This window comes from Halobacterium sp. CBA1132 (genome assembly GCF_001485535.1).
Classification (GTDB): domain Archaea; phylum Halobacteriota; class Halobacteria; order Halobacteriales; family Halobacteriaceae; genus Halobacterium.
In genome coordinates this window covers 109,417-982,357 of the sequence record NZ_BCMZ01000001.1, presented here as the reverse complement: position 1 = coordinate 982,357, position 872,941 = coordinate 109,417, and the positions used below count along the sequence as shown (strand labels likewise).

The 872,941-nt window shown below is 67.4% G+C and carries 930 protein-coding genes, 16 tRNA genes, 1 other RNA gene and 8 pseudogenes (2 of these 955 running past the window's edge); 477 read left to right on the top strand and 478 right to left on the bottom strand.

Annotated elements, in window-relative coordinates; genetic code table 11:
• A protein-coding gene (locus AVZ66_RS05175) for a DMT family transporter (protein WP_058982460.1) crosses the window boundary here: on the top strand, positions 1–225 show its end. The gene continues 708 nt to the left of window position 1, outside the view; only the last 225 of its 933 coding nucleotides appear in the window; the start codon falls outside the window, past its left edge; it ends in the stop codon at positions 223–225.
• 43 nt (positions 226–268) lie between these two features.
• On the opposite strand, the gene nasA is transcribed toward AVZ66_RS05175, so the two are convergent.
• The 4 genes from nasA to AVZ66_RS05155 all read right to left on the bottom strand — a co-directional run bounded on the left by nasA (position 269) and on the right by AVZ66_RS05155 (position 6,350).
• On the bottom strand, positions 269–2,335 hold the full coding sequence (gene nasA / locus AVZ66_RS05170; RefSeq protein ID WP_082678861.1) for an assimilatory nitrate reductase NasA: 2,067 nt from the start codon (positions 2,333–2,335) through the stop codon (positions 269–271).
• A 114-nt stretch (positions 2,336–2,449) separates the two neighbouring features.
• Positions 2,450–4,273, bottom strand: a complete 1,824-nt coding sequence (locus tag AVZ66_RS05165; RefSeq protein WP_058982455.1) for a nitrite/sulfite reductase — start codon at positions 4,271–4,273, stop codon at positions 2,450–2,452.
• A gap of 176 nt (positions 4,274–4,449) precedes the next feature.
• Positions 4,450–5,031, bottom strand: a complete 582-nt coding sequence (locus AVZ66_RS05160; protein WP_058982454.1) for a molybdenum cofactor guanylyltransferase — start codon at positions 5,029–5,031, stop codon at positions 4,450–4,452.
• Positions 5,031–6,350, bottom strand: a complete 1,320-nt coding sequence (locus AVZ66_RS05155) for an MFS transporter (RefSeq protein WP_058982452.1) — start codon at positions 6,348–6,350, stop codon at positions 5,031–5,033. The genes AVZ66_RS05160 and AVZ66_RS05155 overlap by 1 nt, the downstream gene beginning before the upstream one ends.
• Before the next feature lie 471 nt (positions 6,351–6,821).
• Here AVZ66_RS05155 and AVZ66_RS05150 point away from each other — a divergent pair, with 471 nt between their 5' ends.
• Complete coding sequence (locus AVZ66_RS05150) at positions 6,822–7,145, top strand: hypothetical protein (RefSeq protein WP_058982450.1); 324 nt, start codon at positions 6,822–6,824, stop codon at positions 7,143–7,145.
• Here AVZ66_RS05150 and AVZ66_RS05145 read toward each other — a convergent pair whose 3' ends face one another.
• Positions 7,146–8,363, bottom strand: coding sequence for an inorganic phosphate transporter (locus AVZ66_RS05145; protein WP_058982448.1), 1,218 nt, complete (start codon positions 8,361–8,363; stop codon positions 7,146–7,148).
• A 1,568-nt stretch (positions 8,364–9,931) separates the two neighbouring features.
• On the opposite strand from AVZ66_RS05145, the gene AVZ66_RS05140 reads away from it, so the two are divergent.
• The 4 genes from AVZ66_RS05140 (at position 9,932) to AVZ66_RS05125 (ending at position 14,037) form a co-directional block, all read left to right on the top strand.
• On the top strand, positions 9,932–10,501 hold the full coding sequence (locus AVZ66_RS05140; RefSeq protein WP_058982446.1) for a hypothetical protein: 570 nt from the start codon (positions 9,932–9,934) through the stop codon (positions 10,499–10,501).
• Between the two features lie 143 nt (positions 10,502–10,644).
• A complete protein-coding gene (locus AVZ66_RS05135; protein WP_058982444.1) occupies positions 10,645–12,741 on the top strand; it encodes a minichromosome maintenance protein MCM in 2,097 nt (698 codons plus the stop codon).
• A 200-nt stretch (positions 12,742–12,941) separates the two neighbouring features.
• Complete coding sequence (locus tag AVZ66_RS05130) at positions 12,942–13,265, top strand: hypothetical protein (RefSeq protein ID WP_058982441.1); 324 nt, start codon at positions 12,942–12,944, stop codon at positions 13,263–13,265.
• Positions 13,258–14,037: a recombinase family protein gene (locus AVZ66_RS05125; RefSeq protein ID WP_058982440.1), complete on the top strand. Its 780-nt coding sequence runs from the start codon at positions 13,258–13,260 to the stop codon at positions 14,035–14,037. The genes AVZ66_RS05130 and AVZ66_RS05125 overlap by 8 nt, the downstream gene beginning before the upstream one ends.
• 124 nt (positions 14,038–14,161) lie before the next feature.
• On the opposite strand, the gene AVZ66_RS05120 is transcribed toward AVZ66_RS05125, so the two are convergent.
• The 10 genes from AVZ66_RS05120 to AVZ66_RS05080 all read right to left on the bottom strand — a co-directional run bounded on the left by AVZ66_RS05120 (position 14,162) and on the right by AVZ66_RS05080 (position 16,831).
• On the bottom strand, positions 14,162–14,437 hold the full coding sequence (locus AVZ66_RS05120; RefSeq protein ID WP_058982439.1) for a hypothetical protein: 276 nt from the start codon (positions 14,435–14,437) through the stop codon (positions 14,162–14,164).
• A 2-nt stretch (positions 14,438–14,439) separates the two neighbouring features.
• The gene (locus AVZ66_RS16160) at positions 14,440–14,616 is read right to left on the bottom strand and encodes a hypothetical protein (RefSeq protein WP_157575614.1); all 177 of its coding nucleotides are present in this window, start codon (positions 14,614–14,616) and stop codon (positions 14,440–14,442) included.
• Positions 14,617–14,642: 26 nt separating this feature from the next.
• Positions 14,643–14,846, bottom strand: coding sequence for a hypothetical protein (locus AVZ66_RS05115; RefSeq protein ID WP_058982438.1), 204 nt, complete (start codon positions 14,844–14,846; stop codon positions 14,643–14,645).
• Positions 14,847–14,910: 64 nt separating this feature from the next.
• Complete coding sequence (locus AVZ66_RS05110) at positions 14,911–15,192, bottom strand: hypothetical protein (RefSeq protein WP_058982436.1); 282 nt, start codon at positions 15,190–15,192, stop codon at positions 14,911–14,913.
• A 2-nt stretch (positions 15,193–15,194) separates the two neighbouring features.
• Positions 15,195–15,419, bottom strand: coding sequence for a hypothetical protein (locus AVZ66_RS05105; protein WP_157575613.1), 225 nt, complete (start codon positions 15,417–15,419; stop codon positions 15,195–15,197).
• On the bottom strand, positions 15,409–15,717 hold the full coding sequence (locus tag AVZ66_RS05100; protein WP_058982431.1) for a hypothetical protein: 309 nt from the start codon (positions 15,715–15,717) through the stop codon (positions 15,409–15,411). The genes AVZ66_RS05105 and AVZ66_RS05100 overlap by 11 nt, the downstream gene beginning before the upstream one ends.
• Position 15,718: 1 nt before the next feature.
• On the bottom strand, positions 15,719–15,976 hold the full coding sequence (locus tag AVZ66_RS05095) for a hypothetical protein (protein WP_058982429.1): 258 nt from the start codon (positions 15,974–15,976) through the stop codon (positions 15,719–15,721).
• Positions 15,969–16,214 (bottom strand): hypothetical protein, encoded by a 246-nt coding sequence (locus tag AVZ66_RS05090; RefSeq protein ID WP_157575612.1) that lies wholly within the window; start codon positions 16,212–16,214, stop codon positions 15,969–15,971. The genes AVZ66_RS05095 and AVZ66_RS05090 overlap by 8 nt, the downstream gene beginning before the upstream one ends.
• The gene (locus tag AVZ66_RS05085; RefSeq protein WP_058982425.1) at positions 16,211–16,504 is read right to left on the bottom strand and encodes a hypothetical protein; all 294 of its coding nucleotides are present in this window, start codon (positions 16,502–16,504) and stop codon (positions 16,211–16,213) included. Before AVZ66_RS05085 ends, AVZ66_RS05090 begins: the two co-directional genes overlap by 4 nt.
• Positions 16,505–16,552: 48 nt before the next feature.
• Complete coding sequence (locus tag AVZ66_RS05080; protein WP_058982423.1) at positions 16,553–16,831, bottom strand: hypothetical protein; 279 nt, start codon at positions 16,829–16,831, stop codon at positions 16,553–16,555.
• A gap of 691 nt (positions 16,832–17,522) precedes the next feature.
• On the opposite strand from AVZ66_RS05080, the gene AVZ66_RS05075 reads away from it, so the two are divergent.
• Positions 17,523–17,762, top strand: a complete 240-nt coding sequence (locus AVZ66_RS05075) for a helix-turn-helix domain-containing protein (protein ID WP_231727076.1) — start codon at positions 17,523–17,525, stop codon at positions 17,760–17,762.
• Between the two features lie 98 nt (positions 17,763–17,860).
• Entirely contained in the window at positions 17,861–19,759 is a 1,899-nt protein-coding gene (locus AVZ66_RS05070; RefSeq protein ID WP_058982422.1) for a transposase, read from the top strand.
• Between the two features lie 182 nt (positions 19,760–19,941).
• Here the strand turns inward: AVZ66_RS05070 and AVZ66_RS05065 are convergent, their stop codons facing one another.
• The 5 genes from AVZ66_RS05065 to AVZ66_RS05045 all read right to left on the bottom strand — a co-directional run bounded on the left by AVZ66_RS05065 (position 19,942) and on the right by AVZ66_RS05045 (position 22,381).
• Positions 19,942–20,253, bottom strand: coding sequence for a hypothetical protein (locus tag AVZ66_RS05065; protein WP_058982419.1), 312 nt, complete (start codon positions 20,251–20,253; stop codon positions 19,942–19,944).
• A gap of 1 nt (position 20,254) precedes the next feature.
• Positions 20,255–20,533 (bottom strand): hypothetical protein, encoded by a 279-nt coding sequence (locus AVZ66_RS05060; protein WP_058982418.1) that lies wholly within the window; start codon positions 20,531–20,533, stop codon positions 20,255–20,257.
• Positions 20,534–20,743: 210 nt separating this feature from the next.
• Positions 20,744–21,649 carry a hypothetical protein gene (locus tag AVZ66_RS05055; protein ID WP_058982415.1) on the bottom strand — a complete coding sequence of 302 codons (906 nt, stop codon included), beginning with the start codon at positions 21,647–21,649 and terminating at the stop codon, positions 20,744–20,746.
• Positions 21,646–22,161, bottom strand: a complete 516-nt coding sequence (locus AVZ66_RS05050) for a hypothetical protein (protein WP_058982414.1) — start codon at positions 22,159–22,161, stop codon at positions 21,646–21,648. Before AVZ66_RS05050 ends, AVZ66_RS05055 begins: the two co-directional genes overlap by 4 nt.
• Positions 22,154–22,381 carry an AbrB/MazE/SpoVT family DNA-binding domain-containing protein gene (locus AVZ66_RS05045; protein WP_058982412.1) on the bottom strand — a complete coding sequence of 76 codons (228 nt, stop codon included), beginning with the start codon at positions 22,379–22,381 and terminating at the stop codon, positions 22,154–22,156. Before AVZ66_RS05045 ends, AVZ66_RS05050 begins: the two co-directional genes overlap by 8 nt.
• Before the next feature lie 136 nt (positions 22,382–22,517).
• Between AVZ66_RS05045 and AVZ66_RS05040 the strand changes: the two genes are divergently transcribed.
• The 15 genes from AVZ66_RS05040 to AVZ66_RS16145 all read left to right on the top strand — a co-directional run bounded on the left by AVZ66_RS05040 (position 22,518) and on the right by AVZ66_RS16145 (position 34,980).
• Entirely contained in the window at positions 22,518–22,856 is a 339-nt protein-coding gene (locus AVZ66_RS05040; protein ID WP_157575610.1) for a hypothetical protein, read from the top strand.
• A 21-nt stretch (positions 22,857–22,877) separates the two neighbouring features.
• Positions 22,878–23,324, top strand: coding sequence for a hypothetical protein (locus tag AVZ66_RS05035; protein WP_157575609.1), 447 nt, complete (start codon positions 22,878–22,880; stop codon positions 23,322–23,324).
• A gap of 52 nt (positions 23,325–23,376) precedes the next feature.
• The gene (locus tag AVZ66_RS05030) at positions 23,377–23,778 is read left to right on the top strand and encodes a hypothetical protein (RefSeq protein ID WP_058982406.1); all 402 of its coding nucleotides are present in this window, start codon (positions 23,377–23,379) and stop codon (positions 23,776–23,778) included.
• The gene (locus tag AVZ66_RS05025; RefSeq protein ID WP_058982404.1) at positions 23,778–24,398 is read left to right on the top strand and encodes a hypothetical protein; all 621 of its coding nucleotides are present in this window, start codon (positions 23,778–23,780) and stop codon (positions 24,396–24,398) included. Before AVZ66_RS05030 ends, AVZ66_RS05025 begins: the two co-directional genes overlap by 1 nt.
• Positions 24,395–25,048 (top strand): hypothetical protein, encoded by a 654-nt coding sequence (locus AVZ66_RS05020; protein WP_058982403.1) that lies wholly within the window; start codon positions 24,395–24,397, stop codon positions 25,046–25,048. The genes AVZ66_RS05025 and AVZ66_RS05020 overlap by 4 nt, the downstream gene beginning before the upstream one ends.
• A 280-nt stretch (positions 25,049–25,328) precedes the next feature.
• Complete coding sequence (locus AVZ66_RS16155) at positions 25,329–25,481, top strand: hypothetical protein (RefSeq protein ID WP_157575608.1); 153 nt, start codon at positions 25,329–25,331, stop codon at positions 25,479–25,481.
• Positions 25,478–26,191 carry a hypothetical protein gene (locus tag AVZ66_RS16150; RefSeq protein WP_157575607.1) on the top strand — a complete coding sequence of 238 codons (714 nt, stop codon included), beginning with the start codon at positions 25,478–25,480 and terminating at the stop codon, positions 26,189–26,191. Before AVZ66_RS16155 ends, AVZ66_RS16150 begins: the two co-directional genes overlap by 4 nt.
• A complete protein-coding gene (locus tag AVZ66_RS05010; protein WP_058982399.1) occupies positions 26,191–30,192 on the top strand; it encodes a hypothetical protein in 4,002 nt (1,333 codons plus the stop codon). Before AVZ66_RS16150 ends, AVZ66_RS05010 begins: the two co-directional genes overlap by 1 nt.
• Before the next feature lie 204 nt (positions 30,193–30,396).
• The gene (locus tag AVZ66_RS05000; protein WP_058982395.1) at positions 30,397–30,606 is read left to right on the top strand and encodes a hypothetical protein; all 210 of its coding nucleotides are present in this window, start codon (positions 30,397–30,399) and stop codon (positions 30,604–30,606) included.
• Positions 30,603–30,818 carry a hypothetical protein gene (locus tag AVZ66_RS04995; protein WP_058982393.1) on the top strand — a complete coding sequence of 72 codons (216 nt, stop codon included), beginning with the start codon at positions 30,603–30,605 and terminating at the stop codon, positions 30,816–30,818. The genes AVZ66_RS05000 and AVZ66_RS04995 overlap by 4 nt, the downstream gene beginning before the upstream one ends.
• A 2-nt stretch (positions 30,819–30,820) precedes the next feature.
• Positions 30,821–33,313: a hypothetical protein gene (locus AVZ66_RS04990; RefSeq protein ID WP_058982392.1), complete on the top strand. Its 2,493-nt coding sequence runs from the start codon at positions 30,821–30,823 to the stop codon at positions 33,311–33,313.
• Positions 33,314–33,688, top strand: a complete 375-nt coding sequence (locus tag AVZ66_RS04985) for a hypothetical protein (RefSeq protein ID WP_157575606.1) — start codon at positions 33,314–33,316, stop codon at positions 33,686–33,688. It abuts the gene before it with no gap.
• Between the two features lie 2 nt (positions 33,689–33,690).
• Positions 33,691–34,206 (top strand): hypothetical protein, encoded by a 516-nt coding sequence (locus AVZ66_RS04980; protein ID WP_058982390.1) that lies wholly within the window; start codon positions 33,691–33,693, stop codon positions 34,204–34,206.
• A 126-nt stretch (positions 34,207–34,332) separates the two neighbouring features.
• Entirely contained in the window at positions 34,333–34,788 is a 456-nt protein-coding gene (locus tag AVZ66_RS04975; RefSeq protein WP_157575605.1) for a hypothetical protein, read from the top strand.
• Positions 34,789–34,824: 36 nt separating this feature from the next.
• Positions 34,825–34,980, top strand: a complete 156-nt coding sequence (locus AVZ66_RS16145) for a hypothetical protein (RefSeq protein ID WP_157575604.1) — start codon at positions 34,825–34,827, stop codon at positions 34,978–34,980.
• A 95-nt stretch (positions 34,981–35,075) separates the two neighbouring features.
• Here AVZ66_RS16145 and AVZ66_RS15630 read toward each other — a convergent pair whose 3' ends face one another.
• Positions 35,076–36,389, bottom strand: a complete 1,314-nt coding sequence (locus tag AVZ66_RS15630) for a hypothetical protein (protein ID WP_082678773.1) — start codon at positions 36,387–36,389, stop codon at positions 35,076–35,078.
• Positions 36,390–36,559: 170 nt separating this feature from the next.
• Between AVZ66_RS15630 and AVZ66_RS04965 the strand changes: the two genes are divergently transcribed.
• Positions 36,560–36,802: a hypothetical protein gene (locus AVZ66_RS04965; protein WP_058982385.1), complete on the top strand. Its 243-nt coding sequence runs from the start codon at positions 36,560–36,562 to the stop codon at positions 36,800–36,802.
• Between the two features lie 2 nt (positions 36,803–36,804).
• Here AVZ66_RS04965 and AVZ66_RS04960 read toward each other — a convergent pair whose 3' ends face one another.
• On the bottom strand, positions 36,805–37,215 hold the full coding sequence (locus AVZ66_RS04960) for a hypothetical protein (protein WP_058982383.1): 411 nt from the start codon (positions 37,213–37,215) through the stop codon (positions 36,805–36,807).
• A 66-nt stretch (positions 37,216–37,281) separates the two neighbouring features.
• Positions 37,282–37,554 carry a winged helix-turn-helix transcriptional regulator gene (locus AVZ66_RS04955; protein ID WP_157575602.1) on the bottom strand — a complete coding sequence of 91 codons (273 nt, stop codon included), beginning with the start codon at positions 37,552–37,554 and terminating at the stop codon, positions 37,282–37,284.
• Between the two features lie 221 nt (positions 37,555–37,775).
• On the opposite strand from AVZ66_RS04955, the gene AVZ66_RS04950 reads away from it, so the two are divergent.
• The 11 genes from AVZ66_RS04950 to AVZ66_RS04905 are packed head-to-tail and all read left to right on the top strand — an operon-like array spanning position 37,776 to position 41,441.
• Positions 37,776–38,006, top strand: a complete 231-nt coding sequence (locus AVZ66_RS04950; protein WP_058982381.1) for a hypothetical protein — start codon at positions 37,776–37,778, stop codon at positions 38,004–38,006.
• Entirely contained in the window at positions 37,996–38,475 is a 480-nt protein-coding gene (locus AVZ66_RS17120) for a PadR family transcriptional regulator (RefSeq protein WP_082678772.1), read from the top strand. Before AVZ66_RS04950 ends, AVZ66_RS17120 begins: the two co-directional genes overlap by 11 nt.
• The gene (locus AVZ66_RS04940) at positions 38,475–38,987 is read left to right on the top strand and encodes a hypothetical protein (RefSeq protein WP_058982379.1); all 513 of its coding nucleotides are present in this window, start codon (positions 38,475–38,477) and stop codon (positions 38,985–38,987) included. The genes AVZ66_RS17120 and AVZ66_RS04940 overlap by 1 nt, the downstream gene beginning before the upstream one ends.
• Complete coding sequence (locus AVZ66_RS04935; RefSeq protein WP_058982377.1) at positions 38,987–39,556, top strand: hypothetical protein; 570 nt, start codon at positions 38,987–38,989, stop codon at positions 39,554–39,556. Before AVZ66_RS04940 ends, AVZ66_RS04935 begins: the two co-directional genes overlap by 1 nt.
• Positions 39,553–39,930, top strand: coding sequence for a hypothetical protein (locus AVZ66_RS04930; RefSeq protein ID WP_157575601.1), 378 nt, complete (start codon positions 39,553–39,555; stop codon positions 39,928–39,930). Before AVZ66_RS04935 ends, AVZ66_RS04930 begins: the two co-directional genes overlap by 4 nt.
• The gene (locus tag AVZ66_RS04925; protein ID WP_157575600.1) at positions 39,920–40,138 is read left to right on the top strand and encodes a hypothetical protein; all 219 of its coding nucleotides are present in this window, start codon (positions 39,920–39,922) and stop codon (positions 40,136–40,138) included. Before AVZ66_RS04930 ends, AVZ66_RS04925 begins: the two co-directional genes overlap by 11 nt.
• Positions 40,131–40,403 carry a hypothetical protein gene (locus tag AVZ66_RS04920; protein ID WP_058982371.1) on the top strand — a complete coding sequence of 91 codons (273 nt, stop codon included), beginning with the start codon at positions 40,131–40,133 and terminating at the stop codon, positions 40,401–40,403. The genes AVZ66_RS04925 and AVZ66_RS04920 overlap by 8 nt, the downstream gene beginning before the upstream one ends.
• On the top strand, positions 40,400–40,708 hold the full coding sequence (locus AVZ66_RS04915) for a hypothetical protein (RefSeq protein WP_058982369.1): 309 nt from the start codon (positions 40,400–40,402) through the stop codon (positions 40,706–40,708). Before AVZ66_RS04920 ends, AVZ66_RS04915 begins: the two co-directional genes overlap by 4 nt.
• Positions 40,705–40,956: a hypothetical protein gene (locus AVZ66_RS04910; RefSeq protein ID WP_058982367.1), complete on the top strand. Its 252-nt coding sequence runs from the start codon at positions 40,705–40,707 to the stop codon at positions 40,954–40,956. The genes AVZ66_RS04915 and AVZ66_RS04910 overlap by 4 nt, the downstream gene beginning before the upstream one ends.
• A complete protein-coding gene (locus AVZ66_RS16140) occupies positions 40,946–41,221 on the top strand; it encodes a hypothetical protein (protein WP_157575599.1) in 276 nt (91 codons plus the stop codon). The genes AVZ66_RS04910 and AVZ66_RS16140 overlap by 11 nt, the downstream gene beginning before the upstream one ends.
• Complete coding sequence (locus AVZ66_RS04905; protein WP_058982365.1) at positions 41,211–41,441, top strand: hypothetical protein; 231 nt, start codon at positions 41,211–41,213, stop codon at positions 41,439–41,441. The genes AVZ66_RS16140 and AVZ66_RS04905 overlap by 11 nt, the downstream gene beginning before the upstream one ends.
• Positions 41,442–41,660: 219 nt before the next feature.
• Here AVZ66_RS04905 and AVZ66_RS04895 read toward each other — a convergent pair whose 3' ends face one another.
• The gene (locus AVZ66_RS04895; protein ID WP_157575598.1) at positions 41,661–41,906 is read right to left on the bottom strand and encodes a hypothetical protein; all 246 of its coding nucleotides are present in this window, start codon (positions 41,904–41,906) and stop codon (positions 41,661–41,663) included.
• 188 nt (positions 41,907–42,094) lie between these two features.
• On the opposite strand from AVZ66_RS04895, the gene AVZ66_RS04890 reads away from it, so the two are divergent.
• The 6 genes from AVZ66_RS04890 to AVZ66_RS04865 all read left to right on the top strand — a co-directional run bounded on the left by AVZ66_RS04890 (position 42,095) and on the right by AVZ66_RS04865 (position 47,376).
• Positions 42,095–42,376, top strand: coding sequence for a hypothetical protein (locus AVZ66_RS04890; RefSeq protein WP_058982359.1), 282 nt, complete (start codon positions 42,095–42,097; stop codon positions 42,374–42,376).
• Positions 42,377–42,553: 177 nt separating this feature from the next.
• The gene (locus AVZ66_RS04885) at positions 42,554–42,931 is read left to right on the top strand and encodes a DUF5805 domain-containing protein (protein ID WP_058982356.1); all 378 of its coding nucleotides are present in this window, start codon (positions 42,554–42,556) and stop codon (positions 42,929–42,931) included.
• Positions 42,928–43,992: a tyrosine-type recombinase/integrase gene (locus tag AVZ66_RS04880; RefSeq protein WP_058982355.1), complete on the top strand. Its 1,065-nt coding sequence runs from the start codon at positions 42,928–42,930 to the stop codon at positions 43,990–43,992. The genes AVZ66_RS04885 and AVZ66_RS04880 overlap by 4 nt, the downstream gene beginning before the upstream one ends.
• Before the next feature lie 202 nt (positions 43,993–44,194).
• Complete coding sequence (locus AVZ66_RS04875; protein ID WP_058982353.1) at positions 44,195–45,178, top strand: ABC transporter ATP-binding protein; 984 nt, start codon at positions 44,195–44,197, stop codon at positions 45,176–45,178.
• Complete coding sequence (locus AVZ66_RS04870) at positions 45,175–46,062, top strand: ABC transporter permease (protein ID WP_058982351.1); 888 nt, start codon at positions 45,175–45,177, stop codon at positions 46,060–46,062. The genes AVZ66_RS04875 and AVZ66_RS04870 overlap by 4 nt, the downstream gene beginning before the upstream one ends.
• A gap of 33 nt (positions 46,063–46,095) precedes the next feature.
• Complete coding sequence (locus AVZ66_RS04865) at positions 46,096–47,376, top strand: hypothetical protein (RefSeq protein WP_058982349.1); 1,281 nt, start codon at positions 46,096–46,098, stop codon at positions 47,374–47,376.
• Here AVZ66_RS04865 and AVZ66_RS04860 read toward each other — a convergent pair whose 3' ends face one another.
• Together AVZ66_RS04860 and AVZ66_RS04855 are read right to left on the bottom strand one after the other, a co-directional pair.
• Entirely contained in the window at positions 47,377–47,682 is a 306-nt protein-coding gene (locus AVZ66_RS04860; RefSeq protein ID WP_058982347.1) for a putative quinol monooxygenase, read from the bottom strand.
• A 48-nt stretch (positions 47,683–47,730) separates the two neighbouring features.
• Entirely contained in the window at positions 47,731–48,678 is a 948-nt protein-coding gene (locus tag AVZ66_RS04855) for a PGF-CTERM sorting domain-containing protein (protein ID WP_058982345.1), read from the bottom strand.
• 79 nt (positions 48,679–48,757) lie between these two features.
• Here AVZ66_RS04855 and AVZ66_RS04850 point away from each other — a divergent pair, with 79 nt between their 5' ends.
• Positions 48,758–49,822, top strand: coding sequence for a hypothetical protein (locus tag AVZ66_RS04850; RefSeq protein ID WP_058982344.1), 1,065 nt, complete (start codon positions 48,758–48,760; stop codon positions 49,820–49,822).
• A 102-nt stretch (positions 49,823–49,924) separates the two neighbouring features.
• The gene (locus AVZ66_RS04845) at positions 49,925–50,116 is read left to right on the top strand and encodes a hypothetical protein (RefSeq protein ID WP_058982337.1); all 192 of its coding nucleotides are present in this window, start codon (positions 49,925–49,927) and stop codon (positions 50,114–50,116) included.
• 16 nt (positions 50,117–50,132) lie between these two features.
• Here AVZ66_RS04845 and AVZ66_RS04840 read toward each other — a convergent pair whose 3' ends face one another.
• The 8 genes from AVZ66_RS04840 to AVZ66_RS04805 all read right to left on the bottom strand — a co-directional run bounded on the left by AVZ66_RS04840 (position 50,133) and on the right by AVZ66_RS04805 (position 58,089).
• Positions 50,133–51,041 (bottom strand): hypothetical protein, encoded by a 909-nt coding sequence (locus AVZ66_RS04840; RefSeq protein ID WP_058982335.1) that lies wholly within the window; start codon positions 51,039–51,041, stop codon positions 50,133–50,135.
• A 66-nt stretch (positions 51,042–51,107) separates the two neighbouring features.
• Positions 51,108–52,457 (bottom strand): hypothetical protein, encoded by a 1,350-nt coding sequence (locus AVZ66_RS04835; RefSeq protein WP_058982333.1) that lies wholly within the window; start codon positions 52,455–52,457, stop codon positions 51,108–51,110.
• An 81-nt stretch (positions 52,458–52,538) separates the two neighbouring features.
• Positions 52,539–53,381 carry an MBL fold metallo-hydrolase gene (locus AVZ66_RS04830; protein ID WP_058982331.1) on the bottom strand — a complete coding sequence of 281 codons (843 nt, stop codon included), beginning with the start codon at positions 53,379–53,381 and terminating at the stop codon, positions 52,539–52,541.
• A gap of 269 nt (positions 53,382–53,650) precedes the next feature.
• Positions 53,651–54,049 (bottom strand): YlbF family regulator, encoded by a 399-nt coding sequence (locus AVZ66_RS04825; RefSeq protein WP_058982329.1) that lies wholly within the window; start codon positions 54,047–54,049, stop codon positions 53,651–53,653.
• A 56-nt stretch (positions 54,050–54,105) separates the two neighbouring features.
• A complete protein-coding gene (locus tag AVZ66_RS04820) occupies positions 54,106–54,921 on the bottom strand; it encodes an ABC transporter permease (RefSeq protein ID WP_197407727.1) in 816 nt (271 codons plus the stop codon).
• The gene (locus tag AVZ66_RS04815; protein ID WP_058982328.1) at positions 54,914–55,816 is read right to left on the bottom strand and encodes an ABC transporter permease; all 903 of its coding nucleotides are present in this window, start codon (positions 55,814–55,816) and stop codon (positions 54,914–54,916) included. Before AVZ66_RS04815 ends, AVZ66_RS04820 begins: the two co-directional genes overlap by 8 nt.
• On the bottom strand, positions 55,816–56,943 hold the full coding sequence (locus tag AVZ66_RS04810) for an ABC transporter ATP-binding protein (RefSeq protein ID WP_058982327.1): 1,128 nt from the start codon (positions 56,941–56,943) through the stop codon (positions 55,816–55,818). Before AVZ66_RS04810 ends, AVZ66_RS04815 begins: the two co-directional genes overlap by 1 nt.
• Before the next feature lie 15 nt (positions 56,944–56,958).
• The gene (locus AVZ66_RS04805; protein WP_197407726.1) at positions 56,959–58,089 is read right to left on the bottom strand and encodes a PotD/PotF family extracellular solute-binding protein; all 1,131 of its coding nucleotides are present in this window, start codon (positions 58,087–58,089) and stop codon (positions 56,959–56,961) included.
• A 155-nt stretch (positions 58,090–58,244) separates the two neighbouring features.
• Here AVZ66_RS04805 and dph2 point away from each other — a divergent pair, with 155 nt between their 5' ends.
• Positions 58,245–59,282 carry a diphthamide biosynthesis enzyme Dph2 gene (gene dph2, locus AVZ66_RS04800; RefSeq protein ID WP_058982326.1) on the top strand — a complete coding sequence of 346 codons (1,038 nt, stop codon included), beginning with the start codon at positions 58,245–58,247 and terminating at the stop codon, positions 59,280–59,282.
• A gap of 3 nt (positions 59,283–59,285) precedes the next feature.
• On the opposite strand, the gene AVZ66_RS04795 is transcribed toward dph2, so the two are convergent.
• Positions 59,286–61,508, bottom strand: coding sequence for a PAS domain S-box protein (locus AVZ66_RS04795; protein ID WP_058982324.1), 2,223 nt, complete (start codon positions 61,506–61,508; stop codon positions 59,286–59,288).
• Between the two features lie 114 nt (positions 61,509–61,622).
• On the opposite strand from AVZ66_RS04795, the gene AVZ66_RS04790 reads away from it, so the two are divergent.
• Positions 61,623–62,009, top strand: a complete 387-nt coding sequence (locus AVZ66_RS04790) for a hypothetical protein (RefSeq protein WP_058982322.1) — start codon at positions 61,623–61,625, stop codon at positions 62,007–62,009.
• Positions 62,010–62,060: 51 nt separating this feature from the next.
• Positions 62,061–62,681: an METTL5 family protein gene (locus tag AVZ66_RS04785; RefSeq protein ID WP_058982320.1), complete on the top strand. Its 621-nt coding sequence runs from the start codon at positions 62,061–62,063 to the stop codon at positions 62,679–62,681.
• Here the strand turns inward: AVZ66_RS04785 and AVZ66_RS04780 are convergent.
• On the bottom strand, positions 62,672–64,441 hold the full coding sequence (locus tag AVZ66_RS04780; protein ID WP_082678770.1) for a rhomboid family intramembrane serine protease: 1,770 nt from the start codon (positions 64,439–64,441) through the stop codon (positions 62,672–62,674). The genes AVZ66_RS04785 and AVZ66_RS04780 overlap by 10 nt on opposite strands.
• 92 nt (positions 64,442–64,533) lie before the next feature.
• On the opposite strand from AVZ66_RS04780, the gene AVZ66_RS04775 reads away from it, so the two are divergent.
• The gene (locus AVZ66_RS04775; protein WP_058982318.1) at positions 64,534–64,818 is read left to right on the top strand and encodes a DNA-directed RNA polymerase subunit L; all 285 of its coding nucleotides are present in this window, start codon (positions 64,534–64,536) and stop codon (positions 64,816–64,818) included.
• On the opposite strand, the gene AVZ66_RS04770 is transcribed toward AVZ66_RS04775, so the two are convergent.
• Complete coding sequence (locus tag AVZ66_RS04770) at positions 64,815–65,219, bottom strand: hypothetical protein (RefSeq protein WP_058982315.1); 405 nt, start codon at positions 65,217–65,219, stop codon at positions 64,815–64,817. The genes AVZ66_RS04775 and AVZ66_RS04770 overlap by 4 nt on opposite strands.
• Before the next feature lie 77 nt (positions 65,220–65,296).
• On the bottom strand, positions 65,297–66,106 hold the full coding sequence (hisF, locus tag AVZ66_RS04765) for an imidazole glycerol phosphate synthase subunit HisF (protein WP_058982313.1): 810 nt from the start codon (positions 66,104–66,106) through the stop codon (positions 65,297–65,299).
• A gap of 74 nt (positions 66,107–66,180) precedes the next feature.
• Between hisF and AVZ66_RS04760 the strand changes: the two genes are divergently transcribed.
• Entirely contained in the window at positions 66,181–66,618 is a 438-nt protein-coding gene (locus AVZ66_RS04760; RefSeq protein ID WP_058982312.1) for a universal stress protein, read from the top strand.
• 48 nt (positions 66,619–66,666) lie between these two features.
• Complete coding sequence (locus tag AVZ66_RS16565) at positions 66,667–66,819, top strand: hypothetical protein (protein WP_197407725.1); 153 nt, start codon at positions 66,667–66,669, stop codon at positions 66,817–66,819.
• Here the strand turns inward: AVZ66_RS16565 and purL are convergent.
• On the bottom strand, positions 66,816–68,966 hold the full coding sequence (purL, locus tag AVZ66_RS04755; protein WP_058982310.1) for a phosphoribosylformylglycinamidine synthase subunit PurL: 2,151 nt from the start codon (positions 68,964–68,966) through the stop codon (positions 66,816–66,818). The genes AVZ66_RS16565 and purL overlap by 4 nt on opposite strands.
• A gap of 131 nt (positions 68,967–69,097) precedes the next feature.
• Here purL and AVZ66_RS04750 point away from each other — a divergent pair, with 131 nt between their 5' ends.
• Entirely contained in the window at positions 69,098–69,781 is a 684-nt protein-coding gene (locus AVZ66_RS04750; RefSeq protein ID WP_058982309.1) for a PHP domain-containing protein, read from the top strand.
• A 3-nt stretch (positions 69,782–69,784) separates the two neighbouring features.
• A pseudogene (locus tag AVZ66_RS04745) lies at positions 69,785–70,848 on the top strand (asparagine synthase C-terminal domain-containing protein).
• On the opposite strand, the gene AVZ66_RS04740 reads toward AVZ66_RS04745, so the two are convergent.
• Both AVZ66_RS04740 and AVZ66_RS04735 read right to left on the bottom strand, forming a co-directional pair.
• Positions 70,849–71,319, bottom strand: a complete 471-nt coding sequence (locus tag AVZ66_RS04740) for an NUDIX hydrolase (protein ID WP_058982307.1) — start codon at positions 71,317–71,319, stop codon at positions 70,849–70,851.
• 46 nt (positions 71,320–71,365) lie between these two features.
• Positions 71,366–72,349 carry a transcription initiation factor IIB family protein gene (locus AVZ66_RS04735; protein ID WP_058982305.1) on the bottom strand — a complete coding sequence of 328 codons (984 nt, stop codon included), beginning with the start codon at positions 72,347–72,349 and terminating at the stop codon, positions 71,366–71,368.
• 150 nt (positions 72,350–72,499) lie between these two features.
• On the opposite strand from AVZ66_RS04735, the gene gatC reads away from it, so the two are divergent.
• From gatC to AVZ66_RS04720, 3 genes are all read left to right on the top strand, one after another.
• Positions 72,500–72,775, top strand: a complete 276-nt coding sequence (gene gatC, locus AVZ66_RS04730) for an Asp-tRNA(Asn)/Glu-tRNA(Gln) amidotransferase subunit GatC (protein ID WP_058982304.1) — start codon at positions 72,500–72,502, stop codon at positions 72,773–72,775.
• Complete coding sequence (gatA, locus tag AVZ66_RS04725) at positions 72,775–74,097, top strand: Asp-tRNA(Asn)/Glu-tRNA(Gln) amidotransferase subunit GatA (RefSeq protein WP_058982302.1); 1,323 nt, start codon at positions 72,775–72,777, stop codon at positions 74,095–74,097. Before gatC ends, gatA begins: the two co-directional genes overlap by 1 nt.
• A 96-nt stretch (positions 74,098–74,193) precedes the next feature.
• On the top strand, positions 74,194–74,481 hold the full coding sequence (locus AVZ66_RS04720) for a hypothetical protein (protein WP_058982299.1): 288 nt from the start codon (positions 74,194–74,196) through the stop codon (positions 74,479–74,481).
• On the opposite strand, the gene AVZ66_RS04715 is transcribed toward AVZ66_RS04720, so the two are convergent.
• Positions 74,478–74,927, bottom strand: coding sequence for a hypothetical protein (locus AVZ66_RS04715; protein ID WP_058982297.1), 450 nt, complete (start codon positions 74,925–74,927; stop codon positions 74,478–74,480). The genes AVZ66_RS04720 and AVZ66_RS04715 overlap by 4 nt on opposite strands.
• A gap of 155 nt (positions 74,928–75,082) precedes the next feature.
• Between AVZ66_RS04715 and AVZ66_RS04710 the strand changes: the two genes are divergently transcribed.
• Together AVZ66_RS04710 and AVZ66_RS04705 are read left to right on the top strand one after the other, a co-directional pair.
• Positions 75,083–76,018: a UbiA family prenyltransferase gene (locus tag AVZ66_RS04710; RefSeq protein WP_058984639.1), complete on the top strand. Its 936-nt coding sequence runs from the start codon at positions 75,083–75,085 to the stop codon at positions 76,016–76,018.
• A gap of 80 nt (positions 76,019–76,098) precedes the next feature.
• Positions 76,099–77,778 carry a histidine kinase N-terminal 7TM domain-containing protein gene (locus AVZ66_RS04705; protein ID WP_058982296.1) on the top strand — a complete coding sequence of 560 codons (1,680 nt, stop codon included), beginning with the start codon at positions 76,099–76,101 and terminating at the stop codon, positions 77,776–77,778.
• Here the strand turns inward: AVZ66_RS04705 and AVZ66_RS04700 are convergent, their stop codons facing one another.
• Complete coding sequence (locus AVZ66_RS04700; protein WP_058982294.1) at positions 77,779–78,234, bottom strand: acyl-CoA thioesterase; 456 nt, start codon at positions 78,232–78,234, stop codon at positions 77,779–77,781.
• Positions 78,235–78,352: 118 nt separating this feature from the next.
• Between AVZ66_RS04700 and AVZ66_RS04695 the strand changes: the two genes are divergently transcribed.
• From AVZ66_RS04695 to purM, 3 genes are read left to right on the top strand one after another with little or no spacing between them, the layout of a single operon-like run.
• Positions 78,353–79,861, top strand: a complete 1,509-nt coding sequence (locus tag AVZ66_RS04695; RefSeq protein WP_058982291.1) for a TraB/GumN family protein — start codon at positions 78,353–78,355, stop codon at positions 79,859–79,861.
• Positions 79,858–80,451, top strand: a complete 594-nt coding sequence (locus AVZ66_RS04690) for a Zn-dependent protease (RefSeq protein ID WP_058982289.1) — start codon at positions 79,858–79,860, stop codon at positions 80,449–80,451. Before AVZ66_RS04695 ends, AVZ66_RS04690 begins: the two co-directional genes overlap by 4 nt.
• Before the next feature lie 53 nt (positions 80,452–80,504).
• Positions 80,505–81,491, top strand: coding sequence for a phosphoribosylformylglycinamidine cyclo-ligase (purM, locus tag AVZ66_RS04685; protein ID WP_058982287.1), 987 nt, complete (start codon positions 80,505–80,507; stop codon positions 81,489–81,491).
• Here purM and AVZ66_RS04680 read toward each other — a convergent pair.
• Together AVZ66_RS04680 and AVZ66_RS04675 are read right to left on the bottom strand one after the other, a co-directional pair.
• The gene (locus AVZ66_RS04680; protein ID WP_058982285.1) at positions 81,488–82,027 is read right to left on the bottom strand and encodes a CBS domain-containing protein; all 540 of its coding nucleotides are present in this window, start codon (positions 82,025–82,027) and stop codon (positions 81,488–81,490) included. The genes purM and AVZ66_RS04680 overlap by 4 nt on opposite strands.
• A 41-nt stretch (positions 82,028–82,068) precedes the next feature.
• Positions 82,069–82,443, bottom strand: coding sequence for a DUF555 domain-containing protein (locus tag AVZ66_RS04675; RefSeq protein ID WP_058982283.1), 375 nt, complete (start codon positions 82,441–82,443; stop codon positions 82,069–82,071).
• A 252-nt stretch (positions 82,444–82,695) separates the two neighbouring features.
• Here AVZ66_RS04675 and AVZ66_RS16560 point away from each other — a divergent pair, with 252 nt between their 5' ends.
• Both AVZ66_RS16560 and psmB read left to right on the top strand, forming a co-directional pair.
• Positions 82,696–82,869: a hypothetical protein gene (locus AVZ66_RS16560; RefSeq protein WP_197407724.1), complete on the top strand. Its 174-nt coding sequence runs from the start codon at positions 82,696–82,698 to the stop codon at positions 82,867–82,869.
• A gap of 96 nt (positions 82,870–82,965) precedes the next feature.
• Complete coding sequence (gene psmB / locus AVZ66_RS04670; RefSeq protein WP_058982281.1) at positions 82,966–83,697, top strand: archaeal proteasome endopeptidase complex subunit beta; 732 nt, start codon at positions 82,966–82,968, stop codon at positions 83,695–83,697.
• 63 nt (positions 83,698–83,760) lie between these two features.
• On the opposite strand, the gene AVZ66_RS04665 is transcribed toward psmB, so the two are convergent.
• Positions 83,761–85,290: a hypothetical protein gene (locus AVZ66_RS04665; RefSeq protein WP_058982279.1), complete on the bottom strand. Its 1,530-nt coding sequence runs from the start codon at positions 85,288–85,290 to the stop codon at positions 83,761–83,763.
• A 95-nt stretch (positions 85,291–85,385) separates the two neighbouring features.
• On the opposite strand from AVZ66_RS04665, the gene ligA reads away from it, so the two are divergent.
• Both ligA and AVZ66_RS04655 read left to right on the top strand, forming a co-directional pair.
• Positions 85,386–87,053, top strand: coding sequence for an ATP-dependent DNA ligase LigA (gene ligA, locus AVZ66_RS04660; RefSeq protein WP_058982277.1), 1,668 nt, complete (start codon positions 85,386–85,388; stop codon positions 87,051–87,053).
• Positions 87,054–87,092: 39 nt separating this feature from the next.
• A complete protein-coding gene (locus tag AVZ66_RS04655) occupies positions 87,093–87,872 on the top strand; it encodes an HAD-IIA family hydrolase (protein ID WP_058982275.1) in 780 nt (259 codons plus the stop codon).
• On the opposite strand, the gene AVZ66_RS04650 is transcribed toward AVZ66_RS04655, so the two are convergent.
• From AVZ66_RS04650 to AVZ66_RS04640, 3 genes are read right to left on the bottom strand one after another with little or no spacing between them, the layout of a single operon-like run.
• Positions 87,869–89,053 carry a nitrate/nitrite transporter gene (locus AVZ66_RS04650; protein WP_058982274.1) on the bottom strand — a complete coding sequence of 395 codons (1,185 nt, stop codon included), beginning with the start codon at positions 89,051–89,053 and terminating at the stop codon, positions 87,869–87,871. The two genes, AVZ66_RS04655 and AVZ66_RS04650, sit on opposite strands and share 4 nt — an antisense overlap.
• Positions 89,054–89,111: 58 nt before the next feature.
• Positions 89,112–90,221: a DNA topoisomerase IV subunit A gene (locus tag AVZ66_RS04645; protein WP_058982273.1), complete on the bottom strand. Its 1,110-nt coding sequence runs from the start codon at positions 90,219–90,221 to the stop codon at positions 89,112–89,114.
• Positions 90,218–92,620, bottom strand: a complete 2,403-nt coding sequence (locus AVZ66_RS04640; protein WP_058982271.1) for a DNA topoisomerase VI subunit B — start codon at positions 92,618–92,620, stop codon at positions 90,218–90,220. The genes AVZ66_RS04645 and AVZ66_RS04640 overlap by 4 nt, the downstream gene beginning before the upstream one ends.
• Before the next feature lie 165 nt (positions 92,621–92,785).
• On the opposite strand from AVZ66_RS04640, the gene gyrB reads away from it, so the two are divergent.
• Both gyrB and gyrA read left to right on the top strand, forming a co-directional pair.
• Positions 92,786–94,705, top strand: coding sequence for a DNA topoisomerase (ATP-hydrolyzing) subunit B (gyrB, locus tag AVZ66_RS04635; RefSeq protein ID WP_058982269.1), 1,920 nt, complete (start codon positions 92,786–92,788; stop codon positions 94,703–94,705).
• 1 nt (position 94,706) lies between these two features.
• Complete coding sequence (gene gyrA, locus AVZ66_RS04630) at positions 94,707–97,199, top strand: DNA gyrase subunit A (protein WP_058982267.1); 2,493 nt, start codon at positions 94,707–94,709, stop codon at positions 97,197–97,199.
• A 216-nt stretch (positions 97,200–97,415) separates the two neighbouring features.
• Here gyrA and rocF read toward each other — a convergent pair whose 3' ends face one another.
• Positions 97,416–98,321: an arginase gene (gene rocF, locus AVZ66_RS04625; protein ID WP_058982265.1), complete on the bottom strand. Its 906-nt coding sequence runs from the start codon at positions 98,319–98,321 to the stop codon at positions 97,416–97,418.
• 67 nt (positions 98,322–98,388) lie between these two features.
• Positions 98,389–99,312 (bottom strand): NAD-dependent epimerase/dehydratase family protein, encoded by a 924-nt coding sequence (locus AVZ66_RS04620; protein WP_058982263.1) that lies wholly within the window; start codon positions 99,310–99,312, stop codon positions 98,389–98,391.
• Positions 99,313–99,413: 101 nt separating this feature from the next.
• Here AVZ66_RS04620 and AVZ66_RS04615 point away from each other — a divergent pair, with 101 nt between their 5' ends.
• Both AVZ66_RS04615 and AVZ66_RS04610 read left to right on the top strand, forming a co-directional pair.
• The gene (locus AVZ66_RS04615; protein ID WP_058982261.1) at positions 99,414–99,947 is read left to right on the top strand and encodes an Rrf2 family transcriptional regulator; all 534 of its coding nucleotides are present in this window, start codon (positions 99,414–99,416) and stop codon (positions 99,945–99,947) included.
• Positions 99,948–99,996: 49 nt separating this feature from the next.
• The gene (locus tag AVZ66_RS04610) at positions 99,997–101,166 is read left to right on the top strand and encodes an NAD(P)/FAD-dependent oxidoreductase (protein WP_058982259.1); all 1,170 of its coding nucleotides are present in this window, start codon (positions 99,997–99,999) and stop codon (positions 101,164–101,166) included.
• Here AVZ66_RS04610 and AVZ66_RS04605 read toward each other — a convergent pair.
• From AVZ66_RS04605 to AVZ66_RS04595, 3 genes are all read right to left on the bottom strand, one after another.
• Positions 101,163–101,516 (bottom strand): hypothetical protein, encoded by a 354-nt coding sequence (locus tag AVZ66_RS04605; protein ID WP_058982256.1) that lies wholly within the window; start codon positions 101,514–101,516, stop codon positions 101,163–101,165. The genes AVZ66_RS04610 and AVZ66_RS04605 overlap by 4 nt on opposite strands.
• Positions 101,517–101,567: 51 nt before the next feature.
• Positions 101,568–102,113 (bottom strand): hypothetical protein, encoded by a 546-nt coding sequence (locus AVZ66_RS04600; protein WP_058982253.1) that lies wholly within the window; start codon positions 102,111–102,113, stop codon positions 101,568–101,570.
• Between the two features lie 120 nt (positions 102,114–102,233).
• A complete protein-coding gene (locus AVZ66_RS04595) occupies positions 102,234–103,055 on the bottom strand; it encodes a nucleoside phosphorylase (protein ID WP_058982250.1) in 822 nt (273 codons plus the stop codon).
• Positions 103,056–103,140: 85 nt separating this feature from the next.
• On the opposite strand from AVZ66_RS04595, the gene AVZ66_RS04590 reads away from it, so the two are divergent.
• On the top strand, positions 103,141–104,049 hold the full coding sequence (locus tag AVZ66_RS04590) for a DMT family transporter (RefSeq protein WP_058982248.1): 909 nt from the start codon (positions 103,141–103,143) through the stop codon (positions 104,047–104,049).
• Here AVZ66_RS04590 and cdd read toward each other — a convergent pair.
• From cdd to AVZ66_RS04550, 8 genes are all read right to left on the bottom strand, one after another.
• On the bottom strand, positions 104,024–104,419 hold the full coding sequence (gene cdd, locus AVZ66_RS16135) for a cytidine deaminase (protein ID WP_058982247.1): 396 nt from the start codon (positions 104,417–104,419) through the stop codon (positions 104,024–104,026). The genes AVZ66_RS04590 and cdd overlap by 26 nt on opposite strands.
• 43 nt (positions 104,420–104,462) lie before the next feature.
• Positions 104,463–105,626, bottom strand: coding sequence for an ABC transporter permease (locus tag AVZ66_RS16130; protein ID WP_157575597.1), 1,164 nt, complete (start codon positions 105,624–105,626; stop codon positions 104,463–104,465).
• Positions 105,619–106,956, bottom strand: a complete 1,338-nt coding sequence (locus AVZ66_RS04575; protein ID WP_058982245.1) for an ABC transporter permease — start codon at positions 106,954–106,956, stop codon at positions 105,619–105,621. Before AVZ66_RS04575 ends, AVZ66_RS16130 begins: the two co-directional genes overlap by 8 nt.
• The gene (locus AVZ66_RS04570; RefSeq protein WP_058982243.1) at positions 106,953–108,524 is read right to left on the bottom strand and encodes an ABC transporter ATP-binding protein; all 1,572 of its coding nucleotides are present in this window, start codon (positions 108,522–108,524) and stop codon (positions 106,953–106,955) included. The genes AVZ66_RS04575 and AVZ66_RS04570 overlap by 4 nt, the downstream gene beginning before the upstream one ends.
• 30 nt (positions 108,525–108,554) lie before the next feature.
• Positions 108,555–109,694, bottom strand: a complete 1,140-nt coding sequence (locus tag AVZ66_RS04565) for a BMP family protein (protein ID WP_058982241.1) — start codon at positions 109,692–109,694, stop codon at positions 108,555–108,557.
• A gap of 77 nt (positions 109,695–109,771) precedes the next feature.
• Positions 109,772–111,130: a phosphopentomutase/phosphoglucosamine mutase gene (locus AVZ66_RS04560; RefSeq protein ID WP_058982239.1), complete on the bottom strand. Its 1,359-nt coding sequence runs from the start codon at positions 111,128–111,130 to the stop codon at positions 109,772–109,774.
• Positions 111,131–111,184: 54 nt separating this feature from the next.
• Positions 111,185–111,655, bottom strand: coding sequence for a DUF5793 family protein (locus AVZ66_RS04555; protein WP_058982237.1), 471 nt, complete (start codon positions 111,653–111,655; stop codon positions 111,185–111,187).
• Positions 111,656–111,714: 59 nt separating this feature from the next.
• On the bottom strand, positions 111,715–111,936 hold the full coding sequence (locus tag AVZ66_RS04550) for a hypothetical protein (protein ID WP_058982235.1): 222 nt from the start codon (positions 111,934–111,936) through the stop codon (positions 111,715–111,717).
• A gap of 90 nt (positions 111,937–112,026) precedes the next feature.
• Between AVZ66_RS04550 and AVZ66_RS04545 the strand changes: the two genes are divergently transcribed.
• On the top strand, positions 112,027–112,410 hold the full coding sequence (locus AVZ66_RS04545) for a cupin domain-containing protein (protein WP_058982233.1): 384 nt from the start codon (positions 112,027–112,029) through the stop codon (positions 112,408–112,410).
• Between the two features lie 90 nt (positions 112,411–112,500).
• Here AVZ66_RS04545 and AVZ66_RS04540 read toward each other — a convergent pair whose 3' ends face one another.
• Complete coding sequence (locus tag AVZ66_RS04540) at positions 112,501–112,740, bottom strand: hypothetical protein (RefSeq protein ID WP_058982231.1); 240 nt, start codon at positions 112,738–112,740, stop codon at positions 112,501–112,503.
• Between the two features lie 206 nt (positions 112,741–112,946).
• Here AVZ66_RS04540 and AVZ66_RS04535 point away from each other — a divergent pair, with 206 nt between their 5' ends.
• The 4 genes from AVZ66_RS04535 (at position 112,947) to AVZ66_RS04520 (ending at position 117,566) form a co-directional block, all read left to right on the top strand.
• A complete protein-coding gene (locus AVZ66_RS04535; protein WP_058982229.1) occupies positions 112,947–114,596 on the top strand; it encodes a type II/IV secretion system ATPase subunit in 1,650 nt (549 codons plus the stop codon).
• Position 114,597: 1 nt separating this feature from the next.
• Positions 114,598–116,706 (top strand): type II secretion system F family protein, encoded by a 2,109-nt coding sequence (locus AVZ66_RS04530; protein ID WP_082678768.1) that lies wholly within the window; start codon positions 114,598–114,600, stop codon positions 116,704–116,706.
• A 5-nt stretch (positions 116,707–116,711) separates the two neighbouring features.
• Entirely contained in the window at positions 116,712–117,347 is a 636-nt protein-coding gene (locus AVZ66_RS04525) for a class I SAM-dependent methyltransferase (protein ID WP_082678857.1), read from the top strand.
• A 129-nt stretch (positions 117,348–117,476) separates the two neighbouring features.
• Positions 117,477–117,566: transfer RNA gene (locus AVZ66_RS04520), tRNA-Gly, on the top strand.
• A 298-nt stretch (positions 117,567–117,864) separates the two neighbouring features.
• On the opposite strand, the gene AVZ66_RS04515 is transcribed toward AVZ66_RS04520, so the two are convergent.
• Both AVZ66_RS04515 and AVZ66_RS04510 read right to left on the bottom strand, forming a co-directional pair.
• Positions 117,865–118,278, bottom strand: coding sequence for a putative toxin-antitoxin system toxin component, PIN family (locus AVZ66_RS04515; protein WP_058982226.1), 414 nt, complete (start codon positions 118,276–118,278; stop codon positions 117,865–117,867).
• Positions 118,275–118,538 (bottom strand): AbrB/MazE/SpoVT family DNA-binding domain-containing protein, encoded by a 264-nt coding sequence (locus AVZ66_RS04510; protein ID WP_058982224.1) that lies wholly within the window; start codon positions 118,536–118,538, stop codon positions 118,275–118,277. Before AVZ66_RS04510 ends, AVZ66_RS04515 begins: the two co-directional genes overlap by 4 nt.
• A 229-nt stretch (positions 118,539–118,767) precedes the next feature.
• On the opposite strand from AVZ66_RS04510, the gene AVZ66_RS04505 reads away from it, so the two are divergent.
• Positions 118,768–119,181: a hypothetical protein gene (locus AVZ66_RS04505; protein ID WP_082678767.1), complete on the top strand. Its 414-nt coding sequence runs from the start codon at positions 118,768–118,770 to the stop codon at positions 119,179–119,181.
• Here the strand turns inward: AVZ66_RS04505 and AVZ66_RS17150 are convergent.
• The 3 genes and pseudogenes from AVZ66_RS17150 to AVZ66_RS04495 all read right to left on the bottom strand — a co-directional run bounded on the left by AVZ66_RS17150 (position 119,178) and on the right by AVZ66_RS04495 (position 122,280).
• Complete coding sequence (locus tag AVZ66_RS17150; protein WP_394326157.1) at positions 119,178–119,570, bottom strand: sensor histidine kinase; 393 nt, start codon at positions 119,568–119,570, stop codon at positions 119,178–119,180. The two genes, AVZ66_RS04505 and AVZ66_RS17150, sit on opposite strands and share 4 nt — an antisense overlap.
• Before the next feature lie 110 nt (positions 119,571–119,680).
• Positions 119,681–121,429 (bottom strand): annotated as a pseudogene (locus AVZ66_RS04500) (PAS domain S-box protein); the annotation flags it as partial.
• Between the two features lie 104 nt (positions 121,430–121,533).
• Positions 121,534–122,280 (bottom strand): proteasome assembly chaperone family protein, encoded by a 747-nt coding sequence (locus AVZ66_RS04495; RefSeq protein WP_058982222.1) that lies wholly within the window; start codon positions 122,278–122,280, stop codon positions 121,534–121,536.
• 90 nt (positions 122,281–122,370) lie between these two features.
• Between AVZ66_RS04495 and AVZ66_RS04490 the strand changes: the two genes are divergently transcribed.
• Positions 122,371–123,282, top strand: coding sequence for an RsmB/NOP family class I SAM-dependent RNA methyltransferase (locus AVZ66_RS04490; protein ID WP_058982221.1), 912 nt, complete (start codon positions 122,371–122,373; stop codon positions 123,280–123,282).
• Complete coding sequence (locus AVZ66_RS04485; RefSeq protein WP_058982219.1) at positions 123,279–123,845, top strand: hypothetical protein; 567 nt, start codon at positions 123,279–123,281, stop codon at positions 123,843–123,845. The genes AVZ66_RS04490 and AVZ66_RS04485 overlap by 4 nt, the downstream gene beginning before the upstream one ends.
• Position 123,846: 1 nt before the next feature.
• Here AVZ66_RS04485 and AVZ66_RS04480 read toward each other — a convergent pair whose 3' ends face one another.
• The 3 genes from AVZ66_RS04480 to AVZ66_RS04470 all read right to left on the bottom strand — a co-directional run bounded on the left by AVZ66_RS04480 (position 123,847) and on the right by AVZ66_RS04470 (position 126,411).
• Entirely contained in the window at positions 123,847–124,218 is a 372-nt protein-coding gene (locus tag AVZ66_RS04480) for a hypothetical protein (RefSeq protein ID WP_058982217.1), read from the bottom strand.
• The gene (locus AVZ66_RS04475; protein ID WP_058982215.1) at positions 124,215–124,841 is read right to left on the bottom strand and encodes a SatD family protein; all 627 of its coding nucleotides are present in this window, start codon (positions 124,839–124,841) and stop codon (positions 124,215–124,217) included. Before AVZ66_RS04475 ends, AVZ66_RS04480 begins: the two co-directional genes overlap by 4 nt.
• A gap of 61 nt (positions 124,842–124,902) precedes the next feature.
• Positions 124,903–126,411 (bottom strand): DUF790 family protein, encoded by a 1,509-nt coding sequence (locus AVZ66_RS04470; protein WP_058982214.1) that lies wholly within the window; start codon positions 126,409–126,411, stop codon positions 124,903–124,905.
• 70 nt (positions 126,412–126,481) lie between these two features.
• Between AVZ66_RS04470 and AVZ66_RS04465 the strand changes: the two genes are divergently transcribed.
• On the top strand, positions 126,482–126,829 hold the full coding sequence (locus AVZ66_RS04465) for a hypothetical protein (protein WP_058982212.1): 348 nt from the start codon (positions 126,482–126,484) through the stop codon (positions 126,827–126,829).
• Here AVZ66_RS04465 and AVZ66_RS04460 read toward each other — a convergent pair.
• Positions 126,826–128,184 carry a DEAD/DEAH box helicase family protein gene (locus AVZ66_RS04460; RefSeq protein ID WP_197407722.1) on the bottom strand — a complete coding sequence of 453 codons (1,359 nt, stop codon included), beginning with the start codon at positions 128,182–128,184 and terminating at the stop codon, positions 126,826–126,828. The genes AVZ66_RS04465 and AVZ66_RS04460 overlap by 4 nt on opposite strands.
• Before the next feature lie 99 nt (positions 128,185–128,283).
• Here AVZ66_RS04460 and AVZ66_RS04455 point away from each other — a divergent pair, with 99 nt between their 5' ends.
• The 5 genes from AVZ66_RS04455 to dnaJ all read left to right on the top strand — a co-directional run bounded on the left by AVZ66_RS04455 (position 128,284) and on the right by dnaJ (position 135,685).
• Positions 128,284–128,871 carry a nucleotide exchange factor GrpE gene (locus AVZ66_RS04455; RefSeq protein ID WP_058982209.1) on the top strand — a complete coding sequence of 196 codons (588 nt, stop codon included), beginning with the start codon at positions 128,284–128,286 and terminating at the stop codon, positions 128,869–128,871.
• A 38-nt stretch (positions 128,872–128,909) separates the two neighbouring features.
• Entirely contained in the window at positions 128,910–129,620 is a 711-nt protein-coding gene (locus tag AVZ66_RS04450; RefSeq protein WP_058982208.1) for an alpha/beta hydrolase, read from the top strand.
• A 138-nt stretch (positions 129,621–129,758) separates the two neighbouring features.
• Positions 129,759–131,645, top strand: a complete 1,887-nt coding sequence (gene dnaK / locus AVZ66_RS04445; RefSeq protein WP_058982206.1) for a molecular chaperone DnaK — start codon at positions 129,759–129,761, stop codon at positions 131,643–131,645.
• Between the two features lie 403 nt (positions 131,646–132,048).
• Complete coding sequence (locus AVZ66_RS04440) at positions 132,049–134,433, top strand: DUF2298 domain-containing protein (RefSeq protein WP_197407721.1); 2,385 nt, start codon at positions 132,049–132,051, stop codon at positions 134,431–134,433.
• A gap of 100 nt (positions 134,434–134,533) precedes the next feature.
• Complete coding sequence (gene dnaJ / locus AVZ66_RS04435) at positions 134,534–135,685, top strand: molecular chaperone DnaJ (RefSeq protein WP_058982203.1); 1,152 nt, start codon at positions 134,534–134,536, stop codon at positions 135,683–135,685.
• 326 nt (positions 135,686–136,011) lie between these two features.
• Here dnaJ and AVZ66_RS04430 read toward each other — a convergent pair whose 3' ends face one another.
• Positions 136,012–136,872 (bottom strand): 3-hydroxyacyl-CoA dehydrogenase family protein, encoded by an 861-nt coding sequence (locus AVZ66_RS04430; RefSeq protein ID WP_058982200.1) that lies wholly within the window; start codon positions 136,870–136,872, stop codon positions 136,012–136,014.
• An 84-nt stretch (positions 136,873–136,956) separates the two neighbouring features.
• Here AVZ66_RS04430 and AVZ66_RS04425 point away from each other — a divergent pair, with 84 nt between their 5' ends.
• The 7 genes from AVZ66_RS04425 to AVZ66_RS04395 all read left to right on the top strand — a co-directional run bounded on the left by AVZ66_RS04425 (position 136,957) and on the right by AVZ66_RS04395 (position 142,590).
• Complete coding sequence (locus AVZ66_RS04425) at positions 136,957–137,637, top strand: helix-hairpin-helix domain-containing protein (RefSeq protein ID WP_058982199.1); 681 nt, start codon at positions 136,957–136,959, stop codon at positions 137,635–137,637.
• 94 nt (positions 137,638–137,731) lie between these two features.
• Complete coding sequence (locus AVZ66_RS04420; RefSeq protein WP_058982196.1) at positions 137,732–138,523, top strand: class I fructose-bisphosphate aldolase; 792 nt, start codon at positions 137,732–137,734, stop codon at positions 138,521–138,523.
• Positions 138,523–139,368: a class 1 fructose-bisphosphatase gene (locus tag AVZ66_RS04415; RefSeq protein WP_058982193.1), complete on the top strand. Its 846-nt coding sequence runs from the start codon at positions 138,523–138,525 to the stop codon at positions 139,366–139,368. Before AVZ66_RS04420 ends, AVZ66_RS04415 begins: the two co-directional genes overlap by 1 nt.
• Before the next feature lie 29 nt (positions 139,369–139,397).
• Positions 139,398–140,087, top strand: coding sequence for an SOS response-associated peptidase (locus AVZ66_RS04410; protein WP_058982191.1), 690 nt, complete (start codon positions 139,398–139,400; stop codon positions 140,085–140,087).
• A 256-nt stretch (positions 140,088–140,343) separates the two neighbouring features.
• Entirely contained in the window at positions 140,344–141,108 is a 765-nt protein-coding gene (locus tag AVZ66_RS04405) for a winged helix-turn-helix domain-containing protein (RefSeq protein WP_058982189.1), read from the top strand.
• 86 nt (positions 141,109–141,194) lie between these two features.
• On the top strand, positions 141,195–142,172 hold the full coding sequence (locus AVZ66_RS04400; RefSeq protein WP_058982188.1) for an aldo/keto reductase: 978 nt from the start codon (positions 141,195–141,197) through the stop codon (positions 142,170–142,172).
• A 1-nt stretch (position 142,173) separates the two neighbouring features.
• Positions 142,174–142,590, top strand: coding sequence for a DUF123 domain-containing protein (locus AVZ66_RS04395; RefSeq protein WP_058982186.1), 417 nt, complete (start codon positions 142,174–142,176; stop codon positions 142,588–142,590).
• A 3-nt stretch (positions 142,591–142,593) separates the two neighbouring features.
• On the opposite strand, the gene AVZ66_RS04390 is transcribed toward AVZ66_RS04395, so the two are convergent.
• A complete protein-coding gene (locus AVZ66_RS04390; RefSeq protein WP_058982184.1) occupies positions 142,594–143,250 on the bottom strand; it encodes a hypothetical protein in 657 nt (218 codons plus the stop codon).
• 198 nt (positions 143,251–143,448) lie between these two features.
• A complete protein-coding gene (locus AVZ66_RS04385) occupies positions 143,449–145,092 on the bottom strand; it encodes a TrkA family potassium uptake protein (protein WP_058982183.1) in 1,644 nt (547 codons plus the stop codon).
• Positions 145,093–145,162: 70 nt separating this feature from the next.
• Between AVZ66_RS04385 and AVZ66_RS04380 the strand changes: the two genes are divergently transcribed.
• The 6 genes from AVZ66_RS04380 to AVZ66_RS04355 all read left to right on the top strand — a co-directional run bounded on the left by AVZ66_RS04380 (position 145,163) and on the right by AVZ66_RS04355 (position 149,730).
• Positions 145,163–145,579, top strand: a complete 417-nt coding sequence (locus tag AVZ66_RS04380) for a DUF4149 domain-containing protein (protein ID WP_058982181.1) — start codon at positions 145,163–145,165, stop codon at positions 145,577–145,579.
• A 69-nt stretch (positions 145,580–145,648) separates the two neighbouring features.
• On the top strand, positions 145,649–145,987 hold the full coding sequence (locus tag AVZ66_RS04375) for a multidrug efflux SMR transporter (RefSeq protein ID WP_058982179.1): 339 nt from the start codon (positions 145,649–145,651) through the stop codon (positions 145,985–145,987).
• A 93-nt stretch (positions 145,988–146,080) separates the two neighbouring features.
• Entirely contained in the window at positions 146,081–148,669 is a 2,589-nt protein-coding gene (locus tag AVZ66_RS04370; protein WP_058982177.1) for a heavy metal translocating P-type ATPase, read from the top strand.
• A 70-nt stretch (positions 148,670–148,739) separates the two neighbouring features.
• On the top strand, positions 148,740–148,943 hold the full coding sequence (locus tag AVZ66_RS04365) for a heavy-metal-associated domain-containing protein (RefSeq protein ID WP_058982175.1): 204 nt from the start codon (positions 148,740–148,742) through the stop codon (positions 148,941–148,943).
• Positions 148,944–148,996: 53 nt separating this feature from the next.
• Positions 148,997–149,299: an archaellum operon transcriptional activator EarA family protein gene (locus AVZ66_RS04360; protein ID WP_058982173.1), complete on the top strand. Its 303-nt coding sequence runs from the start codon at positions 148,997–148,999 to the stop codon at positions 149,297–149,299.
• 146 nt (positions 149,300–149,445) lie between these two features.
• Positions 149,446–149,730: a helix-turn-helix domain-containing protein gene (locus AVZ66_RS04355; RefSeq protein ID WP_058982171.1), complete on the top strand. Its 285-nt coding sequence runs from the start codon at positions 149,446–149,448 to the stop codon at positions 149,728–149,730.
• Positions 149,731–149,788: 58 nt separating this feature from the next.
• Here AVZ66_RS04355 and AVZ66_RS04350 read toward each other — a convergent pair whose 3' ends face one another.
• The 3 genes from AVZ66_RS04350 to AVZ66_RS04340 all read right to left on the bottom strand — a co-directional run bounded on the left by AVZ66_RS04350 (position 149,789) and on the right by AVZ66_RS04340 (position 152,089).
• Positions 149,789–150,160, bottom strand: coding sequence for a helix-turn-helix domain-containing protein (locus AVZ66_RS04350; RefSeq protein WP_058982169.1), 372 nt, complete (start codon positions 150,158–150,160; stop codon positions 149,789–149,791).
• Between the two features lie 89 nt (positions 150,161–150,249).
• Positions 150,250–150,519, bottom strand: coding sequence for a hypothetical protein (locus AVZ66_RS04345; RefSeq protein WP_058982167.1), 270 nt, complete (start codon positions 150,517–150,519; stop codon positions 150,250–150,252).
• A 55-nt stretch (positions 150,520–150,574) separates the two neighbouring features.
• Positions 150,575–152,089 (bottom strand): cryptochrome/photolyase family protein, encoded by a 1,515-nt coding sequence (locus AVZ66_RS04340; protein WP_058982165.1) that lies wholly within the window; start codon positions 152,087–152,089, stop codon positions 150,575–150,577.
• 102 nt (positions 152,090–152,191) lie between these two features.
• Between AVZ66_RS04340 and AVZ66_RS04335 the strand changes: the two genes are divergently transcribed.
• Genes AVZ66_RS04335 through AVZ66_RS04315 form a run of 5 tightly spaced genes read left to right on the top strand, consistent with a single transcriptional unit; the run spans position 152,192 to position 156,104 of the window.
• Entirely contained in the window at positions 152,192–152,809 is a 618-nt protein-coding gene (locus AVZ66_RS04335) for a uracil-DNA glycosylase family protein (RefSeq protein WP_058982164.1), read from the top strand.
• Positions 152,810–152,846: 37 nt separating this feature from the next.
• Positions 152,847–153,794 carry an MBL fold metallo-hydrolase gene (locus AVZ66_RS04330; RefSeq protein WP_082678766.1) on the top strand — a complete coding sequence of 316 codons (948 nt, stop codon included), beginning with the start codon at positions 152,847–152,849 and terminating at the stop codon, positions 153,792–153,794.
• Between the two features lie 50 nt (positions 153,795–153,844).
• The gene (locus AVZ66_RS04325) at positions 153,845–154,414 is read left to right on the top strand and encodes a thioredoxin family protein (RefSeq protein WP_058982160.1); all 570 of its coding nucleotides are present in this window, start codon (positions 153,845–153,847) and stop codon (positions 154,412–154,414) included.
• Between the two features lie 49 nt (positions 154,415–154,463).
• Positions 154,464–155,411 carry a mechanosensitive ion channel family protein gene (locus AVZ66_RS04320; RefSeq protein ID WP_058982158.1) on the top strand — a complete coding sequence of 316 codons (948 nt, stop codon included), beginning with the start codon at positions 154,464–154,466 and terminating at the stop codon, positions 155,409–155,411.
• A gap of 39 nt (positions 155,412–155,450) precedes the next feature.
• Entirely contained in the window at positions 155,451–156,104 is a 654-nt protein-coding gene (locus tag AVZ66_RS04315; protein WP_058982156.1) for an O-methyltransferase, read from the top strand.
• Between the two features lie 5 nt (positions 156,105–156,109).
• Here AVZ66_RS04315 and AVZ66_RS04310 read toward each other — a convergent pair whose 3' ends face one another.
• Positions 156,110–156,805, bottom strand: coding sequence for a hypothetical protein (locus AVZ66_RS04310; RefSeq protein ID WP_157575596.1), 696 nt, complete (start codon positions 156,803–156,805; stop codon positions 156,110–156,112).
• Between the two features lie 91 nt (positions 156,806–156,896).
• Here AVZ66_RS04310 and AVZ66_RS04305 point away from each other — a divergent pair, with 91 nt between their 5' ends.
• Positions 156,897–157,259: a tautomerase family protein gene (locus AVZ66_RS04305; protein WP_058982152.1), complete on the top strand. Its 363-nt coding sequence runs from the start codon at positions 156,897–156,899 to the stop codon at positions 157,257–157,259.
• On the opposite strand, the gene bcp is transcribed toward AVZ66_RS04305, so the two are convergent.
• Entirely contained in the window at positions 157,256–157,711 is a 456-nt protein-coding gene (gene bcp / locus AVZ66_RS04300; RefSeq protein ID WP_058982151.1) for a thioredoxin-dependent thiol peroxidase, read from the bottom strand. The genes AVZ66_RS04305 and bcp overlap by 4 nt on opposite strands.
• 47 nt (positions 157,712–157,758) lie before the next feature.
• Complete coding sequence (locus AVZ66_RS04295; protein WP_058982149.1) at positions 157,759–159,132, bottom strand: NAD(P)/FAD-dependent oxidoreductase; 1,374 nt, start codon at positions 159,130–159,132, stop codon at positions 157,759–157,761.
• Positions 159,133–159,269: 137 nt separating this feature from the next.
• Here AVZ66_RS04295 and AVZ66_RS04290 point away from each other — a divergent pair, with 137 nt between their 5' ends.
• Positions 159,270–159,470 carry a hypothetical protein gene (locus AVZ66_RS04290; protein WP_058982147.1) on the top strand — a complete coding sequence of 67 codons (201 nt, stop codon included), beginning with the start codon at positions 159,270–159,272 and terminating at the stop codon, positions 159,468–159,470.
• A 15-nt stretch (positions 159,471–159,485) separates the two neighbouring features.
• Here the strand turns inward: AVZ66_RS04290 and AVZ66_RS04285 are convergent, their stop codons facing one another.
• The 4 genes from AVZ66_RS04285 to AVZ66_RS04275 form a co-directional block, all read right to left on the bottom strand.
• Complete coding sequence (locus tag AVZ66_RS04285; protein WP_058982146.1) at positions 159,486–160,736, bottom strand: Glu/Leu/Phe/Val dehydrogenase; 1,251 nt, start codon at positions 160,734–160,736, stop codon at positions 159,486–159,488.
• Between the two features lie 131 nt (positions 160,737–160,867).
• Complete coding sequence (locus AVZ66_RS04280) at positions 160,868–161,998, bottom strand: hypothetical protein (protein WP_058982144.1); 1,131 nt, start codon at positions 161,996–161,998, stop codon at positions 160,868–160,870.
• 128 nt (positions 161,999–162,126) lie between these two features.
• The gene (locus AVZ66_RS17030; RefSeq protein WP_269432459.1) at positions 162,127–162,255 is read right to left on the bottom strand and encodes a hypothetical protein; all 129 of its coding nucleotides are present in this window, start codon (positions 162,253–162,255) and stop codon (positions 162,127–162,129) included.
• A 45-nt stretch (positions 162,256–162,300) separates the two neighbouring features.
• Positions 162,301–163,596, bottom strand: a complete 1,296-nt coding sequence (locus AVZ66_RS04275; RefSeq protein ID WP_058982142.1) for a 5'-deoxyadenosine deaminase — start codon at positions 163,594–163,596, stop codon at positions 162,301–162,303.
• 103 nt (positions 163,597–163,699) lie between these two features.
• Here AVZ66_RS04275 and AVZ66_RS04270 point away from each other — a divergent pair, with 103 nt between their 5' ends.
• On the top strand, positions 163,700–164,074 hold the full coding sequence (locus tag AVZ66_RS04270) for a hypothetical protein (RefSeq protein WP_058982141.1): 375 nt from the start codon (positions 163,700–163,702) through the stop codon (positions 164,072–164,074).
• Here AVZ66_RS04270 and AVZ66_RS04265 read toward each other — a convergent pair whose 3' ends face one another.
• Entirely contained in the window at positions 164,075–164,500 is a 426-nt protein-coding gene (locus AVZ66_RS04265) for a hypothetical protein (protein ID WP_058982139.1), read from the bottom strand.
• A 269-nt stretch (positions 164,501–164,769) separates the two neighbouring features.
• Here AVZ66_RS04265 and AVZ66_RS04260 point away from each other — a divergent pair, with 269 nt between their 5' ends.
• The 4 genes from AVZ66_RS04260 to thiC all read left to right on the top strand — a co-directional run bounded on the left by AVZ66_RS04260 (position 164,770) and on the right by thiC (position 169,906).
• On the top strand, positions 164,770–165,411 hold the full coding sequence (locus tag AVZ66_RS04260) for a helix-turn-helix domain-containing protein (RefSeq protein ID WP_157575595.1): 642 nt from the start codon (positions 164,770–164,772) through the stop codon (positions 165,409–165,411).
• A 49-nt stretch (positions 165,412–165,460) separates the two neighbouring features.
• Positions 165,461–166,207, top strand: a complete 747-nt coding sequence (locus tag AVZ66_RS04255; protein WP_058982137.1) for a ribonuclease H-like domain-containing protein — start codon at positions 165,461–165,463, stop codon at positions 166,205–166,207.
• A 122-nt stretch (positions 166,208–166,329) separates the two neighbouring features.
• Complete coding sequence (locus tag AVZ66_RS04250) at positions 166,330–168,357, top strand: DUF262 domain-containing protein (protein WP_058982135.1); 2,028 nt, start codon at positions 166,330–166,332, stop codon at positions 168,355–168,357.
• A 109-nt stretch (positions 168,358–168,466) separates the two neighbouring features.
• Positions 168,467–169,906, top strand: a complete 1,440-nt coding sequence (thiC, locus tag AVZ66_RS04245) for a phosphomethylpyrimidine synthase ThiC (RefSeq protein WP_058982133.1) — start codon at positions 168,467–168,469, stop codon at positions 169,904–169,906.
• A gap of 3 nt (positions 169,907–169,909) precedes the next feature.
• Here the strand turns inward: thiC and AVZ66_RS04240 are convergent, their stop codons facing one another.
• The 4 genes from AVZ66_RS04240 to AVZ66_RS04225 are packed head-to-tail and all read right to left on the bottom strand — an operon-like array spanning position 169,910 to position 172,676.
• Complete coding sequence (locus AVZ66_RS04240) at positions 169,910–170,404, bottom strand: hypothetical protein (protein WP_058982131.1); 495 nt, start codon at positions 170,402–170,404, stop codon at positions 169,910–169,912.
• Positions 170,405–170,430: 26 nt separating this feature from the next.
• On the bottom strand, positions 170,431–171,450 hold the full coding sequence (locus AVZ66_RS04235) for a carbohydrate kinase family protein (protein WP_058982129.1): 1,020 nt from the start codon (positions 171,448–171,450) through the stop codon (positions 170,431–170,433).
• Between the two features lie 40 nt (positions 171,451–171,490).
• Positions 171,491–172,162: a phosphoglycolate phosphatase gene (locus tag AVZ66_RS04230; protein ID WP_058982128.1), complete on the bottom strand. Its 672-nt coding sequence runs from the start codon at positions 172,160–172,162 to the stop codon at positions 171,491–171,493.
• A gap of 55 nt (positions 172,163–172,217) precedes the next feature.
• Complete coding sequence (locus tag AVZ66_RS04225; RefSeq protein WP_197407720.1) at positions 172,218–172,676, bottom strand: YbhB/YbcL family Raf kinase inhibitor-like protein; 459 nt, start codon at positions 172,674–172,676, stop codon at positions 172,218–172,220.
• Between the two features lie 164 nt (positions 172,677–172,840).
• On the opposite strand from AVZ66_RS04225, the gene AVZ66_RS04220 reads away from it, so the two are divergent.
• A tRNA-Thr gene (locus AVZ66_RS04220) sits at positions 172,841–172,913 on the top strand.
• Between the two features lie 6 nt (positions 172,914–172,919).
• Here AVZ66_RS04220 and AVZ66_RS04215 read toward each other — a convergent pair.
• Entirely contained in the window at positions 172,920–174,356 is a 1,437-nt protein-coding gene (locus AVZ66_RS04215) for an MATE family efflux transporter (protein ID WP_157575594.1), read from the bottom strand.
• 104 nt (positions 174,357–174,460) lie between these two features.
• Positions 174,461–175,567, bottom strand: coding sequence for a Xaa-Pro peptidase family protein (locus AVZ66_RS04210; protein ID WP_058982125.1), 1,107 nt, complete (start codon positions 175,565–175,567; stop codon positions 174,461–174,463).
• 121 nt (positions 175,568–175,688) lie between these two features.
• Between AVZ66_RS04210 and AVZ66_RS04205 the strand changes: the two genes are divergently transcribed.
• From AVZ66_RS04205 to AVZ66_RS04180, 6 genes are all read left to right on the top strand, one after another.
• A complete protein-coding gene (locus AVZ66_RS04205) occupies positions 175,689–175,895 on the top strand; it encodes a cold-shock protein (RefSeq protein WP_058982123.1) in 207 nt (68 codons plus the stop codon).
• 158 nt (positions 175,896–176,053) lie between these two features.
• On the top strand, positions 176,054–176,305 hold the full coding sequence (locus tag AVZ66_RS04200; RefSeq protein WP_058982121.1) for a hypothetical protein: 252 nt from the start codon (positions 176,054–176,056) through the stop codon (positions 176,303–176,305).
• Positions 176,306–176,345: 40 nt separating this feature from the next.
• A complete protein-coding gene (locus AVZ66_RS04195; protein ID WP_058982119.1) occupies positions 176,346–176,849 on the top strand; it encodes a metal-dependent hydrolase in 504 nt (167 codons plus the stop codon).
• Between the two features lie 56 nt (positions 176,850–176,905).
• The gene (locus tag AVZ66_RS04190; protein WP_058982118.1) at positions 176,906–177,847 is read left to right on the top strand and encodes a helix-turn-helix domain-containing protein; all 942 of its coding nucleotides are present in this window, start codon (positions 176,906–176,908) and stop codon (positions 177,845–177,847) included.
• Positions 177,848–177,918: 71 nt separating this feature from the next.
• Positions 177,919–178,527 carry a DUF6663 family protein gene (locus tag AVZ66_RS04185; RefSeq protein ID WP_058982116.1) on the top strand — a complete coding sequence of 203 codons (609 nt, stop codon included), beginning with the start codon at positions 177,919–177,921 and terminating at the stop codon, positions 178,525–178,527.
• 165 nt (positions 178,528–178,692) lie between these two features.
• Positions 178,693–179,955, top strand: a complete 1,263-nt coding sequence (locus AVZ66_RS04180; RefSeq protein ID WP_058982114.1) for a hypothetical protein — start codon at positions 178,693–178,695, stop codon at positions 179,953–179,955.
• 16 nt (positions 179,956–179,971) lie between these two features.
• Here AVZ66_RS04180 and AVZ66_RS04175 read toward each other — a convergent pair whose 3' ends face one another.
• Positions 179,972–180,880 (bottom strand): ketopantoate reductase family protein, encoded by a 909-nt coding sequence (locus AVZ66_RS04175; protein WP_058982112.1) that lies wholly within the window; start codon positions 180,878–180,880, stop codon positions 179,972–179,974.
• 113 nt (positions 180,881–180,993) lie between these two features.
• On the opposite strand from AVZ66_RS04175, the gene AVZ66_RS04170 reads away from it, so the two are divergent.
• The 5 genes from AVZ66_RS04170 (at position 180,994) to AVZ66_RS04150 (ending at position 186,992) form a co-directional block, all read left to right on the top strand.
• The gene (locus AVZ66_RS04170) at positions 180,994–181,926 is read left to right on the top strand and encodes a hypothetical protein (protein WP_058982110.1); all 933 of its coding nucleotides are present in this window, start codon (positions 180,994–180,996) and stop codon (positions 181,924–181,926) included.
• A gap of 81 nt (positions 181,927–182,007) precedes the next feature.
• On the top strand, positions 182,008–184,689 hold the full coding sequence (ppc, locus tag AVZ66_RS04165) for a phosphoenolpyruvate carboxylase (RefSeq protein WP_058982108.1): 2,682 nt from the start codon (positions 182,008–182,010) through the stop codon (positions 184,687–184,689).
• A 60-nt stretch (positions 184,690–184,749) separates the two neighbouring features.
• Positions 184,750–185,727 carry an ABC transporter ATP-binding protein gene (locus AVZ66_RS04160; RefSeq protein ID WP_058982107.1) on the top strand — a complete coding sequence of 326 codons (978 nt, stop codon included), beginning with the start codon at positions 184,750–184,752 and terminating at the stop codon, positions 185,725–185,727.
• Entirely contained in the window at positions 185,724–186,491 is a 768-nt protein-coding gene (locus tag AVZ66_RS04155) for an ABC transporter permease (RefSeq protein WP_058982102.1), read from the top strand. The genes AVZ66_RS04160 and AVZ66_RS04155 overlap by 4 nt, the downstream gene beginning before the upstream one ends.
• 30 nt (positions 186,492–186,521) lie before the next feature.
• Positions 186,522–186,992, top strand: coding sequence for a carotenoid biosynthesis protein (locus AVZ66_RS04150; RefSeq protein ID WP_058982100.1), 471 nt, complete (start codon positions 186,522–186,524; stop codon positions 186,990–186,992).
• Between the two features lie 6 nt (positions 186,993–186,998).
• Here the strand turns inward: AVZ66_RS04150 and rtcA are convergent, their stop codons facing one another.
• On the bottom strand, positions 186,999–188,018 hold the full coding sequence (gene rtcA / locus AVZ66_RS04145) for an RNA 3'-terminal phosphate cyclase (RefSeq protein ID WP_058982099.1): 1,020 nt from the start codon (positions 188,016–188,018) through the stop codon (positions 186,999–187,001).
• Between the two features lie 88 nt (positions 188,019–188,106).
• Between rtcA and AVZ66_RS04140 the strand changes: the two genes are divergently transcribed.
• Positions 188,107–188,664, top strand: a complete 558-nt coding sequence (locus AVZ66_RS04140; protein ID WP_058982097.1) for a DUF1684 domain-containing protein — start codon at positions 188,107–188,109, stop codon at positions 188,662–188,664.
• Between the two features lie 70 nt (positions 188,665–188,734).
• Here AVZ66_RS04140 and AVZ66_RS04135 read toward each other — a convergent pair whose 3' ends face one another.
• On the bottom strand, positions 188,735–189,715 hold the full coding sequence (locus AVZ66_RS04135; protein WP_058982094.1) for a transcription initiation factor IIB family protein: 981 nt from the start codon (positions 189,713–189,715) through the stop codon (positions 188,735–188,737).
• A 331-nt stretch (positions 189,716–190,046) separates the two neighbouring features.
• Between AVZ66_RS04135 and AVZ66_RS04130 the strand changes: the two genes are divergently transcribed.
• From AVZ66_RS04130 to AVZ66_RS04120, 3 genes are read left to right on the top strand one after another with little or no spacing between them, the layout of a single operon-like run.
• On the top strand, positions 190,047–190,631 hold the full coding sequence (locus AVZ66_RS04130) for a HalX domain-containing protein (RefSeq protein ID WP_058982092.1): 585 nt from the start codon (positions 190,047–190,049) through the stop codon (positions 190,629–190,631).
• A 4-nt stretch (positions 190,632–190,635) separates the two neighbouring features.
• Positions 190,636–192,702 carry a PAS domain S-box protein gene (locus AVZ66_RS04125; protein WP_058984632.1) on the top strand — a complete coding sequence of 689 codons (2,067 nt, stop codon included), beginning with the start codon at positions 190,636–190,638 and terminating at the stop codon, positions 192,700–192,702.
• A 45-nt stretch (positions 192,703–192,747) separates the two neighbouring features.
• Positions 192,748–193,272: a response regulator gene (locus AVZ66_RS04120; RefSeq protein ID WP_082678765.1), complete on the top strand. Its 525-nt coding sequence runs from the start codon at positions 192,748–192,750 to the stop codon at positions 193,270–193,272.
• Here AVZ66_RS04120 and AVZ66_RS04115 read toward each other — a convergent pair whose 3' ends face one another.
• Positions 193,273–193,704: a hypothetical protein gene (locus AVZ66_RS04115; protein WP_058982087.1), complete on the bottom strand. Its 432-nt coding sequence runs from the start codon at positions 193,702–193,704 to the stop codon at positions 193,273–193,275. It abuts the gene before it with no gap.
• A gap of 38 nt (positions 193,705–193,742) precedes the next feature.
• Positions 193,743–194,039, bottom strand: a complete 297-nt coding sequence (locus tag AVZ66_RS04110) for a hypothetical protein (RefSeq protein ID WP_058982086.1) — start codon at positions 194,037–194,039, stop codon at positions 193,743–193,745.
• Between the two features lie 275 nt (positions 194,040–194,314).
• On the opposite strand from AVZ66_RS04110, the gene AVZ66_RS04105 reads away from it, so the two are divergent.
• On the top strand, positions 194,315–194,554 hold the full coding sequence (locus AVZ66_RS04105; protein WP_058982084.1) for a hypothetical protein: 240 nt from the start codon (positions 194,315–194,317) through the stop codon (positions 194,552–194,554).
• Here AVZ66_RS04105 and AVZ66_RS04100 read toward each other — a convergent pair.
• Positions 194,551–195,177 carry a cyclase family protein gene (locus tag AVZ66_RS04100; RefSeq protein ID WP_058982082.1) on the bottom strand — a complete coding sequence of 209 codons (627 nt, stop codon included), beginning with the start codon at positions 195,175–195,177 and terminating at the stop codon, positions 194,551–194,553. The genes AVZ66_RS04105 and AVZ66_RS04100 overlap by 4 nt on opposite strands.
• Positions 195,178–195,268: 91 nt before the next feature.
• On the opposite strand from AVZ66_RS04100, the gene AVZ66_RS04095 reads away from it, so the two are divergent.
• The gene (locus AVZ66_RS04095) at positions 195,269–195,571 is read left to right on the top strand and encodes a hypothetical protein (protein WP_058982080.1); all 303 of its coding nucleotides are present in this window, start codon (positions 195,269–195,271) and stop codon (positions 195,569–195,571) included.
• A 1-nt stretch (position 195,572) separates the two neighbouring features.
• Here the strand turns inward: AVZ66_RS04095 and AVZ66_RS04090 are convergent, their stop codons facing one another.
• Entirely contained in the window at positions 195,573–196,793 is a 1,221-nt protein-coding gene (locus tag AVZ66_RS04090; RefSeq protein ID WP_058982079.1) for an amidohydrolase family protein, read from the bottom strand.
• Positions 196,794–196,835: 42 nt separating this feature from the next.
• Positions 196,836–197,543, bottom strand: a complete 708-nt coding sequence (locus AVZ66_RS04085; RefSeq protein ID WP_058982077.1) for a DICT sensory domain-containing protein — start codon at positions 197,541–197,543, stop codon at positions 196,836–196,838.
• 101 nt (positions 197,544–197,644) lie between these two features.
• Here AVZ66_RS04085 and AVZ66_RS04080 point away from each other — a divergent pair, with 101 nt between their 5' ends.
• The 6 genes from AVZ66_RS04080 to AVZ66_RS04055 all read left to right on the top strand — a co-directional run bounded on the left by AVZ66_RS04080 (position 197,645) and on the right by AVZ66_RS04055 (position 200,603).
• Entirely contained in the window at positions 197,645–198,091 is a 447-nt protein-coding gene (locus AVZ66_RS04080; RefSeq protein ID WP_058982075.1) for a universal stress protein, read from the top strand.
• 47 nt (positions 198,092–198,138) lie between these two features.
• A complete protein-coding gene (locus AVZ66_RS04075) occupies positions 198,139–198,393 on the top strand; it encodes a hypothetical protein (RefSeq protein ID WP_058982074.1) in 255 nt (84 codons plus the stop codon).
• 35 nt (positions 198,394–198,428) lie between these two features.
• Positions 198,429–199,145, top strand: a complete 717-nt coding sequence (locus AVZ66_RS04070; protein WP_058982072.1) for a GAF domain-containing protein — start codon at positions 198,429–198,431, stop codon at positions 199,143–199,145.
• An 81-nt stretch (positions 199,146–199,226) separates the two neighbouring features.
• Positions 199,227–199,544: a helix-turn-helix transcriptional regulator gene (locus AVZ66_RS04065; protein ID WP_058982069.1), complete on the top strand. Its 318-nt coding sequence runs from the start codon at positions 199,227–199,229 to the stop codon at positions 199,542–199,544.
• Positions 199,545–200,264 carry a selenium cofactor biosynthesis protein YqeC gene (gene yqeC / locus AVZ66_RS04060; RefSeq protein WP_058982067.1) on the top strand — a complete coding sequence of 240 codons (720 nt, stop codon included), beginning with the start codon at positions 199,545–199,547 and terminating at the stop codon, positions 200,262–200,264.
• Between the two features lie 78 nt (positions 200,265–200,342).
• Complete coding sequence (locus AVZ66_RS04055) at positions 200,343–200,603, top strand: hypothetical protein (protein WP_058982065.1); 261 nt, start codon at positions 200,343–200,345, stop codon at positions 200,601–200,603.
• Between the two features lie 64 nt (positions 200,604–200,667).
• On the opposite strand, the gene AVZ66_RS04050 is transcribed toward AVZ66_RS04055, so the two are convergent.
• A complete protein-coding gene (locus tag AVZ66_RS04050; protein ID WP_058982064.1) occupies positions 200,668–201,285 on the bottom strand; it encodes a molybdenum cofactor guanylyltransferase in 618 nt (205 codons plus the stop codon).
• Positions 201,286–201,363: 78 nt separating this feature from the next.
• Here AVZ66_RS04050 and AVZ66_RS04045 point away from each other — a divergent pair, with 78 nt between their 5' ends.
• The 6 genes from AVZ66_RS04045 to AVZ66_RS17025 all read left to right on the top strand — a co-directional run bounded on the left by AVZ66_RS04045 (position 201,364) and on the right by AVZ66_RS17025 (position 204,769).
• Positions 201,364–203,094, top strand: a complete 1,731-nt coding sequence (locus tag AVZ66_RS04045) for an aldehyde ferredoxin oxidoreductase family protein (RefSeq protein ID WP_058982063.1) — start codon at positions 201,364–201,366, stop codon at positions 203,092–203,094.
• Positions 203,091–203,789: a hypothetical protein gene (locus tag AVZ66_RS04040; RefSeq protein WP_058982062.1), complete on the top strand. Its 699-nt coding sequence runs from the start codon at positions 203,091–203,093 to the stop codon at positions 203,787–203,789. Before AVZ66_RS04045 ends, AVZ66_RS04040 begins: the two co-directional genes overlap by 4 nt.
• A 61-nt stretch (positions 203,790–203,850) precedes the next feature.
• Positions 203,851–204,114, top strand: a complete 264-nt coding sequence (locus tag AVZ66_RS04035; RefSeq protein ID WP_058982060.1) for a hypothetical protein — start codon at positions 203,851–203,853, stop codon at positions 204,112–204,114.
• Positions 204,111–204,251 carry a hypothetical protein gene (locus AVZ66_RS16125; protein ID WP_157575593.1) on the top strand — a complete coding sequence of 47 codons (141 nt, stop codon included), beginning with the start codon at positions 204,111–204,113 and terminating at the stop codon, positions 204,249–204,251. Before AVZ66_RS04035 ends, AVZ66_RS16125 begins: the two co-directional genes overlap by 4 nt.
• The gene (locus AVZ66_RS04030) at positions 204,251–204,592 is read left to right on the top strand and encodes a hypothetical protein (protein ID WP_058982058.1); all 342 of its coding nucleotides are present in this window, start codon (positions 204,251–204,253) and stop codon (positions 204,590–204,592) included. Before AVZ66_RS16125 ends, AVZ66_RS04030 begins: the two co-directional genes overlap by 1 nt.
• A gap of 42 nt (positions 204,593–204,634) precedes the next feature.
• Complete coding sequence (locus AVZ66_RS17025) at positions 204,635–204,769, top strand: hypothetical protein (protein ID WP_269432458.1); 135 nt, start codon at positions 204,635–204,637, stop codon at positions 204,767–204,769.
• Between the two features lie 3 nt (positions 204,770–204,772).
• On the opposite strand, the gene AVZ66_RS04025 is transcribed toward AVZ66_RS17025, so the two are convergent.
• Together AVZ66_RS04025 and AVZ66_RS04020 are read right to left on the bottom strand one after the other, a co-directional pair.
• Positions 204,773–205,396 (bottom strand): molecular chaperone, encoded by a 624-nt coding sequence (locus tag AVZ66_RS04025; protein ID WP_058982057.1) that lies wholly within the window; start codon positions 205,394–205,396, stop codon positions 204,773–204,775.
• A gap of 2 nt (positions 205,397–205,398) precedes the next feature.
• Positions 205,399–207,492, bottom strand: coding sequence for a hydrogenase iron-sulfur subunit (locus AVZ66_RS04020; protein ID WP_058982055.1), 2,094 nt, complete (start codon positions 207,490–207,492; stop codon positions 205,399–205,401).
• A gap of 171 nt (positions 207,493–207,663) precedes the next feature.
• Between AVZ66_RS04020 and AVZ66_RS04015 the strand changes: the two genes are divergently transcribed.
• From AVZ66_RS04015 to AVZ66_RS03995, 5 genes are all read left to right on the top strand, one after another.
• Complete coding sequence (locus AVZ66_RS04015) at positions 207,664–210,846, top strand: molybdopterin oxidoreductase family protein (RefSeq protein WP_058982053.1); 3,183 nt, start codon at positions 207,664–207,666, stop codon at positions 210,844–210,846.
• A 3-nt stretch (positions 210,847–210,849) separates the two neighbouring features.
• The gene (locus tag AVZ66_RS04010; protein ID WP_058982051.1) at positions 210,850–211,524 is read left to right on the top strand and encodes a 4Fe-4S dicluster domain-containing protein; all 675 of its coding nucleotides are present in this window, start codon (positions 210,850–210,852) and stop codon (positions 211,522–211,524) included.
• On the top strand, positions 211,524–211,916 hold the full coding sequence (locus AVZ66_RS04005; protein WP_058982049.1) for a hypothetical protein: 393 nt from the start codon (positions 211,524–211,526) through the stop codon (positions 211,914–211,916). The genes AVZ66_RS04010 and AVZ66_RS04005 overlap by 1 nt, the downstream gene beginning before the upstream one ends.
• A complete protein-coding gene (locus tag AVZ66_RS04000; RefSeq protein WP_058982047.1) occupies positions 211,913–212,923 on the top strand; it encodes a cytochrome b/b6 domain-containing protein in 1,011 nt (336 codons plus the stop codon). The genes AVZ66_RS04005 and AVZ66_RS04000 overlap by 4 nt, the downstream gene beginning before the upstream one ends.
• 69 nt (positions 212,924–212,992) lie before the next feature.
• Positions 212,993–213,175, top strand: a complete 183-nt coding sequence (locus tag AVZ66_RS03995) for a hypothetical protein (protein ID WP_058982045.1) — start codon at positions 212,993–212,995, stop codon at positions 213,173–213,175.
• A gap of 31 nt (positions 213,176–213,206) precedes the next feature.
• On the opposite strand, the gene AVZ66_RS03990 is transcribed toward AVZ66_RS03995, so the two are convergent.
• Positions 213,207–213,608, bottom strand: coding sequence for a hypothetical protein (locus AVZ66_RS03990; RefSeq protein ID WP_058982043.1), 402 nt, complete (start codon positions 213,606–213,608; stop codon positions 213,207–213,209).
• Between the two features lie 105 nt (positions 213,609–213,713).
• Between AVZ66_RS03990 and AVZ66_RS03985 the strand changes: the two genes are divergently transcribed.
• Positions 213,714–214,142, top strand: coding sequence for a hypothetical protein (locus tag AVZ66_RS03985; protein WP_058982041.1), 429 nt, complete (start codon positions 213,714–213,716; stop codon positions 214,140–214,142).
• On the opposite strand, the gene AVZ66_RS03980 is transcribed toward AVZ66_RS03985, so the two are convergent.
• Together AVZ66_RS03980 and AVZ66_RS03975 are read right to left on the bottom strand one after the other, a co-directional pair.
• A complete protein-coding gene (locus AVZ66_RS03980; RefSeq protein WP_058982040.1) occupies positions 214,139–214,777 on the bottom strand; it encodes a hypothetical protein in 639 nt (212 codons plus the stop codon). The genes AVZ66_RS03985 and AVZ66_RS03980 overlap by 4 nt on opposite strands.
• Before the next feature lie 51 nt (positions 214,778–214,828).
• Entirely contained in the window at positions 214,829–215,770 is a 942-nt protein-coding gene (locus tag AVZ66_RS03975; protein ID WP_058982037.1) for an NAD-dependent epimerase/dehydratase family protein, read from the bottom strand.
• A gap of 108 nt (positions 215,771–215,878) precedes the next feature.
• Between AVZ66_RS03975 and fer the strand changes: the two genes are divergently transcribed.
• From fer to AVZ66_RS03945, 6 genes are all read left to right on the top strand, one after another.
• Positions 215,879–216,565: a ferredoxin Fer gene (gene fer, locus AVZ66_RS03970; RefSeq protein WP_058982035.1), complete on the top strand. Its 687-nt coding sequence runs from the start codon at positions 215,879–215,881 to the stop codon at positions 216,563–216,565.
• Positions 216,566–216,618: 53 nt separating this feature from the next.
• Positions 216,619–217,167 carry a tRNA (cytidine(56)-2'-O)-methyltransferase gene (locus tag AVZ66_RS03965; RefSeq protein WP_058982034.1) on the top strand — a complete coding sequence of 183 codons (549 nt, stop codon included), beginning with the start codon at positions 216,619–216,621 and terminating at the stop codon, positions 217,165–217,167.
• Positions 217,168–217,309: 142 nt separating this feature from the next.
• Positions 217,310–217,828, top strand: a complete 519-nt coding sequence (locus tag AVZ66_RS03960; RefSeq protein ID WP_058982031.1) for a transcription factor — start codon at positions 217,310–217,312, stop codon at positions 217,826–217,828.
• Positions 217,828–218,493: a DUF2110 family protein gene (locus tag AVZ66_RS03955; protein WP_058982030.1), complete on the top strand. Its 666-nt coding sequence runs from the start codon at positions 217,828–217,830 to the stop codon at positions 218,491–218,493. Before AVZ66_RS03960 ends, AVZ66_RS03955 begins: the two co-directional genes overlap by 1 nt.
• On the top strand, positions 218,490–219,212 hold the full coding sequence (locus AVZ66_RS03950) for a DUF5803 family protein (RefSeq protein WP_157575592.1): 723 nt from the start codon (positions 218,490–218,492) through the stop codon (positions 219,210–219,212). Before AVZ66_RS03955 ends, AVZ66_RS03950 begins: the two co-directional genes overlap by 4 nt.
• 45 nt (positions 219,213–219,257) lie before the next feature.
• Positions 219,258–219,935, top strand: a complete 678-nt coding sequence (locus AVZ66_RS03945) for a molybdopterin-binding protein (protein WP_058982026.1) — start codon at positions 219,258–219,260, stop codon at positions 219,933–219,935.
• Between the two features lie 153 nt (positions 219,936–220,088).
• On the opposite strand, the gene AVZ66_RS03940 is transcribed toward AVZ66_RS03945, so the two are convergent.
• Positions 220,089–220,460: a hypothetical protein gene (locus tag AVZ66_RS03940; protein WP_058982024.1), complete on the bottom strand. Its 372-nt coding sequence runs from the start codon at positions 220,458–220,460 to the stop codon at positions 220,089–220,091.
• An 84-nt stretch (positions 220,461–220,544) separates the two neighbouring features.
• Between AVZ66_RS03940 and AVZ66_RS03935 the strand changes: the two genes are divergently transcribed.
• Entirely contained in the window at positions 220,545–221,612 is a 1,068-nt protein-coding gene (locus tag AVZ66_RS03935) for an ATP-NAD kinase family protein (protein WP_058982023.1), read from the top strand.
• Positions 221,613–221,639: 27 nt separating this feature from the next.
• Here AVZ66_RS03935 and AVZ66_RS03930 read toward each other — a convergent pair whose 3' ends face one another.
• Complete coding sequence (locus AVZ66_RS03930) at positions 221,640–221,810, bottom strand: DUF5786 family protein (RefSeq protein ID WP_058982021.1); 171 nt, start codon at positions 221,808–221,810, stop codon at positions 221,640–221,642.
• 133 nt (positions 221,811–221,943) lie between these two features.
• Here AVZ66_RS03930 and AVZ66_RS03925 point away from each other — a divergent pair, with 133 nt between their 5' ends.
• Positions 221,944–222,972, top strand: coding sequence for a phosphate uptake regulator PhoU (locus tag AVZ66_RS03925; RefSeq protein ID WP_058982018.1), 1,029 nt, complete (start codon positions 221,944–221,946; stop codon positions 222,970–222,972).
• Between the two features lie 15 nt (positions 222,973–222,987).
• Here AVZ66_RS03925 and AVZ66_RS03920 read toward each other — a convergent pair whose 3' ends face one another.
• Together AVZ66_RS03920 and AVZ66_RS03915 are read right to left on the bottom strand one after the other, a co-directional pair.
• Positions 222,988–223,389 carry a hypothetical protein gene (locus AVZ66_RS03920; protein WP_058982016.1) on the bottom strand — a complete coding sequence of 134 codons (402 nt, stop codon included), beginning with the start codon at positions 223,387–223,389 and terminating at the stop codon, positions 222,988–222,990.
• 130 nt (positions 223,390–223,519) lie between these two features.
• Positions 223,520–224,707 carry an LEA type 2 family protein gene (locus AVZ66_RS03915; protein WP_058982014.1) on the bottom strand — a complete coding sequence of 396 codons (1,188 nt, stop codon included), beginning with the start codon at positions 224,705–224,707 and terminating at the stop codon, positions 223,520–223,522.
• Between the two features lie 94 nt (positions 224,708–224,801).
• Between AVZ66_RS03915 and AVZ66_RS03910 the strand changes: the two genes are divergently transcribed.
• From AVZ66_RS03910 to AVZ66_RS03895, 4 genes are read left to right on the top strand one after another with little or no spacing between them, the layout of a single operon-like run.
• Positions 224,802–224,987, top strand: coding sequence for a hypothetical protein (locus AVZ66_RS03910; RefSeq protein WP_058982012.1), 186 nt, complete (start codon positions 224,802–224,804; stop codon positions 224,985–224,987).
• A gap of 39 nt (positions 224,988–225,026) precedes the next feature.
• Entirely contained in the window at positions 225,027–225,254 is a 228-nt protein-coding gene (locus AVZ66_RS03905; protein ID WP_058982011.1) for a hypothetical protein, read from the top strand.
• A 37-nt stretch (positions 225,255–225,291) separates the two neighbouring features.
• Positions 225,292–225,705: a CoxG family protein gene (locus tag AVZ66_RS03900; RefSeq protein WP_058982009.1), complete on the top strand. Its 414-nt coding sequence runs from the start codon at positions 225,292–225,294 to the stop codon at positions 225,703–225,705.
• Between the two features lies 1 nt (position 225,706).
• Positions 225,707–226,504 (top strand): carbon-nitrogen family hydrolase, encoded by a 798-nt coding sequence (locus AVZ66_RS03895; protein ID WP_058982007.1) that lies wholly within the window; start codon positions 225,707–225,709, stop codon positions 226,502–226,504.
• A 368-nt stretch (positions 226,505–226,872) separates the two neighbouring features.
• Here the strand turns inward: AVZ66_RS03895 and AVZ66_RS03890 are convergent, their stop codons facing one another.
• A complete protein-coding gene (locus AVZ66_RS03890) occupies positions 226,873–228,387 on the bottom strand; it encodes an aldehyde dehydrogenase family protein (RefSeq protein WP_058982004.1) in 1,515 nt (504 codons plus the stop codon).
• A 57-nt stretch (positions 228,388–228,444) separates the two neighbouring features.
• Entirely contained in the window at positions 228,445–229,296 is an 852-nt protein-coding gene (locus AVZ66_RS03885; protein WP_058982002.1) for an RIO1 family regulatory kinase/ATPase, read from the bottom strand.
• 414 nt (positions 229,297–229,710) lie between these two features.
• On the opposite strand from AVZ66_RS03885, the gene AVZ66_RS03880 reads away from it, so the two are divergent.
• The gene (locus tag AVZ66_RS03880; RefSeq protein WP_058982000.1) at positions 229,711–230,853 is read left to right on the top strand and encodes an acyl-CoA dehydrogenase family protein; all 1,143 of its coding nucleotides are present in this window, start codon (positions 229,711–229,713) and stop codon (positions 230,851–230,853) included.
• A 380-nt stretch (positions 230,854–231,233) separates the two neighbouring features.
• Here the strand turns inward: AVZ66_RS03880 and AVZ66_RS03875 are convergent, their stop codons facing one another.
• Positions 231,234–231,662 (bottom strand): adenylyltransferase/cytidyltransferase family protein, encoded by a 429-nt coding sequence (locus tag AVZ66_RS03875; protein ID WP_058981998.1) that lies wholly within the window; start codon positions 231,660–231,662, stop codon positions 231,234–231,236.
• On the bottom strand, positions 231,659–232,141 hold the full coding sequence (locus AVZ66_RS03870) for a Mov34/MPN/PAD-1 family protein (RefSeq protein WP_058981996.1): 483 nt from the start codon (positions 232,139–232,141) through the stop codon (positions 231,659–231,661). Before AVZ66_RS03870 ends, AVZ66_RS03875 begins: the two co-directional genes overlap by 4 nt.
• Before the next feature lie 118 nt (positions 232,142–232,259).
• Here AVZ66_RS03870 and AVZ66_RS03865 point away from each other — a divergent pair, with 118 nt between their 5' ends.
• Positions 232,260–234,152 (top strand): DHH family phosphoesterase, encoded by a 1,893-nt coding sequence (locus AVZ66_RS03865; protein WP_058981994.1) that lies wholly within the window; start codon positions 232,260–232,262, stop codon positions 234,150–234,152.
• On the opposite strand, the gene AVZ66_RS03860 is transcribed toward AVZ66_RS03865, so the two are convergent.
• Genes AVZ66_RS03860 through AVZ66_RS03850 form a run of 3 tightly spaced genes read right to left on the bottom strand, consistent with a single transcriptional unit; the run spans position 234,153 to position 237,791 of the window.
• Positions 234,153–235,736 (bottom strand): phospholipase D-like domain-containing protein, encoded by a 1,584-nt coding sequence (locus AVZ66_RS03860; RefSeq protein ID WP_058981992.1) that lies wholly within the window; start codon positions 235,734–235,736, stop codon positions 234,153–234,155.
• A gap of 52 nt (positions 235,737–235,788) precedes the next feature.
• Positions 235,789–237,078: a HEAT repeat domain-containing protein gene (locus tag AVZ66_RS03855; RefSeq protein WP_058981990.1), complete on the bottom strand. Its 1,290-nt coding sequence runs from the start codon at positions 237,076–237,078 to the stop codon at positions 235,789–235,791.
• Between the two features lie 23 nt (positions 237,079–237,101).
• Positions 237,102–237,791, bottom strand: coding sequence for a protein sorting system archaetidylserine synthase (locus AVZ66_RS03850; RefSeq protein ID WP_058981988.1), 690 nt, complete (start codon positions 237,789–237,791; stop codon positions 237,102–237,104).
• A 131-nt stretch (positions 237,792–237,922) separates the two neighbouring features.
• On the opposite strand from AVZ66_RS03850, the gene AVZ66_RS03845 reads away from it, so the two are divergent.
• Positions 237,923–238,372: a plastocyanin/azurin family copper-binding protein gene (locus tag AVZ66_RS03845; RefSeq protein ID WP_058981986.1), complete on the top strand. Its 450-nt coding sequence runs from the start codon at positions 237,923–237,925 to the stop codon at positions 238,370–238,372.
• A 64-nt stretch (positions 238,373–238,436) separates the two neighbouring features.
• Here the strand turns inward: AVZ66_RS03845 and AVZ66_RS03840 are convergent, their stop codons facing one another.
• Genes AVZ66_RS03840 through AVZ66_RS03825 form a run of 4 tightly spaced genes read right to left on the bottom strand, consistent with a single transcriptional unit; the run spans position 238,437 to position 240,819 of the window.
• Positions 238,437–239,063 (bottom strand): 30S ribosomal protein S3ae, encoded by a 627-nt coding sequence (locus AVZ66_RS03840; RefSeq protein WP_058981985.1) that lies wholly within the window; start codon positions 239,061–239,063, stop codon positions 238,437–238,439.
• Positions 239,060–239,299: a KEOPS complex subunit Pcc1 gene (locus AVZ66_RS03835; protein ID WP_058981984.1), complete on the bottom strand. Its 240-nt coding sequence runs from the start codon at positions 239,297–239,299 to the stop codon at positions 239,060–239,062. Before AVZ66_RS03835 ends, AVZ66_RS03840 begins: the two co-directional genes overlap by 4 nt.
• Positions 239,296–240,354: a hypothetical protein gene (locus AVZ66_RS03830; protein ID WP_058981983.1), complete on the bottom strand. Its 1,059-nt coding sequence runs from the start codon at positions 240,352–240,354 to the stop codon at positions 239,296–239,298. The genes AVZ66_RS03835 and AVZ66_RS03830 overlap by 4 nt, the downstream gene beginning before the upstream one ends.
• Entirely contained in the window at positions 240,355–240,819 is a 465-nt protein-coding gene (locus AVZ66_RS03825; protein WP_058981981.1) for a 30S ribosomal protein S15, read from the bottom strand. It lies immediately after the preceding gene.
• A 249-nt stretch (positions 240,820–241,068) separates the two neighbouring features.
• Here AVZ66_RS03825 and AVZ66_RS03820 point away from each other — a divergent pair.
• The 8 genes from AVZ66_RS03820 to AVZ66_RS16110 all read left to right on the top strand — a co-directional run bounded on the left by AVZ66_RS03820 (position 241,069) and on the right by AVZ66_RS16110 (position 246,567).
• Positions 241,069–241,140 (top strand) — tRNA-Ala (locus AVZ66_RS03820).
• 186 nt (positions 241,141–241,326) lie between these two features.
• Positions 241,327–241,530, top strand: coding sequence for a hypothetical protein (locus tag AVZ66_RS03815; RefSeq protein ID WP_157575590.1), 204 nt, complete (start codon positions 241,327–241,329; stop codon positions 241,528–241,530).
• 133 nt (positions 241,531–241,663) lie between these two features.
• Positions 241,664–241,852 (top strand): hypothetical protein, encoded by a 189-nt coding sequence (locus tag AVZ66_RS16120; RefSeq protein WP_157575589.1) that lies wholly within the window; start codon positions 241,664–241,666, stop codon positions 241,850–241,852.
• Positions 241,849–242,331 (top strand): hypothetical protein, encoded by a 483-nt coding sequence (locus AVZ66_RS03810; RefSeq protein WP_082678764.1) that lies wholly within the window; start codon positions 241,849–241,851, stop codon positions 242,329–242,331. Before AVZ66_RS16120 ends, AVZ66_RS03810 begins: the two co-directional genes overlap by 4 nt.
• Complete coding sequence (locus tag AVZ66_RS03805) at positions 242,328–244,001, top strand: MarR family transcriptional regulator (RefSeq protein ID WP_058981975.1); 1,674 nt, start codon at positions 242,328–242,330, stop codon at positions 243,999–244,001. The genes AVZ66_RS03810 and AVZ66_RS03805 overlap by 4 nt, the downstream gene beginning before the upstream one ends.
• Before the next feature lie 324 nt (positions 244,002–244,325).
• A complete protein-coding gene (locus tag AVZ66_RS16115) occupies positions 244,326–245,186 on the top strand; it encodes a hypothetical protein (RefSeq protein ID WP_157575588.1) in 861 nt (286 codons plus the stop codon).
• Between the two features lie 237 nt (positions 245,187–245,423).
• On the top strand, positions 245,424–245,669 hold the full coding sequence (locus tag AVZ66_RS03795) for a hypothetical protein (RefSeq protein ID WP_231727072.1): 246 nt from the start codon (positions 245,424–245,426) through the stop codon (positions 245,667–245,669).
• A gap of 61 nt (positions 245,670–245,730) precedes the next feature.
• Complete coding sequence (locus AVZ66_RS16110) at positions 245,731–246,567, top strand: hypothetical protein (RefSeq protein WP_157575587.1); 837 nt, start codon at positions 245,731–245,733, stop codon at positions 246,565–246,567.
• On the opposite strand, the gene AVZ66_RS03790 is transcribed toward AVZ66_RS16110, so the two are convergent.
• The 8 genes from AVZ66_RS03790 to AVZ66_RS03755 all read right to left on the bottom strand — a co-directional run bounded on the left by AVZ66_RS03790 (position 246,551) and on the right by AVZ66_RS03755 (position 252,719).
• Positions 246,551–246,880, bottom strand: coding sequence for a hypothetical protein (locus tag AVZ66_RS03790; protein ID WP_058984630.1), 330 nt, complete (start codon positions 246,878–246,880; stop codon positions 246,551–246,553). The two genes, AVZ66_RS16110 and AVZ66_RS03790, sit on opposite strands and share 17 nt — an antisense overlap.
• Positions 246,881–247,094: 214 nt before the next feature.
• Positions 247,095–248,270, bottom strand: coding sequence for a hypothetical protein (locus tag AVZ66_RS03785; protein ID WP_157575586.1), 1,176 nt, complete (start codon positions 248,268–248,270; stop codon positions 247,095–247,097).
• Positions 248,267–249,100 (bottom strand): hypothetical protein, encoded by an 834-nt coding sequence (locus AVZ66_RS03780; RefSeq protein ID WP_058981972.1) that lies wholly within the window; start codon positions 249,098–249,100, stop codon positions 248,267–248,269. Before AVZ66_RS03780 ends, AVZ66_RS03785 begins: the two co-directional genes overlap by 4 nt.
• Positions 249,097–249,675, bottom strand: coding sequence for a hypothetical protein (locus AVZ66_RS03775; protein ID WP_058981970.1), 579 nt, complete (start codon positions 249,673–249,675; stop codon positions 249,097–249,099). Before AVZ66_RS03775 ends, AVZ66_RS03780 begins: the two co-directional genes overlap by 4 nt.
• Positions 249,676–249,695: 20 nt before the next feature.
• On the bottom strand, positions 249,696–251,144 hold the full coding sequence (locus AVZ66_RS03770) for a hypothetical protein (protein WP_157575585.1): 1,449 nt from the start codon (positions 251,142–251,144) through the stop codon (positions 249,696–249,698).
• A gap of 61 nt (positions 251,145–251,205) precedes the next feature.
• The gene (locus AVZ66_RS03765) at positions 251,206–251,619 is read right to left on the bottom strand and encodes a hypothetical protein (RefSeq protein WP_157575584.1); all 414 of its coding nucleotides are present in this window, start codon (positions 251,617–251,619) and stop codon (positions 251,206–251,208) included.
• 79 nt (positions 251,620–251,698) lie between these two features.
• The gene (locus AVZ66_RS03760) at positions 251,699–252,139 is read right to left on the bottom strand and encodes a type IV pilin (RefSeq protein ID WP_058981965.1); all 441 of its coding nucleotides are present in this window, start codon (positions 252,137–252,139) and stop codon (positions 251,699–251,701) included.
• Between the two features lie 298 nt (positions 252,140–252,437).
• The gene (locus AVZ66_RS03755) at positions 252,438–252,719 is read right to left on the bottom strand and encodes a winged helix DNA-binding protein (protein WP_197407719.1); all 282 of its coding nucleotides are present in this window, start codon (positions 252,717–252,719) and stop codon (positions 252,438–252,440) included.
• Between the two features lie 655 nt (positions 252,720–253,374).
• On the opposite strand from AVZ66_RS03755, the gene AVZ66_RS03750 reads away from it, so the two are divergent.
• Positions 253,375–254,340, top strand: coding sequence for a site-specific integrase (locus AVZ66_RS03750; RefSeq protein ID WP_058984628.1), 966 nt, complete (start codon positions 253,375–253,377; stop codon positions 254,338–254,340).
• Positions 254,341–254,787: 447 nt separating this feature from the next.
• On the top strand, positions 254,788–255,090 hold the full coding sequence (locus tag AVZ66_RS03745) for a hypothetical protein (RefSeq protein WP_058981961.1): 303 nt from the start codon (positions 254,788–254,790) through the stop codon (positions 255,088–255,090).
• Here the strand turns inward: AVZ66_RS03745 and AVZ66_RS16105 are convergent.
• From AVZ66_RS16105 to AVZ66_RS03735, 3 genes are all read right to left on the bottom strand, one after another.
• Complete coding sequence (locus AVZ66_RS16105; RefSeq protein ID WP_157575583.1) at positions 255,087–255,488, bottom strand: hypothetical protein; 402 nt, start codon at positions 255,486–255,488, stop codon at positions 255,087–255,089. The two genes, AVZ66_RS03745 and AVZ66_RS16105, sit on opposite strands and share 4 nt — an antisense overlap.
• Before the next feature lie 194 nt (positions 255,489–255,682).
• Positions 255,683–255,880 (bottom strand): hypothetical protein, encoded by a 198-nt coding sequence (locus tag AVZ66_RS03740; RefSeq protein WP_058981959.1) that lies wholly within the window; start codon positions 255,878–255,880, stop codon positions 255,683–255,685.
• A 119-nt stretch (positions 255,881–255,999) separates the two neighbouring features.
• Positions 256,000–257,226 (bottom strand): MFS transporter, encoded by a 1,227-nt coding sequence (locus AVZ66_RS03735; RefSeq protein ID WP_197407718.1) that lies wholly within the window; start codon positions 257,224–257,226, stop codon positions 256,000–256,002.
• A 171-nt stretch (positions 257,227–257,397) separates the two neighbouring features.
• On the opposite strand from AVZ66_RS03735, the gene AVZ66_RS03730 reads away from it, so the two are divergent.
• The gene (locus AVZ66_RS03730) at positions 257,398–258,549 is read left to right on the top strand and encodes a cobalamin-independent methionine synthase II family protein (protein ID WP_058981957.1); all 1,152 of its coding nucleotides are present in this window, start codon (positions 257,398–257,400) and stop codon (positions 258,547–258,549) included.
• A gap of 154 nt (positions 258,550–258,703) precedes the next feature.
• Entirely contained in the window at positions 258,704–259,891 is a 1,188-nt protein-coding gene (locus AVZ66_RS03725) for an MFS transporter (RefSeq protein ID WP_058981954.1), read from the top strand.
• A 21-nt stretch (positions 259,892–259,912) separates the two neighbouring features.
• Here the strand turns inward: AVZ66_RS03725 and AVZ66_RS17020 are convergent, their stop codons facing one another.
• From AVZ66_RS17020 to AVZ66_RS03705, 5 genes are all read right to left on the bottom strand, one after another.
• Positions 259,913–260,047, bottom strand: coding sequence for a hypothetical protein (locus tag AVZ66_RS17020; RefSeq protein ID WP_269432456.1), 135 nt, complete (start codon positions 260,045–260,047; stop codon positions 259,913–259,915).
• Positions 260,048–260,138: 91 nt separating this feature from the next.
• Positions 260,139–261,320, bottom strand: a complete 1,182-nt coding sequence (locus AVZ66_RS03720) for a PQQ-binding-like beta-propeller repeat protein (protein ID WP_058981952.1) — start codon at positions 261,318–261,320, stop codon at positions 260,139–260,141.
• Positions 261,320–262,027: a hypothetical protein gene (locus AVZ66_RS03715; protein ID WP_058981950.1), complete on the bottom strand. Its 708-nt coding sequence runs from the start codon at positions 262,025–262,027 to the stop codon at positions 261,320–261,322. The genes AVZ66_RS03720 and AVZ66_RS03715 overlap by 1 nt, the downstream gene beginning before the upstream one ends.
• Positions 262,028–262,029: 2 nt before the next feature.
• Positions 262,030–262,497 (bottom strand): hypothetical protein, encoded by a 468-nt coding sequence (locus AVZ66_RS03710; RefSeq protein ID WP_197407717.1) that lies wholly within the window; start codon positions 262,495–262,497, stop codon positions 262,030–262,032.
• Between the two features lie 97 nt (positions 262,498–262,594).
• Positions 262,595–262,999: a CBS domain-containing protein gene (locus AVZ66_RS03705; RefSeq protein ID WP_058981948.1), complete on the bottom strand. Its 405-nt coding sequence runs from the start codon at positions 262,997–262,999 to the stop codon at positions 262,595–262,597.
• A gap of 165 nt (positions 263,000–263,164) precedes the next feature.
• Between AVZ66_RS03705 and AVZ66_RS03700 the strand changes: the two genes are divergently transcribed.
• Both AVZ66_RS03700 and AVZ66_RS03695 read left to right on the top strand, forming a co-directional pair.
• Complete coding sequence (locus AVZ66_RS03700; protein ID WP_058981946.1) at positions 263,165–263,503, top strand: hypothetical protein; 339 nt, start codon at positions 263,165–263,167, stop codon at positions 263,501–263,503.
• Positions 263,496–264,005, top strand: coding sequence for a winged helix-turn-helix transcriptional regulator (locus AVZ66_RS03695; protein WP_058981944.1), 510 nt, complete (start codon positions 263,496–263,498; stop codon positions 264,003–264,005). The genes AVZ66_RS03700 and AVZ66_RS03695 overlap by 8 nt, the downstream gene beginning before the upstream one ends.
• Here the strand turns inward: AVZ66_RS03695 and AVZ66_RS03690 are convergent.
• Positions 264,002–265,102: a hypothetical protein gene (locus AVZ66_RS03690; protein WP_058981942.1), complete on the bottom strand. Its 1,101-nt coding sequence runs from the start codon at positions 265,100–265,102 to the stop codon at positions 264,002–264,004. The genes AVZ66_RS03695 and AVZ66_RS03690 overlap by 4 nt on opposite strands.
• A gap of 101 nt (positions 265,103–265,203) precedes the next feature.
• Here AVZ66_RS03690 and AVZ66_RS03685 point away from each other — a divergent pair, with 101 nt between their 5' ends.
• Positions 265,204–266,472, top strand: coding sequence for a hypothetical protein (locus tag AVZ66_RS03685; protein WP_058981939.1), 1,269 nt, complete (start codon positions 265,204–265,206; stop codon positions 266,470–266,472).
• Positions 266,465–267,529: an iron transporter gene (locus AVZ66_RS03680; RefSeq protein ID WP_058981937.1), complete on the top strand. Its 1,065-nt coding sequence runs from the start codon at positions 266,465–266,467 to the stop codon at positions 267,527–267,529. The genes AVZ66_RS03685 and AVZ66_RS03680 overlap by 8 nt, the downstream gene beginning before the upstream one ends.
• Positions 267,530–267,552: 23 nt before the next feature.
• On the opposite strand, the gene AVZ66_RS03675 is transcribed toward AVZ66_RS03680, so the two are convergent.
• On the bottom strand, positions 267,553–267,909 hold the full coding sequence (locus tag AVZ66_RS03675; RefSeq protein ID WP_058981935.1) for a hypothetical protein: 357 nt from the start codon (positions 267,907–267,909) through the stop codon (positions 267,553–267,555).
• Entirely contained in the window at positions 267,906–268,277 is a 372-nt protein-coding gene (locus tag AVZ66_RS03670) for a helix-turn-helix domain-containing protein (RefSeq protein ID WP_058981934.1), read from the bottom strand. Before AVZ66_RS03670 ends, AVZ66_RS03675 begins: the two co-directional genes overlap by 4 nt.
• Positions 268,278–268,388: 111 nt before the next feature.
• Here AVZ66_RS03670 and hpt (AVZ66_RS03665) point away from each other — a divergent pair, with 111 nt between their 5' ends.
• From hpt (AVZ66_RS03665) to AVZ66_RS03635, 7 genes and pseudogenes are all read left to right on the top strand, one after another.
• Entirely contained in the window at positions 268,389–268,955 is a 567-nt protein-coding gene (gene hpt / locus AVZ66_RS03665) for a hypoxanthine/guanine phosphoribosyltransferase (RefSeq protein WP_058981932.1), read from the top strand.
• A gap of 75 nt (positions 268,956–269,030) precedes the next feature.
• On the top strand, positions 269,031–271,952 hold the full coding sequence (locus AVZ66_RS03660) for a type II/IV secretion system ATPase subunit (protein WP_058981930.1): 2,922 nt from the start codon (positions 269,031–269,033) through the stop codon (positions 271,950–271,952).
• Positions 271,949–273,969 (top strand): annotated as a pseudogene (locus AVZ66_RS03655) (type II secretion system F family protein). The gene AVZ66_RS03660 and the pseudogene AVZ66_RS03655 overlap by 4 nt, the downstream one beginning before the upstream one ends.
• Positions 273,966–274,406, top strand: a complete 441-nt coding sequence (locus AVZ66_RS03650; RefSeq protein WP_197407716.1) for a hypothetical protein — start codon at positions 273,966–273,968, stop codon at positions 274,404–274,406. The pseudogene AVZ66_RS03655 and the gene AVZ66_RS03650 overlap by 4 nt, the downstream one beginning before the upstream one ends.
• Position 274,407: 1 nt before the next feature.
• Positions 274,408–275,013 (top strand): hypothetical protein, encoded by a 606-nt coding sequence (locus AVZ66_RS03645; protein WP_058981925.1) that lies wholly within the window; start codon positions 274,408–274,410, stop codon positions 275,011–275,013.
• Positions 275,001–275,462: a hypothetical protein gene (locus AVZ66_RS03640; protein WP_157575581.1), complete on the top strand. Its 462-nt coding sequence runs from the start codon at positions 275,001–275,003 to the stop codon at positions 275,460–275,462. The genes AVZ66_RS03645 and AVZ66_RS03640 overlap by 13 nt, the downstream gene beginning before the upstream one ends.
• Complete coding sequence (locus AVZ66_RS03635) at positions 275,455–276,201, top strand: hypothetical protein (RefSeq protein ID WP_058981919.1); 747 nt, start codon at positions 275,455–275,457, stop codon at positions 276,199–276,201. Before AVZ66_RS03640 ends, AVZ66_RS03635 begins: the two co-directional genes overlap by 8 nt.
• On the opposite strand, the gene AVZ66_RS03630 is transcribed toward AVZ66_RS03635, so the two are convergent.
• From AVZ66_RS03630 to AVZ66_RS03615, 4 genes are all read right to left on the bottom strand, one after another.
• The gene (locus tag AVZ66_RS03630; RefSeq protein WP_058981917.1) at positions 276,202–277,530 is read right to left on the bottom strand and encodes an archaellin/type IV pilin N-terminal domain-containing protein; all 1,329 of its coding nucleotides are present in this window, start codon (positions 277,528–277,530) and stop codon (positions 276,202–276,204) included.
• Between the two features lie 91 nt (positions 277,531–277,621).
• Entirely contained in the window at positions 277,622–279,226 is a 1,605-nt protein-coding gene (locus tag AVZ66_RS03625; protein ID WP_058981916.1) for a long-chain-fatty-acid--CoA ligase, read from the bottom strand.
• Positions 279,227–279,372: 146 nt separating this feature from the next.
• A tRNA-Arg gene (locus AVZ66_RS03620) sits at positions 279,373–279,445 on the bottom strand.
• 40 nt (positions 279,446–279,485) lie between these two features.
• On the bottom strand, positions 279,486–279,776 hold the full coding sequence (locus AVZ66_RS03615) for a twin-arginine translocase TatA/TatE family subunit (RefSeq protein ID WP_058981914.1): 291 nt from the start codon (positions 279,774–279,776) through the stop codon (positions 279,486–279,488).
• A 193-nt stretch (positions 279,777–279,969) separates the two neighbouring features.
• On the opposite strand from AVZ66_RS03615, the gene AVZ66_RS03610 reads away from it, so the two are divergent.
• Entirely contained in the window at positions 279,970–280,782 is an 813-nt protein-coding gene (locus tag AVZ66_RS03610) for an HD domain-containing protein (protein ID WP_058981912.1), read from the top strand.
• A gap of 73 nt (positions 280,783–280,855) precedes the next feature.
• The gene (locus AVZ66_RS03605) at positions 280,856–282,517 is read left to right on the top strand and encodes a GAF domain-containing protein (protein WP_082678763.1); all 1,662 of its coding nucleotides are present in this window, start codon (positions 280,856–280,858) and stop codon (positions 282,515–282,517) included.
• Here AVZ66_RS03605 and AVZ66_RS03600 read toward each other — a convergent pair.
• The gene (locus AVZ66_RS03600) at positions 282,482–283,510 is read right to left on the bottom strand and encodes an LLM class flavin-dependent oxidoreductase (RefSeq protein ID WP_058981910.1); all 1,029 of its coding nucleotides are present in this window, start codon (positions 283,508–283,510) and stop codon (positions 282,482–282,484) included. The two genes, AVZ66_RS03605 and AVZ66_RS03600, sit on opposite strands and share 36 nt — an antisense overlap.
• A 96-nt stretch (positions 283,511–283,606) precedes the next feature.
• On the opposite strand from AVZ66_RS03600, the gene AVZ66_RS03595 reads away from it, so the two are divergent.
• The 3 genes from AVZ66_RS03595 (at position 283,607) to AVZ66_RS03585 (ending at position 286,904) form a co-directional block, all read left to right on the top strand.
• The gene (locus AVZ66_RS03595; RefSeq protein ID WP_058981908.1) at positions 283,607–284,728 is read left to right on the top strand and encodes a pyridoxal phosphate-dependent aminotransferase; all 1,122 of its coding nucleotides are present in this window, start codon (positions 283,607–283,609) and stop codon (positions 284,726–284,728) included.
• Positions 284,729–285,221: 493 nt separating this feature from the next.
• Positions 285,222–286,073 carry a UbiA family prenyltransferase gene (locus tag AVZ66_RS03590; protein WP_058981907.1) on the top strand — a complete coding sequence of 284 codons (852 nt, stop codon included), beginning with the start codon at positions 285,222–285,224 and terminating at the stop codon, positions 286,071–286,073.
• A gap of 21 nt (positions 286,074–286,094) precedes the next feature.
• A complete protein-coding gene (locus AVZ66_RS03585) occupies positions 286,095–286,904 on the top strand; it encodes a class I SAM-dependent methyltransferase (RefSeq protein ID WP_058981906.1) in 810 nt (269 codons plus the stop codon).
• A gap of 463 nt (positions 286,905–287,367) precedes the next feature.
• On the opposite strand, the gene AVZ66_RS03580 is transcribed toward AVZ66_RS03585, so the two are convergent.
• On the bottom strand, positions 287,368–288,549 hold the full coding sequence (locus AVZ66_RS03580; protein ID WP_058981905.1) for a redox-regulated ATPase YchF: 1,182 nt from the start codon (positions 288,547–288,549) through the stop codon (positions 287,368–287,370).
• A 90-nt stretch (positions 288,550–288,639) separates the two neighbouring features.
• Between AVZ66_RS03580 and AVZ66_RS03575 the strand changes: the two genes are divergently transcribed.
• Positions 288,640–289,707 (top strand): hemolysin family protein, encoded by a 1,068-nt coding sequence (locus AVZ66_RS03575; RefSeq protein ID WP_058981904.1) that lies wholly within the window; start codon positions 288,640–288,642, stop codon positions 289,705–289,707.
• Here AVZ66_RS03575 and AVZ66_RS03570 read toward each other — a convergent pair.
• Positions 289,704–290,015: a hypothetical protein gene (locus tag AVZ66_RS03570; RefSeq protein WP_058981903.1), complete on the bottom strand. Its 312-nt coding sequence runs from the start codon at positions 290,013–290,015 to the stop codon at positions 289,704–289,706. The genes AVZ66_RS03575 and AVZ66_RS03570 overlap by 4 nt on opposite strands.
• A 29-nt stretch (positions 290,016–290,044) precedes the next feature.
• The gene (locus AVZ66_RS03565; protein WP_058981901.1) at positions 290,045–290,890 is read right to left on the bottom strand and encodes a polymer-forming cytoskeletal protein; all 846 of its coding nucleotides are present in this window, start codon (positions 290,888–290,890) and stop codon (positions 290,045–290,047) included.
• Positions 290,891–290,986: 96 nt separating this feature from the next.
• Here AVZ66_RS03565 and AVZ66_RS03560 point away from each other — a divergent pair, with 96 nt between their 5' ends.
• Entirely contained in the window at positions 290,987–291,181 is a 195-nt protein-coding gene (locus tag AVZ66_RS03560; RefSeq protein WP_058981898.1) for a DUF5800 family protein, read from the top strand.
• Between the two features lie 38 nt (positions 291,182–291,219).
• Positions 291,220–291,357: a hypothetical protein gene (locus tag AVZ66_RS16555; RefSeq protein ID WP_197407715.1), complete on the top strand. Its 138-nt coding sequence runs from the start codon at positions 291,220–291,222 to the stop codon at positions 291,355–291,357.
• Between the two features lie 79 nt (positions 291,358–291,436).
• Here the strand turns inward: AVZ66_RS16555 and AVZ66_RS03555 are convergent, their stop codons facing one another.
• Positions 291,437–292,651 carry a proteasome-activating nucleotidase gene (locus tag AVZ66_RS03555; RefSeq protein ID WP_058981896.1) on the bottom strand — a complete coding sequence of 405 codons (1,215 nt, stop codon included), beginning with the start codon at positions 292,649–292,651 and terminating at the stop codon, positions 291,437–291,439.
• Between the two features lie 275 nt (positions 292,652–292,926).
• Between AVZ66_RS03555 and AVZ66_RS03550 the strand changes: the two genes are divergently transcribed.
• From AVZ66_RS03550 to AVZ66_RS03535, 4 genes are all read left to right on the top strand, one after another.
• The gene (locus AVZ66_RS03550; RefSeq protein WP_058981894.1) at positions 292,927–293,169 is read left to right on the top strand and encodes a helix-turn-helix domain-containing protein; all 243 of its coding nucleotides are present in this window, start codon (positions 292,927–292,929) and stop codon (positions 293,167–293,169) included.
• Positions 293,170–293,267: 98 nt separating this feature from the next.
• Entirely contained in the window at positions 293,268–294,434 is a 1,167-nt protein-coding gene (gene mre11, locus AVZ66_RS03545) for a DNA double-strand break repair protein Mre11 (RefSeq protein WP_058981893.1), read from the top strand.
• Positions 294,431–297,094, top strand: a complete 2,664-nt coding sequence (gene rad50 / locus AVZ66_RS03540; RefSeq protein ID WP_058981891.1) for a DNA double-strand break repair ATPase Rad50 — start codon at positions 294,431–294,433, stop codon at positions 297,092–297,094. Before mre11 ends, rad50 begins: the two co-directional genes overlap by 4 nt.
• A gap of 58 nt (positions 297,095–297,152) precedes the next feature.
• Positions 297,153–297,908: a hypothetical protein gene (locus tag AVZ66_RS03535; RefSeq protein WP_058981889.1), complete on the top strand. Its 756-nt coding sequence runs from the start codon at positions 297,153–297,155 to the stop codon at positions 297,906–297,908.
• Positions 297,909–297,914: 6 nt separating this feature from the next.
• Here the strand turns inward: AVZ66_RS03535 and AVZ66_RS03530 are convergent, their stop codons facing one another.
• Genes AVZ66_RS03530 through AVZ66_RS03520 form a run of 3 tightly spaced genes read right to left on the bottom strand, consistent with a single transcriptional unit; the run spans position 297,915 to position 298,994 of the window.
• Positions 297,915–298,337 carry a hypothetical protein gene (locus tag AVZ66_RS03530; RefSeq protein WP_058981887.1) on the bottom strand — a complete coding sequence of 141 codons (423 nt, stop codon included), beginning with the start codon at positions 298,335–298,337 and terminating at the stop codon, positions 297,915–297,917.
• Positions 298,338–298,379: 42 nt separating this feature from the next.
• Complete coding sequence (locus tag AVZ66_RS03525; RefSeq protein ID WP_058981886.1) at positions 298,380–298,760, bottom strand: hypothetical protein; 381 nt, start codon at positions 298,758–298,760, stop codon at positions 298,380–298,382.
• Positions 298,761–298,799: 39 nt separating this feature from the next.
• On the bottom strand, positions 298,800–298,994 hold the full coding sequence (locus AVZ66_RS03520) for a hypothetical protein (RefSeq protein WP_197407714.1): 195 nt from the start codon (positions 298,992–298,994) through the stop codon (positions 298,800–298,802).
• 104 nt (positions 298,995–299,098) lie between these two features.
• Here AVZ66_RS03520 and AVZ66_RS03515 point away from each other — a divergent pair, with 104 nt between their 5' ends.
• Entirely contained in the window at positions 299,099–301,837 is a 2,739-nt protein-coding gene (locus AVZ66_RS03515) for a DNA-directed DNA polymerase (RefSeq protein WP_058981884.1), read from the top strand.
• Positions 301,838–301,848: 11 nt separating this feature from the next.
• Here the strand turns inward: AVZ66_RS03515 and AVZ66_RS03510 are convergent, their stop codons facing one another.
• A complete protein-coding gene (locus AVZ66_RS03510; RefSeq protein WP_058981882.1) occupies positions 301,849–302,955 on the bottom strand; it encodes a glutamate-cysteine ligase family protein in 1,107 nt (368 codons plus the stop codon).
• Between the two features lie 145 nt (positions 302,956–303,100).
• Positions 303,101–303,844, bottom strand: coding sequence for an SDR family oxidoreductase (locus AVZ66_RS03505; RefSeq protein ID WP_058981879.1), 744 nt, complete (start codon positions 303,842–303,844; stop codon positions 303,101–303,103).
• An 85-nt stretch (positions 303,845–303,929) separates the two neighbouring features.
• On the opposite strand from AVZ66_RS03505, the gene AVZ66_RS03500 reads away from it, so the two are divergent.
• From AVZ66_RS03500 to AVZ66_RS03460, 9 genes are all read left to right on the top strand, one after another.
• The gene (locus AVZ66_RS03500) at positions 303,930–304,520 is read left to right on the top strand and encodes a DJ-1/PfpI family protein (RefSeq protein ID WP_058981877.1); all 591 of its coding nucleotides are present in this window, start codon (positions 303,930–303,932) and stop codon (positions 304,518–304,520) included.
• Positions 304,521–304,659: 139 nt separating this feature from the next.
• Entirely contained in the window at positions 304,660–305,568 is a 909-nt protein-coding gene (locus AVZ66_RS03495; RefSeq protein ID WP_058981875.1) for an ABC transporter ATP-binding protein, read from the top strand.
• Positions 305,569–305,577: 9 nt separating this feature from the next.
• Positions 305,578–307,008 carry a Fe-S cluster assembly protein SufB gene (sufB, locus tag AVZ66_RS03490; protein ID WP_058981873.1) on the top strand — a complete coding sequence of 477 codons (1,431 nt, stop codon included), beginning with the start codon at positions 305,578–305,580 and terminating at the stop codon, positions 307,006–307,008.
• 1 nt (position 307,009) lies between these two features.
• Positions 307,010–308,224 (top strand): Fe-S cluster assembly protein SufD, encoded by a 1,215-nt coding sequence (gene sufD, locus AVZ66_RS03485; RefSeq protein ID WP_058981871.1) that lies wholly within the window; start codon positions 307,010–307,012, stop codon positions 308,222–308,224.
• A 116-nt stretch (positions 308,225–308,340) separates the two neighbouring features.
• Positions 308,341–308,835, top strand: coding sequence for a rubrerythrin (locus AVZ66_RS03480; RefSeq protein ID WP_058984624.1), 495 nt, complete (start codon positions 308,341–308,343; stop codon positions 308,833–308,835).
• Positions 308,836–308,872: 37 nt separating this feature from the next.
• Complete coding sequence (locus tag AVZ66_RS03475; protein WP_058981870.1) at positions 308,873–309,307, top strand: metal-dependent transcriptional regulator; 435 nt, start codon at positions 308,873–308,875, stop codon at positions 309,305–309,307.
• 52 nt (positions 309,308–309,359) lie between these two features.
• A complete protein-coding gene (locus AVZ66_RS03470; RefSeq protein WP_058981867.1) occupies positions 309,360–310,082 on the top strand; it encodes an HNH endonuclease in 723 nt (240 codons plus the stop codon).
• 48 nt (positions 310,083–310,130) lie between these two features.
• Positions 310,131–310,203 (top strand) — tRNA-Gln (locus AVZ66_RS03465).
• A 175-nt stretch (positions 310,204–310,378) separates the two neighbouring features.
• Complete coding sequence (locus AVZ66_RS03460; RefSeq protein WP_058981865.1) at positions 310,379–312,244, top strand: response regulator; 1,866 nt, start codon at positions 310,379–310,381, stop codon at positions 312,242–312,244.
• A gap of 87 nt (positions 312,245–312,331) precedes the next feature.
• Here the strand turns inward: AVZ66_RS03460 and AVZ66_RS16550 are convergent, their stop codons facing one another.
• The gene (locus tag AVZ66_RS16550; protein WP_169793386.1) at positions 312,332–312,487 is read right to left on the bottom strand and encodes a hypothetical protein; all 156 of its coding nucleotides are present in this window, start codon (positions 312,485–312,487) and stop codon (positions 312,332–312,334) included.
• 122 nt (positions 312,488–312,609) lie between these two features.
• Here AVZ66_RS16550 and AVZ66_RS16100 point away from each other — a divergent pair, with 122 nt between their 5' ends.
• A complete protein-coding gene (locus AVZ66_RS16100; RefSeq protein WP_058981863.1) occupies positions 312,610–312,918 on the top strand; it encodes a hypothetical protein in 309 nt (102 codons plus the stop codon).
• A 99-nt stretch (positions 312,919–313,017) separates the two neighbouring features.
• On the top strand, positions 313,018–313,692 hold the full coding sequence (locus AVZ66_RS03450) for an HD domain-containing protein (RefSeq protein ID WP_058981861.1): 675 nt from the start codon (positions 313,018–313,020) through the stop codon (positions 313,690–313,692).
• Here AVZ66_RS03450 and AVZ66_RS03445 read toward each other — a convergent pair whose 3' ends face one another.
• Genes AVZ66_RS03445 through AVZ66_RS03435 form a run of 3 tightly spaced genes read right to left on the bottom strand, consistent with a single transcriptional unit; the run spans position 313,693 to position 315,756 of the window.
• Positions 313,693–314,325 carry a LysE family translocator gene (locus tag AVZ66_RS03445; RefSeq protein WP_058981860.1) on the bottom strand — a complete coding sequence of 211 codons (633 nt, stop codon included), beginning with the start codon at positions 314,323–314,325 and terminating at the stop codon, positions 313,693–313,695.
• A gap of 37 nt (positions 314,326–314,362) precedes the next feature.
• A complete protein-coding gene (locus tag AVZ66_RS03440) occupies positions 314,363–315,073 on the bottom strand; it encodes a TMEM165/GDT1 family protein (RefSeq protein WP_058981857.1) in 711 nt (236 codons plus the stop codon).
• Positions 315,070–315,756, bottom strand: a complete 687-nt coding sequence (locus tag AVZ66_RS03435; protein WP_058981855.1) for a metal-dependent transcriptional regulator — start codon at positions 315,754–315,756, stop codon at positions 315,070–315,072. Before AVZ66_RS03435 ends, AVZ66_RS03440 begins: the two co-directional genes overlap by 4 nt.
• A 214-nt stretch (positions 315,757–315,970) precedes the next feature.
• Between AVZ66_RS03435 and AVZ66_RS03430 the strand changes: the two genes are divergently transcribed.
• From AVZ66_RS03430 to AVZ66_RS03420, 3 genes are all read left to right on the top strand, one after another.
• Positions 315,971–316,975, top strand: coding sequence for a TAXI family TRAP transporter solute-binding subunit (locus AVZ66_RS03430; RefSeq protein ID WP_058981853.1), 1,005 nt, complete (start codon positions 315,971–315,973; stop codon positions 316,973–316,975).
• Between the two features lie 128 nt (positions 316,976–317,103).
• A complete protein-coding gene (locus AVZ66_RS03425) occupies positions 317,104–317,556 on the top strand; it encodes a DUF1850 domain-containing protein (RefSeq protein ID WP_231727069.1) in 453 nt (150 codons plus the stop codon).
• Positions 317,553–320,252 (top strand): TRAP transporter permease, encoded by a 2,700-nt coding sequence (locus tag AVZ66_RS03420; protein WP_058981851.1) that lies wholly within the window; start codon positions 317,553–317,555, stop codon positions 320,250–320,252. Before AVZ66_RS03425 ends, AVZ66_RS03420 begins: the two co-directional genes overlap by 4 nt.
• A gap of 38 nt (positions 320,253–320,290) precedes the next feature.
• On the opposite strand, the gene AVZ66_RS03415 is transcribed toward AVZ66_RS03420, so the two are convergent.
• Entirely contained in the window at positions 320,291–321,484 is a 1,194-nt protein-coding gene (locus AVZ66_RS03415; RefSeq protein WP_058981849.1) for a threonine synthase, read from the bottom strand.
• A gap of 99 nt (positions 321,485–321,583) precedes the next feature.
• Here AVZ66_RS03415 and AVZ66_RS03410 point away from each other — a divergent pair, with 99 nt between their 5' ends.
• Positions 321,584–322,876, top strand: a complete 1,293-nt coding sequence (locus AVZ66_RS03410; RefSeq protein WP_058981847.1) for an NAD(P)/FAD-dependent oxidoreductase — start codon at positions 321,584–321,586, stop codon at positions 322,874–322,876.
• Here AVZ66_RS03410 and AVZ66_RS03405 read toward each other — a convergent pair.
• The 6 genes from AVZ66_RS03405 to AVZ66_RS03385 form a co-directional block, all read right to left on the bottom strand.
• Positions 322,868–323,563, bottom strand: a complete 696-nt coding sequence (locus AVZ66_RS03405) for a metallophosphoesterase (RefSeq protein ID WP_058981846.1) — start codon at positions 323,561–323,563, stop codon at positions 322,868–322,870. The genes AVZ66_RS03410 and AVZ66_RS03405 overlap by 9 nt on opposite strands.
• A 76-nt stretch (positions 323,564–323,639) precedes the next feature.
• A complete protein-coding gene (locus tag AVZ66_RS03400) occupies positions 323,640–324,395 on the bottom strand; it encodes a proteasome assembly chaperone family protein (protein ID WP_058981844.1) in 756 nt (251 codons plus the stop codon).
• Between the two features lie 3 nt (positions 324,396–324,398).
• Positions 324,399–324,581 carry an RNA-protein complex protein Nop10 gene (locus AVZ66_RS15605; protein WP_059056254.1) on the bottom strand — a complete coding sequence of 61 codons (183 nt, stop codon included), beginning with the start codon at positions 324,579–324,581 and terminating at the stop codon, positions 324,399–324,401.
• Entirely contained in the window at positions 324,578–325,378 is an 801-nt protein-coding gene (locus tag AVZ66_RS03395) for a translation initiation factor IF-2 subunit alpha (RefSeq protein WP_058981843.1), read from the bottom strand. Before AVZ66_RS03395 ends, AVZ66_RS15605 begins: the two co-directional genes overlap by 4 nt.
• Positions 325,375–325,548 (bottom strand): 30S ribosomal protein S27e, encoded by a 174-nt coding sequence (locus tag AVZ66_RS03390; protein ID WP_058981841.1) that lies wholly within the window; start codon positions 325,546–325,548, stop codon positions 325,375–325,377. The genes AVZ66_RS03395 and AVZ66_RS03390 overlap by 4 nt, the downstream gene beginning before the upstream one ends.
• 2 nt (positions 325,549–325,550) lie before the next feature.
• A complete protein-coding gene (locus AVZ66_RS03385) occupies positions 325,551–325,832 on the bottom strand; it encodes a 50S ribosomal protein L44e (RefSeq protein WP_058981839.1) in 282 nt (93 codons plus the stop codon).
• Positions 325,833–325,953: 121 nt separating this feature from the next.
• Between AVZ66_RS03385 and AVZ66_RS03380 the strand changes: the two genes are divergently transcribed.
• Complete coding sequence (locus AVZ66_RS03380; protein ID WP_058981837.1) at positions 325,954–327,249, top strand: hypothetical protein; 1,296 nt, start codon at positions 325,954–325,956, stop codon at positions 327,247–327,249.
• Positions 327,250–327,296: 47 nt separating this feature from the next.
• Positions 327,297–327,563: an HAH_0734 family protein gene (locus tag AVZ66_RS03375; RefSeq protein WP_058981835.1), complete on the top strand. Its 267-nt coding sequence runs from the start codon at positions 327,297–327,299 to the stop codon at positions 327,561–327,563.
• Positions 327,564–327,567: 4 nt separating this feature from the next.
• Here the strand turns inward: AVZ66_RS03375 and AVZ66_RS03370 are convergent, their stop codons facing one another.
• A complete protein-coding gene (locus AVZ66_RS03370; protein ID WP_058981833.1) occupies positions 327,568–329,949 on the bottom strand; it encodes a DUF2298 domain-containing protein in 2,382 nt (793 codons plus the stop codon).
• A 116-nt stretch (positions 329,950–330,065) separates the two neighbouring features.
• On the opposite strand from AVZ66_RS03370, the gene AVZ66_RS03365 reads away from it, so the two are divergent.
• The gene (locus AVZ66_RS03365) at positions 330,066–331,601 is read left to right on the top strand and encodes a lipopolysaccharide biosynthesis protein (RefSeq protein ID WP_058981830.1); all 1,536 of its coding nucleotides are present in this window, start codon (positions 330,066–330,068) and stop codon (positions 331,599–331,601) included.
• 362 nt (positions 331,602–331,963) lie between these two features.
• Here AVZ66_RS03365 and AVZ66_RS03360 read toward each other — a convergent pair.
• The 14 genes from AVZ66_RS03360 to AVZ66_RS03295 form a co-directional block, all read right to left on the bottom strand.
• Positions 331,964–332,038, bottom strand: a tRNA-Met gene (locus AVZ66_RS03360).
• Positions 332,039–332,107: 69 nt separating this feature from the next.
• Positions 332,108–332,788 (bottom strand): type 1 glutamine amidotransferase domain-containing protein, encoded by a 681-nt coding sequence (locus tag AVZ66_RS03355; RefSeq protein WP_058981828.1) that lies wholly within the window; start codon positions 332,786–332,788, stop codon positions 332,108–332,110.
• 71 nt (positions 332,789–332,859) lie between these two features.
• Positions 332,860–333,426 carry a hypoxanthine/guanine phosphoribosyltransferase gene (gene hpt, locus AVZ66_RS03350; protein ID WP_058981826.1) on the bottom strand — a complete coding sequence of 189 codons (567 nt, stop codon included), beginning with the start codon at positions 333,424–333,426 and terminating at the stop codon, positions 332,860–332,862.
• 70 nt (positions 333,427–333,496) lie between these two features.
• Entirely contained in the window at positions 333,497–335,269 is a 1,773-nt protein-coding gene (locus AVZ66_RS03345) for a Na(+)/H(+) antiporter subunit D (protein WP_058981823.1), read from the bottom strand.
• The gene (locus AVZ66_RS03340; protein WP_058981821.1) at positions 335,269–336,894 is read right to left on the bottom strand and encodes a proton-conducting transporter membrane subunit; all 1,626 of its coding nucleotides are present in this window, start codon (positions 336,892–336,894) and stop codon (positions 335,269–335,271) included. The genes AVZ66_RS03345 and AVZ66_RS03340 overlap by 1 nt, the downstream gene beginning before the upstream one ends.
• Complete coding sequence (locus tag AVZ66_RS03335) at positions 336,891–338,381, bottom strand: monovalent cation/H+ antiporter subunit D family protein (protein ID WP_058981819.1); 1,491 nt, start codon at positions 338,379–338,381, stop codon at positions 336,891–336,893. The genes AVZ66_RS03340 and AVZ66_RS03335 overlap by 4 nt, the downstream gene beginning before the upstream one ends.
• Positions 338,374–338,730: a cation:proton antiporter subunit C gene (locus AVZ66_RS03330; RefSeq protein WP_058981817.1), complete on the bottom strand. Its 357-nt coding sequence runs from the start codon at positions 338,728–338,730 to the stop codon at positions 338,374–338,376. The genes AVZ66_RS03335 and AVZ66_RS03330 overlap by 8 nt, the downstream gene beginning before the upstream one ends.
• Complete coding sequence (locus AVZ66_RS03325) at positions 338,727–339,203, bottom strand: MnhB domain-containing protein (protein WP_082678761.1); 477 nt, start codon at positions 339,201–339,203, stop codon at positions 338,727–338,729. Before AVZ66_RS03325 ends, AVZ66_RS03330 begins: the two co-directional genes overlap by 4 nt.
• Positions 339,200–339,730, bottom strand: coding sequence for a DUF4040 domain-containing protein (locus AVZ66_RS03320; protein WP_058981816.1), 531 nt, complete (start codon positions 339,728–339,730; stop codon positions 339,200–339,202). The genes AVZ66_RS03325 and AVZ66_RS03320 overlap by 4 nt, the downstream gene beginning before the upstream one ends.
• Positions 339,727–340,044 carry a monovalent cation/H(+) antiporter subunit G gene (gene mnhG / locus AVZ66_RS03315; protein WP_058981814.1) on the bottom strand — a complete coding sequence of 106 codons (318 nt, stop codon included), beginning with the start codon at positions 340,042–340,044 and terminating at the stop codon, positions 339,727–339,729. The genes AVZ66_RS03320 and mnhG overlap by 4 nt, the downstream gene beginning before the upstream one ends.
• A complete protein-coding gene (locus AVZ66_RS03310) occupies positions 340,041–340,316 on the bottom strand; it encodes a cation:proton antiporter (RefSeq protein WP_058981813.1) in 276 nt (91 codons plus the stop codon). The genes mnhG and AVZ66_RS03310 overlap by 4 nt, the downstream gene beginning before the upstream one ends.
• Positions 340,313–341,359, bottom strand: a complete 1,047-nt coding sequence (locus tag AVZ66_RS03305; RefSeq protein WP_058981812.1) for a monovalent cation/H+ antiporter subunit E — start codon at positions 341,357–341,359, stop codon at positions 340,313–340,315. Before AVZ66_RS03305 ends, AVZ66_RS03310 begins: the two co-directional genes overlap by 4 nt.
• 143 nt (positions 341,360–341,502) lie before the next feature.
• Complete coding sequence (coaBC, locus tag AVZ66_RS03300; RefSeq protein ID WP_058981811.1) at positions 341,503–342,654, bottom strand: bifunctional phosphopantothenoylcysteine decarboxylase/phosphopantothenate--cysteine ligase CoaBC; 1,152 nt, start codon at positions 342,652–342,654, stop codon at positions 341,503–341,505.
• A gap of 38 nt (positions 342,655–342,692) precedes the next feature.
• Positions 342,693–343,412, bottom strand: a complete 720-nt coding sequence (locus tag AVZ66_RS03295; RefSeq protein WP_058981809.1) for an NAD(P)/FAD-dependent oxidoreductase — start codon at positions 343,410–343,412, stop codon at positions 342,693–342,695.
• Between the two features lie 86 nt (positions 343,413–343,498).
• Between AVZ66_RS03295 and AVZ66_RS03290 the strand changes: the two genes are divergently transcribed.
• Together AVZ66_RS03290 and AVZ66_RS03285 are read left to right on the top strand one after the other, a co-directional pair.
• Positions 343,499–343,990, top strand: a complete 492-nt coding sequence (locus AVZ66_RS03290; RefSeq protein WP_058981807.1) for a type II toxin-antitoxin system RatA family toxin — start codon at positions 343,499–343,501, stop codon at positions 343,988–343,990.
• A gap of 119 nt (positions 343,991–344,109) precedes the next feature.
• Positions 344,110–345,189 carry a Gfo/Idh/MocA family protein gene (locus AVZ66_RS03285; RefSeq protein ID WP_058984621.1) on the top strand — a complete coding sequence of 360 codons (1,080 nt, stop codon included), beginning with the start codon at positions 344,110–344,112 and terminating at the stop codon, positions 345,187–345,189.
• Between the two features lie 6 nt (positions 345,190–345,195).
• Here AVZ66_RS03285 and AVZ66_RS03280 read toward each other — a convergent pair whose 3' ends face one another.
• Together AVZ66_RS03280 and AVZ66_RS03275 are read right to left on the bottom strand one after the other, a co-directional pair.
• On the bottom strand, positions 345,196–345,744 hold the full coding sequence (locus AVZ66_RS03280) for a plastocyanin/azurin family copper-binding protein (RefSeq protein WP_058981805.1): 549 nt from the start codon (positions 345,742–345,744) through the stop codon (positions 345,196–345,198).
• A 63-nt stretch (positions 345,745–345,807) separates the two neighbouring features.
• Entirely contained in the window at positions 345,808–346,422 is a 615-nt protein-coding gene (locus AVZ66_RS03275) for a GNAT family N-acetyltransferase (RefSeq protein WP_058981804.1), read from the bottom strand.
• Between the two features lie 195 nt (positions 346,423–346,617).
• On the opposite strand from AVZ66_RS03275, the gene AVZ66_RS03270 reads away from it, so the two are divergent.
• The 4 genes from AVZ66_RS03270 to AVZ66_RS03255 all read left to right on the top strand — a co-directional run bounded on the left by AVZ66_RS03270 (position 346,618) and on the right by AVZ66_RS03255 (position 349,551).
• Positions 346,618–346,875, top strand: coding sequence for an MTH865 family protein (locus AVZ66_RS03270; RefSeq protein WP_058981801.1), 258 nt, complete (start codon positions 346,618–346,620; stop codon positions 346,873–346,875).
• A gap of 78 nt (positions 346,876–346,953) precedes the next feature.
• Positions 346,954–348,255 carry a M28 family peptidase gene (locus AVZ66_RS03265; protein WP_058984620.1) on the top strand — a complete coding sequence of 434 codons (1,302 nt, stop codon included), beginning with the start codon at positions 346,954–346,956 and terminating at the stop codon, positions 348,253–348,255.
• 81 nt (positions 348,256–348,336) lie between these two features.
• Positions 348,337–349,065: an NAD(+)/NADH kinase gene (locus AVZ66_RS03260; RefSeq protein WP_058981799.1), complete on the top strand. Its 729-nt coding sequence runs from the start codon at positions 348,337–348,339 to the stop codon at positions 349,063–349,065.
• Between the two features lie 45 nt (positions 349,066–349,110).
• Positions 349,111–349,551: a hypothetical protein gene (locus AVZ66_RS03255; RefSeq protein ID WP_058981796.1), complete on the top strand. Its 441-nt coding sequence runs from the start codon at positions 349,111–349,113 to the stop codon at positions 349,549–349,551.
• A gap of 234 nt (positions 349,552–349,785) precedes the next feature.
• On the opposite strand, the gene AVZ66_RS03250 is transcribed toward AVZ66_RS03255, so the two are convergent.
• The 9 genes from AVZ66_RS03250 to AVZ66_RS03210 form a co-directional block, all read right to left on the bottom strand.
• Positions 349,786–350,046, bottom strand: coding sequence for a hypothetical protein (locus tag AVZ66_RS03250; RefSeq protein ID WP_058981794.1), 261 nt, complete (start codon positions 350,044–350,046; stop codon positions 349,786–349,788).
• Positions 350,039–350,332: a hypothetical protein gene (locus AVZ66_RS03245; RefSeq protein WP_058981792.1), complete on the bottom strand. Its 294-nt coding sequence runs from the start codon at positions 350,330–350,332 to the stop codon at positions 350,039–350,041. The genes AVZ66_RS03250 and AVZ66_RS03245 overlap by 8 nt, the downstream gene beginning before the upstream one ends.
• A 149-nt stretch (positions 350,333–350,481) precedes the next feature.
• Positions 350,482–351,246 carry a cytochrome bc complex cytochrome b subunit gene (locus tag AVZ66_RS03240; RefSeq protein WP_058981790.1) on the bottom strand — a complete coding sequence of 255 codons (765 nt, stop codon included), beginning with the start codon at positions 351,244–351,246 and terminating at the stop codon, positions 350,482–350,484.
• A gap of 4 nt (positions 351,247–351,250) precedes the next feature.
• Positions 351,251–352,066, bottom strand: coding sequence for a cytochrome bc complex cytochrome b subunit (locus AVZ66_RS03235; protein ID WP_058981789.1), 816 nt, complete (start codon positions 352,064–352,066; stop codon positions 351,251–351,253).
• The gene (locus tag AVZ66_RS03230; protein WP_058981786.1) at positions 352,067–352,900 is read right to left on the bottom strand and encodes a ubiquinol-cytochrome c reductase iron-sulfur subunit; all 834 of its coding nucleotides are present in this window, start codon (positions 352,898–352,900) and stop codon (positions 352,067–352,069) included.
• A gap of 1 nt (position 352,901) precedes the next feature.
• Positions 352,902–353,288 carry a hypothetical protein gene (locus AVZ66_RS03225; RefSeq protein ID WP_058981785.1) on the bottom strand — a complete coding sequence of 129 codons (387 nt, stop codon included), beginning with the start codon at positions 353,286–353,288 and terminating at the stop codon, positions 352,902–352,904.
• Positions 353,289–353,963: a plastocyanin/azurin family copper-binding protein gene (locus AVZ66_RS03220; protein ID WP_058981783.1), complete on the bottom strand. Its 675-nt coding sequence runs from the start codon at positions 353,961–353,963 to the stop codon at positions 353,289–353,291.
• Positions 353,964–354,048: 85 nt separating this feature from the next.
• On the bottom strand, positions 354,049–354,903 hold the full coding sequence (locus AVZ66_RS03215) for a hypothetical protein (protein ID WP_058981781.1): 855 nt from the start codon (positions 354,901–354,903) through the stop codon (positions 354,049–354,051).
• 40 nt (positions 354,904–354,943) lie between these two features.
• Positions 354,944–355,381 carry a hypothetical protein gene (locus tag AVZ66_RS03210; RefSeq protein ID WP_058981779.1) on the bottom strand — a complete coding sequence of 146 codons (438 nt, stop codon included), beginning with the start codon at positions 355,379–355,381 and terminating at the stop codon, positions 354,944–354,946.
• Between the two features lie 111 nt (positions 355,382–355,492).
• Here AVZ66_RS03210 and AVZ66_RS03205 point away from each other — a divergent pair, with 111 nt between their 5' ends.
• Positions 355,493–355,978, top strand: coding sequence for a hypothetical protein (locus AVZ66_RS03205; protein WP_058981777.1), 486 nt, complete (start codon positions 355,493–355,495; stop codon positions 355,976–355,978).
• Here AVZ66_RS03205 and AVZ66_RS03200 read toward each other — a convergent pair.
• Together AVZ66_RS03200 and nth (AVZ66_RS03195) are read right to left on the bottom strand one after the other, a co-directional pair.
• Entirely contained in the window at positions 355,975–356,661 is a 687-nt protein-coding gene (locus tag AVZ66_RS03200) for a helix-turn-helix domain-containing protein (protein ID WP_058981775.1), read from the bottom strand. The genes AVZ66_RS03205 and AVZ66_RS03200 overlap by 4 nt on opposite strands.
• A gap of 99 nt (positions 356,662–356,760) precedes the next feature.
• A complete protein-coding gene (gene nth, locus AVZ66_RS03195) occupies positions 356,761–357,444 on the bottom strand; it encodes an endonuclease III (protein WP_058981766.1) in 684 nt (227 codons plus the stop codon).
• Positions 357,445–357,691: 247 nt separating this feature from the next.
• Between nth (AVZ66_RS03195) and mvaD the strand changes: the two genes are divergently transcribed.
• The 3 genes from mvaD to AVZ66_RS03180 are packed head-to-tail and all read left to right on the top strand — an operon-like array spanning position 357,692 to position 360,560.
• The gene (mvaD, locus tag AVZ66_RS03190; protein WP_058981765.1) at positions 357,692–358,672 is read left to right on the top strand and encodes a phosphomevalonate decarboxylase MvaD; all 981 of its coding nucleotides are present in this window, start codon (positions 357,692–357,694) and stop codon (positions 358,670–358,672) included.
• A 42-nt stretch (positions 358,673–358,714) separates the two neighbouring features.
• On the top strand, positions 358,715–359,857 hold the full coding sequence (locus AVZ66_RS03185; protein WP_058981763.1) for an NAD(P)/FAD-dependent oxidoreductase: 1,143 nt from the start codon (positions 358,715–358,717) through the stop codon (positions 359,855–359,857).
• A gap of 55 nt (positions 359,858–359,912) precedes the next feature.
• On the top strand, positions 359,913–360,560 hold the full coding sequence (locus AVZ66_RS03180) for a response regulator transcription factor (protein ID WP_058981761.1): 648 nt from the start codon (positions 359,913–359,915) through the stop codon (positions 360,558–360,560).
• Between the two features lie 3 nt (positions 360,561–360,563).
• On the opposite strand, the gene AVZ66_RS03175 is transcribed toward AVZ66_RS03180, so the two are convergent.
• From AVZ66_RS03175 to AVZ66_RS16855, 5 genes are all read right to left on the bottom strand, one after another.
• A complete protein-coding gene (locus AVZ66_RS03175; protein ID WP_058981759.1) occupies positions 360,564–362,381 on the bottom strand; it encodes a HAMP domain-containing sensor histidine kinase in 1,818 nt (605 codons plus the stop codon).
• Between the two features lie 53 nt (positions 362,382–362,434).
• Positions 362,435–363,475 (bottom strand): ATP-binding protein, encoded by a 1,041-nt coding sequence (locus tag AVZ66_RS03170; RefSeq protein ID WP_082678758.1) that lies wholly within the window; start codon positions 363,473–363,475, stop codon positions 362,435–362,437.
• 74 nt (positions 363,476–363,549) lie between these two features.
• Positions 363,550–364,236, bottom strand: coding sequence for an FmdE family protein (locus tag AVZ66_RS03165; protein ID WP_058981757.1), 687 nt, complete (start codon positions 364,234–364,236; stop codon positions 363,550–363,552).
• Entirely contained in the window at positions 364,229–364,510 is a 282-nt protein-coding gene (locus tag AVZ66_RS03160) for a sulfurtransferase TusA family protein (RefSeq protein ID WP_058981756.1), read from the bottom strand. Before AVZ66_RS03160 ends, AVZ66_RS03165 begins: the two co-directional genes overlap by 8 nt.
• Positions 364,510–365,460 (bottom strand): CopD family protein, encoded by a 951-nt coding sequence (locus AVZ66_RS16855; protein ID WP_058981755.1) that lies wholly within the window; start codon positions 365,458–365,460, stop codon positions 364,510–364,512. Before AVZ66_RS16855 ends, AVZ66_RS03160 begins: the two co-directional genes overlap by 1 nt.
• 142 nt (positions 365,461–365,602) lie before the next feature.
• On the opposite strand from AVZ66_RS16855, the gene AVZ66_RS03150 reads away from it, so the two are divergent.
• Positions 365,603–366,451, top strand: coding sequence for a hypothetical protein (locus tag AVZ66_RS03150; RefSeq protein WP_058981754.1), 849 nt, complete (start codon positions 365,603–365,605; stop codon positions 366,449–366,451).
• 16 nt (positions 366,452–366,467) lie between these two features.
• Here the strand turns inward: AVZ66_RS03150 and AVZ66_RS03145 are convergent, their stop codons facing one another.
• Positions 366,468–367,808, bottom strand: a complete 1,341-nt coding sequence (locus AVZ66_RS03145; RefSeq protein WP_058981753.1) for a phosphoribosylamine--glycine ligase — start codon at positions 367,806–367,808, stop codon at positions 366,468–366,470.
• Positions 367,809–367,987: 179 nt separating this feature from the next.
• On the opposite strand from AVZ66_RS03145, the gene AVZ66_RS03140 reads away from it, so the two are divergent.
• The 4 genes from AVZ66_RS03140 (at position 367,988) to AVZ66_RS03125 (ending at position 371,944) form a co-directional block, all read left to right on the top strand.
• Positions 367,988–369,280, top strand: a complete 1,293-nt coding sequence (locus AVZ66_RS03140) for an ABC transporter substrate-binding protein (RefSeq protein ID WP_058981752.1) — start codon at positions 367,988–367,990, stop codon at positions 369,278–369,280.
• Positions 369,281–369,397: 117 nt separating this feature from the next.
• Positions 369,398–370,027 carry a hypothetical protein gene (locus AVZ66_RS03135; protein ID WP_058981747.1) on the top strand — a complete coding sequence of 210 codons (630 nt, stop codon included), beginning with the start codon at positions 369,398–369,400 and terminating at the stop codon, positions 370,025–370,027.
• Positions 370,024–370,944, top strand: coding sequence for a S49 family peptidase (locus AVZ66_RS03130; RefSeq protein WP_058984618.1), 921 nt, complete (start codon positions 370,024–370,026; stop codon positions 370,942–370,944). The genes AVZ66_RS03135 and AVZ66_RS03130 overlap by 4 nt, the downstream gene beginning before the upstream one ends.
• Positions 370,931–371,944, top strand: a complete 1,014-nt coding sequence (locus tag AVZ66_RS03125) for a DUF4350 domain-containing protein (protein WP_058981745.1) — start codon at positions 370,931–370,933, stop codon at positions 371,942–371,944. The genes AVZ66_RS03130 and AVZ66_RS03125 overlap by 14 nt, the downstream gene beginning before the upstream one ends.
• Here AVZ66_RS03125 and AVZ66_RS03120 read toward each other — a convergent pair whose 3' ends face one another.
• The 10 genes from AVZ66_RS03120 to AVZ66_RS03075 form a co-directional block, all read right to left on the bottom strand.
• Complete coding sequence (locus AVZ66_RS03120) at positions 371,945–372,694, bottom strand: ABC transporter ATP-binding protein (RefSeq protein WP_058981743.1); 750 nt, start codon at positions 372,692–372,694, stop codon at positions 371,945–371,947.
• Complete coding sequence (locus tag AVZ66_RS03115; RefSeq protein ID WP_082678757.1) at positions 372,691–373,581, bottom strand: ABC transporter ATP-binding protein; 891 nt, start codon at positions 373,579–373,581, stop codon at positions 372,691–372,693. Before AVZ66_RS03115 ends, AVZ66_RS03120 begins: the two co-directional genes overlap by 4 nt.
• On the bottom strand, positions 373,574–374,893 hold the full coding sequence (locus tag AVZ66_RS03110) for a branched-chain amino acid ABC transporter permease (protein ID WP_058981741.1): 1,320 nt from the start codon (positions 374,891–374,893) through the stop codon (positions 373,574–373,576). The genes AVZ66_RS03115 and AVZ66_RS03110 overlap by 8 nt, the downstream gene beginning before the upstream one ends.
• On the bottom strand, positions 374,890–376,146 hold the full coding sequence (locus AVZ66_RS03105; RefSeq protein ID WP_058981739.1) for a branched-chain amino acid ABC transporter permease: 1,257 nt from the start codon (positions 376,144–376,146) through the stop codon (positions 374,890–374,892). The genes AVZ66_RS03110 and AVZ66_RS03105 overlap by 4 nt, the downstream gene beginning before the upstream one ends.
• A gap of 125 nt (positions 376,147–376,271) precedes the next feature.
• Positions 376,272–376,625 carry a P-II family nitrogen regulator gene (locus tag AVZ66_RS03100; RefSeq protein WP_082678756.1) on the bottom strand — a complete coding sequence of 118 codons (354 nt, stop codon included), beginning with the start codon at positions 376,623–376,625 and terminating at the stop codon, positions 376,272–376,274.
• Positions 376,618–378,003 carry an ammonium transporter gene (locus AVZ66_RS03095; RefSeq protein WP_058981737.1) on the bottom strand — a complete coding sequence of 462 codons (1,386 nt, stop codon included), beginning with the start codon at positions 378,001–378,003 and terminating at the stop codon, positions 376,618–376,620. Before AVZ66_RS03095 ends, AVZ66_RS03100 begins: the two co-directional genes overlap by 8 nt.
• Positions 378,004–378,380: 377 nt before the next feature.
• Positions 378,381–378,788, bottom strand: coding sequence for a DoxX family protein (locus tag AVZ66_RS03090; protein WP_058981735.1), 408 nt, complete (start codon positions 378,786–378,788; stop codon positions 378,381–378,383).
• Positions 378,789–378,972: 184 nt separating this feature from the next.
• Positions 378,973–379,617: an alpha/beta hydrolase gene (locus tag AVZ66_RS03085; RefSeq protein WP_058981734.1), complete on the bottom strand. Its 645-nt coding sequence runs from the start codon at positions 379,615–379,617 to the stop codon at positions 378,973–378,975.
• The gene (locus AVZ66_RS03080) at positions 379,610–380,563 is read right to left on the bottom strand and encodes a VOC family protein (RefSeq protein ID WP_058981728.1); all 954 of its coding nucleotides are present in this window, start codon (positions 380,561–380,563) and stop codon (positions 379,610–379,612) included. Before AVZ66_RS03080 ends, AVZ66_RS03085 begins: the two co-directional genes overlap by 8 nt.
• Positions 380,564–380,573: 10 nt before the next feature.
• Complete coding sequence (locus AVZ66_RS03075; RefSeq protein WP_058981726.1) at positions 380,574–381,185, bottom strand: VOC family protein; 612 nt, start codon at positions 381,183–381,185, stop codon at positions 380,574–380,576.
• 120 nt (positions 381,186–381,305) lie between these two features.
• On the opposite strand from AVZ66_RS03075, the gene AVZ66_RS03070 reads away from it, so the two are divergent.
• Together AVZ66_RS03070 and AVZ66_RS03065 are read left to right on the top strand one after the other, a co-directional pair.
• On the top strand, positions 381,306–382,061 hold the full coding sequence (locus AVZ66_RS03070) for a DUF2797 domain-containing protein (protein ID WP_058981724.1): 756 nt from the start codon (positions 381,306–381,308) through the stop codon (positions 382,059–382,061).
• A gap of 60 nt (positions 382,062–382,121) precedes the next feature.
• Positions 382,122–382,523 carry a hypothetical protein gene (locus tag AVZ66_RS03065; RefSeq protein ID WP_058981723.1) on the top strand — a complete coding sequence of 134 codons (402 nt, stop codon included), beginning with the start codon at positions 382,122–382,124 and terminating at the stop codon, positions 382,521–382,523.
• On the opposite strand, the gene AVZ66_RS03060 is transcribed toward AVZ66_RS03065, so the two are convergent.
• Together AVZ66_RS03060 and AVZ66_RS03055 are read right to left on the bottom strand one after the other, a co-directional pair.
• Positions 382,520–383,629 (bottom strand): glycosyltransferase, encoded by a 1,110-nt coding sequence (locus tag AVZ66_RS03060; protein ID WP_058981721.1) that lies wholly within the window; start codon positions 383,627–383,629, stop codon positions 382,520–382,522. The genes AVZ66_RS03065 and AVZ66_RS03060 overlap by 4 nt on opposite strands.
• A gap of 1 nt (position 383,630) precedes the next feature.
• Entirely contained in the window at positions 383,631–384,719 is a 1,089-nt protein-coding gene (locus tag AVZ66_RS03055) for a glycosyltransferase family 4 protein (protein ID WP_058981718.1), read from the bottom strand.
• A gap of 73 nt (positions 384,720–384,792) precedes the next feature.
• Here AVZ66_RS03055 and AVZ66_RS03050 point away from each other — a divergent pair, with 73 nt between their 5' ends.
• The 6 genes from AVZ66_RS03050 to AVZ66_RS17015 all read left to right on the top strand — a co-directional run bounded on the left by AVZ66_RS03050 (position 384,793) and on the right by AVZ66_RS17015 (position 387,531).
• Positions 384,793–385,068: a ribonuclease P protein component 4 gene (locus AVZ66_RS03050; RefSeq protein ID WP_058981717.1), complete on the top strand. Its 276-nt coding sequence runs from the start codon at positions 384,793–384,795 to the stop codon at positions 385,066–385,068.
• A gap of 62 nt (positions 385,069–385,130) precedes the next feature.
• Entirely contained in the window at positions 385,131–385,373 is a 243-nt protein-coding gene (locus AVZ66_RS03045) for a YhbY family RNA-binding protein (RefSeq protein ID WP_058981715.1), read from the top strand.
• Entirely contained in the window at positions 385,373–386,242 is an 870-nt protein-coding gene (locus AVZ66_RS03040; protein ID WP_058981713.1) for a mechanosensitive ion channel family protein, read from the top strand. Before AVZ66_RS03045 ends, AVZ66_RS03040 begins: the two co-directional genes overlap by 1 nt.
• Positions 386,243–386,401: 159 nt before the next feature.
• Complete coding sequence (locus tag AVZ66_RS03035) at positions 386,402–387,187, top strand: response regulator (RefSeq protein WP_058981711.1); 786 nt, start codon at positions 386,402–386,404, stop codon at positions 387,185–387,187.
• Positions 387,157–387,399 (top strand): hypothetical protein, encoded by a 243-nt coding sequence (locus AVZ66_RS03030; protein WP_157575580.1) that lies wholly within the window; start codon positions 387,157–387,159, stop codon positions 387,397–387,399. Before AVZ66_RS03035 ends, AVZ66_RS03030 begins: the two co-directional genes overlap by 31 nt.
• Before the next feature lie 3 nt (positions 387,400–387,402).
• A complete protein-coding gene (locus AVZ66_RS17015; RefSeq protein ID WP_269432455.1) occupies positions 387,403–387,531 on the top strand; it encodes a hypothetical protein in 129 nt (42 codons plus the stop codon).
• Between the two features lie 145 nt (positions 387,532–387,676).
• Here the strand turns inward: AVZ66_RS17015 and ffs are convergent.
• An RNA gene (gene ffs / locus AVZ66_RS15600) (signal recognition particle sRNA) lies at positions 387,677–387,989 on the bottom strand.
• 168 nt (positions 387,990–388,157) lie between these two features.
• On the opposite strand from ffs, the gene AVZ66_RS03025 reads away from it, so the two are divergent.
• From AVZ66_RS03025 to AVZ66_RS03015, 3 genes are all read left to right on the top strand, one after another.
• On the top strand, positions 388,158–388,433 hold the full coding sequence (locus tag AVZ66_RS03025) for a DUF5798 family protein (RefSeq protein WP_058981707.1): 276 nt from the start codon (positions 388,158–388,160) through the stop codon (positions 388,431–388,433).
• 27 nt (positions 388,434–388,460) lie between these two features.
• A complete protein-coding gene (locus tag AVZ66_RS03020; protein WP_058981704.1) occupies positions 388,461–389,441 on the top strand; it encodes a PLP-dependent cysteine synthase family protein in 981 nt (326 codons plus the stop codon).
• A gap of 81 nt (positions 389,442–389,522) precedes the next feature.
• Positions 389,523–390,185, top strand: a complete 663-nt coding sequence (locus AVZ66_RS03015) for an AIM24 family protein (RefSeq protein WP_058981702.1) — start codon at positions 389,523–389,525, stop codon at positions 390,183–390,185.
• Here the strand turns inward: AVZ66_RS03015 and AVZ66_RS03010 are convergent, their stop codons facing one another.
• From AVZ66_RS03010 to AVZ66_RS03000, 3 genes are all read right to left on the bottom strand, one after another.
• Complete coding sequence (locus AVZ66_RS03010; RefSeq protein WP_058981700.1) at positions 390,186–390,596, bottom strand: CoA-binding protein; 411 nt, start codon at positions 390,594–390,596, stop codon at positions 390,186–390,188.
• Between the two features lie 31 nt (positions 390,597–390,627).
• A complete protein-coding gene (locus AVZ66_RS03005) occupies positions 390,628–391,275 on the bottom strand; it encodes a recombinase RecA (protein WP_058981698.1) in 648 nt (215 codons plus the stop codon).
• A gap of 120 nt (positions 391,276–391,395) precedes the next feature.
• A complete protein-coding gene (locus tag AVZ66_RS03000) occupies positions 391,396–392,235 on the bottom strand; it encodes a geranylgeranylglycerol-phosphate geranylgeranyltransferase (RefSeq protein ID WP_058981695.1) in 840 nt (279 codons plus the stop codon).
• Positions 392,236–392,331: 96 nt separating this feature from the next.
• On the opposite strand from AVZ66_RS03000, the gene AVZ66_RS02995 reads away from it, so the two are divergent.
• Positions 392,332–392,406, top strand: a tRNA-Arg gene (locus AVZ66_RS02995).
• Positions 392,407–392,825: 419 nt separating this feature from the next.
• Here the strand turns inward: AVZ66_RS02995 and AVZ66_RS02990 are convergent.
• Positions 392,826–394,034, bottom strand: a complete 1,209-nt coding sequence (locus AVZ66_RS02990) for a DNA cytosine methyltransferase (protein ID WP_058981693.1) — start codon at positions 394,032–394,034, stop codon at positions 392,826–392,828.
• Between the two features lie 122 nt (positions 394,035–394,156).
• On the opposite strand from AVZ66_RS02990, the gene AVZ66_RS02985 reads away from it, so the two are divergent.
• The 3 genes from AVZ66_RS02985 (at position 394,157) to AVZ66_RS02975 (ending at position 396,361) form a co-directional block, all read left to right on the top strand.
• On the top strand, positions 394,157–394,459 hold the full coding sequence (locus tag AVZ66_RS02985; RefSeq protein WP_058981691.1) for a helix-turn-helix transcriptional regulator: 303 nt from the start codon (positions 394,157–394,159) through the stop codon (positions 394,457–394,459).
• On the top strand, positions 394,456–395,577 hold the full coding sequence (locus tag AVZ66_RS02980; RefSeq protein WP_058981688.1) for a hypothetical protein: 1,122 nt from the start codon (positions 394,456–394,458) through the stop codon (positions 395,575–395,577). Before AVZ66_RS02985 ends, AVZ66_RS02980 begins: the two co-directional genes overlap by 4 nt.
• A gap of 469 nt (positions 395,578–396,046) precedes the next feature.
• Entirely contained in the window at positions 396,047–396,361 is a 315-nt protein-coding gene (locus AVZ66_RS02975; protein WP_058981687.1) for a hypothetical protein, read from the top strand.
• A gap of 30 nt (positions 396,362–396,391) precedes the next feature.
• On the opposite strand, the gene AVZ66_RS02970 is transcribed toward AVZ66_RS02975, so the two are convergent.
• The 4 genes from AVZ66_RS02970 to AVZ66_RS02955 form a co-directional block, all read right to left on the bottom strand.
• The gene (locus AVZ66_RS02970) at positions 396,392–398,851 is read right to left on the bottom strand and encodes a right-handed parallel beta-helix repeat-containing protein (protein WP_058981684.1); all 2,460 of its coding nucleotides are present in this window, start codon (positions 398,849–398,851) and stop codon (positions 396,392–396,394) included.
• Entirely contained in the window at positions 398,848–399,987 is a 1,140-nt protein-coding gene (locus AVZ66_RS02965; RefSeq protein WP_157575579.1) for a calcium-binding protein, read from the bottom strand. The genes AVZ66_RS02970 and AVZ66_RS02965 overlap by 4 nt, the downstream gene beginning before the upstream one ends.
• Before the next feature lie 81 nt (positions 399,988–400,068).
• Positions 400,069–400,638 (bottom strand): peroxidase-related enzyme, encoded by a 570-nt coding sequence (locus tag AVZ66_RS02960; RefSeq protein WP_058981680.1) that lies wholly within the window; start codon positions 400,636–400,638, stop codon positions 400,069–400,071.
• A gap of 56 nt (positions 400,639–400,694) precedes the next feature.
• On the bottom strand, positions 400,695–401,720 hold the full coding sequence (locus AVZ66_RS02955; protein WP_058981678.1) for an NAD(P)/FAD-dependent oxidoreductase: 1,026 nt from the start codon (positions 401,718–401,720) through the stop codon (positions 400,695–400,697).
• 260 nt (positions 401,721–401,980) lie between these two features.
• Between AVZ66_RS02955 and AVZ66_RS02950 the strand changes: the two genes are divergently transcribed.
• Positions 401,981–403,750 (top strand): acyl-CoA carboxylase subunit beta, encoded by a 1,770-nt coding sequence (locus AVZ66_RS02950; RefSeq protein WP_058981677.1) that lies wholly within the window; start codon positions 401,981–401,983, stop codon positions 403,748–403,750.
• A gap of 21 nt (positions 403,751–403,771) precedes the next feature.
• Here AVZ66_RS02950 and AVZ66_RS02945 read toward each other — a convergent pair whose 3' ends face one another.
• The 3 genes from AVZ66_RS02945 to AVZ66_RS02935 are packed head-to-tail and all read right to left on the bottom strand — an operon-like array spanning position 403,772 to position 405,068.
• Complete coding sequence (locus tag AVZ66_RS02945) at positions 403,772–404,146, bottom strand: cyclic nucleotide-binding/CBS domain-containing protein (RefSeq protein ID WP_058981673.1); 375 nt, start codon at positions 404,144–404,146, stop codon at positions 403,772–403,774.
• A gap of 23 nt (positions 404,147–404,169) precedes the next feature.
• Positions 404,170–404,607, bottom strand: coding sequence for a DoxX family protein (locus tag AVZ66_RS02940; RefSeq protein WP_082678755.1), 438 nt, complete (start codon positions 404,605–404,607; stop codon positions 404,170–404,172).
• Complete coding sequence (locus AVZ66_RS02935; protein ID WP_058981670.1) at positions 404,607–405,068, bottom strand: MaoC family dehydratase; 462 nt, start codon at positions 405,066–405,068, stop codon at positions 404,607–404,609. Before AVZ66_RS02935 ends, AVZ66_RS02940 begins: the two co-directional genes overlap by 1 nt.
• A 116-nt stretch (positions 405,069–405,184) precedes the next feature.
• Here AVZ66_RS02935 and AVZ66_RS02930 point away from each other — a divergent pair, with 116 nt between their 5' ends.
• From AVZ66_RS02930 to AVZ66_RS02915, 4 genes are all read left to right on the top strand, one after another.
• Positions 405,185–406,495, top strand: a complete 1,311-nt coding sequence (locus AVZ66_RS02930) for a PGF-CTERM sorting domain-containing protein (protein WP_058981668.1) — start codon at positions 405,185–405,187, stop codon at positions 406,493–406,495.
• A 30-nt stretch (positions 406,496–406,525) separates the two neighbouring features.
• Positions 406,526–407,389 carry a CoA ester lyase gene (locus AVZ66_RS02925; RefSeq protein WP_058981666.1) on the top strand — a complete coding sequence of 288 codons (864 nt, stop codon included), beginning with the start codon at positions 406,526–406,528 and terminating at the stop codon, positions 407,387–407,389.
• Positions 407,390–407,458: 69 nt separating this feature from the next.
• Positions 407,459–408,712: a Glu/Leu/Phe/Val dehydrogenase gene (locus AVZ66_RS02920; protein WP_058981664.1), complete on the top strand. Its 1,254-nt coding sequence runs from the start codon at positions 407,459–407,461 to the stop codon at positions 408,710–408,712.
• Between the two features lie 149 nt (positions 408,713–408,861).
• Complete coding sequence (locus AVZ66_RS02915) at positions 408,862–409,110, top strand: hypothetical protein (RefSeq protein WP_058981662.1); 249 nt, start codon at positions 408,862–408,864, stop codon at positions 409,108–409,110.
• Between the two features lie 12 nt (positions 409,111–409,122).
• Here the strand turns inward: AVZ66_RS02915 and AVZ66_RS02910 are convergent, their stop codons facing one another.
• Positions 409,123–410,265, bottom strand: a complete 1,143-nt coding sequence (locus AVZ66_RS02910; protein ID WP_058981660.1) for a pyridoxal phosphate-dependent aminotransferase — start codon at positions 410,263–410,265, stop codon at positions 409,123–409,125.
• Position 410,266: 1 nt separating this feature from the next.
• Positions 410,267–410,668, bottom strand: coding sequence for a 6,7-dimethyl-8-ribityllumazine synthase (gene ribH / locus AVZ66_RS02905; RefSeq protein WP_058981658.1), 402 nt, complete (start codon positions 410,666–410,668; stop codon positions 410,267–410,269).
• A gap of 94 nt (positions 410,669–410,762) precedes the next feature.
• Here ribH and AVZ66_RS02900 point away from each other — a divergent pair, with 94 nt between their 5' ends.
• From AVZ66_RS02900 to AVZ66_RS02810, 19 genes and pseudogenes are all read left to right on the top strand, one after another.
• Positions 410,763–412,466 (top strand): flippase activity-associated protein Agl23, encoded by a 1,704-nt coding sequence (locus AVZ66_RS02900; protein WP_082678754.1) that lies wholly within the window; start codon positions 410,763–410,765, stop codon positions 412,464–412,466.
• An 18-nt stretch (positions 412,467–412,484) separates the two neighbouring features.
• Positions 412,485–413,732: pseudogene (locus tag AVZ66_RS02895) on the top strand (5-(carboxyamino)imidazole ribonucleotide synthase); the annotation flags it as partial.
• Positions 413,729–414,340, top strand: coding sequence for a 5-(carboxyamino)imidazole ribonucleotide mutase (gene purE, locus AVZ66_RS02890; protein ID WP_058981651.1), 612 nt, complete (start codon positions 413,729–413,731; stop codon positions 414,338–414,340). The pseudogene AVZ66_RS02895 and the gene purE, both read left to right, overlap by 4 nt.
• 134 nt (positions 414,341–414,474) lie before the next feature.
• The gene (locus AVZ66_RS02885) at positions 414,475–414,879 is read left to right on the top strand and encodes an NADH-quinone oxidoreductase subunit A (protein WP_058981649.1); all 405 of its coding nucleotides are present in this window, start codon (positions 414,475–414,477) and stop codon (positions 414,877–414,879) included.
• Positions 414,869–415,576: an NADH-quinone oxidoreductase subunit B gene (locus AVZ66_RS02880; RefSeq protein WP_058981647.1), complete on the top strand. Its 708-nt coding sequence runs from the start codon at positions 414,869–414,871 to the stop codon at positions 415,574–415,576. Before AVZ66_RS02885 ends, AVZ66_RS02880 begins: the two co-directional genes overlap by 11 nt.
• A gap of 79 nt (positions 415,577–415,655) precedes the next feature.
• Positions 415,656–417,332 (top strand): NADH-quinone oxidoreductase subunit D, encoded by a 1,677-nt coding sequence (locus AVZ66_RS02875; protein WP_058981644.1) that lies wholly within the window; start codon positions 415,656–415,658, stop codon positions 417,330–417,332.
• On the top strand, positions 417,333–418,385 hold the full coding sequence (locus AVZ66_RS02870) for an NADH-quinone oxidoreductase subunit H (protein WP_058981643.1): 1,053 nt from the start codon (positions 417,333–417,335) through the stop codon (positions 418,383–418,385).
• A complete protein-coding gene (locus AVZ66_RS02865; protein WP_058981641.1) occupies positions 418,382–418,843 on the top strand; it encodes an NADH-quinone oxidoreductase subunit I in 462 nt (153 codons plus the stop codon). The genes AVZ66_RS02870 and AVZ66_RS02865 overlap by 4 nt, the downstream gene beginning before the upstream one ends.
• A gap of 58 nt (positions 418,844–418,901) precedes the next feature.
• Positions 418,902–419,171 carry an NADH-quinone oxidoreductase subunit J gene (locus tag AVZ66_RS02860; protein WP_058981638.1) on the top strand — a complete coding sequence of 90 codons (270 nt, stop codon included), beginning with the start codon at positions 418,902–418,904 and terminating at the stop codon, positions 419,169–419,171.
• Positions 419,168–419,482: a hypothetical protein gene (locus tag AVZ66_RS02855; RefSeq protein WP_058981636.1), complete on the top strand. Its 315-nt coding sequence runs from the start codon at positions 419,168–419,170 to the stop codon at positions 419,480–419,482. The genes AVZ66_RS02860 and AVZ66_RS02855 overlap by 4 nt, the downstream gene beginning before the upstream one ends.
• Positions 419,482–419,787, top strand: coding sequence for an NADH-quinone oxidoreductase subunit NuoK (gene nuoK, locus AVZ66_RS02850; RefSeq protein ID WP_058981634.1), 306 nt, complete (start codon positions 419,482–419,484; stop codon positions 419,785–419,787). Before AVZ66_RS02855 ends, nuoK begins: the two co-directional genes overlap by 1 nt.
• Before the next feature lies 1 nt (position 419,788).
• Complete coding sequence (gene nuoL / locus AVZ66_RS02845) at positions 419,789–421,867, top strand: NADH-quinone oxidoreductase subunit L (protein ID WP_058981631.1); 2,079 nt, start codon at positions 419,789–419,791, stop codon at positions 421,865–421,867.
• Positions 421,868–423,418: a NuoM family protein gene (locus AVZ66_RS02840; RefSeq protein ID WP_058981630.1), complete on the top strand. Its 1,551-nt coding sequence runs from the start codon at positions 421,868–421,870 to the stop codon at positions 423,416–423,418.
• Positions 423,418–424,902 (top strand): NADH-quinone oxidoreductase subunit N, encoded by a 1,485-nt coding sequence (locus AVZ66_RS02835; RefSeq protein ID WP_058981627.1) that lies wholly within the window; start codon positions 423,418–423,420, stop codon positions 424,900–424,902. Before AVZ66_RS02840 ends, AVZ66_RS02835 begins: the two co-directional genes overlap by 1 nt.
• Positions 424,903–424,959: 57 nt before the next feature.
• Positions 424,960–426,369 carry a bifunctional oligoribonuclease/PAP phosphatase NrnA gene (locus tag AVZ66_RS02830; protein ID WP_058981626.1) on the top strand — a complete coding sequence of 470 codons (1,410 nt, stop codon included), beginning with the start codon at positions 424,960–424,962 and terminating at the stop codon, positions 426,367–426,369.
• Between the two features lie 32 nt (positions 426,370–426,401).
• On the top strand, positions 426,402–427,205 hold the full coding sequence (locus AVZ66_RS02825) for a CBS domain-containing protein (protein WP_058981624.1): 804 nt from the start codon (positions 426,402–426,404) through the stop codon (positions 427,203–427,205).
• Between the two features lie 88 nt (positions 427,206–427,293).
• Positions 427,294–428,319, top strand: coding sequence for an ABC transporter ATP-binding protein (locus AVZ66_RS02820; protein ID WP_082678752.1), 1,026 nt, complete (start codon positions 427,294–427,296; stop codon positions 428,317–428,319).
• Positions 428,319–429,149 carry an ABC transporter permease gene (locus tag AVZ66_RS02815; RefSeq protein ID WP_197407712.1) on the top strand — a complete coding sequence of 277 codons (831 nt, stop codon included), beginning with the start codon at positions 428,319–428,321 and terminating at the stop codon, positions 429,147–429,149. The genes AVZ66_RS02820 and AVZ66_RS02815 overlap by 1 nt, the downstream gene beginning before the upstream one ends.
• 190 nt (positions 429,150–429,339) lie before the next feature.
• The gene (locus tag AVZ66_RS02810; protein ID WP_058981623.1) at positions 429,340–431,031 is read left to right on the top strand and encodes a methylmalonyl-CoA mutase; all 1,692 of its coding nucleotides are present in this window, start codon (positions 429,340–429,342) and stop codon (positions 431,029–431,031) included.
• Here AVZ66_RS02810 and AVZ66_RS02805 read toward each other — a convergent pair.
• From AVZ66_RS02805 to AVZ66_RS02775, 7 genes are all read right to left on the bottom strand, one after another.
• Complete coding sequence (locus tag AVZ66_RS02805; RefSeq protein ID WP_058981621.1) at positions 431,028–431,807, bottom strand: GNAT family N-acetyltransferase; 780 nt, start codon at positions 431,805–431,807, stop codon at positions 431,028–431,030. The two genes, AVZ66_RS02810 and AVZ66_RS02805, sit on opposite strands and share 4 nt — an antisense overlap.
• Before the next feature lie 52 nt (positions 431,808–431,859).
• Entirely contained in the window at positions 431,860–432,150 is a 291-nt protein-coding gene (locus AVZ66_RS02800) for a hypothetical protein (protein ID WP_082678751.1), read from the bottom strand.
• Positions 432,151–432,311: 161 nt separating this feature from the next.
• On the bottom strand, positions 432,312–434,045 hold the full coding sequence (gene ctaD / locus AVZ66_RS02795) for a cytochrome c oxidase subunit I (protein ID WP_197407711.1): 1,734 nt from the start codon (positions 434,043–434,045) through the stop codon (positions 432,312–432,314).
• A gap of 121 nt (positions 434,046–434,166) precedes the next feature.
• Positions 434,167–434,409, bottom strand: a complete 243-nt coding sequence (locus AVZ66_RS02790) for a DUF6684 family protein (RefSeq protein WP_058981615.1) — start codon at positions 434,407–434,409, stop codon at positions 434,167–434,169.
• 57 nt (positions 434,410–434,466) lie between these two features.
• The gene (locus AVZ66_RS02785; protein WP_058981614.1) at positions 434,467–434,829 is read right to left on the bottom strand and encodes a hypothetical protein; all 363 of its coding nucleotides are present in this window, start codon (positions 434,827–434,829) and stop codon (positions 434,467–434,469) included.
• A 44-nt stretch (positions 434,830–434,873) separates the two neighbouring features.
• Entirely contained in the window at positions 434,874–435,128 is a 255-nt protein-coding gene (locus tag AVZ66_RS02780) for a hypothetical protein (protein ID WP_058981612.1), read from the bottom strand.
• Positions 435,125–436,498, bottom strand: a complete 1,374-nt coding sequence (locus AVZ66_RS02775; protein WP_058981610.1) for a hypothetical protein — start codon at positions 436,496–436,498, stop codon at positions 435,125–435,127. The genes AVZ66_RS02780 and AVZ66_RS02775 overlap by 4 nt, the downstream gene beginning before the upstream one ends.
• A 99-nt stretch (positions 436,499–436,597) precedes the next feature.
• On the opposite strand from AVZ66_RS02775, the gene AVZ66_RS02770 reads away from it, so the two are divergent.
• Positions 436,598–437,464: a heme-copper oxidase subunit III gene (locus AVZ66_RS02770; RefSeq protein WP_058981608.1), complete on the top strand. Its 867-nt coding sequence runs from the start codon at positions 436,598–436,600 to the stop codon at positions 437,462–437,464.
• Positions 437,465–437,506: 42 nt separating this feature from the next.
• Positions 437,507–438,337, top strand: coding sequence for a biotin--[acetyl-CoA-carboxylase] ligase (locus AVZ66_RS02765; protein WP_058981606.1), 831 nt, complete (start codon positions 437,507–437,509; stop codon positions 438,335–438,337).
• Positions 438,338–438,386: 49 nt separating this feature from the next.
• On the opposite strand, the gene coxB is transcribed toward AVZ66_RS02765, so the two are convergent.
• On the bottom strand, positions 438,387–439,154 hold the full coding sequence (gene coxB, locus AVZ66_RS02760) for a cytochrome c oxidase subunit II (protein WP_058981604.1): 768 nt from the start codon (positions 439,152–439,154) through the stop codon (positions 438,387–438,389).
• A gap of 159 nt (positions 439,155–439,313) precedes the next feature.
• On the opposite strand from coxB, the gene cyoE reads away from it, so the two are divergent.
• Genes cyoE through AVZ66_RS02740 form a run of 4 tightly spaced genes read left to right on the top strand, consistent with a single transcriptional unit; the run spans position 439,314 to position 442,987 of the window.
• Positions 439,314–440,639 carry a heme o synthase gene (gene cyoE / locus AVZ66_RS02755; protein ID WP_058984614.1) on the top strand — a complete coding sequence of 442 codons (1,326 nt, stop codon included), beginning with the start codon at positions 439,314–439,316 and terminating at the stop codon, positions 440,637–440,639.
• Entirely contained in the window at positions 440,640–441,296 is a 657-nt protein-coding gene (locus tag AVZ66_RS02750) for a hypothetical protein (protein ID WP_058981602.1), read from the top strand.
• A 45-nt stretch (positions 441,297–441,341) separates the two neighbouring features.
• Complete coding sequence (locus AVZ66_RS02745) at positions 441,342–442,247, top strand: ABC transporter ATP-binding protein (protein WP_058981600.1); 906 nt, start codon at positions 441,342–441,344, stop codon at positions 442,245–442,247.
• Positions 442,244–442,987: an ABC transporter permease gene (locus AVZ66_RS02740; RefSeq protein WP_058981598.1), complete on the top strand. Its 744-nt coding sequence runs from the start codon at positions 442,244–442,246 to the stop codon at positions 442,985–442,987. The genes AVZ66_RS02745 and AVZ66_RS02740 overlap by 4 nt, the downstream gene beginning before the upstream one ends.
• A gap of 3 nt (positions 442,988–442,990) precedes the next feature.
• Here the strand turns inward: AVZ66_RS02740 and AVZ66_RS02735 are convergent, their stop codons facing one another.
• Positions 442,991–443,371, bottom strand: a complete 381-nt coding sequence (locus AVZ66_RS02735) for a hypothetical protein (protein ID WP_058981596.1) — start codon at positions 443,369–443,371, stop codon at positions 442,991–442,993.
• Between the two features lie 149 nt (positions 443,372–443,520).
• On the opposite strand from AVZ66_RS02735, the gene AVZ66_RS02730 reads away from it, so the two are divergent.
• The 4 genes from AVZ66_RS02730 to AVZ66_RS02715 all read left to right on the top strand — a co-directional run bounded on the left by AVZ66_RS02730 (position 443,521) and on the right by AVZ66_RS02715 (position 447,100).
• Positions 443,521–444,474 (top strand): rhomboid family intramembrane serine protease, encoded by a 954-nt coding sequence (locus tag AVZ66_RS02730; protein WP_058981594.1) that lies wholly within the window; start codon positions 443,521–443,523, stop codon positions 444,472–444,474.
• A 1-nt stretch (position 444,475) separates the two neighbouring features.
• Positions 444,476–445,288, top strand: coding sequence for an endonuclease V (locus AVZ66_RS02725; protein WP_058981593.1), 813 nt, complete (start codon positions 444,476–444,478; stop codon positions 445,286–445,288).
• A 67-nt stretch (positions 445,289–445,355) separates the two neighbouring features.
• Positions 445,356–446,231 carry a hypothetical protein gene (locus AVZ66_RS02720; protein ID WP_157575577.1) on the top strand — a complete coding sequence of 292 codons (876 nt, stop codon included), beginning with the start codon at positions 445,356–445,358 and terminating at the stop codon, positions 446,229–446,231.
• A gap of 53 nt (positions 446,232–446,284) precedes the next feature.
• The gene (locus AVZ66_RS02715) at positions 446,285–447,100 is read left to right on the top strand and encodes an SDR family oxidoreductase (RefSeq protein WP_058981585.1); all 816 of its coding nucleotides are present in this window, start codon (positions 446,285–446,287) and stop codon (positions 447,098–447,100) included.
• Here AVZ66_RS02715 and AVZ66_RS02710 read toward each other — a convergent pair whose 3' ends face one another.
• On the bottom strand, positions 447,101–448,132 hold the full coding sequence (locus tag AVZ66_RS02710) for a TRC40/GET3/ArsA family transport-energizing ATPase (protein ID WP_058981584.1): 1,032 nt from the start codon (positions 448,130–448,132) through the stop codon (positions 447,101–447,103).
• Positions 448,133–448,244: 112 nt separating this feature from the next.
• On the opposite strand from AVZ66_RS02710, the gene AVZ66_RS02705 reads away from it, so the two are divergent.
• A complete protein-coding gene (locus AVZ66_RS02705) occupies positions 448,245–448,439 on the top strand; it encodes a hypothetical protein (RefSeq protein WP_058981582.1) in 195 nt (64 codons plus the stop codon).
• On the opposite strand, the gene AVZ66_RS02700 is transcribed toward AVZ66_RS02705, so the two are convergent.
• Entirely contained in the window at positions 448,440–449,546 is a 1,107-nt protein-coding gene (locus AVZ66_RS02700) for a pyridoxal phosphate-dependent aminotransferase (RefSeq protein WP_058981580.1), read from the bottom strand.
• 104 nt (positions 449,547–449,650) lie between these two features.
• Here AVZ66_RS02700 and AVZ66_RS02695 point away from each other — a divergent pair, with 104 nt between their 5' ends.
• Genes AVZ66_RS02695 through AVZ66_RS02685 form a run of 3 tightly spaced genes read left to right on the top strand, consistent with a single transcriptional unit; the run spans position 449,651 to position 451,095 of the window.
• Positions 449,651–450,001, top strand: a complete 351-nt coding sequence (locus tag AVZ66_RS02695) for a nuclear transport factor 2 family protein (protein ID WP_082678750.1) — start codon at positions 449,651–449,653, stop codon at positions 449,999–450,001.
• Positions 450,002–450,041: 40 nt separating this feature from the next.
• Positions 450,042–450,560, top strand: coding sequence for a CinA family protein (locus AVZ66_RS02690; RefSeq protein ID WP_058981579.1), 519 nt, complete (start codon positions 450,042–450,044; stop codon positions 450,558–450,560).
• Between the two features lie 49 nt (positions 450,561–450,609).
• The gene (locus AVZ66_RS02685; RefSeq protein ID WP_058984612.1) at positions 450,610–451,095 is read left to right on the top strand and encodes a metal-dependent hydrolase; all 486 of its coding nucleotides are present in this window, start codon (positions 450,610–450,612) and stop codon (positions 451,093–451,095) included.
• Here AVZ66_RS02685 and AVZ66_RS02680 read toward each other — a convergent pair.
• Entirely contained in the window at positions 451,092–451,847 is a 756-nt protein-coding gene (locus tag AVZ66_RS02680) for a PHP-associated domain-containing protein (protein WP_058981577.1), read from the bottom strand. The two genes, AVZ66_RS02685 and AVZ66_RS02680, sit on opposite strands and share 4 nt — an antisense overlap.
• A 118-nt stretch (positions 451,848–451,965) precedes the next feature.
• Between AVZ66_RS02680 and AVZ66_RS02675 the strand changes: the two genes are divergently transcribed.
• The 3 genes from AVZ66_RS02675 (at position 451,966) to AVZ66_RS02665 (ending at position 454,696) form a co-directional block, all read left to right on the top strand.
• Positions 451,966–453,123, top strand: a complete 1,158-nt coding sequence (locus AVZ66_RS02675; RefSeq protein WP_058984611.1) for an acyl-CoA dehydrogenase family protein — start codon at positions 451,966–451,968, stop codon at positions 453,121–453,123.
• 454 nt (positions 453,124–453,577) lie between these two features.
• Positions 453,578–453,919 (top strand): hypothetical protein, encoded by a 342-nt coding sequence (locus AVZ66_RS02670; RefSeq protein ID WP_058981574.1) that lies wholly within the window; start codon positions 453,578–453,580, stop codon positions 453,917–453,919.
• A 48-nt stretch (positions 453,920–453,967) separates the two neighbouring features.
• Positions 453,968–454,696, top strand: coding sequence for a fumarylacetoacetate hydrolase family protein (locus AVZ66_RS02665; protein WP_058981572.1), 729 nt, complete (start codon positions 453,968–453,970; stop codon positions 454,694–454,696).
• A gap of 69 nt (positions 454,697–454,765) precedes the next feature.
• Here the strand turns inward: AVZ66_RS02665 and AVZ66_RS02660 are convergent, their stop codons facing one another.
• Together AVZ66_RS02660 and AVZ66_RS02655 are read right to left on the bottom strand one after the other, a co-directional pair.
• The gene (locus AVZ66_RS02660; protein ID WP_058981570.1) at positions 454,766–455,203 is read right to left on the bottom strand and encodes a transcription elongation factor Spt5; all 438 of its coding nucleotides are present in this window, start codon (positions 455,201–455,203) and stop codon (positions 454,766–454,768) included.
• Between the two features lies 1 nt (position 455,204).
• Positions 455,205–455,378: a protein translocase SEC61 complex subunit gamma gene (locus AVZ66_RS02655; RefSeq protein WP_058981567.1), complete on the bottom strand. Its 174-nt coding sequence runs from the start codon at positions 455,376–455,378 to the stop codon at positions 455,205–455,207.
• Positions 455,379–455,477: 99 nt separating this feature from the next.
• Here AVZ66_RS02655 and AVZ66_RS02650 point away from each other — a divergent pair, with 99 nt between their 5' ends.
• Positions 455,478–455,762 carry an amphi-Trp domain-containing protein gene (locus AVZ66_RS02650; RefSeq protein ID WP_058981565.1) on the top strand — a complete coding sequence of 95 codons (285 nt, stop codon included), beginning with the start codon at positions 455,478–455,480 and terminating at the stop codon, positions 455,760–455,762.
• A 156-nt stretch (positions 455,763–455,918) separates the two neighbouring features.
• On the opposite strand, the gene AVZ66_RS02645 is transcribed toward AVZ66_RS02650, so the two are convergent.
• From AVZ66_RS02645 to AVZ66_RS02635, 3 genes are read right to left on the bottom strand one after another with little or no spacing between them, the layout of a single operon-like run.
• Complete coding sequence (locus AVZ66_RS02645; protein ID WP_058981563.1) at positions 455,919–456,233, bottom strand: transcription factor S; 315 nt, start codon at positions 456,231–456,233, stop codon at positions 455,919–455,921.
• Between the two features lie 38 nt (positions 456,234–456,271).
• The gene (locus AVZ66_RS02640) at positions 456,272–456,529 is read right to left on the bottom strand and encodes a hypothetical protein (RefSeq protein ID WP_058981561.1); all 258 of its coding nucleotides are present in this window, start codon (positions 456,527–456,529) and stop codon (positions 456,272–456,274) included.
• A 45-nt stretch (positions 456,530–456,574) separates the two neighbouring features.
• Entirely contained in the window at positions 456,575–457,345 is a 771-nt protein-coding gene (locus AVZ66_RS02635) for an enoyl-CoA hydratase/isomerase family protein (protein ID WP_058981559.1), read from the bottom strand.
• 79 nt (positions 457,346–457,424) lie between these two features.
• Between AVZ66_RS02635 and AVZ66_RS02630 the strand changes: the two genes are divergently transcribed.
• Complete coding sequence (locus AVZ66_RS02630) at positions 457,425–457,931, top strand: DUF5797 family protein (protein ID WP_058981557.1); 507 nt, start codon at positions 457,425–457,427, stop codon at positions 457,929–457,931.
• Between the two features lie 18 nt (positions 457,932–457,949).
• On the opposite strand, the gene AVZ66_RS02625 is transcribed toward AVZ66_RS02630, so the two are convergent.
• Positions 457,950–458,969 (bottom strand): DUF5787 family protein, encoded by a 1,020-nt coding sequence (locus AVZ66_RS02625; protein ID WP_058981555.1) that lies wholly within the window; start codon positions 458,967–458,969, stop codon positions 457,950–457,952.
• Positions 458,970–459,079: 110 nt separating this feature from the next.
• On the opposite strand from AVZ66_RS02625, the gene AVZ66_RS02620 reads away from it, so the two are divergent.
• A complete protein-coding gene (locus AVZ66_RS02620) occupies positions 459,080–460,096 on the top strand; it encodes an NAD(P)-dependent alcohol dehydrogenase (protein ID WP_058981552.1) in 1,017 nt (338 codons plus the stop codon).
• Between the two features lie 60 nt (positions 460,097–460,156).
• On the opposite strand, the gene AVZ66_RS02615 is transcribed toward AVZ66_RS02620, so the two are convergent.
• Positions 460,157–460,588, bottom strand: coding sequence for a bis(5'-nucleosyl)-tetraphosphatase (locus AVZ66_RS02615; protein WP_058981550.1), 432 nt, complete (start codon positions 460,586–460,588; stop codon positions 460,157–460,159).
• Positions 460,589–460,714: 126 nt separating this feature from the next.
• Between AVZ66_RS02615 and AVZ66_RS02610 the strand changes: the two genes are divergently transcribed.
• Positions 460,715–461,047 (top strand): uS10/mL48 family ribosomal protein, encoded by a 333-nt coding sequence (locus AVZ66_RS02610; protein WP_058981548.1) that lies wholly within the window; start codon positions 460,715–460,717, stop codon positions 461,045–461,047.
• 54 nt (positions 461,048–461,101) lie between these two features.
• Here AVZ66_RS02610 and AVZ66_RS02605 read toward each other — a convergent pair whose 3' ends face one another.
• Positions 461,102–461,365, bottom strand: coding sequence for a hypothetical protein (locus AVZ66_RS02605; protein WP_058981546.1), 264 nt, complete (start codon positions 461,363–461,365; stop codon positions 461,102–461,104).
• A complete protein-coding gene (locus AVZ66_RS02600; RefSeq protein WP_058981544.1) occupies positions 461,362–462,915 on the bottom strand; it encodes a Na+/H+ antiporter NhaC family protein in 1,554 nt (517 codons plus the stop codon). Before AVZ66_RS02600 ends, AVZ66_RS02605 begins: the two co-directional genes overlap by 4 nt.
• Before the next feature lie 177 nt (positions 462,916–463,092).
• Between AVZ66_RS02600 and AVZ66_RS02595 the strand changes: the two genes are divergently transcribed.
• Positions 463,093–464,373, top strand: coding sequence for an amidohydrolase (locus tag AVZ66_RS02595; protein ID WP_058981541.1), 1,281 nt, complete (start codon positions 463,093–463,095; stop codon positions 464,371–464,373).
• On the opposite strand, the gene AVZ66_RS02590 is transcribed toward AVZ66_RS02595, so the two are convergent.
• On the bottom strand, positions 464,374–465,744 hold the full coding sequence (locus AVZ66_RS02590; protein ID WP_058981539.1) for a geranylgeranyl reductase family protein: 1,371 nt from the start codon (positions 465,742–465,744) through the stop codon (positions 464,374–464,376). It lies immediately after the preceding gene.
• Positions 465,745–465,853: 109 nt separating this feature from the next.
• Here AVZ66_RS02590 and AVZ66_RS02585 point away from each other — a divergent pair, with 109 nt between their 5' ends.
• Positions 465,854–466,180 carry a 2Fe-2S iron-sulfur cluster-binding protein gene (locus tag AVZ66_RS02585; protein ID WP_058981537.1) on the top strand — a complete coding sequence of 109 codons (327 nt, stop codon included), beginning with the start codon at positions 465,854–465,856 and terminating at the stop codon, positions 466,178–466,180.
• 1 nt (position 466,181) lies between these two features.
• On the opposite strand, the gene AVZ66_RS02580 is transcribed toward AVZ66_RS02585, so the two are convergent.
• Positions 466,182–467,303, bottom strand: coding sequence for an MBL fold metallo-hydrolase (locus AVZ66_RS02580; protein ID WP_058981535.1), 1,122 nt, complete (start codon positions 467,301–467,303; stop codon positions 466,182–466,184).
• 60 nt (positions 467,304–467,363) lie between these two features.
• Here AVZ66_RS02580 and AVZ66_RS02575 point away from each other — a divergent pair, with 60 nt between their 5' ends.
• On the top strand, positions 467,364–467,987 hold the full coding sequence (locus AVZ66_RS02575) for a hypothetical protein (RefSeq protein ID WP_058981533.1): 624 nt from the start codon (positions 467,364–467,366) through the stop codon (positions 467,985–467,987).
• Positions 467,988–468,225: 238 nt separating this feature from the next.
• Here the strand turns inward: AVZ66_RS02575 and AVZ66_RS02570 are convergent, their stop codons facing one another.
• Positions 468,226–469,194 (bottom strand): sugar phosphate nucleotidyltransferase, encoded by a 969-nt coding sequence (locus tag AVZ66_RS02570; RefSeq protein WP_058981531.1) that lies wholly within the window; start codon positions 469,192–469,194, stop codon positions 468,226–468,228.
• 58 nt (positions 469,195–469,252) lie between these two features.
• On the opposite strand from AVZ66_RS02570, the gene AVZ66_RS02565 reads away from it, so the two are divergent.
• On the top strand, positions 469,253–469,543 hold the full coding sequence (locus AVZ66_RS02565; RefSeq protein ID WP_058981529.1) for a transcriptional regulator: 291 nt from the start codon (positions 469,253–469,255) through the stop codon (positions 469,541–469,543).
• Here the strand turns inward: AVZ66_RS02565 and AVZ66_RS02560 are convergent.
• The 6 genes from AVZ66_RS02560 to AVZ66_RS02535 all read right to left on the bottom strand — a co-directional run bounded on the left by AVZ66_RS02560 (position 469,540) and on the right by AVZ66_RS02535 (position 474,752).
• Complete coding sequence (locus tag AVZ66_RS02560; protein ID WP_058981527.1) at positions 469,540–469,959, bottom strand: Rieske 2Fe-2S domain-containing protein; 420 nt, start codon at positions 469,957–469,959, stop codon at positions 469,540–469,542. The two genes, AVZ66_RS02565 and AVZ66_RS02560, sit on opposite strands and share 4 nt — an antisense overlap.
• A gap of 361 nt (positions 469,960–470,320) precedes the next feature.
• Entirely contained in the window at positions 470,321–471,175 is an 855-nt protein-coding gene (locus tag AVZ66_RS02555) for an aminotransferase class IV (protein ID WP_058981525.1), read from the bottom strand.
• A complete protein-coding gene (locus tag AVZ66_RS02550) occupies positions 471,160–471,744 on the bottom strand; it encodes an aminodeoxychorismate/anthranilate synthase component II (protein WP_058981522.1) in 585 nt (194 codons plus the stop codon). The genes AVZ66_RS02555 and AVZ66_RS02550 overlap by 16 nt, the downstream gene beginning before the upstream one ends.
• Positions 471,741–473,219, bottom strand: a complete 1,479-nt coding sequence (gene pabB, locus AVZ66_RS02545; protein ID WP_058981521.1) for an aminodeoxychorismate synthase, component I — start codon at positions 473,217–473,219, stop codon at positions 471,741–471,743. The genes AVZ66_RS02550 and pabB overlap by 4 nt, the downstream gene beginning before the upstream one ends.
• Before the next feature lie 45 nt (positions 473,220–473,264).
• Complete coding sequence (locus tag AVZ66_RS02540; protein ID WP_058981520.1) at positions 473,265–473,903, bottom strand: helix-hairpin-helix domain-containing protein; 639 nt, start codon at positions 473,901–473,903, stop codon at positions 473,265–473,267.
• A 45-nt stretch (positions 473,904–473,948) separates the two neighbouring features.
• On the bottom strand, positions 473,949–474,752 hold the full coding sequence (locus AVZ66_RS02535) for a shikimate dehydrogenase (protein WP_058981519.1): 804 nt from the start codon (positions 474,750–474,752) through the stop codon (positions 473,949–473,951).
• A 78-nt stretch (positions 474,753–474,830) separates the two neighbouring features.
• Between AVZ66_RS02535 and AVZ66_RS02530 the strand changes: the two genes are divergently transcribed.
• The 4 genes from AVZ66_RS02530 to ftsZ (AVZ66_RS02515) are packed head-to-tail and all read left to right on the top strand — an operon-like array spanning position 474,831 to position 479,782.
• Positions 474,831–475,787: a calcium/sodium antiporter gene (locus AVZ66_RS02530; RefSeq protein ID WP_058981517.1), complete on the top strand. Its 957-nt coding sequence runs from the start codon at positions 474,831–474,833 to the stop codon at positions 475,785–475,787.
• Positions 475,788–475,841: 54 nt separating this feature from the next.
• Positions 475,842–477,173 (top strand): sodium:calcium antiporter, encoded by a 1,332-nt coding sequence (locus tag AVZ66_RS02525; protein ID WP_058981515.1) that lies wholly within the window; start codon positions 475,842–475,844, stop codon positions 477,171–477,173.
• A gap of 59 nt (positions 477,174–477,232) precedes the next feature.
• Entirely contained in the window at positions 477,233–478,588 is a 1,356-nt protein-coding gene (locus AVZ66_RS02520; protein WP_058981513.1) for a D-aminoacyl-tRNA deacylase, read from the top strand.
• Positions 478,589–478,615: 27 nt separating this feature from the next.
• The gene (gene ftsZ / locus AVZ66_RS02515; RefSeq protein WP_058981512.1) at positions 478,616–479,782 is read left to right on the top strand and encodes a cell division protein FtsZ; all 1,167 of its coding nucleotides are present in this window, start codon (positions 478,616–478,618) and stop codon (positions 479,780–479,782) included.
• A 185-nt stretch (positions 479,783–479,967) separates the two neighbouring features.
• Here the strand turns inward: ftsZ (AVZ66_RS02515) and AVZ66_RS02510 are convergent, their stop codons facing one another.
• The 3 genes from AVZ66_RS02510 to AVZ66_RS02500 all read right to left on the bottom strand — a co-directional run bounded on the left by AVZ66_RS02510 (position 479,968) and on the right by AVZ66_RS02500 (position 481,759).
• The gene (locus AVZ66_RS02510; RefSeq protein WP_058981511.1) at positions 479,968–480,687 is read right to left on the bottom strand and encodes a tRNA (adenine-N1)-methyltransferase; all 720 of its coding nucleotides are present in this window, start codon (positions 480,685–480,687) and stop codon (positions 479,968–479,970) included.
• Positions 480,684–481,070, bottom strand: a complete 387-nt coding sequence (locus AVZ66_RS02505; protein ID WP_058981510.1) for a nascent polypeptide-associated complex protein — start codon at positions 481,068–481,070, stop codon at positions 480,684–480,686. Before AVZ66_RS02505 ends, AVZ66_RS02510 begins: the two co-directional genes overlap by 4 nt.
• Before the next feature lie 218 nt (positions 481,071–481,288).
• Positions 481,289–481,759, bottom strand: a complete 471-nt coding sequence (locus AVZ66_RS02500; RefSeq protein WP_058981509.1) for a PUA domain-containing protein — start codon at positions 481,757–481,759, stop codon at positions 481,289–481,291.
• Between the two features lie 101 nt (positions 481,760–481,860).
• On the opposite strand from AVZ66_RS02500, the gene AVZ66_RS02495 reads away from it, so the two are divergent.
• Entirely contained in the window at positions 481,861–482,049 is a 189-nt protein-coding gene (locus AVZ66_RS02495; RefSeq protein WP_058981508.1) for a hypothetical protein, read from the top strand.
• On the opposite strand, the gene AVZ66_RS02490 is transcribed toward AVZ66_RS02495, so the two are convergent.
• Together AVZ66_RS02490 and AVZ66_RS02485 are read right to left on the bottom strand one after the other, a co-directional pair.
• Positions 482,046–482,543, bottom strand: a complete 498-nt coding sequence (locus AVZ66_RS02490; RefSeq protein ID WP_058981507.1) for an NYN domain-containing protein — start codon at positions 482,541–482,543, stop codon at positions 482,046–482,048. The genes AVZ66_RS02495 and AVZ66_RS02490 overlap by 4 nt on opposite strands.
• A gap of 49 nt (positions 482,544–482,592) precedes the next feature.
• The gene (locus AVZ66_RS02485) at positions 482,593–483,234 is read right to left on the bottom strand and encodes a metallophosphoesterase (protein ID WP_058981506.1); all 642 of its coding nucleotides are present in this window, start codon (positions 483,232–483,234) and stop codon (positions 482,593–482,595) included.
• A 288-nt stretch (positions 483,235–483,522) separates the two neighbouring features.
• On the opposite strand from AVZ66_RS02485, the gene dapA reads away from it, so the two are divergent.
• The 6 genes from dapA to AVZ66_RS02455 are packed head-to-tail and all read left to right on the top strand — an operon-like array spanning position 483,523 to position 489,182.
• A complete protein-coding gene (dapA, locus tag AVZ66_RS02480) occupies positions 483,523–484,428 on the top strand; it encodes a 4-hydroxy-tetrahydrodipicolinate synthase (RefSeq protein WP_058981505.1) in 906 nt (301 codons plus the stop codon).
• The gene (gene dapB, locus AVZ66_RS02475) at positions 484,425–485,168 is read left to right on the top strand and encodes a 4-hydroxy-tetrahydrodipicolinate reductase (protein ID WP_058981499.1); all 744 of its coding nucleotides are present in this window, start codon (positions 484,425–484,427) and stop codon (positions 485,166–485,168) included. The genes dapA and dapB overlap by 4 nt, the downstream gene beginning before the upstream one ends.
• Positions 485,165–486,043 (top strand): 2,3,4,5-tetrahydropyridine-2,6-dicarboxylate N-succinyltransferase, encoded by an 879-nt coding sequence (locus tag AVZ66_RS02470; protein ID WP_058981497.1) that lies wholly within the window; start codon positions 485,165–485,167, stop codon positions 486,041–486,043. Before dapB ends, AVZ66_RS02470 begins: the two co-directional genes overlap by 4 nt.
• The gene (lysA, locus tag AVZ66_RS02465) at positions 486,040–487,272 is read left to right on the top strand and encodes a diaminopimelate decarboxylase (protein WP_058981496.1); all 1,233 of its coding nucleotides are present in this window, start codon (positions 486,040–486,042) and stop codon (positions 487,270–487,272) included. The genes AVZ66_RS02470 and lysA overlap by 4 nt, the downstream gene beginning before the upstream one ends.
• 28 nt (positions 487,273–487,300) lie before the next feature.
• Positions 487,301–488,119, top strand: a complete 819-nt coding sequence (gene dapF, locus AVZ66_RS02460) for a diaminopimelate epimerase (protein WP_058981494.1) — start codon at positions 487,301–487,303, stop codon at positions 488,117–488,119.
• Positions 488,112–489,182: a M20/M25/M40 family metallo-hydrolase gene (locus AVZ66_RS02455; RefSeq protein WP_058981492.1), complete on the top strand. Its 1,071-nt coding sequence runs from the start codon at positions 488,112–488,114 to the stop codon at positions 489,180–489,182. Before dapF ends, AVZ66_RS02455 begins: the two co-directional genes overlap by 8 nt.
• On the opposite strand, the gene AVZ66_RS02450 is transcribed toward AVZ66_RS02455, so the two are convergent.
• Together AVZ66_RS02450 and purB are read right to left on the bottom strand one after the other, a co-directional pair.
• A complete protein-coding gene (locus tag AVZ66_RS02450; protein WP_058981490.1) occupies positions 489,179–489,382 on the bottom strand; it encodes a zinc ribbon domain-containing protein in 204 nt (67 codons plus the stop codon). The genes AVZ66_RS02455 and AVZ66_RS02450 overlap by 4 nt on opposite strands.
• A gap of 59 nt (positions 489,383–489,441) precedes the next feature.
• Positions 489,442–490,818: an adenylosuccinate lyase gene (purB, locus tag AVZ66_RS02445; RefSeq protein WP_058981488.1), complete on the bottom strand. Its 1,377-nt coding sequence runs from the start codon at positions 490,816–490,818 to the stop codon at positions 489,442–489,444.
• 168 nt (positions 490,819–490,986) lie between these two features.
• On the opposite strand from purB, the gene purH reads away from it, so the two are divergent.
• Together purH and folP are read left to right on the top strand one after the other, a co-directional pair.
• On the top strand, positions 490,987–492,597 hold the full coding sequence (gene purH, locus AVZ66_RS02440; RefSeq protein WP_058981485.1) for a bifunctional phosphoribosylaminoimidazolecarboxamide formyltransferase/IMP cyclohydrolase: 1,611 nt from the start codon (positions 490,987–490,989) through the stop codon (positions 492,595–492,597).
• Between the two features lie 213 nt (positions 492,598–492,810).
• Entirely contained in the window at positions 492,811–495,240 is a 2,430-nt protein-coding gene (gene folP / locus AVZ66_RS02435; RefSeq protein WP_058981483.1) for a dihydropteroate synthase, read from the top strand.
• A 6-nt stretch (positions 495,241–495,246) separates the two neighbouring features.
• Here folP and AVZ66_RS02430 read toward each other — a convergent pair whose 3' ends face one another.
• The 3 genes from AVZ66_RS02430 to AVZ66_RS02420 all read right to left on the bottom strand — a co-directional run bounded on the left by AVZ66_RS02430 (position 495,247) and on the right by AVZ66_RS02420 (position 497,001).
• Entirely contained in the window at positions 495,247–495,639 is a 393-nt protein-coding gene (locus AVZ66_RS02430; RefSeq protein WP_058981481.1) for a PIN domain-containing protein, read from the bottom strand.
• Positions 495,636–495,848, bottom strand: a complete 213-nt coding sequence (locus AVZ66_RS02425; protein ID WP_058981479.1) for an antitoxin VapB family protein — start codon at positions 495,846–495,848, stop codon at positions 495,636–495,638. The genes AVZ66_RS02430 and AVZ66_RS02425 overlap by 4 nt, the downstream gene beginning before the upstream one ends.
• 85 nt (positions 495,849–495,933) lie before the next feature.
• The gene (locus AVZ66_RS02420; protein ID WP_058981477.1) at positions 495,934–497,001 is read right to left on the bottom strand and encodes a glycosyltransferase family 4 protein; all 1,068 of its coding nucleotides are present in this window, start codon (positions 496,999–497,001) and stop codon (positions 495,934–495,936) included.
• A 99-nt stretch (positions 497,002–497,100) separates the two neighbouring features.
• Between AVZ66_RS02420 and AVZ66_RS02415 the strand changes: the two genes are divergently transcribed.
• From AVZ66_RS02415 to AVZ66_RS02400, 4 genes are read left to right on the top strand one after another with little or no spacing between them, the layout of a single operon-like run.
• Positions 497,101–498,894: a S9 family peptidase gene (locus tag AVZ66_RS02415; protein ID WP_058981474.1), complete on the top strand. Its 1,794-nt coding sequence runs from the start codon at positions 497,101–497,103 to the stop codon at positions 498,892–498,894.
• 30 nt (positions 498,895–498,924) lie between these two features.
• Positions 498,925–499,110, top strand: a complete 186-nt coding sequence (locus AVZ66_RS02410) for a hypothetical protein (RefSeq protein WP_058981472.1) — start codon at positions 498,925–498,927, stop codon at positions 499,108–499,110.
• Between the two features lie 40 nt (positions 499,111–499,150).
• Positions 499,151–500,206 carry a M48 family metallopeptidase gene (locus AVZ66_RS02405; protein ID WP_058981471.1) on the top strand — a complete coding sequence of 352 codons (1,056 nt, stop codon included), beginning with the start codon at positions 499,151–499,153 and terminating at the stop codon, positions 500,204–500,206.
• 36 nt (positions 500,207–500,242) lie between these two features.
• A complete protein-coding gene (locus AVZ66_RS02400) occupies positions 500,243–501,277 on the top strand; it encodes a lysylphosphatidylglycerol synthase domain-containing protein (protein ID WP_058981469.1) in 1,035 nt (344 codons plus the stop codon).
• Here the strand turns inward: AVZ66_RS02400 and AVZ66_RS02395 are convergent.
• The 4 genes from AVZ66_RS02395 to proS all read right to left on the bottom strand — a co-directional run bounded on the left by AVZ66_RS02395 (position 501,274) and on the right by proS (position 509,704).
• Complete coding sequence (locus tag AVZ66_RS02395) at positions 501,274–502,332, bottom strand: NAD(P)-dependent glycerol-1-phosphate dehydrogenase (protein ID WP_058981467.1); 1,059 nt, start codon at positions 502,330–502,332, stop codon at positions 501,274–501,276. The two genes, AVZ66_RS02400 and AVZ66_RS02395, sit on opposite strands and share 4 nt — an antisense overlap.
• A 64-nt stretch (positions 502,333–502,396) precedes the next feature.
• On the bottom strand, positions 502,397–503,434 hold the full coding sequence (locus AVZ66_RS02390; RefSeq protein ID WP_058981466.1) for an NAD-dependent epimerase/dehydratase family protein: 1,038 nt from the start codon (positions 503,432–503,434) through the stop codon (positions 502,397–502,399).
• A gap of 87 nt (positions 503,435–503,521) precedes the next feature.
• A complete protein-coding gene (gltB, locus tag AVZ66_RS02385) occupies positions 503,522–507,973 on the bottom strand; it encodes a glutamate synthase large subunit (RefSeq protein WP_058981463.1) in 4,452 nt (1,483 codons plus the stop codon).
• Positions 507,974–508,201: 228 nt separating this feature from the next.
• Positions 508,202–509,704: a proline--tRNA ligase gene (gene proS / locus AVZ66_RS02380; protein WP_058981461.1), complete on the bottom strand. Its 1,503-nt coding sequence runs from the start codon at positions 509,702–509,704 to the stop codon at positions 508,202–508,204.
• A gap of 207 nt (positions 509,705–509,911) precedes the next feature.
• Between proS and AVZ66_RS02375 the strand changes: the two genes are divergently transcribed.
• Both AVZ66_RS02375 and AVZ66_RS16540 read left to right on the top strand, forming a co-directional pair.
• The gene (locus AVZ66_RS02375; protein WP_058984610.1) at positions 509,912–510,634 is read left to right on the top strand and encodes a helix-turn-helix domain-containing protein; all 723 of its coding nucleotides are present in this window, start codon (positions 509,912–509,914) and stop codon (positions 510,632–510,634) included.
• 59 nt (positions 510,635–510,693) lie between these two features.
• The gene (locus tag AVZ66_RS16540) at positions 510,694–510,834 is read left to right on the top strand and encodes a hypothetical protein (protein ID WP_197407710.1); all 141 of its coding nucleotides are present in this window, start codon (positions 510,694–510,696) and stop codon (positions 510,832–510,834) included.
• A 50-nt stretch (positions 510,835–510,884) separates the two neighbouring features.
• Here AVZ66_RS16540 and AVZ66_RS02370 read toward each other — a convergent pair whose 3' ends face one another.
• A complete protein-coding gene (locus AVZ66_RS02370) occupies positions 510,885–511,367 on the bottom strand; it encodes a hypothetical protein (RefSeq protein ID WP_058981459.1) in 483 nt (160 codons plus the stop codon).
• A gap of 257 nt (positions 511,368–511,624) precedes the next feature.
• Between AVZ66_RS02370 and AVZ66_RS02365 the strand changes: the two genes are divergently transcribed.
• The 3 genes from AVZ66_RS02365 to AVZ66_RS02355 all read left to right on the top strand — a co-directional run bounded on the left by AVZ66_RS02365 (position 511,625) and on the right by AVZ66_RS02355 (position 514,480).
• Entirely contained in the window at positions 511,625–513,550 is a 1,926-nt protein-coding gene (locus tag AVZ66_RS02365) for a beta-CASP ribonuclease aCPSF1 (protein WP_058981457.1), read from the top strand.
• A 76-nt stretch (positions 513,551–513,626) separates the two neighbouring features.
• A complete protein-coding gene (locus AVZ66_RS02360; protein WP_058981455.1) occupies positions 513,627–514,076 on the top strand; it encodes a hypothetical protein in 450 nt (149 codons plus the stop codon).
• A 44-nt stretch (positions 514,077–514,120) separates the two neighbouring features.
• Positions 514,121–514,480 (top strand): hypothetical protein, encoded by a 360-nt coding sequence (locus AVZ66_RS02355; protein ID WP_058981453.1) that lies wholly within the window; start codon positions 514,121–514,123, stop codon positions 514,478–514,480.
• Here the strand turns inward: AVZ66_RS02355 and nth (AVZ66_RS02350) are convergent.
• Entirely contained in the window at positions 514,477–515,385 is a 909-nt protein-coding gene (gene nth, locus AVZ66_RS02350) for an endonuclease III (RefSeq protein ID WP_058981450.1), read from the bottom strand. The genes AVZ66_RS02355 and nth (AVZ66_RS02350) overlap by 4 nt on opposite strands.
• Positions 515,386–515,441: 56 nt before the next feature.
• The gene (locus AVZ66_RS02345) at positions 515,442–515,855 is read right to left on the bottom strand and encodes a DUF371 domain-containing protein (RefSeq protein WP_058981448.1); all 414 of its coding nucleotides are present in this window, start codon (positions 515,853–515,855) and stop codon (positions 515,442–515,444) included.
• Positions 515,856–516,158: 303 nt separating this feature from the next.
• On the opposite strand from AVZ66_RS02345, the gene AVZ66_RS02340 reads away from it, so the two are divergent.
• The 5 genes from AVZ66_RS02340 to AVZ66_RS02320 all read left to right on the top strand — a co-directional run bounded on the left by AVZ66_RS02340 (position 516,159) and on the right by AVZ66_RS02320 (position 521,321).
• On the top strand, positions 516,159–517,061 hold the full coding sequence (locus tag AVZ66_RS02340; RefSeq protein ID WP_058981447.1) for a coiled-coil protein: 903 nt from the start codon (positions 516,159–516,161) through the stop codon (positions 517,059–517,061).
• 105 nt (positions 517,062–517,166) lie between these two features.
• Positions 517,167–518,318, top strand: a complete 1,152-nt coding sequence (locus tag AVZ66_RS02335; protein WP_058981445.1) for a DUF373 family protein — start codon at positions 517,167–517,169, stop codon at positions 518,316–518,318.
• A gap of 36 nt (positions 518,319–518,354) precedes the next feature.
• A complete protein-coding gene (locus tag AVZ66_RS02330) occupies positions 518,355–519,077 on the top strand; it encodes a diphthine--ammonia ligase (RefSeq protein ID WP_058981442.1) in 723 nt (240 codons plus the stop codon).
• Positions 519,078–519,123: 46 nt separating this feature from the next.
• A complete protein-coding gene (locus tag AVZ66_RS02325) occupies positions 519,124–520,560 on the top strand; it encodes an APC family permease (RefSeq protein ID WP_058981440.1) in 1,437 nt (478 codons plus the stop codon).
• The gene (locus AVZ66_RS02320) at positions 520,560–521,321 is read left to right on the top strand and encodes a universal stress protein (protein ID WP_058981439.1); all 762 of its coding nucleotides are present in this window, start codon (positions 520,560–520,562) and stop codon (positions 521,319–521,321) included. Before AVZ66_RS02325 ends, AVZ66_RS02320 begins: the two co-directional genes overlap by 1 nt.
• Before the next feature lie 201 nt (positions 521,322–521,522).
• On the opposite strand, the gene AVZ66_RS02315 is transcribed toward AVZ66_RS02320, so the two are convergent.
• Complete coding sequence (locus AVZ66_RS02315; protein WP_058981437.1) at positions 521,523–522,761, bottom strand: mandelate racemase/muconate lactonizing enzyme family protein; 1,239 nt, start codon at positions 522,759–522,761, stop codon at positions 521,523–521,525.
• 10 nt (positions 522,762–522,771) lie between these two features.
• Positions 522,772–523,713 (bottom strand): dihydrodipicolinate synthase family protein, encoded by a 942-nt coding sequence (locus AVZ66_RS02310; protein ID WP_231727065.1) that lies wholly within the window; start codon positions 523,711–523,713, stop codon positions 522,772–522,774.
• 101 nt (positions 523,714–523,814) lie between these two features.
• Between AVZ66_RS02310 and AVZ66_RS02305 the strand changes: the two genes are divergently transcribed.
• Complete coding sequence (locus AVZ66_RS02305) at positions 523,815–524,084, top strand: MoaD/ThiS family protein (protein WP_058981433.1); 270 nt, start codon at positions 523,815–523,817, stop codon at positions 524,082–524,084.
• Here AVZ66_RS02305 and AVZ66_RS02300 read toward each other — a convergent pair whose 3' ends face one another.
• On the bottom strand, positions 524,085–525,293 hold the full coding sequence (locus tag AVZ66_RS02300) for an HAD hydrolase family protein (RefSeq protein WP_058981431.1): 1,209 nt from the start codon (positions 525,291–525,293) through the stop codon (positions 524,085–524,087).
• A gap of 120 nt (positions 525,294–525,413) precedes the next feature.
• On the opposite strand from AVZ66_RS02300, the gene AVZ66_RS02295 reads away from it, so the two are divergent.
• From AVZ66_RS02295 to AVZ66_RS02285, 3 genes and pseudogenes are all read left to right on the top strand, one after another.
• Positions 525,414–526,481, top strand: a complete 1,068-nt coding sequence (locus tag AVZ66_RS02295; RefSeq protein WP_058981429.1) for a glucose 1-dehydrogenase — start codon at positions 525,414–525,416, stop codon at positions 526,479–526,481.
• Positions 526,478–527,109, top strand: a pseudogene (gene gfcR, locus AVZ66_RS02290) (transcriptional regulator GfcR). The gene AVZ66_RS02295 and the pseudogene gfcR overlap by 4 nt, the downstream one beginning before the upstream one ends.
• A gap of 131 nt (positions 527,110–527,240) precedes the next feature.
• A complete protein-coding gene (locus AVZ66_RS02285; RefSeq protein ID WP_058981427.1) occupies positions 527,241–527,651 on the top strand; it encodes a glutaredoxin in 411 nt (136 codons plus the stop codon).
• Between the two features lie 53 nt (positions 527,652–527,704).
• Here AVZ66_RS02285 and AVZ66_RS02280 read toward each other — a convergent pair whose 3' ends face one another.
• The 6 genes from AVZ66_RS02280 to AVZ66_RS02255 are packed head-to-tail and all read right to left on the bottom strand — an operon-like array spanning position 527,705 to position 533,680.
• A complete protein-coding gene (locus AVZ66_RS02280) occupies positions 527,705–528,394 on the bottom strand; it encodes a TOBE domain-containing protein (protein ID WP_058981425.1) in 690 nt (229 codons plus the stop codon).
• Positions 528,395–528,439: 45 nt separating this feature from the next.
• The gene (phoU, locus tag AVZ66_RS02275) at positions 528,440–529,120 is read right to left on the bottom strand and encodes a phosphate signaling complex protein PhoU (RefSeq protein WP_058981423.1); all 681 of its coding nucleotides are present in this window, start codon (positions 529,118–529,120) and stop codon (positions 528,440–528,442) included.
• 5 nt (positions 529,121–529,125) lie between these two features.
• Positions 529,126–530,004, bottom strand: a complete 879-nt coding sequence (gene pstB / locus AVZ66_RS02270) for a phosphate ABC transporter ATP-binding protein PstB (RefSeq protein WP_058981421.1) — start codon at positions 530,002–530,004, stop codon at positions 529,126–529,128.
• Positions 530,005–530,006: 2 nt separating this feature from the next.
• Positions 530,007–531,653, bottom strand: a complete 1,647-nt coding sequence (gene pstA, locus AVZ66_RS02265) for a phosphate ABC transporter permease PstA (protein ID WP_058981419.1) — start codon at positions 531,651–531,653, stop codon at positions 530,007–530,009.
• 1 nt (position 531,654) lies between these two features.
• Entirely contained in the window at positions 531,655–532,614 is a 960-nt protein-coding gene (pstC, locus tag AVZ66_RS02260) for a phosphate ABC transporter permease subunit PstC (protein ID WP_058981409.1), read from the bottom strand.
• Positions 532,615–532,669: 55 nt separating this feature from the next.
• A complete protein-coding gene (locus AVZ66_RS02255) occupies positions 532,670–533,680 on the bottom strand; it encodes a PstS family phosphate ABC transporter substrate-binding protein (protein WP_058981407.1) in 1,011 nt (336 codons plus the stop codon).
• Between the two features lie 226 nt (positions 533,681–533,906).
• Between AVZ66_RS02255 and AVZ66_RS02250 the strand changes: the two genes are divergently transcribed.
• Positions 533,907–534,911 (top strand): phosphate uptake regulator PhoU, encoded by a 1,005-nt coding sequence (locus tag AVZ66_RS02250; RefSeq protein ID WP_058981406.1) that lies wholly within the window; start codon positions 533,907–533,909, stop codon positions 534,909–534,911.
• Positions 534,912–534,990: 79 nt separating this feature from the next.
• Positions 534,991–535,962 carry a phosphoadenosine phosphosulfate reductase family protein gene (locus AVZ66_RS02245; RefSeq protein ID WP_058981404.1) on the top strand — a complete coding sequence of 324 codons (972 nt, stop codon included), beginning with the start codon at positions 534,991–534,993 and terminating at the stop codon, positions 535,960–535,962.
• 249 nt (positions 535,963–536,211) lie between these two features.
• On the opposite strand, the gene AVZ66_RS02240 is transcribed toward AVZ66_RS02245, so the two are convergent.
• The 5 genes from AVZ66_RS02240 to AVZ66_RS02220 all read right to left on the bottom strand — a co-directional run bounded on the left by AVZ66_RS02240 (position 536,212) and on the right by AVZ66_RS02220 (position 542,498).
• A complete protein-coding gene (locus AVZ66_RS02240) occupies positions 536,212–537,039 on the bottom strand; it encodes an aldo/keto reductase (protein WP_058981401.1) in 828 nt (275 codons plus the stop codon).
• A 60-nt stretch (positions 537,040–537,099) separates the two neighbouring features.
• A complete protein-coding gene (locus tag AVZ66_RS02235; protein ID WP_058981398.1) occupies positions 537,100–538,338 on the bottom strand; it encodes a digeranylgeranylglycerophospholipid reductase in 1,239 nt (412 codons plus the stop codon).
• Positions 538,339–538,544: 206 nt separating this feature from the next.
• Positions 538,545–539,618 (bottom strand): succinylglutamate desuccinylase/aspartoacylase family protein, encoded by a 1,074-nt coding sequence (locus AVZ66_RS02230; protein WP_058981396.1) that lies wholly within the window; start codon positions 539,616–539,618, stop codon positions 538,545–538,547.
• Positions 539,619–539,882: 264 nt separating this feature from the next.
• A complete protein-coding gene (locus tag AVZ66_RS02225) occupies positions 539,883–540,752 on the bottom strand; it encodes a 2-oxoacid:ferredoxin oxidoreductase subunit beta (RefSeq protein ID WP_058981394.1) in 870 nt (289 codons plus the stop codon).
• A 3-nt stretch (positions 540,753–540,755) separates the two neighbouring features.
• Positions 540,756–542,498 carry a 2-oxoacid:acceptor oxidoreductase subunit alpha gene (locus tag AVZ66_RS02220; RefSeq protein ID WP_058981393.1) on the bottom strand — a complete coding sequence of 581 codons (1,743 nt, stop codon included), beginning with the start codon at positions 542,496–542,498 and terminating at the stop codon, positions 540,756–540,758.
• Between the two features lie 275 nt (positions 542,499–542,773).
• Between AVZ66_RS02220 and AVZ66_RS02215 the strand changes: the two genes are divergently transcribed.
• A complete protein-coding gene (locus AVZ66_RS02215; RefSeq protein ID WP_058981391.1) occupies positions 542,774–543,415 on the top strand; it encodes an FAD-dependent oxidoreductase in 642 nt (213 codons plus the stop codon).
• Positions 543,416–543,488: 73 nt separating this feature from the next.
• Positions 543,489–544,007 (top strand): NUDIX hydrolase, encoded by a 519-nt coding sequence (locus tag AVZ66_RS02210; RefSeq protein ID WP_058981389.1) that lies wholly within the window; start codon positions 543,489–543,491, stop codon positions 544,005–544,007.
• Here the strand turns inward: AVZ66_RS02210 and mce are convergent.
• The 7 genes from mce to AVZ66_RS02175 form a co-directional block, all read right to left on the bottom strand.
• Entirely contained in the window at positions 544,004–544,393 is a 390-nt protein-coding gene (gene mce, locus AVZ66_RS02205; RefSeq protein WP_058981387.1) for a methylmalonyl-CoA epimerase, read from the bottom strand. The genes AVZ66_RS02210 and mce overlap by 4 nt on opposite strands.
• A 55-nt stretch (positions 544,394–544,448) precedes the next feature.
• Positions 544,449–545,405 (bottom strand): oxidoreductase, encoded by a 957-nt coding sequence (locus AVZ66_RS02200; protein WP_058981385.1) that lies wholly within the window; start codon positions 545,403–545,405, stop codon positions 544,449–544,451.
• 59 nt (positions 545,406–545,464) lie between these two features.
• Positions 545,465–547,147 (bottom strand): methylmalonyl-CoA mutase, encoded by a 1,683-nt coding sequence (locus AVZ66_RS02195; protein ID WP_058981383.1) that lies wholly within the window; start codon positions 547,145–547,147, stop codon positions 545,465–545,467.
• Positions 547,148–547,186: 39 nt separating this feature from the next.
• Positions 547,187–548,245 (bottom strand): S66 peptidase family protein, encoded by a 1,059-nt coding sequence (locus AVZ66_RS02190; protein ID WP_058981381.1) that lies wholly within the window; start codon positions 548,243–548,245, stop codon positions 547,187–547,189.
• Positions 548,246–548,298: 53 nt separating this feature from the next.
• Positions 548,299–548,871 (bottom strand): GNAT family N-acetyltransferase, encoded by a 573-nt coding sequence (locus AVZ66_RS02185; protein ID WP_058981380.1) that lies wholly within the window; start codon positions 548,869–548,871, stop codon positions 548,299–548,301.
• A 48-nt stretch (positions 548,872–548,919) separates the two neighbouring features.
• Positions 548,920–549,615 (bottom strand): hypothetical protein, encoded by a 696-nt coding sequence (locus AVZ66_RS02180; protein WP_058981377.1) that lies wholly within the window; start codon positions 549,613–549,615, stop codon positions 548,920–548,922.
• Between the two features lie 76 nt (positions 549,616–549,691).
• Positions 549,692–550,873, bottom strand: a complete 1,182-nt coding sequence (locus AVZ66_RS02175) for an outer membrane lipoprotein carrier protein LolA (protein WP_058981375.1) — start codon at positions 550,871–550,873, stop codon at positions 549,692–549,694.
• A gap of 134 nt (positions 550,874–551,007) precedes the next feature.
• Here AVZ66_RS02175 and AVZ66_RS02170 point away from each other — a divergent pair, with 134 nt between their 5' ends.
• Positions 551,008–553,035: an AMP-binding protein gene (locus tag AVZ66_RS02170; protein WP_058981374.1), complete on the top strand. Its 2,028-nt coding sequence runs from the start codon at positions 551,008–551,010 to the stop codon at positions 553,033–553,035.
• Here the strand turns inward: AVZ66_RS02170 and AVZ66_RS02165 are convergent, their stop codons facing one another.
• The 6 genes from AVZ66_RS02165 to AVZ66_RS02145 all read right to left on the bottom strand — a co-directional run bounded on the left by AVZ66_RS02165 (position 553,036) and on the right by AVZ66_RS02145 (position 556,572).
• The gene (locus tag AVZ66_RS02165) at positions 553,036–553,416 is read right to left on the bottom strand and encodes a hypothetical protein (protein ID WP_231727063.1); all 381 of its coding nucleotides are present in this window, start codon (positions 553,414–553,416) and stop codon (positions 553,036–553,038) included.
• A gap of 33 nt (positions 553,417–553,449) precedes the next feature.
• Positions 553,450–554,016, bottom strand: a complete 567-nt coding sequence (locus AVZ66_RS02160) for a GNAT family N-acetyltransferase (protein ID WP_058981369.1) — start codon at positions 554,014–554,016, stop codon at positions 553,450–553,452.
• Entirely contained in the window at positions 554,016–554,582 is a 567-nt protein-coding gene (locus AVZ66_RS02155) for a GNAT family N-acetyltransferase (RefSeq protein ID WP_058981367.1), read from the bottom strand. The genes AVZ66_RS02160 and AVZ66_RS02155 overlap by 1 nt, the downstream gene beginning before the upstream one ends.
• Complete coding sequence (locus AVZ66_RS16095) at positions 554,582–554,734, bottom strand: hypothetical protein (RefSeq protein ID WP_157575576.1); 153 nt, start codon at positions 554,732–554,734, stop codon at positions 554,582–554,584. Before AVZ66_RS16095 ends, AVZ66_RS02155 begins: the two co-directional genes overlap by 1 nt.
• 67 nt (positions 554,735–554,801) lie before the next feature.
• Positions 554,802–555,485 (bottom strand): hypothetical protein, encoded by a 684-nt coding sequence (locus tag AVZ66_RS02150; RefSeq protein ID WP_058981364.1) that lies wholly within the window; start codon positions 555,483–555,485, stop codon positions 554,802–554,804.
• A 40-nt stretch (positions 555,486–555,525) separates the two neighbouring features.
• Positions 555,526–556,572, bottom strand: a complete 1,047-nt coding sequence (locus tag AVZ66_RS02145; RefSeq protein WP_058981363.1) for a phytoene/squalene synthase family protein — start codon at positions 556,570–556,572, stop codon at positions 555,526–555,528.
• Between the two features lie 153 nt (positions 556,573–556,725).
• Between AVZ66_RS02145 and AVZ66_RS02140 the strand changes: the two genes are divergently transcribed.
• Positions 556,726–557,868 carry an acyl-CoA dehydrogenase gene (locus AVZ66_RS02140; protein ID WP_058981361.1) on the top strand — a complete coding sequence of 381 codons (1,143 nt, stop codon included), beginning with the start codon at positions 556,726–556,728 and terminating at the stop codon, positions 557,866–557,868.
• Positions 557,869–557,877: 9 nt separating this feature from the next.
• On the opposite strand, the gene AVZ66_RS02135 is transcribed toward AVZ66_RS02140, so the two are convergent.
• From AVZ66_RS02135 to AVZ66_RS02125, 3 genes are all read right to left on the bottom strand, one after another.
• Complete coding sequence (locus AVZ66_RS02135; protein WP_058981359.1) at positions 557,878–558,183, bottom strand: AzlD family protein; 306 nt, start codon at positions 558,181–558,183, stop codon at positions 557,878–557,880.
• On the bottom strand, positions 558,176–558,907 hold the full coding sequence (locus AVZ66_RS02130; protein WP_058981356.1) for an AzlC family ABC transporter permease: 732 nt from the start codon (positions 558,905–558,907) through the stop codon (positions 558,176–558,178). Before AVZ66_RS02130 ends, AVZ66_RS02135 begins: the two co-directional genes overlap by 8 nt.
• Before the next feature lie 90 nt (positions 558,908–558,997).
• On the bottom strand, positions 558,998–559,579 hold the full coding sequence (locus AVZ66_RS02125; protein ID WP_058981355.1) for a hypothetical protein: 582 nt from the start codon (positions 559,577–559,579) through the stop codon (positions 558,998–559,000).
• Between the two features lie 104 nt (positions 559,580–559,683).
• Between AVZ66_RS02125 and AVZ66_RS02120 the strand changes: the two genes are divergently transcribed.
• The 3 genes from AVZ66_RS02120 to AVZ66_RS02110 all read left to right on the top strand — a co-directional run bounded on the left by AVZ66_RS02120 (position 559,684) and on the right by AVZ66_RS02110 (position 561,680).
• Positions 559,684–559,959 (top strand): hypothetical protein, encoded by a 276-nt coding sequence (locus tag AVZ66_RS02120; RefSeq protein WP_058981353.1) that lies wholly within the window; start codon positions 559,684–559,686, stop codon positions 559,957–559,959.
• A 46-nt stretch (positions 559,960–560,005) separates the two neighbouring features.
• Complete coding sequence (locus AVZ66_RS02115) at positions 560,006–561,175, top strand: thiolase domain-containing protein (RefSeq protein ID WP_058981352.1); 1,170 nt, start codon at positions 560,006–560,008, stop codon at positions 561,173–561,175.
• Between the two features lie 109 nt (positions 561,176–561,284).
• Positions 561,285–561,680, top strand: coding sequence for a Zn-ribbon domain-containing OB-fold protein (locus AVZ66_RS02110; protein WP_058981350.1), 396 nt, complete (start codon positions 561,285–561,287; stop codon positions 561,678–561,680).
• Here AVZ66_RS02110 and AVZ66_RS02105 read toward each other — a convergent pair.
• From AVZ66_RS02105 to AVZ66_RS02095, 3 genes are read right to left on the bottom strand one after another with little or no spacing between them, the layout of a single operon-like run.
• A complete protein-coding gene (locus AVZ66_RS02105) occupies positions 561,657–562,592 on the bottom strand; it encodes an alpha/beta fold hydrolase (RefSeq protein WP_058981348.1) in 936 nt (311 codons plus the stop codon). The genes AVZ66_RS02110 and AVZ66_RS02105 overlap by 24 nt on opposite strands.
• Before the next feature lie 43 nt (positions 562,593–562,635).
• Positions 562,636–563,607 (bottom strand): methylmalonyl Co-A mutase-associated GTPase MeaB, encoded by a 972-nt coding sequence (gene meaB / locus AVZ66_RS02100; protein WP_058981346.1) that lies wholly within the window; start codon positions 563,605–563,607, stop codon positions 562,636–562,638.
• A gap of 1 nt (position 563,608) precedes the next feature.
• Positions 563,609–564,025, bottom strand: a complete 417-nt coding sequence (locus AVZ66_RS02095; RefSeq protein WP_058981344.1) for a cobalamin B12-binding domain-containing protein — start codon at positions 564,023–564,025, stop codon at positions 563,609–563,611.
• A gap of 129 nt (positions 564,026–564,154) precedes the next feature.
• Between AVZ66_RS02095 and AVZ66_RS02090 the strand changes: the two genes are divergently transcribed.
• The 4 genes from AVZ66_RS02090 to AVZ66_RS02075 all read left to right on the top strand — a co-directional run bounded on the left by AVZ66_RS02090 (position 564,155) and on the right by AVZ66_RS02075 (position 567,983).
• Positions 564,155–564,757, top strand: coding sequence for a DUF420 domain-containing protein (locus AVZ66_RS02090; RefSeq protein WP_058981341.1), 603 nt, complete (start codon positions 564,155–564,157; stop codon positions 564,755–564,757).
• Positions 564,758–565,312: 555 nt separating this feature from the next.
• Positions 565,313–565,747 carry a DUF5788 family protein gene (locus tag AVZ66_RS02085; RefSeq protein WP_058981339.1) on the top strand — a complete coding sequence of 145 codons (435 nt, stop codon included), beginning with the start codon at positions 565,313–565,315 and terminating at the stop codon, positions 565,745–565,747.
• Positions 565,744–567,549, top strand: coding sequence for a helix-hairpin-helix domain-containing protein (locus AVZ66_RS02080; RefSeq protein WP_058981336.1), 1,806 nt, complete (start codon positions 565,744–565,746; stop codon positions 567,547–567,549). The genes AVZ66_RS02085 and AVZ66_RS02080 overlap by 4 nt, the downstream gene beginning before the upstream one ends.
• A complete protein-coding gene (locus AVZ66_RS02075) occupies positions 567,546–567,983 on the top strand; it encodes a Mut7-C RNAse domain-containing protein (protein ID WP_082678748.1) in 438 nt (145 codons plus the stop codon). Before AVZ66_RS02080 ends, AVZ66_RS02075 begins: the two co-directional genes overlap by 4 nt.
• On the opposite strand, the gene AVZ66_RS02070 is transcribed toward AVZ66_RS02075, so the two are convergent.
• Positions 567,984–568,895 carry a hypothetical protein gene (locus tag AVZ66_RS02070; RefSeq protein WP_058981334.1) on the bottom strand — a complete coding sequence of 304 codons (912 nt, stop codon included), beginning with the start codon at positions 568,893–568,895 and terminating at the stop codon, positions 567,984–567,986.
• A gap of 405 nt (positions 568,896–569,300) precedes the next feature.
• Between AVZ66_RS02070 and AVZ66_RS02065 the strand changes: the two genes are divergently transcribed.
• Both AVZ66_RS02065 and AVZ66_RS02060 read left to right on the top strand, forming a co-directional pair.
• Positions 569,301–569,585, top strand: coding sequence for a DUF5789 family protein (locus tag AVZ66_RS02065; protein WP_058981332.1), 285 nt, complete (start codon positions 569,301–569,303; stop codon positions 569,583–569,585).
• Between the two features lie 59 nt (positions 569,586–569,644).
• The gene (locus AVZ66_RS02060; RefSeq protein WP_082678747.1) at positions 569,645–571,399 is read left to right on the top strand and encodes a methyl-accepting chemotaxis protein; all 1,755 of its coding nucleotides are present in this window, start codon (positions 569,645–569,647) and stop codon (positions 571,397–571,399) included.
• A gap of 14 nt (positions 571,400–571,413) precedes the next feature.
• Here the strand turns inward: AVZ66_RS02060 and AVZ66_RS02055 are convergent, their stop codons facing one another.
• The 4 genes from AVZ66_RS02055 to AVZ66_RS02040 form a co-directional block, all read right to left on the bottom strand.
• Positions 571,414–572,235: a CPBP family intramembrane glutamic endopeptidase gene (locus tag AVZ66_RS02055; RefSeq protein ID WP_231727061.1), complete on the bottom strand. Its 822-nt coding sequence runs from the start codon at positions 572,233–572,235 to the stop codon at positions 571,414–571,416.
• A 68-nt stretch (positions 572,236–572,303) separates the two neighbouring features.
• A complete protein-coding gene (locus AVZ66_RS02050) occupies positions 572,304–572,492 on the bottom strand; it encodes a hypothetical protein (protein WP_231727060.1) in 189 nt (62 codons plus the stop codon).
• A gap of 87 nt (positions 572,493–572,579) precedes the next feature.
• On the bottom strand, positions 572,580–573,845 hold the full coding sequence (nreA, locus tag AVZ66_RS02045) for a DNA repair protein NreA (protein WP_058984607.1): 1,266 nt from the start codon (positions 573,843–573,845) through the stop codon (positions 572,580–572,582).
• A 359-nt stretch (positions 573,846–574,204) separates the two neighbouring features.
• The gene (locus AVZ66_RS02040; RefSeq protein ID WP_058981325.1) at positions 574,205–578,299 is read right to left on the bottom strand and encodes a DNA topoisomerase I; all 4,095 of its coding nucleotides are present in this window, start codon (positions 578,297–578,299) and stop codon (positions 574,205–574,207) included.
• A gap of 188 nt (positions 578,300–578,487) precedes the next feature.
• Here AVZ66_RS02040 and AVZ66_RS02035 point away from each other — a divergent pair, with 188 nt between their 5' ends.
• Complete coding sequence (locus tag AVZ66_RS02035) at positions 578,488–578,850, top strand: hypothetical protein (RefSeq protein WP_058981323.1); 363 nt, start codon at positions 578,488–578,490, stop codon at positions 578,848–578,850.
• A 47-nt stretch (positions 578,851–578,897) separates the two neighbouring features.
• Here the strand turns inward: AVZ66_RS02035 and gatB are convergent, their stop codons facing one another.
• The gene (gene gatB, locus AVZ66_RS02030) at positions 578,898–580,373 is read right to left on the bottom strand and encodes an Asp-tRNA(Asn)/Glu-tRNA(Gln) amidotransferase subunit GatB (protein WP_058981321.1); all 1,476 of its coding nucleotides are present in this window, start codon (positions 580,371–580,373) and stop codon (positions 578,898–578,900) included.
• 132 nt (positions 580,374–580,505) lie between these two features.
• Here gatB and AVZ66_RS02025 point away from each other — a divergent pair, with 132 nt between their 5' ends.
• From AVZ66_RS02025 to AVZ66_RS02015, 3 genes are read left to right on the top strand one after another with little or no spacing between them, the layout of a single operon-like run.
• Complete coding sequence (locus AVZ66_RS02025) at positions 580,506–580,793, top strand: hypothetical protein (protein WP_058981319.1); 288 nt, start codon at positions 580,506–580,508, stop codon at positions 580,791–580,793.
• Between the two features lie 18 nt (positions 580,794–580,811).
• Complete coding sequence (smc, locus tag AVZ66_RS02020; protein WP_058981317.1) at positions 580,812–584,384, top strand: chromosome segregation protein SMC; 3,573 nt, start codon at positions 580,812–580,814, stop codon at positions 584,382–584,384.
• Positions 584,377–585,348 carry a ScpA family protein gene (locus tag AVZ66_RS02015; RefSeq protein ID WP_058981315.1) on the top strand — a complete coding sequence of 324 codons (972 nt, stop codon included), beginning with the start codon at positions 584,377–584,379 and terminating at the stop codon, positions 585,346–585,348. Before smc ends, AVZ66_RS02015 begins: the two co-directional genes overlap by 8 nt.
• Here AVZ66_RS02015 and AVZ66_RS02010 read toward each other — a convergent pair.
• The 4 genes from AVZ66_RS02010 to AVZ66_RS01995 all read right to left on the bottom strand — a co-directional run bounded on the left by AVZ66_RS02010 (position 585,345) and on the right by AVZ66_RS01995 (position 588,197).
• Positions 585,345–585,536 carry a hypothetical protein gene (locus AVZ66_RS02010; protein ID WP_058981313.1) on the bottom strand — a complete coding sequence of 64 codons (192 nt, stop codon included), beginning with the start codon at positions 585,534–585,536 and terminating at the stop codon, positions 585,345–585,347. The genes AVZ66_RS02015 and AVZ66_RS02010 overlap by 4 nt on opposite strands.
• Positions 585,537–585,583: 47 nt before the next feature.
• Positions 585,584–586,288, bottom strand: a complete 705-nt coding sequence (locus AVZ66_RS02005; protein ID WP_058981312.1) for a hypothetical protein — start codon at positions 586,286–586,288, stop codon at positions 585,584–585,586.
• An 89-nt stretch (positions 586,289–586,377) separates the two neighbouring features.
• A complete protein-coding gene (gene mtnP / locus AVZ66_RS02000; protein ID WP_058981309.1) occupies positions 586,378–587,232 on the bottom strand; it encodes an S-methyl-5'-thioadenosine phosphorylase in 855 nt (284 codons plus the stop codon).
• A 263-nt stretch (positions 587,233–587,495) separates the two neighbouring features.
• Positions 587,496–588,197: a phosphoribosyltransferase gene (locus tag AVZ66_RS01995; protein WP_058981308.1), complete on the bottom strand. Its 702-nt coding sequence runs from the start codon at positions 588,195–588,197 to the stop codon at positions 587,496–587,498.
• A 127-nt stretch (positions 588,198–588,324) separates the two neighbouring features.
• On the opposite strand from AVZ66_RS01995, the gene AVZ66_RS01990 reads away from it, so the two are divergent.
• Positions 588,325–589,707 carry an alpha/beta fold hydrolase gene (locus AVZ66_RS01990; RefSeq protein WP_157575575.1) on the top strand — a complete coding sequence of 461 codons (1,383 nt, stop codon included), beginning with the start codon at positions 588,325–588,327 and terminating at the stop codon, positions 589,705–589,707.
• A 40-nt stretch (positions 589,708–589,747) separates the two neighbouring features.
• Positions 589,748–590,656, top strand: a complete 909-nt coding sequence (locus tag AVZ66_RS01985) for a PhzF family phenazine biosynthesis protein (protein ID WP_058981304.1) — start codon at positions 589,748–589,750, stop codon at positions 590,654–590,656.
• Here AVZ66_RS01985 and AVZ66_RS01980 read toward each other — a convergent pair.
• Positions 590,653–591,081: a hypothetical protein gene (locus AVZ66_RS01980; protein WP_058981302.1), complete on the bottom strand. Its 429-nt coding sequence runs from the start codon at positions 591,079–591,081 to the stop codon at positions 590,653–590,655. The genes AVZ66_RS01985 and AVZ66_RS01980 overlap by 4 nt on opposite strands.
• A gap of 164 nt (positions 591,082–591,245) precedes the next feature.
• Here AVZ66_RS01980 and ppsA point away from each other — a divergent pair, with 164 nt between their 5' ends.
• From ppsA to metG, 6 genes are all read left to right on the top strand, one after another.
• Complete coding sequence (ppsA, locus tag AVZ66_RS01975; protein WP_058981299.1) at positions 591,246–593,495, top strand: pyruvate, water dikinase; 2,250 nt, start codon at positions 591,246–591,248, stop codon at positions 593,493–593,495.
• A gap of 70 nt (positions 593,496–593,565) precedes the next feature.
• Entirely contained in the window at positions 593,566–594,804 is a 1,239-nt protein-coding gene (locus tag AVZ66_RS01970) for a M48 family metallopeptidase (RefSeq protein WP_058981298.1), read from the top strand.
• 45 nt (positions 594,805–594,849) lie between these two features.
• The gene (gene mfnA, locus AVZ66_RS01965; protein ID WP_058981296.1) at positions 594,850–595,920 is read left to right on the top strand and encodes a tyrosine decarboxylase MfnA; all 1,071 of its coding nucleotides are present in this window, start codon (positions 594,850–594,852) and stop codon (positions 595,918–595,920) included.
• Between the two features lie 26 nt (positions 595,921–595,946).
• Positions 595,947–596,519 carry a VTT domain-containing protein gene (locus AVZ66_RS01960; protein WP_058981294.1) on the top strand — a complete coding sequence of 191 codons (573 nt, stop codon included), beginning with the start codon at positions 595,947–595,949 and terminating at the stop codon, positions 596,517–596,519.
• A 43-nt stretch (positions 596,520–596,562) separates the two neighbouring features.
• Positions 596,563–597,246 (top strand): LiaF domain-containing protein, encoded by a 684-nt coding sequence (locus tag AVZ66_RS01955; RefSeq protein WP_058981292.1) that lies wholly within the window; start codon positions 596,563–596,565, stop codon positions 597,244–597,246.
• Positions 597,247–597,372: 126 nt separating this feature from the next.
• Positions 597,373–599,472, top strand: a complete 2,100-nt coding sequence (gene metG / locus AVZ66_RS01950; RefSeq protein ID WP_058981290.1) for a methionine--tRNA ligase — start codon at positions 597,373–597,375, stop codon at positions 599,470–599,472.
• A gap of 381 nt (positions 599,473–599,853) precedes the next feature.
• Here metG and AVZ66_RS01945 read toward each other — a convergent pair whose 3' ends face one another.
• A complete protein-coding gene (locus AVZ66_RS01945) occupies positions 599,854–600,141 on the bottom strand; it encodes a GYD domain-containing protein (RefSeq protein ID WP_058981288.1) in 288 nt (95 codons plus the stop codon).
• 107 nt (positions 600,142–600,248) lie between these two features.
• On the opposite strand from AVZ66_RS01945, the gene pyk reads away from it, so the two are divergent.
• The 5 genes from pyk (at position 600,249) to AVZ66_RS01925 (ending at position 604,933) form a co-directional block, all read left to right on the top strand.
• Positions 600,249–601,982, top strand: coding sequence for a pyruvate kinase (gene pyk, locus AVZ66_RS01940; protein WP_058981286.1), 1,734 nt, complete (start codon positions 600,249–600,251; stop codon positions 601,980–601,982).
• Positions 601,983–602,030: 48 nt separating this feature from the next.
• Positions 602,031–602,201 carry a hypothetical protein gene (locus AVZ66_RS16535; protein WP_197407709.1) on the top strand — a complete coding sequence of 57 codons (171 nt, stop codon included), beginning with the start codon at positions 602,031–602,033 and terminating at the stop codon, positions 602,199–602,201.
• Between the two features lie 312 nt (positions 602,202–602,513).
• Positions 602,514–603,026 (top strand): NfeD family protein, encoded by a 513-nt coding sequence (locus AVZ66_RS01935; RefSeq protein WP_058981284.1) that lies wholly within the window; start codon positions 602,514–602,516, stop codon positions 603,024–603,026.
• A gap of 73 nt (positions 603,027–603,099) precedes the next feature.
• Positions 603,100–604,257 (top strand): SPFH domain-containing protein, encoded by a 1,158-nt coding sequence (locus AVZ66_RS01930; RefSeq protein ID WP_058981282.1) that lies wholly within the window; start codon positions 603,100–603,102, stop codon positions 604,255–604,257.
• Positions 604,258–604,324: 67 nt separating this feature from the next.
• The gene (locus AVZ66_RS01925; protein WP_058981280.1) at positions 604,325–604,933 is read left to right on the top strand and encodes an ArsR family transcriptional regulator; all 609 of its coding nucleotides are present in this window, start codon (positions 604,325–604,327) and stop codon (positions 604,931–604,933) included.
• Between the two features lie 149 nt (positions 604,934–605,082).
• Here AVZ66_RS01925 and AVZ66_RS01920 read toward each other — a convergent pair whose 3' ends face one another.
• Positions 605,083–605,322 (bottom strand): hypothetical protein, encoded by a 240-nt coding sequence (locus AVZ66_RS01920; RefSeq protein WP_058981278.1) that lies wholly within the window; start codon positions 605,320–605,322, stop codon positions 605,083–605,085.
• Between the two features lie 202 nt (positions 605,323–605,524).
• On the opposite strand from AVZ66_RS01920, the gene AVZ66_RS01915 reads away from it, so the two are divergent.
• Positions 605,525–607,360 (top strand): flippase-like domain-containing protein, encoded by a 1,836-nt coding sequence (locus tag AVZ66_RS01915; RefSeq protein WP_058981276.1) that lies wholly within the window; start codon positions 605,525–605,527, stop codon positions 607,358–607,360.
• On the opposite strand, the gene AVZ66_RS01910 is transcribed toward AVZ66_RS01915, so the two are convergent.
• Both AVZ66_RS01910 and AVZ66_RS01905 read right to left on the bottom strand, forming a co-directional pair.
• Positions 607,361–607,861 (bottom strand): DUF84 family protein, encoded by a 501-nt coding sequence (locus tag AVZ66_RS01910; RefSeq protein ID WP_058981274.1) that lies wholly within the window; start codon positions 607,859–607,861, stop codon positions 607,361–607,363.
• A gap of 24 nt (positions 607,862–607,885) precedes the next feature.
• Entirely contained in the window at positions 607,886–608,602 is a 717-nt protein-coding gene (locus tag AVZ66_RS01905; protein ID WP_058981272.1) for a cobalamin-binding protein, read from the bottom strand.
• Positions 608,603–608,737: 135 nt separating this feature from the next.
• On the opposite strand from AVZ66_RS01905, the gene AVZ66_RS01900 reads away from it, so the two are divergent.
• From AVZ66_RS01900 to AVZ66_RS01890, 3 genes are all read left to right on the top strand, one after another.
• Complete coding sequence (locus AVZ66_RS01900; RefSeq protein WP_058981270.1) at positions 608,738–609,691, top strand: transcription initiation factor IIB family protein; 954 nt, start codon at positions 608,738–608,740, stop codon at positions 609,689–609,691.
• 336 nt (positions 609,692–610,027) lie between these two features.
• The gene (locus AVZ66_RS01895) at positions 610,028–610,702 is read left to right on the top strand and encodes a type I 3-dehydroquinate dehydratase (RefSeq protein WP_058981268.1); all 675 of its coding nucleotides are present in this window, start codon (positions 610,028–610,030) and stop codon (positions 610,700–610,702) included.
• 48 nt (positions 610,703–610,750) lie between these two features.
• Positions 610,751–611,206, top strand: a complete 456-nt coding sequence (locus AVZ66_RS01890; protein WP_058981266.1) for a zinc ribbon domain-containing protein — start codon at positions 610,751–610,753, stop codon at positions 611,204–611,206.
• 9 nt (positions 611,207–611,215) lie between these two features.
• Here AVZ66_RS01890 and AVZ66_RS01885 read toward each other — a convergent pair whose 3' ends face one another.
• Positions 611,216–612,382 (bottom strand): 3-dehydroquinate synthase II, encoded by a 1,167-nt coding sequence (locus tag AVZ66_RS01885; protein ID WP_058981264.1) that lies wholly within the window; start codon positions 612,380–612,382, stop codon positions 611,216–611,218.
• A 112-nt stretch (positions 612,383–612,494) separates the two neighbouring features.
• Here AVZ66_RS01885 and AVZ66_RS01880 point away from each other — a divergent pair, with 112 nt between their 5' ends.
• Positions 612,495–612,794 (top strand): hypothetical protein, encoded by a 300-nt coding sequence (locus AVZ66_RS01880; protein WP_058981262.1) that lies wholly within the window; start codon positions 612,495–612,497, stop codon positions 612,792–612,794.
• A 2-nt stretch (positions 612,795–612,796) separates the two neighbouring features.
• On the opposite strand, the gene AVZ66_RS01875 is transcribed toward AVZ66_RS01880, so the two are convergent.
• The 4 genes from AVZ66_RS01875 to trpC are packed head-to-tail and all read right to left on the bottom strand — an operon-like array spanning position 612,797 to position 616,595.
• The gene (locus tag AVZ66_RS01875) at positions 612,797–613,591 is read right to left on the bottom strand and encodes a 2-amino-3,7-dideoxy-D-threo-hept-6-ulosonate synthase (protein ID WP_058981260.1); all 795 of its coding nucleotides are present in this window, start codon (positions 613,589–613,591) and stop codon (positions 612,797–612,799) included.
• A gap of 24 nt (positions 613,592–613,615) precedes the next feature.
• Positions 613,616–614,497 (bottom strand): tryptophan synthase subunit alpha, encoded by an 882-nt coding sequence (gene trpA / locus AVZ66_RS01870; RefSeq protein WP_058981258.1) that lies wholly within the window; start codon positions 614,495–614,497, stop codon positions 613,616–613,618.
• Entirely contained in the window at positions 614,494–615,843 is a 1,350-nt protein-coding gene (trpB, locus tag AVZ66_RS01865; RefSeq protein WP_058981256.1) for a tryptophan synthase subunit beta, read from the bottom strand. Before trpB ends, trpA begins: the two co-directional genes overlap by 4 nt.
• On the bottom strand, positions 615,840–616,595 hold the full coding sequence (trpC, locus tag AVZ66_RS01860) for an indole-3-glycerol phosphate synthase (RefSeq protein WP_058981253.1): 756 nt from the start codon (positions 616,593–616,595) through the stop codon (positions 615,840–615,842). Before trpC ends, trpB begins: the two co-directional genes overlap by 4 nt.
• A gap of 124 nt (positions 616,596–616,719) precedes the next feature.
• On the opposite strand from trpC, the gene AVZ66_RS01855 reads away from it, so the two are divergent.
• On the top strand, positions 616,720–617,175 hold the full coding sequence (locus AVZ66_RS01855) for an MGMT family protein (RefSeq protein WP_058981252.1): 456 nt from the start codon (positions 616,720–616,722) through the stop codon (positions 617,173–617,175).
• Here the strand turns inward: AVZ66_RS01855 and AVZ66_RS01850 are convergent, their stop codons facing one another.
• Together AVZ66_RS01850 and lonB are read right to left on the bottom strand one after the other, a co-directional pair.
• Entirely contained in the window at positions 617,176–617,841 is a 666-nt protein-coding gene (locus AVZ66_RS01850; RefSeq protein ID WP_058981249.1) for a CPBP family intramembrane glutamic endopeptidase, read from the bottom strand.
• Positions 617,842–618,053: 212 nt separating this feature from the next.
• A complete protein-coding gene (gene lonB, locus AVZ66_RS01845; protein WP_058981247.1) occupies positions 618,054–620,132 on the bottom strand; it encodes an ATP-dependent protease LonB in 2,079 nt (692 codons plus the stop codon).
• 206 nt (positions 620,133–620,338) lie between these two features.
• Here lonB and AVZ66_RS01840 point away from each other — a divergent pair, with 206 nt between their 5' ends.
• Positions 620,339–620,854, top strand: coding sequence for a nicotinamide-nucleotide adenylyltransferase (locus AVZ66_RS01840; protein WP_058981245.1), 516 nt, complete (start codon positions 620,339–620,341; stop codon positions 620,852–620,854).
• Between the two features lie 41 nt (positions 620,855–620,895).
• Entirely contained in the window at positions 620,896–621,651 is a 756-nt protein-coding gene (locus AVZ66_RS01835) for an S-adenosyl-l-methionine hydroxide adenosyltransferase family protein (protein ID WP_058981243.1), read from the top strand.
• Positions 621,652–621,687: 36 nt separating this feature from the next.
• Here AVZ66_RS01835 and AVZ66_RS01830 read toward each other — a convergent pair whose 3' ends face one another.
• The gene (locus tag AVZ66_RS01830; RefSeq protein WP_058981241.1) at positions 621,688–623,040 is read right to left on the bottom strand and encodes an APC family permease; all 1,353 of its coding nucleotides are present in this window, start codon (positions 623,038–623,040) and stop codon (positions 621,688–621,690) included.
• Positions 623,041–623,182: 142 nt separating this feature from the next.
• On the opposite strand from AVZ66_RS01830, the gene AVZ66_RS01825 reads away from it, so the two are divergent.
• Positions 623,183–624,001 carry an amidohydrolase family protein gene (locus AVZ66_RS01825; RefSeq protein ID WP_058981239.1) on the top strand — a complete coding sequence of 273 codons (819 nt, stop codon included), beginning with the start codon at positions 623,183–623,185 and terminating at the stop codon, positions 623,999–624,001.
• A 207-nt stretch (positions 624,002–624,208) separates the two neighbouring features.
• Here the strand turns inward: AVZ66_RS01825 and AVZ66_RS01820 are convergent, their stop codons facing one another.
• Together AVZ66_RS01820 and AVZ66_RS01815 are read right to left on the bottom strand one after the other, a co-directional pair.
• Entirely contained in the window at positions 624,209–625,129 is a 921-nt protein-coding gene (locus AVZ66_RS01820; protein ID WP_058981237.1) for a glycosyltransferase, read from the bottom strand.
• 88 nt (positions 625,130–625,217) lie between these two features.
• Positions 625,218–625,922 carry a class I SAM-dependent methyltransferase gene (locus tag AVZ66_RS01815; RefSeq protein ID WP_058981235.1) on the bottom strand — a complete coding sequence of 235 codons (705 nt, stop codon included), beginning with the start codon at positions 625,920–625,922 and terminating at the stop codon, positions 625,218–625,220.
• Positions 625,923–626,174: 252 nt separating this feature from the next.
• Between AVZ66_RS01815 and AVZ66_RS01810 the strand changes: the two genes are divergently transcribed.
• The 4 genes from AVZ66_RS01810 to AVZ66_RS01795 all read left to right on the top strand — a co-directional run bounded on the left by AVZ66_RS01810 (position 626,175) and on the right by AVZ66_RS01795 (position 628,626).
• Positions 626,175–626,444 (top strand): helix-turn-helix domain-containing protein, encoded by a 270-nt coding sequence (locus AVZ66_RS01810; protein WP_058981233.1) that lies wholly within the window; start codon positions 626,175–626,177, stop codon positions 626,442–626,444.
• 37 nt (positions 626,445–626,481) lie between these two features.
• Positions 626,482–627,255 (top strand): MBL fold metallo-hydrolase, encoded by a 774-nt coding sequence (locus tag AVZ66_RS01805; protein WP_058981231.1) that lies wholly within the window; start codon positions 626,482–626,484, stop codon positions 627,253–627,255.
• A gap of 251 nt (positions 627,256–627,506) precedes the next feature.
• A complete protein-coding gene (locus AVZ66_RS01800) occupies positions 627,507–628,157 on the top strand; it encodes a YkgJ family cysteine cluster protein (RefSeq protein WP_058981229.1) in 651 nt (216 codons plus the stop codon).
• Positions 628,158–628,221: 64 nt separating this feature from the next.
• Positions 628,222–628,626, top strand: a complete 405-nt coding sequence (locus tag AVZ66_RS01795) for a TRAM domain-containing protein (protein ID WP_058981227.1) — start codon at positions 628,222–628,224, stop codon at positions 628,624–628,626.
• 18 nt (positions 628,627–628,644) lie between these two features.
• Here AVZ66_RS01795 and AVZ66_RS01790 read toward each other — a convergent pair whose 3' ends face one another.
• Genes AVZ66_RS01790 through AVZ66_RS01780 form a run of 3 tightly spaced genes read right to left on the bottom strand, consistent with a single transcriptional unit; the run spans position 628,645 to position 632,459 of the window.
• Complete coding sequence (locus tag AVZ66_RS01790) at positions 628,645–630,339, bottom strand: radical SAM protein (protein ID WP_058981224.1); 1,695 nt, start codon at positions 630,337–630,339, stop codon at positions 628,645–628,647.
• 35 nt (positions 630,340–630,374) lie between these two features.
• Positions 630,375–631,193: a DUF429 domain-containing protein gene (locus tag AVZ66_RS01785; RefSeq protein WP_058981222.1), complete on the bottom strand. Its 819-nt coding sequence runs from the start codon at positions 631,191–631,193 to the stop codon at positions 630,375–630,377.
• 18 nt (positions 631,194–631,211) lie between these two features.
• Positions 631,212–632,459 carry a glycosyltransferase family 87 protein gene (locus tag AVZ66_RS01780; protein WP_058981220.1) on the bottom strand — a complete coding sequence of 416 codons (1,248 nt, stop codon included), beginning with the start codon at positions 632,457–632,459 and terminating at the stop codon, positions 631,212–631,214.
• 102 nt (positions 632,460–632,561) lie between these two features.
• Here AVZ66_RS01780 and AVZ66_RS16530 point away from each other — a divergent pair, with 102 nt between their 5' ends.
• Both AVZ66_RS16530 and AVZ66_RS01775 read left to right on the top strand, forming a co-directional pair.
• Positions 632,562–632,720 (top strand): hypothetical protein, encoded by a 159-nt coding sequence (locus tag AVZ66_RS16530; protein WP_197407708.1) that lies wholly within the window; start codon positions 632,562–632,564, stop codon positions 632,718–632,720.
• Entirely contained in the window at positions 632,717–633,139 is a 423-nt protein-coding gene (locus tag AVZ66_RS01775; protein WP_058981218.1) for an Hsp20/alpha crystallin family protein, read from the top strand. The genes AVZ66_RS16530 and AVZ66_RS01775 overlap by 4 nt, the downstream gene beginning before the upstream one ends.
• Before the next feature lie 4 nt (positions 633,140–633,143).
• On the opposite strand, the gene AVZ66_RS01770 is transcribed toward AVZ66_RS01775, so the two are convergent.
• A complete protein-coding gene (locus AVZ66_RS01770; protein WP_058981216.1) occupies positions 633,144–634,280 on the bottom strand; it encodes an FAD-binding oxidoreductase in 1,137 nt (378 codons plus the stop codon).
• Positions 634,281–634,400: 120 nt separating this feature from the next.
• Here AVZ66_RS01770 and AVZ66_RS16090 point away from each other — a divergent pair, with 120 nt between their 5' ends.
• Positions 634,401–634,568: a hypothetical protein gene (locus AVZ66_RS16090; protein ID WP_157575574.1), complete on the top strand. Its 168-nt coding sequence runs from the start codon at positions 634,401–634,403 to the stop codon at positions 634,566–634,568.
• A 3-nt stretch (positions 634,569–634,571) separates the two neighbouring features.
• On the opposite strand, the gene AVZ66_RS01765 is transcribed toward AVZ66_RS16090, so the two are convergent.
• The 16 genes from AVZ66_RS01765 to AVZ66_RS01690 are packed head-to-tail and all read right to left on the bottom strand — an operon-like array spanning position 634,572 to position 650,761.
• Positions 634,572–636,200 carry an FAD-dependent oxidoreductase gene (locus tag AVZ66_RS01765; protein ID WP_058981213.1) on the bottom strand — a complete coding sequence of 543 codons (1,629 nt, stop codon included), beginning with the start codon at positions 636,198–636,200 and terminating at the stop codon, positions 634,572–634,574.
• A 48-nt stretch (positions 636,201–636,248) separates the two neighbouring features.
• Entirely contained in the window at positions 636,249–636,842 is a 594-nt protein-coding gene (locus AVZ66_RS01760) for a CoA pyrophosphatase (protein ID WP_058981212.1), read from the bottom strand.
• A gap of 46 nt (positions 636,843–636,888) precedes the next feature.
• The gene (locus AVZ66_RS01755) at positions 636,889–637,329 is read right to left on the bottom strand and encodes a hypothetical protein (RefSeq protein WP_058981210.1); all 441 of its coding nucleotides are present in this window, start codon (positions 637,327–637,329) and stop codon (positions 636,889–636,891) included.
• Entirely contained in the window at positions 637,326–638,462 is a 1,137-nt protein-coding gene (locus AVZ66_RS01750) for a hypothetical protein (RefSeq protein WP_058981207.1), read from the bottom strand. Before AVZ66_RS01750 ends, AVZ66_RS01755 begins: the two co-directional genes overlap by 4 nt.
• A 26-nt stretch (positions 638,463–638,488) precedes the next feature.
• On the bottom strand, positions 638,489–639,688 hold the full coding sequence (locus tag AVZ66_RS01745) for an MFS transporter (RefSeq protein WP_058981205.1): 1,200 nt from the start codon (positions 639,686–639,688) through the stop codon (positions 638,489–638,491).
• Positions 639,689–639,727: 39 nt separating this feature from the next.
• Positions 639,728–640,816 carry an aldo/keto reductase gene (locus AVZ66_RS01740; protein ID WP_058981203.1) on the bottom strand — a complete coding sequence of 363 codons (1,089 nt, stop codon included), beginning with the start codon at positions 640,814–640,816 and terminating at the stop codon, positions 639,728–639,730.
• A gap of 20 nt (positions 640,817–640,836) precedes the next feature.
• Positions 640,837–641,739 (bottom strand): SDR family oxidoreductase, encoded by a 903-nt coding sequence (locus AVZ66_RS01735; protein ID WP_058981201.1) that lies wholly within the window; start codon positions 641,737–641,739, stop codon positions 640,837–640,839.
• Positions 641,739–642,170 carry a DUF5791 family protein gene (locus tag AVZ66_RS01730; RefSeq protein WP_058981199.1) on the bottom strand — a complete coding sequence of 144 codons (432 nt, stop codon included), beginning with the start codon at positions 642,168–642,170 and terminating at the stop codon, positions 641,739–641,741. Before AVZ66_RS01730 ends, AVZ66_RS01735 begins: the two co-directional genes overlap by 1 nt.
• 51 nt (positions 642,171–642,221) lie before the next feature.
• The gene (locus AVZ66_RS01725) at positions 642,222–645,179 is read right to left on the bottom strand and encodes a hypothetical protein (RefSeq protein ID WP_157575573.1); all 2,958 of its coding nucleotides are present in this window, start codon (positions 645,177–645,179) and stop codon (positions 642,222–642,224) included.
• Complete coding sequence (locus AVZ66_RS01720) at positions 645,176–645,634, bottom strand: hypothetical protein (RefSeq protein WP_157575572.1); 459 nt, start codon at positions 645,632–645,634, stop codon at positions 645,176–645,178. Before AVZ66_RS01720 ends, AVZ66_RS01725 begins: the two co-directional genes overlap by 4 nt.
• On the bottom strand, positions 645,631–646,023 hold the full coding sequence (locus AVZ66_RS01715) for a hypothetical protein (protein ID WP_058981193.1): 393 nt from the start codon (positions 646,021–646,023) through the stop codon (positions 645,631–645,633). Before AVZ66_RS01715 ends, AVZ66_RS01720 begins: the two co-directional genes overlap by 4 nt.
• The gene (locus AVZ66_RS01710; RefSeq protein WP_058981191.1) at positions 646,001–646,471 is read right to left on the bottom strand and encodes a hypothetical protein; all 471 of its coding nucleotides are present in this window, start codon (positions 646,469–646,471) and stop codon (positions 646,001–646,003) included. Before AVZ66_RS01710 ends, AVZ66_RS01715 begins: the two co-directional genes overlap by 23 nt.
• Before the next feature lie 32 nt (positions 646,472–646,503).
• Positions 646,504–648,081 (bottom strand): hypothetical protein, encoded by a 1,578-nt coding sequence (locus AVZ66_RS01705; RefSeq protein ID WP_058981189.1) that lies wholly within the window; start codon positions 648,079–648,081, stop codon positions 646,504–646,506.
• A complete protein-coding gene (locus AVZ66_RS01700) occupies positions 648,074–649,870 on the bottom strand; it encodes a type II/IV secretion system ATPase subunit (protein ID WP_058981187.1) in 1,797 nt (598 codons plus the stop codon). The genes AVZ66_RS01705 and AVZ66_RS01700 overlap by 8 nt, the downstream gene beginning before the upstream one ends.
• Positions 649,839–650,303 carry a hypothetical protein gene (locus AVZ66_RS01695; protein WP_058981185.1) on the bottom strand — a complete coding sequence of 155 codons (465 nt, stop codon included), beginning with the start codon at positions 650,301–650,303 and terminating at the stop codon, positions 649,839–649,841. The genes AVZ66_RS01700 and AVZ66_RS01695 overlap by 32 nt, the downstream gene beginning before the upstream one ends.
• Positions 650,300–650,761 (bottom strand): hypothetical protein, encoded by a 462-nt coding sequence (locus tag AVZ66_RS01690; protein ID WP_058981184.1) that lies wholly within the window; start codon positions 650,759–650,761, stop codon positions 650,300–650,302. Before AVZ66_RS01690 ends, AVZ66_RS01695 begins: the two co-directional genes overlap by 4 nt.
• 79 nt (positions 650,762–650,840) lie before the next feature.
• Between AVZ66_RS01690 and AVZ66_RS01685 the strand changes: the two genes are divergently transcribed.
• Entirely contained in the window at positions 650,841–651,914 is a 1,074-nt protein-coding gene (locus tag AVZ66_RS01685) for a tubulin/FtsZ family protein (RefSeq protein WP_058981181.1), read from the top strand.
• On the opposite strand, the gene AVZ66_RS01680 is transcribed toward AVZ66_RS01685, so the two are convergent.
• The 4 genes from AVZ66_RS01680 to AVZ66_RS01670 all read right to left on the bottom strand — a co-directional run bounded on the left by AVZ66_RS01680 (position 651,911) and on the right by AVZ66_RS01670 (position 655,297).
• Positions 651,911–653,257: an alkaline phosphatase family protein gene (locus AVZ66_RS01680; RefSeq protein WP_058981179.1), complete on the bottom strand. Its 1,347-nt coding sequence runs from the start codon at positions 653,255–653,257 to the stop codon at positions 651,911–651,913. The two genes, AVZ66_RS01685 and AVZ66_RS01680, sit on opposite strands and share 4 nt — an antisense overlap.
• An 87-nt stretch (positions 653,258–653,344) precedes the next feature.
• On the bottom strand, positions 653,345–654,454 hold the full coding sequence (locus tag AVZ66_RS01675; protein ID WP_058981177.1) for a bifunctional oligoribonuclease/PAP phosphatase NrnA: 1,110 nt from the start codon (positions 654,452–654,454) through the stop codon (positions 653,345–653,347).
• A 48-nt stretch (positions 654,455–654,502) separates the two neighbouring features.
• Complete coding sequence (locus tag AVZ66_RS17010) at positions 654,503–654,628, bottom strand: hypothetical protein (RefSeq protein WP_269432450.1); 126 nt, start codon at positions 654,626–654,628, stop codon at positions 654,503–654,505.
• 135 nt (positions 654,629–654,763) lie between these two features.
• Positions 654,764–655,297, bottom strand: coding sequence for an inorganic diphosphatase (locus AVZ66_RS01670; RefSeq protein WP_058981175.1), 534 nt, complete (start codon positions 655,295–655,297; stop codon positions 654,764–654,766).
• Between the two features lie 223 nt (positions 655,298–655,520).
• On the opposite strand from AVZ66_RS01670, the gene AVZ66_RS01665 reads away from it, so the two are divergent.
• On the top strand, positions 655,521–655,871 hold the full coding sequence (locus tag AVZ66_RS01665) for a PadR family transcriptional regulator (protein ID WP_058981173.1): 351 nt from the start codon (positions 655,521–655,523) through the stop codon (positions 655,869–655,871).
• 46 nt (positions 655,872–655,917) lie between these two features.
• Here AVZ66_RS01665 and AVZ66_RS01660 read toward each other — a convergent pair whose 3' ends face one another.
• Together AVZ66_RS01660 and rnhA are read right to left on the bottom strand one after the other, a co-directional pair.
• Positions 655,918–656,487 carry a hypothetical protein gene (locus AVZ66_RS01660; protein ID WP_058981168.1) on the bottom strand — a complete coding sequence of 190 codons (570 nt, stop codon included), beginning with the start codon at positions 656,485–656,487 and terminating at the stop codon, positions 655,918–655,920.
• Positions 656,480–657,076 carry a ribonuclease HI gene (gene rnhA / locus AVZ66_RS01655; protein ID WP_058981166.1) on the bottom strand — a complete coding sequence of 199 codons (597 nt, stop codon included), beginning with the start codon at positions 657,074–657,076 and terminating at the stop codon, positions 656,480–656,482. The genes AVZ66_RS01660 and rnhA overlap by 8 nt, the downstream gene beginning before the upstream one ends.
• A 177-nt stretch (positions 657,077–657,253) precedes the next feature.
• Here rnhA and AVZ66_RS01650 point away from each other — a divergent pair, with 177 nt between their 5' ends.
• The 3 genes from AVZ66_RS01650 to aspS all read left to right on the top strand — a co-directional run bounded on the left by AVZ66_RS01650 (position 657,254) and on the right by aspS (position 660,407).
• A complete protein-coding gene (locus AVZ66_RS01650) occupies positions 657,254–658,216 on the top strand; it encodes a transcription initiation factor IIB family protein (RefSeq protein WP_058981163.1) in 963 nt (320 codons plus the stop codon).
• Positions 658,217–658,317: 101 nt separating this feature from the next.
• On the top strand, positions 658,318–659,022 hold the full coding sequence (locus AVZ66_RS01645) for a phosphoglycerol geranylgeranyltransferase (protein ID WP_058981161.1): 705 nt from the start codon (positions 658,318–658,320) through the stop codon (positions 659,020–659,022).
• A gap of 80 nt (positions 659,023–659,102) precedes the next feature.
• Positions 659,103–660,407, top strand: a complete 1,305-nt coding sequence (gene aspS, locus AVZ66_RS01640) for an aspartate--tRNA(Asn) ligase (protein ID WP_058981160.1) — start codon at positions 659,103–659,105, stop codon at positions 660,405–660,407.
• 299 nt (positions 660,408–660,706) lie between these two features.
• Here aspS and AVZ66_RS01635 read toward each other — a convergent pair whose 3' ends face one another.
• Together AVZ66_RS01635 and AVZ66_RS01630 are read right to left on the bottom strand one after the other, a co-directional pair.
• Positions 660,707–661,231 (bottom strand): hypothetical protein, encoded by a 525-nt coding sequence (locus AVZ66_RS01635; protein WP_058981157.1) that lies wholly within the window; start codon positions 661,229–661,231, stop codon positions 660,707–660,709.
• A complete protein-coding gene (locus AVZ66_RS01630; RefSeq protein WP_058981155.1) occupies positions 661,228–661,530 on the bottom strand; it encodes a UPF0175 family protein in 303 nt (100 codons plus the stop codon). The genes AVZ66_RS01635 and AVZ66_RS01630 overlap by 4 nt, the downstream gene beginning before the upstream one ends.
• A gap of 89 nt (positions 661,531–661,619) precedes the next feature.
• Here AVZ66_RS01630 and AVZ66_RS01625 point away from each other — a divergent pair, with 89 nt between their 5' ends.
• The 3 genes from AVZ66_RS01625 to AVZ66_RS01615 all read left to right on the top strand — a co-directional run bounded on the left by AVZ66_RS01625 (position 661,620) and on the right by AVZ66_RS01615 (position 664,175).
• The gene (locus AVZ66_RS01625; protein WP_058984606.1) at positions 661,620–662,456 is read left to right on the top strand and encodes a pantoate kinase; all 837 of its coding nucleotides are present in this window, start codon (positions 661,620–661,622) and stop codon (positions 662,454–662,456) included.
• Between the two features lie 111 nt (positions 662,457–662,567).
• Positions 662,568–663,311: a 4-phosphopantoate--beta-alanine ligase gene (locus tag AVZ66_RS01620; RefSeq protein WP_058981153.1), complete on the top strand. Its 744-nt coding sequence runs from the start codon at positions 662,568–662,570 to the stop codon at positions 663,309–663,311.
• A 54-nt stretch (positions 663,312–663,365) separates the two neighbouring features.
• The gene (locus AVZ66_RS01615) at positions 663,366–664,175 is read left to right on the top strand and encodes a hypothetical protein (RefSeq protein ID WP_231727055.1); all 810 of its coding nucleotides are present in this window, start codon (positions 663,366–663,368) and stop codon (positions 664,173–664,175) included.
• Here the strand turns inward: AVZ66_RS01615 and AVZ66_RS01610 are convergent.
• From AVZ66_RS01610 to AVZ66_RS01600, 3 genes are read right to left on the bottom strand one after another with little or no spacing between them, the layout of a single operon-like run.
• On the bottom strand, positions 664,167–665,069 hold the full coding sequence (locus AVZ66_RS01610) for a thiamine-phosphate synthase family protein (protein WP_058981149.1): 903 nt from the start codon (positions 665,067–665,069) through the stop codon (positions 664,167–664,169). The two genes, AVZ66_RS01615 and AVZ66_RS01610, sit on opposite strands and share 9 nt — an antisense overlap.
• Positions 665,066–665,653 (bottom strand): dCTP deaminase, encoded by a 588-nt coding sequence (dcd, locus tag AVZ66_RS01605; protein ID WP_058981147.1) that lies wholly within the window; start codon positions 665,651–665,653, stop codon positions 665,066–665,068. The genes AVZ66_RS01610 and dcd overlap by 4 nt, the downstream gene beginning before the upstream one ends.
• Before the next feature lie 32 nt (positions 665,654–665,685).
• A complete protein-coding gene (locus AVZ66_RS01600) occupies positions 665,686–666,300 on the bottom strand; it encodes a YIP1 family protein (RefSeq protein WP_058981145.1) in 615 nt (204 codons plus the stop codon).
• 83 nt (positions 666,301–666,383) lie between these two features.
• On the opposite strand from AVZ66_RS01600, the gene pth2 reads away from it, so the two are divergent.
• Entirely contained in the window at positions 666,384–666,722 is a 339-nt protein-coding gene (pth2, locus tag AVZ66_RS01595) for a peptidyl-tRNA hydrolase Pth2 (RefSeq protein ID WP_058984605.1), read from the top strand.
• Between the two features lie 2 nt (positions 666,723–666,724).
• Positions 666,725–668,077, top strand: a complete 1,353-nt coding sequence (truD, locus tag AVZ66_RS01590; protein WP_058981143.1) for a tRNA pseudouridine(13) synthase TruD — start codon at positions 666,725–666,727, stop codon at positions 668,075–668,077.
• A 14-nt stretch (positions 668,078–668,091) separates the two neighbouring features.
• Here truD and AVZ66_RS01585 read toward each other — a convergent pair whose 3' ends face one another.
• Entirely contained in the window at positions 668,092–668,418 is a 327-nt protein-coding gene (locus AVZ66_RS01585) for a hypothetical protein (RefSeq protein WP_058981141.1), read from the bottom strand.
• Positions 668,419–668,528: 110 nt separating this feature from the next.
• On the opposite strand from AVZ66_RS01585, the gene AVZ66_RS01580 reads away from it, so the two are divergent.
• The 6 genes from AVZ66_RS01580 (at position 668,529) to AVZ66_RS01555 (ending at position 670,863) form a co-directional block, all read left to right on the top strand.
• Positions 668,529–669,251: a DUF2103 domain-containing protein gene (locus tag AVZ66_RS01580; protein WP_058981139.1), complete on the top strand. Its 723-nt coding sequence runs from the start codon at positions 668,529–668,531 to the stop codon at positions 669,249–669,251.
• A gap of 180 nt (positions 669,252–669,431) precedes the next feature.
• Positions 669,432–669,740 carry a 50S ribosomal protein L37ae gene (locus AVZ66_RS01575; RefSeq protein WP_082678744.1) on the top strand — a complete coding sequence of 103 codons (309 nt, stop codon included), beginning with the start codon at positions 669,432–669,434 and terminating at the stop codon, positions 669,738–669,740.
• Complete coding sequence (locus AVZ66_RS01570) at positions 669,740–669,874, top strand: DNA-directed RNA polymerase subunit P (protein ID WP_058981135.1); 135 nt, start codon at positions 669,740–669,742, stop codon at positions 669,872–669,874. Before AVZ66_RS01575 ends, AVZ66_RS01570 begins: the two co-directional genes overlap by 1 nt.
• A 6-nt stretch (positions 669,875–669,880) precedes the next feature.
• On the top strand, positions 669,881–670,138 hold the full coding sequence (locus AVZ66_RS01565) for a KEOPS complex subunit Pcc1 (RefSeq protein ID WP_058981131.1): 258 nt from the start codon (positions 669,881–669,883) through the stop codon (positions 670,136–670,138).
• Between the two features lie 86 nt (positions 670,139–670,224).
• Positions 670,225–670,605: a prefoldin subunit beta gene (locus AVZ66_RS01560; RefSeq protein ID WP_058981129.1), complete on the top strand. Its 381-nt coding sequence runs from the start codon at positions 670,225–670,227 to the stop codon at positions 670,603–670,605.
• 3 nt (positions 670,606–670,608) lie between these two features.
• Entirely contained in the window at positions 670,609–670,863 is a 255-nt protein-coding gene (locus tag AVZ66_RS01555; RefSeq protein WP_058981127.1) for a DUF3194 domain-containing protein, read from the top strand.
• Positions 670,864–670,919: 56 nt separating this feature from the next.
• Here the strand turns inward: AVZ66_RS01555 and AVZ66_RS01550 are convergent, their stop codons facing one another.
• From AVZ66_RS01550 to AVZ66_RS01535, 4 genes are read right to left on the bottom strand one after another with little or no spacing between them, the layout of a single operon-like run.
• Positions 670,920–672,785, bottom strand: a complete 1,866-nt coding sequence (locus AVZ66_RS01550) for a DUF2070 family protein (RefSeq protein WP_058981126.1) — start codon at positions 672,783–672,785, stop codon at positions 670,920–670,922.
• Positions 672,786–672,789: 4 nt separating this feature from the next.
• On the bottom strand, positions 672,790–673,341 hold the full coding sequence (locus tag AVZ66_RS01545; RefSeq protein WP_058981117.1) for a GMP synthase subunit A: 552 nt from the start codon (positions 673,339–673,341) through the stop codon (positions 672,790–672,792).
• A gap of 46 nt (positions 673,342–673,387) precedes the next feature.
• Entirely contained in the window at positions 673,388–673,825 is a 438-nt protein-coding gene (locus AVZ66_RS01540; RefSeq protein WP_058981115.1) for a VOC family protein, read from the bottom strand.
• Between the two features lie 47 nt (positions 673,826–673,872).
• On the bottom strand, positions 673,873–674,388 hold the full coding sequence (locus AVZ66_RS01535; RefSeq protein ID WP_058981113.1) for a hypothetical protein: 516 nt from the start codon (positions 674,386–674,388) through the stop codon (positions 673,873–673,875).
• Between the two features lie 59 nt (positions 674,389–674,447).
• On the opposite strand from AVZ66_RS01535, the gene AVZ66_RS01530 reads away from it, so the two are divergent.
• From AVZ66_RS01530 to AVZ66_RS01520, 3 genes are all read left to right on the top strand, one after another.
• Positions 674,448–674,795: a DUF192 domain-containing protein gene (locus tag AVZ66_RS01530; protein WP_058981111.1), complete on the top strand. Its 348-nt coding sequence runs from the start codon at positions 674,448–674,450 to the stop codon at positions 674,793–674,795.
• 111 nt (positions 674,796–674,906) lie between these two features.
• The gene (locus tag AVZ66_RS01525; protein WP_058981110.1) at positions 674,907–676,448 is read left to right on the top strand and encodes a 2-isopropylmalate synthase; all 1,542 of its coding nucleotides are present in this window, start codon (positions 674,907–674,909) and stop codon (positions 676,446–676,448) included.
• 192 nt (positions 676,449–676,640) lie between these two features.
• The gene (locus tag AVZ66_RS01520; protein WP_058981108.1) at positions 676,641–676,844 is read left to right on the top strand and encodes a hypothetical protein; all 204 of its coding nucleotides are present in this window, start codon (positions 676,641–676,643) and stop codon (positions 676,842–676,844) included.
• Positions 676,845–676,900: 56 nt separating this feature from the next.
• Here the strand turns inward: AVZ66_RS01520 and AVZ66_RS01515 are convergent, their stop codons facing one another.
• Both AVZ66_RS01515 and AVZ66_RS01510 read right to left on the bottom strand, forming a co-directional pair.
• Positions 676,901–677,308, bottom strand: a complete 408-nt coding sequence (locus AVZ66_RS01515) for a hypothetical protein (RefSeq protein WP_058981106.1) — start codon at positions 677,306–677,308, stop codon at positions 676,901–676,903.
• Positions 677,309–677,412: 104 nt separating this feature from the next.
• Positions 677,413–677,497 (bottom strand) — tRNA-Ser (locus AVZ66_RS01510).
• Positions 677,498–677,587: 90 nt separating this feature from the next.
• Here AVZ66_RS01510 and AVZ66_RS01505 point away from each other — a divergent pair.
• Positions 677,588–678,556: a MoxR family ATPase gene (locus tag AVZ66_RS01505; protein ID WP_058981105.1), complete on the top strand. Its 969-nt coding sequence runs from the start codon at positions 677,588–677,590 to the stop codon at positions 678,554–678,556.
• On the opposite strand, the gene AVZ66_RS01500 is transcribed toward AVZ66_RS01505, so the two are convergent.
• From AVZ66_RS01500 to AVZ66_RS16850, 4 genes are read right to left on the bottom strand one after another with little or no spacing between them, the layout of a single operon-like run.
• Complete coding sequence (locus tag AVZ66_RS01500) at positions 678,538–679,035, bottom strand: hypothetical protein (protein ID WP_157575570.1); 498 nt, start codon at positions 679,033–679,035, stop codon at positions 678,538–678,540. The two genes, AVZ66_RS01505 and AVZ66_RS01500, sit on opposite strands and share 19 nt — an antisense overlap.
• A complete protein-coding gene (locus AVZ66_RS01495) occupies positions 679,032–680,402 on the bottom strand; it encodes a DUF58 domain-containing protein (protein ID WP_082678743.1) in 1,371 nt (456 codons plus the stop codon). The genes AVZ66_RS01500 and AVZ66_RS01495 overlap by 4 nt, the downstream gene beginning before the upstream one ends.
• Entirely contained in the window at positions 680,395–680,967 is a 573-nt protein-coding gene (locus AVZ66_RS01490) for a hypothetical protein (RefSeq protein WP_058981103.1), read from the bottom strand. The genes AVZ66_RS01495 and AVZ66_RS01490 overlap by 8 nt, the downstream gene beginning before the upstream one ends.
• A complete protein-coding gene (locus tag AVZ66_RS16850) occupies positions 680,967–681,908 on the bottom strand; it encodes a DUF4129 domain-containing protein (RefSeq protein ID WP_058981101.1) in 942 nt (313 codons plus the stop codon). The genes AVZ66_RS01490 and AVZ66_RS16850 overlap by 1 nt, the downstream gene beginning before the upstream one ends.
• 111 nt (positions 681,909–682,019) lie before the next feature.
• Here AVZ66_RS16850 and AVZ66_RS01480 point away from each other — a divergent pair, with 111 nt between their 5' ends.
• From AVZ66_RS01480 to AVZ66_RS01450, 7 genes are read left to right on the top strand one after another with little or no spacing between them, the layout of a single operon-like run.
• Complete coding sequence (locus AVZ66_RS01480; RefSeq protein ID WP_058981098.1) at positions 682,020–684,161, top strand: type II/IV secretion system ATPase subunit; 2,142 nt, start codon at positions 682,020–682,022, stop codon at positions 684,159–684,161.
• Positions 684,158–686,014 carry a type II secretion system F family protein gene (locus tag AVZ66_RS01475; protein ID WP_058981097.1) on the top strand — a complete coding sequence of 619 codons (1,857 nt, stop codon included), beginning with the start codon at positions 684,158–684,160 and terminating at the stop codon, positions 686,012–686,014. The genes AVZ66_RS01480 and AVZ66_RS01475 overlap by 4 nt, the downstream gene beginning before the upstream one ends.
• Positions 686,011–686,721 (top strand): archaellin/type IV pilin N-terminal domain-containing protein, encoded by a 711-nt coding sequence (locus tag AVZ66_RS01470; RefSeq protein ID WP_058981096.1) that lies wholly within the window; start codon positions 686,011–686,013, stop codon positions 686,719–686,721. Before AVZ66_RS01475 ends, AVZ66_RS01470 begins: the two co-directional genes overlap by 4 nt.
• Complete coding sequence (locus tag AVZ66_RS01465; RefSeq protein WP_058981093.1) at positions 686,718–687,191, top strand: hypothetical protein; 474 nt, start codon at positions 686,718–686,720, stop codon at positions 687,189–687,191. Before AVZ66_RS01470 ends, AVZ66_RS01465 begins: the two co-directional genes overlap by 4 nt.
• Positions 687,188–687,850: a hypothetical protein gene (locus AVZ66_RS01460; protein ID WP_058981091.1), complete on the top strand. Its 663-nt coding sequence runs from the start codon at positions 687,188–687,190 to the stop codon at positions 687,848–687,850. Before AVZ66_RS01465 ends, AVZ66_RS01460 begins: the two co-directional genes overlap by 4 nt.
• Positions 687,843–688,265 carry a hypothetical protein gene (locus AVZ66_RS01455; protein WP_058981089.1) on the top strand — a complete coding sequence of 141 codons (423 nt, stop codon included), beginning with the start codon at positions 687,843–687,845 and terminating at the stop codon, positions 688,263–688,265. Before AVZ66_RS01460 ends, AVZ66_RS01455 begins: the two co-directional genes overlap by 8 nt.
• On the top strand, positions 688,262–688,759 hold the full coding sequence (locus tag AVZ66_RS01450; RefSeq protein ID WP_197407707.1) for a hypothetical protein: 498 nt from the start codon (positions 688,262–688,264) through the stop codon (positions 688,757–688,759). The genes AVZ66_RS01455 and AVZ66_RS01450 overlap by 4 nt, the downstream gene beginning before the upstream one ends.
• Here AVZ66_RS01450 and AVZ66_RS01445 read toward each other — a convergent pair whose 3' ends face one another.
• The 3 genes from AVZ66_RS01445 to AVZ66_RS01435 are packed head-to-tail and all read right to left on the bottom strand — an operon-like array spanning position 688,760 to position 690,517.
• Positions 688,760–689,284 (bottom strand): hypothetical protein, encoded by a 525-nt coding sequence (locus AVZ66_RS01445; RefSeq protein ID WP_058981084.1) that lies wholly within the window; start codon positions 689,282–689,284, stop codon positions 688,760–688,762.
• Positions 689,281–690,054, bottom strand: coding sequence for a P-loop NTPase (locus tag AVZ66_RS01440; RefSeq protein ID WP_058981083.1), 774 nt, complete (start codon positions 690,052–690,054; stop codon positions 689,281–689,283). The genes AVZ66_RS01445 and AVZ66_RS01440 overlap by 4 nt, the downstream gene beginning before the upstream one ends.
• Entirely contained in the window at positions 690,047–690,517 is a 471-nt protein-coding gene (locus tag AVZ66_RS01435) for a hypothetical protein (protein WP_058981081.1), read from the bottom strand. The genes AVZ66_RS01440 and AVZ66_RS01435 overlap by 8 nt, the downstream gene beginning before the upstream one ends.
• Positions 690,518–690,702: 185 nt before the next feature.
• Here AVZ66_RS01435 and AVZ66_RS01430 point away from each other — a divergent pair, with 185 nt between their 5' ends.
• Positions 690,703–690,897 carry a hypothetical protein gene (locus AVZ66_RS01430; protein WP_058981079.1) on the top strand — a complete coding sequence of 65 codons (195 nt, stop codon included), beginning with the start codon at positions 690,703–690,705 and terminating at the stop codon, positions 690,895–690,897.
• A gap of 198 nt (positions 690,898–691,095) precedes the next feature.
• Here the strand turns inward: AVZ66_RS01430 and AVZ66_RS01425 are convergent.
• A tRNA-Tyr gene (locus AVZ66_RS01425) sits at positions 691,096–691,169 on the bottom strand.
• Between the two features lie 120 nt (positions 691,170–691,289).
• On the opposite strand from AVZ66_RS01425, the gene AVZ66_RS01420 reads away from it, so the two are divergent.
• The 3 genes from AVZ66_RS01420 to ftsZ (AVZ66_RS01410) all read left to right on the top strand — a co-directional run bounded on the left by AVZ66_RS01420 (position 691,290) and on the right by ftsZ (AVZ66_RS01410) (position 693,340).
• Positions 691,290–691,805, top strand: coding sequence for a zinc ribbon domain-containing protein (locus tag AVZ66_RS01420; protein WP_058981069.1), 516 nt, complete (start codon positions 691,290–691,292; stop codon positions 691,803–691,805).
• Positions 691,806–691,979: 174 nt separating this feature from the next.
• Positions 691,980–692,147, top strand: coding sequence for a ribbon-helix-helix domain-containing protein (locus tag AVZ66_RS01415; RefSeq protein ID WP_058981067.1), 168 nt, complete (start codon positions 691,980–691,982; stop codon positions 692,145–692,147).
• A gap of 2 nt (positions 692,148–692,149) precedes the next feature.
• Positions 692,150–693,340 (top strand): cell division protein FtsZ, encoded by a 1,191-nt coding sequence (gene ftsZ, locus AVZ66_RS01410; RefSeq protein WP_058981064.1) that lies wholly within the window; start codon positions 692,150–692,152, stop codon positions 693,338–693,340.
• Positions 693,341–693,393: 53 nt separating this feature from the next.
• Here the strand turns inward: ftsZ (AVZ66_RS01410) and AVZ66_RS01405 are convergent, their stop codons facing one another.
• Both AVZ66_RS01405 and AVZ66_RS01400 read right to left on the bottom strand, forming a co-directional pair.
• Positions 693,394–694,356 (bottom strand): TIGR00269 family protein, encoded by a 963-nt coding sequence (locus AVZ66_RS01405; protein ID WP_058981062.1) that lies wholly within the window; start codon positions 694,354–694,356, stop codon positions 693,394–693,396.
• Between the two features lie 296 nt (positions 694,357–694,652).
• The gene (locus AVZ66_RS01400; protein WP_197407706.1) at positions 694,653–696,188 is read right to left on the bottom strand and encodes a transposase; all 1,536 of its coding nucleotides are present in this window, start codon (positions 696,186–696,188) and stop codon (positions 694,653–694,655) included.
• Positions 696,189–696,448: 260 nt separating this feature from the next.
• Between AVZ66_RS01400 and AVZ66_RS01395 the strand changes: the two genes are divergently transcribed.
• The 3 genes from AVZ66_RS01395 to AVZ66_RS01385 all read left to right on the top strand — a co-directional run bounded on the left by AVZ66_RS01395 (position 696,449) and on the right by AVZ66_RS01385 (position 698,159).
• A complete protein-coding gene (locus tag AVZ66_RS01395; protein ID WP_058981058.1) occupies positions 696,449–696,742 on the top strand; it encodes a DUF433 domain-containing protein in 294 nt (97 codons plus the stop codon).
• Positions 696,743–696,764: 22 nt separating this feature from the next.
• A complete protein-coding gene (locus AVZ66_RS01390; RefSeq protein WP_157575569.1) occupies positions 696,765–697,088 on the top strand; it encodes a DUF5615 family PIN-like protein in 324 nt (107 codons plus the stop codon).
• 237 nt (positions 697,089–697,325) lie between these two features.
• Positions 697,326–698,159 (top strand): alpha/beta fold hydrolase, encoded by an 834-nt coding sequence (locus AVZ66_RS01385; protein WP_058981054.1) that lies wholly within the window; start codon positions 697,326–697,328, stop codon positions 698,157–698,159.
• Here the strand turns inward: AVZ66_RS01385 and AVZ66_RS01380 are convergent.
• Positions 698,156–698,935: a TrmB family transcriptional regulator gene (locus tag AVZ66_RS01380; RefSeq protein WP_058981052.1), complete on the bottom strand. Its 780-nt coding sequence runs from the start codon at positions 698,933–698,935 to the stop codon at positions 698,156–698,158. The two genes, AVZ66_RS01385 and AVZ66_RS01380, sit on opposite strands and share 4 nt — an antisense overlap.
• A gap of 127 nt (positions 698,936–699,062) precedes the next feature.
• Between AVZ66_RS01380 and AVZ66_RS01375 the strand changes: the two genes are divergently transcribed.
• The 3 genes from AVZ66_RS01375 to AVZ66_RS01365 all read left to right on the top strand — a co-directional run bounded on the left by AVZ66_RS01375 (position 699,063) and on the right by AVZ66_RS01365 (position 704,428).
• A complete protein-coding gene (locus AVZ66_RS01375) occupies positions 699,063–701,594 on the top strand; it encodes an RND family transporter (protein ID WP_058981050.1) in 2,532 nt (843 codons plus the stop codon).
• 88 nt (positions 701,595–701,682) lie between these two features.
• On the top strand, positions 701,683–703,257 hold the full coding sequence (locus tag AVZ66_RS01370; RefSeq protein WP_058981048.1) for a bacterio-opsin activator domain-containing protein: 1,575 nt from the start codon (positions 701,683–701,685) through the stop codon (positions 703,255–703,257).
• A 139-nt stretch (positions 703,258–703,396) separates the two neighbouring features.
• Positions 703,397–704,428 carry a phytoene/squalene synthase family protein gene (locus AVZ66_RS01365; RefSeq protein ID WP_082678742.1) on the top strand — a complete coding sequence of 344 codons (1,032 nt, stop codon included), beginning with the start codon at positions 703,397–703,399 and terminating at the stop codon, positions 704,426–704,428.
• 510 nt (positions 704,429–704,938) lie between these two features.
• On the opposite strand, the gene AVZ66_RS01360 is transcribed toward AVZ66_RS01365, so the two are convergent.
• The gene (locus AVZ66_RS01360) at positions 704,939–706,327 is read right to left on the bottom strand and encodes an HD domain-containing protein (RefSeq protein WP_058981046.1); all 1,389 of its coding nucleotides are present in this window, start codon (positions 706,325–706,327) and stop codon (positions 704,939–704,941) included.
• 122 nt (positions 706,328–706,449) lie between these two features.
• On the opposite strand from AVZ66_RS01360, the gene AVZ66_RS01355 reads away from it, so the two are divergent.
• Positions 706,450–707,097 carry a hypothetical protein gene (locus AVZ66_RS01355; RefSeq protein WP_058981044.1) on the top strand — a complete coding sequence of 216 codons (648 nt, stop codon included), beginning with the start codon at positions 706,450–706,452 and terminating at the stop codon, positions 707,095–707,097.
• Between the two features lie 512 nt (positions 707,098–707,609).
• On the opposite strand, the gene AVZ66_RS01350 is transcribed toward AVZ66_RS01355, so the two are convergent.
• The 3 genes from AVZ66_RS01350 to AVZ66_RS01340 form a co-directional block, all read right to left on the bottom strand.
• Positions 707,610–708,701, bottom strand: coding sequence for an aminopeptidase (locus AVZ66_RS01350; RefSeq protein WP_058981042.1), 1,092 nt, complete (start codon positions 708,699–708,701; stop codon positions 707,610–707,612).
• Positions 708,702–708,769: 68 nt separating this feature from the next.
• On the bottom strand, positions 708,770–709,564 hold the full coding sequence (locus AVZ66_RS01345) for a methyltransferase domain-containing protein (RefSeq protein WP_058981040.1): 795 nt from the start codon (positions 709,562–709,564) through the stop codon (positions 708,770–708,772).
• A gap of 137 nt (positions 709,565–709,701) precedes the next feature.
• Entirely contained in the window at positions 709,702–710,538 is an 837-nt protein-coding gene (locus AVZ66_RS01340; RefSeq protein WP_058981038.1) for a deoxyribonuclease IV, read from the bottom strand.
• 79 nt (positions 710,539–710,617) lie between these two features.
• Between AVZ66_RS01340 and AVZ66_RS01335 the strand changes: the two genes are divergently transcribed.
• Positions 710,618–711,151, top strand: coding sequence for a redoxin domain-containing protein (locus AVZ66_RS01335; RefSeq protein WP_058981037.1), 534 nt, complete (start codon positions 710,618–710,620; stop codon positions 711,149–711,151).
• Here the strand turns inward: AVZ66_RS01335 and AVZ66_RS01330 are convergent.
• Positions 711,148–711,948, bottom strand: coding sequence for a biotin/lipoate A/B protein ligase family protein (locus tag AVZ66_RS01330; RefSeq protein ID WP_058981035.1), 801 nt, complete (start codon positions 711,946–711,948; stop codon positions 711,148–711,150). The two genes, AVZ66_RS01335 and AVZ66_RS01330, sit on opposite strands and share 4 nt — an antisense overlap.
• A gap of 350 nt (positions 711,949–712,298) precedes the next feature.
• On the opposite strand from AVZ66_RS01330, the gene AVZ66_RS01325 reads away from it, so the two are divergent.
• The 4 genes from AVZ66_RS01325 to AVZ66_RS01310 all read left to right on the top strand — a co-directional run bounded on the left by AVZ66_RS01325 (position 712,299) and on the right by AVZ66_RS01310 (position 716,953).
• A complete protein-coding gene (locus AVZ66_RS01325; protein ID WP_058981033.1) occupies positions 712,299–713,207 on the top strand; it encodes a serine/threonine-protein kinase RIO2 in 909 nt (302 codons plus the stop codon).
• Positions 713,208–713,424: 217 nt separating this feature from the next.
• Positions 713,425–715,137, top strand: coding sequence for a hypothetical protein (locus AVZ66_RS01320; protein ID WP_058981031.1), 1,713 nt, complete (start codon positions 713,425–713,427; stop codon positions 715,135–715,137).
• Between the two features lie 79 nt (positions 715,138–715,216).
• Positions 715,217–716,200: a restriction endonuclease gene (locus AVZ66_RS01315; protein ID WP_058981029.1), complete on the top strand. Its 984-nt coding sequence runs from the start codon at positions 715,217–715,219 to the stop codon at positions 716,198–716,200.
• A gap of 162 nt (positions 716,201–716,362) precedes the next feature.
• Positions 716,363–716,953, top strand: coding sequence for a 50S ribosomal protein L15e (locus AVZ66_RS01310; RefSeq protein WP_058981023.1), 591 nt, complete (start codon positions 716,363–716,365; stop codon positions 716,951–716,953).
• A 45-nt stretch (positions 716,954–716,998) separates the two neighbouring features.
• Here the strand turns inward: AVZ66_RS01310 and AVZ66_RS01305 are convergent, their stop codons facing one another.
• Both AVZ66_RS01305 and AVZ66_RS01300 read right to left on the bottom strand, forming a co-directional pair.
• Positions 716,999–717,517 carry a CNNM domain-containing protein gene (locus AVZ66_RS01305; RefSeq protein ID WP_058981021.1) on the bottom strand — a complete coding sequence of 173 codons (519 nt, stop codon included), beginning with the start codon at positions 717,515–717,517 and terminating at the stop codon, positions 716,999–717,001.
• Between the two features lie 40 nt (positions 717,518–717,557).
• Entirely contained in the window at positions 717,558–718,031 is a 474-nt protein-coding gene (locus AVZ66_RS01300) for a cupin domain-containing protein (RefSeq protein WP_058981018.1), read from the bottom strand.
• 88 nt (positions 718,032–718,119) lie between these two features.
• Between AVZ66_RS01300 and AVZ66_RS01295 the strand changes: the two genes are divergently transcribed.
• Complete coding sequence (locus tag AVZ66_RS01295; RefSeq protein ID WP_058981016.1) at positions 718,120–718,779, top strand: hypothetical protein; 660 nt, start codon at positions 718,120–718,122, stop codon at positions 718,777–718,779.
• Here AVZ66_RS01295 and AVZ66_RS01290 read toward each other — a convergent pair whose 3' ends face one another.
• On the bottom strand, positions 718,780–720,519 hold the full coding sequence (locus AVZ66_RS01290) for a DNA mismatch repair protein (protein WP_058981014.1): 1,740 nt from the start codon (positions 720,517–720,519) through the stop codon (positions 718,780–718,782).
• Between the two features lie 106 nt (positions 720,520–720,625).
• Between AVZ66_RS01290 and AVZ66_RS01285 the strand changes: the two genes are divergently transcribed.
• A complete protein-coding gene (locus tag AVZ66_RS01285) occupies positions 720,626–721,057 on the top strand; it encodes a CopD family protein (protein ID WP_157575568.1) in 432 nt (143 codons plus the stop codon).
• A gap of 57 nt (positions 721,058–721,114) precedes the next feature.
• Positions 721,115–723,703, top strand: a complete 2,589-nt coding sequence (mutS, locus tag AVZ66_RS01280; protein ID WP_058981010.1) for a DNA mismatch repair protein MutS — start codon at positions 721,115–721,117, stop codon at positions 723,701–723,703.
• On the opposite strand, the gene nucS is transcribed toward mutS (AVZ66_RS01280), so the two are convergent.
• The 3 genes from nucS to AVZ66_RS01265 are packed head-to-tail and all read right to left on the bottom strand — an operon-like array spanning position 723,704 to position 725,778.
• Complete coding sequence (gene nucS / locus AVZ66_RS01275; protein WP_058981009.1) at positions 723,704–724,405, bottom strand: endonuclease NucS; 702 nt, start codon at positions 724,403–724,405, stop codon at positions 723,704–723,706.
• 54 nt (positions 724,406–724,459) lie between these two features.
• The gene (locus AVZ66_RS01270) at positions 724,460–725,236 is read right to left on the bottom strand and encodes an NAD+ synthase (RefSeq protein WP_197407705.1); all 777 of its coding nucleotides are present in this window, start codon (positions 725,234–725,236) and stop codon (positions 724,460–724,462) included.
• Positions 725,237–725,274: 38 nt separating this feature from the next.
• Complete coding sequence (locus AVZ66_RS01265; RefSeq protein WP_058981005.1) at positions 725,275–725,778, bottom strand: adenylyltransferase/cytidyltransferase family protein; 504 nt, start codon at positions 725,776–725,778, stop codon at positions 725,275–725,277.
• Positions 725,779–726,295: 517 nt separating this feature from the next.
• Between AVZ66_RS01265 and AVZ66_RS01260 the strand changes: the two genes are divergently transcribed.
• Both AVZ66_RS01260 and AVZ66_RS01255 read left to right on the top strand, forming a co-directional pair.
• A complete protein-coding gene (locus AVZ66_RS01260; RefSeq protein ID WP_058981002.1) occupies positions 726,296–726,922 on the top strand; it encodes a DsbA family protein in 627 nt (208 codons plus the stop codon).
• 157 nt (positions 726,923–727,079) lie between these two features.
• On the top strand, positions 727,080–727,799 hold the full coding sequence (locus tag AVZ66_RS01255; protein WP_058981000.1) for a hypothetical protein: 720 nt from the start codon (positions 727,080–727,082) through the stop codon (positions 727,797–727,799).
• A 132-nt stretch (positions 727,800–727,931) separates the two neighbouring features.
• On the opposite strand, the gene AVZ66_RS01250 is transcribed toward AVZ66_RS01255, so the two are convergent.
• Together AVZ66_RS01250 and psmA are read right to left on the bottom strand one after the other, a co-directional pair.
• On the bottom strand, positions 727,932–728,372 hold the full coding sequence (locus AVZ66_RS01250; RefSeq protein WP_058980998.1) for a co-chaperone YbbN: 441 nt from the start codon (positions 728,370–728,372) through the stop codon (positions 727,932–727,934).
• 67 nt (positions 728,373–728,439) lie between these two features.
• Positions 728,440–729,162, bottom strand: a complete 723-nt coding sequence (gene psmA / locus AVZ66_RS01245; RefSeq protein WP_058980996.1) for an archaeal proteasome endopeptidase complex subunit alpha — start codon at positions 729,160–729,162, stop codon at positions 728,440–728,442.
• A 117-nt stretch (positions 729,163–729,279) separates the two neighbouring features.
• Between psmA and AVZ66_RS01240 the strand changes: the two genes are divergently transcribed.
• From AVZ66_RS01240 to AVZ66_RS01220, 5 genes are all read left to right on the top strand, one after another.
• Entirely contained in the window at positions 729,280–730,302 is a 1,023-nt protein-coding gene (locus tag AVZ66_RS01240) for an AIR synthase family protein (RefSeq protein ID WP_058980994.1), read from the top strand.
• An 80-nt stretch (positions 730,303–730,382) separates the two neighbouring features.
• Positions 730,383–733,010, top strand: a complete 2,628-nt coding sequence (gene mutS / locus AVZ66_RS01235; RefSeq protein WP_058980992.1) for a DNA mismatch repair protein MutS — start codon at positions 730,383–730,385, stop codon at positions 733,008–733,010.
• Positions 733,011–733,050: 40 nt separating this feature from the next.
• A complete protein-coding gene (gene mutL / locus AVZ66_RS01230; protein ID WP_058980990.1) occupies positions 733,051–735,069 on the top strand; it encodes a DNA mismatch repair endonuclease MutL in 2,019 nt (672 codons plus the stop codon).
• 24 nt (positions 735,070–735,093) lie between these two features.
• The gene (gene kdgK1 / locus AVZ66_RS01225) at positions 735,094–736,044 is read left to right on the top strand and encodes a bifunctional 2-dehydro-3-deoxygluconokinase/2-dehydro-3-deoxygalactonokinase (RefSeq protein ID WP_058980988.1); all 951 of its coding nucleotides are present in this window, start codon (positions 735,094–735,096) and stop codon (positions 736,042–736,044) included.
• 80 nt (positions 736,045–736,124) lie between these two features.
• Positions 736,125–737,510 carry an NAD(P)/FAD-dependent oxidoreductase gene (locus tag AVZ66_RS01220; protein ID WP_058980987.1) on the top strand — a complete coding sequence of 462 codons (1,386 nt, stop codon included), beginning with the start codon at positions 736,125–736,127 and terminating at the stop codon, positions 737,508–737,510.
• A gap of 1 nt (position 737,511) precedes the next feature.
• On the opposite strand, the gene AVZ66_RS01215 is transcribed toward AVZ66_RS01220, so the two are convergent.
• Positions 737,512–737,916: a hypothetical protein gene (locus AVZ66_RS01215; protein ID WP_058980984.1), complete on the bottom strand. Its 405-nt coding sequence runs from the start codon at positions 737,914–737,916 to the stop codon at positions 737,512–737,514.
• A gap of 102 nt (positions 737,917–738,018) precedes the next feature.
• Here AVZ66_RS01215 and AVZ66_RS01210 point away from each other — a divergent pair, with 102 nt between their 5' ends.
• On the top strand, positions 738,019–739,083 hold the full coding sequence (locus AVZ66_RS01210; protein WP_058980982.1) for a rod shape-determining protein: 1,065 nt from the start codon (positions 738,019–738,021) through the stop codon (positions 739,081–739,083).
• Between the two features lies 1 nt (position 739,084).
• Here the strand turns inward: AVZ66_RS01210 and AVZ66_RS01205 are convergent, their stop codons facing one another.
• From AVZ66_RS01205 to AVZ66_RS01190, 4 genes are all read right to left on the bottom strand, one after another.
• Positions 739,085–739,900, bottom strand: coding sequence for a molybdopterin-synthase adenylyltransferase MoeB (locus AVZ66_RS01205; RefSeq protein WP_058980980.1), 816 nt, complete (start codon positions 739,898–739,900; stop codon positions 739,085–739,087).
• A gap of 186 nt (positions 739,901–740,086) precedes the next feature.
• Positions 740,087–740,911, bottom strand: a complete 825-nt coding sequence (locus tag AVZ66_RS01200; protein WP_058980978.1) for a hypothetical protein — start codon at positions 740,909–740,911, stop codon at positions 740,087–740,089.
• A gap of 250 nt (positions 740,912–741,161) precedes the next feature.
• A tRNA-Ile gene (locus AVZ66_RS01195) sits at positions 741,162–741,268 on the bottom strand.
• 282 nt (positions 741,269–741,550) lie between these two features.
• Positions 741,551–741,623 (bottom strand) — tRNA-Asn (locus tag AVZ66_RS01190).
• Between the two features lie 100 nt (positions 741,624–741,723).
• Between AVZ66_RS01190 and cca the strand changes: the two genes are divergently transcribed.
• Positions 741,724–743,073 carry a CCA tRNA nucleotidyltransferase gene (cca, locus tag AVZ66_RS01185; RefSeq protein WP_058980976.1) on the top strand — a complete coding sequence of 450 codons (1,350 nt, stop codon included), beginning with the start codon at positions 741,724–741,726 and terminating at the stop codon, positions 743,071–743,073.
• A 9-nt stretch (positions 743,074–743,082) separates the two neighbouring features.
• On the opposite strand, the gene AVZ66_RS01180 is transcribed toward cca, so the two are convergent.
• The 5 genes from AVZ66_RS01180 to AVZ66_RS01165 form a co-directional block, all read right to left on the bottom strand.
• Positions 743,083–744,090, bottom strand: coding sequence for a histone deacetylase (locus AVZ66_RS01180; protein ID WP_058980974.1), 1,008 nt, complete (start codon positions 744,088–744,090; stop codon positions 743,083–743,085).
• A complete protein-coding gene (locus tag AVZ66_RS01175; protein ID WP_058980972.1) occupies positions 744,087–744,518 on the bottom strand; it encodes a histone family protein in 432 nt (143 codons plus the stop codon). The genes AVZ66_RS01180 and AVZ66_RS01175 overlap by 4 nt, the downstream gene beginning before the upstream one ends.
• A gap of 88 nt (positions 744,519–744,606) precedes the next feature.
• Positions 744,607–745,863 carry an RNA-guided endonuclease TnpB family protein gene (locus AVZ66_RS01170; protein ID WP_058980971.1) on the bottom strand — a complete coding sequence of 419 codons (1,257 nt, stop codon included), beginning with the start codon at positions 745,861–745,863 and terminating at the stop codon, positions 744,607–744,609.
• Positions 745,864–745,978: 115 nt separating this feature from the next.
• On the bottom strand, positions 745,979–746,173 hold the full coding sequence (locus AVZ66_RS16085; RefSeq protein ID WP_157575567.1) for a hypothetical protein: 195 nt from the start codon (positions 746,171–746,173) through the stop codon (positions 745,979–745,981).
• 20 nt (positions 746,174–746,193) lie between these two features.
• Positions 746,194–747,603 (bottom strand): single-stranded DNA binding protein, encoded by a 1,410-nt coding sequence (locus tag AVZ66_RS01165; protein WP_058980969.1) that lies wholly within the window; start codon positions 747,601–747,603, stop codon positions 746,194–746,196.
• 184 nt (positions 747,604–747,787) lie between these two features.
• On the opposite strand from AVZ66_RS01165, the gene AVZ66_RS01160 reads away from it, so the two are divergent.
• The 3 genes from AVZ66_RS01160 (at position 747,788) to AVZ66_RS01150 (ending at position 749,870) form a co-directional block, all read left to right on the top strand.
• A tRNA-Arg gene (locus AVZ66_RS01160) sits at positions 747,788–747,860 on the top strand.
• Positions 747,861–748,457: 597 nt separating this feature from the next.
• Positions 748,458–749,213 (top strand): PHP domain-containing protein, encoded by a 756-nt coding sequence (locus tag AVZ66_RS01155; protein ID WP_058980967.1) that lies wholly within the window; start codon positions 748,458–748,460, stop codon positions 749,211–749,213.
• 45 nt (positions 749,214–749,258) lie between these two features.
• Complete coding sequence (locus tag AVZ66_RS01150) at positions 749,259–749,870, top strand: DUF309 domain-containing protein (protein WP_058980966.1); 612 nt, start codon at positions 749,259–749,261, stop codon at positions 749,868–749,870.
• Here the strand turns inward: AVZ66_RS01150 and AVZ66_RS01145 are convergent.
• The 4 genes and pseudogenes from AVZ66_RS01145 to azf form a co-directional block, all read right to left on the bottom strand.
• Positions 749,867–750,103, bottom strand: coding sequence for a hypothetical protein (locus tag AVZ66_RS01145; protein ID WP_082678739.1), 237 nt, complete (start codon positions 750,101–750,103; stop codon positions 749,867–749,869). The genes AVZ66_RS01150 and AVZ66_RS01145 overlap by 4 nt on opposite strands.
• On the bottom strand, positions 750,104–750,913 hold the full coding sequence (locus tag AVZ66_RS01140) for a M48 family metalloprotease (protein ID WP_082678853.1): 810 nt from the start codon (positions 750,911–750,913) through the stop codon (positions 750,104–750,106).
• Positions 750,914–751,054: 141 nt separating this feature from the next.
• Positions 751,055–751,162 (bottom strand): annotated as a pseudogene (locus AVZ66_RS16845) (NAD(P)-dependent oxidoreductase); the annotation flags it as partial.
• Between the two features lie 102 nt (positions 751,163–751,264).
• Positions 751,265–752,032 carry an NAD-dependent glucose-6-phosphate dehydrogenase Azf gene (gene azf / locus AVZ66_RS01135; protein WP_058980962.1) on the bottom strand — a complete coding sequence of 256 codons (768 nt, stop codon included), beginning with the start codon at positions 752,030–752,032 and terminating at the stop codon, positions 751,265–751,267.
• 117 nt (positions 752,033–752,149) lie between these two features.
• Between azf and AVZ66_RS01130 the strand changes: the two genes are divergently transcribed.
• Both AVZ66_RS01130 and AVZ66_RS01125 read left to right on the top strand, forming a co-directional pair.
• Entirely contained in the window at positions 752,150–752,476 is a 327-nt protein-coding gene (locus tag AVZ66_RS01130) for a dihydroneopterin aldolase family protein (protein ID WP_058980960.1), read from the top strand.
• A 60-nt stretch (positions 752,477–752,536) separates the two neighbouring features.
• Positions 752,537–752,986 (top strand): DUF5790 family protein, encoded by a 450-nt coding sequence (locus AVZ66_RS01125; protein ID WP_058980958.1) that lies wholly within the window; start codon positions 752,537–752,539, stop codon positions 752,984–752,986.
• Positions 752,987–752,988: 2 nt separating this feature from the next.
• On the opposite strand, the gene AVZ66_RS01120 is transcribed toward AVZ66_RS01125, so the two are convergent.
• Entirely contained in the window at positions 752,989–753,726 is a 738-nt protein-coding gene (locus AVZ66_RS01120) for a creatininase family protein (protein ID WP_058980956.1), read from the bottom strand.
• A 101-nt stretch (positions 753,727–753,827) separates the two neighbouring features.
• On the opposite strand from AVZ66_RS01120, the gene AVZ66_RS01115 reads away from it, so the two are divergent.
• On the top strand, positions 753,828–754,115 hold the full coding sequence (locus tag AVZ66_RS01115) for a hypothetical protein (protein ID WP_058980955.1): 288 nt from the start codon (positions 753,828–753,830) through the stop codon (positions 754,113–754,115).
• A gap of 37 nt (positions 754,116–754,152) precedes the next feature.
• Here the strand turns inward: AVZ66_RS01115 and AVZ66_RS01110 are convergent, their stop codons facing one another.
• On the bottom strand, positions 754,153–756,069 hold the full coding sequence (locus tag AVZ66_RS01110) for an ABC transporter ATP-binding protein (RefSeq protein ID WP_058980953.1): 1,917 nt from the start codon (positions 756,067–756,069) through the stop codon (positions 754,153–754,155).
• A gap of 74 nt (positions 756,070–756,143) precedes the next feature.
• Positions 756,144–756,620 carry a DUF192 domain-containing protein gene (locus AVZ66_RS01105; RefSeq protein WP_058980951.1) on the bottom strand — a complete coding sequence of 159 codons (477 nt, stop codon included), beginning with the start codon at positions 756,618–756,620 and terminating at the stop codon, positions 756,144–756,146.
• Positions 756,621–756,702: 82 nt separating this feature from the next.
• Between AVZ66_RS01105 and AVZ66_RS01100 the strand changes: the two genes are divergently transcribed.
• Positions 756,703–756,776: transfer RNA gene (locus AVZ66_RS01100), tRNA-Val, on the top strand.
• A 261-nt stretch (positions 756,777–757,037) separates the two neighbouring features.
• On the opposite strand, the gene AVZ66_RS01095 is transcribed toward AVZ66_RS01100, so the two are convergent.
• From AVZ66_RS01095 to AVZ66_RS01075, 5 genes are read right to left on the bottom strand one after another with little or no spacing between them, the layout of a single operon-like run.
• Positions 757,038–758,249: an ABC transporter ATP-binding protein gene (locus tag AVZ66_RS01095; RefSeq protein ID WP_058980950.1), complete on the bottom strand. Its 1,212-nt coding sequence runs from the start codon at positions 758,247–758,249 to the stop codon at positions 757,038–757,040.
• On the bottom strand, positions 758,242–759,414 hold the full coding sequence (locus tag AVZ66_RS01090; protein WP_058980949.1) for an ABC transporter ATP-binding protein: 1,173 nt from the start codon (positions 759,412–759,414) through the stop codon (positions 758,242–758,244). Before AVZ66_RS01090 ends, AVZ66_RS01095 begins: the two co-directional genes overlap by 8 nt.
• Positions 759,411–760,424 (bottom strand): ABC transporter permease, encoded by a 1,014-nt coding sequence (locus tag AVZ66_RS01085; RefSeq protein ID WP_058984602.1) that lies wholly within the window; start codon positions 760,422–760,424, stop codon positions 759,411–759,413. Before AVZ66_RS01085 ends, AVZ66_RS01090 begins: the two co-directional genes overlap by 4 nt.
• Positions 760,425–760,452: 28 nt before the next feature.
• On the bottom strand, positions 760,453–761,457 hold the full coding sequence (locus AVZ66_RS01080) for an ABC transporter permease (protein WP_058980948.1): 1,005 nt from the start codon (positions 761,455–761,457) through the stop codon (positions 760,453–760,455).
• A gap of 6 nt (positions 761,458–761,463) precedes the next feature.
• A complete protein-coding gene (locus tag AVZ66_RS01075; protein WP_058980946.1) occupies positions 761,464–763,098 on the bottom strand; it encodes an ABC transporter substrate-binding protein in 1,635 nt (544 codons plus the stop codon).
• 121 nt (positions 763,099–763,219) lie between these two features.
• Here AVZ66_RS01075 and AVZ66_RS01070 point away from each other — a divergent pair.
• The 4 genes from AVZ66_RS01070 (at position 763,220) to AVZ66_RS01055 (ending at position 765,093) form a co-directional block, all read left to right on the top strand.
• Positions 763,220–763,293: transfer RNA gene (locus tag AVZ66_RS01070), tRNA-Phe, on the top strand.
• 285 nt (positions 763,294–763,578) lie between these two features.
• A complete protein-coding gene (locus tag AVZ66_RS01065; protein WP_058980945.1) occupies positions 763,579–764,004 on the top strand; it encodes a DoxX family membrane protein in 426 nt (141 codons plus the stop codon).
• Between the two features lie 137 nt (positions 764,005–764,141).
• Entirely contained in the window at positions 764,142–764,801 is a 660-nt protein-coding gene (locus AVZ66_RS01060) for an HAD family hydrolase (protein WP_058980943.1), read from the top strand.
• A 97-nt stretch (positions 764,802–764,898) separates the two neighbouring features.
• Entirely contained in the window at positions 764,899–765,093 is a 195-nt protein-coding gene (locus tag AVZ66_RS01055) for a cold-shock protein (protein ID WP_058980942.1), read from the top strand.
• A gap of 251 nt (positions 765,094–765,344) precedes the next feature.
• Here AVZ66_RS01055 and AVZ66_RS01050 read toward each other — a convergent pair whose 3' ends face one another.
• The 4 genes from AVZ66_RS01050 to AVZ66_RS01035 all read right to left on the bottom strand — a co-directional run bounded on the left by AVZ66_RS01050 (position 765,345) and on the right by AVZ66_RS01035 (position 772,061).
• Positions 765,345–766,184: an aldo/keto reductase gene (locus AVZ66_RS01050; RefSeq protein ID WP_058980940.1), complete on the bottom strand. Its 840-nt coding sequence runs from the start codon at positions 766,182–766,184 to the stop codon at positions 765,345–765,347.
• A gap of 59 nt (positions 766,185–766,243) precedes the next feature.
• Positions 766,244–769,240 (bottom strand): LAGLIDADG family homing endonuclease, encoded by a 2,997-nt coding sequence (locus tag AVZ66_RS17145; protein WP_082678738.1) that lies wholly within the window; start codon positions 769,238–769,240, stop codon positions 766,244–766,246.
• Positions 769,241–769,287: 47 nt separating this feature from the next.
• Entirely contained in the window at positions 769,288–770,634 is a 1,347-nt protein-coding gene (locus tag AVZ66_RS01040) for an LLM class flavin-dependent oxidoreductase (protein ID WP_058980938.1), read from the bottom strand.
• Between the two features lie 203 nt (positions 770,635–770,837).
• Complete coding sequence (locus AVZ66_RS01035) at positions 770,838–772,061, bottom strand: carboxylate--amine ligase (protein WP_058980936.1); 1,224 nt, start codon at positions 772,059–772,061, stop codon at positions 770,838–770,840.
• 162 nt (positions 772,062–772,223) lie between these two features.
• Here AVZ66_RS01035 and AVZ66_RS01030 point away from each other — a divergent pair, with 162 nt between their 5' ends.
• On the top strand, positions 772,224–772,754 hold the full coding sequence (locus tag AVZ66_RS01030; RefSeq protein ID WP_058980934.1) for a 50S ribosomal protein L16: 531 nt from the start codon (positions 772,224–772,226) through the stop codon (positions 772,752–772,754).
• Positions 772,755–772,802: 48 nt separating this feature from the next.
• Here AVZ66_RS01030 and AVZ66_RS01025 read toward each other — a convergent pair whose 3' ends face one another.
• A complete protein-coding gene (locus AVZ66_RS01025; protein WP_058980932.1) occupies positions 772,803–774,128 on the bottom strand; it encodes an IS200/IS605 family transposase in 1,326 nt (441 codons plus the stop codon).
• A 395-nt stretch (positions 774,129–774,523) separates the two neighbouring features.
• On the opposite strand from AVZ66_RS01025, the gene AVZ66_RS01020 reads away from it, so the two are divergent.
• Positions 774,524–775,375, top strand: a complete 852-nt coding sequence (locus tag AVZ66_RS01020) for a RimK family alpha-L-glutamate ligase (protein WP_058980930.1) — start codon at positions 774,524–774,526, stop codon at positions 775,373–775,375.
• Here the strand turns inward: AVZ66_RS01020 and AVZ66_RS01015 are convergent, their stop codons facing one another.
• Together AVZ66_RS01015 and AVZ66_RS01010 are read right to left on the bottom strand one after the other, a co-directional pair.
• Positions 775,376–775,759: an Hsp20/alpha crystallin family protein gene (locus AVZ66_RS01015; protein WP_058980929.1), complete on the bottom strand. Its 384-nt coding sequence runs from the start codon at positions 775,757–775,759 to the stop codon at positions 775,376–775,378.
• Between the two features lie 43 nt (positions 775,760–775,802).
• Positions 775,803–776,810 carry a type II glyceraldehyde-3-phosphate dehydrogenase gene (locus tag AVZ66_RS01010; RefSeq protein ID WP_058980928.1) on the bottom strand — a complete coding sequence of 336 codons (1,008 nt, stop codon included), beginning with the start codon at positions 776,808–776,810 and terminating at the stop codon, positions 775,803–775,805.
• Positions 776,811–776,929: 119 nt separating this feature from the next.
• Here AVZ66_RS01010 and AVZ66_RS01005 point away from each other — a divergent pair, with 119 nt between their 5' ends.
• Entirely contained in the window at positions 776,930–777,874 is a 945-nt protein-coding gene (locus AVZ66_RS01005) for an aminopeptidase (protein ID WP_058980925.1), read from the top strand.
• 163 nt (positions 777,875–778,037) lie between these two features.
• On the opposite strand, the gene AVZ66_RS15585 is transcribed toward AVZ66_RS01005, so the two are convergent.
• Positions 778,038–778,673 (bottom strand): IS6 family transposase, encoded by a 636-nt coding sequence (locus tag AVZ66_RS15585; RefSeq protein ID WP_082678852.1) that lies wholly within the window; start codon positions 778,671–778,673, stop codon positions 778,038–778,040.
• A 104-nt stretch (positions 778,674–778,777) separates the two neighbouring features.
• On the opposite strand from AVZ66_RS15585, the gene uvrA reads away from it, so the two are divergent.
• From uvrA to AVZ66_RS00990, 3 genes and pseudogenes are all read left to right on the top strand, one after another.
• Positions 778,778–781,750 (top strand): excinuclease ABC subunit UvrA, encoded by a 2,973-nt coding sequence (gene uvrA, locus AVZ66_RS01000; RefSeq protein WP_058980923.1) that lies wholly within the window; start codon positions 778,778–778,780, stop codon positions 781,748–781,750.
• Positions 781,751–781,872: 122 nt separating this feature from the next.
• The gene (locus AVZ66_RS00995; RefSeq protein WP_058980921.1) at positions 781,873–782,532 is read left to right on the top strand and encodes a lactate utilization protein; all 660 of its coding nucleotides are present in this window, start codon (positions 781,873–781,875) and stop codon (positions 782,530–782,532) included.
• A gap of 39 nt (positions 782,533–782,571) precedes the next feature.
• Positions 782,572–783,650 (top strand): annotated as a pseudogene (locus AVZ66_RS00990) (geranylgeranyl reductase family protein).
• Here AVZ66_RS00990 and AVZ66_RS00985 read toward each other — a convergent pair.
• On the bottom strand, positions 783,651–784,733 hold the full coding sequence (locus AVZ66_RS00985) for an aminomethyltransferase family protein (protein ID WP_058980919.1): 1,083 nt from the start codon (positions 784,731–784,733) through the stop codon (positions 783,651–783,653). It abuts the pseudogene before it with no gap.
• Between the two features lie 55 nt (positions 784,734–784,788).
• Entirely contained in the window at positions 784,789–785,082 is a 294-nt protein-coding gene (locus AVZ66_RS00980) for a DUF6432 family protein (RefSeq protein ID WP_058980917.1), read from the bottom strand.
• Positions 785,083–785,163: 81 nt separating this feature from the next.
• On the opposite strand from AVZ66_RS00980, the gene AVZ66_RS00975 reads away from it, so the two are divergent.
• Both AVZ66_RS00975 and AVZ66_RS00970 read left to right on the top strand, forming a co-directional pair.
• Positions 785,164–786,057 (top strand): hypothetical protein, encoded by an 894-nt coding sequence (locus AVZ66_RS00975; RefSeq protein WP_058980916.1) that lies wholly within the window; start codon positions 785,164–785,166, stop codon positions 786,055–786,057.
• Between the two features lie 37 nt (positions 786,058–786,094).
• The gene (locus tag AVZ66_RS00970) at positions 786,095–786,490 is read left to right on the top strand and encodes a DUF5611 family protein (protein ID WP_058980915.1); all 396 of its coding nucleotides are present in this window, start codon (positions 786,095–786,097) and stop codon (positions 786,488–786,490) included.
• A gap of 60 nt (positions 786,491–786,550) precedes the next feature.
• On the opposite strand, the gene sepF is transcribed toward AVZ66_RS00970, so the two are convergent.
• Genes sepF through AVZ66_RS00950 form a run of 4 tightly spaced genes read right to left on the bottom strand, consistent with a single transcriptional unit; the run spans position 786,551 to position 788,806 of the window.
• Positions 786,551–786,907: a cell division protein SepF gene (gene sepF / locus AVZ66_RS00965; RefSeq protein WP_058980914.1), complete on the bottom strand. Its 357-nt coding sequence runs from the start codon at positions 786,905–786,907 to the stop codon at positions 786,551–786,553.
• Between the two features lie 59 nt (positions 786,908–786,966).
• Positions 786,967–787,302, bottom strand: a complete 336-nt coding sequence (locus AVZ66_RS00960; RefSeq protein WP_058980913.1) for a rhodanese-like domain-containing protein — start codon at positions 787,300–787,302, stop codon at positions 786,967–786,969.
• Complete coding sequence (locus AVZ66_RS00955) at positions 787,299–787,592, bottom strand: sulfurtransferase TusA family protein (protein ID WP_058980912.1); 294 nt, start codon at positions 787,590–787,592, stop codon at positions 787,299–787,301. Before AVZ66_RS00955 ends, AVZ66_RS00960 begins: the two co-directional genes overlap by 4 nt.
• Positions 787,593–787,651: 59 nt before the next feature.
• Positions 787,652–788,806 (bottom strand): YeeE/YedE family protein, encoded by a 1,155-nt coding sequence (locus AVZ66_RS00950; protein WP_197407704.1) that lies wholly within the window; start codon positions 788,804–788,806, stop codon positions 787,652–787,654.
• Between the two features lie 254 nt (positions 788,807–789,060).
• Between AVZ66_RS00950 and AVZ66_RS00945 the strand changes: the two genes are divergently transcribed.
• Positions 789,061–789,777, top strand: a complete 717-nt coding sequence (locus AVZ66_RS00945) for a DUF1028 domain-containing protein (protein ID WP_058980908.1) — start codon at positions 789,061–789,063, stop codon at positions 789,775–789,777.
• Here the strand turns inward: AVZ66_RS00945 and AVZ66_RS00940 are convergent, their stop codons facing one another.
• Positions 789,778–790,257 carry an RNA-binding protein gene (locus tag AVZ66_RS00940; RefSeq protein WP_058980906.1) on the bottom strand — a complete coding sequence of 160 codons (480 nt, stop codon included), beginning with the start codon at positions 790,255–790,257 and terminating at the stop codon, positions 789,778–789,780.
• Positions 790,258–790,351: 94 nt separating this feature from the next.
• Between AVZ66_RS00940 and AVZ66_RS00935 the strand changes: the two genes are divergently transcribed.
• Positions 790,352–790,630 (top strand): hypothetical protein, encoded by a 279-nt coding sequence (locus tag AVZ66_RS00935; protein WP_058980904.1) that lies wholly within the window; start codon positions 790,352–790,354, stop codon positions 790,628–790,630.
• A gap of 43 nt (positions 790,631–790,673) precedes the next feature.
• A complete protein-coding gene (locus AVZ66_RS00930; protein ID WP_058980901.1) occupies positions 790,674–791,972 on the top strand; it encodes a ribonuclease catalytic domain-containing protein in 1,299 nt (432 codons plus the stop codon).
• Positions 791,973–793,029: 1,057 nt separating this feature from the next.
• On the opposite strand, the gene AVZ66_RS00925 is transcribed toward AVZ66_RS00930, so the two are convergent.
• Positions 793,030–793,674: an SDR family oxidoreductase gene (locus AVZ66_RS00925; RefSeq protein WP_058980899.1), complete on the bottom strand. Its 645-nt coding sequence runs from the start codon at positions 793,672–793,674 to the stop codon at positions 793,030–793,032.
• A 106-nt stretch (positions 793,675–793,780) separates the two neighbouring features.
• A pseudogene (locus tag AVZ66_RS00920) lies at positions 793,781–794,059 on the bottom strand (restriction endonuclease); the annotation flags it as partial.
• Positions 794,060–794,271: 212 nt separating this feature from the next.
• Here AVZ66_RS00920 and AVZ66_RS15580 point away from each other — a divergent pair.
• The gene (locus AVZ66_RS15580; RefSeq protein WP_082678737.1) at positions 794,272–794,823 is read left to right on the top strand and encodes a hypothetical protein; all 552 of its coding nucleotides are present in this window, start codon (positions 794,272–794,274) and stop codon (positions 794,821–794,823) included.
• A 62-nt stretch (positions 794,824–794,885) separates the two neighbouring features.
• Here the strand turns inward: AVZ66_RS15580 and AVZ66_RS00915 are convergent, their stop codons facing one another.
• The 7 genes from AVZ66_RS00915 to AVZ66_RS00885 form a co-directional block, all read right to left on the bottom strand.
• Positions 794,886–798,947 (bottom strand): Eco57I restriction-modification methylase domain-containing protein, encoded by a 4,062-nt coding sequence (locus AVZ66_RS00915; RefSeq protein ID WP_058980898.1) that lies wholly within the window; start codon positions 798,945–798,947, stop codon positions 794,886–794,888.
• Positions 798,948–799,368: 421 nt separating this feature from the next.
• A tRNA-Ala gene (locus AVZ66_RS00910) sits at positions 799,369–799,440 on the bottom strand.
• A 133-nt stretch (positions 799,441–799,573) separates the two neighbouring features.
• Positions 799,574–799,882, bottom strand: coding sequence for a 30S ribosomal protein S10 (rpsJ, locus tag AVZ66_RS00905; protein WP_058980897.1), 309 nt, complete (start codon positions 799,880–799,882; stop codon positions 799,574–799,576).
• A 3-nt stretch (positions 799,883–799,885) separates the two neighbouring features.
• Positions 799,886–801,151 (bottom strand): translation elongation factor EF-1 subunit alpha, encoded by a 1,266-nt coding sequence (gene tuf, locus AVZ66_RS00900; RefSeq protein ID WP_058980896.1) that lies wholly within the window; start codon positions 801,149–801,151, stop codon positions 799,886–799,888.
• A gap of 139 nt (positions 801,152–801,290) precedes the next feature.
• Positions 801,291–802,232, bottom strand: a complete 942-nt coding sequence (locus AVZ66_RS00895) for a homoserine dehydrogenase (protein ID WP_058980895.1) — start codon at positions 802,230–802,232, stop codon at positions 801,291–801,293.
• On the bottom strand, positions 802,229–802,861 hold the full coding sequence (locus AVZ66_RS00890; protein ID WP_272931339.1) for an amino acid-binding protein: 633 nt from the start codon (positions 802,859–802,861) through the stop codon (positions 802,229–802,231). The genes AVZ66_RS00895 and AVZ66_RS00890 overlap by 4 nt, the downstream gene beginning before the upstream one ends.
• A 225-nt stretch (positions 802,862–803,086) precedes the next feature.
• Positions 803,087–805,276, bottom strand: a complete 2,190-nt coding sequence (locus AVZ66_RS00885; protein ID WP_058980893.1) for an elongation factor EF-2 — start codon at positions 805,274–805,276, stop codon at positions 803,087–803,089.
• Positions 805,277–805,441: 165 nt separating this feature from the next.
• Here AVZ66_RS00885 and AVZ66_RS00880 point away from each other — a divergent pair, with 165 nt between their 5' ends.
• Positions 805,442–806,206, top strand: a complete 765-nt coding sequence (locus AVZ66_RS00880) for a DUF5781 family protein (protein WP_058980890.1) — start codon at positions 805,442–805,444, stop codon at positions 806,204–806,206.
• On the opposite strand, the gene AVZ66_RS00875 is transcribed toward AVZ66_RS00880, so the two are convergent.
• The 9 genes from AVZ66_RS00875 to AVZ66_RS00835 form a co-directional block, all read right to left on the bottom strand.
• Positions 806,207–807,619 (bottom strand): sorbosone dehydrogenase family protein, encoded by a 1,413-nt coding sequence (locus AVZ66_RS00875; protein WP_058980888.1) that lies wholly within the window; start codon positions 807,617–807,619, stop codon positions 806,207–806,209. It lies immediately after the preceding gene.
• 118 nt (positions 807,620–807,737) lie between these two features.
• Positions 807,738–808,352, bottom strand: coding sequence for a 30S ribosomal protein S7 (locus tag AVZ66_RS00870; RefSeq protein WP_058980886.1), 615 nt, complete (start codon positions 808,350–808,352; stop codon positions 807,738–807,740).
• Between the two features lie 2 nt (positions 808,353–808,354).
• Entirely contained in the window at positions 808,355–808,783 is a 429-nt protein-coding gene (locus AVZ66_RS00865) for a 30S ribosomal protein S12 (RefSeq protein ID WP_058980885.1), read from the bottom strand.
• Between the two features lie 471 nt (positions 808,784–809,254).
• Entirely contained in the window at positions 809,255–809,680 is a 426-nt protein-coding gene (locus tag AVZ66_RS00860; RefSeq protein ID WP_058980883.1) for a NusA-like transcription termination signal-binding factor, read from the bottom strand.
• Positions 809,680–812,343, bottom strand: coding sequence for a DNA-directed RNA polymerase subunit A'' (locus AVZ66_RS00855; protein ID WP_058980881.1), 2,664 nt, complete (start codon positions 812,341–812,343; stop codon positions 809,680–809,682). Before AVZ66_RS00855 ends, AVZ66_RS00860 begins: the two co-directional genes overlap by 1 nt.
• A gap of 44 nt (positions 812,344–812,387) precedes the next feature.
• Complete coding sequence (locus tag AVZ66_RS00850) at positions 812,388–815,300, bottom strand: DNA-directed RNA polymerase subunit A' (protein WP_058980879.1); 2,913 nt, start codon at positions 815,298–815,300, stop codon at positions 812,388–812,390.
• Positions 815,297–817,123: a DNA-directed RNA polymerase subunit B gene (gene rpoB / locus AVZ66_RS00845; RefSeq protein ID WP_058980877.1), complete on the bottom strand. Its 1,827-nt coding sequence runs from the start codon at positions 817,121–817,123 to the stop codon at positions 815,297–815,299. The genes AVZ66_RS00850 and rpoB overlap by 4 nt, the downstream gene beginning before the upstream one ends.
• Position 817,124: 1 nt before the next feature.
• Complete coding sequence (locus tag AVZ66_RS00840; protein ID WP_058980875.1) at positions 817,125–818,687, bottom strand: DNA-directed RNA polymerase subunit B''; 1,563 nt, start codon at positions 818,685–818,687, stop codon at positions 817,125–817,127.
• Entirely contained in the window at positions 818,688–818,915 is a 228-nt protein-coding gene (locus tag AVZ66_RS00835) for a DNA-directed RNA polymerase subunit H (RefSeq protein ID WP_058980873.1), read from the bottom strand. It lies immediately after the preceding gene.
• Between the two features lie 178 nt (positions 818,916–819,093).
• On the opposite strand from AVZ66_RS00835, the gene AVZ66_RS00830 reads away from it, so the two are divergent.
• From AVZ66_RS00830 to AVZ66_RS00820, 3 genes are all read left to right on the top strand, one after another.
• Positions 819,094–819,166, top strand: a tRNA-Asp gene (locus AVZ66_RS00830).
• 537 nt (positions 819,167–819,703) lie between these two features.
• Positions 819,704–820,012: a DUF6516 family protein gene (locus AVZ66_RS00825; RefSeq protein WP_058980871.1), complete on the top strand. Its 309-nt coding sequence runs from the start codon at positions 819,704–819,706 to the stop codon at positions 820,010–820,012.
• Positions 819,993–820,460, top strand: coding sequence for a hypothetical protein (locus tag AVZ66_RS00820; protein ID WP_058980870.1), 468 nt, complete (start codon positions 819,993–819,995; stop codon positions 820,458–820,460). The genes AVZ66_RS00825 and AVZ66_RS00820 overlap by 20 nt, the downstream gene beginning before the upstream one ends.
• Before the next feature lie 44 nt (positions 820,461–820,504).
• Here AVZ66_RS00820 and artA read toward each other — a convergent pair whose 3' ends face one another.
• From artA to AVZ66_RS00775, 9 genes are all read right to left on the bottom strand, one after another.
• Entirely contained in the window at positions 820,505–821,407 is a 903-nt protein-coding gene (gene artA, locus AVZ66_RS00815; RefSeq protein ID WP_058980868.1) for an archaeosortase A, read from the bottom strand.
• Between the two features lie 80 nt (positions 821,408–821,487).
• Entirely contained in the window at positions 821,488–821,751 is a 264-nt protein-coding gene (locus AVZ66_RS00810; protein ID WP_058980866.1) for a hypothetical protein, read from the bottom strand.
• Between the two features lie 80 nt (positions 821,752–821,831).
• Positions 821,832–822,167: a hypothetical protein gene (locus AVZ66_RS00805; RefSeq protein ID WP_058980864.1), complete on the bottom strand. Its 336-nt coding sequence runs from the start codon at positions 822,165–822,167 to the stop codon at positions 821,832–821,834.
• The gene (locus AVZ66_RS00800; protein WP_058980862.1) at positions 822,160–822,480 is read right to left on the bottom strand and encodes a helix-turn-helix domain-containing protein; all 321 of its coding nucleotides are present in this window, start codon (positions 822,478–822,480) and stop codon (positions 822,160–822,162) included. The genes AVZ66_RS00805 and AVZ66_RS00800 overlap by 8 nt, the downstream gene beginning before the upstream one ends.
• Before the next feature lie 291 nt (positions 822,481–822,771).
• Positions 822,772–825,384 carry a BGTF surface domain-containing protein gene (locus AVZ66_RS00795; RefSeq protein ID WP_082678736.1) on the bottom strand — a complete coding sequence of 871 codons (2,613 nt, stop codon included), beginning with the start codon at positions 825,382–825,384 and terminating at the stop codon, positions 822,772–822,774.
• A gap of 377 nt (positions 825,385–825,761) precedes the next feature.
• Positions 825,762–828,344 (bottom strand): BGTF surface domain-containing protein, encoded by a 2,583-nt coding sequence (locus AVZ66_RS00790; protein WP_157575676.1) that lies wholly within the window; start codon positions 828,342–828,344, stop codon positions 825,762–825,764.
• A gap of 553 nt (positions 828,345–828,897) precedes the next feature.
• The gene (locus AVZ66_RS16830) at positions 828,898–829,098 is read right to left on the bottom strand and encodes a hypothetical protein (RefSeq protein WP_231727052.1); all 201 of its coding nucleotides are present in this window, start codon (positions 829,096–829,098) and stop codon (positions 828,898–828,900) included.
• Positions 829,095–829,370, bottom strand: coding sequence for a hypothetical protein (locus AVZ66_RS00780; RefSeq protein WP_058980857.1), 276 nt, complete (start codon positions 829,368–829,370; stop codon positions 829,095–829,097). Before AVZ66_RS00780 ends, AVZ66_RS16830 begins: the two co-directional genes overlap by 4 nt.
• Before the next feature lie 97 nt (positions 829,371–829,467).
• Positions 829,468–830,499, bottom strand: a complete 1,032-nt coding sequence (locus AVZ66_RS00775) for an ATP-binding protein (RefSeq protein ID WP_058980855.1) — start codon at positions 830,497–830,499, stop codon at positions 829,468–829,470.
• Between the two features lie 75 nt (positions 830,500–830,574).
• Here AVZ66_RS00775 and AVZ66_RS00770 point away from each other — a divergent pair, with 75 nt between their 5' ends.
• Positions 830,575–831,039: a hypothetical protein gene (locus AVZ66_RS00770; protein WP_058980853.1), complete on the top strand. Its 465-nt coding sequence runs from the start codon at positions 830,575–830,577 to the stop codon at positions 831,037–831,039.
• A gap of 14 nt (positions 831,040–831,053) precedes the next feature.
• Here AVZ66_RS00770 and AVZ66_RS00765 read toward each other — a convergent pair whose 3' ends face one another.
• Complete coding sequence (locus AVZ66_RS00765; protein WP_058980851.1) at positions 831,054–831,785, bottom strand: protein-L-isoaspartate O-methyltransferase; 732 nt, start codon at positions 831,783–831,785, stop codon at positions 831,054–831,056.
• Between the two features lie 21 nt (positions 831,786–831,806).
• On the bottom strand, positions 831,807–832,718 hold the full coding sequence (locus AVZ66_RS00760; RefSeq protein ID WP_058980849.1) for a hypothetical protein: 912 nt from the start codon (positions 832,716–832,718) through the stop codon (positions 831,807–831,809).
• A gap of 117 nt (positions 832,719–832,835) precedes the next feature.
• On the opposite strand from AVZ66_RS00760, the gene AVZ66_RS00755 reads away from it, so the two are divergent.
• Positions 832,836–833,120 (top strand): AbrB/MazE/SpoVT family DNA-binding domain-containing protein, encoded by a 285-nt coding sequence (locus AVZ66_RS00755; RefSeq protein ID WP_058980847.1) that lies wholly within the window; start codon positions 832,836–832,838, stop codon positions 833,118–833,120.
• The gene (locus AVZ66_RS00750) at positions 833,113–833,580 is read left to right on the top strand and encodes a hypothetical protein (RefSeq protein WP_058980846.1); all 468 of its coding nucleotides are present in this window, start codon (positions 833,113–833,115) and stop codon (positions 833,578–833,580) included. Before AVZ66_RS00755 ends, AVZ66_RS00750 begins: the two co-directional genes overlap by 8 nt.
• Positions 833,581–833,727: 147 nt before the next feature.
• On the opposite strand, the gene AVZ66_RS00745 is transcribed toward AVZ66_RS00750, so the two are convergent.
• Both AVZ66_RS00745 and AVZ66_RS00740 read right to left on the bottom strand, forming a co-directional pair.
• Positions 833,728–834,381, bottom strand: a complete 654-nt coding sequence (locus AVZ66_RS00745; RefSeq protein WP_058980844.1) for a protein-L-isoaspartate(D-aspartate) O-methyltransferase — start codon at positions 834,379–834,381, stop codon at positions 833,728–833,730.
• Between the two features lie 17 nt (positions 834,382–834,398).
• Positions 834,399–835,058 (bottom strand): HVO_0476 family zinc finger protein, encoded by a 660-nt coding sequence (locus AVZ66_RS00740; protein ID WP_058980843.1) that lies wholly within the window; start codon positions 835,056–835,058, stop codon positions 834,399–834,401.
• Positions 835,059–835,200: 142 nt separating this feature from the next.
• Between AVZ66_RS00740 and AVZ66_RS15575 the strand changes: the two genes are divergently transcribed.
• The 3 genes from AVZ66_RS15575 to AVZ66_RS00735 all read left to right on the top strand — a co-directional run bounded on the left by AVZ66_RS15575 (position 835,201) and on the right by AVZ66_RS00735 (position 837,178).
• Entirely contained in the window at positions 835,201–835,836 is a 636-nt protein-coding gene (locus AVZ66_RS15575) for an IS6 family transposase (RefSeq protein ID WP_082678852.1), read from the top strand.
• Between the two features lie 68 nt (positions 835,837–835,904).
• The gene (locus tag AVZ66_RS15570) at positions 835,905–836,540 is read left to right on the top strand and encodes an IS6 family transposase (RefSeq protein WP_082678734.1); all 636 of its coding nucleotides are present in this window, start codon (positions 835,905–835,907) and stop codon (positions 836,538–836,540) included.
• 62 nt (positions 836,541–836,602) lie between these two features.
• A complete protein-coding gene (locus tag AVZ66_RS00735; protein ID WP_058980842.1) occupies positions 836,603–837,178 on the top strand; it encodes an LURP-one-related/scramblase family protein in 576 nt (191 codons plus the stop codon).
• Here AVZ66_RS00735 and AVZ66_RS00730 read toward each other — a convergent pair whose 3' ends face one another.
• Both AVZ66_RS00730 and AVZ66_RS00725 read right to left on the bottom strand, forming a co-directional pair.
• Complete coding sequence (locus AVZ66_RS00730; RefSeq protein ID WP_058980841.1) at positions 837,179–838,117, bottom strand: alpha/beta hydrolase; 939 nt, start codon at positions 838,115–838,117, stop codon at positions 837,179–837,181.
• Between the two features lie 49 nt (positions 838,118–838,166).
• Positions 838,167–838,637, bottom strand: a complete 471-nt coding sequence (locus AVZ66_RS00725; RefSeq protein ID WP_058980840.1) for a YbaK/EbsC family protein — start codon at positions 838,635–838,637, stop codon at positions 838,167–838,169.
• A gap of 93 nt (positions 838,638–838,730) precedes the next feature.
• Between AVZ66_RS00725 and AVZ66_RS00720 the strand changes: the two genes are divergently transcribed.
• The gene (locus AVZ66_RS00720) at positions 838,731–838,922 is read left to right on the top strand and encodes a hypothetical protein (protein ID WP_058980838.1); all 192 of its coding nucleotides are present in this window, start codon (positions 838,731–838,733) and stop codon (positions 838,920–838,922) included.
• 46 nt (positions 838,923–838,968) lie between these two features.
• Positions 838,969–839,187, top strand: coding sequence for a hypothetical protein (locus tag AVZ66_RS00715; protein ID WP_058980836.1), 219 nt, complete (start codon positions 838,969–838,971; stop codon positions 839,185–839,187).
• A gap of 240 nt (positions 839,188–839,427) precedes the next feature.
• On the opposite strand, the gene AVZ66_RS00710 is transcribed toward AVZ66_RS00715, so the two are convergent.
• Positions 839,428–840,168 (bottom strand): SDR family NAD(P)-dependent oxidoreductase, encoded by a 741-nt coding sequence (locus tag AVZ66_RS00710; protein ID WP_058980834.1) that lies wholly within the window; start codon positions 840,166–840,168, stop codon positions 839,428–839,430.
• A 60-nt stretch (positions 840,169–840,228) separates the two neighbouring features.
• Here AVZ66_RS00710 and AVZ66_RS00705 point away from each other — a divergent pair, with 60 nt between their 5' ends.
• The 5 genes from AVZ66_RS00705 (at position 840,229) to AVZ66_RS00685 (ending at position 844,335) form a co-directional block, all read left to right on the top strand.
• A complete protein-coding gene (locus AVZ66_RS00705) occupies positions 840,229–840,681 on the top strand; it encodes a universal stress protein (protein ID WP_058980832.1) in 453 nt (150 codons plus the stop codon).
• A gap of 1 nt (position 840,682) precedes the next feature.
• A complete protein-coding gene (locus AVZ66_RS00700; RefSeq protein ID WP_058980830.1) occupies positions 840,683–841,294 on the top strand; it encodes an AIM24 family protein in 612 nt (203 codons plus the stop codon).
• A 57-nt stretch (positions 841,295–841,351) separates the two neighbouring features.
• Positions 841,352–842,320, top strand: coding sequence for an ROK family protein (locus AVZ66_RS00695; protein WP_058980828.1), 969 nt, complete (start codon positions 841,352–841,354; stop codon positions 842,318–842,320).
• Positions 842,321–842,404: 84 nt separating this feature from the next.
• Positions 842,405–843,832: an LVIVD repeat-containing protein gene (locus AVZ66_RS00690; RefSeq protein WP_058980826.1), complete on the top strand. Its 1,428-nt coding sequence runs from the start codon at positions 842,405–842,407 to the stop codon at positions 843,830–843,832.
• A 131-nt stretch (positions 843,833–843,963) separates the two neighbouring features.
• The gene (locus AVZ66_RS00685; protein ID WP_058984600.1) at positions 843,964–844,335 is read left to right on the top strand and encodes a NifU family protein; all 372 of its coding nucleotides are present in this window, start codon (positions 843,964–843,966) and stop codon (positions 844,333–844,335) included.
• On the opposite strand, the gene AVZ66_RS00680 is transcribed toward AVZ66_RS00685, so the two are convergent.
• From AVZ66_RS00680 to AVZ66_RS17005, 3 genes are all read right to left on the bottom strand, one after another.
• Positions 844,332–845,756, bottom strand: coding sequence for a DUF402 domain-containing protein (locus AVZ66_RS00680; RefSeq protein WP_058980825.1), 1,425 nt, complete (start codon positions 845,754–845,756; stop codon positions 844,332–844,334). The genes AVZ66_RS00685 and AVZ66_RS00680 overlap by 4 nt on opposite strands.
• Complete coding sequence (locus AVZ66_RS00675) at positions 845,753–846,145, bottom strand: hypothetical protein (protein WP_058980823.1); 393 nt, start codon at positions 846,143–846,145, stop codon at positions 845,753–845,755. The genes AVZ66_RS00680 and AVZ66_RS00675 overlap by 4 nt, the downstream gene beginning before the upstream one ends.
• Positions 846,146–846,406: 261 nt before the next feature.
• Positions 846,407–846,538: a hypothetical protein gene (locus AVZ66_RS17005; protein ID WP_269432439.1), complete on the bottom strand. Its 132-nt coding sequence runs from the start codon at positions 846,536–846,538 to the stop codon at positions 846,407–846,409.
• 119 nt (positions 846,539–846,657) lie between these two features.
• Here AVZ66_RS17005 and AVZ66_RS00670 point away from each other — a divergent pair, with 119 nt between their 5' ends.
• Entirely contained in the window at positions 846,658–847,737 is a 1,080-nt protein-coding gene (locus AVZ66_RS00670; RefSeq protein ID WP_058980821.1) for a PrsW family intramembrane metalloprotease, read from the top strand.
• On the opposite strand, the gene AVZ66_RS00665 is transcribed toward AVZ66_RS00670, so the two are convergent.
• Positions 847,734–848,324, bottom strand: a complete 591-nt coding sequence (locus AVZ66_RS00665) for a riboflavin synthase (protein ID WP_058980819.1) — start codon at positions 848,322–848,324, stop codon at positions 847,734–847,736. The two genes, AVZ66_RS00670 and AVZ66_RS00665, sit on opposite strands and share 4 nt — an antisense overlap.
• A gap of 78 nt (positions 848,325–848,402) precedes the next feature.
• On the opposite strand from AVZ66_RS00665, the gene AVZ66_RS00660 reads away from it, so the two are divergent.
• Positions 848,403–848,639: a hypothetical protein gene (locus tag AVZ66_RS00660; protein ID WP_058980817.1), complete on the top strand. Its 237-nt coding sequence runs from the start codon at positions 848,403–848,405 to the stop codon at positions 848,637–848,639.
• On the opposite strand, the gene AVZ66_RS00655 is transcribed toward AVZ66_RS00660, so the two are convergent.
• The 6 genes from AVZ66_RS00655 to AVZ66_RS00635 form a co-directional block, all read right to left on the bottom strand.
• Positions 848,633–849,658, bottom strand: a complete 1,026-nt coding sequence (locus tag AVZ66_RS00655) for a M24 family metallopeptidase (protein ID WP_058980815.1) — start codon at positions 849,656–849,658, stop codon at positions 848,633–848,635. The two genes, AVZ66_RS00660 and AVZ66_RS00655, sit on opposite strands and share 7 nt — an antisense overlap.
• The gene (locus tag AVZ66_RS00650) at positions 849,659–851,488 is read right to left on the bottom strand and encodes a UvrD-helicase domain-containing protein (RefSeq protein WP_058980813.1); all 1,830 of its coding nucleotides are present in this window, start codon (positions 851,486–851,488) and stop codon (positions 849,659–849,661) included.
• Between the two features lie 290 nt (positions 851,489–851,778).
• Positions 851,779–851,955 carry an HVO_0416 family zinc finger protein gene (locus AVZ66_RS16520; protein ID WP_197407702.1) on the bottom strand — a complete coding sequence of 59 codons (177 nt, stop codon included), beginning with the start codon at positions 851,953–851,955 and terminating at the stop codon, positions 851,779–851,781.
• Between the two features lie 63 nt (positions 851,956–852,018).
• Positions 852,019–853,059 (bottom strand): zinc-dependent alcohol dehydrogenase family protein, encoded by a 1,041-nt coding sequence (locus AVZ66_RS00645; protein ID WP_058980812.1) that lies wholly within the window; start codon positions 853,057–853,059, stop codon positions 852,019–852,021.
• Between the two features lie 93 nt (positions 853,060–853,152).
• Complete coding sequence (locus AVZ66_RS00640; protein ID WP_058980809.1) at positions 853,153–854,664, bottom strand: carboxypeptidase M32; 1,512 nt, start codon at positions 854,662–854,664, stop codon at positions 853,153–853,155.
• A 68-nt stretch (positions 854,665–854,732) separates the two neighbouring features.
• Positions 854,733–855,863: a M20 family metallopeptidase gene (locus AVZ66_RS00635; RefSeq protein ID WP_058980808.1), complete on the bottom strand. Its 1,131-nt coding sequence runs from the start codon at positions 855,861–855,863 to the stop codon at positions 854,733–854,735.
• A 136-nt stretch (positions 855,864–855,999) separates the two neighbouring features.
• Here AVZ66_RS00635 and AVZ66_RS00630 point away from each other — a divergent pair, with 136 nt between their 5' ends.
• Positions 856,000–856,506 carry a hypothetical protein gene (locus tag AVZ66_RS00630; protein ID WP_058980806.1) on the top strand — a complete coding sequence of 169 codons (507 nt, stop codon included), beginning with the start codon at positions 856,000–856,002 and terminating at the stop codon, positions 856,504–856,506.
• 285 nt (positions 856,507–856,791) lie between these two features.
• Positions 856,792–858,684 carry a PINc/VapC family ATPase gene (locus tag AVZ66_RS00625; RefSeq protein ID WP_058980805.1) on the top strand — a complete coding sequence of 631 codons (1,893 nt, stop codon included), beginning with the start codon at positions 856,792–856,794 and terminating at the stop codon, positions 858,682–858,684.
• Here AVZ66_RS00625 and AVZ66_RS00620 read toward each other — a convergent pair whose 3' ends face one another.
• Complete coding sequence (locus AVZ66_RS00620; protein ID WP_058984599.1) at positions 858,685–858,954, bottom strand: winged helix-turn-helix domain-containing protein; 270 nt, start codon at positions 858,952–858,954, stop codon at positions 858,685–858,687.
• A gap of 123 nt (positions 858,955–859,077) precedes the next feature.
• On the opposite strand from AVZ66_RS00620, the gene AVZ66_RS00615 reads away from it, so the two are divergent.
• The 3 genes from AVZ66_RS00615 (at position 859,078) to AVZ66_RS00605 (ending at position 862,346) form a co-directional block, all read left to right on the top strand.
• Positions 859,078–859,377, top strand: a complete 300-nt coding sequence (locus AVZ66_RS00615) for a hypothetical protein (protein WP_058980804.1) — start codon at positions 859,078–859,080, stop codon at positions 859,375–859,377.
• A 2-nt stretch (positions 859,378–859,379) separates the two neighbouring features.
• Positions 859,380–861,215, top strand: coding sequence for a ribosome biogenesis/translation initiation ATPase RLI (locus AVZ66_RS00610; protein WP_058980802.1), 1,836 nt, complete (start codon positions 859,380–859,382; stop codon positions 861,213–861,215).
• 165 nt (positions 861,216–861,380) lie between these two features.
• Positions 861,381–862,346 carry a hypothetical protein gene (locus tag AVZ66_RS00605; protein WP_058980800.1) on the top strand — a complete coding sequence of 322 codons (966 nt, stop codon included), beginning with the start codon at positions 861,381–861,383 and terminating at the stop codon, positions 862,344–862,346.
• 246 nt (positions 862,347–862,592) lie between these two features.
• Here AVZ66_RS00605 and AVZ66_RS00600 read toward each other — a convergent pair whose 3' ends face one another.
• Positions 862,593–863,114: an archaemetzincin family Zn-dependent metalloprotease gene (locus tag AVZ66_RS00600; protein WP_058980798.1), complete on the bottom strand. Its 522-nt coding sequence runs from the start codon at positions 863,112–863,114 to the stop codon at positions 862,593–862,595.
• Between the two features lie 40 nt (positions 863,115–863,154).
• Between AVZ66_RS00600 and AVZ66_RS00595 the strand changes: the two genes are divergently transcribed.
• Together AVZ66_RS00595 and AVZ66_RS00590 are read left to right on the top strand one after the other, a co-directional pair.
• A complete protein-coding gene (locus AVZ66_RS00595; RefSeq protein WP_058980796.1) occupies positions 863,155–863,556 on the top strand; it encodes a UPF0146 family protein in 402 nt (133 codons plus the stop codon).
• Between the two features lie 32 nt (positions 863,557–863,588).
• Complete coding sequence (locus AVZ66_RS00590; protein WP_058980794.1) at positions 863,589–864,464, top strand: TIGR01548 family HAD-type hydrolase; 876 nt, start codon at positions 863,589–863,591, stop codon at positions 864,462–864,464.
• 57 nt (positions 864,465–864,521) lie between these two features.
• On the opposite strand, the gene AVZ66_RS00585 is transcribed toward AVZ66_RS00590, so the two are convergent.
• Entirely contained in the window at positions 864,522–867,797 is a 3,276-nt protein-coding gene (locus AVZ66_RS00585) for a glucodextranase DOMON-like domain-containing protein (RefSeq protein WP_082678733.1), read from the bottom strand.
• Between the two features lie 105 nt (positions 867,798–867,902).
• On the opposite strand from AVZ66_RS00585, the gene npdG reads away from it, so the two are divergent.
• A complete protein-coding gene (gene npdG, locus AVZ66_RS00580; protein ID WP_058980792.1) occupies positions 867,903–868,571 on the top strand; it encodes an NADPH-dependent F420 reductase in 669 nt (222 codons plus the stop codon).
• On the opposite strand, the gene thiD is transcribed toward npdG, so the two are convergent.
• Together thiD and AVZ66_RS00570 are read right to left on the bottom strand one after the other, a co-directional pair.
• Positions 868,542–869,912 (bottom strand): bifunctional hydroxymethylpyrimidine kinase/phosphomethylpyrimidine kinase, encoded by a 1,371-nt coding sequence (gene thiD, locus AVZ66_RS00575; protein ID WP_058980789.1) that lies wholly within the window; start codon positions 869,910–869,912, stop codon positions 868,542–868,544. The genes npdG and thiD overlap by 30 nt on opposite strands.
• Positions 869,912–870,841 carry a sulfide-dependent adenosine diphosphate thiazole synthase gene (locus AVZ66_RS00570; RefSeq protein ID WP_058980788.1) on the bottom strand — a complete coding sequence of 310 codons (930 nt, stop codon included), beginning with the start codon at positions 870,839–870,841 and terminating at the stop codon, positions 869,912–869,914. The genes thiD and AVZ66_RS00570 overlap by 1 nt, the downstream gene beginning before the upstream one ends.
• Positions 870,842–871,119: 278 nt before the next feature.
• Between AVZ66_RS00570 and AVZ66_RS00565 the strand changes: the two genes are divergently transcribed.
• Both AVZ66_RS00565 and AVZ66_RS00560 read left to right on the top strand, forming a co-directional pair.
• A complete protein-coding gene (locus AVZ66_RS00565) occupies positions 871,120–871,896 on the top strand; it encodes a hypothetical protein (RefSeq protein ID WP_058980786.1) in 777 nt (258 codons plus the stop codon).
• Positions 871,897–871,933: 37 nt separating this feature from the next.
• A protein-coding gene (locus AVZ66_RS00560) for an inorganic phosphate transporter (protein ID WP_058980784.1) crosses the window boundary here: on the top strand, positions 871,934–872,941 show its 5' portion. The gene runs 174 nt beyond the window's last position; the window shows 1,008 of its 1,182 coding nt (coding positions 1–1,008); the start codon lies at positions 871,934–871,936; its stop codon lies beyond the right edge, outside the window.

The following is an 872,941-nucleotide window of genomic DNA, read 5'->3' as shown; positions in this document are numbered from 1 at the left end:
ACGCTGCTGGACGACCTCGGCCCCATCGAGATGAGCTTCATCGAGTACGTGATTCCCGTGTTCGCGACGCTCGCCGGCTGGCTCGTCCTCGAACAGGAAGTGACCGTGTCGACTGCCACCGGGTTCGTGTTCATCCTCGCGGGCTTCCTCGCGGCGAAGTGGCGCGCCATCAGGACCGAACTCCGGCGGTTCGCCGACGGACGGTCGTCCCAGCACGCGGACTAGTCGAAAATCGTGACGTGGTTCGCACTTCCAGCCTGCCGGAACGTCAGTCGTCGGCGGGGGCTTCCGCGTCGCCGAGCGCCCCTGCGGCCGCCTCGTCGGTGGCGGGCCGGACGCGCACGGCGCACTGCTTGAAGTTCGGTTCGTCCGAGCGCGGGTCCGTCTCCGGGAGCGTCAGCGCGTTCGTCTCCGGGTGGTGAATCGGCAGCCAGACGAGGCCCGCCGGCACGGCGTCGTCGGCGGTCACGCGCACGGGAACGGTCGCGCGCCGGGACTCGACGACCGCGACGTCGGCCTCGGTGGAGATGTCTGCAGCCTCGATGGTGTCGGGGTTGACGCGCGCGAGCGGGTTCGCGGTCGCGTCGTCGCCGCGGGAGCGCACGCCCGTGTTGTAGCCGTCGGCCTCGCGCGCAGTCGTCAGTGTCAGCGGGTACGTCTCGCTGGTCGGCTCCGGAAGCCCCTCGTGGCGCCCCGTGGAGAAGCGCGCCTTCCCGGAGGGCGTCGCGAACGACCAGTCGCCGTCGTCGTAGTAGCGGTAGCCGCCCTGCGAGACGGCGTCCGGCGCGGGCCAGCGCACGGCCTGCTGGTCGTCGAGGCGCGCGTAACTGATGCCCGAGAGGTCCGCCTGTGTGCCCGCCGTAAGCGCCGCGAGTTCGTCGAAGACGTCCCGCGGTTCGGGGTCGCCGAGCAGCCCCGGTACGAGCATCTCGCCGATTGTCGTGATGATGTCGAGGTCGGTGCGCACGTCCGGCACGAGGTCCGACGCGGCGCGCACGCGGGAGACGCGGCGCTCCATGTTCACCGTCGTCCCGTCGGACTCTCCCCACGTCGCCGCCGGCAACACCACGTCCGCGAGTTCCGTCGTCTCGGTGTGGAAGGCGTCCTGTGCGACGAGGAACGCGTCTTCGAGGTGCTCGCGCGCCGCGGACGCGTCCGGCAGCCCCGCTGCGGGGTTCGTCGCCACCGTCCAGACCGCCTCCACAGGCCCGTCGCCGACAGCGTTCACGAGGCCGACCGGCCCCGGTCCCGGGTCGTCGGGGAGCCGACCGACCGGGACGTTCCACGCGTCCGCGACGACCTGTCGCTCGTCGGGGTCCGTGAACGACCGCATCCCCGGCCACGACCCCTTCGAGGAGCACACGCGCGTCCCCATCGAGTTCGCCTGCCCGGTCAGCGAGAACGGTCCGGTGCCCGGGCCGAGGTTCCCGGTGGCGAGACAGAGGTCCACGAGCGCGCCCGCCGTCTCCGTCCCCTGCGTGCTCTGATTCACACCCATCCCCCAGTAGACGAGCGTCGACTCCCCGAACGCGTTCGCGAGTTTGTCGACAGTCTCCATCCCCACGTCGGCAGTCGCCGCTGCGGCCTCGGGGTCCGGGAGGTCGCCGCGGAGTTCCTCGAAGCCGGTGGTCGCGTCCGCGACGAACTCCTCGTCGACGTCGCCGCGTTCGACGACGCGAGCGAGCACGGCCCGCGCGAGCGCGAGGTCCGTCCCCGGTTCCAAGGCGACGTGGTCGTCGGCCTGCTGGGCGGTCTTCGTGCCGACCGGGTCCACGACGACGAGTTCGCTGTCGTCTTCGGTCGCGCTCTCGGAAATCCAGCGGAACATCACCGGGTGGGCGACCGCCGGGTTCGCGCCCCAGACGACGTGCGTCTTCGCGTCCTCGATGTCGTCGTACGTGCACGGCGGCGCGTCGCTGCCGAACGCGTCGTAGTAGGCGGTCACCGCGCTCGCCATGCAGAGTGTCGTGTTTGCGTCGTAGTACCGCGTCCCGAACCCGCCGCGGGCGAGCTTCCCGAGCGCGTACGCCGCCTCGTTGGTCTGCTGGCCGCTCCCCAGTACCGCGACGCTGTCGTGGTCGCGGTCGAGGGCGGCCCCGAACTCGTTGGCGATGCGGGAGAGCGCCACGTCCCACGTCGTCGGCTGGAGGTCGCCGTCCATCCGCACGAGCGGGCGCGTCAGCCACGTTCCCTCGGGGTCTTTGGTCTCCTCGACGCCGCGCGAGCACGCTAGCCCGCGGTTGACGGGGTGGGTGACGTCGCCGCGCACGGTGCCGATGCCGTAGCCGGCGTCCACGCGGTCGGTCAGGTGACCGCAGCCGACCGCACACCGCATGCACGTGGTCTGGACCGGCTCGCTCACGCGTCGTCCACCTCGGCGGGATGCTCGGTGTTCGCCGCGAACAGCTCGGGCGCAACGTCCATCGGTGCCGTCGAGGCCGTCGCGTCGTCAATCATCGCTCTCGGTGGCCAGCGGCGTGCCGTCTGCGGCGGTCGGCGCCGGACTGTCCCCGTCCTCGAACGGGTACCACGACTGCTTGGCGTCGTAGAGGCAGGGGTCGGTGTACCCTTCGACCTCCTCGGGTTCCGCGAGTTCGACGATGGTCTCGTGGCCAGTCGCCTCCACCCACTCGCGGAACGTCTGGCCGTCCTCGCGGAGCGCAGCGTACGCCCGCACGAGGTTCGCAATCATCCCCGGAAGTTCGTCCGCGGGAACGCGCTGGCGCACCCAGTCGATGAACGTCGGCTCCTCGCCGACGCCGCCGCCGACGCCGACGTCGACGGCTTCGACCATCTCGCCGTCCTTCCGAGCGCGCATCCCCTGCAAGCCGATGTCCGCGGTCATCGCCTGCCCGCAGTCCGCGGTGCAGCCCGAGAAGTGCATCTTGATGCGGTCGACGTCGTCTGGCACCTCGACGTTGTCACCGAGCCAGCGCAGCAAGCGCGCCATCCGCGCTTTCGTCTCCGTGAGCGCGAGCGAGCAGAACTCCGTGCCCGTACACGCCATCGCGCCCTGCTCGAAGGGGTTGGGTTCGGGCTCGTGTTTGCCCAGCAGCGGCTCCGCGAGTAAGTCGTCGAGCGCGTCGTCGGGCACGTCCGTGACGATTGGGTTTTGCCGGCGCGTCAGCCGGACTTCGCCGCTGCCGTACTCGTCGGCGAGGTCCGCGAGTTCGATGGCTTCGTCGGCGCGCAGCCGACCGAGCGCGACGTTGAGGCCGACGTAGTTCTTCCCGTCCTTCTGGTCGTAGACGCCGACGTGGTCGTGGGCGCCGCGCTCGCTTGGCTTGCCGGCGTTGTACGTGTACTCGCCGCGGAAGTCCGTGCCCGCCGACTCGAACTCGAAGTCGAGGCGGTCGTCGAGCGCGTCCCGAATCTCGTCGGTGCCCCAGTCGTCGACGAAGAAGCGCCCGCGGTTCTTCGAGCGGTTCTCGCGGTTGCCCTCCTCGTGGTACAGTTCGACGAACGCGCGCACCGTGTCGTAGGCCTGCTCGCGCGTCACGAAGAGGTCGAGCGGGCGAGCGCGGCGCGGTTCGCGGCCGCCGAGGCCGCCGCCGACGCGGACGTTGAACCCGCGAACCTCCTCGCCGTCACCGGGAATCTCCGATTCCCGGTTGCTCGATGAGCTCTGCTCATCGGTGTCGATTAGCTTGTGCGCGGGTTCGAGGCCGATGTCGTTGAGCGCGTCCTGCGCGCAGCCCTGCCGGCAGCCCGTCACCGAGATGTTGAACTTCCGGGGCATGTTCGCGAGGTCGTCGTCCCCGCGAATGCCCTCCTGAATCTCGTCGAGGAGGTCGCGGCTCTCGACGTACTCGTCGGCCTTCCCGGCGACCGGACACCCGGAGATGTTGCGCATCGTGTCGCCGCCCGCCGAGCGCGAGGAGACGCCGACCGATTCGAGCTTCTCCCAGATTTCGGGGATGTCTTCGAGTTTCAGCCAGTGCAGTTGGATGGACTGGCGCGTCGTGAAGTCGAGCCAGCCGTTGCCGAACTCGGGGTTCTCGGCGGGCCCGTGCGCGTAGTCGCGAGCGACCTCGCCGATGGCCCGCAGTTGGTCGGGTTCGAGGACGCCGCCGCAGTTGGTCAGACGCATCATGAAGTAGCTCTCCTGCCCGCCGCGCTGGTGGAAGACGCCCCAGAACTTGAACCGGGAGAACCACTTGTCGTGTTCCTCCTCGGGAATCGCGTCCCACCCGCGCTCGGCGAACGCTTCGAGTTGCTCTCTGACTTCGTCACCGTACTGCTCGTCCTTCCACTCCTCTTTCTTGTGCGCCATCGTGGTTTGTGTTCGTGCTTATTTTCCGGAAATACCCGGACGACCGTCGTGTCTGATACAGATAAACGAGACTCACGTCTAAGTAATAAAGTTCAGCGTTGAAATTCGGCCATTACAATACGTATATGCAGACGAACGTCAGAAGTTAAAGGACCTTATACAGATATACTTGCCAGCTACCCGAGGATAGAGTCACGAACGCCCACTAAATCTCTTCTCGTATTGACATTCGTGAACGGTGCCGTCGACTCGACGTCGACCACCACTGGGTCGAGGCGCGCGAGCGCATCGGCCACCCGACGGGACCCATTTGCGAGTGTCCGGTCGCAGGCGAACCGCGCCGCGTGCCGGTCGTAGACCGCGTGCAGCGGCTGTACGTGGCCGTCCGCTCGCGGGACCGCAGCGGTGCCTGCGCGCTCGAACAACCGCTCGAACAACTCGGTGTCGGCGTGTGGCATGTCGCAGGCGGCGACCGCAACCGCGTCGCCGCGCGCGACCCGGAGGCCGGTCCGAAGTCCCGCGACGGGGCCTTCGTCCGGAACCGGGTCGACCGCCAGCCGGTAGTCGAGGCCCTCGAGGGCGTCCGCTAACGCATTACGCTGGTCGTCCCGGCAGTTCACCACGAGTTCGTCGGTGAGCACCGCGAGCCGGTCGGCGACGCGGCGCACCATCGGCGTGCCGTCGACGCTCGCGACGGACTTGTCCGCGTCACCGAAACGCGTCGAGCGGCCGCCCGCGAGCACCAGCCCCGTGCGCATCAGTCGTCACCCGGCGCCTCGACCGCCGACGACGTCGAGTCGCCGAAGCCGGCCTCGTTGGCGACGCTCGCGATTCTCGGCTGGAACACCCACGCGGTCAGCGCGAGAATGGGCACCATCGACGCCGCGACCACCGCGTAGCCCACGTGGAGGTTCGGCATGAACTGCGCGGAGTACACGAGCGGGTAGACGATGCCGCCGATGGTGCCGACGCCGCCGACGACGCCAGCGACCGCCCCCGAGCTGTTCGGGAACATCGCCGGCACCTGCGCGAAGATGGCGCCCTCCGCGAACGCACACCCCATCCCGACGAGGAAGCCCGCGCCCACCGCGAGCAACACCTCACCGGACAGCCCGGCGAGCGTCATCCCGACCATCGCCACGACGACGAACGTCATCGACGCGAACGTCCACTGCTCGCGGTAGTGCCCGGTGAAGAACGGGAGGATGTTGCGTTCGGCGCGCGCCAGCCGGTCGCTGACGTAGCCGCCGATAGGCCGTAGCAGGCCTGCCGCGATGGAGAACGTCGCCGCGAACGTGCTCGCGAGCACGAGGTTGTTCGTGCCGAAGCCCTCGCGGTAGTAGGTCGCCAACCAGCCGTTCATCGACAGTTCGAGGCCGAACGTCATCACGTACGCGAGCGCGAGGACGAGCGTCCCGTACCGCGTGGCGGTATGTATCCACCCCGAGAAGCTCGCGCTCTCCTTGGTCGCCTGCCGCTTCTCCTCGGTCTTGGCGGCCTCCCCGAGCGTGAAGTACGTGACGCCGAGCAGAATGGAGACGACGCCCGTGTAGAAGAACGCCGCCCGCCAGTTCGTCGAGAACAGCGGGCCGTTCCAGTTCGTTCCGAACACGCGCGGGAGGATGAGCGCGCCCCCCGCGGCGCCGGCGTTTCCGACACCTGCGTAGATGCCCTCAGCGAGTCCGAGGTTCTCCTCTTCGAACCACTCCGCGACGTGCTGGATGCCGACGACGAACGTGATGCCGGCTGTCGCGACGATGAGGCGCTCGACGAAAAACACGCCGTAGGACTGCGCGAACGCCGACGCCATGGAGAACACGCCGACGTACCCCAACACGATGGCGAACACCGACGGCGCGCCGAACTTGTCCGAGAGCCAGCCGGTCAGCGCGCGGCCGAACGGCGCCAGCCAGATGTTCGCGCTCGCGAGTAGCCCGATTTCCGCCAGCGACAGCCCGAACTCGCTGGCCATCGGCTCCGTGAACGGCGCGAACGAGAACCAGATGAGAAACGAGAAGTTGAACCCGATGGTCGCGAGCAACAGCGTCCGGAACTTGGTCATCCGTATTAGCGCCATTCCGCACCCTCCGTGTCACCCGAACGTCCAGCAAACCCACTCATACTAATCCGACTGTCCACTGATTCCGCGTTATCCTTGATGTGAGAGCACATCGATACGCGAAAATCGACCACTACCAACTACATTAAGCTAGGCGTTTACGTTTACACGATAATACCGTGTTCGGCCTACTGTTCGACCAATATTAGGATGGGTACTACCACATTAAGGAGTTTGAACGCCCACTTGTCAGGCCGAAAACGAGACGAATGCCGAATACGTTCGACTCCGAAGGCGTCGTTAGCCGCGGCAACGCTCGAACGGCTGCGCGCCCGCTTCGTGACCAGCAGCGCCACTGCCCGACCAAATCAACGCTCGCCCAATGGCACCACAAGTAGCCACACTTCGCGCCACTTGCTTCCCGTCTCACAGTGACTCCGCGCAGTCATCAGCCGTTGGTTTTACCGGCTTCGAGGCGCCGCTTCCGCTATGGACCTGCAGGTCGCTGGGCTGGAGGAACTCGAAGCGAAAGTCGGGGACGCGCTCCACCGCATCGGCGAACTGCAAGCGGGGACGCACGTCGACTCGGACACGTTCTTCTCACAGCAGTTCATGCGCGACCACACCGAGTTCGACTCGTTCGGCGCGTTCTGCGCGCAGAGCCCGTGGACGCTCGAAGACTTCGGCGACGTGCAGGACGTCTCCCGCGAGCAACTCGACGAGTACGTCGCCGCGAACACCGACTTCCAGACGTGGGAGGAGATGAAGACCGGAGCCGCCGAAGAAGAGATTCTCGACCGACTGGTCTCCTGACTACCCCGCGACAGAAAGCGCGCTCAGCAGGCGGTAGAGACCGTAGCTGATGAGCGCCGCTCCGAACATCGACCCGACCCACGACCCGATGGTGACACCGACCTTCCGCTTGGAGACGCCGTTCCCGCCGGACGAACTCGCGGCGAGCCCGCTACCGACGATGCTCGCGATCATCACCTTGTTGAACGAGATGGGGATGCCCAACACGATTGCGAGCTGCGCTATCAGGAACGCTGGAATCAGGGCCGCAATCGAGCGCCGCGGGCCGAGTGAGGCGTACTCGTTGGAGACCGCCTGAACGAGGCGCGGCCCCCGAATCCACGCCCCCAGCAGAATCCCACCGCCCCCGAGCGCGAGCAAGTACATCGAGGGGAGTTGGAGGTTCGTCTCGAAGACGGCTTCGAGCGGCCCGGTCGCGAGGCCGACCTGAGAGCCGCCGCTCGTGAACACGACGACCAGCCCCAACGCGACGAGGAACTGGTTGATGCCCGCATTTTCGTCCCGCCGCAGTAACAGTCGAGTCGCGACCAGTGCGGCGACGCCGCCGCCGACGCTCACTGCCACCATCCCGAGCGTGTAGGAACCGCCGAGCGAGGTGGGCAGCAACCCATAGGTGGTGGCGACGTACCGGGCGACCGAGCCCTGCGCGCCACTCGCCGTCGGGATGACCGTGAGTTGGATGTTCGCCAGCGCGTACCCGACTGTGCCGCCGAGCAGCGGAATCCCCACATTCTCGGGGATGGCGTCGCTCCGGAGGCCGCGCGCGAGGCCGTACGCCATGACGCCCTCCACGAGGGGAATGGCGAACCAGAACCCGAGAATGACGGCGTACTCGTGGACGGCAAATCCGCCACCGAGCGCGATTCCCGCGCCGACCATCGCCCCGGTGACGGTGAACGCCGACGGAATCGGATAGCCGTACGTGTTCCCGACGGTGATGAGCGTCGCAGCGGTCAGCAGCGCCACCGCCGCCGCCAGCGGCGTAATCGTCACGCCGGTGACGAGGTCCTTCCCGATGGTCTCGGAGATGCTGCCGCCCTGAAGAATCGCGCCCAGTCCCGCCACGATGCCGACCAACAGCGCCGCCCGCAGCACCGAGAGGGCGTTCGCCCCGACGGCGGGCGCCACCGGCGCGGAGTTACTGTTCGCGCCGACGGTGAACGACATGAACAGGGCCGCCACGAGTGCGACCGCGAGAACGAGAACCACCGACGCCATCAGTCCGCTCCGAACTGCCTCTGTTCTCGATAGGTCCGAGACACTCGAACGTCGTCGTGCGTTCTCATTTGTCTGCTAACCGCCGTACGAGACGGATGAATCCAACGAATTCGGGTGTATCAGTGGAGGTGATGCGAATACTCCAGATAAGTAATACGACTCGTACGCGAGGGCAATCCGACCGGCGTAGACCACCCACGCTGGGAGCGTTTCGCGCGATTCGAGGGACTGTACTAGCGTTCCATCGCTTCTACGTCGCACCGAGCCACCAGTCGGGTCATCTTCTCGCCGCATTTGACGGTCCCCGTGTTTCGGCCCCTGCGTGAGGAAGTTCGACCGAATATATTGATATAGTGGAATAGAGTTTATTCGTTCTACGTGATGTGCCAGCGACGACGGTGAGAACGTTATCTTCGATACAGTAGCCAGTACTGTACGGCCACCGAGACAGTGGCGTCGAATTCTCTTCCTGAGTAGTCGTGACGGAATTCTCGTAGAGAGCCAAGAGAAGCGAATACGAGTCGCGTCGAGGAATCGGACCCACAGCACTAGCCGGAGCACAGCAGACTGCTGAACCCGGGGCGCAGTCCACCGATGTGCGGATACATCCGGACATCAGGACGATTCGACGCTCCGGTCAGCCCAGGGCCGTCCTGCGCTTTCAGCGTGGAGTTCTTCCGAAATACGAGGGGCGACTTATCGAATGACTAAGCGCGGCGAGTCGAGGGCTGTCGCTCTCGCGTCGACGAACACGCACCGATTCTTGTTCAGTAGTCGATTCGCCGTGGTTGGTCCAGACGTACGGGCGCTCTTCCGGGCTCGTCTCTACATCTCTCAACAGCGTAAAAGCGGGTGCGACGCCACAGGAAACCGTAGTCGTCCTGAGGCGTCCTCGCTGTACCCAGTGGTAGCGAGCGAGTCGCTGCTGGTCCGCCAGCCACGAAGTCGGCTGTGAGACTGGACTCGGGCACTGTGGACGAGCGTCGACGCCATCCTTCTCGGCCACGAGGAACCGCCAGCGACGTCGGCCGCTCAGTCGACGGCGAGCGCGAACAGGCCGGATTGTGAGGGCGTTCGCCAATCCATACCGTCGCTATCGAACTGCGATTCTCTCGGCGACGCGACGGATTGCGGTGACCACAGTGGGAACAATCGAGGCCGAGCGTACAGCTACAGCGAACATCGACCTCGACGACTAGAACTATATCAATGAGTAAGGTGCCAGCACTCGAAATTATATATCCTGCCAAGTGGCCCTAATTGTATATTAATGCGGTCAAACAGTACTACAATTCCCGCCTCTGTAGAACTCTTTCAGACGATAAAGACCCTACTTCGAAGTACGTTATTCTACAGAATTTAGCCGCTTCAGGCGCTCATAGGTACGTCCAGATTGCTCCGCGAGCGCACCCAGCCATGGGACCATACAGAATGGCGGATATCAGCGCCACTCTTAGGGAATCCACATATTGAGAGCGGTCCTGATTCAGCCAAACTTCCCTACCCGCGTTGGCGTACCACGGTTCGATTCCGTGGGCGGGCCTCGGGCCATCCGGCCCACACAACGCATGAACGACGGAAAAGAACCGACCGAGGTCATCGAAGACCACGACGCACGCCTCGACGCCGTCGAGGGGTACCAGAGCTACGTCAAGGAGCATGTCATTCCTCGTCTTGACGAGCTCGAAGACGCCCTCGACGAGAAAAACGAACGCATCAACGACCTTGAGGCCACCGTTGCCAGCCTCGAGCACAAGCTGGAGACACTCGACGGGCTCGCCGAGGACGAACAGAGTACGCCCCAGAAGCGTGCTGTCGATCTTGCTCGGGCCATGATTCGGCAGGCCGAGCAGAAACCCGACGGCCGCGTCGCGAAGTACTACAAGGAAGTCAAGGAGACGCTGGCCACGCTCGGCCACGACAACGTCCATGACCCGCAGGCGTACACGGCGATGGACGATGTCCAGGAAGCGACTGGCTTCGGCGAGATGACGACGACACGGGAGGGACGTGAGGTTGATGCTGTGTACGTGAACCTCGCCGAGTTAGACGAAGAGCAGGCCGTTAACGAGATTAAAAACGAGAAGGGCGCAGGCACCGCTGAAACCACGTCCGAAACCGAACCCACCACGACCTAACTGAGAGATTCCACCATGGCACCCGACGCAAGCAACCATCGACTACTCACAAGTACATCCACTCCGAACACTCCGAAGGCGGTTCAGAGCGCTGTAAATGCGGCTGATTCCGCTATTAATCATCTTAACGGAGGTGGGCGGGAATGAGCACTCCCCAATCGGTTTCGTCAGCTCCCCCGGAAGTCGTAGAGTCCTTCGAGGAGTTCTTCCGCAAGTATCACGACGACCGTGAGCACGGTCGTCTCTCCGTTTTGGAGTACGCGAATGCTCATCGGGACATCGACGCGCTCGAGGTAGACTACGACGACCTGTGGGCGTACGATCCGGACTTGGCAGAAGACTGGTTGGAGCACCCCGCGAAGATTCGTGACGCTGCGGAAGAGGCCGTTGAGAACCATCCTGCTGCCGGTGCTATCTCGTGGTCACCGAACGTTCATCTGACGAATCTTCCAGATGAAGAGCAGCGGGAGATCGGTAACTTCGACGCGGAACACGACCACGGGACGGTTCGGCGTATTCAAGGCCAGTTGACGAAGAAAACGCAGGTTCGTCCGTTGTTCAAAACGGGCGTCTTCGAATGCCAGCGCTGTGGTGCGGTAACTGAAGTGCCACAGGGAAAGCAGGCGTTTCAGGAGCCACATCAGTGCAAGTCGTGTGAGCGGCAGGGTCCGTTCAAACTCGACGCGGCAGCGTCGGACAAGGTGAACCACCAGCTTGTACGCGTACAGATGCCGCCCGAGAAGGCCGCTGGTGGGACTGGAGAACATCTCGACGTGCAGCTCGAGGACGAGGTCGTCGAGAGTGCGGAGGTCGGTGACCGCGTCTCTGTGTCCGCTCGCCTGTCGATAGGCCCGCCGTCGGACGATAGCGACGGACCGCTCGGTGAGTGGCGCGCGGAAGCGGAGCACCTGGAACGCCAGGAGACCGACTGGGAAGACATCGAGGTCGGCGAGTACGAAGACGAGATTAAGGCGATTGCGGAGAGTGAGAATCCGCACGAGCAGATTGTCGGCAGTCTGATGCCGAGTCACGAAGGCGACGAGGACATCAAGCTCGCACTCGCGCTCCAGATGTTCTCCGGTGTCCCGAAGGAACTCCCTGACGGCAGCCGCACGCGCGGTGACTCTCACATCCTTCTGGTCGGCGACCCCGGCACGAACAAGTCCGGGCTCGTCGAGTACGTCACCGACATCGTGCCTCGCGGTGTCTACACGTCCGGGAAATCCGCAAGCGGCGCCGGCCTGACGGCTGCAGCCGTCCGCGACGAGTTCGGGGGTGGCGGCTGGAGTATCGAAGGCGGCGCTGTTGTCCGCGCGCACAAGGGCGTCGCGGGGATCGACGAATTCGACAAGATGGAAGACGACGACCGTAGCAGCCTCTTCGAGGCGCTTTCCAAGCAACAAATCTCGGTCGCGAAAGCCGGTATTTCCGCCACGCTACCCGCAAGGACGCGCGTACTCGCTGCAGCTAACCCGAGTCAAGGTCGCTTCGACCCCTACGCGCCCATCTCGGAACAGATTGACCTTGACCCTGCGATGGTGTCGCGATTCGACTTGATCTTCATCGTCACAGACGAACCAGACCGAGAAGATGACGCGGCGATCGTGAACGCGATGAACGAGGCCGCTCAGGTCGGCGCAAAGCTGGAACGCGACGATACCGTATCGGCCGAAGAGCGCGAGGCTGTCGAACCGGTGATCGACGAGGAAGTGCTGAAGGCGTATGTCGCGTACGCGCGGCAGAACGCCATTCCCGTTCTGACCGACGAGGCGCTCGAACGCGTTGAGGAGTTCTACGTTGAGCTGCGTTCGCAGGGTGTCGACGAAGACGATCCCGTCCCGGTCACCGCAAGGAAGGTCGAGGCGATTCACCGGCTCGCGGAGGCGTCGGCACGAATCCGGTTGAGCGACGATGCAACCGTGGAGGACGTCGAGCGAGCGATCTCCCTCGTTCGGTCGTGCCTCGAAGACATTGGCATCGACCCGGAGACCGGCGACTACGATGCCGACATGGTCGAAACCGGCCAGACAACCTCACAGCGCAAACGGATGGAGACGGTCAAGTCAGTAATCCAGTCGCTGGAGGACGAGTTCAAGCGGGGCGCACCGATAGAGGAGGTCGTGTTAACGTGCGAGGAGGCACAGGACCTGTCGCAGTCGAAGGTTGAGCAGACAATCGAGAAGCTGAAGCGCGAAGGGCAGGCGTACGACACGGGCGAGGACCACATTCGCCTCGCGTAGCCAATTGTGCTGTCATCCCAGACAGCGCGGTGCTCCGGCGTTCCAGCGCCGGGGTCCGTTAGGACGCGACCGCGCCAGTTGTTCTCACGGACGCTTTCGGTAAGTGCTTTCTACGCCTGCCGGTTGCCCAGAATCAACTGTTCTGGTCATCCTCCCGAGAACGCCCGAATATTAAGTACCCGGCGTGCGTTTCCAGAACTATGACCGATTCCCTCGATTTGACCGAATCGAAGCGCGACAAACTGCAGGGTGACTCGACTGACCGACTCGGCTACGTACTCCAGTCGCTCCACGAAGCAGACGAGATCTCCGACGACGTGGACTGGGAAACTGAACTCTGGGATGGATGTACCGTCGAAGAGGTAATCGGTGCGCTCGTTGAGGCCGAAGGATTAGCTAAAGACTCCCTCGCTGCAACTGAAGCTCAGAACGTCCGTCTCCTGAGCAGCGCGAGTCTTCCTGACCTCGGTGAGTACGTGTCGGTCTCTCACGACATCCCCGACGAGGAACCGTCGTATGAGTAGCACCGCCTACTACGTTCGCGTCAGCACGGACAAGCAGGACCCGGACCGGCAGGTCGAAGAGATTCGGGAGTACCTGGACGTCCCGCTCGACGACGTGCAGGCGTACGCGGACATCGCGAGCGGCGCGAAGGACAACCGCGAGGACTTCCAGGCGCTCTGGAGTGCCGTCGAGGCCGGGGAGGTCGACCGCGTGGTCGCGTACGAGATGAGTCGGCTTTCGCGACGCCTGTCGACCGCAGCGGAGTTCATGGAGACGTGCGCCGAGCACGGCGTCGCGCTGGAAACCATCAACGACATGTTTCCGAACCTCCGCGGGGGCGGTGAAGACGATATCTGGGACGAACTGATGGCGAAGTTCTCGGCGTGGATGATGGAGTTCGAACGCGAGATGACGCGCGAGCGCGTCCGCAGCGGCGTCCAGAACGCCATCGACGCCGGCAAGTGGGTCGGCCGGCCGCCGTACGGTTTCGAGACCGACGACGAGGGCTACCTCCGTGTGCAGCCTGACGAGTACATCCGGATGCAGCTCGCCATCGAGGAAGCGCTGTTCGGAGAGCAGAGCGTGAACGCGGTCGCCGACGAGTACCGCGTCCCCGGCTCGACGCTGAACCGCGCGGTCAGCGACGACGACCGCCGCCGGCTCTATCTCTACGGCGAGTCAGAAGACGAACGCCTCGGCGTTGCCGTCGACGAGGCGGACGTCGACGCGGAAGCCACAGTCAGTGAACTCGAGGAACGACTGAGCGACCTGGAAGCGCAGATCGACGACTGAACCGACGATTCTCTCGAATCACGTGCGTAGAACCGTGTTCTTCGGGTGTCGAGGGTAGGGGTAGCGTCCTCGAAAGTGCCCTGCAAACGGGCTTGAGGGACGATTCTGGGGGAATCCCGTCTGATCACTCGTCGCTGCTCCCGTAGCGTTCGCGAACTTCGTCCGCATCGAGTGCTCGTTTACTTGCCGGCTTGAAACGGCCTTCGCGTCGAAGCCAATCACCGAGTGGGGTGAACCGGAACACGAGCAGCAAGACGGGCAGCGGTGCCACCATCATCGCAGCTGCGACGAGCCCATCGGCCACGGTCAGTGACGCGTGGTCCACTGCGCCTACCACAACTGTCCCGACCAGCGCCACGGTGATGAGCCCGATTCCGAGCTTTTGTATCGAGTACGCCATGTTCACTGCTCACCCAGGGGCTCCCTGACGACGAACGCCAACAGCATGGCGACGATGGTGATGCTTACCAGCGCGACGAACAGGTGGGTTGCCAGCGTGTCGCTGTAGTAGACTCCGACAGCGATGCGCAGCGCGAACGCGACGAGCCAGCCCACGAATCCTCCGAAGACGTACGGCATCGGGTTCGTCGTTTTGTGAGCGGTAGTCATCGTAGACTACTCACCCTGTAGTAGACGCGCTCTGCGATGACGACCGGCACGGCGATTGGCCAGACGAGCGCCATGATGAAGACCTCGTCCGGGAGCTGGCGTGTGCCGTTGCCGAGCGCCAGCAGGAACACCAGGGACAGCAGCATCCCGACGATGTACACGTAGACGCCCGAACCGATGGTAGCCAGCGCGCTCATCATCTAGTCGTCACCTCGCAGTAGATGAAAGTCGCCTTTCTTGACGAACGGGATTTGTTGAATCATATTATTCTGACTCTCGATATACATCGGGCATTTTTGCTGCAATCCAGTCGGCAACCCTGTCCAACGCGCGGTTTATCAACTCGGGTCCCGCGAAAATCAGGACCACGACTCCGAACGCAATCGCGAACAACATAATCTTCAGGACCCAGAACGGGAACAGCAGCTTCCCGAAGAGCGTTCGTTTCCGCCACTCCTGACGCGGCGAGACGTAGGGCACCTCCTCACGCAGTTCTCGGATGGACTCTACCTCGTCTTCTGCTTCAGGTTCGGTTGATTCGGACATCGTCAAGTCTCACCGCCGGGCGAAACGGCTCTCTTTACCCACGGAATCCAGTACATTCCCGTTCCGACGCCGATTGCCCATGCCCATGCCGCCCCAAGAGCGCGGCCAATCGGCGGGTCAGCGACGTTCATCCCGAGTGCTGTCCCGAGACTCAGCACGACCGTGACAACGGCCAGCAGCGTGGCGATAACATAGTTCATCGGGTTCCGCGACGATTCAACTTCCATCGCCGACCACCTCGAATTTGACCGTCTCGCCATCGACGTACGAGACCGTGAACTCGTTGGCGTCCAGATGCTCGTTCTTCGGGCCGAGCGTGTCCGACTCCCGGCAGTAGTCCGAGTGCAGGATGTACGGCGCTCCCTTCCGGCGGTTGTCCCAGCCCGATTCCTTGAACCGCTGAATCGTCGCGTAGCGCGTCCTGATGACGAGCTGGCCGTCGTAGTCGATGTACCGCTGCGTCGCGGGAATCTTCCCGTTCGGGTGACGCTCGACCTTTTTGGTTGTGGAGGTTGTCTCGCTCATACTATCTCCTCGGGAACCATCCGATGGTAGCTCCCAGAATCATCCAGAACGTGAACACGAACATCATCAGCAGCGGCACGATAGCAATACGGTCACGAATCCCGGGGATCGTGCCCACAAGTGGTCCAGAGACGATGATGAACGCTGTAACGAGTAGGCTCAGTATTCCCCAGAGCGCCCACGCAAGCATCGAGTAGTCGTGGTAGAATAGCAGGTACTCGCCCCAGCCAACCGATTCGTAGTCGTTCTTGCTAGTCATCGAAACCACTCTCCACGATGTCTCCTATGTCCTCGGTTAGGGCGTGGTCTGTCTCGCCACGGTCGTCGTCACTGTAAGCCGTTGATTCCTCGAATATCTGTGATAGCGTATCTTCGAGTGTTTCTCGCTGCCTGTCATCCAATTCAAGTACGAGTTCACCATGCTCGTTGATTTCTGCCTCGCTGAAGTGGTGTGGTGGCGTCAGGACCACCTGTTGGGTTGACTCTTCTGAAGTCATTCTCGTGGTACCTCGCAGGGGTCGTCGGAGCCGTGGTAGTAGACGCGCTGGTCGCCGGAGCTTCTGATTCCGTGCGACCCTTCGCCGCAGCTCGGACAGATGAACGGCGTCGGGTCCTCGCCCGCCGTCTCAAGGATTTCGCCGTCCTCCCGAGCAACGACCTCGACGTGTTCACCGTTGAAGTTCGCGGCCAGCCACTCGTCGAGCCGGTCGCGGTCGAGGTCGGCGGTGAAGCTCACGCGGACGAGTTCGCCGTCCTCGTCCTGCGGGATGGTATCTTGTTCTGGCATGGTCCGTAGGCCCCGCCGGGGAATCGAACCCCGGTACGCCAGCCGAGGTTACTCCCTCAGTTCCTCGACGCGCCACGAATCGCCGCTTTCGAGGTCTTCGAATCGGTCGTCCCACAGCGAGTCGCCGCGTTCCACGATGTCGAGTCCGTATTCTTCGACGGAACTCCGTTTTAGCGCACGAACCTCCTCGTAGGTCTGCCCACTGTTCACGAGGTCGTCGTGGTTCTCGACAGTTGGTTCGCCGTCCTCGTTGATTTCGAGGTCGGCGTCGTCTTCGTACGACACGAGCAACACGGGGACGAGGTCGTCTTCTTTTGCTTCTGGCATGATTTTACGGCGGTAGGTCGCTACCCGAGTGGCCCGACCGAGACTCGAACTCGGAGAACTGGGTCGCTTCACCACAGGGCAGTGACGCTCCCTCACGGGCTCGGGCGGCCGCGCGGTCTGACCATGATGAGCCTCCGCCCAGCACGCACATCCTGTGACTCCGTTCCTTCCCAGTGGCGTCCCTGTCGCCTCGGGCCGCACGCCCATGCCGACCGCCAAGACTCCACTGCCCACGACGACCGCGCCCATCCGCACGGACGCTGGCATCGCCGTTGGGTTCCCACCAACAGCTTCTGCCAGAGAGAATAGTGTGCCCGTTCTGGATCATGGCACGCCGCTCGCGCAGCGTTCCGCTGCCGCTCTCGCCGCCGTTGACCTCTCGGTTTTCCCTCGCCGTTGTTCCTGTCGCCCCAGCCATGCTCGTCGGGATTAGAACGTGTGTGGGCACGCTTCCCCTCGAATGGTCTCCCACGGGTTTGGGGCTACACAGCGATTCGGCTTCGGTAGTCCCCGAGCTGCTGGCCTCCGGTCGGGTACGCACGTTGACGGACTGCTGGTTGATTGTGGGTCGCTTCATTTTGGCTGGCCTACTGTGGGCGCACTACAGAGTAGCGGCTCCATCACCATAAATCTATACGTCGTCAACTACGTTGTATTTGCCACCGTTAAGATTACAGGAGTAAAGGACAAAGTGAATACTGAGGCGACAGACGTGTCTATCACCGTGACCCACGAACTGAATCGGGCGGACAAGCGAATCCTCCGCGCCCTAGAGGATGGCGTCCGCAACCCGAGTTGGTTGGCCGACGAGCTGGAGTACAGTCGCCAGTACGTTCACCAACGCCTCCAGTTGCTCGTCGCTGCCGAGTACGTCGAGAATCTCGGCCACGGTCTCTACGAACTCAACGAACTGCCCGACGATTTAGAATAGTCTCGCCACTCACATCTACTGTAGGCCGCCGCTGTCTTGTATTTTCTCCCGCATTCGGTACCTGACCTTTAAGGGCATCAACCCAGTTCTAGAGCGGTGTGCCCGACTCGCAACCCGTCCCGCCGAAAGCCCTCCGGGAACGACCCGGGCCGCAGACGCGGGACTCTCGCGAGCCGGACCCCGACCCCAACGAAGTTATCGCCACCTACGTCGCCAAGTACGGACGGGGCGTACTGCGGCATCAGGACCACTACGACGGCACCTCGCAGTACAATCCGACGCACGTCGTCTACGCGCACACCTACCGCATCATCCACGCCCACATCGACTCCTTCCACGACCTCGAAAGCCACCTCACCGCAAACCCCGAGGTCGCCACCAAACTCGGCTTCGACTCCGTTCCCGACCACACCACGCTCTCGTACGCGTGGAAGAACCGCTTCTCACAGCGATTCCGAGACACAATCACCGAGCAAGCGCACGACATCACCGCCCGCCTCGACGCGAACTCGCTGCCCGAGGTGGACCCGCTGCTCGCCCTCGACGTCGAAGACCGACCGCTCGTCTCCGACGCCGAAAAGAATCGGGCGTACCAGCGCGTCGAAGGCATCCTCGAAGACATCGTAGACTTCGAGCGCGCCGACAACACGCTGGTAGACGCCGATTCTCTCACCGAGTTCGCGGGCTATCTCGCCCGGCGAAACACGTTTGCCGAGCAGGGCGCGGAACGCTTCTGGATTGAGGAAGCCAGCGACGACGCAGACGTATTCTCGCCGGAAACGTTCCGGCGGGCGGTCAGGAACAAGGAGCGCGACCAAGTGGTCGTAGACGGTGACACGGAGTGGGTGAAGCCGCGAGCGGACCCACGCCGCGAAGAGTACGCCAGCGACCGCGACCTCCAACGCGAAGCCTTCGACTGGAGCGTAGACCTCACCGCCGACTACGGTGGCACCGAGGACTGGCACTCCACGCTGGAGGAAGGCATCGACCGCCTCGTTGCGCAGCTCGACGAGGAAGGTCTCCTCGACGAGTCGGTCCCGATCTGCATCGACGGCAGCATTCGGAACTGGCACAAGCACCCGAACGGCGCAGACCAGCGGCCTGACGGTGTCTACCGCGAGGAATACTTCGAGACGGACTACGGCTGGAAGGACATCTCCGCGAACGCCATCATCAACGGCCGCAGCGTGGTGCTGGCGAACGTGTCGATGGTACCCGGCGATAAGACCTTCAAGGCCGTGAAGTACCTCATCAACCGCTGCCGCGACCTCGTTGACATCGAGTGCGTGTACGCGGACGCGGCGTTTGCGACGACGCAGATTACGCGGTACATCAACCACATCGGCGAGGACTACGTCATCAAGAAGCCGCACACCTCCGCCGTACAGGACGAACTGGAGGAGTTCACGGGGCGCGCGGACTGGACGGAGTACACGATGCGGACCGGGACCGGCGCGCAACGCGGCATCCGGGAGTCCAGCACCACGCTGTTTGGCGTCGAGAAGCGCGGGCAGATTGGTGTGAAGCGAGGTGAGACGATGCACGACGAACACTCGCAGTCCGGCCTCGACGATTTCGACGTCCAGTCGGAGGGCCAGACGACGCTGGAAGACCACAAGCCGGCCGAAGACATCGAGTACGCGGCCTTCATCACGAACAAGGAGATTGAGAGCGTGGGTATCGACCCGGACGAGAATCCGGTCGCGCACAGCCCGGAGAACACCGTCTGGGGCGTCGCCGAAGGCTACCGCCAGCGCTGGTCGATTGAGACGGCGTTTCGGCAGGTGAAATACCAGTTCTTGGCTCGCACCACGAGTCGAGACCTCGGCGTACGGCGGTTCTATTGGATGCTTGCGATGATGTTGTACGACTCGTGGGCGGTGATGAATCTGCTCGTGCAAGAGTGGAGCGACGACTATCGTGAGGACCGGCCGCCGGTACGAGCGAAGGTGTTCTTGGAAGCGCTGGCTCGGCGCGACCAGCCGCCGCCCGACTAACGCCAGCTAGTTTTCTCGGTCGGATTCGCGTACTGCGTAGCGGCGTCTCTGTTCTTCTTCCCCGTGTTCTCGGACGTTTCCAGTAGAAACAGTGCGGTCGCGTAGTCCGTGGTGTCGTCGAGTCGGTGACTCGGTCAATTTCAGGGGTCAGCGTCCTGCATCAATCCCCAGACTTTCGCCTACTAACCTCGGGCTTCGGCGTCCCGGAACTGCCAGGGGACGACGAGGTTGAAGCGGTCCACGCCCCACGGGAAGACGACGTACGCGTCGACGACGAATGCAAGCACGAGCGAGGGAATCCAGACGAACTCTATCGGGGCGCCAGCCCGGGATAGCACGAGTGCGAGACTGGCGCCGAGGCTGACTGTCGCGATGGTTGTGACGAGCATCCAGAGGCTGCGCTTCCAGCGCTCGCGGCGGCTCGCCTTCTCGACGTGCTCCGGCGTCAGTAGGTTTCGGCGCCACTCCAAGAACCGACTGAGCAGCCCGCTCATGCTATCCATCAACCTCCTCGACGTCCGCATCCTCGTCCTCGTGGTACGGGCCTTCGAGCAGCTCGTAGAACCACACCGGCCGGTACCTCGCAGCGAGACCAGTCGTGCATCCGATCACCGCCACCATCAGGAACAGCATTCTGACTGTACCCTGTGCGACGGTAGTCCACTCGAGGAAGACTGCGAGGAACGTCGTGGTCATGAACGCTCCGAGCGTGAACCCGTAGCCGTAGTTCCGGCATGCCTCCCGGTAGGAGATCGTCAGCTCTCGGCTGGTCATCGACTCCCCACCTCCGTTGCTGTCTGTATTGTTGTACGCGTGCGTTGGCGGCCGCTCCGGCCGCCGCTGGCCGTGGGGTCCGCTGCTCCTCCTCGTCGTTGACGCGCGTACACATATACTAAATGCCCACCACAATCTTCTTGATTTTCTTCGGCGACCTCGCCGCCTTGCCATGATTCCTGAGGTTGCGAAATCAAGTTGGGGGTGTTTTCACGCATCAGCACTCACCGTCGTGGTGTTCTGGATTGCATCCAGTTCCTTTTCGTCGAATAGCTCGCGGTGATGGCCTTGATCCCACTCATCCATGCGATTGCTCACCCAGGTGTCCGAGAAATCGATGATTTTTGAGGTATCTTTCTGGGTGAGCCCTTCTTCTTCGTTCCACGGTTTCACGGCCCGAAGCGCGATTTTGCACTGGACGTTCCAGTAGACGTCGTCGGCGTCCATCTCGTCGCCGGCATCGACGCGCTCCATTTTGTGATCGTAGTCTCGACTCTGGAATTCCTCCCAGACGTCGAAGCCCTCGAGGCTCGGGAAGTAATTTCGGAAAACCGGATCGGGCCACTCGTCAGTCTCGCGTTTCACGTCCATCTGCTCGCGGTTGTAGCCTTTCACGTAGCCGCGGCGTGGAATAACGAGAGCGTTCTTCGCACGGCGCTTCGCGAGGAAACGAGGGATATCGTCCCAGTCCTGGAAGCCGAACACGAAGACGTAGTTCTGCACCCGAATGTCAAGCATGTCTTTCTGTAGATCGCGCTGCTCACCAGTCTGCGTCTCAAGGTTATGGAAAACGCGCGCGGCGTCCTGGACGGTGATGATTGACTCGGGCTCGCTCTGCGACTGCATCTCCTTGAACTCCCGCCGGCCGCCGTACACGATGCGATTAAGCACGCTCTCGGCGGTGACGCTCTCGCCTTTGATATCCTTCCAGAGCGAGGTTATCTCCTGCATCAGCGTGCTCTTCCCGACGCCTTCACCGCCGATGACTAGAATAACGCGGTCCCAGTCATCCTGCGTGCCGTCTTCGTAGAGGGCTTTGAGGGTGGCGTGCAGGTCGGCCATCGAGGTCGGCGGGACGTACCGGCCGTCCGGTGTCTGGGTCTCTGTGACACTCATTTTGACTCGTAGATATCCTTGAGCATTTCACGCGCACTCGCGTGAGCGTCGTCTTCATCCTCGTCGTCTTCGTAGCGGCCGGCCTGGAGGTAGCCGAGCTCCCAGCCGGCGCGCCGCAGGTCGAGGACGAAATCATAGAGCCAGGGCGGACACTCACTCTGGAGGTTTACTTCTTTCAGGGCGTCGATGTATCCCTGCTCGTCAACGCCGTCCTCTGTCCACTCCTCGACCATTTTCGCGTACTTCTCGTTGGCGTCCTGTTGCTTCTCCAGTTCGGGGAGGAGTCGCATCGCAGCTGAGAGAATCGGCTGGCGAGCGTTTGCCGCTTGCTGAGCCTTGATTTTGGAGTTCTCGTCGTGGAGTGACTGGAGGCTGGAGAACGAGTCGATAGCGTTGTCGATAGCACTGGAGATCTGGTAGGAGACATACGCGTAGTCAGAGTAGCCGTCCCAGTCAGGACCACTCTCGCTGCCGTCTGAATCGTCGCCGCCTTCGAGCTGGTGACTACTCATTATCCTCGCTTCCAAAGTGGAGTTCAACGACCCGATCGTTATCGTCGTGTTCACGCACGACGACCTCGTCGCTTTTTTCGATATCTTTGTCGTCGACGATATCCTTCGGGATACTGACGCCGAGCGTCCCGGTTCCAAGCTCTGTTACTTTGCGGTTGTAGCCGTTGGAGACGATATCGAATATCGTGCGCCCGTCCGGTTTCCCCTCTGGGTGTGACATACTATGTTAATGTATGTCTGGGACGTTAAAACGCGCGACCAGTTGTGTCTGGTTCTGTACGTACAGAATTCTACATACCTAACGTCCGCTATTTGCGCACGTCAACCGAAGGGACTGGTAGGAGGTGAAACAAAATATGAGTTTCAAAGACGAGTTCGTTGAGAACTTCGTCGCCCTCGGTATGTTCCTTGCCGGGTTCTTCCCGACTGGGAGCAAGGCCGCTGTCAAGGCCCAGGAGGCAAAGTACGCACGCGGCGAGCGAGCACAGACAGGGGCAGGCAACCTTGTCGGCCTCATCATCGGGGTGACGATTTCCGCGATTGTGGGCGTGGGTGTTGGTGTGCCGATCATGAACGACGTGATCGCGGACGCCAACCTGACGGGTACCACGGCACTCATCGCGGGGTTCATTCCCGTGATGCTCGTGCTGATGGTCTTCGTCGCCACGGCCGCCCCGATCATGCGGCGGACGTAACCCACTCTCATGGAGTGACAAATGGCTTCGAATACCCCCACAATCGTTGTCGCCGTGACGGTCGCCGTCATCGTCGGATTCCTGTTTCTCCAGCCAGTGATGACTGCAGCGCAGGACAACACTGGCGAACAGAACATCACCAACGAGACGGTCGTCGCGGAAAGTGGCGAATACGTCGACCTCGACGGATACAGCGTCAACACTGGGAGCGAAACAGTCTACGCGCAAAACTCGTCGGGCGACTACGTGGAAGCTACGAGCGGGACCGACTACGAGATCAACTACGACAGGGGCGAACTACAGGCGCTCAACTCCAGCACCCTCATTCAGGACGGCGAGGAGCTGCGAGTGAGCTACACCTACCAGGCGAGCGGGGGCACCACGGCACTTATCGCGGGGTTCATTCCCGTGATGTTCGTGCTGTTGCTGTTCGTCACTGTCGCAATGAAGGTGACCGACTTCCTATGATGGAAGTCGGCATCACCTCGTCCGGTATCTACATTTCAGCGGGGGATAGCAAATGCTGCTAGTCCCCTTCCTCGCATTTACTGGCCTTGGGTTCGGCATCTGGCTCCTTGGCCACCTTCTCTACGCGCGCGAACGGAGCGGCACCCTCATCGCAATCGCGATGATCGGCGCGGCCATTGTGATGGCAACCGGTGGCGCGGTCGCACTAACTGACGTCGAGCACCGCACCGGCCAGGTCATCACGAACGACTACGAGGAAGTCGCAAACGTCACGGACGCGAACGACTCGGAGATCGTCTACGTCAACAACCAGAGCCGTGTCTCCTACGAGCGCTCCCGGGTTTCTATCACCGACGAGTTCGGGGCCGCGTTCGGGCAGCTGGGACTCGGCGGCTTCCAGATGATTGTCGGGGCGCTCCTGATGATCCGCGACCTCGAAGAGGTGAGCTTCTAATGCCACGCAACTCCACGACCGGCGGGAACGGGAACAGCAACGGGAACGGCGAGGAACAGTGGAACGACGAGCTAGACGCGTACGCGCAAGTTATTGGCTCCAGCCCCGACCTCGATATGGGGACGAACTTCGGGCAGGGGAACTATAATGAGCGCATTTTCTACGACCAAATCAAGAACTACCGGCGCGCTGCGAAGGCGATGGAACTCTTCCAGCGCATTCTCCTGGAGCGCGCAATCTACGAGACGAAAATCAAGCTCGCACAGGATGGCATCACATTCTACGACGACGACCAAGACGAGGTGTTCCAGGCGTCGGGAATCGACCCCGACGACGAGCACCGTTCGAAAGAACTCCGCACGGAGGGTGAGAATATTTGGCAGAAGATGAACGAGTCCGACCGGGTGCTCTCGGACCGCCAGGTCAAAGCAATCGTCCAGAAGACGGGCCATGATCTGGACTGGCAGAGCTTCTACGCGAAAGTGCTCGTGTTCTACCACGAGACCAGCCGGTCGCTGAACGCCGAACTCATCCGCGACTTCCTCACCGGCATCAAGGAACTCCGTGGGGACGCGGAATCAGAGGTTGTCGAGTCGATGCTCGGAGGTGCACGCCGATGATTAACACGCTTCCTCCCACGGTGCTGGCCGCAGGCGCGGCACTTCTCGGCGTGCTGCTCGGCTCGATAACCGTCGGAAGTGTCGCTTACTACCGTAGCCGCAAGCGAGCTATCGACGAAGAGGTTGATGAGGCGACCGATCCGCTCGTCGCTGACGACAGCACCGTCGGTGACGCAGTCGAACTCGAGCCAATCGATACGCGATCCGGGATTGCGGGGCTGCTCTCAGCATGGCAGCGTCGTCGGAAAGAGCAGCGACTCGCCGAGAAAGGGTACGTGAAATGGATCCGCATCGGGTCCTCGGTACAGAGTCCGGAATGGGTGAAGCCGAGCTACCGCGGCACGGGTGCTGGCGAATACTATGACCGCGAGGACGAGGTGACGTACCTCTTCCCGAAGGAAGCGATGCTGCCCGACTCCACGACGGGTGCATGGGTTGCGATGCATCGGGAGAACGAGGCTGACCCGGTGAATCTCCGGGATCCGGTGATGCCAGCAGCGCCTGCCGACCGCCTCCAGGAGATCATCAACCTCGAGGCGGAGGCGGAGCAGCCGGGCTTCCTCGACCAGCTGGACATCAGTGGCACGCAGGCGTTCATCGTCATCACTGTTGTCCTGTTCCTGGTCTACGCGGCCTCACAGGTGATGTAATCATGCCAACAACGACCAACGACTGGGTGGACGTCACGCGGCACGCCGGCCGCCGCTGGCTCGAACGCACGACTAATCCCGGGATTGGCCCACGCGTCGCCTGGGAAACCGCGAAACCGGTCAACCCACGACACTTGCATGGCGACGAGATTCGGTACCACGCCGGGACGAACCTCTATCTCGTTGCTAAGTCCGGTCGCCTCGTCACGGTGGTGCCGGCGGACCGCCCGGATGCTCCGAGGCCAGGACAGCCCTACTCGGGAAGCGAGGGGATCGATGCATGAGTAGCCGCAGTCCACAGTTTAGGCTCGTCGTCGAGGAGAACTACAGCGAGCGGACGCTCATCGAGGACGATAGTCTCGAGAACGTGCTCGAGCAAGCGGCTGAGAAGGCTGGCCGCGGCGACCTTTGGGAGGTGCTTGAGGACCTATGAGTCTCCGAGACCGCATCAAGTCCGCCGTCCAGAGTGTGCAGAGCAAGACCTCTGGAGCTTCCGACCGCGCTCGCGAGACTGCGAAAAACGTCGAACTGACTGAAGAACAGCGACAGGCTGCTGCACGAGCACGGGAGCGAGCCGCAGCTGCCGCCGCAAGCGCTCGGGAAACCGGGCCGGTTGGCAACACTGTCGGCCCTGCTCGTGGCAAGCCGAAGACTCGGACCGAGGAGATGTTCGCACGAGCGCAGAACGCTGCAACCGCGGGTGCGCCGTTCAAGGCATCGATAGACCCGACTCCGAACGAGATGGAGATGTGGTCGTTCGCAGCCGCTGGCGACGTCGGACAGCCGACGCGCTACGAAGGCGATGGCCAGGGCGTAGACTGGGACGATAATCCAGAGCATCTCGACACGCCTGATGAGGTCCGACAGGATCTCCGCGCGGACGGTCTTGATCCGATGGATGTGGCGTCCGAGCAAGACGCCCAGTTCGGTCATATGCTCGTCCACGCGTACGAAGACGATTCTGACCGCGGTGGTCGGAGCCCCGAACAACTGGAGGCTGAACACGACATGACTGTTGCCGCACTTATCGACCACGAAAACGAGCACGACACGCCCATGGACTCACACCCCTTCGAATTCGCCGACCCGTTCGGTGCTGCCAGCGATAGTAGTGCTGATGAAACGATGAAGGGGTGGTTCTAATGTCGGACGATGACGTTGACAGCGCCGATGGATGGGGCGAGAGCAGTCCCGACCCGCCGGACACGGGCGAGCCGGGGGACGTTGATAGCGCCGAAGGATGGGGCGAGAGCAGTCCCGACCCGCCCGAAACAGGCGAGCCGGGGGACGCCGACAGCGCCGAAAATTGGGGCACGAGTGACCCTGTTGATTACGACGACTCGGGCGGCTCTGATGATACGAGCGACTCTAGCGGTGGCGACTCTAGCGGCTCAGACGACAACGACGCGCCGGAGCCGTCGACCCCGCAGGGGCCTACTGGGACGCAGCCCGATGGCTCAGACCCGCCAAGCCAGGATGACGGCAGCGATGGCGGCAGCGATGGCGGCAGCGACCTGAATACAGTTGAGCCAGGGCCGCCTACTCCTCCCCAGGATGGAGGCGATGGTACGGGCACAGGCACGGACACAGGCTCGGACGGCCAGGACGCTGACAACCCGTCCGATCCGCCGGACACGGGCGAGCTGGGCGACGTTGATAGCGCCGAAGGATGGGGCGAGAGCAGTCCCGACCCGCCCGAAACAGGCGAGCCGGGGGACGCCGACAGCGCTGAAGGATGGGGTAACCCACAGTTAACATCTGAGCAGGCCGCAGAAGCCATCGCGCAGGATGTTGAGGGCGTCTCACAGGACGACCTGAGGTTCGTCGACGGCGAGTTATCGAGGGGGTCGCAAGAAGAGCTCGGGCAGGCTGCCCTGGAGGAATCGCTGGGAGAGCAGACCGCCCAGGACCTCCAGATTGACCAAGAGTTCACGTACGACCCGACAACTGGAGAAACAGAACTCACGCCGTACGGCCAGAAAGAACTCGTTCGCAGCCAAATTGAAGAGTCCAACCTTGGAGACCTTGAACCAGGGGAAGACTTTGAAGTTACGTACAACTCGGACGCCACGAACGCATCCGGCAATGGAGAGTCCGGGGGGAGTCCTGTTGATGTCTCGCTCACGGAGTCGGGGCAGGAGGCGGTCGCGCAAACACAGCAGGACCTTCGCGCGGCCGCAGCGGCAGCGACATCCGGGAGTGGAGAGCTCGCGCGAAACACCGACGCAACCGACTTCGCAGCGTTCGACGACGCAATCGCTCAGATAGAGCAGCGTGTCGAAGAAGCCAACCCCGGTACGGATGCCGGGGAGGACTTCGACGTCGGCATCAACGAATCCGGCGAGTACACTGTCGATACAACCGAGGAGTACGACCAGCGACAGCGCGAGCAAGCGAACGAAGCAATCGCTGAACAGGCTCGTAGCGAAGGCATCGATCCGGAACGCCTCGAAGCGGAGACTGGACGCGATATCGACGACGACGGAACCACGACCACTTCCGAACAGTACCTCGCCTCACAAGTCAACGACGCCTTCGACGAAGACCTCCAGCGTGGCCGCGACTACGAGCTCGTCGAGGAAGACGGTAGCCTACAACCCGAATTCACTGAAGAAGGGCTTGAACGCCTCCAGTCCAATCAGCAACCAGGTCCCCGCGCTGGCCCGCGCGAACGGACAGAATACGTCGCTTCCGGATTCCTCCGGTCGGGCGACAAAGCCCTCGAATCAATTCGAGAAGGCGACCTCGCTGGCGTCGGTGACGCACTCGCCGGCTCGTTCGATGACGCAATCATCAACGCCGCCCGAGAGTCCGCTACCGAAACCACTCCACACGCAAACATGGTCGTGGGTAGCGATGAGGAAGCGGCTGAGGCACGAGCGAACAAGGAAGCGGTCCTCGCTGCCCGCGCCGAACAGGGCTGGGAGGACATCACGAGCGGGCGACTTCCCTCGACGAGTGAGGTCGGTGCGCTCCTCTTCCAAGCCGGCGAAGTCACCGAGCGCAGCATCACGAACGCCGCCCGTACTATCGAGCAGAACAGTCCCACCCACGGCATGGGGCCAAAGGTCGGCAACGAAGCCCTCGGGAGCGTTCCCGGCAACGTCGTCGGCGGCATCCTCGGCGGCATCGGCATGGGGATCGGAGCGGGACTGCAGGTCGGTCCAAGCACCGTTGCCGACGCGACAGACCCGGACGTCAAGACGGATGGACAAACTCCCTCGGAGATCACTGGTGCGGGAGACATCGCATCGAACGTCGCTGAAAGCCAAGTCAAAATGGCCACGCAGCGTCCTCTTTCGACGGCAGCCCTCTTCGCTGCGCCTGCTGCAGAAGCCGGCGCGCGCGCAATCAAGGGGTACCGAACTGGACGCGGAAAAGTAATCGACGCGGAACGAATCACGACCGAGGCCGGCGCGGAGGGGAACGTCCCCGAGTTCCGGACCTCGAGGGACGCGCCGATGTCAAAAGCGGTCCGAGAAATTAGAGAGCGGGCTGCGGAACAGCCAGACATCATCCAAGAAGGCGCGGGCGCCGAGCGCGTCCTCTACCATACGACACCGGAACGACTCGGGCGAGAGGTCAGGGTTCGTGAAGGCGGCTCTGAACTCCCCGGGCTGTGGGCCGCCCCCGACGCAAACCCTGTCGGTCTCCGGAACACCAACTTCGGATCGACATCCCGGAGTGCCCTAGAATCGCTGCGGCCACGGAAACCCGACTTGAGTACCACCCCCGACCGAGTCGCTGCAATCGAAAGCTCTCGGATTGAAGGGATGCCGGACTGGGCGCAAGGCTCCGGATACGAAGTTCGTGGTGCAAACGGTGGTGTCCTTCAGCGTGGTCTGTCACGTGGCCGTGCGAAGAAGCTCGCCGAGCAAATCCCGGGCGACACCACTGTCGCACCCGACCAGACAACCGGGGGCTACCAGTTCCTCGACCAGCAAGCAGAACCCGGGACCGCATACGTGCGGCCAACAGGTAGCCGAACGACCGAACTAGAGGCAGTTTTCGGCCCGGAAACACAGCTTGCTCGGACAACTGAAGGGCCTTCCGTGAATGTGCGATTCGGCGGGCGCGAAATCGACGTCCCATTCACAAGCCGGTCGATGACTATTGGCGGTGAAATCACGCCTGTTGATTTCTACCGCCGCACAGCACAAAAATCGAGCGCGGAGACCGCGTCAACAACCAGTAGCGGCGTGAAGACTGCGGCTGAAGTACAGTCCGAATACACGCCGCTCGGTGAAACCGGGGCACCAACAGGAACGCCCGTGACGAACTACGGCCTAGTGTTCGGAGACGTGATGGCTGGCACCAGTAGTTCGACGGCTGGTACGCGCTCCGGGGGTTCGGAAACGTCCACACGAGGAATCACGACCAACCGACAGAGGACGACTGTCGAGTGGGAAAACGACGTGGTCGGGGACTACACCGATCCACTGGACGAAATTGAATCCTCCTCGATGACCGCGACATCCGAAGGCGGGACTTCGACCAGTACAGCTACGACCAACACCACCACAACGGAGTTCACAACGGCGACCGGTGGGTCGTCGTCGAGAGGCGATAGTGAGGGCGGGGCTGAACTGGTCGAAACCGGTGGACAAACGACTTCCCCGACGGAAGAGGCGGCGAGTCCGGAACCCACGGAGGTCACGCCACAGGCACCGAGTAGCCCAACGGTGGCCCCGACCGGCTTCGACAGCTCCGGAACCAGCATCTTCGAATGGTCGTCCCAAACCGGAAGCGATGGACGGGGATGGTGGACCAGCAGCGTTACGCAGTCTTCGACCCGGAGCCCGAAGCGACCACGCCGTGACGAGGAAACGGAAGGTGGTCTCGACCTACAACTCGGGCTGGATATCGACACCGGAGCCGGTGAACGACCGACGCCGAGCAACCCCGGATGGATTAACAAGTTCGTGGTTGCTCTCGCTGGCGGCGGTATCGAAGCACGGTCCGCGCCCGAGAACATCGACGAGCTAGCTGACGACCAATTCGTGCCTCGACCACTCCCGACCGAAGGCCAGGTCAGTCCCGGTGAGGGACTTGCTGGCGGTCTGGACGCCGTCGAGGACCTGTTCTTCGTCGGCGACGATGACAGCGAACAATCCACGGATTCAGACTGGGGTGGGTGGTTTTGAACCCATACGAGATCTGGTTTGGGCTCTTCGCTATTCTCGGCGTCGCCGTAGTCGCGCCTGTCTGGATGTTCTACGTCGACAGCTACCTCACGGGGCAGCCCGTGATGCAGCTGCTTTCGACGGCAGTCCTGCCGATCACGGCGATGCTGCTGGTGACCAGTTGGCTACAGCCGGAGTGACCTAACCATGAAACCACCAAAGCGTATGGACAACCGCGGCGCCCTCCAGTACAGCGACATCATCATGGCGTTCGCCACACTCGTCGCTATCGCGGCTGTCTCACCGTGGCTGTTCAACGCCATCGACAAACTCCAAGCTAACGTCGATCCGCTCACCGCGGTAATCCTCGGTGCGACGCCTGCGCTGTTCGTCATCGCGTTGATCCTCTCCATCGGGGTGAGTGCACGGACATGACTCGTCGAGCCCAACTGACGATCCCCGATGTCGTCTACGGTGCAGCAGCACTGCTCATCCTCAGCGCGCTCGCGCCCGTGGTGTACCAGTTGCTGAATCAGAATGCAGGCGACTTCCGTATAGGCACGACGATGCTCTGGCAGCTCGTCGTTCCGGGAATGGTGATGACGCTCCTCATCGTCATCTTCTCGACCGCTGTCGGGGGTCGATAACTATGACAAGATACGTCTCACTCTCCGTCGGCGCCGTGCTCGCTGTTCTCCTCACCCTCCTTGCAGCAAGTGCGGTGCCAGTCTCGGCCGCGAACACATCGATGGCGGCGAGTGATGGGTTAGTCGTGGGCTCTACTCATAACACGGACTCCGACTTCCAGTCGGGCACGCTGACGAATTTCACAACAAGCGGCACCGGTAGCAACGCCACCCTCACGCTTGCTGATGGAGAGGTGATCGATTCCTTCGAGGATGGTAACCTCGATGAATACACGGGCGATACTGCCGACTGGACGACGACAACCAACCAGTCGACGGATGGTTCACGCAGCCTCTACTCCGACGCATACTTCGACACGCAGACGTACACCATTCAATCTGGTAGCGGCCTGCCTGCGTATCCGCAACCAGGAAATACGTGGTCGTTCGACTACCGCGCAAGCGGGCCCGCCGGCACGACCATCTGGTTTGGCCCGAACTCCTCAACGCACTACAACCTGATTCTCAACTCGAAAACCGAGGTTATCAAACTCGGGTCTACCGAATCCAGTAACGAACTTGATTCGGCCTCGGTCACCATCCCAGACAACGAGTGGCTTAGTGTCGACGTCGACTGGGCGACCAACGACACGATGTCTATTACCGTCACGGATAGCACTGGAGCGACAGTCGCGACGCTCACTGGTCAGGGCTCAATATCCTCCGGAGGATTTCTCGCGTGGTCGGCGTTCGGTGACGCAGGTGCCGAACGCTGGATAGACAACGCCGCCACCGGTGTTGTCTCGCCCGACTCTGCGCAGTACATCTCACCACTGCACGGCGTGAGCAACGCGGAGGAGGCCGCAATCAACGTGACGGCGTTCTCGAACGTCTCGGTGGAGGCAACCGTTCAAACCGATGGTGGCACGGTCTTGAATCAGTCCTCACTATCTGGTACGGGGAACCAGACGCTGGCGTTAGCGGAGACATCCAGTGACGAGTTGGAGACGGTACTGGATGTGTCCGTGACGGGGTCGAACCCTGAGTTCTCGGTCGGCGACGAATCTATCCTGTTCACTAATCACCAGCCGCAGGTCAGTAACCTCTCGCCAGCAGATGGTGCGGAGTTGACCGACGAGAGCGTTGAGTTCACTGCCGACATCTCGGACGAGGACTTCCAGACCGCACAGGGAGATTCTGTTGAAGCACGCCTCTTCGTCGACGGCGAACAGGTCGGCTCGCAAACCGTCACCTCCAACCAAACCGTCTCAGTCACGCACAACATCACCCAAGGGGGAGCCCACGAGTACTATTGGGAGCTGCAGGACGAGTACGGCTCCGGTGTTGATGTGACGACGGATACGTTCACGCTGAACACGCCGTCTGAGCTTGACATCTACAATATCACCTCCGCACAGACTGAGACGCCGGAACTCGTTGATAACGCATCCGTAGAGGTGCGGATGTACCAAGGAAACACGATCTACGAGCGGACTGCCGAGAACGGAACAGTTGACCTCTCGGGTATCTCGCCGGCAGAGCCGTTCGTCGCAGTTGTCGACGCTCCCGGCTACTACAGCCGCCGTATTTTCGTCGAAAGCCAGTACGACCGCCAACGGGTGTACCTCCTGCCCGATAACCGGACGAGGGTCGACGTCATCTTCAATCTCCAGGAGTACACCGGCAAGTACCCGCAGGATGACACCATTCTGCAAGTGCAACGCGCGATAAACGGCTCCTGGGAGACCGCGCTCGGGGACTATTTCGGCGCAAACGCGCAGTTCCCGGCGACATTGGAGTATAACACGCGCTACCGCCTTCGATTAGTGAATATCGAATCCGGGGAAAGTCGACTGCTCGGGTCATTCACTCCAATTACGTCGAGCACGCAGAACGTCGTCGTTGCGCCGAGCGGCGATGTCAACGTCACCAGCCTCGACGCTGTGTGGGAGCTGATGGAGACTAAGTCGATGCCCGCGACTAGCGTGCCATTTAACGCGTCGCTCCAGACGGGTAATGCCGATATCCAGTCGTGGAATGTCACGGTCAGCTACGTCGAAAATGGCACCACTCAGCAACTCTATCACGCAAATTCATCGACTGCATCGAGTCAGACGGTGGAGACAGAGCTAAATCTCAGCGAGAAGGCAGGCGGCGAGGTCCACGTTGTCGCTTCCTACAAGGTCGAGGGCGGAACAGTGCAGACGTTCACTCGCTCGTACCGTGTGAGCGAGTACTTCGCCAACGGAAACGCGTTGATTCCGTCGCTGACGCAGTTCGTGTCGCTGGTCCCTGAGGGGAACCAACCAGCGTTCACGACGTTCCTCGCCATGATGCTGACGGTGCTCGTGACCTCAGGCGTGATGTACACCACGCCGATGTCAACGGAGATTGCCGGGATGCTGGCGTGGCTGCTGATTGCTGGCTTCGCTATCATCGGCTGGGTGAGTTACGAGATGGTGTTCGTCGCCGGCGTTGCCGCGGGGAGCCTCGTATACCTCCGGAGGCCGATATAAATGCGATTCAGTAACATCATCATGGCGTACTTCGTCATCGGCGCCGTCATGTTCGGCGGCGGCGCTATCCAGTGGAACGAATCCGGCGCCGCCCAGTTCTTCGTGTCGAACAACAGCGGCGACGTCTCCGGCGCTGATCAAGCTGCAAGCAATCTTGGCGGCATCGGCGGTGCGATTCAATCAGTCATCGATATGTTCGCAGGCCCGCTCATCATCGTCTGGAACCTCATCGTCGGCCTACTCTCGTTCATGCACTGGCCGATCATCGTCCTTGAGTCAAACAACGCCCCGCCCAGCGTCACGATCCTCCTGGGTGGTGCGTTCGTCGTGGCGTTCTACATGAGTCTCATCGGGCTGGTAACCCGGAGTGCATAGCCATGATTCAACGCAAATCAATCGTAATGGCTGGTGTGTTGGTCGGAATCATCGGAGCGTTCATCGTCTTGTCGACGATGGGAGCGGGCTCTGTTGCTGCCCAAGAAACAACGACAACCACGAACACGTCCGAAATCGAGAACAATAGCCAGTACTACAACGGGTCAAAGGACGTCAACAGCGGCCCCTGGTTCGATGGTATCGGAGATGCGTCACTCGATTCCCTCGGACAGATGGCGACGCGCCTCGAGACGTTCTTCATCGGAACGGGAACCCAGGATCCATCCGGAACCGGCTTCCAAGGCGCGCTACTGACCGGCGTAATCATGGCTGCAGCTCTCGTCGGGTCAGTTGCCAGTATCGGTGTCGGCCCAGTCGGCGGCAGCGTCATCGCCGTCGTTGTCGGATACGGCATGACTGAAGTCGGCCTCGCGCCCAACTGGTTCCGTATCCTACTGTTGTTTGCAATCGGCATCATCGCGTTCGTCTCACTCACGAACGTCATGGAGGGACGGTAGATGCCACCACATCCGGGCTCTGGCGTGGGTGGACCAGCACCGAATTCGCCAGTTCCGGATGGTGCTGGCTGGGTCGCCGATCTCGTGTTTAGTCCGCCGCCTGGCGTGAATCAAGGGTTGAAGGTGGTGGCGTTGGTCGCAGCGGTCATCGTTGCGTACCGAGTCTACCAGTGGGGTGGCGTGCCGGTCGACGCGCAACGCGAGATGCAGATCATCATCGCGCACATCGTCGCCATCACCACGGCCTCGCTGGCCGCCGTCAACCTCTTGTCGCTACCCTACCACTACGATGTTCTCGCTGGCGTCGCTGTAGGGTCTGGCGTGGTGATTGCTGTGCAGACGCACGTCGTGCAGCGGTTCATCCCGGTATCTAGTGACCGGGAGGGTGTCGCAGCCGGCTGGTTTGTACTGGCGCTCGCCGCGATGCTGTCGCCGATGGTCGCTGCATCCACGGGGAATTCTGGCCTCCAGCTGGTGAAGGTCCGGTTCATGCTCGCCGGCTTCGCAACCGGCCTGCTCACCTATAACGCTCGTATCCTCATCGACGAGCAGTCAAACACCGACGAAGCAACCGCAACGTAACGTAGATTTAACAGCCAACAAGCAGTACGGTACAGTATGCCAAGCCTGAAACAGTGGATAATCATCGTTGCCGTCACGCTCTTCGTCACGGGGAGCAGCCTAAACCCTCTCGCAGGAATCTTAGGCGGCGTCATAGCCTACGCCGCCGCAGTAGGATACAACGGCAAAGGCATTTGGAGTGCTCTTCGATAATTTACAGCACGCGCGAAGTGCCGGGGCTGTTGCACACGCCAATCCTGTGAAATGAACGTGGGGGTCTGAGCGGTGGTCGGTCGCGCTCAGTATAGTTATTCCCCAGAATCCTCATAGAGGCTATCATCGGATGGAGTGGAGATGTTTGCTTTAATCCACTCCCAATCATTGAACGGTTTTCCGTCACTAAGAACGACTTGATCCACGTTGTAATTCATTGCAGAGTGGTACTCTGTGCTACTGTACTTTCTTGAGTCAACTCCATCAAATTCGTCACTTGACAGGCCAAGGCTATGCCCGAGTTCATGCATAACTGTTGACTCGATATTTGGATTTTCGGCGGTTTGGACAACCATAACACCATTAGTTGCTAAGCCAACAGTTTCTGTACCTAAGGTGGGCGCAGATATCTTATTTTCTTTAACTCCTTGAGCAAGAAGGAGGTAATGATACCCATCTCCCTTGTGTTCGAAATGGTCCTCGTAGAACGAGGAAATCATATCATTTCCGCCACCTATAGAAGTAGACCAGTATACAGTTCTCCGTAACAAATCTGTATCACTCACTTCAAAATGGACGTTTATTCCATGTTCCGCGAATTTGTCCCGTATTTCAGTAAAGGACGGCTCATACTCCACTACACTCAGCTGGTCAACCTCGACGTAGATGTCTTTCTCCGTCGGATTCGAGTCTGGCAAGTTATCTGACTTGACTTCACGCCCATCCTCAAATCCATCCCCATCGGTGTCCGGTTCGGTCGGATCTGTCCCAACCTTCAATTCACGGCCGTCATCGAGGCGATCCTCGTCTGTATCTGACTCTGTGGGGTCAGTCTCGCCATTCACTTCCGTCGGGTCATCAAGCCCGTCGTCGTCAGTGTCCACAAGCGTCGGGTCTGTCCCCAGCTCGTGCTCGCGGGCGTCGTCCAGCCCATCGCCGTCCGTGTCTGCGTCGGTCGGACTACTCCCCAGTTCAACTTCCTGCCCGTCGTCGAGGTCGTCGCTGTCCGTGTCCGCCTCCAATGGGTTCGCGCCGACGTCAAGTTCAGCGCCGTCATCGAGCCCGTCGCCATCAGTATCCGCATCCATCGGGTCGGTTCCCTCGTCTACCTCGACGATGTCGTCAAGACCATCATCGTCGGTATCGGCTACGGTTGGGTCTGTCCCGAGGTCGGCTTCACGCCCGTCATCAAGACCATCACTGTCAGTGTCGACTGCGGTCGGATCTGTCCCGAGGTCTGCTTCACGACCGTCGTCGAGCCCGTCGCCGTCCGTATCGGCCGTCAGTGGATCAGTCCCATCCTGTAGTTCGGTGACTGTGCGCCGGTTGTCTCCATCGAGGTCTGCAGCTGCAACGCCGCCCCCTGCGAGCACGACGACTACGAGCGCCGCGACAAGATAACGTCTCATACATGTCTTTCGAACGTGGGGGAGTTAGTTGTAATGAACCAGTAGTGAAAGTGGTCTGTCGTCGTTCATGCGTCTGACGGCGTGTAGCGCCAGTATGGTGCTTTCGTCAGGTTCTACTTTCACTTCGGGTACGACTATCACCTAAGTAGGTACCAGTTCCACCACGGTGTATGTCGAGTCAGGAAGCACGACTCACTATCGACACCGACGACGAAATCCAGCGCTGGCGCTACCGCTGTCCTCGAGGGCATTCGCAATTTGAGCCGACGAACCATCACTGGTACTGTACCGCCTGCGCGCGCAGTCACGACGACGTCGACCCTGAGTTCACGGAGCTCGTCGACAAGCAGACTGGCGAAGTCTACGAGCGCGACGAAGTCAACATCAAGGGCTACCGTAGCAAAACAGCATGAGGCTAACTCCTCTCAGTACTGTCGGACCAGCTGTCCGGGTCACGGCTGGGCGTTCCACCAGTAGGCTCGACTGGGGTCAATTCGGCGGTTGCGTCGAAGTCCTTGAGCGCGGCCTTGTAATCGTCTTCAGTCGCGTCTCCGTTTTCGAGGTCCTCCAAAGTCCTAGCGAGTTTCTTCGCACGCTTGAGCTCGCTCCGGTCGAGCTTCATGTAGTTATTGCAGATCGGGCAAACAAGCTCGCCACGGCTAAACCACGGTATCAGCGGAATCCAGAAGATGTGTGCCCAACTCCGCCACTTCAACGCGTGCAGATACACGTCGTTATCGCAGTTGTTGCAGTGCGCTGGATACGCCGGCCCGTAGACCTTGTCACGAACTTTCCTCCCGAAGATGATGAAGGCAAGCGCCAGCATAGAGATATTCTCTCGCGGTTGGGTGTTAAATCTACTCTCCAGCAAGCCCGTCTCGTAATAGTGGCGCTACGTCTCTTTTCCGTTCCAATTAGAAATCATGTCTTCGTCGCTCTGCAAAAAGTCCCTACCGGCGTCAGTCAGCCACCAAGCGTTCGCGTTTCCGAGGTTCTTCGAGGCGAGCAAGCCGGCGTCTTCGAGAGCGTCGAGGCGTTTGTAGGTGCCACCCTGACTGTAGGAAAGCACCTCAGATACTTCGACGGTAGAGAGAATTGGCTCGTCAGAATCCGCGAAGATGGCGAGAATTTCGCGGTCTGTTGTGTCGGGTGGACGGCCGGCCATATGGTTACTCTGCTCGCCCAGCCCATAAATTATCATACTCCTGTTATTAGTTCTCTGTTCATTCTCAAGAATAGACAAAGAATTAAGTGGCTGGTCATTCCAATTACGTCTAACGAGGTACCCCGCGGACTCGCTACTACCCGGGTCCATTCGAAACAGAAGCGGACCCCGCTGTCGAGGCAGCGGGCCCGCACGGGACCTCGTATCAGGGTACGAGACCCATGGAAGAAAACAAACCAAGCGCGCAAAAGCGTTCCGACGACGCATCGAGCGAAGAACCACCGACGGTCGAAGCTGTCGAGACGATTCGCGACAGCCACAACGACTTCCTCGGCCTCGCAGTCACCGCGAGCGAGGGCGACCTCGAAGCGTTCCGCGAGGAAGCCGCCGACATCCGGCTCGCACTCAGCGAGGCCGAGACTCTCCTGGAGGACGCTAACAATGAATCCTGAAACCTACCAGCGCAGCGAGCGCGCTGTCTACAACGTCGCGCAGACGCACCTGAACGAATTCGAAGCCGAACGCGTCGACCTCTACCCAGAGGACACCGACGACGGCCAGCGCCTAGTGGCCGACGGTGGCGTCGACACCGCCGTCTGGTACGACGAACTCAACGCGTTCCAGCGCGACGTCCTCCGCGGTATCCGCGCTATCGAGCAGCGCCCCGAAGACCAGTCCGGCCTCAACATCAAGCGCGAACTCGAAACGTGGTACAACGCCGAAATTAACCACGGCCGCCTGTACCCGAACCTCGACATCCTCGCGAACAAGGGCCTCGTCGAGAAGGGGAAGCTGGACAACCGCACGAACAAGTACGAACTCAGCGACGAGGGGCGGCGACTGCTCGAGGCGACCGTCGCGCTCGACACGCAGCTCGTCACCGAGAGCACGCTCGCGCCACGCGCCGGAGGTGACGACTGATGCCCCACTACGAATGTGGGAACTGCGGGCGCACGGACTTCGACTCGTTCTCCAGCCTCCAGGACCACGACTGCGAGGAGTGGACCGACGACGACCCGGACGGTGGCGCGACGCCGCCACTCGTCGCCGACGGCGGCGTCACCTCGAAGTACACGAACCCGACCGGCCCAGGCTACCGCGGCGTCTACTCCGCAGACGGCTACACCGTCGAGGTGTCGGTCGCTGCGATGGCGCACATCGACTGGACCACCGACACGGACGTCGTCGCCATCGACGACGAGAACGAAGCGGGCGTCCAGCTGGTCGAGAAGACTGCGGGCTGCGAGACCATCGGCACCGCGAAGATGCAGAACCGCGGCCACGGCCTCCTCGTCCACGTGCGTCCTGCGGCACTCCGGTCGCTCGAGGACTTCGAGAGCGGCGAGGACGTCCGCGTCTACGAATACGACGCTGGGCTCACGCTCGTCCCACGCGAGAACGACCCCTTCGTTGCAGATGGAGGTGACGCGTGATGTCCGACTGCCTCGAATGCGGCCGCGACTGTCAGGGCGCGCGCTGTGAGCTCTGCAGCGTCGAGCACAACGCTCCCGATACCAGCGACCTCGACGACTACGAGTGCCCCGAGTGCGGCGGCCCGACGAGCGGCGAAGGCGTCACGTGTTCGGTCTGCCGGAGCGAGAAGGCGCGCGCCGACGGCGGTGAGGAGTTGCACGGAACTACCGAGCAGAAAGACCAGTACTCGGACGTCGTCGAGGTCACGCTGAGCGAGTACAACAGCGTCGAGCTCGACTCCCAGCTGCTGAGCGTTTCGATGCTGGACCCGCAGGACGCCGACTTCGGCGTGACCGTCCACCGGGACGGCCCGGACGTCGCGCTCGCAGCAGGCACGGTCCGGGAGATCGACCGCGAGGACGACCGGCCGCACTTCCACACTTACCACAGCCTCAGCATCGAGCAAGCGCGGGAGATCGCTGACGGCCTTCACGCGGCCGCCGACGAAGCCGAACGCGTCCTCGAAGAGGCAGAGGAAGACGAGAAAGACAGTGATTCCCGCGGTTTCCTACGGAGGTTGATGTCATGAGTCAGAACACCGACAGCGATGGGTCCACGGCAGTCTCTCCTCAGTCAGCGACTGAGGCGATGGTTGAACTGGTGAAGGAGAAAGAGCGCGTCCAGTCCGAAATCGAGGACACCGGGCCGGAATCGGTCGACCGCTCTCACCTTGAAGGCGTCAACGAGGGACTGAAGCGCGCCCTCGATGCCTTCGAGGACGTCCACAAGTTCGACCTGCCGGAGTGGCAGATCGCCATCGAGGACATGGACGGCGAGTGGGAGTGGTACTACCCGCACGCACTGACGCGTGAGGACGCCATCGAGCAAGCGATGGCCGAAGCGAAAGACGAGCTCGGCGACGCGCTCAACGTCTACGAAGTGGGTGGTCCCGTTGCCCAGTGAGCAAGAGAGTGCGGGAGATGATCGGCCTCAGGCTGCCACGCGCCGGCCCGAGGAGGCGCGGAAGGTCTGGGCGGAGGTCTACCCGGGCGGCGACGTGATGATCGAACTCGGCGGCATCGACTGCGACAAAGAGCTGTACCTCATGTCGGGCGAAGCTGGTGCGCTTCGTGAGGTCCTCGACGAGCTGGAGGTGGGCGAAGATGAGTGATACAGATGCTGCTATCGAGCGGTCCACCGAACCGGCAGACTACCGGGCGGTCGTCGAGGACGTCCTCGGCCGCCACTTCGAAGATCGGACGTTCAACATCGAGGACGGTGTCGTCTGGGTGAGCGGTCAGAACGCCCACTGCCGGAGTGTCGCCGAGCAGATGGCCCACCGCCTCGTCCAGTGCGACGTTCCCTGTGGTCTTGTCTACGACGACGAGCACGCGCCGTACGGCGGCGTCCAGTTCAACTACGGTGAGAACGCATGAGCGATACAGCAGAGTGTACCGCTCAGCGCCTTCCGTGGGGCGAGATTACGGAGGTCTGCAATTGGGCCTCCGGGGCTCTCGTTGGCATCGTGCTATCGTCTGCCGTCACCGTCGAGATCGGGCGCGCGCTACGGGACGCAGGAGCGTCTTGGCCTGCAGTGCTGGCTGGACCAATTCTGGCCTGGATGATTGCGTTCCACTACGGCGCGACGATGATGCGAGAGAAGCAGATGACAGTGAAGTTTGCCGTCGTGGCGCTCGTTTACGGCGGTATCGCACTTTACCTGGGGGTGCTACGAGCGTGACTGCGGAGGACGGGCAGGCAATTCCGCATATCACGCGTCCGAGCCCGCAGGAACACCTGATGGCGGGTGACCTGCCGGAGCTGCCGAACGGCATGGCGACGGTCGCCCGCGTCAAGCACCCCGATGGAGATGTGGTGAAGCGTGCCCGGATCGAGGAGCACGGAGCGCTTGTCTCCGTGGAGATGGACCAGCACTTCGTTCCTCGTGACTGGGAGGTAGTCGGCGTGGGGTGGTACGATGACGAGTGAACGAGACGGCCGTGGAGGTCCGCACCACGACCTCGTTGAAGCAATCGCGTTGATAGACGCGGCGGCGTCACGACTGCACAGCCTCGGAGGAGAGCAGGAGATGAGCGTCGGCCCCGCGCTTGCGGACGTGGAGACACTCCGAGAGACGGCGCTCAGGCAGGCGAAGGGGTACGGCGTCGTCAGCGAGGACACTCCGCTAGCGGAGCTTCGCCACGAGGCCCGTACTGAGGTAAACGTCGAGGTGCTATCCTCCGATGGCGAGTGAGGACTTCGACCGCGGAGACCTGCAGCTGCGGGAAGCCGCGTACGCAATCGTTCCGACTGCTCTCGGAGTCGGTGCGTCGTTCGCCATCATCAGCATCGCTGGGGAGTTTGAGACAATCGAAGGCGGTCTCGTGACGTTGCTCTTCGGAGCGACGCTGTTCTTCCTCAGCTGGATGTGGTGCTTCTCGACGCTGAGTTCGGGAGGTGAGGACAGTGAGTAGCGAGGGATCTTCGCAGCAGAATCCGCAGACGTTCATGGGAGGCCTGAGCCGTGTGGAGGTCTTCCTGCTCGGTCTCTCCGTGGGGATGATCCTCTGCATCGTCCTCCTGGCCGTGTTCAGCAACGGTAGCATCTACGCAGACCCCTGCCAGGGGTCGGAGGTGTGCCTATGACGAGTGCGCAGTCCGAGAAACGTATTCCTCGCTCGACGAGCTCGCGTTCACTCGACGCGGCGATAGGTGACCGTGTCGTTCGCGTGCTTGACGCGCTCGACGTCACCTTCCTCGACGAGGAACTCCAGGCGGTTTCGGACCGTTCCCCGGCTGGGGTCGTATTCGTCTTCGAACTCGACGACGAGATCGGCGACGACGTAACAGCGGTTGACGTCCATCTCGTCGAGGACTTCGTCCGGTTCGGGCGGTTTTCGAGGACGCGGCACGTCTGTGGCTGTTCCTTCTGGGGCCATAGTCTTAGCCATACGGGGCAGAACCATAGTTCTTGCCCGCGTGGGGAAGAACTAAGAGGGCTTAACCACATGGCCAATAACGTGGTTGGTAACCCCGTATGCACCCGCCCGGCCCCCTCGGGAACATATAGCGACATGCGATTTACATCTGGCCGCGCGAACGCGGCTCCACGGAGTGAGAACAATGCATGACCAACCACGACACCAACACAAACGCCGACGAAGACGACCAGCACAAGCCGCCTGGCCGCTCACGAGAGTACTACCGCCAGCAAGACCCCAACTGGCTCACAGACGTCGGCGCCGACCGGGTCGTCAACTACTACACCCTGAGCTACACGCGACACGAACTCCTGCTCGAGATTGCGGACCGAGTCGGCTTCGAGGTCGAGGAGGATCGCGACCGGCTCACGAAAGAGCAGCTCGCACAGATACTCGTCTGGATGCGCGCCGTCGAGGGGACAGTCTAATGATGCCAGATAGCACTACGAGACTGAGCGTTATATTCCCGGAATCTGGTACACATAACCCCCGTTCAGTCAATCTGGCACCGCAAACCCCCACCCAAACCAGCCCCGCAGACAAGTATAAAGACCCTTATCGGTGTGTACGGAACACTGAAGTTCCCGGGCGGAGATGCGGGGAGTATGGCTGGTGACGACCGCGCGGTCGTGAAGACGTACGTGCCCCGCGAGCAGAAATCCGAGTGGAGCGAGCACGCCGACGAACTGGACATGTCCCAGAGCGAGTACCTGCGGACGATGGTTCAGGCCGGGCGAAGCGGCTTCCTCGACGACCGCGAGGAGGGCGGTTCTGGGGACGCTTCCCCTGGGGGTAGTGACCTCGAAGACCGGGTCCTCGAATCGGTGTCTGCGGCGGACGTCGTGTCGTGGGACCAACTGGTCTCGGAGCTCTCGGGGGACTTCGAGGACCGCCTCGACGACGCGGTGCAGTCGCTGGTCGAGCGAGGGGCGATTCGCCACGACCCGCGGCAGGGCGGCTACGTCCGCCGGGAGGACCAATGAGCGAGCGCGCCGCCGACACCGGCCGGAGCCACGACACCGACGACCCCATCGAGTACTTCCTCGAAGACATGGCCTACCACGGGAAGTCCGAGCGCACGCGAGAGGCCTACGGTCGCGTCCTCCGGCAGTTCGAGGCGTTTCTCGCCGAGTCGGGCGTGTCGCCGGCCGACGCTGACCGCCGTGACTGTCTGGCGTGGGTGCACGAACTCCGCGGCGACCACGCGGACAGCACGGTCGCGACGTACGCTTCCTACCTCAACCGATTCTACGGGTACATGACCCAAGTCGGGGAGTTCGACGGGAACCCGATGACGCTGGTCACCCAGGAGATGGACGAAGCCATCGACACCGACCCGACCCGCCGGGAGGTCTCAATCGAGGGAATGCGGTCGTTCGTGGCCGGTATCACGCACCCGCTGGAGCGCGCGGTCGTCCTCGCGCTGTTGAAGACGGGACTGCGCGTCGGTGAACTCTGTAATCTCGACGTTCGCGACCTCTCACTGGCCGCGCCCGAAGTCGAGGCCGTTTACGACCTCGGAACGCGCGCGCAACTGGACGGCCGTCCGAACACGCTGTTCGTCGACCCGGACGTGAGCCGCGGCGCGGTGACGAACGGCGAGGAGCGGACGGCGTCGAACAAGCGCAAGCGTGCGACACTCGTGCCCGTCGACGAAGAGCTGAAGGCCGCACTCGTTCGCTGGCTGGCGATACGCCCGGATACGCCGTCGCCGGCGGAGCCGCTGTTCGCGAGCACGCGGGACGCGTGGGGGCAACGGCTCACGCCGGAGATGGTGCGGTCGTTCGTCCGCGAGCACGCCGAGCGCGCGGGCTGGTACCGCAGCGGCGCGGACGCCGCCGAGAACGTCACGCCCCACTACTTCCGGCACTTCTTCACGACGCACCTCCGGGACCGCACCGGCGACCGCGGCGTCGTGAAGTACCTCCGCGGCGACGTCGCCGACGACGTCATCGACACGTACACCCACAACTGGGGCGACAGAGTGCGCGAGGTCTACCTCGCGAACGTGTACTCGCTGACCTACCGTTCGAACGGCAGCTAGTAAATTGTATGTCGCTATATCGAATCGGTGTCTGGATTTCGTTTCGGGTTTGTTGCTCAGACTGCGATAACACCGTTCTCGCGCCCTGCTGACAGTCGTTCGTGACTGCGCGTTCGTTCACTGGATGCCAGTTTCTCCTGCCACCGTGCTGAATGAATGTTCAATCAAAGCGTATATGGGCGCTCACTCCGTTCGAGCAGCCGTGAACGCAATCGACGCCCAGCACGTGAAACTGACGTACGCGGACGGGACCGAAGCCGTCCGCGACGTCTCCATGGAGATTCCGGAGGGCGAGTTCTTCGGGTTCCTCGGCGCGAACGGCGCGGGGAAGACCACGACAATCAAGGTACTCGTGACGCTCCTCCAGCCGAGTGACGGCACGGTCACCGTCAACGGCCACGACGTCGAAACCGAGCCCCGTGCAGTCCGGGAGTCCATCGGCTACATGGCCCAGGAGACGAGCATCGACCCCGAACTCACCGCCCGCGAGAACGTCCGGTTCGCCTGCGAGGCGTACGGCGTCTCCGCAGACGGCCGCCGCGAGCGAATCGACGAACTGCTGGACCTCGTGGACCTCGCGGACGTCGCAGATAAGCAGGCCAAGGACTTCTCCGGCGGGATGAAGAAGCGCCTCGACGTCGCGACGGCGCTCGTCCACGAACCGCCAATCGTCTTCCTCGACGAGCCGACCACGGGTTTGGACCCGAAGGCGCGCAACCGCCTCTGGGAGTACTTCGAGCGCATCAACGACCGAGGCACGACCGTCTTCCTCACGACCCAGTACCTCGAAGAAGCCGACCAGCTCTGCGACCGCCTCAGCGTCATCCGCGACGGGGAAATTGTCGCGTCCGGGTCGCCGGACGAACTGAAGTCCCGCGTCGGCGGCGCCGTCCTCGACATCGAGTTCGAGGACGCCGACAGCGAGACGCTCGAACGCGCTCGGGAGGTCGCCGCGGACGCGGACCTCTTCGAAGACGCGGAGGTCGAAGTCACCGACGACGCGCTCAGCGTCCGGTCCGCGTCCGCCCGACGCAACGGGACAGACCTGCTCGTCGCGCTCGACGAAGCGGGCTTCGCAGTCACCGGGTTCAACGTCCGCGACCCGACCCTCGACGACGTCTTCCTCGCAATTACCGGCGAGGGCCTCGACGAAGACGACGCGCCCGCTGCGGAGGTGGCCGAATGAGCGACGAGAGCCAGCAGCGGGCGTCCGGCAACGGGTTCGCGCAGGACACGTGGATAAACCTCAAGCGGTGGGCGCTGAAGACGACGCGCAACCCGTTTGTGATGACTGTGTCGCTGTTGAACCCCATCATCTTCCTCGTGTTGTTCACGGAGGTGTTCGGGCAGATTACGGGCGGCGCCATCAGTCAGAGCCTCGGCATGGACGCCAGCTACATCACGTACCTCGTGCCCGCTATCGTCGTGCAGACGTCGCTCATCGCGGCGACGACGTCGGGCATCGGTCTCGTCGAGGACATCGAGAGCGGGATGTTCGAGAAGGTGCTCGTGTCGCCGATGCACCGCGGCGCGGTGTTCCTCGGGAAGTCGCTCTCGGAGGTGCTGCGCATCGTCGTGCAGACGTCGATAATCCTCGTTCTGGGCTACGTCCTCCTCTACGTGGACACGGGCGCCTCCGTCACCGAGTACGTCGCGACCGGCTGGCTGGGCGCGCTCGGCATCGTCGCCGTCGGCATCGTGTTCTCCGTGTGGTTCACGGCGTTCTCGAACGTGATGGCGCTGCTGACCCGCGACCAGGAGTCGACGATTATCGCGGTGAACCTCCTGCAGTTCCCGCTGTTGTTCCTGTCGAGCGCGTTCCTCCCGCTCGACATCCTCCCGGGCTGGGTGCAGACGGTCGCCGCGCTCAACCCCATCACGTACGGCGTCGACGCGGCGCGCGCGCTGATGTTCGGGCAGGACGTGATGACCGTCGTCGAGGTCACGAGCTTCGGCGGGATGTGGGACACGCTCGTCCCGGCGCTCGCCGTGCTGGCGGCCCTCGACCTCGTGCTGGGCGCGGTCGCGGTCCACTTCCTGAATCGCGCGTCCAGTTCGAAAGTCCAGTAGACCCAAGCCCCGCCGGACCGAATCTCCGGTCGAATGCCGCCCGCCGACAGGTCCCGCCGCGACGTGCTGAAGGCAGCTGTCGCCGCCGGTTCCACCGCCGCGCTCGCCGCCTGTGTGGACCTCGCGCCGGACGACTCGCCGCCGCGTGGCTCACCCGAGTCGAAGCCGGCACGCCAGCACGCGTGGAACGACCACGTCCGCACAGACGACGCCGGGAACGTCGAACTGCCGCGCCACCAGACACTGCTGTACCTCTCGCTGGACCGCACCGGCCCGCCCACCGAGGGCGACCGCGAGACCGTCGCGGACGCGCTCGCTGCGCTCGGTGAAGCCTACGAGTGGTCCAGCGACGGCCTGCTGTTCTCGGTGGCGTACTCGCCGTCGTACTTCGAGCGCTTCGACACTGACCTCAAAGGCGTCGACCTCCCCCGACCCGAACCGCTATCCCCGTTCGAGAGCCCCGAGTTCGACACGCAGGACGCGCTCGTCCACCTCGCCAGCGACCGCGCGGACGTCGTGCTGGAAGCCGAACACGCGCTCACTGGCCGAACCAAGACGGCAAACGGCGTCAACGCGACGGCGCTGACCGACGCCTTTTCCGTGGAGTCTCGTCGCACGGGCTTCGTCGGCGCGGGGCTGCCCGCCGACCACCAAGACGCCGAGGGCATCCCGGAGTCGAAGCCGGTGCCCGAGGAGTCCCCGCTGTTCATGGGATTCGCGGCCGGCTTCCGCGAGAATCAGGCGACCGAGGACTACGTCACGCTTCAGTCCGGGCCGTTCGCAGGGGGCACGACGAAAGTCGTCTCGAACCTCCGCCAGCGCCTCGACGACTGGTACGGCGAACAGGGCTACGACGAGCGCGTGATGGAACTGTTCAGCCCCGGCCACACTGCCGACGGCCTCGTGGAGGGCGTCGGGAACAACCTCGGCGCGAACAGTCGAGTGGACGACTACGTCGACGACATCGAAGCCCACGCTCGCGAGTACGGCCGCATCGGCCACGCGCAGAAGGCCGCTCGCGCGAACCGCGACAGCGAGGGCCGCGTGCGCGTGCTCCGCCGGCACTTCGAGTCCACCGACGACGTCGGCTCCGACCGCGCCGTCGCGAGCCTCCACTTCCCGTCGCTCCAGCGCGAGATTTCGACCTTCGAGGCGGTGCGTCGCGCGATGAACGGGACAGACGTGACCGAGGTGACGCCGGCGGTCCGCCAGCGCGTCAACAACGGCATCCTCGAATACGTCTTCGTGCGGCGCCGCGGCTACTTCCTCGTGCCGCCACGGGAGTCGCGCGCGCTCCCGAAACCGAATCCGTGACTACAGTTCGAGTTCGGTGGCGTCGCTGACGTCGAAGCGCAGGACTTCGGGTTCGCCGGCGAGCAACTCGGGGAGCTGGGCCTCGAAGCGCTGGAAGTGGTCGCTGTTCTCGTGGGCCTCTACGGCGGCCTCGTCCTCGTACTGCTCGAAGAACCGAATCAGGTTCTCGTCCTGCACGTCGACGGCCGCTCGGTAGTCGACGACGCCGTCCTCCTGATTCGACTCATCGACGAGGTGGTCCGCGAGTTCGAGCGCGTCCTCGCGTCGCTGCGGGTCGATGGGGAACGTCGCGTGGAGTACAATCATGCGTGCCGAGTTACCCGCTACCGACCGAAGAAAGCCGGGGTCGCGGCACTACCGCCGGGCGAGCGCGGCGAGCGTGAGGGCGACGAGCGCGACGACGACGCCGAAGCCGGGGACCGCCGAACCGGACTCGCCGGTGGTCGCGTCCTCGGCGTCTGTGGCGGTCGCGGTGGGCGTGACCACGCCGTCGTCGCTCGTGGGCGTGCGGACGACCGGCTCGCTCGGCGTCGACACCTCGTCGACCTGCCAGACGAGGAAGTACGTGCTCACGGGGCTGTCGCCGGCGCGCACGAGCGAATCGTTCGCGGAGAATTCGCCGTCACCGTTGTCAGTGTACAGTTGCGCGTAGAGGCCGACCGTGGATTGGTTCTCCGAGAAGACCGAAGGGTCGATGTCGACGCTGACGTTCTCGGTGGCGCCCGCAGTGAGCGCCTTCGTGCCGACGACGCGGCCGTCCGTCCCCGAGTCGGTGCGGAGCACGACGAATCCGTCCTCAGGGAGGACGACGCTGTCGACGGTCGCAGTCGCGGTGGCTGTCTGCTGGGCTTGCGCGCGCTCGGCGACCACGCTCGCCGGTTCGTCGCTCTTTTCGAGTGTCACCGACTGGCCGGTCGACGCGCCGAACGCCGACGCGCGCTCGTCCACGCCGGGGTCGAACTCGCCGTTCTGGTTGCGGTCCGCGTGGAAAACCACCCACAGCGACCCGTTCGCTGGCCAGTCGGCCCACACGTCGGCGTCCATCTCGACGGGCACGTTCTGTTGGAAGGCGTCCTCGAAGTCGACCCGCGTGTGGCCGACAGGGGCGCCGATGTCGCCGTCGTCGGTCGCGCGGTGGAGGACGACGAAGCCGTCCGTGAGCGGGCGGACGGCCTCCACGACGACGGTGCCGTCCGCTGAGTGCTGGCTGTCGACCTCGACGTGGTTGCCGTGCGCTGCGACGGGTGTGGCGGACGCCACGAGTGCGAGCGCGAGGAGGGCGGCGAGGGCGGCGCGACGCATACGGCCGTCTACCCGAGACGCGAGGTTAACGCTTCTGGACACCGGGAAACCTATTGTCCAGCCGAACGCGAGCGGGAGTATGCGCCGCCGACGGTTCCTCGCGCTCGGGTCGCTCGCCTCCACGCCCCTCCTCGCCGGCTGCGTGAGCGACACCACCGACGACGCCACGACAGCACCGCCCGCGACGACCGACCGGACGACGACCGAGAAGCCAGACGGGGTCTACGTCCAGCCCTTCGAGGAGCGGATGGCGATGCAGGGGACGACGACCGTCGGCGACTACACGGTCGCGCTCATGTTCACGGTGCCGCACACGTTCTGGACGCTGACCAACGAGGACGTCTCGAAGACGGCGAAGGAAGCGGCGGACGACCTCCACCTGATGGCGGTCGTCTGGGACGCCGAGACGGAGACGGTGCTGCCGGCCGCGGCCGTCTCCGTGGAGCTGGAGCGCGGCGAGTACCTCCAGCAAGAAGTGCTGTACCCGATGCTCTCCCAGCCGATGGGCTCGCACTACGGCGACAACTTCGCGCTGGACGGCGACGGCGCGTACACCGCGACCGTCTCTATCGGCGCCACCGCCCCGCGCAAGACCGGCGCCTTCGATGGGCGCTTCGAGAGCGTGGAGAGCGCCGAGATGACCGTGGAGTTCACTGAGGAGACACGCGCGCGAGTCGGCGCCACGCCCATCGAGGAAGCCGGCGAGCCGGGCGCGCTCGCGCCCCGGGACACCAGCTACCCGAAGTCGATTGCGCCCGCGCCCGACGACCTCCCGGGGACGGTGCGCGGCACCGCGGCCATCGACGACGCCTACTACGTCGTGACGGACCTCGCGGACGCCGAGCGCGTCGGCAGCCCCGAGCAGGCGTATCTGGCGGTGTCCGCGCGCACCCGGTACAACGGCTACGAACTCTCGTCGATGGCGCTGGACGCGACGCTCGTTCGCGACGGCGAGACGGTCTACGAGGGAACGCTGTCGCGCACGCTCAGCCCGGACCTCGGCCTCCATTTGAGTGCCGCGGTGCCGAGCGTCGAGTCCGGCGACGAACTCACGCTGTCGGTGCGCCAGCCGCCCCAAGTGGGCCGCCACGAAGGCTACGAGACGGCGTTCCTCGACACGGCGTCGGTGACGCTGACGCTCTAAGCGTACGCGCCGAACTCGCGGCCACCGGACCTTCGTGCTGGCCGTCGAAGCCAACGGCATGACCGGGCCACATCCGTCGAAATACGAGTAGAGGACGCGAAGGTGTACGTCCGTGAGGAGGGCGAGGCCGCCGAAGTCACACACATCGGCGTCGAACACCCGGACATCAACGAGACAATCGAGCCCGGGGAGAACACGTTCGTCGGCGGGAAGGACGGCGGCGTCTTCGTGGGGCTGAAAGACGAGATGCTGGAGCGCGCTCGCGACTACCTCGCCGAGCGGAAGTCGGAGTGAGTGTCGCGGCAGACGGCTACTGCGGGGGAATCGCGGTCTCGTCGGCGTCCGCGGCGAGCGCGCGCTTGACCGCCTGCACGCCCTCGCCGCCGGCCTCGGACTGGTTCTCCATCAGGACGGTCTCGCTGGGGAACAGGCGCTCGCCGACTTCGAGGCCGTGCTCGCGGGCCGTCGACCCCGTGACCGTGAGGTAGACGCCGACGCCGACGTCGGCGATAGCGGCCTCCTCCTCGCGGCCGGCGTCGGGGTAGACGAACTTCACGCCCTCCGTGGCGTCCGTACCGAGGACCGCACGAACGAGGCGCTCGTAGCGCGGACTGATGCAGACCTCGCCCTCGTAGGCGGCGAGGAACGCGCGGTCGAGTTCGTCGGCACCGACGGACTGTCTGGCGGCGGGCGTCGCCAGCAGCGTGTGGTAGACCGTGTCCCCGAGCCCCGAGATGACGCGGACGTCCGTGTCGTGGGGGTCGATGCGGTCGTTCAGGTCCGCGATGGTCGAGAGCGGTTCGGGCTCCAGCTGGACGACCTCTTCGAGCACGAGGTCGGCGCTGTCGAACCCGAGCGCGAACTCGTGGGTGCGCAGCGCGCGGAACGGCTCCTCGCGGCCGACCAGTTGGACGGGCGTCCCCTCGACGTCGAGGGTCAGCGAGTCGAAGACGACGCGCCGGGGTTTGCCCGCGCGAGCGTCCCGCAGCAGCGTGAAGTCCGGCTGGTGGGGCTCGGCGGGCTCGCTGTACTCCGCGAGCCGCTCGTAGACGCCGCGCTCGGCGGACTGCTCGTCTTTCGTGACGGCCTTCTCGTAGCGCAGCGTCGAGACCACGTCGTCGGCGACCGAAGTCGCGTCGGCGCGAGCGGCGAATCTGTCGAGTACGGCTTCCAGCGGCCGCCCCTTCCGCGGGACGGCGACGCGCACCGGCGCTGTCATTGTCGAGTAGAGGCCGCGGGCGCCGAAAACGGTTGTGATTCCCCCAGCCGGGCGGCTGCGGCGGCGTTACGCGCCGAAGACGTCGGAGAGCTGGCTGCGCCACTCCTCGATCTCGTCGACGTGGTCCTCGAGGTCCTCGAGGTCCTCGCTGACGTCGTCGAGGTCGTCTTCGAGTTCGTCGACCTCCATGACGGCGTCCTCGGTGTCTTCGAGGCGCTCGTCGATTGCGTCCACGTCCCCGCGGAGGCGTTCGACGTCCTCGTGGAGGTCGTCGACGGCGTCGACTTCCGCTTCGACGTCCGCGACGCGCTCGCGGAGCTGCTCGCGGTCGCCCGCGGCGTCCTCGACGCTCGCTTCGACCTCGCCGAGCTCGTCGTCGAGGTCGTCCAGCGCCGCGGACAGCGAGGCGACCTCGTCCTCGACGTCGCTGACGAGCTGCTGGGCGGTGCCCTCCTCGTCGAGGAACTCCTCGAGGGCGTCCGTGTACGCCTCCAGTTCGGAGACGCGGCTCTGGAGGTGCTCGATTTCGACCTGCGTGCTGTTGGGGACGCCGCCGAAGGCGTCCTGCAGGGTTTCGAGGTCGTCGTCACTGACCTCGTCGTTGCGGATGGCCTCGGCGAGCGTCGCCACGAGGTCGCCGGCGTCGAATCCGACCGACGACGGCGCGGGCTCCGGTTCGAGTTCCGCGGGCTCTTCGGTGTCGGCTTCCTCCTCGCCGAATCCCTCGGCTTCCGGCTCTGCGAGGGGTTCCTCGTCGTCAGCGTCCGGTTCGGGCTGCTCGCCGCCGAACCCCTCGGACTCGGGTTCGGTCGACGGCTCCGGCTCCGCCTCGAACGCTTCGTCCTCGGTGTCCAGCTCCTCGTCGTCGCTCGGTTCGTCGCCGAGGTCGACGTCGCCCTCGAGGATTTCGGCGTCCTCCTCTTCGAGGGACTCGATGCTGCCCTCGATGTCGGCTTCGAGGCCGGCCTCCTCGGCGTCGTCTTCCAGCCCCGGCACCGTGTCGCGGTCCCCGCCGGCGAGTTCACGGACGACGTCCGTGGACTCCGGCGGTACCACGTCGTCGATGTCCTCGCCGTCGAGTTCGACCGTCGGCGCGGAGAGGAACGGCGTCTCGTCTTGGCCTTCCTCCATGCGGACGCCGTAGACCGTGGTGAACGACTCGCCGGGTTCGATTTCGCGCTCGAAGCGAACGACGCCGTCGCCGCTGGCCGTCCAGTGTTCGCTGCCGTACTCGGGGTGGAACCCGATCTGGTCGATGCCGAACTCGTCGGGAATCTCGTCGACAATGCGGAGCGTGACCGCGTCGTCGCGGGAGGAGTCGACGTCGAAGGCGACCGCCGGAACGGGGAAGTCCTCGGCGTTGAAGAACTTGCTGACGGTGACGCCGTCGGTCTCGACGACCGTCTCGTCACTCATCGGAACCACCCGCGGGTTGGTCGTGCATACGACCACGTACGCGGACGAGGACTTAAATTACCCGCCGACTCCCGTTGCCAGTTACTCGCCTGTCACGTCTACGCGGTCGCCGATTTCCACGATGTCTAGTCGCTCCGGGTACTCGAAGGAGTTGGCGTGGTGGTGGAGGGCAGTGGGGTCCGCGGTCAGGCCCTTCCACATGTCCCAGTGAGAGGGCAGCAGGCGGTCGAACTGGAGGTCGTTGGCGGCCTCGATGATTTGGTTCTCGTCGTTGTACCAGCGCGTACGTTTCGGCACGCGGGTCTGCTTGTCCGGGACCATGCCGACGGTGCCGAACGCCAGAATTCCGAGATCGATGTCGTACTCGCTTCCGAGGCGCTCGAAGTCGTCGCTGGGCTTGGTGTCGCCGCCGTGGAAGATAGTGCCCGCGTCGTGCTCGATGACGTACGAGACGGGGTGGGTGGCGTCCGGGTCGTGAGCGGGTTCGACGTGGACCGTGAACTCGCCGACCTCGAACGTGTCGCCCTCCTCGACCTCGTTGTACTGGTCGGTGTCGAGGGCGTAGTTGTCGTCCCACGACTCCTCGCCGCGCGCCACCGTCAGCGAGTCGTCGGGCGCGTAGAACTGTGCGCCGGTCTCGGCGAGAATCGGCGCTTGACTCGGCCCGTGAACGTGGTCGACGTGCTCGTGTGTCGCGAACACAGCGTCGGCCTCCGTGACGTCGCGTGGGTCGAACGGCACCGGAATCATCCGAATCGTGCGCGGCGGGTCACCCGTCCCCAGATAGGGGTCGATGAACAGCGTCGTCCCGCCCTCGCCCTTGAGCACGAAGCCGTTGCAGCCGAGATACCAGACCGCGACGCCGTCGGGGTTCGCCGCTTCGACGGCCGTCGGCAGCCAGTCGCCCCAGTCGGAGTGAACCATATCCCGTCGTGGGTCGCGCAACCCCTTAGCGTCCCGGGGTTCGCGACGCGGCGGCGGACGCAGGCACGGCAGATGCACGTGCTGCAAGGCGGGGACTACGGTGAGGAAGGGACTGCCGCGAGCCGAACACGGGTACCGACGAGCCGTACTCGTACTACGTGCTCACGGACCTCGGACACATCGTCCTCACGCACGGCGTGAAGACCGGCATCGAGACGCTCGCGGCCGAAGAAGCGACAATCAGCGAGAAGTACGACGAGTAGCGGTCGCTAGTCCTGACAGCACGCGCCGGACTCGCCGACGAAGTCGACGTCCAGCGGCTCCGAGATGAGGTCGTTGAGGAACTCGAATTTGGCTTCCAGTTCGTCCTGTGCGTCGAGGTGGTCGGCCATCACGGGATGGTCGTGGAGGCGGTTCTGCGCGTCCTCGACCTTCTTCGCGTCCTCCTGCGTGGCGTCGCCGGTCTGTCGCGCGAGCATGAACTCCTGGCGGAGGTCCTCGAAGTCGTCGATGAGATTCTGGACTTCCTCGCTGTCCTCGACGGCGGCCTTCGTCTCCTCGTAGCGCTGGTACTCGGGGGACTCCTCGATGGCTTCGCCGAGCTGGCGCGCGATGTCGTCGGCGTTGGTGGTGCCAGTCGCAGCCGCGGAATCGGAATCGACGCTCATACTTCGCGGTTCGGGCTCGGACGGTTTGAAGGTGCCGGAGCCGGCGGGCGACCGACCTACAGCTGGTCGGCCAGCCACTCCATGTTCATGAGCGCCGTGGAGACGAGCACGGCGAGCACGGACGCCAGGATGAGGAACGTCGAGACGACGCTGACCATCGGCGTCAGCGACTGCGTGAGCTGATTCCACGCCAGCACCGGGATGGTCCGCGTGCCGAACCCGGTGAGGTACAGCGCCATGATGAACTCCTGGAGGCTGATGATGAACGTCACCAGCGCGGAGATGATGACGCCGTGTTTCACGTTCGGCAGGACGACGTGGTAGAACGTCTGGTGGGGTCGCGCGCCGAGGTCCATGCCGGCGTCTCGGAGGTTCCAGTCGAAGCGGGAGAACACCGACTGCATGATGAAGAACGCCAGCGGCGTCGCCCACAACGCGTGTGCGAGAATGACCTGCACGTAGTCGCTGCCGATGCCGATGGTCTCGAAGTAGATGAGGAAGGTCAGCCCGAGGACCACCGGCGGGATGAGCAGCGGCAGCAACACGATCGGAACCAGGACGTCCGCGAGCCGGCTGTCCGATTGATTGACGGCGAGCGACCCGGCGACGCCGAGCACGGTCGAGACCGCTGACGCGCCCACGCCGATGACGAGGCTGTCGACGACCGCGCCGAGCCAGCGCGGGCTCGAGAAGAACTGCGCGTACCACTTCGTGCTGAACCCCTTCGGCGGGAACTGCAGCAGGTCAGCCTGCTGGAAGGACGTCACGAAGACGACGGCGATGGGCAGCAACATCAGCGCCAGCACCGTCCAGTAGCCGGCCTGGAACAGCAGGTCTTCGACGCGTTCGCGGGTCAGGCCGTTCTCAGACATCGCCGACACCTCCACTGCCGCCGAGCAGGCGGAACGCGGCCAGCGAGACCACGAGCATCAATCCGAGCATGACCACCGACAGCGCCGCGCCGAACGGCCAGTTGAACTGGTTGAGCATGATTTGTTCGACGTACATCGCGAACGTCGTCTGCTGGCCGGACCCGAGCTGCGAGGGTGCGGCGTACGCGCCGACGCTCCACGCGAACGAGACGACGGTCGCGACCGCGATTCCCGGGAGCACCTCGGGTAGCACGACTTCGACGAACGAGCGCGGCCGGGACGCGCCGAGGTCGCGGGCCGCTTCCACGACCGCCCAGTCGATGGTCGAGAGCACGCTGTAAATCGAGAGGATGCTGTACGGAACGACGATGTACACTTGGCCGACGACGGCGCCGAACAGCCCCGGCGCGAACGAGATTGGCGTCGAGATGACGCCGAGCGAGAGCAGGACGTTGTTGAGCACGCCGTCCGGCGAGAGGAGCGGCCGCCACGCGTACGTCTTGACGACGAGCGTCGTCAGCAGCGGGAGGACGACGGCGAACAGCAGGATGGAGCGCTTGAATCCGTCGGCGCGGTAGACGGCGTACGCGTAGAACAGGCCGATAATCACGGACAGCACCGTGGCGATGACGGCGAACTTGAACGAGAACAGGAGGATGTCGTGTAACAGGTCCGACCGGAGGACTTCCTGGTAGGACGCGAGTGTCCACGCCGACTCGTAGAAGCCGTTCGGCGACTGTGCGTTGAAGCTCATCCGGAGGAGGATGCAGAACGGAACGACGAAGAACGCGACTTCGAACAGCGTCACTGGCACCAGGAGGAACAGCGCCGTGGAGTCCTGGTCTTTGATGCGCTCGCCGAACCACGTGAACACGGAGTCGACGTGACCCGCCATCAGGTTCCACCTCCGCCGACGCGGTCGCCCGCCGAGAACAGGAGGAGGTCGGTCGGGTCCCACGTGACGCGGACGCGGTCGCCGACCTCGAAGTCGGTCTCCGCGCCGACACTCTGCTCGAAGAAGACGCTGCTGTCGCCGATTTCGACGTAGAAGCGGACCGAGGAACCGCGGTAGAGGACGTCCGTGACGGCTCCGACGAGTTCGTTCGTGAACCCGTCGTCGTGAGCGGCCGCGTCGGTGCCGTCGCTCTCGGCGGGCTCGATGGTCAGAATCTCCGGGCGGAACGAGACGGACAGCGGGTCACCCGGTTCGAGGTCGTCGGTCGGCGTCGGAACCTCGATCGTCGTGCCGAACTCGACGTCGGCGACCACGCCGTCGGCGGTCAGCTCGTCGACGGTCGCCGAGACGAGGTTCGTGTCACCGAGGAACTCCTCGACGAACTGGTTGTTCGGGTCGTCGTACACTTCCCGCGGCGCCCCGACCTGTTCGAGTTGGCCGTCGTTCATGATGCCGATGCGGTCGGCGAGCGTGAACGCCTCGTTCTGGTCGTGGGTGACGTGGACGAACGTGGTGTCGACTTCCGCCTGGATGTTCCGGAGTTCGAGTTGCATCTGCTCGCGGAGCCGTTTGTCGAGATTCGACAACGGCTCGTCGAGCAACAGAACCTCCGGTTCGACGGCGAGCGAGCGCGCGAGAGCGACGCGCTGCTTCTGTCCGCCGGAGAGGTCCTCCGGGTCGGCGTCCTCGAACTCTCCCATCTCGACGATGTCGAGGACGCGGCGGGCTTTCGCGAGTCGTTCGTCCTCGTCGACGCCGTCCATCTTGAGGCCGAACGCGACGTTCTCGGCGACGGTTTTGTGCGGGAACAGCGCCCACGACTGGAAGACGATGGACGTGTTCCGGTCGTAGGCGGGCGTGTCGGTGACGCGCTCGTCGCTGATGTAGACGTCGCCGTCCGTCGGCGTTTCGAGGCCGCCGAGCATCCGTAGGGTCGTCGACTTCCCGCACCCGGATGGGCCGAGGAGGCAGAGGAGCTCCCCGTCCTCGACATCGAGGTCGAGGCCGTTTACTGCGGTCAGGTCGCCGTACTTCTTCGTCAGGTCGTCGAGGGTGACTGTTGCCATTGTGTTCACCGGGCGTCAGCCCTGCGTCTTCATCGTCTGGAACTTCTCGGAGAACGTCTCGGAGTACTCCGCGAGGTCGTCCCACTGGGGGATGGCGTACTGCTGGGCTTCCTCCGCGTTGGACGGCAGGTACTCGCCGAGGTCGCCGGCGTACTCCATGTCCTCGGTCGTGAACAGCGTCGGTGACTCCTCGGACCACTTGCTCTGGACTTCGGGGTCGAGGAGCATGTTGATGAACTCCTCTCCGAGCGTGCGCTGGTCGGTGCCGCGGACGACCGCCCAGTTGTCGAGGTAGGCGGCGTTCGCGGACGGCATCGCGAAGTCGATGTTGTCGTGGTCCTCGATGTCGTAGTAGATCTGGCCGAAGTACCACTGCGCGGCGTCGATGATGCCGTTGTCGAACTGCTGCCAGACGTCGGTGCCGGAGGACGCCCAGCCCTCGATGGGCCACGTTTCGAGGGTGTCGAAGATGTCCTCGTGGTACTGCTCCTGGTAGAGTTCCTGCGCGCTGGGCGCGGCGTCGGTGCCGACGCCGGCCGCGAGCAGCGGGTAGATCCAGAACCCGGAGTCGACGCCGACGCCGCTGGATTCGGTGACCGTCGACCCCGTGAAGTCACTCCACGTCTCGACCGGCTCGTCGAGGTCGTTCCGGTAGAGGATGGACAGCGGCGCGCCGTCGACCGGCGCCCCGTACTCGATGGGGCGGATATCCCGGTAGTAGGGGATGACGTTCTCGATGTTCGGGATGTTCTCGTCGTATCGGAGCGGCTCGAACAGCCCCGATTTGCGGCCGTTGTAGTAGATGGGCTCGCACGTGACCGTCACGTCGTAGGGCGGGTCGTCCGGCGGTGCGGCCTTGATGTTCGCGAGAATCTCGTTCCAGCCGAAGTTCACGCGGAGTTCGGCGTCGAACCGGGATTCGAAGATCGGCTTGATGGCGTTCTCGAAGCGCTCGCCGTAGTTCCCGCTCCACGCAGTGACACGGAGGACGTCCTGGCTGCTGCCGCCGAAGAGGCTCGTACAGCCCGCGAGAGCGCCCGTCGATGCGGCGCCGACCGCGCCGAGGAATCCTCGGCGCGAGGGCATCGAGTGGCTGGTATCACTCGAACGCTGTGCGTCGCTGGAACCTCGTTCAGTGTCGGACACACCCCAGCAAACAGCATGTCACAGAAAAGCCTTGCTTGCTCGGGTCGAGATTGTTGTGACGGGTTCGCATGCCACTGCAACGCGTATGCGAGTGGACTGCAGTCGAACCCGTGAAACCGCCGAGGTTAAACGACCGAAGCCAGTATCGGAGTGCAATGAGTCACGAAGAGACACGTTCGGCCGGAGACCTCCGGAACACCGGACTCTCCCTGAAACACGACCGGACGTGGGACTACGAACTCGACCGCATCGTGGACGCGGTCGAGGAGCGCGACGCGGAGAAGGTCGGCATGCAGTTCCCCGAGGGGCTGAAGCGAAGCGCGCCCGGGGTCGCCGACGACCTCCGCAAGCTACTCCCCGACGACACGCGCGTGATGATTTCGGGCCAGCCGTGTTACGGCGCCTGCGACCTCGACACGTACATGATGCGGCGGACGGACGTCTTCGTTCACTTCGGGCACTCCCCGATGAAGGAGTCCGAGAAAATCATCTACGTGCCGCTGTTCTCGAACGTCGACGTCGAACCCATCATGGAGCAGTCCCTCGAAGAGCTGGACATCGGCGACGTCGGCCTCGTCACGACCGCCCAGCACATGAACCTCTTCGAGGACATGAAAGAGTGGCTGGAAGCCCGCGACTTCGACGTCCACACGCGGAAGGGCGACGACCGCCTCACGCACGAAGGCCAAGTTCTCGGTTGTAACTACGCGAGCGCGGACATCGACGCCGACCAAGTGCTGTACGTCGGCGGCGGGAAGTTCCACCCGCTCGGTCTCGCGATGGAACACCCCGACAAGAAAGTCGTCATCGCGGACCCCGTGAACAACACCGTCGACGTCGCGGACACGGAGAAGTTCCTCAAGCAGCGCTACGCCACCGTCCACAAGGCGATGAGCGCCGAGAAGTGGGGCGTCATCTTCTGTACGAAAATCGGGCAGGGTCGCTGGGACCAGGCGAACGAAATCGTCGAGAACAACGACAACGCCTACCTCATCACGATGGACGAGGTGACCCCGGACCGCCTCCGGAACTTCGACATGGACGCGTTCGTGAACACGGGCTGTCCGCGCATCACGACCGACGACGGCCCGCAGTTCCACAAGCCGATGCTGACGCCCGGCGAGTACGAGATTGCGGTGGGCAACAAGCCCCTCGAAGACCTGTCGTTCGACACGTTCCACGGCACCTGGTGAGCGCTACGCGACGCGCTCGACGCCCGTAATCTCGAAGCGCGTGCCGCCAGTTTCTCCGTCGGTGACTTCGACCGCCCAGCCGTGGGCGTCCGCGAGTTCCGCGACGATGCTGAGTCCGAGTCCGGTCCCGTCGTCGTTCGTCGAGTAGGCGTACTCGAAGACGCGCTCGCGGTCCCCGTCGGGAATGCCGCGGCCGTCGTCTTCGACGTAGAAGCCGTCGTCGAGAGCGCCGACGCGGACCGTCACGCAGTCCTCGGGCGGGTTCGCGGCGGCGTGTTCGACGGAGTTCCGGAAGAGGTTCTCCAGTAGTTGGGCGAGGCGGCCCTCGTCGGCGCGCACCGTCAGTTCCGCGTCCGCGACGAGCGTCGCGGCCCGCGTCTCCACGGACGCCCACGCGCGCTCGGCGGCAGCGTCGAGTGCGACGTCGTCGAGGTCGGTCGCCGTGCGTCCCTGCCGGGCGAGCGCGAGGACGTCGTCGATGAGCGCGCGCATCCGGTCGTGGGCGTCGGCGACCGTTTCGAGGCGTTCGCTGTCGTAGCTCTCACGGGCGATTTCGAGGTTCCCCTCCGCGACGTTCAGGGGGTTGCGGAGGTCGTGGCTGAGGATGTCCGCGAACTCCTCCAAGCGGTCGCGCTCGCGGCGGAGCGCGCGCTCGCGTTCCTTGAACTCGGTGACATCGCGGGTGACACCGACGAGGTGCGTGACTTCGCCGTCGATGATGACCGGGGAGACGGTCCCGGAGACGGCGACGTCGCCCGCGGGGAACTCGAACACTTCCTCGAACTCCACGGGCTCGCGGCGCTCGTAGCACTGGCGGTGGTACGACGTCGTCTTGCGGCTCAGGCTCTCGTCGAACGCGAACGCTTCGGTCTCGGTCTGCCCACGGATTTCGTCCGCGTCGAGGCCGCTCATCGACTCGTGTGCGGGGTTGAGCTGTCGGTAGACGAACTCCACGTCGTCCCCGTCGCCGAGGACTTCGAGGAGGAAGAGACCGTCTTGGGCGTTCTCGAAGACGGTCTCGTACTGGCGCTTGAGGCGGCGGAGTTCGGCTTCGCGGGCCTCGCGTTCGCTGACGTCGCGGCTGATGGCGAGGAACTGTGGGCCGCCGCCGACGTCCAGTTTCGCGAGGTGGACTTCCACGGGGAACGTCGACCCGTCGGCGCGCTCGAACTCGGCGTCGAAGCGCTGCACGCCGCCGTGGTCCATCTTGGATTCCATCGCTTTGACGCCCTCGGGTTCGGCCATCGTGTCGATGTCCCAGACGTTCATTCCGACGACTTCGCGGCTGTCGTAGCCGAGTTCGTCGCAGAACCGCTGGTTCGCGTCGACGATGGTGCCGGTGGCGTCGTGGATGTTCACCATGTCCGGGGAGTTCTCGAACAGCGCCCGGAAGCGCTCGGAGGTGCGTTCGAGGCGTTGCTGGCGCTCGTGTTGCTGCGTGATGTCGGTGATGAACCCCTCGATGCCGCGCAGGTCGCCGTCGGCGTCGTAGATGCCGCGCCCGCGCTCCCAGACGTGCTTCCGGTTGCCGCCCTGCGTGTGGATGCGGTACGTGACCTCGAAGGCGGCGTCGTCGGCGAGTGCGTCTTGGACGACCTCCCACATCTCCTCGCGGTCGTCGGGGTGGATAACCGCTTCTCCCCAGACGACGTCGCCGGATTCGAGGGCGTCGGCGGCGTAGCCCGTGAGTTGCTCGCACTCGCCGCCGACGAACTCCATCGGCCAGTCGGGGTCGTTCCGGCAGCGGTACACCATCCCGGGGAGGTTGCTGATGAGGGTTTCGAGGCGGCGGTTGCGTTCGTCGAGCGCGCGCTCGGAGCGGCGTTTCTCGACGGCGTTCTGCACGCGGTTCGCGAGCACGGTGTACTGTTCGGTGCCGCGTTGCTTCTGGAGGTAGTCGGTGACACCCGCTGAGATGGCGTCGCTGGCGACCTCCTCGGAGCCTTTCCCCGTGAACAGCACGAACGGCAATTCGGGGTGGTCTTCCCGGACGACTTCGAGGAACTCGATGCCGTTCTGCTCGGGCATGTCGTAGTCGGAGACGACGCAGTCGACGTCGTGGTCGGCGAGGTGGTCGAGTGCGTCGGTCGTGCTGGTGACTGTAGCGACGTCGAGGCGCTCGTTGACGCGTTCGAGGTACGTGCTGGCGAGGCCGCCGAACGCCTCGTCGTCGTCGACGTGGAGGACGCGAATCGACTCGTTGGTCGCGTTCGTCCCGCCGTTCATGCGCTCACATACGTGCGCGCCAGCAAATAACGACGGGGTCGGGCACCCCCCAATAGAATTACTACTGTGCATTAGCAAACCTTTTTGTATTTCCCCCATGTATGTGTGAGCAGCATGAGCACGTCACGCCGAACCAGCCCCATCGAGGGCTGTCGCCCCACCGACTCCACTCCCGTAACCGTCGACGCCGACACCATCGCCGACGCGTCTCGCGAAGACCTGCGCGCGCTCGCCGACGACCTCGCCGACGAGGGCTACGTCCCCGCGGAAGTCACCGTCGACGCGGCCTTCGACGAGGACTGCTCGCTCGCCACCCAGCGCGAAGCAGACCGCCTCCGCGAACTCGTCGAGAACGCCGCGTTCCTCGGCGCGAACCGCCTCACTGTCGACGTACGTGAGGCCGCCGCCCCCGAGAAAGTCCGGCCCGCCCTCTCCGCCGTCGCCGAGCGCGCCCGCCGGGACGGCCTCGCCGTCGACGTCGACGGTCTCTCGCTGAACTGACTGTCTCGCCGTGACGGAGCTTTCTTCGCCCCCCGAGCCGTCCGCTCGGATATGAAGCGCGCGCTCGAACAGCGCCTCTCGGCGGTCGACGGGTTCGACGACCCGAGCGCCGCGCTCGAACAGTACCCCACGCCCGCCGACCTCGCGGCTCACTTCCTCCACCTCGCCGACCTCCACGGCGACCTCGCCGGCCGCACGGTCGCCGACCTCGGCACCGGCACGGGGATGCTCGCGCTCGGCGCCGCCACCCGCAACCCCGAGCGCGTCCTCGCGGTCGAACGCGACCCGGACGCCCTCGCCGTCGCGCGCGAGAACGAACCGCGCGTCGAGCCGAGCGTCGCCGTCGACTGGCTGCTCGGGGACGCGACGCGACCGCCGCTGGCGAGCGTCGACACGGTCGTGATGAATCCGCCGTTCGGCGCGCAGCGCGGCAGCGAACACGCCGACCGCGCGTTCCTCGCCACCGCCGCCGACATCGCGGGCGTCTCCTACTCGATTCACAACGCCGGCAGCCAGTCGTTCGTGGAGTCGTTCGCCGCCGACGAGGGCGGCGAGGTGACCCACGCGTTCGCCGCGGAACTGGACGTCGCACAGCAGTTCGAGTTCCACACCAGCGAGCGAGAAGTGCTGGACGTCGAAGCGTTCCGCATCGAGTGGGCGGGCTACTCGTAGGACTCCCGGCTCGCGATGCTGATAGTCGTGTTCTCGTGCTCGGCCAGCACACGGCTCCCGTTGCGCACGAACGTCAGCCCGCCCGCATTAGTGGTCTCGTTCTGCTGTGGAATCGCCGTCGAGTCGACGACGCGCTCATCGCGCAGGACGTCGAGGTCGAAGCCGCCGCTGCTCGCTGTCACGCGCACCTGTCGCCCGGCGACAACCGGGTCCGCGGTGGCGTTGTCGGAGCTGTAGACGTGGCGGGTCGCACTGTCTGGCGGCGTGACGTAGACGTTGTAGACCGGGCTGGCGCCCGCGGGCACCCAGCCGCGGCGGTGGACGCCGACGGACTCCTGCCAGCCGACGCCGCCGACGGTGACCGACTGGTCGCCGTAGAAGCCGAGGCTGCCCGCGCTCACCTCCTCGGTCCAGATTTCGCGCTCGGGGCTGGCGACGATGACGCCGCTGGCGGAGACGTTCGTCGCCTGCGAGAAGTACGGGACGTCCACGCCAGCGACGCGCTCGTTGGTGACGTCCTCGGCGTAGGTCACCTCGTAGCCGCGGACCTCGACGGGGTCGCCCGGGAGGTCGGCGTCCGCGACGGTGGTGAGGTTCACCGGCACGGCGACCATCGACATCGTCACGACGGGCAACAGCAACACCACGAACGCGACCTTCCGCGTGGAGACGTCGCCGAACAGCGTGCTCGTGTCGGCGCGCACGACCGCAGTCAGGAGGGCGGCGAGCGCGACGACCAACAGCACGCCGAGCGCGCGGAAGAGCACGTACTCGTCGACGGCGCCGTACCACCACACCGCCCACAGCGACATCGACGCCGCGAACACGACTGACCCGAACCAGATGCGGGCGGCCGACGGCCGGTTCCGGCGGCGGACGACGAGCGCGGCGGCGAGCACGGCGCCGACGAGGAACCCGAACAGGTGGCCCTGCACGGAGATACCCGCCCACCACGGCGAGGAGAACGACGGCGACGCGGAGGCGTACGTAATCGGGTCGTTGACGGCCGTCCACAGCAGCGACAGGACTTCACGAGCGGAGACCGCCAGCACGGTCGCCAGCGGGAAGCGCACGAGCGCGAATCCCGCGAACGCGTACACGACGCCGGAGAAGCCGATTGTCGCGCCCCACGAGAACACGCCCGTCAGCAGGCTGACGCCGAAGACAACCGCGGGGAAGACGACGAGCGCGCGGACGTAGGGGTTGGTCCGCCACGACCCGAAAGAGGTCTCGCCGCGCTCGGTCGGGTAGTGTGAGAACGCGTACTCCGCCAGCGGCGCGAGCGCGACCGTCGCGATGAGATTTCCCGTAACGTGGCCGAGGCTGGCGTGCGCGAACGGGGACGTGACGATGCCGACGGGGTAGAAGTACGACCACGAGACGAACGGCACGACCAGCGGTCGTCCGGTCGCGCCGAACTGGACGACGAGGTAGAACGCGGCGACGGCGGCGACGACTAAGAGCGTCCCCCACGGAATCCCGAACAAGAGTCGACTGCGGACGCGCCGGACCGCAGCGCGGCCCTCGCCGACGGAGAGCACACCGACGCCGGTCGCGGCGAGCGCGACGACGGCCGCGTACGCGGCGGCGGTCCAAATGTCGAGCAGTTGCAGCGCCGCAGCACCAGCGATGCCGACGAGCACGGCGACGGGTGCGACGCGAGCCAGCGCGGAGAACCGACGAAACCGCGGCACCGCGGCAGTCACCGCGAGGAGCGCGAGTGTCGTCGCGGCGACGACGACCACCGGCGAGACGTTCATACGTCCACGTGGCTCGCGCCGGCGGCATAAACAGTCCGCACGCGAGCCGACGGTTCGAAACGTTGAAACGCGCCACGAGCGAATCTACACGCATGGACCTGCGGGTTATCGAGAAGGGAGACGCGGAACTCACTATCGAGATTGCCGGGGAAGACCACACGTTCATGAACGGGCTGAAGGGCTCGCTCATCGAGACCGACGGCGTCGCCGCGGCCTCGTACGACATGAACCCCGAGCAGTCCGGCGGACAGACCGAACCGGTGCTCACCATCAAGACCGAGGACGGCACCGACCCCCTCGACGCCCTCCAGTCGGCGGCGACGCTGATGGGCGACGAACTCCGGGACTTCGCGGACGCGTTCGAAGCGGCGGCTTAACCGAGGACGACGGACAACTCGAAGCAGCGGTCCCCGAACTCGAAGGCGGGCGCGGAACTGCGTTCGGCGAGCGCGTCGACGTGTTCTTCGAGGGCCTTGCGACGACCGGACTGCGTGCGAACGCGGACGCTGTCCGTGTCCGCGCCGAAGTACGCGACGGCGTTCTGTATCTCGGGCATCGACAGCACGTCCGTGAGCGACAGCTGCGTGCCGTCGACGTCGCTGTCGGTCAACACCAGATACGTCGGCTGCACGCCCCGAGACGAGTGCGCGAGGTTCACGAATCGCGCGGAGTTACACTCGACGGCTTCCACCGCCGAGCGACCCGGGTCGAGCGGTCCGTCGGCCGGACAGGGGGTCGTTCCCGGGTCCCCCGACCCGGGCACGCCAGAGTGAGACATATCACTAATGTATGAGGCTTCGATGATAAATCATTCGTAGCGTTCGGTGGGAAATAACGCTCCCGTAGTCGTCGCTCCTACAGTCGGACCGGGACGTCGTGGTCGTCGAGGTACTGCTTGGTCTCCTCGATTGTGTACTCGCCGTAGTGGAAAATCGAGGCGGCGAGCGCCGCGTCCGCGCCGGCGTCGAAGGCGTCGACCATGTCTTGGGGCGAACCGCACCCCGAGGACGCGATGACGGGCGTCGAGACGGCGTCACAGACCGCGCCCGTCAGCGGCAGGTCGTAGCCGTCCTTCGTGCCGTCGGCGTCGATGGAGTTCACGAACAGCTCGCCCGCGCCGCGCTCCTCCGCCTCCGCTGCCCACTCGACGACGTCCCGGCCGGTCCCCTCGCGGCCGCCCTTCACGGTCGCCTCGAACCAGCAGGACTCCCCGTCGACTTGCTCGTAGTGCTCGCCCTGCTCGTCGTAGCGCCGCCGCGCGTCCACGCTGATGACGATGCACTGGTTGCCGAACGCCTTCGCGCCCTCCGTGATGAGTTCGGGGCGTTCGAGCGCGCCCGTGTTGATGGAGACTTTGTCGGCGCCCGCGCGCAGCGTCTCCTTGATGTCGGCTTTGTCGCGGATGCCGCCGCCGACGGTCAGCGGGATGAACACCTCGTCGGCGACGCGCTCGACGGTCTCCAGCATCGTCTCCCGGCCCTCCGCGCTCGCGGTGATGTCGAGGAAGACGAACTCGTCGGCGCCCGCTTCGTTGTACCGTTTCGCCATCTCTACGGGGTCGCCCGTGTACTCGAGGTCTTCGAAGTTCACGCCCGTGTAGACGGCGGCGTTCCCGTCGTCGTCTAAGTCGACGTCGACGCACGGGATGACGCGCTTGGTCAGCATACGCTTCAGTTCGACGGACCCTCCGATAGTGGTTTCGTCTCCGGCATCCAACAACCGTGCGTGAGGGATACGTCATGACGTACGTTGTCGCGTTCGACAACTCGCCGCTCTCGCAGGCCGCGCTCGACCGCGCGGTCGCGTTCGCCAGAGCGACCGGGGAGGCGGTGGTCGCGGTCACCGCGATTCCGCGGGACTCGACGGAAGCGCGCGAACGCGGCTGGCTGGGCGGCGACGAGACGTTCAGCGTCGAACAGGTCGCACAGAATCTCACCGAGAACGTCACGGATTTCGACCCCGACGTCGGGTTCGACTACCGGGTGGTGGACAAGTACGCGCCGCGCGGCCGAGTCAGTCGCGCGGTCCGCGACCTCGCGGTCGAACACGACGCGACGGTCGTGTTCATCGGCAGCGACAACGCCGGGCGGATGGTCGGCGGCATCACCTCCGTCGGACAGAACGTCTCCGCGGACGACCGCTACGACGTCCACATCGTCCGACACACCCGCGACTGACCGCGCGGGTTCGGTACTGCCAAGTAGGGCCGCGTGCAACCGCCGCGCATGGCAGACGACCACGCTCACGACGACCACGCGGACGACGCGGGTCGCGTCACGTCACCGATGCAGGACTACTCGACGGGTCAGGTCGGCACGGGCTTTCTCGTGCTGCTCGTCGGCGTCGCAGTAGCGTACTTCGTGCCGGCGTTCTTCTAGTCGAGCTCGCGTTCGAGGACGCTTCGCGCGTCCACAATTTCCGCGAAGTCGTAGTCGACGGACTGCCCAGCCACAGCGAGCGCCAGCGCGCCGTCGCCAGTCGCCTCGCCGATGTCGACGACGGGCGCGTCGATGGCCTCACGGAGCGCGTCCGCGTCGGTCGTCTCCACGACTGCACGGCCGGGTGCCTCCGAGAACAGCGCGTCGATGCTGGGCACGTCGACAGCGACGCCAGCGTCCTCGTCGACCATCTCCGCGAGCGTCACCGCGAGGCCGCCGTCGCTGACGTCGTGAACCGCGAGCGTCGCGTCGTGATTCGCGGCCGTCCGGACGCCCGCGACGCCCGCAGCCCCGACTTCCGGAAACGGCGCGCTGCCGTCGAACTGCGCGAGGTACTCGCTCCCGCCGAGCGTCTCGTCGTGGCCGCCGACGAGTACGAGACTTCCATCGCCCGCGGCCGCCATCCCGGGCGCGTCGTAGCCCTGCCTGACGCCGATCATCGCGAGCGTCGGCGTCGGCGGCACGGGACCCGCAACCGAGTCGTTGTAGAGGCTGACGTTCCCGCCGACGACCGGCGCGTCGACGGCGCGACAGCCGTCCGCGAGACCGTCGACGGCCGCCGCGAAGCCGCCGTAGACGTCGGGCTTCTCGGGGTTCCCGCCGTTCAGGCAGTCCACCGCCGCCAGCGGCTCCGCGCCGACGGCCGCGAGGTTCGTCGCGTTCTCCACGGCCGTCGCGTACGCGCCCCGGTACGGCGACGCTGTCGTCCAGTTCGGGTTCGCGCCCGCGGAGAACGCCAGCGCGGTCTCCCCGTCGGCTTCTGGGAGGGTGAGCGCGGCCGCGTCCTCGCCGGGCCGCCGGAGCGTCCGGTTGCCGACCTCGTGGTCGTACTGGCGGTACACCCAGCGCTTGCTCGCCGTGTTCGGACTCGACAGCACCGCGTCGAACGCCTCGCCGAGGGCGGCGTCGGGCAGGTCCGTCTCAGGTTCGGTCGGCTCCTCGCGTTCGAGGTCGTTCATCGGCGCGCCGTCCGCGAGGAACTCAGCAGGCGCGTCCACGACGGTCTCTGGCTCGCGGCTGTCGCCGCTCGCGTCTTCCGAGGCGCCTTGCGCCTCGCTGTCGAACTCGCAGACGTAGTTCCCGTCGGTGACTTCGCCGATGACCGAGCAGCCGAGGTCGAAGCGCTCCGCGATTTCCCGCACGCGCTCGACGTCCTCGGGGCGGACCTCGTAGCACATCCGCTCCTGGGATTCGGCGAGCAGGATTTCGAGCGCGTTCATGTTCGGTTCGCGCTGGTGGACCTCGTTCAGGTCGATGCGCGCGCCGAGGCCGCCGAGCGCGACCAACTCCGAGGACGCGCCGCCCAGTCCCGCCGCGCCGAGGTCGCGGGCAGCCTGCAGGAGGCCCTCGTCGACGAGCGCTTCGTTGGCCTCCACGAGGAGTTTCTCCGTGTACGGGTCGCCGACCTGCACCGCGGGCCGGTCCTCCGTCTCGGCGTCCTCAGCGAGGTCCTCGCTCGCGAAACTCGCGCCGCCGAGGCCGTCCCGTCCGGTCGCGTTCCCGACGAGCACGAGCTTGTTCCCGGGTTCTTTCGCGGCGGCGGTGACGAGGCGGTCCTCGGTGACGAGGCCGACGCACGCGACGTTCACGAGCGGGTTGCCCTCGTAGCCGTCGTGGAACTGCGTGCTCCCCGTGACCGTGGGGACGCCGATGGCGTTCCCGTAGTCGCTGATGCCCTCCACGACGCCGTCGAGGAGGTAGCGGGAGTGGTCGCGGTCGAAGCCCCCGAAGTACAGCGCGTCGGCGAGCGCGATGGGGTACGCGCCCATCGAGAGCGTGTCGCGGACGATGCCGCCGACGCCCGTCGCCGCGCCGTCGTAGGGGTCGACGTAGGAGGGGTGGTTGTGGCTCTCGACGCCGAACGTCACCAACTGGTCCGTGCCGGGGACCGACACCACGGCGGCGTCGTCGCCCGGTCCGACGACGACGTCGTCGCTGTCGGTGGTGAACGCGGACAACAGCGGGCGCGAGGAGCGGTACGCGCAGTGCTCGCTCCAGAGGTTCTCGAACAGCGCGGCCTCCGCCCGCGTCGGGTCCCGTCCCAGTTCCGCTTCGACGAGGCGTCGGTCCGATTCGGCGAGTGGCATTCACCTTCGTGGTCCTTCCGCGAGCGTTTAGTCGTTTCCATGTGCACGGACGTGCCCACTATCTGCGTGGGGCGTCGGCCGAACGAGCCCGTACCGGGGCGCTTTTGGCCACCCCCGCGTTACCTGCAGGCGTGCTTTCCGTCGAACTCCACGCGCACTCCGAACTCTCCTACGACGGCCGCGACCCCGTCGAGATGCTCTTAGAGCAGGCGCAGGCGGTGGGGCTCGACGCGCTCGCGGTCACCGACCACGACGAAATCGAGGCGAGCCTCCGGGCCGCCGACCTCGCCGAGGAGTACGGCCTCGTCGGCATCCCCGGGATGGAGGTGACCAGCGCTGACGGCCACGTCCTCGCCCTCGGCGTCGAGGAGGCGGTGCCGTCGGGCGAGCCGTTCGTGGACACGCTCGACGAGATTCGCGACCGCGGCGGTCTCGCCGTCGTCCCCCACCCGTTCCAGTCCTCGCGAAGCGGCGTCGCGCCGAACATCTCGACGGCGACGCTGGCGTCCGCCGACGCCATCGAGGTGTACAACTCGCGGCTGCTGACGGGCCGCGCGAACCGCAAAGCCGAGCGGTTCGCGCGCACCCACAACCTCCCGATGACCGCGGGCAGCGACGCCCACATCGCGGAGATGGTGGGGCAGGCGGTGACCCGCGTCGGCGCCGACGAGCGCTCGCTCGACGGCATCCTCGACGCCATCCGGGACGGCCGGACGAGCGTGGAGGGCAAGCGCACGCCGTGGCGCATCAGTTTCCGGCAGGCGGCGGGCGGCGCCAAGCGCCGCGTGAAGAACCGCCTCGCGGAGTTCTTCTGACGGATGGACGACGCCCTCGACGCGACAGTCCACAGGGCGCTCGACGACGAGAATCCGCTCCCCGGCACCGACGGATTCGCCGGGCGCCTCGCTGACGGCCGCCTCATCCGGGACGTGCTCGGGCGCGACCTCTGTTACGTCGACGGCGGGGCGTGGAGCAGTGACCCCAGCGACCTCGACGACCCGACGCTGCTGCCCGCCGGCCACGTCCGCGAGAACGGCGAGACGCGGCGCGCGTGGCAACTCCCCGACCCGCCCGCGAGCGCCGACGACCCCGTGGGAACCGTTCGAGACGCGCTCGACGGGGCGCTCGACGTGTCCGAGGACGGCCTCGCGGTCGCGTTCTCGGGGGTGTGGACTCCGCGCTCGTCGCCGTCGGCCTCGACGCGCCGCTGTACGTCGTCGGATACGAGGGCTGCGCGGACATCGAGGCGGCGCGGGAGTCGGCAGCGGCGATGGGGCGCGCCGACGACCTGCGCGTCCACGAGGTGACGCTGGACGACATCGAAGCCGCGATTCCCAAGGTGGCGCGCGCAATCGGCCGCACGAACGCGATGGCCGTCCAAATCGCGCTCCCCATCTATCTCGTCGCCGAGCGCGCCGCCAGCGACGGCTTCTCTCGGCTGGCACTCGGACAGGGCGCAGACGAACTGTTCGGCGGGTACGCGAAGGTCGCGGCTGCACCCGACGACCCGCGGACGGACGCCGACACCGTCCGAGAGGCGCGCCGCGAGGTGCTGGAGACGCTGCCCGAGCAACTGGAGCGAGACGTGCGCGCCGTGCGTGCGGCGGGCGTCGAACCGGTGACGCCGCTGCTCCACGACGACGTCGTGCGCGCGGCGCTGGAACTCCCCGAGGAGTGGCTGGTGTCGGGAGAGACGCGGAAGCGCGCGCTCCGGGGGGCGGCGCGCGAGCGACTCCCGGACGCGGTCTGCGACCGCGAGAAGAAGGCCGTCCAGTACGGCAGCCTCGTCGCCCGCGAGGTCGACCGGCTCGCGCGGCGGGCGGGGTTCAAGCGCCGGATGGACGACCACGTCACGAAGTACATCCGGAACCGGCTAGGCTGACTACGCGTCGCTGGCAGCGCCGATGGCCTCTAGCGCGATTTGGACAGTGTCGGCGTCGAGGTCGCTCTCGCGGAGGTCCGTGGGGTCGTACCACGTCCACGCGTCGACGCCCGCTTCGCCGTCCGCGGGGTCGATGTCCCGTGAGGGAACGGTCGCGAAGTAGACGTGGTCGATGTGCTGGTGGCCGACCGTGCCGTCCTCGTGGACGTTGATGTCGTAGCAGAGCTGGTAGCGCGGCGACGGCAGCGCGAAGCCGTCGGGCGCGGGCACGTCCGGCGCTTCCCCGAGCAGCGTCGGCTCTAAGCCGGTCTCCTCCTCGACTTCGCGTTTGCCGGCTTCGTGCGGGAGTTCGTCGCGGTCCACGTGGCCGCCCGGCGGAATCGTGAGGCCGAGGCGGTCGTGTTCGTGGAGCGCAGTGGCGCCGTCGTTGACGACGTAGACGGTGGCGGTGAAGTGACGCGTCGTCTCCATAGCGGAGGTTCGCGACGCGGCAGATAGGGGTTACGCTCCGGGGGCGTCAGGCTTCGACGTTCGCCTCCCCGCCGGCCTCCAGAATCTCGTGGTAGCGGTTGCGGATGGTGACTTCGCTGACGTTCGCGACGTCGCTGACTTGGCTCTGCGTGATGCGCTCGTCGACGAGCAGGCTGGCGGCGTACACCGCCGCGGCAGCGAGCCCTACGGGGGATTTCCCGGAGTAGAGGCCTGCCTTTTCGGCGCTCTCCAGGAGGTCGCGGGCGCGTCGTTCGACCTCGTCGGTGAGTCCGAGGTCCGAGCAGAACCGCGGGACGTAGCTCGCGGGGTCCGTGGGCGCGACTTCGAGGCCGAGTTCGCGGGCGACGTAGCGGTACGTGCGCGCGATTTCGTCGCGCTCGACGCGGCTGACGTTCGCCACCTCGTCGAGACTCCGAGGGGCGCCGGCCTGCCGAGCGGCGGCGTACAGGGAGCTCGTGGCGACGCCCTCGATGGAGCGACCCGGCAGCAGGTCCTCGTCGAGGGCGCGGCGGTAGATGACGGAGGCCGTCTCGCGGACGTTCTTCGGGAGGCCGAGCGCGGAGGCCATCCGCTCGATTTCGCCGAGCGCTTGCTTCAGATTCCGTTCTTTCGACGTTCGCGTGCGGAAGCGCTCGTTCCACTTGCGGAGGCGCTGCATCTTCTGGCGCTGACTGCTGGACAGGGAGTTGCCGTAGGCGTCTTTGTCCTGCCAGCCGATGTTCGTCGACAGCCCCTTGTCGTGCATCATGTTCGTCGTCGGCGCGCCGACGCGGGACTTCTGGTCGTTCTCCTCGCTGCCGAACGCGCGCCACTCGGGGCCGCGGTCGATACTATCCTCCTCGACGACGAGGCCGCAGTCCTCGCAGACGGTCTCCCCGCGCTCGTCGTCGACGGCGAGGTTGCCACCGCACTCGGGGCAGTGGAGTTCCTCGTCGACGGCTTCGCGCTCGTCTTCGGTTTCGCTCTCGGCGTCCTCGCGCACGTCGCGGGTTCGCGTGGTGTCACTCATGGAGCATTTGGGTTTCTGTGGTCGAGGAAGGGTCTAATACGCGTAGACAGTAGGGCCGACCGCACAAAAGGACTGTGGCAGAAAGTCGCACACGCCCCGGGGTCGTGGGGCATCGAAACGCTTACCGACGCCACGCGCGACTCCGGAGACATGAGCGATTCTGTGGACGCCGACGAGGTCGAGCACGTCGCGGACCTCGCGCGCGTGGACCTCGACGACGAGGAGCGCGCGCAGTTCGCCGACCAGTTCGGCGACATCCTCGAACACTTCGAAGCACTCGAAGAGGTGCCCGAAGTCGAGGCCGAACCCGACCTCGTGAACGTGATGCGCAGCGACGAGGTCGAGGACAGCCTCACGCAGGAGCAGGCCCTGCAGAACGCCGACGACAGCGAGGACGGGCGCTTCAAGGGCCCGAAGGTGTCGTAATGAGCCTGAACGCGTACATCACCGACGAGGAAATCGAGGGCAGCGACGACGGCCCGCTCGCCGGGAAGACCGTCGCCGTCAAGGACAACATCTCCACGGAGGGCGTCCGGACGACCTGCGGGTCGAAGATGCTCGAAGCGTACGTCCCGCCGTACGACGCCACCGTCGTCGAACGCCTCAAAGACGCGGGCGCGACCATCCCCGGGAAGACGAACATGGACGAGTTCGGGATGGGGACGACCACGGAGACGTCGTACTTCGGCGCGACGAAGAACCCCGTCGACGAGGACCACGTTCCCGGTGGCTCTTCGGGCGGCAGCGCGGCGGCGGTCGCGGCGGGCGACGCGGACCTCGCGCTCGGCACGGACACTGGCGGGTCGATTCGGTGTCCCGCGGCGTTCTGCGGCGTCGTCGGCATCAAGCCGACCTACGGGCTCGTCTCCCGGTACGGACTGGTCGCGTACGCGAACAGCCTCGAACAAATCGGTCCCATCGCGCCGACCGTCGAGGACGCCGCGGCGCTTCTGGACGTCATCGCGGGGCCGGACGAGAACGACGGCACCACCCGCGAGGTGCGCAGCACCTCGGACGGTCGAGCGGGCGACGCCCGCGAGACGAGCGAGGAGGGCGCGGACACGGACTTCGCGAGCGCCGCCGACGGTGACGTCGACGGCCTCACGATTGGCGTGCCCACGGAACTCGTGGAGGGCGCCGAAGACGGCGTAGTGGAAGCGTTCGACGCGGCCATCGACGACCTCCGCGAGCAGGGCGCGAGCGTCGAAGAAGTCAGCCTGCCGTCGGTCGAGTACGCCGTCGCGGCGTACTACGTCATCGCGATGTCGGAGGCGTCCTCGAACCTCGCGCGCTTCGACGGCGTCCGGTACGGCAACAGCGGCGGATACGACGGCAACTGGAACGAGTCGTTCGCCGAAGCGCGCTCGGAGGGCTTCGGCGACGAGGTGAAACGCCGCGTCCTCCTCGGAACGTACGCCCTGTCGGCGGGCTACCACGACAAGTACTACAAGCAGGCCCAAGAGGCCCGCGCGTGGGTGAAACAGGACTTCGACGAGGCGTTCGAGGACGTCGACGTGCTCGCCTCGCCGACGATGCCGATTCTCCCGCCCGAGCTGGGCGAGAGCCTCGACGACCCGCTGAAGATGTACCTCGCGGACGCGAACACGACGCCCGTGAACCTCGCGAACCTCCCCGCCATCTCGGTGCCCGCCGGCGAGTCCGACGGCCTCCCCGTCGGCCTCCAGTTGGTCGGCCCCGCGTTCGGCGAGGAGACGATTATCAACGCCGCGGCTGCGGTCGAGGACTGACGTAGCAGCGCTTTCGACGCGGTATTCTCGGCCTGAGTGAAACAGCCGGTCGGTTCAGCCGGTAGACATACATTGTCGCCTCACGTAGCTTTCTCTATGGCTGTCAGCGCCTCCAGTCGGGCCTCGGACCGGTTCATCGGGGGAGATGTCTTGAGTGCCTTCGTGGTTGCAGTCGCCCTTGTCGCCGTCTCGACGCTGGTGCAGGTGCAGTTCGTCCAGATTCCCGGCTACCTACTGATTGCCGGGTCCGACCTGATACAGAATCCGCTCCTCCCCGGCCTCACCGGATGGGCGTACACGGTCTTCTTAGCGGTGTACCTCTACGGAGTGGCCATTCTCGCCGCTACGCTGTACCGGTGGGCCCGTTCTAGCAACGACCGCTAGAACTCTGGGAGGTCGTCGGGCGCGTCGTACTCCGCCTCCCAGTCGACGTACTCCTCCTTGAGCAGTCGCGAGGCTTCCGCGCCGAGTTCCGCCAGCGACGCGTTGATGGCGGAGACGGTCTCCCACGAGTTCAGTTCGGGGTGGATGTTGCGCTCGCGCCAGTTCTCCGGGAGGCCGGGCGCGTGGTAGCCGACGCGGTCCGCGAAGTCGTCCCAGAAGAAGTCGAAGCGGTCGAAGAGCGCGAGGTCCACGGCGACGTCGAACGCCTCGCGGCTCAAATCCGTCTCCGCCGCCCACGACTCGAAGGCCTCCTCCCACGCGCCGTCACGGAGGAACGCTTCGAGGTCGTCGCGGTGGTAGTCGGTGCCCTGCACGGTCACGTCGTCGTACTCGTCGGGGTCGCCCTCCAGTTCGGGCGGGTCGGGTGCGGGCGCGTCGAGAGCCATAGTCGGCGGTACACCGTCGTCGCGGAAAAACCTGCGCGTCGCGGGTCACGATAGGTATTTTCTAGTTTGATATTTGACTAAATGAAAACACTACTAAGCGGGAGTGTGTGGTTACGTTCCACGCCGGACGGCACAGCCGCCCGGCGACACAACCGATGTCACAGAAAGAAGACCGCCGGGCGATGTTCCCCGGCGACTCGGCGTGGTTGCTCGTACAGTTCGCTCGCGTTCTCGCGGGCGTGAAACGACTCTGGACGCTCCTGTTCTACAGTTCGGCGTACCTCTCGGTGATTACGGTCGTCGAGGTGGGTATCGCGATGGCAGTGCTGTCGCTGCCACCGAGTCCCGCGCCCGCGGTGGTCGGACTGGTGGCGTTCGCGGTCTACGCGAACGACCGCATCGCCGACGTCGACGACGACGAAATCGACAAACCCGGGCAGGCCGCGTTCGTGCGCCGCTACGAGGGCACGCTGTACGCCGCGGCGGCGCTCGCGTACGGCGTCGCCGTCGCGCTCGCGATGCTCGGCGGACCGCTGGCGCTCGCGCTGGCGCTGCTCCCGGGCGCGTTCTGGGTGCTGTACGCCAGCGACTGGCTGCCGCGCATCGGCGCGGGGCTGCGGCGACTGAAAGACGTCCTCCTCGTCAACACGGCCGTCGTCGCGCTGGCGTGGGCGGTGTCGTTGACGTTCCTGCCGGTGGCGTTCGCGGACCGCGGCGTGACCCCCGCCGTCGTGGTCGTGTTCGCGTACTTCTTCCTGCGGTCGTTCGTCGACACCGAACTCCCGAACGTCCGCGACCGAGCGGGCGACCGGGAGGCCGGCGTCCGCACGCTCCCAGTCGTGATTGGCGTCGAACGCACACGACTCGCGCTCTACGCCGTCGACGTCGCCACCGCGGCGCTCCTCGCGTACGCCGTCACCGCGGGCTACCTCTCGCTCGTGGTCGCGTTCGCGCTCGGCGCGGGCCTCGCGTACTCGCTGGTCGTCACGACCCTGCTGGTGCGCTACGCCGACCATCCGTGGCTGACGGTCGCGCCCGAGTTCGAGTACGTAGTCGTCGGCGCGGTACTGGCCGTGGTCGCCGTGATGTAGTCGGCCGCGTCGGCGCCACATGCGGCAACGTTCGCTGACCGTCACGGCTTTTACAATCACAGGACCTATCTGAATGAACAGTGATTGGGGTCACCGACGCCCTGACGGCAGTGCTGCTGGTCAGCGTCGCAGTGAGCGTCGCCGCGGCGCTGTTGGCGTGGCGGGAACGCCCCGAGCCGGGCGCGTCGGCGCTGGTCCTCATGCTCGGCGGCGTCGTCTGGTGGGCGGGATTCCTCGTGTTCGAACTGCAGGCGGAATCCGTCGCGCGGAAGATGCTCTGGTCGGACGTCCAGTGGGTCGGCGTGGTTGTCATCCCCCTCTCGTGGCTGCTGTTCACGCTCGCGTACACCGGCCGCGACGAGTACGTGCGCCCGCAGGTGGTCGCCGGACTCGCCGTCGTACCCGCCGTCACCGTGCTGTTGGCGGCGACCAGCAGTTCCCACGACCTGCTCTACCAGTCGACGAGCGTGGTCTCCTACGGCGACCTCGAGTTACTCTACCGCACCGGCGGGCCGTGGTACTGGGTGGTCGCGGCATACACGTACGTGCTCGGCGTGCTCGGGTTCATCCCGCTCGTCGGGCTGATTCGGAGCAACGCGATGCTGTTCCGCGGGCAGAGCGCCGCCCTCCTGTTCGGGTCGCTGACGCCGTGGGTGACGAACATCCTCTCGGTCGCGGGCCTGCTCCCGCTGCCCGAGTTCGACCCCACGCCAATCGCGTTCGCCGCCACCGGCGTGGCGTTCCTCGGCGCGCTCACGCAGTTCAACCTCTTCAGCAAGATCCCCGCGCCGAACTGGCGGGCGCGCCGACTCGTCTTCGAGCGGATGGACGACGCCGCGCTCGTCGTCGACAGTCACGGCTACGTCGTCGACGCCAACGAGAGCGCGGAACTGCTGTTGGGCCGCGCGCGCGCCGACGCCATCGGGGAGTCGGTGTCCTCGATGCTGCCGTCGCTCGGCCCGCTCGACGCGGACTGCCGGCCCGAGCACGTCACCATCGACGTCGACGGCGACCCGACACCGTTCGACGCGTCCGTGACGCCCGTCCACGACATCCGCGACCGGCTCATCGGGCGCGTCGTCACGTTCCACGACGTCAGTCGGTACCTCCGGCAGAAGCAGCGCCTCGAAGTCCTGAACCGCGCGTTCCGACACAACGTTCGCACCGACACCCAGATGATTCTCGGGTACGCGAGCCAGCTCTCCCCGGACTCCGACAAGGAGCGCGAAGCCGTCGACATTATCGAGCAGCGCGCGGCTAGAATCGGAGCGCTCGGCGAGAAGGCGCGCGTCATCGTCGACCTCCTCGAACGCGAGGAGGACACACAGGTGCCGGCGAACCTCGACGAACTGCTCGACGGCCGCGTGCGGCGACTCCGCGACACGTACCCCGACGTGACTGTCGATGTCTCGGCGTTCCCGCCGGGCTGCCAGTTGCCGGCGACGCTCGGAGCCGTCGTCTGGAACGTCCTCGAGAACGCCGCCGAGCACAACACCAGCGACGACCCGCACGTGGATGTCGACGTCGAAGTGGGAGCCGACCGCGTCGAGATTCGCGTCACCGACAACGGACCCGGCGTCGACGAGAGCGAGTACGCGGCCCTTGAGCGCGGGACCGAGACACCCCTGCACCACGCCAGCGGCCTCGGCCTGTGGCTGATTCACTGGGGCACGGACATCGCTGGCGGGCGCGTGACGTTCGCGGACAACGAGCCGACGGGCACCGTCGTCACGCTGGACGTGCCGCGCCTCGACGACTGACTACTGCTGTTCGGCGTGCGCGTCGAGCGCGTCCTGCCGGAGCGCTTCCTCGGCTTCCGTCTCGCAGGCCAACCGCGGAACGTCCGTGGGCTTCCCGTCGTCGTCGAGCGCGACGAACGTGAAAAACGACGTCGTGGTCTTGCGCTCGGTTCCCTCCACGGGGTCCTCGGCGCGCACCTCGACCTTCACGTCGATGCTGGAGCGACCGACGTCGAAGACGAACGCCTCCACGACGGCGACCTCCCCCATCTCGATTGGCGCGATGAAGTCGACGTGGTCCATCGACGCGGTGACGCACTGTCGGCCGGAGAACCGCATCGACGCGATGGCCGCGCAGATGTCCATCCAGTGCAGGACCGCGCCACCGAGCGCGCGGCCGAGGTTGTTCGTGTCGTTGGGCAACAGCAGTTCCGTCATCTCCGTGTAGGAGTCCATCAGGCGCGCGGATTCGGTCATGCCTCGTGGTTCTGTGGCGGGCGGCTTGAATGCTTCCGAGTAGGGACGAACCCGCCGAGGGAGGCCGGCACGTCGCCCATCCGACAAGCGTAAGGCCGCCACGACTAACGTCAACGCAATGAGTGAGGAATCCGCGGCGACCCGCGAGGGCTCCGTTCGGGTCGTCGGGACCGCCCACGTCTCCGCGGACAGCGTCGAGGAGGTCGAGCGGGTGGTCGAGGAGGAGAACCCGGACACGGTCGCCGTCGAACTGGACGAGGGCCGCTACCGGCAGATGCAGGGCGACGCGCCGGAGGACCTCGACGCCAGCGACCTCCTGAAGGGGAGCATGGCGTTCCAGTTCCTGGCGTACTGGCTGCTGTCGTACGTCCAGCAGCGCCTCGGCGACAAGTTCGGCATCGAACCCGGGGCGGACATGAAGGCGGGCATCGACGCCGCCGAGCGCATCGGCGCGGACGTGGCGCTCGTCGACCGCGACATCCAGGTGACGATTCAGCGCTTCTGGGCGCGCATGACTGGCGTCGAGAAGCTCAGACTGGTCGGGGAACTCGCGCTCGGCGTCACCGACAGCAGGACGCTCGGCCTGGGCTTCGGCGCGTTCGTCGGCTTCGTCGTTGGCGTCGCCGCGGAGTTCATCGCTGGGCCGTTCCTGCTGCCGCCGCCGCCCGCGACCATCGGCGTCGTGGAGACGGCGCTGGTCGTGCTGTCGGGGCTGGCCGAAGCCGTGCTGTTCGCGGGCGTCGGCGCACTCGTGTTCGGCGCGGTGTTCGTCGCGCTGTTCGCGCGGGCCGCGCCAGAGGAGGACATCGAGGAGTTCACGATGGACGACCTGACGGACGCCGACGTGGTGTCGGCGATGATGGAGGAGTTCCGGCGGTTCAGCCCCGCCGGTGCGCAGGCGCTCATCGACGAGCGCGACGCCTACATCGCGCACAACCTCGTCGCGTTGCGCGCGCAGGGCAAACACGTCGTCGCGGTGCTGGGCGCGGGCCACCGCGAGGGCGTCGAACACTACCTCGACCACCCCGAGGACCTCCCGCCGATGGAGTCACTGACCGGGACGCAGAGCAAGCGGTTCTCGGTCGCGCGCGTCTTCGGCCTGCTGATTACGGTCGGCTTCCTCGCGTTCTTCGTGTTGCTGGTGATGGCGGGTGTGGACAACACCGTCCTCCTGCAGGTGTTCGGCGCGTGGTTTCTATTCAACGGCCTAATCTCGCTGGCCGCGGCGAAACTCGCGGGCGCACACTGGACGAGCGCGGGCGTCGGCGGCGCGGTGGCGTGGCTGACGAGCATCAATCCGCTGCTCGCGCCCGGGTGGTTCGCGGGCTACGTCGAACTGCGCTACCTCTCCGTGCGCGTCGCCGACATCGGCACGCTGAACGAACTCATGGACGACCAGGAGACGCCGATTCGGGACCTGCTCGGCCAGATGATAGACGTGCCGCTGTTCCGACTCATCGCGGTGGTCGCGATGACGAACATCGGCAGCATCGTCGCCAGCGTCCTGTTCCCGTTCGTCGTGTTGCCGCTCATCGGCGGCCCCTTCGACAGCGTCGGCGCGGTCACTGACGCGATGGTCCGGGGCGCGCAGAACAGCGCGGACGCCATCTGGGGGCTGGTGCGATGAACTTCAGTAACCGCGAACTCCGGGACCTGCTCGTCGCGTGGCTGGCGCTCGGACTGGCGTTCAGCCTGCTGTCCGTGCGCGTCTCCGTGACGACCATCGGGGACGTGCTGGCGAGCGCGCCGTTCCTCGAAGAGTTCGCGTTGAGCCTCGCGACCGTCGGCGTCGCGTTCCTCCTGCACGAACTCGCGCACAAGGTCGTCGCGGTGCGCTTCGGCCAGCACGCGGAGTTCCGCGCGGACTTCGGGATGCTCGCGCTCGCCGTCGCGGGCGGGCTCGCGGGGTTCCTGTTCGCGGCGCCGGGCGCGGTCCACCACCGGGGCCGCATTACGCCCCGCGAACACGGCCTCATCGCGCTCGCGGGACCGCTGACGAACGTCGCGCTCGCAGTGGTCTCACTGGGCCTGCTGCTGACCGTCGCGCCCGACGCCGGGTGGCGCGCGCTCTACATCAACGTGTTGCTGTCGGGGTTCAACATGATTCCGTTCGGGCCGCTGGACGGCGCGACCGTCCTCCAGTGGAGCAAGCCCGTGTACGCGGTGGCTGCCGTGATTACGATCGGGCCGGCGCTGGTGTTCTTCCTCGGTATATAGTCGTCCGCGCATAGACCGGCACGCTTTTCGCCCCGACTTACACACGGTCGTGTATGAGCGACGGGAGCGACGACGAACTCACGTACGCCGAGGCTGGCGTGGACATCGAGGACAGCGAGGCGGCGACCGCGGCGCTGGTCGGCGCCGTCTCCGAGGTCGGGGACACCACCGAGTACGCGGGACTGGTGGACCTCGGCGACCAGTACCTCGCGCTCGCGACCGACGGCGTCGGCACGAAACTACTCGTAGCGGTCGCGATGGAGGACTACTCGACGGTGGGTATCGACTGCATCGCGATGAACGTCAACGACCTCGTGGCGGCGGGCGTCGAGCCCGCGGCGTTCGTGGACTACCTCGCCGTGGACGTGCCCGACGAGACGCGCGCTGCCGAATTGGGCGAGGGACTGGCAGCGGGCGCAGAAGAGGCGGGCGTGGCGCTCGTCGGCGGCGAGACGGCCGTGATGCCGGAGGTCGTGAACGACTTCGACCTCGCGGGCACGGTCGCCGGCATCGCGACCGACGACGACTTGCTCGCCGGTGAAGCACGGGCAGGCGACGTGCTCGTCGGGTTCGCGTCGTCGGGCATCCACTCGAACGGGCTCACGCTCGCGCGTGAAGCGGCGGACCGTGCGGGCGGCTTCGACGAGCCGTTCCCCGGGGACGAGTACGACACCGTGGGCGAGGCGCTGCTGGAGCCGACCCGCATCTACACGTACCTGCTCGATGCGCTGCACGAATACGACGTGCGCGCCGCGGCCCACGTCACGGGCGGCGGGTGGACGAACCTCGAACGCATGGGCGCCCACCGCTACGACGTGACCGACCCGCTGCCGGCGCAGGTCGTCTTCGAGTTCGTGCAGGACGCGGGCAACGTCAGCGACGAGGAGATGCACCGGACGTTCAACATGGGCACCGGGTTCGTCGTCGCCGTCGACCCGGCGGATGCGGACGCGCTCGTCGCCGCGACTGACGGCGAGAAAATCGGTGACGTCGCGGAGAGCGACGAGTCGAGCGTCGAGATTCGCGGACTGTCGCTCTAGCTGATGCGCGCGGCGACGTCGGCCTGCGTGATGATGCCGACCGTCTCGCCGTCGTGGGTGACCATGACGGCCTTGTAGTGGTCGAGCAGACTCGAAATCTCGTCGAGCGTGGCGTCCTCGGAGACGGTGGGGAAGCTCTCGCTCATCACGTCTCGGACGGGGTGGTCGCCGACGTCCTCGCCGGCGTGGACGACGTCGCTGTCGCTTATCGAGCCGACTGGGACGCCGTTCGTGATGACCGGGAGCTGTGAGTAGCCGGCGTTCTGCATCTTCTCGACAGCGTCGCTGACGGCGTCCTCGGGAGCGACGCTGATGACGTCCTCGTGCATGAGTGTTCTCGCGCGGACGACGTCGCCCTCGGCTTCGTCCAGCGCCTCGACGATGCGGCGCAGCGTCGACAGTCGCGGGTCGACGTCGCCGCCCTCGATGCGGGCGATGAGCGGCTGTGAGACGCCCGCGCGCTCGGCGAGGGCGCTCTGCGTGAGCTCAAGGGAGGTGCGGCGTTCGCGCAAGTCCTTCGGCGTCGGCAAACGCATACGCCGCAATTACCAACAGTTATTAATAAAGGTTCGGGAGGTTATTCGTTCTCTCGCTCGGCTTCCTCCTCGCCGCCCTCCTCGACGACTTCGATGACTTCGAGGGGGACGTCGCGGAGCGCGCCGCCGACCTCGCTCTTCGCGATGCGCTCGGCGTGCTCGACGCTGTCCGCGTTGAACACGGTGAGTTCGAGGACGAGACCGACGAGCGCGGTGTTCGCCGCGAGGAACGCGGCGTCCAGCGGTTCGGCGCAGGCGGGACACGTTGTGACGCCCGCCTCGACTTCCACGTAGTCGAGGTCTTGGTCGTTCAGTCGTTTGCCGGCTTCGCTCACGGCGACGCCGATGGCGTCGTCGGAGTTCTCGACGTCACGGACCAACCAGGCGGCTTCCATCGCAACGACGTAGTTGCTCATATCCGTTCAAGGGGGCGCGGAATGTCGTGCTTTGTGGTTTGGCCGTCCCGGGCGGACGTGACGCGAAACGTCTTCATAACTTATGGAGTGGTCCCGACACAGCGACGGCGCGGTTACGATTCGCGCAGCCTCTGCGGGCGTCATCAATCGAGTGAACCGCCCGAAACGATAATCGCAAGACAGCGGCGCGTTGGTCCCGGCCACCCCTCCGGAAAGTATTTATACGGATACGCCTTCGCGGACATCATCCCGATGCTCGACCGCACCACCCGACTCGCGCTGTTCACGCTGTACCAGTCCGTCCTCGCCCTCGGCATCGCGTTGCTGCCCGTCGCGTTGCTCGCGCGCCGCGCCGGCGTCACGCTCCCCGTCGCCCGCCTCGTCGAGCGCACCGAGCAAGCGTACGAGGCCCGCGCTGCGAACTGAACATCCGGCGGAGACGGCCGCTATCACCCGATTCTCCCGCGTCGCGAATCCCCGGAAAAGATGGTTTTATCAGTCCCGGACTGGTAACGTCTGGTAATGTTCAACAGCAACGAGGGCACGGAGTTCGCCCGGAACCAGGCGCGGTTCGGCGGCACCCAGAACCCCTACGAGCCGGAAGTCGGCTCTCTCCCCGATGGCGACCGCTCGGCGGCCGACGACGAGTACGTCAACAAGACCGGCACCACCATCGTCGGCCTCACCACCGACGACGGCGTCGTGATGGCCTCCGACATGCGCGCGAGCCTCGGCGGCCGCGTCGTCTCCAACAAGGACGTCCAGAAGGTCGAAGAGATTCAGCCCAACGCGGCGCTGTCGATGTCCGGCTCCGTCGGTGGCGCGCAGAGCTTCATCCGCTCGCTGCGCGCGGAAGCGAACCTCTACGAGGCCCGCCGCGGCGAGTACATGAACGTCAACGCGCTCGCGACGATGGCGTCGAACCTCCTCCGCGGCGGTCCGTTCTTCCGCGTCGTCCCGATTCTGGGCGGCGTCGACGACGACGGCGGCCACGTCTTCAGCCTCGACCCCTCGGGGAGTTCGCTCTCGGACAACTACACCGCGCAGGGCTCCGGGATGCCGTACGCGCTCGGTGTGCTCGAACAGGAGTTCAGCGACGACCTCAGCACCGACGAGGCCGTGCAGGTGGCCGCACAGGCCATCGACTCCGCCAGCGAGCGCGACACCGCGTCCGGTAACGGTATCCACGTCACGAAGATCACCCGCGAGAACGTCGAAATCATCGGCCACAAGGACGTCGACGACGTCCTGTAATCGGCTCTCACTCCGCTTTCATCTCCTCCGTTTTTCTCTCGGTCACCAGCCCCGCGTCCGCCGTCAGTCGAGGCCGTCGCCGCGCCCGAGCCAGTCCGCGAAACTCCCCGACAGCAGCGTCTCGCGCTGGTTCTCGATGTACTCGCACTGCATCGCGTACACCGCGTTCTCGAAGGAGTTGCCCTCGCGGAGCGCGCCCCGGACGCGCTCGCGCTTCCACGACGCGGGCGTGGTCCCGTGGCGGGCGCGCTGGCGCAGCGGCCACAGGTACTTCGCGGCCTGCTCCTCGGAGAGTCCGCGCCGACACAGGCCGGCTTCGGCCTGCTCGAAGAGGTCCGCGTAAATCTCGTCGGTGTCGGTCACGCGGTCGCCGTCGCTGGTCAGCCACGCGAGGTCCGCGTCCAAGCCGTTTTTCGCGGCGTCGTAGAAGCCCTCGCGAGCGGTCTCCCAGTCGAGGTCGTACAGCGGGTGTTCGGTCCGCGGGAGGTTCTCCAGCAGGCCCGCGAACGCCGCTTGCACCGCGATGGTGTCCCGGACCGTCGGCTGGCCGGCGATGGGCCGGAACTCGATGCGCGCGTTGGCGTCCTCCTTGGAGGACCCGCCGAACACCGGCCGCACCCACCGCCAGAACGTGCCGTGTTTGCGCCGCCAGTGCGCGAACTCGTCGTCGAAGCGGCCGCTCCCCGAGACGGGCATCGGGACGATGGTGTTGTCCTCGGCCACCCGGTCGACGGCGTCCGCGACGCTCTCGAAGTCCTCGGGGAACCGGACTTTCTGCTGTTCGCCGGGGACGTTCAGCACCGTCTCGAAGACGTCGATGCGGGACTCCTGCCAGCCGTCGACGAGAATCTCCTCGGACGTGGCGTCCTCGTCGTAGAGGTCCGGCGGGAACAGCGGCGAGTTCACGCACAGCGCCAGCAGCGGCGCCGCGAACCGGAGCGCGTACCGGAAGTACGTCGGCAGGTCGACGGCTTGGGGCACCTGATAGTGGGGCTGGATGGACGTGATGAGCGCCTCCGGCATCACGGTGTCCGCCTCCAGGGAGACGTGCGGGGCGTCGAGGCGCATCCCCGCCGGCTGGTCGGTGTTGGCCATCGCGTGGTAGCGCGCCGACGCCGACATGTTCGTCGCTATCTCGGCGCCCTCGCGGGTGACGCTGTCCGTGAGGTAGTCGCGAGCAGTCTCGCCCTCCGGCGGAATTGTCCACATGCCGTCGCTGACGAGGTGCAGTCCCTCCGCGTCCATCGGCTCCTCGGCCGCGTCGAGGTTCGCCCGGACCTCCATCTCTTGGGCGCGCAGGCCGTGCTCGTTCAGCGGCTGCGGGCTGGTCGTCATCTCCGCGTTGTGGAGGCCCAGTTCCTTCTCGAAGCCGACGAACTCCAGCACGCGCCGCGGCACGCGCGCCAGCGACCCCTCGTCGTTGACCGCGTAGAACTCGTATTCGAGGCCGACGATGGCCTGCGGGTTGTCGAACGTGCCCGCTGCGACTTCGGTTTTCACGACTTCGGCGTCCTCTCGGACCCGCTGTTGGAACGCCGCCGCGTCCACGTCGAGGGTGTCGCGCACTCGCTCCACGAGGTCCGGGCCTGTCATGAGGTGGGCTTTGTCGCCCCGCACCTAATAAGCGCGGTGGGTGGGGCGGACGCGGTTCGCGCGTTTTATCTGCGGGTACTGGCTACCCGAGCGTGATGGAATTCGGCTCGTTCGCCGCGCGCGCCGCCGACGTGGAGGCGACTGACGCGGACCTCGACGTCGTCGCGAAGGTCGCCGACCTGCTCGCCGAGGCGGGCGACGACCTCGCAGTGGTCGCGCGGTTCGTACAGGGGCGAGTGTTCCCGGCGCACTCGGAGACGAAACTCGACATCGGCCCGCGCCTCTGCTACGAGGCGCTGGCGCGCGCGGCGTCGACGAACGTCACCGTCGACGACGTCGAGGAGCGCCTCGCGGAGACGGGCGACATCGGCGAGGTCGCGGCGAGTCTCGACCTCGGCGGGCAGGCGGGACTGGGCGCGTTCGCAAGCGGGGACGCCGACGACGGCCTGACGGTCGCGGACGTGTACGAGGATTTGACCGCGCTCGCGGCCGCCGAGGGCGACGGCAGCCAAGACGAGAAGGTGACCCTCCTCTTCGGACTGTTCAACGACTGCTCGGGCGAGGAAGCCCGGTACCTCGCGCGGCTCGTCCTCGGGGAGATGCGCATCGGCGTCGGCGAGGGCGCGGTCCGGGACGCCATCGCGGCGGCCTTCGACGTGCCCGTGGCGGCCGCCGAGCGCGCGCTCCAAGTCTCGAACGACTACGGCCTCGTAGCCGTCACCGCCCGCGACGAGGGCGAGGCCGGCCTCGACGAGATACACCTCGAAGTCGGGCGGCCCGTGCAGGCGATGCTCGCGCAGGCGGGCACGGTCGCCGACGCCCTCGACGAGTGGGACGAGGCCGCCGTGGAGACGAAGTTCGACGGCGCACGCGTTCAAGTCCACTGGGACGGCGACGAGGTGTCGCTGTACTCGCGGAACATGGAGGACGTGACGAGCGCGCTCCCGGAACTCGTGGAGTTCGTGGAGGGGAACGTCGACGCGCCCGTGATTCTGGACGGCGAAGCGGTCGCGGTCGACGACGACGGCGACCCGCTGCCGTTCCAAGAGATTCTCAAGCGGTTCCGCCGCAAGCACGACGTCGCACAGATGCGCGACGAGATTCGCGTCGAATTGAACGCCTTCGACTGCCTGCACGCCGAGGGCGAAGACTTGCTGGACGCGCCGTTCCGGGCGCGCCACGAGCGCCTCCGGGAGGTCGTCGACGACGAGTCGGCGGTCTCGGAAATTCTGGTCACCGACGACGCCGACGAGATTGCGGCCTTCGAGGCGGACGCCCTCGAAGCCGGCCACGAGGGCATCATGCTGAAGGACCCGGACGCGGCGTACACGCCCGGCGACCGCGGGAAGCACTGGCTGAAGCGCAAGCCCGACGTGGAGACGCTGGACTTGGTAGTGACGGGCGCGGAGTGGGGCGAAGGCCGGCGCGCTTCCTTCCTCGGGACGTTCGCGCTGTCCGCGCGCGACGAGGAGAACGACGAGTTCGAGACCATCGGGAAGGTCGCCACCGGTATCACTGACGAGGAGCTCGCGGACCTCACGGAACTACTGGAGCCACACGTTCGCTCGGAGGACGGCCAGGCGGTCGACCTCGAACCCGCGGTCGTCTTCGAGGTCGGCTACGAGGAGATTCAGACGTCGCCGACGTACGGGTCGGGGTACGCGCTCCGGTTCCCGCGGTTCGTCTCCGTGCGCGAGGACAAGACCCCGGAGACGGCGGACACCATCGAGCGCGTCGAGCGCCTCGCCGACCAGCAGGGCTGACGCCGGTGCGTTGAACACGCCAGCCGTCCAAAGAGTGGTATGAACGTCCGTGGCGCCGTCGTGGACCTCGACGGCACCGTCGTCCGCGGCGAGACGCTGATTCCGGGCGCCCGCGAGGCAATCGCGGCGCTCCGGGAGCGCGTGAGTCGCGTGCTCTTCCTGACGAACAACCCCACAATCGCGCCCCGAGAGTACGCCGCGCGACTCCGAGCGTTGGGCATCGACGCGACCGCAGGGGACGTGCTCACGTCCACGGACGCGACCGTCGCGTACCTCCGCGAGAACCACGGCGACGAGCGCGCGTTCCCCATCGCGGAGGCCTCGATAGTCGACCAGCTCCGGGACGCCGACGTCCCGCTGACCGACGACCCCGACGCCGCCGACGTGGTCGTCGCGGGCTACCACCGCGAGTTCCACTTCCGGGACCTACAAGCCGCGCTGGACGCGCTCGACGACGAGACGGCGTTCGTCGGGACGGACCGCGACACGACGATTCCCACGGAGGACGGCCGGTCGCCGGGCTCCGGGGCAATTATCCGCGCGGTCGCAGGGGTGACCGAGCGGGAGCCGGACGCCGTCCTCGGGAAGCCGTCGGCCACGACCGCGCGCCTCGCCGCCGACCGCATCGGCGTACCCAGCGACGAGTGCGTGCTCGTCGGCGACCGCCTCGACACGGACATCGAAATGGGCGAACGCACAGGGATGACGACGGTACTCGTGCGGACCGGCGTCAGCGGCGACGCGGACCTCGCGGACAGCGACGTGCGACCAGACTACGTCTGCGACTCGCTCGCGGACGTGCCCGGCCTGCTGGACTAGTCCTCGAAGTACGCGAGCGCCAGCACGAGGCCAACGACGGTGAGCGCGAGCGCGTACCCGAACGCCGCGAGGTAGGCTCCGGTCGCCGCGATGATTTCGCCGGCGACGAGGGGCGCGCTGAACGCGCCGAAGAGGCCGACGCTGGTGAGCAGCGCGACGGCGGTGGTGACGTCGGCGTCGTCGACGACGCCGGGGACGACGCTGTAGAACAGGCCGAGGCTCAACTGCACGAAGTAGCCGCCGACGAGGAGGAACGCGGCGACCACGAGGTACGTCGAGGAGGCGGCGATACCCGCGAGCGCGACGCCGGAGACGACCAGCGATACGAGTACGACCGGGCGGGTGCGGCCGCCGAGCAGGCGGTCGGTGACGACGCCGCCGCTGGCGCGCGCCGCCGCGCCGAGCAGGGGGAACATCGCGGTGAGCGCGCCGCTCTGCGCGAGCGACAGCGACAGTTCCGCGGTGAGGTACGTCGGCACCCAGCTGTTCACGAAGAGGTACAGCGAGTACGACACGAACCCGAGCGCGCACACCAGCAGGACGGTGCGGTTGCGCGCGACGCCGACCACGCTCGACAGCGACGGAATCTCGCCGGTGCCGCCGCCGGCGAGGTCCGACTCCCAGCCGGCGAGGATGCCGGCGAGCGCGGGCACGAAGAACAGCGGATAGACGAGGAAGACGGCGGCGGGGCCGTACTCGCTGGCAATCGTCGGCCCCGTGAGGTGGCCGACGGCGAACCCGACGGGGCCGCTGGCGGTGAACAACCCCGTTGCGGTGGCGGCGTTCTGGAACTGCCCGAACACCGTGAGGCCGGTGTTCCAGATGAGCACGAATCCGAGGCCGGCGACGACGCGCGCGTACAGCACCGGCCAGTACGCGCCCCGCTGAGCGAACTGCCAGCTAGCGAGGCCGCCGACGAGGAACACGCACGTCGCGAACGTGAAACTCCGCGCCGCGCCGAAGCGGTCGACGACGGCGCCCGCGGGGACGCTGGCGACGACGGCGACGCCGAGCATCACGCTCACGAGCCAGTTCACTTCCGCGGCGCTCGCGCCGAGGTGGTCGGCGAGCACGGGCGTCGTGCTCGCGGGCACGATTTCGAAAGCGCCCGACGCGACGGCTGTCAGGAGGACGGAAGCGACGACGAGCGGGTGCTCGGAGAGCGCCGGTCGGGAGTCCATAGTTCCGACGTGCTACTGCACTGCCTTGCCTCTATCCCACGCGGCAAACCGCGACCCGCTAGATGACGCCCATCTCGGAGAGGCGCTCCGGGAGGTAGGTGTCGGTCACGAAGTCGAGGCCGCGGGACGCCAGCGCCTGCTGTTCGGCCTTCTTGTCGATGTCCAGTTGGAGCTCGATCTGCTCGGTCCAGAAGTCGCTCTGGAAGCGCGGGTCCTCCAGTTCGGATTCGAGGGCGTTCACGTCGGAGTCGCTGAGCGGGTCCGTCGGCAGGTCGTAGTCGACGATGTCCTGCGGGCGGATACCGACGAACTGCGCCTGCGGCGTGGCGAGGTACTTCGAGAGGTGCGCGGACTTGATGGAGCCGTACGCCACGGAGCCGAAGATGCGGTACGACCACGGGTCACCGTCAGTGAACACGGTGACCGGGAGGCCGAGTTCGTCGTGCAGGCGCTTCGTGAGCCGGCGAGTCGCCCGCGCTGGCTGGCCGCCGAGGTGGACGACGAGGCAGTCGTACTCGTCGTCGAAGCCGTTCTCGACGAGGCGGTCGCGCATCCCACCGGTCTCGACGCACATCACGAACTCCGCGTCGCTCTCCATGAACTCGATGGTGTCGGGGTTGTTCGGAATCTGGTAGCCGCCCTGCCCGACGTCGTCCTGACAGTGAATCTCGCGGTCGCCGCGGTTGGTCTGCTCGCGGATGCGCAGCGGCCCCATCACCTTCGCGCCGGACTCCTCGGGGCGCATGTGGAAGTCCTCGCGTTTCACGCCGGAGACGATTTCGAGGTCCTCGACGAGCTTGTCGGACTCGCTCTGGTCGTTGAACTGGGCCTCCTCCTCGTCCCACGACTCGGAGAGGTAGTACAGTTCACGCAGCGTCGACGAACGGTTCTCGTCGAGCTGCTGGGCGAGGAAGTCGATTGTGTAGATGGACTTCAGGAGTTTGCGCGCCCCCCGCACGGAGTTCGCCGAGCGCGTGCTGGTGCGGTCGCCGTACACCCACACGTCGGCGCCCTCGTCGTACTCGATGTTGGACTTCGAGCGCGTCGGCAGCGTCATCTTCGGGACGTCGCCGTCCGCGAACTGGTCGTAGAACTGTTCGGCCAGCTCGACGAGCTGGTCGCGGGCGTCGTCGCCCTTCGGGGTGTCTGGGGTGTTTGCGTCGCTCATTGGTCGACAGTGAGGCGGGCGTCCTCGACGCCCTGCACGGAGAGGTCGAACTCCGCGTCTTCGTCCACGCTGTACGTCAGTTCCGCGGTGTCGCCGCCGGAGACCGACGGCGACCACTTCACGAACCACTCGCCGTCCATCTCCACGACGTTCCCGTCGGAGGCGTCCGCGGGCTCGGCGGTGACGATGTCCGTGATGTCGACGTCCGCGGCCGTGCTACCGTGGTTCTCGACGCGCAGCGTCACCTCGCCGTCGTCGAGTTCGCGCTCGACGAGGACGTTGTTCATGATGCGCGCCAGCGAGTCGTCGACGTCGAGGGGCTCGTTGTCGGTCATCTCCGAGACTTTCTCCGCCATGGTGGGGAGGATGTCCATGATGACGTTCTGTTTCTGCTGGCGCTTGCGCATCGACTGGCGCTTGTTGAGGAACGACTTCAGTTCGCGGGCGGCCTCCCGCACCGCGAGTTCGATTTCGTCCTCGATTTCCTCGACGGACGCGACGGCGTCCTTGGACTCGCTGGTGAACGGGACGTTCGTCGACGCGACGTGAATCATGATGACCGCCGGCCCCTGCGGGAGGCCGCTCCCGCCGGGCTGGTCGAGGTTGTAGTTCCGCCAGCCGATGTCCTTGACGACGTTCGTCGTCGCGCACGCGCCGCGCTGGTAGACCAGCGGCACGCGGTTCGCGAACCGCAGCAGGTCGACGCCGCCCTGGTCTTCGAGTTCGCCGCCGTACGCGATGCCGGCTTCCACGATGAACGGGTCGCCGCCGTGGACCTCGGCGTCGCGGGTCGCCGCGGCGTAGAACTCGGCGTCGAACTCCTTGCGGAGACCGGCCTCCACGAGGTTGGCCTCGATGGGCGAGAGACACGAGGTCGGCGGCGCCATCACGTCGACGGTCGCCATCGCGTCCAGCAGTTCGCTGGCGGTGTCGCGGTCGCTCGCGACGGCCTTGGTCTTCGGCAGGTCGTCGGGGACGGTCGCCATGTCGGTCCAGAGTTCCTCGACGACGTTCTCGCGGGCGGTGTCGCCGACCGTGGCGTCCTCGACCTCCTCGGTCATCTCGGCGGCGCGGTAGACGAACTCCGCCAATTCGGCGCGCGTCACGCGGTCGCGGGGCGTGTCGCTGCCGAATTTGTCGGCGATGCGCTCGGCGAGCCCGCGCACGGTCGCGTCGTCCTTCTGGACGGTGGTCGCGGCGTCGACTGCGTGGAAGACGTCCGCCGCGCGGTCCTCAGTGAGCGCGGCCCACACCGCGTCGACGACGTGTTCCTGTACGGTGTCACCGAACGTCGTTCCGGAGGACTCCTCGGAGTCGGTGGCGGCGTCGGCGACGAGCGCTTCGAGTTCGGAGTACGCGACGCGCTCGGCGTCCTCGACGGCGTCGGCGACGCGCTCGGCGAACGCCGCGGTGTCGTCGGCGCCCTTGTTCGAGACGGCGTCGACGACGGCGGCTTCGAGGTCGGTTTCGGAGTCGATGCCCGGCGGCCGCCACCGTAATTCTCGGCCGTAGTGGCGGTCGCGGAACGCGTCGACGATGCCGTCGGCGGTCTTCTTCCCGACCCGGGTGAACTCCGACTGGAGGAACCCGGAGACGGAGTGCGAGTCGGTGTCGCCGAGCATCTTGATGAGCGTCCCGAGTTCGACGCCGTGGGGGTGGGGGCGAATCTCCTCGGTCTCCTCGGGGAGGCCCGCGCCCTCGGCGCGCTCGGCCTTGATTTCGCCCTTCGGCTCCTGCAGTTCGATGCGCGCGTGGGGGTTGACGACCGCGGTGTGCTTCACGTAGTCGTGGAGCTGGCCGCGGGCGCGCATGTTCGCTTCGAGGTCCATCTCGATGCGCGTGCCGTGGGTCCCCCGGAGGTCGCTCTCCGCCGCGGAGAGCTCCTCCTCGACGCTGATTTCGGGCTCGTTGGTGTCCGTGTCGATGATGAGCTCGTAGTAGTTCGACACGCCGGAGTCCTGCGTGCGGCTCTCGATGCGCACCGGCTTCCCGGAAGTCAACTGAGAGTACAATACAGCCGCTGAAATCCCGATTCCTTGCTGACCGCGATTTTGCTCTCGTGCGTGGAAGCGCGAGCCGTATAGGAGTTTCCCGAAGATTTTCGGAATCTGGTCTTTGGTGATGCCGGGGCCGTTGTCCTCGACGACGAGGGTGTAGTAGTCCCGGCCCTCCTCGATTTCGACGTAGATGTCGGGCAGGATGCCGGCTTCCTCGGTGGCGTCGAGGGCGTTGTCGACGGCCTCCTTGACGGCCGTGACCAGCCCTCGGGCGCCGCTGTCGAAGCCGAGCATGTGCTTGTTCTTCTCGAAGAACTCGGCGATGGAGATCTCGCGCTGGCTCGCGGCGAGCTCCTCCGCGATGCCCTCCTCCTCGCCGAGTGTCGACTGGAAGGACGTCATTCGATACACGTAGTTCCCGTTCGGTGGGTAAAACCCCAGCGGTGTGCGGGGTGAAAGTGAAAGTGAACGACTGACGGCGGACGGACGCAAGACGATTCGGCGGTTTTCGCGCGCACGCGTGCGAGTCTTTTTTACCAGCGGGGAGCCTAGGGAGATGCAACGTTCATGTCTGACCAAAGCGAGTACAGCGCTGGCCAAATCCAGGTTCTGGAGGGGCTGGAAGCCGTCCAGAAGCGGCCGGCGATGTACATCGGTTCCACTGACGCTCGTGGCCTCCATCATCTCGTCTACGAGGTCGTGGACAACTCCATCGACGAAGCGCTCGCAGGGTACTGCGACCACATCGAGGTGACACTCCACGACGACGGCTCCGTCAGCGTGGAGGACGACGGTCGCGGCATCCCCATAGACACCCACGAGGAGTACGACCGCCCCGCGGTCGAGGTCATCCTCACCGTCCTGCACGCCGGCGGGAAGTTCGACGGGAAGTCCTACCAAGTGTCGGGTGGGCTCCACGGCGTCGGCGTCTCCGTCGTGAACGCGCTCTCCGAGCGCCTCGCCGTCGAGGTTTCCCGCGAGGGCGGGAAGTACCGCGAGAAGTTCGAGCACGGCGAACCCGTCACCGACCTCGAGCGCATCGGCGACGTCGGTGACGAGGAGACGGGCACGCTGATTCGGTTCCGCCCGGACGCCGACATCTTCGAGACGCTGGAGTTCGACTACTCCACGCTCGAGAACCGCCTGCGCGAGCTCGCGTTCCTCAACTCCGGCGTCGAAATCACGCTCACCGACGAGCGCGGGGAAGAACCGCAGTCCTCGACGTTCGAGTACGAGGGCGGCATCCGGGAGTTCGTCGAGTACCTCAACGAGAGCCGGCAGGCGCTCCACGACGACGTTATCTACTTCGAGAGCGAGGAAGACGGCATCCAGGTCGAGATCGCGATGCAGGCGACCGACGACCTCCAGTCCTCGACGCACGCCTTCGCGAACAACATCAACACCCGCGAGGGCGGCACCCACCTCACGGGGTTCAAGACCGCGCTCACGCGCACGGTCAACGACTACGCCAACGAGAACAACCTACTCTCGGAGCTCGACGGCGAGAACCTCACGGGCGAGGACATCCGCGAGGGCCTCACCGCCGTCGTCTCCGTGAAACACCCCGACCCGCAGTTCGAGGGGCAGACGAAGACGAAACTCGGCAACAGCGAGGTCCGGGGCATCGTCGAGGGCACGGTCCACGAGGGACTGGGCACGTACTTCGAGGAGAACCCGAACACCGCCGAAGCCGTCGTTCGGAAGGCCGTCGAGGCCGCGAAGGCGCGGAAGGCCGCGAAGAAGGCCGAGGAGCTCACGCGCCGCAAGAGCGCGCTCTCCTCGACGAGCCTCCCCGGGAAGCTCGCTGACTGCCAGACGAAAGACCCCGACGACGCCGAACTGTTCATCGTGGAGGGCGACTCCGCGGGCGGCTCGGCCAAGCAGGGCCGAAACCCCGAGTTCCAGGCGATTCTGCCGCTCGGCGGGAAGATTCTGAACGTCGAGAAACACCGCTTGGACCGGATTCTCGAACACGACGAGATTCGACACATCATCACCGCGCTCGGCACGGGTATCGGCGACGAGTTCGACATCGACGACCTCCGGTACAAGAAGATCGTGATGATGACCGACGCCGACGTCGACGGCGCGCACATCCGCACGCTCCTGTTGACGTTCTTCTACCGCCACATGAAGCCGCTGCTGGAGGCCGGCTACGTGTACGCCGCCCAGCCGCCGCTGTACCGCATCCGGTACCGCGGCGAGACGTACGACGCGATGACCGAGGAGGAGCGCGAACAGATTATCGAGGAGAAGTGCGACGGCAACCCGACGCAGGTCCAGCGGTTCAAGGGCCTCGGGGAGATGAACCCCCAGCAGCTCTGGGACACCACGATGGACCCCGACAACCGCATCCTCAAGCGCATCACCGTCGACGACGCCGCGGCCGCCGACAAGATGTTCTCCGTGCTGATGGGGGACGCCGTCGAGCCGCGCAAGCAGTTCATCCAGGACCACGCCACGGACGCAGAGTGGGTGGACATCTAACATGAGTTCGGACGCACCAGACCCAGACGCACCCGAGGAAGTCGCGGACCGAGTGAAGAACGTCCGCGTGGACGAGGAGATGGAGCAGTCGTACATCGACTACGCGATGAGCGTCATCGCGGGCCGCGCGCTCCCGGACGTCCGGGACGGCCTCAAGCCCGTCCACCGACGCATCCTCTACGCGATGCACGAGGCGGGCGTCACTAGCGGGTCCAGCCACCGGAAGTCCTCGAACATCGTCGGGGACACGATGGGGGACTACCACCCGCACGGCGACTCCGCCATCTACGACGCGCTCGTGCGGATGGCCCAAGACTTCTCGATGCGGCATCCGCTCGTAGACGGCCAGGGGAACTTCGGCAGCGTCGACGGCGACCCCGCCGCGGCGATGCGGTACACGGAAGCCCGCATGGCACCCATCGCGGAGGAGCTGCTGACGGACATCGAGAAGGACACCGTCGACTTCCAGTCGAACTACGACGACCGCCTGCAGGAGCCGAAGGTGTTGCCGTCGGCGTTCCCGAACCTGCTCGTGAACGGGTCGTCGGGTATCGCGGTCGGGATGTCGACGAACGTCCCGCCGCACAACCTCGGCGAGGTCGTGGACGCGACAGTCCACCTCATCGACAACCCCGACTGTACAGTCATCGACCTGATGGACTACGTGAAGGGGCCGGACTTCCCGACCGCGGGGAACATCGTCGGGCGCTCGGACGTCAAGCAGGCCTACCAGACGGGCCGGGGCCGCGTCCGGATGCGCGCCGAGTACCACGTCGAGGAGGGGGATTCGAGTGACAGCATCGTCATCACGGAGCTCCCCTACCAGCAGAACAAGTCCAAGCTCGTCGAGCGCATCGCGGACGACGTCCGCGACGGCGACCTCGACGGCGTGCGGGACCTCCGCGACGAGTCCGACCGGAACGGCATCCGCATCGTCGTGGAACTCAAGCGCAACGCGAACACGGACGTCGTCGAGAACCACCTGCTCGAATCCCACCTCGAACGCACGTTCGGCGTCATCAACCTCGCGCTCGTGGACGGCCAGCCGAAAGTCCTCACGCTCAAGGAGATGCTCGAAGAGTACGTCGCCCACCGCAAGGAAGTAGTGCGGCGGCGCTCCGAGCACGACCTCGCGGAGGCCGAGGACCGCGCGCACATCCTCGAAGGCCGCCTAAAGGCCCTGGAGCAGGCCGACGACGTGGTCGAAACCATCCAGGACGCCGAGGACCGCGACGACGCCAAGGAAGCCCTGAAAGACGACTTCGGGTTCACGCAGGCGCAAGCCGACCACATCGTGCGGATGCAACTCGGCAGCCTCACGTCGATGGAGACCGCGGAAATCGAGTCCGAGTACGAGGACGTCACCGCGCGCATCGAGCGCCTCGAGGAGATTCTCGGCAGCGAGGACGAACTCCTCTCGGTCATCAAAGACGAACTCCAGGAAGTCAAAGACAAGTACGCCGACGAGCGCCGCACGTCGTTCATCGAGGACACCGGCACGGTCACCGACGAGGACCTCATCCCCGAGGAGGACGTCGTGGTCGTGCTCACCGAGAGCGACTACATCAAGCGTGTGCCCGCGGACACCTTCGACGCCCAGCACCGCGGCGGCAAGGGCATCATCGGCACGGACCTCAAAGACGAGGACCGCGTCTCCGCGGTGTTCACCGCGAGCACGCACGATTACTTGCTCTGCTTCACGAACCAGGGGCAGGTCTACCAGCTCAAGACGTACGAAATTCCCGAGATGTCCCGGACTGCTCGCGGCACGTCCGCCGTGAATATTCTGGACCTCGACGACGGGGAGGAAGTGACCTCCATCGTCAACACGGACGACTTCGGGGACGGGGAGTACCTCACGATGGTCACCAAGAACGGCATCGCTAAGCGGACGCCCGCAACCGAGTACGAGGACGTCCTCTCGACTGGCATCATCGGAATCCGGCTGAACGACGGCGACGAGCTCGTCGACGTCGAGGTAACTGACGGGAAGATGGACCTCGTCATCGGCACGGAACACGGGATGACGATTCGATTCGACGAAGCCGAGGTCCGGTCGACCAGTCGCGCTACGAAAGGCGTCAACGGCGTGAAGCTCCGGGACGGTGACCACGTCGCCGGCCTCGCGGCGACCTACGAGAACGACGACCGGAGTCTCTTGACAGTCACCCGAAACGGGTACGGGAAGCGAACGCTGGTGACCGAGTATCGACCGCAGTCCAGGTACGGATATGGGCTCGTCGACATCAAGACCGAAGAACGGAACGGCAACGTCGTGTCTATCGAAACGGTGACTGAGGACGACGACGTGGTCGCGATGAGCGCGGAGGGCCAGATTATCCGGCTCCCCGTCGACGAGATCTCGACGGTCGGCCGGAACACGAAGGGCGTGAAAGTGATGGGCGTCGAGGAAGGCGACGAGGTCGCCGACGTCTCCGTCTACCGCCCCAGCGAGGACGGCGAGGAGGAAGACGAGAGCGAAGCCGACGAGTAACGGCCCACCAACTTTTCTATCGAAATCGCATCCGCGAGCGAGCGGTCCAACGGACCCGAGCGACGCGGTTCACTGCGCGAACGAGCGAAGCGAGTGAGCGCAGGCCGACGACTGAGGGAGAGTGAGCGTAGCGAACGGACCGAAGGAGGAGTGCTTTTAGCGTAGCTTTTGCCGAGCTCGGCGGCGAAGCCGCCGAGCGCAGCGCAAAAGGTACGTTTAGAGGATTCGCTTCCCGAGCGCGCTCGCGGCCAGTTCCGCGGCGATGTCCGCGGTCCGGTTCGACTCGTCCAGAATCGGGTTCACTTCCACGACTTCCAGCGAGCGGAGGAGGTCTTCTTCTGCGTCCCGTTGTGCGATCGCCTCCAGCGCCGCGTGGGCTTCCCGGTAGGTCGCGCCGCCGCGGACCGGCGTCCCGACGCCGGGGGCTTCGTCCGGGTCGAGCCAGTCGACGTCCAGCGAGACGTGGACGCCGTCGGTGCCCGCGGTCACAATGTCGAGGGCTTCGTCGACGACGCTGTTGACGCCGCGCTCGTCGATGTCGCTCATCGTGAACGCGGTCATCTCGCTGTCACGGATGGCCTCGCGCTCGGACGGGTCGAGGTTCCGGAGGCCGACGAGCGCGACGTTCTCCTCGCGGAGGCCGGCGGCGTTCGCCCACTCCGTGTCCGCGAACTCGCCGCGGCCCAGCGCCGCCGCCAGCGGCATCCCGTGGACGTTCCCGCTGGGGGAGGTCGCGGGCGTGTTGAAGTCGCCGTGGGCGTCCAGCCAGAGCGCGCCGATTTCTGCGTCGCGCGCGCTCCCCGACAGCGACCCGATGGCGACCGCGTGGTCGCCGCCGAGCACCAGCGGGAACGCGTCGTCCGCGATGGTGTCCGCGACCTCGTCGCCGAGGCGCGTGCAGACGTCCTCGATTTCGTCGAGGAACTTCGCGCGCCCGTCGCTCGGTTCGCGCTCCTCCGCCCGGGGGACCGCGAGGTCGCCGGTGTCGACGGCGTCGACGCCCGCCGCGTCCAGTTCCGCGGCGAGGTCGGCGTAGCGAATCGCCGACGGCCCCATGTCGACGCCGCGTCGGTCCGAGCCGTAGTCCATCGGTGCGCCGATGACGTGGACGGTCTTGGTCATGCCCGTAGCTACGGCGAGCAGTCCTTAGTGCGTGTGGTTCCACGACCGCGAAGCCGACACCGCAGAATCAGTCCTCGCGGTACGGTTCGACGACGCGCTCGACGCCCTCCGCGAACGAAATCTGGGGCTCCCAGCCGGTCGCCTCGTGAATCTTGGAGATGTCCGCGCACGTGTCGTGGACGTAGTTCTCCAGCGGGATGGGCTCGTACTCGGGTTCGACGTCCGTGCCGAGCGCGTCGTTGATGAGGTCGACCATCTCGTTGAACGAGTAGGCGTCGCCGGTGCCGAGGTTGTAGACGCCCGTGAGTTCGTGCTCGGCGGTCGTCACCAGCCCGCGGACGATGTCGTCGACGTGCGTGAAGTCCCGCGTCTGGGAGCCGTCGCCCCACAGCACGGGCGACTCGCCGTTCGCGATTTTGTCCGCGAACTGCGAGACGGTGTTGGCGTACTCGCCCTTGTGGCCTTCGTTGCCGCCGTACCCCTGGTAGACCGAGAAGAACCGCATCCCCGCACACGTGATGTCGTCGTAGAAGCTGTTGTAGTACTCGGCGTATCGCTCCCGGCCGAGCATCGACGCGTCGTAGCCGGTCGCGGCTTCGAGGTCCATGTCCTCGGGGCTGGGTTCGGTTCGGCTGCCGTACGCCGAGGACGTCGACGCGTAGACGACGGTGTTACAGCCGTCGTCGTGAGCCTGTTCGACGACGTTGACGAACCCCTCGATGTTCACGCGAGCGCCCTCGCGTGGGTTCTCTTCGAGCATCTGTCGCGACGAGAGCGCGGCGAGGTGGTAGACGACGTCGACACCCTCAGTCGGCAGGTCGTCGTCGAGCACGTTCGCTTCAACGTACTCGACGGCGTCGTCGAGATTCTCCGGGGTGCCGAGGTAGCCGTTGTCCAGCGCGACGACGTCGTTGTCGGCGGCGAGGTGGTTCGCGAGGTTCGATCCGATGAACCCAGCGCCGCCCGTGACCAGCACGCGATTTCCGTCCATGTTCGTGAATCGACGGTCGGGCCGTAAAACCTACTGCTTCGCCGTCTGTCTCCGGGCGCCCCATCGGGGGATTTATGGAAAACACCGGCCAACCCATTCGTATGTCATCGATTGAACTGACCTCCAGTCAGAAGACGATACTGCGCGCGCTCGTAGACCTCTACACGGAGCGCGAGCAGGCCGTCAAAGGCGAGGACATCGCCGAGGAGGTCGACCGCAACCCCGGTACAATCCGGAACCAGATGCAGAGCCTGAAAGCCCTCCAACTCGTCGAGGGCGTCCCCGGCCCGAAGGGCGGCTACAAGCCGACCGTCAACGCCTACGAGGCGCTGGAAATCCAGAAGCTCGACACGACCGCCGAGGTGCCCGTGCGCCACGAGGGCGAACGCCTCGAAGACGCGAACGTCGAGGAGGTCGGGTTGACGAGCGTCCACCACCCGGAGCTGTGCCGCGCCGAGATTCACCTCCGCGGCTCCATCCGGGAGTTCCACGAGGGCGACAGCGTCACCGTCGGTCCGACGCCGCTGTCGAAGCTCGTCATCGAGGGAACGCTCGACGGCAAAGACGACACTGCGAACATTCTCATCCTGAAAATCGACTCGATGGAAGCGCCGGCCGAAGAACCCGACCACTGACGCGCGACGTTTCAAAGCCTTTGTATCACCGGGCGACGCAGGTCTCAGTATGACAACTAGAGTCGTCGTTCTCGGTGCCGGCTACGCTGGCGCCGGCGCGGTGTCGAAACTCGAAGACGAACTCGGCCCCGACGCGGAACTCGTCTGGGTATCCGACACCGACTACCACCTCGTCCTCCACGAAGCCCACCGCGTCATCCGAGACCCGGGCGTCGAGGACAAGATTACGATTCCCGTCGAAGACATCAAGTCCCGCGGGACGCGGTTCGTCCACGACGACGTCGTCGATGTCGACATCGACGACCGCACCGTCGAACTCGAAGACGGCGACGACGTCGACTACGACTACCTCCTCGTCGGCATCGGGTCGGAGACGGCCACCTACGGCATCGACGGGATGGCCGAACACCCGCACACGCTGAAGGGCCTCGACGACGCCATCGAAATCCACGAGGACGTCACGGCCGCGGCGCGAGAAGCCACTCGGGACGACCCCGCGAAGGTCGTCGTCGGCGGCGCCGGGCTCTCGGGCATCCAGAGCGCGGGCGAACTCGCGGAGTTCCGCGACCGCCACAACGCGCCCATCGACGTCACGCTCGTGGAGGCGCTGCCCGAAATCTTCCCGCCGGGCGACAGCGAGATTCAGGGCGCGCTCCGCCACCGCATCGAGAAGCGCGACATCGAGATTCTCACCGACGACCCCATCACCGCGGCGACCGCCGACCACCTCGAGTTCGACGAGCGCGACGACCTCGACTACGACGTGTTCCTCTGGACCGGCGGCGTCACCGGCCCCAGCGAACTCGGGGACGTCGATCTCGACGCCGAGCACAACCGCCTGCAGGCGGGTTCGAACCTCCAGACCGGGAACGAGCGCGTGTTCACCGTCGGGGACTGCTCGCTGGTCGACCAGCCCGACGACGAAGTCGCGCCGCCGACCGCGCAGGCCGCGTGGCAGGCCGCCGACGTCGCCGCCGAGAACATCGCGCGCGCCATCGACGACCGGCCGCTGCGAACGTGGACGTACGACGACCAGGGAACGCTCGTCTCCATCGGGGAGGCCGCCATCGCTCACGACGTGCAGATGAACGGTTTCGCCTCGCCGGTCCGTACGTTCAACGGGACGCCCGCGAAGATGCTGAAGAAGGGCGCGGCCGCGCGCTGGATCGCGAAGATTACGTCGTGGTCGCGCGCGATGAAGGCGTGGGACGCGCTCTAGACGTCGGCGACGGGTCGCTTCTGGATTCGCCACTCGCCGGCTTGCACGTCCAGTTGGAACGTGCGGCTGGCCTTGTCGGACTGCAGGATGAGTTTACTCTCGGTCGTCTCGAAGCGCGTCAGTAGCTTCAACTCGACTTCCTCGCGGACCGTCTCGAAGCGCAGTCGGTGGCGCCCGTCGGCCTCGTAGAGGCCGACGCGGAGCCGAATCTGTTCGTCGGTCGGGGGGAACTCGCAGAACAGCGTCTGTTCGGTGGTCTCCTCGATGTCGCCGTCGTTGCGGTCGGCCCACGCCTCGAAGGCCGAGACGAACGCCGAGGAGAGCCCGTCGTCGTCCCAAATCGGTCGCATACGCCGACCACGACGGCGCCGGGTTTAGCGTTTCGGGAGTCGGCCGACGGCTCAGAGCCCCCACCGGAGGCCGGACATCGAGGCGACGATGGCGACCATGAGCGCGAGTTCGACCAGACTCAACATCCCGTACTTCTTGTTCAGTTCCGCGAGCCGTTCGTGGTCGGTGTCGTCGGCGGCGATTTCGTCGAACATCCCGGACGTGAACTTGTGCAGCGGCCCGAACCCGAGGACGAGCAGCGCGACGGCGAGCGCGCTCGCAGCCCACAGGGACGGCGTCGGGGACGCCCACAGCCCCATCATGGCGGCGAGGCCGACGCCGGAGCCGACGACCCCCACCGAGATGGGCTCCATGAGGAGGTTCATCTTGGGGACGAAGCCCGCGGCGAACTCCTCGTTGGCGGTCTCGGAGAGTCCACCCATGACGGGGCCGAGGACCACCGCGCCGAGCACCCCGGTCCCGAACCAGAACGCCCCGAGGAAGAGGTGGACGGTGAACATGATTCGGACGTCGCCGGACGCGTACCCCAGCACGGGCAGAACGAGCGGCAGGGCGACGGCGCCGACGGCGAACGGTCGGGAGGCAGCGTCAGCCATCAGGCGGTACCGCTCTCGCGTGCTCGTCGGTCGTCTCGCGTTGGTCAGTGACATGCGATATCGTGACTCACGTCATCCCAGTCACGTGTTACCGCAGAAGAAAGTTTCGGGGGAGTAGTGTCACTCCAAACTCAGGCCGGCGTGCCACTGATCGACGCCCGCCTGTGCTTTCTTCTCGTCCATCTTCGCGAGCAGGTGGACCGCGAGGCTCGCGGTCTCAGCGGCGTTGGACTCGCCCTCGGTGAGGAACTCGCCGGTCTCGCGGTTCGCGAACACCGAACAGACCGCGCCCGCGCGGAGGCCGTAGACGTTCGCGAGCGTGAGGATGGCCGACGCCTCCATCTCGACGTTCGCGACGTTGGCGTCCTTGAGTTCCTGAATCAGGTCGTCGCTGCCGGCGGCCTCGAACCCCTCGAACCCGGGACGGCCCTGTCCCGCGTAGAAGGAGTCCGAACTCATCGTGAGGCCGACGTGGTAGTCGTGGCCGAGGCGTTCGGCGGCGGCGACGAGCGCGGAGACGACTTCGTGGCTGGCGACCGCGGGGTAGTCCTCGCGGACGTACTCGCCGCTGGTGCCCTCTTGGCGGACCGCGCCCTTCGTGATGACGAGGTCGCCGGGGTCCATCTCGGCTTGAAGCGCGCCGCAGGAGCCGACGCGGATGAACGTGTCCGCGCCGATTCGCGCCAGTTCCTCGACGGCGATGGCGGCCGACGGCGACCCGATACCGGTGGAGGTGACCGAAATCGGCGTGCCGTCGTAGCTGCCGGTGGCGGTGCGGTACTCGCGGTGGTGTGCGACCTCGTCGTGGTCGTCCCACAGCGGCGTGATTTTGTCGAGGCGCTCGGGGTTGCCGGGGAGCAACACGGCGTCCGCGACGTCGCCGGAAGCGAGTTCGACGTGATACTGGACCTCGTCGTTTGGGTCCTCGCTGTCGCCGGGCATGCCACCGAGTTGGCCGGCGACGGGCAAAGTGTCTTCGTGTTTCCGGAAGCCGAACGCACTTCGCTCCGCGGGCCGTTCGTCCGCCGTGCATCGGAGTCGCGTCGCGGTCCTGTTCGCGGTGGTCGCGATAGCGTGGGGCGGGTCGTACGTCGCCATCGACGTCGGCCTGCGGGAGTTGCCGGCGCTGCTGTTCGCGGCGTACCGGCTGGAGACTGCGGCCGTCGTCGCGCTGCCGGCGGCGTACGTCGTCTGCGAGCGCTTCGCCCCGCGGACTCGCGGGGAAGTCGCCAGCGCGGCGGTCAACGGCGCGCTCGTCGTCGCGCTGACGAACGCGTTCCTGTTCGTCGGCCAGCAGTACACCACGGGCGGGGTCGCGTCGGTGCTGTTCTCCACGAACCCCGTCATCGCGGCGGGGCTGACGGCCGCGGTGTCGCCGTCCGAGCGCCTCGACGCCGTGGAAGCGGTCGGTTTGGTGGTGGGGCTCACCGGCGTCGCCGTCGTCGTGCGGCCGTCGTCGGGCGCGCTCGCCGACGGGACGACCGGGAAACTGCTGTTGCTCGGGGGTGCGACGAGCCTCGCGCTGGGCAGCGTGGTCGTCGACCGAATCAGTAGCGACCTCGACGCGCTCGCGGAGACGGCGTGGGGGCTGGCGTTCGGCGCCGCGCTCGCACACATCGCCAGCGTACTCGCGGGCGACCCCCAGACGCTGCCGGCGTCCGGGCCGCTGCTCGCCGCAATCGCGTACACGGGCGTCGTCTCGACGGCGCTTGCGTACCCGCTGTACTTCGAGCTCATCGACGCCGTCGGACCGGTACGCGCGAACCTCGTCTCCTACGCCGTCCCGGTCGTCACCGCCGTCTCCAGTTGGGCGCTCCTCGGTCGGGCAATCGGGCCGGTAACCGCCGCGGGGTTCGCAATCATCGCAGCGGGGTTCGCGCTGTTGAACCGGCGCGCGCTGCGCTCGCTGTTCAGTGCCCGAGCATCTCGGGCGTGATGGTGTCCGGAATGAGTTCGCCGATGGTGTAGCGCTCGAAGCCGTCGCCGGTGTCGCAGAGCACGGGCACGTCGTCGTCGCAGAACTCCGCGAGCGTCTGCCGGCACATCCCGCAGGGCGTCACGGCGTCGCGCGCTTCGGACGTGACGACGACTTTCGCGAAGTCGCGGTGGCCGTCGCGGACCGCCGACCCGACCGCCACCTCCTCGGCGTGGAGGCTGTTCGAGAAGTTCGCGTTCTCGACGTTCGTGCCGACGTACACCTCGCCGTCGGCGGTCTCGACTGCGGCGCCGACGGGGTACTCCGAGTACGGCACGTAGGCTTCTTCGAGCGCGTCACGAGCGGCAGCGAGAAGTTCGTCGTCGTCCATACAGACGCTTCGAGCAGCCGCGACAAAAAGCCGCCGCGTTCGGTTACTCGTCCTCGCCGGACTCGTAGTGCTCGCCGCCCGCCGAGGGGATGCGAGTGCGACCGAACACGGCGAGGACGACGATGACCGTGACGTACGGAATCGTGCGCACGAGTTCCGTCGGCACTTGGAAGACGTCCCGCGCCTGCAGCGTGAGCTGCGTGGCGTCGAGGCCCGCGAACAGCATCGTGGAGCCGAGCGCCCCGATGGGGTGGTAGTTCCCGAAGAGGTACGCCACGATGGCGATGAACCCCTTGCCGTTGACCATCGTCGGGCCGTTTCCGGTGAACTGGCCGACGCCGAGCGCGAGCGCGGCGCCGCCGACGCCCGCAAGCACGCCCGACAGCAGGACGGCCGCGTACCGGACGCGGTGGACGTTCACGCCCGCGGTGTCCAGCGCCTTCGGGTTCTCGCCGCTGGCTTCGACCCAGCGCCCGAACGCGGTGCGGTGGAGCGTGTACCACGACAGCGCGACGGCAAGCAGCATCAGGTAGACCGGCGGGCTGGCGTCGAACAGCGCGCCGAAGAACGGGATGTCGACGGGCGCGACGCCGACGAACGGTATCGGTGACGCGACCGCGTCCGAGAGCACCGGAATCCCCATCTGCGGGAGCGTCGGGAACGTGTCGACGCTGACGGTGTTTTTCGACCCGTAGATGACCGAGGAGAGGAACGGCGCGAGGCCGAGCGCGATGAGCCACACGGCGAGGCCGGCGATAATCTGGTCGGCCCGGAACTCGATGCAGACGATGGCGAACAGGCCCGCCAGCAGCGTACTCGCGAGTACGCCGCCGAGCAGCCCGTACCAGACGTTTCCGGTCACGTCGGTCGCCCAGATGCCGGTGAACGCGGCGATGATGAGCAGGCCTTCGAGACCGATGTTGATGACGCCGCTCTTCTCCGCGAAGATACCGCCCAGCGCGGCGAACGCGATGGGGACCGAGAGTCGCAGCGTCGCGGCGAGCGTCGAGTCGGCGGTGAGCACGGCGAACAGTCGGCCGGCGTCGGATTCGGGCGCGAACACGCCGGCGGCGGTGAGGCCGATGGCGGCGAGCAGGACGAGGCTGATGACCGACTGCTGGAGGTGGCTCCGACCGACGAACAGCCAATCGTAGGTGGCGGCAGCGGCGCGACGAACGGTGCCGAAGACCGGGGGTTCGTCACTCATCGCTCCCACCTCCGGTGGCGCCGTCGGCGCCAACTGGCTCGCCGGGCGAGCCGAACGAACCGAACTTGCGGCCGAGCATCCGGAAGAACTCGGGCATCGCGACGAACAGGATGATGAGTCCGCGGAGCACGCCGACGAGCGTCGGCGGAACGTCCGAACCGACCTGCACGACGATGGACCCGCTCTTGAGCACGCCGAAGAGGAACGCCGCGAAGCCGATGCCGAGCGGATTGTTTCCGGCGAGGATGGAGACGGTGATGCCGTCGAAGCCGTAGTCGGGGACGCCGGTCTGGAAGTTCCCCAGCACCATCAGCACGTAGACGGCGCCGCCGATGCCGGCGAGCGCGCCGGACAGCGTCATGCTGGAGACGATGGTGCGGTCGGCGTCGACACCGCCGTACTCCGCGGCGTCCGGCTGGAGACCGCTCGTGCGGAGGTCGTAGCCGAACGGCGTGTGCTGGAGGAGATACCAGATGCCGACGAGCACCGCGATAGCGAGCGCGAGCGCGAGTATGGATGCGTCGTCGCGGGCGCGGAACAGCCACGACGGGAACAGCGCGATGTCCGGCAGCGGGACGGTCTGGTTCGCGAAGCTCTCGGGGTCCTTGAAGTACTTCGCGCGGGAGACCAAGAAGAGCGCGATGGAGGTGGCGACGAAGTTCAGCATGATGGTGGTGATGACCTCGTTGGCGTCCGCGTACGCCTTCAAGGCGCCGGGAATCGCGGCGTAGAGGCCGCCCGAAATGCCGCCGAGCAAGAGGCCCAGCGGGAGCAAGACGAGCGTGGCGACGACACCGAGGCTCGCCAGCGGCGGCGCGAGGAACGAGAGCACGACGCCCGTGGTGAGCGCGCCGACGACGAGCTGTCCCTGTACACCGATGTTGAAGATGTCCGCACGGAACGCCACTGCGACCGCGACGCCCGTGAACATCAGAATCGTGGTCTCGGCGAGCGTCGTCGCGAACTGGCCGTTGAGCGGGTCGTTCACGACGTTGCCGAGCGCGCCGAGGAAAAGCAGGTCGTACACCGCGAACGGGTCGTAGCAGAACCCCATCGCGAACAGCGACTGCGACGGCCACAGGCCCGCGGGGAGCGCGGACTTCACGACACCCGGCACCAGTCCGGGGAGCGTGGACGTGACGAACGCACCGGGGAACGCCAGCGTGTACGCGGCGCTGGCGCAGTCGGTCATGCGGCCGGCGCCGAGAATGATGAGCGCGCCGATGAACACCGACAGCAGGAGCGCGGACGTGCTGATGAGGAATCGCTCGAACGCCGACGCGCGGACGAGGCGCCCGAGCAGGTCGTTCGCTCGGTCGGGGAGCTTCACTGCGCCACCCCCTCGGCGTCGCGCTCACTGCGGGGTTCGTACCCCTCGGGGTACTCACCCGCCATCAGCAGGCCGAGTTCCTCCTCGGTGACGCCGTCGGGGTCGACGACGGCCATCAGGTCGCCGTCGTGCATCACGGCGAGGCGGTCGGACAGCCCCTGTACTTCGTCGAGTTTCGAGGAGACGAGGAAGACGCCGCGGCCCTCGTCGCGGAGTTCGAGCAAGCGGTCGTGGATGAACTCCTGTGAGCCGATGTCGACGCCGCGCGTCGGGTGCGTGGCGACGACGAGTCGCGGGTCGCGCTCGAACTCGCGCCCGACGATGAACTTCTGTTGGTTGCCGCCGGACAGCGACACCGCGTCGTTGTCCGCGTTCGGCGGTCGAACGTCGTACTCCTCGACGATGGCATCGGCGTGCGACCGGGAGGCGTCCCAGTCGATAGTCGGGCCGGACGAGAACGCCTCGTTGCGCTGGCTGCCGAGGATGCCGTTCTCGACGAGGTCGAAATCCATCACGAGCCCGCGTTCCTGGCGGTCCTCGGGGATGTACGCCATCCCGCCGTCGATGCGCTCGCGGCGCGGCGCGTCGGTGATGTCCTCGCCGTCGAACTCGACGGTCCCTGCGTCGGGGTCGCGAAGCCCCGTAATCGCTTCCACGAGTTCGGCCTGCCCGTTGCCGTCGACGCCCGCGACGCCGAACACTTCGCCCTCGCGGACGACGAACGAGACGTCCGTGACGGCGGGCACGTCGCGGTCGTCGAGCACGGAGAGCGCGTCGACGTCGAGGACGGTGTCGCCGACATCCGGCGGCGTCGAGCCGACGTCGAGGACGACCTCGCGGCCGACCATCAGTTCCGCGAGTTCCTCGCGAGTGGTCTCGTCGGCGTCGACGGTGCCGACGTTCTTCCCGTCCCGGAGGACGGTGACATCGTCGGCGGCGTGCATCGCTTCGCCGAGTTTGTGCGTGATGAAGATAACCGTCTTCCCTTGGTCGGTGAGTTCGTCGAGGACGTCGAAGAGGTCCTCGACCTCCTGTGGCGTGAGCACGGCGGTCGGCTCGTCGAGGATGAGCACGTCCGCGCCGCGGTACAGCGCCTTCAGAATCTCTACGCGCTGCTGGACGCCGACGCTGACGTCGGCGATGGTCTGGTCCGGGTCGACGTCGAACCCGTAGCGCTCGCTGAGTTCGACGACGTCGCGGCGCGCGGCCTCGCGGTCGACGGCGAGGCCACCCCACTTCCGGGGTTCGTTGCCGAGCGCGATGTTCTCAGCGACGGTCATCGTGTCCACGAGCATGAAGTGCTGGTGAATCATCCCGATGCCGGCGTCGATGGCGTCCCGCGGCGAGCCGAACTCGCGGACCTCGTCGTCGACGACGACGCTGCCTGACTCCGGCTGGTAGAGCCCGTAGAGGACGTTCATCAGGGTCGTCTTCCCCGCGCCGTTCTCGCCGAGCAGGGCGTGGACCGACCCCTGTTCGACGTGCAGGTCGACGTTGTCGTTGGCGACGACGCCCGGGAATCGTTTCGTGATGTCTTCGAGTCGGACGGCCGTATCCGTTTGTGTCATTCGTGCAGAAATTTAATTCGGGCGCCGCCGTCAGACGTTGGAGGGGTCCTGCGGGACGGAGGTGTCACCGTCGATAATCGCCTGACGGGCCTCGCTAACTGCCGTCTTGACGTCGTCGGGAATGTCGGATTCGAGTTCCTGCCCGTAGACGCAGGCGACCCCGTCGTCCTGCAGGCCGAGCGTCGTCGTGGTGCCGGTCTCGAAGTTGCCGTTAACGGTCGCCTTCGCGGCGTTGTAGACAGCGGTGTCGACGCGCTTGACCATGCTCGCGAGGATGACGTCGGCGTAGCTGCTCTTCGTGACCGACTGGTCGCGGTCGACGCCGACCGCAAACCGGCCGCGGTCCTGTGCGGCCTGGAAGACGCCGGTTCCGGTGTTGCCCGCCGCGTGGAAGACGATGTCGCTGCCGGAGTTGTACATCGACAGCGCGGCCTCCTGCCCGGCCGTGGTGTCGTTGAAGCTCCCGACGTACGACGTCTGAACGTCGATGTCGTCGTTGGTGGCCTTCACGCCGGCGGTGAACCCGGCTTCGAACTTCTGAATGAGCGAACTCTCGCGGCCGCCGATGAAGCCGACGTTCGTGGAGTCCGACTGCGTGGAGCCGGCGCCAGCCTCGAAGCTCATCGACGTGAGGTGCGCGGCGAGCACGCCGACGAGGTACGAGCCCTCGTGCTCGCGGAACACGTAGCTGCCGACGTTGTCCGCGTCGACGGCGCTGTCGACAATCTGGAAGTTCTGCTCGGGGTAGTTCTCGGCGGTCGTCGCGAGCGAGTCGGCGTGCAGGTACCCGATACAGGAGACGAGGTCGTAGTCGGGGTTCGTCGAACTCGCGTACTGCTGCTGGTAGTTGCCGAACTGCGAGACCGACTCCGGCTGGGACTCGCTGAACTCGAGGTCGAACTCCTCTTTCGCCTGCTTGATGCCCGACTGGGCCTGGTCGTTGAACGACCCGTCACCGAGGCCGCCCGTCGCGTACACCATCCCGACGTTGGTCGTGTCCGACTCCTCGGCAGTCGTCCCTTCGGAGTCCTCGGTCGTCCCCTCGGACCCCTCTGTGGTCTCTTCGTCGTCGCTGGCGGGGCCGCCCGTACAGCCCGCCATCCCCGCGAGTCCGACTGCGCCGATGCCTGCCGTGGCCTTGATGAACTCCCGCCTGTCGAAGTTGGACATACTTGCGTCAAAGGAGACATTCGTACGGTGATAAAGCCGTCGTTTGTGGGGGATAGCGGCAAAACGTGGGCGTGTTGTCAGGCTTGTGCGACCGCGTCTTCGACGACACCAGAGACGGACTCCACGAGTTCGTCGACGTCGTCGCTCTCAGCGTACACGCGAACGTAGGGTTCGGTGCCGCTGGGTCGCACGAGCGTCCACGACGCGTCCGGGAACTCCAAGCGGACGCCGTACTCGGTGTTCACGTCGGCGTCCGGGAACGCCGCGGGCAGGTCCTCGCCGAGTTTCGCCATCACCGCGTCCTTGGCGGCGTCCGGGCACTCGACGCTGACTTTCCGGTACGGGCGCTCGGTCACGGGGTCGCGCAGCGCCGCGAGTCCGTCGGCCTCCGCGACCAGTCGCGAGAGGACGGCCGCCGACGCCACGCCGTCTATCCACCCGCCGAACGCGGTGTGGACGTGCTTCCACGGCTCCGCCGCGAACACTACGTCGCCGCCGTCCTCGCGGGCCGACGCGATGCCCTCGTGGAGCGCGCCGAGCCGAACGCGCTCGACGCGTCCACCGGCGTCCTCGACGCGCTCGTCGATTCGCGCGGACGCGTTCGGCGTCGTCACCACCACGGGGTCGTCGGCGTCACTGTCTCGCGTGTAGTGTTCCGCGAGCACCGCGAGCACCGTGTCCTCGTGTACGACCTCGCCATCGCCGTCCACGAGCACGATGCGGTCGGCGTCGCCGTCGTGGGCGATGCCGAACGCGGCGTCGCCGTTCGCGACAAAGTCCATCAGGTCGCCGAGCGTCTCCGGCGTCGGCTTGCTCGGCCGGCCGGGGAAGTGGCCGTCGACGTTCGCGTTCAGCGTGACGACGTGCGCGCCCAACTCGCGCAGCACCTGGGGCGTGGCGAGGCTCGCGACGCCGTTCCCGCAGTCGACCGCCACGGTCAAGCCGTCCAGCGGCGCGCCGTGCCCGCTAGCGTACTCGGCGACGGCCGCCCGGTAGTCCGGAAGTACCTCGACGGACTCGGTCTTCCCCCAGTCGGTCCACGACGCGTACTCGGGGTCGCTGTCCACGCGGTCCTCGATGGCGCGCTCGCGCTCCCGGTCGTACTCGGAGCCGTCCACGAACAGTTTGATGCCGTTGTCCTCGGGCGGATTGTGGCTCGCCGTGAGCTGAACGCCGCGTTTCCCCTGCGAGGCGTACGCCAGCGCCGGCGTCGGCAACACGCCCGCGTCCAGCACGCGCATCCCGCCGGCCTGCAAGCCCGCGCTCATCGCCGCCGCCAGCGCCGGCCCCGTCTCCCGGCCGTCCCGCGCGACGACGAACGCCTCGTCGTCGCCGCGAGCGTCCGCGCCGGCCGCGGCGCCGACAGCGACCGCGAGTTCCGGGGTCACGTCGGCGGCCGCACTCCCTCGAATCCCTGCCGTACCGAAGAGGTCCATACGCGGGGAAACCGGCCGCGTTCACTTAGGTTCGGCCCTTCCCGGCCGCGAGAATCAGAGTTCGATGCCGCTCGGAATGAGGCTGTGACTGCGCAGCAGGTCGCCGTCTTCGCTGTAGACGAGGAACGTCGACTTCTCGTAGACGACGAGCTGTTCGCCGTCGACGAGAATCTCGACGCGGTACTGGCCGTCGTCGCCGGTCGCCTCACCGTACCGGCGGGCCGCCCGCACGAACTGCAGGACGTCGTCGGCGTCCTGGTTCAGTTCGAGGACGAACTCTCCCGTGATGCGGTTCGTGACCGCGACGACGCCGCCCGCGTCCGGGTCGTCGACGTCGTCCGTCAGCCGGAACGTGGCGTCGGTCTCCCCGGCGTCGAGGCGGTCGCCGTCTCGGTCCGTGAGCCTGTCCTCGAGTTCCGCGGCCGCACCCGTGAACTCGATGGTGACGTTCGGCTTCTCGGGGTCACCGTCCTCGTCGACCCAATCGACGTTCGCGACGTCCAGTTCGAAGTAATCCCGGCGCATTCCCTACGCGTGGATAGGGGAGACGGGGAAATGAACGTAACGCCCCGGCTGGGTGTCGGTCACTGGCCGTACGTGAGCCGCTGGACGGCCGCGTTCAGCCGTGCCGTCGCGTTCTGCATCCACGCGACCGGCGACACGCGGCGCACGTCGGACTCCTCGACTTCGATGCGCTCGCCGTCGAAGGGGTCCGCCATTCCCTCGTCGCTGTTGGCGTCCACGGCGTCGACGACTGTCGTCATCGAGCAGCGGCCGCACGCCTCGGTCGGCTGTTGCTCTTCCATGCGCCCTAGTCACACGCGAACGGCCATAATTCTGCCGCCCGCGCGGCGCGGACGCGACGAGCTTTTAACCCGCGTGTGGTATCTACAGGCATGGGCTACCGAATCGTCGACCCCGACGACGTCGAAGTGCCGGAGGGACGACCCTGTGAGTACCGCTCGCTGACCGAGGCCGGCGACCTCGACGAGATGGCGATGAACCTGTTCCGGGCGGCGCCCGGCGAGCAGGTGCCGCTGGCGTACCACTACCACGAACAACAAGAGGAGGCGTTCTTCGTGCTGTCGGGCACGCTGTTCGTGGAGACACCCGAGCGGACCTACGAGGTGCCGGAGGGCCACCTGTTCACGGTCGACCCGAAGAGCCCGCAGCGCGCGCACAACCCCGAGGACGCCAGCGAGCGCGTCGAACTGCTTGCCGTCGGCTCGCCGCCGGCGCCCGACGACGCGGTCGCGTACGACCCCAGCGAGGATGACTGACGCGGACGCCGCTGCGCTCCCGGACGATCCCTCCGACACGGAGAACGAGACAGCGGTCGTGCTGCGGACGCGAGCCCGCGACCGGGTCGGTTAGTGAGTGTAGCCGTCGGCGTACGTGCGCTCGAAGCGCATCGGGTCCCCGCAGTCCGGACACAGCGGCGTCCCCGCTTCGTCGCGGTCCAATCCCTCGTCCTCGATAGTCACGTCTCGGAGGCGGACGCTGCAGTCGTCACACCAGTACGCGCCCCGCGAGGCGTCGACTTCCACGTCGTCCATCCCCGTCTCCACGCTCCCCGACAGCGCGGCCGAAACCCTGTTGACGATGCCCATGCGTCGTGGTAGCACTCGGCTGCCTTAGTTCCCGCGTTCCGACGCGAGCGACGGACGCTCCCCCGAGTTCGACGCCCGGGCAAAGACGGACGCCGACCCGACAGAGTACACGACGGCGCGGTGCTCGCGAACGCCGTGGTGTAGCCCGACCGCGGTTCGGCAGCCAGCCTTTAAGGTGACGCGGGCGAAGTTGGAGGTAGTAATCGATGCCCGACGACTTCCTCGCGGACCTCGAACGACAGTTCGAAACGCTCCGAGAGCGCGCCGAACGCGTCGTCGATGTCGTCCGCGGGTCGACGGTCGAACTCGTCGAGTACGACCCCGCCGCCCACGGCTCGCTGGTCGACTTCGACGGCCTCGACGGCTACGAGGAGGTCGACCGCTACTGGGTACACGCGCCGTACGCCTTCGTCTTCGTCGGCCACGACGAAGACAGCGACGAGTACCGCTACCACGTCGTCGAACCCGCGCTCGACGACTTCGAGAAGGACCTCTTGGAGACGCTGTACGACGACATCCGGGACGCGCTCATCTACGACGCCGAGTACGAACCCGACGACCCGGAGGGCGTGCTGAAACAGCAGATGAAGCGGCTCGTCGAGGAGTACGGCATCGACATCGACGCGAACGCGTTCTACCGGCTGTTCTACTACCTCCACCGCTCGTTCGAGGGGTTCGAGAAACTGGACCCGCTGATGCGCGACCCCCACATCGAGGACATCTCCTGTGACGGCTACGGCATCCCGCTGTTCGTCTACCACGACCAGTACACGGACATCGAGACGAACGTCACCTACGAGCAGGCGGAACTCGACGGGTTCGTCGTGCGCCTCGCCCAGCAGTCCGGGCGCCACATCTCCATCGGTGACCCGGTGTCGGAGACGACGCTCCGGGACGGCTCCCGCGCGGAACTCGCGCTCGGCGAGGAGGTCACGCCGCGCGGGTCGGCGTTCACGATTCGGAAGTACAGCGAGGACCCGTTCACGCCCGCGACGCTCGTCGACTACAACACGTTCGACCTCGACCAGATGGCGTACCTCTGGCTCGCCATCGAGTCCAACAAGAGCCTGCTGTTCGCGGGGGGCACCGCGTCCGGGAAGACGACGTCGATGAACGCCATCTCGATGTTCGTGCCGCCGCGCTCGAAGGTGCTCACCATCGAGGACACCCGCGAGCTGACGCTGTTCCACGAGAACTGGCTCTCCTCGGTCACCCGGGAGTCCACCGGCGAGGGCGAGGACATCACGATGTACGACCTGCTGCGGTCGGCGCTCCGGCACCGCCCCGAGTACATCATCGTCGGGGAGGTGCGCGGCGACGAGGCGATGACGCTGTTCCAGGCGATGAACACCGGGCACACGACGTACTCGACGATGCACGCCGACAGCGTCCAGACGGTCATCAATCGCTTGGAGAACGAACCCATCAACGTCCCGCGGGCGATGATTCAGAGCCTCGACGTGCTGTGCGTGCAGACGCTCACGCACGTCGGCGGCGAGCGCGTGCGCCGGAACCGCGTCATCGCGGAAATCGAGGGTATCGACCAGCGCACCGGCGACCTCGACTACTCGACGGCGTTCGAGTGGAACGCCGGCAACGACGACTTCGAGCAGCGCGACTCCGTGGTCCTCGACGAGATTCGCGACGAGCGCGGCTGGTCGCGCAGCGAACTCCTGCGCGAACTCCGGAATCGCAAGCGCGTCCTCCGCTATCTCACCGAGAAGGACGTCACCGACTACCGCCAGTTCACGGCCGTCGTCAACGAGTACTACGCGAACCCGGAACGGGTCGTCGAGCGCGTCCGGGCGGAACTCGACGAGGACGTCGTCGTGAACGCGCCGGGTGTCTCCGAGTAGTATGGCGTCGCCACTGGTCTTCGCGCCGCTGGTCGCCGTGCTGGCGGCGCTGTTCGCGCTCGCGGCGGCACCGGTCGTCCAGTCCGTCGACCGGTTCATCTCTCGAGTGTCGCTGGCGGCGTTCGGGTCGTTCGCGCGCCGCCGCCGAGAATTCAACCCCAGCCAGGTCGCCGCGCTGCAGGGCGCACACGTCGCGCAGACGTACCGCGTGTACGCCTCGCGGACGTTCTTCTACGCGACGGTCGGCGCGCTCGCGGGCAGCATCCTCGGCGTCTACCTCGTCGCGGGCGTGCTGGTGTTCCTCGGCTCCGCCTCACAGAGCCTCCAAGCGCGGTTCCCCGAGGCCGTCCAAGGGCTGTTCGTGGAGGGACTCGGTGGATTCTCGATTAGTGAGTTCTTCGCGCTGTTTCTGGCGTCGGGCGCGACGCTGGGCGTGCTCGTGGCGTACGCCGCCTATCAGTTCCGGTGGTCGATGCCGAGCTATCGGGCGGGCGAGCGCGAGCGCCGCATCGACGTGTCGATGGAGCGCACGGTCGCGTTCCTGTACGCGCTCTCGCGCAGCGGGATGGCGCTCCCCGAGGTGCTGCGGATTCTCTCGCGCAACCGCGAAGTCTACGGGGAGAGCGCCGAGGAGATGTCCGTCGCCGTCAAGGACGTCGACATGTACGGCGCGGACATCCTGCGCGCGCTCGGCCGACTCGGCCAGCGCACGCCCAGCGAGGAACTCTCGGAGTTCGCGGAGAACCTCACGAGCGTCCTCCAGAGCGGCCGCGACCTCCCGGGGTTCCTCAAGCGCCAGTACGACTACTACGCCGAGGAAGCCGAAGCCCAACAGGAGCAGTTCCTCGAACTGCTCGCGACGCTGGCGGAAGCGTACGTCACGCTGCTGGTCGCCGGCCCGCTGTTCCTCATCACCATCCTCGTCGTCATCGGCCTCACGCTCAGTGACACGCTGACGTTCCTGCAGTTCACGGCGTACCTCCTGATTCCGATGGCGACGCTCGGATTCGTCGTCTACCTCGACAGCATCACCGAGACCTCGACCGGCGGCACCGCCACCGACGAAGCGGACTCGGAGGCGGCGACGCGCTTCCAGTCCATCCCGCAGCGGTCGGCCGCACGCACCGACGGCGGCTCGACGGCGGGCGCGTCGACGGAGCGCAACCGGAAGCGCCTCGCCACGTACGAGACGCTGCGGCCGATACTCTACCGGCTCCGCAACCCCGTATCGGTCGTCAGCGAATCCCCGACGCTGGTGCTGTACGCGACCGTTCCCCTCGCCGCGCTCTACTTACTCGTGCAGTGGTGGCCGCTCGCGACGGCTGGCGTCGCCGACCTCACGGCGTACGACGACCCGCTCATCCACGCAGCGCTGTTCGTCCTCGGAACGTTCACCGTCGTGTACGAATTCCACCGGCGCCGCGTGAAAGCCGTCGAAGCGGGCGTCCCGGACTTCCTCGACCGGTTCGCGTCCACGAACGAAGCCGGGATGCCGGTCGTCCAGAGCCTCGGGCGCGTCGTCGGCGGCGACCTCGGCCCGCTCACCACGGAACTGGAGCGTACGTGGGCGGACGTGCAGTGGGGCGCCCGCGTCGAGCACGCGCTCGGCCGCTTCCGCGACCGCACGAACACGCCGGCCATCTCTCGGGTCGTGACGCTGACGACGAACGCGATGCGGGCCAGCGGCGACCTCGGCCCAGTCCTGCGCATCGCGGCCAACGAGGCGAAGGCGACGCGGCGCCTCGAACGCGACCGCCGCAGCGAACTGCTGACGTACCTCGTCGTCGTCTACATCGCGTTTTTCGTGTTCCTCGCCATCATCGTCGCGCTGGACGTCATCTTCATCCCGAACATCCCGGTGGTGGAGGCCGCCGCGTCCACCGACCAACTCCCGAGCGGCGGCAGCTCGGGCGCGTTCTCGCGGACCGCCGAACTCACGCAGGCGACGAAGGACGCCTACAGCCTCGTGTTCTTCCACACGGGGCTGGTGCAGGCGGTCTGCTCGGGGCTCGTCGCCGGCCAGATGGGACAGGGCAGCGTGAAAGCCGGCGCGAAACACGCCACCGCGATGCTCGCAATCGCGTACGGTACATTCCTCGTTCTCGGGTGACTCTCGTGACTGACACCACCAGCGTCCACCACACGTACGACCGCATCGCCGAACACTTCTCGAAGACCCGCGAGTACCCGTGGCCGGAAATCGAGGAGTTCCTCGCCGACCGCACCGGCAGCGTCGCCGTCGACATCGGATGCGGGAACGGGCGCCACACCGAACTGCTCGCGGAATGCGCCGAGCGCGCAGTCGGCGTGGACGCCAGCCGCGGCCTCCTCGACGAAGCCAGCGACCGCGCCAGCGAGCGCGGGTTCGACGCGGACCTCGTCGCCGGCGACGCCGAACGCCTCCCGCTCGCCGACGACACCGCGGACCTCGCGGTGTACATCGCGACTATCCACCACCTCCCCGACCGGGACGCACGCGTCGCCAGCCTCGACGAACTCGCGCGCGTGCTCACCGCGGACGGCGACGCCCTCGTGAGCGCGTGGAGCACCACCCACGACAAATTCGACAGCGAGGCGAGTTTCGACACCACCGTCGACTGGACGCTCCCGGGCGGCGAGACGGTCCCGCGCTTCTATCACGTCTACAGCCCCGACGAGTTCCGCGCGGACCTCCGAGCGAGCGCACTCGCCGTCGCCGAGACGTTCACCGCCAGCGGGAACTGCTACGCCGTCGTCCACGGCGAAGAGTAACGCCCTTAAGCGACGGGAGGGAACGACGAAGTGAGCACCGATGGTGAGGCGAACGAAGTTCGCCGATGCGCGGTGCGAGTGGAACGAGCACCGATGGTGAGCAAAACCGGCGGTTTTGCGAGCCACGGTGCGCAAGCGAAGCGCAGCGCACCGATGGTCTAGTGGCTAGGACCTGAGCCTTCCAAGCTCATGGCCCGGGTTCAAATCCCGGTCGGTGCATTTCTGTCGAACGAAGTGAGACGAAATGCGCAGGGGTTTGAACCCTGCCAGTCGCGCGCAGGGAGCACCGCGACTGAGCACGTCTGGCTTCGGTTCAAATCCCGGTCGGTGCACTCCTTCGATTCTACTGATACTCTGAGCCTTCCAAGCTCATGGGAGCAAACCTGAGCAGAGCGACGGTTTGCGACCTCGGAAGACGAGCGCAGCGAGTCTTCCGGTGGCCCGGGTTCAAATCCCGGTCGGTGCATTATTGTCTCGAACGGACGTGAGAGACCGCATTACGCAGCCGACAGTACAGCTACTGTGTGTCGAGTCGTTCGTAGAATGCTCGTGGTTCAACGATATCGATTCCGCGGAATGACGCCATATCGAGGAGATGAGTGTCCCCAGAGACGAGGTAATCGACGTCACCAGCAACAGCCGCTTCGAGGAATTTGTCGTCGTCAGGGTCCGCTTGGACCGCAGTGATGTCCTCGTCCGGGTCGACAAATTCCGCGAAATACCGAATCGTTTCGACTTCCTGTTGCACCTCGTCTTCGCTCATCTGGAACCGTTCGGGGTACTTGAGCAGCGTTTCGCGGAATTCTGTGAGCGTCTCGACGGAGACGACGATCTGGTACTTGTGATCGAACCCCCGGACGAGGAGTTCGTGTGGGACACCAGTTGCTATGACACCCGAGATGAGGACGTTCGTATCCAGAACCGCTCTCATTCCTCAGTGCCTCGTGCCTCGTGGACGAGTTCTGTTACCTCGTCTTCTGAGAGGTCGAGTGTCTCGGCACGCTCTTCGACGCGCTGCTGGAATTCTGCAACCGATGGCAACTCGACCTTCTTCAATATGAGGCCGTACTCCGTCGGGACGACCATCAGTTTCGTTCCCTGTTCGAGACCAAATTGGTCCCGCAGCCTGCTGGGAATCGTAATCTGTCCTTTCGAGGTGACCGTGGTTACTTCAGGTTCGTCGGAAGTCATCGTATACGTAAGAATTCCTTACACAACATCTTGAGTTTGGCGGTCAATACGCACTTGCCGGGTATTTCTCGCCGTGGAAGTGTGGCGAAATCCCGCTCAGTCGGAGACGAGATGCGTCGGGAGTCGCACGCCGGCAGACGAACTTCGCGCTGCCAGAGTTCGTAGCCGTAGTTTGAGCGTGGGGAATGGTAGCACGAAGAGTCATATTTCGTCGGCTCGTCGATAGGGTATGGGGAAGACCGGCACAGAAGAGCTGATTGCGTTTCTGCGGAGTGAGGCGGGAGAGTACCTGCGCGGTGCGGTGTATTACACCGAGGACGACTACGAGGTGTTGTTCCTGCGGGACGACGTGGCCGCCCTCTACACCGACGAGGAGCTGGAGCTACTGTTCGACTACTACCGCGACCAGAACCGCAAGGAGGCGGACGTGGAGCCGTTCGACCTCGGGAACGACCACTGCACGGTCCACTTCTACGACGACGCCATCCTGTTCCACTTCATGCAGCAGGAGACCTCCGGGACGATTATCACGCTGTCGCCGGAGGCGGGCCGCGACATCGTCCAGTTCATCACGCGCTGCCTGAAGCAGTTACACGAGAACTCCCCGCAGTCAGTCGAAACGCCGGCGTGGCTGCGGGATTAGTGACGGAGGCTGACGCGTTCGACCTGCGAGAACTCGAAGCGCGCGCCGCCGTCCTCGGCGTCCGTGGCTTCGACGTTCCAGCCGTGCGCGTTCGCGATTTTGCGGACGATGTAGAGCCCGAATCCGGTGCCGTCGTCGTCGGTGGTGTAGCCGCGCTCGAAGATGCCGGCGCGGTGTTCGACCGGGATGCCGGGGCCGTCGTCTTCGACCGCGAACCCGTCTCGGCCGGAACGACGCGAACCGACACGTCGGTGCCGGCGTGTTCCAGCGAGTTCCGGAAGAGGTTCTCCAGTAGTTGACAGAGGCGGTCGCGGTCGGCGACCACTTCGCCGAGGTTCTCGCCGAGCGAGAGTCCGCCGGTCGCGTTGTCGGCGGCGACCGCGTCCCACGACGCGGTGGCAGCCTCGTCGAGAGAGACCGTCTCGGTGTCGCCGATTTCCTCGCCTTCCCGCGCGAGGTAGAGCACGTCGCTGACGATGCGCTCCATGCGGTCGAGCGCGTCGATGGCGCGGTCGAAGTTCTCGGGGTCGTCGTTCTCGCGCGCGAGGTCGAGGAAGCCGCGGGCGACGTTCAGCGGACTCCGGAGGTCGTGGCTGACCATCGACGCGAACTCCTCTAAGCGCTCGTTCTGCTTGCGGAGGCGCTCGGTCGAGCGGCGCTGCTCGATCTCGTAGCTCGCCCACCGCGCCATCAGTTCGACGAACGTGCGCTCGGTCTCCGAGAACGGCTCGTCCCGGGCCTCCGTGTCCGCGAAGCAGAACGTCCCGTAGGTCTCGCCGTCGACGACGATTTCGGCGCCGGCGTAGCAGCCGAGGCCGAATCGGTCGTAGGCGGGGTCGTCGCTCCACCCCCCGGCGACCGCGTTCTGGACGGTGACGATTTCGTCTGCGGTGAGCGTCTTCCGGCAGTAGGCTTCCGACAGCGGACAGCTCGCGCCGGGCTGGAGCAGCGGGTGGTCGCCGCGGGCTTGGACGACGTTCTGTGTGTCGTCGTCGATTTCGGTGAGGAAGCCGTAGGGGACGTCGAGGATGTCGCAGCCGAGCGCGAGCAGGTCGTCGAGTTTCGTCTCGAAGTCGGCGTCGCGCGCCGCGGTGATGCGGTACATCTCGCGCAGCGCCGCCTGCTCGGACTGGAGGGCTTCTTCGAGGCGGGTGCGTTCGGTGACGTCCCGGAGCACGGAGAGGTGTTCGCCGGGGACGATGTCGGCGGTGGCGGCGTACTCGACGAGGCGCTGAGAGCCGTCCGGGCGGACGAGCGGGAACGACCCGGTCCCCGTCTCGTCGGCGCCGAAGTCGTTCCACGCCGCGTCGAAGTCGTAGTCCTCGGGCGCGAACTCGGCGATTCGGCTGCCGAGCAGTTCCTCCCGCGAGAGGTCGAACAGTTCGAGGGCGCTCTCGTTGGCGTCGATGTAGCGGCCGTCGTCGTCGGCGACGACCATGGCGTCCATCGCCTGCTCGAACGCTGCGCGGTAGCGCGTCTGCACGTGGTCGTCGGTGTCGCTGCCGACGACGTCACGGACCACCGCGACGACGCCGCGCTCGTCGCCCCACGGAATCCCGCGGCTGGCGACCCGGCCGGAGAACGCCTCGCCCGTGACCGCGCACAGCGACTGCCTGCTGTCTCCGAGGTCCGTGGACGGGGCGGTGAACGCGGTTTCGACGGCGCGCTCGTCGCCGGACGCGGCGACCGCCGAGACGGGTTCACCGACGAGGTCGGTGGGGTCGCCGGCAGCGAAGCGGTCGGCCGCGGCGGCGTTCGCGTACACGAACTCGCCGTCCGCGACGACGAGTATCGCGTCGGGCGCGGCGTCGAGCGCGGTGCGGATTCGCTCAAGCGTCGCGGCTTCCTCGCGGGTGTCGCGAGCGCGGTCGACGGCGGCACGGACTCGGCTCGCGAGGCCGTCGTACTGTTCGTTTGCGGCCGCCGCGACGTACTCGCTGACGCCGGCGGCGACGGCGTCGCTGGCGACCGCTTCGCTGCCGTCGGCGGCGAACAATACGAACGGGAGGTCAGGGTGGCTCGCGCGCACGGCTTCGAGGAACGCGACGCCGTCGACGCCGGCCATCGCCCACCTGCTGACGACGCAGTCGACGCCGCCCGCGTCGATGTGCGCGACTGCGTCCGTGACGCTCGCTACCGGCGTGGTCGAGATGTCGGTGTCGGCGCGTTCGAGGAACGCGGCGACGTCGTCGGCACGGCCGGCGTCGTCGTCGACGCAGAGGACCGCGAGAGAATCGACTGAGGTCATCGCTGCTTCCGAGTATAGAGGGGGCGGCGCATCTTGAGCGTGCCGCTAGGTGTACGATAGAGGACACGAAAGCGGGTCCGGGAAAACCGGGAACGCGCCCGACGCTACTGGAACATCCGCATCGGGCGGGCCTGCGTGGACTCCTCCTCCTCGGCTTCCTGCATGCGCTTGGCGAGGCGTTCTTTCTGCTCGCGAATCTCCTCGGCGCGCTCGACGAGGTCGTCCGTTGGCACCTCGATGTCGGTCAGCGGTCCAATGGCGGTGTCGAGGAGGCGCTTGGCGCCGGCGGGGTCGGGGAACTGGGGGTCGGATTCGACGACCAGACCGACGGCGTCGAGGTCCGCCATCGCGGCCCGGTTCACGAGCGCGCCCGTCGGGCCGCCGACGAGGCCGCGCTCCGGCGGCGTGTCGATGTCCGCGGCGTCCAGTCGCTCGCTGCCGTTCCCGCTCGCGATGCCGAACACGTCGGGGAGTTCGGAGTGGTCGAGGTCCTGCACGGGGAGGCCGCTGAGGTACAGCGGGGTGACGTCGTTGTCGCCGAGCCACTCCGTGATGCAGTCCGCGAACTCGCCGCCGGTGTCGCGCGTGAGGGGGACGTCGGACTGGAGCGCGAGCAGGTCGCGCTCTTCGTCGGCGTACAGGCGTACCGGTGGGAGGACGTCCCGGGAGTCCTCGTCGTAGACGGCGACCCGCGGGACGTTGCTGCAGTCGACGCTCGCGACGTACTCCATCTCGAAGGCGTCGACGAGGTGGTCGGTCGCGATCTTCCCGACGAGGCCGACCCCGGGCAGGCCCTCTACGAGTTCGGGGGAGTCGAGGTCGAACTCCGTCTCCGTTCGGATGGTTGCCATGCCTAGGCCGTAGCCCGGAAGCGGCATAAACGCGGGGGCGCCCGTCGCCGAGCGTAACCCACAAGCGCCCGTCCAGTCTACGTTGCGTCGATGGACGCGCTCTCGCGATACGAACCGATAATCGAGGACTTCGACGCGTTCCTCGACGCCTGCGAACGCCACCTCCCCACGACGGTCCGGGTCAACTCGATCAAGGCGACCCGGGACCGCGTGGTCGACGCCCTCGAAGCCGAGGGCGTCGACGTCTACGGCCGCGACTGGAACAGCGACGTGCTGGGCGTCGCCACCGGCAAACCGGGGAACACGTGGCCCTACGTCCACGGCTGGATTCACGGCCAGGAGGAGGTGTCGGCCGTGCCGCCTGCGATTCTCGATCCGCAACCGGGGGAAGTCGTCTGGGACTCGTGTGCCGCGCCCGGCGGGAAGACCACCCAAATCGCCGCAGAGATGAACGACGAGGGGTTGGTCGTCGCGAACGACGACAACCTCGGCCGCCTCTCCGCGCTGCGCGGGAACTCCGACCGGCTCGGCGTCACGTGCGCGGCGGTGACGAACACGGACGCTCGCCGCGCGACCCTCGACGCGTTCCCGAACGTGGACGCCTTCGACCGCGCGCTCGTCGACGCGCCCTGCACGTGTGAGGGCACCGTCCGCAAGAACGCCGACGCCCTCGACGGCGCGGGGGCGAGCGCCAGCCGGAACCTCGCGGCGCTCCAGTCGGACATCCTCGAACGCGCCATCGAACTCACTCGCGAGGGCGGGACCGTGGTGTACTCCACGTGCACGTTCGCCCCCGAAGAGAACGAGGCCGTCGTCGACAGCGCCCTCGCGGACGGCGACTGTCAGCTCGTCGAGTTCGACACCGGCCTCGAATCCTCGCCCGGCATCACGGAGTGGAACGGCGAGACGTACGACGACTCGCTGACGAAGACGCGGCGCTACTACCCCCACCAGAACGACACGGGCGGGTTCTTCGCCGCGAAACTGGAGGTGACGGCGTGACCGACGACGACCGCGGTTCCAGCGAGAGCGACGGCGGTGGTGACAGCGGTGTCGACTACTTCCGCCGGAACAGGAGCGGCCAGTTCGACCGCCTCCCCGAGACGGACGCCGACCGGACGGTCAAAGGTCGGCCGACCCGCGGGGCCGTCGTGGACTGGTGGGTCGACCGGTTCGCCGTCCCCGAGGACACCTTCGACGAGTACACGTTCTGGGAGAAGGGCAAGGGGAAGGTCTGGGCGCTCCCCTACGACCCCGGGGAGCCGGTGCCCGTCGAGGCGCTCGGCCTGAAAATCCTGCGCACGCGCCAGGAGCACTGGAAGCCCACGACCGACGCCGTCCAGCGGTTCGGCCGCGACGCCGAGCAGAACGTCCTCGTGCTCGACGAGGACGAGGCGAAGCGCTTCGTCGCCGGCGAGGAGCAGGAGATAGCGTGGGACGGCGACTGGGGCTACCTCGTCGTCGCCCACGAGCTCGCGGGCGGCGTCGAACCCATCGGCGTCGGCCTCTACACGTACGGCGACCTCAAGTCGATGGTGCCGAAGGGGAACCGCCGGGACCTGTAGTTCAGAGAACGCCGATGAGGATTGCAGCCACGAGTCCGACGAGCACGGAGTACGTGAGGTTGACCAGCGTTCCGGCCAGGTAGAACAGGCTGTTCTTCTCGATGTCGTCCTTCCGAACAATTCCCTTCGCGGCGAACACGACAGCGAGTGCGGTGTACGCGCCAGCGAGGACGAACGTGAGCGTTAGTACGTTCTCACACTTCCCGACGAGAACCCCGACGTCGCGCTCGCGGCCGGTCGGCACGTCGTCGTCCGACGGGACGGTACGGAGTGCTCGTGTGACGACGAACCCGCTCGTCGCTAACAGGAATGCGTAGCTGGCGACCACGACGACAAGTCGTTCCGCGGTCGGAACGAACGGGAGAGCGCTCATACTGTCTGCAGGGTGGTTCGTAATCTGGTTTCAATTTCACGAATGGTCGGCCACGATGCGCGTGAAAGGGTCTGAGAGACCGCCGCCTGCGAGATACCGAGTGCATCGGCTGTCTCAGCTTGCGAACCTGTCTCTAGATAGCTCTCGACGACTTCGCGCTCCCGGTCCGTCCAGCGGCGCTTGGACGCGAACAGGAGATTCACCTCGTCGGCAACTGCCGTGTCGAGCGACTCCGTCTGGAAATCGAACGCGAACCGGAGTGGCCCACGTTCGAGTTCCGAGAGGAGCTCGTCCGCCCGGTGGAACGCGGGCCCGTCCATCTGTGAGACGTCTCCCGAGTCGAGACCGACGTCGACGACACCCTTAGCGACGGCGACTCTGAGTTCGTGCGGGTGGAGCGCAGCGCGGAGCGTGTCGAGGATGTCGTACAGCGGTTCTACGGTGTTGAGAACCCCTCCGATCTCATCGATGCCCTTGAGCGGTTTGAGCGGTGCGTCGAACGCATTCTCGTACTGTTCGGCTACCGTCCGGCAGGCCTCGCGGAGCCGCGCTCCGAACTCCGCGCGGTCGTTTATCTCCCGAGAGGAGACAACGTCGCCGAGAAGGACGTACCGGGTCGTCATCAACACGATGTACTCGGTAATAACCCATATAGGTTATGTTTGTGGAGATAACATCCATGGCTTATTTCTCGCGCAGCGTCCCGCCGCTCAACCCCTCCCACTCGACGCGGTAGCCGAGCCGGGAGAACAGCGCGCTCGCGTCGTCGATTCCGTGTTCTTCGGCAACTGCCTCGGCGTCCGCCCGCGACATACCTGCCGCCAGCTCCGCGGCCACGTCGTCCAACACGCCCGGGCGGACGAGCGTCCGACCCACGAGTTCGTGCTCGGGGAACGCAACGTCCTCGATGGCGTCCTCGCTGACGCCGCGGGACGCGGCGAGCGCTTCGAGCGTTATCGCGTCCGCGTCAGGCACGAGTTCGTCCGGGAGGTCGGCCGCAGACTCGGCGACGAGGTCGGCTTCGAGGTCGCGGAGCGCGTCCACGACGTCTTTCACGCGCACGGAGCCCGTGTACTCGACGACGCGGTGGTCGCGGGACTCGATGTCCTCGCCGACGCCGAGGCTCGAATCGACGGCCACGAGGAGCGTCTCGTCGGTGGCGTCCAGTTGGGCGAGCTTCTTCTCGACGTACTCGGGCGTCCAGAACCCCATAATCTCGAAGTAGACGCGCTCGTCGCCGAACGCGTAGTCGAACGCGAAGTCCGGGACCATCAGGCGGTCGCCGGCCGCCAGCACGTCGGGTTCGCGGACGAGGTCCCAGTCCAAGTCCAGGGACTGGAAGCGCGCGGCGAACTCCCGTTCGACGCCGCTGTCGTACTCCACGTCGGTGACAGGGTCAGCGTCCGGCACGTCGAGGTCGCCCGCAGAGAGTTCCAGCAGGCGCTCCGTGCCGCGGTCGTCGATGGTCGCTTCGACTCGCCAGTCGTCGCCCTTCGCGACCGTCCGGAGGACGCGCGCGAACCGCGTGCCGTACCGCCGCGAACGCTGGAACAGCGCGTCCGGCCCCGTGAGCACGACCTCGCGGCCCTCGCCGCCCTCGACGGGAATCACCTCGTACAGCAAGCCGAGGCGCTTCACGGCGGAGACGAGGCGCCGCGGGTCCGAGGAGCGCACCCGCAGTTCGGTCGCGTCGAACAGCGCGGTCATCGCCAGCGAGAGGTTGTACTGGGCGACCAGCGACGCGGGCGTCCAGCGCGAGGCGACCTCGGTGAGCACCTCGCGAGTCTCGCGGTCGGCGTACAGCGAGGCCGCGAGTTCGTTGGGCGTCACGTCGCCGGGGAAGCCGTCGGCAGCCTCTGAGAGCGCGCGCTCACGCTCGTCGGCGTCGACGACGACCACGTCCTCGGCTGCCGCGAACGCCGCGCGGCGCGCCGACCGCGGGTCGACTTCGGACTCGACCTCGAAGGCGGCGTCGCGCTCGACAAGGTGCGCGAACCCCCGAACGAGTTTGAAGTCGCGCGCCTCCTGCTCGACGCCGGTCAGCGACTCGCGCAGCGACGCGCGCTCCTCGCCGACGTGCCCTTGGAACGTACCGAGCACGCGCGCCGCGAGCGCCTCGTCTTCCGTTCCCGCGAACTGCGGCTGGTAGCCGCCGCCGGCGCGGGACACTCGCAGGAGGTCTTTCGTCAGCACGCGACGAGATTGGCGGCGCGCGCACAAAAGGATACAGAAGATTCTTGCCGGTACGCCCGGACCGGGACGTATGAACCGGCGGACGCTGCTCCGACGGACGGCCGCCGCGAGCGTCGCCCTCCCGCTGGCGGGCTGCCTGCGAAGCGGCGACGGCGAGGCCGATCTGACAGTCACTGACTCGACGTACGAGGAAGGCGAGAACGGCAACGTCGTGGTCGTCGTCACCGTCAGCAACCCCTCCGGGCGGGAGGCGTCCGGAACGCTGTACGTCAACACGGAGTTCGACGACAAGGCGTACACGCGCGTCCGAGAAATCACGCTCGGCCCCAACGAGACGACCGTCGTCCGCGTCGAGTACGACGTCGCCTACGACGACGTCACGAACGCTAGTTGGAACACGGACATCGTCGAGGACTAGCGGCGGCGGTCGGCGACGCGCTCTTCTGCGGTGTCGGCGCTCACGAGTTCGTACAGCAGCGCGCGCCCGCCGTCCTCCTTCGGTCGGAGCACGCGCCCGAGGCGCTGCGTGAACTCGCGCTCGCTGCCGCTGCCCGCGAACACCACCGCGACGTTCGCGTCCGGAACGTCCACGCCCTCGTCGAGAACGTTCGCCGTGACGACTCGCGAGTAGTCGCCGCTCCGGAACTTCTCCAGGATGGTCCGACGCTCGCTGGCCCCCGTCTCGTGGGTGATGGCGGGCAGCAGGAACTGCTCGGAGAGCCGGTAGACGAGGTCCGTCGACGCCGCGAACACGATGACGCGGTCGTGGCGGTGCCGGTCCAGAATCTCTTCGAGGCGCTGTACTTTCGCGTCGCTCTCGCGGACGATGCGGCGCGCGCGCTGTTTCGCGAGCAGTGCCTCCCGCGCTCGCGGGTCGTTCCCGGAGCGCTTCACGAGTTCCTGGTAGTCGCTGCCCGAGCGCAACTGGACGTTGGACTGCTGGAGGTAGTCCGTGAACGTCCCCTGCGCGGCCTCGTAGCGCTCGCGCTCGTCGGCGGTGAGCGGGACTTCGAGGCGCTTGACGTCGTACTCTGCGAGGTGGTCGCCCGCGAGGTCGTCCGCGGAGAGCCGGTAGACGACATCGCCGACGAGTTCGGCGACGACCTCGTGGGCGTTGTCCGGGCGCTCGAACGTCGCCGTCAGGCCGAGCCGAGCGGGCGCGGCGAGTAAGCGCGCGATGTTCTGGAACTCCTCGCCGCCGAGGTGGTGGACTTCGTCGAAAACCACGAGTCCGAACCGGTCGCCGAGGTCGTCCGCGCGGAGGTACGCGGAGTCGTAGGTCGCGACCGTAATCGACTCTACTTCTTGCTCGCCGCCGCCTAGTTGGCCGATTTCGCAGTCGAATTCGGTGCCGAGTTCGCGCTTCCACTGCGTCAACAGGTCGATGGTCGGCACCACGACGAGCGCCGACTGGCCGACCGCCTCGATGGCTTTCAGGCCGATGACCGTCTTCCCGGAGCCGGTGGGAAGTTCGAGTACCCCGCGGCGGTCGTTGCCGGTCCACGCGTCGAGGGCGTCCTGCTGGTAGTCCCGGAGTTCGTACGCGGATTCGACGGCGAGGGCGTCGGCGTGGAGCGCGTCGTCCTCGTAGGGAATCTCGCGCGCGTGGAGGTACGCGAGGAGGTCGGCGTATGCCATCGCGGGCGCTCGGCCCGTGTCCGTGCGGTCGTCGTACTCGACGCCGGGCAGACTGCCGACGCCGTCCGTGGGCGGGCCGTCGCCGTCGTGTTCGACGCGCAGCGTGCCGTCCTCGAACGCCAGCCGGACTGTCACGCCCGAGGGTTGGAGACGGACGCTAATGAGTCGTCGGACTCCGCGCCGAACGCGGACCGTCCCGAAATCCGTAAACCCGAGTATCCGTTTCCCACACACATGAGCAACGACGCCGAGCAGGCCGCCGACGCGGACGAAGACGCCGACGCCAGCGACTCGCTGGCCGAGCGCGTCCGCGAGCACGACGAGGACCTCGGCGACGAGGTCGCCGACCTCGAAGCCCGCGTCGCGGAACTGGAGGAAGACCTCGACGACGCGGAAGCCGAAGTCGACGACCTGACCGAGCGACTGCAGGCCAAGCAGGCGGACTTCCAGAACTACAAGCAGCGCGCGAAACAGCGCCAAGAGGACATCCGGGAGCGCGCCACGGAGGACCTCGTGGAGCGCCTGCTGGACGTGCGGGACAACCTCGGTCGCGCGCTCGACGAGGAGAGCGGAGACGTGGACAGCCTCCGCGAGGGCGTGAAGCTCACGCGAAAGGAGTTCGACCGCGTGCTCGACGCGGAGGGCGTCGACGAAATCGCGCCCGAAGCCGGCGAGAGCGTGGACGCGCAGCGCCACGAAGTGATGATGCGCGTGGACAGCGACCAGCCGGATGGCACCGTCGTTGACGTGTATCGGTCGGGCTACGAGATGGGCGGGAAAGTGCTGCGGCCCGCGCAGGTCACGGTCAGCGACGGCGAGTAGCGGGAACTGTTTTGGGCGGGCGGGCCGTCGCTGCCGGCGTGAACTTCTCAGTGCACGGCGAGGGTACCCCGCTGTTGTTCGTGCTGGGGTGGGGAAACGACCCGAGTCAGGACAACGTCGCGTGGCTGTTGGACGCGCTGGCCGACGCCGGCTACGAGGTCCACGCCGCGACGATTCCGACGAACATCTCGTCGTTCGAGCGCGAGTACCGACAGCCCGTGGAGTCGTACGCGGCCGACCGGGAGTTCGATGCGGTGCTCTCGCACAGCACCGGCGGACTCATCGTCGCGCACCTCGACTGGGACGTGCGCCGCGTCTACCTCAGCCCGTGGTGGGGCGTCAAGCCCGGTGTCCAGTCGCTGTTCCTGCCGTGGTTCGCGAAACTCCCGACGAGCAAGCGGTTGCTCCCGTCGGGCGCGGAGGACGCTGTCGGGGACCTCGAGGAGTCGACGCCCCGCGAGGGACCCGGTGGGTTGTCGCCGGCGTTCGCGAGAGAGATTCAGCGAGCGCAGTCGGCGCTGCCGCCGTTCCGAGAGGGAAGTACCGTGTTCTGTACGCTGACGGACGAACTTGTGAGCGTCCCAGCCATCGGCGCGCGGACGCCGGCGTCGAACCTCCGCGTGTACGACGGCAGCCACGAGTTCTTCTCCTCGGCGGGCCGCGAGGACGTCCTCAAGGACGTGCTGGCGGCGCTGGCCGACGGTCCAGGCGCTGTCTCCGGGGAGACTGCGGGAGGGCGAGACGACTGACCACCGGTTCGTGATAAATTCCCCGGCCCGTTTTTCCGCCACTCGTCAGAAACGCACGAGGGCGGCGACCCGGCTGTTCGTGGTACTCGCTGTCACTAGCAAGGCTTAAAGGGAAAACGCGGCTTACAAACGGGTAACATGGCAAGTGAGAAGATTTTGGGCATCGACCTCGGCACCACGAACAGCGCGTTCGCGGTGATGGAAGGTGGAGACCCCGAAATCATCGTCAACAGCGAAGGCGACCGCACCACGCCGTCGGTGGTCGCGTTCGACGACGGCGAGCGCCTCATCGGCAAACCCGCGAAGAATCAGGCCGTCCAGAACTCCGAGGAGACGGTGGCGTCCATCAAGCGCCACATGGGCGAGGACTACACGGTCGAACTCGACGGCGAGGAGTACACGCCGGAGCAGATTTCGGCGATGATCCTCCAGAAAATCAAGCACGACGCCGAGGAGTACCTCGGGCAGGACATCGAGAAAGCCGTCATCACGGTGCCCGCGTACTTCAACGACAAGCAGCGCCAAGCGACCAAGGACGCCGGCGAAATCGCCGGCTTCGAGGTCGAGCGCATCGTCAACGAGCCGACCGCGGCGTCGATGGCGTACGGCCTCGACGAGGACCGCGACCAGACCGTGCTCGTCTACGACCTCGGCGGCGGCACCTTCGACGTCTCCATTCTCGACCTCGGCGGCGGCGTCTACGAAGTCGTCGCGACCAACGGGGACAACGACCTCGGCGGCGACGACTGGGACGAAGCTATCATCGACCACCTCGCCGACGAGTTCGAGAACGACCACGGCATCGACCTGCGCGACGACGAGCAGGCGCTCCAGCGCCTCAAGGACGCCGCCGAGGAAGCCAAAATCGAGCTCTCCTCGCGGAAGGAGACAACGGTCAACCTCCCGTTCGTCACCGCGACCGACTCCGGTCCCGTCCACCTCGAACAGGACATCACGCGAGCGACCTTCGAGAACCTCACCGAGGGCCTCATCGAGCGCACCGTCGGCCCGACGGAGCAGGCCCTCGAAGACGCCGGTCTCGATAAGAACGACATCGACGAAGTGATTCTGGTCGGCGGCTCCACGCGGATGCCCCAGGTTCAAGAGCAAGTCGAGGAGCTCGTCGGGCAGGAGCCGAAGAAGAACGTCAACCCCGACGAAGCCGTCGCGCTCGGCGCGGCCGTGCAGGGCGGCGTGCTCTCCGGGGAAGTCGACGACATCGTGCTCGTCGACGTCACTCCGCTCTCGCTCGGTATCGAAGTGAAGGGCGGTCTCTTCGAGCGCCTCATCGAGAAGAACACCGCCATTCCGACGACCGCGTCGAAGGTGTTCACGACCGCCGCGGACAACCAGACGAGCGTCCAGATTCGCGTCTTCCAGGGGGAGCGCGAAATCGCTAACGAGAACGAACTGCTCGGTGACTTCCAACTCACGGGCATCCCGCCGGCGCCCGCGGGCACCCCCGAAATCGAGGTCACGTTCGAGATCGACGCCGACGGCATCGTGAACGTCGAAGCCGAGGACAAGGGCTCCGGGAACGCCGAGTCCATCACCATCGAGGGCGGCGTCGGCCTCAGCGACGAGGAGATCGAGGAGATGCAGAGCGAGGCCGAAGAGCACGCCGAGGAGGACGAGCAGCGCCGCGAGCGCATCGAGGCTCGGAACGACGCCGAGACCGCGATTCAGCGCGCTGAGAGCCTCCTCGAGGAGAACGAGGAGCTCGTCGACGAGGACCTCGAAGCCGACGTGAACGACGAGATCGAGAACGTCGAAGCCCTCCTCGACGAGGACGACGTCGACCCCGAGGAACTCGAAGACGCCACCGAGTCCCTCAGCAAGACCCTGCAGGAAATCGGCAAGCAGGCCTACCAGCAGGAAGCGCAGGCTGGCGCCGGCGGCGCCGGCGCGGCCGGTGCCGGCATGGGCGGCATGGGCGGTGCCGGCCCCGGTGCAGGTGGAGACGGCGACGACGAGGAGTTCGTCGACGCCGACTTCGAAGACGTCGAAGAAGACAGCGAGGAGTAACGCGACTCGCTGTCTTCTTCGGCTCGGAAGACGAGCGCAGCGAGTCTTCCGGTGTTTCGAGACGTGAGCGTCAGCGAACGTCTCGAATTCGAAGCGGACGACGCAGACGAGTAACGCGAGTCGAGGAGGCCTCTTCCGCTCGGGAGACGAACGGAGTGAGTCTCCCGGTGTCCGAGGTTCCGGCTCACTACACTCGCCGGAACCTCGGGGTTGGACGACGAGCAGCGCGAGTCGTCCAGTGTTTCGAAAACCGAGCGCAGCGAGGTTTTCGAAGTTGGAAGACGGCGAGTCTCCGATTCGGGGGCTGTTCTCCCGGTGTTTCGCTGTTGGTTCGTTTCTGCCGTAGGGCTTCACGTACGCCGAGGACAGAAGGTTTATGCGCGGCGTGGTCCGCCACTTCGATATGTCAGGCGCCGCCGTCGCCGCCCGATGGCTCGTCCTCTACGGCGCGTTCCTCGTCGCTGCGCTGCCGATAGCACGGCTGTTGTTCCCGTCGGCACCCGACGACGGCGCGGGGTTCGCGATTCCGATTGCCACCGTCGTGGTGACGATGGTCGCGTTCTACGTCGGGCAGTTCAGTTTCGGGCCGTGGACCGCGCTCGTCAGCGTCGCCGCGCTACTCGTGCTCGGCGGCGTCGGTCATCGACTCGCGCAGCGCCGCGGCCTCGCGGACTACGACTGGAAGCGGGTCGCAGGCGCGTTCGCGGTGTTCGCGGTCGGGTTCGGGTTCGTGCTCGCGCTGCGGTCGATGAACCCCGTGATGAGCGGGTGGGGCGGCGAGAAGTTCCTCCACACGGGCCTGCTGAACGCCATTCTGCGCACGGAGGCGCTGCCGCCCGAAGACATGTGGTACGCTGGGAAGCCCGTGCGCTACTACTACGGGCTCCCGGTGTTCAACGCGGTCGCGGCGTTCCTCACGGACACGAGCGTGGAGTACGTCCACAACGTCGCGCTCGCGGGGTACTTCGGGACGCTCGTCGTGGGCGCGTACTCGCTGTGCGGGTGGATTACGCGCGACCGCGGCTACTCGCGGCGCGTCGGCGGCGCGCTCGGCGTGTTCTTCGTGGCATTTGCGGGCAACGCCGTCACCGCCGTTCGGTTCGTGCTCGGGCAACTGCCCCGCGACCTCGCTGTGAAGTGGGGCCGGGCGGCGTTCAACCTGAATAGGTCGGACTACCCACAGATTCTGTTCGAGCAGTCCTCGCTGAAGACGTGGGGGTGGTGGGACACCCGCTACGTCGTCGAGGGGACCCTTCAGGAGTTCCCGCTGTACTCGTTCGTGAAAGCCGACATGCACGGCCACACCGTGACAACGGGCTTCCTCGTCCTCTCGGCGGCGCTGGCGTACGCGTACGTGCAGGCGCCGGCGAGCGCTCGGAAGCGCCGCGTCGGCCTGCTGTTCGGCGGTCTCGGCGCGGTGGCGGGCTACTTCGGCGTGACGAACACGTGGTCGCTGCCGAGCGCCGTCGGGATGGCGTGGCTGGCAGTCGTCTACGCCGGCCCGCACCCCGCGACGCTCGCACCGGGTCGCCTCGGCGAGCGACTCCGGGCCGTCGCGCCGGACCGCGAGCAGTCGCGGTCGGCACTGGCGCTCGCCGAGGCGTGGCGGACCGTGCTCGCGGCAGTCGTCGCGGCGGGCGTCGGCGCCGTCGGGTACGTACTCGCGTCCCCCTTCCTGTTGGCGAGCGTCCCGCCGAACGACGGTATCGGGCTGTTCCCGCCGCGCACGACTGCTGCGGGCGTCCTGCTCATCTACGGCGCCTTACTCGCGCTGTTCGCAACGTACCTGTTCACGCGCCGCAGCGCAATCGAGGACAGTGACGCAGCTGACGTGCTGAAAGCCGCTGCTGCCGCTGCAGTCGTCGTCGCCGTCGGCGCGCTCGTCGGTGACCTCGGCGCTATCGTCGTCCTGTTGCCGGTCGTCGCGGGCGCGTGGCTCGCGATGCGCTTCCGGGCGTCGGCGGGCTTCGAGGCGATGCTCGTCGTCGGCGGCGTCGGTCTCGTGCTCGCGATGGAACTCGTCCACGCCAAGGTCCACCCGTTCGAACTCGCGCGCTGGAACACCACGCTGAAAGTCGCCATTCAGGGCTGGGTGTTCTGCGGGCTCGCCGCCGGCCCCATCGCCGCGATGCTCGCGAGCGATGTGCGCGCCGCCGCACCCTCGGTATCCAAGATTCGACGGTCGAGCGCGGCGACCGCAACAACCGCCGTCTCCGTCGTGCTCGTGGTCGCGGTCGTGTCGTCGGCGTTGTTCGCGCCACTGGTCGTCGCGACGGACGTCGTCGGACCGTACCAAGACGGCGTCGAACCGTCGCTGAACGGGTACGCCGACCACCGCGAGGACCACCCCGAGCAGTTTGCTGCGATAGCGTGGTTCGAGGACGAAGTGAGCACCACGCAGTCGGTGCTGTGGATGGAGCGCGAGACGGGGACGCCGACGTTCGTCGAGAAACCGGGGTTGAGCCGCGGCTGGCAGAACCCCGTCTCGACGCTCAGCGGCCTGCCGACGGTCGCGGGATGGTTCCACGAGACCGGCTACCGCGGCGACGACCCCTACTACCAGCGCGTCGACGACGTCGGCATCCTCTACGAGACGAGGGACGACCGCTCGCGCGCCGTGCTGCTCGACAAGTACGACGTGCAGTACGTCTGGGTCGGGCCGCTGGAACGCGAGGAGTACGACATCGCGGCCCTCGGCGACGACCCCGGCATCGAGCGCGTCTACCGGAACGACGCGGTCACCATCTACGAGGTTCACCACGACGACCTCGTCGACCGCACGGAATAGCCCGACGGCAACGACGCGCGCGGGATTCGGCGGCGTCGCGGCGCCCAACGCCGACAAGCGCGCGTTTCAAGTGGCTCAACGGGATACGTACGCACAACTGATGAGCGAAGACTTCTACGAAGCGCTCGGCGTCTCCCGGGACGCCTCCGAGGACGAAATCAAGGGGGCGTACCGCGACAAAGTCTCGGAGTACCACCCGGACGTCAACGACGACCCCGACGCCGAGGAGAAGTTCCGGAAGATACAGAAAGCCAAAGACGTCCTCACCGACGACGAGAAGCGCCAGCGCTACGACCAACTCGGCCACGAGCGCTATACGGAAGCCGAGAAGCGCGGCGGCGGCGGTGGCGGCGCCGGTGGCGCGGGCGGCATGGGCGGCGGTCCGTTCGGCGGTGCCGGCGGTGGTGGCGGCGGCATGGGCGACATCTTCGACCAGTTCTTCGGCGGCGGCGGCCGCGGCCAGCAGGGCCCCCAGCAGGGCCGCGACCTCCGCACGCGACTCTCCATCTCTCTGGACGAAGCCCACGAAGGCGTCCAGAAGCAAGTCACCGTCCGACGCCCGGAAGCCTGCCCCGACTGTGACGGCGCGGGCTACCCCGAGGACGCCGACGTGCGGACGTGCCCGCAGTGCGACGGCCAAGGCCAAGTCACGCAAGTCCGACAGACGCCGCTCGGCCGCGTCCAGCAGACCCAGGAGTGTTCGCGCTGCGGCGGCGACGGCGAACTCGCCTCCGAGACGTGCTCGACGTGCAGCGGACAGGGACAAGTCCGCGAACGAACGACGCTCACCGTCGACGTGCCCGCCGGCATCCGCTCCGGGCAGACCCTCCGCATGGACGGCGAAGGCGCGCCCGGCGACCGCGGCGCCCGCAACGGCGACCTGCTCGTCGAAGTCGAAGTCCAAGACCACCCCGACTTCGAGCGCGACGGCGCCGACCTCCACCACCGCCACGCCGTCTCCTTCCCGCAAGCCGTCTTCGGCGACGAAATCGAAGTCCCCACGCTCGACGGCGGCGCCACGTTCGACCTCGACGCCGGTACGCAGAGCGGCGAGACCTTCCGACTCAAAGGCAAGGGAATGCCCCGCCTGCGTGGCCGCGGCACCGGCGACCTCTACGTCACCGTGCAAGTCGTCACCCCCGACTCACTCAACGACGAACAACGCGACGCCCTCGAACAGTTCGCGGAAGCCGGCGGCGAAGAAATCGACGTCGAACAAGGCTTCTTCGAGAAACTGAAGAGTAGCTTCTAAACGCACTTTTTGCTGCGTTCGGCGCGCGAAGCGCGCCGTCGCTGGCAAAAACTTGCGGAAAAAGCACTCCTCGTTCACTCCGCGCTCTTCGAGCGCTCCGTTCACTCGTCGGCCTGCGCTCGTTCGCGTTGCTCACTCGAGCAGGGAACCGCTCGCCTCGGGCTCTATCGAGCCGCGAGGCTCGCGGATGCTTGCTGTTGCTACTCGCGTAGGTTCAAGTAGGAGAGTGGGACCAATCCGGGCCGTGACCTGAACGTCGCCCGGTGCGTCAGGATGTGGAACGGCGGCAGCGCGCACCGGGAGGACTCGCCGCCTGCAAGCCCCTGTTATTCGTACTCGTAGAAGCCCTTGCCCGTCTTCTTCCCGAGGTCGCCGGCGTCGACCTTGCGCTTGAGGAGGTACGCCGGCTTGTAGCGGTCGCCGAGTTCCTCGTGGAGCGTCTGGCTGGCGTCCAGACAGATGTCGAGGCCGATGTGGTCGGCAAGTTCGAGCGGCCCCATCGGGACGTTCGTGCCGAGTTCCATTCCCTTGTCTATGTCCTCCTTCGTGGCGACATCCTCGTCGAACGCGCGGATGCCCTCGTTGATCCACGGCATCAGGATGCGGTTCGTGACGAACCCGGGTTTGTCGTCTGACTCCCACGTCTCCTTGTCGAGCGCCTCGGCGAAGTCGTGTGCGAGTTCGACCGCCGCCTCGCTGGTCTTCTCGCCGACGACGACCTCCACGCCGGTCATGATAGGGACTGGGTTCATGAAGTGGAGGCCGATCACGCGGTCCTCGCGGTCGGTCACGGACGCGATGGTCGTAATCGAGAGCGTCGACGTGTTCGTCGCCAGCGGCACGTCGTCGTCGAGTTCGTCGTCGAGGTCGGCGAAGATGTCCTGCTTGATGTCCATGTCTTCGACGGCGGCCTCCACGACGAGGTCCGCGTCGTCGAAGTCAGCGAGTTCGGTCGTGCCCTCGATGCGGTCGAGGATGGCGTCACGTTCGTCAGCATCGATTTTGTCTTTTCCGACGAAGCGGTCGAGGGAGTCCTCGATGCGTTCGAAGCCAGCCTCGACGTACTCCGTCTCGATGTCCCGCATCACGACGTCGTAGCCGGCGGTCGCGGCGACCTGTGCGATGCCGGCGCCCATCGTGCCGGCGCCGACGACGCCGACGGTGTCGATGTCTCGGAGGTCTCGCATGGGTGCGACTGCGACGTTCGGTCACCTAAGCGTGCCGGAACGTGGAAACACTCAAGCACCTTCGGGAGCTTCGTCCCAGCAACTGTGGCAGACGAGGACACGCGGACCGCGTTGCTGTCGCTGAAGTGTGTCGGACCAGCGACCGCGGACGTCCTCACTGACGCTGGCATCGACGCGGGCGACCTCGAATCGAAGGCCGTCTCGCACGCCGAACTCGTCGACGCCGGCGTCAATCCCGGGGTCGCCGCGCGCATCCGGCGAGAGCACTCCCTGCAGTGGTCGTTCGAGGGCGGCCAAGACCTCGACCGCCGCGCCGAGCAGGTGCGGGGGCTGCACGACGACGAGCGCGAGTGGGTCGCCGCGAGCTACGACGACGACGAGGCGTCCGCGGACGGCAGCGGGGCGGCGTCAGCCGAGGAGTCGGCGTGGCAGAAACAGCCCTCGACAGCCAGCGGCGGCGCCGAGTCCGACGCCGACGAGATTGAGGACGAGACAGCGTGGCGCGAGCGGTCGTGGCCGAACGGCGACGACCACGACGCGTCGCCCGAGCGCGACGAGCGCGAGTGGCGCGAGCAGTCGACGCCGACGCCCGTGACCGCTCTAGAGGGTGTAGACGCTCGCGACGCGGAACTGCTGGCTCGGGCGGGCGTCACCTCGGTTCGGAGCCTCGCGACTGCGCACGTCGAGCACGTCGCGGACTCGTTGGGTGTCTCCGAGTCGGCGGTCGCGGCGTGGAAGCGCGCTGCCGTCGAACACGAACAGTAGTTACTCGGAGTGCAGTAAATATGCGGAATTCAGACGGCTCGCGGCGGCTCGCGGACAGTTAGACACTTATACGTCCTCGCCGCACGTGCAGTTGATGCGTCCCTTCGAGGACTCTCCAATTTCGCGCGACGGGAAGGTACTGATTCTGGCGTACGACCACGGACTCGAACACGGCCCGGTGGACTTCGAGGAAGTGCCCGAGACGATGGACCCGGGCGTCGTCTGGGACATCGCGACCCACGACGCGGTGTCGGCGATGGCCACGCAGAAGGGTATCGCGGAGGCGTACTATCCCTCCTACGAGGACGACGTGAACCTGCTCGCGAAGCTCAACGGCACGTCGAACCTCTGGATGGGCGAACCCGACTCCGCGGTGAACTGGACGGTCGAGTACGCCGCCGAACTCGGCGCGGACGCAATCGGGTTCACGCTGTACGGCGGCTCGAACCACGAAATCGAGATGGCCGAGGAGTTCCGAACGGCACAAGAGGCCGCTCGGGACTACGATCTCCCGGTGGTGATGTGGTCGTACCCGCGCGGGCAGGGCCTCAAGGACGACACGTCCCCGGAGACCATCGCGTACGCGGCGCGGCAGGCGCTGGAACTCGGTGCGGACGTCGCGAAGGTGAAGTACCCGGGTAGTACCGACGGAATGGCGCACGCCGTCGACATGGCAGGGCCGACGGACGTGGTGATGTCCGGCGGGTCGAAGACCAGCGACCGCGACTTCCTCGAATCCGTGAAGGGCGCCGTCGACGCGGGCGCGAAGGGGCTGGCAGTCGGCCGGAACGTCTGGCAGCGCGAGGAGCCCGAACCGTTCCTCGACGCGCTCGAAGCGGTCATCTACGAGGAGACGAGCGTCGACGAGGCGCTCGACCGCATCTGATGGTCGTCGAGGAAGTCTTCGACGTGGTGGCGGACGCCGCCCCCGAAATCCGTGATGGGCTCCCGGAGCGGCGCGCGAAGGCGGCGACGGAGAACGTCACCGGGGACGTCCAGTTGGAGGCGGACGTGTGGGCCGACGACCTGCTGTTCGAGCGGTTCGCGGCTGTCGACGGCGTGAACTGGTACGCCAGCGAGGAGCGCGACGACCTCGAAGTCGTCGGGGACGCCGACGACGGGTACGCCGTCGCCGTCGACCCGCTCGACGGCTCCTCGAACGTCAAGTCGAACAACCCCTGCGGGACGGTGTTCGGCGTCTACGACGAGCGCCTGCCGGCGTCGGGCCGGAGCCTCGTCGCCGCGGGATTCGTGTTGTACGGGCCGACGACGACGATGACGGTCGCTCGCGACGACGGCGTCACCGAGTACCTCGTGGAAGCCGACGGGCGCACGGACCTCGGGTCCGTCTCGCTCCCCGACGACCCCGTCGTGTACGGGTTCGGGGGGCGCGTGCCCGACTGGACCGCGGACTTCGAGTCGTTCGTCCGCGACGTCGAGGACGACCTGAAGCTCCGGTACGGCGGCGCGATGATTGCGGACGTAAACCAAGTGCTGACGTACGGTGGGGTCTTCGGGTATCCCGGACTGCAGTCCCGGCCGGAGGGGAAACTGCGCGCGCACTTCGAGTCGATGCCCATCGCGTTCGTCGTCGAGCAGGCCGGCGGCGCGTCCACGGACGGGTCGCAGTCGCTGTTGGACGTCGAACCCGAGCGCCTCCACGAGCGCGTGCCGACGTTCGTCGGGAACGACGCGGTCGTCGAGGACCTCGAAGCCGCGCTACCGGACTGACTTTTAGCGTTCGGTCCCTCCCTTCGAGTATGTGTGGCCGGTACGCGCTGTTCAGTGACCCGAGCGAACTCGCCGCCGAGTTCGGCGTCGACGACGCCAGCTACGAGGCGACGTACAACGCCGCGCCCTCGGAGGACCTTCCCGTCCTCCTCGACGAGGACCCGACCGAGTTCTCGACGGCGCGCTGGGGGCTGGTACCGTCGTGGTCCGACGGGCCGAACGAGGGCCCGGACCCCATCAACGCCCGCGCGGAGTCGCTGACCGAGAATCGATTGTTCGCGGAGGCGTACCGGCAGCGCCGGTGTCTGGTGCCCGTGGACGGGTTCTACGAGTGGACGGAGACCGGGGACGGCAAGCGGCCGTACTTCGTCTCACGGGCCGACGGCCGGCCGATGTTGCTGGCGGGGCTGTGGGAGACGTGGACGCCCGAGCAAAAACAGACCGGGCTCGGGGAGTTCGGTGGCGGCGGCCCGAGCCGCGAGGCCGAGCCGGTGCGGTCGTTCACCGTCGTGACGACCGAGCCGAACGACTTCCTCGCGGACTACCACCACCGGATGGCAGTCGTCCTCGACGCCGCGACCGGCCAGCGGTGGCTATCCGCCGAGGACCCCACGGACCTCCTCGAACCGAGCGACGTCGACCTGCAGGCGTGGCCGGTCTCCGAGGCGGTGAACAATCCGGCCAACGACCGCCCGGAACTCGTCGAGTCGGTCGCGTAGCTGTCCAGTCGCGCTCACGGACCAGTGCGGTCGCTGTAGAGAATCACGTTGTCGCTCCGATAGCCGCCGGTGAAAGCACCGACGGCGTGGAGCATGTCAGAGGCACAGCCGGTGTTCGTACACCAGCAGGTTACTGTCGTTACGCGGTCTCCTTCACGTTACCGTTTGCACACCTCCGCAGGTTTCGGGGCGGAGTGATAACTCTAGTGGTCATTTATATGCGTGTAGTGGTACGTGGCAACTGTTCGATGAGACGATGACCGAGGACGACGCCACCGCGTTGCTCGCCCGACGCGCGCACTTGTTGCGCTCGCTCCGCGACGGACCGCGGCCGAAACAGGATCTCGTGGCCGCGCAGTCGATGTCGCGGTCGACGGTCGACCGGGCGGTTCGCACGCTCGAAGCGCGCGGGTTCGTGGAACGCAACGGCGGCGTCGCGCTCACGCTCCGCGGGCGGCTCGCGCTGGACGCCTACGACGAGTTCGTGGAGACGCTCGACGCGCTAGAAGAGGCGGGTGGACTGCTGGACGTGCTGCCGGCGGACGCGACAGTCGACAGCGCGCTGTTGCACGGCGCGAACGTCGTCCAGTCGGACCCGGTAGCGCCCCAGCGCCCGTACGTCACGTACCAGTCTATCGTCGAGGACGCGACCGCAGTCCGGGGGTTCGCGCCCGCGGTCCTCGACGAGAACGTCTCGCGGTTCCACGACCGCATCGTGGACGGGCGAGCGCGCGTCGACTTGACCGTCGCGCCGGCGGCGCTCGACGAACTGCTCTCCTCGCACGCGGACGTCATCGAGGACGCGCTGGACACGGGTCGGCTGACGCTCCGGGAGGCGACCACGGTGCTGGACTACGCGCTCGTGGTCGTCGAGCAGCCCGAGCGCACGGTCGCCTGCGCGCTCTTCTTCGACGACCACGGCATCGCCGGCATGGTCGAGAACGACGAACCGCACGCCGTCGAGTGGGCCGACGAGGTGTACGAGTCGATTCGCGCGGACGCCGACCTCCTCCATGGGTAGTCGCACGGACGGCAGCGAGTAGCGCTGTCGAACCCTCGACGACCGGTTGGCGAACGCCTTTGGGCCGCGCGGCCGACGCTCCCCCTATGGAGTACACGACACTCGGCGACACCGGGATGGAAGTCTCACGCATCTGTCTGGGCTGCATGAGCTTCGGCTCCTCGGAGTGGCGGCCGTGGGTGCTGGACGAGGAGGACGCGCGCCCCATTATCGAGCGCGCCATCGAGTTGGGGGTGAACTTCTTCGATACGGCGAACATGTACTCCGAGGGCGAGAGCGAGCGCGTGCTCGGGAACGTGCTCGCGGACTACGACCGCGACGACCACGTCGTCGCGACGAAGGGGTACTTCCAGATGGACGCCGAGAACCCGAATTCGGGCGGGCTCTCCCGGAAGGCAATCGAGCAGGAGTTGGAGAACTCGCTGGACCGACTGGGGATGGAGACGGTGGACCTCTACCAGACCCACCGCTGGGACTACGACACGCCCATCGACGAGACGCTCGCGGCGCTCACGGACGCGGTGCGCCGGGGGAAGACCCGCTACATCGGCGCGTCCTCACAGTGGGCGCACCAATTCGCGGACGCGCTCCACACGAGCGACGTGTCGGGCTACGAGCGGTTCGTGACGATGCAGAACCACTACAACCTCGTCTACCGGGAGGAGGAGCGCGAGATGCTGCCGCTCTGCGAGAAGGAGGGCGTCGGCGTAATGCCGTGGTCGCCGCTCGCGCGCGGCTACCTCACGCGGCCCCACGAGGACGTCAAAGCCACCCAGCGCGGTGAGAGCGAGAAGCGCCTCTACGAGCACCCCTATCGGGAGGGCGGCGGCCCCGAAATCAACGAGCGTGTGCAGGAGCTCGCCGACGAGAAGGACGTGAAGATGGCCCAAATCGCGCTCGCGTGGCTGTTCCACAAGGACCGCGTGGACGCGCCCATCGTCGGCACGACGAGCGTCGAACACCTCGAAGACGCCGTCGAAGCCCTCGACATCGACCTCTCGGACTCCGACATCGAGTACCTCGAAGCGCCGTACGAGCCGGTGCGGGTCTCCGGGCACGAGTGAGATGGCGCCGGGGACGTACACGCTGCTGGTGGAACTCGCGGCGCCGGCGACCGTGGCGTTCGGCGCGAAGGGCGAATACGACCTCGACGCGGGCTGGTACGCGTACACGGGCAGCGCGTTCGGCGCAGGTGGACTCGGACGCGTCGAGCGCCACCGCCGCCTAGCTCGGGGCGAGTCAGATACCCGCCACTGGCACGTCGACTACCTGCTCGGCCACCCTGCGGCGAGCGTCGACGCGGTCTACGTCACCGAACACGAGGACGTGGAGTGCGAAACCGCACGCGCGTTGAACGATGCAGGGGGCGCGGTCGCTGGGCTGGGTGCGTCGGACTGCGGGTGCGTCGCACACCTCGCGTACAGTTCGCAGCGAGAATCAATCGCGGACATCGCGGCCGCGCGCCACGAACGCCGGGCGTAGAAGTTACTCGACGGGCGTCCACTCGGTCGGCGTGCCCGAGATGCCGCGCACGCGGACCTCGCGGTCGCCGTCGTCGGTCAGCCGGACGTCGACCACGCCGTCGAACAGCTGGCTGATGGTGTTGATGGTCTGGTCGTCGTGGCTCTCCGGGTCCACGGAGAACACGCCCAGCCAGCCCTGGGACTGTATCTGACTCGTGAACACGTGGAGGAACCGGAAGAGCCGCTGGAGGTCGACGTACATCAGGAGGGGTGACAGCGAGTCGAAGCCGACGCGGAGCCGGTCGACGCCCGCGTCGTTGGCGCTGCGTGCGACCTCCGAGAATTCGATTCCCATCCCCGTCAAGTCACCGGGAGAGGAGACGTAGTGGGTGTTGTCGCCGTTCGTAGCGCTGCCGCTCTGCGCGCTGACGCAGTCGATGATGCGGAGGAACTGCGGCTCCGCGTCGACCGCGTCGGCGTACTCGGTGGCCACCTCGTCGGCCGGGTCGCGCGCGGTGACGATGACAGCGCCGTCGCCGTCCGCTTCACCGCGCGCCAGCAGCGACAGGAGGAGGTCGCGCTTACCGGACATCGCCGGACCGCTCAACAGGAGGTTCGTGCCGTCGTCGAACCCCGAGACCAGCCCGGTGGGGAGCACCCCGTCGACGTTGTACGTCATTTGTACGAGCGAAACCGACAACACGTCGGCTTGTTCCGCTTGCTGATAGTTGGGTGGAGGCACATAAGTATGTGCGGAATGCGCGGGGCTGCACCGGTTTCAGCCGTCCGAGACCCGGTACAGGGCGTCTCCGTGGCGTCGCGGCTTGAGACGCCGCCACCGCCGACGTGTCACTTCTAAAATCGTTATCGGGCGTGGTCACGGAGGACCGGCGTGGACGCCCGCGACCTCGTTGAACCGCGCGACGTCGGCGTCCGCGCCGACCACGACCAGCGCGTCCCCCTCGCGAATCCGGAAGTCGGCGTCCGGCTGGGAGCGCACTTCGTCGCCGCGCTGGACCGCGACCACCGTACAGCCGGTGCGAGCGCGGACGTCAGCGCCCGCGAGCGTCTTCCCGACGAGCGCCGGGGCTTCCGTTCGCACCACGTCGATTTGCTTGTCGAGAGCCATCACGTCCTCGTCGAGGATGGTCTGGGCGAGCATCCGGCCCGCGACGGTCGCCAGCGACAGCACGTAGTCCGCGCCCGCGGCGTACAGTTTGCGCGCGCTCTCGGTGTCGTTCGCCCGGCAGAGAATCTCCACGCGCTCGCTCTCCTCGCGGGCGACCAGCGTCGCGAACACCGTCGACGTGTCGTCGCCGAGCGCGAGCACGAGCGCGGACGCGTCCTCGATGCCCGCGCTGCGCAGCGTCCCACCCTCGGTGGCGTCTCCGACGATGTCCACGCCGGGGCGGTCCTCGACGTCCACGACCGTCGTGTCGATGTCGGCCTCGTCGAGCGCTTCGCGGACGGTCGACCCGACTTCACCGTAGCCCGCGACGACGACGTGGCCGTCGCCCTGCTCGTCCGTGGGCGCGAGCGTGCGCGCCTCGAAGGCTTCGAGGTCGGCGTCGCGGCCGGCGACCAGCAACACCGTGTTGCGCGTGAGTTCTCTGTGGGGGTCCAGCGAGCCGACGAACTCGCCGGCGAACCACGCGCCGACCGCGTTGACGCCGCCGGGTTCGAGGAGGTCGGTGTCGCCGAGCGTGGCGCCGTCGAGGTCGCTGCCGTACTGAATCGGCATCTCCACGATTTCGAAGTTCTCGCCGATTTCGACCGCGTCCCCGAGCCGCGAGGTGATGGAGGTGGTGACGTTGCGCGCGAGGCTGCGCCCGAGAATCTCGCGCGGGCCGAGCACGCGGTCGGCGCCCGCGTACCGGAGGTACTCCGAGAGCGACGGGTCCTCGACGAAACACACCGTCTGGACGTCGGGCGCGAGGTCACCGACGGTCAACGCGATGGTGGCGTTGCGCTCGTCGCTCTCGTCGAGGACGATGGTGCGGGCGTCCGCGACGTCCACGCGTTCGAGGCCGCGCTCGGTCTCCGGGTCGCCGTGGACCGCCGGCCAGCCGTCCTCGTACAGCGAGAGCGCGGTGTCGCGGTCGTCAGTGAGGACGACGTACTCGACACCCTGCGCGTCCAGTTCCGCGGCGAGGGTCTCGTCGCGCGCGCCGAACCCGCAGATGACGACGTGGTCTTCGAGGTCGACGCTGCGCAGCGGTTCGACTTCGAGGCGCTCCTCGATCCACGGCACGACGAACAGCGGCAGCGTCAGGAAGATGAGGAAGACGCCGCTGAGCTGCATCACCACCACGGTCACGAGCATCACGGTCGACGTCCACGGCGCGAACTCGCCGTACCCCGTCGTGGTGAACGTCTGCGCGACGAACTGCAGCGACTGGAGGTAGGAGAGTTCGCGGCCCTCGAAGAACGCCATCCCGTGCTTGAACGCGACGGTGTACGTCGCCGCGACGGCCGCAAGGAGCCCGGTGTACGCGAGCACGCGGCGCCCCTGTCTCGACATCGCCGTATCGTACCTGCGCCGTCGACTTAAACCCCGAACGTTGAGAAGGCTGGCCGCCCAGAGTCCTGACATGAGTGTCGCCTCCCTCCTCGTACACGCCGCGCTCGGCGCGTGGCTCGGCAGCATCGTCTTCTTCTCGTTCGTCGCCGCGCCCGCGCTGTTCGACGAACTCGGCGAGGAGCGCGCGGGAGACGCCGTGAACGTCGTCTTCCCGCGGTACTACTCGTTCGGCATCTGGATGGGCGCCGTCGCGCTCGTCGTGTGGGCGCTGGGGCCGTCGGTCGCGTCCGTCCCGGAACCGCCGCTCGTCGCTGACGTGGGCGTGGTGGCGGCGTTCCTCGCGAACCTCTACGCGCGCTACCAACTGATTCCGAAGATGGAGGCCGCCGGCTCGGACGCGTTCGCGCGCTACCACAAGCAGTCGGTCGGCCTGAACCTCGTCTCGCTCGTCGGTGTCGCGGCCGCGTTCGTGGTTCTGCACCTCTGAGTCGGGTCGCGTTCTCGTCGCGTGCAGCGCGACCGAACTGTTATTTTCGGCGGGAGCGACCGCCAGCGCATGAACGCGTACGTGTATCTGGCGTCGGCCATCGCCGCCGAAATTGCGGGGACGGCCGCGCTGAAGTTCTCGGACGGCTTCTCGAACCCCGTCGCCTCGGGCGTCGTGGTCGTCGCCTACCTCGGTTCGTTCTACTTCCTCGGGCGCACACTGGAGACGCTGCCCGTCGGACTGGTGTACGCGACGTGGTCGGCGGTCGGTATCGTCGGTGCGGTCGGCACCGGCGTGGTGTTCTTCGACGAGCGCGTGGACGCCGCCGCTGTCCTCGGCATCGCGTTGCTGTTGACCGGCGTGTTCGTGTTGAACGTCGTCTCCGAGAGCTACGCGCCCGCCCACTGACGCCGCGGACTTCGGATTCCAAAGTCCGACACCCCGATAGCCGAACGTTCGAATGGACAAGTCGCTTGAACGGTTAGGACGTACTAGCACGTAATGACAGCGCGTAGAATCCACCTCGATGTCTCCGGGATGACGTGCGCGAACTGCGCGTCCACGGTCGCGGACGCGGTCACCGCTCTCGACGGCGTCCGCGACGCCGACGTGAACTTCGCCACTGACGGCGGCACCGTCGAGTACGACGCCGACGAGGTGTCGCTGGGCGAGATTTACGCGGCCATCGAGGACGCGGGCTACGACCCCGTGGACGACGACCGGACGATTGCCGTGACGGACATGTCGTGTGCGAACTGCGCGACCACAATCGAGGACGCGGTGGGCGACGTGGCCGGCGTCGTCTCGGTGGACGCGAACTACGCCACCGACGAGGTGAGCGTCCGCTACAACCCCGCCGATGTCGACTTCGACGCGGTCTACGACGCCATCGAGGACGCCGGCTACACGGCCGTCCGCGAGGACGACAGCGAGGACGGCGAGAGCGCCAGCGACGGGCAGAGCGCCGCCGACGCAGCCCGGGAAGCCGAGACCCGACACCAGCGTAACCTCACGCTGTTCGGCGCACTGCTGTCCGCGCCGCTGCTGTTCTTCGTCGCGGAGACGCACCTGCTGGGCGGCGGCGTCCTCCCGGAGACCGTCTTCGGCGCGCCCTTCGGCTGGGTGGAGTTCCTGCTCGCGACGCCCGTCTACGTCGTGCTCGGCCGCGAGTTCCTCGAGAACTCCTACAAAGCCGTCGTGAAGAACGGGACCGCGAACATGGACGTGCTCATCGCGCTCGGCTCCACCACGGCGTACGTCTACTCCATCGTCTCGCTGCTCGGAATACTGCCGGGAGCGGGCCTGTACTTCGACACGGCGGCGCTCATTCTCGTGTTCATCACGCTCGGGAACTACCTCGAAGCGCGCTCGAAGAGCCAAGCCAGCGACGCCCTCCGGAAGCTCCTGGAGATGGAGGCCGACACCGCGACCGTCGTCCGCGAGGACGGCAGCGAGGAGGAGATTCCGCTGTCGGACGTGACGGTCGGCGACCGCATGAAGGTCCGTCCGGGCGAGAAGATTCCGACGGACGGCGTGGTCGTCGACGGCGAGTCCGCGGTCGACGAGTCGATGGTCACCGGGGAGTCGGTCCCCGTCTCGAAGGAACCGGGCGACGAGGTGGTCGGCTCGACAGTCAACGAGAACGGCGTGCTCGTCGTCGAAGCGACGAAGGTCGGCGAGGACACCGCCATCCAGCAGATCGTCCAGACGGTCAAGGAAGCCCAGTCCCGCCAGCCCGAGATTCAGAACGTCGCGGACCGCATCTCCGCGTACTTCGTGCCCGCGGTCATCGGCAACGCCATCCTCTGGGCGGTCGTCTGGTACGCCTTCCCCGACGCACTCGCGGGGTTCGTGGAGGCGCTGCCGCTGTGGGGCGTCGTCGTCGGCGGCCCCGCCGCGGTCGGCGTCTTGGAGTTCAGCGTCGTCGTGTTCGCGTCCGCGGTACTCATCGCGTGTCCCTGCGCGCTCGGGCTCGCGACGCCGGCGGCGACGATGGTCGGGACGAGCATCGGCGCGCAGAACGGCGTCCTGTTCAAGGGCGGCGACGTGCTCGAACGCGTCCGTGACGTCGACACGGTCGTCTTCGACAAGACGGGCACGCTCACCACCGGCGAGATGGAGCTGACGGACGTGGTCGCCGTCGCGGGCGACGAGGACGCGGCCCCGGACGGCGGCGCGGCCGCGACGGCCGACACCGAGCCAGTCGACGAGTCGTTCGTCCTGCGGATGGCGGCCGCGGCGGAGTCCGGCAGCGAGCACCCGCTCGCCGCCGCCATCGTCGAGGGCGCCCGCGAGCGCGGCGTGGAGGTCGGCGACGCGGAGGCGTTCGAGAACGTCCCCGGACAGGGCGTGCGAGCCACCGTCGACGGGCGCGAGGTGCTCGTCGGCAACCGCAAACTCCTCGAAGACGCGGGCGTGGATGTCGCGCCCGCGGCCGAGGAGATGGAGCGCCTCGAACGCGAGGGGAAGACCGCGATGCTGGTCGCCGTCGACGGCCGCGTCGCCGGCGTCGTCGCGGACGCCGACACCGTCAAGGAGTCCGCCGAGCGCGCCGTCGGGGCGCTCCGCGAGCGCGGCGTCGACGTCCACGTGATTACGGGCGACAACGAGCGGACCGCGCGCGCCGTCGCCGAGCAGGTCGGCGTCGACCCCGCGAACGTCCGCGCGAGCGTGCTCCCCGACGAGAAGGCCGACGCCGTCGACGACATCCAAGCGAACGGCACGCAGGCGATGATGGTCGGCGACGGCGTCAACGACGCGCCCGCGCTGGCGACGGCGTACGTCGGCGTCGCCATCGGTTCGGGGACGGACGTGGCCATCGAGGCCGCGGACGTGACGCTGATGCGCGACGACCCCTACGACGTCGTGAAAGCCATCCGCGTCAGCGAGGGGACGCTCTCGAAAATCAAGCAGAACCTCTTCTGGGCGCTGGGCTACAACACTGCGATGATTCCGCTGGCGTCGCTGGGCCTGCTCCAGCCGGTGCTGGCGGCAGTGGCGATGGCTATCTCCAGCGTGAGCGTGCTGACGAACAGCCTGCTGTTCCGGCGGTATTCCCCGGACGAGGACTACCGGCTGTTTGGTCGATAGCGAGGGCGAATCGGCGGCTTCGCGGACAGCCGAAAAACCCTAGCCGGGGGGCCGTGTACGTGCTGTCGGCATGACGACGACACTCACCGTCGAAGGCATGGGCTGTGCGGGCTGCGAGGACATCGTGGAGAACGCGCTGTCCGGGGTGGACGGCGTCGAGGGGGCAACTGTGGACCACGAAGACGGCGTCGCGACGGTAGAGGGCGACGCCGACGCCGAGTCGCTGTTGCAGGCCGTGGAGTTCGCGGGCTACGAAGCGGAACTCGACGAGTAGTCGATTAAGTTAGCGGCGAAATAGTTATAATTTTACGAAGAGTTGGGTCGGGTATGGGACAGCGAGACGAGACGACGGGATTCCAGCGGGACATCCTCTGCGTGCTCTGCGGGCTCGACGACCCGAAGGGCATGGAGATTCAGTCGGAACTGGAGGAGTACTACGGCTCGGAGGTGTTGCACGCCCGCGTCTACCAGAACCTCGACTCGCTGGCCGAGCGCGGCCTCGTCGAGAAGGGCGAACGCGACTCTCGGACGAACTACTACCGCATCACGGACGCGGGCCACGACGCCATCGAGAACATCCTGAACTGGAAGGGCACGTACATCGAAAGCATCGAAGCGGACACCGTCTAGGCGCGCTGCACCCCTGGTTTTTCGAGGGACGTCGCGCGTGGCCGCCGCTCGAGCACCGCGAATTAGGGGGGCGGTTACCGGGTGGTAAGTGGCTCACACATCCGTTACCGAGCGCTAAAGGGGGTGGCGGTCCACTGATAGAGTAGATGACGACGACCGACGAACTCGTTCAGGACCTCCCCCCGAGTGCGAAGCTCGTGCTGAAAGTACTGGAGTACAACGGCGGCCTCACGCAGAAGCAGATCGTCGAGAACTCCCGGCTGTCCCAGCGAACGGTTCGGGACGCCCTCGACCGTCTGCAGGAAGCCGACGTCGTGGAGAAGGACATCTACATTCCGGACGCTCGACAGAACCTCTACCGGCTCTCGCTCGACGAGAGCGAGGACGCCGAGGAGGAAGCCAAGCCGGAAGCCGAAGCCGTCCTCGACTAGCGGTCCAGCCGGTCGTCGCGTTTCCACACCCGCGGAGTCGCAGTGGCGTTCGCGGCGCTCAGACGAGTGACGCTGCTTCTTCGTCGACTGGTTCGAGGTGTTCGTTCCCCCAGTCTTCGAGTGCCGTCACCACCGGTTCCAGCGACTCCCCGAGTTCGGTGAGCGCGTACTCGACGCGGACTGGCTTCTCGCTGACGATGGTTCGGGAGACGACCTGTTTCTCTTCGAGGTCGTCGAGGCTCTCGGAGAGCACCTTGCTGGAGATGCCATCGACTTCCTCTTGGAGGGCGTTGAAGCCGAGCGGGCCGCGCGTGAGCAGCCGGTGGATGATGACGGGGTGCCACTTCTTCCCGACGAGCGACGCCGTCGCGGTAATCGAACACCAGCCGTCGCCGGGACACCAAGCGGGCAACTGCTCGGATTCACTCATAACTCCCGATAAGGCGGACCGCAAGTTAAGGCTACCTAACGATAGCCCGTTACCTAATCGTAATCGTCCCCACACTCCCGCGGACGCACTCAGGTCTCACCGCGACCGAACGGCGAGAGGCCGCGCCAGCCGGTGAGCGTGCCGATGTCGTCGACGACGTCTTCGAGCGCGCCGCGGGTTCGCTCGTCCCCGACGACCCACTCGCCGTCGCGCTCGACGGCTTCGACGGCGCGCTCGTCGGCCTCGTCGAAGTAGATAGCGACGCCCGCGGCGTCGACGCCGACGAGCCGCGTACCCTCGACACGCTCTGGAACGTCGGCCAGCGGCTCCGTGGTCGCGTCCGGGTTGATGGCTGCCATAGTCGACGGGAGCGCCGCCGCGCCCATGAACGGTGTGGCCGAACCCGGCGACGGCTCAGAGCTCCCCGGACTCGGCGAGCGAGCGGACCGCGTCCGCGCGCTCGCGAATCGCCGCGAGGTCGCCGGCGTCGCGCTTGTCGTCGAGGTGGCTGTAGACGAGCCCCATCCGGTGGTTCTCGCGGAGGTCGTCCTCGTGGTCGGCGAGGAACGCCCAGTAGAGGCTGTTCAGGGGGCAGGCGTCGGCGCCGGTCGTGCTGTCCGGGTCGTAGTGACAGCCCGCGCAGTAGTCGCTCATGCGGTCGACGTAGTTCGCGGACGCGGCGTACGGCTTCGTCGTGAACGCCGGCGTGCCGAACGACCCCATGCCGACGACGTTCGGCGTGACGACCCAGTGGAAGGCGTCCACGAACCCGCCGTAGAACCACTCGTTGAGCGCCTGCGGACTGGCGCCGTACAGCAGCGCGAAGTTCGACAGCACCATCAGCCGCTCGATGTGGTGGGTGTAGCCGCGGTCGTGGACGCGCCCGACGGCGGCGTTCAGGCACGCCATCTCGGTCGCGTCCGGGTCCCAGTACAGCGGCGGGAGCTCGCGGGCTTGGTCGAGCTGGTTCGCGTCCGCCAGCGCGGGCATCTCCCGGCGGTAGACGTGGCGCACGAACTCCCGCCAGCCGACAATCTGACGGACGAACCCCTCGATAGAGTGCAGCGGGATGTCGTCGCGCTCGCGGTACTCGGCAATCGCGGCGTCGACGACCGCCCCGGGGTCGAGCAGTCCGACGTTCAGCGCCGCCGACAGCAGGCTGTGGTCGAGGTGCCAGTCGTCGTCGAGCATCGCGTCCTCGTAGGGACCGAAGTCGGCGAGCCGGTGGTCGAGGAAGTCCGCGAGCGCGCGCTCCGCGTGCTCGCGAGTCACCGGCCAGTCGAAGCCCGCTGGGTCGCCCCACGTGTCGACCTCCGCGGCGACCCACGCCCGAACTTCGGGGGCGTGCTCGCCGTACTCGAAGTCGGGGAGTTCCGGACTCTCGTAGTCGTCGGGCGGCGTCTCGCGGTTCTGATCGTCGTAGTTCCACGCACCGCCCTCGGGGTCACCGTCGGTCATCAGATACCCCGTTTCGCGGCGCATCCAACGGTAGAACGCCTCGTGGCTGTAGGCGTCGCCGTCGCGCTCGTCCGCCCACGCGTCGAACGCGTCCGGCGAGCAGAGGAACTGCTCGTTCTCGACGACGCGCAGACTCCCGCCCCGTTGCTCGACGAGGCGCTGGAGGCGGTCGGCGGCGCCGTGAGTCGCGGGCCGCTGGACGACCAGTTCGTCGCCCGGGTACCGCTCGAAGTACGCGTCGAGGCCGTCGCCGAACGAGTCCGCGCGCTCGTATGCGACGTCGACGCCGGCGGCTCGCAGGTCGTCGGCGAGGTTGCGCATCGCCGCGAGCACGAGCGCGAGCTTCTGGGGGTGGTAGCGGCGCCGCTGCGCGAACTCGCTCGCCTCCACGAACAGGACTCGCTCGGGGTCGGCCGCGAGCGGGCCGCGCTCGCGGGAGAGCTGGTCGCCGAGCACCCAGACGGCGGTCATGGCGGGAGCCTCGGACGGAGCCGGGAAATGTCTGTGGGCGGGCGTCCGGCGACGCCGGCCAGTCTCGGACCGCTTAAGTCACGGTGTCGCTTACGCCGCGGCGTGCAGAACGTCACGGACCGAACGAGCAACCCGTTCGGCATGCAGCCGCCCTGCGAGTCGTTCGTCCCGGGGTACGGCGACGCGAACGCCGACTTCCACGTCGTCGGCGACCATCCGGGCGTCCACGGCGGCGCCGAGTCGGGCGTGCCGTTCACGGGAACCGACAGCGGCGAGCGCCTCCGGCGCTCGCTGACCGCGGCGGGCCTGCTCGACGACGACGGCGAGCCGGTGGAACTCTTCCTCTCGTATCTTCACTCCTGCGTCCCGGACGGCGACCCGACGGAACGCGACTACGTGGAGATGGAGCCGTTCTTCGACGCTGAACTTCGCGCCATCACCGCTCACGTCCTGCTCCCGGTGGGCGAGCGCGCGACCCGCCACGTCTTCGAGAACTACACCGCTATCGCCGCCGACGACCTGACGCTCGCGGACGTCCACGGCGAGGAACTCCACGGGAGCGGCTGGCTGGTCGTGCCCGCGCTCGACCCCAGCGAGTGGACCGACGACGACGAAGCCACGTACATCGACGCGCTGCGCGGCCTCCGCGAGACGGACTACCGACGCGAGGCCGACCTCGGGCGGTTCCTCGTCGGCCCCGAGTCCTACCGCGTCCGGTAGGCATACGCATTTGTCGGGGTGTCGCGTAGGGGAGCGCGTGCACCACATCCAGTTGTCGAATGCCGCCTTCGAGGGGCAGAACAGCGTCTACCTCCTCGGGGACGGCGACGCGAGCGCGCCGACGACGCTCGTGGACACGGGCGTCGCGACGCCGGACGTCGAAGCCGAACTGCGGGCCGCGCTCGACGCGCGCGGCGTCTCGTTCGCGGACGTGGATCGCGTGCTGCTGACGCACTGGCACAACGACCACGCGGGCCTCGCGGGCGCCATTCAAGCCGAGAGCGACGCCACCGTCGTCATTCACGAGGCGGACGCGGACCTCGTCGCGCAGCGCGGGACCGCCCGCGAGGACCTCTACGACGCGCAGGAGGCCGCACTCTACGACTGGGGGCTGCCCGACGACGAGCGCGAGGGATTGCTAGCGTTCAACGACGAACACAGCGACCTCCGCGGCGAGCCCGCAGACGTGACCGAAATAACAGACGGCGACACCGTCTCGCTCGGCCCGTTCGAGGCAGAAGTCGTCCACCTGCCCGGGCACGCCGCCGGCCTCGTCGCGTACGTTGTCGAGCGCGACGGGCGCCGCGAGGCGTTCGTCGGGGACGCGATTCTCCCGAAGTACACGCCGAACGTTGGCGGCGCGGACATCCGCGTCGACCGGCCGCTCGCCCAGTATCTCGACAGCCTGCTGCGCATCGAAGCGCTGGACCTCGACCGCGCGTGGCCCGGCCACCGCGGCCCGATAATCGCGCCGAGCGAGCGCGCCCGGGACATCACCTCCCACCACGAGGAGCGCACTGCACGCGTCGAGCGAGCCGTCGCCGACCTCGCGCCCGCGACGCCGTGGGCGGTCAGCGCCCAACTGTTCGGGTCGCTGTCGGGAATCCACGTCCTCCACGGCCCCGGCGAGGCGTACGCGCACCTCGACCATCTCGTCCACGAGGGTCGCCTCGAAGCGACCCCGGAGGGCTACGTGCCGGCCTGACGGGTGCCGCAACCCGACCTACTTTGCCGCTCGCGGCCCTGCGTCCGAGTATGGTCGAGATGGAATCCGAGACGGAACTGGAGCAGGGCGACCCCGCGCCCGACTTCGAGCTTCCGGGGACGGACGGCGAAGCGCACGCCCTCGACGACTTCGACGACTACGAGGCGGTGCTTTTGGTGTTCACGTGCAACCACTGCCCGTACGCGAAAGCGAAGTTCGACGCGCTCAACGACATCGCGGCGGACTACGACGACGCCGCAGTCGTCGGTATCAATCCGAACGACGCGGAGGAGTACCCCGACGACTCCTTCGAGCGCATGCAGGAGTTAGTGGACGAGGGCACCATCCAGTACGACGCCTACCTCCGCGACGAATCCCAGGAGGTCGCTCGCGCGTACGGCGCGGTCTGCACCCCGGACCCGTTCCTCCTGCGGAACACCGACGACGGCTTCGAAGTAGCCTACCACGGCCGCCTCGACGACGCGCTCAACCCCAGCGACGAGCCCACGCGGCCGGGCGGCGACGTCCGCGACGCCATCGACAGCATTCTCGCAGGCGAGCCGGTCGAAAAGGAGTGGCGCCCCTCCCGTGGCTGTTCTATCAAGTGGACCGACGACTGAAGCGAGAGTGCGCCGGTAGCTCTTTGCGGATCCGCCGTCACCGTCCGACGTGACCCGCCGCGCCACGTTCTACGTCCTCGCCGCGCTCGCCGCCGGCGTTCTCGCCGCAGTAGTGCCGTCGGCGCTCGCGGCCGCGCTCGACACGACGTACCCAGTCGCAGTCGTCGCGGCGCGCGGCCTCACGGCCGCCGCCGTCGCGCTCGCCGTCGCTGCCGGCTACCACCTCGTCACGTCGCTGGCGTTCGCGTCCACGATGGACAAGCGCCGCCGCCACCGCGCGCAGTCCGTGCTCCGCCTCGCGTTCTTGGTCGTCGCCGCCATCGCGGTGCTGGGCGTCGTCACCGACCGCTGGGTGCCCGCGCTCGTCTCCCTCGGTGTCGCGGGTGTGGCGGTCTCGCTGGCGCTCCAGCAGCCGCTGTTGAGCCTGCTCGGGTGGGTGTACGTGATGACCAAGCAGCCCTACCAAGTGGGAGACCGCGTGCGCATCGACGACTCGAAGGGCGACGTCATCGACGTCGACTACCTCGTGACGACCCTCTGGGAGGTCAACGGCGAACTCGTCTCGACGAACCAGCCCTCCGGCCGGCACATCACCGTGCCGAACAGCGTCGTCCTCACGAGCCATATCGTGAACTTCAGCCGCGAGGAGTTCCCGTACGTGTGGAACGAACTCCCCGTACAGGTCGCCTACGAGACGGACCTCGAATTCGCCCGATCGCTCCTGCAGGAGACCACCGAGGAGTACCTCGGCGAGCAGATGGCCCGAGAAGTCGAGAAGTTCCGCCGCCAACTCGCGGAGACCCCCGTGGAACTGGAGGTGCAGGACCGCCCGAGCGTGAACGTCAAGCAGGGGGAGTCGTGGGTGGAACTCCGCGTGCGCTACCTCGTCAGCCCGAAGCGCGCCCAGCGCGTCCGGAACGACCTCTACGAGCGCGTGCTCGAAGCGTTCAACGAGCACCCCGAGCGCGTGAAGTTCCCCGTGAGCCGGAACCGCTGACCCGGTACGGCTTTGGGCCGCGGCGCCGTCGCCGCAAACATGAACGACGTGCTGAGTGACACCCTCGACGCCTTCCTCGACGCCGCGAACCCCCAGCCCACCGAGCTACTCGCGGAGATGACCGAGTACGGCCGCGAACAGAACTTCCCCATCGTCGGACCGGACGTCGGCCAGTTCTTCCGCGTGGTGGCGACGCTTGCCGACGCCGAGCGCGTCTTCGAGTTCGGCTCCGGGTTCGGCTACTCGGCGGCGTGGTTCCGCACCGCGCTCCCCGCGGACGGCGACATCGTACTCACGGACTACGACGAGTCGAACCTCGCGACCGCCCGAGAGTTCCTCGACCGACAGGACGGCGCCACCGCGCACTACGAGGCCGGCGACGCGATGGAGACCTTCCAGCGCTACGACGGCCCCTTCGACGTCGTGCTCCTCGACCACGACAAACCCCAGTACGTCGACGCCTTCGAGGACGCCCGCGAGAAACTCGCCGACGGCGGATGCGTCGTCGCGGACAACGTGATGGCGGGGCCGGTCGAACCCGAGAACGTCACGGCCGCGCTGGACGGCGCAGAACCGGTCGACGGCCACACGGCGGCAATCGCGGCGTACGTCGAACACGTCCGCGACGACCCCGACTTCGAGACGGCGTTCGTGCCGCTCGGCGAGGGTATCTCGGTCAGCGTGAAGAGATAGGTGCGTCAGTCGCGGTACGCGAGCAGCGCGGCCCCGGCAATCGCGAGCGCGGCGACGGCGAGTCCGAAGCCGGGCGAGTTGGCGTTCGAGTTCTCGGTCGTGTCGGCGGCCGTCGTGCCGTCGGTCGTGGACCCCGTCTGTTCGTCGCCCGCGGTGGTCGGCGTGTCGTCGCTGGTACTCGCCGACTCGATGGTCAGCGTCGCAGTTGTCTCGCCGCCGCTGGACTGCGGGTTGATGTCCAGTGGCGTCTCCCAACTGCCCTGCGCCATCGGGTGGTAGGCGTCCGCGTAGACGACGACAACCTCGTCGCCCGCGTCGAGGTCGTAACTACCGCCGAGGCCGAGCGTCAACAGGTGACCGTTGTTGGACGCGCCGACGCTGTCGAGGTCGTCGGAGACGTTCACGTCGATCGTGTCCCCGGAAGCGTCGTCGCCGCGGTCGATGCCGATTTTCGCGACGTCGGCCCGGCTGACGTTGCCGACGTCGACGCCGGAGTTCGAGTAGTCGACCGCGAAGCCGTTCCACGAACCGGCGGTGGCGTCGCCTGCGGTCGCAGTGACGGTGTGCGTCGACGTGCCGCTGGGGAACGACGGGTCGGCGGAAATCGAGCCGCTGGACGCGGCTGCGGCGACGCCGACCGTCGCGCTGGCGACCACTGCGAGTGCGACGAGGAGGGCTGCAAAGCGGGTTTTCGTAGACATGTGCGTTCGGAAGCAAACTGCGTGCGACCGAAGTGTTTTGTGGCGGACAGACACCGACAGGTCGACAGGGCAGGCGGCCGTCCGGCCGACCGTGCCACTGCTCCAGTTCGACGCCGACTTCCAGATGAGCGACGCCGACGCCGACGCGTTTGCGGACACCGTCACCGACCTGTACGCCGAGACGATGGACGCCGACCGGTCGTACGTCGCGGTGGTCGTGCGCGACGACGGACACCTCTCGCTGGGGCGCGCGGCGGACGGCCGGCAGGTGTTCTGTTCGGCTGACGTGCGGACGGGCCGCGACGAAGAGACGAAACGAAAGTTCGCGACAGGCGTGATGGACGAGGCCGCCGAGCGCTTCGGCGTCCCCGACGAGAATCTGAAAGTCGTGTTCACCGAGCACGCGGGCGCCCAGATGCAGGGCGTCGACCGCGTCGGCGGCGACTGGGGCTAGTCGATGACGGCGAGCACTTCCTCGGCGTGCTCGTCCGGGTCGACGCCCTCGAACGCCGCCACGATGTCGCCGTCCGGCCCGACGACGTACGTGTTCCGGAAGGTGCCGACGACCTCGTTCCCGAAGACGTTCTTCTCGCCGTAGGAGTCGTACGCCTCGGACACCGAACCGTCCTCGTCGCTGAGCAGGTCGAAGGGGAGGTCGTACTTCTCGGCGAAGTCCTTGAGGTCCTCGACGGGGTCGTCGCTGATGCCGAAGACGGGCACGTCGCGGTCCGCGTACTCGTCCCAGTTGTCCCGGAAGCTACACGCCTCGGTCGTACAGCCCGGCGTGTCCGCGCGCGGGTAGAAGTAGACGACGCGGTACTGGCCGTCGAAATCCGACAGCGCGACCGGCTCGCCGTCCTGATTCTGTAACTCGAAGTCGGGTGCGGAATCGCCTTCCGAGAGCATACTCGGCGTTCGTCCTCACCCCGGGAACCAGTTGCGGTCGCGGCGAGCTACAGCGAGTAGTCGCTCTCCCGAATCTGGGCGTACTTGCCCTTCCGGTAGCGGAACTTCGCGCGCTTGTACTTCGTGTAGAGCTTGAGGCCGCCGGCCGCCGAGCGCGCGTTCGACTTCGAGATAATCTTCCCATTGTCGCTTCCCGCTAGCATCTGTCGAGTGATGCGGATGGTCTTGTCCCAGTCGTCGGGACCGAACTCCGCGACGACGTCCGCCATCGCGACGTTCCGCCGAATCTCCTCGCCGATGGCGTCGTGCCACGCGGCGTTGTACTCCTCGAGGTTGCCCTCTGCGACGAGTTCGCCGGCGAGCGTGCCGGTGCGGTAGGCGACGTGGTCGCCGCCCTCGTGGAACGACGACGTGGTTCCCATCGCGCCGCCGACGACGGCGATACCGGCGTCGGTCGGAGACTCGATTGGGCGCGTCGACGAAATGGCGTACGTCTCCGTGCTGTTGGACTTGCCGTGCCCCTCCACGAGCGGGAAGTCCGCCTCGACGTCGTACTCGTCGCCGTAGAGGTCTTCGAGGAGCCGCCGGAGGTACTCTTTCCCGGAGGGGATGCGGTCGTCGTCCTCGCGGAGCAGGCGCCACTCGCTCGCGTCGAAGTCCTCGATGTCCAGCCCGATTGGCATCGTGAGGCCGACGCGCGCGACGCCGTCCCGGTTCGGGAACACCCACGGGTAGGCGGTCTCGCCGGGCATCCATCCCCACCAGAACTTCAGCGTGTCGTCGTCGAACAGTTCGTCGGGGAACTGCCGGTACTCCTGGTACGCGATGTGGTTCGCCGACGGCGGACTGAGCAGGTCGCTGGCGCGCTTGCCCTCGGGCAGCAGCGGGTCGAGCACACGCATCGTGACCTGTCGCTGCGGGCCGTCCGCGAGCACGAGGTACTCCGCGGTCACTTCCTCGCCGTCGCCGAGCGTGAGCGTGTGCTCGTGGCCGCCAGAGAGGTCCGAGTCGACGCCCTTGACGCTGGTGCCGGCGACGTAGTCGGCGCCAGCGTCCTCAGCGCGGTCGCGCAGCCAGTCGTCGAACTTCGCGCGGTGGAACGTGAACCCGAAGTTGTCGTAGTCGGCGTCGATGCCCGTGCGGTCGACGACGACCTCCTCCTCGGGGCCGATAAACTGTGCGTCCTCGAGTTCCCGCTCGACGACGTCGTCGGGAATCTCCGCGAAGTCGAGGTCCGCGACCTCCAGCCAGTAGTCGAGGAAACCCGCGGCGTCCGTCGAGTCCGAGCCGAGGCGGTCGCGGTCGGCCCGCGGCACGCCCTTCTCGTAGACGACGGCGTCCGCGCCCCGGTCGGCGGCCGCGTACGCGGCTGCCGACCCCGCCGGCCCGCCGCCCACGATGGCCACGTCTACGTCGGTCATACTACTCTCGTCACCGCGCTGGCGTTAAAGTGCTTCGAGTTTTCACGCCCGCACCGGGGCTTCCCCGACGGCGTCGCGCGTTCCCGGTGGCGACGAGCCACCCGAATATCTAAGTACGCGAACAGTAGTGTCGGGGTATGGACCGACTGCGATTCGCCTACGACGCCGTGCGAGCGTACGTGTACGTACTCCTGTTCGTGGGCGTCGGAACAGTCGTCTGGCTGCTCGCACCGCAGGTGGTGGCGGCGCCGGAGGTCGCGGGACTGTGGTTCGCGGTCGGCGCGTTCGGCGCGCTCGTGCTGGTCGTGTTCGTCCTCGCGCAGTTCACGCGGTCCTAACAGCGTCACGCGTGATCACGGGAACAGCCCGCGGTACTCGTGGGCGTCGGCCGTGCGTTCGAGCGCGATAGTGTACGCGGCGGTCCGCAGGTCCGGGATGTCCTTCTGCTCGTAGGCGGCGAGCATCTCGTCGAACGCCGTCGTCAGTCGCGCTTCGAGGTCGCGGTTGACCTCTTCGAGTTCCCACGAGTACTGCTGGCTGTTCTGCACCCACTCGAGGTACGAGACGATGACGCCGCCCGCGTTCGCGAGAATGTCCGGCACGACGGGCACGTCGCGTTCCTTCAGGACGCCCGCGGCGTCGAACGTCGTCGGGCCGTTGGCGGCCTCCACGACCACGTCCGCCTGCAGGCGCTCGGCGACGTCGACGGTGATGACGTCCTCGATGGCCGCGGGGATGAGCGCGTCCACGTCCATCGTCAGCAGGTCGTCGTTGGTGATGTGTTCGGGGGCATCGTAGTCTTCGAGGCGGCCGTCGTTGGCGACGTGCGCGCCGACGTCCTCCACGTCGAGGCCGTCCGGGTCGTAGATGGCGCCCGTGACGTCGGAGACTGCGACGACGTTCGCGCCGCGCTCGGCGAGCAGCTGGGCGGTCACGCTGCCGACGTTCCCGAACCCCTGGATGGCGATGTCGGCGTCCTCGACGTCGACCCCGAGGTACTCGAAGGTCTCCTCGGTGACGATGGTGACGCCGCGGCCGGTCGCCTCCACGCGGCCCGCGGTCCCGCCGACTTCCAGCGGCTTCCCGGTGACGATTTCGGGGACAGCGTAGCCCTGGTAGACGGAGTACGTGTCCATGATCCAGGCCATCGTGCGCGGGTTCGTGTTCACGTCCGGCGCCGGGATGTCCGTGTCCGGGCCGATGATGCGGCGGATGCCCTCCGTGTAGCGGCGGGTGAGCTGCTCGATTTCGGACTGGGAGAGCTCCTTGGGGTTGCAGATGATGCCGCCCTTCGCGCCGCCGAACGGCAGGTCCACGAGCGCGGTCTTCCACGTCATCCACCCCGCGAGCGCGGAGACCTCCTCCTCGGAGACGCTCGGGTGGTAGCGGATGCCGCCCTTGAACGGGCCGCGCGCCCCGTCGAACTGGCAGCGGTAGGCCTCGAACACTTCCACGGAGCCGTCGTCCATCTCCACGGGGAGACTCACCGAGAGGGTGCGCTCGGGGTACTTCAGCCGCTCGAAGATGCCGTCGTCGATGTCGACGTACTCCCGCGCCTGCTCCATCTGCGCGAGCATGTTGTCCAGTGGGCCGCTCTCTGTCATGTCTCGGCAGTATTTGCGCAGTACATAAGGAGATGCCGCATCGCGGCCGCCGTGCTACGACTTCGCTCGGGCGGCACTAGCAGGGCTATCGAACGTGCTCGCCGCCCGCAGAAAACGTTCGGAAAGGAAGGCTACTCCTCGCTGATGTCGGCGTCCGGGAGCTTCAGGACGTTCTCGCGGCCGATGCGGAACGACTCCAAGTCGTCGTTCTCGCGCATCTCCTTGACCACTTGGCTGGTCTTGGCCTCCGTCCAGCCCATCGCCTCGACGACGTCTTGCTGTTTCGCGCGACCGCCCTGCTCGCTGAGGAACCGCTCGACGCGCTCCTCGTTGCTCAACAGCTCCGCGGGCGGCTCCGTCGCCGTTCCTCCCTCCGCGTTCGCGTTCGACTCCTCGTCGACGGACTTGGCGCTGCCGGCCGCGTCGTCGCCGCCACCGCCCGGAGTCGTTTCGGTCGGCCCGGTTCCGTCCGCGCCATCGTCGTCACGACGTAGGTACAGCCAGCCCACAGCGGCGACGACGAGGACGGCCACGACAGCCCCCACGATCGCGGGCAAGACGACGCTGCTCTCGCCGCTGGAGCCGGGTGTCGTCCCCTCCGTCGTGTCTGCCGGGTCCGCCGGTTCGAGGACGACGAGCGGCTGATTCGTGGCGAACTCCTCGGGGCCGAGCCACTGCACCGACGTCGCCGTCGACTCGTCGGCCGGCGGGTCGACGTCCGTGGCCGTGTAGCCGTCCGACCACGAGAACTGCAGCGACGTCTCGTTGTTCAAGTAGAAGCCCTCCAGCGCGTCCCCGGCGACGATTCGCTCGCCGTCTGTCGCGGCGAACCCGCTCCACTCGAAGGTGTACACCACGAACCCGTACGACTCCGAGAACTCCGTGCCGCTCTGGAGGCGCGTCTCCACGCCGACGTCCGCGACGCTCATGTTGCGTCCGGTCGCGTTCTCCGCGCTCGCGACCGTCGACTCGATGCGGGACCGGAAGCGGTCAATGTACGCCGAGCGGTTCTGCTCGACGTCGGCCTGCAGTTCCTCGAACGCCTGCGTCTCGTTCTCCGTCGTCAACGCCATCCGATACTTGAACGACCACCCGGCGCTGCCGTCCTCGTCCAGCGCCGCGGACAGCGTCACGTCGTCCGGGTCGAAGTCTTCCTGTGCCAGTCCGAACGGGCCGGTCGGCGCACCGGCGCCCGCCGCTGGCGCGGCGACAGCCGCGACGACGAGCAACCCGACCACCCAACACGCCAGACCGCGATTCATGCACTCACCTCCGGCCGGTGCGCTTGAAAACGTTGTTATCGTTGTCGCGTCGTCGTGTCAGTCCGATTCGACGACAGCGCCGACCCCGAGTGACGTGAAAATACGAGGAGGTCGCGGCGGGCTGGCCGTCAGGCCGACGGCGCGCTGACGGGTTCGCCGCAGGTCGGGCACGCCGACCCCGACGCCGCCTCGTCGAGGTCGCTGGCGTGGCCCGTCCAGCCACAGATGGGACACTGAACTGGCTCGCTTCCAGACATCTACCTAGGGGTGCGTGCGCCCGCCCGAAAAGCGTGGTGCCGGAATCAGTACGCTCGCGCGAACTCGCGGGCGCGCTCCCGGATGCCGGCGTCGTCCAGTCGGACGTGCTCGCCGTCCCGGTAGAGGAGTTCGCCGTCGACCATCGTGAACGTCACGTCGTCGCCGTGCGCCGCGAACGCGAGATGCGAGTACGGGTCGTGAATCGGCGTCGAGCGCGCGTTGTCCGTGGTGAGGCCGACGACGTCCGCCTTCCACCCCTCGCGGAGTTTCCCGACGTCCTCGAAGCCCGCGGCCGCCGCGCCGTTGCGGGTCGCCATCTCGAAGACGGCGCGCGCGGGAATCGCGGTCGGGTCGAGGTCTTCGACCTTCCCGAGGAGGCTGGCCTGGCGCATCTCCGTGAACGCGTCCAGCGTGTTGTTGCAGGGCGGGCCGTCGTTGCCGAGCGCGACGTTGATGCCGCGGTCGAGGTAGTCCCGAATCGGCGCGACGCCGGAGGCGAGTTTCATGTTCGAGGACGGGCAGTGCGTGACGTGCGTCCCCGTCTCGGCGAGCACCTCGCGCTCGGTTTCGTCGGTCCACACGCAGTGCGCGAGCACCACGTCCTCGCCGGTGAGGCCGACCTCGTCGAGCCAGTGGACGTTGCGCATCCCCGTCTCGTCCTCGACGGTCTCGATTTCGCCGCGGTTCTCGCTGGCGTGCGTGTGGATGCGCACGTCGTACTCGTCGGCCAACTCGCGGCAGCCGCGCAGGCACTCCTCGGTGCAGGAGACGGCGAAGCGCGGGGTGACCGCGTACCGGACGCGGCCGCCGCCCGCACCGTCGTACTCGCGGATGAGGCGCTCGGACTCCGCGAGTGCGGCGTCCGTGTCCTCGACGAGGCCGTCTGGGGAGTCCTTGTCCATCAGGACTTTCCCCATGAGCGCGCGGATGCCGGCGTCGACGGCGGCGTCGAACGCCTCCTCGGCGTGCGCGACCGAGAGGTGGTCGACGACGGTCGTCGTTCCCGACTCGACCATTTCGAGGTAGCCGAGGTCCGCGGCCGCGCGCATCTCGTCGGCGCCCATCGACGCCTCCATCGGGAGCACGTGGTCGAACAGCCAGTCCAGCAGTTCCTCGTCGTCCGCGATGCCGCGGCCGAGGCTCTGCACGGAGTGGACGTGCGCGCCGACGAGCCCGGGCGCGAGCAGGTCGCACTCGACGCGCTCGTGGTCCGGGTACGCGTCCGCGAGGGCCGCGCGGTCGCCGACCGCTTCGATGCGGTCGCCGGCGACGACGACCGCGCCGTCCTCGATGACCTGCTCGGCGTCGCAGACGACCGCGTCGGCGCACAGTAGCGTCATACCGTCACCACGTACGACACCACCGCCCCTAACGCGTTGCGGTCCGGGTTCGGCGCGCGCGACTCGGCGCTACGTTCAAGCCGTCCGGAGAGAACGATGTCGTATGTCTGCACTCACACGGTTCCGGGCGTGGCTCGTCAGCGTGGAGTTCGCCGTCACCGCGACGTCGGTCGTCGCCGCACTCGTCGGGGGTGGCGCGCTCGCCTTCTCGCACGTGGCCGTCGAGCGCGACGCGCTGGCCGTCGTGATGTTGGCGGGTGTCGCCGTGCCGAACGTCTACGAGGACTCGTGGACGGACGTCGTCGACTCCCACCTCGCAGGCGTCGCGTGGGCGCTGGCGGCTTGCGTCGCGGTCGTCGCGTGCTACCTGCTCGTGGCGACGGGCGTTCGGTTCGTGGCTGGCGGGCCGGCCGGAACAGCCATCGGATTCGTCGTCACGTGGGTGCTGGCGCTGGTCGCGTCGCGCGCGGCGACGTAGTCACGGTCGACGACTCACGGCGTATCCGCCGAGCGCGCCGCTGGCGGCGAACGCGAACGCGACAACGAGTGAGACGCCCGCGACGCCGAGACGCGGCGCACCCGCGATGAGGTCGACGAGCGCGGGCGTCGTCACGAGCGCGTAGTGGAGGTGGTGGAAGACGCCGACCGTGTCCCCGTGGAAGACGAGCCACCAGAACCCCGCGCCGACACCGAGTCCCGCGACGGAACCGGTCGCAGCGCCCGCACGGAGCGGCGCGCGGCCGGCGGCAGTCGCGGCGACAAATCCGCCGACGACGCCGACCGAGGCCACACGGAACGCGAGCGTCCCGGCGGTCGGGTGGTGGTGTGGCATGCCGGAGACGACTGCGAGAAGCGCGGCCTGCGCGAGGACGCCGGCGGCGAGGGCGAGCGCGATTCGACGCACGCCGTGGGGTACGCGCCGGGCGAACTGAAGCCTTCCGGCGGCCACCGAGCAGACGAGTCAGAATACAGACACAATCTTTCCGCGGAGTATTTAAAACCATTACTGGGAAGGCCTCGGGTTCAGGTGCGTCGCAATCAGACAGGTTACTGTCCGCAGACGCCCCGATAGCGGTCGTATCCCACCTCGGGTGAGCCTTGGCGTACACCCGCTAATTATCGCCAATAATAACAACCGTTTGATATTTCTGCACCCGGGTTCTCGGTGCAGTCGTGGGGGTCATCGCCGAATTCACGTTCCGCCATCCGGGACTGCCGCTGATGCCGTCGCTCGAAGAGAGCGGCGTGCACCTCGACGTCGAACAGGCCGTCGCCGCCGACCCCGACGAACCGGTGTTGTTCGTGTGGGCGTCGGAGGGCGACCTCGACCGCTTCGAGAGCGCCGTCGAGGACGACCCGACAGTCGACGACGCCGCGCTCGTCGAGGACGGCGACGACCACCGCCTCTACCGCGTCTCCGTCAGCGAGGACACGCCGGTAACGCTGTACCCGATGGACGACCGCATGGAGGCCTCCCGCCTCGGCGTCACCTCCTCGGCGGACGGCGTGGAGGCGCGACTCCGCTTCCCGAACCGGGAGAGCCTCTCGGAGTTCCAGCCGCGCGTCGAAGCGCGCGGCGTCGACGTCACCCTGCGCGGCGTCTACAGCGACACCGAGACAGCGCTCGGCGACGAGTACGGGCTCTCCGCGAAACAGCGCGAGGCCCTCGTGACCGCCGCCGAACTGGGCTACTACGACGTCCCCCGGCAGGCGTCGCTGTCCGACGTCGCCGACGAACTCGGGGTCTCCTCGCAGGCGGTCAGCGAGCGCCTCCGCCGCGGCATCAAGACGTTCGTACGGGAGGGGCTGGACTGAGGAGTACCGGACCGCGACGCCTTTGTACCGCAGGCGTCCACCGAGTAGTATGCGCGCCGAGAACTCGTTCATTCCCGCACCCGGCGTCGGCGAGACCACCGAGCGACGCCTCTGGCAGCACGGCGTCACGCACTGGGACGACTTCGACGCGAGCGCGCCCGGCGTCGGGGAGACCACCGCCGAGAACGTCCACGCGTTCATCGACGACGCGCGGGCCGCGCTCGACACGGGCGACACCCAGTTCTTCGCCGAGACCTTCCCGAACAACGCGCTCTGGCGGCTCTACGAGAACGTCGCCGACGACGTCGCGTTCTTCGACATCGAGACCACCGGCCTCGACAAGCGCTCCAGCGACGTGACGACGGTGAGCGTCCACCACGGCGGGAGCACGGAGACGCTCGTTCGCGGCGACGACCTCACCAGCGAGAACCTCGCGGAACTCTTGGACGCCTCGCTCGTGGTTTCGTTCAACGGGAAGCGCTTCGACCAGCCGTTCGTCGAGCACAACTACGACGTCAACGTCGACGCTCCGCACCTCGACTTGATGTACCTCTGCCGGCGCCTCGACCTGACCGGCGGCCTCAAGCAAATCGAGCAGGACCTCGGCATCGACCGCGACGGAATGGACGTCGACGGCCGCGAGGCCGTCCGGCTCTGGCACCGTTACGAGGACGGCGACGAGGCCGCCCTCGACAAGCTCGTGGAGTACAACCGCTACGACACGCAGAACCTCCAGACGCTGCTGGACTTGGTCACCGGGCGCCTCCACGAGGAGGTCTTCGCGCCCCACGCCTGAGCCCCGCGGTTCTATAGTCACTTACTGAATAGAAATTATCGATGTCAATCAGCCATATATCATTTATCTAAATTGGCACATCATGGTAACTAATTTATATATACAGATTCAAACGTCAAAGAATGCCCGGGTATGATCTCAATACCGAGTCAATCAATTCATTTGTTGACGATAGTCAAATAGAGTTACCTCGTTTCCAGCGGAAGCTCACGTGGACGGATAAAGATAATTTCAAACTCTGTCTTAGCGTTTTCAAAGGATATCCTCTCGGAGTTATCGTCCTATCGAAAGATGCTGGCAAAAAGTATCTACTCGATGGACGACAGCGACGGTTCGCGTTAGACGAGATGAGAAACCCCGAGAAAGTGTATGATTGGGCACGCTCCGCGATTGGTTTTAATCTGAGTGTCTCTGAAGATGATCTCCGTGAACAGTACTGGAGATACGTCGACCAGTACTTTGGCGAGTTCGAGGAACCCGAAGAAAATGAAGCACAACCGGATAGAGACGCGCAAGACCCGGACTCGTATGCTGAAACCTCAGACCACGGTGAGGATGAAAATCTAATCCGATTACTAGATATCATACTTACAGTCCATCCAAAACGGAGAAAATCGAGTGGCATTACAAAACCGTTTGACTTCAGAGATGAGGTCAACGGATTGGACTACATTGCCGATCCGACGGATGGGTATCGGTACGTCGACACGGAGCAGTTGCTAGATTGGATCGAATACCGATCAGGTGGGCGGACGACACCGGAAATAGAAGCCTTCGACCAAGACGAACTCTACAACTGGTTGATGAGTGGCAAAGATCCGGGAGAAGGCGGGAATTCGACTGAGAAGACGATACGGAAAGAGATCGACAGGAACTGGGATCAAGTACTTCGTGCATTCGAGGCGCTTGAAGGTCTAGACACCACCCTAAGCAACAGAAAAATCGGATATATGGAGGTCCGTGATGCCAGTGCAAACGACGAAAAGAAGATTTTCGAGATTATCAATAGCGAGGGGACAGACTTGACCGCGGTCGAAATCCTCTCGGCTAAGCCGGCATATAACATTGAGTTAGAAGATCCAAGTGAGGCTATCCTTTCGGATATTAAAACCCTATACGAGAAGGAGATGGAAGTATCTCATCAAGAAGCAGTACGGTGGGACAGACCAGCGACCTTGTATAGCCGGCTAGAAATTCCGACAATTTTTCCGAACAGCGGCTATAGCTTCGAGCGCGAAGTCCGTATCGGATTCAAATTAATGAGCGGATACTACCTGAATGGGATTTCTAAGGAAGATTTTGAGGCGCTCGCCAAAACGGAGACGATCAACTGGAGCTCGACCGAATTAGAGCAGAAAATCAATCAAGTTGAATCGTTCACCTCCGGTCACAGCCTACTCAGCTTCTGGAAGTCTTGGAATGATCCACTAGTACGAATGACATCAGAAGCAGTTGCGGTAAACTATCTTCTCTGTATGTTGAAATACTGGGAGTTACTGGGTGAGCCCTCTTCAACCACCTCGGGGAAATTCCAAAGTTTCCAAAATAAGGGTGCGGTTCTGTTCGATCGGATGATATACGAGTACGTTACCCGTCTCTGGAGCGGCTCTAGTGACACACGTACTGCGAATAATTTGAAGAATTTGACTGAGGATAGTCCGTTATTCGATCCGGTGGCGTCGGAAGACTGGGAGGATTTACTCAGAAGCTTAGTCGAAGAGGGGCAAATCGAAGGACAGAATCAACTGAATAATAAGAATCCGAGTCTCAGAGTGAAAGTCCTATTGCGGTATTACTACGCACTAACGGGAACCAGACCGACTGATGTCGGAAAAATGTCTATCGACCACATCATCCCCAGTAAGGAGTTCGAAGGAACACCAGATGAAGGTCTCGAAAAATACGAGCATCATATCGCAAACCTAGCAGAGATCCCTGAGAAGGAGAACGTATCAAAGGGGACGAAGTCCCTTGATCAGATCTCGGATCCGTGGCTAAAATCCGAACTCGAAAAGTTCACCGGAATTAGCTCAGAGGAGTTTAATAAATACTCTGATATCACGGATATCACGAATCTAATTGATGACCGTGGAGAACGGATGATCAACGAATTCTTGGAAGGACGACGGTCTTTCCTTTCCGTTCAATAAATCTATACCAGAGCCGTCATCCCAGATTAGTCGTTCTTCGAAACCGTGGTTGCATAGCTGTCGTCCCCACCACCACGTTTTATTACCTAGTTCTACCACCTAGTTATTCATGCCGACGCAGCTCGAACGCGCCCGCGACAGAACGATCACCCCCGCGATGGAGCGAGTCGCCGAGCGCGAGAACCGCGACCCCGAGTTCGTCCGCCAGCAGGTCGCGGACGGGCAGGCCGTCGTGCCGAGCAACCACAGCCACGACGCCCTCGACCCGATGGTCATCGGGCGGGAGTTCGCGACGAAGGTGAACGCCAACATCGGGAACAGCGAGACGACCAGCAGCCGCGAGGAGGAACTCCGGAAGCTCCACAGCGCGGTCCACTACGGCGCCGACACCGTGATGGACCTCTCGACGGGCGAGAACCTCGACGACATCCGCGAGATGCAGGTCGAACACTCGCCGGTCCCCGTCGGCACGGTCCCCATCTACGAGGCCGTCACGCGCGTCGACGACGTGCCCGACATCACGCCCGACCTGCTGCTCGACGTCATCGAGAAGCAGGCCGAACAGGGCGTCGACTACATGACCATCCACGCGGGCGTGCTCGCCGAACACCTCCCGCTGACGGACGGCCGCACCACGGGCATCGTCTCCCGCGGCGGGTCGATTCTCGCGCAGTGGATGGAGGAGAACGCCGCCCAGAACCCCCTGTTCACACACTTCGAGGAAATTTGCGAGATTTTCCGCGAGCACGACGTGACGTTCTCGCTTGGCGACGGCCTCCGCCCGGGGTCGCTGGCCGACGCCAGCGACGACGCCCAGTTCGCGGAACTGGAGACGCTCGGCAACCTCACGCAGGTCGCGTGGGACCACGGCGTGCAAGTAATGGTCGAAGGCCCCGGCCACGTCCCGATGGACGAGGTTCGGGAGAACGTGGAGCGCCAGCAGGAGGTCTGCGACGGCGCGCCGTTCTACGTCCTCGGGCCGCTGGTCACCGACGTCGCGCCCGGCTACGACCACATCACCAGCGCCATCGGCGCGACCGAAGCAGCCCGAGCGGGCGCCGCGATGCTGTGTTACGTCACGCCGAAAGAACACCTCGGGCTGCCGGACGCCGAGGACGTCCGCGACGGGATGGCCGCGTACCGCATCGCCGCCCACGCCGGCGACGTCGCCGCCGGCCTCCCGGGCGCCCGCGACTGGGACGACGCGCTCTCGGAGGCGCGCTACGACTTCGACTGGTCGCGGCAGTTCGACCTCGCGCTCGACCCCGAGCGCGCCCGCGACTACCACGACCAGACGCTGCCCGGCGACAACTACGAGGACGCGCGCTTCTGCTCGATGTGCGGCGTCGAGTTCTGCTCGATGCGCATCGACCAAGACGCGCGCGACGCCGACGGCGAGATGGCGGGCATCGACGGCGACATCGACCTCGCGGAGTCGCCCGCTGCCGACGTGAACCTCCCGCCGGTCGGCGTCCACGACACGGCCGACGTGCCCGAGAGCGCGGAGTTCGAGGACGGCCGCGGCGACGACCTCGCGGCCGACGACTGACCGTCAGTCGCTGTCGGCGTCTACGACCGTCTCGAACAGCGGTTCCACGACCGCCGCGAGGTCGTCGTCGGCGTCCACTCCGAGGTGGACGTGACACCGACCGTTCGCGGCGCCGACGCGGTGCGTGACGGCGTGGAGGAACTGGAGGAGTGTCCGGCGCTCGTCGTCGCCGGTCGGCCGCGGTAGCCCGTCGACGCAGACGACGAGTCGACCCGCCGGCGCGTCGAGGTTCGCAATCGTATCAGACACCACGACGCCGGCCTCCGGGAGCGCGATGGCGTCGTACGCCCCCGTGTCGTAGAGGTCGTCGACGCCCGCGCAGCAGCGCCCGTCGGCCGCGTCGGTGGTCGCGCGGACGCGGTACGCGTCGCCGGCGCACTCGTCGGCGAGCCGGCGGCAGGCGGCGTCGTGACTGCCGTCGCCGAGAACGAGCGTCGTCCCGTCGCGGACGCCGCCAGCGTTCGGGCCTTCGCCGGAGTTCTTCGGGTCACCGCTCATCGCTCGTTTTGTCGGCTGACTGATTGTTAATCGTTGCGGCTCTCCCCCGCCAGCGCGGTCGTCTCCGCGCTGTACGTCCCGATTGCGGTGCGGTCACCGGTCAGTCCCGTCCCGATGTAGTAGGACGCACACGCGTTCGCGAGCCATAGCGACGGCTCCCACGCCCACCCGCAGGCCCGCGCGAACCCGAGTGCCCCCGAGAAGCGGTCGCCGCCCCCAGTGAACCGGGAGACGCCGGCCAACTCGAAGTTCGGCACGTTCACGACGCCGCCACGTGTTCCCGCGACCGCGCGGCGCTCCCCGTGCATCACGACGCCGGTGATTCCCGCGAGGTCGCGGAGTTCTCGGACCTGCTCGACGACGCTCCCCTCGACGCCGACCGTCGACGCTATCGACCCGAGCTCCTCGGCGTTCGCGCTCACCACCACGCTGTAGCGGTCCGCGAGCGCGCCCAGCGCGTCCACGAACGCCGCGCGCTCCGCCGCCGTTCGCGCCGTGACACCGCCCGGGTCGAGGACGAACACGCCGCCATCGCCGGGGCGGTCGGCGGCGCGCAAGAGCGCGTCCGTGGCGTTCGGGAACGACGCCCAGTTCGTCCACACGACCGCGTCCGCGTCCAGGGCCGCGTCGCCGCCCGCCGCCGCGAGGTCGTCGTACGTCCACGACCGGATGTCCGCCGACTCCGTCGTAAACATGACCGCCGAGTCCTCGAACTCGTAGACGTTCACGGACGCGGGCGCGCCCATCGACGCGGTGTCGGCGTCGAGCACGCCGAACACCTCGTGGTCGAGGTGGCCGTACAGGTCGACGTCCGCGCCGAGTTCCCGGGCCTGTATCGCGGCGTTGACCGCCTGCCCGCCGGGTTCGACGCCACGGTGCTCCGTGACGAACGACCGCTGGCCGCCCGACAACTGCTCGACGAACGCCTCACGGCTCGCGGGGGCGTTCTCGCGGTCGAGCACACCGTACCGGCGGTCGACGCTCCCGTCGGGAAGCAGCGTCATCGTCGGCGACGGCGCGTCGGCGAGGCGCGCTGCCAAGTCCATGTGCGGTGGTTCGCGCGGCGCCACTAAATTCCCCGACTCGCTACTCGCCGCGGATGCGCCGCGTCGCCGCGAGGAAGCCGTCGGCGTAGGACTCGTCGAGCACCACCCCGGCGGCGCTGCGGGCGGCGTCGTCGGCGTTCGCCACGGCGTACGACTCGCCCGCCGCTTCGAACAGTTCCACGTCGTTCGCGGAGTCGCCGACTGCGGCGAAGTCCCCCGGTTCGTAGCCGAGTTCCTCGGCGACCACGTTCAGCGCGTCGCCCTTGCTCGGTTCGGTGGCCTTCACGTGGTACGCGAACCCCGTGTCCACGACGCTCAGGCCGTGCTCGTCGGCGAGGTCGGTGAGCACGTCCAGCGGACGCTCGCGGTTGACCGCGAGTTCGGTCTCCCGCCAGCGGTTCACGAGGTCCGACTCCCCCCAGCCGAGGTCGAAGCCCGCGTCCGCGAACGCCTCGCGCACGTCCGCGGCGGCGTCCCTGTCACCGAAGTAGAACAGTTCGTCGTCGACGTACGCGACGCCGCCGTTCTCCGCGATGACGCGCTCCGCGACGCCGACGAACTGGCAGAGCGCGACCGGGTACGGCAGCGCCTTCCCGGTCGCAATCACGACCGGCGCGTCCCACTCCCGAAGCACGTCCAGCACGCGGCTGTCGATGGACCGGTCCGGGCGACTCAGCGTGCCGTCGATGTCGACGGCGAGCGGCGCGACCATATCCCGAAAAGGCGGCGCTCGCGTAAATGCCGTACTCTTCGCGGGCGCTCGCGCGTCAGGGCGCGTACGTCCCTTCGAGGAGCGCGTCGTCGAGGACGTGGCCCTCGACTGCGGCTTCGACGTCCTCGCGGCCCGCCGACTCGGGCAGGTCGAGTTCCGTGTCGAGCGCGTACAGCTTGAACTGATACGTGTGTTCGCGGTCCGGCGGCGCCGGCCCGCCGTACCCGCGCTCGTCGAAGTCGTTCGTCCCCTCGGTGGCGCCGTCGGCGCTCGCATCCCAGTTCTCGGGGATTTCATCGACGCTCGGCGGGACGTTCCACACCGTCCAGTGGTCCCAGACCTTCCCCGCCGGCTCGCGGGCGTCCGGGTCGTCCACGACGAGCGCCAGCGACTCCGCGTCGTCGGGGACGCCCGCCACCGACAGCGGCGGGTTGACGTTCGCGGCGTCGTGGCCGTACTTCTCGGGAATCCGGGCGCCGTCGTCGAACGCCGGGCTGGACACGGACAGACTCACGCGCGACCACTCCAGTGCATCATCGGGACGGTCGCCCGGCACACACAAAAAGCTCGTCGCCGGTCGCGGCGGGCCACGCGCGCCGTCACGGAGTCGGGCGGCGAAGCCGGCGGGTATCAAAGGGGTTATTTCGTCGTTGGCTGTACGTTGAGGTGGCGACGCGCGCCGTGGTAGCTCAGTGGCCAGAGCAGTCGATTTGTAATCGACCGGTCGGGGGTTCAACTCCCCCCCACGGCTTTCTTCTCAGTCGTCGGTCGCGGCTTCCGGCCGATACCCGCGACTAATCGCCTTCCACTTCCCGGTCGCGAAGCGGTAGTAGTTGATGAACGCGGGCGTGAGCGTCTCCGCGAAGAACGCGAGGTAGATGCCCCAGAGGCCCAGCGACGTGGTGGCGCCGAGGTAGACCAGCGGGATGGCGAGCCCGAACATCCCCAACGCCTTGCTGTAGAACGGCCACCGGGTGTCGCCCGTCGCGTCAAGCGCGCCCGCGACGGCCGCGGTGACACCCTGCGGGATGATGGCGAGCGCGGCCGCGTACACCATTCCGACGGCGATGTGGACGCTCGCAGAGCTGGGGTCCTCGACGAACAGCACGACGATGTCGCGCGCGAAGACCGCCACGAGCGCGGCGAACAGCGCGTACGTGGCGACCGAGAACAGGACGATTTCGCGGCCGTAGGCTTCCGCGGTGGACTCGTCACCGTGGCCGAGTTCTTGACCGACGAGGCTGGACGCCGCGAGCCCGAATCCCCAGCCGGGCGCGTTCATGATGCCCCAGATGCGTCGCGTGACGACGTACGCCGCGACCACTTCGGAGCCGAGCATGCCGACGAACGCGAGCAGCGGGAAGCGCGCGCCCGTCCAGACGGAGTTCCGGCCGACGACGGGCAGGCCGATGCTGACGACGTCGCGACACGTCTCGCGGTCCCAGTAGCCGCCGAACGGCGAGACGGTGACGGGGAACGCGCCGACGAGCGGGAGGCGGCCCCGGGTGATGCCGACGACGAACGCCGCGACGATGACCACGTTGCTGACGACGGTGCCGAGCGCGGCGCCCGCGACGCCCCACCCGAGCGCGAAGATGAACACCGCGTTCAGCCCGATGTTGACGACGGCGCCGCCCGCGCGCAACACCATCGCGGTCCACGAGTCGTCGGCGCCGATGAGCGCGCGACTACCGACGAGGTTGAGGCCGGCGAACGGCACGCCGAACGCGAGCACGCGGAGGTAGTCGGCGCCGTACGCGACGGCGACCGGGTCGTCGGTCAGCAGGTCGATGAGTTCGACGGGGAACAGGTAGAACAGCGCCGCCACGGGGAGCGTCGTCGCGAACACCAGCAGCGCGCTCGACCGGATGGCCTGCCCGAGTTCGTCGTAGGCTTCGGCGCTGAACCGCTGGGAGACGAGCGCGATGGTTCCGGCCGCGAGGCCGCCACCGAGGCTGAACGCGGCGCCCCAGAACGGCCCCGCGAACCCGACGCCGGCGATGGCGGAACTGCCGAGAGCGACGCCGACCATCGCGACGTCGGCGGCGCTCTTGGACATGCGCGCGACGCCGGTGACGATGCGCGGCCACGCCAGTTCCGACGTGCGGAGCGCGCGCTCCTCGGAGACGAGTCCGAGTCGCGCCAGCGCCAGCCCGATTTCGCGGAGGAGTCGACTGAACGGGTTCGGGACCACGACTACGTCGTGGTCGGAGTGGCGCGGACAAAAGCGCAACCATTTCGGAACGAAACACCGCCGGAGTCGGGCCGGCTCCCGCAGACTGAGGATTCGCCGCCGGGCTACGGCCGCCAGCCCCGCGGCGTGTCGTTGAGGCGCCGGCAGCCGTCGTCGGTGACCGCGACGAGGTCCTCGATGCGCACGCCGAACTCGCCGTCGAGGTAGACACCCGGCTCGACAGAGAACACCATGCCCGCCTCCAGCGGGCGGTCGTTGCCGTCGACGATGTACGGCTCCTCGTGGACGTCGAGGCCGACGCCGTGGCCCGTGCGGTGGACGAACTGGTCGCCGTAGCCGGCGTTCTCGATGACCTCGCGCGCGGCGGCGTCCACGTCCTCGGCGGGGACGCCCGGTTCGACCGCGTCGACCGCGGCCTGCTGTGCTTCGCGGACGACGTCGTGGACGCGCTCGAACTCCTCCGGGGGGTCACCCGCGAACACGACCGTGCGCGTCTGGTCGCTCGGGTAGCCGTCGACGCGCGTCCCGAAGTCCAACACCACGGGGTCGCCGCGGCGAATCTCGCGCTCGGAGCGGTGGTGGTGAGGTTTCGCGCCGTTCGGGCCGCTCCCGACGATTGTCTCGAACGACGTGCCGTCGCCGCCGTGCGCGGCGAGACGGTCCTCCACGAACGCCGCGAGGTCGCGCTCGGTCATCCCGACCGCATCCGCGCCGAGGTTGCGGACGTCCTGAATCGCGGCGTCCGCGGCGTCGGCTGCGCGACCGAGCGCGTCCAACTCGGCGTCGTCTTTCCGCACGCGCAGCGGCGCGAGCACGTCGTCCGCGAGCCCCCACGTCGCGTCCGGGAGCGCCGCGCGGAGGTCCTGCGTGAACCGCGCCCACATCGTCGGGTCCACGAGCAGTTCGCCGTCGGTCATCCCGAGGTCGCTGGCGGTCTCGGCGACCAACTCGGTCGGATCCTCGCCGTCCGCCCACGTCCGAACATCAGCGACCCACGTCGCCTCGCGGAGCTGTTCGTCGTACAGCTCGGGCGCGACGAACGCCGGGTCGCCGTCCGCGGGCACAAACAGGAAGAGGTGGCGCTCGCCCGGCTCCTCGCGGAAGCCGGCGAGGTAGTAGCAGTTCGGACTCGGGAACAGGACGGCGCCGCTGGCGTCGCGCTCCCGGAGTCGCTGCTGGCAACGCCGGGTGCGCGCTTCGAACGCTGACATGCCGGTAGCTCGCTGCTGGATGCCCTTAACAGTAGTCGAGTGGGGCCGCACAACCCACGAGGTCCGTGGTAACTCGACTCTCGGAAGCGTTATCCCCGAAGCGGCCCTACGATGTATTGTAATGGCAGAAGGCAAGGTTGACTTCTTCAACGACACTGGCGGCTACGGTTTCATTTCGACTGACAGCGACGACGTGGACGACGACGAGGACGTGTTCTTCCACATGGAGGACGTCGGCGGTCCGGACCTCGAAGAGGGTCAGGAAGTCGAGTTCGACATCGAATCGTCCCCCAAGGGCCCGCGCGCGACGAACCTCGTCCGCAACTAAGTCCTATCCGCCGTCGCTTTCAGTGACGGCTGACGTTTCCACTTCTTTGAGACGCCACACTACGTAGCGACGGCTGTGCGTCCAAACGCACCCAAACTTCGAGCAGCGAGTCGCACGACTGCGGACGGTTTTTCTACTGTCGGCGCCACCACTCGCGTATGGGACTCACGGATACGTTCGGGGACGCGCTGGCGGACCGGGCCTACCAGTTGATCGGCGTGGCGTTCGGCGTGGCGGCGATAGCGCACTTCGCGCTGTGGGCGCAGGCGCCCGACCAGTCGCTCGACACCGCCGTCGCGACGGGAGACGTGAGCGCGGCGCTGCCGGAAGCAGTGGCGTACGCGCAGGGCCACCCCGCGTACGTGTTGGCGTTCGTCGTCGGCGCGGTGTTGCTCGTGCGGCGGCCCTGACTCCCGGAACGTTCTACTTGCTCGGGACCGAGGGGTGGGTGTGTACCGGAGTGGCCACTACGGCGTCGCGCTACTCGCGTACGCGCCAGTGCTGTACGTCTTGGGTTCGCTCGGTCGCGTCGTCGCGGCCGCAGCGGGGCTGGCGCTCGTGCTCGCGTTGACGCCGCTGCCCGACGCCGACCACGACGTTCCACTGATTTCGCACCGCGGCGTCACGCACACGCTGCTGTTCGCGGGCGTCGTCGGTGTCGTCGTCGGCGGCGCGGCGTGGGTGCTCACCGGCCCCACGGGACTGGGGATTGCGTCCGAGCGAGCAGTCGAACTCACCGTGGGTGCGGGCGCCGCGGCGGCGCTCGCGATTCTCGCGCACCTGCTGGCGGACGCGCTCACGCCGATGGGCGTCGCGGCGCTGTGGCCGGTGTCGGGCAAGCGCTACTCGCTGGGGTTGACGCCCGCCGACAGCACCGTCTGGAACGTCGGCCTGTTCGCCCTCGGCGTGTTCGCGACGGCGGCCGCCGTGGTGCTGGCGACGCCCCTCGCCTGAGTCACGTAACTGGGTTTTTGCGAGGGCTTATCACTCGTGTCGCCGTACGCGGGCGTATGAGCGGCTCCGACACCCCCCTCGACGGCGCGCCCCTCGACCCGGACGGCAGCCTCGACGACAGTCTGCCGCCCGCCGAGGCGTTCGCGTTGTTGGGCAACGAGACCCGAATCACTATCCTCCAAGAGCTGTGGCTGGCGCCCGACCAGCCGGTCGCGTTCTCGGACCTCCGCAAGCGCGTCGGGATGAGTGACAGCGCGCAGTTCAACTACCACCTCTCGAAACTCACCGACCACTTCGTGCGGCAGGTCGAAGGTGGCTACGAGTTCCAGTACGCCGGCGAGAAAGTCGTCCGCGCCATCCTCGCGGGGACGTTCACCGAGCGAGTCGAACTGGAGTTCCCCGTGACCGGCGAGTGCTTCGACTGCGGCGGCAGCCTCGAAGCCGCGTACGCCGACGAGCGCCTCACCGTCCGGTGTGCGGACTGCGAGAGCGTCTACGGTCGGTACGCGTTCCCGCCGGGCGGGCTGCGCGACCGCTCGACGACCGAGATCGAGGCGGCGTTCGACCAGCGCGTGCGCCACCTGCACTGTCTGGCCGCGGACGGCGTCTGCCCGGAGTGCGGCGGCCGCGTGGACACCGACATCGTCCCCGACGAGGAGGGCGTGCTCGGACTGGACGTGAGCGTCGACCACACGTGCGGGCAGTGCCAGCACACCATCTCCTCGCCGGTCGGGCTGTCGCTGCTGGACAACTCCAGCGTCGTGGCGTTCCACGCCGACCACGGCGTCGAACTGGACACCCGCAAGCACTGGACGCTCCCGTGGTGCGTGACCGACGCGTCGACGACGTACGAGGCGGACCCGACGCGAGTCTCGGTGACGATTGCACTGGACGACGAAGCGATGGACGTCACGCTCGACGGCGACCTCCGCGTCGTCGACATCGAGCGCCGCTGCGCGGACAGCAGCGACGACGCCGGCCGCGTCTCCGCGGACTGACCGAGGACTCGACGGGAACTGTCGGACGCACAGACGGACGGCCTTATCCTTCTCGCGCGCAATCTCGGCGCATGGAGAGTACGACGGAGAGCACGTTCCGCGTGCTCGGCGCCGCCCCCGAGCACGCCGACGACCTCCTGTTGCTCGACCGGGCCGACTACGAGCCAGTCCGCGTGGCCGCCGACGGCTACGACGACCTCGCCGACGCAGTCGACGCGCTCCGGCCGGGCTACCTCGTCGACGCGACGCTGACGTGGAGCGACGGTGACGCGCGCTTCGCCGCCCTCGACGTCCGCAAGCGCACGCTGTTCACGTACGCCGACGCCGTCACGGGCCTGTTCGAGGCCGCGCTCGAAACGATGGAGCAAGCCCGACAGGAGGGCGACGGCGTGCAGGGCCGCCCGACGTTCAGCGCGGACGGCGAACCGAACGGCGCGGTGTACGCGTTCGCCCAACAGCCCGGAGAGCGCGACGTCTTCGAGGAGATTCGGACGGGAGCGCTCCCGCTGGAACCGCTCGTCGACCGCCTCGACGAGGACGCGGACGACGAGCACGAGGTGTTCGTCTTCCGGCCGCTCGAACACGACTTCGTCATCGTCTATCTCGTTGCCCACAAGGACTCGGTGCTGGCAGACACCGTTCGGGACACCTACGACTGCCCGCGTCCCAGCGAAGCCTGACGTCGGACGTCCGTCGCACCCACAAGAATCTGTCGGGCGTTCTATCCGCGTTTGACTTAACCGAGTTACTAATAGCCGACCAGTTGACAGTACTGACGCTGGTCCCCGCGAGCCCTGATTGGTACTGCGACGTAGCGATAGCGCTGCCGGGACTGGCAGGTACACATGAACGCCCGAACGATTACCGCCGTCGCCGTCGCTGCCGTGCTCGTCGTCTCGGCAGCGGGCGCGACGGCACTCGCACAGCCGAACAGCCCCGCCGCCGACTCGGCCCCGTCCGCCGACGCGAACGTGAACGCGGACGCGGCCCAGCAGTCGGACAGTGAGCGGAACTACACGCGACTCTACGTCGACGAACAGTACCGGAGCCTCCGCCTCAAGCCCGGCGAGAGCGACACCGTCACGATAACCGTCGAAAACGGCGAGGACGAGGCCGTGACGCTCTCCCCGCACCTGTTCGTGCCGCCGCGCGGCGAACGACCCATGAACTCGGAGTGGGTCTCCATCGGGACCTCCGACCTCGAAATCGAGGCCGGCGAGGAGCGCTCCTTCGACGTCACCGTCTCCGTGCCCGAGGACGCCGAACTCAACCGCTACGCCGGCGAAATCGCGCTCACGAACGAGACGATTTCGTACCCCGGTCGGCCGGCACAGCCGGTCAACGGCGTCTCTCTGAGTGTGGAAGTGTGGCAGGAACCGAACGTGCGCATCGTCTCGGACACGTACGTGCACTCGCAGGTGCAGGCCGGTGACTCGTTCACCCGCGAGTTCGTCGTGGAGAACACCGGCGAGCAGGCGGTGCCGGTCGGCCCCGAACTCGTCACCGAGGACCGCTACCGGCCGTACAACGGCCGCGACACGCTCGAACGCTCGTGGGTCGAAATCGACGCGCCCAACGAGATTGCGCCCGGCGAGACCGCGACCATCTCGGTCACGGTCACGCCGCCCGGCGACGCGGACCGCGGTGACTACCGCGCCGAACTCGACCTCGGACTGAAGGACCCGGCGCGCCCCGACCAGTCCTCGTACTGGCAGCGCGTCAGCCTCCGATTCCAAGTGTGGACCCAGCCCGACCAGCCCTACCAGACGTCGTTCGAAGTGAGCGACGACACCGAGAACGTCACCCTCGACCTGTCCGCGAGCCGGTACCGGAGCGCGGACAGCGAGCCGGCGTCGTTCGACGTGACGTTCGTCGCGCCGAACGGCACCGAAGTCGACGCCGAGCGCGTCAGCGTGACCAACCGCGGGAGCGTCGACCTCGGTAGTTCGCGCCAGCGCGCGGCGACCGACGGAACGTACACCAGCGGCCCCGAGAGCCAGCAGTTCCGCTACCGGCTCGACGACCCCAGTTCGGGGGCGTGGTCGGTGAAAATCATGCCGGAGAACGCGATGCAGTTCTCCTACGAAATCACCCGCAGCGAGGCGTAACGCGCGCCCTGCGGTCTTACTTTTCTTCGGTGAGTCGCACGAGGTCGGCGAGCGTCTCGTTGACCGGCGTCTCGACGCCGTGACTCGCGCCGCGCCGGACGAGCGCACCGTTCAGCGCCTCGATTTCCGTGCGGCCGCCGCGCTCGACGTCCTGTCGCATCGACGAGCGGTTCGACGCGGTGCGCTCGGCGACCGTTCGCGTGCGCTCGACGACGTCGTCCGGGACAGCGATTCCCTCGGAGCGCGCGACGGCGACCCCTTCTTCGACGGCGCGCCGGAGCACGCGCTCGCCGTGTTCGGACTCGACGAGCGCGCCGTTCGGCACGCGCGCCAGCGCCGTCGCCGCGTTGATGCCCGCGTTCACGAGGACTTTCGTCCACACCGCGGCCTCGGGGTCGTCGGTGACGGTGGTCTCGACGCCGGCCGCGGTCAGGCAGTCCGCGACGGCGTCGACGCGCGCGTCGTTCGCCGCGAAGTACCGGCCGAGCGTCGTGTCGCCGCGGCCCGCGTGCCGGACGTGGCCGGGCGCTTCGATGACCGCGCCGTGCGTCGTCGTCCCCGCGAGCACGCGCTCTCGGGGGACGTGCTCGGCAATCGTCTCGGCGTTCCCGAGGCCGTTTTGGAGCGTGAGTACGTCCGCGTCACCGAGGTGTTCCGCGACGCCGGTGATGGCCTCGTTGGTGTCGTAGCTCTTCACGCAGACGACGAGCAGGTCAGCGTCCGCGGCAGCCGCTCGTTCGGACGCCACGTCGAGAGAAATTCGTTCGTCGCTGCCGTCCGGGTGCGTGAACCGGAGACCGTCCTCGTGGACGCGGCGGACGTGCTCGCTGTCGCGGCCGAGCAGTATCACGTCCGCGTCCGCCGTGGCGAGCGCTCCCGCGAGCAGCGACCCGAGCGACCCCGCGCCGACGACGACCACGCGCATGGCCGGTGGTACAGCGAGCGACGGTAAAGCCTCCCGTGGTTCGCGTTTGTGGCGGCCGTGGCGCCGAATGACTGCGGCAATCCTTTTGTGCGCCGCCCGCTTTTCCGGGAGACATGGACCGGGACCGGGGCCAGTTGTTGCTCGTCGCGGGGCTCGGCCTCGCGCTCGCGTTCGTGGTGCTGGCGCTGGTGTTGAACGCCGTCGTGTTCACGGAGAACCTCGCGACCCGGAACCACGGCGAGACCGACGACGTGGTCGGCCACGAGCGCGCCGTCGAGGGCGCCGTCGGCGGCCTGCTCGTGCAGGCGAACACGTACAACGACACGAACGCGAGCACCCTGCGCGCGGCCCTCGACGACGGCGTCGCGACGTGGGACGCGAACGCGTCGCTGTTGACCGCCAGCGGCGGCACCGTCACGGCGGCCGCCGTCGCGGACGTCGAGAACGGGACGCGAGTCGCACAGTCCAACGAGCGGAACTTCTCGAACGCGACCGGCGCGGGCGACTGGGTCGCGGCGAGGGGCGTCGGCGAGACGCGGCGCTTCGAGGCGGTCGTGACGCCGACGGGCGGCGACCCGCTGACCGTGAACGTCTCCGACGGCGCGGCGTCGTGGCGGGTCGAAGTCGCCGACGAGGGCACGGACACGAACGTCACCGCGTTCCTGAACGGGACGCTGGTCGCGACGCACACCGAACCCGCCGAGACCGTCGCCGTCGACATCACCGACGGTACGGTGAACGGGACGCGGGTGGCGAACTGGACGTTCGCGGAGAACGTGAGCGCGCCCTACGACGTGCGCGTCGCGAACGGCGAGAACGCGGAGGGGCGGTACGGGTTCGTCGTGGACGTGCCGAACGCCGAGGACAGCGTGCCCAGCGATACGTACGCGAGCCGTGACAGCGGGTTGCCGGCGGTGGCGCCCGCGCTCTACAGCGCGACCGTGAACGTCACCGTGCGTGACGACCGCGTGACCTACGAGACGAACGTCTCCGTCGCGCCCGAGGACTCGCCGTCGGCGGCGCCGTGGGAGAGTTCAGCGGCGTAGTCTAATTCTTTACTCACAATCGAGTGGCAATATCTTCTGGGTACCCCGATTTTGAAAACCCCGGACGACGACTCCTGTGGTATGGATTTGCACAGCAGGAGCGTCCGCGAGGACGTGCGTGAACTCGGCGCCTCGCTCGGCGACGCGATGCGCGCCCACGAGTCGCCGGCGGCCTACGACGCGGTCGAAGCCGCGCGAACTGCGGCCATCGACTACCGACGCGGCGACCGCGACGACCGCGACGCCCTCCGCGAAGTCGTCGCCGACGCCGACGTCGACGACTACGAGGACCTCTCGCGGGCGTTCGCGGGTTACTTCGAACTCGTGAACCTCGCAGAGGAGCGCGAGCGCGTGCGCGAACTCCGCCGCAGCGAGGCCGAGGGCACGCTCGCCGACAGCGTACGCGGCGCCATCGACGTGCTCGCGGACGCCGGTGCCAGCGCCGACGAAGTCGCCGGAATTCTGGACGACGTCCACGTCGTCCCGACGTTCACCGCGCACCCGACGGAAGCCCGGCGGAAGACCGTCAAAGCCCACCTCAAGCGCATCCGCGAACTGCTCGAAGGCCTCGACGAGCGGCGGCTCACGCCCCGCGAGCGCGAGCGCACGTGGCGCCGCGTCGAAGCGAACATCGAGTCGCTGTGGACGACCCGGCGCGTGCGCGAGCGCCAGCCGACGCCGTTCGACGAGGCGCGCGACGTCCAGTTCTACCTCGCGAACGCGGTCTACGACGTCGTCCCCGAGGTGTACGCGGACCTCGACGACGCGCTCGCCGCGCGCTACGACGACCCGCCGGAAGTCCCCGAGGTGCTGGCGTTCCGGTCGTGGGCGGGGTCGGACCGCGACGGCAACCCGTACGTCACCACCGAGACCACCGAGCGCGTGCTCGACCGGCAGCGACGACTCGTCACCGAGCGCTACCTCGACGACCTCGACGACCTGCTCGGCGCGCTCTCGATGGACGGCACGCGCGTGGACAGCGGGGACGCCGCCACTCTCCTCGACGACGCCGAGGAAGTCGTCCCGCGGGTCGTCGAACAGGTCGCCGAGCGCTACCCCGACGAACTGTTCCGGCAGGTCGTCGCCGTCGTGCGGGAGCGCGTCGACCGCGTGACCGACGTCCAGCCGGGCGGCTACGCGGACGCCGAGAGCCTGCTCGACGACGCTCGCGCGCTCGAATCCGGTCTGCGGGAGGCGGGGCTCGGGAAGGTCGCGGACGAGCACGTCGCGCCGTTCGTGCGCCGCGTGGAGACGTTCGGCTTCTACCTCGCGGCGCTGGACCTCCGCGACCACCGCGAGAAGCACACGCACGCGGTCGGCGAAGCGCTCGCCCGCGAGGGCGTCGACTACGCCGAGATGACCGAGGACGAGCGCGTGGAGTTCCTCACGGAGGCGGTTCTCCAAGACGACCCCGTGCTGGACCTCGAAGACACCGACGGCGTCGACGACGAGACGGCGCGCGTGCTCGGGCGCTTCGACGCGCTCGCGGACTGGCACCGCGAGTACGGCGCCGACGCCATCGACGCGTACTGCATCAGCATGACCGAACAGCCGAGTCACGTGCTGGAAGTGGTCTTCCTCGCCGACCAGGCCGACGTACTCTCGCTGCCCGACCACGGCGGCCTCGACGTCGTCCCGCTGCTGGAGACGCGCTCCGCGCTGTCGAACGCCCGCGAGATTCTCGGCACGCTGTTCGAGAACGACGCGTACGGCGCGCTCGTCGACGCCCGCGACAGCACGCAGGAGATTATGCTGGGGTACTCCGACTCCAACAAGGAGAACGGGTTCCTCGCGGCGAACTGGCAACTCGACCGCGCGCAACGCCGCCTCGCCGCCATCTGCGACGACCACGATGTCGACGTGCGCTTCTTCCACGGCCGCGGCGGCTCCATCTCGCGGGGCGGCGGCCCGATGAACGAGGCGCTGCTCGCGCTCCCGAAGGAGACGGTGACGGGCGACGTGAAGTTCACCCAGCAGGGCGAGTCCATCGCGGAGACGTACGGCAACCCCCGCATCGCGGAGCGCGAACTCGAACAGATGCTGAACGCGCAGGTGCGGGCGCGCCACGCAGCCATCAGCGAGGACGACCCGGACGTCCCCGACGAGTGGGTCGACGCGATGGAAGAGATGGCCGAGACCGCCCGCGAAGCGTACCGCGACCTCCTCGACTCGGAGGGGTTCGTCTCGTACTTCGAGGCGGTAACGCCCATCGACGTCGTCGAAGACCTCAACCTCGGGTCGCGGCCGGCCTCCCGGACGGGCGAGCGCGCCGTCGAGGACCTGCGCGCGATTCCGTGGGTGTTCTCGTGGACGCAGACGCGGTGTGTCATCCCCGGCTGGTACGGCCTCGGCGCGGGGCTGGCGGCCTGCGAGGACGACGCCCTCCTCGAAGAGATGTACGAGGAGTGGCCGTTCTTCCGGACGACGCTGGACAACGCGGCGCTCGCGCTCGCGCGCAGCGAGCCCGAAATCACTCACGAGTACGCCGCGCTCGCGCCCGACGACCTCCGCGAGAGCTTCCAGCCGCGCATCGACGGCGAGTACGAGCAGGCCCGCGACGAGGTGCTGTCGGTGACGGGGCGCGACGACCTCGTCGACCGCGCGTGGCTCCGCGAGAGCCTCGACCGCCGCAACCCCTACGTCGACCCGCTGAACTTCCTGCAGGTCGAACTGCTGGACCGCGAGAACCGCAGCGAGAGCGCCGAGCGCGCGCTCCGCCTCTCCGTGATGGGCGTCGCCGCGGGCATGCAGAACACGGGCTGACCCAGAACCGGCCGCCGACTTCCGTGGCCTTAACCGCGTCACGCGACTTCCGTACTTTCAATGCCGCCAGCGATACGCACCGACGACCTCGTCAAGGAGTACGGGGACGTCCGCGCGCTCGACGGCCTCTCGCTGTCCGTCCCCGAGGGCTCCTTCTTCGGGCTGCTCGGGCCGAACGGCGCGGGGAAGACGACGTTCATCAACACGCTCGTCGGGCTCGTCCGCAAGACCAGTGGCACCGCCGAAGTGTTCGGGTACGACGTCGAAGACGACTACCAAGAGGCCCGCGACGCCATCGGCCTCGCGCCCCAGGAGTACAACGTCGACCGCTTCTTCCCGATTCGCGAGGTGCTGATGCACAAGGCCGGCTACCACGGCGTCTCCGACGAGGAGGCCGCCGAGCGCGCGGCCGACGCCCTCGAAACCGTCGGCCTCGGCGGGAAGGCCGAGACGCGCTTCGACTGGCTCTCCGGCGGGATGAAGCGCCGGTTCATGCTCGCGCGAGCGATGGTCACCGACCCCGACCTCCTCATCCTCGACGAACCCACGGCGGGCGTCGACGTGGAACTCCGCCACGACCTCTGGGAGGTCATCCGCGGGCTCAACGACGACGGCACCACCATCCTCCTCACGACGCACTACATCGAGGAGGCCGAACGCCTCTGCGACCAAGTCGCCATCATCGACTCCGGGCGGAAAGTGACTGTGGCGACCCCGGACGACCTCACCGAGCGCGGCACCGACGAGGTGACGCTCACGCTCGACGCCGCGCCCACTTCGACGCCGACTATCGACGACGACCGCGTCGACAACGTCACCGTCGACGGCTCCACCGTGTCGCTGCGCGCGAGCAGCGGCAGTGAAGTCGTCCCGGTCGCCGTCCGTCAACTGGAGGCCGCGGGCCACCGCGTCCTCGATGTCGACGTCGCGCGCACCAGCCTCGAAGACGTCTTCGTGGACATCACGCGCACGGGCGGCGACGCCACCGACGGCAGCAGCGGCAGTCACGACGAGGAGAAACAGGAGGTGGCGCCGTGAGCGTCTCGACCGGACTGAAGGCGCTGACGCGCCGCGAGATTCTGCGGTTCGTCCGCCGGCCGTACAACACGTTCCTGCCGCCGCTCATCACGAACGTCCTCTACTTCAGCGTGTTCGGCGTCATCCTCGGCGCACGCATCAGCGACATCGGCGGCGTCCCCTACATCCAGTTCATCCTCCCAGGACTGGCGGTGCTGGGCGCCGTCTCGAACGCCTTCGAGAACGCCTCCTTCTCCATCTTCCACGGGCGCTGGAACGAGTACATCCACGAGACGCTCACCAGCCCGATGGCGTACTGGGAGATGGTCGTCGCGTACGTCGTCTCCTCGGCGCTCCGCGGCGTCCTCATCGGCGCGCTCATCGGCGTCATCGGCGCGCTGTTCACGCCCGTGCGAACGCTCGCCCACCCGTTCTACGCGGTGGCGTTCCTCGGGGTCATCACCACGCTGTTCGCGGCGTTCGGCGTCATCGGCGGACTGGTCGCGGAGGACTTCGACCACCTCACGGTCCTGAACCAGTTCATCCTCCGGCCGCTCGTGTTCTTCGGCGGCGTCTTCTACAGCCTCGACGCGCTCTCCGGGCTCGCGCGCACCGCGAGCTATCTGAACCCGATGGTGTACATGGTCAACGGCGTCCGCTACGGCATCATCGGCGTCTCCGACATCGAGCCCGACACCGCGCTCGTCGTGCTGTCCGCGCTGACGGTCGTCGTGCTCGCCGTCGACGTCTGGCTGTTCCGCCGCGGCTACGGCCTCACCGACTAGCTTTTCGTGGTCGCCGTTCCCGCTTCCCGTATGCCGAGTAATCGCGCGTTCGCCGCGAGCGTCGCCGCCGTCGGTGTCCTCGCACTCGCGCACGCTGCCCTAACGTGGCCTCCGGTGGCCGTCCTCGCGTTCTTCGGCGGCGGCGCCGCTGTCGCGTTCGTCGCGGAAGGAGTGGTCGTCAATATCGGGTGGCTCGAACACCACGTCGACCCGAAGGTCGTTGGCGTCCCCGTCTACGTGCTGTTCGGGTGGACGGGCGCCGTCTACGTTGCGTTCCGCGCGGCGCTACTCGTCGCCGACGGCTGGTCGGCGGTCGCGCTCGCGGCCGCGCTCGCCACCAGCTACGACGCGCTCGTCGACCACCGCGGCGTCGCCGACGGCCGCTGGACGTACACCGACGACCTGCCGGGACCACGCTTTCGCGAGGTGCCGTGGTGGAACTTCGCCGGCTGGCTCGCGATTAGCGCGGCGACCGCCGGCTTCGCCACGCTCGTCCTGTAGAAGTAGTTACGCCGACAGCAGGACCGTGTCGCCGTCGTCCTCGACGTCGACGTCGTAGCCGAACTCCCCGAGGAGGTCGATGCAGGTCTCGACGTGCGAGGTGAGTTCGGGCGCGCGAACCTCGCCGCCCGCCAGCGCCACGAACGGGAGCAGTTGGTCGGCGAAGTACTCGTCGACGGCGGCGTCGCCGTCCTCGAACTCCTCGAAGCGCTCGACGGCGTCCTCGCCGACAGCTTCCGGCTCCTTGCCCATCTCGCCGAGTTCGGCGAAGCCCGCGCTGGAGTTCTCGTACTCGGCCGCGAGCACGAACGCCGACCCCGAGCAGTCAGCTTCGACGTACTCGGTCTCGACGTCCGCCGCGTCGGGCGCTGGCTCGGCCTGCCGCTCGGCCACGTCGTCGTCGCTCTCGGACTCCTCGGCGACGGAGTACGCCGTCAAGGACTCGCGCTCGCCGCGTTCCGTAACGTCGAGCGCGTCGAGCGTCGACGGCTCGATAGTGAGTGTCGCCTTCCCGCCGCCGCGCGGGTAGAACCCGCGTCGTTCGAGGTCGACGTCGGCTTCGAGGCCGTGCGCCTGCAGAACGGGGAGCTTGACGTGGCGGAAGTAGTCGAACGGCGGCGCCCACTTCGCGTCCGTACCGCCCTCAAGTCGCGCGGTGAACGATTCGTCCAGCGCGACGGCGACCGGGAGCAGCGCGTCGAACACCAGCGGGACGCTGCCCGCGGTGCCGACTTCCACGGAGACGCTGCCGCCGCGGACGTCCTGCTCGGCCTCGTCGAGGTCCTCGTCGAGGTCCTCGCCCGGCTCGAACGTGAACGACTCCGAGCCAACTTCGACGCCCCCCGTCTCGGCGTTGCAGACCGCCGCGACTGCCTCGATTGCCGCGCAGTGCTGGGCCTGCAATCCCGGGTTCGCGCGAGCGCGCCGGACGTGTCGCATCCGGAACGGTTCGCCTGTGACCGCGGACAGCGCGAGAGCCGTGCGGACCAACTGGCCGCCGCCCTCGCCCCCGTCGAGAATGTTCATACGCGACATGAGGCGGCCGGGAGACAAAAGGGATTCGTCACCCAGACGAGCCGCCAGGGTTACGGCGCTCCCGCGACCACGGCCAGCTATGAGTGCCGACGAGCCGGATTTCGACGAGGCGGCGTGGCGCGAGCGCGTCCGCGAGCACCGCGCCGAGAAAGACGAGTTCTTCGCGGAACACCCCCAGTCCCCGATTCCGGTGGGCGAACGCGAGGACTTCGACGGGCTGGCGTACTTCGAGCCCGACCCCGACTACCGCGTCGTCGCCCGGTTCGGCCGCGCACAGACTCCCGAGCAGGTCCCCTTGGAGACGACGCAGGGGCCGCCCGCTGAGTACGAGCGTGTCGGCGTCCTCGGATTCACGCTCGACGGCGACCACCGCACCCTCGAAGCGTTCCGCGTGGAGGGCGAGGACTCGCTGTTCGTGCCGTTCGCCGACGAGACGAACGGCGACGAGACCTACAACCGCGGCCGCTACCTCGACGTCGACGCCGCCGACGCCGAACAGGGCGACGACGTGGTCGTGGACTTCAATCTCGCGTACAGTCCCTTCTGCGCGTACGCCGACCAGTTCGCGTGCGCGCTCCCGCCGGCCGAGAACCGCCTCGACACCGCGGTTCGAGCGGGCGAACGAGTCGAGGAGTAGCTACCGCTGCGCGCCGTGAAAACGTGAAAAAGCGTCGTCGGACCACCACCAGTGACCGCAGTCGGCCGCGTTACGCGGCGACTTCCGTGGCTTCGAGCAGCTCCTGGTAGCGGTTCCGGATGGTGACTTCGCTGACGTCCGTGACGTCGCTGACCTCGCTCTGGGTCACCTTGTGGTTGGTGAGCAGGCTGGACGCGTAGATGGCCGCAGCGGCGAGGCCGACGGGGGACTTCCCGCTCGTGACGCCGTCCTCCTTGGCGTTGTCGAGGAGTTCGCGAGCGCGGCGCTCGACCTCGTCCGGGAGGTCGAGTTCGGACGCGAACCGGGGGACGTAGCTCGCGGGGTCGGCGGGCGCGACTTCGAGGCCGAGTTCGCGGACGATGTAGCGGTACGTGCGCTTGAACTCCATCGCGTCGATGCGGCTGACGTTCGCCACCTCGTCGATGGACCGCGGCGTCTGCATCTGGCGGGCGGCGGCGTACAGGGAGCTCGTGGCGACGCCCTCAATGGAGCGGCCCGGGAGCAAATCCTCGCTGAGGGCGCGGCGGTAGATGACGGAGGCCGTCTCGCGGACCTCCTTCGGGAGGCCGAGCGCGGAGGCCATCCGCTCGATTTCACCGAGCGCCTGCTTCAGGTTTCGCTCCTTGCTGTTGCGCGTGCGGAAGCGCTCGTTCCACTTGCGGAGGCGCTGCATCTTCTGACGCTGATTGCTGGACAGGGAGTTGCCGTAGGCGTCTTTGTCCTGCCAGCCGATGTTCGTCGACAGCCCCTTGTCGTGCATCATGTTCGTCGTCGGCGCGCCGACGCGGCTCTTCTGGTCTTTCTCGGTGGAGTTGAACGCGCGCCACTCGGGGCCGCGGTCGATACTCTCGTCCTCGACGACGAGGCCACACTCGACACAGACGGTTTCGCCGTGTTCCTCGTCGTTGACAACGCGGCCGCCACACTCGGGGCAGCTCAGCGTCTCGTCTGCGGACTCTACCTCGGACTCGGATTCGGTCTCGTTCTGCTGTCGGTCACTGGAGTACGTTCGGATTGTGGTGTCACTCATGATGGTGGAAACGTCGGGTGGAGGGCGCGGGTCGCCTCCCGACTTGTCGTACTCATTAGTAGGAGCGATAAGTACTTAAATCTTTCGCGGTTTTGCGCATCCTTGACACACACGTAAGCGCCCGTATAGGCGAGAAGAAGCGAGAATAGCCGACTTTTGGGCTGTCCTAAGGATTCTATCGCGGTAACCGGAGGGTAAGGTAGATACTGAAAACTGTTACGGTGGTAGTCAGTACCACGACCGGCGTCGTCGGGCTGTTTCGACGGGCAACACATCGCGTGAGAAACCTTTAACACAGGTCACTCTCGATACAGGACAGACTCGCTCAGGCATGACGGAACAAGGGGCTCGCGTACTCGTAGTCGACGACGACGAAGCGCTCACTGACGTGTACTCCGAGTGGCTCTCCGAGCGATACGCCGTCGAGACTGCGACCACCGGCGAAGCCGCCCTCGACGAACTCAGCAGCGGCGTCGACGTCGTACTACTGGACCGACGGATGCCGGGGCTGTCCGGCGAGGATGTCCTCGACCGCATCCGCCGCGCGGAGTACGACTGCCGCGTCGCGATGGTCACGGGCGTCCGGCCGGACACGGACGTCGTCGAACTCGGCTTCGACAAGTACCTCCTCAAGCCCGTCGACCAGGACGACCTCAACGACGTGGTCGACACTCTCCTCGACCGTTCGACCTACGACGACCGCCTGCAGGAACTGTACGCCTTGGCGTCGAAGCGCGCACTGCTCGAATCCGAAGCGGAGGACGGCGACCTCGAACTCGACGACTCCTACCAGGAGGTCGTCGCCCAAATCCGAGAACTCCGCAACCGAATCGACGACACCGTCGAGAGTTTCGGCTTCGACGACTTCCGCGTCGCGTTCCGCGATGTCCCCGACCGGAACGCGGGCAGCGACTGACCAGATGAGCGCAGACCGGCCACTCGTCGGCGCGGTGACGCGAGCGGTCCAGCGAGCCGACACCGTGCCCGCGCTCCGAGCCGACGTCTGCGACGCCGTCGTCGACGCCGGCTACGACTTCGCCTGCGTCTGTACCACCGACGGCGAGAGCGTGACGGCGAGCCAGCCGTCCGTCGAACCGCCGGAACCGGAGGCAGTCACGCCGACGTTCCGGAGCGCTGCAAGCGGCCCGACGCCCACAGGGTCCGACAACGCCCACGGCGCGCCCCAGCGACTCGACGACGACGTAGCAGCACCGGCCGTCGACGAGCGCGCGGTGACGTGGGTCCCCTACGACGACGCCCACGCCGCCGCAGTCCCCGTCGCGGACGACGACGACCACTACGGGACGCTATCGTTCGGACCCGACGAGCGCGCCGACACCGACGCCGAGCGCGAACAGCTCGCCGTCGTCGGAAGCGTCGTCGCCCAAGCAATCACACGCCTCGACGCCGTCCGCCAGCGCGACCAACTGCGCGACTCCCTGCGGACCGAACGACGGCAGTTCGAGAAACTCCACAGCATCGCCGCGGCGATGGTGGGCTGCGACGACGCCACCAGCATCTACCACCTCGCCATCGACGCCGCCGAGAACATCCTCGAGTTCGACATCTGCGGCATCGACGTCGTCGAAGACGGCTACCTCGTGCCGAAAGCCACCTCGACGGGGCTGGAGTCCGGGGACTCCCAGCGCCTCCCCGCCGACGCCGGCATCGCCGGGCGGACCTACCAGGAGAACTCCACGATGGTCGTCGACGATGTCACCGCCCACGAGGACGCCGAACCCGCGAACCCAGAGTACGTCTCCGTGCTGAGCGTCCCCATCGACGACGTCGGCGTGTTCCAAGCGGGCTCCCGGGAGCGCGGCGCGTTCTCGCGGGCGGACGCCGAACTCGTCGAACTCCTGATGGCGCACGTCTCCGCGACGCTGCGGCGCCTCCGCTCGGCGGACGCGCTCCGGGAGAGCGAGCGGAAGTACCGGACGCTCGTCGAGCAGAGTCACGACGCCGTCGTCACGTACGCGGACGGCGAACTGTCGTTCGCCAACGAGCGCGCGTCGGCGCTGTTCGGACGCTCCCACGAAGAGTTGCTCGCGGTCGACGCCGACGAACTGTTCCACCCCGAGGACCGTGTGAAACTCGAACGCGTCGTCGCCGAACTGACGGCGTCGCCGGGCCGCCACCAGACCTTCGAGAGCCGCATCCAGCAGCCCGACGGCGACGTGCGCTTCTGCGAGTTCAGCGCGACGAGCATCGACTACGAGGACGACGTCGCGGTGCTTGCGTCCATCCGGGACATCACCGAGCGGAAGGCCCGCGAGCGCGACCTCGAACGGCAGAACGAGCGCTTAGATGAGTTCGCGAGCGTCGTCAGCCACGACCTCCGCAGCCCGATAAACGTCGCGCGCGGGAGTCTGGACCTCGCGACCGACACCGGCGACGACGCCCACCTCGACCGCGCCGCCGACGCCCTCGACCGCATGGAAGCGCTCGTCGAGGACGTGCTGGAACTCGCCCGGCACGGCCGACTCGTCGACGAAACCGAGCCCGTCGAGTTGGCGGACGTCGCGACCGACGCCTGGGGGTGCGTCGACACGGCGGACGCGACGATGACCGTCGACACCGACCTCGTCGTGGCGGCGGACCCGTCGCGGCTCCAAGAGCTCTTCGAGAACCTGTTCCGGAACGCTGTGGAGCATGGCTCCACAGGCCCCGATTCACACGCTCATCGGGATGCCGTCGAGCATGGCTCGACAGACGAAGCGAATAGCACAGAGAATGCCGTCGAAGTCACGGTGACGTCGTGCGAGGACGGCTTCGCGGTCGTGGACGACGGCCCCGGACTTCCGGACGGCAGCCACGACGACGTGTTCGAGCGCGGGTTCACGTCCACCGACGACGGGACGGGATTCGGCCTCGCAATCGTCGAGAGCATCGCGGACGCCCACGGATGGACTATCGACGCCGTCCCGCCGGGTGACGACGCCGAGCGCGGCGCCCGGTTCGAGGTCACCGATTGCGATAGTGAGTAGGACAACACTTACACCACCCCGGGCCCGGTGTCAGTACGACTAGTCATGAGTAGGGGGCGTGACGAAGCGACCGTGCTCGCCGTCGACGACTTACAGGAGTACCTCGGCCTCTACGAGGACCGACTCGGCGACAGATACGACGTCCGGACCGCCCACGGCGGCGAAGCGGCGCTGGACGCGCTCTCGGCCGACGTCGACGTCGTACTCCTCGACAGGGAGATGCCGGACATGTCCGGCGATGACGTGCTGGCGGCGATTCGGGACGCCGGCTACGACTGCCGGGTGGCGATGGTGACGGCGAACGAACCCGACGAGAACGTCGTCGGGCGCGGCTACGACGCGTACGTCAGGAAGCCGGTGTCGGGGGACGACCTCGTCGCTGTCGTCGAGCGCTTGCTCTCGCTGTCGGCGTACGTCGCGGCCGTCGAAGCGCTCCACGAGGCCAGCGAGCGGCATGCGACGGGCGACGCAGACGCCGAGCGCGTCCGCGAACTCCGCGACCGGGCCGACGACATCGCGGACGGCTTCGACCCGCGGGACTACCGCGTGGTGTTCCGCGACTTGGAGTGACTACTCGTCGAGGGACTCGGCGATGGCCGAGAGGCTCGAATCCGGCGGTTCGGTCGCTGCGTACCGCGCAGACTCACCAGGGACGCGAACGCCGTACTTGAATCCGGATTCGACGACGTCGACGTGGACGGACCGACCGTCTTCGAGCGGGCCGTCGTCCAGCCACGCGGCGAGGTGGTTGGTGGCGCTGCCGGGGTCGCGGGCGAGCGACGGCGTGTCGTACGCGCCGCGAATCACGGGCGCGCCGTCGGCGCTGTGGCGGAGTTGGACGTGGTACTCGTCGCCGTCGAGGACGACGCGGACGACCTCGCCCGCGGGGAAGTCGGGCGCCGCGTCCGCGGGCAGGCGGAGTTCGTGTCGGCGCGTCCCCCCGGCGCGGGCGACCGTCCCGGTCACCGTCTCGACGGTCTCCTCGGAGACGTAGTCGGGCATACGCGAACTGACGGCGCTCGCGCCTAAAAGCCGGCCGGTCACTCGTAGTCGTGGCGGCGCTGCTGGACGGCGCCGACCAGTTTGACGACGCCGCCGAGCAGCGCGCTACAGGCGGCGAAGATGACGGTGAACCAGATGGCAATCGAGAGCAGTATCTCGACGTTCGGGCCGCTGACGACCCGCCGAGCGAGGATGGCGGTTGCCAGTACGAGGGCGTAGAACGCCGCCACTTTTATCGGGAGACTGTTCCGGCCGACGAACCCCTCCGTCCCCGCCGCCTCTGCACCGACCGGCGTGCCGCGGGCTCCGCGGTGGTCAGAGTCGAACTGAGACATCGTGTGTCCGGCGCCAAGAGCGTCTCACCGAAGAGGATTGGGACGAGTTGTACGCGCCGAACCCGTTACAAACTACAGCCGAACGGCGGACGAAACGAACTAGTCAGCGAACTACCGCGCTGGGCCGGGCGAACGCGGCGGATTGTCGGCGCTCACAGCGACCGCGGGAGCGAACCGAGTTACGGAACGTGATAGGTCGCGAACGAGCCTCGTGCGTCGCGAGCCGCGAGCGCGCAAAGCGTGGGCTTTTGGTCACTGCTCGCGAACCCCCAGCTATGGACGCGCCGATACCGACTGAGGCCGACGACGCCGGCGGGAGCCGACGGGACGCGCTCCTCGCCATCACCCCGTTCCTCCTGCTCGGCATCGCAGACGTGCTCCTGTTGCTCGTGTGGGGGTTGAATCCGCTGTGGGGGTTCGTCATCCTCCCGCCGATTCTGTTCATCAGCGTGCTCGGGTGGATCGCGTTCAAGTCCGGGTTCGTCCGGGACCGCGGCACCGCCGAGCAGGCTTAGTCGTCCGCGACCGCTCGCACGGGCGCGCCGTCGGCGTCCACGGGGAGCGGGTACGCGCGAATCGTGCACCGTCGCGGGAGCGCGTCGAGGTTCGTCACGTTCTCCAGAATCAGTCGGTCGTCGCCCAGCAGCGCGTGGTGGGCCGGATAGCCGCTCGGCTCCTCGCTGGTCGCGCGTTCGGACGGCGACGGGTCGACGCTCGGCGCGTCCACAGCGACGTGACAGCCGAGGTCCGCGCAGCGCGACGCGGCGCCCGCCGTCAGGTAGGGGTGGTCGAAGTACCGCTGGTTGCCCCAGTGCTGGCTGTGGTCCGTGCGGAAGACGACGAGGTCGGCGTCCGTGTCGGGAACGCAGTCGGCGGGAATCGGCTCTCGCGGGCCGAACGCCGAGCAATCGGCGACGCGGGCGTCGAAGGCGAACGTCTCGACGTCGTACGCGCCGAGCGTCCGGCCGTCGGCGAGCAGGTGCGCGGGCGCGTCGACGTGCGTCCCGGAGTGCGTCGAGCACGCGATGTCGGCGACCCGGTAGCCGTCCGCGTCGACGGTGGCGTGCGACGTGACTGACGCGGGCGGGTCGCCGGGGTACGGCAGCCCGGAGCCGAGTTCGTGCGTGAGGTCCCACATGGGGCGGGCTACCGCCGCCACCGAGTAAACGTTCGTGGTGCGGTCGTGTAACAGCAGTAAGCATTAAGCCCGCACTCCGGAACTACCACGTATGGGACTGGTCGCCGGCGTGCTGTACGGCGCGCTCGGAGTGGCGCTCGTCGCCGCGGGGCTGGCGCTGCGCCGCCGTGAGTCGATGGACGACATTCCGCTCTACGACCCCGAGGCCGCCGACGACCCCGTCGCGCTCGCTCGACTGCTCGGACTGGCGCTGGCCGTGTTCGGCCTGCTCACGCTCGCGTTCGGGGTCGCGGAGACGTTCGACCGCACGACCGGCGTCGTCGTCGTGAGCTACGCGCTCGTCGTCCTGCTCGTCGCACTCGTGACCGCGGTGCGCTCCCGCCAGTACGAGTAGGTCAAACGTTCACGCGCCGGCCGTCCACGTACGTCTCCTCGACGCGCCGCACCGCCGAGATGTCCGCCAGCGGGTCGTCTCGGAGGACCGCGAAGTCAGCGCGAGCGCCCTGTGTCAGCGTCCCGAGGTCGTCCCGCGGGAGCGTGCGCGCCGCGACCCGCGTCCCCGCTCGGATGGCGTCCATCTCCGAGAACCCGATTTCGTCCACGAGCAGTTCCATCTCCAGCGCGTTCTCGCCGTGCGGGACCAACTCGGGACCCATGAAGTCCGTGCCAGCGGCGATGGCGGCGTTGGCGTCGTACGCCCGCTGGACGGCTTTGACGTGTGCGTCGCGGGCGTCGCGTGCCTTCTCCAGCGCCCACTCGGGGACGCCGTGGTCGGCGCCGCGCTCGGTGATACGGTGCATGATCGAGAGCGTCGGGACGAACGTGCCGCCGCACTCTTTCAGGAGGCTCACGCCGTCGTCGTCCAGATAGAAGCCGTGCTCGACAGTCGTCGCGCCGTTCCGGAGCGCGGCCTCGATGCCCGCAGCGCCCTGCGCGTGGGCGGCGACATCGACGCCCGCGCGGTCGGCCTCTCGGGTCATCGCCGCAATCTCGTCGTCCGTGAACTGCCGGCGGTCCGGGGCGTCGCGCTCGCTCAACACGCCGCCCGTGGTCATGATTTTCAGGCAGTCGACGCCGTCCCGAACGCGCTTGCGGGCTTCCCGCCGGCACTCGTCGGCGCCGTCCGCGAGCGTGGACAGCGGCGTACCGTCGGCGACCCACTCGTGGGGGAGGTCGTGGATGTCGCCGTGGCCGCCGGTCTGGGAGATGGCGCGCCCGCTGGTGAACACGCGTGGCCCCGCGATTTCGCCGTCAGTGACGGCTTCGCGGAGGCCGAGACCGACCGTGCTGCCGAGGTCGCGGACGCTCGTGAACCCCGCGCCCGCGAGCTTCCGCAGGTCCGCGGTGGCTCGGGCGGCCGCCAGCGAGTCAGGTGTGGTCGTCCAGTCGGCGACGTCCATCGAGCGCGCGCCCTGGAGGTGGACGTGGGCGTCGACGAACCCGGGGACGATAGTCCGGTCCGGGAACTCGACGTGCTCGGTGTCTGGCGGCGCGTCCACGGACTCGCGGGGGCCGACTGCGGCAATCGTGCCGTCGTCATCGACGACGAGTCGGGCGTCGTCGACGGCGTCGTCGCTGCGCCCGTCGACGAGTCGTGCAGCGTCGAACACTCGCATAGCCGGGCGTTCGCGCGCCAGCGGGAAAGCGTTACCCGCCGGTCAGGGAGACGGGCGGGCGCTCCCGAGCGCGTCCAGCGCGTCGTCGACGAGGCTGCTGTCGTACGTCCAGAAGCCGTAGAACTCGTCGTCCGCGCGCTCCTCCGCGAGGAGCGCGCACGCCTGCCGCGGGTCGTCGCCGCCGTCGAAGACGACGAACCACAGCGACGCGACGTCGGGAATCGCGCTGCCGTGGAAGGTCACCCCGTCGGGGATGTCGGTGGTGTCGTCGGGCAGCCCGTAGATGTGGACGTCGAGGTCGGTGCCGGCGAGGCGTTCGTAGACGGAGCGTTCGCCGGCGAAGTTCGACAGCCGCTGGAAGCCCGCGTACAGCCGTCCCTCGCCGGTCCGCCACGCGCGGTCCTCGATTTCGCGGGAGGCCTGCAGCATCTGCCGGTGGCTGTACGACGTGAACGTGGTGCGGTCGAGGTGGGAGAGCAGGCGGCCGTAGGCGGCGTCCTCGCCGACTGACCGCGGGCTCCCGTCGGTCAGCGCGCGGAGCGCGTCGATGCCGACCGCCGTGAGGAACTCGCCGTCGTCGGACAGCACGGCGTGTTCGGGGTCGCTCCCGGCGTCGGCGTCCTCGATGACGACGTTCTGGGACGCGAAGTACTCACGGAGTTCGGGGACGACGCTCGTCCCCGGTTCGGTGTACACCGTGAGCGTCTTCTCGCGCCCCCGGACCGTCGCGACCACCTCGCGGAGGCTCATACTCGGACCGTTCCATCCCTCGTATAAATGCGTTCGGCTGCCACGTGCCAACCCCGGTGTGGCCCACGGCATTTAAGGTGGGGCGCCGACGGCGGTGGAGTATGGACCGAGCAATCGCCGTCGTCGAAGCCTCCGACTCCGCGAAAGCCCTCGTCGAAGAAGCCGGGGAACTCGCCGCGGGCGTCGGCGCGGAACTGCTGTTGACGCACGTGACCACCGACGCCGAGTACGCCGAGCGACGCGAGTCGATGATGAGCGTCCCGAGCCTCGATGTCAACTACACCGTCGACGACGCGCTCGACGGCGCCGAGAAGTTCGCGAACGACGTCGGCCGGGACGTACTCGACGACGTAGCCGTCGACTACGAGCCGGTCGGCCGCCTCGGCGAGAAGGGCGACGAGGTGCTGGCGCTGGCCGACGAGCGAGACGCCGACCACATCTTCCTCGCGGGACGCAAACGCTCCCCCGCGGGGAAAGCCATCTTCGGGGACGTCACCCAGCGTATCATCCTGGAGTTCGACGGCGCGGTCACCGTCGTCACGACGTGAGCGAAACCGACGATACTGTTATGTGGTAGCACACCCCATAGAGAGGTATGCACGAGGCAGCGCCGGGCCGACCAGCGTGGAGTCGCCCAGCAGACGTCGCCATCCTGACGTTCCTCTCGGGACACAGCGCCGAGTACCCCGCAATCGTCGCGAACCGCATCGGGATGCACACGCCGTACGTCGAAGCACGCTTCGAGGCGCTCGCCGAGCGCGAACTCGTCGAAGCCGTCTCCGGAGAGGTCGTCTACCGCCTCACCGAGCGCGGAGAGCGCGCGCTCGACGCCGGCGCCCTGCCGGAGTGAACGGCCATATACGTCCGCGCGACGAACGACACAGTATGAACCACGAGTCCTACCTCCGGGCCGTGGGCCTCCCGGAGTACGCCGACCGCGCGACCAACGCCGCCCAGCGCGGCACGGCGCTCGTCGCGCGCCCGCCGCACGCCACCGTCGACGCCGACACCGTCGAAGACCGCTACGTCTACCCCGTCCCCGAACTCGGGCCGGACGGCTCCTGCGGTGTGGGCCTCGCCGACGAGCCGTACAACCTCGCGCCCATCTGCGGGCTGGAGTACGACCCCGAGCGACTGCGCGACCACCCCAACACGGCGCGACTCGTCGCGCTCGACGAGACGGTCCGCCGACTCGCCGAGGAGACCAACCCCGACTGGCTCGGCGTCTACCGCCGCGCCACCGACCCCGACGGCGAGGAAGTCCTCGTCAAGGAAGCCTACGTCGGCGAGCACTCCCGCGCGGAGTTCCCGCTCACTGAGGCGTTCGCCGAGCGCTCGAACAACTCGACGGTCGGCCGCACGGGCGAAGCCGTGCTCGTCGAGGACGTCGACGACTACGACGGCCCGTACTACGAGTGCGACGACAGCGTCCAGAGCGAGTTCTGCTGTCCCATCCTCGCGGACGGCGACGTGGTCGGCATCATCGACGCCGAAGCCCACGAACCGAACTTCTTCACCGCCGAGCGCCTGCTCACCATCACCGGCGCGTGCGCCGCGCTCGCGGACTCGGACCTCCTCACGCCGCCGCGCGTCGAAGCCTGAGTCGGCGTCTCACGGCGGTTTCGCCGCTCGTCCGTGGCCACCGAGCTTAATACGACACCGGCCCACGATGCGACCAGAACCATGGACGACCTCACCGGCTTCCAGCGCGACCTCCTCGCCGTCACCGCGGGTCTCGACGACCCCAACGGCCTCGACATCAAAGCGGAGCTCGAACAGTACTACGAGTCCGACATCAACCACGGCCGCCTCTACCCGAACCTCGACACGCTCGTCGAGAAGGGGCTCATCGAGAAGGGGCAGCGCGACGAGCGCACCAACGAGTACGACGTCACGCAGCGCGGCGACCGCGAGCTTCGCGCTCGCCGCAAGTGGGAGAACCGCTACGTGCAGGACGTCGTGACGGAACTCGACGACGACCACCTGCTGCTCGCGAACTGAATGGACCTCGTTGACGCCGTCGACGCCGAGGGAGTCGTCTGTGCGGTCGGTGCGGGCGGGAAGAAGTCGCTGTTGTACGCGCTCGCGGACCGAGTACAGCGAGCGGTCGTCACCGCGACCGTCCGCATCCCGATTTTCGACGAACACGTCTCCCGCGTCGTCGTCACGGACGACCCGGCCGCCGCCGTCCGGGAGACAGCCGACTGGCCGCTCGGCGTAGTGCCCGAGCGCGAGTACGAGGACCGCTACCGCGGCTACGACACGGACCAAATCGCGAGCGTCGCCGACGCCGGCGCGAACGCCGTCCTCGTGAAAGCCGACGGCGCGCGCACCCGCCGGCTGAAAGCGCCCGGCGAACACGAACCGCAGATTCCGGACTGCGCGGACGTCGTGGTGCCGATTGCGAGCGTGCGGTCGGTCGGCGAACCGCTCTCGGAGGCCGTCGCCCACCGCCCCGAGCGCGTCGCCGCCATCACGGACCTCGCGGTCGGCGACGAGATTCGCCCCGAGGATGTCGCGAGCGTGCTCGCGCACCCCGACGGCGGAATGAAAGACGTTCCCGAGGGCGCGACCGTCGTTCCGCTCGTGAACATGGCCGACGACGCTGCGCTCGTCCAGACCGCCACGGAAATCGCGGAGGGCGTCCACGACCGCGCGGACGTGCCCCGCGTCGTCGTCACGTCGCTGAAAGCCGACGAGCCGGTGAAGACCGTCGTCTGACGGGTGGCCGGCGAGTGGGGCAGCCAGTCTCGTCGCGCTCGTCGGAACGGTTTTGACAACCGCCTGCCAAAATCCGGTATGGCAGTCGCAACCGTCGCACGGTACACCGGCAGCGCGCTGAGTGTCGTCCTCGCAATCGGGCTGCTCGCGCTCGCCGCGTTACACGGCGCCGCCGGCGTTCAGCTCGCGGCGATTCCCGCGGTCGGTGGCGTCGTGTTGCTCGGCGGCGCGCTCGCGCTCGCGCCCGAGACGAACCGCGACCTCGTCGCCTTCCTCGGAGCCGTCGGCGTCGCGGTCTGCTCCGTCCTCGGGTTCGTCGCCGCCGGGAGCATTCTCTGAGGCACGAGAGCGAATCGCAGGACCGAGGCGGCTCCGCGAGGCGCGGCGAGCGCGGACGTCTGAACTACTGCGGCGCGAACCGCTCGGCCGCGTCCTCGACCGCCTCGCGCGTGTTGAGGTTCTGGAAGGATTCGAGGTCGCCAGCCCCAGCCACGTCGCTCTCGGGCACGGCGACCCAGTCCAGCGAGTCCAGCGGCGCGAGAATCTTGCGGTCGCCGCGGTCGAGGGCGGCCGCGCAGGCCGCGGCCATCGCGTCGGCGCGGTAGACTGCTTGCGTCGTCTGGTACCAGCCGTCGTCCATCTCGGGCACGGCGGCGTCGTGGCCGTCCGCGCGGTCGAAGAGGAGGTCGACGACGGCCGGGTCGACGAACGGCATGTCGCAGGCGACGACGAGCGCGTACTCGCCGCTGGCTTCCCGGAGGCCCGCGGCGATGCCCGCCATCGGTCCCTCGTCGGGTTCGGGGTCTTCCGCGACCTTCACGGGGTTCGGATAGCCGTCGAGGGCGTCGCGGTGCGGGCCGCGCTGGTCGTCCCGGCAGTTCACGACTAGTTCGTCGGTGACGTCGGCGAGGCGGTCGGCGACCCGGCGCAGCATCGGGACGCCGGCGAGGTCCGCCAGCGCCTTGTCGCCGTCGCCGTAGCGGGTCGAGCGGCCGCCCGCGAGCACGACTGCTGAGCGCACGACCGGGCGTCGGCGCCACAGTCGCTTGAAGGCTCCGGAGCGACAACGCTTAACCCCGCGCAACCGTTGCGTTCGGGCATGGTTGGGGACCACGTGTTGCGCGTGCGACTCGGCGCGGGGACCGTGTCGCGCGAGGAGATTCCGCCGGAGTGGCGACAGCGCTACGTCGGCGGGAAGGGGCTGGCCGCGCGCTACCTGCTCGCGGACACCGAGGCGGGCGTCGACCCGCTCGGCCCCGAGAACTTGTTGGCGTTCGCGGTCGGACCGCTGACCGGGCGCGCGCCCGGCGAACCGCGATTCGCGGTCGTGACGAAGTCCCCGCTCACAGACGCCTTCCTCGACTCGTACGCCGGCGGCGACTTCGCCGCGCGGCTCGCGGGCAGCCTCGACGATTGCCTGCTCGTGCTAATCGAGGGCGAGCGCGACGAACCGGGCGTGCTCGTCGTCGAAGACGGCACCGCCCACATCGAGGACGCGCCCGAACTCGCGGGCCTCGACGCCCCAGAGACCGCAGCGGAGTACCCCGATTCGGCGGTCGCGTGCGTCGGCCCCGCTGGCGAGCACGGCGTGCGGTTCGCGACGGTCGCGACCGACGGCGGCGACCACCACGCCGGGCGCGGCGGCGCGGGCACCGTGATGGGCGCGAAAGGCCTGAAAGCCGTCGTCGCGCGCGACGACCCGCCGGAGACGCCACCGGAACTGAAAGCCGCCAGCGACGAGTTCGCGGACGCCGAGGTCGGCCGCTGGCAGGCCGCCAGCGAAACCCTCGAATCCGTCGACTTCGCGGACGAGGTCGGCGCGCTGCCGACCCGCGGCTGGCAGTCCGGGACGTTCGACGGCGCCGACGACGTCGGCATCGAAGCCGTCCGCGAAGCGAGCGTCGGCCGGGAGCGGCCCGACGACGCCGTACCAGGTGGTTTTCGCGTGCCCGACGGCGACAGCGAGACCGTGCCCCGGGGCGCGGCCTCCATCACGCTGGGCGCCGGCCTCGGAATCAGCGACTTCGACGCCGTCGCGGAACTCAGCGGGCTCTGCGACCGCCTCGGCGTGGACGTCATCAGCGCCGGGAGCGCGGTCGCGTTCGCCGCGCGCGCCAGCGAGCGCGGCGCCCTCGACAGGACCGTCGACTTCGGCGACCCGGAGGGCGCGCGCCGCCTCATCCGGGAGGTCGCCACCCGGGAGACCGACCTCGGGGACGCGCTCGCGGACGGCGTCGTCGCGGCGGCCGACCGACTCGGCTTCGACCAGCTGATTCCCGCGGTGAAGGCGATGGAACTCCCGACGTACGACCCGCGGGCGGCGCCCGCGATGGCGCTGGCGTACGCGACCAGCGACCGCGGGGCGTGCCACCGACGCGCCCGCCCAATCGAGGACGCGGCGGTCGCCGCGGAGTCGTGGAGTGACGCAGACCGCGTGCGAGCGGTCGTCGACGAGCAGAACGCCCGCAGCGCGCGCTGGTGTCTGGTGGCCGACGACTTCGCGGGCGAAGCGGCGCCCGAGCAGGGCGCACGCTGGCTGCGCGCTGTCGGCGTGGACGCGAGCGCGGAGTCGCTGGCGGACCTCGGCGAGCGCGCGTGGAATCTCACCCGCCTGTTCAACGTCCGCGAGGGCCACGACAGCGACGACGACGCGCTCCCGGAGGCGATGACCGTGCCGCTGCCGGACGGCCCACAAGAGGGTGCGGCCGTCGACCGGGAGCGCTTCGACGCGATGCTGGCGGCATACTACGACGCCCGCGGTTGGGACAGCGAGGGCGTCCCGACCGAGAAAACGCTCGAACGACTCGAACTGACGGAGGTTACACAGTGACTGAACGAATCGACTTAGACGACGTCGAGGTGGAGACCGACGAAGCGGACGGCAACGACGGGGACTGGCTGTGGCGCAACGACGGGTCCGCCGACATCGACGGCGACGTCGGTGAGGCGGCGGGCGCCGACAGCACTGGGACGACTCCGGACTCCGGCACCGACGACGCCACCGAGCAGGCGGGAGATTCGCAGGGCGACCGCATCCCGCACGTCCCCTACGAGTCGTCGGACAGCCCCGCGGGCATCCCCAAAGACCACGGGGGCGCCGGGGGCGGCGCCGGTCCTGCCGAGGAGCGCGTCGAAGCGCCCGAGGCGAACGGCCCCCACGGCGGCGGTGTCGACAAGATGGCGACCGCGTACACGTACGAGGCCGTCCAGCGCCTCGACGACCCGCGCGTCGCGCTCGCGGAGACCAACGAGTGGTCCGACTGGGTCGGCCTCGTCGGGGACGTGCCCGCTCACGCCATCAACTCGTTCCTGCGCGAGCACCAACTCGACATCGACTTCTTCAACGGCTCCGGGGACGGCCCCGCCGAGCGGCTCGCGGCCATCGACGAGCACTCGATGTTCTACTCCGAGCGGATGGTCGTTGTCGGCACCGACGGCGAGCAGTGGATTGCCGAGGAGGCCGGCTGGGAGTTCGTCGACCTCGCCGACGCCGCCGAGAGCGCCGGCTGGGAACTCCTCGAGTGAAGGCGACAGAGCGACTTCCGCGGGGGAATGATTTTTTACGCGAGAGCCCGTCCCAACGAGCATGAGCCTCAGAGACGCAATCGACCAGACCGGGTGGCTGCCCGTCGCGGCGCTGCTGGTGCTGCTGTGGACCATCGTCACCGGCATCGAAGTCGTGAACCTCGCGGAGGCGTACTCCGGCGTCACCGGTCCGTACGTCGGGCAGACGTTCGTCGGCGGGGCGCTCGGGCTGCTCGTCCTGCTCGGATTCGCCGCAGCGGTCGTCTACGTCTACGACGAAGCCGGCGAGAGCGAGCCCGCTCCCGAGTCGTTCCCGCCGCAATGATGTACGAATGCTCGCAGTGCGAGAACATGACGCGGATGCCGGGCTGCGAGACGAACGCGACGGCCCGCGAGTGTCCCGTCTGTGAGGAAGTGACGACGTGGCAGGTCGCCTTCGAGGGCGAGGGGTTGAGCTTCTGATGCAGTTCGAAGCGAGCGAGCGCCTGATTGCGGCCGCCGACGAGTGGGCGGACAAGCGGATGTCCGACCGCGAAGACGCCTTGGAGACGAAAGTCGAGCAGGCGCTGCTGGAGGTCGAACATCTCGTCTCCGGCGAGCAGGACGTCGACTTCGACGTCGACGGGAAGACGATTACGTACGAGCCGACCGACGAACTCGCGGCGTTCCTCGAACAGCAAGCCGAGGAGGCGGGCACCGAGCCCGCGGCCGTGCTGTCGATGCACACCGACCTGTTCGCGACGGTGTTCCTCGACAACTACGACAACGAGGAGCGCCCGCCGAACGCGCCGCCGACGGAGTAAGCGACCACAACGTTTTCTACGCTCCCGCCGCTACGACATAGCATGGCACACAAAGAGTCCGGCTGGAAACCGCAGGGCCGCGCGATGCAGTACAAAGGCGAGGACGTGACAGACCACGCCATCGCGCCCGGCGAAATCAACGACGGCGAGAAAGAATCCGGCGACAGCGACGAGTAACTGTTACTCGACGAGATTTCGTTCGAACGACACGAACCCGCGGAGTACGTAGACTGCCGCGAGGTAGAACGGTTCGTCCGTCGCGTCAATGACGTCGTCGAGGAGCGCGTCCAGCCACGTCGAGAAGTGCTCGTCGAGGAACACGCGCTCGAAGCCGACCGCCTCCTCCTCGCCGGCCTGCTGGCGGCGCAACAGGTTCCGGAGGAACAGTAGTTCCACGCCCACGTAGTCTGCTTCTTCGCTGATCGACTCGGGAACGTTCCAGCCCGCGGCGCTGTAACTGGCGTCGACCTCCGCCAGCCCCGACGAGAGGAAGTCCGTGTCCTCGCGGTAGTACGTCTCGTGGGGCTGGACCGGCGGCCGCGGGCCGACGAACACCCGCGTGAACTCCTTGGCGAGTTCGTCGGTGACCGCCTCGACGTCGCGGTCCTCGTTCTCGGCGACGAACTCGTGGAGGTACTCGAACCCCTGGTCGAGGTCGTCGTTAATGGAGTCGGCGGGCGTGTCGAGGCCGCCGTCGAGGAGGCGTTCGACGAACGCCTCGTCGGGGGTGTCGTAGAATGCGTCGACGAGATAGTCGACGAGTTCGAGTCGCGCGTCGTAGAGTGCCTGCTGGTCCAAGCTCATGGTTATCTGTCGTAGACGAGTTTCGCGCGGCAGTCACTGCAGTACTCGAAGACGTCGCCGTCGGCGTCGGGCGCGATGCCCGAGACGACGTCCCCGACTTCGTCGCTGATCTTCTGGGCGGACGCCTCACTGGTGAACGGCTTGCCGCAGCGGCGACACTCCCGCATCTCGCCGTCGGCGACGGCCGTCCACGCGTCGCCGTCGTTGTTCTCCGGGAGCAGGCCGAGTTCGAGGCCGCCGTCCACGCGGATGGCGTCCTCCATGCAGCCCTCCTCGCAGAGCCCGCAGTTCACGCAGCGCTCGTGGTCGAACTCCAGGCCGGCTTCCTCCCGGCGGAGCGCGTCCGTCGGGCAGAGGTTCGAGCACGTCGGCGTGAACGTGCAGTCCTCGTTGACTTCCACGCGGCCGAACGACTCCAGCCCGCGAATCACGTCCCGGGGCTCGACGTGCGGGACGATGGCGCGCACGCTCTCCAAGCCCCAGTCGTGGGTGTTGAACTCGGGGTTCTCGCTGGTCGGGTCCGCGACGCCCTCGGCCTCGTGGCCCGTGGGGACCGGCGACGGGTCGAGACCGAGTTCGACGAAGCGGCTGATGTCCTCGACGAACGCCTCGGGTTCGCCGGGTTCGGGCGCGAAGAACGCGGTGCGCTTGCCGAGGCCGAGGTCCTCGGTCGCCCGGTTCATGCGCTCGACGAGTTCGGCTTTCGGGTCCGGGCCGGAGTGCAGGCAGTCGCCGCCGCAACCGACGATAGCGACGCCGTCCGCGCCCGCGGCGAGCGCGTGCAGGACGTGCGCTTCGCCGACGGTGTCCGCGCACGGCACTTCCACGGGGAGCAGCGGCGGGTACTCGATGCCGTCCTGCTGGCGGGCGCGACGCCCGAAGTCGTCGAGCGTGCGGGCGGCGCGCTCGTCGCAGACGAACGCGACGACGCCGGTGTCGATGCCGTCCGAGCCGGAGAGCAGGCCGGAGTCGTCGGTCTCGGCGAGCATCGACTCGACCTCCCGGGAGATGCGCTCGTTGGACGGTTCGCGGGCGCGCACCGCGCCGGTCGGGCACGCGCTCGTACACGCGCCACAGCCCTCGCACGCCACCTCGTCGAACTCCACGCTGTCGATGGTGGGGCGGGAGACGGCGCCGTGCGGGCAGGCGTCCGAACACGCCGTACAGCCCTGCTGGCTGGACCCACCCGCAGCGCAGACGTCCATCTCCACGTCGAGGAACTGGGGCTTCTCGATGCCGCCGATGAGGTCTTGGACGGCCGCGACGGTGGCGGCGTCGACGGGGCCCGTGTAGAACCCCATGCGGCCGCCGCGAGTCGACCGCGACGCGTCCGGGTAGACGACTTGGTCCGCTTCGATGGTGCGCTCCTCGGGGTGGATGGCGTCGGTCGGACAGCAGTCCACCCAGTCGCCGTTCGGCGCGCCCGGCAGCACGTCCACGGGCTTGCTCGTGACGTACTCGTCGGGCCCCTGCTCGACGCACTCCATGCAGTCGATGCAGTCCTCAGTGACGCCGGCCTGCACCTGAATCTCGAACTCGCCGTAGACGCCGTCGACGTCCGTGACGCGGCCGCGAGCGAGGGTGACGTCGCGGAGGTCGTAGTCGGCGTCCGCGAAGTCCCGTCCGTCCGCCAGCAGCGTGACGTCCGCGGAGTCGGAGAGCGCCTCGGCGGCCTCGGGGTCGCCGACGACCACGACGTCGTCGCCGGCCTCACGGGAGACCGACCGCGGCTGCGCCTCCTCTCGGAGGCCGGCGTACGCGCCGTTTATCTTCCGTGCGACGAGGTCGGTCGCGTCGGTCTCGTCGTGGACCCACGCGCCGCGCTCGCGGTGGTTGACGAACGAGATCGCCTCCGGATGGAGGCCCGCGTCGTCGAGCACCGTCCGGTACCGCTGCTTGCAACTGTCGCTTTCGGCCGTGACTATCAGGTGGTCGAGGTCGTACTCCTCGACGACGTGCCGGACCTTCGGGAGTCCCTCCGTACAGAGACGCGACCCGCTGGCCACGACGTCGACGTCGCGGACGCCCTCGCGGACGCCTTCGAGGTCGAGGTCGACCGTACCACCGCAGCCACAGACGAACGCCCCGACGTTCATTCACTCTCCGTTACGTGCGCCCACCGAAAGAGGTTGCGGCTGTCAACAGCCGAGAACCGGCATTCCCCGCTTCCTTCCTGGGATTCTGAGGACAGAATACTGCCGCTAGGCAGGAACACTAAAGTGGCTCCCACCGCATTAATCGTGTTACACGGTGACAGGCTCTAAACCATGAGTACACAACCGGTCTCTCTGGACCTAGACCGCCGCTCGTTCATGAAGGCGAGCGCCCTCGCGGGCGGCATCGCCCTCGGTGGCGGGATAACCGGCCAGACGCTCGCTCAGGACGGCGAAAGCGGTGGCGCCGACGTCTCCGGCGACGATTCGACGCTCACCAAAACCATCTGTAACTTCTGCGCGGTCGGGTGTGGTTTCCGCGGAGAACGCGAAGGTGACGCTTTCGTCGGGCAGGAGCCCTGGGAGGAGAACCCGATTAACAACGGGTCGCTCTGCTCTAAGGGGGCTGCCATCTACGGCAGCGAACACTCCGAGCGACGTCTGAAACATCCGATGCGGAAGGAAGACGGCGAGTGGAAGAAGATTTCGTGGGACGAAGCGTACTCCCACATCACCGAGGAACTGGAGCGAATCTGGGACGAGTACGGGCGGGACAGCCTGATGTTCCTCGGGAGTGCCCACCACTGCAACGAGGAGGCGTACGCGTCGCGGAAGCTCGCCTCGTTCATGGGCACGAACAACATCGACCATCAGGCCCGTATTTGCCACTCCACGACCGTCTCCGGCCTCGCAAACACGTGGGGCTACGGGGCGATGACGAACACGGTCAACGACTACCGGAACTTCGACCTCAACCTCATCATCGGGCAGAACCCCGCGGAAGCCCACCCCATCGCGATGCAGCACATCCTCGAGGGGCAGGCCCGCGGCGGCACGGTCGTCTCCGTGGACCCCCGGTACACGAAGACGTCCGCTCACGCGGACGACTTCTACCGGCTGCGTCCCGGGACGGACGTCGCACTGATGATGGGGCTCATGCGGTACCTCCGCGAGCAGGGCGAGCTCGACGACGACATGCTGGAGGACCGCGTGCAGGGGTGGCCGGACGTCGACGGCGAACTCGACGACTACGACCCCGAGACCGTCGAGGAAATCACGTGGATTAGCGCGGACCGCGTCCGCGAACTCGGCGACCTCATCATCGAGAACAAGCCCAACGTCCAAATCGAGTGGGCGATGGGTGGCACCCAGCACAACAACGGCACGCAGAATATTCGCTCGTACGCGCTGACGAGCCTCGCCTCCGGGAGCGCCGCCCACTCGGGCGGCGGCCTGCAGGTGATGCGTGGCCACGCGAACGTGCAGGGTGCGACCGACCTCGGTGTCGCCAGCCACATCCTCCCCGGTTACTACGGCGTCTCCAGCCGTGGTTCCTGGGAGTACTGGGCCGACGTCTGGGACCAGACGCCGGTGACCTCGGGGGACGTCAGCTACCAGGACCTCTACGAGAAGTTCGAGACGATGCCGCCCGAGGAGTTCGGCAAGCAGGGCGGCGACCCGGACGCCTCCGCGGAGGACCGGTCGCTGATGTTCCAGAACGGGCTGACGGTCGCCCGCTGGTTCGAGGGCGCACTCGACCAGGAAGACCGGCTGCTCGAATCGTCGCTGTACCAAGAGAACCCCGTGAAAGCGGCGTTCTTCTGGGGGCACTCCTCGAACTCCATCTCGGAGATGCCGCGGATGCGGCAGGCGATGGAGGCGCTCGACCTCCTCGTCGTCGTGGACCTGTTCCCGTCGCTGGCGTCCGTGCTGCCGGACCGCGACGACGGCGTCATCCTGCTGCCGGCCGCCAGCCAGTACGAGCACTACCGCTCGGTCACGAACTCCCACCGCGCGGTGCAGTGGAGCGAGCCCGTGCGGCCGCCGAGCCACGAGGCGAAGCCGGACCTGCAGATCATGCAGGAGCTGGCCGACCGCCTCGGCTTCGGCGAGCACTTCGACTGGGGTTCGGGCCCCGAGCTGTTCAACGGGAAGTCGACGTACGAGGAAGCGCTGCGCGAAATCAACCTCGGCGTCCGCACCATCGGGTACCAGCAGAGCCCCGAGCGGCTCCAGCAACACCGAGAGTACGACTACGCGTTCTCCGAGGAGGACACGAAGTGCCACGACTCCGAACTCCCGGTCAGCGGCGAGTACTGGAGTCTTCCGTGGCCGTGCTGGGGTGACGGACACCCGGGCACGCCGATTCTCTGGACCGACGAAGTCGACCCCCGCGAGGGCGGACAGGACTTCCGTTCCCGCTGGGGGACGAAGGCGCCGACGCCCGACGAGTGGGCGTCGATGGACACCAGCAAGGAGTACCCGCTGCAGGAGACCTACGACCAAGAGGGCGAGGAAGGCCTGAACATGCTTCGGGCGTCGTTCTCGCCGGACTGGTACGCGGGCGAACTCGAGGGCGTTCCGGAGTACCCCGGGTTCGCGACGGTGTTCCCGGATGACCTCGACAATCCGTCCACGCTGTCGCTGCCGTACGAGTACGCGCTCAGCGAGGACCACTCGGCGTTCGACACGGCGCGCGAACTGAACAAGCGCGACGAGTACGACTTCGACATGGAGTTCTGGCGGCAGTTCGACAACCCGCAGCCGGACCCGCCGACGGGGCGCGGTCGGGCACGTGCGGTCGCCTGGAACTTCCTCGACACGACGCCGGTTCACCGCGAACCCATCGAGAGTCCGGAGGCCGAGCTGACCGAGCAGTGGCCAGCGAACGGCCAGCAGCACAACATCTACCGGCTGGACCAGAACAACTCGGAGGTCCAGAATCGCGCGATGGACCGCATCGCGGATTCGGACGGCGCCATCGACACCATCATGACGACCGGTCGACAGGTCGAGCATCAGGGTGGTGGCTCGGAGACGCGGTCGAACATCTTCACCGCCGACCTCCAGCCGCACATGTACGCCGAGATTCACCCGGACATGGCCGAGGACCTCGGCGTGGACGGCGGCGACCTGGTGGTCGTGGAGACGACCAACCGCGGGTCGGTGTTGGTGAAGGCGCGCGTCACTCGGCGACCGAACGCGGAGGAGACGTTCCTCCCGTACCACTGGGGCGGCATCTTCCAAGGGGAGAGCCTCCTCGACGAGTACCCGGACGGCATGGCGCCGTTCGCAATCGGCGACAGCGTGAACTCCATCACGTCACCGGGGTACGACGTCGAGACCCAGATGCAGGAGACGAAGGCCGCGATGGCTCGCGTTCGGAAGGCGACCCAGAGCGTCGTCGACGAACTCAACATGGACGTCGACCTGTCGACGTTCTCGTTCCCTCAGGACGAGGCCAACATCGGTCGACAGAAGGACTTCGACGTCCGGGAGAACAAGCCCGTTCAGTAACCAATGTCATCGAATCAACAATCACAACGTGAGGTCTTGAGCCAGGGGGTCATGAGCACCGGCGAAGGTGCTCGCATCTTCCCCGACGTCGAGGCCTGTATCGACTGCGGCGGCTGTGTCGTCGCGTGCAAGCGCACGTGGGACATCGGCCCGGAGGAACAGCGTATCAGCATCTCCACGATGTTCGAGGGCGAGCAGGCCGACGACGGCTACAACGCCAACAGCTCGCAGGCCCTCGACGACGGCGCGTTCCCCGGCGAGACCGCCATCCCGATGCAGTGTTACCACTGCGAGAACGCGCCCTGCGTGTCGGTGTGTCCGACCGACGCGCTCCAGAAGAACGACGACGACTTCGTGCAGGTCAGCGAGGACCTCTGCGTCGGCTGTCAGTACTGCCTGTCAGCGTGTCCGTTCGGCGCCCCGCAGTTCCCCGACGAGAACGACGGCGGGAACGCGGTCGTCGGCACCGGCGGCATCATGGACAAGTGTACGATGTGCGAGGAGCGCCAGGACATCGGGAAGGGCCCGGCGTGCGCCGAAGAGTGCGCTACCGACGCCATCCTCGTCGGTCAGCCCAATCAGATCGCCGACGAGTTCGAGAAGCGCGACCGCGACCCGTTCTTCAACGACGAAGCGATGGAGGTCATCTTCGGCGAGGACGCGGAGGTGTTCAACTGATGGCTCGCAGCGACGACGCACGCGGCATGTCGGAGGCGCTGTCCATCGCGGTCAGCGCCCTCGTCGGTATCGTCGTCGCAGTCGCCTCCGTCTGGTACGTCAACGGCTCCTTCGACGCGAGCTTCGAGACGCTGTACCGCGTCAACCCGACCGTCGAAGGCGGTGGCGTCGGCACGGACTTCGTCGCCGGCAACACCGACCCGCTGCTCGACTCGCTCATCGTCGTCATCCACGCTGTCGACGTCCTGATGGGCGTGTTCATCCTCGTGCTGGTGTTCGTGCACTGGGGCGCGTTCCGGCGCCTCGGCGCGCGGATGCGCGACGCAGACGAACCCGCGGAGGTCGCCACGGACGGCGGCCGCGACGCCGACAGCGGAGGTGAGAGCGCGTGACGAACATGGACCACGGGAAGTTCACGCGCGTCACGACGTACTTCCACTCGCTGCTCGCGCTCGACGTCTTCCTGTTGTTCTTCACGGGCTACTCCGTGATGTTCAACGACGAACTCTGGTGGATGGTCGAGTTCATGGGCGGCAACGCGGGCGTGCTCGCGCTCCACCGCATCGCCGGCTTCGGCCTCATCGTGCTCACCGTCTTCTGGGTGACGCTGATGCTCATCGGGCCGGGCCGACGGAAGAACTTCAAGGCGGTGCTGCCGACGCCGACGGACGCGAAAGCGTTCGTGCAGGACGTGCAGTTCGTGCTCGGGCGTGCCGACGAACGCCACCCGAACGCGCGCCAGTTCGCGGGCTACTCCTCCGACGAGGTCCCGCTGCTGTCGTACGTCGGGAAGGGCGTCGTCTGGATTTTCACCGTCGAGCTCGTCCTCCTGATGATCTCGGGGCTGCTCATCTGGAGCAAGGTCGGGCTCGCGCAGTTCTTCCAGACGAAGGCCGCCGCGACCGCGTTCGTCACCTTCCACGGCCTCCTCGGGGTCGTGATGGTGATGGGGATCATGTTCCACATCTTCGAACACGGGTTCCACCCCGCGTTCTACCCCGTGGAGATGAAGGCGTTCGTGCCGAAGTCGATGATGCCCCACGACGAACCCGAGGACCACGAGGGCACCGGCATCGAGCTGCTCTCGCTGCGCCCCACGTGGAAGTGGGCGGTGAACCTCGCGGGCGCCGCCGTCGTCATCGGCATCGTGAGCGTGCTCGTCGGGAGTATCTTCGACTCCGGGTATCCGATACCCGCGCAGTTGACCCCCGGTGGTGGCCCGACGAGCGTGCTGCTCACCATCGGCATCAACCTCGGGATGTTCGTGTTGCTGCTGGGCGTCGTGTTGTCGACGTACGGCAACGTCCTGCGCGCTCGCTACGAGCAGCAGGTCGCCGGTGAAGACGACTCCGGAGCGGAGGCCGCCACCGACGGTGGTCAGCCGCCCGCCGAGGACTGACGCCACGCCGCCGCCGTTTTTTCGCCGTCAGCCGGTTCGCTTAAGTCGCTGGTCGTGTTAGCTGCTGTCATGGCTGGCGCACTCGACCTCGTGTACGTCGTGCTCGCACTGCTCGTCGCCGTCGGCGGCGTATTCACCGTCTGGTGGATCGGTCGTGACATCGACGACGGCGTCGACCCGACGTCGGACCTGCTGCGCGCGCTCGCAGTGTCGGTGTTCCTCGTGTTGCTGGCACTGCCGTTCGTCGGCTGAATCGCGCGGAAAACGAGTTCTTCTCGTCGTTCTACGCCGTCAGTAGCTCCGCGGACTCCTCGGAGAGTTCGACGGTGACGTCCTGCCGGGTCTGCTGGCTAATCTGGTCGATGTTCCGCGTGAGCACGTCGAGAATGTCCTCGGGTTCGGGGTAGACGAGCATGTTCCCGTCGTCGTCCTCCATCACGAGTTGGGTGTCCGCGAGGTTCACTTGGTCGTGGTCGAGGTTCGCGACGATGGCGGGGAGTTCCTCGGCGCCGCCGGGGTCGCCCTCCTCGACCATCGTCACGTACAGCGCGTCCAGTCCGATGAGGTCTTTGTACTCGCGGACGCGCCGGGCAATCTCCACCATGTCCTTGGTCACCGCTGTCTTCTCGGGATTGCCGTGTTCGCCCTCGTGGCAGTGTTTGCACACCCGCAGTTCGATTCGCATACCTCCGGGAAGGTGCGACGGCCGCTTGAACCTTCGGCTGTGCGGGCGTTTTTCCGTCTCTCGGTCGACGGAAGATTAACCAAGCGTGCCGTCGAACGGTGGGGTATGCCCGCCGAATCGCTCGCCAGGTATCTGCGCGAGCTCGACGCCGGTGACGTTCGGTCGGCCGTCCACTACGAGGGCGACGACTACGAGACCGTCTACCAGCGAGACGACCTCTCGGAGGAGTACACCGAGGCGGAGTTCGAGGAAATCGCGAAACACTTCGTCCTGAAGGGGTTCGACGACCCGCTCGAACAGCCGGAGTTCGCGCGCTTCGGCCACCTCGACGCGACCGTCCGGTGGTTCCACGAGGTCGTCGTCGTGCAGGTGCCACTCGACGAGTGGACCGGCGTCATCGTCTCGTTGGACCGCGACACCATCGAGGACACGGGAACGCTAATCGACGCCCTCTTGCAGTTCGTCGACGAGAACTTCGCCGACCACGGCGACACCGTCGACGACCCCGACGAACTCGCCGAGGAGTTCGACTAGTAGGACACCCACTCGGTGGGTGATGTACCGAGACCGACGACGCGTAACTCGCGGCCGTCTTCCTCGCTGCGCGTCTGAATCATGCCGTCGTACAGCGGCGCGAGCGTGTCGAAGCTCTCGCGGTTGCTGGTGTCGAGGACACCCAATCCGAGCCAGTCCAGCCGCTCGATGTGGCCGGCGAAGACGTGGAGGAACCGGTAGACGCGGCGCACGTCCGCGTACATCAGCATCGTGGAGATGGTGGAGATGTCGAAGCGGAGGCTATCGCAGTTGCGTTCGAGGCGCTGGAAGATGCCGCCCAGTCGGATGCCCATGTCCGTGACGTCGCCGGGCGAGGAGACGTACTTCACGAGTTCTTGGTCGCGAACCGACTCGCCGCGCTGGCGGGTCACGCAGTCGACGATACCGGCGCGGCCCTCCTTCACTTGCTCCCAGACGTGTGGCGCGCGCTTCCGGACGGCCTTCGTGCTGTCGTGCGTGCCGACGACGATACCGCCTTCGCCGTGTTCGCAGCCGTCGTCGACAATGGATAGCGCGAGCTCGCGTTTCCCCGTCAGCGGCGGGCCGCCGACGAGGATATTCGAACCCTCGGGGACTTCCTCGATAGGGAGGAACTCAGCGACGTCGTAGCCCATTACCTCGTAGTGGTTGCCGCTCCGCCATAGGGCTTGTTCCCGATCGAGCGCTCACTCGCGTTCCGCGCGAAGTTCCGCGACGAGGCCGCGCGCGGCCTCGCGGACGGCTTCGTCGCTGGACTGGCTGGGCTCCCAGCCGAGCGCGGAGAGCTTCTCGATGGAGAGGCGCATCTTCGGGACGTCGCCGGTCCAGCCGCGGTCGCCGCCGGTGTACTCGTAGTCGGGGTCGACGCCCAACTCGTCGGCGACGATGTCCGCGATGCGGTTGACGGAGGTGGTGGTGCGCGTACCGAGGTTGTAGACGTTGTAGTCATCCTCGGCGTGCTCGACGACGTGCGTCATGGCGTCGACGCACTCCTCGACGTGGAGGTAGGACTTCTCTTGGCGGCCGTCCCCGAGAATCGTGAGGTTCTCGGGGTCGTCAAGCAGTTTCTCGATGAAGTCCGGGACGACGTTGCCGCGCTGGCGCGGCCCGACGATGTTCGCGAACCGGTACACCCACGACTGGATGCCGTAGGAGTTAGCGTACGTCGAAACCAAACCCTCGTCGGCGAGCTTGCTCGCGCCGTACACCGAGATAGGTTCGAGCGGCGCGTAGTCCTCGGGCGTCGGCATCGGCGCTTCGCCGTACACCGTCGACGAGGACGTGAACGCGAGCTTGTCGACGCCGACTTCCCGCATGCGTTCGAGGACGTTGTACGTCATCTCCGTGTTCTCCTCGAACAGCTGTCGGGGTTCGCCGTAGTTGGTGTCGGTGTACGCCGCGAAGTGGAAGACGATGTCCACGTCTTCGGTGATGACGTCGGCCACGTCGTCGGGGTCGCGCACGTCCGCTTTTGCGAACTCTACGCCGTCGGGCACACGGTCCCGAGTCCCCTTCGAAAGGTTGTCCACCGCGAGCACGTCGTTGTCCTCCGCGAGCGCGGCCGCGAGGTGCGAGCCGACGAGCCCCGCGGCGCCCGTCACGACGACGCGCTTGCCTGTGAGGTCCATAGTAGGCGACACCCGTCGGTCCGGCAAGGGTTTTCCGATGCCCGGGAGGCTCCGGCAAGCGGCGCGCCCGCGGAGAGACTTTTGAACGTGTGGCCCTTCGAGTCCAGTATGGATTCTCCCTTCGACGTGCTGGGAGTCGACGAGGACGCCAGCGACGGGGAGATCGAACGCGCGTACCGCGAACGCGTCAAGGAAGCCCACCCCGACCAGGGCGGGTCCGCGGCGCAGTTCCAGTTGGTGCGTGCGGCCTACGAGAAAGCCACGAGCGAGGACGCCGACGACGGCACCGACCTCGCGACGGAAGCCGGCTTCACCGAGGAGTCGCCGACCGACTACGGCGTCGACCCCGACCAGGACTTCCGGCCGTGGGAGGAGTCCCACGTCGAGTACCTGAACTACGCCGTGCTGGACGACTACGGGTGGGCGCTGGGCGACGCCGACCTCTTCGAGCGCGCCGACGACGCCGGCCTCGACCCCGTGAACCACGGCGAATTCGACGTCGCGCCCGGCGAGTCGCTGTTGGAGGCCGCCGAGGACCGCGGGTTCGCGTGGCCGTACGCCTGCCGCGGCGGCGCGTGCGCGAACTGCGCGGTCGTGGTCGTCGACGGCGACCTCTCCCAGCCGACCGACCACATCCTCTCCCCGGAACTGGTCGACCGGGACATCCGGCTCTCCTGCAACGGCGTCCCCACCACCGAGGAACTGCGCGTCGTCTACAACGTCAAGCACCTCGCGGAACTGGAGGACCTCCGACTGCCGCCGTACCCCTTCGAACTCGCGCACGCCGACGACTGACGCAGACCGCGCGATTCGAAACGCGTACCCCGGCGCGGCGAGTTCGCGGACGTATGCAGGGACACCCCGAGGTCGCGGTGCTCCGGTACGGCCACCGGCCGGGCCGGGACGACCGCATGACCACGCACGTCGGCCTGACGGCGCGCGCGCTCGGCGCGGACCGCGTCGTCCTCCCCGGGAACGCCGGCCAGTCCGAGCAGACGGTCGCGGACATCACCGAGCGGTTCGGCGGCCCCTTCGACGTCGAACTGACGGACGAACTGGACGCGTTCATCCGCGACTGGGAGGGCTGTGTCGTCCACCTCACGATGTACGGCGAACGGCTCCAGGACGTCGAGGACGACATTCGGCGCGTCCACGGCGACCAGCGACAGCCGGTGTTGGTGGTCGTCGGCGGCGAGAAGGTCTCCTTCGAGGTGTACGAGGAAGCCGACTTCAACGTCGGCGTCACGAACCAACCCCACTCGGAGGTGGCGGGGCTGGCGGTGTTCCTCGACCACCTCTTCGACGGCACCGAACTCGAACAGGAGTACGAGAACGCCGAACAGCGCGTGATACCGCAGGCGCTCGGCAAGCACGTCGAAGACATCGACGGGGAGTGAGCGCGGCGCGCTCGCGGGCCACGTCACGCGGCGAGACGACCAGTGCGCAGACAGCGCGACCCCGAGCGCAGACTGACCGGCGGCGGCCGTCAGACGGGGGAGTGACAAGACTTAATGCCGGCGCGGACCCCTTTTTGACGTAATGGCTTTTGAGGAGCTACTCGACGACCCCGTGGTTCAGAAGTACCTCCACGAGTTGGTCGGTCCGAAGGGGATGCCGGTGGCGGTGTCTCCGCCGGACGGGGAAGTGACCGACGAGGAGCTCGCCGAACGGCTCGGACTCGAACTGAACGACGTGCGCCGAGCGCTGTTCATTCTCTACGAGAACGACCTCGCGACGTACCGCCGCGTCCGCGACGAGGACTCGGGGTGGCTGACGTACCTCTGGACGTTCGAGTACGACAACATCCCGGAGAACCTCCGCGAGGAGATGGACCGCCTGCTGGAGGCGCTCGCCGACCGACGCGAGTACGAGCTCGAGAACGAGTTCTACCTCTGTGAGGTGTGCTCGATTCGCTTCGAGTTCGGGGAGGCGATGGACCTCGGCTTCGAGTGTCCCGAGTGCGGGTCGCCCGTGGAAGCGATGGAGAACACGGACCTCGTGGAAGCGATGGACGAACGCATCGAGAACCTCCGCTCGGAACTCGGCGTGAGGGCCTGATGGTCGTCCTCGCAACCAAACTGTACGTGGAGGGTGACGCCCGCGAGCGGTCGCTGGACAGCCTCCGGTCGCAGGTCGACAACGACGTCGGCGAACTCGACGTCGAGTACGAAATCGGCGTCCGCCACGACGACTTCCCGACGGTGACGCTTGACGGTCCCGACGAGGTGGCCGCGCGGAACGTCCTCGCGGAGACGTGGGGCGAAATCACGGACGGCTTCGAGGCCGGCGAGACGTACGTCGGCACGCTCGAATCCTGGGACGACGACGGGTTCGTGCTCGACGCGGGCGAGGACGTGGTCGTGCCCGCCGACGAACTCGGTCTCGGCCCTGGGTCGCCGGCTCAGATTCGCGAGCGGTTCGGACTCGTCCAGCACGTCCCGCTGCGGTTCACGTACGGCGACACGCCGGAGCTCGCGGACGTCGAGCAGGACCGGCTGTACGACTGGACGCGCGGCACCGGCCGGCTGAACGTCAACAGCGCGACCCGCGGCGAGGTCCGCGCGACGGTCAACCGCGCCGGCCACGCCCGCGACATCGTCACCGTCGAACGCCTCGGACTGCTCGAACAGAGCATCGTCTGCCGCGAGGACACTGACCCGCCGGGGCTGCTCGCGGCCATCGGGGAGTACCTCCCCTCGGAGCTGCTCGCAGTCGTTCCATGAGCAGGCGCAAGGTGGCGCTGGGCGTGCTCGCGCTCGTCGCGCTCGCCGGCTGCGCCGGCACCGGACTCGGCGGCGCGCCCGCGCCCAGCGACGAGCAACTCGCGCAGAACGCGACGTACAACTGGAACAGCGACGCCGACGTCACGCTCAACGTCACCGGCCAACAGTACAAGACCGTCGCGACGGTGAATGGTACCGAGCGCGTGCGTCTCGCGTCCACGAGCGGGTTCGCCGGCCGCAACCCCGTCCAGATTTCGGCGGTGCAGTTCCGCTACGAGAACGGCACCGTCGTGGCCGCTGACGCCATCGACGTCTCGACGCGCAACCAGCGCACGGTGGTCGACTTGCCCGCGGCGAACGGGACGTTCGCGTACACCGGGACGGCGGGCGCGCGCTCGGTGAACGCGCCCCTCGACTTCGAGGGGTCACACGAAGTCGTGTTGCCGGCGGGGATGCGCGCGTCGTTCCCCATCTTCGGGGACATCTCGCCGGGCGGCTACGAGACGTCCGTCGAGGACAACCGCGTTCACGTGCGCTGGTCGTCGCTGTCCAACGCGACCGTCAGCGCCGAGTACTACCTGGTCCGAGACCTCTACATCTTCGCCGGTCTCATCGGCGTGCTGTCGCTGGCCGCAGTCGGCGGCGTCATCTACTACCGGCTCCGCATCCGTCGACTGGAGCGCGAGCGCGAGGAAGCCGGCCTCGACTACGAGCAGTGAGCCGCGGGGACGTGATTTTTCCCCGTCGAACGCCTACGAGCGAGCATGCAGGTTGCGGTGGTCACAGTCGGTGACGAACTCCTCGCCGGGGACACTGAGAACACGAACGCGTCGTGGTTGGGCGCTCGCCTCACCGAGCGCGGAGCGACCGTCGAGCGCGTCCTCGTGGTGCCCGACCGGCGGGACGCCATCGCGAGCGAGGTGGGGGCGCTTTCGGACCGCTACGACGCGGTCGTCGTCACGGGCGGCGTCGGCCCGACTCACGACGACGTGACGATGGACGGCGTCGCGGCCGCCTTCGACCGCGAGATGGCCGAACACCCCGAGGCAGTCTCGTACTTCGAGCGCCACGACCGCTACCAGTTCGAGGACCTCACGGACGGCACCGCGGCGCTCCCGGCGGGCGCGCGCCTCGTAGAGAACGACGTCGGCGTCGCGCCGGGCGCGGTCGTGGAGAACGCGTACGTGTTCCCGGGCGTCCCCGCGGAGATGAAGTCGATGTTCGAGTCCGTTGCCGGGGAGTTCACGGGGACGACCAACCACGTCGAGTTCGTCTACGTGGACGCCCCGGAGAGCGCGCTGGTGGCGCCGCTGGAGGAACTACAGGCGGAGTTCGGCGTCACCGTCGGGAGCTATCCCGGTGACGGCGTGCGCGTGAAAATCCAACACGAGGACGAGCAGACGGTCCGCGAGGCCGCGGCGTGGCTGCGCGAACGCGTCTAGCGGTAGAGGTAGGCCGTCCACGCGACGGCGAGGACGACGCCCAGAATCGTGACGGTCCAGCCGACAGCGTTGATCGGTAGTACGGCGCCCTCGGTCGCGGCCAGCAGGTAGCTCATGGACGGTAGTTCCGGCCGGCCGGTCTTAATTCTTGGTTCACGCGTCGGCCGCGTCGCGCACGACGCCGACGATGTCTCGCCCGGTGTAGTCGCCGCCGGCGTCGAGGGAGACGAGGTAGCCCGAGCGGTCGTCGGTCGGAACGTGTACGACCACGCCGTCCTCGAAGAGGCGGACGGTCGCGTGGAGGTCACCGAGTTCGTACAGCGACTCCTGGCGGGGCGAAGCGAGCACGTCCAAGACGAGGTCGTCGGCGATGTCGTCGATGGACGCGTCGGCGTACCCTTCGCGGACGTCTTCGCGCATGTACTCGATGTGCCAGTCGGACCCCTCGTGGAAGCCGACGACGCGGAGCGCGTCGCCAACGGTGTCGCGGAGGGCTTCGGCGATGTCGGCGTCGGGAGTCGGCATCGTCGTACGCACGTCACGCCACGACTGTGATACTTTCGAACGACCGACCGGTCGGCTTTTCGGCGCGAACACCCTAGTCAGGGTATGCGAACTGTCGGCGTCGTCGTGAACCCAATCGCCGGGATGGGCGGTCGCGTCGGCCTGAAGGGGACGGACGGGAACGTCGAGGCGGCCCGCGAGCGGGGCGCCGAGCAGCGCGCGCCCGACCGGGCTCGCGACGCGCTCGCAGCGCTGTACGAGCGCGCGCCCGACACCGAACTGCTGGCGTACGGCGGCGAGATGGGAGCCGCAGCGGCGCGCGCGGCGGGGTTCGACCCAGTGGTCGTCGGCGAACCCGACAGCGAGGAGACGACCGCTGCGGACACGAGAGACGCAGTGCGCGCGTTCGTCGACCGTGGCGTCGACCTGATTCTGTTCGTCGGCGGCGACGGCACCGCCACCGACGTCGTGACCGCGCTCGACGAGGCGAACGCCGATACGCCCGTACTCGGCGTGCCGGCGGGCGTGAAGGTGTACTCGTCGGTGTTCGCGGTGCGGCCGGCCGCGGCGGGCCGCGTCGCGGCGACGTTCGAGGACACCGAGAGCCGGGAAGTCAACGACATCGACGAGGAGGCGTACCGGGACGGCGAGGTGCGCACGCGCCTCCGGGGCGTCGTCGAGGTGCCCGTCGCGGAGGACGTTCAGTCCGCCAAGCAGGTCCACGCGGGGAGCACGGACGCGCTCGCGGAAGCCGTCGCCGAGGAAGTCGAAGCCGGCGTGACGTACGTGCTGGGGCCAGGCGGCACGCTCGGGGACGTCGCGGACGCGCTGGGCGTCGACGGGTCGCCGCTGGGCGTCGACGTCTACCGGGACGGCGAACTCGTCGTCAGGGACGGCAGCGAAGCCGAGATTCTGGACGCGCTCGGCGACGAGAACGTGATTCTCGTCTCACCCATCGGCGGCCAGGGATTCGTCTTCGGCCGGGGCAACCACCAAATTTCGCCCGCGGTCGTCGAACAGAGCGAGGTGCGCGTGCTGGCGTCGCCGCGAAAGCTCGACGAGACGGGCGTGCTGCGCGTGGACACCGGCGACGAGGCCGTCGACGAGTCGCTGCGCGGCTGGCGGAAAGTCAGAACTGGGCGCTTCGAACGACGGATGATGAAAGTGGTGTAGTCCGCGAGAGCAGGAGAGAGAGAGCCGTTAGTCGTCTTTCATCGACTGGAGCTGGTCGATGAGTTCGTCGCTGTCGGCGTCGGTGTCGAAGTTGACGCTGCCGTCGTGGTCGTTCTCGTGAACGTTGACTGCGCCGTCTTCGTCGATGTCTGTATTCTGGTTCTCCTGCTCGGACTCGTCGTAGCTACCAAAACCCATGTGTACTCCCACGAGCGGGACGGGCAAAAGGCTCTCGGAATTGAGGGGTGGTTTCGTGAGTGTCGGAGACACCCTAAGGCAAGTATAAGGTTCGAGGGATAAGATTAAGGCCGTTCCAGTGCGTTCTGGGCGTATGGAAACCCGGAAAGTCCAACGGCTGGGCCCGTCTACGCTGGCGATGACGCTCCCGGCGGAGTGGGCGCGCAATCAGGACGTCGAGAAGGGCGACGAGGTCACCGTCCGCGAGAGCGGGAAGGGCTCGCTGACGGTCACGCCCGAGTCCGCGCACGGCGAGGAGACCGAGGCGACGATTCACGCCGAGAACTTCGACGCGGACGCCGTCGAGCGCGCCATCGTCGGCCAGTACGTGCTCGGCCGCCGCATCATCCACGTCGAGAGCGAGGACGCCCTCGACTCCGAGCACATCAACGCCGTCTACAAGGCCGAGACCCAGCTCATGGGCCTCGGCGTCGTCGAGGAGACCCCCGAGCGAATCACCATCCGGTGCTCGGTCGACCCCGAGGACTTCGACCTCGACAACCTCCTCGAACGCCTGGAGAGCACGGGCTCGACGATGCGCGAGGAGGCCGTGAAGGCGCTCGCGCACGGCAGCCCCGACATGGCTCAGCGCGCGCTCAACCGCGAACGGCAGGCGAACAAGATCTTCGTGTTGTTACTCCGGCTCATCTTCACCGCCTACCAGAACCCGAACCTCGCGCGCGCCGTCGGCCTCGACGACGGCTTCCCGCTCATCGGCTACCGGTCGGTCGCGAAGAACCTCGAACTCACCGCGGACAACGCCGAGGACATCGCGGAAATCGTCCTCGAAACCGAGGGCCACACCCTCGACGTCGAGCAGTCCACGATGCGGCGCATCCGCGAGTTCACCGACCAAGTCGACGAGATCACGGCGGCCGCCGTCGACGCCGTCGTCACGCGCGACTACGACGCGACGGTCGAAGTCCGCGAGCTGTTCTCGGAACTGGGCGACCGCGAGGGCGACATCCTCGACGACCTCCCGGAGATGGACAACGAGGACATCCTCGAAGTCCGCGAGGTGCTGGTGAGCCTCCAGCACACCGCCGAGTACGCGATGCGTAACGCCGAAATCGCGGCGAACCTCGCGCTCAACGAGCAGTCCAGTCACACCACCATCAGCTAACTGCGGTCGCCGCAGTTACTCGGTTTTCTCACCCCGCAGGGGGTTTCGTGACGCCAGCGTACACGGGAACGCTGGGTGTTCGGCGAAGTGCCGCACGAGCATGTGCCGGCGCGACCCGGTGAAGCCGGCCGCCGAGAAGTTCTCCGCACCGAACGTCTCGGGGAGGCGCTCGAACAGCCGGTGGACGTCGGCAAAACTGTCGAAGACCGCGGAGTTACCCGTCGAGTCGGCGCCGCGGCGTTCGACGACGTAGCTGCCGTCCTCACGGTGTACGGCGGCAGTGCGGAAGAACTCCTCGCGGCTCGTCAGCGCGTCGCCGACGGCGTCCCGGAGTTCGGCGGCGTGCTCGCGGGAGAGTTCGATGGTCTCGCCGTCCACGCTGACGCGGATGTCGCCGCCGTCTGGCTCGGCGGCGATGGGCTGTTCACGCTCGGAGAACGCGACCAGGAGACTGAGTACTCCGGTTCATGTGCGTCGAAAGCGACGCGGCGCGTAAAAATCTATCCCATCCGCGGGTGGCTCCTGCACCCACGAGCGGTAGCGTGATTCAGGCTGGCTGCGAACCGCGCGCGAGCAAGCCGCCGTCGGTGGTCGTGCTGTCGTCGGCAGTCGTACTGTCGCCGGAGGTGGTCGTCGAACTGCCGTCAGTGGTCGTGGTGTCGCTGGTCGTCGTGCCGTCGCCGGAAGTCGTGGTCCCGGTTGTCGTCGTGCTGTCAGTCGTCGTCCCGTCAGTGGTTGTCTGGTTCCCGTCGCTGTCGCCGTCCGTGCCGTTCGGCGCGCTCTTCGACCCGAACATGTCGGTCTCGATGGTCTGCGTGTAGGTCAGTTCGTCCAAGGGCACTCGAATCGGCTCCTCGGAGCCCGGCACGTCCAGTTCGGCGTAGAACTCGATGCGCAGGTCCGTCGTCTGGTTGTTGTCGATGTGGGTCACCCACCACTCGTCGAGGTTCTGGTTGTCGATGACCGTCGGCGTCTCCACCACGCGAGCGCTCCGCCCGGGAATGGACTCGGCGTTCTCGGTTTCGCCCGATCCAACTGCCACGTCGTTCATCGAGATGTCGTAGCCGATGTTGGAGACGACGACTGGCGACAGTTTCGGATTGTAGACCTCGAACTCCAGATTGATAGGAGTCTCCGCGTCGGTGACCGTTCCCCAGGAGGCGTTCGTCCGCTGGACGATTAGCACGGGATCCTCGACGAGCGGTGACCCAGCGTTCACCGGGCGATCCTCGGTGGAGTTGAACTGCCCGAGGAGGTCGGTCTCGATGGTCTCGGCGGCCGGCTTGAACGACGCCGACTGGCCGACGAAGCCGGGGTTGACTGTTGCGGACACGGTGAGGTTCGTCTGTTCACCGCCGCGGATGTGGCTCACCCACCACGCGGGGATGCGCTCGTTGTGGAGGTACGTCGTCAAGTTCACCGTCGAGTTCCCGGTGCCGACGCCGACGCCGCGCTTGTCCCCGCTGGCCATCCGGATGTCGTTCATCGCGACAGTGTAGTTCACGCTCGTCCCGCCAAGTCGCACGCCCACCGGGTTCGGGTTGTGAATGACGAGGTCGGTCCGGATTTCGGTCTGCGTCTCGTTGACCGCGCCGAACTCGTTGTCTATCTGTTCGACGCTCGGCACGCCGACGAACCCGCCGACGAACGCGCCGCCGACGACCAACCCGAGGCCGGCGACGACCGTGACGGCGACCCGTATCGTGCTCCCGAACAGGAGCGCGCGGACGTTCATGCTGGACTTCGAGTGCTTGTGCAGTGAAAGGCTGTCGGCCCCGTGGCCGCCCCGAGTAGAACCAGTTAAGGGACACCCCGCGTAACGCCCTCCCATGACGACTGGGTCCACGCAGGAAACGGACATGGGCGTCGGCGTCGGCCTCGCGTTCGGCCTGCTCGCCGTCGCCGCGGCCGCGTACACGTTCGTCGCGCCCGGACAGTTCCAAACCGCACTCGGCTTCGCCGGCGCCGTCACGCTGTCGGCGCTGTGTGTCGCCGCCCTCCACGTGTGGGGGTAACACAAGGGATAAACGGATATAGTGCGTAGTTTCGTCGTAATGACCGACGAATACACCGACGAGGAACGCCGGATTCTGGAGTTCCTCCACGAGAGCGTCGAGAAGGGCGAGCGGTACTTCCGTTCGAAGAACATCGCGAACCACCTCGGCCTCTCCTCGAAGCAGGTCGGTGTTCGGCTCCCCGAACTCGCGGAGAAGACCGAGGACGTCGACATCGAGAAGTGGAGTCGCTCGAAGTCGACGACGTGGCGCGTCGAACCAGCGTAACCGGCGGCTTTTTGCTGGCGGGCGGACAACTCCGCGTATGACAGTTCGGGTCGAGCGAACGTTCGAGGTGTCGGTCTCTCCGGAGGACGTGTGGGCGTTCATCTCCGACCCCGAGAAGCGCGCCGGTGCCATCAGCGTCGTCGACAGCTACGACCACGAGGGCGAGACGACGACGTGGCACGTCCGCCTCCCGATTCCCGTGGTTCGGAGCACGATTCCGGTCGAAACTCGGGATGTCGACGTCGAACCGCCGCGGTACGTGAAGTTCGTGGGGCAGTCCCGCATCTTCGACGTTACGGGCGAGCACGAGGTCGAGGCCGCGGACGGCGGTTCCCGCGTGACCAATCGCTTCGTCGTCGACGGCAAAGTGCCGGGCGTGGAGACGTTCTTCGAGCGCAACCTGGACGACGAACTCGACGGCCTCCAAGCGGCGCTGGAGGCGGACGCCTGAGATGCGCGTCGCGCTCGCCCAGATTGCCGTCGAGGGCGCCGCCGTGGACGCGAACGTCGAGCGCGCCGTCGCCGCCGTCCGCGAGGCCGCCGCCGAGGGCGCGGACCTCGTCTGCCTGCCCGAACTCTTCAACGTCGGGTTCTTCGCGTTCGACAGCTACCAGCGCGCGGCGGAACCGCTGGACGGCCCGTCGCTGACCGCGGTCCGCGAGGCGGCCACAGAGGAAAACGTCGCCGTGCTCGCGGGCAGCATCGTCGAGGACTTGGCCGCGACGGCCGGCGGCCCCGACGACGAGGGACTGGCGAACACCAGCGTGCTCTTCGACGCCGACGGCGAGCGCCTGCTCGCGTACCGGAAACACCACCTGTTCGGCTACGAGTCCGCGGAAGCCCAACTGTTGACGCCCGGCGAGCGCGTCCCGACCACCGAACTCGGCGGGTTCACGGCCGCGGTGACGACGTGTTACGACCTCCGGTTCCCGGAACTGTACCGCGAACTGGTCGCTGACGGCGTCGACCTCCTGCTCGTGCCGTCGGCGTGGCCGTACCCGCGCGTCGAGCACTGGACGCTCCTGCCGCAGGCGCGCGCCGTCGAGAACCTCGCGTACGTCGCCGCGGTCAACGGCAGCGGCGAGTTCGACGACGCGGAACTGCTCGGGCGCTCGACCGTCTACGACCCGTGGGGGAACGCGATTGCGAGCACGGGCGACCACCCCGACATCGTCTACGCCGACCTCGACCCCGAGCGCGTCGCGACAGTCCGCGAGGGGTTCCCCGCGCTCGATGACCGACGGAACTGACTCACGGATACCCGCGATACGTGAATTTAAGTGGCGTGGCGCGCTACGTTCAGTTGCCGGTAGTCGACGCTTTTCTCGTCGAACCGGCAAGAACCTCGCGCCCACGTCCGCTCCGCGTCCGCCGACGCGGCCGTGTCCCGGCCCACGGCCGCAGTCCGCGGGAAGTCAACCGCCACCCCTTCCGCCTTCCTCTCTCACGCACCCGCGAGCCGCGGCTGTCGGCGTCGCTCGAAGAAAACAGAAGCTAAGCTACGTCAGTCGTCCTCGGTCTTGATGTCCGCGCTCAGCCCCTGCAGCCACCAAGCCCTCACGCCTCACTTCGTTCGGCGTTCGCCCTTGGAGATTCCACCAGGACCGCTACCGGCCGCTCAGTCGTCGCCGGTCTTGATGTCCGCGGAGAGGCCCTGTGCCATCTCGATTTCTTTGCTGTTGTTGAGCGTCCACGCGGTGCGCTCGGTGACGGCTTCGATGACCTCGCGAGCGCTCGGGTAGCCGTTGCCGGACTTCTTGACGCCGCCGAACGGCAACTGGACTTCCGCGCCGATGCAGGGGAGGTTGCCGTACGCGAGGCCGACCTCGGCGTGGTCGCGGTAGTAGTTGATTTGGCGGTAGTCCTCGCTGATGACGGCGCCGGCGAGCCCGTATGGGGTGTCGTTGTGAATCTCGACGGCGCGCTCGATGTCCCCGGAGTACTCCACGAGCGCGACGTGCGGGCCGAACACCTCCTCCTTGAGGCAGCGGAGGCTCGGGTCGTAGTCGACCTCGTAGACGAACGGACCGACCCAGTGGCCGTTCTCGTGCCCCTCGGGGATTTCCTCGTCGTCGAGGTTCGCGCGGTCGACGAGCACGTTCGTCGCCTCCTCGCGAGCGAGGTCGTTGTACTCCCGAATCTTCTCGACGTGCTCGGGCTCGATAGCGGGGCCCATGAACGTGTCCTCGTCGAGCGGGTCGCCGACCGCGACCGACTCCGCGACCTCGACGAAGCGCTCCTTGAACTCGTCGTAGACGCCCTCGTGGACGATGAGGCGCTCGCTAGAGACGCAGCGCTGGCCGGTCGTCTTGAACGAGCTCATCACTGCCGAGTGGACGGCGATGTCGAGGTCCGCTTCTTCCGTGATGACGATGCCGTTCTTTCCGCCCATCTCGCAGGCCGCGAGTTTCCCGGAGTCGCTGGCGACTTCTTGTGCGATTTCGTGGCCGACCTCCGCGGACCCGGTGAACAGCACCGTGTCCACGCGGTCGTCGTCGACGACGGCGGCGCCCGCGTCGCCGTAACCCTGCACCATGTTGAACACGCCGTCCGGAATCCCGGACGCCTCGAACATCTCCGCGATAATCTGACCGCACCACGGCGTCTGCTCGGCGGGCTTCCAGACGACGGTGTTGCCCTCGACGAGCGAGACGGCCATGTGCCAGAACGGAATGGCGACGGGGAAGTTCCACGGCGTGATACAGCCCACGACGCCGCGGGGCTTGCGGCGCATGTAGGCGTCCTTGCTCGGAATCTCGGAGGGCACCACGTCGCCTTTCGGGTGGCGGGCGTCGCCGGCCGCCCACTCGACCATGTGCCACGCCTCGGTGACGTCGGCTTTCCCCTCGCTGATTTCCTTGCCGCACTCCTTGGTGACGACTTCGCCGAGTTCCTCGTGGCGCTCCTTGAGCTCGTGGTAGATGCCCCAGAGGTACTCCGCGCGGTCGATGTGGGAGAGTTCGCGCCACTCCTCGAACGCCTCGTCGGCGGCCGCGGCGGCTTCGCGGACATCGGCTTCGGTGCCGCGGTGGAACTCACCGAGCGACTCGCCGGTCGCGGGGTTCTCGCTCTCGAAGGTCTCGGTCCCGTGGCCGTCGACCCACTCGCCGTCGATGTAATGCTGGTACGTCATCGGCAAAAACTGCGACGGGCGTGGTGAAAAAGGTACACCTTGTGGGTTCGACGTCAGTCAGCGCGCTGCGTCGCCGGGGCCGGTAGCCGCCTTCTCGATTTCGCCCGTCAGCGACGCCGCGTCGAAGGCGTGGTCGGGGCGAATCTGGACGAAACTCAGGAAGTCCTGTGCGTCCAGCAGCGCCGCGGCGTTGTCCGCTCGCGTCCGCGCGCCGTCGCCGGTGTCGTAGGCGTCCAGCGCCACGTCGACGGCGGTCTGCGCGCCGACGAGCGGTTCGAGCGCGGCCAGCGCGCAGGCGAGGTCGTAGGCCCGGGCACCGTCGAGGCCGTCCTCGGCGACGTTCGTCGCGTCGATGAAGTAGAGTTCGCCCTCGTAGACGAGGACGTTCTCGCCGCGCAGGTCGCCGTGCGCGACGCCGTTCTCGTGCATCGTCGCGAGCGCACCGAACAACTCCGGCGCGTACCGCTCGACGTCCGCCTCGGGGAGGTCGTCCAGCGGGCGGAAGTCGGGGAGATATTCGAGGACGAGCACGCCGAGGCCGTCCACCTCGAACGCCTCCACGGGTTCGGGCGCGTTCACGCCGAGGTCGCGGAGTCGCCGCGTGGCTTCGAGTTCGTGTTCGGCCATCTCGACGGGACCGTCGAAGGGCTCGAAAAAGCCCTCGCGCCCGCTGGAGAACGCGCCGAGGTTCCGCGCACCCGTGAACAGCGCGTGGACGAGCGCGTTCTGGCCCGAAATCACCTTCACGAACCAGCGGTCGTTGACGACGCAGGGCGTCGACAGCCAGTTGTCCGTCTCCAGGAACGTCACCCGGACCGACGACTGGTCGTAGCGGTCCGCGACCTCGCGGGCGACGGCTTCCAACGACTCCCACGGGACGGTCCCGCGGACGAACTGGCGGATGCTCACACCGACGAGAGGGGCCGCGCGAATAAAATTCCGGTGGGTGCGTGGCCGACCGCAGGGAGGCCACGTTATCGTGAGCGGCGAACGCGTGCTCGACCGAATGGGAGAGCACGAAACGACGAACGGTGAACGCAGTGAACCGTGAGCGGAGTGAGCCGCGAGCAGCGTGCTCGACCGTAGGGAGAGCACGTTAGAGCGAGCGGGGAGCGCTGTCCGAGCGAAGCGAGGACACGAACCGACGAACGGCGACCGTAGGGAGCCGTGAGTGAAGCGACCCGAGAGCCACGTGTTCGAGGCCACGCTGCCGAGAGTGGAAACACTGCGCGACCCACGGAGAGCGGCCGCGAACCGACCGAACGGCGGAATCGTTCACGGTCGTTCCGGTGTGTTTATGCTGTCGGTGGCAAAGTTTGCAGTATGGACTTCGACCTTCCCGACGAACACCGGATGATTCGGGACACTGTCAGGGAGTTCGCGGAGGCCGAAATCGAGCCTATCGCGTGGGACATCGAGGAGGAACACCGCTTCCCGGCGGAGGTGTTCGAGGAGCTCGCGGACCTCGACATGATGGGCGTGCCCGTCAGCGAGGAGTACGGCGGGCTCGGCGGCGACCAACTGATGTACGCGCTCGTCGCGGAGGAGCTCGGGCGCGTCTCGGGCTCCATCGGGCTGTCGTACGCCGCGCACGTCTCGCTGGCGTCGAAGCCGATAGAGCTGTTCGGCACGGCCGAGCAGAAGGAACGCTGGCTGCGCCCGCTCGCGGAGGGCGAGTACCTCGGGTCGTGGGCGCTCACCGAACCCGACAGCGGTAGCGACGCCAGCGACATGGACACGACCGCGGAGCGCGAGGGCGACGAGTACGTGCTCAACGGCACGAAGCAGTTCATCACGAACGCCTCCGTCGCGGGCAGCGTGCTCGTGAAGGCCGTCACGGACCCCGACGCGGGCTACGGCGGCATCTCCACGTTCATCGTCGACCCCGAGGAAGACGACGGCTTCGAGGTCACGACCGAGTGGGACAAGATGGGGTTGAACGCCTCCCCGACCTGCGAGATTCAGTTCGACGACTGCCAGATTCCCGCCGAGCGCCTGCTCGGAGAGGAGGGCGAGGGCTGGGAGCAGACGAAGAAGACTCTCGACGGCGGCCGCATCTCCATCGCCGCGCTCTCTACGGGCCTCGCACAGGGCGCCTACGAGGCCGCCAAGGAGTACGCCGTCGAGCGCGAGCAGTTCGGCCAGCCCATCTCGGAGTTCGACGCCATCCGGAACAAGCTCGTCTCCATGCACCGGAAGACCGAGCGCGCCCGCCTCCTCACGCACAAGGCCGCGACGCGCTACGACAACGGCGAATCCGTCACCCAGGAGTCGGCGCTCGCGAAACTCGATGCCAGCGAGGCCGCCCGTGAAGTCGCCGAGGACGCCGTCCAGACGCTCGGCGGCTACGGCTACACCACGGACTTCGCTCCCCAGCGATTCTTCCGCGACGCCAAACTCATGGAGATTGGCGAGGGAACGAGTGAGATACAACACCTCGTCATCGGCCGCGAACTCGGGCTGTAGCACGGTTTCTCTGCCCGTTCTCTCGTAGAACTGACCGCTAGCGAGACGTTCTCCCCCGGAAGCCCCTGCGCGCTCGCGGTCGCTCGCCGCGCTCCTCGCTACGCTGCGGTGCTCGCGTCGCGAACCGACCAGGCAAGCGCGAGCGCGCAGCCCTTTTCGAAGTCCCAGCCTATCGGAAACTCAACAGGCGAAGGGCCAGTTGGGCAATCAACGATGGGTGGGACTGAAAGGGGCCGCTCGCTCGCGTTCACGTGGTCGTCTCGCCAGCCGCTATCGCCGACCGTAGGGAGGCGATATGCTGGGGAGCGACCGCGAGCGAGCGGGGGCTTTCGAGGAGATGTCGCCGATAGAGTCGAGCGAACAAACTGCCAAAAACAACCCTAGCCGCGCTGGTCGAGAATCCGGTCGACGATGTCGCCCGTAGACAGTACTTCGTCGTCGTAGCGCTTCTCGCGAGCGGACGCACGCTCGACTTCACAGTCGACGCCGCGGTCCGCGAGTTCGGCTTCGATGGCGTCGTCGTCGTGGTGCTGGTCGAAGCCGAGCGCGATGACGTCCGGGTCGATGTCCTCGATGGGGGCGAAGATATCCGAGTCGTGGCCGACGCGGGCGTGGTCGACGGCGTCGAGGGCGGCGACGACGTCGCGGCGCTGGCGGTTCGGGAGCACCGGCGGTTCCTTGTGGGTGACGTTCTCGCGGCGCGCGACGATGACGTGCAGTTCGTCACCCATCGCGGCAGCGTCCTCCAGGTAGTGAATGTGGCCGGGGTGAATCAGGTCGAAGGTCCCCTGCGCGACGACTCGTCTCACAGTTCCTCGTCGATGTCTTCCTGCGTGAAGTCGAAAAACGATTCGGGTTCGGGGAGCGGGACGTCGTAGACGTCGAGGTTCCGAGGTTCGCCCTCGTTGTCGAACGCGCGCCACGAGTTCGGGTCGTAGGGCGCGCCGAGGATGACGTGAACGCTCCCCTTGCCGAACGTCGCGCGGTCCGCGTCCGAGGGCGCGAGCACGCCGTTGGGGTGGGAGTGAACACTCCCCACGGTGCGCATGTCGTTGGGGACTTGACTGGAGTTGAACGTCGCGCTCACGGGGTTGGTCTCGGTGCCCGGCACCATCAACACGTCCGTGACGACGTAGCCGTCGTCGGGGCCCTCGTCGAACTCCTTGGCGGGCGTCGCGCGCAGCAGGCCGAGGTACTCGTTGGGATGGCTGTCCTCGGCGGCCTCCATCGCGAACTCTAGGGCTTCCCGTGCGATGCCGACGACGTCGGGACGCCCTCCGAACAGCATAGTCGGTACTCCGCGGCGGTGACTGTTGAGGCTTCCGGAAGCGCTCTGGGAGTTTCGCGTTCGGCCGCAAACAGGCTTGAAAAGGGTTAAAAACGCAGACGCCGAATTTAGGCTCAAGATGACTGACGCTTCCTCCGACGACGGGGCCGACCGCCCGGTCGTCGTCGACCTCCACGCCTCGTGTACCACACAGGAGGTCGAATCCGGCGAGTACTACCACGCGACCGTCAACGGCGTCGTCGACTACGGCGTCTTCGTCGACCTCTCCGAGCACGTCTCCGGGCTCGTCCACGAGTCCACGTTCGACGGCGAGCAGGACCTCGACGTCGACGACGACGTCGTCGTGAAGCTCACGGAAGTCCGCGACAACGGCGACCTGAGCTTCGAACTCGCAACCCTCGACGACTACGAAACCGTCGAGCGCGCGCACAGCTACGACCGCGTGGACGCCGAGACGGTCGGTGACCGGGTCGGCGAGACCGTCCACGTCGAGGGCGAAGTCGTCCAAATCAAGCAGACTGCGGGCCCGACCATCTTCCGCGTCCGCGACGAGACCAGCGCCGTGCCGTGTACGGCCTTCGAGGCCGCCGGCGTCCGCGCGCACCCGGTCGTCGAAGTCGGGGACCTCGTCCACGTGAAAGGCGACGTCGAGGAGCGCGAGGGGACCTACCAGGTGGAAGTCACCGAAATCGACGTGCTGGAAGGCGACGAGGCCGCCGAGGTCGCGGGCCGCCTCGACGCCGCGCTCGCCGAGCGCGCCGAACCCATCGACGTCGACCCGCTGGTCGACTGGCCCGCCCTCGAAGGGATGTTGCCGGAACTGCGCTCGGTCGCGCGCACGCTCCGCCGCGCGGTACTGGAAGGCCGCCCGATTCGGATGCGCCACCACGCCGACGGTGACGGGATGGCCGCGAGCGTCCCCGTCCAGTACGCGCTCACGCAGTTCATCGAGGACGCCCACCAGGACGCCGACGCCGCCCGCCACCTCCTCAAGCGCCTCCCGAGCAAGGCGCCGTACTACGAGATGGAGGACGCCACCCGCGACCTCAACTTCGCGCTCGAAGACCGCGCGCGCCACGGGCAGAAGCTCCCGCTGCTGCTCATGCTGGACAACGGCAGCACAGAGGAGGACACGCCCGCGTACAAGGCGCTTGACAACTACGACATCCCCATCGTCGTCGTCGACCACCACCACCCCGACCCCGAGGCCGTCGACCCGCTCGTCGAGGAGCACGTCAACCCCTACCTCCACGGCGAGGACTACCGCATCACCACGGGGATGCTGTGCGTCGAACTCGCGCGCATGATTTACCCCGGTCTCACCGAGGAACTCGAACACGTCCCCGCGGTCGCCGGCCTCTCGGACCGCTCGAAGGCCGACGAGATGGGCGACTACCTCGAACTCGCGCGCGACGCGGGCTACGACGAGGAGTTCCTCCAGAACATCAGCGAGGCGCTGGACTACGAGGCGTACATGCTGCGCTACGACCCCGGCACGCAGCTCATCAACGACGTGCTGAACGTCGACGGCGACGAGGAGCGCCACCGCGAACTCGTGCCGTTCCTCGCGAACCGCGCCGCCGAGGACGTCGCCGAGCAGCTCGACGCGGCGTCCCCGCACGTCGAACACGAGCGCGTCGCGAACGGCGCGAACCTCTACCGCATCGACGTGGAGAACCACGCCCACCGGTTCACGTACCCCGCGCCGGGGAAGACCACGGGCGAAATCCACGACCGGAAAGTCGAGGAGACGGGCGAACCCGTCATCACAATCGGCTACGGCCCGGACTTCGCGGTCCTCCGCAGCGACGGCGTGCGCCTCGACATCCCGACGATGGTCGAGGAACTCAACGAGGAACTGCCGGGCGCGGGCGTCTCCGGCGGCGGCCACCTCGTCGTCGGCTCCATCCGCTTCGTTCCCGGGATGCGCGAGGAAGTGCTGGACGCCCTCATCGAGAAGATGGCGGAAGCCGAACTCGACGAGGAACTCCACACGGCGCCCAAGCGGTAGTCAGCGCTCCCTGTTCTCCTGCCAGAAGCCGTCGCGGCCGACGTCGCTGTCGCCGCCGAACTCGACGCGTCGAACACAGCCCGCAGCGGCGGCTACGACAATGGCGACGACCACCGCGAGCGAGACGGGAAGCCGCCACGCGCCGCCGCGCCAGTCCGCGCGGAACGCGCGCTGGAAGTAGCGCGCGACCGAGTCGTCGTCGACGACGACCACGACTTCGCGGTTCTCGGTGGCGGCGTGCTCGTTCCAGTTCAGGCTCCCGACGAGCGCGCGCTCGCCGTCCACGACGGCGCCCTTGACGTGGACTTTCTCGAAGCGCGACCGCGGCTCGACGAGTCGCGCGTCGAGATTCAGCCCTTCCGCGGCGGCGACGCGGTTCAAGCGCTCGGTGGTGTTGCGGTTGGCGTCGCGGGCGTACCACTTCCCAGAGAGCAACACGCGCACGCGGACGCCGCGGCGCGCGGCGTCGAGCGTCCAGTTCGTGAACGCGCTGTTTCGGTCGAGGCTCGCCTGTTCGACGACCAGCGACTCCTCGGCTGACCGGACGAGGTTCCGGACGCCGGCGCGCGCGTTGTCGGGTGCGACCAGCACGCGGACGCTGTCGGCTCGCGCGTCGACCGGCGGGAACCGCGTCGGGTACGACGCAGTCGCCGGTTCACCGTCGACGACGGTGAAGTTCTCGCGGACGCCCCGCCACGGTTTGGCGTCCGGCCAGCCAATGTCCGCACGGAACACGCCCGCGAGGTAATCAGCGACGGCAGGGTCCACGACGGTGACGCCCCACCCGCGGTTGCCGTGGCCGCCGCTGCCGGAGGGCTTCCAGTTCTCCGAGAGCACGACCGCGCGGTCGTCGGCGACGGCGTACTTCGCGTGGTGGAAGCTGTAGCGTGCGCGCTCGCCGTCGAGGACGCGCACGTCGACACCAGCATCCCGGAGCGCGTCGAGTCGTTGGTCCTCGGGGCTGGGTGCGCCGCCGGCGACGCCGCCCTCCACGAGTACGCGCACGTCCACGCCGCGCTCGGCGGCCGCGACGAGCGCGCGGGTGGCGCGAGCGGACGTGAACGTGTAGCCTGCGAGGAAGAGGCGGTTCTGTGCGGACTCCAGCACGTCGAGTGGCGGACCGGCGGCGTCCGGGAGCGCGAACGCGGACACGGAGACGTTCGCGGCGGCGAGCGGTGCGAACGACGACGCGCCCAGCGGCGTCCACTCGTTCCCGTTCCACCGCTCGGCGGTCGGCGCGTCCGCGTACGCGAGTTCGCTGAGGGTGTGGTTCCCGGCGCGGAGTTCGACCGTCTCGCCGCCGTTCGCGAGCGCGAGCGAGCCGGTCAATCCGACGACCGGGTACTCCGTGCGGTTCCGGGCTACTTCCGGCTGGGTCGAGAGCGCGACCGTTCCCGAGAGCGTGCGGTTCGGGAGTCGCGCGGCGTCGTTGCTGTCGGCGAGCGTCCAGCCGGTCGTGTTCGTCGGTTCGTCGAACGTGACGGCGACGAACTCGCCGGCGTCGCCGTCGCTGGCTGGGTTCGGCGCGACAGCCGTGATGGTCGCCGACGCGAGCAGGACGGCGACCGCGAGGCGCGCGAGCACGCCCCGGGTTGGTCCCGGCTTCGTACCTAAAGGTCGGGGAGTGCGAGAAGGGTTACGCGGCGGCTTCGGCGGCGCCGGCGTCGAGCGCGTCGGCGGCCTTCTGGGCCTCCTGTTCGACGATGTACGCGCGGTCGTCGGCGTACTCGGCGGCGGCTTCGAGCGCGCGCTCGGTGCCGATTTGGACGAGCGCCCACGCGGCGGACGCGCGCACCGTGTCGCTGTCGTCGTCGGCGAGCACGTCCGTCAGCGGCGCGATGGCGCGCGTGTCACCGATGAGGCCCAGCGTGCGCGCCGCGCGGCTGCGCACGCTGTCGTTGTCGGCGACGAGCTGGTCGGCGACGTCTTGGGTCGTCTCCTCGCTGCCGATTTCGCCGAGGGACTTCAGCGCGGTCGTGCGGAGGTCCGGGTTGCCGTCGGCGTCGATGAAGTCGATGACGTGCTCGATGCCGTCCTCGCTGCCGATGCGGCCGACGATTTCGACCGCGAGCGTGTCGCGGCGCGCGGCGCGCTGGCCGACCTCGTCGAGGGCTTCCTCGCTGGCGACGCGCTTGAGCGCCTCCAAGCAGTGGCGCTCCATGAACTCGGAGTCGCCCATGTGTTCGAGGCAGAGCAGAATCATATCGACGTTCTCGCGTTGCTCCCACTGCTTGAGCGCCGTCCACTCCGGCGGGAAGTCCTTGTGCTTCTGGCCCATCACGTCGTAGTAGCCTTCCGCGCGGAGCTTCTGTCGGACCGAGAGGTCGTCCCACGCTTGGGCGTCCTCGACGCCCGCGGTGAGCGCTTCGGTCACTTCAGTCAGTGCTTCGATGTTTTCGGCGTCCTCGTCGGCGTCGAGACCGGCAGCGCCGACGGCCTCGGCGACCTCGCCGAGCGCCGCTGCGAGCGCCTCGGGGTCGGCCTCGTCAGCGCCGTCGAACGTCTCGTCGAGGGGCTCGCCGGCGTCGTCGAGGTACTCCTCGACGGCGGTCTGGAGCTGTTCTTCGCCCTGTTCGGTCCAGCGCGTCGACTCCAGCGTGGACTGGGCGTCCTCGATTGCCGCGACGACGTCCTCGGCGTACGGCCCGCGCTGGGCTTCGAGGTCGTCGCGGAGTTCGGACAGCCGGGACTCGATTTCGTCGGCGGGGTCCTCTTCGTCTTCGTCGTCGGGTTCCGGGAGGTCCGCCGCTTCGAGGTCGGACTCGACGCCGTCGAGGACGGCTTCGGCGTCGTCGAGGTCGGCCTCGGTCTCGGCGTTTTCGAGGGCGTCGGCGGCGTCGTCGAGACGCCCCTGAAGCGTTTCTACGTCCACGTCCGGGGCCGGCGCGTCGGCCGACTCCTCGGGTTCCTCGTCCCCGTCGCTCATACCACGTTCTTCCGCCAGCGCGCCTATGAGCGTTTCCCTTCGCCGCGCCAGTAGAACCGCGGCGCGAGCACGAGGTACGCACACGCCCACGCCAGCAGGGCCCGCGGGAACAGCCGCGGGCCGAGCGTCGGCGCGAGTACGGCAGCGGCCTGCACGGCGCCCATCGCGAGCGCGTCCCGCGAGTAGAGGTCGGGGTACGTAATCGAGGAGACCATCAGCGCGGTGAGCGCGACGACGGCGACGACAGCGATTTTCGGGCCGCCGACGCCGGCGAGCACGCCCGCCGCCAGCAGCGTCGCGGCGAGCGTCGTCGGCACGCCCTCGGTGTGGTCGTTGCCCGTGTCGTAGGCCGTGTAGAGGCCGAGGCGGACGACGCCCGCGGCGACGAACAGCGCGCACGCGGCGAGCGCGACGGCGCCCCACCTGCTCTCGAAGCCCCACGCGTTACGGGCGACAATAGCGACGAGGAACGCCGGCGCGACGGAGAACGACGCCACGTCCGCCAGCGAGTCGAGGTGTTCGCCGGCCGGCGTCCCGCCGTACTTGCGTGCGAGCACGCCGTCGAGGCCGTCGGCGATGGCGGCGAGCAACACCAGTCGCGCGGCGAGCGCGACGTCGACGGTGGCCGCCACCACCGCCACGAACCCGAGTGCCGCGTTCGCCGCCGTCACGGCGTCCGCGACGCCCAACCGGCCGACGAAGCGGGGTTGCATGTTCCACGCATCTCGGCAGGCGTCCTTACGTGTTTACATCCGTGCTCCCGTCGGCCCCGCGTCGTCTCCGCTTCGGCGCTCGCGTCGGCGGGACCGCGTCGTATAAATGCCCGACGGTCCGACTGTCGAGTATGCAACGCCGGGCGTTCCTCGCCGCCGCAGGGGCTGGCGTCGCAGCGACGCTGGCCGGGTGTATCGGGCCGTCGCTGTCTAGCTCCGAGTACGACATCGGCATGCAGTCGAACGCGTTCGTCCCGGAGCCAGCCGTCGGCGGGAACGACGTGCCGACGTTCGAAGCCGCCGCCGGCGACACCGTCGTGTGGGCGAACACCGGCTCGCGGAACCACACCGTCACCGCCTACGACGACGGCGTCCCCGAGGGCGCCGACTACTGGGCGTCCGGCGGATTCGAAGACGAGAACGCCGCCCGAGAAGCGTGGGCGAACAGCATCAACGGCGGCGGCATCGTCCAACCGAGCGAGACCTACGAGCACACCTTCGAGGTGCCCGGCGACTACTACTACTTCTGTATCCCGCACGAGGGCGCGGGGATGCTCGGGAAAGTCGTCGTCACCGAGTGACGCGACCGGCGCTGTCGCTGTCCACGTAGCGCGCGAAAAGTGTGAACTTCCGGCGGTCGGAAGCTTAGGCTTCGTCTTCGTCGACGCCGACGGACGTCTCCTCTTCCTCGTGGACTTCCTCGGGCGGCGCTTCGAGCGTCGCCTTCTGGACTTCCACGCGGCGAAGCGGGTAGATGGTGTTCGCTTCGTCGTAGATGGCCGAGGAGAGCCGACCCTCAGTGATGGAGTCGATGAGCGCCTCGAACGTGCGCTCCTCGCCGGCCTCCTCCACGAGGTCGATCATCGTGCGGCGGATGGCCTTCTGCTGGCTCTGGTCGGCCTGCTTCGTGGTGTACGCGACCGGCTGAATCTTCACGCGGTAGTCGTCCGTCGTGAGGACCGTGATGGTCACGCCAATCTTCGACGACCCGCGGCGCACGAGACTGCGCTTGTAGTCCCGCGTGAGTTCGTGCTTCACGAACTCCGTGGACGCGGTGTCGCTACCGACGTCGGTCACCTGGAAGGTGAGCTTGACGTTGTTCTCGCCACCGTCGACGAGTTCGTCGAGCGTCGTCTGGATGGTTCGTTCGTAGACCTGTTCTGGCTCTTCGGCGGGCGTCTCGCCGAGCTCCTGCCGGTCGAACTCCTCCGGCGCGAGCACGGTGTACCACCGTTTCTCTTGGTTCTGCTTGGATACGGAACGTTCGCTCATGATTCGTGTGTCGTGTGTCGGTTTGCGTGCTGTACAATCTCGGTCGCCACCGTGACGTTCACGACGTAGTCGTCGACGGTCGACTGGAGGCCGCCCGTGTCGTCGCGCTCGATGCGCGTGACGACGGCGCCCTCCGTGACTCGCGTGTCCATCTCGGCGGTGTTGTCGGGGCGGACGGCGGCCGCGACCAGTTCCGGGTCCGGTACCGCGGTCGTCATCGTCGCGTGCCGCGTCATAGTTCACCCCGCACGGTTTCTACGAGATTCGGTTCGGCGGCTGCGACCGCCAGCGTCGACGTCCCCACGCTGTTCGGGAGGACGTCACGGGCGTCCACGTCGGTCGTCGCGAGCGCGGCTGTGTCGTCGTCGACGACGAGCACCGCGGACTCGCGAGCGCGGTAGTCCCGGACGAGTCGCGCGACGGTCGACTGGGCGGCGTCGGCCTCGACGACCTCGAGGGCGCTGTACCGCGACGGGTCCGCGCGTCGGACCGCCGCGTGCGCGTCGGTCGCGTGGTCGCGCCACGCGTCCAGCGCCGTCGGCGCGTCGACCGCACCCTGTGCCAGCGCGACGCCCAGTCCGGGCGCCGTCCACGCTAGCGCGTCGAGTACGTCCGCGAACCCCTCGACAGTCTCGAAGGGGCCGGCGGGCGTCTCGTGCGGGCGGAGGACGTCCGCGACGCGGTCCGCGGCGCGCGCAGTCGTGCCGGTCGCGTCGAGTGCGACCACCGACGCGAGGCGGCGCTGTGCCGCTTCGTCGAGTTCCGGCGGGAGGCCGAGCTCAGCGAGCGTCGCGCCCGCCGCCTGCTCGTCCCCCGAGAACGACGCGTGGACGCGCGTCGAGTGCGCCAGTCCCGCCGCGAGGTCCGCGGTCGGAATCCCGACGCCCGGGCGCCGCGTCAGTCCGGCGGCCTCCCGGACGTCACTTGCCGGCTCGACGCCGTCAGCGAGTGCGCCCGCGAACGCCACCACTGGGTCGGGGTCCGCGCCGGCTTCCCGCGCCGCGTCGAAGGCCGCGTTCGGCGCGTCCTCAACGAACGACGCGTCGGCAGCCGGCGACTCGACGCCGACGGCCACGAGGGACGTCTCCGCCGCGTCCGGCACCGACGGCGCGCCGCGAGTCACGCGCACCTGATACGGTACGTCGTGCTCGTCGCACGCCCCGGCGAGCATCGCGGCGGCCGCGATGCTCCCGCCGGTCGGCGCCGCCGTCACGCGGACGAACTCCGCGTCGGCCAGCACCGACTCGGCGTCGGGCTCGGTCGCAGCTGTGGTGCGTCCCGTCGTCGCCATCTATTCGAGCAGTTCGACCGCGTTCTCGTAGGAGTACTTGAAGTCCTCGTCGAGCTCGTCGCCGCGGTAGTAGTTGGCGAGCCGACGGATTTTGGACTCCGTGTTCTGGAGCGCGCGCTTGTTCTGGTGGTCCTGTCCGTTCTCCTGAACGTGCTCGCGCAGCCGAATCGCCTGCTCGAGGAGGTTACGGAAGTCCTCGGGCAGGTCGGACTTGGCGTCGTTCTCTTCGAGAATCTCGGTGACCTTCTTCCCGGTCGCCAGCTTGACGTCCGGAATCGGCGTGCCCTGCACGCCCTCGTCGCGGAGCTTCATGCCGATCTGCGAGGGGTCGTGCCCCTGCTCGGCGAGCTCCACCACGCGGTCCTCGATTGCGTCTTCGTCTACGTCGCTCCACTCCGGTGGTTCGTCTGCCGCCGGGCGGTCCGAGCCGGACGACCCGCGGCGGCGCGTGTGCATTCGTGCCATTGTTCGGATTGGAACTACACGAAACGCTGGCGGCACCGACTGGTGCCGGAACACTACCGCAGTCCCAAGCCGCGCCAGCGGACGCAATTTGCGTCCGAACCCGCGCGGCGCCGTCGGATCTACGGCCGTGTGGTTCCCTACAGGCGAGAACGCCCTCGGGCACGTAAAGGGTTTCCATCTCCCCGTGGCGCCGCCAAATGAATTCGCGGGGTTTATCAACGACCACGGGAAACGTTGGAATGCGTTCGAGGGCTCGTAGATCAGTGGTAGATCATCCCCCTGGCACGGGGAAGGCCTCGGGTTCAAATCCCGACGAGTCCATCCCAGTTTCTTCGGCGTAGTCGGTTGCTGTTCTTCACTACGTAGCGACCGCCATTCGCTAACTTCCGGTTCTGCGAACACGGAACGAACCTTCGGAGGGAGGAGAGTCCAACCGCCGACCAGTTCCGCGCCTACGCAGTCCTGCGGTTCTGTTTGGGAAACCGGGGATAAACGGGGGTGGTCGGCGTGAGTCTTCGCGCGCGGACCTACTCGCGGAGCCGCCGGTTCGTCACGCTCACGCACTGCCCGCTATGCGGATACGAGTTCACCCGTGACGAGTCCCGCCCCGACCACCTCGCCGACCACGATCCCGAGGACGCGGGCCTGAGTCCGCTGGGCGTCATCGACGACGACCACGACGCGCCGCTGTTCGGAGGTCGGTCGCTGTGAGCCTCGGGAACGACCCGGCTAAGGTCTCCGCACGCGGGGAACCTGAACCTCAAGACTGCCGGTACTGCGACGGTCGCACTCACGACCCGCAGCACGTCTGTCCCGACTGCCGCCATGAACGGGGTGACATGCGGTGACCCACGAGGTTGCCGATGCTGGCGGGCTTCGATTCGGCTTCTGGATGCAGTTCTGGACGGCCATCTACGCCCTGACGACCGTCTACCCGAACCCCGGCCTGACCGGCCTCGTCGCTGCCGTGCTCGGCGTGCTGGCCGTGCTCATCTACGACAGCGGGCCGGCCGCGTGGGGTGGTCGCGCGTGAGCCGCGCTCGCACGTCCTCGAAGGCCGCCGGCGAGGCCATCGAAGCCGAAGTGCTGAACCTCGTGCCCGCGCTGCGCTACGTTAGCGACACGACCGCGGAGTGGCACGACGCCCGCGTTGCCGGTCTGTTCGAGCCGAGCGACCGCGTGACCTTCGGCAGTACGCCGCTGCTGGCCGACGGGACGCCCGTCGAGATTAAGGCCGCCCAGCGGCGGCTCGCCAGCGGCGCGCGTGGTCGCTTCTACATCCGCCAGCGCCAGCACGAAACGCTCGTTGCGGAGTCGGCGGCGTACCTGTTCGCGGTCTACAACCCCCGCGACCAGCGCGTACTCGCGATGCTCGCCGTCCCCGCCAGCATCATCGACGAACTGCTCCCGGACGGCTGGACCAGCGTCGATGGCGACCGCGCCGAGAAGGGGTATCGGCAGCTCGCGTGGAGCCGCCTGTTCGACCCGGACACCGTGGAGGGGTCGCCGTGAGGACGCTCGACCTCGCCCCGCACGAGTTCGACGCGCACCTTCACTTCGCGGAGAACGACCTCGGCCCATGGTTCGGTTCGGACGCTCTTGTGAAAGATGCGGACGGCAGTCGGAGCGCCGAGTTCACGCACGCCGGCGAACAGTGGACTGCACGCCTCTCCTATCGCGACGAGGGTGGATTGCTCCCGCCGACCGGCGGTGTCACCGACGGCGGCACGAGCGTCCAGCACGACACGATTCGCGAATTCCAGTTCAAGATTGCGCGCCACCCCGACGAGGACCCCGTCGGAAAACAAGATTTCACCGCCCATATGTCGCCGCGCTGGGGCGGTCTCCACGCCGAGAAAGACGACGGCGAGATTGTCGAGATTCCGGTGCCGCCGACCCTGCAGAACGACGGTGTAGACCTCCGCATCCAGGGGTCGAACATCGAATTCACGCGGTATCTGGACCTCTTCCAGACCGCCGCGCGCGTCCTCGGCTTCTCCGCTCAGTACTTCCAGAATCCCGAGAACACGAGCAACATCATGGACGCCGAGAAGTACGCTCGCCTCCATCGCGATTCGAGTGGTCCCGTCCACGCTCGCGATGGGCCGATAGCCTCCATGGCGCATCTACTGGAGGACGACCGGACGGGCTACCGGAAGCTCGTTCAGAACGACAACGACGAGCACGGGAACAACGTGCAGGGCTACTACCACACGGCTACGCTGGACGCCCAGCGGCTCAGTGAGGCGTTCCCTGGCCACCAGTACCCGAAGGAGGTCAAGCACTACTACGCCCGCGAGGCGGCCACGCTGGACGCCTCGGAAGCGCTGGCGCACCCGAAGGTCGGTGCGAGTCTTCAGCACTCCTTGCTCGGGCGCGAGCAGACGGTGCGATACGAGAATCTCGTCGCGCTCGAACGTGAGTTAGACCAGACGGTGCTGTCGGTGCTCTCCGACGCCGGCCTCGACGTTGCGCCAGGTGACATGGGCCGGGGTCCGTACGTCGAGATGGACGCCTACTGGTCGCCGTCGACGAGCGAACGCGGCCCGGACCCGATTCAGTTGGACCTCGCCCGGATTCGCCAAGAGCAAGAGAGTATCGTCGTGCGGCACCTCACCGACGGCCTCAGTCCCGTCCAGTGGGAATCACTGAGCACGCTCGTCACCGACGGCGGTGAAGTCTCGCCCCAAGATATTGCGGAAGTGAACGGCCGCCACGTTGGGAGTGTCCGGCGGGCGCTGCGGTCGATGGAGGAACTCGTCTCCCGGAAGTACGGCGAGGTCGGGCTGCGCTCGGACTACGTGGCCGAGATGGTTCACGACGCCGTGCAGGACGCCCGTGAGGCGACGCGCACGGTTGTCGAGACCTCCGCGAAGGCCATCGAAGCCGCCGAGCGCGGGGCGTCCGACGCGATGGCTGATTGGGTCGCGTGGTGTAACCGCCACGGCGTCGACATCCGCAACCGCGCGGATGCCCTCGAAATCGACCTGACAGGCATGGAACCCGACGGGAAGGCGTACAGGACGAATCTACCGGCGAACGTCGTGCAGCAAATCAAAACGGGCTACGAGAAGTGGAAGGCGGCAGGTCAGGATCCCGAGCGGTTCCGCGCTGCCGTCGTCCGCTACACGTCTCACAGCGACATTCGCACCAGCGAGCGCGCGACGAAGATACTCCGGTAGCGCGGCCCGCGGATAGTGGCAACGCCGTCCAACACCTGATTTTACGCAATTCTACTTGCCGTGAGACGGCTCGTTAGTGAAATCTCAGTTGCGATGGGCGCGCTCGACGCGAGCGGCCGGCGCGGTCGCGCCGACGCACCCACGCGGAGAACCTCACGGACCCCGTTCGGTTCTCCGTTAGGGGTGTGGCTAAGGCCACCAATCCAAAACACACCGTACAGTTCAGCATACGATATACGAAACTATTCATCCTACTCGAAGACAGCCCGTTGTGAATACTATCGAGCCTAATTATTATCTGGTCGGTAGTTTAAACAGCACATAATGCCGGGAGAGGAGAGAGAATCAGAGGCCACCGATGATTTCGAGAAGGCTCAACGTGTTTTTCCGATATTCTCGATATTATTTTCTGTAGTACTTGTCTTCGGACATGCATTCTTTCCCGGGATGTTTAACCTCAACTGGGAAATGGTTGCGTTGCTTGGAGCTATCGCATTCCTGCCATATATCCCAGAGTTAGAATGGGTGCAAGTGGGTAATATGGGTGGTATCGGCCTGCAAAACGATGTGGATGCTGTTGAAGCTGAGGTCAGGCCTCTGTTTGAGGACATTAAGCAATCAATCGAAGTTGAGGGGGAGAGTGAGACTGAAGAAGAGAGTGAAGAGGAGGGCGAAGAGGAGGGCGAAGAAGAGGGCGAAGAAGAGAGTGAGACTGAAGAAGAAATAGAAGACGGTGTATCGACAACCGACACACCAGAAACAGTCGGTAGAGTGAAAGCCATCCCTCAATTTGCTGAGAATATCCCCGCAGAACCCAGTCCTCAGCTCAGAAAGTTCGAAAAACAACTCTACAAGGACCTGAACTATGACCCTCGATATGGGCTAACTAAACTTCGAGCTGGACTGGAAATTGCGGAGAAGCAATATCTAGAGTCTTTTGGAATTGATATTGACCCTGGACAGATACCACATCAAGAGTTTCGAACACATCTTGAGAATTCGAGTAGAGCATCTTCAAAAATTATGCATGCTCTACAGAAGGTCAGAAAGGTCTGTAATGAGGCAGTCCATGGTGAAGAGATTCACCATAACACGGCTGTAGATATTCTACAGATGGGAATCGGCATATTACGATATCTTGAATACATGTCTGACTTGGACCATTTGGACCTAAGTCATTTGTAGAGTGAAAATCGCAGAGTCCGCTAGAACCTTACTCCTCGGGGTTGCACGTCGAGAGAATCGCTTTCCCGAATCTGCACACGAACCCGCGAAGCTCGTGTGCATATCTCGCCGCCCACCGCCCACCGCAGCCGATCACGACCGCGCCGCCCACCCCGATACGCGCAAAATCGGGGTGAAATCACCCGTTGAGTGAGCCGAGATACATGGGTTAAGCCGGGTCGTGTGTACGAACCGAGTATGCGAATCCGAACCGACGGCGATTACGCCCACCGCCTCGACGCCATCGAAGCCGCCATGGACGCCCTCGACGAGAATACCAAGACCGCCGCGGTCGTCGCCGCCTGCGAGCACGCCCGCCTCGACCGGAAAGCGAAACAGCGTGCGCTCAATCACCCAGATATGACCGAGGAACTCGCGGAAGTCTTGAGTACACGCGAGCTTAGACTCAATTTCAGTATTGAAACAGAGATTAGAACAAAGTAGAGGTGCGATTGACGGGGAATCCTAATTGAGCGCTTATATTTCTGGATTCTCTTGGAGGAATATGAGCAGAAGTAGATTGGACTTTAATGGAAATCCCGCTCAACGAGCACTCTATGTGGCTTCAGCCGCTGTGATTCTCATACTATGGTGGTTAGTTTTCTCTCCTACTGTATCTGGTTTGGTCGGGTTCTCACAGGCATTCGGGCCATTAATGAGCGGAATTGGTGGCGCAGCAACTCTTGCCCTCGCGTATCTCTATACTCAGCAGCACCAAGTTCTGAAAACGCAAACAGAACTTCAAGAGATCGAGCATGAGCCATCCATCAGTGCTGACAGAATCAAAGGTGAACCTATAGATAGTTCTGAAGGGAGCCAATACAAAGTTGAACTCTCAAATACTGGAAAAGGGGTGGCACGTAACTTGAGGCTTCGAATTCAGCCTTCAACTGATACTGAAGGCTTCCATCCAGAGACCACAATTCAATCTATGGCCAGGGAGAGACAAACAGGAAGCGGCAATCCGTGGGTGAACACGCAAAGTGCATATCTGAACCCGGGTGACAGTCAAGTCGTTTTCACCGCTCATGCTGGTATGAAACTCTCTGATACAGCACCACCGAATAATGAAGGAATTTTTGAATATGTAACAGATGAGCTCGACCATAATGGGGTAGAGCAAATGACGATTAAATTATTTGTAGAATACGTTGGTCCAGATGGGGAAGAGAGAGCAGATCAGATATTTGATTACAGAATCCCCATCAAAGGAAGAACCACGCTCAGATATGCATTATTGAATGGACTTCCAGAAGATTCCCCGAAGGTAGAAAGCCGCGTAGATACTGCCCGATATCATATGACAGCCGACTCTGATAGTACCACTAGAGAACTTCTTTAATCCCGATTTTCGCCTGCTCGGTCCCTCGGTGGTCGCCGCCACCGTGCCATCGAACCGTCGGGAGGTTCGCTGCTCGACGGCGACCGTGCGCCAACACCTCGACGCCGCGACCGCGAACCCGGTACGCTGCGAACAGGTACACGCCGCCCTGCTGCTGTAGCTTCTCGTGGTACTCTCGATAGATTTTGAAGTTCCCCGGCTGGCCGTCCGCGTGCTCGTGCATCGCGGCCTTAATCTCGACCGGCGTCCCGTCGGGCGCGTCGGCGTCCTTCCAGCTGGCGCGGGCGAGGTCTACGTCGTAGTGCTCGGCCATCTTGTATTCGACAGCGGTGCCGTAGGAGTTCGCTCGGTGGGACGGCACGGCTACGCGCCCCCCGCGCCTCGCGCGCTCTTATATATATACTCCGGGCCGACGCCGAACGACGCGCGCCCATCGGGGCGTGCGCCCTCCAGCGCACGGCCTCGTCGCGATGGGCTTAGAGTAAAGGGGGGCTGGTTACGCTTTACACGTTTACAGGTCGGCGCAGTCATGCGATTGCGGCCTCCACGTCCGAAACCCATTCACGCTTCTCGCCGCCGTCTTGGTATTCCTCCCACCAATTTCGAACGGTAGTATGCGTGTACGGCACATTTTCGGCGATTTCGCGGGGCGAATTTCCCGCTTCCATGCCCTGCGCTATTGTCCACATAGAGACGCGCTTCACGTCCATCTCAGCGACTTCAGGCTCGTCGCTATCGTCGCTCGTCTTCTGCCACGACCACGACGAGGCTTCCTTGTCGTTGTAATTCCAGTCTGACTTCGGGACACCCTCGAATTCGCCGACTTTCCCGCGTAGCTCGCCGTTCGTCACGCGGTCCCAGATGCTCGCCTTCTTCTTGCTCTCTTTCTTCACGATGACGCCGAGCCGCCACAAGAGCGGATGAATCGAACTCTCGTCGTGAGCAATAACGATGAGAGCGCCGCCGTACTTGCGGACCTTGAACACGAGCGGACCCATCAACTTCCGCGTCAGTTGGCCGTCCTTCCCGCTGCCGCTCGCCGCCGAGGAGAGTTCGTCGAGGATTGCGAGCTTCGCTGTCTGGTCGTGATGCAGCGGGTTTCCATCCTGTTGCAGCCACGTTTTCAGACTGGGGAAGCTCGGTAGGTAGCCGTCGCGCTGATGGCCGCGCTCGTCGTTCCAGTCGCTCTTTTCGCGGAGGCTCTTGATGTTCGTCCCGACGAGCGCGGACGGGTTCTTGTGGACGTAGCGCTGCCCAAGGAGGCTCGCGAAGTTCGACTTCCCGGCGCCCATCTCGCCGAGAATTACGACGACGGGCGCGGCGCCGTTGATGAGGTCGTCAACCTTCTGGATGGCCTTCACGCCGCTAATATCGGCGCGCTGGTTCGTGTTGCCCTGTTGGTGCTGAAGCGTGGTCATGTCGCCGTCTTCGACGGCCTGTCGGCCGGCGTCGGTCGCTTCCATCCGACGCATATTCTCGACGGTTTCGAGGTCGCGTGCTTCGCCGGGCATTCGTTCGGCCGCCTTCGCCTTGTCGGGGTCATATTCCTGTTCAACCACCGAGAGAAACCGCGATACGTCCGAATTACGAACAAGCGCGGTGTGCGGGTACGCCTCGGGGTCGCGCTCGTCGTAGCCATCGACGTGCTCGCGGTAGCCCGCGACGATGTGCGGGTCCGTCTGGTCGCCCTGTTCGTCGCTCATTCCTGGGTTCCTCCGTCGGCTGCGGTCTGCCCATGCCCATCGCTCGACGGCGCACCCGCGCTCGGGTCGTGCGTCTCGCCCGCCGGGAGCGCGTCGGGGAGGTGGTCGGGGAGGTCGTCGGCCGTGATGTCGCTGAGTTCGTCGTCTGTCATGCCTTCCGCGCGCTCGCGAAACTCCTCAGTAACGTCCTTCACGGCGTCCTTATCCAGTCGCTCGCCCTTCTCTCGCGCCTCCACCACGCGGTTGATGAGTCGCGTTTGCAGGTCCGCCGAGAGGTCGCTAATCGACTCGGAGAGGTACGCGAGCGACAGGTGCGAGTCTACGAGGTCCTCGTACATCCGTTCCATGTGCGCTTTTGACGTGAGAAGCTTCGTATCCTCCATTTCCGAGAGGTACAGCCCGCTAACGCGGAGGCTGCCGTTGTCGCCGTACTCGGGCGCCCAGTCGAACTCTCGGACGGCGATAGCGTCACCGTCGTTCATCCGGTACGGAGCGGGGCCATCAACGCGCTTCGCGCCCCACACCTCCGGCGGCACAAAGTACGTCCTCGCGGTGTCCTCGACGGCGTTGATGTGGTGCACCTCGACGTAGTTGCGGGTGCGAAGCCAGTCCACGAACCGCAGGCCGGCGATGAACATGGGCGGCCCGAGCACCAGCCAGCCGACGAGCACGTTCGTCGTCCACGGCGGCGCGCCCGGCACGCTCGGGTTGAACCACCAGATGCCGACACCCGCCGCGACGAGCACGCCCGCCACGAGCAATTGTGCTTCCGCGAGCACGTACGTCACGCGGTCCGACCAACTGCCGAACGTCGAACTCAGGTCGCTCATATCGACGCCTCCACGGGTTCTCCGCCTTCGTTGTGAAGCTTCCAACCCGCCGCGCCGACGAACGACAGCAGCACGATGGCCGCGCCCGCCATCCAGCCGACCGTACCCGACGAGTCCCTAAACGGCGAGGGAGTCGGCGAGCGCACGACCTCGGCGTACAGCACTTCCTCGGTGGCGATGGACACGCCGACGTAGCCGCGGTTCGTCGCAGTCACCGCGAACTCTACGCTGTTTCGGCCGTCTTGGGCGACGAACGTCCGCCGGTTGATAGTGCCACCGTCGATGAATCCGCCGGCGTCCGAGAGTGTGACGGCCGTCGCGCCGTCGGAATTGAGCACGAGGGTCACGGTGCCGCTGCCGGGATGATACGACGAGGAGACGAGCGTTAGCGACGAGTCGATGCGCTCACCGCTGCTCGCCGAATCGGTGGACGTCGAGTTATTCAACGGGTTAGCTTGCTGTGCGACTGTGGGCTGTGGGCTGGCGTCGGTCGCGGTCGTGCCGACGGCGGCGGCGGGCGCGACCGCGAGCACGGCCAGCACCACGACTAGCGAGAGTATGGTTTTCGCGTGCATAAATGGGGTAACGGAAGGGATTAGTTGCGTGTGAGCAGGAGCGCGGCAGCGGCGGCGAGCAGCACGGCGCCGGGAATGGCGCCACCCTGTCCAAAGTCGGGTAGGAGGCCGCCACCGCCGGCGTTGCGCTCCTGTTGCTGTTTCGCATTAATCTCCGCGGTCAGTTTGTCCAATTTCTCCTGTAGAGCTTTGAACTCCTGCGTATCCGCAGTCTGATAGTTGATAGTCCGGTACTCCAGCGTTTCACCCGCAGCGCGGCCGTCGACCGACGAGAGGGTGAACTCACCAGTGAGTTTGTGGCTCCCGCCGTCGTCGAGCGCGACGAACTGCGCGCCGGTGATGTTGCTGGCGTTGTAGGTCTCTCCGACCGTGAACCCGGAGCTATTGGCGGGCACGCCGTCGCTCATCAGCACGCCGCTGTAAGTCTGACTGCCGGCGGTGACGTTCATGCGGCCGACAGATGACAGGTTCTCGGGCGGTGCAACCCCGACGGACGTGAGGGTGCGAAGTGTCCACGTATTCGAGGTTTCCGGGGAGTATTCGCGAGCGCCGAGATATGGGTCCACGAGGTCGCTCGTATTAATCTCACCCTGCTGGTACTGCGAATACGTGTTATTTATGAACGAATCAAGTTGAACCTGTACTTCGTCGTTCTGCGCTTCTATTGCCGTCCAACGACTGTTAAACGTGTCAGGGTTAGTAACAACTAACTCGGCGTAGTTGTCATTAGGTGGCTTCACGTAGTAGTCGCCAACGTCGAACGACTCGTGTTCAGAACCCGATTTCTTCGCGAACGTAGCGTGGAACGTGAACCCGTTACCGTGGTCGTGAACAATCGACTCCACACTCCGAGTGGACGAGTTCACTAGCGTATGCTGAAGAGTAGCATTAGCATCGGTCGGACCGGAGTACCCAGCACCGTCGGTACTGTCCATATGAGCATACACAAAGTTCGAGCTAACCCCCGAGGTGTTTTCGGCGGTATGAATACTCGACTTCAACAGAAGGGCAGAGGTGTTCCACGCCGCGATAATATTCTGCTGCTTCGTCGCGTAGTAATCAGCGACAGCCTCAGTCGCCGCATTACGGGCAATTGCCTCCGCACTCCCGTTTTCGAGCGCGCGGATGTAAGCGCTCTTGCCTTCCATGAGCGCGATGCTCTCGGTGTCGTTGAGGTAGTTCCCGTACGCAGTCAAAATATTCTCGTTGTTCTGCTTCTGCAGAGCGGCTTGGTCGTAAATCGCCTTCTTCGTCTCTAACGCGTCCGCTTTCTGCAACGCGGTCGTATTCACGTCACCGCTCGACAGCCGGTCATGCGCGACCGCGCCGATAACGGCGCCGAGTGCGATGCCCGCGCCGATAGCCAGCGCCACCTGTCCGTCGGCGCTCCCGACGTACTCGCCGGTGGCGTCGTCCACCGAGTTGACGCCCGGCTGCATCATCGCCCCGCCGAGCGCGAGCGTCGCCACGAGCATGAGGCCCGCGACGACGGCGAACGTGGTTTGTAGGCTTCTCCTCACTTACACCACCTCAGTACCACGCAGTGACGGTGTACGCGCTGGACAGCAGGATGAACGCGACGGCGCCGGCGGCCTGACTGCCGAGCACGAGGTCTTGAATCGCCGGGATGAACGCCATGCCGACGAGGACAATCAGCCCACCGCCCACGGCGACGGACTCGATTTCATCGAGGTCGTCCCAGCCGTCGCCGGCGCGGTTCGTCGCCCACGACGCCGCGAGCGCGACGACCGCGACGACGACCGCGAGGCTGAGGCTGATGCCCGAGCCTGAGAACAGCGTTTGGTCCAGACTGTAGCCGAACAGCGTGAACGAACCGATGCCGGTGATAACGACAGCGGCGAGGCTGAACAACGGTGCTGCGATTACGTCTTGCAGGTCAAAGCCTCCCTTCGTGTGGAGGCTGAATACGTCTGAAGTTGCCATGCTGCGCGTCAGACGACGCGCATCCGCTACTTAACCCAAGGAATCGCGAAAATATAGAACTGCTAAACGACGGAACGTGTTACGGGTTGGCCTCTACCTCAACGGTCTCTTGCGTGACGACGGTCCGGGAACCACCGTTTCCGACTGCGGTGACCGTCACTGTGACTGACGTTGTGCCGGACACAGATGCGTTTTGTTGAACTGTGAGCGTCCCCCCAACCTGCTGTATCTCGCCGCTCAGCCCACCGCTAATGTTTGCCTCGGCACCACTGGGAACGGACACATTCAGTCGGTCCGCGTTCCCTTCGCTAATCCACGTCACTGTTGCAGTGCCATCGTCGTTTTCGCTGATGTCGGCGCCGGCCTGCACGTTCTCGCTCACACTGTCGCCGAAGCCGAGCACGAAGCTCGCGATAACGGCGGCCAGAATGACTGTAATCGCTACCATCAGAATGACGCCGATAACTGGCGACACACCACGTTCGTCGAAGTCGGGGATTTCGAAACTGATTTTCTTCATTTTAGTTAACGCGCATGACACTATTAGTCAGCGCTTACCGAATTTTAGGCACCGATTATAATAAAGTCTCTGTGGGAAGTGATTACACGTCTAACAGGTCAGTGACGGTCGTCTATGACGTATGAAAAGGCCGCGGAACCACCGCGGCCCCATGAAGAAAATCAGCTTCGAGATGCTGATTCACACCTCGGAGTTTCACCGAGGTAAATTCAGCTATGCATTGACACTGTGAAAGCGTTGCGGTCAGTCGCACTCGGAGAAACAGGTGCTTAACGGCGGTATTAGCCGGTTTGTAAGATTACTCCTCTTCGAGGTCGCCAGCACTAAGCTCTCCTCCTAGATACGCGAGGCCCTTCTCCGTGATTTGGTAGTATGCTGTATCCTCTCCAACCCGTTCAAGAAGTCCTCTCTCCTCCAGTTTGCTCATTCGGCGAGAGAATGTTGAGCGCTCGCGGTCGACCGTCCCGAGAACGTCGACAAGGTGGTGCTTGACCGGCGAAGGTGGCTGCGCAACTCGCGCCCCACCAACTTCCCCGAGTTCCTCGAAGAACTCTAAGATAGCGTCGTCTACTTCGTTCATACCGGGTACTCGGGGCCGCATGGGTCGGTTATCGGACAACGCTCGCTTAGTCGCTCCGATGTGCAGTATGGGCGTAACATTTGTACTTTGAATTCACGTTTTGTTGCAAAGCTCTAAGTGAGTTGGATTTCTTGGTGGGTGTGAGGCAGTCCTCGTCGACGCGGAGAAGGAGTTGGTCGGTGCGCCGGTTGGCAGCCGGCGGGGGCGCCTCGCCAAAGCCCATGCGAGACGACCACATCGCGAAAGTGGACGAGGGAGCACTTAACCCAAGGACTGCGGGTGAGACTAGTCCTTACCTCCGAAAACAAGCACTCCGTAATTTGATTGCTCCAGTTCCACTTTCACCGAGCGGCAGGAGTTGTATTATGGGCCAAGGCGTCCGAGAAGCAAATCGTTCCGTCGCGGCCATTCCCGACCGCACCCCTACAGGTGGCACTGAGTTGGTGCGGTCGGGTGGCAATCCGCGGGTCTCGTAGACCCCGCCGCGACGACGCCGTAGCGCACGCCAACGGCAGGCCTACCAGACCATGCAAGACCACAACGACGACCACCAAAATTCTGACGAACAGCCTCGCAGTCACTATCGAACCGCCGACGGAATGGAGGGAGACGAGTGAGCGAGTTGGAGCCGCTCACTCCTCAGGAAGCGGTTCGGATGTATCTCGAACACCGGAAGCCGGAACTCTCTGAGAAGTCGCTACAGAACCACCAGTATCGGTTAGATACGCTCGTAGAGTTCTGTGACGAGCACGATATTGAGAACCTAAACGAGCTGTCCGGTCGCGATCTTCACCGATACCGGACGTGGCGGAGTCGGGACGGCATCAGTACGATGACGCTCCGCACCCACTTGGCGACGCTTCGGGTATTCCTCGAATTTGCAGCGTCCGTGGATGCCGTCACGCCGGGCCTCCGTGAGAAAGTCGTTCTACCCGAAGTCAGCAGGGAGGAAGAATCTCGGGACGTGAAACTGAGCGAGAGTAGAGGCGAGGTCGTCCTCGACCACCTCGACCAGTTCGAATACGCGTCTCGCGATCACGTGATTTTCGGGCTCCTCTGGCACACCGGCATTCGGCTGGGAACGCTTCGGGCATTCGATGTTTCAGATTGGGACCCCGACGCCCCGTGTCTCAGAGTGCGCCACCGGCCAGAGACAGAAACGCCGCTGAAGAACGGCGAAGCGGCAGAGCGCGCCATTGCAGTGGGTGACTACTACGCAGGAGTCATTGACGACTACGTTCAGTATAACCGGCAGGAGAGCCGCGACGATCACGACCGCCATCCACTCATCACAAGTCGGTATGGGCGTCTCTCGGAGAACGCGATTCGGACGACCATCTACCGATGGACGCGGCCCTGCGAAGTCGGAACGTGCCCGCACGAGCGGGACCCGGAGACGTGCGACGCGATGGAGAGCGACCAAGCGAGTCGCTGCCCGAGTAGCCGTTCGCCCCACGGAATCCGTCGCGGCGCACTCACGCGAATGCTCCGGGATGGAACCCCCGAGCAGGTTGTAAGCGACCGTTCCGACGTGTCCGGCGACGTTCTCGAACAGCACTACGACCAGCGCACGGAGCGCGAGCGCATGGAACTACGGAAAGAGTTCCTCGACGAACTATGACTGTCAAATCCACTAATCCGACCAATCGTATCGCCACCGACGAACGCGAGAGTTCAACCGCCGAACGGAACGCCTCGGCTACCGTCTTGGAAGCGGGGAAAGCTCTCCCCCGACGAGTCCACTTCCTTCGGTCGCTGCGCTCCCTCAGTCGTGGCCTCGTCGTACCTCGCGAAACCTTCGGTTTCGCTCAGTCCCGACGAGTCCACACACAGTTTGTGGCACGGAGCTACGCGTGTGTTAATTTGGTAGGTGTAGTCGGCGTGATTGAGCCGATCACACCCATAGAGCCTCACGGAAGCTGTTCGGTTCTCCGTTAGGTGTGACTAAGGTCACTATCCAAAACACGCCGCACTGCTCTGCAGTAGAATTCTAACTCACATAGCTGGAACGTCCAAGGGATTTCACCTAGCCGGACTGTTTAATAGTCTCGCGGAGAATGTGTTCCGTATGTCCGTCCACATTGAGGGTATGGACGATCTCGTTGATTCTCTAGATAGCATCTCGGGAGAAAACCAGATTCCGATGGACGAATTGTTCACGGAAGGGTTCATGAGGTCAAATACTGATTTTAACTCATTTGATGAATTCTTGGAAAAGAGCCCGTGGTCCGTCGAAACGCAGGAGGACTTCAAACAGATTCCCGAGGATGAATTTGACGAGTACGTCGGAGAAAATACTGGGTTCAATTCTTGGGAAGCGATGATGACTGCAGCCGGTCGAGAATGGGTGACCCGCCAACTCGATTTCTAATCCTCTTCCGCACCTCCATCTTCGTCAATATCGCCTGAATGATTTTGTTGATTCTCTTCCGCTTGTTCGCTACCATCAGGCGATAGATAAAGGTGGAATTCATGGCCTTCTCCCTTGATATCCCCCTCAACAGTAAATCCCGTGGCTGGCCCTTCTGACTCGTCATCGGTACGGTAGTTGTGCACAGCGAGGCCAAAGGAGCCGAGTGTTGCACCGCTCAGAATAACACTCCAAATGGTTCCTACAACGCCCGTTATATCCCCGAATGCAGGATACTCCAGAATAATCCTCACACGGATAATGAAACTACAAATCAGAATTGCAAATGCTACCACCCCTACCGCTGCTAAGAAGCGTGGTGAAGTCCGCAATCTATAGAGATACGAACTATCTCCCATCTTAGGTAGGATGCGTCAGGGGTCGCAAATAATCCTTCGGTGCAGCGATGTTAGAACCCCTCATCACACCAAGTTCCACATTAAGAGAATTAGTTTCCCAGACTGTACACGAATCCGGAAGTTCGTGTGCATACTTCGGCGCGTATCGCCTATCAAAACTGGTCGCGACTCCGAACCCCCATACGCGAATCTACCTAACTCCGAGCACCAGCGTCGCCCGAGCTACGCACCCGAATTCCCGTGTGGAGGACGGGGGTCGCGAGGAGCACGGCGACGAAACCACCGAGGAGCGGGAGGAAGAAATTCCCCGTCCCCGGGAAGACAGATAGCAGTGCGAAGGTGGCGAAGAAGACGACCCAGCCGCCACAGACGACGCACGCCGTGTGTCGCATGTACACGTAGTTTCAACCTACCCACATAACGTAGCTGTCGTGTTCTCACGCGCTGCAACTTCTCTCGCAGAACGCGCGAGGCGCGAAGCTCGAACGCGGCCGAGGACGCGCAACTTCGGTCAGGCCGATTCGGGCATCCGGTACGTGAGCACGACGACGACAGCCATCACGACCGCGAGGAAGACGTAGCCTTCGTCGAAGTAGCCGTGGTCGCCGACGACGCCGAAGACGACCGGACCGGCGGCGGCCAACGACGCGGTGAGCGTGCGGACGACGCCGAGGCCGGTGCCCTGGGTCGCCTCGGAGAACGCGTCCGCGAGGAACGACTGCGTGATTGCGCCGGTGCCGAGCATCGTGCTGACGAGCGCGGTGACGCCGACGAGCGGCCAGACGCCGGAGACGACGGGCAACAGGACGAAGCCAGCGGCGGCCGGGAGCAGAATTCCGATGAGCGAGCGGCGCATCCCGATGCGGTCGTAGGCCGCGCCGGCCAGCGGCTTGACGAGCACGCCGACCGCGAAGAAGAACCCGAACAGCACGCTCGCCTGCGGGGTGGAGAGGCCTTTCACCGACGTGAGGTAGGTCGGGTAGAACGCGGTGAAGGACTGCCAGACGAAGATATAGAGGAAGAGGATGACCGTCATGAACCCGATTTCGGGCGTCCGGAGTTCCGCGAGGACATCGACGGCGTCCCGCAGCGACTGCGTGCTCTCCGAATCCGTCTCGGCGTCCGTCCCGTCGTCCGCGTCGTCCCGGCTCGGGGACGTGGCGTAGACGAGAATCCCGGCGAGGACGAGCAGCGGCGCGACGAAGCCGAGGCCGGCCTGCCACGCGACGGCGGCGGCGAGCGCGGCGGCAATCGGCGGGAGGACGGTCTGTCCGATGTCGCCGGTCGCCATCGTGACGCCGAGCGCGCTGCCGAGGCGCTGCGTGTAGAGCTTCGAGAGAATCGTGATTCTGGCGATGGGGTACAGCGAGTGCCCGAGCCCCCAGACGGCGGTCGCGGCGAACAGGACGAGCGGCGACGAGGACGTGACGACGAGGCCGAGCGCCGCGGCGACGACGACCGCGCTCACGGCCATGAGCGCGCGCTCGTCGTACCGGTCGGCGAGCATCCCACCGGGGAGCTGGCCGATTGCCGCGAAGAACCACAGCACGGTCACGAGCAGTCCCGACACCGTCAGGGAGAGCCCGTAGTCGGTCTGGAGGTAGGGGATGATAACGGGGTAGACCATCCGCCCGCCGTTCAGCAGGCCCCAGCCGGTCGCGACAGCGACGAGGGAGACGCCCTTCCCGTCGCCCCACAGCGCCGTCACTTCCCGCCGAACCGCGGTGTGCAACCCCATTAAGTCCACTCGGAACGGGCGGTCGTGCGCCAATAATAGCTGTGTTTCGACCGCCTCCTCGGCCCGCCGTTTCGGAGTCGAGGCGCGCACCGGTCGACGACTCCGGCGAACGCGGAAGTAAATACCGTTGGTTATATTTGGACGCGCGACTATTACTCACATGAGTAACTAATGACGGCGAACGACCGCATTCGCACGACGCACATCGGTAGCCTTCCTCGACCCCCGGAACTGCTCGACCTGCTGGAGCAGCGCCAAGCTGGCGAGGACATCGACCCCGACGAGTGGGATGAAACCGTCGCAGACGCCACGCGTGGCGTCGTCCAGCGGCAGGCGGACGTCGGCCTCGACGACGTCAACAACGGCGAGCAGTCCCGCGTCTCCTTCAACTGGTACGTCGCGGACCGCCTCAGCGGCATCGACGGGAAGCGCGAACAGGAACTGTGGGCGGACCTCCAGGAGTTCCCGGACTACGCCTCGGAGTCGTTCAAGACGGATGTCATCGACCTCTCGATGCAGCCGGTCGTCGACGGCCCCGTCGAGTACACCGGCCACGAGGACGCGAAAGCCGAACTCGACGGCTTTCAGGCCGCCCTCGACGACGTGGACGCGGACTTCGAGGACACGTTCGTGACGTCGGCGTCCCCGAGCGTCATCGCCGCCACACACGTCGACGACCACTACGGCTCCTACGAGGAGTTCCTGTTCGCCGTCGCGGACGCGATAGCCGAAGAGTACGAACTCGTCGCCGAAACCGGGACGACGCTGCAGATCGACGCGCCGGAACTGCTCACCGTCGGGCACACCGCGGCGTACGCCGACGCGCCGCTCGACGACGTCAAAGCCGCCACCCGACTGAACGTCGAAGCGCTCAACGAGGCGCTGTCGAACGTCCCCGCCGAACAGGTGCGTTTGCACACGTGCTGGGGGAGCTACGAGGGCCCCCACCACCTCGACGCCGACCTCGCCGACCTCCTCCCGGAAATCTACGAAGCAGACATCACCGGCCTGAGCGTCGAGCAGGCCAACCCCCGCCACCAACACGAGTACCGCGCGTTCGCCGAACACCCGGTGCCGGACGGCTGGGACCTCATCCCGGGCGTCGTCGACGTGAAGACGAACGTCGTCGACCACCCCGAAACCATCGCGGACCGACTGGAACGGGTGGCCGACGCCGTCGACGACTCGACGCCGCTGGTCGCCGCGCCGGACTGCGGGTTCGGCACGCAGGCCGGCATCGGCATGGTCCACCCCGAAATCGCGTGGAAGAAGCTCGACGCGCTCGTGGAGGGCGCCGCTATCGCGACCGAGCGCGTCTACTGACGCGACAGCCACAGCGGGCCGCCCCGTCGCATCCCGTAGTTTCAAGAGGGTTACCTCACGCCTCTGTACTGTTCGTGGTGAGCCAAGCGAGACAGCACTCCGCGCCCGCTCGCAATTCCAGCGAGCGCCAGGTCACGCCCGCCGATATTCCACCATGACCGAGCGGACGCGCGCGGGCTTCGACGTCCTGTTGTTGACGTCCGGCATCTGGTTCCTCGCGAAGTTCCTCCGGTACGCGTTCCCGCCGCTGTTCCCGCAGTTCCGCGACCTCTACGGCGTCTCGAACGGCGTGCTGGGCGCGGCGTTCACCGCGATGATGCTGGTGTACGCGCTGTTGCAGTTCCCGGCGGGCGTGGTCGCGGACCGACTCGGCGCGGCGCGCGTGGTCACGGCGGGCGTGACGGTCGCTGGCGTCGCAGCGCTCGTGTTGGCGGTGCCGGGGCCGCTGGCGGTGCTGGTCGGCGGGATGGTGTTGGTCGGCGTCGGAACCGGCGTCCACAAGACCGTCGCGGTCGACCTGCTGGCGACGCTGTACCCGTCGCAGCGCGGACGCGCGCTCGGCGTCCACGACACGTTCGGCGCGTTCGGCGGCGTGGTCGCTCCAGCGGTGGTCGTTGCCGTCGCCGCCGACCCGGGGTGGCGCGCCCTCTTCCTCGGTGGCGGCGTGCTCGCGCTCGTGCTCGCTGTCGCGTTCCGACTGCGAGCGCCCGACGACGCCGACGTGAGCGCGACGACGGACGGCGAGGCGGCGTCGGTCGCGGACTACCGCGCGCTGCTGGCGGACCGCCGCTTCGACGTGTTCCTCCTGGTCACCGTCGGTTTCTCGTTCACGTACAACGGCGTCGTCGCGTTCCTCCCGTTGTACTTGACCGACGCCGCGGGCCTCGACAGCGCGACCGCGAGCCTGCTGTACAGCGCGCTGTTCGCGGTGAGTCTCGTCCAACTCACGACCGGCGAACTCAGCGACCGGTTCAGCGCGCTGTCGGTCGTCGTCGCCACGCTCGCGCTCGCGACGGCGGGGTTGTTCGGCTTGCTCGTCGCCGGCGAGTCCGTGTTCGTGCTGGGTGCGATGGTCGTCGCGTTCGGCCTCGGGGGCCACGGCTTCCGGCCGGTTCGCGGCGTCTACCTCGTGGACGTGGTGCCGGATTCGATGGCGGGCGGCGGCCTCGGTGCCGCGAGAACGATACTGATGGGCGCGGGCGCCGTCTCCCCGGCGGTCGTCGGGTTCGTCTCCGAGCGGTCGGGGTTCCGCGCGGCGTTCGGCGTGCTGTTCGCCTCGCTCGTGCTCGCCGCTGTCCTCGCCGTCTGGCTGCTCGTCACCGAACGCCAGCGAGCGACCTGACGGAGAGACGCGACTGCGGCGTTACTCGACGCGCGTGCTGATGTCCTCGGCGACGCGACCGCCGGGGTAGCGCGGCGTGCCGCTCTCGACCTCGTAGACGTAGCCGTGGAGGTTCGCGTCGACGTGTTCGTGGTCGTAGCTGTGTGAGTCTGTCATGCACGAGAGTGTTCGTCGCCAACCACAGTGTCAGTTGGTGACACGTCGAGACTCGCCCGCTCTGGGCCCTACTCGCTCACCAACTTCCGAATCAGTCGTCCGTGAGGTCTGCAGTCGCGAGGTCGACGCTGCGAAGGAACCCACTGCCGGAGACGAACGCAGCGTCACGGTGGACGTGGAGCCGGGCGAGGGGGTCCTCGGCGACGGCAACCGCACCGACGAGGCGGCCAGACGCGGCGTCGAGCGCGACGAGGTGGCCAGTGTCGGTCCCGGCGACCGCGTACGAGTTGTGGGTCGCCAGCGACGTCGTGACGTGTCCGTACGACCAGCCGTCGACGTCCAGCGGCGCGATTTGTTCGTACGCGACCTCGGGGCCGTCGAGGTCGATGGCGGAGAACTTCGTGTTGTCCGCGTCCGTCTCCGTGACCGCGAAAAGGTAGTCGCCGTACTGGGCGAGCGCACGCACGAAGTTCCCGTCGGCCCGCCACGCGACCTCCCCGGTCTCCGTCTCGACGGCGAACAACATCCCGTTGTACGTCGCGTAGAGGCGGCCGCGGTCGGCGTCGAGCCGGAAGTTGCCGTCCGGCATGTCGATGTGGTCGCGGTCGTCCCACTGCCAGACCGTCGAGCCGTCCGCGAGGTCGAGTTTCGCGAACGTGCGCCCGGAGCCGACGTAGAGAATCCCGCCGTCCCGGAGCGCGCCCGGTGTCGTGAACGTCTGTTCGGACTGCCACTGGTGGTCGCCGGAGTCGGCGTCGAACCCGTGGACGCGCTGTCCGAGTACGACGACAGTCCCGTCGTGGACGTGCGGTCGGGCCGCCCGGTAGACGTAGACGTCCTCGAACCAGTTCCGCTCGCCGGACGAGCGAGCTATCGAGAGCAACCGCCCCTCGTCGCCCATCGCGAAGGCGGTGGATTCACCGAGCGCGACCGGTGCTTCGATGGTCTGCTCGGACTCGGTCTGCCAGTCCGTCTCCCCAGTGCCAGCGTCGAGCCGGTAGACGTTGCTCCCGATGGAGACGTACAGCTCCTCGCCGGCGTCGTCAGTGACCAGCCCGCGGACCGTTCCGTAGAGGTCTCGCGTCCAGCGGCGGTGCTCCGGGGGCGCGGCAGTTGTCGGTTCTGCCGTGGTCGTACTCGTTGGCTCCGGGGTCGTGTCCGGCGGCGATTCAGCGGCGGGCCGGGCGTCGAGTGGGTTGAGCGGAGACGCGCCGACGAGCACGCTCGCACCGACACCGAGTCCCATCGACCGAAGGAACGCGCGGCGGTCCATCAGTCGCTCACCCCCGGTGCGCGGCCGCCGTCGGCGCCGTCGACGTACCGAGCGTAGAGATAGACACCGGGCACGGCGAACAACGCGAACAGGAGTGTCTGTGCGAGCGCGCTGTCGACGTACGTCACTGAGCCGAGCAGCCAACTCAGGAGGAACGCGCTGGCGAGCGCACTCCCGACGACGCCGACAGTCGAGGAAGTGAGTAGATTGTCGCTCCAGCCGGACTCGGCGTCAGCGTCGGTGCGCCCATTCGGTTCGGACTCCGTACCGACGGTTGCTGTGTCGGCTGGCGGTGTCGGCTGTGCGTTCTCGGCCTCCGTTCGGGTCGCGTCCGAACTCGCTTCGTCGCCCTCCTGCTCGGATTGGCGGGCAGCCAGTTGTTCGCGGAGCGTGTCGGTCCCCCCTGATTCGACAGAGGCCGGGCGGGGTTTCGAGCTACTACTGCCGCCCGAGCCGTCTCCCGAGGAACGCGCGGCGCCGACGCCGTACGTAGTGAGACTCGCCACGAGAGCGATGCCGGCGACGACGAACAACTGGGCGCGCTGGGGGTTCGCGCGTTCGTATTCGACCGTCGAGCAGTCTTGGTAGTACGCCGAGTCGACGCACGCCGTCGAGGACTCCGCGACGGTCGCGGGCTGAGCGGCCGCGAGCAGGAACAGTACGACCGCGAGCACCAGTCCGGCAGCGCCGAGTGATTTCAGTGACATAGTTAGACGAAGAGAATGGTCAGCAGGAAGCACGCGAAGATGGCGACCAACACGGCGGTTAGGACGGCGGTTCCGTCGGCCTGCTGGCTCGGGTCGGTGACTTCCTTGGTGCCGTCGCGGGTGTGCTCGTCGACGACGGCGACGGCGTCGGTCATCGACGAGTCCGCGAGCGCGTCCAGACGGTCGAAGAACGCCAGCACGTACTTCTCGGGGTTCGCACCGACGTCGAGACCGACGTTCTTCTCGGCGGCAACGGTGACTTCGGTGGTCTCGTCGTCGACCGCGTGCAACTGCACCGTGATGGTCTCACCGTAACTGGAAGTGAGCGCGCCGAACCGGAATCCGGTCTTCGCGACGACGAGTCCCTCCGGGCCCTCGTGGTAGGTTTCGACGTCGTCGACGAACTCCAGAGCGCCTTTCACCAGCAGGCGTGCGTCGTCGAAACCGCACGCCAGCGTCCGTGTCTTCACAGTGAATCATCGCCGAACCCCGCACATAACGCCCGTGGAAGCGGCAACCCAGACGCTCGCTCGTGGTTCGGCGCGTCGTGGCCCGCAGAACGTCGTATCAGGCAGGGCTGGGCGTCTGGACGGTGGAGATGTACGACGCGAGGTCCGTCGTGGTGATCATGCCGATGACGTTGTCGTCGTCGTCGACGACGGGCATGTGGTGGAAGCCGTGTTCGAGCATGGCGTCGGCGACGTCGCGAATCGAGTCCTGGACGCCCGTCGTGACGACGTCCGTGGTCATGTAGCGCTCGACGGTGGTGTTGGCTTTCGGCTTGCTCTTCGCGACGATGGTGACGAAGTCGGTGTTCGTGAGGATGCCTTCGAGGTGGCCGTTGTCGTCGACGACGATGACCGACCCGATGTTGTTGTCCCGCATCACGTCCGCGGCGTCCTCGACGAGCGTGTCGGGGGTGACAGTGTGGGGGTTGTCCGACATCAGTCGGCCGACGAAAATATCGTCCATACAGGACGATGGCTCCGCGCAGTGTTAAGCGTTGTCCGATACCACGGACCGGGACGCCGACAGCGCGACGACAGTGCCGTCGGCGTATTGGCGTGTGTCTCGGTTCGGTCGCCTCCGGACTGCCGAATCCGTATGCTTAGATGGCTGCACGCGCAACCAAGCGTTGTGCTTCCCGTCGCTCACGCCCAGACGCCGGGATTGGACCTCCCGCTCGTGGTCGCGCTCGCCGCCGCGGGCGTGGCGTCGGCGCTCCTCACTGGCGCGGCGCTGGCGGCGTTCCTGCGGCGGCGCTCCCGCCCGTACTTGCTGGTGGCGCTTGCGCTCGCCACGCTGCTCGCGCGTTCGGTCGTCGCGGGCGCGAGCGTCGGCGGCCTGCTCGCGGGCGACGTCCACCACGTCCTCGAACACGCCCTCGACGTCGCGATGGCTGGATTGGTCATCGCGGCGGTCTGGTACGCGCGCTCGGTCACCGGCGACGCCGCGGGGGTGGCGGACGGTGACTGACGCCCGCGACCGCATTACTTCGCACGTCCACGACGACCCCGGCGTCCACTTCAACGCCGTCGTGCGCGAGACAGACCTCGCCGCCGGACAAGTCCAACACCACGTCCGCCGCCTGCTCGACGCGGGCGACCTCGCGGTCGAACGAATCTCCGGGCGCACGCACTACTTCCCGCCGACGTACGACGACTGGGAGCGCGGCGTCGTCGCGCTCGCGCGCCGCGAGACCGCTCGCGACGCCATCTCCTACCTCCTCGACGCGGGACCGTCGCGGCCCACCGAAGTCGCTGACAGCGTCGGTGTCGCGCGCTCCACGCTCGAACACCACCTCGACGCGCTGACCGACCGCGGCGTCGTCGAGAAGCGCCGCGACGAGCGCAACCGCGTCACGCTCGCGGTCGTTCGCCCGGAGGCGACGGTGCGACTGCTCGCTGCCGTGGAGCCGTCGACCGCGGACCGGTTCGTCGACCGCTTCGAACGCCTCCTCGACGACTTCCTCGACTAGGCGCCGACCGACTGACCGCCGCCCGTCGCGCGCACGATATTCCCGAGCAACAGCAGGACGCTCGCCGCGAAGAACACGCCGCCGACGGGCGACGTCGGGTCGAGGAACGCCCAGTACGCGGGCGTCGCGGCGGCGCCGAAGACCACGGAGAGGACGCCGTAGAACGCGGGCGCACAGCAACAGCACGCCGTCGCACCGGTCGTGGCGACCATTCCGAGCGCGGACGTGCTACCGTCGGCAGACCCGGCCCGCGACTGCTGGACGAGCACGCCGACGTTGACGGCGACGAGGCTCCCGAGCAGCCCCATCAGGAGAACGGTGCCGACGGAGACGAACCCCGCGAGCGGAATCGAGGGGAAGACGAACTCGACGGCGGGCCACGCGACCAGCGGGTCCGCGACGGGGAGAAACACGACCAGTGACTCCGTGGGCGCGCCGACGCCGGCGTCGGGGTTGAGCGTAATCGTCCCCGCGGAGAACGCGAAAAAGCAGACGAACAGCGCGCCAGCGGCGAGGCCGGCGCCGAGCGGTCGGCGGTCGCGGCGCAGGCTCTGGACGACTCCCCACGCGTCCCGGTAGAGGACGTACCCTACGGCGAACGTGACGGACGCGACGAGCACGTAGCCGAGCGGGTGGTAGGTGCCGCCGTTCGGCATCGCGACGGGGTAGACGACCCACGCCGCCAACAGCACGCCGAGCGCGGCGTACCGCGGTCGCCGGGGCCACCGCGAGCGGGCGACGACGAGGCTGCCGACCGCCATCGCGGCGCCGACAGCGAGGCTCAGCGCCGGGTAAATCGAGCGAATCTGCGGGCCGGTGTCGGCGACGACTTGGAGTTCGACGAGGCCGACCAGCCCGAACCCGCCGGCGACCGCGGCGACAAGTCCAGCGGCGGCGCCCGTCGGCCCGTCGACCCGCCCGCGGCGGTACGCGGCCATCGCGACGACGGCGGCGCCGACGCCGGCGAATGCGAGCGCGAACAGCAGCCAGTGCGGCGTGCCGGCGTGCGTGGTGCCGGAGTGTGCTGTCGCCGGTGTCGCGAACGCGACGATGGCGAGGAGGCCGCCGGCGCGGCCGGCGGCGCGGAGCGGATGCATACTCGGGTGTTCGCGCCGGGCGCCTTCCGGGTTCTGGTACGCGCGTCGAATTCGACGCCCGCACCAGAACGGCTTTTCGCGTGAGCGCGTAACGTCGGCGTATGCTCCCGGACTCCCGCGGCGTGAGCCGCCGCGCGTTCCTCAAGTCCGCGGTCGCCATCGGCGGCGCGAGCGCGCTCGCGGCCTGCGTGGACCGCGAAGACGCCGAGATTCCTGCGGGCATCGACGATCCGGCGTCGCTGCCCGAGCGCCAGCACGCGTGGAACGACGTGCTCGCGCGCGACGACGCGGGGAACGCCTTGCCGCCGCGCCACCACGCGCTCCTCCACCTCGACCTCGACGGCGCGCCCGCGGACGCGGACCGCGAAGCCGTCGAAGCCTCGCTCCGCACGCTCGAACGCGCCTACGAGTGGTCCAACGACGGCCTGCTGGCGACGATTGGCTACTCGCCGGCGTACTTCGAGCGTTTCGACGCCGACCTCGACGGCGTCGACCTCCCCCAGCCGGAGCCGCTGTCGGCGCTCGAAGATCCAGCGCTGGACACGCCGGACGCCATCCTCCACCTCGCCAGCGACCACGCCAGCGCCGTCCTCGAAGCCGAGGAGGCGGTGCGCGGGAACCGCGACACCGCCAACGGCGTCGACGTCGAGGCCGCGCTCACGGACGCGTTCACGGTCGCCGACCGACGCTCGGGGTTCGTCGGCGACGGGCTGCCGGCGGACAATCAGGACGCGGACGGCGTCCCGGACTCCGAGCCGGTGCCCGACGACGCCCCCCTCTACATGGGGTTCAAGTCGGACTTCGAGAAGAGCCAAGCGACCGAGGACCGCGTCACCATCCAGTCCGGGCCGTTCGCGGGCGGCACCACCCAGCACGTCTCGCACATCGACCTGAATCTCACGCAGTGGTACGAGCAGGACGACCGGGAGTCGAGAGTCGCGCAGATGTTCTGTCCCGCGCACGCCGACAGCGGCGCGGTCGAGGGAACCGGCGAGAACCTCGGCGACGACCCCGGACTCGACGACTGCGGCGACCCCGTGGAGACGGGCAGCGAGCGCGGCGTCGTCGGGCACGGACAGAAACTGGCGGGCGTCCGCGAGGACGGCCGTCCGGTCATCCTCCGCCGGGACTTCGACTCGACGGACGGCGGGCGCGCGGGCGTGCACTTCCTCGCGCTCCAGCGCGAGATCGCGGACTTCGAGCGCACCCGCGAGGCGATGAACGGCGCCGACGTCAGCGGGCAGACGCCGGTCGGCCGCACGCAGAACAACGGCATCCGCCAGTACCTCTCGGTGACGCACCGCGGGAACTACCTGCTGCCGCCGCGGTCGCGCCGCGCGCTCCCGACGCCGGAGGGCCGCGATGCGTAAGCGGAGTCGCCGCGCGTTCCTCGCGGCGGCGGGCAGCGTCGGCCTCGGCGCGACCGCCGGCTGTCTGGGCGTCCTCGAAACCGAGCGCGCGACTCGCGAGCCGCCGCTCCCACAGAACCGCCCCGACGCCGCCTACGTTCCCTCGCACGTCGAGGGCATGGAGATGGCGGGGATGCAGACGCAGGGCCGGTACGCGTGTGCGCTCACCTACACGTTCCCGCACCGCTTCTGGCTGGTGCGCGGCGCGGACACCGACCGCGTGAACGTCCGCGGCGAGGACGACGTTCACCTGATGGTCGCCGTCTGGGACGCCGAGACCGGCACGGTACTCCCGAACGCCAGCGTCGAAGTTGCGTACACCGGGCAGAACGACGAAACGTCGTCGGTGACGCCGTGGCAGATGCTCTCCCAGCAGATGGGCGTCCACCACGGCGACAACGTCGCGCTCGGCGGCGAGGGCAACTACGACGTGACGGTACGGGTCGTTCCGCCGACGACGCGGCGAGCGAGCGCCGAGACAGTCTCGATGGAGCCGGCGGAGTTCGACTTCTCGTTCACGTTCGACCGCAGCAGCCTCGACGACCTCCCGTTCGAGGACATCCCCGCCGACCGGGAGGGAAGCGAGGGCGCCGTCGACGCGATGGACATGGAGAGCGCGCGTCTCTCGCAGGCGCCGCCCACAGGCGACTTCCCGATGTCCGTGCGGGGGAGCGCCGAGACTGGCGGCGCCAGTCTCGTCGTCGGAACCGCGAGGGAGTACGGCGACCTCGCGGGCGACGGCGAGACGTACGTCGCGGCGTCGCTGCGCACGCCACACAACAGATTCGTGCTCCCGAGCGCGTCACTCTCTGCGACCGTCGACTCGGGCGACGCGCGCGCGTTCGACGGCGACCTCGTACCGACGCTCGACGCCGACCTCGGCTACCACTACGGCGCGGTCGTCTCCGCTTCTGACGCAATCGAGAACGTGACCGTGAGCGTCGACACGCCGCCGCAGGTGTCGCGCCACGAGGGGTACGAGACGCCGTTCTTCGACTTCTCGGACGTGTCGGTCTGAACGGCGAATCGACAGCCCGGTAGCTACTGTTGGACTTCGTCGACCAGTGACGCGACGGCGTCGTCGACGAGGCGTTGCGTCAGTCGCCCTTGCCAGAACGCGACGTCGTCGGAACTGAGCGACTGGACGCCCCACGGGACGATGCGACTCTGTTCGGGTGTTCCACCGCGTATCCAGTCGTCGTCCGCGATTTCGAGGAGGCCGTCCATCCACGATTTCGTCGTCAGCGTGACCGCGACGTACTGTTCCCCGTGGAACGGTCGGCCCTCGTGATTCGAGAGGACGAGCCAGGGGCGTGCCTGCTTGGCACCGTCGAACGGGTCTACGCCGTAGACGACGTCACCCGGTTCGAAAATCGGCGTCGGTTCCTCGTCGCTCACTGTTCGTCGTCGACGCTCGGGTGCGCTCCCTCGGGCGACTGCTCGCGCCAGGCGTCCGCGTCCTCCTCGCCGAGTTGCTCGTTGAACAGGGAAGTGGCGCGCTCGTAGCCGTCGTACTCCGCGAGTCGCTGCTCGTCGTCGGTGACCGCCCAGTACGTCGCCTTGTGTTCGACGAGGTCGCGGTCCTTGAGCCGCGTGAGGGCGGTGCTGACCGCTCCTTCGTCGATTTCGAGGCGAGCGGCAATCTCGCCCGCTTCGAACGCGTGTCCGTCGTGGCTCGCGAGGAACCCGAGGACGCGCTCGGGAACGGACAGTCCCGCGAGCTCGTCCTCGCTGGCGTTCTCGAAGGTCTCGCGGTCGATTGACATCTCGGGTGAACGTACGCTCTCCAGCGCCAAGAGCGTTAGTGACGAAACCGACGTAAGCACCGAAAGTACACGAACCCCGCATCCTTTTGGCTCGACGGGCGAACGCGGGGTATGGAGCGGTTACGCGAGTCCTTCCAGCGCGCGCCCGTCATCGAGAAAGAGGGTGGGTACGAGTACGTCGTCCTCCCCATCAGCAACGGCGTGCCGATGCTCGAGCCCGCGCTGCTGCGGGAGGTCGTCGTCGGCATCACGCGGGTCGCGGACCTCGAGGACGTGGACAAAATCGTGACGCCGGAGGCGATGGGAATCCACATCTCGACGGCCGTGAGCCTGCAGACGGACCTCCCGGTGACGGTCGTTCGGAAGCGCGAGTACGGGCTGCCGGGCGAGGTCGAAATCCACCAGGAGACCGGCTACTCGGAGGGCGAGATGTACGTCAACGACGTGGACGCGGGCGACCGCGTGCTCGTGCTGGACGACCTGCTGTCGACGGGCGGGACGCTGCGCGCGCTCACGGACGCCCTCGACGGCATCGGCGCGGACATCGCGGACGTCGTCGTGGTCATCCGGAAGGTCGGCTCCGACAGCGAGATGGCCGACTCGCCCCACGACGTCACCGCGCTCGTAGACATCGAGGTGTCGAACGGCGAGGTGACCGTCGTCGACGAGTACCGGTAGCACGGTCGCGCTCGTGTCAAGCGGCGTGGTAATCTGTCGCAAGGGTTTTTGCGGCTGCCCGGCCAGTACCCGCTAATGGCAGGGGACGATGCCGGAGCCGGCGGGGCGACCGCCAGCGGCGGCACCGACGACTCACCGGCCGAGGGCACACCGACGGCGCGGAACCGCGACTACGACTGGGAGGGGCTCGCGCCCGCCGTCCGCGAGCGCGACGGCGGCGCGACGGTCGGGGACTACTCGTGGGTGGACTATCTGGAGGAGTACGGCGACGGCGACGCGGCCGAGCGAGTCCGCGAGCGGCGCGAGCGCGCGCAGCACGAACTCGCAGCCGCCGACGCGGGCCGCAAGGAGGACGTCGAGCCACCGTACCCCGAGTGGGACGAACTCGGCGCGGACCCGCCGGAGCCGAAGTGGGACGACATCGACGCCGACCCGAGCGACGACCTCGGCTTCGACCCCGACGAGAAGGGCGACGTGCTCGGGACGGCAGCGCGGCGCGCGAGCAACTTCCACGACTACTTCGACGAGTTCACCGACCCCGCGACGACGCCCGTCGCGAAAGACGAGTGGCTGTGGGAGCACTTCAAGCGCGAGTACTACTACGTCGGGGACGACGACTGGACGCGGCCCCGCGACGAGGCCGGCGACATCGTGCGCTTCGACCCCGTGGAGTACCTCGGGTTCGACCCCGAGAACGTCGAGCAGTGGCTGTCGGTGAAAGACGACGCCGCCGACGAGATGCTCGATTTGGAGGCCGAGCGCACGGTCGACATCCACGAGGAGATAGACGAGGACGCGTTCTTCTCGACGGTCGACGGGCGGACCACCATCGCGAACCGCTACGACCTGGAGAAGGCGGTGCCGATGGGGAAGAAACGCCACTTCCGGGAGGTCGAGCGCTACTGGGTGAACAAGCCGTACGCGTTCGTCGTCATCTTCCACTCCGACCGCGAGAACGAGAAGAAGTACTACCTCGTGGAGCCGTACCGCAACCCCATCGAGGCGGACCTCCAAGAGTTCCTCACCGAGAAGCTCCGGACCGCCATCAAGTACGCCAGCGACGACGTGGCGGCCGCCGGCGACGAGGCCGAGCGCCGCGGCGTCATCGAGCGCGAGACGCGGAAGCTCCTCGACCGCTACGACCTCTACGACGGCCCGGTGGCGCGCGAGCAGTCGCTCGTCGACAAACTGTTAGCGGCCGTCGGGCGAGGAGAGCCGCCGGTCGAGTCCGACGAGGACCACCTCGACGGCATCATGGCGCGCCCCGAACCCGCGGTGCTCGCGGAGGACTCGGACGCGCTCACCCAGTACCAGGTGGAGACGCTTTTGTACGTGCTCCAGCGGAACTTCATCGGCTACGAGCGCATCGACGGCATCAAACACGACATCAACGTCGAGGACATCTCCTGCGACGGCTACGACTCGCCGGTGTTCGTCTACCACACCGACTACGAGAACCTCATCACGAACGTCTACCACGGCCGCGAGAGCCTCGACGACTTCGTGGTGAAACTCGCACAGCGCTCCGGGAAGGGCATCTCGAAACGCCAGCCGCAGGTCGACGCCACGCTCCGGGACGGCTCCCGCGCCCAACTCACGCTCGGCCGCGAGGTCTCAGACCACGGCACCAACTACACGATTCGCCAGTTCAAGGACGTGCCGTTCACGCCCGTCGACCTCGTGAACTGGCAGACGTTCAGCCTCGACGAGATGGCGTTCCTCTGGCTGTGCATCGAGTCCCACAAGAGCCTCGTGTTCGCGGGCGGCACCGCCTCCGGGAAGACGACCAGCCTGAACGCCGTCTCCCTGTTCATCCCGAGCAACGCGAAAATCGTCTCCATCGAGGACACCCGCGAGGTCGAACTCCCCCAGCGCAACTGGATTGCCAGCGTCACCCGCCCGAGCTTCGGTGAGGACGAGACCGGCGACATCGACGAGTTCGACCTGCTCGAGGCCGCGCTCCGCCAGCGCCCCGACTACATCGTGATGGGCGAGGTGCGCGGCGAGGAGGGCCGCACGCTCTTCCAGGTGATGAGCACCGGCCACACCACGTACACGACGTTCCACGCGGACAACGTCGGCGAGGTCCTCAAGCGCTTCACCACCGAACCAATCAACGTCTCGAAGACGCTGTTCACGGCGCTGGACCTCGTTTCGGTGCAGTCCCAGACGCGAGTCAGGGGCCAGAAGGTCCGCCGGAACCGCTCCATCACGGAAATCAACCGCTACGACCCCGAGAACGACGAAATCAACGTCAACGACGTGTTCCAGTGGGAACCCGAGGACGATACCTACCGGCAGACGGCGGACTCCTCGACGCTCGAGGACATCAAATTCGACCGCGGCTGGACGCAGATGGAGCTCGACCGCCAACTGCAGGAGCGCCGCGTCCTGCTGGCGTACCTCATCGAGCAGGGCCTCAACGAGTACGCGCAGGTCGCCGCGACCGCGCAGGCGTACATCAACGACCCCGACACCATCCTCACGCTCGTCGCCAACGACCACTTGGAGGACGCCCTGGAGGACCTCCGCGGGATGGAGAGCGTGCTCATCGACGTCGACCCGGACAAGGAGGCGATGGTGCCCCGACCCGACCCCTCCGAGAGCGTGCTCGAAGAGGCCGAGGCAATCCTCGAAACTGCCCGCGAGGACGGCGGTGTGCTCGCGGAGTACGAGGGCGACGAGGCGGACTCGCTGGCGACCGCGCTCACGCCCGACGCCGCCACCGAGGACGTGGTGGCAGACACACGCGGGCTCGATGCTGAGGACCTCGAAGCCGCCATCGAGCAGGTGGCCGACGCCGACCTGCCGGACGAACCGGAGCGAACGGACACCCAGAGCAGCGACCCGTTCGCCGACGACGACCTCGAGCCCGCAGTCGAGCGGGTGGGCGACAGCGACGGCTTCGGGAGCTTCGAACCGGCGACCGCCAGCGACGATGCGGCCGCCACCGAGACTGGTGAGGGTGAGGACGAACGGGAGGAGGGCGCCGAATGAGCACGGGGTCGCAGTCGTTCGGCGAGGGCGCCGACGCCATCGCGGACGCGTTCTTCCCCGTCTACCAGTGGGCGTTCAGCGACGGCAGCGACTTCGTCGCGGACGTCGAGACGAAGCTCGCGGAGGCCCGCATGGACGACCCCGTGGAGCTGTTCGTCTCCCGCGCCATCGGCGCCGGCGTCGTGGCGGGCGTCGTGCTCTGGTTGCTCGGCCTCGCGCTCGGCTACGGGCTCTTCTACACCGGACTGATAGAGACGGAGACGCTCATCGGCGTTCCCGTCCCCAGCGAGACGCTGCTGGCCATCGTGCAGGCGCTGAAGGTGCCCGCGCTGGTCGTCGGAACCGGCCTCGTCTTCGGGTTCGTCGGCTTCATCGTGGGGTTCGGTGGGCTGCTGTCCGTGCCGTACATGCGGTCGAGCAGCCGGGAGCGTGAGATCAACATGCTGCTGCCGGACGCCGTCTCGTTCATGTACGCGCTGTCCATCGGCGGCATGAACCAACTGGAGATTCTGGAGGCGATGGCGAAAGCCGACGACACGTACGGCGAGGTCGCCATGGAGTTCCGCAGCATCGTCCAGGAGACCGAGTACTTCGACACCGACTACCGGACGGCGGTGCGGAATCGCTCGATGGAGACGCCCAGCGACGAACTCAGCCAGTTCCTCACGGATATGCTCTCCATCATCAACTCCGGCGGGGACATGACGGAGTTCCTCTCGGACAAGAAGGACAAGCACATGCGGACCGCCAAGCAGCAACAGGAACTCACGCTGGACACCCTGGAGCTGTTCGGCGAGATGTACATGACGCTGTCGCTGTTCCCGCTGTTACTCATCATCATCCTCGTCATCATGAGCATGCTCGGGCAGGCGCAGATGCAGCTGCTGTACGCCACCGTCTACGTGCTCACGCCCATCGTCGGCCTCGGCTTCCTCGTGCTCGTGTCCACCGTCAAGCAGGACGAAATCGGGGACGGCTTCCTCGAATTCGAGGGCGAGGACACGGGCCGCCGCGAGCCCGGCCTGCTCAATCTCGGCGTGGTCGAGCGCTTCGTCGGCGAGTACTCGATTTTCGACCGCGTGAAGCGCCGCGAGGGAACCTACGAGACGAAGCAACTGATGCGCCACCCCGCGCGCTTCTTCCGGGACAACCCCCTGTTTACGCTCGCGTTCACCGTGCCCGTGACCGGCGTGCTCGTCGCGAACGCCCTGCTCGCGGGTATCGCGCCGACGACGCTGGACGGCATGGTCGCCGCCCCCATCTGGGGGACGTTCCTCTACGTCTACCTCCCGCTGTACCTGATTGGGCTGCCGCTGGCGGTGTTCCGCGAGTGGAACGTGCGCTCGCGGCGCCGCATCACGAACAAGCTCTCGGACAACCTCCGGAAGCTCTCGTCGGCCAACGACACCGGGATGACGATTCTGGAATCCATCGGCGCCGTCTCGGAGACCACCAGCGGGAAGCTCGGCGAGGAGTTCGAGACGATGTACGCGAAAGTCAACTACGGCACCAGCCTCAAACGCGCGCTCGTCGAGTTCAACAACAAGTACCACATCCCGCGGCTCGCCCGCACGGTGAAACTCATCACGAAGGCCCAGGAGGCCTCCAGTCAGATTACGGCGGTGCTGTCGACGGCCGCGCAGGCCAGCGAGAACCAAGACGACATCGAGCGCGAGCGGCGCTCGCGGGCGCGGATGCAAGTCGTCATCATCGTGATGACGTATCTGACGCTGCTGGCGGTGATGCTCATCCTGCAGGTGAAGTTCCTCGGCACGATGGGGGACTGGAGACGAGCGCGGCGGGCGCCGGCGGCGCAGGGGGCGCGAATCAACAGTTGAGCTTCGGGGGGAACATCGACACCGAACTGCTCGGGATGATGTTCTTCCACGCAGTGACGATGCAGGGAATCATCTCCGGGTTCGTCGCGGGCTACATCCGTGACGCGGACCTGCTCTCGGGCGTGAAGTTCGCGGTCGCGCTGCCGACCGTCGCGCTCGTCGCGTTCTCCTTCGCGTGACCATGTCCCGCGCACAGACCACCATGGACTTCGCCGCCGGGGTCAGCATCTTCCTCGTGACCGTAGCGTTCGCGTTCGCGTTCGTCCCCGGCATCATCACGCCGTTCGCGGACCCCGACGTGGGCGACCCGGTGTCCGCGAACCGCATCGCGGACGACCTCTCGACCGACCGCCTCGGGTCGCCCGACCAGCCGTACGCGCTCGACACCGACCAGACGGCCGCGTTCTTCGACGGCGACGAGGTCGACGAGTTGGCGCTGCGCGACTACAAGTCGGTGAACGTGACGTTGACTACCGCCGCCGGCGACGTGGCGACCATCGACGGCGTGCGCACGGCGACCGGGCAGTCGGTGTCCGCGGACGCCGACGCCACCGTCGCGTGGCGGACCGTGACCGTCGGCGGCGACCGCTACGAACTCGTCGTGAGGGTGTGGTAGCGTGCGCGCACAAGCACACACGCTGGAGGGCGTCGCGGCCGCGCTGCTGATTGTCGCGACGGTCGTGTTCACGATTCAGGCGACGGCGGTGACGCCGCTGACGGCCAGCACCGCCAGCCAGCACATCGAGACCCAACACGAGCGCGTCGCCTCCGGGCTGCTGGAGACCGAGCGCGCGAACGGCAACCTCTCGCGGACGCTGCGCTACTGGAACGGCACCGGGGCGTCGTTCGTGAACGCCAGCAGCGACGGCTACTACGTCGGCGACCCGCCGGGCGCGTCGTTCCTGCTGGCCGTCGAGGAGACGTTCGGGGACCGCGCAATCGCGTACAACGTCAACGCCTACTACGTCACCGCGGACGGCGACCGCCGCGTCCGCCGCCTCGCCTACCACGGCCAGCCGAGCGCGGACGCCGTCGCCGCCACGCGACTTGTCACACTCTACGACAATCAGTCCGTGACGCGCCGCGACGGCGCGCGCTTCGAGCCGACGGCGAAGACGCTCGCGGACGCGGACGACGCGACTGACGAGCGCTACTTCGCGCCGAACGCGCCGGGGCACGCGTACGCCGTCGTCCAAGTGGAGGTGGTAGTGTGGCGGATGTGAAGCGGTCGTTCCGGGCGGACGACCGGGGCGTCTCCACGGCGTTGGGCTACGTGTTGAACGTCGGCGTCGCCGCCATCCTCGTGACGATGCTGTTGTTCTCCGCGGGGTCGCTCGTGGAGACCCAGCGCGACCGCGCCGTCGAGACGGAACTCCGCGTCGTCGGCGACCGGGTCGCCGCGGACCTCGCGGCCGCCGACCGACTCGCGCGAGCGAGCGACGGCGGCAGCGTCCGGTACACAATTGAAACTCCGTCGCGCGTCGCGGGGTTCGCGTACGACGTGCGCGTCAACGAGTCCGGGAACGAAAACGTCGTCCTCGACGCCGACCGCTCGGACGTCACCATCACCGTCGAATTCCAGACCGAGACGCGCGTCGAGAGCGCGACCGTCTCCGGCGGCGACTTCGCCGTCGTCTACGAGGATGGCGCGCTGGAGGTCGAAGATGCGTAGCGTGCGCGTCGACGGCCTCCCGGACGAGCGCGCGGTCAGCGACACGCTCGGGTACGTGCTCGTGTTCGGTATCATCGTCTCCACCGTCGCGGTCGTCTACGTCGGCGGGTTCGACGCGCTCACCGGCGCGCGGGACGCCCAGCAGTTCGCGAACACCGAGCGCGCGTTCGACGTGTTCGCCTCGAACGTCGAGGACCTCGCGGTCCGCGGTGCGCCCAGCCGCACGACCGAGGTGTTGCTGTCGGACGGCGCACTGACGTTCGGGGAGCCAGTCACGTTCAACGTCTCGACCGACGGCAGCGCCGCCTACGAGGCGACCGTCACGCCACTGGTGTACCGGGCCGACGACGGGGACCGACTCGTCTACTCGAACGGCGCGCTGTTCCGGCAGTACGGCGACCGCGCGGTGCTGTTCGAGGAACCCCGTATCTCGGCCGGCGAGCGCACGCTCGTCCCGCTCGTCGCCACCGAGGCGGACGGCCGGGGCGCTTCCACGGACGGCACGCAGCGAGTGCTCGCCCGGACGAGTGTCTCCAGCCGCGCCGTCGAGTCGTTCTCGACGCCCGCGAATCTCACGGTCACGTCGCCGCGCGCCGCAGCGTGGGAGCGCTACCTCGAAGCCGAACTCGGCGAGAACTGCGACGGCCCCGCGGACGGCCGCACCGGCGAAGTCGAGTGTTCGCTCCCCGGCGACGAAGTCTACGTGCAGGGCGTCTACGTCGACATCGAAGTGACGTGACTACCGGACGGTCACGTTCACGGCGTTCTCGGTGATGTGGAGGAACGTGACGACGCGCTCCCCGGAGGAGTCGTATTCGAGTTCGCCGGTGGACGCCGAGAGGTCGGTGCTCGCGGAGTTCCCCGAGGGGTTCTGTTTGCCCTTCGAGAGCACCTTCAAGTCGACGTTCGGCCCCATCTCGCCGAGCACGTAGTTCACGAGCTTCCCCGTGGAGTTGTTCGCGACTGGGGCCGCCCCGCCGTTCTGGTACGTGAGGTTCGTGTCCCCGGTCAAGTCGAGGTGCATCGTCGGCGTCTCGTCGTCGCTACAGCTGTACGCGTACGTCGAGTCGGTCTTCGAGAAGAGGTCGTCGCCACTCCACGTGTGCGTCGTCCCGCCGTCCGTGTACTCCAGCGTGACTTCGGGCTGGCTGCCCTTACAGACGTCCGCGCCCTGAATGTCGAACTCGAAGCGCCGCGAGCCGCCGTCGTCCGCGACGAGCGTCCAGTGGAGGTCGCTGAAGTCGGAGTTCTTGTTCGGCTTCAGCGTGAACGTCAGCGACTCCACGGGGTCGTCGCCGGCGAGCCCGCGCAACTCCAGTGGCGTCTCTCGGAGCGTGAACTGGCCGCCGGTCCCGCGCGCGACGAGTTCCAGTTCGACGCGGTTCTGGTCGGGCAGCACGGAGACGTTCCCGCTCGTCCGCGACCGGAAAAACGACGCCCAGCCCCGGTAGTAGTCGCTCTCCACAGCGACGGTGACAGTTCCGTTCTGCAGAGGATTCGTCCGCCCCTCGCCGGGGAAGACCGAGCGGTTCGACGCCGCCTCGTTCTGTGTCACGCGAGCGGTCGGCGCGCCGGTCGCCGCCTGTTCGTCGCCGGTCACGCGAATCACCGGGAGCGTCAGCGTCGCGCCCCGATAGTTGAACTCGGGCGGCGACACCAGCTCCGCGCCGGCGCCCCGCGACCGCCACACGCCGCCGCCCTGATACGCGACCTCGCTGTCGCCGTTCTCGTAGACGACCGACCCCAGCGTCGTGTCCAAGTACTCGGTCGTCGAGCCGTCCTCGCCCTCCCTGACGACCACCATGCGGCCGGTGTCGGGCCGTACCTCGTAGCTGCCGCGCTCGGCGTTCGCCAGCGTCAGCGACTGGCCGTCCGAGCGCCCGAGCGCGACGAGCGCGGTGCGCGCGTCGAAGAGACTCATCGACTGCTCGGCGCGCTGGACCGACGACTGGTTCTGTGCGGTGTCGAGTGCGCTGCCGCCGACCGCCACCACGACACCGACGCCGACGACGGTGATGGCGAGCAACAGCACCATCCCGATGGTCTCCGTCTGCCCGCGCGCGTCCATACAGCATCTCGTTGGCCGGTGACACGCAAGAAGGTGACGGGGAACTGTTGGGAAACGACCACGAGAGCGGGCGAACGCCGCTACAACGGCCTCACCCCTGACCGACCATCGACTCCTCGTCGGCCCACTCGCGCTCGCGGAGTTCGTACTTCTGGACCTTCCCGGTGGCCGTCGTCGGCAGATCCGCGACGAACTCGACGCGCTGCACCGCCTTGTACGAGGCGAGGCGCTCGCGGGTGAACGACGCGAGCTCGTCCACGGTGACGCCCGGGTTCTCGGGGTCGCCGGACGCCGGCACGACGAACGCCTTCGGCGTCTCCCCCCACTCCTCGTGCGGAGACGGAATCACGGCGGCGTCGCCCACCTCGGCGTGGTCGAAGAGGACGTCCTCCAGTTCGATGGAGGAGATGTTCTCCCCGCCCGAGATGATGATGTCCTTCGAGCGGTCTTGGATGGCGACGAAGCCGTGCTCGTCGACGACTGCGAGGTCGCCCGTGTGGTAGTACCCCTCGACGCGGTCGTTGAACGCCTCCTCGGTGGCCTCGGGCTTGTTCCAGTAGCCGTCCATCACTTGGTTGCCGCTGACGACGATCTCCCCGATGGTGGTGTCGTCCCACGGCACGTCCTCGCCGTCCTCGTCGACGACCCGGATTTCGGTGCCGAGGAACCCGATTCCCTGTCGCTTCTGGAGCGCGTACCGGTCCTCGCCGTCGAGCAGGCGCTCGGCGCCCGACGTCGTAATCAGCGGCCCGGTCTCGGTCGCACCGTAGACGTGAACGAGGGCCCAGCCGAACTCGTCTTCGACGGTGCGAATCGTCGCCTCGGGCGGCGAACTGCCAGCGGTCGCCACCCGCACGGGCGCGTCCCCGGACGGCTCGATGTCGTGGTCCGCGTAGTAGTCTTGGAGCATGTTCAGGACCGTCGGCGCCGCACAGAGGTACGAGACGTCCTCCTCGCGAACCGTCTCGAAGATGGACGCGGCGTCGACGCCACGGGTGCAGACGTGGGTGGCGCCCGCGCCCGTGACAGCGTAGATGTGGCCCCAGCCGTTGACGTGGAACATCGGGAGCGTCCAGAGGTAGGTGTCCGTGTCGCGGACGTCTTGGTGGTAGGAGACGAGGAACGCGTGCAGCGTCTCGTTGCGGTGCGTGCGGCAGACGCCCTTCGGGTCGCCCGTGGTGCCGGAGGTGTAGTTGATGGTGACGACGTCGCTCTCGTCCATCTCCGGGCGGTCGTAGTCGCCCGCGTCCGCGAGCACGTCGTCGAACGCCTCCCAGTCGCCGTCGACGGCGTCGGCGTCGTTCGTGACGAACGTCTCGACGGGCACCTCGTCGCGGACGGCCTCGACCTTCTCGGCGTACTCGTGGTCGGCGTAGATGGCGGTGACGCCCGCGTCGTTCAGGACGTACTCGAAGTCTTCGGGGGTCAGCCGGTAGTTCAGCGGCGTGTGAATCGCGCCCGCCTGCATCGTCCCGTAGGCGGCTTCGAGGTGGTAGTGCGTGTTCGGGTCGAGGACGGCCACGCGGTCGCCCTGCTCGACGCCGCGGGCCTGCAGGGCGGCGGCGAACCGGTCGGCGCGCGCTCCGAGTTCGTCGTACGTGTACCGCTGCCCCGTCGTCGCGACGACAGCGGTCTCGTCGCCGTAGTACTCGCGGGCGCGGTCGAGGAAGTCCGTGACGAGAAGTGGTCGCTCCATACCGGACAATAATGTACGTTGATGATATTAGTTCGGGTCCGAACAGTCGTTTCCCGAGAACGAGCGGAAAACGGGCGTGGCGGGACTGAGCGAACGCGAAGCGTTCGCGAGGTACGTCACGCTCGCGAACGAACGAAGTGAGTGAGCGGGCGTGACGGGACTCGAACCCGCGATCTAGAGGTTAGGAACCTCTCGCCGTGTCCGCTTGGCCACACGCCCTCTACGTCGAGCGAGGGCGGGGCAAAGAAAAACCGTTACGCTAGTTGCTGGACGCGGTCTCGGAGTCCGTGTCGGTGGTCGTGGATTCGGACGTGGTTTCGGTGTCCGTGGTCGTGGACTCGCTGTCGTCGTCGGGACCGTCACGCATGTCCTGGAGTTCTTGCTCGACTTCCTCGCGGCCCTTCTGGAATTCGCCGATGGCTTCGCCGCTGGAACGGGCGAGCTTCGGAATCTTGTTCGCGCCGAACAGGAGGACGGCGATGAGCAGGATGACTGCCCACTCCATGCCGCCCGGCAGCCCGCCGATGAACAGGGGAGTACTGGTGAACATCGCTATTCGATGGTAGCCTGTTCGCGACTATAGGCTTTATGCTCCTTTCAGTTTCGCAGTAACGGTGTCGAGCGGGCGCGAGCGGCCCGTGTGTACGTGCGTGCGGTGCGTGCTATCGCTGCGTCACCGAACGAGCGCGCGTTCGCCGAAACCGTCACACGGCTTTTCACGGCGGGCCGCGAAACTACGGGACATGAGCGACGCCACGCAGTCCGAGACGGAACGCGAGTACGACCCGAACGCCGAGCACGCGTTCCCAGACGAGCGCTTGAACGAGGTGCTGGCGTTCGTCACCGACGACCCCGAGATTACGACGTACCTCGACGCGCAGAACGTCAACCCCGTGAAGCGGAAGGGGTACAACGACCACGGCACGAAGCACATCGAAATCGTCCGGAATCGCGCGCTCCGGCTCTACGACCTGCTGAAGCGCGGCGGCGTCGAGTTCAACGGCGCGGCCGACCAGGGGCTCGCGGAGGCCGACGAGAGCGTTATCGTCGCGCTCGCGGCGACGCTGCACGACATCGGGCACGTCGTCCACCGGGACGACCACGCGTACTACTCGATTCCGCTGGCGGCGGACATTCTCGACCGCATCCTCCCGGAGTTCTACGACACTGCCGACGCCGTGCGCGTGAAAGCAGAGGTCTTGCACGCGATTCTGTGTCACCACACCGAGGAGGACCCGCTCACGACGGAGGCGGGCGTCATCCGCGTCGCGGACGGCCTCGACATGGAGCGCGGGCGCTCGCGGCTCCCCTACGAGCGCGGCGGCCGCGGCATCAACACCATCTCCAGTCAGGCCATCGACTCGGTCACGCTCGAAGCGGGCGACGAGCGCCCCGTACTCGTGGAAATCGAGATGGGCAACGCCGCGGGCGTCTATCAGGTCGACAACCTCCTCAAGGAGAAACTCCACAAGTCCGGCATCGAGGACGACGTCCGCATCGTCGCGCTGAACACGGGCGGCGACAGCGACCAGCTCGTCGAGCGCATCGAACTGTAGGTCGCCCGGTCTCGCTCTCGGCTCCGAGCGGGGGTAGACTCTTATTCGAACAGGACGTATATTCGTTATATTCGTGACCCTCTCGTCCCGGACCGGCGGCACCGCCCTCGCGGTGCTTGGTCTCGTCCTCACCGCGTTCCACGTGCAGGCCGTCGGTTCGCTCCAGCGAGCGCCAGCGCGCGTGCTCGTGGACTCACTCCTCCCGCTGGTGCTGTCCGGGGCCGTCGTGGTCGCGGGCGTCCAACTCGCACGCGGCGCCGGCGTCGCCGACCAGTCGACCGCGCGAGTGCTCTCGTGGGTGGGCGTCGGGATGGTGGTGCTGGTCGGCGCGACGGCGTGGCTGTTCGCGATTTCCGCCGGCGAGGGCGGGCTGCCGCCGAATCCCGAGTCCACGCTCGTGAACGCGGCGACGCTCGGCGGCCTCATCGGCTACCTCGTCGGCGTCTACGACGCGCGCCGCCGCCAACAGCAGGTCCGCGTCGACCAGTTGAGCCGCATCAACGACACGCTCCGCATCGCGACGCGGGAGGTCGTGGACGCGGAGAGCCGGGACGAACTCGAACGCCGCGTCTGCGAGCGGCTTCAGCAGTCGACGCCCTACGAGTCGGCGTGGATCGGGCGCTACGAACCCGGCGACGACACGCTCACGCCGGACGCGTGGGCGGGACTAGACGACGAGTACTACGAGTCCGTGGTCATCACGCTCGACGAGGACGAACCGCTCGGGAAGGGAGCAGGTGGGCGCGCCGTCCGCACGGGAGAAATTCAGTGCTCACAAGACGTCTTCGCGGACCCGTCGATGGAGCCGTGGCACGACCTGTTCGCGGAGCACGGTGTGGAGTCGGTCGCAGTCGTCCCGATAACCGACGACGGCACCGTGTACGGTATCTTGAGCGTGTACGCGAACCGCTCGTTCGTCTTCGGTGAGCCCGAGCAGGAGGTGTTGGCGGAACTCGGTGAGACCATCGGGCACGCGGTCACGTCCATCGGGGCGCGCAAGCAACTGCGGCGCCGCGAGCGCGAACTCGCCAACCAGAACGCGCGCCTCGCGGAGTTCGCCAGCGTCGTCAGCCACGACCTCCGCAACCCCCTGAACGTCGCGGAGGGGTCCGTCGAGTTGGCGCGCGAAGACCGCGACAGCGAGGCGCTGCAGCGCGCGTCTCGCGCGCTCACGCGAATGAACGAACTCGTCGAGGACGTGCTGGCGCTGGCGCGCACCGGACAGATAGTCAGCGACTTCGACAGCGTCGACCTCGAGGCTGTCGCGACCGAGGCGTGGCAGACGACCGAGACCGAGGACGCGACGCTGGACGTGGAGTCGTCGCTGGGGACGGTCGCCGGCGACGAAAGCCGCATCCGGGAGCTGTTCGAGAACCTGTTCCGGAACGCGGTCGAACACGGCGGCGAAGACATCACCGTCTCTGTCGGTCCCCTCGACGACGGCCCCGGATTCTACGTCGCTGACGACGGTCCCGGTATCGCCGAGAGCGACCGCGAGGACGTCTTCGACGCCGGGTTCACGACGTCGCCGGAGGGCACGGGGTTCGGGCTGAACATCATCGAGAGCATCGCCGACGCCCACGGCTGGAGCGTCAGCGTCACGGACAGCGAGAGCGGCGGCGCGCGCTTCGAGTTCGCGGGCGTCGAAACCGCGGACCGGTCGGCCGACGCGCAGGTCGCAGACTCCGAGACAGACTCGTCAGTGCGGCGTGAGCCCGACGCCGTCGGCGAGTAGCTCGTGCGAGCGCAGCGCGTCGTCGTGGTCGGCGACGACGTGTTGAATCATCACTTCGTCGGCGCCGACGCGGTCCGAGAGCTGTTCGAGGAGACCGTTTAGCGTCTCCGGGCTGCCGGAAATCGCGCGCGGCCACTCGTCGTCGTCCAGCGTCTCGGGTGTCGGTTCGGGGACGCCGCCGAGTTCGTCGATTGCTTCTTCGACGGACGGCGCAGTCCCGGTGACGCCGCGCTGCATCCGCTCGAAGGAGGCTTCGGCGGTCGCTCGCAGGCGCGCGGCCTCCTCGTCGGTCGCCGCGCAGACGGCGTTGACCGCGACCATCCCCTCGGGTTCGTCGACGCTGCCGGCGACCTGCGTGGACTGGAACGTCTCGCGGTACTGCTCGAAGGCGTGTTCGGCGAACTGCGGGCGGATGAACGCCGCGAAGCAGTACCGGAGGCCGAGTTTTCCCGCGATTTCCGCGCTGGAGGGACTGGACCCCAGCACCCACGGCGTCGGCGCGTCCGCGTCGGAGCGCGGAATCTCGATGTCGCCGTAGGCGTGGCTGTCGGGGTGGTCGTCGTAGAGGTGGCTGACCACGGCCTCGATTTTCTCGCGGTGGTCCTCGTCGGGATTCTGGACGTGGCGTTCGGTGCCGAGCGCGCTGTCGACCGCGGGAGAGCCGTTTGCGCGCCCGAGGCCGGCGTCGACGCGGCCCGGCGCAAGCGCGTCCAGCGCGCCGAACTGCTCGGCGACCTTCAGCGGGCTGTAGTGGTTGAGGAGGACGGCGCCCGAACCGAGTCGAATCGTATCCGTCTCGGCGGCGAGGTGCCCCAAGAGCACTTCGGGAGTGGTGCCGGCGAGCGTGTCACCCATCCCGTGGTGTTCGGCGACCCAGAACCGCGAGTAGCCGAGTCGTTCGGCCTGCTGGGCGGCCTCGACGGTGTTGGCGTAGGCGTCCGTCGCGGTGCCGCCCTCGGGAACCGGGGAGAGGTCGACGACAGAGAGGTCCATGTTCCCGTTCGTGGACTGCGGGAGAAAACGGTTCGGCTCGCGGAAGCCGGTCGCCGGACAGGAGGAATTATGGCGCCCGCAGTCCGGGTCGTTGGTATGACGGAGTTCTCCCAGCGAGTCGAAGCCATCTCCATCAGCGGCATCCGGGAAGTGTTCGAGGCGGCCGGCGAGGACGCCATCAACCTCGGCCTCGGTCAGCCCGACTTCCCGACGCCCGAGCACGCCCGACAGGCCGCCGTCGACGCCATCGAGGCGGGCGACGCGGACGCGTACACGTCGAATCGCGGGACGCCCGAACTCGTGGACGCAATCGTCCAGAAGCACGAGCGCGACAACGACCTCGACGTGGCCCCGGAGGGCGTCATCGCGACGTCGGGCGGCAGCGAGGCGCTGCACCTCGCGCTGGAGGCCCACGTCGACCCCGGCGAGGACGTGCTGTTCCCGGACCCCGGGTTCGTCTCCTACGACGCGCTCACGCGAATCGCGGGCGGCGACCCCGTGCCGCTGCCGCTGCGCGACGACCTCACGCTCGACCCCGCGACCGTCGAAGAACGAATCACGGAAGACACAGCGGCGTTCGTCGTGAACTCGCCCGCGAACCCGACCGGCGCGGTGCAGTCCCCGGAGGACATGCGAGAGTTCGCGCGCATCGCCGACGAGCACGACGTGCTCTGCATCAGCGACGAGGTGTACGAGCACATCGTCTTCGACGGCGAGCACCGCTCGCCCATGGAGTTCGCGGAGACGGACAACGTCGTCGTGGTGAACGCGTGCTCGAAGACGTACTCGATGACCGGGTGGCGGCTGGGCTGGGTCGCCGCGAGCGAACGCCGCGCCGAGCGGATGCTTCGCGTCCACCAGTACTCGCAGGCGTGCGCCAGCGCGCCCGCCCAGTACGCCGCGGAAGCCGCGCTCAGCGGCCCGCAGGACGTCGTCGACGAGATGGTCGCGCAGTTCGAGCAGCGCCGCGACCTCGTGCTCGACGAACTCGAAGACATGGGACTGACGGTGCCGAAGCCGGAGGGCGCGTTCTACGCGATGCCGAAAGTGCCCGACGGCTGGGTGGACGAGGTCATCGAGCGCGGCGTCGTCGTCGTGCCCGGTGACGCGTTCGGCGAGGGCGGCGCGGGCTACGCTCGCATCTCCTACGCCACGGACACCGAACAGCTCCGCGAGGCCCTCGACGTCATGCGCGAGGCGACGAACGCGCTCCAGTAGCAGCCCGTTCTCGTTTTCGCGGCCAGGCTCAGCAGTTCGAAGTTTCAGCCGGTGAATCAGCCGGTTTCTTGGCGGTCGCCGGGAGAGCTACGCTCTCCCGAGGCCTCGGAAATCTCCGATTTCCGGCGGATTGAAAGGGCGAGGCGCGCGTGGCGGCGAAGCCGCCACGTTTTGCGGCGGTCGGCGCAGCCGACCGCCCACTCGGCGAACCCCGACGTTCGGAAGACGCGTCGCGTCTTCCGCAGCCCATCAGAACGCACAGCGTTCTGAGGACGACGAAAGCACCGCAGCGAACGCAGTGAGCGAGTCGCGGGAGTCTCGTGAGTGAAACGAACGAGACCTCGGGAGACGAGCACCGCGAGTCTCCCGCTGGCCGAGACCGTCGAGGGCTTTCGAGAAGGACTTCGGTGATTCCGATTTTCTCTGCTAATCTGAATACTGCCGCGTAGTTCGCTCCCTGACAGTTATGCCGCCCGCGCCCCATGATACGAGTATGCACATCACGCGGCACGGGAGCGGGGGCCGCGCGACTGTCGCAGCGCTGGCGTCGCAGGTCCACCCGGTGTTCATGCTGCCGCCGCTGGCCGCTGCCGGCTTCGGCGCCGTGCTCGCGGGCGAGTTCTCGCTGGCCGTCGCGGGCGTCCACCTCGCCGCGATGTTCTTCGCCGTCTACACCGCCCACGTCAAGGACGGCTACGTCGACTTCCACGTGCGCGGCGAGGACGACGACCACCCGCTCACCGCGACAGGCTGCCGAGCCGCAATCCGCGGTGCGTCCGTCGCGTTCTTCGCCTGTGTCGCCGCGCTCTGGTGGCTCGTCAGCCCCGGGGCCGCCGCGCTCGCCGTCCCCGCGTGGCTCGTCGGATACCACCACGCGCCCCAACTCGACACGAACCCCGTCACGACGACGACCGGCTACCCGTTCGGCATCGCCGTCGCGCTCGTCGGCGGCTACTACGCGCAAGCCCAGCAGTTCGCGCTCCAGCCGCTGGCGTTCGCGAGCGTGTTGCTCGTGTTGCTCTCGGGCGTGAAGGTCGTCGACGACGCGCAGGACTACGACTACGACCGCTCCATCGACAAGCGCAGCGTCGCCGTCGTGCTCGGGAAACCGGGCGCGCGACGGCTCGCGTACGGCCTGATGACGGCTGCGATGGCGGGCGTCGTGGCGTTCGCCGCGCTCGCCGTCTTCCCGCCGAGCGCGGTCGCCGCAGTCGCCGCGTTCGCCGTCGTCGCGTGGTTCGCGGCACGCGCCGAACCCACCGTCGCGACGATGCTGCTCGTGCGGGGCTGCTACGTCTTCCTCGCGGTGCTGGTCGCCGCGGTCTGGTTCCGGCCGCTCGCGTAGCCCGCTCGCGGCGAGAGCGGTGTGCTGAAGGGCGCGGGCGGCGTCTGGACGGCCATGGACGCCTGGCAGGACGACGACGCGCTCGCCGACCAGTACGCGGACGCGTCGAACCTCGCCGCCCGACAGGTCTTGCACGCGCGGTTCTCCACGAGCGAGCGGTCGCTGCACGAGCGACTGTTCGACCAGTTCGACCTCCCCGAGGATGCCGTCGTGCTCTCGCTCGGTGCGGGCCACGGCGCGCTCTGGTCGGGCAACGCCGACCGGATTCCCGCGGGCTGGGACGTCACCGTGACGGACAACTCCGCGGGCATGATGATGGACGCGATGGAGGCGCTGGAAGACGTCGACCGCGAGTTCGACTTCGACGCCGTGGACGCCCGCGACATCCCGTACCCCGACGACACCTTCGACGCCGTCACCGCCCACTTCGTGCTCTCGCATCTCACGGACGCGGACCGTGAGCGGGCGCTCCGAGAGATTCGACGCGTGCTGACCGACGACGGAACGCTGTACGTTGCGGCGCGCGGCGAGGACGACCTGCAGGAACTGTTCGACGTCGCCGCGGGGTACGGCACACTTCCGGAGCGCTCGGGGTTCACGCTGGAGAACGGCGAAGAACAGCTCACCGAGGTGTTCGCGGGTGTGGACAGGGAGCGCTTCGAGAACGCCCTCGAAATCACAGACTCCCAGCCGGCGGTCGCGTACCTGCAGTCGCTGCCGGGATTCGAGGCCGACGACCCGTTCGCGCTCGAAGCCGCCATCCGCGAGCGAATCGGCGACGACGCCTTCGTCGTCGAGCGGGCGGTCGGCGCGTTCGTCGCGTCGGCGTGACTACCGGTACGGAATACGTTTTCGGCAATCAGAGGACTGGTGAACGGATACTACGTGCAAAGCGTCTATTTATCGTAGTTTGGCTGAACGATTGTCCCCACTAGATTTCCAAACCCACACTATCCCGACGAGCATAATCACAGGAGGGAGTAGTTCCATCCACAGAACGAGTGACGACTCTTGGGGGAGGTAATTGTCTAGCAACACCCCGCCAGTTGCACCACTGATAAAAACAATCCAGCCGACCGTCCGACCCCGAACCCAGTCTTCATTCTGTGATTGATAGAGTACGATAAGCCAAGCGAGAGCGATTAGTCCAGTAGCAATCAGGCTTATCCAATCCATAGCCCCGTTAATAAGAACAGAACGTATGGGGTTTTCGGCGATAAATCCGCACGCCTACGTACTAGTTCAGCGGGCGCGACCTCGAGGAAATCTGGACGACGACCGCCCCGCATGATTGCTACTTCGCGGTGGAGACGATTTTGATAACGTCGCCTTCGTCGAGTTCGTAGTCCTCGCCGACTTCGCGTTTCGTCTTGGCGTTCACCGCGTGGAGGTAGCCCTCGCCGATGTCGCTGTGGACGGCGTACGCCAAGTCGACGGGTGTCGACCCGGATTCGAGGAGGAACGCGTCCGGGAGGACGTTGCCCTTCGCGTCGGTCCACTTCGACTGGTCCTGCACTGGGTAGGCGGTGACCATCTCCAGCAGGTCGTAGACCGCGTGATTCAGCGCGGCTTGGATGCCCGTGCCGCCGTACTCGTTCATCGTCGCCGCGAGTTCGTCGAGGGCCTCGCGCTGGCCGTCGCTGACCTCGCCCGTAATCTCGAAGTCCTCGTCGCCGGGGTCGTAGTCGAGGAAGCCGGCGTCGACGCCGCGGCGGAGCGCGAGTTCGCCCTGCGCGGTCGCCGGGATGACGGGCTTGTCGAGGTCCATGAGGCGCTCGACGTTCTCGGCGGGCGCGACGTCGATTTTGTTCGCAACGACGACGATGGGTTTCGTGCGCTCGCGGACGCCGCGAGCGAGCGCTTCGCGGTCCTCGTCGCTCCACTGGATGGGGTCCTCGGGGTAGTCGATGTCCCGGAGGACGGCCGCGACCTGGTACTCGCTCGCGCCGAAGCCAGTCATCATGTCCGTGACGGCTTCCTCGATGTCGAACCCGGGCGAGCGGGACGCGCGCTCGACGCTCTCCCAGTTGTCCTCGACGATGCCAGCCAGCCAAAGGTCCATCTCCTCCTCGACGAAGTCGATGTCCTCGGTGGGGTCGTGCTCGCCGATTTCGACGGGTTCGCCCTCCGCGTTCGTCGCGCCGGAGGCGTCCACGACATTCACGATGACGTCGGCGTTCGACAGTTCGTCGAGGAACTGGTTGCCGAGCCCGCGGCCCTCGTGGGCGCCCGGCACCAGTCCCGCCACGTCCAGCAGTTCCACGGGGACGAAGCGCTTGCCGTCGTGGCAGTGTTCGTGGCCGCAGCGCTCCTCGCGGGTCAGACACGGGCACTCGGTCCGGACGTGCGTGACGCCGCGGTTCGCGTCGATGGTGGTGAACGGGTAGTTTGCGACGTCCACCTCCGACCGCGTCGCGGCCGTGTAGAACGTCGACTTGCCGGCGTTCGGCTTCCCGGCAAGCGCGATAGAGAGCATACCACGGGGTAGCGCGAGCGCCAAAGAAGGGCTTTCGGTTGCCCGACCCGCCGCAAGCCATTTTCGGCAGCCGACAGAACCACACACCCGATGAACACGCTGGAGGTCACGCTCCGCCTCGCCGCGGGGCTCGGGTTGATTCTCGCGAACGGCTTCTTCGTCGCCATCGAGTTCGCGCTGACGCGCGCACGCCAGTTCACCGAGGAGGAGTTCGTCGGCGGGAATCCCGCCCTGGAGCGCGCGTGGGAGATGACCAACGACCTCGAACTCTACCTCACCACCTGTCAGGTCGGCATCACGGCGTCCTCGATTGCGGTCGGTATCGTCGCCGAACCGGCGCTCGCAGCCATCTTCGAGCCGGTGTTCCACAACACGTGGCTCGCGTCAGTCGGCGCCGGGGCCGTGCTGGCGTTCCTCATCATCAACCTCGTCCACCTCACGCACGGCGAACAGACGCCGACCTACCTCGGCGTGGAGCGCTCGCGGTTCGTCTCCAAGTACGGCGCCGGGCCGCTGTACTGGTTCCACTTCGCCATCTCGCCGATTATCAAGCTCGGCGACGGCGTCGCGAAGGGGACGCTGAAGCTGTTCGGCGTCGAGATGACGGGTGCGTGGCTGGAGACCGAGGAGGACGTCATCGAGTCGCGCGCCGACCTCCGGAACCGGCTCGGGTCCGTACTCGGCGAGTCCGACCTCACCCAGGAGCGCCGCGAAGAGGTCCTGGGCGCGCTCGACATCGACCAGATGCCCATCGAGAACGTGATGGTCGACGCCGACGACGTCGTCGCGCTGTCGACGACCCTCGGCCTCGAGGAGAACCTCGAACGGATGAGCGAGACGCCGCACGTCCGGTACCCACTGGTCGGCGAGACCCTAGACGACTTCCGCGGCATCGTCTACCTGCCGGCGGTGTTCCGCGACCTCGACGACCTCCGGTCGGGTGAGGACACCCTCGACGACGTCGCCCAGCCGCCGATGACGATTCCGGCGTCACTACCCGTCAGTGACGCCATCGACCGCTTCCAGTCGGAGCGCCAGGAGCTGGCGTTCGTCACCGACGAGGACGACCACGTCGTCGGCCTCGTCACGGTCACGGACGCACTGGAAGCCATCGCCGGCGAGGTCGAGGACCCGCTCGACGACGAGCACGAGCGTTAATCGACGCGCAGGCGCGTCGCGGCGCTCCCGACGGCGACGACGAGGAGGAACACGCCCGCGAGCAGGTACGCGAGGTCGCCAGCGAGGTCCCACACCTCGTACTGGTAGTCGTAGAAGCCACCGCCGAGCACGAACCAGAAGCCGTGGACGCCGGTGAGCAGCGCGACGAGGCCCAGAAACGCGACGACTCCCTCGCGCCACAGCGTCACGCCCACGGCGAGCGGCGACGGGGAGGTGTCGGGTTCGCCGCGCTCGGGAACGTGGGGATTGCCCGCGTCGGCGTCGCCGCTGGAGGGCGAGTCAGACATAGGGAGGACTGGTCGAGGAGCCGACTAAACTATTCGGGGTCGCGGTCCGCGCGGCTGCCGAGGTGCATCTCGCCGCGGGCGCGGATGACGCCGTCGACGTCGGCGTCCGGGTGGACGTGGACGTCCTGCCCGGAGACGTCGCCGAGCACGATAGCGCCGGGTTCGACGCGGACGTCGCCGCTGCGGGTGGTGACGTCGCCGTGAATCTTCGTCCCGGAGCCGACTGAGACATCGTTTTGCGCGCGCAGGCTGCCGAAGACGTTGTTGTCCTCGCCGACCTCGATGCTGGTCGCGCGGATGTTGCCGTGGAGCCGGCAGCCGTCGCCGACGGTCGCGGGCGTGGACACCCGCCACGCGTCGTCGGAGACGCTCGCCGAGCGCGGAATCGTCAACGGCTGGGCGTCGCCGTCCGTGGCGAACTGGTCGACGAGTTCTTCGGCTTCCTCCTCCTCGCCGATTTGGAGGAGGTGCGTGAGGTAGACGACGAAGAACGTGATGGTGGGCATCGGGTTCCGGATGACAATCCAACCGGAGGCCTCAAACCCCTCCTCGATGTCGACGTCGTCGCCGATGTCGAGGTCGCCGCCGACGACCAGGCGGCCCGTGATGTGGACGCGCTCCCCGAGGTAGGCGTCCTCGCTGGCGAGGACGTTCCCGTCGACATCGCACCACATGTCCAGTCGGCAGTCGCCGTCGGCTTCGATGTCGCCGGCGACGGAGACGCGTTCGCCCGCGATGACGCTGTGGCCGCGAACCCCGAGTTCGACCGTGGACTGGCCGCCGACCAGCACGTCGCCGTCCACCACGACATCGTGTTCCTGCACGGTGGTGCCGTCGGGCACCACGAGTTCGTCTATCGGGTTCGGGCCGAGCACACCCGTCCCATCACCCCGCACGCCAATAAACCCCGCGAGAACGCACGCCAACCGTCGGACGGCGGGCTTTTGTCCGCGCGCCGCCTACCCGCGACCATGACTACGCTCTCGTTCGAAGACGACGGCGTCGACGTCGTCTACGAAGGCACCGAGTTCCGGATGGAACGCGAACTCATCGAGGAAGCCACGGACAAGGACTACCACGAAGTCACCGACCACGAAGTCCTCCAACTCGTCGAGGACAACCCGGCGCTGTCCGGGGAGCCGCGCCGCATCGGCGACATCGTCTAGAGGCGAACTTTTAGGGCCGCGCGCGGCAACCGACGGGTATGACCGCGACGCTTTCGGACTTCGACCACCCCTCGTGGGTGACCGCACTGGCTACGTTCGCGAGCTACGGGCTCGTCCTGCTCGCGGTGACCGTCCTGCTGTTCGTCGTGCCGTACGCGCTCTTCACCGCACTGTGAGGCGCCTGTCGCTCCGTTCGGCGGCGTGACGGCTACGCGGCGAGAGCGGAGAGGAGAGAACGAGAACTGCGGGCGCCGTCTACGCGAACGTGCGCGAGGGTTCGGCGCTGGCGTCGGTGTCCTGTTCGAGTTTCTCCAGCGCGTTCTGGAAGTCCTGCATCGTGATTTCCTCGCGGTCGTCCCGAATCGCGAACATCCCCGCCTCCGTGCAGAGGGCGGCGACGTCCGCGCCGGACTTCTCGTCGGTCTCGGCGGCGAGGCGCGCGAAGTCGACGTCTTCCGAGAGGTTCATGTTCCGCGTGTGGATGCGGAAGATCTTCTCGCGGCCGGTCTCGTTCGGGTTCGGTACCTCGATGAGACGGTCGAAGCGGCCGGGCCGGAGGATGGCGCGGTCGAGCATGTCGAAGCGGTTGGTGGCGGCGATGATGCGGATGTCGCCGCGCTCGTCGAAGCCGTCCATCTCCGAGAGCAACTGCATCATCGTGCGCTGGACCTCGGCGTCACCGCTGGTCTTCGAGTCCGTGCGCTTCGAGGCGATGGCGTCGATTTCGTCGATGAAGACGACGGCGGGCTCGTGGTCGCGGGCGACCTGGAAGAGGTCGCGGACGAGCTTCGCGCCCTCGCCGATGAACTTGTGGACGAGTTCGCTGCCGGCCATCTTGATGAACGTCGCGTCCGTCTGAGCGGCGACGGCTTTCGCCATCAGCGTCTTCCCGGTGCCCGGCGGGCCGTGCAGGAGCACGCCGCTCGGCGGGTCGATGCCGACGGTGTCGAACATCTCGGGCTCCTTCATGGGGAGTTCGACGGTTTCGCGGACCTCGCGGAGCTGCTCGTCGAGGCCGCCGATGTCCTCGTAGCCGACATCGGGAGACTCGTCGACTTCCATGACGCGAGCGCGAACGTCGGCCTCGTCGTCGAGGCGTTCGACGACGGAGAGAGAGTTGTTGACCGCGACCCGGGCGCCCGGTTCGAGGTCCTCGCGGAGGTCCTCGGTGACCTCGGTGAGCGCCTCCTGGTTGTTGCCGTGTTGCTTGATGATGGCGCCCTCGTCGTTGAGCTCTTGGACGGTGGCGACGAACAGCGGCGACTGCTTGAGCTTCTTGTTCTCGTGGGAGAGCCGTTCGAGCTTCTGCTGGTACTTGTTGTTCTCGGCGTTGGCGTCGAGCAGACGGTCCCGCATCTCCTCGTTCTCGTCCTCGAGGGCGGAGAGCTGCTCCTCTAGGGCCTCGATTTTCTCCTGGAGCGAGGCACCCTCGTCGTAGGGCAGCTCGGCGTCCTCTGCGGTCTCAGTCATCACCACTGGGTAGGGTGTTAGTTCATAAGAGGCTTCGGGTGGCCTAACCCCTCGCCACGTCGGCGCAGCGACCAGCAGCGCCGCGTCCCCGAATACGGACCGGATTGACCCTGTCCGGCCCAGTCCGAGCGTCGTGCGTGCTGTTCGCCGCGGACTCGCAGGCTCGGGCGTGGCGTGCGTCGGGACGCAGGGTTCCGGCAGCACCGACCTATGGATTACTATTGTGCATTTTAGATAGCGAAACCATTATCTAAGTGCATTCAGTAACGGTGGATATGAGCGCCACCGCAATCGACGGCGAAACTGTCGAAGCACTCGAAGACCTCCCGCCGAGCGCGAAACTCGTCGCGAAAGTCCTCGAATACAACGACACCCTCACACAGAGCGAACTCGCGGAGGAGACCCTGCTTCCGGCCCGGACCGTCCGGTACGCGCTCACTCGCCTCGAAGAACAGGGCGTCGTCGAGTCCCGCTTCTCGTTCTCCGACGCGCGAAAGCGCATCTACACGCTCGCCTGACGCCGACTCCAGCACTCGACACTCGCTGTATCTCCTCCAGCCTGCGGTTCGCGGAAGCGCCGAACCTTTATCCGGCGTAGCGCTACATCCCCACAGTAATGGCTCGCGTCATCCACACGGGGGACACCCACCTCGGCTACCGCCAGTACCACTCCCCCGAGCGCCGGCAGGACTTCCTCGACGCCTTCGAGTCCGTCGTCGAGGACGCCGTCGCGGCGGACGTCGACGCCGTCGTCCACGCCGGCGACCTCTACCACGACCGGCGTCCCGGCCTCCGCGACATCCTCGGCACCATCTCCGCGCTGCGGCCGCTCCGCGACGCCGGCATCCCGTTCCTCGCCATCGTCGGCAACCACGAGGGCACGCGGGACGCCCAGTGGCTCGACCTCTTCGAGACGCTGGGGCTCGCCGAGCGCCTCGACGAGACCGGCCGCCGCGTCGGCGACACGACGTTCTACGGCCTCGACTACGTCCCCGAGTCCAAGCGCCCGGCCCTCGACTACCAGTTCGACGACCCGGACGCCGACCACACCGCGCTCGTCTCCCACGGCCTGTTCACGCCGTTCGCGCACGCCAACTGGGACCTCGACGAAGTGCTCGGCGAGTCGAACGTCGACTTCGACGCCGTGCTCCTCGGCGACAACCACGCCGCCGACACCGCGCAAGTCGGCGACACGTGGGTCACGTACTGCGGGTCGACGGAGCGCGCGAGCGCCAGCGAACGCGACCCCCGCGGCTACAACGTCGTCGAGTTCGGCGACGGCGACGTCGCCATCTCCCGGAAGGGCATCGAGACCCGCGACTTCGTGTTCGTGGACGTGGACCTCGGGCCGGAGGACGGCACCGAGTACGTCCGCGAGCGCGTTCGAGAGCGCGACGTCGAGGACGCCGTCGTCGTCGTCACCGTGGAGGGCGACGGCGATACCGTGACGCCCGCCGACGTCGAGCGCTTCGGCGACGAGCGGGGCGCGCTGCTCACTCGGGTCAACGACCGCCGCGAGGTCGAAACCGAGGACGATGTCGAGGTGTCGTTCGCGGACCCCGACGAGGCGGTCCGGGAGCGCGTCCGCGAGATGGGCCTCGGCGAGGCCAGCCTCGACATCGACGACACGATCCGCGACCTCGAAGTGGCGGACGCGAACGTCCGCGAGCGCGTTAAACAGCGCGTCGAGGACGTGCTAGACGGCGACCCGACGACGGACGCGGACGCCGACGACGAACCGAGTGACCGAGCGCAGGCGACCACCATGGAGGACTTCTCGTGAGGTTCACGCGCGTCTCCCTGAAGAACTTCAAGTGCTACGAGGACGCCGACGTGCGCCTCGACCGCGGAGTCACGGTCATCCACGGCCTGAACGGCAGCGGGAAATCGAGTCTCCTGGAAGCCTGCTTTTTCGCGCTGTACGGCGCGAGCGCGCTGGACAAGACGCTGGACGAAATCGTCACCATCGGCGCCGAGGAAGCCGAAATCGACCTCTGGTTCACGCACGCGGGCAGCGACTACCACGTCCACCGCCGCGTGCGTAACACCGGCGAGCGCGCGTCGACACCGGACTGCACGCTGGAGACGCCGTCCGGGAGCATCGACGGCGTCACCGACGTGGAGGCGTACGTCGGCGACCTGCTGCGGATGGACGCGGAGGCGTTCGTGAACTGCGCGTACGTCCGGCAGGGCGAGGTGAACAAACTCATCAACGCCTCCCCGAGCACCCGCCAAGACATGCTCGACGACCTCCTGCAACTCGGGAAACTGGAGGACTACCGCCAGCGCGCCGGGGACGCACGACTCGGCGTCGAGGACGTCAGGAGCAACGTCGCGGGGAAACTCGACCAGTTGGACGAGCAAATCGAGGCCAAGGAGGACGACGACCCCCACGACACGCTCGCCGCGTTACAGTCCGAACTCGCCGAAGTCGCCGAGGAAATCGAGAACTTCGAGGACCAGCGCGAGACCGCCCGCGAGACGCTCGAAGACGCCGAGAGCGTCCTCGAAGCCTACGAGGAGAAGCGCGCAGAACTCGAAGACGTCGAGGAGACGATTAGCGACATCCGCGAGAAAATCGCGGAGACCGAGAGCGAGCGCGAGGACCTCGCGGACGAAATCACCGAGCACCGCGAGCGGGCGGACGAACTCGAAGCCGAGGCCGACGAACTGGTCACCGAGACCGACCTCGACGAGGCGGATGCAGAGGTCGCCGACGCGAAGCGCGAGGAGTTGGCTGCGGAGCGCGAGAGCGTGACCGAGCGCGTCTCCGAGGTGGCGCCGGAGGTCTCGCAGTTCTCGACTGAGGCCGACAACGCCGCCGAGCGGGCGGACGAACTCGAAGAACGCGCCGCGGACCTACGAGAGGCGGCCGACGACCTCGAAAGCGAGGCCGACGAACTCGCCGACGAGCGCGAGGAGGCCGTCGAGCGCATCGAGGAGTTGGACGAGAAAATCGCGGAGGCGAAGGCGGACTTCGAGGACGCGCCCGTGGAGTTCGGGAGCGCGGAGGCCCACCGCGACTCGCTGGAAGCGGACCTCGACGACCTCCGGGAGCGCCGCGAGGGCGTGCGCGCGGACCTGCAGTCCGCGGAGGACCGCGTCGCGGAGGCCGAGGAGCTACTGGACGCGGGGAAGTGCCCGGAGTGCGGCCAGCCAATCGAGGGGTCGCCGCACGTCGAGAGCGTCGACGAGTACCGCGAGCGCGTCGCGGACCTCGAATCCCAGTTAGAGACCATCGAGGAGGACGTCGAGGATGTCACGGCGCGCATCGACCGCGCGGAGGAGCTCGTGGAGCGCGAGCGCGAGGTCGCGGACTTCGAACGCGACCGCGAGTTGGCGGTCGAGCGCTGCGACGACCGCGAGGACGCCGCCAGCGAGGCCCGCGAGGAGGCCGAGTCCAAGCGCGAGGAAGCCGACGACCTCGAAAGCGAGGCGGAGACGGCGCGCAAGGAGGCCGAGTCCAAGCGCGAGGAGGCCGAGTCCAAGCGCGAGGAACTCGCGGAGTTGAACGCCGAGCAGTCCGCGCTGAAAGAGCGCGTCGAGCGGTTGGCCGACCTCCGGGACGTCGTGGCGGAGGCCGCCGACCACCGCGATAGCGCCGACCAGCTCGCGGAGAAGCGCGCGAGCCTCGACGACCGGAACGGCGAGCGCCGCGACCGCTTGAGCGACCTGCGCGAGCGCAAGCAGCGCCTCGAAGCGGACTTCGACGAGGACCGCATCGAGGCGGCGAAAGCGGATAAGGAGCGCGCGGAGGACTACCTCGAACAGGTCGAACCGAAACTGGAGGACCTGCGGGATCGCCGCGACGACCTGCAGGGCGACATCGGCGCCGCCCGGAACGCCATCGAGGAACTGGAGGCGCTGCGCGACCAGCGCGAGACGGTGGCCGCGCGCCTCGACGAACTCGACGAGATACACGAGGAGGTCTCCGAATTGGAGGCGACGTACGGCGACCTGCGCGCGGAACTGCGCCAGCAGAACGTCGCGAAACTGGAGCGCCTGCTGAACGAGACGTTCGAGCTGGTGTACCAGAACGACTCGTACGCCCGCATCGAACTCTCCGGGGACTACGAGCTCACCGTCTACCAGAAGGACGGCGAACCCCTCGAACCCGAGCAGCTGTCGGGCGGGGAGCGCGCGCTGTTCAACCTCAGCCTGCGGTGTGCCATCTACCGGCTGCTCGCGGAGGGCATCGATGGGGAGGCGCCGCTGCCGCCGCTCATCCTCGACGAACCCACCGTCTTCCTGGACTCCGGGCACGTCTCTCAACTGGTGGAACTGGTCGAACAGATGCGGCGGTTGGGCGTCGAGCAAATCGTGGTGGTGAGCCACGACGATGAACTCGTGGACGCCGCCGACGACGTGGTGCGCGTCGAGAAGGACGCGACGACGAACCGTTCGCGGGTGGTGCGGGACGCCGATGAGGTAATCGCGGACTGACCGAACCCCGGAAAAATCCAACAGATTTTATGATTCGCCGGCGACACGACCGAAGTGGATGGGGACTGACACGACAGGCGGGTTGTCGCTGACGGAGGGAGAGTACGACCACGAAGCGCTCGTCGCGGAGCGCGTCGACGGCGTCGAAGCCGTCTCGGAGACGCTACTGGAAGACCACCGGGACGAGGTCGGCGCACTCACAGCGGACTTTCACGACGACGGCGCGCCGGGGGACGCGCTCGCGGACGCCGACGACGCCGACGTGCTCCGAGCGTACGTCACGGACTACTGCGCCGAGCACGTCTTCCCGCGGCTGAACGACGCCGGGGAGCGAGCGGACCTGACGTGGCAGGAGTTCCGTCGCGGCGTGCGCGCGCTCACCGAACTGCTGTACCTCCGGGCGTTCCAACGCTACCGGGCTGCGAGAAACGAGTTCGCGAAGGTTCAGCGCCAGCGCCGCGAGGGGAAGGACGCGCTCGCGGACGTGGAGTCGGCACTCGAATTCGACGGCGAGGACGGCCTCTCCACGGAGGAGTCGCTGCCGGACGCCGTCTCGCGGGCCGAAGCCGCCGTCGCGGACGCCGAAGAGCACGCCGAGGAGGCCGCAGCGGCCGTCGCCGACACGCACTTCTTCTACGCGCAGGCGTCGGCGTACCGCGACGAGTACGACTTCGACGCGGCGGAACTGGACGGCGTGTCGCTGGCCGACGACACGGACTGGTACTTCCAAGACCTCCGTCACGAGCGCGACCGCCTCGCGACGCGCGTCGACTGGCTCCGCAGGGACTTCGAGAAGCTCGCCGAGCGGGCGTAGCCTGCGTCAGTCTCGCAGGCGTTCGATGCCGGCTTCGCCCGTCTCGGTGAGCCGGTAGCCGCGCTCGCCGTTCACCGTCGCTTCTTCGAGGAGGCCGGCGGCGCGGAGTTCGGTGACGCCACCGAGGAAGTCGCTCTCGCAGGCGTCGTACGCGCCGAGCATCTCGCGGGCGGCCAGCGGGCCGCGGTCGGCGAGGTCGACGAGGAGGCCGAGGTGCCAGTCGTCGTGGCAGCCGGCGACGACGCGGCGCGCGGGTTCGGGCACCGCCGACGCGAGCGCGGTCAGCGGGGCTTCGCCGTCGACGGGTTCGAGGTTGTCGTTCGGGAGGTGGCGCTCGTCGCCGGTCTCGGGGTCGCGGACGAGGCTGCTGTCGCTGCTCTGCTTGAGGAGGAGGTATCGGTGGCCGTCGTCGTCGCGGACCGTACGCATACGTGAGTGGAGTGGGTGCGCGGCGTTAGGCCTTCCGGGCCGTCACTCGTCCGTGGCGTCCTCGGCGTCAGCGTCGTCCGCATCCTCGGCATCGTCCCCGTCCTCGGCGGTGTACTGGCGGAAGCGCCGGTATCCGAACGCGAACAGCACGAGGCCGAGGACGACAGCGGCCCCGCCGTACTGCAGTCGGCCGCGGAACGCGACGAACATGAGGCCGAGGCTGACGGCGATGAGGGCGACGTTGAACGTCACGACGAGCGTCCAGAACCGGCGGCGGAGGCCCGCGGGCGCGTCGGAGCCGTCCGGAATCTCGGGCGCGGAGACCGAGGGCGTCTCGACTTTCGGGGCGAGTTCCTGCTCGGCGTCGCTGGGTTCGTCGTCGAGGAAGTCGTGGTCGCCGTCAGCCTCGGACTCGTCGAACACGCTCACAGAAGGGCGTCGTCGGTGGAAAAGCGTTGCCTATCAGAGCACGTCGCCCAGCGACACGGCGTTCGTCGCTTTGAGCCACGCGAGCGGATTGTCGGCGTCGTAGAACACGACGCCGTCCTCTGTGTCGTACGACTCCACGGAGTCTCGGACATCGTCTCCCTCTGGCAGCTGTGGGACGTCGTTGTGGCGGTGCGTGTCGCCCGCTGCGTGGTCAGTCACGTCTGTCACCTCGAACTGTGGTAAGCCATAGCATGTCATAAGCCTTCCCCCGGTGGCCGATTTCGCCGGCCCGAAGGGCGAGTTTTTAGGCGACAGGACCGAACGACTACGTAATGGAAGACACGGACCTCTCCGAGTTCATGCACGAGGGGAGCGACGCCGGCGACGACGCGGCGGACGACCCCGGCGACACGGTCCGCGCGCAAGCGGAAGCGGAAGTCGTCGCGGGGGACGGCGACCCGGTCGTGAACGAAATCGTCTCCGCGGAGGCCGAGGCGCTCCCGGACGCCGACGGCGACGTCGAACTGATGGTCACGCAGGTCGACTACACCGTCGAGGGCGACGGCGACCGCGAGCGCCCGGTCGTCCACGTGTTCGGTCGCACCGCCGACGACACCGCCGAGCACGTCCGCGTCCACGGGTTCCGGCCATATTTCTACGCGCCCACGGACAGCATCGACGATGACGACCTCGCCCAAGACGTCATTACGGGCTCCGAGGAGACCGACGACAACGGCGACCCCTACGAGTCTATCCGGGGCGAGAAGCTCACGAAGATTTTCGGGCGGACGCCCCGCGACGTCGGGAACGTCCGGGACCGCTTCGACCACTACGAGGCGGACATCCTGTTCCCGAACCGCCTGCTCATCGATAAGGACATCACGAGCGGCCTGCGGGTGCCCGAGCGCCGCGCCGACGACGGCGCAATCTACGTCCATCACGACGAAATCGATACCTGCGAGGTGGACGCCGACGTGCGCGTCAACACCTTCGACATCGAGGTCGACGACCGCTCGGGGTTCCCCGAGGAGGGCGAGGAGCCAATCGTCTGCCTGACGAGCCACGACTCCTACCGCGACGAGTACATCGCGTGGCTGTACGAAGCGCCGGAGGCCACCGCACCGTCCCCGGACGCGCTGGTCGACCACGACCTGATGGACGACGGCGCCGACCTCGAAGTGCGGGCGTTCGACAGCGAGGAGGCGATGCACGAGGCGTTCCTCGACTACATCGAGGAGACAGACCCGGACGTGCTGACGGGCTGGAACTTCGACGACTTCGACGCGCCCTACTACGTCGACCGGCTGGACGAACTCGGCTCGTACGGCGAGCACGACATCGACTCCGACCGGCTCTCGCGCGTCGGCGAAGTGTGGACGTCCGGCTGGGGCGGCCCGAACATCAAGGGCCGCGTGGTCTTCGACCTGCTGTACGGCTACCAGCGGATGCAGCGCTCCGAGTTGGACTCCTACCGACTGGACGCGGTCGGCGAGAAGGAACTCGACGCGGGCAAGGAGCGCTACACGGGCGACATCGGCGACCTCTGGGAGGACGACCCCGAGCGCCTGCTGGAGTACAACGTGAGGGACGTGGAACTCTGCGTGGAAATCGACCGCAAGCAGAACATCGTTCCGTTCTGGAAGGAGGTCGCGGAGTTCGTCGGCTGCAAGCTCGAAGACGCGACCACGCCCGGGGACGCGGTGGACGTGTACATCCTGCACAAGGCGTACGGCCGGTTCGTGCTGCCGTCGAAGGGCCAGCAGGAGTCCGAGGACTACGAGGGCGGCGCGGTGTTCGACCCGATTACGGGCGTCCGCGAGAACGTCACCGTGCTCGACCTGAAGAGCCTCTACCCGATGTGCATGGTGACGACGAACGCGTCACCGGAGACGAAAGTCGACCCCGAGGCCTACGACGGTGAGACGTACCGCGCGCCCAACGGGACGCACTTCCGGAAGGAACCGGACGGCATCATCCGCGAGATCATCGACGAGACGCTCGCGGAGCGCGAGCAGAAGAAAGCCCTCAGGAACGAGCACGACCCGGACAGCGAGGCCTACGACCGCTACGACCGCCAGCAGGCCGCAGTCAAAGTCATCATGAACAGCCTCTACGGCGTGCTGGGCTGGGAGCGCTTCCGCCTCTACGACAAGGAGATGGGCGCGGCGGTCACCGCCACGGGCCGCGAAGTCATCTCGTTCACGGAGGACGCCGCCAACGAGGTCGGCCACGAAGTGGCATATGGCGACACGGACAGCGTTATGTTGGAACTCGGAGGTCAGATTTCGACGGAGGAGGCCATCGAGGAGTCGTTCGACATCGAGGACCACATCAACGACGCCTACGACGAGTTCGCCAGCGAGGAGCTGAACGCCGACGAGCACCGCTTCCAGATCGAGTTCGAGAAGCTCTACCGACGGTTCTTCCAGGCGGGCAAGAAGAAGCGCTACGCCGGTCACATCGTCTGGAAGGAGGGGAAGGACGTCGACGACATCGACATCACGGGCTTCGAGTACCAGCGCTCGGACATCGCGCCCATCACCAAGCGCGTCCAGAAGCGCGTCATCGAACTCATCGTCAAGGAGGGCGACGTCGACGCCGTCGAGGAGTACGTCCACGACGTCATCGAGGAGTACCAGGACGCTGCCGTCGACCTCGACGACATCGGCATCCCGAGCGGCATCGGGAAGCGACTGGACAACTACGACACGGACACCGCGCAGGTTCGGGGCGCGAAGTACGCGAACCTCCTGCTGGGCACGAACTTCCAGCGCGGGTCGAAGCCCAAGCGCGTCTACCTGCAGAAGGTCCACCCGGACTTCTTCCGCGAACTGGAAGCGGAGAACCCGGACATCCGCGACGACCCACTCTACGTGGAGTTCAAGACCGACCACGACGTCATCTGCTACGAGTACGCCGACCAGATTCCCGAGTCGTTCGAAATCGACTACGACGTGATGCTCGACAAGACCCTCAAGGGCCCCATCGAGCGCATCCTCGAAGCGCTGGACGTCTCGTGGGACGAGGTCAAGAGCGGGCAGACCCAGACCGGCCTCGGGAACTTCATGTAGCGGTCGGTGCGTCAGTCGCCGCAGGCCGACTGCGCGCGCCGCACGTCCCGTTCGAGTCGGTCGGCGTGTTCCAGACGGAGCGCTCGCGCTCGTTCTCGCGACGCGTCGCCGCGCTCGTCGAGTTCGTGCGTCAGCGGGTCGTAGGCGTCCACGTCGAACCCCATGCGTTCGAGGTAGGCGCTGACGGCCGGCGAGTCCAGTCCGTCGCTGATCGCGGCGTCGACGTACTCGCGGACGGTGTCGAACGTCGGCGCGACGACGCCGCGGTCGGTGACGCGGCCGTCGTCGCCGACGCGAAACCCGTTCTCGCGGACGCGCTCGACGACGCCGACCACGTCGTCGGCGAGCCGGAGCACCTGACTCGGGAGCGCGGTGTCGGGCGCGCGCCACTCGACGGTGCCGAACTCCTCGCGGAACTTCACCGGCGTCCAGACGGCGTTCTCCGGGTCGAACGTCGATTCGACCGTGTCCCGGTCGACGCCCGCGTCGACCGCGGCGGCGACGAACTCCTCGTAGCGACGGTCGAGGCGGTCCTCCCAGTCGGCGGTGTCCTCGACGTACGGCCACAGTTCGCCCTGCTCCGGGAGGCCGTCGTAGGCAAGCCGGCGGTAGCACTTCGAGCGCGCGCCGGCGGCGACGCGTTCGCCCCGGAAGTACGGCGAGGAGTTGACTAGCGCCAGCGCCGGGTCGAGCGCGACGAGCGCGTTGAACTGCGCGACCTCGTGGCCGGGTTGCTGTTCGACGTGGACGTGGGTTCCCGCACAGGGCCGGACGTAGTCGAAGCGTTCGCCGATGGCCCGGCTCTGGATGCGCGTGCGGTCGCTCGTCCGCTCGGCTATCTCGTCGTGGTTCACGGGCGTCGCCAGCGGGACGAGGCGCTTCCCGGCGTCGTCCGCACGGCGGAGTACGGCCCGGAGGCGGTCGAGTAGCGTCGCTCGCAGTTCGGCCGTCGTCTCGCAGGGCGTCGTCTTGACTTCCAGTACCGGTTCGACGAACTCCCGCTCTGCACCCTCGACGTCGACGAGCGCGCCGGGTTCGGTCAGTCGGCCGTCCCCGTCGACGACCCAGTATTCGACCTCGATACTCCGTCGTATCGGCTCTGATTCGCGTGCTGACACGGTCCTGTGTGTGAGTGTGCTCGGTCGCCGGTTCGACTCGCGGTCAGGCCCGCCCGAATCGTGTCACACGTTAGCACAGAGGAGTTGCGGTACAAGAAGGTTTCGCGGCCGCCGAGTTTCTGGTCGTTCGTCCAGCCGCCGGCGGTCAGAAGTGGCTGAATTTGTCGCGGCGGTAGACGTCGATTTCGCTGGTCGTCGTCGGCGCTTCCTGCCGAGCGGCGAACGCGATGGCTTCCGCGATTTCGACTGGTTCGGTGACTTCGCCGGGCTCGAACACGTCCTCGAAGGCGTCGCCGTCCTCACTGCCGAACTCCGAGCGGACCTCCGTAGGATTGACGACGGTGACCGCGAGACCGTCGTCGCCGTGCGCGGCTTCGACGCTGTGCGCGAACCCGCGCAGCCACCACTTCGTCGCGGCGTAGACGGGGTTCGACGGCCGCGGGTACTGGCCGGCGAAACTCCCGACGAAGACGAGATTGCCGTCGGCCTCCCGGAGGTGTTCGAGCGCGGCCCGCGTCACGAAGAACGCGCCGTCGCAGTTGACGTCCATCATCTGCCGGTACGACTCGGTGTCGAGGTTCTCGACGTCGCTGCCGCGGCCGAGGCCGGCGTTGTTCACGAGGACATCGATACTGCCGAACTCCTCGACGGTGGCGTCCACGAGCGACTGGACCTCGGATTCGTCCGTGACGTCGGTGGGGACGACGTGGGCGTCGGCGTCGTACTCGGCGGCGATGTCGTCGGCGATTTCTTCGAGGCGTTCGCGCCGGCGCGCCGCGAGCACGACGGTCGCACCGTCGCGAGCGAGGACGTGCGCGGTTGCTTCGCCGATACCGCTGCTCGCACCAGTGACGACGGCGATGTCGCCGTCGAGTCCTGTCGAGACCATGTGCGCTCGGACGGACGCGAGGGGCTTGACTGTTCGCTCAGCGAACAGTTATGCCGGTGTAGCGACAACAGATACCTGTGAGACAATGACTGGCAAGAAACTGCTGATGGTCGTGGGTGACTTCGGCGAGGACTACGAAATCATGGTCCCGTTTCAGGCGCTGCAGGCGGTCGGCCACGAGGTCGACGCGGTCTGCCCGGAGAAAAGTGATGGCGACCGCGTGAAGACCGCGATACACGACTTCCGGGGCGACCAGACGTACCTCGAAGAGCGCGGCCACGACTTCGTGTTGAACGCGACGCTTGACGAAATCGACCCCGCGGACTACGACGGACTCGTGGTGCCGGGCGGGCGAGCGCCGGAGTACCTCCGGACGTACGACGAGGTCTTAGAGACGGTCCGGCACTTCTTCGAGACGGACAAGCCCGTGGCGTCGCTGTGCCACGGCCCACAGATTCTGGCCGCGGCGGGCGTCCTCGACGGCTACGAGGTGACGTCGTACCCCGCGGTGCGGCCGGAGTGCGAGGCGGCCGGGTGTTCGTGGGTCGACGAAGTGACGACAGACGGGAACCTCGTGACGGGGCAGGCGTGGCCGGACCACCCCGAGTGGATTTCGCAGTTCCTCGACCTGCTCGGCACGGACGTCGAACACAGCGAACCCGCCGTCGAGGACTGACTCGGCGGTCGCTCGCCGGGGAGGCGCTCTCGTTTAGGTTTTCCCAATCGAAAACAGTTTTTTCGCAAACGCGAACCGGAGACCGTGAATTCCGTAACCGTTATGCGTCCAACGCCCCTCCACTCAGACGACTGAGGCAATGGCTACGCTCGAACTCAAAAACGTACACGCGAAAGTCGCAGAAGAGGGCGGAGAGCAGATTCTCGAAGGCGTCGACCTCGAAATCCCGTCGGGCGAAATTCACGCCCTGATGGGCCCGAACGGCTCGGGGAAGTCGACCACCTCGAAAATCATCGCCGGACACCCGGCCTACGAGGTCACGGAGGGCGAGGTCCTCCTTCACCTCGAGGACGGTGACTTCGGCGACACCGACATTCCCGAGGACGCACGCACGTGGAATCTCCTCGAACTGGAGCCGAACGAGCGCGCCGCGCTCGGTATCTACCTCGGCTTCCAGTACCCCGCCGAAATCGAGGGCGTCACGCTCGTCAACTTCCTCCGCACCGCGCTCAACGCGAAACTCGACGAGCGCGACGAACTCCTCTTCGGCGAGGACGACGACGAAGAAGCCGAAGACGACGCGGGCTACGAGAACTCCCCGATGGAAGGCCCCGCCGACGAAGGCGAGGTCGGCGTCGCGGAGTTCCAGGAACTCCTCTCCGAGAAGATGGAAGCCCTGGACATGGACGAGTCGTTCGCGACTCGCTACCTCAACGCCGGCTTCTCCGGCGGCGAGAAGAAGCAGAACGAGGTCCTCCAGGCCGCCATCCTCGAACCGTCGATCGCCGTGCTCGACGAGATCGACTCCGGCCTCGACATCGACCGCCTGCAGGACGTCGCGAAGGGCATCAACACGCTGCGCGACGAACAGGACACGGGTATCCTCCAGATCACCCACTACCAGCGCATCCTCGACTACGTCGAACCCGACCGCGTCCACATCATGCTCGACGGCGAAGTCGTCATGGAAGGCGACGCCGAACTCGCCGAGAAGCTCGAAGACAAGGGGTACGACTGGGTGCGCGAGCAGGTCTACGAGACGGCCTAACACAACATCATGAGCTCAGACCAAGACCACCTCGAAGAGACCGACACCGAGGCCCGATTCGAATTCAAGAAGGAGGAGAAGTCCGCCTTCAAGTCCGAGAAAGGCCTCACTGAGGAGACCATTCGGCTCATCTCCGAAGACAAAGACGAGCCCGAGTGGATGCTCGACCGGCGCCTGCGCGCCCTCGAGCAGTACAAGAAGATGCCGATGCCGACGGACTGGCCGGGTCAGCCGGACCTCTCCGAACTCGACGTCGAAGAGATCGTCCCCTACATCCGCCCCGACGTGGACAAGCGCTCGGGCGCGGACGAGTGGGAGGACCTCCCGGACGAGATTCAGGACACGTTCGAACAGCTGGGCATCCCCGAGGCCGAGCGCGAGGCGCTCTCCGGCGTCGGCGCCCAGTACGAGTCCGAAGTCGTCTACCAGAACATGCAGGAGCGCTGGGAGGAGAAGGGCGTCGTCTTCTGCAACATGGACGAGGCCGTGCAGGAGTACCCCGAACTGGTCAAAGAGCACTTCATGACGAAGTGCGTTCCCCCGAGTGACAACAAGTTCGCGGCGCTCCACGGCGCCGTCTGGTCCGGCGGGAGTTTCGTTCACATCCCCGAGGACGTGACGGTGAACATGCCCGTGCAGGCGTACTTCCGGATGAACTCCGAGGGCATGGGCCAGTTCGAGCACACGCTCATCATCGCCGAGGAAGGCTCCGAGGTCCACTACATCGAGGGCTGTTCGGCGCCGAAGTACGGCAGCCACAACCTCCACTCCGGTGGCGTCGAAGTCTTCGTGAAAGAGGACGCTCACGTGCAGTACTCGACCGTGCAGAACTGGTCGAAGAACACGTTCAACCTCAACACGAAGCGCGCAATCGTCGAGGAGAACGCCACCATGGAGTGGGTCTCCGGTTCCATGGGGTCGAAGGCGACGATGCTGTACCCGTCCTCGATTCTGAAGGGGCGCGGCGCGACTGACAACCACATCACCATCGCCTTCGCGGGCGAGGGCCAGGACATCGACACCGGCGCGAAGGTCTACCACAACGCGCCCGACACGAAGTCCACCATCGAGTCGAAGTCCATCGCGAAAGACGGCGGCCGCACGAACTACCGCGGCCTCGTCCACATCGCCGACGGCGCCGAGAACTCCTCGACGTCCGTCGAGTGCGACGCGCTGATGTTCGACAACGAGTCCACCAGCGACACCATGCCGTACATGGAGATCAACGAGTCGAAGGTGGACGTCGCCCACGAGGCGACCGTCGGCAAAATCGGCGACGAGGACGTCTTCTACCTCCAGTCGCGCGGCCTCGACGACGACGACGCCAAACAGATGATTGTCGCGGGCTTCATCGAGCCCATCACGGAGGAACTGCCCATCGAGTACGCGGTCGAGCTCAACCGCCTCATCGAACTCGAGATGGAGGGGAGCCTCGGATAACATGAGCGCGCAACTGCACCAGGACATCAGCGAAGAGACCGTACGGCAGCTCGCCGACGAACGCGACGAGCCCGAGTGGCTGCTCCAGACGCGACTGGACGCCCTCGACGCGCTCGACGACCTCGACTACCCGAACGTCATCGAGACGCCGGGCCGCAAGTGGACGAACCTCGAAGACCTCGACTTCGAGTCGCTCGTCGACCCGCTCTCCCAGACCGAGGAGAAAGACCAGGTCGGTCCCGAGGACGCCGAGGTCGCGTCGTTCCACGAGGCCCTGCAGGACGACGACCTCGCCGAACTCGTCGAAGAGCACTTCGGCAGCATCGTCGACCCCAAGCAGAACCGCCTGACTGCGCTGTCGACGGCGCTGTTCACGACCGGCACGGTCGTCTACGTGCCCGCGAGCGTCGACGCCGAGGACGTCAAGATTCGGACGTCGATGACGTCGCGGTCGCTGTTCAACTACACGCTCGTCGTCACCGAGAAGAACGCCTCCGTGACGATTCTCGAACGGCAGGACAGCGCGGAGAGCGTCGACGGCAACCGCTACTACTCGGGCGTCGTCGAAGTCGACGCGGGCGAGAACTCCTACGTCCAGTACGGGAGCCTGCAGGACTTCGACGAGGACACGTACAACTACACCGTCAAGCGCGGCGACGCGACCACCTACAGCACGGTCGACTGGATCGAGGGCAACCTCGGCAGCCGCCTGACGAAGACCAGCGTCTCCACGGAGCTCAACGGCGACTCCAGCGAGACGAAGATTGTCGGCGCGTTCTTCGGCCACGACGACCAGCACTTCGACCTCGACTCGAAGGTCTGGCACCGCGGTGAACACACGACCGCCGACCTCGTCACGCGCGGCGTCATCGACGACCACGCGCGCTCGGTGTACGAGGGCGTTCAGGACGTCGGCAGCGACGCCTGGGACACCTCGAGCTACCAGCGCGAGAACACGCTGATGTTGAGCGACGAGAGCGAGGCCGACGCCTCCCCGAAACTCATCATCAACAACCACGACACCGAGGCCAGCCACTCCGCGACCGTCGGCCAGGTCGACGAGGAGACGCTGTTCTACATGGAGAACCGCGGCGTCCCCGAGCAGCTCGCCACGGACATGCTCGTGGAGGGCTTCTTCGTGCCGGTGCTCGAAGAAGTCGAAGTCGAGGAGCTCCGCGAGGACCTCCAGTCCCGCATCCACGAGCGCCTGCAGTAGGCGTTCGCGCTCCGTCGACGGCCACCGAAAGGCCGTCGTCGGAGGGAACGGTTTAAGTCCGCTTCTCTCTCAGTTACGAGTAGTATGACCGGAGTACCGCCGTCGGGGTGTGCGTCGTGAGTACGGTCGCGGCTCGCGTCGACTCCGACGACCAGCTCGCGCGCCTCCTCCAGATCGGCATCGTGCTCGAAGAGGTCGTGGAGGCGCGCGCGCACCGACACTACCAGTCGCTGCCCGCCGAGGAACGCGACGAAGCCATCGAGGAGTTGCTCTCGGAGGCCAGCACGGAGTCCGCCGAACACCGCCGCCGCCTCGAATCCCTCGTCGACGAGCTCGACGCCGACAGCATCCCCTTCGAGGAAATCAAGGAACTCGTCGCGGGGAGCTACGGGCAGACCGGCCCGGAGGACTTCGACGGCGTACTCTACGACCAGCTCCACGGCGAGGAGACGGCGTACAAGTTCTACGACGACCTCATCGAGGCCGTGGAAGCCAGCGACGCGGCGTTCGGCGTCGACCGCGAGTCGGTGCTGGCGACGCTGCGCGAGATTCGCCACGCGGAAGCAGAGGGCGTCGAAGAAGTCGCGAAACTGATGGAGGCCCGCGCATGAGCACGAAACAGATGACCCCACAGCGGAGGTGTGTCGCGTGAACACTGCCGACCAGTACCTGAAGACGATTTTCCTCGTCGAGCAGCTCGAGGACGGCCCGGCGGCGACCGGCGAGCTCGCCGACCGCCTCGGCGTCAGCCCGGCGAGCGTCAACGAGATGGTGGGGAAACTCGAGGAGCGCGGGCTCGTCGCCCACGAGAAGTACAAGGGCGCGACTGTCACCGACGACGGCGAAGCCCGCGCCCGCGAGGCGCTGCAGACGTACTGCATCCTCGAACGCTTCCTCGCGAACGTCCTCGACGTCGACGACTTCCGCGCTGAGGCCCGGCAACTGGAGCCCGTCATCGACGAGACGGTCGCCGACCGCCTCGACATGATTATCGACCGCGAGCCGCAGTGTCCGGAGTGCTTCGACGCGGAAGCCGACGCCTGCGGCCTGCTCGTCGAGGAAGGCATCGAAGCCGACGACTGAGCAGTTCTTTAAGTGGGCTAAATTTCTAGTCGGGGCCACGCGTGGCGTCGGTATGGACTGCCCGACCTGCGGGAAGACGCTTTCGACGGAGCAGGGGACACGCCAGCACCACACGAAAGTCCACGGCGACCCACTCCCGAACCGGACCTGTGCCGACTGCGGCACCGAGTTCTACGACCCGAAATCCCGGCGCACGTACTGCGACGACTGCTACTCACAGGCAGGAGAGAAAAACGGGAACTACAGCGGCGCCAAAGAGACGACCGACTGCAAGCAGTGCGGCGACACCTTCGACTACTATCCCTCGAACAAGGACGGTGTCTACTGTTCGGATTGCGTCGCTGAGGCGGACGAATTCCTCGGGACTCCCTACGCCGAAACAGTCGACGTCGAACGAATCGAACGGACGTGTGACTACTGCGACGAGCCGATGGTGGTCCTCGAATGCAACAGACGCCAAGGGCACGGCCGGTTCTGCAGTAACGACTGCCAGAACGCGTGGATGTCAGACCAGTACGGGGACGGGGAAGCCGTCTACAACGGCCGGTGGCGAGAAGTTCGACGGAAAGCGCTCGAACGGGACGACTACCGCTGTCAGAAGTGCGGGGCCACAGCACGCGAACTCGGCCAGAACCCGGACGTGCATCACATCAAACCCGTACGGACGTTCGACGACCCGCAGAACGCGCATACTGTCGACAATCTCATCGCGCTCTGCAAGAGCTGTCACGCGTACGCCGAGCACGGAAACATGGAACTCCTCCCGCCATCGTAATCCGCGTCTCGCAATACATATTAAATCGGAACCCTGAATTCTTGATGCAGCCCTGTGGTGTAGCGGCCAATCATATGGGCCTTTGGAGCCCATGACGGCAGTTCGAATCTGCCCAGGGCTATTGTCAAATTTCTTGCACTTTTGGCGGGCCATCCTCCACTACTTCGACCAGTAGCACAGTGACGAACCGGACCCGGAGCCGCGAGTTTCGCAGCGACCTGAGGAACTAAAGGGGTGTCGGGCTTCCAACCGAGCGAACCGGCAAACCCGTTAATCTGTAGCCCGTAGTCGTGGTAATGACCGACTCCATCCGCGTCCTCCACGTCGACGACGAGCCGGGGTTCGCGGAGATGGCCGGCGAGTTCCTCGAACGCGAGGACGACCGAATCGAGGTCGTGACCGCCACGAACGCCAGCGAAGCGCACGCGATGCTCTCGGACGACGTCGACTGCGTCGTCTCCGACTTCGACATGCCGGAGAAGAACGGCATCGAGTTCCTGGAAGCCGTCCGCGAGCAGTACCCCGACCTCCCGTTCATCCTCTTCACGGGGAAGGGCAGCGAGGAGGTCGCGAGCGAAGCCATCTCGGCGGGCGCGAGCGACTACCTCCAGAAGGAGGCCGGCACCGAGCAGTACACGATTCTGGCGAACCGCGTGCTGAACTACGTCGACACGGCGCGCGCGAAGTCCCAGCGGCAGCGGCAGTTGGACGCCATCGAGGCCGCGAAGGAGGGAATCAGCATCCTCGACGCGGACGGCGAGTTCATGTACGTGAACGAAGCGTACGCCGACCTCTACGGCTACGAGCCCGACGAACTCGTCGGCGAGCACTGGCGAATCCTGTACCCCGACGACGCGGTGTCGCGCGTCGAGGACGAGATTCTCCCGACAGTCCACGAGGAGGGCGTGTGGAGCGGGCAGACGCCCGGGCTGCGCGCGGACGGCGAGACGTTCGTCGAGGACCACACGCTGGCGTTGACCGAGCGCGACGAGCTCGTCTGCACAGTCCGAGACGTGAAGCAGGACCGCGAGCGCGGGCAGGCGCTGGCGGCGCTGCACGACGCGGCGACTGACTTGGAGACGGCGGACAGGGACGGCGAGGTGTACGAGATTCTCGTGGACGCCGCCGAGGACATCCTCGATTTCGACTTGGTAGCGGTGGACATCTGCAGGGACGACGAGCTCGTGCAGGCGGCGTGGTCGCTGGACTCGGACACGGAGGGCTACTGGGAGGTGACGCCGCTGGACGAGGACACGTTCGCGACGCGGGCGTACGAGCGACAGGAGACCATCGTCGCCGACGACCTCCGGGAGCACGAGATTACGCCCGCGGACCCCGAGTACCGGTCGGCGTTGACGACGCCGATTGCGAATATCGGGACGTTTCAGGCGGTCTCGCGGGAGCCGGCGGCGTTCGATTCGACCGACCGGGAGTTGGCGGAGTTGCTCGCGGGCCACGCTCGGGAGGCGCTCACGCGCTTGGAGTCCGAGCGTCGACTGCGCGAGCGCACGAGAGAACTGGAGCGACAGAACGAACGCCTCGAGGAGTTCGCGACCATCGTCTCCCACGACCTTCGAGCGCCGCTGAACGTCGCGAGCGGGCGCTTGGAATTCGTTCGCGAGGACAGCGACAGTGAACACCTCGACGCGGTCGCGGACGCGCTCGAACGAATGGAGACGCTCATCGAGGACACGCTGACGCTCGCGCGCGAGGGGCAGGCGGTTTCCGACCGCGAGCGCGTCGCCGTGAGCGAGGTCGTCGAGCAGTGCTGGGAGCGCGTCGCCAGCGAGACCGCGACACTGGACGTGGTCGAGGAGTTCGCCGTTCGCGGCGACCGGAACCGCCTCAAGCAGGTGTTCGAGAACCTCTTCCGGAACAGCGTCGAGCACGCCGGCGAGAACGTCACGGTTCGCGTGGGCACGCTCGACGAGGGATTCTACGTCGCGGACGACGGCCCCGGGATTCCCGAGGACGAACGCGAAGCCGTCTTCGGACACGGGTACACGACCAGCGAGGACGGCACGGGGTTCGGGCTGGCCATCGTCGAGGAAATCGTGAACGCGCACGGCTGGTCAGTCACCGTCGCGGACGCCGAAGACGGTGGCGCGCGCTTCGAAATCACGGGCGCGGAACTCGTCGAGGGCGTCGACGCTGCCAAGTAGACGCGGGCGCCGTATCGGGGGGAACGAACGCGAAAACGAGGGGAGGGCGAGCAGAGCGCGCGTCGGGTCGCGAGTAGTGTGTGGGCGTTACGACCGGGTCGCGCGGGCTTCGCGGACGTCGGCGCCGTCCCGAACCATGTCGGGGCAGTCCGGACAGACGCGGGGCTGCTCGACGCCCGGAGGCGTGAACACGCGAACGTAGTCCTTCGTGACGAAGGACTCGCAGTTCTGGCAGAGCGGCATCTCGATTCGAGCCGATGGAGTGTCAGTATATAGCTTTTGTGTGTGTTGTAGCGGCGTGAATAAATAGGCCTCCGGAGCCGACAGAGCGAACGGCCTAAGCGTCGCGGCCGCCTGCGGTCGGTATGAGCGATACGCTGGAGTCGCTGCCGGACCGGCCGCTGCGACAGCAGGAGGTCGCGGCCCTCAACCACGACGACGCGTTCTCGCTGGTGGTGCCCGTCGACCGCGAGGAGGCCGTCGAGGCCGACACCCGCGAACCCGTCGTCATCACCGAGCGCGTCATCCTCGGCACCGACGACTGGGTGGCGGGACTGGTGTACGACGACGGCTGGGTGGAAGTCGAGTCCGTCCCCATCGACGACCCCGACGAGGAGCGCTTCGACGCGATGCGGGACTGCGAAGCGGCGGTCGCGGACTACGACCTCGACTGACGCACTGGTTCTCGGGAGACCTGCAAAAGGCTAAAGAGAGAAACAAGCCTTCGTTGTAGTAATGACTGTACGTGTACGCCACGCAACGGAGGTGAGACCGTGGGCGTCGAGATAAAGGAGTCGCCGGTCTCCGAGCAGCAGTTCGACGAGATGGCGGCGTTCGTCCGCGACTACCTCGAAGCGAGCGTGGAGAACGAGGACGACGGCGGGCGGATGCGGTGGTACCCGTGGCACTCCGCGGAGTACCGGTTCACGCACATCCTGAACGTCGTCGAGCTCGGCGAGCGCATCGCCGCCGAGGAGGGCGCGGACGTCGACGTCGTCCGTGTCGCGGCGCTGTTCCACGACATCGCGAAACTGGAAGCCGAACAGGAGGAGCACGCCGACGAGGGCGCGCGCATCGCGCGGAAGTACTTGGAGACTCACGGCGACTTCGCGCCGTCGTTCATCGACCAAGTGTGTGCGGCTATCGCCGACCACTCCCATCAGGGCGACCTCTCGGAGCTCCCGCTGGAGACGCGGTGTCTCATCGAGGGAGACGTCCTCGACAAGGCGGGCGCGAACGGCGCGGCGCTGATGTTGCTGCGGATGGGCTACGAGGCCCGCACGCACGTCGACGCCGCGGAGATGATAGACCGCGTGCTCGAACGCGGGGAGAACGCCGCCGAGCGCGTGGAGAGCGACACCGCCGACTCCATCGCCCACAAGCGCGTCAAGCGCGTGCGGTGGTTCCACGAGTGGCTGGAAGCCGAAGTGCCGGGGATGCGCGAGTAGCTACAGCCCGACCGCTGTTTTCAGGAAGAGGACGCCGAAGAGTGCGAGAGCGCCCGCGCTGACGTACGCGACGACCGAGCCGAACGCGTCGACGCGCTCGCCGGCCGCGCGCAGCGACGCGGGGAACCCCGCGACCCAGACGAGGATGCCCGCGAAGAAGCCGACGATGGTGAGCGCGCCGTTGGCGGCGGACAGCTGGAGGCCGAACGCCGTAATCTCGCTGGGGTTCAGGAGCGCGACGCCGGCGGTCAGCCACCACGTCAACTGGTAGGGGTTCGCGAGCGCGAGCACGAACGCCTTCCTGAAGCCGCGGCCCTCGGCGGGGTCGGCGTCGGAGAACGACCCCGCGCTCTGGAACGCGCCGTAGGCGTAGTAGAGCATGAGCACGCCGCCGATACCGACCATCGCGGTCTTGACGGCGGGTGCGTCCTGCACGAACGCGACGACGCCGGCGAACGCCAACACGAAAAAGCACGCGTCGGCGTTCATCGCGCCCAGTCCCGCGAAGAAGCCGGCGCGCCAGCCGCGCGTCACGGACTCCTCGGCGATGACGGCGTTCATCGGTCCGGGTGGCGCGGCCAGCGACAGGCCGAGCGCGAGCCCGGCGACCACGGAGACGACTGCGTCGAACACGACTACAGGTAGTCGCGATTCGAGAAAAGTTCCCCGATTACGGCGTCAGTGCGACCGGGAGGAGACCGGCGAGCGTTTCGACGATGGTCTCCCAGACGGAGACGTCGAACGCGAGTTGGAGCGCGACGTCCCCCGCGAAGAAGAAGAACAGCGCGGCGGCCGCGAGGTGCGCGCGGCGGGCGTCGAAGCTCCGGGAGAACCGCGCGAAGAACATCGCGTTCAGTAGGCTGACGGGGATGATGGCGGCCATCTCGCCGACCCAGATGGCGGGCGCGGCGCCGTACTGGGCGGCCAGCCCGATGGTGACCATCTGTGTCTTGTCGCCGAACTCGCCGGCGAACATCATCGCGAAGATGGGGACGAAGCCGCCGAAGTACGTGGGGATGGCGCGCCCGAAGATGGTGGCTTGCTCGAAGCGGCCGCCGAGCGCGACGATGCCGCCGTCGCCCTGCATCGGTCCGCGGTTGCCGTCGGCGGGCATCGAGCGCAACAGGAGGACGCCGAACACGAAGAACAGCGCGCCCGTGATGGCGTCGAGGTAGACGCCGGGGAGCGCGGTGCGGAGCGCGTTCCCGACGACGATCTCGATGGCGGTCCAGATGGCGAACGCGCTGGCGGCGGCGGCGACGACGACTTTCGGGTCGTACTGCGTGGACAGCCCGGCGATGATGAACTGGACTTTCTCGCCGGGGAGGGCGGCGAGCTGCGCGGCGAACGCGATGGCGGCCAGCTCCGCGAAGCCGGTCACGCTTCGGTCACCTCGGCGTCGCCGTCACCGACTTCACGTACGCGAATCACGCCCGCGACGCGGTCCGGGAGGTGGACGTCCTCGCCGTCGACCTCGACGACGAACAGCCCGATGGGGGCGTGCTCGCGGACGGCGAGTTCGGTGCCGGGCTGGATGCCGGCGTCCTTGAGGTAGCGCAGTTCGTCGACGTTGCGGTCGTCGACGCGCGCGACGACGACGCGGTCGCCGGCGGCGTGGTCGGCGAGCGCGGTGGTGTCGGGGTGTTCGGGGGGTTCGAGGTCCGCGCTCGGAATGGGGTCGCCGTGCGGGTCGACGGTTGGGTCGTCGAGTTTCCGGGCGAGACGTCGCTCGAACTCCTCGCTGATGTGGTGTTCGAGCGCGTCGGCTTCGTCGTGGACTTCGTCGTACTCGTAGTCGAGGTGGTCCGCGAGGAACGATTCGAGGAGGCGGTGGTGGCGAAGCACTTCCAGCGCGACGGTTTCGCCTTCGGGGGTGAGTTCGACGCCCTTGTACTTCTCGCGGGCGACGAGTCCGCGCTCTTCGAGTTTCCCGACCATGCTGGTGACCGTCGGGGGCGTCACGTCGAGGTAGTCGGCGATTGCGGAGGTCTTGACCGGGGGGCCGCGCTCGCGCTGGAGCACGTAGACGGTCTTGAGGTAGTCCTCCATGACGTCCGAGAGCATTCGTTGTCGTTCTTTAGACGCGTCTAAACAAATAGTTGGCGGTGAGAAACTGTTGGTTGGTGGTGCCACTAACTATCCCCGTCTCTGCGGGTGTAGCGATTCTACGTTCCGGCGAGTAGCGCGTCGTGTTCACGTGGGGTGACAGTGTGATGTGTCGGCAAACACCGCCGTCTACACGATAGTGATATAAACCTTCCGAACAATGTGACATTGTATGTCATCCGAAAAGACACGTCGTCGGTTCCTCGAAGCGACAGGTATTGCTGGTGTGGCCGCGCTCGCCGGCTGTAGCGGAAACGGCGGCGACGGCGACGGAGACGGCGACGGTACCTCGACGGGGACGAACACTGACGGCGGCAGCGGGAGCACGCGCCTGAGCTGGCACGCCGGCGGTACGGGCGGGACGTACTACCCGCTCTCGAACGAGATCAAGACCATCGTCGAGGAGAACACCGACTTCTCGCTGAACGTCCAGTCGACGGGCGCCAGCGTCGAGAACGTGGGGAGCCTCGCGGACGGCTCCGCGGACTTCGCGCTCATCCAGAACGACATCGCGTACTTCGCGAAGAACGGAACGGGCATCGACACGTTCGAAGGGAACGCCATCGAGAACCTCGAAGGCGTGGCGACGCTGTACCCCGAAACCATCACCGTCGTGACGCTGGGGAACTCCGACATCGAGACGCTGAGCGACCTCAGCGGCGCGACCATCAACACCGGCGACCTCGGCTCCGGGACCCAGGTCAACGCGAACCAGATTCTCGAAGCGGTCGGCATCACGGACTACAACGAGCAGAACGCCGGCTTCTCGCAGGCGTCCGAACAGCTCGCGAACGGCGACATCGACGCGGCGTTCGTCGTCGGCGGCTGGCCGGTCGGCGCAATCGAGGAGCTCGCGACCACGAACAACGTCCAGATCGTCCCGATTCAGGGCGACAACCGCCAAGCGGTCAAGGACGCGGCCTCCTGGTTCGCCGACGACACGATTCCCGCAGGCACGTACTCCGGCGTCGACGAAGCCGTCGAAACCGTCGCCGTGCAGGCGATGATTGCCACGAACTCCGACGTGCCCGCTGACACCGTCGAGACGGTCACTGCAGCCATCTTCGACAACGTCGACGAGCTGACCCTCAAGACGGACTTCATCTCCGCCGACAGCGCACAGGACGGGATGTCCATCGAGCTTCACGACGGCGCAGCGGCGTACTTCGACGCGTAATCCGAAGCACCCGCGGCACCGCCGCTCGCGTCCCCTCAGTTCCCTAACAGCACCCTCCACTTCCAATCGTGATTGACCGAATCCTTCGACGAAAACGAGTCGTGGTAGCGTTGGCGGCCGTACTTCTCGTGACACTGGCAGCGCTCGCCAGCGGAGCGGCAGGCGTCTCGACCGGACGAGTGCTCGTCGTCGAAGACATCGACACGGGCGAACCGTACATCACGGAGCACGTCGAGACCGGGAGCACCGTCGGACTCCAGTATATGCACAGCGTCGAGAAGACGCCCGTCTACGACGAGTACCGCGTCGACGGCGACACGCTCGTCAACACGCGAATGGAGTTCGAGTCCTACGGTTGGGGGCTCCCGTCGCGGGTCAACGTCACGAACGTCAACGGGACGTTCGTCTACGAGCCGCCCGAGCCCATCATGACGACGGAGACGCTGCTCGTCTCACCCGGCCGGGTTGCGAACCACACGCTCGTCGTCGACGACGAACGCTTCGACTTGGTCGCGGAGACGAACGCGAGTGACGTTCGCATTCACCTCGAACGACGGACATTGACTGACGCATTCCTATGAGTACGAACAACCAAACCGACGGCGACGAAGCGGAACTGTCCAGAGAGGAAGCCGACGAACTCATCGACGAAATCGAGCGGCGGCGGTCGCTGAAGGGGCTGGCCGCCCTCGCCGTCTCGGTAATCGGAATTCTGTTCTCGCTGTTCCAGCTAATTCTAGCGGCCGAGAGTTTCTACTTCACGATTCCGCTGCCGCTGGTCGCCGACATCGAAGTGGGGCTGCAGCTGCTCCAAGCCAACGCCATCCACGTGGCGTTCGCGCTCGTGTTGACGTTCCTGATGTTCCCCGCGTCGATGGGTGGGGGCGTCATCTCGGGCCGGCTGGGTTCGGCTGTCGACGCCGCGACCGCGCGACTCGGCTCGAACCCCGTCGCACGCGTGCTGGACGGAGTACGTGGCGTCGCCCGCTGGGCGTTCGTCGACTCCAACCGCAGTCGCGTCACGCCCTTCGACGTGGTGTGTATGGTTTTCGCGGTCCTCAGCGCACTGTACTTCCTCACGGAGTTCGGGGAGATACAGGACATGCGCGCGTTCGGTCTCGAATCCGGCCGGACGGTGACGGAGGTGTACACGTTCCTCGAACCGGTTCTGGGCGGCCTACCCATCGTCAGCGACGTCTCGTACGCGATGATTCTGGGCGTGATTGGCATCCTCCTCGTTCTGGAAGCCACCCGTCGGACGCTCGGGCTGGCGCTGATGATTATCGTCGCGACGTTCATCGTGTACGCCCGGTGGGGTTACCTCATCAGCGGCAACACGCCGTTCCTCGGTCTCCTCGCGATTCCGAGAACGACGTGGCCGGACATCATCCAGAACCTCTGGTACAACACGGAGAACGGCGTCTTCGGGATTCCCGTGACCGTCTCGATGAGCTTCATCTACATCTTCATCCTGTTCGGCTCGTTCCTCGAAATGAGCGGGGCCGGACAGTGGTTCATCGACCTCGCGTACGCCGCCACCGGGGACCGCAAGGGCGGCCCCGCGAAGGCGAGCATCCTCGCCAGCGGCTTCATGGGCACGATTTCCGGGTCGTCGATTGCGAACACGGTCACCACGGGCGCGTTCACCATCCCGCTGATGAAGCGCTCGGGGTACTCGCCGGAGTTCTCCGGCGCCGTCGAGTCTTCGGCGTCCTCCGGCGGCCAGATTCTCCCGCCCGTGATGGGGGCGGCAGCGTTCCTGATGGTCCAGTACACCGCGACGCCGTTCCGCGACATCATCCTGCTGGCGACGGTGCCGGCCATCGTGTTCTTCTTCGGCGTGTGGGTGATGGTCCACCTGAAGGCGGTCCAAGAGGGAATCGGCGGGGTCGAAGACCTCGAAACCGCGTCCATGACCGAGCACCTCAAACAGGGCTGGTTCTACCTCGTCCCCATCTTCCTGTTGCTGTACTACCTCATCATCGAGCGCCTCTCCGTGTCCCGCTCGGCGTGGTTCACGCTCGTCGCGCTCGTCGCGCTCATCACGTTCATCGCGGCGTACAGCGAACAGACGCGTAGCTTCCTCGTCGGCGCGCTGGCGGTCGTCACGGGAATCGACCTCGTGAGTCACGTCGTCGCCGGCGTCCCGTTCACGCGCCTCCTCGCGGGCGCCGGTGGCGCCGGCCTCCCGCTCGCGGAGGCCGCGGGCATCGTCGCGCCGCGACTCGGCTGGTACGCGATGGTCGCCGGCGCCGTGACGATGCTGGTCTACACGAACGTCCAGTCGAAGCTACTGGACCTGAATCCGACTGTGCAGAACGCCGCGGAGTCGGCGGGTGACCGGACAGGCACCGACCTCGGCAAGAATCAGCTGTTCCGCACCGGGACCTTCGTCATCAAGTCGATGGACGAGGGCGCACGGACGGCCGTCCCGGTCGTCGTCGCGGTCGCCGCCGCCGGCATCATTCCCGGCGTCATCAGCGTCTCCGGCCTCGGGCCGAACCTCACCTCGCTGTTGCTGGAGTTGTCGGGCGGCTCCATCGTGGTGATGTTGCTCGTGACCGCTGTCGCTTGTATCATCCTCGGCATGGGGATGCCGACGACGGTGACGTACATCATCCTCATCTCGATGCTCGCGACGCCGCTCGTGGAGTTCGGCATCCCGCTGCTGGCCGCACACCTGTTCATCCTCTACTTCGGCGTCATCGCCGACATCACGCCGCCGGTCGCCGTCGCGGCCTACGCGGCCAGTGGAGTGGCGAAATCCGACCCCTTCCAAACCGGGGTGAAGGCGTTCTCGCTGTCGCTGAACAAGGCAATCGTCCCGTTCGCATTCGTGCTCGCGCCCGGCATCGTCCTCCTCCGGGAGAAGGCGAACGCGGCCGAGTTGCCGCTGCGCGAGCGCTACCGCGTGGTCAACTTCAGTGACCTCGCGGAGCTGTCGTACTCCGTGCCCGAGATTCTGGTGCCCATCGTCGGCGTCTTCCTCGGCGTCGTCGCGCTCGGCGCGACCGTCATCGGCACGCTGTACACGAAGGTCGAGCGCCTCGAACGGGCAGGCTTCGCGCTCAGTTCCCTGCTCCTCATGGCGCCCGGCATGCTCTCGACGTCGGTGTTCGACCTGCTCGGGTTCGCCGGAATCACGGTGTCGGTGAACGCGCTACTGTTGGACCTGACGCTTCGCGGCGTCGGCTTCCTGCTGTTCGTCGCGCTCACGCTGAAGAACAAGCGAGAGCTGGGTTCGACCGGCGAAACGCCCGAGGCGGCGGCGACCTAACCGCGCCTCGGAAAATTCGTCCGCGTACTACGTCCGAATCAGATTCCCTTACTCATCAGGTGCGAGCGCAGCACGTCTGCGTCCTTGTTCGCGGTGCCCGTGTTCAGGATGACGACCGTGTCGTCCTCGCCGAACGCGCCGTCCTCGGCGAGCGCCGACGCGCCCGACGCGGCCGCCGCACACGTCGCGCCCATCTCCAGGCCCTCGTGTTTGGCGACGAGCGTCGCGGCGTCCAGAATCTCCTCGTCGCTGGTCGCGACGGCGCCGCCGTCGCTCTCCCGGAGCGCGTCTAGTACGAGCGGGCTGGCGCCCGGGTCCGGAATCTCGATGCCGCCGCAGATGGTGTCGGGGGTGTCCCACGGCTCGTGGACGTCCCGCCCCTCTTGGAACGCGCGCACGATGGGCGCACAGCTCTCCGCCTGCGCCGCGTACATCGCCGGGAGCTCCTCAGTGAGGCCGAGGTCGCGGAGTTCCTTGGCGGCCTTGTGCATGCCGACGAGACCGACACCGCCCCCGGTCGGGTAGACCACGTGGTCCGGGGTCTCCCAATCGAGTTGTTCGACGGTCTCGTAGTACATCGTCTTCTTGCCCTCGTGGCGGTACGGCGTCTCGAAGGTCTTCACCGAGTACCAGTCGTCGTGCTCGTCCATCGCGTCGTCGAAGGCCGCGCCCGCGTCCCCGATGCGGCCCTCCACGATGGTCATGTCGCCGCCGTGGACGTTCACCATCGCCTTGTTCGCGAACCCCGAGCGCGACGGCAGGAAGACGTGCGAGTCGATGCCCGCGCGGCCCGCGTACGCCGCGGCGGACTGCCCGGCGTTGCCCGCGGACGCGAGCGCGACGTCGCTGGCGCCATGCTGGTCGGCAGCGGTCACCGCGACCGTCTGCCCGCGGTCCTTGAACGTCCCCGTCGGGTTCCGGCCCTCGTCTTTGACGTACACCTCGCCGACGCCCATCTCGTCGGCGAGCGTCGGGCACGACACGAGCGCCGTCGCGCCCTCGTCCATCGAAATCGCCGAATTCCGCGAGAACGGCAGCAGTTCCTCGTAGCGCCACATCGAGTCGAAGCGCCGCGACTCGAAGGTCTCTCGAGTCACGTCGAGGCTGTCGTAGTCGTAGGTCGGGTCGAGGATGCCCCCGCAGTCCGGACAGCGGTGGGTCGCCGTCTCCGGGTCGAACGTCTCTTCGCAGTCTACGCACTGAAGCCCCTCGAAGGCCGGCGTCGTCTCCATGCGCGGGCCTTCGCAGCGGGCGCGAAAAGCCCTGTCCCTTCCGGCGCGCCCGCCCCGGGAGCCCGCACGTTCTTGTCGCCAGCGGGCGAAGACTCGGGCATGACTGACTCACGGATTGTCGTCGTCGGCGGTGGGCTCGCGGGCCTGACCGCGGCGCGCCACCTCGCCGCGGACGGCTTCGACGTGACGCTGTTCGAGCGCGAGGAGGACGTCGGCGGGCGCGTGCGTTCGCGGCGCGGAGACGGCTTCGTCTTCGACCGCGGCTTCCAAGTGCTGTTCACCGCGTACCCCGCGGCGCGCCGCGAACTGGACTTCGACGCGCTGGACCTGCGCGCGTTCTCCGCCGGTGCGACAATCTGCCGGGGCGACCAGCGGTCGGTGCTCGCGGACCCGCTGCGGGAACCCGGCGCGCTCGCGGAGACGCTATTCAACAGCGAGGTGTCGGCGATGGACAAACTCCGCACGGTTCGACTGCGCGCGGACCTGAAATCGAAGTCCGTCGAGGACATCTTCGCGGAACCGGACGCCACCATCGAGCAGTACCTCTACGCGTACGGCTTCTCCGAGCGGTACGTCGACCGGTTCGTGCGGCCGTTCTACGGCGGCATCACGCTCGACCGCGATCTCGACACCTCCAAACGCGTCTTCGAGTTCACGTTCAAGATGCTCTCTGAGGGGAAGACGGTGATTCCGGCAGGCGGGATGGGAGCCATCGCGCGCCAGCTCGTTGACGCCGCAATCGAGCAGGACGCGCGCATCGTGACGGAGACGCCCGTGGAGGGAGTCGCACCGGGAGATGCCGCGGTCGATGTCCAGATTCCCGGTGAGACGGTCGACGCCGACGCCGTCGTGGTCGCCGCCGACCCGAAGTCCAGCCGCGAACTCGCGGGCGTCGACGCGATTCCGACCGACGCCCGGGGCTGTGTCACCCAGCACTTCGCGGTGCCGTCCGGCCACCCGCTCGCGGACAGCGACCGCATCCACCTCAACGCCGGCGGCGAGGTGCCGACGACGGTCGCGCCGCTGTCCGGCGTCGCGCCCGAGTACGCGCCCGACGGCCGCGCGCTCGTCGCCGCGACGACGGTCGGCCACGAGGACGCCGGCGACGACGTGCGGGTCGAGTCCGACGGCGACCTCGAAACCCGGACGCGGGAGACGCTGGCTGGGTGGTACCCGGCGGCGTCGCTGGGCGACTTCGAACTGCTGCGCACCGACCGCCTGCCGTTCGCGCAGTTCGCCCAACCGCCGGGCGTCCACGAATCGCTGCCGGACGTCCGCGCGCCCGACGGCGCGGTCTACCTCGCAGGCGACTACACCCACGACTCCTCGATCAACGGCGCGCTGGAGAGCGGAAACGCGGCGGCGGACGCGGTCAGCGCGGACTTACAGTAGCCCGCGGAACTCGCCGAGCGCGGGGAACGCCAGCGTCTCCCCCTCGCTGACGACGACGGGGCGGAATCCACTGGGGTCCGAGAGCATCGAGGACAGCGAGTCGTCCCGGCGGAGGCCGTTCACCAGCGTCCCGGGCGCGAGCCGCGTGAACGCCGGCAGCACGACGACGTCGCTGCCCTCGTGCTGTTGTGGGCCGTAGAGGAAACACGGGTGGCGCGCGCCCTCGATTTCGACCGCGGGGTGTTCGTGGCCGACGACGTACCGGCGGGCGTCCACGGGCGGGTCGTCGTGGCCGTGCCAGACCGCGGTGCCGTCCGCGAGCACGACCGAGTCCTCGGCGTCGATGTCGACGGCGTCGAGCATCGTGTCGTGGTTCCCGCGAACGACAGAAAGCGTCGCTCCAGCGTCGTCGACGGCGGCCACGATAGCGTCGACAGTCTCGCGGACGCCCTCTGGAACGGTCTCGCGGACGTGCAGAAGGTCGCCCGCGACGACGACCGACGACGGCTCGAACTCTCTGAGGAGGGCGTCGAGGCGCTCCACGAGGTCCGCGCGCTCCCCGAGCGGCAGCGCCACGTCGGAAGCAGCGTCCCGACCGACGTGGACATCAGCGAGCACGAGCGCGTCCGCCTCCGGCAGGTACGCGGCGCGCTCGCCGAACGCCAGCCACGACGGAGTATCGCTCACGCACCCCAGTCGGCGCTACGGGGGGTTAGGTCCAGCGGTCCACTAGCACGCCAAAAAGAAGGGAAGCGAGTCGCCGTCAGCCGATGTACCGGAGGTCTTCCTCACCGCCGGGGCTCGGGCCCTCCTCCATCTCGCGGAGGCGGCTGACGACCTCCTCCATCTCCTCGGCGCGGTCGTCGAGGGCTTCCTCGTCGACGTCGAAGCCGAGCATATCTTCGAGCACCGCGAGCACGGCCTTCGCCGCCTTCGGGTCCACGAGGTAGCCCGACGTCTCGCCCATCAGGCAGGCGGCGTCGAAGCCGCGGCGGCCGCCCAGTCCGAGCAGCAGGCCGCTGGAACCGACGATGCCGCCCGCCGGCTCCTCGCTGCGGAACTCCACGCCGGCCGCTTCGAGGCGCTCTTTCAGGTCGGCGTCCGAGACGGCGCCGATGACGTCGTGCTCCTCGACGAGTTCCCCGGTGGGGACGCCGCCGAGCGCGTACAGTTCGCTCGCGTCGAACTCCTCGGCGACGTCGAGGAATGCCTCCGTGACGCGGTAGTTCCCGGTGTTGTCCTGCGCTTGGTGGTCGCCCGTGAGCACGAGGAGGTCGCGGCCCTCCGTGTCGACGGCGTGAATCTCGGCGTTCGCGAGCGCCGCGACGCTGTCGTCCCCGACGGTGACCTGCGGCGGGAAGTGCTCGCTGTGCACGCGTGCGACGAGTTCGCTGTCCGCCTCCTCGACGACGTGCTCGGCGACGAGTTTCCCGACGTGCCCGACGCCGGGCAGTCCTTCGACGAACACGGGGTCGTCCAGCTCCGGCTCGGATTCCCACGCGATGTCGATTTCGTCCATACCCTAGGGGCGGCTGCGTTCCTTAAGAGCGCGTCGGTACCGCCCGTGAGGGTCCTCCGGGTCGAACGGCGCCGGCGCGCTGTTGACGGCGTCGGCGCCGCAATCGGGACACTCCGCAGAAAGCGTGTACACCGGGCGGTCGTGGCGCTCGCGCCACGCCGAACACACCCGGATGTCGGACTTCATTCCTCTTCGAGCTGGCGCTCGCGGTGGAAGTTCCCGTCGCCGCCCTGCGCGTCGATCTCCTCGACGGCGCGGGCGCCGGCGGCTTCCAGCTGGTCCTCGGCGGTCTTGTAGTTCGGCGCCTGCACTCGAATCCGGTACTCGGGCGCGCCGACGTACGTCACGTCGAGGTCGGCCTCGTCGGGCACCTCGCCGTTGCCCTCGGCGGCCTGCAGGGCCTCCTTCACGTCGTCGACGCCGTCGTCGTCCGGCGACGTCAGCGTCACGTACCCCGTCACCGTGACGTACGGCACGGAGACGTTCTCGCGTGCGGTCTCGACGATTGCGTCCTGCTCGTCGTCGTCGAGGTCAGTCGATTCGAGGGCCTCGTAGCCGTGAATCGCGGCCTGCTCGAACCCCTCGTAGAGGCTGCCGAACTCCGAGAGGAGTCCGTTCGCGATGCGGCGGAACTGGTCGTCGTCCATGTCCTCGCCGAACGCCAGCGTCAGCCACTTGTCGGCCTTCTGCTCGTTCTTCCACTCCTGAATCTTGTCCGACCGCTGGTGGTCGTTGACGTCCTTCAGCGAGAGGTCGATCTGCTGGGCGGACTCGTCGACGTCCAGCACCTTCGCGACGACAGTCTGGTCCTCGTTGACGTGGTCGCGAACGTTCTTGATCCAGCCGCTGGCCACTTCGCTGACGTGTACGAGGCCGCGCTTGTCCTCGTACTCTTCGAGGTCGACGAACACGCCGAAGTCCTCGATGTCGTCGACCTTGCCGACGACGAGTTCGCCCTCCTCGGGCCAGCCGACGTACTTCATCTCGCCTCGACAGTCTCGACGACCTCACCGGTGAACTCCGCCTCGCCGCCGGTCGGACGCGCGAGCGTCGTTCCGCAGACGGCACAGGCGACCTCCGAGGAGGCCTTACCGAAGACGATTTGCTCGTTCTCACAATCCGGACACTCGACTTTGAAGAATCCTCCCGACATTGTTAGTCCTGGAAGACGAGACGGCCGGTGCGCCATCCCTCGCGGAGGTGAGCGTTACCGCACTCGTTGCAGCGGTACTTGAGGTCCGTCTTCTTCGTCGGCTTGTTGCCGACCGGCACCTTCGAGAAGCGGCCGTGGTTCCCGATGGAGGCGTTCGCGCGCTTGGTGCGGCGAGCGTCCCACTTCATGCCGGAGGAACGGCCGGTACGGACTTTCTCGACCTCGATTTGGTTGTGTTCGTCACAGTGCGGGCAGTAGCTGTTGAATCGGCGTGGCATCTCCATAGGCTAAATCAGCTCTGTTGTCTCTCGGTTACACGCGGCCGCTTAAAATCCGTTTGGTTTCGCGGACGAGACCTCCCAGCCGAGGCACAGGTTTTTGCTCCGCGGTGACAACGCCACCGGCATGGTCTCGCGCCGCGCGCTCGCCCTCCCCACAGTCGCACTCGTCGTCGCACTCGCGCTCGCTGCAGGCGGCACCGCCGCCGCACCACCACCCGAAAACGTCTGCGGCGCCTGCGGCGACTCGTTCGAGTCAGCCGCCAGCGACGCCGGCGTATCGGTCACCGTCGTCGAGTCCAGTATGGAAGTCCGCGTCCGCGCGAACGGGAGCGCGCGCATCGCCGTCGAGAACGAACTCGCGGGCGACGGCGCAACGCGGGTAGCGGACGACGGAGATGCTGTCGTCACCGCGCTCGCGGGCGAGAACGATGGCCTCGCACCCGTTCCCACGGACGCAACTCTCCGGGTCGACGGCTCCCGAGTGACCGTCGCGTACACGGACCCCGACTTCGGCCACACGTCCTTGGGCGGCATCGTGCTCACGGACGCCGTCCGCGAGGCGCCCTCGGGCTGGGAAGTGAACACCGACACAGTCCGCCTGTACGCGCCCGACAGCTACACGATTACGGCGGGCGCGAGCAGCGACTCGGTGGTCACTCGGCAGGCCGGAGAGTACCTCGACAACGACTTCGTGGCGTTCGCGCCCGACAGCGGCGTTATCTCGACAGTCGCGACCGAACTCGCAATCGGGGTCGAAGTGCTGCCGGGCTTCCTCGGGGCCGCCGCACTCGCGCTCGCCGCGCCGGCCGTCGTGCTCGCGGGCCTCCTCGGCGGCTTCGGGGCGCTCGTCGACCGCGTCGGCACGCCCGAAAACACCGAGCGCGTCGGCATGGCGCTCGCAGCAGGGGGCGTGTTGGTCACCGCCGTCGTGTTCGCGAGCGGGCAGGCGGACACCTACTTCATGCTCGTCGGTGCGACCGCGCTGTTCGCCGCGCTCACTGCGGTCCTCGTCGGCGCGCTCGCCGCAAGCGGACGGCTCGGTGACACGCGCGTGCTCACCGCCGCTGCGGTCGGCACACCGCTCGCGCTCGGCGTCCTCGGTGCCATCATCGGCTCACGTGCACATCCCGAAGTTGCGCTTCCGACGGCGGGACGAGCGCTCTCCGCAGGGCTGCTCGCCGCGCACGTCTGGACGTTCACCGTCGTCGGTGCGACCAGAACCGAGCGCGCGAACCAGTGGTCCGAAATCGCGACAGTCGTCGTGCCCTTCGTCGCCGCCATCACGCCACTTGCGGGTGTCGTGGCGCTGCTCGGACCGAGCGCGCTGCTGTGGTTCCTCCTCGTCGCGTGGGTTGTCCTCGTCGCACTGTTCGGACTGCCGGCGTACTGGCTGGGCGCCGCGCTCGACGCCAGCGAGTGACGGCCGGCTTCGAAGCGTTTAATCCGTCACCCTCCGAAGCCGCTGGCATGAAGCGACTCATCATCCACGGCGACCCCGGCGTGCGCCGTGACGGCGTCATCGAGTACGACGGCGAGGAGAAAGTCCTCTTCCAGGTGACGCGCAACGGCGACTGGCACGGCCCCGACGAGGTCCAGCTGTGGTGTGTCGTCGGCGACGAGGACGAACTCGAAGACTACGAGAAGCGCAACTTCGTCCCGCACTGGCTCGACGTCGACACCGTCGACGCCGACGACGTCACCGTCCACAAGCGCGCCGGCGACCTCGCGGTTTAGACTCTCACCGCTCGACGAGTTCCGACTGCTCGACCTCGTAGACGGTCACGTTCTCGTTGTCGAACGCGACGCTGACGCCGGGTTCCGCGTCGGTGACGCGCACGTTGTAGCGTTCGCGCTCCACGGGTCCGACCCAGATGTAGCGCACGTCGTGTTTCCGCAGGATGATCGCCCGCGACGTGGCTTCGCTGGTCTCGTAGACGACGCCCACGTCGCTGACGCGCGTCCGGTAGGCCTCGTCGCTGTGGTAGTTGCCGGCGTGCGACCAGCCAGCGACCGTCGGGATGCCCGTGAGACTGGACGCCGGATTCTGCCACGAGTACAGCGTCGTCCCCGGCGCGGAGACGATGTGTGGTTGCCCCGGTTTGTCGTTCAGCCACTCGATAGCGGCGGCCTCGCCGGGGCGCTGGTCGTTGACGTACTCGAAGGCGTCGAGGGTCGCGTCGTCCGCGTTGTCGGCGTGGTTGGCGAGCGCGAACCCGCCGTAGATGGACGCCGACACGACCAGCAGGACGGCGAGTGCGGTGCCGCCGACGGACCGCACGCGGGACGCGTCGGGCGTGCGCGCGGCGAGAGCGGCGAGCGCGACGCCGGCGGGCACCGACCACAGCGCCCACACCTGCGCGTACACCTTGAAAATCGTGTTGTAGCGCTCGTAGGACGCGGCGTCAGCGAGGTAGACGTACTCGATGATGACGACGAGGCCCGCGCCTGCGACGACGAGCACGCCCTCGAAGCCGACCGCGTCCCGGCGCCGCAGCAGCCATGCGCCCACGAGTAGCGGGCCGGCGAGCATCACGCCGACGACGCCGACGCGCACCCCCGCAATCACGGGGTCGAACGACGCCGCGAGCAAGACCGCGGCAAGTGCAGCGAGGCCGGCGGCCGCCCAGTCCGAGGCGTCACGGGCGACTCGGGAGACGAGGTACGCGCCGAACGCCACGAGGAACAGGCCGTGGACGAGGAGGAACGCGCCGAGTTTCGTCGGCACGGGGAACGCCGCGGGATGCTGGTTGCTCGCGCCCGCGAGCAGGACATTGCTGACGAACGGCCCTGCGACGACCAGTCCCAGCACGGCGACTGCGAGTGCGACGCCCACACCGAAGAGAACGCGCTGGAGTTCCCGCGCAGTCCGAGTCGAGCGCTCGGCTCGCGCGGCGAACGACTCGGGCAGCAGCGTCCGCGGGTCGGCGTCCGCGAGCGCGACGCTCAGCATCGCCACGCCCGCGACGGCGGGGAAACTCCACGTGTTCACGGTGAGAATCATCGCCGCCGTCACCGGGAACGCGCCGAACAGCAACGCGAGTCGGCGCCTTCGCGACGACTCGGGGGTTCGCGAATACGCCAGTCCGACGCCGACTGCGAGGAACAGCACGGCGACGCTCATCATGTGCGCGTGCAGGTCGCCGTTCAGGTACGCGAACAGCGGGAACTCGTTGATACCCGTCTCCACCACGCGGCTCGCGTGCCACATGTCGAACTCCGCGGGCGAAATCGACGGCGCGCGATTCGACTTGATGCCCGCCGCGACGACCGCCTGCCGCACCACGTCGTAGGTGCCCGCGAGCAGGCGCACCGGCGTCACGAGGTTGCTCGCGAACCCGTAGACGAACGCCGCCAGAATCCCCGCGCGAACCCGCGTCGACCCCGCGAACACGGCGGCCGCGAACGCCGCAGGCACGGCGAGGTAGTACCACGGCACGCCCAGCGTGACGAGCAACGCGACGAACACGACGGCCGCGACGCCGAGCGCCGTCGACCCCGGAACCGCCTCGCTATCCTCGAACCGAGCGGCAGTAATCGTGCTCGCGAGCCCGTACGCAGCGGTCACGGCCATCGCGTAGAACCCCGCTAGCGCCGGGTCGTACGCGAACCGGCCGCTCGTCCCGGACAGCAACGCGAGCATCGACGCGATCAGGTGGCCGCCGTAGTAGTAGACGACGCGCTCGCCCGCGAACCAGAAGTCCTGCGGCGGGAGGCGGTCCGCGCGCAGCAGACTCTGCAGCAGCCCGAAGTCGAGGAACTTCTCGCCGCCGTAGGGGTGGACGCCGTCGGCCGCCGCGCGAATCGCAATCAGGAACAGGAACGCCACGGTGAACACCGCGACGACCTCCGCGAGCGGGCGCTTGGGCACGTCGACGCCGCCGCGCGCCAGCCACGCCGACGCCGCGACAAGCGCCGCCGCGACGCCGACGACGACCCACAGCCCGAACGCGAGTTGGCCGACCCACAGCGTCGGCACCGCCAGCAACACCACGGCCGTTGGGACGGCCAGCGATGCGCCGCGGTCGGGCGCGTCCGGCAGTAGTCGCGCGGCGAACGGCAGCCCGACCACCAACAGCGCTTGGTAGAGCAGCCACCACCTCAAGACGACGCCGTACTCCATCGACCGAATCGTGCGCGGCCGCCGCTAAACGCTTTCGGGTATCTGTCGACTCGGGCCGGCAGCCCCCCGAATCGAACGGCTTAAAGTTCGCAGCCGCCACTCGGCGGTAGCTACGGATGAGCGGCGCGCAGGACGACGACATCCCCGAGGAGGAACGCGACGCGCTACTCACGATCGTCCACGGCGCCGTCGTCACGTCAGGCGGCGTCTCCGCCCAGCGCGCGCTGATTACGGCCTCGGAGTTCGTGCTCGCGCGCGGCCTCGGCCCCGTCGCGTACGGCGTGTACGCGCTCGCGTGGCGCATCGCCCAACTGCTCTCCCGGCTCGTCACGTTCGGCAGCGTGCCGACGCTCCAGCGCTACCTCCCCGCCTACGAGGACGACCCTGCGGGTCAGTCTCGCGCGACGGGGCTCGCGTACGCAACCACGCTCGGCGTCGGCGTGCTCATCGCGGCGGGGGTCTGGGTGCTCGCACCGTGGATAAACGGCCAGACGGTCGCCCACCCCGAGTTCCCGGCGACGATGCGGCTGTTCGGCGTCTTCGTCGTCCTCCTCGGCCTCGTGATGGTGTACGCCGCGACCTTCCGCGCCGGCGGCTCCGCGCGCGGCGAAGTCCTGTTCAACAAGCTCCTCCGTCCCGCCGCCCGACTCGCCGGCGCCGTCGGCGCGCTCGCGCTCGGGCACTCCGTCGTCGGCGTCGCAGGGGCGTTCCTCGCCTGTCTGTTCGTCGTGGTCGCCGCCGGCTACCCAATCACGTCCCGCGTCACCGGTATCCGACCGTCACTGCGCGGCGCCCGCAAGGAAGCCCGACAGTTCTACGACCACGCGCTCCCGGTCGCGATGAGCAGCCTCGGGAAGGTGTTCCAGAACCGCGTCGACGTCCTCCTCGTCGGCGCGCTCCTGACCGCGGTCGCGGCCGGCGTCTACAACGTCGTGCTCGTGTTGATTTCCATCGCGTGGATTCCGCTGCTGTCGTTCAACCAACTGCTGCCGCCCGTCGCCTCCCGGCTCTACGCGGAAGACGACACCGCGACGCTGAACGCCGTCTACTCGTCGGTCACGCGGCTCATCGTCACCAGCGTCGTCCCGATTCTCGCCGTCCAACTGGTGTTCGGTCGCGAACTCCTCGGGCTGTTCGGGGAGACCTACGTGCGCGGGTACGTCCCGCTGACGGTCTACCTCGGCGGCGTCTTCGTCGGGAGCGCCGTCGGCGCGACCGGCTGGCTGCTGATGATGACCGACCACCAGTACGCCCGCATGGCCCTCGACTGGCTGCTCGCCGTGCTGAACGTCGCGCTCACGTACCTGTTCGTCCGCGAGTTCGGCCTCGTCGGCGCCGCGCTCGGCACGTCGCTGGCTATCGCCGTCCAGAACGGCATCCAAGTCGTGTTGCTCCGGCGCTTCGAGGGCCTGTGGCCGTTCGATACGACCTTCCTCCGACCGCTCGTCGCCGGCGCCGCGATGGCCGCCGTCCTCGCCGGCGTTCGCGCCGCAGTCGGTGGTCTGCTCGCCGTCCCACTCGGTGTGCTCGTCGGCCTCCCGGTCTACGTCGGTACTCTCCACGTACTCGGTGTCGACCCCCGCGACCGCTTCGTCGTCCGCGAACTCGCCGCCCGCTACCGCGAGGCGCTCGGCGAGAAACTGGCGCGTTGAACGAACGCGACGCTGTGGATCACAGGTAAGGAGACGGACGCAATCGCGGAGATGGAACTCCGCGGTTTGTGGTTCGCAGGAAGTAGCGGGAAGTAGATTTGAACCGAAGCGAGAAATGCTCGCTCACTACGCTCGCTGCGCGTTCCTCGCAGGGTTCAAATCCGCCGCGACGACAGGCTCACGCGAACCGCGGAGATGAAACTCCGCGGTTTGTGGTTCGCAGGAAGTAGCGGGAAGTAGATTTGAACTACGCGAACCTCGCTACGCTCGGTTCTCTCGTTCGAATCCACTTCGCTAACTCACAGCAACTCACGCGACGCGTCGCACGGAGGCGACGCTGTGGAGCGTGAGTTTCAGAGGAGTAGCGGGAAGTAGATTTGAACTACCGATCTCCGGGTTATGAGCCCGGCGGAATCTCCTGGCTATCCCATCCCGCTGCAATCCATCGTAGCGCGGTGTCGCAGTTAAGGGTTCTGTTTCGGTCGCCGTGTGGGAGTTCTCCCCAGCTACGCGTCGAGTTCTTCGAGGAGCGCCTGGGCGGCCACACTGGACGAACCGGGACCGCGTGCAGTGAGGAGGTCGCCGTCGACGGTGACGCTGGTGTCGGCGTCCAGTTCGGGGTCGAAGTTTGCGCCGGCGGCCTCGACCTCGTCGGCGACCCAGTAGGGGAGTTTGCGGCCGTCGGGCATCCGGTCGTGGTCGTCGACGATTCCTTCCTCCCACTCGTTCGGGAAGCCGGTGATGTCACGGCCCTCGACGAGGAAGCCGCCGTCGCTGTCGCGCGTGAACGCGAGGATGGCGACGGCGTGACAGACGACCAGCGCCTTCTCGCTGTCGCCCTCGACGGCGTTCCGGAGGAGTCGGCGGGCGTGCTTGTCCTGATTGACGTCCCACGCGGTGCCGTGGCCGCCGGGGAAGACGACCGCGTCGTAGTCGGCGGCCTCGACTTCGGTTACGGAGACGGGGTCGTTGAGTCGCTCGTCGTTCTCGTGGACATCTCGCACCCACTCGGCGGTCTCTTCGCCGACGTTCTCGGGGTCCGCGGAGCGCTCGTCGAGCACCGGCGGCGACCCGCTCGGTGTCGCGACCGTAATCTCGAAGCCCTCGCTGTCGAGCGTCGTGAGCGGCTCGACGCACTCTTCTCCCCAGTAGCCTTCCTCGCTGACGACGAATAGTGCAGACGGCATACGAGGACAGAGGGGCGGCCGCAGGAAAAGCCCCCGCCACGTCGCGAAATCCGCCGGCTGTGCGGGCCCCGTCAGCCGTCGCCGTGCTCGTCGACGATGACGACGTCGCCGTCCTGCACGTCGACGTTGATGAGCGTCTTCACGTCGATACCGCTCTCTTCGAGTTCGTTCGGGCCGGTCTTCTTGATGACCGCGACGACGTCGGCGACGTCCGCGCCGATGTCGTTCAGGGCGGTGGTAATCGACAGCAGCGTCCCGCCCGTCGAGAGCACGTCGTCGAGGACGAGCACGCGGTCGCCCTCCGCGACGTCGTTGATGTACATCTCGTTCTCCGAGTAGCCGGTCTCCTGGTGGAGGCCGACTTCGCCCGGGAGGCCGTACTCGCGCTTGCGGATGACCACGAGGGGGATGTCGGTCATCAGCGAGACGGCCGTGGAGATGTGGATGCCCATCGCGGCGGGCGTGACAATCTTGTCGACGTCTTCGAGTTCCGCCTTCCGGATGATTCGGATGACGATTTCCCGGAGGAGGCCCGGTTCGAGCACCGGAACCCCGTCGCTGATGGGGTGAACGAAGTAGTGGTACCCGTCTTTCTCGATGATGGGCGCGTCCAGCAGCGACTGCTTGAGCCTATCCATGCAGGAAGTACTTGCGCCGTGAATAAAAGGTGACGGAACGAACGCGACAGTGAGAGGGGTTCGCGGGGGGTTACAGCACGAGCACGAGCGCGAGCGCGACCATCACGACGACCAGTAGGAGACTCGTGCTCATGTCCGCGCGCAGCGAGACGCGGTCCTTACCGAAGACGCGGGCGGCAGCGGCGCCGGGCGCGGTGACGACGGCGCCGGTCGCGTCGGCGGTGCGGACGGCCGCGCGGTCGACGGCGGCGTACAGTTCGGTGACGCCGACGACGAGCGAGCGCGTGCCGTAGAACAGCAGCGGGCTGTAGACGTTGTCGACGTCCGGGACGCGCCCGAGGCCCGAGAGCGGTTTCTTCACGAGAGCGAACCCGACGAGGCCGAGTGCGGCCAGCGCTAGTCCTTCGAGGATGTGCGTGACCGTGTACGTGTGGTAGACGTGGTGGACGACCGCGTCACTCGTCACGTCGTAGGGCAGAATGGCGAACAGCGCGCCGTCGAAGACGCCGTAGAACACGCAGAGCGCCGCGACGGCGACCATCGCGACCGACTGCCCGCGGTTCGCGTCCTTCACGGAGCCGTCGTAGCTCCCGTGGAAGAACGCGTAGTAGCCGAACTTGATGAAGGACATGAACGTCCCGACGCCCCCGAGCAGGAGCAGCAGTTCGAGCGTGTAGAACTCACCGAGGACGAGCGGCCCCTTCTCGAAGCTGTAGTGGCTCGCGGAGATGACGATGCCCTTCGAGACGAAGCCGTTGAAGCCGGGGAAGCCGGAAATCGAGAGCGCGGCGACGGTGAACGCGCCCGCCGTAATCGGCATCTCCCGGGCGAGCCCGCCGAGTTTCTTCAGGCTCTCCTCGCCGGTGCGGTAGACGACGACGCCCGCCGTCATGAACAGCAGCCCCTTGTAGAGGATGTGGTTGAAGACGTGCGCGAACGCGCCGGCCTGCGCGAGCGCGCCGCCGATGCCGACCCCTGCGACCATGTAGCCGACCTGCGACTGGATGTGGTAGGAGAGCAGGCGGCGCATGTCGTTCTGGAACAGCGCCATCGTCGCGCCGAAGACGGCCATCAGGCCGCCCATGTAGGCGACGGCGACGTTACCGTCCTGCGGGAACACGCGGTACATCCCGTAGACGCCGGTCTTCGTGGTGAACACGCAGAGGAAGACGCTGGCGGCGACGTGGGGCCGCGGGTACGTGTCGGGCAGCCACGCGTGCAGGCCGATGAACCCGACGTTGACGCCGATGCCGATGGCGCCGAGAATGGGCGCGACGGACCCGGCGAGACCCGCGACTTCGGGGCCGCCTGGGACGGACGCGAACAGGAACGTCCCGGTCTCGGCGAAGTGCCAGACGATGGCGCCGAGCAGCAGCGTGCCGCCGATGCCGTGCGCGAGCGCGTACCGGAAGCCCGCCCGCACGGCCTTCCCGCCGTAGTGCCACACGAGCAGCGTGCTGGTGACGGCCATCAGCTCCCAGAAGAAGATGAGGGTGAGCCAGTCGCCGCCGAAGACGGCGCCGATGCTGGTGCCGACGTAGCCGAGCGCGAACGCGGTCTGGAGGTTGTCGGCGTCGCTGGCGTACGAGTAGACGACGCCGACGGCGCCGATGAACCCGAAGATGAGCCCCATCAGCGTCGAGAACGGGTCGACGTTGAACAGCACCGCCTCGAACCCGAACAGCTGGGTCTGGAAGTGCGCTCCCTCGGCGACGAACCAGACGTACGGGACGACAGCGGCGCTGGCGAGCGCGCCGAGCGCGTGGCCGGCGCGGCGCCCGAGGAACGGCAGCAGTAGCGCCGCCAGCAGCACGGGGACGAACGGCGGAACGATTGCGTCCATCACGCCATCACCCCCATGGTGACGGCGGCGTCAGCCACCTCGCGGACGAGTTGGAGGAACACCGCGGTGTCCGGCACGACGCCGAGCACGACGGAGCCGGCGGCCGCGAACAGAATCGGGCCGACGATGAACCACGTCGACTCCGCGCCGTTGGGCGCGCGCCGCTCGAAGGCGCCGTGGCCGTCGTGGTCGTGGCCGCCGTCAGTCCGGGCTTCGCGGGCGAATCGGCCGCCGAACACGCTGGAGATGAACGGCTTGTCGTCCGCGCCGTCCTGGCTCTCGAAGAACGCCGTGTAGACGACCGGCCAGAAGTACGCGATGTTCAGAATGCCCGAAATCAGGAGCGCGGCGGTGAACACGAGGTCGCCGTTGGAGACGGTGCCGATGAGCAGGAAGTACTTGCTGACGAAGCCCGCAATCAGCGGGATACCCGCCATGCCGGCGGACGCCACGGCGAACGCCCCCATCGTCAATGGCATGCGTTTCCCGATGCCCGCCATCTCCGAGATGTAGTCGGTGTGGGTCTCGACGTGGACGGCGCCCGCGCAGAAGAACAGGGTGAGCTTCATGAACGCGTGCGCCGGGATGTGCAACAGCCCGCCGATGAGCGCCCACTTCGCGGCCTCGCTGGGGCCGGCGGCGCCCGCGACGGCGATGCCGAGAACGATGTACGACAGTTGGCTAATCGTCGAGAACGCGAGCCGGCGCTTGAGGTGGTCCTGTCGGAGCGCGATGACGCTGGCGACGACGAGCGTGAACGCGGCGACTGCCGCGAGCACGCCGCCGACGCCGAGTCGCGCGACGAGGTCGATGCCGAAGACGTCCAAGAGGACGCGCGCGATGCCGAACACGCCGGACTTGACGACGGCGACCGCGTGCAGCAGTCCGGAGACGGGCGTCGGCGCGACCATCGCGTCCGGCAGCCACGAGTGCAGCGGCATCAGCGCGGCCTTCACGCCGAAGCCGGTGACCAGCAGCGCGAACGCGGCGCGGGCGAGCGTCGGGTCCGCCGACGCGAGCGCCGAGATGCCGCCGGTCGTGAACGCCGTCGTGTTCGTCATGTAGAACACGAGTACGGTGCCGGCGAGGACGGCGACGCCGCCGCCGAACGTGTACGCGAGGTACTTGCGGCCGGCGGCGCGCGCTTCGTCCGTGCCGTCGTGGGCGACCAGCGGGTAGGTCGCGACGGTCAGCAGTTCGTAGAACACGTAGAGGACGACGAGGTTCGACGCGAACGCGACGCCGACCGCCGCGGAGACGCTGCCGGCGAACGACGCGAAGTACCGCGTCTGGTGGCCCTCGTCGAGCCCCCGCATGTAGCCGATACTGTAGAAGCTCGTCACGATCCAGAGGGTGCTCGCCAGCAGCGCGAACAGCAGGCCGAGTGCGTCCGCGCGGAGGGTGAACGCGACGTGCGGGACGAACTGTCCGAGTTCGGTGACGTAGACGTCGCCGGCGAGCGCGGCGGGCACCATGCTCGCCACGAGTCCGAACTTCGCCAGCGCCGCCAGCACGGTCCACCCCTCGCGGACGTTCGGACGGCCGCGGGAGGCGAGAATCGGCACGACCGCGACCGCCGACACGAGCACCGCAGCGAGCGGCCGGATGGAAGTGATTTCAGTCATGAGAGGAGCACCTCGATGGTTGGTCGGAGCTGATCAGCGTAACCGAACACCGCGAACCCGAGCACGACGGCCGCGACGACAGCAGCGACCACCGTCGCCCGCATCCCGAAGGACGCGCCGACGGGTTCGCCGCCGTCGGTGCGCGCGTCGACGCGCTCGATAGCGGGTTCGAGGTCGACGCTCGGTTCCCGGAAGAACATGCGTTCGACGAGGCGCGCGAAGTACGCCAGCGTGAGCAGCGTGCTCCCGACGATGACCGCGAGCAGCGCCCACGAGCCGGATTCGGCGGCGCCAATGGCGATGTACCACTTGCCGGCGAAGCCGACGGTCGGCGGGATGCCGACCATCGCGATTGCGAGCGCGGCGAACGCGCCCGCACCCAGCGGCGAGCGCTGGACGAGGCCGTCGAACTCCTCGACGTTGCGCGCGCCGGTCTCCGTGGCGACCAGCCCCGCAGTGAGGAAGAGGCCGCCCTTCATGATGGCGTGGCCGACGAGGTGAATCGCTGCGCCCATGAGCGCGGTCACGTTCCCGATGGAGATGGCGGCGACGACGAGCCCGAACTGCGAGACCGACGAGTACGCCAGCATGCGCTTGACCTCCGCCTGCGAGATTGCGAGGAGGCTGCCGACGACGATGCTGACGGTGGCGCCGCCGACGAGGATTGCGTTCGCCAGCTCGTTGTTGGCGAGGAACGCGGCGCCGAACACCGTGTAGACGACGCGCAACAGTGCGTACGCCGCGACCGTGGAGACGAGCGCGGAGATGTACGCGCTGACGCTGTCGGGAGCGCCCGCGTACGCGTCTGGCTGCCACGTGTGCAGCGGGAACACCGCGACCTTGATGAACAGACCGACGACGATGAACGCGAACGCGGCGTGGACGAGCGTCGGGTCCGCGCCGGCCAGTTTGTCGCCGAGGTCGGCCATGTTCAGCGTCCCGGTGTCGATGTACGCGTACCCGATGCCGAGCAGGAACAGCGAGGCGCCGACGGTGCCGACGAGCAGGTACTTCAGCGCCGCGACCGCCGACCGTCCGCGCTCGCCGCTGGCGACGAGCGCGTACGCCGCCAGCCCCGTGATTTCGAGGAAGACGTACATGTTGAACAGGTCCGCCGTGACGCTCATCCCGGTGAGGCCGGTGACCAGCAGCATGTACACCGCGTAGAACGGGTTCGAGCGCGGGCCGGCGCGCCGGGAGTACGCGAGCACGCCCAGCGACACCACGGCGATGAGGACTATCATCGTCGCGGAGAGCCCGTCGACGAGGAGTTCGATGCCGTACGGCGCTTCGAATCCGCCGACGACGTACCTGATGGAGCCGTCGGTGAACGCCGTCACCGCCAACTGCGCTGCGACCGCGAGTTGGACGGCGCACGCGACGACCGCGACCGGCCACCCGCTCTCGGAGCGAGCGACGCCCGCGACCAGCGCCGCGAGCGACCCGACGATGGGGACGGCGACCGCGAGCGCGACGAGGTCACTCACCCTCACGCACCTCCTTGAGGGTGTCCTCGGTGAGCGTGCCGTACTCCGCGTAGATGCGGACAATCATCCCGAGCGCGACCGCCGTCAGCGCGACGCCGACGACGATAGCGGTGAGGATGAGCACGTGCGGCAGCGGACTGACGTACGGTCCGCTGTCGGACAGCACCGGCGCCGTCCCGCCGTTCAGGTAGGCGGACGCGATGAAGAACAGGAAGATGCCGGTCTGGAAGATGTTCATGCCGATGACCTTCTTCACGAAGTTCCCGGCGGCTATCATCACGTACGTCCCGATGCCCAACAGCAGGAACGCCGCGACGTAGTAGTCTCGTGTAACGAGTAAGTCTATCATTCGTTGTCACCTCCGTCCTTCCCGGCGTCGATGGCGAAGAACAGGCCAGTGATGGTGCTCGCGACGATGACGCCGATGAACAGTTCCACCACTTCGATGCCGTACTTGCTGGCGTGGTGGATGCCGTACGCCGAGTAGTCGAGGAAGCCGCCGCCGGCGACGACTGTGCCGACGCCGATAGCGACGAACGCCGCGACGCCGCCGGCGACGACGAGCACGAGTGTGGCCTCGCCGACCCACTCGCGCAGCGGGTCGATGCCGAACGCGATGCCCAGCATCAACATCACGGTAGCGACGACGACGCCGCCCTGGAAGCCGCCGCCCGAGGAGTTCGCGCCGTGGAACATCAGGTAGAGGCCGTACGTGAACACGAACGGCGAGACGACGCGCACCGTCGCCATGATGATGGGGCTCTCGACGTACGAGCGCAGGTCGTCGGCCGTGTCGGCGGCCTCCGGATTGGACTCGCTCACGCGAACACCTCCTTGCCGAGCACGACGAGCAGCCCGACGCCCGCCGAGTAGACGACGACTGCTTCGCCGAGCGTGTCGAACCCGCGGTAGGCGGCGAGCACGGCGGTGACGACGTTCTTCACGCCGGTCTCGTGGTAGGCGTTTTCGAGGTAGTACTGCGTGACCTCCGAGGTGATGACGGTCGTGTCCGCCGCGCCGATTTCGGGGAGCGAACCGAGCGTCGCCGCCAGCACCGCGACGAACAGCACGGCGACGCCGAGCGCTGGTACGTCGAGGCGTTCGAGCAGGCGGTCGCCCGACGGTCGCACCGTCTTCGCGATGGTCAACAGGAACAGGACGGTCGTGACGCCGGCGCCGACCGCGGCCTCCGTCAGGCCGACGTCGGGCGCCTGCAGCACCACCCAGACGACCGCGATGCCGAGGCTGTACGTCGCGAACGCGATGATGGCCGCGAGCACGTCCCGGAGGACGGCGGTCGCCAGCGCGGTGGCGAGCACGAACACCAACAGCGGGAGTTCGAAGTTCATTCGCTATCACCCTCGTCGGTCGTCCACGGTTCGATGCCTTGGTCGGCGGCGGCGCGCGCGATGGCGTGGGCCGCGGTCGGATTCGTGATGAACATGAACAGGACGAGTAGCGCGGCCTTCGCGGTGGAGAGGTCGAAGCCGAACGTGACCGCGACCGCCGCGAGCGCGAGGCCGGCGCCGAGCGTGTCGCTCTTCGAGGCGCCGTGGGTGCGCGTGTAGATATCGGGCAGTCGGAGCAGTCCGACCGCGGCGACGAACGCGAAGAACGCGCCGCCGGCGACGAGCACGAGCACGGCGAGTTCGCGGGGCGTCACAGCACACCACCCCGTTCGACGGTGAACTTCGAGATGGCGATGCTCATCAGGAAGTTCAGCAGCGCGTACACGATGGCGATGTCCAGCGCCGAGGAGTTGCCAGTGGCCGCCGCGACGAGCGCGATGACGACGACGATGTTCGTCCCGATGGCGTTGACCGCGATGACGCGGTCCTGCATCGTCGGGCCGCGGACGACCCGGTAGAGGATGGACAGGGAGACGACGATGAACGCCGCCGCGCCGCCGAGCAGCACGTCGGAGATGAACGTCATTCGTCGTCACCCTCCGTTTCCTCGTCGTCGGTGCGCGCGCCGCGTTCGGCGGGGCTGGCGATGCGGGCCGCGGGCCGGCCGTAGAACACGAACCGGACCGCGCGTTCGAGCGCGCCGTCCAGTAAGTCCTCGCGGGCGCCCGGCGTGAGACTGTGGATGGTGAAGTGTCGCTGGGTCACGTCCACGGTGAGCGTCCCGGGAGTGAGCGTGATGCTGTTCGCGAGCGTGGTCGCCGGAAGCTCCGACCACACCGCGGCGTCGAACTCCACCACCTTCGGGTCGATGGGGAGTTTGGGGTGGAGGACGACGTACGCGATGTCGAAGTTCGCCTTCACAATCTCCCACGCGAGGAAGGGGACGAACAGCGCGAGCCGCGCGAGGCGGCCGCCGAGCTTCCGCAGTTCGACTTCGCCGCGAGTCGTAATGCGCCACAGTATCGCGGAGACGACGCCCGCGGCGACGGCGCCGGTCGCGATGTTGAACGTCGACAGCGTGCCCGAGACGAGCAAGTAGAACGCGTACGTCGAGCAGAACAACACGACGAACTGGCCGAGGCCGGCGGTCCGCGTGAGCGGGCCGCGACGGGTCGGCCGCTCGACGGGCGCGAGTTCGACGGTCAGGCCGGCGGCTTCGAGTTCGCCCTCCAGCGGCGGGAGCAGCGGCGCCATCCCGAGGGGGTTGTACTCGGGGTCGAGGACGACCGTCTCGACGCCGTGGCGGTTGGCGTAGTCGACGAGCACGTCGGCGTAGTCGCCGGGGTTGAAGAGGTACTCCGTCTGCCCGACGACGGCCGTCTCGATTGCCACCGAATCGACTTCCTCGCCGAGGTCCTCTTCGACCCACACTTCGATGCGGTCGAGGAGTTCCACGGCGGCGGTCGCTTCCGCGCCCTCCTCGCTGGTGTCGATGCGTTCCGACACTGGGTAGACGAAGTGGAGGGTCGGCCGGCCGTCGGCGTCGGCGGCACGTTCGGCGACGTACGCCACCGTCTTCCGGAGTGTCACCGAGTCGTCGACCGGGACGATCAGGTCGTCGCCAGCCATCAGGTCACCCCCCGTGGTTCGGGCCGCAGCGACGACTGCGGCCGCGTAGCTAGCGTCATTTGTCGTGTTCGGCGAGTGGTTGCGCCGTATGATGATACCTTCGGTTTCCCACGCTGTGCGCCGGAATACTTCGAGACGGTGGGTCAGTCCAGTCCGGCTATTTCGTCGGCGACGCGGCGCCCGAGAGCGGTCTTGGTGCCGACGAACTCGGTGGCGTCCTCGCGGGTCACGAACAGCGCGCGGGTGTCTTCCTCGCCCATCACGCTGGCGTCGTTGGCGACGACGAAGGAGAGGTCGACGCGTTCGAGCGTCTCCCGGGCGGCGGCAACCATCGCGTCGTCGTCGCCGGACGTCTCGGCTTTGAATCCGACGATGGCGAGGCCGGGGTAGGTCTCGCGGAGTTCGTCGATGAGTTTCGGCGTCGGTTCGAGGTCCAGCGTGAGGTCCTGCCCGGAGCGAATCTTCTCGTCGCTGGCGTCGACGGTGTAGTCGCTGACCGCGGCCGCCGAGACGAGTGCGTCGGCGTCCGCGCACGCCTCCCGGGTCGCAGCCAGCATCTCCGCAGCGGTCTCGACGCGCACGGTGTCGGCGTAGGGGACGGCCTCGCCCTGGTGGACGAGCGTGACGTCGGCGCCCGCGACGTAGCAGGCGGCGGCGACCGCGCGACCCGTCCGCCCGGACGAGCGGTTCGTGAGTACGCGCACGGGGTCGATTGGCTCGCTGGTCGCGCCGCTCGTGACGACGACGTGGTCGCCCGAAAGCGGGTCGTCGGTGGCGGCGCGCGCCGTCTCGACAGCGATTGCTTCCTCGGTGGCGATTTTGGCTTTCCCCTCCTCGACGCGCGGGTCGACGAAGTCGACGCCCCACGACTCCACGCGGTCGATGGCGTCGAGCACGCCCGGGTGGTCGTACATCGGTTCGTGCATCGCGGGCGCGATGACGACCGGCACGTCGGCGCCGAGTGCGGTCGTCGCGCACGTCGTCACGGGCGTGTCGTCGATTGCACCCGCAATCTTCCCGACGGTGTTCGCGGTCGCCGGCGCAATCAGGAAGACGTCCGCCCAGCCGTCCCGCCCGCAGAGGTCGACGTGCTCGACGCTACCCGTAATCTCGGTGACGACGGGTTCGTCCGTCGCGAACTCGACGGCCCACGGGTCGATGATGTGTTGGGCGCTCCCGGTGGTCACGGCGCGCACGCTCGCGCCGCGGCGGCGGAGTTCGTGGGCGAGTTCCACGACCTTCACCGCCGCGATGCTGCCCGTGACCCCGAGGGCGACGTTCACTCCGGAGAGCATTCACCGGAGGTTCGCGCTCCCGGCTATAAATAGGCTGGTCAGTCGTCGTCCGCGACGCTGGGGTGCATCGTCGGCGGGTCCGCCGTGGAGAGCGCGGCGAGCGCGTCGAGGCTCCCGCGTTCGCGTTCGCGGCGTTCGGCCTCGTCGATTTCCTCGCAGCCCGGCGGCACGTCGCGGTCGCGGCCCGTGAAGTAGCCCTCCGGGGCGACCCAGTCGTGGTAGTGAGGGACGTCGCTATCGTCGATGACCGTGAGGCCGACAGTGGCGCCGTGGCCGGCCGCGACGACGGTCTGGTGGTACTGGCGCGCGACCCGGCCGGCGGCGTAGACGCCGTCGACGTCGGTGCGGCCGAACTCGTCGACGTCCAGCATCGTCTTCGATCCGCGGTCGATGCGCGACAGCTCGAAGCCGTCGAGGTAGGAGCTGTCGGGCCACGACGCCGCGACCACGAAGTCAGCGGCGTCCGTGCCGGCGTCGTCAGTTTCGACGGCGAACGCCTCGCCGGAGTCGGTGACGTGCTCGACGCGCGCCTCGACGAACTCGGCGCCCGCGTCCGCGGCCTGCTGGCGGGTGGCGTCGAGGAACGTCCGCGCGTTCACGCCGGCGGGGAACCCGGGGACGTTTTCGAGGTGGGCGTTGCGCGCTAGAATCGGCTCACCGGCGTCGTAGACGGTTGTATCGAGCCCGGCGCGTGCGGTGTAGATGGCGGCGGTCAGGCCCGCGGGCCCGCCACCGACCACGGCGACGTGTTCTGTCATACCTCCCGGTTCGCGCTCGATGGATACAAGCACGGCGGTGGGGGCAGCCACAGTAGACCTTTGTCACAGCGCGACGAAGGGCGCGTGTGAACACGGTCGAAGTGAGCACGGACGTCCGCGTCCCCGTCGAGGAAGCGTACGCGTTCGTCGCCGACTTCCCGCGGTACGCCGACTACTCGGAGTACCTGCAGTCGGTCACTCAGCACGGGAACGGCGGCGCGGGAACCGAATACGAACTGACGTTCGCGTGGTGGAAACTCACGCACACGGTGCGGTCGCGGGTCACGGACACGGACGAACCCGAGCAAATCGACTGGCGACTCGTCGACGGCATCGACGCGCACGGCCGCTGGGAGGTCGCGGAAGCCGAGAACGGCTCGCGGGTGACGTTCGTCGTCACGTACGACACGGACAGCGCCCGCGGCGCGCTCGACCTGCCGCGACTCGTATCTCTGGACTGGGTGGTCGAGAAGGTCGTGGGACTCGTCGTCGAGGAGGGCGAGCGCGTCGTCGAGCGCGTCGTTGCGGACCTCGAAGGCGAGCGCCGCCCCGTCGAACTCGACGTCGAGACGTACTGACCGGCAACGTTTATCCGATGTCGAGTGAACGCTCCGGACGTGACAGTACGCGACACAGACGCCGGACACCGCGCGCGACGGAGGCCAGCACAGTGACCGACGAACCGCTCTCCGTGGGGATGCTCGGCTACGGGTTCATGGGCGACGCGCACGCGAACGCGCTACGCACGCTCCCCCAGTTCTTCCCGGACGCCCCGGAGGTTTCGCTGGACGTGCTCGTCGGGCGCGACGAGACCGCCGCCGGCGAGGCCGCGGACCGTCTCGGCTTCGAGCGCGTGGAGACGGACTGGCGGGACGCGCTCGACGACGTGGATGTCTTCTACAACCTCGGCCCGAACCACGTCCACGTCGGACCCTCCATCGCCGCGCTGGAGGCGGGCGTCCACGTGCTCTGCGAGAAACCGCTGGCGCCGACAGTCGAGGACGCCGAGCGGATGGCGCGCGCCGCCGCCGACAGCGACGCGACGGCGGCCGTCGGCTTCAACTACCGATTCGTGCCCGCGGTCCAGTACGCCAAGCGACTCATCGAAGACGGCGCGCTCGGCGAGATTCGGCACGCGCGCTTCCGCTACCTCCAAGACTGGCTGGCGGACGCGGACGCGCCGTGGACGTGGCGCATGGACGCCGACGCCGCCGGGTCGGGCGCGCTCGGCGACCTCGGCGCGCACAGTTTCGACCTCGCGCGCTTCCTCGTCGGGGACATCGACGCCGTGAGCGGCCACCGGGAGACGTTCGTCGACGAGCGCGTTCCCGACGGCGAGAGCGACCCGCGGCCCGTCACCGTCGACGACGCGTTCGCGGCACACGCGGAGTTCGAGAACGGCGCGATGGGAACCTTCGAGGCGACCCGGTACGCGACCGGCCGGAAGAACGGCCACACGTTCGAAATCGACGGCTCCGAGGGCGCCGTTCGGTTCGACCTGGAACGCCTCAACGAACTGGAAGTCCGGCGCGGGGACGGCCGCGGCTTCGAGACGGTGCTCGTCACAGACGAGGACGACCCGTACGGCGACCGCTGGTGGCCCGCCGGCCACGTCCTCGGCTGGGAGCACACGTTCGTCCACGAGAACAGCGAGTTCCTCACCGCCGCGGACGGCGACAGCGAGTTCGCGCCGGACTTCGCGGACGGCCTGGCGGTCCAGCGGCTGCTGGACGCCGTCGAACGCAGTGACGACCGCCGCGAGTGGGTGACGGTCTGAGAAACGTTACTCGTCGAAGTCGCCCTCGTAGTCGCCGCCGTACCGCATGAACAGGTAAGTGAGGCCGAGCACGGAGATCAGCGACCCGGTCGCGCCGACGCCGAGCGTCAGCGCGCTGTCCGGGAGGATGGACTGGTAGCCGGTGTTCTCCGGCGGGTTCTCCGTGACCTCGATGACGCCCTCCATGCCGAGGCTGGCGTGGGGCGTGCAGACGTACTCGTAGGTGCCGACCGTCTCGAAGGTGTGCTCGTACTCGAACCCGGAGTCCTCGATTGTCTCGTGGCCCGACCAGCTAGAGCCCGACGGCGTCGACTGCGGGACGACGTTGTGGCCGCTGCTGTCCCAGACGAAGCGGACGGTCCCGCCCGGCTCGACGTACGCAGTCTCGGGGTCGAAGACGTTGCTCCCGCCCGGCCCGACGGTGACGACTGTCGGCCCGCCCTCGCCTTCCTGTGCGGCGGCAGTCCCGGTCGCGGCGGCCCCCGCAGCGGCGGCGCCGACACCCGCTCGGAGGAAACTGCGGCGCGTCACCCGCTCGGCTGCATCGGAGTTCATGCTCGGGCGTAAGGAGTACCGGGTACTGAATACTTTGGTTTGGAACGCCCGGCGGCCGCCACCCTACCCGTGGTCCGAGCGCTCCGCGGGCGGTGCCTGTGCGCGCTCGACGAGCGGGCCGTCGAGGACGATCTCCATCGTGAGTTCCGCGCGCAGGCGCTCGACGACGTCGAAACCGAGGTTGTCGTAGACGTGGACGGCGCGCTCGTTGTCGGCGTCGACGGTCAACAGCAGCGACTCGCAGCCGCTGTCGGCGGCGTACGCGACCAACTGGCGGAGGAGTTCCGTGCCGAGGCCGCGGTCGCGGTGGCCGGGGCGCACGAACACGACGAGCCGCGGGTCCGGGTCGTCGAGCGGCGCCGCGGCGACGTGGCCGACCGCGCGCCCGTCGTCGACGGCGACGAGGTTCAGGCCGTCGGCGTCGAGACCGTCGAGCCAGCGTGCGGTTCGCTCTCGCGTGCGCGGTGGCAAGCCAAGTGTGGTCGATTCCGTGGACATCTCCGCGTACATGTCGAGGAGGCGGTCGGCGTCGCCGTCCGCGAGTCTGCGGACGACCAGCGCCCGGCCGTCGTCGTCGACGACGCGTGGGCAGCGCGGCTGACAGAACCGCGTGCCCTCGCAGTGCGAGTTGTCCCACGCGTCGCACGACGCGCCGGTTTCGCGGCCGTCCGGAGGCATACCCGATGCTACGACTCGCTGCCCCTTCAACTGCGAGCCGAAACTGTGAGGGTGCTTTTAACCCCCGACGGGGCCACGCTCCGAGCGTCGTGTCCCCCTCGTTCGCGAGGAACGCGGCCGTCAGCGCGTGGAAACTCCGCGCGCCGAGTCGAGGGTTCCAGAACCCTTTTGCCGGGTGGCTGTCCACGTGCGAACATGGCAGACGTCGAAACCGAGCTCCGCAAGGAACTCCTGGACGCGTTCTCGAACGCCGACTACCCCGTCAAGAACCAGATGGGCCTCGTGCCCGCGCTCCCGAACGGCCCCTCGACGAAGTTCGAGGCCGGCGGCAAGTCGTTTACCGCGATGGAGCTGGCGACGAAGCTCTCCAGTCGTGCCGACTTCCCCTACGACGACGCCGAGTCCCTCGTCGACGACGTCATCGAGGGCCTCAAGGACGAAGGCGACATCTGAACGCGGGAGCGTCGCGCGCGACGACACCGAATTTCTCCTTTCGAAACGACTTACGGCGTGGTGAGCGTCGGTACGGCCATGACCGACTGGATTGGCGACGTGTTCACCAGCGACACCGGCTGGAACCACCTCGAGACGCTCGTCGACGTGCGTGACCGGATGGCGGGGTCGCCGGGCGAACACGAGGCCGCCGAGGCGACGCGGGACGCGCTCGCGGCCGCCTGCGGCGACGCCTCCTTGGACGAGTTCGAGATTCAGGGCTGGGCGCGCGGCGACAGCGCCGTCGAGACGCCCGCGGGCGAAGAGGACTGCATCGCCCTGCCGCGCAGTCCGAACGGCGACGTCGACGGGGAGTTCGTCGACCTCGGGTACGGCCTCCCGAGCGACTTCGAGGACGCGGACCTCACCGGGAAGGTCGTGATGGTCGCCTCGGACGTGCCCGGGTGGTACGACCGCTACCTCCACCGCCGCGAGAAGTACTATCACGCCGTCGAAGCGGGCGCTGCCGCGTTCGTCTACAAGAACCACGTCGAGGGCCAACTCCCGCCGACGGGGAGCGTCGGCACCGACGAGCAGCCGCTCGGGGAGATTCCCGCGGTCGGCGTCTCCAAGGAGGTCGGCGCGCGCCTCGCTCGAAAGTACGACGGCGAGGATGTCGGCGTCTCCGTGACCGCTGAGGTCGGCGATGCGACGAGTCAGAACGTCCACGCGACGCTCGGCCCGGACACCGACGAGGAACTGCTCGTGACGAGCCACGTCGACGCCCACGACATCGCGGAGGGTGCGATGGACAACGGCGCCGGCACCGCGATGGTCGTGGAACTCGCGCACGCGCTCGCCGACCGCGAGGGCGAACTCGACACGAGAGTCCACTTCGTCTGCTTCGGCGCCGAGGAGGTGGGTCTCGTCGGGTCCGCGTACGACGCGGCGAACAGACACCGCGACGACGTGCGCGCGGTGCTGAACCTCGACGGCGTGGTCGCCGGGCGCACGCTGGAGTTCTACACGCACCACTTCGACGCGCTCGGCGACGCCGCCCGCGGGGTCGCGGACCGCTTCGACCACCCGATTTCGGTGACGCCCGAGATGGGGCCACACTCCGACCACTGGGAGTACGTGAAGTTCGGCGTCCCCGGCTACCACGTCACCAGTCAGACCGACGGCGACGGCCGCGGGTGGGGGCACACGCACGCGGACACCCTCGACAAACTCGAAGCGCGGACGTTCCGCGAGCAGGCCGTCTTGCTCACGGAACTGGCGGTCGAACTCGCCGACAGCGGGTTCGCCGTCGCGCACGGCAGCGAGGCCGACGTGGCGGCCGCGCTCGAAGCCGAAGACCTCGCGGAGGGGATGAAGATTACCGGCGACTGGCCGTACTGACGCCGGGAGCCCGTAGCCTTTTTGCGACTGCCGTCCCCGCGTTCCGACGATGAGCGAGACGATTCTGCGTGGGGTGGCGCGGTGACACGCGTCGGGGTTCTCGGTGACGGGGCGACGACTGCCGCCGACGTCGTCCGGGACGCCGGCGAAACGGTCGTCGTCGGCGACGAGGCGCTCGCCAGCGACGCCGACGTCGACGCAGTCGCGGCGCTGGGCGAGGACGCGCTCCTCGACGCGCTCGCGGCGGCGTCCGGGACGCCGGTGTTGCCCGTGGGCGTCGGGCGCGAGTACGGCGGCGTCGCCCACGAGGACCTGCCGGACGCGCTCGTCGCGCTCGCGGACGGCGACTACCGGGTCGACGACAGACCGACGCTGGCGGTCGACGCCGGCGAGACGGCGGTGCGCGCGCTCGCGGACGTCACGCTCGTGACCGACGAGCCCGCGCGCATCTCCGAGTACGCGGTCGAGACGTGCGGCCGCGACGTCGACGAAGTGCGCGCGGACGGCATCGTCGTCGCGACGCCCGCCGGCAGCCACGGCTACGCCGCGGACGCCAACGGCCCGCTGCTGTCCGCCGACGCCGGCGCACTCGCGGTCGTCCCCCTCGCACCGTTCCGCGTCGAAGGCGTCCAGTGGGTGCTCGACGCGCCGACCGCAGTGACCGTCGTCCGCGAGGAAGCCGACGTGTCGCTGTTCGTCGACGGTCGCGACCGCGGGTTCGCAGCCCCGCACGCGCCCGTCGAACTCGACTGGGGGGAGCCGTTCCCCGTGGCGGTCGTCGCGGCGTCGCGCGGCGTCGGCTTCGAGTGAGCGTATTGGAAAAGACATAATACCGCGACAGACCGACCAACGCGTATGGCAGTTCCATCGGTCACGCTCTTCGGGCCACTCGACACGGTGCTGGCGCCCTACGCCGAGTACGCCGTGTTGTTCATGGTCGTGTTGAACTTCGTCAGCCGGCGCATCGCCCACAGCGCCCACGAACGGCAGGCCGAGGACGGCGCGGACGCGCTCTCGTGGCACCCGTTCCACGCCTTCACCATGTGGGGGGTCGTGCTGTTGAGCTTCTACTACCTGTCGCTGCACCACCACGGCGGCATGGTGTTGTCCATACTCGCTCTCGGCACGCTCCTCGCGGACTTCTTCGAGTTCGAGTCCCGCAAGGTCGAAGCCCGAGAAGGGATGGAACTGGAAGCGCCGAAGGGCGCCATCGTCGCGGCGACGATTACGCTCATGTACGCTGGCTACCTCAGCGTCTTCTTCCTCATCAAGCCGTTCTGGGCGCAGGTCGTCTGAAGGCAGCGCGGCAGCATTTTCCGTTTCTATCCGAGTGGCCAGCGCGGCTCTCGTCGGTCTCACTGGCGCGACGAGCGCGTCGTCGAGTCGCACGCTCTTCTCCGAGCGACCGCAGCGTAGCTAGCTGGTGTCGAAGCGACAGCGCGAACACCCTGGACTGTCCCGCAAGTGAGGCGATAGTCAGACGGGACGACACGCTACGCGGGGGAGACTGCGACGGCGAGAACGGCGCGGTTACTCGCTGGAGACCTTCGCGTACAGTTCGCGGCCGAGCGGCACGCCCACCCAGAACAGCAACGCGCCGAAGATGGCCAGCCAGAACATCGACTCCGTTAGTATCAACGCGCCCTCGCCGAGCATCGAGAGGTCGCTCGGCGGCGAGCCGGTGAGCTGTGCACCCGAGAAACTGGGGGTCTTGTACCAGCCGGCAAGCACCATCCAGATGAGGCCCGCGCCCGTCAACAGGCCGAGCCCTTTCGCGAACTCGTCAGCCATTATCTGAAGGTTCGTCGCCGCTGTCTTTATCCTTTGCCATTCCGCTGGCGCGGAACCGCGAGGAGAACGCGTACACGAGCCCCCCCGCTGCGATGAGACCGACGGCGAGCGCCGCGAGCGCGACGTTCACATCCTCGGGCGCCGCCCGCCCCGCGTTCGTCGCGGTGTCCAGCGCGACGAACCCGAGGACGACCGTGACGACGGCGAACAGCGTGGAGAAGACGGTCACGGACTTGTAGAGCCGGTCGGGGACGACCACGTCGCGACCGCGTTCGTCGTCACTCATTACGTAGTCGAACGGCCGGCCGGCACTTCACTGTCGCGGTCGACAAGAACGAGCGCAGCGAGAGTGAGGCGGGAGAAGTGAGGCGGGAGAAGTGAGGCGGGAGAAGTGAGGCGGGAGCAGTCAGAGACAGCGACGCGGCGCGGAGCCGGTTACTTCGGCGGCCGGAGCTTGTAGTACCGGCGGTTGAGGTCGTACATGTACCCCTCGCGCATCGTCCGCAACAGCGCGTACGCGATGGCGCCGGCGATTGGCGGGACGAGGAACGTCAAGTCGAACAGCAGGTGCGAGTCGATGGGAATCAGGTTCTTCATCGACAACGCGCTGATGGTGACCGCGAAGACGACGCCCATCACGCCGATGGACGCCCAGAACGGCTGCTCGACGGGGCGGCGCGCGCTCCCCTTGTTGAGGAACGGCACGATGGCGATGAACCCGACGACGACGAGGTTCGCGACCACGCCGTACGTCCGGTCGGCCATCAGTTTCTCGCCGCCGAGAATCGCCAGCTCGGGGTTCAGCGGGCCGAGCTTCAGCAGGCCGAACGACCAGTAGAGGTACCAGTCCGGCAGGATGATGCTCGGCGTCTGACTCGGGTTCGCGGGCGCGCCGAGGTGCGGCGGGAGCGTCGACGCGAGGAAGAAAATCATCCCGACGAAGAAGCTCGTGAGCGCGAGATTCCGGATGAGTTCGTGGGGCCAGACTGGGAACGCGAGCACGTCGCGCTCGACGTAGTCGGACTCCTCGCGGAGGTCTTGGTCCTCGCGGCGGGAGCGCTCGAAGTACTCGTAGGTCAGCCGGGAGAGGCCGGTCGTGCGCTCCTTGCGTTCGCGCCACGTCGGCGTCTCGTCGTCCGGCGGAACGATGCCCGTGCCGTCGGTGCGAGCCGCGTCGTCGGTGTGTTCGTCGTCTGCCATGGTATTAGTGGGGTTCCGCGATGCCCTGCATCCAGACGAGTCCGAGGTGGATGGCGATGACCGCCGTCACCACGAACGGGAGCAGGAACACGTGGAGGATGTACATTCGCTGGAGTGTCGGCTGGCCCGGCGAGAAGCCACCGAACACGAGCTGTGCGACCCATTCGCCGATGAGCGGAATCGAGAGGCTCATCTCGACACCGATCTGTCCGGCCCAAAACGCGAGCTGGTCCCACGGGAGCAGGTAGCCCGTGTACCCAAAGACCATCGTGAGGCTGAGCAGGACGATGCCGATAATCCAGTTGACCTCGCGGGGTTCCTTGTACGCGCCCGTGAAGTAGACGCGCAGCATGTGGAGGAACACCGCGGCGGTCATCACCTGCGCGGCCCACCGGTGCAGCGACCGGAGGAAGAACCCGAAGTTCAGGTCCGTCATGATGGACGCCACCGCGCTGTACGCGACAGTCGCGCCCTCGATGCTGGACGCGCCGGCGGCGGCCGTCGACGGCGAGTAGTAGAACCCGAGTAGCGCGCCGGATATCGCCGCGACGACGTACGCCAGCGTCGAGAAGAACCCGAGCGAGTACAGCGGGTACCAGTACCAGAACTTGTTGTCGAGGTTGTACTGCTCGGTGTGGCTCTTCGGCATCTGGAGGTTGACGCGGTAGTACAGCGTCTCCAGCAGTTCGAGGTAGTCGACCAGCCGGAGCCGCTTGTCGAGCCAGACGAGCGTCGCGAGGAACGTGTGCTCGATCGGCGTCAGGTCTTTCTCCTCGAGCCACGCGTCGTGGTCGTGGTCGTCCTTGCGTTCGACGCTCATCTATCCGTCCTCCGGGCGCGGGTACGCCGTGAAGCTACGTTTGACGATGCTGTACGGGTCGTAGATGGATTGGTGGCACGCACAGTAGATCTTGTCCCCGGCGCCGTCGTAGTTCGACGAGCGGTAGCCGGGCACGCAGCAGTAGTGCGTACACTTGTTGACGAACGCCATGAAGCCGTTCTGCGTCGCGGCGTCCAGCCACTCGCCGATGTCACCGTCGGCCTCCTCGACTGCGTCTTCGAGGAGCGTGCTCCGGATGACCTGCACGGGAATCGAGTTGTCGGTGTCCTGGGAGCGCCACGTGACGGAAGCGGGCTTCCCAATGCCGGCCTCGCCGTACTGGTTGTCCCACGTGTCGTAGTCGGAGAAGTCGTCGACGTGGACCTGCCCGGAGCCGGGCTGCCAGTCGTAGGAACTGGTTCCGCCCGAGTACCGGAAGTAGTTGTCGCCCTCGTAGCTCGGCTGCAGTCCCTCGTAGTCCTGCACGCCGCAGTACTGGAACCAGTCGACTTCGTACGTGATGCCGCCGAGTTCCATGCGGGCGACCTGAACGGTCTCGCCTTGCTGTTCGACTTCCTGAATCTCGGGGTAGACGCCGCGGAGGTACCCCTCGTCGTCGATCTCGATGGGGAGCATGGGCATCGCGCGCGGCGCGGGCCCACCGGTGTTCTCGACACCGTAGTACGTCGTCTGGCCGCCGCCGGTCCCGCTCTGGTTCGTGACGGCGTCGAGGCTGGCGACGCCGGCGGTCCCGATGCCGGCGACGCCGGCGCTGCCGACGACGCCTTTCACGAAGCGGCGGCGTCCCGAACTCTCTGGGTACTTATCAGACATATTATTTCTCGTAGTACGGGTAGACTGCCTTCTTGAACTGTTCGCTCACGTCCCCGAACGCCGACTCGCCGTCGACTTGGTCCTCGCGGACGTAGAGGTCCTCCCACTTGCGGCGGCGCTTCTTCACGATCATCACGTCCGGCAGGAACTCCTTGCGGTAGAGGAGCAGGACGAACGAGAGGTCGATGAAGATGGCCGCGAGGAGGAACCCGAGGTACATGTTCCCGACGGGGTCGACGCCCCAGCCCGTGATGAGGCCGTACGCGAACACGGCCACGAACGCGATTTCGACGAGCGTCAGCAACACGATTGCGATGGTCGCTGCCGTGCTCTCGCGGGCGGGCTCGTACCGATGGATGTCGCCGTAGTTGGAGCCTTTCGAGGACATTTATTCTTTGTTGGGTGCGCTCGCGTTCTGTGATTCGCCGTACTTGAGGACGAAGAAGGCGTAGACGAGCGACACGATCATCATCAGGATGGTCGCGATACCCACGAAGTGTGCCTGAAGGGGCACGCCCATGTGGTGGGGGTCGAGCTCGGCTTCGCCGCCTTCGCCGCCGGGTGGCTGTCCACTCTCGTTGACGACCACTTTGCCGACCATTCCGAGCGCCTCGTGGGGGTCGCAGACGTAGTTGTATTCGCCGGTCGGGCCGTCGAACGTGTACGAGTACGAGAACTCCGGCCCCGTAATCTCCGTCTGGACGCTCCAATCGGCCTCCTCGGGCACGTCAGTCGCGTGGACGTTGTGGCCGGACGACCGCCACACCCACTCGACCGTCGCGCCGGGCTGGATGTAGACGGTCTCGGGGTCGAAGATGTTGTTGCCGTTGGGCCCGACTTGCACCGTCTTCGTCGTGCCCGCGCCCGGGAGCCCGTCGCTCTCACCGGAGCCACTACCGTCCGTCGTGGCGTTCCCGGCCGTTCCGTTCCCGGCGGTCGTGTTGTTTCCTTCGCCCTCCTGGACGGCGGCGGACGTGGAGGACGACCGAGCGCCGGCTACGCCGATGGCTGCAGCGCCGCCGGCCGAACCGGTCGCAATCTTCAGAAAGTCCCGCCTCTTCATACAGTCGTGAGTCAGGATGGCTCCCGCATAAACCCACCGATGGCCGCGCGGAACGAGACGGTTCCTACGCCGGTTCTGCCGGGGTTCAGGGGGCGTCGGACCGGTCTCGCTGGCTATCCGTTTCGGGGACGAACGACGGCCGCTCGCCGTCGCCCAGTCCCGCCGAGCGGAGGCGGTTGCGGAACTCCTCGGAGCGGAAGCGGTCCGACAGACGGGCGTTCGCGACAATGAGCAACATCAGCGCGCCGAACAGTACGAAGCCGACGCCCGCGATGGCGGCGATGATTGCGGAGTTGCCGAGCGGATGCAGTTCCAGCGTCGTCCCGGCGACCGAGCAAGCGCGCGCGGCCGACCCAGGGACGGGCGGGCACGTCCGCACGAGCGGGTCGTAGATGAACGGTGAGAGGAACAGGAGGACGCCGACGACGACCTGCGCGAGGCCGATGTACTGGAGCAGCGTCGTCCCGAGGCCGCCACTCCCCTCCGGGACCTCCTGCGGGTCGGGGAGACCGGCGTTCTCGGGGGCGTCGGGTACGTCGTAGTCGTCCATCGAACACAGCGCCACCGTCGGTTTCACGTCCCGGAGGACGGTGCCGCGGCCCTCGACAGTGCCGTCCGAGTGGACGACCGCGTACCCCTCGTCGGAGTACGCGAGCACGACGGGGTCGCCGTCGATACTGTCGCGTTCGACGACCGCGAACACGTCGCGGGTGGCGACCCGGTGGCGGAGGTCGCTCTCCACGCGGTCGAGCAGCCGGTCGCCCGTAATCCACGTGTCCGGGTCGAAGGCGGCGTCCCACTCCTCGGCGGACATTTCGGCCATCTCCTTCGGGCCGAACTCCTCGAAGTCGACCTGCTCTCGGAGGTCCGCCGGCGTCTCGGCGTCGGGCTCCTCGTCCGGCGCAGGCTGGTCGCCTCCGCCGGCGTTGGAGTCTGTCATCAGTTCGCAGTTGCGCGTGAAGCGGGTAAACGCTTCCGACCTACACGACGGCCATCGTGACCTCGGTGTCGTTCTCGTGGACAGTTAGCTGGTGGTACTCGTACCCGAGAACGTCCGCCTCGTAGACGACTTCTCCGCCGCGCTCGACGACGACGTGAACGTCGTGTCCGCGGTCGTGAATCTCCCTCGTGAAGGAGAGCTCATCGCCGGCGGGAACCTCGTAGGTCGCGCTGTCGCCGTCGGGCGCCAGCGTCACGGAAAGGTTCTGTACGCCCGCGCTAGCGCGCACCGTGAGGTGGTCGGAAGTGTGCGACGTGCCGACGCCGGTGTGTGGTTCGGTCGTTTCCGCAGTGGTCTCGGTCGGCGTCGACGTCGGAGCCGTCGCCGAGGGCGTCTCGGTGCCGTCAGTCGGCGCGAACCCCGCACAGCCCGCGAGAGCGACGAAGAGGGCGACTGCCGCGACACGCTTCGGGGACATGCTTCGGGCTGGAAGCGAGCGCGGCAAAGGTTTTGTGTCAGTCTGTCCCGTGGTTTCCGCGCAGAGAGAACGAAGCGAACCCGTTTAGTCGCGCCACACGAACTCCCCGCTATGGTCGAAGACGTGACGGTGGCGAGCGTCGCCGCGCTGCTGGTCACCGCGAGCTTCCCGTGCTACCTCTACGGCGCGTGGATTATCATCGACGCCGAGACCGTCACGTGGGGCACCCTCAAACACCACCTAGCGTACATCTTCGTGGGGCTCACGCTGAACACGGTGCCCGTCGTCGCCTGGATGCTCCCCGCGCTGTTCGACCAGCTCGGCGGGTTCGCCGTCCTCCACGCGTTCTTCGGCGTGCAGGCGTACGCGCTGTTGGCGTTCGCGCTCACCGGCATCGTCCCGATTCTGCGCGCGAAACGCGAGTACAACCTCTACAACGACCCCGACCAGGATGTCGACCTCGACGAGATTCACGAGAACATGAGCGCGTGGCGACTGCGCCTGCGCGCGGGCGTCGTCGGATACGTGCTCTGCTGGCTGGTGGCGTGGGTGCTCGGCGTCGCGCAGTTCGTGACGAAGTACCAGACGCAGTTCTAGCGGCGCCGGTACCAGACGTAGCCGAGGACGACTGCGAGTACGAGCAGTCCGCCGGCGAAGAACAACAGCCCCGGGGGGAGGCCCTGTGCGGCTGACTGCGACGCGCTGGTGGCGGTCGTCGTCGCCGTCGTGGTTTCGGTGGCGGCCTCGTTCATGATGCCGACATCGCCGCCCTGCGTCGTCGCGGGCGCCGGCGTCGCCCCACCCGCGTCGCCGCCGGTCATCTGGTAGTCAGTCGACGTCTGCCCGCCGAACAGCCGCTGGACGACGAGACTCGCGATACCGAGGAAGCCGACCGCGCCGAGCACGCGTAACAGCCGCTCTTTCAGGGACGGTTTCGACGCTTCGTCGGCCGCGAACACGACCAGCGACTCCGACGCGGGCGCGTACACGTTCATCTCGCGGCCCTGCTCGGAGTACCACGTGTCCGCGACCTCCACGAGGTCCGCGTCCACGAGCTTTTCGAGGTGGTAGGTGGCGTTCTGCAGCGAGGTGTCACACTGCTCGGCGACGCTGGAGGCGGTGTCGGGTTCCTCGTAGAGCGCGGCGAGAATCTCGCGGGCGGTGCTCGACGACAGCGCTTCGAACACCTCGTCGGCGGCGTCCTCGCGGATGCCGACCACGCGTGAGCCGTCGCCGCGCTCGACGGTCGACCGCGACGGGAGTAGGCGGTTCCCAGCCATCTACGCGGCCCTACTCGGTACTCCCTCAAAGCCTCTCCTAAAGCTAAAGTCCCGGTTTGAGTCTCCGTCCGCGGGAGCGAAACGCGCGCTTACCGCGGGCTACCACTCGCTGCCGTCGGCGAGGTCGACGTCGCGGTCGTCCTTCGAGGACGGACAGATGTCTTCGAGCACGCAGTCCGCGCAGTCGGGGTTACGCGCGGTGCAGGTGTCCCGGCCGTGGCTGATGAGCCAGTGCGTGTAGTTCTTCCAGTGCTCGCGCGGGACGATTGGCATCAGGTCCTCCTCGATAGCCTCGGGACGCTCCTCCTCGGTGATGCCGAGGCGCCGCGAGAGGCGCTGGACGTGGGTGTCCACGACGATGCCCTCGGTGATATCGTGGCCGTGCTGGAGGACGACGTTCGCCGTCTTCCGGCCGACGCCCGAGAGCGCCGTGAGTTCGCTCATCGTGTCCGGGACTTCGCCGTCGTGTTCTTCGATAATCGCCGTCGCGGCGCTCTTGATGTAGCCGGCCTTGCTGTTGTAGTACGTAATCGAGTTCAAGTCCTCGGCGAGTTCGTCCTCGTCGGCGTTCGCGTAGTCCTCGGCGGACTCGTACTTCTCGAAGAGGTGGGCGGTCTCCTTGTTCACGCGCTCGTCGGTGCACTGCGCGGAGAGAATCACGGCGATGAGGAGTTCGAGGCGATTGGAGAAGTTCAGCGAAATCTCGGGCTCGGGGTACTCTGCTTCGAGGCGGTCGATGACTTCCTCGGCTTGCGCCTCGCGCGTGTCCAGCGGCGTTCCCATACCCGGAACTCGGCGGTCCAGCCCTTCCCTGTAACGGAACCGCCGCGGCGAACGTTCAAATACGAAGACGAGACCACGACATCGCGTGACCTGACGACGGCGGCAGGGTGCCCGCGGGAGCGCGGCACGCCACTCTGCCGACGCGATGACGCGCGTGCCGCCTGTCAGCCCCACTCGCAACCCAACTCCCACGGCCTGCCGACCGGCTTCCGGGACGTTTATGCGCGCGACAGACGCCCATCGGGGTATGAAAGCGACCGCGCGAGCCCACCCGATTCAGGGCATCGTGAAGTACCACGGGATGCGGGACGAGGACCTCCGCCTCCCTTACCACGACTCCATCAGCGTCTGCACCGCGCCGAGCAACACCACCACCACCGTCGAATTCGACCCCGACCGCGAGGCGGACACCTACGTCGTCGACGGTGAGGAGGTCGACGGCTCCGGCGCCGACCGCATCCGGAAAGTCGTCGACGAGGTGCGCGAGCGTGCGGGCGTCGACCACCGCGTGCAGGTCGAGAGCGTGAACAACTTCCAGTCGAACATCGGTCTCGGTTCCTCGGCGTCCGGGTTCGCGGCGCTCGCTCGCGCGGCCACCGAGGCCGCCGGTCTCGACCTCTCGCTGCCCGAGATTTCGACCATCGCGCGCCGCGGGTCGGCGTCCGCAGCGCGCGCAGTTACTGGCGGTTTCTCGGACCTCCACACGGGCCTGAACGACGAGGACTGCCGGAGCGAGCGCCTCGACGTTCCCGACGAGTTCGTCGACGACCTCCGCATCGTCATCGCGAAGGTGCCGTCGTACAAGGAGACCGGGCACGCGCACGCCGAGGCCGCGGAGAGCCACATGTTCGAGGCGCGCCTCTCGCACATCCACGCGCAACTCGCAGAGGCCCGCGACGCGCTCCGCGAGGGCGACTTCCAGCGGGTGTTCGAGACGGCCGAACACGACTCGCTGTCGCTGGCCGCGACGACGATGACCGGGCCGTCGGGGTGGGTGTACTGGAAGCCGGACACTATCGAGGTGTTCGACGCGGTCCGCGACCTGCGCAGCGAGGACGACGTTCCAGTGTACTTCTCGACGGACACGGGCGCGACGGTGTACGTGAACACGCGCGCGGAGCACGCCGACGAGGTGGAAGCAGCAATTGCGGAGTGCGGCGTGGAGACGGACGTCTGGGAGGTCGGCGGCCCCGCCGAGATTCTCGACGAGAGCGACGCGCTGTTCTGACCGGCAGGTACGGTTTTGGCGCTGGCTCGCGTAGCCGGAGGTATGCGCGTCGTCGTACTCGGCGGTGGTTACGCGGGCGTCGTTCTGACTGACCGACTGGAGGAGCGCCTCCCGGCGGACGTCGACCTCGTAGTGGTCGACGAGACGGGCGACCACCTCGTCCAGCACGAACTCCACCGCGCGATTCGCCGCCCGGCGTTCGCCGACGACATCGCCGTCCCGCTCGACGACATCTTCGACCGGGCGCGCGTAGAGGTCGCGACCGTCGAGAGCGTTGACCGCGACGCCCAGCGGGTCGAACTCGCGGACGACACCAGTCTCGACTACGACGTGGCCGCGGTCTGTCTCGGCGCGGAGACGGCGTTCTACGGGCTCCCGGGGGTCGAGGAGCACGCGACACCACTGAAGCGACTGCCGGACGCCGCGCGCGTCCGCCGTGAATTCGAGTCGCTCGTCGAAGCGGGCGGCGGCACGGCCGTCGTCGGCGGTGCGGGCCTCTCGGGCGTGCAGACGGCGGGCGAACTCGCGGCGTTCGCGCGGGAGGAGGACGCCGACGTGGACGTGGTGTTGCTCGAACAGTTGGACTCGGTGGCGCCGTCGTTCCCCGAGCAGTTCCGGGACGCAGTGCGCGAGGAACTCGACAGCGCGGGCGTGGACGTACGCACCGGCGTTACCGTCACGCGAGCGACGGACGACACCGTCGAGACGGCGGAGGACGACGTGCCCTACGACGTGTTCGTGTGGACTGGCGGCATCCGCGGACCGGGCGCGCTCGACGGCGAGCGCGTGGACGTCCGGGCGGACTTCGCTGTCGACGGCAACACGCTCGTACTCGGGGACGCCGCGCGCGTCGTCGACAGCGAGGGAACGGCGGTCCCGGCGTCCGCGCAGGCGGCCGTCCGTGAGGCGAAGGTCGCGGCGCGGAACGTCGAGGCGCTCGTCGCGGACTGCCGGGAGCGCGACGACGGCTTCCGGCCGCGCCTCGACCGGTACACGTTCGACTCGCCGGGCTGGCTGGTGAGCGTCGGGGACGGCGCGGTCGCACAGGTCGGGCCGAGCGTGCTCCGCGGCGCCGCGGCGAACGCCGTGAAGTCCGGCGTGGGCGCGAGCTACCTCGCGTCAGCGGGCGGGATTCGGGAGGCGTTCGGCCTGCTCCGCGAGGAGTTCGACCTCGACGGCGAGTGAGGAATCGGCGTTCGCGGCCAATTCAGTTTTAGGGGTTCGCTCCGTCCATACTGGTATGACTGCCGACAGTTACACGTTCCGCGGCCCGCCCATACAGACGGACGGCAGCGGGGCCTCGGGAGAGTGCAGTGCGCTCGACGACGACCACACGGTTCTCGTGGTAGACGACGAGACGCAGTTCGCGGAGTCGGTCGGCCACTGGATAGACCAGCACTGGAACGCGGTCGTCGCGAACGACGGCGAGGAAGCCCTCGAGAAGTTCGGCCCGCACGTCGACGCGGTCCTCCTCGACCGCCGGATGCCGGAGCTCTCCGGCGACGAGACCCTCCAGCGGATTCGCGACCACGAGGGGAGCGCGCGCGTCGCGATGCTGACGGCGCTGGAGCCGGACCTCGACGTCGTGGAGTTGGACTACGACATGTACTTGGAGAAGCCCGTGGACCGCGAGGAAGTCGTGGCGGCGACCGAGGAGCTCCTGGAGCGCGCGAACTACACGCGGGAACTGCGGGCGCTGTACGCGCTCAGCTCGAAGGTCGCGGAACTGGAGACGCGCTACGACGACGACGAGTTGGCCGACGACGAGCGCTTCCAGCGACTGCAGGCCGAGTTAGAACGCGTGCGCGAGCAGGCCGCCGACCAACTGGACGGCGACGACGAGCGGATGACCGAACTCCTGCAGGTCGTCGAAGACGCTGAGCGGTAGTCCTCAAGTAGACGCGACGGGGAGCGTGAGGCGCACGACGGTGCCCGTGGGTTCGTTGTCGCGGAGTTCGACGCCGCCGCCGTAGGATTCGACAGTTTTGCGCACGAAGAACAGCCCGAAGCCGCTGCCGGAGCTGTGCTCGCCGAGTTCGCCGCGCTCGAACACGTCGTCCTTGCGGTCGTCGGGGACACCGGGGCCGTTGTCGGCGACGCGGACGGTCACCCAGTCACCGTGGCGTTCGGCGTCGACGTGGACGCGGGGCGTCTCCTTGTCGTTGTGTTCGACGGCGTTCGTAGTGACGTTCTCAAGCAGTGGTTCGAGGAGTTCGTCGGCGCTCACGGCGACCTGTGGCACGTCTCCGAGCGAGACGGTCGCGTCCTCGTAGGCGTTCTGCGTGCCGTCGACCACGTCGTCGAGCGCGGACGGGAGGTCGACGGGCTTGAGGACGTGTTCGTCGTCCTCGACGAGTGACTTGGTGTAGGTGCGCATCGTCTGGACGAAGTCCGCCATGCGGTCGAGGTGGTCGAGGAACACGTCGCGGTGGTCCACGAGGTCCTCGTCGCCGTCGAGCGTCTGGAGGCGCGCCCGCACGACTTGGATGTCGTTGAGGAGGTTGTGGCGGAGCGTGCGGTTGATGAAGTCCAGTTCCTCGCGCTCGTCGGCGAGTTCGCGCTCGTAGTCGAGGCGGTCGAGCACGTCGTCGAGGTGGGTCGCGAGCACGTTGACCGCGTTCAGTTCGCGGGGCGCGAGGTCGGCGGCGACGTCGATACGGCCGCGGTCGCCGACGTCGATAGTGATGTCGAAGGCCGCCTCGGAGTCAGCGGGTCCGGCAGCGACGTCGTCGTCGAGGACGACGCGGACGGCCGAGGGCGCGTACAGTTCCTCGACGGCTTCCCGGGCGAGCGCGGCGGCGCCCTCGCTGTCGTCAGCGTTCACGAGTTTCGAGGCGTACTCGTGGAGGAGGTCGAGGCGTTCGTTCGCTTCGCGTTCGCGCGCGAGTTGCTTCTGCTCGGTGACGTCCGTGGCGACGACGTAGACGTACGTCCTGCCGTCGTCGGTGTCGAAGGGGACGAACTGGACGATGAACTCGCGGGCGTCGTCGCCGCGGTCGGCGCGGTCGCCGTACGCGACTTCGTGGACGCCGGCCGCGTCGCTGTACGCGATTTCGTGGGTGGTCGTGTCGGTGCCGCGGCCGGAGTCGAACAGCGACGACAGCGACGTTCCCGCGAGGTCGGCGGCGGCCTCGATTGCGGCCATCGGGTCGGCGAACGTCTCACGGAAGCGCCCGTTCGCCGACGCGACCGTCGGGGCGCCGTCGGCGAGTTCGACGGTTGCGACGGCGTCGCTGGTGTTCTCGAAGAGACCGGCGAGGCGGTTCCGTTCGACCCGGAGCGCTCGGCACCGGCTCTCGGAACGCGCGCGGTAGACGCCGATGCCGAACGACCCGAGCGTACCGACGACGACGGCGTCCAGCGCGATGACGTACGGCTTGAGTTCGTGCATCGCCCACAGTTGGACGGCGACAATCCACGCGAACAGCGCGGCCGTCGCAGCGAATCCGGCGAACGTCGTGGCCGCGACTGTGGTGACGTGCTTGCTGTCCCACTGCGAGCGCGCGAGCCAGACGCCGCCGGCGACGACGAGGCCCGCGAGCGCGAACAGGGTGGCGTTCTCGACGAGCGTCGGGAGGAGACTCCAGCCGAGGTCGGTCGTGTCGTCCCAGACGTCGTACAGCGGTACGGCGAACAGCAGCGCGCCGAGCGCGGCGACAGCGTACCCGGCGAGGCGACCGCTGCTGTCCGGCTTCGCGGTGTCGGCCATTTGTCGAGTGTGCCGGGAGCAAGCAGTTAAGCGTACTCGCCGAACCGACGGCGTCAGTCGGTGTCGGCGCGCGGCAGGTCGACGGCGAAGACGGTCCCGCGGGGGTCGTTGTCGGTGACGCAGATGTCGCCGTCGTAGTGGTGGACGAGCGTCCGCACGAGGTCGAGTCCGCCGTCGGCGTCCGCGAGGACGTCGGCAGCGACGCCGGGCCCGTTGTCGCGGACTTCCAGTCGCACCGCGTCGCCCCCTAGTTCGACCGCGACTTCGACCCGCGGGTCGTCGGCGTCGTTGTGCTCGGCGGCGTTCTCCACGAGGTTGTCGACGACCGACTGGACGGCGTCGTTCGCGAGCACGGGCGCCTGCTCGGGGAGGTCGGTGTCGACGGTGGCCGCGTAGGCGTCGGCGACGCGGTCGGCCGCCGTTTCGGCACGGGCGCTGAGGTCGACGGGTTCGAACGCGGCCTCGTCGCGGAGCGTGCTCGCGACGGTGTCGGCGCTCTCGATTCGGTCGAGAGCTTCCTCGGTCTGGTCGTGAATCGTCGCCGCGCGGTCCGCGACCGACTCGTCGTCGGTGGTGGACGCGAGCAGGTCGGCTTGCCCGCGCACGACGCCGAGGCTGTTGCGGATGTCGTGGCGGAGCACGTCGTTGACGAACGCGAACGCGTCGCTGGCGCGGGACGCGCGCTCGGCGTCGCGGCGCGCACGAACGTAGAAGACGCCGCCGAGGAAGCCGGCAACGGCGCCGACGCCGGTGTCGACGAGCAGCGGGAAGACGGGTTCGGCGACGCTGCGCCCCTCGAACTCGCGGATGGCGATGGTGAGCAGCGTGATGGCGGCGAACAGTCCGCCGCCGAGTACCGACCACGAGGCGACGAGCCAGCGGCCGGCGGCGCCGAAGTCGCTCGCGTGGAGCCAGTAGCCGGCGAGGAGGAGGCACGCGGCGGGGACGGCGTCGACGAGGAACGCGGAGACCGGCCCGCCGACGTGGTTTATCTGCTCGATTTCGTGGGCGTGGTGGGCCGTGGAGACGGCGAGCAGTCCGACCGCGAGCCCCAAGACGGCGGCGACCGGCAGGTGTCGTCGCAAACCGCCCATGTCAGAAGTGTGCCGAGACGCCAACTTAGTTGTTCGTAGTTCTCCAGCGAGCGACAAAACTGGGTGGCAGCGAGTCAGTTCTCGGGGTGGCAGAGCGTGAACGGACTGTCCTCGCCGGGGGTCGCGTCGAGAACGCGCTGGACGCGGTCGTGCCACTGGTCGTGGAAGCGGTCGCGTTCGGCGTCGGTGGCGTCGCCGGCGACCAGTTTCGGAATTACATCCCCGACGCTGCCGCCGCTTTCGCCGGGCGGCGACATCCCGATTTCACCGGGCGCGAACGAGACGCGGACGCTGTCGTCGGTGTCGAGGCGGTGGAACGCGAACGTGCGTCCGGGGCCGTCGAGGTCCGTGAACGACAGGAGGTTCTCGCGGCCGCCGTAGCCGCCGAACCCGGTGAATCCGGTCTCGCGGTCGGCGCCGGTGACGTGGCTGACGACGTTCGCCATCGCGCCGAGGCCGTGGTCGTCGGGTTCGCCGCCGACTTCGACGGCGACGTCGCTTCGCACGGGGAGGCTGTCGGGGTAGAGGTCGTCGAGCGCGAGTTGGGTGGCGCGATAGGCGCCCGCGACGGCGGGGCAGGCGTGGCCGGCGGCGAGCACGACTTCGGGGAAGCCGACGACTAGCGGGTCGCCGTCGGGGACGACGCCGAGGAGTTCCGCGAGCGGGTCCCGGACAGCGATGGGGTCGGCGTCCGCGAGGTGCTGCCAGTTCGTGCGTGCGGTGCCGCTCGACGGCGGTGTCGGGTCGACGAGTTCACTCATGGATTTCGAGGTAGGTGGTGTACTGTTTGCGGAGGACGCGCCGCCGGCTCTCGACCACGGCGAGCAGTTCGTGCGGGGTTTCGGCGGCGAGTTTCGGGTACTCGGTCTTCGCGCGGCGGTCGGTGCTCTGAATCTCCAGCACCGCCCCCGGCGGGAGGTCTTCGAGCGCGCGCTGCACGCGTACGATGCCGTTCGCGCAGCCGCGGCCCCGGTTGTCGACGGTGCGGTCGGGGTCGGCGTCGGGTACGGTCGCGGGGACGTCGAGGTCCGCCATCAGTCGCCCACCTCGTCGTCCATCTTCGCGAGGTCGCAGACGCCGTCGATTGGCGAGCACGCGCGCCACATCGGGCACGCGAGGAAGATGGCGAACAGAACGGCGACGAGCGCGAGTTTCGCGACCACTGCGAGGCCGACGGCCGTGCCGACGTAGGTGGCGAGGCTGGTGCCGAGCGCGTCGACGGACTGGTAGGCGCCGGTGAGCACGAGCGTCGGGATGACGAAGCGCACCGTCCACCGGAACCGTTCGAGTTGTTCGCCGGCGGCGCGAACGACGGGTGGCGTCGGCCGAAGTTGACCAGATGGGACGGCGACGAAGATGTTCCAGACGGCGCCGCCGACCCACGCCGCGAACGCGAGCAAGTGGACCGCCCGAGACAGGGCGGGGACGGCGCCGCCGCCCGCGAGCGAGACATCGGTGATGGCAGTCAGCGCGACGGTGACCGTCGCACCGGCGAGCGCGAGAACGCCCGCAGCCGTGCGGAAGCGCTCCGGAACGGGGGCGTCGTGGAGCGTGTCGATAGCGCCCGTGGAGACGGTGGCGCCGATGGCGACGGCGAGCGCGACGCGGAGTCCGAGCGGGGCGTCGGCGTAGACGACGGTGAGGAGCGCGACGCCAGTCACGGCGAGCACGGCGAGCGCGCCGGCGGCGATGCGGTCGAAGCGCCGGTACATCTGCGCGCAGTAGTCGGTGGCGGCGTCGACATCGCCGGGACGGACGAAGCCGTGCTTCCAGAGCAGGCCGCCGAACAGCACGCCGAGCGCGACGAAGTACCCCCACTTCGCGAGCGCCAAAAGCGGCGACCACTGGCCCGTGAGGTCGAGAGTCAGCGCGGTGCCGACCAGCGACGCCGCGAGGATGACGGCGAGCGCGGCTTTCGGGAGGAGGTACTTGTCGAAGAGTTCGTCCGCGACTGTGCCGGCGGGCTCGTGGGTCACGTCTGCCATCGCGACTGGAACACCTCGCCGGGTGATTAGGCACACCTAAACTAAGGATTGTGCGCGGACATGTTCGGCCGGCAGTTAGCGCGTCTCGGGGCGAACATCTCCGGACGCAGGGCTTTGCGAGTTGACGGCGTACGTCGCGGTGATGGACTCCGTGCGCGACTTCGAGGGCGTCGAGTGGACACTGGCAAGCGCGAGCGAGCGCGCCGCACCAGTCCGACAAAGAGTGCGTTACCTCGAAGCTATCCTCGAATACCGGGAGTTGGAGGCGACGCGGTTCGGCGGCGGGTTCTTCCCGGATTCGGTCCCCTACACCTGCGGCGAGGAGGCCCGCGTCTTCTACTGGCGCTCGGTACTCGATGTTTCCACGCCCCCGGCCAGCAAGTGGGATGTCGTGTGCGCGACGCCGTACCGCGTCCACCCGGCGAGCGAGGGCGAAGCAGTCTCGCCCGCGCTGACGGCCGACGACGGCCGGACCGTCGTCGTGGAGGGAACAGTCGGCGGCGACTCGACGGAAGCCGAACTCGCGGAGCGCCAGCAAGTAGCTGTCACAATTGAGCGCGTCGAGGCCGGCGGAGCCGTCGTCGTGGCCGACGGCGACCGCTACCACGTCGAACGCGGACAGCGCCGCGAACTCCCGCTCGGCGAGCGACGGGTCGAACTCCCGGACGGCGAGCGCGCGACGGCGACGCTCGTGCTGTCCGTCCGATATCCGGGCGACCGGACGTTCTACCACCCCGCAATCGACGCGACCTACCGGCTGTTCCCGTCGTTCGGCGTCGACCTCGACGACGCGCCACCGACCCTGGACGTGGCACCGGGACCGAGCGTCGACGAGGACGCGGTCGCCGCGGAACTCGGCGTCGACCTCGACTCGCGGCCGTACGCCGAGCGCGTGCTCTGGCAGGCGTTCGTCCACACCGCGTTCGGGGAGGGCGCGCCGACGCTCACACAGTTCCCCGACGGCTTGCTCGCCGTCTGTCCGGACGGCTAGCGGAAAACTGGAGGTGTTACTCGTCTGCCGGCCCGAGGTAGTCCCACGCCTGCAGACGGTCGCCGTCGCCCTCCACCCAGCGGTCACCGATGTCGTCACGGTAGTAGAGGTTCGGGATGAGCACGTCCTCGACGCGCTCGTAGGCCTGCTGTTGGGCCTCCTGCATCGTCTCGCCCTTCCCCGTCACGACCAGCGGCATCCCGGACTCGCCGGCGACGCGCCACTGGCCATCGACTCGTTTCGCGTCCTCGATGTGAACCCCAGACGGCGGCGTGGTCGCGCCGCCGTCCTCGTCGGAGTCGAACACGATGGCGGCGTTCCGCGAGTTCTCGTCGTAGGTCGCCTCGTCGTCGAACGGGAACGGCGGCAGCACGACTCGCACGCCGACTTGGTAGCCGTCGTGGACGTCGAAGCCGGGGTCGCGGCCGTTCGCCAGCGCCGCGAAGAACTCCCCCGTCGAGGATTCGAGGGCTTCCTCCTGCAGCGTGATGGTTGGGTAGCCGAAGCGCGGCGTGAACTCCAGCGGGTAGATGCCGGTGTCGTTGACGATGCAGTTGAGGTCGATGCTGCCGACGTAGCCCTCGTCGGCGAGCCACCCCTCCATGCGGCCGAGCGTGCGCTCGAAGAGGTCGTTGCGTCGCGACCAGAACATGCTCGTCCCCATCTCGCCCGTGGAAGGACCGATGTTGCCGGGGAACAGGCGCTTGTGCTCGAAGTTGAAGTTCACCGGCTCGACGAACTCGTTCCCGTTGAAGAACCCGCAGACCGCGATTTCGACGCCCTCGACCTTGCGCTGTAGCTGGAACCCCTTCATCCGGTGGCCCCACGCCTTCTCGTAGGCGCGCAGGACGTCGACGACGTCGCTGCCGTCGTCGTCGTCGCCGACGTACAGCAGGCGCTTGACGTTCTGGACCTCGCCGAGCGGCTTGACGACGTACGGCCCGGGGTTCTCCTGGACGTGCTGGATGCCCGCTTGAAAGTCCGTGAACTCCTCGTGGTCGATGGTGTTCACGCCGTTCCCCTCTAACACCTCCATGGCGTACCCGCGGTCTTCCTCCAGTCGGTCGGTGTTGGGCGTGCCGCCGACGACTGCCTTCCCTTCCGCGCGGAGGTCTTCCGCGAGTTGCCCCGTTCCGACGTCCGAGCCGACCCAGATGTCGTCGAAAATAATCACGTCAGCCCAGTCGACGTTCCCCTCCCAGTCGTCGGTTTTCGGGACGAACCCGTCGCCGATTTCCTCGTCGCTGTCGGCCTCGATGTAGTACTTGACGTCGTGGCCCTCCTCGTGGACCTGCCACGCGACGTCGCCGATGAGGGCAGCGTCGGCGGAGACGAACAGAAACTTCGTCGGTTCCATACCGACGAGTCGTCGGGAACTCCCAAAAGGATGCTGACCACTCGGGCTGAGAACACCCTGATTGTGCCGCCGCCGACCGCGGAGGCTTCGCGTCTCAGACCAGCGGATTTCCGCCGAACGCGCGGTGAAAGGTGCACTGTCCGGAACCCATTTATACCAGTTGCGTGTTATTGCGTGGTATGCCATCAAGAGTCAATCGGCGCGACGTCATCCGCGGTCTCGGAGCTGCAGGCATCGCCGGGCTCGCCGGCTGTACCGGCGGCGACGGCGACGGCAGCGGCGGAACGACCAGCGGGAGCGGTGGCGACACGACGACCACCAGCGGTGGGGGCAGTACCAGCCGGACGCTCATGCAGGGCGTCCTCCTGCCGACGACCGGTGACCTCGCGGACCTCGGCGGCCCCATCCGCGACGGCGCCGTCCTCCCGGAGACGCTGCTCGAAGGCGAGACGGACTTCACGCTAGACTTCTCCGTGCAGGACACGCAGACGGACCCCAACGCCGCACAGTCCGCGGCACAGACCCTCCGGAACGGCGGCTACCCCGCGGTCACGGGTGCAGCGTCCTCGGAGGTCACCATCTCCGTCGCGAAGAACGTCTTCATCCCCTCGGGGATGGTGGGGTGCTCGCCCGCGAGCACCTCCCCCGCGATCACCGACCTCGAAGACAACGGCCTCATCTGGCGGACGCCGCCGACGGACGCCCTGCAGGGCCAAGTGCTCGCGCAGGTCGCCACCGAACAACATCAGGCGTCGACGGCGGCGACGATGTACGTGAACAACTCCTACGGGCAGCTGCTCGCGGAGAGCTTCAAATCCGCGTTCCAAGACCGCGACGGACAGGTGTATCAGGAAGTGTCCTTCCAGAAGGGCCAGTCGGCGTACACCTCGCGCATCTCGCAGGCGCTCAACGACAACCCGGACGTCGTCGTCGTCATCGGCTACCCCGAGAGCGGCATCCAGCTGTTCAACGACTTCTACTCGGACTTCGACACAGATGTCCCGATTCTCGTCACGGACGGGATGCGCTCGTCGAGCCTCCCCGCAGACGTCGGGAACCCGCTCAACAACGTCACCGGCACGGCGCCGCTGGCGGCTGGGCCGGGCACGGAGTACTTCAACGAACAGTACCAGTCCGAGTACGGCGAGGAGCCCGGCGTGTTCACGTCGCAGGCGTTCGACGCCACGGCAGTCTGCCTGCTCGCGAACGCGGCCGCCGGCGAGAACTCCGGCGCCGCCATCGCCGAGGAGATGCAGAACGTCGCGAACCCCGGTGGTGAGGAAGTCACGCCATCGACGCTCGCGGACGGTCTGCAGATGGCCGCCGAGGGCACCGAAATCCAGTACGCTGGAGCGTCCAGCGCCGTCGACTTCGACGAGAACGGCGACCTGAAGGCCGCGACCTACGAGTACTTCGGCTTCGAGGAGGGCGGCGGTATCGAGACGCTCGACGAGATTAAGTTCTCGGCGTAACGCGGCATCCACTCGTTTTTCGACGGCGAGGCGAATTCTCTGGGCTTGCGAACGCCACCGGCGTGTTTTGTCAGTACCTACGGTACTGCCGGGCGGAGAGTTATGCAAGGTACACGAATGCGGGTGGCGGTAGCAACCGCCCTCGTCGTCATCTCCCTGACGGCGGGCTGTATCGGCGGGCTGTCGGCCGACGGCTCCGTCGACGCCGCCGCAGTCGGAGACGCAGTCGAACAGCGATACGCCGCCCTGGACGGCTACGACGCGACGGTCACCCGCACCGTCGAAGTTGGTGACTCGACCACCACGGCCAGCGCGGCCGTCACCGTCCGCGGCGATCAACGAGAAGTAACGTACAATACCGGCCCACAGGCCGGTGAGACAGTCGTCGGGTCCGCCGACAGCGGCCCGGTCTTCGACGCCGGGACGAGCGCCGATGCGCTCGCGACGCCCGCCGCCTACGGCGAACTGGCGGAGTCGCTCGTGCGCACGAGCAACGTCACCCTCGAACGGGTCACGTCCTACGACGGCCACCGCACCGCCGTCGTCGAACTGGACCCGCGCGAGAACGCGACCGGCGACGCCGCGGACGTCACGCGGACCCTGTGGGTCGACCTCGACCGCAAGGTCCCGCTGAAGGTCAACACGTCGTGGACGACGACAAACGGCCAGTCGGCGTCCGTAACCGTCACGTACGACGACGTGACCGTCTTCGAGAACGAATCCGCCAGCGCGGAGGTGTGGGCGTGACGTCCGCCGATACCGCTCGCGGCAGCGTCCGGAGCGTCACCCTCGTGCTCGTCGTCGTTGGCGTCGTCGTTGGCGTCGCGTTCGCGCCGCAGGCGTGGGGCTACGCCACGGACGCCGACGGCTCCGTCGCGGTCGTGGAGCTCCACGGCACCATCACGGGAGACTCCGCGACCGCGGTCGTCGACGACCTTCGGGAAGCCCGGCAGAACGACTCCATTCGAGCGGTCGTGCTGGACGTGAACAGCCCCGGTGGCACCGCTTCGGCGAGCGAACAGCTCTACCTCGCGGTGAAACGCACCGCGGGTGAGATGCCGGTCGTCGCGAGCGTCACCGGCACCGCGGCCTCCGGGTCGTACTACGCCTCGGTGCCCGCGGACGAAATCTACGTCACGCCCGCGTCCGTCGTCGGGAGCGTCGGCGTGCGAGCCACCCTCCCCTCCGACGGCGTGCCCGCCGGCGAAGTCGTGACCGGCCCGGACAAGGGTAGCGGCTCCACGCAGGACGAAGTCCGTCAGCGCGTGGAGACGCTTCGCCGCGCGTTCGTCGGCTCCGTCTTCGCCGAGCGCGGTGACCGCATCGAACTCACTCGCGAGGAAGTCTCGCACGCGAAAGTGTACGCCGGCGCCACCGGCATCCAGAACGGGCTCGCTGACGAAATCGGCGGCATCGACACGGCCATCTCGGTCGCCGCCGACGACGCGGGCCTCGACAACTACGACGTGGTTCGCATGGAAGCACCCCAAGCCTCGGTGCTCTCGCAACTCGGCCTCGCGGCCGACGGCGACGCCGCGGACGCCAGCACCGAGCAGGTGTTCGAGTACCGCGGCGTCGACACCGTCCAGTACCTGATGCTGCACGGGACAATCGAGCCGACGGCGGACGCACAGACGGAGGTGACCGCGAATGCGACCGCGTGAGGTTGCGCGCGCGGTCGGCGTCGTCGCGGTCGTCGCGGCGGTCGTCGTCGCAGCGACGTTTGCAGGCGGCCTCCTGTTGGGCTCGCCCACGCACTCGGCGGCGCCCGACGCGCCCGCCTACGACACGAACGAACTGGTCGCCCAACCAATCGAGGAGGGCGGGAGCGTCACCGCCCCCAGCGGTGACGAGTCCAAGACCGTCGTGATAGACGTGAGCCACGGCAACGGCGTCAGCGAGAACTCCCTCCAGCCGTTCGTCGACGCGCTCGTCGCCGCCGGCCACGAAGTCCAGATGTACGGCGGCGGGTCGACGAGCACCATCGGCGCCGAACCCGGCGCCGCGTTCAACGACACGCTCCGGAGCGCGGACGCGCTCGTCGTCGCCAGCCCCGCGACCACGTACTCGTCGAACGAGATAGCGGGCGTGGAGGCGTTCGCCGACGCGGGCGGCCGCGTGCTGCTCGCCGCGGAACCGCCGACGACGACGAGTGCGACGTCGACCGTCTCGATTCCCGGACTGACGTCGGGTTCGACCGTGTCGGCGTCCGGACAGCCGACGAACCTCGCGGCAACGTTCGGCGTGTCCTTCGGCAGCGGCTACCTCTACGACATGGCCGAGAACGCGAACAACTTCCAGTCCGTTTACGCGGGCGGTGACAGCGGCGTCGCAGACGGCGTCGAGGACGCGGTTCTCACCGACGCCACGCCCGTGACGACCGGTGGTGACGCTTCGCCGGTGCTGTCGGCCAGCGGCGTGTCGCTGTCCTCGACGCGTGAGGAAGCGTCGTACACCGTCGCTGCGCGCAACGGGAACGTGCTCGCCGTCGGGGACACCGACTTCCTGACGTCGGGAACCGCGACCGAGGGCGACAACGACGTGCTGTCGAGCAACATCGCAGCGTTCCTCGTCAGCGGCGACAAAGAAGCAGGCGCGCCGGCGAGTCCGTCCGGGTCGGCCGGCGGGCAGACCGGAGCAGGGTCGTCGTTCGTGACGGCCTGACTACCCGCCGAGGAACTCTCGGCGGACCTCCTCGTCGTCGAGGAGCGCGTCACCGTCGTCCATGTAACTGTTCTCACCGTTGACGAGGACGTAGCCGCGGTCGCAGCGCCGCAGCGCCTCCTTGGCGTTCTGCTCGACCATCAACACGGAGGTGCCGTCGTCGTTGATGCGGTCGATGCGGTCGAACATCTCGTCGACGAGGTCCGGCGCCAGTCCCGCGGAGGGTTCGTCGAGCATCAACAGCGCGGGGTCGAGCATGAGCGCGCGTCCCATCGCGAGCATCTGCTGTTGGCCGCCCGACAGCGACCCCGCCTTCTGGTCGGCGCGCTCCTCGAGAATCGGGAAGCGGTCGTACACCGACTGAATCCGGTCCTCGGGCACCTCGTCGAGGATGTACGCGCCCATCTCGAGGTTCTCGCGGACGGACAGCCCCGCGAAGACGTTCTCGTTCTGGGGGACGTAGCCGATGCCCTCGTGGATGATTTCCTCGGGCGGGAGCTCGTGGATGGGCGCCTCCTGGAACGTAATCGCGCCGCCCATGTACGTCGTCAGCCCGAAGATGGACTTCATCACCGTGGACTTGCCGGCGCCGTTCGGCCCGACGATGGTGACGTACTCGCCGTCGCGGACGTCGAGGTCGACGTCCGACAGCACTTGAAGGTCGCCGTAGCCGGCGTCGAGGTCCCGCACTGCGAGGATGCCGTCCTCGTCGTCGGGGAGCGCCGACTCGCGAGAGGCGTGCTCGCTCATACGTTCCCTCCGAGGTAGGCCTCGATGACTTCCTCGTTGTTCTGTATCTGTTCGGGCGGCCCCTCGTCGAGGACGCGCCCCTGGTGCATGACGATGACGTGCTCGCAGTTCTCCATGATGAGGTCCATGTCGTGTTCGACGAGCAGGAACGTCAGCCCCTGCTCGCGGAGGTCGTGGATGCGGTCGAGGAGCTTCTCCTCCAGCGTGGGGTTGACGCCCGCGAACGGTTCGTCCAGCAACATCACGTCGGGGTCGGTCATCAGCGCGCGCGCCAATTCCAGGAGTTTGCGCTGGCCGCCCGAGAGGTTGCCGGCGTACTCGGTGGCGAGGTGGTCGAGTTCGAAGAACTCCAGGGTCTCCCAGGCCTCCTCGCGGAGGTCCCGCTCTTGGTCGACGACCTGTCCGCGGAGCCCCGGGACGACCGAGCGCGTGATGGACTCGCCGCGCTGGCCGTCCGGCGCGAGCATCACGTTCTCCAAGACGGTCATCTCGTCGAGTTCGCGGGCAATCTGGAACGTCCGCACGAGTCCGCGCTGAGCGATGTCGTGGGGCTGGAGGCCCGTGATTTCCTCGCCGCGGAAGTAGACGTCGCCGGCGGTCGGCTCGTGGACGCCCGTGATGCAGTTGAACGTCGTGGACTTGCCGGCGCCGTTCGGCCCGATGAGGCCCGTCAGCGACCCTTCTTCGACTTCGAAGGACGCGCCGTCGACGGCCGTGATGCCCCCGAACTCCTTGCGTAGGCCCTCCACGCGCAGCGGGAGGCCGCGGGGCACTTCTTTCGCGCCTTCCTCGATGTCGGAGTCGGCGGTTTCGGGTTCGAGGTCCTCGGGGACATCGACGTCCTCGGGCACCTCGGCGTCGGCGATTTCGTCGCCGGCGTCACTCATCGCTGCCACCTCCGCTCTCGGCGGCGGTGTCACCGCCGGGGCGCGTGTCCGCGGCCAGCGAGACGCCAGCGGCAGTTTCCTTGCGCGCGCCGAGCAGGCCGTCCGGCCGGCGCTGGACGAGCACGACGAGCAACAGCCCCATACCCATGAACCGGAGCGTGTCGATGTTCCCCAGCAGGAAGCCCGCCAGCGGCATGATCTCGCCGCTGGCGAGGGGGACGAGCGCCTCGACGAGGTTCGCGGGGTCCGCGGAAACCTCGAAGGCGTCCGTGATGAGGTTGCGGACGACCGGCGGCGCCTCGAACAGCAGGCTGGCGAACAGCGCGCCGCCGAGCACGCTGCCGGTGTTCGACCCGGCGCCGCCGATGATGAGCGCGATGAAGATGTAGAACGTGATGTTCGGCCGGAACGTCGTCGGCGTGATGGACGCGCGCGGCCCCATGGCGAACCAGAGGATGCCGGCCAGCCCCATCAGGCCACAGCCGAGCGCGAACGCGCGCACCTTGAAGTTCTGGGTGTCCTTGCCCAGCGACTGGGCGGCAGTCTCGTCCTCGCGGATGGCCTTCAACACGCGGCCGTACGGGGACTTCCCGGTGCGTTCGAGGACGAGGTAGACGACCAGCAGCGCCACCAGCACCCCTATCGTGTAGACCGTGGGGATGGCAACGAACCGCTCGATGCCGAACGACGAGAAAAACGAGAACACCACTTCGCCGACGGCAGTCGGCTCCGAGACGGTGCTCGTCGGGTCCTGCAGCAGTAGCGCGTTGACGGGGTTCGTCGGGAGGTTGTCGAACCCGCTGGCGCCGCCCGTAATGTTCGCGAACGCGGGCGTGTTGTAGACGATGCGGATGATTTCGGAGAGCGCGACGGTGACGATGGCGAGGTAGTCGGCTTTCAGGCGGAGCGCGGGCAGCGCGGCGACGAGCCCCACAATCGTAGCCGCGAGCATTCCGCCGAGGATGCCGATGGGCAGCGGGAGGCCCAGTCCCGGCGGCATCCCACCGGGCGAACTGGACAGCATCGCGGCGGTGTACGCGCCGACCGCCATGAAGCCCGCGACACCGATGTTGAACAGGCCCGCGTACCCCCACTGGATGTTCAGTGCGAGCACGACGATGCCGTACACCGCCGACAGGAACGTGACGCGGCGCACGAGCGCGAGCGTGCCCGTGTTCCCGTAGCCCAGCATGGTGCCGAACGCGTAGAACAGCGCCCAGATGCCGAAGAACATCACGCTGACTTTCGCGGCGTCGTGCGCGAACAGCGTGCGCAGCGGGTCGAGGGCGTCCCGCGTGGTCGACTCGCTCATGCGGTCTTCACCCCCCCGAAGATGCCCGACGGGCGGAAGAGGAGAATGAGAATCATGAGCGCGAACGCGGTCGGCCGGGCGAACGAGGAGAGGTCGCCCTGCAGCCAGATGAGCGACACCCGGCTCGCGAGCCCGATGACGAGGCCGCCGGCGATGGCGCCGTAGATGGAGCCGATGCCGCCCATGATGACCGCCGCGAAGATGAGCAGGAGGAGCAGCCAGCCGGTCTGGAAGCCGAGCCCGCCCTGCGAGAGCACGAGCAGGTAGCCGGCCGCGCCCGTCAGGCCGGCGCCGATGAGCCACGTCGACTTGATGACGCGCTCGGTCGGGATGCCGGTGACTTGCGCGAGCGAGCGGTTGTCCGCCATCGCGCGCATCGCCTTCCCGAGTTTCGTCCGCTGGAGGAGAACGTGGAGGCCGACCATGAGCAGGGCCGCGATGACCACGAGCGTGAGCTCGTGGAGGTCGATGATGATGGCGCTCCGGGCGGGACCGAGGAACGGCACTAGGTCGGTCACAGCGGTGGCGACGTCCATCGACGGGAGTTGGTTGCTCGACGTGACGATGCGGCGACCGCTCCCGAAGACGAACGCGACGAGGTACCGCAGCATGAACGCCACACCGATGGACGCGATGAGCAGTGAGATGCCCTCGGCGTCGCGCATCGGCCGGTAGACGAAGCGGTCGAGCACGAGCGCGATTGCGATGGTCATCGCGACGGCGACGACGAGGCCGACGACGATGGCCAGCGGCGACAGCCAGATGTTCGCGCCGGCGTCCAGCGGCGGCGTCCGGAGCAACACTAGCGAGACGAGGTCGGCGTCCCCGAGCTGGGACTGACCGAGGCCCGTGAGGGCGTTGAGAGCGGTCTCGCCGAGCGCGAGCAGGCCGCCGACGCCCGCGATGACGTACGTGACCGCCCACCCGGAGAACGCGCCCACGGTGATGTAGTCGCCGTGTGCGAAGTTCGCGAAGTTGAGGATACTGTACGTCAACGACAGGCCGATGCTCGCGAGGCCGATGACGGCACCGATGACGATGCCGCTCCACGCCAGCCCTGCGGCTTCGCTAATCGCGACGTCCCCGCCGAACCAGAGCGCGAACCACGGGGTCTCGAAGGGCCCGAGCGAGACGCCCGCGAGTTTCGCGAGCAGGTCCAGGAAGAGGAAAGCCGCGACCGCCCAGACGACGGCCGCACCGGGGCTGCGCCGCGCGGCCCGGAGTCCGCGTTCTACTGTTTGATTCGCGTCCATGTGTGAGTCTCTCGTGGTACGCTCGGACACGGAGGGATAAATAACACTCGTTCGACGCGGTCGTACTTGCCGAACGTGGCCACTGCCGGCGGGTCGACACGCAAAAATAGCGTCGCCGCGCGGCGTCAGACCGCGTCGATACCTGTCTCGCCGGTCCGAATCTGGTAGGCCTCCGAGACCGGGAGGATGAATATCTTGCCGTCGCCGGGTTCGCCCGTGTGGGCGGCGTCGCTGAGCGCCTCCGCGACGTCCTCGGCGTCGATGTCCGCGACGACGATTTCGATTTTGACCTTCTGATGGAGGTCGACGGTGTACTCCTCACCGCGCCACTGCTCGGTCATCGCGGGCTGGCTGCCGCGCCCGCTCACGTCCGAGACGGTGAGACTGGGCGCGCCGACTTCCGCCAGCGCTTGCTTCGCTTCCGAGAGTTTGTCCGGCCGGATAACCGCCATGACGAGTTCGATGTCGCTTTCAGTCATCTTCGTTCACCCCACTGCCGTCAGTTGCCATAGCTCCACTGTCCCCGCTGGTGACCGTGACGCCGCCGTCGCCGGCGGTGTCGACGAACTCGGGGTACGCCGTGTACCCGTGTTCGCTGCGGTCGAGCCCGATGTCTTCCTCGTCCTCGTCGGGACGCAGGCCGACGGCGATGTCGGCGATTTTGAAGACGATGACGGTCGTGACGACCGTCCACGCCACGATGACGGCGATGCTGACCGCCTGCATCAGGAGTTGCGTGGCGGAGAAGCCGCCCGTCGCGAACACCGGAATCAGCAGCGTCCCGATTGCGCCCGCGCTCCCGTGGACGGGGAAGACGGCCGCGACGTCGTCGATTTTGAGCTTGTCCGTGACCCAGCGGTAGACGATGGGCGCCTGCGCGCCGCCGATGATGCCGAGGATGAGGCCGCCGTACCACGTGACGTGGGGAACAGCGCCCGTGACCGCGACGAGACCGGCGAGCAGCCCGCTCGCGGTGAACAGCGGGTCGGGCTTGCCGTCCGACCAGCCGGTGACGAGCGCGGCGGCGACCGCGCCGCCGCCCATGCCGAGGGTGGTGTTCAGCGCGACGCGGCCGAGCGCGTCACCGTTGAACGCGAGTGCGCCTTCGGAGACGCTGAGCACTGCGGCCTGCGTCCCGACGTTAAATCCGTACCAGCCGAACGCGAGGATGAACGTCCCCAGCACGGCCAGCGTGATGGAGTGACCGGGAATCGGCTGACTGTTGCCTTCGGAGTCGTAGCGGCCCTTCCGCGGGCCGACCATGTACGCGCCGACGAGGCCGGCGACGCCGCCGAGCATGTGGACGACGGTCGCACCGGCGAAGTCGAGGAAGCCGACCCCGATGGCCTGTCCGAGGAAGCCGCTCGAGGACAGCAAGCCGGTGCCGCCCCACGAGAACCCGGCGACGACCGGGTAGATGAACGCCGTGAGGCCGATGGAGTAGAAGATGTACGCCTTGAACTTGATGCGCTCGGCGACCGCCCCGCTGACGATGGTCGCCGCGGTCATCGCGAACACGGCGCTGAACAGGTACGAGCCGATCCACGAACTCGGGTCGTTGATGTACGAGAACGCCGCCCCGACGTCCAGCGCGAGGCCGGACGTCGTGAGTTGGCCGGCGATGCCGTAGACGCCGAGTCCGAGGACGAAGAACACGAGGACGCCCATCCCCCAGTCCATGAGGTTCTTCATGAGGACGTTGGCGACGTTCTTCGCGCGGACCTGCCCCGCCTCCAGCAGCGCGAACCCGGGCTGCATGAAGAAGATGAGGAAGCAGACCACGAGCGTCCAGACGGTGTTGACGCCGTTGACTATCGTGCCGGGGTCTGCTTGCGCGATGACTGCCCCCTCAAGCATCGTCGCGCCCTCCTACACCGACCACAGCCGGCGCACCGTTCACGGAACTGCGCTGTTCTTGCAAGATGCGACTACTAATTTCCGAGATTGCTCCACGTTCGGGCATTAAATCCGTCACATCGCTGGACACCACGCTCCTATACAAAAGGCTAACGTATAAACGCTTAATCGAATGGGGTCGTGATAGTAGTATAGTGAGTGTATAAGGAGGAACCCACAGGATTCTAAATCTATTTCTCCTATTTCCACACAATTAGCAAAATATCGTCTGCGGGCGGTGTATGCACACGAGTCGCGCGCGGAAAGAACAAAATTACAACTAGTTTTCTCGTGAGAACGAGTCCGGGTCGCGGAAGAGATGTCGGCGAAGCGACGAGTTAGAAGAGGGTGATGCCGACGCTGTACGCCCAGCCGGCCGTGGCGGACGCGGCGACAGCGAGCGCGCCGCCCGCGAGTGCGACGTTCTTCAGGAAGCCAGTCATCTCGTCTTGGGCTTGGTCCTCGGGAACCGCCCAGAAGTCGTGCATCGTGAGCGCGGAGACGACGAGGAAGCCCGCGAGCGCGACGGCGCCGACGACGGGAGCGATTCCCGTGACAACCGAGAGACCGCCGAGCACCAGCACTGCGCCGGAGGCGAGCACCGAGAGCTTCGGCGCGGGGAGGCCTTTGTGCTGGGCGTAGCCGGTCATCGATTCGGTCTGCATGAAGTGGTTGAGGCCCATGAACGCGAGGACGCCGCCGAACAGCACGCGCCCGACCAGCAGGAGAACGTCGACGGCCGCCATCAGGCGGACACCTCCGTCGTCGCGGCGCGGTCGTCGAACTGTGCAGCGTTCGCAACTGACGTGTCGATAGTAGATTTCACAACGTTACTTGGTTCGACAGGGAACTACTTGGGCGTTCGGCGACACGGCCACTACCGGGTGACACGGATGTCGCCACCCGATAGCGCGGCCGAAACGACCGGAGTCAGTCGCTGTCCGAGAGGATGTCGTCGAGCCACGACCCGACGACCGCGAACTCGTCGTCGGTGACCTCGTGGCCGACATCTTCGTAGGCGCGCTCCGTGACGCTGCCACCGAGCGCGCAGAACACGGCCGCAGTCTCGCGGACGCGCGCCACGGGGACCTCGGGGTCGCTGTCGCCGACGCCGAGAAGCACGGGCGTCCCCGCGAGTGACCCGTCGTAGTCGCCGACTTCCTCGCCCAGTAGGCCGCCGCTCAGCGCCGCGACGCCGCCGTACTCGCGGGGGTTGCGGGCGGCGTACTCGCTGGCGAGGCACGCGCCCTGTGAGAACCCGAACAACACCACGTCCGTCAGTGGGATGCCCCACTCGCGCACGTCGTCGAGCACGCCGTCGACGGCCGAAAGCGCCGAGGAGACGTGTGGCTCGTTGCGCTCGACGGGAGCGAACGCCGAGTACGGGAACCACCGGCTCCGTGCGGCTTCGGGCGCGACGAACGTCACGCCGTGGCGGTACAGCGGCTCCGCGAGATTCACGACGCCCTGCGCAGTCGCGCCCCGGCCGTGCAGCAGGACGACGACGGCGTCCGCGACGGAGGCCGGCGCGCCCGCGGTGACGACCGGCTGGTCGGCGTGCGGGCCCTCAGTCATCCGCGAACGGGACCGACAGCGGCGGGAGTTGGCCCTCCACGAGGCTGCGGTCCTCGGCGAACTGGTCGGGTAGCACGAGCGTCTCCCCGAGTTCCGCGGTGTCCTCGTCGGCGGCGAGTCCGGGCTCCTCGGTCGCCAGTTCGAGGAGGATGCCGCCGGGTTCGCGGACGTACAGCGAGTGGAAGAAGTACCGGTCGTGGACGCGGGAGACGTCGTAGTCGCGGTCGCGGAGGAAGTCGTGCCACTCGTACAGTTCGTCGACGCTGTCGGCGCGCACGGCGACGTGCTGAATCGAGCCGGTGCCCTCGCGGCCGAACTCCTCGGTCGGGCGGTCGATGAGGTCGAGGACGGTAGCGTACTCGCCATCGGCCTCGTAGCGAATCCGGTTCTCGTCGCGGCTGCGTTCCTCGCCCGCGAGTTCGAAGCCCAGCGTCTCCAGCAGCGCGCCGGTCGTGTACGGGTTCGTGGGGAGCGCGGTGACGCTGTGGACGCCCCGAATCGCGTACTGCTCGGGGACCGGCCCGCCGGTCCACGGTTCGACGGGCGACTCGCGCGCCACGAGTTCGACGTTCGTACCGTCGGGGTCCGCGAATCGCAGGACGCGGTCGCCGAAGCGGGTATCTGTTCCCGTCACGTCCGCGCCGTGCTCGGCGAGGCGGCCCCGCCAGTACGGCAGCGACCCCGGCGGCACGGCGAACGCCACCGCCGAAATCTGGGGTTTGCCGACGCGGCCCGGCGCCTCGTTGGGGTACGGGAAGCACGTCAACACGGTCCCGGGGTCGCCCGTCCCGTTCCCGTAGAAGAGGTGGTAGCGCAGCATGTCGTTCTGGTTGACCGTGCGCTTGACGAGTCGCAGGCCGAGGACGCCGACGTAGAAGTCGACGTTGCGCTGGGCGGACTCGACGAGGCCGGTGACGTGGTGGATGCCGGGCGTGTCCGTGAGCATCGAACTGCGTTCAGTAACCGACGCCGGTGGAGGCGTCCGGGAGGTCCGCGGGTTCGGCGTCGAGGCCGAGTTCTTCGAGCGCCTGCTTCATGTGGCGGTCCTCCGCGAAGTCCGCGCCGTCCTCCTCGCGGAGGCGTTGGGCGGTCGCCAGCACTTCGCCGCGGCGGTCGTCGGGGATGTCGTACTTGTCGGCGGAGAGTTCGATGACGAGCCCGTTGTTGTCCTGCGTGTAGAGGCTGAAGAAGATGCCTCGGTCGAAGACGTTGTAGCCGTGGCCGGCGTCGTCGAGGGCTTCCATGACGTCCTCGAAGTCCTCCGCCGCGATGGAGAACGAGAGGTGGTGGACGCCGCCGGTCTGCGTGCGGATGCCGCGGTTGGACGCGCGGTCGTCGCTGACGAAGACGGTGAGGATGCGGCCGTCGCCCGTGTCGAAGAACAGGTGCGTCTGCGAGGGGTCGTCGAGGTTCGGCTGGCGGAGCACGAGCGGCATCCCGAGCAGGTCGCGGTAGAACGCGATGGTGTCGTCGGGGTTGCTCCCCCAGATGGTGATGTGGTCGGTGCCCGTGGTCTGGAACGGACTGTCAGGGGCTTCTGCGGAGACCGGAATGGATTCGTCTGCCATACCCCTCCGTAGGCCGCCCGGTCGGATAAGCGCTCGCGGGTGTCGACGCCACCGGGTGACACGCACGTCATCGGCCCCGCGAACGTCACCGCTTTATTCGGGAGCGGCGTACCCGCGAGCGTGCAGATTGTGGAGTACGAGACGACGCCCGGCGAGGGGCCGGCCGCACTCCGCGTCGCTAGCGAGGGGCACGTCGAACGCGTGCCGCTGCTGGCGGGCGAGACGCTGGCGTACACGCTCGGCGAGCGCCACTGCGCGGGCGCCACAGACGAGGGCGTCCACGAGGCCTGTGGGAACGAGGACGCGCCGTACTGTGACGACCACACGTCGACGTGGCCGTGCGCGCGCTGCGTCGGGAACTGCGCGATGCCCCTCGAGTCGTGCCACGAGGAGCACGCAATCTACATCGCGGCGTTCGCGCCGGACACGTTCAAGGTGGGCGTGACGCGGTCGTGGCGCCTCGACACGCGGCTGCGCGAGCAGGGTGCGGACCGCGCGGCCCACATCAGGACCGTCGAGGACGGCAAGCGCGCGCGACAAATCGAGTACGGCATCGCCGAGGAGATTCCCGACCGCGTGCGCGTCCCCACCAAAATCCGGGGGTTCGCCGACCGCGTGGACGACGCCGCGTGGGAGTCCCTCGTCGCGGCGTACGACCCCATCGAGCGCTTCGACTTCGACTACGGGCTGGCCTTCGACGCGCGCCCGGTCGCGGAGACGATGGCCACGGGGACCGTGCTCGGAACGAAGGGGCGCGTGCTCGCGCTGGAGCGCGGCGGGACGACGTACGCCGTGGACATGCGCGACCTCGTAGGCTACGATGTCACTGAAGGCGCGAGCGACCGGGACCGCCAGTCGAGTCTCGGCGCGTTCTAGAAGCGGCGAGCGCGACCGTGGAAAGCGGCTTTTTTCCGTGCGGGTAGCCAATCCGGTGGTATGGCAGACGACGAACCCGACGCCGAGAACGAGGGAGACGAGGAGGAGAAGTCCTTCCGAGAGCGCGTCGAGGAAATCCGTCAGGAGCGCGCACAGGAACGCGACGAGGGCGAGGAAGGCGAAGGTGGCCCCCGCGAGCGCATGGAAGAAGCCATGGGCGGCGGTGGCGGCCCGCCCGGCATGGGCGGCGGCGGCGGTGGTGGCGGCAACCCGTTCGCGCAGATGATGGGCGGCATGATGGGCGGCGGCGGTGGCGGCCCGCCCGGCATGGGCGGCGGCCGACCCGACGAGTCGGAGGGCGGTTCCAGCGAGAAAGTCGAGCGCGAGCTCGAACAGCTCCGCAAGGAACTGGAGCGCACGAACAACAAGCTCGACCGCATCGCGAACGCGCTCGAAGACTAGAGGTCGCCGTACAGCTCTTCTAACTCGTCGATTGCGCGTTCGACGCTGATTTCCTCGCGCCGCGAGAGACAGTTCTGCGCGAGGCGCTCGCGTTCGTCGAGCGTGCGTTCGATGGCCGCGCGGAAGCCGTCGACGTCGCCGGCCTCGTAGTGGTAGCCGGTCTCACCGTCGTCGACAGTCTCGGCGAGCGCGCCGGCTTTCACGCCGGCCACGGGCGTCCCGCAGGCGTTGGCTTCCAGCGCCACCAACCCCTCCGTCTCGACGGGGCTGGGGAACGCGAACGCGTCCAGCGCAGAGTAGAACGCCGGGAGGTCCTCGCGGTCGAGGAACCCGAGGAAGCGCGCGTCGACGCCGCGCTCGCGGGCCTCGGCTTCGAGGTCGTCGCGAGCGGGACCGTCACCGCCGAAGACGACCGTCGCGTCCAGTCCCTCGGCGGCTGCGAGCAGGTCCGAGAGGCACTTCTCGTAGCCGTGGCGGCCCGTGTAGCCGACGAGCGGTTCGTTCTCAGGGAGGTCGTAGCGCGCGCGGAAGTCCGCGGTTTCGACCGGGCGGAACGTCTGTACGTCGACGCCGTTCGGGAGCGGTTCGACGGGCGCGTCGACGCCGAGGTCCCAGACGTGGTCGCGGGTGCGCTCGCTCGGCGTCAACACGAGGTCGGCGTGGTCGAGGAACCAGCGCTCCCAGCGCTCGCTGGCGCGCCGGACCGCGCCCGTCGCCGCGTCCGGGACGACGTACTCGGCGTACTCGGCGGTCGGCGTGTGGTAGGACGCGACGAACGGGAGGTCGTGCTTGCGCGCGAACCGCATGCCGGCCAACCCGAGGCCGAACGGCGTGTGCGCGTGGACGACATCGACCTCGAGATTCTGGACCGCGTTCGGGGTTCGTGGCAGCGCCATCCGGTACCCCTCGTAGAACGGGAACCCGAGACTCGGCACCGCGTGTTCGCCGGGGCCGGCGTTGTAGTCGGCGCGCGGGTAGACGACGGGCATCTGCCCGCCGCGCGCCTGCCAGCGGTCGTGCCACGTCGAGACGGTGTACGTGACGCCGTTGACCGTCGGCAGGTAGGAGTCGGTGAACGCCGCGACGGTCGGGGAGTCCTCGGACACGCTACCCCTCCGCGTCGCCGGCAGCGACGGCTTCTGGCGGAACGCCCGCCGCGAGGTCGCGGTACGCCGCTTCGAGTTCGTCGCCGACGCGTTCGAGGCTGTGGGACTCGGCGGTCTTCCGGGCGTTCTCGCCGAGGCGCTCGCGGAGTTCTGGGTCGTCCGCGAGTCGTTCGAGCGCGTCGCGGAACTCCGCGAACGTCGAACACAGCAGACAGTCCTCGCCGTCGGTGAAGAACTCCCGGAACACGTCGATGTCCCGGAGGACGACCGGCTTCCCGCAGGCCATCGCCTCCAGCACCGCGATGCCTTGGTTCTCGACTTTCGCGGGGAAGAGGTAGACGTCGCCCGCGCCGAACGCCGCGCGCTTGTCCTCCATGTAGCCCGTGAACGTCACGTTCTCGGGCGGATTGTTCACCCACTTCGTCGTCGCCTTGCCGGCCTGTGGCCCCTCGTCGTAGGGGCCGAACCACGCGAAGTCGTACTCCGTGGCCTTCGCGAGTTCGCAGAACATCGTGAGGCCCTTGCGCTCGAACACCTCGCCGACGGCGTACACGACCATGCCGTCGAGGTCGAATCGCTCCCGGGTGTCCGCCCGGAAGTCGTCGTAACCCTGCAGGCTCTCGACGTCCACGCCGTTCGAAATCTGCTTGATTGGGGCGTCGACGGGGTAGGACTGGAGGACGCCCTTCGTGTACTCGCTGGGGCAGACCACCAAATCGGCCTGCGAGTAGAACCACCGCAGGTACGGTTCCAGCGCGGGAGCGACCGTCGACGACCCGCGGAACGACTCCGCGAAGTCCTCTTTCGTGACGTGTGCGTGCAGGACCAGCGGGATGTCGTTGCGCTCGGCGTGCCGGGCGACGGCGACGCTGCCCGGGCCGACGAGGTTGCAGTGCGCGAGGTCGTACTCCGCGAAGTAGCCCTCGCCAGCGAACAGCGTGCCGAGCGACTGCACGGGGTTGCCCGCGCGCCACGGCGACTCCACCACCTCGACGTCCGTCGTCGCGAGGGCCGCGCGCTGCTGGCGCGTCGCGGTCACGATACCCCCGCGGAGTCGGTCCTCGAACTCGAGGTAGTTCAGCGCCCGCATTACCCGACGCAAGCCGACCGCCGCCGATAATCCTACCGGAACTGTCTTCGGTGGCCCACGCCTGCCGGTAGGTATGTCCATCGCGGCGGAGCGAATCGAGCGACTGCACGCCCTCGCGCGGCGAGCGGCGCGGGAGGGCGACGACGACCGCGCCCGCGAGTACGTCCGCCTCGCCCGTCGCCTCGCGGAACGCAACCGGCTCACGCTCCCCCGCGAGTTCCGGCGCTTCACCTGCGACGCCTGCGACGCCTACCTCGTCCCCGGCCGGAACGCTCGCGTCCGCACGCAGGACGGCCACGTCGTCGTCACGTGCGACTGCGGCCACCAAGCCCGGTACCCCTACGAGTAGCGAGACGGGCGCGGCCGATGCAACAAGCTTCAAAGTCTCGCGCCCTGAACTGTCTGTAGAACATGAGCGAGGACTTAGCGAAGCAAGCCCACGAGGCCGACGTGACGGTCTGGGTGGGGAAGGCCGGCGTGGACGCGGTCGCCGACGAACTCTCGGACCAACTCGACGACCGAGACGTCGTGAAAGTGAAGTTCCTGCGGTCGGCGCGCGGCGACGGCTCCACGGAGGAGCTCGCCGACGAACTCTCGGGCCTCGCCGGGGGAGAGGTCGTCGAGACGCGGGGTAACACGGCGGTCTACAAGTAATGCCGGTGGATCCGCTGCCGTTCGTCCGGGACATCGTACCGCAGTACGCGGGCGCGGTCACGCAGTTCCTCTACTTCGTCGCGGCGTTCGCTGCCATCTACCTCGTCGGGAAGGTGGTCGTGCGGCCGCTGTTCGACCGCGTGCTCCGGCGGCGAGACCTCGACGCACACGCCCGCAAGCCCCTCCAGCGGCTCGTGAACTTCGGCGTGGTGTTCGTCGCCATCTCCGTGGCGTTCGGGTTCGCGGGCTACGGGAACTTCCTGACGAGTCTCGCGACCATCGCGGCGGCCGCCACGCTCGCCGTCGGGTTCGCGATGCAGGACGTCATCAAGAACTTCGTCGCGGGCGTGTTCATCTACACGGACGAGCCGTTCCGCGTCGACGACTGGATCGAGTGGGACGACAACTCCGGCATCGTCGAGGACATCAGCCTCCGCGTCACCCGCGTTCGCACGTTCGACAACGAACTGCTGACGGTCCCGAACTCGAATCTCACCGACGGCGTCATCAAGAACCCGGTGGCGAAGGACAAGCTCCGCCAGCAGTTCCTGTTCGGCATCGGCTACGACGACGACATCGACGCGGCCACCGAAATCATCGTCGAGGAGGCCGAGAACCACGAGAACATCCTCGACGACCCCGGCGTGACGGTGCGGCTGACCGAACTCGGCGACTCCTACGTCGGCCTCAAGTCCCGGTTCTGGATTGCCAACCCCTCCCGCTCGGACTTCGTGAAGACCCGCAGCGAGTACGTCCAGTCCGTCAAGGAGCGCTTCGACGAGGCGGGCATCGACATCCCGTACCCGATTCGCACCCTGAACGGCGAGGTCGACATCTCGGGGTCGCCGGCGACCGACCACCTCGAATAGTCGGCCGATTCGACGCCCGAAGCGCGGGCCAGCGCGCCTGAATCCGCGGCCGCCCCGGGAACGATAGAATCACTGACGTGAGTTCCGGGCGCTGGCTCACAGCGTCCATCGACGCCGCCGAGCACGAAATTTTACGGTGCCGGATAGTAAACTGCGCGTATGATTCTCTGCGCGGACCCCGAGGCGCCGGCGCGCGAGCGGACAGCGACCGCGCTCGCGGACGCCGGCTTCGACGTTGCGGAGGCCGGGTCGCTGGCCGAAGCACACGGCGTGCTCGACGAGCACGTCGTCGAGTGCGTGGTCACAGAGCACGCGCTCCCCGACGGCAACGGCCTGGAACTCGCGGACACGGTGCGCGAGCGATTCCCCGACGCGACGTGCGTGCTGTTCACGGAGGCGGGACTGGACGACGTGGACACCGGCGCGTTCGGGTCGATGGTCGCGGAGTACGTCCACAAGGACGGCGACGACCGCGAGGAACTCGTCGGCGTCGTCGAACACGCGCTCGCGTTCCGCAGTCAGACCGCGTACCCGCTGCCCGACGACGAAGGCGCGCGGGTCGCGGCGCTCGAACAGTACGCCACCGACCCCGAGGAACTCGGCGCGTCGCTGGACCGACTGACGGAACTCGCGACCGCGCTGTTCGGCCTCGACGCCGCCGCTGTCGGCGTCATCGACGCACACAGCGAGGAGTTCCTCTCGTGTTACGGCCTCAGTTTCGAGCCGATGGACCGCGAGAACACCGTCTGCACGTACGCAATCTTGGACGACGGCGTGACGGTCATCGAGGACGTGAACGAGGACCCGCGCTTCGAGGACAACGAGGGGCTTGCGGCCGCGAACATCCGCTTCTACGCGAGCGCGCCGCAATCCTCGACTGCGTCGGCGACGACGACCAGAGCGTCCACGCGCAGGTGCTTCCCGTCTCCGGGCCGTCGGACCTGACCGGTATCGGCATGCGCTACTCGGACGTCTACCGGACGTTCCGCGAGGCCGGCATCGAGCGCGTTCGCACCGGCCTGTTCTCGGTGTCGACGCTGCTGTCGTTCGGCGACCTCAAAACCGTCTCGCGGTTCGTCCACACGCTCGTCGGGCGCATCGACGCCGTCGACGGCATCGGCGTGTTCTGCATCGACCCCGGGATGCACGACGAGTAGACCGTGAGCACGATTACGCAGTTCTGTTCGGCGCGAATCGACGTCCGCGAGACCGAGACCGGCCAACAGTTGCGCTCCCGCGGCATCCCCGACCAGCCCCGTGAGTGGGTGAGCTTCGACGTGACGGAGTGATAGCAGAGTCACAGCGCGCTACGCGCGCTGGCCGACGAACGACTAACGCGGCTCGCAGAGCCGCGGCTGGAGTGAGGAGGCTTTTAGCGTAGCTTTTGCAAGCGAAGGAGCGTCGCGACTGAGCGCAGGAAAAGGTACATATGAATGATGGACGGGTCGAGGTTGCCCGGCGTTCCTGCCCGGGTAGTCCCGGTCGCCTTCTCCACCCCGCGACCCTTCGAGCGACGAGCGTTCGGTGCTCCGCTGCTCACTTCCGTGCCTGACGGAGTGGCACCGACGAACCGCGACGACGACACCCCTGCAGGTGCGCGCCGCGGACCGCCGTCCCCGAAGGACGAGGCTTCCACGTTGGCTTCCGGGGCCCGGACACGTCGACCGGACTCCCCCGGATTTCGGCCCCCGCTAATGGCTGTCTCGCGGGAGGAGGGCGGGGCCAAACCGCCCGGCCTAGTCCACTTTCACGTAGACGGCTCCCTCTTAAGGGCCTTTCGGGATGGGGTCTCTGTGTCGGTGCAGTCCATCGGTCCAGCGCAGGGTATCTACCATCCGCGAGCGCGTCACGCGAGCGGTGCGCCAGCGTAGCGGGGAGGGAAACGGTCATCCCGGCCGGCCGTCTACTGGCGGGCATGGGATTCGGTTCGACCGCGAAGAAACTCCAGAAAGTCACTGATATGGCGGACAAGCTCTACGAGCGCTTCGAGAAACTCCGCGAACAGGTCAACGACCTCGCGGGGACCGTCGAGGAAACCAACGGGCGCGTCGCCGAACTAGAGACCGAACTCGCCGAGCAGCGCGCGCTCGTCGAAGCGCTCGCCGAGAAGGAGGGCGTCGACGTCGAGAGCGTCGTCGCTGACGCGGGCGTGGGAGACGCCGGCAGCGACGGTGCGGATGGCAACGACTAAAGAACGCCGGCAAGAATTTCCGGCGAGATGACCACCCACCGGAGGCCGCTGGACTCGGTGCTGGAGACAATCGGAGAGACGCCGCTGGTGCGCGTCCACGCATCGCCCGACGACGTCCCGGTGTACGCGAAACTGGAGTCGTTCAACCCCGGGGCGAGCGTGAAAGACCGCATCGGGGAGTACATGCTCGAACAGATGCTCGACTCGGGAGACCTCCCCGAGGGCGGCACCATCGTCGAGCCGACGGCGGGCAACACCGGCATCGGGTTCGCGGTCGCCGCCGGCCAGCTCGACGTGGACGCCGTCTTCGTCGTCCCCGAGCGCTTCAGCGTCGAGAAACAGCAGTTGATGCGCGCGCTCGGCGCCGACGTCATCAACACGCCCACCGAGGACGGCATGGGCGGCGCCATCGACCGCGCCCACGAGCTCGCCGACGAACTGGACGACGCCGTCGTCCCCCAGCAGTTCTCGAACCCGCTGAACCCGGAAGCCCACTACGAGACGACGGGCCCCGAAATCAGCCAGGCGCTCGACGGCGAGGTCGGCGCAGTCGTCGCGGGGTGTGGCACCGCCGGGACGCTGATGGGCACGGGCCGATACCTCCGCGAGCAGGTCCCCGAGTTGCACGTCACGGCCGTCGAGCCAAAGGGCTCGCTGTACGCGACCACGCAGGGACGGGACGCCGAACAGGGCGAGTACAAGACCGAAGGCATCGGCACCCACGACCCCTCGACGAACGAGCTGTTCGACCCCGACTTCGTCGACGACATCGTCCAGATTCCCGACGAGGACACCCACGCGGAGATGCAGCGACTCGCCCGCGAAGAAGGGCACCTCGTCGCGTCCAGTTCCGCCGCGAACTCGCTCGCGGCGCTGGACGTCGCCGAGCGCGCGGCCGCCGGCGACCTCGACCTCCCCCACGACTGCGTGGTCACCGTCTTCCCGGACTCCAGCGAGCGCTACCTCTCGAAGGGCGTCTACGGCAGCTACGAGGAGTGGGAGGGGTGACCAGAGTGCCGGGAGCGTTCGCGCTGTCCGCCACTCGGCGAAGCGTATAACTCGATTCCGAAGAACCGAACCGACACCGCCATGGACATCTCGACCCTCCCGCAGGCCGCCGACACGGACACCGACACCGACGGATTCCGCAAAGAGAACAACCGCCTCCTCGGCATCCCCGTCGACGGCAGCGTGACGATTCGCGCCGGCTCGATGGTCGGCTACACCGGCGAGTTCACCTTCACCGGGAAAGCCAGCGCCGAAGGCGGCCTCACGGGGCTCGTCAAGGAAGCAGTGACCAGCGAAGGGACGCCGGTCATGGTCGCGGAGGGCACCGGCTACCTCTACGTCGCCGACCGCAGCAAGAAAGTCCAAATTCTGGACCTCGACGCCGACGAGTCGCTGTCCGTCAACGGCAACGACGTGCTCGCGTTCGACGCGAACGTCGACTACGAAATCAGCACCATCGGGAACCTCTCCGGCGCCGCGGCCGGCGGGCTGACGAACGTCTACCTCACCGGCCCCGGCGAAGTCGCCATCACGACCCACGGCGACCCGCTGGTTATCAATCCGCCCGTGACGACAGACCCCGACGCGACGGTCGCGTGGAGCGACGGCCTCTCGCCGTCGTTCTCCGTGAACAAGGCCCTCGAAATCGGACAGACCTCCGGGGAGTCCGTCCAGATGGAGTTCAGTGCCGACGACGGGTTCGTCGTCCTCCAACCCCACGAGGAAGGCGGCCAGATGCAGTAGTCAGGCCTTCAGTCGGCCGTGCTCGACTTTGATGCACTTGCTCTGCACGACGCGCAGCCCCGCCTCTTCGGCGCGCTGTGCGGCGTCGTCGTCGCGGATGCCGAGTTGCGTCCACACGGCCTGCACGTCGTCGCGCGCAATCGCCTCGTCGACGATGCCCGCAACCTCCTCGCTGGGCCGGAACACGTCCACGACGTCCACCTGTTCGTCGACGTCGGACAGCGAGTCGTAGGCCGCCCGCCCGAAGATTTCGTCGGCGTACGGGTTCACGGGAATCACGTCGTAGCCGTTGTCGCGGAGGTACTGAGGGATGTCGTGGGCGTCCTTCCCCGGCGTCGAGGAACACCCGACGACAGCGACGTTGTCGTACTCCAGAATCTCCGCGAGTTCGGTGTCTGATTCGACGGGCATACCGTCTCGTTGGCGCGCCGAGGCGAAAAAGCTACAGGTCGCGCCAGTCGGTGCCGTCGTCGATGCCGACGAGGCGCGCCTCGAAGCCGCCGTCGTCGCGCTCGCGAATCGTGACGATACCGTCGAACAACTGCTTGAGCGTGCTGACCGTCTGCGCGTCGTGGGCGCTGGAGTCGACGACGAACACGCCGAGCGCGTCCGCGGACTGCACGCGCCCCGTGAACACGTGCAGGAACCGGAACACCGTCTGGAGGTCCGAGTACATCAGCAGCGTCGACAGCGAGTGCAGGAGGATGCGATTCCGTGTGACGCCGCGCTGCTGGTAGAGCGCGCGCAACAGCTCCGAGAGCTCGATACCGATGCCGGTGAGGTCCACCGGCGAGGACGCGTACCGGACGAGTTCGGACTCCGTCGCCGTCCCCATCCCCTGCTGTTTGGTGACGCAGTCGACGACGCCCAGCAGCGGCTCCGTGTCGCCGACGTGCTCGGCGAAATCCTCGATGACGCGCTCGGCGCTGTCCTTCGTCGAGACGACGATAGACCCCTCTCCTCCGCGAGCGCCGGTCGCGAGCACGTCGAACCCGAGGTCTCGCTTCCCGCTCATCGGCGGCCCCTCTACGAGGATGTTCGTCCCCGGGTCGACGTCCACGTCCGAGAAGGCCGCGCCAAGCTCGTACATTATGCTCCCCCTCGCGTACCGACTGCGACCGGGGAGTGGCGTGTCGACGAGTCGGACTCCCCCGTTTTCATCTGCCCGAAAGATATGCTGATTCGCTTAAATTCCTTTTGATTGGCCCTCTCACGGCCCGGCCAACCGACCGACGACGAACGCCACAGCAGCGACGAACGTCCCCGCCTTGAGCAGTTGCTGGCCCGCCTCCGGGTCGTCGAAGCTCCGGTACGCCGCCGCCAGCATCACCGTGTCCGCCGGCACCACAACGACCAGATACCAGACGCCGAACGTCCCCGCCACGTACGGCACCGGGCTCGCCAGCACCGCGACGACCAAGAGTGCCGCACCGAGGACGAGCGCGCGCCGCTCCCCGACGACGATTGGGAGCGTCCGCAACCCCTCCTCGCGGTCCCCAGTCACGTCTTCGACGTCCTTGATGACCTCGCGAGTGAACGTCGACAGCGCCGCCAGCACCGCGAGCACGCCACCCGCCAGCGGGTCGCCGACAGCCGCCGCACCGAACAGGAACGTGCTCCCCACGAGGTACGCCACCAGCGCGTTCCCCGCGCCAGGCAAGCCCTTGAAGAACTCCGTGTACGTCACCAACCCCGCGAGATTCACCGCCGCGATGCCCAACGCCAGCGGCGGCAACAGCACCGAGAGCACCACCGCGCCCGCGAACAACGCCACGCTGAACGCCAGCGCGCCGCGCTCCGAGACGGCGCCGCGCGGAATCGCGCGCTCCGGATTGTTGATGCGGTCGACGTCCCGGTCGAAGTAGTCGTTTATCGCCATCCCCGCTGCCGTCGCGAACCACGTCGCCCCCACCGCCGCTGCCGTCGCCGCCGGCTCCGCGAACGCCCCGCCGGCGACGAACGCCCCGATGAACGTCAACGCGCCCGCCGCCACCGTATTCACCGGCCGGGTGAGCTCCACCAGCCCCCGTACCGTCCCCGCCACACTCATGCCCACGCCTACGCGGACCACCCCGAATAAAGGAGGCGATACCGCCCGCTCCGAATCACGGGGTTTAAAACCGACCTCCGTCTACGTTCGCGTGCCGGGCGCTTAGCTCAGCTTGGACAGAGCACTTGGCTTCGGACCAAGACGCCGCGGGTTCAAATCCTGCAGCGCCCATGATTTTGCGAGGAACGGAGGTGGCGAGCTAAACCTGGGCCGAGGATTTGAACCCTGTCAGTCGCAGCGCCGAGCGAAGCGAGGTGACCGTCTGGCTCCGGTTCACAATCCTGCAGCGCCCATACAGCGACCACCCGTTTTGTGCCCCACCCTATTTCTCCCCGTAGCTACTTCTTCCTCCAGAAATCGAGCGAATCACCATTCGCCAATTCGGCATCTCAATCGTATCCCAGCCCGTCACGTGACGAGGGTCCACGCCGTCAAGGCGTTAGCCGAGCCAACTCACAGAGGTGGGCGGCGTGACGTTCGAGCGCCTAACCTACGGGACGCCCCTCGTCGTCGAAGTCTGTCTTACCGCTAATCGACGAGATGGCTAGCATCCTCGTGAGTCGCGTCAAGGCCAGACTCCAGCCCGGTTCTCAGTCCGCTACGTCGAACGTTGCCTGCTGTGCAAAACCTTCCAGTTTCGGTCGCGTCTCTTCGAACTCCTCGGGTGTGAGTGATCCACATCGGAGTGTGTAGATTCGTTCACGGTCGGCTTCCGAGAACTCCACGTCGTAAACAGACTCTTTGAGGTAGTAACCGAGCGCTTCACCGAGGTAAGGAGGAACGGCATTCCCGATTTGCTGACGGCGAGACACCAGCCCGCCCTCGAAACGGTACGTGTCCGGGAACGTCTGGAGGCGCGCTCCTTCTCGAGGCGTCAGCCCTCGGTCTTGGAACGGGTGAATGCAGCGGGCGCTCGACGGCTTCGACATGTTCGAGGTAATCGCGACCGCGGGTGCGTCCGACTGTAGGCGCGAGTACGAGTTGTGGTAACCCGACGACGGTTGGAGTTCGTCCGGAATCGCGGTCCGGTCTCCACCGTCCGGGATGTGCGAAATCATCTCGACCATGTCGTCGGTGTGGTTCGCTGCCTGGTGCGAAGTAAGCTGGTCGTTGTCGCCACGTAGGTCTCGCTGGAGAACCGTCTGGGGCTCCCGGTCGTATTCTTCGACCTCTTCGCCGGGTCCGACTTCGGGTAGGTCGCCAATACCGTCGATGACGCCCGGAGTCTCGACCGGGTCGAGGTCGAATCCTTCCAGCGGATAGTCCGGCTGCCCATCCTTGAACGCGAGGACGACGAGACGCCGACGATGCTGGGGGACGCCGAAGTCGGAGGACGTGACGACACGGTAGGTCACCTCGTACCCCATCTTGTCGAAGGACTTCTCCACCGCCTCGAGAAACTTGCCACCCGCCGTGTTCTGCATCCCGCGGACGTTCTCAAAGAGCGCGGCCTGTGGACGGAGTTCGTTCACCCACTCGATGAAGTTCGTGAAGAGGTGGTTGCGTTCGTCGGACCCGTCCGGGCTTACGACTTCGGAGAAACCCTGGCACGGAGGACCGCCTGCGACGAGGTCGACAGATTCGTCTCCGACGAGCCCCGCGATTTCCTCCTGTTCGATGTCGCGAATGTCTTCAGAGATGTCCGCTGGTTCCCAACCGTCCCGGTTGTTGGCGAAGGAGGCACGCGCGTCTTCGTCGACTTCGACGGCGTGCTTGAGCGTGAAGCCTGCGTTCTCGAGACCGACAGAGAGCCCTCCCGCACCCGCAAAGAGGTCGACGTACGTCAGGTCCTCACTCATTGCAGCGAATTACTGGCTGGCTCGTACTTAACCATTCGTCTCCTCGCACACTACAAAGTTGGTAATCGGATGGTAAATTTCCTATTATTGCTTGGGCATCAACGGGTACGCATCCGGTGCTGATGACGTTGACAGCAAACCACGACGACGAATCAGAGTTGGACCACGCAGCCTACGTCCTCGGTTCGAAGTATCGACAAGCGGTCGTCGCGGAGTTGGCGGGAAAGCCGACTAATCCGAGTTCCATCGCAGACGTACGTAACCTCGCTCGCTCCCACGTCAGCCGTGCTCTCACCGAACTCCGCGAACGCGACCTCGTCCAGTCCCACAGCGCGGAGTCCCGGACAAAACTGTATTCGCTCACCGAGACCGGCGAGGAGGTCGCGAACGTCGTCGAGGATCTGAACGACGGTGATTCGAAGTGACTGCCGGCCGGACCGACGAGGAAGACGAGGCAATCGAAGAATTCCTCCGAGAGTACTTTCGGACCGAGTACCAGCACGACCCGTCGACGCTGTCTAATGAGGAGAAAGAGACAATCGAGGCGCTCGTGAACCGCGCGGAGGACTACTTCGCGTCTTCGAAGGGGACGCTCGGACTCGCCATCGACTTCCTCATGGTCGCCGAGCAGCTCTCGCAGGTCGACGACTGGCTGAACGGCTTCGACTCGAGCCTGACTGCCGACGACGTTCGAAGCCGGTACGACGAACGCGACACGGACACGCTCACGTTCCTCCTCGACGGGAACAAGTACGGGATTCGCCCCGTCCAGAACGATGTCATCACGGTCTTCCGCGACGCGCTGAACCGAACGAACTTCCCGAGTTCGCCCGGCCACCACACCGGCAAGTGGGACGAGTACGAGGACATGTTCGAACTGGCGAACCAACTGTCTCGAACGGGTCGATACGAGGCGGCTCAGCGCCTCTTCGATGTCGGTCTCGACCGTCTCGACAGCCAAAGTCTCCCGACGCGGGAGCCCCCGTTCTCCAGTCCCTTCTACGACATCCTCCAGGACTACCAGCGCTCGCACCCCGACGAGAACGGCGGTGCGGCGTACCAGGCGTTCGCCTACGGGTACGTGAAGGCGAAGTGGACGCACCTGTCCCTGACTGCGAGCAAGGTGCGCACGGGGTCCTCGCGGCAGAATCGGTACGGGGACATCGATGGCTACGTCGGCCCGGACCTGATGCTCTCCGTCGAAGCGAAAGACCGCGACATCACGATGGGGAACGTGCGAGGGGAGCTCGGTGAGATGATGAAGCTGGCCGAGGACACCACGGCGATGGTCATCGCCCTCTGCCGGTCAGTCTCGGATAACGCCACCGACGTACTCGAGGACGCTGGCGTCACCGTAATCACGGACGAGGACCTCGAACAGGAGATTGCGTCGTGGGACTACCACCAGCAGGACCGCGCGGTCCAGGGCATGGTCCACTACTTCTACCACATCGAGGAGAATCCGAAAGCCGTTCAGCGTATCCTTCGATTCATCGAGCAAGTCGACCCCGAGAACACCGCGCTCGCGCATTTAGAGAGTTAGCTCGGTGGCTGCTCTGTCCGATTGTATTCGAAAATCTCGGTCAGCAGATACTTCCCGCAGTTCGGGTTCGAGGACGTGCAGACCTACGGGCCAAGTTCGTTTCCGTTCGCAGGGAGCAAGCATCAGAACCAATCAGTCATCGTCGGTGTCCTCGAGAATGTCGGTCGAGAGGCCGCCGTCCAGCCACGCACGACCGCGCTTCGAAGCGCCGCCGTGCCTAACGCCGCTGGTGCAAAATCAATCGATAGACACCACGACAATCGATACACTCAGCGACACGACCGACGAACAAGAACTGATTACGAGTGATAGAACCGTCGGGGTGAAAGGTACCCTGCCGCGAGACACCTGTAGCGCCCATCATTTTGCCGGCGAACGACACGAGAGCTTGACCAGGGAGACCGCCACAGCCGAAGGGACGCACTTGCGAGTCGCGCGGTTTTTCCGGCCGTACGGCGCGTGTGCCAGTATGGCGACACTCGGCACGAAATTGGTCCAGATGGACGCCGTCCCGGCGGTACTGCACTACGCGGATGGGGGGCAGGACGGTCCGCTGGAGATTCAACACGTACAGGTCGAGGACGAGGTGGTGAACGCGGTGATTCACGTGCAGGCGGGCGGAACGCAGTCGCTGGCTCGAATCACGGGCGGCCTCGACGACGAGGAGTTGGAACTCCAGATTCCGACCGAGCCCGCGGACTTCGACTCCGTGGAGGAGTTCTTGGCCGCGGACGGCATCTTCGAGACGGCCAAGACTATCGTGGACATCGAGACGAACCTCTGAGAGGGACGAGCGCGCTACGCGTCCTCTAACTCATCTTGTAGCGAGCGCGAGCACAACCCCAGTCGCGGCGCCCCACGCGACGGCGCCGCCGGCAGCGAACGTAAGCAGCGCGCCGTCACCGAGGAAGCCGGCGACGGCCCACGTGAGCACGCCGACTGCGGCGAGCGCGTGAATCGTCGTTCCGGCGACCGGCGGGTCGTTACCGCGGATGGACAGCCACGTGCCGTACGCGCCGAGCGCCAGCGCCAGTAGGTAAATCAGCGCGCCGAGGCCACCCCACAGCGAGAACAGACTCGCCAGCAGCGAGTCGTCGCGCCCGTCGCCGGGTTCGGGCGCGGCGGTAGTCGCGGTCGTGGTCGCAGTCGTCGTGTGTGTGGGCTGGGCGGCGGCTTCGACGGTGACGTTCACGGTCGCGTCGTTGAGACTCTGGACACCGAGTTCGTCCTCGACGGCAAGCGAGACCGCGTACGTACCAGGTTCGTCGAATCTGGTCACGTACGTCGGCGAGGAGCCGACGTGGCGCTCGCCGGCGACGGTGAACTCGTAGACTTCGATGTCGCCGTCGTCGGTGGATTGGCGGCCCGCGAGTTCGACGGGGTCGCCGACTCGAACGGTCGTCTCGTTGGCGACGAGCGCCGCGGTCGGGCGCTCGTAGCGCGGGCCGAACGGCTCGCTGGCGAACGGGACGGGGTCGGCCTTCCCGCCGTCGGTGACGACCGCGTCGCCGGCGCCACCGGGGTTGAGCGTCTCGTGGTACGGGCCCGAGGGGGCGCCCCAGTAGTTGTGTTCGGCGACGACGACTTCGCCGGTGTCGAGCGCGCTCCGTAGTCCGACGATGTGGCCGTAGATGTCGTTGTGGCCGAGTTCGACGTTCGGGGCGTTCTCGACGACGACGCCGGTCGCTGCGGCGGCGTCGCGGCCGCCGTCCGCGCGCTCCCGGTCGGCCGTGTTCAGCACCACGGAGTTGTTCGCCAGCCGCGTGGGTGTCGGGCCGGCGACGCGCACGCCGTTGGCGTTCGCCGCAATCGTATTGTTGTGGACGACGGTGGTGGTGCCCGCGCGCTGGCCTGCGACATCGACGCCGAACTCGCCGTTGTCGAGCGCGTCGTTGAAGCCGACAGTCACGCCGCCGAGCAGGTCGTGAGCGTCGACAGAGAGCCCGTCGCCGGCGTTGTCGACGAGGCGGTTCCGGAGAACAGTCACGCCGCGCACCCGGACCGCGGAGACGGCGACACCGGGGCCGTCGTTCTCGCGCACGACGTTGTCCGCGAACACCGTGTTGTCGACCTGCTGGGTGCCGAACCTCGCGCCGCCGGCGCCGTTCCCGGAGAGCGTGTTGTTCCGCACGTCGAAGGCGTCGACGAAGACGTACTCGGCGCTGGCGTCGATACCGTACTGGTCGTTGCGCGAGAACTCGTTGTGCTGGACGGCGAGCGAGACGTGCTGGATGCTCCCGGACGTTCGACGGAGCGAGACGCGCAGTCCGTCCCGGGAGTCGACGACGGTGTTGCGGGCGAAGCGCACGCGGTCGGCGTCGGTCGCCCCGTGCACACGAACGCCGCTCCCGGACGCGGCCCGGACCTCGCTCTCCGAGACGAGTACGTCTTCGAGCGCGCCGCCCTGGAACACGACGCCGTTGCCGCCGACGTTCTCGACGGCGACGCGGCGGAGCGTCACGTCCTCGACGGTGTGGTCGTTCGTCGCCTTCGGGCGCGCGTCCGTCGACTCGGTCTCGAAGGCAACGCCGGTGCCCGAGACGCCGGCGACGGTGACGTCGGTCAGTTTGACGTCCGAAATCGCTCTCGCTCGCACGCGAACGCCGTTCGTGCCGGTGTTCGCGAACGTCGTCCCGGAGACCCGGAGGTCGCGCACGGCATCCACGTACGGCACGGTCTCGGGAACCGCGGCGGTGACGCCCGCGCGGCCGACGTCGGCGAACCGCGAGTCCGTAATCCGAATCGACGGCGCTCCCTCTCGGGCCGTGACGGCGAGACCGTCGCGGACGTGCTCGCGGACCGTCGAGTCGGCGACGCGAATCGACCCCGCGCTCGACGTCGCCGTCACCGCGGTCGTGGCGTGTTCGAGGATGGTGTGTTCCAACCGGAGCGTGGAGTCGCCGTCGCCGGCGTACTCGATGGTCTGCCACGTCCCCGGGCCCGAGGATGGGTCGGCGGTCGTGAACTGAATCGGGTCGAGTCCGGTTCCGGCCGCCACGAGGCTCCCCCGGACGGTTATCGTGACTTCCTCGCCGACGTTGACTCGCGTACCGGGTTCGACAGTGAGCGTCGCGTCCCCGGCGACGGTCAGGTCGCGGCCCACGTAGTACGGGCCGTTCTCGGCGGTCCACGTCGTGTTCTCGGTCACGTCACCGTCGACGTACGTCGGCCCTGTCTCCGCGGCGGTCGCCGGCCCGGCGGCACCAGCGGCGACCCCGGCGGTGGCCGCAGCGAGCACCACGAGTGCGGCGACGAGGAGGGTTCTCGGCGTCATGTGGATGCGTGCGAGAGCTGTCCCAGTGGGTAGTACACCGACCAGTCGAACGCGCCCGTGCCGGCCGCGACCGCGGGGTTCTGCGCGTCGTCGTTCGGGGACGTGGGGTCGGTGCCGCGCAGGACTTCCTCGCCGTCGGGAATCCCGTCGGCGTCCGAGTCCAGCGCGGTCGGATTGGAGCCGTACCGCCGGAGTTCGATGCCGTCTTCGAGGCCGTCACCGTCCGTGTCCGCGTCCAGCGGGTCCGTGCCCGTGTCGCGGTACTCGGTCAGGTCGGTGAGGCCGTCACCGTCCGTGTCGCGGTCGTACGGGTCGGTGCCGAATTCGACTTCGAGCGCGTCCGGCAGCCCGTCGAGGTCCGCGTCCGCCTCGACGGCGGACGTGTTACCCGCGAGTTCGGACACGTCGTCGAGGCTGTCGGCGTCCGTGTCCGCGTCCCCGTAGTCGGTCCCCGCGCGGACCTCCTCGTCGTCGCGGACGCCGTCGCCGTCGGTGTCGGGGTCGTTCGGGTCGGTGCCAAACTGGTGGACTTCGTAGCCGTCTTCGAGTTCGTCGCCGTCCGTGTCGGCGTCGCGGAAGTCAGTCCCCAGCGACAGTTCGTTGACGTTCGAGAGGCCATCTGCGTCGAGGTCGCCGCCCTTCTCGATGACGTGGACGGTGACCGCGCGGTCGTCGAGGCGCGAGGTTCCGCCCGGCCCGGAGCGGTACATCGTCGCGTACAGCGTGTGCCGGCCGCGTTCGAGGTCCTGTTCGCGGGATTCGAGCGTGAGGTCGGCGTCGGTCGTCGCCAGTTCGCCGAGCGTCACCGTCGTCACGGCGAGCGAGTCGTCGAAGTGCTCGCTGTAGCGGGCTTCCCGGGTCTCGGTCAGTCGGACGGTGTAGTCGGCGTAGTAGGTGTCGGACTCCGCGAGGTAGTCGCCGACGGTCACCCGCACCGTCGCGGGTTCGTCGGCCCACACGTAGTAGACGCCACCGCGTTCGGTCGCGGCGCCCGCGCCAGTCACGTCAACGTCGAGGACGCCCGAATCGACCGTGGTAGTAGTGGTGCCAGCCGCGAGCGCCGTCATCGGACTCGTCGCCACGAATGCGACGACCACGGCGACGACGACGAAACGCGGAACTGAGCACCGAGACACGTACATCTGTCGTGGTGTAACGCACTTGAATATAGTGGTGGGCGCGTCCGAGTCCGCCGACAATCCGGCCTCCGTCCCGGGCTACTCGCCACGGCCCATCGCGTAGAACTCGTCGTTGGGCCGCATGTCCGCGACGGCAGCCATTCGGTTCGAGAGGTTGAAGAAGGCTGCAACGGCCGCGATGTCCCACACTTCCTCGTCGGAGAAGCCGGCGTCGCGGAGCCCCTGGACGTCCTCGTCTCCGACGGCTTCCGGGGACTCCGTGAGCTTCACCGCGAAGTCCAACATCACGGCGTGTTCCTCGGAGACGTCCGCGCTGCGGTGGTTCGTGGCGAGTTGGTCCGCTAGTTTTGGGGCTTCGGCGTAGATGCGGCAGAGCGCGCCGTGCGCGACCACGCAGTAGAGGCAGTCGTTGGCGCCGCTGACCGCGACCGTGATCATCTCGACCTCCTCCCGGACGAGGGGCGTGTCCTCGACGAGCGCGTCGTGGAACGCGAAGAACGCGCGGAAGTGACTGGGCTTGTACGCGTACGCCTCGAAGACGTTCGGCGTGAAGCCGGCGCGCTCGGTCTCCTCGGCGATTCGCTCGCGGAGGTCTTCGGGGATGTCGTCGCTGTCCGGGACGGGGAACCGTCGCATCGCGTCACTCATACGTAGACGCGCGGCGGGACACCACTAAGCCGTTTACACGCAGACCCCTCCCGAGTTCACTCGTCGGCGAGGCGGTCGCCCGCGGCGAGTCCGCTCTCGACGGCGGCGTGGACGCGGCCCTCGCCAGCGACCCAGTCGCCGGCGACGTGGAGGCCGGCGTCCCGAATCGCCGCGACCGGCGCGGGGTCGACCGCGTCCTCGGGGAGCGCGTACCGCCAGCCCTGCGTGTCGGTCCACGCAGGGTCCACGAGGCGGGTGTCGTCGAGCAGCGCGGCGGCGTGCTCGGCGGCGCGCTCGGTCTGCCAGTCCGGGTCGCGGTCGTAGTGCTCGCGCGACCAGTCCGGCGCCATCTGGACGACAAACAGTTCGCCGTCCGGGACGTGGCCGGGCTTGCAGGACTCGCGCGCGAGCCAGCCAACATCGTGAGCATCGTCGGTGTTCACGAGCGCGTACCACTCGCGGTCCACGTCGAAGTCGTACCGGAGAACTGCGGTCACGACGCTGCGGTACGGAACCGACTCGACCGCGTCGCGGGCGGCCGCAAGTCGGTCGTCCTTCCAGTCGGTCGCCGCGAGCAGGTCCGCAGTCTGTGGCGCCGGCGGCGTCAGCAGTACGTCCGCGAACGGGCCGTACGTGGTGCCGGCGGCGCCGGTGAGCGTCCAACCATCGTCCTCGCGTGCGAGCGACTCGATGCGCGTCTCGCGCTGGACGTCGGCGTCGGTGCGCGCGAACAGGCGCTTCGCCAGTTGGGTGATGCCGTCCTCCCACGTCCACTTCGGTTCGTCGCTGCTCCGGCCGGGCGCGATTCCGCCGTCGCCGTCGAACGTCCACACCGGCTCCGCGATGTCGTGGAGGCCGTCCTCGCCGAGGTCGCGCACGAGGGCGCCGACGAGGCCGTCGCCGGATTTGACGTAGTTCGCGCCGTGGTCGTACCGGCAGTCGTCGCGGCGCCGCGTCGCCGCGCGCCCGCAGACGCCGCGCGACTTCTCGAAGACGGTAACCTCGCGCGCATCGTTCCGGAGGCGATAGGCGGCCGCCGCGCCGGCCGCGCCCGCGCCGACGATTGCCAGCGAATCAGTCACGTCGCTGGGTTGGCTCGCCAGCCCCTTAGCACTCCACCAATCGGCAACTGCCGAAGCGGGACAGCAGCCTACGAGTGCAGCGTCCGGATGATACCCGGGACCAGGTACGCGAACGCCACGAACACCACGACGAGCAGCACCGTGAGGAGGAATGCCACGGGAGTCATGAAGAATCTGTTCCGACAGAAGCGGCGTAATTCTTGTGGCCGTTTCGGCGCCCAACGGAAAACGGTTTGACGCTCACCCACCCACGAAAGACCATGAAGGTACGAATCGGTGCCGGCGCGACCGACGAGGAAGCCAGCGCGGTCGCCGCCGCGCTCGCCGAACACGTCGCCGACGAGGTCGAAGTGTACCTCGGCGACGACGACGAACCCGCGGCCGTCCACGAAGCCCCCGCGCCCTCCACCAGCCCCGAGGACGACGACCTCGGACCGACCGAGCGCGAGGCGAGCCTCCGCGAGGAGATCGCGGACATCCTCGAAGGCGGCCCCGAGAAGTACAAGGAACGACTCGGCGAGCAGGACAAACTGTTCGTCCGCGACCGCCTCGACCTCTGGTTCGGGGAGGCCGGCGGGGACGGCAACGGCGACCTGCTGTTCGAGGACGGGAAGTTCGCGAACTTCGACTCGTGGCATCCCGACAGCCCGGACGTCGACGAGGCCGACCCGGACACCCGCCTCCCGGCGGACGGCCTCATCACCGGCGCCGCGGACTTCGAGGACCGCGACGTTCACTTCATGGCCAACGACTTCACCGTGAAGGCGGGGTCGATGGCCGAGCGCGGCGTCGAGAAGTTCCTCCGCATGCAGGAGCGCGCGCTCAAGACCGGCAAGCCAGTCCTCTACCTGATGGACTCCAGCGGGGGTCGCATCGACCAGCAGTCCGGGTTCTTCGCGAACCGCGAGGGCATCGGGAAGTACTACTTCAACCACTCGCGACTCTCCGGGCGCGTCCCCCAGATTTGCGTGCTGTACGGCCCCTGCATCGCCGGCGCCGCGTACACGCCCGTGTTCGCGGACTTCACCGTGATGGTCGAGGGGATGTCCGCGATGGCCATCGCCAGCCCGCGGATGGTGAAGATGGTCACCGGCGAGGAAATCGGGATGCAGGAGTTGGGCGGCCCGGACGTCCACGCCCGCCAGTCCGGGAGCGCGGACCTCGTCGCCCGCGACGAGGAGCACGCCCGCGAACTCGTCTCGGACCTGATTCAGTACCTCCCTGACAACAGCGACGAGCAGCCGCCGAGCCAGCCCGCGAAACCGCCCGCGAAACCCACGGAGGGCATCGACGGCCTGATTCCGGAGTCCCCGAACCGCGCGTACGACATGCACGACCTCATCGAGCGCGTCGCCGACGCGGACTCCTTCTTCGAACTCAAGCCCGAGTACGGCCCCGAGATTCTCACGGGATACGCGCGCATCGACGGCCGTACGGTGGGTATCGTCGCGAACCAGCCCGCCGAGCGCGCGGGCGCCATTTTCCCCGACGCCGCCGAGAAGGCCGCGGAGTTCGTCTGGAAGTCCGACGCCTACAACATTCCCCTCCTCTACCTCTGTGACACGCCGGGCTTCATGGCGGGCTCGCAGGTCGAGAAGGACGCGATTCTGGAGAAGGGCAAGAAGATGATTTACGCCACCAGCGAGGCCACCGTCCCCAAGCAGTCCGTGGTCGTGCGGAAGGCCTACGGCGCGGGCATCTACGCGATGAGCGGGCCCGCCTACGACCCCGAGTCCACCATCGCTCTCCCCTCCGGCGAAATCGGCATCATGGGCCCGGAAGCCGCCATCAACGCGGTGTACGCGAACAAGCTCGACGACATCGACGACCCCGAGGAGCGCAAGCAGCGCGAACGGGAACTCCGGGAAGAGTACCGCGAGGACATCGACGTCCACCGGATGGCCAGCGAGACCGTCATCGACGAAATCGTCCCGCCGTCGGAGCTACGGAGTGAACTCGCAGCGCGCTTCGACTTCTACGAGGGCGTCGAGAAAGACCGCCCGTCGAAAAAACACGGCACGATTCTCTGAGGCCGCCGGCCGCCCGGCGGGCTACGACAGGTGCGCCGTAACGTCTGTCGAGGAAATCATCCCGACGTAGTCGTCGTCGACGACCGGGAGGTGTTTGATGCCGTACGTCGTCATCATCGCGGCGACCTCCTCCATGTAGAGGTCGGGCGCGGCGGTCTCCACGTCGGTCGTCATCACGTCCGCTACCGTCAACTCGGTCACGTCTTTCCCCTCCGCGACGGCGTCGAGGACGTCCGTGCTGCTGATGATTGCGCGTGGCGTCGTCGTTACGACGAGCGCGCTGATGTCTTTGCTGCGCATCCGCTCGGCGGCTTCTTTCACCGTCGCGTCGGCGGCAATCGTCTCCAGCGGCGCGGACATCACGTCCTCGACTGTCAGTCTATCGGAAGAAGACATACCGTACGCGACGACCCCCTCGACTAAGGCAGTTTCCCCGTCCTGGTCCCACTCTCGGGACGCAGCGCGTCGACGAGCACGGCAAACGCGAGGCCGACGAGGCCCACGTCGCGCGCGAGCACGTCCCCGAACTGGCCGGTCGCCGCCCAGACGACGGCGAGGTAGCCGACGGTCGCCGTCAGTGAGACGGCGGCGACGAGCGCGGCGAACGCCGTCCAGCGGTCCGCGAGCAGCAGCGCCGCGAACCCGAGTTCCAGCCAACCGTTCGCGAGCACGAACACGCGCGGCGAGACGACGATCCACGGCGCCAGCCAGTCGGTGACGTACACCGTCCAGCCCGCGGGGTCGAGGAGTTTGTGCGTGCCCGCCGCGACGAGCATCAGGCCGAGCCCCAAACGCGCCAGCGTCGCGGGGTCGGGTGCCCGAGCGGCGAACTGCCGTGCGCGGCCGCGAACGGACATCACTCGGCGTGTTCGCGTTTCAGCGAGAGCGCGGTGCGGTCGAACTCACAGACCAACTCGTCGTCGCGGTTCACGGCGAACACCTCGACGTGGAACGTGACGACGCCGCGCTCGCCGTCGCTGGTCTCGCGCTTGTCGGTCACCGTCGACTGCACGCGAACCGTGTCGCCGTGGAACACCGGAGCGGGGTGCTCGACGTCGTCGTAGGAGAGATTCGCGACGATGGTGCCGTCCGTAGTGTCCGGAATCGTGAGGCCGACGGCGAGACTCATCGTGTAGAGGCCGTTGACGACGCGCTCCCCGAACTGGCTGTCCGCGGCGAACTCGCCGTCGAGGTGCAGCGGCTGCTGGTTCATCGTCATGTCGCAGAACTGCTGGTTGTCCGCCTCCGAGACGGTGCGTCGCTTCTCGTGTTCGATGGTCTCGCCGACCTCGAAGCCCTCGTAGTAGCGTCCCGCCATGAACGAACGCGGTCGGCCCCAACCCTTAAAACCGCCGAAATATCGGCCATCAGGCTTTTAGCGCGGCGTTTGGCCACCATCCTTTTTCGGTCGTCGTGCGTCGTCTCACACAGATTATGCAACGGAACTACGTCCGTGCGGGAATACTCGTGGCAGTCGTCGTCGCGGCCGCCGCCCTCACAGGTGTCGGAGCGGCAGCAACGGGCGGTTCAATCGAGGCGTCACCGAACGACGCGGGCGCGACGTCGACCCACACGGTGACGGCGACCGTCGACAGCGATGAGGCCGGGAGCTCGTTGAACGGGTTCAGAGTCGACTACGAGGCGACCGACGTGAGTAACGTCGGACAGGGCGACATCACCGAGATGTACGTCCAGCGTGCCAACAACAGCGAGACTATCGACGTCTCCGACGACATCAGCGGTGTCAGTATATCGAACAACGGCGAGAGCATCAAGATTACTCTCGGGGGAAGCTACGACCTCTACGAGAACGACCAGGTGGTGATTACCTACGAGGGCGCACAGAATCCGGCCGCGGGCGACTACGATGTCGGTATCCGCATCAACCCGCAGAGCAGTAGCGCAACGGCGTCAGCGACCCTCTCGATTTCCAGCACTTCGACGACGACACAGACGACCACGCAGACAACGACACAGACTACGTCGGACACGACCCAGACGACCACTGACTCCGACGATACCACCACGACCACCGACTCCGACGACAGTGACACGACCACGACGACGAGCAGTTCCAGCGGAAGCGACACGACGACTGCCTCGGACGACGAGACGACGAGCGTCACGGCGTGGGCGAACGTGACCGCCACGCCCGACGACGCGAACGAAACGGCAACGCACACCGTGTCCGTCGTCGTCGACGACGAGACGGGCGGCGACTCGTGGAATGGACTGGAGGTTAGCTACAACGGAACGGGGGTAGACGTGAGCGACGTCGGACAGGGCGACATCACGAGAATCGGTATCGACCGCACCGGGAACACGAGCAACGACACGCTCACTGTGAACGTCTCCGATGACCTCAGCAGCGTCAGTGCCGAGAACGACGGTGAGACGCTGGTCGTCGGCCTCGGCGGGAACTACACGCTCGAAGCCGGCGACGAGGTCGTCGTCGCCTACGAGGACGTTCAGAATCCCGGCGCGGGCAACTATTCGGTCCCCGTGGACGTGAACTACCAGAGCAGCGGCGGCACGGCGAACGCCTCGCTATCCCTGGACGCGACCCAGACGACGGTCGCCCAGACTACCGAAGAGACATCGGCCGACGCGTCGACGACCACTGCGCCGACGCAGACCGACGCGCAGACGACGGCGGACTCGACGCCGTCGACGTCGCCCGGCTTTGGCACCGTCGCGGCGGCCGTCGCGCTCGCCGCCGCGGCCGCGCTGCTCGTGCGTCGATAGACATACAAGCGGCCGGGGCGACCCCCCGGCATGGCTCGACGCAGCGTCCTGTTCTCGCCGGGTGACCAGCCGGAGTTACTGCGGAAGGCCCCACAGACCGGCGCGGACACCGTCGTCTTCGACCTCGAAGACGCGGTCGCGCCCGCGCGAAAGACGGAGGCGCGGACCGCCGTCCAGTCGGTGCTCGCCGACCCCGAGTTCGACCCGGACTGCGAGGTGTGCGTGCGCGTGAATCCGCTGGGGTCGGGCGCCCGCGACGACGTGGCGACGGTACTCGCGGGGGAGAACCCGCGACTCGACGCCGTCGTCCTCCCGAAAGCGACGGCCGCCGACGAGGTGACGACGCTCGGCCGACTACTCGACGAGCGCGCGTTCGACGTGCCGGTGTTGGCGCTCGTGGAGTCCGCGCGCGGCGTCCTGCACGCCGAGGAAATCGCGGACGCCGGGCCGACGGACGCGCTCGTGTTCGGCGCGGAAGACCTCGCGGCGGACGTGGGGGCGACGCGGACCGACGACGGCGTGGAGGTCCTGCACGCCCGCGAGCAGGTCGTGCTCGCGGCCGGCGCGGCGGGCGTCGACGCCATCGACACCGTCTACACGGACATCGAGGACTCGGACGGACTCAGCGAAGAGACTGCGTTCGCCGCGCAGTTGGGGTACGACGGGAAACTCGCGATTCACCCCTCGCAGGTCGAGGTCATCAACGACGCGTTCACGCCCACCGACGAGGACATCGAGTGGGCCGAGCGCATTCTCGACGCGACGGAGGAGGCCGACGCGGAAGGCCGCGGCGTGTACCGCGTCGACGGCGAGATGGTGGACGCGCCGCTGGTCGCGCAGGCCGAGCGCGTTCTCGAACGGGCGCGGGCCGCTGGCTCCCACGACGGGACTTAGTGACAGTCGACGGCATCATGTGATGGGGACTCCGCCACGTTTTTGCTGAGTGGCGGAGTCAGTCGGCGTATGGCGGACGTCAATCCCTTCGAGAGTCTGCAGGAGCAACTCGACGACGCGAGCGAGTACCTCGACGTCGGCGACGACGTGCTCGAACGCCTCAAACAGCCCGAGCGCGTGCTCGAACTCACACTCTCCGTGGAGATGGACGACGGGACCATCGAGACGTTCGACGCGTACCGCTCGCAGTTCAACGGCGACCGAGGACCGTACAAGGGCGGCATCCGCTACCACCCCGGCGTCACGCGCGACGAAGTGAAGGCGCTCTCCGGGTGGATGGCGTACAAGACCGCCGTCGTCGACATCCCCTACGGCGGCGGGAAGGGCGGTATCGTCCTTGACCCCAGCGACTACTCCGAGAGCGAACTCGAACGCATCACGCGGTCGTTCGCCAAGGAGATTCGCCCGTTCATCGGCGAGGACAAGGACGTGCCCGCGCCGGACGTCAACACCGGCCAGCGGGAGATGAACTGGATCAAAGACACCTACGAGACGCTGGAGAACACGACCGAGCCCGGCGTCATCACGGGGAAGGCCTTGGAGAACGGCGGCAGCGAGGGCCGCGTGGAGGCCACAGGTCGCTCGACGATGTTCGCCGCTCGTGAGGTCTTCGACTACCTCGACAAGGACGTCGAGGAAGCTACCGTCGCCGTGCAGGGCTACGGGAACGCCGGCTCGATCGCGGCCAACCTCATCGAGGACCTCGGCGGGCACGTCGTCGCCGTCTCGGACTCCTCGGGCGCCATCTACAACCCTGAAGGGTTCGACACGCGCCACGTCAAGGAGTTCAAGCGCGAGACCGGCAGCGTCGCCGGCTACGACGGCGCCACCGAGGAGTTCACGAACGAGGAACTGCTCACGCTCGACGTCGACCTGCTCGTGCCCGCCGCGCTGGAGAACGCCATCGACGCCGACCTCGCGGGGGCCGTGCAGGCCGACATCGTCGTGGAGGCCGCCAACGGGCCGCTCACGCCGGACGCCGACGACGTGCTCGCGGAGCGCGACGTCCACGTCGTCCCGGACATCCTCGCGAACGCGGGCGGCGTCACCGTCTCGTACTTCGAGTGGGTGCAGAACCGCCAGCGCTTCCAGTGGACCGAAGAGCGCGTCAACGAGGAGCTGGAGGCCGTGATTACGAACGCCTTCGACGCAATGATCGACGCCTACGAGGCCAACGACCTCCCGAACCTCCGCACGGCCGCGTACGTCGTCGCCATCCAGCGCGTCGTCGACGCCTACGAAGGCAGCGGCACGTGGCCGTAGGGCCAAGAAACGAACCCGCGGCCGCAGGCGTTCGCCACCGGCGCTACACTTTTCTCCACGGTATCGAATGTAGTGATAGGGACACTATTCGATGGGGTGGAACAGCGACTGGTGGCAGTCACCCGTCCTTGTCGTCGCTGCACCGCCTCGTGGTTCCCGCCACCGTCGTCGCTGGAGTGCTGTTGTATTACTTCAGTCCGACAGCCGTAACGTCGGCCGACCGACTCAGCGACGCATGGAGCGCCGTCGCAAAAGTGGGGTACTTCGCGGCTATGGGCGGTACCGTCAGCGTCGCTGTCTTCGTTAGCGGAAATCAGCGAGCGGCGATTCTCGGAGTGGTTGCGGTGACGATGGTCGGTGCGTTCCTCGCGAGGGAAAACTTGGGAGGCGACAGCTGAACGCCGTTCCGCTTAGACGTAGCCTTCCTCGGCGAGGCGTTCGACCGCTTCTTCGAGGCGTTCGGTGCTGGCGGCGTACGAGATGCGCGCGTACCCCGGCGTGCCGAACGCGCTGCCGGGAACGGTGGCGACGTGGGCGTCCTTCAGGGCGTCCTGACACCACTGCTGGTCGTCCTCGTCGACGGGCACCATCACGTAGAACGCGCCGTCCGGCTCGGGCACGTCGACGCCATGCTCGGCGAACAGTTCGAGCAGCCGCTCCTTGCGGGACTCGAAGGCGTCGACCATCTCGTCGACGGCGTCGTCGGTGTTCTCGATGGCTTCGACGCCGCCGTGCTGGACGAAGTTCGTCGCCGAGGACACCGAGTGCGAGTGGACCTTCCCGGCCTGGTCGATGAGTGACTCCGGTCCCGCGAGGTAGCCGAGCCGCCATCCCGTCATCGCGTACGCCTTCGAGAAGCCGTTGATGGTGACGGTGCGCTCGAACATCCCGTCGAGGGCGGCGAGACTGACGTGCTCGCGGCCGTAGTTGATGTGCTGGTAGATTTCGTCCGAGATGACCGTCACGTCGTGCTCGACGGCGAGGTCACGGACGGCCTCCATGGCCTCCCGGGAGTAGACCGAGCCAGTGGGGTTGCTCGGCGAGTTCACGACCAGCAGTTCCGTGTCGTCGGAAATCGCGGCTTCGAGTTCGTCGAGCGCCGGCTCCAACTGGAAGTCGTGCGGCGAGAGGTCGACGCGAGTCAGCTCCGCGCCCGCGATTTTCGCCATCGCCTCGTAGGACACCCACGCGGGGTCCAGGAGCGCGACCTCGTCGCCGTCGTCGACGAGCGCCTGGAACGTCTCGAACAGCGCCTGCTTCGCGCCCGGCGTCACGATGACGTTGCCCGCCTCGTAGTCGATGCCGTCGCCGCGGAGCTTCGCCGCGATTGCCTCCCGGAGCGCCGGGATGCCGTTCGAGGACGTGTACCCCGTCTCGCCGGCTTCCAGCGCGTCCTCGGCGGCGTCCTTGACGTTCTGCGGCGTGTCGAAGTCCGGTTCGCCGACCGAGAGGTCGATGACGTCCTTGCCCTCGGCTTCGAGTTCGTTCGCGAGGTTGCTGACTGCAAGCGTCGCGCTCGGTTCCACTCGTCGTACCCTGTCGGTGAAGTCCATCTTAGAGTTCCTCCGCGAGGTGAATCGCGCTGTCTACTGCTTCCGCTCCCTTCTGTACTCGTTCGCGTGCTTCCGCGCCCGACATCCCCGGGCCGGCGACGCCGAACGCCACCGGCGTGTCGCGGTCGAGGCTGACGTCGGTGAGCTTCTGCGCGGTCGCGTGAGCGATGACGTCGTCGTGGTCGGTGTCGCCCGTGACGATTGCGCCGACGACTGCGACGGCGTCGACGTCGTCGCGTCGCGCGAGTCGGTCGGCGGCCAGCGGCGCGTCGTACGCGCCCGGCACCCGGACCAACTCCACGACGTCGGCGCCCGCGTCGTCGGCCGTCTCCACGGCCGCCGACTCCATCTGTTCGGTGACGCTGCGGTTGAACTCCGCAACGACGAGCCCGAGCTCTACCATGTCAGAACGGTCTCCCGGGGCGGATAAAGGCCTACCGTTCCAGACAGCGCGAACCCACAAGTTTGTATGCACACCGTTCCGTTTGGCGAACGAGATGCCCTCCTTCGGACGCCGCCGCGCCGCGGCGCTGGCGGTCGCTGTCGCGGTGCTGGCCGCCCTCGCGCTGCGGGTGGTCGCACTCGGTGACCGCACCTTCCACTGGGACGAAGCCCGGGTCGGCTACTGGGTGCTGCAGTACGCCGCCTCCGGCGAGTGGTCGTATCGCGCCATCGTCCACGGGCCGTTCCTCTTCCACGTGAACGAGTGGCTGTTCGGCGTCTTTGGGGCGAGTGACGCCGTCGCGCGAGCGCCCGTCGCGGTCGTCGGCGCGCTCCTGCCGGCGACAGCGTGGTTGTTCCGCGCACGCCTCGACGACGTGGAGGTCGCAGCGCTGGCGGGGCTGCTCGCGCTCAACCCCGTGCTCGTCTACTACTCGCGGTTCATGCGCAGTGACGTGCTCGTCGCGGCGTTCAGCGTCGCCGCGCTCGGCCTCGCGGTGCGCGCGCTCGACACCCGCCGCGGCGGCTACCTCGTCGCCGCCGGCGCGGTGCTCGGACTGGCGTTCACGACCAAGGAGAACGCGCTCGTCTACGTCGCGATGTTCGCCGGCGCGAGCGCGCTCCTGCTCGACGAACAGCTGTTCACGGCGCGAACGCGCGGTGAATCCTTCGAGAGCGTGCTCCACGCGACCCTGCAGCGAGTGGGTGGCGGACTGGTCGCGTGGCGGCGCGCTCTCGCGGGCGGGACGCTCGCGTTCCTCGTCGTAGTCGTCGTCTTCTACGCGCCCCGGCCGGAGTTCTACGCGGCGCTCGCGAATCCGACGCAACTGCCGGGCGTCGTCGCTGCGGGGACGGCCGGCGCGTGGGCGGAGTTCTGGAACACGTGGGGCATCAGCGGTAGCGCGTCCCGACAACACAGCTACATCGCGTTCCTCGCGGACGCGCTGCGGACGCTCGGCGCGGCGTCGCTGATGCTGGTCGCGGCCGCGGTCGTCGGCTTCCTCGCAGAGCGCTACGCCACCGACGACTCCCGCGACCTCGTGCTGTTCGCGGGCTACTGGGCGGTCGCGTCGGTCGTCGTCTACCCCGCGATTACGGACATCTCCGGGCACTGGTCGGTCGTCCACGCGGTCGTCCCGCTGGCGATTCCGGCGGCCGTCGGCGTGCGCGTCGTCGTCGACCGCGGGCGCTCCGCGTACGCCAGCGACGACCGCGTCGGCGTCGCGCTCGCCGCGCTCGTACTGGTGGCGGCCGTCGGTCAGATGGGCGCTGTCACCGCGGAGACATCGTACTTGATGCCGCAGGACGAAGACAACGCGCTCGTGCAGTACGGCCAGCCCGGAAGCGACATGGGCGAGACGCTCGACCGAATCGAACGCATCGCGCCCCGCAACGACGGGACGGACGTGCTCTACTACGGCAGCCACTTCTACATCACCGGCGACTACGACCCGACCGACCCCGACAGCGTCGCGGGCACAGACTGGTTCAATCGGCTGCCGCTCCCGTGGTACACCGAGCGAGCGGACGCGACAACTGACTCGACAGTGCGACTAACGGAACCGACGACGGGGAACGCGACGGGCAGCGTCGAGACGGCGGACGCGCCGGTCGTCGTGACGGAGGCCGAGAACTACCGGGGCGTCCGCGAACACCTCCACTCGAACTACGAGGGGTGGACGTACGAACTCACGGCGACGAACACGATAATCGTCGTCTTCGTCGACACCGAGGCGCCGGGCTTCGCCGAACCCCGGTAATCACGGTCGTGAGTACTTCGTCGGTTCGTTCGGCAATTCTTATGCAGGAGTAGGCGGAAGTCGCGGGTGATGACGGTACCCGTTCCCGGAGCGACAGTCGGGGTCGTCGGCGGCGGCCAACTCGGCCGGATGCTCGCGGAAGCAGCGAGTCCGCTGGGCGTCGACGTGGTCGTCCTCGACCCGACGCCGGACTGTCCGGCGTGTCCGCCCGCCGCCGACCAGATTACGGCGGCGTTCGACGACCGCGACGCCATCCGCGACCTCGCCGAGCGCGCGGACGTCCTCACCTACGAAATCGAGCTCGCGGACCCCGCGGTGCTGGCGGACGTCAGCGAGACCGCCGACGTGCCTGTCCACCCGTCTCCGGGGACGCTGGAGACGATTCAGGACAAGCTCGTCCAGAATCGGGCGTTCGAGGACGCCGGCGTGCCCGTCCCGGCGTTCCGCGCGGTCGACGACGAAGCCGACCTCGATACCGCGTTCAACGACCTCGGGCGGCCGCTGATGGTGAAACAGCGCACCGGCGGCTACGACGGCCGCGGGAACGCGCCCGTCGAGTCCGTCGACGAAGCGCGCGAGACGTTCGGCGGGCTCGACGGACTGGTCGCCGAACGGCTCGTTGACTTCGACCGCGAACTCTCGGTCATCGCCGCCAGCGGGGACGGCGAGACGGCGACGTTCCCCGTCGCGGAGAACGTCCACGAGGCCGAGATTCTGCGCGAATCCGTGGTACCTGCACGCACCAGCGAGCGCGTCCGCGAGGAAGCGACTTCGGTCGCTCGCGACGTTCTCGACGCGCTCGACGGCCGCGGCGTCTTCGGCGTGGAACTGTTCGAGTGCGCGTCGCACGGCGACGCGGGAAAATCGAGCGGGCGAAGCCCGCGAGACGGGGACGACCGAATTCTGGTCAACGAAGTCGCGCCCCGGCCGCACAACTCCGGCCACTACACCATCGAGGGCTGTCACACCTCGCAGTTCGAGCAGTTCGCCCGCGCGCTCTGCGGGCTGCCGCTGGGGGACACCGGCCTGCGCCAGCCGACCGTGATGGCGAACGTGCTCGGCGACCCCGACGCAGAAGAGCGGCCCGCGGAACTGGCGGGCGCGTCGAGCGCGCTCCGCGACGACCGTGTCGCCCTGCACTGGTACGGCAAACGCGACGTCCGCCCGCTCCGGAAGATGGGGCACGTCACGGTCGGCGGCGACGACCGCGGCGAACTCCTGATGCGCGCCCGCGCCGCCCGCGACGCACTCTCCTTCCAACAATGACCACCGTCTCAGACCTCGTCGAGTTGTTCGAATCGGAAGCACAGCGCGACCGCCCCAGCGAACAGACGCCGGACGTCGGCATCGTCATGGGCAGCGACAGCGACCTCGACGTGATGGCGGGCGCCCACGACGCGCTCGTCGACCTCGGGTTCGCGGAAGTCACGGACTACGACGACCCGCCCGAGGGCTACTCCTTCGAGTCGTGGGTCGTCTCCGCGCACCGCACGCCGGACCTGATGTACGCGTACGCCCAGACGGCCGCCGGCCGCGGCCTCGACGTCATCATCGCGGGCGCCGGCGGGAAGTCCGCCGACCTCCCGAACATGACCGCGTCACTGGCGTACCCGATTCCGGTCGTCGGCGTCCCCGTCCAGGAGAAGTCCGTCGACTCAGTCATCGGGATGCCGACCGGCGCACCCATCACGGCCGTCGACGCGGGGAAGTCCTACAACGCCGGGCTGTCGGCCGCCCAGTTCCTCGCGACCAGCGACGACGAACTTGCCCAGCGACTGCGCGACCTCCACGCCGAGCAGAGCGACGGCGTCGCGGACGTGTCCCGCGAACTGCACGAACGCGGGACGCCGGGCTTCCGGTCGGAACGGGACTGACTAATCACGTGGGCGACGCCCGAACGCCGCAGTCGCCCTGAAACGCTAAAATTCTGCCGCGTGCGGCCGTGCGGGCATAAATCAACGTTTATGGGCGTGGGGTCCAAACTCCCGCTCGTCACGGAGACACTCCTATGAATCCATGGATCGCCATCGGTATGTTGGCGCTCGTGGGCATCCTCATCCCGGTAACGATGATGACGGTGTCCTCGTTGTTGCGCCCGACCGTACCTGAACAAGGGAAGCGAGCCACTTACGAGAGTGGCGAGGTTCCGACGGGGGACGCGCGCGTCCAGTTTAACATCCAGTACTACATGGTCGCGCTGCTGTTCCTCGTGTTCGACATCGAGACCGTTCTCATCTTCCCGTGGACCGTCATCTACCAAGACGCCGTCCAGTCCGCCGGCCTGACGCAAGCACTGCTGCCGATGCTCGTTTTCATCGGCGTGCTCGTCGTCGGCCTCGCGTGGGCGTGGCGGAAAGGCGTCGTCCGGTGGGTGCGAACACCGCGGCACGGAGGAAAACCACATGAGCAGTGACCAACCACGCGACAGTATTACGGGATCCAGCGAACCACTGACCGACACCCGCGAAGCCCGAATGGGGGAGGGCGTCGACAGCCGGTTCAACTCGAAACTTCGAGAGGCGTTCGGCTCGACGCCGTTCATCCTCACGAAGTTCGACAAGTTCATGAACTGGGTTCGCGGGTCGAGTATGTTCATGCTGCAGTTCGGTATCGCTTGCTGCAGCATCGAAATGATGCACACGTACTCGGTCAAACACGACCTCGACCGCTTCCACGCCGGCGTCCCGCGGGCGTCCCCGCGGCAGGCCGACGTGATGATCGTGCCGGGAACTATCGTCTCGAAGTTCGCCCCGCGCATGAAGCGCGTCTACGACCAGATGCCGGAGCCGAAGTTCGTCGTCGGCATGGGCAACTGCACGGCCTCCGGCGGCCCTTTCCAAGAAGGGTACAACGTCGTGAAGGGCGCCGAGGAAGTCATCCCGGTCGACATCCACATCCCGGGCTGCCCGCCCCGTCCCGAGGCGCTCGTCTACGGCGTCGCGAAGCTCCAGGAACGCATCGCGAACGGCGAGTCCTCCCCGGTCACGGTCAAGCCCTACGAACTCGAAGAGTTCGGGGACCTCGACCGCGACGAGATGGTCCAGAAGCTCGCCGACGACATCGACGAGGAGACGCTCGTCATGCGCTACAACTGGGCTGATTCGCCATGAGTACGCCGAGACGTTCCCGCTCGCGCCGCTTCGCGGGCTGCGACTCGTCTACTCACACTCGACACCGGAGGTGTCTCGCATGAGTACGTACGACGAACGCAACGTCGAACCCCCGACGACCGAGTCGGGCGACGTCGACGGTGACGCTATCGAAGACCTGCTCGGCGACCACGTTCTCGACCGCGAGCAGCACCTCAACGCCGACGCCTACGTCGTTCGCGCGGATGCCGTCCAGGACGTCCTCCGGACGCTGCGGGACGACGCCGGCTTCGACCACCTCTCGTGTGTCACCGCCGAGGAGCACGAGGACCGCTTCGAGAGCATCTACCACCTGAAGCAGTACGACGACCCGACCAACGAGGTCAGCATCGTCGTTCCGACCGCCCGCGAGGAGCCGGTCAGCGAGAGCGCGGCACCCGTGTTCCGCACCGCCGACTGGCACGAGCGTGAAGCCTACGACCTCGTGGGCGTCCAGTACGACGACCACCCGAACCTCGAACGGATTCTGCTCCCCGACACGTGGCAGGGCCACCCGCTCGGCTTGGACTACAACCAAGAAAAGCCCCAGATTGTCACGTTCGAGGAGAACAAGAACCCCCTCGAGGACCACCAGCGCGGCGGCGACGACTCGGACACGATGTTCCTCAACATCGGTCCCCACCACCCCGCCACGCACGGCGTCCTCCACGTCGAGACGGTCCTCGACGGCGAACAGGTCGCGGACGTCAACCCCGACATCGGCTACCTCCACCGCTGCGAGGAGCAGATGGCCCAGAAGGGCACGTACCGCTACCAGATTATGCCGTATCCGGACCGCTGGGACTACGGTCCGGGCGGCATCGTCAACGAGTGGGCGTACGCCCGCGCGGCCGAGGACCTCGCGGACATCCAGGTCCCCGAGTACGCGCAGGTCATCCGGACGATGGGCTCGGAGATGTGCCGCATCGCCTGCCACCTGCTCGCCACCGCGACGTTCGCGCTGGACCTCTACGGCGACTTCACCGCAATCTTCATGTACGGTATGCGGGACCGGGAGATCGTCCAGAACCTCCTGGAGGACCTCACCGGCCAGCGCATGATGTTCAACTACCTCCGCCTCGGCGGGGTCGTCTGGGACATCCCCGAACCCCGCGAGGAGTACTTCGAGAGCGTCCGGGACTTCCTCGACGACCTCCCCGGGAAACTCGACGAGTACCACGACCTCATCACGGAGAACGAGATTTTCCAATCGCGGTGTGTCGACACCGGCTACCTCGACCCCGAGGTCGCCAAAGACTACGGCGTCACGGGCCCGGTCGCCCGCGGCTCCGGCGTCGACTACGACCTCCGCCGCGACGACCCCTACGGCTACTACGACAAGCTCGACTGGGACGTCGTCACCGAGGACGGCGGCGACAACTTCGCGCGCCTCCTCGTGCGGATGCGCGAAATCGAACAGTCCGCCCGCATCATCGAGCAGTGCGTCGACCTGCTGGAGGACTGGCCCGAGGACGAGCGCGACATCCAAGCGAACGTCCCGCGCACCCTCAAGCCCGAGGCCGGCAAGGAGACCTACCGCGCCGTCGAAGGCGCGAAGGGCGAACTCGGCATCTACATCCGCGCGGACGGCACCGAGAAGCCGGGCCGGTTCAAGATTCGCAGCCCCGCGTTCTCGAACCTCTCCGCGCTCCAGGAGATGTCCACCGGCGAGTACATCCCGGACCTCATCGCCACGCTCGGCAGCCTCGACGTGATTCTCGGGGAGGTGGACAGATAGATGGCGACGGCGACACCACTCCCCGACACGATTCAGGACCTCCTCGGTATCGGCGGTCTCGCCGGGGAGCTGTTGTCCATGCTGCTCGGCGCGGCCCTCGTCGGCACAATCATGCTGACGATGACGGCGTTCGCGGGCCCGTGGGCGAAGCGGAAGATTACCGCGGCGTTCACGGACCGCATCTCCGTCAACCGCATCGGCCCGTGGGGGCTGGGCACCATCATCGTCGACGCAGTCCGCCTGCTGTCGAAAGAACTCATCATCCCCGAGGGCGCCGACCGGCCCGCGTTCGACATCGCGCCGGTCGTGCTCGCGGGCTCGGCGATTCTCGGTTTCGCCGTGATTCCGATGGGGAACGGCATCCACCTCGCCGACCCCGAGACGGGGCTGGTGTTCGTGTTCGCTATCGCGTCGATTGCGAGCCTCGGCCTCCTGATGGGCGGGTACGCGTCGAACAACAAGTACAGCCTGCTGGGCGGCCTGCGGGCCGTCGCGCAGAACGTCGCGTACGAGATTCCGCTCGTCGTCACCGCGGCCTCCGTCGTGCTGTTCACGGGGTCGCTCCAGATGAGCGAAATCGTCGCCGCGCAGACCGCGGAACTGACGACCATCGCCGGATTGCGGATTCCGTCGTGGTTCGCGTTCGTCAACCCGTTCGCGTTCGTGCTGTTCATGGTGGCGAACCTCGCGGAGGTCGGCCGGAACCCCTTCGACACGCCGGAAGCCCCGACCGAGATTGTCGGCGGCTACCAGACCGAGTACTCGTCGGTGTACTTCGTGCTGTTCTACCTCGGCGAGTTCGTTCACATCTTCCTCGGCGGCGCCATCATCGCGACGCTGTTCCTCGGCGGCCCGGCGGGACCGGTCCTGCCCGGGTTCGTCTGGTTCACCATCAAAATCTGGGGGGTGTTCCTGTTCACGCAGTGGTGCCGGTCGGCGGTGCCGCGCGTCCGCATCGACCAGATCATCGAGATTGGCTGGAAGGGCCTGCTGGTACTGTCCTTCGCTAATCTCGTGCTCACCGCAGTTATCCTCGGGGTGCTCGGACTATGATTGGACTACTCAAAGGGATGGCAACGACGATGAAACACGCGCTCGACGGTGACACGTTCACCGTCGAGTACCCGGAGGAAGCGCCCGAAGTCAGCCCGCGCTTCCGCGGGGTGCACAAGTTCAGCCAGGAACGCTGCATCTGGTGTCGCCAGTGCGAGAACGTCTGCCCGAACGACACCATCCAGATTGTCACGGACAAGCAGCGCAACGGCGAGCAGTACAACCTCCACGTCGGCCAGTGCATCTACTGCCGGCTCTGCGAGGAGGTCTGTCCGGTGGACGCGATTCTCCTCACGGAGAACTTCGAGTTCACCGGGGACACGAAACACGACCTCGTGTTCAACAAAGAACAGTTGAAGAACGTGCCGTGGTACAACGACCTCGACCCGCTGGCGTCCCGCGAGCCCGACCGGGGAGCGTGGGTCGGCGAAGGCGAAGGCGAGGTCGACTACCAGTAGGCCCGCGCCCGTCTCGAAACCTACAAAGGGCGTATTTGCGAACCACAAGGTGACTGAAATGACGACCGAAACAATCGCGTTCGGGCTGTTCGCGCTGCTCACTGTAGCGTGCAGTCTCGGCGCTGTCCTGGTGCGGGACGTGTGGCACTCCGCGCTGCTGCTCGGCGGCTCACTGATGAGCTTCGCCGTGCACTACGTGATGCTACAGGCGGAGTTCGTCGCCGCGATGCAGATTCTCGTCTACGTCGGCGGCGTCCTCATCCTCATCACGTTCGCAGTGATGCTGACACGTCAGACTAGAGGTACAGAAGAGGTGACTAACGCATGACGACGCGACCACGGCTGCGCGACCCGTCGACGTTCGTGACGGGCATCGTCGCGGTGGCGCTGTTCGTCGTGCTCGCGGCCGTGTTCCTCAACGCTGGGTTCGGGAGCGCGGTCGGCTTCAGCGGCGACGCCAACATCACGGCGACCATCGGCTACGCGCTGTTCGGCCTGATGAACGTCGCCGGCGAGAGCGCGCCCGCAAGCGAGGGCTTCCTCGCGGCGTTCGAGATTATCGACGTCGTGCTCGTCGCCGCGCTCGCGGGCGCCGTGATGCTCGCGAGCCGCGACACGGAAGGAGGTGACGGCGAGTAATGGCGGTCGCCGTCGAGTACTACCTCCTGCTGTCCGCGGCCGTGTTCTGCACGGGCGTGTTCGGCATTCTGACGCGCGAGAACGCGCTCATGTTCCTCATCAGCGTCGAGCTGATGCTGAACGCCGCGAACATCAACCTCGTGGCGTTCTCGCACTTCTACGGCAACCTCACGGGGCAGGTGTTCAGTCTGTTCGTGATGGCGATTGCCGCCGCCGAGGTCGCAGTCGGCCTCGGCATCATCCTCGTGTTGTACCGGAACTTCGACGACATCGACGTGCGGAACGCTACGACGATGAGGTGGTAAGATGGTAGGTGCAATTGATTTCACTCCGGCCATTCCACTGCTGCCGTTCGCCGCGTTCCTCGTGGCACTGCTCGTCGGCCACTTCGCGCCGCGCCTGCTGCCGAAAGGCGGCGCGATTCCCGGCATCATCGCGACAGCCGGGTCGCTGCTGTTGTCTCTCTGGACGTTCGTGGCCGTGAGCGGCGGCGGCTACCACGCACAGGACCTCTACACGTGGGTCGTCGGCCAGAACACGTTCAGTCTCCACTTCGGCATCCTCGTCGACCCGCTGTCGGCGATGATGCTGGTCATCGTGTCGCTGGTCGCCGTCCTCGTCCACGTGTTCAGCCTCGGTTACATGAACGACGAGGGCGAGACCGGTCTGCCGCGGTACTACGCCGGCCTCGGCCTGTTCACGTTCTCGATGCTGGCGTTCGTCGTCGCGGACAACCTCCTGATGGCGTTCATGTTCTTCGAGCTGGTCGGGCTCTGCTCGTACCTGCTCATCGGGTTCCACTTCCGGGAGCCCGGCCCGCCGAGCGCCGCGAAGAAGGCGTTCCTCGTCACGCGCTTCGGGGACTACTTCTTCCTCATCGGCGTCGTCGGCATCCTCGCGACGTTCGGCACCGCGCGGTTCGTCGCAGTCGGTGACGGCGTCCACAGCTTCCCGCACCTCGCCGAGCAAGCGCTCGCGGCCGCGGGCGGCGAGGGCACGATGCCCGAACACGTCGCGCACTTCCTCGACGTCGTCGGCATGAACGCCGAGACGTGGTTCATGGTGCTCGGCCTGCTCGTGCTCGGTGGCGTCATCGGGAAGTCCGCGCAGTTCCCGCTGCACACGTGGCTGCCCGACGCGATGGAGGGCCCGACGCCCGTCTCCGCGCTCATCCACGCCGCGACGATGGTGGCGGCCGGCGTCTACCTCGTCGCGCGCATGTACGGCTTCTACGCGCTGCTCCCGACCGTCCTCGCGATCATCGCGTTCGTCGGCGGGTTCACCGCGCTGTTCGCCGCCACGATGGGCGTCGTCAAAGACGAACTCAAACAGGTGCTCGCGTACTCCACCATCAGCCAGTACGGCTACATGATGCTGGGGCTGGGCACCGGCGGCTACATCGCCGCGACCTTCCACCTGATGACCCACGCGTTCTTCAAGGCGCTACTCTTCCTCGGCGCCGGGTCGGTCATCATCGCGATGCACCACAACGAGGACATGTGGGACATGGGCGGCCTCCGCGAGAAGATGCCCGTGACCTACTACACGTTCCTCTCCGGCAGCCTCGCGCTCGCCGGCATCGTGCCGTTCGCGGGCTTCTGGTCGAAAGACGAGATTCTCTACGAGGCGCTCATCTACGGCGCCGGCGACAGTCCGATTCTGCTCGCTGCGTACGCGATGGGGCTGCTCGCGGTGTTCTTCACTGGGTTCTACACGTTCCGGATGGTGTTCCTCACCTTCCACGGCGAACCCCGCAGTGACACCGCCCGCGACCCCCACGGCGTCCGCTGGAACGTCAAACTCCCGCTGGTCGTCCTCGGGATTCTGGCGGCCACCATCGGCCTCGTGAACATGGGGCCGGTCGCAGAACTCACCGGTCTCCACATCGACTACCTCCACCAGTGGCTGGTGATTCCGGAGACCAGTAACTTCGCCGCGCTCGGCTACGAACACTACCACCACCTGCTCGAAGAGTTCGGCGGCTACCACGCCGCCGACATCGGCCCGCTCGTTCCGGGCGCCATCTCGCTGGCGCTCGCGCTCGGCGGCGCCGGCCTCGCGTGGGTGCTGTACAACGTCGACTCGCCGACCGAGCACACCGAGAAGCTCGGCGGCGTCAAGACCGTACTGTACAACAACTACTACCAGGACGAGTACCAGGTGTGGCTCGCCCGAGGCGTCACGCTCCCCGTCGCCCGCGCCGCCGACACGTTCGACCAAGGCATCGTCGACGGCGTCGTCAACGGCGTCAGCAGCGTGAGCCTGTTCACCGGCAGCCGCGTCAAGCGCATTCAGGACGGTATCGTGACTCACTACGCCGCCCTGTTGACGCTGAGTCTGGTCGTCCTCCTGGTTGCGTTCGGCCTCCTCGGGGGGTGGTTCTGAATGTTGATCGAAGCACTCATCGCCGTCACGTTGGTTTCGGCGTTCGTCGTCATGCTCGCACCCGACGAGGTCGCGGGCAAACTGGCGTTCGCCCTGAGTCTCCTCCCCGTCGCGGGGAGCCTCTGGATGTTCGGACAGTTCGACGCGAGCGGCAACGCGCTCTTCGAGAGCGGGTCGCTGGCGTTCGAGACGACCGCACGCTGGATCAGCGTCGGTCCGTACGCGCTCAACTGGCACGTCGGCCTCGACGGCATCAGCATGCCGCTGGTCGTGCTGTCGACGCTGCTGACGTCGCTCGCCATCGTGAGCGCGTGGACGCCGATTCAGGAGCGCCAGAGCCAGTTCTACTCGCTGATGCTGTTCATGCTGGCGAGCCTGCTCGGTGTGTTCTCGGCACTGGACTTCTTCGTCTGGTTCGTCTTCTGGGAGTTCGTGCTGGTGCCGATGTACTTCCTCATCGGCATCTGGGGCGGCCCGCGCCGGAAGTACGCCGCCATCAAGTTCTTCGTCTACACGAACGTCGCCAGCCTCCTGATGTTCATCGGGTTCGTGGCGCTCGTGTTCGCGCTCCCGGTCCAGACGATGGACCTGCCGGCCATCGCGGCCGCGCTCGACGCCGGGAACTTCCAGACGACGTACGGCCTCGGCGCGGAGACGCTGAAGGTTGTCGCGTTCTTCGCGATGTTCATCGGGTTCGCGGTGAAGGTGCCGCTGGTCCCGCTGCACACGTGGCTGCCGGACGCCCACGTGCAGGCCCCGACGCCGGCCTCGGTGATGCTGGCGGGGGTCCTCCTGAAGATGGGTACGTACGCCCTGCTCCGGTTCAACTTCACGCTGCTGCCGGGCGTCGCGCGCGACTACGCGGTGCTCATCGCCGCCATCGCCGTCGTCTCCGTCATCTACGGCGCGATGCTCGCGCTCGCCCAGCAGGACCTCAAGCGCATCGTCGCGTACTCCTCGGTGTCGTCGATGGGGTACGTGATTCTCGGGCTCGTGGCGTACAACGTCTACGGGCTCGGCGGCGCGACGTTCCAGATGGTCGCCCACGGCCTCATCTCGGGGCTGATGTTCATGTGCGTCGGCGTCATCTACAACGTCGCTCACACGCGCATGGTCGGCGACCTCTCCGGCATCGCGGACAAGATGCCGGTGACCGCCGCGGTGTTCGTCGCCGCGGCGTTCGGCTACATGGGCCTGCCGCTGATGGCTGGCTTCGCCGGCGAACTGTTCATCTTCCTCGGCGGCTTCAGCGCCACCTTCCCGTACGCGCAGCTGTTCACGGCGCTGGCGATGTTCGGCATCGTCGTCGTCGCGGGCTACCTGCTGTTCGCGATGCAGCGCGTCCTCTTCGGGCCGTTCAGCGCGGACACGGACTACGACATCGTGCCCGCGGCGCCCCACGACGCGGTCGCCATCGTCGTGTTGGTGTTGCTGGTCGTCGTGCTCGGGACGGTTCCCGAGGTGTTCTATGGCATGATTCAGGACGCGGTCAACCCGATGGTGGACTCGCTGCCGGAGGCAACCACCTTCCTCCTCGGGGGTGAGCTCTGATGGTAGAGCTCCCCTCGTTGACGCCCCAGCTTCTGCTCGGGGCGACGGCGCTCGTGCTGTTCGGCGTCGACATCATCGCGCCCGAATCCAAGAAGAACGGCGTGCTCGCGTCGGTGAGCGCCGTCGGCGCGGCGTCGGCCGCCGCCGTCGCAGTGTGGTTCCTCGCGGCCGGCTCGGGCGACTACCGCTTCGTGCAGTTCGACGGCGCGCTCGTCGTGGACGCGTTGAGCCTGTTCTTCGCGTTCGTCGTCGCGAGCGTCGCCACGCTCGTCGTCGTCGCGAGCTACGACTACGTCGAGGGCGAGAAGCACGTCTCCGAGTACTACGCGCTGGTGCTGCTGGCGGCGACCGGCATGTCGCTGATGGCGGCCGCCAACAGCCTCGTGACCGTGTTCGTCGCGCTGGAACTGGCGAGCCTGCCGTCGTACGCGCTCGTCGCGTTCCTGAAGACCGACCGCAGTAGCGTCGAAGCGGGGCTGAAGTACTTCCTCATCGGCGCGCTGTCCTCCGCGGTGATGGCGTACGGCATCAGTCTCGTGTACGCCACGACGGGCACGCTCCTGCTGGACAACATCGCGGCCGAAGTCGCTGGCAACCAGTTCAGCGGCGTGCTCGGCCTCGGTATCCTGATGCTCGCCGGCGGGTTCGCGTTCAAGACGGCGTCCGTGCCGTTCCACTTCTGGGCGCCGGAAGCCTACGAGGGCGCGCCCGCACCGATTAGCGCGTTCCTCTCGTCGGCGTCGAAGGCCGCCGGGTTCGCGGTCGCGTTCCGCGTGTTCACGACCGCGTTCCCGCTGGACGTGGTGTCCGCGGTGGCCATCGACTGGTCGCTGCTGTTCGCCGTGCTCGCGGTAGTCACGATGACCCTCGGGAACTTCGCGGCGGCCACCCAAGACGAAGTCAAACGGATGCTCGCGTACTCCTCTATCGGGCACGCGGGCTACGTGCTGATGGGGCTTGCCGCGCTCCAGAGCGGCGCCGCGGAGGCGAACGCGTTCGTGCTCGGGGCGTCGATGACGCACCTGCTCGTCTACGGGTTCATGAACACGGGCGCGTTCCTGTTCGTCGCGCTCGTGGAGTACTGGGGCGTCGGCCGCAAGTTCGAGGACTACAACGGCCTCGCGACCCGCGCGCCCGTCGCCTGTGTCGCGATGACCGTGTTCATGTTTAGCCTCGCCGGCCTCCCGGTCGGCGGTGGCTTCGTCTCGAAGTACCTGCTGTTCGCGGGGACCGTTCAGGCTGGCTTCGCGTGGCTCGCGGCCATCGCGGCCATCAACAGCGCGCTGTCGCTGTACTACTACTCGCGAGTCGTGAAGGCGATCTGGATCGAGGACCCGAGCGACGACCTCTCGCTGGAGGGGACGCCGACCGGCCTCTACGCCGCCGTCGTCGCCGCCGCCGTCGCAACGGTCGTCCTGCTGGTGGCGTTCGACCCGGTCGCGCAGACCGCCGTCCACGCCGCCGACGTCCTGTTCGCGCTGTAAGCGAACGGGGCACAACGGTACCTTTTAGCGGATTCGGTAGCTAGCACGGGGCAACGAATGGTTTCTCGGCTCGTGCTCGGTTGTGGCACGACCGGCCACGCCCTCGTCGAAGACCTCTCCCAGCGCCGCGGCGAGCTGTTCGTGCTCGACGGCGACGCGAGCCGCGTTGAGTCACTACGCAACGAGAAGGTCGCCGCCGAGGTCCGGGACATCACCGACCCCGTCGAGATCAGTGGGCTGGAGCGCGATGTCGACGTCGTCGTGGTGGCGTCCGACGGCGCCGCCGCCAATCGGCTGGCGGCAGAGGCCGCCCGAGAGGTCTATCCGGACGCGGAACTGGTGGCGTACCTCGGATTCGAGGCGACCAGCGCGGACCGCGAGGCGCTGGCTGCGGTCGCCGACCGCGTGGTCGACCCCGGCGCAGCGGTGCTCGACCGCGTGGAGGAGGCCGCGACAGCCGACGACGCGGAGAAACTGCAGGCGCTGCGCTCGACGCTGGAAGGCATCGACGGGACGCTGGGCGTGTTCATGCACGACAACCCCGATCCGGACGCCATCGCGACCGCAATCGGGCTCTCGCGCATCGCCAACGAGTTCGGCGTGGAGACGGAGCCGTGTTACTTCGGGGAGATCTCCCACCAGGAGAACCGCGCGTTCGTCAACCTCCTCGACCTCGAAGTGCGGAACGTCACGGTCGAGGAGGAACTGGACTTCGACGCCGTCGCGCTCGTCGACCACTCCGCGCCCGGCGTCAACGACCAACTCGACCCGGACACGAACGTCGACATCGTCGTCGACCACCACCCGCCCGGCGACGACGTCGACGCCGATTTCGTGGATATCCGCCCGGGACTGGGCGCGGCCAGCACCATCCTCGTGGAGTACGTGCGCGGGTTCGACCTCGACATCGAGACCGCGGTCGCGACGGCGCTGCTGTACGGCATCCGCGTGGACACCGACGACTTCGCGCGCGAGATTACGACCGACGACTTCGAGGCGGGCGCGTGGCTGCTGGACCGCGCGGACACCGACGTCTTAGAGCGCATCGAGAGCCCGTCGGTGAGCGCGGACACCCTCGACACCATCGCGCGCGCCATCCGCGACCGCGAACTCGACGGTTCCGTGCTGTCGTCGTGCGTGGGCGCCATCGCCGACCGCGACACGCTCGCGCAGGCCGCCGACCGCTTGCTCGCGATGCGGGGCGTGACGGTGACGTTCGTCTACGGGTACACCGAGGGCACCATCTACGTGTCGGCACGCGCCCGCGGCAACGACGTCGACCTCGGCGCCGTGTTGCGGTCGGCGTTCGGCGACATGGGGAGCGCGGGCGGCCACGCGGACATGGCGGGCGCACAGCTCCCGCTAGGGCTGTTCGACCAAGTCGGAGAGGACGCCGAGCAGACGCTCACGGAGATGGTCGAGGACGTGGTGGCGACGCGGTTCTTCGAGGAGATTCGCGGGGGGTGAGTTTTTGCCCGTCGACGCGTAACGGACACGTGATGGATTCGGCCCTCGACCACGACGGCGCGAAACCCACGGTCGACGACTACATGACCCGGGACGTCGCGACCGTCTCCCCGGACGACACGGTGCGGGACGTCGCGACGCGCATCGCGGAGAGCGAGCACAACGGCTTCCCGGTGACCGAGGGGCGACGCGTCGAGGGGTTCGTGTCCGCGCGCGACCTCCTCCTCTCGGACCCCGACGAACTCGTGTTCAAGGTGATGAGCGACGAACTCATCGTCGCCCACCCGGAGATGAAAGTCACCGACGCCGCGCGCGTCATCCTGCGGTCGGGCATCCAGAAGCTCCCCGTGGTGGACGACGCGGGCAACCTCGTGGGCATCATCTCGAACTCCGACGTCATCCGCTCGCAGATCGAGCGCGCCACCCCGGAGAAAGTCGGGAAGCTCAAGCGCACGCTGGAGACGATTCACGGCATCGAGGCCGTCGAGGAGCGCCGCACCGTCGAGCTGGACGAGCTGGTGCCGACCCAGGGGAAGGTGTACGCCGACGAGTTGGAGGGCCGCCAGTACGAACTCGAACACGGCCTCGCGGAGCCGCTGGTGGTCATCGACAACGGCGGCGTCGAACTCCTGCTGGCGGACGGCCACCACCGCGTGATGGCCGCCGAGCGCGCGGGTATCGAGGAGATGGATGCGTACGTCATCGCGCTCGAACGCCGCGTCGACCTCGGAATGGCCCGCACGGCGGACAAGGAAGGCCTGGAGTCGATTTCGGACATCGACGTGGTCGACTACGCCCACCACCCGCTCGTGGAGACCATCGAGCGCCTGCAGTAAGCCAGCCTCGTGCGGTTCAAATCGAACGAGGCGCGACGAACGCGTCGGTCTGGAAACAATTAACCGGGTCGGCTGTCCACCCGTGTGCATGCAACAGCAGAGCCACCCTGAACGGCGGACCGAGCGTTCCGCCGACCCCGACGGCGAGGAGGTGCTCGTCGTGGACGACCTCCAGAAGACGTACGGCGAGGGCGACAACGCCGTCCACGCCGTCGACGGCGTGTCGTTCTCGGTGCAGCGCGGCGAAGTCGTCGGCGTGCTCGGACCGAACGGCGCCGGCAAGACGACCACCATCAAGTCGATTCTCGGACTCGTGCTTCCGACCGGCGGCACCGTCGAAATCGCCGGCGAGGACGCCCACGACGACCCGCGACGCGTCTACCGGCACGTCGGCGCGATGCTGGAGGGCGCGCGCAACGTCTACTGGCGGCTCACCGTCCGCGAGAACCTGGAGTTCTTCGCGGCGCTGGGCGGACAGAACCCAGCGGCCGCCCGCGACCGCCACGACCGGTTGCTCTCGCAGTTCGGCCTCGCCGGGAAGGGCGACGAGGCGGTCAACGACCTCTCGCGGGGACAGAGGCAGAAGGTGTCGCTGGCGTGTACGCTGGCGCGCGGCACCGACGTGGTCTTCCTCGACGAACCGACACTGGGCCTCGACGTCGAGGCGTCGCTGGAACTGCGCCGCGAACTCCGACGACTCGCCGACGAGGAGTCGATTACGGTGGTGCTCTCCAGCCACGACATGGACGTCGTCGAGGACGTCTGCGACCGCGTGGTCATCCTCTCGGACGGTGAAGTCATCGCCGACGACGCCATCGAGGACCTCGTGCGCGTCTTCGAGACGCAGGCGTACCGCGTCACCGTCGACGGAGCCGTGTCCGAGAGCGTCCGCGAGCGACTCGCGAGCGGGTTCGACGCCGCCGACTGGGAGCGTGCGGGCGACCGTACGCGCTTCGACGTGACGCTGACCGACGGCGACGCGCTCTACGACGTCCTCGACGTGCTCCGGAACGCGGACCTCGCGCTCGTTGACGTGGACGGCCTCGACCCGGACCTCGAAGACGTCTTCCTCGAAGTCACCGGGCGCGCGGCCGGCAATGCGGAGGGGTCGTAGTGAGCGCGCCGACCGACGACGCCGGCGCGGGCGAAGCCGCCGCCGTCGACACGGGCGCGAGGGGGTACCTCCGATTCTTCCTCGCCGCGTTCCGGAAGAAACTGCTGTTGCTCGTTCGCTACCCCGTGAACACGCTCTCCCAGTTCGGGACGTTCCTGCTGGTGTTCTTCGTCCTGTTCTACGGCGGTCGCGCCGTCGCACCCGCCGCCATCTCCGAGAGCATCGAGGGCATCATCGTCGGCTACCTGCTGTGGAGCATGTCCCTCACGGCGTACTCGGGGCTGTCGTGGGGCGTCACGCGCGAGGCCCAGTGGGGGACCCTCGAACAGTTGTTCATGTCGCCGTTCGGCTTCGGGCCGGTGATGGCCGTCAAGACCGCCGTGAACGTCGTTGAGTCGTTCCTCTGGGGCGCCGCGACGCTGCTCGTGATGATGGTCGTGACGGGACGCTGGCTCACGCTCGACCCGCTGACGGTGCTGCCGTTGGGCGTGCTCGCGCTCGCGCCCGCAATCGGCGTCGGCTTCGTCTTCGGCGGGCTCGCGATTCGGTTCAAGCGCATCGAGAACGCCTTTCAGCTCGTGCAGTTCGCGTTCATCGGTCTCATCGCCGCGCCCGTCGACCAGTACCCGCTGTTGAAGTGGCTGCCGCTGGCGCAGGGCAGCAGTCTCCTGCGGACCGCGATGCAGGACGGCGTCGCGCTCTGGAACCTCCCGCCGGCCGAACTGGGTATCCTCGTCGCGACCGGTGTGGGCTACCTCGTCATCGGCTACGCTGCGTTCCACTACTGCCAGCAGTGGGCACGCCGCGAGGGCGTGATGGGGCACTACTGAACGGCGTTCTCACTGCGCGTTCGCTCGTTCGGCGGTCGCTCTGCGACCGCTGCTCGCGTCAACGTGGCTCGCTTCGCTCGCTACGCGGCTCACGGGTCGTACCTCCCCGTTCGCTAGTTCCGTCGACTCGCTGCGCTCGTCGACGCACCCGACCGGTTCCTTCATTATTCTCCCGGCAAGATTTGAAGGCATGTACGACGACGACGACCTCGCGGACATCCGCGAATCCCGCGACGAGTGGGAGACCGATACCCTCGACGCCTACGGCGAGCGCAAGGGTCGCTTCGCGACGGTCTCGAACATGGAGGTCGACCGGCTCTACACCCCAGATGACGTGGCGGACCTCGACTACGACGACGACCTCGGGTTCCCGGGGGAGTTCCCGTACACGCGCGGCGTCTATCCGACCGGCTACCGCGGCCGGACGTGGACGATGCGCCAGTTCGCTGGCTTCGGCACCGCCGAGGAAACCAACGAGCGCTTCCACTACCTCATCGACGAGGGGCAGACCGGGCTCTCGACGGCCTTCGACATGCCCTCGCTGATGGGCTTGGACAGCGACGACCCGATGAGCCTCGGCGAAGTCGGCAAGGAGGGCGTCGCCGTCGACACCCTCCGCGACATGGAGATTCTGTTCGACGGCATCGACCTCTCGGAGGTCTCGACGTCGTTCACCATCAACCCGAGCGCACCGGTCGTCTACGCGATGTACCTCGCGCTCGCCGACCAGCAGGGCGTCCCCCGCGAGGAGATTCGAGGCACCCTCCAGAACGACATGCTCAAGGAGTTCATCGCGCAGAAGGAGTGGGTCGTCCCCCCGGAGCCCAGTCTCGACCTCGTGACCGACGTCGTGGAGTACTGCGCTGTGGAGACGCCGAAGTTCCACCCCATCTCGGTGTCGGGCTACCACATCCGGGAAGCCGGCTCGACGGCGGTACAGGAGCTGGCGTTCACGCTCGCGGACGGGTTCGCGTACGTCGAGGACGCCATAGAGCGGGGGCTCGACGTCGACGAGTTCGCGCCCCAGCTCTCCTTCTTCTTCAACTCGCACAACTCCATCTTCGAGGAGATTGCGAAGTTCCGCGCCGCCCGCCGCATCTACGCCCGCGTGATGGACGAACGCTACGACGCGGAGGCGGACGCGTCCAAGCAGTTGAAGTTCCACACCCAGACCGCGGGACAGAGTCTGACCGCCCAGCAGCCGTTGAACAACGTCGCCCGCGTCACCCTGCAGGCGCTGGCCGCAGTCTTGGGTGGCTCACAGAGCGTTCACACGAACTCCTACGACGAGGCGCTCGCGCTCCCCAGCGAGGACGCCGTACGGGTCGCGCTGCGCACCCAACAGATTATCGCCGAGGAGTCCGGCGCGGCCGACATCATCGACCCGCTCGGCGGGAGTTTCGCCGTCGAAGCGCTCACCGACGAAGTCGAGGAGGAAGTGATGGCGTACATCGACGAAATCGAGGCGAAAGGCGACGGCTCGATTCGGGACGGCGTGCTCGCGGGCATCGAAGAGGGGTACTTCCACCGCGAGATTCAGGAGGCCGCCTACGAGTACCAGTCCCGCGTCGACGACGGCGAGGAGACGGTCGTCGGCGTCAACGCCTACGAAGTAGACGAGGACACCAGCCCCGACACCCTCCACGTCGACGAGGACGCCACCCGCGAGCGCCAACTCGGGCGGCTGGCGGACGTGAAAGCCGAGCGCGACGACGACGCCGTCGAAGACGCGCTGGACGCGCTCCGCGAGGGCATCCACGACGACGAGAACACGGTCCCCTACATCGTGGACGCGGTGAAAGCGTACGCCACGATGGGCGAAATCATGCAGGTGTTCGAGGACGAGTTCGGCGGCTACCAAGAGACCGCCGCGGTCGCTTAGAGGTACGCCGAGTCCCACCGCGTCGCCTTCCGCTCGTTCCCGCAGTCACCGCACTCGACGCGCCCCATCGCGTCCATTGTCGTGTCAAGCGACCCGCAGTTCGCACAGTAGAACCCGTAGCGGTCCTCGCGGTCGGCCGTGTTGTAGGCCGCGTGGAACGGCCCCGCCGAACCGCGCTCGCGCTCGTCGTACGCGACGAAGACGGTGTCGCCGTCGACCTCGTGTTCCTCCGTGAGTTCCGCGGCCTCGCCCTCCGAGAGGTTCACGTAGAGGTGTTCGGTGTACGTCTCGCCGGCGATGTCGAGCGTCCGCTTGCCGGTGCGGCCGTAGCCGCTGGCTCGGTAGAACTCGTTGCCCGCGCGGTTCGCCGCGAGCACGCGGCCCTCCACGCGGTTCGCGCCGCGCTCGAAGAGGTCGCTCTCGGTGCGTTCGAGCAGGCGGCCGCCCAGTCCCTCGTCCCGGTGGTCGGGGTGGACGTGCAGCCACTGGATGGCCGCGACGCCGGACGCGGATTCGAGGGAGTCCTCGCCGGTGGGCTGGCGGACGTCGAGTTCGCTCTCCGAGAACGCGACCACGCGGTCGTCGACGACGACCACGAGGAAGACGACGTCCGCGACGTCGAGGCGGTCGGCGAGTCGGTCGGTGCCGTACCACTCGTCGGCGGCGGCCGCGACGATGTCCTCGCCGAGTTGGCCGGCGTACGTCGCCTCCAGTGACGCGTCCGCCACGCGCCGAATACCGTCTGCGTCGTCGTGAGTGGCTTCCCGAACCTTCATGCTGTTTGCATGTTCTTCCACCCACTAATACCTACTCGCGGCGCTGGGGCCCTCAGGCGTCGGCGCGCTCGGAGACGTACATGATAGCCGCGAGACCGACGCCGAGCAGGACACCCACGGAGACGACGCCGAACGCCGCGAGATTCAGGGGATTCAACTGGAACGTAATCGGACCGACGGCGCCGTAGGCGGCACCCGACCCCTCCACGAGCGGGCCGGCGGGGCCGCCGCCGTCTCCGTAGACGATGATGCCGAGCACGTAGCCGAACAGGCCAGCGACGGCGACCGCGGAGACGTACATCCACAGCACCACTCGTCGGCCGCGCGTGTCGGGTTCGCTCACGCGTACCGGTAGGCAGCGGAGTGGGTAGCCTTTTGCGGTGTCACCGCCAACGAATCGCGTATGGACGACAAGGAGCTCATGTTCGTGGTGCTGGCAGGTATCGGACTCCTGATGTTCCTGACCGGCTTCGTGCTCGTTCTCGCGTAGAAAAGCGGCGGGTCTCAGTCCGCGGACTGGCCGTCGTCAGGTTCGCCGCCGTCCGTCGCCGGGACCGGCGAGTCACGCTGTTGCTCGTACCACGCCCAGTCGTTGGTGAGCTGTCCGGTCTCTTCGAGGTCCCACGGGTCGCCGCTGTCGACTTTCGGTCCCTCCTTCCAGGAGACGACCATGTTCCACACCCACAGCAGGGTGCTGATGCCGATGAGGAACGCGCCCGCGGTCGCAATCTGGTGGGCGGTAGCGAACTGCGGGAGGTACGTCGCGTACCGGCGCGGCATGCCGCCGTAGCCGAGCCACAGCATCGCGAGGAACGTCAGATTCGACCCGATGAGGCCGAGCCAGAAGTGTGCGTGCGCCAGCTTCTTCTGGTACATACGGCCGGTGACCATCGGGAACCAGTAGTACGAACCGGCGAACAGCGCGAACCCGATGGCGCCGTAGACGATGAAGTGGAAGTGGCCGACGACGTAGTAGGTGTCGTGGAGGATGAGGTCCACGGGGATGGCGGCGAGGAAGATGCCGGTGACGCCGCCGATGATGAAGTTCTGGACGAAGCCGATGCAGAACAGCATCGGCGCGGTGAGCCGTAGCTTCCCGTTCCACATCGTCGTAATCCAGTTGAACACCTTCACCGCGGATGGTATCGCGATTGCTAGTGACACCGCCATGAAGCTAGCGCGGAGGCGTGGATCGATGCCCGTCGTGAACATGTGGTGGGCCCACACACCGAAGGAGAGCACGCCGATGGCGAGCGTCGAGTAGACGACGAACTTGAACCCGAACAGTTTCCGCCCCGAAAACTTCGGCAGGACGAGACTGACGATGCCCATTGGGGGCAACACCAGAATGTAGACTTCGGGGTGGCCGAAGAACCAGAACAGGTGTTGCCAGAGAATCGGGTCACCGCCGGCGACGGTGAAGAACGTCGTGCCGAAGTTCCGGTCGAGCAGCAGCATGACGAGCGCGCTGCCCAGCAGCGGGAACGCGAACAGAATCAGGCCGGACTGCGTGAGCATCGTCCACGAGAAGATGTCGAGGCTCGGCCAGCCGACGTCGTCCCCGCGCTCGGTGAAGATGGTCGCGATGAAGTTGATGGCGCCCATCGTCGCCGAAACCCCCGTGAGGTGGAGGCCGAGCAGCATCATGTCGATGGCGGGGCTGGACATCTGGATGGACAGCGGCGTGTACATCGTCCAGCTCGTCTGGGCGGTGGCGACGCCCGGTAGCAGGAAGCCGCTCCAGACGAGGAGCGCACCCGGCGGGAGCAGCCAGAACGCGATGGCGTTGATGCGCGGGAACGCCATGTCGTCGGCGTCGATGAGCAGCGGGATGAAGTAGTTCCCGAACGCCGCGATCATCGGCGTCCCGAACAGGAACAGCATCGTGATGCCGTGACTGGTCAGGAGGCCGTTGTACAGCGCGGGGTCGATGATGTTGGTCGCCGGCGCGGCGAGTTCGATGCGCATCAGGAGCACGGCGAGGCCGCCCCAGACGAACGCGATAGCGCCGTACATGCCGTACAGAATCCCGATGTCCTTGTGGTCGACCGTCGTGAACCACCGGACGATGCCGCCCGGTTTCTCTTCGTGTCCGTGGTCGGTGCGGTCGCCGAGCGCACCGCCGACGTCACTGAGAGGCGTGTACGACCGCCAGTCCTCGAGACGAGCGAGGGAGGCAGCCACCGCGACGAGAAGCACGCCCATCAGCACGGTTAGCACCAGTGATGACGAGGCCATGCAGCACAGTCAGTACCGGACCGTAAAGAAAGCTTAGGATTGGGCGCGCCAGCGTACGCGCGGAGAATCGGGAGACGATACGCGGATTTCGCGGGCGGTGACGGCGGGGTCGACCGACGAGTCAGTGCGGGCCGACTTCCTCGTCGCCGGTCTCGATGCGCTTGGCGGCGACGTACGTGAGGATGGTGAGCGCGACCAGCATCCAACCCACGAGGATGAACTGGATGACGCGTTCGAGGGTGAAGCCCGACCCCCACGGATTCACGGCCACGAACCCGACGAAGAAGAACGCGAGGATGGCGAGCGGGACGATGTTGACCGTGAGGTCGAGAAGGGTGTCCGTGTCGAAGATGCTGGAACTCATTAGCGGGAGTTCGGAGCGGCGGACAAATATAGCTTGAGGATTCAGCGCCGCCCGGGGCTACAGGCGCCCGGTTTCGAGGAGGAACAGCGCGACCGAGGCGGCGAGGACGACGATGCCGGTGCCGCCGAGCGCGAGGCCGCGTGCGGTCGCGGACGTGGCGACGTAGAGCAGGCCGCCGAGCGCGGCGAACAGCGCGCCGACTGCCAGCGCCGGCCGGTACAGCGTGGACGCGAACCCGGACTCGCGGAGGATGCCGACGACGCTGCCCGCGAGCAGCACGAGGCCGCCGACGGCGACGGGGAGCAACCCGTCGAAGAGGATGCCGATTTCGGAGATGACGAGCCCCAACACGAGCGGAATCGGCCACGGGCTGGCGCGCGGATACTGGTCGCTCAGTCCCTGCTCCGTTTGCTCGACCATACGACGACGTTCGGCGTGCTGGGTTAGAAAGCCATCGCTTCCGCTCAGACGGCGACGACGGCGTACACCATCAGGAAGCCGAAGTACAGCGCGACGAGCGCGGCGAGCGCTCGAAGCCGGAACGACCGGAGGTCGTCGGCCTCGCTGTGGTAGGCGTCCTCGTAGGCGGCGCGCTCGTCGTCGTCGAGGCTGCCGTAGTGTTCGAGGCCGCGATGGAGCGCGCGCAAGCGCTCGCTGGGGAACGGTTCGCCGCAGTACGAGCACCGCGGCGCGTCCTCGGGGGCGTCTGTGTGTGTCATAGGAACGGTGGTTCGGCGGCCGGCTGGCCGATAATCCAGAGGCTGGTCATCGTGTAGAACACCATCACGAACGTGAGCGCGTACTGGCTGCGGACCGCCTGCATGCGGCCGGGGAGTTCGTCGTAGGCGGTGGCGTGGGCGACCCAGATGGCGAGCAGGTGGCCCAGCAGTACCGCGGCGATGCCGACGCCCGACACCCAACTCGGGAGGACGAGCGTGCGCGCAACCGGCGGATCCAGCGGCGCGAGCAGCGCGCCGAACAGCGACGGAGACAGCGACAGCGCGTACACGAGGTAGTGCGCGAGGTGATAGCCGGCGGCGATGGCCAGCAGCGACGGCGCGAACCGGCGCGCGAGCACGCCGGCGTCTGTGTACGTCGGCGCGAGGTCGCGGGCTTTCCGGGCGGCCCACCAGTAGAGCCGGTGGAAGCCGAGGAAGCCGACGAGGAGCGCGGCCGGGTAGAGCACGGGCGCGGGAACGCCGGCGTCGACAACCGTCCGCGCGAACGACGCCCACGCGGGCGTGCCGACGAACCCGTCGTAGGTCGTGCCCCAGACGAGCGCGACGACGAACGCGACACCGCCGTTCGTGGTGACCACGTCGTCGGTCAGCCGCATCGCGGGGAGTCGGAGTTCGAGACCGTCGTCGGTGCGCTGCACGGGCGCGACCGCGCCGTACATCGCGAACAGCCGCGAGAGCGGGTCGACCTCCGCGAACCACTGGTCGTGGCCGGCGACGGTGGCGCCGAGCGCGGCGACCGCGAGGTAGCCGACGGAAGCCGCGGCGAGCAAGCGGGGTTCGTCGGCGAGCGGGCTGACCACTTCGAACCAGACGAGCGCAAGCAGGAACGCCGTCGACGCCCACGCGGCCGCTCCGGGCGAGAGCGACGTGTCGCGGTCACCGAACACCCACGCGACGGGGCGCGTCAGCGTTCGGAACGGGTCGACGGCGGGCCACGAGTTCCCGACGAGGTACGTCGACATTGCGAACATCGCCCACCAGCCGACCCAGACGAGGACGATGGCGCCGTTCCGCAGCGGCTCCATCGGCCCGTCGAACCCCGTGAGCAGGACGAACGCGAACCCCGTGACGCCGACGGCGCGGCCGGCCCACGCGAGGACGCGGCGGGGCGCAGGGATTCGGCGGTGCCACTCGTCGACTGCGGCGACGAGCTCGCGGTCGGTGACGAAACTCGCCAGCAGGAACGACGCGCCGACGACGGCGCCCCCCGTCGAGAGGAACAGCCACGTCGGCACCGCCAGTTCCTGCGCGCTGGCGTCCCTGAGGCTGCCGCCGTGCGCGACGGCGACGCCACAGACCGCGAGCAGGCCGGCGGCGGCACCGAGCGCGCGTGCGCCGGGACGAGACATGGCCGGAGCTTCGGCGCGACTCACCGTGAGGATTGCGGTACGGCACCGGCGCGGACGGAGTTGGATGGGTTTTTAGTATTCGCCCCGTAAGTCGCTGGTATGACCGTCACGGACGACTCGACCGACGACCACGGCCACCACCTGCCGGCCGTGGAGGACTGGCCGAAGGGCTTCGGGGAGGCCAGCTGGTGGCCGTTCGTCACCGCGCTCGGCGCCGCCGGGTTCTACATCGGCGCCGCGCTGTACGTACTCGGACAGAACGAGACGTTCGGGTTCGTCACCCCGATGGTCGGTCCGGCCGTCTTCGTGGGGAGCGCGTTCGTCTTCCTCGCGGGCCTGTACGGCTGGGTGTACCACGCCTTCGTGAAGCACTTCTGGAGCCGGGAGACCACCGGCGGCAAGGCGCTGCGCTGGGGGATGATACTGTTCCTCGGCACGGAAATCGCGACGTTCGGTGCCGGGTTCGCGTACTACTTCTTCATCCGCGCGGGCTCGCAGTGGTCCCAGGCAGTCAGTCACGTCCCCGAGGGGTTCCTCGGCGCGCTCGTCCTCGCGAACACCGCCATCCTCGTGGTCTCCAGTGTCACGCTGCACTTCGCGCACGTCGCGCTGCGTAAGGGGAACCGCTCGCGGTTCCTCGGCCTGCTCGTCTCGACGCTCGTGCTCGGCGTGGTGTTCATCGCCGGCCAGATTTACGAGTACTACGAGTTCATCGTCCACGAGGGGCTGTCGCTGTCGGGCGGCCTCTTCGAGAGCGCGTTCTTCGGGCTGACCGGCCTGCACGGCCTGCACGTCACGCTCGGCGCGGTGCTTCTGGGCATCGTCACGGTGCGCGCGTTCAAGGGCCAGTACTCCCACGGGCGCGACGTCTCCGTCAGCACCGTCTCGATGTACTGGCACTTCGTCGACGCCGTCTGGATCTTCCTCGTCGTCGTGCTGTACGTCGGCGCCGAACTCAGCTTCTAGGCGACCGCCGTCTTTTTTCGCGCCTGCCGCGAACCGGTAGTCATGACAGTCGACGCGGACCGGCTGCGCTCGCTCGTCGACGCGCCGGTCGTCCACCGCGAGTCCGTCCCGAGTACGAACGATGTCGCGCGCGCCGAGGGCCGCGACGGCGCAGCCCACGGCGCGTTCGTCGTCGCCGACGAGCAGAGCGCGGGCCGCGGCCGCACGGGGAACGCGTGGGCGTCGCCGCCGGGCGGCGTCTGGTCGAGCACGCTCGTCTACCCCGACTTCGACGCGAGCCACGTGGGACGGCTGACGTTCGCGGGCGGCGTGGCGGCCGCCGAGACCGTCGAGTCGTTCGGCGTGGACGCGGCGCTGAAGTGGCCCAACGACGTGGTCGTCGGCGACGACGCGCGCAAACTCTGTGGCGTACTCACCGAGGCAGTCGTCGACGAGGTGCCGGTCGCGGGCAAGCCCGTCGACGAGGTGCTGCCGGGCACGGACCCCGCGGACGCCGAACTGTCGTTCGCGGTGCTTGGCATCGGCGTGAACGCGGCCCTCGACCCGAGTGACCTCGACGTGGACAGGGACGTGACAACCTTGCGGGCGGAAGTCGGAGGCGTCGACGCGACCGAAGTGGCGTCGACGCTGCACGAGCGACTGCTCGCGCGCGTCGACGACGTCGCGACCGACAACGGGTTCGCCGCGGTACTGGACGCGTGGCGCGAGCGCAGCGCGACGCTCGGCGAGCGCGTTCGCGTGGAGACGCGCAGTGGCGAGACAGTCGTCGGGGACGCCACCGGAGTCACGTCGCGTGGCGCGCTCGTCGTCGAGACCGAGGACGGCCCGGTAGAGGTGACGGAAGGCGAGTGCAGTCGGCTCCGCCGCGCGTAGCTACGTCGTCAGCGTCCGAAGAGAAGGAGAGCGGAGAAACGCCGCGTCGTTAAACGTCGATGGTCGTGTTCTCGGGGTCCTCGACCCACTCCTCGTAGGTGTCTTCCTCGACGACTGCGATGGTGCCGAGCATCTCCGAGTGACCCTGTCCGCAGAACTCCGCGCAGTAGAGCTGGTAGGTGCCTTTCTGGGTGACGTTCGTGATGAGGTAGTTCTTCTGCCCGGGGACGGCGTCGGCCTTCAGGCCGATTTCGGGCGCGTGGAACGCGTGAATCACGTCCTGAGACTGCGTGCGTATCACTAGTTTGGTGTCTTCCGGGACCACCATCGGTTGATTGCCGACATCGACGTCACCGGTGGCGGCGCCGGAACTGACCGAGAGGTTCTCCTCGGGGTACTCGTAGTTCCAGTACCACTGGACACCGACGGTGTCGACGACGACGGTGTCGTCTTCTGCCATCGCGGCCTGCGCGTCGGCCTGCGTCGCGGTGACCGTGTTGGCGCCCATCACGCCGTAGGCAGCGACGCCGACGAACAGGAGGACGACGGCGGTGGCGACGGTCCACGTGATTTCGAGCCGGCGGTTCTCCTTGGTCGGTTTCGCCTCGTCGCTGTTCCGGAACTTCCACACCGTGTAGACGAGGATGCCCTCGACCAGCAGCGTGACCGGGAGCGCTGCCGCGAGCAGCATCGTGTTCAGGTCGCGGATGAGCCCCTCGGTCACCGACTGGTACTGCTGGGCAGCGACCGGGTCCACGAACGCGGCGAGGAAGCCGACGGCGGCGACGAGAACGGGTACGAGCCGCTTGCCTCTCATACTATCGTGGTCGTTCGGATTGAGTCCATAAATAGGTGCTGAATCGGTGCGTCGGCGAGTCGGGTAGGCTAAGTGGACCGCGGTGTAATCAGCCGACGAGAGACGTTCGTGATTCGAAATATCTCCGACCGGTTCACGGCGGTGCTCGCGGCAGCCGCGATGGGCGTGTACGTGCTGCTCGTCGTCGGCGCGACCTCGGCGCTGACGAACGCGGCGGCGGCGTGTCGCTCGTGGCCGGCCTGCGGCGGACGCTGGTACGCCCTCGACTCGCTGTCGCTGGCGGTCGTGTGGGGACACCGGACGGCGGCCGCCGTCACCGGCGTGCTCGTGCTCGTCGCCGCGGTGATGGCGTGGCGCCGCGACACCACTCGGCGCGTCCGTGCCGCGGTGACGGTGGCGCTGGTCGCCTACCCCGTTCAGACCGCGGTCGGCGCGGTCGCCGCGACGACGGCGACATCGGCCGCGGTCAGTGGCGCTCACCTCGCGCTCGGCGTACTCATCTTCGCCGGCTTGGTCGCCGCGCTCGCGTGGACGCTGGAAGCCCAAACCGGCCACCTCCCCTCTACGGAGTGGGAGGGTGCGCCGAAGGGCGACGACGACGACGAGAGCGCGCCGGCGTCGGGACCGCTGGCGACTGCGTACGCGTACTTCCGACTGACGAAGCCGCGGCTGATGTGGCTGCTCTGTCTGGTCGCCGCGGCCGGCATGGCGCTGGCGGCGGGACCGAGCCTGCGCGCGGAGACGGTCGTCGCAACGCTCGGCGGTGGCGTACTCGCCATCGGCGCGTCCGGGACGTTCAACCACGTTCTCGAACGCGAGAAGGACCGGAAGATGTCCCGCACCGACGACCGCCCGCTGGCGAACGACCGCATCCCGAAGCGTAACGCCATCGCGTTCGGCGTGACGCTGGCGGCGGCGTCGCTGGCGGCGTTTTACAGCGTGAACCTGCTGACCGCTGCGCTCGGGTTCACCGCCATCGTCTTCTACTCGGTCGTCTACACGCTCGTGCTGAAACCGAACACTCGACAGAGCACGGTCATCGGCGGCGCTGCGGGCGCGCTCCCCGCGCTCATCGGATGGGCGGCCGTCACGGGCGACGTGGGTGTCGCGGGCCTCGCGCTCGCGACGGTCATCTTCCTGTGGACGCCCGCGCACTTCTACAACCTCGCGCTGGCGTACAAGGACGACTACGAGCGCGGCGGCTTCCCGCTGATGCCGGTCGTCAGCGGCGAAGCCACGACCCGCAAGCACATCATCTACTACCTCGGCGCGACGCTCGTCGCGGCGGTGGCGCTGTCCGCGCTCGCGGGCCTCGGCGTCCTGTACGCGGCGACGACGGTCACGCTCGGCGGCGTGTTCCTGTACGCCGCGATGCGACTCCACCGCGAGCGCGACCGGGCCGCCGCGATGCGCGCGTTCCACGCGTCGAACGCCTACCTCGGCTGCCTGCTGGTGGCAGTCGTCGTGGACGCGATGGTGGTCTGAGTGGGGGCGTCAGTGTCGCTGTCCCCGGGCCGATTCGCGCCGACGCGGAAGGCGCTGCTGTACGCCGCGCTCCTGTTGAACGGCGAACTCGCGCTGGTGCTGTTCTACTTCGCGGTGTCGTCGTCAGTTCCCACCGACCCAGTGGTGCTGGCGTACCCGTTCGTCTGGATCAACGCCTCGATTTGGGCCGTCTCGCGCGTCAGCCTCCCCGACGCGTCCCAAAAACAACGCATGCTCGCGCTCGGCGTCGCCCTCGCGTACTTCCTCCTGTTGGGGGGCGTCGGCGGCCTCTACATGTTCCACGGCGCCGGCCTCGGCGCGCGCATCTCGTGGCTGTCCCCGGGCTGGGGGCCGGCGTTCGTCTACAGCGGCGCGAGCCTCACCGTCAGCCTCCTCCCGTTCAAGGTAATCGGCTACGCGACGCTGGCGTACCTCGTCGCCGCGACGGTGCTGGACGCTGCGAGAACGGGCGCTGCGGGCCTTCTCGGCCTGTTTGCGTGCGTGAGTTGCACGTGGCCGGTCGCCGCGACGGTGCTCACGGGCGCGTTCGGGAGCGCGTCGGCGCTGGCCGCCGCCGCGCAGAGCCAGCCGTACGCGCTCTCGACGGTCGTGTTCGTCTCCTCCGTGCTGTTGCTCGTGTGGCGGCCGACCCAGTAGCCGCGTTCCGCAGTGCTTTACGTTCGCGCCCGTCGACTCCAGAGTATGACTCCAGCAGTCGTCGCCGAGGACGTACGGAAGTCCTACGGCGACACCGCCGCTGTCGACGGCGTCTCGCTGTCCGTCGACGAGGGCGAGGTGTTCGCGCTCGTCGGCCCGAACGGCGCGGGCAAGACGACGCTCGTGCGCTGTCTGACCGGCACGACCGAGCCGGACGGCGGCAGCGTCGAACTGCTCGGCGAGGACCCCGAGGACGCCAACGACCAGCGCGTCGGCTTGCTCCCGCAGAACTTCGAGCCGCCGGACCGCCTCACCGCGGGCGAACTCGTCGGCTACTACGCGGGCCTCTACGACGACGCCCGCGACCCCGAAGTGGTCCTCTCGGAGGTCGGCCTCGACGCCGACAACGACACGTGGTACGCCGACCTCTCGGGTGGCGAAAAGCGCCGCGCGTGCGTCGCCGCGGCGCTCGTGAACGAACCGGACGTGCTGTTCCTCGACGAGCCGACGACCGCCGTCGACCCCGCTGGCCGGCGCGCGCTCTGGCGCGTGTTCGAGGACCTCGCAGACTCCGGGACGACCATCTTCCTCACCACTCACGACATGGCGGAAGCCGAGCGGCTCGCGGACCGCGTCGCGCTGCTCGCGGACGGGTCGGTCGCCGCGACCGGAACGCCCCGCGAACTCGTCGCCGAACACGGCGGCCCGCCGCGCCTCGTCGTCGAACTGGACGACCCCGAGGCGGCCCCCGACGTGCCCGGGTTCGAGCCGGACGCGACCCGTGAGGGACTGGTCTTCGGCGGCGTGGCGCCCGCTGACATCGGCGGCGTCGTGGCCGCGCTCGACGACGCGGGCGTCGACTTCGACGCGCTGTCGTGGCGTGAACCGACCCTCGAAGACGCGTACCTCGCGCTCGCCGGCGACGCCGAGGGCGTGGAGGTGCAGCGATGAGCCGGCTGGCTCGCATCCGCGCGGAAGCCGCTGCGACCTACCGGACGTTCCTGCGCCGGCGGACGGCGGTGTTTTTCACGTTCTTCTTCCCGGTGTTGCTCATCGTCATCTTCGCCGGACTCGTCCGCACCACGTCGGGCAGCGGCGGCCTGTTCACGGAGCCGACCGCGTACTACGTCCCTGCGTATCTCGCGACGGTCGTGCTGTTCACGCCGCTGTCGCGGGTCGGGAGCACCGTCGCGCGACACCGCGAGGGCAACCGCTTCGAGAAGCTCTCGACGACGCCGCTGACGCGCGCGGAGTGGCTGGCCGCGCACACGCTCGTGAACGTCGCGCTCATCGCGGCGGCGTGCGCGGTGCTGTTGGTGGCGCTGCTCGCGACGGGCGCGTCGTTCACGCTCTCCCCGTGGCTGGCCGTGCTCGTGCCCGCCACGTCGGTGGCGTTCTGCGGCGTCGGCGCGGTCATCGGGAGTCTCGCGGACGGACAGGACGGCGCCATCGCCGCGAGCAACGGCATCGCGTTGCCGGTGCTCTTCCTCTCGGAGACGTTCGTCCAACCCGAACTGTTCCCCGCGTGGTTCCGACCGATAGTGGACCTCTCGCCGCTGGCGTACTTCGCTCGCGGCGTCCGCGCGGCGACGTACACCGGGGGCGACGTGACGACGAACGCGGCGGTCGTCGTGGTACTGGCCGTCGTCGCGTTCGCCGTGGGGACGCTCGCGATTCCGTGGACCGAGTAGCGCCTACTCCTCGAAGGCGACTGTGTCGGCGACAGCGGCGACGCCAGCGACCAGACAGAAGACGGCTGCGACCGCGGCGACGCCGACGAACACGGTGAACACGAGTTCCGCGAACACGCCCGCCAGCGCCACCTGTACGCCGCCGAGTCCGACCGCAACGGCGCCCGTCATCGCGGCGGTGCGCGTGGCAATCGACTTCGCTTGCGCGACGCGGAGCACGGCGGCGTCGGCTCCCGAGTCGGCCGAGTCGAGGACGGCCTCCGCGCCGTCGCCGGCGACGAACGTCGTGTTCCAGCAGCGCTCACAGGGCGGTTCGGGGTCCGGTTGGCGCGTCCCGCAGGCCCTGCAGCGCCACACCTGTTCGTCGTCGGCGTCGCCATCCATGCTGGCGTCTGTTCCCGATTCCCGAGCAAGTAGCTGTCGATGGCGGGCGCGTGCGGTCCGCGGAAAGTGGCGGACGCGGCGACGCCCGGCGAGGTCAGTGCGCGTGCGAGACCCAAAACGATAACCACGCGCCCACCCAACCGCCGGTAATGGCGACGTGTGACCGGTGTGGCGACAAGGAGTCGATGCCGTACCAGTGTCGGCTCTGCGGCGGCACGTTCTGCTCGAAACACAGGCTCCCGGAGAACCACGACTGTCCGGGCCTCGACGAGTGGAACGACCCCGGCGGCGTCTTCGACAGCGGGTTCGACGACAGCGTGACCCAGTCCAGCGAGAGCGGCGGCCTCGCCGCGAAAGTCCCCTTCGACACGGGGCCGGGCGGCGTGCTCGGCTACTTCCGCGGGAACGTCTCGTTCGCGCTGCTGGCGGCGATGTGGCTGACGTTCGTCGTGCAGTACGCCGTCGCGCCCGCGCTGGGAATCGCGCCGAACTCCGCGCAGTGGCTCAACCTCTTCACCATCAACACGACCCAGCCGCTGGCCGTCTGGACGTGGGTGACGTCGGTGTTCTCCCACGGCGGCTTCGGCCACATCGTGTTGAACAGCATCGTGCTGTACTTCTTCGGCCCCGTGGTCGAGAAGCGCATCGGCTCCGCGAAGTTCGTCGGCCTGTTCGTGGTGGCGGGCGCGCTCGCCGGCCTCGCGCAGGTCGGCGCGGCGCTCGTGATGAACCCCGGGTGGTACGGCGAGACGCTGACCCGGTTCACGGGCTCGGCAGTGCTGGGTGCGAGCGGCGCCATCGCGGCGCTGATGGGCGTGCTCACGGTTCTGAACCCGAACCTCCGCATCTACCTCTACTTCGTCATCCCGATGCCGCTGTGGCTCGCGACGCTGCTGTTCGCGGGGTACTCCATCTTCGTGTCGACGGTCGGCGGCGGCATCGGTGGGGGCGGCGTCGCGCAGTTCGCGCACCTCGCGGGCCTCGCGCTCGGCGTACTGTACGGCGTGAAGCTCAAGCGCGAGGGCGAGCGCGCGCCCAAGCAACTCCAGTTCGGCGGCGGCGGCCCCGGCGGGCCGGGCGGCCCCGGTCGCCGGCGGCCCTGACATGGACGTCGTTCGCCCCGAGTTCCTCCCGGACCCCGACCGCTCCCACGAGGAGATGGAGGACCTCCAGCGCGAGATAGCGGCCGCGGCGGCCTTCGAGGACGACTTCGACTTCGAGGTGGCGGCCCTCGAACTGGACGAGTCGCCGACGGACGCGCCGACGGCCGCCGAGAGCGTCGGCGAACAGGTCACGCTCACCGACAGCGACGCGCCCGTGGTCGTCGGCGTCGACCAAGCGTTCGTCGGGGACGACTACTCCGTGAGCGCCGCGGTGGCGATTCGCGACGGCCGCGTCGTCGAGCGCGCCGCCGGCCGCGCGGAACTGGAAATCCCCTACATCCCCGGCCTGCTGGCGTTCCGCGAGGGCGACGCCATCGTGGACGCGCTCGAATCGCTGTCCGTGGCGCCGGACGTGCTCATCCTCGACGGCAGCGGCCGCATCCACTTCCGACAGGCGGGGCTGGCGACCCACGTCGGCGTTCTCTTCGACGCGCCGGCCGTCGGCGTCGCGAAGAACCTGCTCTGCGGGACGCCCCGTGAGTCACTCGACGACCCGCTGCCGGAGGGCGCCCGGGTTGCCATCGAAGCCGGCGACTCGATGGACGCGCCCGACGGGACCGTCGTCGGGTACGCCTACCAGTCCCGGCAGTACCCGAACCCCGAGACGCGACACGTCAACCCTCTCGTCGTGAGTCCCGGTCACCGCGTCGACGCCGAAACGACCGTCGACATCGTCGAAGCGACCTGCACGGGGTACAAGCTCCCCGCGCCGACGCGGCTCGCCGACCAGTACGCGGACGACCTGAAGGACTGACGGCCGCTCGTTCTCGCCGACTGCGACACCGCGACAGTGATTTGCGTGCCCGCCGACAGGAGCGAGTATGCAGCGACGCCCCTCCCGCCGCTCCGTGCTCGCCAGCGCAGGGACGCTCGCGCTCGCGGGCCTCGCGGGCTGTACGAGCGGCGACTCCGACAGCACGACCGCAGCGACGACCGACGCCGACACCGCGACTGGAACCGACGCGGCCCCGACCACCGAGAGCGCGGCGTCCGTCGACTGGAGCGAGGTCGCCGACTTCCGGACGTGGCTCACGGCGTACAGCACGCTCCCGTCGAGCAACGCGCGCTTCGACTACCAGTCGGTCAGCGTCGCGCAAATCGTCGAGAACGGGCGCACGTCGTTCCTCAACCTCTCCGTGGAGAACGTCGACGGCACGCTGGTACAGTCGGGGAACACCATCGTCCTCGGGTCCTTCAACGCAAGCGCGCTCGCGAACGCCGTCGAAGTGTCCGACGGATACGAGGTGACCGGCGAGCACGCCGGCTTCACCACCGCGGAAGCCACCGAGCGCGAGACCGAGTTCGCGCTCGGCGAGGACGCCGTGCTCGCGGGCTCGGACCTCGCGGTGTGGATAGACACCCACCGCGGAGAGCGCGACCGTCTGGAGGAGTCCGACACAGTGTTCACGCGCATCTTCGAGAAGCTCCCCGAGCGGGGCATCGTCGCCGGTCAGCGGGGGCCGCCGGCGGGCGGCGAAATCGACGTCGAGGCAATCGAGGCGTGGGGGAACTCGATGGCGTCGCTGGACGCCGACACCGCGACGTGGGTGTACGCGCTCGAACCGGACACGAGCGACGAGACGGTCGACGAACTGGCGGACGGCCTCGCCGCGAGCGCGTTCACGGACGAGGTCACCGACCGCAGCGAAGACGGGCGGTTCGTGACGTTCACCGCGACGATGGCCGACCTCGGGTGACGCCAGCGGGCCGACTATGCAACTGTTAACTGCGGGGGCCACGACGCCCCGGTATGGAGAAGGTCGCGCTCATCACCGGATGTTCGTCGGGCATCGGCGCGGCGACCGCTCGGTCGCTGCTCGACGAGGAGTGGACGGTCGTCGCCACCGCGCGGGACACCGACGACCTCGCGGCGCTCGCGGAGGCCGGCTGTGACACCGCCGAACTCGACGTCACCAAGCCGGCCCAGTGCCGGAACGTCGTCGACGAGACGGTCGAGGAGCACGGCCGGCTGGACTGCCTCGTGAACAACGCGGGGTACGCGCAACTCGGGCCGCTGGAGGACGTGCCCACCAGAGAGCTCCACCGGCAGTTCGACGTGAACGTCTACGGCCCGCACCGCCTGATTCGGGCGGCGCTCCCGCACATGCGCGAGGCCGAGGACGGCACCATCGTGAACGTCTCCAGTGTCTCCGGGCGCGTGCCGACGCCGGGGATGGGCGCGTACAACGGCTCGAAGTTCGCGCTCGAAGGGATGAGCGACGCGCTCCGCGCGGAGGTCGCGCCCTACGACGTCGATGTCGCCGTCGTCGAACCCGGGCCGGTCGACACCTCGTTCACCGACCGCGCCGAGAGCGAGATTCAGGGGCTCGACCGCAGCGGCGCCTACGAGACGCTGTACTCGTTCTTCGAGGACGCCAGCGCGGTCAACGGCGTCGGCGCGGTCGCGCCCGAGAAGGTCGCTGAAGTCATCACGGAAGCCGCGGTCAGCCCCGACCCGAAGTCCCGCTACCCCGTGGGGACGGCGGGCCGCGTCGGCGTGCTCGCGCGCTTCCTCCCGGACCGCTGGCTGGACGCCGGCTACCGGCTCGTCCAGCGGTTCTCCTGACTACGCGTCGAGGCAGGCGGCGACGACGCGCAGCGGGCGCTCGCCCCGCACTTCGTCGGCGAGCAGCGGCACGCGCTTGACGCCGTAGTTTCTGAACAGGTCCTGTGCCTCCGCCAGCGCCGCCTGCTGGACGTCCCAGCGGCGCGCGCAGAACTCGCAGTCCTCGTGGTTCGGCGCGACGAACGCGTCGCCGGGAACGTCGGCGGCGTCCGCCAGCGGTTCCATCACGCGGTTGACGACGACGGTTCCGACGGGGACGCCGAACTCGTCGAGGCGGTCGGTGAGCCGCTGGGCTTCCAGCACGCTCATTTCCTCGGGTACGAGCACGACGCGGAAGTCCGTTCGCGTCGGGTCCGTGAGCACGTCCCGGAGGCGCTCGACGCGCTCCTCGACGGCGTCGAGGTCGCCGAGGCCCGCCTGCTCCTCGTCGTCGTCCTGCCCGAACATCCCGGTGAGGCCGTCCATCATCCCGCCGAAGCGCTCGCGCATCTGCATCATGCGCCCGACCATCGAGTCCAGCACCTCGGGGAGTTCCAGCAGGCGGAGCGTGTGGCCCGTGGGCGCGGTGTCGACGACGACGCGGTCGAAGCGCTCGTCATCCATGTATTCGAGGAGGAGCTGGACCGCAGCGGCTTCGTCCGCTCCCGGCATCATCGCGCCGTCGTCGCCAGCGCCACCCGCGCCGCCGAGCAGTTCGTCGAGGCCGCCCGCGAACCCGCCGTCTTGCCCGAACATGCCCGCCTGTGAGAGCGCGTCGTCCGGGTCGATTTCGACCGCCCACAGCGGGCTGGCCTCGCGCACCTTCGCGGGCCGGCTCGGCACGTCGAACTCCAGCGTGTCCGACAGCGAGTGCGCGGGGTCCGTCGACACCACGAGCGTGGCGGTGCCGTCGTTGGCGCTCGCGAGCGCCGTCGCCGCGGCCATCGTCGTCTTCCCGACGCCGCCCTTCCCGCCGTACAGCACGTACTCGGCGGTGTCGCTGACCACGCCGGGGTCGAGGGAGTCGACCGCCTCGACCTCGATTTCGTCCATGCGCACAGTCGGCGGCCCAGCGGGGTCAATCCGTCGGTCGCTGTCCTCGCGGCCGGCGCACCGAACGTCTCGGCCCCAGTAGTTTTCCCCCTCACGAGTGTTACGGTTTAGCATGGAGGGCGTGCTGAACGAGCGCACGGCGACCGTACACAAGAAGGGGGTGGAGAACCCGTACAGCCGAACGAAGTGCGGCGCCACCAACGACGTCAGCCACGACGACATCCAGACGCTCCCCGTCGAACGCGCGCTCGACGACTTCGGCGCCTGCCGCTGCGGGCGGTGTTTCTCGGACGCGGGCGGGTACTGACTACCGGCTCGCGAAGTAGTCCGCGAGCCGGTCGGCGGCTTCCTCGACGCGCGGCGTGACGAGCGCGAACCGAAGCCAGTCCTCGCGGGCGGTCCCGAACCCGGACCCCGGCATCCCCGCGACGCCCGCCTCGTCGATGAGTTCGAACGTGTTCTCCAGCGTGCCCGGGAACTCCGGGAAGCGAGCGAGCACGTAGAACGAACCGTCCGGCTCGGTGTACTCGGCGCCTGCGTCGTCAAGTGCGGCCGTGAACGTGTCCACGCGCTCGGCGAGCATCTGCCGAGTCTGCTCGTAGTAGTCGGGGTCGGTCTCGCGGAGCGCGTGCAGGACGGCGGCCTGCGCGGGCCGCGACGTCGCCACGTTCGTCAACATGTGTCGGGACTTCATCGGTTGGACGTGGCGCTCGGGCGCGATGCAGTAGCCCACTCGGAACCCAGTGATGGCCAGCGACTTCGAGAACGCGTTCACGACGATGCGGTGCTCGGAGTCGAACTCGAGCGCGGACGTGAACCGCCCGGAGAAGTCGAAGTGGTCGTACACCTCGTCGCTGACGAGGACGGCGTCGTGTTCCTCGGCGACGGCGACGAGTTCGCGCATCGTCTCCTTGCCGTACACCGCGCCCGTGGGGTTGTTCGGCGTCGTCGCCACGATGCACGCGGTATCCTCGCTGGCGGCAGCGCGCACGTCCGCGGGGTCGAGGCTGCCGTCCTCGGCCGTCTCGACGAACACCTGCTCGCCGCCGAGCATGTCCGTCTTCCCCGGGTAGTAGGGGTAGACCGGGTCGGTCATCACGACCTCGTCGCCGGCGCCGCGTTCGAGCGCGCGCGCCATCCCGAGGTAGTTCGCCTCGCCCGCGCCGTTCGTGACGATAACCCGCCCGACGGGGACCTGCCGGCGCGCCGCGATTTCCTCGCGGAGTTCCCGCAGGCCCTCGCTGGGCGGGTACTGGAACTGGTCGCCGCCCGTGTCGGCGTACTCGCGGAGGCCCTCCGCGAGCGCGGGCGGCGACCCCCAGTCGGGGTTCCCCGAGACCATGTTCACCACGTCGCTGTCTGACTTCGCCGCGTACTCCATCACGCGGAAGAACAGCGGCTCCTCGTACTCCATACGCGAGCGTCTCCGTCCCGCCACGTGGCTCTTTCGCCCGCGGAAACGCGGCACCGATTGCCGGAACTGTGCGGTTGATTGGACGGACCCCCGACAGTTCCACCGTGACCGACCACGCCGAGCACGTCGCCGAGTACTACGACGCCGTGGACGACGAGCGCATCGACGACCTGCTGGCCCTCTTCGCCGACGACGTCGTCTACGACCGTCCCGGCCAGCCACCAATCGAGGGCAAGGTCGACCTCGAAGCGTTCTACCGCGAGGGCCGCCCGCTCGAAGACGGCAGCCACACCGTCCACGACGTGCTCGTGGACGGCGACCGCGCGGCCGTCCGCGGCACGTTCTCGGGCGTGCAGGACGGCGACGACGTGGAGTTCGGGTTCGCTGACGTTCACGTCTTCGAGGACGGCGTCATCGCGAAGCGGTACACGTACACGGACCGCGACACCGTCTGACGCCACCACCTTCTTGCTCGCCGGCGCGGTACCCCCGAGCATGCGCGAGTACGCCGCCGACCCGCCGATAGAGGAGGAACTCAACGACGTGCTGCCGGACGCCGGCCACACCGTCGCGACCGCCGAGTCCTGTACTGGCGGGCTCGTCGGGTCGCTGCTGACCGACGTCTCCGGGTCCAGCGACTACTTCGACCGCTCGCTCGTGACGTACACGTACGACGCCAAACTCGACTCCGGCGTCTCCCGCGAGGCGCTCGACGAACACGGCGCGGTCAGCGAGCCGGTCGCCCGGCAGATGGCGCAGGCCACCCGGGACGCCGCAGGGACGACGTGGGGTGTCTCCACCACGGGCATCGCCGGCCCCACCGGTGGGAGCGAGGAGAAACCCGTGGGTACCGTCTACATCGGCGTCGCGTACGCCGGCGACTGGGGGACGCAGGCGTCCTACACCGACGTGGAGCGACGCGAGTTCGACGGCAGTCGCACGGAAGTCAAAGAACAGATTGCGCGGCGCGCGCTCCGCAAACTCCGCGAGGAAGTCGAGAGCGTCCGCGGCTAGCGAGCGCGTGCCGAAACGGTGACGTGGCCGCGTGCTCTCGGCCTCGATGATGAACAAGGGCGACCACATCCTCAACGGCATCCTGCTCGCCATCGGCCTCGGGTACGTGCTCTACCCGTCGGGCGGCGTCGAGACGCTGCACACGATAGCAGCGGTACTCATCCCCGTCGTGCTCGGCGCGCTCTTCCCGGACGTCGACACGGACTTCGGGAAGCACCGCAAGACGCTGCACAACATCCCGGTGCTGGCGCTGCTGTACGTCTTCCCGATGTACTTCGGCGGGAACCTTCAGTACGTCTGGATCGGCATCGCCACCCACTACGTCCTCGACGTCGTCGGCAGCAAGCGCGGCATCGCGCTGTTCTACCCGCTGTCGGACCAAGAGTACGGACTTCCCATCGGCGTCACGACCGTCTCGAAGTACGCAAGCACCGTCACCGTCGTCATCACGCTCGTCGAACTCGCCGTAATCGCAGTGGTCGTCCACGTCGCCCCGCAGTACGTCCCGACGGACGCCGTCAGCAGCCTGTTCTAGTAGACGGCGACGTCGTCGAACTTCCCGCCGTACGCGATGTGGCGGGGGTGGGTGGGTTCCATCCCCGAGAGGAGGATGCGGTCGACTTTCTCCCACGTGTTCTCGTACGCGAGGTGGGCTTTCTCCACCAGTTCGCGCGCCCGGAATCGGGGGCTGCGCTGGTGGTAGGTCCGCCGCGGGACGCCGCCCGTGAGAGCGTCCACGAGGTCCGCTTCCGACTGGATGTCGGCGTCGAACTCCGTCCAGACGCCGCCCACGGTCGGCGAGCGGTGGGCGTACGAGGACGCGAACCCGGGGATGTCGTAGCCGTTCGAGAGCGCTCGCGCTCGGTCGTCGTCCCACGCGAAGTGCTTCGGATTGTACGTCTCCACGGCGTCGACGTCCTCGCGGAACCGCTCGATTTCGTCGGCCGTGAGACTCACCGTCAAGAACTCGGGGTGGGGCGCCAGCACCGCAGCGCCCTGCTCGCGGAACGCCGCGAACGCACCGTCCAGCGTCACGAAGTCCGGTACCGGGTCGTCGAGACCGACGGCGAGGACGTGCTTGCGGTCCCGCCACGACCCGGTGAACACCTCGCGGCCGGGGACCACCAGCAGCTCGTCGTCGGAGAACTCGGCGGCGCGCTCGCGGACCTCCGGCAGCCGCGTGAAGTGCGGGGCGTACACCAGCACGTCGACGCCGGCCGCCTTCGCGCGGCGCACGGCCTCGTCGTCGAGTACCTTCACGTGGAGGTCGACCCGTGTCGTCGGCACGAGCGTGGATTTGCGTGCCGAGGTTTAGCGGTTTACGGTTCCGGCGGATAAACTTCGCGCCCGCTGCCGAACGTTCGCGGCCGTTTATGCCCGTGGCGCCCCAAGCCCCGGTATGAGTCTGAACCTGCTCTCCGAGGACATCGTCCCCGAGCACGCGCTGGACGTCAAACGCGACGCCCGCGAGTTCTCCGAGGAGCACATCGCGCCGAACGCCGAAGAGTTCTACCGGACCGGCGACTACCCGTGGGAGATTCTGGAGGCCGGCATGGACGCCGGACTCGTCGCCCAAGACATCGGCGAGGAGTACGGCGGCCGCGGCCTCGACCTCGAACAGATGCTGGCAATCGCCGAGGAGTTCTACCGCGCGGACGCCGGCATCGCGCTGACCCTCCAGCTCGCGAGCTTCGGCGCGGAGATGCTCGAAGAGTACGGCACCGAAGACCAGAAAGACGAGTACCTCCGCCCGGTCGCGGCGAACGACCAGATTACGGGGCTTGCGGTCTCCGAGCCCGACGTCGGGTCCGACCTCGCGGGGATGCACACGACCGCCGACGCGGACGGCGACGAGTACGTCCTGAACGGCGAGAAGTACTGGATCGGGAACGGCGTCGAAGCCGACTGGGTGACGGTGTACGCCAAGACCGGCGACACCGGCGACCGCTACATGGACTACTCGCTTTTCATCGTGCCCACGGACGCCGACGGGTACGTGGCCGAGCACATCCCCGAGAAGATGGGGATGCGGGCGTCCAAGCAAGCCCACATCGTCTTCGACGACTGCCGGATTCCCGAGGAGAACCTCATCGGCAGCGAGGGAGCCGGGTTCATGATGCTCGCGGACTTCTTCAACCACGGCCGCGTCGTCGTCGGCGGGCACGGCCTCGGTCTCGCCGCCGCCGCGCTCGAAGAAGCGTGGGACTTCGTCCACGAGCGCGAGGAGTTCGGCCGCCACGTCGCGGACTTCCAGGCCGTCCAGCACGGCCTCGCGGACATGCGCCTCGAATTCGAGGCCGCGCGCGCGCTGAACTACCGCGCCGCCAACAAGGTCAAAAACTACGACGAACCCGGCCTGTGGGCGGCGATGGCGAAGACGAAGTCCACGGAGGTCGCCGTCGACAACGCCGAACAGGGGATGCAGTTCCACGGCGGGCGCTCGATTCTCACCGACCGCCGCATCGCCCGCGTCTATCGCGACGCCCGCATCCCGGTCATCTACGAGGGCGCCAACGAGATTCAGCGGAACCTCATCTATAGGCAGAGTGGCGAACAGCAGTGAGCCACTCGTCGGGAGACGGAGTCTCCCGGAAGTCTGGTGAGTAACACGAACCAGTCGCCGAAAATCGGTGATTTTCGGAAGTCTGGCGAGCAGTAGCGAGGCAGACGCCGGAAATCTTCGATTTCCGGAAGAGCGAACAGCAGTGAGCCACTCGTCGGGAGACGGAGTCTCCCGGAAGTCTGGTGAGTGAAACGAGCCTGACGTCGAGAATCTCTGATTTCCGGAAGCGTGGCGGGCAGTAGCGGATTACTTTGCGGGCGGTTTTCCCAAGAACCACTTCAGGAAGTCCCTACCGCCCGCATCAGGGCTCGATTGTTATGCGGTAACGTCCCCCTCTAAGTGCTCTCGGCGCGATAATTCGTCAGACAGAAAGCATACAATCGACTGACGGAGCGGGTTCAGTGGTCGAGAATCCGACACAAGGTTTATTTGCGCGCTCAGGCTACGGATACCCATGTCTGCGTGGGAGTGTGCGATTGTCGGCTGTGGGTCGACGTTCGGAAGCGTCGAAGCGCTGTTGGCCCATCAGGTCGCGGACCACGACGCCCACGAGTGCGAAATCTGCGATGAGACGGTCCCCGAGGGGTTCTTCGCCATCAAGCACGGGCTCCGCGAACACACGCGCGCCGAGTACGTCCGCTTCTACGACGGCGACGCCGAAGCCATCCGGGAGCGCGAGCGCGTCCTCGACGACGTCGCCGACGCGCTCGACCCGGCGGTGCTCGAAGACCTCCTCAGCGACGAACCCGTCGACGCCGCGGAGGCGACCGAGGCCGCCCACGCCACCACGAGCTAGTTCTCCCGCGTTCGTAAGCGATTTGTCGCGGCTCCGTGACGTCCAGCCATGCGACTCGCACGACTCCAGACCGACGACGGCATCGTGGCGGGCGAGTACCGCGACGGCGTCGTCACCACCGACGACGCCGAGTACGTCGTCGGCGAGGACGGCGCGCTCGTGGCGCCCTGCGACCCGTCGGCCCTATACTGCGTCGGCCGCAACTACGCCGAGACGCTCGACCAGATGGACTACGAGCGCCCCGACCAGCCGGACTTCTTCATCAAGCCGCCCGTGTCGGTGGTCGGCCACGGCGCCGACGTCCCGTACCCGACGTTCACGGACGAACTGACGTACGCGGGCGAACTCGCGGCCGTCGTCGGCGAGACGTGCCACCGCGTCGACGAGAGCGAGGTCGAGGACGTGCTCCGCGGGTTCACCATCATGAACGACCTCGACGCGCTCGACCAACCTGGTCGCACCGCGCGCAAGGCCTTCGACCGCTCCGGGCCGCTCGGCCCGTGGGTCGAGACGGACCTCGACCCGCGCGGCATCGACATGCACACCGACGTCGCGGGCGAACGCCGGCAGGAAGCCAACACCGAACTGATGCTGTTCGACCCCTACGAGGTCGTGTCGTTCCTCTCCGAGCGGTTCACGTTCCACCCCGGCGACGTCATCGCGTTCGGCAGCCCCGCGAACCCGGGGCTCGTCGAACCCGGCGACACCGTCGAAATCACCTACGAGGGCGTCGGCACGCTCGAAAATACGATTGTCGAACCAGCCGCCCAGAACTGAGTCGGAAGTCGCTAGCGTTCTTCGGAATACGCTCGCGGCTACGCCGCTCGCGCTGCTTGAGGAGCGCTTTCAGCGCTCCTCACTGTCCAGCACGCGAATCTGGTCGCCGCGCACCGTCACCGGAATCGGGACGGTGGCCTCGTACAGTTCGACCGTGACTTGGTCTTTGCTCTCGTCGATGCGCTGGACCTGCGCTTTCTCGCCCTTGAACGGGCCGGCGATGAGTTCGACGATGTCGCCCTCCGCGATGCCCTCGACGTCGGGCTTCGGGGAGAGGAAGTGCTCGACCTCGCTGATGCCGGACTCGCCGGGGACGAGGCTGCGCGCGTGGGGAATCTCCTCCATCACGCGCTCGATGATGTTGTGGTCGTCGGCCTCGACCATCACGTAGCTGGTGAGCGCGTCGGGCGCCAGCACCGCGTGAATCTCGTCGGCTTCGCGGTTGGCGATCATGCTGGCGACCGTCTGCTCCTGGCTCGCGGTGGTCTTGACGGCGTACACGCCCATCTTAAATCACCGCCTTGACGACTTCCATCACCAGGAAGATGACGAAGCCCATCAGGCCGACGAGCAGGATGCCGGCGCCAGCGATTTTCGAAATCTGGGAGAACTCCTCCCACGACGGCGTGCTCGCCAGCCGGAGCACGCGCGTATACGCGGAAAGCTCTAGGGGAACGTCCATACGCGTAGTTGAGTCGGCGAGCGCTCTTTTATCTATTGATGCCGAGCGAGGCGAAACACCCCGCTCGTTTATCGCCTCGGGAGACGTACCCCGGTTCGTATGCCCGAAGAAGTCCTGTTCGAGTCCGAGAGCGACCGCAGCCGCGAGGAAATCGCCACGTACCTCCGCACCGTCGCGGACAACCTCGAATCCGGCGGGGCAATCACGCTGAAAGCGGGCGGCGACGAGGTCACGCTCGACCCGCCCGAGCGCCCGACGTTCGAAGTCAAAGCCGAACGCGAGGGGCCGGCCGACGGCGCGAAAGAACTGAGTGTCGAGTTCGAGTTGGAGTGGCCCGAGGACGGCGAGACAGAGGCAGCGAGCGGCGAACTCGAAATCGAGTGAGGTGGTGCGGAGCGGAGTGGTCGAGCATACGCGCGGCGGAGCCGCGCGTTTCACTGCGCGAGCGAGCGGAGCGAGTGAGCGCAGGACGTTTTTAGCGTAGCTTTTTGCAAGCGGGGGTGCGCCTGCGGCGCACCCTCCGCAGTAAAAAGGTCCGTTCTAGTTGTCGTCTTCGCGCCAGCGCTGCTCGCACTCCGTGCAGATGAAAAAGCGCGTCTCGGATTCGTCGGCGGACCGAATCTGTTGCATGTACCAGTGCGCGGTGTCGTTCTCGCAGTTCGGGCAGACCACTTCCGTCGTCGGCAGCCCGCGGTCTTGGGCGTCGCTGACGTCGACGATTTCGGTCTCCTCTTGCCCTTCGGTGACGACGTAGGACGCGTCGGGGTCTTTGGGCTGTTTGTTCCCGCAGCCGCCACACACCCAGAGGCCGTCCTCCGCTTTCATCATCGAGCCGCACTCGTCGCAGAACTCCATACAACGTGAAGGCCGTCGTGTAAGTTAAGCCCCCTGTTTCACCCGTCGCCCTCCGATTGGCCGGGTTCGCCGACGGCTTCCGTCGGGAGGTTGTTGTAGAGGGCGGCTTCGAGGTCGTCGGGGCTGACGAACACGTCCTCGGTGACGCGGCCGACGACGTCGCCGAGGCGTTCTTCGCCGTCCGCGTACCGCAACACGACGTCGTCGAACTCCGCGAGGACGTCCTCGCGGGTCGCGGGGTAGGTGAGCGAGTCGAGTTCGGCCCGGAGTTCGTTGAGTTTCACGTCGGGTGCCATGCTCGAACGTACCAGGCGTACGTCCCTAACTGTTACCCTCGCGTCCTACTCGAAGTCCGGGTCGCGGTCGTCGAGGAACGCCCGCATCCCCTCGCGCTGGTCGTGGCTGCCGAACAGGCTCGCCCACGTGCGGCGCTCGTACTCCAGTCCGGCGTCGAGGGGGGTCTCGTGGCTCTGGTTGATGGCGTCCTTCGCGGCGGCGAGCGCGGTCCGCGACTGGCCCGCGAGGTCGGCCGCCAGTTCCGCGACGTGGTCGTCGAGTTCGTCGTGCGCGACGACCTCACCGACGAGGCCTTCCTCGTAGGCGTCGGTGGCGTCGAGGCGGTCGCCGAAGTAGACGAGGCGGCGCGCCGTCTCGTCGCCGACGAGTTCGGGGAGGCGCTGGGTCGCACCCCACCCCGGGATGATGCCGAGGTCGATTTCGGTCTGCCCCATCACGGCGGTGTCGCTGGCGACACGAAGGTCGCAGGCGAGCGCGAGTTCCATCCCGCCGCCGAACGCGTAGCCGTTGATGGCGGCGATCGCGGGCGCGGGGAACGACTCGATGGCGTCTGCGAGGTCGTGGCCGAGTTCGGCGTACTCGCCGGCTTCCTGCGTGCTCATCTCGGCCATGTGGGAGATGTCCGCGCCCGCGACGAACGCGTCGTCGCCGGCGCCAGTCAGCACGAGCACGCGAGCGTCCCGCTGTTCGGCCTCCTCGACCGCGTCGTGGAGCGCGTGCAGCGTCTCGACGTTGAGCGCGTTCAGGCTATCGGGGCGGTCGATGGTGACGGTCGCGACGCCGTCCTCGAACTCGAAGCGGACTGTGTCTGCCATGCCCGGGTAGACGCGAACGGCGCCAATAATGCCCGGGGTCTTCGCAAGCCCGAAATACCGGCGCTGAGTACCGACTGGCATGACCCTCTCCGAGGAGGACCGCGAGCGGCTGGCGGACATCGTGGAACTCCAGCCGACGAAAAACGGCGTGCTCCAGGACCGCTGGGACATGGAAAGCGGCAGCGACGTCCACCAGTACCTCGAATCGGAGCTGCGGGACTACTACTACCGCGACGAGAACAGCCTGGTTCGCGCGACCGCCGAAGCCGCCGAGCTCGTCGGGAAGGCGCCCGAGAGCGGCGAGGCGCCTGCCGTCCACATGTCCGAGAACGAGCGCCGCGTGTTCGCGGTCATCGCCGGCCCGGACGAGCGCGCCGAGAGCGTCGTCTCGGTGCTGCACGCGGTCCGCGACGAGTTCGACGTGCCGGACCTCGAATCCGCCGACGTTCGGCGCGCGCTCCAGACGCTCAAGCGCAAGGGCATCGTCACCGTCGAACACCGCACCGTCCCGACGTACAAGCTCGCGGTCGCCCGCGACGAGGTGAACGTCGCCGAGCCGGACGACGAGGAAACTGCCGAAGCCTGACGCGTCGCCGCTGCGCTCTTACTCGCGCTCTCGCTGCCTTCGCTCGTCGAGGACGCGCCGAATCGCCGCGCCGGGGCCGCCCTCGATTGGCCAGCCGCCCCGTCGCCACGCGGGCGGTTCGGGTTCGTACTCGGGACACGACCCCGAACACTCCGCGGCGGTCTGTTCGCGGGCTTTCGCTTCGCAGTACGGGACGTAGCCGTGGGCCTCCCGGCGGACCGAGAAGTGCCGGCAGTCCGGCCGCATCGTGTCGAGGTACGAGCGCCAGCCCCGTTCGTACGCGCGCTCGGCGATGGCGAGGCGTTTCTGTGCCTTCCAGTCAGCGTCGACGTACTCGAAGCTCGCGGGCGACTGGTCGAACTCGCTACCGGACGGCCGCTCGGTGATTCTGGTGCCGGCCGATTCGGGGTCGAGCGACCGGGGGTGCCACGCCACCGACGCGTCGCCGTCCGCGAACGTGAGGACGCCGGCTTCGACGGGCATCTCCGCGAACAGCGCGCGCTCGGTGCCGCGCTCGTCGCTGGACTCGGTCGCCAGCCACACCTCGTCGGCGAGGCCGAGCGCCACGTCCCGCTGGAGTTGGTCGGCGAGCGCGTCCGCCGCCGACGCGTCGAGGTCGGGCTTGTTCTCGATGGCGACGATACGCTGTACCCAGTCGGGGTACGGCCACTTCCGGCGCAGTTGTATCTTGTTCCCGTCCCGCCGCGTCTCGACGACGCCGCGGTCGGCGGCCTCGTGAATCGCCTCGCGGACGTAGCGCCACGGGTAGCCGGGGTGCGGGAGCGCGTCCCGGTAGTACGCCCAGTCTTCGGGCGCGTTCCGGACGACGTGCAGGAGGTCTGAGTCAAGTCGCTCCGTCCCGAAGTTCGCGCGCGCCGCGAGCGCGTCGGGGTCGACCTCCACGACGACGGTGTCCCAGCGCCGCCGCTTCGTGCCCAGTTGGCGCGCGACGATGCAGGGGCGCTCGCCGTCGGGGTACCAGTGGTGTTCGGCCCACGCGCAGACGCGGAGTTCGAACGCGAACTCGGAGTCGACCACGCCGAACGTGGGGCCGCCGACCCACCTACGTCTTTCGCTGGGGCTCCGGAGAAGCGGCGGAACCCGCGACGAGCGGCGCTCGGAAGTACCGCACGGGAGTACCGTCTGGTATGCGAGCCTACGAGGTTCAGGAGGGCGACCCGAACTACGAGGGCGTCGTGGAAGTCGAGCGGGAGCGCCCCGAACCGGCCGGCGACGAGGCGCTCGTCCGCGTGCGGGCGGCGTCGCTGAACTACCGCGACCTCGCCATCGCGAACAGCGACCTCACGTACCCAGGGTCGGAGCTTCCGGTCGTGCCGCTGTCCGACGGCGCGGGCGACGTCGTCGCTGTCGGTGACGGCGTCAGTCGGCTCTCGGAGGGCGACCGCGTGGCGACGCCGTTCGCGCCCGACTGGGTTGACGGCCCGGTCACCCCAGAGAAGACGCGGCGGACCACGGGCGGGAACGTCGAGGGCGCACTCACGCAGTACGCCACGTTCCCCGCGGACAGCCTCCCCGTACTTCCGGACTACCTCTCCTACGAGCAGGGCGCGGCGCTGTCGTGTGCGGGCCTGACGGCGTGGCGCGAACTCGTCGAGAAGGGGGACCTGTCCGCCGACGAGACGGTGCTGGCGCTCGGCACGGGCGGCGTCTCGACGTTCGCGACGCAGTTCGCGTCCGCGCGCGGCTCGGACGTCGTCGTCACGTCCTCCAGCGACGAGAAGCTCGACCGCGCCCGCGAACTCGGCGCGGACGTCACCGTCAACTACGAGGAGACGCCGGAGTGGGGCGACGTCGTCGCGGAGCAGACGGGCGGCGTCGACCACGTCGTCGAGGTCGGCGGCGCGGGAACGCTCGAACAGTCCCTGCAGGCCGCCGGGTTCGGCGGCCACGTCCACGTCATCGGCGTGCTCGCCGACCAGGAGGCCGTGGTCCATCCCGGGCCGGTTCTCGGGAAGGCGCTGCGCGTCGAGGGGTCGATGGGCGTCGGGAGTCGCGCGATGTTCGACCGGATGCTCGCCGCGATGGCCGCCGAGGAACTCGAACCGGAGATCGACCGCGTGTTCGACTTCGACGAAGCGCGCGAGGCGTACCGCTACGTCGAGAGCGGGAGCCATCAGGGGAAAGTCGTCGTCACCGTCGAGTAGCGCGGGCGTCGCCGGCGGCGTCGCTACGGGGTGAAAAGTACGCGACCGGTGGGAGGCCGGTCAGGCTTCTTCGAGCTGCTGGTCGATGAACTCGTGGGCGTCCCGCAGGATGTCCCGCGGGCCGTCCTGCGTTATCGTGTTGATGGCTTGGTCGTAGTCGCGCCACTGCAGGTCCGAGTGCTCGCTGGACAGTTCGGCGCTGGCCTCGAATGACTTCGCGACGAACAGGTGGACCGTCTTGTGGATGCGGGTGCCGTTGGCCTCGAACACGTAGTCGTAGTCGTCTCGGAAGCCGTCCAAGAGCCGGAAGTCCTCGATGCCGGCTTCCTCCTGTACCTCTCTGATAGCCGTCTGCTGGAGCTCTTCGTCCCCCTCCACGCCGCCCTTCGGGAACTCCCAGTCCCCGGGCCGGCTCTTCAGGAGGAGGTATTCGCGCCGGTCCCGCGTGTCGCGGAACAAGATGGCTCCGGCGCTGGTCGCTTCGACCGTCATTAACACGGAGTAGTGGACGGCCAGTTAAGAGAATGTCGGAGTGGGTGGGTGACTGACACGCGCCAGCCGGCCAAACACACGCTTTTTCACGGTGGAGTACGTGGGGTCGTACAGCACTCCCCAGCCATGACCTTCGTGACAAAACTCTCTCTGAAGAGCGGCGACCGAGCCGCCCTCGACGGTATCGTCTCCGACATCAAGGAGACGTGCCGTCGAAAGGGCGCGAAAATGAAAGGCCCGCACTCCGACACGCCGGCCGAACAGTCTGTCCCCCTGTACAGCGCCCTCGACGGCCGAGACAGCGGGAAGACCGGCACGTGGAACTACACGGTCTACCGACGCCGCATCGAACTGTACGGCCACGACGAACTCGCTCGCGACATCATGGAGTGGGACTTCCCGAGCAGCGTCCACGTCGAAGCCGAACTGGAGCAAGTGAAGCCGCTGGGCTCCTCGTAGCTGGGGTTCTTCTCTGCGATTCTCGCGAGAACGGACAGCGGCGGCGCCGGCGAGCTAGAACGAGCTCTTGCCGACGGTTTCGAGGTACGCGGCCTGCCCGACGTGCGTGTCCTCGTCGAAGGACTCCACGCGCAGGCGAACGAGCGTGTCGACGGCGCCCGTGGGCGCATCCGAGATGCGGAGTTTCGAGTCGCCGACGCGCGCGATTGGCGTGCCGTTCTCGACGCCGGTGACGAACGCGGTAATCTCCGTGTCTGCCTCGAACGAGGGCGTGTTCGTGCGGAAGCCGACGCCCGCGAAGAACGATTCGAGGCTCATGCGCGACTCACCTCCTCGGACTCGCGGTCGCTAACGTACTCCAGGCCGTACCCCGAGACGGCGGCCGCGAGGAAGACGAAGAACAGCAGCCAGCCGTGGAAGACGAACGGCCAGACGTCGATGGGGTTGACGGTGGTGATGCTCGGGTCGAGGCTCTGCATCGCGCCGTAGCCGGCGAGCACGCCACCCCCCCACGGGAAGATGTACCCGAGCGCGGACGTGTTCGCGTCGAGGATGTTCGCGCGGCGGTAGCCGTTGATGTTGAACCGCTCGCCGATGCGCGCGATGTACGGCGCGATGGCGATTTCCGCGGCGGTGTTGATGGTGATCATGGAGTTGACGAACGCGGTGCCGAGCACCATCGTGGTCTCCGCGCGCCGGACGGTGGTGGCGACGCGGTTCAGGAGGAACGACTGGATAGCTTGGAAGCCGCCGCCCTGAATCATGATGCGGGCGCCCGCGACGATGAGCAGCGTGAGCACGATGAGCGGGAAGAACCCGGACGCGCCCGAGAAGAGGCTGCCCGTGATGCCGGCGCCTTCGTCGACGATTGTGACGAACGGCAGCCAGTCGAACGTGGTCGCGAGTCCGGCGCTCTCGGGCGCGCGGAACAGCAGCGCGGGCTCGCTCTGGAGGCTGCTGTCGATGACGCCCCACGACGCGAGCAGGGTCGACCCGACGTTGAACGAGAGCGCGGCGATGATGCCCCACGAGATTGCCTCGACGATGTGGCGACCGGCGACCGCGAGCCAGATGACCAGCAGCATCGAGATGACGTGCACGAGGCCGAGCGGTTGGCCGTCGAGGGCGGCGCTACCGCTGACACCCGACGTGGGCATGAGTTGGCCGGCGACAATGTAGCCGACGAACGCGAGCACCGCCGCGATGACCGCGTACTTGAACCGGGACGCGACGACGCCGCCGATGTCGGCGTCCTGCGTGACCGCGGAGACGATGGTGGTGTCGCTGACGGGCGCGAGGTTGTCCCCGAAGACGGACCCGGAGAGGATGGCCCCGAACAGCAACACGGGGTTCGCGCCGAGCAGCACGCCCGCGGGGTAGAACAGGGACGTGAACGCGATGGCGGAGCCGTACCCCGTGCCGATGCCGGTGGTGAACAGCGCCGCCAGCAGGAAGGTGACGGCGGGGAACAGCGCGCCGGAGACGCTGGCGACGTCGGCGGCCCACACGAGGCCGTCGACGAAGCCGCCGTCTTGGAGGAGTTGCGCGAACATGCCCGCCCACAGCCACGCGACGATGGCTGTGGCGGCGACGCGTTGAGTCATTCCCTCGAAGATGGTGTTGGCGTACGCTGCCCAGTCGCCCTTCGTGAAGAACATGCCGACGACGAGCGCGACGAGCATGCCGATGACCAGTCCCGACGTCTGACTTATCTGGAGGACGCCACTCTGGAACACTGCCCACACGACGAACAGCGCGAGCGGGAGTGCGCTCGCGATGGGGCCGCCGTAGAACTCGATTGCGGGGCCGTCGCCGTCGTCGTCGAAGTCGTCGGCGAGACCCTCGTTTTGGTTGTCTCCGCTGCTCATGGTAGCACATTCAGGCCCTGGCGGCACTCGTATAAAAATGTTAGTAGGGCGAGTCAGCGGTATGGCGCCCGCAGCGCCCTCCACGCCGGGAAAACACTCACTGCGCCGACGTTTGATGCGAGCCGCGGCGTCAGCGCCGGGGACAGTTATATGCCGCTCAGCGGCCCCATTCAACGTATGTCAGGAACGGTCTCCGAAGACCTCGTGGCGTTGCGCCGGGACCTCCACCGCCACCCGGAACCGGCGTGGTGTGAGTTCTACACGACCGCTCGCGTCGTCGAAGCGTGTCGCCGAATCGGGGTTGACGAACTGCACGTCGGCCGTGACGCTATTGACCCGGACGAGCGGATGGCGGTGCCCGACGGAGACGTTCTCGCGGAGTGCTTCGAGCGCGCACGCAGCGAGGGCGCGGACGAGGCGATTCTCGAACAACTGGAGGACGGACACACGGGCGCCGTCGCCGTACTCGAACGGGGCGAGGGGCCGACGGTCGCGCTGCGTGTTGACATCGACGCGCTCCACATCACGGAGTCCGAGAACGGCGACCACCACCCCGCCAGCGAGGGGTTCCGCTCCGAGCACGAGGGGCAGATGCACGCCTGCGGGCACGACGGCCACGCCGCCATCGGCGTCGGCGTCCTCGAAGCGGTCGCAAACAGCGACTTTCAAGGGACGTTCAAGGTCGTCTTCCAGCCCGCAGAGGAGCGCGTCGGTGGCGGGAAAGCGGTCGCGGAGAGCGGCCACCTCGACGACGTCGACTACCTCTACGCGGTCCACCTCGGCCTCGACCACCCCACGGGCGAAGTGGTCGCGGGCATCGACGGCTTCCTCGCGGTCAGCCACCTGCTCGCGGAGTTCGAGGGCGAACCCGCGCACGCCGGGGCTCACCCCGAGCAGGGCCGGAACGCGGTGCAGGCGATGGCGACCGCCATCCAGAACCTCTACGCGATTCCGCGCCACGACGGCGGCGCCACGCGCGTGAACGCCGGGCGCGCGGGCGGCGGCACCGCGACAAACATCATCCCGGAGGACGCGTTCGTCGAAGGCGAGGTCCGCGGCGAGACCACCGAGTTGATGCACTACATGAAAGAGAAGGCCGACCGCGTGCTGCACTCCGCCGCGGAGATGCACGACTGCGAGGTCGAACTCTCCACGGAGGGCGAAGCACCGAGCGCCACCAGCGACGACGAACTCCGGGACGTCTTCGGCGCGGAAGCCGCGGGCGTCGCGGGCGTCGACACCGTGACCGAGCGCGACGACCTCGGCGGCAGCGAGGACGCCACGTTCCTCATGCAGCGCGTCCAAGACCACGGCGGACTGGCGTGTTACGTCTGCGTCGGCACCGACCACCCCGGCGGCCACCACACCTCGACGTTCGATGTCGACGAGCGCTCCATCGACATCGGCGTGGAGAGCCTGACAAACGCGGTTCTGCGTGTCGCCCGCGAGCAGCCGTAGTCAGTACTTCGGGTCCGCGCCGGTGACCTCGTAGACGTCGTCCATGATGTCGTCCCGCTGGGCCTGCCAGTCGGCGAGCGCGTCCGGACTGGAGGGGTAGTCCTCGTAGTGCTCCAGCAGGCGGTCGGCCTGCTGCTTGGTCTTGTAGAACTCCCAGATGTTCGACCAGTAGCCGAAGGACTTCAGCGCGGTGACGACCTTCAACTGGAGGCTGAACTCCGTGCTCCCGCCGTAGAGCGCTTCCGCGAGCTTCTCGCCGGGGAGCGACGCGAGCAGCCCCATCAGGTCGTCGACGTCGACGGCCGTCGAGAGGATGTTGTAGACATCGAGCGCGGCGTAGCGCGCGCCGTAGTGATCCATCACGCGCTCGTTGTACTCCCAGAGCATCGACTCGGAGACGTCGCCGGCCTCGATGGCGTCGATGGCTGCCTCGGCGGCGTACTTGCCGGCGTACGCCGCGCCCGCGATGCCGCCGCCCGTGGTCGGGTTGACGTGCGCCGCGGCGTCGCCGACCGCCATGTAGCCGGGTGCGGTCGCGGAGTCGTAGGGGCGCCGCGTCGGCAGCGCCGCGCCGAGCTTGTCCGTGACCTCGCCGCCCTCGAACTCCTCGCGCTCGCGGAGGTCGTTCTTCAGGTCGTCGACGAGCTCCATGGGTTCCTCGTTCATCTGGAAGCCCAGCCCCGCGTTGATTTCGGTGCTCGTCCGCGGGAAGTACCAGAGGTAGCCCGCGGCGCGCTCCGTGGGCTTGAACACGAGCGCGTCGTCCCACTCGACCTCCTCGGGGACCTCGACGATTTCCCGGTACGCCGAGCAGAACTGCGAGTAGGAGACGTTCGTGTCGAAGGTAGCCTCGGAGAAGTCGGTCTTGTCCTGGAGGATGGAGAGCGCGCCAGCCGCGTCGACGACGACGTCGGCGTCGAACTCGTGGCTGGTTCCCTTCCGCGTGCCCTTCACGCCGGTGACGGTGCCGTCGTCGTCCTGGAGCACGTCCTGCACGACGACGTCGTAGTAGAAGTCCGCGCCCGCGTCCTCGGTGGCTTCGATGATGCGACGGCCGTACTCCCAGCGGTCGATGACCGCGAGTTCGCCGGGGACCGGGATTTCGAGGACGGTGTCCTCCTGGGGAATCTCGAAGCGGCCGTGGTCGACGCCCGTGTTCGTGAACGCGGGCTCCAGGCGCTCCTTGGGGATGGCTTCGGGGAACGCGTCCGCGCCCTTCAGGGCGTCGCCGCAGGCGATGTGTCCGGCTTCCTCCGCGGACTTTCGCTCGACGACGGCGACGTCGTAGCCGGCGTCGGCCACGGTCGCGGCCGTGTAACAGCCCGCGGTGCCGGACCCGACGACGGCTATGTCGTACTCGTGGGTGGTCATACGCTTCGGGTTCGCGCCCGCGAGGAAAACTCTTTATGCACGAATCTGTCCTCCCGGCGCGGACACGGGCGAAGGAAGAGTTTTACCCGTTCTCCTGCAACCGCCAGCTATGACCGAGTACACCGTGGAGTTCGTCGGGACGGGCGAGGAGATTCAGGTCTCCGACAAGGAGACCGTGCTGTCGGCCTGCCTGGAAGCGGGCATCGCCCAGGAGTACTCCTGCCGCGTCGGGATGTGTCTGGCGTGCTCCGCGAAAATCGAGGCGGGCGAAGTCACTCAGCCTGCGGCCCGCGGACTCACCGAGGAGGAGGCCGAGAACTACGCGCTGACGTGCATGGCGCGCCCGCAGTCGGACCTGAAACTCGACCGCGGGAAGTACCCGCCGAGCATCGAGGAGGACGCCGCCGCGGGAGCGGCCGCCGCGGACGACGACTGAGTCACGTCGAGGACACCGCGCAGTTGTTCGGCCCGCGCTCCAGTTCTAGCGTCTCCGCGTCGAGTTCTCGCTGGCCGAGGTTCGTCGCGACGATGGCCTCGTAGTTCGCCGGCCGCGGCGGCAGGTCCGTCGTGAGTGCGTCTACGAAGGCCTCGCGGTCGAGGCCAGCGACGTCGATTGATTCCTCGACGGAGCCGAGGTCGCGAACGAATCCGTCGCCCGCGAGCGGCGTCGACGCTTCGACGTGACCCGGGAGCACGCGCGTGTCGTCCGGGTACGCGAAAATCAGGTCGTGGAGCGTGTCGTACTGCTGGCCGGCGAGTTCGCGGGCGCGGTCGGCGTCCTCCAGGTCGGGGCGACCAACGCCGTCGAGGAACAGGCAGTCCCCGGTCAGCAGGCTGTCGCCGTACTCCAGCACGACGAGTTCGGTGGTGTGGCCGGGCGCGTGCCGCGCCACGAGTTCGCGGTCGCCGACTTGGAGCGAATCCCCGTCCGCGAGCAGCGTCGCGTCGTAATCGAGGCCGCGGTCTGTCGCCCCCGCGGGGAGCACGCGCTCGGCGCCAGTCTCGTCGGCGAGCGCGCGAACTCCCGAGAAGTGGTCGGCGTGGACGTGCGTGTCCACGGCGTACCGGGCGTCGAGGCCGCGCTCGGCTGCGTCCTCGGCGTACCGCTCGCTCGCGGCCGCTAGCGGGTCGACGACGGCAGCTTCGTCGCCGTCGTGGAGGAGGTAGGAGAGACAGCCCGACGACGGTCGCTCGTACTGTACGACCCCCTCCCCAAGGTCGTGCGCGACCACGAGGTCCGCCCACGCTTCCATTCCGCCGTCGAGGTTCACGGCATCGACGCCCTCCTCACGGAGGGCCGCCGCGACCTCGTCGCTGGCCTCGCCGACCGCACACACGACGACGATTGGCTCGTCGAGTCCGTCCGGGACGAGGTCGGCCGCGTCGCCCGAGACCTGCGCCGAGACGAACTGCATGTAGGGGACGTGAGCAGCAGTTACGTCGGGCCCGTCGACGTGCCACGCCTCGAACTCGTCGCGGTCACGGACGTCCAATACGGAGACCGACCCGCTCCGGATGCGGTCGTAGAGCTCACGCGGCGTGATGGCTGTCGAAGTCACACCCGGACGTAGGGCCGGGAGTGGCAAAAGCTCACGTGGGCAGCGCGCGAATTCGGAACCATGAACGTCGACGACTTCCGCGACGACGTGGCGGCCGCCGTGGAGACCGAACTCGACCGCCTCGGCTCCTCGAAGCGCCTCGTCGCGCTCACGGACGCGAGCCTCGACGACGGCACGGTACTACGAGCGGCCGCCGCCAGCGAGGCCGCCGCGGCCGACGTGTTCGCGGCGTGGGCGTCGGACGAAACTGGTGACGCCGCCGAGACGTTCACCGCGTTCGCGGAGCGCGAGCGCGACCACTACGAGCGCGTCGCCGCGGAACTCGGCGAGGACGTGACCGCCGACCCCGGCGCTGTCCACGACTACCTCCGCGGCCTCGACGACACCGTCGAGCGCGCGGGCGCCGTCGTCGGCCGCGGACTGGTCGCCGAGCGCACGCTCGCGCAGTTCGTGAGCTACTTCGTGAACAGCGCCGACGAAGCACGTGCGGACCTGTTCCGAGAGCTACGCACGGACACCGAGGAGGACACCGAGGCCGCGATAACGCTGCTCGCGGCTGCGGTGGACGACGACGGGGACGCGGAACGCGCGAGAACCGCGGCTACCGAGGTCGTGGCCGTCGCCTACGAGGAGTACGTCGAGGCGCTCGAATCGATGGGTGTGAACGCCAAGTCCGTCTGCTAATGTACCTTTTTCCGCCTCGGGTGCGCTCGCTACGCTCGCCCACCGCGTGGCGGCAAAGCCGCCACGTTTTCCGTTGCCGGCTCCGCCGGCAACCCGCTCAGCGCAAAAATCTACGCCGGGAGAGCGAAGCTCTCCCGAGCCCTTCCTCGCTCCGCTCGGACGGACGCTAAAAAGACCCGTCTCCGTGGGGCTCCGCCCCACTCCGACGGTGAATCGTTGGTGGGAACCGCACGGCGACTCACTCGCCGTTGGATATCGTGGTGTGCGCGCCGATGAGCGCGCCCGCGAAGTCGATGTCTTCGAGGCGCGTCTGCTCGTCGATGATGGAGTCGCGGACGTCGCAGTCGTGCAGGGTCGCGTCCGGGAAGATGACGGAGTTGTCGACGCTGGAGTTGCGGAGTTCGGCGCCGGGCATCACGTGGACGTTCTCGCCGACGGTGGTGTTCTCGACGGTTGCGTCGTCGCTGACGAGGTTCTCGCCGTCGAGCTTCCAGCGCACCGCGTCGAGGTAGGATTCGGGCGTGCCGATGTCGAACCACGCGCCCTCGAACGTGAACGCGTGGACGGCCTGACGCGCCTGCAGCCACTGCAGGAACCAGCCGGGCTCGTCGGGGTTCTCGCCCTCTTCGAGGTACGTGTCGAGGTCCGGCAGCGTCTCCCGGGGGAACGCGTAGCAGGCGATGGAGACGAGCGTGCTCTTGGGGTGTTCGGGTTTCTCCTGGAAGTCCACGACCTCGTCGCCGTCGAGGTCGACGAGCCCGTAGGACTTCGCGCGTTCGAGGCTACCGACGTCGTAGGCCGCCAGCGCGGGCGTTCCCTTCGCCTCGAAGAAGTCCACGAACTCCGCGATGTCGAAGCTGATGAGGTTGTCGCCGGCGACCACGACGAGGTCGTCGTCGACGTTCTCGCGGTCGACGAGCTGGGCGAGCGCGCCGACGACACCGAACTTCTCGTCCTCCTCGGACGTGTCCTCGACGGTGAGCGTCGGCTTCTCGAAGTCGCTGTCCGCGAGGTACTCGCGGAAGTCCTCCGCGAAGCGCTCGTTCGTGGAGACGAACACTTCGTCGATGCGGTCGTCGGCTTCGAGGTCCGCGAAGATCTCGTCGATGACTGTCGAGTCGCCGACCGGGAGGAACATCTTCGGCCGATGTTTCGTGATTGGCCACAACCGGGTCGCGTACCCGCCGGCGAGGACGACGGCTTTCATACCCCGACGGTACTCCGCGTCCGATAAGGCCTTTTTCATCCAGTCTCCCTGTTCGAGCATGGACGACCAGACCACGCGCGAGCGCGTCCTCGACACGCTCCGCGAGCGCCCCGACACGCCCAGCGGCCTCGCCGAGGAGTTCAGCGTCTCGCGCGGCACGGTGCTGACCCACGTCCGCCACCTCTCGAAGACGCTGGAAGGGACCGACGAGGAACTGCTCGTGAAGCCGCCGGAGTGCCGGGACTGCGGGTTCAACGACTTCGACGACCCCGTGAACGTGCCGTCGCGGTGCCCCGAGTGCAAGCACGAGAGCATCGAGGAGCCCGCGTTCGTCGTCGAGGAAAGCTAGAAACCGAGGCGCGCGCCCGGCGACGTCGAGAGGTCGGCGGGGTCGCCCTCGTCGACGCCCGCCCGCACGAACTCGTAATCGCCGTCCGCGAGGAAGACCTCGCCGTCGCGGGTTTCGACCGCGACCGGGTCGAGTTGCGCGCCCTCGCAGGGGCCGTGCGTGCAGACGCCCGAATCCTTCTCGAAGGTCGCGGCGTGCTTGCGGCAGACCACGTCGCCGTTCCGCACGGGCGCGCCGTTCCCGGTGTCGAGTTTCACGTCCGTCCAGTGCATGCAGTAGTTCAGAAACGACGTGACAGTGCCGTCCGAGAGTTTCAGCAGGATGGCCTCGCGCTCGTCGCCGTCGTCGGCGAGCGTGTACAGCAGCGTTCCCTCGGCCGGCACCTCCTCGACCGCAGCGATGCGCTCGTCTCCCATCGCCACCGCGTATTCGGTGCGCGGATTTGAGCGTGCCGGAATCTGCGGACGTTCACGCACGAGCATCCGCGAGCGAGCGGCTTGAAAAGCCCGAGCGACGCGGTTCACCGAGCGCGAACGGCGCGAGGCGCGTAGCGTTCGAAAATCGCAGAGCGATTTTCGCAGCCCGTCAGAACCGCAACGCGGTTCTGAGGACGCCTCGGAACGTGCGAGCGGCGAGCGAAGCGAGCCGTGAGCAGTGAGCGCTCGGGCCGACGACCGACTAACGCGAACGAAGTGAGCGGCGGGAGGGAGGAGTGCTTTTAGTGCAGGTTTTGCCGAGCGAGGCGGCGAAGCCGCCGAGCGCAGCGCAAAACGTGCGTTAGTAGTGACGCTGCTCGATTTCCTCGGCGAACGCGCGAGCGAGGCGGGCGCCGACCTTACACGTGGTGTAGGTGGTGTCGTCGTAAGTTGCGACGGGGCGGACCTCCCACGTGGTGTTCGTGAGGAACAGTTCGTCGGCGGCGCGTAAATCGCGGGGCGTGTAGTGGCCTTCCTCGACGGGGATGCCGAGTTCGGCCGCGAGTTCGACGACCGCCCAGCGCGTGACGCCGGGGAGAACCGGGAGGTCCAGACTCGGCGTGTACAGGGTGCCGTCGTCGACGAAGAAGACGTTACTCGTCGCGCCCTCGGTGACGCGCCCGTCGGCGTCGAGGAGGATGGCTTCGTCGGCGTCGCCGGCGTCGATGCGCGCGAGGATGCCGTTGAGGTAGTTGTGCGTCTTCGCGACCGCGGGGAGCGCGTCGTCGGCGACGCGTTCGACCGCGGCGGTCGCGACAGTCGCGGGCTCGTTCCAGACGCGCTCGCCGTCGACGCCGCCGCGCGGGAGTTCCTCGGCGACGACGACGACCGTCGGGTCGGTGTCGTCGGCGGGCGCGAGCTTCCCGGGCTGGACGCCCCGGGAGACGGTGAGTCGGACGTAGGCGTCCGTGAGGTCGTTGGCCGCGAGCGTCGCGTGGATGCGCCCGCGGAGGTCGCGGTCCGAGAGCCCGTGGTCGATGCCGAGCGCGTCACACGTCGCTTGGAGGCGCTTGGCGTGGGCGGCCCACGCGAACACCTGCCCGCCGTACGCGCGCAGCGTCTCGAAGGCGGCGTCGCCGTACTGGAACCCGCGGTCGCGGACGCTCACGGTGGCGTCCTCGGCGGCCACGAGTTCGCCGTCTACGTGGTAGTGCACGTCTCTAGGAAGCCGCGAATCAGTTGCTCGCCGGTCGGTGTGAGGATGCTCTCGGGGTGGAACTGGACGCCGGCGTGGGGCCGGTCGCGGTGGCGGACCGCCATCACCACGCTGTCGGCGTGCTCGTCGACGGTCCACGCGGTCGGCACGAGGTCGTCGGGGAGCCCCGATTCCGGGACGGACAGCGAGTGATAGCGGCCGGTCTCGACGCGGTCCGGGAGGGTCGCGAAGATGCCGCGGCCGTCGTGGCGGACCATCGAGGCCTTGCCGTGGACGACCGAGGGCGCGTGTTCGACCGGCGCGCCGTTGGCCGCGCAGAGCGCCTGATGGCCGAGGCAGACGCCCAGTGTCGGGTAGTCGAGGCGGCGGAAGACGGGAATCGAGACGCCGGCGTCGTCGGGCGTTCCGGGGCCGGGCGAGACGACAATGCCGTCCGGGTCGAGGCCGCGAATTCCGTCGATGTCGATTTCGTCGTTGCGGCGGACGACCACGTCGTCGGCATTGTCGCCGATGTACTGGACGAGATTGTACGCGAACGAGTCGTAGTTGTCCACGACGAGGACGGTCACTGTTCGACCGCCTCCTCGCGGAGCGCGAACGCGTCGCCGGTGCGGTCGAAGGCGTCGTCGATGGCGGTCACGAGCGCGCGAGCCTTGTCGAGGGTCTCGTCGTACTCCGCGCTCGGGTCCGAGTCGTGGACGACGCCCGCGCCGACGCGCAAGTGGTACTCGTCGGAGAACCGAACGAGCGTCCGAATGACGATGTTGAGCGTGGCGTCGCCGTCGAAGCCGACGGCCGCCATGCTGCCGGTGTAGGGGCCGCGGCGAGTGGCCTCCACCGCGTCGAGCAACTCCATCGTCCGTGGCTTGGGCGCACCGGTGATAGTTCCACCGGGAAAGACGGCGGCGATAGCGTCCGCGAGCGTACACCCCTCGCGAAGTCGGCCGCGGACTTCGCTGACGAGGTGCATCACTTCGCTGTACCGGTCGACGCGGCGGTACTCGCCGACCTCGACGCTGCCGTACTCGGCGACTTTCCCGAGGTCGTTGCGTTCGAGGTCGACAAGCATGGCGTGTTCAGCGCGCTCCTTTTCGTCGCGCCGCAGGTCGGCTTCGAGGTCGGCGTCCGCTTCGGGCGTGTCCCCGCGCGGCCGGGTACCAGCGATGGGTTCGGTGACGAGGTCGCGGCCCCGTTTCGCCAGCAGGAGTTCGGGGCTAGCGGACACGAGGTCGACGCCCGGGAACTCCACGAGTCCGGAGTACGGCGCCGGGTTGGCGTCACGGAGCGCCGCGTACACCTCGACGGGGTGGACGCTCGCGGGGGCTTCGAGGCGCTGGCTGACGTTCGCTTGGAACGTGTCGCCGTCTCGGATGTGTTCTTTGATGCGGCGGACGCGGTCCTCGTAGGCGGTGCGGCCGCACGCGCTCTCGAACGGCGCGCGCTCGTCGGTCGGTGGCGGCCCGACGGCCGGGTCACCGTCCCGGACGCGAGCCGCCAGCGCCTGCACGCGCTCGACGCCGGCGTCGAAGGCGGCGTCCGCGTCGTCCTCGTGGGGGACGTTGGCGACGAAGCGAAGCGTGTCACCAGCGGTGAACGGTTCTCGCCACGCCGCGACGACCGGGTAGACGCCGAGTTGGAGTCGCGGGAGTTCGCGGTCGGCGGCGGCGCTACTGGGTAACGCTTCGAGGTCACGGGCGACATCGTAGGAGAGCCAGCCGAACAGACCACCGGGGTGGGGGACTTCGCAGTCGCCGTGCAGGACCGTCGCACCGACGCGGTCCGCGAGCACGTCCAGCGCGCCCGATTCCCCGGCGCCGACGGTCAACAGTTCGTCCGGCGCGACGCCGAAGTACCCCCAGCCGTCGCTGCCGCCCGTCGTCTCGTAGTAGAACGCGGGGTCGTCGCCCCGAGCGCGCCGGTACGCGTCGAAGGGGTCGTCGACCGGAACGCGGGCTTCGACGACGACGCGGGCGTCGGTCGGTGCAGTCGCCGCAGCGGTGCGAACGTCCGCACGCTCGGTGACGACTGCCGCCGACTCACCCATGCGTCGGCCGGCCGCAGACGCCCGACAGCGGTCGCAGCGAGACCATCAGTCGTGGTTCTGTGCGGCGTCCACCCAGCGGCCGACCCGCTTCGCGGAGAGGTCAATACGCTCGGCGATTTCCTCGGGGTCGGCGGCCGCGAGGTCCGCGACGGTGTGGACGCCCGCCTCTTCGAGGCGGTCGGCGTACGCCGGTCCGATGCCCTTCAGCACGGTGACCGATTCGCCGTCGACCGACTCGGTCGCGTCCTCGTCGTCGCCCGTGCTGGCGGCTTCCGCGGGTTCGGCGGCCCGCGTCGGGTCGTCGGTGTGGTCCTCGTCGACCAGCGACTCCGTGGAAGCAGCCGCGTCGGTCTCGGACGCGACCGCTTCGTCGACGCCGTCCTCGGCCGTCTCGGGCACTTCTTCGTCGCCCGTACCGGCGGCTTCGGCCGGTTCGGCGGCGCGCGTCGAGTCGTCGGTGTGTTCCTCGTCGACCAGCGACTCCGTCGAGGCGGCCGCGTCGGTTTCGGTCGCGACCGTTTCGTCGACGTCGTCCTCGTCTCCGGTTTCAGCGTCCGATTCCTTGACCGCTCGCTCGGATTCCGTCGACGGTTCGTGTTCGACGGTTACGTCGACGCCGCTCCCGGCGGAGCGGCTCTCCTCCTCCATTCCGAGCAGCGATTTGAGTGTCGAGAGCAGTCCCATTAGCTGGCCATACCCTCCGACTCCACTTAAAGCCGTGCCCGACGGTCAGAGTTTCGCACGCAGCGCGTCGTTCATCGCGGCTATCGGCGCGTCTCGTCCCGTCCACAGTTCGAACGCCGCGACGCCCTGGAACAGCAGCATCCACGCGCCGTCTATCGTGGTGGCGCCCACGTCGGCGGCGTCGCGTAACAGCCGCGTCTCCAGCGGCGCGTACACCGCGTCCAACACTGCGAGGTCCCCGTGGAGCGCGGCCGCTGGCACGGGCGACTCGTCTTCCTCCATCCCGACGCTCGTCGCGTTCACGAGGGCGTCGGCGTCCGCGAGCAGTTCCGGGAGCACGTCGAGGCCGTGGGCGGACGCGGCGCTTCCGACGTCGTCGGCCAGTAGCTCCGCGGTTTCGACAGTTCGGTTGGCGATGCTGACGGTCGCGCCCGCGTCGGCGAGCGCGAACGCCGCCGCGCGACCCGCGCCGCCCGCACCCACGACGACCGCGTCACGGCCGTCGAGTTCGACGCCGTGGTGGGCGAACGAGCGCCGCACGCCTTCGGCGTCCGTGTTGTGGCCGGTGACGGTGTCCCCGGAGAAGTCCACCGTGTTGACAGCGCCGATGCGCGCCGCGAGGTCGTCCGGGCCGACGACGTCGAGGACCGCCTGCTTGAACGGGATGGTGACGTTCAGGCCGGCGACGCCGAGCGCGTCGGCGCCCTCGATTGCCGTCTCGATGTCCTCGCGCGCCGGCTCGAACGTGACGTACCGGGCGTCCACGCCGAGTTCGCTGTACGCGGCCTCGTGCATCGGCGGCGACAGCGAGTGCTCGACCGGGTTCCCGACGAGTCCGAATACCTGCACGCGTCGACGAACTCGCCCGTCGTTTATAACTGATGCTCACTCCGAACCGTTTTTGCCCGCGAGCCAGTTTCCCGGCGTATGGCCGGCACACTCCTCGTCGACGGCGCGATACTAGTCGTCGGCATCCTGCTGCTCTACGTCGGCGCCGAGTTGCTCGTCGCCGCGGCGTCCGCGCTCGCGCTCTCCCACGGCGTGAAGGCGGCGACGGTCGGCGTCACCATCGTCGCGTTCGCCACCACCGCGCCCGAACTGTTCGTCAGCGCCACCGGCGCGCTGACCGCCTCCGACAGCATCGCGCTCGGCAACATCGTCGGGTCGAACATCGCCAACATCGGCCTCGTGCTCGGCGCGTCCGCGGTAGTGCGTCCGATGGAAGTCGACGACAAGACGCTCTACCAGCACGGCCCGTTCATGTTCACGGCCGCCGTCGCGCTCGTCGCGCTCGGCACGGACGGCAGCCTCGGGGCGTTCGACGGCGTGGTCCTGCTCGCGTTGCTGGCCGGCTTCACCGGCTACCTCTACTACAAGTCCCAGCAGGAGGACGACGTCGCGCTCCCCGAAGACGTCGAGATGGACGACGAATCCGCGACCGCCGGCGCCCGCGAGTACGTCACGCTCGTCGGCGCCATCGTGTTGCTGCTCGCCGGCTCTCGGGCGCTCATCACCGGCGGTCGCGGCGTCCTGATGGCGTGGGGTTTCGGCGACCTCTTCATCGGCCTCACCATCATCGCGTTCGGCACCTCCGTCCCCGAACTGGCGACATCGCTCGTGAGCGCGATTCGCGGCGAAGCCGAGTTCTCCATCGGGAACGTCGTCGGGTCGAACATCTACAACGTGCTCGCGGTCATCGGTATCGTCGCCGTCCTCGTCCCCATCACGGTGACCGGGTCGACGGTCAGCTACGAGTTCCCCGTGATGCTGGGGTTCACCGTCGCCGCGCTCGCCATCATGGCGCTCGGCGAGCGCATCACGCGCGTCGAAGGCGCCGGCCTGATTGCCGGCTACGTCGGCTTCGTCTACTTCCTGCTGCCGTAGTCCCGGGGTTCGCTAACCACAAGTGTTAGGGAGCGCTTCCCGGACAGTCTCGGTATGCTCCGAGAGAAGGTGCGGCATCCGCTGGCGGCGCTAGCGGTGGCGGCGCTGCTGACCGCGCCGTGGGTGGGTATCTTCCTCACCGGCGGCCCCGACGCGTACGGCCTGGGTGAACCCGTGACCGTCGCAATCAGCGGCATCGCGGTCCTCGGCGCGGCGTTCCTGCTGGCGTGGGGCGCCGAGACCGCCGAGAAGGACGTCCCGCCGGCGTTCGCCATCGCCGTGCTCGCGGTGCTCGCGGTCGCCCCCGAGTACGCCGTCGACGCGCTGTACGCGTGGACCGCCGGCGCGAACGCCGGCACCGCGCGCGGCATCGAAGCGGCGAACCTCGCGGTCGCGAACATGACCGGCGCGAACCGCATCCTCATCGGCCTCGGGTGGTCCGGCGTCGCGCTGTTCACCGTCTACAAGGCCCGCTCCTCGAAGGACCCCGCGGTCGAACAGCGCGGCGGCCTCCGCAGCGTCGTGAACCTCGACCCCGCCATCGCCACAGAAATCACGTTCCTGCTCGCGGCGACCCTCTACGCGTTCCTCGTCCCGCTCCGCGGCGGCATCGACATCCTCGACACCGTCGTTCTCGTGGGGCTGTTCGCGACGTACATCGCCATCATCATCCGCGGCGATGTCTCCCACGACACCGAACACGTCGGCGTTCCCGCGTACCTCCAAGGATTCCGGCGACCAATCCGCGTCGCCACTGTACTCGGCCTGTTCGCGTTCTCCGGCGCGGTCATCTACACCGCCGTCCACCCGTTCGCGCACGGCCTCGAAGTGCTCGGCGAGAGCGCCGGCATCCCGGCGTTCTTCATGATTCAGTGGATTGCGCCACTGGCCTCCGAAGCCCCCGAACTCATCGTCGTCATCTACCTCGTTAACAAGGCGCGCTCGACGGCCGGGTTCAACGCGCTCATCTCCTCGAAGCTCAACCAGTGGACGCTGCTCGTCGGCACGCTCGCCGTCGTCTACAGCATCGCGTACGGGAGTGTCGCGACGCTCCCGTTCGACGAGAAGCAGGCGGCCGAAATCTGGATCACCGCCGCGCAGAGCCTCTTCGCCATCGCCATCCTCGCGAACCTCAACATCGCCGTCTGGGAGGGCATCACGCTGCTCGTGTTGTTCCTCACGCAGGTGTTCGCCGAGTTCGCGGTTATCCGATTGGTCGCTGAACCGCGCGCCACCGAAATCAGTATCCTCATGCTGTACGTGTACACCGCCGTCTACCTCGCGCTCGCCGCCGTGTTGCTCGTGCAGCGCCGCGAGTCCGTCGCTCGACTCGTCAAGGTCACCATCCGGGGCGCGCGCTCGGCGTTCGGCGCGAGCGCCGACTGACGCCGGCGGGTTCGGCGGGGAACGGCAGTCGTTTTACGAACCGGCGAGTAGACGGGACCGTGATTGGAATCGTCGTGAGCCGCGCCGACAGCGCGTCCGAACACATCGGCGAACACCTGCTGGACCTCGGCGACTTCGAGCAGACCGACGCGGGCGTCTACCGCGCGGACGGCTTCGAGTTGCGGGAGTTCGACGACCTCCACATCGACATCGAGGACCCGGCGGCGGCGTTCGACGACCCCGACTACGTGGTGGTGGTCTCTCGGCACGCCGGCGACACCGGCGCGCTGTTGACTGCTCACCACACCGGGAACTTCGGCGACGCGGAGTACGGCGGCGAGGACCGCGCGCTCGCGGACGCCTGCCCGAACGCTCACCGCGAGGTCGTTGACGCGCTCCGCGAGCATGCTCCCGACGGCTACGAGGTCGGTATGGAGTGCACGCACCACGGTCCGACCGAGGTGAGCGCGCCGTCGATGTTCGTGGAACTCGGCAGCGACGAGGAACAGTGGGACGACCCCGAGGGCGCCCGAGCGGTCGCGCAGGCCGTTATCGACCTCCGCGGCGTCGACGCGCGCTCCGACCGCGCGCTCGTCGCGTTCGGGGGCGGCCACTACGCGCCCCGCCCCACACGCATCGTCAGGGAGACCGACTGGGGCGTCGGCCATGTCGCCGCCGACTGGTGTCTCGACGGCCTCGGCGACCCAGAAGCCCACCGCGAGGTCGTCGACCGAATGTTCGAAGCGAGCGGCGCCGAACACGCGGTGGTCGATGGCGACAAGCCCGTCGTCGAGCGTGTCGTCTCGGCGGCGGGCCACCGCGTCGTCAGCGAAACGTGGGTCAGAGAGACCGACGGCGTCCCGCTGGCCCTCGTGCAGAGTGTCGAAGACCACGTCCGCCCCGTGGACGACGGCCTCCGGTTCGGCGAGCGCGCTACGGATTACGACGGCGACTACACAGTCGTAGACCTCCCAGCCGACCTGCTCGACGCAGTCCACGCGACCGACTCCGAGGCGACCGTCGACGCGGCCGCTGAAACCGCGCTCGCGTACGCCACCGAGGAGAACGGCAACCGGCTCGCCGGCCCCGTCGCGTTCGAGGACGCCGAAGCCTACGACGCGTTCCTCGAACGGGCTGCCGAAATTCTGGAACGGGACTACAACGTGGCCCGCGAGGACGACACGCTGAGCGCGACCCGAGACACGTTCGACCCCGCGGCCGCAAGCGACCTCGGCGTCCCCGAAGGCCCGAAGTTCGGCCGCCTCGCCGCCGGCGAACCAGTCGACGTCGACGGCGCGGAGATTCGACCCAGCGAGGTCACCCGGACCGAGACGACATCCGTTTCGGTGGGGCTCCGCGAACGGACGCGTGAGCGCGTACGACGCGCGTCCGACACCGAGGGGAAAGGTAATTAAGCTTCACACGCTACCCGTTACGCAACAATGGACTCGATTGTGCAGGACGCCATCGACGAGGCCGAGGACGAGGACTCGGCCTCGGAAGCAGGTGACGTCCCGTCAGAGGGGTCGTCCGCCAGCGTCCCCACCGGGGAGATGACTGACGACGAACTCGAGGACGTTCTCAAGGAACTCCAGACGAGTATCACCGTCGTCGGCTGCGGCGGCGCGGGGTCGAACACCATCAACCGAATGTTCGACGAGGGCATCCACGGCGCCTCCCTCGTCGCCGCCAACACGGACGTCCAGCACCTCGTCGACATCGAGGCCGACACCAAGATTCTCATGGGCCAGCAGAAGACCCAAGGCCGCGGTGCGGGGTCGCTCCCGCAGGTCGGCGAGGAAGCCGCCCTCGAATCCCAGGACGAGATTCGGGACTCCATCGAGGGCTCGGACATGGTGTTCGTCACCGCCGGTCTCGGCGGCGGCACTGGTACTGGCTCCGCGCCTGTCGTCGCGAAGGCCGCCCGTGACGCCGGCGCGCTCACCATCGCCATCGTCACGACGCCGTTCACGGCCGAGGGCGAGGTCCGCCGCACGAACGCCGAAGCCGGCCTCGAACGCCTCCGCGACGTCGCCGACACCGTCATCGTCGTTCCCAACGACCGTCTCCTCGACTCGGTCGGCAAGCTCCCCGTCCGCGAAGCGTTCAAGGTCTCCGACGAAGTCCTCATGCGCTCGGTGAAGGGCATCACGGAACTCATCACCAAGCCCGGCCTCGTCAACCTCGACTTCGCCGACGTTCGCACCGTCATGGAGAAAGGCGGCGTCGCCATGATCGGCCTCGGCGAAGCCGACTCCGACGCCAAAGCCGCCGACTCCGTCAAGAGCGCGCTACGCTCCCCGCTGCTCGACGTCGACATCTCCTCGGCGAACTCCGCGCTCGTCAACGTCACTGGCGGCCCGGACATGAGCATCGAGGAGGCCGAAGGCGTCGTCGAACAGCTCTACGACCGCATCGACCCCGACGCCCGCATCATCTGGGGGACCAGCGTCGACGAAGACATCGAAGGCGAGATGCGCACCATGGTTGTCGTCACCGGCGTCGATTCCCCGCAGATTTACGGCCGCGGCGACGACCCCGAACCCGAACCCGAGCCTGAACCCGACGACGCCGGCAGCGACATGGACGACATCGACTACGTCGAGTAGTACCTTTTTCCGCTTCGGGTGCGCTCGCTACGCTCGCGCGTATGCTCGCTTTCGACCCTACAGCCACCACTACGCCCAAAGTTTACATACGGGAACGCGACCAGCCCGGGCTATGCAGTAATCGAGAGCGGGACGGTGGATGCGGCGAGGCGGCGAGCCGTCCCCGAGAACGAGCCGCCGGACAGCTACGGGTTCCGCGCGAACGTCAAGTAGCCGGTGTGGCCGACGCCCGCAGTGGACGGCCGCGAGCCGCGTTCGTCGACATCCATCTCCCGCTGAATCGTCTCGACAGTCTCCACGTTCACGAGACCCGCTTCCTCGGCCGCGAGATTGACCTCGCGGGCGTCCTCCACGAACGGGGAGTAGACGGCGGCGTAGCCGCCCGAAATCAGGAGGTCGGTCGCCTGCCCGACGACTACCGGTGCGTTCTCCGTGTCCAAGGTCAGCAGGTCGAACTCCGCGAGGTCGTCGAGGTGGTCGGTCACGTCGCCCGTGCAAACGTCCACGCGGTCCGCGACTTCCGCGAGTTCCATGTTCTCGCGTGCGACCTCGGCGAACTCCGCGTCGCGCTCGTACGTCACGACGTCCGCGCCGAGGCGCCCGAGGTACGCCGAGAGCACGCCCGTCCCCGTGCCGGCGTCGAGCACGCGGTCGCCGCGCGAGGCGCCCGTGTGTCCGACAATCAACCCGATGTCCTTGGGCATCATCGGCGCGCCCGTCCGGTCGAGGTGGTTGAACAGGTCCGGGCCGCGTAGCTCTCGGACCGTGAACGGCTCACCGAGATGCGTCTCCACCGTCTCACCGGCTTCGACGTTCTCGGGGACGTCGATGACGCCGAGGTCGGTGTGGACCTCGTCGCCCGGTGCAGCGAGGAACTCCCGGTCCTCCCGAACGAGCAGAATCACTCCAGCCGGGAGATGGCCGCGGCGAGGTCGCCGTCGGTCGCCTCCAGCGCAGCGCGCGCGTCGGCCTCGGTGGCGCCGGTCCGCTGGACGACCAGCTCGATGTCGTCCTCGGGAATCCCGCCGCCGCTCTCGCCCGGTGCCTCGACATCGGCCTCGGCTTCGATCTCGCCCGCGCTCTCGACGGTCTCGGGTTCACCGATAATCTGGTAGGTCTCCTGCCCGCGCGCGTCCATCTTCGTGACGTCCGGGTTGTCGAAGACGAGCTGGTCGCCGTCGGCCTGTTTGATGACGACCTCGGTGGCATCGATCTCGTCGACGTCGATGCCCATCTGTTTCATCATCTGCTGCATCTTCTGGGGGTTCATGCCGCCTCCGCCAAACATGCCCGAAGCGTCGCGTCGCGGCGTGAAAAGGATGACGAACGACCTTTTGCTGCACTCGGTCGCTTCGCTTCCTCGCTTGCAAAATCTCGGCCAAAAGCCAGCGTCATCGTTCGAAAGACGGCTCCGCCGTCTTTCGTGATGACGAAAGGCGCGCAGCGCCTTTCGAACCACTCTCTACGGTCGCTCCTCGGCCCGGACTCGCTTCGCTCGTCCGGTGATTACTTCTGGACGCTATCCCGCACCATCACTGCCATCCCGGTGTCGAAGTCGAGCATCGAGCCAGCGTCCAGTTCCGCGCGACCGACCGCGAGCAGCGCGCCGCGCTCGTGGACGACCGCGACCTCGTCGCCGGCGCGGACGTCCGGGTCGACCGTCTGGACGAACTTCGCGAAGACGTTCTTCCCCTCGCGGACGAACGGCTCGCTGTCGTCGCCGACGACCACGCGCACCGCAGGGTGTGGAAGGTCGTCGACGAGACGGCGGCCGCCCGCGGTGCCGAGCGTAAAGCGGCCGTCCATCCCGACGGAAACGAGGCGCGCGCCGTCGTCGCGAGCGACCTGCTGTGGGCGGCCGGTGGTCGAGCGCTGCACCTCGAAGCGTTCCTCCGGCGGGAACAGCGCCGACCCCGCGCCGGCCCCGAACTGGTAGTCGGCGACGGTGCGCAGCGAGTGCACGTCCGCGTCCTGCATGCGTCGAGGGTCGGCTGGCGGGCGTAAAGCCACTTCGGGTCGCCGGCGCGGGCGTCCGGAAAGTGGATGCGTTTATGTGGTGTGGGCCGCAACCCGGAGGCATGAACGACACCGCGAAAATCGGGATTGCGGCGGTGCTGCTCGCTGTCGGCGCCGCGATGTTGGTGTGGGCGAGTCTCGACCCGTCGGCGACGACGCTGCTGTTGGTCGTCGCGGCCGTCGCGACGACGCTGCTGGCGGCCGGGTCGCTACTGATGGGGTCGACGGGCACCGACGGCCGGATGGTTTAGAGCAGGAACGTCTCTTCTCGCTCGCTGAGGTCGACGAACGAGTCCGCGACGTCCACCAGTTCCTCGGCGGTGGATTCCTCGAACGCCATCACTTCCACGCGGACGCCCTCGTGGCGGAGGTGGTTGCAGAGCCGGGAGAAGTCGCCGTCCCCCGTGCAGAGCACGACGGTGTCGACGTGGTCGGCGAGCGTCACCGCGTCGAGGCTCATGCCGACGTCCCAGTCGGCTTTCTTCGAGCCGTCACCGAACGTCTTGATGTCCTTGATTTTCGTCTCGAAGCCGATGTCGCGGAGCGCGTCGAAGAAACTGTCCTCGTCTTCGGACTGGGCGCGGATGACGTACGCGATGGCGCGCGTCAGTTCGCGGTCCTGAACGGCCTTCTCGAGGAGCGAGGAGTAGTCGATGTTCCGAGAGTAGACGCTGTGCGCGGAGTGGTAGAGGTTCTGCGAGTCGACCAGCACGGCGACCCGCTGCCCCGATTGGATTGGAGCCATACGAGCCGTAGGCGCCGGCGCCGTAAAGAAGGTGCGCGACCCGGACGGGCTACGCCGGCGGCGTCTCGTGGCGCGTCAGCGACAGCGAGTCCGGGTCGAGTTCGTAGTAGGAGTCCCACGCGGGCGCCAGCCCGACCACGCGCGTCGACCCGAACTCGCTCTCGGCGTGTTCGTGGTGGTGGCCGACCAGACAGAGGTCGGGTTCGAGGGCTTCGAGAATGGTGTCGATGTGGTCGCAGCCGACCTCGTACTCTTCGGTGACGGGGAGTCCGTGTGGGGCTTCGTGCGCGAGGAAGACATCCACGTCGTCGAGCTGCTTGGCTCGCTCGACGTCCTCACGGACGAAGTGGCGGCGGCGGTCGTCGTAGAGCTGCTCGCGGGACTTCTCGAACTGCGTGGGCGCGTAGTTCCCGGAGAGCCCGGCGACGCGCAGGCCGGCGACGGTCTCGGCGGTGCTGTGGAGGAGGTAGGCGTTCGAGACATCGTCGCTCTCGACGCGCCCGTGGCGCAGCGCCTCGACGACGTCGAAGTCCTCGTTGTTGCCGCCGATGAAGTACGTCGGAATCGGGAGGTCGTAGTACATGAGGTCGCCCGCTTGGAGCGCGACATCGGCGTCGGCCGCGCGGTACGCGGCAAACAGCGATTGCCGTCGGTCGGGCGTGGTCGCGTGGGCGTCCCCGAGGACTAGCATCTACACGGACCTGCGGACAGACGCGGCAAAAAGCTCTCGATGCGTCGCCCCGAACGGCAGTGCTTGCGCGCGGCGACAACTCTTTACTCTCCGACACCCACAGGTACGCGTATGAGTGGCGCTCTCGGGACGCGGTTCGTCGGCGACGAGAGTGCCGTCTCCTTCTCGGGTAAACGCAAACGCAGCACAGCCGACACGCACGGCTCGCTGCGGGCGTAGCACTCCCGTGCCGGGCCGCCGACGGACGCACGGCCCGCACACCGACTCCGACGCGACACCCAAACCCAGATGGACCACACAACATTCGTGAACGGCGTCTTCCCCGCGATGACGACGCCGTTCGCGGCCGACGGCAGCATCGATTTCGACCGACTGCGAGCGCACGCTCGACGCCTCGTCGACCGCGGCGTCGACGGCGTCGTGCCCGTGGGTTCGACCGGCGAGAGCGCGACGCTCACCCACGACGAGCACGTCGAAGTCGTGGAAGTCGTCGTCGACGAGGTCGGCGACGAAGTCCCGATTATCGCGGGCGCCGGCAGTAACTCCACGCACGAGGCGCTGGGGCTCTCCCAGCGCTCCGTCGACGCGGGCGCGGACGCCCTGCTGCTCATCTCCCCGTACTACAACAAGCCCGAACCCGAGGGAATGGAGGCCCACTACCGGGAAATCGCGGACCGCGTGGACGCCCCCCAGATTATCTACAACGTGCCCTCGCGGACCGGGCGCAACATCGCCGTGGAGACCGCCGAAGCGCTCGCGAGCCACGAGAACATCGTCGGCTACAAGGCCGCCAGCGGCGATGTCGGCCGCATCAGCGAGGTCGTCGAGCGCACACGCGGGGAGGACTTCGGCGTGCTCTCCGGCGACGACGGCCTGACGCTACCCGTCCTCTCGGTCGGCGGCACCGGGACCATCAGCGTCACCGCGAACGTCGAACCCGAGCGCGTCAGCGACCTCGTCTGGTCGGCCCACGACGGCGACTACGACACTGCGCGCCAGCGCCACCAGGAACTCGAACCGCTGAACCGCGCGCTGTTCGCGGAGACGAACCCGATTCCCGTGAAGGCCGCCCGAGAGATTCGCGGCCACGGCGACGCGAACTACCGGTCGCCGCTCACCGACGCGTCCGAGGAGACGCGCGAACGACTCCGCGAGGCGCTCGCCGCGCTCGACGAGGCGGAGGTACCCGCATGAGAATCGGGGTCACTGGCGCGACCGGACGGATGGGCCGCGAGGTCCGGGAGGCCGCCAGCGAGCGCGGCGTCGACGTGGCGTTCGCGACGTCTCGTGACGGCGGCGACGGCCTCGACCCCGCCAGCGAGTTCGGGTCGCTGGTGGAGGCCGAGAATCCTGACGCGGTCGTGGACTTTACCGTGCCGGAGGTGAGCGTGGAGTACGTGACCGCTTGCGCGGACGCCGGCGTCCCCGTCGTCGTCGGCACCACGGGCTTCGACGACGAGCAGTTGGACACACTTCGTGACGCGGGCAGCGACGCGCCCGTCCTGCTCGGCGCGAACTTCTCGCGGGGCGTGCAGGCGCTGCTGGACGCCGTCGAGGAAGCGGTCGGCGCACTCCCCGAGTATGACGTCGAGGTCACCGAGACCCACCACAACGGGAAGCGCGACGCGCCCAGCGGCACCGCGAACGTCTTACTCGACCGCATCGAAGACGAACGGGGCGAATCCGAGCGCGTCCACGGTCGCGTGGGCGACCAGCCCCGCGAAGAGGGCGAAATCGGCGTACACGCGCGCCGAGCCGGTGACGTCACCGGCGAACACGAGGCGCTGCTCGCGGGGAACGGCGAAGTGCTGGAACTCACACACCGCGCGGGCGATCGGTCGGTGTTCGCGGCGGGCGCGCTCGACGCCGCCGCGTGGCTCGCCGACCAGCCCGCCCAGTTCTACCGATTCGAGGAGGTTGCTTCCGAACTATGAGTCTGGAATCTGACGTACGAGACCTGTGGCACCGACACGAAACCGGAGAGGCGTCGAAGACGCCTCAGGCAGACGGCGAAGCCGTCGACGGCGACCTGACAGCCGAAACCGCGAGCGCCGACGACGCCGACACGCTCGAAGGGTTCCTCGACGCGCTGGAGGCCGGGGACGTGCGCGCCGCCGAGAAGACCAACGGCGAGTGGGAGGCCGTCGAGTGGGTCAAGCGCGGCGTCCTCCTGAACTTCGCGCTCCGCGAGACCGAACCCCGCGAGTACGGCGACGTCACCTACCACGACGTGCTCCCGCTGCGCGACACCGACGACCTCTACGAGCGCGGCACGCGGAACACGCCCGACGGCACCGTACTCCGCCGCGGCGCGCACCTCGGCTCGGACTGCATCGTGATGTCCCCCGCGTTCGTGAACATCGGCGCGCACGTCGGGGACGGCACGCTCGTCGACTCCTGTGACACCGTCGGCTCCTGCGCGCAGATCGGCGAGGACGTGAAGCTCGGCGCGAACACGCTCATCGGCGGCGTGCTCGAACCCGTCGAGAGCGCGCCCGTCGTCGTCGAGGACGGCGTGTCGCTGGGCGCTGGCTGCCGGGTCACCTCCGGGTTCGTCGTCGGCGAGGACTCCGTGGTCGGCGAGAACACGCTGCTGACGCCGCGTATCCCCGTCTACGACCTCGTCGAGGAGGAGATTCTGTACGGCGAACTGCCCCCGGAGCGCCGCGCGTTCACACGCTACGTGGAGTCCAGCGTCGGCGACCACGACCTCTTCGACGGCGGCGCGTTCAAGCCCGCCGTCGTCGCGATGGACCTCGAAGCGGAGACGCTCGACGCGACCCAACGCGAGGAGGTTCTGCGGTCGTGACGCGCGTCGAGGCCCGCGCCGTGCGGCGGCTCGCGGACTGGTCGGCGGCCGACCTTCGCGACCTCGCAGCCGAGTACGAGACGCCGCTGTACGTGCAGGACCTCGACCGCGTCAGAGAGAGCTACGACCGGCTCGCGGCCGCGTTCCCGGACGCCGATGTCCACTACGCCGTGAAGGCCAACGCCGGCCGCGCGGTCCTCGAAGCGCTCCGGGACGCGGGCGCCGGCGCGGAGTGCGCGTCCGCCGGCGAGGTGTACCGCGCGCTCGACGCCGGCTACGAGCCCGACGAGATTCACTACACGGCCGTCAATCCGCCCGCCCGCGACCTCGACTACGTATTGGAGGCGGCGCCCGAGGCGACGTTCGTCGTGGGCGCCCGCGACACAATCGACCGCCTCGAAGAGCGCGGCTTCGACGGCCGGCTCGCGGTCCGCGTCCACCCCGGCGTCGGCGCCGGCCACAGCGACGAGGTGGCGACCGGCGCGGACGCCAAATTCGGCATCCCCCACGACCGCGCGGCGGACGTGCTCCGCGAGGCCGACGCCCGCGGGTTCGACGTGGTCGGGATTCACGCCCACGTCGGCAGCGGGATGCTCTCCGAGTCGGACGTCGACGCCCACCGCGAGGTCGTCGAACGCCTCGCCGCGGTCGCACGCGACGCGCCCATGGACCTCGAATTCGTGGATGTCGGCGGCGGCTTCGGCGTCCCGTACCGCCCCGAGGAGGAGCCGCTGGACCTCGATTCGGTGGCGGACGCGACCCGGGACGCGCTCGCGGGCGTGGACGCAGAACTGGTCGTCGAACCCGGGCGCTTCCTCGTCGCGGACGCCGGCGTCCTCCTGACCGAAGTGAACACCGTCAAGCGCACGGACGGCCCGACACTGGCGGGCGTCGACGCCGGCATGACGACGCTCCTGCGGCCCGCGCTCTACGACGCCCACCACGAAGTGCGGACGCTCACCCGCGACAGCCACGACCGCCCCGCCCGCACAGTTACGGTGGTCGGGCCCATCTGTGAGAGCACAGACGTACTCGCGGCGGACCGCCGGCTCCCCCGACCGGAGCGCGGTGACCTGCTCGCGGTCGGGAACGCGGGCGCCTACGGCGTCGAAATGGCGTCCCAGTACAACTCTCGACCGCGACCCGCCGTCGCCGTCATCGACGGCGGCGACCACCGGCTCGCCCGCGAACGAGACTCGCTGTCCGACCTCACCACCCCGGAACGATGATTCCCGTACACCACCTACACCTCGACTAATGATTCCCTACGAACGATACCACGGCACCGGCAACGACTTCGCAATCGTCGACGCGTCGAACTACGTCCCCGACCGCGGGGCGTTCGCCGAGCGGCTCTGCGCCGACCTCGGCATCGACGGCGTCCTCTTTCTCGCGCTGGAGGACCGCTACACGCCGCCCCGGGCGGTGATGACGCTGCGCCAGCCCGACGGCTCCACAGCCGACATGTGCGGGAACGGCGCGCGCTGTGCGGCCCGCTGGGTCGCCGAGCAGACCGGCGCCGACGCCGTGATGTTGGACACGCAGGCGGGGACGCGACGCGCGGACCTCGACGGCGCGGAGGTCACCGTAGAGATGGGCGAACCGTCGTTCGAAGCCCGTGAGGTACCGACGTTCCGCGACGAACCGATGGAGCGCGAAGAACTAGCTGGCTACGAGGTCACCGCCGTGAACACGGGCGTCCCGCACGCCGTCGTGTTCGTAGACGACGTCGACGACGTGGACGTCGAAGCCGACGCCCCCGAAATCCGCCACCACGAGGCGTTCCCGGACGGCGCGAACGTCACGTTCGCGTCTCCGGACGGCGAGGACGCGTTCCGCCAGCGCACGTTCGAGCGCGGCGTGGAAGGCGAGACCGACTCCTGTGGGACGGGCGCGGTCGCGGTTGCCGCGGTCGCGCGCCGCGAGGGACGCTGCGGCGACCGCGTCGCGGTCCGGCCGCCGGGCGGCGAACTCCACGTCGACCTCTCGGGCACCACGGCGACGCTGCGCGGCCCGACCGAGCACGAGCTCGACGGGGAAGCCGAGGTCGTCTCCGCGCGCCAACTCGATGCCTGACGACTTCTCCGTTCTGGACTTCCACGAGCGCGCAGTCCGCACGCCCTCCCACGAGGACGTGGGCGAGATGCGCGAGTTGCTCGTCGCGACGCTGCGCGAGCACGGCCGCGAACCTGAGGTCGACGACGCCGGGAACGTGCTCGCGTCGAAGGGGAGTGGAGTGCCCCACGTCGTGCTCAACACGCACATCGACACGGTGCCGCCGCACGTGGAGTTCTCGCGGGACGGCGACATCGTCGAGGGACGGGGCGCCTGTGACGCGAAGGGGCCGCTGGCCGCGCTACTCGCGGCGTTCCTCGCCGTCGACGCCGAAGAGGGCCGCGTGACGCTGGCGGTGACGCCCGACGAGGAGACGGACTCGACGGGCGCGGCCGCACTCGACCTCGACGCGGACGGTGTCATCGTGGGCGAGCCGACGGACCTCGACGCCTGCACGAGCGCCCGCGGTCGCTTCCAAGGCACCGTCGAACTGACCGGCGAGGGCGCCCACGCCGCGGAACCGGGAACGGGCGCGAACGCGGTCGCTGCGGCCGAGCAGGCGCTGGAAGCGGTGCGGACGTACGACGCCGCTCGGGGCGCCGCCGAGCACCCGGAACTCGGGCCGCCGACGCTCACGCCCACGCGCATCGAGGGCGGGGACGCCGCGAACCGCGTGCCCGACGAGTGTACGATTACGTTCGACCGGCGGACGGTACCGCCGGAGACGCAGACGGAGTTCTTCGACGGGTTCGCGGCGCACGTCCGCGATTCGGTTCCGGGGCAGGTCGGCGTCAACGTCGACCCGGCCGAGCGGGAGACGCCGTTCCTCGAAGCGTTCGACACGGCCGACGACAGCGCGGTCGTGGAGGCGCTCGTCGACGCGGGCGCCGGGAGCGCGCGGCCGTTCGGCGCCGCTACCGAGGCGTCGTACTTCGCGGCGGACGCGCCGACCGTGGTGTTCGGGCCGGGCGTGCTCGCAGACGACGAGGGGCCGGTCGCGCACGCGCAACGCGAGTACGTCCGTCGGTCGGACGTCGAGCGCGCCGCCGAAATCGTCACAGGCGCGCTAGACGCGCTGGTCTAGCCGAAGAAGACGTCCGCGAGGTCGGCGCCACGCGAGTCCACGTCCGCGTACAGTTCCGTGTAGCCACAGGACGTGCAGGTGACGGTCTGGAAGTTGTTCGTCTGGATGTCGAACATCTTCGAGAGCCCGGAGCCGGTCGCCGAGATGGAGCCGACGTCGACTTCGTCGTGACCGCACTTCGGGCAGCCGTTCTCTTCCATGCGCGGGACTGCTCGCGGATTCGGCAAAAGCGTTCGGTAGGGTTCGACGCGCGTTTGTGTCAGGCGTCGCGCGCGAGGTCGCCGGCGACGCCCGTGTACGAGGCGGGCGTGAGCGCGAGCAGTTCCTCGCGGACCGACTCCTCGACGTCCAGCTCCGCGAAGAGGTCGTGGAAGTCCTCGAGGGTGACGCGCTCGCCGCGCGTGAGCTCCTTCACGCGCTCGTAGGCGTCGCCGTGGCCCTCGCGGCGGAGAATCGTCTGGACGGCCTCTCCGATGACCTCGGGGTTGGCTTCGAGGTCCTCGCGCATGACTCGCTCGTTGGGCGTGACCTTCGCGAGCCCGTTCTGGAGCTTCGAGTACGCGAGCAGGCAGTACGACAGCGACGCGCCGACGTTGCGCTTCACCGTCGAGTCCGAGAGGTCGCGCTGGAGGCGGCTCGTCGCGAGGTACTCCGAGAGGAAGTCGAGGTCGCTGTTGGCCTTCGAGAGGTTCCCCTCGGCGTTCTCGAAGTCGATGGGGTTGACCTTGTGCGGCATCGTCGAGGAACCGGTCTCTGATTTGGCGGCGTCCTGCCCGAGGTAGCGCTGGGAGACGTACAGCCAGACGTCGCGCGAGAGGTCCACCAGAACGCCGTTGACGCCCGTGAGCGCGTCGAACAGCGCGCCGAGGTCGTCGCTGGGGTTGACCTGCGTCGTCGGTTCGGTGTACGCCAGTCCGAGTCCTTCCACGAACTCGCGGGAGAACGCCCGCCAGTCGACCTCGGGGAAGGCGGCGTGGTGGGCGGCCCACGTGCCGGACGCACCCGCGAGCTTCCCCGCGAGGTCGTCGCTGGCGCTCTCGACGCGCGCGATGGTGCGGCCGACGCGGGCGGCGTAGACGGCCATCTCCTTGCCGAACGTTGTCGGCGTGGCTGGCTGGCCGTGGGTGCGCGCGAGCATCGGGAGGTCGGCGTAGTCGTGGGCGAACTCGACGAGCGCGTCCCGCACCTCGCGGAGTTCCGGCACGAGCACGTCCTCGACGGCGGGCTTGACGAGCAGGCGGTGCGCGAGGTTGTTGACGTCCTCGCTGGTGAGCGCGAAGTGAATCCAGGGGTGCGCGCGTTCGGGCGCGTGCTCGCGGACGAAGTACTCGACGGCCTTCACGTCGTGGTTGGTGGCGTCGTAGCCGCGCGCGCCCTCCGTCTCGATGGCTTTCACGAGCGCGGCGTCCTCGTCGTCGAAGGCCTCGTATGCCGTGCGCAGATTCTCGCGCTCCTCGTCGGTGAGGTCGAGGTCGACTTCGTCGAGGTCGGCGAGTGCGAGCAGATACTCGACTTCGACGCGGACGCGAGCGCGCATCAGCGCGGCCTCGCTGGCGTACTCGCGGAGCGGTTCGGTGCGGCCGGCGTAGCGCCCGTCCAGCGGCGTCACGGCGTGGAGGGCGTGGGTGTCAGTCATGCCTCGGAGTGGCCGCGCTCGCGGCAAAAGCCTGCCGGTCGAGCGGACCACGAGCATGCATACTATTTCCGTACCGAACGCGGTATTCGCGTGTTTCTATGCCAGTTCGTGCATACTCCCCGGGCGCGAACCGCAACCACTTTGCCGGCGCGCGCCGGTCGATGAGACATGACGAACGTAGCCGGTCTGGCCAGCAACCGCGGCCGAAACCTCCTGCACATCGACGACCTGCGGCCCGGCGGCGCCGACCTCGCCGTCGTGCTCACGGACGACGCCGACGCGCCCGTCCTCGACGCGGCCGAGGCGCGGGACATCCCGACAGAAGTCGTCGAGCATCGCGACGACGAGTCCCGGCGCGACCACGAGCGCCGCGTCGTCGACGCGCTCGACGACTACGACGTCGACCTCGTTTGCCTCGACGGCTACATGCGCGTGCTCTCGGAGGTGTTCCTGGAGGCGACGCCGCTCACGCTGAACGTCCACCCGAGCCTCCTGCCGTCGTTCCCCGGCGCGGACGCCCACGAGCAAGTGCTGGACGCAGAGGTCTCCATGACGGGTTGTACGGTTCACGTCGTCACGAACGCCGTCGCCGACGACGGCAGCGTCCGCACCGAGGACGTCGACGCCGGCCCCGTCGTCACGCAGGAGCCGGTCCCCGTCTACGCGGACGACGACGAGAGCGACCTCAAGGAGCGCGTGCTCTACGACGCCGAGTTCGAGGCGTACCCGCGCGCCGTCCGGTGGGCTGCCAACGGCGACCTCGACGTCACCTCTGAGGGCGTCACCGTCGACGCTGACACGGGCGGCGACTTCCCGGTGCGCCGGCTCGTGAGCAACGACCGCGACAGCGACCTGCGGTACGGCGAGAACCCCCATCAGGACGCCGCGCTCTACCGCGACGACACCTGCGAGGAGGCCAGCGTCGTCCACGCCGACCAGCGCAACGAGGGCGCGAAGGCGCTGTCGTACAACAACTACAACGACGCCGACGCCGCGCTCAACCTCATCAAGGAGTTCGACGAGCCGGCGGCCGCCGTCATCAAGCACACCAACCCCGCGGGCGCCGCGGTCGCGGACACGCTCGCCGAGGCCTACGCCGACGCGCTCGCCACGGACGCCAAGAGCGCGTTCGGCGGCATCGTCGCGCTCAACCGCGAGTGCGACGAGGCGACCGCGGAACTCGTCGTCGACTCCTTCAAGGAGGTCGTCGTCGCGCCCGGCTACACCGACGGCGCGCTCGACGTACTCACCGCGAAGGACAACCTCCGCGTGCTCGACGTCGGTGACCTGGGCGAGGTCTCGGAGACGCTCACGGAGAAGCCCCTGGTCGGTGGCCGCCTCGTGCAGGAACGGGACCTCTGGGCCCCCGAACGCGACGACCTCGAAGTCGTCACGGAGCGCGAGCCCACCGAGGACGAATTCGAGACGATGCTGTTCGCGTGGCGCGTGCTCAAGCACGTCAAGTCCAACGGCATCCTCTTCGCGGACGGCACCGAGACCGTCGGCCTCGGCGTCGGACAGGTCTCCCGCGTGGACGCCGTCGAACTCGCCGCGAAGAAGGCCGAGCGCGACGCCGACGGCAAGAGCGCCGAGGGCGCCGTGATGGCCTCCGATGCGTTCTTCCCGTTCCCGGACGGCATCGAGGCCGCCGCCGATGCGGGCGTCGAAGCCGTCATCCAGCCCGGCGGCTCCGTCAACGACGAGGACGTCGTCGAGGAAGCAAACGAGCACGGGATGGCGATGGTGTTCACCGGGCACCGCACCTTCCGCCACGACTGAGCAGGCTCGGTTTCGGAGGAGAGCGGAGCGCCAGTAGGCTGACACAGGTGAAGGGGGCAGTGATGGGGGGTGGGGGTTCGGGGGCCGGTGGCGCTCCAGTTGCGTCGTCGCCCGCCGGTATCAAGTCCTTTCTGGAGAGTCAAACGGCTCTTTGAGAGACACCCCAGTCCCGGGTCCGACAGCCTAAAGCGGGCCGCCGCGCTCGAAACGGATATGCGATACGACGAGGCGGCGAACTTCCTGCTGGACCTCCGCCGCTACCGGCCCAAGCCCGGGACGGACTCGACGGCGGACCTGCTGGCCGCGCTCGACGACCCCCACGAGGGCCCGCAGTACGTGCAGGTCGCGGGGTCGAACGGGAAGGGGTCGACCGCGCGGCTGCTCGAATCCGTGCTCCGGGAGGCCGGCCTCGACGTCGGCCTGTTCACGTCCCCGCACCTCGACGACGTGCGCGAGCGCGTCACCGTCGACGGCCGCCGGATGTCGGAGGCGGCGCTCACGGAGTTCGTGGAGGCGATTCGGCCGCACGTGAACGAGCGGGCGGCCGACGGGGACGCGCCGACGTTCTTCGAGGCGGTGACGGCGATGGCGCTGTGGCAGTTCGGCCGCGAGGACGTCGACGTTGCGGTGCTCGAAGTCGGTATCGGCGGGCGCTTCGACGCGACCAGCGTGGTCGACCCGGCGGCGAGCGCGGTGACGTCGGTGAGCCTCGAACACACGAGCGTCCTCGGTGACACCGTCGAGGAAATCGCCCGCGACAAGGCCCACGTCGCGCCCGAATCGAGCCCACTCGTGACGGCGACGACCGGCGACGCGCTCGCCGCAGTCCGCGACCACGCGGGCGACGTGATGACCGTCGGCGACGATGGCGACGTGCGCGCGACCTACGAGGGCCGCACGAACCACACGGAGGCCGCGGTGTCGCTGGCCGGCGACGGCTGGTCGGTCGACGCGCAGATTCCGCTGCTGGGGTCGTTCCAAGCGGCGAACGCGGGGGTCGCGGCGGCGCTCGCGCGGCAGGTCGCGGGCGTCGACGAGGGCGAACTGGCGCGCGGTCTGCGGAAGGCGTACTGGCCCGGGCGCTTCGAGGTGATGAGCGCGGACCCGGTGACCGTGCTGGACGGCGCGCACAACCCGGCGGCGTGCGAGGCGCTCGCGGGGACGCTCGCGGAGTTCGACTACGAGCACCTCCACTGCGTGTTCGGCGCGATGCACGACAAGGACCACCGCGGGATGGCCGACGCGCTGCCGACGCCCGACCGCGTGTGGGCGTGCGAGCCCGACTCCGAGCGCGCCGAGGACGCGGACGTGCTCGCGACTGTCTTCGACGAGGCGGGCGCCGACGCGACGGTTACGCGCTCGGTCGAAGCCGCGCTCGACGACGCGCTCGACGCCGCCGGCGAGGACGACCTCGTGCTCGTCACGGGGTCGCTGTTCGCTGTCGCGGAGGCGCGCAAGCGCTGGACGCGCACGAACATTCGCAAGGACGTGGACAGCCTCGACGACTCGCGCGAGGCCTTGGAGGGCGCGCACGTTACGCCGCCGGGCGTCTGGCGGATGCGCGGGAAGGGCGTCCACCGCGTCGTCGAGACGCGCGTCCAGCGGCGGCAAGCCCAGTACCTCAAAGAGGAGATGCTGAGTCTCGGCGGCGAGTGCTCCCTATCGGGGTTGAACGCCCAACCCCGCGGGTACTTGGACGCCGTGCTGATGGGGACGCTCGCGCAGTTCAAGCGCCTCACGGAGAAACTCGACGGCCAGCCCTACGGCCTCTCCGTGTACGCCGACGAACTCCGGGAGACGCTGGGCATCCAGACCGAGCCCGACGAGTACGGCTACCCGTGGGAGAACGGCACCGCCGTCATGGGCATCCTGAACGTGACGCCGGACAGTTTCCACGACGGCGGCGAGTACGAGGCGGTCGAGGACGCGGTCGCGCGCGCTGAGGAGATGGTGAACGCCGGAGTAGACATCATCGACGTGGGCGGCGAGTCCACGCGCCCGGGCGCCGACCCCGTGCCCGTGGAGGCGGAACTGGACCGCGTCGTGCCCGTCGTTGAGCGCATCAGCGACCTCGACGCCATGGTCTCCGTCGACACGCGGAAGGCCGAAGTCGGCCGGCGCGCGCTCGAAGCCGGCGCCGACATCCTCAACGACGTGACGGGCCTCGAAGACCCCGAGATGCGGTTCGTCGCCGCCGAGCACGGCGCGCCGCTCGTGGTGATGCACTCCATCAACGCGCCCGTCGAACCGGGCGAGGACGTCCACTACGACGACGTCGTGAGCGACGTCATCGACGAACTCACCGAGCGCGTGCTGCTCGCGGAGAAGGCCGGCCTGCCCCGAGAGAAAATCGTCGTCGACCCCGGCCTCGGCTTCGGGAAGTCGACGGCGGAGAACTTCGAAGTGCTGGACCGTACCGACGAGTTCCACGCGCTCGGCTGTCCCGTCCTGATTGGACACAGCCACAAGTCGATGTTCGGCGCGGTCGACCGCTACCCCGACGAAGGCGGCTACGCGACGGTCGCGGGCACGGCGCTCGCGGCCGAGCGCGGCGCCGACATCGTACGCGTTCACGACGTCGAGGAGAACGTCGCCGCGGTCCGCGTCGCGGAACGGACGCGCCGCGGCACGGACGACGAGTAGCGTCGTCTAGAGAAAGTCGACATCGAGTTCGTCGCTGATTCCGTCGACGTCGAAGTCCCGGTCGGCGACAACGAGTCGCTCGTCGAGCGCACTCGCGGCGCCAGCGACGAACGCGTCTCTGGCAGCGAGCGGAGACCCATTAGCTGCGACGGCGTTCTGTAGTTCCGCGGCAGCGCGGGCGAACTCGTGCGTCTCGTCGACGACGACCAGCCACTCGAGGGCGGCGTCGACGGCGTCGAAGTCGGTCGGTCCCGATTTGAACACCTCGCCCTGGTAGACCTCGTAGAGCACGAGCGGCGGCGCGAGTGCGCGGTCGCTGTGGTGGGCGCGGATGTACTCGACGGCGTCGTCGCGCCCGTCGAGGTAGTCGATGAGGACACTGCTGTCGTACAGCGTCATCTCGCACCGACATCTTCTTTCATCTCCTTCCGTGCCGCACGCGCTCCCTCGGCCGCGTCGGTCTCCACCCAGAGGCCGGCACCGGCTTCGATGGTTTCGCGGCGTTCGCGGAGCAGCCGCGAGAGGAGGTCGTCGAAGGACTCGTCGTCACCTTTCAGTGCCGCGAGGGCTGCGTGGGTGTCCTCGTCGACGCGGATGCTCTTGCTCATACGTCACTGTATACATTTACGTATACATGGGCGTTTCCCCGAGCTTCGGGGTTCGACATCGCAGAACCGGTGACCCGTTCGGCACTCAGAGCAAGCCGGCCTGTTCTTGGGCTTCCCGGTAGACATCGAGGTACGCGTCGGCGAAGTTGCCGTAGTCGTACTTCGCGAACGTCTCGTCGACGTCCTTGCGTTCGAGATTCCCCGCGGCAACCAAGTGTTTCGTGATCTCCTCGTCGTTGGTCGCGCGGAACCCGCGGTCGTAGGTCTCCACGAGTTCGTGCGCGCTGGACTCGGCGTGGTATTCGACGATGCCGACGCAGCCGCAGGCGAGCGCGCGCAGCAAGTCGAGACCGAAGGAGGTGCGTTCGGCGGTGTGGACGTAGACGTGGGCGTTCTTGAACAGGCGGACGCGCTCGGCGACCGTCTTCTCGCCGACGAACTCCACGCGGTCGTCGATGCGGAGGTCGCGGGCCTGCCGCTCGTAGCCCGCGCGGGCCGGGCCGTCGCCGACGACGGTGCAGTTCCAGCCGTACTCGCGGAACTCCGCGAGCGCGAGGAACAGCGATTCGAGGTTGGCGTCCTCGTCGAGGCGGCGGCTGAACACGATGTCGCCGCCGTCGGCGGGCTCGGCGTCCCGAATCTCGTCCATGTCGATGCCGGTCGGGACGACGCGGACGTCGTCGCCGCTGGCGCCACACTCCCGTGCGCTCGTCTTCACGGTCCGCGACGGCGCGACGACGGCGCTGGGTTTCCGCGCGGCGTAGCGGTACGCGCGGCCACGCAGGCCGTCGGTGGTGTCGTGTGAGTCGTACCAGTCCAGCACCAGCGGCGCGCCGGTGAGCAGTGCCCCCCAGCGAGCGCCGTAGACGTGGCCGGGCGTCCGGCTCGTACCGTGGACGACATCGGGGTCGAGGTCGCGGATTGTGGCGGCCGCTCTCGGGGAGAACCAGCGCTGGCCGCGCTCGGCAGTGACGGCGTGGTACGTCAGGTCCTCGTGTTCGAACGTGTCCGGTTGTCCCTCCCACCACTGCGCACAGCAGACGTGGACATCGTGGCCGCGCGCCGTGAGCAGGTCCGCGAGCAGGCGCAAGCGGTCGACGTCGTCGGCGTCGGCGTGGTGGGCGGTCGTCTCCGAGACGAACGCCACGCGCATACTTGCCGGGACGCAGTACGCCGGTAAAAACGGTTCTGTTCTGCCCGTCGGCGGTTCCCCGACCAGAACGCTATCGTCGCTGCGGCGGCTGACGCTACTATGGCCTACGACATCGAGCGGTACCTCAACGTGCGGAGCGCGGGCGGCCCGACGTTCGGTCCGGGGGGCGAACTCGCCTTCCTGCTGGACACCACGGGGTCGAATCAGGTGTGGCGCGTGGACGCTCCGGAGGCGTGGCCCGCGCAGGTGACATTCCACGACGAGCGCGTGGCGTTCGCGTCGTTCTCGCCCACCCGCGACGAACTCGTCTACGGGACCGACGCGGGCGGCGACGAGTTCTGGCAGCTCCGCCGGCTCGCCGCGGACGGCAGCGAGGACGTCGCGCTCACCGACGCCCCGGACGCGAAACACCAGTTCGGCGGCTGGAGCCACGACGGCGACCGAATCGCGTACGCCGCGAACCGACGCCAGCAGGGCGTCTTCGACGTCTACGTGCAGGGCCGCGAGGAGACCGGGGAGGACGCCGAGTTGCTCGTGGCGGGCGACGACTACGACATGCTGGCGGCGGCGGGCTGGAGCCCCAGCGACGACCGCCTGCTGCTCCACGAGAGCCACTCGAACGCCGACGCCGACCTCTACGTCCTCGACGTCGCCACCGGCGAGGTCACGCACGCGACCCCGTTCGAGGCGGACGTGCAGTTCTCCTCCGTGGCGTGGACACCGGACGGGGACGCACTCTACGTCTGCACGAACCGCGGCGAGGACACTCACTACCTCGGCTTGCTCGACCCCGAAGCCGGGAGCATCGAGGAGGTCGCCAGCGGCGGCGACTGGCCGCTGGAATCGGTCGCCGTCCACCACGACACCGGGCGGCTGGCGTACGTCCGGAACGTCGACGGTTACAGCGAACTCACGCTCGCGGACAGCGACGGTGCGAGCCTCGACGAACACCCCGATCCCGACCTGCTCGACGGCGTCGTGCTCGGACTGAGTTTCGACGAGGACGGCGACCGCGTGGCGGTGTCCGCGTCCTCGCCGACCGAGAACGGGAACGTCTACGTCGTCGACATCGACTCGGGGGACACCCGCCGTTGGACGGACGCTTCCACCGCGGGCATCCCGAAGGAGACGTTCCGTGAGCCCGAGCTCGTCCACTACGAGAGTTTCGACACACTCGAAATTCCGGCGTTCCTCACGCTCCCCGACGGCGACGGTCCCCACCCCGTCGTCGTGGACTTCCACGGCGGCCCCGAGGCCCAGCGCCGGCCGTGGTTCTCGGGGCTGCGCCAGTACTTCGTGGACAACGGCTACGCGGTCTTCGAGCCGAACGTCCGCGGCTCCTCGGGGTACGGCACCGACTACATGAACCTCGACAACGTCCGCAACCGGATGGACGCCGTGAAGGACGGGAAGGCGGGCGTCGAGTGGCTCGCCGGCCGCGGCGACGTCGACGAGGACCGCATCGTCGCGTACGGTGGCTCATACGGCGGGTTCATGGTGCTGGCGTCGCTCACCGAGTACCCCGAGTTGTGGGCGGCGGGCGTCGACATCGTCGGCATCGCGAACTTCGTCACGTTCCTCGAAAACACGGGCGAGTGGCGCCGCGAACACCGCGAGGCCGAGTACGGCAGCCTCGCCGAGGACCGCGAGTTCCTCGAAGCCATCAGCCCCGTCAACAACGCCGACCGCATCCGCGCGCCCCTGCTCGTGCTGCACGGCGCCAACGACCCCCGCGTCCCCGTCGAGGAGGCCGAACAGATCGTCGAACAGGCTGGCGAGCACGTGCCCACGGAGAAACTGATTTTCGAGGACGAGGGCCACGGCTTCTCCAAACTGGAGAACAAGCTCACCGCCTACCGCGCCGTCGTCGACTTCCTCGACGAACACGTCTAACTACTTACGGCGCGGACGTCATCGTCCGCCATGGAAGTCGACTTGGCGAACCCGTGGCTGTTCGGCGCGCTCGTCGTGGCGCTGTGGGTGACGGTGTTCGTCGCAGCCGAACTGCTCGTTTTCGGCGGGGACCTCGTTAGCGCCGTGCTCGCCGGGCTCACCGGCGGACTCGCGTTCGCGGTCGCGTACGCGTACGTCCGCCACCGATCGCAGTGACCGCGACAACGGTTAGTGCTCGCCGCAGCTACACTCGTCTGTGAGACACCGCGCTGTCCTCCTCGCGCTCCCCGTCCTCGCGTACGCGACGGCCCGCCTCGCCGGCGCTGCCGCCGCCCGCTCGTCGGACCGCGTGACGGCCGCCGCCCGGCTGCGGCGCGCGAACCGCCTGCTACAGGCGGCCGCGGCGCTCGTCGGCCTGTTCGCGTTCACCGACTCCGAGTTCGCGGACGCGCTCGCCACGGCTCTCCCCGGACCCGACGCCGTCAGCGCGTTCGGCGTGCTCGCCGCGACGGTGCTGCTCGGTGGCGTCCTGCCTGCGCTCGCCGTCCACCTCGGCACGCGGCCGGCGTGGGCGACCGTCACCGAGAACGCGACCGACTACGCGGCGACAGTCCGACGATTCCTCGCGTTCGCCGCGGTCCTCGTCGCGCCCGCGCTGTTCGTCGTCGGCGTGTGGCTAGCCGCGCCCAGTGGTACCGCGAGCCTCCTCGCCGTCGCCGGCGGCGCCGCGGTTATCGCCGTCGCGCTCCCGCCGCTGGCCGCGCGATTTGGCCCCGTCCGCGAACTCACCGCTGCCGAAGCCGCCGTCGTCCCCGCGTGCGCCGACGGCCTCCGTGTTCGAGTTGTCGAGACGGGGCGCCGTCCGGTCGCGAACGCCGTCGCCGCGGGCGTGCTACCCGGCGCCCGGTACGTGTTCGTGACGGACGCGCTGTTCCGGACTCTCGACGCCGACGCCACCACCGCGGTCATCGCTCACGAGGTCGGCCACCACCGCCGCGGCCACGTAATCGTGCGGTTTCTCGCCACCGGGCTCGCGCTCGCGCCCGTCTTCCTCGTCGCGAACGGCGTCCTCGACGCGTTCGTGCCGGCGGTCGCGCTCTCGGTCGCGTTGCTGCTGGCGGTCGGGCCGCTGGTGCGGTGGACGGAGTTCGACGCGGACGCGTACGCCGCCGCCCGCGTCGGCGGCGCCGCGATGGACCGCGCGCTCGCCACGCTCGCAGACCGTGGGCTCGTCCCCACGGAGCGCTCGCGGCTCGCCGGCTTGGTCGCGTTCCACCCAGCCGTCGGCCGGCGGCGCAGCCGACTCTACTGACGCAACCGTTTTCCTCGCCCGCCGAGACGAACCACCGTGGACTTCGACCGCCGCCGCGTCGCGTTCCGCGTGGTCGTCGCCGTCGCCATCGCCGCCCTGCTAGTCGGCGGCGTCGGCTGGGACCGCGTGCTCCGGAACCTCCGCGACGCCAACCTCGCTGTCTACGCGTTCGCGCCCGTCGGCGCCGCCCTCGCGCTGCTCGCCGGCGGGGAGGGCACGCGGGTCGCGCTCGGCTTCCCGGTGTGGGGCGTCCGCGGCGCGCTCGCGCGGCGAGCGTTCTACGCCGCCGCCATCGTGCGGAACTTCCTCCCGGGCGGGAACGTCGGCGGCGGCGGGTTCGTCGCGTACGCCGTGAGCCGCCACGGCGACGTCACCGTCAGCGAAGCCATCGCGGGCGTCACCGGCTGGGAGTTCGTGATGATGGTGGCATCGGCCGTCGTCGGCGGCGTCGGCGTGCTCGCGGTCGCCGCGAGCGGCCGGGACCCGTCTGGAACCGTGGGCCTGTTCGCGGGATTCGCCGGCCTGCTCGGCGTCGTCGTGGTCGCCGGCGTCGTCCTCGACGCGTCACGGGCGCGCGTCGCGGCCGGCATCAGCCGAATCTCGGTGACGCTGGAACCCGTACTCGTGCGCGTCCTCCCGGGCGACGACGGCCGCCTCGACGCCGAGCGCGTCCACCGCGGCCTCGACGAGTTCTTCGCGACGCTTCGCCGACTCGCTGCGGACCGCCGGCGCTTCGTCACCGTGGTCGCCGCCGCCCACGCGGCGTGGCTCGGCTGGATGCTCCCGCTGTTCGTCAGCCTGCTCGCGGTCGGCGTCGTCGTCTCGCCGGCGGTCGTGATGGTCGCCGTGACCGTCTCCGGGTTCGCGCGCGCCGTCCCGCTGCCCGCCGGTATCGGCCCCGTGGACGTGGCGCTGGGCGGCGTACTCGTCGCGCTCACGCCGCACTCGCTGGGCGAACTCGCCTCCGCGCTCGTGCTCTACCGGTCGAGCATGCTGCTCGTGCAAGCGATGGCGGGCGGACTCGCGCTGTGGACGCTGGACGTCGCGGCGACCGGCGGGTTCGCCGACTAGATGACGCCGGTCTTCGCCGCGGCTTCCACCGCCGCGTCCTCGCTGATGCCCGACCCCAGAATCGTGTAGCGGTCCCGAATCTCGTGGGCGGACGTGAGCGCTTCGAGGACTTCCTCGTCGGTGACGCCGAGTTCGTCCGCGGTCGTCGGCGCGTCGAGGCTCGCGAGCGCGTCCCGGACCGACCGCCACTCGCCCTGCTCGCCGGAGTGGAGGTACTCCGCGAGAATCGACCCGACGCCGACCTGGTGGCCGTGCAGGGCCTTCCCGGGCGCGATGCGGTCCAACTGGTGGCTGAACAGGTGCTCGCTGCCCGACGCGGGCCGCGACGACCCCGCGATGGACATCGCCACCCCCGAGGAGACGAGCGCCTTCATCACCATCCACGCGGACTCCTCCAACTCCGGTTTGATGGAGTCCGCGCTGTCCACGAGCATCTCCGCGGTCATCTGACTGAGCGCGCCCGCGTACTCGCTGTACGGCACGTTCTGGAGGCGGTTCGCGAGCCGCCAGTCCTTCACGGCGGTGTAGTTGGAGATGATGTCCGCACAGCCCGCGGTCGTCAAGTCCCACGGCGCGTCCGCGATGACGCCCGTGTCCGCCACGACCGCGACCGGCGGCGCCGCCGCGACCGAGTGCCGGGTGTCGCCCTCCGGCACCGACCCGCGCCCGGAGACGATGCCGTCGTGGCTCGCCGCCGTCGGCACGCTCACGAATCCGACGTTGAGGTGGTCGCTTGCCATCTTCGCGATGTCGATTGGCTTCCCGCCGCCGACGCCGACGAGGTAGCCGACCTCCATCCCGCGAGCGACGTCCAGCACGTCCTCGACGGCCTCGAAGGTCGCTTCCTCGACGACGACGATTTCGGGGTCGTCGCCGGCGTCCTCGAACTGCGCGACGATGCGGTCGGCGGCCACTTCGCGCGGCGTCTCGCTGGTGACGACCAGCGGCCGCCCCGTCAAGTGGGTCTCGACGACGACCTCCCGAGTCTGGTCGAGCACGTCGTGGCCGAGCACGACGCTGCGCGGGAGGCGTATCCACTTCGACTTCTCGAACATGTCCAAGCCTCGCCCGGGGACGAGTAAAAGTCTACTCGTCGTCGGTTCGCGCGCTCGCGGCGCTTCAGACCGTGCCGAGCACGTCGAGGAGGCGCTCCTCGTCCTCGCGGTCCGGCGCCTCGTCGGGGCCCGCGAGTCCGTTCTCGCGGTGGGCATCGACGGTTTTCTCCATGGCTTCCTCGACGGGCGTGGACTCGAAGCCGAGGGCCTCGACTTTCGACGTGTCCAGCAGGTGCGGGTAGTCGCGGTACAGCGGGAAGTCCCCGAGGTCGAGGTCGACGATGGAGAGTTCGCGGGGGCTGGTGTACGCGCGCTCGACGTCCGTACCCAGCGCGTCCGCAATCAAGTCGAGCGTGCGGTCGAGTGTGACCGCGTTCCGGTCGCCGACGTTGTACGCCTCCCCGGGCGTCCCCTCTTCGGCGACGAGACGGAGGCCACGGGCGACGTCCTCGACGAAGACGCGCTGCCAGAGGTTCGTGCCGTCCCCGGGAACGACGACTTCGTCCTGCTCGGCGACGCGGTCGACCCAGTACGCGAGTCGCTCCGTGTAGTCGTGAGGGCCGTAGACGACCGGCGGCCGCACGCTCATCGCGTTCACGCCGTTATCAGAACTACGTTCTGATAGCCCGTCAGACGTAGTCTGACGACTGCGCTCGGCGGCCTCGAAGACGATGCGGTCGCCGGCGGCCTTCCGCGGGCCGTACGTCTCCGGCGAGTCGTCGGTCGCCTGCTCGGCGGTACAGCGCTCCAGTTCGGTTTCGTCCTCGCGCTTCGGGACATCCTCGTCGGCGTACGCGGCGCCGCTGGAGACGTAGACGTAGGCGTCCACGCCGGCGAAGATGTCGATTGCGTTCTCGACCTCGCGGGGCTTGTACGCCACGCAGTCGAAGACCGCGTCCGGTTCGACCTCGCGTTTCGCCGTCAGCAGCGCCTTCCGGTCGGTGCGGTCGCCCTGCACGTGGTGGACGCGGTCGTCCTCGGCGAACGGGTCGTCGTGTTGCCCGCGGTTGAACGTCGTGACGCGGTAGTCGTGGGCGAGCAGTTCCTCCACGAGGTGGCGGCCGATGAACCGCGTGCCGCCGACCACGAGCGCGGAATCCATACCGGAAGGAGGGTGGCCGTCACAAAAGCGGTGGCTATTCGCCACCGAACAGCGCAACGAATCCGCAGTCAGAGTGGAACCGCGGCGTCAGTCCGCGCTCCCGGCCAGCGACCCGTCGGTCGCGCTGGCGGGCAGCGAGCGGCGCGCGTCGGCCTCGGGGCGCTCGTCGATGGCGTCCCGGTAGGCGTCCGGCATCACGACGGCGAACTCGGAGACGGCGTCCTCCCAGTTCGCGAGCATGTCCGCCGCGCGGTCGCTGTCCGTGCGCGCGGCGTGGTTCTCTACCAGCCGGCGAATCGCGGATTCGTCGCGCTCCGAGAGGTCGCGGGAGACCGCGACCATCCCGGTGTTGCAGCGCTCCTCGAAGTCTCCCTCGGGGTCGTGGACGTACGCGACGCCGCCGGACATCCCCGCGGCGAAGTTCCGCCCGATGTCGCCGAGCACGACGACGATGCCGCCGGTCATGTACTCGCAGCCGTGGTCACCGACGCCCTCCACGACGGCGTGCGCGCCGGAGTTCCGGACCGCGAAGCGCTCGCCGGCGACGCCGTTGACGTAGCACTCGCCGTCGGTCGCGCCGTACAGCGCGACGTTCCCGACGAGCGTGTTCTCGGCGGGGTCGAAGCCGGCTTCCGGCGGCGTCTCGACGGCGACCGTGCCGCCGGAGAGCCCCTTCCCGACGTAGTCGTTGGCGGCGCCGGTCAGCGACAGCGTGACGCCGGACGCGAGGAACGCGCCGAACGACTGCCCGGCGTTCCCGGTCAGGGACACGTCGAGGCTGTCGTCGGCCAGCCCTTCGACGCCGTACTCGCTGCTGACGGCGTGTGAGACGCGCGCGCCGACGGTGCGGTCGCGGGTCGTAATCTCGCGGGACAGCGACACCGACTCGTCGCCGTCGATGGCCGCCTGCGCGTCCTCGATGATGCTCTCGTCGAGCGCCATGTCCGGGTGGTCCTGCTCGACGGTGTGGGTGCGGCCCTCGCCCTCGGGTTCGGTGAGCACCCGCGAGAGGTCGATGTGCTTGCCCTTCGGGTGGTCGGTGTCCGTCTGGGAGAGGTGCTGGACGCGCCCGACGGCGTCCTCGACGCTCGTGTACCCCAGTTCCGCGAGCAGCTCGCGGAGTTCTCGGGCGACGAACGTGAGGTAGTTCGCGACCTTCTCCGGGGTGCCGCGGAACCGGTCGCGGAGGTCGGGGTCCTGCGTCGCGACGCCGGTCGGGCAGTTGTTCGTGTGGCAGATGCGCGCCATCACGCAGCCCGCCGACACCAGCGACGCGGTGCCGAACGCGAACTCCTCAGCGCCCAGCAGCGCGCCGACCGCGACGTCGCGGCCGGTCTTCAGGCCGCCGTCCACGCGCAGCGTCACGCGCGAGCGCAGGCCGGTCTCCACGAGCAGCTGGTTCGCCTCGGCGAGGCCGAGTTCCCACGGCAGGCCGGCGTGCTTGATGCTCGTCTTCGGGGACGCGCCCGTGCCGCCGTCGTGCCCGGAGATGTGGATGCAGTCCGCGCCCGCCTTCGCGCAGCCCGCCGCGACCGTCCCGATGCCCGCCTCGGAGACGAGCTTCACGTGGACGCGGGCGTCCGGGTTGCCCGCGCGGAGGTCGGCGATGAGCTGTTTGAGGTCCTCGATGCTGTAGATGTCGTGCTGGGGCGGCGGGCTGATGAGGCCGACGCCCGGCGTCGAACACCGCACGTCCGCGATCATCTCGTTGACCTTCTTCCCGGGGAGGTGGCCGCCCTCGCCGGGCTTCGACCCCTGCGCCATCTTGATCTGGAGGTCGTCGGCCGCCGAGAGGTACGTGCTCGTGACGCCGAACCGGCCGGAGGCCACCTGCTTGATGGCGCACTCTTTGACGGTGTCGAAGCGCTCGGGCGGCTCCCCGCCCTCGCCAGTGTTCGCCTTCGCGCCGATTCCGTTCGCGGCCTCCGCGTTCGTCTCGTGGGCTTCCGGGCTGAGGCTACCGAGGCTCATCGCCGCCGTCGAGAACCGCTCGACGATGTCCGACGCCGGTTCGACGTCCTCGACGGGGACGCTCTCGCGCTCGTCGGCGTCGATGTTCAGCAGGCCGCGCAGCGTCTGGAGCTGTTCGGCCTGGTCGTTGACCTGCTCGGCGTAGTCCTCGAACGCTCCGTAGTCGCCGTTGTCGACGCCCTCTTGGAGGCTGTGGACCGTCTGGGGGTTCCACTGGTGGAACCGCCCGGACGTGCGGTTCTCGAACTCACCGATGCGCTGGAGGTCGGGTTCGTCGTCGAAGCCCGCGGCGTGGCGAGCGCGGATGTCGGCTTCGAGTTCGTCGAGGCCGACGCCCTCGGTGCGGTTCGGCGTCCCGGCGAAGAACCGGTCGACGACCGACGAGTCGAGGCCGACGACTTCGAAGATTTGGGCGCCCTGGTAGGACTCGACCGTCGAGATACCCATCTTCGCCATCACCTTCAGCAGGCCATCTTCGAGCGCCGTCAGGTACGACGTCACTGCTTTCTCCGGGTCGGGGCCGTCCGGCCCGGCGACGATGTCACGGGCGGACTCGACGGCGAGGTAGGGGTTGACCGCGCCCGCGCCGTAGCCGACCGTCGCCGCGAGCTGGTGGACGGTGCGGACGTCGCCGGCTTCGACGACGAGGCCGGTGCGCGCCCGCAGGCCCTCCCGAGTGAGGTGGTGGTGGACGGCGCCAGTCGCCAGCAGGCTCGGCACCGGCACCGCGCCCTCGCCGGCCTCGCGCTGGGAGAGGACGAGCAGTTCGACGCCGTCCTCGACGGCTTCGGCGGCCTCGCGCTGGACGCGCTCGACGGCGTCCTCCAGCGACTCCTCCAGGCCGAACGAGAGGTCGAGCGTCACCGTCGGCAGGCCCGCGTTCACGACCGCGTCGAGGTCGCTGTCCGCCAGCACGGGGCTGTCGAGGACGACCTGTTCGGCGTGCTCGGGGGACTCCGCGAGGAGGTTGTTCTGCCGGCCGAGGCGCGTCTCCATGCTGGTCACGAGGTCCTCGCGGATGTAGTCGATTGGCGGGTTCGTGACCTGCGCGAACAGCTGGCGGAAGTACGACGCCAGCGGGTGGTTGAACTCCGAGATGCCGGGCAGCGGCGCGTCGTCGCCCATCGAGCCGACGGGGTCTTTGCCGTCCTGGACCATCGGCGCGACCAGTTCGTCGAGTTCGTCGCGCGTGTACCCGAACATCGCCTGCTCGGAGCGCAGGTCGTCGGTCGGGTCGCTGGGCAACACGTCCGTACCAGTCTCCGGGCGGAGCTGGTTCTGTTCGACCCACTCGCCGTACTGCTCGTCGGTGAGCTCCTCGAAGACGTCCTCGTCGTCGACGACGCCCTCGCCGGGCTCCGCGAGGAACAACTGACCGGGGCGGAGGCGGCCGCGCTCCTCGACCTCGCTGACGTCGCCCTCTAAGGCGCCCTGCTCGGACGCCATCACGAGCGTGCCGTCCGAGCGCTTCTCGTAGCGGCACGGGCGCAGACCGTTCCGGTCGAGCACACCGCCGATGCGGTCGCCGTCGGTGCCGATGACGAGCGCGGGGCCGTCCCACGGTTCCACGAGGCTGGCGTGGTAGTCGTAGAACTCCTTGCGCGCGTCGCTCATCTCGTCGTCGCGCTGCCACGCCTCGGGGACGAGCATGCGGAGCGCGTGCGGGAGCGAGCGCCCGGTCTGCATCAGCAGTTCGAGCGCGTTGTCGACGCTGGCGGTGTCGGACTGCTCGGGGTCGTCGATGACCGGGAGCACCGTCTCCAGTTCGTCGTCGGTGAACCCCTCGGCTTCGAGGTCCGACTCGCGGGCGCGCATCCAGTTGACGTTCCCGCGGATGGTGTTGAACTCGCCGTTGTGGATGATGTTCCGGTAGGGGTGGGCGAGGTGCCACGCGCCGAGCGTGTTCGTGGAGAAGCGGGCGTGGACGAGCGCGAACCCGGTCTCGACGCGCTCGTCGGTGAGGTCGGGGTAGTAGTCGGCGACCTGGTCGCCCTTCAGGAGACCCTTGTAGACGACGGTGTCCTCGTCGAGCGAGCAGACGTAGAAGCGCTCGTGGTCGACGGCTGCTTCGACGGCCTGCCGGCCGACGTACAGCGCCTTCTGGAAGTCCTCAGTTCCATCTGGACGTACTACGGCCTGGGCGACGTGGGGCTCGGAGTCGACAGCGGTCGCGCCGAGGTCGCTGTTGTCCGTGGGGACGTCGCGCCACGCGTCGACGGCGAGGCCGTGGTCGGCGAGGCCCTGTTCGATGTCGTCGACGACTGCGCTCCGCTCGTCGGCGTCCTGCGGGAGAAAGAACGAGCCGACCGCGTAGGTGTCGGGGACGCCGCCGAAGACGTCGGCGAAGAACTCGTCGGGGGTCTGGATGAGCGCGCCGGCGCCGTCGCCGGTGTTCTCTTCGGCGCCGGTGGTGCCGCGGTGCTGCAGATTCTCCAGTACGTCGAGTGCGTCAGAGAGAACGCGGTGGGACTGGCCACCGTCGAGGTCGACGACGACCCCGACCCCGCAGTTCGACCGTTCGTCGGTCGGGTCTGCGAGGAGGTTGTTCGTGCTGTCGGACTGGTGCATGTGACACCCACTGTCACGACCCAGTAAAACCCTACTCCTGAATGACTAAGGGTAATATAGATTCGTATAAGGTAGATTAAGGTGTCGGGGCGCGTCGACCGTCCCGCCCGCGAACCGTGTGTTCGACGCTCGTTGGCGCCGTTTCGAAGTTCGTGTCGTGGTTCTGGTTGTTCGCCACTTCGACCGCATCCCCCATTAAATAATCGACCGTGACAAATAGTCGCCGGCTCAGTACGACTTCGCGAAGAACGCCGTCTCCTCGGCGGGCTCCCCACAGACCGCGCAGTCTTCGCCCTCGTGGTCGGGAGTCGGGAGATGTTCGTCCTCGAACTCCGAGGCGGCGCGCGCGGCGCTGTCCTCGGCCAGCGGTACGAGCACGATTTCGGCGTGAATCTGGTCTTTGATTTCGTCCTCGCAGCCCTCGTCGCCGCACCACGGCGCCTTCACGTAGCCGCCGTGCTGGCCGATGGTACCCAGAATCTCCTCGCGGCTCTCGGCCTCCCGAACGTTCTCGTCGAGGCGCTCGGCGGCCGCGTCGTGGAGTTTCTCGTAGACGTCGTCGAGGTGGTCGTGGACCGCCGCCGTGATGTCCGCGCGGTCCTCGACGGCGTCCTCGCCGTCCGGCCGGTGGACCACCGTGACCTCCTCGTCTTCGACCTCGTTCGGGCCGATCTCGAACCGCACGGGGACGCCCTTCAACTCCCACTCGTTGAACTTGAAGCCGGGGTTGCGCTCGTCGCGGTCGTCGAGGTGGACGCGCACGCCCTGCGCCTCCAGTTCCGCGGCAATCTCCGAGGAGTACTGGAGGACCTCGTCTTTGGTGTCCTCCTGCCAGATGGGGACGATGACGACCTGCTTGGGCGCGACCGTCGGCGGGAGCACGAGCCCCTGGTCGTCGCTGTGGCTCATCACGAGCGCGCCGATGGCGCGCCACGACAGCCCCCACGACGTCGTGTACGCGGTACGCTCGGCCTCGTCGACGTCGGAGAACGTGATGTCGAACGCCTCCGCGAACGACTGCCCGAGGTGGTGGCTCGTGCCGCCCTGCACGGACTTCCCGTCGGGCATCAGCGCCTCCACCGTGGTCGTGGTGTCCGCGCCCGGGAACTTGTCGTGGTCGGGCTTGCGGCCGCGCAGCACGGGCATCCCGAGGACGTCCTCGTAGAGCCGCTGGTACTGGTCGAGGCGCAGCGTCGTCTCCGCCCACGCCTCCTCGTCGCTCTCGTGGGCCGTGTGACCCTCCTGCCAGAGGAACTCCTTCGTCCGGAAGAACGGCTTCGTCTCCGTGGCCTCCCAGCGCACCACGGAGTTCCACTGGTTCAATCGCAGCGGCAGGTCACGGTGCGAGCGCACCCACTGCGCCATGTACGGCGCAACGATGGACTCGGAAGTGGGCCGGACCGCGAGGCGCTCTTCGAGTTCCTCGTGACCGCCCTGCGTCACCCACGCCACCTCGGGGTCGAACCCTTCGACGATGTCCTTCTCCCGTTCGAGGTACGACTCGGGGATGAACATCGGGAAGTAGGCGTTGTCGACGCCGGTCTGCTTGAACCAGCCGTCGAGGTTGTCCTGAATCGCCTCCCAGAGGGCGTAGCCGCGCGGCCGGGTGACGATGAACCCGCCCATCGGCGCGTAGTCGGCCAGCTCCGCCTTCTGGACGACTTCCGCGTACCAGTCGCCGGGACTGTGCTCCTTGGACTCGGTGATGCCGAGTTCCTGTTCGTCGCTCATTACCCCAAGTGACGCCTGACGCGCTCTTAAAACCCGTGAAGGTGTGCGACCGCGACCAGCCCGCCTGGACTGGCTGCCTATAGCTAGGTGAGACAGCGAATCTACGCAAGAGTGGCGGGAGAGACTCGTAGACTCGAAAGTGCGAGCGCTTCGCTCGGCGGCGGAGATTAGCAGTAACTAATACCGGTGGCGGCCGTACTGGAGGGCGTGCGCGAGTTCGAGTTCACCGTGACGTACGAACCGGGGAGCGACGTCCTCATGGACTGCTTCGTCGAACACGACAGTCTCACGGCGTGGACCTCGGTCTGTTTCACCACCCGCGAGCGGATGTGGCGCATCGACCACGCCACCGGCACGGAGGAGGCGTTGGCGGCGTTCGACGACGTGTTCCTCGACGAGTCGCGGTGCAACGAGTGTCTGGACCTCCCGGACTGTGACACCTACCGCGAGTACCACGTCCTCGACGAGTCCGCGAACTCGCGGACCGTCTACACGTTCCGCGAGGAGGTTCACGGCTGCCACTCCGTCCCCCACCACGTCCACGAGCACGTCGGCGACGGCGTCGTCTTCGAGGCGCGGCGCGAGGGCAACGAGTACCGCTGGCGCGTGCTCTACCCGGACGAACAGCCCGTGGGCACGCTGTACGACGCCATCGAGGAACAGCTCCGCGAGGGGCTGTCGTTGTCGCTGTCCCGCCTCTCCGGCGCGGGGAACTGGAACGCCGAGTCACGGGTCGCCGCGAAGTTGACGCCCGAGCAGCGCGCCGTCCTCGAAGCCGCCGTCGAGGCGGGCTACTACTCGCGGCCCCGTGAGGTGACGGTCAGCGACCTCAGCGACGAACTCGGCGTCCCGCGCTCGACGGTCCAGTACCGGCTACGCAGCGCCGAGGACCTCGTCGTCTCCCAGTTCGTCGACGACGCGCTGTCGTGAGCGAAGGGCGGGTCGCGCTCGCCGAGAGAACTAAGTGGTATGGGAACGTCCACCACAGTATGGGCGACACGAAACGCGGCCGCGAACGGCAGGGTCAGAAGAAGCGCGAACAGCTCCGCGAGCAGGAAGTCGAGCGCACGCTGACGGCAGCCGACGACCCGCCGGACCCGCAGGAAGACGAAATCGAGTTCGAAGAGTAGCCGCCCGCGGCCCCCGACACTTCTCTCGCGACCAGACCCGACAGCGCCAGCTACCTGTGCGCGGGCCCGAACGGGCTCTCGGTCTCCGTCCACGCCCACCCCGGGAGCCGCGTCTGTACGCCCGCCGCCAGCGCCGCATCTAAGTCGTCCTCCCCGGCAGCGCCGTCGCCGCTCGTGTGGACATCCGCGTAGTGGAACGTCGACTCGGCGAGCAGGCGGAGCGGCTGTTCGCCGGCGAGCATCGCGGCGAGTTCACGGCCCAGCAGTTCGTCCACGACGAACCCCGGGTAGTCGTCGGTGACGTCGAGGTCGCGGAGCAGTGCCACGAGCGCCGCGACGTTCACCGCGCGGTCACCGTCCGCGAACACGTCGTCGACCGCGTTGCGGTACTGTGCCTCGGTCACGGTGTCGACGTGCGTGTCGAAGGCGTCGCCGAGCGCGTCGCGGACGTCGTTGACCAGCGGGACGACGACGTCCGCCCGTTCGAGCACCCACTCGTGTTCGCGCGCGACCGCCGCTGCTGTCAGTTCCATGCGTACAGGCGCACGTCAAGGACTACCAAGTTTGCGAAGGCTTTTATAACCGGAACCGCATATTGCCGAGTAAGCGGGTTCTCCTGCAGTAATCCCCGCGGCCCGGCCGCATTCGGCCGGAACACCGGTCTCCATACTGGAATGACGACAGCGCGTGTCTACTCACCACGTTCTACGGTCCACTCCTCACCCCGCCGACGGCGGGTCGTGAGTGGGCCCGACGGAGACGCGGACGCAGGAGGCCTCATTCACTGACTATGAGCACTGTAGACCAGCAACTCGAGGAGTTACAGAACCAGATCACGAACGAGATTCCCCCGGACATCTCGGTGACCGACGTGAAGTACGAGGGCCCCGAACTCGTCGTCTACACCCGAGACCCCAAGCAGTTCGCCCAAGACGGCGACCTCGTCCGACAGCTCGCGAGCAAGCTCCGGAAGCGAATCACCGTCCGCCCCGACCCCGCGGTGCTCTCCCGCCCGGACACCGCCCGCGAGAAGATTCTGAACGTCATCCCCGACGACGCCGGCGTCACCGACCTCGACTTCCACGAGGACACCGGCGAAGTCGTCATCGAGGCCGAGAAGCCCGGGATGGTCATCGGCCGCCACGGCTCCACGCTCCGCGAAATCACGGAAGCCGCGGGCTGGACGCCCGAAGTCGTGCGCACGCCGCCCATCGAGTCGTCGACCGTCTCGAACGTCCGGAACTTCCTCAAGTCCGAGCGCGACGAGCGCCGCGACATCCTCGAGAAGGTCGGCCGGCAGATTCACCGCGAGGAGATGAGCGACGACGAGTACGTCCGCATCACCACGCTGGGCTGCTGCCGCGAGGTCGGCCGCGCGAGCTTCATCCTCTCGACGCCCGAGACGCGCATCCTCGTCGACTGCGGCGACAAGCCCGGCAGCGAGGACGAGGTGCCGTACCTCCAAGTGCAGGAGGCGCTCGGCGCTGGCGCGAACTCCATCGACGCCGTCGTGCTCACGCACGCGCACCTCGACCACTCCGCGTTCATTCCCCTCCTCTTCAAGTACGGCTACGACGGCCCCATCTACACGACGGAGCCGACCCGTGACCTGATGGGCCTGCTGACGCTGGACTACCTCGACGTCGCCGCCAAGGAGGGTCGCACGCCGCCGTACGACTCCGAGATGGTCCGCGAGGCCATCAAGCACTGCATCCCGCTGGAGTACGGCGACGTCACGGACATCGCACCGGACGTGAAACTCACATTCCACAACGCCGGCCACATCCTCGGGAGCGCCGTCTCGCACTTCCACATCGGTGACGGCCTCTACAACGTCGCGTTCTCCGGCGACATCCACTACGACGACACGCGCCTGTTCAACGGCGCCGTCAACGACTTCCCGCGCGTGGAGACGCTCGTCCTCGAATCCACGTACGGCGGGCGCAACGACTACCAGACCGACCAAGAGGACTCCGAGGAGAAGCTCAAGCGCGTCATCAACGAGACCTACGAGCAGGGCGGGAAGGTCCTGATTCCGGCGTTCGCCGTCGGCCGCTCGCAGGAGATGATGCTCGTCCTCGAAGAGGCGATGCGGGAGGGCGACATCCCCGAGATGCCCATCCACCTCGACGGCATGATCTGGGAGGCGACCGCCATCCACACCACCTACCCCGAGTACCTCCGCGACGACCTCCGGGACCGCATTTTCCACGAGGACGAGAACCCGTTCCTCGCGCCGCAGTTCAACCACATCGACGGCGGCGAGGACGAACGACAGGAGGTCGCTGACGGCGACCAGTGCATCATCCTCTCGACGTCCGGTATGGTCACGGGCGGCCCCATCATGTCCTGGATTCAGCACATCGGCCCGGACCCGGACTCCACGATGACGTTCGTCGGCTACCAGGCGCAGGGGACGCTCGGCCGCCGCATCCAGTCCGGCTGGGACGAGATTCCGATGCCCGACTCGCGCGGCAGCGGCCGCACCGAACGCCTCGAACTCGAGATGGACACCGAAACGGTCGACGGCTTCTCCGGTCACGCTGACCGGCAGGGCCTCGAAGACTTCGTGCGCACGATGAACCCGCGCCCCGAGAAGGTGCTGTGCGTGCACGGCGACGAGTCCTCCACGCAGGACCTCTCCAGCGCGCTCTACCACGACTACAACATGCGGACGTTCGCACCGAAGAACCTCGAAACGTTCCGCTTCGTCTGACGCGGCTCGTCCCCACTGTCCCTGCTCTGTTTCGGGAGCCGACAGCACTATACTCCGCGTTCCGGTACGGTAGCGTGTGAGGGAGACACGAGCAGTCAGCGCGTTCGTCGTGGCGCTGGTGGTGTCGGCGGCGTTCGTCGGCCCCGCCGTCGCCGCGCAGACCGTTGCAGCGACGCAGACCGGGGAAGCCGTGGAGGGCGACGGCGGCTACCGGTTCGACGTCGGCGGTGCAGAGTCGAACATCACGTTCTGGCTCCACCTCGACATGTTCACGAACCTCGGCGCCGCCGGCGACTTCGGGTTCAGCGCGGTCGGTCACGCAATGGACACGCGGGTCATCGCCGTCGACGTTCAGATGCGGTTCGCGGGCGTCGGCGACCTCTCAGAGTTCCTCTCGAATCCGTTCTCGCGGTTCTCCGTGGTCGCGGAGTGGGAACTCGACCTCCCGTTCCTCTCGGCGGGGCCGTCGGCTGGTGACGACTTCAGCTACGAGGGCAACGAGACCATAAACGGGAGCAGCGCGTAGCGCCCGGCCGAACTTTCAAACCTTCACGGTTGTTACCACGCCGTATGGCAGGAGGTGACGGACTCGTCGCGAAGCTCCGGCAGCAAGCCGACGACGCACTGCGGGTCGTCGCCGAGTACGACCGGGACGGGTACGATATACGCTACGCCCGCGAGGACATCGGCGCGCGACTCGACGAGCAAGCAGAGGACATCCACCGGAACCTCGTGCTCGAAGGCATCAGTCGCACCCACCTCGAAGACCTCTTCGACGCGGGCGACCTCCGCTGCTCGATGCACCGCTTCGACGAGGTGACCGTGTTCCACTTCCCGGACGACGAGTACACGGGCCTATTCGTCAGCGTCGACTCGAACGTGGACATCCCGCTGGCGTCGTTCACGGACACCTGCTGGAAGAGCCTCTAGTCGGCGGCCTCCGCGGGGTCGACGACGTCCTCGGCGAGTTCGTCGACGCCCACGCGGTCGCAGAGGTCGTACAGCGGGCAGGCTTCGGGCCCGTCGAGGCACGCGGGCTTGCGCGCCGAACAGTACTCGCGGCCGAACTGAATCATCGCCGTGTGTCCGAACCCGCACTTCGATTCTGGAACGTCAGCCTCCAGCGCCTCGCGGACGGCCTCGTGGTCGGCGTCCGGGGCGGCGATGCCGAGGCGCCGCGTGATGCGGTGGACGTGCGTATCTACTGGAAAGACGCCGCCGCGGCCGCCCGCGAACAGCAGCACGCAGTCGGCTGTTTTCGGGCCGACGCCTTTCATGTCGAGTAGGGCGTCGCGCACCTCGTCGGGGTCATTGCTCGTGGTTTCACCGTCTTCTCGCGGGCTCCGCCCGCTCGAATGGTCCGAGGGACGCCGTCCCTCGCTACTCGCTCCGTCCGTGGAGCGTTGCTCCACGCGCCCCGTGCGTACGAACTCGTCGAAGGCGTCCTCGCCCCCGTACTCCTCGCGGACGCGGCCCGCGATGCGAATCAGGGTCTCGGACTTCTGGTTGTAGAGGCCAGCCGAGGAGATGGTCTCCGCGAGTTCGTCCCGGTGGGCGTCGGCGAGCGCCGCCGCAAGGTCGCCGTCGCCATCGTATCGGTCCATCAGCGCGTCGTGAGCGGGCTGGCTGGCGACGTCGCTGGTGTTCTGGCTGAGAATCGTGCGGACAAGACACTCGAAGGCGTCCCGGCCGCCGTACGTCTTCTGCCAGTACATGTCGCCGAGGCGGTCGACAACGGCTTCTGCACGGCTGGTGCCGTCGCCGGGTTCGAACTCGGTGAAGCGACCCCCGGCGTTCTCGCCACCCGAGATGTTCTTGGCGGGTTCGTCGTCCATGCTCGGTGGTGGGTCGCGGAGCGCAAAAAGCGCCGCGGCGACTCCCGTGCTGTGGGTTACTCGACGCGCAGCGTCGCCGTGAGGTCGGCGCCGTCGGCGAGCGCAGCGACGAGGTCGCGGTCGAGGTCGGCGGCGGCCTTGTCGGCGTCCACGAAGATGGTGCGGTCGTCGACGTACGTGCTCGTGCGCCCGACCATGCTGCGGTCGTTCGTGTATTCGAGGTCGGGGTGGCCGGAGCCGGTGACGGTGTCGCGGTGGTCGTCGGCTTCGAGGACGAGCGTGATGGTAGCGTCCTCGTCCTGGCAGGCAGCGACGAACTCTTGGTCGAAGTCCGCGGGAGAGCGGTCGGCTTCGATGCCGACGATGCAGTCGCCGGCGGGTGTGAGGTAGTCGTCGGTCGTCAGTTCCAGCGTGGACGCGTGTTCGGCGGCGACGTGTTCGTGGCCGGTCGCCCGCACGAGTTCTTCCATGCGCTGGGGTTGCGGGTAGCCGCACTTGTGTACGGCGCTCCGCGCCCGGTGTTTAAGTGACACACCCCGGTGACTGTGGGGGCCGTTACCACCCGAGGAACGGGGTCTGACAACTGCTTGCACGCGACGCGCCGTCGGAAATTTTAAGTGGCGTGGCGGAGTAGTACCCGTTACCAGAACGCTGCGTGCGTTCGTGTACAGCCCGAGAGAATGACAGGACGTTCTCCTTCCGACCGGGAAGTAATACGCTCCGAGCGACGGCTGTCGCGACCGCTCCAGCAGGACGGCATCGAGGTTTGAACAATGGCTGAGGAAGAACAAGATATCGACGTTTCGAGCGCAGAAGAACTCATTACAGACGAAGAGCTCCAGGAGAAGTCCAAGGGTCAGCTCATCAAGAACGCCGGCCAGTTCCGCGACCGGCGTAACGAGCTCAACCAGCTCGCCAGCTCCCGCGCCTCCGACCGCGACGAACTCAACGCGAAGACGCGAGAGAAGGTCGACGAGGCCCAAGAGCACCGAGAGCAGCGAGACGAGCTCAACGAGCGCGTCCAAGAGCACAAGGAGATCCGTAACGAGCTCAACGCCGACGCGAACGAGCTCTTCGACGAGGTCGAGCAGCGCAAAGAAGACCTCGAGCTCGACGAGGGCAAAGACCTCGAGGAGCTCAAAGAGGAGATCGAGCAGCTCGAGTTCAAGCAGCAGACCGAGGTCCTCTCGACCGAAGACGAGCGCGAGCTCATCGAGAAGATCGAGGACAAGCGCGAGGAGTACCAGGACCGCAAGGAGAAACTCGACGAATCCGGCGACCTCGAGGAGCTCGTCGACGAGGCCGAGGAAGTCCGCGCGGAAGCCTCCGAGCACCACGAGAAGGTGACGGAGCTCGCGGACAAGGCCCAAGAGCACCACAACGAGATGATCGAGGCCTACCGCGAGGCCGACGACATCCGTGACGAGGCCGACGAGATGCACGAGAAGTTCGTCGAGGCTCAGGAAGCCGCCGACGCCCACCACGAGGCGTTCGTGCGCGTCCAGAAGCGCCTCCGCGAACTCGACAAGCAGGAAGAAGAGGAGCGCGAGGACGAGCGCGCCGCCGAGCAGGCCGAAGCCCGCGAGGAGGCCGAGGAGATCTACGAGCGGTTCAAGGAGGGCGAGACCCTCGACACCGAGGACCTCCGCAAGCTCCAGAAGTCCGGCCACCTCTAACGACGTTCTACTGCGGATTTCTCCGTATTTCCCGGCGCACAGCGACAGCGCCGTCTCGCCGAACGCGGGGTTTTTATCACGACGGCGTGACGCTGTAGAGGATAGATGCGTACGCTGGTCGTCTGTGTGGACCGGACTGGGGACATCCCCCGTCAGACCGGGCTGCAGACGCCGGTCGCGGGCTGGGAGGCCGTGCAGTCGCTGGTCGTGGAGATGGGGGTCGCCGACCCCGAGGACTCCGCGGTGAACTGCCTGCTGGAGGCGCTGCGCGTCACCCGCGACCTCCGGGATGGCGACGACGACGCGGTCGTCGCGGCCATCTCCGGGAGCGGCGACAGCGTCTCCGCGGACCGCTCGGTCGCCGAACAACTGGACCACCTCATCGCGCGCTACGACCCCGATTCGGCGGTCGTCGTCATCGACAGCGCGGAGGACGAGCGCGTCGTCCCCATCGTGGAGAGCCGCCTCCAAGTGGACGCCGTCGACCGCGTCGTCGTCCGGCAGGCCCGCGACCTCGAATCCACGTACTACCTCCTCAAGCAGTTCCTCGCCGACGAGGAACTCCGACAGACGGTGCTGGTGCCGCTGGGCATCGTGTTGCTGGTGTTCCCGGCGCTGCTGATGGTCACCGGCAGCCTCGCGGTCGCCGTCGCGGCCATCACCGCCGTCATCGGCCTGTTCGTCCTCTACAAGGGATTGAGCATCGAGAACTACCTCGCAGAGGTGCCCGCGCAGGCGCGGGACGCGCTGTACTCCGGGCGCGTCTCCATCGTCACGTACGTCGTCGCGGGCGGCCTCGCGCTCGTCGGCGTGTTCGCGGGCGCGCTCGCTGTCTCCAATCTGCCCGCGGAGACGCCGCTGTTGTTGACCGCGATGGCGTTCACGTACTTCAGCGTCCCGTGGGTGACGCTGGGCGGACTGGCGGCCAGCGCCGGGCGACTGTTCGACGAGTTCATCCGCCGAGATGAGGTTCGCACATCGTTCCTCAATCTCCCGTTCGGCGTGCTCGCGGTCGGAATGGTCGTCCGCGGGTTCGCGGCGTACTTCATGGAGTTAGCGGGCGAACTCGACTCCGTATCCGTGCCGGCGACCGACGTCGGCGCGCTCTCCGTCGGCGGGTTCGTGCTCTCGCCGGAAGAGCGGCTGGCTGCGTTCGTCGTCGCGGGCGTGCTCGTCAGCGTCGTCGGCATCCGCGTGGCGACGCGATTCAGCGTCGGCGACGGCGTCGAGGACGGGGAGGAGTCCGTCGAGCCGTAGAGTGGGGTATTTCAACGCCGCGGTGCAAGCGGAGGTATGACTGACGGCCAGTGGGTGAGCCTGTTCTCCGGCGGGAAAGACTCCTCGTGGGCGCTCTACTGCGCCCTAGAGGAGGGCTTGGACGTTGCGCGGCTCGTCACAGTCCACCCGGAAGGCGACTCGTACATGTATCACGTGCCCGCGACGCGCCTCGCGAGCCTCGCCGCCGAGAGCATCGGCATCCCGCTCGTGGACGTCGAACCCGCGGACTTCGAGGCGACGGCCGAAAGCGAGTCCGGCGAACAGGGCGACGCCGAACTCGAACCGCTGGAGGCCGCCCTCCTCGACCTCGCGGCCGACCTCGACGGCGGGCTCGCGGGCGTCACCGCGGGCGCCGTCGAGAGCGAGTACCAGACCTCCCGCATCGAAGCGATGGCGGAGCGGCTCGGCTGCGAGGTGTTCGCGCCGCTGTGGCAGCGCGACCCCCGCGACCTCGCCGACGAGATGCTCGCCGCCGGCTTCGAGATTACGGTCGTCCAAGTCGCGGCGTACGGCCTCGACGAGTCGTGGCTCGGGCGCACGCTCGACCGCGAGGCGCTGGACGAACTCGAATCCCTCAACGACGAGTACGGCGTCCACGTCCTCGGGGAGGGCGGCGAGTTCGAGACGTTCGTCACGGACGGCCCGCACATGTCTCGCCCAATCGAGTTGGAGTACGAGGCGGTCTGGGAGGGTGACCGCGGCCACATCGAAATTACGGACGCGCAGCTGGGCGAGTAGTCAATCCGCCATCAGATTATTCTGCCGCGGCCGTGGATTCTCGGGCATGGGAACGTCGCAACCCCCCGACTCCGGGGGGACGGACGAACACGGTGAGTCGCCCGCCTCGGTCGCGCCGCCGACGGACGACACCGGCGAGACGACCGTCACCGAGGAGGGGACGGAACTCGAACGCTCCATCGGCCTGAAGGGCGGCGTCGCCATCGGCGTCGGGACGATGATCGGCGCGGGCATCTTCGTGTTCCCGGGGCTGGCAGCCGGCAACGCCGGGCCCGCGGCCGCGGGGTCGTTCGCCATCGGCGCGGTCATCGCGTTGCTCGTGGCGCTCCCGGCTTCGGAGTTGGCGACCGCGATGCCGAAGTCCGGCGGCGGCTACTACTTCATCTCGCGGGCGCTCGGCGCGCTCCCCGGTGCCGTCGTCGGCATCAGCATCTGGCTCGGGCTCGTGTTCGCGACCGCGTTCTACCTCGTCGGGTTCGGGAACTACGCCGCCGCGCTGCTGCTCGAAGCCGGCGTTCCCGTCGGAAACATTCCCGTGGTCGTGCCGCTGGCGCTGGTGTTCGGCGTGGCGCTCACGGCGCTGAACCTCTTCGGGACGGAGAACGCCGCGAAACTCCAGAACTACGTGGTCGGCCTGCTGTTGACGATTCTCGTCGTCTTCCTCGGCTACGGCGGCCTCGACGCCGTCGGCGTGTTCGGAGCTTCGAGCACGCCCGAGACGTTCATGCCGTTCGGCCCGATGCCGATGTTCACGACGGCAGCGCTCGTGTTCACCTCCTACCTGGGGTTCGCGCAGGTCGCCACCGTCGCCGGCGACATCAAGAACCCCGGCCGGAACCTCCCGCTGGCGATGGTCGGGTCGGTAATCATCGTCGGCATCCTCTACGTGTCGACGATTTTCGTGGCGACGAGCGCGTTCGGCAGCGGCCCGCTGTCGCGGTTCGGCGAGACCGCCATCGTCGAAGTCGCGCGGGCGTACTTCGGTGACGCGGGCGCACTCGCCATCCTCGTCGCCGGACTGCTCGCGACCGTCTCCAGCGCGAACGCCTCGATTCTGTCCACGTCGCGAGCGGTATTCGCGGTGAGTAAGGACGCCCTCGTCCCGCAGTACGCGAGCCGCCTCAATCTCAAGTACGGCACGCCCCACGTCGCGCTCGCGATGGCCGGTGGGCCAGTGCTCGTGCTCGTCGCGCTCGGTGAAGTCGAGGTGCTCGCGGAGGTCGCGTCGTTCCTCCACCTCGTGATGTACGGGCTGATGTGCGTCGCACTCATCTCGATGCGCCGCGACGAACCCGAGTGGTACGACCCCGACTTCCGCGTGCCCGCCTACTGGCTGGTCGCGGGCGTCGGCGCGGTCGCGAGCTTCGGTCTCATCGGGTTCATGCAGCGCGCCTCCCAGGTAATCGGACTCGCCATCATGGCCGCGGCCGCCGGGTGGTACAAGTACTACGCGAGCGACGTGCAACTCAAGGGGGTCCTCTAATGGTAACCGACGAATCCGCGACCGACGGCGAATCGCTTTCCGTCCGCGAGCCGTCGCGCGTGCTCGTGCCCGTGGAAGTGCTGGAGGGCGAGTCCATCTCGGCGTCGCTGGCGGAATTCCTCGCGCCCGCCGAAGTGGTCGTGTTGGGCTACCACGTCCTCCCCGAGCAGACGCCGACCGAGCAGGCGAGCATGCAGTTCGAGGACCGCGCGCAGGAAGCCGTCGAGGACATCGCGGAGACGTTCCGCGAGGCCGGCCGCGAGGTCGAGACCCGGGTCGCGTTCACGCACGACCGCGACCAGACCGTCGAGCGCGTCGCCACGGAGGTCGACGCGACCGCCGTCCTCCTACCGAACCCCATCGGCGAGATACACGATGTCGTCGTGCCGATTCGAGGCGAGATCGACGCCGACCGGCTCGCAGACCTCGTCGCCACGCTGTTCGCGGGTAGCGAGGGCTCGGTTACGCTCTGGGGCATCGAACGGACCGGCAGCGGCTTCGACGCCGACGACGGCATCGCGTACGTCCGCGAGACGCTCACCGACCGCGGCGTCCCCGCCGACCAGATCACCACCACGACCAGCGCCTCGGAGTACCCCGTCCGCAGCATCGTCGACCGCTCCGACGAGTTCGACGTCATCGTCATGGGCGAAGGCAGCGAGTCGCCGTTCGCGGTGCTGTTCGGCGACGAAACCGAGCGCGTCGCGGAGGGCGCGGTCGCGCCCGTACTCGTCGTGCGCGACCGCGAACTCGAGGAATAGCGGCGATTCGTCGTTCGTCTCAGCTACGCCTCGTCGAACGTCGCTGAGCGAAGCTCAGCGTGCTCGATGAAGCTCATGCTTCGTCGAACGTAGTGAGACGGTCGCTCACTTCGTTCACGCTGCGACTCACTCGCTCGACCCCGCTAGGCGGGGTCGAACGCCGACAGACTCGCTGCGCCCGTCTGTCGAGCACGACGAGGCTTACGCCTCGTCGAACAAGGTCTCGCCGTCGACCATGTGTTCCTCGACGGCGTCCATGTCGAGCGTGAGGCCGAGACCGGGCTCCTCGGGGACGGTGATGGAGCCGTTCTCGATGACGTCCTCCTCGACGAGGTCGCTCCACCAGTCGAGTTCGTAGGAGTGGTACTCGACGGCGAGGCTGTTCGGGATGGCGGCGCCGACGTGCGCGCTCGCCATCGTCGCAATCGGGGAGGAGACGTTGTGCATCGCCACCGGCACGTAGTACTGGTTGGCGACGTCCGCAATCTTCTGGGTCTCTCGCATCCCGCCGACCTTCGGGAGGTCGGGCGCGACGATGTCGACGGCCTGATTCTCGATGAGGCGGCGTTCCTCGGTGACGCGGTAGCGGTTCTCGCCGACCGCGATGGGCGTCGTCGTGGACTTCGTGACCTCTTCCTGCACGTCGAGGTTCTCCGGGGGAACGGGGTCTTCGAGCCACCACACGTCGTACTCCTCGAGTTCGCTTGCGAGGCGCTTGGCGGAGCCGCCGGAGAACGTCCAGTGGCAGTCGAAGGCGACGTCCGCGCGGTCTTTCACGCGCTCGGTGACTCGCTCGACGATTTCGGCCTTGTGGCGAATCTCGCCCGGGCGGAGGTGGCGGTTCGCGCGGTCCTTCTCGTGGCCGGAGGGCACGTCGAGGTCGAACTTGAGGGCGTCGTAGCCGAGTTCCTCGACGACGCGCTCGGCCTCGTCCGCGCACGCCTCGGGGTCGGCTTCCGCTTCCGTGTGGCAGTCACAGTACACGCGCACGTCGTCGCGGTACTTCCCGCCGAGCAGCTGGTAGGCGGGCACGTCCAGCACTTTCCCGGCGAGGTCGTGGAGCGCGATTTCGATGCCGGAGATCGCGGTGACGGTGACGCCCTCGACGGAGCCCTCGCCGCTCATCTTCTGGACGAGGTGCTCGAAGAGCCGGTCGATGTCGAGGGGGTTCTCGCCGATGACGAACGGCTTCATCCGCTCGACGAGTTCGGGGACGCCGGCGCCCCAGTAGGCTTCGCCGGTGCCGACGACGCCCGCGTCCGTGTAGACGCGGACGAGCGTCCACGGGAAGTTCCCGTCGACCATCGTCGTCTGCACGTCGGTGATTTCGAGGTCTCGGGGCGCGGGTCGCTGGCGGTCGGCGCCCATCGTCTCCGCGGAGAGCTCGCGCATCGTGTACTCCGCGTTCGGGTCGTGAAGGTCGCTGTAATCTATTCCCATATTCGGACGTTCACTCGTTTGGGTGTAAATCTATGGTTTCGAGGAAGCCGAGTTCCTCAAGCCGGGCTTCGAGGCGGTCGCGCTGGTCGTCGTCCATCGCGCGCAGCGGCGAGCGCAGCGGGCCGGCGTCGAAACCGCGCAACTGGAGTGCGGTCTTGACGCCCGCCATGTACGGGCCCTGCTTGAGCGCGGTGCGGACGTCGTAGACGGTGCTCTGGAGGTTGCGTGCGTGGCCGATGTCGCCGCCGTCGTAGGCCTCGTAGAGGTCCACGACGAGTTCCGGAAACGCGTTCGCGACCGCCGACACCATCCCCGTGCAACCGAGGTCGAGCCCCGGGACGAGCAGCGAGTCCGACCCCGAGAGGAACGTCAGTTCGGGGTGGGCGTCGATGGCCTGTCCGAGCCACGGAACGTCCTTCGAGGAGTCCTTGACGCCCGCGAGGTTGTCGATAGCCGAGAGGTCGTCGAGCACGTCGAGGGACAGCGAGTTCCCGGTTTTCGAGGGGATGTGGTAGATGTACACCGGGATGTCGATGGCGGCGGCGACGCGCTCGTAGTGCGCGACCGCGGCCTCGTCGTCCAGCGGGTAGTAGTACGGCGTGACGACGACGACGCCGTCGGCGCCGACTTCGTCGGCGTGTTCGGCGTGCGCAACCGTCTGCCGAGTGCTGGGCGCGCCGACACCGGCGATGACCGGGACGTCGCCACCGACTTCGTCGACGACGGCTTCGACGACGCGCTGGCGCTCGCCGCCCGTCAACAGGGGGAACTCGCCGTTCGTCCCGAGCGGGAAGACGCCGTCGACGCCGCGGTCGACGACGAAACGGGCGTGGTCGGCGGTGCGTTCGACGTCGACCGTCTCGTCGTCGTGGAACGCAGTCACAATCGGTGGAACGACCCCGTGGACGTCGAGCGGGTCGTCCGCGCCGGGGGCTGGTGCGTAGTCTGGCACGTGCGGCGGGTCGCCCGCCGCGAGCATAAGCGCCGTGGTTCCCGCGACGACTTTTCCACACGTGAGTAAACTTTTTGTCGGACGGGTCGTTACGAGCGAGCATGGACGTCGAAGTGAAGCTCACCGGGACGGTCGCTGCTCGCACGGGCACCCACAGCGCCCGCGTCGGCGTCGACGACGACGCCACCGTGGCCGACGTCGTCGACGCACTCGCCGACGACCTCGGGCCGCACGTCCGCGCGGGCGTCCTCGAGGGGTCGCGCCTCCGCACGGACACGGTCGTCGTCCGAGACGCCACAGAGAACGAGCACCTCACCGCCGGCAGCCGCCTCCGCGAGGGCGACACCGTCCGCTTCAGCCTCGCCAGCTAACTACTGTTCTGCGAGCCGATTCAGCGCCCACGCCGTCCGCAGCACTTCCTCGGCCGCGCCCTCGTCGAAGACGAGGTCGTCGGTGTCCCAGACGTGTTCGAGGACGCGCTTGGACGCGTGGTCGGGCGCCGCCGCGATGCCCGCGTCCTCCTCGGCGACCCACTCCATCACGCGCAGGTCGCTCTTGCTGTCGCCCATCACGAGCGCGAACGGGTCGTCGGCGCCGAGCACGTCGAAGGCCGCCTGCACGCCGACGACCTTGTTCAGTTCCCTGGACGCGATTTCCGCGGCGTCGGCCTCGTAGTACGCCACGTCGATTCGTTCGAGCACCGCGCGCACGTCCTCGGGGACAGTGACGTTCTCGGGGCGCTGGTCGGCGTCCGCGAGCACGCCCTCGATTTCGGGGTCTCGCTCGGCGTAGAACGCGCGCACGTGCTCGACGGTCGCGTCCGCCACGCACTCGGCCAGCAGTTCGAGTTCGTACCGGAGCGCGTCGTCGATGAGGTCGCGGGCGCGCTCGCTGCCCGTCTCGAAGTTCGGTTTGAGCGTGACGTTGAACTCGTTGCCTTGGAGGTGACAGCCCTGTCGGATTCCCTCCGGCGCCGCCGAGAGGACGCTCGCGCGCACGTCGTCGAAGACGCCGCGTACGTCGTCGTCGAGTCCCTCGTAGAGGAGTTGCTTCGTGTCCGGGCCGTGGCCGGGCGTGAACACGCCGGTGCCGGCCTCGTAGACGATGGAGACGTTCCCGGAGTGGACGAGTTCGTTGCCCAGCCCCTGAATCAGGAACCCCTTGACGTTCTCCAAAGTCTGCCCCGTGCAGATGACTATAGGAACCCCCTGCTCGTGGAACTCCGTGAGCAAGTGGAGGGTCTCGCGGGGAATCTCGTTGTCAGTGTGGCCCGCCGAGCGCAGCGTCTCGTCGACGTCGAGGACGAGGACGTTGACGCCGCGCTCGTACTTGGCGTGGAGGTCCAGCGCCGCGAACGCCTGCTCGCGGGACGCTCGCGACGCGAGCGCGGCGTACGTGTCGTCGAAGGCCGTCCGGACGTCGTCCTTGCGGTCAGAGAGTTCGTCGCTGGCGGACTCCCAGTATTCGAGGGCGACGCGGGAGTCGACGGGCGGGAACAGGTCCACGAGGTCCTGGTAGGCGCGTATCGTCTCCGCGTCGAACTCGTCGTAGAGTGCGTACAGTCGGTCGTACCGTTCCATACCGGTTCGACGGGCGGCACCAATTTAGGTGTGGGTGGGAGACGGCGGCGCCGCCACGCCGATGGCGCACTTACTCGATGTATAATAAATATTTAGTCGGTGTGGGTGTGAGAGCGAGGCATGGACGCAATCGCCGTCACCCGCGACGACCGGACGCCGCGCGTCGTCGACCTGCCGCGACCCGACCCAGACCCCGGCGAAGCGCTCGTGCGCACGCTCCGCGTCGGCGTCGACGGCACCGACCACGAAGTCATCGCGGGTAGCCACGGCGGCTTCCCCGAGGGCGACGACCACCTCGTGCTCGGTCACGAGGCCGTCGGCGTCGTCGAGGACCCGAACGGCACCGACCTCGACGCCGGCGATGTCGTCGTGCCGACGGTCCGCCGCCGGCCGAACGGCACCAACGACTACTTCGAGCGCGGCGAGCCCGACATGGCGCCCGGCGGCCAGTACCACGAGCGCGGCATCGAGGGCGCGCACGGCTTCATGGCCGAGTACTTCACCAGCCCCGCCGAGTTCCTCGTGGAGATTCCCGACACGCTCGCCGAGCGCGGCTTCCTCGTCGAACCCGTCAGCATCTCCGAGAAGGGCTTCGAGCACGCGTTCGCCGCGCGCTCGGCGTTCGACTGGCGGCCCGAGAGCGCGCTCGTGCTCGGGAACGGCTCGCTGGGCCTGCTCACGCTCGCGATGCTGGACGCCGACGAGCGCTTCGAGCGCACGTACTGCCTCGGGCGCCGCGACCGCCCCGACCCAACAATCGACATCGTCGAATCACTGGGCGCCACCTACGTCGACTCCCGGGAGACCCCGGTGCCCGACATTCCGGCCGCCCACGAACCGATGGACTTCGTCTACGAAGCCACCGGCTACCCGAAACACGCCTTCGAGACGGTCGACGCGCTCGCGCCCAACGGCGTCGGCGCGCTGCTCGGTGTCCCCGAGGACTGGGACTTCGAAGTCGCGGGCGGCCGCCTCCACCGCGAGTTCGTCCTCCAGAACAAGGCCCTCGTCGGCAGCGTCAACTCCGGCGTCCGGCACTTCGAAGCCGCCGTCGACACCCTCCAAGCGCTCCCCGAGTGGTTCTTCGACGACCTCGTCACCGGCGTCTACGACCTCGACGAGTTCGACCGAGCGTTCGTCGACGACGAAACGACCATCAAGACGGCGGTTCAATTCGACAGTAGATGAAGAACGTCGACGACCTCATCGACAGCGCGTCGGAGCTCGCAGCCCGCGGGCTGTCGCGTGGCGAAATCGCGGACGAACTGAACGTCTCCCGGGAGACCGCGAGCTGGCTCGTCGAGCGCGCCGGCACGTCGGCTCCCGTCGACGAAGCACCAGTGAGCGGCCCACAGGACGTTCACGTGGACTGGAGCAATATCGGTGAAGCCGGCGCGCGCCTCAACGCCATCGGGATGGCGCTGGCGGACGCGCTCCGCGAGCACAGCCACGACGTCGACCTCATCGTCGGCGTCGAGAAGGCCGGCGTGCCGCTCGCCACCGCCGTCTCGAACGAACTGAAGACCGACCTCGCGACGTACACCCCCGCAAACACCAGTGGGACGAAGGCGACATCGACGAACTCGGCGGGAGCTTCAGCCGGAACTTCGCGAGCGTCGAAGACCGCGAGTGCTTCGTGGTCGACGACACCATCACCTCCGGCACCACCATCACCGAGACTGTCGAAGCCATCCGCGAAGCCGACGGAAAACCCGTCGCCTGCGGCGTCCTCGTCGACAAACAAGGCATCAGCGACGTCGGCGACGTCCCCCTCGAATCCCTGTTCCAAGTCATCCGCGTCGGCAACGACGACTGACGACGCTCGCTTCGCGGGCTTCGTTCAGTCACGCGGCTCGCGGGTCGTTCCTCCCCGCTCGCTCTAACGTGGCCTCGCGTTGCTCGGCCACGCTACCCAAGGCCTTTCTCTGTCCTCGCCGTAGGACGAGTATGGCTTTCGACCCGATGGACTCCGCGATGGAGCAGGAGGCGGTCGACGAAATCGTCGCCGAGGCGATCGAGAACAACGACGTGGTGCTGTTCATGAAGGGGGACGCGCGGATGCCCCAGTGCGGGTTCTCGAAGCGCGCAATCAACCTCATCTCGCAGTACCGACCGGACGTGCACACGGTGGACGCGCTCCAGAGCCTCGACGAGTTCCGCGTCGCGCTCGAAGAGCGCAGCGGCTGGGAGACCATCCCGCAGACGTTCGTGAACGGCGAGTTCGTGGGCGGCAGCGACATCCTCGCCGAACTGGAGGAGCGCGGCGAGCTCGCGGACGAACTGAACGCCGACGAGGCCGACGTAGAGGAGGACGCCGCGGCGACGAGCCCCGACGACGGCGTCGAGTCCCCGTTCTGAGCCGCGCCTGAGCACTCGTTTTCTTCGACGCTCGCCGCGTAGCGACGGCTATGTCACTCGACGGGGACGCCGCGGGTCGCGGTGGCTTTGAAGGAGACGACGACGTCGCGGCCGGGTTCGAGGTCGAGTCGCGAGCGGCTGTCCTCGGTGACGAGCGCGAGCACCGGGTCGTCCGCGCCGACGTCGACGGCGACGCGGGCGACGCGCTCGCCGGTCTCGACGCTGGTGACGGTGCCCGAGAAGCGGTTCCGCGCGCTCGTGTGCTCGGGCGTCGGCGTGTCCGCGGGGTCGGTGAGCGTGACGGCGTCCGCGCGTAGCGTGAGGTAGACGTCGCCGTCGCCCTCGGGGACGAGCGCGCGCACGCACCCCGCGTCCGTCTCGACGGTCGCGAGTTCGCCGTCGCGCTCGACGACCGTCCCCGAGAGCACCGTCTCCGCGACCTCGGTGACGCCCTCGAAGCTCGTCTGCACGCGCTCGAACGTCGCCAGTAGTTCGGTCGCCGTGTCCGTGAGTTCGCTGCCGCCGCCGCCGGAGCCGCCGCGCTGGCGCTCCACGAGCGACCCGAACGCGTCCTCCAGTTCGACGACGCGGCGCTGGGCGTGTGCGTACGAGCGCCCCAGCGATTCGGCCGCGCTACTGAGCGAGCCCTCGTCGTCGATTGCGCGCAGCAACGCGACGTCACGGGTGTCGAGAGTCACCCCGTCGCTGCCGACGTACGCGTCGAACTCGGGGTGGGTGTCCATGCGTCGCTGTAGCGCGAGCGCGCGCAAAAGGATTTGGTCGGCGGCTCAGTAGATGAGTTCGTCGTCCTTCTCGACCATGTAGAGCGTGCGCGCGGCGACGTTGACGGCGTGGTCGCCGACGCGCTCTAAGTCCCGCACCGTCAGCAACATCCGGGAGACGTCCTGCATCAGCGCCTCGACGTCCTCGTCGCTGGATTCGACGTCGATTTCGGTCTCGATGAGGTCGCGCATCACCGTCTCGGAGGCTTGCCGGCAGCGCTCGTCGAGGTCGTCGTCGCGCTCGGCGATAGCGTAGCAGGCGTCGATGTCCGCGTCGGCGTACGCGTCCATCGCGTCCTCTATCATTTCGATGGTTGTCGTGCCGATGGCCTGAATGTCGACCTCGGGGAACATGTCCCGGTCCGCGTCGAGGGTGTACTCCGCGAGGTTCGTCGCGAGATCACCGACGCGTTCGAGGTCGGTCGTAATCTTGAACGACGACGCGATGAGTCGGAGGTCGCCGGCGACCGGCTGCTGGAGCGCGAGCAAGTCGATGCACTCCTCTTCGAGGTCGAGATACAGTTGGTTGACCTCGTCGTCGCCCTCGATGACGTCCATCGCGGCCTGTTCGTCTTTCTGTTCCATCGCTTCCAGCGCCAACCGCAGGCGGTCGACGACCACTTCGCTCATGTAGAGGACGTCGTTGCGGAGCGCGTCGAGTTTCTCTTGGTAGCTCTCTCGTGGCATGGTTGTTACCCGAACTTGCCCGTAATGTAATCTTCGACCCGGTCGTGCTCCGGGTTCTCGAAGATCTGGTTGGTGTCGCCGAACTCCACGAGTTCCCCGCCCGTGAGGAACACGGCCGTCTTGTCGGAGATGCGGGCGGCCTGCTGCATGTTGTGCGTGACGATGACGACGGTGTAGTCCTCGGCGAGTTCCTCGATGAGGTCCTCGACCTGACTGGTCGCCACCGGGTCCAGCGCCGACGCCGGCTCGTCCATCAGCAGGACTTCGGGGTCGGGCGCGATGGCGCGCGCGATGCAGAGCCGCTGTTGCTGGCCGCCCGACAGCTCCAGCCCGGAGCTGTCGAGTTGGTGACTGACCTCGTCCCACAGCGCCGCGCGCCGCAGGGACTGCTCGACGATTTCGTCGTGGTCGCCCTCGACGTCCTGAATTTCGAGGCCGTAGGCGACGTTGTCGTAGATGCTCTTTGGGAACGGGTTCGGTTCCTGGAACACCATCCCGACGCGGCGCCGCAGCGCCACCGGGTCGACGTCGGCGTCGTAGACGTTCTTCCCGCGCAGGGCGAGTTCGCCGGTCACGCGGCAGGCGTCGATGCGGTCGTTCATGCGGTTGATGCATCGCAGGAACGTCGACTTCCCGCAGCCGGAGGGACCGATGATGGCGGTGACGCGGTTCTCCGGGATGTCGATGTCGATGCCGTCGAGGGCGCGTTCCTCGCCGTAGAACACGTCGAGGTCACGCGACCGGATAATGGGGTCGGGGGTCGCGCCGGACGTGGACTCGGACGTCGCGCTTGCGACGTCGGTCTCAACGAGCATGTCGTCGTTCGTCGGGTCGGCGGTCTCCCCGCGGGCCGGTTCGTCGGTCTCTGGTGTGTTGTCACTCATGGTTACTCCGTGGACTGGTACTTGTTCCGCAGGACGATGGCGATGGAGTTCATCGCCAGCAGGATGGCGACGAGCACCACGACGCCCGCCGGGACCGCCTTCTGGTAGAACTCCTCGCCGGCGTAGAGGCTCGACCACGCGTACACCTGCAGCGGCATCGCGCTGGCTGCCTCCGAGAGTCCGGCGGGCAGCGTATACTTGACGTTCGGCGCGCCGATCATGATGAGCGGCGCCGTCTCGCCGATAGCGCGCCCGAGCGCGAGAATCGTGCCCGTGAGGATGCCGGAGAACGACCGCGGCAGCACGACGTTCTTGACGGTCTGCCACTTGGTCGCGCCCATCCCGTACGACGCCGCCCGGGTCTCCTCGGGCACCGCGCGGATGGCTTCCCGCGCGGAGATGATGACGATGGGGAGGATGAGCAGACCGAGCGTCGCGCCGCCGAGCAACACGGTTCCCGGGGGCTGGTCGAGGTACGTGACGAACAGGCCGAGGCCGAGCAGGCCGTAGACGACCGACGGCACGCCCGCGAGGTTCGAGATATTCACGTCGATGACGCGCGTGAAGCGGTTGTTCGGCGCGTACTCTTCGAGGTAGACGGCGGCGCCGATGCCCACGGGGAACGCGAGCACGGCGATGGTCATCATCAGCAGAATCGACCCGCCGATGGCGGGGTAGAAGCCGGCTTCGGCGGCCGTGCTGCTGTGCGAACCCGTGAGGAACTGCCAGTCGACCCACGACTGCGGGCCGGCGAACCCGACGATGTCGACGGCGACGGCGCCGACGAGCGAGCCCACAATGACGGTGCCCGGAACGAGCAGCCCGATGCGTTCGACGGGGCGGTTGACGGCGGTGCCGGCCGCGTAGACCAGCGGCGGCGCGAGGCCGACAGCCGCGACGACGACGCCCGGCACGGGGTCGACGCCCACGAACGGCCCGAGCGCGCCGCCCGCGAGGACGACAGCGAGGACGGCCGCGGCGACGAGCACGTGCGCGCGCCGGTCACGGTCACCGGCGACGTACCGGCTTCCGACGTACGCCACAGCGGGGCCGAACGTCCCGGCCATCATCAGCCACGGCGCCGGCGCGAACGGCAGGCCCGCAACGAATCCGAAGATGCCCGGCACGATAGCGGGGACGCCCGCGAGCGAACCCAGCGGGCCGGGCACACCGAACAGCGAGAGGTAGAACGCTGCGACGGTCACGAGGAACTGCGCGACGAACGGGACGCGGTGGTCGTATCTGAGGACGACCATCGTGACCGCAGTGGGGACGGCGAGCGCGAGCAGGAACGCCAGCCACGCCAACGGCTCGACGATGTCGACGAATATCATGGCGACACCGCCGCTGAACATCAGCGCGACGACGACGAAGCCGATGGTGAACACGCCCGTTCGGAGCGCTTCGATGCCGCGCCGGTTGGCGTACGCGCCGGCCGCCAGCGTCGGTATCACGAGCGTGAGCAGGAACGTCAGATGCCAGCCGGGGTCCGCGGTCAGCGGCTGGATGGCGTCGTTGGCGACGTAGACCAGCAGTATCGTGACGAAGACGAGACCGAACAGCGTCGCCGCCAACAGCAGGTAGCGGAACAGCGTGCCCGCCGTCCGGCTGACGCGCCCGAACCCGCCTGATTCGGTGTTCATTGCCATCTCAGTACTCCTCCCGGTATCGCTGTGCGACGTAGTCGCTGATAACGTTCATGGCGAGCGTGATGACGAACAGCGTGATGCCGATGGCGAACACGCTCCGGTAGGCGATGCCGCCGCCCGTGACGTCCCCGCCGATGAGTTTGATCATCGCCGCGGTCATCGGGAGCGCGCGCTCGGCGTACGCGGCGGGATTGATAGGGTTGAGGAACTGCGCGGTCGACCCGGCCGCGATGGTGACCGCCATCGTCTCGCCGATGGCCCGCGAGAGCGCGAGGATGAACGACGAGAAGATGCCCGAGAGCGCAGACGGCACGACGATGCCGGTCGAGACTTCGAACTTCGTGGCGCCCATCCCGTAGCCGGCCTGCCGGAGTTCCTCGGGAACGGCGGACATCGCGTCCTCGCTGATGGACGCGACCATCGGGATGATCATGATGCCGACGACGATACACGCCGACAGCATGTTGAACGTCCCGAGTCCGGGGACGAACGGCTGGAGCATCGGCGTGATGTAGATGATGGCGAAGAAGCCGTAGACGACCGTCGGGATGCCCGCCAGAATCTCCAGCCCGGGTTTGAGTATTGACCGCACGCGCGGACTGGCGTACTCGCTGAGGTAGATTGCGGTGCCGACGCCGAGCGGCAACGCGATGAGTGACGACCCGATCATCACCATCAGCGTCGCCGTGACGAGCGCGAGCACGCCGAACTTCCCGCTAGTTGGTTGCCACTCGGTACCTGTGAGGAACTCGACGACAGTCGCCGTCTGCCCCTCCACGCCGACCAGCGACGCCGAGAACGTGAAGAACTTCGCCGCCTCCGTCGTCAACAAGACGATGAGGCCGATAGTCGTGGCTATCGAGAGCGCGGCACACACGAAGAAGAACGTCCGCGAGAGCAACTCCGGTGGCGCGTTCTGGGTCCGACGAGTGAGGTCGTCCGCCAGGCTGTCGCCGCTCATTAATTTGTTGGGGTCATGCTGAACCTATAAGCTCTTTGTTCGGCCGTTTCGGGGGTTAACTCTGCGCTTCCTCGATGGCCGTCTCGAGGACTTCGAGCTGTTCTTGCTTGGCTTCCTCGCTGAGCGGCACGTAGCCGACGCGGTCGGCGACGAGCGACTCGCTGGTAGCGTTCTCGATCCAGAAGCGCGTGAACTCCGCGATGTGTTCTTCAGCCAGCGAGGACTTCGCGGGGTACGTGAACAGCGGCCGGGAGAGCGGCTGGTACTCGCCGCTGCGCGCGGTTTCGAGGCTGGGTTTGACGGGTTCACCGTCGCCGTTGTCGACGGCGAGGGCCTTCACCTGATCCTTGTTCGTGGAGTAGTACGCGAAGCCCATGTACCCCATCGCGTACTGGGAGCCCTCGACGCCCTGAATGATGGTCCGGTCCTGCTCGGTTCCGGAGTAGTCCTGCCGGTGGCTGAGCTTCTCGTCGCCGCTGTGGAGGATAGATTCGATGAAGTAGTCGTAGGTGCCGGAGGCGTCCGAGGGCCCGTACAGTTCGAGGGGTTCGTCCGGCCAGTCGGAGTTGACGTCGCTCCACTGTTCGGGCTGCTCTTCGGCGGACCAGATGGTCGCCAGTTCCTCGACGGTGATGCTGTCGATGTCGAGGTCGTTGTTGACGATGACCGTGAGCGCGTCGGTCGCAACGGTCAGCTCGACGGGTTCGATGTCGTTGTCGCCGCACTGCTGGAGTTCCTGGTCGCGAATCTGTCGGGAGGCGTTGTTGAAGTCGGTGTTGCCCGGACAGAAGTGGTTCGCGAAGCCGCCACCGGTCCCGGTCGACTGCAGGTTGAAGTTGACCTGCTTGTGGGGCTCTCCGACGTCGTCACCGCGGAAGGCCTCCGACATCGTGGTGGCGAGCGGGAAGACGGTCGAACTCCCCGCGATGTCGATGGTGCCTGAGAGTCCACCCGACCCACCGTTGTCGCTGGTGCTCTGACAACCGGCCAGTGCCGCGGCGCCGACGGCACCGACACCGGTCAAAAATTTGCGTCGCGTACTGACAGCCGACTCGTTGCGAGTCATCAACTGATAGTGAGGGAGATGTAGATAAATACCCTACTATGTTATCTATATAGATATACCTATGTAGACGTTGCCACAGGTATTTTTCGGCAGTTCGAGAACGACCCAACAGTCAAATAATGCCGTTGGAAGGGCGTAGAAGCCGCTATTTTGATACTACCCCGTGGCACGCACGAGATATATATGGGTGGAAGAATTTATATTGGTACACTCTCAACGGCGAAGTATGGAACGCAGGAAGGTCCAAGTCACGGGGGGTTCGACGTTCACCGTCTCGATTCCGAAAGACTGGGCGCGCGACCACGACGTCGAAGCCGGCGACGAAGTCGGCTTCCACCCCGACAGCGGGTCGCTGCTGCTGACGCCGGTCTCCCCCACGGACACCGAAGAGGGGACTCTCGACATCTCCGGGATGGAAGGCGACGAACTCATGCGCGCGGTGATGACGATGTACGTCAGCGGCTTCGACGTGCTCGCGCTCGAAGCCGACCGCATCAGCGCCGACCAGCGACGCGTCATCCGGAACGCCACCCAGAGCCTCGTCGGCCTCGAAGTCCTAGAGGAGACCGGCAACCGCGTCGTCATCCAAGACCTCCTGGACTCCTCGGAGCTGTCGATTCACAACGCCGTCCGCCGCATGCACCTCATCTCCACGTCGATGCTCGGCGACGCCGTCGACGCGCTCGGCGACCGCGACCTCGACGTCGCCACCGACGTCATCGAGCGCGACGACGACGTCGACCGCCTCTGGTACGTCGTCTCCCGCATCTTCCGCGGCGCGCTGCGCTCCCCGAAAGTCGCCCAAGAGATCGGACTCGGCCGCGAGACAGCCTTCGACTACCACTCCAGCGCCCGCCAACTGGAACGCGTCGCCGACCACGCCGCGAAAATCGCGAACGTCACCCGCGACCTCGACGACGACGTCCCCGGCGAAGTCGCGGCGGCGCTCGGCGACCTCGAAGCCGACGCCACCGACATCGTCGCCACCGCGATGGAGGCACTGTTTACCGACGACCCCGACGAAGCCACGCAACTTGCCAACGACGCGCGCGCCGACGTGCGCGACATCGACGAACACACCCGCGCAATCGACGACCTCCTGCACGACCTCGACCCCCACCACGCCCAGCACCTCGGCCTCGTCGTCGACTCGCTGTCCCGGAGCGCAGACTACGGCGGCAACATCGCCGAGACCGCGCTCCAGAAGTCCGCGCCCACGCCTGGACCGTAAGTTCTGCCGCTGTCCCCGACTACTGACACCGCTACTGCAAAACCACAAGCATATACGTTCCAGCGTCGATTCCGGGCGTATGAGCGAGGATTTCCCCGACTACTTGGACGTCGACTACACCGACGGCGAAGGCGAGTCCCCCGAGGACTACCCGACGCTCGAAGACAAAATCGAGAAGGCCATCGAAGTCACCCGGAAGGGCCTCGAAGAGTACGACAACCCCGCCATCATGTGGACCGGCGGGAAGGACTCCACGCTCACGCTGTACTTCGTGAAAGAGGTCGCCGAGAAGTTCGACCTCGAAGTCCCGCCAACCATCTTCATCGACCACTTCCAGCACTTCGACGAACTCCACGACTTCGTCGACCACTGGGCCGACGAGTGGGACCTCGACGTCGTCTACGCCCGCAACGAGGACGTCGGCGACTACGTCGACGCCAACGACCTCGAACCCGGCGACGACATCCCCATCGACGCGCTCAACGAACAGAACCAGCACCACGTCCGCGACCTCCTCGAATACGAGGAGGACTCGTTCCCGTTCCTGCTGGACACCTACGTCGGCAACCACCTCCTGAAGACGGTCGCGCTCAACAACGCCCTCGAAGAACACGACGTCGACGGCATCCTCTCCGGCATCCGCTGGGACGAACAGGAAGCCCGCGCCGACGAGACGTTCTTCAGCCCGCGCCACGACCCCGACGTCTACCCGCCCCACGACCGCATCCAGCCGATTCTCCAGTTCGACGAAGCCGCGGTCTGGGACGCCTTCTGGTTCTACGTCGTCCCCGAGACGGTCGACGAGTACCCCGACGACGGCTACGTCCCCCAAGACTACGACGACCTCCCGAACGGCCTCAGCCACAACGACATCCCCGTCTCCCCGAAGTACTTCAAGGGCTTCCGCTCGCTCGGCAGCGAAATCTCCACCGACAAATCCGCCGAAGAGCCCGCGTGGCTCCAAGACCTCGAAAACACCACCGAGCGCGCAGGCCGCGCCCAAGACAAAGAAGACCTCATGGAGCGCCTGCGCGACCTCGGGTATATGTAGTACCTTTTTGCTGCGCTCGGCGGCCTCCGGCCGCCTCGCTGGCAAAAAGCTACGCTAAAAAGCCGTCCTCACCCCCTACCGGGGGTTCGTCGGCCCGAGCGCGAAGCGCTCGGTGTCCTCACGATTCCGCGAGTGAGGGCTCGGCAAGCTCTGCTTGCCGGTGAATCGCGCTCGCTTCGCTCGCGCGAATGCTCGCTGCTACGATTTCTCGAGGCTACGGAGAAAGAATGCTACAGTGACTGCGCTAGTTCAGTTCCACGGCGCGAACCCAGGGTCGACCTGCCGCTCGCGGGCGTCGATGGAGTCGATCTTCGCGACGTCCTCGTCGTCGAGGTCGACCGCGAGGCTCTCGAAGTTGTCCACGATGTGGGCCTCGCTGGTGGCCTTCGGGATGGCGGTGACGCCCTTCTCGCGAACCCACGCGAGGCTGACCTGCGCTTCGCTGACGCCGTGTTTCTCCGCGACGGCCTGAATCTCGGGGACGTCGAAGACGTCGCCGCGCGCGAGCGGCGAGTACGCGACGAGTTCGAGGTCGCGGCCCGCCGCGTACTCGCGGAGTTCGTCCTGCGGAAGCAGCGGGTGCATCTCGACCTGATTCGCGAACGGGTCCTCGCCGAGCACGTCGCGGGCCTCGTCGAGGTGCCGGGGCTCGAAGTTGCTCACGCCGATTCGGTCGACGAGTCCGTCCGCCTGGAGCTGCTGGAGCGCCGACAGCGTCTCCTCAGCGTCGTACTCGCCGGACGGCCAGTGGACGTACAGGAGGTCCACGGAATCCACGCCGAGCTTCTCCAAGCTCTCCTCGGTCGTCGAAATCACGTCGTCGTGCGCGAGGTTCTCGATCCAGACCTTCGTCGCGAGGAAGACGTCCTCGCGGGGAACGTCGGCTGCCTCGATGCCGCGGCCGACGGCCTCCTCGTTGCCGTACGCTTGCGCGGTGTCGATGTGCCGATAGCCGGCTTCGAGCGCCGCTCGGACGCTGTCGGCGCACTGGTCGGCGTCGTCGTTCTGCCACGTGCCGAGGCCGAGCATCGGCATCTCGTTCGCCAGCGGTGCGCGTCGCTGTTCGTTCTGAGACATACCCGAATAGACGGCCGGCGCGCGGTTAGTGCTTGGGAAGGCGGCGAGGACCAGTACGACCTACCGCTCCGCGAGGCGCTGTTTCGCGAACCGCGCGAGCAGCGGCAAGTCGTCGAGGTGAATGAGGTCCGAGAGCCCGCCCAGCCCGCCCTGGTTGGCCTCGCTGAGCGTCTCCACGTCCATCGCGTTGAGGTCGTCCATCAGGCGGTCGTAGCGCTCGTTCGGCGCGAGGTACAGCAGTTGCGTCATCGCAAGCCGGCGTCGCATGTCGGGGGCGACGCGGCTCCGCCAGAGGTCGTCGTAGATGGCCATCGCGTCCGCCGAGGTGTCCGTCGCCGTCCCCATCAGACAGCGGTCGGCGGTGATGGCGGCGGCGCGAGCGGACTCCATGCCCTTGTGGATGCCCTCCCCCCACAGCGGGTCGATGGTGGGGACGGTGTCGCCGATGGCCATGAAGTTGTCCGTGCTGAAGCTGTCCGGCATCTGGATGTGCGCGGAGCCGCGGTGCTGTTGTGTGTCCGCGATGCGCTCGGCGTTCTCGAAGCGCGGGTCCTCGTCGAGCCACGCTTCGAGGTGTTCGTCGATGCTGCGCGACGTGTCGCCGTACTGCTGGTAGCGCTCGCCCTGAATGTAACAGAGCCCGACCTTCGCCGTGTCTCCGCCCGTGTGGAAAATCCACGAGTAGCCGCCGGGGACGACGTCGTGGTCGAGGCGCAGCATCATCGCGTTCCGCAGGTCAGCGAAGTCGGGGTGGTCGACGTCGACGCCCTCCATCTCCCACTCGATGCCGACCGCCTGATGTTGGCGCTGGAGGTCGCAGACGCCGAGTTTCTTCGCGAGCGGCGCCGCCGGCCCCGTCGCGTCCACGACGATGTCGGCGTACACCTCCTCGTCGCCAGCGTACTGCACGCCGACGATGTTCCCGTCCTCCATGATCGGGTTGTTCACGCGCGAGTCGAAGCGGTACTCGGCGCCGTGCTCGCGGCCCTCCGCGACGAGCCACTGCTTGAACTCCGCGAACTCAAGCACTGCTCCGGGTTGGGTCTGCACGAAGTGCTCGTTCGGGGATTCGAGGACGACCTCGTCGGTGTACTGCATCACGACGTCGTCGGGAATGCCGAACGCGCCCGTCATCGACGCGAACGTGCCCGCCGTGGACTTGTTCGACTGGCGCGGGAACCCGTCCTCGGGTTCGGCTTCCAGCACGAGGACGTCGTAGTCCCGCTGGGCGAGGTCTCGCGCACACTGTGCTCCTGCCGGACCGGCGCCGGCGACGACGACGTCGTAGTGCTCAGACATGGCGTAGAGGGTCGGTGTGTGGGTGCGGCGCTCGGGCCGCGATAGTCGTGCGGACGCCGGGCTGTGGGCGTCGGCGCGCGGGCGAGTGCCCGTCCCCGTAGCCGGCCGCGTCGGCGTCCGCAGTCACTGTTACTCGAACGTAAGTCGCGTCGCAGGTAAAAAACACGCGGGAACGTTCCTGACGCCCGCGAGAGGGCGGAATCGGGTTACTCGGCTTCCTCCCCGTCGCCCATCCACCGCAGGCCGAGCAGCCGGTAGCCGTCGAACTCGCCGGCCTCGATTTCGCGCTCGATTTCGGCGTGGGTGTCGGCGTCGATGCGAGCGAGGTGACAGAGCGGGTGGCCGGGCGCCGCCACGGGGTTCTCCAGAATGCCGACGAGGATACCCGTGAAGGGCGCTTCGACGACGCGCTCCTCGGTGCTGAAGTGGTCGCTGATGGTGCAGATGGTCTCGCCCTCGTGGACCAGCGGCGTCGGCCCCCACTGCATCTCCACGAGGCCGCCGGTGTCCGCACGCAGCCACCGCTTCTCCTGGTTGCCGCCCAGTACTTCCTGCCAGTTCGGCACCGTCACCTCGCCGTCCGGGAGGACGCCGTACTCCGCGAGCACGCTCTCGACGCCGACCAGCGCCTTCTCGACGAGCGGGCGCTGGAAGCGGTGGGCCTTCCCCATCTCCACGGTAATCGTGGGGATTCCGTCGCGCGTCGCGACCCCACGCAGCGACGCGTCGTCGCCCGCCCCGTCGAGAATTACGTTCGCGCCGAACGCTTCCGCGAGGCGCTGCACGTCGGGGTTAGTGGTGTCCGCGCGCACGTGGTACATCGTCGTGCGGTTCCGCGTGGACGTGTGGAAGTCCACGACGAAGTCGCACTGAGCGACGAACCGTCGGTACACCTCGTGGGCCATCCGCTCGGCGGTGTTCGCACGCTCGCGTCCCGGAAACGAGCGGTTGAGGTCTTGGTCGTAGATGGGGATGTCGCGCTGCTGGGCGAGGTAGCCCGGGACGTTGACGACGTGCAGGCACACCAGCGTTCCGTGGAGGTCCGCGGGGTCGTAGGCGGCGGCGACCTCCTGCAGCACTTTCACGCCGTTCAGTTCGTCGCCGTGGATGCCCGCGACCAGCCCGACAGTCGGCCCGCCCGCCTCGCCGTTCACGACGGTAACGGGCATCTCCACGGGGTCGCCGAGGTACGTCTCCCCGATTTCGCAGCGCAAGTGGCGCTTCTCGCCGGGCGGCACCTCGCCCTCGTACCGGAACGGCGCCGGTGAAACGTCTGTCATGCGTCTACGCTCGCGGCCAGCGAGGATAAACACGGCGGCGCCGCTGCGCGGTCTGGAAAGAGAGAAAGCGAAGAAGCATCGGCGCGCGGAGCGCGCCGTTCACCGGCAAGCAGAGCTTGCCGAGCCCTCACTCGCAGAACTCGTGAGGACACCGAGCGCGAAGCGCTCGGGCCGACGAACCCCCGGTAGGGGGTGAGGACGGCTTTTTAGCGTAGCTTTTTGCCAGTGAGGGCGGCGAAGCCGCCCGAACGCAGCAAAAAGGTACTAGTAGAACTCGCGGACGAGGTCGGTGGCGCCGTCGGGAGCGCCGTCGGGAATCTCGGCCATGTTCTCGGTGACGCCGTGGGCTTCGTGGTACGGCGTGGAGTTCTCGTCCTGATAGAGGACGCCCATGTATTCTTTGTCGGCGTCGAGGATGGCGTCCTTGGCTTGGTCGTAGTCGTGGCGGTCGTAGTCGTCTTCTTCGGAGAGGTCGACGAGGGAGTCGCGGAAGTAGTCGTAGGTGTCGACGTCGTTGAACGTCACACACGGGCTGAACGTGTTGACGAGGCTGAAGCCGTCGTGTTCGATGGCTTCTTTGACGATTTCGGTGTGGCGCAGCGCGTCAGAGGAGAAGCTCTGCGCGATGAACGACCCGCCGGCGGACATGGCGAGCGCGAGCGGGTTGACCGGCGGCTGCTTCGGGCCTTCGGGGGTGGTGGAGGTCTCGAAGTCGGACCGGCTGGTCGGGGACGCCTGCCCCTTGGTGAGGCCGTAGATGCGGTTGTCCATCACGACGTACGTGATGTCGACGTTCCGGCGGACGGCGTGGATGAAGTGGCCGACGCCGATGGAGTAGCCGTCGCCGTCGCCGCCCGCGACCATCACTTCGAGGTCGGGGTTGGCGAGCTTCGCGCCGGTGCCGACCGGGAGTGCGCGGCCGTGGACGCCGTGGAGCGCGTACGAGCGCATGTACGTCCCGATTTTGCCGGAGCAGCCGATACCCGCGACGACGAACGTGTCGTCGGGCGTGTTGCCGGTCTCCGCGAGCGCTTTCATCATGCCGTTCATGGTGCCGAAGTCGCCGCAACCCGGGCACCACGTCGGCTGTTTATCGGACTTGAAGTCGGTGAATCGGACGTTCTCTGAGCTCATGAGTTAGGCCTCCAGTGTCTGCTTGATTTCGTCGGCGAGTTCGTCCGCCTTGAAGTCGACGCCGTCGTACTTGTTGATGCGGTCGACGCGTTCGAGGGTGTCGTGTTCGATGACGTCCGCGAACTGGCCGGTGGCGTTGGCTTCCACGACGACCACTTCGTCGGCCGTGTTGACGTCCTCGGTGAGGTCGGGTCGCGGGAAGATGTAGGGCACGGAGAGCACGCGCACGTCGAGGTCGTCGAGGTAGCCGAGCGCTTCGACGATGGTTCCTTCGTTGGACCCCCACGAGATGACGAGGTTGTCGGCGTCGGTGTCGCCGAACTCGCGGTAGTCGAAGTCCTCGCGTTCCTCGGCGGTCTCGACTTTGCGGTTGCGCTTGTCGACCTGTTCGACGCGGACGTCGGTGTCCTCGGTTCGGCGCCCGAGTTCGTCGTGTTCGAGGCCGGTGGACATGTGGACACCGCCGCTGGTGCCGGGGACGGCGCGCGGGCTGATGCCGTCGGCGGTGACGGCGTGGGCCTTGAACTGGTCTTTCTCGTTCTGCCACGCGGAGATTTCGTCCTCGTCGACGAGCTTCCCGCGGTCGATTTCGACTTCGTCCATGTCGAACTCGTCGGGTTCGTAGGTGCGCTCGGTGACCGCCATCGAGAGGTCGGCGGTGAGGTAGACGGGGAGCTGGTACTTCTCGGCGAGGTTGAACGCCTCGACGGTCTTGTGGAAGCACTCCGCGACCGACGTGGGCGCGAGGACGAACCGCGGCACTTCGCCGTGGCCGCCGTACAGCATCATGTTGAGGTCGCCCTGTTCTTGCTTGGTGGGCATCCCCGTGGAGGGGCCCGAGCGCATGACGTTCGTGATGACCAGCGGCGTCTCGCTGGTGGCGACGAGGCCGAACGTCTCGCTCATCAGGTCGATGCCGGGACCGGAGGTCGCGGTCATCGAGCGAGCGCCGGCGCGGGCGGCGCCGAGTGCCATGTTGATGGCGGAGAGTTCGTCCTCGGCTTGAACGACGTGGCCGCCGAACTGCTCGATGCGGCCGGTGAGGTACTCCATGACGTCCGTCGCGGGCGTGATGGGGTAGCCGGCGTAGAACCGGCAGCCGGCGGCGATGGCGCCCATGCCGATGGCTTCGTCGCCGTTCAGCAGGACGTAGTCGTTGTCGGTGGTCTCCAGTTCGTAGGAGTTCTCGACGCCGGCGTACTCGTCTTTGACGTACTCGTAGCCGAGCCGAGCGGCCTCCTTGTTGTTCTCGACGATGCTCTCGCCTTTGTTCCCGAAGCGCTTGTCGAGGGACTCGTCGAGGTTCTCGATGGGGAAGTCGGTGACCGCGCAGACGGCGCCGAGCGCGACGATGTTTCGCATGATGGCGCCGCCGGCGTCCTCCGCCAGCGACTTCAGGGGGATGTCGAGGCCGACGGTGTCGTCGGGCGCCTCGAAGTCAGAGAACTCCGTTCGGTCGCCGTCGAAGATGATGACCGACTCCTCGTGGAGTTCGTCGAGGTTCTCGTCGACGGTGCGCTCGGTGAGCGCGATGAGGACGTCGAGTCGGTCGACGACGCTCTGTACTTCGTCGACGGAGGTTCGAACCTTGTAGGCGGTGTAGCCGCCACGGATTCGGGACGCGAAGTCCTTCGACGTGAAGACGTGGCGACCCGCGCGGGACAGCGCCTGCGCGAAAATTTTCCCGGTGGACGCGATTCCATCGCCGGCTTCGCCGCCGATGGCCCAGTTCAGGTCGTCGTGCATGTGAGTGGGGGTAGCCGTGCCCCCTGCAAAAAGGCTTCTGAAGCCGTACGTCCGTCCGAAACAGCGGATTCTCGGTGACGAGCCGGTATAATTGGGCATTCGTCCATGATAGACCGGGGGGCTGTGATGGACGGCCGTTACACGCGCGCGTTACGCCCGCGTGTCTACCGGGAAATTCCGATTCCCGAGTTGTCGTTGTGCCGTGGTGACAGCTCGCTCGGGGGTCGGTCGACCGGGAAGCGAATCCATTTGGGTCGCGGGCGCGAACCCGACGTATGGACGAGACAGCAGTTCCGGTGCGGGCAGTCCGCGACGCGGGCCCCGACACCGTCGCCGTGGTGTTCGAGAGCCCCGACGGGTTCGAGGCCGAGCCCGGCCAGTTCGTACAGGTGTTCGGCGAGTTCGAGGGGGAGCGCGAGGGTCGCTTCTACACGCTCTCCTCGCCGGATGTCGCGGAGACGTTCGAGATTACGGTCGAAGTAGACCCCGAAGGGACGCTCGGGCCGTGGTTGGCGTCGCGCGACCCCGGCGACGAGGTCGTCGTCTCGGGGCCGTTCGGCGACGACTACTACGAGGGTGAGGACAGCGTCGTCGTGCTCGCGGGCGGGCCGGGCGTCGGGCCGGCGGTCGCGGTCGGCGAGCGCGCGCTCGCTGACGGCGCCGACGTCACCGTCGTCTATCAGGACGACGAACCGGTCCACGAAGACCGCCTCGCAGCGCTCGCCGACGCCGGCGCGCGCGTCGTCTTCGTCTCCGACGGCGTCGACGCCGCAGTCAGGTCGCTAACCGGGCCCACCGACGCCGTACCGTTCGTCTACGGGTTCGCCGGGTTCTGCGAGGCAGCCGTCGGCGCCCTCGACGCCGCCGGCTTCGACATCGACGCCGCGAAAGTCGAGAGCTTCGGGCCCGCGCCGTAGACTCCCGTAGACGGAGCCGTGGGCGTCTGTCGGAGCCAAACGAACTAAACCCGAGGATTCCATTTGTGGTCCCGTGTCGTCTAGTGGTCGGGACCGAGTCCGCCAGCGGCTCGCCGGCCTCGAACGAGACTACGGAGCGTTCCACGTCGTCGAGGAGGAGACCGTCGTCCCGCGCGCCGTCTACACCGACTGCCTGCAAGCGGCCGAATCGGGGTCACTGGGCGGCGCGCGCGTCGTGCTCCGACACGGCGACGAGGTACTGCTCGTCCGCTACCGCGACCACGCCGAGGCGTGGGACTTCCCCGGCGGGTCGACGGAGCGCGGCGAGTTCCACGAGGACACCGCGAAGTTCCGCGTCCACGACGACGTCGGCGCGACGTGTACGCTGACCGGCGTCGAGCGCGTCATCGAGCAGTCGTTCGCGCTCGTGGAGGGCGGGGACGGCGTCACCGGCCTGTGGGTGTTCTTCGCGGCCGAACCCGACGACCGCAACCTCTCGCTGTCCGAGGACATCGTGGAGGCGCGGTGGTTCGACGCCGCGGACCCGCCGGACGCCATCGGCCCGCACGTCAGCGCGATTCTCGCGGACTAGTGCTGGACGAACTCCACGAGCGCGCCACCCGTGTCCCGTGGGTGGAGAAACGCGACGTCGTGACCCCACGCGCCTTCTCGCGGTTGTTCGTCGATTAGTTCGACGCCCGCCTCGCGAGCGGTGGCGAGCGCGGCTTCGATGTCGTCGGTCGCGAGCGCGACGTGGTGGATGCCCGGCCCCTCGCGGTCGAGGTACGCGCTAATGTCGGTGTCCGCGGCGACCGGTTCGAGGAGTTCGAAGTAGCCGTCGCCGTCGAGGTCGAGGAAGACGACGCGGAGGCCGTCGAACGTCTCTTCGTGGACTGCGGGCGCGTCGAACAGCGTCCCGTACAGCCCCGTGAGCCTGTCAGCGTCGTCGGTGACGACGCCGATGTGGTCGACGTGCATACGCGCAGAGGTGGCGCGCGCCACCCCATCAAGGCTCCGGCGTGCGCCCGTCGCGTCAGTCGTCGCTCGGTGCGGGGAGGTCGAAGGAGACGCCAGTGAGGTCCTCGGAGACCGACCAGAGCCTGCGCGCGGTCGACTCGTCCTGCGAGCGGTCGTTGGACTCCTGCTCCTCGGGGTGGCCGCGCATATTCAGCAAACCACCGGGGCCGACATACTCGCCGCCGTCCACGGCGGGGTGCGTGGCGGCGTACAGCAGCGGCCACGCGCCCGCTTCGGCGCTCTGCGCGAGCACGGCGTTGGCGGCCTTCATCGCGAGCAGGCGCAGCCGCGACCCCTCGGCTTCGGGGCCGCGCAACTGGAGATTCGTCGCGGCGAACCCGGGGTGGCAAGCGACGCTGGTGACGCTGGCGTTCGCGGCGCGCAGCCGGCGGTCGAGTTCGTACGCGAACAGCAGGTTCGCGAGCTTCGACTGGCCGTACGCCCCCCACTTGTCGTACTCGTCCTCGTGCTGGAGGTCCTCGAAGTCGATTTCGCCGCTCTCGTGGGCCATGCTGGACTGCGTGACGACGCGCGTCGCACCGCTCGTCCGCCGCAGCACGTCGAGGAGATGGCCGGTGAGCGCGAAGTGCCCGAGGTGGTTGACGCCGAACTGCGTCTCGAAGCCGTCCGCGGTCTCCGAGCGCGGAATCGCCATCACGCCCGCGTTGTTCGCGAGCACGGACAGCGAGTCGTAAGTCGTCTCGTACCAGTCCGCGAACGCCGCCACGGAGTCGAGGTCCGCGAGGTCGAGTTCGTGGACGGTCAGCGACGCGCCCGGGTACTTCTCGCGGACGTCGTCGGCTGCCTCCTCGCCGCGTTCGACGCTCCGGCACGCCAGCACGACGTGGGCGCCCGCCGCCGCGAACGCTCCCGTCGCCTCGTAGCCGATACCGCTGTTCGCGCCCGTCACGACGACGTTCCGCCCGGACTGGTCGGGCAGCTCGTCGGCGGTCCAGCCGCTGTCGTTGAACATGTGTTCAACTCCACGCGGGAGCCTCATAATACGGGGTGTCGCGGCGACGCCGGCCGCGTCTACAGCGCGGCGCCGGGCCGGTGCTCGCCGAACACGTCACGGAGCGCGTTACAGATTTCGCCGACGCTGGCGTACGCCTTCACCGCGTCCACGATGTACGGCATCACGTTCTCGTCGCCCTCAGCCGCATCTTTCAGGTCCGCGAGCGCCGCCTCGACGGCCTCCTCGTCGCGGTCGGTCTTCACGTCCTCCAAGCCGTCGACTTTGCGGCGCTCGTCCTCCTCGGTGACGTCCTCGATGTCGACCTCGGGTTCGTCCTCGACCTCGAACTCGTTGACGCCGACGATGATGCGGTCGCCCTCCTCGATTTCCTGCTGGCGCTCGAAGGCCACGTCCTGAATCTGGCGCTGCACCCACTGGTCTTCCACTGCTTGCCGCATCCCGCCGCGGTCGTCCACGTCGTCCAGAATCTCGCGGGCCTCTTCTTCGACCTCGTCGGTGAGGTTCTCGACGTAGTAACTCCCCGCCAGCGGGTCGATGGTGTCCGCGGCGCCGGACTCGTGGGCGAGAATCTGCTGGGTCCGCAGCGCGGTACGAACGGACTCCTCGGTGGGAATCGAGAGCGCCTCGTCTTTCCCGTTCGTGTGGAGGCTCTGCGTGCCGCCGAGGACAGCCGCCAGCGCCTGATAGCCGACGCGCACGATGTTGTTGTCGATCTGCTGGGCGGTGAGCGTCGACCCCGCGGTCTGCGTGTGGAACTTCAACTGCTTGCTCTTGGGGTTCTGTGCGTCGAAGCGCTCCTCCATAATTTTCGCCCACATGCGGCGGGCGGCGCGGAACTTCGCGACCTCCTCGAAGATGTTGTTGTGGGCGTTGAAGAAGAAGGAGAGTTGGGGCGCGAACTCGTCGACGTCCAGTCCCGCGTCCAGCGCCGTCTCGACGTACTCGATGCCGTCGCCGAGCGTGAACGCGATTTCCTGGGCCGCCGTCGCGCCCGCCTCGCGGATGTGGTACCCCGAGATGGAGATGGTGTTGAACTTCGGCGTCTCCGCGGCGCAGAACTCGAAGATGTCCGTGATGATACGCATCGACGGCTCCGGCGGGAAGATGTACGTGTTCCGCGCGATGTACTCCTTGAGGATGTCGTTCTGGATGGTCCCCCGGAGTTCTTCGCGGTCGACGCCCTGCTGGTCGCCGACCGCAATGTACATCGCCAAGAGGACGCTGGCGGGCGCGTTGATGGTCATCGACGTCGACACCTCGTCCAGCGGGATGCCGTCGAAGACCTTCTCGAAGTCCGCGAGCGTGTCGATTGCCACGCCGGACTTCCCGACTTCGCCTTGAGCCATCGTCGCGTCGGAGTCGTAACCCATCTGCGTCGGGAGGTCGAACGCCATCGACAGCCCGGTCTGTCCCTCGTCGAGGAGGTAGTGGAAGCGCTCGTTGGTCTCCTCGGGCGTGCCGAAGCCCGCGTACTGGCGCATCGTCCACAGACGCCCCCGGTACATCGTCGGATAGACGCCGCGCGTGTAGGGGTCCTCGCCGGGGAACCCGAGGTCCGCCTCGTAGTCGAGGTCGGACACGTCCTCGGGCGTGTAGAGGGCGTCGACCGCCTGCCCGCCCGTGTCAGTCCGGAACTCGTCTTTGCGCTCCCCGAACCGGTCGAGAGTCGGGGAGAGGGAGTCTTCCTCCCACTCCTCGTGGGACTCGCGGATTTCCGCGAGGTCCTCGTCGTCGAACATAGCCGAACCGACGGGGGACGGCGCCTTAGTTCGCACGCTCTACCGCACGACGATGCGCTCGCTCGACGGGTCGATTTCGACCTCGCGGCCCACCGGGAGCGGTGCGACGGGGTTGGTGTGCCCCCAGTCGAGTCCGCAGACCACGGGCGCGTCGGGGTTGTACCGCCCGACCCACTCCACGACGGCGTCGTAGAGGTTCTCGCGGTACCGCCGGCGCTGGGGTTCCGGTGGCTCGTCGAGGTAGCTCCGGGTCGGCGGCCGCCCGACGAGCACGCCCGAGAACCGCTCCAGCAGCCCGCGTTCCCCCATCGCCATCAGCGTCGCGCCGACCATCATCGGCTTCGGGAGGTCTTCGGCCGTCTCGATACAGAGGACCGCGCCGTCGAGTCGCTCGGGCGCCGGGAGGTAGCGGTCGCTGGCGAGGTGCCAGTCGACGATGGCGAGGCTCCCGCCCCACAGCCGCCCGGAGACGGCGTCCTCGCCGCCGGCCCATCGGCGCCCCGGATTGGGTTCGTACTCGGGGCGCTCGCCGAGCAGGCTCGGGTCCGTCCACCAGTGGCTCGGCGCGTCGCTCCACTCGTCGGCGGATTCGAGTTCGCCGAGCTGGTCCTCGAAGAACGCCCGCCGGCAGTACCGTTCGGTGTACTCGGGAACGCCGCCCGGGGTCGCTATCTCGTTCAGTAGCTGGCCGCCGTTGTACGAGACGACGCCGTGCGTCCAGAGGTAGAGCCCGAGATTCGAGTTGTCGGACATCCCGAAGAACCGCGTCGGGTGTTCGCCCAGCACCTCGGGGTCGAGGTGGCGCAGGACGCGGAGCTGGTCGGTGCCACCGATGGTCGCGAACACGCCCGCGATGTCGGGGTCGCGGAACGCCGCGTGGATGTCGGCGGCCCGCGCCCGCGGGTTGTCCCGGAGGAATGAGTCGCTCTGCCGGGCTGTCGGGTAGACCACGGGGTCGAGGTCGAAGACGTCTCGGAGTCGCTGCAGGCCGAGTTCCAGGAGGTGCGGTGCGTCGTGGGCGCCACCGGAAGAGGGCGCGAGGACGGCGACGGAATCGCCGGGCTCCATCGCGGGCGGCGTGACGAACTCACTCGACATACGGGGAGGACTGCGCTGGCCCCACAAAAGCGTTCAGTGGGTGTGTGACCCAGTCACCCGCCGGTGTCGTACTTGTACGTCGCGGAGTCGGAGTCGATGCCGAAGTCCTCGGAGGGTTCTTCGGAGGTTTCGTCGTCGCTCTCGTCCGCGCGGAAGCGCTCGCGGAGGCGGTCGGGAATCTCGAACGCCGAGAAGTCGAGGAACACGGGCACGGCGTCCGGCTGGTACTCGCGGGTGGCGTCGAGGCGCTCCGGGAGCGGTTCCGGGAGGCCCTCGGCGGTGGTCGCTTCGAACCCGAACTGCGCGAGGTACTCGGGTTCGTCGGTGAGCGCGTACGCCGCCTCGAAGCCCTGGTCGCGGGCGTCCTCGACGAGGTGTTCGAGGAGGTGCGCGCCGACGCCGCGGCCGCGCCAGTCCTCGCGCACGCCGATGTTCGTGAACTCACAGACCGACTGGTCGTCGGTCGTGTGGACGCGGAAGCGCGCGAACCCCGCACGCTCGTTGGTCTCCTCGTCGATGGCGAGCACGTAGTCCCGCGAGCGGAACGCCGGGTCCTCGAACCCGAACTCGTCGAGGCGGTCGAGCAACCACACCTCCTCGTGTTTCTTCGCGTCGCGGGCGTACATACTCACATCCTTGGTCGCCCCTCGGAAAAGCGTTTGCGGGCCCGTCAGTCACCGACGGGACAGCCACCCGGCGGCGCCGAGCGCGACCGCCGCGGCGGTGGCGGCGACACCGAACCCGGGCGCGCTACCGCTGGCCTCCCCGGAGTCAGTCGTCGCCGTGTCCGCGCTGGTCGCTGGCTCACCGGTCGTCGAGTCGCTGGTCGCGAAGACACCGGTGGTCGTCTCGTTGGCCTGCCAGCCGAACGCCCGCGCGGCCTCCTCGGCCGCTTCCTCGTCGACCACCGAGAGCACGAACCGCGGGTCCTCGGCGAACTCCCCGGACTCGACTATCTCCGCGAAGCCTTCACTGACGGCCAGCGCGTTCGTCACTTCGCCGTCGACGACGGTGAGCAGACAGTAGCCGTCCTCGTTGCGCTCGCCGTTGGCGGGACACGACTGCACGCCATCCGACGTGAAGCCCGCGTCCGTGAGCGTCGCCGAGAACTGCTCGGCGCCCGCCTCAGTGAGTTCCATCGGGACCTGCCAGCCGGGGCCGCGGGAGGGCTTCTGCGGCGCGTCGACGGACGCCACGTCGGCGGGTTCGATTACCGTCTCCTCGACCATGCTGCCGTTGCCGGTCGGATAGCGCGCGACGACTTCCGCCGACGCATCCTGCGAGGCGGCGACGCCCACTCCGCCGGCGGCGACGGCTGGCGCGACCACGACGACCGCGAGAACCGCCGCTGCGAGTGCTGCTCGGTTCACGTCGCCGACTGGCGTGGCGCGCTCGCAAAAAGCCACCGCGCGCTCGCAGGCGCTGTGGACGCCGGGCGTTCGCGCGCTACTCGCAGGCGACCGAGCGCGCGACCTCGACGAGCACCGACGTGGACGCGCCCTGCCCGCGCACCGTGTACCGGTACGTCTCGCAGTTCCACGACACCGACGTGGTCGCGCCGTACGTCACCGCGGCGTCGTGGTCGCCGACCGAGACCGTGCGGTCGCCGTCCGCGGGGAACGTCCGGTTGTACTTCGAGACCGTGATGCGCGCCGTCTCGTTGACGTACCGGAGGCCGACGCCGTGGACTTCGCCGGTCGTCTCGGAGGTGTACGTCGGGCGGAACGACGCCGGGAGTTCCGGGGTGGGAACGGAGACGTTCGTCGCCTCGCGGAGCGCCGCCGCGTCCTCGTAGGTTGTCGTCTTCGGCGTGTTCACGCGCTCGACGGTCGTGTTCGCCGGCGGGTCGAACCGGAACGTCGCGTCGTCGAGACCGGGGTCGAAGGAGACGTTCGTGTACGTGGTCGTCACCGACACCGACGAACCGTCCTCGACCCACTCGGTGTGCTGTTCGAGCACGAAGAACCGCTGGGTGTCCACGAGCAGCGTCTGCTCGTAGGTCGCGCCCTCGGACTGCGGCGCGATGCGGAGCACGTACGCCTCGCGGTCGCCGACCGTCGTCGTGCCGTCGTACTGGACGCCCAGCGACGCTTCGTCTGTGTCGTTCGGGCCGCTGGACGCGCTCGGGACGAGTGGTAGCGGCGCGAGTTTCGGGCTGGACGCGCTCGTGGACGCCGACTGCTCGGTGACGTTCAGCGCGGTGAACAACCGCTCGATGCGGTCGGCTCGCGCGACGCCGCGGTCCGGCGTCTCCGAGAGCGGCACGCGCTTGGCGTGGTCGGCGTCGCCGTCGTACAGCCACATCGTCGAGCCGTTCGAGACGGTTACCTCGTAGGGCACGCTCCCGTCGACGACGGTCCGGCGGCGTTCGTCCGTCCCGGGCCGGAGCGCCACGTCGGCGACGGTTCGACTCGTCCGGTTTCCGCGCTCGACGACGATGGTCTCGGTCGCAGTGACGCCGTCGATGCCGGCGTACTGCTCGCTGGCGTCCATGCCAATAGGTCGGCTGGCGGCTTCGGGGGCGGTGACCATCCACAGCGCGCCCGCGACGACCACCGCGACGACGGCCGCACCAACCACTACCGTGGCGACGCTCCCGCGGTCGGTCGTACGGCCGTCGGAGTTCATTTTTCGACCGGATGAACGTCGGATGTTTTAATAACGTTTGTGATGTGTTCGCGAGGACAGTTTTCCGCGGCGGTATCAGCCCGCGAGAGGGGGCCGGCGAAACACCTTTGCCGGGTACGCAAGACTTGCCACACATGGAGACCCTCGACGAAGTGGACGAAGTCGTCCACCGGCCCGACGACGAGTTCGTCGAGTCCACGAACGTCTGGCAGTTCATGCAGGCCTACGACATCGCGGACTACGACGAACTCGTCGAGCGAACCACCTCGGACCTCGACTGGTTCTGGGGGGAACTCCCGGAGTACCTCGGTTTGGAGTTCTACGAGGACTTCGACGAGGTCAGAGACGAAAGCGGGGCGCGACGCGCCCCGGAAGGAGCGAGCGGCGCAGCCGCGAGCCGTGGCGGGCCGCAGTTCACGGAGTGGTACCCGGGCGCGAAACTCAACGTCGCGCACAACACCGTCGACCGGCACGCCCGCGTCGACTCGGGCACGCGCAACCACGTCGCGTGCATCTGGGAGGGCGAGGACGGCGAGGTCCGCCAGCAGACCTACCACGACCTCCACCAGCAGGCCAATCGGGTCGCGAACGCGCTCGTCGAGCGCGGCATCGGCGAGGGCGACACGGTCGGCCTCTACATGCCGATGGTGCCGGAGGTCCAGAGCATCCTCTACGGCATCTTCAAGGCTGGCGCCATCGCCGTCCCCATCTTCTCCGGGTTCGGCGTCGACGCCACCGCCACCCGCATCGCGGACGCGGAGTGTTCGGTCGTGTTCACGGGCGACGGCTTCTACCGGCGCGGCGACCGCATCCTCCTGAAGGACACGCTCGACGAGGCCATTGAGGAAGCGGGGCACGTCGAGCACACCGTCGTCTACGACCGCCTCGGCGTCGTCGACAGCACCGAGGAGACGCTGACGTGGACGAACCGCGACGAGTGGTGGCACGAGGCCGTCGCCGAACAGGACGACGACTTCGAGACGCGCGTGATGGACGCCAGCGACCCCTGTATGCTCCTCTACTCGTCGGGGACGACGGGGAAGCCGAAGGGCATCGTCCACACGCACGGCGGCGCGCTCGTTCAGCCCGCAAAGGAGATTCACTTCGGGTTCGACCAGAAGCCCGGCGACCGCTTCTTCTGGGTCTCCGACATCGGCTGGATGATGGGGCCGTGGACGCTCGTCGGCAACCACGCGTTCGGCGGCACCATCGTGATGTACGAGGGCGCGCCCGACCACCCCGAGCCGGACCGCTTCTGGGAGCTGATAGACCGCCACGGCGTCACCCAGTTCGGCATCTCGCCGACCGCGATTCGCGCGCTCCGGAAGTACGGCGACGAGTGGCTGGACGGCCACGACCTCTCCAGCCTGCGCTTGCTCGGGTCGACGGGCGAGCCGTGGGACCCCGAGAGCTGGGTGTGGTTCTACGAGCGCGTCGGCGGCGGCGACGCGCCCATCATCAACATCAGCGGGGGGACGGAGGTGTTCGGCTGCTTCCTGATGCCGATGCCCATCCAGCCCCTCAAGCCGTGCACGCTGGGCGGCCCCGGCCTCGGCATGGATATCGACATCGTGGACGAGGACGGCCGCAGCATCAAGGACGAACACGAACGGGGCTACCTCGTCGCGCGCTCCTCGAACCCCGCGATGACCAAGAGCCTCTGGAGCGGCGACGAGCGCTACCTGAACGAGTACTGGTCGCGCTTCGAGGGCGTCTGGAACCACGGCGACTGGGCGCAGGTCGACGAGGACGGCTTCTGGTTCCTGCACGGCCGCGCGGACGACGCCATCAACGTCGCCGGGCGGAAGGTCGGCCCCGCCGAGGTGGAGGGTGCGCTCATCGACCACGACGCGGTGAATCAGGCCGCCGCGGTCGGCGTCCCCGACGACACCACGGGCGAGGCCGTCGTCGCGTACGTGATTCTGGAGGACGACGTCGAACCCAGCGACGACCTCCGCGCGGCGCTGCGCGAGCAGGTCGGCGCCGAACTCGGGAAGCCGTTCCGTCCGCGCGAGGTGCTGTTCGTCGCGGAGTTCCCGAAGACTCAGTCGGGGAAGATCGTGCGCCGCGCCATCGCGGGCGCGTACACCGGCGGGGACGTCGGCGACCGCTCCAGCATCGAGAACCCCGACGCCATCGACGCGCTCCGGGACGCCGAGTAGTCAGAGGTCCGCCAGCAGTCCCTCGGGGCGGAGTTGCTCGCCGTACTTCTCGAAGTCCTCGCGGTGCAGCCACGCCAGCCGCGTCGTCTCCTCGGTCTCGGGGTCGTAGACGGTGACGCCCGTCTCGTCGTACAGCCAGTTCTGGTCGGCGCTCGCCTCGAAGACGCGGACGCCGTCGTACTCGCCGAGTTCGGTCACCCACGAGAGGTCGACGCCCAGCGTCTCCCGGAACGCCTCGCGGACCGCTGCCTCCGGAGACTGGTCGGAGCCGACCTCGCTACCGAACGGCCGGTAGACGCGGCCAACCTCGGGGTCGAGGACCTCTTCGACGAACAGTTCGTCGAGTTCGCGAATCAGGCACCGCGCGGACGTCACAGTCACTGCCGGCACCGACCGAGGACGCGCAAAAAAGGATTACTGTTCGACCCACTCGCGGCGCAGCAGGTCGTAGCGCACCTCGTCGTGGTAGTCGCCGTCGATGTACCGGGACTCGCGGCGGCGCGCCACCTGCGTGAACCCTACCTCCTCCAGCAGGCCGCGGGAGGCGTCGTTGAACGCGTAGGCGCCCGCGGTGATGCCGTGGACGCCGTAGTTCTCGAACACGTAGTCGATGCCCGTCTCGGCCATGTCGCGGCCGTAGCCCTCGCCGTGGTACTCGGGGAGCAGCCAGTAGGACAGCCACACCCGGTCGCCGTCGACGTGGCGGGCGTTGAAGCTCCCGATGGGCGTGGTCGCGTCCTCGTCGGGGTGGCCGCGGGACGCATCCTCGTCGTCGACGCACGCGAGGAACGTCGCAGTGCTCTCGCTCTCGATCCAGTTCTCGATACCGTCTTTCTGCTGGGCGCGCGAGCGGTGGTGAATCGAACCCAGCGAGTACCGGATTCGGGGGTCTGTGCAGGACCGCTGGATGAACGCGGCGTCGTCGCGCTCGACGGTGCGGAAGGTGACGCGCTCGCCCTCGGTGACGACTGGCCCCGGCATTATCGGTCCTCCCACTCCTCGCGGAGCAAGCCGTACTCGACGGCGTCCTGATACTCACCCTCGGCGAACCACACCTCGCGGCCGCCGCCCTCGTCGACGAAGCCGACTGCCTCGAAGACATCGCGCGTGTAGTCGTCGCCTTCGAGCACGTCCGCGCCGACGGTGTGGGCGTCGTACGTGCGGAACAAGCCCTTCAGCACGAGGTCGACCGCGTCGGCGCCGTAGCCGTCGTCGCGGTGCTCCTCGGGCACCCACAGCACGAGCGACGGGCGGTCGCGGTCGACGTGGCCCGCGAACACGAACGCCACCGGCGTGGTCTCCTCGTCGTCGGGGTGGTCGTACGACGCGTCCTCGCTGTCCACGCACGCGAGGTACGCGGCGTTGTCGTCGTCCTCGACTTCCTCCTCGACGAACTCCTCGACTTCGGCCTCGCTCTTGTGGCCGCCGGCGTGGACGCCGATTCGCGCGTACGGGTCCGTGAACAGTCGCTGGAGGAACGCCGCGTCCTCGCGCTCGACGGTGCGCAACACGAGGTCGTCGCCGACTTCCAGAATCGGCCCCGGCATCACTCGCTCACCGCGTGCGCGCCGGCGTCGCTGCTCGGTCCGGTTCGGTTCGCCTGCACTGCTCGATGTGCGTCGCGGTGGGCGCCGCCGGCCCGCGCGAGTCCGGGTGCGCGAGCGGCGTAGGCACCGCGACTGAACACCGTGCCTGACATGTGTTCCCCATTTCACCCCCGGATAATAGCGGTTCCGCGAGAGTGGTACTCACTCACGAACGAGCGACTACGGCGCGGCGTCGTCCGGCGCGACCACGCGGTCCTCGGGCGCGTCGCCGTCCGCGACGGCGACCGTTCCCGCGCCCCCAGCGGGCGACAGCACTATCGACGCGCCAGCGAGTATTGGGGCAAGTACGCCAGCAACGACCGTTCCCGGGTGCGCGAGCGGCGCACGCACCGCCACTCGGTCCTCGGGCGTGTAGGTCTCGGCGACCCGCTCGGCTGCCTCGACGGCTTCGCCGTGCGTGACGCCGGCGAGCAGTTCGGTGTCCGCGGTAATCGACGGCTCCGGGAACGTCGGGTTCTCGCTCCAGACGTCGCGCTCGAAGTACATCCACGACGGGTCCGCGGGCGGGTCCCCCCAGCCGACGCGCTGGCCGCCCGGCGGCAGGTCGTAGTCGTCGAGCGCCGCGGTCGGCCCCGCGAGCACTCGCGCCTCGACCACGCGCTCCGGGCCGAACTCGACGGTCGCGCCCAGCAGCGCCGCGCCGAGGAACGTCTGCAGTCCCGCCGGCGCCGGCACGTCCAGAATCGCGACGCCGACGCCCTCGCGGACGCCGCAGTGCCGCAGCGCGTTCCCGGTCTTGTACGTCCGCGACCGGAACTCGCGGGCGTCGTAGACGCGGTCGGCGCGCACGACGGGTCGGTCCGGGTCGTCGAGACTCGCGACGACGTCGGCGACTGTCTCCATGAGAAACACACGCGGCGGCAGCGACTAACGCGTTCCGGGTTCAGGCCAGCGACTGGCTCGCGATGCGCTCGCGCAGGCGCTCCAGCGCCGCCCGGTCGAAGTCGCCCGTGACGCGAGTCAACACCGCGTGGACTTCGGCCCGCGAGACCTTCACGTCGCCGTCCGCGACGACGTCCCCGGGTCGGTCGCGGAGTTCGCGCATCGTCCCGACCGCCAGCAGGTACGGCACCGTCCACGCCGCCAGCGTGTTGCCGCTGGTCGTCGGCATCGCCTCCAGCCACCGCTGCGCGCCGTCCGCGTACCCTCGCGCGCGGTCGACGACGCGCTCGACGACGCTGCCGACGTTCTCGGCGTTCGACGGGTCCGCGACCGACTCGGGGTCGACGCCGGCCTCGTCGAGCCACGCCGCCGGCAGGTAGACGTTGTTCTCCTCGTGGTAGTCCGGCCGGACGTCCTTCGCGACGTTCACGAGTTGGAGCAGCAACGCGAACGACCGCGCGTGCTCTCGCATCGTCGCCGCGTCCTCGCGGCCGGCGTCGGCGGCGAGCAACTCCGTGACGAGTTCCCCCACAGTCCCCGCCACGTACCAGCAGTACTCCTCTAGCTCCTCGACGGACTGGATGCGGAGGCCGCCGTCGTCGGCGTACCGCTCGACGAACGACGCCATCCCCGTCGTCATCTCGCGGACGGTCGGCCGAATCGCGGCCTGCGCGTCCTCGTCGAGGCTCTCGAACGCGGTGAGCACGCGCGACGCCTCCGCGACGACCGTCCAGTCGGCGTTCAGTTCGTCCGGCAGGTGTGGCTCCGCGTCCTCGCGGAACGCCGCGACGCCGGTGTCGTCGGCGGGGTCGAGCACGCTGTCGTACGTGCGCAGGAGCGCGGCCTGTTCGGCGGGCGGTATCGACGTGGCGTCCTCGACGGTGTCAGCCACGCGACACAACAGGTAGCCGACGCAGATGCGCGTCGCCATCGGCTCTTCGAGCGCGTCGATAGTCAACGCGAACGTGCGGGAGACGTCCTGCACGGCGTCGTGGCACCACGCGCGCTCGTCGGCCGCGGGCTGTGGGGACTGGTGGCCTCCGACCATCGCTATACCCCCGTTAAGGGGACCACGCGCAAAAAGGGACGGGGGATGGGTCGGCGAACCGACGGGTCGAGTGCCGCGAGGCTTGCGGGTCGCTCAACCGGCCCGACCTTCGGCTATGGGAAGGCTAAAGGAACGACGCGGCAAGATTCGCGCATGGACTTCAGCCTCAGCGACGAACAGCGCCAAATCAAGGAGATGGTCGCGGACTTCGTCGACGAGGAGGTGGTGCCGCGCGCGGCGGACATCGACCACGACGACGAGTTCCCACAAGATCTCGTCGACGAGATGAGCGACCTCGGGCTGATGGGGATGCCGTTCCCCGAGGAGTACGACGGCGCGGGACTGGACTACCACTCTTACGCCATCGCGCTCGAAGAAATCGCGCGCGGGAGCGGCGGCCTCGGCACTGTCGTCGCGGCGCACACGAGCCTCGCGGGGAACATGCTCTACCAGTACGGCGACGACGACCAGAAGTCCGAGTACCTCGCGGCGATGAACCGCGGCGACGACGTCGGCGCGTTCGCGCTCTCGGAGGCGGGCGCCGGCTCGGACGTCCCGTCGATGGAGACGACCGCCGAGAAGGACGGCGACGAGTACGTCGTCAACGGCGACAAACTCTGGATTTCGAACGGGAGCGTCGCTGACACGGTGACGCTGTTCGCGAAGACCGACCCGGACGCCGGCCACAAGGGCATCTCGTCGTTCGTCGTGCGACCCGACGAGGACGACGGCTTCCACGTCGAGGGCACCGAGGACAAACTCGGCGACAAGGGCTGTCCGACCGCGGAACTGCGTTTCGACAGTATGCGAATCCCCGAGGACCGACTGCTCGGCGAGGAGGGCGACGGCTTCCGGCACGCCCTCGAAACGCTGAACGGCGGCCGTATCACTATCGCCGCGCGCTCCATCGGGCTGGCGCGAGCGGCCCTCGACGACAGCCTCGACTACTCGCAGGCCCGCGAGCAGTTCGACCAACCCATCAGTGACTTCCAAGCGATTCAGCACAAGCTCGCGGACATGGACACGAAGATTCAGTCCGCGAAGCTGCTGATGCACCGCGCCGCGGACAAGAAGATGCGCGGCGAGGACTTCATCAAGGACGCCGCGCAGGCGAAACTGTACGCCTCCGAAATCTCTCGGGAGGTCACCAACGAGGGCATCCAGATTCACGGCGGCTACGGCTACACGAAGGACTTCGACGTCGAACGCTACTACCGGGACGCGAAGCTCAACGAAATCTACGAGGGCACCAGCGAGGTGCTGCGGAACACCATCGCGCAGCGGCTGCTGGAGTAACGAGGCCGCTCAGACCACGATTCTGACCGCGAGTACGACACCGACGCCGACCACCAGTGACACCAGCAGGTTCCCTGTCTTGCGCGCGACGGCGACAGTGGCGGCCGCGGCGACCCACTCCGGAATCCCGCCGTCGGCGAGCGCGGGCGTGACGAACGCGACGACGACGGCGCCCGGCAGCACGTCGATGCCGGCTTCCGCGCGCTCGGAGAGGTCGACGCGTCCGAGCAGCCAGAAGCCGCCGGCTTTCGTCGCGTACGTCACGGCGGCCATCGCGAGAATCACGGCGACGACGGTCGGGTCGAGGTCAACCATCGTAGGCCACCACCTCCACGGCGGCGCCGGCGAGCGCGCCGACGAGGATGTACCACTCGCCCGGAACGGCGGCGTGCGTCGCGAACGCGGCGGTCGCCGCTGCGACCCACGGCCGCAGCGACTTCGTTCCCTCCCAGAAGCCGACGGCGAGCGTGAGGAACAGCGCGGTCACGACGAAGTCGAGACCGTACGTCGCGGGGTCGCCGACGAGGTCGCCCGCCGTCGCACCGACGACTGTCGAGGCGACCCACAGCAGCCAGAGCACGAGGCCGCTGCCCAGCAGGAACGCGCCGTTGTCGCTGCCCGAGCGCAGCGCGCCGATGGACAGCGCCCAGTTCTCGTCCGCGAAGAAGAACACGCTCCCGTACGCCTTCGGCGCTCCGAGTTGCCCGATCCACGGCCGCAGCGCCGCGCCCATCAGCACGTACCGGAGGTTCACGAGCAGTGTTGTGGAGACGACGGCGACCACGGGAATCGGCTCCGCCCACAGTTCCACGGCAACCAGTTGGGCGGCGCCGGCGACGACCGTCGCGCTCATCACCGCGGCCTCGGCGACGCTCAGTCCGGCGCGGCGCGCGACCACGCCGAACACGACGCCGTAGCCCGCGACGCCGAGCGCCACCGGGAACCCCGCGACGAACCCATCGCGGACGCCCGCAGCGGTGAACGACACGTCCTGCACACCGTCGTCGGTCGGCTGGTCGGCTTCACCCACCGCTACCACGCCGCGTAACGACTCGCATCGGTTCGAGGGAGGGCGCCCGCCGTGAAAACGACACGGAAACGACAGCGCCGCCCCGTCCGACCGCCGAGGTCACGCCGCGTCGCGGGACCGCTGGACGGCGGCCGCAGCAGCGACGAGGAGGACTCCGAGCACGAGCGCCGCGACGCCCTCGAGCGCGGTGTGGGCGCCGGTCGCAGCGCGACTCCACACCATCACGAGAGGGAGAACGGCGAGCGCGGCGAATCGCCGGTCGACGGTCGCGAGGTAGCCGACAGGGACTGCGGCGTACAGGACGTGGCTGGAGACGTTCCAGAACGGGACGACGACGGCGTGGACGACAGACGTCGCGACGAGCAACGCGCAGAACGCGGGCCCCGCGGACGCGAGTCGCTGGCGCGTCCACGCCAGCCAGATGGCCGCGAACCCGACAATCAGCCCGAGGCTCGCGTAGAGGTCGTCGCCGCCCGGCACTCCGGTCCCGAGAAGTTCCGGGCCGCCCGTATAGACGGCGAGCGCGAGCGCCCAACCGACGAGCACGGCGACGAACCGCACGACGAGCGCGCGCGTGTTCCAGTCGTGGACGCGGAACTCGTAGGCGACGAGCAGCACGGTCGCTTCGAGGACGAACAGCTCCGGCGCGAACACCGTCGAGTACAGTCCTGCCAACCCCATTTGGCCGACACCACTCGCCGCGCTCCGGAAAGACGTTGTGGAGTCCGCAGTCGCCGCCGGCCGGACCCGTCGTGTTTTTCCGCCGGCCGGCCGAACTTCCGACGATGACCGAGGAGACCGCCGAAGCCGACGGCGTCACCGCCCGCTACTACGAGACGGAGACCGAGCGCGTCCTCGAATTCGAGGCTGGTGGCCGGACGGCCGCTGTCGCGCAGAACGTCGAGGGGTACGCGATGCTGAAAGTGCGTCCGACCGCCGACGGGGACGAACTGGAGCGCTACTACGGCTTCGACATGGCGCTGGACCACGCGGCGGAGCTGCTCGGCGTGTCTCCCAACGGCCTCCCGGTTCCGGACGCGGCCGCAGATATGGGGATGTAGCCCCGGGTCCACACACCTTTTCACGGCGCTCGAACAATAATGAGGTATGACGAAGGTTCGCGTGGCCGGCGCCGGGATGACGGCGTTCGGTAGCCACCCCGAGCGCACGAGTCGCGACCTGTTCGCGGAGGCGGGACGCGACGCAATCGAGGACGCCGGCGTCGCCCGCGAGGACGTCGAGGGCGTCTACTACGGCAACTTCATGGGCGAGTTGAGCGAGCACCAAGGCCACCAGGGGCCGCTGGCGGCGGAGGCGCTGGGCGTGCAGGCGCCGGCGACGCGTTACGAGAGCGCGTGCGCGTCCAGCGGCGTGGCGCTCCGGCAGGCCGTCCGGGACGTCCGGAACGGCGAGGCCGACGTGCTCGTGGTCGGCGGCACCGAGCGCATGACGAACCTCTCGACGGCGGAGTCCACGGAGGCGCTGGCAATCGCCGCGGACGAACTGTACGAGGTGCGCGCCGGCGTCACGTTCCCCGGTGCGTACGCGATGATGGCGACGGCGTACTTCGAGCAGTTCGGCGGCACGCGCGAGGACCTCGCGCACGTCGCGGTGAAGAACCACGCGAACGCGGTGGGCAACGAGCGCGCGCAGTACCAGCGCGAGATTACGGTGGAGGCGGCGCTGGAGTCGCCGGCGGTCGCGGACCCGCTGCACCTCTACGACGCCTGCCCCGTGACCGACGGCGCGAGCGCGGTCGTCCTCGTCAGCGAGGACTACGCCGACGACCACAACCTCGACGCGGGCGTCGCAATCACCGGGACGGGACAGGGCGGCGACCGGATGGCGCTGCAGGACCGCGAGAACGTCGCGACCTCACCGGCCGCCACGGAGGCCGCCGAGGAAGCGTACGCGGACGCCGGCATCGGGGCCGACGACGTGGACGTGGCGGAAGTCCACGACTGCTTCACAATCGCGGAGGTGCTGGCGCTGGAGTCGCTGGGGTTCTTCGACACCGGCGAGGGCATCACGGCCGCTCGCGAGGGCGTGACCACGCGCGACGGCGACCTCCCCGTGAACCTCTCCGGAGGGCTGAAGGCGAAAGGGCACCCGGTCGGCGCGACGGGGACGAGTCAGGTCGCGGAGCTCACAAAACTGTTGCGCGGCGACCACGTCAACAGCGAACACGTCCCCGAGGCGCAGGTCGGCGTGGCGCACAACGCCGGTGGCACGGTCGCAAGTGCCGTGGTTCACGTCTTGGAGGAGGTGGTCTCGTGAGCGAGCACTCGCGAGCGAACGAGACGTCGGTAGAGCTTTGCTCTACCGGAAGTCGCGCGAGCGGAACGCGAGCGCGACCCCGACAGCGCAGCGCGCTGGAGGTGGCAGAATGACCGACGACGGTGAGGAGTCCGTCGGCGACGCGGGCTTCGACGAGTTCGTGGCCGCGCTCGCGGAGGGCGACGGCTACTACGTGGAGTGCGCGAACGGCCACGGGAGTCTGCCGCCGCGGCGCGTCTGCCCGGAGTGCGGGAGCGCCGACCTCGACGAAACCGCGCTCCCCGAAACTGGCGAAGTCGCGACGTACACGAAGGTCCACGTTCCCGCGCCGTCGTTCGCCGACGACGCGCCGTACGTCACGGCCGTCGTGGACTTCGGACCGGTGCGGCTCACGGGGCAGGTGCTGGCGGCTGTCGAGAACGTCGAAATCGGGACGACGGTCGAAGTTGGGGTCCGCGTGACGGAGACGCGCGGCGACCCCTTAGTGGTCTTCGAGCCGCGGTAAGTCCTCGCGGACCGCGTCGAGGAACACCTCGGGCTGTTCTGCGTGTGGGAGCAGGCGCGTCTCGTCGACGACGACCAGTCGCACGTCTCCGCTTTCGGCGATGTCGCGGCCCGCCGCGACCGTCGTGATGGTGGCTTCGCGGCCCCAAACCAGCGTCGCGGGGCAGTCGCGCTCGCGGAGTTCGGCGCCGAGGTCGATATCGGCGTCGAGGTAGCCGCCGACGAACGACGCCGGCGCGAACCGCGCGCCCGACTGGTGGGCGCTCTGCCACTGGTAGTCGACGAGACCCTCGGGGACGCGCTCGGGGTGGTAGAAGGCGTCGCGCTCGTCGAAGTACCGCAGCGACGGCTTCACGGTGAGCGCGTCGAACACCGCGGCGCCGACGACCGGCGACCGAACGAGCGCGCGCAGCCACGGCCGGCGCGGGCCGGTGTCCGCGGTCGGACAGACGAGCAACAGCCCCGAGACGTCCGCCTCTCGGGCGGCAATCGTCGCCCACGCGCCCGAGAGCGAACTCCCGACGACGACCGGGTCGTCGGCGAGGTCGGTCACGAAGTCCGTGACGAACTCCTCGTACAGCGAGGACGTGTACGCGACCGGCGGGCGGTCGGTGCGCCCGAATCCGGGGAGGTCGGGCGCGATGACGTGGTAGTCCTCGGCGAGCGCGTCGAAGACGCCCGCGAACTCGCGGCTGGAGGCGGCGGCGTGAACCCCGTGCAGGCAGACGACGTCCGGGCGGTCGGGGTCGCCGGCTTCCGTGTACGCCACGTCGAACCCGCGCCAGCGATACGTGTCCTGTGCGCCCGCGAGCGCCGGTTCGAGGTCGCCGGCTTTCGCGCGGAGGCCGCGGTCGAGGAGGTCGGCGGCCGCGGCGGTACCGACGGCGCCAGCGAGGAGACTGCGGAGTCGCATACGGGAGGATTCAGTCGCCAGTCGCTTAGCCGTTGTGACGGCGTCAGTCGCGCTGTTGGTCGAGGCAGTCCGCGAGCGGCTCGATTACGTCGTCGGCGACGTCGTACGGCGTCGTCTCGCCGGCGTCGATGCGCTCGACGAGTTCGTCGACGCCGCCGCGCGCGTCCAGTTCGTCCTCGACGAGCTCGCTCGCGTCCTCCCGCAGGAGGTTCCGCAGTTCCTCGGCGTGGCGCTTGTGGCGTTCGGCCTCGCGGCGCCCCGACTCGTCGAGCCAGTCGGCGTGCGCGTCGAGCACGTCGAGGAACGACGCGACGCCCTCGCCGCTGTTCGCGACCGTCTCGACGACCTCGGGGTCCCAGTCGTCCGGGTCGCCCTCGCGCATGTCGAGCATGTTCTTGAGTTCGGTGACGGTCTTGTCCGAGCCGGCGAGGTCGGCCTTGTTCACGACGAACACGTCGCCGATTTCGAGGATGCCCGCCTTCAGCATCTGCACGTCGTCGCCCGACGAGGGCGGGACGAGCACCGCCACGGTGTCCGCGGTCTTCACGACGTCGACCTCGTTCTGCCCGGCGCCCACCGTCTCGATGATGATTTTGTCCTTGCCGAAGGCGTCCAGCGCCTTCACGGCGTCCGCGGTGGCCGTCGAGAGGCCGCCGAGGCTCCCGCGCGCGGACATCGACCGGAAGAACACGTCCATGTCCGTGGCGGTCGACGCCATCCGGATGCGGTCCCCGAGCACCGCGCCGCCCGTGAACGGGCTGGAGGGGTCGACCGCGATGACGCCGACGGTCAGCCCGCGGTCCCGGTAGTGTTTCGCCATCTTGTCCACGAGCGTGGACTTCCCGGAGCCTGGACTGCCGGTGATTCCCACGATGTCGGCGTTCCCGGTGTGCGGGTAGAGCGCGGCGACGAGGTCGCGGTAGCCCGGCGAGCGGTTCTCGATGCGGGTGATGGCGCGCGCGAGCGCCCGGTGCTTCCCGGCGAGCAGGTCGTCGACGAGGTCGGGCGTAGCCATCTCAGTCACGCTGCTCGACGTTCTCCCGGATGAACTCGATGGTCTCCTCCATCGGCGTCCCCGGGCCGAAGATGGCGTCCACGCCCGCCTCCTTGAGGCCCTCGCGGTCCTCGTCGGGGACGATGCCGCCGACGATGATGAGCGTGTCCTCGAAGGCGTCGTACTCCTGGAGGCCCTCGACGATTTTCGGGACGAGCGTGTTGTGCGCGCCCGAGAGAATAGAGATACCGAGAACGTCGACGTCCTCCTGGACGGCCGCCTGCACGATCTCCTCGGGGGCCTTGTGGAGGCCCGAGTAGATGACCTCGAACCCGGCGTCGCGGAACGCCCGCGTGATGACGTGGGCGCCCCGGTCGTGGCCGTCGAGTCCGACTTTGGCCACCAGACACCGGATGTTCCGCTGGGATTCGTGGCTCATGGCCGGTACGTCGCCGCATACGGGTTTTACTCTAACGGACTTCTATTACAGTTCTGCTTGCGCTACCCAAACTCCGGTTGTCCCGCGCGAAGCGAAAGCGGGTTTGCGCGGGCCGCCCAACGTCGGCCCATGACCTCCGCCTCCGAGTACGCGAGAGCGAACCCGCGCCGCGTCACGGTCGTGCTGTCGGTCGTCGGCTACGCGCTCGTCGCCGCCGCGTTCTCCGGCGTCGTCCCGCTGTTCCCCGAACTCTCCCGGGAGACCGTACTGTTGTTCTCGGACGCCATCGCGGTCGTGAACACGCTCGCGCTCACCGCGCTACTGGCGGGCGCGGTTCTCATCAAGCGCGGCGAAGTGCAGAAGCACCGCGCCGCGATGCTGACCGCGTTCGCACTCATCTGCGTGTTCCTCGTGCTCTACCTCTGGAAGGTCGGCGGCGGCTTCGAGAAGTCCATCGTCATCGAGGAAGGCCAGTTCCTCGCGGCGTACGCGGGCGTCGTCGAACCAATCTACCTCCTGATGCTCGCCATCCACATCTTCCTCTCCGTGGTCGCGGTTCCGGTCGTCCTCTACGCCATCACCCTCGGCCTCACGCACACCCCCGCAGAACTCCGCGAGACCGCCCACGCGAAGTACGGCCGCATCGCGGTCGCCGCGTGGTCGACCTCGCTGTTCCTCGGCGTCGTCACCTACTGGCTGCTCAACCACGTCTACTCGTGGGTCCCGCGCTAGGTTCGTTCGCAGTCTCCTCGTTCTCTGTCGTCTGCGCTTTCTCGAAAGCCCCGGCGCGCTCGCTGCCTGCGGCTCGCTGCGCGCGCTCCCTGCGGTCGCGTGCTTGCGTCGCCTCGGCTAGCGAGCGCGCCGCCCCTTTCAGTCCCGCCCGTAGCCGGTTGGTCAGCCGGTAACGGGTGGGACTGAAAGGGGCGAGGCTCGCGTGACGGCGTCGCCGCCACGGTACGAGGCAGTCGGCGCAGCCGACCGCCCAGTAGACGAAGGCGCGCGACGCAAGCACTGGACCGAGCGAAGCGAGGGAAGCGCGCAGCGAGCGCGAGGCCGACCAGCGGGAGGTGGTTCGAGAAACGGCAGAGCCGTTTCTCGTCATGCCGAAAATCGAGGATTTTCGAGCACCTCGAATTGCTCGAACGGGGAACGCAGTGACCCGTGAGAGCGCACCGAGTCTACAGCCTCGGGGCTTTCTACATCTGCGTCGTAGTTACGGGAGAACGACGAAGCACGATAAACCCAGACAGCCGGGGGGCTTTTGCGGGAGCCGCCGGTACGAGACGTATGCGCGACTTCGAGCGGAAGCAACTCCTCGAACGCGTCGACCGGGAGGCGGCGACGGTGGGGGCGTCCATCCCGGAGACGCTGGACGTGCAGGGCGAGGAGTTCGAGTTACAGCAGTTCGTCTTCGAGGTGAAGCGACTCGACTCGGTGCCCGCCGAGCGCCGCGAGGACGTCGAGGAGGCGAAGAAGTTGCTGCGCCGGGAGCGCCTGCAGCGCCGCGAGCGCCTCGAAGAGGCGGACATCACGCGCGAGGAGGGCGAAGCGCTCGTGCACGCCATCGTGGGCATCGAGCGCGCGCTGAACGCCCTCGAATCGCTGGGCACGACGAGCATCGAGGCCGAAATCGAGGCGAGCGAGCGCGCGGACCGCAAGCGCTGGTTCTCGTTCCTCAAGGAGGCGCTGGGCCAAGACGACAACGAGGGCGTGAGGCGATGAGCCGGAACAACGAGGTCGCGGCCGTGCTCGACGAGTACGCCGACCTACTGGAAGCCCAGGGCGTCGACTACAAGCCGAACACGTACCGGCGCGCCGCATCGAACGTCCGAGACCACCCCGAAGCTGTCGAGGACCTCGCTGCGGAGGGCGCAGACGCCGTGCAGGAAATCGAAGGCGTCGGGGACGCCATCGCGTCGAAAATCGTGGAGTACGTCGAGACGGGAGCAGTCGAGGAGTTGGAGGCCGAGCGAGAGAAGCTCCCGGTGGAGATGGCGCAACTGACCGCGGTGGAGGGCGTGGGGCCGAAGACGGTCAAGTCGCTGTACGACGCGCTCGGCGTGCAGACCCTCGACGACCTCGAAGCCGCCGCGGAGGCCGGCGAGATACAGGACGTGTCGGGGTTCGGGCCGAAGACCGAGCAGAACATCCTCGACCACGTCGACTTCGCGCGGCAAGCTCAGGAGCGCGAACTCCTCGGGAACGGCCGCCCCATCGCGGAGGACGTGCGGTCGTTCCTCGCGGGCCTCGACGCCGTCGAGCGCGTGGCGGTCGCGGGGTCGACGCGGCGGTGGCGCGAGACCATCGGCGACGTGGACGTACTCGCCGCCAGCGACGCCGGCGAAGCGGTCGGGGAGGCGCTCACAGACTGGGACCGCGTAGACGAGGTTCTCGACGCGGGGCCGACGAAGACGAGCGTGCGGTCGAACGGCCTCCGCATCGATCTGCGCGTGGTGGTCGACGCGGAGTTCGGGGCGGCGCTGCAGTACTTCACGGGCAGCAAGGCCCACAACGTCCGCGTTCGCAACCACGCCATCGACCAGGGCAAGAAGGTCAACGAGTACGGCGTCTTCGACGTCTCGGACGTCGACGACCCGGAGGCCGGTGAGGGAACCAACGGTTCGCGAACGTCGTCGGACCGGCGGTCCGACGGAAACCAGCGCGTCGGCGACCTGCTCGCCAGCGAGACCGAGGAGGACGTCTACGACGCGCTCGGCCTGCCGTGGATTCCGCCGGAACTGCGCGAGGACCGCGGCGAGGTCGAGGCGGCCGAGCGCGGCGACCTCCCCGACCTGCTCGAACTCGACGACATCAGGGGTGACCTGCACGCGCACTCGGAGTGGTCGGACGGGGCCCTCCCGGTGAGCGAGATGGTCGCGGGCGCCGCCGAGTTCGGCCACGACTACGTCGCCATCACCGACCACGCCGAGGGACCGGGCGTGTTCGGGGACAGTGGACTCTCCAATGCGGACCTCCGCGAGCAAGCCGACGAAGTCTCGGCCGTCCGCGAGGACGCCGACATCGCAGTCTTTCACGGCGTCGAAGCGAACGTCGACGCGGACGGAAACGTCGTCGACGTGACCGACGACGTACTCGCGGACCTCGACGTCGTGGTCGCCAGCCCGCACAGCGGCCTCGGCGAGGACGGCGGTGACCAGACCGAGCGCCTGATTTCGGCGGTCGAACACCCCCACGTGGACGTGCTCGGTCACCCCTCGGGCCGACTCATCAACGACCGCCCGGCGATGGAGTTCGACGCGGCCGCGCTCGCGGCGGCCGCCGCCGACGCCGGCACGGCGCTGGAAGTGAACAGCAACCCCCATCGCCTCGACCTCTGGGGGAGCGTCGTCCAGACCGCCGTCGAGGCGGGCGCGACCATCACCACGAACACGGACGCCCACGCCACCACCGAGTACGACTACGTCGAGTACGGCGTCCACACCGCGCGCCGCGGCTGGGCGGAAGCCGGCGACGTGCTGAACGCCCGGGAGGCGGACGGCGTCCGCGAGTTCCTCGACTCGTGAAGTTCCTGCTGGACGCGATGCTCGGCAGCCTCGCACGCGTCCTGCGAATGTGCGGCCACGACGCCGCCTACTGCCTCGACAGAGGTATCGAGGACGACGACGCGATTCGCGACCTCGCCGCCCGAGAGGGGCGAGTCGTCGTCACGCGGGACCGCGAGTTGGCCGCGCGAACACCAGAGAGCATCCTTGTCGAGTCGAAGGACGTCGACGACCAACTCCGCGAACTCGACGCGGCGGGCGTCACTCTGACGCCAACCCCGGGCGAGCGCTGCGGCGCGTGCAACGGCGAACTGGAGCGCGCGAACGACGACAGCGACCGACCCGAGTACGTGCCCGACGACGCCGCTCCCGTCTGGCGCTGCGTGGACTGCGGACAGTGCTTCTGGACGGGGAGCCACTGGGCGGACGTGGAAGAACGGCTCGCAGCACTGTAGTTACTGGTCGTTTCGCTCCCACCACTCGCAGGCCTCCATGTCGCTCATCTCCTCGTCGTAGAGGCCGCAGTACGGCTGCATGCCGTCGTCGCCCGTGTACTCGAAGTGCTCGCAGTTCCCGCAGTACTTGTCCGGGGTCGGCCCGCCCGCGGACGGCGAGGCGTCGTCGAGCGGCGAGGAGATGTCGTCGGCGGCCGCGCCGCCGTCGGAGACGGACGGCGACGCGCCCGCTGTCGCCCCCGACTGGGTGGACGACGAGGGCTTCGGCTCGGACGCGTTCGCGCGAGTTCGCTCGTCGGGGTCCTCGACGCCGCCGAAGACGCCGACGCCACCGACGCCGCCGAAGCTCCCGGACGCGAGCTTCTCGCGGGCGCTCTCGACGTCGTCGGCGGGCACCTCGACAGTGTGCGTCTCGCCGTCCTTCGTGACGGTGAGCGCCACCGTGCCGCCGGGGTCGTTGCGCGTCTTGAACGTCGCCACCGCCGTGAACAGACACCACATCGTGGTGATGATGCCGGCTGCGTACACGAGGATGAACGCCAGCGTCCCCGTCGTGGGGACGCCGCCCGAACCGGGCACGTAGAGGTAGGGGTAGGTCGCGCGGAACAACATCACGCCGAGCACGCTCAAGCCCGCGCCGACGGCCGCGGCCGCGCGCTGCAGGCGGTTCGCGGGCAGCACAGTGAAGATGCCGACGAGCACCGACGGCACGCCCAAGCCCGCGAGGAGGACGGCGATTTCCCGGCTCTCGTACTGCCCGAAGCCGTTGTTGATGAGGAGCCCCGTCGCGCCGGCGAGAATCCCGCCGACGACGAGCAGCGCGCCCGCGGCGAACAAGCCAGTGCCGAGATAGACGCGTCGCTGGCTGGCCTCGCCCGCGCGCCGGTCGTACGTGTCCCCGAGGCTGGTCATGCGTCCCCGTTAGACGCGGAGGGTAAAAACAGTACGTCAGACGTTCGACGGCGCGACTCGCTCCGGCCACCGCGCTCGTGGTCGAACACGTTGCTCACGCATCACTTCGCTCGCGAGGCACAATAGTCGGGCACGCTGCTCGCGGGTCGTGCCTCCCCGCTCGCCGTAACGTGGCCTCGCTTCGCCTCGCTGCTCACGGGTCGTGCCTCCCCGCTCGCCGTAACGTGGCCTCGCTTCGCCTCGCTGCTCGCGGGTCGTGCCTCCCCGCTCGCCGTAACGTGGCCTCGCTTCGCCTCGCTGCTCGCGGGTCGTGCCTCCCCGCTCGCCGTAACGTGGCCTCGCTTCGCTCGGCCACGCTAGCCACGCTCCGAAAGGTTGAATCCACGCCCCCGCGAATCGACGGGTATGGCTGACGAGACCGACGAAGACGAGGAACCCGCCGTCGAACTCGGCGAGGGCGAACCCGTCGAGGGCGCGCCGCTGGCGCGCGTGGCGTCCCGACTGACGTGGGCCCAGCAGAAGAGCGAGGTCGCCCGCAAGGAGGGCGACTCGGTCGTCCGAACGCCCGACGGCCCGCAGAAGCTCGAAGCGCTGCTCGAAGACGTCGACATCACGTACTTCGAGACGCGCCGCGAGTTCGAGGACGCCGTCCGCGAGGTTGTCGGCACCGGCCCCGTGTCGACCGAGTAGCTACAGGCTTCTGGGAATTGCCGCCGGTCCCTTTTACGTGACCTCGCGAACGGGAGCGCATGAGCCTCCGTTCGTCGTACGAATCACTACTCTGGAAGTCGATAGCGCTTGCCGGCGCCGACGGGTCCGTCGAGCGGAAGATGCTGGCCGCGGTCGGCCTGCAGTTCCTCGGCGCCGTCGCGATGGCGGCGTTCGCGCTGTTCGGCACGGGCACAGTGCAACTTCTCGGCGTCGGAGCGACGCTCGCGCTGTCGGTGGTCGCGTTCTTCAACACGTACCTCCTCGCGGAGCGCGACTTCGTCGAACCGCTGGTCGAACTGGAGGCGGCCGCCGACGACATCGCCGCCGGCGAGTTCCAGCGCGCGGACATCCCGGCGTCCGAGCGCACCGACGAGATTGCGGGACTCGTGGCGTCGTTCCAGCGGATGCAGGCGAACCTCGCGACGGCGTCCCGGCAGGCCGACGCGCTCGCTCGACAGGACTTCGACAACACGGCGCTCGACGCGGATGTCCCCGGTCGGTTCGGGGAGAGCATGGCGACGATGGCCGACAGCCTCGAATCCCACACCGAGCAACTGGAAGCCAAGCAAGCCGAACTCCAGCGCCAGTCCGAGCAACTCGAACGGCTCGTGGACGCGCTGTCGGACGCGACCGACGCCGCTCGCAGCGGCGACCTCACGGCCCGCCTCGACCCCGAGGACCTCGACGTCGCGGCCGAACACCGCGCGGTCGTCGAGGACTTCAACGACCTTCTGCGGACGCTCGGGGACACCATCGCGGACATCCAGTCGTTCTCCGAGGACGTGCTGGCGGTCTCCGCGGAGACGGAGTCGCGGGTCGACGACGTCGCCGAGCACAGCGCGGAGGTGAGCACGAGCGTCGACGAGATTGCGGCGGGCGCGAACCAACAGACCACGCAGCTGAACGACGTCGCCGCGGAGATGGACACGGTGTCTGCGACCGTCGAGGAAATCGCCGCGAGCGCCGACGACGTCGCCGAGACAGCGCAGGCGGCCGCCGACCGCGGAGAGGACGGCCGAGCGGAAGTCGAGGACACCATCGAGGCGCTGCGGGGGCTACGAGAGCAGAGTCAGGCGGTCGCGGACACCGTGGAGGAACTCGCCGCGGAGGTCGACCGCATCGACGGCATCACGGAACTCATCGACGACATCGCCGAGGAGACGAACATGCTCGCGCTGAACGCGTCCATCGAGGCCGCGCGCACCGGCGAGGACGGCGACGGGTTCGCGGTGGTCGCCGACGAGGTCAAGAGCCTCGCGGAGGAGACGCGCGAGCAGGCCGCCGACATCTCCGAGTTGGTGGAGACGGTCACACAGCGCGCGGCGGACGCGTCCACGGCCATCGCGGAGGTGGACGCGGAAGTCGAACGCAAAATCAACCGGGCGGAGGGCGTGCTCCGTGACTTCGACGCCATCGTCGACGAGGTGGCGAACGTCAACCACTCCGTGCAGGAGATTTCGGACGCGACCGACCAGGGCGCCCAGTCGGTGACCGACGCCGTCGGGATGGTCGACGAAATCGCGAGCGTCAGCGAGGAGACGGCCAGCGAGGCCGACACGGTCGCGGACAGCGCCGCCGAGCAGACGGAGGCCACCGACGAAGTCGCCGACCGCATGGACGACCTCGCCGGCCGCACGGAGGAACTCGCGGCGCTACTGGACGAGTTCGACGTGCCGGAGGACGCCGGCGTCGACAGAACGGGCGTCGACACGGACAACGCGAGCGGTGACGGTCACACGGGCGCCGCGGCGACCGACGGCGGGCAGCGCGGGGGATTCGACTGGGGAGAATAGGAGAGACGACCGAGCTACAGGAGCGCGGCGAACACGGAGAGGAAGCCGCTGGCGCCGTCGCCGCTGGCAGGGACGAGCGCCTGAATGCCGAACAGGGTCGCGTTGTACAGGCCGTGACAGAGCGCGGGGACGACGAGGTTCTCGGTGCGTTCGTAGACGACGCCGAACACGATACTCGGCACGGAGAGGATGCTGATGGTGAGTGCGGCGGCTTGGAGGCTCCCGGACAGCGAGAGGATGTGCGCGGGCGCGAACATTGCGGTGGCGAGGAGGATGGCGCCGGCCGCCGAGAAGTGCCGGCGCAGCGACCCCTGGATGATGCCGCGGAACAGGAGTTCCTCGCCCGGGCCGATGAGCAATATGGAGAGCGGAATCATCCAGACGAGCAGGCCGCTGTCGGCGGCAGCCTGCGCGCCCTCGTTGGACGCCGGTTCGGTCGTGAACAGGGTGGTGACGACGACGAGCGCGACGACCACGAGGCCGAACGCGGTGAGGTAGCCGCCGACAATGTAGCCGGCGTCCCGGAGCGACGGCACGGAGACGGGCACGAAGTCGAAGGAGAACCCCGAGTACCGGACGTACGCGCACGCGACCAGTGAGAAACCGATTCCCTGCAGGCCCACCAGACCGAGCACGAGGAGCGCGGCCGTCGTGAGTTCGAAGCCGAGCGCGACCCAGACGCCCATCAGGACCAGCGTGACGGCGATGCCGACGGCGAACCCGAGGACGGCGACGCCGAACGCCACGAGGACGGCGCGCAGTTTCGAGCGGGAGGTGGGCGCGCCGCCGTCGTCGGACGGCGACGGCATGTCCGCGTCAGTGGAGAGCGAATCCATGCACCACCGTTCGTCGCGGGCAGCGAAAAACCCCGGGGACGGGCGGCGCACGGCTGTCCGGCGACCGGCTACTCGTCGCGCTGCCGGAGTTCCTCGCGGAGCGCGTCGACTTGGCCTTCGAGGTTGGCGACGCGGGATTCCAGTTCCTCGGTTCGGTCGCTGCCGCGACCGCCGAACGCGATTCGACCGATGGCGACGACGACGACTGCGACGACGGCGAACGACACCAGTATCATGAACATGACTGCGAGTTCCATACCACCGGGGAGACCACCGACGAATGCGGGGAGCATCACGCTCAGCCTACATCCGTCGGCGTCTTAAGTGAATCCCCGAGGTGCGGGCTACGAGAACTCCGAGAGGTCGCTCTGGACGCCCGCGACCATGCTGGACTTCCGGCGCAGCGCGGCCAGCGAGACCGGGAGGCGGTCGACAATTTCGCGGACCGCGCCGTGGAACGTCTCGGATTCGCCGGGTTCGGTGTCGAAGGCGTTGCGAACGCTCTCGCGGACCTGCCAGACGCCGACGGGCGCCCAGTAGTCGTCGCTGACCTCGCGGAGGACGAGCGCCTTCGCCTGCCGGCCGATGTTGTCGAGGTGTTCGAGGACGCCGAGTCGGGACGCGTAGTACGCGCCCGCCGTCTCGTCGACGTACCCCGTGCGGCCCCCGTAGCCCTCGCTCGCGGACGCCATCCAGATGTCGCCCGCGGGGTCGGGGTTCCAGATGCTGCCCGGCGCCTTCATCTCCACGAGCTCGTACTCCCACGAACCGGGCGCGAGAATTACCCAGTAGCGGTTCCCCATGTACTCGTTGACGTGGACCGTCACCTGATTCACGCTCGGGTTGTCCCGAATCTTCCCGCGGAGGAACTGCCCAATCGTGTCGTCGACGGCCGTAATCGACCACCGGGTCGGGACGAGTCGGCGGTGGTCGGCCTGCCCGAGCGCGCCCACGGAGAGCACGCGGTTGATGTCGTAGACGTCGAAACCGCGGCGGTAGAGGTACGTCATCGCGCCCTCCGCCGCCCAGTCGTCGTCCTCGAGGGTCTTCTCGACGTACCGCGGCACGTGGGGGTTCTCGGTGAGCGCCGCTGACTCGGCGCTCGCGTTCGGCCCGGAAGGAGCGTTCGCCGCGGGGTTCGTGTACTCGTCCGGGTCGAAGTCCGGGGTGTCGGAGAGCCCGATTTCGACGTCCACGGGCCGGTCGGCCATCGCGACCTCGCGCTGCGTGCCGACGAAGCCGTCCCAGACGTCGTGGACGTTCACGTTCGCGGAGCGCCGCGAGTTCAGCAGGCCCGTCCGGTACTGGAGCACGTTGTCGATGTCCAAGCCCTGCTGGTACCACTCGCCGCTGGTGGCGTACTCCTCGGGGTCGGCGCCGCCCGCGACTGGCGAGAGGATGCCCGCGGAGACGTTCGGGTACGACGACCGCCCGACGAACACCGACGGCGCGGTCGCGCCGACGAGCGTGTCCCCCTGCACGGCGGACTCGAAGCCGGATTCGACGTCGTCGAGGTACTCCAAGACCTCGTAGGACTTCTCCTCGGCGAGCTGGCGCCGCTGGACCGACTCGTCGGGCTGGAGTCCCTCGATGTAGTCGTCGAGACGCACGTCGACTAGTTGCGCGGGCGTCCACTTACCCGCTTCGCCGCGCACTCACAGCGACCAGAAGTCAACGGCAGATACAAATCAATCGTTTCGGGAATGGGGAGAATTCTGTGTAAGTAGATGATTTGGAGAGAGTACATAGAGATATGTTTCGTTCTCACTCTGTATCCAGGTCGTTTGCCGAAATTTATTTATACACAGCGCCCATGGTATGTGGTAACATGAGTGTCGTGGAGCAACTCCGGGTACGCGTCGAGGACTCGCCGACCGAATTCGAGTGCGGGATCTGCGCGGCCCGTTACGAGCGCCAACGCCTGAACTGCCCGGCCTGCGGCAGCGGCGAGTTCAGAGAAGTATAGCGGCTAGTCCGCCTGCATCTGCCACTCGCGGACGTTGTCCGCGCTCACGCCAGACACCGACTCGGCCACCTCGTCGGCGTCCGCAGACGCCAGGTCGCCGACGTCCTCGATGCCCGCTTCTTCGAGTTTCTCCGCGGTCGCGGGGCCGATACCGTCCAGCGCCTCCACGCCCTGTTTGCGCTGGCGCTGCTGGTACTCCTCGTAGTTACAGATGGGACACCCCAGTTCCCAGGGTTCCTCGTCGTCGCCGTCGTGGACGACGAGTTCGGGGAGGTCGTGCTCGTCGCAGTACGTGTCGGTAATCTCGATGTCGCCGCGGCGCGGGAGCGGCAGCGAGTAGTCGCAGTCCGGGTAGCGCGTACAGCCGACCAGCCGGCTGCCCGTCTGGAGCTGCTTGATGGCGAGTTCGCCGCCTTCTTCGGCACCGCATTCGGGGCACGCGCCGATGACGCGGTCCTCGCTCTCCTCGGCTTCCTCGGCCGCGCACAGCGGGCAGCCGTGGACGAACGTGTCCCGGCCCGCGAGCATCTTCACCTCGTGGAGACCGTGCTCCTCGCAGGTCTCCTCGAGGACGAGCGGTTCGCCCGTGGAGGGTAACGGGAGCGTGAACCGGCACTCGGGGTAGCCGTCGCAGCCCACGAAGTACGAGCCCGTCCGGGAGCGCCGCACGAGCAGCGTGTCGCCGCACTCGGGGCACTCGCCGAGCGTCTTGTCCGCCTTCAGGGAGTCGCGGAGGTGGTCGCCGATCTCCTCCCGGGAGTCGGTGAGCTCGTCGAAGACGCGGTCCAGAATCTCGCGGGACTCCGCGGTGACCTCGTCGAGTGACTTCTCGCCCTCGGCGATGGCGGTCATGTCGCCCTCCAGTTCGCTGGTCATCTGCTCGCTGACCACGAGGTCGGCGTACTCCTCGGCGGCCTCCACGACCGCCTTCGCCAGCGTCGTCGGCCGCGGCGGGTCGCCCTCGATGTAGCCGCGGTCGTAGAGCTTCTCGATGGTGTTGTGGCGCGTAGAGTTGTGGACGACAACTCCGCCTTCGACCGCGAAGTTCGGTGCGGTCTCGTCGATAGTCAGGTCGTAGACTGCGCCGTCGTACTCGCACTCCGAAACGGCGGTTACCGTCGCCGTCGACGGATGTCCGCGAATCGTCGCGTACACCGATTCGTCGAACCCGTCGGCAGTGTACCGGAACGTCCGGTTGTCGTCGTGGCTCCGGTTGCTCCCCTCGATGTGTTTGCCGACGTATCCTTCCTCGTCGAGCTCGGAAAGCGCGTTCCGCACGACGTCGACGGTCACTCCGAGTTCGTCGGCTAACTCGAAAGTCGTGTGTTCCGCCTCCGAGAGCGCTTCGAGAATCCGAGATTTCCGAGTGGTGACGTGGTAGTCTTCGAGTCGAGACAGGCCGCGGTAGAACTTCTCGTCGGCGGCAATCGGAACTTCGTCCAAGAACCGTTCGAGGTCGTGACGCCCCCTGACATAGAGTTTGTGTTGGGACTTGTTTAGTGTCGAATCGATACCGTGGCGTTCCAGTATTTCCTCGACACCACTGAGCAAGTCGTGGTCGATGTTGGAGATGAAGGCTTTCCCGTCCGTCGAAATATGGCCTTCATCGTCGAACAGCGCGCCGACGAAGACGGGTTCGAGCACGTCGGGAACCGCCGGGCAGCCGTCCTCGCGAACGTCATCGAGGACGAACTGGAGCATTCGAGCGACCACACTCGGAACGTGAACCTGGTACTTCTCCTTGTGGTGGTCCTCGCGTCCATCGCGTGCCGAAACAGCCGGTTTGACGTCGAACAGCGTTTCGATGTCGTCTACGAAACGCTCGATGAGGCGCTCGTCGGTGTTGTGGTATCTGATATCGACGACGTTCTCGTCTTCGTTGACGTGAACCGACCCGTCGCCCAACAGGCAGCCGAGCACTCGTGCCAGTTCGGGCGACCAGTCGAGCGGGAACGGATTCTGAACGGAGACATCGTAGTTCAGGCCGTGAATTTCGTCGGGTCGTACATCTATCCGTCCAAGAATCCACACTGGAACGTCCTTGTCGCCGTTCTCATACCGAGTGACCTGCGGCCGGTGGGTGCCGACTCGTTCGGCGAACTCGGCCTGTGTCTCCGCTGCCGCTTTTCGGTGTTTACGGAGTGCGTCACCGCAATCGACCCCGTAAAGCTTCGATTTCTTATCACAAGCCGCTGCAAACTCTGACCACGTAGCGACCGTCGTCGATACATCCACGTCGTCGCTCGCAGCACGACGCGCGGTGAGGAGTTCGTCACCCTCGTCAATCGCAACGAGCGGCTTCACTTCGAACGTGTCGCCGGAGTGCGTATAAACGGGATGTTCGCTCGTCGCCTCGAAGGATCCCGCATTCGTTTCGACCCGGAACACGCGTTCGTCGTCGTCAAGCGGACGCTCACTGACGAGCGTCTGTTCGCGCTCCGTAGTCCGACCGGTTCCTTCCTCGAAGGAGAGGGTAGTCGGTCCATCCTCCGCGACGGCGATATCTGTATCCCCGTCAGCAAGCGCTACACGGCCCGAATCGAACAGTTCGGCAATCGGAACGCGCTCGATGTCGCCAGACTCATGACGGACGAGAACCCGACTATCTCCAGTCAGACACTTCGTCCCGATGCCCATGTCCTCCATCGTCTCGATGAGCCGGCTCTGGCCGTACCGGCGCGGCGGCTGGGTCTGCTTGGCCTCCATCCGCGGGTCGGTGAGGTCGAGGTGTTCGCCCTCGTCGACGTCCGGCACGTAGTTCTCGCTCGTGTTGAAGTACGGGTAGACCGCGTGGTAGCCCTCTTCGAGGAGGCGCTTGCCGTTCGCTTTGAGGGATTCGCCGTCGGCGTCCGCGACCACGCGCAGGTGCTCCCAGACGGCGGGCTCCGCGAGCGTCGCGAAGAACCGCCGCACGACGAGCTCGTACACCTCCCACTCGTCCTCGGAGAGCTTGTTCCGGTCGGGGAAGTCCGGCGTCGGGTGAATCGGCGGGTGGTCGGTCGTCTCCTCGTCGCCCTCCGTCGGCGAGAGGTCGTCCCGTTCGAGCAGCATCTCGGCGTCGTCGCCGAATATCGTCTGCTCGAACTCCCCGAGCAGGTCGCGCTCGTCCAAGTCCTCGGGGTAGACGGTGTTGTCCGTCCGCGGGTACGTGATGTAGCCCGCCGTGTAGAGGTCCTCGGCGATGCTCATCGCGCGGCCCGCAGAGTACCCCAGCGACCCCGCGGCGCGGATGAACTGCGTGGTGTTGAACGGCGCCGGCGGGTCGTCGCTGCGCGTGCGCCGCGACACCGACTGGACGACCGCCTCGCCGGCCTCCCGGAGCACCGAGAACGCGCGCTCGGCGGCGTCCTCGTCCCAGACGCGCTCGGCCTCGTTACCGTCCTCGCCCTCGTAGAAGTACTGCGCCTCGAACGTCGTGTCGTCCTTGGCGAGGTCCGCGAACAGCTCCCAGTAGTCGTCCGGCTCGAAGGCCTCGATTTCGCGCTCCTTGTCCACGATGAGCTTCAGCGTCGGGGACTGCACGCGCCCGACGGAGATGAAGTCCTCGCCCATCTGCCGGGCGGACAGCGAGAGGAATCGCGTGAGTGCGGCGCCCCACACGAGGTCGATGATTTGGCGGGCCTCGCCCGCCGCGGCGAGGTCGAAGTCCACCTCGTCGGGGTCCGCGAACGCGGACTTGACCTCGTTGTCCGTGATCGAGGAGAAGCGCACGCGCTGGATGGGCGCCTCCTCGTTGACCTCGCGGACGAGTTCGTAGGCTTCCTTCCCGATGAGTTCGCCCTCGCGGTCGTAGTCAGTCGCGATGACGACGTTGTCGGCCTCGCGAGCGAGGCGCTGGAGCGCGTTCACGATGTCCTCCTGGGTCGGCTCCTTCACGACGTCGGCGTGCACGAGTTCGGCTGGCTCGACGTCCCGCCAGTCCGAGTACTCGGCGGGGAAGTCGACGCCGACGACGTGGCCCGAGAGGCCGATGCAGCGGCGGCCCCCCCACTCGTAGACGTTGACGCCCGCAGTCGTGTCCGTCGTTGCCCCTCCCTCCGAGAGGATGTCGGCGATGCGTCGCGCGGCGTTGTTCTTCTCTGTGACGATGAGTTCCACGGTGTACCTCCACCTGCCGAGGTGGTCGTTGCGAACGGTTACGCCGCAACCGCGGGTAAAGATTTCGGGACCGGGAACCGCAAGCAGGCGACGGGACAAGGCGCGCTCGCGGCCGGCCGCGAGTGCGGGTACTCGCGCGGCGTGCGAGCACGCGCAACGACTAACCCCGGCCGGACGGAACGACGACTGTGAACCGACGAACGCTGACCCAGTGGTTCGGCGCGGCGCTGTTCGCGTTCGCCGCGGTCGCGCTCGCGGCGACGTTCCCGGCCGACGGACCGCTCGCCGTCCAGATGGTGCTCATGGCGCTCGCCGGCGCGCTCATGTTCGCCGGGGGCGTCACCGACCGCGTGCGGTGGTCGCTGCTCGCGGGACTGGCGAACGTCGCACTCGGGCTCTCGCTGGTCGTCTCCGGCGTCACGACTCTCGACGACCAGCCGGGAGCCGGCGACCTCGCGTACGCCGCGCTCGTCGCCGTCGGCGGCCTCACGCTCGCGGCAATCGGCGTACTCTACGTCATCGACCACGACTCTTTCGACACCGAAGCGTAGCCGCGCGTCGACGAAAACGAGAAGCGAGCCGCGTCGGTGCCGACAGCCTACTCCAACTGTTCGCGCAGCAGTTCGTTCACTTGGCCGGGGTCCGCGCTCCCGCCGGTCTTCCCCATCACCTGCCCGACGAGGAAGTTCAGCGCGCCGCCCTCCCCGGCGTGGTAGTCCTCGACGGCGTCCGGGTTCTCGTCGATAGCCTCGGCGACGGCCGCCTCGACCTCGCCGCCCGTGGTCTTCCCGAGGTCCTCGGCCTCGACAATCTCGTCTGGACTGCGACCCTCGTCGAGCATCTCCCGAAGCACGACCTCCTCGGCGTTCTTCGCCGTGATCTCGTCCTCCGCGACGAGTTCCACGAGGCGCTCGAACTCGCCGAGACGGTCGGTGATGTCCCCGACTTCCAGCCCGCGGTAGTTGAGTTCGCCGAGGACGTTGTCCGCGACCCACGTCGCCGCCAGCCCGGGGTCGTACTCGTCGGCGAGTTCCTCGAAGAGGTCCGCGACGGCCTTCCGCGACGTGAGCTTCGACGCCGTTTCCGCGCCGACGCCGTACTCCTCGCGGAAGCGCTCGCGGCGCGCGTCCGGCAGCTCCGGAATCGGAATCTCGTCCTTCCAGTCCGAGACTTCGAGCGGCGGGATGTCCGCCTCCCGGAAGTAGCGGTAGTCCTTCTCCTCCTCCTTCGAGCGCATCGACACCGTGATGCCCCGGCTCTCGTCCCAGTGGCGGGTCTCCTGTTCGACCTCGCGGCCGCGCTGAATCTGGTTGCGCTGGCGCGTAATCTCGTAGGACAGCGCCTTCTGTGCGCCCTTGTGACTGGAGATGTTCTTCACCTCCGTGCGGTTGGCGGCTTCCAGCGCCTCGTCGCTGATGCCGCCCTCTAGTTTCTCGGCGTCGACCATCGAGATGTTGGCGTCCACGCGCAGACTGCCGTCGCGCTCCGCGTCGAAGATGCCCAAATATTCGAGGACGTCGGTGAGTTTCGCGAGGAACGCGCGCGCCTCGTCGGCGCTCCGGAAGTCCGGGCGCGTGACGATTTCCATCAGCGGCGTGCCCGCGCGGTTGTAGTCGACGAGCGTGTAGTCGGCGGTGTCGATGCTGCCGCCGACGTGCTGGAGGCTCCCCGGGTCCTCTTCGAGGTGCGCGCGCTCGATGCCGATTTCGCGGCGCTCGTCCTCGACGGTCACGTCGAGTTCGCCGTCCTGGCAGATGGGCGCGTCGTACTGCGTGATCTGGAAGCCCTTCGGCAGGTCGGGATAGAAGTAGTTCTTCCGGTGGAAGCGGGTTCGCTCGGGGATTTCCGCGTCGATTGCCTTCCCGAGTTTCACCGCGGCCTCGACGGCGCCCTCGTTCAGCACCGGGAGCGCGCCCGGGAGCCCGAGGCACACCGGACACGTGTGCGTGTTCGGCTCCGCGTCGTCGGTGTCGGTCGAACACCCACAGAATATCTTGGTGTCCGTCTCCAGTTGCACGTGGACCTCCAGCCCGATGACCGCGGCGAGGTCCTGCGTGGCGGACTGCGTACTCATTACGCCACGATTCGAGGGGTGGCCGCTTAGGGCTAACGAAGGGGCCACGCGGGCGGCCCCCGCGCGACCCGCCGAAGTTGTCTGACGCGCGTCCGACCTATACTTATCCGTCTCGCGTCCCGTTCAGAACGTATGACTGACGACACCGACGTCGAGGAACTCGAACAGCGCGTCGAAGAACTGGAGGCCACCGTCCGCGGACTCACCGAGGAACTCGTGGACGCCAGCGAGCGCATCCGCACGCTGGAGGCTGAACTGGACCGCACGCCGAGTACGGAGGAACTCCGGGAATCCCGCGAGGGCGGCGTCATCGAGCCCGACGACGAGGACGACAGCGAGGCAGGCGAAGCGACTAAACCTGTGGACGGCGACGCTGACGACAACGAGGAGTCGGGCCTCGACGACATCATCGTCGCGTAGGCCGCTCCCCTCCCCAGCATGTACATCGACGAAATCGTCCTCCAGAACTTCAAGAGCTTCGCCGGGACGACGCGCATCCCGTTCTACGAGGACTTCACGACGATTAGCGGCCCGAACGGCTCCGGGAAGTCCAACATCATCGACGCGGTGTTGTTCGCGCTCGGCCTCGCGCGCACCTCGGGGATGCGCGCGGAGAAGCTCACGGACCTCATCTACAACCCCAGCCACGAGGGCGACGACGAGTCCGCCGGCCCGAAGGAGGCCAGCGTCGAGGTCGTGTTGAACAACGGCGACGGCACGCTCTCGCGCTCGCAAGTCGAGACCGCCGCCGGCTCCGAGAAGGTCGGCGATGTCGACACCATCACCGTCAAGCGCCGCGTGAAACGCACCGACGACAACTACTACTCGTACTACTACCTGAACGGGCGCTCGGTGAACCTCTCGGACATCCGCGACCTGCTCGCGCAGGCGGGCGTCGCGCCCGAGGGGTACAACGTCGTGATGCAGGGCGACGTCACCGGCATCATCAACATGACGCCGGGCGAGCGCCGCGAGATCGTCGACGAGATCGCGGGCGTCGCGGAGTTCGACGCGAAGAAGGCCGACGCCCACGAGGAACTGGAGGTCGTCCAAGAGCGCGTCGACGAGGCCGACCTCCGCATCGAGGAGAAGCAGGACCGCCTCGACCAGTTGGCCGACGAGCGCGAGACCGCGCTCGAATATCAGGGGTTGCGGGACGAGAAACAGGAGTACGAGAGCTACGCGAAGGCCGCCGAGTTGGAGGAGAAGCGCGAGGACCTCGACGCGACGCGCAGCGACATCGACGAACGCGAGGACGAACTCGCGGAACTCCGGGAGGAACTGGACGAGCGCCGCGGCACCGTGCTCCGCCTCGAAGAGGACCTCGAGGACCTGAACGCGGAAATCGAGCGGAAGGGCGAGGACGAGCAGCTCGCCATCAAGCGCGAGATGGAGGAAGTGAAAGGCGACATCTCGCGCCTCGAGGACAAGGTCGAGGCCGCCGAGGAGCGCATCGAGGACGCGGAGAACGAGCGCCGACAGGCGTTCGTCGAAATCGACCGCAAGCAGGAGCAAATCGACGACCTCGAAGGCGACATCAAGGACTTGAAAGTCGAGAAGGCGTCGGTGAAGGCGGACATCCAGAGCCGGGAGTCCGACCTCGCGGACGTCGAAGCGGAAATCGAGTCCGTGGACACCGAGTTCGACGAACTGAAAGCCGAACTCGCCGAGAAGAAAGCGGAGTTGGAGGACGCGAAGAGCGAGCGCAACGACCTCCAGCGCGAGCAGGACCGCCTGCTGGACGAGGCCAAGCGGCGCTCGGACGCGGTCGACGAAGCCGAAGCAGACCTCGAAGACGCCCGCGAGCGCCTCCCGGAGTTGGACGCGACCCTCGACGACCTCGAAGACGAACTCGCGAAGGCGAAGCGGAACCGCGAGCAAATCGTGGAGGTCGTCGAGGACCTCAAACAGGAGAAGCGCGAGCGCCAGGACGACCTCGACGAGGTCGAGGACGACCTCTCGGCGGCCCAAGAGGAGTACGCGCGCCTCGAAGCGCAGGCCAACGAGTCCGGAGACTCGTCGTACGGGAAGGCCGTCACTACGATTCTGAACAGCGACGTCGAGGGCGTCCACGGCACGGTCGGCCAACTCGGCGGCGTCAGCGAGCAGTACGCGACCGCCTGTGAGACGGCCGCTGGCGGCCGCCTCGCGAACGTGGTCGTGGACGACGACGGCACGGGCCAGCGCTGCATCGAGTACCTCAAGCAGCGCAACGCGGGCCGCGCGACGATGCTCCCCATCACGAAGATGCGCCACCGCTCGCTGCCGAGCACGCCGGAGATGCCGGGCGTGGTGGACTTCGCGTACAACCTCGTGGACTTCGACGAGCAGTACGAGCCCATCTTCTCGTACGTGCTCGGGGACACGCTCGTCGTGGAGAACATGGAGACCGCTCGCGACCTGATGGGCGACTATCGACTCGTCACGCTCTCCGGGGAACTCGTCGAGAAGTCCGGCGCGATGACAGGGGGGTCGCGGTCGGGTTCGCGGTACTCGTTCTCCAAATCCGGGAAAGGACAGTTGGAGCGCGTCGCCGAGCGCATCCAGCGCCTCGAAGACGACCGCGCCGAACTCCGGGAGGACGTCCGCGAAATCGACGACCGCTTGGAGGACGCCCGCGACCGGCGGCAGGACGCCACCGACCAAGTGCGGTCGCTGCAGAACGACGTGGAAGCCACGGAGAGCGAGCGCGAGGACGTCGAAGAGCGCATCGACGAGCTGGAGGCGAAAATCGAGGAGCTACGGGGCGAACGCGAGGACGTCGACGAGCAGATGCAGGCCATCGAAGACGACATCTCCGCGAAGCAGGAGGACATCGCGGCGCTCGAAGCGGACATCGAGGAACTCGAGGACGAACTCGCGGACTCGAAGATTCCCGAACTCACCGCCGAGAAGGAGGACATCGAGGCCGACATCGCTGACCTGCAGTCCCGCGTGGACGACCTCGACGGCGAACTGAACAGCCTCCAGTTGGAGAAGGAGTACGCCGAGGACGCCGTCGAGGACCTCCACGACGACATCGAGGAGGCGCAGAACGAGAAGGCCGAGCAGGAGCAGCGTATCAGTGACCTCCGCGAACAAATCGAGGCCAAAGAGGAGACGCTCGCGGAGAAGGAGGAAGCCGTCGCTGCGTTGGAGGAGGAGTTAGCGGACCTCAAGAGCGAGCGGGAGGACCTCAAAGACGACCTCAGGGAAGCGAAGGCGGCTCGCGACGAACAGGCCAGCGAGGTCGAGACAGTCGAGAACCGGCTGGAGAGTCTTCGGCGGGCGGAGGCGCGGCTCACCGAGGAAATCGACGACCTCGAGGACGCCGTTGGCGACTACGACCCCGAGGAGATTCCGGACCTCGACGAGGTCGAGGAGAACGTCGCGCGCCTCGAACGGCAGATGGAGGCCTTAGAACCGGTGAACATGAAGGCTATCGACGAGTACGACGACGTCGAGTCCGACCTCGACGACTTGGAGGACAAGCGGGCGACGCTCGTCGAGGAGCGCGACGGCATCCAGGACCGCATCGACCACTACGACGAGCAGAAGAAGTCGACGTTCATGGACGCCTTCGACGCCATCAACGACCAGTTCCAGCGCATCTTCTCGCGGCTCTCCGCGGGCACGGGCGAACTCGAACTGGAGAACCCCGAGGACCCCTTCGAGGGCGGGCTGACGATGAAAGCCCAGCCCGCGGACAAGCCCGTCCAGCGGCTGGACGCGATGAGCGGCGGGGAGAAGTCCCTGACCGCGCTGGCGTTCATCTTCGGCATCCAGCGCCACAACCCCGCGCCGTTCTACGCGCTCGACGAGGTGGACGCGTTCCTCGACGCCGTCAACGCCGACCGCGTCGGTGAACTCGTCGACGAACTCGCGGGGGACGCCCAGTTCGTCGTCGTGAGCCACCGCTCGGCGATGCTCGACCGCTCCGAGCGCGCCATCGGCGTGACGATGCAGGAGGACAACCGCAGCATCGTCACGGGCATCGACCTCTCCGCCCAGGGGGCAGTTGCGAATGACTGACGAAACCGACGACTCCGACGACGTCCCGCTCGACGTCACGGGCCACGAGGACCGGAAAGCGGAGCGCGAAAGCGAGAGCGCGCCCGACGGCGGACTGACGACCGCGGACGCGCCCGGAGACGACACGCCGGACAGCGCGGCGGAACTCATCGCGGAGTCGCCGGCCGACCCCGAGGCGAACCCCGAAGACGAGGTCGAGCCCGTGGAGTTGCTCGTGCAGCTCGCGAAGAACGGCGAAATCGAGCCGTGGGACATCGATATCGTCGCGGTGACGGACAAGTTCCTCGAAGCGCTCGACGAGGCCGACCTGCGGACGTCGGGGCGGGCGCTGTTCTACGCGAGCGTACTGTTGCGGATGAAGAGCGACGCGATGCTCGACGCCGGCGACGACGAACCCGAGGAGGAAGAAGAGGTCGAGCGGCCGCCGTGGGAGGCGCCGCCCGACGAGGACGGCCGGCCGGCCTACGACCCCGTGGACGCGCTCGAATCCGAGATGGACCGCCGGCTGGAGCGCAAGCACGCCCGCGGCAACCCGGAGACGCTGGACGAACTCGTGCGCGACCTGCGGGAGGCCGAGCGCGGATCGTGGTGGAAAGAATCCCGCGAGTACGACACCAGCGACTCCCCGAAGGGGTTCCGGCGCGGCGTCCAAGAGCTGGACTATCGGTCGGGCGACGAATTCCGGATGGACGACGAGCCGACCGCCGAGGACGCGCTCGGGAACGCCCACGAGGAGGACATCGAGGCGACAATCGAGGATGTTCGCGCGGTGCTGGACGAGCAGTACGGCGGCGGGCGCACGGAAGTGCTGTACGAGGAAGTCGCCGAGGCGGGCGAGTCGCGCGTGCAGACGTTCCTCGCGTTGCTGTTTCTCGCGCACCGCGGCGCGGTCACGCTCGAACAGGACGACCTGTTCGGCGACCTCTGGGTCTGTGAGAACGCGGGGACGGACGCCGCGATCTAGCGCTTCTCGACGCCGAACTTCCCTTTCAGGTAGAGCGCGCCGACGATGGCGACGAACAGGGCGACCAGCGACAGGTCGTAGGAGATGTCGACGACGCCGACGGCGTCGAGCGCGACGACGACCGCGGCGGCGGCCACCAGCCCGTAGACGAACAGCGCGTCCTCGCGGACCTCGGAGAGCGAGCGCATCACCGGATCGAGTCAGCCGCGGAGAATAAACGTACCGATGCCCCCCGTCAGAACGCGAACCAGTCGGTGACGCGGCCGGAGTCGTGGAGGCGCCAGCGCTGGCGGACGGTTCCTTCTGCACCGGTTTCGACGGAGAGCGTCGCGTCGAACAGCGGCTCGACCGTCGCGAGGAGCGCGTCGTCGGCGCTCGCGGAGACGTGGAAGTGGCCCATACCATCGTCTTCGCGGACGGCGCTCGTGAGGAGGTGGAGGAATCGGAACAGCCGTTCCTCGGTGGTGTCCCCGGAGCGAACAGCGTCGAAGAACGGGTCGAGGCCGTCGACGCAGAGTCGGACCTCGCTTGGGGTGTCGGCGGCCGCGGCGACGCGGTCGAAGGCGTCGGTGACGGCCGTGGTGAGCGCCGCGAAGTCGGTGCGGTCCTCTACGCGTTCGTACCACTCACCAAGCGGCGCTCCGGCGCCCCCGGACTGGGGCGCGGCGGCCGCCGAACGCGCACCCGTGGCGGGCGTGGCGTCCACGACGCCGAGCGTCGAGGCGTCGGTGCGGCGCGGGCTGTGGCGGTCCAGCACTGTCGAGACATCCGCGGCGGTTTCGAGAAAGACGTGGCGGCGGTCGAGTTCGGGGGCGCCGAGGAGGCGCTCGCAGGCGGCGTCGCGGCCCTCCGCGTCGCTGACCACGAGGACGTTGCAGCCGTCCCGCTTCAAGGCCGCGAGTTCTGTCGAGAACGCTTCGGCGTCGGCGTGGCCCCCCATACCTTACCCTAACAAACGCGGGAACAGTATTTACATTTTGGGCCTTCGGCCGCGAATCTTACCGCGTTAGCCGCGTCAGCGCGCCAACTTCAGAGGTAGTCGCCGACGAGCGCGTCGACGCGGTCGCGGGTGTCCTCGGGGATGGCTTCGGTGGGCGTGTTCACGGTGCCTTCGAGGGCGTGCCCGCAGTCGCAGTCGCGCTCCTCGGGCAGCGTCTCGATGGCGTGCTCGACGGTGCGCTTGATGGCTTTCTCGTTGGCGGCGGCGTTCTCCAGCACTTCTTCGAGCGTGACCTCGCTGTCGGCCTTCCAGACGTCGTAGTCGGTGACGCCCGCGACGGTGGCGTAACACATCTCGGCTTCGCGCGCGAGCTTCGCCTCCGGGATTGCGGTCATGCCGACGAGGTCCCAGCCCTGGCTCTTGTAGAACTCCGACTCGGCTCGCGTCGAGTACTGCGGCCCCTCGATGCAGACGTACGTGCCGCCCTCCTGGGTTTCGGCGTCGGTCGCGTCCTCGGCGGATTCGTGGAGGTGTTCGACCATGTGCGGGCAGTACGGGTCCGCGAACGGCTGGTGGACGACGATACCGTCACCGAAGAACGTGGAGTCGCGGTGTTTCGTGCGGTCGAAAATCTGGTCCGGGACGACCAGCGTCTGCGGCGGCAGTTCCTCCTTGAGGCTGCCGACGGCGTTCGACGCGAGGATGCGCTCGACGCCGAGCTGCTTGAGCGCGTAGATGTTCGCCTTGTACGGGAGGTTCGTCGGCGAGCGCTGGTGGTCGGGGCCGTGTCGCGGCAGGAACGCGACCTCGGTGCCGGTGTCGCCGAACTCGCCGACAGTCACGGGCGCGCTCGGGTCGCCGTACGGCGTCGTCACGTCCTCCTCTCGCACGTCGTTCAGCGGGAGCGCTTCGTAGATGCCGGAACCGCCGATGAAGCCAATCATGTACAGCCGTCGAACCGGGAGCGACCTAAAAGACTCGTCTCACGTCGCGACGCACCTCGACAGGCGAACGACGACAGCCCGTCCGACTTAGTAACCTCGGCGGATTGAAAGGGCGAGGCACGCTCGCGCCTGCGTGGTCGTCTCGCCGACCACTATCCGTGAGCGCAGCGAGCGGATATGTCGGCGAGACGACCGCGAGCGTGCCGAGGGCTTTCCGTCGTTGCTGTCTACGAAACGGGTTACGAGCAGTCAGCAGAAACGGGCTAGGCGTCGACGCGGAGCTTCCACTCCTCGGGGCCGGCCTTCACGAGCACGTCCCGGCGCACCATCTCCGCTAAGACTTCGTCGAGGCGGTCGGGTTGGGCGATTTCCATCTCGATGCGTTCGACGTCGTGGTACGACGAGAGGAGGTTCTGGATGCCCTCCCGCGTGTAGGAGCCATCGTCGTCTTTCTCCATGACGCCGGAGATGAGGTCGATCATGTCCTCGATGAAGTTCCACGGGTAGACGACCCACGCCCACTCGTCGAGGTACTCGCCGACGTAGTCGGGGTCGTACTCGCTGGTGCCCAGCAGTTGGAGAGTAGCGGTGCGAATCTCGTTGGCCTCCCGGTCGGCGACGTATTCGTGGGCGCGCTCGATGGAGCCGCCGGTGTCGGCGATGTCGTCGATGATGAGGACGTCCTTGTCCTCGACGGAGCCCTCCGGCATCGGGTACCGGACCTCGGGCTCGTCGGCCTTCTCGGCGGTACCGACGTAGTGCTCCATCTTGAGACTGGTGAGGTCGTCGAGGCCGAGGAAGTCACAGAGACACCGGCCCGCGAACCAGCCGCCGCGAGCGAGCGCGACAACGACGTCGGGCTCGAACTCGGAGTGTTTCACGTCGTCGCTGACGTCGCGGCAGAGACCGTAGATGTACTCCCAGTTGGTGATAGTGCACTTGAACTCGTCCGGGAGGTCGCTCATTACATGGGAACTCGCACACCTCGCTACTTAACGGTTTACAGGTGCGCTCGGCCGACTGAACGTGTCAGCGAGTCAGTCAGCGAGAACGTGGGAAACGTTCAAGCCGGGAGTGGCCGAACCGGAGAGCGTGACCTCGCCCTCCGACGACACGACGACCGACCGCAGTCGCCGTCGCGTCCTCCAGTCCGCGGCCGCAGCCGCGCTCGCTGGACTCGCCGGCTGTGCGAGCGGCGGCGACGATGGAACGACGAGCGCGCCGACGCAGACGACTGCGGAATCGACCACAGCCGCGCCGACGACCGTCAGCGAGGCCGCCCAACGCGAGACGGCAAACGACCTCGTACAGGCGCTGGCCGCCGGCGAGTACGAGACGGCGTTCGGAATGCTCTCGGAGAACGTCCGGAGCCAGTACTCCGCCGCCCGGCTGGAGACGGACTGGACGCAGACGACGGCCAACTACGGTCGCTTCGAGGGCGTCTCCGGGACGACTCGGGAGCCGACGGGCGGCTACGACGTGCTCGTGGTGCAGGCGCAGTTCGAGGCGGGCGTGCTCGGCGTCCGCGTCGTCTTCGAGCGGGCGTCCATCGAGGGCCTACAGTTCGTGCCGTGGGTCGAGGATGCGTACTCGCCGCCCGCGTACGCCGACCAGTCGGCCTTCGAGGAGCGCGAACTGGCGCTCGACTCGCCCGCCTGCGACCTCGGCGCGACGCTGACGGTGCCGACGGGTGGCGCGGACACAGGTGTGGTGCTCGTCCACGGCTCCGGGCCGAACGACCGCGACGGGACCATCGGCCCGAACAAGCCCCTGAAGGACCTCGCGTGGGGGCTGGCGACCGAGGACGTCGCCGTTCTCCGGTACGACAAGCGCACGTACGCCTGCGACGTGGCGACCGGCGACCTCGGATTCGACGCGCTCGTCGCCGACGACGCGCTGACCGCGCTCGACCGCTTGCGCGCGGAGACCGACGTGAGCAGTGCCGCGGTCGTCGGGCACAGCCTCGGCGGCTACGCCGCACCCCGAATCGCCGAGCGGGATGGGGACACAGCCGCGTTCCTGCTCGCCGCGCCGTCGCGCCCGCTGTACGAACTCGTCCCCGACCAACTGCGCTACCTCGCGAACCTCGACGATACGGTGACCGAGGACGAGCGCTCGCGCATCGAGGACGCGGAAGCGACCGCCGAACGCCTCGCGAACGGGAACTACGAGAGCGGCGGCTTCGCGTGGAGCGCGGACTTCTGGCGCGCGGTGGCGGAGTACGACCCCGTCACGACGGCGACGGGACTGGACCGCGAGGTGTACGCGCTACAGGGCGGCCGTGACTACCAAGTGAGCGCGACCGAGGACTTCCCAGCGTGGCGGGACGCGCTCGGCGAGAGCAATACGGCGCTGTACGAGGACTTGAACCACCTGTTCGTCGCCGGCGAGGGCGACCCGAACCCGAACGAGTACTTCGAGCCCGGGAACGTCGCCGAACCGGTAGTCACGGACCTCGCCGGTTGGCTCTCGTAGGAAGGAAACACGCAACACGCGGGAGCGAGAAGCCGCGTCCATGACAGCGACGCGAGCGCTCCTCGTGGACGCGTTCACCGGCGAGCCGTGTGCGGGGAACGCGGCCGGCGTGGTGCCCGACGCCGACGACCTGACCGACGGCCAGATGCAAGCTATCGCCGCCGAACTGGGCGCCAGCGAGACGGCGTTCGTCCGCGAGAGCGACGACGCCGACCGCCGGATTCGGTACTTCACGCCGACGACCGAGGTCGACCTCTGCGGGCACGCGACCATCGCGAGCCACGCGCATCTGTTCGCGGCCGACATCATCGACGCGGGCGAGCACACCCTGGAGACGAACGTCGGCGTGCTCGACATCGAAGTCGAGGCCGACGGCACGGTGTGGATGACGCAGAACGCCCCCGAGATTCGGGAGGTCGACGTGAGTTACGAGCGCGTCGCGGCCGCGACGGGGTTAGACGAGGAGGCGCTCCGGGGCGCCAGCGACGACCTGCCGCTGGCCGTCGCCTCAACTGGGCTGCCGTTCCTCGTCACGCCAGTGACGTACCTCTCTGACTTGGGCGATGCGGACCCGGACTTCGACGCGGTCGAGGCGCTCGCCGACGAGGTTGACGCCGCCGGCGTGTACGCGTTCTCGTTCGACGCGCTCGACAGCGACTCGACGCTCCAAGGGCGGGCGTGGGTGCCGGGCGCCGGCGTCGACGAGGACCCCGTGACCGGGACAGCTAGCGGCGCCGCGGGCGCGTACCTCCAGCACTACGCGGCGTTCGGCGGCGACATCGCCGAGGAGATGGTGTTCGAGCAGGGGCACTTCGTCGACCGGCCGGGTCGCGTCCGCGTGCGAGTGCAGGACGGCCGCGCGCCACGGGTCGGCGGGACGGCCGTCGAGACGTTCGACGGAACGCTGCAGGTGCCGGCGGCCGACGAGGACGACATCCTCGAAGCCTAGTCGTTCTGCTCGGAGAAGTCGAAGGCGTCGTCTTCCTTGAGTTTGCGGAGTTCTCGGTTCACCGACTGCAGGTCGTTTTGCATGTCCGCGAGGCGGTCGTCGACCACGCTCACGATGTCGCTTTTCACGCGCTGGGTGTCGAACGTCTCCGAGAGCGCGTCCTCGTTGGCTGCGGTGAGCGTCTTGAACAGCGACCACGCCTTCCCGAAGCGGTAGACGAGCACGCCAGCGACGGCGAGCACGATACCGGGTGCGGCCGCCGACAGCGCTTCGCCGGTCGCTGAACTGTTCGTCGAGAGGATGTCCCACGCTTCGAGGCCGCCGAGCGCGACGCCGCCACCGACGAGGGCGAGACCGACGACCGCGAACGCGGACGTGAACAGGAAGTACTTGCCCGCGTGAACGGCTGCGCGTTTCGCGTCCATGCCCGAGTGGAGACGAGCCGCCGGCTAAAATCCTCCGCTGGCGGCCGCGGGCTGGGACCAGCTGCTTCCCGGAGCGGAACCACAACTCGAAACCGAGTACGCAATTCTTGCGCCTGAGACGTTCGCAACCTTCTTATGAGCAGTTCTGGTGTATCTACCTGTCAATGGCTGTTCGATGGCTGGAAGACATACGGGCCGACGACATCGACAGTGTCGGCGGCAAGGGCGCGTCGCTCGGCGAACTCACGGACGCCGGGCTTCCTGTCCCCCCGGGGTTCGTCGTGACCGCGGGAACGTACCGCTCGTTCATCGAGGACGCGAACGTCGACGAAGAACTGTTCGACGCAGTCGACGTCGACCCCGAGGACTCCAGTGCGCTCGCCGACGCCGAAGCGGCCGCGAAGGACATCATCCTGAACACCGAACTCCCCGAACACATCCGGGAGGACATCCTGTCGTCGTACGACGACTTAGACGACGGGAAGGCGTCGGTTGCCGTGCGGTCGTCGGCGACCGCCGAAGACCTCCCGGACGCGAGTTTCGCGGGCCAACAGGAAACATACCTCAACATCACGCGCGACGACCTCATCGACCGCGTGAAGCGCTGCTGGGCGTCGCTGTTCACCCAGCGCGCCATCTACTACCGCGAGGAGCAGGGCTTCGACCACCGCAAGGTCGACATCGCCGTCGTCGTCCAGAAGATGGTCGACGCGGAGAAGTCCGGCGTGATGTTCACGAGCCACCCCTCGACGGGCGCCCACGAAGCCATCATCGAGGCAGCGTGGGGGCTCGGAGAAGCCGTCGTCTCCGGCTCCGTCTCCCCGGACAACTACCACGTCGACCGCGACACGAACACCGTCGAGGAGGTCTCGGTCGCGGACAAGAAAGTGATGTGTGTCCGCGACGAGGAGACCGGCGAGACCGTCGAACGCGAAGTTCCGGCGGAGAAACGCGAGGAGCGCGTGCTCTCCGACGAGGAGATCCTGGACCTCGTCACCATCGGCGAGCGCGTCGAAGACCACTACGGCGAACCGCAGGACGTCGAGTGGGCGATGGTTGACGGCGACATCTACATGCTGCAGTCCCGCCCCATCACGACCATCGACGAGGACACCGAGATGACCGAGAACAGCAACACCGGCGACGAACTCGTGCAAGGCCTCGGCGCAAGCCCCGGCATCGCGTCGGGCCCCGCTCGCATCGTCACCAAGCTCGACCAGCTCGACAAGGTCGGCGAGGGCGACATCATCGTCACCGAGATGACGACCCCGGACATGGTGCCGGCGATGAAGCGCGGCGCCGGCATCATCACCGACGAGGGCGGCATGACCAGCCACGCCGCCATCGTCTCCCGCGAACTGGGCTGTCCGGCGGTCGTCGGGGCGTCGAACGCCACGGACGTGCTCCACGACGACCAGATTATCACGCTCGACGGCGACCGCGGCACCGTCACCGAGGGCCGCACCGAGGAGGAGTCCGAGCGCAACCCAATCGAGGAAGCGCGCCCGACGACGCCCGTGAAACCGATGACCGCGACCGAGGTGAAGGTCAACGTCTCGATTCCGGAGGCCGCCGAGCGCGCCGCCGCGACCGGCGCCGACGGCGTCGGCCTGCTCCGCACGGAGCACATGATTCTCTCCACGAACAAGACGCCCGAGCGCTACATCGAGGACCACGGCGAGGACGCCTACGTGGACGAACTCGTCTCCGGCGTGCGCGAGGTCGCTGAGGAGTTCTACCCGCGCCCCGTCCGCGTTCGCACCCTCGACGCGCCGACCGACGAGTTCCGGCAGCTGGAGGGCGGCAGCGACGAACCCCACGAGCACAACCCGATGCTGGGGTACCGCGGCATCCGCCGCAGCCTCGACCGCCCCCAAGTGTTCAAGCACGAACTGGAGGCGTTCAAGGAACTGTTCGAGATGGGCTACGACAACGTCGAAATCATGTTCCCGCTCGTGAACGACGCCGACGACGTGCGGCAGGCCCGCGAGCTCATGACCGAGGTCGGTCTCGACACCGAGAAGCGCACGTGGGGGGCGATGATCGAGACGCCCGCGGCCGCGCTCTCCATCGAGGAGCTCGCCGCCGAGGGCATCGACTTCGCGTCGTTCGGCACGAACGACCTCACGCAGTACACGCTCGCCGTCGACCGGAACAACGGCAACGTCGCCGACCGCTTCGACGAACTCCACCCCGCGGTTCTCGACCTCATCGAGACCGCCATCGAGTCGTGTCGCGAGCACGACGTCGCCACCAGCATCTGCGGGCAGGCCGGCTCCAAACCCGAGATGGTGAACTTCCTCGTGGAGACCGGCATCTCCTCGATTTCGGCGAACATCGACGCCGTCCGCGACGTCCAACACGAGGTCAAGCGCGTCGAACAGCGGCTCATCCTCGACTCCGTCCGGGACTGACCTACTCCCTCGCTGTTCTCCGTTCGCCGACACGACAGACGTTTTCACGACCGAGCGCCTAGCCCGTCGTATGCTCGCGTACCACGCCGCCTTCCTCCTGCTGGTCGCCGGGTCGACCGGCTTCTTCGTCGCGCTCGCCGCGCTGAACGTCCGCCACGCCGACCGGACGGTCCGCGAGCGCACCGAGTGGCTGGCCGACACCGTCGGCGTCGACGACCCCGAACGACTGCTGGACTACCACCGGCTGACGACCGCCGCCAGCCAACTGCAGAGCGTCGTCGTGCTCGGCGTCGTCCTGCTCGTGCTCTACAGCGGCTTGTTCGGTGACGCCGTCGCCGCCGTCCACGACGCTATCGGCAACGACCTGCTGGCCGGTGTCGCCGTGTTCGTCGGCGCCGCGCTCGCGATGCAGGCGCTCCGCGTGCCGTTCGACGCCGTCGAGACGTTCGGCGTCGAGGACACGTTCGACTTCAACGAGCAGTCGCCCACACTCTTCGTCCGCGACAAGCTCGTCAGCACCGCGTTCACCGACGCCCTCGTCGCCGCGCTCGGTGCGGCCGTGCTGTTCGTCGTGGACGCGTTCCCCGAGTGGTGGTGGCTCGCCGCCACCGGCGTCGTCGGCGTCTTCCTGCTCGCCACCCAGATTATCGTGCCGCGCGTGTTCATGCCGCTGTTCTACGACTTCGAGCCCGTCGAGGACTCCAGCCTCCGGGAGGCCGTCGACGACGTCTTCGAGCGCGCCGGGTTCACCTGCGACGACGTTTACGTGATGAACGCCAGTTCGCGCTCGGGGCACTCGAACGCGTTCTTCACGGGGTTCGGCGCGACCAAGCGCGTCGTCCTCTTCGACACGCTCGTCGACCAACTCGACGAGACGGAGCTCCAGAGCGTGCTCGCGCACGAACTCGCGCACTGGAAGAAAGGCCACATCTGGCAGGGGATGGCGGCCAGCGTCGTGCAGGCCGGCGTGGTGTTGTTCGTCGCGCAGTTCCTCGTGGAGTCGTCGTGGCTGTACGCGATGTTCGGCGCGCCGGAGGTGCCCGCCGCGGGCCTGCTGCTGGCGGCGCTGTGGGTCGAGCCAGTGAGCCAGTTCGCCACGCCGCTGTCGAACCGCCTGTGGCTCGCCAACGAGCGCGAGGCCGACGCGTTCGCCGTCGACGTGATGGGCGACGGCGACCCGCTGGCGGGCGCGCTCGCGTCGCTCACCAGCGAGAACCTCGGCAACCCCTTCCCGCACCCGCTCTACGAGACGTTCCACTACCAGCACCCGCCCGTCCCCGAGCGCATCCGCTATCTCACCGCGGACTGAACCGAGAGCGGAACCGCTAAATCGCTCGTCCGCTTGGCAGACGGTATGCCACGCGCGGAGCCGACGCACACCCCGCAGGACTTCGACCGCGTGCTCTCCTCGATGTGTACGGAGCCACACCCCGCCGCCCGCGAGGCCGCCACGGAGTTCCTCGCGGACAACCCCGGCGACCCCGCGACCTACCCCGCGGTCGCGGACCTCGAAACCGAAGCGGTCGACGCGCTCGGCGAGGTCGTCGGCCTCAACGACCCCCACGGGTACGTCGGCTCCGGCGGCACCGAGGCGAACGTCCAAGCCGTCCGCGCAGCCCGCAACCTCGCCGACGGCGACGTGAACGTCGTCGCGCCCGAGAGCGCGCACTTCAGTTTCCAGAAGGCCGCCGACGTCCTCGACGTGGAGTTGCGGCTCGCACCCACCGACGACGACCACCGCGCCGATGTCGACGCCGCCGTCGAACTCGCTGACGACGACACCGCGCTCGTCGTCGGCGTCGCCGGCACCACCGAGTACGGCCGCGTCGACCCGATTCCCGCGCTCGCGGACGTCGCCGAAGACGTCGACGCGCGCCTCCACGTCGACGCCGCGTGGGGCGGGTTCGTCCTCCCGTTCACGGACCACGACTGGAGCTTCGCGGACGCTCCCGTGGACACCATGACCATCGACCCGCACAAGATGGGGCAGGCGCCGATTCCCGCCGGTGGCTTCCTCGCGCGCGACGCCGAAACACTGGACGCGCTCGCCATCGACACCCCCTACTTGGAATCCGACACTCAGCCGACGCTCGGCGGCACACGCTCGGGCGCCGGTGTCGCCGGCACGCACGCCGCTCTCGACGCGCTCTGGCGCGACGGCTACCGCGACACCTACGAGCACGCACAGGCCAACGCCGACTACCTCGCCGACGAACTAGCCGCGCTCGGCTACGACGTCGTCGACCCCGTTCTCCCGCTGGTCGCCGCCGACCTCCCGGACGCCGAATTCGGCTCGCTCCGTGACGAAGGATGGCGAATCTCCCGCACGGGCACCGGGGAACTCCGCGTCGTCTGCATGCCCCACGTCACCCGCGAGATGCTTGACGACTTCCTCGCGGACCTCTCCGGTGTCGGTAACGTTTAACCACGCGACAATCCTCCACAAAGACAGTGCTCTCCCCAGCCCTGCTCGCGCTCTCCATCGACCTCACTTCAGTCGAGGGAGCGGTCCGTGCGGCGACTGGCTGGCCGGGACTGGCCGTCATCTTCGTCTACTCGTTCCTCATCGCGTTCGTCCTCCCTCTGCCGAGTGAGGTCGTGTTGTGCCCCGCGGGCTACGTCTGCGGCACGGCCGCCACGCTCGGCCTCGGCCTCCCCGGTCCGGCGTTGGTCGTCCTCGTCGTCGCCGTCAGCGGCGCCGGAAAGGCCCTCGGCAGCGTCATCGCGCTCTCCGTTGGCCACGGTGCCAGCCACTCCGGCGTCGTCGTGCGCACGCTCCGCCGACTCGGCTTCAACCCCGTCGAGTGGTCGAAGAACCGCATGGTCGAACTCGTCCAGACGTACGGCTACTACGGGATGGCTGTCGGACTCAGCGTGCCGTTCTTCCCCGACACCATCTCGCTGTACGCGTTCTCTGTCATCGAGAAGAACTACCGGCGCTTCGCCGCCGCCGCGTTCGCCGGCAGCGTCGGCCGCCTCGTGGTCACCATCGGACTCATCGAGGGCGTGTTGCTCATCGCGTGACCCCTCGGCAATAGTTAAGCCGTCCGACAGAGATGCCCCGAGTATGTCTCGCCCCCGCTCGGGCCGCCTCACCACGGGCGCGCTCATCGTCCTCGTCGGCGTCCTGCTGTTGCTCTCCACGACGGACGCCGCCCCCGTCGAGTCGCTGTGGGACTTCCTCCCATCCGTGTTCGTCCTGCTCGGCGTCTGGGCGCTCGTCCGCAGCGGCTTCCGCAACCTCACCGGCCCCGTCATGGTCGTCGCCGTCGCCGCGACCTACCAAGCGAAGGCGCTCGGGTACGTCACCGACCAGCAGATCGGTACGTGGTGGCCGCTGTTCGTCGTGCTGTTCGGCCTGCTCTACCTCGGCGACCGAGAGCGACGCCGCGGCCACACGAAGACGGAAACCAACGCGGGCGACCTCTCAGTCGTCAGCCTCTTCTCCGGCGCCCAGCGCCGCGTCACCGGCACCGGCTTCCGCGGCGGCGACGTCCTCGTCGCGTTCGGCGGCGCCGAGGTGGACCTCCGTAACGCCGACCCACCCGCCGACCCCGCGACCATCGAGTGCCTCGTCGCGTTCGGCGGCGCGGAAATACAGGTCCCGGACGACTGGAACGTCGACCTCGACGTGCTCGCGCTGTTCGGCGGCGCCGAAGACGAACGACCGCCCAGCGACGAGCGCCCGGACGGCACGCAACTCGCGGTCACCGGCGTCGCGCTGTTCGGTGGCGTGAGCGTCACCCGCTGAAACCACCGCTGGCGGACGCACCACCGAGCGCTGAGTTGGCGCTCCGACCGACAGCCACGGCCGCGGAACCGGAACGTCGCGACACAACCAGCGGGCTTTAGGCGCGCGCCAGAACAACAAGACAACATGACCTACGAGGACTTCCCGACGGACGACCCGACGGTGGTCAGCGCGGGGTTGCCGTACGCCAACGGCGATCTCCACATCGGCCACCTGCGAAGCTACGTCAACGCCGACGCGTTCACGCGCGGCCTCCGGAAACTCGGTCAGGACGCCATCTACGTCTCCGGCAGCGACATGCACGGCACCCCCATCGCCGTCAACGCCGCCGAGGAAGGCGTCAGCCCCGAGGAGTTCGCGCTGCGCCACCACGAGCAGTACGAGCAGACGTTCCCGAAGTTCAACGTCGACTTCGACCAGTACGGCCACACCCACGACGAGACCAACACCGAACTCACGAAGGAGTTCGTCCGCAAGTGGGAGGAAAACGACCACGTCTTCGAGAAGCAGATTAACGTCGCCTACGACCCCGAAGCCGACCAGTGGCTCCCGGACCGCTACGTCGAGGGCACGTGCCCGTACTGCGGCGAGCACGCCCGCGGCGACGAGTGCGACGAAGGCTGCCAGCGCCACCTCGAACCCGGTGAAATCGAGGACCCGGTGTCGACGCGCACCGGCAACCCCGCCGAGTACCGCGAGCGCGACCACAAGTTCCTCCGCCTCTCCGACGTTCAGGAACACCTCCAAGGATTCATCAACCGCCTCGAAGGCACGAGCAACGCCCAGAACCAGCCCCGCGAGTGGATCGAGGGCGAACTGGAGGACTTCTGCATCACGCGGGACATGGACTGGGGCATCGACTACCCGGGGGAGAGCGTTGCTCGGGACGAGCAACGGAACGAGAGCGGCGAAGCCGCGAACGACTCCGACGACCTCGTGCTGTACGTCTGGGTGGACGCCCCCATCGAGTACGTCTCCACGACCAAGCAGTACAGCGAGCGCGAGGGCGACCTCGACTGGGAGTCCGTCTGGAAGGACGGCGACGGCGAAATCGTCCACATCATCGGCCGCGACATCATCCAGCACCACACCGTCTACTGGCCCTCGATGCTGGAGGCCGCCGACTACACCGAACCGCGCGCGGTCTGCGCGACCGGATTCGTGAACATCGACGGGAAGGGCCTGTCGACGTCGAAGAACCGCGCCATCTGGGCAGAGGAATACCTCGACGAGGGGTTCCACCCGGACCTGCTGCGGTACTACATGGCGACCGCCAGCGGGTTCGAACAGGACGTGAACTTCTCGTGGGACCAGTTCGCCGAGCGCGTGAACAGCGAACTCGCGGATGTCGTCGGAAACTTCGTCTACCGTGCGCTGCTGTTCGCCACGCGGAACTTCGGCGGAACGCCCGACGCCGCCGTTTCCGACGACGTGGAGACCGAAATCGCGCAGGCGATGGACGACTACGAGGACGCGCTCAACGACTACAACCTCAAGTCCGCGGGCGAGCGCGCCGTCGCGCTCGCTCGCTACGGCAACGAGTACATCCAGCGCAACGAACCGTGGAAGCTCGACGACGACGAGGCCGCGCCGGTCATCCGGGACTGCGTGCAGCTCGTGAAGGCCGTCGCGGTGCTGCTCCAGCCGTTCACACCGGAGAAAGCCGACGAGATCTGGGCGCAGATTGGCGAGGACGGCTCCGCGTCGGACGCCACGGTCGGTGACTGCCTGCAGGCGCCGGGCGCGGAGTTCGGCGAGCCAGACGAGCTGTTCACGAAAGTCGAGGACGAGCGCGTCGAGGAACTCGACGAGAAGCTCCAGGGAAAAATCGAAGCCGCTAGTAGCGGCGAGGACGACGACGGGGACGTGAGCGACGAATCCGACGTCGAACTCGAACCGCTCGCCGACGAGCGCGTCAGTTTCGAGGACTTCCAGAGCCTCGACCTGCGCGTCGGCGAAATCCAGACGGCAGAGGGCATCGAGGGCGCCGACGACCTCGCTCGCCTCGAAGTCGACATCGGCCACGAGGTCCGCCAGATCGTCGCGGGCATCAAGCAGCTCCACGACCTCGACGAACTTCCGGGGAAGCGCGTGGTCATCGTCGCGAACCTCGAGAAGGCCGAGCTGTTCGGCGTGGAGTCCAACGGCATGGTGCTCGCCGCGGGTGAGGACGCCGACCTCCTCACGACCCACGAGGACAGCGAGCCGGGCACCAAGATAAAATAGGGCTTGCAGGCGGCGAACGGAGTCCGGTGCGCGCTGCCGCCGTTCCGCGTCCGAGCACACCGGGTGGCTGTCAGGTCACGCGCCGGGTTGGTCCCGGCTTCCTACTTGAACCTACGCAGAGAGTAGCGATTCTACTGACCGAGATACCGACGCGCTAGCATCCGCGAGCCGAGTGGTCTGAAAGACCCGAGGCGAGCGGTTCACCGCGCGAACGAAGTGAGCGCGGGCCGACGACCGACCAGAGAGGGACTGCTCCGCCGTCCCTCAGGCCTGCGGGCGACTCACGGGTCGCCCGCAGACAACGGGAGGGAGGAGTGCTTTTGCCGCAAGTTTTTGCCAGCGAGGCGGCCGGACGCCGCCGAGCGCAGCAAAAAGTGCGTTCTAGAGATCTTCGACGACTTCGCCGAGTTTCTCGACGTCCATGGCTTCCATCGTCTGCATGTCGATGCCGTATCGTTCGGCGGCGATGGACGCTTGCAGGGCGGCTTCGCGGTCGGGGGCGTCGAAGACGAGCAGAACGTCGCGTTCACCGAGGAGGACGTAGGCGTCTTGGAGGGTGCAGTCTTGGGATTCGAGGTCCGCGCGGACATCACCCCAGATGGCGGAGAGTTCTTGGGCGTTCTGGAACTGGCCGGTCTCGATGTTGGCGATAGCGGCGTACGTCGGCATGTGCGTGGGTTGTGGCGGGTGTCGAAAAGTCGCTGTGGCCATTTTGCGTAACTCGGGGGCGAGTTAATCACGTACGTTTTTGCGTGGCGGCGTCGTAGTCGCGAGGTATGAGAAACGCGAAAATCGTCTGTACGCTGGGACCGGCGACAGACGACGAGTCGTCGATACGGTCGCTGGTGGACGCGGGGATGTCGGTCGCACGCATCAACGCGAGCCACGGCAACCGCGACGACCGACGGGACCTGATTGCGACGGCGCGGCGAGTCGACGAAGTGACCGAGAAGCCGGTCGCGGTGATGCTGGACACGAAGGGACCGGAAGTCAGGACCGCCGAAACCGATGAACCCGTCCACATCGAGACCGGGAGTACGGTGGAGTTCGTTCCGGGTGAGGAGACGACTGACGAGACGATTGGCCTCTCGACGAGCATCGGGGCGGCCAAACCGGGCGACCGCGTACTGCTGGACGACGGCCGCATCGAAACCGTCGTCGAGGAAGTCGACGGCGACACCGTCACCGCGCGCGTGGAGTCGGGCGGGGAACTCGGTAGTCGAAAGGGCGTCAACGTCCCCGGCGTGGACCTCGACCTCGACGTCGTCACCGAGAAAGACCGCCGCGACCTCGAACTCGCGGCCGAGGAGGGCGTCGACTACGTGGCGGCGAGTTTCGTGCGCGACGCCGACGACGTCCTCGAAGTCGAACGCGTGCTGGAGTCGTTCGGCGCCGATGTCCCCGTGGTTGCGAAAATCGAGCGCGCGGGCGCCGTCGACAACCTCGACAGCATCGTGGAGGCCGCCGACGGCGTGATGGTCGCGCGCGGCGACCTCGGCGTGGAGTGCCCGATGGAGGATGTCCCGATGATTCAGAAGCGCATCATCCGGCGCTGCCGGGACGCCGGCGTCCCCGTTATCACGGCGACGGAGATGCTGGACTCGATGGTGCACGCGCGGCGGCCGACGCGCGCGGAAGCCAGCGACGTCGCGAACGCCGTCCTCGACGGGACTGACGCCGTGATGTTGTCCGCCGAAACCGCGGTCGGCGACAACCCGACGCGGGTCGTGGAGACGATGGACCGCATCGTCCGCGAGGTCGAGGGCAGCGGCGAGTACGCCGAACTGCAGGAGCAGCGCGTGCCGGAGGCGGACGGCACCGCGAAGACCGACGCGCTCGCTCGGTCGGCGCGCTACCTCGCCCGCGACATCGACGCGAGCGCGGTCGTCGTCGCCTCCGAATCCGGCTACACCGCGCGGAAGGCCGCGAAGTTCCGGCCGCGCGTCCCCGTCGTCTGCGCGACGCCCTCCCACCGCGTGCGCCGCGAGCTCGCGCTCAACTGGGGCGTCCACGCGGAGTACGCCGCGGTCGCGGAGGGCGACGCGACGACGGTCGTCGAGCACGCCGTCCAGGCGGCGGTCGACTCCGGCGTCGTCGACAGCGGTGACACCGTGGTCGTGCTCGTCGGGATGATGACCGACCTCGAGGGCGCGAGCACGACGAACACGCTGAAAGTCCACGTCGCCGCCGAGACGCTGACGGTCGGCCAGTCCGTCGTGAAGGGCCGCGTCACAGCGCCCGTCGCGGTGCTCGACGACGGCGACCTCTCCGATGTACCCGAGCGCACAGTCGTCGTCCTCGACCGGGACTTCGACGACGAATTCCACGGCGACCTCTCGAAGATTGTCGGCATCGTGAGCGCGCAGTCCGGGATGACTGGCTACCCCGCGATGGTCGCGCGCGAACTCGACGTGCCGATGGTGGGCGACGCCGACCTCACCGACATCGTGGACGGCAACACGGTCACGCTGGACGGCGAACGCGGCGTCGTCTACGCCGACGAGTCCTGAATCCGTCGAACCCGCGAGTTTTTCCCTGTCGACGGGGAAGGAGTGGCTATGTCAGAGAGCGACGACCGCGCGTGGCGCTACGAGGTCGACGAGGTCGGCCCGGACGCCGAACCCGACGTGCGAGCCATCGAACCCGGCTCGCCGAACCCCGAGAACGTCGCGTTCTTCCTGCTCGGCGTCGCCGCCATGGTCGGCATCCTCGCCCTGCTAGTGCTCTGAAAGGCTGGGCAAAGCGGCGCGCCCGCCCGGCGACACGGCTCACTTCGTTCGCTACTCGCGCTAACGTGGCCTCCCAGCGACGCCTCACGCGGCTCACGCGTCCCGGTGCTCCGCGTTCGCAATTTCGTGGCCTCCCTGCGGTCGGCCACGCGGCTCACGGGTCGCTTCGGTCACCGTTCGCTTCAACGTGGCCTCCCTGCGGTCGGCCACGCGGCTCACGCGTCGCGGTGCTCCGCGTTCGCAATTTCGTGGCCTCCCTGCGGTCGGCCACGCGGGTAAACGGTTTTCCCGTCGCCCACCTAACTCACGGGTATGATCGAAGCGTTCGGGTACTCCCTGTCGTTCCTGCTCGTCGTCGTCGGGACGGCGCTGTGCGTCATGGAGGCGCTGGCGCCGGGCGCCCACCTCATCGTCCTCGGCGTCGCCCTCCTCATCGCCGGTCTCATCGGATTGTTCGTGCCGGCGGCAGCGACCCCGTTCGTGCTCGCGGGCCTCGTGTTGGGCGTCGGGATAATCTCCCTGTACCTGTACCGGAACTACGACATCTATCAGGGGACCGGGCGCGGGCAGACGCTCGACGCCGACGACCTCCGCGGGAAGCGCGGCTACGTTCTCGAAGAAGTGACGCCGCGCGCCGGCCGCGTGAAACTCGACTCCGGCGGGTTCGACCCCTCCTACGGCGCGCGAACGATCTCCGGGACCATAGAGAAAGACGAGGAAATCGTGGTCGTAGACCCGGGCGGCGGGAACGTACTCACCGTGGAGGCCGTCGACGGCGCGGACGACATCGACCGCGAACTCGACCGGGAGACCGAAAACGCCTGATTTTCGTCTGCAAGCAGTCGCCACGGACGCGAACCGTACCAACACTTATTGTCCGCTCGCCGAACGTTCACACATGGAGTTGACCCCGCTACAGACGGGCGGCGCAGTGATACCAGCCGTCGGGCTGTTGTTGTTGCTGCTGTTGGCCGTCGTCGTCTACGAGGCCGTCGAGATCGTAGACGCCTACGAGAAGAAAGCCCTCACCGTGTTCGGGGAGTACCGAGGCCTCCTCGAACCCGGTATCAACATCGTGCCGCCGTTCGTGGCGCGCACGTACCCCTTCGACATGCGCACGCAGACCATCGACGTGCCCCGGCAGGAAGCCATCACCCGCGACAACTCGCCGGTGACCGCCGACGCCGTCGTCTACATCCGCGTGCGGGACGCCAAGCGCGCGTTCCTCGAAGTCGACCACTACAAGACCGCCGTCTCGAACCTCGCGCAGACGACGCTCCGCGCGGTGCTGGGCGACATGGAACTCGACGACACGCTGAACAAGCGACAGGAGATCAACGCGCGAATCCGCACGGAACTCGACGAACCCACCGACGAGTGGGGGATTCGCGTGGAGAGCGTGGAGGTACGGGAAGTCAACCCCTCCCAGGAGGTCCAGAAGGCGATGGAGCAACAGACCAGCGCCGAGCGCCGCCGCCGCGCCATGATTCTGGAGGCCCAGGGGGAACGGCAGTCCGCCATCGAGAACGCGCAGGGTGACAAGCAGTCGAACATCATCCGCGCGCAGGGTGAGAAGCAGTCCCAGATTCTGGAGGCGCAGGGTGACGCCATCTCCACCGTGCTGCGCGCGAAGTCCGCGGAGTCGATGGGCGAGCGCGCCATCATCGAGAAGGGCATGGAGACGCTGGAGGGCATCGGCGAGGGCGAGTCGAACACGTTCGTCCTCCCGCAGGAGCTCACCAGCCTCGTCGGCCGGTACGGCAAACACCTCGCCGGCAGCGACGTCGCCGGCGGCGGCACCGAACTCGACAGCCTCGACTTCGACGCCGAGACCCGCGAACTCATCGGTCTCGACAACATCGACGAGATTCTCAACCAGATCAGCGAGGAAGCCGACATCGACCCCGAGAAACTCGAGGAACAGGCCGAGGCGGTCCAGCGCGGCGAGGACGCTGGCCTAGCCTCGACGGACGAGGTCATCGAGGAGATGGACCAAGAACTCGACACGGGCGACAGCGCGTCCGGCGGCAGCGGTGACGACGAAAAGGACGCATAACGCGTCCGCGCTGGCGTGCCACCCCGTACCGAACGTTTTTCTCTGGTGACCGCTTACGGCCACGTAGATGGGCATCGACGAGGACAAGCGCTCGACGCTCCGCCGGTTCGCCGCCGTGGGCGCAGCGAGCCCGCTGACCCGCCTCGCCGGCGGTGACGACGACGGCGAGGGCGGCGACAGCGACGTCCGCGACGCCATCACGGGCTACGTGACGGCGACGCCCGGCGCGCACTTCTCGAAGCTCCGCGACGACCTCCAGTTGGGCACCGGGGAGACCCAACACCACCTCCGGCGACTGCTGGAGGAGTCCGCCGTCGAGAGCGAGCGCGACGGCGACTACAAGCGCTTCTTCCCCGCCGAGCGGTTCTCGCCGTTCGAGAAGCGCGCGCTCGGCTACCTCCGCCGGGAGACTCCGCGCGGGATGGTCGTGGAGCTGCTGGAGAACCCCGACGCGACCGCCGGCGACCTCGCGGACACGCTGGACGTGTCGCCGGCGACGGTGAGCAAGTACGCCGCGCAACTCGAAGACGCCGGCGTGCTCTCGCGGGCGGACGGCTACGCGGTCGAGCGCCCCGAGACCCTCATCACGCTGCTCGTGCGGTACGCCGACTCCTTCGACGCGAACACCGCGGAGTTCGCGGGCGAAGCCGCCGAACTACTCTCCTACGAACCCTGAGCGACGGCCGCGGAGCCGTCGCTGTGTGTCGACGGTGAGTGTAGCCCCAGCGGGACTGCGACAGACACTGGATTCCCGGCGGAACCGGGGAGAAGCGGGTGCCGCGCGGGTGGATGACGAGGCCGCGCGGGTCGAACATCAGTCGCCAGTTACGCTTCGACCTTCCACGTCGTCGACGAGGAGTACCCCCAGCGCTCGACGTCGACATCGAACTCGCCGGTCTCGATGGCGGGCATGTTGGCGCCGACCTCCTTCGCGGAGAGGTCGAGTTCGTCGCCGATGAGCCGCGATTTGAAGTACGTCCGGTCGTCGGCGTGGTCGCGGAGGTACTCGAGGATGCGACGCTGCTTCGGGGTGAGTGCCTGACTCGCCGCGGCTGTCGCGCTCATACCAGTACAGTAGCGTGGTTCCCCCAAGAGGGGTTTGGTACGTGTGGTAAATCGGCCGCCATCTTGCGGTTTTACGGCGCTGGACGTGCCGGGTAGTCACCGGGAGCGCGCGTTTTGGTAGGCGCGGTTAAAGCGGGCCGCCGCGGGGCCGCGTCCACCGAGTCAGAAAGTTCTTACCCGCTGCCGGCCGATTCATCGGACAATGACGGAGCCGGGCGTCGAGGTGAGCGTCGTCCTCCCCGCGTACAACGAGGCGGCCACCATCGAGGAGACCGTCCGGACGACGCTCTCGACGCTCGACGCGTTCCTCCCTGCGGGCAGCTACGAGGTCATCGTCGCGGAGGACGGCTGCGAGGACGACACCCCCGAGATTGCCTCGCGGCTCGCCGCCGAGGACGGCCGCGTCCGGCACTTCCACAGCGACGAGCGGCTCGGCCGGGGCGGGGCGCTGAACGCGGCGTTCCGCGCGGCGAACGGGGAGACGCTGGCGTACTTCGACACCGACCTCGCGACGGACATGCGACACCTCGAGGAGCTAATCGAGAGCGTGCGCTCCGAGCGCGCGGACGTCGCCACGGGGTCGCGGTGGATTCCCGGCGAGCGGGCCGACCGCCCCGCCAAGCGCGGCATCCCCTCGCGGGCGTTCAACCTCGCCGTGCGCGGGCTGCTCGGGTCGGAGCTACGCGACCACCAGTGCGGGTTCAAGGCGTTCAGCCGCGAGGCCTTCGAGAGCCTCGTCGACGAGGTCGAGGACGACCACTGGTTCTGGGACACGGAGATGCTGGTGCGCGCCCAGCGACGCGGGTTCACCGTCGAGGAGTTCCCGGTCGACTGGACGCCGAAGGGCGACTCGAAAGTAGATTTGGTCCGGGACGTTTTCGGGATGGGCAGCCAGATTCTGCGCTGCTTCTGGGAGTTCAACGTGAGCCCGTACGCGAACCGACGCACGGGCACCGTCGTCGGCGTGTTGCTGTCGGTGGTGGCGTTCGCGCTGATGTTCGTCTACATCGACGTCGGCGCGTTCGTGGACGCGGTGCGGGACGCCGACCCCGCGCTGGTCGCGGCAGGTGGGGCCGTCTACCTGCTGTCGTGGCCGCTGCGCGGCCTGCGCTACCGCGACATCCTCGCGGAGTTGGGCTACCGCGAGAGCACGTGGTTCCTGATGGGGGCGGTGTTCATCAGCCAGACCGGGAACCTCGTGATACCCGCGCGCGCCGGGGACGCCATCCGCGCGTACGTCGTAAAAGCCCGGCGTGGCATCCCCTACACCACGGGGTTCGCGTCGCTGACCGTCGAACGCGTCTTCGACCTGCTCACCATCACGGTGCTCGCCGGCGGCGTCCTCGTCGCGCTCACTGCGCTCGCACCGGACACGGTCACCGAACTCGCGGCGACCGCCGCGGGCGAGGGGCTAGGTGGCCAGGAGTCGCAGGCCGTCCGGCAGGCCGTCGTCGTGGCTTCCGCCGTGGGCGTGCTCGCGCTCGCCGCGGTCGTCGTCATCGTCTGGTCGGCGCGCTCGGACACCAACTACGTGCGACGAGTCGTCGAGTGGGCCAGCGACGACTCCTACACGGAGCTGGTCGCGAGCGTCTTCGAGCAGTTCGTCGGCGACATCCAGCGGGTCGCCGCGGACGGCACGGCGTTCGCGCGCATCGGCGCGACGAGCGTCGTCATCTGGACCATCGACGTCGCCACCGCCTTGCTGGTGTTCCTCGCGTTCGGCCTCGACCTCGCGCTCGTGAGCCTGCTCGCGGTCGGCTTCTTCGCCGTCAGCGTCGGCAACCTCGCGAAGGTCATCCCGGGGCCGCCGGGCGGCGTCGGCATCTACGAGGCGGCGTTCGCGGCCATCGTCTCGACGCTGCTGCCCGTCTCGTTCGGGCTCGCGCTCGGCGTCGCCATCGTCGACCACATCGTGAAGAACGTCGTGACGGTCGCGGGCGGCGCGGCGTCGATGACGTGGCTGAACGTCTCGCTGACGGAAGCCGTCGAGGGCGACGAGGAGGACCTCTCGGCGGACGCCGCCGCCGTCGAGGAGTAGTCAGTAGTAGTCGGTGACGAACGGCCCGAGCGCGCCGGCAACCGCCGTTCGGAGCGCTTCAGTCCTGTTCGTGATACCACCAGTCAGCACTCCCGCCGCGCCCTGATTCTCCGCGACGCCCGAGGTGTCCAGCAGGTCGTCCATCACGGGGCCGAGTTCCGCGCCGTCGCGGAGCCGCGCGGCCACGTCGTCCGGGAGGCGCATCCGCGGCCCGCCGCCGGTTTCGACGCGTTCGCCGTCGCTCGCGGCAGCCCACATAATCAGAAAGAGGTCGCCACCACGTTCTGCCACTCCCCCTTCGAGACCGACGCCGAGGTCGTATTTCCCAGAAGTGAGCGCGCGCTCCGCGCGGTTCCGCGCGCCCTCGATGGTCTCGTCGTCGCCCCACGGCTGTTCGGGGACGCCGCTGGCGACGCTGACCGATTCGACTGTCGCGTCCGGGAGCGCGGCCGCGACCGCGTCGCGCTTCACCGGGTTCCCGGAGCCGACTGCGACTCGCATACCGGGAAGCCGAGGGCCCGCGCCTTAGTCGCCGCGGATTCGCGCGGCGAGCGTCTCGAGGCCGTCGAGGAGGCGCGGACTCGGCTGATTGAGAAGGCTGTCGTCGACGACGTGTACGTCGGCGTCGAACGCCCAGTCGCGGCCGTCGAAGTCCGGGTCGACGCTGTCGCCCTTCCCGCAGACGTGGACGACGGCGTGGTCGGGGTCGGCGGCTTCGACCGCGCTCGTGTCGACCTCTCGGGAGCGCTCGCCGGCGTCCACGAACGGGTAGCGCCCGCCCGCGGCTTCGACCACGTCGGGCACCCAGTTTCCGGCGGCCATCGGCGGGTCCGACCACTCCTCGCAGTAGACGACGGGGTCGTCCTCGGGCGCGTCGCGGCGGACGGCTTCGACGCGCTCGCGGCTCTCGGCTTCCAGTTGTGCGCCCGCATTCGGGAGACCCACGGCGTCGCCGATGTCGGCGAACGAGGCGAGTACGTCGTCGAGCGTGGCTGGCTCGACGTGGCGGACGTCGAATCCGCGGTCGCGCAGGTCGTCGCGGACCTCGCGCTGGAGGGCGTCACTGGTGAGGACGACATCCGGGTCGAGGTCGCGGACGCGCTCGAAGTCGGGGTTCAGCCAGCCGCCGACGACGGGTGCGTCCACGCCCTCGCAGTGTGTCGTCACGCCCACGAGGCGGTCGCTGCCGCCGAGAGCGGCGACAGTGGCGGTAGCGCTCGGTGCGAGCGAGACGGCGCGCATGCTCGAACGGTCGTGACCCGCGGTGAAAACGGACGCGGTCGAGTGACCTCTCGTCGGAATAGCGCAACGGTTAAGTGTGTTTTGTCCCAACCGATTGGCTACGACTCACCCGGGTTTTCCGGTGATTTCACGCTAATGACAGATGCACGCATGCGCTCCCGAGAGCAGGAGCGCACGGACGAAGAAGAGACGACGGACGGCTGCCCGGAGTGTGGCGGTCTCGTCGTTCAGGACGAAGAGCACGGCGAGTCCGTCTGCGCCGACTGCGGCCTCGTCGTCGAGGAGGAAGGCATCGACCGCGGCCCCGAGTGGCGCGCGTTCGACTCCAAGGAGAAAGACGAGAAATCCCGCGTCGGCGCCCCCACCACGAACACGATGCACGACAAGGGGCTGTCGACGAACATCGACTGGCGGGACAAGGACGCGTACGGCAACTCGCTGTCCTCGAACCAGCGCCAGAAGATGCAGCGCCTCCGCAAGTGGAACGAGCGCTTCCGCACGCGCGACGCCAAGGAGCGCAACCTGAAGCAGGCGCTCGGCGAAATCGACCGCATGGCCTCCGCGCTCGGCCTGCCGGACAACGTTCGCGAGACGGCCTCCGTCATCTACCGCCGCGCGCTCGAAGACGACCTGCTGCCGGGTCGCTCCATCGAGGGGGTCGCGACCTCCTGCGTGTACGCCGCCGCCCGACAGGCCGGCGTCCCGCGCAGCCTCGACGAGATTGCGGACGTCTCCCGCGTCGAGAAGTCCGAAATCGCGCGCACGTACCGCTACGTCGTCCGCGAACTCGGCCTCGAAGTCGCGCCCGCCGACCCCGAGAGCTACGTCCCGCGGTTCGCGTCCTCGCTGGAACTCTCCGACGAGTCCGCCCACCGCGCCCGCGAACTCCTCAAGACCGCGAAGGACAAGGGCGTCCACTCCGGCAAGAGCCCGGTCGGCCTCGCCGCGGCCGCGGTGTACGCCGCCGCCCTCCTCACGAACGAGAAGACGACGCAGGCGAAGGTCTCGGAGGTCGCTGACATCTCCGAGGTCACCATCCGCAACCGCTACCACGAACTGCTCGAAGCCGAAGACACGATTCCGGTCTAACCGGCTCCACCCGACCGCGACGCCGCTTTTCCGCGCGTTCCGAGACGACAGCCGGCGGCTTCGCCAGCTAATCAACCGGTGTCGGGTGGGCTGAAAGGGGCGGCAGCGTGGCGGCAACGCCGCCACGGCATTCGGCGGTCGGCGGAGCCGACCGCCCGGCTCGCGCTCCGTTTAGCCGTCTCGCTGGCCGCTATCCCGAGCGAAGCGAGGGATATGCCAGCGAGCGGCCGCGAGCGCGCCGGGGCTTTCGAGGACACCGTGACCAACACCGTGTGAACCATTTGGCTCGTTGCGGACTCCGAAACCGTATTGCGGACGGCCCACACACGACACCCCATGGACTTCGAGGAGTTCGTGCTGGCGGCGCCCGTCTCCGACCTCGGCGACGAGGCGGCCGCCCGCGAGCACGCCGACGCCGTCGAGTTCCGGATGGACCTCGCCGACGACCCGCTGCCCGCGCTCGACGACTACGACGGCGAGCTCCCGGTCATCGCGACGAACCGCGCCGAGTGGGAGGGCGGCGAGGCCAGCGAGGACGGCCGCATCGACGCGCTCGCGGAGGCGGCGCGCACCGACTTCGTCGCTGCCGTCGACATCGAACTCGCAGCACTCACCGAGGAGGACGGCGGCGGCGCGGAGGCGCTGGCGGCCGCGCGCGCCGAGGGCACCGCGACCATCGTCTCCGTCCACGACTTCGAGGGAACGCCCGAGATGGGCGTGCTCGCGGAGTTACTCGGGGAGGCGTGCTCGCTGGGGGACGTCGGAAAGCTCGCGGTCACCGCCGAGGACCACGGCGACGCCCTCGACGTACTGCGCGTCACCCACGAGTTCAACGCAGTGGACGCGCCCGTCGCGACGATGGCAATGGGTGAAGCAGGCCGGCACACGCGCGCTGTTGCGCCGCTGTACGGCTCCCGCATCGGGTACGCGCCCGCCGACCCCGAGAACGCCACCGCGCCCGGTCAGTACGACGCCGCGACGCTGCGCACGCTCGTCGAGAACCTCCAGTAGTCGGCGTTCGGTGGCTTTAGGAGCGCGCGGCCCGGACTGCCGGTAACAGTGGTCAATCGACGCGGCGTCATCGCGGCGGTACTGGGTTTCGTCTACCCCGGCCTCGGACACGTCTACCTGCGGCGCTGGGTGCGGGCCGTCTCGTGGTTCGTGCTCGCGCTCGTGACGGCGGCGCTCATCGTGCCGGAGTCGGCGTATCAGGCGTTCCAAACCGACGGCATCCAGGGCCTGATGGAGGCCAGCGAGAGCTTCGGCGTGGAAGTGACGCTGAGCCTGCTGGTGATTCGGCTGCTGAACGTCGTCGACGCGTACCTCGTGGCGGTCCGCGACACGGCCAGCGCCGTGGCCGAGCGCGTGCCGACGCCCGGGAGCGACGACGAGAGCGCTGGCGAGGAAGCGGCGACGTGTCCGGAGTGCGGCAAAGAACTCGACAGCGACCTCGACTTCTGCCCGTGGTGTACGACGCGACTCGACGCCGCAGCGGGCGACGCCGACTCGCCGTAGCGGCGCGCGTTACTGTTCGATGATGCGTTCGTCGATGGCTTCTCCGAAGTGGCGACCGCCCTCTTCGAGGTAGGCCAGAATCTCGTCGCCTTCTTCGATGTCAGTGACCGCGGTGCGGCCCTCGCTCGTGGAGACTTTGATGGTCTCGGCGTTCTGCAGCAGCGTCTCGATGCGGTCGCCGGACTCGGTCTCGGCTTCGACGCGGAACATCGGGCGCTTCTCGATTTTCGCGCGCCCGACGACCGCGGTGCGCGTGTGGCCGTCGCGGTCGACGACCTGTACCTCGTCGCCGCTGGACAGTTCCGCGAGGTACTTCGTGCCGCCGTCCGGCGTCCGCACGTAGGCGTGGACGGCCCCCGCGTTCACGCGGAACGGCCGGGACGCGACGTACGGCGACTCGGCGGTTTCGGCGTGCACGAAGAACAGGCCGCGGGACATCGACCCGACGAGCATCCCCTCGTCGTCGTCCATCAAACTTCCAGTGTCGACGCAGACGCGGTCCGCGCTCCCGGCCTCCTCGATTTCCGTGACGGTGACCCACGCGAGGTCGAGGCGTTCGCGCTCGGCGGCGTCGCGGGCCTGCACGGTGCGGCGAATCTCGTCGGGGTCGTCGCTGTCCAGCAGGACGGCGTCCGCGCCGATGTCCAGCGTCTCGAAGGCGGTCTCGGCTTCGGCCGCGGACTCGACGCCCGCGACGAGCGTCGTCTCGTCCCCGATGCGCGCGATGAGGTTCTCCAGCGGGATGATGGTCCAGTCCTCGCCGACGACGATGGTGTGGTCGGCGTCCTGTGCGGCTTCCTCGGCGAACGCCTCGTAGCGCTCGTCGAGGATGCGGACGTAGGCGGCGTCGGCGTTCCCGCGGCGGACCGCGGAGAGGTCCGCGCTCCCCGAGAAGTCCTCCGGGAGGTCGACCGTGCCGTCGCCCTCGCCGTCCTTCCCGACGACGTACGCGTCCGGTTCGGCGGCGTCCTCGCTGTCGGCTTCCTCGATGACGTCGCCGTCGTCCGTGCGGAACGCCGCGACGTTCACGGAGCCGAGTTCTCGCACGCGCTCGACATCCCCGTCGTCGACGAGGACCCAGTCGACGCCGGCCTCCAAGCCGGCCGTGATGCGTCGCTTGCGCGTCTCCCAGTCACCGACCGCGTCGTCGGCCTTCAGCCAGACGGACCGTGTCATTGCAGGATGGAGACGTGGTGCGGCCTTGAACGTACCGGAGCGCCCCGTACTTGCTGGCGGCGCGTGCTCCGGAATGACACGATTTATACTTCCGAACTACGGAGGGTGTGGTATGGCAACGAGTGGACAGGGCCGCATCATGAGCGAACGCGTCCCGTTCCCACTGGACGCCGCGGAGTGCCTGAGTTGGGACCTCGGCGCCGAACTCGTCGAGCGAAAATCCGAGTGTGCGCGCCTCGAACGCGCCGACGGCGGGTCGCTGACGGCGTTCGAAGCGACCGACCACACGGTCGTCGTACGCGTGCGGACGGCGGTCGGCCGCGAGAAGTTCTACGGGCTGGCCGACGCCGACTTCCGAGCGGCGCTGACGGAGTTACCGACGGCGTGGCAGATGTCGTACGCCGACGTGTAGAATTAGGCTTCGATGGGGAGACCGGCCTCGCGGAGGGCTTCCTCGGGCGTGGCGTCCTCGTGGACCACGGCGGCGATGGCGGCGGTCATCGCGCCGGGGTCGTCGTGCTGGAAGACAGTGCGACCAGTGGAGACGCCGGCGGCGCCGGCGTCCATCGCGTCGCGGACGTCCTGGAGCGTCTGCCGGTCGCCGTCGGGGCTGCCGCCGGCGATGATGACGGGCTTGTTCGTGGATTCCGTGACGCGCTCGAAGCTCTCGCGGCTCCCCGAGTAGGCGGTCTTCACGAGGTCCGCGCCGAGTTCCTCCGCGAGGCGGACAGCGTGGCCGAGGCTCTCGGCGTCGTGCTCGTCGACGCCCGGACCGCGCGCGTACGCCATCGCGAGCACGGGCATTCCGAGGTCTTGGGCGTCGTCGACGACGTCCGCGAGCTGCGTAATCTGGTCGGGTTCGTGGTCGCTGCCGACGTTGATGTGGAAGGAGACGGCGTCGGCGCCCGCGCGCACAGCTTCCTCGACGGTGCCGGTGCGGCGCTTGTCGTTAGAGTCGGGGCCGATAGACGTAGAGGCGTTGAGGTGGACGACGTAGCCGGCGCCGTTCTTGTTGTCGTGGACGCGCGGCGCGACGCCTTTCTGCGTGAGTACGGCGTCGGCGCCGTTGCTGGTGACGTCGTCGATGGTGGATTCGATGTCGACGAGGCCGTCGACGGCGCCGAGTGTGATTCCGTGGTCCATCGGGATGGTGACGAATCGGCCATCCCGGCCGATGCGGTCGAGTCGCGCTGTCTTCCCTGGTGTCATTGGTAGCGAGTAGCAAGCGGTCGGCTATTTGCGTTCCGGTTCGGGCAGTCCCTTCCGCGCCCCCTGTTTGAGTTCCGCGGCGAGCTCTTCGAGGCGGTCCGCGACCTCTCCCGCTGGCAGGTCGTTCTCGACGCCGTCGGCGACGATGTCGACGTACGCGCTCCCGACGATGACGCCGTCAGCGCCGCTGGCGATGACTTCGCGGGCCTGCTCGCCCGAGGAGATGCCGAACCCGACGGCCTTCGGCACGTCGGCGTCCTGCAGGCGTTCGAGTGCCTCGGGCGTGTCCTCGCTGACGTCGTCGCGAGCGCCCGTCGTGCCGAGCCGGCCCTGCACGTAGACGAACCCGGTGGTGCGGTCGAGCATCGATTCGAGGCGCTCGGGCGTGGTGGTCGGCGCCACGATGAAGATCAGGTCGAGGCCGTGCTCGCGGCACGCCTCGTACATGGCCTCGGACTCGTTCACGGGAAGGTCCGGCACGACGAACCCGGAGATACCCGCCTCCGCCGCGGCTTCGACGAACTCCTCGGGACCGCCGCTCGCTCGCGGCTCATCGCCGCTCGCGTTTTCCGAGGCGCTTCGCGCCTCGCTCTCCCCATACTGGTAGATGAGGTTGTAGTACGTCATGCAGACGATGGGCACGTCCACGTCCAACTCGCGCACGAGGTCGAGGTAAGCGTCCGGCGTCATGCCGGCGTCGAGCGCGCGCTTGATGGCGTTCTGAATCGTCGTGCCCTCCGCGACCGGCTCCGAGAACGGGAGGCCGAGTTCGATGACGTCGCTGCCGCCCTCGACGAGCGCCTCGACGTACTCCTTGCTGGCTTCCGCGCTCGGGTCGCCCGCGGCGACGTACGAGACGAGCGCGGGACCGTCCGCGAACGCACCGCGAATCTCGCTGTCGGTCACTCCTCGAACACCTCCATCGTGGGCGCGCCGGCGACGTCGCGCGCGGCGGACTCCTCGATGACCGTGTCGAGGTCCTTGTCGCCGCGCCCGGAGACGTTCACGACCACGGGGCCGTCGCCCGCTCGCGGCTCGTCGCCGCTCGCGTTTCCTGCGGCGCGGTGCGCCGCATACTCCTCGAGGTAGGCGACTGCGTGGCTGGATTCGAGCGCGGGGATGATGCCCTCCTCGCGGGAGAGCCGGTGGAACGCTTCGAGCGCGGCGTCGTCGTCGACGTTCACGGGTTCGACGCGGCCCTCGTCGACGAGGTGCGCGAGCTCCGGGCCGACGCCCGCGTAGTCCAGCCCCGCGCTCACGGAGTGGGACTCGACGATTTGGCCCTCCTCCGTCTGGAGGAGCTTCGTGCGCGCGCCGTGGAGCACGCCCTCCGTCCCCGTCGAGAGGCTCGCGGAGTTCGGCGCGTACCCCTCGTCCTTGTCGACGCCGAGGCTGGAGCCCCCGGCTTCGACCGCGAGCAAGTCGACGTCGGGCGCGGGCTCGTGGGTTCCCTCGGGCGCACCCGGGAGTTTCGCGCTGCCCACGAACGCGGAGAACGCGCCCATCGTGTTCGACCCGCCGCCCGCGCACGCGATAACGGCTTCCGGCAGCTCGCCGAGTCGCTCGCGGCTCTGCTCGCGCATCTCCTCGCTGATGACCGACTGGAAGTCCCGGACCATCGCCGGGAACGGGTGCGGCCCCACCACGGAACCGATGACGTAGTGGGTGTCCTCGACGTTCGTCGCCCAGTCGCGCATCGTCTCGTTGATGGCCTCTTTGAGGGTTCCCGAGCCGACGTCGACGGGGTTGACCTCGGCGTCGTGGATGCGCATCCGGAAGACGTTCGGCCGCTGGCGGTTGACGTCCGTGCGGCCCATGTAAATCTCGCAGGGCATGTCGAGGTACGCGCACGCCATCGCCGTCGCGGTGCCGTGCTGGCCGGCGCCGGTCTCCGCGACGATGCGCTCTTTGCCCATGTACTTCGCGAGCAGCACCTGCCCGAGCGCGTTGTTGAGCTTGTGCGCGCCGCCGTGCAGGAGGTCCTCTCGCTTGAGGTAAACGTCGAAGCCGTAGCGCTCCGAGAGGTTCTCGGCGTGGCTCAACGGGGTGGGTCGCCCCCCGAACTCCCGGATTCGCTGCCGGAAGTCGTCAACGAAGCCGTCCTCGTTCTCGAGGACGTAGCGCTCGTAGGCGTCCGCGAGTTCCTCGACCGCCGGCATCAGAACCTCGGGGACGTACTGGCCGCCGTACGCGCCGAATTTCCCGGCCCGCGTCTCCTGTTCGCCCGTCGTTCGCTGGGATTGGTCGCTCATGCGTTCGTTAGTGTCTGCGTGTTCTCGGTTACGTCGCCGTCCATGATGGCGCTTCCGACGAGCAGGCCGTCGGCGCCCGCTTCCCGCATCCGGCGGGCGTCGGCGGGCGTCTGCACGCCGCTCTCCGCGAGCAGCGTCACGTCCTCGGGCGCGTAGGGTGCGACGGACTCGAACGTCGAGAGGTCGACGTCGAGTTTCGCGAGGTCGCGGTTGTTCACGCCGACGATGTCCGCGCCCGCCGCGATAGCGCGGTCCAGTTCCTCGCGGTCGTGGACCTCCACGAGCACTTGGAAGCCGCGCTCGCGGGCGGCCGCCAGCATCGGTTCGAGGTCGTCCCCGAGGAAGCGCGCGATGAGCAGGACGACGTCGGCCTCGACGGCGTCCAACTGGGCTTCGCGCAGCAGGAAGTCCTTGCGGAGCACGGGCACGTCGACGGCGTCCCGAATCGCGCGGAGGTTCTCGGGGCTGCCGCCGAAGTGCTCCGGCTCGGTGAGCACGGAGAGGGCGGCCGCGCCGCCCGCGACCATCTGCTCGGCGAGCGCGACGGGGTCGTCGCGGCGCTCGCCGTCGGTGGTCGGACTCGTCGGTTTCACTTCCGCAATCGTGGGCACGCGCCCGTCCGCCTCGGCGGCTGCGAGCGCGTCGGGCAGCGACCGCGGGGACACCGACACCCGCTGGCCGTCCGGTTCTCGCTCGCGGGCCGCGTCGAGGATGGACTGCACCGCTGGCGCGAGCCCGTCACTCTCGTTCATTACTGTACATTGATGAACTAGTTTGTACATAAACCTTGCGTCGGTTCGCGCACGACGGCGCCCGAAGACCGCCGGACTCACCGGGGACCGAACGTACAAGGCCGTGTCTCTCCTCCGTGTGTACATGACTGCGGCCGGCATCTACGCACGCGAGGCGTCGTATCTCGACAGAGCCGTCCAACTCGGCGTCGCGGGCGACCGCGTCATCAACGTCTCCTTCCCCGAGGCGGCGCCCGCCGACGCCGACCCCGACCACCCGCTGCTCGACCGCGTCGAGGCGTACTTCGAGGGGAGCGAGGACGACTTCGACGACGTCGAGGTCGGCCTGACGGTCCCGACGAAACACCGCGAAGTCCTCGAAGCCGTCCGCAACATCCCGTACGGCGAACGCGTCACCGTCAAGCGCGTCCTCTCGATGGTCCCCGACGTCGACCCCGAGGACAGCGACGCGCGCGAGACCGCACGCGCCGCGCTCGCGGAGAACCCCGTGCCGCTTTTCATCCCAGACCACCGCGTCCGCGACGGCCCGAGCGGTGCGCCGCCCGAAGTCGCGGACCGACTCCGCGACCTCGAAGCCTGACTACCGCGCGTGGGCCGCGAACTCCGCGGCGTTCACGAGGTAGTGCGCGACGAACACGACGAGGAGGCTGCCAGTGGCGACGTACGCGGCGGCGAGCGCGAATCCCAGTAGCGTCGTGACGACGACGCCGGTCGCGCCCTGCGCGGTGTGTGCCGCGCCGAACACGACGCTGGACGCCGCCGCGAGCACCCACGGCGACACGCCGAACCCCACGGAGAGCGCGCCGACGAGAATCCCCCGAAACAGCAGTTCCTCGAAGCCCGCGACGACCGGGAGCGCGACGAAGCACAGAATCAGCCAGCCACCGCGCGACTCGGGCGTCAGCGCCTCCCGGAGCTCCTCGTCGTAGCCCAGCCCCGCGGCGTCGACCACGCGCATCGCGGCCTCGTTCCCGACCGCGAGCACGAACCCCGCGGCAACGCCGACTGCGACGAGGTCGGCGGAGACGGCGACGCCCAGCGAATCGACGGGAATCCGCGCGAGCCACACCGCGACCACGAGCAGCGCGCCGACGACCGCCTGCGAGAGCGTCGTCTGCAGCAGCAACTCGCCCGCCGTGAACTCCTCGGTTCCCTCGCCGACGACGCCCGCCGACGCTCGCGTGAGCGCGACGAGTCCAGCGGTCACCAGCAGCGCGAACGCCGCGAACGCGACCCAGTACGCCATCACGTCGGCGCACGCGGGACGCGCGTAGAAAAGTGGCGGTCACAGCGGTCGCGGAGGCGGTAGCGGAGAGAACCGAGAACACCCACCGCGAGCGAACGGAGTGAGCGAGCGGGCCGACGAACCCCCGGAGGGGGTGAGGACGGCTTTTTAGCGTAGCTTTTTGCCAGCGAACGAGGGCGCGTCAGCGCCCGAGAGAGCGCAGCAAAAAGGTCCTATTGCGGACTCGGCGAACTGCTGGTCGTCCCCGACTCCGTCTGGCCTTCGAGGGCCTTGCCGGTGATGGATTTGAGGCGGTCGACCAGGGAGTCCTTCTCGGGTTCGCCGACGAGCGCGACGTCGAGGACTTCGCTGATGTGCGAGACCGGGATGATCTCGATCTGGTCTTTGTACTCGTCCTCGATCATCACGTCCTGCTCGTTGGCTTTCGGGATGATGACGCGCTTGCAGCCCGCTTTCGCGGCGGCCTCGATTTTGTGCGTGACGCCGCCGACCGGCAGCACGTCTCCGCGAACGGAGAGGCTCCCGGTCATCGCGAGGTCCTGCGCGATGGGGATGTCTTCGAGCGCGCTGATGACCGCGGTCGCGACGGTAATCGAGGCGGAGTCGCCGTCGACGCCGCCCTCGCCAGCCTGGACGAACTGGATGTGCACGTCCTTCTCGGACATGTTCTCGTCGCTGAACTTCTTGATGATGGCGGAGACGTTCTCGACGGCTTCCTCGGCCATCTCTTTGAGCTGGCCGGTCGCGTAGATGCGACCCTCCTCCTGGCTCTGCGCGGGCGTGATTTCGGCCATCACGGGCAGCATGATACCGGAGTCGCCGCCCATGACCGCGAGGCCGTTCACGCGACCGACGGCCTCCTTCTCGGAGGTGCCGAGTTCGTAGTCCTTGCGGCGCTCGATGTAGTTGTCCACGAACTGCTGTTCGATGGACCGCGAGCGCTTCTTCGCCTGCAGGACGTCGTCGCGCGTGGTGAGTTCGTGGCCCTGCGAGCGTGCGATGTCGCCGGCGACCCGCACGAGTCCACCGAGGTCACGCAGTTCGAGCGTGAGGTGGTCTTTGCGGCCGGCGCGGCGCTTCGCTTCGAGGATGACCTCCCGGACGGCGTCGTCGTCGAAGTGCGGGAGCTGCCCGTCGCGGTCGACCTCTTGGGCGACGAAGCGCGCGAACTTCCGGCGCATCTCCGGGGTGTCCTCGATGGTGTCGTCCATGTACACCTCGTACCCGTACCCGCGGACGCGGGAGCGGAGCGCGGGGTGCATGTTCTCCATCGCGTCCATGTTCCCGGACGCGACCATGATGAAGTCACACGGCACGGGCTCGGTCTGCACCATCGCACCGGAACTGCGTTCGGACTGCCCGGTGATGGAGAACTCGCCCTCCTGAATCGCCGTCATGAGCTTCTGCTGGCTGCGGACGTCGAGCGTGTTGATTTCGTCGATGAACAGCACGCCCTTGTGGGACTTCTGGATGGCGCCGGCTTCGACGCGCTCGTGGCTCGGCGTCCCCATGCCGCCGGACTGGAACGGGTCGTGGCGGACGTCGCCGAGCAGCGCGCCGGCGTGGGCACCGGTGGCGTCCTCGAAGGGCGCGGTCTGACTGTCGGCGTTGTTGATGAGGAGCTTCGGCACCATCGCGTCGCCGCCGCGGTCGGTGTAGCGGAACGCCAGATAGATGACACCGGCTGCGAGCACGCCCAGTAGGACGTTGTGCGCCATGAAGAGCGCGTAGCCGACGACGAGCAGGATGATAATCCACATGAGGAACGACCGCATCTGGTTGCGTTTGCGGGCTTCCTCCTGGTGGGCTTCGACGATCTGTTCGCCCTTCCCTGCGGGAACGGTCCGGACTTTCGGTTCGTTGGAGTCGTCCGGGTTGTTGTAGACGAGAACGTCCTGGAGGCTCTCCTTCGGGAGGAGGTGGCTCATCGCCTTCGCGAGCATCGACTTCCCCGTGCCGGGGGAGCCGATCATCATCACGTGGCGGTGCTGTTTGGCCGCCCGCATGATGATGTCGCGGGCCTCGGACTGACCGATGACTTGGTCGACCAGTCGGTCGGGCACCTCGATAGCGGAGGTGTCCGGGATTTCGAGGCCGCCAAGCAGGTCGTCCTCGGCGTCGTCCTCGTTGATCGAGACGTCGCCTTCCACGCCGACCTCGCTGCCGAGGTCCTCGAGTTCGTCGAGGGGTTCGGCAGACTCGGGCGCCGACTCCTCGCCCTCCTCGGGGGCGTCCGGGTCGGCGTCCGGGTCTTCGTGGTGGGAGACGTCGTCAGTCGATTCGTTGCTCATAGAAGTGGTTTCGACACGTGAAAACACGGACGGGCGACTGATATACTTTCTCCCTCGGAAAAGCGCTTAACCGGCCGTATTACCCGGTTTCGGGCCCTCAATCCCGGGAACAGGATTTCGTCGTTCGTCGCCAGCGCGGCTGTGTCGGTGGCGGCGCCGAACTCGCCATTCTTATAGTCGCTGACGGGGTGTTTCGAGGTGACGACATGACCCGCGGGTTCTACATCGGTCGCTTCCAGCCGTACCACAACGGCCACCACCGCGTCGTCGAGCAGATTGCCACCGAAGTCGACGAACTGGTCGTCGGCATCGGGAGCGCGGGCGACTCCCACAGCACGCGGAACCCGTTCACGGCGGGCGAGCGCATCATGATGATTACGAAGTCGCTGGTGGATTTCGACCTCGTGACGTACGCCGTCCCCATCGAGGACTTGGACCGGAACGCGGTCTGGGTGAGCCACGTCCAGTCGATGAGTCCGAACTTCGACGTGGCGTACTCGAACAACCCGCTCGTGATTCGGCTGTTCAACGAGGCCGGCATCGAGGTCCGGCAGTCCCCGATGTTCGAGCGCGACGTGCTCGAAGGCACCGAGATTCGCCGCCGGATGGAGGCGGGCGGTGACTGGCGGGAACTCGTCCCGAAGCCGGTCGCGGACGTTATCGACGAAATCGACGGCATCGACCGCATCCAGCGCGTCGGCGACACGGACACCGGGGAGTAGCTGGCCAGCAGTTTTCAACGGCGGCGCCGTACGCGCGACGTATGCTAACGCTGAGTTCCGACTTCGGGACGCCGTACCCCGCGGCGATGAAGGGCGTGGTGTTGCAGTCGACGGACGCGCGTCTCGTCGACGTCGCACACGACTTCCCGCGGCAGGACGTGCGTGCGGCCGCATTTTGGCTACGGGAGGTGCTGCCGTACTTCCCGCCGGCAGTCCACCTCGTCGTCGTCGACCCGGGCGTCGGCACCGACCGGAAGGCAGTCGTCGTGCGCGCGGGCCGCCACGCCCTCGTCGCGCCGGACAACGGGGTCGCGGTTCCCGCGGCGCGACGAATCGACGACGACGTCGAGGTGTTCGAAATCGAAGTCGACGACCCCGCGAGTTCGACGTTCCACGGCCGGGACGTGTTCGCGCCCGCCGCCGCGGACGTCCACGAGCGCGGTGTCGAGGCGTTCGACGACTATCCGGGCTACGAGCGCCTCGACGACTACGAGACCGTGGCGTTCCCCGACCCGGACCTCGCGGGCGACGTGCTCCGCGGCGAGGTGCTCGTCGTGGACGGCTTCGGGAACGCCATCACGAACCTGCCGGGGCGCATCGTCGACGACCACTTCGGGGACTCCGTGCGCGTGAACCGCGACCGAGTGCGGGTCGAGCGGACGTACGCCGCCGTCGAACCCGGCGAGCGCGTCGTGACCGTCGGCAGCCACGGGAACGTCGAACTCGCCGTGAATCGCGGCCGCGGGGACGACGCGTTCGGCGTCGAACCCGGCAGTCCAATCGAACTCTCGTGGTGACGGTCGCGGTGACGGTGCGGACCGGCACGCCGCGCGTCACATCCGCGACTCAATGTCGTCCTCGAACTCGCCGAGTTGGTGTTGGATGGTGTCGCGTTCGAAGTAGAGGAGTTCCACCGCGACCGTGAGCACCGCGAGCACGACGACCATCCAGAACGTTCCGGGTTCGCGGTTGTAGAGGTTGTTGACCATCAGCGGCGCGAACCCGAGCGCGCCGACGGTGCCGACCGCTGGCAGCACGGGGTTGATGTCGGCGTCCGCGGCGTCGCGGTTGCGGAACGCGAGCAGGCTCATCGCGCCGAACACGACGATGAACGACAGCGACGCGAACGACGTGATGGCGCCGAGGCTCCCGTAGGACGCGAACGCCGCCGTCACCACGCCCAACGCGAGAATCGCCTTCTCGGGCGCACCGTCTGCGTCCGTGTCGCCGAACCGGTCCGGGAGCAGGTCGCCGCGGATGAGCCGCTTCGCGAAGTGCGCCGCGGAGAACAGCGTCGCGTTGATGGCGCTGCCCGTCGAGAACAGCGCCGACACCGAGACGACGACGAACCCGAGACTCGACAGTCCGACCACGGAGAGCATCTCGGAGGCGGCGTCCGCGAGCGCGACGTGCGGGTGGTGTTCGAGCGCCTGCGGCGCGAGGTTCACAGTGACGACGGCGACGAGGACGTAGATAGCGACCGCGGCGGGAATCGAGATGTAGACCGCGCGCCGAATCGTCTCGACGTGGTCACTGACGCTATCCTGGTCGTAGAACAGTAGCTGCCAGCCTTGGAACGCGACGAACGAGATGGCCGCCGCGACGACCGGCCCGACCGTCGTGAGCTGTCCGAAGCCGTAGGCCATCTGCGTCTCTGATAGCGACGTCGCGTAGACGAGTCCGAAGACGCCGAACGCGACCAACACGAGGACTTTCGCGGCGACGAGGACGTTCTCGGCGGTCCCCGTGGTACGCGCGCCGAGCAGGTTCAGCGCGACGAACAGCGCGACCGCGGCCACCGAGACGAGCGGCCGCATCGGCAGCCCGAACACCGCCGCTGGGACGACCGAGAATCCGAGCGTGAACTCCGCGAACGCGAACGCGTACATCGCCATCGACCCGACGTAGCCGAACAGCAGCGTCCACCCGAGCATCCCCGCCAGCGTGGTGTTCCCGACCAGCGACTGCACGAACGACACGGACCCGCCGCCGTCGTCGACGAGCACGTTGAGCTTGTTGTACGAGTAGCCCGCGCAGAGCGCGACGGCGCCCGCGAGCAGGAACGCGAACCACGTCGCGGCGTCCGTGACGCCCGCGACGACGCCCAGCACGGCGTAGATGCCACCCCCGATCATGCCGCCGAGCGCCATCGACACGCACTCCGTGAGCCCGAGCTGCTCGCTCATACCCGGGTCGTGTGGTCGAAGACGGGTAAGTGCTCGACGAGCGCGTAAAGATTGTGGCCGGGCCGCCAGCGGGGAGTCTGTCCGGGCGGGAGACGCGCAAGGGCACCGTCACACCGAAATACCCGGCCGGCGACGAACGCGTATGCTCGAACTGGAGCACGGGTTCCGGATTGTGGACCTGCACGCGCGGCTCCACGCCGGCCCGGGGCGCCCAGTCCGGGGCCGCACCATCGACGGCGAGGACCTCGAACGCGAGATGCACCAGGCCGGGGTCGTTCGCTCCGTGGTCTTCCCCGGGCCGCGGAAGGGCGAACAGGGCTACCTCCGCGCGAACAACGCGGTCGCGCGGCAGGCCGTCCAGCGGCCGTTCATCGCGTTCGCGCGCATCGACGGCCCCCACGACCCCGGCGACGGCGCGACCTCCCGGCTGAAGAACCTCCGGTCGTCGCGGACTGACTGGCAGACCTCACCGGAGGACGTCGAACAGTACGCCTACGACGACCGCTTCCACGGGTTCAAACTCGACCCGACCAGGGACGGCCTCCCCGAACCGGACGTCCTCGACGTGCTCGACGACGTCGGCCTGCCGGTGCTCGTCCACGGCGGCGAGGGGTTCCCGCCGAGCGCGCTGGACGCGACGCTGCTCGACCGCGAGTTCCCCGTAGTGCTGGCGCACTTCGGCGGCCACCCGCTCGACCGCGAACTGATGCACGAGGCCGTCGCGCTACTGGACAGCCACGACGACCTCTACCTCGACACGGCGGCGGTCCGGTACCGGGAACTGCTCGAACACGCCATCGTCGAGCACCCCGACCGCGTCGTCTTCGGGAGCGGCGCGCCCGCCACCCACCCGAACGTCGCGGTCATGGAGATTCTCACGCTCGACGTCACCGAGGACGCGATGCGGAAGGTGTTCGGGAAGAACGCCGTGCGCGTCGTCCCCGGACTCGACCGGGAGTGAGGGCGACAGAAAGCTTATCGCGCCGCCGGGAGTCTCACCGGCCATGAACGGGCAGTTGGAGTGGCTGGTGATGCTCGCGGTCGCCGTCGCCGTGATGCTGTACGGCGCGTACACGTTCGTCAACCTCTCGACGTTCCTCGCGGAACGGTTCCGGAACTGATTCTGACTCGGCAGTGCGTCGCCGAGCGCGGGCTACGAGGAGAGCGGTCAGCAGTCGTGGCGGACCATCGTTCGGTCCATGCGCGCGGAGACGCCGTTGGGGTTGCGTCGCGGGGTTCGGTCCGCCATCCGCGCGGACACCCCGTCCTGACTGCCCCGCCAGACGTTCGGGACGACGGCGCTGCCGGCGGCCGCCCACTCGGAGAGTTTCGCGTCGCCGCGCAGCACGTCCCCGCCGACCGAGAAGGCGTCCCCGAAGGCGTGTTTCGTGATGCGGGCGGCGATGCGCGCGCCGAATCCGTAGTTCTTCACGAGCCGGTACGCCAGCGACCGGTACTTCAGCCCCCACGCCGACTCCTCGGCGTCTTCCGGGAGTCGGTGGCGGATGTCGTCTTTCGCTTCACGGAGCACGACTGCGTCCGCGCCCCACACGACGTCGCGGTCCATGCCCGCCAGTCGGTGAGCGGCGTCGCGCGCGGCGCCAGTTTGGAGGTACTCGTCGAACCCGTCGAGGGCGTCGAGAGCGTCCCGGACGAACGCGACGTTCCCGCCGTCGAAGAACGTGACGTGGCGGCCCGCGACGGTCGCCGTTTCGACGGACTCCGTAGTGACACCGCCCTCGACGCGTCGGTGGACGGGGCCGGTGACCGCGTCGGCGCCGTCGTCCAGCGCGGCTTCGACGGCCTCCACCCAGCCCTCGCGAATCTGGGAGTCCTGCCCGACGAACGCGACGACATCGCCGTCTGCGGCCGCGACGCCGGCGTTGCGGGAGGCGTTGAGGTTTCGCTCGGAGAGCTCCAACAGCAGGTCGGCTGCGTCGTGGTCGCGCACCATCCCGGACGTCCCGTCCACGGACGGGCCGTTGACGACCACGACCTCGGCGTCGGGTGCGTGGGCCGCGAGCGCGTCCAGCGACGCTGCGAGTACGTCGCGGCCGTTGAGGGTGGGCACCACTACCGAGAGGTCCATAGCGTACACGAACCCGCGCTGTGGTAAAAACGTCCCGGGTCGAAACCCCCGAAATCGTCCGCGAACTCACACGAGCCGTGGGTTTCTGTCAGACGCTCGTCTGCCAGTACGACACCGACGCCAATGACCGGCCGACCGGCGTCCCGCCGATGGCCGTGTCCGCGCGCCGAATCGGGTCTGCGATCCAGTCCGGCACCTTTCGGTAGAAGCCGTACGGCACGAGGAAGTCGTGCTCGTCGTCCACGAGGTCGAGGCCGGCCTCGTCGACGAGCCGTCGGACCTCGCTGTCGCCGTACAGCCGCGACCCCATCGGGAGCAGCCAGTTGTACAGCGAGCGCGTGCTGAACCGGTTGAAGGTGTCGAAGAACACGCAGTCCTTGGAGACGCGCGCCATCTCCGTGAGGAACCGCGCCGGCGTGTCCGCGAGGTGGAAGAATCGCATCGCGAACACGGTGTCGAAGTGGTCGTCCGGGAACGGGAGTCGCCCGGCGTCGCCGCGCATGAACTCGATGGTGTCCGCGACGCCCGCTCGCTGGGCTTTTTCGCGGCCCTCTTGGAGCATCGGCCCGGAGATGTCCAGCCCGGTGATGTCGGCGCCGCGCTCGGCGAGCATCACCGTGAAGCGGCCGGTGCCACAGGCGATTTCGAGGACGCGCTGGTCCTCGACCGGCCCCACTGCGTCGAGGACGGCCTCTTTCTCTCGTCGGTCGATGAGCCGGCCGCCACGGGAGAATCGCTTCTCGTCGTACTCCTCCGCGACCTCCGTGGCCTGGTACCACTCCTGTCCCTTCACGCTTCTCGCTTGCACTTCGGGGGCGGGTGGTTAAAACCGTACTGGAAACCACGCGACAAACACGACGCCCGAGAGGTGGCGGCGTGCCGGGCCACCGGGAACGAGTCCCCCGCCGTGTTCCCCCTCACCATCTCGGCGTGAAGTCACAGGTGGTCGTACCGCGCGAGCGCGCTCAGACATCATTATACGATATAAGGTGTATAGTCCCACGGGTAGACAACCTTTACCTCCCTCAGTATGTGAGAGAGTTCCATGAGCACGTCCGCCACGGAGCACCAGTCACTCATTCAGGACGACGAAGAATTCCGCGAGCGCCTGCGCGAACTCCCGCCGAGCGCGAAACTCGTCGCGAAAGTTCTCGAAATCGACGCGCCGCTCTCGCAGGGCCAACTCGCGGAGGAGTCCCTGCTGCCGGACCGCACCGTCCGGTACGCGCTCAACCGCCTCGACGACGCGGACCTCGTCGGCTCCCGCTACAGTTTCCAGGACGCCCGCAAGCAAGTGTACTTCCTCGAGAACTAACCGCCGGTTTTTCCTCGCAGCGTTCCACGCTCCACTCGTGATAGCGCGCTACGCAGTTCCAGTCCAAGCGCCGGTGCCCGGCGGCGCGACGAACGCGTACGTTCTCGGCGAGGGCGAACACCTGCTCGTCGACCCCGCGGGTCGCACGCCCGGCCTCGACGACGCGGCCGACGGAATCGACCACGTCGCCGTCACGCACACCCACCCCGACCACGTCGATGCAGTCGCCGACTACGCGGCCGAAGCCGACGCGACAGTGTGGGCGTACGCGCCGTACGCAGCGCGGTTCGCGGACGCGACGGGCACCGAGCCCGACCGGCTGTTCCGGCCCGGTGACACGCTCGCGGACACCGGCGTCTCGGTGCTGGCGACCCCCGGCCACGCGCCCGACCACGTCGCGTTCGTCACGGACGGCGAAGCGGTCACGGGCGACCTCGTGTTCGACGACGGGAGCGTGTTCGTCGGTACGCCGGACGGCGACATCCGCACGTATCTGTCGTCCCTGCGTCGCCTGCTCGCCCGCGACTTCGACGCGCTCCACCCCGGCCACGGCGACCCAATCGAGAATCCCGACGAGCGCGTCCGCGAGACGTACTTCCACCGCCGCGACCGCGAGCGCAGCGTCCGCGCCGCCGTCGAATCCGGCGCCGAGACCGTCGACGAGATTCTCGACGCCGCCTACGAGAAAGCGCTCGGCGACGCCCGCGGCCTCGCCGCGAGAGTCGTCCGCGCGCACCTCCAGAAACTCGCCGTCGAGGGCCACGTCGCGTGGGACGGCGACCGCGCCCGCCCGCCAGCCGGCGAACAGTAGCCGACGAACCAGCCGGTGTAGCAGGACGAATTGAATCAACCGGTGGGCGAGGAACGAAAGGGGCCGACCGGTCGCGGTCGCTCGCTCGCTGCGGTCCTCGCCCTCCGGCCTGCGGTCCTTACGTCGCGAGCGACCGCGAGCGGGAGGGGGGCTTTCGAGGTGTCGTAGATGAAGCGGGACGCACAGGAGAAAAGAGACCAACCGATACCTAGCCCGCGAGTCTTTTCCGCACTCATCGCCAACTCACGACCATGGAGGAACTCGAAGTCGAACTCGAGCGCGCCCGCGACCTCGACGTCGCGGCGCTCGCGGACGCCATCGAGACCATCGGCTTCGAGTGCACGCGCTGCGGGGCGTGCTGTAAGAGCGAGGCCGACGACCCCCACACGGCGACGGTGTTCCCGGACGAGGTCCGGGAGTTGGAGGACGCGACCGACCGCGACTGGCGGGAAATCGCGCGGCCGATGCCGTACGGCCTCGACGAGGACGGGACCGGAGAAACATTCGAGTGGGCGCTCCAGACGGCGGCGTGCGGGGACTGCTCGTTCTACGAGGAGGAAGAGGACGGCACGGGCGCGTGTACGGTTCACGACAGCCGACCGCTCATCTGCGAGACGTACCCGTTCAGCGTCGCGCTCGGTGGGACGAGCCAGCCGATGGGCGAGGCGGTAGATGAATCCGGGATGGTGCGCGCCCACGAGTGCGAGGGACTGGGCCGCGACATCTCCCGTGAGGACGCCGAGTCGCTGGCGGCGGCGCTGAAGGAGCGAGCGGTGCGCGACATCGAGGAAGCCATCGGCGTGCGGGACAACTACGAGCCCGCGAACCCCGGTCCCGGCGAGACCGTCGTCCACGACTCCGAGGGCGCGAAACGGCCGGACGGGACGCCCACCGGGGACTGAGCCGTCGCCCGTACCGTGGCAACGATTAAGTCACGGGGCCGACACGCACGAATGGAGACCTGCCATGGAAATCTCTGACCAACTCCTCTGTCTGTTCAGTGCGGAAGTGACTGTCAAAGACGACGAGTACGTCGTCGAAATCCCGCGGAGCGAAGTCGAAGCCGGCTCGGTCGAACCCGGTGACGTCTACCGCGTCGCGCTCATCTCGCAGGCCGAAGCCGAGACCGGGACCGAGACCGAGACGACGAGCGAGCCCGCCGAGTCCGAACCCCAGCCGCCCGTCGAGGAGGGCGAGATTCGGTACGTCGAAATCGAGGACATCGGCAAGCAGGGCGACGGCATCGCGCGCGTCGAACGCGGCTACGTCATCATCGTGCCGGACGCCGAAATCGGCGAGCGCGTGAAAGTAGAGGTGACGGAAGTCAAGTCGAACTTCGCGGTCGGCGAAATCATCGAAGACGAGTACTGAGCGCGCCGGAGCCGGTTTTTACTGCGTGAACTTCGCGAGGTCCGCGTCCTCGACGCTGGGCGCGGAGTCGTGGGGCCGGTCGACGAGCAGGTCGCCGGCCGTGGACTTGCCGATGCCGGGAATCGCCGTGAGTTCGTCCATCGACGCGTCGTTGACGTCGAGTGGGTGCGGGACGCCCGTGACCGAGCGGTAGCCGTGGTCGGTGACCGCGACGTCGATGGTCCGCCCGAGTTCGCGCTCGCCGGGAATCCCCACGAGCAGCGAGTACGTGCCCAGTTGCCGGCCGAACGTCTTCCCGTCCTGGTGGTACTCCAGGTGGACGTCCTTCAGGAGCGTGCCCGGCGGCACCACGCGGTTCAGCATCGCGTTGTCGATGTTCTCCCGCACGTCCTGCTTGTAGCGCTTGAACTGCCGCTTGTGGTCCTCGGCGAGCTGGGCGCCCGTCTCCGCCATGTCGGTGCCCTCGAACGCCATCACCTGCCGGATGTTGATGCGCCGGAGCATCAGGCCCTCGTCGAGCACGCTCTGGAGGAAGCGCTTGTTGTGCGCGAACGTCTGCTCGCGTTCGCCCGTCAGGCCGTGGACGAGGTTGATTCCGGGCAGGATTTTGGGCAGCCGGTTCGTCGCCTCGTCGCCCCACGTGGGGGCGTCCTCGGGGGACTCGCCGGGCCGCCAGCCGCCGACCTCGTTGACGACGCGAACGGCCTCCAGACACTCCTCGGCGGACACGAGGAGGTTGTTCTCCTCCTGCACCACGGGGTCCGCCGACTCTAAGCCGAACGCCGCGGTGTCGCCGGCGGTGTTGTGCTCGGCGATGATGCGGATGGCCTCCCGGGACTTCTCGGGGTAGTCCACGATGGTCACCGGGTTCATGTTGTCGAGGTGCAGCGTTTCGAGGTTCGGGGCGACCTCCCGAATCCCCTCGTAGAGCCGCCGGAGCGCGTCCGGGTTCGGCGCCTCGCCGTCCCCGCCGAACGCGAGGATGTCGGCCTGCCGGCCGAGCCGGAAGTGGCGCGCGCCGTGGTCGGAGAGGTTCCCGACCTCTCGGACGACGCTGTCGGCGCTCCGGAACCCGGGGTCGCCGTACATCGGCTCCGTGCAGAACGAACAGCGGTACGCGCACCCCCGCGAGGTCTCCATCTCGCAGATGAGGTAGTCCGGGTAGTTCGGGTGCTGCTCGACGACGAACGCGCCCTTCGCCCCCCAGCGGTCGATTTCCTCGTTGTCGCGGTAGCGGTCCTCGAACCCTTCGAGACCATTCTTCACGAGGTCGTAGACGGCGGCCTCGACGTCCGCCATGGCGAGGAAGTCGAAGTCGAGGTCCGAGCGCTCCATCTCCTGGGCGCCCGCGTTCTCCTCGCCGACGCCGAAGCGAACCGGCCCGCCCATGATACTCGTGCCGTCCGCGAGCCACGCCAGCTCGCGCACCTCGTCGGGCTCGGCGGGCGTCCCGCCGACGTACTTCCCGGGGACGGTCATCCCGCCGACGTAGACGAAGAGGTCCGCGTCCGCGACGTCGTTGAACTTCGACTTGTTCTCGCGGAGTTCGTCGATGGTGTGGTACGTTATCTGCTCCTCGGGGATGCCGGCGTCCACGAGCGCGCCGGCCGCGTACCGCGGATACGTGGAGATGTACGGCGGCACACCGAAGTGCGCCGGCTCGTCGACGTAGCCGTCGACGAGCGTCACGTCCAACTCCGCGGGGTCAATCATACACCGGCGTTGGGCTTCGACGCGTAAGAACGTAACTACACGTAGATGCGGCCCTCGACAGGTGTTCCGTCATTCGTCTCGTCTATTGCGAGATTCCCGCGGTTACGGAAAGCCGCGTTTGCCGCGATGAGGCTGTCAATCCCGTCAGCCTCGGCGTCGTTAACGAGGTGTTCGCGTTCTATTTCACTGGCTTCCGGGAGAAATTCGCCGAGGAGGGCATCGCGTTTGTCGGCGGCGCTTTCGGTATTCGACTTGTATCCTCGTGGAGTTAGTTCGGTCTGCTGCTGAATCGTGGCTGCTGGATACACTTCGATGACGGTCGGCTGTGTTCCCGGCGGAGAGAACATGGGCGCGATTTGTGCAGACTCCGTAAGGGTGAGCGGCCGGAGCAGGTCACGAATACCGTAGTATGTCTGTAGTCGAATCTGTGCGTTGTACGGACAGAGGCCTCCCGAGTCGCTCTCAGTCTGCCGGTTGAGTTGCACGCCACTTTCCTCTCCGACGAGCCTCGCCCGGTCGGAACAGACGCGTTGTAAATTCTCCGGGCTCAGGAACTCGTCGGGAAAGCAGGTGACGAAATCTTCCCAGTCAGGCTGAGAGAGTATCGGTTCCGGGAGTGAAAACGGAAAATCGAATCCGAACAAGGTGCGGTCGTCACGAGACTGGATGTCTCGGAGGAGTTCCCGGAGAACGACATCACGTGACTGGGACGAAAGGTCGAGAAAGTCGTCGATTCGCTGGACGGAATTAACGACAAAATCGTCGCTACTGACGTCAGCTTCAGTTATCCAAATTTTCTCGCCCGCAGTACTGGAGCCACTGAAGTCCACGCCGTAGACGGTCTCGAAGCCCATACCACGGACTGACACCCGTCAAACAAAACCGTTCGCCCGCTCGGTGGCCGTCCGGTGCTGGTACAGCAGGCAGCCCGCGAGCACGAGCCACGCGCCAATCGTCGGCGGAAGCACGAACGAGAACAGGGCGCTCGCGGCGTTCCGGACGACGCTGGCAGCACCCGCCGGCAGCACGGCCGTCATCGATGTGACGCTCGCCCACGTGACGGGGACCAACAGCAGAAGCGCGCCGGCGAGGAAGAGCCGCCGCGGCCACCCGTCGTCGAGCACGTAGAGCAGCGGGAGCAGCGGAAACAGGGCGAGAATGACGTAGAACGGCTCCAGCGGGAGCAACAGAAGCGTGGCGAGCAGCGTCCCTTGGAGCGCGACGAGGCGACTGCGGGCGTCCGCGACCACGCGGTTCACGCCGGCGAAGACGGGCGCGAGGACGAGCGCGCCGATTGGGAGCAGCCACGACGAGGACAGGCCGGGCGCGAGCACGGCCAGCTGGCGGCGGACCGTGGCGTACGGCGCCGTGTGGTCGGGGCCGCCGGCGAACGACGCGACCGCGGTTTCGCCGGCGAGCGTCTCGGTGACGTACGTGACCGAGGCGTCCGGACCGAACACGAGCACGCCCGCGGCGATGCCGGCCAGTCCCGTCGCGGTGGCGGCGGCGACGGCCCGCCACCGCCGCTGGCGGAGCAGCCAGACGCCGACGAGCGCGGGAAACAGTTTCACGAGCGCGACCAGCCCGAACGCCGCGCCGGCGGCGGTGTCGCGGCCGCGTTCGAGGAGGACGGCGCCGCCCGCGAGCCCGAGCGCGAGCAGCGGGTTCACTTGCCCCATGACGAGGTTGACGCCGACGGGGCCGACGAGGAAAACGGCCGCTGTCAGGAGCACGCGGTCGACCAACGGGGGACCGCGAACCGAGTGAGTAGCGAGGTCGACGCCCACGCGCTCCGTCGCGCGAACGACGAGGACGGCGAGCGTCCCGAGCGCGGCGAGGTTCAGGCACCACTGGAGCGCGTACGCGAGCGTGGGGTCGCCGAGCGCGGCGTGCGGGGCGAACGCGAGCGCGACGATAGGCGGGTAGACGAAGCCGGTCTGCCCGAGAGGGTTGACGGCGTAGATGTCCGCGCCGCGGAACGCGGCGCGCGCGGCGTAGTAGTAGACGTCCGTCGCGAGACCGACTTGCTCGGGGTTCCGCAGCGGGAAGAGCGCGGTGTTCGCGACGCCCGCCAGCACGCTGGCGAGGAGAACGAGTCGGGGTGCGCGGACCGAAGCCATGCCTCACGCACCGACGCGACGGCACTTTCGTCTTGGGGAGCGCCCGCAGTCGTTCTCACCGCAGCCCGCCCCTTTTTGCCCGCGCCGCTCCAACTATCGCGTATGCCCGCTACTGAGGAACTGAAGTGCACGAGCGACGACTGCGAGCTGGACATGTTCGAGAACCACTACACGTACGACGTCAGCGAGGACCTCACCATCGAGGACCTGCAGTGTCCGCTGTGTGGTGAGACCGACTCCTTGGAGCGCATCGAGTTATGACGGTCCGCGAGTTCGCGGCGGACATCAGTGACGCCGTCTTCCAGCGGCTTGGCCGCGCGGCCTCCCAGATGCAGGAGGAGTCGCCGCTGCCCGTGGACGTGCTCGAGAGCGACGACGAGTACCTCGTCGTCTTCGACGCACCGGGCGTGACCACCAGCGACGTGCAGGTGAACTACGTCGAGGGCGCCGTCGAGGTGCGCGTGGACCGGTTCAGAGAGTTCCGCGAGGGCTTCGAAATGCTGTTCCCGGGTCGCGGCCTGCAACTCGACGGCCGCGCGGAACTCCCACCGGACGCCGTCGTGGACGCCGAGGCGGCGCGCGCGGAGTTGCGCGACAACGGCGCGCTGTACGTCTTCCTCCCGAAGGGCGAGCGCGAGGGCACCGATGTCGACGTGACGACGCCCGAGGACGACGAGTAGCGCGTCAGTCGACGGTCATCCCTTCGACGACGTCGAACTGCTCGTCGCCGTCGAAGCGCGTCGGGTCGAACGCGGGGACGCCAGTCCCGCCGAGGATTTCTTCCGCGATTGCTTCGCCGGTGGCCGGCGCGCGCATGAAGCCGTGGCCCTGCCAGCCGGCCGCGACGTAGAGGCCATCTTCGAGTTCGCCGAGCAGCGGGTCGCGGTCGGGCGTGGCGGTACAGAGGCCCGCCCACGCGCGGTGGACGTCGGATTCGTCGACGGGGAGGCGGTCGGCGAGGCGGTCGCGCATCGCGTCGACGAACCAGTCGTCGCCGTCCCGGTCGTACGTCTCGGGGTCGGCTTCGGCCTCTTCGGTGCCGTCGCCGGCAAGCAAGCCCTCGGGGTGTGGGCGCGCGTAGTAGCCCTCGGTGGCGTCGTACAGCGTTGGAATCGGTTCTGAGAAGTCGGCGGTGAGCGCCTGCACGCGGTAGGGTTTCAGGGGAATCGAGACGCCGGCGTCGGCGAGCACGCGGGCGGTGTGGGCGCCGGCAGCGACGAGCACGGCGTCGTACGTCTCGCCGTTCACGCGCGGCGGGCCGAGGGAGACGCTCGCGGCGGTGTGCTCGCGGAGGTCGACGCCCGCCTCGGAAGCCAGCGCCGCGACGGCGTCGGCGTACGCGGCGGTGTCCGCGACCCCGGCGTTGCGCGCGACGGCGGCTTCGACGATGTCGTCCGTGCGAAGCGCGGGAAACTCGGCGGCGATGTCGTCTGCGTCGACGCGCTCGACGCGGCGGTCGTGGCGCTGCATCCCCGCGACCTGCTCGCGGATGGCGTCGGCCTTCCGGCCGGGTTCGGTGACGAACCAGAGGTACGGCGCTTCCTCGACGGCGAACTCGCCGGTGCCGGAGAGCGCGCGGAAGCGCTCGATGGCGCGCGCGGCGACTCGCGCGTCCACGTCCTCGGCGTAGGCGTCGTAGAGGATGCCGGCGGCGCGGCCCGTGCTCTCGCCGGCGACGCTGCCGCGCTCGTAAACGGTGACAGCGGCGCCCCGCGCTGCGAGGTCGTGGGCGGCAGTCAGTCCGACGGCGCCGGCGCCGACGACGGCGACCGAGCGGCCGGCGCCACGGTCGTCGTCGCCGGCGTCACTGAACTCGTCCATGCCGACGGATGCGCCGCGACCGGCATAACTGGTGCGAACCGCGGAGGCCGGCGCAGTCCGTCAGTTTCACTTTCACCGCGCACGGGTGGGGTTCAAGCGGGTAGCGGGTGAGGTGAGAGTATGGCACTGCAGCACCGACGCCGCTCGCAGTCGAACCCCGACAGCGCCCAGCGCCGCATCGAAGTCTCGGAGATGACCGCCGCCGGCGTGGCCGCCTACGCCGACACCCACGAGGAGGCGTTCATCGAGCGTCGCGGCGGGAAGACGTTCCTCGTCACCGTCGAGTAGCGCTCACGCGCGGAGGCGACGGGCGAACCGCCACGCGTCGTGGCCGGCTTCGCCGGGGTGCGGGAGGCCGAGTCGGTACCGGAGCCGGTCGCGTCGCTTCAGCGAGTCGAAGACCGCGGGCTCGTCCAATCCCCACGTCTCCACGGGGCGATAGCGCCCCGCGGACCGGCTGAGAATCGCGTTCGCCGCGTGGCGCCCGGCTTCGTTCGCGGCTTCCATCGTCGCGAGGTCCGTCTCGACGCGCACGTAGTCGGCCGCGAGCACGAGGTTCTCGGCCTCCGTGCCGGCTTCGGGGCGGTGGCGGAGGCTGTCGACGGTGTTGATGACGAGCGGCGAGCCGTTGTGCAATCCCTCGGGGCGGGCCTCCAGTTCCGGGTCGAGGAAGTGCGTGACGCGGGCGTCGTCGGGGAGGGCGTCCGTGCCGAGGTGGGCTTGCAGTTGCGCCCAGATTTCTTCGACTGCTTGCTCGCGCGTGCACTCGTGGCCGGGCTTGTCGTAGAGAATGCCCGGCGTCTCCCAGTCGGAGGCGATGACCGAGAGCACGCCCTCGACGCGGCCGTCGGTGCGCTCGCTGGGGTCGTGGTCCCGCCAGAACTGGCGCTGGCTGATGGCGGTCAGCGCCCACGGCGAGTCCGCGAACACCGCGTGGCCCGCCGCCAGTTGGATGTCGCGGTCGAGGTAGAACTGGACGCCGTTCATCCACGCGGTGTCGACGCGAGAAACACCAGATAGCGACGGTGCTGCCGCCGTCAAGTCGGGAGTCAGGAGCGACGCCATCACGTCGACGGGGAGAGCGGCGACGTAGTAGTCCGCGGTCACGCGCTCGCCGTTCACGACGGCGGCCGTGACGCGCTCGCCGTCACTCTCGATTGCGTCGACGCGCGCGCCAGTCTCGATTGTGACGCCGCGTTCGCGGAGGTGCGCCGCCCACGGCTCCAGCCACACCTCGCTGGTCGGGCCGTCGAGCACGCGCTCGGCGGGCGCGTCGGGGTCGAGTTGCCCGAACAGCAGTTGGAGGTAGATGGAGCCGACAGTGCGCGCGCTGCCGTCCTCGGGCCGGAGCGCGACCAGCGACTGCGTGGACCGAGCGAGGTGTTTGCGGTACGCTGGGGACATCTCGTCGGCGTCGATGAACTCCCACCACGACGTGCGCTCGAACTCGTCCTCGCGGCGCTCTCGGCACGAGGTCAGCAGGACGGCGAGCCGCGAGAGGAAGTGCGCGAGTTCCCGGGTGGACACGTCGTCGCCGGCGACCTGCGGCCGGAGCGCTTCGAGCCACTCGCGGGGCGTCGACGGCTGCTCGGTGGACGTTCGCACGGCGTCGCCGTCCGTGCCAGCGAGCAGCGTCTCGCTGGTCGGCACGAGGTGGTCCTCGACGCTGCCGCCGGCGCCGTCGGGAGTACGCGCCATCGTGTCGACGACGTTGCGGTAGTACGCGGGGAAGAAGCGGAAGCCGTGTTCGCCGAGCAGCGGGTGGTCGGCGTCGTCGACGGGGACGCTGCGGGCCTTCCCGCCGACGCGGTCGTTGGCCTCGTAGACGGTGACCGAGAAGCCGCGCTCGGCGAGTTCGTGCGCAGCGGTGAGACCGCCGATTCCGCCACCGAGCACCGCGACTGACGGCGAGTCGGACATACCTGGTGTTGGCGCCAGTCCACCTTCAGCGTGTGGTTTGTTCCCACGTCAGTCGTCGGGTTCGACTTCGACGACTTCGGGCTCCCGGTCGGGCGGCGTCCACCCGACCGCGAGGTCGAGGAACTGCACGAGGATGCGAGCGGTCGCGCCCCAGACGGTGTAGCCGTCGACGTGGAAGAAGTGGACGATGGCCTCGCCGTACGAGGGGTGGATGCGCTTCTCGACCTCGTAGTTGTCGGGGTCGGTGAGGGCCGCAATCGACAGCACCACCACCTCGTCGACTTCGCGCTCGTCGGGGACGAACTCGCGGTCCGGGACGCGCGCGACGAACGGCGTCACGGAGTACCCCGTCACCGTGGCGATGTCGTCGAGTCGCCCGACGTCGGATAGCTCCTCGGGAAGGAGGCTGATCTCCTCGTACGCCTCGCGGGCCGCGGTCTCCCGGAGGTCGTCGTCGCTGGGCTCGCGGCCGCCGCCCGGGAAGCTCATCTGCCCGGGGTGTTCGCCGAGGTGGTCGGCGCGCTTCGTGAACACCAGCGCCGGGCCGTCGTCGCGCTCGACGACGGGAACGAGCACCGCTGCGTCGCGCTCCTCGTCGGTGACCCGTGCCGGCTGGTGGGCGGCGACCCGCGACAGGTCCATACCCGGGGGAAACACCGCGACACTCTTAACTCACGCGCAGTCCCGCTCACTCGGTCAGCGCGTCCCGGACGTCCGCGAGGTCGACGGGCGCCCACGCTTCCGCGTCGTACGTCACGTCCACGAGGTACCGCGCGCGCTCGCCGTCGGCGTCGGGGACGTCGGATTCGAGGCGGGCGCGCACCGCGTCGGCGAGCGTCTCGCGGTCGAGGTCGCGGCGCTCGACGTCCAGAATGTGGGGGAGGTCGACCGCTCCCTCGGGAAGTTCGGGGAACGCGACCGGGCCGGGAACGAGCACGCGGTCGCCGTCATCGCGGTCGACGGCCACGAGGTAGTACTCGCGGAGCGCGTCCATCACCGCCTCGTCGGCGGCGTCCGCGTCGAAGTCGTCGCCGCGCTTGAACGCCAGTTCTTCGAGCGCGTCGTGGAGTTCCGCGTGGGTGAGCGCGCCGAAGAGGTCCACGACGCCCGCGAGTTCGTCGCCGTTCACGGCTCCCCGTCGGTCGCGGAGTCGCTTGAACCTCCCGCTGTCGCGGCGGCCTCCTCGGCGTCCGCGGCGGCCGCGGCGGCGACGTCGCCGGCGTCGAGGCTGGTGTCTGTCCACGCCGGCAGCCGGGTGTCCGCGTCGGGTTCGGCGATGGCGTCGGCGTACGTCCGCGTCTGCGCGCGCTCCTGCTCGCCGTCGTAGTCGAGGTCGTTGAACGCGGCGTCCGCGCCGTACGCCCGCACGAACCGGTCGGCCGCGTCGAGGTAGCGCTCGGCGAGCGCGTCGTAGTCCACGGCCACGCCCGCGTCCTCGACGGCGCGGAACAGCGCCGCGCCGACGCCCTCGCTCATCTCCGAGAGCCCCGTCGGCCCGGAGACCGCGCGGTGGTCGTGCTCGTAGCGCCCGAGATCGACTTGCGCGGTGCCGTCGGTGCCCGCGAGCCGGAACGCCTCGCCGAGCGTGCCGACCTCCAGCCCCCACCGGCGCTGCACGCGCAGGCCGCGCGCAAGGTCGCTCGTCATCGCGCACTCGCCGGCGAGCGCGTACCGGAACGCCCCGAGGAAGTCCAGTATCTCGTGGTCGTGCGAGTGCGCGAGGGCGTCCACGAGCGGTTCGTAGAACAGCCTGAAGAGTCGGCCGTACAGGCGGTCGTTCTCGACGCGCGCGTAGTACCCCTTCGCGAACTCGAAGCCCTCCGCGAGCGGGAACAGCAGCTTCCGGACGTCGCGAGCCTCGTAGGTCGTGGTGTCGGCGTCGTGGACGACGACGTAGTCGTGGCGCGCGGCGACCCCGAGCGCCAGCCAGACGTCCCGGCCCTTCCCGCGCTCGCCGGCGAGTCCCGCGTCGCCGAGCAGGGCTTCGACCCGCGGGCCGTCGCACCACAGCACGGTCAGGGGCACGTCGAAGTCCGCGAGCCAGTCACAGAACTCGGGGACGCGCTCGGCGGGCGCGCGCAGCGGGACGACGACCTCTGCGGGGTCGACGCGTTCGAGTTCGGAGAACACGCGCTCCGGGGCGAGGCCGGCGTACTCGCGGTCGGTCATCGGCACGACAACGGCCGCCCGGCCCGTCGGCGCGTCCGGGTCGGCGCCGCCGTAGTCGTGGAGCGTCGCCACGCGCTCCTGCGTGTAGTCCATACCCTCGCTGGGCGCGCCGGCGGGAACTAACTTGCGCCAGCGGGCAGCCGACCGGCCCGGTAGAGACCGACCATCGCCACGAGCAGGACCGCGAGTCCAGCGCCAGCGACGCGGAAGACCCCGTCGTAGGCGAAGCCCGCGCCGACCAGCGACCCGACGACGACGCTCCCCATCGCCTGCACGACCATCATCACGGAGCTGTAGCCGGCGTACGCGCTCGCTCGGTCGCTGTCGGGGAGGCTGTCCAGCAGGAACGTGTCGATTGCCGGGAAGAGGCTGTGGACGGCGTATCCGAGCACCACGGAGACGGCCGCGACGGCGACCACGCCGTCGACGAGCGTCATCGCGAGCAGCGACGCGATGAAGCCCCCCAGCACCGCGAGCATCAGCGGCACGTGCCGGAACCGGTCGGCGAGCCGGCCGGTGTACCAGAACGCCGGCACGCCCGCCGCGAACACCACCGTGAGGAGGGTTTCGGCAGTACTACTCGGGATGTTCTTGGTCTCGGTGAGGTACTTGATGTAGAAGTTGAAGAAGCCGTTCCAGACGAGACCCGCGACGCCGACGATGACGACGCCGAGCACGACGATGCGGTACTGGCGCCGAATCGCGCCGAGCAGGTCGCGGTCGGCGGCGCCGGCCTCGGGGAGGTCCGTGCGGCCGGCGAGCACGTAGATGACGACAGTGACGACGACCGCGGCCGCGGACAGCAGGTAGAACGGCGCGCGCCACGAGTAGAACTCGAGGAGGACGCGGCCGACGAGCACGGGCGCGAGCGCGGCCGCCAACTGCGAGGCGGTGCCGTGGACGCCGACGACGCGGCCGACGCGCTGGGGGAACAGCTCGCTGATGAGCGGGTTCGCGGCGACGAAGTACGCGCCCGACGCGAGGCCGACGAGGAACGCCCCGACCATCACGAACTCGATGGAGGGCGCGAACGTCATCCCCGCCGAGGACACCGCCAGCAGCGCGCCCGTGCCGAGGACGACGTGGTGACGGTCGACCCGGGTCAGCAGCCAGCCGGTCGGCAGCCGCGGGAGCGCGCTCCCCAGCCACGCCAGCGTCGCCACCAGCCCGACGGCGGCGTCGGTCGCGAGGAAGTCCGCTTGCAAGGGGGCGACCAGCGGCGCGAACACGACGCGCCCGAAGTTCACGAGGAACACGAGCGCGCACAGCGAGCCGAACAGCCGGACGCGGCGCGCGTCACTGGCAGACGTACTGGACACGGGCGGACTTGGCGACCCCCGAGGTCAATTCTTGCGGTTCTACTCGAAGACCGCGTCGAAGGCGTCCGCGCCAAGCGGCTCGAACGTCCCCGCAGCGACGTTCTCGCGGACGTGCTCGGGGCTGGTCGTCCCGGCGAGTGCTGACGTGACGCCGGGCGCGCTGCGCGCGAAGTTCAGGGCGCGCTGGGCAGGCGTGTCCCCGTCGAGCTTCTCGTTCACGTCGTCGGGAATCCCCTCCAGCACTTGCCCCTGCGCGAGGCTCGCGGACGTGAACACGTTCAGGCCGGCCTCGTGGGCGTACCACAGCACGCTCTGGTCGCCCTCCGGCCCCTCCTGAGACTGCACGGTGAACGCGTCCGCCATGAAGACGTTGAACGGCACCTGAATCGCGCGCAGGTGCGTCGCCGTGTTCCCCGCGGTTTTGGCGGCCGAGCGCGCCCGCGAGATGATTTCGCCGAGGTCGAGGAAGTGGTCGTGGGTGCGCGGGACGCGGAACCCCTCCCACGTCGCGACGCCGTAGTGCTCGATGTCGCCCGCAGCGACGCGCCCCTCCAGTCGCTCGAAGGTCGCCTCCAGTTGGTCGTAGACCGCCCCGGAGAGCCGCGCGTCCAGTTGCGTCTCGGGGTTGTGGACGTAGTAGAGGTCGATGGTGTCCACGCCGAGGTTGCGCAGCGAGCGGTCCAGTTGGTCCTCGATGAACCCGGGCGCGATTGCGTGGCTGCCGTGCGCGAGGTCGTCGGCGTCCAGAATCCCGCTGTCGACGTACTCCTCGGCGACGAACTCGCCGGGCTTCTCCGGGCGGGACTCGTCGAACGGCACGAACCCGCCCTTCGTCGCGAGGAACACCTCCTCGCGGTCCACGTCGGCGTCCGCGAGCGCGCGGCCGACGGCGCGCTCGCTGCGCTGATGGCGGTAGTTGATGGCGGTGTCCACGACGTTACAGCCGCCCTCGACGGCCGCCCGCACCGTCTCGTAGTACGCGTCGTCGACGTCGTCGGTCGGCGCGCCGAGGTAGGTGCCGAGGCCGACGCTGGAGACCGCGCGGTCGCGCACGCTCCGGAAGTACGTCCGCGCCTTGTCCTCGCTGAAGCGCTCCTTGTACTGGAACGTCCCGTCAGCAGTAGCCATACGACTCCTTCGCCGCGGCGTTACTTGTACTCCCCGCGACGGAACGCCTCGACGGCCGCACGATACCCCTCGCGGAACGTCGGGTACGCGAACTCGTAACCCAACTCGCGCAGGCGGTCGTTCGAGCAGCGCTTGCTCGTTCGCAGGCGGCGCTCGGCGGGCTCGGAGAGATCACCCGCGTCGAGGCGCTCCTGGACGGTCTGTTTGTCCGGGCGGTCGACGCCCGCTTCGTCGGCGAGGTAATCCGCGAACTCCCACTTCGAGACCGGCTCGTCGTCCACCGCGAGCAACACCTCGTGACTCCCCACGGCGTCGTCGGTCAGCGCGAACCGGGCGACGCCCGCGGCGTCCTCCCGGTGGACCATGTTCAGGTATCCCTCCGTCACGGGGCCGTCGAGGTAGCGCGTCAGCCGGTAGCGGTCCGGGCCGTACAGGCCTGCGAACCGCACGACAGTCGGGTCCATCCCGAACTCTGGTGCGCGCTCTCGGGTGACGCGCTCGGCCTCCACGAGCACCTCGGTCTTCTCAGTCGTCGGGTCCAGCGGCGTCTCTTCGTCCACCCAGTCGCCGTCGTGGTCGCCGTAGACGCCCGTGCTCGACGTGTATACGAACTGGTCGGGCGCGTCGCTGCGACCGCCGAAGTGGTCGATTGCCGTCCGCAGTCCCTCGACGTACACCTCGCGCGCGGCGTCGGCGCCGCGGCCCCCCGAACTCGCCGCGAACACCGCGGCGTCCACGTCCGGCACCGCCGCCAATGAGTCGGCGTCGGTGACGTCCGCTTCCACGGCGTCGAAACCCGCGTCCCGAATTGCTGCGAGGCCGTCCTCGGAGCGGCGGACCCCCACGGGGTCGTGTCCCGCAGCCTCGAGCTGGCGGCCGAGTTCGAGGCCAACGTACCCGCAGCCCAGAATCGCGACGTCCATCAGTAGGGGTTCTCGCTGGCGATGTGGCGGTAGATGCGGGCGTACTCGCCGAGTGACATCGGCTGGCGCCCCTCGATTTTCTGCTGAATCTCCTTGGGGTCGTAGTCGTCGTCGAGGCCGCTGGCGAGCGCCTCCACGTCCAGCACCGCGGAACTCATCTGGAGCATCAAGTTGTCCCGAGCCTCCAGCAGCAAGCCTTCGGCGTCCGGCCAGTCGTCGCTGGCCGCGAAGATACCCGCCGCCTCTTCGAGCGTGAGTTCGACGGACTCGCCGTCGGCGAGCGCCGCGATTCGCTGCTCGTCGACGCCCGACACGTCCGCGACGGCGTCGACGCCCTCCGCTTCGACGACGGCCGCGAGCGCCGCCTCGTAGTCGGCACGAACGTCCCCCGCGGTCACTGCCTCGGCGTCCTGAATCTCGTCGGCTAGCACGGTTGGCTGTACGTGCCCCGCGTTCAAGGAGGCTACGCTTGCCGCGACGGCTCACCACCCCGCGGACTGCTCGTCAGCGTTCCCGTCCACGTCGCCGACGCCGCGCGGGCCGGCGGGCACGACCACGCCAATCGTCGCCTCCACGTCGAACGACACCCGCTCGTTGCGGCCGACGCGCTCCGCGGCACCGTCACCGTCGACATCGAACGCGACGCTGGCGTCCTCTCGGACGTAGGCAGTTCCGTCCCCGGGTCCAATCGGCGACCCGCCGTCCGCGCGAACCGCCAACGACGCGTACGACCCCCTGACGGACACCGACCACGCGTTCGCAGTCGCGTACCAGAACCCCGGCACCGGCGCCAGCGGCAGGCCCGCCGGCACCGCGCCGACGTCCGCCGCGCCGAGTTTCTTCGCGGCTTTCTCGGCCGCGACCGACCCCGCCTCCGAGAGCGCTTGTTCCGCGAGTGCGCTCCCGACGCGGTGAGTCAGCTCCGCCGTGTCCCGCACGACGCCCGCCTCGACGCGAACCGCGTCACTATCGACGATGTCCGTGGATTCAGCGCGGAGTCGGGTCGCCAGTCGGTCGCGCCGCTGTGAGGTGATGCCAGCGATGCTCGCAGCCTCGTCCGCGACTGCTCTCGCTGCGGACCCGTTCCCGACAGCCATCCCGCGTTCGTGGACGGACGACCAGTGTGCGAGCGCGCGCTGCGTCGCCGCGTGGCGCTCGCGCTCCGTGAATGAGACCGGCGACGCTGCCAGCACGTTCCGGTACGCTCGTCCCGCCGCCGATACGCTGTCCGCGACCGCAGTTCGGAGCGCTGTCCGGCGGTCGCCGAGTGTCCGGTTCGCCGCGGCGCCGAGCGTACCGTTCGCAGCCGCAAGCGCCTGCGCTGCGGTGCCGACACGAACCGACTCCGGCGGGTCGGGCATCGCCGCGTCGACGACGGCCGCCGCCGCGTCGCCGTGCGGCACGGTGAACCAGTTCACGTTCCGCGCCGCGAGCGGGTGGTACGGCCGACCGCGCTCGCCCAGTCGCCGGGGCGAGACTTCCGCGAGCGTCAGGTACGCCGGAGCGCCCTCGACAGCCTCGACGGGGCCGGCGTCGGCCTCGCTCCCGTGGTCGGTCGGCGGCGATTCGAGGCCCCGACTGCCGAGCGCGTCGCCTATCGACGCGAGCGCGCCGTCCGCGCGTCGGTCGCCAAGTCGCTCGGCGACTCGCGCGAGGTATGTTTCGCGGACGGCGGCGACGGCGCGGTCGGTCGCCGAGTCGTAGCTGTCGCGGGCGTCGTGGAGCGCTACGACGCGGTCGTGCAGGGTGTCGACGGGGACGCGGCCAGCGGCGAGGCCGCGCGTGGAGACGTTCGCCGAGACGTTCCGACTCCGCGTTCGCAGCGTCGCAGCAGCCCGGTACGCGCGCTCGCGGACCGACGCCGGGACGCTGGGGTGAACGACTTCCTCCCGGGCGAGCGACTCCCCCGCAGCGGCCCGCCGAGCGAGCGCGTCGACGCCGCCCGCCGCCGCGACCAGCGACTGCTCCGCGCGGGCCGTGATGCGGCGATGCATCGCCGGGCCGACTGTCGCTGCGGCCGCGTCGAGGACGCGTTCGGCGCCCGCGACGGAGCGGTCGCGGCGTGGCGGCCGCAGCGCGTAGCTCACGCCGACGGAGACGCGGTACTCGGTCTCGGTCGTCTCGACGACGCTCTGAGTGCGGTTGCCGCGGACGTAGCGGTAGGTCTCGTGGTCGGTGACGACCACGCGCCGGCCGTACGTCTCGACCGCTCGTCGGTCGTCCGCGAGCACGTCTCCGGGGTCGACGGTGTCTTCGACGTCGACATCACGGGCGTCGGTGACGTCCGCGAGCGTCCAGTTCGCAGGAATGTGCCCGGACTTCGAGTGGGTCCGGTCGACGACTGTCGCGTCGGCCGTGCGGCGCGCGAGCGACGTGAACGCGGCGCGCAGCGTGCTGTCGAGTGACGTCTCGCTGTCGCCGTCCACGAAGTCGAGGAACGCGCGGTCTGCAGTCGCGTTGACGCCGACGGGGACGGACTGACTGGACTCGACTGCGTCGAGCGCGGACGAGAGGCCGACTTTCGTCGGCGTCGAGGGCGTCTCCGGCGCTCTGAGAACTTCGTTCGCGCGTGCCTTCGCGCTCGCTTTCGTGACCGCGAGCACGTCGTCGATGCCGACGCGGGCCAGCGCGCGGCCGTACGCGGCGCGGGCCTCGTCGTCCTCCCGACCGAACGCCGTCCGCTGAACGTCTAGGAGCGCGCGGTTCGCCATCACCTCCACGTGGCGGTTCGCGAGCACGTTCGAAATCGGGACGCCGGCGTACTGGAGCGGGCCGCGCAGCCAGACGACGCGGTGGAGGTAGTCCGTGAGCCGGCGGTCCAAACCCGGCCCGGCGAACGCGCCGCGGTCGAGCAGGCGCTCGAAGCGCTGGACGCGGTCGCGCAGCGCCAACGCAGGACTGTGGACGGTCGTCGAGACGTTCGTCGTCGACCGCGAGGCGAGCGCGCCGTCGCGCTCGACGTCGACGCGCACCTCGGAGAGCGTGACGCGAAAGAGGTCGTCGCCGACGCGTTCCAGCGAGACGCGTTCGATTGCTCGCCGAGCGTCCACGGTGGTTTCGACGCGCGGCAGCGACGCGGACACCGACACTGCGCCGACGGTCGAGTCGTGGCCGCGGAGCGCGCGCTCCGTGCGAGCGTACACGCGTAACGCCAGGGCGTCGCGGAACGGCGTGTCGTTGCCGATAGCGGTTCCGAACGTCGTATTCGACGGTTCGACGACGGGGTGCTGGATGGCCTCGGCGGCGGCCGTGCGGGCGGCGCTGGCGAGCGCCGTGTCCGCGCTCGTCTGCGCGCGTTCGACTGCGCGGTCGGCGCGCGTCTCCGACGGCACCGGCGAGCGGCCGGCGAGCGTGGCCGCCGCGGTGGCGCTGGCGACGAGCAACACCACGCCGACCAGTGCGAACGGCGCGCGAGCGCGATCGTCGTCGGCGAGTCTCACGGCGACCACGTCCGGACGGTGACGGTCACAGAGTGGTTCTCCGCGACGGCTTCGTGGGCGACCGCCGCGACTGACGCGCTCGGCGGCGGGCGTTCCCCGACGCGAACGCGCCCGTCGCCTGCGGTCGCGACGACAGCGACGTGGCCGTCCACGCTCGCGAGCACGTCCCCGACAGCGTTCTCGACCGCGTCAGCGAACCGAGAATTCGCCGAGCGGTTGTCGGCCACCGCGGCGTGCGCGAGCAGCGTGCCGACCCGCCCGGAGACGGCGCGCTGGCTCCCGTTCGCGGTCTGGTACTCGGCGGTCGCCGTGCTCGCGAGCACGGTGCGTGCGGCGGCGTCCGGGTCCGGCGGCCGCCGGTCGCCGCCCGGTATCGTGACGAGAGCGACGGCGGCCGCGCTGACGAGGAGAACGGCGAGCGAGGCGTCGAGCACGGTGCTAATGGCGCGGCTCACGACCACACCTCCACGGTGAGTCGACCGGGGCGCGTCCGACCGGCCGCGACGCGCACCGGCACGCGCTGGCTCGCAGTCGCGGCGTCGGGCGGCGGCTGTTCGCCGGCTGCCCACTCGCGGTCGCCCGCCGTCACCGTCACGTTGACCTCGTAGCCGGCGGGCGCGACCGAGGCCGTGAGGCGGTCGGGCGCGACCACCACGGCGTCCGTAGGCGACGCCGCAGCCACCGCGTCCGCCAGCACTTCGTCGGTGGGCGCATCGCTCACGGCGGCCGGGAAGACGTCCGCACGCACCGTCGCGAACGCGCCGACAGCGAGACAGACGACGGCCACGGCGACGAGCGCGGGCAGCGGTTCGACTTGCGCCTCACGCGCCGACGAGCGTGACATCGACACCCCTCCACGTGACACGGCGAACGAGCAGTTGCTGGCGGTCCCGGCGCCACGCCGCGTCGCGGTCGCGGGCGTCGGCCGTCGCGCGCTCGAAGGCGCGTTCGTCAGCGAATGCGTCTCCGGGCGGTGCGCCGCGGAGGACGCGCCAGAGCGCCGTGTCGCGTCGAACGGGGACAACCGGCCCGTACGCGTACGACGCTCTCGATTCGCCGGTGTCGTCGCGCACTTCGACCGCGTGTTCGGTGAGTCGAATCGCGTCGGCGTCGACGGCGCGCGTCTCGGTACTCGCGTGGTCGGCGCTCGCGACGGCGTCGACGGTGTTCGCGAGCGGGGTGGCGCGCACCTGCGTAGTCGGTTTGGCCGCGAGTGCGACGCCGAGCAGCGTCGTGCTGACGAGCGAGAGCGCGACGAGCAGCGGCGGCACGTCGGCGAGCGTGTCGAACATGGGGCGGGTTGGTCGCGGCCTCCGATTTAAACTTAGAGGACGCGCGCAGCGGCGAGCGCGGTGACGGGGTAGACGGTGGCGGCGGCCGCGAGCGCGAGGCCGGCGTGGTAGCCGACGAGCGCGCGGTCCAGTCCGCGGTCGAGGCCGACTGCGAGCGCGGGTAACACGGCTGCAAGCCACAGCACGTAGGCGCCGACGACGAGCGCAAGGCGACCGGCGGGCAGGGCGGACGCGGCATCGAGGCCGCTCACGCGACCAGCGAGCGAGACGGTAACGCCCGCGACGAGCGGCGCGTAGACGAGCGCCGTGTACTGGAGCGTGCGGGTGGTCGACGCGAACTCGCGGCGCACCTCGCGGTCGAGGTCAGTGAGGTCGTCGAAAAGGTCTGCGACGTCCACGAGCACGCGACCGCCCGCCGGACCGGCGTCTGCGGCGTGGACGACGAGCGAGACGGCAGCGCGGGCGCGGTGGCTGCGCGTTCGCGCGAGCGGGCCGTGCTCCCCGAGGAACGCGTCCGCGACGCCGACGCGGAGCCGACGCATCCGCCGCGCTGCGTCGTCGAAGACAGCACCAGCAGCGCCGTCGAGCGTGTCGCCGGCGTCCGTGACCGCGGCCTCGACGGCGCGGCCGTGGCGGAGTTGGTGGCCGAGCACGGAGAGCGCGTCCGCGAGCCCCGCTTCGACCTCGCGGGCGTCCTCGCGGACCTCGCAGGCGGGCCGGAACCAGTAGACGAGTGCGCCCCCAGCTGGCCAGCCGACGAGCAACACGGGCAGCGACCACGCGGGCAAGAATCGGGATGCGACGAGCGCGGCGACGACGCCACAGACGGCGGCGAGCGCGGCGTTCCGCCCGCGGTTCGCGAGGTCCGGATGGTCGGCGGGGACGGCTGCCGGCGGGAACGCGACCGGGCGGCGCGCGAGAATCCAGCAGACGACCGCCAGCACCGCCAGCGGGAGCACGACACCGTACGCGAGCGCGACCGCGCCGAGCGTGACCGGGAGGCCGGCGCTCGCCGCTGCGGGGACGACGCCGACGAGCGCGAGCGGCAACACGACGCCGAACGCGTAGACGCCCATCGTCGGGCCGTGGACGGCGTCGGCATACTCGCTGGCACGCTCCCGTGAACCTTCCACGACGACAGCGAGGGCGCGGTCGAGGAGGCGTTCGCGGTCCCCTGTCGGCGCGTCGACTGCTGCGTCGGCGAGCGCGGCGGCGCGCCGAAGCGACGGCAAGTGATCGTCCCACGTTGCGGCAAAGGACGCGAATCCAGCGCCGGGCGTGCCCCGTGATTCGCGAGCGTGCGCGGCGAGGCTGGCCGCGAGGCGGCCGTTCGCGTGGTCGGCGGCGAAGTCGGTGGCGCGTTCGAGCGCGGGGTCGAGACGCAGTGAGAGCACGACCAGACAGACAATGTCGGGTGCGGCGCCGAGCGCGCGCGACCGTTCGGCGACCGAGCGGACGTGCGGGCCGTACGCGAGCGCGGCGGCGGTTGCCACACCGAGGAACGCGACGGCGGTACCCGCGTACGGATTCCAGTGCGCAGTCGCAGCGGCGAGCGCGACAGTGACTACGAGCGCGGCGAGCGACCGTCGCTCGTTCGCAGCCTCAGGCATCGGTCGTGTGGTCGGCGCGGGCGCGAACCGCGTCCCGGACGTCGGCGTACGTCTCCCCGGGCGCCGCGAGGTCGGCGACGACACTGCTGTTCCCGCGTGCGATGCGGCCGGTCGGTTCGGCGCCGTCTCCCTCGTCCGCGTAGAGCGCCGCGGCCCCGTCGTCGGTGACTTCCTCGACGCGCGTGACGCGTCGCCCCCCAGCCGTGTCCGCGAGCGTGACCACGAGGTCGGTCGCAGCGAACGACGACGCAGCGATGCCGAGGTCGGAGACGACGCGCTCGCGGACGCCCGCTGCGCCCTCACCGTGTATCGTGCCGAGGACGGCGGCGTCGCTGGCGCCGACGCGCATCGCCTCGTAGAGCACGCGCGCCTCCTCGCCGCGCACCTCGCCGACCGCGATTGCGCCGTCGCCGAGTCGGAGCGCGGTGCGGAGCGCGTCTGCCATCGAGACGTCCGCGCCCGCGCCGTCGGCGTCGGCGTACAGCGCCTGCACGTCGCGACCGTCGCTGCGAAGTGCGCGAACCGGGAGTTCGGGTGTGTCCTCGATGGTGACGAGTCGCGTGCCGGCGGCCAGCCCCCACAGCGTCGCGCCCAAGAGCGTGGTTTTGCCGGCGCCGCGCGCCCCCGCGAACAGCACGGACGCGCCGCGGCGCAGCGCTTCGACGAGGAAGCCCGCGAGTCGGGGCGAGAGCGTGCCGTTCGCGACGAGGTCCGGGAGGCGGAACGGGTCGGCGTCGTGCGCGCGGAACGCGAACCCGGTGCCGTCGCTGACCGGGTCGGTAACGCCCGCGACCCGCACACGGCCCGCCGTGCCGAGGTCGTCGAGTGCGGTGTCGAGCGTGGGGTTCGCGCGCGAGAACGGACGTCCGCTCTCCGCGCGGAGCCGCGACGCGAGGCGCTCGGCCCCCGCGTCCGTGAATCGGACGTTCGTCCGGGCGTCCTCGCCGTCGACAGTCACACGCAGCGACCCCTCGGCGACTGGGGCGCTCGCGTACACGTCCGAGATTCGCGGGTCCGCGAAGAGGTCTTCGAGGACGCCGAAGCCGCGGGTGTGCTTGCGGAGCGCGTCCGCGAGCGGTTCGCGGTGCTCGCCCGCGGCCTCGCGGACGGCGCGCCCCGGCGCGTCTTCGCCGTCGGGAATCGAGCCGTCAGCCAGCAGGCGGCGCGCGTCGGCGAGCACGCGGCAGTCCGCGGGCGCGAACTCGTACTCGGGCGGGACGACGTGGTAGACGGAGAGTCCGTCGGGGACGGCGTACTCGCGGACGGTCGCGTCGGTTTCCAGCGCCCGCGAGTCTCGGAGGCGGCCCGCTGGTGGGGGCGTCGGTTCGATGCGGGCGTCCGCGAGTGCGGGACCGACGCGCGGCCGGAGCGCGTCGTAGTCGGGAAGGTCGCCGGCAGCGGCGGCGAACCCGGTCTCGGCGGCGATGTCGGCGACCGGGCCGGCGCGGCCGCTCGCTTCCGCGGCCGCGGCGAGCGGGTCAGTGCGGGCGCGGGCGGCGAGGCGTTGGTCGCGGTCCGCGACTCTCGCGGCGAACCGGCCGGCGGCCGTGAACAGCGCGACGGCGCGCGGCCCGTACTCGCGGCGGAACCCGGAGGCGTCCACGACGACGCGGTCGACGTCCGTCTGCCGGCACGCGGCGGTGACGGTGGCGCGACACGCGGGTTCGGCGAGCAAGTCGCCGCTGCCCGGACAGCCGCCGGCGTCGACGCGGAGCGCGCTGCCGTCGCGGGTGGCGTCACAGCAGCAGTCGGGGCCGTCAGCCCGGAAGCGTTCGAGGAGCGCACGCATGGGACGCGGTGGTCGCGTTCCCGCGGATAAACCCTCGGAGCGCGAGGACGACCGGGCCGTCCGCGCGTTCGACGTACGCCAGCGTCGTCGGGCCGTCGAGCGTCGAGTCGCCGCACATGGCGACACGCACGGGGAGCAGTCGCTGGTGTTCGGGACCGTTCGGGAGTATCGAGATGAGTCGCGGTGGATTGTCCCGAACCGCCAGCGTCGCGTCCGCGGGGAGGTCGAGGCGGAGCGTCCGACGCGGCGCGGTTTCGACTGTCTCCCCGGGGTCGCTCCGGCGGTAGAGGGCGTCGACGGCGTCCGCGACGCGGTCCGCGCTCGCGCCGACGACAGCGCTGTCCCGCGTTCGCGTCGCGTGGTCGACAGCGGGCTGAGCGGCCGCTACCAGCGCGAACGCGAACACGACTGCGAGCACGACGCGGACGCTCACAGTGACTCCCGGACGCGGTCGAGCAGCGAGTCGTCGTCGGAGTCTGCCTCGACGCGCTCGCTGTCGGATGTTGTTCGGTCGCGACGTGCGGCGTTGGTGGTCTCGGCAGAAGTGGTAGCGTCGCCAGTGGCGGTTCCGCCTGTGTGGTCCGCGTTCGGGCGGTGCTGTGGCGTTCGCTGGCGTTCGTCTTCGAGACGTTCGACGGCTTCGCGGGCGGCGTCCGCGCGCCGCTGGACGCGCTCGTTGACGGCTTCGATGTCCCCGACGTAGCCGTGCAGCGACTGTACGGTGGCGTCGAGCGCGTCGAGGCGCTCGTGGAGGTCCGCGAGGTCCGCTTCCACGGCGTCGAGTCGGCCGTGGACGGCCGCCGCGTCCGAGAGGTCGCTGACGGCGGCGTCGCCGTCGGTCAATGCGCGCTCCACCGCTCGCAGCCGTTCGTCGATGTCGTCGCGGGACACGGCACACCGTGGCCTCGTCCTCCGGTTTAACTGTCGGGGCGGCGCAACGTTGATGCTTGCGCCCCGAGATGGACGGCGTATGAAAGCCGCCCTCATCGGCGTCGGTCAGGCCGGCGGAAAGGTCACCGAAGCCCTCCTCGAAGAAGACCGTCGAGCCGGCTACGGCGCCGTCCGTGGCGCACTCGCCGTCAACACGGCGAAAGCAGACCTCGAACCGCTGGAAATCGACACGATGCTCGTCGGCCAAGAGCGCGTGAAAGGCCACGGCGTCGGCGCCGACAACGAACTCGGCGCGGAGGTCATGCAGAGCGATGTCCGCGAGGTCGTCGGCGCGCTCGACGGCGTCGTGACCGCCGAGACCGAGGCCATCTTCGTCGTCGCCGGCCTCGGCGGCGGCACCGGCTCCGGCGGCGCGCCCGTGCTCGTGAAGGAACTCCAGCGCGTCCACGAGATTCCGGTGTACGCGCTCGGCATCCTTCCGGGCCGCGACGAGGGCGGCATCTATCAGGCGAACGCCGGCCGGTCGCTGAAGACGCTCGTCCGGGAGGCCGACTCGACACTGCTCGTGGACAACGACGCGTGGCGCAAGACCGGACAGAGCGTCACGGAAGCGTTCGACGCCATCAACGAGCGCATCGCGCGCCGCGTCGGCATCCTGCTCGCCGCCGGTGAGAACGTCGAGGGCGTCGGGGAGAGCGTCGTCGACTCCAGTGAGGTCATCAACACGCTCAAGTCCGGGAACATGTCCGCGGTCGGGTTCGCGAGCGCGGACGCCGCCCCCGACGCCGGTGAGAACGTCAACGTCGTCACGTCCACGGCGCGGAAGTCCCTGCTCACGGGGATGAGCGTCCCCGAAACCACGGAAGCAGGCGCGGCGCTGGTCGTCGTCGCGGGCGAGTCCGACCGCGTCTCACGGAAGGGCGTCGAGAAGGCGCGCTCGTGGGTCGAAGAGGAGACGCGCAGCATGCAGGTCCGGGGCGGGGACTTCCCGCTCGACTCGGACAAAATCGCGGTGCTCGTGTTGCTGTCGGGTATCTCTCGCTCCGAGCGCATCGAGCAGTTCATGGAGCGCGCGAAGGAAGCCAGCGAGTCCGTCGAGGAAGAGCAAGCCACCGAGGACTTCCGGAGCGACGAACTGGACGACCTCCTCTAGACGAGCGTCTCGCCGTCGAACTCGCGGGCGTCGAAGTCGACGTCGAGGAGGTCCAAAAGCGTCGGCGTGATGTCGAAGAGGTCCGTCCCCTCGGGGACGGTGACGTCGGGGTCGTCGGCGAGCAGCGTGGCGTTCTCGAAGGAGTGCATCCCGTTGCGCGGGCCGACGCTGAACACGTCGTCGGCCCCCGAGAACCCTGCCTTGAGGTCGAAGCCGTGGTTCGGGATGGCGACGAGGTCGGGCGCGATTTCGTCGTGGGCGCCGTCGAAGGCCTCCTCCTTGGGGACGACGCGGTCGACGACCGGTTCGCCGTCCGGCCCCTCCAGCGCGAGGAGTTTCTCCTTCAGTTCCGCGCGCACGTCCTCGTACTCCGATTCGGAGACGCTCCCGCGTGGCTCGCGGTCTTCGAGGTTGACGTAGAACCGCCCGGGGATGAACGAGTACGCCTTCGTGTCGTCGCTGATGTCTTCGAGGCTGTCGTGGTCGTCGTCCTCGAAGGAGAGCCACCCTTCGTCTTCGAGCCACTGGTTGAGGTGGACCTCGTAGTCCTCGCTGGTGAACCCGTGGTCGGAGGCGACGACCAGCGCCACCTCGTCGGGGAGTTCGTCGCGGAGTTCGCCGATGTAGCGGTCGACCTTCTCGTAGAACTCCAGGAACTCGTCTCGGTACTCGCCGTCCTGCTCGTAGTCCTTGAACAGGAAGTGGTTGACGCGGTCGGTCGTCATGAACACGCCGAAGAAGAGGTCCCAGTCGTCCTCGCGGACGTAGTTCAGGAACGCCTCCTGTCGGGCGTCGATGGTCTCGTGGGCGTCCTCGATGAACTCGGTCTTGTCGTCCTGGTGGCCGAGCTTGGCGTTCGTGTCGATGCGGTAGCCGATGGAGTCGAGGTAGTTACTGACGTCCTCGGGGTGAGCGCCCTTGTCGAGGCCCGGGGAGAGGAACCCCGAGACCATGCGCTGGACGTTGCGCTGGGGCGGGAACGTGACGGGGACGTTGAGGACGGTGGCGTCCCGGCCGGCGTCGGTCACGCGGTCCCAGACGCGGTCGGCCTGCACGTCCCGGCCCATCGGAACGTACGTGTCGTAGCTGCCGATCTCGCGGTCCTGGAACCCGTAGACGCCGGTCTCTCCGGGGTTGACGCCGGTGGTGAGCGACGGCCAGCACGCGCTGGACTCGGGCGGGACGATGCTGTCGATGGCGCCGCCGCCGCCCGACTCGATGACGTCGTGGAGGTTCGGGAACGTCTCGGGCTCGTCCCGAATCAGACTGTACGGGACACCGTCGATGCCGATGAACGCGACTCGCGACCCCTCGTCGCCGCGGAGCCGGTCGAACAGACCCATACACACCGCGTCGCCGCTGACGCACTAAAGGGTTCGTCTTACGGCGGCAACTGGCCGGTGTCAGCGACACCAGCCACGTTTGCCAGTTCAGGCTTGCTCGAAGGAAGCGAACAGCGCTTTGCGCGTGCTGGCGTCGATGAGTTCGTCGAGCGTGGACTGTTGGTCGGAGCTGACGCGGCTGAACAGGCCGAGCGGGACGCGTGCGGTGGCGGTGTCGGCGTCACCGCCGAGCGCGTCCGTTTGGTCGAACGCCGACGAGAGAACGTCCATCGCGCTCGTGCGCACGTCGTCGGCGCGACACGCCGTGACGACGGTGTCCTCGTGGACGCCGAACGCGGCCGCCGAGGAGACGCCGTCGAGGCGGAGGAGGGTGTCGGCGGCCTCTTCGAGCGCGCTCACCGACGGGACGCTGCCGACGTTCGTGACCGCGAAACTCGCGCGCCGCTCGCGGTTCGCGATGGCGTGGCCGATGACGTCGAACGTCTCGCCGCTCATGCCGGGCGCGCGCAAGGCGTCGATGGTGCCTTGGTCGGCGAACTCTTGGAGGAACGTCGCGGCGCGGAAGTCCTCGCGGGAGCGCACGCGCCGGAACTCCCGGGTGCCTGCGCGGATGCCGTAGAGGAGCGCGGTGGCGACGTCCTGCTCGGGGGTGACGCCCGCGCGTTCGACGAACCGCGCGACGATGGTGGAGGTCGCGCCGGCGTCGTCGCCGTCGAGGACGAGCGAGTGGTCGACGGCCGCGGGCCGGTGGCGGACGATAGCGACGACGGGTGGCCGGTTGGCGAACGACGGGACGGTGCCGCCGCCGCCGACGGCGACCGCGCCGTCGTAGTCGTCGAGGGAGTTCCCGGCGACGTCGAGGGAGACGTCGAAGAGGTTGCAGAACGCTTTGGCGTCGTCGCTGGTGACGTCGTCCTCGGCGAACACGCGAGCGGTGACGCCCCACTGGGTGCAGAGTTCGCGGAGGCCGATAGCGGCGGCGAGCGCGTCGACGCTGGGGTTCTCGGGGACGACGAGCGCGACGGATTCGAGGCCAGCGATGGTGTCGCGGAGTCGCGTGAAGTTCTCGTCGTCCGACTCGGTGCGGCGACGCCTGAGCGCCGCCGTGAGGGCGTATGCGCCGGCGCCGCCGACCGCGACGGCGCCAGCAGCGAGCGCGAGCACGGGCGTCGAAACCGTGCCGACCTCGGGGAGCATTACGCCGAGAGTCCACCTGAATCGTTAAGTATGTTGCCCCGTGCCAGGTCAGCGGAGGGCGTCGGACGCGCTCACGGCGTCCGTTCGGTCCTCGTCGTCGCTGTCCGCGGACTGGAAGTTCGTGGGAACGACGGTGACGTGGTGAACGCCGAACTCGGAGTGACTGGCAGCCATTACACCCAACGGTAGGGCACAACCCCGGAAATAATTACCCATGAGCATAACACATCGGCGGCGCAGCGCGTGATACACCGTGGTTATGGGCGCCGCTAGTCGGCGGCGAAAACGGAGGAATGGAGTGGCGGAGCGTTACGCGAACTTCTCGTCGTAGAGGTCTTGGGCGTGCTCGATTGCGTCCTTCGCGGCGTCGGCGTCCTCGAAGCCCAGCGTCTCGACTTCCTTCCCGGCTTCGAGATTCTTGTACGTCTCGAAGAACTCCTCGATCTCGTCGAGTTCCTGCTGGGGGATGTCTTCGAGGTCCTCGATGTGGTCGTAGCGGGGGTCCTCGTCGGGCACCGCGATGACCTTGTCGTCCTGCTCGCCGTCGTCGTCCATCTTCATGAGCGCGACCGGGCGCGCCTCGATGACGCAGCCGGGGAACGTCTGGTCCTCGACGAGCACCAGCACGTCGAAGGGGTCCTCGTCGTCGTAGTACGACTGCGGGATGAACCCGTAGTCCGAGGGGTAGTGGACGTTGCTGTGGAGCACGCGGTCCAGCACCACGCCCGGGATGTCCTTGTCGTACTCGTACTTGTTGCGCTCGCCTTTCAGGCACTCGACGACCGCGTAAATCACGTCGGGTGCGTCCGGTCCGGTTTCGAGGTCTTCCCAGAGGTTCGCCATGGCGCAGAGATGCCGTTCGCGCCGGAATATGTTTTTCTATCCCGTTTCGATGGTCGTGTGCAGTGTTGGCATGCGTCGATTGTACGCGGGTTTTGCGGCGGACGTGACCACCCGAAGCGGTCGCACTTTTGCGTTTTCACTGCAGAAAATTGCCAAAATCCCTCGTTAGGCGCGAAAATGGCACCTCGCAGAAGTTAAATAGCCAGATGACTTTCGGTTAGCTATGTCAGAGGCACAACCTGCTGCACGTACGGACGTGCGCGACCTGACTGCGTTCCAGAAGAACATCCTCACCGTCCTCGCCGAGGAAGCCCGCTACGGGCTCGCCATCAAGCGCGAACTCGAAGACTACTACGGACAGGAAGTCAACCACGGTCGACTCTACCCGAACCTCGACGACCTCGTCAACAAGGGTCTCGTCGAGAAGTCCGAGCTCGACAAGCGAACCAACCAGTACGAGCTCACCGACGACGGCTTCGACGCCGTCCTCGACGACCTCGAGTGGACGCTCTCGAAGTTCCTCACCGACGAGGACCGCAAAGAGCAGGTCCGCGACATCCTCGCCGAGAACTAACGGTTCACCGACGAACCGACATTTTACCGACTCCGTAGCGGCGCCGCTACTGTTCGGACGCCGGCGCCGACTCCGCGGTGTCCACGTCTTCGGCGACTTCGAACAGCAACTCCAGCGACGCCTCGACGCGTTCGCGCTGCTCCTCGTTCGGCCACGCGTTCCGCGGGAAGTACTCCGCGAGGAACTCCTCGCGCTCGCGGTCGTCGGCGGTGTCCATCGGGCGCGCGTAGTAGTTGTTCATGAACTCGGCGAACGCCGCGGCGTTGTCCCCGTGGACGTCGCCGTGGCGCTCCCGCACGCGCTCGACGATGGCGTCGTTGCGCGCGGCGGCTTCCTCGTAGTCGCCCTGCTCGCCCGGCCCGGATAGCGACACCTCGGCCGCGCGGTCGGTGTCTTCGACGTCGCCCAGTTGGACCGTGCCGTCGTCGACCCACTCGTCGGGATAGCAGACGAGCGTGTCGTCGCGCTCGCGCAGGCGCGGGACGAACCCGTGTTCGGCGAGCAGGTCGTCCCGGCGGTCGCGGTACGCGGCCGCCGCGGCGTCGTCGACCGCGTCGCGGGCGAGGCGAGTGAGGCGTTCCGCTTCGTCGACTACGTCGGCTGGGAGCTCAGTCATCGTCGAGGGCTTCGTTGGCTAGTTCGTCCGCGCGGTCGTTTACCTCTCTCGGAACGTGGGTCAGCGTCCACGATTCGAAGCGCTCCAACAGCTCTCGTGCGCGAACGCGCTTCTCCCGGAGTTCGGGGTCGTTGGTGTCCCACGCGCCCTTGACCTGTTTCTCGACGAGCTGGGAGTCGCCGCGGATCTCGACCTCATCGAAGCCGAACTCCGCGGCAGCTTCCAGCACCGTCAGCAGGGCCTCGTACTCGGCCTGGTTGTTGGTCGCGCGACCGATTCGTTCGCCGCCCTCCGCGACGATTCCATCGCCGGAGACGAGCACCCAGCCGACGGCGGCGGGCCCGGGGTTGCCGCGGCTCGCGCCGTCGAAGTACGCGTGGACGCGGCCACCGCGGTCGGGTTCGACGACGGCAGTGATGTCCGTGGGGTTACCGCCCTGCACGACCAGTTTGTCGTCGTAGGCGACGGCGTGGGCGCCTCCGAGGTCGGCGTGCCAGCGCTCGTACTCGGAGTTCCCCTCGCTGAACGACGCGCCCGCTGCGTCGAGGCGTTCGCGCGCGTCGTCGACGTCGCACTCTACGACCGGCATTAAGCCGAAGTCACCCCGCCTCCCGTATATGGATTTCTATCCCCGTATTCCAGTTGAGCCGTCTCTGGGCCGTTGAGCGCCGATTCCGGCCGAAACTGCCGAGAATTGTGTTGCCTGGGATACATCCCAAACCGGCAATGGATTTAAACGTTTGCGAAACGCTAATATAAAAATGCGATGACACGGTCCACTCGCCAGCGGGAGCGAGAAACGGCGACAGAGCAGGAGGAGTCTGAGGAGGGGGTACGGGAGTGCCCGGAGTGTGGCTCTGACAACCTCGTGAAGAGCTCGGACCGCGCGGAACTGGTCTGCAACGACTGTGGTCTGGTCGTCGAGGAGGAGCAGATCGACCCCGGTCCGGAATGGCGCGCGTTCAACCACCAGGAACGACAGGAGAAGTCGCGGGTCGGCGCCCCCACCACACAGACGATGCACGACAAGGGGCTGACGACGACCATCGACTGGAAGGACAAGGACGCCTACGGGCGTTCTATCTCGTCGAAGAAGCGCTCGCAGATGCACCGCCTGCGGAAGTGGCAGGAACGCATCCGCACGAAGGACGCCGGCGAGCGAAACCTCCAGTTCGCGCTCTCGGAAATCGACCGTATGGCGTCCGCGCTCGGCGTCCCGCGGTCGGTACGGGAGGTCGCGTCGGTCATCTACCGGCGCGCGCTCAAAGAGGACCTCATCCGCGGCCGCTCCATCGAGGGCGTCGCCACGAGCGCCCTCTACGCGGCCTGCCGGAAGGAGGGCATCCCCCGGAGTCTCGAAGAGATTTCGGAGGTCTCCCGGGTCGAGCGCAAGGAAATCGGGCGTACGTATCGGTATATCTCCCAGGAACTCGGACTGGAGATGAAACCGGTCGACCCGAAGAAGTACGTGCCGCGGTTCTGCTCGGAACTGGAACTCTCCGAGGAAGTGCAGGCGAAAGCCAACGAGATTATCGAGACGACCGCCGAGAAGGGACTGCTCTCGGGCAAGTCCCCGACCGGCTACGCGGCCGCCGCAATCTACGCCGCGTCCCTGCTCTGCAACGAGAAGAAGACCCAGCGCGAGGTCGCGGACGTCGCGCAGGTGACCGAAGTTACCATCCGGAACCGCTACCAGGAGCAGATCGAGGCGATGGGCATCCACAGCTAGCTCTCGCCTCCGGTTCCGCTCACAACACCCCACAGCGGCGCCGCTGGTGCGAGTCCACCCGCATCGAAGGGGTTTTGCCCGGTCCATTTTAATGGGGGCACATGACTACCCCGTGGGACGACTGGGACCACGTGCTGAAGGTGGACCCGGACAAGTCGCTCGCCGAGGGCGACACGTTCGACGATGTCGCGAAGACGGGCACCGACGCCATCGAAATCGGCGGCACGATGGACGTGACCACAGAGAAAATGCGGCGGGTCATCGACGCCTGCCGGAAACACGACGTCCCGCTCTATCAGGAGCCGTCGAATCCGGCAGTCGTCGTCGACGACGAAGCCCTCGACGGCTACCTCGTGCCGGTCGTGTTGAACGCCGGCGACCCGTTCTGGATTACGGGCGCGCACAAGGAGTGGGTCCGCATCGCCGACCTCGACTGGGAGCGGACCGCCACCGAGGCGTACATCGTCATGAACCCGGAGGCGAGCGTCGCGGAGTACACCGACGCGGACTGCGACCTCGACCCCGACGAAGTGGGGGCGTACGCTGAGGTCGCTGAACGCATGCTCGGACAGGACATCGTGTACGTCGAGTACTCGGGGATGCTCGGCGACCCCGAGGCCGTCGGCGCGGCCCACGACGCGCTCGACGACGCGACGCTGTTCTACGGCGGCGGCATCCACGACTACGACTCGGCATACCAGATGGGCGAGCGCGCGGACACCATCGTCGTCGGCGACCTGCTCCACGACCAGGGCGTCGAAGCGGTCACGGAGACGGTTCGGGGCGTCAACGACGCCCACGAGTAGCCGACGGGGCACTGATTCGCGGCGGTTCGACCACGCCGGAAATGAAGGCGTTTAAGGCCGGTCCTCGTGAATCGGGTGGTATGAAGGACCGAACGTTCACAGCGGACGCCGAACCCGGCGACCACGCGACGGTCGCGGGCTGGGTCCACGAAGTGCGGGACCTCGGCGGCATCGCGTTCCTCATCCTCCGAGACAAGACCGGGAAGATTCAGGTCAAATTCGAGAAAGACGAGATGGACGACGACCTCGTCGAGACGGGCATCAACGTCCAGCGCGAGTCCGTCGTCCAAGTCACCGGCGACGTCGAAGACGAAGAGCGCGCACCTACCGGCGTCGAGGTCACGCCCGAGTCCATCCAAGTGATGGCCGAGGCCGACCCGCAGCTCCCCCTCGACCCCTCGGGGAAAGTCGACGCGGACCTCTCGACGCGACTGGACAACCGCACGCTCGACGTCCGGAAGCCCGAGACGAAGGCCATCTTCGAGATTCGCGCAGAAGTGCTGCGCGCGGTCCGGGAGTACTTCCGGAGCGTCGGCTCGACGGAGATCAACACGCCGAAAATCGTCGCCACCGGCACGGAGGGCGGCACGGAGCTGTTCCCCGTGACGTACTTCGGCGAGGAGGCGTTCATGAACCAGAGCCCGCAGCTGTTCAAGCAGCTGATGGTCGGCTCCGGGCTCGAACGCGTCTTCGAGGTCGGCCCCATCTTCCGCGCGGAAGAGCACAACACGCCGCGCCACCTCAACGAGGCGACGATGATCGACTTCGAGTCCGCGTTCATCGACCACGAGGAGGCGATGGACGTCTGCGAGGGCACGCTGCAGGCCGCCTACTCCGCCGTCGAGGAGAACTGTCAGGACGAGCTCGAAGCGCTCGGCCTCGCCGAGGAGTTCGAGGCGCCGTCCGGTGACTTCCCGCGGCTCACCTACGAGGAAGCCATCGAGCGAATCAACGCCACCGGCGAACTCGACGAGCAGCTCGTCTGGGGCGACGACCTGCCCACGGAGGGCGAGAAGGCGCTCGGCGACGACGTCGGCGGGCACTACTTCGTCACCGACTGGCCCAGCGAAATCAAGCCGTTCTACATCCAGGACTACGACGACGACTCGGAGCTCTCGAAGGGCTTCGACCTGATGCACCCGCGCATGGAACTGGTGTCTGGCGGCCAGCGCGAGCACCGCTACGACGCGCTCGTCGAGGGCTTCAAGCAGCAGGGACTGGACCCCGACCAGTTCGAGTACTACACGAAGATGTTCAAGTACGGCATGCCGCCCCACGCCGGGTGGGCGTACGGCGTCGAGCGCCTCGTGATGACGATGCTCGACCTCGACAACATCCGGGAAGCCGTGCTGTTCCCGCGAGACCGCCAGCGGCTCTCCCCGTAGGGGAGAACGGTGGCGGTCAGCGAGACGCCACGCGTCTCGCCAGACAGACAGCGCCTGTCGCCATAGGCGACAGCGCGTCTGGCGAGCGGGGGCTCGGAAGTCGCAGCCCGCGAAACGAAGTGAGCAGGAACGTCTTCCGGCGTTCCCGCGGGATCGCCAACGTCTGAGTCCGTAGGACGAAGACTTGGGAGCCAGCGAGACGCCGCGCGTCTCGCAGGACCGGCAGCGGCTCTCCCCATAGGAGAACGTTGTCGGTCAGCGAGACCGCAGGTCTCGCCAGACAGGCAGCGTCCGTTGGTCTAACTGTCGGCCGCGTCCTCGATTAGCGCGAACGCTTTTTCGCGGAGTTCGCCGGTCATGTGGAGGCCGTGGCTGTCGATGTCGCGAATCAACGCTTTCGCGTCGTTCGCAGCCATTCCTTCGTGTACGGCACGAACCACGACGCCGACAGTGCCGGTGACCGTCGCACCGAGGCCGCGCGCGACGGTGCGGACGCGGCGGTCGTCGGAGACGACGGCAACCGAGCGGTCTTCGTCCTGGAGTCGGCGGACGCCCGCAATCAGCATCGCGTCGCCGGTCACCGCGTCGTCGCCGAGTATCGAGAGCGCGTCGTCGCGGTACGACTCGGGAATGTCGTCGGCCGTCCAGCGCTGGTCGTCGGTGAGGAACGACGCGGCGTTCGTGGACGCGGGTTCGGTGGTAACTTCGTCCGTGACGCGGTCGGGAACCCGGAGTTCGCCGTCGAAGGTAGCAAGCAGGCCGACGCGGCCGACGCTCCCGACCGCGATAAGCGTCGTCGCGTCGACGAGCACCACGTCGCTCATACGTCGAGCGCGCTGTCGGCGTCGGCTTCGAGGTCCTTCGAGGAGAGTTGCGTGGTGAGGTTGTGTTCGCGCGCGATTTCCAGCCACTCGGCCAGCGACACGTCCGCGATGCGCGCGGCTTCGTTGACGGAGACGTCGCCGGACTGGTAGCGCTCAACAGCGATGCGGACGCGGATGTCGTGGAGGCCTTCGGCAAGTGCTTTCCGGATGGTGGTGCTCTTGTCCTCACTGAGGAGGTCGGCGACTTCAGCGAGGTCGTCTTCCTCGTCGTCGGGAATCCGGGCGCTAATCGATGGCATGTATACGTTCTATTACGTCGTAAACACACTTCAAGGTTCGTGTGCCGATACTGCAACACTTAATCTTCGCCGCCTCCGACTCCGAGTCGATGAGCGACGGCGACGCGGCGACGGCGTTCGCGCCCGGCCACGTGACAGGATTCTTCAGCGTGGAGCGCACCGAGAGCGCCGAGCGCACGGGGTCCCGTGGCGCGGGCATCACGCTCTCGGAGGGCGTGACGACGCGCGTCGAACCCAGCGACGAGACGCGCATTCTCCTGAACGGCCGCGAGGTCGACGTCGGGAGCGTGGTCGGCGTGCTGGACGCGCTCGACGCGACTGCAGAAGTCTCCGCAGAGACGTCCCTGCCGATTGGCGCGGGGTTCGGCGTCTCCGGCGCGATGGCGCTGGGGACGGCGCTCGCCGCGAACAGCGCCTTCGACGCGGGGCTGTCGGCGAACGACCTCGTGACGGTCGCGCACGCCGCGGAAGTCGACGCCGGAACCGGACTGGGTGACGTGGTCGCGCAGGCCCGCGGCGGCGTCCCGATTCGCGTCGAACCCGGCGCGCCCGCTCACGGCCGCCTCGACGGCGTGCCGGACGCGGGCCGCGTCGAGTACGTCTCCTTCGGCGGTCTCTCGACGAGCGACGTCATCGGCGGCGACACGGCGACGCTGTCGGCAGCGGGCGAGGACGCGCTCGCGTCCCTCCGCGAGCATCCGACGCTCCGGCGGTTCATGGCGCTCTCGCGGGAGTTCTCCCGGGAGGCCGGCTTGCTCGACGGAGAGGTCGAAGCGGCCGTCGACGCCGTGGCGGACGCGGGCGGCGAGGCGGCAATGGCGATGCTCGGACAGACCGTGTTCGCGCTCGGAACGGGGTTGTCGGACGCGGGCTACGACCCCGAGGTGTGTCGCGTGCATCCGGCAGGCGCGACGCTGGACCCCTAGCGTGGCGCACCGCTAGCGCGCCACGTTACAGTGAGCGGTGAACGTAGTGATCCGCGAGCAGCGGCCACCCGCAAGCGGACGATTTTTGCGCGACGGGCGGCGAGAGGCAGTATGACCGAGATTCCCGCCGACCACCCGCGCCACGACTCGCTGGTGACCCGCCACCGCATCGAGGCGGGGGTCGAGAAGGGCATCACGTCGAAGCAGGGGCTGGTCGCGCAGGGCCGCGGCGAGGCGTTCGACTACCTGCTCGGGGAGGAGACGATTCCGTCCGCGAACGACGCCGAGCGCGCGGCTGCCGCGTACCTCCTGCTCGCCGAGCATCCCGTCCTCTCGGTGAACGGGAACGTCGCGGCGCTCGTTCCGGGCGAGGTCGTCGCGCTGGCAGAGGTCGTCGGCGCCGACATCGAGGTGAACCTCTTCAACCGCACCGAGGAGCGGATGGAAGCCATCGCCGAACACCTCCGCGAGCACGGCGCACAGGACGTGAAGGGGCTGACCGCTGACGCCCGGATTCCGGGGCTGGAGCACGAGCGCGCGAAGGTGGACCGCAACGGCATCTACGACGCCGACGTGGTGCTCGTCCCCCTCGAAGACGGCGACCGCGCGGAGGCGCTGGCGGCGATGGGGAAGACGGAACTCGTCGTGGACTTGAACCCGATGTCGCGGTCCGCGCAGAGCGCTGCCGTCCCAGTCGTCGACAACATCATCCGCGCGCTGCCGTCGATTACCGAGCACGCCCGCACGCTCCGTGACGCCTCCCGCGAGGAACTGGAAGAAATCGTCGCGAACTTCGACCGCGAGGCGGCGCTGGAGGCCGCCGAGCAGCGGATTCGTGAGGGCGACCTCGACTGAGCGCTCGGTCGGTCCCGATACCTTTTTGATTCTTTAGGCCGGCCTAAAATACATGTGCGACCGACCGACTCCAGACGACGCCGACGGGAGGGGAGCGTGATGGGCGACGACCTCCGGACGATGCGCGAGCGACTCGACGGCCTCGCCAGCGAGGACGGCCGCTTCTACGTCGCCTGCGCGCGGACCGGCGAGCGCCCGTTCCCGGTCGGCGGCCTGCGGTTCGCGGACCGCGAGACGGCCGCCGACGCCGTCGAGTTGGCCCGAGAGTACCGCCGGACGCTGGAGCGCTACGACCCGCGAGCGCCCCACTACGACCTCGTCGTCCACGAGCGCACCGACCCCGTGCCGCCGTCGGACGCGCCGTCGTTGCCGGACGCCTGCCACGACGTCACGGGCGCGGTGTTCGAGGCGTTGAGCGCGGCCGGCCACCGCGACGCCGAGCGCACGATTCTGGACGCGTACTTCGCCGCCGCGGAAGCCACCACCGACCCCGACGACCTCTGCGTCGTCCTGTTGCGGTGTACGGCGCGCACGCTCGACGCGCGGCTCGCGCCACGCGAGCAAGCAGTCGTCCTCGCCGACGCCGCGCGACGCGCCGACTTCGCCGCGGACGCCTCGTCCATCGGCGACGCGCTCGCGACGGTCGCTGGCGCCGACCTCGTGGACGCGCTGGCGGAGACGGCCGACGGCTGGCGGTTCGACCCGACGGTCCGGGTGGCCGACGCCGCCGTCACGCTCCCCGCGGCGGTCGCGGTGCTGGCGGTCCAGCCGGACGCCCAACCGGCCTTCGACCGCGCCGGCGACGGCGTCCGCGCGCGCCTCGACGGCGGGCCGGCGGGGCTATCGACCGCTCCGTTACAGTAGTTCGCGCGCCATCTCCGCTGCCGCCGGCGCGCTGTCCGCGAGCAAGTAGACGATTGGTTCGACGCCGAAGCCACCGGTCTGGTAGAGCACGTCCGCCTCCGGGTGGTCCGCGACGACGGGACCGAGCGCCGCCGCTGACGACTCGCCCTCCGGGTCGAACTCGACGGTCTCGTAGCCGAGCGCCGCGAGTTCGTCGACGACCCCCTCGTCGTAGTGGACGTTCAGACACGCGCGGGCGTCGCTGCCGGCGTCGCGCGCCGCGAGCAGGACCGAGGCGACGTGGACGCTGACGCCGAACTCGGGGTCAGCGGGAATCTCGGTGCGCCCCATCACGTCGAGAATCCGACCGGGTACGCCGGCTACGTCCTCGACACCCGCAGCGTCGGGCGTACACTCCACGAGGTTCGACCCGACGGCGGGGATGAGCGTCGCGAATCCGCTGGCGTGTTCGAGGATGCGGACGCCGCGTCGCACCGAGGAGAGCACGCGCTCGCGGACGCGCACCTCGCTCTCGGGGTCGTGGACGCGGAAGTCGCCCTCGTACTCCGCGAGCGCCGGCATCGCCTCCTCGTGGAGCGCCGCGACAACGTCGCCGCGCGCGGACAGCCGGCGAATCAGCACCTCCGCCTCGACAAGCGCCTGTACTTGGGACATATCGCCGCTGGCGAGGCCCTCGCCGACGCGCTCGACGGTCTCACGGACGCGCTCGTCGTCGGCGACCGCGTCGTTGACAGTGACCTCGCCGTGGGCGTACTTCGAGACCGCGGACTGGCTCACGCCGAGCAGTTCCGCGACCTCGTGTTGGGTGAGCCCGCGCTCGCGGAGGTCCGCGGCGAGCAGCGACCGGAAGGTGGGGAGGAACTCCTCGACGACGACTTCCTCGATGAACTTCATTGGTCGCCCCCGAACTCGCGGTCGCCCCGGATTTTCGACGCCTGCGGGCCGTCTTGGTCCTGATACTTCGACCCGCGCTCGGCGCCGTACGGCCGCTCGGCGGGGCTGGAAAGTTGTGTGAACACGAGTTGGCTGATGCGCATGTCCGGGGTGAGCGCGACCGGCACCTTCCCGAGGTTCGACAGCTCTAAGGTCACTTTTCCCTCGAACCCGGGGTCGATGAACCCCGCTGTGGCATGCACTACCACGGCAAGTCTTCCCAATGAAGACCGCCCCTCGACCTGCGCGACGAGGTCCGGTGGCACCTCCACGCGCTCTTTCGTGGTGCCGAGCACGAAGTCCCCGGGGTGGAGGATGAACTCGTCGCCGTCGTCGACGACCGTCTCGGTCACGTAGTCCTCGACTTCCTCCTCGCGGTTCGGGTGGATGCAGGGCACGTTCGCGCGCTCGAACTCCAGGAAGCGCCGGCCGAGCCGGACGTCGACGCTCGCGGGCTGGACCTGCAGGTCGACGTCGTCGAGCGGTTCGACGACGAGGTCGCCCTCGGACAGCCGCGCGAGGATGTCCCGGTCGGAGAGTATCATACCGGTGGGTGGTGCCCGGGGGCCTAAAGGTTTCAGAAGAGAGCGAGGAGCCAGTAGCCGTAGGCGACCGCGCCGCCAGCGAGGAGCGGGCGCGACGACTCCGCGTCGAACGCCACCGACAGCCCGCGCCCGTAGAGGCGCGTCTGCCAGCCGGCGACGAGGAACCCGGCGGCGAGCGCGGGCAGCGACGCGTCGCCGGTGAGCGTCCCGTAGAGATTACCAAGAAACGACTGCGGCGTGACCGACGCCGCGCCGACCACGCTGGTAGCGAACGAACCGAGGACCGCGAGCAGGACGGGAACGACGGGCAACAGCCCCCAACTGGCGACGACGAAGGCGTTCGCGAATTCGCCGTCGCCGTCGCAGACGACGCGGCCGAGGGCGTGGAGGACGGCGCCGGTGACGAGCGGGAACGTGACGATACCGGACAGGAGTATGGCGACGTACACCGAGAGCAACAGCCAGAACGCGCTGGTGGCGTCGCCGCCCGCGGACGCGAACTGTTCGGTCGCGAGCGCACCGAGCGCGACGACGGGAGCGACGGCAATCAGGCCGGCGACGCCGACGACAACGAGTGCGGGCCGCAGGTCGAAGCCGCGGCGCTCGAAGTACTCGGTTGGATGGAGGACGGGGGTGCGGGGGCGCATGTGGCGGGCTGCGACCGCCTCCGCCTTCGAGTTTTCGACGGCGAGTAGCCAACGCTATGCCGGAGCCGACCCTCCAACCGGACATGAAACAGGTCATCGCCGCCCGCACGGACATCGGGATGGGAAAGGGGAAACTCGCCGCGCAGGTATCCCACGCCTCGCTGAAGGCCTACGAGTACACCGACGAGCGCGCCCAGCGACAGTGGAAACAGCAGGGGCAGAAGAAGGTCGTCGTGAAGGCCAGCGGCGAGCGCGAACTCTACCAGATTGCGGAGGAAGCGAAAGCCAAGGGGCTGCCGTCTGCGGTCGTCGAGGACGCCGGCCGCACCCAACTTGAGCCCGGAACGCCTACCGCGGTCGCTATCGGCCCGGCGGCGGACGCCGACGTGGACGAAATTACCGGCGACCTCTCGCTGTTCTGACGATGCGAGAGGCCCACGAACTCGAACGCGCGGTCGGGATGGCGTACTACGCCAGCGACAGCGACGGCACGGGCGGGCGCCTCCGCGAGTCCCCCGGGGACTTCCGCGTCACCGAAATCGAGGAGTTCGACACCCAGCCAGTCGACGCCGACCCGGGCGACTACCCGTGGCTCGTCCTGCGCGTGACGCTGACGTCGTGGGACACCAACGACTTCGCCCGCGAGTTCGCGAACCGCCTCGAAATGAGCCGCGAGCGCGTGCGGTGGGCGGGGACGAAGGACCGCCACGCGGTCACCACCCAGTTGTTCGCCGTGCGCGACGTCGACGCCGAGGACGTCCCCGAGATTTCGGACGCGACCATCGACGTGGTGGGGCGGGCGGGCCGCGGACTGGAGTTCGGTGACCTCGCGGGCAACGAGTTCCGCGTCGTCGTTCGCGACCCCGACGCGCCCGAGCAGGCCGACGCCGTCACCGCGGACCTCGCGGCGTTCGGCGGCGGCGAACCGGGCTCGCGGGCGTCGCCCGCTCGCTCGAACCGGGACGCTGCGCGTCCCGCGGTCCCCAACTTCTTCGGCCAGCAGCGCTTCGGCAGCAAGCGCCCGGTCACCCACGAGGTCGGTCTCGCCATCCTCCGCGACGACTGGGAGGGCGCGGCGATGGCGTACCTCGGCGCGCCCAGCGAGCACGAACCCGAGGACAGCAGCAGCGCGCGGCGGTTCGTCGAGGACACCCGCGACTGGGAGGGTGCTCTCGACGAGTTCCCGAACCGGCTGCGCTACGAGCGCACGATGCTGCACGAACTCGCGGACGGCGGGAGTTTCCGGGACGCCGTCGAGACGTTCCCGTCGAACCTCCAGCGGCTGTTCGTCCACGCCGCCCAGTCGTACGCGTTCAACCGCATGCTCGCCGAGCGGATGGAGCGCGGGCTGCCGTTCCACGAGCCCGTCGAGGGCGACGTCGTCTGGTTCGCGGAGTCGGACGCGCCGGAAGGCGTCGCGCGCCCGGACTCCAGCCGCGAGCAGCGCGTCACCGCCGACCGCGTGGACGTGATGGCGCGCCACTGCGCCCGCGGCCGGGCGTTCGTCACCGCGCCGCTCGTCGGCACCGACACCGAACTCGCCGAGGGCGAACCCGGAGAAATCGAGCGCGCAGTGCTCGGCGAACTCGATCTCGAACCCGAGGACTTCGACCTCCCGGGCGAGTTCGACTCCTCGGGGACGCGGCGCGCAATTCTGCTCCGCCCGGACCTCACTGTCGAACGCGACCCACTGACCTTCGAGTTCGCGCTCCCCTCCGGAAGCTACGCGACGGTCGTCCTGCGCGAGTACCTGAAGACGGACCCGACGGACCTCTGACGGGCGACGCCGTATCAGGCGGCCGCGTTCGCACCGCCGTCGGCTGCGAGCACGACGGCGGCGACGACCAGAAGGCCGGCGACAGGGAAGACGTACAGCCAGAGCGCGGCTTGCCAGAAACCGAGCAGTAACAGAGCGCACGCGCCGCCGGCAGCCACGAACGCCCGTCCCGAGACCACACCGGCAGCACCCGCGATTGCGCTCGCGCCGAGTGCCGCGAACAGCGCCAACCGCGCCGACGTGTAGCCGGACTGGCCGAGGTACCAGCCTAGTACGCCGAGGAACGCGGCGACCACGACGACGGTCAGCCCACGCACGGCGGCCGTTATGGAGGGCGTCATCACGCCGAAGCGTACTGCCGGCTCGCGGAAAGTACCACCGGCGACGCGACAGTACGGCCGCGACCGCGCGAAACACCGGGCTTTTGCGCGCCGGCACCGTTTTCCGGGATATGGACTGTCAGCGGTGTGGCACCCCGTTGCGGAAGCCGGGCGACTACTGCTTAGTCTGTGACACCGCCAACTGCGACGCCGTCGTCGCCGCCTGCGACCGCGACCACGCGACGCTGACGTTCCTCGACGACGAAGCCGTCGTCGGGCAGACCGACATCGCGACCGTCCCCGAGGAGGGCGGCGAGACCGGCGTCGTGGAACTGCGGAACTTCGCCGGCCGCATCGCCGACGAGATTCGGCGCAAGCGCCCCGAGGACGTCTTCGTCGCGGGCGACCACGACGTGATTCGTGCGGTCCGCGCGGACCTCCACTACGAGGTCTACCGCGTCCCCCGCGAGAACCCCGTCGAGTCGGTTGTCGAGCGTCGCGGCGACCGCTCGCTGGACGTCGTCGACGAACCGGCCAGCGAGAAAATCGGCGGCCGCCACTCCACGCTCATCGGGAACCGCGACGGCCAGCGCGCGATTCGCACCGTCGCCGACCACCCGAACGTGAAGAAAGTGATTCCCGGCCCCATCGACGCCGGCGGTTCGAGTTCGCGCACCGGCGTCCGCGCGAAGGTCACGCGCGCCGACGACAACGGCAACCTCCGACTGCTCGTCCGCGACGGCTCCAGCGTCCAAGAGAACCGCGTCGTGACGACCGCGATGGATCGCGACACCGGCGAGCGCGTCCGCGTTGACCTCAACGAGGCGCTCGCCGACGAAGAACTGCGAGACTGAATTCTTGCAGTCTCGCGTTACCCAGGCACGCAGCTCACGGCTCCCTACGGTCGCCGTTCGCGTGTAACGTGCCCTCGCGTTGCTCGGGCACGCAGTTCGCCGCTCACTCTAACGTGGCCTCCCGCCGGTCGGCCACGCAACGTAGCGTTTATGTGCGCCCCGACGGTAGAAGCGTTCACTATGGCTAAGAAGGGCTCCGCGGGGAGCGCCGGCCGATTCGGCGCGCGCTACGGCCGCGTCTCTCGGCGTCGCGTCTCCGAAATCGAGGACGAGATGAACGAGAACCACGCCTGCCCCGACTGCGGTTCGGACGCCGTCTCCCGTCAGGGAACCGGCATCTGGCAGTGCTCGAAGTGTGATTACAAGTACGCCGGCGGCGCGTACAAGCCCCAGACGCCGGGCGGACGCACCGTCAGCCGCTCCATCCGCGCGGCGCTCGGCGAGGGCGAAGCGGAAGCCGACGCCGACGTCGAAGCCGTCGAGGAATAATGGCGTACAAGTGCTCCCGCTGTAAGCGAGACGTCGAACTCGACGAGTACGGCGGGGTTCGGTGCCCGTACTGTGGGCACCGCGTCCTGCTGAAAGAGCGGAGCCGCGACGTCAAGGAAGTCGAAGTCCGGTAACTGCCGGTGGACCACGCCACGGAACTGGTTTTCGAGTACGGTTCTTCCGCGGTCGCTCGCAGCGTCGAGCGCAGCGTCGCGGTCGAAGCCGGCGACATCGAGGGCGACCGTAGCGACGCGACCGTCGACCGAGACGGCGCGACCGTGACGGTGACCGTCGGCGCGGCGGACCTGACCGCGCTGCGGGCCGGGAACAACACGTGGCTGACGCTCGTGGAGGTCGCCGAGCGCGTGACTGACGCTGCGGGCGACGAGAGCGCCTGAACCGCGCGGACTGTGATTCGACGTCGAGACTGACGCTCCGGACCGTAATACGGGGGTTTTTCTGTCGGGCGCGCCTCCGAGCACGTATGCAGGGTAATCTGCCGCCGGAAGCGCAGGAGAAGCTCGAGCAGCTACAGGACCTTCAGGAGAAAGCGCAGACGGTTTCGGCCCAGAAGCAGCAGGCCGAGACCCAGCTCAGCGAGGCCCAGACCGCTCTCGACGCCCTCGACGACATCGACGAGGACGCGACGATGTACCGAGAGGTCGGCGAACTTCTCGTGCAGACCGACTACGACGACGCCGCAGACGACCTCGACGAGAAGGTCGAGAACCTCGAAGTGCGCGTCGACACCCTCTCGAAGCAGGAGGAACGCGTTCAAGAGCAGTTCGAGGAGCTTCAGGAGGAGCTTCAGGAGATGCTCGGCGGTGCCGGCGGCGGCGGTCCGATGGGCGGCCCGAGCGCGTAACTGATGGGTACGACCGACGAGCCGACCGACGAGGAAGTCGTGGAGGCCGCGGCCGAGGCCGCCGAAGGTCTCGTGTTCTCGCGGCTCGCGACGGGTGACGTCGAGGACTTCGACGTCACCGTCACGTTCGAAGACGGCGTTCTCGACGTCGACGTCTACGTCCACGCGCCGGACGCCGACGACGACGTCGAGCAGGTCGCGGAGGACGCTGCGCTCGCAGCGCGCGGCGCCGTCGACGACCTGTTCGCGGACGAGTAACGGTTCTTCTCGTTCCGTTCACGAAGACAGACAGCGACAGCGCCGCGGCCGCGCGGCTACGTCAGGAAGAAGATGAGGATGCTGATAGCAACCGTCGCCAGCACCGCGAGACCCGCGATTGCGCCGCCCATCGCGATAACGGCGTTGGCGTGGCTGGCGAGCGTCTCCGTGCGGTCGTTGCCGAACACGGTGACTTCCGCGCGCTCGCTGGCCATGCCCGCCTCGACAGGTTCGAGGTCCGCGACTGCGGCTTCGGTGAGGTCGGTAACGAGGTCGACGAGTTCGTCCCAGTCGATGGCCGCGCCGACCTGATTCGTGGACTCGACGGTGTTGACGATGTGGGTGTCGGTGGTCAGGACTTCCGCGTGGTCGATGCCGTCGAGGGCGTCGACGATGGTCTCGCGGAGTCCGGGTTCCATGTTGTTCCCGTCGACGAGCACGTACGCGGTGCGGTCACCGCCCGTATCGAGGACGGCGACGCGAATGCCGAGCGGGCCGATACCGTCCGCGGGTCGCCACGGCGTGCGGTCCCACGCGACGCCGAGTTCGAGGGGGCCCTCGTCGGCGTCACGGAGCGCGGTGGCGGCGTCGCCGGCCGCCTGAATCATGTCGAACGAGCGCTTGCTCCCGGGGTAGACGTGCCCGAGGTCGTCGCCGCCGAGGCCGTTGTTGCAGTTGTGCGCGTCCGCCAGCAGGACGTCGTCCATGCCCTCGACGCGGGCTTCCGCGGTCGCGGACAGTCCGACGGCGAACTCGACGTCGTCGGCGAACTCGGGGGAGAACGTGGAGACGAGCAGCGCGTCGTCGCCGAACGCCTGCCCGAGGAGTTTGGCTTCGCCCTCCTGCACGCGGACCGCGGGGGTCGCGCTGTCGCAGTAGTCGATGGCGTCGTGGGCGCTCTCGGCGGCGTCGATGAGCGTGTCGACTTCGCGCTCCGTGACGAGGTTGAAGTCGTGGCCGGCGGTCGCGTGGGGCGGGAACGCCAGCCCGCTGGCGGATTCGGCGACCCGTTGCGGGAGGTTCCCACCGCCGATTTCCCCCATCGGCCCGGGGTGAATCATCGGCAGCACGAAGCGCGCTTTCTCCTCGCCGTCGTCGACGTTCCGGAACGCCAGCACCGTCACGGGGACGACTGCTTCCTCGCCAATCTGTTCGAAGAAGTCCTCCAGTTCGCGGGTGCCCTCCGCGATGTGGCCGATAAATCCGCTGACGAAATCGAGAACGCTGACGCCGAGGCTGCGCTGCCACGGGCGGTCGATAGCGAGGACGAGGCCGTAGGCGGCGACGCCGTACAGCACGACCAGCGACACCAACAGCACGAAGTCGCGGGGCGCGAACGCGTACTGGATTTCCGGCGGCGCTTCCGCGGGCCGGGAGAGGAACGCGTTCAGGAGGCGGCCACCGGTCGTGAGGTAGTTCATCGTGCCGCTGTAGACGAACAACAGCAGACCGGCGGTCGCCGTCTGGATGCTGGCGGGAATCGCGGCGACCAGCGGGGAGTCCCGGGAGACCGCGAGCACGACGAGGAACCGAATCGCGAACACGAGTCCGAGCGCGGCGATGAGGGCGTCGAAGACGAAGTTCTGCCCGAATCTCCCGGTGACCGCGGCGACGACGCCGGCGGCGACGAGCACGACGACGACGACGACCTCGCAGGCGAACGCGAGCAGCGACGACCGACTGTACGTGAGTTGGCCGTCGAAGTAGCGGTCGACCGGTGTGGTGCCGAGGCTCGCGACGACTGTCGGCACGCCGATGAAGAACACGCCCTGCCAGGCGTCTTCGAGTACGTACTGGCTGTCGAAGGACGCGATACCCGCCAGCGCCGCGATGACCAGCGACAGCGCGACGGTCGTGTACCACCGCGGCGCGCGGAAGATGTACTTCGAGAGGCTCGCCAGTTCGCCTTGAGTCTCCGTCATCGGCCTACTCGCAGACGCGCACGAAGTTCTCGAAGACGGCCTCGCCCTCTTCGGTGTGCGCGACCTCGGGGTGCCACTGGACGCCGTAGAGGTCGCGGTCGGTGTCCGAGATGGCTTCGACGTCGCAGATGTCGCTGGAGGCGGTGCGCGTGAACCCATCGGGGACCTCGACGACCTCGTCGGCGTGGCTCGCCCACACCCGAGTCTCGGGAGCCAGCGACCCGACGAGGGGGTCGTCCTCGTCGAGAATCTCGACGTCGACGTCCGCGTAGCCGCCGTAGTCACCGGATTCGACGCGGCCGTCGAACTCCTCGGCGATGAACTGCATGCCGAGACAGATGCCGAGGACCGGAACGTCGAGGTCGAGGTACGCCGAGCAGTTCCCGACATCGTCCATGTCGGGGCCGCCGGAGAGCACGAGGCCGTCGGCGTCGATGTCCGCCGGCGGCGTCGTGTTGTCGACGGTCTCGGTCTCCACCCCGTCCATGTCCCGGAGCAGTCGGTGCTCCAGGTGGGTGAACTGACCGTGGTTGTCGACGACGAGGATACGTGTCATTAGGCCCGAGTACAGGATTCGCGACTAAAAACCCACTCGTTCGGAGCTACAGCGATGCCGGGTCGAAGCGCTTGTTCTCGCCCTCCCACGACGACAGGTCGCGCTCGGCGCGCGCGTCGACGTACGCTTCGAGGCCGTTGCCGGCGGGGTCCGAGAAGTACAGCGCCTTGCTGATGCCGTGGTCGACGGGCGTCGAGGGAACGCCGCGCTCGCAGAGTTCGTCGTAGACGTCCCCGAGGGCGCTCTCTGTGTCGACTTCGATTGCGGCGTGGTAGAGGCCGACGCCGCGGCCCGCATCCGGGGCGTCCGCGCCGACCGCTTGGAGCGCGACATCGTGGTGGTGGTCGCCCCACGAGAGGAACGCGAATCGCCCCTCAGTCTCCGTAATTTCGAGGGCGAAGACGCCCTCGTAGAACGCGACCGCGCGGTCGAGGTCCCGGACTTTGAGGTGGACGTGCCCGAGGTGGAACGGCGTCTCGTTCATACGACACGTTCGGCCCGAGGACAGTTAGCCGTCGGGGTCGAATCGACTCACTCGTCCTCGAAGCGGTCCGCCGCGGTGTCGAAGGAGAGTTCGGACTGCTCTTCGCTGCGCCGGCCCTCCGCGGCCGCGATAGCCTCGGGGTCGGGGCTGGCGTCGTCGTCGATACGCGCCCACGAGTCGTGGACTTTCGCGTGACACCACCGGCAGAGGAACACCGTAATCTCGTGGCCGACGTCCTCCTCGTCGTCGTACGCGAGGTGGTGTTCTTCGAGGAGCGGGCGCTCGTCGTCGTGGGCCTGCCGGCGCTCTTCGAGCCCGCAGCGCGCGCACTCGCGGTCGCGCTGCCGGCACCGGTAGTGGGGGCAGTCCGCCCACTTCCAGTCGCCGTCCGCGACCGGGCACCGGAAGTCGTCGGCGCGGCGCTCGGCGGCGAACTCGGGGTCGTGTTGGCCGTGCTCGAAGGCGTACCGGCACTTCCCGTCGTCGGTCGCGTAGTCGCAGACGCCGGCGTGGTCGTAGGGGTCGTCGACCCCGACTGCGGTCCCGGTCGGCGTCTTCTTCACGCCCCGGCGTAGCGACCGGACGGGGTAACGCTTTTCGCTGCCCGCCGCCGACTCGGAGTGTGCACCTTCGCCACGAACGCGACGGGGACACGCGAACGCTCGCGACCGACGTCGACGTCGCGGACTCGCTGTTCGCGCAGACCCGCGGGCTGATGTTCCGGTGGTCGGTTCCCGACGACTACGCGCTCGTCTTCGACTTCGACGGCGCCGCCAGCCGCGACATCCACATGCTGTTCGTGCCGTTCGCCATCGACGCCATCTGGATAGAAGCCGAGGAAGTCCAGCGCGTCGAACGCATGCCCTCGTGGACCGGACGCGGCGAAGCGCGCTGCGACACGCTCGTCGAACTCCCCGCGGGCGCCGCCGACGGCGTGTCGGTCGGCGACCGAGTGTGGCTCGACGACTGACAGGCAACATCTGTCAGACCCCACACCTTCAAACGTGTGTGGCACGCTACGACATACACACCATGTCGGACCACACCGGCACGGAGGATAGAGTAAGTCGCCTCACGGCGGCTGGCCGAGAAATTCTCCGGCACTAGTTTCCCTGCCGCTCTCGACGGCGGCGCACCCGACGTACAGTTCCTCGACACCACGCTGCGCGACGGCGAACAAGCCCCCGGCATCTCGTTGTCCGCCGACCAGAAGGCGACCATCGCGCGCAAACTCGACGACACCGGCGTCTCCGTCGTCGAAGCCGGCAGCGCGTGCACGAGCGCCGGCGAGCGCGAGACGATTCGCCGCGTCACCGGCCTCGACCTGGACGCGACGGTCACGAGCTTCTGTCGCGGCATCCAGCGCGACATCGACCTCGCGCTCGACTGCGACGTCGACGGCGTGAACCTCGTCGTGCCCGCCAGCGACCGCCACGTCGAAGAGAAAGTTGGGACCACCCGCGAGGATGTCCTCGACACCACCCGCGACCTCGTGGAGTACGCGACCGACCACGGCCTCTGGGTGGAAGTCATCGGCGAGGACGGCTCTCGCGCCGACGAGGAGTTCCTCGCGGACCTCGCAGAAGCGAGCGCGAACGCGGGCGCCGACCGGTTCTGCGTCGCGGACACCGTCGGCCACGCCAGCCCCGAGCGCGTCTACGAACTCGTGGACGCCGTCGCCGAGTACGGCCCCGTGAGCGTCCACACCCACGACGACCTCGGGCTCGCAGTGACGAACGCGCTCGCGGGCGTCTCCGCGGGCGCCAATCTCGTCCACGCCACGGTCAACGGCGTCGGCGAGCGCGCCGGGAACGTCGCGCTCGAAGAGGTCGCGGTCGCGCTCTGGCACTGCTACGGCATCGAACCGCTGGACACCGAGCGCCTCTACGACCTCGCGGCCACCGTCGCGGACGCCACGGGCGTCCCGCTGCCGCCGAACAAGGCCGTCTCCGGCGAGAACGCGTTCGCCCACGAGTCCGGCATCCACACCGACGGCACGCTCAAGGACGACCGCATGTACGAGCCGTACTCCCCGGAGGCGGTCGGCCGCGAGCGCCGCCTCGTCCTCGGGAAGCACGCCGGCCGCGCGGGCGTCCGCGCCGCCCTCGCCGAACACGACGTCGAAGTCTCCGACGACGAACTCGCCGCTGTCGTCGAGCGCGTAAACGAACTCGGTGAGCGCGGTAAGCGCGTCACCGACGCCGACCTGCTCGCCGTCGCCGAAGACGTCCAGGGCGGCGACCGCGACCGCCGCGTCGAAGTCTTGGACCTCACGGCCGCCAGCGGCGGCGGCACCCCGACCGCGTCCGTCCGCCTGCGCGTGGACGACGAGGAGCACAGCGCCGCCGGCACCGGCAGCGGCCCCGTCGACGCCGCCATCGCCGCCGTCCGCGACGCCCTCGGCGACGTGACCTTCCACCTCGAAGAGTACCACGTCGACGCCATCACCGGTGGTACTGACGCCGTCGTCACCGTCCACGTCACCGTCTCCCGGGGCGACCGCACGGTCACCGTCGACGCCAGCGACAGCGACATCACCTCCGCCAGCGTCAGCGCCGTCGTCGACGCCCTCGACCGCCTGCTCCCCCGCGAGGACGAGGAGACGCCCGCGACCGCGGACTGACGCAGCACTCACTGATTTTTCGGCGGACAAAGTAACCGCACGATGGAGCATTCGACGCGCCGTGCGTCCAGTACGAATAGTCGAAAATTCGGGTCCGGTATTCGGCGTAGTCGGTGAACCAGCGGCTACGTTCGAGCTGTGCAGATGTCAACCAGCGATATTCTTTTCCAAAGCGCCCCGGAATGTTCGCTTATGCCCTCCAGTCAGTTTCTGCCGAATGGACTGCTTGTCCTCGTGTTTCTTGGCGCTGTGCTCCCGGTGTACGGGTTCGTCACTGGCGAATTCATATGGGTCTGGAACGGGGTGATTCTGGGCGGCCTCCTATTCGTCGTAAAATGGCAGTGGTGGTGGAACCCGCTCAGTGCGTACGTTAACACGGACAACCAGAACAACTGAACGGGCTGAATCAGTGTGCATACTGCTCGCTGCTGGCTTGGCTGCTGGAATCGATGTCAGCTAAAAACCGACCACTTGGTTCGGTAGACAACGAGATACGCGGTTAGGTAGGCGGGAGCCCAAACTGCCGCTTGTAGAGCGTGACTGCTACCAGAGAACGACACCCCCAGCGCAAGGATAACTATCATTCCGACGAGTCCCCACCCGATTCCAGAGATCACGAGGACGGATATATACTCACCCAGCTGCCTAAGCGACCAATCACCCGCAACGACAGGGTACGAACCACCGAGCGTTAGCACACCGGCAACCAGATTTCCCGTTGAGGGTGAAACTGGGAACCCCAGAGCCGCGTTGCCGAGCGAGACCATCGGATACCAGACGAGAGCAAACCCGAACACGGCGAGGAGCATATCGACGGTCGCTGATAGCCACGAGTCCAATCCTCGCTCGCCGGTCGCCATAGCTAATTCTTCGCCTCGACCGTGTGAAATATTTGTGGCCTGCACGCAGCGGCTGTCACTCGAATCGGAGAACGGCGTCGCTGACCTGTGTGAAGTCAGAGAAGCGCCGAGGGAGCGATTTGAACGCTCGAGTCCGTGAGGACAGTTGCTCTCGAAGCAACCGCCTTGGCCAGGCTAGGCTACCTCGGCTCGTTTCGAGGAATGCCGTCGTCGGTTTTAGGGATTTCGATTGGGCGTGGTGACCGATACCACTAAACTTGGCGCGTCGCACGAACGCCTATGGACGTCACTGCTGCGAGTGACGAGTGCGACGCCGTCCTGAGCGAAGTCGAGCGAGCGGTCGTCACTGACCGCGAGTTCCTCGAAACGGTCCTCGTCGGCTTCCTCGCCGACGGCCACGTCCTCCTCGAAGACGTTCCGGGCACCGGGAAGACGCTGACCGCGCGCAGCGTCGCGACCGCGCTGGGCCTCGGGTTCAGTCGCGTGCAGTTCACGCCCGACCTGCTGCCGGCGGACGTGCTGGGGACGCACGTGTTCAACGAGCAGAGCCGGGAGTTCGAGTTCCAGCCCGGTCCCGTGTTCACGAACGTCCTGCTGGCGGACGAAATCAATCGCGCGCCCCCGAAGACCCAGGCCGCGCTCCTCGAAGCGATGGAGGAGGGGCAGGCGACCATCGGCGGGGAGACGATGGAACTGCCCGAGCCGTTCTTCGTCATTGCGACCCAGAACCCCGTCGAGCAGGAGGGCACGTTCCCGCTGCCGGAGGCGCAGATGGACCGCTTCGTCGCGAAGGCGGGCATCGGCTACCCCGACGAGAGCGGCGAACTGGAGCTGCTGCGGCGGCGCGCCGGCCGGTCGTCGCGCAGTCCGAGCGTCGAGTCGGTGCTGGACGCCGAGCGCGTGCAGGCGGTGCGCGCTGTCGCCGAGGACGTGCGCGTCGACGACGACCTCCTCCAGTACGTCGTCGCGGTGGCGCGGGAGACCCGCGAGGACCGCCGCGTCGAAGTCGGCGTCAGCCCCCGGGGTACTCAGCGGCTCTTCGAGACGGCGCGAGCGCGGGCGGTCGTTCACGGCCGCGAGTACGTCGTTCCCGACGATGTGAAGCGACTCGCGCCGAACGTGCTCGCGCACCGACTCGTGTTGACGCCCGACGCTGCCGTCGAGAACAGGAGCAAGCGAGAAATCGTCGACGACGTGCTCGACTCGGTGTCGGTGCCGACCGTCGAGAGTCAGTCGCCGAGCGCGTAAGCGAGAAAGACGGACGCGAACAGCAGCGCCACTAACCCAGTCACGGGGAGACTCGTCGGGCCGAACTGGTAGATACCGAACCCGACAGCCGCGACTACCGACCCGACGGCGACGCTCCCGGCGGTGTGGACGGCGACGGACTGGGAGACCGGTGCCTCGGAGCCCACGTCGGCGCCGAGTGTGACGGCGTGCTCGCCGGTGTCGTAGGCGACGAGTGCGGCGACACCACCGATGAGCGTGAGCGCTGACGGGAGGCCGGTCGCGGCGCCGACGGCGACGCCGACGAACGCGAGCGTGCCGCCGAGCGTGACGAGGTTCCGCGAGGCGTCCCGGGCGCCGTAGACGACCGCGGCGCCGCCCGGCCCGGCGAGCACGAGGCCGACCGTCGAACCCGCTGCGACGGCGAGAACGGCGAGCGCGGCGGCGACGGTCGCGGGAACGACTGCGAGCGCGGGCGGTCGGGCGTCGAAGTCGCTCACTGCGACCACCCCCGGGCGGCGGTGGCGACTGCGAGGGCGAGTGACTGCTCGGCCGGCCAGTCGACGACGCGGACGCCCGCGCGCCGCAGCGACCGAATCCGGGTGGCGCGCTCGACGCGCGCGACCTGCTGGCCGAGCGTCGCCGCGCCCGTGACGTCCGGCGACACGACGGTCGCTGGGTTGCCGCCGGCTTCGAGGCGGCGGACGTACTCGACGGCGTTGTCGTCGGCCAGCGGCGAACAGAACACCACCTGCGCGTCCGCCGGCAGGTGCTTCTGGAGGCGACGGAACACGAGCGCGCCGAGGAACCGCCGCTCGGGGGCGAGCGCGGCGAACCCGCGGCGGCGGGCGAGCGCGTCCCGGAGGCGGGCGCGGTGGTCGCGGCCCGACCCGGGCGCGAGCCACTCCCAGTGCGGGCCGAACGCGGCGACGCCGACGCGGTCACCGGCGTCGAGCAGCGCGGACGCGACCCCGCCGGCGGCTTCGACGCCGTACTCGACGGCGTCCTCGCCGGTGTCGTCCGCGACGTGCGCGACGTCGCGGGCGTCGACGACTACGACGACGGTGGCGGCGCGCTCCTCGCGGTACTGGACGGTCGAGAGTTCACCGGTGCGCGCGAGCCGATTCCAGTCCACCCGGGAGAGCGGGTCGCCGCGCCGGTACTCGCGGGTCGCGTGGAACTCCACGCCCGACCCGCCCTGCGAGGTCGGGACGCGGCCGACGCGCTGGACGGTCTGACTGCGAAGCGGGAACGACGCCAACTCGGGGAGGTCCGGAACCGACGCGACCCGCGACGACGTGGGAACCGTGGCTTCGGTCTCTCGGGCGCCGCTGAGGTCTCGCGCGCGGATGGACACCGCGTCGAAGTCGTGCTCACCGCGGTACATCTCGACGGTGTATCGAAGCGTCGCGGACTTCCCCGACCGGAGCGCGGTTGCGAGTCGCGGCGACCCGTCGACGACTTCGACGCCCGCCGGTACGTCGTCGGCGAGGCGGAGGTCGGGAAGGAACGCGCCGTCGTTGGTGACCGTCAGCGTCACGTCGACCTCGTCGCCGGGTTCGGGGTCGTCGGCGTGGACGGTGCGTTCGACGGTCAGCGTCGGCGACGGCGACGCGAACAGCGCGCCGTAGGCGGCGTACGCGACGCCGAGAACCGCCAACAGGAGCGCGGCCGGCGATGACGACGCGGTGCCGGCCGCGGCCGCGAGCAGGGAGAGCGCGGTGACGCCGCGCCAGCGGTTCGTCTCGCGCGTGGTCACGTCCGTCAGCGTCGTCCCGACGCCCTCGCCCGAATCGTCGCTCGGAGAGCCGTCGGCATCGGGCGACGTCTCCGTCGCTGTCGTGGCCGTCGCGCCCACGTCAGTCACCCCCCGTGTCGACGCCGGCGCGGCGCTCCAGTTCGGCGAGCGCGTGCCGGACTTCGCGCTGCTGGGCGGACTCGATACCTGTGAACGACATCACGAGGTCCATCGTGGAGGGGTTCACCTGCTCGGCGAACAATGCCGCGGCGGTCTCGTCGTCGGTCCACGTACCGTCGTCGAGGCGGCGGCGGGCCTCGTCCTCGGACCAGCCCTCGGCGTCGGACAGCACCCGCACCGCGAGCACGCGCAGGCGCTCCCGGAGGCGGCCGTCCGCCCGCGAGGAGCCGCTCGGCCCGGCGGCGAGTTCCGCGTCGATGTCCGCGCCGGGCCGCGGCGGCTCGTAGCGGTCCTCCAGTCCGGCCGTACGCACCGCTGCGTCGTCGGGGTCCCGGAAGTTAGCTCGCTTTCGCGCAGCGTGGGTCGCCAGCGCGAACACGACGGCGAGGAGCGCAAAGGCGACCCGCGGCACGTCGGGTAGCCGGAGCGCCGTCGCAATCGAGGGGACAGCGGCGACGGCGACGCCGAACGCGGCGAACGCGACGCCGAGGACGAGCAGCACGCGGCGAAGCACTACCGCTCACCCCCGTAAGAAGACTCGATAGCGCGGAGGGCGTCGACGGCGCGCTGCTCGCGGTCGTCGGTGGCCTCGGCGCCGCCGTACCGGACCGCGCGGAAGAGGTCGGTGAGTTCGTCGACGTGCTCGCGGTCCATGCCTGCGTCGCGGGCGGCGGCCGCGAACTCCGCGGGCGTGCTCGCCTCGGGGTTGGCGACGTCGAGGTACTCGGTCATCTCGCGCCACGCGCGGTACGTCTCGTTCTCGACATCGGCGTTCTCCGCGATGCGGTCGGCGGCCTCCCCGGCGACGGTGCCGATTGCGCCGAGCGCGTCGTCATCGGTCTCCGGCGCCGGCTCCGGCACGGGGTCGCGCTCGTCGGGTTCGTCGTCACCGGTCGCGCGGAACGCGACGATCCCGAACAGCACGGCGACGGCGAGCAGGCCGAGCAGCACGGTCGGCGGCGAGAACAGCAATTCGCTGCCGGCGCCGCTACTGGCCTGTCCGCCGGGCGGCCGTCCGAACGAGACGCCGGGGGCGAAACCACCACCACCGGAAGTCTCGGTGGAACAGTCAGTCAGCAACAGCCACGCCGGAATCAACACCGCCAGCACGGCGAGCGCGACGGCGAACGCGGGCACGAGCCCGTCGCGCCAGTACGCAACGAGGCCGACAACGAGCGCGAAGCCGACGATTGCGAACCCGACAGTCGGCGTCGCGAGCAGGGAGACACAGGGCAGTTGGAGGAGTGAGAACTGCCCCTCGTCTCCGAACACGAATGGGACAGACCCGTCGCCGCCGTCGCCGGACCGGTCGGCGGTCCCGCTCGGGTCGGTTCCGGAGTCGCCGCCGCCGGTGCCGCCGGCGGGCTGCTGGGGGTTCGCGAGCGTCGCGGCCGCCAGCGACACCGCGAGTACGCAGAGGAGGGCGACGAGGAGGGCGCGTCGGTTGCGGTCCACTGGCGGCGTTTATGAACTCCACAGTAAAGCTCTTGCGAACAGTTCACTCGACACACGCGTTTTGCTTCGATTGGTTAAACTTTAAATTTAATTAGGAGCGAGTTCCTCGTGATGTCCGTACACGCCGACCACGCAGTCCCGTCGCCGGTGCCGCCGGACGACCCGGACGCGTGGTACGCGCCCAACGTTCGCAGCCAGTACGAAGTCCACCCGGGTGTCGTCGTCACAGTCTCCGAGCGCGACGGCGAGTTCACCTACGACGTCCGCGCGCCGCCGCTGGGCGCCAGCGACGAGACCGCACTCGACCACGTGACCGACTACTTCGCGGACGCACAACTCTCCCGGCCGCGAACTCGCGAAGGAACCCGGGAGCGCGTCGCTGCCGGCCTCGGAGAGAAACACCGCCGCGTGCTCGCGCGCCTCACCGACTGCTCGCGGGCCGCCCGACGGCGCGTCGAGTTCCACGCGCTCTGCGACCTCCGTGGTCTCGGCGACCTCACGCCGCTCGCGCTCGACGACGGCGTGGAAGTCGCGGACGCCGCGGCCGACTCGCTGGTCGTCCACACCAACGAGTACGCGCCCGCAGTCACGGACTTGGCCGCGGACCCACCGCACCTCGACCGCTTCCTCTCTGAGCGCCTCGCACGCTACACCGTCCCGTTCCGCGATTTCGACGTGCCGGTCGTCGTCTACCGCGAGCGCGTGCTCGGCCGCGACGCCTTCGACACCAAGTACGCCGTCCGCGAACCCGACCGCCTCCCCGGCGACGACGAACTCATCGCGGAGTGCAAGTCACGCATCTGGGAGGCCAACGTCGAAGGCCGACTCGACGACGAGGACGGCCGCGCGGCGTTCGTCGCCGACCGCGCCCGCACGTTCCTCACGCGCCGACTCACCGTCCGCAACACGCGAGCGTGGCTGGACGCTACCCGTCACCGCGTGCGCTCCGCGCTCGCCGAGTACGGCCTCGCGGTGCCGCCGGTCGGCCGCCGCTTCAGCGACGACCGCCTCGACGACCTGACGTACTACGTGCTCCGGGACTTCGTCGGGGACGGCGAACTCACGGTCCCCATCCGCGACGACCGCCTCGAAGACGTCGAAGCCAACGCCGTCGGCGAGCGCGTGAAAGTCGTGCCGCGGGGCCGCCTCGGCGCGACCGCCGCCCGCCTCCCGACGAACCTCTCGCTGGACGACGAGCAGCGCTTCGTCAACCTCGTCACCCAGCTCGCGGCGCGCGACGGCGTGGAGTTGAACGCCTCCAATCCCTCCGCGAAGGTGAACCTCGAACCCGCGGAAGTCGACGGCGACGTCACGATTCGGTGCGCCGTCGCGCTCCCCGTCATCAGCGAGGGCGGCCCGCACGTCTCCATCCGGAAACAGGCGGCGGAGCCGCTGACGCCCGTGGATTTGCTCCAACAGGGCACCGTCTCCGTGGATGTCGTCGCGCTCCTCTGGATGGTCTACGAGCACCACGGCGTCGTCCTCTTCTCCGGCCCGACGGGCGTCGGGAAGACCACGCTGATGAACGCCCACATGCCATTCGTCCCCTTCGACGACCGCCCCATCAGCATCGACGAGGGCAGCCGCGAAGTCCGACTCCCGCACGAGACCGGCGTCTCCCTGACGACCCGCGAGCACGAGCGCGAGTTCAAGCGCGTCTCCATGGCGGACCTGATGACTGAAACGAACTACCTGAACCCTGACGTGGAGGTCATCGCGGAGATCAACACCGAGGAGAGCTTCGAGAGCTTCGCGAACGTCCTGAATACGGGCCACGGCGTCATCGGCACTACGCACGCCGAGGACATCGAGACGCTCGTCAACCGCGCCATCGAGCAGGGCGTGCCCGCGTACCTCCTGCGCGAAGTCGACCTCGTGGTGTTCCCGCGGCACGTCGACGGTGAACGCTACGTCGGCGAAATCGTCGAACTCGTCAACGAAACGGGCGGGGATACCGAGACCGTCGAGAAAGACGGCAGCGAAGTCCACTACCGTCGGATACTCGAACGCACTCCGGACGGCGGCTTCGATTTCGACGGCGCCGCCGACGTGGGGTTCTTCGACCGCCTCGCCGCGCACACGGACCGCCCCGTCGAGGACGTCCACGCGGAGTTCGCGCAGAAGCGCCGGTACGTCCAGTATCTCGACCGCGAGGGCGTCGCGGCGTTCGACGACCTGTTCGGCCTGCTCTCGGACCTCCGGACCGACGAGACGGCGACCGTCGAACGCCTCCAGCGGAGGGCCGGCGAGTGACGGTGACAGCGGGCGGGTCGCTGGGCGTCCTCGACCGCGCGCTGTACGCGCTGTTCGCGCGCCACGCCGACAGCGGCCGCCACGACGCCGACCGGAAGCGCTACCGCGCGAGCCGGCTGTCCGTGAGCTTCGACGTGTTCCTCGCCCGCGTCTACGGCGCGTCGTGGCTGGCGTTCGCGGCTGGCGGCGCGCTCGCGGCTGCAGCAGCCGCGCTATTCGTGCCACCAAACGTTCTCGGGCCGGTTGCCGCGGCCTCCCCGCTGGCGCCGCCGATTACGGCCGCGCTCGTCGCCGGCCTGCCGGCGGGCCTCGCGGCGAAACGGCTCGCCGTCGAACTCGGCGGCCGCTACCTCGGCTGGCAGGCACGGACGCGCCGCTCGGACATCGGCGGGTCACTGCCGGGCGCGGTCCGCTACCTCTCCGTGCTCGCCTCCGGCACCACCGACGAGCGCGAACTGCTCTCCCGGGTCGCCGACCGCCCCGCCGCCTACGGCGAGACCGCGGCGGCGTTCCAAGACGTGCTCAACACCGCCGACCTCACGGGCAGCGTCGACCGCGGCCTGCGCGTGGTCGCCCGCGACACCCCCAGTAGGGAACTGCTCGCGCCGTTCCTCTTGAAGCTCCGCGAGCACGCCGCGCAGGGCCCGGATGCGGTGGCGCAGTACCTCGAACTGGAGTCGCGGATGCTCGCGAACCGCCGCGAGCGCACCCGCGAGCGCGCCGCCGGCTTCCTCGAACTCGTCGCGGAGCTGTTCATCGTGTTGCTCGTGTTGCCCGCGCTGCTGGTCATCGTCGCCACCGTCCTGAGCGTGCTCGCGCCCGGCCTCGGCCGCACCGTGGCGACGCCGCTGGGCGCCGCGACCGTCCGCGAACTGCTCGTGTTCGGGAGCGCCGCGTTCGTGCTCGCGGTCGGCGCGCTGGCGGCGTATCTCGTCGTCGAGATGCGCCCGCGCGGGTTCGCGTGGAGTGACCACGACCGCTCGGCGGGCCTCGGCGTACTCGCGAACGCCACGCGGAACCCCGCGGACGCCGCTCTCGCGTTCGCACTCCCTGCGCTCGCGGTCGCCGGCGGCCTCTGGAAAGTGGGTGTCCAACCTGCGAACGTCGTCCTGCTGTCGTACGTCGCATTCGCCGTTCCGGTGGGACTCGTCGCCGTGCGTCGCGCGCGTATCGACGACGCGAAAGACCGCGAGATACAGGACTTCGTCCACGCTGTCTCCGGGCACGTCAGCCTCGGGCGACCGTTCGGCGAGGCCGTCGAACGCGTCGCCGACGACGTCGACGCCGGCCCCCTGAACCCAGACGTCCGCGACCTCGCGTTCAACCTCGGCGTCACCACGCGCGGCGAGGACGTTCGCGCGGCCGCACTCGACCGCTTCATCGAGCGCGTCGACACCCAGCTCGCCGCCCAGACCGTCGGCCTCGTCTCCGGCGCGCTCGACGCCGGCAGCGACGCCGACGCCGCCTTCGAAGCGCTGCAAGCCGAAGTCGGACGGCTCTACCACGAGAAGCGCGCGCTGCGCTCGCGGCTACTCGTCTACGTCGCGGTCGGCTGGACGACCGCTATTCTCGTGGTCGGTATCACGGTCGCCGTCAATCTCTCCGTGCTGGACAGTTTCGCGCAGTTGTCGTCGGTGTCGAACGCCGCTAGCGCGGGCGGCCTCGCCATCGACCCGGACGCGGTGAACCTCGAACGCGACCGCTACCGGTTCTACCTCGTGACGCAGGCGACGATGCTGTCCTGCGGGTGGTTCGCGGGCGCCGCGAGCCGCGGCCGCTACGACGCGCTGTTGCACTCGGGGCTGCTCGTCACCTTCGCGTACGTCGTCTTCGCGGGGGTGGGGCTGCTGTGAGCGCGAACGAGCGCGGTCAGTCGAACGTCGTCGGCGTCGCCATCCTGCTGGGCGTAACCGTCGTCGCGCTCGGCCTCGTGACTGCGAGCGTCGGCACCGTCGTCGACCAGCACGCCGCCGCCAGCGACGCCCAGCGCGTGGCGGACGAACTCGACGACGCACTCCAGCCGGTCGAAACCACGGGCGTTCGACGCGGCAGCGTCTCGTTCACGAGCGGGACGCTGGAAACGCTGGACCGCGAGGTGCGCGTCCTCGACAGCGGCGGCGTCGTCGCGACCGTCGACGCGAACGCGCTCCGGTTCACCGCGGACAATCGCGGTGCGACCTACCTCGCTGGAGCCGTACTCGCGCACGGCGATGGCTGGTCGCGGACGCGCTCGCCCGTGTCCGTGACTGTGGACCCGGACGTGCTCGTCGTGAGCGTGCCCGCCCTGCGCGGCGACGTGATGCGGGCGGCCAGCGGCGGTGTGACGTACACGCTGCGGTCGAACGTCACCCACGAGCGACAGAATCTCGGCCGCGGCGGCTACCGGGTTGCCGTCGAGACGACCCACACGGCGGCGTTGCGCTCGCAGTTCGAGCGCTGGAACGCCACCGTCAGCCAGCGCGACGTCGACGGCGACGGCACGCCGAGCGTGATAGCCGACTTCCCGAGTTCGCGGACCGCCTACGTGGTGGTCCACGAGACGGAGGTGTCCGTAACGTGAGCCGAGCGAGGAGCCGCGCTGCCGCGCCCGCGGTCGGAAAGGCGCTGGAAGCCGGCATCGTCGTGCTGTTCGTCGCGCTCCTGACGACGACGCTGTACGGCGGCGTCGTCCCGAACGCGCGCACTGCGGCGGCCGACGAGGTGGGCGAGCGCACGCTCCAGCACGCGGCCGCGAACGTCGAAGCCGCCGTCCCGAACACGGACCCGAGAGCCGCCGCGGACGAAGTCGTCGCGGAGCGCCGCATCAGCCTCCCCGCGACGATTCGCGACCGCGGCTACCGCATCACCGCGAACGGCACTCGCCTCGCGCTCGTCCACGGGCACGCCGACGTGGGCGGCGAGACGGCGCTCGTGCTCCCGGGCCGCGTGCGAGACGTTCGCGGGAACTGGACCGACAGCGACGCGCTCGTTCGCGTGCGAGCACACCCCGACGGCGGCCTCGTCGTCGAACTCGCGGAGGCGACAGCGTGACCCGCGCGCAAGCGAACCTTCCGGCGGTCGCGATAGCGCTCCTCCTCGTCGTCGCGAGCGTCGCCGCGGTCGTCGGTCTCGCGGGGAGCGCGTTCGCGGGCGCGAACACCCAGCCGGTGGACACTCGACTCGCCGCCAGCACCGCCGACCACCTCGTCGCCGCGGACGGGCCGCTGACGCTGCGCGCGAACGTACTCTCGCAGGCCGCCGTCGAAAACGCGAGCGCGACTCTCGACGATGGACTACCGGAGGGCGCGGGCGTTCGGGTCACGCTCGACGGTGAGACGCTCGTCGAGCGGGGCACGCCGGCGGGCGGCGCGACGATGCGTCGCGTCGTCCTCGTCGCGGACGCGAGTCGGCGCGAACTGTCGCCGGTACTCGACGACGAGGCGGCAGTCACGCTGCCGCGACGGACCGGCGACGCCACCCTGACCTTCGACACCGGCGCAGCGAACGTAACGACCGTTCGCGCGAACGACCGCGTCGTCCTCCACGACGACGCTGGCTTGGACGGCGCGTACGACGTCACGCTCTCGCGGTACGACACGGTGACGCTGGCGTTCGCCGCCGACGGAGAACTCCCGCCGGGAAGTGTCACCGTCGCATACCGCGTCGAGACGACCACGAAAGCCGTCCTCGGGGTGACCGTCGATGCGTGAGGCGGAACGCGAGCGCGCCCAACTCTCGCTGTCCGTCGTCGAGGCGGGCGTCGGCGTGCTGTTCGTCGTCGCCGTCGCGAGCGCGTTCGCGTTCGGGACGCCCGCGGGCGGCGTCGGCGAGCAGGCGCAACTCGACGCGTACGCGCAGGACGCGGCGACCGTGCTGGCGAACGAACCGCCCCAGCACGGCGACGCGACGCGGCTCGCGGAGGTCGCGGCGTCGGAGGCGGCGTTCGCGCGGGAGCGCGCCGCGCTCGAACGGCGCGTCGACCGCATCCTCACGGACAATCTGCTGTTCCGGGTGCGGACGCCCCACGGCGCCGTCGGACACGTCCGGCCGTCGAGCGCGACGGTCGGCGTCGCTCGCGTCCCGACTGAGAGCGGCCCGGTGACAGTGTGGGTGTGGTACGCGTGAGCGAGCGCGGCCAACTCGTGCTCGTGGCGGCAGCGGTCGCCGCGCTCGCGCTCGTCCCGGTCGCGGCAGCCTACCTCCAGTTCGGGTACGCGCCGGCGGTCGCCGACGCCGACGAGGACCACGGCGAACGCGTCACCCGAGTGCTGGACCGCATCGCTGACGACGCGGCGGAAACGGCGACGGGGGCCACGTGGAGCGACAGGGAGCGCGCAGTCGAACGAGTCGAAGCAGCGCTCGCGCCGCGCCTCCGTGCGGTCGAACGGTCGCGACTCGGCGACGGTGTCGTCGTAAACGTGACTTACGATGGAGCACTTGCGCGGCAAGTCGACTGCCCGGACGGCCAGCGCGGGTCGTTCGGCGCGTGCGAAGTCCACGGCGGCGTCGTGGTACAGGAGCGCGCCGACGAGACGGTAGTCGTCGCTGTCGCGTTCGAAGTTCGCGTCACGACGCCCGAGGAAACCACGCGGTTGGGGCACGTCGTCCGACCGCAGTAATCAGGCGTCGAGGTCGTCGAATCCCCACTCCTCAGCGCGCTCGCGGGCCTCCTCGCGAGCGCGGTCGCGAATCGCCTCGACCTTCTGCTCGTCCGCGAGGAACGCCTCCACAGCGTCGAGGTCGCCCGCGTCTTCGGCCTCCGCGATACCCGACTCACGGGCGGCGTCCCGCGTTCGCTGTGCGAGCGTGTCGTCGCCAGCGAGTCGTTCGGCGGGCGTTCCGGGTGCGACCGCGTACTCGTCCGTTCGGGGGGCGTCTCCGTCGTCGCCGACGTAGCACTCCACGCGCAGCGGGCCGGTCGTCGCGAGGTCCGCGAGCGCTGCCGACCCGCCGGAACCGGTCGCGGTGTGGTGGACGTGCGTCGGAACGCCGTCGGTAAACGCGACGACGCCCTCGCCGTCCCCATCGAGCAGCAGTGCTTCCTGTGGCGTGAACACCGCGTGGCCGGTGAGTTCGCGGTCCAGCGCCAGCGACAGCGCGGCCGCGGCGTCGTCGACGACGCGAGCGAACGTCAGTTCCGTCATGGTTGCTCGGGGACGACCGCGCTCCGGAACCGGTCGGCGACCGACTCGGCGTCGGCGTCCCGAACGTCGATTTCGGCGGCAGCGCGTCGGTACGCGGCCGCGGCGTCGCTGTCCGGCGCGTGCGCGAGCAGCGGTTCGCCGGCACGGCGCGCCGCACGGACCGCGTCGTCCTCGGGGACGGTGCCGAGAGACTCGCCCTCGAAGTACTTCCCTGACTTCGCTGCGACGCGCTCGACGGCTTCGGGGTCCCGGACCTTGTTGTAGAGCGTGCCGGCGACGCCCGTGCCGTACGACGTCGCGTACTCCTGCACTTTGAGCGCGTCCGAGATAGCGGGAATCGTCGGCTGGACGACGAGCACCGCGCGGTCGGCCAGTACCACGGGGAGGACAGCGCTCCTGCTGGCGAGCGTCGCCGGCGAGTCCAACAGGAGAACGTCCGTGTCCGCGGCGAGGTCCGCGACGACGTCGCGGAGGCGCGTCGGGTCCGCCTCGCGGAAGGCGCCCAGTCCCGTGCCGCAGGGGACGACGCGCATCCCGTAGCGCTCGTAGACGGCGTCCTCGACCGTGGCGTCGCTGTCCGCGAGCAGGAGGTCGTGCAGCGTCACGTCCACGTCCGCAAGCCCCGCGTGGAACAGCAGGTTCGCCATCCCGGTGTCGGCGTCGACGACCGTCACGTCGTACTCTTCGGCGAGCGCCATCCCGAGCGCGAGCGTGCTCGTCGTCTTCCCGGTGCCGCCCTTCCCGGACGCGACGGCGAACGCCTCAACCATCCTCGCCCTCCGAGCGGAGCGCGGCCGCAAACGCGGCGCGGTCGTCGGGCAGCGAGTCGAACTGCTCGTCGGCGTTCCGGCGGCGCTCGCGGACTGCTTCGTCGGGTCGACCGAGCGCGCGCTCACGGCACGCCTCGTAGAGCGCCGACACCGAATCGCGGTAGGCGGCGATGTGGCGGGCGCGCTCGACGGCGGCGCGAACGGACGCCTCGCTGACCGACGCACACTCGACATCGGCGTCGAGTCCCGTCGTCCCGACGGCGACGACGGCCGCGTCAGTTGCCGAGCGAATCGCATCGACGACGGCAGCAGGGTCCGCGACCGAGACCGTGTCCACGACGACGACGTCCGCCCCGTCGCGAGCGACGGCGTCGCGGACTGCCGCGGCGTCGACGGTCACCACGTCGTCCGGCAGCACCGCCGCGAGCGACCCCCGGGAATCGTCCGCGACTAAGTGTGTCACGTCCGGTGTTTCCGCGTCGCTCGGGAAATATTTTCGGGACAGCGACCGAAAATTCCGATGTGTTCGTGGACGAATTCACTGCCGGCGTACGGGACGTGGAGTTCCCCGCCCCTGTCCGCGAGCGGAACTGCAGCGCGTGAGAACACGACTCGATACTTATGTGTTTTCTGTGAAGTGAGTGCGGTATGCGACACGAAGCGTGTGTCATCTGTGGCGGCTGGGCCGTCTTCGTCGCCACGTTCGCCCTGACAGCCCTCCTCGCACCCGTCGGAGACATCCTCGTTCCCTCCCTCCTCGGTGTCGCGGCCGTCTTCCTCACGACGCCGGTCATCCACACGGGCCTCCGCGCCCGCAACGCGACGGCGAACGCGAGCGGCTAGCGAGGCGAGTGAACGAGTTCTGCCGACGGTAGCCGAGCGAAGACGACACTGTGCGCTGTCGGCCACGAATCAACTCGAAAACCAGTCCGCCCTCCCCGATTTGAACTCGGTCAGACGTTCCGGGCGTGCGGCGCTTCACGCCGGTCCGGGACTGCGACTGACCTGCTCAAATCGGCTCGGTCGGATGTTCGAAGAAAGTCCGCCCTCCCCGATTTGAACGGGGGGCAAGTCGATCTACAGTCGACTGCTCTACCAGTCTGAGCTAAGGGCGGATACACTCTTTCGTACGCCGTGGTTCGGATTTAAGGGTTACCATTCGGAAACGGACGACGGGCGTCAGACGCGTGGGATGGCTTGAAGTCCCCGGAGGTGGTAGTGGTTGTCGAACGGGCATGTCGAAGATAACCTTCCGCGCGGACGACGACCTCGTCGAGACCGTCGACGACCTCGACGAGTCGAAGAGCGAGGTCATGCGCGCGGCGCTGCGGGCGTACCTCGACGGCGAGTCCGATGTGGACGACAGCATCGACGACGTCGTCGCAGAGCGCGTCGACGAACTCGTCGAGCGGCGACTCGGCCCGCGAGGGCGCGAGCGCGACGTAAACGTCCGAATTACGGTCGACGCCGCCGAGGGGCTGCGCGCGGAGCCACGACGCGGCGACCAGCGCACGCCGCAGCGTGAGCGGAGAGGGGCGGAGGACCGTGGTCGTGCGGCCGACCGCGGCAGCGAGCAGAGCTGTGCGCAGTGCGGCGAGTCGCTGTCAGACGACCACGTGTTCTGTCCGAACTGCGGGGAGAAGGCGACTCGCCGCGTGTTCTGCGAGTGCGGCGACGAAGTGCGAGCGGACTGGTCGTTCTGTCCGCACTGCGGGCGGCGGACGGCGTCGGCGGACGCGCTCGACCGGTAAGACACTTGTTTACATCCGCCGTTAATTATATACGTTGAGACGCTGTGGGTAGTTGTACGTAAGACGGTTGTCTTACACAGAATCGCACGACAGCGCGGGATTATGACCTGCAAAACGATTCTGTAAGACACACTCGCGGCTGAAGGCCGTCTTACCACAACGGGGATACCAAATATGGAGCGTGTGACACTCCGCATTCCGAAACAGCAGATCGACGAGGTCGAACAGATGGTCGAACGAGGCAAGTTCCCGAATCGCAGCGAGGCGATTCGGTCCGCGGTCCGTGAGATGATAGACGAACAAACTGAACAGACCAGCACGAACAGCTGGGCGAAGGTGTAACGATGCAGGACATCGTTCAGGACGCCCTCGACAACGCCGAAGCCGAACAGCGCGAGATGGACGCCGACAGCGACGGCGACGAGTTCGGCGACCCGCGCATCGTCATCGTGGGCGCGGGCGGCGCGGGCAACAACACCGTCAATCGCCTGTACAACATCGGCGTCGAAGGCGCCGACACCGTGGCCATCAACACGGACAAACAGCACCTGAAGATGATCGAGGCCGACACGAAGATTCTCGTCGGGAAGTCCCTGACGAACGGCCTCGGCGCCGGTGGCGACCCCTCGATGGGCGAGCGCGCCACCGAGATGGCGCAGGGCACGATCAAGGAAGTACTCGGTGACGCGGACCTCGTGTTCGTGACCGCCGGCATGGGCGGCGGCACCGGCACAGGCGCCGCGCCCGTCGTCTCCAAGATCGCTAAAGAACAGGGCGCAATCGTCGTCGGCATGGTGTCGACGCCGTTCAACGTCGAGCGCGCCCGCACCGTCAAGGCCGAGGAAGGACTGGAGAAGCTCCGTGAGGAGGCAGACTCCATCATCGTCCTCGACAACAACCGGCTGCTCGACTACGTCCCGAACCTCCCGATCGGGAAGGCGTTCTCCGTGATGGACCAGATCATCGCGGAGACCGTCAAGGGCATCTCGGAGACGATTACCCAGCCCAGCCTCATCAACCTCGACTACGCCGACATGACCGCCATCATGAATCAGGGCGGCGTTGCGGTGATGCTCGTCGGCGAGACCCAGGACAAGAACAAGACCAACGAAGTGGTCAAGGACGCGATGAACCACCCGCTACTGGACGTCGACTACCGCGGCGCGAGCGGTGGCCTCGTCCACATCACGGGTGGCCCCGACCTCACGCTGAAAGAGGCCGAAGGCATCGCGGACAACATCACCGAGCGGCTGGACGCGAGCGCGAACGTCATCTGGGGCGCCCGCATTCAGGAGAATTACAAGGGCAAAGTCCGTGTCATGGCCATCATGACCGGCGTGCAGTCCGCGCAGGTGCTCGGGCCGAGCACACAGAAGCAGGCGGACAAGTCCCGTCAGGAACTGCAGGACGTCGAGTCCACGGACTCCAAGCAGCGCGCTGTCGACGACAGCGGCACGAGCAACGAGTTCGGCGCGCACTCCGACGGCGGCAAAGAAGAGGTCGAGCAGAACAACGGCCTCGACGTCATCCGGTAACCGCCCAGTTTTTTCGCGGTCAGCGACCGGGAAGCAACAGGTGTCGCACGCCCTCAGACCGCGTCGACGGCTTCGACGAGCGCGCACTTCCGACAGCGGTCGCGCGTCGTCGGCGCCCCGCACTCCTCGCATTCCCCGACATCAGCGTCTTCGTCGCTGTACTGATCGGCGGCCAGTCCCGCCAATTCCTCGTAGCCGGCCATGATGGAGTGGCGCGTCCCCGGATGATTCTCCTCTAACTTCAACAGGAGGTCCTGAATCTCGCCGCGGAACGCTTCGCTGGCGTGCGGACACTCCGCCATGTGGACTGGCAGGTCCCGTAGTTGGGCGTACAGCGCGACCTCCTTCTCGGGGACGTCCCGCAGCGGCTTCGCGCGCGGAATCATGTCCTCCTTGGGTGTGCGTTCGTCGAACGGCCCGAGGCTGGCGTCGAAGTGCTTGGCGACCTGTTCGACGTTCCCCTCGAAGATGTTCATGAGCGCGGTCTCCGCCTCGTCGTCGAGGTTGTGCCCGGTGAGGAGTTTGTCCGCGCCGTGCTCTTCGGCGTACCGCGCGAGGATGTCCCGGCGGAACACCCCGCAGTACGCGCAGGGTGCCATGTCCAGCGGGTCGTCCTCAGCGACGTCGTCCATCTCCAGGTCGAACTCGTCGGCGTACGCGACGACTTCGTGGCGGATGTCACGGTCGGTCGTGATCTCCTCGCAGGCGGCGAGGCTCTCGTCGCGGTAGCCCTCGATGCCCTCGTGGATGGTGAGCGCAACCAACTCCACGCGGGGGTCCTCGGCGAACGTCTCTTCGAGAATGTCCGTGAGGACGACGCTGTCCTTCCCGCCGGAGAGCCCGATGACCCACGTCTCGGGGTTCTCGGGCGTGGCGTCGTCGGGGAGCATGTCGTCATCGCGGATGCGGCGCCGCACCCGGCGTTCGACGCTCTCGAAGAGGTGGCGGTCGCAGAGGTGCGCGCCGGAGTACGCCGCGTGCATCACGGCCTCGCGGTCGCACTTGGTGCAATCCATTACGGAGACGTTGGCAGCGCCGGCGTTTCACCGTTACGTCTCGCCGAACGACGACCGGTGATAAACTGCATGTCGAGATAGTAAATAGGCGACCCCGGCGAAATCCGCACTTTCGGAGGATGCCTTATTTCCCGTCGTATTGTGAGGAATTTAGCCTCGCTTAGGGGGGCAAAATCGAGCGGTCTACTATTCGAGTCTCGAAATCACACTTGACCGACAGAAAGTCCCGTCATTTCCCCTCATTCTGGTAGTGTTACCACTCCTGATTTGCGGGCCCAGTGTGCAATCTCTACACGCTAATCGACGGGAACTAACGCAGCACTCACCATCTCCACGACCATCCCCGCCGGAATCTCTGGTGCGTACTCCATCTCCCCATCCACACCAGCCTTCAACAGAACATCCGTTATCCGCCAAATATTGTAGAGCAACGCTGCGAACACGAAGTAGAACAATCGGACACGGTAGTCCCTTGAGGACGTCTTCGCCAGAAAATCGTTCTTGATGCTCTTGTACTCATTCTCGATCTGCCATCGCTGACGATACCGATCACAAAATATCTCTGTCTCAGCTGGCTTCACGACTCGATTCGTCGCGAAGACTGCTGTCCCGTCACCGCTATTCGATGGAACGTACAGGAACCGCATCGAATGAGACCCACTATCAGTATGCATTGTTCCCGGCTGAACTGCGACATTTACCCCGTCTTCCTCCATCTGATCGATCGCATCACGTTCCTGGTTCGAAATCCGCTTCGGAATCAGATACTCTACTCCGAGGTTCGAGAGTGTCTGAAACGTCTGTATCGAATCGAACTCGCGGTCGCAGAGGACCATCTCGATTGGTACATGCTCCTGGGCTCGCTGGATTAATCGACGAACGACTCGGTGAACCTTGTTTGATGGATTCTCATCCCAACTCGAACTTTCCCGAACAGGCTCGATAGCCAATATGATTGGGACATTGCGACCCACAATCGACAGTGTCGCGAATTTGAATGCTCGCTCATGTTTTTCTTTCGTCCCGCTCACCATCGGCATTCCCTCTACATCCCCGTGGTAGGGAATCGTCGTGATGTCAATAGCAACTGTCACGGGCCGTCGAAACGTCGCCTCTGATTCGATTTGGGAGAGCAATCGCTCTGTTGCCCTGTCAAAACCTTCGATGAGGGCATCTCTATCGAATTGCTTGACGGTGCGTAGATGGGTGTCGCCGTGGGGGCCGTACTCGACTCCACGCTGGAGCTGGAAGCGAGCAGCGCCCTGTGCCGTTCCACACCCGACCATCCCCATGTAGGTCTGGAGTTCAAAGAACTGCGTATCATCGTAGGACGAGTTCTGAGCGCGCCCCGAGTCGAATGCCCCGAACCCATGCTCGCGAGCTAACCGTGTTGTTCGGAAAATCTGTTCGTCGGTGAACTCCTCGTGTTTCTCGTCGTCAGTCTCGTTCTGCTCCGATTCTTCTTCCTGTATGATGTCTTCTTTAGGTCTGATTTCTGGGTCGTCGTAGCCTCGGTCGTGGTTTTCTTTGACTGCATAGTGTGCTGCGGTCTCGACGAACTCACGGACAGCCTCATCAAATCGGTCGCGCCAAGTCCGAGAGAGTACGGACGGGTCCGGCATGCTATCGAGACCGATCTCAGCAGCGAGTTCAGACGATTCTGAGATATCGTCGTAGCTGTTGCCAGTGAGCTCGCGGTAGAGAAATAACCGGAGCATTGCTTCAAACGGATATGGCGCAGGGTGCCACTCTGGATAGGAATCTTCGAGGGTATTGGTCGTAATGGGAACGTCCCCAATAATGGTACTGACTGGCTCCTCGGAATACAGCATCCGAGACATCTGAATTCCGACGCGGAACGAGTTGGTCATCCGCCGTGATCGGTCAGATGCCGGCTCGGATGAAGCAGCCATTACGTACCGAGTCGAATGCCGGCAAAGTGAGCCTGTTGAACGTCAGTCACTAACAGAATCGGATAGCCAATCGTTAGATACAGGTGGTGTCGATAACAGTAGTCATAGGTTTCCACTCGTAGCCTGCGCCGTGCGAAAGCGGCGGCACGCTTTTACAGATTCGGACGCAACGAACACGTATGTCCGAGGGCGACACCCGCCGCATCTCCGAAGACCTCATGGACGAACCCCACGTTCGGGACCGGCGGGTCAGCGTCCGGCAGGTGTACGCCCTCGTCGAGGAGCGCGACATTGACCCCGAGACGGTCGCCGACCGCTACGACCTCGACGTGGCGGACGTGTACCACGCGCTCGCCTACTACCACGACCACCCCCGGGAGATGCGTGACGTAGAGCACACCCGGGAGGACGCGATGGCTGACTTCCGGGAGACGATAGACCGCCCCGAGGGTGTGGACCCCGACACAGCCTGAAATGGCGGCGTGGCGCTTTCTGTTGGACGAGAACATCGATCCGAAGACGGCAAACTATCTCGAAAAGGAAGGCGTCGACACCGAGCACGTTCGAGATGCGCTGTGGCAGGGCGCGAAGGACGAACAGGATGTACTTCCGTACGCTCGGGAGCAGAATCTGATTATCGTGACGAGCGACGTGAAGGACTTCGGCGGGTTGGACGCCGATGAGCACGCGGGCGTCGTGTTGCTCTACGACGACACGATGCCCGCCTATCAGGTCGCGTCCGGTCTGCTTTCGATGGTTGACGCTTATGGCGATTCCGAGCGTTTCGGCGGACGGGAAGAACTCGACGCGTGGGTCTAAGCGATGTATCTATTGTGAACCCGTCCTCTGCTTCGCCAGGATGAACCGCGGATACATGACGCGCTCGAAGACGAGCGACACACTCGCCGCCGAGCCCTGTTCTACTTTCACTGAACCTACTAGTAGAAACTCCTCCGGTCGTGTTGCGGGCTACATTCCCACGTACAAGCGAGACGTGGGCTATATACGGCCGAACCGCCGAATGATTTTTCCACCCCGGTCGAGGGACTCAGCCAGATGAGTCAACGTACCAAAGCACCGGAGGAGTGGGAGCGGGGGTTCGTCGAGGCGAACGGCATCGAATTACACTACTGCCGCAGTGGTGGGTCGGGCCCGCCGTTCGTCGTCTCCCACGGCTTCACCGACGACGGCTACTGTCGGCTGGACCTCGCCCGCGAACTCGCGGACGACTTCGACGTCGTGCTGTACGACGCTCGCGGGCACGGCCGTTCCGACGCGCCCGACGGGGCGTACGGTGCGCCCCAGCGCGCGGCGGACCTGCACGGGTTGCTCGACGCGCTCGCGCTCGAAATCCCCATCCTGTTCGGTCACTCGATGGGCGCCGACACGGTCGCGGAGGCCGCGGCCCGCCGACCGGAGCGGCCCCGTGCCGTCGTGCTTGAGGATCCCGTCTGGATGCATGACAGGGACGACGATGGAGAAGAAGACGAGGGGCCCGGGTGGAACATCGAGGAGCAAATCGCGGAGTGGCAAGCCCAGAGCGTCGAGGAACTCCTCGAAGCCGACACGATGTTTCGGGAGCTCGCCGAGCGCGGACAGCCCGACCTCGCGCGCCGAGTGGCCGAAGCCAGGCGCCGACTGCGTCCCGAACTCGCCCGGGTGTCCGCGGCCGAGTTCGTCGACCCCACCGAGACGTACGGCGATATCGAAGCGCCGACGCTGATTCTGAAAGCCGACGCAGACGAGGCGGAGCGCGAGCGGGAACGGGAGACCGCCTCGCTCCTTCCCGACGGAGAGATCGTACATATCGACGGCGCCGGTCACTGCGTCCTCTGGGACGAGCGGGAGCGAGCAACCGAGGAACTCCGGGCGTTCCTCGCGACGGTTTAACTGGAATCCGGAGGGGATGGCCCACCGTCGCGGTTCATGCCGGAGTCGATACCGGACACCATGAACTCCGCGAGAATCCGGCCGATACTGCTCTCGGCGGTCCACATGGCCTCCTCGCCGACGGCGTCGTCGGTCGCAACCGAGAGCAACACCGTCCCTTCGTCGACCATCAACGCCCGCCCGGCGAAATCAGCGGGGTTGTCCTCGCCCATTACCATCACGACGACCGGACTGTCGGCGAAGCGCTCGCGCTCGGACTCGACGGCCGTGACGACCGTTGCCGCGACGCCGGCGGCCCCGCGTTCCCGGAGCGCCGCTTCGATGTCGTCAGTGAGCGATGCCGGCTCCGGCGCGACGAAGACAACCTCCGACGACGCCGTCGCGATGAGCTCCGCAATGCGGTCGTCGATAGCCCGACTCCCGCGGACGGTCGCGACGGCACGATTGCCCCCGCTGTCCGGGGACGTGGCCCGGAGGGATTCGAGGTTCTCGAACGCTCGGTCGCGCTCGCGCTCGATTCGGTCGGTCAACTGCTGGCGGGCGGCCTCGAGACTCACCGGCCGGTACTCCTTCGGGGAAGCGGTGACGACCTCCACGAGGCCCCGTTCGGCGAGGTCGTCCGCGGCGCCATACACTTGGGAGCGCGGCACCTCCGAAATATCGCTGATCTCCTGTGTAGTTCCGGTGCCGAGTCGTTGGAGGGCGACGAACACCTTGGCTTCGTAGTTCGAGAGACCGAGCCGTGTCAGCGCCGCGACTGCGTCTTGTGTGCTCATGGTGGGTGGACTGTCCCCGGGTCGACTCCCCCTTCGATATCAGGGCCTATCAGTCGAGTGGATGTGGGCTGTATATATTTTGTAGGAACCTACAAACATTTATACTCATGCTGTGCAGAGCGAGGGTATGAAACTCGTCGAGCGCTACGCCGCGGCGGTTGTTGACCACAGTCGGCTGGTCATCGTCGCGCTCCTGTTGTCGACAGTCCTCGTGGGGAGCGCCGCGGGCGGCGCCGATTTCGGGCTCTCCATCGCCAGCTTCAGCACGGACTCGCCCGAGGCCGACGCCGCCGACTACATCCAGGAGAACTTCACGACGGAGGGCGAGAACACGACGACGGTCCAAGTTATCGTCCGTGACGAGAACGCCCTCTCGAAGGAGTCGCTCCTGGCCGGCTTGCGCTTCCAACAGGCCGCCCGCGCGAACGAATCGATAAACGCAACGCTTGCGGACGGCCAGTCGATGGTCGGCCTCTCGAATATCATCGCCACTGCCGCCGTCTATGCCGAGGGCGGGAGGGGCCCGCCGCCGACGCTCGCCGAACAAATCGCGCAACTGGAGTCCATGTCGGAGGAGGAGGTGGCGGAGACGGTCGCCCGCGTCCTCGACCCGGACCGAGAGACACGCGGTTCGACGGACCCGTACGCTCTCCTCCCCACGTCGTACGAAGCCGAGAGCACCACCGCGTCGGGCCGCGTCCTGTTGGTCTTTCAGGATACGAGCGAGCAGACGGGTGACGACCTGCCGACGAACGTGGTTGACGCGCAACTCGCCCTTCAGGACATCGCCGCTGACGGTCTCCCGGGGGAAAGCTTCGTCTTCGGCGCCGGCATCGTCAGCGAGGAGAGCGGTCAGGCCACTGGCGAGAGCTTCGCCATCATCTCACCGGTCGCGTTCCTCCTCGTGGTGGTCGTTCTGGGAATCGCCTACCGCGATCTTGTCGACGTGATACTCGGGCTGGTCGGTGTCGGACTCGTGTTGACGTGGATGGTCGGGTTCATGGGCTGGGCGGATATCGGCCTCACCCAGATTCTCATCGCCGTTCCGTTCCTGCTCATCGGGCTCAGTATCGACTACGCGCTCCACGTCGTGATGCGCTATCGCGAGGCCCAAGCCGACGACCCCGATATCCCGCCCCGCGTCGCAATGCGCCGCGGTCTCGCGGGGGTCGTTGCGGCCATCGGCGCGGCGACGTTCACCACCGCGGTTGGATTCCTCTCGAACGCCGTCAGCCCGATTACCTCGATTCAGGACTTCGGTGTCGTCAGCGCGGTGGGTATCGTCGCGGCGTTCCTCGTCTTTGGCCTGCTTCTCCCGGCGCTGAAGGTCGAAATCGACGAACTCCGCACACGCATTGGCTGGCCCGGTCGCGCGACTCCGTTCGGCCGCGGCGACCGCCTCGGTCGCGTCCTCGGCGTCGGCGCCGATATCGCCGACCGGGCGCCGACCGCAATCGTGTTGGTCGCCGTCCTGCTGGCCGCCGGCGGCGGCGTCGCCGCGACGGACATCGATACGTCCATCGACCAGACGGATTTCCTCCCGCGCGACTCGCCGGACTGGATGGACTCGCTCCCGGGCCCGTTCCAGCCCAGTGACTACCAACTGCGGGCGAACGCAGAGTACCTCAACGGCGCGTTCGCGCAGGCCCGCGGCCAGTCTCACGCCGAGTTCCTCGTCACCGGTACGGTAACTGACGGCGGGACCCTCGACCGATTCGTCGACGCCCGAGCCGACCTCAGAAACACCTCCTCCGCGGTGGTGCTTGCGGACGACAGCCTCCAGGTGACAGGTCCCGTCGAAACCGTTCGGGCGGTCGCACAGCGTAACGAAACCGTCGCGGCTGTCGTCGAGGACGCCGACACCGATGGCGACGGCGTTCCCGACCGGAACCTCGCGGGCGTCTACGATGCGGTCTACGCGGCCGCGCCGGGGGAGGCGGCCGCCACGATTCACCGACAGGGTGGGAAGTACCGTGCGCTCCGAGTCACCGTCGGCCTCTCGGGCACCGCGGACACCGGGGCCATCACGACGGAAATGCGTACCGTCGCGTCGTCGATGGCCGGCGGGAGCGCCCTCACGGTGACCGCGACCGGCGGGCCGATCATCGAGGAAATCATCCAGCGCTCGCTGTTGACGACCCTTGTCGACGGCTTCCTCATCACCTTCTGCGTCATCCTCGCGTTCCTGACGCTCACGTTCTGGGTGCGCTACCGTTCGCTTACACTCGGCGCCGTCGTGTTGTTCCCCGTGTTGCTCGCACAGGCGTGGCTGTTCGGGGCGATGTATCTCGCGGGGCTCTCCTTCACTACGGAGACAGCCATCATCGCTTCTATCGGCATCGGGATCGGCGTCGACTACGCCATCCATATCGGGGAGCGGTTCGTCGAGGAACGGGCCGAGAACGGCGAGCCTGTTCCGGCGCTCCGCCGGACGGTTCAGGGGACGGGCGGCGCGCTCCTCGCGAGCGCCGCCACGACAATCGCGGGCTTCAGCGTGCTGATGCTCGCGCTCGTGCCCTCGCTCCAGCGCTTCGGCTTCATCACGAGCCTGGCCATCGGCTTCGCCTTCCTCTCCAGTGTCCTCGTGCTCCCGAGCCTCTTGGTCGTGTGGACGCGGGTGACAGACGACTCCAGTGCGGAGGCGGGAACTGTGAATTAGCGGCGGCGAACACGTCAACTCAGTCGACAATCACGGGGCCCAGTCGGCTCACACGAGTATTTATTACCCCGCTTTGGTAACGCCGACCATGACCACACCGGAGTTCGACGTGGACTTCGAACTCAAAGAGCGGGTGATGGACGAGGCGCCGATTGGCATCACTATCTCCGACGTCGACCGCGAGGACAACCCACTCGTTTACGTCAACGACGCCTTCGAGCGCCTGACGGGGTACTCGCGCAACGAGGTTCTCGGGCGGAACTGCCGGTTCTTACAGGGCAAGGATACGGACCCGGAAGCGGTTACACGGCTACGCGAAGCCATCAAGGACGAGGAGTCCGTCACCGTCGAACTCGTGAACTACCGCGCTGACGGGGAGCGGTTCTGGAACGAAGTCACGGTCGCCCCAATCAGAGACAAGGCGGGCGATGTGACCCACTTCGCGGGGTTTCAGGCCGATGTCACCGCACGTCGCGAAGCGGAACTCGAGACGCAACAGCGCAAGGAGAACCTCGAACGTCTCGTGAGCCGAGTCAACGGACTGATGCAGGACGTCACCGAGACGCTGATGCGGGCAACGTCTCGGGAGGAAAACGAGCGCGAGGTAGCGGAGCGAATCGTCGATACCGATCCGTACGTGTTCGCCTGGTTCGGAGAACCGGATACGGTCGCGGGGACTATCGATCCGACGTCATGGGCTGGAGCCGGTTCCGTTGAGGGCGTATCCATCAATCTTGATGCCGAGGACCCCACAGCCGAAGCGTTCGCCACCCGGTCGCTCCAGTTGACGACCGACATCGAAAGGACCGCATGCGCCGACCGGGTTCCGGACGCCCGTTCGATGGCCGCAGTCCCGATTGCCTACGGCGACACGGTCTATGGTGTTCTGTCCGTCTACGCCGACGACCCGGATACGTTCGACGAACACGAGCTGATTGTCGTCGAGACGCTGGGTCGGACAATCGGGACGGCGATTAACGCCGCTCAGAGCCGACGAACCCTCACGGCCGACAACATCGTCGAACTCGAATTCGAGATTCGCGACCGCGACCTCTTTTTCGTGGACCTGTCCGCGCAGTGTGACTGTCGACTCGAATACCGCGGGTCGGTGTATCGGTCCGGGGGCTCGTTCTCGATGTTTTTTTCGACGGATGCGTCCCTCTCGATGCTCTCGGACTGCGCGGTCGACCACCCCGATGTTGAAGACGTAACGCTCGTGAGCGGTGCCGACGCCGGGCTTTTCGAGTTCCGAATCAACGAGGGCTCGATTATCTCCGAGCTCGCCGAACGGGGAGCGAAAACCCAATCCATCACGGCTGAGTCCGGAACGGCCCACCTCGGTGTCGAGGTCTCCGCGGACGCGGATTCCCGGACCGTTTCGGAGTGGCTCACCGGGACGTACGCGGACACGGAACTGACGGCGTATCGCGAGCGTGAGCGCCCACCGACGACGAGACGGGAGTTTATCGAGGACGTGGAGAACAACCTGACCGACCGACAGCTAACGGCGCTTCAGCGGGCGTACCTGAGTGGATACTACGAGTCGAACCGTACCACCACCGGGGAAGAACTGGCCGCCTCGATGGATATCTCTCGCTCGACCTTTCACCAACATCTCCGCGCGGCGGAGCGGAAACTTATCGGGGAGTTCTTCGCGCGCTGAAGCGGGGCACCTGACTAGTAGGGTATGACTCCCATGACTCTCGGAGCACTAAATCATACCGTGGCCGAACCGTCATAGAACTGTAGGGGGTTGCCCCGTAATCGGGGTATCCCCACCGACATCTTTCGTCTCTCCATAGATGGTAACAACCGAGCAACTCGCAGAGAGCAAAGCGATACAGCAACACACCGGTCGGACCTTCCACGTCGCGACCCGATTCCTCCCAGAGCGCGTACGTCATCCAACCTACGTCCTCTACGCGTTCTTCCGGATAGCCGACGATATCGTCGACGACCCCAACCCGGGGCCGATAGCGGACCAACGGACGGAACTCGAACGCCTCCGCGAGGCGGCTCTGGGGGAGCAGGCGACGGACGAGCCGGTGCTGTCGGCGTTCGACGAGATGCGTCGGCGAAACGACATCCCCGACCGCGAAATCGAGGTGTTTGTCGAGGCAATGGAATCGGACGTGGAACCGGTGGGATACGACACGTACGCGGACCTCGAAGACTATCTCAGGGGCTCGGCTGTCGCGGTAGCCTATATGATGCTCGACGTGATGGACCCCGACGCGAAAGCGGCCGCCAGGCCCCACGCAAGAGCGCTCGGCGAGGCGTTTCAGCTGACAAACTTCCTGCGCGATGTCCGCGAGGATATCACGGAATACGGACGCATCTACCTCCCGCGGACGACACTCGCTCGGCACGGCGTCTCCGAGGACGACATCGTGGAACTTCGGTCCTCAGAAGGGTTTTCGGCCGCCATGCGAACGGAGCTCCGACGGACTGAAGAGCGCTACCGGGAGGGCGTCGCGGGCATCAGTCTGCTCCCGGAGGACTGCCAGTTCCCCGTCCTCCTCTCCGCGGTGCTCTACGCGGAGTACCACCGACTCATCCGCGAGCGGGGCTTCGACGTGCTGTCGTCGCCACCGAGTCTCGACACGACAGACTATCTCCGGCTCGTTGCACAGACTTGGTGGTCTTGGCGACGAGAACGCGATCCAGAAGCGGTATTCTACAACGTGAGCCCGGTTCCCGAGTCTGCCGGCGAGATGTCCACGGATACGCCCGAAACGACCGGTCATCCGAATTGTAGAACCGTTACGCGCCCGATTCGGCGGGTCGCGGATTTCCTCTATTCACAGTGGCCGGTCGGCCGGTCTTGGCCATAACGTGGGGCACTGCTGTCGGGGCGTCAGACTGTAAACGGAGACACTCCTGCCGGAAACTCACCTTAATGTCGTACGCTTCGAGCAAGGGGCCGCGCGAAACGTCCGGTCGTGTGGTACGACGAAATCGACGTTGCGCTCACGTTCTACTTTTACTGAGCCTACTAGTGGAAACTCGTCCGGTAGTGTTGTGGGCGTATATTTTCATATGATATATGGGGTTTGTGAAATATCCAGTGCTTCGGGCGAAGTCTATCATCAAGGTAGAGTCTTTCGTAGTGGTCCGCTTTCGTGCTGACTTCTTGGAAAAGACTTGCAGTAGCTACCTCACAGCTATTCCGGAAGTTGAGACAGAGAAATAAAGGCACACAACAATCCATCCTCCGAGGTTGTGGCGAAATCGCAGACACAAATTCGTCTGCGAGAACGCGCGAGCGTTGTCGCCAGTCGAATTTCGACGGTTCAGGAGACGTAGGCGGCTCGGGCGTGTGACGGCTGCAGGCGAGAACAGCGTCAGACCGCGGGGTCGTACTGCTCGGCGTGGAACCAATCGACGAGTGTTCCGGTGGCCTCCTTCTCGACGCCGTGGGGGACGTAGACGAACGGGATGGGGCGGTCGAACGCGCGCTCGCCGTAGAGCCCCCAGTCGCCGACCGAGCGCGTGGTGCCGCCGTACGCGATGGGGATGTCTTCGAGGTCCTGTGGCTCGTACTCGGGGACGTAGGACTGCTCGACCCAGACCTCGTGGTCGGGGACGCCGAGTTCGGCGGCGAGGTCGGCTTCGAGCCGGTCGGCGTGGGCGACGAGCCAGTCGCTGAACGCGTCGAGGTCCGCGTCCACGCGGTCGGCGTACGCGATGCGGTGCTTCCAGCACGTCTCCGGGAAGCGGCGCGCGCGGAAGCGGTCGTAGAGCGCTGCGAGCGTGGAATCAGGATGTTCGTCGGCGGCGACGCGCAACCGCTCCATGAGCGTGTTGTCGTCGATTTCGTCGTCGAGAACGCTGTCGGCGGTGACTGGTGGTTCGTCCGCGAGCGCGGCGAGTTCGTCGAGGAGTTCGCTGAGGAGCACGTGGGCGTAGACGGACTTGTGGTGCTGGGTTACCCACATGTAGACGGCGATGCGGCCTTCGAGGTAGTTGCCGATGGTCGAGAGGGCCTTGTCCGAGAGCGCGAGTCCCTCCTCGGGATGGGCGGTGTAGGAGCCGACCATGCGGTCGGTGTCGAAGCTGAGCACGTCCGCGCCCGTCATCTGGTTGTCCCGCGTGATGTAGTCGAGGCGGTCGACGTCGATGGGCGAGTGCAGAATCTGGGCGGCGACGCCGTGCTGCCAGCGGCCGCCGCGCTCGTACTCGAGGCTGTACCCGAGGATGTGCGCGCAGACGTCGTGGGGGTCGACGCCCATCTCGTGGAGGCCGTCGGCGAAGTCGTCGAGGACGATGAGACAGCCCAAGAGTTCGTGGGCGGACGCCTCCCGGATGGGCGCATCCCCGACGCCGGCGTCCTCGAAGGCAGCGTGGAGCCCGCGGTCGGCGAGGCGCTCGCGGAGGTCGGCGGTGTCGATGAAGCGCTCGCCGAGATGGCTGAACGGCGGATGGCCGACGTCGTGCAGGAGTGCCGCGCATTCGAGCGTGCGCTGGATTTCGTCGAGCTCCGCGGTGGTGGCGTCCCGGTAGAAGTACGACTGCTCTCGGAGGCTCTCGAAGACGGTGCGCGCGAGGTGGTAGACGCCGAGCGAGTGCTCGAAGCGCGTGTGGTTCGCGCCCGGGTAGACGAGATAGGTCGCGGAGAGCTGTCGGACGTGGCGGAGGCGCTGGAACGCGCGGTGGTCGAGCACGTGGTCGACGAGCGGCTGTTCGAGTTCGACGTAGCCGTGGACTGGGTCTTTGATCTGCGTGGCTGGCATGGTGTGAGTCGCCGGCCCGACGGCCGGCGCGAGATTACCACTACTAAGGCCTCCGAGCGTGTCGGTCTTTCGATTGGCGGCGTGCGGAACGGTTTTCGGCGTTCGCGGGCTACGGAGAAGCGATGGACCGAGACGCCGCCGTCGAACGGGTCGAAGCCCTCGTGGACGCCGTCGAGAACGAGGAGATGCCGGTGCCCGTCCGCGAAATCTGGGTGTACGGCGACGTCGCGCTCGGCCTCGACCCCGTCGAGCGACTGGACGTCTACCTCACGAAGGACATCCTCATGCGCGGCGACGACGCCGACCGCGCCGCGGAGTTCGAGCGCGAGTACGGCGTGAAGGGCGTCGGGAAGACCGTGCGCGCGTCGTGGGCGGACGACCACCCCGAGTACCTGCGCGCGAACGACAACGGCCACGTCGCGCCCGAGCGCTGTCTCGCTGCCCACCTCCTCGACGACGACGAGCCGATTCACCTCGAAGTCTGTAACGCGGGCTTCGAGGACAACGTCACCCAGCGCCTCGAAGGCGCGCTCGCGACCGAGACCTACGAGAACGTCCTCGACCCGCGCGGCGTCTGCCTGTGGGTCGACGGCCAGCGCAGCGACGACGCCTTCCAGAAGCTCCGCGATGGCGAACTCGCATTCCCGCCGCTGGCGGGCGCACTGGAGATGCTCGGCGCCGACGAGGACGAAGCCGAAATCGCTGCCGACGCGGTGAAAACCCGCCGCGAGCAGGCCGACGGTGCGACCGTCCGCGGCGACGTAGTTTGAAGTGAGAAGCCGGAACCATCCGCCCTGTGACCTGACGACTCGCCGGCCGGGGGAGGCGGGAGCGCGGCAGTCCCGGTCGGAACGCGGCGCCGCCTGCTAGCCCCAGACGCAAAGCGAAACTGCATTCGGCGATTACTGGTCCTCGAAGCCGTCCTCACGGCTCACTTCGTTCGCCGTTCGGCTGCCCGTGGTTCTCACTCACTCCGTTCGTTCCGAACCGCGCTCGCTCCGAGCTACGCTACTGCAGGCTCGCGGGTCGTTCCTCCCCGCTCGCTATTTCCGCGGTTCTCGCTCGCTGTGCTCGCTCCGAACCGCGCTATCCTTCGAACCCGTCCTCGAATCTGAACGTCCCAGTCGTACCTTTTTGCGGCGCTCACTCCGTTCGCACCGCAAAAATCTACGCTAAAAAGGCCGCTACGCTTCGAACCCGTCCTCGAATCTGAACGTCCCAGTCGTACCTTTTTGCGGCGCTCACTCCGTTCGCACCGCAAAAATCTACGCTAAAAAGGCCGCTACGCCTCGAACCCGTCCTCGAATCTGAACGTCCCGTCGCGCTGCACGATTTCGCCGTCGATTTCGATGAACGAGTCCTCGCTCATGTCCACGATCATGTCGACGTGGGTAGCGGACTCGTTGAACGTCTGGTCCTCGGGCACGCACTCCGCGATTGCGCCGCCGACGGCCATGTGGACGGTGTCGCCCATCTTCTCGTCGAACAGCATGTTGTACGTGAACCGGTCGATGTCGCGGTTCATCCCGATGCCGAGTTCGCCGAGGCGACGCGACCCCTCGTCCGTTTCGAGAATGCCTTCGAGCGCGGCTTCGTTCTGCCCCGCAGCGAAGTCCACGACCTCGCCGTCCTCGAACTGCAGCCACGCGTCCGTGATTTCCTTGCCCTGCCGGATGAGCGGCTTGTCGAAGAGAACTTCGCCCTCGACGCTGTCCGGCACCGGGCACGTGAACACCTCGCCAGCGGGCATGTTCTTCGTGCCCCAGTCGTTGGCCGCGTCCATCCCCGCGACGCTCATCGTGACATCAGTGGTGTCCCCGGAGACGACGCGGACCTCGTCGGCGGGGTCGAGAATCTCGACGAGTTGAGACTGGAACTCGCGCTGTGCGTCCCAGTCCTTGTTGACGGCCTCGTAGACGAAGTTCTCGTAGGCCGCCGTGCTCATCTCGGCCTTCTGTGCGTCGGCGGGCGTCGGATGCTGGGTGATGACCCAGCGCGTGCCGAGCCGTTCTTCGAGAATCGGGCCGTGTGCGCGGCTCGCGGCCTGTGACTTCTCGGGAGGAACGTCGCTGGTTTCGAAGGCGTTCCCGCCGCCGCCAATCAGGAAGACGGCGTCAGTCTCCTCCATCGCGGCGAGTTCGTGCGCTTTCGTCTCGTAGTCGTCGGCGTCCATCGCGCGGTTGTACGCGCGACTGGCGCGCGCCAGCCCCCAGTGCAGCGAGGGTCGCGCGCCGATTTCTCCGAGTTTCTCGTACAGCGCGACGACGAGGGCTTCTGCCTCCCTCGACGCGCGCACCTGCACCATGTCTCCGGGCTGAATCTCGGTGCAGTCCTCGACGAGGACTTCGGCGTGGCGGCGGACTCTGTCGTCCATACCGAGTGAGTCGGCGGCGCCACGAATAAACTCCGGAGAAGCGGAAAACCACCGCAGTTCGTGGGCGGTTACTCGGGAACGCGACCGACCGTGACGTAGAACGGAACGGTCTCGACGCGCTCGTAGTCGTTCTCGCGCATCTGCGCGACGACTTCGCGGCCCATCTCGCGCCACTCCGCGCGCAGCGCGTCGTAGGCGTCCGAGGAGAGCCCGCCTGCCGCGAGCGTCGGCTGCTGGTCGGCGAGCCGTTCGCCGGTCGCCTTCCGGGCGGCAGCTTCCAGTGCGCCCTCGTCGTACGGCGGCTGGACGTCCTGCACGTGGTCGTACTGCGTCGTCGAGACGTCGACGAGTCCGGCGGCTTCGAAGCAGTCCGCGGCGTCTGCGCCCAGCGAGACGTCCGTGTCCACGCCCTCGAGGTACGCTTCACGGGCGCGCGCCGCGAGCGGCGGTTCGCTCGCTACCGTCGACTCGACGGTGACGGCGGCGTTGTTCGGTTCGACCGCCGCCACGAGGTCCGAAGACACCCGCGAGAACTCCCGCACGGCGGCCACGGGGTCTGGGAGGTTGATGAGCAGCGCCTGACACGCCACGAGGTCGCAGACGCCGTCGCGGAACGGCAGCCGCGTCGCGTCGCCGCGGAGGCGCTCGTCGGCGTCGACGTGCCCGAGCAGGTCCGGGTCGGCGTCGAGCGCGAGCACCTCGGCGCTGGACTCCTCGCGGAACACGGCGGTGAGTTCGCCCGTGCCACAGCCCACGTCGAGAATGCGCTCGCGGCTGCTCAGTCGGAGCGCGTCCAGCGCGTCGCGCTCGGCCCACATCCCGCGGCGCGTCTCCTCGAGGTAGTCGGCGCTGAATCGGCGCACACCTCCACTGAAAACCGGGGTCGGCAAAAGCGGCGGGGTCCGAGCGCTGTCCCCTCACTCGCGGTTCACGGCTCCCGAGAGTCTACGACTCTCGCAGCTCGCGGTTCGTCTCACTCACCGTTCGCGTGAACGTGGCCTCACTCCGCTCGGCCACGCAGTTCCCGCACCTTCTGGATGTTCCACTCGAAGCCGCGGCCGTCCTCGTGGGGCGTCTCCAGCACGAGCGGCACGTCCGTGATAGCGTCGTGATTGACGAACGCGTCCATGCCGTCCTCGCCGATGAGTCCTTCGCCGATGTGGGCGTGTTCGTCCTTGTTCGTGCCGCAGTCGTGTTTCGAGTCGTTGAGGTGGACGCAGTGGAGGTGCTCGAAGCCGACGACGTCGTCGAACTCTGCGAGCGCCTCTGCGACGGCCTCGGGCGTCGAGAGATCGTAGCCCGCGGCGAACGCGTGCGCGGTGTCGACGCAGACGCCGAGGTCGTGGCTCGACTCGTCGAGGACGTGCGCGAGGTGCTCGAAGTCCCCGCCGAGCTTCGTGCCCGAGCCCGCGTCGCTCTCCACGAGCACGGTGACATCCTCGGGAATGTCGAGTTCGTCGAGCGCGCTGACGGCGTTGTCGAGGCCCTGCTGGACGCCCGCGCCGGTGTGCGCGCCGAGGTGGACGTTGACGTACTCGATGCCGAGTTTGTCCGCGGCGTCGACCTCCTTCTGCATGCTGTCGACGGACTTCTCGCGGAGGTCGGCTTTGGGCGTGCAGAGGTTCACCAGATACGACGAGTGGATGACCCACGGGCCGTCCAGATGCTCGTCCGTTCCCTCGCGGAACGCCGCGGCTTCGTCGTCGCCGACGTTCGGGTCCTGCCAGACCTGCGGCGAGTGCGTGAAAATCTGCCCGCAGTTCCCGCCGACGGCCAGTTCGTTCTCGACGGCGTTGTCGACGCCGCCCGCGATAGAGACGTGTGCACCTACTCGCATACGCTGTCGTTCGCCGCGGGGGGCAAAGAGGCTTCGAACCGTCGCAACACCTTTGCCCGCCGAGCGCGCTCGTGACGGTATGGCTTCGGGGGAAGCACTCGACGTCGGCGACCAGGTTCCAGACGTGACGGCGCCGCTAGTCCATCCGGACGACAGCGTCGAGGACACGCCCCTAGCGGAGTTGTACGCCGACCGGCCCGTGCTGGTCGTCTTCTACACGAACGACTTCAGCCCGGACTGCGTGACCGAGTGGTGTTCGTTCCGCGACTACGGCTGGTTCACGTCCACGGAGGACGTGCGCGTCGTCGGCGCAAGCAAGTCCCGCGTGGCGACCCACCGGCAGTTCATCGGCTACCTCGACATCGACTTCCCGCTGTACGCCGACACCGACCTCGACATCTCGGACGCGTTCGGCGTCACGTACCGCGCGATGAAACTGTTCCCGCGCTCGAAGCGCTCCGTCTTCCTCGTGGACACGGACGGCATCGTGCAGTACCGCTGGGTCGGCGAACACCCACTCGACCCGACGCGCGACCAGCCGCCGCTGGCCGAGATTCGGGAAGCCGTCGAGGAACACGTCGGCAGCGAGACGGAGACGTTCGGGTTCAGCTAAGCAGTCCGCTCCCGGGTCCAGTCATCAGTCGCGTACTTCTCGTCGGCGAGTTCGCGGGCAGCTGCGAGTTCGTCGTCGGTCCACTCGCCGACGGACGCGTCACACCACTCCGCGAGCGCGTCCTCCAGCGCGGAAACTGCATCTCCTCGACTGATTCCGGATTCCTCGCGGATGCTCGTGACGCGCTCGCGGAACCGCTGGTCGTCGATTCCGGGGTCCGCGAACACGCCGAGGTGGTTGTCGGTCGCGTGGTCGTAGGACAGCGACCCGTGCTGGATGACCGCGTCGCGGGTGCGGTACTGGGCGTTCCCGCTGATTTTCCGGCCGTCGACCGCGATGTCGTGGGCTGGGTGGAGCGCGCGCAGGTAGCACGCGGGCTCGTGAATCGCGGGATGTTTCTCGGGGACGAAGTCGGCGTCGACGCCCATCGCGTGGAACGCCGACAGAATCGGCTCGCAGAGCACCTCGTAGCAGTCCATCAGGTCGCCGGGGAGTTCGTCGGCGGGCGCGACGATGCTGTAGGAGATGTCGGCGTGCTCGTCGTGGTAGATGCCGCCGCCGCCGGTCTGCCGGCGCGTCACTGCGACGCCCTCGCGCTCGGCGAACTCCCAGTCGACGGACGCGGCGTCCTGCCGGTACCCCATCGAGAGCGTCGATGGCGACCACTGGTACGCGCGGACCGTTCGCGGGCCGCCGTTTGCGGCAGTCTCCGCAGCGACCTCCTCTAGTGCCATCTGCATCGGCCCGTCGCGGGCTTCCTCGAGAATCAGGCGCCACTCGCGGTCGGCCAGCGTCATACCACGCGGTTCGCGGCCACCGGCAAAAAGCCGTGCGTCTGCGGTTCCGCTCGGCTGCGTCCATCGAGCGCGCCGAGCGGCGCGGCAATCCGTGGCCGGACTGGAGGCGCGAACGACCGCAACATGCGATTTCTATATCGTGGCATGAGATTTATCGGGTGTACGGTCACATTTTCGTAGAACAGGGAATATCGGCCAGAGACAGCCACAGCGCCGCCGAATCGCTGATTTCTATCAAAATTCAGGCGGGGCCGCCCACGCTACCACGTCGATTGCTCCTGCAGCGCGGATTTCACGGCGTCGCCGCGCGCCGCGTAGCTTTTACCCGCCGGTCCGCTAGATTCGCGTGAATGGTTCGGAACGTCGCCGCCGAGATGGCGGACCTCGACCCGGAGGACTTCCACCTGCTCTCCGGGGTCGAACACGGAATGCGGTTCTCCGAGTGGGTCAGCCGCGAGAAGCTCCCGGAGTTCTCCCGGTTGACACAGGAGGAAGTCGACTACCGGCTCGACAGGATGCTCGACCTGGAGTTCCTCGAACGGAAGACCATCCAGTACGAGGGCGTCCAACTCACGTTCGCGGGCTACGACGCGCTCGCGCTGCACGCGTTCGCCGAGCGCGACACCGTCGAGGGATTCGGGTCGCCGCTCGGCGTCGGCAAGGAGAGCGACGTCTACGAGGTGCAGTCGTTCCGCCCGATGGCGCTGAAGTTCCACCGCGAGGGGTACACCCAGTTCCGGGAGGTCCACCGCGGCCGCGACTACACCAGCGACAAGGAGCACACGTCGTGGCAGTACACCGCGCGGAAGGCCGCCGAGCGTGAGTACGACGCCTTAGAGACGCTGTACCCGGACGTGAACGTCCCGCGGCCGGTCGACCAGAACCGCCACGCCATCGTGATGGAGCGCATCGACGGCGTGGAGCTCTCGCGCGCGGAACTGGAACCCGAGCAGGCGAGCGGCGTCCTCGACCTGGTGCTCCGGGAGATGGCGACCGCCTATGAGGCGGGCTACGTCCACGCGGACATCAGCGAGTACAACGTCTTCGTCAGCGAGGACGGCGTGACGCTGTTCGACTGGCCGCAGGCCACCCCGAGCGACCACGAGAACGCGCGCGAGCTGTTGGACCGCGACATCGGGAACATCGTCGGCTACTTCCGGCAGAAGTACCCGAGTGACGTCCCCGAAATCGACGAGCGAGGGGTCGCAGACGCCGTCGCGGACGGCACGTTCGGCTCCGTCACCGATTTCTCCGAGTAGCGCGTCGCTCGCGCACAGATTCTCCGTTGCCTGCACTCGTCCGTCAGCGGCTGTACTCTCCACTGGCCCACTAATAAATCACATATTGCGATATAGAATCCGTCGTTTCGCGGTGCAAGTGCGTAGACGAATGGCCGAGAACGTGTCCAGTCGCTAACGCGACACCCTACTGTATTTATACGGCCGCGCGGAAGGGAAAGGCGAACTGCAATCGGCTATGGAACGCACCCGCTTCGTCCCCGTCGTCGCCGCGCTCGTGTTGGTCGCCGCCGCCCTCGCAGGCGTCGCTCCGGTCGCGGCCCAGCAGGAGTCGGCTTCCGTCGGGGACTACACCGTGACTCGGGGGGAGACAGTCAGCATCAGTGTCAGCCACTCCAGCCCCGCGAACCTCACCATCTCCGGCGGCGGCTTCGAAGTGCTCGTCGGCTTCGGCGGCGGCGGGACGAGTACAATCGAGTTCGACACGTACCGCTCCGACGGCGAGACGGCAGGCGAGTTCATCTCCGGCGGAGCGCCGGACCTGAAGGGGCCGCCGCTGGACGAGGCCATCCAGCCGGGCGAGTACGACCTCAAGGTGACCATCGACGGGCAGGTCGAAGCGTACGGGACGTTGACGGTGCTCCCGAACGGCGAGGTGACGGGAGAGACCGGCGCGCTCCGCGGCGACTACTTCGAGGGCGACGGCGGCGGGAACGCGCTCGGCGCCGTCCAGACGCACGCCGAAATCGGCCGCGGCAACGACAACGTCGTGGTGGGCGACTACGCGGCGTTCGTGTTCGAGGAGAACGACAGCGGCATCGGCGCCCCGTTCGGCGGGGACGCGACCCTCGGCGCGCTGGCGGGCGAGGGGTTCGAAGTGCGCGTCGAGGAACTCGACCCCGAGCCGAACACGCGAGCGGAGACGTACACGGTAGAGGACTTGCGCGCGTCCGCGAGCTTCGGAGGCAGTGGTGACGGTCGGCTGGCCGTGCTCTGGGACACGAGCGGCATCGAACTCGGGAGCGGCTCGAACCACACCTACGAGTTCGAGCTGTCGGTCAACGAGACCCGGAATCCGCTCTTCTCTGAGAGCCAGACGCTGCTCACGGAGCGCGTGACGCTCGTCGAGCCGTCCGTTCGAATCAGTGCCGACCCCGGGTACACGCTCGCGCCGTGGAACGGCGACCAGATGGCGATTTCGGGGGAGACGAATCTCCTCCCGGGGACGACGCTGAACGTGCGCGCGCTCCACGAGGACGGGGAGCCGCCGCGCATCTGGCAGGACAACGTACAGGTCGGTCAGAGCGGGGCGTTCGGAACGACGCTGGACTTCTCGAACGCCGAGCGGCCGGCACAATTCCCGCTGTGGGTGCAGAACTACGAGAGCGAAACCCGGACGACAGTCCGGCTGACCGCGGCGAAGGCGTCGCTTTTGTTCCCCGCCCAGGTCGTCGACAACGGCACGGTGACCGTCGAGCGCCTGACGCTCTCCCGGGGCGGGTTCCTGCGGTTGACCGCGAACAACGAGACGGTCGGCACCACCGGCTCGCTCCCGCAGATGACCAACGGCAGCGTCGACGTCCAATTGAACACGTCGCTTACCGGCCCGACGAACGTGACCGCGACCGCAATCGTGGACGCGAACGAGAACGGGCAGTTGGACGCCGACGACCCAGTCTACGAGACAGCTGGTTCGCCGGTTTCTGGGACGGCGCTCGTCGAATCGACGGTGACGGAACCGAACACGACCACGACGAACACCACGCAGACAACAGCACAGCCCACGTCGACGACAGTGACGCTGCACGTGAACGACGAGGAGCCGCTGGCGCCAGTCGCAAACAACGGCGGCGGGTCGGGCGGGTTCGTGCCGCTGTCGCCCGTAACCACGCTCGTCGCGGTCGCTGCCGCGCTGTTGTTGGCGGCGCGCCGCGGACCCGACCGTTTATGAGGGGGCGCCATGGTGATATGGGTAGACCTGGGGACTGCATGACGGGACAGAGTACGCGTCCGACCGGGAGGGGTGCGTGATGTTCGAGGAGATGCCGGCGTCGGCGTTTCCGAACTTCCTCGCGGCGTTCTGGACGGAGAAGGGCTGGTCGACGTCCGTGACGGAGAACGACGACGGCACGTACCTCGTCGGCGGCGACAAGGACAACGGCAAGCGCGGGCTCATCGGCGTTCGGCCCGACGAGGACACGGAAATCGGCGCCTCGGAAGTCGAGGACTTCGCGGCGTTCTGCGACAAGAAGGGCGTAGACGTGCGCGTGATGGCGACCCGCGGCCGATTCACCACAGGCGCGCGGAGCGCGGCGGAAGCGGGCGACGTCCACCTCCTCGACCCGAACGAACTGGCGTCGTCGGTCCGTGACGAGAACGCCGAGGACCTCGTCGAGGAGTTCACCGACGGCGACGGCGACGGCGGGTCGCTGCTCGACAGTGTTCCGAGTATCCCGCTTCCGGGCGGCGTGCCGAGCGGCATCCCCGTCGTCCCCATCGTGGTCGCGGTCGTGGTCGTGGTCGCGGCCGTGTTCGCGGGGCCGACGCTGCTCGGGTTCGTGCCGTTCGTCGGCGGCGGTGGCGGTGGCGACGCTGGTCCCGCGATTACGGCGTTCTCGATGGCCGCCGACGAGAACACCACGGCGACCGCGAAGTGGGACGCCCGCGTGCAGGACGAGTTAGAGACCGCGAACAACACGTACCGGCCGAACGACGGCGAGACGTTCGTCGTCGTCCAGTTGAACGTGACCGCGGGCGACTCCCAACTGGTCGTGCGGAACCAAAACTTCGCGCTGTCGGTCAACGGCACGAACTACGGCCACCAGCGCTTCGAAAACGCCAGCCAGCAGTTCCGCGCGCAGATGTCGGCGGTGACGGCGGCGCCCGGCGAGTCGGGGAGCATGCTCGTCGTGTTCTCCGTGCCCGAGGACTTCGACGGCGCGACGCTCGTCGAACGGCCGGACGGCCCCGGCCTGCGCTTCGAGCGCGCGGAGCTGACGTTCGGCGTCGAGTGACCGGCGCGGATTCGAAGTTCTTAACCCCCGCCACGACGAAACTCGGGTAACTCGCTGGCGAGCGGGCTCCAGCGGGCTCCTGACGGATGTCAGGACGGGATGTGACCACCGAGACGCCACGCGTCTCGCCGGTTGAACCACGCAACGCCCGCGGACAACACAATGACACGAAGCTTCTACTCCCACATCAAGGAAGCCTGGCGGGACCCCGACGACGGGAAGCTCGCCGAGCTCCAGTGGCAGCGCAAGCAGGACTGGCGCAAGCAGGGCGCCATCGTCCGCGTCGACCACCCGACCCGCCTCGACAAGGCCCGCGAACTCGGCTACAAGGCCAAGCAGGGCGTCGTCGTGGCGCGGGTCAGCGTCCGGAAGGGCACCGCCCGGAAGTCCCGGTTCAAGGCTGGGCGCCGCACGAAGCGGCAGGGCGTCAACCGCATCGGTCGCGCGAAGAACCTCCAGAGCATCGCCGAGGAGCGTGCGTCGAAGAAGTACGTCAACCTCCGCGTGCTGAACTCCTACTGGGTCGGCGAGGACGGCTCCCAGAAGTGGTTCGAAGCGATTCTCCTGGACCCCGAGCACGGCGCAATCGAGAACGACGACGACCTGAACTGGATCTGCGACGACAGCCAGCAGGGTCGCGTCTTCCACGGGAAGACCAGCGCCGGGCAGCGCGCTCGCGGCCTCCAGAACCGCGGCAAGGGCACCGAGCACCTGCGCCCGAGCACGAACGCCGGCAAGCGCCGGAAGTCGTAACGCCCCACCTTTTCCGTTCTTTCTCGCCGCTCAGCGGTAGCGCCGTCAGTCCTCCTCGAGCAGTTCCTGTTCGATGTCGGGGCTGCCGCCGGTCGCGCCGGCGAGGCGGCGCGTAAGCACGTCGAAGAACGCGACCAGCGGCCACAGCGCGAGCGCGACGTACTTGAGGGGGCGCGCGCTGGTCAGCGCCCACGATTCGGCGTTCGCCAGCCCCCACGACTTCGGGAGAATCTCCCCGCAGACGAGCACGAGCGACGTGGCGACGAGCGTCGTCCCGACGACTGCGAGTTCCGGCGGCAGGTAGGTGACTAGCAGCACTGTGAGGATGGAGGAGATAGCGATGTTGACGACGTTGTTCCCGACGAGAATCGTCACCAGCAGCCGGTGTGGGTCGTCGCGGAGGCGCTTCAGTTCGGGGCCGCGCTCGTCGTCGGCGGCGAGCGCGTCGAGGCGCTCGGGGGTCAGCGAGAACAGCGCAATCTCGGTGCTGGAGAAGAACGCCGACGCCGCCAGCAGGACGACGACAGCGACCAGCGACGGGACGACAGAGAGGTCCAGTGGCATGGAACCAGCGACGGCGACCAGCCACTAAGGTGTAGGGTCGCTACGCCCAGTAGTCGACGGTGGCGTCGCGGTCGTAGTAGCCGTGGACGTCGCGCTCGCCCGACCCGCCCGGTGGCGACCCGGCGTACACGCCGATTTTCCCGGATTCGGGGTAGACGGTGATGTCCGGGTCGCGCATCGTGGAGACGGCGAGGTAGCGTAGCGGGCCGTCGGTGTCGTTGACGACCCGGTGTCCGCCCGACTCGCCGGCGGGGAACGCGGCGTAGTCGCCGGGTTCGAGCGCGCGGTCGCCGTCCTCGCAGAGCAGGACGCCCTCACCGGCGAGTACGTACAGCGCCTCCTCGTTGCCGGTGTGGTAGTGGTACGGCCACGACTTCTCGCCGGCGGGGAGTTCGTAGAGACTACAGCCGAGTTCCTCGCCGTCGGCGGCGCGGCTGAGGCGCTTGCGGCGGAAGCGCGCGTCGCCCTCGTCGGTCTCGGTCCAGTCGAGGTCGCGTTCGTTCACGACGGGCATGACGCCACCGACGGGCGAGCCGAACAAAGAAGTACGGCAGGCGGCGCTGCGCCGAGCAGTTATGTGTGTCGCCCGACATGGTGCAGACGTGACATCTGTCGAGACAGCAGTCCTCTGGACCCACATCGGAGCGGGCGTGCTCGCGCTGGTCGCGGGTGGCGTGGCACTCGCGACCGAGAAGGGCGGGCGACGCCACCGGCGCGCTGGACGCGGCTACGTCGGCGCGATGGCCGTCGTCGTCGCGACAGTCGTGCCGCTGTTCGCGTTCGAGCAGTCCTTTTTCCGGACGTTCCTCCTGCTGGTCGCCGTGTTCAGCGGCTACTTCGCGTTCTCGGGCTACCGCGCCCTCGCTCGAAAGCGGCCGGACGACGAGCCGACCACCGCGGACTGGGGCGCCGCAGTCACCGTCGCGGGGGCGTGCCTCGCGCTCGGCGCGTGGGGGTTGGTCGTGCTCACGAGCGGCGACACGTTCGGCGTCGTGATGGCGGTGTTCGGGGCAATCGGGCTGGCGCTCGGCGTCGCGGACCTGCGGGCGTTCGCGGCGGGCGCGGACCGCGCGTGGCTGGTGAATCACCTCTCGCGGATGGTGGGCGCGTACATCGCCACCGTCACCGCGGTGTCCGTCGTGAACCTCCAGTCGGTCCCCTCGGTGGTCGCGTGGCTGTGGCCGACTGCTGTGGGCGTCCCGCTCATCTGGTACTGGCAGGCCAAGTACGGGAGCGTCGGCCCGCTCGCCGGTCGCGTGTAGCTACTCCGTCCACTCGGCGTCCGCGAGCGTGCGCTGGACGGCTTCCTCGCCGACGGCGCGCGCGAGCGTCTCGTAGCCGGCGCGTTCGGCGCGGTCGCCGGCGTCGGCGACGAGCCGGGAGACGATGAACTCCGGCGTGGACTTCCCGACGGTGCCGAAGCGGGGCTGGTAGTCCACGAGCAAGTCGAGATCCTGACTCAGTCCCTCCGCGAAGATGCCGTCGGTGCGCGCGACATCGGGCAGCGGTTCGAGGTCGTCAGCGAGGTGCGTGACGAACACGCCCAGCGCCTGCTCGTCGACGGTGAGCGTGACGAGGCCGTGGAGGAGGTCGGCGGCGCTGCCGGGTTCGGTGATGGCTTCGAACTCGTCGACGAGCATGAGCGTGCGGTCGCCCTCAGTGAGCGGCGGCACGACGGAGTTCAGCGTCGCTTCCAGCACGCCGGCGTTGAACGACGCGTGTCGGCGGTGGAAGACGATGGCGTCGACGGCGCCGAGTTCCGCGCGGTCGGCGGGCACCGGCAGCCCCATCGCGGCGAGCACGGCGACCTGGCAGAGCGTCTCCAGCAGCGTCGTCTTCCCGCCGGAGTTCGCGCCCGTGAGCACGGTCACGCGGTCGCCCGTCGGCGGGTCGGCGAGACTGTGGTCGCCGACGGCGTACGTCACTGGCTGGACGTCCCCGTCGGCGGCCAGCGAGAGGTTCCGGGCGTTCTCGACGGCGATAGCGTCTTCCTCCACGAACTCGGGACGGGTGAGGTCGTGGGCCTCCGCGAACCGCGCCAGCGAGACGTCGACCGCGAGGTCGCTGACAGCAGCTACTGCGGCGTCGACCTCCTCGCGCGCGTTCGAGATGGCTCCGCGGAGCTCCGCGGCGACCTCGTCCTCGCGGTCGTCGGCGTCCTCACGCACGTCGTCGGCGAGCGTTCGGAGCGTCGTACTCACGAAATCCGCGGCGTCGGCGGCGTCCGCAGCCATCGCGTTCCGCACGCGACGGGGTTCGACGCCGGCCTCGCTGGCGACGTACTGGACGAACGCCTCGCGGAACTCGTCGGTGCCCTCGACGCCCTGCGAGCGCACGTCTTCGAGCACGTCGAAGGTGTCGCGTTCGAGGCGTTCGAGGTCGCCGGCGCGCTCCCGGAGCCGGTCGAGCTTCGCGTCCGCGCCCGCGGCGACCCCGTCGCCAGTGAGGTGGCGCAGCGCCTCGGCGGCGTCCTCGAGCGCGTCGCGGTCGAGCGTCGTGACTGCGGCGAACGCGCCACCGTCGCCGTCGAGGGCGTCCTGCAGACCGAGCGCGGTGTCGACTGCCGCGCGCTGCGTGTCGCCGGCGTCGTCGTGGGCGTCGAACGTGTCGAGGACGGCTTGCTTTGTCTCGCCGCCGAGGCGCGCCCACGTCTCGCGGGCGGCCTCCACGTCGTCGAGGCGCTCGCGCATCGCGTCGCGGTCGGTCAGCGGCGTGCGCACGCGGATTCGGTCCGCTGCCCCGGGCGTGACGGCGTAGTCGGCGGCGAGCGCGACCAGTTCCTTGTAGACGGCGCGAGCGTCGTCGGTCGCGAGCGCGTCCATCCCCTCCCCGCCGTTCGCGCGGCGCAGGATGCGCGTGGCGCGACCCCGCGAGATGCCGGCGTCCACGAGCGCGCGGACGTTCGCGGACTCGATGGCGTCAATAGCGTCGGGGACGCCGAGTTCGGTCTCCAGTTTGTCGGCGGTCTTCGGGCCGACCCCCCAGTACTCCTCTAATCGCATACCTGCGAGTGGGCGACCACGGGGGTAAAGCGTTACGCGGACTCGGGCGGCGAGCGCTCGCGGAGACCGGCGCGTTATTTCCGTCCAGTCGCCGAATCTCGGCGTGATGAGCTTCGACATCACCGCCGCCCGCGTCGCCCACGTCGTCTTCGGGTCGGCGTGGACCGGGAGTACGCTCGCCGTTGCGCTGTTCGTCGTGCCCGCCGCCCGTCGCGGCGTGCTCGACGCCGCGCCCGTCGAGTGGATCGCCGACCGCTTCACGAAACTCAGCGTCGCCAGCGTCGTCGCGATGCTGTTGACCGGCGGCCACCTCGCCGGCAACCTCTACACGTTCGAGGCGCTCGCTCGCTCCTCGCGCGGCCACCTCGTCGTGGGGATGACGAGCCTCTGGCTGGTGCTCGCGGGCCTCTCACACGTCGCGACGAGTCGCCTCACCGCCGGCCACGACGTGCAGTCGGCCGCCGACGACGCGACGCCGTGGTTCGGCGCGGCGGCCGTCGTGAGCGTCGCCCTCCTCGTGCTCGCCGGACTGCTCTGACGCGGTAAGGGGCGCTGACCGACGAGCATAACAGCCGCCACCCCGTTGCCTTCGCGCATGGACGCGGCGCTCGGGCCACCCGAGAAGATGGCCGAAAGCGAGGGCGACCTGACGCCGATGATGAGCCAGTACTTCGAGCTCACGCGGCGCTACGAGGACGCGCTCGTGCTCTTCCAAGTCGGGGACTTCTACGAACTCTTCTGCGACGCTGCGGAGGCGGCCGCCCGCATCTGCGAGATTACGCTGACTGCCCGCGAGGACTCCACGGGCGAGTACCCGATGGCGGGGGTGCCAATCGACAACGCGGAGCCGTACATCGACGACCTGCTGGACGCGGGCTACCGGGTCGCCGTCGCGGACCAAGTCGAGGACCCCGACGAGGTGTCCGGGGTCGTCGAGCGCGCGGTGACGCGCGTTGTGACACCGGGAACGCTGACCGAGGACGAACTGCTGGCGGGCGACGACAACAACTTCGTGGCGACGGTCGCAGCCGCAGAAAGTGGCGGCTTCGGCCTCGCGCTGCTGGACGTCTCGACGGGTGACTTCTACGCGACGAGCCTCCCGAACGCGGCGCGCGTGCGGGACGAACTCGGGCGGTTCGCGCCAGCGGAACTGGTGACCGGGCCGGGCGTAGCCGCGGAGCGCTTCGACGACGGGACGTTCGTCGCGGAGTACGACGACGCGGCGTTCGACGACGAGCGTGCCCGCGAGACGGTCGAAGCGTACTTCGGGAGCGTGGACGCGCTCGCGGGCGACGCCGAGGTCGCGGCCTGCGGCGCGCTCCTCGACTACGCCGAGTACACGCGGGGCGGGGAAGACGGCGACCGGCTGGACTACCTCAATCACTTGACGCGGTACGACCCCCGCGAGTACCTCCAGATGGACGCCGTAGCGTTGCGGAGTTTGGAAGTGTTCGAGCAGCGCAGCGTCCACGGCGCGGAGGGCACCGCGCTCGTGGACGTGCTCGACGAGACGGCGTGCGCGCTCGGCCGGCGGACGCTCACCGACTGGCTGCGCCGGCCGCTGACCGACGCCGACGACATCGCGGCGCGCCACGAGGCGGTCGGGGAACTGCTCGCGGACCCCCTGACGCGGGAGGAACTCCACGAGCACCTGCGGGACGTCTACGACGTCGAGCGCCTGATTTCCCGAGTCTCGCGGGGGCGGGCGAACGCCCGCGACCTGCGCGCGCTGAAGAACACCCTCGACGTGGTGCCCGAGATTCGCGGGCTGCTCGCGGACGCCGACAGCGAGAAACTTCGCGAGTTGCGCGCGAGCCTCGACGACCTCCCGGAGATTCGGGACCTGCTCTCGCGGGCCATCGTCCCGGACCCGCCCCAAGAACTCACGGAGGGCGGCGTCATCCGGGACGGCTACGACGAGACGCTGGACGACCTCCGGGAGACCGAGCGCTCGGGCAAGCAGTGGATAGACGACTTGGAGGAGCAGGAGCGCGAGCGCACGGGCGTCGACTCGCTCAAAGTCGGCCACAACGCGGTCCACGGCTACTACATCGAGGTGACGAACCCGAACCTCGACGCCGTCCCGGAGAACTACCAGCGCCGGCAGACGCTGAAGAACTCCGAGCGCTTCGTCACGCCCGAACTCAAGGAGCGCGAGGACGACATCGTGCGCGCCGAGCAGCGCTCCCAAGACCTCGAATACGAACTGTTCCGCGAGGTCCGCAGCCGGGTCGCGGAGGAGGCCGAGCGCGTGCAGGCGACGGCGGCAGCAGTGGCAGCCGTGGACGCGTTGGCGTCGTTCGCGACGGTGGCGGCGAGTCACGACTACGCACGCCCCGAGATGGGCGGCGACGACCTCGAAATCGAGGGCGGGCGCCATCCTGTCGTTGAGCGCACCGAAGCGGGGTTCGTGCCGAACGACACCGCGCTCACGCCCGAACGCCGCGTCGCGGTTATCACCGGCCCGAATATGAGCGGGAAGTCGACGTACATGCGGCAGGTCGCACTCATCACCCTGCTCGCGCAGGCCGGGAGCTTCGTCCCCGCGGCGAGCGCTGACCTGCGCGTCGTCGACCGCATCTTCACGCGGGTCGGCGCGAGCGACGACATCGCGGGCGGGCGCTCGACGTTCATGGTGGAGATGACCGAACTCGCCTCGATTCTGCGCGCCGCGACCGAGGACTCGCTGGTGCTGCTCGACGAAGTGGGACGGGGTACGTCGACGACCGACGGCCTCGCGATTGCGCGCGCCGTCACCGAGTACGTCCACGACGAACTCGGCGCGACGACGCTGTTCGCGACCCATCACCACGAACTCACGGCGGACGCCGACTGCCTCGACGCCGCCGTGAACCTCCACTTCGGCGCGACCCGCAGCGAGGACGGGGTGACCTTCCAGCACGAGGTCCGTGAGGGTGCCGCGACGGCCTCCTACGGCATCGAGGTCGCGCAGACCGCGGGCGTCCCCGAAGCGGTCGTCGAGCGCGCTCGCGAACACCTCGACGCACCCGACACCGACGAGAGCCGAGAGGCAGAAGTAGGCGCCGGCGAACCCGCCGAAGACAGCGACGGTGACACCGACGAGTCGGACGTGGAAGCCGAACTCCGGGACGTGAATCTCGCGGAACTGACGCCGCTGGAGGCGTTGAACGTCCTGAACGACTTGAAACGCGACCTCGACTGACTACTCGACTGGGGAGAAGGAGAGCCCGTTCTCCGCGAGCAGGCGGCGGGTCTTCTCGGTGATTTCCGGGGCGACGAGCACGCCGCGCACGTCGGCGTCGGCGTGGAGGTCGCGGCGGAGCGCGTTCACGTACCGCTCCAGTTGCGACGCCGCCGACGGCCCGGCGCGGCGGGCCTTGAGTTCGACGACGACCACGGCGCCGTCGCGGCCGCGGCCGTAGACGTCCACGGGGCCGGCGGGCGTCTCGCGCTCCGTGCTGCGCGGCCGGAAGCCGGGTTCGACGAGGTCGGGGTCCGAGAGCACGCGCTCCTTGAGGTCGGACTCGGTACCGGAGACCTCGGCGTCGGCGTCCGCGGGGTCGAACGCCGCGGCGTGGTGGACGGAATCGAACCGGACGGTGAGCGCGTCCGCGGCGTCGCCGTCGCCACAGCGGAGTTCGAGCGTTCCCTGATTCGCTTCGACGGCGACGCTGCCGCCGGTCGCCCACGCGTCGGGGTCGCGGCCGGTCGCGCCGTGGACGAGCACGGTGTCGTCGGGCTTCCAGAGGACGCTCCGGACGCCCGCGGGGAGGCTGCGCTCGGCGCGCCCCTCGAATTCGGTCGCGCACTCGCCGACGAGCGAGACCGCGAGGTCGTCGCTGCGGGCGTCCGCGGCGAAGGCGGCGGCGCGGTCGGCGTCGGGGGTCGAGAGCGCGCGGGTCACGGTAGCAGGTACGCGGTGGACGGGAAAAAGCACGCGGATGCGGCGGCCGGCGGGCTACCGGATGCCCGGTGAGGGCGGGCGCTCGCGCTTGTGCGTGGAGGACTCGTAGCGCTCGACGAACTCTGCGACCGTCTCGCGGTCCTCGCCGGTGGCCTCGACAGTCTCCTCGACGGTGCGGTCCTCGTCGACGTACGCGTGCAGAATCGGGTCGATGACCTCGTAGGGTTCGCCGAGTTCGCCGGGGTCAGTCTGTCCCTCCCAGAGTTCCGCCGTGGGCGTCTTCCCGACGATGTCCTCGCTGACGCCGATCTCCCGAGCGAGGTCGTAGGTCTCGGTCTTGTAGACGTCCGCGAGCGGCGCGACATCGGCGGCGCCGTCGCCGTACTTCGTGAAGTAGCCCAGGAGGAGTTCCGACCGGTTGTTCGGGCCGACGACGAGCGCGTCGTCGTCGTTGGCGGCCTGGTAGAGCAGGACCATCCGGACCCGCGCCTGAACGTTCCCCACAGTAGTCTTCGCGAGGTCCTCGCGGGCAGCGGTAACGTCGTCGACGATGGGCTGGATGTCGGTCTCGCGGTAGGCGACGCCGAGGCGCTCGCAGACCGCCCGGGCGTCCTCGACGTTCTCGGGGTCGCTGGGGTCCGCGGGCAGCAGGAGGCCGGTGACGCGCTCGGGGCCGACGGCGTCCGCGAGGAGGTGCGTGGCGAGCACGGAGTCGAGCCCGCCGCTGACGCCGACGACGTAGCCGTCCGCGGGCGTGGCGTCGAGGTAGCTCGCGAGGAACGACCGAATCTCGTCGGCGGCGGTCGCGAGGTCGAGGTCGAAGTCGGTCACGAGCGAACGCGCGGCCGCCACCGGCAAAAAGCACGTGGCTACTCGGCGTTCTCGCCGGCCTCGGCGACCACGGGCGCGTACGTGGCGACGCGGTCCTCGCAGCAGTCCGGTACGAGGTCGCGCCACGGCTCGCCCTCGCGGATGCGGCGGCGGATTTCGGTGCCGGAGTAGCGGTCGGGCTCGTGCATGCGCTGGGCTTCGACGCGCGCGTCGGTGTACTCGCGGACGATGTCGGCGACCGTCTCGTTGCCCGTGATGACGACGTCGGCGTTCGTGCGCGCGACGAGGCGCTGGCCCCAGTCGGGATAGCCGGCTTCGCCGCGGTCCTCGTCGCGGACGCGCACGAGGTCGAGGTCCGGGAAGCACTCGCGAATCACGTGCTCGCGTTCGGCGGCGGTGAGCGGATTGCGCGGCGTCCGGGCTTTCTGCGGGCTGCCGATGGCGACGACGAGGTCGTACTCGCGGCGGAGCCGGCGGACCGTCCGGTAGTGGCCGACGTGGAACGGCTGGAAGCGGCCGGGGAACGCTGCGCGTTCGGGCACGAGAAGCGCTACCGACGGCGACGACTTGGGTGCTTGGGCTGGACGCATCGAAAAACCACCTGGCCGGCGGTCCCGGCCAGCAGCGAGCGTGGAGCACTCGCCATCGGTTGCGTCAGACCACTGCGGGCTGGCCGTCGCGGCGGACCCGCCACGAGGGGACACCAGCCTCGCACGTGGACGGTGCCGGCGGACGGCAGAAGGCGTTTCGCCGAACATCTTCTCCGCGGAGTGCGCGCCGACGACCCGCTCTCGCTTTAAGTATCTCTGGCGACAACGGATAGATACGAAGAGCTTCTCAGCGTGCTACGCCACGTAGCTACGGTGCCGTCGTTCCCGTGAGCGGTCGTCGGCGTGGCTGATGCCGACTCTCTTTAAGTGGTTCTGGCGACAAGGGATAGATACGAAGGACTTCTCAGAGACACCGACTGCAGAGCCGGTGGCTCGTCGGTCGTCGTGGCTCCAGCGGGAACCCCCGCCAGCAGGGACCTTTTCGGCGTGCGCGTCCTATCGAGTAGTGATGAGCGACGCCGACAAAATCACCGTGTACTCCGACTACGTCTGCCCGTTCTGCTACCTCGGGCGGCAGTCGCTGTCGGAGTACCAGGCAGAGCGCGAGGAGGAACTCGACATCGACTGGCAGCCCTTCGACCTGCGCGCGCAGAAGCGCGGGCCGGACGGCGAAATCGACCACGACGTCGACGACGGCAAGGACGACGAGTACTTCGAGAAGGCGCGCGAGAACGTCGAGCGCCTCCGCGACGAGTACGGCGCCGACGACATGCAGATGGACTTCTCCCGCGAGGTCGACTCGCTGGACGCGCAGGCCGCGTCGCTGTACGTCAGCGACGAGCACCCCGAGCAGTGGCTGGACTTCGACGTCGCCATCTTCGAGGCGCTCTGGGAGGAGGGCCGCGACATCGGCGACGTCGACGTGCTCGCGGACATCGCCGAGGACGTCGGCCTCGACCCCGAGGAGATTCGGGAGGTCGTGGAGAGCGAGCAGTACCACGACGAACTCCGCGCGAAGTTCCGGGAAGCCCAAGAACACGGCGTCACGGGCGTTCCGACGTTCGCGTACGACGGCTACGGCGCGCGCGGCGCCGTCCCGCCGTCCCAGCTCCGCCGGCTCGTCGAAGGGGAGTAAGCGCGGTCCGGCCGACCGCGCACCGAGGGCGCGCGAGTCTCTTTAAGTAGTTCTGGCGACAAGGGGTAGATACGAAGGACTTCTCAGCGGACTACGTTCCCCAGCGGTAGCGCCGCCAGCCGAGAGTTTAAACGACGCGAGGCCACAGGTACCGCTAATGAGCGCTGACGGCGGCGACCGGATTCGCTGGGAGACCCGGGACGAGCGCCGCGTCGAACACCGACCGGGCTCGGGCGCGCTCTCGCGGGCGGAAGCCCAGCGGGACACGACGGTCCGCAAGTGGGGCGTCGTCTCCCCGAGCGCGACCGTCATCGGGCGCGCGGAGTCGCCGGACGCGGACCTCTCGGAGAGCATCCGACGGCTCCACGAGGAGCGCCACACCGCGACCGAGGGTCACAGCCGCCGCACGCACTACCTCGACCGACTGCGCACGACGCAGGCGCTGTGCAACGCGGTGGACGTGACGCCGTGGCAGCGCGACGTCGCGCTCGGCGTGATGAGCGAGATCGACCTCACGGAGTTCGGCAGCCAGCGCGCCATCGAGAAGGTCGCACTCGTGGTCATCCGCCACGTCGTCGACGTCGACCGCCGGCAGTACCTCGGCCTCGACAGCCTCGACGCCGGCGACCTCTCGCAGGAGCGCATGAGCGACCTCTACGAGCGGTACCGCAGCCACGACATCACCGACGAGCCAGCGTTCACCGACCTCTACGAGCGCTACGGCCTCGACCAGACCAGCCTGAATCGGCTGCGTCGCGTGCTGAAAGAACAGTTGCCCGACGGACTACCGGCGTTCGGTCGGAACCCGAACCGCGACCCACACCTCCCGGACGTCGACGAGCGCGACACCCCCGACGGCGCGGCGGCCGACGACTAGTCGAGGTTCGCGTCCAGGAACGCCTCGATGTCGTCCTCAGAACGCTTCGCGTTCTGATGGGCTGCGGAAGACGACTTCGTCGTCTTCCGAACGTCGCCGCCCTTGAAGCCGTCAGCGAGCCGCGCGACTAACTCAGTCGAGGTGTTCGTCGAGGAACGCCTCGATGTCGTCGCCGCCCTTGAAGCCGTCAGCGAGCCGCGCGATTTCTTCGTAGTCGACGGCTTCGCCGTCTCCCTGAGGCGCCTCCGACGCCTCGCTCTCCACGAGGACGAGCGTCGGCGCGCTCGTAATCGACCACTCGTCGACCAGCGAGATGTCGTTACCGGGGTTGACCATCGCCACCGTGATGCCCGTCGCGCGCGCTACGTCGTCAGACTGCGTCTGACTGCCTGCCTGAGAGTTGAACTCTCGGGCAACGTTCCCGAGTACGGGCTCGATCGCCTGACAGAGCGAGCAGCCCTTCGTGTAGAAGTCCACGAGCACGCGGTCGTGGGCGGCGAGAACGTCGTCTAGTTCGTCGCCGTCGGCGACGCGAATCGGTTTCTGTGCGTTCCGCTGCGACGGTGTGCTCATGCAGAAATGAAGGGGACGAGTGCGGAAAAGGACTGCTGGTGGGGCGCGTTCCGCCGGCGCTTCCGAGTTACTCGAGGTCGTCGAGGTACTCGGCGGTCTCCTCGGTCTGGAGTTCGCGGAACAGCTCGGAGTCGGCGTCCACGGTGGCGACGCCGACGCCCTCCGCGGAGAGTTCGTCGTCGCGGCCCTTGCTGAGCGCGCGGAGCGCGAGGTCGACGCCCTCGTCGAGGGAGAGGTCGGTCTCGTACTCGTCTTCGAGGAACTCCTGAATCGTCGAGCGGTCCGAACCGATGGCAACGGCCTTCCACTCGTTGGAGGTGCCCGACGGGTCCGTCTCGAAGAGACGGGGTTCGCCGTCGGAGACGCCGGCGACGAGGAGCGCGACGCCGAACGGGCGCGCGCCACCGACCTGCGTGTACTGCTGGATGTGGTCGGTGACTTCCTTCGTGAGCGTGCGGACGCCGATGGGTTCGTCGTAGCGAACGCGCTCGACTTGGGACTGCTGGCGCGCGTGGTCGACGAGTTTGCGCGCGTCGGCGACGTGGCCGGCGCTGGCGGCGCCGACGTGGTCGTCGACCTTGTGGAGTTTCTCGACGCTGGAGCCTTCGAGCAGCGGCGAGCGCGTGCGCTTGTCCACGACGAGGACGACGCCGTCCTCGGTACGGACGCCGATGCTGGCGGTGCCTCGCTTGACGGCTTCCCGCGCGTACTCCACCTGGTAGAGGCGGCCGTCCGGCGAGAAAATCGTGATACCGCGGTCGTAGGCCTGCTGCTGGTTCTGTCCCTGCATGGTCTTCCTTGACCGCACGTAAGTCGCCCCGACGTAAAGGGCTTTGACTTTCGGCAGGGGGTGCCGAGCGGCGGCAAAATCGCGGGGGTACTTGTGGCGGGCGAGTCAACGCCGCGTATGGACTCCGGGAAGGCGAGCAGGCGGTTCTTCGAGGAGCACGTCGCGGGGCGGACGGGCGCCGAGCGCGCGGACGTCCGCCTCGGGCCGACCTACGGCGCGGACTTCGGCGTCGTGGACGTCGGCGAGCGCGTGGTGGCGATGGCGTCCGACCCCGTGTTCGTGCTCCGGGACCTCGGGCTGGAGCGGGCGGCGTGGTTCGCGTTCCACATCTGCGTCAGCGACGCCGCGCTCTCGGGCCTCCCGCCCGCGCACCTCGCGGTGGACTTCAACCTCCCGCCGGACACGAGCACGGAGACGTTCGACGCCATCTGGGAGGTCTTCGACCGAGAGGCCGAGAAACTGGGCGCGAGCCTGACGACCGGCCACACGGGTACCTACGAGGGGTGTGCGTTCCCAACGGTCGGCGGCGCGACAGCACTCGCAATCGGCGACCCCGCGGACATCGTGGTGCCGACGGGAGCGCGACCGGGCGACCGACTCGTCGTCACGAAGGGGCCGGCAATCGAGTCGACGGGCGTGCTCGGCGTGCTGTTCGGGGACGACCTCCCCATCGGCGGGGACGCCGCCGACGCCGCCCGCGAGCGCTTCGACGACATCAGTCCGGTTCGGGACGCGCTCACGGCGTCCGCTGCGGGAGAGGTGACGGCGATGCACGACGCGACCGAGCGCGGCCTCGCGAACGCGTTCCACGAACTCGCGGCCGCCAGCGGCGTCTCGCTGGCCGTCGAGCGCGAGCGCGTGCCCGTCCTCGCGGGAGTGCGAGAGGTCTGCGACTACTTCGGCATCGACCCGTGGGCGACTTCCAGCGAGGGCACAGTCGTTGCGACGGTCGACCCGGACAGCGTGGACGCGGTGCTGGCGGCGCTCGACGACGAGGATATTCCGGCCGCGGAGGTCGGCGTAGTCGAGGAAGCGGGCGGCGAGCGCGTCACTGCCGACGGTGACCCGCTGCCGGAACCCGAGTCGGACCCGCTGTGGGGCGCCTACGAGACCGGGCGCGAGCGATTCTGGGACGAGTAGCGTGGCGGAGAGCGAGCGACGTCCGGAGGGTTCTTGGCGTCGCGCGGCGAGGTTCCGACGATGCGAGCGAGGAGCAAGTCATGGGGATAGTCGATGAGTTCCTCGACCTGAAGTCGGGGACCGACGCCGACCTGCTGGCGATGCAGGTGGGTGACTTCTACGAGTTCTTCGCGGAGGACGCGCGCACGGTCGCGGACGTCCTCGACCTGCAGGTCTCCGAGAAGTCCGCGCACGGCTCGTCGTACCCGATGGCGGGCGTGCCCGTCGACGACCTGACGCCGTACGTCGCGACGCTCGTCGAGCGCGGCTACCGGGTCGCCATTGCGGACCAAATCGAGGACGGCGTCGACGACATCGAGCGCGAAATTTCGCGGGTCGCCACGCCGGGGACGTTCGTGGACGTGACCGGCGCGGACGCCCGCTACCTCGCAGCGGTCGTCCGGGACGACGCGTGGGGGCTGGCGTTCGTGGACGTGACGACGGGCCAGTTCCACGTCGCGGACGCGGACACGGAGACGGACGTGCTGACGGAACTCCACCGGTTCGACCCCGAGGAGGTCCTCCCCGGTCCCGACCTCCGCAGCGACGACGACTTCCTCGGGCGACTCCGCGAGCGCGCTGACGCGACGCTGACGCTGCACGAGGCGTCGGCGTTCGCGCCCGGGAAGGCCGCCCACAGCGTCCGCGAGCAGTTCGGGGACGGCGCGCTGGACAGTCTCGGCGTCGACAGCGACAGTCCGGCGGCGCGGGCGGCGGGCGCGGCAATCGACTACGTGGCGGCGACGGACGCGGGCGTGTTGGCGTCGCTGACGCGCCTCCAGCCCTATCGTGCGGACGACCACGTCGAACTGGACGCGACGACCCAGCGCAACCTCGAACTGACGGCGACGATGGGCGGCGAAAATGAGGGAACGCTGTTCGCGACGCTCGACCACACGGTCTCGGCGGCGGGCGGCCGGCGGCTGCAGGCGTGGCTGACGCGCCCGCTACGGGACCGCGCCGAGTTGGAACGCCGACAGGCGGCGGTGGGCGCGCTGGCCGATGCACCGCTCGCTCGGGACGCGCTCCGGGACGTACTGAGTGACGTCTACGACCTCGAACGGCTGGCGAGCAGGGCGGCGGGCGGCCGCGCGGACGCCACCGACCTGCTGCGAATCCGGGAGACGCTGGCCGCGCTCCCGGAGGCAGCCGACGCGCTCGACTCCGACCCGGACCTCGCGGAATCGCCCGTGACGGAGGTACTGGACGGCGTGGACCGCGAGACCGCGGCGGGCGTGCGCGCCGAACTGGACGCGGCGCTCGCCGACGACCCGCCGAAGACGCTCCGCGAGGGCGGCCTGCTGCGGGAGGGGTACGACGACGAACTCGACGACCTGCTGGCGGAAGCGCGCGAGCACGAGGAGTGGCTGGACGGCCTCTCTTCCCGCGAGAAGGAGCGACTGGGAATCACGCATCTGCAGGTCGACCGGAACAAGACCGACGGCTACTACATCCAAGTCGGGAACTCCGAGACCGACGCCGTCCCCGACGAGTACCGCGAAATGAAGTCGCTGAAGAACTCCACGCGGTACACCACCGAGGAACTCGAAGACCGCGAGCGCCGGATTCTGCGCGTGGAAGAGGAGCGCGGCGACCTCGAATACGCGCTGTTCGACGACCTGCGCTCGTGGGTCGGGGAGCGAGCGGGCGCCCTGCAGCGCGTGGGCCGCGCGCTCGCGGAACTGGACGCGCTCGCGGGCCTCGCCGAGCACGCCGCCGCGAACCGCTGGGTTCGCCCCGACCTCGTGGACGGCGACGACCTCGAAATCGAGGGCGGGCGCCACCCGGTCGTCGAGCAGACCACGGAGTTCGTCCCGAACGACGCGGCGTTCGGCGACGGCCGGCGGTTCCTCGTGGTCACGGGCCCGAACATGAGCGGGAAGTCGACGTACATGCGGCAGGTCGCGCTGATTGTCCTGCTCGCGCAGGTCGGAAGCTTCGTGCCCGCGGACAGCGCTCGCGTCGGGCTCGTGGACGGCATCTACACCAGAGTGGGCGCACTGGACGAACTCGCGCAGGGGCGCTCGACGTTCATGGTGGAGATGCAGGAGTTGAGCCGCATCCTCCACGCCGCGACCGAGCGCTCGCTCGTCATTCTGGACGAAGTGGGCCGGGGCACCGCGACCTACGACGGCATCTCTATCGCGTGGGCGGCCACCGAGTACCTGCACAACGAGGTCCGCGCGAAGACGTTGTTCGCGACCCACTACCACGAGTTGACCGCGCTCGCGGACCACCTCGCAGATGTCGCGAACGTCCACGTCGCCGCGGAGGAACGCGACGGTGACGTGACGTTCCTGCGGACGGTGCGCGACGGCGCGACCGACCGTTCGTACGGCGTTCACGTCGCGGATTTGGCCGGGGTTCCGGCTCCCGTCGTGGACCGCTCGCGAGAGGTACTGGACCGCCTTCGCGAGGAGAAAGCCGTCGAAGCACGGGGTTCTGCGAGCGAACCCGTGCAGGCGGTGTTCGACGTCGATTCCGGCGAGTTCACGGCGGGCGATGGTTCTGTGGAGAGCGAGAGCGCGGCGGATGGCGGCGACGCGGACGCACTCGACCCGGAAGCGCGCGAAGTACTGGACGACCTCCGGGACGTGGACGTGAACGAGACGCCGCCCGTCGAACTGCTCTCGCGCGTGCAGGAGTGGCAGGAGCGACTGGACGAGTAGCAGCGCGGGATTGATACGCGCGGGCCGCCTGCCGGCGAGTATGACTGACGGCGACCGCATCCGGGAGCTGGACGACGCGACCGTGGCCCAGATTGCGGCGGGCGAGGTCGTCGAGCGGCCCGCGAGCGTGGTCAAGGAGCTCGTGGAGAACAGCCTCGACGCGGGCGCCGCGAGCATCGACGTGACCGTCGAGGGCGGCGGCCGCGACCGAATCGTCGTCGCGGACGACGGCCACGGGATGACCCGCGAGGACTTGCGGGCGGCGGTTCGCCAGCACACGACGAGCAAGCTCAGCGACGCCAGCGAACTGGACGCGGTGGCGACGCTCGGGTTCCGCGGAGAGGCGCTGTACACGGTCGGCTCCGTCTCGCGGATGACGGTGACGACGCGCGCGAAGGACGCGGGCGACTCGGGCGCGACACTCACGGTCGACCACGGCGACGTGGGCGACCTGCGGCCCGCCGGTCGGCCGGCCGGAACGACCGTCGAGGTCGCGGAGTTGTTCGCGGAGACGCCGGCGCGGCGGAAGTACCTCAAGCGCCCGGCGACGGAGTTCGCGCACGTCAACCGCGCGGTGACGCGGTACGCGCTGGCGAACTCCGACGTGGCGGTGTCGCTAACGCACGACGGCCGCGAGGTGTTCGCGACGACCGGCACCGGGGACGTGCGGGACGCGGCGCTGTCGGTGTACGGCCGCGAGGTCGCCCAATCGCTCGTCCCAGTGGACGCGACACCCGAGGGCCCAGTCGAGCGCGTTCACGGCTACGTCTCGGACCCGGAGACGACGCGCTCGACGCGCGAGTACCTCGCGACGTACGTGAACGGCCGGTCCGTGCGGGACGGAGTGCTCCGCGAGGCGGTCCTCGACGCCTACGGCGGCCAGCTAGCGGCTGACCGCTACCCGTTCACGGTGCTGTTCGTGGAGACGGAGGGCGTGGACGCGAACGTCCACCCGCGGAAGATGGAGGTGCGCTTCGAGGACGAGGACGGCGTGCAGGCGGCGGTCGAGGACGCGGTCCGGGACGCGCTACTGGACGCCGGTATCGTGCGCTCGCAGGCACCGCGGGGCGCGTCGAAGCCCGGGGACGCGACGATTTCCCCAGAGAGCGAGGACGGTGACGAGCGTGGAGCGCCACAGACGACACGCGAGGAAGGGTCGTCGAACGCGGCGGCCGACGTCGCTGTCGAAAGCGCCGAACACCGGAGTCGCGCGACGGACTCGCTGGCCGACAGCGAACCTGACTCGACCGAGCGGAAACCGAGCGGGCCCGACAGGGAGTCGGACGCGATCGCGGCGGCGGACGACAGCGACGAAAGCGACGACAGCGGCGCAAAGGACGAAAGCGAGCGCACGACCACTCGGTCGTCGTTCGACGCGCCGACGGAGAACGCGCAGCTCACGGAGACCGACCGAGCGGACAGCGACGACGCCGGCGACGGCTTCGACTCGCTGCCGTCGCTGCGCGTGCTCGGCCAGTTGGCGGGGACGTACGTGGTCGCGGAGACCGAGGACGGCCTCGTGCTCGTCGACCAGCACGCCGCCGACGAGCGCGTCCACTACGAACGCCTACAGGAACAGGTCGGTGGCGCGTCGCAGGCGCTCGTGTCGCCCGTCGAGTTGGAGTTGACGGCGGGCGAGGCAGCCGTCTTCGACGCGGCCGTCGAAGACCTCCGGGACCTCGGGTTCGACGCCGAGTTGTCCGGGCGCACGGCGCGCGTGACGGCGGTACCGGCGGTGCTTGCGGACGCGCTCGAACCGGAGTTGGCGCGGGACGTGCTCGCGGACTTCCTCGCGGACGCGGGCGGCGACCCGGCGAGCGACGCGGCGGACGAACTGCTCGCGGACTTGGCGTGCCGGCCGGCAGTCACCGGGAACACGTCGCTGACGGAGGGGTCGGTGGTGGCGCTGTTGGACGCGCTCGACGACTGTGAGAACCCCTACGCGTGCCCGCACGGTCGGCCGACGCTGATTCGCGTGGACGCCGACGAACTCGCGACGCGCTTCGAGCGGGACTACCCCGGGCACGGTGGGCGGCGCCGCGAAGACGGCGGGAACTAAACCCCGGCTACCGTACCGCGGCGTATGGACCTCGTGACGTTCGGCGAGACGATGCTCCGGCTCTCGCCGCCGGGACAGCAGCGACTGGAGGACGCCACCGAACTCGAATTCCGCGCGGCGGGCGCGGAGAGCAACGTCGCGGTGAACGCCGGCCGATTGGGCGCGGACACCGCGTGGCTGTCGAAGCTCCCGGAGTCGCCGCTCGGCCGGAAGGTGACCGCGACGCTGCGCGCGCAGGGCACCGAACCCGAGGTGGCGTGGAGCGAGACAGGGCGACAGGGAACGTACTATCTCGAACAGGCGGGCGAGCCCCGTGGGACGAACGTCGTCTACGACCGCGCGAACGCCGCGGTGACGACGGCGACTCCCGACGAACTTGCGACCGAGCGCGTCGAGTCGGCGGACTACTTCTACACGAGCGGCATCACGCCCGCGCTCTCGGCGACGCTCGCAGAGACCACCGCTTCGCTGCTGGAGCGAGCGAAGGCTGCGGGCACGACGACGGCGCTGGACGTGAACTACCGCGCGAAGCTCTGGGAACCCGAGGAAGCCCGAGAGGTGCTGGAGACGCTGTTCCCCGACGTGGACGTGCTCGTCGTCGCGGAGCGCGACGCGCGCCACGTGCTCGCTCGCGAGGGGAGCGCCGAGGAGATCGGGCGCGGGCTGGCCGAGGAGTTCGGCTTCGAGACAGTGGTCGTGACGCTGGGCGCGGACGGCGCGCTCGCGGTCCACGACGAGGACGTCTACGAGCAGTCGGCGTTCGAGGCGGACACGCACGACGCGGTCGGCACCGGCGACGCGTTCGTCGGCGGCTTCCTCGCGCGCCGCATAGAGGGCGGCGACGTGCAGGACGCACTGGAGTGGGGGGCGGCGACCGCGGCGCTGAAGCGCACGATGCCCGGCGACACCGCGCTGGTCACGCGCGAGGAGGTCGAGGGCGTGCTGGCGGGCGACGGGAGCGAGATAAACCGGTAGCGCCCCTGGCGCACCGCAGGGTAGGAGCGAGCGCCGCGACGGGCCGAAACTCTTTCTCGCAGGCGGCCGTCCGTCACTGTATGACGCGACCGCACGTCGTCGTCGTCGGAGCGTACGGGAGCGCTGGCGTCGCGGCCGCCGAGGCGCTGGCCGAGGCGGACGTGGAACTGACACTCGTCGACGACGGCGACCCCGGAGGCGGTCTCTGCATCCTCCGCGGCTGCATGCCCTCCAAGGAGGTGCTGTCGGCGGCCGCCCACCGCTATCAGGCGCGCCACGACGACCGACTCGTGGGCGACCTCCCGGACGTGGACCTGTCGGCGGTCGTCGAGCGGAAAGACGACAACGTGCTCGGGTACGCCGAACACCGCCGGGGCGCGGTCCACGACCTCGCGGAGCGCGAGCACGTCACCTTCTACCACGAGACCGCCGAGTTCGTCGACGACCGCGTGCTGGACGTCGGCGGCGAGCGCATCGAAGCCGAATACGTGGTGCTGGCGACCGGTTCCAGCCTGCACGTCCCCGCTCTCCCAGGCATGGACAACGTGGACTGGATGGGGAGCCGGGACGTGCTGGATGCGACCGAGTTCCCGGACTCCGGGGTGGTGATGGGGTTCGGGTACGTCGGCCTCGAACTCGTCCCGTACCTCACGGAGGCCGCGGGCATGGACATCACGGTCGTCGAGCACGACGACCGGCCGCTGGACGACTACCACCCGTCGTTCGGCGAGGAACTGCTCGATATGTACCGCGAGGAGTTCGGCGTCGAGATTCGCACGGAGGTCCGCGAGGAGCGCGTCGAAGCGACCGGCGACGGCGTGCGCGTCCACCTCGACGACGGCTCCGTCGCGGAAGCCGACCAGTTGTTCCTGTTCACGGGTCGCAAGCCGTCGTTCCCCGGCGGCACCGAGGCGGCGGGTCTCTCCCCGGTTCCGGACTGGGTCGGGGACACGATGCAGACCCGCGACGACGACCGCGTGTTCGTCGTCGGGGACGCCAACGGCGAGCGGATGCTGCTGCACAACGCGAAAGAGGAGGGCTACCTCGCGGGCCGGAACATCGCACACCGCGAGGCCGGCGAGGAACTGGAGACGTACGACCCGCTCTCGCACAAGGTATTGTTCTCGGGCGCGGGCGTCTACCCGTTCGCGTCGCTGGGACTGACTGCTGACGAGGCGCGCGAGGCGGGCCACGATGTCGTGACCGCGCAGCGGGACGCCAGCGACGACGGCGTGTTCGCGGCGAAAGTGGCGTCGCGCGGGACGGCGCGGCTGGTCGTCGACGCCGACGACGGCACGGCGCTCGGCTACCACGGCCTCCACTACGACGCGGACGCGATGGCGAAGACGATGCAGGTGGTGCTGGAGGCCGAAATGGACGTCCGGGAGCTACCGGACCGCGCGTACCACCCGACGACGCCCGAAATTCTGGACGGCTTGTTCCGGGAGACCGCAGCGCAGTTGTAGCTCAGTCGGGGCGCAGCCACGCGGTGTCGTACTCGCCGAGCACGCTGTCGACGGCGCTCGCGAGGTCCTCGAAGCGCTCCGTCGGCAGGCGGTCGGTGGTGACGAACGCGCCGTGGTAGCCGTGGATGACGCGCGTGAGGTAACCGTGCTCGAACGCGCGGATGGTGAACTGGTAGTCGCCGAGTTCGGTCTCTTCGTAGATGCGCTTGGACTGGAAGCCGTTGCGCTCGGTGTTCGCGAACCCGACGATGTTCGCGCCGGACTCGAGGTCGTCCCGGAGGTAGATTTGCTCCTCGTGGGTCGTGTCGAAGTACGTGACGCTGCGGAGGCGGTCACCGACGGTCGTGCGGCACGTGCTAATCAGTTCGTCCACGAACTCCTCGTCGAGATTGCCGTCGTTGCCCATACGGGGTCTCCGGGGAGCGCCCGCAAAAAACCACGGGCGGCCTCCGACTGCTCGGGAGGCGAGCCTACAAGAGTTTTACGCGCTCCGTTAGTACGGCGACACATGTCCGAGTCCGAGAGCAGCGACACCGAGTTCGACGAACAGCCGGCCGCGCTCGGCGTGAAAGTCGGTAGCACGCGCACCGTGGTCTCGACCGGCGACGCCGCCGACCCGAACGTCCTCCGGACGCTGACGTGTCTGGCCACCTACGAGGACGCGCTCACCGGCGAAGAACACGTCCTCTACGGCGAGGAAGCCGCGACCGAGTACCCCGACCGCGTTCGGTACATGCTCCGGTCGGGGCTGCCCGAGGACGAGGAGACGACCGAGCTCGCGACGACGTTCCTCGAGGAGTTCGCGCATTCGAACAGCCTCCCCGAGGATTCGGTCGTCGTCTACGCCATCCCCACCATCGACAACGACACCGGACTGGAGCGGCTCTCCGAGATTATCGAGAACGGCCCGATCGGCGGGCGGTTGGTGCGGTCGTACCCCGAGTCGCTGTGCGGCGCGGTGCCCGCGCTCGGCGACGGCCTCGAAGCCATCGAGGAGACGTTCGTCGCGGTGAACATGGGGTCGACGAACCTCGAAGCGTGCGCGTACCGACGCGGCGAGCAGCTCGCGCCGTTCTCGACGGGCGCCATCACCGGGACCGAGGTCGACCGCCGCATCGCGAACTACGTCGAGGAGGAGACGCAGGGCCGCGTGAACATCGACCTCACGACCGCCCGCGAGTACAAGGAGACCCACGCCGACTTCGTGGACTACGAGCCGTTCAGCGACATCATCCAGCAGCCCGGCGGCGGCACCTACGAGTTCACCATCGAGGAGAGCGTGATGGACGCCGTCGACGAGTACGTCGACGACGCGGTCGACGAGGTGGCGAACGTCTTCATGCCCGAACTCGCCAACGACTACATGAAAATCTACCAGCAGGCCCTCGACAACCCGGTCGTGCTCACGGGCGGGATGGCCTGTATCCCCGGCGTCGTCGAGGAGTTCGAGCGGCGACTCAGCGAGGAACTCGAACGCGAGGTCGAAGCGACGACCGCCGACGACCCGGCGACGGCGGCCGCGACTGGCGCGCACCGCATCGCCGCGCGCCTCGTGGAACTCAACGAGTACTGAGCTACGACGGCACGGAACAGCCTTCGACGTACTCGACGTCCGCCACGGAGTCGATGGCGGGGTCGTCGCCGCAGACGGGACAGTCGGGGTTCTTCGCGACCGGCACCGTCTCGAAGGACATATCGCTGGCGTCGTAGAACAGCAAGCGGCCGGTGAGGCGCTCGCCGTAGTCCAGCAAGCCTTTCACGCACTCCGTCGCCTGGATGCAGCCCATCGTCCCGGGGAGGATACCGAGCACGCCCGCGGTCGCACAGTCGGGAATCGTCCCCTCGGGCGGCGCTTCCGGGAACAGGCAGCGGTAGCAGGCGTTCCCGGGTTCGTACGTGATAGCCTGGCCCTCGAAGCGGTAGATGGCGGCGTGGCTGAACGGAATCTCGCGGAGCACGCAGGCGTCGTTGACGAGGTAGCGCGTCGCGAAGTTGTCCGAACAGTCCACCACGTAGTCGACGCCGTCGAGGAACTCATCGACGTTGGACTGGTCGAGGCGTTCGACGTGGGCGTCGACATCCACGTCGGGGTTGAGGTCCTCGACGTACTCGCGGGCGCTCTCGGCCTTCGGGCGGCCGACATCGGCGTCCGCGTGGATGATTTGGCGCTGGAGGTTCGAGCGCTCGACGTCGTCGTGGTCGACGATACGGAGCCGGCCGACTCCCGCGGCCGCGAGATACTGGATGACCGGCGCGCCCAGACCGCCCGCACCCACCACGAGCACGTCGCCGTCGAGCAGCCGCTGCTGCCCGTCGGCGCCGACGTCGTCCATAATGATGTGCCGCGAGTAGCGGTCGAGCTGCACCGGGTCGAGATTCAGCCCGGACATACCCGAGGAGACGGCGTGCGCTCGGGTAAGCGTTTCCTCGCCGGACGGCGCCGCCGCTGGCGAACGCGGCGACGAAAGAACTACGGGTACCCCTACCCGGCAGTGGCTCATACCGACTCCCCCGGTAAATGTCTTGTCAGGTCGAAGCGCGAGCGGCGACGGGAAGCGAGCGCGCCGAGGGCGGGCCTACTCCCCGGTTTCGGCGGCCAGCACCTGGCGGATTCGCCGGGCCGTCGTGACGACGTCGTCGCTGGCGCGCCCGACCGCACTCAACAGCGGATGCGAGGACCCAATCGACTGGTAGAGGTACTCGTTGAGCGGGCGCGCGTCCGCCGACGGCACGTGGACCGTCTTCGGTTCGAGGTCGCCAGTCTGGCGACGGACGGCGAGGTCCTGACAGTCGGCTTCGAGGGCGTCGAGGTCCGCGAGGAGCTGCCGGAGCTCGTGCGGCGGACAGCCGTAGAACGGTCGCGAGCGAATCGCCACCAAGTCCTCGTGGACGGCGCGGAGCGTCCGCTCGGCGGCGTCGAGCGCGTCGGCTTCGTCGTCGAGGTCGGCGAGCAACTGCTTGCGGCTGCGCTTGGACTCGCGGGCCGCCGCGAGCACTTGGTCGCGCAGGAGCGGCGTCACACACGCGGCTTGCCGGAGCGCCATCGCCAACTCGGCGCCGAACTCCGAGGCGACGCTCTCCCAGTAGGTGTCCCCGTACTCGGCCGCGTAGTGCGGGGTGTCCATGACCGTCTCGACGTACGCCTCCCGAATGGCGGCGCTTGCGGCGTGTTCGGTTCGGGCGGCGAGCGTGACCGTCGCGGCCGACTGGCCGGGCGCCGAGTCGGTCGGTTCGGGGTCGGCATCGACCGACTGAACGCGCCGGCAGAACCGCCCGAATGCGTCCGCTTCCGTCCGGAGAATGTCGCGCTCGCTACGGAGCGCGCGACGCGCGTCGGGAATGCACTCCTCGAAGCTCGCGGTCGCGGCGGTCCCGGGCCCCCGAGTGGCAGACTGTGGCATAGCCGTGGGTTCGGCGGCGCTCGTATAGAAGACTGCTAGGAGGACTATATTGGTCTCGGTGCCCGTCCCTACTCGAATCCGCCAGCCGATTCGTCGTCGCTCGCCGCAGCGAGCGACACCATGGAGCCTGGCGGATTTGAACCGGAGGGAGACTCGCTGACGCTCGCGCTCCCGGGTTCAAATCCTTCCCCAGTTACAGCCGATGCGCGCAGCGACACACGCGTCGCTGCGCGGCATCGATACAGAAACGTGGGGCCTGGCGGATTTGAACCACCGCTCACCCGGTGTCCCACGACACTCGCCGGAACGAGCGCCGATATGAGCCGGGGGCTTTGAACCAGACTAAGCTAAGGCCCCTCGCACACGGCTTCCCGTGGCCGAACCTTTAGCCTGTCGGGATTCCACGATGGCGTCGCCAACGCTCCGCGAGTAACTGCTTTAGAAGCGCCACCACCAGGGCTCGAACGTCGAGAGACGGTCCTGCTCGCTGTCGCTGCGCGGGCTGCGACTCTCGGGCACGAGCCCTTGCGGAAACTACGATTACGGCTGTCGCGCAGCCGTCGCTGCGCGAGCAGCCGGCGAGAGAAGTACGCCGTCGAGAGACTACGTCTCTCGGGCCGTGAATTTCGCAGAAATTCACGCCACCACCAGGGCTCGAACCTGGGACAACGTGGGTAACAACCACGTGCTCTACCAACTGAGCTATGGCGGCTCGCACCTGCTTCTACCCGGTGCATTTTGAAATGGCTTTCGTTTCGCCAGCAGGCTCGGGCATCGACACGGCTTAGGCGCGGCCCCGTGAATTCGCCGGCATGAGCGACTACGAGTCGGTCGTCGACGCCGTCCGCGAGCGCGTGGACCCGACGCCGTCGGAGCAGCGCGCGCTCGCGGCAGCGGCCGAGCGACTCGCCGACCGCGCGCGGGACGCTATCGCGGAGTTGCCGGTCGACGCGGACGTGATGCAGGTCGGGAGTACGGCGCGCGGGACGTGGGTCGCGGGCGACCGCGACATCGACCTGTTCGTGCGGTTCTCGTCGGACCTCCCGCGAGAGGAGCTACAGGAGTACGGTCTCGAAGTCGGGAACGCGGTGCTGCCGGACGGCCGCGAGGAGTACGCCGAACACCCCTACGTGAAGGGGTCCTTCGAGGGGTACGACGTGGACCTCGTGCCGTGCTACCGCTTGGAGTCCGCGACGGACATCCAGTCGGCGGTCGACCGCACGCCGTTCCACAACGCGTACCTCGAAGCGCGCCTGAGCGACGCGGACGCCGGCGACGTGCGGCTGTTCAAGCAGTTCCTGAAAGGTGTCGGTGCGTACGGCAGCGACCTCCGCACGCAGGGGTTCTCGGGCTACCTCACGGAGCTACTCGTGCTGACGTACGGCGGGTTCCGCGAGACGCTGGACGCGATTCGGGACTGGAAGCCGCCGGTCGTCCTCGACCCCGAAGACCACGCCGAAGCGGAGTTCGACGACCCGCTGGTGGTCGTCGACCCGACGGACCCCGAGCGCAACGTCGCCGCCGTGGTGTCGGCGGAGAACGTGGCGCGCGTCCAACACCACGCCCGCGAGTTCCTCGCTGACCCGGACGAGGCCGTCTTCGAGCCGACGACCCCCGACCCGCTGGGCGAGGCAGCGGTCCGCGAACACGTCGACGCACGCGGGACGACGCCGCTGGCGGTGGTTTTCGACGCGCCGGATCTCGTCGAGGACCAACTCTACCCGCAGTTGTACCGCTCGCGGGACGGCCTCGTTCGCGGACTCGAAATCGAGGGGTTCGAGGTGCTGCGCGCGGCGACGTGGGCGGACGACCGCGCGGTGCTGTTCGCGGAGTTGGCGGTAAGCGAACTGCCAGCGGTCGAACGCCACGAGGGGCCGCCCGTCCACGTCGGCGGCCACGCGCAGGGGTTCTACGAGAAGTACGCCGACGGCGACGCCGCCGGCCCGTTCCTCGACGGGGACCGGTACGTCGTCGAGCGCGAGCGCGACGTGCGGACCGCCCGCGAGTTCGCGGAGAGCCGGCTCTCCGAGGTCGCGCTCGGCGCGCACGTCGAGTCAGTCGTCGACAGCGGTGACTACGAGGTGCTCGCGGGCGAGGAAGTCGCACGGCTCGCTGACGGGTTCGGTGTAGAACTCGCGTCGTACTTCGAGCCGACCGTCTGAGGCCCCGAGTCAGAACGCGGGGTGGGAGTCGAGAATGTCGTCGAGGAGGTCGCGCACGTCGTCGCTGACCTCGTCGTCGGGGCCGACGGGTTCGCGGCCGTCGAACGTCTCGTGGACCATGCCGATGCCGTCCGCGAGCGTATCGAGGCTGTAGCCGCCCTCCAGAACGAACGCCAGCGCCGCGTCGGTCGCGTCGGCGAGCGTGCGAACGCGGTCGGCGAGCAGGCCGTAGCCCTCCGTGGTGACGTGCATCCGCGAGATGGGGTCGTGGCGGTGGGCGTCGAAGCCCGCGCTCACGAGGAAGACGTCCGGGTCGAAGTCCTCGATTGCGGGTTCGAGCAGTTCGTCGAACGCCGCGCAGAAGTCCGCGTCCCCGGAGCCAGCCGGGAACGGCGCGTTCAGCGTCGTGCCGGCGCCGTCTCCCTCGCCGAACTCGTCGGCGTCGCCGGTGCCCGGGTAGAGGCCGTCCTCGTGAATGGACGCGTAGAAGACGTCGCTTCGGTCGTAGAAGATGTCCTGCGTGCCGTTGCCGTGGTGGACGTCCCAGTCGAAGATGGCGACGCGGTCGGCGCCGAGGTCGTCGAGCGCGTACTGGGCGGCGACGGCGGCGTTGTTGACGAAACAGAAGCCCATCGCGTCGTCGGAGACGGCGTGGTGGCCCGGCGGCCGCCCGAGCGCGAACGGCGTGTTCCGGCCGTCGGCGCCGTTGACCGCCGCGCGCGTGGCGTCCATCGCGAGGCCGGCGCTGGCGAGCGCGGCGGGCCACGTCTCCTCGGAGGCGGTCGTGTCGGGGTCCCAGTCACCGCCGCCGGACTCACAGAACTCCCGAATCTCGTCGACGTAGTCGGCGTCGTGGACCGCCGCGGCGTCGGCCTCGGTGGCGGGCGTGGCGCCCTCGTAGGAGACGCTGTGGCGCTTTGCGAGCCCGCGCTTGATGGCGCGCAGTCGGTCCGGGCTCTCCGGGTGGCGCGGGCCGGGGTCGTGTGCGAGACACGTCTCGCTGAACCCGAATCTCATTCCACGAGGTCGAAGTACGTCTGGACGTCCTCGGCCTGTACAGTGCGTCGTCCAGCGTGCTCGGCGAGCACGGCGGCGCCGTCGGCGGCGTCCGCGGCGTACGTCTCCAAGAGATCCGCGAGCGCGACCCGCGCGTCCTTGGAGACGCGGAATCGGGCGTCGAGGTCGAGGCGCGCGATGCGGTCGATGGGTGCGACCGGCAGCGCGAGCGCGTCCGCGTCGGGCACCTCGGTGACGCCGAAGTCCGCCGCCATCAGTGTCTTCCGGCCGTCGTCGGCCGCGCGTTCGGCGGCGTCCCGCGCGAGCGACGCGCCGCGGCGCTGAATGCGCCGTGCGAGTTCCTCGGCCGCGTCAGCGCTCACCCGCAAGTCACCCGCGTGTCGCCGGATAATCGTGTCGACCGGCGCGAACGGGAGTTCGACGCTCATGCGTCAAGGCGTGGCTGTCGAACGCTTAACTGTTTCCGTTGGGACGGAATCCGCCACCACGCATGTCAACGACCCCACCCTACTTCGCTCACCCTGAGGGGTTCGCTCGTTGAGGGTGGGGCTTGTCCATGAACTCGGCCTCGAACCCGTCCGGGTAGGCGGTAAATCCGCCACTCGGCGTCACCGTTCCAGACTTCAGGGCAAGCTGACTGTTGCCCGTCCGCCGAGACGACTGTTGGCCCCGACGGACATACCGCAATCCGATGTTCTTCGCCGCGTTGTAGTCTGCGCTCGCTTCCGACTCGCACTTCTGACAGTAGAAATCGCTTCTATTCGGGCGATTTTCGTCAGCCGTGAATCCACACTTGGCGCACCGTTTCGACGTGTACGCCGACTCGACTTGCTTCACTGAGACGCCGACCGCTTCGGCTTTGTATTCTACCTGTTCGTAGAGCGTTCGGAACGCCCACTTGTGCCCCCACGACGCACCCGTGTGGTCGCGAATGTGGGTCAGGTCTTCGAATGCGATCACGTCACAGTCGTATCGAAGTGCTTCATCTACGATGACATTCGACGCTCGGTGGAGTACGTCGCGGACGTAGCGAAGTTCACGGCCACTCGACTGTTCGAGCGTTCGGTGGGCGCTTCGCGTGCCGGTCTGTTGGAGTCCAGCACGTACCTTCTCAAACTCGCGGAGGTCGTGAGTTAATTCTCGTCCGCTGACAAAGGTGGCGGTGCTGGTGACGGCGAGGTTTTCGATACCGAGGTCAACCCCGAGGACCGTTCCGTCCTCGGCGGTGTTGCGCTCGGTATCGGTCTTGTGACGGCGGAAGCCGATGTGCAAGAAGTAGTTGCCATCACGGGCAGTGAGCGTGCTTTCCGTGACGCTCCACTCCTCAGAGTCGAGGTACTGCCGTTGGTAGCCATCGTCGGCGTCAGGTAAAGCAAGGTCACATCGGACGCGGCTCTCTGTGGTGGAGAGCGACACCGTTTCGTCGTCAAACAGCGTCATGGTCCGGGTATCGTACTTCACCGTGGGTGCGGTGAACGTGGGTTTGCTGACCGTTTTGCCGTTCGAGCGGCGTTCGGTACAGCCAGTGATGGCTTGTGCGGCTTGGTGAGTGGCGAGAATCGCGTGTTGACTCCCGAGGTCGGTTTCCTCGCGCACGGTGTCGTAGGCCAAGGGTTGTACGTCGCTCTTGGCGTTGCACTTGCCCCACGCCATGTCGGTGGCAATCTGGCAACCACGCTTCCACTCAGAGATAGTTTCCTCAAGCAACTCGCGTTGCTCGCCATCTACCGAGAGGCGGGTGATTGCCGTCCGACGCACGTAGTCGTCTGCCACGTATTCAATGTAAATGGGTGGCTACTTATAGAGCGGTGTTTGTGACAGATACGAACGCGCTCCTCCCCTCCCTACTCGCTCCCTACGGTCGCTCCTTGAGGAAGGGGACTCCGCGCTACCGCTTCAGTCGAACGCCGAAGCGGTCGCCGACCAAGAGGTCGACGCCAACGAGGCGGAAGCCGAGGAGGCCGTCGAGGAACGCCGGGAAGCCGACGAGGAGTACCGGGAGGAACAGCTCACGGAGGAGATCGAACACGAGGACGAGGAGCGCCATCAGGAAGCCCGCGAGGCGACGAACGCGGACAACCACCCGGACGACGCCGAGTGGGACTAGTGTAGTTCTTCGGCGCGGAGGCGACCGTCTTGGAGCAGTCCCCGAACGGTCACTTCCTGGCCGAGCGTGACGTCCGCGTCGGTCTCCACGCTCATGGTTTCCTCACCGTCGTCCAGAATCACGGGATTCTGGGCCTGTACGACGACACCGGTGAACTCGACTTCCTCGCCGTCCTCGTCTTCCGAGGAGTCGTCGGCGTCCGTGTCGGCAGTGGGTTCGGCGTCGTTGCCGTCCTCGAACGCCGACAGGCCAGTGGGACCGCTATCCGAGTCGTCGCCGTCGTCGCCGGTGGTCGCGCCGTCCGCGAGCGGAATGACCGAGGACTGCCAGCCGGCGGACGCCTCGATGTCGTCCTGCCAGCCGTCTTGAACCTCGACGTCGACGAACGCGACTTCGTCGCCCGGTCCGATGTCGAGGTCGGCCTTGTCGCCCCACAGCGCCACGCGGATGTCGCCCGTGTCGTCCTGCACGCGGACGTTCCGGACTTGTCCCTCGCTGCCGTCGTCGCGGTCGAACGTGCGCTTGGGGTCCGCGGAACGAATGACGCCCGAAATGTCGGCTACGTCTTCGAGTTCGAGGTTCTCGATGGACGTGGTGTCCGGCACGAAGGCGACGTCCGCGTCGACGGGTTCGACCGCGCCGCGGTCGCCGACGTGGAGTTCGAGACTGCCGTCGCGCTCGCGGACGTAACCGTCAACGACCTCGACGACCTCGCCCTGCGAGAGTTCGGTCGCGGTCTCGGCTCGGTCGTCCCAGAGCGTGATACGCACGCGCCCCGTCTCGTCGCCGAGCACGAGATTCGACACCTTCCCCTCGCTGCCGTCGTCGCGGTCGAACGTCCGCACGTCCTCGGTGCCCAGCACTTCGCCCGTGAGATTCACGTCCGAGATGCCAAGCGAGAGGTCTTCGACGCGGTACTCGTCTTGGACCTGCACGTCGACGTCCTCCTCGTTGTCCACCTCGATTTGGTCGGCGCTGACCTCGATGCCGTTGTAGCCGTCCTTCGGCCGGCCCTTCACGCGAAGCACGTCCCCGACTTCGAGTTCGTCTTTCGCGCCCTCGGCCTGCTCGTCCCACAGCGACAGCCGGACACTGCCAGTCTCGTCGGCGACGTCGACGTTCACCACGCGCCCTTCTGGGTTGTCGTCGTCCTCGCGCTCGAACGTGCGCACGTCGCCGATGCTGGTCACCTTCGCGATGAACTTCACCTCGTCCATCTCCGGTTCGACGTCCGTGACGCCGTTGACCTCGCCGTCTTCGAGCTCGTGGGCGATGAGCATAGCGGCCGTCTCCTCGTCGGCCAGTCCACCCATCTGTTCGACCTTCGACTCGACGGCGTCCCGGAACTCCTCGAGGGACACGTCGGTGTCGAGGTCCCCGTAGACGTCCTCGATGTCGTCGCCCATAATCGTAGTTCACTCCAGACGCGAGTCGCGCATAAGCGTTGTCCTTGCCGAATTACGCCGTCTCCGTCCGCCATTTGTCAGTGGCACGCAGGGGAGTGGCGCGCCCTCGGGTTTGAATCTACGGCCCGGTTCCGGCACCCCGAATCGTAACCGCTTTACGTCAGTCCGGGCTACGACAGAATGAGTCCGGGTAGGGTAGTGGACTATCCTCTTGGCTTGCGGAGCCAGGGACCGGAGTTCAAATCTCCGTCCGGACGTTCTCTCTTCACACTACGCCCGTGAGCGACGCTCGTGTCGCTCACGGCGTGACGCCGTGATAACGTCAGGAGATTTGAACCCGTGAGTCGCAGCGCCGAACGGAGTGAGGCGACCGTCTCACGACGTTCAAATCTCCGTCCGGGCGTTTTTCACTCGCTAGCGCTCGCTCAAAACGCCCGGACGTGCCCGCGTTCACTTCGTTCACGCGGACTCCGTCCGGACGTAACTTCTACCGTTGCCACGACCACGAGAGACCTCTGTGGCTCTCGCGTCGTGCAGGTCCGTAGTTACCGTTAGGAGATTTGAACCCGTGAGTCGCAGCGCGACCGCAGGGAGCGACCGTCTCTCCGAGTTCAAGTCGCCGTCGAGACGTTCCTCACTACGTTCGTCACGTCCAACGGGCCCGCGCTCGCTGCTCACGGTTCGCTTCGCTCACCGTTCGCACATCCTGAGGCGCTTCGCGCCTCACGTCGCTCGCGCGGACTCCGTCCGGACGCAAGTTCTCTGGACGTCACGGCTGCGAGCGACTGCGAAGTCACCGGCGTGGGGGTAATCGGGCACGAAGTTCTTAGCAGTGGACCGAGTAAGGGAACGTAATGAGCGAGGACCGGCCGGTGCTGGCAATCGACCCGCACGTCCACTCGGAGGGCTCGTACGACGGGAACGAGCCCGTGGAGCTCATCCTCGAACACGCCAGCGACATCGAACTCGACGGCGTCGTGATAACGGACCACGACGAAATCGAGGAGTCGCTGCGCGCGGCGGAGTTGGCGCCCGAGTACGGGCTGGTCGGGATTCCGGGCGTGGAGGTGTCGACGGCGGCGGGGCACGTGCTGGCTATCGGTGTCGAGGAGTGCCCGGAGCGCGGGCAGTCGTTCGAGGCGACAGTGCAGGGAATCCGCGAACAGGGCGGGGTGGCTGTCGTCCCGCATCCGTTCCAGCGGAGCCGTCACGGGGTTCGGCGCCGGAATCTCGGGGAGTGCGACGGCATCGAGGTGTACAACTCGATGGTGTTCACGGGGTACCGGAATCGGCGCGCGCGGACGTTCGCGCAGCGCCACGACTACCCGCGGTTCGGCGCGAGCGACGCGCACTCGATTCGGAACGTCGGGCGGGCGTACACGGAGGTCGCGCTGCCGGAGGTCGACCCGGAGACGCCGCCCAGCGAGATTCCGACCGAGACCGTGCTGGCGGCGCTTCGCGAGGGCGAGACGGACATCCGCGGGAAGCGGACGCCGATTCACCGGAGCACGCGCCAGTACGCGAAGGGCGCGGTGCGGAAGAGCGCGTACCTCTTGACGGCGCGGTTGCCGTACGTCAGCCCGTGGCCGGCGTCGATGAACAACGCCTGAGTGCGGGGACGAAACGCGTTTGCGCGTCGCGGGCGAAGCGGGCGTATGGACGCGGCGCTTCGCGCGGGAATCGCGGTCTACAACGCCGGCCACTACCACGCCGCCCACGACGCGTGGGAGGACGAGTGGCTGGCGCTCGACGACGGAGATGACGAGCGACTGCTCCACGGTCTCATCCAGTTATCGGCGGCGGTCCACCACGCCCGCGACCGGAACTGGACTGGCGCAGTCGGCCTCTGCGAGAGCGCAAGCGAGTACCTCGCCGACCTGCCCGCAGACTACCGCGGCGTGAACGTCGCCGCAGTGCGGGCGTACGTGGACGCGCTCGGGAGCGACCCGGAGCGCGTCGAGCGCACGAGGCCGCCGTCGCTGACCTACGAGGGGAGCGCGCTCTCGCTCGACGACCTGGATGCGCCGGCGGGCGTGGAGGCCGCAGTCGCGCTCGCCGAGGACCTCGGGTACGACGAGGCGTTCGTCGAGAAGGGCGCGGAGTACGCCCGCGAGGGACTGGCTGACGGCGAACTGAACGAGTTCGGGGTGTTGCTCTGTGACTTCGTCACCGAGACCGAGCAGCGCGCGCTCGTGGCGACGCGGCTGCGACAGCACGTCCAGCGGCGACAGCGCAGAGAAGACGACGTCGCGGGACTGTTCGATTAGGCGTACGTCTGGTACGCGACGACGCCGGCGACGGCGAGACACACGACGCCGAGCGCGCGCACCAGCCACGCCCACCAGTCGGGGATGGCTTCGTCAGTACCGTAGTCGCCGCGGCGGCGGCGGTTCGGCCCCATGAATACGGAGAGACGGAGCGCCGCTCGCGGCGCGAGAATCATCGCGGCGCCGAGCAGAACGCCGAGCACGACCGCGAGGAGGTCGCGAATCCCGGCCATCTACGAGCGGAGTCGCTGGATGCGCTTCTCCGTCGGCGGGTGCGTGGAGACGAGTTTCTGGAGGAGGCCGCGGTCCTCGCCGAAGATGCACAGCGCGTTCACGTTCTCGTCGATTTTCGAGTCCTGCGAGCGCTGGTTGCCCTGCTGAATCTTCTCGAGGGCGCGGGCGAGCGGGTCGCCGCCGTTGATGGTGCGTTTGGCGTCGGCGTCGGCGACGTACTCTCGGTAGCGGCTGATGGCGAGCACGAACAGCATCACGAAGAACTGCACGAGGTTGCCGACGACGATGGCAAGGAAGAAGTCCGCGAGGTCGTTGTCGCCCGTGAACAGCACGATGTACTGGGCGACGATACCGACGACGGAGGCGATGCCCTGCCCGACGACCATCATGACGACGTCGCGGTTGTCGATGTGCGCGAGTTCGTGGGCGATGACGCCTTCGAGTTCGTCGCGGTCGAGCAGCTGGATGAGTTCACGGGAGACGACGACGGTGCCGTCGCCGCGGCGGCCGACCGCGAACGCGTTCGGGACGCCCATGCTCGCGACCTTCAGGGTCGGCTTCTTCAGATTCCGCTCGCGGCAGACCTTGTCCACGAACTGGTGAATCTGTGGGTACTCCTGTTCGGACATGTCCTCCGCGCCGACGCTCCTGAGCGCCGCCCACTTCCCGATCTTGTACTGGACGCCGACGAGGAGGATGCTGCCGACGATGGCGATACCGAGGATGGTAGTGGATTGACCGAAGAAGAACCACGCGGCGGCCACTGCCACCGAGTAGAACGCGAAGAGGATGGCGCCGACGATGGCCATCCGTACTTTGAGGCCGATGTGTCGCATACGGGAGATTTGTTCACTCACACGTATAAATCCATCTCAACGTGTCACGCGCCGAATCGGCTGCTTTCCGGCGGTTACGGTCGTATCCTCGTCACAAGTCGCTGTCGGCGCGGGTCAGGCGACCTGCTCGTCGCCGTCCCACTCCGCGGAGTTGTCCCGCGGGTCGTAGCCCAGCACTTCGCGGGCGGGCTCCAGGCTGTAGTACTTCCGGTCGTTGTCCGAGACACCGACAGGCTCGCTTCGCTCGCCTGTCGAGCCCTCGCTCGCTCCGCTCGCGAGGATGCCGTAGACGATTTCGTAGCCGGTCGAGGAGAAAAAGCCGAACTACTCCGCGTCGGTGACCCGTTCGTCGCCGTCCCACTCCGCAGAGTTGTCCTGCGGGTCGTAACCCAAGACCTCGCGGGCGGGCTCCAGGCTGTAGTACTTCCGGTCGTTGTCCGAGATGCCGTAGACGATTTCGTAGTCGTAGTCGGCGGACAGACAGCAGTCGAAGAGGTGCGCGCAGTCGCGGTGGGAGAGCCACATCGCTTGCCCGCGCTCGTAGTCGATGGGCGGGTGACCCTCGGTGAGGTTGCCGATGCGGACGGCGACGAACGAGAGGTCGTGTTCGTCGTGGTAGTACCGGCCGAGCGTCTCACCGGCGGCCTTCGAGACGCCGTAGAGGTTGCTGGGGCGCGGGAGTTCCTCGCCGTCGAGGCGGAAGTCGTCGTCCGCGCGGTAGAGGTCGGGCTTGCGGTCGGTCTCGTAGTGGCCGACGGCGTGGTTCGAGGACGCGAACACGAACTTCTCGACGTCCTCCTCGACGGCGGTTTCGAGAATGGTCTGCGCCCCGTCGATGTTGTTCCGGAGGACGCTCTCCCACGGCGCTTCGGGACGCGGGTCGCCCGCGAGGTGGACGACGGCGCCGACGCCAGCGACGGCTTCGCGGACGGCGTCCTCGTCGGTGACGTCCCCGACGACGACCTCGTGGTCGGTGTCCCCGGTGGGGGGTTCGCGGTCGAACAGCCGCCAGTCGTAGTCGTCGCCGATGCCGTCGAGGATTGCCTGCCCGACGCGCCCCGCGGCACCCGTGAGGAGAACCGGCTCGTCCATTCGATTGAGAGTCTCGGCGACCACCGAAATGAAAGATGCGGTTCGCCCGTCCGAGCCCTCGCAGCGCCGACAGCACCGAGGCGACAACGATTAGCCGCGGCCGGCCGACGACCCGGTATGGCAACCGACGCCCAGCAGGCGTGTTTCGAGGCGGGCATCAAGTTCGGCGCGCTCTACCACCAGTTCGCGGGGACGCCGGTGAGCCCCGAGAGCGCGACCAGCCTCGAAGCCGCTATCGAGGAGTCCATCGAGAACCAGCCGTTCTGCGAGTCTGTGAGAGTTGATGTCCTCACGGAGAAACTGGACACGGACCACGGCTACACGGAGTTGACGGGCGAGTACATGGAAGTCGAAATCGTCGTCGACTACGAGGGCCGCGAGGTCGTCGCGGAGATGGCGATGCAGGACGGCTACCCGCTGATGGAGCTCGAGAGCGTCGAGTGAGCCGCGTTCACGTCCACCACGAGGCGTGCTTTTAAACCGGATGCGGGCGAATCACGGGACATGAGTCAGTCATCCCTGGACGACGACGAACTGTTCGGCGAGGCCGCCGAGGAGATGCGCGCGGACGTGGAGGAACACCTCGACGCCGCTCGCGCGGAACTGCCCGAGGCCGACGACGTCTGGGAGGTCGAAGCGGACAACACGCTCGGCGTGCTGAACGCGCTCCGGTCGGCGCTCGACGCCGAGGATGTCGAATCCCACCTCCGAGACGCGAAGAAGGCGTTCGTCGTGGGCGAGCGCGCGGACGCCTTCGAGGACGCCGACGAACTCGACGCCGAAATCAGCGCCGTCGAGGACGTCCTCGACGACATCGAGACCGCGCGCGAGCAGGTCGGCGAACTCGCGTCCACGGTGCCGGCGCTGCGCTCCGCACTCGAAGACGCACACGAGGGCAGCGACGGCGGCGAAGATGCGGACGAGGAGGAGAGCGACGAGGAAGCCGAAGAGTAGCGCTACTTGTGCGGCGGCCGGGTCGGGTCGCGGTCCCCGACCGCGTCCAGCAGATCGCAGAGCGCGTCCGCAGCCAGCGACAGCAGTTCCTCCCCGCGCTCGGCGTCGCCGTCAGTTGGGTCGCCGACGACGCCGTTCTCGGTGAACTCGGCGCTGTCGACGGCGAGGTTCGCGTGTGACTGCCAGTCCCCCCAGTGGTCGCTGGCGCCATCACGGGCGTCGTCCAGCCGGTCCTCGCGCACGAGCGTCGGGTGAGCGTGCCGGAGGAACGCGGTTTCGAGCGGGCCGGCGTGACCCATGTCGTCGCCGTGGTCGCCGACCGCGTCGAACCACGTGAACGGCACCGCGTACGCGTCGCCACCACGGGTGACGCGCTGGCAGACCTCGCCGAGCGCGGGGACGTTGCCACCGTGACCGTTCACGACGACGACGCGGTCCCAGCCGTGGCTCGCGAGGCTCTCGGTCACTTCGCGAACGTTCGCGCGGAACGTCTCCGGGGAGACCCAGAGCGTCCCCGTGAACTGGCGGTGTTCCTCGGAGACGCCGACGGTCAGCGGCGGCGCGACCACCACCTCGTCGTCGTAGTTCGACGCCGCCGTCTCCGCGACCGTCTCGGCGGTCACGTGGTCCGTCCCGAGGGGCGCGTGCGGGCCGTGCTGTTCGGTGCTGCCGACCGGGAGGAGCGCGAGATTCGTGTCGAGGCCGTCGGCGTCCGTCCAAGTCGCGTCCGCGAGTCGCATACGCGGCCCAACGCACGCCCCGGGTTTGTAGTCTGCCCCTCCGGCGAGCGAGACGACAGCCGCCACAACGGGCTTGACGGCGGCCGCCCACACGAACAAATATGGGAACGACGGTCACTCTCGACGAACTGGAAGCCGAACTACGGGACGAATCGTACCCGCTCGACCGGGAAGCCGTCGTCGAGGAGTACGGTGACTACGATCTCGACCTGCCGGGCGGCGAGGAGTCCGTCGCGGACGTGCTCGCACGCGTCGGCGGCGACGGCTTCGAGAGCCACGCCGACCTCCTCGCGACCATCGAGGGCGGCGTCGGCGGCGAAGCCGTCGGACGACGGGACTACACGGACCGCGGCGCGTCCGCCGGGGAAGGCGGCGGCGAGAGCTTCTGAGAAGAACGACCAGCGGGGCGGTCGAGTCGGTGTCGCGTCAGTCCTCGGACTCGTCGACGTCGACATCGGCGGTGCGCTCGGCCGCGCGCTCGATGAACTCGTCCGGGAGTTCGTCGATTTCGCCCGCCTGCACGCCCCAGAGGTTCGCGTAGAGGCCGTCCTCCGCGAGCAGTTCGTCGTGGGTGCCGCGCTCGACGATGCGGCCGCCTTCGAGGACGACGATTTTGTCGGCGTCCTTGATGGTCGAGAGGCGGTGCGCGATGGAGAACGTCGTGCGGTCCTCGGTGAGCCGGTCGAGGCTGCGCTGAATCAGCATCTCCGTCTCCGTGTCGACGTCCGAGGTGGCCTCGTCGAGGACGAGAATCTCGGGGTCTTTGAGGATGGCCCGCGCGATGTCGATGCGCTGGCGCTGCCCGCCGGAGAGTTTCACGCCGCGCTCGCCGACCTTCGTGTCGTATCCCTCCGGGAGGTTCGTGATGAATTCGTGGGCTTCCGCGGCCTTCGCGGCCTCGACGACTTCCTCGCGCTCGGCGTCGAACGTGCCGTACTGGATGTTCTCCATGACGGTGCCGTAGAACAGGAACGTGTCCTGGCTCACGTAGCCGATGTGCCGGCGGAGACTCGGCAGCGTCACGTCCGAGATGTCCTGTCCGTCGATACGGATTTCGCCCTCGTCGACGTCGTACATCCGCAACAGGAGTTTGAGAACCGTAGACTTCCCGGCGCCCGTCGGCCCGACGAGCGCGAGCGTGTTCCCGCCCTCGACTTCGAAGTCGACGTCCTCGACGATGGCCTCGTCGTCGTAGCCGAACGCCACGTCGTCGTAGACGACTTCGCCGTCGTCGACGTCGAGTTCGCGCGCCTCGGGGTTCTCCTCGATGCGCGCCGGTTCGTCCATCAGCCCGAAGATGCGCTCGCTGGACGCGCGAGCGCGCTGGTACATGTTGATGATCTGCCCGAACTGCGCCATCGGCCAGACGAACTGCTGGCTGAGCTGGATGAACACGACGAACTCACCCGCGGACAGCGACCCGGACATCAGCGGCGGCGGGCCGACCAGCACCCAGTAGCCGCCCGCGAGGAACGTCAACACGAAGCCGGTGCCGGAGATGATGCGCAGCGCCGGGAAGAACTTGATGCGGATGGTGATGGCGCCCCAGTTCGCGTCGAAGTACTCCTGCGAGACGCCCTCGACGCGCTCGGACTCGTAGGACTCCGTGTTCGACGTCTTGATGACCTGAATCCCGCCGAGGTTGTTCTCCAGCCGGGAGTTGAGGTGGCCGACCGACGAGCGCACGTCGGCGTACTTCGGCTGAATCGACTTCACGAACCGGTACGTGAACCACGCGATGAGCGGGACCGGCAGCATCGTGATGAGCGCGAGCTGCCAGTTGTACGTGAACAGGACGACGCCGATGGCGACGACCATCACGGAGAGCCGGAACACGGAGTTCATCCCGTCGTTGAGGAACCGCTCGAGGCGGTTGACGTCGTTCGACAGGATGGACATCATCTCGCCGGTCTGCTTCGTGGCGAAGAAGTCCATGTTCAGGCGCTGCATCTTGTTGTAGGTGTCCGTGCGGACCGCGTGCTGGATGTGCTGGGAGAAGGAGTTCCATCCCCAGTTGCGGAACCAGTGGAAGACCGCGCCGACGAGGAACGCGCCCGCGATTATCGCGACCGCGGCGTAGAGCTCTTCGGTTCTCGTCGCGGGCCGCAGCGATGCCGGGAGGAACGGGAGGAACGTCCGCCCCTGCGTCAACGCGTCGACGGCGTACCCCAGCATGATAGCCGGGATGAGGTCGAGCACGCGAGCGAAGATGCTGGCGACCACGCCGACCAGCGCGGCCAGCCAGTTGTCCCGCCCGTACTCGTCGAACAGGCGGTACATCGCGTTGTCGACCTCCTCGCGTTGTTCCTCGAAGGGGTCGTCGTCTTCTGTCGCTGTACTCATTCTCGTTGGCAGAAGTGACGGCTCGACAAAAGCACTTCCCTACGATTCGAAACACGCCGGTTCTCGCGGCGTCCCTACCGCTCGATGCGGATTCGGTCGCCGACCTCGACGCCGTGTTCGGTCGTCCAGTCGTACGGCACCTCCAGCACCCACTTCCCGACGCCGCTGTAGCCGGTGAGGTCATCGTTGTCGGCCTCGACTTCGGCGTGGTGAATCGACGTGATGCGGCCGTTCGCCCCGATGTAGACGATGTCGATGGGGAAGGCCATCGACCGCATCACGTACGTGTGGTGGCTCTCCTCGCCGTAGACGAACAACATCCCCTCGTTCGCGCCGAGGGACTCGTGCTCGCTCAACCCCGTTCTTCGCTCTTGCCAGGTGTCGGAAACCTCAACGGTGACGTTCCCGAGCGAGTCGCCGTCCGCGCTCTCGACGAACACCTGCGTTCCGTTCCCCGCGTCGGTCGTGGCAGCCGGCGTCGACGCACCGGGGAGTCCCGCGCAGCCGGCGACGACGAGCAGACAGACGACCGCGAGCGTGCGCCCGAGCATACCGACGGCTACGACCGCCCACGGTTTGGACGTTCCGCCGAAAGGAAACCGTTTAGGCCGCGGCACGACTCCCTCGAAACGCGGGTTCGTGGTCTAGTTGGTCATGACGCGGCCTTTACAAGGCCGAGGTCGGTGGTTCAAATCCGCCCGAACCCACTCGATTTTGCGACGAACGTAGGTGAGGAGGAAATCGATGAGGGAGGGCGATTTGAACCCTGCCACGAGCGAAGCGAAGTGGCTTCGGTTCAAATCCGCCCGAACCCATGCACTTCTCGGGGCGCTCCGTTGCGAGCGCCGCGTGTATGAATGCGTGAGGAAGGATTTGAACGCTGGAAGTCGCGCGCAGCGAACGCAGTGAGCGAGCACGTCTTCCTTCGGTTCACAATCCGCCCGAACCCACTCACTTTCTGCGGCGGGTCAGTCGACGAGGTGGCAGGCGGCCCCGCGTTCGCCGTCGCCGAGCGCGGGGTTGTCGCGCTCGCAGACAGTCTCGAACGTCTCGCGGAGGCGGTCGCGGGCGTCGGCTTCGTCGCCGTCCGCGAGCGACGCGAACGCGTCACTGAGTGCGTCGGCGGCCTCGCTAGGGACGTCCTCGGGGACGTACTCGCGCCACTCGTCGGCGGCCGCGACGTCCGCGGCGTCGAGGTCGCCGCGGTCGAGGCGGTCGCGGATGTCCATGATAGCGCGGAACGCTTCCTGGTCGACGTCGAGGTCGTCGGGCGGAATCACGGCGGGGCAGCGCGTACGGAAGCGACATCCCGAGGGCGGGTCTCGGGGCGAGGGGACGTCCCCGGAGAGCGTGCGAATCTCACGGTCGGCTTCCGCGGTCTCGGGGCGCGGAACGCTGTCGAGGAGCGCCTTCGTGTACGGGTGCTGGGGGCGCTCGAAGATGTCGTCGACGCGGCCCGTCTCGACGAGTTCGCCGAGATACATCACGGCGACGCGGTCGCAGATGTGCCGGACGACCGAGAGGTCGTGGGCGATGAGGAGGTAGGTGAGGCCGAACTCCTCCTGGAGGTCGTCGAGGAGGTTCAGAATCTGGGCCTGCACGCTCACGTCCAGCGCGGAGACGGGTTCGTCGAGTACGAGGAAGTCCGGTTCGAGCGCGAGCGCGCGAGCGATGCCGACGCGCTGCTGTTGGCCGCCGGAGAACTCGTGGGGGTAGCGGTCGAACTGGTCGGCGGAGAGGCCGACGCGTTCGAGGAGTTCGCGGACGCGCTCCTCGCGGTCCGTCTGCGTGCCGACGTCGTGGATGTCGAGGGGTTCGCGGACGATTTCGCCCGCGGTCATCCGGGGGTCGAGGCTGCCGTAGGGGTCCTGGAAGACGATGCCGGCGCGCTTCCGGAACGCGGTCAGGTCGTCCCCGGAGAGGTCGCTGACGTCGTCGCCGTCGAAGGTGACGGTTCCACCAGTGGGCTCGCGCAGTCGGAGCACCGTCTCGCCCGTCGTCGACTTCCCGCAGCCGGACTCGCCGACCAGCCCGAGCGTCTCGCCCTCGTTGACGTCGAAGCTCACGCCGTCGACCGCGCGGACCGCGGTCGGGTCCCGGCGGAGCACGGTGTCGAGGAGGGAGTCCTGCTCGTAGTAGTACTTCTGGAGGTCCTCGACTTCCAGTAGCGGGTCACTCACTGCTGGTCACCTCCTCGTCGAAGTGGCCGTCCGCGAGCGCGCGTGACTCGTCGTACTCGCGGTCCGCGAGGTAGCACTTCGCGGCGTGGTCGTCGCCGGCGTCGAACTCCGGCGGTTTCTCCAAGCACTCCTCCATGGCCTTCGGGCAGCGGTCCGCGAAGTAACAGCGGTCGTCCATCTCGCTGTCGAGGAGGCTCGGGACGCTGCCCTCGATGGGGTCGAGGCGGTCGTCGGGGTCGTCGAGGTCGGGGATGCTCTCGACGAGTCCGCGCGTGTACGGGTGGACGTGGCCGTCGAAGATGTCCGCGAGCGTCCCGCGTTCGACGAGTTCGCCGGCGTACATCACGCCGATGCGGTCGGCCATGCGCGCGATGACGCCGAGGTTGTGCGTGATGAGGACGATGCTCGTGTCGCGCTCGTCCTGAATGTCCCGGAGGAGGTCCAGAATCTGGGCTTGGATGGTCACGTCCAGCGCCGTCGTCGGCTCGTCGGCGACCAAGAGGTCGGGCTCGCCGGCGAGCGCTTGCGCGACCATCGCGCGCTGGAGCATCCCCCCGGAGAACTCGTGGGGGTACTCGCGGGCGCGGTCCGCGGCGTCCGGGATGCCGACGTCTTCGAGCAGGGAGATAGCGCGGTCCCACGACTCCTCGGAGACGTAGTTCCGGGTGGGGACGACGGAGTCGAGGAGGAGCGACCCGAGGCCGTAGCCCTGTGTCCGGGAGCGCGTCGACCGCGGGTTCGCGCTCGCGCGGCGCTGGACCTCGACGGCTTCCGCGATCTGCTCGCCGACGGTCACCGACGGGTCCATGCTCGTCATCGGGTCCTGGAATATCATCGAGAACGACGGCCCGCGGAGCGCGCGCCGCGCGCGCTCGGGCAAACGAACGACGTCGACGAAGTCGCCGTCGACGAACTCGCCGCTGTACTGGTCGGCGAGGTCGGGGTTCCGGTACCAGATTTCACCGTCCGTGATGCGGCCCGGGGAGTCGACGAGGTCCAACAGCGAGAGCGCGGTGACGCTCTTCCCGGAGCCGGACTCCCCGACGACGCCGAACACTTCGCCGTCGTGGACGGTGAAGGAGACGTCCTCGACGGCGTTCACTTGCCCCTCCTCGGTGAAGAAGCGCGTCGAGAGGTTCCGGACGCGGAGGAGTTCGTCGGTCACACGCCACCCTCCCCCTCGACACCGGGGTCGAGGGCGTCACGGAACCAGTCGCCGAGGAAGTTCACGCTCATCACGGCGAGCACGATGCCGATGCCGGAGAACGTCGCCACCCACCACGCTTGCGCGAGGAAGCTCTGCCCGTTCTGGATGTTGAACCCCCACGAGAGCGTCGTCCCCGAGAACCCGAGGAAGGACAGCGAACTCTCCAGGAGGATGATTGCGGCGACTTGCGTCGTCGCCAGCACGAGAATCGGCGTGAGCGCGTTCGGGAAGACGTGTTTGCGGAGGAGGTGGACGTCGCTCGCGCCGATGCTCCGCGCGGCCTTCACGTACTCCTCCTCGGAGACGGTGAGGGCTTCGCCGCGGGCGATGCGCGCGAGCCACACCCAGTTCACGAGGCCGACGACGAGCACGACCGTCCCCGGAATTGTGAACGTCGCGGGCATGTTCGGTGCGAGGCCGAGCGCCACCCACGGGTCGGGCACTTGGATGGTCGCGGTGCCGAACAGGCCGACGAGTGACACCGCGAGCACGAGCGACGGGAACGCCAGCATCACGTCCGCCGCGCGCATCAGCGCGTCGTCGACGTTGCCGCCGTAGAACCCCGCGACGAGGCCGACCGGCACGCCGATAGTCGCAGCGACGAGCACGCCCAGCAGCCCGACGAGCAGCGACGTTCGCGCGCCGTAGATGACCCGCGAGAGGACGTCCTGTCCGAGTCCGTTCGTGCCGAGCGGGTACGCCGGCGACGCCGAGACGTACGTCGTGTTCTGGACGGTCTCGACGGAGCCGTTGATCATCTGGGTCGTCGACACCGTGCGCGTCGCGCTGAACCCCAGCGGCGGCAGGAACTCCAACTCGAGGTGCTGGGCGGTCGGATTGTGGGGGGCGATGAGCGGCGCGAACACCGCCACGAGCACGACGACGCCGAACAGCACGACGCCGACCTTCGCGAGCGCGCTCCGGCGGAACTCGCGCTTGAGGTTCCGCCACGTGCGCGGCGACATCACGGCGACCACCCCGCGAGCGCGGTCGCGGTCACTCCGCGGACACCTCCGGGCTGACGTACGCGTACAGCGCGTCGACAGTCGTGTTCACGATGACGAACCCCGCGCTGACGACGATGAGACAGCCTTGGAGTATCATCCACTGCTGTTGGTTGATGGCGTCGATGAGCAGGCTCCCCAGCCCCGGCAGGTCGAAGACGCGTTCCGTGATGACCGCGCCGCCGACGAGTGTGCCGAGTTGGAGTCCGAGCACGGTGATGACGGGGATGAGCGTGTTCTTCAGCACGTGCCGGTAGCGGACGAGCGCCTCCGGCAGTCCTTTCGCGCGCAGCGCAGTGACGTAGCTCTCCCCGAGTTCCTCGAGCATCCCCGAGCGCGTGAGCCGCGTCACGAGCGCGGTGAAGTACGTCCCGAGCGTGACCGCGGGGAGCGTGATGTGCGCGAGCCACTCCACCATCCACCGGGTCTCTCCCTGCAGGAGGTGCCGGAGGGCGTCGACGAACATGACGGTCTGCCCGTCGATTTCCGCGAGCCCGCTCGTCGGGAAGACGTTGAACTGAACGGACAACAACAGCACGAGCATCACGCCGAGCCAGAAGTTCGGCGTGGAGATGCCGACCAGCGACAGCGACGTCGCCACGTAGTCCGACGGCTGCCGGTGGTTCACGGCGCTCACGACGCCCAGCGGGATGGAGATGATAATCGCGACGACCGTCGATGCGACCGCCAGTTCGAGGCTCACCGGCAGCGCCGCGAAGACCTCCGCGGAGACGCTGGTTCCCCGGGCGTACGACTGCCCCATGTCGAGGCGGGCGAGGTCCCAGAGGTACTGGCCGTACTGGACGTACAGCGGCTGGTTCAGCCCGTAGGACTCCGCGATAGCCTGCCGAAGCTCCGGGCCGGCGTCCAGCGGCGCGATGAACGCGACCGGGCTGCCGGGCGTGATATACCGGAGCGCGAACACCACGGTGACGACCGCCCAGACGACGAACACGCCCTGCAGGCCGCGCTTCGCGAGGAACCGTGCGTACCCCATTGGCGGTCACTGTGCGGGACTGATAGCGTACGCGTCGATTCGCTCGTCGTTCCTTGCCGCCCACTCGATACGGTCCGAAGTGCCGTAGACGCTGTACTGGCGGTTCAGGAAGATCCACGGTGCCTCGTCGTGGCACAGCTGGTTGGCTTCCCGGAGCAGCTGCTCGCGTTCGTCGGTGTCGGTCGTGCTGTTCGCGTCCTCGATGAGCTGGTCGAGTTCGTCGTTCTTCCACGACGTCAGCGACCCGTCGCTGGTCAGCGTCGGGTTGATTGTCTGGCTCGCGTCGAAGGTGGCGTTCCCCCACCCGATGAGGTAGAAGTCCGGGCCCGTAGTGATGTCTGAGTCCGTGAGTTCGCCCGCGAGCGTCGAGAACGTCCGCTGGTTGACCTCACAGGAGACGTTGGGGAGTTCGTCGATCATGTTCGCGACGAGGCGCGCGATTTGAAGGTCCTTCAGGTAGCGGCCGACGGGCGTGTGGAGTTCGATGGAGACACCGGCGTGGCCGCTCTCCTCGACGAGCCGTTCGGCCTCGTCGGGGTCGTGGGGGTACGGGTCGGCCTCGTCGTTGTACCCGAAGAACGGCTCCAGCGTCGGCTGGCCCGTCTGTCCGCCGGCGCCCTGGAGCGCGCTGTCGATGATGGCTTCGAGGTCGATTGCGTAGTTCATCGCCCGCCGGAACTTCGGCGAGGAGAACGGCTCGACGGTCGCCTTCATCGCGTTGTAGATGACGCGGGTGCTGCCGACCGCCTCGACGGACGCTTCGGAGTCCTCCACGCGGGAGAACGACTCCGGCGGGACGTTGACGACGAGGTCGGTCTCGCCGGCGACCAGTTGGTTGACGCGGACGCCGGAGTCCGACGCGCTCTCGATGGTGAGGTGGCTGACGTCGGCCGGCTCCCGCCAGTAGTCGTCGTAGCGCTCGAACTCGACGGACTGGTTCTGTGCGTACTCGGTCTGCTCGAACGGCCCGGTGCCGTTCATGTTCTGGGCGACGTAGGACTTCTCGTGGTCTTTCACCCACGCCTTCTCGACGACGTCGCAGTAGATGGCGAACTCCGAGAACACGATGGGGTTGAAGCCGTCCGAGTAGACGTCGACCGCGCGACCGTCGTCGGCGACCTCCGCGCCGGTGACGCCCGCGAGTTGGCCGGACTGCGGGCTCGTGAACCCGACGCTATCGTCGACGATGCGGTTGATGGTGTACGCGACGTCCTCGGGCGTCACCTCGTTGCCGGTCTTGTGGAACGTCGGCCCCTCCCGGATGGAGAACCGGACGTGGCCCGCTTCGACGCGCTCCCAGTCGGTCGCCAGCATCGCCGTAATCTCCCCCTCGGCGGTCCGACTCAACAGCCCCTCGTAGCTCTGGAGCATCGTGATGTCGGTGGGGATGTCCCGGTGGTCGTGGGGGTCGAGAGTCGTCGGCATCGTCCCCTGCGTAATCGTGACCTGGAACTCCTCGGGCGGCCCTGACTCCGTCTGTTCGCTCGTCGTCGCTTCCGGGCTCGTCCCCGTCGCTGCTTCCGTGGAGTTCGAGTCGCTGTTCGACGAGCAGCCGGCGACGAGTGCGGTCACCGCAGTACTTCCCGCAGCGGTGAGGAACTTCCGGCGAGACGCCGTCGGTTGGTTGCTACTGTCTGTCATGATACGGGGAAGTCACGAATACAGACGGAAATAGTATACGGCTCCGGAACGCCGAGGGCGGAACTGTCCGGCGAACGATTCGAAATCCTTTTTTCGGTCGTGCACTTCCGTTCGGGTACGCGCCGCCTTAGCTCAGACTGGGAGAGCACTCGACTGAAGATCGAGCTGTCCCCCGTTCAAATCGGGGAGGCGGCATATTCTGTGGCTGCGAACGAAGTGAGCAGCCACAGCAAGGGCGCCGACACGATTCGAGCACGGAAGTCACAGCCCGCGAAGCGTAGCGAGCAGGAATGTCTTCCGCTGTTCAAATCGGGGAGGCGGCATATTCTAAGACTCCGAGCGACAGCGAGGAGCCGCAGAAACGACGCCGACACCTGCTTTCGCGCGAAGTAGGTTCGTCGTCTGCCGATAGGGTGCCGTCCTCGGTGAGCCAGCAGCGTCCGGGACAACACTATGTGGCTGGTCGTCGTCGCGAGACCCATGAGCAGTCTCCGACGGACGCTGGCTCTGTTCGAGCGGCCGCTGCGGTACGTGATGGGGACGATCTACGTGGTCGCTGGCGTCCTACACTTCAGGACGCCAGCGGCCTTCGAGCGCGTGGTGCCGCCGTCGCTGCCGCGGCCGCGGGCGCTCGTCTACGTGTCGGGGGTCGCGGAGGTCGTGTTCGGCGTGGGCGTGTTGTTCGAGCGGACGCGGCGGCTGTCGGCGTGGGGAATCGTGGCGCTGCTCGTGGCGGTCTTCCCGGCGAACGTCTACATGGCGACCGACAACGTGGCCGACGAGCTAGTGCCCGAGGGGATGGAGCGCGTGGCGCGCGTGGCGGCGTGGGTGCGGCTTCCGCTGCAGGGCGTGCTGGTGCTGTGGGCGTGGTGGCACTCGAAGCCCGACGCCGAGTCAGGGGTGTGAGCGGGCGGTCGGCGGGACGCTCGGGGACCGAGACCCGGACAGTCGTCCAAGGATAGGCGCTACACCGGCGATTTTCCGGGCGAGCGCGCAATCCCAGCGCTGAAACGTTTATCTGTGTGTCGCCCCAAAGAGGAGGTATGACCTACGACACCGTCGTGTTCGACAACGACGGCGTCCTCGTCGGCCGCACGCGGTACGACGTGCTGCAGGCGGCGACCGAGGACACGTTCGAGCAGTTCGGCGTCACCGACCCCGACCCCGACGATATCGAGGAGATGACCATCGGCGCGACGCCGAAGACCGTCAGCGACGTCTGTAGCCGCTACGGCCTCAAGCCGGCAGAGTTCTGGCCGACGCGGGACCAGACCGCTGCGGAAGCACAGTACGAGGAAGTCCGGGAGGGCCGCAAGACCCTCTACGACGACCTCCACGAACTCCACGACTTGGATGTCTCGATGGGTATCGTGAGTTCGAACCAGCAGGCGACCGTCGACTTCGTGCTGGAGCACTTCGGCGTCGACGACCTGTTCGGCGCGGCGTACGGCCGCGAGCCGACCGTGGAGAGTCTGCGGCGGCGCAAGCCCAACTCCCACTACATCGACCAGGCGCTCGCGGACTTGGACGCGGATTCGGCGCTGTTCGTGGGGGACAACGAGTCCGACGTGCGCGCCGCGGAGAACGCGGGCATCGACTCGGCGTTCATCCGGCGGCCCCACCGCCGCGACTGGGAGTTGAACGTGTGGCCGACGTGGGAGATCGACGGCCTCGACGACCTCCACGACATCTGCGAGCTCTAACGCCCGCAGCGCTGCTCTCGACGGCGGAGAGCGGGTGCGTCGTCCGTCGACGACACCCACAACAATTATGATGTAGCAGCGCCTCTCTACGGTCGCAATGGCAGAAGGTACGGTTGACTTCTTCAACGACACTGGCGGCTACGGTTTCATCGAGACGGACGACGCGGACGAGGACGTGTTCTTCCACATGGAAGACATCGGCGGCCCGGACCTCGAGGAAGGTCAGGAAGTCGAGTTCGACATCGAGGAGGCCGACAAAGGCCCCCGCGCGACGAACCTCACTCGGCTGTAATTCGGTGATAGCCCAGCGTCGCTGACGCTGGACAGGACGAATCGTTTTTCGACTATTCACGAACTACGTAGCGACGGCGTCGGCCGCCACGTGTACCAGTGAGCAGTCCGACTAGTGAGGCGTGCGAACGTCCACAATCGCGTTCGTGGTCGGCGCGTTCCTGTTCGTCCTCCCGATTCCCGGCACGTTCGTGACCGGCGCACTCGTGCTCGCTGCCGCGGCAATCGCGCGGTATCGGTGAGCGGCCGGGCCTATTCGAGTCGCGCGCGGTCCTCGTCCGTGAGGTCGAGGTGGCTCGCCGCGACGTTCGATTCGAGGTGGTCGAGGCTGGACGTCCCGGGAATCGGGAGCGTCACCGGCGAGTGGTCGAGCAGCCACGCGAGCGCGACCTGCCGGACGGTGGCGTCGTGGTCGTCGGCGACGGCTTCAAGGCCACTGCGTTGCTCGCCGAGGTCGCCACCGCCCATCGGGAAGTACGGAATGAAGCCGATGTCGTAGTCCTCGCAGGCTTCGAGGACGTCCTCGTACTCGCGGTCGACGACGTTGTACGCGTTCTGGACGGTGGCGACATCGACGACCTCGCGGGCGGTCTCCAGTTGGTCGACGGAGACGTTGCTGAGGCCGACGTGGTCGACGAGTCCGTCGTCTTTGAGTTCCGCGAACGCGTGGACGGCGTCCTCGAAGTCCGTGTCGGGGTCGGGGCGGTGGTACTGGTAGAGGTCGATGGAGTCGACGCCGAGGCGGTCGATGGACGCCAGCGCCTGATTCTTGATGTAGTCTGGGTCGCCGTGGGGAATCCAGTCGCCGGTCGCGTTCCGCAGGAGGCCGGCCTTGGTGGCGACGACGGCGTCGTCGGCGATGCCGGATTCGCGGATGAAGCGCTCGCTGACGCCGGGGCCGTAGGAGTCGGCGGTGTCGACGAAGTCGACGCCGAGGTCGACGGCGTGCTGGAGCACGTCGCGGGCGTTGGCTTCGTCGTCGGGCGACCCGATGACGTCCGGGCCGGTGACGCGCATCGCGCCGAAGCCGAGCCGGTGGACAGTCAGTTCGCCGCCGATGTCGAAGGTGTCGCTGTCGTTCTCCGTTGCCATACCCCAGCGTGTAACGTCCGGTCGCTTAGGTGTTGGTGAAACGGATTCGCCCGCCGGAGTCAGGGCTCCCACTGGTCGCGCAGTTCCGTGCGCGGCTTCGAGGGGTCGTCGTGTTCGACGAGCGTTCGCATCTGGTCGACGTTGAACGCGTACGTGCGGTCGTCGCGAGCGACGAGGTCGTGGGTGCGGAGTTCGCGCAGCAGCGTGTGTACGGGTTCGACATCGATGCCCGCGGCCGCCGCAAGGTCGTGGGCGCTCGCGCCGGGGTTGGTCGCGAGTTCGGAGACGACCTGCCAGGCGGCCTCGTCGTTGCACTTCGAGTCGCGGCGCGCGGCGTTCACACGCGTGACGACGGGCGGCGCCTGCAGGAGGTCGACGACCGTCTCGGTCGGCGACGCCGTGGATTCGTCGGGTGTCGCACTCTCATTCTCGCTCCCGTCTTGGAGTTGGCTGCGTTCACCGCGGCGCCGTAGCCGGTCTTGGACCGCGTCCACGAGCGCGTCCCGCGAATCGTCGTCAACATCACTGCCAACCGTCGTGTCAAGCGTCGCATCGGGGGCGTCGTCGCTGGTCGCGGCCTCGGCAGTATCGCTGGTGCTGTCGTCGGTAGCGCCGGCGTCGTCCTCGACTTTCGCTTCGAGTTCGGCGACGCGCTCGGCCAACTGGTCGATGTGTTCGTTCTTCGTCTGGAGCGTCGACTGGTAGCCGTCCGGCGGGGAGCCGTCGCCGTGCGCGAGCGCGTTCGCCATCTTCCGGGCGGCCGCCGAGACGTCCCGAGCGGTCTCCAGTTCGGACTCCAGTTCGGCGATGCGCTGCTCGCGGTTCTCCAGTTTCGACTCCAGTTCCGCGACGCGGTTCTGCTCCTGTTCCTTGCGGTCGGTGATGTCGCCGAGGTCCTCCATCAGCGACCCGCTGACGGACTTCAGGTCGGGGCGCTCGAAGTCGTCGAGGCCCGGGGTGGCGCCCGCGTCGAACGTGCGCTTGCGCTTGAACTGCACGCGGCGCACCATCTCGTCGCTCCAGTCCGTCTGGATGAACGCCTCGCCGTCCCCCAAGTCAACGACGTCGTCGGCGTACTCGCTGCCGACGATGCGGCCCACGACCTTCGTGTCGTTCTCCCACGTGAGCCGGTGCCACACCAGCCAGTTCGCCTGCGTGATGAAGTCCTTCTTCACGTCGGCGGGGCGCTGGCTGATGCCGACGACGCCGAGGCCGTGCTTGCGCCCGCGCTTGCCTACCTTGATGAGGAGGTTGCCCGTCTCACCGACGCCGCCGCCCTCCGGGATGTACTCGTGGCACTCCTCGACGACGAGCAGGAACGGCTTCTTCAGTTTCTTCTCCTTGGCGAAGAGGTGCCGGACCGTCTCCCGCAGAAGTTCGTCGGCCTCCTCGTCGTCGAGGTAGCCGGAGACGTCCAGAATGATGGGGACGTTCTCCTCTAAGGCGAGATGCGCGAGCTTCTCGGCGTGCTCGACGCTCACCTGGATGTCGCACTCCTCGTCGGCGCCCGCGTGTAGGAGCTCGTACTCCTCTTTGAGCCCGTAGTACTCGCCGTCCGTGTCCACGATGAGTACGGGGTAGCCGGCTTCGAGGAGTTCCTCGACGACGACGCTCGTGGAGTTCGAGTTGTGAACGAAGACACCGTTCGCGACGAAGTTGTCGTTGAGCGCGACGTCGAGGTCGTAGACGGTTCGAGTTCCGGAGACAGGACTAACGTCGACGACGCGCTTCCACTGGATATCAGACTGGCCGAGAGCCGCAGTCCGACCCTCGATGTCGAGGTCGTCGACGAGTTGATTGAACGTCTGCCGTCCCGCCTTCTGTTGTCTTGTGAGGTTATGGACCGATGCTCCCGAGACTCGGTTATCACTGTCTCGGAGCGTCCACCCCTGCTCTCGCGCAGCAACATTCAGTACGGGGCCGAACCCCGGAATCATGTCTTTTGAATTGTACGTCCCGCCATCGGCGATGCCAGCTGTAGCGGTTTCGAGTTGCTCGGCCTTCTGGACCATCTCGAGGTCAACGACCTCCGCGAACGTTGCGAGGCTGAAGGAATCGACGGTCAGCCGTTTGTACTGTCGCTTCTCCCCATTGTACATCGTGAGTTTGTCCCGCAACGTCGTTGAGATGCCGAACTGTCGAAGGAGCTCTTTCATCCCGTCGAGCAACTCGGGAGATTTCGACATTACAGACGCGCTTTCGTCGTTAATCGTACCGTCGCCGTCAAAGTATCCAGAAATCACGCCCTTGCGGAATGCCGCGGGTGTATCGAAGGCCCAAACTGGCAGTGACTTTCCGCCAGCACCCACACCGAATTCGGACTGTAGGAACTTCGCGAACGGCTTGAACCCCTTGTTGCAGGTCCGCTCGTAGACGTTGAATCCCTGACCGTCGAGGAACGACCGAACACCGTCATCGATATTGGAAATCTGTAACGTGTCACGCGCGTCGAACGACCCTTCAGCGAGATACAGGCCGAGCACTTTCCCGGTCTCGAGATCTAGGTCCAAATACCGGTCGTCCGTTCTCGGACCGCTCTGAATTTCATCGTCCCGAATTGTGAGATTGGCCGTTTCGGGGACATACTCCGCGAGATCGACGTCCGTTACGTCCTCCGCACTCGGTAACTCTCGGGCAAGCGGAAACCAGGTCCCCTCCTCGACATCGCTTCCCTGTACCGGAACGATTTCGAGGTCGTCAATGGTGAGAAAGCTGTGGTCCTCGGTTCCGATGATTTCAGTACCATCCTCAAGGGTGATTTGCAACAGGTCGTCGGCTTCGTGTTCAATAACAGCTTGAACGGGCTGGAACTCCTGTTCGTAGGTGTGCTTGTTGAGCGAAAGCACTTGTTCGCCCTCGGATACGTCTTCGATTGGCTTCCGCCCGTTCTCAGTATGAACCGGCGTCCCTCCAAGGATACTCTTTCCGGACCCGCTTTTCCCGGTGATGAACGCGCGCCCCGTTAACACCTCTACCGTGGGAAATTCCAACGGCTCACCGTCCGCGGTCTCCCCCACGTGAATCCGCTGCACGTCGTCCTCGCCGGAATCTGCCATTAGGCTGAGCCACACGAGCCGGGGAGAAAACCGTTGTCCTCGCTGGCCTACCGACTGCCGGGGTGGCCGTCGGGGAGGCCGCGACGGCCGAACGTCGTCTCGCGCAGCGTCTCACCTTCGTACTCGTCGCGGAGCAGTCCGCGCTCGCGGAGTTCGGGGACGACGAGGTCGACGAAGTCCCGGAGGCTGTCCGGGCGCGCGACCTCCTTGACGTTGAAGCCGTCGACGCCCACGTCCTCGAAGTAGTGCTGGAACTCGTCGGCGACCTGCTCGGGCGTCCCCACCACGACCGGCGAGGTGGTGCCCAGTCCCGCGAACTCCGCGACCTCGCGGACCGTCCAGTCGCGGTCGTCGTTCGACGTGAACGCGTTCACGACGCCCTGAATCGCCTCCGTCTCGATGTGTTCGAGGTGCTGGTTGGGGTCGAGTTCGGAGAGGTCCATGTCCACGAACCCGGAGAGCAACGCGAGCACGCCCTCGGTGTCGATGGCGTCCGTGTACGCGTCGTACTTGGCCTCCGCGACGGCTTCGGTCTCGCCGACGATTGGGACGATACCGGGGAAGAACGCGAGGCTGTCGGGGTCGCGGCCGTGAGAGGCCGCGCGCTCGCGGAGGTCCGTAATGTAGTCCTCGACGGCCGCCTCGGATGGCTGGCTGACGAAGACGGCTTCGGCGTGCTCGGCGGCGAACTCGCGGCCGCGGTCCGAGGACCCGGCTTGGTAGAGGACAGGCGTGCGCTGCGGGGACGGCTCGGCGCCATGCGGGCCGGGAACGTCGAAGTGCTCGCCCTCGTGGTCAATTGCCGAGACGCTCTCGGGGTCGGTGTAGACGCCGCGCTCGCTGTCGCGGACGACCGCGTCGTCGTCCCACGAGTCCTCCCAGAGCGCGTAGAGGACGTCCATGAACTCGTCGGCGCGGTCGTAGCGCTCGTCGTGGTCCATCCGGTCGTCGTAGCCGAGGTTGTCCGCAGCGGATTCGAGGTAGGAGGTGACGATGTTGAACGCGACGCGGCCGTCCGTGACGTGGTCGAGCGTGGAGAACTCGCGGGCGAGCTGGTAGGGGTGGTTGTACGACGTCGACTTCGTGACCGCGAATCCGAGGTCGTCCGTGACTTCGGCCATTGCGGGCACGACGTACGCGGGGTCGTTCGACGGCGTCTGGACGGCCTTCTCGACGGCGGGCTCTCGGGAGTCGTCGTAGACGTCGTAGATGCCGCGGACGTCCGCGAAGAAGACGGCGTCGAAGCCGCCGCGCTCGGCGATGCGCGCGATGTCGGTCCAGTACTCGCGGTCGCTGTAGCGGTGGGACTGGTCGCCGGGGAGTTGCCACGACCCCACGGAGACGTGCTCCACGGAGTTCATCGTGAAGAGGTTCAGCCGCATCCGGTCGGTCATTACACCCGCGTAGGGGAATGTCGCGTTTAACTCGGCCGGTCACGACGCTCGCGTAGTGTTGTCACTGACGGCGGCAACGCTCACCGATTCGGGGGCTGACAGGCGACGAGTCGGCGCCGACGCGGCGCGTCGCACTCCCGCGGAACCACGCCGGGTAGCGGTCAGGTCACGCGCCGGGTTGGCCCCGGCTTCGCACTTGAATGTCAGCAGGAGCAGTAGTAGTCGCGACCGCCGAACTCGACGTCGAGGCGGTGCGCGATTGGCGCGGGGTCGCTGGGCCGGTAGACGGCGGTCGTGAGGTCGCCGCTGGTCTCGAAGTCGCCGGAGACGAGCGCTTCCCAGTCCGCCGTGGAGAGCACGTCCGCGAGGTCGCCGCCGGCGAGCAGCGGAAGGTAGTCTTCGAGCGAGAGCCAGCGCGCGTCGTTCGTCGGGTCGGGGTCGTAGTCGGCGTCGGTGGCGTCGGCGTAGGCGGCCATCGGGAGGTTCGCGCCGGCCTGCACGGGCATGCTAATCCACTTCCACGGGCGCGTGTTCACGTCGAGCAGGACGAAGTCGTCGCGGTCGCGGTCGTAGACGAACTCCGCCTCGCTGATGCCGTGGTAGCCCGCGTCCTCGATGACTGCGAGCGCGCGCTCGTGGATTTCGGGCTGTTCGACGCGCTCGACGACACAGGAGGTGCCGTAGCCGAGCGGCGCGCGAACGCGGGCGTTCCCGACAACTCCGAGCGGGTCGCCGTCCTCGGGAACGTAGGACGCCAGCGAGTGGTCCTCGCCGCGCGCGACCGGGACTTTTTCTTGGGCCATGATTTCGATGCCCGTTTCGCGGGCCATCTCCACGACGTCGAGGTACTCCTCGCGGTCACCGACCTCGATGACGTTCGTGCCGACGGCCTCCTCGAACTCGCGTTTGCGCGCCGGCTTGATTACGAGGGGGAAGCCGAGTTCGTCGGCGGCCTCGTCGGCGTCGACCTCGGAGAGCCGGTGCGTCTCGGGGTAGGGGACGCCGAGGTCCTCGCACGTCTCGTACAGCGAACTCTTGTCGAGGACGGCGTCCATCGTCTCGCTGTCCGCGAACGGTAGGCGGACGCCCTCGGGTTCGGTTTCGGCGAACGCCAGCGCCCACTCGTCCATGCAGCCGAACGCCACCGGCTCGTGGTCGAGTTCGGCGGCGAGTGCTTCGACGTCCTCGCGGAAGCCGCCCTCGTCGTCCAGCGGGTACGTGACGCGGCCCGCGTAGTCGACGGCGTCGGACGGGGGTGCGGCGCCGTCTCCGGAGCGGTCGAGCGCCACGACGGGGACGCCGTGGACGTCGAGCGCGCGAGCGACGGAGACGCCCGTGACGTGGGCGTTCGCGACGAACGCGGGCGGTCGGTCGAAGTCGGCGGCCGCGAGCGCGGCCCGCAGGTCCTCGAACTCGTGGAAGGTCATGGGCCGGTTTGTGGTCACTGCGGCTAAAGCAATCTGGTTCCGGGGGCGGGCCGCCGGTATCCGGGACAGGCTGGGGCCGTCAGCGGCGCAGCGGCGGGCACGTCGACGGAACGGGTTCGAAGCCTTTATTCGCGCGCTGGCCGTCAGGCACCAGTAGTAACTATGTCCGAGAAGCCGGCCTCCATGTACCGGAAAATCGACAAGCCGTCGTACACCCGTCGCGACTACGTCACGGGTATTCCGGGCTCGAAGATTGCACAGCACCAGATGGGCGACCTGCAGGCGGACGCCGAAGACTTCGCCGTCCAGATCAGCCTCGTTCCCCAGGAGGAGTGCCAGCTCCGCCACGGCTCGCTGGAGGCTGCGCGCCTGTCCGCGAACCGTCACCTCATCAAGGAACTCGGCGAGGGCAACTACAAGATGAGCCTCCGCAAGTTCCCCCACCAGATCATCCGAGAGAACAAGCAGGCGACCGGCGCGGGTGCGGACCGTGTCTCCGACGGAATGCGCCAGGCGTTCGGCGTCCCGGTCGGGACCGCGGCCCGCATCTACCCCGGCGAGCAGCTGATGACCGCGTACTGCGACGTCGAGCAGGCCGAAGCCGTCAAGGAGGCCTTCCGTCGCGCGTACAACAAGATCACGCCGCCGTGCAAGATCAACGTCGAGCGCGGCGAAGAACTGCTCGTCCGTTGACCTCCTCCCACCCCTGAAGGAGTGGAATTCCTCCGGTGGAGATTCCGGCTATGCTGCTTCCCCAGAGGCAATTTTCCCCACCTTAGGGCGGGTACTCTGGTCTGTGCGATCCTCTTTGATGTTTGTCCGCCTCATAGGCGGGGCGGTTGTGGCGGGCCGCCACTCGTGATTGTCCCACTTGAGGCACACGGGCCGAGCCATCGACCCACCTTCACCACCGGTCTCACGGTCGAGGAACACCCGGCTTGCCTTCAAATCCGCATGTCCTTCGAACCCACATGCACCGCATCGAAACACGTCCACGTTTCGATACGTTTTCTCTTGCTCCCCGCACTCCGGACACTCTTGGGTCGTCCACGCCTCCGACGTCTCAACGACGTCGATGCCGTACTCCTCGCAAACACACTCGAGGCGGTCGATGAACCGTGAGAACGCCCAGAAGTTGTGCGTCTTTTCGTTCACTACGCACTTCCAGTGCGTCTCCAACACGTCCTCAAGGTTACCAACGTACACACGCGAGACACCATCCTTGTACAGCTGTTCAACGAGGTCACGCACCAGTGCGTCCTGTGCGTGATTCCGACGTGCTGTCCGCTGACGGTACAGTCGGTCGATACGTCTGCTTGTGCGCCGCTGATCGTCCAGCTGGGACTGATAGTGCGCGATCTTCTCGGTTGTTTCGTGGAACCGCTTGAAGAGACTGCGGCCCTCGTAGAGGAATTGGGTCCCAGTTGTGGTGGTACAGGCAACGAGATTGTTCGCGCCCACGTCCAAGGCGGCCTCCTCGGAGGCCAGTGGTGAATCCCGTCGAAAATCGGGGATAGTGACGGGTTGCAGTGCCCTGAACGTGTCGTCGGTCTCGTCGTATATCAGCTCCAACCGCCCCTGTTCACCGTCCCAAGTCGGGGTGCCGCAGGCTTCGAGGCGGAGTCGACCGGTAATGTCGTACTCGTCTTTCAACGCCTTCCCGACGGGAATTTCGAGACGGCTGCGGTCGCCCCACTGGAGGGTATATTGGTCGTTACGGATGTACGTCCGCCGTTCTCGACCGTCCTCCTCGTTACCCCAGTAGCCGGGCGGATTGGGTTTCTCGTCATGGTCGCCGTCGTGGTATTTTTCGTTGAGGGCGAAGAACGACCGCCACGCCTCGCTATTCTTGCGGGGGATTTGTTGGGCGGTTGCGCTGCCAAGTACGTCCTTGTAGCGGTCGCTGGGGTTGGTAGCGTGCCACACCGGATTGTCGTCGAAGAAGGCTTGTCTGCGGTTGTAGGTGAGTTCGTTCCAGAGTGCGGCTGACGCGTCGAGGAGTTCAAGAAGCACCTCACGCTGTCCGGGGGTGCGTGGGCGTACCTCGAACTCGTTGACGCGCTTCATCGCTGCATCCCCACGTACCTCCCGATCCAATATATAATTTGGTTAGAAATAGAGAATTACGGGTGAGGCGAATAAGATATACGTCGAAATGGACGACGGCGAGCAGTACAGGGAACTACAGCGAATCAAGAAAAACATGGGTTGACGTGGAAAAGAGTGCTGTTGCAGGGACCACGGCGAATGGAGGGTGACGACGCGATTTAACAGTAGGATATCCACGTAAGCTACGAGCGTGGGTTTCCTGTTCGCCTCTTCATCTCATGGCCAAATCCGCGGGATTTCACCTCACTACGCTGTAACCCGGCCGCTTCTCTCCGGTTTCGCGACCGCGTAGCGACCGCGCTGTCCGGCTTCTCTCCCGGCGGTTTTTAGTCCCACAGCGACGACTTCGGGGTATGCTCGGGCTGGCGGTCGCCAACGACACGGAGACGTTCGAGCGGATTCGCGGGCCGCTCGCGGACCGCGGGATTCGCGCCGAACACGTCTCCGTCCGCGAGGCGGTGACGCCGCTGTCGGAGTCGCCGTTCGACCCGGAGCGCTTCGACGCTGGGTTCGTGTTCCCGGGGCGGTTGATGGAGGGCGGCGTAGTGGACGCGCTCCTCGGCGTGCCGTGGGTGAACGACCGCGCGGCCGTGCTTTGCTCGCGAAACAAGGCCGGCGCGCTCGCGACGCTCGCGGACGCCGGGGTTCCGGTCCCCGAGACCGTCTACGTCTCGAATCCCGCCGACGAGGACGAGGTGCGCGCGGCGTTCGAGCGCTTCGACGCGCCGGTCGTGGTGAAGCCGAACTCGACGACGCGCGGCGTCGGCGTGACGAAAATCCACGACGCCGACTCCCTCTCCGGGGTGACGGACTACCTCGAACTGGTCCACGACTACCGCGCGACCGGCGACAAGTCCTACCTGATTCAGGAGTTCCTGCCCGACGCCGCGGACTACCGCGTGATGGTGCTGGACGGCGACGTAGTGGGAGCAGTCCAGCGGGCGGCGCCGGACGGCTGGAAGCACAACGTCCACCGGGGCGCGAGCGCCGCGGGCGTCGAACTGCCGGACGAACTCCGAGAACTCGCGGTGGACGCCGCGGACGCACTCGACGTCGACTTCCTCGGTGTGGATGTGCTCGTGACCGAGGACCGGGCGGTGGTCAACGAGACGAACGCGCGCCCGACCGTCGACGACGAGGAAAAGTACGAAGCGGGGTTCTACGACGCGTTCGCGGCGCTCGTCGAGCGGACCGCGGAGGCGTAGTTACTCGACGTCGATGTTCGTCGACTCGCCGGTGCGCTCGAACGTGATTTCGAGGATACCGTTGTTGTAGCTCGCGGCGCCCGAGCGCGGGTCGACTGGGCCGGGAAGTGTGATGCGTTCGTCGTACTCGCGGGTGTCGCCGTGCGCGCTGATGGTGACCTGCTCGCCGTCGCACTGCACGGAGATGTCGTCTTTCTCGACGCCGGGGAGGTCCGCGATGACGCGCATCTCGTCGTCGGTTTCGTGGACGTCGACGTGCGTGTCCGTCGAGAACCCGGACTGGTCGCCGTCGAAGCCGCTCGCGCCGTCCATCATGTCGTCCATCATCCGCTCGATCTCGCGGAAGATGTCGTCGAATGGGTCGTCGCGGTCGTCGCGTCTCATACCCCGAGCTAAGGCCGGCCGACCGAAAAGCGTTCGGACTGTCTCAGATACCGAGCGTTTCGTTGGTGGTGGCGACGGACTCGGCGGCGTCGGCGCTGTCGGTGACCGCGCGGACGGCGTCGACGTTCTCGGGGACGACGTCGGACTCCTGGTGGATGGCCTGGAAGCAGTAGAAGTCGCTGCCCTCCGTCGTGACGGATTCTCCCCAGAGGCAGTTCTCCCAGAGGTCGCCGCGGGGGCGGCCGCGGTCGAGCGCCCACTCCTTGAGCTGGCCGGTGCCGTCGATGCCGAGGGACTCGTCGACGACCGTGATGCGGGACTGCTCGGCGAGCAGGTCGCGGACCTCTCCGGCGTCGGGTTCGGCGGCGAGCGTGACGTTGATGGCATGCACGTGCATCAGCGTCGTCGGCACCTTCAGGCCGAGCGTGTCGATGTCGAGGTCCGGGAAGATGGTGTTGACGTCCGGGCCGTGGTGGCTCGGAATCGAGATGGGGTCCGGGAGCGTGTCGTTGATAGGGCCGCGGTCGGACTGGCCGGGGTCGCCGCCGCGGCGCACGAGCGTCGCGCGCACCTTCTCGACGCCGTACGCCTCGCGCAGCGGTGCGAGGAGCCGGGAGAGCCCGGTGGTGTTGCAGGAGACGACGCGGACGTGGTCGGCGTCGACCGCCTCGTCGTAGTTCGAGCGCGCGTTGAACGACACGTCCGCGATGTCGGCGTCCTCGCCGCCCTGATAGATTGCGGGCGTGTCGTACTCCTCGTAGAGCGCGCGGTTCTGCGCGCCCACGCCGGAGGGCGTGGCGTCCACGACGACGTCGCTCTGCGCGACGAGGTCGTCGACGAGGCCGGCGGTCTCGATACCGGCTTCCGCGAACTTGTGCGCGCGGTCCTCGATGGCGGCGTAGAGGTCGTAGCCGCGCTCGACTGCCTGTTCGGCCTCGTAGTTCGGACTGGTCTTGGCGACGCCGACGACGTCCATGTCGGGCTGGTCGCGGACCGCGTCCGCGACGCGCTTGCCGATGGTGCCGTAGCCGTTGATGCCGACGCGAATCATACCGGAGAGTGCCACGCGACAGCGGTTAATCGTTTCGCAGCACCGATTTACCGCGAATCGAGTGAATCCGGCGGGGCCGAGCAACAAGACCTAACGCGGCGCCGCGAGAAGGCCCGAGTATGACCGACCTGCGAGCGGCCGCCGAGACCGCCGTCGAACAGTGCCTCGGCCTCCAAACCGACGAGTCCTGCGTCGTCGTCACAGACGACAAACGCCAACCCATCGGCGAGGCGCTGTACGACGTCGCCAGCGAGATTACGGACGCGACGCTGCTCCGGTACCCGCCGGGCGACCAGCACGGCGAGGAGCCGCCGAGTCCCGTCGCCGCGGCGATGCTGGACGCGGACGTGTTCCTCGCGCCGACGACGAAGAGCCTGAGTCACACGCGCGCTCGCGGGGCCGCCAACGACGCCGGCGCCCGGGGCGCCACTCTCCCCGGTATCACGGAGGACGTGTTCACGACCGGGCTCGACGCCGACTACGAGACCATCGCCCGGCACTGCGAGGACGTGCTCGCGCAAGTGGAGGGTGCCGACGAACTCCGCGTTACGACGCCCGCGGGCACCGACATCACGTTCGAGCCCGGGGACCGCGAGTGGCGCGACGACACCGGCATCGTCCACGAGCCCGGCGACTTCTCGAACCTCCCCGCGGGGGAAGTGTTCGTCTCCCCGGAGGATGCCAACGGTACGTACGTCGTGGACGGCACGATGATGCCCCACGGGAAACTCGACGACGACGAACAGCTCCGCTTCGAGGTCGAGGACGGCTACGTCACGGACATCTCCGACCGGGGCGTCCGCGAGCAGGTCGAGGCCGCCAGCGACCAGGTCGGCCGGGACGCCTACAACCTCGCGGAGCTCGGCATCGGCACGAACGTCGCCGTCACCGAACTCGTCGGGAGCGTCCTCCTCGACGAGAAAGCTGCGGGGACGGTCCACATCGCCATCGGCGACGACGCCGGCATCGGCGGCGACACGGACGCGCCGCTGCACCTCGACGGCATCATCCGAGAGCCCACGGTCTTTGCTGATGGAAGCGAAGTCGACCTGCCGAGTCCGTAACTCCGGACTGACCAACCGGTCATGGGAGGAACGAAAGGGGCGGCGCGGTCGCCTCCCGCGGCTCGCTGCGCTCCTCGCTCACTGCGTTCGCTACGGTGCTTGCGTCGCCGGGGTTCGGCGACCGCGCCGGGGCTTTCGAGGAAGCGTCGTCAGAGCATCGTGTTTAGTTTAGCGAGTTCCACCAGACGGCGAAGGCTTGCAACCACGATTCCGCTGTTGTTGGCTCGACGTGGCTGAAACTATTACTGAACGAGGAAGTTCGACGTTTTATCTCTCTAAAAACACGTTCGACAGCATTCCGATTCCCATGACGAACGGTCTGGAATCGAAGCCCGACTCGTTGGAGTGCTGTTTTGAGATGCTGGGCGTGATCAACCAGAAACACTGCGTCTTCAACGTCGTGTTTCTCGCGTAACTCCTGCAGAAACCGTTCAGTCAACGCCGTTGTTGTCGTCGGAAACAGCCGTACGTGCAGGAATCTGTTCGAATTAGGATTGACGGCAGCGTACAGCCAGTACTGCTGGCCGTCGATGCGGATCACCGTTTCGTCAACCGCAACCTGATCCGGACTAGCGTCGCTGGCGGGCTGTAGATCAGCTTTCTGCACCCAGTCATGGATGGCTTTCCGCGAGCGTTTGACACCGAACTTCTCAAGTTCTTTGACGGTATTCGAAAGTGAGAGTCCAGCCAGATGGAGTCGAATACCAAGACGCATCAGCTCGCTCGGTGTCCGCTCTCGCTCCACAAAATCTAACTCAAGCCAGTCGCTACAGCCACTGAGGCGGGTGATTTCTGCCATGAACCAGCTGAAAATCACTTCCGCCTCACTTTTCAGCCTTAACTAAACACGACCGTCACCGGGACCGACAGACCTTCACTGGCTCGTCCGGTACTAGACGCCTAATGAGCGATGACTACATCGAGGTCCGAGGGGCCGAGGAGAACAACCTCGACGACCTCGACGTGCAGATTCCACGCGAGGCGCTGAACGTGGTGACCGGCCTCTCCGGGTCCGGGAAGTCGTCGCTGGCCTTCCAGACGATTTACGCGGAGGGCCAGCGCCGCTACATCGAGAGCCTCTCTGCGTACGCCCGGAACTTCCTCGGGCAGATGGACAAGCCACAGGTCGAGTCCGTGGAGGGCCTCTCGCCCGCCATCAGCATCGACCAGAAGAACGCCGCGAACAACCCCCGGTCGACGGTCGGCACCGTCACCGAACTCCACGACTACCTGCGCCTGCTGTACGCCCGCGTCGGCGTCCCGCACTGTCCGGAGTGCGGCCGCGAGGTCGGCGAGCAGTCCGCCCAGCAGATGGTCCGCCGCATCCTCGAACTCCCCGAGGGCACGAAGGCGAAAATCGCGGCGCCGGTCGTCCGCGACCAGAAGGGCGCCTTCGAGGACCGCTTCGACGACCTCGTCAGCGAGGGGTACTCACGTGTGGAGGTCGACGGTGAGAGCTACGACCTCGCGTACGACCGCCCAGACCTCGACGAGAACTACGACCACACGATCGACGTCGTCGTCGACCGCGTGGCCGTCAGCGAGGACAACCGCTCGCGCATCAACGACAGCGTCGAGACCGCCTTAGACGAGGCTGACGGCGTCCTGAAGGTCATCGTCCCCGACGCCGACGAGGACCTCGAACTCGGAGGGGCGACCGCCCGGAGCACCGGCGACTTGGCGGATGAGGACGACGAGGACCGCTTCGTCGTGGAGTTCAGCGAGGACCTCGCCTGTACGCACTGCGGCATCGACATCAGCGAAATCGAGACGCGCTCGTTCTCCTTCAACAGCCCGCACGGCGCGTGCCCGGAGTGCGAGGGCATCGGGAACACGAAGGAGGTCAGCGAGGACCTCGTCGTCGTCGACGAGAGCAAGCCCGTCAAGCACGTCTTCGAGGCGTGGAGTTACAACCGCTCGTACTACCAGACGCGCCTCGATTCGGTGGCCGAGCACTTCGGGATTAGCCTCGACACGCCGTTCGAAGAACTCGACGAGGACGTCCAGCAGGCGTTCCTCTACGGCACCACCGAGGACGTGGTGTTCAAGCGACAGACGAAGAACGGCACCCGCCGCAAGGAGAAGCCCTTCGAGGGCGTCATCCCGAACCTCGAACGCCGCTACGTCGAGACCGACTCCGAGAGCACCCGCGACCACATCGAGGAGTACATGTCCGTCACGACGTGCCCGGCGTGCGACGGCACGCGCCTCAAGCCCGAATCCCGCGCGGTGCTCGTGGACGGCACGCCCATCACGGACGTCAACCGCATGAGCATCGGGGACGCCCTCGAACACTTCGAGGGGATGGAGGACAACCTCGACGCCCGCGACCGCAAAATCGCCGAGGAGATTCTCAAGGAGATTCGCGCGCGCCTCGGCTTCATGACCGAGGTCGGACTCGACTACCTCACGCTCGACCGCGAGGCCTCCACGCTCTCGGGCGGCGAGAGCCAGCGCATCCGCCTCGCCACCCAGATCGGCTCCGGGCTCGTGGGCGTGCTGTACGTCCTCGACGAGCCTTCGATTGGCCTCCACCAGCGCGACAACGACCGCCTCCTCAACACCTTAGAGGAGCTCCGCGACCTCGGGAACACGCTCGTCGTCGTCGAGCACGACGAGGAGACGATGCGGCGCGCGGACAACGTCGTGGACATGGGTCCCGGGCCGGGCCGCCACGGCGGCGAGGTCGTCGCGAACGGCGACGTCGAGGACCTCATGGCCGCCGAGGACTCCATCACCGGCGATTACCTCGCGGGCCGCAAGCAGATTCCCGTCCCCGAGGAGCGCCGCGACTGGACGGACACCCTGACGATTCGAGGCGCGCGACAGCACAACCTCCGCGACCTCGACGTCGACCTCCCCATCGGCGCGTTCACCGCGATTACGGGCGTCTCGGGCTCCGGGAAGTCCACGCTGATGCACGACATCCTCTACAAGGGCCTCGCCCGCGAGATGAACGACAACACCAGCGTCGACCCCGGCGAGCACGACGCCATCGACGGCGTCGACAACGTCGAGACGGTGCGGCTCATCGACCAGTCGCCCATCGGCCGCACGCCCCGCTCCAATCCCGCGACGTACACCGGCATCTTCGACTACATCCGCGAGAAGTTCGCCGAGACGAAGCTCGCCAAGCAGCGCGGCTACGAGAAGGGCCGATTCTCGTTCAACGTCAAAGGCGGGCGCTGTGAGGCCTGCGGCGGACAGGGCACCCAGAAGATCGAGATGAACTTCCTCTCGGACGTCCACGTCCCCTGCGAGGAGTGCGGTGGCGCCCGCTACAACGACGAGACGCTGGACGTCACGTTCAAGGACGCGACCATCGCGGACGTCCTCGACATGAGCGTCGAGGAGGCCTACGACTTCTTCGAGGCGGACAGCCGCCTGGGCCGCCGCCTCAAACTCCTGATGGACGTCGGCCTCGACTACATGAAACTCGGCCAGCCCTCGACCACGCTGTCGGGCGGGGAGGCCCAGCGCGTCAAGCTCGCGGAGGAACTCGGGAAGAAGGACGCCGGCGACACGCTCTACCTGCTGGACGAGCCGACGACCGGCCTCCACAGCGCGGACGAGCGCAAACTCGTGGAAGTCCTCCAGCGACTCACCGACCGCGGCAACACCGTCGTCGTCATCGAGCACGAACTCGACCTCGTGAAGAACGCCGACCACGTTGTCGACCTCGGTCCCGAGGGCGGCGAGCACGGCGGCGACCTCGTGGCCGCCGGCACTCCGGAGGACGTCGCGCGCAACGACGACAGCCACACCGGGCGCTACCTCCGCGACAAACTCCCGGGCGTGGACCTCGAAGGCCCCCGCAGCGACCGTAAGAAGCCTGCGAAGGACGAACGGGCCGCACCTACCCCGGACGACGACTAATCGCGACGCCCGTCGAGTAGCGGCGGTAGCACGCTACGAACCCGGTGACACGGGGGTTACTCGTTTGGGCGCGACTCGCCGGTGGGCGCAGGCTCTTTTCCGGGTAGCGATTGTACGCGAGTGTGAGCCAACAGAAGGCAGACTACGTCGACGACGTCGACGTGGACGACGACTGGGACAGCCACCCGACAGCCGACGAACTCGCGGAAGCCGTCGAGAACCTCGAAGCCAGCGGCTTCGATGTCGAAGTCGTCGAGGACGCCGAGGCCGCCCTCGACGTGCTCGTCGACGAGATTCCGAGTGGCGCGTCCGTGATGAACGGCCACTCGACGACCCTCGAAGAAGTCGGGTTCGACGACTACCTCAACGAGGGCGACCACGACTGGGAGAACCTCGCCGCGGAAATCTGGAGCATCGACGACGACGAGGAGCGCGACGCCGCGCGCCGCGACGCCCAGACCGCCGACTACTTCCTCGGAAGCGCGAACGGCATCGCCCGCGAGGAGGGCACGCTCGTCGCCGCCGACCTCTCCGGGAGCCGCGTCGGCGCGTACCCGTTCGCCGCGAAGAACCTCCTGCTCGTCGCCGGTGTCAACAAGGTCGTCGACGACGTCGAGGCCGCCCGTGACCGCCTCCACGAGTACGCCTACGAGTTCGAGAACCAGCGCGCCCAGGACGCCTACGGCGTCGAGAGCGCGCCCTCCAAGGAGCTCATCTACCGGCAGGAGGGCACCGAGGGCCGCACGACCCTCGTGCTCGTCGAGGAGACGCTCGGTTACTAAGCGAAGCCTCTTTTCTGTCTCGCGACGTACGCGACAGTAATGTACGACTTCGCGGTCGTCGGCGTCGGTCCCGCGGGTGCGCGGTTCGCGCGCCGCGCGGCCGAACGCGGCTACGACGTGGTCGCCTTCGAGCAGGGCGAACTCGGGAAGCCGCTGGCGTGCTCGGGGCACGTCAGCCTCGATGTCTGGGACTACGTTCCAGATGAAGCCCGCGAGGACCTCTTCCAGAACGAGATTCGGGGCGCGCGCTTCCACCTCGGCGGCGCCGACTCCGAAGCCTACCCCTTCTACAAGGACGAGCCGATTTCGAACGCTGTCGACCGCGTGCAGTTGGACAACGTGCTCGCCGACGCCGCCCGGGACGCCGGCGCTGACGTCCGCGAGCAGCACACGGTGACCGAGGTGGCGGAGTTCAACGACCGCGTGGAACTCACCGTGCGCGGACCCGAGGAGACGTTCGACGTGACCGCGAAGATGGTCGCGGGCAGCGACGGTCCGCGCTCGCGCGTGCGGGACGCGCTGGGGCTCCCGGAACCGGACGAGTTCTTGCACGGCGCGCTCGCGTTCGACCCCGACCCCGACCACGAGGCGTTCGTGGACGTCCACCTCACCGTCCCCGAATTCTTCGCGTGGCGCATCCCCCGCGGCGAAGGCGGCGTCGAGTACGGGCTCGCAGCCGCACCCGGCGAGGACGTCCCCGCGCTGTTCGACGCGTTCGTCGAGGACTACGGCGTCGACATCGAGCACCGCTGCTCGGGCGTCATCCCCATCGGCCCCCGGACACCGTCACGAGCACGCGCGGATTCCTGCTCGGGGACGCCGCGGGGCAGACGAAGCCGTTCACAGGTGGCGGCATCCTCTACGGGATGACGGCCGCGGACTGCGCCGCGCGCGAAATCGACCCCGACCGACCAACGACGCTCACCGCCTACGAGGACGCGTGGCGCGGGGAACTCGGCCGCGACATCCAACTGGGCCACCTCGTCCGCAAGGGGTACTCCGCGCCCCAGCCGATTCAGCGCGCGGGGATGCGGCTGTTCGAGGGTGAAATCGGCGTCCACATGGACCAGCCGACGAGCATCTTCTCCGCAGAACAGCTCAAAGCCCTGCTTCGATAACTACTCGTACGTCGGGAGTCGCGCCGACTCTCCCGTGCAGTCCACGAACGGCAACTCGGCAATCTCCCCAGCGACATCGCCGTCGTCGGTCTCTACCGTTACGTCGCCGTCAGTCACGTCGTAGTTCACTTCCGCGAACGCGATTGGCTCCTCGCGCATCGGGCTGACGGCCGCGCGCGTCACCTCGCCCACGTCGTCGCCGTCCTGCGCCACTGCCGCGCCCGCGGCCGGCAGTTCGTCGGCGACGACGCCGACGAGTCGGCTGCTCGGCCGCCCGCGGTTCTTCACCTTCGAGACGACCTCCTGCCCGACGAAACAGCCCTTCTCGTAGTCGACGGCGTTCCCGAGACCGAGGACGTTCGGGACGCGGTCTTTCAGTTCCGTCTCGAACAGCGGCGTTCCGGCTTCCAGCGTCAGCGTCTCCCACGTCCGACGGCCGAACGGCGGGGCGTTCAGCCCGCGGACGACGAGCGTCTCGAAGACCGGCCCGGCGTCGGCGGCCGCGCAGACGACGAGGTAGCCCTCCTCGCCCGCGAGGTCGTCGTCGCGGACGACCGTCACGCCCTCCTCCATCGACCCGCGCACGAACGTCAGCGGCTCCTCCGGGGGGCTGGCGCCGCCGAGCACGCTCGCTATCTTCTCGGTCGCCTTCGGGCCGTGCGCGCCGAACACGCCGAAGCGGTCGGTCGCGTACTCCACGTCCACGTCTTGGACGAACGTGCGCTCGCTCCACTCCTCGGCGACCGCCTCGCCCTCGCCGGCGGGGAAGAACACGAGCAGGCTGTCTCCGGTCGCGAACACGTAGCAGTCCACGCGAATCCGGCCCTGCGGGTCCAACACCAGCGCGTACGCCCCCTCGCCGTCCTCGGTCGGGACGCGGTTGGTGACGGTGTCGTCGACGAACTCGTGGCGGTCCTCGCCCGTGACGACGACCACGTCGAAGGCGTGCTCGGTGATGCCGACGATGTTGCGCACCGCGCGGTGCGTGCGCTCGGGGCGGCCGTACTCCTCGGGCAGCGCGCGCCCCGCGACCTCGCGGAACGACGCGCCGTGGTCCTCGTGGCTGTCCCTGACGACTGTCATTACGCGCAGAATCGGTGCTCGCGCGGGTAAACCCACCGGGTTCCAGAATTAGTTGCTACAGCCCGATGCGCCGCCGGAGCTCGTCCAGAAGCGACGCGTCGGCCTGCTCGTCGCCGTCCGGGAAGACGCGGTCGTCCGCGCGGAAGACGGTGCGGCCGTCGTTCTCCTCGGCGTCGATGAGGCCGTCGGCCTTCAGCGACCCGAGCGCGTCCTCCAAGTCGTCGATGCCCGCGTCGACGTGCGAGCGCAACTCGAACAGCGTCGCCCCCTCGTTCGGCCGGTCGGCGAGCGCGTCCAGCACCGCCACCTCCGTCTCCTCGCGGTCGCGGTACTCCGGCTTGACGTGCATACGCACACCGACGACTGCCGGCGCCTTAGCAGTATCCCCGAGCGGTAGTCTTTTGCCGCTGGCTCGGATACTGCCGTCCTAATGGGTCTCAGGTGCTCCCTGCTCGGACACGACTACGGCGAGGCGTTCGTCGAGCGGGACCGCGAGGAGCGCGGCGACGAAGTGGTCGTGACCGAACGCGAGCTCAAGGAGTGCGCTCGGTGTGGCTCCGAGAAAGTTACCGCGGAGAACACCGAAGTACGGTCCTTGGAGCCCGAGCGAGGCGAGAGCGCCGACTCCCCGGAGCCCGCGACGGCCGACGAACCGGCCGCCGCGACGAGCGAACCCGCGGCGAGCGGCGCGTTCACGTCGGCGTCGGACGCCATCGAGCAGGCCGAAGCCGGCATGGAGACCGACGACGCGATGGCGGGCGACCCGGGCGCGGACGACGCGGTCATCCTCGACGACGACGCCGCCGACGAACCGGGCAGCGACCAGTGGGACGAGCCCGCGGAACCGGAGGCCGACCCCGAACCCGAGCCCGAGCCGGTCGAGGACGACGCGGAAGTCGTCGACGCCGGCCCGGCCAGCGACACCGAGTCGTCCGCGCAGACCGAGTACGTCGACCAGCAGCAGTCCCAGCAGGCCGACCAGCAGTCCGAGCCCGCGGGCGACCGCGGCCGCGGCGAGTGGCCGGACGCCGAGGGTGAGGACGAGGGCTTCGACGCCACCGAGACCGCCGACGCCGACGCGGAGGTCACCGCCACTCAGACCGACGAGTCGACGTTCGAGTTCGGCGCCGAGGAGGGCGCCGTCGACGCCGACACCGGATTCACGAGCGCGGGGCCGCTGGAGACCGACGAGCCCGCCGACGAACTCGACTTCGCGCTGTACTGCCCGGAGTGTGGCTTCGAGCGCTACGCCGCCGGGTCGAGTCTGCGAGCCGGCGACATCTGTCCGGAGTGCCAGCGCGGCTACCTCGCCGAAGAGCGGTGACGAAGCCGTTAAACCCCTCGCTGTCCTTCTCGCGTTCATGAAAGAGTACAAGATGCGACGCGGCGAGTACCTCGAAGAGCGGATGCCCGACCTGCAGGCCGAAATCGAGGACTACTTCGGCGAGGTCTCGGGCACCGAGGAGTTCAAAGGCAGCGACCTCTACGTCATCGAGGACCCCGACAACCCGGTCTTCGAGCGCATCACCGCCGGCGCCGTCGAGTACTCGGGGAAGAAGGACAAGCTCGCCGTCGACTTCGAGGAGCGCCCCGCCGAGGAAGTCATCGCCGAGGGCGACGCCGAGGCCGCCGCGGACGCCGTCGACGCGAAAAACGACTTCCTCCTCGAAGCCACCGGTCGCGACGCCAAGTCCCGCCGCGACTCGATGAAGCGCGCCGTCGAGGACGACGCCGACACCCCCGACGACGTCTCGTAAGCCGACGCTCAGAACAGTCCTACTGTATTCTCGCCGACGATTCGCTGGACAGCTGCCCGCTTACTGTCGGTTGAGCTTCGTCCGGCTGATGGCGAGGCCGTTCGGCACGACGATGAGTTGGTCGTCGCCCTTCTGGACGATGTCGCCGCCGACCTCTTGGGCGACCTGCCGGAGTTCGTCGACGACGTGTTCGACCGTGCGGTCCTCCGTGCGGAGGCGCGTGATGTCCGCGATGACCACGTCGCCGTCGTAGACGGCGTCCTTGATGGCGATGATGTCCTCTTGGCCGTCGATTTCGGCGATGTGGACGGTGACGCTGGCCTCGCCGCCGTTCGTGTCGAAGTCCTCGATGTCTAGCTCGACGTAATCCTCGGTGGAGCTCCCGCGGCCGCCGAGAATCTTGTCCATGAAGCCCATGGCGGAAAGAGGGGGTCGCCGCGGGCATAGTTCTTGCGTCAGACGCGATGGGAAACGAGCTAGTCGGCGTTCGCGAGCGGTTCGACGTCCTCGGCCCACGCCTCGTAGCCGCCGGCCATGCTCGCGACGTCGTCGGCGTTCCCGTACTCCTCGACGAGGCGCGCGGCCTGCACCGACGTTTGGCCGACGTAACAGTAGACGACGACCTCGTCGTTCCAGTCGCGCTCGACGACCACGTCTTCGAGTTCCTCGACGGTGAGGTGTTCGGCGCCCGGGACGTGGCCGTCCTCGTAGGCGTCGCCCTCGCGGATGTCCACGAGGTCGAAGTCGTCGTCGCCGGCGTCGAGGCGCTCGCGGACGGTCGCCGGGTCGACGGTGTCGACGTTCCCGCTCATCGTTTCTCCAGGAAGATGCGGTAGACACCGTCGCCGCTGCGCCACACGCGGGCGTCGGCGTCGTCGCCGACGGCGCGCGGGACGTTCTCCGTACACGGAACGTGGTCGGTCTCCTGCACGAGGAGGTCGCCCTCACTGAGGGCCTGCAGGCCTTTCTTGGCCTCGACCTGCGGGTACGGGCAGACCTCGCCCATCATGTCCTGGACTTCGTCGGCGTCCTCCAGCAGGGCGTCGGCTCTCTCGTCGGACAGTTCGTCGGGCGCGTCGGTGACGTCGTCGATGGATGGCATGAGTGTGTCGTTGGTGTCGGTGGTACGAGTGTTCGTTGGTGTGCGTGGTTTTGGACGCTTCAGATGGCGCAGCCGACTTCGCGGTAGATCCAGTGGGTCATCACGTAGACGCCGAGCACGATGCCCGCCGCGGCGATGAACGAGTGGACCGACAGTTCGGCGATGCCGGAGTAGATGTTCCCGATGTTGCAGCCGGGGGCGAGCCGGGAGCCCGCGCCCATCATGAAGCCGCCAACGACGGCGTTCGGGAGCCGGCGGCGCTTGGGCACGCGAATCGAGAAGTCGCCGCTCCACGCGGCCGCGATGCCGGCGCCGACGATGACGAACCCGATCATCACCATGTCGGTGGTGACGCCGACGCCGTTCCCGCGGAACAGGATTGCGCCCCAGTACTCGAAGCTCCCCGCCTCGACGCCGACCTGCGAGAGCAGGTACCCCGTCCAGCGGGCTTCCGGGCCGGTGACGCCGACGATGGACACCTGCGTGAACCAGAGGACGGCGACGGCGGTGATGCCGAGCGCGGCCGTTCGCGGGTCCCACGGGCGCTTGCTGGACGCGAGGGGCGTCCGCCACGACTCCACGAGACCGGCGAAGTACTGGCGGGTGCCGCGGACGAACTGTCGGGCGCCGACGGCGGGCGCGAGCAGCACGGACGGCTGGGCGGACGCCACGGTCGCGCGCTCCCCGGGGTCGCCCTTCGTCGCGCCGCGGCCGACCAGCGTCGCGTACACGACGGTGACGCCGGCGGCGACCAGCAGCGCGAGCAGCCCCGCGGGAATCGGCGAGACGGTGAACAGGCTGACGCCCTCACCGAACTGCAGCGGGCCGAAGTACGTGCTCTGGAGCGTCGGGAACGCGGCGGTGAACACCGCGTAGCCGACGCCCATGAACACGAGCGTGAGCCAGAACTGGAGGTAGCCCTCGCCGGCGCGGTACAGCGTCCCGCTCGCGCAGCCGCCGGCGTACGTCATCCCGATGCCGAAGATGAAGCCGCCGACGAGGCCGGTGAGACCCCACGCTGGCGTCCAGAGCCCCTGGTAGTACCCTAGTTGGTAGGCGATGCCCCAGAACACCATCGTGAGGAGGGTCGCCGCGAGCACGCCCTTCGTCACCCGGGAGTCCTTGTACGCGAAGAAGTCCCGGAAGGCGTTCACGAAGCAGAACCGGCCCTTCTGGAGGAAGACGCCGAGGCCGAGTCCGACGACCGCTGCCACGAGTAGACTGTTCACGGTGTCTCACGTACACGTCCTCGGCGAAGTTAACCCACGCCGAATCGGGAATCACTGCCCGCGTGACGGACGCCGACAAATCGGCCAAAGAGGCGTTGCGTGGGCTAATTTCGCGCGGTACGAGGGTTCTGATGGCACAGGTGCGACCGGAACGACGGCAAGTACCGCGGGTTCCGTGCGTCGGTGGCCGGCCTGCCGGAGGACCGAGGCTTATTCCGCCGGCGCGACTCCTCTCCCGTGTGACCTTCAGTATCTGCGTCCGCGAACCCTACGAGGACGAGAACGGCGACCAGCAGTACCGCTTCGGCGTCGCCGTCACGACCCGGCTGCCCGCGGTCGGCGTGCCCTGCCCGCACGTCAACGAGCACGGCGCCGTCGCCACGCAGAGCGTCACGAACGAACGCCTCGGGTCGAAGGGAATCGAGTACCTCGCTGACGGCCTCGGCATCGAGGACGCCCTGCAGGGTCTCCTGAACGCCGACGACGGCAGTCCGACGCGACAGCTCCACGGCGTCTCCCGGGACGGCGAGTTCACGTTTTCGGGCGACGAGTGCAACGACTGGTACGGCCACACGAGCGGCGAGAACTACACCGTCGCGGGCAACCTTCTCACCGGCGAAGCGGTCGTCAAGCGCACCGCCGACCAGTACGAGGACGTCGCGTTCGGCGACGAACCGCTCGCGAAGCGACTCGTCGACGCGCTCGGCGCGGGGCAGGCCGCCGGCGGCGACAAGCGCGAGGACCTCACGGTGCAGAGCGCGGCCGTCAACGTGGTCGACACGGGCGAGGACGACCGCGCGTACTACGACGACCTCCGCGTGGACGCCAGCGAGGACCCCATCGTCGACCTGCGGGAGACCTACCGGCTCGCCAAACAGGGCTACGAGGACGCGCTCGAACGGTACGAAGAAGACGAAGAAGCAGACAGCGCGGACGGCGAGGACGGCGACGCGTGACTAGACGGTGAACTCGTAGAGTTCGTCGCCGACGTGGTGGAGGTTCTCGACGACCTTCCCGGAGTCCCCGACCATGTCGTCGCCGCTCGTGAGCGCGCGCCCGACCGCCAGCGCCTTCCCGTGGGTCTCCTCTTCGATCACGACGAGGTCGCCGGACTCGATGCCGTCGTCGGCCTCGGTGATGCCCGGCCGCATGATGTCCGCGCCGTCGCTGACGAACGAGATGGCGCCCGAGTCCACCGTGACGACGCCCGTCGCGGGGTCGAACTCGTTTGCGCCCTGCACGGTGACGAACGGCTCGCCCTCGGGGTACCAGACGAGCGGCTCGCCGTCCACGAGCACGACATCGAAGTCCTCGTCGGCGATCTCGACGAGTTCGAACGAGTCCGCGTCCAGTTCGACGCTCAGGCCCGCCCGGAGCGCGTCCGCGATCTCGCGCACGGCGTCGCTCCGCAGGTGGTGCCGAGAGGCTACTTCCATACCGTGGGTTCGGGCGCCTCCACGCTTAAAACCGCCGCTCCGTCGCGGCTCTCGGGGCCAAACCGCTAAGTGCGCGGCCGAGCAACCACCGCGTATGCTGGGGTCCGGGGACGAATCCGTGTCCTGTATCGCCTGCGGGGCGTCCGTCCCCCGCGAGGACGCCCGCGAGTACGACAAGCACGGCGACCGCTGGGACCGCGACGGCAAGCGCTTCGAGTACCTCTGCAAGCCCTGCTTCCGCGACCTCGCCAAGCAGCCCCGTCGCGGCCTCGAAGCCAGCCTCGAAGCCGCGGGCGCCGGCCGCGTCGACGACGCCGAGTTCGTCGCGCGCCTGCTGGACGCCGCCAGCGAGGAGCGACCCGGCCGGGAGTAGTCGTGGCGACACGACTAACTGCGGACGCCGGCTACACCGTAGTATGTCAAACGACGCGGAAGCGGCGCAGGGGTCCATCGAGGACCAAGGCCCCGTCGAGATTTCTCCGGAACTCGACCGACAGATAGAGAACAAACGCGACGACCTCCTCGAGAAGTTCGAACTCCACGACGGCTTCGCGCCGGAAGTCATCGAGGAGGCCGAGGAGCGCGTCGAGGACGTGCAGGCCGAGATTCAGGACGAAGTCGACGAGCGCGCGGACATGCGCCCGCTCCCCACGTGGACGACCGACCCCGTGGACGCCCAGGACTTCGACGACGCCATCAGCGTCCTCGAACGCGACGACGAGTACGTCGTCTGGGTCCACATCGCCGACGTTACGCACTACGTCCACCCCGGGTCGGAGATGTGGGACGCCGCGATGGACCGCGGGAACACCATCTACCTCCCCGGGTACACGATTCACATGCTCCCGCCGGTGCTCGCCGAGACCGTCTGTTCGCTGGTCCCCGAGGAGGACCGCCTCGCGCACACCGTCGAGATGCACCTCGACAAGGACGACCTCTCGTACCAGAACATCGAGATATACAAGTCCGTCATCCACAGCGACGAACGCCTGACGTACAAGGAGACGGAAGCGCGCCTCGACGACGAGGACGCGCCGCTGCACGACGAGATTTCGCTCGTCTTCGAACTCGCCGACCAGATGCACGAACAGCGCAAAGAGGAGGGTAGCCTCGTGTTGAACCCGCGCCGCGACCGCGCCCACACCATCATCGAGGAGTGCATGCTGAAAGCGAACAAGGCGGTCACGCACGAACTCATGTGGAACCGCGGCGTCGAGGCCGTCTACCGCGTCCACCCCCAGCCGTCGCCCGACGAGTGGGACGACGCGCTCCGCGAGATTCAGGAGCTGGACGGCGTCTCCATCCCCGGCGACTCGTGGGACGACCCCCGGAACGCCGTCAACGCCACCTTAGAGCAGGCGCCCGAGCGCCAACTCGGGAAGATTCAGTGGGCGGTGATGAAGGTGATGCCGCGCGCCCGCTACATGAACGACCCGTTCGGCGGCCACCACGCGCTCAACTTCGAAATCTACGGCCACTTCACCAGCCCCATCCGCCGGATGAGCGACCTCGTCAACCACTGGATCGTCTACCAGAACGACGTCCCCGAGAACCTCGTGGAACTCTGCGACCACGCCAGCGACCAGCAGAAAGCCGGCGAGTCCGCCGAACGCGAGTACCGCAACTTCCTCGAGGAGGTCGGTCTCGACCCCGACGCGGTGAACAACCGCGGCGTCGAAGTCGTCGAACCGGACGACGACGAGGAAGCAGCGTAGCGCCGAGCAGTCGACTCATTTCTACCACGCGCTCGCGGGCGTCTGCAGCGACGACGACGCGGCCGTCAGCGTAGTACTCGGGAATCCGGTCACCGTCGACGTCCGGGCCGTCCCAGTCCGCACACGACTGTTCGGCGCCGTACAGGTCGCAGTCGACGGACTCCCGGAACACCACCACGAGGTCGGCCTCTGTCGCGTCCGCGACCAGTTCTACGGTCGGTGGGTCGGCGACCGTGCCGCGCGCGCCGCGCTCGTAGTACGCCAGCGCCGTCCGCACGCGCTCGCGGGCCATCTTCGCGCTCTCGCTGTCGGCGTCCACGGCGACCGTGAGGTCGTCGGTCGTCCACGGGTACGTGCGGTCGGCCGCGTCCACCACGTCGTCGGGCGCGGCCGCCGAGAGGTCGCGCGCCATCACGTCGCCCGGTCTCTCGCCGTGCCGGAATCCGAGCACGTGCCCGAACTCGTGTTTCAGGATGCGTCGCGTCGTCGCGGGCGCGTGCCCCGCCCGCACCTGCACCGTCACTGTCTCGGTCACCGTCGCGTCCGTCGGGACGACCGGCGCACACCCGAGTGCGACGTCATCTTCGTGGACGCGGCACCGGTCGACGGCCGCCACCACCTCGACGCGCACGTCCGCGTCGCTGCCGTTCGCCGCGAGTTCGAACGCCGGCCGGTAGCGGTTCCCCGAGTAAACGGCGTTCTCCCAGAACTGAAGCGCCGCGCGAACCTCTGGTCGGACGTCTTGCGCCCGGTCGGTCAGGTCGTCGACGGCGACCGTAATCGGTCCGCGGCCCCACGGACTCGTCGCCGCGGCGGTCCGGTTCGAAATCGCGGCCGGCGGCGCCGCCGCTGTCTCCTCGACGTCTACTGGCTCCGTCCGCGCGAAGTCCGCCGTGAGACACCCTGCTGTCACGACGAGCGCGAGCACCGCGAGGGCGGCCACGGCGCGTGCCATCGTCCCACGACTGGCGCGTACGCCGGATTAACGTACCGCTCGCCCGCCACGACGCCGACCGCAATCAGTCGCTGGGAGGCGTTGCTGCCGGGAACGCCGCGTTCACTTCTCGGGTCGAATCGCTCGCTCCACGGGCGTCTCCCCGCCGAAGAGCCGGAGCGGCTCGTCGACCGTCGGCGGCGCTTCCAGCGCTGCGACGATAGCCGCTGCGACGTCCTCGCGCGGAATCTCGTCGGCGCCCGCCTCGTCGGTGTCGGTCGTCGCGAACACGCGCCCCGTGCCCGCGTCGTCCGTGAGCGCCGTCGGCCGGAGAATCGTCGCGTCCACCGGCGACGCCGCGAGGTAGTCGTCGGCCATCCGCTTCGCGACGAGGTACGGCCCCAGCGCCTCCGGCCCCGCTAGCGGGTCGCTCGCGCCCAGCGAACTCACCATCACGAAGCGGTCGACGCCGCGCTCGACGCACGCGTCCACGACCCGTCGCGCCCCCCAGAGGTCCACCAGCAGCGTCGCGTCGAAGCCAGTTTCGCCGCCCGACCCCGCCGTGAACACCACCGCGTCCGCGCCGCCCAACGCGCCCGCGAACTCGCCCGTGAGGTCGCCGAGCCGCGGCTCCCCGCCGCGCTCGCGGACCGCGTCGAACTGCGCTCGCTCCCGTACCACTCCCACCGGGTCGTGGCCGGCGTCCGCGAGCCGAGCCACTACCCGACGACCGATACCGCCGTTCGCGCCGACGACAGCTACCTGCACGCCTCCACGGACGCCGCGCGCGCCAATAGGCGCTGGGTTCGTGGAAGTCCGGTAGCGAGCACGAACCCGGCGAGAGCGGCGCACACCGCCCCGCGCTCGCCGCGAGTCAGTCCGCGACGGTCTCCTCGACGATTTCGATTTCGTCGTCGGTGAGCCCGTAGAGTTCGTAGACGATTTCGTCGATGAGGTCGTCCGTGCGCTCGATTCGCTCGTCCAGTTCCTCGGCGCGCTGCTTGGTTTCGATGTAGCTCTCCAGTCCCTCGCGGACGTCGTCGACGGCGGGGAGCGTGAGCGCGCGCAGGCGGTCCACGAGCGAGTTCGTCTTCGTCGCGGTCTCCCGGAAGCCCGCGAACCCCCCGGCTTCGTCGACGGCGACCAGGATGAACTCCCGGTGAGCTGACATGGAACATGGTCCACGGTGAAACTAGACCAAAAAGGACTGCATCGAAATTCTGCGGAAGGCTATCGAAGATCTCGGTGAGAAACCAGCACACCTCTTCTACCCCGACGTGGAACTTCTCAATCGCTCTCAGCTTGGTACACCGGGAACTTATATTCGCGAGTCTATTGTTACTATAGCAACGACCTGGCCAGAGAATGGAGATTGTTAGTACTATGGGGTCTGGCTCGTTAGGGCAAGAAGTTGATTTAGAAACTCTCGTTGCAGAGCTAAAATCCCATCTTGGTGATGTAGTTGAACCGGATTTCAACGGTTCCGGAATGGTCACGGTTCGATTAGAAGAGGGCGGACCGGCGTATACAACTTATCGGACGGGTGCTTTTCAGATTCGAGGTGCAGAGGATAGAACTTCTTTGATGCAATCCTTCCAGCAATTTGAGAGAGTACTTGCTGATATAGGGTTGGATGTATCTGAACCTAACTTCACACAAGCCACTTCTGTATTTGTAGAAGATCTCGGTCGTGAGGTGAACCTGGAGGAACTAGCCCTCACTCTTGGGCTTGAGAACATAGAGTACGAACCTGAACAATTCCCAGGTCTGATTTATCGTCCTCCTCAATTCGAGACTACGCTCATAATATTTTCCAGCGGGAAAGTCACTATTGGGGGAACAACTGATCGGAAAACCGCTAAATCTGCCATCATTCACCTTTGCCAAGAATCAAAAACCCCGAACATATATGCGTGACTTTACCCCACCAACAACTAAGCTCGTTCTTCTTTCACCGACTACTAAATGTCTAATTAGGGCTAGTCCGCAAACGTTTCCTCAACTATTTCAATTTCTTCATCGGTTAGTTCGTATAGATTATAGACGGTTTTATCGATGAGGTCGTCCGTACGCTCGATTTTCTCCTTCAGGTCTTCGGCGCGTTCTTTCGTCTCGGTATAACTTTCCAGACCTTCACGGATGTCATCGACACGGGGGAGAGTAAGCTTTCGCAGCCTATCCACGAGCGAGTTGGTTTTTGTCGCGGTCTCACGGAAGTTTGCGAATCCGTTAGCCTCGTCAACAGCCACTGGAATAAACACCTCGGCAAGGTCAGCTTCAGACTCCGTGAGGTCGGTGATGCGGAGCGCTGGTAATGGCTCAGTCTCTGTGTACCCCCACTGATCAGTCTCGTATTTGTCCTCCTCGTCGGGCTTGTAACGCGCGGTCAGTCTAATTTCGACTGTGTTTGGGGATTCACGCTCGACAGTAGCCTCGCCCACTCGGAGGTTTGGCTTTTCCTTGGTCGTTTGTTGGAGAATAGAGTCTGCCAAATCCTTCGGAGGTTGAGTGAATCCAACTGTAGCGAGAGTGGAACCTTCTGAATAGTTCCCGAAGTGATCTTTCAAAGACAGGTTTAAGTTGCCCAGTTGACTTTCTAGCTCCATTCGCTTATCAGCCAATTTTGAAAGAGATTCATGCGTATCTCTCGTTGCGTCGATATTTCCGTTTTTGAGTTGCCCCTCAATATTAGAGTGCGTAGCAACACTCCGTTTTTGGAAATCAATTTTTCTGATTGGGAGTCGTTCTAAGTCAACTACGGATAGTTTTGGGAAGTTATTGCTAACAACGCTATTCGCTAACTTGGGAAATACCCAAGACATGAGTGAAGAATTAACCAAAGCTAAAATATACTTTAGATCGTACTCCCCATCTTGTAATACGTTGAGGATTGTGTTGTAATTGCAGTATGTCTTCTCAGTATACGTTGCATGAATCTTATATCGTCCACTGCCGGGAATTTGGCGAACCAATATCCTAGGCTCTGAAAGATACCTGAATTCACGTTTGTCGTGTAAGTGATCTCCGTATTTTATCCAACTATTCCCGTCAAATGATATGTTATATCTAGAAACATCATTTCCCGCTATTTCCGGTAGATATTCTTCCGACTTCTTTATATCGGAGTGGAAAACTCTATTTTCGATCTGTTCTTTAGAATGCTTTGATGAATTATATGCCTGTACACCAATAGCAAGTTCGGCGACGTCTTGGAGCGGAACTGATACAGACTGAATTTTATCAAATATCTCCTTTGTCTCCGCTGTTTGTTCCACTTCTATCCGGCATGTATCACTCTCCAAAATTCTCTCCTGGTTAAGTGAAACAGTATGCTGGGTTTCTTGGTATCCTGTCCCGCCTAATTCGAGGATGTCGATATCATCGTTTCCTCTTCCCTTTGTCGCCACGACTATGATTGAGTCAACAGTAGCATCTTGAAATACGCCTTGTTCGATTCTGAGTATTTTCCTTAGGTTTGTATTTTCCAATACATGGTGGCGGAGTTTCTCCCGGTTTTCAATCGTCAGCCACGGTTCTGGAAGAATATAACTAAATTGTCCATTAGGGCGGTTCAGATCGATAGCTCGTTCTATAAATCCGTGGAACAAATCGACAAAATATTCGGTGACATCGTATTGGGTACGTAGGTACTGTTCGATATTTCCACTAATCTCCACGTACGGCGGATTCCCAATAACCGCGTCAAACCCTGCATCGTCCCGCTTCTCCCCATCCTCCCCGAAGAACACCTCTGGATACTCCAATTCCCAGTGGAAGAAGTCCTCCTCGTCGGCCATCTCCTGCGCCGACTCGAACCAGTCCTCGCCACGAATCTCCGCCCACTCGTCTTCGTCCTCGATGGCGCCGGCCATCTCCTCGTAGACGCCTTCGGGGACGTCCAGACCGAACTCCTCGGCGGTGTGGACGTTCGCAATCTCGAACAGCCGCCCGTAGAGCGGGTCGTCGCGAATCTCGTCGTAGAGGTCCTCCATCGACTTGATGTCGTCGAGGGACTCGTTGTCCATCGCCAGCAACTCCTGCATCAGTTCCATCACGTGCTCCAGCGTGTTCTTGCGGGCGCGCGCCGCCGCCTGCATCAGCGTGAGTTGGCCGCCGTCATCGTCGACGTCGTCCGAGAGCACGTCCGTGATGTCCGACCCGACGAGTGAATTCCCGTCCTTGAGGTGGTGGTCGAGGAAGGCGAGGGGCTGGTCGGCGGCGAGCGTCTCCAGCCACATCGAGAGCTTCCCGAGTTCGACGGCCATTCCGTTGATGTCGACGCCGTAGATGCACTCCTTGGCGATGTCGCGGCGGAGGTGTTGCTCGTCGTAGCCCTGAATCTCCTGCTCGCGAACCACCTCCATCACTTGCTCGGTGAGGTAGCCCGTCGCGCTCGTCAGGAAGTGCGCCGACCCCATCGCCGGGTCCAACACCTTCAAATCGAGCACCGACTGCCAGAACCGCCGGAAGTACTCCGGCTCCGACGGCTCCAAACCGTCCGCCTCCAACTCCGCTTTGATGTCGTCGAGCAGCGGGTCGATGGTCTCCTCGACGATGTACGAGACGACGTAATCCGGCGTGTAGTACGCGCCCGTGGCTTTCCGCTCGCCGTCGTCGTTCACCACGTAGAGTTCGCCCTCCTCGACAGTCTCGATTGCGTCGGCGACGCTCACCTCTGTCGCGGGCTGCCACACCTGTCCGCCGTCCGCCGACACCGCTGCGTACTGTTCGCCCGCGATGCGGAACTCGTGTTCGAGCAGTCCCTCGTAAATCGACCCGAGGTGGCGCGTGTCCAAGTCCGCGTAGTCCGCGAGGACGTACTTCCCGTCGTCGTCGAGTGTCGTTCCGAGGCGGTGGATGACTTCCGCGATGTAGCGGTCCGCGACCTCGTTCTCCGCGAGGAACTCGTGTTCCTCGTCGTCGAAGAGCCCGCCGTTGTACGCCGGGATGTCCAACGACTCCTCGCCCGCATCGATGAGCCCAAAGAGGTCCTGCAGCCGGCTCCACATCTGCGTCGAGTACCCGCTGTAGTCCTCGTAGGTATCGCCGTCTTGGATGTCCTCGTGGATGTCTGCGCGCAGTTCGTCGAGGCTGAAGTGCTCGCGGTACTCCGCCTCGTCGTCGGCGTCGTCCGGGTGAATCAACCCCCGGGACTCCGCGTACAGCACGAACATCAAGCGGTAGAGCAACACCAGCGACTGCTCTTTCAGTTCCGCTCGCGCGTCCTCGTCGTCGGGGTCGATGTCCAAGTCGTTCGAGTGCACGAACCCCTCGCCGAGGACGCGCAGCGCCGTGAAGACGTTGTCCTGGAGGTCTTCGCCGAGTTCTTGGGCGGCGGTCTCGCTCTCGTTCCACACCGTATCGAGGAACGACGTGCCCGCGGTCTCGCGGAACGCGTCGGGCCGGAAGAACGCGTAGAAGTACTTGAACTGTTCGAGCGTGCCGGTCGCGAGCAGTTCGGGGAGGTCGACCTCGTAGTAGATCTCGGTCGCGTAGTCTTTCGTGCCGTACAGTCGCCACTTCTTCCCGTCAGTGAGGATGCCCCACTTGAGGTTCTCGGGCGTGTGTTCGAGATAGTACTTGATTTGGTGTGAGGCGTCCCGGTACGAACGAGCTTCACTGAACCGGGCGCTGAAGTCGGCGTCCCATTGTTTGGCTTCGAGAACCGCCGATGCGAGCTTGTAGTCGGCGTCGTCCTCACCGTCGGCGACGCGCTGTGCAGCGTCGCGACGTTCTCCGTCGGAGGTGAACAGCAGGCGGTCGTTGTACCCGCCGCTGTCCGGGAGCGTCGCCTCGGACTTCGTTCCGAACCCGAGGACATCCAGCACCTCGTCGATCCACTCGTCGAGTAGCTCGTCCTCCTTGTAGGAGTCCACGAGGCCGCCCTCCAACTCCCAGAGCGTTTTGAGGTCCTCGAAGGCCACTCGCGCGTCCTCGTCGCAGTCCCAGCCGTCGAGGTCGTAGATGCGCTCGTCGAGGTAGTAGCCGGAGAAGAGATTCGAGTTCTGGTAGGGGGTAGAACCGAGTGTCGATTGACTCATCGTGATGCCGTAGAGGGGGTGAGTCAGGCTATTGAAACTAGGGGGAACGCAACTGGATACCCACAAACGACTGTCGGTCGTTGCGTACTCGGGTACAGGACCCGCTGGGATTCTCGCGAGCGCCGAAAGAACGAGTTCTTTCGAGCCCGCGTTCGCTTCGCTCACGCGAGCGTAGCGAGCGAACAGTCAGCGAGGGAATGACGAAGCGAACGAAGTGAGCGAAGGAATGGACTCGCTGGGACTGAGCGAAACCGACGGTTTCGCGAAGGTCGGCAGACTCGCGACGCGAGTCTGCCGGGATTTGAACCCGGAACGAGACGAGCGTAGCGAGTCTCGTAGGGCTTCAAATCCCGACTCGTCCAATACACCGTGTCGACGCGAAGCGACACACCAGTCGCTTCGCGGTCGAGAGTTGGAGAAGTGGACTCGCTGGGATTTGAACCCAGGGCCTCTTCCTTGCGAAGGAAGCGATCTACCACTGATCTACGAGCCCGCACCCAATCGAAGTCGACGGACGTATTTCAGACTTCTGTTTCGTGAGCCGCCAGTCAACGACTCACGCACGGCGTCGCGGAGCCACAGCTACGCGGCGTGAATAAGTGAGGAAGGCGGTGTCGTCGCCCGCGTCAGTCTTCGAGAACGATCTCGATGCTGACTTCGTTGGGCACCTGAATCCGCATCAGCTGGCGGAGCGCGCGTTCGTCCGCATCGATGTCGATGAGACGCTTGTGGACGCGCATCTCCCAGTGCTCCCACGTGGCCGTCCCTTCGCCGTCGGGGGACTTCCGCGAGGGGACTTCGAGAGTCTTCGTCGGGAGCGGGACCGGCCCACTGAGCTTCACGCCGGTCTTGTCCGCGATCTCTCGGACGTCGTCGCAGATGTTGTCGAGGTCGTCGGGATTGACGCCGGCGAGACGAACGCGTGCCTGCTGCATGGATTAGGCTTCGTTGACGTCCAGGACTTTGCCGGCGGCGATGGTCTGACCCATGTCGCGGACGGCGAACGAGCCGAGCTCCGGAATCTCGGAGGACGGCTCGATGCTGAGGGGCTTTTGCGGGCGCACGGTGACGACCGCTGCGTCGCCGGACTGGATGAAGTCCGGGTTCTCCTCCTGGGTCTCGCCCGAGGAGGGGTCCATCTTCTTGTCGATGGACTCGATGGTACACGCGACCTGCGCCGTGTGGGCGTGGAAGACCGGCGTGTAGCCCGCCGTGATGACGGACGGGTGCTGCATCACGACGACCTGCGCCGTGAACGTCTCGGCGACCGTCGGCGGGTCGTCGGCCGGACCACAGACGTCACCGCGACGGATGTCGTCCTTGCCGATGCCGCGGACGTTGAACCCGACGTTGTCACCGGGCTCGGCCTTGTCGACTTCCTCGTGGTGCATCTCGATGGTCTTGACCTCGCCACCGACGTCAGACGGCTGGAAGCTGACGTTGTCGCCCATGTTCATCACACCGGTCTCGATACGTCCGACGGGGACGGTACCGATGCCGGAGATGGTGTAGACGTCCTGGATGGGGAGACGGAGGTCGGTGTCCGTCGGCGGGGACGGCGCCGGGAGGTCGTTGAGGGCCTCCAGCAGTGTCGGGCCGTCGTACCAGGGAGTGTTCTCGGAGTGCTCGGAGACGTTGTCGCCTTCGAAGGCGGACGTCGCGATGAACGAGGCGTCCTCCGTCGCGAAGCCGACCTGACCGAACAGGTCCTTGACGTCGGAGACAACCTGGTTGTACTTGGACTCGTCGTAGTCGACGATGTCCATCTTGTTGACAGCGACGATGAGTTCGTCGATGCCGAGCGTCCGCGAGAGGAACACGTGCTCGCGGGTCTGGGGCGCGACACCGTCGTCGGCGGCGACGACGAGGACGGCGTTGTCCGCCTGGGACGCACCCGTAATCATGTTCTTCACGAAGTCGCGGTGGCCAGGACAGTCGACGATAGTGAACTCGTACTCGTCGGTGCTGAATTCCTGGTGGGCGATGTCGATGGTGACCCCGCGCTCACGCTCTTCGGCGAGGTTGTCCATGACGTAGGCGAACTCGAAGCCGCCCTTGCCCTTCTCCTCGGCTTCTTCTTTGTGCTGTTCAATGACGTGCTCGGGAACGCTCCCCGTTTCGTAGAGGAGGCGCCCGACCATCGTGCTCTTGCCGTGGTCGACGTGGCCAATGACGGCCAGGTTCTGGTGTCGTTCGTCGCTCATTGTCTAGTATCGCGCGAAAGGCGCGCTCTGTGGGAATCATTCGGCAGTTCGCACTAAAACCATTTCGGTACGCACTCAGCGCCACCCCGACGCATGCTCGGGGTTTGTGGCAACACGCCACACGAATCGGCGGCGCCCGCTACTCCAGCCGGCCGACGTCGCCCAGCACGGCCGTTGCCGTCTCGGGACCGCCGGCGCCTCGCCCCGAGAGGTTCAGGCGGCCGGCGTGTTCGGTCTCCAGTTGGACGATGTTCATCGTCCCGGACACCGCGAGCGTGTGGTTCTCCGGGACGAGGCGCGGCCCCACGCGGGCGCCGTCCTCGGTCACCTCGCCGATGAGGCGAACCGTCCGGCCGTCCTCCGAGGCGAGGTCCAGCGCCGACGGCGGGACGTCCGTGATGCCCTCGACGTCGACGTCGGACAGCGAGTAGCCGCCGCCGTGGATGACGTTCGCGAGAATCGCGCACTTCAGCGCCGCGTCCGTCCCCTCGACGTCGAACGTCGGGTCCGCTTCCGCGACGCCGAGGTCTTGGGCTTCCGCGAGCACGTGTTCGTAGTCGAGGCCGTCCGCGGCCATCCGCGTCAGGATGAAGTTCGCCGTGCCGTTGAGCACGCCGCGCGCGGCGGTCACGCGCTCGGCACCGATGCCGTCGATGGTCGACAGCGCCGGGATGGCGCCGGCGACAGTCGCTTCGAACCGAATCGACCCCGCGCTGTCGGCTTCCAGCCCTCGGAGGTCGTCGTAGCGCTCGGCGACCGGCCCCTTGTTCGCGAGGACGACGTGTCGGTCGGTCTCCAGCGCCGCGCGCACGTGCTCGAAGCCCGGGTGGGCGTCCCCGAGCGTCGTCGGCGTCGCCTCCACGAGCGCGTCGTAGTCGGCGCCGAGCGCGTCCGCGGGGTCGCCCTCGCCGACGGTGCCGACGTTCTTCTTGTGGTCGAGTGCAGCGTCGACGTCGATGCCGTCGGGGTCGACGATGGCGCTCGCCGAGTCGGCGAACGCCGTCACCGTGTGGCCGTACTCGCCGGCGAGGTCCGCGACCGCGCGGCCGACGTCGCCGGCGCCCATCACTGCCAGTCTCATAGTTCCCCCACGAGCGGTTCGACGACAGAGAGGTCTTTCTGTGACGCCACCGACCGGACTTGTTCGAGCGCGCGCTCCGTGCTGCCGGACTCGATTGCCAGTCGGACGCGGGCGCTGGAGACGCCCTCGGTACCCTTCTCGGTGGTCAGCGAGAAGTCCGCGACCGTCGCGCTCCCGCAGTCCTCCAGTTCCGCGAGCGTGTCCGAGAGGTCCGTGTCGACGAGGTCACCGACCAGCAGAACGCTGAGCGCCTCCCCGTACCGCTCGGAGTCGGCTTGGATGATGGTGACGCCGGCATCCCGGAGCGCCTCAACGATGCGCTCGAAGCGCTCGGGCGAACACTCCAAGTCCACCTCCACTGGGATGTGGCCCCGCGGCGTCAGCGACCCCCGCTCGTGGAAGATCGAGAGGAGGTTGCCGCCGTGTTCCGAGATCGGGGAGAGCGCGCGCAACAGCTCCCCGGGCTCGTCGACGAGCTCCAGGCGGAGCGTGTGCGCGCGGTCGTCTGCTTCGCTCACTGTCGACCACCCGTTGTCGGCGACGCCCCGGCTGTTGTTGTCGGCTGCGAGCGCGAGTGCTGTCGCTCCGTGCCGATACCACGCCGGGCGCGTCTGCCTGCGTGCATACATTCTCACTGGGGGACGTTCGCGCTATAAGCCTTCGGCCCGCACAAATCCTACCGATTGACGGGACGTGTGCGGGGATGGCCACCGCTGTCGAGAAGACAGCATACGCGCGGCTCCGCCGCGCGTTTCACTGCGCGAACGAAGTGAGCGCAGGAAGTTTTTAGCGTAGCTTTTTGCGAGGAGCGGTGCGCGAGTGAAGCGAGCGCACCCGACGAAGTAAAAAGGTACTTAGAAGTAACCGATCTGCTCGGGCAGCTCGGTCTTCATGCCCTTGCGCTCTCGAATCTGCTTGATGATTTCGGGCTGGAGGTTGTCGGCCATGACGCGGAAGCCGGCGTTCTCCGTGTTCCAGGACGCGCGGCCCTCGGTGGCCGAGCGGATGTCACTGGAGAAGCCAATCATCTCTTCGACGGGCGCGATGCCCTCGACGACCATCATGCCGCCCTCTTGGTACATGTCGTCGACGCGGCCGCGGCGTCCCTGAATCTCGCCGGACGCGGCGCCCATGTGCTCGGAGGGAACGTCGATACGGACGTCCTGAATCGGTTCGAGCAGGCGAATCTCGGCGTCCATGAGGCCGCGGTGGACGGCGTCGCGGACGGCGGGGATGACCTGCGCGGGACCGCGGTGGATGGCGTCCTCGTGGAGGCGCGCATCGTGGAGTCGGATGAGCGCACCCTCGACGGGTTCGGCGGCCAGCGGACCGTCACCGAGCGCCTCTTCGAGGCCCTCGACGACGAGTTCCATCGTCTCGTTGAGGTGCTGGATACCCTTCGTGTCGTCGATGAAGATGTTCTTCCCGATGATGTTCTCGACGCTCTGCGAGGTGTCCTTGTCCATGCCGGCGTCCTGGAGCGCTTCGCGGCGCTCCTGTTCGGGCATGTCCATCGACACTTCGCCGAGGCGGAGCTGCTCGAGGACGTCGTCGTCGAGCTGCTCGATGGTGATGTAGAACTTGTTGTGGCGGTTCGGGGAGACGCCCTCGACCTCGCGGGAGTCGCTGGTCGGGGACTCGCGGAACACGACGATGGGTTCGCCGGTGTTCACGGGGATGCCCTGGTTGCGCTCGATGCGCTGGGTGATGACTTCGAGGTGGAGTTCACCCTGCCCGGAGATGAGGTGCTCGCCGGTGTCCTCGTTGATCTCGATCTGGATGGTCGGGTCTTCCTTGGCGACCTGCTGGAGCGTCTCGATGAGCTTCGGCAGGTCGTCCATGTTCTGCGCCTCGACGGACTTCGTGATGACCGGCTCCGAGATGTGTTCGATGGACTCGAACGGCGTCATCTCGACGCTGGAAACCGTGGACCCGGCGATGGCGTCCTTGAGGCCGGTGACGGCGGCGATGTTCCCTGCGGGAACCTCGTCGACTTCCTCGCGCTCGCCGCCCATGTAGATGCCGACGCTCTGGATGCGGTTCTTGCCCGCGGTCCCGGAGACGTACAGCTCTTGGCCCTTCTCGAGTGTGCCGGAGAACACGCGACCCGCGGCGATTTCGCCGGCGTGCGGGTCGATGCCGATGTCGGTGACCATCAGGACGACTTCGCCGTCCTCGTTGACCATCCGCATCGTGTCCGCGATTTCGGAGTCCGCGTCGCCCCGCCAGATGCGCGGAATGCGGTGGGGCTGGGCCTCGATGGGGTCCGGGAAGTGCTCACAGACCATGTCGAGGACGACGTCCGACAGGGGCGTGCGCTCGTGGAGCTCCTGGCGCTTGTCCGAGCGCTCCAGCTCCATGATGTCGCCGAAGTCCATGCCGGTGCGCTGCATCGACGGCATCGAGACGCCCCACTTGTAGAGCGCGGAGCCGAAGCCGACGGTGCCGCCCTCGACGGAGACCGTCCAGTCCTCGGTGATGTCGTCCATCTCCTCGGTCATCCCGCGGATGAGCTCGTTGACCTCGCGGATGACGCTCAGGAGCCGCTCCTGCATCTCCTCGGGACCCTCCTGCAGTTCGGAGATGAGGCGGTCGACTTTGTTGATGAACAGCGTCGGCTTGACGCCCTCTCGGAGCGCCTGCCGGAGCACTGTCTCCGTCTGGGGCATGGCGCCCTCGACGGCGTCCACCACGACGAGCGCGCCGTCGACGGCGCGCATCGCACGCGTCACGTCGCCACCGAAGTCGACGTGGCCGGGCGTGTCGATGAGGTTGATGAGGTGGTCTTCGCCCTCGTACTCGTGGGTCATGGAGACGTTCGCGGCGTCGATGGTGATGCCGCGTTCCTGTTCGTCCTCCTCGGTGTCCATCGCCAGCTGCTCGCCGGCGGTGTCCTCGGAAATCATGCCGGCGCCGGCCAGCAGGTTGTCGGTCAGCGTGGTCTTACCGTGGTCGACGTGCGCGGCGATGGCGATGTTCCGGATCTGCTCCGGCTGGTCCATCAGCCGTTCGCACTTCTCGACAATCTTCTTGCGTCGGCCCATTAGCCATTCATACTGCTAGCGGGTTCAAAAGGATAGTGTTTTGCCGGGAGTGCGGTACGCCGGAACACGAGGCGTAGCCGCCGACTCGTCTGATTGTGCTCGACGCCCGTGGTGGCTGCCGTGGGCGAAAGAGTCTTTGTCGCGAACACCGTGTGAATAAATACCATGGAGTTGCGCGTGACGAGTGGGGGGCCCGCCGAACCGTTTCTCGGCGCCCGCGACGTCTTCGAGACCGAACACGACCTCGAACAGCCCGTCGAGGTACGCATCCGAGAGAACCCCGACGAACGGACGTGGGCCGGCCACTACGACGACCACCACGTTCTCAACATCTCCCAGCAGGCCGCCACGTCCGTGATGGCCCGCGAACTCGCGCTCCACGAGTTCTCCCACATGCTGCGCCACGAACACGACCACCCGAGCCACGTCTTCTCGATGGACGAAATCCTCTTCTTGGCGCTGACGGGCCGCAGCGTCGAACGCCGGGTGCTCACGCACTGCTACCAGATTGCCAACCACGTCAAGGACATCTACGCCGACGACATCACGCTCTCGGTCGGCCCGACCGACAAACTCGTCGCGTTCCTCGAATCCGAACTCGCGGCCGCCGTCGCCGACCAGCCGGCCGCCGGCCCGTCCGTCGGCCAGCGACTCACCGCGGGCGCGGACCCCTCGATGACCGCCGTCAACGCCGCGTTCGCGCTCGCGCTCCTCGAACGCCACGACGCGGTCACCGACGACCACCGCATCTACGACCTCGCGCACGCCGCGGGCGAGGACGCCCCCGAAATCGATGTCGAATCCTTTCGGGAGCGGTTCGCGGACCTCACCGCCGACCCCGACGAGAGCGACTGCCGCCGTGGCCTCGTCGACACCATCCGCACGTACGTCGACGCCCAAGAGACGACGACAGGTCCAGCCGCGGACTGACTAGGCGGGCGTGATGCGGACGAGGCGGTCGTCGCCTTCTCGCGGGAACTGTTCGCCCTGCGCGCGGCCGTCGCGGTTCGATGTCACCGCGTACAGCGCGCCGTCTGGTCCTTGCTCGACGTGCCGGATGCGGCCGAGTTCGTCTTCGAGTGCGACGTGGTGGACCGCGCTGTAGTCGGAATTCATCCAGTCCGCGTCGTAGCGCGTGCCGCCGTTCTCGGCGGACGCCGGTTCGCCGTCCGTCGGATAGATGGTGACGAGGTTGATGCGTTGGGAATACAGGCCGCCGATGACGAGCCGATTCTGCCACGACGGCACCGCGTCCGCCGTGTAGAACACCGACCCCGGCGGCGCCCACGTCTCCTCGGTGTTCACGACCGGGCGCGCGTAGTCGGTGCCGCGGTACGTCTCCGCCGTGCGCGCGCGCTCGCCCTCGGGCCCCCACCCGTAGTTCCCCCCGGCTTCCAGCACGTTCACCTCGTCGTGGGCCGACGGCCCGTGCTCGTTCTCCACGGGCGTCCCGTCCGGCAGGAACGTGATGCCCTGGGGGTTCCGGTGGCCGTAGGTGAACACGCGCGGGTCGCCACCGAGGTCGGGGTTATCCTCCGGTGCGCCTCCGTCCGGCTCGACCCGGAGGACCTTCCCCGCGAGCGAGGAGGGCATCTGGGGGAGCGGCTGGTTCGTCCCGAGTTCCGGGTTGACCGACGCGGCGTCGCCCGTGGTCACCCACAGGTAGTTCTCGGGACCGAACGTGAGTCGCGCGCCGTTGTGGATGATCTCGTTCCCGGGGATGTCGTCGATCACGACCGTCTCGTTGTCGGCGGGGTCATCCGCGGAGACGTCGAAGTACGAGAGCCGATTGACGAAGGGGTCGCCGCCGGAGACAGCGGGCTCGTCCTTGCGGGTGTAGATGGCGTACACGAGCGGGACGTCCGGGTAGTTCGGGTGGACCGCCAGCCCCATCAGGCCGCCCTCGCTGCCGGCCGCCCACCAGTTGCCGTCCTCGCCGGGCGCAATCGAGTCGGCGTGATCGATCACGTCCGGGGACGCGACGGTCTCCAGGTCGTCGGAGCGGTACCGCGATATTCGCCCAACGCGCTCGCTGATGAACAGGTCGCCGTTCGGCGCGAACGCCAGATCCCACGGGATTTTGAGCCCCTCGACGACGGTTTCGGTCGTCACGTCGAGGTTCGGGGCGGCCGTCGGATGCGACCAGTCGGGGTCGTACTCTGCCCAGTTCTCGATGTCGTGGGTCACGCCGAGGTCGTACGACGGATCGTCGACGGTCGTGACCGGCGGTGCTTCGGTGGAGGTAGTCGTGTCACTCGGTTCGTCGGGTGACGTACAGCCGGCGAGTCCGGCGACGCCAGCCAGACCTGTGGCAGCGAGGAACTCACGGCGGTTACATCGCATACCTGCTGCTTGCGGAATCCAGGGTTAACTGCTTTCAGGTATTACGACTCGCAGCGACGAAACGGCACCGCTGGAAACTGGAGAAAAGATTCGCAGAACCGGACTGTGCGGAACCGCGTTAGCGGGCCGCGGCCGCCACGCGTTCCTTCTCTTCTTTCTGGCCGACCGAGTACGTCTGCACGTCGTAGTCGGCGGCGCCGATGAGCTGGTTCGCCAGCGCCTCGGCGGCGTCGACGGGCGTCTTGAACGACGACGAGTGAGCGCCGTCGGCGATGAACTTCAGCGCCTGGTCGACGCGGCGCTGGGGCGCGACGTCGACGGCTTTCGGGACGGAGATGCCACCGTACTTCAGGCGGACGGTCTCCTCTCGGGGCGCGGAGTTCTCGACGGCACGCACGAGCACCTGAATCGGGTTCTCCTCGGTGCGCTCGTGGACGATGTCGAAGGCGTCACGGACGATACCGAGCGCCTGCTGCTTCTTGCCCGCGTTCGCGCCCGTCTTCATCAGGCGGTTCGCGAGGCGTTCGACGACGCTGATCTCGCTCTTCTTGAACTGCTTGGAGGCGTGGCGCCCCATCGTGTGCGCGATGGGCGTCACGGAGAGATAGCGGCGCGTGCTCGGGTCGCGGTACTGGATGTCCGAGACCTCCCACTTGCCGAAGAGCTTCGCGTTCACGTCGTCTTCGTCGGTGCCAGCGGGCGCGTCGGGTTCGGGGGCTTCTTCCTCGCTCATAATTATCGCACCGGCTTTTCGGCGTTCCCGCGGACCAGTTCGATGAGGCTCACGCCGTTGACCTTCTCGACCTTGTAGTTCACGCCCGAGAGGTCGCCCATCGCACGACCCTTCGCACCGCCGATACCGGCGATGGTGACTTCGTCGTGCTCGTCGATGAACGAGATAGCGCCGTCACCGGGACAGAACGCGGTGACCTGCTTCCCGTTCTTGATGAGCTGCACCCGCACGCACTTCCGAATCGCGGAGTTGGGCTGTTTCGCTTCGATACCTACCTTCTCGAGGACGATGCCGCGACCCTGCGGCGCACCCTCGAGGGGGTCGGACTCTTTGCCGAGCCCCCGTTCTCGCCGCGCGTACTCCGAGTCGGACCACCGGCGCTGTTGGCGGTCCTTCTTCAGTTTCCGAGCGGCGTACTTGCCGTTCGACATACAGCCGTTTACCCAGCGGAGACACTTAAGCTCGACCTTTTGCGCTGCGCTCGCGGCCAAGGGCCGCTCGCTCGGCAAAAGCTCGGCCAAAAGCGCCGTCGGACCCCCTACCGGGGGTCCTCGGCGCCCGCGCCTGACGGCGCGGCGGACCGGCGACCTTCCGGGTCCTGACGGACCACTCGGTCGCCGGATGCTTGACAGCCGGCGAATCAATTTGTTTGAGAGCATCCGCGACCCGAGTACCTCGAAGAGGTCGAGGGTCGCGGTTCACCGAGCGCGAACGCAGTGAGCGCTCGGGCCGACGACTGAACGGAGCGCCGTAGGCGCGAAGTCGTTCGAGAGAGCAAAGCTCTCTCGTGATGACGAGAGACGCCTATGGCGTCTCTCGGACCATGAAGGAGGAGTGCTTTTTCCGCAAGTTTTTGCCGAGGGGGTCGCCGTAGGCGACCCCCGCAGCGCAAAAAGTGCGCCTCAGGTGAGCTGAATGTCGTCGACATCGAAGTGCCGTTCGGCGAGCAGTTTGGCGGCTTCGATGTTCCTGCCTTCGGTGCCGATGGCGACGCCCTTGTCCTCGTGGGCGACTTCGGCGTACGCGACCGTGGTGTCGTTCTCGCTGATGGTGACGTTGTAGACGGCCGCCGGGGAGAGCGAGTTCGCGACGAAGCCCTCCGGCGTCGGTGCGTCCTCGACGAGCATCACGTCGCGGCCGAGTTTCGCTTCGAGCTCTTCGACGCGGCTGCCGCCGGGGCCGATAGCCGACCCCATCTCGCCGGCGGCGACGACGAAGATGACGCGGTCGCGTTCGTCGTCGACGACGCAGTCGACGGCGCTGGCGTCGGTCTCGTCCTCGAACGCGGCGATGAGGCGGCGCGCCTCGTCGGAGAGCGTGACTGTCATCAGTCGGACTTGCTGGCGCCCATCCGGAGGTCGACGTCGCCGGTGCCGAGCTGGACCGGCTTCCCGACGATGACGTTCTCGATGACGCCGTCGAGGTCGTCGGCTTCGCCGTAGATGGCGGCGTCGAGGAGGTGGCTGACGGTGACCTCGAACGCTGCACGGGCGAGCACGGAGTCCTTGTTCCCGGAGATGCCGTGCCGGCCGATGGACTGGATGGTGCCGTCGTTGGTCATGATGTCCGCGACCAACATCAGGTGGCGGATGTTCACGTCGTCGAGGCCCTGCTCTTCGAGCGTGGTCATCGTCTCCTCGATGATGGCCTCGCGGGCGGCCTCGATACCGAGGGTCTTGTGGACCTCGTGGATGTTGTTACACGACGTGCGGGAGGCGTCGACGCCCTCGATGCTGAGCGCCTTCTTGAACGCCGACCCCTCGGTGTAGAGGACGAACTCCTCGCCGCTCTCGGTCTCCTCGCGGCGGATGACGACGCGGGAGACGTCCTCGATGCCCTTGAACACGATGTCGCGGAGCTGCTCGACGAGCTGCAGGAGCTCGCGGTACGACGGCTCGCTCGGGCCGAACTCGAGGACGGTCCCCTGCTGGGTGACCTGCACGCCGAGGCTGCCCTCGATGGTTTCGGCGATCTCGCCCGCAATCTCGGTGGTGTTGTTCATCAGCGGCCACCGCTCCTGCAGGGTGTCGTCGTTGAGGTCGATTTGGACGACCATGTCGGCGACGTTCGTGGAGATGTCACCGAGCGCGAGAATCTTCGTCGCCTCGATGTTCCACACGACCTCGTGGGCGCGCTCGCGCTCCTCGGCGTACTCGTCTTCGAGGTACACCGTCATGATCGGCGTGTCCGGGGTCTTCCGGGCGTCGACGAGCTCGATGAGCCGCGGCAGGCCCTGTGTCACGTCCATCTCCGCGACGCCCGCGTAGTGGAACGTGTTCATCGTGTTGTGCGTCACGACGCCCTCCGCTGTCGTGAACGTCTCCAGTCCGGCGACAGAGAAGTCGTACACGGAATCGTACTCCGTCTCGACGGCGTCGATAGACTGGATGCGTTCCCAGACGACGTCACCTGCAACTGCCCGTTCGAGCGCGTCGAGCTCGGGCGGACGCTCGTCCGTCTTCTGCTCAATCTCGTCGACGAGTGCCGCGAGTCGCGTCCGACCGATGCGCTGACGGTCGGTCGCAGAGTTCACCTGCCGGGACGGAATCCCGGCTGCGCTTGCGGCTTCCGCGAGCGCATCTCCGAAGTTCGGAATCTGGTCGGTAGTGTCGGGTCCATCGCTATCGATGCTGGCCGCAAGCGAGGACAGTTTGTCGCCGCGCTCGCCGACCATCCCGACGCGAGCCTCGAACCGGGGGACGTGCTTCTTCGGGATGCGTAGTGTCTTCGAGTCGTCCTGTTCGCCGAACGTCGCGTAGACGCCGACGCGAGACAACAGGAGTGCGATCCCGACAGTTAGTCGGCTCGACGTCGAGCTCGCGCGGACTGCAGACTCACTGACGTTGCCGTCGCCGCTGAAGTACCCAGTGAGAAGCCCGGTGACGAACTGCTCGTCAGCGCCGAGCGCGAACCCGGGAACGACCTTCGCCCCGTTCTCGATGCAGGTTTCACGGAGCACGTCAGCGAGCACGGTTCCGTTGACGCGGATGTCGTAGCCGGTGGCGAATCCGCTTTCGTTCTCGTACTCGTTGACTGAGAGGTCGAACCGATCCGCGAACTCTCGAATGCGGTTCTGGAACGCTTCATCGACGTTCGAAACCGAAACGTATCCGTCAGTGAGCGAGCCTTCCGCAAGCCACGCACCGACGAAGAATCCGGTCTCTTCGTCGAGCGGGAACTGCTCGGGTAGGCCGACGGTCCCACCTACAGGATATGCTGTTTCACCGTCGATGTCACCGCTCTCCAGGGCGTCACGCTTGTTTTGGACTTGCTGGTCGCTGGCGGGGAACGAAGCCGCACCACCGTCAGTCAGTGCGGACGTGAACCAGTAGTCCTCGTGGGAGAGGACGTCTTTCAGGTCAAGTGTCGTCGTCCCGGCGTCGACGCTGAGATCGTCGACGACCGGGAGCCAGTCGCCCTCATCAAGGGCGTCGCCAGCAACCGGGACGACCTCGTTGTCGCGTCGCGTGACGAACGAGTGTGCCTTCGTCGCACGAATTGAGCGGCCGGATTCCAGTGTGAACTCCAGCAGCTCATCGGGTGCGTCGTGGCGGCTGACTTCCTCGATTGGCTTCCACTCAACGCCTTCGTCACTGCGGAGGCTTGGAACTTCGAGGTTGTCGGGGGCGAGCGCGACCTCGTGGTCGTCGATGGTGCGGCTCTCTCGCCGCTCCACGATTTCGTCCACGAGGGGCCCGATTTCGACGACTTCGGTTTCGCCGTCGCGCCGAACGACAACGCGTTCGTCGTGCGGAACGCTCATCTGCGTCCCCGGCTCCCCGATTGACTGCGCGGAGACGGTCCCCACGGGTTCGAGGGGGTCGACGCGCGTGTCGAGGTACTGGGACTCGACGGCGGTCGCGATGTCTTTCGCTTCCGGGATGGTGACATCCTCGCGGGCCTCGATGGCGTCGAAGACGCGTTCCTTGAGGCGGCGCGGGAGTTCCGACTCCTCGACGTGGTCGCGAATCGCGGGCGTGATCTTAGTCATCGTTCACCTCCGTGGTAACGGCTGTGAGCCCGATTGAACGGAGTTCAATCATCGGATTCCACCTCCCAGGACGCGCCGTGCTCGGAGAGGTTCGTCGGCGGCTCTTGGACGCCGAGGAACGCTTCTTTCTCCTCGGTGCTGTCGAACTCGGACTCGACGATGCGGTCGGCGATGTGTTCGACGTCGATGTCGACCTCCTCGTTGGAGGACACTTCGACGGGCGACGTGCCGTCCTCGCCGAACTCGAACTGGACGATGGTGTCGCTGGTGTCGCGGACCGTGCCGTCGTACTGGGTCTCCAACTCGGAGAGCGCGTTGATGAGGCGGCGCTGGAGGTACCCGGACTTCGAGGTACGCACTGCCGTGTCCACCAGCCCCTCGCGGCCACCCATGGCGTGGAAGAAGAACTCCTTGGGCGTCAGCCCGCTCGTGTAGGAGTTCTCCACGAAGCCGTGGGCCTCACTGGAGAGGTCGTTGGGCTCGAAGTGGCTGAGCGTGCGGTCCTCGTAACCGCGGTTGATGCGCTCGCCGCGAACCGCCTGCTGGCCGACGCAGCCGGCCATCTGCGTGAGGTTCAGCATCGACCCACGCGCGCCGGAGTCGGCCATGACGACTGCGGGGTTGTCCGAGTCGAAGTTCTCCGCGGCGACGTCGCCGGCGGAGTCGCGGGCCTTCCCGAGCGTCTGCATGATTTTCATCTCGAGCGTCTCGTCGACCGTACGGCCGGGCAGGGATTCGAGGTCGCCGTTCTCGTAGGTCTCGATGAGTTCCTGCACACGGTCGTAGGCGGACCCGATGGCCTCGTCGATGCGCTCGCGGGCCTCCGTGGAGACGGTCTCGTCGTCGATACCGATGGAGAACCCGAAGTGCATGATCGAGCGCATCGCCAGCGACGCGACTTCGTTGATGAAGATGCGCGCGCGGGTCTTCCCGTGGACTTTCGCGATGGTGTCGACGATCTCGCCGCCGAACCCACCGATTTCGCCCTCGGCGATGGTGCCTTCGAGCAGTTGACCGTTCTCGATGACGACCGGCTCGCCGACCGTCCCCGTGAAGTCGAGGTTGAGGTCGTCGGGCAGCAGTTCACTGAAAATCTGGCGTCCCTCCCAGTACGGCTCGCCGTCCTCGGTGCCGGCGGGCTCGGGGAGTTCGTCGATGCTGGTCTGCCGGAGCAGGTCCGAGGCCTGCGTCTCGTTGAACTGCGGGTTGTCGTGCGTGAGCAGGTACGTCCCGCTGATGTGGTCCTGAATCGCGCCGATGATGTTCTCACCGAAGCGCGGCGAGAGGATCTGCTCTTGGACGCGCATCAGCACGCGCGCCTCGGCACGCGCCTCCTCGTTCTGGAGGGCGTGCATGTTCATCTCGTCGCCGTCGAAGTCGGCGTTGTACGGCGGACAGACGACGGTGTTCAGGCGGAAGGTCTTGTACGGCATCACCACGACCTCGTGGGCCATGATGGACATCCGGTGCAGCGACGGCTGCCGGTTGAAGATGATGATGTCGCCGTCGATGAGGTGGCGTTGGACCTCCCAGCCGGGCTCGACGCGCTCGGCGAGCTCCTCGCAGACCTTCTCGGTGACGCGGACGCGGCGGCCGTCGGGTCGCGTGACGTAGTTCGCGCCCGGGTGGCCTTCGGGGCCGTTCCGGACGTACGTGCGGGCGCGTTCGACGTTCTGCTCGTTGACGACCATCGTCTGGGTCATCTCCGTCGCCACGCGGTCGGGGACGCCGACCTCGTTCAGCGACAGCGTCGGGTCCGGACTGATGACGGTCCGCGCGGAGAAGTTCACGCGCTTCCCGGACAGCGAGCCGCGGAACCGGCCCTCCTTGCCCTTGAGGCGCTGGGAGAGCGTCTTCAGGGGGCGGCCCGAACGGTGGCGGGCGGGCGGCGTCCCCGAAATCTCGTTGTCCATGAACGTCGTGACGTGGTACTGCAGCAGCTCCCAGAGGTCCTCGATGATGAGCTGGGGCGCACCAGCCTCGCGGTTCTCCATGAACCGCTGGTTGATGCGGATGATGTCCACGAGCTTGTGCGTGAGGTCGTCCTCGCTGCGCTGGCCGTTGTCGAGCGTAATCGACGGCCGAGCGGTCACCGGCGGCACGGGGAGGACGGTCAGAATCATCCACTCCGGCCGGCTCTTCTCGGGGTCGATGCCGAGCACGGCGAGGTCCTCGCCGGGGATGTCCTCGAACCAGTCGCGGATGTCCGAGGGCATCAGCTTGTTCATGTCCTCGGTGGTGAGGTCCGCGCCGATGGCGGCCTCGATGGCTTCGCGGTCCTCGCGGCGCGGCCGGAACTCCCCGGAGAGGATGTCGTTGATGCGGCTGATCTCGATGTCCGTCTGCTCGGCGAGGTCCTGCGGGCTGATGCCCGAGTCGTCCTCGTCGGGGTCGGGCTGCATCGCGGCCGCGATGCGCTCGCTGTAGTCGCTGGCGAGCACCTGCTGGACCTCGTAGTACGTCGTCGGCTTCTCGTGTTTGACGTCGTACTGGACTTCCCCGCAGTGCGGGCAGTGGTCCTTCTTGCGGGCCTCCCGGATGGCGTCCTTCGTGACGTCGGAGACGTCCTCGCGGAGGCTGCGCGTGCGGTCTAAGTCCTCGCGGTACTCCTCTTTCTCCTCCTCGGTGAGCAGGAGGCGCGCGCAGTCCCGACACGTCCCGCGCAGCAGCCGGCGGATGAGCTTCGCGAACCCGACGTGGATGACGGGCGCCGCCAGCTCGATGTGGCCGAAGTGGCCGTTACAGCTCCCGGAGCGCTGGCCGCACGTCTTGCACTCCAGGCCGGGGTCGATGACGCCCAGTCGCGGGTCCATCAGCCCCATGTCGATGGGGAAGCCGTCGTCGTCGTACGTGTCCGCGGTGATGACTTTCGTCGCGGACATGTCCCGGTACTCCTCCGGGTCCATCAGCCCGAAGCTGATTTCCCCGATCTCCTTGGGTGATTGTCCTGTGCTCATACTGCGTCCTCCAGTTCGAGTCGCGGCGCGATGCCGAGCGCTTTCATCTCGTCGAGCAGGAGCTTGAACGCGTAACTCATCTCGAGGCTGTGCACGTCGGTCTCCTCCTCACAGTTCGGACAGTAGACGCGGCGCTGCTCGTAGTTCTCCACGGCAGTCATGCCGCAGTTGCCACAGACGTGAATCTCCTCGCGGTCGGAGGAGTCCAGGAGGCGCTCTTTGAGCACCATCGCGGCGCCGTGGCCGATGACGGTGTCGCGCTCCATCTCCCCGACGCGGAGGCCGCCCTCGCGGGCGCGCCCCTCCGTCGGCTGCCGCGTGAGGACCTGGACCGGCCCCTTCGAGCGGGCGTGGAGCTTGTTCGACACCATGTGGTAGAGCTTGTGGTAGAAAATCGTGCCGACGAAAATCTCGGCCTCGATTTTCTCCCCGGAGACGCCCGAGTACAGCACTTCCTTGCCGGAGGACTTGAAGCCGCGTTCCTCCAGCGTCGAGCGCAGCTCGTCCTCGTTCTCGCCGGTGAACGCCGTGCCGTCGACGGAGCGCCCCTCGAGGCTGCCGGCTTTCCCGCCGAGCATCTCCAGCACGTGGCCGACCGTCATCCGGGACGGCAGCGCGTGCGGGTTCAGCACGAGGTCGGGCACGACGCCCTCCTGCGTGAACGGCATGTCCTCGTGTGGTGCGAGGTGCCCGACGACGCCCTTCTGCCCGTGGCGGGACGCGAACTTGTCCCCGAGTTCGGGGATTCGTTCGTCCCGAACGGAGACCTTCGCGAGCTTCGAGCCGTCCTCGCCTTCCATCAGCGTCACCGTGTCGACGACGCCGTCTTCGCCCGAGCGCATCGTCACGCTCGTCTCGCGGCGCTTCTGCGGGCTGAGGCCGCCCATGTCCTCGGGTTCTTCGAGGAACCGCGGCGGACTCGTCTTCCCGAGCAGCACCGAGGAGTCGTCGACCTGCGTCTCGGGGTTGACCATGCCGTCGTCGTCGAGGTGCGTGTACGCGTCCTCACCGCGGCCGCCACGCACGTCGTCGCTCGGAATCTCGAAGCGGTCCTCCTGACCGCCGGGGTAGCGTCGCTCCTCGCCCTCGTACGTGCGGAAGAAGTGCGAGCGAGAGAGCGCGCGGTCGACCGACCCCTGATTCATGACGAGCGCGTCCTCGATGTTGAAGCCCTCGTAGGACATGACGGCGACGACGAAGTTCTGGCCGGCCGGCCGGTCGTCGTAGCCGATCTGTTCGGTGGTCTGGGTGTTCACCATCGCCTTCTGCGGGTAGTGCAGGAGGTGCTGGCGGGTGTCCGGCCGGATGCGGTAGTTCGCCGCCGGCAGGCCCAGACTCTGTTTCATCATCCCCGCACCCATCGTAATCCGCGGGCTGGCGTTGTGCTCGGGGTACGGAATCATCCCCGCGCCGATACCGAAGATGAGCTGCGGGTCGATTTCGAGGTGCGTGTGGTTGTCGGTGAGTTCGTCGTTGTCGACGCCGACGAGGATATCCTCCTCTTCTTCGGCGTCGATGAACTCGACTTTCCCCGCCTGCACGAGGTCCTCGAAGTCGATGTCGCCGTTCTCGATGGCGTCCATCTCCTCGTCGGTGACGAGCGGTTCGCCGTCCTCGACGACGAGCAGCGGGCGCCGCGCTCGGCCCGCGTCCGCGTTGACGATGACTTCGTTCGTCCGGTCTTTCACGGAGACGTTGACCATCTCGGAGACCTCCCCCCGGCGACGCGCCTCCCGAATCTGTGCTGCCAGCTCCTCGGGGTCCTCGTGGGTCCCGACGAGACTGCCGTTGACGTAGACTTTCGCTTCTCGTTCCGTACTCATGTTAGTCGTCCGCTGGTGTCGCTTCCGTACTGATTCCGGGGATGCCCTCGACGCCCATCGACGAGAGTTCGCGTTTCAACTCGCGCTCGTCCTCGACGGTCTGGGAGAGCTCCATCGCCTGCGCGAAGTTCTTCACGAGGCCACAGTTCGGTCCCTCCGGCGTCTCGGAGGGACAGATGCGCCCCCACTGGGTCGCGTGCAGGTCACGCGCCTCGAAGTGGGGCTGCGAGCGGCTCAGCGGGCTGCGCAGCCGGCGCAGGTGGCTGAGCACGCCCATGAAGTCCGTCCGGTCCACGAGCTGGCTGACGCCCGAGCGCCCGCCCACCCAGTTCCCGGTCGCGATGGGGTGTTCGAGGCGCTCGGTCAGCACGTCGGAGCGAACCACCGTGTTCACGGTGAGTTCGCGGTTACGCATGTTCGCGCGTTCGAGCTGGTACTTCACGTCGCGCGCCAGCTTGTTCAGCGCCGTCCGGAACAGGTCCTTCATCAGGTCGCCGGAGACTTTGAGGCGCTTGTTCGCGTAGTGGTCCTTGTCGTCGGATTCGCGGCGGTCGAGCGCGAGCTCGAAGCACGCCTCGGCCATCCGACAGAGGTAGTAGGACTTGTTGATGCGCGTCTCCTCGTCCTCGATGCCCTCCTCGTGGAGGTGCGGGAGGAGGTAGCGGTCGATGACGTAGTTCGCGCGCTTCAGCTGGTAGTTCTTCCCCTGGCCGGAGGCGACGCGCTGCCCGAGCTCCTCGATGGCCTCCTCTTGGGTCTGGACGTCGGCCTCCTCCAGGTTCTCCAGCATGAACTTCACAATCTCGGGGTCCTCGCTGACGCGGTGGACGATCTCCTCGTCGGATTCGAGGCCGAGCGCCCGCACCAGCGTCACGAAGTTGATCGACCCAGAGACCGAGGGGAACGACACCTCGAGGAGCCCCTCGCGGTTGCGTTCGACGAGCACCAGCGCGCGGTAGCCGCGGCGCTGGCTGAACGTCTTCGCGACCTGAATCTCGTCGCCGTACTTCGAGTCGTACTCGGCGAGGATCTTGTTCGGCGCGAGGTCCTCGCTGGTCATCAGCACGCGCTCGCTGCCGTTCACGATGAAGTACCCACCGGGGTCGGCGGGGTCCTCGCCGATCTCGATGAGCTCCTCCTCGGAGAAGCCCGCGATGTTGCACTTGTCGGAGCCGACCATGATCGGCATCCGGCCGACCTTCGTCTCCGTCGTGTCCAGCACGCGTTCTTCTTCCTCTTCGCCGCCGCGCACGATGCTCATCTCCATGAACACCGGCGCGGAGTACGTGATGTTGCGCAGTCGCGCTTCCTGTGGGTACAGCAGCTCCTCGGAGCCGTCCGCCTCCCGCACGCGCGGCGTGGTGATGCGGACGTCGCCGAGTTCGACCCACACCGGCTCCTCGTCTTCCTTGTCACCGATGTCCGTCTCGATGCGCTCCTTCTCGGTGACGACGTCCTGCATGCCGCGCTTCAGGAACGAGTTGAACGACCTGAAGTGGTGTTCCGCGAGTCGTTCTTTCGAGAAATACGCCCTCGACAGTTCACGTCGGTCTTCGATTTGCATTTATTCGATCACCAGTCGGTACACGATGGCTTTGTCCGTGGTCCGCGAGTCCCGCACGATTTTGACGACGTCGCCGACCTCCGCGTCGTCCGGCAGGGCAGGGTCCTTCCGTTTGATCTTCGGCAGGTCCGTCCGGTCGATGTCGTAGTCCACGAGCACGTCCTCGAGTTCATCCTCGTCGAGAACTGTGTGCTCGGGGACGAGTTCATGTTGGCTTACGTCTACCATGGGTGTGCCTGGATGGGGGGAGAACTACCTCTCACGAGATACTACAGGCCAATTCACCCGCAGCGCACTTAGGTCTTGTCAACTACGATTCGGGTCGAGGGTTACGCCACCACGACGCACACGTCCCACCGTTTGGAAAGTCTTAAGAATACAAGCCGGCTACGAATGAGTGCAGCAAGCCCGGATGGTGTAGTGGCCCATCATACAACCCTGTCACGGTTGTGACGCGGGTTCAAATCCCGCTCCGGGCGCTTTCTCTTCGGACGCAATCCGCCGAGGGACAGCTCTGTCCCGAGGCGATTGTCGCGGTTGTGAACGCGGTAGGGATTTGAAGCAGGGAACGAGCGACCAACGGGAGCGAAGTTCAGGCGGTTCAAATCCCGCTCCGGGCGCTTTCCTTTCGACGCTACGTTCGATAGTAATCTCTCTGCGTTTTCTCCCGTAGTCGTTACTTCCTCGAAAGCCCCGACGGGCTCGCGGTCGCTCGCGGACATATCTGTTCGCTACGCTCACAGATAGTGGTCCCCGAGACGACTAAACTGGACGCGAGCCCGTCGCCCCTTTCAGTCCACCCGCTACCGGGTAGCCATTCGCTGATATTCGTGGTTCTTCGAGTCGGTAGCCGCAGGTGAAAGACGAGCCGTAGCGCAGCCGTCAGTCTGCGCTACGTCGCGAAGCGCTCGGTAATCTCGTACTCGTTGCCGGTCGCGACGTCTTCTTCCAACCCCCAGTTGCTCGTCGAGGCCTAATGTTTAACACCGTTGGGTGCTAGACCCAACATACGGAGGATGGGCGCAAACCGCGTTTATCGGGACGAAAGCACGAAGCCAGACGGCAGCAGGTACGTGATGGAGGCGTGGCAAGTCCCGGAAAGCGAGGAGTTCCCGCAGGGGTTGAAATACAGCTTCCAGTACATGGACGCTGACGGCGACACACTCCTGCGGTACGACAACACGCCCTACCACCTCGACGTAGGGCGACACCACCGACACACACCCGACGGCGAGATTGAGGCGCTCGACTTTACCGGGCTCCCCGACCTCGTCGAACAGTTCCACACCGAGGTGAACGAAATCTATGCCCGACGAACCAACTGACACCGAACCCACGCACGACGAATTCACGCCCGGACCCGAGGAGGTCGACTACCCCTCGACGCTCCGAATCACCGCGCTCCCCGCCGAGCAAGCGCAAGCCGCCGCGCTCGAGCGCGCCGAGCAGTGGGAGAACGGTGCGGAAGTCCCGCACGTCGTGAACTTCGAAGACCGCGCGCAGCTGCGCGAACTGCTCACTAACCGGCGGATGGAGCTGCTCGAAGAAGTGATGGAGCGGCCCCCCGACAGCATCCGCGCGCTGGCCGACCGCCTCGACCGCGACGTCCACGACGTCCACGACGACCTGTATCTGCTCGCGGACTACGACATCGTTCACTTCGAGGAAGCCGGGCGAGCGAAGAAGCCGTACGTTCCCTACGACACAGTGCGGCTCGAAGTCGAGTTTGGTCTGTCTCGGGACGGTGGCGCGGAATCGCAGGCGTCCGCCTAGCAGTCGTTGCTAGCACGACCGCTATTCACTCTCTTGGCCGAATGCTACTCTGCGAAGCGCTCGGTGATGTCGTACTCGTTGCCGGTCGCGATGTACGCGACGTCCTCGACGACGCCGCCGAGCTCCGGGACGATGCGGAGCAGCGCGAACGTCAACACGACGAGCGCGACGACCGACGCGGACTGCGCGAGCATGCGGTCGGCGAACAGATACGACACCATATTCGGGTCGTTGCTGGGGAACACGGCGAACGCGAGCGTCTTGTAGATGCCGCCGCGGAACCACTGCTCGCCGTGCGCGACGGCGATGAACGCCACGCGAATCACGTTCAGCCCGTAGATGACGGGGAGCGCGACCGCCAGCGCCTGTAGCCGGCGCTTCCACGGCGCTTTCACGGCGAGCGCGAGCCCGCCGACGATGGACATGCTGCCGATGCCCGTACACGCCATCAGGACCGTCGTCGGGAACTTCCACGACTCGCCCGTGACGGCGTGCTCGCCCGTGAACATGAATTTCGCCGTGTAGCCGTGGTCGCCCTCCACGACGGGCGGGTAGTAGCCGAACTGCGCCATCAGCCACTCGGCCTGCTGGGCGACCGTCTCGATGGCGAACTGCCGCGTCGCCTCGATGGTCTGGAACGGCAGGAACAACAGCCCCATAATCGCGATCGAGCGCGTCAGCGTCTCCAGTTGGCGCTTCCCCGTGCCGACGAGGTACGCGGTGTACAGACACGCGGGCACCGCGGCCGCGCTCAGCACGCCCTCGATGACGCTCAAGTGCTCGAAGAAGTAGTACGGCACGAGCAGCCCCCAGAACGCCGCGAACAGCGTCCACGCCGCGACCGCCGCGTACCGGCTGTACTGGCGGTAGTCGGCCTGGAGGACGGCGCTCGTCCCGAACGCCGCGATGACGACCCACGCGAGCGTGTCGGTCAACGCGGATACCATTACGAGACGGGAGGGGAGTCGCGAGTATAGGCGTGTTGGTGTCGGTCGGTCTCACTCGCGTTGTCGGTTTCGGCACACGGTCAGCGGTCGTCGTCTGCGGCCCGGCTGGCGTCCTCGCGGACGGACTCGGCGACGGACGCCCGCGCGCACTCTTTCAGCTCGTCGATGTCGTCCCCCTCGAAGGCCTCACTGACAGCCGCACGAGCGCCCTCTCGTGGGTCTTCGTCAACCGGGAAGAGCGCGACGTGGCTGGGGAGTTCGACGATGCGGTACGTCTCTCCAAACCGCTCGCGGACATCCTTCGGGAGGTAGAGGCGCCCGTACTCGTCGAGTGACTGCGACATTTGACCCGTAATTGTCGTGAAACCACTAACTTCTTCCCGTGAAATCGAGGGGATACCTGCCGAATACGCGTTCGCTACCGCTATCGAACCCCGATGTAGCTGGCTGCGTCCTCAGCGATTCGTTCTATCGTCTCGGCGACGAGCTGTCCCTCGGTCTTGTGGACGTCCGCGTGTCGAATCGAGACGACCGTCCACGGGTTGACGTACGTCTCCCGTGGGAGGCCGCCAGTTTCGAAGTCGTCGTCGGTCAGGGGTACTGCAGCCGCACGCCTGGTTGTCGTCGCCGCGGCGTACAGCGCTTCTTCGTCGCTGAACGGATGTGTCTCGTCACTGAGTCGGACGTACGGCCGGTAGTCGTACTCGGCAAACAGATCGGGGCCTTTCACGACGGCGCCCCGTCGGGTACCGTCACTCATCGTCGCCGTAGTAGTCGTCGGTCGTCGACGTCGAGCTCGCTGTGGTCTGCGCGGTGTACGACGCGAGCCGGTCGTCGTCCCCGATGGCCCAGTAGCGCCCGCGGTGGCGGACGAGGCCACGGTCTTCGAGTCGGGACAGCGCGGCGCCGACGCTCCCGCGCTTGATGCCCGTCGCTTCGTGGATTTCGGTCTGCGTGAACGCCTGGTCGTCGTTCGCGGCGAGGAACTGCAGGATTCGATGCGGCTGCGTCCCTTCTCGGACGTCGAGCGCGTCGCTTCGGTCGTCCTCGAAGCGGTCAATTCCGATTGGCACGTGTAATGAAACGTAATACAACGCAATAAGTGTGCGGGCAGCAGTGTTCGCGCCGAACTTCGGCCTTACGCCCAGTCGTGGTCTTCGATATCTCCGTAGTGCTTCAGGCGACTGTCGATTTCCCACGCTTCCCAGCCACACTCGTAGTAGAGGACGTCGACAGCGTTCGTCTCGTCGGCTACCCGCGTTCACGTTGGACAGCGCTGCCGCTGTCGGAGTGTAGCGCGCGAAAGAAAGTGGGGTGGGGTACCGCGTAGTGTGACCGCCTTACGAGCGGTCAGTCGTTATTCGTTAGTTCTGGCGGAGTGCCAGCAGGGCAGCACCGAGCACGGCGACGAGCGCGATGCCCATGCCGAAGCCGGGGATGCCGCTACCGGAGGAACCGCTGTCGTCCGTCGTAGACGGAGCTTCCGTCGTGCTCGGAGCTTCCGTGGTCGACGGCGCTTCCGTGGTGGACGGAGCTTCCGTCGTCGACGGTGCTTCCGTGGTGGACGGAGCTTCCGTGGTGGACGTCATGGTGGATTCGACGACAGTACCGTCAGCGCTGACGGATTCGGCGAAGTTACCGCCGGAGAGCGATGCGGTGAACGTGTCGTTCACCGAGCGCTCGCTGAAGTCGAACTCGTGACTGAAGGTGCCATCAGCGGCGACCGTGACGGTCGGGCCCATGGTGAAGCGAGGCTGCGTGTCGCCAGTCGAGCGAACGCGCAGCGTGACCTCGCTACCGGGCGCGATCGAGGTTTCGCCGGAGATGACCTGGCCGGATGCGGCTTCGACGGTGATCTCGTCACCATCGTAGTCGAAGGAAGCCGAACGCTCGACCAGTTCGATCTCGTCAGAGACGTGCTGGTAGTCTTCGCTGTCCGTGCTGTCGAGGAGACGGTGGTCCTCGACCGTGAAGGTGACGTTCAGCACGTCCTCGTCAGCGAAGTTGCGGTCGGCCTCGTCGTTGAGGTCGTTGGTGTTGGTAACGACGTAGTAGGTGTCACCGTCCTGGAAGACACCGGTGACGGCGTTAGCAACTTCCGTGTTGTTGAGCGTCTTCGGCTCGCGGTTGGCCTGCGTGGACTCCTCGGTCTGGTTGACCGTGACCGTCACGTTCTCGTTGTCGAGGAGTGCCTTGAACGCAGCGGTCGTGTCGGCGTCCTGCGTGTCGAGGAGGCCGGTAAGGCCGGAGGCCTCGAACTGGTGGATGATGGTGTCACCGGAGGCGACGGTGTCGCTCTCGGTGATGTTCGTACCGGCACCGGCAGCGATGTCCTCGGCGGAGTCGAGGTCGCTGACGGTGTTAGTGGAGGCGGTCCAGAGGTTGACGCCAGTGGTGGCGCGCTCCTCGATGACTGCGACGGAGAGGGCGCTCGGGTTATCGAGCGTCTCCGAAATACGGTCACTGCTGGTGTCGGTGCTGACTGCGAGCTCGTAGTCACCAGACTCGAGGATGCTCTCGACGTCACCAGTTTCGTTGATCAGGGAGACGTCGTCCTGGGTGTCGTCGTTCTCGGCTGCTTCGACGACTTCAGCGCCGGAGCCGTGGGTGCCGGCTTCGTAGCTGTTGAAGAGGACGTGGACCTGGCCGTCGTCGTTCTGGTCGGTGAACTTGACGTTGGCTTGGTAGCCGATGTCTTCTTCGTCACCGATGACGAGCGTGCCGGACTGAGCGGCCTCGCTCAGGTCGACGGTGATGTTGAAGACGTCGCCCTGCTGTTCGACGTAGGTGTTCTCGGCGAAGGAGACGCTGCCTTCACCGACTTCGTTGACGGTGACGTTGGCGGTGTCGGAGGCCGTCGTGTCCGTCACCTCAACGTCGAAGGTGTAGTTGCCTGCGTCGATGTCGTTGAAGTCGAGGACGTGCGGGCTGTCCGCGTCGATGTCCTCAACCTCGATGTAGTGAACGCCGTCGTCGTTCTCGCTGACGTTGTCTTCGCTGACGTTGAAGACCTGCGCGAAGTCAGCGTCGTTGAAGCCTTCGACAGTAACGGTCGCGTTATACTCGTCAGCGGCGCGGAGTTCCGAGGAGACACTGAAGTTGACCTCGGTCTCGCCACCGTTGTCGACGGTGTCTTCTGCGAACTCGGCGGTAATCGTCTGCTCGACGAGCTCGAAGCTGCTGTTGTTCGCGTTCAGGGTACCACCGCGCAGGAAGTAGTCGGCGGTTTCGCGGTTGCTGGTGTCGAAGACGACCCAGCCGTCCTCAACGGTGTCCTGAGCGACGGCCGAGGAGTCCTCAGCGTCTCCCTGACGGAGGTAGACCGAGGTTTGGTTATCGGCGTAGTCGGAGACGTCAACTGCGATCGTCTGACCCTGGAAGATCAGCTGCTCCGACAGGTTCGTCGGGCTGTTGAAGACCTCGTCAACGCCATCGGGAGCGGCACTACTGCCGCTGGAGCTGGACACAATCTCGTAGCTGAGTGTGCCACTATCGACGGCAGTACTCCCGTTTTCGAGGGATACATTAACGTCGTAAACTCCGGCGTTGCTGGGATTCTGAACGTTGGAGTAGTTCAGGTGGAAGGCGTCTCCACCAGACACATTAACGCTACTGTCGAACTGGAAGGTAGCGGTTTCACCGTTGTTGCTACCATCAACGCTGCCGACAGTTACCGTAGTGCCATTAACAACAACGCTGTTGACATTCCCGGGGCCGACGTTCGAGACGTCTGACGCCTCAGCGCCGACACTATAGTCCACAGTGATGTTGTCTATGCTACTGTCCGACGGATTTGCAAGGTTACCACTGACGTTGTGGTAGGTAGTAGCGTCAGTAGTGTTGTCACCAACCTCTACGTTGGTGGTGTTGAGGTCCGCCGCAGCACTTCCTGTGAACGCGATGCCGGCCGCGAAGACGCTGCCGATCATCAGCGCAGTCAGGAAGACCGCGCGAAGCTTGTTTGTGTTTTCTGTCATGGTTTGCTTTGGATTGCAGTTCGGCACCGAGGTCGTTCGCGTCGCGGGTGCGACGGTACTGGACGCTGGCACCAGTGGGTAGGGGTGTTCCAATATGTACCTCGTTGGCCGTAAATACTTTCTGTTATATGCACCCCCTTCTGCTGCGAAATTGTGTGTGCGGTTCACACGGTATCGGGGTGTTTGGGGCGTAACTCGGTGGTTTTCCGAAACACCCCTTTGATAACAAATACCAAGATATTAAGACAGTAGTATAGTCGATACGCGCCCGAATTGTCGAGCGCAGTGTTTCCACTGTCGGGTTGTGGCGTCGTGAAAGAAAGGCGGGTTGGGGTACCGCGTAGTGTGACCGCCTTACGGGCGGTCAGTCGTGGTGGTTAGTTCTGGCGGAGAGCCAGCAGGGCAGCACCGAGGACGGCGATGAGCGCGATGCCCATGCCGAAGCCGGGGATGCCGCCGCCGGACTCGTCTTCAGACGTTTCCGTGGCCGTAGCGGTTTCCGTGGCCGTGGCGGTTTCCGTTGCCGTAGCGGTCTCGGTGGCCGTAGCGGTGGCGGTGCCCGTCGAGGTGGCGGTTGCCGTGGCGGTTGCGGTGGCTTCGACGACAACACCGTCAGCGCTGACGGATTCGGCGAAGTTACCGCCGGAGAGCGAGGCGGTGAACGTGTCGTTCACCGAGCGCTCGCTGAAGTCGAACTCGTGACTGAAGGTACCATCAGCGGCGACCGTGACGGTGGGGCCCATGGTGAAGCGCGGCTGCGTGTCGCCGGTCGAACGGACGCGCAGCGTGAACTCGCTACCGGGCGCGATCGTCGTGTCACCGGAGATGACCTGGCCGGATGCGGCTTCGACGGTGATTTCGTCACCGTCGTAGTCGAAGGAAGCCGAACGCTCGACCAGCTCGATCTCGTCAGAGACGTGCTGGTAGTCTTCGCTGTTAGTGCTGTCGAGGAGGCGGTGGTCCTCGACCGTGAAGGTGACGTTGAGCACGTCCTCCGCGGCGAAGTTACGGTCGGCCTCGTCGTTGAGGTCGTTGGTGTTGGTAACGACGTAGTAGGTGTCACCGTCCTGGTAGACACCGGTAACGGCGTTAGCAACTTCCGTGTTGTTGAGCGTCTTCGGCTCGCGGTTCGCTTGGGTGGACTCCTCGGTCTGGTTGACCGTGACCGTCACGTTCTCGTTGTCGAGGAGTGCCTTGAACGCAGCGGTCGTGTCGGCGTCCTGCGTGTCGAGGAGGCCGGTAAGGCCGGAGGCCTCGAACTGGTGGATGATGGTGTCACCGGAGGCGACGGTGTCGCTCTCGGTGATGTTCGTACCGGCACCGGCAGCGATGTCCTCGGCGGAGTCGATGTCGCTAACGGTGTTGTCGGAGGCGACCCAGAGGTTGACGCCGGTCGTCGAGCGCTCTTCGATGACGGCGACGGAGAGGGCGCTCGGGTTATCGAGCGTAGCCTGTGCGCGGTCACTACTGCTGTCGGTGCTGACTGCGAGCTCGTAGTCGCCAGGCTCGAGAATGCTCTCGATGCCGCCCGTCTCGCCGAGCATGGAGACGGTGTCCTGAGTGTCCTCGTTTGCGGCGGCTTCGACAACTTCTGCACCGCTGCCACCGTTGTAGTTACCGGCTTCGTAGCTGTTGAAGAGGACACTAACCTGGCCGTCGTCGTTGGTATCCTCGAAGGAGACGTTGGCTTGGTAGCCGATGTCTTCTTCGTCACCGATGACGAGCGTGCCGGACTGGGCGGCCTCGCTCAGGTCGATGGTGATGTTGAAGACGTCGCCCTGTTGTTCGATGTACGTGTTCTGTGCGAAGGAGACGCTGCCTTCACCGACTTCGTTGACGGTGATGTTGGCAGTGTCGGAGGCCGTCGTGTCCGTCACCTCAACGTCGAAGGTGTAGTTGCCTGCGTCGATGTCGTTGAAGTTGAGGACGTGCGGGCTGCCCGCGTCGATGTCCTCAACCGTGATGTAGTTGTTACCGTCGTCGTCCTCCTCAACGTCGCTCTCGCTGATAGTGGGGAAGACCTGTTCGAAGTCGGCGGCGCTGAAGCCTTCGACAGTAACGGTCGCGTTGTACTCGTCAGCAGCGCGGAGTTCCGAGGAGACGCTGAAGTTGACCTCGGTCTCGCCACCGTTGTCGACGGTGTCTTCTGCGAACTCGGCGGTAATCGTCTGCTCGACGAGCTCGAACTGGCTGTTACTTCGGGTGAGATCCCCTCCACTAAGGAAGTAATCTGAGGTCTGACGATTAGACGTGTCGAACTGGACGTAGAGGTCGTCGTCGACCTGCTGACTGGCAACTGGCGTCGAACTATCTGATCCAGTTACGCGCCGCAACACGACATTATCGCCACTACTGAGATTCGCATTCGACACATCGAGTGCAAACGTCTGTCCCTGAAAGACCAGCGATCCGGAGAGTTCGTCGCGGTCGTTGAACACTCTATCCGAGTTGATGGTGGCGGACGGATTGATACTGAACGTATCGTTGAACGTGTCGAACGAACTTCCCTCACTAGTGGTCTCAAGAGCGAGGGATGCGTCGTACGTTCCCGCGGTCGGATTCGTGAGCCCCGTGACTTCCAGCGTCACGTTCTCGTCAGTTTGGACGCCCTCGGAGTCAGCGAGCTGAATCGAGAGGTTGTTCTCGTCGTCGTTCGAGACGGTAATCTGGCTGCTGTACTCTCCATCGGCAGTAGTGAGCGTGACGTCCTCGCTCTGGACGTTGCTGAGATTCACACCTTCCAGATAGAAGGTGAGATACTGCATGTCACTACTGTTCTCGGTCGTCCCTGTTGCGGTATACGTGACACCCGTTGCGCCTGACTCGTTCGTGCCAGGACCGATGTCGACGTTTGTGCCCGCAGCGGCGCTGCCTGTGAACGCGATGCCGGCTGCGAAGACGCTGCCGATCATCAGCGCAGTCAGGAAGACCGCGCGGAGCTTGTCTGTGTTGTTTGTCATGGTTTGGTAATCCTCGATTTCGGTACCGACGTCGTTCGCGTCGCGGGTGCGACGGTACTGAACGCTGGCACCAGTGGGTAGGGGTATTACCACTAGCTTTCCTTCACCGGAAAATGTCTTCTGGCTGTTTCTAGCGTCTCTCGCTCGCGCTTATACGGGAATAGCCCCGGTTCGGCCACAAGATATTCATTACCGTTCGTGAGGCCACCCACCGATTTCGTTTCACTCGACGATGTGGCTCACGGCGCACTCCGTCGTCTCACCTCGTTCGACGACTTCGAGGGGGCCACCCGCTCGACGACCGCGTCGAGGTCGTCGCTGAAACGCAGCACGGCGTCGATGCCGTGGGCTCGCAGAGCGCGATAGTCGTCGCGTCGGTGAAACGCAGTCCATAATCGTATCGCTCGAACGTTTGACCGCGTCGCTGACCGGAGGCAGACGACGAAAGTAGCGAGCGGGAAGGACCGACCCGCGAGCCGCGTCGTCGAAGACCGCATTCGATACGCGACACAACTCGGGCGCGTCCGGATCCGGGTCAACGCCGCAGAGCCGCTCACCGAGGCGCTTCGTCGGCGAACAACCCGCTACGTACGAGCGTCAATGTCACTGCCTCGTCGTAGACGTAGTCGCTGACGTACGGCTGGCCGAACTCGCCGTCGTAGACGGCGTCCAGCGTGTCGCTCGCAGCGTCGTGTCTCGCTGCGTCCGTGTCGTGGTCCGCGTACAGGACGCCGGTGTCGACGAGCACCGTCATCCGTACAGAATCTCGTCGATGTCCTCCTCGTCAGTCTCCACGCCGGAACTGAACCGCCCACGGCTCATCGCTTCCGTTTCCGCCTTGGAGAGCGGCACTGTTGATTCCCGGAACGTGTCGATGATTTCATCTGTATTCTCGTAGGCGTCGTTGATGAGCTCTCCGACTATCTCCTGCTGCGTGACTAGCTGCCCTGTCTCGGCACGAATCTCGTCTTGGAGTTCTTCGAGCCGGGACTTTGCATCTTCGTCGATCGTCACCTCCTCGGACATATGCCGTGTTCTCTTCGATTCCGCGTAAACGTTTCCACGGCTGGCCGTTCGCTTCACACCGCCCCGCGGCTCACGGCTCATTTCGTTCACTGCTCGCTCAGTCCGTCGGCTCCCTTCGGTCGATGACGCGACTCCCACCCTCGTGCTCCGTCCAGCGTTCCCGCACCTGAACCGTACACACCGTCTCGGTCGCGTCGTCCACCACCAACGCGTCCCCAGTCCGCGACGGCAACTTCGCACCGACCGACCCCGAGAGGTACGTCGGTCGCGTCGCCGCCAACGCGTCTACGTCCCGCTGCGAGGTGAGCCGATGCGCGACCACTAAATCCGACTGCGAAATCGCGGTCTCCGGCAGCGCGCTCGGGCGCTGGGTCGCGAGGACGACGCTCGCGCCGGGCGCACGACCGCGCGTGTACAACGTATCCACGGCCTTCGCGGCCGCGCCGCTCGCGCACGCGTGCGCTTCGTCCACGAGTAGCCACGGGAGCTTCCCAACCCCATCGACCGCCGCGCGATACAGCCCCGCCGCGACGGCCGCGACGACCGCCTGCAACGCCGCCCTCTCCAAGCCCGTTCCGTCGAGCACCGCGCCGTCCGCGAGCAAGTCCACCGCGGTCGGCGCGTCGGGCGCGAAACACCCCCACGAGTCGGCGAGTGCGAGGTGGTTCGCGGCCGCCCGCCGCGCCGCGGCCGCAGCGTCCGCGTCCGCGACCCACGCCCGCATCGCGTCGAGCGTCTCCGATTCTGTCGCAGCCCGCCAGACGAGCGTCCCCGCGGGGCTCGCCGGGTCGAGGTCGAGCAGCTCGCACCACGCTCGCGGCGGCAGCGCGCTCGCCCGGACGCGCGGCTCGACGACGGGCACCCCGGCCGCTGCGAGCCCGCCGAACGCGCCCATCGGGTCGACGACTACGGGCGAAACGCCGGCCGTCTCGGCCAGTCCCTCCGCCAGCACGCCGAGCGTGTACGACTTCCCGCTGCCGCGCTTGCCCACGACGACACCCGCGTGCGGTCCCGCGAAGTCCACGCTGACGCGCGCGCCGAGGCTCCGGTCCGCAGCGAGATACCGGCCGAAGCGCCCGTGAAACCTATTCCCGCCCTCCTCCACACCGTCGCGTCCGAGCACGTCCATACCACGCTCTCGCTCGGCTTCCCGGATGAACTCCCGTCCGAGCATTCAAGTGCGGAGCCGGGACCAACTCGCGGCGTGTTCGACTCCACCGCGCTCCGGCTCGACCAGTTCGCGCGCGACGAGCGCGCCATCGAGGGGCTGCCCGTCCGGCTCGTTATCGCGTTCGTCGTCGGCGTCGCCGTGCTCAGCGTCATGCTCAGCATGGTCTCGGGCGTCGACACGCTCTCCGTGAGCGAGCTCGACGCCAGCCCCGAGCCGGACGTCGTCACGCCCGGCGACCAGTCCGTCGACGTGACCGCGGTCGACGCGGACGGCGACCCGGTCGCGGGCGCGACCGTCGTAATAAAAGCAGGCACCGCGGACCTCGACGGCGTCGCGACCGCGACCACGGGCGACGGCGGCACTGCCACGCTCGACGTCGACCCACAGCTCGGCCCGAATCAGGACGACGGCACGCTCCAAATCTCGGTGAAGCCGCCGTCCGGGTCGGACTACGCCGACCGCCGCGAGAACACCGAGATACTCGTCGTCCGCGACTAGACAGTCGATCCAGTCTAGTCCCAGTCGATCCAGTCCTGTTCCCAGCCCGTCTGGGACTGGGCTTCCTGGGCGGCGCGCTCGCGGTCTTCGCGAACGGTCCGATTGCGCTCGATGGCACTCGTCTGCTCGCCGTCGACGAGCAGCGGTGCGAACGAGACGGGGCCGTGGACCGAGACCGTCTCTCGCTCCTCTATCGCGACGAGTCGCTGGTCGGTCGTCCCCTCCGGATAGACGAGCCGGCCCCCGGCGGCGAGCTGGTCGAGCAGCGCCGCAGGCGGGTCGACGGCCGCCGCCTCCACGAGCACGCGGTCGAACGGCGCGTACTCCGCCAACCCGCGCGCGCCGTCCCGGCAGTCCACGAGCACGTCGCCGTAGCCCGCGTCCGCGAGGTTCGAGCGCGCGTCGTAGACGACCTGTCGGTCGATGTCGACGGCGTGGACGCGCGCCGCGCCGACGATCTCCGCGAGCACGGCCGCCGTGTACCCGACACCCGCACCCACAACGAGCACGTTGTCGCCGTCCTCGGGCGCGAGCGCGTCCACCAGCCGCCCCACGGTCGACGGCGCGAGCACGCGCGTGCCGCGGTGCTCCAGCGACTGGTCGGTGTACGCGCGCCGCCCCTCGTCCACGAACTCGTGACGGGGCACCTCGCGCATCGCTCGCGCGGTCGACTTCGCCTGGACGGCAGCCTTCGTGTCGTGTGCGAGGCTGTCGACCATCTCCGCCCGGAACGCCGCGAACTCCATACCCGAGATTCGCCACCCAGCCTATTCAGTTGCGCGCCTGCGGCCGGCGACGAACCGGTAGTCGGTGCCGGGCACGTCGCCCGCGCGGACGTCCGCGAACCCCGCGTTCGCGAACCACTCGCCGACCGCCCCCTCCTTGTAGCACGCCCCCTGCTCGGTCGTCGCGAGCAACTCCGCGGCGACCGCGGCGTCCGGCGTCCCGTCCCGGAACGCGTCGACGTGCATCGCGAGCGCGTCCTCAGCGGCGGCGTCGCTGGCGGCGGCCAACAGCCGGCGGTTGTCGTCGACGCCGTACTCGCGAGCCACGCCCGCGTGGAAGACGATGTCGAACTCGCCGTCTACGCCCTCCAGTGGGTCTCCGGCGACAAGGTCGACGCGCTCGCGCTCCAGCAGCGGGTCGACGGCTTCCACGACCTCGGGGTCGTCCAACAGCGTCGCGTCGAATCCGCGGCGCGCGAACTCCACCGCGTGCCGACCCGGGCCGTCCGCCACCACGAGCACGTCCTCCGCGTCGGGGTGCTCGCGCACGGCTGCGGTGACGGCTGCGCGAACGCTCGCGTCGTCCTCGGCGGCCTGTGCCCCGAGCCGGTTCTGTGTCCAGTCACCTACCTGCTCCGGCACGGCTCCGGTCCGCATCGTCTCCGGGAGGTCGACCAGCGCCTCCACGGTGTCGAGGTCGTGTGGCAGCCGTCCGATAGAGCGCACGTCGGTCTTCGTCACGAACCCGAGCATTCGATTCGTCGGCTCCACGCCCTCCTCGACTTCCTCCAGCAAGCCCATGTCCAGCAGCGCGTCCACGGTCACGCGGGCAGCACGCTCGGTCACGTCCGCCTCCCGGGACACGTCCTCGACCGTGTACGCGTTCGAAACGAGCGCGTCGAGGATGCCCGTCTCCCGGGCTGCCCGCAACAGCAACAGCTCGCGGTGATCCATACGCCAGCGTGTCCCTCTCCGCGCATAACAGTAGCGACGGTTTTCGGATTCGGACTGGCGGGTGTCGCCCGTAATCTGACCAAAACGGTTATCTTCGTTCCCACTCTATGTGGGAACATGACGAAGGTAGATTCGAAAGGGCGAATCGTCCTCCCGCAGGAACTGCGGGAGCGGCTCGGTATCGCTCCCGGTACCGAAGTCGAAGTCCGCGAAGAGGACGGGAAGGCGGTCGTCGAACCCGAAGACGACCCGGCGGAAGTTATCGGCCGCATGGAACAACTCGTCGCGGAAGCGGCTTCGGAGCGAGAGGGGACAGAGCCACACACCGAGGGCGCCAACCCCATCGCTCGAAAGCACCGGGACGCTGTTCGCGAGGGCGCAGAGAACAACCACGATGAGTGACACTGGTGGCCCGTACCTATTCGACGTCGGCGTCATCGCCCTCGCACACACGGAGACTCCGGTTCGTGACGCTGCGCTCTCGTACGTCCGGGACGCGATCTCCGGCGACATCGACGCCGTCGTCCCGTACCCGGCCGTGGTCGGCGCACACACTGTGCTCACGACGTACTACGGGCATTCGAACGCGAACGCGTCCCGGCTCCTCCGGAACTTCATGGACGCGAAACGAATCCACTGGTACGACGGGATGCACGAAGCCGTCGTTCGGGGTGGGTTCTCTCAGGCGGGTGACGCAAACGTCGGCGGCTGGGACGGGTACTACGCGCAGGTAGCGACCGACGAAGGGGTGAACACCGTCCTGACGATCGACGACGACTTCGAACGATTCGACGCGTTCGACACCGAAGTCATTCTCTCATCCGATGAATTCCGGGAACTGAACGAGTTTCTCGGAACCTGAGTCCGCACCTTAACTGGAGCAACTGCCACCGTCTAGCCACCGAACCATCACGCGGGATTTTGTAGAATCCCTGCGGTTCCAATCTGTGAGGGGGCCTCGGTCACGGAAAACCGAGAAGAAAGACCGCGCTTCAGGACGGGGAAGATATCAATAATTGCCGCCCTGCATCCGCACGAACCGCACCGGTCCCTCGTCGGACTCCACGAGGCCGCCATCTTCGTCCTTTTCGGCGCGGACGAGGCGCTGGCTGGCGTCTCCAAGCGGGCCGACCAGCCGGCCGCCGTCGCGCACTTGCTCGACGACCGCATCCGGGAACTCGGGCGCGGCACACGTCAGATACGCGGCGTCGTAGGGCGCGTGCTCGGGCCAGCCGTCGTGGCCGTCGCCGTGGCGGACCGACACGTCGCCGTAGCCCGCGCGCTCGAGGTTCTCGCGTGCCTGCTCCGCGAGGTCTTCGACGTACTCGACGGAGTAGACGAGCTCGGCGCCGACGAGTTCGGCGGTGACGGCGGCGTGGTAGCCACACCCCGTTCCGATTTCGAGCACGCGGTCGCCCTCGCGGAGGTCGAGTTCGTTCGCGATGATGGCGACCACGTGTGGCGCGCTGACGGTCTGTCCCTCCCCGATTGGGAGCGGGCGGTCGTCGTAGGCCGCGTCGCGCTGGTCTGCGGGGACGAACTCGTGGCGGGGCACCGCGCGAATCGCGTCGGCGACGCGCTCGGTGACGTTCGGCCGCTTGGCGAGCGCGTCCGCGAGTTCGTCGCGTTCGACGGCCTCAGTCTCGGGGTCGTCGTCGGTCATGACTCTGGGTCAGTCGGCTACCAGGGGGACCACGCGCCGCTGGTCTCGTCGTCGCCGTACACGCGCTTGACGTCCTTCGCGAACACCACGTCGCCGTCGTCCCCGAGCTTCGGGAACTTGTAGCTGTCAATCGCGTTCTCCCGGACGTGGATGCCCGTGATGGTGAATTCCTCCTCACCGAACGTCTCGGTCTCCCCGACCGCGAACTCGTAGTCGCCGGGGACGTGGACCTCGATGCTCCGGCTTCCCTCCTCGCTGTCCTCCTTGGGGTTGATGGTGACGTCGACGCTGACGTTGCCCACGTCGCGCGCCCACACCGTGTCGATGTCCGCGGCGTCCGCGCGCGTCGTGCGGTCCTCGGGACCGACCTCGATGCTGGTCACGCGCACCTGCGCGATGACTTCCTCGGTCTCCACGACGAACTCGTCGCCCTCGTAGATGGTCTCCTCGGGGTCGAACGCCGCGCTCCCCGTGAAGGACTCGCCGTCCTGCGAGACGACGACGTCGACGCTGACAGTGGTCTCCTCCTCGACGGGTTCCTTGTGGACGTGGCCGCAGTCGGTACACTTCACCGTCGCCGCTCCGCCACCCGTGGTGAGTACCTCGTGGACGGTTTCGAGGTCCGGCGAACACGACGGACACTCGAAGGGGACGTGCTCCCCGACGTTTTCGCTCATGGTGGCGTATAGCGGCCCCGTACGTAAAAGACCGCGGAGTTAGGGTTTTGGAAGTCGCCACTGGTTTTTCTCTTCGTCGGCTCTGACGGGTCGTGTTTAGTTAAGGCTGAAAAGTGAGGCGGAAGTGATTTTCAGCTGGTTCATGGCAGAAATCACCCGCCTCAGTGGCTGTAGCGACTGGCTTGAGTTAGATTTTGTGGAGCGAGAGCGGACACCGAGCGAGCTGATGCGTCTTGGTATTCGACTCCATCTGGCTGGACTCTCACTTTCGAATACCGTCAAAGAACTTGAGAAGTTCGGTGTCAAACGCTCGCGGAAAGCCATCCATGACTGGGTGCAGAAAGCTGATCTACAGCCCGCCAGCGACGCTAGTCCGGATCAGGTTGCGGTTGACGAAACGGTGATCCGCATCGACGGCCAGCAGTACTGGCTGTACGCTGCCGTCAATCCTAATTCGAACAGATTCCTGCACGTACGGCTGTTTCCGACGACAACAACGGCGTTGACTGAACGGTTTCTGCAGGAGTTACGCGAGAAACACGACGTTGAAGACGCAGTGTTTCTGGTTGATCACGCCCAGCATCTCAAAACAGCACTCCAACGAGTCGGGCTTCGATTCCAGACCGTTCGTCATGGGAATCGGAATGCTGTCGAACGTGTTTTTAGAGAGATAAAACGTCGAACTTCCTCGTTCAGTAATAGTTTCAGCCACGTCGAGCCAACAACAGCGGAATCGTGGTTGCAAGCCTTCGCCGTCTGGTGGAACTCGCTAAACTAAACACGATGCCGGTGACGGTCGTGTTTAGTTAAGACTGAAAAGTGAGGCGAGAGTGATTTCTGCTGTCTATGGCTGAAATCACTCGCCTCAGTGGCTGTAGCGACTGGATCGAGTTAGATTTTGTGGAGCGAGAGCGGACACCGAGCGAGCTGATGCAGCTTGGTATTCGACTTCATTTGGCTGGTCTCTCACTTTCGAATACAATAAAAGAACTTGAGAAGTTCGGTGTCCAACGCTCGCGAAAAGCGGTCCATGATTGGGTACAGAAAGCTGATCTACAGCCCGCCAGCAACGCTAGTCCGGATCAGATTGCGGTTGACGAAACGGTGATCCGCATCGACGGCCAGCAGTACTGGCTGTACGCTGCCATCAATCCAGCCTCGAACAGATTCCTGCATATACGGCTGTTTCCGACGACAACAACGGCGTTGACTGAACGATTTCTGCAGGAATTACGCGAGAAACACGACGTCGAAGATGCCGTGTTTCTAGTTGATCACGCCCAGCACCTCAAAACAGCACTCCAGCGAGTCGGGCTCCGATTCCAAACCGTTCGTCATGGGAATCGGAATGCTGTCGAACGTGTTTTTAGAGAGATAAAACGACGGACTTCCTCGTTCAGTAATAGTTTCAGCCACGTCGAGCCAACAACAGCGGAATCGTGGTTGCAAGCCTTCGCCGTCTGGTGGAACTCGCTAAACTAAACACGATGCCGGTGACCGTGCGAACCCTTTTACTGGAAGGCGACGCACCCGAACGCACACCGATGCCCGCCACGTACGACATCTCCACGGTCGACCTCGACGACGACCGCTACGAAGTCCGGCAGTCCCTGATTCGGAACAAGTACGCCGTCCGCGACAGCGGCGGCAGCGTCGTCCTGCGCGGCAAGCAGAAGATGTTCAAGATGAAAGAGGAGTTCCCGTTCGTCACCGGCGACGGCGAGGACGCGTTCACCGTGAAGGCCGGGGGCATCATGGATGTCGCGGGCAACTACACGATTACCGACGCCGGCACTGGCGAGGAGGTCGTCGTGCTCGACGAGGACCTCTCGCTGTTCGTGGAGAACTGGACGGTCCGGGACCCCGAAACGGGCGAGACGCTGGCGACGATTCGCTCGAAGAGCAAGCTCCTCTCGGCGCTCCGCCACCTCGTCGGCTTCGCGAACTTGGTCCCGAACCGTTACGAGATATTCGATGCCGAGGGCGACCACGTCGGCGACGTCAGCGGGAAGTTCTCGCTGCGGGACGCCTACACCGTCACCATCGACGACGCCAGCGACGTACCTAAGGAGGCCGTCATCGCCGCCGCCTGCGTCCTGGACGCACTCGAAAACGAGTGATTACGCGTCGTCGAACGCCTCGCGAAGGTCGCCGGCGACGTCCGCGACTGCCTCGTGCGCGCGGTCGAGGTCCGGCGAGGACAGCATCGTCGCGAACCCGTGAATCACGTCCTCGTACTCGACGTGGCGCGTCGGCACGCCGTCCGCGGCGAGCTGGGCGGCGTACCTTCGGCCGCCGTCCCGGAGCGGGTCGAAGCCCGCCGTGAGCACGGTCGCGGGCGCGACCCCGGAGAGGTCGCAGGCGTTCGTGGGATCGCCGTAGGGGTTGCGCTCGTGAATCTCGGAGCCGTAGTAGCACTCCCGGAACCACCAGAGGTCGTCCTCGCTGAGCACCTTCCCGGCGTGCTCGCGGACCGACTCGTGGTCTTCCTCGATGCCGACGCCCGGATAGAGGAGGTACTGGTAGTCGACGTCCGGACCGTCGCGCTCGGCGGCCATCAGCGCGACGACGGCCGCGAGGTTCCCGCCTGCGGAGTCCCCGACGACCGCGAGGTCGCCCGTGCTGGCGAGCGCGTCGGGGTTGTCCGCCGCCCACTCCAGCGCGGCGTACGCGTCCTCGACGGCTGCCGGGAACGGGTGCTCGGGCGCGAGCCGGTAGTCCACGGACACCACGACGCAGTCGCTCTCGCGCGTGAGGTGGCGGCAGAACAGGTCGTGCGTCTCCAGACTCCCCATCACGAACCCCCCACCGTGGTAGAACACGACCGTCGGGAACGGGCCGTCGCCCTCGGGGCGGTAGAGCCGCACAGGGAGGTCACCAACAGGGCCGGGAATCGTGCGGTCGACGACGCGACCCACTTCCGGGGGGTTGCGGTTCTGCCACCAGCTCGTCGCGCGCTCCAGCAGCCGCAGCGGGCGCGCGCCGACAGTCCGCAGCGACACCGGGAGCTTCTCGCGGCGCTCCATCGCCGCCCGCGCCTCCGGATGCATCTCGTCCATACGTGACAGTCGCGTGACGGCAGCAAAAAAGCCGGGCTGCCGGCAGCCCTCACTCCGCGACGTCGACTGGCTCGGCGTTCGCGAGGTCGCGCAGGCGCTCGGGCTCGATGGGCCAGACCGCGGTCGGCGTGCCGGCTGCGGCCCACACGCCGTCGTGGTCGAGGAGCGTATCGTCCAGCAGGACGGGCACGTCCGTCGCGTGGCAGATGGGCGGCACGCCGCCGATACTCCAGCCCGTCGCCTCCTTCACCTCGTCCGCTTCGGCCATCCGCGCGTCGCTGGCGTCCCGGTAGACTGCGACCTTCGAGAGGTCCACGCGGTTCGCGCCGCTCGTCACGACGACCACCGGCTCGTCGTCCGCGACCACGACGATGCTCGACGCGATTTGCGCGACGTCACAGCCCACCGCGTCCGCCGCGTCCGCCGCCGTCTTCGTTCCCTCGTCGAACTCGTGGACGTCCACGTCGACGCCGTACTCCTCCCGGGCCCGCTCGACGAACTCCGCCGCTCGCTCGTGCATTACCCGCCGTAACCGAACGCGACAGCAAAGGTGTACCGCTCCCCGCAACCGCGGAGAGGTGGGTTCTTCCGTGCGAGCGGCGAATCCCGAGCCATGAGCGCGCAGTCGAACTCGGTGCTGGCCCGCCTGCTCCCCGTCGCGGGCATCGCGTACCTCGGCTACCTCGCCAGCCAACCGCCGCCCGCGCGCTGGGTCGGCCTCGGCTGTCTGGCCGTCGTCGCGCCGTTCGCCGCCGGCTGGGTAGCCGGGAACGTCTTCGGCGTCGGGCCGTGGAGCGAGAGCTGACGCCGAACGCGAGAAAATACTTACCCGAGCGCGCGGAATTTAATCCATGGCTTCGTGGGACGGATTCACGACGTGGCTCGAATACGAGTTCCTGTTGTTCAAGCTCGTCGTCGCCGGCGCCGTGCTGTTCTGGGTCGGGCGGACGCTGCTGCGCGCCGTCGACCGTAGTTCCTTGACCCGTGGGACCGCCATCCTCTACGGCTCCGTGACGCTCCTCGTCGCGAGCATCGGGCTCGCGTGGTGGCTGGGTCGAGAGTCGGAATGAATGGACCTCACGCTACACGTCCTCGGGTAGCCACCCGCCGTACACGTACCTTTTTACTTTGATACGAGACGGCGAAGCCGTCTCGGCATGACGAGAGGCGCAAAGCGCCTCTCGAACCATGTCGGGTCGCCTCCGGCGACCACTCCTCGCAAAAATCTACGCTAAAAACCCCTGCCTTCGCGGGGCTTCGCCCCGCTCCGGCAGCGAACCACTCGCTTCGCTCGTGGATGCCGAACAGCGTTACACGTCCTCTGGCAACCATCCGCCGTCAACTTCGACGTTCTCGCCGGAGATGTAGTCGGAGTTCTCGTCGCAGAAGAACCGGACTGCCTGCGCGATGTCGTCGGTCGAAGCCCAGCGGCCGCGCGGGGCGTCCTCGGGGAACTCGTCCGAGGTCTCGACGACGTACGGTGAGACGGCGTTGACCGTGATGCCGTCGTCTTGGGTGTCCGCGGCGAGCATCCGCGTGAACATGAGCACGCCCTGTTTCGCGGCGAAGTACGGGAAGTTCTTCGGGGAGACCATGCCCTTCTCGGCGGACGCGTAGCCGATGTTGACGATGCGGCCCCACTGCTGGTCGCGCATCCCGGGGAGCGCGCGCTTCGAGCAGAGGTACGTCCCCGTGAGGTTCGTGTGGAGGACGCGGTTCCACGTCTCGAAATCGAGGCCCGCCCAGTGACCGGGCGCGAAGTCGCCGACGTTGTTCACGAGTACGTCCACGGCGCCGAGTTCGGCTTCCGCCGCGTCGAAGATGCCGTCGACGCTCTCGGGAGTGGTTACGTCGCCCTGCACGGGTGCAGCGTCGGGAGCGCCGCGGTCGCGGGCGTCGGCGGCGGTGACGCGGGCGGCGTCGGCGCTGGAGTGGTAGTGGACGGCGACGCTGGCGCCGCAGTCGGCCAGCGACAGGCAGAGCGCGCGGCCCAGCCCCGTCGCGCCGCCGGTGACGAGCGCGGTGCGGTCGGTGAGGTCGGGAGCGAGCACGCGTCGTAGTCGCCGGCCGCGCGGGATATTCTTATGGGGTTGCCAGCAGACGCCGGTGACATGGCCATCGAGAATCTGCTGCTGGCTGTCGGACCGTCGGACGACGAACGAATCTCGCCGATGGCGCGCACCGCCACGGACATCGCCGGGCCGGCGGGCGCGACGGTGACGCTCGCGCACGTCTTCACGCGCGAGGAGTTCGACGACACCGCCGAACGCCTCGGCTTCGGGGAGGGCGACGAGGTGACCGCCGACGACGTGGCGCGCCGCCACGCGACGATTCGCGACCTCGGCGACCACCTCGACGACGCCGGCGTGGACTACGACGTGCGCGGGCACGTCGGCGGGCACGGCGAGAGCATCGTCTCGCTCGCAGACAGCGTGGACGCCGACATCGCGGTCGTCGGCGGCCGGAAGCGCTCGCCCACCGGGAAAGCCGTCTTCGGCAGCACCGCGCAGACGGTGTTGCTGTCGGCGCCGTGCCCGGTGACGTTCGTGCGCAGCGACCACTGAGATGGACGCGACCGTCGAGGACGGCGCCGACGGCCTGCTCGTCGTGACGCTGGACGCCGGGGAGTCCGTGCTCGCGGCGTCGGGCACGCTCGTGGACTACGTCGGCGACCTTCGCGTGGAGCGCGCTCGCGAGGGCGTGCTCCGGTCGGTGGCGAACGCGCGAGAGCGCAAGCGCACGCCGGTTCGCGTGACCGCCAACGCGGAGACGACCGTGCGGTTCGCGCCGTCGCACCATGGCTGCGTCGTCGCCGCGGACCTCGACAGCGACGGCGTGGCGGCGACGCGAGAGTCGTTCGTCGCGGCGACCGACAACACCAGCGTGGGCGCCGACCGCGTCGGGGACGCGCCCGCTCGCGGCAGCGGCCTCTTCCTCACGACGGTCGCCGGTAGCGGCACCGCGTATCTGTCGGGCCGCGGGCGAGTCGAGCGCGTTCGCGTTTCGGAGGGCGAGGAGCGCGTCGTCGCGGCCGCGAACGTCGTCGCGTTCGACGTTGATGCGGCAGTCTCAGTCGAGCGCGTCGGCGCCGTCGAGGACGCCGCGCCGGTGTGTCGGATTCGCGGGCCGGCGACCGTCTGGACGGCGACGCGGCCCGCGCCCGGAGCGACGAACTAACGCGGCTCCGAGTGAAAACTGTGTAGTTAAGTGCCAGGGCTCCCCCACTGGATGTAGATGCCGTACTACGTCGGCGTTGACCTCGGCGCGACGAACCTGCGCGCCGCCGTCGCGAACGACGACGCGACTGTCCTCGCCACTGACAAGCGGCCGACGCCCCGCGGGCCGACGGGGATTCACGTCACCGAAGCCGTCCTCGACGCCGTGCGCGCGGCCTGCGAGGACGCCGGCGTCGACCCCGCGGCGGTGCGGGCCGCCGGCGTCGGCAGCATCGGCCCACTCGACCTCGCAGACGGCACCATCGACGGCCCCGCGAACCTCCCGGACTCGGTGGGGACGGTCCCGCTGGTCGGCCCGATTTCGAACCTCATCGACTCCGAGCGCGTCTACCTCCACAACGACACCGTCGCGGGCGTCATCGGCGAGCGCTTCCACGCCGACAGCAACCCCGACGACATGGCGTACGTCACCATCTCCTCGGGCATCGGCGCGGGCGTCGCCGTCGACGGCAACGTCCTGGAGGGCTGGGACGGCAACGCCGGGGAACTCGGGCACATGCTCGTCGACCCGCAGGGCCGGCGGACGTGTGGCTGCGGCCGCGACGGCCACTGGGAGGCGTACTGCTCGGGGAACAACATCCCCGAGTACGCCCGCATGCTCGCCGAGGAGGACGGCGGCGTCGAAACCGCGCTCCCGCTGGACGACGCCGACTTCTCCGCGAAGCACGTCTTCGAGCACGCGGGCACCGACGAGTTCGCCAGCCACGTCGTCGACCAAGTCGGGTTCTGGAACGCGATGGGCGTCACGAACCTCGTGCAGTCGTACGCGCCCCTCGTGGTGTACGTCGGCGGGGCAGTGGCGCTCAATAACCCCGACAAAGTACTCGACCCCATCCGCGAGTACCTCGACGACGGCGTGTTCAACAACGTCCCCGAGATTCGGCTGACCTCGCTGGGCGACGACGTCGTGCTCCACGGCGCCGTCGCCTCCGCCATCACCGGCGGCACCGGCGAGCGGACGGCGTAACGAGACACTCTTCGTTCGACTTCCGATAACTCAGCCCGAGCGAATCCCCGCAGGACTTTTCCACGCAACCGCCGGAGGGAGCGTATGCGACGACGAGACGTGCTCCGTGCGAGTGCCGCTGCGGCCGCCCTCCCGTTCGCGAGCGCGACAGTCAGCGCCCAGCAGTCGTTCGAGCCGCTGGGCGTCCTCGACCTCGACGGAACGAAGGAAGTCGTCGTCGGCGACGCCGGTGAGACGGCGTACGTGGCGACGACCGACGGTATCGCGACCGTTGACATCTCGGACCCGTCGAACCCCGAACAGCTCGCGGGCGTAGCACCGCTGCTGGACGACCGCGAGGACGGCCCGATGGGGGAGGTCTACGACGTGAAAGTCGACGGCGACACCCTGATTGCGGTCGGTCCGGCGAACCGAGGGGACCTACGGGGCGTCGTCGTCTTCGACGTCAACGACCCCGCCAACCCCCGGCAGACGGCGTTCCACGAGACATCGTTCCCGATTCACAACGCCTACCTGCAGGACGGCGTGGCGTACCTGACGGCCAACGACTGGGCGAAGAACCCCGCCGTCTTCGTCGACGTCTCCGGGGACACCACCGAGGAGGTCGGGCGGTGGTCGAACGTCGACCACGACGAGCGCTGGCGGGACGTTCGCGCAGGGCTGCGGACGTGCCACGACCTCTACGTCCACGACGACACGCTGTACATCGCGTACTGGGACGCGGGCACGTGGCTGGTGGATGTCAGCGACCCCGCCGACCCCGAGTACGTCAATCACTTCGGACACTACGATGTCGAGGAGTTACAGAACGTCCCCTCGGGCGAGGCGCGCGCAGAGAGTCTCTCGGTCCCGGGGAACGCCCACTACGTCGCGGTGAACGAGGGCGCGTCCGTGCTCGCGACGGGTGCGGAGGCGTGGGACGTCGACACCGACGACGCCGACCCGGGGCAGGGCGGCATCGACCTCTGGGACATCGCAGACCCGCAGAACCCCGAGAAGTTGTCGTTCATCGCGCCGCCGCCGACGCCCGACGGCACCCGGTACGGGACGTGGACGACCAGTCACAACTTCGAGTTCCACGGCGACCGACTGTACACGTCGTGGTATCAGGGCGGCGTGAAGATTCACGACGTCAGCGACCCCGCGAATCCGGAGGAGATTGCGTGGTGGCGCCGGCCCGAGGAGGCGCGGTTCTGGACCGCGCAGTACGCGACCGACGAGGCGTTCGTCGCGAGCAGCATGGGCGGAGACGGGTATCCGGCGGGCGTCTACACGTTCCCGAACCGCGCGGGCGAGCAGCCCGACCCGCCGACGCTGGAGACGACGACAGTTGCGACGAGCACGGAGACGGCGACCGAGACGACCACGGCGACGACGACGGCGCCGACGGCGACCGAGACCACGACGACCGACGAGTCCGGAGGTGGCGTCCCCGGGTTTGGCGCGCTCGCCGCGCTCGCGGGCGTCTCGGCCGCCGCACTCGCCGCGTGGCAGCGGGACAGCGACGCCTGACGCAGGCGTTTCGAGACGAGAGGCGACGACGAAAATTCCCGTGGTTCCAGTCGAAACGGACGGGTTCAACACGAACGTTGCCTAGTGTCCCAACCGAAAGTACATCACTCGTGGAGCCCGAAGACCCGACTATGAGCGAGACAGCGGGAGCGGGGAGCTTCCACGAGCGCGTCGAGACGTGGCTCACCGCCCAGATGCCCATCATTCGGAGCCACGGCGGCACCAGCGCCGTCCGGAAAGCCGACCCCGCCGACGGCGAGGTCGTCGTCGAACTCGGGGGCGCGTGTTCGGGCTGCGGCATCAGCCCCCGTACGGCCCAGCGCATCAAGATGGACCTCGCCGACGAGTTCGACGAAATCGACGACGTGGTCGTCCGGTTCACGGACGGCGACGGCGGCGGCTGGGGCGGCGACCAGCCCGAGAGCTACATGGGCGTCGACCGCAACGAGGGCGGCCGCGGCGGCCGCGGTGAAGGCAGCCCGGACTCCGACTCCCACTTCTAGTCGTCGCTGACCGCAGCGCGCACGCGTTCGGCGACCGAGAGCGCTTTCTCCGAGAGGTCTTCGCCGACCAGCCCCGCGTCCACGCACTCCCGGAGTTCGTCCTCGTCGACGACTTCGACCGTGCCGTCGGCGTGTTTCACGACGTCGACGTGGAGGTCGACGTACCGGACCGCGTCCGGGAACACCTCGACGGGCGTGGAGACGTTCAGATACGTGCCTTTGACGTCGCCGTCCTCGCTCTCGTAGACGGTCGGGTACCACCAGTTTCCTTCCGTGAATCGCGTCGTGGCGACGTCGCCGTCCTCGCGGGGGACGTCGAGTTCGTCGTAGACGCCGCCCGCGGTCATCTCCCGGCGGACAGTGACGCGGCCGGCGTCGCGGTCCCGGTCCGTGACCTCGCCGCGTCCGATGGTGATGAGGCGGCCGTCGGGCTTGCCGTGCTCGATAGCGACGAGGTCGCCCTCGGTCGGCCCGAACTGGTCAGTGACCGCGCCGAACGGGAAGCCGTCCGTGCTCGCGCCGAGCGCCTCCGCGAAGTCGACGGCGCCGCTGGCGGCCTCGCTGCCGGCCTTGACGCGGTGGTGGCCGTCCATCGTCTCCGTGACTTCGCGGCGTGCGGCGTCGAGCGCGAACCGCGAGTCGCGACCGAACCACGTCCAAACGGTGCGCTCGGGCGCGGCGACGCGGTGGGGTGCGGTGTCGCCGGGTGCGGGCGCGTCCGCGAGCGCGTCCGCCAGCCGATTCGCCAGTGAGACGGTGTCGTCGAGGGCGTCCCCGAGCGCGTCCATGCTCGCGCCGTCCGCGGCGTAGTGCCACTGGACGCCCCACTTGTCGGGAACGTCGGCGGAGAGCAGTTCCGTGGTGCGCGCGAGTTCGTGGTTCCGGGAGCCGTCCGGCGTCCCGGCGACGAGCGCGTCCACACCGCGTTCGAGGCTCGCGAGCCCGCCGATGGCGCGCACGTCCGTGCCGACGACCGAGCGGTCGTCGAGCCACCACGGGTTCGGGTCGTGGACCTGCACGCGGACGTGGTCGCCCTCTTCGACGTGCTGGTCGGCCGCGTCGAACGGCAGGTATCCCTCGTGGTCGTCCGCGAGTGCGACCACGGCGCCGCCGCGGACGGTGCGCTCGACGACGCCGTTGAAGATGGCGCCGCGGGCCGCGCGGTCCGGCCAGACGAACGTGTCGATGCCGGTGTCCTTGACGACGGCGAGCACGTCGCTGGCGGCGTCCTGACTCCCGGAGACGCCGACGCCCTGCCGGTCGGGCGTCATCCAGACGTCGACGTCGTAGGCGGCGTCCTCGAAGTCGGCGTCGAAGCGCTCGCGAATCGGCGGCGACGCGTCCACCACGTCGAAGCCCGCGTCGAGCAGGCGGCGCGTGAGCGCGGTGCTGTAGATGCCGCGGACGCGAACCCGAGTCATTCGAGGCGGCCCCGTTCGCCGGCGAACCGCACGCGGGCGTCGACGGTCGGCCCGAGGGTCAGTTCCACGACCGTCGGCTCACCGTCTGCTTCCTCCAAGACGCGCGCGCCCTCGACGTACGCGCCCCACGTCTCGAAGCGCACGAACCCGCGCACGTCCTCGCTGTGCGTGAACAGGTCGACGTAGTCGAGGTCGTGTTCGGGGTAGTCCGACCGCGAGTGCGTGAGGTCCATGTCCGAGTAGACGACCGCGCGGCCCTCGAAGAAGGACTCGACGCTGCGGGCGTCCTCGCGGGCCTGCGCGGCGACGTCGTCCTCGACGGCTGCGATGTCGTCCTGGGAGAGTCCGGCGTCCCGGAGCGCCGCCCGGGTCCGCTGGTCGAAGAGCATACTCGCCTTTCGGCGTGCGGGGTTTTCAGCGTTGCCGCCCGGGAAAACGAATTGCCGAGCGAACGACCATCGGCGTGCCAGTCTCGAAAGCCCTCGGGCGGCTCGCGCACGCTGCACGACATACCGCTCGCTGCGCTCGCGGTAGGGGGTCGTGCAGCGAGCGAGTGAACGCGAGCCGCCCTCGCCCTTTCGTCCGCCAGGACAGCAGTGTCGGCGCTGTCGCTGCCGGCCGTCGAAATCGCAGTAGCAGTCGAGGCGGCGTCAGTCGTCGGCGGCGGCGGGCGTCGGCTCGGCGCTCGCGTCGGGTTCCTCGGCTTCGGCGTCGTCTCGTCGGTTCGACTCGGGTGTCGGCGGCGCGGAGTACAGCAGGCCTCGACTGGGACTGTGTGGCATACGCACACTGGAACCCGGAAACACGGATAAGGCTGCCCCTTAAGGTAGTCAGTAGCATACAAGGAGGGTCGGCGACGCCGCGAACAGACTCAAGGGGGCGGCAGAGAAAGGAGGCCACTATGTCGACTGACCGGGACCCAGTCCAGCGCGCGAACGAGGGTGGCGAAGACCTCTACGACGTGGCGACGTGGGAGCCACGCACGACGCTCGACCGGTTCTCGTCGTGGCTGTACGGCGGCATCGTGACGAGCGCGCGTGCGAGCGTCGTCGCGCTCGCAGTGCTCATCGTTCTCGCGCAGTTCGCGGCGGCGCTCGGCCTCGTGTTCGTCGACAGGCCGGTCGTCGCGCTGTACGTGCTGCTGTCGGTGGTGCCCGCGCTCGGGATGGCGGCGTTCGTCTGGAAGGCCGACGTCACGAAACGCGAGCCACTGGAGTTGGTCGTGGTGACGTTCGCGTTCGGGTTCCTGTTCGCGGGGTTCGCGGCCGTGCTGAACACCGTCTTCTCGGGGCTGTTCCTCGGGTCGGTGACCGCGGACGCGCCGCTGTGGGTGACCGTGCTGGCCCCCGCGCTGTACTACTTCCTCATCGTCGGTCCGGTCGAGGAGACCGTGAAGTGGCTCGCGATTCGGCTGTACGCGTTCCGCAGCGACCGCTTCGACGCGGTGGTCGACGGCGCGGTGTACGGCGCGGTCGCCGGCCTCGGGTTCGCGACCATCGAGAACGCCATCTACATCGGCCGCGAGGTGGTGATGGCCGCCAGCGCCGCGGGCACCACCGCGGCCATCGATGTCGGCCTCCAGACCGCCGCCGTGCGCACGCTGGCGGGCCCCGGCCACGTCATCTACTCGGCGTTCGCGGGCTACTACCTCGGGCTCGCGAAGTTCAACCCCGACGACGCCGGCCCCATCATCGTGAAGGGGCTCGTCATCGCCGCGGTCATCCACGCGACGTACAACACGGTCGTGACGAACCTCGGCATCGTGACGGACACGCTGGGTCTCGCACCAGGCCTGGTGTTCCTCGGGTTCGTCGTCGTCTACGACGGCACGCTGTTCTACGTGCTCTACCGGAAACTCGTGGCGTACCGCGCGGCCTACGAGCGAACCGACGCCGGCCGCTACGACGAGAGCGAACGCGAGCGAACGCGAGAAGACGCGGACTTCCTCGTCAGCGGCCTCGACGACGAAGACAGTAGTTAGTAGGTATCGAGGCGTTCGACGTACTTCGCGACGACGTCGACTTCGACGTTCACGCGGTCGCCGGGCGACCGCTCGGAGAGCGTCGTGAGGTCGTAGGTCGTCGGCACCACCGCGACCGAGAACGTCCCGTTCTCGTCGTCGACGTCGGCGACGGTGAGGCTGATTCCGTCGAGCGTAATCGAGCCCTTCTGCGCGACGTACTGCTCGTGGCCGTCCGGAAGCGCGAACGTGAACGTCCAGTCCTCGCCGACTTCCTCGACGGCGACGACTTCGGTGGTGGTGTCGACGTGGCCCTGCACGATGTGGCCGTCGAGGCGACCCTCGGCAGGGAGCGCGCGTTCGAGATTCACTTCGTCGCCCTCGCGGACCTCGTCGAGAGTGGTGGCTTCCAGCGTCTCCGTCGCGGTGAACGCGGTGAACCAATTATCTCCGTACTCCTCGACAGTGAGGCAGACGCCGCCGACGCTGACGCTGTCGCCGTGCTGGAAGCCGCTCAGGTCCCCCGTCGCGATGCGGATGCGGCGGCCGTCGGGTTCGTCGACGACGCGCTCGACGGTGCCGGTCTCCTCGATGATGCCGGTGAACACGCTACCAGATTCGTTATCCGTAACGAAAACGCTGTGGTTTCGGACGGGCTTATGTGACGCGAGCGCCGAGGGGGAGTTGTGAAACTCCTCGACGCCATCACGCTCGCTGTGGCAGTGGCGTTCGCCGCGCCGGCCGCGCTGTTCGGCGTCGAAACGCTGCTCGCGGGCGACTCGACCGGGTGGGTGTTCCTCGGGTTCGCCGCGGGCATCATCGCCTTCGAACAGTACGTGACGATGCCGACGGACGTTCCGATTCTCGCCGCACAGAAAGCCACGGACGCGGTCGTCGAAGACCCCGACGACGAAAATCAGTAGTCCGGCTTTGGGACGACCGACCGCGGGAAGGCACCGACTCGCTCGACGCCGTCCTCGGTGGCGACCGCGAGGTCCGCGACCCACACCGTCTTCTCGGCGTCCAATTCTGCACGAACCGCCAGCACCGCGCCCGCCTCGATTGCGTCCTCGCTCTCGGGGCGCTCGCGGCGTTCGAGGCCGACGCCGTGAACTGTGCCGGTTCCCGCAGTCGGCGGAAACCCGTACGACCCCAGTTCTGCGGTAACTTCCTCCGCGGCCGCCGCGACGGTCGTCTCCCCGATGTCCACGATGTCGATGCCGGCGTCGACGGCGTACTCGCCGGCGAGCGTCGCGCGGCGCTCCCACCCGCCGTCGCTGTCCGCGACGAACGTGCGCGCGAGACAGCCGTGGTAGTCGTCAACGCGGGGCGTGACGCGAATCGGAACGGGGTCGCTGGCTCCAATCGACCCCTCGGCCGCGACGACCGTCTCGGGGTCAGCGCCCGCCCGCGCCATCGCTGCGTTCGCGCTGCGGCGCACGCGCTCGGCAGTCACGTCGCCCGCGTCGTCCGCGAGCGGGTCGTCAGCGGCCTCCGAGAGGAGTTTCGCGGCCGCCGCCACTCCGGCCTCGGCGGCGGCCTGCGCGTCCCGGAGCGCGGCGAGTTCGCCGTCGGTCTTCCGTTCTCTCGCGCGCAGGTGGGCGTCCGTGGAGGCCACGTCGACGCCGGCGTTTTCGAGGTAGAGTGCGGCGTCGTGGGGGAGCGAGCGGGGAGCGAGCACGCTGTCGGCCACGAGGTCCGGGAGGCGCTCGGCGGGCGTCGCTACGGGGTCGAGAACAGAGACGTCGGCCCGGACAGTGACGTAGTCGGGAAGCGGACGCTCGGGGACAACGGCGACGCGGCCGGCGTAGACGACGGCCGCACGGCACGGGAGAGCGGCGCCGCTGAAGGCGCGTACGAGCGGGTCGTCGGCGGGGCCGACGACGACGAAGGCGTCAGCGCTCGCGTCGGCGAGCGCGCTGTCCAGCACCGCGGGCCGCATTCACGGGAGGTGGACTGGCGTGTCGGCTTCGAGGGCGTCGTCGAGGGTCTGGCCCGTCTGCTCGCCGTACAGCAACACGTCGATGGGGAGCGTCGGGGCGCCGTTGATGAGGTTCTGGAGGAGCACGAGGCGTTCGCGCGCCCGGCTCATGCCGACGTAGAACACGCGGCGCTCGTTGTCCGTCAGAATCGGGACGGGGCTCGTCTTGGACGTGAACTCGATGCCCTCCGGGATGTCCTCGGGGTCCGCGGTGGCCGCCATCTGCTCGACGACCTTCTCCGTGAGGTCCGTGGAGACGAACACGTGGTCGGCCTCGCGACCCTTCGCGGAGTGGATTGTGCCGACGCGCACGCGGTCGGGGTCCATGCCGCGGTAGTCGCCCTGGAAGTACGCGTCGATGCTCTGGCGCTGGTAGCGCGTGACCTTCCGGAGCATGTCCGCGGCGGCCGAGGGCCCGGGCACGAACGGCACGTAGTCGCGGATGAACTCCGCGGTGAACGTGAGTTCCGTGAGGTCGGTGTCCTCGCCCTGCGCCTCGTCGATGGCCTCACGGAGGTCGTTGCGCTCGCGGGTGCCGAACGCCGAGTCCTGCAGCATGTCCATCAGGCGGCGCGCCTGCAGGCCGTCGATGGGGTCGTCGTGTTCGAGGGCTTCGACCGCGGAGATGTACTGCTGGAGGCGGTCCGTCCAGAGGCGCTGGTCAGTCAGCGCCTTGAACGGGATGCCTTCGCCGATGAACTCGTCGACGAAGTCGAACAGCTGGTAGCGCGCCCGGAACAGAATCATCACCGTCTCGTCGTCGGAGCCCTCGACGGTGCGGCGGACGTTCCGCACGAGGTCCAGCATCGACGGGCTCTCGACGGCCTCGACGCTCCCGCCCTCCTTGCGGGGTTCGAGGTCTTTCTCTTGGCGGGTGTCGATGTGGCTAATCTCCTGCTGGACGACTTCCAGCACTTCCGACGGGAGGCGATAGGAGTTCGGAAGCACCACGTCGTCGGTGACTTTCGTGTTCAGGAGGAGTTCGGGGTCCGCGCCCTGCCACGCGTAGACGACCTGGTCGTCGTCGCCCGCGATGAGCACGCGCTCCATGTGGGGACGCCACTCCTCGTAGACGTCGTACTGGAGGCTGGTGATGTCCTGAAACTCGTCGATGACGAGGTAGTCGACGTCGGGGAGCAGCGAGCGCTGCTCGACGCGTTCGAGCATGTCCGCGAAGCCGACGAGTTCGTTCTCGCCCTTGAAGGCGCGCCACGCCCGAATCGCCTCGGGGACGTCGTAGCGCTCGTCGCTGGACGGCCACGTCGGCGTGTACTTGTTGCCGACCTGCGCGTTCTCGTCGATTTCCGGCGGCAGTCGGACTTCCTCGTCGTTCCAGCGGAACGGGACGTCGTACCAGTCCGCGACATCGCGGCTGGTGCGCTGGAGCCACTGGGAGGTCGCGATGACCTTGTTCCCGAGTGTCGTCGAGCGCGCGGTGCGTCGCGACCCCGAGGAGTACTCGTCCTCGAAGGGGATGCCGTACTCCTCGCAGAACTCCTCTTTGTCGTCCTCGCCGACGACGTCGCCGCGCGACAGCCCGAGCAGCTCGTAGGCTTTCGCGTGCATCGTCGCGACGTTCCCGCGCAGCGAGCGCGGGTTGACGTCGAGTCGCTCGGCGAGCCGTTCGCGGACCTCGGCCGCTGCGGCACGCGTGTACGAGACGACGAGGATGTCGCGTACCTCCACGTCGTCGTCTTCCAGAATTTCCTCGACGTGGTCGAGGAGCGCGGTCGTCTTCCCGCTCCCCGGACCACCGAACAGCCGCGTGACTTCCGGCTCCGAGTCCGTCATTAGACAACTAGAGGAACCGAGACGGTATAAACCGCTTGAAATTCTCTGCTACGCGGACAGGAATCCCTACGTGCGGCGAGTAGACCTCGCCTCCCTGACCTCCGCGCCGTCGCGAATCTTGTCCTCGCAGTTGGGACACACGCGCGGGGCGCCTTGTTCGTTCGGCGTGAACACTCTCGCGTAGGCGTCGGTCACGAACGACCCACAGTTCTGGCACTCCGGCATGGCTTCACGACAACCTTTCTCAGGACCTGTCTTATGCGTGCTGGCCGTTCGAGCGACCGCGACGGCTACGTCGGCGACCACCCACACACTGTGCAGGTTCGCGCGTTGCCGTCGTGGAGCCCACCGCACTCCGGACACTGCTTCTTGTTATAGCTCTCCTCCCACGTCTGTGTCTCGTGGCCGCGGTCTTCGAGGAATTCGTCCAGAAGCGTGTCGTCGTCCGGAGGCGATGCGCTCGACATGATACGTGGTACGCTATGCCATACCACTACTTGAAAGTATCGAGGTGACAGCCGAGTACAACGTCAGGCCTTCACGAGCACCTTGATGGCCTCGCGCTCGTCCATCGCGCGGTAGCCCTCGTCCACGTCTTCGAGGTCGACGGTCTTCGTGAAGATTGGCGACGGGTCCAGCGTTCCCTGCAGGACATCGTCCATCAGTTCCTCCGCGTACGCGCGGACCGGCGCGACGCCGCCGTTCAGCGTGATGTTGTCGCTGAACATCGTGAACACGTCCAGTCCCTCCTCGGTGACGCCGTACGGCACGCCGACGTAGCCGACGGTGCCGCCGGGACGAGCGACGGCGATAGCGGTGTCCATCGCGGACGCCGCGCCGACGCACTCCATGACGTGGTTCGCGCCGCCGTGCGTGAGTTCCGTCGCGCGCTCGATTGCCTCGTCGCCGCGGGCGGAGATAGTGTCCGTGGCGCCGAACTCCTCGGCGAGTGCCAGGCGGTCCTCGTGGTGGCCCATCGCGATGACGCGCTCCGCGCCGAGGCGCTGGGCGGCGAGCACGCCGCACAGGCCGACCGCGCCGTCCCCGATGACGACGGCCGTGTCGCCCTCGCCGACGCCCGCGCTGACCGCGGCGTGGTGGCCCGTACCCATCACGTCCGTCAGCGGCAGCAGGGATTCGAGCGTGTCCTCGTCGTCGGCGTAGCGGTCGGGCACCCGAACGAGCGTGCCGTCCGCGTGCGGGCACTTCACGTACTCGCCCTGCCCGCCGCCGTTCTCGCCGCTCCACGACTCGTCTTCGACGCAGGACGTGTACAGGCCCTTCCGGCAGAACTCGCACTCCCCACACGAAATGGCGAACGGCGCGAGCACGCGGTCACCGGGCTGGACGGAGGTCACGTCCTCGCCGACTTCCTCGACGATACCCATCGGCTCGTGGCCGACGCGCGACCCCTCCTCGCGGTCGCTGTCCCCCCGGTAGAACCAGAGGTCAGACCCGCAGACAGCGGTGTGTGTGACTCGGATGACGGCGTCGCTGGGCGACTCGACTTCCGGCTTCGGGACGTCCTCGACGGCGATGTCGCCGGGACCCCGATAGATTGCTGCGCGCATACGCTCACTGCGTCCGCAGCGCGGAAAAAGCCACCCGGCCGGCGACGGCCTCGCCGGAACCGAGCGCGCGGTCGCTGGTCTCGGGGTGGGGCCTCAGAGGTCGTACAGTCCGGTGTACTTCTCGGTGACGTAGTCGACGAAGTGGTCGGCGTTGTACGCCTCGCCGGTCGCCTCCTCGACGAGTTCGGGCGTCGTGTAGCGCGCGCCGTGCTGGTGGACGTTCGCTTCGAGCCAGTCGGCGATGACGTCGAAGTTCCCGTTGCGCACCTTCTCGTCGACATCGCCGACGTCGGCTTCGAGCGCGTCGTAAATCTGGGCGGCGAGCACGCTCCCCAGCGAGTACGTCGGGAAGTAGCCGAACGAGCCGTGGCTCCAGTGGATGTCCTGCAGGCAGCCCTCCGCGTCGGTGTCGGGGCGGATACCGAGGTACTCCTCGTACTTGTCGTTCCAGCGCTCGGGCACGTCCTCGACGTCGAGGTCGCCCTCGATGAGTTCGCGCTCGATTTCGAAGCGCACGATGATGTGCATGTGGTAGGTGAGCTCGTCCGCTTCGACCCGGATGAGGTTGTCCTCGTACACCTCGTTGGCGGCCTCGTACGCCTCCTCGGGGGTGGCGTCCTCGATTTGCGGGAAGCGCTCTTTCATCGCGGGCAGGAACTTCTCCCAGAACACCCGCGAGCGCCCGACGTGATTCTCCCAGAGGCGGCTCTGGGACTCGTGAACGGTGAGGTCGCGGGACTCCCCGAGCGGGTTACCGTACTGCTCCCGGGGTAGACCGAGCGTGTAGCGGGCGTGCCCGAACTCGTGAATCGTCGACATCAACGCGTCCACAGGGTCGTCCTCGCTGAATCGCGTGGTGACGCGCGCGTCGAACTGGTTCCCGGTGGAGAACGGGTGCGGCGCGGTGTCGACGCGGCCGTGCTCGAAGTCGTACCCGAGCGTGTCCAGCACGTCGCGCGCGAGGTCCTCCTGCGTGTCCACGTCGAAGTTGCCTTGGAAGGGGTCCGCGAGTTCCGCGTCGCTCTCGCGGACGTCCTCGATGAGCGGCACGAGTTCCTCGCGGAGGCGTTCGAGCACGCGCTCGGCGGTGTCGAGGTCGAGGTACGGCTCGTAGTCCGCGAACAGCACCTCGTAGGCGGGCTTGTCGGGGTCGATGTGCTCGGCGTACTCCTTCTTCAGTTCGATGAGGTCCTCGAGAATCGGCGCGAAGATGGAGAAGTCGTCCTCCTCGCGGGCCTCCTTCCACTTCGGGAGCGCCGCGGAGGTCGTCTCCGAGATTTCCGCGACGAGGTCGCCGGGCACGCGGTCGGCGCGCTCGTACTGGCGTCGAATCTCCCGGACGACGGACGCCTGTTCGTCGGTGAGGTCGGCGTCCTCGAGTTCGGCCAGCCACTCGCCGACCTGTTCCTCGGTGAGCAGGTCGTGGGACAGCTCCGAGAGCGCGGATTTCTGCTTCGAGCGGGCGGGCGTGCCGCCCTCGGGCATCATCACTTCCTGGTCCCAGGAGAGCAGGCTGTTCGCGGCGTTGACGTTCGAGAGCTGTTCGTAGTGGTCGAGGAGCGCCTCGTAGGCGTCGGGGGCCTCTTCAGTGGCCTGCGTCGACATATCCTAGGCGTGCGCACCGCGGCCTATCAGGATTGCCCTCCCAGAATGCCGCTCGTGGGGGTTCCGCGTCAGGCCGGCCACGCACCCGCGACGCGACCGTAGACGCGGCGGCAGCGCGCGAGCACGTCCAGCGAGACGCTCTCGTCGGCGGTGTGCGCTTCACCGCGTTCGGCCGGCCCGCAGACCAAACACGTCGTCCCAGCGGCCGCGAGCCAGCCCGCGTCAGTCGCGTGAGGCTTCGCGACGTGCTCGCCGTCGCCGTCCTGTACGCCCTGCACGGCGTCGAGGACGCTGTTGGCGAACGCGGAGTCGTCGCAGGCCATCGGCGGGAGGTCCTGGTCGACCGTCCACGAGACGCCGTCGACGGCTTCGACCGCGCCGACGTCCGCACGCTCGCCCGGAACAGTGCGCTCGTCCACCGTAACTGCACAGGACTCGGGAATCACGTTCCACGCCGACCCGCCCTCGATTTCCGTGACCGCGACGCTCCCCGAGAGGTGTTGGCCGAGCACGTCCGCGTCGGGCGCGTCCACGTCACGGAGCACGTCCACGGCGTCGCAGGCGCGATAGACGGCGTTGACGCCCTCGCCGACCTCGCTGGCGTGGGCGGCCTCTCCCTCGGCGGTGACGGTGATCGCACGGCGACCCTTGTGCGCGACGGCGACGTCGAGTACGCCCGACTCGGAGTACCCCGTCGACCCCTCGCCGACGACGGCGTAGTCGGGCGCGAAGCCGTCGTCGATGGCGTGCTGGGCGCCCACGCCGCCCAACTCCTCGCCGGCGAACGACGCGAACGCGAGCGGAGCCTCCGGGTCTGCGTCCCGGAACGCCAGCAGCATCGCGGCGACCGCGCCCTTCATGTCTGCCGTGCCGCGGCCGTAGAGGCGGCCCTCGTCCTCGTAGACGACGTACTCGCCAGCGGCGGTTTCACCGCCTCCGTCTCGTTGCGACTGCGTCGCAACGCCGTCGTCCACCTGGGATTCGTCCGGCGGCACGACATCGTGGTGGCCGACGAGCGCGAGGCTGTCACCGTCAGCGTCCGGGTTGCGCCACGCGATGACGTTCCCGGCGTCGTCGCGCTCCACGTCGGCGTCGGTCTCCTCGCGGAGCCACGACGCGATGGCGTCGCCAGCGGCAGTCTCGTCGTCGTGGCTCGGAATCGACACGAGGCGTTCCGTGAGGTCGCGGAGTTCGCCCATCAGGTGGCGTGTCGTCTGCCTGTGGAATAGCAGTACCGCTCGCACCACCGACATACGCTCCGCGCTCGCTAGGACGGGAAATTGTCGTATCCGCGAACAACGACGTTAATTCAATTGGGCGATTACTGTCGACGAGATGAGCGTTCCGGACAATCCGGCAGACTGGCCGAGAATTACGGACCTATCTGTGCTTTCGCCGGAGAACATCAAGTACCGGAACACTGCGTTCCTCGCAGACGACAATCACCCCTACGAGGTCGGTTGGGGATTGTCCGAGAGTGAACTTCGTCGGAAAACATGGAACACGCGGAACGGCGACTTGCGAAAATTGATGCGGCAGTTCCCACGTGACGAGCCGCTCCGCAAGCAGTGCGCTCACTGGATGCACGCGATGGTCGGTGTTCACTTCTTCCCGGATGCGAACCACCGAACAGCGGCAGCGACGCTCCGGCGTCTGATGCGCGAAAACCAGATTGTCTGGAAGGAGTGGGACTTCCAACGGCTACAGGAAGCGCGAAAGACGTCCCACCAAATTCGACAGGAGATAGATGTCGTAACGATGTCCGACCTATACCGTGAGGACGAGCTGCACGCTGTTTGGTTCGAGTTCTTCGAAGACGAACTGGAAGTCGTACCGGAGTGAACTGTTACTCGCCAGTAGAGTCGTCAGCGAGTGCTTCGTAGAGTTCCTCGTTCTCTTCGACGTCACGGGCCATATCCCGTTCAGCCTCCCAGTCCATTCCCATGGCAGACTGTACGAGCGTGTCTGCTGAAATAGTTATTGGTGGAAACGGGGCCATGAACGGGACGAGACGAAGATGTCGGATGCCCGCTCCCAGCGAGACTCGTGTAACGGAATCCAGTACGGAGACGGCAGCGATGCCAGGCAAATACCCTTATCCGTGCGCCGCGACTACGCCGAGGTAACATGAACATCGTGCCCGACACGAGCGTCGTCGTCGACGGCCGCATCTCTCAGCGGGTCGAAGACAGCGAGGAGCGGAGCTCCTCGAGCAGCCGGACGTCGTCCGGCGACGGCGAGTACGAGGGCGACACCGTCTACGTTCCGGAGGCGGTCGTCGGTGAGGTCGAAGCGCAGGCGAACAGCGGTCGACAGACCGGCTGGGACGCCTTGGAGGAACTGCAGCGGCTCGTCGAACTCGCCGACGACGGGACGATAGAAGTGAAGTACGTCGGCGAGCGCGCCGGCGAGGAGGACATTCAGCGCGCGGCGGCGGGCGCCATCGACGCCATCATCCGGGACGTGGCGATGGAGTACGACGCGCGCCTGCTCACCAGCGACATCGTGCAGGCGGAAGTCGCGAAGGGGAAGGGCATCGACGTGGAGTACCTCGAACCGCTCGAACGCGAACTCGGCGAACTCGGCCTCGAACGGTACTTCGACGAGCAGACGATGAGCGTCCACCTCAAGGAGGGCGTGGTGCCGATGGTCAAGCGCGGCGAGGTCGGCGAAATCGAGTACCAGCCGGCGGGCGACGAGGAACTGGACATCGACACCATCGAGGAGTACGCCAACGAAGTCGTCACGACCGCGAAACGGGACGACGACGCGTTCGTCGAGCTCTCCGAGGAGGGGATGACCATCGCGCAGGTGCGGGACATGCGCATCGCCATCTCGCGACCGCCGTTCTCGGAGGCCGTCGAAATCACGGCCGTGCGCCCCATCGTGAAGACGACGATGGAGGACTACGAGCACGCCGACGAACTCCGCGAGCGGCTGCTCGAGCGGGACCGCGGTGTGCTCATCGCGGGCGCGCCGGGCGCCGGGAAGTCGACGTTCGCGCAAGCGGTCGCGGAGTTCCTCTCCGACCACGACAACGTCGTGAAGACAATGGAGAAGCCCCGCGACCTGCAGGTCGGCGAGGAGGTCACCCAGTACACGGAGCTGGGCGGCGAGATGTCCAAGACCGCCGACTCGCTGCTGATGGTGCGGCCCGACTACACCATCTACGACGAGGTGCGGAAGACCGACGACTTCGAGGTGTTCGCGGACATGCGGCTGGCGGGCGTCGGGATGGTCGGCGTCGTCCACGCCACGCGCCCCATCGACGCGCTCCAGCGGCTCGTCGGCCGCGTCGAGTTGGGGATGATTCCGCAAATCGTGGACACCGTCGTCTACATCGAGGAGGGCGACGTGGAGACCGTCTACGACGTGACGACGGAGGTGAAGGTACCCGAGGGTCTCATGGAGGAGGACCTCGCGCGCCCGGTCATCCAAGTGCGTGACTTCGCGACCGGGACGCCCGCCTACGAGATTTACACGTTCAACCGGCAGGTCGTCACGGTCCCACTCGAGGAGACCGAGGAGGCCCCCGAGTCCGGCGTCGACAAACTCGCGAAACAGGAGGTCGAACGCGAGATTCAGGCCGCGACCCGTGGCCCCGTGGAGGTGGACATCCGCGGCCCGAACGAGGCCGTGGTGTACGTCTCCGACGACGAGATCAGCCACGTCATCGGGAAGGGCGGCGGCCGCATCTCGGACATCGAGGAGCGCCTCGGCATCAACATCGACGTGCGCACGCTCGACGAGCGCACCACGGAGACCGCGGGCCGCGGTGACGACGAGCAGGCGGGCGGGAAAGTCGTGACGCCGGAGGTCACCTCCCGCCACATCATCCTGCCGCTGTCCGGCGACCGCGCGGGCGAGACCGTGGAAGTGCAGGCCGACGGCGAGTACCTGTTCACGGCGACAGTCGGCCGCGGCGGCGACATCCAGGTCTCGCGAGGGTCGGCCATCGCGGAGGAGTTAGAGCGCGCCATCGACCGCGAGCGGACGATTACGGTCGTGCCGAACGAGTAATCAGGCGGCTTCGGCGTCGGCGGACGCGTCCTCGCTTTCCTTCTCGCGGGTCAACTGGTAGAGGCTCTGCCGGGCGTCGGCGAAGTAGATGTCCTCGTCGACGACCCCGCGGTCTTCGAGCCGTTCGAGCGCGTACCGGACGGTTCGCGCGGAGAGCATGGTTTCCTCGACGATTCGCTTCTGCGTGAGGGGGCCGTCGTACTCGAGCACCTTGTAGACGAGCTTGGCGCTCGGCGGGAGGTCCTCCAGCACACTGTCGTCTTCAGCCATCATTACGTTTCGAAACACTCCACGCGCTTAAAACTGCGGGAGTGTCTCCCACGGACCGTCGTCGTCACGAGGAGCCGTTCGGCAAGCGAACACCTTTTGAGCGCGGCTCACGGACGTGTGGGTATGACAGAAACAGTGGACCCGACGGCTGCCCACCGGCGCAGCCTGAAGGTGACCACAATCGCCACCCTCGGCGGCGTCGTCGCGGCGTTCGCCTCGGAGGCGGTCGTCGCCAACCCGGCCAGCCGCACCGGGCTGTTGGTGTTGCTCGGCGTGGTCGCCGTGGAACTCGGGTTGATGCGCGCGACCGGCGTCGACATCACTGAGTTCTCGGCGAAAGACCACCTCTACGTCGGCTTCATGTCGTTCGCCCTCTGGTTCGTCACGTGGGGCGTACTGCTCTCTGAAGGCATCACGTTCTAACGATGGCCGACGACAGCATCGCGGTCGTAGACCTGGACAGGTGCCAGCCCGACCGTTGTAACTACGAGTGTTCGAACTACTGCCCGCCCAACCGGACGGGCAAGGAGTGCATCACGCTCCGCGGGGAGGACGCCGACGACGGCGACCCCGACCAAGTCCGCATCTCCGAGGAAATCTGTCTCGGGGAGACCTGCGGCATCTGCGTCGAGAAGTGTCCCTTCGACGCCATCGAAATCATCAATCTCCCGCAGGAGCTCGACGACGAGCCAACCCACCGCTACGGCGAGAACGCGTTCTCGCTGTACGGCCTCCCGGTCCCCGAGTCGGGGAAGGTCACGGGCCTGCTCGGCCCGAACGGCATCGGGAAGTCGACGGCGGTGAAGATTCTCGCCGGCGAAATCACGCCCAACCTCGGTCGCCACGACGAGGAGCCGACGTGGGACGAGGTCGTCGACGAGTACCGCGGCACGGAACTCCAGGACTACCTCGAAGGCGTCCGCGCCGGCGACGTCGACGTCGCCCGCAAGCCCCAGTACGTCGACCAGATTCCCGACCAGTTCGACGGCACCACGCGGGAACTGCTGGAACGCACGGACGAACGGGACGTCCTCGACGAACTCGTCGACCGGCTCTCGATTCGCCCCGTCATCGACCAGTCCATCGACTCGCTGTCCGGCGGCGAACTCCAGCGCGTCGCGCTCGCGGCGACGCTCGCCCGCGACGCGGACTTCTACTTCGTGGACGAACTCACGCCGTATCTCGACATCGGCCAGCGCGTCACCGCGGCGCGCATCGTCCGCGAACTCGCCGAGGAGGAGGACAAGGCGGTCCTCGTCGTCGAACACGACCTCGCGGTACTGGACTTGCTCGCGGACTCCATCCACGTCGCGTACGGTGAGCCCTCGGTGTACGGTGTCGTCACGCCGCCCAAGTCGGTGCGCAACGGCATCAACGAGTATCTGCGCGGCTACCTCGACAACGAGAACATGCGCATCCGGCCGGAGGCAATCACGTTCGAGGAGCACGCCCCCCGAGAGACCTCGAAAGCGGAGACGCTGGTCTCGTACCCGGACATGACGAAGTCCTACGGCGACGGCGAGTTCACGCTCAGCGTCGACGGCGGCGACATCAACCGCAACGAAGTGCTGGGCGTGGTCGGCCCGAACGGCATCGGGAAGTCGACGCTCGCCCAGATGCTGGCCGGCGACCTCGACCCGACGAGCGTCGACGGCGAGGAAGGCGCGGACCTCGACGTGGGGCTGGACATCGCGTACAAACCCCAGTACGTCGAGGCCGACCAGCACATCCGCGTGGACGCGTTCCTGTCCTCGATCACGGACGACTTCGGGACGAGCTACTGGAACACCGAAATCGGCGACCCGCTCCAGCTCGACTCGATTCTCGAGCAGAACCTCACGGACCTCTCGGGCGGGGAGCGCCAGCGCGTCGCCATCGCCGCGACGCTCTCGAAGGACGCCGACCTCTACCTCCTCGACGAGCCGAGCGCGCACCTCGACGTCGAGCAGCGCGTGCTCGCGACCCGCGCCATCCGGCGGTTCGCGGAGAATCGCGAGACCACCGTGATGGTCATCGACCACGACATCTACACGATAGACCTGATGAGCGACCGGCTGATGGTGTTCGACGGCGAACCCGGCGAGCGCGGCCGCGCCTCCACCCCGCAGCAGATGCGCTCGGGCATGAACGAGTTCCTCGCGAACCTCGACGTGACGTTCCGCCGCGACGAGAACCTCGGCCGCCCGCGCATCAACAAGCCCGGCAGCCAACTGGACAAACAACAGAAGCGCGACGGCGAATACTACTACACCACCGAGTAGCGCGCCGACGCCGCGCTCGCTACGCCCACGGTACCGACGTGGCGCGCCGACCGCCTGTTCTCCCCGGGAGACCCGCTTAATCCGGGTTAATCGGCGTTGATTGTACGGAAGTCGCGGCCACGGTCCCGCGGGTATAAGCCACGGGACGCCCAACGACCGACCGAGATGAAAGCGACCGTACTGCTCGTGACTGCACTCCTCGTCGTCGGCGCCGCTGCGCCGATGGCGGTCGCCGCGTCGACGGCCGACGGACCGGCAGCGACCGAGTCCGTGGCGGTGCAGGACGGGGACGCAGCGAACGAGACCGACAACGAAACCGAGACAGCGCCCGGTGCCCAGCTCGCCGGCGTCGTCGACGTACAGGCCGCCGAAGTCGAGGGCGAGGTCGAGCGGCGGTCGTTCGGCCTGCAGGTCGCGGCGGCGAAGTCGAACGCCTCGAAGGCGTCAGTCGTCGCCAACCAGACGCAGAACCTCGACCAGCGCCTCGAGGACCTCCGGGAACGCAAGCAGGAGCTAGAGGCCGCCCGCGAGAACGGGAACATCTCCACGGGGCGCTACCGCGCCGAGATGGCGGGACTCGTCGCCCGGATTTCGACGCTCCAGTCGATGACCAACGAGACCGCCGAGACCGCGCGTAGCCTGCCCGAGGAGGCGCTCGCCGAACGTGGTGTGAACGTCTCCGCGCTCGAACGCCTCCGGACGTCCGCGAGCAACCTTTCGGGCCCCGAAGTCGCGGCTATCGCCCGGAGCATCGCCGGTGCGCCGGGGAACAACAGCACGGGACCGCCGTTCGGGAACGGCATGGCCGGCCCACCGGTCGACACGCCAGCGACCCCCGGTGACGACGAGAACGAAACGGCCGACAACGAGACGAATCCCGGTGAGGGCGCGCCCGACGACCCCGGGAACGGTCCCGACGCATCCGGTAACGAGGACGGCGACGACGAAAACGAGACAGCCACCAGCCCCGGCGAGGGTGACACGCCGGGAAACTCGTCTGGCGCGTCCGGTAACGGACCGGGCGTGAACGAGACCAACGAGACGAGCGACGAACCCGGGCCGCCGGACGACCCCGGGAACGGCAACGGCCCGCTCATCGACCTGAGCGTGCTCACCTCGCTGCTCCCCTGACCAGGTAATACGGTCGCGGTCGGCTCTTCTTCGCGCTATTCACCGAACACGAAGTACGGCAGAGTGAAGCAGCCGACAACGAGTATCCGCGAGTGAGCGGTCCAACGGACCCGAACGAAGCGGTTCACCGCGCGACCGGAGGGAGCGCGGGCGCCGAACCCCACCGGAGGTGGGGTGACGGCGCTTTTTCCGCAAGTTTTTGCAAGTGAGGCGCGCGGAGCGCGCCGAACGCTGGAAAAAGTGCGTTTAGAAGACCGTGCGCTGGCAGCTCCCGCAGAGGTGCTGTTCTTTCCGGTCGACTTCTCGCACCGTCGGTGAGAAGTTCATCGCGCAGCGGTTGTTGTCGCAGTGTTCGAGGCCGAGGGTGTGTCCGAGTTCGTGGACGACTTCCTTGCGGACGCGGTCGGCGAAGACGTCGCTGGCGGGGCGCTCGGAGAAGCCGCCGTCGCTGGACGTCTGGAGGCGGTACGTGGAGACGACGCAGCCGCGGCCGTCGAGGTACGCGAGCCCGAAGACGTAGTTTCGGCGGCGGTAGTAGAGGTCTTCGGGGGTGATGGCGATGGTTTTGTCGCCGTTGCCGGCGCGCGTGGCGACGTCGATGAACTCGGCGGCGCGGTACTGGCCGCGCCCGTCGTCGTACGCGCTCTCGGGGACGGGTTGTTCTGTCGCGACGACGACGTCGCAGTCGTAGATGCTCCGTAGGCTCGCAGAGGCCTCGCGTTTGACGTTCGCGGGAACGTCGCCGACGGGCACGATGTCCACCCGCATTAGGACGATGTTAAGCGGCGTGAGGCATAAACATCCCGGCATGAGCAACCTACCCGCGGTCGTGGACGTGCTCGCGGCCTACGACCGACTGGTGGAGGTTGGCGTGGGGCGGCGGCCCGACGTAGCGGCGGAGTTAGCGGCTCGCGGCCGGGACGTAACCTCGACAGACGTCCACGAGTGCGAGGTCCCAGAGGGTGTGGCGTTCGTTCGGGACGACGTGACCGACCCGGAGCCGTCGGTGTACGCCGGCGCAGACGCGGTGTACGCGCTGAACTGCCCGCCCGAACTCCACCGCGCGCTCGTCGCGGCGGCAGCGAAGGCGGGCGCAGCGTGCCTGTTCACGACGCTGGGCGGCGACCAGCCCGCGGTTCCAGTCGAGCGGCGGACCGTCGCCTCGGGGACGCTGTACGTCGCGCGGGAGCGCGGCCGGCGGGACGCGTAACTGTCTTTTCGGCGGGCCGCGTCGGTGGTGGTATGGAAGTGGACGCGGTCGTGCTCGACGTCGACGGCGTGCTCGTGGACGTCGCGGACTCCTACCGGCGCGCCATCGTAGAGTCGGTCCAGTACGTCTACGGGGACACCATCGAGAAGGCCGCCGTCCAGCAGTTCAAGGACGCGGGCGGGTTCAACAACGACTGGACGCTGACGGACGCGGCAGCGCTGTTCGTGCTCGCCGCGCGGGAGGGCTACGACGGCGACGTCGAGGAGTTCACGGACCAAATTGCCGCGCACGGCGGCGGGCTGGCGGGCGCGGAGGGGGTCGTCGAGTCCCACCTCGACCCGCGTGGCGTCGAGCGCGTTCGCGGCGACTGGGCGCCCGACCGCCTCCGCGAGGTGTTCCAGCAGCTGTACCTCGGCTCCGAGTTGTACGAGGAACTGGAGGGCGAGGAGGCCGACCTCCCCCCTGAGGACGGCTACATCAACGACGAGCCGGTCATCGTGACCACGGAGACGGTGGACGCGCTCACGTCGTCGTTCCCGGTCTGCGTGCTGACTGGTCGCCCCGAGGCGGAGGCCGAAATCGCCTTGGAGCGCGTCGGACTGGACGTGCCGCCGGAGCGCCGGTTCACGATGGACGACTGGGAGGAGGGCAAACCCCACCCGCGCGCGCTGGTCGCGCTCGCCGAACGCACGAGCGCGGAGTCGGTGGCGTTCGTCGGGGACACCCTCGACGACATCGAGACGGTCGTGAACGCGCGAGAAGCGGACCCGGACCGGACGTACTACGCGTTCGGCGTGCTCACGGGCGGGCTGACGGGACCGGAAGGCCGCCGGAAGTACGAGGACGCGGGCGCGGACGGCGTGCTCGACTCCGTGAACGATCTGCCCGAGGTCGTCGAATCACGGTAGGGCCACGTCGACACGATACCGGTTTCTGCAACCCTCACGTGGCCAGTAGCGGAGCGTTCAGAGATCGACGTACGGAATCGTCGCTTTCTCCGAATCCGTGTACGCGAGCGCGTCGGCGTTCGTCACGCCGTCGGGCGTCACGAGGTCGACGACGTTCGGCGCGTTGTCGTTGCGCGCGCCGCCGAACTGGTAGCCGGAGTTCGACGCCTGAATCTGTCGGATACGCCCTGGGCCGCTACCCTCCTGTGAGAGCACCAGTGGCGCGATGCGTTGGTCGGTGACGCTGCCGTCGAACGCGCTCTTCGGGAGTTCGATTTTCAGCGCGTCCAGCGACGGGTACGCGGAGACGGCGACGTCGCTGGTGACTGTGGCTCCGTCGGGGGCTTCGACCTGCGGCGGGTTCCAGCCCTCGACGACGACGCGTCGCTGGTAGGGCGCCTCGAAGGTGGCGTTCACGCCCTCGCGAGCCGTCGTCGTTCCGCTGTCGGCGCTGGGGTTACTGAGGTACACCTGCACCGCCTGGAGGCTGAACCCGTTGCCACCCCACGGGTTCGTGAGCGGGCCGGCGAGTGAGACGAGGAACTGGGCGGTCTCGTCGGTCTCGTAGACGCCGAACGTGTCGATGTCGAAGACGCCGTCCTCGAAGACATCGGCGGTCGGATACGTGTAGTGGCCGGGGCCGTAGTCGTCGCCGGTGACATCGTCGAACTCCGCGACCGGCGCGCCGACGTCGGCGTAAGCGACCGTCTTCCGGGCGACCGTGGTCCCGGCGTCCGCAACGTCGCCGCCGTCGGCGGCGACCACGGTGATGCGAGTCTCGCCGTCGGGCAGTTCGACGGTCGTCTCGAAGGAGCCGTTCTCGACGGGGACGTGGCGGGTGTCGCCGAGCGCGCTCACGACGACTTCCTCGCCGTCGGTGGTGCCGGAAACGGTGGCGGGCTGTTCGCCGACGACCCGCGGTGGGAACGACACATCCAGCGAGGGGCCGTCCGGCGGGTCGCTGGCGGCGTAGCGGTCGCGGACGGCCGCCGGCGTCTCGACGGGCTCGCCGGCGTCCAGCGAATGCGCGAGGCGCACGAACTGCGCCATGCTCCACGACAGCGGGGTCGCCGAGCCAGTGCCCTCGCCGAACTCCCAGCCGAACGCGGTCGGCTCCTCGCGGTCCCACACCTGCTCGGGGAGCATCCGGCCGTCGTTGGCGAATCCAGCCATCGTCCGGAGCAGCGCCGCGGGGTCCTCCTCGCCCGCGAGGAGTTCGTACTCCGCGCGCTCGCCGGTGAAAATCGGCCACAGGCGGCCCTTGCCGGCGTTATCGAGGCTCCACGGGGCGCCAGCGCGGTACTGGCCGGAGCCGTCCTGTTCGCCGTAGCCGTCGCCGTTGTACCGGTAGAACGCGGGGCCGTGGGGCGTCTCCGCGCGGATGGTGTCGTCAACGACGGAGACGGAGTTCGCCACGACCGGGTCGTCGGCGGGCTTCACGCCGAGGCGGACGAGTTCGAGGAAGCCGGCGTCGACGACCGCGCGCTCGTCGAGCGTCGGGCCGCCGTTGTTGAGGTTGCGCGGCGCGCCGTCGTCGGGGTCGCGGTCGTCGTTGACGCGTACGTAGTACGGCGTCGGCCCGTTGCCGTCGGCGCCGGTGTCGGTGGCCATCCATTCCTCGGTGTTGGACTGCCAGTGGTCCGCGAGCGCGAGGTACAGCAGCGCGTCCTCGCGGGCGTCGGCGTCGTCGGCGAGGTGCGCAGCGCCGACCAGTCCCGCGATTTCGGCGGCGGTCGTCGACGGTGACAGGCCGCCCTCCTCCTCCCAGCGCTCCTGTCCGGTTTCGGGGCCGTTCGCGGCGACGTAGTCGGCGGACGCCTTCACGTCCGCGTAGTCGAAGCCGAGGTCCGCGAGGTCGTAGCCGTGGCGCTCGACGAGCTGGTGGGTGAGAAGGCTCGGGAACGCGATTTCGTCGAGCTGTTCGCCGCCCCACCGCGTCCGCCCGTCGAGGTACGTGTTCTGCGGGAGGAAGCCGTCCTCGCGCTGCTGGACGCCGTAGAGGTACTCGACGGCGGCGCGCATCGACTCGACGTCGCCCATCGCCTCGAAGGCGGTCGCGGACTGGTAGAGGTCCCGCCCCCAGACGTAGTTGTAGCCGTAGTCGCTGGGCTCGTTCGCCTGCACTTCGCCGCCCCACGGGACGCACAGCGCCGCCAGCCCCGCGCCGGGGAACTGCTTGGATTCGGCGGCTTTCAGCGTCATCGCGGCGAAGTTGTACTGGGGTTCGAGGGCGTCGTCGCCGGCGACCGACGCGGGCGTGTCGACGTGTCCCAGCCAGTTCCGCCACGACTTCGCGTACTTCGCTCGCGTGGCGTCGAACGAGCGCTCGAGGCTCCCGGTGGCTTCGTCGAGCGCGGCGGCCTCATCGGCGTCCTCAGCGAACCCGAGCGCGACCGTCTCCGAGAGCGCGGCCCCGGAGCCGACGCGCGCGGCGAGCGCGACGTTCCCCGACGCACTCTCGTAGCTGGTGCTGTCGTCACCGGCCGTGAGTAGCGGCGAGACGCTGTCCCCGCCGATGACATCGACGCTCGCCCACTCGAAGCCGCTGCGCGCGGCGAGCGCGAGCGCGACGTTGTAGGGGTCGCCGTTCTCGTCGCGAATCACGGCCTGTTCGTCGTTCTCGCCGGTGTCGTGGGCGGTGAGCGCGTACGCGGGACCGTGGCCTTTCGCCTTGCCGTTGCCCTTGTCGCCGCCCTTCGCCTTGCCGTTGCCCTTCGAGCCCCGAAGTTGGCGGACGCTGGCGTCGTCGCCGAACCCGGAGTTCGAGAGCGCGAGGTCGCAGACGACGTAGACGTCGTACTCGCTGCCCGCGCCGTCGAAGGAGACGTCCGCGAGCACGGCGTCGCCGTCGGGGTCGGCGGCGTACTCGACGGTCACCGTCCAGCCGCGCTCGGGGTCGGTCGTCGTCTGTCGGAACAGCAACGCGTCGTCGGCGACGGGTTCGGTCGTTCGTTCGAGCGCGTCGCCCGTGCGGTCCACCTGAAACGTGCGGGCAGTGTACTCGCCGCTCGGGTCGGTGACGAGGAAATCGAGCGTTCGCACGTTCGCGAGGTCGGCGCGCGGGAAGCGGGCCTGCGCGAGCGCCCCCTCGGTGAGCGTGTACCAGACTCGGGAGAAGCCGTCGTCAGCGTGGTCGGCGACGGTGCCGACGCCGTACTGTTCGCCGGTCGTCCAGTACGCGTCGTCACCGCCCACGGGCGGCGCGCCAGCCGCAACGTTGCCGGCGCCGGCGACGGTGGCGGCCGCGCCGGTGCCGAGGAGCTTCAACAGCGTTCGCCTGTCGAGTGTTGGCATGCACCCCGACCCACCACGCTCCAAAACTTAATGTTTTATGTAGTAAATCATTTTTCGAGCGGGCGCCCACACAATTCTTAACCGCGCGCCGGGAGACAGTGAGGTATGCGAATCGCGTTACTCGGCGGGACTGGCGACATCGGCGGCGGACTGGCGCTGCGGTGGGCGTACGACACCGACCACGACGTCGTCGTCGGGTCGCGGGACCCGGAGCGCGCCCGCTCGAAGGCCGAGGAGTACGAGACCGAACTGGACAGCCGCGGCGTCGACCGGAAAATCACGGGCTTCGAGAACGCGATGGCCGCCGACCGCGCGGACGTCGTGGTGCTTGCGGTGCCGCCGTACCACGTCGCCGACCTCGTCGAGGAAATCGCGGACCGCATCGACGAGGACACGCTGGTACTCTCTCCGGCGGTCGGAATGAAGAAGCGCGAGGGCGGCTTCGACTACAACCCGCCGGGCGCGGGCAGCGTCACCGAACTCGTCGCGGAGACGGCGCCCGACGAGGTGCCCGTGGTGGGCGCGTTCCAGAATCTCGCGGCCGACCGACTGGCGAACCTCGACGTGGAGTTGTCCCTCGACACGCTCGTCGTCGGGGACGATAGCGACGCCAAGCAGAACGTCGTCGACCTCGCGGAGGGCATCGAGGGCATCCGCGCGCTCGACGCGGGGCCGCTGGCGAACGCCGCGGAAGTGGAGTCGCTGACGCCGCTGCTCGTCGACCTCGCGCTCCACAACGACAGCCTACACGACGTCGGCGTCACGTTCGAGTGACGCGACCTCCCTGAGTTTCGCTTCGAGCGCGTCGGCGTCGCTGGCGACGACGCGAATCATCGCTTCTTTTCCGACGGCGCCGCGGTCGACGACGGCGTCGGGGGCGCGCTCGCGACCAGTCATCGCTTCGCGCGCGGACCAGTCCATCGTGCCGTCGGCGTCCGCGGGCTCGTCGGTGCGGTCGATACGTTCGACGTCCCAGCGCTCGCGCAGCGCCGCCTCGCGCGCCTCGCTGTAGCGGACGTTCCCGGCGGCGGCGACCCGAGGGTCGTGTTCGCGGACGCCGAGCAGGAAGCGCGCGACGTGACTGGACGCGCCCGGCGCGACGCCACCCGTGGCTCGCACGCCGCGGTTCGTGGCGTGCAGGCGGCCATCGACGGCGACCACGTCCTCGGGAGAAGTGGCGTCGGCGGGCGCGACGGCGACGTTCGTCCCGACCTCTGGGACGAGTTCGGGCGACCACTCGCGTTCGAGCGCGGCGACCACCTCGCGGACCGCGTCGATGGCGTCGGTCGCGTCGGGGCGCACAGCCTCGCGTGCGCCGTCCGCAGCGGCGCGTCGTCCGTCCGCGATTGCGGCGTGGTCGACGGGGCCGGCGCCCGAACCCAGCGAGAGGTCCGACGCGATGGCGGCGGCGACGGCGTCGATACCGCGCTCGACGGCCGTCTCAGTGTCGTCGCCCGCGGCGAGGTGCGCGGCGATGGCGGCCGAGAGCGTGCAGCCGGAGCCGTGCGTGTCGTCGGTGTCGACGCGCTCGTGAGAGAACGCGCGCGTCGTCTCACCCGCGTAGATGTCCACGGGGTCGCCGTCGAGGTGGCCGCCTGTGAGGAGGACGGCGTCGGGGCCGAGGTCGCGAACCGCCTCGGCGGCGGCCCGCATGTCGGCTTCGCTCTCGATTGTGACGCCGGCGAGCAGTTCGGCTTCGGGGACGTTCGGCGTGGCGACGGTCGCCGCCGGCAGCAGGTCCTCGCGGACCGCGTCGACGCCGCGCTCGGTGAGCAGGCGGTCCCCGGACTGGGCGACCACGACGGGGTCGACCACGACCGGGAAGTCCGCATCCCCGAGGGCGTCGGCGACTTCTGCGACGATGTCGGCGTCTCCGAGCATCCCGGTCTTCGCGGCAGCGACGTCGAAGTCGGAGACGACGGCGTCGTACTGCGCGCGAACCGCTTCGGGGTCGAGGACGGTGCTGTGGGTGACGCCCGTGGTGTTCTGGGCGGTGGCGGCGGTGAGCGCCGAGGTGCCGAACGCGCCGCAGGCCTCGAACGTCTTCAGGTCGGCTTGCGCGCCCGCGCCGCCGCCGCTGTCCGAGCCCGCGACGGTGAGCGCGACGGGACGCATCAGTCGTCGGCGGCGGGCGCGGCCTGCGACGGGAGGTCGACCCGCGGCTCGTCGGTGCCGAGTTCGTCCATGACGGCGTTCGCGGCGGCCTTCCCGGAGAGCAGCATCGCGCCGAACGTCGGGCCCATGCGCGTGAGACCGTGGACGGTCGCCGTGGAGAGGCCGGCGGTAATCAGACCGTCGTGGACCTTGCCGGTCTGCTCGACGACCTTGTCCTCGCTGTCCGCGACCCACATCGAGTCGTGGCCGGGGGAGTCGTGGCCGGGCGCGCCGTACTCGCCCTCCTCGGTGTTGTCCATCCCGGTGTTGTGTTCGTCGGCGTGCTCGATGCCGGCCGCGTCGACGACGCCGCGTTCTTGGAGTTTGGAGACGACGACGGCGTCGTGGCCGGTGGCGTCGACGACCACGTCGGATTCGACGGCGATGGGGTCGACGCACGTGAGTTCCCGGGGGAGCGCGTGGACGGGCGTCCAGTTCATCACGATGCCCGCGACCTCGTGGTCGTCGCGCACGACGACGTCCGTGAACTCGGTCATGTTCTGGATGCGCGCGCCGGCGTCGCAGGCCGCCTTGATGAGCGACGAGCAAGCGTGGGGGCCGTCCGCGACCGCGAGGCCCTCGGTCTCGTCGTCGTACTCGTAGGGGACGCCGAGGTCGTCGAGGACTTCGTCGGCGGGCGCGCGGACGGTGAGCTTGTTCATCAGGAAGCCGCCGAGCCAGAACCCACCACCGAGATAGTTGTTCTTCTCGACGACGGTGACGTCGACGTCGCGTTCGGCGAGCTCTTTGGCGGCCATCAGTCCGGACGGGCCGCCGCCGACGATGATGACGTCGGTCTCGGTGTCGTCGATGAACTCCTCTGTCCACTGGCGGGCGATTGCGCGAGTGACCTGTGCTTCGTCTGCGTCGGCGAACGAGTCGAACGACATATTCGCTAGTGATACCACCGGCTACTTATCGGTTTGGATGTGCGTTGACGACAATCGCGGCGGCGAGTAGATTCGGCGCGAGGCGTCCTCGAAACGGAGCGAGCGGCCGCCCGAGTGTTCCGGTCCACCGGAATCCCTTTCTCTGTGCGACTCCTCCGTTCGAGTATCACATTTCTCGTCAACCGTGGTCCGCTAGCGCCGGGCTACGTACGACCGCGTGAACTGCAAACGACCCACACAGCGCGCGCGACGGCCCGCCCGACGCCGGAGGTGGGTGCGTGAACCCGAACCGCGTCGACAGCCTCACGGACCTGACCTACGGCGTGCTCATCTTCGTCTCGGTCGCCCTGTTCTCCGTCGTCGGAACGGAGACCGGACTGGCGTTCGGCCTCGGGGTGTTGGCGTCGTACGTCGTCCACATCGCGTGGAAGATGGCGCGCTTCGACCCCGACTGGATGACCCAAGCGGTCAGCGACACCGTCGAGGAGACTGTCAGCGACACCGTCGAGGAAACGGTCGACGAAACTGTCGAGGAGAAGGTCGGTGAGACGGTCGAACAGACCGTCGCAGACAGCGTCGAGAAGTCCGTCGGCGAAACCGTCGACGAGACCGTCGAGAAAACCGTCGAGGAGACGGTTGGCGAAACTGTCGAGCAGAAAGTCGGTGAGACTGTCGAAGAAACCGTTGGCGAAACTGTCGAGCAGAAGGTTGGTGAGACGGTCGAGGAGACGGTGGGCGAAACCGTCGAAGAGACCGTCGAGGAAACGGTCGAGGAAACCGTCGAGAAAACCGTCGAAGAAACCGTTGGCGAGACTGTCGAGCAGAAAGTCGGCGAAACCGTCGAAGAGACCGTCGAAGAAACGGTCGAGGAAACCGTCGAGAAAACCGTCGAAGAAACCGTCGAGAAAACCGTCGAGGAGACGACGGCGGACGCCGACGACGAGTCGGTCGAGGAGAAAGTCGAAGCCGTCGAAGAGCGGTACACCGACGAGGACGGCGACGAGGAGAAGCAGTCGAGAGACGACGTGGAACCCGACGAGGACGAGCCCAAATGAGCGCGCTCGCTACGCGGACGTCCCCGGAGGTGGCGGCGTGATTGGCGTCCTGCTGGTGGTCGGCATCTTGGTCGCAATGTTCGTCGGCTTCAACGTCGGCGGGTCGACGACCGGGCCGGCGTTCGGTCCCGCGGTCGGTGCGGACGCCATCTCGAAACCGATGGCGGCGCTGCTGATGACGGCGTTCTTCGCGGTCGGCGCGTGGACGCTGGGCCGCCGCGTCGTGGACACGCTCGGGCGCGAACTCGTCACGAACCCCGAGATATTCACGCTGGAGGCCAGCATCGGCGTGCTGTTCTTCGTGGGAATCGCGCTGTTCGTCGGGAACTTCTTCGGCGTCCCCGCCTCCACGTCGATGACGGCCGTCGGCGCCATCGCCGGACTCGGCGTCGCGCAGAACGCTCTCGACTGGGCGGTGTTCGGCGAAATCGCTATCTGGTGGCTGGTCGCGCCCGTCATCGGCTTCTGGGTGTCGCTCATCGTCGGGCGGTACTTCTACGCGCGACTGAACAGATTCATCGCGATGGACCGCAGCGACGGCGACCTACTGGAAGTGGACCGCTCAGGCGCCGTCCCGGTGCCGCGGCCCACGGAGACGACGAACCGCCGCGAGCTAATCGGCGTCACCACCGTCATCGCTATCGGCTGCCTGATGGCGTTCAGTTCGGGGACGAGCAACGTCGCGAACGCCATCGCGCCGCTGGTCGGCAGCGGCGTCCTGGAGATGAACCCCGCCATCATCATCGGCTGCGTCGCAGTCGGTATCGGCGCGTTCACCATCGCGCGGCGCACGCTCGAAACGATGGGCAGCGACATCACGGAACTCCCGCTGACGGCGGCCATCGTCGTCGCGGTCGTGAGCGCGTCGCTGGTCATCTTCCTGTCGGCCATCGGCATCCCCGCGAGCTTCGTCGTCATCGCCACCATGTCCATCGTCGGCCTCGGCTGGGGGCGCGCGACGCGCCCCGTCTCCGTGCCGGAGGCGGTCCGCGGCGAGGGCGAGGTGCCCGTCTCTGTGGGCGGCCTCGCCGCCGACGAAGACGGC

Excerpts from the sequence above, each read along its gene's own strand:
- AVZ66_RS02805 (WP_058981621.1), bottom strand. The coding sequence starts at position 431,807 with ATGAAGGTTCGGGAAGCCACTCACGACGACGCAGACGGTATTCGGCGC.
- AVZ66_RS16095 (WP_157575576.1), bottom strand. The coding sequence starts at position 554,734 with ATGTCAGGCACGGTGTTCAGTCGCGGTGCCTACGCCGCTCGCGCACCC.
- AVZ66_RS04345 (WP_058982167.1), bottom strand. The coding sequence starts at position 150,519 with ATGGCAGCCATCAACCCGGACGCGACCACGGAGCCGCTGGCCGACGTT.
- gatB (WP_058981321.1), bottom strand. The coding sequence starts at position 580,373 with ATGAGTACGCAGTCCGCCACGCAGGACCTCGCCGCGGTCATCGGGCTG.
- AVZ66_RS03590 (WP_058981907.1), top strand. The coding sequence starts at position 285,222 with ATGCACATCACGCGGCACGGGAGCGGGGGCCGCGCGACTGTCGCAGCG.
- AVZ66_RS04025 (WP_058982057.1), bottom strand. The coding sequence starts at position 205,396 with ATGAGCTTGGACCAGCAGGCACTCTACGACGCGCGACTCGAACTCGTC.
- AVZ66_RS04965 (WP_058982385.1), top strand. The coding sequence starts at position 36,560 with ATGTCGAGTCAGGAAGCACGACTCACTATCGACACCGACGACGAAATC.
- AVZ66_RS04325 (WP_058982160.1), top strand. The coding sequence starts at position 153,845 with ATGGTCGAGATGGAATCCGAGACGGAACTGGAGCAGGGCGACCCCGCG.
- AVZ66_RS04695 (WP_058982291.1), top strand. The coding sequence starts at position 78,353 with ATGAGTGAGGAATCCGCGGCGACCCGCGAGGGCTCCGTTCGGGTCGTC.
- AVZ66_RS00690 (WP_058980826.1), top strand. The coding sequence starts at position 842,405 with ATGCGACGACGAGACGTGCTCCGTGCGAGTGCCGCTGCGGCCGCCCTC.
- AVZ66_RS04295 (WP_058982149.1), bottom strand. The coding sequence starts at position 159,132 with ATGACCGACGTAGACGTGGCCATCGTGGGCGGCGGGCCGGCGGGGTCG.
- AVZ66_RS00680 (WP_058980825.1), bottom strand. The coding sequence starts at position 845,756 with ATGACTCGGGTTCGCGTCCGCGGCATCTACAGCACCGCGCTCACGCGC.
- AVZ66_RS04990 (WP_058982392.1), top strand. The coding sequence starts at position 30,821 with ATGACAAGATACGTCTCACTCTCCGTCGGCGCCGTGCTCGCTGTTCTC.
- AVZ66_RS00645 (WP_058980812.1), bottom strand. The coding sequence starts at position 853,059 with ATGCGCGCAGCAATCTATCGGGGTCCCGGCGACATCGCCGTCGAGGAC.
- AVZ66_RS02105 (WP_058981348.1), bottom strand. The coding sequence starts at position 562,592 with ATGCGACTCCGCAGTCTCCTCGCTGGCGCCGTCGGTACCGCCGCGGCC.
- AVZ66_RS16540 (WP_197407710.1), top strand. The coding sequence starts at position 510,694 with ATGGGCGACACGAAACGCGGCCGCGAACGGCAGGGTCAGAAGAAGCGC.
- thiC (WP_058982133.1), top strand. The coding sequence starts at position 168,467 with ATGCCGACGCAGCTCGAACGCGCCCGCGACAGAACGATCACCCCCGCG.
- AVZ66_RS03830 (WP_058981983.1), bottom strand. The coding sequence starts at position 240,354 with ATGGCGACGACGGGACGCACCACAGCTGCGACCGAGCCCGACGCCGAG.
- AVZ66_RS04200 (WP_058982121.1), top strand. The coding sequence starts at position 176,054 with ATGGGACTCACGGATACGTTCGGGGACGCGCTGGCGGACCGGGCCTAC.
- AVZ66_RS04340 (WP_058982165.1), bottom strand. The coding sequence starts at position 152,089 with ATGACCGCCGTCTGGGTGCTCGGCGACCAGCTCTCCCGCGAGCGCGGC.
- AVZ66_RS02500 (WP_058981509.1), bottom strand. The coding sequence starts at position 481,759 with ATGCAGGACGCGGACGTGCACTCGCTGCGCACCGTCGCCGACTACCAG.
- AVZ66_RS01205 (WP_058980980.1), bottom strand. The coding sequence starts at position 739,900 with ATGTCCGGGCTGAATCTCGACCCGGTGCAGCTCGACCGCTACTCGCGG.
- AVZ66_RS04595 (WP_058982250.1), bottom strand. The coding sequence starts at position 103,055 with ATGCCCGGCGACAGCGAGGACCCAAACGACGAGGTCCAGTATCACGTC.
- AVZ66_RS02485 (WP_058981506.1), bottom strand. The coding sequence starts at position 483,234 with ATGCTAGTCCTCGGGGACGCCCACGCGACCACGCCCGACCGACGGCAA.
- AVZ66_RS03775 (WP_058981970.1), bottom strand. The coding sequence starts at position 249,675 with ATGCACGCGAAAACCATACTCTCGCTAGTCGTGGTGCTGGCCGTGCTC.
- AVZ66_RS02885 (WP_058981649.1), top strand. The coding sequence starts at position 414,475 with ATGAATCCATGGATCGCCATCGGTATGTTGGCGCTCGTGGGCATCCTC.
- AVZ66_RS04950 (WP_058982381.1), top strand. The coding sequence starts at position 37,776 with ATGGAAGAAAACAAACCAAGCGCGCAAAAGCGTTCCGACGACGCATCG.
- AVZ66_RS02640 (WP_058981561.1), bottom strand. The coding sequence starts at position 456,529 with ATGGCACCCGACGTGAAACTCAACGAACTCCGGGCCGAACTCGACTCG.
- AVZ66_RS02255 (WP_058981407.1), bottom strand. The coding sequence starts at position 533,680 with ATGACTCGCAACGAGTCGGCTGTCAGTACGCGACGCAAATTTTTGACC.
- AVZ66_RS00915 (WP_058980898.1), bottom strand. The coding sequence starts at position 798,947 with ATGAGTCAATCGACACTCGGTTCTACCCCCTACCAGAACTCGAATCTC.
- AVZ66_RS05125 (WP_058982440.1), top strand. The coding sequence starts at position 13,258 with ATGAGTAGCACCGCCTACTACGTTCGCGTCAGCACGGACAAGCAGGAC.
- AVZ66_RS02505 (WP_058981510.1), bottom strand. The coding sequence starts at position 481,070 with ATGTTTGGCGGAGGCGGCATGAACCCCCAGAAGATGCAGCAGATGATG.
- AVZ66_RS04985 (WP_157575606.1), top strand. The coding sequence starts at position 33,314 with ATGCGATTCAGTAACATCATCATGGCGTACTTCGTCATCGGCGCCGTC.
- AVZ66_RS04020 (WP_058982055.1), bottom strand. The coding sequence starts at position 207,492 with ATGAACGTCGGGGCGTTCGTCTGTGGCTGCGGTGGTACGGTCGACCTC.
- AVZ66_RS01165 (WP_058980969.1), bottom strand. The coding sequence starts at position 747,603 with ATGGGCGACGACATCGAGGACGTCTACGGGGACCTCGACACCGACGTG.
- AVZ66_RS01140 (WP_082678853.1), bottom strand. The coding sequence starts at position 750,913 with ATGGCCATCGTCGGCGCCATCCTCTTCGCGTTCTACTCGGTGGCAGTG.
- AVZ66_RS02170 (WP_058981374.1), top strand. The coding sequence starts at position 551,008 with ATGGAGACCCTCGACGAAGTGGACGAAGTCGTCCACCGGCCCGACGAC.
- AVZ66_RS02605 (WP_058981546.1), bottom strand. The coding sequence starts at position 461,365 with ATGAGCCTCGAATCGTTCTTCGCGGGCGTCGGCTTCCGCACGAACACG.
- AVZ66_RS05140 (WP_058982446.1), top strand. The coding sequence starts at position 9,932 with ATGAACGACGGAAAAGAACCGACCGAGGTCATCGAAGACCACGACGCA.
- AVZ66_RS01055 (WP_058980942.1), top strand. The coding sequence starts at position 764,899 with ATGGCAGAAGGTACGGTTGACTTCTTCAACGACACTGGCGGCTACGGT.
- coaBC (WP_058981811.1), bottom strand. The coding sequence starts at position 342,654 with ATGCTCTCCGGAGTGAACGTCGCCCTCGGGGTCACGGGCAGCATCGCG.
- AVZ66_RS04645 (WP_058982273.1), bottom strand. The coding sequence starts at position 90,221 with ATGAGCGACGCAAACACCCCAGACACCCCGAAGGGCGACGACGCCCGC.
- AVZ66_RS05010 (WP_058982399.1), top strand. The coding sequence starts at position 26,191 with ATGTCGGACGATGACGTTGACAGCGCCGATGGATGGGGCGAGAGCAGT.
- AVZ66_RS01810 (WP_058981233.1), top strand. The coding sequence starts at position 626,175 with ATGAGCACGTCCGCCACGGAGCACCAGTCACTCATTCAGGACGACGAA.
- AVZ66_RS04045 (WP_058982063.1), top strand. The coding sequence starts at position 201,364 with ATGGTTGGGGACCACGTGTTGCGCGTGCGACTCGGCGCGGGGACCGTG.
- AVZ66_RS00825 (WP_058980871.1), top strand. The coding sequence starts at position 819,704 with ATGGGCGCAAACCGCGTTTATCGGGACGAAAGCACGAAGCCAGACGGC.
- AVZ66_RS04885 (WP_058982356.1), top strand. The coding sequence starts at position 42,554 with ATGGCTGGTGACGACCGCGCGGTCGTGAAGACGTACGTGCCCCGCGAG.
- AVZ66_RS03345 (WP_058981823.1), bottom strand. The coding sequence starts at position 335,269 with ATGGACGCAATCGTTCCGCCGTTCGTCCCCGTGCTGCTGGCGGCGCTA.
- AVZ66_RS00735 (WP_058980842.1), top strand. The coding sequence starts at position 836,603 with ATGCCCGCCACGTACGACATCTCCACGGTCGACCTCGACGACGACCGC.
- AVZ66_RS01785 (WP_058981222.1), bottom strand. The coding sequence starts at position 631,193 with ATGGGCTTCGAGACCGTCTACGGCGTGGACTTCAGTGGCTCCAGTACT.
- AVZ66_RS02635 (WP_058981559.1), bottom strand. The coding sequence starts at position 457,345 with ATGGCAGACACAGTCCGCTTCGAGTTCGAGGACGGCGTCGCGACCGTC.
- AVZ66_RS02730 (WP_058981594.1), top strand. The coding sequence starts at position 443,521 with ATGGCGACGTGTGACCGGTGTGGCGACAAGGAGTCGATGCCGTACCAG.
- AVZ66_RS02325 (WP_058981440.1), top strand. The coding sequence starts at position 519,124 with ATGGGAACGTCGCAACCCCCCGACTCCGGGGGGACGGACGAACACGGT.
- AVZ66_RS01710 (WP_058981191.1), bottom strand. The coding sequence starts at position 646,471 with ATGTTCGACACGCTCGCCGACGTGCCGCCGCTGCTCGTCGCGCTCTCG.
- ligA (WP_058982277.1), top strand. The coding sequence starts at position 85,386 with ATGGAATTCGGCTCGTTCGCCGCGCGCGCCGCCGACGTGGAGGCGACT.
- AVZ66_RS00790 (WP_157575676.1), bottom strand. The coding sequence starts at position 828,344 with ATGACAAACAACACAGACAAGCTCCGCGCGGTCTTCCTGACTGCGCTG.
- AVZ66_RS04085 (WP_058982077.1), bottom strand. The coding sequence starts at position 197,543 with ATGAGCCTCCGCGAGGTGGTCGCGACGGTCCGGGGGCGCGAGAAGACG.
- AVZ66_RS16520 (WP_197407702.1), bottom strand. The coding sequence starts at position 851,955 with ATGTCGAGCGCATCGCCTCCGGACGACGACACGCTTCTGGACGAATTC.
- AVZ66_RS04140 (WP_058982097.1), top strand. The coding sequence starts at position 188,107 with ATGAGTGCCGACGAGCCGGATTTCGACGAGGCGGCGTGGCGCGAGCGC.
- AVZ66_RS03280 (WP_058981805.1), bottom strand. The coding sequence starts at position 345,744 with ATGAACTCCGATGCAGCCGAGCGGGTGACGCGCCGCAGTTTCCTCCGA.
- AVZ66_RS17010 (WP_269432450.1), bottom strand. The coding sequence starts at position 654,628 with ATGGCTGCCAGTCACTCCGAGTTCGGCGTTCACCACGTCACCGTCGTT.
- AVZ66_RS04530 (WP_082678768.1), top strand. The coding sequence starts at position 114,598 with ATGGCGTCGCCACTGGTCTTCGCGCCGCTGGTCGCCGTGCTGGCGGCG.
- AVZ66_RS02585 (WP_058981537.1), top strand. The coding sequence starts at position 465,854 with ATGACCGAGTACACCGTGGAGTTCGTCGGGACGGGCGAGGAGATTCAG.
- AVZ66_RS02865 (WP_058981641.1), top strand. The coding sequence starts at position 418,382 with ATGATTGGACTACTCAAAGGGATGGCAACGACGATGAAACACGCGCTC.
- AVZ66_RS00750 (WP_058980846.1), top strand. The coding sequence starts at position 833,113 with ATGAGTGACACTGGTGGCCCGTACCTATTCGACGTCGGCGTCATCGCC.
- AVZ66_RS03380 (WP_058981837.1), top strand. The coding sequence starts at position 325,954 with ATGGTCTCGCGCCGCGCGCTCGCCCTCCCCACAGTCGCACTCGTCGTC.
- AVZ66_RS02175 (WP_058981375.1), bottom strand. The coding sequence starts at position 550,873 with ATGAACTCCGACGGCCGTACGACCGACCGCGGGAGCGTCGCCACGGTA.
- AVZ66_RS01010 (WP_058980928.1), bottom strand. The coding sequence starts at position 776,810 with ATGATTCGCGTCGGCATCAACGGCTACGGCACCATCGGCAAGCGCGTC.
- AVZ66_RS02230 (WP_058981396.1), bottom strand. The coding sequence starts at position 539,618 with ATGACAGACGTTTCACCGGCGCCGTTCCGGTACGAGGGCGAGGTGCCG.
- AVZ66_RS01570 (WP_058981135.1), top strand. The coding sequence starts at position 669,740 with ATGGCGTACAAGTGCTCCCGCTGTAAGCGAGACGTCGAACTCGACGAG.
- AVZ66_RS05020 (WP_058982403.1), top strand. The coding sequence starts at position 24,395 with ATGATTAACACGCTTCCTCCCACGGTGCTGGCCGCAGGCGCGGCACTT.
- AVZ66_RS16100 (WP_058981863.1), top strand. The coding sequence starts at position 312,610 with ATGAGCGATACGCTGGAGTCGCTGCCGGACCGGCCGCTGCGACAGCAG.
- AVZ66_RS01560 (WP_058981129.1), top strand. The coding sequence starts at position 670,225 with ATGCAGGGTAATCTGCCGCCGGAAGCGCAGGAGAAGCTCGAGCAGCTA.
- AVZ66_RS02930 (WP_058981668.1), top strand. The coding sequence starts at position 405,185 with ATGCAACGGAACTACGTCCGTGCGGGAATACTCGTGGCAGTCGTCGTC.
- AVZ66_RS02575 (WP_058981533.1), top strand. The coding sequence starts at position 467,364 with ATGAACGTCGACGACTTCCGCGACGACGTGGCGGCCGCCGTGGAGACC.
- AVZ66_RS01825 (WP_058981239.1), top strand. The coding sequence starts at position 623,183 with ATGCTCGAACTGGAGCACGGGTTCCGGATTGTGGACCTGCACGCGCGG.
- nth (WP_058981450.1), bottom strand. The coding sequence starts at position 515,385 with ATGGACGACGAACCCGCCAAGAACATCTCGGGTGGCGAGAACGCCGGG.
- AVZ66_RS04035 (WP_058982060.1), top strand. The coding sequence starts at position 203,851 with ATGAGCCTCAGAGACGCAATCGACCAGACCGGGTGGCTGCCCGTCGCG.
- AVZ66_RS02745 (WP_058981600.1), top strand. The coding sequence starts at position 441,342 with ATGACTCCAGCAGTCGTCGCCGAGGACGTACGGAAGTCCTACGGCGAC.
- AVZ66_RS03460 (WP_058981865.1), top strand. The coding sequence starts at position 310,379 with ATGACCGACTCCATCCGCGTCCTCCACGTCGACGACGAGCCGGGGTTC.
- AVZ66_RS01680 (WP_058981179.1), bottom strand. The coding sequence starts at position 653,257 with ATGGGTCTGTTCGACCGGCTCCGCGGCGACGAGGGGTCGCGAGTCGCG.
- AVZ66_RS00745 (WP_058980844.1), bottom strand. The coding sequence starts at position 834,381 with ATGACCGACGACGACCCCGAGACTGAGGCCGTCGAACGCGACGAACTC.
- rtcA (WP_058982099.1), bottom strand. The coding sequence starts at position 188,018 with ATGAACATTCTCGACGGGGGCGAGGGCGGCGGCCAGTTGGTCCGCACG.
- AVZ66_RS03010 (WP_058981700.1), bottom strand. The coding sequence starts at position 390,596 with ATGCCCGTCGAATCAGACACCGAACTCGCGGAGATTCTGGAGTACGAC.
- AVZ66_RS01180 (WP_058980974.1), bottom strand. The coding sequence starts at position 744,090 with ATGAGATTCGGGTTCAGCGAGACGTGTCTCGCACACGACCCCGGCCCG.
- AVZ66_RS03295 (WP_058981809.1), bottom strand. The coding sequence starts at position 343,412 with ATGACAGAACACGTCGCCGTGGTCGGTGGCGGGCCCGCGGGCCTGACC.
- AVZ66_RS04150 (WP_058982100.1), top strand. The coding sequence starts at position 186,522 with ATGCCGAGTAATCGCGCGTTCGCCGCGAGCGTCGCCGCCGTCGGTGTC.
- AVZ66_RS01935 (WP_058981284.1), top strand. The coding sequence starts at position 602,514 with ATGATCGAAGCGTTCGGGTACTCCCTGTCGTTCCTGCTCGTCGTCGTC.
- psmA (WP_058980996.1), bottom strand. The coding sequence starts at position 729,162 with ATGCAGGGACAGAACCAGCAGCAGGCCTACGACCGCGGTATCACGATT.
- rpsJ (WP_058980897.1), bottom strand. The coding sequence starts at position 799,882 with ATGCAGCAGGCACGCGTTCGTCTCGCCGGCGTCAATCCCGACGACCTC.
- hisF (WP_058982313.1), bottom strand. The coding sequence starts at position 66,106 with ATGCTGACCAAGCGCGTCATCCCGTGCGTCGACGTCGACTTAGACGAC.
- dapA (WP_058981505.1), top strand. The coding sequence starts at position 483,523 with ATGGACCACACAACATTCGTGAACGGCGTCTTCCCCGCGATGACGACG.
- AVZ66_RS04465 (WP_058982212.1), top strand. The coding sequence starts at position 126,482 with ATGAACCGGCGGACGCTGCTCCGACGGACGGCCGCCGCGAGCGTCGCC.
- AVZ66_RS03595 (WP_058981908.1), top strand. The coding sequence starts at position 283,607 with ATGACGGAGTTCTCCCAGCGAGTCGAAGCCATCTCCATCAGCGGCATC.
- AVZ66_RS03870 (WP_058981996.1), bottom strand. The coding sequence starts at position 232,141 with ATGCTGTTCGGAGGGCGTCCCGACGTCGTCGGCATCGCACGGGAAGCC.
- AVZ66_RS02305 (WP_058981433.1), top strand. The coding sequence starts at position 523,815 with ATGGACGTCGAAGTGAAGCTCACCGGGACGGTCGCTGCTCGCACGGGC.
- AVZ66_RS00695 (WP_058980828.1), top strand. The coding sequence starts at position 841,352 with ATGCCGTACTACGTCGGCGTTGACCTCGGCGCGACGAACCTGCGCGCC.
- AVZ66_RS02770 (WP_058981608.1), top strand. The coding sequence starts at position 436,598 with ATGACCGTCACGGACGACTCGACCGACGACCACGGCCACCACCTGCCG.
- AVZ66_RS02780 (WP_058981612.1), bottom strand. The coding sequence starts at position 435,128 with ATGACACACACAGACGCCCCCGAGGACGCGCCGCGGTGCTCGTACTGC.
- ppc (WP_058982108.1), top strand. The coding sequence starts at position 182,008 with ATGGATTTGCACAGCAGGAGCGTCCGCGAGGACGTGCGTGAACTCGGC.
- AVZ66_RS01750 (WP_058981207.1), bottom strand. The coding sequence starts at position 638,462 with ATGGACTACACGCAGGAGCGCGTGGCGACGCTCCACGACTACGGCGGC.
- AVZ66_RS02185 (WP_058981380.1), bottom strand. The coding sequence starts at position 548,871 with ATGTACGCCCGCGACGCGAAGAAACACGAGGAGGTGTGGTTGCTCGAC.
- AVZ66_RS00610 (WP_058980802.1), top strand. The coding sequence starts at position 859,380 with ATGGCCGACGACAGCATCGCGGTCGTAGACCTGGACAGGTGCCAGCCC.
- AVZ66_RS02110 (WP_058981350.1), top strand. The coding sequence starts at position 561,285 with ATGACCGACGACGGTGAGGAGTCCGTCGGCGACGCGGGCTTCGACGAG.
- AVZ66_RS03670 (WP_058981934.1), bottom strand. The coding sequence starts at position 268,277 with ATGTCAATCGACCGCGAGACCTTCGAGAACGCCAGCGAGGACGAGCTC.
- AVZ66_RS03120 (WP_058981743.1), bottom strand. The coding sequence starts at position 372,694 with ATGAGCGAGCACGCCTCTCGCGAGTCGGCGCTCCCCGACGACGAGGAC.
- AVZ66_RS03095 (WP_058981737.1), bottom strand. The coding sequence starts at position 378,003 with ATGCTTGAGGGGGCAGTCATCGCGCAAGCAGACCCCGGCACGATAGTC.
- AVZ66_RS01360 (WP_058981046.1), bottom strand. The coding sequence starts at position 706,327 with ATGCCAGCCACGCAGATCAAAGACCCAGTCCACGGCTACGTCGAACTC.
- AVZ66_RS03225 (WP_058981785.1), bottom strand. The coding sequence starts at position 353,288 with ATGTCCTCGAAAGGCTCCAACTACGGCGACATCCATCGGTACGAGCCC.
- mre11 (WP_058981893.1), top strand. The coding sequence starts at position 293,268 with ATGGCTCGCGTCATCCACACGGGGGACACCCACCTCGGCTACCGCCAG.
- azf (WP_058980962.1), bottom strand. The coding sequence starts at position 752,032 with ATGGACGAGCCGGTTCTCCTCACGGGTGCCGCGGGGCGCGTCGGGCAG.
- AVZ66_RS01005 (WP_058980925.1), top strand. The coding sequence starts at position 776,930 with ATGACCGACCTGCGAGCGGCCGCCGAGACCGCCGTCGAACAGTGCCTC.
- AVZ66_RS03960 (WP_058982031.1), top strand. The coding sequence starts at position 217,310 with ATGGCTTTTGAGGAGCTACTCGACGACCCCGTGGTTCAGAAGTACCTC.
- AVZ66_RS00780 (WP_058980857.1), bottom strand. The coding sequence starts at position 829,370 with ATGTCCGAGGAGGTGACGATCGACGAAGATGCAAAGTCCCGGCTCGAA.
- AVZ66_RS00980 (WP_058980917.1), bottom strand. The coding sequence starts at position 785,082 with ATGCACGTCAAGCCGGAGTACCGCGACCGCGAGGAGACGGAGGTGGCG.
- AVZ66_RS02490 (WP_058981507.1), bottom strand. The coding sequence starts at position 482,543 with ATGGCTCCAATCCAATCGGGGCAGCGGGTCGCCGTGCTGGTCGACTCG.
- AVZ66_RS01210 (WP_058980982.1), top strand. The coding sequence starts at position 738,019 with ATGTCCGAGTCCGAGAGCAGCGACACCGAGTTCGACGAACAGCCGGCC.
- AVZ66_RS01110 (WP_058980953.1), bottom strand. The coding sequence starts at position 756,069 with ATGAGTACAGCGACAGAAGACGACGACCCCTTCGAGGAACAACGCGAG.
- AVZ66_RS00765 (WP_058980851.1), bottom strand. The coding sequence starts at position 831,785 with ATGGAGTTCGCGGCGTTCCGGGCGGAGATGGTCGACAGCCTCGCACAC.
- AVZ66_RS01915 (WP_058981276.1), top strand. The coding sequence starts at position 605,525 with ATGACGGAGCCGGGCGTCGAGGTGAGCGTCGTCCTCCCCGCGTACAAC.
- AVZ66_RS00885 (WP_058980893.1), bottom strand. The coding sequence starts at position 805,276 with ATGGGCCGACGCAAGAAGATTGTCGAGAAGTGCGAACGGCTGATGGAC.
- AVZ66_RS02615 (WP_058981550.1), bottom strand. The coding sequence starts at position 460,588 with ATGACGGTCGAAGCGACCAGCGCCGGAGCCATCTTGTTCCGCGACACG.
- AVZ66_RS03165 (WP_058981757.1), bottom strand. The coding sequence starts at position 364,236 with ATGAGTGAACTCGTCGACCCGACACCGCCGTCGAGCGGCACCGCACGC.
- AVZ66_RS05085 (WP_058982425.1), bottom strand. The coding sequence starts at position 16,504 with ATGCCAGAACAAGATACCATCCCGCAGGACGAGGACGGCGAACTCGTC.
- AVZ66_RS04315 (WP_058982156.1), top strand. The coding sequence starts at position 155,451 with ATGAACGACGTGCTGAGTGACACCCTCGACGCCTTCCTCGACGCCGCG.
- AVZ66_RS01145 (WP_082678739.1), bottom strand. The coding sequence starts at position 750,103 with ATGGCCGGGATTCGCGACCTCCTCGCGGTCGTGCTCGGCGTTCTGCTC.
- AVZ66_RS04855 (WP_058982345.1), bottom strand. The coding sequence starts at position 48,678 with ATGCGTCGCGCCGCCCTCGCCGCCCTCCTCGCGCTCGCACTCGTGGCG.
- AVZ66_RS00795 (WP_082678736.1), bottom strand. The coding sequence starts at position 825,384 with ATGACAGAAAACACAAACAAGCTTCGCGCGGTCTTCCTGACTGCGCTG.
- AVZ66_RS16115 (WP_157575588.1), top strand. The coding sequence starts at position 244,326 with ATGCCGGGAGAGGAGAGAGAATCAGAGGCCACCGATGATTTCGAGAAG.
- AVZ66_RS03235 (WP_058981789.1), bottom strand. The coding sequence starts at position 352,066 with ATGAGCGTCGAACGCAAGGACGACCACGACCACGACGCGTGGCTCGAG.
- AVZ66_RS04010 (WP_058982051.1), top strand. The coding sequence starts at position 210,850 with ATGTCATCGAATCAACAATCACAACGTGAGGTCTTGAGCCAGGGGGTC.
- AVZ66_RS02065 (WP_058981332.1), top strand. The coding sequence starts at position 569,301 with ATGGCTGACGAGACCGACGAAGACGAGGAACCCGCCGTCGAACTCGGC.
- AVZ66_RS00605 (WP_058980800.1), top strand. The coding sequence starts at position 861,381 with ATGAAAGCGACCGTACTGCTCGTGACTGCACTCCTCGTCGTCGGCGCC.
- AVZ66_RS00985 (WP_058980919.1), bottom strand. The coding sequence starts at position 784,733 with ATGACAGTCGTCAGGGACAGCCACGAGGACCACGGCGCGTCGTTCCGC.
- AVZ66_RS04675 (WP_058982283.1), bottom strand. The coding sequence starts at position 82,443 with ATGAGCAACTACGTCGTTGCGATGGAAGCCGCCTGGTTGGTCCGTGAC.
- AVZ66_RS02835 (WP_058981627.1), top strand. The coding sequence starts at position 423,418 with ATGGTAGAGCTCCCCTCGTTGACGCCCCAGCTTCTGCTCGGGGCGACG.
- AVZ66_RS03560 (WP_058981898.1), top strand. The coding sequence starts at position 290,987 with ATGACTACGCTCTCGTTCGAAGACGACGGCGTCGACGTCGTCTACGAA.
- smc (WP_058981317.1), top strand. The coding sequence starts at position 580,812 with ATGTACATCGACGAAATCGTCCTCCAGAACTTCAAGAGCTTCGCCGGG.
- AVZ66_RS04405 (WP_058982189.1), top strand. The coding sequence starts at position 140,344 with ATGACCGAGGACGACGCCACCGCGTTGCTCGCCCGACGCGCGCACTTG.
- AVZ66_RS04430 (WP_058982200.1), bottom strand. The coding sequence starts at position 136,872 with ATGCGAGACCTCCGAGACATCGACACCGTCGGCGTCGTCGGCGCCGGC.
- AVZ66_RS01080 (WP_058980948.1), bottom strand. The coding sequence starts at position 761,457 with ATGGGGTACGCACGGTTCCTCGCGAAGCGCGGCCTGCAGGGCGTGTTC.
- AVZ66_RS04410 (WP_058982191.1), top strand. The coding sequence starts at position 139,398 with ATGTGTGGCCGGTACGCGCTGTTCAGTGACCCGAGCGAACTCGCCGCC.
- AVZ66_RS02630 (WP_058981557.1), top strand. The coding sequence starts at position 457,425 with ATGACCCTCTCCGAGGAGGACCGCGAGCGGCTGGCGGACATCGTGGAA.
- AVZ66_RS01715 (WP_058981193.1), bottom strand. The coding sequence starts at position 646,023 with ATGTCACGCTCGTCGGCGCGTGAGGCGCAAGTCGAACCGCTGCCCGCG.
- AVZ66_RS04505 (WP_082678767.1), top strand. The coding sequence starts at position 118,768 with ATGGGGAAGACCGGCACAGAAGAGCTGATTGCGTTTCTGCGGAGTGAG.
- AVZ66_RS01670 (WP_058981175.1), bottom strand. The coding sequence starts at position 655,297 with ATGGCGAACCTCTGGGAAGACCTCGAAACCGGACCGGACGCACCCGAC.
- AVZ66_RS03735 (WP_197407718.1), bottom strand. The coding sequence starts at position 257,226 with ATGGGGTTGCACACCGCGGTTCGGCGGGAAGTGACGGCGCTGTGGGGC.
- AVZ66_RS01105 (WP_058980951.1), bottom strand. The coding sequence starts at position 756,620 with ATGCTCGGGCGCACGCTCGCGGTCGTCTGTCTGCTCGTCGTCGCCGGC.
- AVZ66_RS04860 (WP_058982347.1), bottom strand. The coding sequence starts at position 47,682 with ATGATTGTACTCCACGCGACGTTCCCCATCGACCCGCAGCGACGCGAG.
- AVZ66_RS03730 (WP_058981957.1), top strand. The coding sequence starts at position 257,398 with ATGACGGCGAACGACCGCATTCGCACGACGCACATCGGTAGCCTTCCT.
- AVZ66_RS03245 (WP_058981792.1), bottom strand. The coding sequence starts at position 350,332 with ATGAGTGACGACGAACGCGGTCGCGACGTGGTCGTCCCCGACCGGCTC.
- AVZ66_RS01895 (WP_058981268.1), top strand. The coding sequence starts at position 610,028 with ATGGACTTCGAGGAGTTCGTGCTGGCGGCGCCCGTCTCCGACCTCGGC.
- AVZ66_RS02810 (WP_058981623.1), top strand. The coding sequence starts at position 429,340 with ATGTACGACGACGACGACCTCGCGGACATCCGCGAATCCCGCGACGAG.
- AVZ66_RS16535 (WP_197407709.1), top strand. The coding sequence starts at position 602,031 with ATGTCAGAGAGCGACGACCGCGCGTGGCGCTACGAGGTCGACGAGGTC.
- AVZ66_RS03085 (WP_058981734.1), bottom strand. The coding sequence starts at position 379,617 with ATGACTGAGGGCCCGCACGCCGACCAGCCGGTCGTCACCGCGGGCGCG.
- ftsZ (WP_058981512.1), top strand. The coding sequence starts at position 478,616 with ATGGACTCGATTGTGCAGGACGCCATCGACGAGGCCGAGGACGAGGAC.
- AVZ66_RS04190 (WP_058982118.1), top strand. The coding sequence starts at position 176,906 with ATGAGCGGCTCCGACACCCCCCTCGACGGCGCGCCCCTCGACCCGGAC.
- AVZ66_RS04005 (WP_058982049.1), top strand. The coding sequence starts at position 211,524 with ATGGCTCGCAGCGACGACGCACGCGGCATGTCGGAGGCGCTGTCCATC.
- AVZ66_RS04255 (WP_058982137.1), top strand. The coding sequence starts at position 165,461 with ATGCGCGCCGAGAACTCGTTCATTCCCGCACCCGGCGTCGGCGAGACC.
- AVZ66_RS03215 (WP_058981781.1), bottom strand. The coding sequence starts at position 354,903 with ATGACAGACTCCAACGCCGGCGGAGGCGACCAGCCTGCGCCGGACGAG.
- AVZ66_RS01075 (WP_058980946.1), bottom strand. The coding sequence starts at position 763,098 with ATGACAGACAGTAGCAACCAACCGACGGCGTCTCGCCGGAAGTTCCTC.
- AVZ66_RS04395 (WP_058982186.1), top strand. The coding sequence starts at position 142,174 with ATGGCGCCGGGGACGTACACGCTGCTGGTGGAACTCGCGGCGCCGGCG.
- AVZ66_RS03435 (WP_058981855.1), bottom strand. The coding sequence starts at position 315,756 with ATGCTCTCGGACGTCATGGAGGACTACCTCAAGACCGTCTACGTGCTC.
- AVZ66_RS01400 (WP_197407706.1), bottom strand. The coding sequence starts at position 696,188 with ATGCTGTATTCCGAGGAGCCAGTCAGTACCATTATTGGGGACGTTCCC.
- AVZ66_RS03055 (WP_058981718.1), bottom strand. The coding sequence starts at position 384,719 with ATGCGGGCGCTGAACTACCTCGAGTTCGAGGACCGACTCCGCGGGGGT.
- AVZ66_RS03140 (WP_058981752.1), top strand. The coding sequence starts at position 367,988 with ATGCCATCAAGAGTCAATCGGCGCGACGTCATCCGCGGTCTCGGAGCT.
- AVZ66_RS01925 (WP_058981280.1), top strand. The coding sequence starts at position 604,325 with ATGGGCATCGACGAGGACAAGCGCTCGACGCTCCGCCGGTTCGCCGCC.
- AVZ66_RS01675 (WP_058981177.1), bottom strand. The coding sequence starts at position 654,454 with ATGCTCCCCGAGGTCGGCACGGTTTCGACGCCCGTGCTCGCGCTCGCT.
- AVZ66_RS01060 (WP_058980943.1), top strand. The coding sequence starts at position 764,142 with ATGACCTACGACACCGTCGTGTTCGACAACGACGGCGTCCTCGTCGGC.
- cca (WP_058980976.1), top strand. The coding sequence starts at position 741,724 with ATGAGCGACTACGAGTCGGTCGTCGACGCCGTCCGCGAGCGCGTGGAC.
- AVZ66_RS03395 (WP_058981843.1), bottom strand. The coding sequence starts at position 325,378 with ATGAAGTACGTCGGCTGGCCCGAGGAGGGCGAACTCGTCGTCGGCAAG.
- AVZ66_RS05065 (WP_058982419.1), bottom strand. The coding sequence starts at position 20,253 with ATGAGCGGGCTGCTCAGTCGGTTCTTGGAGTGGCGCCGAAACCTACTG.
- AVZ66_RS01995 (WP_058981308.1), bottom strand. The coding sequence starts at position 588,197 with ATGAGCGACCTCCCGGACGAGTTCAAGTGCACTATCACCAACTGGGAG.
- fer (WP_058982035.1), top strand. The coding sequence starts at position 215,879 with ATGGATTCTCCCTTCGACGTGCTGGGAGTCGACGAGGACGCCAGCGAC.
- AVZ66_RS00625 (WP_058980805.1), top strand. The coding sequence starts at position 856,792 with ATGAACATCGTGCCCGACACGAGCGTCGTCGTCGACGGCCGCATCTCT.
- AVZ66_RS03765 (WP_157575584.1), bottom strand. The coding sequence starts at position 251,619 with ATGGCAACTTCAGACGTATTCAGCCTCCACACGAAGGGAGGCTTTGAC.
- AVZ66_RS01290 (WP_058981014.1), bottom strand. The coding sequence starts at position 720,519 with ATGCGATTAGAGGAGTACTGGGGGGTCGGCCCGAAGACCGCCGACAAA.
- AVZ66_RS03615 (WP_058981914.1), bottom strand. The coding sequence starts at position 279,776 with ATGTTCACCAGTACTCCCCTGTTCATCGGCGGGCTGCCGGGCGGCATG.
- AVZ66_RS04055 (WP_058982065.1), top strand. The coding sequence starts at position 200,343 with ATGGCAGTCGCAACCGTCGCACGGTACACCGGCAGCGCGCTGAGTGTC.
- AVZ66_RS00940 (WP_058980906.1), bottom strand. The coding sequence starts at position 790,257 with ATGGAAGTAGCCTCTCGGCACCACCTGCGGAGCGACGCCGTGCGCGAG.
- AVZ66_RS04365 (WP_058982175.1), top strand. The coding sequence starts at position 148,740 with ATGACGACGACACTCACCGTCGAAGGCATGGGCTGTGCGGGCTGCGAG.
- AVZ66_RS02155 (WP_058981367.1), bottom strand. The coding sequence starts at position 554,582 with ATGCCGGGGCCGATTCTGGAAGTCGGCGACGACCTCGTGTTGCGCACC.
- AVZ66_RS01910 (WP_058981274.1), bottom strand. The coding sequence starts at position 607,861 with ATGCGAGTCGCAGTCGGCTCCGGGAACCCGGTGAAGCGCGACGCGGTC.
- AVZ66_RS03535 (WP_058981889.1), top strand. The coding sequence starts at position 297,153 with ATGGGGACTGACACGACAGGCGGGTTGTCGCTGACGGAGGGAGAGTAC.
- AVZ66_RS02250 (WP_058981406.1), top strand. The coding sequence starts at position 533,907 with ATGGAACGCAGGAAGGTCCAAGTCACGGGGGGTTCGACGTTCACCGTC.
- AVZ66_RS03795 (WP_231727072.1), top strand. The coding sequence starts at position 245,424 with ATGCGAATCCGAACCGACGGCGATTACGCCCACCGCCTCGACGCCATC.
- AVZ66_RS02700 (WP_058981580.1), bottom strand. The coding sequence starts at position 449,546 with ATGGAGTACGAGGAGCCGCTGTTCTTCCGCGTGATGGAGTACGCGGCG.
- AVZ66_RS01635 (WP_058981157.1), bottom strand. The coding sequence starts at position 661,231 with ATGAGCGACGTGGTGCTCGTCGACGCGACGACGCTTATCGCGGTCGGG.
- AVZ66_RS05035 (WP_157575609.1), top strand. The coding sequence starts at position 22,878 with ATGGCTTCGAATACCCCCACAATCGTTGTCGCCGTGACGGTCGCCGTC.
- AVZ66_RS03990 (WP_058982043.1), bottom strand. The coding sequence starts at position 213,608 with ATGCGAATCGAACTGCGGGTGTGCAAACACTGCCACGAGGGCGAACAC.
- AVZ66_RS01545 (WP_058981117.1), bottom strand. The coding sequence starts at position 673,341 with ATGACACGTATCCTCGTCGTCGACAACCACGGTCAGTTCACCCACCTG.
- pstA (WP_058981419.1), bottom strand. The coding sequence starts at position 531,653 with ATGGCAATGAACACCGAATCAGGCGGGTTCGGGCGCGTCAGCCGGACG.
- AVZ66_RS03310 (WP_058981813.1), bottom strand. The coding sequence starts at position 340,316 with ATGACGTTCATCTCCGACGTGCTGCTCGGCGGCGCGGCGGCGTTCATC.
- AVZ66_RS03845 (WP_058981986.1), top strand. The coding sequence starts at position 237,923 with ATGCAACGCCGGGCGTTCCTCGCCGCCGCAGGGGCTGGCGTCGCAGCG.
- AVZ66_RS02830 (WP_058981626.1), top strand. The coding sequence starts at position 424,960 with ATGGTTTCTCGGCTCGTGCTCGGTTGTGGCACGACCGGCCACGCCCTC.
- AVZ66_RS04210 (WP_058982125.1), bottom strand. The coding sequence starts at position 175,567 with ATGTCAGCGTTCGAAGCGCGCACCCGGCGTTGCCAGCAGCGACTCCGG.
- AVZ66_RS01130 (WP_058980960.1), top strand. The coding sequence starts at position 752,150 with ATGGCAACCGACGCCCAGCAGGCGTGTTTCGAGGCGGGCATCAAGTTC.
- AVZ66_RS01035 (WP_058980936.1), bottom strand. The coding sequence starts at position 772,061 with ATGACCTTCCACGAGTTCGAGGACCTGCGGGCCGCGCTCGCGGCCGCC.
- AVZ66_RS01775 (WP_058981218.1), top strand. The coding sequence starts at position 632,717 with ATGACGGTCCGCGAGTTCGCGGCGGACATCAGTGACGCCGTCTTCCAG.
- AVZ66_RS00870 (WP_058980886.1), bottom strand. The coding sequence starts at position 808,352 with ATGAGCGAGGAAGAAGCCCCCGAACCCGACGCGCCCGCTGGCACCGAC.
- AVZ66_RS02935 (WP_058981670.1), bottom strand. The coding sequence starts at position 405,068 with ATGGCGGGACGCTACTACGAGGGCTTCGAGGTCGGCGAGACCATCGAA.
- AVZ66_RS02415 (WP_058981474.1), top strand. The coding sequence starts at position 497,101 with ATGGCCTACGACATCGAGCGGTACCTCAACGTGCGGAGCGCGGGCGGC.
- AVZ66_RS04075 (WP_058982074.1), top strand. The coding sequence starts at position 198,139 with ATGCACGAGGCAGCGCCGGGCCGACCAGCGTGGAGTCGCCCAGCAGAC.
- AVZ66_RS03210 (WP_058981779.1), bottom strand. The coding sequence starts at position 355,381 with ATGTCCCCGAAGCGTGTCGCGGCAGTCGCCCTCTTCGTCGCTCTCGCG.
- AVZ66_RS16560 (WP_197407724.1), top strand. The coding sequence starts at position 82,696 with ATGCTCGACCGCACCACCCGACTCGCGCTGTTCACGCTGTACCAGTCC.
- AVZ66_RS01705 (WP_058981189.1), bottom strand. The coding sequence starts at position 648,081 with ATGCCTGAGGCTGCGAACGAGCGACGGTCGCTCGCCGCGCTCGTAGTC.
- AVZ66_RS02685 (WP_058984612.1), top strand. The coding sequence starts at position 450,610 with ATGAACAAGGGCGACCACATCCTCAACGGCATCCTGCTCGCCATCGGC.
- AVZ66_RS05110 (WP_058982436.1), bottom strand. The coding sequence starts at position 15,192 with ATGTCCGAATCAACCGAACCTGAAGCAGAAGACGAGGTAGAGTCCATC.
- mce (WP_058981387.1), bottom strand. The coding sequence starts at position 544,393 with ATGCACGTCGACCACATCGGCGTCGTCACCGACGACGCTGACAGGCTC.
- AVZ66_RS01600 (WP_058981145.1), bottom strand. The coding sequence starts at position 666,300 with ATGCGCCCCCGCACCCCCGTCCTCCATCCAACCGAGTACTTCGAGCGC.
- AVZ66_RS02970 (WP_058981684.1), bottom strand. The coding sequence starts at position 398,851 with ATGACGCCGAGAACCCTCCTCGTCGCCGCACTCGTGGTGCTCGCTGCG.
- AVZ66_RS00720 (WP_058980838.1), top strand. The coding sequence starts at position 838,731 with ATGAGCGCGCAGTCGAACTCGGTGCTGGCCCGCCTGCTCCCCGTCGCG.
- AVZ66_RS04850 (WP_058982344.1), top strand. The coding sequence starts at position 48,758 with ATGCGCCGCCGACGGTTCCTCGCGCTCGGGTCGCTCGCCTCCACGCCC.
- AVZ66_RS02690 (WP_058981579.1), top strand. The coding sequence starts at position 450,042 with ATGCGCGAGTACGCCGCCGACCCGCCGATAGAGGAGGAACTCAACGAC.
- AVZ66_RS04285 (WP_058982146.1), bottom strand. The coding sequence starts at position 160,736 with ATGACAGAGAGCGGCCCACTGGACAACATGCTCGCGCAGATGGAGCAG.
- AVZ66_RS00935 (WP_058980904.1), top strand. The coding sequence starts at position 790,352 with ATGCTGGGGTCCGGGGACGAATCCGTGTCCTGTATCGCCTGCGGGGCG.
- AVZ66_RS04170 (WP_058982110.1), top strand. The coding sequence starts at position 180,994 with ATGGACCGGGACCGGGGCCAGTTGTTGCTCGTCGCGGGGCTCGGCCTC.
- AVZ66_RS01575 (WP_082678744.1), top strand. The coding sequence starts at position 669,432 with ATGGCTAAGAAGGGCTCCGCGGGGAGCGCCGGCCGATTCGGCGCGCGC.
- AVZ66_RS04290 (WP_058982147.1), top strand. The coding sequence starts at position 159,270 with ATGGACCGACTGCGATTCGCCTACGACGCCGTGCGAGCGTACGTGTAC.
- AVZ66_RS02365 (WP_058981457.1), top strand. The coding sequence starts at position 511,625 with ATGAGCACTGTAGACCAGCAACTCGAGGAGTTACAGAACCAGATCACG.
- AVZ66_RS05160 (WP_058982454.1), bottom strand. The coding sequence starts at position 5,031 with ATGCGCACGGGGCTGGTGCTCGCGGGCGGCCGCTCGACGCGTTTCGGT.
- AVZ66_RS02950 (WP_058981677.1), top strand. The coding sequence starts at position 401,981 with ATGAAGGTACGAATCGGTGCCGGCGCGACCGACGAGGAAGCCAGCGCG.
- AVZ66_RS04935 (WP_058982377.1), top strand. The coding sequence starts at position 38,987 with ATGTCCGACTGCCTCGAATGCGGCCGCGACTGTCAGGGCGCGCGCTGT.
- AVZ66_RS02855 (WP_058981636.1), top strand. The coding sequence starts at position 419,168 with ATGACGACGCGACCACGGCTGCGCGACCCGTCGACGTTCGTGACGGGC.
- AVZ66_RS02860 (WP_058981638.1), top strand. The coding sequence starts at position 418,902 with ATGACGACCGAAACAATCGCGTTCGGGCTGTTCGCGCTGCTCACTGTA.
- AVZ66_RS01020 (WP_058980930.1), top strand. The coding sequence starts at position 774,524 with ATGCTCGGGCTGGCGGTCGCCAACGACACGGAGACGTTCGAGCGGATT.
- AVZ66_RS04130 (WP_058982092.1), top strand. The coding sequence starts at position 190,047 with ATGACGGAACAAGGGGCTCGCGTACTCGTAGTCGACGACGACGAAGCG.
- AVZ66_RS17025 (WP_269432458.1), top strand. The coding sequence starts at position 204,635 with ATGGCACACAAAGAGTCCGGCTGGAAACCGCAGGGCCGCGCGATGCAG.
- AVZ66_RS15580 (WP_082678737.1), top strand. The coding sequence starts at position 794,272 with ATGGAGATTGTTAGTACTATGGGGTCTGGCTCGTTAGGGCAAGAAGTT.
- AVZ66_RS03230 (WP_058981786.1), bottom strand. The coding sequence starts at position 352,900 with ATGTCTGATAAGTACCCAGAGAGTTCGGGACGCCGCCGCTTCGTGAAA.
- proS (WP_058981461.1), bottom strand. The coding sequence starts at position 509,704 with ATGAGCGACGAACAGGAACTCGGCATCACCGAGTCCAAGGAGCACAGT.
- AVZ66_RS04995 (WP_058982393.1), top strand. The coding sequence starts at position 30,603 with ATGACTCGTCGAGCCCAACTGACGATCCCCGATGTCGTCTACGGTGCA.
- AVZ66_RS01455 (WP_058981089.1), top strand. The coding sequence starts at position 687,843 with ATGCGTGAGGCGGAACGCGAGCGCGCCCAACTCTCGCTGTCCGTCGTC.
- AVZ66_RS03660 (WP_058981930.1), top strand. The coding sequence starts at position 269,031 with ATGGCAGGGGACGATGCCGGAGCCGGCGGGGCGACCGCCAGCGGCGGC.
- AVZ66_RS02900 (WP_082678754.1), top strand. The coding sequence starts at position 410,763 with ATGCCCTCCTTCGGACGCCGCCGCGCCGCGGCGCTGGCGGTCGCTGTC.
- AVZ66_RS00860 (WP_058980883.1), bottom strand. The coding sequence starts at position 809,680 with ATGACAGTCACGCTCTCCGACGAGGCGCGCCGCCTCATCGCCGCGTTC.
- AVZ66_RS01115 (WP_058980955.1), top strand. The coding sequence starts at position 753,828 with ATGGGAACGACGGTCACTCTCGACGAACTGGAAGCCGAACTACGGGAC.
- AVZ66_RS02070 (WP_058981334.1), bottom strand. The coding sequence starts at position 568,895 with ATGACCAGCCTCGGGGACACGTACGACCGGCGCGCGGGCGAGGCCAGC.
- AVZ66_RS00650 (WP_058980813.1), bottom strand. The coding sequence starts at position 851,488 with ATGACGGACTCGGAGCCGGAAGTCACGCGGCTGTTCGGTGGTCCGGGG.
- mutL (WP_058980990.1), top strand. The coding sequence starts at position 733,051 with ATGACTGACGGCGACCGCATCCGGGAGCTGGACGACGCGACCGTGGCC.
- AVZ66_RS05150 (WP_058982450.1), top strand. The coding sequence starts at position 6,822 with ATGGACCTGCAGGTCGCTGGGCTGGAGGAACTCGAAGCGAAAGTCGGG.
- AVZ66_RS02665 (WP_058981572.1), top strand. The coding sequence starts at position 453,968 with ATGCGACTCGCACGACTCCAGACCGACGACGGCATCGTGGCGGGCGAG.
- AVZ66_RS03745 (WP_058981961.1), top strand. The coding sequence starts at position 254,788 with ATGTCCGTCCACATTGAGGGTATGGACGATCTCGTTGATTCTCTAGAT.
- AVZ66_RS04090 (WP_058982079.1), bottom strand. The coding sequence starts at position 196,793 with ATGCGAGTGTTCGACGCTGCACGACTCGTCGACGGGCGCAGCGACGAC.
- AVZ66_RS03635 (WP_058981919.1), top strand. The coding sequence starts at position 275,455 with ATGCGTAGCGTGCGCGTCGACGGCCTCCCGGACGAGCGCGCGGTCAGC.
- AVZ66_RS02410 (WP_058981472.1), top strand. The coding sequence starts at position 498,925 with ATGGAAGTCGACTTGGCGAACCCGTGGCTGTTCGGCGCGCTCGTCGTG.
- AVZ66_RS03200 (WP_058981775.1), bottom strand. The coding sequence starts at position 356,661 with ATGGCTGGGAACCGCCTACTCCCGTCGCGGTCGACCGTCGAGCGCGGC.
- AVZ66_RS02720 (WP_157575577.1), top strand. The coding sequence starts at position 445,356 with ATGCAGCGACGCCCCTCCCGCCGCTCCGTGCTCGCCAGCGCAGGGACG.
- AVZ66_RS02015 (WP_058981315.1), top strand. The coding sequence starts at position 584,377 with ATGACTGACGAAACCGACGACTCCGACGACGTCCCGCTCGACGTCACG.
- AVZ66_RS00855 (WP_058980881.1), bottom strand. The coding sequence starts at position 812,343 with ATGACTAAGATCACGCCCGCGATTCGCGACCACGTCGAGGAGTCGGAA.
- AVZ66_RS03265 (WP_058984620.1), top strand. The coding sequence starts at position 346,954 with ATGACCGACTGGATTGGCGACGTGTTCACCAGCGACACCGGCTGGAAC.
- AVZ66_RS03125 (WP_058981745.1), top strand. The coding sequence starts at position 370,931 with ATGCGACCGCGTGAGGTTGCGCGCGCGGTCGGCGTCGTCGCGGTCGTC.
- AVZ66_RS00840 (WP_058980875.1), bottom strand. The coding sequence starts at position 818,687 with ATGCAAATCGAAGACCGACGTGAACTGTCGAGGGCGTATTTCTCGAAA.
- AVZ66_RS00805 (WP_058980864.1), bottom strand. The coding sequence starts at position 822,167 with ATGAGTGACGGTACCCGACGGGGCGCCGTCGTGAAAGGCCCCGATCTG.
- rocF (WP_058982265.1), bottom strand. The coding sequence starts at position 98,321 with ATGACCAAGACCGTCCACGTCATCGGCGCACCGATGGACTACGGCTCG.
- AVZ66_RS01175 (WP_058980972.1), bottom strand. The coding sequence starts at position 744,518 with ATGAGCGTCGAACTCCCGTTCGCGCCGGTCGACACGATTATCCGGCGA.
- AVZ66_RS03320 (WP_058981816.1), bottom strand. The coding sequence starts at position 339,730 with ATGAACTTCGAACTCCCGCTGTTGGTGTTCGTGCTCGCCACCGCGCTG.
- AVZ66_RS04700 (WP_058982294.1), bottom strand. The coding sequence starts at position 78,234 with ATGACCGAATCCGCGCGCCTGATGGACTCCTACACGGAGATGACGGAA.
- AVZ66_RS01585 (WP_058981141.1), bottom strand. The coding sequence starts at position 668,418 with ATGACGCCCTCCATAACGGCCGCCGTGCGTGGGCTGACCGTCGTCGTG.
- AVZ66_RS00670 (WP_058980821.1), top strand. The coding sequence starts at position 846,658 with ATGTCGACTGACCGGGACCCAGTCCAGCGCGCGAACGAGGGTGGCGAA.
- nasA (WP_082678861.1), bottom strand. The coding sequence starts at position 2,335 with ATGCGGTGTGCGGTCGGCTGCGGTCACCTGACCGACCGCGTGGACGCC.
- AVZ66_RS01930 (WP_058981282.1), top strand. The coding sequence starts at position 603,100 with ATGGAGTTGACCCCGCTACAGACGGGCGGCGCAGTGATACCAGCCGTC.
- phoU (WP_058981423.1), bottom strand. The coding sequence starts at position 529,120 with ATGCCACGAGAGAGCTACCAAGAGAAACTCGACGCGCTCCGCAACGAC.
- AVZ66_RS04275 (WP_058982142.1), bottom strand. The coding sequence starts at position 163,596 with ATGACGCTACTGTGCGCCGACGCGGTCGTCTGCGACGCCGAGCAGGTC.
- gyrB (WP_058982269.1), top strand. The coding sequence starts at position 92,786 with ATGTCTGACCAAAGCGAGTACAGCGCTGGCCAAATCCAGGTTCTGGAG.
- AVZ66_RS04135 (WP_058982094.1), bottom strand. The coding sequence starts at position 189,715 with ATGAGTGACACCACAATCCGAACGTACTCCAGTGACCGACAGCAGAAC.
- AVZ66_RS03170 (WP_082678758.1), bottom strand. The coding sequence starts at position 363,475 with ATGGGCGGTTTGCGACGACACCTGCCGGTCGCCGCCGTCTTGGGGCTC.
- AVZ66_RS04690 (WP_058982289.1), top strand. The coding sequence starts at position 79,858 with ATGAACTTCAGTAACCGCGAACTCCGGGACCTGCTCGTCGCGTGGCTG.
- AVZ66_RS04740 (WP_058982307.1), bottom strand. The coding sequence starts at position 71,319 with ATGGAGACGACGCGTCACTTCACCGCCACCGTCTACGTCGTCAACGAC.
- AVZ66_RS04110 (WP_058982086.1), bottom strand. The coding sequence starts at position 194,039 with ATGTCTCAGTTCGACTCTGACCACCGCGGAGCCCGCGGCACGCCGGTC.
- AVZ66_RS02140 (WP_058981361.1), top strand. The coding sequence starts at position 556,726 with ATGGACTTCAGCCTCAGCGACGAACAGCGCCAAATCAAGGAGATGGTC.
- AVZ66_RS01900 (WP_058981270.1), top strand. The coding sequence starts at position 608,738 with ATGACAGATGCACGCATGCGCTCCCGAGAGCAGGAGCGCACGGACGAA.
- AVZ66_RS04545 (WP_058982233.1), top strand. The coding sequence starts at position 112,027 with ATGGGCTACCGAATCGTCGACCCCGACGACGTCGAAGTGCCGGAGGGA.
- AVZ66_RS03945 (WP_058982026.1), top strand. The coding sequence starts at position 219,258 with ATGCAGGTTGCGGTGGTCACAGTCGGTGACGAACTCCTCGCCGGGGAC.
- AVZ66_RS03825 (WP_058981981.1), bottom strand. The coding sequence starts at position 240,819 with ATGGCACGAATGCACACGCGCCGCCGCGGGTCGTCCGGCTCGGACCGC.
- AVZ66_RS03570 (WP_058981903.1), bottom strand. The coding sequence starts at position 290,015 with ATGTCTGACTCGCCCTCCAGCGGCGACGCCGACGCGGGCAATCCCCAC.
- AVZ66_RS00585 (WP_082678733.1), bottom strand. The coding sequence starts at position 867,797 with ATGCCAACACTCGACAGGCGAACGCTGTTGAAGCTCCTCGGCACCGGC.
- ftsZ (WP_058981064.1), top strand. The coding sequence starts at position 692,150 with ATGCAGGACATCGTTCAGGACGCCCTCGACAACGCCGAAGCCGAACAG.
- AVZ66_RS03780 (WP_058981972.1), bottom strand. The coding sequence starts at position 249,100 with ATGAGCGACCTGAGTTCGACGTTCGGCAGTTGGTCGGACCGCGTGACG.
- AVZ66_RS03980 (WP_058982040.1), bottom strand. The coding sequence starts at position 214,777 with ATGGGCTACGACGTCGCTGAGTTCCTCCCTATCGAGGAAGTCCCCGAG.
- AVZ66_RS02355 (WP_058981453.1), top strand. The coding sequence starts at position 514,121 with ATGGCAGGAGGTGACGGACTCGTCGCGAAGCTCCGGCAGCAAGCCGAC.
- purB (WP_058981488.1), bottom strand. The coding sequence starts at position 490,818 with ATGACTGACACCCACGCCCTCCACGCCGTGACGCCGCTGGACGGGCGC.
- AVZ66_RS04880 (WP_058982355.1), top strand. The coding sequence starts at position 42,928 with ATGAGCGAGCGCGCCGCCGACACCGGCCGGAGCCACGACACCGACGAC.
- AVZ66_RS02825 (WP_058981624.1), top strand. The coding sequence starts at position 426,402 with ATGGATTCGGCCCTCGACCACGACGGCGCGAAACCCACGGTCGACGAC.
- AVZ66_RS03355 (WP_058981828.1), bottom strand. The coding sequence starts at position 332,788 with ATGCCGTCTGCACTATTCGTCGTCAGCGAGGAAGGCTACTGGGGAGAA.
- AVZ66_RS01735 (WP_058981201.1), bottom strand. The coding sequence starts at position 641,739 with ATGGACGTCGCGATTCTGGGCTGCGGGTACGTTGGCCTCGAACTCGGC.
- AVZ66_RS04820 (WP_197407727.1), bottom strand. The coding sequence starts at position 54,921 with ATGTCTGAGAACGGCCTGACCCGCGAACGCGTCGAAGACCTGCTGTTC.
- AVZ66_RS01555 (WP_058981127.1), top strand. The coding sequence starts at position 670,609 with ATGGGTACGACCGACGAGCCGACCGACGAGGAAGTCGTGGAGGCCGCG.
- AVZ66_RS02115 (WP_058981352.1), top strand. The coding sequence starts at position 560,006 with ATGACGAAGGTTCGCGTGGCCGGCGCCGGGATGACGGCGTTCGGTAGC.
- AVZ66_RS02425 (WP_058981479.1), bottom strand. The coding sequence starts at position 495,848 with ATGAGCAAGAGCATCCGCGTCGACGAGGACACCCACGCAGCCCTCGCG.
- hpt (WP_058981932.1), top strand. The coding sequence starts at position 268,389 with ATGGAGCGGTTACGCGAGTCCTTCCAGCGCGCGCCCGTCATCGAGAAA.
- purH (WP_058981485.1), top strand. The coding sequence starts at position 490,987 with ATGACGAACGTAGCCGGTCTGGCCAGCAACCGCGGCCGAAACCTCCTG.
- AVZ66_RS01310 (WP_058981023.1), top strand. The coding sequence starts at position 716,363 with ATGACACGAAGCTTCTACTCCCACATCAAGGAAGCCTGGCGGGACCCC.
- AVZ66_RS00685 (WP_058984600.1), top strand. The coding sequence starts at position 843,964 with ATGAGCGAGACAGCGGGAGCGGGGAGCTTCCACGAGCGCGTCGAGACG.
- AVZ66_RS02705 (WP_058981582.1), top strand. The coding sequence starts at position 448,245 with ATGGAGGGCGTGCTGAACGAGCGCACGGCGACCGTACACAAGAAGGGG.
- AVZ66_RS04870 (WP_058982351.1), top strand. The coding sequence starts at position 45,175 with ATGAGCGACGAGAGCCAGCAGCGGGCGTCCGGCAACGGGTTCGCGCAG.
- AVZ66_RS03015 (WP_058981702.1), top strand. The coding sequence starts at position 389,523 with ATGGACATCTCGACCCTCCCGCAGGCCGCCGACACGGACACCGACACC.
- AVZ66_RS03755 (WP_197407719.1), bottom strand. The coding sequence starts at position 252,719 with ATGAACGAAGTAGACGACGCTATCTTAGAGTTCTTCGAGGAACTCGGG.
- AVZ66_RS02220 (WP_058981393.1), bottom strand. The coding sequence starts at position 542,498 with ATGCACGACGACCTGAACTGGGCCATCGGCGGCGAAGCCGGCGATGGA.
- AVZ66_RS03220 (WP_058981783.1), bottom strand. The coding sequence starts at position 353,963 with ATGAAGAGGCGGGACTTTCTGAAGATTGCGACCGGTTCGGCCGGCGGC.
- AVZ66_RS01200 (WP_058980978.1), bottom strand. The coding sequence starts at position 740,911 with ATGCCACAGTCTGCCACTCGGGGGCCCGGGACCGCCGCGACCGCGAGC.
- AVZ66_RS01430 (WP_058981079.1), top strand. The coding sequence starts at position 690,703 with ATGCGACACGAAGCGTGTGTCATCTGTGGCGGCTGGGCCGTCTTCGTC.
- AVZ66_RS03940 (WP_058982024.1), bottom strand. The coding sequence starts at position 220,460 with ATGCCGACTCCCGACGCCGACATCGCCGAAGCCCTCCGCGACACCGTT.
- AVZ66_RS01440 (WP_058981083.1), bottom strand. The coding sequence starts at position 690,054 with ATGGTTGAGGCGTTCGCCGTCGCGTCCGGGAAGGGCGGCACCGGGAAG.
- AVZ66_RS04930 (WP_157575601.1), top strand. The coding sequence starts at position 39,553 with ATGAGTCAGAACACCGACAGCGATGGGTCCACGGCAGTCTCTCCTCAG.
- AVZ66_RS04960 (WP_058982383.1), bottom strand. The coding sequence starts at position 37,215 with ATGCTGGCGCTTGCCTTCATCATCTTCGGGAGGAAAGTTCGTGACAAG.
- AVZ66_RS16140 (WP_157575599.1), top strand. The coding sequence starts at position 40,946 with ATGACGAGTGAACGAGACGGCCGTGGAGGTCCGCACCACGACCTCGTT.
- AVZ66_RS03895 (WP_058982007.1), top strand. The coding sequence starts at position 225,707 with ATGCGCGTCGCGCTCGCCCAGATTGCCGTCGAGGGCGCCGCCGTGGAC.
- AVZ66_RS04890 (WP_058982359.1), top strand. The coding sequence starts at position 42,095 with ATGACCAACCACGACACCAACACAAACGCCGACGAAGACGACCAGCAC.
- AVZ66_RS03865 (WP_058981994.1), top strand. The coding sequence starts at position 232,260 with ATGACTGACGCTTCCTCCGACGACGGGGCCGACCGCCCGGTCGTCGTC.
- AVZ66_RS04250 (WP_058982135.1), top strand. The coding sequence starts at position 166,330 with ATGCCCGGGTATGATCTCAATACCGAGTCAATCAATTCATTTGTTGAC.
- cyoE (WP_058984614.1), top strand. The coding sequence starts at position 439,314 with ATGGGCGTGTACGTGCTGCTCGTCGTCGGCGCGACCTCGGCGCTGACG.
- AVZ66_RS04555 (WP_058982237.1), bottom strand. The coding sequence starts at position 111,655 with ATGCGCCGGGATTACTTCGAACTGGACGTCGCGAACGTCGATTGGGTC.
- AVZ66_RS03370 (WP_058981833.1), bottom strand. The coding sequence starts at position 329,949 with ATGGAGTACGGCGTCGTCTTGAGGTGGTGGCTGCTCTACCAAGCGCTG.
- AVZ66_RS04720 (WP_058982299.1), top strand. The coding sequence starts at position 74,194 with ATGGCTGTCAGCGCCTCCAGTCGGGCCTCGGACCGGTTCATCGGGGGA.
- AVZ66_RS03375 (WP_058981835.1), top strand. The coding sequence starts at position 327,297 with ATGAAGCGACTCATCATCCACGGCGACCCCGGCGTGCGCCGTGACGGC.
- dapB (WP_058981499.1), top strand. The coding sequence starts at position 484,425 with ATGAGAATCGGGGTCACTGGCGCGACCGGACGGATGGGCCGCGAGGTC.
- AVZ66_RS02395 (WP_058981467.1), bottom strand. The coding sequence starts at position 502,332 with ATGTTCGAGAAGTCGAAGTGGATACGCCTCCCGCGCAGCGTCGTGCTC.
- AVZ66_RS02920 (WP_058981664.1), top strand. The coding sequence starts at position 407,459 with ATGGCGGACGTCAATCCCTTCGAGAGTCTGCAGGAGCAACTCGACGAC.
- AVZ66_RS04615 (WP_058982261.1), top strand. The coding sequence starts at position 99,414 with ATGTCATCGATTGAACTGACCTCCAGTCAGAAGACGATACTGCGCGCG.
- AVZ66_RS03630 (WP_058981917.1), bottom strand. The coding sequence starts at position 277,530 with ATGGACGCGCGCGGGCAGACGGAGACCATCGGGATGGTGCTGTTGCTC.
- AVZ66_RS02940 (WP_082678755.1), bottom strand. The coding sequence starts at position 404,607 with ATGTCCGTTCGCGGCCGCGCACGGCAGTTCGCCGCTCGGGCACCCGAC.
- AVZ66_RS03390 (WP_058981841.1), bottom strand. The coding sequence starts at position 325,548 with ATGTCGGGAGGATTCTTCAAAGTCGAGTGTCCGGATTGTGAGAACGAG.
- AVZ66_RS01320 (WP_058981031.1), top strand. The coding sequence starts at position 713,425 with ATGGAACGCACCCGCTTCGTCCCCGTCGTCGCCGCGCTCGTGTTGGTC.
- AVZ66_RS04815 (WP_058982328.1), bottom strand. The coding sequence starts at position 55,816 with ATGGCGGGTCACGTCGACTCCGTGTTCACGTGGTTCGGCGAGCGCATC.
- AVZ66_RS01420 (WP_058981069.1), top strand. The coding sequence starts at position 691,290 with ATGTCGAAGATAACCTTCCGCGCGGACGACGACCTCGTCGAGACCGTC.
- AVZ66_RS05055 (WP_058982415.1), bottom strand. The coding sequence starts at position 21,649 with ATGAGTGTCACAGAGACCCAGACACCGGACGGCCGGTACGTCCCGCCG.
- AVZ66_RS02985 (WP_058981691.1), top strand. The coding sequence starts at position 394,157 with ATGACGTTGACAGCAAACCACGACGACGAATCAGAGTTGGACCACGCA.
- AVZ66_RS16090 (WP_157575574.1), top strand. The coding sequence starts at position 634,401 with ATGGCACTGCAGCACCGACGCCGCTCGCAGTCGAACCCCGACAGCGCC.
- npdG (WP_058980792.1), top strand. The coding sequence starts at position 867,903 with ATGCGAATCGCGTTACTCGGCGGGACTGGCGACATCGGCGGCGGACTG.
- AVZ66_RS02090 (WP_058981341.1), top strand. The coding sequence starts at position 564,155 with ATGACCTCCGCCTCCGAGTACGCGAGAGCGAACCCGCGCCGCGTCACG.
- AVZ66_RS05050 (WP_058982414.1), bottom strand. The coding sequence starts at position 22,161 with ATGAGTAGTCACCAGCTCGAAGGCGGCGACGATTCAGACGGCAGCGAG.
- AVZ66_RS02150 (WP_058981364.1), bottom strand. The coding sequence starts at position 555,485 with ATGGAGACAGTCGCCGACGTCGTCGCGAGTCTCGACGACCCGGACCGA.
- AVZ66_RS04380 (WP_058982181.1), top strand. The coding sequence starts at position 145,163 with ATGAGTGTCGCCTCCCTCCTCGTACACGCCGCGCTCGGCGCGTGGCTC.
- AVZ66_RS16830 (WP_231727052.1), bottom strand. The coding sequence starts at position 829,098 with ATGACGGTGCTCGTCGACACCGGCGTCCTGTACGCGGACCACGACACG.
- AVZ66_RS01970 (WP_058981298.1), top strand. The coding sequence starts at position 593,566 with ATGCTCGCGTACCACGCCGCCTTCCTCCTGCTGGTCGCCGGGTCGACC.
- AVZ66_RS02960 (WP_058981680.1), bottom strand. The coding sequence starts at position 400,638 with ATGAGTGACGCGATGCGACGGTTCCCCGTCCCGGACAGCGACGACATC.
- AVZ66_RS02025 (WP_058981319.1), top strand. The coding sequence starts at position 580,506 with ATGACTGACGACACCGACGTCGAGGAACTCGAACAGCGCGTCGAAGAA.
- AVZ66_RS03685 (WP_058981939.1), top strand. The coding sequence starts at position 265,204 with ATGCTCCCGGACTCCCGCGGCGTGAGCCGCCGCGCGTTCCTCAAGTCC.
- AVZ66_RS01650 (WP_058981163.1), top strand. The coding sequence starts at position 657,254 with ATGACACGGTCCACTCGCCAGCGGGAGCGAGAAACGGCGACAGAGCAG.
- AVZ66_RS01445 (WP_058981084.1), bottom strand. The coding sequence starts at position 689,284 with ATGACGGAACTGACGTTCGCTCGCGTCGTCGACGACGCCGCGGCCGCG.
- AVZ66_RS03495 (WP_058981875.1), top strand. The coding sequence starts at position 304,660 with ATGGCTACGCTCGAACTCAAAAACGTACACGCGAAAGTCGCAGAAGAG.
- AVZ66_RS05040 (WP_157575610.1), top strand. The coding sequence starts at position 22,518 with ATGAGTTTCAAAGACGAGTTCGTTGAGAACTTCGTCGCCCTCGGTATG.
- AVZ66_RS03750 (WP_058984628.1), top strand. The coding sequence starts at position 253,375 with ATGTATCTCGAACACCGGAAGCCGGAACTCTCTGAGAAGTCGCTACAG.
- AVZ66_RS00970 (WP_058980915.1), top strand. The coding sequence starts at position 786,095 with ATGAAAGAGTACAAGATGCGACGCGGCGAGTACCTCGAAGAGCGGATG.
- AVZ66_RS00640 (WP_058980809.1), bottom strand. The coding sequence starts at position 854,664 with ATGTCGACGCAGGCCACTGAAGAGGCCCCCGACGCCTACGAGGCGCTC.
- coxB (WP_058981604.1), bottom strand. The coding sequence starts at position 439,154 with ATGAGAGGCAAGCGGCTCGTACCCGTTCTCGTCGCCGCCGTCGGCTTC.
- AVZ66_RS01645 (WP_058981161.1), top strand. The coding sequence starts at position 658,318 with ATGACTACCCCGTGGGACGACTGGGACCACGTGCTGAAGGTGGACCCG.
- sufD (WP_058981871.1), top strand. The coding sequence starts at position 307,010 with ATGAGCGCGCAACTGCACCAGGACATCAGCGAAGAGACCGTACGGCAG.
- AVZ66_RS01505 (WP_058981105.1), top strand. The coding sequence starts at position 677,588 with ATGGACGTCACTGCTGCGAGTGACGAGTGCGACGCCGTCCTGAGCGAA.
- AVZ66_RS04030 (WP_058982058.1), top strand. The coding sequence starts at position 204,251 with ATGCAGTTCGAAGCGAGCGAGCGCCTGATTGCGGCCGCCGACGAGTGG.
- AVZ66_RS04125 (WP_058984632.1), top strand. The coding sequence starts at position 190,636 with ATGAGCGCAGACCGGCCACTCGTCGGCGCGGTGACGCGAGCGGTCCAG.
- AVZ66_RS01375 (WP_058981050.1), top strand. The coding sequence starts at position 699,063 with ATGAAACTCGTCGAGCGCTACGCCGCGGCGGTTGTTGACCACAGTCGG.
- AVZ66_RS05000 (WP_058982395.1), top strand. The coding sequence starts at position 30,397 with ATGGACAACCGCGGCGCCCTCCAGTACAGCGACATCATCATGGCGTTC.
- AVZ66_RS02135 (WP_058981359.1), bottom strand. The coding sequence starts at position 558,183 with ATGGTTGACCTCGACCCGACCGTCGTCGCCGTGATTCTCGCGATGGCC.
- yqeC (WP_058982067.1), top strand. The coding sequence starts at position 199,545 with ATGGACCTCGTTGACGCCGTCGACGCCGAGGGAGTCGTCTGTGCGGTC.
- AVZ66_RS01885 (WP_058981264.1), bottom strand. The coding sequence starts at position 612,382 with ATGACACGGTCCGTCTGGCTGAAGGCCGACGACGCGGTCGGTGACTGG.
- AVZ66_RS03610 (WP_058981912.1), top strand. The coding sequence starts at position 279,970 with ATGAGCGACGCCACGCAGTCCGAGACGGAACGCGAGTACGACCCGAAC.
- AVZ66_RS01515 (WP_058981106.1), bottom strand. The coding sequence starts at position 677,308 with ATGGCGACCGGCGAGCGAGGATTGGACTCGTGGCTATCAGCGACCGTC.
- AVZ66_RS05155 (WP_058982452.1), bottom strand. The coding sequence starts at position 6,350 with ATGGCGCTAATACGGATGACCAAGTTCCGGACGCTGTTGCTCGCGACC.
- AVZ66_RS04375 (WP_058982179.1), top strand. The coding sequence starts at position 145,649 with ATGAACGCGTACGTGTATCTGGCGTCGGCCATCGCCGCCGAAATTGCG.
- AVZ66_RS03890 (WP_058982004.1), bottom strand. The coding sequence starts at position 228,387 with ATGACGTACCAGCATTACATCGACGGCGAGTGGGTCGACGGCCACGGG.
- AVZ66_RS01260 (WP_058981002.1), top strand. The coding sequence starts at position 726,296 with ATGAGCGACGCCGACAAAATCACCGTGTACTCCGACTACGTCTGCCCG.
- AVZ66_RS02430 (WP_058981481.1), bottom strand. The coding sequence starts at position 495,639 with ATGACGCTGTACGACAGCAGTGTCCTCATCGACTACCTCGACGGGCGC.
- AVZ66_RS03250 (WP_058981794.1), bottom strand. The coding sequence starts at position 350,046 with ATGGCTGACGAGTTCGCGAAAGGGCTCGGCCTGTTGACGGGCGCGGGC.
- AVZ66_RS02450 (WP_058981490.1), bottom strand. The coding sequence starts at position 489,382 with ATGGAAGAGAACGGCTGCCCGAAGTGCGGTCACGACGAAGTCGACGTC.
- tuf (WP_058980896.1), bottom strand. The coding sequence starts at position 801,151 with ATGAGCGACGAACGACACCAGAACCTGGCCGTCATTGGCCACGTCGAC.
- AVZ66_RS03400 (WP_058981844.1), bottom strand. The coding sequence starts at position 324,395 with ATGGACGAAATCGACATCGCGTGGGAATCCGAGCCGGAGCTGGACGAC.
- AVZ66_RS03470 (WP_058981867.1), top strand. The coding sequence starts at position 309,360 with ATGGACTGCCCGACCTGCGGGAAGACGCTTTCGACGGAGCAGGGGACA.
- AVZ66_RS02390 (WP_058981466.1), bottom strand. The coding sequence starts at position 503,434 with ATGGATTCCGCGCTCGTGGTCGGCGGCACGCGGTTCATCGGCCGCCAC.
- AVZ66_RS16130 (WP_157575597.1), bottom strand. The coding sequence starts at position 105,626 with ATGAGTGACGAACCCCCGGTCTTCGGCACCGTTCGTCGCGCCGCTGCC.
- AVZ66_RS04360 (WP_058982173.1), top strand. The coding sequence starts at position 148,997 with ATGGGACAGCGAGACGAGACGACGGGATTCCAGCGGGACATCCTCTGC.
- AVZ66_RS04710 (WP_058984639.1), top strand. The coding sequence starts at position 75,083 with ATGTCACAGAAAGAAGACCGCCGGGCGATGTTCCCCGGCGACTCGGCG.
- gatC (WP_058982304.1), top strand. The coding sequence starts at position 72,500 with ATGAGCGATTCTGTGGACGCCGACGAGGTCGAGCACGTCGCGGACCTC.
- AVZ66_RS01790 (WP_058981224.1), bottom strand. The coding sequence starts at position 630,339 with ATGATTGACCCCGCGGAGTTGGACGTGACGCTCGTCGACGGCTACGTC.
- AVZ66_RS02925 (WP_058981666.1), top strand. The coding sequence starts at position 406,526 with ATGGCTCGACGCAGCGTCCTGTTCTCGCCGGGTGACCAGCCGGAGTTA.
- AVZ66_RS00850 (WP_058980879.1), bottom strand. The coding sequence starts at position 815,300 with ATGAGCACAGGACAATCACCCAAGGAGATCGGGGAAATCAGCTTCGGG.
- AVZ66_RS17020 (WP_269432456.1), bottom strand. The coding sequence starts at position 260,047 with ATGACAGACTCACACAGCTACGACCACGAACACGTCGACGCGAACCTC.
- AVZ66_RS04350 (WP_058982169.1), bottom strand. The coding sequence starts at position 150,160 with ATGAGTGAATCCGAGCAGTTGCCCGCTTGGTGTCCCGGCGACGGCTGG.
- AVZ66_RS17120 (WP_082678772.1), top strand. The coding sequence starts at position 37,996 with ATGAATCCTGAAACCTACCAGCGCAGCGAGCGCGCTGTCTACAACGTC.
- AVZ66_RS04240 (WP_058982131.1), bottom strand. The coding sequence starts at position 170,404 with ATGAGCGGTGACCCGAAGAACTCCGGCGAAGGCCCGAACGCTGGCGGC.
- AVZ66_RS03680 (WP_058981937.1), top strand. The coding sequence starts at position 266,465 with ATGCGTAAGCGGAGTCGCCGCGCGTTCCTCGCGGCGGCGGGCAGCGTC.
- AVZ66_RS02235 (WP_058981398.1), bottom strand. The coding sequence starts at position 538,338 with ATGTCTGAGCACTACGACGTCGTCGTCGCCGGCGCCGGTCCGGCAGGA.
- AVZ66_RS01340 (WP_058981038.1), bottom strand. The coding sequence starts at position 710,538 with ATGCGAGTAGGTGCACACGTCTCTATCGCGGGCGGCGTCGACAACGCC.
- AVZ66_RS03985 (WP_058982041.1), top strand. The coding sequence starts at position 213,714 with ATGCCCGCCGAATCGCTCGCCAGGTATCTGCGCGAGCTCGACGCCGGT.
- AVZ66_RS03415 (WP_058981849.1), bottom strand. The coding sequence starts at position 321,484 with ATGGAGACGACGCCGGCCTTCGAGGGGCTTCAGTGCGTAGACTGCGAA.
- ctaD (WP_197407711.1), bottom strand. The coding sequence starts at position 434,045 with ATGGCCTCGTCATCACTGGTGCTAACCGTGCTGATGGGCGTGCTTCTC.
- AVZ66_RS01540 (WP_058981115.1), bottom strand. The coding sequence starts at position 673,825 with ATGAACGAGACGCCGTTCCACCTCGGGCACGTCCACCTCAAAGTCCGG.
- AVZ66_RS02790 (WP_058981615.1), bottom strand. The coding sequence starts at position 434,409 with ATGAGTTCCAGCATCTTCGACACGGACACCCTTCTCGACCTCACGGTC.
- AVZ66_RS03505 (WP_058981879.1), bottom strand. The coding sequence starts at position 303,844 with ATGGTCTCGACAGGACTCGACGGCGACATCGCCGTCGTCACTGGTGCG.
- AVZ66_RS02710 (WP_058981584.1), bottom strand. The coding sequence starts at position 448,132 with ATGGACGAAATCGAGGTCGAGGCGGTCGACTCCCTCGACCCCGGCGTG.
- AVZ66_RS02775 (WP_058981610.1), bottom strand. The coding sequence starts at position 436,498 with ATGTCTCGTCCCGGCGCACGCGCGCTCGGTGCCGCCGCCGGCCTGCTC.
- AVZ66_RS01215 (WP_058980984.1), bottom strand. The coding sequence starts at position 737,916 with ATGGGCAACGACGGCAATCTCGACGAGGAGTTCGTGGACGAACTGATT.
- gltB (WP_058981463.1), bottom strand. The coding sequence starts at position 507,973 with ATGCACCAGTCCGACAGCACGAACAACCTCCTCGCAGACCCGACCGAC.
- AVZ66_RS00595 (WP_058980796.1), top strand. The coding sequence starts at position 863,155 with ATGAGCAACCTACCCGCGGTCGTGGACGTGCTCGCGGCCTACGACCGA.
- AVZ66_RS05120 (WP_058982439.1), bottom strand. The coding sequence starts at position 14,437 with ATGGCGTACTCGATACAAAAGCTCGGAATCGGGCTCATCACCGTGGCG.
- AVZ66_RS03330 (WP_058981817.1), bottom strand. The coding sequence starts at position 338,730 with ATGATAGACTTACTCGTTACACGAGACTACTACGTCGCGGCGTTCCTG.
- AVZ66_RS15575 (WP_082678852.1), top strand. The coding sequence starts at position 835,201 with ATGGCAGAAATCACCCGCCTCAGTGGCTGTAGCGACTGGCTTGAGTTA.
- AVZ66_RS01955 (WP_058981292.1), top strand. The coding sequence starts at position 596,563 with ATGTCTCGCCCCCGCTCGGGCCGCCTCACCACGGGCGCGCTCATCGTC.
- AVZ66_RS04835 (WP_058982333.1), bottom strand. The coding sequence starts at position 52,457 with ATGAGTGACGAGACGGTCGTCGAGACCGACGGCGTCACCGTCAGCAAG.
- metG (WP_058981290.1), top strand. The coding sequence starts at position 597,373 with ATGACCTACGAGGACTTCCCGACGGACGACCCGACGGTGGTCAGCGCG.
- AVZ66_RS00955 (WP_058980912.1), bottom strand. The coding sequence starts at position 787,592 with ATGCCATCCATCGACGACGTCACCGACGCGCCCGACGAACTGTCCGAC.
- mutS (WP_058980992.1), top strand. The coding sequence starts at position 730,383 with ATGGGGATAGTCGATGAGTTCCTCGACCTGAAGTCGGGGACCGACGCC.
- AVZ66_RS03910 (WP_058982012.1), top strand. The coding sequence starts at position 224,802 with ATGACGACTGGGTCCACGCAGGAAACGGACATGGGCGTCGGCGTCGGC.
- AVZ66_RS05135 (WP_058982444.1), top strand. The coding sequence starts at position 10,645 with ATGAGCACTCCCCAATCGGTTTCGTCAGCTCCCCCGGAAGTCGTAGAG.
- AVZ66_RS02910 (WP_058981660.1), bottom strand. The coding sequence starts at position 410,265 with ATGGACTTCACCGACAGGGTACGACGAGTGGAACCGAGCGCGACGCTT.
- AVZ66_RS02470 (WP_058981497.1), top strand. The coding sequence starts at position 485,165 with ATGAGTCTGGAATCTGACGTACGAGACCTGTGGCACCGACACGAAACC.
- AVZ66_RS02715 (WP_058981585.1), top strand. The coding sequence starts at position 446,285 with ATGGAGAAGGTCGCGCTCATCACCGGATGTTCGTCGGGCATCGGCGCG.
- dph2 (WP_058982326.1), top strand. The coding sequence starts at position 58,245 with ATGAGTCACGAAGAGACACGTTCGGCCGGAGACCTCCGGAACACCGGA.
- AVZ66_RS02765 (WP_058981606.1), top strand. The coding sequence starts at position 437,507 with ATGACAGTCGACGCGGACCGGCTGCGCTCGCTCGTCGACGCGCCGGTC.
- AVZ66_RS03840 (WP_058981985.1), bottom strand. The coding sequence starts at position 239,063 with ATGAGCGAACGTTCCGTATCCAAGCAGAACCAAGAGAAACGGTGGTAC.
- AVZ66_RS16155 (WP_157575608.1), top strand. The coding sequence starts at position 25,329 with ATGAGTAGCCGCAGTCCACAGTTTAGGCTCGTCGTCGAGGAGAACTAC.
- AVZ66_RS01395 (WP_058981058.1), top strand. The coding sequence starts at position 696,449 with ATGTCCGAGGGCGACACCCGCCGCATCTCCGAAGACCTCATGGACGAA.
- AVZ66_RS04565 (WP_058982241.1), bottom strand. The coding sequence starts at position 109,694 with ATGTCCAACTTCGACAGGCGGGAGTTCATCAAGGCCACGGCAGGCATC.
- AVZ66_RS02880 (WP_058981647.1), top strand. The coding sequence starts at position 414,869 with ATGAGCAGTGACCAACCACGCGACAGTATTACGGGATCCAGCGAACCA.
- AVZ66_RS03255 (WP_058981796.1), top strand. The coding sequence starts at position 349,111 with ATGGCAGTTCCATCGGTCACGCTCTTCGGGCCACTCGACACGGTGCTG.
- AVZ66_RS02300 (WP_058981431.1), bottom strand. The coding sequence starts at position 525,293 with ATGGAACGGTACGACCGACTGTACGCACTCTACGACGAGTTCGACGCG.
- AVZ66_RS03145 (WP_058981753.1), bottom strand. The coding sequence starts at position 367,808 with ATGGAACCGACGAAGTTTCTGTTCGTCTCCGCCGACGCTGCCCTCATC.
- AVZ66_RS02295 (WP_058981429.1), top strand. The coding sequence starts at position 525,414 with ATGGACGCAATCGCCGTCACCCGCGACGACCGGACGCCGCGCGTCGTC.
- truD (WP_058981143.1), top strand. The coding sequence starts at position 666,725 with ATGCGAGAGGCCCACGAACTCGAACGCGCGGTCGGGATGGCGTACTAC.
- AVZ66_RS02190 (WP_058981381.1), bottom strand. The coding sequence starts at position 548,245 with ATGTCGAGTGAGTTCGTCACGCCGCCCGCGATGGAGCCCGGCGATTCC.
- AVZ66_RS01050 (WP_058980940.1), bottom strand. The coding sequence starts at position 766,184 with ATGGCAACGGAGAACGACAGCGACACCTTCGACATCGGCGGCGAACTG.
- AVZ66_RS01480 (WP_058981098.1), top strand. The coding sequence starts at position 682,020 with ATGTCCGTACACGCCGACCACGCAGTCCCGTCGCCGGTGCCGCCGGAC.
- AVZ66_RS03760 (WP_058981965.1), bottom strand. The coding sequence starts at position 252,139 with ATGAAGAAAATCAGTTTCGAAATCCCCGACTTCGACGAACGTGGTGTG.
- AVZ66_RS02315 (WP_058981437.1), bottom strand. The coding sequence starts at position 522,761 with ATGGGAATAGATTACAGCGACCTTCACGACCCGAACGCGGAGTACACG.
- AVZ66_RS01760 (WP_058981212.1), bottom strand. The coding sequence starts at position 636,842 with ATGGACCTGTCGCGGGTCGCCGCCCACCAGCCGGCACGGGTCACCGAC.
- AVZ66_RS04905 (WP_058982365.1), top strand. The coding sequence starts at position 41,211 with ATGGCGAGTGAGGACTTCGACCGCGGAGACCTGCAGCTGCGGGAAGCC.
- AVZ66_RS03270 (WP_058981801.1), top strand. The coding sequence starts at position 346,618 with ATGGCAGACGTCGAAACCGAGCTCCGCAAGGAACTCCTGGACGCGTTC.
- AVZ66_RS01025 (WP_058980932.1), bottom strand. The coding sequence starts at position 774,128 with ATGAAGCGCGTCAACGAGTTCGAGGTACGCCCACGCACCCCCGGACAG.
- AVZ66_RS03075 (WP_058981726.1), bottom strand. The coding sequence starts at position 381,185 with ATGGCAGACGAATCCATTCCGGTCTCCGCAGAAGCCCCTGACAGTCCG.
- AVZ66_RS03365 (WP_058981830.1), top strand. The coding sequence starts at position 330,066 with ATGAGCGGCGCGCAGGACGACGACATCCCCGAGGAGGAACGCGACGCG.
- AVZ66_RS04605 (WP_058982256.1), bottom strand. The coding sequence starts at position 101,516 with ATGCGACCGATTTGGGACGACGACGGGCTCTCCTCGGCGTTCGTCTCG.
- AVZ66_RS02055 (WP_231727061.1), bottom strand. The coding sequence starts at position 572,235 with ATGGATTCGCTCTCCACTGACGCGGACATGCCGTCGCCGTCCGACGAC.
- AVZ66_RS01980 (WP_058981302.1), bottom strand. The coding sequence starts at position 591,081 with ATGGACGCGAAACGCGCAGCCGTTCACGCGGGCAAGTACTTCCTGTTC.
- AVZ66_RS01765 (WP_058981213.1), bottom strand. The coding sequence starts at position 636,200 with ATGTCCGACTCGCCGTCAGTCGCGGTGCTCGGTGGCGGAATCGGCGGT.
- AVZ66_RS02945 (WP_058981673.1), bottom strand. The coding sequence starts at position 404,146 with ATGTCTTCTTCCGATAGACTGACAGTCGAGGACGTGATGTCCGCGCCG.
- AVZ66_RS01405 (WP_058981062.1), bottom strand. The coding sequence starts at position 694,356 with ATGGATTGCACCAAGTGCGACCGCGAGGCCGTGATGCACGCGGCGTAC.
- AVZ66_RS16105 (WP_157575583.1), bottom strand. The coding sequence starts at position 255,488 with ATGGGAGATAGTTCGTATCTCTATAGATTGCGGACTTCACCACGCTTC.
- AVZ66_RS04830 (WP_058982331.1), bottom strand. The coding sequence starts at position 53,381 with ATGGTTCACTCCGACTGGGGCGACTGGCTGCCGACGGCCGTCGAAGCG.
- purL (WP_058982310.1), bottom strand. The coding sequence starts at position 68,966 with ATGCCACTCGCCGAATCGGACCGACGCCTCGTCGAAGCGGAACTGGGA.
- AVZ66_RS01150 (WP_058980966.1), top strand. The coding sequence starts at position 749,259 with ATGGACGCGGCGCTTCGCGCGGGAATCGCGGTCTACAACGCCGGCCAC.
- AVZ66_RS05095 (WP_058982429.1), bottom strand. The coding sequence starts at position 15,976 with ATGACTAGCAAGAACGACTACGAATCGGTTGGCTGGGGCGAGTACCTG.
- AVZ66_RS01855 (WP_058981252.1), top strand. The coding sequence starts at position 616,720 with ATGACTGCGGCCGGCATCTACGCACGCGAGGCGTCGTATCTCGACAGA.
- AVZ66_RS04600 (WP_058982253.1), bottom strand. The coding sequence starts at position 102,113 with ATGGCTGACGCTGCCTCCCGACCGTTCGCCGTCGGCGCCGTCGCCCTG.
- kdgK1 (WP_058980988.1), top strand. The coding sequence starts at position 735,094 with ATGGACCTCGTGACGTTCGGCGAGACGATGCTCCGGCTCTCGCCGCCG.
- AVZ66_RS15585 (WP_082678852.1), bottom strand. The coding sequence starts at position 778,673 with ATGGCAGAAATCACCCGCCTCAGTGGCTGTAGCGACTGGCTTGAGTTA.
- nuoL (WP_058981631.1), top strand. The coding sequence starts at position 419,789 with ATGGTAGGTGCAATTGATTTCACTCCGGCCATTCCACTGCTGCCGTTC.
- AVZ66_RS01240 (WP_058980994.1), top strand. The coding sequence starts at position 729,280 with ATGGACTCCGGGAAGGCGAGCAGGCGGTTCTTCGAGGAGCACGTCGCG.
- AVZ66_RS04475 (WP_058982215.1), bottom strand. The coding sequence starts at position 124,841 with ATGACGACCCGGTACGTCCTTCTCGGCGACGTTGTCTCCTCTCGGGAG.
- AVZ66_RS16125 (WP_157575593.1), top strand. The coding sequence starts at position 204,111 with ATGATGTACGAATGCTCGCAGTGCGAGAACATGACGCGGATGCCGGGC.
- AVZ66_RS03150 (WP_058981754.1), top strand. The coding sequence starts at position 365,603 with ATGGACTCCGTGCGCGACTTCGAGGGCGTCGAGTGGACACTGGCAAGC.
- AVZ66_RS04175 (WP_058982112.1), bottom strand. The coding sequence starts at position 180,880 with ATGCGCGTGGTCGTCGTCGGCGCGGGGTCGCTCGGGTCGCTGCTCGCG.
- AVZ66_RS00570 (WP_058980788.1), bottom strand. The coding sequence starts at position 870,841 with ATGTCGTTCGACTCGTTCGCCGACGCAGACGAAGCACAGGTCACTCGC.
- AVZ66_RS16550 (WP_169793386.1), bottom strand. The coding sequence starts at position 312,487 with ATGCCGCTCTGCCAGAACTGCGAGTCCTTCGTCACGAAGGACTACGTT.
- AVZ66_RS00600 (WP_058980798.1), bottom strand. The coding sequence starts at position 863,114 with ATGCGGGTGGACATCGTGCCCGTCGGCGACGTTCCCGCGAACGTCAAA.
- AVZ66_RS16145 (WP_157575604.1), top strand. The coding sequence starts at position 34,825 with ATGCCAAGCCTGAAACAGTGGATAATCATCGTTGCCGTCACGCTCTTC.
- AVZ66_RS03930 (WP_058982021.1), bottom strand. The coding sequence starts at position 221,810 with ATGGGTTTTGGTAGCTACGACGAGTCCGAGCAGGAGAACCAGAATACA.
- AVZ66_RS00730 (WP_058980841.1), bottom strand. The coding sequence starts at position 838,117 with ATGGACGAGATGCATCCGGAGGCGCGGGCGGCGATGGAGCGCCGCGAG.
- AVZ66_RS01330 (WP_058981035.1), bottom strand. The coding sequence starts at position 711,948 with ATGACGCTGGCCGACCGCGAGTGGCGCCTGATTCTCGAGGAAGCCCGC.
- AVZ66_RS00755 (WP_058980847.1), top strand. The coding sequence starts at position 832,836 with ATGACGAAGGTAGATTCGAAAGGGCGAATCGTCCTCCCGCAGGAACTG.
- AVZ66_RS02650 (WP_058981565.1), top strand. The coding sequence starts at position 455,478 with ATGCCCGAAGAAGTCCTGTTCGAGTCCGAGAGCGACCGCAGCCGCGAG.
- bcp (WP_058982151.1), bottom strand. The coding sequence starts at position 157,711 with ATGCTCTCGGAAGGCGATTCCGCACCCGACTTCGAGTTACAGAATCAG.
- lonB (WP_058981247.1), bottom strand. The coding sequence starts at position 620,132 with ATGAGCAACGAATCGACTGACGACGTCTCCCACCACGAAGACCCGGAC.
- AVZ66_RS00960 (WP_058980913.1), bottom strand. The coding sequence starts at position 787,302 with ATGAGCGGGAACGTCGACACCGTCGACCCGGCGACCGTCCGCGAGCGC.
- AVZ66_RS01985 (WP_058981304.1), top strand. The coding sequence starts at position 589,748 with ATGACAGCGACGCGAGCGCTCCTCGTGGACGCGTTCACCGGCGAGCCG.
- AVZ66_RS01580 (WP_058981139.1), top strand. The coding sequence starts at position 668,529 with ATGGACTGTCAGCGGTGTGGCACCCCGTTGCGGAAGCCGGGCGACTAC.
- AVZ66_RS04385 (WP_058982183.1), bottom strand. The coding sequence starts at position 145,092 with ATGTCGAGACAGGGGCGCCGCGTGCTCGCGTACACCGGGCTCCTTGCG.
- AVZ66_RS03420 (WP_058981851.1), top strand. The coding sequence starts at position 317,553 with ATGAGTACGAACAACCAAACCGACGGCGACGAAGCGGAACTGTCCAGA.
- AVZ66_RS02195 (WP_058981383.1), bottom strand. The coding sequence starts at position 547,147 with ATGTTCGACGACGAGGACCTCGCGGAAATCCGCGAGTCCCACGAGGAG.
- AVZ66_RS04415 (WP_058982193.1), top strand. The coding sequence starts at position 138,523 with ATGGTCGTCGAGGAAGTCTTCGACGTGGTGGCGGACGCCGCCCCCGAA.
- purE (WP_058981651.1), top strand. The coding sequence starts at position 413,729 with ATGACCACCGTCTCAGACCTCGTCGAGTTGTTCGAATCGGAAGCACAG.
- mutS (WP_058981010.1), top strand. The coding sequence starts at position 721,115 with ATGGACGCGGCGCTCGGGCCACCCGAGAAGATGGCCGAAAGCGAGGGC.
- AVZ66_RS02565 (WP_058981529.1), top strand. The coding sequence starts at position 469,253 with ATGGACGACCAGACCACGCGCGAGCGCGTCCTCGACACGCTCCGCGAG.
- AVZ66_RS01355 (WP_058981044.1), top strand. The coding sequence starts at position 706,450 with ATGGACCGAGACGCCGCCGTCGAACGGGTCGAAGCCCTCGTGGACGCC.
- AVZ66_RS03955 (WP_058982030.1), top strand. The coding sequence starts at position 217,828 with ATGGTCGTCCTCGCAACCAAACTGTACGTGGAGGGTGACGCCCGCGAG.
- AVZ66_RS04665 (WP_058982279.1), bottom strand. The coding sequence starts at position 85,290 with ATGACAGGCCCGGACCTCGTGGAGCGAGTGCGCGACACCCTCGACGTG.
- AVZ66_RS04065 (WP_058982069.1), top strand. The coding sequence starts at position 199,227 with ATGGACGACCTCACCGGCTTCCAGCGCGACCTCCTCGCCGTCACCGCG.
- AVZ66_RS02215 (WP_058981391.1), top strand. The coding sequence starts at position 542,774 with ATGGACGAGACAGCAGTTCCGGTGCGGGCAGTCCGCGACGCGGGCCCC.
- artA (WP_058980868.1), bottom strand. The coding sequence starts at position 821,407 with ATGGTATCCGCGTTGACCGACACGCTCGCGTGGGTCGTCATCGCGGCG.
- AVZ66_RS15570 (WP_082678734.1), top strand. The coding sequence starts at position 835,905 with ATGGCTGAAATCACTCGCCTCAGTGGCTGTAGCGACTGGATCGAGTTA.
- AVZ66_RS01830 (WP_058981241.1), bottom strand. The coding sequence starts at position 623,040 with ATGAGCGAGCAGCTCGGGCTCACGGAGTGCGTGTCGATGGCGCTCGGC.
- AVZ66_RS04390 (WP_058982184.1), bottom strand. The coding sequence starts at position 143,250 with ATGACGTACAACGTCGACGGGGTGCTCCCCACCGGGCTGGTCTCGGGG.
- nuoK (WP_058981634.1), top strand. The coding sequence starts at position 419,482 with ATGGCGGTCGCCGTCGAGTACTACCTCCTGCTGTCCGCGGCCGTGTTC.
- sufB (WP_058981873.1), top strand. The coding sequence starts at position 305,578 with ATGAGCTCAGACCAAGACCACCTCGAAGAGACCGACACCGAGGCCCGA.
- AVZ66_RS03385 (WP_058981839.1), bottom strand. The coding sequence starts at position 325,832 with ATGGAGATGCCACGCCGATTCAACAGCTACTGCCCGCACTGTGACGAA.
- rnhA (WP_058981166.1), bottom strand. The coding sequence starts at position 657,076 with ATGCCGGTCGTAGAGTGCGACGTCGACGACGCGCGCGAACGCCTCGAC.
- AVZ66_RS02245 (WP_058981404.1), top strand. The coding sequence starts at position 534,991 with ATGAGCGAGGATTTCCCCGACTACTTGGACGTCGACTACACCGACGGC.
- AVZ66_RS03555 (WP_058981896.1), bottom strand. The coding sequence starts at position 292,651 with ATGACTGAGACCGCAGAGGACGCCGAGCTGCCCTACGACGAGGGTGCC.
- AVZ66_RS03915 (WP_058982014.1), bottom strand. The coding sequence starts at position 224,707 with ATGAACGTCCGCGCGCTCCTGTTCGGGAGCACGATACGGGTCGCCGTC.
- AVZ66_RS02095 (WP_058981344.1), bottom strand. The coding sequence starts at position 564,025 with ATGAGCCACGAATCCCAGCGGAACATCCGGTGTCTGGTGGCCAAAGTC.
- AVZ66_RS02420 (WP_058981477.1), bottom strand. The coding sequence starts at position 497,001 with ATGCGCGTGGCGTTCGTCTCGGAGACGACCGCCCACCACGCCGACGCC.
- AVZ66_RS03045 (WP_058981715.1), top strand. The coding sequence starts at position 385,131 with ATGAGCGAGGACTTAGCGAAGCAAGCCCACGAGGCCGACGTGACGGTC.
- AVZ66_RS02455 (WP_058981492.1), top strand. The coding sequence starts at position 488,112 with ATGCCTGACGACTTCTCCGTTCTGGACTTCCACGAGCGCGCAGTCCGC.
- AVZ66_RS03925 (WP_058982018.1), top strand. The coding sequence starts at position 221,944 with ATGGAAACCCGGAAAGTCCAACGGCTGGGCCCGTCTACGCTGGCGATG.
- AVZ66_RS00895 (WP_058980895.1), bottom strand. The coding sequence starts at position 802,232 with ATGAGACTGGCAGTGATGGGCGCCGGCGACGTCGGCCGCGCGGTCGCG.
- AVZ66_RS01015 (WP_058980929.1), bottom strand. The coding sequence starts at position 775,759 with ATGAGACGCGACGACCGCGACGACCCATTCGACGACATCTTCCGCGAG.
- AVZ66_RS03950 (WP_157575592.1), top strand. The coding sequence starts at position 218,490 with ATGAGCAGGCGCAAGGTGGCGCTGGGCGTGCTCGCGCTCGTCGCGCTC.
- AVZ66_RS04795 (WP_058982324.1), bottom strand. The coding sequence starts at position 61,508 with ATGAACGGCGGGACGAACGCGACCAACGAGTCGATTCGCGTCCTCCAC.
- AVZ66_RS04495 (WP_058982222.1), bottom strand. The coding sequence starts at position 122,280 with ATGGCAACCATCCGAACGGAGACGGAGTTCGACCTCGACTCCCCCGAA.
- AVZ66_RS03500 (WP_058981877.1), top strand. The coding sequence starts at position 303,930 with ATGACTGGCAAGAAACTGCTGATGGTCGTGGGTGACTTCGGCGAGGAC.
- psmB (WP_058982281.1), top strand. The coding sequence starts at position 82,966 with ATGTTCAACAGCAACGAGGGCACGGAGTTCGCCCGGAACCAGGCGCGG.
- AVZ66_RS04370 (WP_058982177.1), top strand. The coding sequence starts at position 146,081 with ATGACAGCGCGTAGAATCCACCTCGATGTCTCCGGGATGACGTGCGCG.
- AVZ66_RS01520 (WP_058981108.1), top strand. The coding sequence starts at position 676,641 with ATGCCCTCCAGTCAGTTTCTGCCGAATGGACTGCTTGTCCTCGTGTTT.
- AVZ66_RS02320 (WP_058981439.1), top strand. The coding sequence starts at position 520,560 with ATGGTAACCGACGAATCCGCGACCGACGGCGAATCGCTTTCCGTCCGC.
- AVZ66_RS00880 (WP_058980890.1), top strand. The coding sequence starts at position 805,442 with ATGGAGTTGCGCGTGACGAGTGGGGGGCCCGCCGAACCGTTTCTCGGC.
- AVZ66_RS02145 (WP_058981363.1), bottom strand. The coding sequence starts at position 556,572 with ATGGTCGGAGGCCACCAGTCCCCACAGCCCGCGGCCGACGAGCGCGCG.
- AVZ66_RS16565 (WP_197407725.1), top strand. The coding sequence starts at position 66,667 with ATGGCAGACGACCACGCTCACGACGACCACGCGGACGACGCGGGTCGC.
- dnaJ (WP_058982203.1), top strand. The coding sequence starts at position 134,534 with ATGAGCGAAGACTTCTACGAAGCGCTCGGCGTCTCCCGGGACGCCTCC.
- AVZ66_RS00820 (WP_058980870.1), top strand. The coding sequence starts at position 819,993 with ATGCCCGACGAACCAACTGACACCGAACCCACGCACGACGAATTCACG.
- AVZ66_RS01365 (WP_082678742.1), top strand. The coding sequence starts at position 703,397 with ATGGTAACAACCGAGCAACTCGCAGAGAGCAAAGCGATACAGCAACAC.
- AVZ66_RS03305 (WP_058981812.1), bottom strand. The coding sequence starts at position 341,359 with ATGGCTGGCGACGACCTGATCGTCCCGGTCGACGACTCGGTGACACTC.
- trpB (WP_058981256.1), bottom strand. The coding sequence starts at position 615,843 with ATGAGCGACCAATCCCAGCGAACGACGGGCGAACAGGAGACGCGGGCC.
- mtnP (WP_058981309.1), bottom strand. The coding sequence starts at position 587,232 with ATGATTGGCTTCATCGGCGGTTCCGGCATCTACGAAGCGCTCCCGCTG.
- AVZ66_RS05030 (WP_058982406.1), top strand. The coding sequence starts at position 23,377 with ATGCTGCTAGTCCCCTTCCTCGCATTTACTGGCCTTGGGTTCGGCATC.
- AVZ66_RS02785 (WP_058981614.1), bottom strand. The coding sequence starts at position 434,829 with ATGGTCGAGCAAACGGAGCAGGGACTGAGCGACCAGTATCCGCGCGCC.
- AVZ66_RS00675 (WP_058980823.1), bottom strand. The coding sequence starts at position 846,145 with ATGCTCTTCGACCAGCGGACCCGGGCGGCGCTCCGGGACGCCGGACTC.
- AVZ66_RS05100 (WP_058982431.1), bottom strand. The coding sequence starts at position 15,717 with ATGAGCGAGACAACCTCCACAACCAAAAAGGTCGAGCGTCACCCGAAC.
- AVZ66_RS16855 (WP_058981755.1), bottom strand. The coding sequence starts at position 365,460 with ATGGCAGACGTGACCCACGAGCCCGCCGGCACAGTCGCGGACGAACTC.
- AVZ66_RS03050 (WP_058981717.1), top strand. The coding sequence starts at position 384,793 with ATGTCCATCGCGGCGGAGCGAATCGAGCGACTGCACGCCCTCGCGCGG.
- AVZ66_RS04270 (WP_058982141.1), top strand. The coding sequence starts at position 163,700 with ATGTCTGCACTCACACGGTTCCGGGCGTGGCTCGTCAGCGTGGAGTTC.
- AVZ66_RS00620 (WP_058984599.1), bottom strand. The coding sequence starts at position 858,954 with ATGGCTGAAGACGACAGTGTGCTGGAGGACCTCCCGCCGAGCGCCAAG.
- AVZ66_RS04070 (WP_058982072.1), top strand. The coding sequence starts at position 198,429 with ATGAACCACGAGTCCTACCTCCGGGCCGTGGGCCTCCCGGAGTACGCC.
- AVZ66_RS02060 (WP_082678747.1), top strand. The coding sequence starts at position 569,645 with ATGAGCCTCCGTTCGTCGTACGAATCACTACTCTGGAAGTCGATAGCG.
- AVZ66_RS04540 (WP_058982231.1), bottom strand. The coding sequence starts at position 112,740 with ATGGGCATCGTCAACAGGGTTTCGGCCGCGCTGTCGGGGAGCGTGGAG.
- AVZ66_RS04760 (WP_058982312.1), top strand. The coding sequence starts at position 66,181 with ATGACGTACGTTGTCGCGTTCGACAACTCGCCGCTCTCGCAGGCCGCG.
- AVZ66_RS04610 (WP_058982259.1), top strand. The coding sequence starts at position 99,997 with ATGACAACTAGAGTCGTCGTTCTCGGTGCCGGCTACGCTGGCGCCGGC.
- AVZ66_RS01155 (WP_058980967.1), top strand. The coding sequence starts at position 748,458 with ATGAGCGAGGACCGGCCGGTGCTGGCAATCGACCCGCACGTCCACTCG.
- meaB (WP_058981346.1), bottom strand. The coding sequence starts at position 563,607 with ATGGCTACGCCCGACCTCGTCGACGACCTGCTCGCCGGGAAGCACCGG.
- AVZ66_RS01780 (WP_058981220.1), bottom strand. The coding sequence starts at position 632,459 with ATGGCTTCGGTCCGCGCACCCCGACTCGTTCTCCTCGCCAGCGTGCTG.
- AVZ66_RS00655 (WP_058980815.1), bottom strand. The coding sequence starts at position 849,658 with ATGCGGCCCGCGGTGCTGGACAGCGCGCTCGCCGACGCGAGCGCTGAC.
- AVZ66_RS03880 (WP_058982000.1), top strand. The coding sequence starts at position 229,711 with ATGGACTTCGACCTTCCCGACGAACACCGGATGATTCGGGACACTGTC.
- AVZ66_RS04810 (WP_058982327.1), bottom strand. The coding sequence starts at position 56,943 with ATGGCAACAGTCACCCTCGACGACCTGACGAAGAAGTACGGCGACCTG.
- AVZ66_RS04775 (WP_058982318.1), top strand. The coding sequence starts at position 64,534 with ATGGACCTGCGGGTTATCGAGAAGGGAGACGCGGAACTCACTATCGAG.
- AVZ66_RS02975 (WP_058981687.1), top strand. The coding sequence starts at position 396,047 with ATGGCGACACTCGGCACGAAATTGGTCCAGATGGACGCCGTCCCGGCG.
- dcd (WP_058981147.1), bottom strand. The coding sequence starts at position 665,653 with ATGATACTCTCCGACCGGGACATCCTCGCGCGGCTGTCCGAGGGCGAC.
- AVZ66_RS03905 (WP_058982011.1), top strand. The coding sequence starts at position 225,027 with ATGACCGACGAATACACCGACGAGGAACGCCGGATTCTGGAGTTCCTC.
- AVZ66_RS04230 (WP_058982128.1), bottom strand. The coding sequence starts at position 172,162 with ATGGTCGCGCCGCTCGCCGTCGACATCGACGGCACGCTGAGTCGCCCG.
- AVZ66_RS03175 (WP_058981759.1), bottom strand. The coding sequence starts at position 362,381 with ATGGCCGACACCGCGAAGCCGGACAGCAGCGGTCGCCTCGCCGGGTAC.
- AVZ66_RS04920 (WP_058982371.1), top strand. The coding sequence starts at position 40,131 with ATGAGTGATACAGATGCTGCTATCGAGCGGTCCACCGAACCGGCAGAC.
- AVZ66_RS04280 (WP_058982144.1), bottom strand. The coding sequence starts at position 161,998 with ATGAATCGCGGTCTGGCGTGTTGGGTGGTCGGGTTGCTCGTCGTCGCG.
- AVZ66_RS01315 (WP_058981029.1), top strand. The coding sequence starts at position 715,217 with ATGTTCGAGGAGATGCCGGCGTCGGCGTTTCCGAACTTCCTCGCGGCG.
- AVZ66_RS04310 (WP_157575596.1), bottom strand. The coding sequence starts at position 156,805 with ATGTCTACGAAAACCCGCTTTGCAGCCCTCCTCGTCGCACTCGCAGTG.
- AVZ66_RS02280 (WP_058981425.1), bottom strand. The coding sequence starts at position 528,394 with ATGGACACCCACCCCGAGTTCGACGCGTACGTCGGCAGCGACGGGGTG.
- AVZ66_RS03530 (WP_058981887.1), bottom strand. The coding sequence starts at position 298,337 with ATGCGTACGGTCCGCGACGACGACGGCCACCGATACCTCCTCCTCAAG.
- AVZ66_RS03850 (WP_058981988.1), bottom strand. The coding sequence starts at position 237,791 with ATGCAACCCCGCTTCGTCGGCCGGTTGGGCGTCGCGGACGCCGTGACG.
- AVZ66_RS02225 (WP_058981394.1), bottom strand. The coding sequence starts at position 540,752 with ATGAGCTCAGAGAACGTCCGATTCACCGACTTCAAGTCCGATAAACAG.
- AVZ66_RS00760 (WP_058980849.1), bottom strand. The coding sequence starts at position 832,718 with ATGGATCACCGCGAGCTGTTGCTGTTGCGGGCAGCCCGGGAGACGGGC.
- AVZ66_RS02670 (WP_058981574.1), top strand. The coding sequence starts at position 453,578 with ATGTCTGCGTGGGAGTGTGCGATTGTCGGCTGTGGGTCGACGTTCGGA.
- AVZ66_RS01665 (WP_058981173.1), top strand. The coding sequence starts at position 655,521 with ATGTCAGAGGCACAACCTGCTGCACGTACGGACGTGCGCGACCTGACT.
- AVZ66_RS04400 (WP_058982188.1), top strand. The coding sequence starts at position 141,195 with ATGGAGTACACGACACTCGGCGACACCGGGATGGAAGTCTCACGCATC.
- AVZ66_RS01120 (WP_058980956.1), bottom strand. The coding sequence starts at position 753,726 with ATGCGACTCGCGGACGCGACTTGGACGGACGCCGACGGCCTCGACACG.
- AVZ66_RS03995 (WP_058982045.1), top strand. The coding sequence starts at position 212,993 with ATGGCTGGCGCACTCGACCTCGTGTACGTCGTGCTCGCACTGCTCGTC.
- AVZ66_RS05115 (WP_058982438.1), bottom strand. The coding sequence starts at position 14,846 with ATGATGAGCGCGCTGGCTACCATCGGTTCGGGCGTCTACGTGTACATC.
- AVZ66_RS03935 (WP_058982023.1), top strand. The coding sequence starts at position 220,545 with ATGCGAACTGTCGGCGTCGTCGTGAACCCAATCGCCGGGATGGGCGGT.
- AVZ66_RS05045 (WP_058982412.1), bottom strand. The coding sequence starts at position 22,381 with ATGTCACACCCAGAGGGGAAACCGGACGGGCGCACGATATTCGATATC.
- nth (WP_058981766.1), bottom strand. The coding sequence starts at position 357,444 with ATGGGAACGCCGCTGGACACGCGCGAGGCGCAAGCCGAGGAAGTCATC.
- AVZ66_RS03740 (WP_058981959.1), bottom strand. The coding sequence starts at position 255,880 with ATGCGACACACGGCGTGCGTCGTCTGTGGCGGCTGGGTCGTCTTCTTC.
- AVZ66_RS01685 (WP_058981181.1), top strand. The coding sequence starts at position 650,841 with ATGAAAGCCGCCCTCATCGGCGTCGGTCAGGCCGGCGGAAAGGTCACC.
- pyk (WP_058981286.1), top strand. The coding sequence starts at position 600,249 with ATGAGAAACGCGAAAATCGTCTGTACGCTGGGACCGGCGACAGACGAC.
- AVZ66_RS03180 (WP_058981761.1), top strand. The coding sequence starts at position 359,913 with ATGACTGCCGACAGTTACACGTTCCGCGGCCCGCCCATACAGACGGAC.
- AVZ66_RS03410 (WP_058981847.1), top strand. The coding sequence starts at position 321,584 with ATGACTGACTCACGGATTGTCGTCGTCGGCGGTGGGCTCGCGGGCCTG.
- AVZ66_RS02125 (WP_058981355.1), bottom strand. The coding sequence starts at position 559,579 with ATGGGGTTGGCAGGACTGTACTCGACGGTGTTCGCGCCGGAGCTGTTC.
- AVZ66_RS02740 (WP_058981598.1), top strand. The coding sequence starts at position 442,244 with ATGAGCCGGCTGGCTCGCATCCGCGCGGAAGCCGCTGCGACCTACCGG.
- AVZ66_RS02645 (WP_058981563.1), bottom strand. The coding sequence starts at position 456,233 with ATGGAGTTCTGCGACGAGTGCGGCTCGATGATGAAAGCGGAGGACGGC.
- AVZ66_RS02610 (WP_058981548.1), top strand. The coding sequence starts at position 460,715 with ATGACCTTCGTGACAAAACTCTCTCTGAAGAGCGGCGACCGAGCCGCC.
- AVZ66_RS03040 (WP_058981713.1), top strand. The coding sequence starts at position 385,373 with ATGCCGGTGGATCCGCTGCCGTTCGTCCGGGACATCGTACCGCAGTAC.
- AVZ66_RS03340 (WP_058981821.1), bottom strand. The coding sequence starts at position 336,894 with ATGACTGAAATCACTTCCATCCGGCCGCTCGCTGCGGTGCTCGTGTCG.
- AVZ66_RS03275 (WP_058981804.1), bottom strand. The coding sequence starts at position 346,422 with ATGCCTCCGGACGGCCGCGAAACCGGCGCGTCGTGCGACGCGTGGGAC.
- AVZ66_RS04735 (WP_058982305.1), bottom strand. The coding sequence starts at position 72,349 with ATGAGTGACACCACGCGAACCCGCGACGTGCGCGAGGACGCCGAGAGC.
- AVZ66_RS03430 (WP_058981853.1), top strand. The coding sequence starts at position 315,971 with ATGTCATCCGAAAAGACACGTCGTCGGTTCCTCGAAGCGACAGGTATT.
- AVZ66_RS05090 (WP_157575612.1), bottom strand. The coding sequence starts at position 16,214 with ATGACTTCAGAAGAGTCAACCCAACAGGTGGTCCTGACGCCACCACAC.
- AVZ66_RS03785 (WP_157575586.1), bottom strand. The coding sequence starts at position 248,270 with ATGAGCGACGAACAGGGCGACCAGACGGACCCGCACATCGTCGCGGGC.
- AVZ66_RS02200 (WP_058981385.1), bottom strand. The coding sequence starts at position 545,405 with ATGTTCAACGACAGCGGCTGGACCGCCGACGAGCTGCCCGACCAGTCC.
- AVZ66_RS03720 (WP_058981952.1), bottom strand. The coding sequence starts at position 261,320 with ATGGACCGCCGCGCGTTCCTTCGGTCGATGGGACTCGGTGTCGGTGCG.
- AVZ66_RS00725 (WP_058980840.1), bottom strand. The coding sequence starts at position 838,637 with ATGCACGAGCGAGCGGCGGAGTTCGTCGAGCGGGCCCGGGAGGAGTAC.
- AVZ66_RS04715 (WP_058982297.1), bottom strand. The coding sequence starts at position 74,927 with ATGGCTCTCGACGCGCCCGCACCCGACCCGCCCGAACTGGAGGGCGAC.
- AVZ66_RS04115 (WP_058982087.1), bottom strand. The coding sequence starts at position 193,704 with ATGCCCGACTACGTCTCCGAGGAGACCGTCGAGACGGTGACCGGGACG.
- gyrA (WP_058982267.1), top strand. The coding sequence starts at position 94,707 with ATGAGTTCGGACGCACCAGACCCAGACGCACCCGAGGAAGTCGCGGAC.
- AVZ66_RS02620 (WP_058981552.1), top strand. The coding sequence starts at position 459,080 with ATGCGAGCCTACGAGGTTCAGGAGGGCGACCCGAACTACGAGGGCGTC.
- AVZ66_RS03515 (WP_058981884.1), top strand. The coding sequence starts at position 299,099 with ATGGAAGACACGGACCTCTCCGAGTTCATGCACGAGGGGAGCGACGCC.
- AVZ66_RS02870 (WP_058981643.1), top strand. The coding sequence starts at position 417,333 with ATGGCGACGGCGACACCACTCCCCGACACGATTCAGGACCTCCTCGGT.
- AVZ66_RS02080 (WP_058981336.1), top strand. The coding sequence starts at position 565,744 with ATGAGCCGGAACAACGAGGTCGCGGCCGTGCTCGACGAGTACGCCGAC.
- AVZ66_RS01285 (WP_157575568.1), top strand. The coding sequence starts at position 720,626 with ATGAGCTTCGACATCACCGCCGCCCGCGTCGCCCACGTCGTCTTCGGG.
- AVZ66_RS04440 (WP_197407721.1), top strand. The coding sequence starts at position 132,049 with ATGTCAGGCGCCGCCGTCGCCGCCCGATGGCTCGTCCTCTACGGCGCG.
- AVZ66_RS04180 (WP_058982114.1), top strand. The coding sequence starts at position 178,693 with ATGAACGCCCGAACGATTACCGCCGTCGCCGTCGCTGCCGTGCTCGTC.
- AVZ66_RS03790 (WP_058984630.1), bottom strand. The coding sequence starts at position 246,880 with ATGGCCGAGCACTACGACGTAGACCTCGCCCGCGCCAGCTGGAAGGAC.
- AVZ66_RS15605 (WP_059056254.1), bottom strand. The coding sequence starts at position 324,581 with ATGAAGTCCGACATCCGGGTGTGTTCGGCGTGGCGCGAGCGCCACGAC.
- AVZ66_RS01620 (WP_058981153.1), top strand. The coding sequence starts at position 662,568 with ATGACCGAGATTCCCGCCGACCACCCGCGCCACGACTCGCTGGTGACC.
- AVZ66_RS01905 (WP_058981272.1), bottom strand. The coding sequence starts at position 608,602 with ATGCGCGCCGTCTCGCTCGCACCGAGCGCTACCGCCACTGTCGCCGCT.
- mvaD (WP_058981765.1), top strand. The coding sequence starts at position 357,692 with ATGAAAGCGACCGCGCGAGCCCACCCGATTCAGGGCATCGTGAAGTAC.
- AVZ66_RS04620 (WP_058982263.1), bottom strand. The coding sequence starts at position 99,312 with ATGGACGGAAATCGCGTGCTGGTCACGGGCGGCGCTGGGTTCATCGGA.
- AVZ66_RS02560 (WP_058981527.1), bottom strand. The coding sequence starts at position 469,959 with ATGGGAGACGAGCGCATCGCTGCGGTCGAGGAGGTGCCGGCCGAGGGA.
- AVZ66_RS05025 (WP_058982404.1), top strand. The coding sequence starts at position 23,778 with ATGCCACGCAACTCCACGACCGGCGGGAACGGGAACAGCAACGGGAAC.
- AVZ66_RS04080 (WP_058982075.1), top strand. The coding sequence starts at position 197,645 with ATGGACCGAGCAATCGCCGTCGTCGAAGCCTCCGACTCCGCGAAAGCC.
- AVZ66_RS04160 (WP_058982107.1), top strand. The coding sequence starts at position 184,750 with ATGCCGCCAGCGATACGCACCGACGACCTCGTCAAGGAGTACGGGGAC.
- AVZ66_RS04785 (WP_058982320.1), top strand. The coding sequence starts at position 62,061 with ATGAAGCGCGCGCTCGAACAGCGCCTCTCGGCGGTCGACGGGTTCGAC.
- AVZ66_RS03000 (WP_058981695.1), bottom strand. The coding sequence starts at position 392,235 with ATGAGTGTGGCGGGGACGGTACGGGGGCTGGTGGAGCTCACCCGGCCG.
- AVZ66_RS00890 (WP_272931339.1), bottom strand. The coding sequence starts at position 802,861 with ATGTATGCACGCAGGCAGACGCGCCCGGCGTGGTATCGGCACGGAGCG.
- dapF (WP_058981494.1), top strand. The coding sequence starts at position 487,301 with ATGATTCCCTACGAACGATACCACGGCACCGGCAACGACTTCGCAATC.
- AVZ66_RS04895 (WP_157575598.1), bottom strand. The coding sequence starts at position 41,906 with ATGGCCCCAGAAGGAACAGCCACAGACGTGCCGCGTCCTCGAAAACCG.
- trpC (WP_058981253.1), bottom strand. The coding sequence starts at position 616,595 with ATGAACGAGAGTGACGGGCTCGCGCCAGCGGTGCAGTCCATCCTCGAC.
- AVZ66_RS02120 (WP_058981353.1), top strand. The coding sequence starts at position 559,684 with ATGACCGAGGAGACCGCCGAAGCCGACGGCGTCACCGCCCGCTACTAC.
- AVZ66_RS04655 (WP_058982275.1), top strand. The coding sequence starts at position 87,093 with ATGAACGTCCGTGGCGCCGTCGTGGACCTCGACGGCACCGTCGTCCGC.
- AVZ66_RS03100 (WP_082678756.1), bottom strand. The coding sequence starts at position 376,625 with ATGACTGAAAGCGACATCGAACTCGTCATGGCGGTTATCCGGCCGGAC.
- AVZ66_RS05145 (WP_058982448.1), bottom strand. The coding sequence starts at position 8,363 with ATGGCGTCGGTGGTTCTCGTTCTCGCGGTCGCACTCGTGGCGGCCCTG.
- AVZ66_RS04095 (WP_058982080.1), top strand. The coding sequence starts at position 195,269 with ATGGGACTGGTCGCCGGCGTGCTGTACGGCGCGCTCGGAGTGGCGCTC.
- AVZ66_RS04455 (WP_058982209.1), top strand. The coding sequence starts at position 128,284 with ATGAGCAACGACGCCGAGCAGGCCGCCGACGCGGACGAAGACGCCGAC.
- AVZ66_RS01250 (WP_058980998.1), bottom strand. The coding sequence starts at position 728,372 with ATGAGCACACCGTCGCAGCGGAACGCACAGAAACCGATTCGCGTCGCC.
- AVZ66_RS15630 (WP_082678773.1), bottom strand. The coding sequence starts at position 36,389 with ATGAGACGTTATCTTGTCGCGGCGCTCGTAGTCGTCGTGCTCGCAGGG.
- AVZ66_RS01300 (WP_058981018.1), bottom strand. The coding sequence starts at position 718,031 with ATGCCCGTCGTGAACGAACGCGACCTCGACTGGACCGAGACCGACGAG.
- AVZ66_RS04205 (WP_058982123.1), top strand. The coding sequence starts at position 175,689 with ATGGCAGAAGGCAAGGTTGACTTCTTCAACGACACTGGCGGCTACGGT.
- AVZ66_RS03690 (WP_058981942.1), bottom strand. The coding sequence starts at position 265,102 with ATGCATCCGCTCCGCGCCGCCGGCCGCGCCGGCGGCCTCCTCGCCATC.
- AVZ66_RS00615 (WP_058980804.1), top strand. The coding sequence starts at position 859,078 with ATGACAGAAACAGTGGACCCGACGGCTGCCCACCGGCGCAGCCTGAAG.
- AVZ66_RS01945 (WP_058981288.1), bottom strand. The coding sequence starts at position 600,141 with ATGCCGACGTACGCCGCTATCGCCAACATCGAGACCGGCCAGTTCCAG.
- AVZ66_RS03240 (WP_058981790.1), bottom strand. The coding sequence starts at position 351,246 with ATGGCAGACGACGAACACACCGACGACGCGGCTCGCACCGACGGCACG.
- AVZ66_RS01625 (WP_058984606.1), top strand. The coding sequence starts at position 661,620 with ATGAGCGACGGCGACGCGGCGACGGCGTTCGCGCCCGGCCACGTGACA.
- AVZ66_RS01325 (WP_058981033.1), top strand. The coding sequence starts at position 712,299 with ATGGTTCGGAACGTCGCCGCCGAGATGGCGGACCTCGACCCGGAGGAC.
- AVZ66_RS00705 (WP_058980832.1), top strand. The coding sequence starts at position 840,229 with ATGGCCATCGAGAATCTGCTGCTGGCTGTCGGACCGTCGGACGACGAA.
- gatA (WP_058982302.1), top strand. The coding sequence starts at position 72,775 with ATGAGCCTGAACGCGTACATCACCGACGAGGAAATCGAGGGCAGCGAC.
- AVZ66_RS03715 (WP_058981950.1), bottom strand. The coding sequence starts at position 262,027 with ATGTCACTGAAATCACTCGGCGCTGCCGGACTGGTGCTCGCGGTCGTA.
- AVZ66_RS02600 (WP_058981544.1), bottom strand. The coding sequence starts at position 462,915 with ATGAGCAGCGGAGACAACCAAAACGAGGGTCTCGCCGACGACTTCGAC.
- pstC (WP_058981409.1), bottom strand. The coding sequence starts at position 532,614 with ATGAGCGGCGACAGCCTGGCGGACGACCTCACTCGTCGGACCCAGAAC.
- AVZ66_RS03705 (WP_058981948.1), bottom strand. The coding sequence starts at position 262,999 with ATGGACGATATTTTCGTCGGCCGACTGATGTCGGACAACCCCCACACT.
- AVZ66_RS04650 (WP_058982274.1), bottom strand. The coding sequence starts at position 89,053 with ATGGACTCCCGACCGGCGCTCTCCGAGCACCCGCTCGTCGTCGCTTCC.
- AVZ66_RS03725 (WP_058981954.1), top strand. The coding sequence starts at position 258,704 with ATGACCGAGCGGACGCGCGCGGGCTTCGACGTCCTGTTGTTGACGTCC.
- AVZ66_RS01850 (WP_058981249.1), bottom strand. The coding sequence starts at position 617,841 with ATGGCGTACTGGGTCGCGTTCGCGGCGTTCGCGCTGCTGGTGACCGCT.
- AVZ66_RS16150 (WP_157575607.1), top strand. The coding sequence starts at position 25,478 with ATGAGTCTCCGAGACCGCATCAAGTCCGCCGTCCAGAGTGTGCAGAGC.
- AVZ66_RS00775 (WP_058980855.1), bottom strand. The coding sequence starts at position 830,499 with ATGGACGTGCTCGGACGCGACGGTGTGGAGGAGGGCGGGAATAGGTTT.
- AVZ66_RS02085 (WP_058981339.1), top strand. The coding sequence starts at position 565,313 with ATGCGCGACTTCGAGCGGAAGCAACTCCTCGAACGCGTCGACCGGGAG.
- pabB (WP_058981521.1), bottom strand. The coding sequence starts at position 473,219 with ATGGGTGAGTCGGCGGCAGTCGTCACCGAGCGTGCGGACGTTCGCACC.
- AVZ66_RS02660 (WP_058981570.1), bottom strand. The coding sequence starts at position 455,203 with ATGGGCGTGTACGCCGTCAAGACCACCGCGAGCCAGGAGCAGACGGTC.
- AVZ66_RS01840 (WP_058981245.1), top strand. The coding sequence starts at position 620,339 with ATGACCCGCGGGTTCTACATCGGTCGCTTCCAGCCGTACCACAACGGC.
- AVZ66_RS03205 (WP_058981777.1), top strand. The coding sequence starts at position 355,493 with ATGGTCGAAGACGTGACGGTGGCGAGCGTCGCCGCGCTGCTGGTCACC.
- AVZ66_RS03185 (WP_058981763.1), top strand. The coding sequence starts at position 358,715 with ATGCGCGTCGTCGTACTCGGCGGTGGTTACGCGGGCGTCGTTCTGACT.
- AVZ66_RS03625 (WP_058981916.1), bottom strand. The coding sequence starts at position 279,226 with ATGGAGCGACCACTTCTCGTCACGGACTTCCTCGACCGCGCCCGCGAG.
- AVZ66_RS02335 (WP_058981445.1), top strand. The coding sequence starts at position 517,167 with ATGCGTACGCTGGTCGTCTGTGTGGACCGGACTGGGGACATCCCCCGT.
- AVZ66_RS04490 (WP_058982221.1), top strand. The coding sequence starts at position 122,371 with ATGGACGCGCTCTCGCGATACGAACCGATAATCGAGGACTTCGACGCG.
- ribH (WP_058981658.1), bottom strand. The coding sequence starts at position 410,668 with ATGGTAGAGCTCGGGCTCGTCGTTGCGGAGTTCAACCGCAGCGTCACC.
- AVZ66_RS01740 (WP_058981203.1), bottom strand. The coding sequence starts at position 640,816 with ATGGCTACTGCTGACGGGACGTTCCAGTACAAGGAGCGCTTCAGCGAG.
- AVZ66_RS00810 (WP_058980866.1), bottom strand. The coding sequence starts at position 821,751 with ATGTCGCAGTCACTCGACGAGTACGGGCGCCTCTACCTCCCGAAGGAT.
- AVZ66_RS00630 (WP_058980806.1), top strand. The coding sequence starts at position 856,000 with ATGAGCGTTCCGGACAATCCGGCAGACTGGCCGAGAATTACGGACCTA.
- AVZ66_RS03285 (WP_058984621.1), top strand. The coding sequence starts at position 344,110 with ATGCTCGGCTACGGGTTCATGGGCGACGCGCACGCGAACGCGCTACGC.
- AVZ66_RS03600 (WP_058981910.1), bottom strand. The coding sequence starts at position 283,510 with ATGGACCTCTCTGTCGTCGACCTCTCCCCGGTTCCCGAGGGCGGCACC.
- AVZ66_RS01630 (WP_058981155.1), bottom strand. The coding sequence starts at position 661,530 with ATGCCATCGATTAGCGCCCGGATTCCCGACGACGAGGAAGACGACCTC.
- AVZ66_RS00700 (WP_058980830.1), top strand. The coding sequence starts at position 840,683 with ATGGACGCGACCGTCGAGGACGGCGCCGACGGCCTGCTCGTCGTGACG.
- AVZ66_RS03550 (WP_058981894.1), top strand. The coding sequence starts at position 292,927 with ATGAGCGCCACCGCAATCGACGGCGAAACTGTCGAAGCACTCGAAGAC.
- AVZ66_RS03900 (WP_058982009.1), top strand. The coding sequence starts at position 225,292 with ATGACAGTTCGGGTCGAGCGAACGTTCGAGGTGTCGGTCTCTCCGGAG.
- AVZ66_RS04550 (WP_058982235.1), bottom strand. The coding sequence starts at position 111,936 with ATGGAAGAGCAACAGCCGACCGAGGCGTGCGGCCGCTGCTCGATGACG.
- AVZ66_RS02495 (WP_058981508.1), top strand. The coding sequence starts at position 481,861 with ATGAACGACACCGCGAAAATCGGGATTGCGGCGGTGCTGCTCGCTGTC.
- AVZ66_RS05105 (WP_157575613.1), bottom strand. The coding sequence starts at position 15,419 with ATGGAAGTTGAATCGTCGCGGAACCCGATGAACTATGTTATCGCCACG.
- AVZ66_RS03135 (WP_058981747.1), top strand. The coding sequence starts at position 369,398 with ATGCGGGTGGCGGTAGCAACCGCCCTCGTCGTCATCTCCCTGACGGCG.
- AVZ66_RS04915 (WP_058982369.1), top strand. The coding sequence starts at position 40,400 with ATGAGCGATACAGCAGAGTGTACCGCTCAGCGCCTTCCGTGGGGCGAG.
- AVZ66_RS03580 (WP_058981905.1), bottom strand. The coding sequence starts at position 288,549 with ATGCTCTCTATCGCGCTTGCCGGGAAGCCGAACGCCGGCAAGTCGACG.
- AVZ66_RS04940 (WP_058982379.1), top strand. The coding sequence starts at position 38,475 with ATGCCCCACTACGAATGTGGGAACTGCGGGCGCACGGACTTCGACTCG.
- mfnA (WP_058981296.1), top strand. The coding sequence starts at position 594,850 with ATGCCACGCGCGGAGCCGACGCACACCCCGCAGGACTTCGACCGCGTG.
- AVZ66_RS00715 (WP_058980836.1), top strand. The coding sequence starts at position 838,969 with ATGGCTTCGTGGGACGGATTCACGACGTGGCTCGAATACGAGTTCCTG.
- AVZ66_RS04100 (WP_058982082.1), bottom strand. The coding sequence starts at position 195,177 with ATGTGGGACCTCACGCACGAACTCGGCTCCGGGCTGCCGTACCCCGGC.
- AVZ66_RS00975 (WP_058980916.1), top strand. The coding sequence starts at position 785,164 with ATGGGTCTCAGGTGCTCCCTGCTCGGACACGACTACGGCGAGGCGTTC.
- AVZ66_RS04640 (WP_058982271.1), bottom strand. The coding sequence starts at position 92,620 with ATGACGTCCTTCCAGTCGACACTCGGCGAGGAGGAGGGCATCGCGGAG.
- AVZ66_RS02370 (WP_058981459.1), bottom strand. The coding sequence starts at position 511,367 with ATGGAACTGACAGCAGCGGCGGTCGCGCGCGAACACGAGTGGGTGCTC.
- AVZ66_RS02525 (WP_058981515.1), top strand. The coding sequence starts at position 475,842 with ATGCTCCGAGAGAAGGTGCGGCATCCGCTGGCGGCGCTAGCGGTGGCG.
- AVZ66_RS02010 (WP_058981313.1), bottom strand. The coding sequence starts at position 585,536 with ATGCGCTCGCTCTCCGAGGTCCGCGAGGACGCGCTGTTCGTCTACGGG.
- AVZ66_RS01125 (WP_058980958.1), top strand. The coding sequence starts at position 752,537 with ATGAGTCAGTCATCCCTGGACGACGACGAACTGTTCGGCGAGGCCGCC.
- AVZ66_RS01920 (WP_058981278.1), bottom strand. The coding sequence starts at position 605,322 with ATGAGCGCGACAGCCGCGGCGAGTCAGGCACTCACCCCGAAGCAGCGT.
- AVZ66_RS02050 (WP_231727060.1), bottom strand. The coding sequence starts at position 572,492 with ATGGAACTCGCAGTCATGTTCATGATACTGGTGTCGTTCGCCGTCGTC.
- AVZ66_RS01370 (WP_058981048.1), top strand. The coding sequence starts at position 701,683 with ATGACCACACCGGAGTTCGACGTGGACTTCGAACTCAAAGAGCGGGTG.
- AVZ66_RS01255 (WP_058981000.1), top strand. The coding sequence starts at position 727,080 with ATGAGCGCTGACGGCGGCGACCGGATTCGCTGGGAGACCCGGGACGAG.
- AVZ66_RS04015 (WP_058982053.1), top strand. The coding sequence starts at position 207,664 with ATGAGTACACAACCGGTCTCTCTGGACCTAGACCGCCGCTCGTTCATG.
- AVZ66_RS02990 (WP_058981693.1), bottom strand. The coding sequence starts at position 394,034 with ATGAGTGAGGACCTGACGTACGTCGACCTCTTTGCGGGTGCGGGAGGG.
- AVZ66_RS02005 (WP_058981312.1), bottom strand. The coding sequence starts at position 586,288 with ATGGGGGGCCACGCCGACGCCGAAGCGTTCTCGACAGAACTCGCGGCC.
- purM (WP_058982287.1), top strand. The coding sequence starts at position 80,505 with ATGAGCGACGGGAGCGACGACGAACTCACGTACGCCGAGGCTGGCGTG.
- AVZ66_RS01795 (WP_058981227.1), top strand. The coding sequence starts at position 628,222 with ATGGAAATCTCTGACCAACTCCTCTGTCTGTTCAGTGCGGAAGTGACT.
- AVZ66_RS04535 (WP_058982229.1), top strand. The coding sequence starts at position 112,947 with ATGCCCGACGACTTCCTCGCGGACCTCGAACGACAGTTCGAAACGCTC.
- AVZ66_RS02590 (WP_058981539.1), bottom strand. The coding sequence starts at position 465,744 with ATGACCACCCACGAGTACGACATAGCCGTCGTCGGGTCCGGCACCGCG.
- AVZ66_RS02570 (WP_058981531.1), bottom strand. The coding sequence starts at position 469,194 with ATGAAAGCCGTCGTCCTCGCCGGCGGGTACGCGACCCGGTTGTGGCCA.
- AVZ66_RS02840 (WP_058981630.1), top strand. The coding sequence starts at position 421,868 with ATGTTGATCGAAGCACTCATCGCCGTCACGTTGGTTTCGGCGTTCGTC.
- AVZ66_RS04560 (WP_058982239.1), bottom strand. The coding sequence starts at position 111,130 with ATGGACCTCTTCGGTACGGCAGGGATTCGAGGGAGTGCGGCCGCCGAC.
- AVZ66_RS03110 (WP_058981741.1), bottom strand. The coding sequence starts at position 374,893 with ATGAGCGAGTCGACCACGCGGGACGCCCTCGACCCGCTGCGCACGCTG.
- AVZ66_RS01800 (WP_058981229.1), top strand. The coding sequence starts at position 627,507 with ATGGAGGAACTCGAAGTCGAACTCGAGCGCGCCCGCGACCTCGACGTC.
- AVZ66_RS02540 (WP_058981520.1), bottom strand. The coding sequence starts at position 473,903 with ATGGGACTGCTCTCGACACTCAAATCGCTGCTCGGAATGGAGGAGGAG.
- AVZ66_RS01700 (WP_058981187.1), bottom strand. The coding sequence starts at position 649,870 with ATGCGTGCGCTCCTCGAACGCTTCCGGGCTGACGGCCCCGACTGCTGC.
- AVZ66_RS04825 (WP_058982329.1), bottom strand. The coding sequence starts at position 54,049 with ATGAGCGTCGATTCCGATTCCGCGGCTGCGACTGGCACCACCAACGCC.
- cdd (WP_058982247.1), bottom strand. The coding sequence starts at position 104,419 with ATGGACGACGACGAACTTCTCGCTGCCGCTCGTGACGCGCTCGAAGAA.
- AVZ66_RS00930 (WP_058980901.1), top strand. The coding sequence starts at position 790,674 with ATGTCAAACGACGCGGAAGCGGCGCAGGGGTCCATCGAGGACCAAGGC.
- AVZ66_RS01220 (WP_058980987.1), top strand. The coding sequence starts at position 736,125 with ATGACGCGACCGCACGTCGTCGTCGTCGGAGCGTACGGGAGCGCTGGC.
- AVZ66_RS02875 (WP_058981644.1), top strand. The coding sequence starts at position 415,656 with ATGAGTACGTACGACGAACGCAACGTCGAACCCCCGACGACCGAGTCG.
- AVZ66_RS04840 (WP_058982335.1), bottom strand. The coding sequence starts at position 51,041 with ATGACAGCGCCGGTGCGCGTCGCCGTCCCGCGGAAGGGGCGGCCGCTG.
- hpt (WP_058981826.1), bottom strand. The coding sequence starts at position 333,426 with ATGGATAGGCTCAAGCAGTCGCTGCTGGACGCGCCCATCATCGAGAAA.
- AVZ66_RS02160 (WP_058981369.1), bottom strand. The coding sequence starts at position 554,016 with ATGCCGGGGCCAGTCGTCACCGAGGGCGAGCGCGTCACCTTCCGCACC.
- AVZ66_RS04780 (WP_082678770.1), bottom strand. The coding sequence starts at position 64,441 with ATGAACGTCTCGCCGGTGGTCGTCGTCGCCGCGACGACACTCGCGCTC.
- AVZ66_RS03575 (WP_058981904.1), top strand. The coding sequence starts at position 288,640 with ATGAACACGCTGGAGGTCACGCTCCGCCTCGCCGCGGGGCTCGGGTTG.
- AVZ66_RS03020 (WP_058981704.1), top strand. The coding sequence starts at position 388,461 with ATGACCACCCACCGGAGGCCGCTGGACTCGGTGCTGGAGACAATCGGA.
- AVZ66_RS03115 (WP_082678757.1), bottom strand. The coding sequence starts at position 373,581 with ATGAGTGACGCCGGCGACGAAATCGCCGACGCCGAGGTGCCCGAGGAC.
- pstB (WP_058981421.1), bottom strand. The coding sequence starts at position 530,004 with ATGAGTGACAACACACCAGAGACCGACGAACCGGCCCGCGGGGAGACC.
- AVZ66_RS00835 (WP_058980873.1), bottom strand. The coding sequence starts at position 818,915 with ATGGTAGACGTAAGCCAACATGAACTCGTCCCCGAGCACACAGTTCTC.
- AVZ66_RS03005 (WP_058981698.1), bottom strand. The coding sequence starts at position 391,275 with ATGTACGAGCTTGGCGCGGCCTTCTCGGACGTGGACGTCGACCCGGGG.
- AVZ66_RS01385 (WP_058981054.1), top strand. The coding sequence starts at position 697,326 with ATGAGTCAACGTACCAAAGCACCGGAGGAGTGGGAGCGGGGGTTCGTC.
- AVZ66_RS01875 (WP_058981260.1), bottom strand. The coding sequence starts at position 613,591 with ATGACACCAGGGAAGACAGCGCGACTCGACCGCATCGGCCGGGATGGC.
- AVZ66_RS03975 (WP_058982037.1), bottom strand. The coding sequence starts at position 215,770 with ATGGACCTCACAGGCAAGCGCGTCGTCGTGACGGGCGCCGCGGGGCTC.
- AVZ66_RS01350 (WP_058981042.1), bottom strand. The coding sequence starts at position 708,701 with ATGGACGACAGAGTCCGCCGCCACGCCGAAGTCCTCGTCGAGGACTGC.
- AVZ66_RS04955 (WP_157575602.1), bottom strand. The coding sequence starts at position 37,554 with ATGGCCGGCCGTCCACCCGACACAACAGACCGCGAAATTCTCGCCATC.
- AVZ66_RS03090 (WP_058981735.1), bottom strand. The coding sequence starts at position 378,788 with ATGGCGGCCGTCGACGTTCTCCTGCTGGTCGGGCGCGTGCTGTTCGGC.
- AVZ66_RS00875 (WP_058980888.1), bottom strand. The coding sequence starts at position 807,619 with ATGCGATGTAACCGCCGTGAGTTCCTCGCTGCCACAGGTCTGGCTGGC.
- AVZ66_RS02330 (WP_058981442.1), top strand. The coding sequence starts at position 518,355 with ATGACTGACGGCCAGTGGGTGAGCCTGTTCTCCGGCGGGAAAGACTCC.
- AVZ66_RS04770 (WP_058982315.1), bottom strand. The coding sequence starts at position 65,219 with ATGTCTCACTCTGGCGTGCCCGGGTCGGGGGACCCGGGAACGACCCCC.
- AVZ66_RS16110 (WP_157575587.1), top strand. The coding sequence starts at position 245,731 with ATGAGCAGAAGTAGATTGGACTTTAATGGAAATCCCGCTCAACGAGCA.
- AVZ66_RS04515 (WP_058982226.1), bottom strand. The coding sequence starts at position 118,278 with ATGAGAGCGGTTCTGGATACGAACGTCCTCATCTCGGGTGTCATAGCA.
- AVZ66_RS01835 (WP_058981243.1), top strand. The coding sequence starts at position 620,896 with ATGCTAACGCTGAGTTCCGACTTCGGGACGCCGTACCCCGCGGCGATG.
- AVZ66_RS01880 (WP_058981262.1), top strand. The coding sequence starts at position 612,495 with ATGGCAACGAGTGGACAGGGCCGCATCATGAGCGAACGCGTCCCGTTC.
- AVZ66_RS02345 (WP_058981448.1), bottom strand. The coding sequence starts at position 515,855 with ATGGAAGAACTCGTGCGGGCGACCGGCCACGAACACGTCGCCGCCGAA.
- sepF (WP_058980914.1), bottom strand. The coding sequence starts at position 786,907 with ATGGGCTTCATGGACAAGATTCTCGGCGGCCGCGGGAGCTCCACCGAG.
- AVZ66_RS04790 (WP_058982322.1), top strand. The coding sequence starts at position 61,623 with ATGAGCACGTCACGCCGAACCAGCCCCATCGAGGGCTGTCGCCCCACC.
- AVZ66_RS01065 (WP_058980945.1), top strand. The coding sequence starts at position 763,579 with ATGAGCAGTCTCCGACGGACGCTGGCTCTGTTCGAGCGGCCGCTGCGG.
- AVZ66_RS17005 (WP_269432439.1), bottom strand. The coding sequence starts at position 846,538 with ATGCCACACAGTCCCAGTCGAGGCCTGCTGTACTCCGCGCCGCCGACA.
- folP (WP_058981483.1), top strand. The coding sequence starts at position 492,811 with ATGCGATACGACGAGGCGGCGAACTTCCTGCTGGACCTCCGCCGCTAC.
- AVZ66_RS04420 (WP_058982196.1), top strand. The coding sequence starts at position 137,732 with ATGCGTCCCTTCGAGGACTCTCCAATTTCGCGCGACGGGAAGGTACTG.
- AVZ66_RS03835 (WP_058981984.1), bottom strand. The coding sequence starts at position 239,299 with ATGACGCGGCACGCGACGATGACGACCGCGGTACCGGACCCGGAACTG.
- AVZ66_RS03105 (WP_058981739.1), bottom strand. The coding sequence starts at position 376,146 with ATGGACGCGAATCAAACAGTAGAACGCGGACTCCGGGCCGCGCGGCGC.
- AVZ66_RS02530 (WP_058981517.1), top strand. The coding sequence starts at position 474,831 with ATGGCCGGCACACTCCTCGTCGACGGCGCGATACTAGTCGTCGGCATC.
- AVZ66_RS01550 (WP_058981126.1), bottom strand. The coding sequence starts at position 672,785 with ATGACGGAGACTCAAGGCGAACTGGCGAGCCTCTCGAAGTACATCTTC.
- AVZ66_RS01660 (WP_058981168.1), bottom strand. The coding sequence starts at position 656,487 with ATGACTGAGCTCCCAGCCGACGTAGTCGACGAAGCGGAACGCCTCACT.
- AVZ66_RS01030 (WP_058980934.1), top strand. The coding sequence starts at position 772,224 with ATGTCCGAGAAGCCGGCCTCCATGTACCGGAAAATCGACAAGCCGTCG.
- AVZ66_RS02655 (WP_058981567.1), bottom strand. The coding sequence starts at position 455,378 with ATGGACGTTCCCCTAGAGCTTTCCGCGTATACGCGCGTGCTCCGGCTG.
- AVZ66_RS03035 (WP_058981711.1), top strand. The coding sequence starts at position 386,402 with ATGATTCTCTGCGCGGACCCCGAGGCGCCGGCGCGCGAGCGGACAGCG.
- AVZ66_RS00635 (WP_058980808.1), bottom strand. The coding sequence starts at position 855,863 with ATGGGCGAACTCCGCGACCTCACGGAACGCCTCGTGTCGATTCCGAGC.
- AVZ66_RS01040 (WP_058980938.1), bottom strand. The coding sequence starts at position 770,634 with ATGACCGACCGGATGCGGCTGAACCTCTTCACGATGAACTCCGTGGAG.
- AVZ66_RS04980 (WP_058982390.1), top strand. The coding sequence starts at position 33,691 with ATGATTCAACGCAAATCAATCGTAATGGCTGGTGTGTTGGTCGGAATC.
- AVZ66_RS16530 (WP_197407708.1), top strand. The coding sequence starts at position 632,562 with ATGCCCGCTACTGAGGAACTGAAGTGCACGAGCGACGACTGCGAGCTG.
- AVZ66_RS04570 (WP_058982243.1), bottom strand. The coding sequence starts at position 108,524 with ATGACACAAACGGATACGGCCGTCCGACTCGAAGACATCACGAAACGA.
- AVZ66_RS04865 (WP_058982349.1), top strand. The coding sequence starts at position 46,096 with ATGCCGCCCGCCGACAGGTCCCGCCGCGACGTGCTGAAGGCAGCTGTC.
- AVZ66_RS01335 (WP_058981037.1), top strand. The coding sequence starts at position 710,618 with ATGGCTTCGGGGGAAGCACTCGACGTCGGCGACCAGGTTCCAGACGTG.
- AVZ66_RS03965 (WP_058982034.1), top strand. The coding sequence starts at position 216,619 with ATGCAGGGACACCCCGAGGTCGCGGTGCTCCGGTACGGCCACCGGCCG.
- AVZ66_RS01770 (WP_058981216.1), bottom strand. The coding sequence starts at position 634,280 with ATGGACGAGTTCAGTGACGCCGGCGACGACGACCGTGGCGCCGGCCGC.
- AVZ66_RS02285 (WP_058981427.1), top strand. The coding sequence starts at position 527,241 with ATGGCTTTCGACCCGATGGACTCCGCGATGGAGCAGGAGGCGGTCGAC.
- AVZ66_RS00590 (WP_058980794.1), top strand. The coding sequence starts at position 863,589 with ATGGAAGTGGACGCGGTCGTGCTCGACGTCGACGGCGTGCTCGTGGAC.
- dnaK (WP_058982206.1), top strand. The coding sequence starts at position 129,759 with ATGGCAAGTGAGAAGATTTTGGGCATCGACCTCGGCACCACGAACAGC.
- rpoB (WP_058980877.1), bottom strand. The coding sequence starts at position 817,123 with ATGAGTACGGAACGAGAAGCGAAAGTCTACGTCAACGGCAGTCTCGTC.
- pth2 (WP_058984605.1), top strand. The coding sequence starts at position 666,384 with ATGAAACAGGTCATCGCCGCCCGCACGGACATCGGGATGGGAAAGGGG.
- AVZ66_RS01305 (WP_058981021.1), bottom strand. The coding sequence starts at position 717,517 with ATGCCACTGGACCTCTCTGTCGTCCCGTCGCTGGTCGCTGTCGTCGTC.
- AVZ66_RS05165 (WP_058982455.1), bottom strand. The coding sequence starts at position 4,273 with ATGGCGCACAAGAAAGAGGAGTGGAAGGACGAGCAGTACGGTGACGAA.
- AVZ66_RS03160 (WP_058981756.1), bottom strand. The coding sequence starts at position 364,510 with ATGGCGGACCTCGACGTCCCCGCGACCGTACCCGACGCCGACCCCGAC.
- AVZ66_RS03025 (WP_058981707.1), top strand. The coding sequence starts at position 388,158 with ATGGGATTCGGTTCGACCGCGAAGAAACTCCAGAAAGTCACTGATATG.
- AVZ66_RS01610 (WP_058981149.1), bottom strand. The coding sequence starts at position 665,069 with ATGAAGTTCATCGAGGAAGTCGTCGTCGAGGAGTTCCTCCCCACCTTC.
- thiD (WP_058980789.1), bottom strand. The coding sequence starts at position 869,912 with ATGCGTCCCGTCGCGCTCACCGTCGCGGGCTCGGACAGCGGCGGCGGC.
- AVZ66_RS05060 (WP_058982418.1), bottom strand. The coding sequence starts at position 20,533 with ATGACCAGCCGAGAGCTGACGATCTCCTACCGGGAGGCATGCCGGAAC.
- AVZ66_RS17030 (WP_269432459.1), bottom strand. The coding sequence starts at position 162,255 with ATGTCTGGAAGCGAGCCAGTTCAGTGTCCCATCTGTGGCTGGACGGGC.
- AVZ66_RS04680 (WP_058982285.1), bottom strand. The coding sequence starts at position 82,027 with ATGCGTTTGCCGACGCCGAAGGACTTGCGCGAACGCCGCACCTCCCTT.
- aspS (WP_058981160.1), top strand. The coding sequence starts at position 659,103 with ATGAAGGACCGAACGTTCACAGCGGACGCCGAACCCGGCGACCACGCG.
- AVZ66_RS04120 (WP_082678765.1), top strand. The coding sequence starts at position 192,748 with ATGAGTAGGGGGCGTGACGAAGCGACCGTGCTCGCCGTCGACGACTTA.
- AVZ66_RS03065 (WP_058981723.1), top strand. The coding sequence starts at position 382,122 with ATGGCAGACGACGAACCCGACGCCGAGAACGAGGGAGACGAGGAGGAG.
- AVZ66_RS02820 (WP_082678752.1), top strand. The coding sequence starts at position 427,294 with ATGCAACAGCAGAGCCACCCTGAACGGCGGACCGAGCGTTCCGCCGAC.
- AVZ66_RS17145 (WP_082678738.1), bottom strand. The coding sequence starts at position 769,240 with ATGGCAGATTCCGGCGAGGACGACGTGCAGCGGATTCACGTGGGGGAG.
- AVZ66_RS01380 (WP_058981052.1), bottom strand. The coding sequence starts at position 698,935 with ATGAGCACACAAGACGCAGTCGCGGCGCTGACACGGCTCGGTCTCTCG.
- AVZ66_RS02595 (WP_058981541.1), top strand. The coding sequence starts at position 463,093 with ATGTCAGGAACGGTCTCCGAAGACCTCGTGGCGTTGCGCCGGGACCTC.
- AVZ66_RS02725 (WP_058981593.1), top strand. The coding sequence starts at position 444,476 with ATGGACGTCGTTCGCCCCGAGTTCCTCCCGGACCCCGACCGCTCCCAC.
- AVZ66_RS04235 (WP_058982129.1), bottom strand. The coding sequence starts at position 171,450 with ATGGACTTGGCAGCGCGCCTCGCCGACGCGCCGTCGCCGACGATGACG.
- AVZ66_RS04480 (WP_058982217.1), bottom strand. The coding sequence starts at position 124,218 with ATGAGCGCTCTCCCGTTCGTTCCGACCGCGGAACGACTTGTCGTCGTG.
- AVZ66_RS03080 (WP_058981728.1), bottom strand. The coding sequence starts at position 380,563 with ATGCTCACGGACACGCCCGGCATCCACCACGTCACCGGCCTCGTCGAG.
- ppsA (WP_058981299.1), top strand. The coding sequence starts at position 591,246 with ATGGCTGTTCGATGGCTGGAAGACATACGGGCCGACGACATCGACAGT.
- AVZ66_RS04510 (WP_058982224.1), bottom strand. The coding sequence starts at position 118,538 with ATGACTTCCGACGAACCTGAAGTAACCACGGTCACCTCGAAAGGACAG.
- AVZ66_RS16160 (WP_157575614.1), bottom strand. The coding sequence starts at position 14,616 with ATGCCGTACGTCTTCGGAGGATTCGTGGGCTGGCTCGTCGCGTTCGCG.
- AVZ66_RS02240 (WP_058981401.1), bottom strand. The coding sequence starts at position 537,039 with ATGTCTCAGAACGAACAGCGACGCGCACCGCTGGCGAACGAGATGCCG.
- AVZ66_RS16555 (WP_197407715.1), top strand. The coding sequence starts at position 291,220 with ATGACCGCGACGCTTTCGGACTTCGACCACCCCTCGTGGGTGACCGCA.
- AVZ66_RS04355 (WP_058982171.1), top strand. The coding sequence starts at position 149,446 with ATGACGACGACCGACGAACTCGTTCAGGACCTCCCCCCGAGTGCGAAG.
- AVZ66_RS00865 (WP_058980885.1), bottom strand. The coding sequence starts at position 808,783 with ATGTCGAACGGCAAGTACGCCGCTCGGAAACTGAAGAAGGACCGCCAA.
- AVZ66_RS01415 (WP_058981067.1), top strand. The coding sequence starts at position 691,980 with ATGGAGCGTGTGACACTCCGCATTCCGAAACAGCAGATCGACGAGGTC.
- uvrA (WP_058980923.1), top strand. The coding sequence starts at position 778,778 with ATGAGCGATGACTACATCGAGGTCCGAGGGGCCGAGGAGAACAACCTC.
- AVZ66_RS02735 (WP_058981596.1), bottom strand. The coding sequence starts at position 443,371 with ATGGATGGCGACGCCGACGACGAACAGGTGTGGCGCTGCAGGGCCTGC.
- AVZ66_RS05130 (WP_058982441.1), top strand. The coding sequence starts at position 12,942 with ATGACCGATTCCCTCGATTTGACCGAATCGAAGCGCGACAAACTGCAG.
- AVZ66_RS05080 (WP_058982423.1), bottom strand. The coding sequence starts at position 16,831 with ATGCCAGAAGCAAAAGAAGACGACCTCGTCCCCGTGTTGCTCGTGTCG.
- AVZ66_RS00740 (WP_058980843.1), bottom strand. The coding sequence starts at position 835,058 with ATGAGCGAAAACGTCGGGGAGCACGTCCCCTTCGAGTGTCCGTCGTGT.
- AVZ66_RS04105 (WP_058982084.1), top strand. The coding sequence starts at position 194,315 with ATGGACGCGCCGATACCGACTGAGGCCGACGACGCCGGCGGGAGCCGA.
- AVZ66_RS04185 (WP_058982116.1), top strand. The coding sequence starts at position 177,919 with ATGGAGAGTACGACGGAGAGCACGTTCCGCGTGCTCGGCGCCGCCCCC.
- AVZ66_RS01820 (WP_058981237.1), bottom strand. The coding sequence starts at position 625,129 with ATGGACCTCTCGGTAGTGGTGCCCACCCTCAACGGCCGCGACGTACTC.
- AVZ66_RS03855 (WP_058981990.1), bottom strand. The coding sequence starts at position 237,078 with ATGAGCGACGGGGACGAGGAACCCGAGGAGTCGGCCGACGCGCCGGCC.
- AVZ66_RS02340 (WP_058981447.1), top strand. The coding sequence starts at position 516,159 with ATGGCTGAGGAAGAACAAGATATCGACGTTTCGAGCGCAGAAGAACTC.